Below are 687,044 nucleotides of genomic sequence, written 5' to 3'. Positions count from 1 at the left end.
CGAGCAATCCCTCCTTTTTCTAGCTTTCATGCGCTTTGTACAACTCTTGTACAACCTGTACAAAACCTTATGCATAAAAAATTTATATTTATACAATTGCTATTATGTGGGTAAATATATATTATAGAAGAAAGTCGACTATTCGACAGATTCCACATGGTGTGGATAACTTTATACAGTGATAGTGGAAATGATGTCCACAAGTTGTCCACAGTTTGTGGATAAAAACCAACTGTGGAAAAGTAATTAAGAGTGAAAACAAAAATATAATATCAAAGAATTCGGCATGATGCAATGAATTTTCGAAACTTATCCACAATCACTACACCTTGTGGAGAAAAGTTTTCCACAACACAAGATAGTGTGCATGAGTTGTCGATAAGGAATGGAGAAGTAGAAAAATGTCGAAAAAACTTATCCACAAAGGTTTAAGAGAAGAATTTGAATAAAAAAGAGGCTTTTTATAACATTTATTGTTGTAGTTTTGTTCAGTAACGATGTGATCGCAGCTGGTAGAGAAAGAAAAAGTGATGAAAAGGAAAAATTTTTTCTTTAATAAATCAATGAATTTTATTGATTAGGTATAGACAATTGGGTTATAAAGATATTAGAATGAAGAAGATTGAGTAAAACAGATAATGAAACCAAGAGATTGAAAATTTTATTTTTTAAATAACATTGACATCTTCTTAGTCTTTTCATTATAATTGCAAGGACTGTCTTTTTCAGTTATTCCTCGAGGAGGTGTTTATAGATGAAAAGAACTTACCAACCAAACAAACGTAAGCACAGTAAAGTACACGGTTTCCGCGCTCGTATGAGCTCAGCGAATGGACGTAAAGTTTTAGCTCGTCGTCGTCGTAAAGGAAGAAAAGTATTATCAGCATAATAGACCACTGACGCCAGTGGTCTTTTTTCGCTTTATAAGGCTAAAATCACCTCTGTTCCTGTAGGGACTACATAAGAGCATGACCTGAAAAAGGGCAGGAGTTGTTAAAAATGAAAAAAAGATATCGTATAAAAAAGAATGATGAATTTCAAACAGTTTTTAAAAAGGGCAAGTCCGTAGCGAATCGCCAATTTGTCTTGTATGTTCTAGACAAACCGGATCAAGAACATTTCCGCGTAGGATTCTCCGTGGGCAAAAAGATTGGAAATGCCGTGACTCGTAATCGAGTTAAGCGCCTTGCTAAACAAATTATGTTTGAATTCACACCGTATTTAAAGCAAGACAAAGATTATATTGTAATTGCAAGGCAGCCTGCTGCAACGATGAGCTATGAAGAAATTAAAAGCAGCTTGCAGCATGTCTTTAAGCGTGGCAAATTACTTACACATAGACAAAACGATTAATAAACAATAGAAGAAAAGCCTTTAATAGCTGTTGTTTTTCTACCGCATCCTTATATAATGGATTTTGACGCACTTTCAGAATTGAAAGGTGAACATGTAGAAGGAGGAAAAACAGGTGAAGAAGAAGTTGTTTTTAGGGATAACACTTATCTTTCTATTAACTGTTTTGGCGGGTTGTACGGAAATTAACCAACCTATTACAGATGATAGTAAAGGTTTTTGGAATGAGTATGTTGTGTATCCGCTATCATTGGTCATTACGTATCTGGCGGAGGTATTTAAAAGCTATGGAGTTGCGATCATCGTTGTCACAATCCTGATTCGCTTACTTATCTTGCCGCTTATGATTAAACAGATGAGAAACACGAAAGCAATGCAGATGCTTCAGCCCGAAATGCAGAAGTTAAAGGAGAAGTACAGTTCAAAAGATGCCCAGACGCAGCAGCAATTGCAGAAAGAAACGATGGCATTATTCCAAACTTACGGAGTAAATCCTTTAGCTGGGTGCTTCCCAATTCTAATTCAAATGCCCATTCTTATTGGGATTTTCCACGCGATTACACGAACGTCGGAAATCGCAAACAACAGCTTTTTATGGTTTGATTTAGGTGCGCGTGATCCGCTATTTATCTTACCAATTGTCGCAGGAATCACAACGTTTATTCAGCAAAAGATGATGATGGCCGGAAATGCAAATCAAAATCCTCAAATGGCTATGATGCTTTGGGTTATGCCGATCATGATTGTGGTTTTTGCAATCAATTTTCCAGCCGCCTTATCTCTTTATTGGGTAGTGGGAAATCTATTTATGATTATTCAAACCTACTTCATTAAAGGGCCAGACTTAAAACAAGCGAATATTGAAGGGGTTAAAAAATGAACGAAATCACAATTACGGCCCAGACGATTGAAGCTGCTGTTCAAGAAGCATTAGATGCTTTAGAAGTAGAGCGAAATCAAACAAATGTAGAAATAATTGAACCAGGGAAAAAAGGATTCCTAGGAATCTTTAAGGGAAAACCCGCAGTTGTAAAAGTTACAAAAATAGTTGACCCTGTAGAGGAAGCGGTTCATTTTATTACAAATGTTAGCCGTGAAATGGGGATTTCGATTCATACGAACGTCAAAAAAACCTCGAGAAACTGCATAATTGAGATTAGTAGCGATTCAGCAGGGGTGTTGATTGGAAAACATGGACAAACCCTAAATGCGCTCCAGCTTCTCACACAATTGGTAGCTAATCGATACAGTCAGCAATTTTTAAATGTTGTATTGAATCCAGAAGGCTACCGAGAAAAGCGAAAAGAAATGGTCGAAAAATTGGCATTAAAAATAGCTAATCAGGCGATTAAAACGAATCGGTCTGTTCAACTAGAACCAATGCCTTCTCATGAAAGAAAAATGATTCATCAAGCGTTAGCTAAAAATTCTTTAGTTGAGACGAGATCTGTTGGCAAAGAGCCCAAAAGAAGTATTTTGGTTCAGCCAGTTGCCAAAAAGCACTAGCAAAATAGCTAGTGCTTTTTTATGTGCTTACTTTTATTAACCAAGCGTTCAAAAAAATCAAGATGCATACGTTGTTATTCACATGTGGATAAGTTAAAATAGTACATACTGCCTGTTTTTCTTACTGTGTATAACGTAAGAAACGTTAGAGATGTTCCAAATCAGTGAATTGTGGTATTCTATTTATTTGGTTCATACAAATCATGGGCTTTAAAATAGATGTTTTTGTTCGTGTAAAATTGTTAACGATGATAGTATATAACGTCGTTTAAAATAAAAGGTTTATAAAATGAAATGAGGTGAAGTTGGTGTTAGATTTTGATACAATTGCGGCCATTTCTACACCAATGGGAGAAGGAGCTATTGCCATTGTCCGCCTGAGTGGTGAAGAAGCAATTACAATTGCAGATCGTATCTTTAAAAGCGTTTCGAATAAACGATTAACAGAAGTAGCTTCTCATACTATTCACTACGGTCATATCGTAGATCCCAAGACGGAGCAAGTCGTTGAAGAAGTAATGCTTTCCATTATGAAAGGTCCCAAAACATTTACCAGAGAAGACATTATTGAAATTAACTGTCACGGCGGAATCGTATCCGTTAATCGTGTGCTGCAGTTAGTTATTGCCAATGGTGCCCGTTTAGCTGAGCCGGGTGAGTTTACAAAACGAGCATTTTTAAATGGTCGAGTAGACTTATCACAAGCAGAAGCTGTAATGGATTTAATTCGTGCCAAAACAGATAAAGCGATGAATATGGCGATCGGCCAAATGGAAGGGCGTTTGTCCAAGCTAGTACGTCATTTACGTCAAGAAATTCTCGAAACACTTGCCCATGTAGAAGTAAACATTGACTACCCAGAATATGACGATGTAGAGGAAATGACTCACCAAGTGTTAATTGAAAAAGCTTCAAATGTACGCCAAGAAATTGATAAGCTTCTTCAAACCTCTCATCAAGGGAAAATTTTAAGAGAAGGATTGGCCACGGTTATTATTGGACGTCCTAATGTAGGGAAATCTTCTCTTCTAAATAGTTTAGTGCAAGATGCAAAGGCCATTGTCACAGACATTCCTGGAACGACGCGAGATGTAATCGAAGAGTATGTCAATGTGCGAGGAGTTCCTCTACGATTAGTTGACACAGCTGGAATTCGTGAAACAGAAGATATTGTAGAACGAATTGGTGTAGAACGCTCCCGTCAGTATTTGAAAGAAGCAGATTTAATTTTGCTTGTACTGAATTTCCATGAAGAACTAACGGATGAAGATAAAAAACTATTTGAAGCTGTAAAAGGCATGGATGTTATCGTAATTGTGAATAAAACAGATCTTGAGCAAAAAATTAATCTAGAGGAAGTGCAGCAATTTGCTGGTAATCATCCAGTAGTGACAACTTCTCTCCTTCAAGAACAAGGAGTAGATCAGCTTGAGGAAGCAATCGCAGCTCTTTTCTTTGAAGGAACAATTGAATCTCAAGATTTAACGTATTTGTCTAATACGAGACATATTGCGCTTTTAACGCAAGCAAGAGGGGCTATCGATGAGGCCATCACAGGCATTGAGAGTGGCGTTCCAATCGATATCGTTCAAATTGATTTAACAAGAACGTGGGAACTATTAGGTGAAATTATTGGTGATGCTGTTCACGAAAGCTTAATTGATCAGTTGTTCTCTCAATTCTGTTTAGGAAAATAGATTATTAAAGGAGGCTACTATTATGCAATATGAAGGTGGACAATATGATGTTATTGTCATTGGAGCAGGTCATGCAGGCTGTGAAGCGGCGCTTGCTTCTGCGCGTATGGGTGCTAAAACGTTAACGCTGACCATTAACTTAGACATGGTGGCGTTTATGCCGTGCAACCCTTCTGTAGGCGGCCCTGCAAAAGGTATTGTAGTACGTGAAATTGATGCTCTTGGCGGAGAAATGGGTAGAAATATCGATAAAACTCATATTCAAATGAGAATGTTAAACACAGGAAAAGGTCCAGCCGTTCGAGCACTTAGAGCTCAAGCAGATAAATTTGCTTATCAGCATGAAATGAAAAAAACGTTAGAAAATGAAGAAAACCTAACGCTTATGCAAGGCATGGTAGAACAGTTAATTGTAGAAGATGGCGTATGTACGGGCGTTGTCACTCAAACAGGAGCTGTGTATAAAGCGAAAACAGTTGTTATTACGACAGGAACATTCTTACGCGGGGAAATTATTTTAGGTGAACTAAAATATTCAAGCGGTCCTAACAATCAACAACCTGCTATTAAGCTTTCTGAACACTTAGAGGAGTTAGGACTGGACATGGTCCGTTTTAAAACCGGAACTCCACCGCGTGTTAACAGCTCCACTATTGATTACAGCAAAACAGAGATTCAGCCTGGGGATGATGTACCTCGTGCTTTCTCATACGAAACAACACAGTACATTACAGATCAACTGCCTTGCTGGTTAACATATACAAGTGAACAAACTCATCAAATTATTGACGAGAACCTCCACTTATCTCCTATGTATTCTGGGATGATCAAAGGTACTGGACCGCGCTACTGTCCATCTATTGAAGATAAGGTTGTGCGCTTTAATGATAAACCGCGCCACCAAATTTTCTTAGAGCCAGAAGGACGAAACACGCAAGAAGTATATGTTCAAGGATTGTCAACAAGTCTTCCTGAGCACGTACAGCGTCAAATGCTTGCGACAATTCCGGGCCTTGAAAAAGTCCAAATGATGCGTGCGGGCTATGCTATTGAATATGATGCAATTGTTCCGACTCAGTTATGGCCAACGCTTGAAACGAAGAAAATTAAAAATCTTTATACGGCTGGACAAATTAACGGAACATCTGGTTATGAAGAAGCTGCAGGCCAAGGTCTTCTTGCTGGAATTAACGCGGGAAGAAGAGCGCTGGAACAAGAAGAAGTCATCTTAGGACGTTCTGATGCTTACATCGGTGTATTGGTGGATGATTTAGTAACAAAAGGAACAAATGAACCGTATCGTCTACTAACGTCTCGTGCAGAATATCGTTTATTGCTTCGTCACGATAACGCTGATTTACGCCTTACTGAAATTGGTCGTGAACTAGGATTAATCAGCGATGAGCGCTATGCTAAATTTAAACAAAAGAAAGCGGAAATCGAGCAAGAGAAGAAACGTCTTTTCTCCTTTATAATTAAGCCGAATGAAGCTGTTCAACAACTGATTAAAGAAGCTGGCGGCAGTGAATTAAAAGATGGCATTCGTGCGACAGATTTACTTCGCCGTCCTGAAATGACATATACTCATATTCATCAATTAGCACCAGCTGATGAGACGGTAGATCCTGAAGTAGCTGAACAAGTAGAAATCCAGGTGAAATACGAAGGATATATTCAGAAATCACTTCAGCAAGTTGAACGTTTGAAGAAGTTAGAAAACAAAAAGATTCCTGATTATATCGATTATGATGCAATTAACGGTTTAGCTACAGAAGCACGTCAAAAATTAAACCAAGTGCGTCCACTAACGGTAGCGCAAGCTTCACGTATTTCGGGAGTCAACCCAGCTGATATTTCAATCTTGCTTGTTTATATTGAACAAGGGCGCATCGCTAAAGTATCAAATGATTAAAACTCTTAGGCGCGAAGAAAGGGAAACTCAATGAATATTCAACAGTTTCAACAGCTATTAGAAGAAAAGGGAATTTCTCTTTCTTCTAAACAGCTGAATCAATTTGAAAAGTATTATCAAGTTTTAGTGGAATGGAACGAAAAAATGAATTTAACTGCTATCACTGATCACGGTGAAGTGTATGAAAAGCATTTTTACGATTCTATTTCAGCTGCTTTTTTTCAAGACTTTACAGAAATTGAATCCATGTGTGATGTAGGTGCAGGAGCAGGATTTCCAAGTATTCCGATCAAAATTTGCTTCCCGCATTTGCATGTAACAATCGTTGATTCGTTACAAAAGCGTATTACGTTTTTAACGCATCTTGTAAATGAGCTTGAACTAGACAATGTCACACTATGTCATGATCGAGCTGAAACATTTGGTAAAAAAGAAACGATTCGCGAGTCATTCGATCTTGTAACGGCAAGAGCCGTGGCACGTATCTCGGTTCTCAATGAATTTTGCTTACCGCTTGTTAAAGAACAAGGACGCTTTTTAGCAATGAAAGGTGCTTCTGCCCCTGAGGAATTAAAAAATGGAGAAAAATCATTCCAAGTATTAGGTGGAAAAGTGAATTCGATTGAACATTTCCAATTGCCTTTGGAGCAAAGTGAACGTTACATTATTTTAATAGACAAAATAAAGAAAACGCCTAAAAAATATCCTAGAAAACCTGGTACCCCAGTTAAGCTTCCACTAGAGTAGGCATTAAATAGATAGAGAAGAAAATGTTTCATATGAAACATTTTCTTCTCTATATTTTCTGTTTAGAAAGCAGGATATGATTAAAAAACATCGAATTAGTTTAAGGCGGGATTTTCCTGAAGGTGGTGTGGGACTATGAAATCTGCTTTTTCACGTTTTTTTAATTTAAAAGAAAAAGATGAGGATATTCATGTAGAGATTGAAACTGTCCAAGATGAAAATGTCGAAAAAGTTTTAAGAGATGAAGTAAAACAAATTAGGGTTTCAAGTATTATTCCGAATCGTTATCAGCCGCGTACTGTGTTTAATGAAGCAAAAATTGAAGAGCTAGCTCTTACTATTCATACACACGGTATTATTCAACCTATTGTGGTTCGACCGACTGAGGGCGAAGAATACGAATTAATTGCTGGAGAACGCCGGTGGAGAGCTGTACAAAGCTTAGGGTGGGATACGGTTCCTGCAATTGTGAAACATTTTAACGATACAGAAACGGCCTCTGTGGCTTTAATAGAAAACTTACAACGTGAAGAGCTAACGGCTGTCGAAGAAGCACTAGCCTACGCAAAGTTAATTGAGTTACATAATCTTACCCAAGAGGCATTAGCTCAACGTTTAGGAAAAGGCCAATCCACAATTGCAAACAAGCTTCGTTTGTTAAAGCTTCCTGTTGAAATACAAGAAGCAATCAAACAAAAATTGATTACAGAGCGACATGCAAGAGCGCTCATTCCCCTCAAAAATCAAGAAAAACAACTTCAAGTATTAGCTGAGATTATTGAAAAACAATTAAATGTAAAACAAACGGAAGATCGAGTAGTTAAATTGTTAGAAACGCAGGTTAAAAAGCCAAAAGCAAAAAGAAAAGCGTTTAGTAAAGATACGCGTATCGCAATGAATACAATTCGTCAATCCTTGACAATGGTTAGTGACAGCGGTATTTCATTAAACACGGAAGAAGAAGAGTTTGATGAATATTTTCAGTTTACTATTAAGATTCCGAAAAAATAAAGAAATAGCCCTCATCTTTTTTTGATGAGGCTTTTTTATCAAAGTTTTTCGTCAGAAAATTCAATGAACAATTAAACTGTCTGGACAAATGGGATGGAAATGAAAGTAGGTGACAACATGGGGAAAATTGTGGCAGTTGCGAATCAAAAAGGCGGAGTTGGAAAAACAACAACCGCTGTTAATTTAGGAGCTTGTTTAGCTGAACAAGGAAAAAAGGTTCTACTTGTAGACGGAGATCCCCAGGGTAACGCTACGAGTGGAGTTGGCATAGATAAAGCAGATGTAGATGAATGTATTTATAATGTAATCGTGGAAGATATGGAAGCTAAGAACGTTGTTCGTTCAACAGCCGTCGAAAATTTATCAATCATTCCCGCGACCATTCAATTAGCTGGTGCAGAAATTGAATTAGTGTCGACTATTTCACGTGAAGTTCGACTTAAGAGAGCTTTAGAAACGGTGAAAGATCACTTTGATTATGTTATTATTGATTGTCCCCCTTCTCTTGGTTTACTGACACTAAATGCGTTAACGGCAGCTGATTCTGTTTTAATACCTGTACAGTGTGAATATTATGCGCTTGAAGGGTTAAGTCAATTGCTAAATACCGTTAGATTAGTCCAAAAACATTTGAATAATCAACTGCGTATCGAAGGTGTATTGCTGACTATGCTTGACGCACGGACGAATTTAGGACTGCAGGTAACAGCAGAAGTGAAGAAGTACTTTCAAGATCGCGTTTATCAAACGATTATTCCTCGAAATGTTCGTTTGAGTGAAGCACCTAGTCATGGTGAACCAATTATCTTATATGATGCAAGATCTAGAGGGGCCGCAGTTTATACGGAACTTGCAAAGGAAGTGATTTATAATGGCGAAAGGATTAGGGAAAGGAATTAATGCCTTATTTTCAGGCTTAGATGCACAGGCTGATGATTCGATTCAGGAAGTTGCTATTCACGAACTCAGACCCAACCCCTATCAACCACGTAAAACGTTTAATAAAGAAGCAATTAATGAGTTAAAGCAATCCATTTTACATCATGGCATCTTACAGCCTATTGTAGCTCGCAAAAGCATTAAAGGCTATGAAATCTTAGCGGGTGAAAGACGATTTAGAGCTGCTAAAGAAGCCGACCTTGCTACTGTTCCTGTCATTATAAAAGACTTTTCAGAAAAGCAAATGATGGAACTAGCTTTGTTAGAGAATTTACAGCGTGAAGATTTGACGCCAATTGAAGAAGCAACCGCTTATCAATTGCTTATGGATAAGCTCGATATGACACAGGAGCAACTTGCTACACGACTGGGAAAAAGTCGACCTCATATTGCTAACTATGTTCGCCTCTTGCAACTGCCTGAGGAAATTCAAACCCTCATTTCTACTAATGAATTGTCTATGGGCCATGGGCGTACGCTAGTCGGTTTAAAAAATAAAGCGCTTCTACCTAAAGTCGTTGAAAAAATACGTAAGGAACAATTAAATGTCAGACAGCTAGAGGCTTATATTGCCCACTTAAATAAATCCGTTCCACGTGAAACATCAAAAACTAAAAAAGATAAAGACTTATTTATAAAACAAAGTGAAACACAGCTTCGTGAGCGTTTTGGTACCTCCGTTCACATTACACAAAGCAAGAAAAAAGGAAAAATTGAAATCGAATTTTTCTCTAAAGAAGATTTGAACCGTCTTCTTGAATTATTTAACGATCTTTCTCAGACTAACAAATCTTCTGTATAAAAAAGGTTGTCCTAGTTTTAGGACAACCTTTTTTATTGTTTATAATGTCTTACCGTTTGGTAACCTGAAGAATTATTAAACTCTTTCTCTCGTTCGTTGTGCGCAGTCTCAATACTTTTCGCAATTAAATCGGCAATGCACATAACGAGGTGAAGCCTCGTATTTTGCAAGACGAAAAACTCCATAAATCCGCTCACGTTGACAACCCCTGTTATATGAATATCCCCGACTGGCGGCAATTCTTTATTAACTCCTGCTCCTGGTTTCACCGGTCCTATTCCAAGTGATGCAGAGCCTACGCTTTTCATACGACCTAAACAAGCATCAATTCCAATAATAAAAGGATTAGGGAAGAGCTTTTGAATATGTTTTAACGTTTCTTTCAAATTAACAGCATGAACAGGCTCTTCTAACGTTCCAAAAATGTGAAAAGATGAAACTTTTTTTTCGTTCAGTTTCGTTCCGACTAATGGACCCAATGAGTCCCCAGTTGAACGGTCCGTTCCAATACATACAAAAACAATTGGTCTGTCTTTCTGTGCTGGAAGTAAAGATAGTAACTGTGTACTCAGCTTCTTTGTAGCAGATTCTTCATCATGAAATACGCGGGTTGAATGTTGTGTCTTCTCAAAGAAGGGAGATTTTAAATTCATAGGGTCCACTCCTTATACATAATAGTAACAGTATACGAAGATTTTGAAGATTCTATACATATATTTCATGGATTGGGGGAAAATCGATGTGGAGAGCAGGATGTAAATGGATATTCTTAATTATGGGAACCATGATAGGCGCTGGATATGCTTCAGGGAGAGAGCTATGGCAGTTTTTTGGCGAAGAAAGCGGACTTGCTATTTTTCTATTTTCTATTATTTTTGCGATTTCTTGCAATGTAATTATGCAAATCAGCTATCGCTACCGAACCAATCAATTTTACCCAGTACTAATTGAATTAATAGGAAAGAGATGGGCTGCAGCCTACGATGTTTTAATCGTTTTTTATTTGTTCACGACGACGGTGATTATGATCGCGGGCGGCGGGGCGACATTGGAAATGTGGCATGTTCCTTACTGGTGGGGAATTGGCGCTCTTAGTGCGTTGATCGTTTTTGTTTTTTCAAGAGGATTAAACGGGCTTCTTTCTATTAATTCTTTCGTTATGCCAATCTTAATGATTGGACTAGCTGGGGTACTTCTTACATTTATTTTACGTCATCCTGGAGCAAATGATTGGCATCTTCAGCATAATTGGCCTGCTGCTTTTACCTTTACGGCTTTAAATATTCTTCCTCTTGTCGCAGTATTATCTACAATTGGAAAGGAAATTAAAAGCAAAAAAGAGATTTATATTGCAAGCGTTGGCAGTGGTTTTTTATTAGGAGGGCTCTCCTTTATTTATAATGAATCGCTTATTCAAGTTTCAGGCCTTCTTTCTTCTTATGAAATTCCATTATTCGCTATTCTTAAAGATTTTCCTTATATAATGCTGTTTTTAATGAGCATTGTTTTGCTCATTGCAATTTATACAACAGCCGTATCGGGAATCTTAGGACTGACCGCGCGTTTTCATACTGAAAAGGTACAATCTCTTTGGAAACTGGCAGCCTGCTGGCTACTTTTAATGATTCCCTTTACAAAGTTAGGTTTTTCTACTTTGATTGCCGTTTTGTATCCAATGTATGGAATCGTCAATTTATTTTTAGTAACAGCCGTTCTATTGTATCCATTTCGAAATCGCTACAAAAGTTCGTAGAAACTTGCTACAATAGATTAAAACTTTCTCGTATGTAGATTATGTTACGATAGGAGCTACATGTAGTATGAATTCGCTGAAGTCAGTTTTTAAGAACGTGTTTGAGCCATTTTTTCAAGAAGAAACGTGGGCACATATTGGAGAGGGATTTATAAAAATTCTGTTGATTCTACTTATTTCCATGTTTTTAATTCGGATTGGAAAGAAAGCGTTAAATAAATTTGTAGAGGTTCGCACAAATAGCCCTCTGCGTATTTCTGAGCGACGAGAAGCTACGATGGTCCGTTTGCTCCAAAATATTTTTTCTTATGCTATTTATTTCGTTGCGGGAGTTATGATTTTAGAAACATTATCGGTAGATGTCCGTGGATTGCTAGCGGGGGCTGGAATTGTAGGGCTCGCGGTAGGGTTTGGTGCTCAAAACTTAGTGAAAGACATCATCACGGGATTTTTTATTATCTTTGAAGATCAGTTCTCCGTTGGCGATTATGTTCGAGTAGGAACATTTGAGGGAACTGTGGAAGAAATTGGTTTGCGAACCACAAAAATTAAGAGTTGGACAGGCGAAATTAATATTTTGCCCAATGGCAGTATTGTGGAGGTCACTAATTTTTCGTTACATAACAGCGTAGCTTTCGTTGATGTAAGCATTTCTTATGAAGAAAACATACAAAAAGCAGAACAAGTAATTTTAGATTTGTTAGAAGAATTGCCAAGTCGCTATGAAGATATGGTTAAAACGCCTGAATTGCTGGGTGTTCAAAATATCCATGCAACTGAAGTCACGATGAGGATTACCAGCGAAGTAAAACCAATGAGGCATTTCCACATTTCCCGTATGATTCGTAAAGAAGTGCGTACAAGGTTAAATGAACATGGCATTGAAGTTCCATTTCCTCGTATGGTTATGTATAATCGTACAGAAGAAGCACAGCATTCGTCGACGTTGAAAGGGAAATAAGGAGGAGAGAGCTGATGACGGAAAAAGAATTTGGTTTAAATGACGTTGTGGAAATGAAAAAACCTCATCCTTGCGGTACAAATGAATGGAAAATCATTCGAATGGGAATGGATATCCGCATTAAATGTGAAGGCTGCGGCCACAGCGTAATGATTCCAAGACGTGATTTTGCACGTAAAATGAAAAAAATTCTTGTAAAGCATGAGGAATAACCTCATGCATTTTCTATGTTTATGCCTTATACTGTAAGGTGGGACAAAATGAAGTATCTTAACATGATGCGACTAAAGGTTCTTTATTAAACTTGTATTTCAAAAGTTGACTCACTATAATTGTGACAGGTTAACTTGTTTCGGATATATAAAGAGGAGTGAATAAATATATGGCTTTAACAGCTGGAATTGTTGGTCTTCCGAACGTTGGAAAATCAACATTATTTAATGCAATTACACAAGCGGGCGCAGAATCTGCGAACTATCCTTTCTGTACGATTGATCCTAACGTGGGTATTGTAGAAGTACCTGATCATCGTCTTCAAAAACTTACAGAGCTTGTAAAACCTAAAAAAACAATTCCAACAGCATTTGAATTCACAGATATCGCTGGAATCGTAAAAGGTGCTAGTAAAGGTGAAGGTCTTGGAAACAAATTCTTATCTCATATTCGAGAAGTAGATGCAATTTGTCACGTTGTACGTTGTTTTGAAGATGAAAACATCACGCACGTTTCAGGAAAAGTAGACCCTATTTCAGATATTGAAACAATTAATTTAGAATTAATTTTAGCGGATTTAGAAACGGTAGAGAAGCGTATCGGCCGTGTTCAAAAAATGGCTAAACAAAAAGATAAAGAAGCAATGTATGAATACGAAGTTCTAGAGAAACTAAAGAATGCATTTGAAAGTGATCAGCCAGCTCGTGCTGTATCATTTACAGAAGAACAAATGAAGTTAGTAAAACAATTTCACTTGCTAACGATCAAACCTATTCTTTATGTAGCAAACGTTTCTGAAGACGAGGTAGCCGATGCATCTGCTAACGAATATGTAGCAAAGGTGCGTGAGTATGCGGCAAGTGAAGGCGCAGAAGTAATTGTTGTTTGCGCACGCATTGAATCTGAAATTGCTGAACTTGAAGGAGAAGAAAAAGCAATGTTCCTTGAAGAACTAGGCATTGAACAGTCAGGTTTAGATCAGCTTGTACGTGCAGCTTACGATTTACTTGGATTAGCTACGTACTTTACAGCTGGTGAGCAAGAAGTACGCGCATGGACGTTCACACAAGGCATGAAAGCTCCTGAGTGTGCAGGTATTATTCATACAGATTTTGAACGTGGATTTATTCGTGCGGAAACAGTATCATACGAGGACTTATTAGCTGCCAAAACAATGGGAGCAGCTCGTGAAGCTGGAAAAGTACGTTTAGAAGGAAAAGAATACATCGTAAAAGACGGAGACGTTATGCATTTCCGCTTTAACGTATAAGATTAAAAGCCGAAAGAAGATATCTTCTTTCGGCTTTTGTCGTTGGCGAAAATATTAGCATATATTTACGAAACAGCCCGCAATGCGTATTGCTTTGCCTATGGTAGTGTGCTATAATTTTAATTCGTGAGTAATATTTTATTGCTCCTTGCCCGTTTCGGGCCGTTAGACCAAAAGGAGGTGACAGTGATGAGAAAGTATGAAGTAATGTACATCATCCGTCCAAGCATTGATGACGAAGCAAAGAAAGCATTAGTTGAGCGCTTCAACGGCGTATTAACTGATAATGGTGCTGAAATCGCAAATGTTAAAGAATGGGGTAAACGTCGTTTAGCATACGAAATCAATGATTTCCGTGACGGTTACTACATGATTCTTGACGTGGCGGCTACTTCAGAAGCAGTTTCTGAATTTGATCGTCTTGCGAAAATCAACGAAGACATTATCCGTCATATCGTTGTTAAACAAGAAGCATAATTAAACGTTTAAATAAATTGGGTTTTATTTCCTTAAGGAGTGGTTCTGATGATGAATCGCGTAATTCTCGTAGGACGCTTAACCAAAGATCCTGAATTACGTTATACCCCGAGTGGAGCAGCGGTTGCAACATTCACTTTAGCGGTAAACCGCACATTTACAAATCAGCAAGGTGAACGTGAAGCTGACTTCATCAACTGTGTTGTATGGCGTCGTCAGGCTGAAAATGCAGCCAATTTCCTTAAAAAAGGAAGTTTAGCTGGTGTTGATGGTCGACTACAATCTCGCAGTTACGAAGGACAAGACGGTCGTCGTGTATACGTAACGGAAGTTGTAGCGGAAAGTGTGCAATTTTTAGAGCCGAAAAGTGGCGGTGGGGATACGCAACGCAGTAACTTTGCTAACACTGGAGGATCTGGACAAGGCTCTCCATTTGGAGATAATCAGAACCGTAACTCAGGTAATCAAGGTTATACTCGCGTTGATGATGATCCATTTGCAAATAATGGCGAGACAATTGACATTTCTGATGACGATTTACCGTTTTAATTCGCAGTAGATTATCCGGAGTATAAAATTTTATAGAAACTTTTAAGCGGAAGGAGGCGTATCAAAATGGCAGGTGGACGTAAAGGTGGACGCAACAGACGTCGTAAAGTTTGTTTCTTCACAGCAAACGGCATCACTCACATCGATTACAAAGATGTAGATATGCTTAAAAAATTCGTTTCAGAGCGTGGTAAAATTTTACCTCGTCGTGTAACTGGAACAAGCGCTAAATACCAACGTAAATTAACGATCGCTATCAAACGCGCTCGTCAAATGGCATTATTACCATATGTTTCTGGTGAATAATGAACGGTATAAAAAGAGGCAGTAAGGGAATCCTTACTGCCTCTTTTTACATTACATAGGTGCTCTTTTGCCAAATAGTTGCTTCTTATGAATTGAATCGATAAAATAAATAATAGTCTATATCAACGAGGTGAAGTTGTGAAAGGAATTCGATATATTACAGAAGGAGCAGCTCTGTTAGCGCTGTTTGTGGCGCTTTTGCTTTTTTCACTATACATACCTGTTGTAGGAGCCATTTTTCAACTAGCGCTAGCTGTTCCGTTTATTGTGTATACCGTTCGTCATGGGTGGAAAAAGGCAATATTATTTTTGGTAGTAGGGTTGTTATTGACTTTGTTATTTGGAAATGTATTGACTCTTCCTTTTACATTTGTATTTGGTATTGGTGGATTAGCAATAGGAATGCTTTACCGACAAAAACAAAAAAGGTATACCATTTTACTAGGCGGCACGGTTGCATTTAGTTTAGGTTTACTTTTATTGTTCGTAGGAGCAAATGTCATTTTTAATGTTAATTTAATGGAGCAAATAAATAATGCTTTAGATCAATCGATTAATCAAAGTATTGAAATGATGAAAAGTTTAGGACAAGACGTTAAGGAATCTCAAATTGACCAAATGAGAGATGCATTTGATATGTTTAAAAATCTGTTGCCTCTATTAATTGTTATGGGTGGAGTTATTCTGGCCTTTTTCTCTCAGCTTATTGCTACGCCTATTCTTAAAAGAACAGGTTATGAGGTGCAAGCATTCCCGCCTTTTCGTGAATTTAAACTTCCTAAAAGTATTCTATGGTATTATTTGATTGCATTAATCTTATCCTTCCCATCTTTTAATATTGAACAAGGTACATTTATGTACGTAGCTATTATCAACATCGTGATGGGACTGCAAATGCTAGTAGTGTTACAAGGGATCTCTTTTATTTTCTATTTCTCACATCAAAAAGGGTATGCGAAAGCAATTCCAATTGTTGTAACAATTTTAGCATTAATTATTCCAATTATCCTTCAAATTGTGCGCATCTTAGGTATAATTGATTTAGGATTTAATTTAAGAAAACAATTAGACACAAAAAAGTAGATATTGTGGAACTTAAAAAAGTAGGAGCTGAAATGGATGCCTGTCTTTACAAAAAAGAATGTCATTCGCTATCCATTTTACTCATTGTATAGTATAGCCCTGATTTTAGTAGGTATCGTGACCTATCATAATTGGATCATAGGAATGATAGGCTTTATATTACTATTAGCCTGTCTTTTTCTATACATGAGAATGGAGCGAATGCTGTCCGATGAGTTTGAAACCTATATTTCAATGCTGTCTCATCGGCTGAAAAAAGTAGGCGAAGAGGCATTAATGGAAATGCCGATTGGGATTATGTTGTTTAATGATGAATATCAAATTGAATGGACCAATCCTTTTCTAGCATCTTGTCTCGGTGAAGATACACTAGTGGGAAGATCATTATACGATGTAGCAGAGAGTATTATTCCACTGATCAAACAAGAAGTGGAAACAGAAGTTGTCACGTTGCATGATCGGAAATTCAAAGTGGTTATTAAACGAGACGAGCGCTTACTGTACTTCTTTGATATTACAGAGCAAATAGAAATCGAAAAGTTGTATGAAGAAGAACGAACAAGTTTAGGCATTATCTTTTTAGATAATTATGATGAACTAACACAAGGAATGGATGATCAAGTTAAAAGTAACTTGAATAGCCAAGTAACTTCTATGTTAAATAGTTGGGCTCAAGAATACGGTATTTTTATTAAACGTACGTCTTCTGAGAAATTTATTGCGATTATGAATGAACAGATCTTAATTCATTTAGAGCGAAGTAAATTTTCTATCTTAGACCAAGTTCGAGAAGAGACGTCTAAACAAAATATACCGCTTACATTGAGTATCGGTATTGGGGCTGGTGCGGCTGATTTACCCGAACTGGGTGCTTTGGCTCAATCTAGCTTGGATTTGGCCTTGGGTCGTGGTGGAGATCAAGTAGCGATTAAACAGCCGAATGGAAAAGTGAAATTCTTTGGGGGTAAGACAAACCCAATGGAAAAACGGACGCGCGTGCGTGCAAGAGTTATTTCTCACGCGTTAAAAGAGCTCATTACAGAGAGTGGAAAAGTGATTATCATGGGTCATAAGTATCCGGATATGGATGCTGTAGGAGCTGCTATTGGGATCTTAAAAGTAGCGCAAGTAAATCAGAAAGATGGTTTTATCGTATTAGATCCTGATCATATTGATACAGGTGTTCAGCGAATGCTAGAAGAGATTAAAAAGAAAGAAGGCCTGTGGGAAAGATTTATTACGCCTGAAGAAGCCTTAAATCTTGTGAGTGATGATACTCTTTTAGTAGTAGTAGATACGCATAAGCCGTCGCTCGTTATTGAAGAAAGATTATTAAATCGTATTGAAAATGTCGTGGTCATTGATCACCATAGACGAGGAGAAGACTTTATCGAAGATCCTCTTCTTGTCTATATGGAGCCATATGCTTCCTCGACAGCAGAACTCGTTACTGAGCTTCTTGAATACCAGCCAAAACGATTTAAAATTGATATGCTAGAAGCAACAGCACTTTTAGCCGGTATTATTGTCGATACAAAAAGCTTTACATTACGCACGGGATCTCGTACGTTTGATGCAGCGTCCTTTTTACGTTCTCAAGGCGCAGATACGGTTCTTGTTCAAAAGTTTTTAAAAGAAGATATCACACAATATGTACAGCGAGCACGCTTTATTGAACATGCAGAGATTTATACAGCAGGTATTGCCATTTCACGCGCTGAACCGAACAAAATGTATGATCAAGTGTTAATCGCGCAAGCTGCAGATACGCTGCTTTCAATCAGCGGAGTGGTTGCTTCGTTTGTTATTTCTAAGCGACGGGATAATCTAATTGGCATTAGTGCTAGATCGCTTGGAGATATCAATGTACAAGTTATTATGGAAAGTCTCCAAGGCGGAGGCCACTTAACGAATGCTGCTACTCAGCTTCAAGACATTAGTTTGGATGAAGCTGAAGAAAGGCTTAAACAAGCAATTGACGAGTACTTAGATGGAGGTAAAAAATCATGAAAGTAATTTTCTTAAAAGATGTAAAAGGAAAAGGCAAAAAAGGTGAAGTGAAAAATGTTTCAGACGGTTATGCACATAACTTCTTATTAAAAAATGGTTATGCTGTTGAAGCTACAGGCGGTAATGTGAAGGTATTAGAAGCACAAAAAAATAGAGAGCAAAAAGATGCAGCTGCAGAACTTCAAGCAAACAAAGAGTTAAAAGCAACTCTTGAAGAACTAACAGTTGAATTAAAAGCAAAATCTGGTGAAGGCGGCCGTTTATTCGGTTCTATCACAAGCAAACAAATTGCTGAGGAATTAAAGAAAAAGCATAACATCAAAGTAGATAAGCGTAAAATTGAATTAAATGATGCCATTCGCGCATTAGGCTATACAAATGTACCGGTTAAATTACATCCGGAAGTAACGGCTACTGTAAAGGTACATGTGACTGAACAAAAATAAACGTACGATTGAAAAATAGGTAAATAATATAAAGGGTTGGCGCGGACTTGTATTTGTTCGCGCCAACATTTATGATGAAAGAAAATACGAAAGAATATAAGAGGGGCATAGAAATATGAGTGATCTTTTTGCTGATCGTCTTCCGCCTCAGAATATTGAAGCAGAGCAAGCGCTATTAGGGGCCATTTTCTTAGAGCCTTCTTCTTTAACCTTAGCATCTGAACTGCTAATACCTGAAGATTTTTACCGGGCATCGCACCAGAAAATCTTTACATGTATGCTGAAACTTTCTGACCAAGGTGAACCGGTTGATTTGGTAACGGTAACGTCTGAATTAGCTGACCAAAAAATCCTAGAAGAAGTTGGCGGCGTATCGTATTTAAGTGATTTAGCTAACTCTGTTCCAACGGCTGCAAACGTAGAATATTACGGTAAAATCGTAGAAGAAAAGTCGATTTTGCGCCGTCTAATTCGTACTGCAACGCATATTGCTTCAGAAGGATATGCAAGGGAAGACGAAGTGGAAGTTTTATTAAATGAAGCGGAAAAAAACATTTTAGAAGTAGCACAGCGTAAAAACAGCGGTGTGTTTCAAAATATCAAAGATGTACTTGTACAAACGTACGATGATATCGAAGTTCTTCACAATCGAAAAGGTGACATTACAGGCATCCCAACTGGGTTTAGTGATTTAGATAGAATGACAGCAGGGTTCCAGCGAAATGATTTAATCATTGTAGCAGCCCGTCCATCGGTAGGTAAAACGGCTTTTGCCTTAAATATTGCGCAAAACGTTGCAACAAAAACGGATGAGAACGTAGCCATCTTCAGTTTAGAGATGGGTGCTCAGCAGCTTGTTATGAGGATGCTGTGTGCCGAAGGAAATATTGATGCACAAAGGCTGCGTACAGGCTCGCTTACAGCTGATGACTGGGGAAAGCTTACTATGGCAATGGGGTCTTTGTCCAATGCAGGGATTTATATTGATGATACACCCGGTATTCGAGTAGGTGAAATTCGTTCTAAGTGTCGTCGCTTGAAACAAGAAGGCGGACTTGGGATGATTTTAATTGACTACTTACAGCTTATTCAAGGTAATGGACGAAGCGGAGAAAACCGACAGCAGGAAGTATCTGAAATTTCTCGTGCTTTAAAAGCTTTAGCCCGTGAATTAGAAGTCCCTGTTATCGCCTTATCACAGCTTTCCCGTGGTGTAGAGCAGAGACAAGATAAGCGACCGATGATGTCTGATATCCGTGAATCCGGAAGTATTGAGCAGGATGCCGATATCGTAGCTTTCTTATATCGTGAAGACTATTATGAAAAAGACACAGAAAATCAAAATATTATCGAGATTATTATAGCCAAGCAGCGTAACGGTCCAGTTGGAACCGTACAGCTTGCCTTTGTAAAAGAATACAATAAATTCGTTAATCTCGAGCGGCGCTTTGATGATGCAGGAGTGCCGCCTGGTGCATAAAACCTCTCATATTGAGAGGTTTTATTTTATTGTTATCGCATTCGTTCCGCAAAATACGATATATTTATAATAACTTTTGTTAAATCGTTCGGATTTAATTGACTTTAGCGTGATAAATTGATACACTTATCCATGGTTAAATTATGTCGTAGTGAGCTGTTGCTTACTAAGCGGAGGTGCTTAAGATATGTCTTCAGTCGTTGTAGTAGGAACACAATGGGGAGATGAAGGAAAAGGGAAGATTACAGACTTCCTATCAGAAAATGCAGAAGTGATTGCACGTTACCAAGGTGGGAACAATGCAGGTCACACAATTAAGTTTAATGGTGAAACTTATAAGTTACATTTAATTCCTTCAGGTATTTTTTATAATGACAAAACGTGTGTAATTGGAAACGGTATGGTTGTTGATCCAAAAGCACTTGTTCAAGAATTAAAATACTTACATGATCGCGGTGTAACAACAGAAAACTTACGTATTAGTAACCGAGCTCATGTGATTCTTCCATATCATTTAAAATTAGATGAAGTTGAAGAAGAACGTAAAGGTGAAAATAAGATTGGTACAACGAAAAAAGGTATTGGACCAGCTTATATGGATAAAGCAGCACGTGTTGGTATTCGAATTGCCGATTTACTAGACCGTGAAGTATTTGAAGCAAAATTAACACAAAACTTAGCTGAAAAGAATCGCCTTCTTGAAAAAATGTATGAAGTAGAAGGCTTTACATTAGAAGAAATTTTAGATGAGTACTATGAGTATGGTCAACAAGTTGCAAAATATGTTGTTGATACATCAGTAGTATTAAATGATGCGTTAGACGAAGGACGTCGTGTACTATTTGAAGGCGCACAAGGTGTTATGTTAGATATCGACCAAGGAACATATCCATTTGTTACATCTTCAAACCCAGTAGCGGGTGGAGTAACTATTGGTTCTGGTGTAGGTCCATCTAAAATCAAGCACGTTGTAGGTGTATCAAAAGCGTATACAACTCGTGTTGGTGACGGTCCTTTCCCAACTGAATTAACAAACGAAATCGGTGATCAAATCCGTGAAGTAGGACGTGAATATGGTACAACAACTGGTCGTCCTCGCCGTGTAGGTTGGTTCGACAGTGTAGTTGTACGTCATGCTCGCCGCGTTAGCGGAATCACAGATTTATCTTTAAACTCAATTGATGTATTAACGGGAATTGAGACATTAAAGATTTGTGTAGCTTACCGTTATAAAGGGGAAGTTATGGAAGAATTCCCTGCTAGCTTAAAAACACTTGCAGAATGCGAACCTGTATATGAAGAGCTTCCAGGTTGGACAGAAGATATTACGGGTGTGAAAACATTAGATGAGTTACCTGATAACGCTCGCCACTACTTAGAGCGCGTGTCTCAATTAACAGGGATTCCTTTATCTATTTTCTCTGTAGGTCCAGATCGTACACAAACAAATGTATTACGTGGTGTATATAGCTAAATAAAAAAGGTTAGCTCTTCTTGAGCTAACCTTTTTTATTTATAATTGGTGCTTTGTTAACAAGATTTTTAAAAAAAGCTCAATAATAAAAAGAAAGTTTTAAAAAAACTATTGCATTCATATGAAATATCATGTTATTATAATAAGCGTCGCTAAGAGATATAACATGAGCCATTAGCTCAGTTGGTAGAGCATCTGACTTTTAATCAGAGGGTCGAAGGTTCGAGTCCTTCATGGCTCACTTTTGTTACAACGTGGCCCGTTGGTCAAGCGGTTAAGACACCGCCCTTTCACGGCGGTAACACGGGTTCGAATCCCGTACGGGTCATTTTTAATATTTTTAATACATAGCATATAGACTGAGGTCCCGTGGTGTAGCGGTTAACATGCCTGCCTGTCACGCAGGAGATCGCGGGTTCGATTCCCGTCGGGACCGCCATTTTGGCTCGGTAGCTCAGTTGGTAGAGCAAAGGACTGAAAATCCTTGTGTCGGCGGTTCGATTCCGTCCCGAGCCATCAAAAAGCATGACTTTATTTAAAGTCATGCTTTTTTCTTTTATTTACATTTAAAAGAAAACGTTATTTGCTTTGTATCTCTTTTGTGGTAATATATTACTTTTGCATTTAGAGATGGTTGAAAATCATATATCTTCATGTATAGTAGAGGATGAACTTGTGACGTTTCAAGGGTTATCAAGTATAATAAAACTACGGTATTCAAACAGTATGAATACTATCTTTTATATTTTGCTTCAACTAATAAAGGAGAACGATGATCATGGATAAACGTATTTTAGTCGTAGATGACGAAAAGCCGATTGCAGATATTTTAAAGTTTAATTTGCAAAAAGAAGGTTACGAAGTATTTTGTGCTTATGATGGCGTAGAAGCACTTGAAAAAGTGGAAGAAGTACAGCCTGAAATGATTTTATTAGATATTATGCTTCCTCAGAAAGATGGAATGGAAGTTTGCCGAGAAGTGCGCAAAAAATATGATATGCCAATTATCATGTTAACAGCAAAAGACTCTGAAATTGACAAAGTGTTAGGTCTAGAATTAGGTGCAGATGATTATGTAACTAAGCCGTTCAGTACGCGTGAATTATTAGCACGTGTAAAAGCTAATTTACGTAGGCATCAGCAAGTAGCTGTTCCAACAGAAGAAAGCGAAACGAATGAAATTACAATTGGAGCACTTGTTATTCACCCAGATGCTTATATCGTGTCTAAGCGCGGAGAAACGATTGAACTGACTCATCGTGAATTTGAGCTGCTGCATTATTTAGCGAAGCACATTGGACAAGTCATGACGCGTGAACACTTGCTTCAAACTGTATGGGGTTATGACTATTTTGGTGATGTGCGTACGGTAGATGTAACAGTTCGAAGATTACGTGAAAAAATTGAAGATAATCCAAGCCATCCAATGTGGATTGTAACAAGACGTGGAGTAGGCTATTATTTACGCAGCCCAGAGCAGGAGTAATTTTAGATGAAGAAAGTAAGGCTCCTGCAATCTATTCATTTAAAGTTTGTATTGATTTATGTGCTGCTCATTTTAATTGCGATGCAAATTATTGGGGTCTATTTTGCACGACAATTAGAAAAAGAATTAGTTAACAACTTTCGAACGTCTCTTCAAGAGCGGACAGACTTGCTGACGTATAACATTGGACAAGAAATGGTGAAAAATCGTGATGATGATTCACCCACTCTTGAGGAAGACTTAAAGACTATTTTACGAGATTTTGCTTCAAGACCCAATTTAGCTTCAAATGATATGAATGACATCTCTGAAGTAAGAGTCATTGACCAAAATAGAAGAATCATTGCTACATCGAACTCAAATCCTCAACAGATCATAGGTAAAAAGACTAATGATTTAGCGATTACGAATGCGTTGTTAGCAGGAACGAACTCTGATAATGTATTTGTTGATCAAAGCGGACAGCGAATCAGAGTTATGATACAGCCTATTCGTTTACAGGATAAAGTAGGTGCCAGTCAATCAAATTCAACTAATAAAAATGGAAAAGTTCAGTCTAGCGAAGAAATCTTAGGTGCTATTTACTTAACAGCTTCCATGGAGCCTGTTTACGATCAAATGAGTAATATCAATCAGATCTTTAAAGCAGGTACGGTGATCGCTCTTTTTATTACAGCTATTTTAGGCGTGTTTTTAGCTCAGACGATTACTCGTCCAATGTCTGAAATGAGAAAACAAGCACTTGAGATGGCCAAAGGGAATTTTACGAGAAAAGCTAAGGTATACGGATATGATGAAATTGGTCAGCTAGCTCTCACATTCAACAACTTAACAAGAAAGCTTCAGGAAGCACAGGCAACGACAGAAGGGGAGCGCCGTAAGCTTAGTTCGGTATTAGCTCATATGACGGACGGCGTTATTGCGACGGATCGAAAAGGAAGAGTAATTTTAATTAATGATCCAGCCGCAGCTATGCTAAATGTTTCACGTGAAACGGTTTTGTCTGACCCAGTTGTTTCCCTATTAGATCTTGAAGAAACGCATACGTTTGAAAGCTTGCTCGCTAATCAAGAGTCATTAATTTTGGACTTTAGTACAAAATCGGATCCTTTTATTTTAAGAGCTACCATTTCCGCTATTCAAAAAGAGACCGGTTTTATTAACGGGATTATCATTGTCCTGCATGATATTACAGAGCAGGAGAAAATTGATCAAGATCGTCGAGAATTTGTAGCGAATGTTTCACATGAATTGCGTACGCCGTTAACAACGATGCGCAGTTATTTAGATGCGCTTGCAGACGGAGCATGGCAGGATAAGGACTTAGCTCCAACATTTTTAAATGTAACGCAAACGGAAACAGAACGAATGATTCGTCTCGTTAACGACTTGCTTCAATTATCTAAGCTAGATAGCCAAGACTACCGATTTAGTCGTGATCCAATCAATTTTGTGAAGTTCTATCACTACATCATTGATCGCTTTGAAATGACAATTGAACAAGGTATTTCGTTCGTGCGCGACTTGCCAAATGAAGCAATCTATGTCGCTATCGATCAAGATAAAATTACACAAGTATTAGATAACATTATTTCCAATGCAATAAAATATTCACCTGAAGGCGGAACCATTACATTTTCAATTGCTCAGCATACGCATGAAATTGTTGTGAGCATTAAAGACCAAGGTATGGGGATTCCAAAATCAAATTTAGCTAAAATTTTCGAACGCTTCTATCGTGTAGATAAAGCACGAACGCGTAAATTAGGTGGAACAGGATTAGGGCTTGCTATTGCCAAGGAAATTATTGAAGCACATGATGGACGTATTTGGGCAGATAGTCAGGAAGGAAAAGGAACAACGATTTACTTTACTCTTCCGATTGAAAGTGAGAATGATGACGAATGGGAATGAGATATGAACATATCAAAACGGCCATCTTAGTTGTTCTCGTCGCTTCCAGTTTAATTATGACGTATCACATATGGACGTATCAGCCTTCTTATAAGGTCATTTCAAAAAATCAACACCTGCAGGAAGTTGAAGTGAGTTCAAAAAGTAAAATAGAAGATCATATTCTTCCAACAGAAGTTCTCTATCATCGAAACGATAATCACTACATGTCTCACGACGAAGATGATGTAAACAAATGGGTAAATGAAATGAAAAAGTGGAAATTTTCGAATGTGACGGACGTTTCGGATGCTATTTCTCCCGATGGATTTCTAAATTATGTTCATGGAAGTAATTCTATTGAAGTGCTGTATCCAGACGCGCTACCGTTAAAAACATTTCAACAGCTTTTTTCATTTTCTCAAACGTCTTTGCCTAATCAAACATTTGACCGTGTACTCATTAAAATTAAGCGTACACCTTCCTTTTTCGTGAGCGTGTATCTTGTGAATTATGAGCAAAAAAAGATTTATTCGGTTACAGTCAAGAATTTGGCCAAAGATGATATCAAAGAATTAGAAGATAAAATGAAACGTACCTATGCCCCGAGCTTTGTATATAAAGAAAACAAAAATCGGTATATCTTCCTTCCAGAAAACAATATCACGATGAATAGTGAAGTTTACTATACGAGCATGAGGCATTTAGATATTGAAAAATATAAAGAAGCGCTTTTTAACAACCCAGACTATGCAAGGAAAGAAACGTCTACAAACCGAGATGTCTACACCGAAGGTACAAAAGTGATTAATGTTAATACGAAGACAGATGTGATGGAATATGTGAATCTTGTAAATTCTACGACCGAGGTAATGGAAGATTATAATTTAATAAATCGCAGCTTTAGCTTCGTTAATGACCACGGCGGCTGGACGGAATCTAATTACAGGTTCAACAGCTGGAATCGTATTACAAAAGAAATTAGCTATCGTTATTATAAAGATAATTATCCCGTGTACAGCAATCAGGGAATGACTGAAATATATCAGAGATGGGGAAATGCGGAGATTTTAAATTACCGTCGTCCTCTTTATCGTTTTGTAAGAGTACAGGATTCCAGTGTAGAAAAGCTGCAGTCATCTCAAAAGGTGATTCAATTAATTGAAAAACACCAAAACTTTGACCCGAATCTGTTAAAAGATATTTCAATAGGCTATCAGCTAGAAGAAGTCTCACAGCAGCCAAAAACCGGTGAAAAGACGGTTGAGTTTAATTCTAACTCTGTCAAACTCGTTCCTTCTTGGTTCTATTATTATAATAGCAAGTGGTATCGAATTGCACCGCCGACCGAAGGAGGCGATAACGATGGATTGGAATAGAACAAAAACCATCTTTATTTTCACTTTCTTGATTCTGAATATTTACTTAGGCTATCAGATTTTTAAAACTCATCAAGAAGATCAGTACTCTCTATTTGTGGAGTCGAGCGTTGAAGAACAATTAACGAGTGAAGGCATTGAATATAAACATCTACCTGTAGATGTGAAGGAAGCTTCGTCGTTAAATGCTAAAAGCAAACTGTTTAAAGATGAAGATTTAAAAAAGCTTAAAGAACAAAAAGCAGCGCTGCTTGAGGAAAAAACAATTCGAAGCGTACTAGACAAACCTTTTTCAGTATCTGAAAAAAGTCCCGAAGCAAAGCTAAGTCAATTTCTAAAACGGTATGTTATCTCAGGTAAGGATTATGAGCTATGGAATGTTAACAAAGAGAAAAAAACAGTTACATTCTTTCAAAAATATAAGAAGCATAAAATCTTTGATAATGAAAATGGAATGATCGTTGCTCACTTAAATGACAAAGGTGAAATTATTTCGTATGAACAAACGATGCTAGGTTCTGTAAAAACATTAGATGATGAGCAGGATGTTTTAACGCCTTTAAAAGCATTGGAAAATTTGTTTTTGAAGGGTGAATTGAAAAAGAAAGATTCTGTAACAAAAGTAGAGTTTGGGTACTATACGTTTGATCTGCCGCTACTAAATTCTCAAGTTTTAGCACCAACTTGGCACGTCATTGTAAATGGAGATACGAGTTATTTTGTAAACGCCTTTGAAGGGCAAATCATTAAAAAAGGAAATAAATAAGTATTTGGAGTGAGATAAATGAGCCTGCATTTCAGCGTGCTAGCGAGTGGGAGCACAGGAAATGCGATTTTAGTAAGTGATGGAGAACATTCCTTACTAGTTGATGCAGGGCTGAGCGGAAAGCAAATGGAAGCTCTCTTTCAACAAGTAAATCGCAATATCCCGGATTTATCAGGAATTTTAGTGACTCACGAACATAGCGACCATATTAAAGGACTAGGTGTTCTGGCACGTAAATATAAGCTCCCCATTTTCGCAAATGAAAAAACGTGGAACGCAATGGATGGTTTGATCGGCAACATTGATACGGAACAGAAGTTTCACTTTGAAATTGGCCAAACGAAATCGTTTGGTCAATTGGAAGTGGAGTCTTTTGGTGTTTCGCATGATGCTGCAGAGCCTATGTTTTATGTCTTTCATCAAGGGTCTAAAAAATTAACCCTTATTACAGATACTGGCTATGTAAGTGACCGCATGAAAGGTACGATTAAAAATAGCGATATGTATGTATTTGAAAGCAACCATGATGTTGAAATGCTCAGAATGGGACGCTACCCTTGGAGTATTAAAAGACGAATTCTAAGCGACGTAGGACATGTGTCTAATGAAGATGCGGCTCTTGCAATGGCAGATGTGATTGGAGATCAAACCAAACGCATTTACTTAGCGCATTTGAGTCAAGACAATAACATGAAGGAAATTGCCCGCATGTCTGTTGCGCAAGTGTTACAACAAAAAGACATCAATGTAGAGGACAATATTCTTCTATGTGATACTGATCCAAAAAGACCAACTGATATTGTTTATGTATAGTCTCTAGAAAGGAAGCGAAAAATAACTTCATTTAGTACGTGAATGCAGACATTCACGATGATAAATGAAGGGTTCGGTGATAGTGTGGAACATTATGATGAAGGCCAAGAGCCGAATAGTCGGCCGCCTAAACGCCGCAGAGGATATTTCGCTTCTGCTCTGATTGGAGCTATTATAGGTGCACTTATTGTACTGCTTCTTATGCCAGCCTTGGTGAGGAACGGCATTTTGCCAGATGGATGGATGACGGATGAAAATAGAGATGAACAAACAGGGTCTACCATTCAAAAGTCAGTATCTCTTGACGTCACTACGGCCGTCACAAAAGCTGTTTCTGAAGCCAATGCAGCAGTTGTAGGAGTTGTAAACATTCAGAACTCTGAAAGCTTTTGGAATGATGAACGAACTGATGCCGGGACGGGCTCAGGTGTTATTTACAAAAAGCAAGGTAACAAAGCTTATATTGTGACAAACTATCATGTCATTAAAGGCGCTAACGAAATTGAAGTGAGCTTCAGTAACGGTACAAGGGTATCGGCTAAAATTCTTGGCAGCGATGATTTAATGGACTTAGCAGTTCTTGAAATTGACGCAGGCCACGTGACAAAAGTGGCTACCTTCGGAAATTCTGATAAGCTTAAAGCTGGTGAACCAGTAATTGCTATCGGAAACCCGCTAGGCCTTCAATTTTCTGGCTCCGTTACACAAGGAGTTGTCTCAGGGGTTAACCGTGTCATTCCTCAAGATTTGAATGGCGATGGAAATCCTGATTGGCAATCAGAAGTTATTCAAACAGATGCCGCCATTAACCCTGGTAATAGCGGGGGTGCTCTTGTTAATATTGATGGTGAATTAATCGGTATTAATTCTATGAAAATTGCCCAAGAAGCAGTAGAAGGCATTGGTCTTGCGATTCCAATCAATATGGCTAGACCCATCATTAATGACTTAGAACGATATGGTGAAGTCAGACGTCCGTATCTTGGAGTTAGTACACTATCATTAAGTGAGGTATCAGGGTATCATTTAAAAGAAACCCTTAAGTTACCGCATGATGTAGTAAACGGAGTCGCTGTTCTAAAAGTCGAGCCAGGTTCGCCAGCCGCTAAAGCCGGATTAAAGGAATATGATGTGATTGTTGAGTTAGATCACAGCAAAGTAAGGGACATTGCGACACTTCGCAAACACCTCTACATTGAAAAAGAAATTGGCGATAAAATGAACGTAACGTTCTATCGTGATGGCAAAAAGAAATCCACAGAAGTAAAATTAACGCGTCAAATGAAGTGAAAGAAAAGTTATCCACAGGGGATAAACTCCTGTGGTTTTTTAATGAAAAGAATAGAGAAAGGAAGATAAATACATGAAGATATATTGCTGTGTAGAACATACAGAACTAGCGCTGGATGTAATGGTAGATGAGATTGAGCTAGCGCCGGTTTTTGAAAAAATAGAAAATTCTACTGACAAAAAAAGCTGTGAATATTGTGACAATGAAGCTGTATATGTAGTAGGGAACTAATATTCTTATACAAAATGTGGATATAACATGTGGATATGTGGATAATATCTGTGGATAAGGGATAAAGGAGAGGAGAATAGCCTGTGAATATCTCTATTATAACCATTGGGAAGTTAAAAGAAAAATACTTAAAACAAGGCATTGAAGAATATTTAAAGCGTTTATCAAGCTATGCAAAAGTAGAAATTATTGAGCTTGCAGATGAAAAAGCACCCGAAAACTTAAGTGAATCTGAAATGGAACAGGTGAAACAAAAAGAAGGAGAGCGCATCTTAGCGAAAATCTCAGACGATACTCACGTAATCGCATTAGCTATTAACGGAAAACAAAAATCTTCCGAGGAACTCGCAAAAGAAATTGATTCATTAGCTACCTATGGAAAAAGCAAAATAGCGTTTGTCATTGGCGGGTCGCTTGGTTTAAGCAGCGAAGTAATGAAACGCTCAAACGCAGCCCTTTCTTTTTCAAAGATGACGTTTCCTCATCAGCTTATGCGCCTAGTATTAGTAGAACAGATTTACCGAGCTTTTCGTATCATTCGAAATGAACCTTATCATAAATAGAACGTGTGGATATTTTTTTATTAAAAGCTGAGGCAGAAGGAAATGTAAAACCTTCTGCCTCAGTTTTTATCATATGTGGATAAATAGCACACGTCTATAAAAAAGAACAAGAGGTTCTTCTCTCCGATAAAATGTTAGAAAAAATGAGTTTAAGCAAACGAGATCTTATTTAAGAAACAGAAAAACCTTCGTCTTCTTTCACTCCAGCTCTGTCTTTAAACTCATCAAGCAACGCACGCACTTCGTCAGTTGTTTCCGTGCTCATGAGTAGATTTCTTAATTCACTTGCACCGCGGAATCCGCGAACGTAAATTTTGAAAAAGCGTCGAAGCGGTTTGAAAGGGCGCGGCTCTAATTCTTCAGAATACTTATCATGAAGATCTAGCTGCAGGCGAAGAAGTTCTAATAGCTCTTCGCTTGTGTGCTCTTTCTTTTCTTTTTCAAACGCAAACGGATTATGGAAAATTCCGCGTCCAATCATGATTCCATCAACGCCGTACTTCTCCGCAAGTTCAAGACCCTTCTGACGGTCAGGAATATCACCGTTAATTGTTAGTAGCGTATGAGGCGCGATTTCGTCACGAAGCTTCTTAATCTCCGGAATTAACTCCCAGTGCGCGTCAACATCGCTCATTTCTTTTTTCGTACGAAGGTGAATAGAAAGGTTCACGATATCCTGTTCTAGAATGTGCTTCAGCCAGTCGTACCACTCATCAACTTGCGTATAGCCAAGACGAGTCTTTACGCTTACTGGAAGCCCTCCAGCTTTGGCTGCCTGGATAATCTCAGCCGCAGTATCTGGACGGCGAATCAGACCAGAACCTTTTCCGTTTCCTGCAACGTTCTGCACAGGACAACCCATATTAATATCAATGCCGCGAAAGCCCATTTCGGCCATGCCGATACTCATTTGACGGAAGTATTCAGGCTTGTCTCCCCAAATGTGCGCAACGATTGGCTGTTCATCATCTGTAAACGTCAAACGTCCTTTTACGCTATCTTTTCCTTTCGGATGGCAGTAGCTTTCCGTATTCGTAAACTCTGTAAAAAATACGTCAGGTCGTGCTGCTTCAGTCACAACATGGCGAAAAACGACATCCGTCACAGCTTCCATCGGTGCCAAAATAAAAAACGGACGCGGCAACTCATGCCAAAAATTATCTTTCATCTTATATCTAAACCCTTTCTTTTAGGGAAAACATCTTCCCAAAATTAAAAAGTGTAATTTCTTTTATAAGGTTGAATGCTAGTATAAACTTCAACCAATATATACTTTAATGGTATGGAACGAAAAGTGCAAGGGAACGAGACATTTTGTTTTGACGGAAAACCATACCATAAATAAAAAGTATTAAAAAAGACCTCTAATTCTAACTTTAACATTTTTTTAATTAAACAACCCTATTGATCCCTTCTAACCAAACATCTAAACTAAAACTACAGTTTAATGGAAAAAGGTGGAGTCAATGAATAACCGATTACTAGTGAATTCAAAAAATACCAGTCTCTTGCAGGAACTTGTAACGTCTTTAAAAGACTGTAAAAGCTTTTATTTTAGCGTGGCTTTTATTAATTTTAGCGGACTTCAGCTTCTTTTAGATCCTTTGAAGGAAGCGGCTAGTCGTGGCGTGGAAGGGCGTATTATTACATCCACTTATCTGAATTTTACAGAAGTGAAGGCATTAGAGAAAATTAAGACCTTTAATCATATTGACCTTAAAGTGTTTAGTGAAGTCGAAGAGAAGGGGTTTCATACGAAGGTTTATATTTTTGAGTATGAAAATGATTATAAAGTGATTATAGGTTCCGCGAATATAACGCAAAGCGCTTTAAAAAGCAATATTGAGTGGAATGTGGAAGTTGTGTCAAAGGGTGAGTCTCCTTTTGTTCAAGATGTACTAAAGGAATATGAGTATTTGTGGGAGATCAGTGATGATGCGACGAGTGAGTTTTTGAAGGAGTACGAGAAATTTTTAGCTACGTTAAAAGAAGCGTCGTACAAGCCTCAGCAAGTATTCGAACGAAGTAACTATATTGTCCCGAATAAAATGCAGCAGCGAGCGATGGAAAACTTGAGACGCTTGCGTAGCTTTGGTGAAACAAAAGCACTTGTAATTGCAGCTACGGGTACAGGGAAAACGTATATGTCAGCTTTTGACGTTCAGAAAGTTAAACCCAAAAGGCTGCTTTTTGTTGTACATAGAGAAGAGATTTTAAAAAAAGCAAAAGAAACATTTGAAACACTGCTTATTAATGAATCGATGACCTTTGGTCTTTTGACAGGGAATTCAAAGGATAAAGAGGCAGATTACATATTTGCGACGATTCAAACACTAACGAAATATTACAGTGAGTTCGATCGAGCCCAATTTGATTATATTATTTATGATGAAGCCCATCATGCAACAAGTCCATCTTATCAAAGGATAATAGAGTATTTCACCCCAGTCTTTATGTTAGGAATGACAGCTACACCGGAGCGAAGTGACAGCATGAACGTATTTGATCTGTTTGATAATAATGTTGGAATTGAAGTGAGACTTCATGAAGCGTTGGAAGATCAATTGGTGGTGCCGTTTCATTACTTTGGTATCACAGATATTGAAGGCGTAGATTTAAGCGATGTAGATATTGATGATATCACAGAGGTTACCAAGCGTTTAAAAGTAAATGAGCGCGTTGATTTTATTATTGAAAAAATGGAGTTTTATGGTCATGATGGTCTAAAGCGTAAAACGCTCGGATTCTGCGCAAGCGTTGAGCATGCAGAGTACATGGCAGAAGAGTTCAATAAGCGAGGCTATAACAGTGAGGTTTTACATGGGGGTCACTCGATTTCTTATCGCCAAGCATATATTGAGCGTTTAGAAAACGAGGACGATGAACTAGAAGTTATTTTTTCTGTTGATATTTTTAATGAAGGTGTCGACATTCCATCAGTGAATTCGGTGTTAATGCTTCGCCCAACGAACTCTCCTATTGTATTTATACAGCAGCTAGGGCGCGGCTTGCGTAAGCATGAGAGTAAGTCATTTTTAACAGTGCTCGACTTTATAGGAAACCACAGCAAACTCTTTTTAATTGCGCTCGCGTTAAACGGCAGCCGCTATTACGATAAAGAAAGCTTAAAAGTTGCCATCGCAACAGGGTTTCCAAGTATTCCAGGGGCAACGCATATTCAAATGGATGAGATTTCTCGCGATCGCATTTTAGCTCAAATTGATCATGAAAACTTTAATTCCATGAAATATTTGAAAGAAGAATACAATGAATTTAAAAAGCTAAACCAAGGAAGAATTCCTTATTATTTGTTGGATTATTTAACATTTGACGGAGCACCAGATCCAATCAAGTTTATTAATAAAGAAAAATCGTATCTTCAGTTTGTAGCGAAGGCTGAAAAAGACGACCAGCTCAGATCACTTTTATTGCATAAAGACTTTGAAAGTGCGCTAAAAGAGCTATCTAGCAAGCTGCCAATCAAGAGAGTTTACGAGTTTTTTATTTTAAAATACTTATTAAATCACAATCACATTTCATTGTCTCAGGCGAAGCGAGAAGTTTTAAAATATGTAGATAACGTTGAAGAAGATTCAGTACAACATGCATTTGAAGTGTTAAATCAAGACTACTACGACAGCGGTCAACTTCGTTCAAAGCTCAAGCTAATTGAGTTTACTGGAGAAGAAGCGGTAAAAACAGAGCGCTTTACAAATTTGCTGGGTAATACACAGTTTAAGCAGTTCATTAAGGACGCGATTGATTATGGAATTTTCCGCTATGAAAAAGAGTTTGGAAAAGCAGATTATGGAGTTCCACATTTAAAACTGTATGAACAATATACCATGATGGACCCCGCATTGTTATCAAACTATCGTAAAACGCATAGCTCATTCCGTGGTTCTGGCTTGTTAGTAAATGAAAAAGAGTTCTTTTTATTTATTGATCTTCATAAGGAAGAAGATATTAAAGAAAGTATTAACTATCAGGACAAGTTCATTGATAAGCGTACGTTCCACTGGCAAACACCAAACAGTACAGCACAGACGTCTGAGCGAGGAAAGAATATTATTTTTAATAAAGACAGAGGCATTCATCTACACTTATTTATACGAAAATACCGTGAAATTGACGGTAAAACGGAGCCTTTCATCTATATTGGAAAAGGAAACACGGTCGAGTATCATGGTGAAAAGCCAATTACGGTTATTTTAGAGCTTGAACATGAAGTGCCAAAGCTTTTGTATACGGAGTTTACTGAAAAAGTATAGTCTTCTCAATGCGAGAAGACTATTTTTCTTTTACTAATAATTCAACTGCTGAAACATCTGCAGGAGCCCAAACAAGTGAACAGAGATTTTCTTTGTTTAGCCAAATCAGCTTTGCATGCTCGGTTGGTTGAGGATTACCTTCTATAATTTCTGCTTTAATTGCAATAAGTTCAATAATAAATGTTTCGTATTCGTGTACGTGTTCATTATGTAAATCAATCGTTTTTACTTTACAATGTAGCTCTTCTTCAATTTCTCTAACTAAAGCAGAGTAAATATCTTCGCCTTCTTCTACTTTACCACCAGGAAACTCCCATAAGTTCGGCAGTGACATATCATTTGAGCGCAAGGCACAAAGTACTTCTTTTTTTTCGTTTTCGATTACTGCGGCAACGACTTTTACTTTTTTCTTCATTAGTCATCCTCCTTAAGTAGCTTTTTACTTTATCATAACATAGGAGAGTAGCAGGTTATATTCTAAGTGTTGTGTTCATCGATCATAGTGGGGTATCGTGTCCTACATAAAATAAACATGATAAAACCACGTCTGTCACTCTAAAACAGACGTGGTTTCATCACTGCTTATTTCTTTTTATAAGGAGCGCCGTCCCTAGGAGGCAGTCCAGAAATGTATCCTACACCACCTGTTTCTTGAATGCCGATGCTTTCTTTCATCGCTTTAGTCAGCTCTTCTTTATCAACAGCGGTAATATTTTTGTCGCTGATGTCCTCGCCTGGGTGCTGATAGTTGCTTAGTACATAGCGAGAGTTTTCAATGTTTTCTACTGCACGAAGTCCCGTTGCTTCTGCTCCTACTGGAACTGAAAGGATACGTGATAGTTTTTTGGTTTTTACATTATAAGCCCATACGAAATTGTTTGTGTGTAATGAGCTGTCTTCTCCAATAAACAGTGTATTTAAGTCATTTGAATACGTAAGGTTATCAGGGTTGGCAATTTTATCTGGATCTGCTGTATTACCATATGCATCTGCTTTTTCTAGGTCTTGTCCAATCAGAAGCCCTTCCATGCTTGCAGGAACGTAGCGACTGTTAATGTGGCCGTTTGCTTGGTCTTTTTGATGCGATCCTAAGTTCAGCTGGTAGGTCACACCAGACTCTAGTTTTGGAAGCTGGATATCATCTTGTACAGGGCCAGGTTCTTTTACCATGGCACTATTTTGATAAGAAATGGCCATGTACGCCTTTTTGTCTTTTTTATTAACTGTTAGACCTTCCATCTTATTAAATTCAGATGTTGCACCCAGAATTGCACCATATCGACGTGATTCTAGGAAGGCAGCTGCTTTTTCCATGCCAGGCTTTACTTTTAAATATTCAACTTTTTTACTTGCGGCGGTTTTCACAGCTTTAAATCCTTTTGTAGGCTGGTCAGCTGTTTCAAAAATATCACTAAATTTTGTGCCTTTGTCGATTATTTTTTTCACTTCATTGTCTGTTGCATGGCCAAGCTTAATCCACTGAAGGTCGCCTTTACCTCCATTTTCTGTGCTCGTTTGTTTGAATTTTGCTGCATAAAGCGTGCCTGCTGAGAAGTCTTTTTCCTTATCTGCTACATACATAAACATCATAGTATTAGACCCATCGTCTCCAAAAAGAGCGGTTTTGTTATCTGGAAGTACCTGCATCATTTCGTGTGAAAAACGACCTGTGCTGTAATGTTTTACGACGGACGCATTGCCGCTTTCATCCACTGAAATTTCTGGAATCCAGCCGTAGTAGTATGGATTTGCTTTTGACGTGTCGCCGAAATAAAGCTTAGCGAAGTTCGTAACGTCTTTATACGAGCTGGATGAAGGGTCTTCAAAAGCACGTGCATCAGGCTCGTATTCTTCTGAACCAAGGTGAGTACCCCAATCGGTTGTAGAACCATTACATGGTGTCCATAAACCATTTACATTAGAAAAATCAATTTTCTTGGCATGATTGACAGCCAGTTTTCCAGTTTTATCATCTCGATCAACCTGCGTTAGCGTCATTGAAGCTGGGAGACCTGATACTTTATTTCCGGCATTATCAACTGAGTCATATTCATAGTGTGACACAATGTAAGATTTCCCGTTAATCGTGATAAAGCTGTTTGAATCCGGCGCATCTGATACATATGGTGATGGCTGATCAGGAACGCTTCGGTCAATAATTGGATCTCCGTTTACGTCAATTGGTGTACCTGCAGCAATTAACTCGCCTTTATTGTCGACAATTTTATCTTTTGAAAGAAAGAGTTGATTATAGTTAAGAGGAGTTTCTTCAACACTTCCATCTTTATACGTTACTTTTACAGATGCATCTGTATACGTTTTAACCATGTTTTCAATCGTCGTAGGTGCTTTCATTGGTTGAAACTCAACGCTTTTGATTTGTTTTGGATGTTGAACTGGATGATGCTCTGCTGCAAAAGCAGAAGCAGCGCTAGAAGCCAAGAGAGTAAGAGATAGTCCAAGAGATACTCGTTTTTTCATGGTTGATAACCTCCAAATCATATTCATACACCTATTAAATCATTGGATTGTTGAGGAAATATAAAGAGAAGTGTTGTATTTGTTGAGTCATTGTTAAAAATATTGAACATTTATGTAAAAAGATCGTCCACATATGAAATCGAGGATGCTTTATGGCACATGCTGCTTTTCTATTTTCTAACTGGAAACATCAACGATTATCTATGTTAAGATAAATGTAGATTATTCTTATAAAATGGATAAAACTAGAATGAACTAAATTAAATAGATAGGGTGTACACATGAGAAAAGAAGTACAAGTTATAGCCAAAGAAGCTTTTATTAAAAAAGTGAACAAGGGTTATCCACTCATTGAAAAAGATGCGCTTGTTGATGGTCATAAACTGCAAGAAGAAGGCGTTATTATTAACTTAGTCACTCCAAAGAATCAATTTTTAGCCAAAGGCTATTATGGAAAACAAAACAAAGGCTACGGATGGATTCTTACGAAGAAGAAAAGTGAGCAAATTGACGCGGCGTTTTTTGCTAGAAAAATTCAGCAAGCTATTTCATCACGTCATGACTTTTATGCGTCTGAAGACACAACTGCTTTTCGCGTATTTAATAGTGAAGGTGACGGAATCGGCGGCTTAATTATTGATTATTATGACGGATATTACGTCATGAGTTGGTATAGTGAAGGAATTTATCGATTTAAAGAATACGTCATTGAAGCCTTAAAGTCTGCGCCTAATTTTAAAGGGCTATACCAGAAAAAACGTTTTAACGTAAAAGGGCAGTATATTGAAGAAGATGATTTTGTAGCAGGGGATAAAGGTGAGTTCCCTCTTATTGTAAAAGAAAATGGTATTCGTTTTGCCGTTTACTTAAATGACGGAGCGATGGTGGGAGTCTTTTTAGATCAGCGAGACGTTCGTAAAACGATTCGAGATAAATATGCAAAAGGAAAGACCGTGCTAAATATGTTTTCGTATACAGGCGCATTTTCAGTGGCGGCCGCTCTTGGAGGAGCTGCGAAAACAACAAGTGTCGACTTAGCCAATCGCAGCTTAGCAAAAACAATTGAGCAATTTAGTGTAAATGGAATTGATCACGAAGCACAGGACATTATTGTAGAAGATGTTTTTAAGTATTTTAAATATGCGGTTAAGAAGAATATGACATTCGATCTTGTGGTGCTAGATCCGCCGAGCTTTGCTAAATCGAAAAAGCATACGTTCAGCGCGGCAAAAGACTACAAAGATTTATTAAAAGAAGCCATTGCTCTTACAAAGCCAAATGGTGTCATTGTAGCTTCGACGAATGCAAGTAATTTTGATATGAAAAAATTTCATTCGTTTATTGAAAAAGCTTTTAACGAAAAAGGGGAACGTTACAAAATGATGGAGCAGTTCTCTCTTCCAGCTGATTTTAAAACAATAAAAGAATTTAAGTCAGGTGATTATCTTAAAGTCGTGTTTATTCAAAAAGTAAATCGTTAAATGCAAGGCTGCATGATGAACTCATGCAGCTTATTTATTGTGATGAAATAACGCTTACAAGATATTTTGAAGGGAATAAAATGAAGGTGAAAGATAAATATTGTCAATATGTATGATAAAATAATAAAGGAATTATGCTCACCACTTCACAAATTTACAATATCATCCTTACGAAACGTATTTTTACAATTATTTTATTTTAAATGGGACAAGTATTGGGTACGAAGGGGAAGGAGCATACTACTACTATTATTTAAAAACATGAAAGGAGAAAGATTATGGCTGAAACAACTAAAAAGCCTGCCGGCGAAGTGAAGTTTATTCCTTTATTAATTTGTCTGGCAATCGGACTTGTTTTATGGTTTATTACACCTCCGTCCGGACTTGATGTGAAGGCTTGGCACTTATTCGCTATTTTTGTGGCTACTATCGTAGGTCTTATCATTAAACCATTGCCATTAGGCAGTGTAGCTATTTTATCTTTAACCATTATTGTATTAACTAATACATTAACACTTGAACAATCGCTCAGCGGTTTTCAAAATACGACGATTTGGTTGATCGTTATTGCATTCTTTATTTCCAGAGGTTTTATTAAGACTGGTCTAGGAACAAGGGTTGCTTATATCTTCGTTCGTTTGTTTGGTAAAAAGACGTTGGGATTATCTTATTCTCTGATTGTAAGTGACTTGCTTTTATCACCTGCAATGCCGTCTAATACAGCACGAGCTGGAGGAATTATTCTTCCAATCATTCGTTCTTTATCTGAAACATACGGATCGAGAACTGGAGACGGTACGGAGCGCAGAGTGGGTGCTTTCTTAACAAAAGTATCGTTTCAAGGAGATATGATAACATCGGCTATGTTCGTAACAGCAATGGCGGCCAATCCTCTTGCTGTTAAAATGACGGAACAAATTACAGGAAAGACTATTTCATGGGTTGGATGGGCAGCGGCTGCAATTGTACCTGGAATTATCAGTTTAATTGTGATTCCGCTTGTTATTTATAAGCTGTATCCGCCAGAATTAAAAGAAACGCCGGAAGCATCTGAAATTGCAGTAAAAAAATTAAATGAGATGGGTCCGCTAAAGAAAGAAGAATGGTACATGATTGGCGTATTTTTACTTCTTCTTGTGCTGTGGATTTTTGGAGCTAACTTAAATATTAATGCAACAACAACTGCTTTTATTGGTCTATGTACGCTGCTTTTAACGCAAGTATTAAGCTGGTCGGACATCAAAAAAGAACAGGGAGCATGGGATACATTAGTCTGGTTTGCTGTTTTGGTTATGATGGCAACCTTCTTAAATGATCTAGGCATGATTCCTTGGTTCAGTGATCTGATGAAAGGCACTGTTAGTCATATGTCTTGGATGACGGCGTTGATTGTACTAGCTATTGCGTATTTTTATTCTCACTACTTTTTTGCAAGTAACACGGCTCACGTCAGCGCTATGTACGCAGCATTTTTATCTGTCATCGTGGCCGCTGGTGCGCCTCCGTTACTGTCAGCATTAATTTTAGCGTTCTTTAGCAATTTATTTGGCTGTTTAACTCACTACGGCAGTGGACCGGCACCGGTGTTCTTCGGTAGTGGATATGTAACGCAGCAAAAATGGTGGTCGCTCGGCTTTTTAATTTCAATTATTCATATTATCATTTGGATTGGAATTGGCGGCTTGTGGTGGAAACTGCTAGGTCTATGGTAAAAAAACAGTGGCGCAGGCCACTGTTTTTTTATGCTTCAGCCCAAACGGATACAGAGCCGCCATTTACAGGGAAGTGTCCGTAGCCGTCTTCTTCAATCACAATTTGGTCTTCTCGGTTATTTGTGAAGTCGATCCACGTTTGTCCGCTTCGGTGTTCGCCGACGAACATTCTCTTTTCGCCATCTTCGCCGTTTGACATCACCACAGCGCATCCAGACTTCTCAAATTCCTCTACACCATGCCTTACCCATCCAATGGTATTCGGGTGATCAAAATAATCGTCTTGCTGTCCGTATGCTTTGTCATAGCGTACGTGCAAGAGAGCAGAAATATCTTTTTCTTTTCCCTCAATTGGATGCTCTCCGCCTATCCCAAAATAGTCTCCGTAAAATACACAAGGATAGCCGTCTTCACGAAGTAAAATTAGAGCGTAAGCACTTTGTTTGAACCAATCTTCTACCCAAGATTCTAAAGATTCATTTGGCTGAGAGTCATGGTTATCTACAAATGTGACAACATTCAACGGATGAGTCTTAACCAATGTATCATCAAAAATTTTGGTTAAATCAAAATCTCTTCCTTGCTGAGAGGCTTCATGCAGTTTATAGTGCAGCGATACGTCAAACAAATCGATTTGATAATCAATCACGTCTAAAAATTCCTGACAGGCTGTTAACTCTGGATTCCAAAACTCTCCCACAAAATAAAAGGGCTTTTCTTGAGAAGAGGACAATTCGTGGGCAAACTCTTTAATAAAATCGTGGTTAATATGTTTAATGGCGTCTAATCGATAACCGTCGCACTGCAGGGTGTCTGCTAACCATTTTCCCCATTTGATCATTTCTTCTCGAACTTCAGGATGATCGTAATCAATATTCGCAAACATTAAATAATCGTAGTTGCCAAACTCTTGATCCACATTTTCGTTCCAGCTTTTGTTTTCTCCCGCAATACGAAAAACGCCTTCTTTTCCATTTTTATCATCGTAATCAGTGCCGTTAAAGTGATTAAAGTTCCATTTGAAAGAAGAATATTGATCGCCGCGCCCTTCAAATGTAAACTTTGTCCACCCTTCAATTTCAAAAGGTTCAGAAATTTCTTCTGTTCGGTTCATGGGGTCCACTTCAATGACGTGGAACGTTTCTTTTTCATCTGCTGCAGCTTTATGGTTCATTACAATATCCACATAGACATTAATTCCATGATTATGACAGGCATCAATCGCTTCATGCAGCTCTTGCTTGGTTCCATACTTTGTACGAACGGTTCCTTTTTGATCAAATTCGCCAAGATCGTATAAGTCGTAAACGCCGTAGCCATTATCTTCTGATGAAACACCTTTTGTAACCGGGGGAATCCACACGGAATCAATTCCTTGTTCTTTTAGTTGAGGAGCGAGCTCTTTAAGGCGTTGCCAATGCTCGCCATCAGCTGGCACATGCCATTCGAAAAATTGCATAATTGTATGATTCCGTTCCAAGTTAAATCATCCTCCTTTTAAATAAAAAGATATAATCGCTCACGGATAGTTCTTTAGAATCAAATGAGGAATTGATTATATTTTTTCTTTTAACGTTCCTGTTATCCCTATTCTTTAAACCTTTTTCAACATATGCAGCTTAAGAAAATCTTAAGATTTCCCCTTCCTTTTTCTTAAGAAATGCAGTTTACAATAAAACCCATAGACGAAATGACCCATGATATACTTTTGAAAGGAGTGTGAGAAATCAATGAACGAATATGTGGTTTTAGTCGTAGACGATGAGCAAGAAATCCGTAATGGCATTGCTATTTATTTAAAAAATGAAGGTATTAAAGTCTTTACGGCCAAAGATGGAATCGAAGCCATAGAGATACTAAATAAAGAAAAAGTTCACTTAATTATTCTTGATATTATGATGCCAAGGCAAGACGGCATTTCAACGACGTTTAAAATCCGAGAACAAAAAAATATCCCGATTATTATGCTGAGCGCTAAAAGCGAAGATGCAGATAAAGTGCTCGGTCTGCAGGTAGGAGCAGATGATTATGTGACAAAGCCTTTTAATCCATTAGAACTGATAGCGAGAGTTAAATCACAGTTAAGAAGATATGTGACATTAGGTACATATGAGGAAACAAAGACGATTGATATCCGAGGTCTCGTACTTGATATTGAGGCTAAGTCCGTCACTCTTGATGGGGTATTCATTAAGCTGACTCCCATTGAGTATAAAATTGTAGAGTTATTAATGAAAAATGCAGGGAGAGTTTTTTCCATACATGATATTTATGAACGCGTATGGAATGAACCAGGCTATAACGCAGAAAATACAGTAGCGGTACACATTAGAAAAATAAGAGAAAAAATTGAGATTGAACCAAAAAATCCGAGGTATGTAAAGGTTGTGTGGGGACTTGGATACAAAATGGAAAAGTAGCGTCATTTCAGCTATAGGGATTATCTTGTTTTTATTTGGTTTAGGAGCAACTATTTCTTCAATTAGTAACGTGCATAATCTATTAAAAACAAACTATTTACAAAAAAGCAGCTATGTAAAATCAGAAGACTTCAAAAAACAAATAAGTCGTTTTACAAATGATCTCTACCTTTTAGAATTGACACAAAAAGATAAGAATACCGTTAATGCAAATAAGATAACAGAAGAAGAGATTGAGTCGTATCGATATACGGAAGGAACATTAACAGAACAAATAAAAAACGTGCACGATAAATATGAAGAAAAAATAGAAGACGCTAAGCAGGCAAAGAGCAAAAACGTTGAAGATGCCTATGTAAAGCAGCAGGATCTAGAAATTAAAAACATTCAAAAAAAGTTTCAAGATGATCAATTTGTTCGAGAAGAAATAACAAAAAATAAAGAATTCGAAATAACAAGAATTTATGAGGAAGCTTTTGATCGGCAAAAACCATTATCTCAATATAAAAAAGACATCATGTATTATTTGAAAGATAGAAACACACAAAAAATATATACGAACATCCAAAATGCAAGCAAGGAAGACGTTAATCAATTAGTAAAACAAAAAAATATGTTGTATAAACATACCTATTCAGCTCAATCACCCCTTGTGTTTCAACCGGATGAATATAAAAATTCACTGTTAAGCAGTGATACAGACTCAGAGATTCCAACCCAGTATTTAAAGCAGAAGTTTACGGGTATGATTGCTGTTCCTGAAAAAGAAGCTTTCAGTAGTTCTTTATTTGATGAATATAACTATTACCATCACCAAAATGTAGTATTTCTGGTGTATGCATTGTCAGGAATAATAGCTCTGTTAATAGTTTACTTTATTTATAAAAGAACAATAACCGGACGTTTAAAAGAAATAACAAGACGAACCGCAGTACAGAGGGTTTATAAAAAAATACCTTTAGATATTTGTATAATTGTTTTTCTTTTATACTCATTTTTTACATTAAGTCTATTTCTGAACGGCTATCCAACTTCTTTATTAGAATCATATAAGCACGTTGCTACGTTCTTCTTTTATATGATAGCAATATCTATAGCTATTTCGCTATGGGCACTTCAAGTATTTTTACTGTTTCAGCGTATACGTACAATAGATGATATAAAAGAAGAATATAAAAGAACGTGTGTTTATCAAGTAATTTATTTTCTTCAATCTATTTTTATTATCAGACATATTGGCATGCATATAATGGTTGTAGTGCTGCTTTTAGTTTTTGCCGTGTTTGCTGTTATGACCCTAGCGACAAGCACCTCAGGCTTTACAACAGAATTCGCATCATTGTACTTAGCTATAGGCAGTATCGTAGGAGTGGTTACTTTAATACTGCTTATGCTACGAATTAACTATTTAAATAAAATTATTATTTCCATTGATCAAATTGCCACAGCCGAGTGGAAAGAGCCGTTACCTATCAAAGGAAAATCAGCTTTGACTCAAGCAGCGCTAAACATAAATCATATCCAGCAGCAGATTCAAACATCTCAGCATGTTCAAGTTAAAAGTGAACGCTTGAAAACAGAGTTAATTACCAACGTCAGTCACGATTTAAGAACACCATTGACTTCTATTATGACATATACAGCGTTGCTAAAGTCGCAAGATCTTACTTCGGACGAACAACATGCTTACGTTGAAATTATTGACCGTAAATCAAAACGTTTACAGACACTTATTGATGATTTATTTGAAGTGTCAAAAATGGCAAGTGGAAATGTAGAATTGCATAAAGACAAAATTGATATTCACCAGCTGCTTCATCAGTCTTTAGCTGAATATAATGAAGAAATTGAAGATTCAACTCTGCAATTTCGTATTCAATCTCTCGAAAAGCCTGTATTTGCTATTGTAGATGGTCAAAAATTATGGAGAGTATTTGACAATTTGATAGAGAACATATTGAAATATTCACTTGAACAAACGCGCGTCTATATTTCTGTTCAAGAGATAGACGAACAAGTGAAACTAACGTTTAAAAATGTAAGTAAATATGAACTAAATGAGCAGGCAGATGAGCTGTTTGAACGTTTTAAAAGAGGAGACACTTCAAGACAAACCGATGGCTCTGGACTTGGTTTAGCTATTGCTAAGTCAATTATTGATTTGCACGGAGGAGAACTGAATATTGAAATTGACGGAGATTTATTTAAAGTAACGATTGCTCTTTAATGTGAGTGAATATAAGCAGCATATCTAGTAAAAAAAGAGAAGCAACCTCATTATGCTGGTTGCTTCTCTTTTTTTAGCGTTCGTAATTTTATTCCGCAACCGCAAAGTGTACTGTGCTTTAGTACTTTTATTTCTCTATCACACTGATTACATCTTATTTCTTGTTCAATCATTTCTTCATCCCTTCCTCTTTTTACAAGAATTTAAATAAGTATCCATAAAATATGGATACTTATTTAGTGATAAAATGTTAAACTAATTGAGAATAAACGATAATCTACAATGAGAAAAATACCTTTATTTTTTCATTTAGAAAACTGATAAATTTATTTTACTTGCTGCGGAACAGACAATCCTAAACCATCTGCAACGCGTGTTCCATACTCTGGATCTGCTTTGTAGAAGTGGTGAATTTGACGCAGTTTAATCTCTTCTTTTTCTACAGGCTTCATAGCTTCAACGATGTTTGCAACTAGTCTTGTACGCTCGTCTTCGCTTAGAAGGCGGTATAAGTCACCTGCTTGCGTGTAATGGTCGTTATGATCATATGCAACACTATCGGCAATGCCTGAAACAGGGTATGCTGCTTGTTTGTTTTCCTGTGATTCTGTTGGGCCGCCAAAGCTGTTTGGCTCATAGTAAACAGAACGGCCGCCGTTATCGTCAAAGCGCATTTGGCCGTCACGCTGATAGTTATTTACTTCGCTGCGCGGACGGTTAATCGGTAGCGCTTGATGGTTAGCACCCACGCGGTAGCGATGTGCATCACTGTATGCGAATAGTCGACCTTGCAGCATTTTATCAGGTGATACGTCAATTCCCGGCACAAGCGTTCCAGGTGAGAACGTAGCTTGCTCCACTTCGGCAAAATAATTTTCTGGATTGCGGTCCAAGACCATGCGACCTACTTCAATTAACGGATAGTCTTTTTGTGACCAAACCTTTGTTACGTCAAACGGATCAAAGCGATACGTATCAGCGTCTTCTAATGGCATAATCTGAACGTACAGCTTCCATGAAGGGAAATCGCCTTTTTCAATGGCATTAAATAAATCTTCAGTATGATAATCTGGATTTTCACCAGCTAGCTTTGCGGCTACGTCTGGAGACAGATTTTTTACGCCTTGCTCTGTTTTAAAGTGATATTTTACCCAAACGCCATCTCCTTCGGCATTAACCCATTTAAATGTGTGGCTGCCAAATCCATGCATATGGCGTAACGTTGCCGGGATACCGCGATCAGACATTAAAATAGAAACTTGATGCAAAGATTCAGGAGATAAAGACCAGAAATCCCAAACGGCCGTCGGGTTTTTCAAATGTGTGCGTGGATCGCGTTTTTGTGTATGAATAAAGTCAGGAAATTTAATCGCATCTCGGATGAAAAATACAGGTGTATTATTTCCGACTAAGTCGTAGTTTCCTTCTTCTGTATAAAATTTAACAGCAAATCCGCGAGGGTCGCGAACAGTATCTGCTGAGCCGTTTTCACCAGCTACTGTTGAAAAGCGAACAAATAGAGGTGTTCGTTTTCCTACTTCAGAAAGGAAAGCTGCTTTTGTATAGGTTGAAACATCGTTTGTCACTTCAAAATAACCGTGGGCACCGGCGCCTTTTGCGTGCACTACGCGTTCAGGAACACGCTCTCGGTTAAAATGGGCTAATTTCTCTAAAAGATGAACATCTTGAATTAAAGTAGGTCCGCGTGAACCAGCGGTCATCGAATTTTGATTATCTCCAACCGGAGCTCCCCAACTAGTCGTTAGGTTATTCTTGTTTGTTGTCATCTTAGAACCACCTCTTATTTGAATTTTATTATGTTAGAAATAATAATAACATCTTTAAATAAAAAATCAATACTAATTTATAATTATTATAATTTAACTTGGGTATTTTGAGATGTAATCAGTGGGAGGATACGCATGTGAAATGTACGAACTATTTTAAAAATTTTCTGTATAGTATATTTAGTTTAATAATAAAAATGCCTGGTGTGCAATTATTTTGACCGGCTATTACTACGTTAAAAACACGCTTGCTTCTATAAGCAAGCGTGTTCGTTTTATATATTTTGTGATAAGTTTGCTTTCGCCGCTAGTTCAGCCTGAGGCGTGCGCCAAAGCTGCGTCCATTTTTGAATCGCGGCAATCATAATAATGAGACCGAGTATAAGCATGATGATCGAAAGAGTCGCATTTAATATGCTGTAACCTGCCGCAGCTTCATTTAAATACACATTCTTAACCATCCAATAACCCGCGTAGTTAACCGTTACGTAAAGGTAGGCTAGTGGAATAAGACAAGTAAGCATATAGGAGCGCTTATCTGCAATTCTAAGAATAACGGTTGCACCAATAATTAAACCAATAGATGCCATTAACTGATTTGATACGCCGAACAGCGCCCAAACTGAGCCGATATCTCCTGAGAACAATAAGTATCCCCACATAAAACAGGCTAGGGCACTTGCAAAAATGGACCCAGGAAGCCAGTCTACTCGCTTCAATGGCTTATAAAATTCACCGAAAAAGTCTTGAATTAAATAGCGGGAAACGCGTGTACCAGCGTCGATAGCAGTCAAAATAAACACTGCTTCAAACATAATAACGAATTGAAAAAAGTAAGAAGACAGGTGGCTGAACCAAGGAATTTCCGTGAAAATATACGTCATTCCTACAGCCAGTGTAACAGCGCCGCCTGTACGGCCTTCTAAGTTTAGGCCAATTTCTTGGCTAAGCTGAGGAAGAGCTGTTACGTTCATGCCAAGCGTTTTGAACACTTCAGGTGTAGAGTTGATTGCAAAATAGTCTCCAGGATGTAAAGCAGTTGCGGCAATTAATGCCATAATTCCTACTAAGCATTCGACTAACATCGCGCCGAAGCCTACAACTTTAATGTCACTCCAACGATCGAGCATCTTAGGGGTTGTTCCTGAACCAACAAATGCATGGAAGCCAGAAATAGCACCGCAGGCGATCGTAATAGAAATGAACGGCCACACAGGTCCTGCTAAAATAGGGCCGCCTCCGTGAATAAATTCAGTAACTGCAGGAAATGGAATTGCTGGATTTACGAAAAACACGCCTACAATCAGCGCGATAAAGACACCAATTTTCATAAAGCTGCTTAAGTAATCTCGAGGTGCTAAAAGCAGCCAAACGGGCAAGGCCGCTGCGAAAAATGCATAAACGGGAAGAATAATTGAAAGTGTTTTAATATCTAGCGTTAAAAAATCTCCTAAAGCTGTTCCTTGAATATAAGGACCGCTAAATACGGCGATTAAAATTAAAATGAAGCCGACGGTAGAAGCCGCTTTTAAATTACCTGTTTTTTTGTGGTAAATACCTACCCCCATTGCGATCGGAATGGTAATTCCAACAGCGAATGTACCCCAAGGATTTTTCTCAAGTGCGTGTAACACGACCATAGATAAACCGGCCATTGTAATGGTAATGATAAAAAGCATAGCTAAACCTGTACAAAAACCAGCGACGGGTCCTAGTTCTTTTTTAGCCACTTCTGAAAGCGACTGGCCTTTTTGGCGCATAGATGCAAATAACACAACTGCATCGTGAACGGCTCCTCCGATTACAGCTCCGATTAAAAGCCAGAGCAGTCCGGGCAAATAGCCAAACTGAGCTGCTAAAATAGGTCCAACAAGCGGACCCGCAGCTGCAATAGCTGCAAAGTGATGACCAAATGTTACCCATCGGTTGGTTGGCACGTAATCTTTTCCATCTTCAAGCTCATGTGCCGGCGTTTTTTGCGCATCGTTTAGTTTCAAGACCTTAACAGCCATGAATGTTCCATAAAGCCGATACGCAATCATTAAAATACAGATAGATCCAATAACAATCGTAACCGCATTCATTACAAATCCCCCTATCCCTTAGTTGTCTGATGTTTGTACTACTACACAACGTTATGTAATTGTGTGTTCCCCTTACAACTTTCATTATAAAAGAAGAAAGCGCTTTTATCACCAGTTTTTCCCTTAATTATTTAAAAAATTAGAAAGTTCAAATTCCCTTTGAAAAACTATAAGACTTTTCACATAATCTCTGCTATAATTTTTAAAAAAATTAGTACGCATTTAGGTGTTTTTAGTTAGGGAGATGAAAAGAGTGAACCATCGTCAAGAGTTACAAAATAGCAAGCGTATCGTAGTCAAAGTAGGGACATCTACGTTGACCTATGATAACGGAGATATTAACTTAGCACGCATTGAAAAACTAGCGCGTGTGTTATCTGATTTAATGAATGCAGGAAAAGAAGTTGTGCTTGTTACATCAGGTGCCGTTCAAGTGGGAGTAAAAAAACTAAAGTTAAAAGAAAAGCCAACTTCTATTCGAGAAAAACAAGCAGCAGCCTCTGTCGGGCAGTGTGAGCTTATGCATATCTACAGTAAATTCTTTGGTGAGTACAGTCACATTGTTGGTCAAGTACTGTTAACAAAAGATGTAATCGAAGATGAACATGTGCGCAATAACGTTGTGAACACGTTTGAAAAATTAATTGAAGACAAAGTGATTCCTATTGTGAATGAAAACGATACAGTTGCAATCGACGAAATTGAAAACATCGTGCGTTTCGGAGATAACGATAATTTATCCGCCATTGTTTCAGTTTTAATTCACGCAGATTTACTCGTTATTTTATCTGATATTGACGGTTTCTTTGATTCAGATCCCACAAAAAACCCTAACTCTAAATTAATGAAAGTAATAGATGGCATCACGCCGGAGCTTGAGAATTTTGCTGGAGATAGTGGAACTGACGTTGGAACAGGCGGAATGGTCACAAAGCTTACTGCTGCTAAAACAGCTACAAGTGCAGGGGTGAGCTTAATCTTAGCAAATGGTAAAGAGCCAAGTATTTTGCGAGATATTATTGAAGGCCAAGAAATTGGAACGTTATTCTTAAAACAAGCTGAAGGAGTAATGAAATGAGTGAATTGCAGCTTAAAGGAAAGCAGGCAAAAGAAGCCTCTTATTTCTTAGGAAATGTAACGAGCGAACAAAAACAGCAGGCGCTTTATAAAATGGCCACTGCTTTATTGGATCAACAAGAAGCTATTTTAAAAGCAAATGAATTAGACGTAGAAAAAGCCGTTCAAAAAGGCACGTCAAAAGCGATGTTAGATCGCCTATCTTTAAATGAAGAGCGGATTCATGGAATGGCAGACGGCCTGCGCCAAGTAGCTGCGCTTGCAGATCCAGTAGGAGAAGTGCTGTCTATGGCTAAACGACCAAATGGCTTACAAATTGGGCAGCAGCGTGTACCTATTGGTGTCATAGGAATTATTTATGAAGCGCGTCCAAACGTTACATGTGATGCAGCAGGCTTATGCTTAAAAGCAGGAAATGCGGTTATTTTGCGCGGAGGCAGTGAGGCATTTTATTCGAATCAAGCTATTGTTTCTGTATTATCCCAAGCTGCGGCAAGTGCAGGATTTCCTGAGCATAGCGTACAGCTTATTGAAGATACGTCGAGAGAAACAGCACTGGAGTTAATGAAACTAAATGAATATATCGATGTATTAATTCCTCGAGGTGGTGCTGGTTTAATTGAAGCAGTGGTAAAAAATGCAACGGTTCCTGTTATTGAGACAGGAACCGGGAACTGCCACATTTATGTTGATGAAGAATATGACCGTGACATGGCGGCCAATATTGTCATTAATGCAAAAACATCTCGTCCAGCGGTGTGTAACTCAGCCGAAAAGCTGATTATTCATGAACGAGCGGCTCATGAATTTTTGCCGATTATTGTTCAAGCGCTACGAGAGAAAGATGTAGAAGTACGCGGTGATGACCGTGCGCTAACGATCGTTCCAGACCTTGTTCCAGCAGGGGATGAGGATTGGAAGAAAGAATATCTGGATTTCATCATGGCAGTTAAAATCGTAGATGATATCGATGAAGCGATTTCCCATATTAATGTTCATAGTTCACATCACTCTGAAGCGATTGTAACAACAAATTATGCTCATGCTCAGCGTTTTTTACAGCGCGTTAATTCAGCTGCTGTTTATGTGAATGCTTCAACGAGGTTTACGGACGGAGAAGAGTTTGGTTTCGGGGCAGAAATCGGAATTAGTACACAAAAGCTTCATGCGCGTGGACCAATGGGATTAAAGGAATTAACAACATTAAAATATATTATTTACGGAGATGGACAAATTCGATAAAAAAGAAGCCTGAGATATATGCTCAGGCTTCTTTTATTTCCATATATGTTCAATTTCTTCAAGTGACTTTCCTTTTGTTTCTGGCACCCACTTCCATATAAACAAAAACGAAGCGATACACATAATCATAAAAGATAAAAAGGTAAAAGATCCTCCAGCTTTGTTCCAAAGAATAGGAAAAAACTGAGACACAAACCAATTAGCTATCCACAAGAAAAAGGTGGAAATAGACATTGCATAGCCTCTCGCATGATTAGGAAAAATTTCAGAAATCACAACCCATACAACAGGTCCCATAGAAATATTAAAAAGAAATAAATAAAAAACAATAAGTAAACTAGTAGTCAAGCCTTCAGTACCCTGTGAATGAAATCCAAAAGAAACGAGAAGCTGCGTAACAGCCATACCAGCTGTGCCAATAAGTAATAAAGCTTTGCGGCCAATCCGGTCTATAAGCCACATGGAACAAAGAACGCCTAAAAAGGCAGCTACACCAATCATAGACGTAACAAGGAGCGATAAATCTCCTCTAGCTCCAGCTGCTTCAAAAACTTGCGGGGCGTAATAAATAATGGCATTGATTCCGACAAGCTGTTGAAAGGCTGCAAGTAGAATACCAATAAGCAACGCTTTTCGAAGGCCTGCTTCTTTAAAAAGCGAAAGAGAAGCCGGTTGATTTTCTTTTAACGATTGCTCAATATGATACAGCTCTTGGCGTGCAATGTGTGTACCATTGATTTTAATTAAAATGTCCATAGCTTCTACAGTGCGGTTTGCTTTTACCAGCCACCTCGGACTTTCAGGAACAGGAGAAAGGATAAGAAGAAATAAAAGAGCTGGAATTCCAGAAGCACCGATAATGTAGCGCCATCCTGTGGAATTCTGCCATGCGTCTTCCCCAATAGATAAAATGTAGTCATTTACAAAATAGACAGAAACAATCCCAACGGCAACAGCAAATTGATAAAGAGAGCCTAAGCGGCCGCGCATGTGCGGAGGGGCTATTTCAGAAATATAGGTAATAGAAAGAACAGAAGCCATGCCAATGCCTAGTCCTCCAATAATTCGAGAAATAATCACAAAAGAGATGGATGAAGATAGCGCTTGCATAATTGCGGATACGATAAATAAAGAAGCTGCTAAAAGCAAGATGCTTTTTCTACCGAATCGATCACTCAGTTTTCCTGAAGCAAGTACCCCAACAGCACCACCGAGCAGCAAACTAGATACAACAAAACCTACCATCGTTGGACTAAGATTAAAATGCACTTCCATCAACCCAATAGCCCCTGAAATGACGGCTGTGTCATAGCCGTAAAGTAACCCTCCAAAAGCAGCTGCACATGAAATGAAAATAACAAAAAGTAGATTTCCTTTTTGCTCCTTATACTCGTCAGAAGTTACTTTTACTATCCCCATATAAATTCCTCCTTTGAATCGCGGTCACTATTTTAATAAAAAAACGTTATACGTAAAACGTTTTCATAAAAGATGTTTTTATGTTAAACTAAAAATTATAAATAATCAAACTATTTTTTAACTTTTATATGAATTATGTACGTTTTGTTATCAATCAATAGGGAAGAAAAAGTAGGGGGGAAGAGAAATATGGCGTTTATTCAATGTGATTTTTTTTCAGAAGTATTGCAAATAAGTACTTCAATGAACGTTTTGATACCGCAGCAAACAAAATCTCAGATTGGTTTACAAACCAATATAAGAAGTGAGAAACACCCTACGCTCTATTTATTACACGGTCTTTCTGATGATCATACGATATGGATGAGAAGAACTTCGATTGAACGCTACGCATCAGAATTAGGACTTGCAGTTGTAATGCCAAATGTAGATCGTAGCTTTTATAGAGATATGGCTTATGGAAAGAAGTATTGGACGTTTGTAACAGAAGAACTTCCTCAATTGGCTAGGTCATTCTTTCCGTTATCGGAAAAAAGAGAAGATAATTTTGTGGCTGGTCTTTCTATGGGAGGGTACGGCGCTTTAAAATGGGCGTTTTGCAAACCACATCAATTTTCTGCAGCTGCCAGTTTATCAGGAGTGATGGACGTTGAAGGGCTTGGAGGACGAGGAGAAGTTCAGCTCTTAGATTATCCTTTGATTTTTGGCATGCCGCCTGTTATTAGACCTGAGGATGATCTTTTTTGGCTGCTTGAAAATCGCCAGCGCTATGGAGAAGTGACTCCGCGTATTTATCAATGCTGTGGAACGGAAGATTTTTTATATCAGGAAAATAAACGTTTTTCCGAGCGATGTAAGCAAGAGCCTATTTGTTTTACATATGAAGAAGGAAAAGGAAGTCACGACTGGGCATATTGGGATCACAAAATTCAAGATGTGTTAAAGTGGCTGTTTAGTGAAAAGTAGGGAAGGTAGTTTTGGGTGGTTCCGACTTCTAGTAGTATAATAAAGAAAAATGTTTACTTGGTCGATAGACTAAAAGGAAATAGGAGTCGGTACGAATGGGGAGAAAAAAAGTCACGATTACAGAAGTAGCAAAAGAAGCGGGTGTTTCATTAGCTACGGTATCAAGAATCTTTAATAATAAAGACGGTAAAATTAAAATCAGTGAAAAAACAAAACAAAAAGTACTAAAAGCAGCAGCTCATTTAGGGTATCAGACGAATCCATTTGCGGCAGCTCTGCGTGCCCAAAAAACAGGGATTATCGGGATATTAATTAGAGATTTAAAAGACCCGTTTTTAATTGAACTGTTAAAAAAGGTACAGCAACAAGTCCAAAGTCGAGGGATGGACGTTCTTATTGGACATACGGATTACCAAGAAGCAACGGCTGAGCGTCAATTAAATGTGATGATGAATCATTGGTTTGATGGGGTCATTCTATTAGATTACGTAGCGGCTCATCATCCGTTTGTAGACGTATTAAAACAATATCAAACGCCTTACGTTTCTCTTACAGGAGACGGCTCTTCTGCACTTTGGCCAATTGTACATGTAGATGATGCGGTGGGAATGCAATTAGCTGTTGCTCACTTAACGGACCTTGGCCATAATAATATCGGGTTCGTTGGAAAAGCTGTAAGCGGAGTGGAGCACCGTCTGTCTCTTTTTTATCAATATGTACCGTCAGCAAACGCAAAGTTTGTGAAAGAAAATATGAATAACTCAGATGAACTATATCAGTTTATAAATGAGCTAGCTCATCATCCAGAGCCCCCAACTGCGCTTATTTGTGCTACGGATGACATTGCTCTGAAAGTGATACACTGTGCGTGGCAAAACGGGCTTCACGTTCCAGCAGATTTGTCTGTGATAGGGTTTGATGATATTACAGAAGCTAGTGAAGCGCAGCCTCCGCTAACAACTATCCGTCAACCGATGGAAAAAATGGCTGAAAAAGCAGTAAACCTCTTACTTCAGCAAATTCAGGATCAGCAAGAAATAGATCAGGTACAGTATAAAATGGCACCTGTATTAATAGAGCGTGAGACCACAAAACGTATGAATTGATAAGGAATGTATATACTATTCCTGAAAGTGTGAGACAAAAAGTCCACACTTTTTTGCATTAACCATTGCGTCCACTTCCCTCTTTCTTATACACTGTATGCTGTAGGGGAAAAAACCAAGCTTTAATATGTTTGGAGCGATTTGATGACACAGCAAAAATTAGATAAATATGAAATTATGGACGTTAGCTTACTAGCAGGTAAAATTATGTTAGAAAGCGGAGCAGAAACGTATCGAGTAGAAGACACAATGATGCGGATTGCAGCGTCTTACGGTATAAAAAAATCCCACAGCTATGTGACGCCAACAGGGATCATGTTTTCACTTGAAACGAAAGAACCGACGAAAACGAAGTTAATTCGTATTTCCGAACGAACGACAGATTTAAAAAAAGTAACTATGGTAAATAGCGTCTCAAGAACCATCAGTCAAGGAAACATCTCCTTGGAGGAAGCGTATGAAATGCTACAAGAAATTGAAGCAACGAACGTAGCTTTTCCACTATGGGTTCAACTTGCAGCTGCATCCATTTCTAGCGGATGCTTTTTAATCATGTTTCAAGGTTTATGGACGGACTTTATTCCAGCGATGTTTTCAGGAGGTCTCGGATTTTTAACCGTGGTGTATTTCCACCGTCTTATTCCGATTCGCTTTTTTGCTGAGTTTACCGCTTCGTTAGTTATTGGACTTTTATCAGCTCTTTTAGTCGCTTCAGGACTGGGCACGCAAATTGATAAAATTATTATTGGATCCGTTATGCCTCTCGTTCCTGGCTTATCCATTACCAATGCAGTGCGAGATTTAATGGCGGGACATTTACTGTCTGGATTATCAAAAGGAGCAGAAGCGTTTCTGACGGCATTCGCTATTGGTGCAGGTATTGCCATTGTATTTACGCTTCTATAGAAGGGAGGCATCATATGCATATCGTAGAGCAGATAATTACAAGTTTTATTGCTTCAGCAGCGTTTGGGATCATTTTTAATGTTCCACGTGAATCATTATTAAAAAGTGGCTTTGTCGGAATGATTGGCTGGCTCATTTACTATTTGCTAACGTTCTATGGTGTAGATGAAATTCCAAGCACTGTAGCATCGGCCTTCTTTATTGCTATTATTAGTCAAATTTACGCAAAAATTTATCGTACGCCGATCATTATTTTCACCGTAGCAGGTATTATTCCGCTCGTTCCAGGGGGAACAGCATACGATGCCATGCGTAACTTTGTAGAAAATAATTATAATGAAGCGATTAGTCTTGCAGCAAAAGCCTTTATGATTTCGGGTTCAATTGCCATTGGTATTGTATTTTCTGAAGTCATTAACCAAATCATTCGTCAATCTAAATTAAATGCGAAAGCAAAATATCGACCGTAGAGAAGCAAGCTCAAATCAGAGCGTGCTTTTTTTATGAAAAAATAAAGAGTTCCTTCCCTTTTTCGTCACAAGAAAGTCACGTTTTAGTCTAAAAACGTTCAAAAAATGTACGTGCACAGCTAAAAAAATAGACTATACTATGTAAATAGAAAGAGACACATTACATATGTTTGTGAAATGTTGAGCATATTTCTCGAATTGTTATGCTCAATATTTCACAATATAAGTAAAAGATGCTCAGAAATGAGCAAAGTATCTATGGAAATGATGAATGTTCTTATATATGAAAGGAGAAAGAAGATGGATACAGTCATACTATCACGTATTCAATTTGCATCAACGACGCTGTTTCATTTTATCTTTGTACCGCTGTCTATCGGCCTTGTCTTTTTAGTAGCGATCATGGAAACGATGTACGTAGTAAAAAAAGATGAACAGTATAAAAAGATGGCAAAGTTTTGGGGGCACTTATTCCTGATTAACTTTGCTGTCGGAGTCGTAACAGGTATTTTACAAGAATTTCAGTTTGGCATGAACTGGTCAGAGTACTCAAGGTTTGTAGGAGATGTATTCGGTGCGCCGCTTGCTATTGAAGCACTGCTAGCGTTTTTTATGGAGTCCACGTTTCTCGGGCTGTGGATTTTCGGGTGGGATCGTTTGCCTAAATGGCTGCACTGTCTATGTATTTGGCTTGTTAGTCTAGGTACTATCTTCTCAGCGTTCTTTATTTTAACGGCTAATTCTTTTATGCAGCATCCGGTCGGAATGGAGCTAAATAATGGCCGTTTAGAAATGAATGACTTCTTTAAATTGTTAACAAACGGTCAGCTGTGGGTTGAATTCCCTCATACAATTTTAGGTTCGTTTGCAACAGGCGCCTTTTTTATCACGGGTGTCAGTGCTGTTATGCTCTTGAAGAAAAAACATGTGACTTTTGCCAAAAAATCATTTCAAGTTGCTATCCTTGTAGGGTTAGTTTCAGGTGTCGGAATTGCGCTATCTGGGCATGAACAGGCTGGATACTTAGTTAAAACACAGCCGATGAAAATGGCCGCAAGTGAAGGATTGTGGGAAAACAGCGGAAGTCCAGGTGCTTGGACAGTAACAGCAAATATTCACCCTGATGAAAAGAAAAATACGAGTGAAATCAAAATACCTTATTTATTAAGCTTCTTATCATACGGGAAGTTTTCAGGCTCCGTTCCTGGAATGAACGAGCTTCAGCAGCAGTATACGGCGAAATATGGAGAAGGAAATTATATTCCACCCGTTCGAACAACGTTTTGGAGTTTCCGCATTATGGCTGGTCTAGGTGGCGTATTATGTGCACTAGGCATTTGGGGTACGTACTTGCTTTCTCGTAAAAAACTTCAAGAAAGCAAACTATTTTTACGTATTATGACGATTGCCATTGCCTTTCCGTTCCTTGGAAGCTCAGCAGGTTGGATTATGACAGAGATTGGCCGTCAGCCTTGGGTTGTATTTGGCTATATGAAAACCGAAGACGCCGTGTCTCCTGGTGTAACAGCAGGTGAATTACTGTTTTCTATTATCTCGTTTTCGTTCTTTTATTTAATTTTAGCTGTGATTATGGTGTTCTTGTTCGTTAAAGAAATTAAAAAAGGTCCAGATCACGATCACGAAGCACATACAAAAGTAACATCAACTGATCCGTTTACAAAGGAGGGATACAATGTTTTCTCTTAATGAATTCTGGTATTTACTAGTATCCATTCTGTTTGTTGGTTTTATCTTTTTAGAAGGTTTTGATTTTGGGATTGGAATGGTGTCTCGTTTTTTAGGAAGAAACGACTTAGAGCGACGAGCCTTTATTAATACAATCGGTCCTTTTTGGGATGCAAATGAAGTTTGGTTAATTTCAGCAATCGGTGCTATGTTTGCCGCTTTTCCAAACTGGTATGCAACGCTATTAAGCGGGTCATATGTTCTTTTTGTTCTTCTGTTGCTTTCGCTTATTGGCCGCGGCGTAGCATTTGAATTTCGAGGAAAAGTTGAAAAACAAGCGTGGAAAAATGCGTGGGATTGGGTTATCTTCTTTGGAAGTCTTTTTCCACCGCTCATTTTCGGCATCTTATTTTCAGCGCTAATGAAAGGACTGCCTGTTGAGCGCAACATGCAAATGAATGCCGGCTTTTCGGATATTGTGAATCTATATACTATAACGGGCGGTGTTACATTAACAATGCTTTGCTTATGGCACGGACTTATTTTTGCGACGATCCGTACGATGGATGACATTAGAGATCGTTCACGAAAAGTGGCCATGAAGCTTTTGCCTGTTAATGCCTTGCTGCTTCTTATTTTTTCAGGCATGACGTTTTTTGAAACAGATTTATTCAGTAATCATAGCCGCTTGATGCTATATACATTTTTCATCGGCATTTTCGTGTATTTACTAGCAGGTTTTTTCCTTACACGTAAAAAAGACGGATGGGCATTTGCTATGTCTGGCTTAATTTTAATTTTATCAATTTCCTCTATATTTGCAGGATTGTTTCCAACCGTTTTGGTTAGTTCAATCAATGAAGGCTATAGTTTAACGATTTATAATGCAGCATCAGGGAATTATTCCTTGAAAATTATGTCTTACGCTGCTATTGCGTTACTGCCTTTTGTGTTAGGTTATCAAATTTGGAGCTACTACGTTTTCAGAAAACGTGTAGATCATAAGGAGCATATGGAGTACTAATGGGTAGAAATTTAATGGTTTACAACGGAATAAAAATGGTTCTTGCCATGTTAATAGGGCTTATTACTATTCAAAGTGTAGCCATTATTTTTCAAGCTAAGTGGCTTGCCGAAGTAATTACCGCTCTTTTTCATGGTGAAAGTTTAACTTCGCAGACAAAAGCAATCGGACTGTTTTTGTCTGCCTTTATGGTTCGTCAGATCGTAGGTTTTATAGTGAAAAAAACAGCATATCAATTTGGAGTCAAAACGACTCAGGAACTTCGTTTGATAGTCATGAAAAGCATTTTTTCATTAGGACCGCGTTTTACCAAAGATGAAGGAACAGGAAACTTGGTGACGCTCATCACCACAGGTCTACAGAAGCTTCGCGCTTATCTCGAGCTGTTTTTGCCTAAACTGGCCGCCATTAGCGTTACACCTTGGCTAGTGCTTGCTTTCGTTTGGTACCATGATCGGCTTTCAGGCATTATTTTACTTGTGACCATGCCAATTTTAATTTTATTTATGATTTTGCTCGGACTGGCTGCACAAAAAAAAATAGATAGCCAATGGGAGACATATCAAGTGTTGTCCAACCACTTTGTAGATTCGCTTCGAGGGTTAGAAACGTTAACATTTCTCGGGAAAAGTAAGGAACATGCTGAAACGATTGAGAGAGTCAGTGACCGTTATCGAAAAGCGACAATGGGAACCCTCCGAATTGCTTTTTTATCTACGTTTGCTCTCGATTTCTTTACGATGTTATCTGTAGCCATCGTGGCTGTTACGCTTGGTTTGCGGCTGGTGAATGGTTCGATGACATTAGAGCCTGCACTTATGATTTTATTGCTGGCGCCTGAATATTTTCTGCCCATACGAGAAGTCGGAAACGATTATCATGCAACATTGGACGGAAAAGAATCTGGAGATGCATTACTTAAGGTTGTGAAGCAGGCTGAAAAACCGTCGGCTAAAGAAGAAGATGTTCCTACTTGGACTGAAAGCAGTGAACTTCAAATAAGGCATATCACCGTCAAGTATGACGAAGAGCAGCCACCTTCTCTTGAAGATGTGTCGCTTCATGTTAAAGGAAGTAAAAAAATTGGAATTATAGGAAAAAGCGGAGCTGGAAAATCGACGCTTATTGATATACTGAGCGGCTTTGTACAATCTACAGAAGGCTCTGCTGAAGTAAACGGCGTGCAGGTTGATTTACGCTCAGAGGCTTGGCAAAAGCAGATTACGTATATCCCTCAGCACCCATTTATTTTTAATGGAACTGTAAAAGAAAATGTTGAATTTTATCAGGATAGAGTCCGCTCATATAATTATGAAGATGCTTTAACGAAAGCAGGACTTTTATCAGCGGTTCAACAGATGCCTAAGAAGGAAAATGAAATGATAGGGGATGGGGGACGGCAGCTTAGCGGCGGCCAAGCTCAAAGGATTGCCCTAGCTCGAGCATTTCTAAGCGATCGCCCCATTATTATGCTAGATGAACCAACGGCACAAGTCGATATTGAAACAGAATATGAATTAAAGCAAGATATTTTAACGATGTTTCAAGACAAGTTATTTATTTTAGCTACGCACCGTTTGCATTGGATGAAAGACATGGATCTTATTGTTGTGATAGAGGACGGAAAGGTTTCAGAAATCGGTAATCATCAAGAACTGATTCAAAAAAAAGGAGCTTACTATCAATTTTTACATGAAGAGGAGGAGATATGATGAAATATAAAAGTTGGATATGGCCTTACTTTAAAACATATAAATATCGTATCTTTTCTATCTTATTACTAAGCTTATTGACGATTGGTTCTGCTTGCGCGCTAATGTTCACGTCAGGTTACTTGATTTCAGCTTCGTCCTTACAGCCAGAAACAATCTTATTAGTATACGTTCCCATAGTCCTTGTGCGTACATTTGGTTTAAGCCGAGCAGCCTTTCGTTATGGGGAGCGTCTTGTTAGTCACGATTTTATTCTTCGGATTTTAGCTAAAATGCGCACACGTCTTTATCATTTGATTGAACCGTTAATTGCTACATCCCGCTATCGTACAGGTGATGTTTTAGGGGTTCTTGCTGAAGATATTGAAAGCTTACAAGACTTGTTCTTGCGTACCATTCTACCAACAATCTCAGCTGTGATTTTATATGTCGTTGCGATTGTAGCTTTAGGATTCTTTAGCCTAAAGTTTGCATGTTTGATTGCTATCTATTTATTTTTATTAGTAGTAGTGATGCCGCTTTTTTCCCTTTGGCATATGAAAGCGGCTAATCAGAGATATAAATCAAGCAAAGCACAGTTATATGCCAAGGTCACAGACGGGTTTTTAGGAGTTGCTGATTGGGTGTTAAGCGGTCAGCAGCAGTCATTTTTTCATTCGTATAACAAAACAGAAGATGAGCTAGACCGCATGGATCGCAAGCTTAAACTATGGACGTATTACCGAGAATTGATTGGCCAAGTTATTGTAGCAGGTTTAATTGTCACAATGATTTGGTTTGGGGCGTCTCTTTTTGCAGACAAAGAGCTTGCAGGTGTTTTTATTGCTGCTTTTATTTTAGTAGTATTTCCTTTATCTGAAGCACTGCTGCCGGTATCTAATGCAGTAGAGAAGATTCCTCAGTTTGAAGAGTCATTAAATAGAGTGCAGGAAATGGAAAAGAACTGGGAAGCTGTGAATGAAAAGAAAAAACATACTCTTTCCCTACCTTATAAAGGTTCATGGGACTCGGTTAGCTTAAAAGTCGAGCATGTAAGGTTTCGCTATAGCAATGAGGAAGAGTCAGTAATTCATGATCTTTCATTTCAAGTCGAGCAAGGGAAGAAAATTGCGATTCTTGGCAAGAGCGGAGCTGGAAAATCGACTCTGTTAAAGCTGCTGCAAGGTTCCTTATTGCCTACAGAAGGTACAGTTCAACTAAACGGTCAGTCTGTTGCTGAAGTTCGTGAAGATGTACCAAAACTCATCTCTGTATTAAATCAAAATCCTTATTTATTTAATACAAGCGTAGCAAACAATTTATTACTAGCTAATGAAGAGGCCACAAAAGAAGAGGTAATTGAGGCAATGAAGCAAGTCAATATGCACTCCCTTGTGGAAGGTTTGCACCAAGGATATCAAACGTCCATGCTCGAAACAGGTCAGCGCTTCTCAGGAGGAGAACGTCAGCGGATTGCGTTAGCACGTGTTTTGCTTCAGCATACGCCAATTGTTATGCTAGATGAGCCAACTGCAGGGTTAGATACCGTGACTGAAAAGCGTTTGTTATCCACTATCTTTGAAACTCTTCACGACAAAACTTTAATTTGGGTTACGCATAATTTAGTTGGGATGGAAAAAATGGATGAAATCTTGTTTTTACAAGATGGTAAGGTAGCCATTCGAGGAACGCATGAAGAATTACTTGCTACGAATAGTCACTATCAAAAGTTATACGAATTGGATCATCCGGTAAAAAGCCTTTAGCAGAAGCTAAAGGCTTTTTATTATTTTATACTAACGTGAAATTCGACAAACACGAGTAAAATATGTGTCGAACGAAAGAAAACAGCTTGTATTTAAAGAAAAGGGTATGCGTTTAGCATTTTTGAAAAAGTGGTAAAACAAGGTAGTGTTTGTTTCTTCCTGTATAACATCGGTTTATTTTAGGGAAAATATATACACATTATGCGAACGAGAGAAGGAAGATACAATGGAACCTATGCTTATACATATCACGCTCGTAGTAGGACTAGGCGTTCTATCTCAGTGGCTGGCTTGGAGATTTAAGCTACCAGCAATTGTCGTGATGTCAATTATCGGACTGCTAACAGGCCCTATTTTAGGTTTAATTGATCCTAAAGCACAGTTTGCTCAGCTTTTTGATCCTTTTGTATCGATTGCTGTAGCTGTTATTTTATTTGAAGGCAGCTTGAACTTAGACATGAGAGAGGTAAGGGGAATCGAAAAGCCCGTGTTTCGGATTGTGACGCTCGGAGCCATGCTAGCTTGGATTTTAGGCTCTTTAGCTGCTCATTATATAGCGGATTTATCATGGGCGGTGGCAATTGTTATCGGAGGACTTTTTATTGTGACGGGTCCAACCGTAATTTTGCCTCTTTTACGACAAGCTAAATTAAAACCAAAACCAGCAGCCATTTTAAAATGGGAGGGTATTATTGTTGATCCCTTTGGTGCATTGCTGGCCGTTTTTTCGTTTGAAATTGTTCAATTTTTAGTGCTGAGAGAAGTGAGTGGAAAAACAATTCTCTTTTTCTTCGTGGCCTCTATTATTGCCGTTTTAATAGGGTGGCTTCTCGGCCGCGGAATAGGATGGATGTTTCAAAAGGGTCATATTCCAGAGTATTTAAAATCTCCGGTCGTATTTATTGTCGTTATTGCCTGCTTTACGATAGCTGATGAAATTAAGCATGAAACAGGTCTTCTAGCAGTAACAGCGATGGGGATTACGCTTGCTAATATGCATATTTCATCTATTAGTGATATGCGACATTTTAAAGAGAACATCTCGGTTCTATTAACTTCTACTATTTTTATCATGTTAACGGCTGGACTGACGATGAAGACCATTACTGAAATTTTTCATTGGAATATTATTTTGTTTGTTTTACTTATGCTGTTTATTGTCAGACCTGTCTCCATCTTTTTATCAACGGTAGGGACAGATTTATCTATAAAAGAAAAAATACTGATTGGCTGGATTGCTCCGCGCGGAATTGTGGCGTTAACGGTCTCGAGCTACTTTGCGAAAGTACTAATTGATGAAGGATTTAAAGATGCTTCCATCCTAACAACGCTGACATTTGCTTTAGTGTTTGCTACGGTTTGTGCACACGGTTTTTCTCTTTCATGGCTAGCTAAGAAGCTTGATTTATCAATTGGAGAAGAACCTGGTATTTTGCTTGTAGGAAGCAATGATTTTACGGTTGCCTTTGCAACGAAGTTAAAACAGCTAGGCTATCCAGTATTAGTTGCTGATTCTTCGTGGGAGCGGTTAAGAGTTGCGCGCAGAGCGGAAGTAGATGTTTATCACGGAGAAGTACTAGCTGAGCAAACGGAATATCATCTAGACTTAACTCCTTATGAATATGTGATTGCTGCAACTGAGTTAGATGCATATAATGCGCTTGTTTGTACTGCTTTTCTTCAAGATATGGGGCGGAACAATGTTTTTCAATTGAGCATTCGTGACCAAGAAGATTCAAGAGAAGATGTCGATGAAATTATGCACACAGTAAGAGGACGTATGCTCTTTAAGAAAGGAATTACGTGGGAGTTTCTGCATCATAAAATGGAGCACGGATATACGATTTACAATACAAAAATTACGGATGAATATACGTATGAAACATATCTTGAGGAGAAAAGCGATGATTCTCTTTTACTAGCAGTGAGCAAGCAAGGAAAGGCATTGAGTTTTTTTGCTCATGATCAAGAAATAAACGTTAATGCGGGTGACACGGTGTTAAGCCTTCAGCCATTAAAAAGATAAAAAAACAGGCCTTTAATGACCTGTTTTTTTTATGCTTTTCTTTGTTTAAAATGAATGACGAACAGATAAGCAGCAGCTGCTGCAAAATAGATAGTAACAGCTGGTGCGGTGAAGACATGCCCAGCTACAAAAGCAATTCCAAGAGCTAATACAATTGCTGTACTATACATCATAAAGCTTTCATCAAGAAGCTGTGATGGGTCTTTAAATAATCGAACCAACACGGTTAAACCAACTACTAGAAGTGGAAGAACCCATAGTAAAAATCCGATGATACCTAAAGAGAAAAACAAATCATAAAAATCCATTTCAATCATCTTTGGCGGAAGCTGCTTTGTATAGTCACCAGAAAAGCCCATACCTATCATTTTTCGTGCAATAGGTGCTTTTGCATACTCTTCCTTATGATGAGCTAAGAATTGCTCACGGCTGCTTAGAATCAGATTTTGAATATCTTTGTCATCTAAATTTGATTCCTTTTGTTTTTTCTTTTTAGCCGGCTTTTCTTTTTCTTTCTTTTCCGGCTTTTCTTTCTCTGTTTTCTCTTTTTTAGCCTCTAACATATCGATGTGCGTATAAGTGTTTTTGTAAGCTGGAGAAATCGGAGTAGTTGCTCCGGTTACAATTAAAAGTAGAATTGAGATTACTAAGTTGGCTTTAATTAAGCTGCGTTTATTCGTAAATAATTTTGCAAATAAGACAACTGTTGCTACAACTAAAGAAAGAATAACGGCACCTAAGCCTACTTTCGTTCCAAGCATGATGGACGAAACGGCTAACAAGATAAAAGGAATCCAGTAATAAGCTTTTGAAAACGAACGTACTTTATCTAAAGCTAAAAGCAGTGTGAGAGGAAGCAAAATAGCAATGGTTGCGCCTAGCTCATTCGCTGCATAAAACCAGCCTTTAAATCCGATTTTATTATACTGATAACTCTCTAGTGCTGTACCTGTTAGCATTGTACCGATAAAAACAATACTGATGATGAGTGAAGCAGTCAATAAATTTTTGCTCAGTATTCTTTTTACATCCACAGATGATCGATAATGTGAAAACATCACAATCATTCCAAGTAATGTAACGTTCATATAAACAACCTTATTGAAAAATTTAATTTCTTGCCCAATATAATAAGGATCTTTCCATTGATGATTTAAGTAGATATTGAGTCCAAGAAAGAGTGCAAAAACAATAAGATAGATAATCGAATATCTAGCCCATTTTGATTGTTTAGCAAACACTAAAAGTAGGACACCTGCAAAAATCATATATAGAAAGCGAATAACAACCCCAATTGAGAGACCACTATCCATGTTCAAAACCATGTACGTCGTTAGCATATCAATAATCGGCTGAATTGAAATAAAACCAACGAACAGAAAAAATAACCAGTATGTGTTCTTCATATAGTACTCTCCTGTTTTACGTGAATTAACGTTTTCTTTTAACTAAAAGCATAACACCTTCTACTCTGCATAATAGCGTCGACATTAAGTATACTAAACCACCTGCAATACAGACAATACCAAATCGTAAGATAACATGTAATGAATTCAAAAATGCGATGTCCCTTAAGAAGAACATGACGATCGCAACAGGTACGGAAGCTAAAAGAATTTTTCCTGTTTCTTTCGCTAAATATCCGTAATGGAAGTGATTGATTTGTTTTGCCAGCATAACGAATACGATAGCCGTATAGAAAAAGGCAACCACTGACATGGAAAGTGCTAATCCTTGGTATCCCATAAATTTAGTGAAAATTATGTTAAAGATGATATTTAACACAATGGATAATAAGCCTGCTCTCATAATAAGATAACCTTTTTGAAGAGAATAAAATCCTTTTGCAAGAACAGCTTGTAGCGAATAGAAAAATACCGAACCTAGGTAATAATAAGATACATCCGTTGTTTTTAGCGTTGATTGTGCGTCAAATGCACCGCGCTGATAAGCAATCATTACAATGTCTTTCATATAAAAGATCATAATAACAATCGTCGGAATCAGCAGCATCAGCATAAACGTAATCCCTTTTTCAATTCCTGATTTAAATCGTTCGTCATCTTTTTCAGAAATGGCTCTTGCAATCAGCGGGTAAATAATGGTTGCGACCGTAACCCCAAATATTGCCTGGGGAATACTTACAAGTCTGAAGGCGTAATTTAAGTATGAAATAACACCTTCACCAAAGGAGCCAGCAAAGAAGAAGTTTACAGTTAAATTAATTTGACCGACCATAATGGTCACACCAACAGGGATGAATACTTTATAAAAAGCCACCACTTCATCACGGTCAATTTTTTGCTTCCATAACAGCAGATGCTGCGGTTTAAAATAGACAACTTTAATTAAGAAAGAAGCAATCGTTCCTACAAAATAGCCAAGAGCAATTGCATAGCCGCCCATAATTGAATGTAATAGGATTGTACTTAAAATCGTAAATAGTACAACAACCGTTTGAGAAAACACGGAGAAAGAATATTGACTTCGTGCATCAAATACACCTTCGTATACGGCATTCACTCCAACTAGTGAAAGAGATAAGAAGTACATAACGCCCGTATAAATGCCTAGTTCAATTGCTGCTTTGGAAAAATTAGAATACGAAGCGGGAAAGTAAAAGAAAGCGGCAATTGATCCGAGAACCGAAATAATGAAACAAATAAGAAAGGTTGATTTAACAATATTAGTCAAATGAACCTTTCCTTTATTTTCTTTTTCATAACGTAAATAACTAGGAATAAACGCATCCTTCATCCCCGTTAACATAAATAAAATAAAAGCGTTTGGAATAATCATTGCTGCGTTGTATGAATCGACGATATAACTTGTACCGAAATAGTTAGCAATAACTAAATCACGAATCATACTAGAAAATTTCAAAAATAATGTTGATATGAGCAGTAAAATGCTCGCGAATTTTAAGTTTTTCATGCGAAACTCCTACCTTTTCAAGTTATCTCATCAACTATTAGCAATAAAAAAGCATCCGACAATTAGAAGAATACAGCCGATAACTTGTTTTGTTGTAACTTTTTCTTTAATTAAAAAGTAACCGAATGTTAATGTCCAAATATACGTAATAGACGTAAGCGGAAATACAATAGAATAAGGTAACAGCGTTAAAACATACACATTAAGCAGAGCTGCCGCCCCGTAAAAAAGGCCGCCGCCTACAAAGCAAATAAGCGCTAGTTTTATCTTTTTTTCGTTTAAATACGTAGAAATATACTTGAAAAAGACAGCTCCAACTGAACCTAAAAGGGTCATAATAATTAAAAGTGGGATACTATTCATCTTGGCCACCTACTAAAATTACACCTACGATAATAATAAGAGTACCGACCAGCTTCATAGGGCTAATGGTTTCATTTAATAGAAAGAAACCAAGAGCAATGCTGATGACGTATCCTAGGCTTAAAAATGGATGAAGCAAGGAAACTCTTTCAAATTTAAAAGCGGCAATCATAAACACCGCTCCTAATCCATAAAGAAAAAACCCAATAATTAAATTTAAGTTAAATGAAGCTTCGGACAACTTCCAAAAAAGTTGTCCAACAGCTGTAAACAGGGAAGCCACAATAATGAGTGTGATTCCTAGCTTTTTGTTGTAATTGCTCTCCATCAGGAGGTCACATCCTTTTCTTTCTGATCAAATCGGATAAAAGGAAGACCAATAAAGAAGAAAGACACAAATACGCTTGCTAATAAATATCGGAAATCTTGAGCCGGCAATGCTGCAAGAACAGAAAGCGTGTTAAGAGCCCACGGAATGACGATAATAAGTGACGTAATTCCTCTTCGAATCACTAGCATTAATGAAAATAATAAAATGACACAGTGATAAAAAGCTGGTTTCCATAAGAATGTAAAAACAGGGTGCTTAAAAATAGCTAAGTAAGCATTAGCAGTATGTGTAATAAACGGCTCGATTACTTTATTTTTAAGACCTAAATCATTGCCGTAATAAATGTTGGTTACATACGTATCCGTGTAGCCATCTTTAAAAGGGTTGATTTGCCATACTAAAGCCGTTTGTTTGAGAAAGCCTTCCGTTGCTAGATAAGGATTTTTGATGACAATGCTAGCATAGTTCTTAAAGTAAAGACCTAAATCATTAAAAATAAATTCGCGGTCATAGTATTTCCATGTGAATTTAATTGGATCACTTTTGTATGGATTATACTTTTCTTTCCACAATTCAATAGGAAGCACTTTATTAAAATATTCGCGCTCTTCTTTTGACATCTCCCCATCATTTGAAATGATGTTTGCAATTTGTTGAGTTGGAATAGACAAAGCTTCATTTGGATCTGAAGGTTTTACATCAAGCCACGTGAACACAGGGCCTGTAACAATCTTTTGTAAAATAAAGACGACTAAGAAAATCGTGACAAGAGGTTTCCAATTTTTTCTGAACAAGACGATCATTAAAAGGAAAGTCAAAACAAATACAGGAAAACCATTATGTCTAAAGAAAGCTACTCCAAATGCCGAAAGTAAAAGTAAGAAAAAGCTCGTTTTACTTTTAACCCAAGTACCTTTGGACAGATAAATTTTTGCAATGTTCACCGTAAAAAACAGCAGAAAAGCACTGTATAAAATGTCTTTCCAAATAATAATTGAAAAGATTAAAAAGCTTGGAATAATGACAATAATAGCTGTTAAAAGTCCAATCATAACAGGATGTGCTTTGCGTTTAATGAAAAAGTCAAACGTATAGGCGTATATGCTCACTACAACAACAATTTGTGTGAACGCTACAATGCCTGGATTATCCCATATTTTTGTCAGCAGCATAATGAGCCACGTAATCATAATAGGGTGCCAATCGTTAAATTCTCCGTTATGTGCCTGTCTCCACTGTGCTAATGAATCGGGAGTCATGGCCGCTGGGAAAAAGGCGAACCAGTAATATAGACTAACAGCTAAAATAAGAATCGTAACAATTCCTAGGTAACGCTTTGGGTGTGCAAATGTATAGTGAAAATCGTTTATCTGTTTGATAGCGCTGAGTACAGCGGCCGTCAGCAGCATTGCTAATAAAGTACGGCTGATGGCATACAAAACGAGTGAAAAAATAGTTGAGCTCGTCATATGTAAGTTATCTAAAAGTGAAAACTGTACGATAAACGAAAAAACAATCAGCAATAGCCATTCTAGCGGTTTAAATGAAGCATAAGCTCTATTTTTATAAATAAAAATAGAGCTTATGATGGTAAATACAAGTGCAGCAAAAAGGGAAAGATAGTGAACACCGTCTGGATTACCAATACTTAAACCGATAAGAATAATTAAAGCTGTTACTGTAAGCAGTAAAATACTTTTTTTATTCTTCATCATTGTTATTCTCCTACTTGTTCAATCTGTTCAATTTTTTTATTTAGTTCTAATTCATATTGCTTGCGATTTAATGAAGCGATTGTATCTAGAATTAATCCACAGACGAAAGATAAAACACCTAGCACCATCAATCCAGTTGCTAAGATAGATGAAGGTACTTTGGTAATAAAGCCTGTATCAAAAAATTCATAAAGTACAGGAGCACCAACAGCTAATCCTGCGACAATAAACAACACTGTCCAAATAGAGAAGAACTGAAGCGGCTTGTACTCTTTAAATAACGTAAAAATCATTCGTAACACTTTAAATCCATCAGAGAACGTATTAAGTTTCGATTCGCTGCCTTCAGGTCGATCGCGATAATCGATCGCGATTTCTCTTAGGCGGAATCGTTTATCTAACGCGTGAAGACTCATTTCTGTTTCAATCTCAAATCCCGGGCTCATCACAGGAATTGATTTTACAAATAATTTATCGTACGCACGATAACCTGTCATGATATCTTTAATGTTACTTTTGTACAGGCCGTTAATTAAAGAACGTACTAAGTTGTTACCAAAATTATGGAAAGCACGTTTGTTTTCTTCGAGATACGTTCCGTTTGATAAACGATCTCCAATGACCATGTTAGCTTCTCGATTTCTGATAGGCTCAATTAACTGATGAACAAATTCTGCAGGATACGTATCATCCCCATCTACCATGACATAGCAATCTGCATCAATTTCTTGGAACATTGAGCGTACAACGTTTCCTTTTCCTTGCTTGAATTCTTTTTTGACGATTGCGCCGTGTTCAAGTGCAATTTCACTTGTACGATCTTTTGAATTGTTGTCGTATACATAAATATCTGCACTAGGCAGTTCGCGTTTGAAATCGTCAATTACTTTTCCAATTGTTACTTCCTCGTTATAACAAGGAATTAAAACTGCGACTTTCATTTTTCCACCTCATCAAAAAAAATTGTTGGGAGCTGTTCAGCAATTACATCTACTGTGTAGCGGTTTGCTGTTTGTAACGCCTGTTGAGACATTTGCTGTTTCACATCTTCAGGAAGATTAATAAAAGCCTGTAGCTGTGAAGCTAGTTCGTCTACATTTTTAGGCTCAAAGAATAGACCATTCTTTCCGTCTATAATGTAATCTTTTAGACCACCAATCTGACTCCCAATTACGGGTGCTCCGCAAGCCATAGCTTCGAGGCCGACTAAGCCCAAACTTTCTCCTTTTCTTACGGTCGGAAACACGAATGCTTCAATCGCATTGTATACGTAAGCAAGAGAGGACTGAGGAAGCAGAGGGAAATGGATGACTTTTTCCTCTAGACCTAGAGTCTGGATCATTTCCTTAAATGCAGCTTCGTCTTTTCCGCTTCCAACGTATAGGTATTTGTAAGAAGTGGGCGTTTGTTGTTCAGCTTTTGCAATTGCTTGAAGGTAGTATTCCCATCCTTTACCCACATCAATGCGGCTTACACATCCAATATAACGGATATTAGGGTCCAAATTTAGTTCTTGATAAGCTTTGCTTTTATCTGCATAAGGATGGAACAGATCTTTATTCACTCCTCCGCTTGGAAAAATATAGATTGGGTTATGCACCTTATATTTCTCTTCAACGAGCCCTTTATAGTAGGGAGAAGGAGTAATAATTTTAGTGGAATGGTGCAATAAGTCATTTACTCTAGGCTGATATTTTTCCTGTGAAGCTACTTCAGGTACAACATCTGAACCATGCACGTTTGTCACAATCTTCACATTCTTCTTTAGCTTTTTGAGAATCAGCAGCGGAAGAGCATTATGAGATGCATAATGTACGTAAAGATAGTCGTAGTTTTTTGTTAAGCCCGTCACAATGACATTAGCATAATGAGAAGCATAGCTAAAAAGCTTGCTCAATTTGCTTGTCTTTTTTTGCATGACAATTTTATCAACTTGAATATCATGTTGAACTAAAATTTTTTCAGTGTTTTGAACAAATACACCATAGCTTGGGAATTGTTCAGAAGGATACATATTTGAAATCAACAAAATTTTCATGATTGTTTCACACCTATTTTTCTTTATTAGTTTATGATAATGACAACGGGTGTTCATTTAAATAGAGCTTACATGTATCATCTTACTATTAAGTTGAGCGATTTCATTGATAAACATGCAAAAATGGGTTGCATATCGTCAACATCACAATATTATAGCACACCTACTTTTTAAAATGCGAAAGTTTATCGGACACTTCTAAAACGATAGATAAAGCAGTAAAGAAGATGATTTTCACATCATCATAATCACACGAAAAAAGCGAACGCTATTCGTTCGCTTTATGTCACTTATTTCACTTCAACGCTTACCCCAAAATGGTCGGAAACAACGGGATAATGTATGCCGTTAAAAACCACAGTTGACGACTGAATATCCTGCGCATGACTCGACAGAATTAGATCAAGGCGCAGCGCACGTTCATTATCATCCCATCCAGCAATATTACCTTGAACTGTAATACCGCTGTCTTTTTTATTTGATAGAGTATACGTATCATAGAGGCCTTGGCTCATCAGGTAGTCGTAACCTTCATTTTGTCTATGAGCGTCATTATTAAAGTCTCCAAGTAAGAAAAATGGGTTATCTTTGTGTACATGAGCTAGCAGCGTATCAACTTGCTGCTTGAATGGCTCTTCCTCGTCATCCCACCAGCCAAGATGACAAGAATAAAAAGTAAGGAGTTCTTTTTCATATTCGATTGTTGCTCCAACAATTCTTCTCGTTTTCCAATAGTCAATATTTGACGTTTGCGAAACAAAAAATGAATGCTCTTCAATAATCGGGTGTTTCGTTAAAATGGCAATTCCTTCTTCATACACTTCATAGCCTATATGAGATAAATCCCATACCAATTGATAGTCTTCACCTTGCTTACCCAGTTCTTTTGCTAAAAGCCAAGCGTAATTATCGCTGCGAATGTAGTCATATACATAAGGTGCGTCTATTTTTTGGCTTACTTCCTGTAAAGCAATGACATCATATTTTTCTTTTTTAATTACTTCAGCTAGACAAGATAACTTGTCTAGCTGATTTTCCTCTTGCCAAGAGTGGCAATTTAACGTTAATAGCTTCATTATGTTAAGCTCCTAACAAATCTTGAATGTCGGATTTCAAAACATCCGCTTTAGGTCCATAAATAGCTTGTACCCCTTTATCTTTCAAGATTAAACCAAGGGCTCCGTTTTGTTTCCATTCACTTTCTCCTGCAACGGCATGTATATCTTTTACCGTTACACGTAAGCGAGTCATACAAGCATCAACGTCTTCAATATTGTTTTCTCCACCAAGCAGTCCAATAATGACTGGGGCAAGCGAATCATTTTTCACCTGCTTGCTGCTTGCTGCAGTTGTTTCTTCATCGATATAGTTTCCGTTACGTCCCGGCGTTGGGAAGTTAAAACGTTTGATTAAGAAGTTTGCCACTCCAAAATTTAAGCCAAAGAATACAAGGCAGGCGATGACAAAGTTCATTAAGTCAGCCCATAGTCCGGCTTTGATAATCATTGGTGTACGTGTTAATAGTTCAATTACGCCAAATGAGTGTACGCGAACATGAACAATATCAACAATGGCAAAAGCCAGTCCCGTCATAATGGCGTATACGACGTATAGAAGAGGTGCCGCGAACATGAACATAAATTCAATCGGTTCTGTTACGCCTGTTAAGAAAACAGCTAGTCCAGCTGAAAAGAACATTGAACGATATTTCGAACGTTTGTCAGGATCTACGTTGCGATACATTGCTAAAGCGATTCCAATTAATGACGCACAAGATAAAATCATCTGTCCTACTTTAAATCGTGCAGGTGTAACGTCATGTAAGAGCTGCTTGTAGCTGTCCATATCTCCTGCAGCGCGGAAGTTATTTAAGTCTGCAATCCAAGCAAGCCACAAAGGATCTTGACCGGCAACAGTGGAACCTGCTCCAGAACCCGTTAAAATTTTGTACGTACCGCCTAGCTCCGTATAGTTCATAGGAACTGTCAGCATATGATGAAGACCAAACGGAAGAAGGAGACGCTCTAATGCTCCGAAAATAAATGGTGCCAGAATAGGAGCTGTATCTCTAGATGTTGCAATCCACTGTCCGAAGCTGTTTAGCGAACCTTGGATGAACGGCCACACAATGGATAAAAGCAGTGCCGTTACAACTGAACCACCGATGACCACAAATGGTACGAAGCGCTTGCCGTTAAAAAACGAAAGGGCTTCAGGCAATTTATCATAATTGTAATATTTGTTGAATAAATTTGCGCCTAAGAAACCGGCGATAATTCCTACGAATACTCCCATGTTAAGAGCGGGAGATCCTAAAATAGATGTGAAGTAATCTTTTACAACTAATTCTTGTCCAAACAGTGATTGAACCGTTGCTTTTGAATCTGAGAGCATTTCTGCTTTAACTCCAAAAATGGCTCCTGTAATTCGATTAATAAGAACAAATGCAATGAGTGCAGCAAATGCACCGCCAGCACGTTCTTTTGCCCAAGATCCCCCGATGGCAACAGCGAACAAGATGTGAAGATTTGTAATAATACCCCATCCTATATCTTCCATCACTCGTGCGATTGTTTGTACAGCAGTGATGTCTCCCCCAGTCATTGCAACTAGTTTTCCAAGTGAAATCATAATACCAGCTGCGGGCATAACCGCTACTACTACTAATAAAGCCTTACCAAACTTCTGCCAAAAATCAAATGAAAAGAACTTCTTCATAGTTTTTCCCCTTCCCCTATGTATGGGTTTTCATTTTATTTTTTGATAAACTATATTTTCAAGACAGTGCAACCGTTTGCATAAACCTATTGTAATAAAAGGGCTTTCATAATGCAATACTGTAATTTCTCTTTTTTGAAAAATTTATTCATGAATTTTAAATGGTGAAAAAATTTTTATGATAAAGTGAACAATATCAATGTTATTTCAACATGATGGAATGTAACAAAAGCGTGTAGATAATGGCATAAAGACAAGTGCAGAGGAGGATAATATGACAAAAGCAAGATTACGAGCAATTATCTTTGATTTAGACGGTGTTATTGCAGATACGGTGCATCTATATTATAAAGCAAATAAAAAAGTAGCAGATCAACTTAACGTTTCGTTTTCTGAAGAACTAAATCAACAGCTGCAGGGAATCAGCCGATTGAAAACTGTAGAGCTCATTGCTGCACAAGGAAATGTACACCTGACAGTGGAGAAAAAAGAAGAGCTTGCTTATGAAAAGAATAAGCATTATCAGGCTTTAATAAGAGAAATGACAGAAGATCATTTACTTCCAGGCATTAAAATGTTGTTAGAAGATTGTAAAAAACAAGGCATTAAGATGGGGATTGCTTCTTCTAGTTCAAATGCAAATACTGTAGTGGATACGCTAGGAGTACGCTCTTTTTTTGACTGTATTGTGGATGTGAAAAAAATAAAAAAAGGTAAACCAAATCCAGAAATATTTTTGACAGCTGCCGATCAATTAAAAGTAAAACCCGATGCATGTGTGGCGATAGAAGATGGAGAGGCTGGTATCAAAGCTATTAACCAAACTGATATGGTTTCTATTGGTGTTGGTAAGCACCTAAGAGCAGAGGACGTAAATTTACATGTACATTCAACAGCTGATTTGCATTTAAAGACAATCAAAGAGGTTTTCGAAAAAGCAAGAAAAGGAACAGATTATAACAGCGCGTATACAAAAAATTAGTAAATCTTTTACATGCAAGTAGCAAAGCGCAAAAAAACATGTGCTAGAATAAAATAAGAGAGCAAAGATACATAGGAAGGGGTACATCATGATTAAATGTATTGCGATCGATATGGATGGAACGTTAGTAAATAGTGAACAAGTTGTAAGTAAAGAAAATGCCCAAGCGATTAAGACAGCTCAAAAGGCAGGGGTAGAAGTTGTTGTTGCTACGGGACGTTCTTATGAAGAGGCACGTTATGTTTTAGAAGAAGCAGGACTTCATACATATTTAATTTGTGCAAACGGAGCAGAGCTTCGGAATCCACAAGGGCAAAAACAATATTCAGTAGGCATGACGATGGAATCTATTCGCGAAGTAGAGGATATTTTTAAGAAGTTTCAGCTGTACTTTGAAGTCTATACAAGTGAAGGTACGTATTCAAATGACTATGAAAAAGCGTTGTCGGTATTAATGGATATTTATTTAAGCGCCAGCTTAAAAGATAATTATGAAAAATCGTTAGAAGCGGCAAAAGAGCGTTTCAATAGCGGTAGAGTAAAACTTATTGAAGAGTATGAAGGGTTGTTTCAAGATCCAAATAAGGACATTTATAAGCTGCTTGCTTTCTCTTTTGACGAAGAAAAGTTAGAACAGGCAAAAATAGAACTTGTGAAGTTAGATTCTATTGCAGTCAGTGCATCTGGTAAAGAAAATATTGAAATAAATGATGAAAATGCTCAAAAAGGAATTGCAGTTACATCATTTGTTCAAGAACGCCATATTTCTTTAGAAGAAACGATGGCCATTGGAGACAATTATAACGACGTGTCGATGTTTCAGCGAGTTGGACGTGCCGTAGCGATGGGGAATGCCCCTCAAGAAATTAAAGAGTTTGCCCATATCGTAACAGGGACAAATGACGAGCACGGCGTAGCTCAGGCTATTTTAAATGCGCTTGAAACAGTCAAACAATAAGCAAAATAGAAAAGCATGCCTAAAGGCATGCTTTTAGTTTGTTACTTTTTCTTTTGTACGACGGTATGCACCGTGATTTGTTGGTCCGACATATTGATTTAAAGCAAATGAATGGCGAATTGCTTCTGTAATAAATTCTTTTGCTGTATAAATAGCTTGTTTGACGCCACTGCCTTTTGCCAATTCAGCAGCAATCGCAGCTGAGTATGTGCATCCAGCACCGTGTGTAAATGTCGTTTCAATACGTTCAGACTCTAAGATCTCAAATGTCTTTCCATCATAAAGCAAATCGATTGCTTTTTCATGCGCTAATTTACTTCCACCTTTAATCAATACATATTCAGCACCAAGTTCAGAAATTTTCACGGCTGCTTCTTTCATTTGATCAACCGTTTTGATAGGGCCAAGTCCGCTTAATTGACTAGCTTCAAATAAGTTAGGCGTTACGACTGTTGCTTTTGGAACTAGTACATCGCGCAAGCTGACAGTTGTTTCCGGGTGAAGCGCTTCGTCTTCTCCTTTACATACCATCACAGGATCTACTACAACATTTTTTAAATCGTATTCTTCAATTGTTTTTGCGGCTAGTTCAATAATTTCCACTGAGCCAAGCATACCCGTTTTTAGAGCTTGTACGCCTACGCCTTTTACGATTGTTTTCAGCTGCTGTTCAACAGTTGAAACTTCTTGTGGAAATACGTTATGAGACCAGCCGTTATCGGGATCCATTGTTACAATTGTTGTTAAAGCTGTCATTCCGTAAACACCAAGTTCTTGGAATGTTTTTAAATCCGCTTGAATGCCAGCTCCGCCGCTGCTGTCAGAACCCGCAATGGTTAATGCTTTATTCATTGTCATAAAAAATCCTCCCGTATTTTAAGCTCATAGAGAAAATAGAGTAAAACTTCCACCGGTCGGTCTTTAGCTGCCCAATGTGTTTTAGATAACTTTCTTCCATTCACTTTTCCTTCTATTTTATCGCTTTTAATGTAGATATTCAATTTCTAAAAACTGTATGAATCCTTCGTGGAATTTAGAATTATGACGACTGCCTGTAAAGCATGCGTCAAATGAAAAGTAAAGATACACAAAACTTTAAATAGTCGTGGTTTTTACAGTTAATCGCTGTTCATTCAAAATAAAAACGCCCTTAACAGAAGGTTAAGGACGTTTTTTATTATTTATTAGATAGAAGCTAATTCTTTTTCAAGAGCTACGTCTACTGATACATAATCGTAACCTAAATCATGTGCAACTGCTTCATACGTAATAGCTCCGTTTGCAACGTTCACTCCTAATTTTAACGCTTCGTTTTGAGCGATTGCTTTGTGAACACCTTTAGAAGCAATTTGAAGTGCGTAAGGTACCGTTACGTTTGTTAAAGCAATCGTTGATGTGCGTGGAACTGCTCCCGGCATGTTCGCAACTGCATAGTGTACAACACCGTGCTTTTCATAAGTAGGCTGATCGTGTGTTGTAATGTGGTCGATTGTTTCAACGATACCACCTTGGTCGATTGCTACGTCAACAATCACAGAACCTGGCTTCATTGTTTTCACCATTTCTTCTGTTACTAGTTTTGGAGCTTTTGCACCTGGAATTAATACTGCGCCAATCACTAAATCTGACTCTGCTACTGCATCTGCAATGTTATATGGATTTGATACTAACGTATTGATTTGGTTACCAAAGATATCGTCTAATTGACGTAGGCGTTCAGGACTTAAATCAATAATTGTTACATCAGCACCAAGGCCAATTGCGATTTTTGCAGCATTTGTACCAACACCGCCGCCTCCAATAATCGTTACTTTTCCGCGGCTAACTCCAGGAACACCCGCTAATAAAATTCCTTTTCCACCGTTTGATTTTTGAAGGAATTGTGCACCGATTTGAGCAGCCATACGTCCTGCTACTTCACTCATAGGTGTTAATAGAGGCAATGTACGATTTACTGCTACTGTTTCATAAGCAATGGCTGTTACGCCGCTATCTTTTAATGCCTTTGCAAGTGCTGGTTCAGCTGCTAAGTGAAGGTATGTGAATAAAATAAGACCTGGTCTAAAATAGCCGTATTCACTTGCTAATGGTTCTTTTACTTTCATAACCATTTCAGCTTGTGCCCAAACGTCAGCTGCTGTCTCAACAATTTCAGCTCCGGCTTTTACATAATCTTCGTTTGTGAAGTTACTTCCAATACCCGCTTCATTTTCAATTAATACACGATGACCTGTACCAACAAATGATGCTACGCCTGCTGGTGTAATCGCTACTCGGTTTTCGTTGTTTTTGATTTCTTTTGGTACGCCAATAATCATGATTAATTTCCCCCTTGGTCGTTTGTGTACCTTTAGTATAAAGAAAGTTTTATGAAATTTCTTTGTCTAGAAAGAAGAATTGAAGAAGCGGTTTTTGTTTAAACACACAAATGTAACCGCTTACTTATCAGAATTTTTAATTTTTGTGTAAGGATATCTAACATTGATAAGGGAATAAAATATAAACAAAGAGCTATTTATTTATTGGAAAATAAATAAATAGCTCTTTGTTAAAAGATGTAACGTTAGTTGTTATCTTTTGTATTTCGTTAACTTAATATCAATATAAAGAGTCATTTTTTGATTAACGTCCTTTAAGTTAATATCACCAATCTCTGAAATTCGCTTTAATCGATAGCTAAGTGTATTCATATGCACATTTAATTCTTTTGCTGCTTCGTTAATATTATTATCATTATTTAAAAATACTTCGAGAGTCTCCACCAAGTTACTATTATGACGAAGATCGTAATCAGTTAGCTTCTTTAAAGAATGGTTTTCAAATTGATCTTGCACGCGCTTTTCTAAAATAACATCAAGAAATTGATAAATACCTAATTCCTGATAGTTAATAATCTCTTTCGTTTCTTCTGGAAACTTACTTTTCATATCTAATACGTTCAAGGCTTCTTTATAACTTTTTTCGATATGATCGTGCGATGAATAAATACTGCTGCAGCTGGCTTTAATTTGAGTAACATCAAAGCGTTCATACATGTTGCCTCTAAAATAGTCTACAAAATCTCGCTGTTCATCAAGAGGGTTTTCAACCGCATCTAAAGAAAGCAGTAAGATCAAGTCATTGCAATCAATCGTATAAAGAACGATTTTCAAGCGGTGCATTGTTTTTAACATATACGAGATTTGGCGTTCAGCTTCAGGTGTAATATCTTCTTGGAAGCGAAAGATAGCAATGGAAAACGTTGATGGAGCTGTAATTTGAGCTTCATAAAACGCTTCTGAAATTTCTTGGCGAGACTTAATGTGGCCAGTTAATAATTTCCAGAAAAATTCCTGTGAACGTTCCTCTCGTTTATACTTTCGAATTTGAAGCTGTAGCAATTTATTTTTTAATACATTTGCAGCTTTTTTTAATAGCTCTACTTCTTCGTCGCCTAAGGCTTTCTCAATTTCAACAGCCCAAATGAATCCTAGAACTTCTTCATTTTTCCAGATGGAAATAGCTATACGATCTCCAAGCCCAATTTCATTTATATTTTTCACACGCACAGGTTCATTTGTCTCAAGCAGTTTAGGAATAATGCCTTCTTTCCATAAGTTGTTGATGACTTTTTCCGGAACTCTTCTTCCAATAATCGTGGCAATACGCGCCTGGTCCGTTCTTTCGTCATGGGTGCTATAAGCTAATAAGCGATGATTAGCATCTTCAATGGTAATAGGACAGTTCAATACTTCGCTAATGCGATCAGCGAATTCTTCAAGCGTATCAAAATTTTCCTTGAACGGATCTTTGATTGGTTTCGTCATATATAAAATCCCTCTTCATAAAACAAAATAAGTGCTAGTACAGCTTTTTTAGCTGCAATAAATATAGTAAAACGGTAACAACCGTGTTGATCATCAATTCATTGAAATGATTAACTGCTTAATATTTTAACAAAAGTAATTGTTTAAGAAAATGTTAAAATGCGTCTAAAAGTAGTTAAGAATGTACGGATGATTAGTAACTGCGTTCATTTCACTTATTTTATCGAAATTTTCTTCAAAATAATCAATGTTCGGTGAGCATGATTCTTTTCAAATGTGTATAATAAAACGTATGATTATGGTTATATCAAACTTGAATCTGTAACTTTCTTTATGATATGTTCAGTTACGATTAGGTTGACCAATTCATATTACACATGAAGGGAAGAATTTAACATGGCAAAACAACAAATCGGTGTTATCGGTTTAGCGGTTATGGGGAAAAACTTGGCGCTAAACATTGAGAGCAGAGGCTATTCTGTTTCAGTTTATAACCGCTCTCCTGAAAAGACAGAAGAGTTCCTAAAAACAGAAGCAGAAGGTAAAAATTTTGCAGGTACATACAGTGTGGAAGAGTTTATTAATTCTCTTGAAAAACCGCGTAAAATTTTATTAATGGTTAAAGCTGGTGCTGCTACAGATGCAACAATTGATTCGTTAAAACCATACTTAGAAAAAGGCGACATTTTAATCGATGGCGGAAATACATTCTTCCAGGATACAATTCGTCGTAACAAAGAGCTAGAAGAATTAGGTATCCATTTCATCGGTACAGGCGTATCCGGCGGAGAAGAAGGCGCATTAAAAGGACCTTCAATCATGCCTGGCGGACAAAAAGAAGCATATGAACTTGTAAAACCAATCTTAACAGCTATTTCAGCGAAAGTTGAAGGCGATGATTGCTGCACATACATTGGACCAAATGGTGCAGGTCACTACGTAAAAATGGTTCATAACGGCATCGAGTATGGGGATATGCAGTTAATTTGTGAAGCATACTTCATTATGAAAAACGTATTAGGTTTAGAAACAGATGAACTACATGAAGTATTTGCTGAATGGAATAAAGGCGAGCTAGATAGCTACTTAATTGAAATTACAGCGGATATCTTTACGAAAAAAGATGAAGAAACAGGTAAAGCACTTGTAGACGTTATTTTAGACACTGCAGGTCAAAAGGGTACAGGTAAATGGACAAGCCAAAGCGCGCTTGACTTAGGTGTACCACTACCAATCATTACTGAATCTGTATTTGCGCGCTTTATTTCAGCTATGAAAGAAGAACGTGTAAAAGCAAGCAAAGTATTAAGCGGTCCAAATGCAGCTGCATTTGAAGGCGATAAAACCGAATTAGTAGAAGCAATCCGTAAAGCATTGTACATGAGTAAAATTTGTTCATATGCGCAAGGGTTTGCTCAAATGAAAGCAGCTTCTGAAGAATATGACTGGAATTTACAGTACGGTGATATTGCAATGATCTTCCGTGGTGGTTGTATCATCCGTGCACAATTCTTACAAAAAATTAAAGAAGCTTACGATCGCGATGCAGATCTAACAAACTTATTATTAGACCCATACTTCAAGGATATCGTAGAAGGCTATCAGTCAGCTCTTCGTGAAGTTATTTCGATTGCGGTTAAACAAGGTATTCCTGTACCAAGTTTCTCAAGTGCATTAGCTTACTATGACAGCTACCGTACAGAAACGTTACCAGCGAACCTTTTACAAGCGCAGCGTGACTACTTCGGAGCTCACACATATCAACGTGTTGATAAAGAGGGCGTATTCCATACTGAGTGGTTGAAATAAAAAACAAGAAAAGCAGCTGTATACTACAGCTGCTTTTTTTATTTACTCTTTAGGTGAGAAGTTGTCTTCTCCGACTGGCCACCAGTGGAAACCGTCTTCAGCAAGCAATGCGTCTGATTCTTTTGGTCCCATTGAACCTGATTCGTAGTTCGGGAAGTTTTGTGCTTTTGTGCTTTCCCATGCTTCTGAAATGGTATCAACAAACTTCCAAGAAAGGGCTACTTCATCCCAGTGAGTGAAGTTCGTTGCATCTCCAAGCATGCAATCATAAATAAGGCGCTCATAAGCTTCCGGTGTATTCATTTTATCTCCACAGTTATTGCAATAGTTCAAGTTAATTGGTGTGGACGATGTTGCACCCGGCGTTTTACGCGCGTTTAAGTGAAGCGTAATGCCTTCTTCCGGTTGGATATGAATGACAAGCAAGTTTGGATGAATTTCTTTATCTTTATTGAAGTACAGGTTCATTGGTAAGTCTTTGAACTGTACAACAATTGTCGTTGCTTTTTCTTTCATGCGTTTGCCTGTACGGATATAAATTGGTACGCCAGCCCATCTGAAGTTATCAATCATAAGCTTACCAGATACAAATGTAGCGGTATTAGACTCAGGATCAACCGAGTTTCCTTCGCGATAGCCGATCACTTCTTCTCCTTCAAGTACACCTTTGCCGTATTGGCCTCGTACAAAATAATCATCTACTTCATCTACTGATAAGGAGCGAAGAGCACGCAGTACTTTTACTTTTTCACTACGAATTTCTTCCGGTGTTAATTTAATTGGCGGTTCCATTGCAAGCAGGGCCACCATTTGAAGCATATGGTTTTGTACCATATCTCGAAGGGCACCTGAAGATTCATAGTAACGGCCACGGTCTTCTACACCAAGCGTCTCGCTAGACGTAATTTGGATGTTTGAAATGTATTGGTTGTTCCACATCGGTTCAAATAGAGCATTTGCAAAACGGATAACTTCGATATTTTGCACCATTTCTTTACCGAGATAGTGGTCGATACGATAAATTTGATCTTCCTTAAATGCATGGCGAATTTGTTCATTTAGTTCTTTAGCAGAAGGATAATCATGGCCAAATGGCTTTTCGATGACTAGGCGACTCCAACCTTCTGTTTGTGTTAAACCTTCATTTTTTAAATTCGAAGCAATTGTTCCGAAAAATTCAGGTGCCATTGCTAGATAGAAAATACGATTTCCAGGCACGTTGTATTGCTCATCAAGGCTTTCTGTTAGGCTTTTTAATTCTTGATAAGAAGCGACATCTGTTACGTCAAACGGTTGGTAATAAAAATGTGAAGCAAACTTTTCAATGTCAGCGTCACTGTTTTTGAAACTGCTCACTGATTTTTTTACATTTTCGCGTAATTCGTCATTAGTCCAAGGTCTTCTTGCGACACCAACAACAGCGAAATCTTCCGATAGTTTGTTCGCTTTATATAAGCGGAAAATAGAGGGGAATAACTTACGTTTTGCTAAATCACCTGTAGCGCCAAAAATTACGATAATGGATTTTGGTTGTACATTTGTCATTACTTCTAGGACCTCACTTTGTCGTAGTTACGTTCAATTTTTTTCCGCTTTAACAGACAACACTTAAATGAAATCTGGGGATTCATTGCCCGTTAAACTCGGCCTTTATAAACAAACGAATGATTGCTTGTTTACCTTTTCCTTTATGTATAGAACTACTAATAAATTGTAACGATTTTAAAGGGTTAACGCAAATAGATTAAAACAATTTGTAGTTATTATTCCATGTTTTTAACAAGTTTAAAAGTATTTTGTTTCGAATACGGAGAAAAAGCTACCGTTATTTTAACAGTAGCTTTTCTCATTTATTTATATTGATACAGGGAACCGATAGATTTTTTTGTTAAAAATGGCAAGTCAGGGCTATCGGCGATGATAAAAATAGGACAGTGCATTAAAAGTGGATGTTTTTCGAAAAAGGAAGCATCAGCGTGATAGATAGACGATAGAATAACAGGGAGCTGTTCTAAAAAGTGAAGGTAGCGTGTAATGGTTTCATCTGTTGATGTATGCGCACCGATGTAATAATACACAGTAAGGGAATAAAAACCTTTATCAAAGACGAAGGATGCTAAATATTCGTTCCGCTCTTTTTGCATATGATCGTAGGCAAATTCAATGCCGATTTGGATGGAAGGAACAGAAGTGTGTTGACCTGGGAAAACGGTGTATTTTCTTGGTATCATCGGTTCAACGGGTGTAACACCCAGGCTGTAGGTTACGTCTATTTGGTGGGGATTGCTGATGATCATATGGAATCCCTCCTTTAATATAAAAATACACTCTTTATAAGTGTATACAAAGTTTCATCGAACATGACAATATTAAAATATGCCCAGGCTGTCAGCATATTTAAAACAGGCAACGTTTGAGCAGGGGGCAGCGTTTGCGATAAAATAACAAAAAAGATTATTATGAGGTGATAAGCAATGAGTATTTTAAAAAATGACTGGGCTCCTTTATTAGAAGAAGAATTTCAAAAAGACTATTACATACAGCTTCGAGAATTTTTAGTGGATGAATATAATCACCGCACCATTTACCCTGATAAATATGATATTTTTAACGCTTTACACTATACGGATTATAAAAATGTAAAAGTGGTCATATTGGGACAAGATCCTTATCATGGACCAAATCAAGCGCATGGACTGAGCTTCTCTGTTCAACCAGGAGTAAAAACACCGCCTTCTTTAGTGAATATTTACAAAGAGCTGAAAAATGAAATGGATTATCATATTCCGAATAACGGTTATTTAGTCAAATGGGCAGAACAAGGTGTTCTTTTGCTTAACACTGTTTTAACAGTTAGAAGAGGAGAAGCGAACTCTCACAAAGGAAAAGGGTGGGAACAGCTGACGGACCGCATTATTGAATTAGTGGCACAAAAAGAGGAGCCAGTCGTGTTTTTGCTGTGGGGCAAACATGCACAAGCTAAAAAAGAGCTCATCCATCATTCGCACCATTTAATTTTGGAAAGTCCACACCCTAGCCCATTTTCAGCTAATCGAGGCTTTTTTGGCAACAACCACTTTCAACGAGCAAATGACTTTTTAGTTAAACACGGACGTCAATCCATTGATTGGCAAATTGACGATGTGTAAAAGTGAGCATTTCATGAAGATTAGCTTCAGACATAGCCTCCTATTTCATCTTTTGATAAAATAGCTGTATAAAGTCATATTGAATGTAAGATGAGGTGTCTACATGGATATAAAAATGGCGCAGCTCCTTGATAAAATTAGTGCAGAAGTACAAAAAGCGAAGCACCATTCGAATAGTGGGAACGTTCGAGATCAATTGGTTGCCATAAAAGCACTGTGTGAGCTTGCATTAGATCAAAATGAAGAGGTTTCAGTATCGAAACCTGTCTCGGTTTCAAAACCTGTTGTAATGTCTTCACCGGAAATTATGCAATCGCCTGAGATTATGCAGCAACAGATTATTCAGTCATCCAAACCTAATTTTGAAGGAACGAAATTGAAATCAGATGATGCAAACGGCGATAGTTTGTTTGATTTCTAAAGTGAGGAGAAAAACATGAAACTATTTTTAATAATCGGTGCAATCAATGCGATGTTAGCGGTTGCTCTTGGTGCCTTTGGAGCACACGGGTTAGAAGGGAAAATCTCAGAGAAGTATTTAGAGGTATGGAAAACGGGAGTGCAGTACCAAATGTTCCATGCAATGGGGCTGTTTGTGATTGCGTTTTTATTAAGCAAATTTCCTCAGTCTTCTTTGTTAACAGCTTCGGGTTGGATTATGTTTGCAGGGATTGTGCTGTTTTCAGGCAGTCTCTACGTATTAAGTACGTCCGGTATTAAAGTTCTTGGCGCGATTACTCCCCTAGGTGGAGTTGCTTTTATTGTAGCCTGGATTTTAATTGTTGTTGCAGCTGTAAAATGGCTATAAAAAAACCCCTGAAAAGGGGTTTTTTTTAACGCGGAGAATAATTGCTCAACTGCTGGCCTCCACCGCCAAATGGATAATTGTATTTAATTTCTTCATCGAAGGTAATGTAATCAAGATAAACCATAAGCAGTACATAACGAGTTCCAGTCTGTGGATCGCTTAAAATGATATGATCGCGTCCGGCCGCTTCAATAATACCTCTAAAGACCTTCGCGTTCCACTGCGTATTATTTTCAAATGTCATGTATACAGTCGCTATTTTTCCTCGATTTAAACGTAAAATATTTTCAATATATGATTCTTCAATAGGCAGTTGATTTGGATCTTGTGGGGCACCGCTGCCTCCAGAAGAGGTAGGGGGTGGCCCTCCTTGGCTTTGCCCTTGAACTTGCTGCTGGCCGCCTGGCTGGGGCTGCTGCGGCTGAGGCATATAATAAGGGTAGTTTGGACTCATATAAGGGTTTTGCATATATTGCTGTTGCGGTTGATTAGACTTTGGTTTTTTCATAGGAACCTCCTTCAAACAAAAAGAAATTAGTAAACTCCTGGACAATCAGCTTGAGTTGGTGCAAAGAAACAGTGAGATTTAAATCGTCCTGTGTTATTTTGGTTATACCATTGAGCAGGACAGTCGCCGCTTGGCTTGAAAAACCACAGTGAGTTTTCTGCGGGGTTAAAACGTTCCCCTCTTAATACACGTCGTGCAAGTGTAATTTCAGACTGGCGGGCACGCTGATAAAAGTAGCCTTTTTGAGTTGCTTCAAATCCGCCTGGGTTTTGAAACACCATCTGACGAATGGTTCTTATATTTCTAAAATCCAAACAGGGAGCTTTAGCGCGGTTCACGCCTACATTTCCTACCAGTAACATCCCTTGTTTTCCTTCACTTTCAGCTTCAGCTCGAATGAGTCTGGCTAGGAGCTTAACATCTTCTTCGTTGTGTGCAACGACTGCCATTATCCCACCTCGCTTACTTGTGACACTGTTGTATATATATGGTCCTGTAAATACGAATATGCCATGGCTAGAAAATAAAAAACCTGTTTCCACTTGGAAACAGGTTTTTTAGATAAAGCTCATTGATATTCATTGCTCAAGGCGTTATAAAAGCGATGAGCGCTTTTGCGGCTTAGTTTAAACGTGTAAAAAACGTGCAATAGCTTCTTCTTTTAATAAATTTCCGACAAAGAAGCTGCCAAATTCCCCGTAGCGAGCACTTACTTCGTCAAAACGCATTTCGTATACTAATTTTTTAAATTGAAGTACGTCATCTGCAAAAAGAGTAACGCCCCATTCGTAATCATCAAAACCAACAGAACCCGTAATGATTTGCTTTACTTTTCCAGCGTATTGACGTCCAATCATTCCATGACTGCGCATTAAGCTGCGTCGCTCTTCCATGGGAAGCATGTACCAATTGTCATTTCCTTGACGACGTTTATCCATTGGATAAAAGCAAACATGACTAGCTTTTGGTAAAGTTGGATATAGTCTAGCTTGGATTTGAGGATTTTCATAAGGATCCTCTCCAGCAGGTAAGTAGTTGCTTAACTCAACTACTGATACGTATGAATAAGTAGGAATGGTAAACTCAGCAAGCTTTGTTTTATTAAATTCTGTTTCAATTTCATTTAGTTCTTCCATAGTAGGACGAACAAGCATTAGCATAAAGTCTGCTTTTTGGCCGACAATGGTATATAAAGCATGACTGCCTTGCTTCTCAGCTTCAGTTCCTTTCCATTTCTCAATCAACCCTAAAAATTCATGGATGGCCGCTTGGCGATCGTCGCTTGATAACTGCTTCCAAGCGCCCCAATCGATTGAACGGAAATCATGAAGTGCATACCAACCGTCTAATGTTTGTGCTGCTTCTGCCATTTCGTTTCACTCCTATTGTCCGATTATGATAAATTCCAATTCTACTATATCATAGTTTGTCCGAAGAACTGGAATGAAAAACCTGTGATTTTGTGACTAAACTTTAAACAATTGTCGCAAAGTAAAAACAGGTTTCATTTTAGATGTTAGTGGAAAATTAAGAATTAAAAGACTTTTTCGTAATCATGGATTCTTGAAGGACATGCCTTTGATTTTTAAAAAAAGTGGAGTATCCTATTATGAGAAAAGTTTTTTACATATCGAGGAGGATTTACTTTGAGTGATTTATTTACAGGTTTAAAACAAAAAGTATCAGCTAGCGATGTATCAATCGTATTCCCAGAGGGATTAGATGAGCGCGTATTAGGCGCTGTTTCTCGCTTAGCTGCCGACAATATCTTAAAGCCTATCGTTGTTGGAAACAAAGACGCTGTAGCATCAAAAGCAGCAGAACTAAACGTAAAATTAGACGGTGTTGAGGTTCTAGATCCTCAAAGCTACTCTGAATTTGATGAAATGGTAGCAGCGTTTGTTGAGCGTCGTAAAGGTAAGGCAACAGAAGAAGATGCTCGCAAAATTTTATTAGATGAAAACTATTTTGGCACAATGCTTGTTCATATGAATAAAGCTGACGGTCTTGTAAGCGGAGCTGCTCATTCTACAGCAGACACAGTGCGACCTGCTCTACAAATTATCAAAACAAGACAAGGTGTTAAGAAAACATCTGGCGTATTTATTATGGTTCGTGGCGATCAAAAATACGTATTTGCTGACTGTGCAATCAATATCTCACCTGACAGCCAAGATTTAGCTGAAATTGCTATCGAAAGTGCTCGTACAGCTGAAATGTTCGACATCGATCCTCGTGTTGCTATGCTAAGCTTCTCAACAAAAGGATCAGCAAAATCTCCCGAAACAGAAAAGGTAGCAAACGCAGTAGAAATTGCAAAAGAATTAGCACCAAGCGTAACGTTAGACGGCGAATTCCAATTCGACGCAGCATTTGTTCCTTCTGTAGCTGAAAAGAAAGCACCGGGTTCAGTGATTAAAGGAGATGCAAATGTATTTGTATTCCCAAGCCTTGAAGCAGGTAACATTGGTTACAAAATTGCACAGCGCCTAGGAAACTTCGAAGCAGTAGGTCCAATCTTACAAGGTCTAAACAAACCAGTAAACGATCTATCTCGCGGTTGTAACGAAGAAGATGTGTACAAGCTTGCTTTAATCACAGCAGCTCAAGCACTATAATAAAAAACTCCGTCCTAGGGCGGAGTTTTTTTTATTCGGCTAATGAACCTAATGCTTTTTCGTTGCGGTCATACATGCGCTGCAGCTGCGTCTCAAACAGCTCTTGTTCGGTAGCATTTAAAGGCATATTTACAAGAGAAGAGCTCATACTATTCAGTGTTTGCAATAAAAGCAGCATGACATCAGATACGGTTAACTCAATCTGTAATAGTTCAGATAGAGAAGCCATTGTGTGAGGCTCGATATCTGGGTATGAAAATTTAGTTTCCGTGTTTTGGAGACCTTTTTTGTAAAACTCTTGAATGAGAGAGGCACGTTTAGAACCGCTTCCTTTAACGCATAAGTAAATTTGTACAGCCACTCCGCCGCGAACGCGTCGCTGTGAAATGCCTGCAAACTTTTGATTGCGAATGCTTAAATCGAAGCTGCCGGGACAATAAGAGCCTACGATTTCCTTCGCTTCAATTGCTGTCCCGTAAGATGCAAACATGACCTTAATCAAATCAAACATGGCTTCATACCCACGATCAATATCAATTCCTTTTTCTGCATCAGGAAAAATTAAAGAAATGTTTAGAACATCCTGATCAAGTACGACAGCGAGGCCGCCTGAATTGCGGACGATTGTTTTATATCCTTGTTCATGTAAATAAGCTGCACCTTCAGCTAAATGAGGGAGCTTTGTATCTTGGATGCCTAACACAATCGTATCGTGATGCACCCATGAGCGCATGACAGCTGGAGATTCACCTCTTCCAACGGTTGTACAAAGCGTGTCATCGATGGCAAAAGAATGACGGGCATCAAAATGAGGACCTAGACTGGATTGATCAATAATACGCCAAGCGGGCTGTGCTAAAAGCTTCAAACTATTCTGCTGCATATCTCAAACCCCTTTATAAACAGTAAACGAACATATTATAGCATAAAGGCGTCGCGTCATTGGCTGTAAAATAGAAAAAGAAGAAAGAAGAGCCAAGTTTGACATCCCTCTTTCTTCGTTCACGTAGCTTATTCAGCCATTTTCTCAAGATTCCCGTTACGATCCATTTTAAATGTAGTAGAAGAACGTTCTTCTTCATCGAATAGAGCTAACTTTCGCGCACGGTTCATGATTTGCATTAATGTTTCATAGTCTTCTTGAATAGTAGTGGCATTTGCCTCGAGATGTTTGATTTGTTTTTCCAACTCTGTGTTTTTCTTACCTAACTCTGCATTTTCTTGCATCAAGCGTTTGTTTTCGCTTTGCAATGCTTGTAAATTGCTCGCTTGATTTGGCATTGTTTGCAAGAAGCGAATAACATCAGCCATTGAAAGCTCCTCACTGCTGCTTCTTTCTACGTGTGTTTCAGGTAAGCTATATGTTGCTGTAGGTGCAGACATCATTTGTTCCACATGCTCTACAGATGCTGGTGGCGTATATAATAATTTCTTTTTGCCTTGCTCTTGTCCAAGTGCACGCATACGCTGTTTTCGCTGTTTTTTAGCTAGCTGCAGTGCTTTTTCATACTGGTGGCGTACCACAGCATTCCATCTGAATCCACATGCTGCTGAAGTTCGATTTAATTCATCTCCAACTTCTTCAAACGCATTCAGCTGCGTACTTCCTTCGCGGACATGGCGCAATACTGTTTCAGCTAATAATAAGTCGTTTTCTTCTGTCCAAGCATCTTGTCTATCTTTCACTTTGTTCACTCCTCTATTTTCCATGACTCATAGTAATCATGTTTTGTAGTATCATCATGTACAAAAAATCCATACTTTATACCATTTCTTCTAGGAGTATGATAGATTTTGCTTCCTTCTTTAACTTGCATCGGACTTCAAATAGGGGTAAAATACCCCTTAGACAAAATGATGAACCAATTTTGAAAGGATTGTGTCAACATGGCAAATGAATTTAGAATTTGTGATGATTGTCAGGCAACAAACGTCAAAACGTTGTTACCTCGACTTAAAAAAATAGATGAACAAGCTGAAGTACAAATCGGTTGCCAGTCTTACTGTGGACCCGGACGTAAAAAGTCATTTGCATTTGTAAATAACCGTCCTGTAGCAGCGCCAACAGAGGATGAATTAATCGAGAAGATTGAGAAAAAAGTAAAAAAATAGATAGTGAAACAATAAATAGCTACTTTTCTGCTACTTATTTGTCGAACGAGCTTCTTACAAACAGCATCGTCTTGTTTGTTAGGTAAATCACCTTGGTTGCTTGCAAGGTGATTTTTTATTCTGAATAGGAAAATAGGAAGTGAGTGTCGAAAAATTATAGCAACAACAAAGTGAAGATAGAGAGGTATGTAAATGACATATCCTAATGAAAAACTCAGTGAAGAAAAAGTATTTAAAGATCCTGTTCACCGCTACATCCATGTAAGAGATCGTGTTATTTGGGAGCTAATTGGGACGGCCGAATTTCAAAGGCTGCGTCGTATTAGACAGCTAGGAACGACATACTTAACGTTTCATGGGGCTGAGCACAGCCGTTTTAGTCATTCTTTAGGTGTTTATGAAATTGTTCGCCGTATTATTGATGACGGTTTTCAAGGACGCCCTGAATGGAATGAAGACGAGCGTCTCCTTTGTCTTTGTGCTGCTTTACTACATGATTTAGGCCACGGTCCATTTTCTCATTCGTTTGAGAAGGTCTTTCACTTAGACCACGAAGAATTTACGCAAGCCATTATTGTAGGTGACACAGAGGTAAATCAAGTGTTGACGAAAGTAGGAAAGGATTTTCCTAAAAAAGTGGCTGAAGTAATTGCAAAAACATATGAAAATAAGCTTGTCGTTAGTTTAATTTCCAGCCAAATTGATGCGGATCGCATGGATTATTTGCAGCGTGATGCCTATTACACAGGAGTGAGCTACGGTCACTTTGATATGGAAAGAATCCTTCGTGTCATGCGTCCACGAGAAGACCAAGCCGTAATTAAACACAGCGGTATGCATGCGGTTGAAGATTATATTATGAGCCGCTATCAAATGTATTGGCAAGTGTATTTCCACCCCGTTACAAGAAGTGCTGAAGTTATCTTGACAAAAATTTTACATCGTGCGAAAGAACTCCATCATCAATACTATGAGTTCAAACAGGAGCCAACTCATTTTTATTCGATTTTTGAAGAAGAAATATCGCTAAAAGAGTATTTGAAATTAGATGAATCCGTTATTTTATTTTATTTTCAAGCATGGGAAGAGGAAAAGGATGAGATTTTATCTGATCTATGCCGAAGATTTATGAATCGTCAGCTTTTTAAATACATTGAGTTTAATCCAAATTCACAAATGAAAATGTGGATGGAGCTTACAACATTATTTAAAAAAGCGGGCATTAATCCAGATTATTATTTAGTCGTCGATTCTTCAAGCGACTTACCATACGATTTTTATCGACCGGGTGAAGAGGAAGAACGTTTGCCGATTCATCTGTTGATGCCAAATAATGAAGTGCGTGAATTATCACGTCAGTCGGAGATTGTTGAAGCAATTTCAGGGAAAAAGAGAACCGATCATAAATTATATTTTCCACACGATCTCATTGATCAATTGTCGTCTAAGCGAAAAGTTAAAGATCAAATTATAAACTTACTAAAAGGAGATCAGAGTTAAATAGTATAGGAGTTGAAGGGGCTGTGTTAAACGATCACGCAAAGATTGTGAAAGTATTTTCCGCGGCGGGAGAAGTTGTTGGCAGAAAAAAGTTACAAAAGATGATATTTATCGGAAAAAAACTGAAGTTTCCTTTTTATGAAAAGTATAATTTTCACTTTTTTGGACCTTATTCTGAGGAATTAACGCTTCGAATTGAAGAACTGTGTAACTTGGGCTTTTTAAGTGAAATTAAAGAGAAAAAAGGCGGATACATGCAGTATCGCTACGGATTAACAGAAGCAGGGGAAGAATTTTTAAGTCACTATGACTTAGAGCTTCCTCACTTGCAGGAATGTATGAAGGATATGAATGAACAAAGCTCTAAATTTTTGGAGCTCGTCTCTACGATTTTATATTTCGATAATTTACCGAAAGAAGAAGTAAAAGAAAAAGTGTTTACGCTAAAGCGTAAGCAAAACTATACAGAAGAAGATATTGTAGAAGCATACAAATACATTGAAAAACTTCAGGCAACGCTGTCTGTTCATTAAAAAAATGCCATAGGTCAACCTATGGCATTTTTATATGTAGGTGTTATTGATCGCTCATGCGCTTGCCCGCTACAGCGTAATGATTTTTAGACATTTCTTCAATGATAATAGATACTTTCTCAGGTGCAGCACCTGTCGTTTCTACAACAGCATCCGTTACTTTTTCAACAAGGGCTCTTTTTTGATCATCTGTGCGACCCTCAAGCATCTTAACAGTTACAACTGGCATGATGTATACACTCCTTTTTAGTCATTATATGATTAGTGTACCCGTTTTCTGAATAAAATGACAGTATGAGATAGTGATGAAGGACACAATCTGTAGTATACTTTTTATAATAATATTAATGTAAAAACTAGAAGTGGCTAAACGAAGCCCATATCTGGTGTTTGAGAACTTTCAGGGCATATTTGAAGAAACCTTGTATCCTTCTTACCGCAAAAAAAGATTCATCTAGTAAATGTGATAGGTAGAAATTATTTTAAAATAAAGGAGATAAAGAGTGGAACATTTTTTAGCTTTTTCATTGCAAGACCTTCCTTATGTGGTAATGACACTTATTGTTGCATTTACGCTGCATGAGTTTGCACATGCGTATGTAGCTTATTTATTTGGAGACCACACGGCTAAAAAGCAAGGAAGGCTAACGCTTTCTCCGCTGGCTCATTTAGATCCATTTGGAACGCTTTTGTTAATTATCGCAGGTTTTGGGTGGGCGAAGCCGGTTCCTGTCAATCGCTATTTCTTTAAAAAGCCTCGTGTAGCTGGTATTCTAGTATCGATAGCGGGACCGTTTAGCAACTTGGTGTTGGCATTTATCGGCTTGCTTATTTACTATTTGATGAATAACGCCGCAGTGGACAACGATGCGCTTTATCGTTTTTTTACATTATTTATTCAAATAAACCTAACGCTAGGTGTATTTAACTTGTTGCCTTTTCCGCCTTTAGACGGCTACCGCGTGATTGAAGACCTCGTGCCGCCGTCTACGCGAGCCAAAATGACGCAGTATGAGTCTTGGGGTATTTTTGTATTTTTGATTCTTGTGATTACACCTCTGGATCGCATTGTGATCTGGCCGCTTCTAAACGGAGCAGCAACGTTTGTTATGAATATCTTTCAGCAGATATTAGCACCACTGATTTAATGAATAGAGGAGGCTTACTATGACTCAGCCAAAAAAGAAAAGTATAGGATTTAATATCATAAAAGACGATTCAACCGATGGCCACGGCGGTTACGGAGTTGGAGCGTTAAGTTTAGAAAACATTTCACCCGTTTTTGTTTGTCCGAGCGACGAAGAAGTATTTGTAGATATCGGTGCGATGCATGCAAGAAGTGTAGTGGAAAAAGGAATTAAGTTTTTACCGAATAAAGACGAGGTGCCAAACGGCAAGTTATATTGGCTTGTGTGGGTAACGATTGATCGCAAGCAAGAAGGACCTTACTACGCAGGTATGACAGCATGTGAAATGACCGTTGATCGTGAAATTCGCCGCGGCTATAAGTCACTTCCTGAACATGTAAACAAAATGGATAAATCCTTAAAACGACGCATTATGGTAGAAGAAATGGATAACAAGTCTAAGGCTTTGCTTCGTGAGTTTTTGAAGTCTCATAATGAAGAAATCTGGATGTTATCTAATGATGACTTAAAAGAAGCGCTTCAAACATCGTAATGCTAAAAAAAAGCTTAAGGCCTTGGCCTTAAGCTTTTTTAATCAAACCATTTTGGGAACCAGTGAAACTTTTTATCTTCTGTTTCACGCTCTTTTTTCTTCATTTTTGCTGCATGATCGATGTGATCAGTACAATATGTTTTTGGCTGTGTTCCAGTTAAATAATAAGCTTTATATTGAACAGGGCATGATTTGGATGCTAACTTTCCATTTTGAGGATTAATGTTTACGCTCATTAATCCGTTTGGTGCTTTAAACTTTTCTTTTTTCTTCCCTTTTAAAGCATCTTCCATGAATAATGCCCACATCTTTTTGGCGTATCCTTTTTCAGCTACATCGTCCATCGTTCTCCCTTGATCATAGCCAACCCAAACGCCTGAAACGAGCTGAGGAGAGTAGCCAATCATCCAGCTGTCCGTAGAGGTTGTGCCAGATTTTCCTGCATAAGGGCGAGACACATATTTAGAAATAGGCTTCCCAGTGACGGTTGTATAGCCATTTAGCTTTTGATTAAACATGCCTGTCATTAGATGCGTAGTAAGGAAAGCATAGCGTTTATCAATGACTTGTTTCCGTTCGGAAGGAGCTTGATAGACAACTTCTCCGTCATGGGTTTCAATTCGTTTAATAAATGTTGGACGAATTTCTTTTCCACCATTCGCAAAGATGCCGTATGCATTAACCATATCAATGACTTTGACAGGCGAAGTTCCAAGAGCTAAAGATGGAACTTTCTTTAAAGGCGATGATATTCCAAGTGTTTTGGCTGTTTCAATCAAGCGATTTTCCCCAATGAACAAATGCGTTTTTACTGCATAAATATTGTCTGAAAGCGCAATGGCTTGAGCCATTGTAATAGGAGCGTCTGCATAATAATTGTGATAATTACTAGGTGTGTATGTTGAAACTCCATCTTCTAATTTGAACGTCGTTTCTTCACTTTTCATTGGGGTAGATTCAGTAAAACCGTCTTTTAACGCCGCATAGTATAAAAATGGCTTCATCGTTGAGCCAGGCTGTCTTATTGCTTGCGTCGCGCGATTAAATGGGCTCTTTTCATAATCTCTTCCACCAATAAGAGCTTTCACTTGTCCATTTTTAGGATTCATGGCAACAAATGCACTTTGTACGTCTGAAGAGCTGCTGATTACATCCTTCATTTTTTCTTCTGCCGTTCGCTGCATCTTTTCATCCAGCGTTGTATAAACGCGAAGTCCATTTGTATAAATCATGGTTTCATCAATGCCTAAATCTTGCTTTAATTCTGCTAGCGCTGCATCCATAAAGTAAGAAGCATCTTCTTTATTAGGGTCTTTTTCGGCAGGCTTTGCGAATGCTAGAGGTGTTACAAGCGCTTTTGTTGCTTGCTTAGCTGTAATAATTCCATCCTCTTTCATGAGAGATAAAATGATATTTTGTCGTTTTTTTGCATTTTCTTGATGAATAAGAGGAGAGTAGTAGCTAGGGCCTTTTGGAATACCTGCTAACATACTCGCTTCACTTAACGTCAAATTTTTGGCGTGCTTATCAAAGTACAGCCTAGCTGCCGCTTCAATTCCATAAGCTCCATGGCCGTAGTAAATCGTATTCATGTAGCCTTCTAGAATTTGGTCTTTGCTATAATTCATTTCTAACCGAATCGTATACAGAGCTTCTTGAAGCTTTCGAGTCCACGTTTTGTCGTGCTCTAAAAACAAGTTTCGTGCATACTGCTGAGTAATAGTACTCGCACCTTGTACTTTTCCCATAGCTTTTATATCAGCTACAATTGCTCCGGCGATTCGATGCATATCAAAGCCGTGATGCTCATAGAAGCGCTTATCTTCAACGGCTAAAGTCGCATCTTTTACGTAAGGTGAAATTTGATTAAGTGAAACCCAGTAGCGCTTTTGTCCATTGTGAACTTCATCAAGAACTTTACCGTTTGCTGAGTAGAAAACAGCTGTTTGAGAAACGTTTAGCGGAGGGGGGCCAGCGATTTTGGCGTAGAGAAAGATGCTTATGTAGGCAAACAACAATAAAGCCCCCGCTAATATACCAAGGACGAGAAGAATTCGGAAGATGCGTCTTGCCTTTTTTAAATGTTCGGTTAATACCGTTTCCATTTCTATTCACCACCAATATGTGTCACTATGCACCATACATGTTGTTTTCAACACAACAAAATTCTATTAAAAGAGCGGTGCAAGTAGATTCTAAAGCTTGTATCTATCATCAGTATGAAATAGAAAAGGAGGTTTTAAACCTCCATTGCTAAAAATTTTACTTGCTTTTTTGCTGAATTCATCTATACTTTTTTCATGTTTGTATAAATTATGTTAGGGTAATCTATGCATAGGTTAATTCTCAAAATAGAAGGGAAGATTTTGAAATGGAATTATGGTTCACAGAAAAGCAAACAAAGAACTTTGGTATTACAGCTAAAATTAATCGCACTTTACATACAGAGCAAACGGAGTTTCAAAAATTAGACATGGTTGAAACAGAAGAGTTTGGTAACATGCTCCTACTTGACGGTATGGTTATGACAACAGAAAAAGATGAGTTCGTTTATCATGAAATGGTTGCACATGTACCGTTATTTACGCATCCAAATCCAGAAAACGTACTAGTTGTAGGTGGAGGAGACGGAGGCGTAATCCGTGAAATCTTAAAACACCCAAGCGTAAAAAAAGCGACGTTAGTTGATATCGATGGAAAAGTTATTGAGTACTCAAAAAAATTCTTACCTTCAATTGCGGGTAAACTAGAAGATCCTCGTGTTGATGTACAAGTAGATGACGGATTTATGCACATCGCTAAAAGCGAGAACGAATACGATGTCATTTTAGTGGATTCAACAGAGCCAGTAGGTCCAGCTGTGAATTTATTTACAAAAGGATTCTATGCAGGTATCTCAAAAGCACTTAAAGAAGATGGTATCTTTGTTGCTCAATCGGACAACCCTTGGTTCACGCCAGAACTTATCTCAAATGTTCAGCGTGATGTAAGAGAAATTTTCCCGATTACACGTCTATACGTAGCAAATATTCCAACGTACCCAAGCGGTTTATGGACATTTACAATGGGTTCAAAGAAACATGATCCATTAGAAGTAAGTGAAGATCGTTTCTTCGATATTGATACAAAATATTACACAAAAGAATTGCACAAAGCCGCATTTGCTTTACCTAAATTTGTGCAAGATCTTATTAAATAAGTTATCACATACAAGTGAGATGCCAGAGGCTTAAGGCTGGCATCTTTTCTATGAATAATGAAGGAGGAACAAAATATGCGTTTTGATGAAGCTTATTCAGGTAATGTATTTATCGGCAGTCACCCTGTTTTTGAAGAAAGTGAAGCGGTTCTTTACGGAATGCCAATGGACTGGACAGTTAGCTATCGTCCAGGTTCACGATTTGGCCCAACTCGTATTCGTGAAGTATCAATTGGATTAGAAGAATACAGCCCGTATTTAGATCGCGAGCTAGAGGAAGTAAAATATTTTGATGCAGGAGATATTCCACTTCCATTTGGAAATCCGCAGCGCAGCTTAAATATGATTGAAGAGTATATCGACCAGCTTTTAGCAGCAGACAAGTTCCCGTTAGGTATGGGCGGAGAGCATTTGGTTTCTTGGCCTGTTATGAAAGCTATGTATAAAAAATATCCTGATTTAGCCATTATCCATATGGATGCTCACACAGACCTTCGTGAAGAGTATGAAGGAGAACCACTTTCTCATTCCACTCCAATTCGTAAAGTTGCTGAACTAATCGGACCGGAGAATGTTTATTCATTTGGTATTCGTTCAGGAATGAAAGAAGAATTTCAATGGGCAAAAGAAAACGGCATGCATATTTCAAAGTTTGAAGTTTTAGAGCCGTTAAAAGAGATTCTACCAACACTTGCAGGTCGCCCTGTTTATGTAACAATTGATATCGATGTATTAGATCCAGCACACGCTCCTGGTACAGGAACAGTAGATGCAGGCGGTATCACATCAAAGGAGCTTTTAGCTTCTATTCACGCAATTGCTAAATCAGATCTTCGCATTGTCGGAGGAGATTTAGTAGAAGTAGCTCCAATTTATGATCCGTCTGAACAAACAGCTAATACAGCAAGCAAGCTTATTCGCGAAATGATCTTAGGCTGGGTACAAAAGAAATAAATAAAGTAAAAGGCGGCCGCTGTGGCTGCCTTTTTTATTTGGAATATGTGAATGCGTCACGTACTGTAAAAAGGTGAATTCTCGGCGTATCTATCATATTTCCTTTGAAGTATTATTGAATTCTTGCTTTAGAATGTTTATACTATTTAAGTTATAACGTATTCATTTTAATAAGGAAGTGTCTTTTGTGAGTAACGCTTCAGAAGTCAAGAAACCCATTGAAGTTAAAATTGTGACGGATATCCGCGATGGTCACCGAAAAGAGACAACATCGGTAAATGCAAAAGGTATGTATTATGAAAAAGGATCAAAAATTTATCTTACATACACAGAGCGCCAAGAGGAAATCGGAGATATTAGGACAATGGTGAAAATTAGCGAAGATGAAGTATCAATTAATCGAACCGGTGCTGTTCAAATGAAGCAATCGTTTCGTAAAAAGGTACAGATCGAAGGAACTTATATAAGCCCTTATGGACGTATGGATTTACTAACATTCGCTCATAACATTGAATATAAACAAATGACTCAAAAGGGTCGATTATTTTTAACGTATGATCTAGAAGTACAGGGTCAGCCTACCGGGAAATATGCGTTAACCATTACATTCAAGGAGGAGAAAAAATGAACATCGTCGAACAAGTGCAGCAAAAATTAAAAGCTGAAATTCAAGATGCTGTGGTCAAAGCAGGACTTGCTGAAAAAGCAGAACTGCCAGAAGTTCTATTAGAAACCCCAAAAGATAAAACACATGGTGATTATTCTACCAATATGGCTATGCAGCTAGCTCGTATTGCCAAAAAAGCACCGCGTGTTATCGCTGAAGAGCTTGTAGCAAACTTCGATAAATCAAAAGCATCTATCGAGAAAATTGACATTGCAGGCCCTGGATTCATCAACTTTTATATGAATAACTCTTATTTAACAGAGCTTATCCCAACGATTGTAAAAGCTGGTGAAGCGTACGGTCAAACAAACGTAGGGAACGGACAAAAAGTACAGGTTGAATTTGTTTCAGCTAATCCGACAGGGGATTTACATTTAGGACATGCCCGCGGTGCTGCAGTTGGAGACTCATTATGTAATGTTCTTGAAAAAGCAGGTTACGATGTGTCACGTGAATATTATATCAATGATGCTGGTAACCAAATTAATAACCTGGCTTATTCAGTAGAAGCACGCTACATGCAGGCTCTTGGTTTAGAGAAAGAAATGCCTGCAGACGGCTATCATGGTGCTGACATTATAAACATCGGAAAAGAGCTAGCAAAAGAGCACGGAGACAAGTATGTAAATGCTTCTGAAGAAGAGCGTTTTGAATTCTTCCGTCAATACGGGTTAGATTATGAGTTAGCTAAATTAAAGCGTGATCTTGAACAGTTCCGTGTGAAATTTGACGTATGGTATTCTGAAACGTCTCTTTATAAAAATGATAAAATCTCAGTTGCACTTGAAACGCTGAAAAAACAAGGCCATGTATATGAAGAAGAAGGTGCTACGTGGTTCCGTTCTACGACATTTGGTGATGATAAAGACCGTGTGTTAATTAAAAATGACGGTTCGTTTACGTACTTAACACCAGATATTGCGTATCACCAAGACAAAATTCAACGCGGATTTGATAAGCTAATTAACATTTGGGGAGCCGACCACCATGGATATATTCCTCGTATGAAAGCGGCGATTCAAGCGCTTGGTTATGAAAAAGATACGCTGGAAGTAGAAATTATTCAAATGGTTCAACTGTATCAAAATGGCGAAAAAATGAAGATGAGCAAACGTACAGGTAAAGCAGTAACAATGCGTGACCTAGTAGAAGAGGTAGGTCTTGATGCAACTCGCTACTTCTTTGCGATGAGAAGTGCGGATACACATTTAGACTTTGATTTAGATTTAGCTGTTTCTCAATCTAATGAAAATCCTGTATACTACGCGCAATATGCTCATGCCCGTATTTGCAGTATTCTTCGTCAAGGTGAAGAGATGGGGATTCAATCAACATCTGGCGCTGACCTTTCATTAATTAGTGCAGAAAAAGAAATGGAACTGCTGAAGAAAATCGGAGAGTTCCCTCAGGCCGTAGCGGAAGCAGCAACAAAACGTATTCCGCACCGCATTACGAACTACGTATTTGATCTTGCTTCTACGTTCCATAGCTTCTATAATGCAGAAAAAGTATTAGACAGCGATAATGTAGAAACAAGTAAAGCACGTATTGAACTAGTGAAAGCTGTTCAAGTAACGCTTCAAAACTCTTTAAAACTAATTGGTGTTTCAGCACCTGAAAAAATGTAACAAAAAAAAGAGCCTCTTGGCTCTTTTTTATTTAAAAAACAAGCGTGGCGCCTCCCGTACGCTTTACTCCTCTCATTGATGCTAAATCTTCCACTAATTTTAGCAGCGCTTTATCTTTTAACTTTGCTTCAATCATTACGTCAAAATCTTGTCCCATATCTTTAGCTATTTGCAAAAAAGGTGCGATAAAATCAGTTGAGACATAATCAGAGTGACTTCTAAATTCTTTTTCAGATTTAGGAGAAGAGATATGTACTTTTGGTTTTAACCCGATATGTTTCCACGTGTCAAAGATACGAGGGAGCAATAATTCAAGAGGTTCTTCTCCTTCATTTGCTTTGTGGTGGTGATAATCAAAAAGGAGAGGGACTTTCTCTTTTTCGCATACAGCTAATGTTTCTTCAGTTGTGTATGTTTTATCATCATTTTCAAGAGTCATGCGCTTTTTAATGACAGGCGGCAGCGTTTGAATGTTTTCATGAAATCGACCGATCGCTTTTTCTTTATTGCCATAGGCTCCTCCTACATGAATATTAATAAGGGCTTGATTGGCTACTCCCATCGCTTCAAGCATTCTATAGTGATAATCCATATCTTTTACCGCATTGTCTGTAATATGTTTTTTATCGCTTGTAAATAATGTGAACTGATTGGGATGAAAACTCACGCGCAGTTGATGATTCCGAATCAATTCTCCTATCTCTGACCAATCGTCTTGGAACGCATCAATGTAATTCCAATCTACTTCAGGATGAGTAGCTAAAGGGACAAGAGAAGATGATAATCGATACAGCATAATTTCATGAGCAATATTAAAATGCAAAGCGCGCTTAGTATGATTCAAATTTTGTTTTGTGACGTGATGAAGCTTATCCAGTCTCTCGTCTTTTTTCATTTTTTCCCATCTAGTAAACGTGAGGGTTTTAGCAGGTGAGCAGTCCCAAAGCGACAGGGCATGTGATACATAGCCAAATCTAATTTTCATGATAAATCTTCCTCTTTTCGTTCATTAAAGTAACGGAGAAATAAAGGTTGCAAATCCTTGCTTTAATTTTTCACTCCATTTTCGGTTTTTGACATCTTCTAAAGACAAAATTGGGCATTCCCCCATACAAGCTTTAAAGCTGTTCTTTACTTCTTCAATGTATGTTGCATCATAGATTAAACAGTTGATTTCAGCGTTTAAGAACAAGCTTCTTTTATCAAAATTAGCTGTTCCTACATCGCAGATAACATTGTCTGCAATTAATACTTTGGCATGGTAAAAGCCGTAATAATATTGATAAATCATACAACCTGCTTGAAGTAGTGTGGGAAGATAGGCAAACGCAGCATGATGAACAAGCGGTTGATCTGCACGCATTGGAATTAAAATATGAACTTGTACTCCCCGTGCACGAGCTTGCAGTAAAGCATTCATCAAAGGTTCACTTGGAATAAAATAAGGAGTACCTATGTACAATTCCCTATTGGCTTGGTTGATAATCGATAAAAATCTTTCTTCAAGTGAAAAACCTTCAGTCGACTGTAGCTGAATAACATAGTCTCCTTCAGAGGTTGGTGGAAAGTATCTTTCCATTTTACGTAGGTCTAAGCCGGTAGCAGCATACCAGTCGCTCAACAGCTGCATTTGAAGGTCTTGTATACCTTCACCTTCCATACGCAGGTGGTAATCTTTCCACACCCCAAGCTTGGCGTCGAGTCCTAAATATTCTCTTCCAATATTAAAACCTCCAATGTAGCCAACTTTCCCATCAATAACGGCCATTTTACGGTGATTGCGTGCGTTGAGTGTATAAAACAAATAAGGCCACCGTAGCGTTCGACTGTAAGCAAAATGAACACCTTGTTTCTTTAAAAATGCAATTTTGTTTTTCTTAATTTTATAGCTTCCCACACGGTCTACCAATAATCTGACTTCAATATTTTGTTGTGCTTTTTGGACTAGTAAATCTAAAAATTCTTGGCTAATTTCATCATTTTGTACAATGTAAAACGATAAATGGATAAATGAAGAGGCATTTTCTATTTCGTGAAATAAATCTTTATATAAGACATTCCCGTCTGCGAACAAAAAGAGAGAAGCACGGCGTTTTGGAAAAGTATTTTCAGCCTGAGAAAATACTTTCTTTCCAACGCCAAGGTCAATTGCAAGCCAAGCAATAAAAATAATAAAAAGTAAAATCACCACCATGCCGCTCATCATGTCACCTCTTTTCCCGATGTAAATACATTTTATGTTGTTCTTAGTGTCACCTTGTTTAAATAGAATATGAACAAAAGAACGAAAAGATATTGACTGAATGCTCATTCATTATATACAATGAAAACAGATATATTATCAGAAAATTTAGTCGTCAGGAGGAAAGAAAGGTAACAAATTATTCAAGGAGGGGACGAGATGACAGGGTTGCTGTGGGTGAATTTTCTCTTTTTTATTATTGTAACCGCTTACGCTGTTTCTTTGTTTGTATATTTAATTCGCACACGCATTGAGTATATTCAATTGGGGAAAAAAGTGGAATTTGATCAGCGGTTAAAAGAAAGGCTGCAAAAAATTTGGGTAAACGTATTTGGACAAAAGAAACTGTTAAAAGATAAAAAAAGTGGAATTATGCACGTCATGTTTTTTTATGGGTTTATTTTAGTTCAGTTCGGCGCGTTAGACTTCATTATAAAAGGTTTGCTTCCAGGTAAACATTTGCCGCTTGGACCTTTATATCCCGGCTTTACATTTTTTCAAGAAATTGTGACGTTTTTGATTTTAGTAGCAGTTGTCTGGGCTTTTCATCGTCGCTATGTAGAAAAGCTTGTGCGTTTAAAAAGAGGGTTTAAATCTGGTTTAGTACTGATTTTTATTGGAGCGCTTATGCTTTCAGTGCTTGTTGGAAACGGTATGTCAATCATCTGGCATAATCATGAACCGGCTTGGACAGAACCGATTGCGTCATCTATTGCCATCTTGTTTAAGGGAATCAATGATGTTGCCGCTATTTCCATTTTTTATGTTTCATGGTGGATTCACTTAGCCGTGTTATTGACATTTTTAGTATATGTTCCTCAATCAAAGCATGCTCATTTACTGGCTGGACCGGCTAACGTATTTTTTAACCGTGTTTCTAAGCCAGGTAAGCTTGAAAAGATTGATTTTGAAGATGAGACGCAGGAGACGTTTGGGGTTGGAAAGATTGAAGAATTTACACAGCATCAGCTTATTGATTTATATGCTTGTGTGGAATGCGGTCGATGTACGAATATGTGTCCGGCGACGGGTACAGGGAAAATTTTGTCTCCAATGGATTTAATTTTGAAGATGCGCGATCACTTAACAGAAAAAGGCGCAGTTGTGACATCTAAGGCTCCTTGGGTTCCTACGTATGCATTCTCTAAAACAAAAGGAAATCAGCTGGCGATGATGGCGGCGGGCCAAGGCGGAGCAGAAGCCGCAGCAACAGCGGAATATAATCCTGCCCTAATTGGAGATGTCATTACGGAAGAAGAAATTTGGGCATGTACAACGTGCCGAAACTGTGAAGATCAATGTCCCGTAATGAACGAGCATGTAGATAAGATCATAGATTTACGACGTTTTTTAGTATTAACCGAAGGAAAGATGGACGCGGATGCTCAGCGTGCCATGACGAATATTGAGCGTCAAGGAAACCCTTGGGGATTAAATCGAAAAGAGCGTGAAGAATGGCGACATGTAAGAGAAGATGTTCACATTCCGACTGTTAAAGAAGTAAGTAAAGCGGGTGAAACGTTTGAGTATTTGTTCTGGGTAGGTTCGATGGGATCTTATGATAACCGCAGCCAAAAAATCGCTCTATCGTTTGCAAAGCTTCTCAATGAAGCTGGTGTTTCATTTGCGATTTTAGGAAATAAAGAAAAAAATTCTGGTGATACGCCCCGCAGATTGGGCAATGAATTTTTATTCCAAGAGTTAGCTTCTAAAAATATCGCTGAATTTGAAAAAAATGAAATCAAAAAAATTGTTACGATTGATCCACATGCTTACAATATCTTCAAAAATGAATATCCAGATTTCGGTTTTGAAGGAGAAGTGTATCATCACACAGAATTATTAGCTATGTTGGTGAAAGAAGGTAAGCTGACACCAAAACATGCGGTTAATGAAAAAATTACCTTCCATGATTCCTGTTATTTAGGAAGATATAACGAAGTATACAGTCCACCAAGAGAAATTTTGAAAGCGATTCCAGGTGTTAGTTTGATTGAAATGGATCGCAACCGTGAAAATGGTATGTGCTGTGGAGCAGGAGGAGGGTTAATGTGGACGGAAGAAACGACCGGCCAGCGCATTAACGTAGCGCGCACGGAACAAGCCTTAGCCGTTAACCCAAGCATTATCAGTTCAGGTTGTCCGTACTGCTTGACGATGCTAAGTGACGGAACAAAAGCAAAAGAAGTAGAAGAAAAGGTTCATACGTATGACGTAGCAGAACTGCTTGAAAAGTCAATTTATGGTCACGTACAAGAACAGGTTTCATAAAGGAGAAGTAGAGATGGTATTCATCTCTACTTTTTACAGAAAGGAAATTGAGCAAGCGTTCAATCAGCAAGGACAAAGATTAGGAAAAAGGGGAGGAAACAATAGTGGGGAAAACAGTTATTGTGAGTGCAGTTCGAACACCTTTTGGAAAATTAGGTGGCAGCGTAAGCGGACTAAAAGCGGCAGAACTAGGCGGGAAAGCGATTCAAGCAGCATCAAAGGGACGTACAGAAATTGATTCCGTTATTATGGGGTGCGTGCTGCAAGGGGGCCAAGGACAGCTACCTTCTAGGCAAGCCATGCATTATGCAGGTTTACCGTGGCAAGTAGAGACGGAAACCATTAATAAAGTTTGTGCATCGGGCATGCGCAGTATTACAACTGCTGATCAGCTGATTCGATTAGGAGAAGCAAGAACAATTATTGCAGGTGGAATGGAATCGATGAGTAACGCGCCGTATCTTCTTCCAAAAGCAAGATGGGGATTCCGTATGGGAGATAGTGTTGTGACGGATTTGATGGTTCATGACGGTTTGACATGTAGCTTTACAGGGGTTCAAATGGGTACGTATGGAAATGAAATAGCTTCTGAAATGAATATTTCCCGAGAAAAGCAGGATGAATGGGCGCTTCGCAGTCATCAGTTAGCGGTAGAGTCAGAAGAGAAAGGGAGATGGGATGCAGAAAGAATTTCAGTTGATATTCCGTCTAAAAAAGGAATGATAACGGTTCAAAAAGATGAAGGACCAAGAAAAGATACGTCGATAGAAAAACTCTCGTCTCTTCGGCCTGTATTTGGCCACAGTGGAACCATTACAGCAGGAAATGCACCTAGCGTAAATGACGGAGCAGCTGCACTCATGTTAATGGATGAAGATGTGGCAAAAGCAAATGGCTATGAGCCGTTGGCTACGATTATAAACCATACTTCTCTTGCGATGGAGCCAAGGGAATTTCCGAAAACGCCTGGGTTTGCTATTAACAAGCTACTGCAAAAAACAAATAAGACAGTAGACGATATTGCGCTGTTTGAAATCAATGAAGCTTTTTCAGCAGTAGCGTTGATGAGTATGGAGATTGCAGGGCTTCCGGCTGAAAAAGTAAATGTGAACGGCGGGGCTGTGGCACTTGGACATCCGATTGGCGCAAGCGGCGCTCGTATTGTTGTCACGCTCATTCATGAATTAAGACGACGAGGCGGCGGTCTAGGCATTGCTTCTATTTGCAGCGGCGGCGGCCAAGGTGATGCCATCATGGTAGAGGTGTAAAAGGGGGATATCAACTTGAATATCGAAACAGTTATGGTTATTGGAGCAGGTCAGATGGGAGCAGGCATTGCACAAGTATTTGCTGCGAGCGGATATCAAGTTTCTTTGTATGACGTTGATCAAAAAAATACACAAAAAGGAATAGAAGGTATTGATAAACGTCTAAAAAAACAGGTGGGAAAAGGTTCTCTCTCAGCTAAGGAATATGAAGAAATTATGGAGCGCCTTCACCTGGCAAATGAAATAACAGCAGCACAAAAAGCAGATTTAATCGTCGAAGCGGTTGTGGAAAAGATGGAGGTCAAACAAGCCATTTTTGCGGAGTTGGATTCGTTAGCCCCGAGTCATACTATTTTAGCAACCAACACATCTTCGCTTCCTATTACTGAAATTGCAGCTGTGACCACTCGACCTGAAAAAGTAATTGGCATGCACTTTATGAATCCTGTTCCGGTGATGAAACTCGTTGAAATTATTAGAGGGCTGGCTACTACCGATGAAGTGTATCAAGCAGTCTATGAAACAACGAAAAAATTAAATAAAACCCCAGTGGAAGTTCATGATTTTCCCGGGTTTGTTTCAAATCGAATTTTAATGCCAATGATTAACGAAGCTGTGTTTACGCTCTATGAAGGTGTAGCAAACGAAGAGGATATTGATCAAGTCATGAAACTAGGAATGAACCATCCAATGGGACCATTGACACTAGCAGATTTCATCGGGCTCGATACATGCTTGTTTATTATGGAAACGCTCCATAAAGGGTTTGGCGACGACAAATATCGTCCTTGTCCATTGCTTAGGAAATATGTAAAGGCAGGATGGCTTGGTCGAAAAACAGGAAAAGGATTTTTTACGTACGAAACATAAAGGAGTGGCGAAATGATCTTTTTTACGTCTGAACAACACATGATTAAAAAGATGGTAGCTGATTTTAGTGAAAAAGAAGTCGCTGCAGCTGTACCAAACATGGAAAAGGGCGAATTTCCTCGAGATTTATTAAAGCAGATGGCTGATCTTGGCCTAATGGGCATTCCCGTTCCTCAAACGTACGGCGGAGGAGGACTGGACTTTATATCGTACATGATTGCTATTCACGAAATATCAAAAGTAAGCCCAGCCCTCGGTGTCATTTTGTCTGTTCATACTTCTGTAGGTACGAATCCTATTGTCGTGTTTGGGACCGAAGATCAAAAACAAAAGTATGTAAAAAAACTGGCGACAGGTGAATATTTAGGGGCTTTTTGCTTAACAGAACCTAGTGCAGGGTCTGATGCCGCAAGCTTAAAAACGAAAGCGGAACGAAAAGGAGACTACTACCTCTTAAATGGATCAAAGCTTTTCATTACAAACGGCGGAGAAGCAGATACATATATTGTATTTGCAAAAACGAACCCAGAACGCGGGTCGAGGGGAATGAGCGCTTTTATCGTTGAAAAGACGATGGAGGGATTTTCGGTAGGAAAGGATGAACATAAGATGGGCCTTCATGGTTCCCGCACGGTTCAACTGCACTTCGAAAATATGCAGGTACCTGTAGAAAATCGTCTCGGAGAAGAAGGTGAAGGTTTTCGAATTGCTATGGCTAATTTAAATGCCGGAAGAATTGGTATTGCTGCTCAGGCGGTAGGAATTGCTGAAGGTGCGTTAACGGCAGCTAAAAACTATGCAAATGAACGATATCAATTCGGAAAACCGATTTTATCTCAGCAGGGAATTGCTTTTAAGCTTGCCGATATGGAAACATCTGTTGAATCAGCAAAGCTTTTAATGTACCGAGCCGCTTTTTTATATGATCAAAAACTTCCTTGTAAAAAAGAAGCCTCAATGGCGAAATTATTTGCTTCCCAAACGGCTATGAATGTAGCGACGGACGCAATTCAAGTTTTAGGGGGATACGGTTATATGAAAGATTATCCAGTAGAGAGGTATTTTCGTGACGCCAAAGTGTGCGAAATCTACGAAGGTACAAGCGAAATACAACGTATCGTGATTAGCAGTCAATTATAGGGGGAATAGTCATGTTTTTTAAACTTTCAGAAGAACACGAAATGATTCGAAAAATGGTGCGGGACTTTGCCAAAAACGAAGTGGCTCCGACAGCGGCCGAACGAGATGAAGAAGAGCGTTTTGACAGAGGAATCTTTACGCAAATGGCTGATCTAGGATTAACAGGTATTCCATGGCCGGAGCAATACGGAGGAATTGGCAGTGACTATCTAGCTTATTGCATTGCTGTTGAAGAACTGTCTAGAGTATGTGCATCAACAGGCGTTACGTTGTCGGCTCATACTTCTCTTGCCGGCTGGCCAATCTATACATTCGGAACAGAAGAACAAAAACACAAATACCTGAAACCTATGGCAACGGGTGAGAAAATAGGTGCTTATGGGTTAACCGAACCGAGTGCTGGATCAGATGCAGGAGGAATGAGAACGCTCGCTGTAAAAGACGGAGAAGATTATATTTTAAATGGTTCTAAAATCTTTATTACAAACGGCGGCGAAGCGGATATTTACGTCGTATTTGCTCGCATCGACCCCAATGAAAAACGCACGAGCGCTTTTATTATTGAAAAAGATATGCCGGGATTTTCAGTTGGTAAAAAAGAAAAGAAACTGGGCATTCGCTCTTCACCTACCACAGAAATTATTTTCGAGGACTGCCGTGTTCCAAAAGAAAATTTGCTAGGAAATGAAGGAGAAGGATTTAAAGTTGCGATGATGACACTAGATGGCGGCAGAAATGGCATTGCAGCGCAGGCGGTAGGAATTGCTCAAGGGGCGTTAGATGCGGCCGTAGCTTATGCCAAGGAACGTCAGCAATTTGGTAAGCCAATTATTTCTCAGCAAGGAATTGCTTTTAAGTTAGCTGACATGGCAACGAGTATAGAAGCTGCAAGACTGTTAACCTATCAAGCTGCTTGGCTGGAGTCCCAAGGGCTGCCGTATGGCAAAGAATCAGCCATGTCAAAATTATATGCCGGGGATACAGCAATGAAAGTAACGACAGAAGCTGTTCAAGTATTTGGAGGATACGGTTATACAAAAGATTATCCAGTAGAACGTTTTATGAGAGATGCAAAAATCACGCAAATTTATGAAGGCACACAAGAGATTCAGCGTCTCGTCATTTCTAGGTATCTTGCTAAATAAAACACTTGTTGTAGGAGAGGTGAAAAAATGAAAAAGAGAGAAGTTCTCACATCCATTAAAGATGAAAAGCTGATTGTAGAGCGTCGTAATCAAATGATTAAAGGTGCCGTCACGCTATTTAAGGAAAAAGGTTTTCACCGAACAACAACAAGGGAAATTGCCAAAGCCGCTGGGTTCAGTATCGGTACACTTTACGAATATATTCAATCTAAAGAAGATGTTTTATATCTTGTATGTGACAATATTTACGATGAAGTGAGAGAACGATTAGAAGAGATGGTAGTGGATCGTTATACAATCGCTGAGCTTCAACAAGCGATTCAGCACTATTTTAAAGTTGTGGATGAGCTTCAAGATGAAGTATTAGTCATGTACCAAGAAGCGAAATCGCTGTCTAAAGATGCGCTTCCATATGTATTAAAAAAAGAGCTGGATATGGTTGAAATGTTTAAGGTTATTATCGAAGGCTGCGTAGAAAACAATCAATTTGCACTTACGGATAAAGAAATTTCGCTGTTTGCTCATCATTTATTTGTTCAAGGTCAGATGTGGGCATTTCGTAGATGGTGGCTGCAAAAGCATTATTCACTAGAAGAATATACAAATATGCAGTTAGATTTTTTACTTAAAAATTTTTCATTTCAACAACTGTGTGAGGGGGAGACAGTTTGAATACAAGCAAAAGACCGCTTCGTTTTTTAACCGCTTCTAGCCTGTTTGACGGCCACGACGCGTCCATTAATATTATGAGACGAATTCTTCAAGCCAAGGGGGTAGAAGTCATTCACCTAGGGCATAACCGATCTGTTGAAGAAATTGTTAACGCTTCCATACAAGAGGATGTGCAGGGGATTGCCATTTCTTCTTATCAAGGCGGCCATGTAGAATATTTTAAGTATATGTACGATTTACTCCAAGAACAACAGGCTTCTCATATTAAAATTTATGGCGGCGGAGGAGGGGTAATTATTCCGAGTGAGATTCAAGAGCTTCATGATTACGGCATTTCTAAAATCTTTTCTCCGGAAGATGGACGAAAAATGGGTTTAGAAGGCATGATTCAATTCATGATCGATGATTGTTATTACACAAATCCCCCTGTACTGCCGAAGGATCGTACCTTAACGCCGGCTAATGACCGTTTAATTGCCCAGCTTATTACATGTGCTGAAAATGAAGCCTATGAATACACAAAAGAGCATGCAGCCGCTCTTGAAGAAATCCGAGAAAGTGTAATCGAAAGCGAGACAGACCAAAAAATACCGGTTATTGGAATCACAGGAACAGGAGGAGCGGGGAAAAGTTCACTTACGGATGAATTAGTAAGAAGGTTTATTGAACATATTCCAGATATTCATGTAGCTGTCTTATCCGTTGATCCAACTAAACAAAAAACCGGAGGAGCGCTTCTTGGGGATCGAATTCGCATGAACATTGCAGCTTCTCCTCGTGTGTATATGAGAAGTTTGGCCACGCGTTCATCTGGACATGAGCTATCGGCGGCCATTCGAGATGGAATTGCTGTCGTGAAAAAAGCGGGTTTCGACATTATCATTGTCGAAACAAGCGGCATTGGGCAAGCTGATGCTCAAGTTAAAGATATTGCAAACGTCTCTCTTTATGTAATGACAAGCGAATTTGGCGCGCCGTCGCAGTTAGAAAAGATTGAAATGATTGATTACGCAGACTTTATTGTAATCAATAAATTTGAAAAAAAAGGTTCCGAAGATGCAAAAAAACAAGTGCAGCGTCAATATCAGCGTAATCATCAGCTGTTTGAAAATAATCTCTCTACGATGCCAATTTACGGAACAATTGCGAGTCAGTTCAACGACGGGGGAACAAATATTTTATTTGAAGATCTTGTAAATCATCTGCATCAAACATGCCATACGTCTTGGCACGTAGAAAAATCATCAGAGCGCGTAAGTGAAAAGAAATATACCATCATTCCTAATGATCAACAGCAATATTTACAGGAGATTGTAAACAGCGTTCGCTCTTATCACCGTAATACTGATGTTCAAGTGCAAACAGCGCGTAAATTTTATCAGCTAGAGGGTGCTCTGGAAGAAGTGGAAACAGAAACAGCCAAGCAAGAGCTCACTCAGCTAAAGGAGAAATATCAAAAACAGCTAACGGCTGAATCGATTGAAAAGCTGGAAAACTGGCCTAAATTAAAAAGTCAGTATCGGCAAGAAGAACTTATTACAAAGATAAGAAATAAAGAAATTAAAACCTCTCTGCAAGTTGATACGCTATCAGGACTGCGTATTCCGCGCGTGGCCCTTCCAAAAGTTGAAGAATACGGGGAAGTTCTTCGTTTTCTTTATAAAGAAAATGTGCCAGGTGCGTTTCCTTATACAGCAGGTGTTTTTCCTTTCAAACGAAAAGGTGAAGATCCTAAGCGTCAATTTGCAGGCGAAGGAACACCAGAACGAACCAATCGCCGCTTTCACTATTTATCAAAAGATGATGAGGCCAAGCGTTTAAGTACAGCGTTTGATTCTGTAACGCTTTATGGAGAAAATCCTGATCCAAGGCCGGATATCTTCGGAAAAATTGGCGAAAGCGGCGTAAATGTTTGTACGCTTGATGATATGAAACTCTTGTATAAGGGATTTGATCTTTGCCATCCTTCGACTTCCGTTTCGATGACGATCAATGGGCCGGCTCCAATATTACTAGCTATGTTTATGAATACAGCTATCAGTCAGCAGGTGGAAAAAAAGGAAGCGGAATTAAAGCGTCCTTTAAAAGAAGAGGAATACGAGGACGTAAAATCGGGTACGTTGAAACAAGTGAGAGGAACCGTTCAAGCGGATATTTTAAAAGAAGATCAAGGCCAAAATACGTGTATTTTTTCCACAGAATTTGCATTAAAAATGATGGGAGATATTCAGCAGTACTTTATTGACGAGAAAGTGCGCAACTATTATTCTGTGTCTATTTCAGGCTATCATATTGCTGAAGCAGGGGCGAACCCAATTTCTCAGCTAGCGTTTACATTAGCCAACGGTTTTACGTACGTGGAATATTACTTGAGCCGAGGTATGCACATTGATGATTTTGCTCCTAATTTATCTTTTTTCTTTAGTAATGGACTTGATCCTGAATACACGGTTATTGGACGTGTAGCGAGAAGGATCTGGGCAATTGTGATGCGTGATAAATACGGCGCGAATGAACGCAGTCAAAAGCTTAAGTATCATATTCAAACATCCGGCCGATCGCTTCATGCACAGGAAATTAATTTTAATGATATACGTACGACGCTGCAAGCCTTAATGGCTCTTCATGACAATTGCAACTCCCTTCATACCAATGCGTATGATGAAGCAATTACAACACCGACAGAGGAATCTGTACGAAGAGCGATGGCCATTCAATTAATCATTACAAAAGAGCATGGATTAACTAAAAACGAAAATCCACTACAGGGCTCTTTTATTATTGATGAACTAACAGACTTGGTAGAAGAAGCGGTATTGGCTGAGTTCCAACGCTTAAATGATAGAGGCGGAGTTTTAGGTGCGATGGAAATGCAGTATCAGCGAGGTAAGATTCAAGATGAATCGATGGAATATGAGATGCAAAAACATACGGGAGCTTTACCTATTATAGGAGTAAATACGTATATTAATCCAAATGAAGAGGAGAGCTCCTCAGTTGATGACATGCAGTTAGCCCGCGCATCAAAAGAAGAAAAAAATCACCAAATTAATCAGCTTCAGAAGTTTCAACAGCAGCATGAAGAAAAAAGAGAAGATGCGCTGAAAAGGTTAAAGAAAGCTGCAACAGAAGGAGAGAACATTTTCAAAGAGTTAATGGAGACCGTTAAAGTAGCCAGCTTAGGAGAAATTACGCGAGCTTTATATGAATGCGGTGGGCAATATCGCCGAAATATGTAATAATGTATCGTTAGTATATAGTGATATATTAAAAGCCGAGATGACCGTGTGTTGGTCCTCTCGGCTTTTATAGACCTAACCTCAACGGAGTCAGAATAACTGATGGTGAATCCCTTTTGATTAAAGGGTGCTGTTGGCGTATTAAGTAGAATGTATTATAGTAATAAAATGTCTATTTTTTCGTTGTTTTATGCGAAATTCTCGAGAATTTTAGAAACGAGGCTAGCATAAATGTATTGAATTTGTTTATAATGAATGGTATGTATTTATTCGTTTCCATCATTTACACATATGATGAATTGATTTAATAGATTTTCGATATACATAGCCATAGAAAGGATGTGCCAGATTTGAGTTTAGCACAGTACTCAAAAACGGATTTAAAAGAAATGTCGATGATTGAGATTGCTTATGCGCTTCTAGAAGAAAAAACAGATCGTCAAGCAATGTCATTCCAAGAAATTATTGCTGAAATTAAAGCAGCAGCTGAAATGTCAGATCAAGAATTAAAAACGAGATTAGCTCAGTTTTATACAGATATTAATATTGATGGTCGCTTTTTAACAGTAGGGGACAACCACTGGGGTCTTCGTGGATGGTATCCTTTTGACCAAGCTGAAGAAGAAGTTATTCCGGTTGCAAAACCTAAAAAGAAAAAAGCGAAAAAAGCTGTTGTTGAAGAAGTTGAAGATTTTGATGATCTAGAAGAAGATTTAGATTATGAAGATGTTGATGATCTAGACGAAGAAGAAGATTTTGAAGATATTGACGAGCTAGAAGAAGATGAAGATGACCTTGCAGAAGACGACTTTGACGATTTAGAAGATGATCTAGACGATGATGAAGAAGATGAAGAAGAAGATTATGAGGACGAAAAAGAAAAATAATCCTTCTTGACTTTTTCAAGCGAAGTAGGTAGAATCTTTTTTGGGCTCTTTAAACAAGCATTTAAAAAGTTTTTATTTAAAATAGACTATTGCTCCCAATCCAGTTTTGGTATTGGGAGCAATTTTTTTATTTTATCTATCCATGTTTTACACCCCGATAGGTTCTTATAAATCCTTGATAGAAACTTTCTTTTGGTTCTTGAACGTTTCACATTCATAAGGTTTCTTATAATTTCGCATGCACAATGAATGAATTGTGATTGTTTATGTGAAAACTTTTAATATTGTACAGTTCAAATTATTTAGAGGGGGAAGTATAGATGACAAAGTATATTTTCGTAACAGGCGGTGTTGTATCATCTCTAGGAAAAGGGATTACAGCAGCTTCTTTAGGCCGTTTATTAAAAAACCGTGGATTGAACGTAACGATTCAAAAGTTTGATCCGTACATTAACGTAGACCCAGGAACAATGAGTCCATACCAGCACGGTGAGGTATTCGTAACGGATGACGGCGCGGAAACAGACTTAGACTTAGGTCACTATGAGCGTTTTATCGATATCAACTTAAATCGCTACAGCAACGTAACAACAGGTAAAGTATATTCAACCGTATTGAAAAAAGAGCGTCGCGGTGATTATTTAGGCGGAACAGTTCAGGTTATTCCGCACATCACAAATGAAATTAAAGAACGCGTTTTCCGTGCAGGTAAAGAAACAAATGCGGACGTTGTTATTACTGAAATCGGCGGAACGGTAGGAGATATTGAGTCACTTCCTTTCCTAGAAGCTATTCGTCAAATCAAAAGTGATATTGGCCGTGACAATGTTATGTATATCCACTGTACACTTGTGCCATATTTAAAAGCTGCTGGTGAAATGAAAACAAAACCAACACAGCATAGTGTAAAAGAGTTACGTAGCTTAGGTATTCAGCCAAATGTTATCGTTGTTCGTACAGAAATGCCAATTTCTGAAGATATGAAAGACAAGCTAGCTTTATTCTGCGACATTGATCCAAAAGCGGTTATTGAGTGTGCAGACGCTGAAACATTATATGAAATTCCACTATCTCTACAAGAGCAGCACCTAGATCAAATCACATGCGATCACTTGAAATTAGATTGCAAAGAAGCAGAAATGACTGAGTGGAAAGCATTGGTTGAGAAAGTAAAAGGACTTTCAAATACAACAAAAATTGCATTGGTTGGTAAGTATGTAGAGCTTCAAGATGCTTATATTTCTGTCGTAGAAGCAATGAAACATGCTGGATATGCATTCGATGCAGATGTAAACATCAAGTGGGTAAATTCTGAATTTGTAACAAAAGAAAATGTTCAAGATTTACTTGGTGATGTAGACGGTATCTTAGTTCCAGGTGGATTTGGTGATCGTGGAATTGAAGGTAAAATTGTAGCAACACAATATGCACGTGAGCAAAAAGTTCCATTCTTAGGTATTTGCTTAGGTATGCAGCTAGCATCAGTTGAGTTTGCGCGTAATGTATTAGGCTTAGAAGGCGCACATTCAGCAGAAATTGCACCTGAAACAAACTATCCAATTATTGACTTATTACCAGAACAAAAAGACGTAGAAGACCTAGGCGGTACACTACGTTTAGGACTATATCCTTGTAAATTGTCTGAAGATACGCTTGCATATGAAGCATATCAAGATGAAGTGGTATATGAGCGTCATCGTCATCGTTATGAATTTAATAACGAATACCGTCAACAAATGGAAGAGAAAGGCTTTATCTTTTCTGGTACAAGCCCAGACGGCCGTTTAATTGAAATTGTAGAGCTAAAAGACCACCCATGGTTCTTGGCTTCACAATTCCACCCAGAATTTACTTCTCGTCCAACTAGACCACAACCATTGTTCAAAGAATTTATTCGCGCATCAATGGAATCAAGTCAAAACAAATAAGTGAAATAAAAAACACGCTGTCTAAAGACAGCGTGTTTTTTATTTATATTCTTCTACGATTTCTTTTAATGTGAAAGTTAAACCGTAGTATGCGTATAAAGCGACCATCATTGCTGGAAAACCAAATCGTGAGCCGTCTTCTCCAGGAATAAGCGGCTTTAACAATTTTGTATCAATATGTGCATCTGCGAGTGCTGTTAAAGAAGGTTCGGCTATCTCTTTAGGAACAGCAGCAATGCTAACAAATGGAATATCCCGTTTCTTTAAACGTTCAGCTATTTCCACTGCTTTATTATCTGTTGAGAATCGAGAGACAAGCAGTACGCGATCAACGCTAGTCAGCTGATCCAGTTCATGTAAAGGTAAAGCTTTTGCCTGACTTAAAGGTTCTGCACTGCTTAGTGCTTCCAGCGTAATGGCGTGCATTTCTTCTACACCATAAATATAAATAAATCCTTCTCCGACAGAGGCCTGGGCTAAAATACGCGCAGCATCTTCAAATTGGAATTCTTCTTGTTCTTCAATTCGTTTAAAAAAGCCTGAAAGTTGAGTTGTGAAAATTTTAAGCATAGAATCTCCCTTCGATTTAAGCGGCTAAAGCCGTCTATCTACACATTATAACGAAAAAAGCTATCTGTATTCTATCTTGAAATGAGCTACAATGAAAGTAAAGTGCAATGAAGTTGGATGGACGACAAAAAAAGCTATGTTTTGTAACAATTTCTCTAATTAGCAGGGATTTTTGTTTTAAAGGCGAAATACATATGTTAGTTTTGTCTGTATAAGAGGAATATAAAAGGTGGGATTATATTGGCAGAGAAAATTTTAATTGTTGATGATCAGTATGGTATACGTATTTTATTAACGGAAGTGCTGCAAAAAGAAGGCTATACGACATTTCAAGCGGCGAACGGCTTCCAGGCGATTGACATTACAAAAGAGCAAGCACCGGATCTTGTCTTATTAGATATGAAAATTCCAGGAATGGATGGAATTGAAATTTTAAAAAGGTTAAAGCAGCACGATGAAACGATTAAAGTCATCATTATGACCGCTTATGGTGAATTGGATATGATTCAAGAAGCAAAAGATTTAGGAGCATTAACACACTTTGCAAAACCGTTTGATATTGATGAAATCCGAAAAGTTGTTAGGGAATATATACCAGTAAAGTCGAATTAAGGTTTTGATAGGGCTTTCATACTAACAAATTTTGAATATCAGCCTAAAAATGTTGCTGTTTTCATTGTTAGTTGGTATCCTAATTACTGTATTCATAATTCGACAATCTATTATGTAAAGATGCGCGTTGTTTCTACATGAAACACTCAATTCAAGAGCATACTATTTGAGTGTGCCTTTTGGTTAGCATCTAATCTAAGGTTGATTTTAAGGAGGATTTCAATATGCCTTTAGTATCAATGAAAGAAATGCTTATTACAGCAAAAGAACAAGGCTATGCAGTAGGTCAATTTAACTTAAATAACTTAGAGTTTACTCAAGCTATTCTTCAAGCAGCAAAAGAAGAAAACTCTCCAGTTATTCTTGGTGTATCTGAAGGTGCAGCACGCTACATGGGCGGTTTCAAAACTGTTGTAGCAATGGTTGAAGCTCTAATCGAAGATTACGACGTTCAAGTACCAGTTGCAATTCACTTAGACCACGGTTCAAGCTTTGAATCATGTGCAAAAGCAATCCATGCTGGATTCACTTCTGTAATGATCGATGCTTCTCACCACCCATTTGAAGAAAACATTGCAATTACTTCTAAAGTAGTTGAACTAGCTCACTTCCACGGAGTATCTGTAGAAGCAGAACTAGGAACTGTTGGTGGACAAGAAGACGACGTTATTGCTGAGGGCGTTATCTATGCAGATGCTAACGAGTGTGAAGAACTTGTTAACCGTACAGGTATCGATTGCTTAGCTCCAGCATTAGGATCAGTTCACGGACCATACAAAGGTGAACCAAACCTAGGTTTTGCTGAAATGAAAGAAATCGGAGATCGTACAGGCTTACCATTAGTTTTACATGGTGGAACTGGTATTCCAACAAAAGATATCCAAAAATCAGTTTCTTTAGGTACTGCTAAAATCAACGTAAACACTGAAAACCAAATTGCTTCAGCTAAAGCTGTTCGTGAAGTATTAGCTGCGCAACCTGAACAATATGATCCACGTAAATACTTAGGACCTGCTCGCGAAGCAATCAAAGAAACGGTTCAAGGTAAAATGCGTGAATTCGGTTCTTCTAACAAAGCATAATTTGAAATCTTCGGATTACCTGTTTGCGGTTAGTTGAGTCTGAAAAATAAAACCGTCTTATTTTTATTGTAAGGCGGTTTTATTTTTACTATAATTTTCTTATCATTCTGAATACATAACACAGGGGGATGGCATTCATGAAGTTTTTTATTGATACGGCTAATTTAGACGAGATTAAGGAAGCGCATTCATTAGGTTTGTTAGCGGGGGTTACAACAAATCCTAGTTTAGTAGCTAAAGAGAACATCACATTTGAAGATCGTCTTCGTGAAATTACAGAGTTCGTTGAAGGGTCTGTAAGTGCAGAAGTAATTGCGCTTGATGCAGAAGGCATGATTCGAGAAGGACAAGAGCTTGCTGCGATTGCGCCGAATATTACAATCAAGGTACCGATGACTCCAGATGGCTTAAAAGCAGTAAAAGAATTTACTAGTTTAGGTATTAAGACAAACGTTACGCTTATTTTCTCAGCTAACCAAGCGTTAATGGCAGCAAGAGCAGGTGCTACTTACGTATCGCCTTTCTTAGGAAGATTAGACGATATTGGTTTTAATGGCCTCGATTTAATCTCAGATATTGCAGATATTTTTGCAATTCATGACATTCCATCAGAAATTATTGCAGCATCTATTCGTCATCCGATGCACGTAACAGAAGCTGCAAAAAATGGAGCACATATTGCGACAATTCCTTACAAAGTTTTAATGCAATTGTTCAAACATCCGTTAACAAATGCAGGAATTGACCAATTTTTAGCGGATTGGGAAAAACGAAATGTCTAAACATGTATAAATTTGTGTGGCATTTACCATCCTGACAGGTGAATGCCATATTTTTCTTTTATCTTGTCGAAACTATACATGATTTTTTCATTTTCGTGTACACTAGTAGGTAATAGGAAAAATAACCATTCTTTTAGGTATTCTTTGTACCAAAATTTTCCTCAATTACTAGGTGAGAAACTTTCTTTCACTAGAAGGGAGCTATAAATGGAAAAGTTAAAAATACAAGGTGGCTTTACCTTAAGTGGATCCGTCCGCGTCAGTGGTGCTAAAAATAGTGCCGTTGCGCTTATTCCAGCAACAATTTTAGCCGAGTCACCTGTTACAATTGAAGGTCTGCCCGATATTTCAGACGTGCAGTTATTAGGGGATTTAGTTGAAGAAATTGGTGGGAAAGTAACCATTGATAACGACGAATTAACAGTAGATCCATCCGGAATGGTTGCAATGCCTTTACCGAACGGAAAAGTAAAAAAATTACGCGCTTCTTATTATTTAATGGGGGCGATGTTAGGACGCTTTAAAAAAGCGGTAGTTGGGCTTCCAGGAGGCTGTTATCTTGGTCCTAGACCAATCGATCAGCACATTAAAGGCTTTGAAGCTCTTGGCGCTAAAGTAACAAATGAGCAAGGAGCTATTTACATTCGAGCTGAGGAACTGATTGGTGCTCGAATTTATTTAGACGTTGTTAGCGTAGGAGCAACAATCAATATTATGCTCGCTGCTGTAAGAGCAAAAGGGCGTACCGTTATTGAGAATGCTGCTAAAGAGCCTGAAATTATTGATGTAGCTACGTTACTGACAAGTATGGGTGCCCGTATTAAAGGTGCAGGTACGGATGTTATTCGAATTGATGGAGTAGATCAATTAAAAGGATGCCGTCATTCCATCATTCCAGACCGAATTGAAGCAGGCACATATATGATCATGGGAGCGAGTATGGGAAAAGAAGTTGTTGTCGACAACGTTATCCCTCAGCATTTGGAGTCATTAACGGCTAAAATGCGTGAGATGGGTATTCATATCGAAACAAGCTCAGATCAGATTCTTGTAGCGACTCGTCAGCTATTGAAGCCCGTAGATATTAAGACGCTAGTATATCCAGGTTTTCCAACTGATTTACAGCAACCATTTACGACGCTTCTAACAAGAGCGTCTGGTACAAGCGTTGTGACGGATACAATTTACGGTGCAAGGTTTAAGCATATTGATGAGCTGAGACGAATGAATGCATCTGTTAAGGTAGAAGGACGTTCTGCTATTATTAATGGTCCCATTCACTTACAAGGTGCGCGTGTGAAAGCGTCGGACTTACGAGCAGGAGCAGCTCTCGTAACCGCTGGCTTAATGGCCAAAGGGATTACAGAGGTAACGGGTTTAGAGCACATTGACCGAGGTTACAGTCATTTAGTAGACAAGCTATCGGAGTTAGGGGCAATGATTTGGCGTGAAGAGATGACTCAAGAGGAAATTGAGCAATTTCAAAATTCATAGAGGCAAATCGGTGCCACAGTCATGAAATCAAAGTCTAGAAAAGAGCTTTTTAATAAGCTACACAGGCGTAGGAGGGTTCTTCTATGTCTGTGTAGCTTATATATTTATGAATAGGGTAAATAGATAGAAAGGGAAGCTAAAAGATAAATTTCACTTCTTATTTTAACGTCCAGTTTATTTCCTTTAATGTGAAATTATGAAAAGGTTTTCCTCGCTCCTCGTAAGCTATTAAATTTCCTTTTTTTTATTCATCTTCTAAAGTAAAAAAAGATTGATTAAAAAGATAGAAAAAGGTTAGAATATAAATTGCTACGTTAAATTTATCAAGATAATATAAATGGTTTTATGTCGGAATTATTCTTCTAAAAGTGTATAGTTAATCAATTGATTCTACTTATTATACTTCAAAGGTTATATTCTCCATTTTCACAGATTTATTCCATCCATATCATCTCTCAATTTTATATTTGAATTTAATATGGGAGGAACGGTTAAAAATTATTCATTATAAAGCGTGGTGTCCTAATGAACTTAACATTATCCAGTTTAGAAAATATGAAATTAAAAGAGCTATATGAACATGCTCGTGAGTATAAAGTTTCGTACTATAGTAAATTAACGAAAAAAGAACTTGTCTTTGCTATTTTAAAGGCTCAAGCTGAACAAGATGGGCTTTTATTTATGGAAGGCGTTCTTGAAATTATTCAGTCAGAAGGATTCGGTTTCTTACGACCAATTAACTATTCACCGAGTTCAGAAGATATTTATATCTCAGCTTCACAAATTCGTCGCTTCGATCTGCGTAATGGAGACAAGGTATCGGGGAAAGTTCGTCCTCCAAAAGAAAATGAGCGCTACTACGGATTATTACATGTAGAAGCAGTAAACGGAGAAGACCCAGAAACGTCAAAAGAACGCGTACATTTTCCAGCACTAACCCCGATTTATCCAAATGAGCAAATGCTGCTGGAAACTCAGCCAAGAAGTTTCTCTACGCGTATTATTGACTTGATTTCACCAATTGGATTTGGGCAAAGGGGACTAATTGTTGCGCCGCCAAAGGCAGGTAAAACGATGCTGTTAAAAGAAATTGCCAATAGCATTACAACGAATCATCCTGATGCAGAATTGATTGTCCTTCTTATTGATGAGCGTCCTGAGGAAGTGACGGACATTGAGCGTTCGGTTGACGGTGATGTTGTCAGTTCTACATTTGACGAAGTGCCAGAAAACCACATTAAAGTAGCGGAACTTGTCCTTGAACGTGCGATGAGATTAGTCGAACACAAAAAAGATGTTGTCATTTTGATGGATAGCATTACAAGGCTTGCTCGTGCTTATAACTTAGTTATTCCACCGAGCGGTCGTACACTATCAGGGGGTATTGACCCGGCTGCTTTTCACCGTCCAAAACGATTCTTTGGAGCTGCTCGTAACATTGAAGATGGAGGCAGCTTAACCATTCTAGCAACAGCCTTAATTGATACAGGCTCTCGTATGGATGATGTTATTTATGAAGAATTTAAAGGTACAGGTAACATGGAGCTGCATCTAGATCGTTCACTAGCTGAAAAACGTATCTTCCCTGCGATTGACATTCGTCGCTCAGGCACACGTAAAGAAGAGCTGTTAATTCCAAAAGAGCATTTAGACCACTTATGGGCAATTCGTAAATCAATGGCAGATGCTCCTGATTTTGCAGAAAAATTCTTAAAACGTTTACGTCAAACAAAGACAAATGAAGAGTTCTTCTCGATGTTAACGGAAGAGAAAAAAACGCTTCTAGCAAATAAACGATAAGTTATAAAACATGTGGTTGCAAAAGCATACAACCCTTGTTATAATTTCATCATGTGTGTTGATAAAGTACACAGTGAAATAGTTATTATTTCATCACTATCTTTATCAATAAACTCTGTTTCAGAATGATTCAGGGCGGAAGGAGATGAAACGAATGAAAACAGGAATTCATCCAAACTATAAAACAGTTATGGTTAAATGTACTTGCGGAAACGAATTTGAAAGTGGTTCTGTAAAAGAAGAGATCCGCGTTGAGACTTGTTCTGAATGTCACCCATTCTACACTGGTCGTCAAAAATTCGCTGAAGCTGGTGGCCGTGTTGATCGCTTCAACAAAAAATACGGTCTTAAATAATCACATTGTCGAAACAAACAGGCAAGTAGCTTAACTTCTTGCCTGTTTTTTTGCTTATAAAAGTAGAAAAACAGTGTCTGCTTGATAAAAAAGTGGGTACTTTATCATAAGAATAAGATCTACATAGAAGACGTAGATTAAGTTAGTAGCGGTTCGCTCAGAAACGGAACGAGAAGAAGGGAGAGTCCCGCAGTGGTGTACGTAATGAAACAAAGCGGTTGGATAGAAGTAATTTGTGGCAGTATGTTTTCAGGGAAATCAGAAGAGTTGATTCGACGTGTGCGCCGTACGCAGTTTGCTAAACAAAAAGCACAAGTGTTCAAGCCTGCAATTGATAATCGATATAGCGAAGAAGCTGTCGTTTCACATAATGGTACATCTGTTATGGCTTATTCAATCTCGGCATCGCGCGATATTTTAAAGCGAGTAAATGAAGAGACAGACGTAGTAGCGATAGACGAAGTACAGTTTTTTGACACAGATATTTTAGAAATTGTTCAATCTTTAGCAGATCAAGGCTTTCGTGTGATCGTAGCAGGGTTAGACCAAGACTTCAAAGGTGAACCTTTTGGACAAATGCCGCAGTTAATGGCCATTGCAGAATCGGTAACAAAGCTACAGGCCGTGTGCGCTTCATGTGGCTCTCCTGCGAGTCGTACGCAGCGTTTGATTAACGGTGAGCCTGCTTCTTATGACGACCCTATCATTTTAGTCGGTGCGTCTGAATCTTACGAACCAAGATGTCGTCATTGCCACGTTGTGCAAAAGTCCAAAGGACAAGCTGTGTCTGTGGACTCAAGCGAAATGGTCGAAAAATAAAGCAAGAATTTTATGATGATAAAAACAGAACGCGCAGTTCTGTTTTTTTGTTCATATACGTGTATTAACAAGGTTTTGACTCTATTTTAAAGCTATACTATAATTACAATGTTATGGATAAAGAATGAGGTGAATGACGTGTTTGATCGTTTAGAAGCGGTAGAGGCGCGCTATGAGAAGTTAAACGAACTTCTGAGTGACCCTGAGATCGTAAACAACCCCTCTAAGTTGAGAGAATATTCGAAGGAACAATCAGATATACAACAAACGGTAGCCGCTTATCAGGAATACAAAGATGTAAAAGAGCAGTTATCAGAAGCGAAAACGATGCTTGAAGATAAGCTTGATGCAGATATGCGTGACATGGTAAAAGAAGAAATTGCCGAGTTAGAAACGCAGCAAGAAGAGCTAGTTGAAAAGCTACGTATTTTATTAATTCCAAAAGATCCAAACGATGATAAAAACGTAATCATGGAGGTTCGTGGAGCGGCTGGTGGAGATGAAGCAGCATTATTTGCAGCTAACTTGTACCGCATGTATTCGCGCTTTGCTGAATCACAAGGCTGGAAAACAGAAGTAATGGAAGCAACGACTACTGGAGTAGGCGGTTATAAAGAAATCATCTTTATGATTAACGGTAAAGGTGCGTACTCAAAGATGAAATTTGAAAACGGTGCACACCGTGTTCAACGCGTTCCTGAAACGGAATCAGGCGGTCGTATTCATACATCTACAGCAACGGTAGCATGTCTTCCTGAAGCAGAAGAAGTCGAAGTGGACATTCATGAAAAAGATATCCGTGTAGATACATTTGCTTCAAGTGGACCTGGAGGTCAAAGTGTTAATACGACGATGTCAGCCGTTCGTTTAACGCATTTACCAACAAATACAGTGGTATCATGTCAAGATGAAAAGTCTCAGATTAAAAATAAAGAAAAAGCAATGAAAGTATTGCGTGCTCGCGTGTACGATAAGTTCCAGCGAGAAGCACAAGCAGAGTACGATGCAACGCGCAAACAAGCAGTTGGATCAGGAGATCGCTCTGAGCGTATCCGTACGTATAACTTCCCGCAAAATCGCGTAACGGACCATCGTATTGGTCTGACGATTCAAAAGTTAGATCAAATCTTAGAAGGCAAGCTTGATGAAATTATCGATGCATTAGTAATGGAAGACCAAGCGCGCCGAATGGAAGATTCGAACTAATGAAAGTATTTGAAGCCCTTAAGTGGGCTTCTTCTTTTTTGAAAGAGGCAAAGCGAGATGAAAACGCGGGAGAACTCTTGCTTCGCCATCACTTACAAATGACGAGAACTCATTTGCTAGGTTCTTTGCAGGAAGAACTAGAAGAAGAAATTCTAAAAAGATTTGAACAAGATGTCCATGCTCATAAAGCAGGGATGCCTGTACAATATCTCATCGGGACAGAAGAATTTTACGGGCGTTCATTTATTGTAAACGAACATGTATTAATTCCAAGACCCGAAACGGAAGAGCTGGTATACGGAATGATTTCTCGAATAAAAAAAGAATTTCAACACCAGCCTATTGAGCTTGTAGATATTGGAACGGGAAGTGGGGCAATTGCTATCACTTTGGCCCTCGAACTTAACAGAGTAGATGTTATAGCAACAGATATAGCTACGGAATCTCTAAATGTAGCCAAGGAAAATGCTCAAAATCTAGATGCTGATGTCAAGTTTATACAGGGAGATCTATTACAACCATTTCTATCATCGAAGCAGAAATTTGATGTGATTGTGTCTAATCCACCTTATATTCCAGCAGATGATGAGTTGTCCACAGTGGTAAAAGATCATGAGCCAAATCGAGCTCTTTTTGGGGGAAAAGATGGCCTGGATTTTTATCGACGTTTTATGGAAGAGCTGCCATACGTGACGAAGCCAAATACTATTATTGGATTTGAAGTCGGGGCCGGACAGACAAAAGATGTAGCTGAGATGCTGCAAAAAACGTTTCCGACAGCTTTTGTAGAATGTGTATATGATATTAATGGAAAAGATCGAATGGTATTTGCACAACTTCGTGAGCACTAAAAAAATCAGAGGGAATGATTTTCCCTTTGATTTTTGAAAATCATGCATTTTTTTACTAAATTACTAGTTTAAGATATCTTGCTTTCGGCCATACTGTTCCTATGAAAGGGCGGTGGCCGAAATGAAGAAATATGCTATCATTTATTTTATTTTATTAATTATTGGAGCAAATGCTCAACTTATATATACACATAACCAAGTGCAGGCAGATCAGCCTGCAGTCATTCCAGACGAGGCAATTCGACTGCGCATTTTAGCAAACAGCGACGGTGAAAAAGATCAGTACGTAAAACGTCTGATTCGTGACCGCGTGAACGAACAAATCACAGAATGGGTAAAAGATTTAACATCTGTAACTGTAGCTCGAAAAACAATTAAAGAAAATTTGCCGGCGCTTGAAACAATTGCGAAAGAAGTGCTAAAAGAAGAAGGCGTAAATGAATCTGTTCATGTTAAATTCGGAAAAGTAGAGTTTCCTACTAAGTTGTACGGTCAGTTTTTATATCCAGCAGGTGAGTATGAAGCCGTGCTTATTACTCTTGGCAAAGGAGAGGGAGCAAACTGGTGGTGTGTACTATTCCCTCCTTTATGCTTCTTAGATTTCTCAAACGGTGAAGCGGTAAAGGCGCCAGAACCATCTGAAGAAGAGCAAAAGGAAGAAAAAGAGAAACCAGCCGCTTCTGAATCAAAATCTGCAGACAAAACAGATGCCAAATCGGCTGAAAGTAAAGAACCCGCAGTGAAAACAGAAATTCAATCGGCAACTATTACATCGGATTCTATTGAGGAGAAAGCTGAGGAACCTTCTCAACCAACAATATCTTCTAAAGAAGCAATTGCAAAAGATACAATCGGCACAGTAAAGGAAGAAACAAGTGCTAAAGTTGAAAAAAAGGAAAGTAAAGAAGCTGAAAAGTCTGTTTCATCTAAGAAAAAAGCTGATTCTCAATCAAAAGAAGATTCTGTAGAAGTTAAGTTTTTTGTAGTAGAATGGGTATCGTCAGTATTTAATTAATAGAATCATTAAAAATAAAATTCAGTTCTACTTTTTTTAATCATCTCATAGATTTGTTACTAGAAAACAAGTTGAGGTGATTAAAATGAGAGAACAATTAAAAATTGCCAGTAAACATGATTATATCCGAATTCAACAGTTCTTACAAAAAGCGGGCATTAGCACAGCTGGCGTGGAAGAGCATATTCATCAATTTGTCATAATGGAAAATGAAGAAGGCGAGCTGCTAGCAACAGTTGGGTTTGAAAAAGAAGGTGTGGATGGAATTCTCCGCTCCCTTGTCGTATCACCTTCTTTAATGCAATCTGATATTCTGCTGCTATTTAAAAGCATCGTCCAGCTGGCTCAAAAGCATGGCGTGAAGCAACTATATTTACTAACAAATAAGGCATCTTCTCTGCATTTTTTTCAAATGATGAATTTTCAGCAAACATCTTACAGTGCACTGCCGGAGTTGTTAAAAGAACATTCTTATTTAAAAAAGTTACCAAACCCTCAGGATGTCTACGTGATGTTTTATGCAGCTAGTTAAAAGAAAATGTGGATAAATCATTTTAATGGAGTATCCACAATGTTATTCACAAAAATATAAGCTTTATCCACATTTTGTGGATAAAGCTTGTTTATTGATATAATGAACTCATGTATTTTACTACTTTTAATACATATTGTACTTTTAAAGTAAAAAAAACCTAGATATAGAAAGAAAAAGGAGTTGAAGAAGATGGAAACTAAGTTATGGGTTGTGGATAATTTTATGAACGAAAAAGATATTTATCCACAGATAGAAGAAGCGGCAGATTTGCTGCGCAATCACGAAGTAGTTGCTTTTCCTACAGAGACGGTGTATGGATTAGGAGGAGATGCCACATCAGATAAAGCTGTGGATAAAATTTTTGCAGCGAAAGGACGTCCTAGTGATAACCCTCTTATTGTTCATATTGGAGATAAAGAGCAGCTCCATACATTTGTAGAGTCGATTCCTTCAAAAGCAGAGAAAGTGATTGATGCTTTTTGGCCGGGCCCTCTTACAGTAATATTACCTAAAAAAGATCGAGTTTCAGATAAGGTTACGGCTGGTTTAAACAGCATTGCAGTGAGAATGCCATCACATCCGGTAGCCCTCGCATTATTAAAGAAAGTGGATTTGCCTATCGCAGCTCCTAGTGCAAATCTTTCCGGCAAGCCAAGTCCCACTCTAGCTCATCATGTGATGAATGATTTAGAAGGGCGTATTAGCGGAGTTGTGGATGGAGGAGCAACGGGGGTAGGAGTAGAGTCGACTGTCCTTGACTGTACCGAAGAGATTCCTATTATTTTACGTCCGGGCGGCATTACTCAGAAAGAGTTGGAAAATGTAATTGGTCCCGTAAAAGTAGATCGAGCGTTATTAAGTGATAAAGAAGCGCCAAAATCTCCAGGTATGAAATATACGCATTACGCACCTGATGCACCGCTTGTCATTGTTGACGGCAGTTCAGATTTTTTCCAATCTATTATTGATCGCTATAAAGATCAGGGTAAGCGAGTGGGGGTATTAACGACATCTGAACATGAAGATGCGTATAAAGCGGATGCGGTTATCACATGTGGATCTCGTTCAAATTTAGAGACGGTTGCTAGCCACTTATACGAGTCGCTTCGTTCATTTAATGAGTGTGATGTAGATATTATCGTTAGTGAAAGTTTTTCTGAAGAAGGAGTCGGTCATGCCGTTATGAATCGATTAATGAAAGCGGCAGGACATCATGTGATTAAGCAATAAAATTCATCTTCTAAACCTTTTCGAATGTGCATATTTTGAAATAGGAGCACGTCCGAGGAGGGTAAAGATGAATGTATCTCAGTTAATTAGTGAAATGATCACGTTAGTCATTATGGCGTTTGCCTTAGGAATGGATGCTTTCTCAGTTGGTTTGGGAATGGGGTTAATTCGTTTACGCTTTCGCCAAATTTTCTACATTGGTGTTGTTATCGGTGTATTTCATATTTGGATGCCACTGTTAGGCATGTTTATTGGACGACTATTGTCTGATAAACTTGGAATGTTTGCTACCTATGGCGGTGGGATTTTATTGCTGATTCTTGGAGCCCAGATGATTTATTCCTCCTTTAAGCATGACGATACGCCGTTTATCAAACCAGTTGGCTTTGGACTGTTATTTTTTGCGCTCAGCGTGAGTCTAGATAGTTTTTCTGTTGGACTTAGCTTAGGTATTTTTGGGGCAAGAACGTTTTTGACCATTATTGTTTTTGGCGTAGTGAGTATGCTATTAACTTGGTTAGGACTGCTGCTAGGCAGAAGAGTACAAGGCTGGCTTGGTTCATATAGTGAGGCGCTGGGCGGGAGCATTTTATTAGCTTTTGGCATCAAATTGTTACTACCTTTTTAACTATATATAAATTGGTAAGGGGTCATGACCATGCAGGTTATGGTCTTTTTTTGCTTCTTTTGGATTGTAGCGATAAAAGAAGGAAAGCGAAGTCGTTTTTTCGAGATGGATGAAGCGGTAATGGATAAAAAATACCCAGAAAAGCGAACTGGATTTATGCAAGCAATAGAGATACAATAGGGTGGAATGTCAACATAGTCGAACATAGTGAAAGCAAGGGAGGATGTATCTTGAAAAACATCTTATTTGTATGTACAGGAAACACGTGCCGCAGCCCTATGGCAGAAGCGTTGCTCAAAGCTAAAGAGATAGATGGAATAAACGTGAAGTCTGCAGGTGTATTCGCTTCAAATGGAAGCGAAGCTTCTGTTCATGCACAAGTTGCCCTTCAACAGAAAGGTATAGCTTGTTCTCATGCTTCGGCAGCATTAACGGAAGAACAATTGATGTGGGCTACTTATATTTTTACGATGACGGAGCAGCATAAAATGCTGATTTTGAACCAAGCTCCATACGTAAGTGATAAATTGTTTACACTAAAAGAATTTGCCGACGAGCAAGGTGAAGTATCTGATCCGTTTGGAGGATCATTACGGACGTACGAACAGACTTTAGAAGAGTTAGAGCGTATGATTAACAAAATAGTCGACAAATTATAAAAGGTCCCATAAATTTTTGCTGACTTAAAATGAACAGAAACTTAATATAAGACGAAGGTTATGTATGAGGAGGAAACAAAGATGAAAGTAGCTATTGCATCTGACCACGGCGGTATAAATTTGCGACAGGAAATTATCTCTTTAATGGAAGAATTAAATATTGAATATGTGGATTTAGGGTGTGAATGCTCAACATCTGTCGACTATCCGGATTATGCACTTCCCGTTGCCCAAAAAGTGGCGAGCCAAGAAGTAAGCCGAGGCATTCTTATTTGTGGAACAGGTATCGGTATGAGTATAGCAGCTAATAAAGTAAAAGGAATTCGCTGCGCTCTAGTGCATGATACATTCAGTGCAAAAGCAACAAGAGAACATAATGATAGCAACATTTTGGCAATGGGTGAACGTGTCATTGGGCCGGGACTTGCACGTGAAATTGCGAAAATTTGGTTAATGACGGAATTTGAAGGCGGTCGCCATGAAAATCGCGTGAATAAAATTAAACAGTATGAGCAGCAAAGCGATGCAACAGTAACTGTATAATGTGAACGTATTCAATGAAAGAAAGGAAGAAAAACGTGTCTGAACTTACGAAATGGAAAGAGCAGTTGGAAACAGTTTTATCTGATTTTTTAGCGCAAGTGCAGTTGTCTTCAGAACATACACTTGTCATTGGATGCAGTACAAGCGAGGTAATTGGTGAAAAAATAGGAACCGCAGGCGCAATGGAAGTCGCAGAAATGATTTTTGATACACTAGCAGATTTTCGAAAAAAAACGGGTGTCCACTTAGCATTTCAATGCTGTGAACATCTCAATCGAGCACTGGTAGTAGAAAGAGAATTAGCTCGTAAAGAGCGGTTAGAAATCGTTAGTGTTGTTCCTATTCATAAGGCAGGCGGAGCGATGGCTACACAGGCCTATGGCCAGCTTAAAGATCCTGTTTTGGTAGAGTTTATTAAAGCTGATGCCGGTATTGATATTGGAGATACATTCATTGGTATGCATTTAAAGCATGTTGCAGTACCCGTTCGTTGTACGTTAAACGCAGTTGGACACGCTCATGTTACTGTAGCAAAGACGCGTCCAAAACTAATTGGTGGAATGAGAGCGTTTTACGAACTTTCGTAATTAAATATATTAAAATAATACACATTTTTTCTTTTTTATTCTAAATAAATCATGTTACAATGTAGTTGAATCAACAAATAACGAACATTGCGAATACGAAACGAGGAGAGGATTTTGATGGAGAAACAACTAATGCAACAAGATCCAGCAGTTTATAATGCGATCAAGGATGAATTACAAAGACAACGTACTAAGATTGAGCTAATTGCTTCAGAAAACTTTGTAACAACAGCGGTAATGGAAGCACAAGGTTCAGTTTTAACAAATAAATATGCTGAAGGCTATCCAGCTAAACGTTACTACGGCGGTTGTGAACACGTGGACGTAGTAGAAGACTTAGCTCGTGATCGTGCAAAAGAAATTTTCGGAGCAGAGCACGTGAACGTTCAACCTCACTCAGGTGCACAAGCAAACATGGCTGTATACTTCACTGTTTTAGAAGCTGGAGACACAGTACTAGGTATGAATTTATCGCACGGCGGTCACTTAACGCACGGAAGTCCTGTTAACTTTAGTGGTGTTCAGTACAATTTCATCGAATATGGCGTAGATCGTGAAACACATCGTATTAACTACGATGATGTATTAGAAAAAGCTCGTACACATAAACCAAAATTAATTGTGGCTGGTGCAAGCGCATATCCACGCGCAATCGACTTCAAGCGTTTCCGTGAAATCGCTGATGAAGTAGGGGCTTATTTAATGGTAGACATGGCTCACATTGCTGGTCTAGTAGCTGCAGGACTTCATCAAAATCCTGTGCCACATGCTCATTTCGTTACAACTACAACACATAAAACACTGCGCGGACCACGCGGCGGTATGATTTTATGTAAAGAAGAATTCGCGAAAAAGATTGATAAGTCAATCTTCCCTGGTATTCAAGGTGGTCCATTAATGCACGTTATCGCTGCCAAAGCAGTAGCGTTTGGTGAAGCATTACAAGATGAATTTAAGCACTATGCTCAAAATATCATCGACAATGCTAATCGTTTAGCAGAAGGATTAAAGAAAGAAGGATTTGCTCTTGTATCTGAAGGAACAGACAATCATCTTGTGTTAATCGACGTAAGCTCAATGAATTTGACAGGTAAAGTAGCTGAAAAAGCACTTGATGATGTAGGTATTACAACAAACAAAAATACAATTCCTTATGATGAGCAAAGCCCATTTGTAACAAGCGGTATTCGTATTGGTACAGCTGCGGTTACAACTCGCGGATTTGGCTTAGAAGAGATGGATGAAATTGCTTCTATCATCGGATTAACGCTTAAAAATATTGAAGATGAAGAAAAGTTAGCTGAAGCTAAAACACGCGTTGAAGCTTTAACAAGCAAGTTTGAAATGTATAAATCGCTCTAAGAGAGACAGGCCTTTGTGCCTGTTTTTTTATGGAGAAAGTGGTAGCAATTCAATCATTTTTTGAATAATGCTTGAACTCAAAAACTTTTTTCTGTAAAATGAATGCAATGTATAAATTTAATTAGCAAGAGATATGTTTTTACTAGTACGTACCATTCAATTCGTTGAATGGTATTTTAATGTGTACATCTTTATATATAAGGAGAGATATCAATGGGCAAAGTATACGTATTTGATCACCCGCTTATTCAACACAAATTAACTTACATACGCGATGTAAAAACGGGAACGAAAGAGTTTCGTGAATTAGTTGATGAAGTGGCAAGCTTAATGGCTTTTGAAGCGACACGTGATTTACCGCTAGAAGACGTTGAAATTGAAACACCGGTTTGCAAAACAAAGTCAAAAGTTATTGCAGGGAAAAAGCTTGGTATCGTTCCAATTCTTCGTGCTGGTATCGGCATGGTAGATGGATTTTTAAAACTAATGCCAGCTGCTAAAGTTGGACACGTTGGCTTATATCGTGATCCAGAAACATTACAGCCTGTTGAATATTATGTAAAGCTACCTAATGATGTAGAAGAGCGTGACTTTATTGTAGTAGATCCTATGCTTGCAACAGGAGGGTCAGCTGTAGAAGCAATCAACTCTCTTAAAAAAAGAGGCGCTAAAAACATTAAATTTATGTGTTTAATTGCTGCTCCTGAAGGCGTGGAAATCGTAAAAGAAGCACACCCTGACGTAGATATTTACATTGCGGCATTAGATGAAAAATTAAATGACCATGGATATATTGTTCCAGGTTTAGGTGATGCAGGAGATCGTTTATTCGGTACAAAATAATTTGTAGATTCGGGTGATGAACATGAAGCAGCCAATTAAAGTAATGACGATATTCGGGACAAGACCAGAAGCAATTAAAATGGCCCCTCTAGTGCTGGAGCTTAAAAAGCGACCGGAGGAGTTCGAAGCGATTGTTACAGTAACGGCTCAGCACCGTGAAATGTTAGACCAAGTATTGAGCATTTTTGACATTCAGCCTGACTATGATCTTAACATTATGAAAGATCGCCAAACCCTTATGGACGTAACGACCAGAGGATTAGAAGGTTTGGACGACGTAATGAAAAAAGTAAAGCCGGACATCGTACTTGTACACGGCGATACAACTACGACGTTTATTGCCGGACTGGCAGCTTTTTATAATCAAATTCAGGTGGGACATGTTGAAGCAGGTTTGCGCACATGGAATAAATATTCTCCATATCCGGAAGAAATGAACCGTCAGCTTACAGGCGTTCTCGCTGATTTGCATTTTGCTCCAACCGATAAGTCTGCAGCTAATTTGCAAGCAGAGAATAAAAAAGAAGAGCGAATCTTCGTGACTGGAAACACAGCTATCGATGCGTTAAAAACGACAGTAAAAGAGACATATGAGCATGAAGTGTTAACGAAATTGGGAGATGATCGTCTTATTTTATTAACGGCGCATCGCCGCGAAAATTTAGGCGAACCAATGAAAAACATGTTCCGTGCTGTTAAACGTATTGTGGATGAACATGAAGATGTGCAAGTTGTGTATCCTGTTCATTTAAATCCGGTAGTTAGAGAAACAGCAAACGATATCTTAGGAAATGACTCACGCATTCATTTAATTGAACCGTTAGACGTAATTGACTTCCATAACTTCGCTGAGCGCGCTCATATTATTTTGACAGATTCGGGTGGTGTTCAAGAAGAAGCTCCTTCATTAGGCGTACCTGTATTGGTACTTCGTGATACAACAGAGCGACCGGAAGGAATTGAAGCAGGGACGCTCAAACTAGCAGGAACGGAAGAAGAAACGATTTATGCGCTAGCAAAAGAGCTGTTAATAGATGAAGACGTATATAAGCAAATGTCACAAGCATCGAATCCTTACGGAGACGGCTTAGCTTCTAAACGCATTTGTGATGCTATTAGCTACTATTTCAACCGTCGTGAAAACAGACCGGAAGCTTTTAATCCGCTTTCGTAAGATTTCTAAACACCTTTCACATGAAAAGTGTCTCTTTGAGACACGATAGTGTGAGAGGTGTTTTTTTATGTGGATTAAATGGTTAATGATTAGCTTTATATTAGGAAGCGGGGGAGGGCAAATGTCGCTCGATCCCACATTTCCTTCTATAAAACAAGAAATGAATCATCAGGAAAAATCAATAATTGTCATGATTGAAAAAGAAAAATTCGCGAAATTTAAAAGTCAGCTACAAAAAAATTATCCTAATATAAAGATTAAAAGCGAATTTCACACGGTGTTTACAGGACTTTCGTTAAACGGCTCCATCTCGGATTTGGAAAAACTATCTCATAATCCTTCTATTATTAGTTCACATTCTATTAAAAACTACCAGGTTGCAGAAGAAAATAGCGTAACGTTCATTGGCTCAGAACAGGTAAGAGGCTTGTTTGATACTCACAATCAGCGCTTAACAGGAAAAGGAATCAAAGTAGGCGTTATCGATACGGGGGTTGATTATTCTCACCCTGATTTAAAACAAACCTACAGAGGGGGGTACGATGTAATAGATGAAGATTATGAGCCGATGGAAACCACTCGGGAGCAAGGAGAGCCTACTCTGCATGGCACTCATGTAGCTGGTATTATTGCAGCAAACGGAAATGTTAAAGGTGTAGCACCTCAAGCGGAGATTTACGCATACCGAGCTCTTGGACCAGGAGGGGCTGGAACGTCTGAAAGTGTGATTCTAGCTATCGAAAAAGCAATTCAAGATGATGTAGACATTATTAATTTATCATTAGGAAATGATGTGAATGGCCCTGATTTACCAACAAGCTTAGCGTTAGATCGAGCTGTTGAAAAAGGAATTGTAACGGTCACATCTAGCGGCAATTCAGGTCCAGGTTTATGGACCGTGGGCTCTCCGGGTACAGCGGGAAAAGCTATTTCGGTTGGCGCTTCTGTTTCCCCGACAACAGTTCAATTTCTAACAATCGGATTTAACAAAGAAAAAATTATGATGGCGCCAGTAGAAGGGTCTCGTCCATGGACGTTTAATCAAACGCTGCGTGTAATAAATGAAGAATACTCCAAAGAGCAAAAGCATGCGTTGGGCAACGTCATTTTGCTAAAAGCAGAAGGCAATGCGGTTGAAAAAAAGATTAAACAAGCTGAACAGGCAGGAGCAAAAGCCGTTATTTTATATAGTCCGACTGAAAAAAGCATAATCGGTAAACTAAAAGATTCAGTAAATATTCCAGTGATATGGGTAAGTAAAAAAAGCGGTGATACCATTAACCAACACATTCAGTCTCAACAACCATACTTACGCACTGGCAAGCAAGTGGTGCAAGACTTACTCACATCTTTCAGTTCAAGAGGGCCTGTAACGACTACTTGGGGAATCAAGCCGGACGTTGTCGCACCTGGTTACTTCATTAATAGTACAGTTCCTGGAGGATATGAACGCATGCATGGCACGAGTATGGCTGCGCCCCATGTAGCTGGAGCGTGCGCCCTTATTTTACAAGCTCACCCGAACTGGTCTCCTGAACAAGTCAAAGCTTCATTGATGAACACAAGTAAAGTAATGGAGCAGCTAAACGGTCAAACGTATCGCGTATATGAACAAGGAGCCGGGAGAATTCAAATAGCAAAAGCTGTCACAGCAGACTCTTTGTTTTATCCATCTTCTTTATCTTTCGGTATTTTTACGCGCCCATCAAAGAAAGTCTTATCATTTAAAATTGATAACCAGTCTGGTAAAGCAAAAACGTATCGCTTAAACGTTCCAAAAAGGGATGAAGGAGTGAACTGGGATGTTCCATTACCCGTCACGGTGCAGCCCCATCAGACAAAAGAAATAGCTGTCACTTTATCGGTGCAGCCCCGTTTTAAAAATAAAGGTATATATGACGGATATTTGGAAATAAATGATTCACGTGAAACATTTTCGCTTCCTTATATGTACATGGTTAGCATTCCAGATTATCCTCGTGTCATGGGATTGCAAGTAGCAGCGGAAAAAGAGAAAAATACGTATAGCTATGAACTGTTTTTGCCTGAAGGAGCAGATCAGTTAGGCGTTGCTCTTTTTGATAAGCAGTCTTTACAGTTTGTGTCGTATTTAGATGTTGACGTTGATGTAGAAAGAGGCATGAGAAAACGAAAAATAACGATTGATGAATCGCTTGTACCAGGGGTGTACCAAATATTTGCATTTGTGAAAAAGCATAGACAAGAGCAGGTTGTACACAGTACAATAACGATTGAATGAACCTCTTTAAATGTTTTCATTTGAAGAGGTTTTATGTGTGGCAGAAATGTGAACAATAAGAAGAGATTGTGAAGTTTTTAGCTTAAACACATTGACATTAAATATACGCTATTGTATGCTTACAGGGAATATAAATGATAAGGTTTTCAACCTGTGAAAACCGTTGATATTTCTGCGTATTTTATTAGCTGTTTTTACCTTTTTTAGCAATTTTTTTTGCCTTTCTATCATATATTGAGCTATAAAAACGATAGAGAATTCGGAAAAAAGAAAATTTTGCAAAAGGGGTATGAGCTTATGAAAGATCGCAACCGTCATCCTTTGCAAGCGATGGCATTAGTGTCAATCATTCTATCACAGTTAGCAGGTTCAGTCTTAATTGGCTTATTCTCTGGAAGATGGGCTGATCAATGGCTTGACACCGAACCACTATTTTTGATTTTAGGCCTTCTTTCAGGGCTAGCAGCAGGTGTTTTTATGATGCTGCGGACAGTCCACCATTTTTTTTCAGGAGATTAATAATTCATGCAGGATTTGCAGCACGTTTTTCCAAGACTTCGTTCATACATATTGTATTTGTTAGCATTATACGTTCTCGGCTGGGGATTTACAAGTTATAAGGCTGTTTTTGCAGGTTTAATTTTAGGAACCGCCCTGAGTTTGTATAATTTGTGGAACTTAGTAAGAAAGTTTGAGCAGTTTGGACAGGCGTTGGATGAGGGGAAAAAGCCCCGTTCAATTGGTACTGTTGTAAGATTTGCAACAGCTGCTCTCGCAGTTGTGATTACCATCTCTTATCCAAAAACCTTTCATATTATTAGTGTAGTTGTGGGATTAATGACGTATTATGTTGTCATTATCATAGATTTAGTTGTTCAAAATATGCGTAGAAGATAGAAAGAGAGGTGAACACAGTTGGGTCATGAATCACCAACTATAGAGTTTCTAGGCCTTACTTTTAGTCAAAGTAACTTGCTTATGGTTACCGTAGCTTCTGTTATTGTATTCTTAATTGCAGTTTTATGTACTCGTACTCTTGCTATGAAGCCAAGCGGTGCACAAAACTTTATTGAATGGGTCTTAGATTTTGTTAAAGGACTCGTTAATAGCAATATGGATTGGAAAACAGGTGGCCGCTTTTTGACGCTAGGTGTAACTTTACTTATGTACATTTTTGTGTCAAATATGTTGGGTCTTCCATTTGCCATCGTGATTGACCATAACTTATGGTGGAAATCGCCAACCGCTGATCCAGCAATTACGCTGACGTTAGCCGTTATGGTAGTTGTACTATCACATTATTATGGTATTAAAATGCGAGGTTTCTCTGCATACACGAAAGATTACTTCAAGCCAATGGCATTTTTATTCCCGCTTAAGATTATCGAGGAGTTTGCCAATACGTTAACGCTTGGCCTTCGTCTTTACGGTAATATTTATGCTGGGGAAATTTTGTTAAGCTTGCTAGCTGGTTTAGCAACAACAGGCTTCCTAGGTACAATTGGAGCTGCTATTCCAATGCTTTTATGGCAAGGATTCAGTATTTTTGTAGGCGCAATTCAGGCCTTCATTTTCACAATGTTAACGATGGTTTATTTATCTCACAAAGTGAGTAGCGACCATTAATTTATAAAGCTTTGTTCAAGTAATACCCAATTTGGACAAAACAAAACTTAGTTAAACAAAATCATATATATTAAGGGAGGACTTTATAAAATGGGTTTAATAGCATCTGCAATTGCGATTGGTTTAGCGGCACTAGGTGCTGGTATTGGTAACGGTCTTATCGTTTCTAAGACGATTGAAGGCACAGCTCGCCAACCAGAAGCACGTGGTACATTAACTTCAATGATGTTCGTTGGGGTTGCCTTAGTTGAGGCGCTTCCAATTATCGCCGTAGTTATTGCATTCATGGTACAAGGTAAATAATAATGTGTTACATGTGGCGAAGATCATTCAAAAGAACCTTCGCCATTACTTTATGTCTTTAATAAGTAAATTATATATGTGGAGTCTCTGAAGGGAGTGAACATGGCCGTGTCGAACATGTTTGTGTTAGGAGCAGCAGGCATTAATGGTGGAGATATTCTTTTCCAATTAGTGATGTTCCTTATCCTACTTGCGTTACTTCAAAAATTCGCGTTTGGTCCTGTAATGGGAATCATGAAAAAACGTGAAGAGCATATTGCCGGTGAGATTGATGAAGCAGAAAAGCAAAATGAGGAAGCGAAGAAGCTTGTTGAAGAGCAGCGTGAAATCTTAAAGCAATCTCGTCAAGAAGTGCAAGTAATGATGGAAAACGCTAGAAAGTCTGCAGAAGATAAAAAAGAAGAAATCATTGCGGCAGCACGTGAAGAGTCTGAGCGTCTAAAAGCTGCAGCAAAACAAGAAATCGAACAGCAAAAAGAACAAGCAGTTGCTGCGTTACGTGAGCAAGTTGCTTCATTATCTGTTTTAATTGCGTCGAAAGTTATTGAAAAAGAACTTTCTGAACAAGATCAAGAGAAGTTAATTCATGAATATATCCAAGAAGTAGGGGATGTACGATGAGTCAACCAGCTGTAGCCAAGCGCTATGCACTAGCTCTTTTTCAATTAGCAACAGAAAAACAGATGATCGATGAAATGCAAGACCAGCTACAAATCGTTGAAGAGGTGTTTGCTAAAACACCTGAATTAATGGATGTATTAACTCATCCAAAAATTACAATTGAGCGAAAAAAACAGTTTGTAAGTGAGGCATTCGCTGAACTTTCACCAACTGTTCAACATACGGTTCTTCTATTATTAGAGCGTCACCGCATTCAAATCGTTGGCCAAATGGTGCAAGAGTATCGTTTCCTAGCGAACGAAGTACGTGGCGTGGCAGATGCAACGGTTTATTCTGTCAAACCTTTAAGTGCAGATGAGAAACGAGCAATCTCACAATCATTTGCTTCAAAAGTTGGAAAACATACGTTAAATATTTCAAATATAGTAGATAAAAGCCTAATCGGCGGCGTGAAGCTTCGCATTGGCAATCGTATCTATGATGGCAGCATTAGCAGCAAATTAGAAACGATCCACCGAGGACTTCTTGCACACAGATCGTAGATAGGGGTGAAATTCATGAGCATCAAAGCTGAAGAAATTAGTGCGCTGATCAAGCAGCAAATTGAAAACTATCAGTCTGAGATTAAAGTGAGTGATGTAGGTACTGTTATCCAAGTTGGGGACGGTATCGCACGTGCTCATGGCCTCGACAATGTCATGGCTGGAGAACTGGTTGAATTTTCAAATGGTGTCATGGGAATGGCACAAAACTTAGAAGAAAACAATGTAGGTATCATTATTTTAGGACCATACACGGAAATTCGTGAAGGTGACGAAGTTCGCCGTACAGGACGCATCATGGAAGTTCCAGTAGGGGAGCAGTTAATCGGTCGTGTTGTTAACTCACTAGGTCAGCCAGTAGACGGCTTAGGCCCAGTCGAAACAACAAAAACACGTCCAATTGAAGGTGCTGCACCGGGCGTTATGGATCGTAAATCAGTACATGAGCCGCTTCAAACAGGTATCAAGGCGATTGATGCACTTGTGCCGATCGGTCGTGGACAGCGTGAGTTAATTATCGGTGACCGTCAAACGGGTAAAACATCGGTAGCAATCGATACAATCTTAAACCAAAAAGATCAGGATATGGTATGTATCTATGTAGCGATTGGCCAAAAAGAATCAACAGTTCGTAACGTAGTAGAGACATTACGTAAACACGGTGCTCTAGATTACACAATCGTTGTAACAGCATCAGCTTCACAACCAGCTCCGCTATTATTCTTAGCACCATACGCTGGGGTAACAATGGGTGAAGAGTTTATGTATAACGGTAAGCACGTACTTGTTATTTATGATGACTTAACGAAACAAGCATCAGCTTACCGTGAACTTTCATTACTATTACGTCGTCCTCCAGGTCGTGAAGCGTATCCAGGGGATGTATTCTACTTGCACTCTCGTTTATTAGAGCGTGCGGCAAAATTATCGGACGCAAAAGGTGGAGGTTCATTAACAGCTCTTCCATTTATTGAAACACAAGCAGGGGACGTATCTGCTTATATCCCAACCAACGTAATTTCGATTACAGACGGACAAATTTTCTTACAGTCAGATCTATTCTTCTCAGGCGTACGCCCTGCGATCAATGCTGGTCTTTCTGTATCACGTGTAGGGGGATCTGCACAAATTAAAGCGATGAAAAAGGTAGCAGGTACACTGCGTCTAGATCTTGCATCTTATCGTGAGCTTGAATCGTTTGCTCAGTTCGGTTCTGATCTTGACCAAGCAACTCAAGCAAAATTAAATCGAGGAGCGCGTACAGTTGAAATCTTAAAACAAGGTTTACACAAACCGCTTCGCGTAGAAAAACAAGTAGCTGTGCTTTACGCATTAACAAAAGGCTTCTTAGATGATGTTCCAGTATCAGATATTACACGCTTTGAAGACGAGTACTTAACATGGTTAGAATCAAACCGTAAAGAAGTACTTGAATCAATCCGTACAACTGGTGGCCTTCCTGAAGCTGGCGTATTCGAATCAGCACTTGAAGAATTCAAGAAAACATTTATTGCATCTGAATAATATATTGTCAGCATGGTATGTTAAGACAATCTTTCAATAAGGTGAAGGTGAACATTTGTTCACCTTTCATACCACGTGATCTTCTAAAACAAGGTGGTGAAACCTTTGGCATCATTACGTGATATACAAACTCGAATCACATCGACGAAAAAAACGAGCCAGATTACGAAAGCAATGGAAATGGTTTCAGCTGCAAAGCTGAATAGAGCGGAACAAAATGCAAAATCGTTTGTTCCATATATGGAAAAAATTCAAGAGGTAGTCTCAAGCGTAGCCCTTGGCAGCAGAGGCGCTTCACATCCAATGTTAACTGCGCGCAGCGTGAAGAAGACTGGTTATATCGTAATCACTTCAGATCGCGGTCTAGCAGGAGCATATAACAGTAATATTTTACGAAAAGTATCTCAAGCTATTGAAGAACGCCATCAATCACCTGATGAATACGGTGTGATTGCAATTGGACGAGTAGGGAGAGATTTCTTCGTAAAACGCGGTATTCCGGTTTTGCTTGAAATCACAGGCTTAGCAGATCAGCCAGCTTTTGCTGACATTCAAGGAATCGCTTCACAAACAGTTCAAATGTTTGCGGACGGTACGTTTGATGAACTTTACTTATACTACAATCACTTTATCAATACGATTTCACAAGAAGTGACGGAGAAGAAGCTATTGCCTCTAACAGATCTTCAACCTTCTGGTAAACTTGTTGGTTATGAATTTGAACCATCACAAGAAGAGATTTTAGAAGTATTACTTCCTCAGTATGCAGAGAGTTTAATTTACGGCGGCCTGCTTGATGGAAAAGCAAGTGAGCATGCTGCTCGTATGACAGCAATGAAAAGTGCAACAGACAACGCAAAAGATCTTATCAATAATCTTACATTGTCATATAACCGTGCACGTCAAGCGGCAATTACCCAGGAAATTACGGAAATTGTTGGCGGAGCGGCAGCGTTAGAATAGAAAGTGTAATGGAAAAGCAAGTTAGGAGGGAACACGATGACAAAAGGACGCGTTACTCAAATCATGGGTCCAGTTGTAGACGTAAAGTTTGACAACGGACACCTTCCGGCAATTTATAACGCCCTTAAAATTTCACATAAACCGAGCAGTGCAAGTGAAGTTGCAATCGAATTAACATTAGAAGTTGCGATTCACTTAGGTGATAACACAGTTCGTACAGTAGCAATGTCATCCACTGACGGCTTAGTTCGTGGATTAGAAGTAGAAGATACAGGTGCAGCAATCTCAGTACCAGTTGGTGACGTTACGTTAGGTCGTGTATTTAACGTATTAGGTGAAAAAATCGACTTAGACGCCCCAATCGATGCAGGTGCACGTCGTGATCCAATCCACCGTCAAGCACCAAAGTTCGAAAATCTATCTACGCAAGCTGAAATTCTTGAAACAGGTATTAAAGTAGTAGACTTATTAGCTCCTTACATTAAAGGTGGAAAAATCGGTCTATTCGGTGGTGCCGGTGTAGGTAAAACAGTATTAATTCAAGAGTTAATCAATAACATTGCTCAAGAGCACGGCGGTATTTCGGTATTCGCTGGTGTAGGTGAGCGTACGCGTGAAGGTAATGACTTATACCATGAAATGACAGATTCTGGTGTTATTAAGAAGACGGCTATGGTATTTGGACAAATGAATGAGCCACCTGGTGCACGTCAGCGTGTTGCATTAACAGGATTAACAATGGCAGAATACTTCCGTGACGAACAAGGTCAAGACGTATTATTCTTTATCGATAATATCTTCCGTTTCACACAAGCGGGTTCAGAAGTATCAGCATTACTTGGCCGTATGCCATCAGCAGTAGGTTATCAGCCAACATTAGCAACAGAAATGGGTCAGCTTCAAGAGCGTATCACGTCAACAAGCGTAGGTTCTGTAACATCGATTCAAGCGATTTACGTACCAGCCGATGACTATACGGATCCAGCTCCAGCGACAACATTTGCTCACTTAGATGCAACAACAAACTTAGAGCGTAAATTATCAGAGATGGGTATTTACCCTGCGGTAGATCCATTAGCATCTACATCTCGCGCTTTATCTCCTGAAATTGTTGGAGAAGAGCACTATGCAATTGCGCGTCAAGTTCAACAAACATTACAGCGTTATAAAGAGTTACAAGATATCATTGCAATCCTAGGTATGGATGAGTTATCTGATGAAGATAAACTTGTTGTACAACGTGCTCGTCGCGTTCAATTCTTCTTGTCTCAAAACTTCCACGTAGCAGAACAATTTACAGGCCAAAAAGGTTCTTATGTTCCTGTAAAAGAAACTGTTAAAGGATTTAAAGAGATCTTAGAAGGTAAATACGATCATTTACCTGAAGATGCGTTCCGTTTAGTTGGTCGCATTGAAGAAGTTATTGAAAATGCGAAACGTATGGGAGTAGAAGTTTAATTTAAGGGACATAGGAGGTTTTTTAAATGAAGACAATCCATGTCAGTGTAGTGACTCCTGATGGCCCAGTTTACGAATCAGAAGTGGAAATGGTAAGTACCCGAGCACAGAGCGGTGAGCTTGGTATTTTACATGGCCATATTCCGATGGTTGCTCCTTTACAAATTGGAGCCGTCCGCTTGAAGAAAGCAAGCAGTACAGAACTTGTGGCTGTTAGCGGAGGATTTCTTGAAGTAAGACCTGACAAAGTAACAATTCTTGCACAGGCTGCTGAAACAGCTGAAGAGATTGACGTAGCTCGTGCAGAAGAAGCGAAAAAGCGCGCTGAAATGCGCCTTGATAGCAAACAAGACGACGTTGATGTTAAGCGTGCTGAAATTGCCTTAAAACGGGCAGTCAATCGTTTAGATATTAGTCAACGTAAGTTCTAAAAAAAGCCCTCTCAAACGAATGAGAGGGCTTTTTTGCTCTATTATACAAAAAGGGGAGAGCAAATAGCATTCATCTATGATTATATATTCCATTTAACTAAGCGCATCCATCTTCTTTATTTTGCTCAATAATGGAAAAAGATCTTAAAATAGGGAATAAAATAAATGTTTTTCATGTTACCGTTTACGAATTTGCATAAGTGTGCTTTAATATGAAAAGAAGAGACGATGATCGTCTCTTCTTTTCATATGGTGTCTAAAAGGAGTGCTTTTATTGTTTGGAGGAATTGAACAGCAAACGTTACTAACCATGATTTCACATTTGATTTTTATTGTGATTACCTGGTATGCTTTGCAAGGCTTTCAAATTGAAAAGCTGATGAAACCTAATCATGTGTTTCAAGCAAAATTAATGCTTATTTTATTGACCATTACGATTTCATCAACAGTAAGTAATTTCTTTTTGGATTATTTATTTTGGTCACAGCGCATTCCCACATTTTTTCAATGATTGGCAAGCTATGAGTCTACTATAAAACAGACCTTCATTCATTGAAGAATATACGAATTTATACGCTAATGTATGTCACTATGTCTAAATATGACGACCCTTTTCATGTATGTATCATCGCCTTCTGGAAAGACTGATGAGTACGGAGAGGGAGTGGCGAAATGTTTAAAAAAATTAGTGTCTTTTTGGCTATTTTCATTACTGGCTTATTCGTATATCATGGAAGTTATGTGAGCAATGCCCAAAACAATGAAACTACTATTGAGAAGATTGTTCACACCTTAAATAAGCAGCATGTTTCGTTAACTGAAGTATCGTTGTATGCAAGAGAAGAAGTAAAAGCTGTTACTGACCAAAAAACCTTTTATTCGCAAGCAAAAAGTATTAAAAGTAATTTTAGAGGTTTTAAATGGGAAGTGAAGAGGGAAAGAGACCTATGGAAAGCAATAGGTACACGCAAAAGTGAAGATGTGAACGAAGTCATTCTGTTAACTTATGCGATCGATGAACACAGCAATGCGTACATATCGTATCATGTAACGGGACAAGGTTTAAAAGAAAAAAATATGACCCATTTTCAAAATGTATTTCAGACAAATTATGAAAAAATTTTCCTGTCAGAACCCATAATTTTCTCTTGTGCAACAGGGGAAATCAATGATAAGATGGAAAGTGTTTTGTCTGTTGAAATTCAAGACCTATTACGAGCTTTCAATGCTAAACCAGTGGAATCTCTAGTGGAAGAGTCATTTACCTCTGTTTCAGCATATACTGGACTGTGGAAAGAAGCTCTTCAAACGAAAAAGCAGGAAATGAACTTACAAATTGCATTACGCAAGACAAGAATGGGCGGTCAAACAACCATAGTTGTTGGCACACCTATCATTACGTCTGAATATTAATATAGAGAAAATGGACGCGGAGGGGAATACCTTGGAAAAAATCATCGTCCGCGGTGGAAATAGATTAAGCGGTACAGTTAAAGTTGAAGGAGCAAAAAACGCCGTTTTACCTATTATCACTGCAACCTTATTAGCTAGTGAAGGAAAAACAATTCTAAATGATGTACCAGCTCTCTCCGATGTATTTACGATTGGCGAAGTTTTAAGACATCTGAATGCAGAAGTAGATTTTGAAACAAATCGTGTAGTTGTAGATGCATCAAGAGAGTTAAAAACAGATGCACCTTTTGAATATGTAAGAAAAATGCGCGCTTCAGTACTTGTAATGGGTCCTTTATTAGCGCGTATGGGTGAGGCTCGTGTAGCTTTACCTGGTGGATGTGCGATTGGATCAAGACCGATTGATCAGCATCTTAAAGGCTTTGAAGCAATGGGTGCTAAAGTTCAAGTAGGAAATGGTTTTATTGATGCAAAAGTTGAAGGAAGACTAAAAGGTGCTAAAATTTATTTAGACTTCCCAAGTGTAGGTGCCACAGAAAATATTATGATGGCAGCAGCATTAGCGGAAGGCACTACAATTATGGAAAACGTAGCAAAAGAACCTGAAATTGTCGATTTAGCAAACTTCTTAAACGCAATGGGCGCTAAAGTTCGCGGTGCAGGAACTGGTACGATCCGTATTGAAGGTGTTAATAAATTATATGGTGCAGAACATGCAATTATTCCAGATCGTATCGAAGCTGGAACGTTCATGGTAGCAGCAGCTATTACAGGTGGAAATGTACTTGTACGCGGTGCAGTGGCAGAGCACATCAGTTCACTTGTTGCTAAAATGGAAGAAATGGGTGTTGAAATTACTGAAGAAGGCGACGGCTTACGTGTTGTAGGACCTGAAAAGCTAAAATCAGTAGATATTAAAACAATGCCTCATCCAGGGTTCCCTACGGATATGCAGTCTCAAATGATGGCATTATTATTAGCAGCAGAAGGCACAAGTATGATTACAGAAACAGTTTTTGAAAACCGCTTTATGCACGTAGAAGAGTTTCGCCGTATGAACGCTGATATTAAAATTGAAGGACGCTCTGTTATTATTAACGGACCTTCTCAACTACAAGGCGCTGAAGTAGCAGCAACAGATCTTCGTGCAGCAGCAGCGTTAACATTAGCAGGACTTGTAGCAGACGGCTATACGCGTGTAACGGAATTAAAACACCTTGATCGTGGTTATGTGAATTTCCACAATAAATTGGCCGCTTTAGGCGCTGATATTGAGCGTGTAAATGACGAAACAAAGCAAGTAGAACAAACTCAACAGGCTTCAGACGTTAAGTAAATATATCATAAAAAAAGCATCTCATGGCGAGGTGCTTTTTTTGTCGTTGGACGACCCTTATAGCCGGTTTGCTGTCATAAAAGGTTGTCCACCTCCATACACATGAAATATAAGGATATAGGTGTTCCTTGTCAAAATAATAGATATGGAGGCTAGGCGTTCATGAAACAAGCAAAGCCAATCGTCGTACTAGGAGTCATCTTTTTTTTCGTTGTGTTACTCATCCCAACACTGCTCGTTGTTCCTTTTACTGAAAAGATAGATGGAAAGCTACATGAAAATGTCAAGCGGACCCCAAAAACCGAAAAACTACAAAAAGTGACAGCATCTCCTCTTGACGTCAGTGTTTATCGTACAGAAACGAAAAAAGTAGAAAAACTGCCGCTCGAAGACTATCTTGTAGGGGTAGTAGCAGCTGAAATGCCTGCTACTTTTGAACTGGAAGCACTTAAAGCTCAAAGTTTGGCAGCCAGAACCTATATTGTGCAAACAATGATGAATGGAAATAATCATCTTCCCCAAGGAGCGGACGTGACAGATACCGTAGAGTACCAAGTGTATTTAAATAAAGATGAGCTAAGAAGCAGATGGAACAAAGACTATGATTGGAAAATCAAAAAAATTCAAGAAGCGGTGAAGGACACCCAAGGTCAAATTCTTACGTACAAAAACAAACCAATTAATGCTACGTTCTTTTCTACCAGCAATGGTTACACTGAAAATTCAGAAGCGTATTGGAAGAATTCTATTCCTTATCTAAAAAGTGTGGCTAGTCCATGGGATAAAAAATCTCCTGAATTTACAAATCAGAAAGTAATGTCGGTTGCTAGTTTTGAACAGAGGCTTGGAGTGAAATTAACAAACAGTGGATCAGTAGGTGAAATCGTCTCTAGAACGCCGGGGCAACGCGTAGACTACGTAAAGATAAACGGTAAAGAACTGTCTGGAAAAGATGTTCGGGAAAAACTGGGCTTATCGTCAGCCGACTTTCATTGGACAAAAAAAGGGAATGAAATTATCATCAACACAAAAGGATATGGACATGGTATTGGGATGAGTCAGTACGGAGCAAATGGCATGGCACTAGAAGGGAAAACGTATAAAGATATTGTTACTCATTATTATACAGGCGTTGCGATTACCCCTAACGATCAGTTCGTTGCACAATTGACAGCTAAGCGCTAATTCAAAGACCCTTATAGCAGGGTCTTTTTTATGTTTTTCACTTTTTTTAAATAAAATGTATATTTTAGATTCATTTGTTAAAAAATAATCGAAAAAATTTTTTTATCGCTGTGTATATATTCATTCAATTGTGTTCAGACTGATTGCTGAGGTGATGATATATGAGAGAGGAAGAAAAGAAACGTACTTCTCCAAAATCGAAAGTTCAAAAATTAGTTAGAAAGCGTTGGGTGTTCCCGGCTATCTATTTAGCGAGTGCAGCAATTATTCTTACAGCAGTCCTTTGGTTTCAAGCTAATGGCAACGATATTAGCAAAGAAGACAAAAGCGGCTATAGCCAAGACGGTACGGCTTATCGAGATGACGCTGTAGAGGTAAATGCTTCGCTTGAAAATTTAAAAATGCCAGTTGCTAGTGAAGCGTCAGCTATCGTGAAAAAGCCTTTCTACGACGATCAAGCATCTGAAAAACAACAAGAAGAAGCACTAGTTTTCTACAACAATACGTATCACCCAAACACAGGTGTTGACTTAGCTGTTAAGGGAGATAAATCATTTGATGTTGTAGCAGCAGCTAGCGGTACAGTAACAAAAGCAACAAAAGATCCTTTACTTGGTTATGTAGTAGAAATTGATCACAAAGACGGTTTAGTAACACAGTATCAATCTCTTGAGAAAGCTGATGTAGAAGTGGGAGATATTGTTAAACAAGGTCAAACGATCGCAAAAGCTGGAAAAAGCTTATATAATCAAGAAGCCAAAACACATGTGCACTTTGAAGTTCGTAAAGATGGTGTAGCGATTAATCCGAGCAGTTACTTTGGTAAATCTGTTAGTTCTATTAAAGAAGTAAAAGCAGCTGAAGTAACAGAGCCAAAAGACGACTCTTCTTCTGAAGGATCAAAGGATAGCGAAAAATCTTCTGATGAAAAGACTAAAGAAGATAAAGATTCAAAACAACCTTCAACAGATACGTCTAAACCAAATGCATAAAGCAAGGCTATAAATACGAAAAGAAGCTTGGCAAAACCGAGCTTCTTTTTTTATGAAATTTTTTAAAATGGGATGCATTATGTTAAAAAAATAAATAAAAAACACTAAATTTTCAAAAAAATATAAGAAATCACTTGTCCTTACTGACTTTTCTAGCATATATCTGCACACAAGCTAATAAACTGTTACAAACCTATAAAGAGAATGTTAGAAAAGGGATAATATATACATTCCCTTGGATACTTCTCATATCCAATTTGGGGAGGGCGAGTAGTGTGCACGATTACATCAAAGAGAGAACTATCAAGATTGGAAAGTATATTGTAGAAACAAAGAAAACAGTTCGTGTAATTGCGAAAGAATTTGGCGTTTCGAAAAGTACTGTCCATAAAGATTTAACAGAGCGTCTACCAGAAATAAATCCTGAATTAGCAAATGAAGTAAAAGAAATTCTTGATTATCATAAATCTATTCGGCATTTGCGTGGAGGAGAAGCAACAAAATTAAAGTACAAAAAAGAAGAAGAAACTGTAAAGTAAAAAAATGCCCGATATTGCCTTTTTTATAGAGGTAGTATAGGGCATTTTAATTTTTGGATAAAATAGGTATATAATAAATATTTTTGCTAATAACAACATACATATACAAATTGTGATAAAATAGTAAATTAGGAAAAAAGAATGGTTATCATGCAAAGATATGTAAATAGAAGGAGGATTTAAGGTATGTTAGCAAAAGACATTGGTATCGATTTAGGTACAGCTAACGTCTTAATTCACGTTAAAGGCAAAGGAATTGTGCTAAATGAACCGTCTGTTGTGGCGATTGATAAAAATACAAATAGAGTGCTAGCAGTAGGGGAAGAAGCGAGACGTATGGTAGGAAGAACGCCCAGTAATATTATTGCCATTCGTCCACTAAAAGATGGCGTTATCGCTGACTTCGAAATTACCGAGTCTATGCTCAAACACTTTATTAATAAATTAAATGTAAAAGGTTTTTTATCCAAGCCTCGTATTTTAATTTGTTGTCCAACAAATATTACCTCTGTTGAACAAAAAGCAATTCGCGAAGCTGCTGAAAAAAGCGGTGGAAAAACCATTTATTTGGAAGAAGAACCAAAAGTCGCGGCTATTGGCGCTGGAATGGATATCTTTCAGCCGAGCGGAAATATGGTCGTAGATATTGGTGGAGGTACAACCGATGTGGCTGTCCTTTCAATGGGTGATATCGTAACAGCAGCTTCTATTAAGATGGCTGGTGATCGTTTTGATGCCGAAATTTTGCAGTACATCAAGCAGAAATATAAGCTCTTAATTGGAGAGCGTACAGCAGAAGAAATTAAAGTGAAAATTGGTACGGTGTTTCCTAAAGCTCGTAATGAAGAGCTGGACATTCGTGGGCGAGACATGGTTTCAGGCCTCCCTCGTACGGTTACTGTTTATTCTGAAGAAGTAGAGGAGGCACTTAGAGAGTCTGTCAGCGTCATTGTACAAGCTTCGAAAAGTGTATTAGAGCGTACACCTCCCGAACTTTCTGCCGATATTATAGACAGAGGCGTTATTTTAACTGGCGGTGGAGCATTGCTTCACGGTATGGATCAGCTGTTAGCGGAAGAATTAAAGGTGCCTGTGCTAATTGCAGAAAATCCAATGGGTTGTGTAGCTGTTGGAACAGGTATTATGCTTGATAATATTGATAAACTATCTCGTCGCAATATTGTTTAAATAAATGAAGACTCCTCTATTGGCTCGTTTCATACAGAGGAGTCTCTTCTTTTATTTATTATACTCTGTCAGCCGGCTATAACGAACAACGTTTACTTGTAAGGAGGATGAAGTATGTTTAAAGGGTTTTACACGGCAGCAGCGGGTATGCTGTCTCAGCAGCGTCAAACTGACTTATTAACGAATAACATAGCAAATGCTAATACGCCAGGATTTAAAGCAGATCAAGGTACGTTAAAGGCATTTCCTGATATGTTACTGCAGCGAATGGAATCTGAAGATTTACCCACTGACCGTAACATCTCTGTTCAGAACAAAAAAGACATAGGTACGATTAATACGGGTGTGTATATGCAAGAAACAGTTCCAAATTTTACACAAGGTGATCTTCAGCAAACGTCTCAATCAACTGATATTGCATTGATGGAGCAAAATATGCCTACAAAAGAGGGCGGCCTATTTTTTGTGGTACAAAGCCCTGATAATACGCCTCAATATACAAGAAACAGTAATTTTACATTAGATCAAGAAGGGTTTTTAACTACGTCTACCGGAGCTTATATATTAAATACAAATAATCAGCCAATTCAACTAAAAAGTGAAAACTTTACAGTTGATTCACAGGGTAACGTAACGGAGAATAATCAGCAGGTTGCGCAAATTGATGTTGCTTATGCTAGTGATTTACAAACGATTAAAAAGGCCGGGAATGGATTATATGAAACCCTCAACAATCAGCCCCTGCCTTCAGCACGGAATAATCCAGGAGTTTCTTATCAGTTAAACCAAGGGTTTGTTGAGCGTTCTAATGTAGATGCTGCTCAAAGTATGACTGATTTACTGACGGCTTACAGAGCTTTTGAAGCAAATCAAAAAATAATGCAAGCTTACGATAGAAGCATGGATAAAGCGGCAAATGAAATTGGGCGTGTGCGCTAAAAGCAACAGGGGAGATGAGAAGGATGAACCGTACAATGATAACAGCAGCTAATACGATGGGGCAGCTGCAGCAGCAGCTTGATGTCATTGGTCATAATCTATCTAATACAAATACGACAGGATATAAATCAAGAGATGCTTCATTTAATGATATGCTGTATCAACAAGTAAACAATCAAGAAGATAAGGGAACAGAAAAGCGGCTTACGCCAGCCGGAATTCGGCAAGGCACAGGCGCTTATTTAGATCAAATGAGCTTGAATATGACGCAGGGTGCTTTTCAGAACACAGATAAACTATTAGACGTAGCTGCATCAAATCCAAACGTTTATTTTCAAGTTGCCGTAAACGATTCCCAACAGCCTGTACAATATACGCGAGATGGTTCTTTCCATCTTAGCCCTGAAGGCCCGAACAATGTTAAATTAGTAAACGGTTCTGGTCAGGATGTGCTGGGGGAAAATGGTCAAGCTATTATTTTCAGTAACGCCTTCAAAGATATACAAATTGATGGAAGTGGAACGATAACAGTTACTACGAATACGGGCGTTGACCAGTTTACCCTTGGGTTAACAAATGTCCAAAAGCCGCAGGTGCTAGAAGCTAAAGGAGAAAATCTATTTGCCTTTCCAGCTAGGATGAACCAACCGAATATGTTTACAGATTTGACTGGAAAAGCTCGAGAAACAGCAGGCGTAGAGCAAGGGAAATTGGAACAGTCAAATGTAGATTTGAGCAAAGAACTTACTGATATGTCCATCGCTCAACGTGCGTATCAATTTAATTCCCGCTCTATTTCAATTGCAGACCAAATGATGGGCTTGGTGAATGGGATCAGAGCTTAAGCAAGTAGTTGCTTCTCAATTGAGCATTCTGTATATTGATAATAGTATCGTATGTTACATGCGGTTTGAAAGGAGACTTATTTATGCTTGATATTGAACAAATTAAAGAAATTATTCCACACCGATATCCATTTTTATTGGTCGATCGTATTTTAGAAGTGGAAGAGGGAAAAAAAGCAGTTGGTTTAAAAAACGTATCTGCCAATGAAGAATTTTTTAATGGGCATTTCCCTGACTATCCTGTGATGCCAGGGGTTTTAATTGTAGAAGCTTTGGCTCAGGTAGGAGCCGTAGCTATGCTAAAAAAAGAAGAAAATCAAGGACGTTTAGCATTTTTTGCAGGCATTGACAACTGCCGTTTTAAAAAGCAAGTAAGACCTGGTGATCAATTGCGTTTAGAGGTTGAAATTGTACGTGCGCGTGGATCTATTGGCAAAGGAAAAGGTATCGCAACTGTAGATGGAGAGTTAGTCTGCGAAACAGATATTATGTTTGCTTTAGGCGATAAAAAAGAATAGTACATAAGAGCTGCTGATGCAGCTTTTTTTATTGGCGCTGCAAAGCAGAAAACAGTTTCTTTAATAAAGGTATAATATCCGTTAGCAACTCTTTTTGAAGAGTTGGTGACAGAGATGAAAATTGCAAGAGCACATGTTTTAATAAGGGCTGTTTATCTATGAGGGTTAAAATGGTATCGTCTTGTGAATCCGATTCACGTTTTCTTGTTAAGTAAAGAAGTTGGAAGTCATGTAAATAATCTTGTTTATAAGAGGAAGGATCAATAAGTTGGTCCAGCGTAATTTGAAAACAATTACATAGAGATAGAAAATCAAAAATGGAAGGCGTTTGTTTCGAACATTCCCATTTTGAAATAGTTGTACGAGAAACATTCAACTGATTTGCTAATTCTTCTTGTGAAAACCCTCCTTTTAGTCTGAAATGTTTAATTCTTTCTCCCAAATCTTTCATATGCATCACCTGATTTCGTAAAGATAAGTACATGTCTTATTGTTCGAATGTAGTTCATGTTCTTTGTAACATGCTGAATTCGCACAATATGAAACATATATACTTTACCTTCTGCAATAAAGGGAATAAAACCTGTTTTTATTTCTTTTTTTTCTCTAAAAATATTCATTTTTCTGCATAGATATAAAAAAAAGAACAAAAATAGAGGTTTTCATAGTAAAAAAATCCTATTTTTTGTTCGGTATATTGAAAAAAATGGTTGAATAACGGGGAAAAATGCATTAATATACGAATTACAAAGAAAAAGGAGTGAAAAAATGACAAATTTTTATTTGAAAAGGCAAGGCGCTCGCACAAGAGATAATCGCTTCAAACGTTCTAGTTGTGCTCATTTATTTTTAGGGAAAAAAGAAAGGCACCTCTCCAGTGAATTCTCTTTTCTTTATCCTTCTCATGGACCAACGAAAAAGACCGCAAACAATAATCCTCTCTTTTAAATCCAGACACCTTGAGATGACTTGACTTATTTTTTAGATGTACTTTTTATCGGTCTGTTTCGAAGCTGCAGTTTGAACTGTTGAAGTAAATCTTGACCTGATAACCCTTGGTTAATTAAATCCTCTAAGAGCATTTCAGCATAATGAAGTCTCCGTTCTTTTAAAACACCTTTCATCAACAAACTAATACGATTTTCACCAATTGAAGTAATGGAAGCCACGGTAGCTATAAAGGTAGCCGGATCATTTGTTTCTTTCGTAATTTTAGCTTCTACCGTCATTTTTTGTTTATCTTTCAACAAAACATGAAATTCATCGTACCATTTCTTATCGATAACTGCTTCTAAAATCCAGTTATTTTCGCCGTCTTCTTTATTAATAATAAGGCCATTAGTGAGTGAGACAGACTGACGTTTTTCTTGATCATCAACTAATTGAAATGACACAAGTTTAAATGTTTTCATTGATGTTTCCTCCTTTACGTAAATAGTAGGTTATCCATATTATAACATGAATGAGCTTAAAGATTCTCATTATTCAATCAGTTGGAGTGGTAGACTATGATTAACCATATTGTTCTTGTAGGAAGACTGACAAAAAAACCTGAGCTTCGATATACCCATGAAGGGATTGCAGTATCTACTATTACTTTAGCAATTAATCGAACGTTTCGAAATGTTGAAGGTGAATATGATGCTGATTTTGTCAACATTACTCTGTGGAGAAAAAATGCAGAAAATACGGCTGCTTACTGTGATAAAGGAGCGGTTGTAGGTGTGGTAGGGCGTGTACAAACGCGCACATTTGAAAATAATCTTCAGCAACGAGTATATATGACCGACGTTGTGGCTGATGCTGTTAAGTTTTTAAGTGGAAAGCCATCCGGTTCTTCTTCATTTGATTCAAATCAGCAAGAAGAATGAAGTTATCTAGCATGAAAGGGGGTGATTAGTTCGGCTAAGGTTCTAAGTCCTCTTATCTATCATAATAGAAGATAGATCCTCTTTAAGAGCAATGCTCTTTCTATATTCTCAAGAGAGAAAATTAAAGTATTTACTATCCCCGAACTATTCCTCTATTTCAGCCGTTAAATCATTTAACGGTTTTTTTCTGTATATAAGAGATTGAGACGTAACTGAATCAATGCAATCTAAAGACAAACAAATGGGATGAGCTAGTATAGGTCACTTGTTACACCACTGTTGATTTCCGTGCAAGACTTCGCTTTCCGCAGGCGGTCGATGAGCCTCCTCGTCACTTGCGCACGGTCTCATCTATTCTGCTTTTCTCGCAGGAGTCTTCGCTTTGCCCTCCACTCAACAGCTAGAAGCACCTACACATATGAAACCTGCGTCCGCCCTACCAATGAAAAAATCCGAACGAGTTTGATTCTCCATCAAGAATCAAACTCGTTCGGATTTTCCTTCAACTAAAATACTTTTGTCTCAGCTTTTATCATTTATTTAGCAAATCTTTTTGCACCTAAGTAGCGCTTGCTCCAGTAGCTGTTATCTAAGCTTGCAATGGTTACACCGGTAGAAGATCCAGCATGAATAAATTGACGATTACCAAGGTAAATGCCCATATGTGTAGGACCGCTAGAATATGTATTAAAAAACACTAAGTCTCCAGGCTGTGGATTACTGACGGGTGTTGATACACTCCAATAACCAGCCGTCGTATAGCGCGTTGTAGAAATTTGTTGTTTCGTTACGTAATAAATGAATCCGCTGCAGTCAAAACCAGAAGGAGTTGTGCCACCCCATTTGTAAGGAACACCTATATAACGTTTTGCATCTGAAATCATTTGCGATACATTTAATGTTCCGTTAGAAGTTGGAGGTGTGGATGTACTTGGTTTTGTTGTTGGCGTAGTTGTTTGGCTGCTTTTTGATACCTTTAATTGCTGATTTACATAAATCGTATTAGATGTTAATCCGTTTATTTGTTTTAGCTCACTGACACTCATGTGAAATGTCGAAGCTATTTTAGATAGGCTATCTCCACGCTGAACTTTGTAAGTTCCATTTGCATCCTTAGAAGGAGTTTCTGCTGGTTTACTCGTAGTTGGAGTCGATGCGCTATTGCTTCCATTTACTTTTAACGTTTGGTTAATATAAATAATGTTAGAAGAAAGAGCGTTCAAACGTTTTAATTCTTCTACGCTCATATTAAAACGAGTAGCAACTTTCCAAAGGGTATCGCCGCTTTGAACTTTATAGGTTGAACCAGTAGCAGGAGCTGAAGGCTTTTCTTCCTTATTAGATGGTTGAGAGGTTGAAGCAGAAGGAATCGATAACGTTTGTCCTACACGAATTGTATTTGAAGATAACTTATTTACGCTTTTTAAAGCTTCTACCGTTGTATGGTATTTGGTAGATAATGACCAAAGTGTATCTCCAGCTTTCACTTGAACAGTTGAAGCAGATGCTTCAGCTGAAGCTTGATATAAGAATGTCCCGCCAACAATGGCGCCTAGAGATAAAGCGAGCTGCCTTTTTTTCATTAATAAATCCCCCTAATTATGTAAATATTTCGTGTTTATTTTTCCAATATGTCTATTAAATTACAAAAATATTATATGTATAAATATGCTGGAATTTAAAGAGAAAGTAAAGGGTCTTTTTCGCTATAAAAATACCTTTTTATTCAAAAAACGATATTTATTGCGTTTTTTGTATCTTTATCAGTAGGTGGAGAATGATTTATACTGATTTTTTTTATGTCGAATGATCTAATAAAAAAAGAGGACAAGTAAAAAAGTCCTCTTTTTAGTAACGTTTTAACACATTTTATAATTTTTCTTATTCATTTCTGTACGCAAGAAGCTCTTGTAGTTCTTTATTAGAAAGTTCTGTTACCCATTGATCTCCTTGGATGAGTTCATTGTTTAGATGTTGTTTTTGATTGATCACTTCATCAATTTTTTCTTCAATCGTTCCTCTTGTAATAAACTTATGAACATGAACAAATTTATTCTGCCCAATTCGATGAGCGCGATCGGTTGCTTGGTTTTCAACGGCTGGGTTCCACCATCGGTCAAAATGAATAACGTGATTTGCAGCTGTTAAATTCAATCCAGTTCCACCTGCGCGAAGAGAAAGGATAAAGATGGCTTTTTTTCTTGCTTGAAATTGAGCAACCATTTCATCTCTTTGTTCTTTTGACAAACTTCCGTGAAGAAATAAAACCGGCTCGTTGATTTCTTTTTCTAAGGTTCTTTGCAGCATGAGTCCTGTTTCAATATATTGAGTAAAGATTAAACAGCTTTCTTGCTGTGTGCGAATGCTCTCTACGAGTTCAATAATCTTTTCACTTTTATGAGATCGCCTTACCGTTTGTTTAGATGGACTTTCCTTTAAGTACAAAGCTGGATGATTGCATAATAATTTTAGCTTATTTAGTGTTTGCAAAATCATGCCTTTTCGTTCAAATCCTGTTTTTTCCTCTGTTTCTTGAAGCATTCCTTGAACTAGCTCCTGGTAAAGTGAAGCTTGTTCCGCTGTTAGCGGGATATATTCTTTTTGTTCTTGTTTATCAGGCAGTGAGCGGGCGATGCTTTTATCTTGTTTTGTTCTTCTCAATAAGAAAGGTTGAATGAGTGCTTTAAGCTCAACAGCTCGTTCAGGTTTCTCGCCTTTTTCAATGCCGGCTACAAATCGGTTTTTAAACGAATTGATTGTTCCTAAGTAACCAGGATTGATGAATTCAAATAATGACCATAGTTCCAGCAGACGGTTTTCAATTGGAGTTCCAGTAAGCGCAATTTTGTGTCTTCCTTGCAGCTGACGGATGGCTCTCGCCTGTTTAGTCTGCGGGTTTTTAACATGTTGTGCTTCGTCTAAGGAAATGCTATTCCACATAAACCCTTTCAACAATTCGACATCCAAAAGAGCAACTTGATAAGTCGTGATCACAACGTCAGTACTTTCACATATCTTCTCAAATGCGTATCCGTTGGTTCTTTTCGGTCCGTAATGAACATGAACACGAAGAGAAGGGGAAAATTTTTGTAATTCTTTTTCCCAGTTTCCAATTAAAGAAGTTGGGCAAACGATAAGAGAAGGAGAGCTATGTAACTGATGAATATTTGTTAAATAACTAATCAATTGAATGGTTTTACCTAGCCCCATGTCATCTGCTAGACATCCTCCTAAGTTAAACTTTCTTAGAAACATGAGCCAATTCAAACCTTGCTGCTGATAAGGTCTTAATGCACCTTTAAATTCAGAGGAAGGCAGCACTTCCGGCAGCCGTTCTAAATCCGTTAAGGATGTAATAAATGATTGAAAGGAAGCGGGGAGTTGGAACTCAACTTTTACCTCTTCTTCATCAGTTTTACTGTCTGCCATGTAGGTTAGCTTCGTTTTTAAAATTTCATGAATTGAGACGCCTTTTTTACTAGCTTCTTTAACAATTTTCTGCGCTTGTTTAATTAATCTAGAATCCAGTTGAATCCACTGTCCGTTAATAGATAATAATCGGCGTTTTTGTTCGACTAATTTCCGAAACTCTTCTTCTGAAAAAGTTTGATCGCCAATAGAAAATGACCAGCGGAAGCTGCTGATAGCTTGTTTACCAAACAATGCAGATGAAGTATTTTCTATAGCGCCAGATACTTTTATGGTGGCTTTTTTTAATGATTCCCACCAGCTTGGCAAATGGATAGAGACACCTTGTTTAATCAATGCTGCACTATCTTGAGTTAGAAATTTCCATACTTCCTCGTCTGTTAGGACAGACTGAATAAACGCTCCTTTTTGGTATAAAGTAGGAGCCAATGCTTTCCATCGTTCGTGTTCGTAAGCGATATATGATTCGTAGTGATTCCATTCTTTAGGAAGCGTTCTTCCCAGTATAAAAGGTTCTTTGGCTTCATCGTGGGGAATCACGAATGTTTCAGCCGTCCATACATCTCCATCGGTTGCTGGCTCTACAATACGTAATGAAAGGTCAAAGGGAGGATTATAGCTCTCGCCTTCTATGCTTATTAAAAAGTCCTTTCCTTCTTTTTTTAATAGGCTCTCTTTAATTTGTGCTCGCCACTCTTGCTCATCAGCTTGTGAAAGCAATCCAGTCATTTGTTTTTTAAAAGGAAGAGAATGAAATTTCCCTTGGATAATCCTCTTTGTCATATCAACTGCAATTTGCTGATAAGCTTCCGCTGAAGCGGACAAAGCTGGTTTCAACACATGCTGTTGAATAGGTGATTGTATGAAAGTGAACATTTGCCATGCAGAAAGAAGAATTCCTTTTTTTCCATTAATCTCAACCTGTGTAGCTTTGCTTCCGTAATAGGTCTGTTCATGCCATAGAAACAGCGCATCTTTCCATGTATCAGGGAGTAAAATTTGGCCGCTAGGTGATACACAGTAGAGAAAAAAGTCACCGTGTACAGGTTCGACTTCAAGTGTTAAATGAAACAAATCAAACATTCAGTAAATCTCCTTTTTCTAATAGTTGTTGAAACGCGCGCTGTTTCTTCGTTTTTATCGCTAATTCTTCTATATAATGTTCCCATAGTAGAGAGCGATTCATTTGTAGATAAAGTCTCTTTAATTCTTGTAAGTAGATATAGGCTTCTTGATAACTGCTTTTCTTTTTTTCATAAATCAGCTTTGAAATCATTTGATGATAAAGAGGAATAACCAGCTTTTCATCTTTTTGTTTTAAGGCTTCTATCGTTTGCTCGTCATATTTGATGCTGTCATATTGAAGAAGCACCTGTAATTCAACCCATTTTTTTAATTGGTCAGAAGCATATAGAAAATCACTGTATTCAATAAAACTATAGGGAAGTAATGTTTGCAATGCTTCAGTATACAAAGTTTGATCGTTCGTTAAGTCTTTATAGTGCTGAAATAAATTTACAATCATGGAGACCATGTTTCGGCTTCCTTGATAAGTAGTCGGAACGGTGCGTACGTAATCTCCTATATAGGCCATTATATAAGAGCCCCACTGAGCAAAGCGGTCAGTTTCTTTTTCGTGCAATAAATCATTTAACCAAGGAATAAGATACGGAATCATTTTTAATGTTTCATCGCTCAAACGTTCTTTTGCTTCTCCATCTTTTTCTTGAAGGAATAAAAGATAGGAAAGAGCTGTATTGTTTATAAAAGAACCGTGCTTAGCTTTTAATTCGCTTTCCTCAGTTTTTCGCCACTTTTCTAACGTGAAGATTTTTTGCCAAATAACGCGATAAATCTCAATACGTTCATATTGTAAAGGCATATCTTTATGCAATAATTCTCGGATGTATGGGATGCTGTCCTCTATAATAGATAATGCATCCCTATCGTATTTCGTTTGCTTTAATGAATCAGCGGTAGCATAAATTTCATTTGTTATTTTGTAGACGTGACTATATACGAACGATTCCTCGATGTTAGTAGAAAGCTGATGTGCCTGTAATTGAGCTGATAGTTTATAAAATGTATGAACCGCTCCATACATACAAAATAAAGCATAAAGCAATGGATGCTCAGGAGCCTTTTTCACTAAAGAACGGTAATAGTACTGATGATATTCATGATAAATGGAACGGTCATTTTCGTTCCGCCCCTGCATAAAAAGCGTATACTGCTCCTCAAAAGTTTGTCTCCACTCTTGAAAAGTTGCCTTCGGCTTTTTTAACACTTGTTTGGCAGATAGCATAGTCAAAGCTTCTTTTTCATGGTTTCGCCATTCTTTGAATAGGGGCGCAAGCGGTTCTATTAATGAATACATATAAAAAAACGCTGCAAAGCAGTGTTCACAAAATCCGTTATGCTGACAAGAACAGGTACTTTCAGGGAGCAGCTGCTTGTTTAGTTCAACATAAAACGAATCGATTTTAACGTTTAATATCTGTTCATCATTGTGCAAAATGAAGAATGAATGGGTACGGTAAAGGTCTAGTCCTGCTTGGGCATTCGTACGATAGCGTGTATCACTATACGGGAAATAATGTATAAATTGGTGCTGTAAGTGATCTGAAAACGAACTCATAATCCCATTCCTTTCTATACATAAGTGGAACATAAAATTATATTTATAAGTGATTAATTTTCTTTTCATTATAAATGATAAAAATAGAATTATACAAAATCTTTTGTTATGATAAAGCAGAATCCAACATGACTCTTTATAAAAAGAAATGGATTCAACATGACTTTGTGTACATACTCAATCGAAGACTTACTATACTATAACCAATAAGCACGATTGACATTGACAGGAGGAAAAGTAAGTGAAAATTCGTAAAGCTATTATTCCAGCAGCTGGATTAGGGACACGCTTTTTGCCGGCTACAAAAGCACAGCCTAAAGAAATGCTGCCAATTGTAGATAAACCAACGATTCAATACATTGTGGAAGAAGCAGTAGCATCAGGTATTGAAGACATTTTAATTGTAAGCGGTCGCGGAAAACGAGCAATCGAGGATCATTTTGATAAATCATATGAGTTAGAAGAAACATTAGCCGCAAAGGAAAAGTGGGACATGCTTGAAGAAGTGCAGGGGATTTCGAATTTGGCTAATGTTCACTACATTCGTCAAAAGGAACCTAAAGGATTAGGTCATGCCATTCACTGTGCAAGAAGTTTTATCGGAGATGAACCGTTTGCTGTTATGCTAGGGGATGATGTAGTCCAATCAGAAACACCTTGTTTGAAACAGTTAATGGACGTATACGAAAAATATGAATGCGCTGTAGTTGGTGTACAGGAGGTGCCTAGGAAAGAAACCTCAAAGTACGGAATTGTAGGTCCTAAAGGAGAGCCTCTTGAAAAAGGATTATTAGACGTAGAAACGCTCGTTGAAAAACCGAATCCAGAAGATGCCCCTTCAGGCTATGCAATTATGGGGCGCTATATTTTAACACCGGAAATTTTCGATATCTTAAGCAGAGAAGAGATTGGTGCAGGAGGAGAAATTCAATTAACAGATGCTATTTTACGTCTGAATGAATTTCAACGTGTTCTTGCTTATTATTTCGAAGGAAAACGTTATGATGTTGGAGATAAATTTGGATTCATTAAAGCAACAATTGATTTAGCTCTGCAAAGAGAACCGCTGCGAGCAGAGCTAGTGAGCTATTTTAGAGAAATTGTCGAAAAAGAAGGGCATATGTAAAATATATTTACTGGGGGAACTATTGGGAATCAAGGAGATTTTCAATAGTTCTTTTGGGTTAGAGCTCTTTGTACAAAAGATGGTTATATCGTTTATTGATGAATTCTCATAAAATGTTACATAATAATAAGTAAAAGAAATTATTTCATGTTTTTATATAAATGCTATCATGAAATGACATTTTTCGATATAATATCAGATAGGTTTTATTTATTAAGCATGTCATATAAAGGAGATTTTCTGCAATGACAAAGAAATTGTGTGTAGTTGGTTTAGGATATATAGGTTTACCGACAGCTGTTATGTTTGCCAATCACGGCTTATATGTACATGGTGTCGACGTAAATGAAAAAGCAGTAGAATTAATTAAAAATAAGCAACTTCATATAGAAGAAAACGGCTTACAAGAACGTTTAGAATCAGCAGTTGACAACGGCCACTTCACGGTAGGCACAACAGCTGAAGAGGCGGATATTTTTATTATTGCTGTACCATCACCAATTAATGAAGATAAAACGGCAAACTTGAACTATGTTCGAGAAGCGACAAAATCAATTGTTCCTTACGTTCGTAAAGGAAATTTAGTCATTTTAGAATCCACAGTTCCTCCGCGTACAGTAGAAGACGTTATGCTACCTGTGCTAAAAGAAACTGGTTTAGAATTAGGCAGTGAGCTATTTGTTTCTCACTCACCTGAACGTGTTATTCCAGGAAAAGTATTTGAGGAACTAGTAAATAATGACCGTATTGTCGGTGGTATTAACGAAGAGTCCAGTCGCTTGACTGTTGAGCTTTATAAAACATTTGTAAAAGGAAATATTCACGTAACGGATGCTACAACAGCTGAAATGGTGAAAGTAATTGAAAACACATATCGTGATGTGAACATTGCCTTTGCAAATGAGCTGGCAAAAATCAGTGAAAAAATTGGTGTAAATGCGTGGGAAGCGATTAAGTTAGCGAACTATCATCCACGTGTAAACATCCACTTACCAGGTCCTGGTGTAGGCGGCCACTGTATTGCTGTTGACCCTTGGTTCTTAACGGAGCTTCAGCCGGAACTGGCGAAAATTATTTCTCTTTCTCGTCAGACAAATGATTCAATGCCTGAATATACAGCATTAAAAACGAAAAGCCTACTAGATGAAAAGGGCATTCAACATGGACGTGTAGCGGTTTTAGGCTTAGCTTTTAAAGGAAATATTGATGATATGCGTGAAAGTCCATCAACGGATGTGCTTCATCACTTAGAAAAGCTAGGTGTTGATTACACAGCATTTGATCCTCATATCAAAGAGAATAAAATCGAACGTCAAACGCAAAGTTTGGATGAAGCTGTTGCACATGCAGATGTGATTCTTATTTTAACAGATCATAATGAGTTCAAAGAGCTTCTTCCATCAGCTGTTGAAAATCATATGCGTACAAAAGTTATTTTTGATACGAAAAACTGCATTCAGCGTGATCAATGGAAAGCAGCAGGCTTTGACGTAGTGTTACTTGGTGATTCAAAAGTTTCTACTTTATAAAAAGACGGGCTGAACAGCCTGTCTTTCGTTTGTAAAAAACTAAAAAATCAACATACGGGTGATTTAATGAAGGAAAACATCTTAGGAATAGACGTTTGTAGCGACACGTACGATGAGCTAGCGGCAAAGTTACTTCAGGATATAGATAAAGGCCGAAAATCATTTATTGTAGCAATCAACCCTGAAAAAATTATGAAAGCACAAGAAGACAGGGAATTAAAGTCACTATTAAACCAGGCGACTTATCAAATTCCAGATGGAATCGGTGTGATTTTAGCTTCAAAGCTCAAAAAAGGACGTATTCGTGAGCGTGTAACGGGTATTGATATGATGCTGAAGCTGTGTCAAGAAGCAACGAATAACGGTAAAAAGATTTTTTTATACGGAGCCAAGCCTGGCATTGCAGATGAAGCCAAAGCTAAGTTGGAAGAGATGTTTCCAGGGATTTTAATTGTTGGAACATTAAATGGCTACGAAAAAAATGAAGAAGTCATTGAATGTACGATTAATGATTCAGGAGCAGAAATTGTGTTTGTGGCTTTAGGCAGTCCAGCCCAAGAAAATTGGATTATTGCTCATAAAGAGAAACTTAATCCTTCTGTTTATCAAGGCGTAGGGGGCTCGTTCGATGTTATTTCAGGACGATTGAACCGAGCACCTGCTGTTTTTCAAAAGTTTGGTTTAGAGTGGCTTTATCGACTGTTAAAAGAACCATGGAGATGGAAGCGTCAGTTAGAATTACCTAGGTTTCTTCTTCGAGTGTTAAGAGGTTAAAAAAGCATGCGGATTATATCCGCATGCTTTTTATTTTTAGATATCTTCTTTCTTGTTTTGTTGCTTGATTTCATCCGTTAGTTCGTGCAAGCTTTGTCGCACATTTCCTTTTCCAGAAAAGTTTTCAATCAATTCCTTCACATCTATACCTGAGGATGCTTTCAGCGATTCTTGAAGAGAAGACATTAAGTTTGTTGCATAGCCAGTCACTTTATTAGCTCCGCTGTTTTCACCGTTGCTTCCTGTGTCCACAACCGTAATTTTGTCGATATTTGCTAAAGGACTTGCAACTTGTTTTGCATATTCAGGAAGCATTTTGATAATCATATCTAAAATAGCCGCTTGACCGAACTGCTCGAATGCTTCAGCTACTTTTTGTTTAGCTTCAGCTTCAGCTAAACCTTTTAAGCGGATAATCTCAGCTTCAGATTCACCTTGGGCACGCTGAGCTTCAGCTTTTGCTAAACCATCAATTCGAACGCGTTCAGCTTCAGCTTTAGCCATTGCTTCAATTCGATATTTGTTGGCGTCTGCTTCAGCAAGCTGTTTTGCTTTTTCAGCTTCAGCGGATTGCTCAACAGAGTAACGATCTGCATCTGCTTTCTTTTTTACTTCAGAATCGTATTGACGCTCACGACGAAGAATTTCTTTTTCTTCTAATTCAATTTGTTTCTGACGTTCAATAATGCGGATTTGCATTTCTTGTTCTGTTACATCTTGTTTCGCGCGAGCTGTTTCTAGATCATATGCTTGGTCAGCGCGAGCTTTGGCAATATCTTGTTCGCGACGATATTCAGCGGTTTTTAACTGATTCATTTTTTCAGCTTCCGCGATTTCTGTATTTCGCTCAAGTTCCGCTTTTTGGGCATCTTTATGAGCCTCAGCACGCTTGATTCTTGTTTCTTTTTCAGCTTCCGCTGTTGCAATGTCAGCATCTCGTTTAACTTGAGCAATACGAGGCTTCCCTAGCGATTCTAGATAGCCGTTCTTATCCCGAACGTCTTTAATTGTAAACGATACAATAATTAATCCCATTTTAGCTAGATCTTGTGAAGCTACGCGCTGTACTTCTTGAGAGAATTTTTCACGGTTTTTATAAATTTCTTCTACCGTCATAGAACCAAGAATCGAGCGAAGGTGACCTTCTAAGACTTCTCTAGCTTCAGTTTCACGATCTTCTTTTGCTTTGCCCAAAAACTGCTCAGCGGCCGTTGCGATTTCTGAAATAGAACCTCCAATTTTGATGATTGATACCCCATCAGCCATAACAGGAACACCTTGTTCTGTATATACTTCAGGTGTAGACACTTCCAGTTTGCTTGATAGCAAGCTCAGAGGCTCAGCCTGCTGAAAAACTGGCAGCACAAACGTACCGCCGCCGCGAACAATTTTAATGCGGTTTCCGGATTCATCGACGTGCACGTTTTTATTTCCGAGATAGCTCCCTGTTACAATTAACGCTTCATCTGGACCTGCTGTACGGTATTTTGTAATAAATACGGCAATCAGCGCAATTAATAAAAAAACAACAATTCCAACGACAACTAATATAGGTGTTGAAAACATAAAACTCCCCCTAATACTATTTATAATGAGTGATTGGTCATAACTTCTTCATAAATCACAACGAGTGCGTTGCCCCTTTGTATATCTACCACAAGCACTTTGCTGCCTAAAGGTATAGCAGTGTTTTTAAAGCTGGCAGCGGGTTTGGAGATCGTGCCGCTGACCCCTTCGATAAATACTTCTCCATAACCATCTGCAGGAACGGAAGTAATAATGGTACCAAGTCTTCCTTTTAACGAATCTTCAGTAAAAGCAAGAGACTCTTCAGCCGATGATAAAGGAATCAATACGAAAACGTTGAGCAAAATAACGAGTAGAAGGGCAATAAGAGCGGAAATCGAAATAATCCAATAATTTTGCAATGACGTATAGGTGAACAAATATCCACTGGCACTAAAGAATGTTAAAAAAGAAAAAAGAAGAGTGGGGTTAAAAAAAGGTATCGCTTCGGATAATCCATCTAACAAATCGCTAAATAAAATGTATAAGAAGGTGAGACTTCCGCAGATAATTAATCCATACAAATACACTGTTTGAACAGATAGACCGAACATAGTTCATTCAACACCCCCTTTATGTAAGATGATTGATGCTGTTTCTACTATGTATTACGAACCGTATCAAAAAAAGTTTCATTTTTTTTGATAAAATTCCTTTTTTTGTTTAATTTTATCTCTGTCCATTTCACTATATTTTAACTTTTAAATGTTATAAGATAAGGACAACGATTCAGTGAATGTGGTTTGGAGTAGTGGACATGCATAGGTCAAAAGTTTGTTCATATAATGAGTGGGGCCATGTGAAATAAAAATAAAGGTTTAAATATGTTTAATAAAAAGGAAAAAGAGTTAAAGATGACGAATAAATTAGACGAAAAGGGGGGAGTTCGCTTATATTTTAATAAAATATAGTAAAGAAAATGTTCTACATAAAATAACCACATAAGAATAAAGTAAATCAGCTGTTTATACACCAAAAAATACGGTTCTTTTCTATTAATAGTTTGTAAATGTGCTAATTTTTGAGAATAAATTTCTATTTAAGTAGTAGAATCATTGTGATATAATCCATTTTGGGAATAAGTAAGTAATTATTGTTATACGCAATTTGAAATACTATCCAATTATATAAAGTTGGATACATTTTTTATGGTTTTGGTTAACATAAACCTGAGGAGGGTCTCCATGCTATATTTGACCTTGTTTATTTGTTTTATTACATCTATTCTGATCACTCCGCTGGTTAAGAAGCTGGCGTTTAAAATAGGTGCAACGGATAAACCAAATCAACGAAAAGTTCATCAAAAAATTATGCCTCGCCTTGGAGGTTTGGCGATATTTTTTAGTTTTCTTATTGGATACCTCGTTTTACAGCCTGACAGTAAATATGCGCTGCCGATTTTAATCGGAAGCATCATTATCATTATTACCGGTGTCTTAGATGATATGATTGAGCTATCCGCTAAAATCAAATTAGGCGGTCAGCTAGTAGCGACATTAATTGTTGTTGTATACGGTGGAGTCCAAATTGACTTCATTAACTTGCCGTTTGGCGGAAAATTAGAATTCGGAATGTTAAGTATTCCAATTACGGTATTATGGATTGTGGGAATTACCAATGCTATTAATTTAATTGATGGATTGGATGGATTAGCTGCGGGCGTTTCCTCTATTGTATTGATTACCATCTCGGGTATGGCTATTATGATGGGCAATGTGTTTGTGACAAGCATGGGTTTCATCGTATTGGGAAGTACGCTCGGATTTTTGTTTTACAACTTTCACCCCGCTAAGATTTTCATGGGCGATACAGGAGCACTATTTTTAGGCTATATGATTTCTGTATTGTCTCTGTTAGGATTTAAAAATGTAGCGGTTATTTCCTTCATTGTTCCAGTTATTATTTTAGGGGTACCAATTTCAGATACGTTCTTTGCTATTATTCGCCGAATCGTAAAAAATCAACCGCTATCGGCTCCTGATAAATCTCATTTGCATCATTGCTTGTTGCGCTTAGGGTACAGCCATAGACAAACGGTTTTAATTATTTATGGAATGAGTGCGATATTTGGTTTAGCGGCAGTTATCTTCTCAAAGGTACAAACAATGTGGGGGTCTTTTCTTGTACTAGCTATCCTCCTTGTAGCGATTGAAATTATCGTTGAAAAGATAGGACTAGTTGATAAGACATATAGGCCAATTCTCAACATGGTTCGTGGGCTTCGTTTAAAAAATTAATTAAAAAACCTCTTGGATATCCAAGAGGTCTTTTTAATTATTCTGTTGTATCTGAAGTTGATTCAATGCCTAAATGCTTGCGGAGCTTTTCACTTACTTTTTCCACTGAATCATTATCTAGTTTGAAGTAGTAAACGCCGTTAATTTTTTCATCGCTACCGTCTAAGTTAACGGTTTCGATGTCTACTTTTTTCGAAGCATAATCATAAAACGAAAGCATTTCACCGAACATTAAATTCGTTTTCATATTATCGCCAACAGCTTCGATAAGATTGCCATATTTATTTAGTGATCCAATGGAGGCAGCTTTTTTAATCATGGCTTCAATCAACTGCTGCTGTCTTTTTCCTCGCTCAATATCGTTGTCTTGTTTTCGTGTTCGAGCAACAGCTAACGCTTCTTCACCATTTAAATGTTGTTCTCCTGGTTTTAAGACAATAGCATTATGACGATCTTTCGAGTCTTTTTCACTCATCGCATAAGGTACATCAAAATCGATTCCGCCAAGTGAATCTACAATGTCTGTGAAAGCCTTGAAATTTACTTTAACATAGTAATCAACAGGGACATTAAACAGCTGTTCTACCGTTTCTACCGTTGCTTTTGGACCGCCGTACGCATGCGCATGAGTAATTTTATCTTTTTTATTCACTTCAGGTATATAAACTCTTGAATCTCGAGGTATGCTTACAAGCTTCACGGTTTTATTCGTTTCGTTAAAAGTTGCTAAAATTAAAGCATCTGTACGGGCTGATTTTCCGAATTTCCTCGTTTCACTATCATCTACGCCCATAAATAAAATGGATATATCATCTTTTTTGGGGTCAATTTTACGATCACGCATAGGAGAATTATCGCGATCTCCGAGACCTTCATAAGAATCAGAAGCTACTGTTTTAGCTTTAACAAATAAATAAGAGCCATAAGCGGTTGCAGAAAGCCCTAAAATAAGGATAGGTAACAGAAAAAATGTAAAAAGCCTTCGTTTTCTTTTCCGTTTGTTTACTCTTTTTTGAAAACGTCTATATTGAGCCATACGGTTTCTCCTTTTATTCGTATATTCGAACACTTATTGTGACACTTAGTATGTGTTATAAATTGGAATGTATGAATCAAACTCGTCAAAGCTATGCATCTGTACGAGGTTTTTACTCATTGACAAGTAGCGCAACCATCAGAATAGTTGCGCTATTTATCAATTGTACAATGTTTTTTAATAAGAGTAAATAATTCATTCTACATCTTCTTCTAAATAGGTCGTCTCACCTGCTCGAATATCTGCTTGGCCGTTTGTTAGCTCGGTCATCCATTCAGTAAATGCTTCTGTTTGAGTTTCCTCTACAAATGTTTCAATCTCTACCATATCTGCGTAGTGGATTTCTTTTAATAGATAAACGGAACTGCGAAGCTCATTTTCTAATTTTCCAAGCCATGTATAATCGACGTTTGTATGCATAACCGCCATGAGAGTTCGTTTGACTGTACCTAATTCATTCAACGCTTCGGAAACGGATTTTCCATACGCGCGCACCAAGCCACCTGCGCCCAATTTAATGCCTCCGAAATAGCGCGTAACGACGACCACGGTATCCTTTAAGCCTCTCTTTTTAAGCACTTCTAACATTGGTACGCCTGCTGTGCCACTTGGTTCTCCATCATCGTTTGCTTTTTGAAATTGATCTCGTTCTCCAATTAGGTAAGCTGAACAGTTATGAGTAGCATTCCAGTGCTGTTTTTTGATGTCTTGGATAAATTGCTGAGCTTCTTCCTCAGTTGTTACACGTTTCATATGACAAATGAATCTAGATTTTTGAATAGTGATTTCATGTGAACCTTCTTGTTTTACGGTATAATATTGTGATAACAATCAAAAAATCCTCCTTAGCGTTATAAATAGAAGAAAAACGGGTATTTACGTACTGTTTACTTGCTATTAGTATAAAATGTTTATGAAAAGACATCAATTAATCAAATTCAACATCACTTAAACAAGCCATACAGAATATACGTTATAATAAAAGAGTGTGCAGGCTTGTATAGCTAAATAATGAAATGATTTAAACAGGCAGTTAGTCACTGTTGAAGAGTGAGCGTAAATGGTAATCTATTCAAATAACGCGAGTCAAGCGTCGATTGATGTCGAGTTTGAGGGTACTAAAAACAACCGTTACTTTTTGGATATAAAAAGTCAGATAGGGAGAAAATATGGATCTTATCCTCACAATTCAGATAGGTCATACGAATACTATATATAGCATGAACGTATAGACATTTCTCCGAATGTGAGTATAGTTTGGGGTGAGTAAATGTCGAAACATAAATTAACAAGCAAGGCACTTGATGAAATTTTTGAGAAGATTATTGGCACAGTAGGAGATAGTAAAAATGAAGTCTATCGTCTTTCTGAAGATGCCAGACAAGAATATCAGCAAATTAAAGAAGAGTTAGAAGTGTTAAAAGGAAAAGTTCTTGAGACGATAGAGCAAGGCGATAAATTGGAAACTCAGGCAAGGTTGGCTCGAAAGCGTTTGTCTGATGTGAGCCGACATTTTCAAATTTATTCAGAGCCTGAAGTAAAAGACGCTTATGAAAAAGCACATGAATTACAAACCAAGCTACTGATGAATCAGCAAAGCGAATATCAGCTGCGTAATCGTCGAGATGAACTAGAAAGACGCTTGCTTACATTGGAAGAAACGATTAAACGTGCAGATCACCTAGTAGGTCAAATTTCCGTTGTGTTAAATTATTTAACAAGTGATTTAAAACAAGTAGGGGAAATAGTAGAAGATGCTATTCAAAAAGAGTATTTTGGCTTTCGGATTATTGAAGCTCAGGAAGAGGAACGGAAACGTTTGTCAAGAGAGATTCATGACGGCCCAGCTCAAATGCTTGCAAATGTTATGATGAGATCGGAATTAATTGACCGAATTTACCGGGAACGTAGTGCAAAAGAAGCAATGGAAGAAATTCGAGATTTGCGAAAAATGGTTCGTTCTGCCCTATACGAAGTGCGTCGAATTATATATGATTTAAGACCGATGGCACTTGACGACTTAGGTCTAATTCCGACGCTACGTAAATATCTTGATACAATCGAAGATTATAACGAAGGCAAGCCTCGGATTACGTTTATTTCCATTGGACAAGAGAAGCGAACTGCTTCAAAATTAGAAGTAGCACTGTTTCGTCTAGTGCAAGAAGCTGTAACGAACGCATTAAAACATGCAGACGCGACGGAAATCCAAGTGAAGATAGAGTTCAACAATGAACACGCTATTTTGCTTGTCAAAGATGACGGCTGCGGTTTTAATCAAGAAGAGAAAAAAGAGAATTCGTTCGGCTTAATAGGAATGAAAGAGCGTGTTGATTTATTAGATGGGACTATTTCTGTTCATTCGAAAATTAACCAAGGCACGCTTGTTATGATTAAAGTACCGATTATAGCCGCTTAAAAAGGCAGAGATATGTATATAAATAGGGGTCAATATAGAGTAAAACATTTGTTGTTCGATTTGGGGAGGAATCAAACATGCAGACAAGAATTATCATAATCGACGATCACCAATTATTCCGTGAAGGAGTAAAAAGAATTTTAGATTTCGAAAAAGATTTTGAAGTAGTTGCAGAAGGTGACGACGGTAGCGAAGTTATTGACCTTGTAGAAGAACATCAACCTGATGTTGTAATCATGGATATTAACATGCCGGCTGTAAATGGTGTAGAAGCTACGAAAAAGCTTGTAGAAGTAAATCCGGATGCTAAAGTTATTATCTTATCTATCCATGATGATGAGACATATGTAACTCATGCCTTACAAACAGGGGCACGAGGCTATCTGCTAAAAGAAATGGATGCGGATGCGTTAATTGAAGCGGTGAAAGTAGTTGCAGAAGGTGGTTCATATTTACACCCTAAAGTAACACATAGTTTAGTAAAAGAGTACCGTCGACTAGCAGCTCAAGGACAATCGTCTTCTTATCCGCACGAACCAATTGAGATTCGCCGTCCACTACATTTGTTAACACGTCGTGAGTGCGAAGTGCTACAACTGTTAGCTGATGGTAAAAGTAACCGAGGAATCGGAGAAGCATTATATATTAGTGAAAAAACCGTTAAAAACCATGTGAGTAATATTTTGCAAAAAATGAATGTAAATGATCGTACTCAAGCTGTTGTTGTGGCAATTAAAAACGGTTGGGTAGAAGTAAGATAAGTCCAAAAGTCTGATATACCACTAGGTATATCGGACTTTTTTTTTCTTTTTATAACTTTTTTTGAAATTGTGGGTAAAAAGTCATGTTTAATGAGAGAGGAAAACACCCGATAAGTTAAAGGGAGAAAATATCTTTTAGGAAGGCGAAGGGTGATATCTTTGCGCATTTACTCGTCCTTCAAATTTCGACAAAAGCATCCATACCTCAAAACAATGTCCATCAATTTGACGCAAGCTCTTGTAAAGGAAGGTCTTTAATACTTTGAGATACATATGAGGTTGTAGAAGAATTTATTCAAACCTCAACTGGTATCCTTTAGAAATTTAAGAGTTAGCTTTTAGTCAAATAAATAGAAAACTGATTTAAAGAAGACAAGAAGGTGATGAAGCTGAATTTTATAACGGAAGAATTAATCTATCATAAATCTCCGCAAGAGCTAACGGCTATGATGTATGAAAAATTCATTCAAAATATTGATGACGCTGTTATAGCAATTCAACACAGCGATTATTTTATAGCGAATGAAAAAATTAAACAGTGCAACGATATTTTATATCGGCTAGGAATTGGCTTAACATATCAAGCAGGTATCATTGCAGAGCAGTTAGATATCCTATACAACTATATGTCTGAGCGATTAATTATGGCTAATTTTAAAAAAGATACGTTTGTTTTATATGAAGTTCAACAAATGATGCAGAAACTTTCTAACGCTTGGAATGAAGTGTTAAAAGCAACGCCTAAAGTTACCTCTTCGCTCCGAAAAAACAAGCTGTCTTCTTATGAACAGCACATAAGTATCACTCTTAGCTAAAGGATAATCATCATGCCCACACATCAGATGCCTCTCGAAACCTTTCAGCTAATCAAGCTGGCACATCTAAAAGTCTAAATTGAATGGAGTGTATACTAACAGAGAAAGGAGAGATACATAGTGGAGGTGCAGCGAATTAACGGTCTTTCTTCTTCCGTGAATCTCATTAGAGAAAAAGAAGTAAGTGGTTCGGTTTCATTTACAGGAGTAATGGCCAAGAAACAAAAAGAACTAACCTATGAACATTTAACTCAAGTGATAAATAAAATTGAAGAACAGGGAAAGCAGTTAGTGAAAAGTCAAACCATTGATTCTTTACGGAAATACAAGACGCTTGTGAAGCAGTTTATGAACGAAGTCGTTAAAAATGGTTTTGAACTGCATGAAGAAAGAGGATTTAACCATAGGGGAACGACTAAAGTATATAAGTTAGTGAAAGAAGTGGATACGAAACTAGTTGACTTGACAAATGATATCCTTCAAAAAGAAAAAGACAGTTTAAATTTACTCAAGCGGGTTGGAGAAATTCAAGGTTTGTTAATTAATATGTATACGTGAGGGAGCTTTACTAATAGGTAAACCTCTCGTTACATGCATTTTAATCCTAAATGTTGTAGAATAGAGTGAAATTATTTTATATAACAAAGGATGGATCCCTATCTTATGAAAACAGCAATTATTACAGATAGTACCGCCTATATATCAGAGGAAATTCGATCAAACTATCATATACATATGGTACCGCTAAGCGTTATTTTTGGTGAAGAAACATATCGTGAAGAAGTAGATATGACTGCAGATCAATATTTTGAAAAAATTAAAGAAGCAAAAAATCTTCCAACCACTTCTCAGCCTGCTATCGGAGAATTTGTAGAGTTGTTTGAACAGTTAAAACGAGATCAATTCGATGCTGCTATCGTTATTACGTTATCTAGTGGAATTAGCGGAACGTATCAGGGTGCTTTGACGGCAGGTAGCATGGTAGAAGACTTTGATGTGCACGTATTTGATTCAGAAATCAGCTGTATGGTTCAAGGCTTTTATGCGATTGAAGGAGCCGAGATGGTCCGATTAAATAAACATCCTGACGAAATCATTGCGCGTTTTGAAGAGATGAAACTATCAATGCGTGCGTATTTTATGGTAGATGATTTATCTCACTTGCAGCGTGGAGGTCGCCTAAATGCTGCTCAGGCTATTATCGGAAGTCTGCTTCAAGTAAAGCCCGTGCTCCATTTTGAATCTAAAAAAATCGTTCCGTTTGAAAAAATTCGTACGCGTAAGCGAGCATTAAAACGAATCACCGAGCTTCTTGATGAAGATGCAAAAGAAAACGTACCTATGAAAGCTGTAGTTATTCATTCTAATCGTGAAAATGAAGCAAAAGAAATTCAACGAGACTTAGAACAAGAATATCCTCATATTGAATGGAGTCTTTCTTATTTTGGCGCTGTCATTGGCACGCATTTAGGTGAAGGTGCTATTGGTATAGGTTGGTATAAAAAGTAATCGAAAACCAAATCATTTGATTTGGTTTTTTTGCAGGAAAAAACACCTTTTTTTGCGTATATAGATGTGTACGATAAACATGGAAAGGAATGAAGATATGCTTTTTACTGTTAAACAAGAATTGCTAGATCCCGTTCAAGTACCTAGCCCAGCTGCTTTTCCTCTCTCAAAAATCAATACGTGGAGAACTCCACCTTTAAATCCTTCATACCCCTACTCTTTAGATCTTCAGCGCTCTCTAAGCGGAAAGCAGCTTCTACTAACTCAGACTCCCTATCCTTTATCTCTCATTCATGAACATTATCTAAACGGATATATTTCCTATCAAAAAGCAATTACCCAGAAAGAAAACGGATATAAATGCAACCGGTGTGGAAGTGATAGCCCCTTTTATTTTGCTTCATTTCCATGCAGTAGATGTCACCAGGACTGCTACTATTGCCGAGCATGTATCGTAATGGGCAAAGTAAGTGAGTGTACACCCTTTATAAACTGGGAAGGACCAGCAAGTAATGTCCTGCCAAAAAGCAGCGTGATGAATTGGAAAGGAACGCTGTCTAAAGCTCAAGAACGTGCTTCAAATGAACTCATTCAAGCTATAAAAAAGGATGAAGAGCTGTTAATTTGGGCTGTTTGCGGAGCAGGAAAAACGGAAATTTTATTTAAAGGTATTGAATCAGCGTTGAACAGCGGAAAGAAAGTCTGTATTGCTACTCCAAGAACAGATGTAGTGATTGAGTTAAAGCCAAGAATTCAATCGGCATTTCCAGATATGTCTGTGCTGGCTATGTATGGAGGGAGCGAAGACCGTTTTCATGAATCCTCTCTTATTATTTCCACCACTCATCAACTTCTGCATTATTATCAAGCATTCGATGTGTTGATTATTGACGAAGTAGATGCATTCCCGTATTCAACAGAGCCTATGCTGCACTACGCTGTTGCAAAAGCAGCTAAACACGCTGCATCAAAGATTTATTTAACAGCGACTCCAAGTGAATCATTAAAAAAAGACGTTGAGCAAGGGAAAAAACAAGTAGTTAAAATTCCAGCCCGCTATCACCGAATGCTTGTTCCTGTTCCTCGTTTTGAATGGTGTGGTAATTGGAAGAAAAAAATGAAAACAGATACCTTGCCTGCTAATGTTGAGAAATGGCTGAAAAAAAGAATAAATGAAGGGAAACAATGCTTTATCTTCGTCCCGCAAATTAAGTGGATTGCTCCGATCACAGACATGATTCGAAAGCTGACGGGAAAGGTCGAAGGTGTTCACGCTGAAGATTCTCAGCGAAAAGAAAAAGTGATGAAATTTAGAGAAGGACAGCTAGTTATTTTAGTAACGACAACAATATTAGAGCGAGGCGTAACGGTTCCCAACATAGATGTTGCAGTATTGGGAGCAGAAGAAACGATTTTTACTGAAAGTGCTCTTGTTCAGATTTCAGGAAGAGTAGGGAGGAGTGCTCAATTCCCAACGGGCGACGTGGTTTTTTTTCATTATGGGCAATCTCTGTCTATGCGAAAAGCAAAAGAACATATTAAATATATGAATGCTCTAGCTTATAAGGAAGGGCTGATTGATTGATGACAATATGTCTGATTTGTTTTGAACCTCTTGTCTCTTCATTCGATTGGAGGTCATTGTTAAAACCTTCTTCAACGGACAGGATTTGCACTGTTTGCTTGCAAAGATGCTCTATCATTAGCAGTAGCATTTGCAGGGGGTGCGGCCGCTCTCTTGCAGACCTGGCTCCTTCTCATTATGAGCTAGACACATGTATGGACTGTCAGAAGTGGAATGATGCTTCTTTTTTTAACCGTTCTCTTTATACGTACAATGATTTTATGCAAAGCATAATAGAACGTTTTAAATTTCAAGGAGATTATGAAATTATCCAAGCATTCAAGGAGCAGTGGTATAAGTTCTATAAAAAAGAATGTAATCCAAAAGCTATACTAGTTCCTATACCTTTAACGGACGAAAGATTATATGAGAGAGGGTTTAACCAATCCTTAGCGCTAGCTGAGCTTCTCAGTGATAATATAGAAATACCTCTTATTCGCTGTTCAGGAACAAAGCAATCAAAGAAGAATAGGCGAAGTCGGCTGACAGAAAGGCTGGAATTTAAAGTAGTCGATTCCTCAATGGTTACGAATCAAGAATTTCTCTTAATTGATGACATTTATACAACGGGAGCAACCGTGCGCCAAGCGGCAAATTGTTTGCAGGAAGCTGGGGCACGTTCGGTTCGTTCGCTCACTTTAATTCGTGCATGAAGATGTATAATTTCAAACTTTGACCGATAGTAAAATAAAAAACAAATGAGGAGTTTCGAATATGGGAACGTTAGATAATTGCAGGGAATGCGGTCATTTATTTGTAAAAAATGGATCAATAAACATGTGTAAATCATGTTTTGACAAAGAAGAAGCTCTGTTTCAACGTGTTTCTTCATTCTTGAAGAAAAGAGCAAATCGTACAGCAACGACTTACGAAGTGATGAAAGGAACGGGCGTTTCAGATTCGTTAATTCATCAATTTATTCGACAAGGTCGCTTAGTACTAACTAATTTTCCAAATATAAGCTATCCATGCATGCAATGCAACGCTCAGATTCGAGAAGGGAAACTTTGTCATTCATGCTCTCAAGAAATTAAACATGGGTTAGAAAAGCATAATCGTGAGATGATTCGTTCAAATGAAGAGCCGACGCGTCCCACCTATCGTTCTAACGAAAGGAAAAAAGAGTAAAAGTGTGCTGAGTGTTTGCAGGTTCTCTATCTATAGACCTATGTTTAAGGTGGACTGTGAAAATGGTCTCAACTTCCTTGCCGATGCTAAAGGTTTGGGTGGAAATTCCGATATAATGAATAGAGATAACGGATACAAATATAAAAAGAGGTGAGAGAGATGAAGATTAACCCATCGAACTTATTTGGAATAAATCCGTACAAAAAACAATCAGAAAAAACAGAACAGGTCTCTAAAAAGAATCCACAAGACCAGATTCATATTTCATCTGAGGCGAAGAAACTTCAGGGAAATGAACCATCTCCAGAAAGACTTGAAAAATTGGAGAAACTAAAACAGCAAATTAACAGCGGAACATACGAAATTAACGGAAAAGAAATTGCTAAAAGTATTGTAGATTTCTATAAAAAATAAAAGGACTGACATTGATTGAACGTGCAAGAAATTCAAACGATACTAGAAAAACAAGTAACGCTTCACAAAAGTTTGTCTGTCATTGTTAAAGAGAAAACGAATTTTATTATTAAACAAGATGTAAAGGCATTGACGGCTTCTTTGCAAAAAGAGCAATCTCATATAGCTGCTATTTCTGCACTGGAAACAAAACGTGTAGAAGCGATGGAAAAAAGCGGGCATGCTGCTCGCTCTATTGAAGAAATAGCAGGCTCATTCTCTGAATACTCCATCTTGATACCCTTTCAAAAACAGCTAATAGATATCATTCAAGATATAAAGTATGCAAATGACTTGAACAATCAGCTGCTCACACAGTCTTTGCAGCTGATTCATACCGAACTAGACCTTCTTGTTCCATCGAAACGAGAGGATTCGTTCAATTACACAAAAACAAATAATAGATCCTTTCAGTCCAACTCTATTTTTAATTCGAAGGTATAAAGAACGGAGGAAAGCAGAATGAGTTCAACATTTCATGGTTTGCAGGTGGCTAAACGAGGAATGGATGCCCAACAAGCGGCTCTTTACACGATTGGCCATAACGTATCTAATGCAAATACGCCGGGCTATACGCGTCAGCGAGTAAGTTTAGAAACGTTCCCAGCTTATCCAGCCCCAGGGATGAATCAGACTGGAACTGCGGGTCAAATAGGAATGGGAGTAGAAGCCAGCACGGTAGAGCGAATACGTGATACATTTTTAGATACCCAGTATCGAGATGAAACCATTAAAGTGGGGTATTGGGATGCACGCGCTGGTGCTCTTGAAAAAATGGAGGAAATTATGAATGAACCTACTGAAGATGGACTTTCAGCTGTTTTTAATCAATTCTTTGAGTCCATTCAAGATGTAGCTTCACACCCTTCAGAAGCAGGAGCCAGGTCTGTTATGATTGAACGAGCTGAAGCAGTAGGCGATACCTTCTCTTATTTATCTACTTCTCTAAAAACGATTCAAGGTGATTTACAAAACGAGCGTGACGTAGCTGTAACACAAGTGAATTCTTTGCTAGAGCAAATAAATAACGTGAACCAACAAATACAAAATGTAGAACCGAATGGCTATTTGCCTAATGATCTGTATGATGAAAGAGATCGGTTGCTAGATGAGATTTCTAAATTTATGCCGGTTTCTTTAGAGTATACAAAAAGCAGCGGGAACGCTTCTGCAACGTCAGAAGGAGTGGTAACGGTTCAGCTTCAAACTTCTCAAGGGTCTATTACCCTTTTAGATGGGAAAACTCATCAAGTAAATGCCATCAGTTTGACAACAAATCAAGATTCCTATGTGACGGAAATTCATATAGGGGATGAGATACGGAACCCTGAGTCATTTCCTCAAGGAAAACTTAAAGGGTTAATTGAGGCTTCTGGATATATAGATAATAGTGGTAATAAAACAGGTGTTTACGCTTCAATGATTGATGATCTAGATGAAATGGCATATGAATTTGTGAAATGGTTTAATGATAAGCACCAACAAGGTGTCACGCTAGATGGTGATACTGGTATGTCCTTTTTTAATGAGATTTCTCAGAAAGAAGGGGCTGCAACTGGAATTGTTATTGCTGATAAAATTAAACAAAACACAAACAATATTGCTGCTGCTTCTGGTGCTGCTGGAACTGATCGCCAAGGAGATGGACAAAATGCTCAGCTGTTGTCTCAATTTCGTCAAAAGGTGCTTATTAATTCCGGAAACGGAGCTGTTTCATTAGATGGATTTTATCAATCTGTCATTGGCCAAATGTCAGTAGATGCCCAACAAGCGAACCGCTTAAAAAGTAATTCAGAAACTCTCCAGGGAGCTGTGGAGCAAAGGCGCCAGTCTACCAGTGCAGTTTCATTAGATGAAGAGATGACCAATATGATTCAGTTTCAGCATGCATATAACGCTAGTGCCCGTATGGTGACTATGATTGATGAAATGCTTGATAAAATTGTAAACGGTCTTGGAACTGGAGGAAGGTAAATATGCGTGTCACACAAGGGATGTTAGCGGCTAATTCGTTAAAACAGATTAGCAATAGCTATAATAAGCTGGAAACACTTCAAAACCAATTATCAACGGGAAAGAAAATTACTCGTCCGTCGGATGACCCGGTAGTGGCTACTAAAGGAATGGCTTATCGTTCTAATCTTTCTGAAGTAAATCAATATAAACGTAATTTAACAGAAGCCCAGTCTTGGTTTGATAGTTCAGAATCAGGACTTGAACAAGTCAATTCCATTCTTCAGCGCACGAAAGAGCTGGTCGTGCAAGGGTTAAACGGTACGAATGAAAGTGATGACCGCCAAGCGATTGCACGTGAAATTGAACAGTTAAAGCTGGATTATATGCAAGTAGGCAATACGCAGGTGGCAGGAAACTACATTTTTAATGGTGTAAATGTAGGAGCGCCGCCTGTTAGTGAGGACGCAAGCAGTATGATAAAATCAACTATTAACCTGGATCCTTTTTCAGTTGAAGTCTCAAAAGGTATCCAGCTGAGAGTCAATATTCATCCTGAAAACATTTTTGGACAAGGTGCATTCGACTTAATGAACAGCGTTCAAACAGCTTTTGAACAAAACGATGTAAACTCACTAAAAGATCTCTCTACACAGGTAGACACGCAGCTGTCTACGCTATTAGCGGAGCGATCTGAATTGGGAGCAAGAAGCAATCGGCTTGAGTTGATCGAAAACCGCCTTGATTCACAGGAAATTACGGCTACTAAGATGCTTTCAAATAATGAAGATGCAGATATTGAACAAGTCATTACGAATTTAACCGTACAAGAAAGTGTGCATCGTGCTGCTTTGGGAGTAGGGGCTCAAATTATTCAGCCTACGCTGCTAGATTTCTTGCGTTAAAAAGTTCCTTCTAAACAGAAGGAGCTTTTTTACAATGAAAAAAGTAATAAGAAAAAATCAATTAGCAAAGGTGTGATGAGATGAAAATTTCAACAAGCTATCATGGAGATATAGAAATAGATAATCAGCAAACACTGACATTCAATCAAGGGATTCCAGGTTTTTTGGATGAAACTGAATTTGTTATTTTACCACTTCCGGAAGCCGAAGCTTTCCAAGTTCTGCAGTCTATTCAAACCAAAGAACTCGCTTTTATTATCACGGATCCATTTCAGTTTTTTTTAGATTATGATTTTCAACTAGAACCTCAGGAAATTGAAAAGCTTCAATTACAACAAGCGGAAGATGCAGCTGTTTACGTAATGCTTACGATGTCAGATTCTGTGGAAAAGATAACGGCTAATTTGCAGGCTCCTGTTATTATTAATACAAAGCAGCAGCTTGCTAAACAAGTGATTTTAATGAATACAGCTTATGAAACGAAGCACAGGTTATTTGAGTAAGAGGAATAGATAAGGAGTGATTCCATGCTTGTTTTAACACGAAAGTTAAATGAAACAATCAAAATAGGTGATGAAATTGAAGTGACCGTCCTTGCAGTTAATGGTGATCAAGTAAAGTTAGGAATTCAAGCTCCAAAGTCTGTAGATATTCATAGACAAGAGATTTATGAAGAAATACGTAACGAAAATAAAAGTGCTTCTCAAATTACACTGCATGCTATTGATATGCTGAAACAATTACCGAAAAAGAAATAAAACGATCAGTTTGAAAATAATCAAAAATATACGGTATAAATAATATCTAAATCGGGAAAGATAAACACATAGTATTCCCCACTATGTCTTAAGCCTTTCTCTTTAAGAGAAAGGCTTTTTTTATCAAAAAAATTGAACTGAATTTCTGTTTTTTTCCTTTTTATCGTGTATCATTAAATTTATTAAGTATAATTCAAATAAATTTAACAAAAGAGGAGAAGAACGAATGAGTGATGTTCAAGAGTATCATGATTTATTAAAAGAAGCGGAAGATGTTGTCGTCAGCGCCCTGGCTGATACGATGGATTTATATGGTGTCACACCTTCAGTAGGAAGGCTGTATGGCATGCTTTATTTTATGGATGAACCTGTTACGCTAGATCAGATGAGTGAAGAATTGGGTATGAGTAAACCAACGATGAGTACGTCCATTCGTTCACTGCAAAATATTGATATGGTCCACAAAGTGTGGAAAAAAGGTGTTCGAAAAGACCTATATGAAGCAGAAAAAGATTTTTCTAAGTCCTTTTTTTCTTTTTTCTGTAAGAAGTGGCAAAGAGAAATTTCGGTTAATTTAGAGGCAATCGAAGAAGCGGAAAACAAGCTGCAGATTCTTTTAAACGATGAGAATGTACCTGAGGAGATCACAGTAAAAGCAAAGCGTAATTTAGCGCAGATTACAGAGTCAAAACAGTATTATTATTTCTTGAAAAAAGTAGTGAAAGTTTTTGACGACCGAAGAATCATCGATATTTTAAATGAAGAATTAGCGAAAGAATAACATAAAAAAGGCTGTTGAAAAATCAACAGCCTTTTTATTATTTTTACACGGTTAACGGTGTAGCTTCAAAACAGCGGTTATAAATCCATTCGTAACTTTTTACCGTTAAATCACGAGGGTTACCCACTGTTTGTGGATCATTAAATGCTTCTTGAGCTAAGCGAGAAACGGCTTCTTTTGGAACACCTTGTTCTTCTAAAGAAGGGATTTGTACATCTTTAACTAGTTGGTATACTTCACGAACAGCTGCTTGAGCTGCTTCTTCAAGCGTTAATTCATGTGTATTAACGCCTAGAGCTTGAGCGATGCGCGCAAATTTTTCAGGTTCACCCATCCAGTTATATTCCATTACAGGACCTAGCATCGCTGCTACGCAAGGGCCATGAGCAATTGGATAAATGCCTCCTAATGTTTGAGCCATCGCATGAGCTGCTCCGGCAGACTCACTTCCATATGAAAGTCCCGCAAGCATAGCTGCATGCGCCATTCCATAGCGTGCTTCGATATCCTGACCGTTTGCAACTGCACGTCGTAAGTATTTTCCAACGTACTCAATAGCCAATAAAGCAACAGAGTCTGTCATTGGTTGTGCAAAATGACATGTATAACATTCAATTGCGTGCGCTAATGCGTCGATTCCTGTACCGGCCGTAATGTGTGCAGGCATAGACACGTGCAGTTCTGGATCAATAATGGTTAAGTGGGCAGCAATTAAAGGTCCGCCTGTATTAAACTTAAACTCGCGAACAGGATCCGTAATAACAGCCCACTGTGTGACTTCACTTCCCGTACCGGCAGTTGTAGGAATAGTCGTTAAAGGAGGGATACGTTTTGTTAAAGGTTTTTTTCCTTCAGCAGCTTCATAATCTAATACGGGAGCATTATGAGCTACTTCCACACCAATAGCTTTTGCCGTATCCATTGAACTTCCGCCTCCAACGGCTACTAGTCCGTTACATTCATTTTCCTTGTACATTTTTGTGCCGTCTGCTACTACGTGAATAGAAGGGTTGGCTTCTACTTGATCAAATAAAATAACATCTACGTCCGCTTCTTTTAAACTAGCGATTACAGGGTCTGCTAAGCCTACTTTCTTTACACCAGGATCTGTTACTAATAAAACTTTAGATACACCTAGGTTTTTTACTTCTTCTCCAGTATGTCTTACAGCACCAATTCCATGTTTTACAACCGTTGGCATCTCAAAACTTTTTAAACGTTCCATTCTTTCAAATCGCATAAACATCTTTACATTCCCCCTTGAATTTTATTGAAACCAGCGCATTGGCTGTGGATTTGTATTCGTATAAATATGTTTAATTTCCGTATATTCTTCTAGCCCAATGTGGCTAAGCTCTCTTCCGATCCCAGATTGCTTATAGCCTCCCCAAGGAGCCTGCGGGAAGTAGGGGTGATAATCGTTAATCCACGTTGTTCCCATACGGAGTGCTTTCACTACACGTTCAGCTCGGTTCATATCACTTGTCCAAACGGCTCCAGCTAATCCATAGATTGTATCGTTAGCAAGTGCCACCGCTTCTTCTTCGGTGCTGAAGCGCTCAATGGTCATAATTGGACCAAATGACTCTTCTTGGACAACTTTCATATCTCCATGACAGTCTGTAAAAATGGTTGGTTCAATGAATAAACCTTTTTGTAAAGAATCTTGAGTTGGACGCTTACCTCCTAAAACAAGAGAAGCACCTTCTTGTTTGCCAAGCTCAATGTAATGTTCCACTTTAGCTAGGTGCTCTTTTGAGATAACAGGTCCCATTTGAGTGGCTTCATCCATGCCATCTCCTAGCTTGATTTTTTTGGCTTGTTCAATAACTGCTGAAACAAATTTATCATGAATGTCATCTTGAACTAGTAATCTCGCACCAGCTGAACACACTTGACCGGCATGAAAGAATACCGCATTTAATGCATAGTCAACTGCAGTATCAAAGTCAGCGTCAGCAAAGACGATGTTTGGATTTTTCCCTCCAAGTTCAAGAGCGATTTTTTTAAAGTTGCCTGCGGCAGCCTGCATGACTTTACGTCCGGATACACCGCCACCTGTAAATGAAACTAAATCTACTAAGTGACTTTCTGCCATTTCTTGTCCAACGGTCGCACCCGGGCCAAGCACGATATTAATGACACCTGATGGGAAGCCAACTCTTTCAAAAATTTTCATCATATGAATAGTTGTTAAAGGGGTAATTTCGCTTGGTTTAATAACAATTGTATTCCCAGCAGCAAGTGCGGGAGCCAATTTCCAAGAGGCTTGCAATAAAGGGTAATTCCAAGGAGTGATTTGACTGCACACGCCTACAGGTTCGCGGACAACGCGGCTAACAGAGTCGGGATTAGGTGACTCAATCATCTGTCCACCATCTTTATCTGCTAATCCAGCATAGTATTGAAAGACATCAGCAATTCCATCCATGTCTGCTAGGCTTTCAACGAGGGTTTTTCCAGTATTTAAGGTTTCAAGTTTTGCTAGTTCCTCGCGATCATTGCGAATTTCTTCGGCTACTTTAAATAGCAAAGAACCTCTTTCGGCCGCTGTAAATTTAGACCATTCACCTGCATCAAAAGCTTTTCTAGCTGCTTCAATGGCTTCTACAGCATCAGCACGATTTCCTTCTGTAACAACAGCGATAATCTCTTGATTAAAAGGATTTATAATTTCTCTTTTTTCACCGCTGCGTGCTTCAACCCATTCGCCGTTTATGTGCATTTTTTCAAGCGTAAGTGTTTGTTCCAATAGCACCGACCTCCAAATAATAGAATTTGTTAAATTTATATTTAACGTTCTTAACAATTCGAATTATAGCACCGATTATTTAATTTAGTCAAATTAAAAAACTTGAAATGTTCTGAATTTAATAGAAAACCTTCTCTATAGGAGGGTGATCATTCGGATATTAGGAAAAAATTTAATAAAAAGATGCTGATTGCTATGCCGCTTGATGCAAAGGGTTTTTTGATACATAAACTAAGAGAATATTATTCTTTTTACAGATAAAAAAACTCGAAATTTTTTGACAATATCCTAAACATTCAGATATATTAACCATAGTACCGTATCTGCTTGCATACAAACCTTGAAAAATAAAGAATTTCAGATGTGGAAATTAAGAAAGGAGTTTAAGTAGATAATGAAAACATTCATGAATTTTTAGCGAAATAATAAAACACGTGAAATTAAATTATTTTAGTATAGCTATATAACCGTAATTCCTCCCCTTAATATTGGTATTTATAATCCAACTATTTATATTTTATTCTAAAAAAATCTATTTTTAGGTTTAATTGTATGCTAGTAGGAAAAAGGAATAGAGGACATCTATGTCTTTAGATTTCTTCATCAATTTAAAGGATGTGAGACGATGCAAAATGCTAAAAAGCCCTTTCGTTCAGACACACAACAAGCCAGGCCTGAAGAGTCGAATGAGACTTCTGACTTTTCAGGAAAATCAAACAGGAACAACCGTCTACTAACCCCCTTATGGACAACAATTATAGGATTTTCAATCTTTATGGTTGTTGCATTTATCTATTCTCTCTATAATCCAGATCTCTATTGGCCAGGCCTCATTTTAATGTTCATTATGTATGGTGTTATTTATTTTATTGGTGCTCGAGCCGCTGCAAGTAAAAAAGGAAAATCAGACGATATGCTCGTTGCAGGAAGATCGATGCCGCTATGGATTTCAATGTTTACAATGACCGCCACTTGGGTCGGTGGAGGATATATCGCTGGAACGGCTGAAACCGTTTATTCCTCAGGGTTGACATGGACTCAAGCACCGTGGTGTTATTCAATCAGCTTAATTTTAGGCGGTATCTTTTTTGCTAGAAAGATGAGAAGATTTGAGTTTATGACAATGCTCGATCCTTTGGAATCTCGTTTCGGTAAGAAAATGGCTACGGTTCTTTATTTTCCAGCTATATTAGGAGAGCTGTTTTGGAGCGCAGCTATCTTAACCGCTTTAGGAACAACATTCGGTGTGATTTTAGGCCTCAGTTTTTCAATTTCCATCATTCTTTCCGCACTTATTGCCATTGCATACACCGTGATTGGCGGCTTGTGGGCAGTAGCACATACCGATATCTTACAGCTTTCTATTATGTTTTTAGGACTATTTCTGGTACTTCCCTTTGCATTTTCGAATACGGGAGGGGTGGGAGCCGTTTTTTCTACTTATTCAGAAGGTATGGCTGGTTCTCTTCATTTATTTCCTCCATTAAAAGGCTGGGAAGATCCGAAATGGGGAAATACATATTGGCAATGGTGGGATAGCACCTTTTTACTTATTTTTGGTGGTATTCCATGGCAAATTTATTTTCAGCGCGTGTTATCTGCTAAAAATGAAAAAGCAGCAATGTGGCTATCTATTACAGCCGGCATTTTTTGCGCTCTAGCGGCCTTGCCTCCAACTTTAATAGGAATGATTGGTTATAGTGCAGACTGGTCTTCATTCGGAGCGTCAAGCCCGGAGAGCGCGTCTATGATTTTAACATACGTATTTAAATACCTAACGCCTGATTTAGTAGGAGCGATTGCGCTTGGCGGACTAGCTGCTGCCGTCATGGCTGCAGTAGCGGCTTCATTGCTTTCAGCTTCGGGTATGGCAGCTTGGAACGTGTATCGTCCGATTGTAAAACCAAATGCGACACAGGCGCAGTTAGATAAAGTTATTAAGCGTTCAATCATTATTATTGGAACCGGAGCAACTCTAATTGCTTTAAACTCTGAGAGTGTCTACTCTTTATGGTATTTATCAGGGGACCTAGTGTATTGCATACTTTTTCCGCAGTTGGTTTGTGCTTTATTCTTTAAAGGAGCTAACTGGTACGGATCTTTGGCTGGGTTCATTGTGTCTCTTGTTCTTCGAATCGGTGGAGGAGAACCATTGCTTCATTTAAAGGCACTGCTTCCGTACCCGATGATTGAAGACGGAGTGGTCATGTTTCCGTTTCGTACATTTGCGATGGTAGGCGGGTTGTTAACTATTTTTATCGTTTCTTACACGACGCGACGTATTTGCCCTCCTCAGCCGCTTCGAAATCTTCATCGTGACATATCGGTTGAGAAATAATCAAAAGCAAAATAAAAAAGCCGCATCTGCGGCTTTTTTATTTTGCAATATTTTCCGACTCGGAAAATTGATCGTCAGGTCGCTTGTTGTTTGTTTTTTTGATGAACGAGTATGAAAGAAGAACCACAACGGTTAATCCAAGAGTTAAGAAAAACTGTGAGCGCATCGAATCAATAAATGCCATTGATAAGAAGATTACGGTAATAACAGCAATTGTTACGTATGTTAAATACGGGAACAACCACATTTTCATCCCTTTAATTGGCTGGTTGGCTTGAATCATTTTCTTGCGCAGGCGTAAATGAGAAATAGCGATAGCTAAGTACACAATAAGAGCAATGGCTCCTGATGCATTAACTAAGAATAAAAAGAGTTTATCCGGCGAAACGAAGCTAAAGATAGCACATACATATGCGGCAGCTGTGCTAATCCATACGGCTCTTGCCGGCACGCCTGATTTGCTTACCTTTGCTAAAGCGCGAGGAGCTTGTCCTTTTTGAGCTAATGATAAAATCATTCGTGAGTTCGTATACAAAGCAGAGTTCAAACAAGACAAAACGGATACTAATACGACTAAATTCATAATTTGTGCAGCTGCTGGAATATTGACCATTTCTAACATTGTTACATATGGACTTTTTAGTAAATCAGCTGAGTTCCAAGGTAAAAGAGTTACTAAAATAGCAACTGAACCAATATAGAAAATTAAAATTCGCCATACGACACTGCGAATAGCAGTCGTGATAGCTTTTGCTGGATTTTCTGATTCACTAGCTGCAATAGCCGCAATTTCAGCTCCAAAATAAGAGAAAATAACGGTAATAACTCCTAAGAAGATAGAGTTCATACCTTTTGGCATAAAGCCTCCATGGCCCGTTAAATTAGCTAGACCAGGTGAAGATGTACCTGGGATTAATCCGAAAATAATAGCTAAACCGATTCCCATAAAAGCAACGATTGCCACAATTTTAATCATAGCAAACCAATATTCAAATTCTCCAAATGATTTGACAGAGAACAAGTTTGTTAAAGTTAATGCAAAGGTTAAAATTAAGCTTAAAAGCCAAATTGGTACGGAAGGGAGCCATTCATGAACAATTGCTCCTCCTGCAGTGGCTTCAATCGCAATTACAATTAGCCAGAAAAACCAGTAAAGCCATCCAACAGCATAACCTGCCCACGCGCCAATTCCTTGCTGAGCATATGTTGCGAATGAGCCTTTATCTGGGTTTACCATAGCCATTTCACCGAGCATACGCATCAATAGAACGACTAGCAGTCCGGCTGCTGCATATGAAACTACTGCTGCTGGGCCTGTTGCGTTAATAACGGATCCGCTTCCTACAAACAAGCCGGCTCCGATAATACCTGCAATGGAAATCATGGAAACGTGACGTTGCTTTAACTTTCCGTGTGATTCTGTTTTGTTTCCCATCGTATTCACTCCTTTAAAATTATCGAAAGACTATTAGAAAATAAAGTAAATTCTGAAAATATAAATAGAAATTCCTCCCCTTACCTTTATAATAAGCAAGAAGTGTGCCAATTATCAAATTCCTATAAAAATCGACTTTAAGTTACTAAAATTGACGCATTTTAAGTCGAAAAAGACTTGTTTTATTCATTGTAGACTTGTTCGCCCCTTGGGATGTCGGGTATATACGTACATTTTATACAAGTTTTCGACAACTATCTCATATATCTTGTATGATAAAAGAGAAATCGGTATTATATTCCAAGAAGAATGTTTGAGAGGGTGCGTGTGTTTGAGAAAATTTATAGCTGTTATTTTTCTATTTATTATCCTTTTAGTTGGGTTGTATTTTTTTGTTAGTCCAGTCAGAAATATTGAAAAACTTGATCAGACTGCTTCATTATCTTCACTGGCACAAGAAAAGTCCGCTCATGCGACGTCGCTAGAACTGAACGGAGGCTCTCCTATTTTAGGATACCGATTAAGCGAGAGCGATGTTAATGATTATTTGCGCAGCTACCTTTACGAAAATGATGAAACGGTTGACGGAGCAGAAGCCGAGTTGCTTCCAGAACATATAAAATTTTATATTAATAAACATGTAGTATCTTTTATGGAATCACAGTTTGTAGTTGACGTAACACCAAATGCCGAAAATGGAAAGCTTGTTTTAAAGGTGAATAGCGTGCATCTAGGAAGAATGCCGATTCCGATGTCTCTTGTATGGGATCGCTTAAATATTGATAAGACTTCTGATGTCACGGTCGATAAAGAAATGAATGAAATTACTCTGCTCAATAATTTGCCAGATTCCATTTCGTTTGAGCAAGCAGATACAACGGATGAATACATAAATTTATCCGCCTCTGTAACCATTGATTCGTTACGAGATATTATAAATCTAGCACCATACCTTATTCCTAAAGATATTCAAAGAAATTTATCCCAGAAACTGAACTTGTTTGGCCAATAATAAAAAGCTCACTTATTGTAGAAAAATAAGTGAGCTTTTTCTATCTTGCACCATTTGACCTATGAAAAAAATGTTTGTTTTACCGATACAAAATAGAGAAGTGTTGAACCTATGAACGAATAAGTAGATGCAAAAAAATATACTCATATTTTATGACTAACAGTTGATGAATAGATGAATAACAAAACGGTGGTGATGGTAAATGGTAAGAGTAAGCGGGTTAGCAAGCGGAATGGATATTGATCAAATCGTCAGTGATTTAATGAAGGCTGAACGTATGCCTATTGATAAAATGAAAAAACAAAAGCAAACGTTAGAGTGGCAGCGAGATGATTATCGCTCTATGAATTTGCTGTTATCAGAATTTAATAATCTTGCTTTTAATATGACCTTGCAGTCTTCTTATTCGTCCAAAACGGTATCTTCAGCAGATGAAACGAAAGTAAAAGCAGCAGCTACTTCCTCAGCAGGTAACGCGTCTTATACACTTTCAAACGTGACAATGGCGACTGCTGCGCAAAATATCAGTAGTGGGAAAATTTCAGAAGGCACTATTGATCCTACTAAAAGTTTATGGGAACAAAAAACCTTGCTTGGCAGTGCGTGGAGTGGAAAAGAGGTCAAGCAACCTGATATTACAATAAGTGCTGATACAAAGACTGCCAAGTTATCCAAAGGAGCCATTTTTGAGGGAAGCCTGCCTTCCTCTATTCAAGTGAAAAATGGAGAATCTTCTCAAGAATTTAATATAAAAACTACAGGTGATCCTACTTTAATAGGAGAGAATGATGTATTCGTTAATATGAATACGGGCGAAATGACATTCGGTTTCACGTTAGCAAACGGTAGTACTGTTCAAGGATTTACGTATAAGCAAAATGTCCTCCAGTTTTCTATTACAACGTATGACAGCAATGGAAAAGCAACAGGAGATAACGAAGACGGCAGTATGTCATTTGAATTTGATGGTTCAGCGTCATTAAATACTGTTTTGACCCAACTTAGTAATTCAAAAGTAGGTATTTCAGCCTTTTACGATGAAGGAACAGATAAAGTTGTCTTTACTCGCAAAGACACAGGAGATTTGTCAAAAACCGGTAGTGCAGGCGGTCAAAAAATGGTGTTCTCAGGAGAGTTTTTAACCAATTTCTTAAAATTAAATACTCAAAAAGAAACCGGCGGAACAGATGCAAAATTTACGCTAAACGGTCTAGAAACAACTCGTAAATCCAATACGTTTACAACGGGAGGTGTTACCTATACCCTCCAAAATAATTTTACAGGAGACGTGCGCGTTAATGTAAGCAATGATACGCAGAAAGTATTTGATACAATTAAAGATTTTGTGACCAAATACAATGAACTGATTGAGAAGATTAACGGAAAGATTACGGAAGAAAGAGACCGGAACTATCAGCCTTTGACTGATGAAGAAAGAGAAAAACTAACGGATAAACAAGCTGAGCAGTGGGATGATAAGGCGAAAAGCGGTTTGTTAAAAGGAGACTCAATTTTATCAAGCGGGCTAAACCAAATGCGTTCTAACTGGTACGCCTCTGTATCAGGAGTGAGCGGAGCATTTTCGCAGCTAACTGACATCGGTATTTCAACTAGTGCAAACTATAGCGATCGAGGCAAGCTAGTCATAGAAGGTGACGGAACTAAATTAAAAGAAGCAATTGAAAAAGACCCGCAGTCTGTTATGGATTTATTTATAAAAAGTGGAAGTGCAACAAGTGAAAAAGGGATTGTACGACGTTTACGAGATACGATTACTCAAACCGTATCCAAAGTTGAGCAGCGCGCTGGCCGTTCAACATGGACAAGTGAACAATTTTTGCTTGGGCGGAATTTAAAAAGCGTAAATAGCCAAATCACTAGTTTTGAGAGCAGGCTCACACAAGTAGAGGACCGGTATTATCGTCAGTTTACAGCAATGGAAAAAGCCATTCAAAATGCAAATGCTCAAAGCGCGCAGTTATCGCAATATTTTAGTTAAGAAGGAGTGAACGTTTATGGCAGCAAATAATCCGTATCAAGCGTATCAGCAAGGAGCTGTTCAGACTGCTTCTCCAGGAGAGTTAACGCTTATGCTGTATAACGGGTGTTTAAAATTTATCAAGCTTGCACGAACAGGGATAGAGGAAAAAAACATTGAGCTGAAAAATACGAATCTGTTAAAAGCACAAAATATTATTCAAGAATTAATGATTACCCTGGATACAAACGTGCAAGTTGCTAAGTCTATGATGGCTATGTATGACTATATTAACCAGTGTTTAATTGAAGCAAATACAAAAAATGACACAGCAAGCTTGGATGAAGCCGAACAATATGTAACAGAATTCCGCGATACATGGAAGCAAGTTGTGCAGCTTCACCGCCAGCAAGTCCATGGAAGCGGCGGTCAAGCATAAATATGATAAATGAACTGTATCAGCTAACTGATAAGATTTACCAGCTTACTCAAACATTTTCTGACAAAAATCGAGAAAAAGACATTCAAAAATTAGAGTATCTTCTATTAAAAAGACGGGACCTCATAGAGAAGCTGCCGCCAAAAAGTAGGAATACTGAATCGATGGGTAAGAAAATTGTCGAAATGAATAAGGCAATCGATCAAAAGCTGATCTTAATTCGGCATCAAATTATGGCGGATCTCCGTTTGCTAAAAGCGAAAAAAAAGCATAGTAATAGCTATGTAAACCCTTACGAAACAAAAACGTTTGATGGGATGTTTTACGATAAAAAAAATTAATTTTGCCTAAAAAAATACAACCCTTCTTCTTATGAAGAAGGTCTATTTTTTTGGTTTTTTCATAAACTTTTCTCAGGTTCCATAATTTTTCACTAAATTTTCAAAAAATTTTAATAGTTTAGGAAGGGATTGTGTCGGGTATTGTAGAATTGTAGAGGTATAGCAATGGATTAAAGGAGGAGTTCGAACATGATGTATAACATTCGCGGTGAAAACATTGAGGTGACTCCAGCAATTAGGGAATACGTAGAGAAAAAGCTTGGTAAGTTAGAGCGTTATTTCGACGAAACACCAACTGCTGACGTAAATGTAAACTTAAAAGTCTACAATAACGATCAAAAAATAGAAGTCACAATCCCAATGAATGATCTCGTATTGAGAGCTGAAGAGACACACAGTGATTTATACGCAGCTGTCGATCTTGTCCTAGATAAATTAGAGCGTCAAATTCGTAAACATAAAACAAAAGTGAATCGAAAAATGCGTGAAAAAGGCGCTGAGAAGTATCTGTTCGCAGCATTAGAAAGCGAAGCGAACGTAGCTGTTGCAACTGAAGAAGATGAATTAGAGCTAGTTCGTACAAAACGATTTAATTTAAAACCAATGGATAGCGAAGAGGCTATTTTACAAATGAATATGTTAGGACATAGTTTCTTTGTATTTACAAATGCTGAAACAAATATTACGAACGTTGTGTACCGAAGAAAAGATGGACGATATGGATTAATTGAACCAAATTAAAGGTTGTAGGTTTTCATAAGTAAGAGCAGTAAAATAAAAGCAGCGTGCGGAAGCACGCTGCTTTTTTAGCTGTTTAAAAAAATAGTTCCATTACTACATAGCGCGTAGAAGATTTAGTAAACATACGCGTGGTTTCTTTCATTTTGAATACCTTATAAAAAGAGACTTTATTTTCTCGTGCGTTACACCAGATCTTTCGTACCCCAAGGTTCTTGGCTTTGAGAAAAACTTCCTCTAATAGACGACTGCCATATCCTTTTCCGTGTTCTTCTTTAAGAGTAGCAAATTTTCGAAATTGAGCTTCATCACCTGTTATAAATAAGGAAACAACTGATTTTAACTCTCCTTCTTCAAACAGTCCATAGTGCATGCCTGACGGATCATCTTTCAGCTGAATATAACTGAAATCTTTATCAGGCCACATGACGGTGTGTCGGACTTCCCAAGCTTGTTCTTTTGTAATCGATTGAACGTTCATTCTACATTCCCCCTTTTTTATTGTAAGAGTGAGACAGGAGAAATCACAATAGAAAATAACTTGTTAATAGAGTAGTGCTAGTAACGAGACAGACGAAAAAGGGTACAAGTTGCTACTTGTTTAGCTGCAATGTTACAATTTTACTCAGAATGTTTTATAATGAAAGATACAGATATGAATGAAAATAGTATAAAATGTACTGATTATAAATAGAGGAGCGTTTTAATATGCTTGGATTATTTAAAAAAGTGTTTGACGGCAATCAGCGCCAAATCGGCCGTTTAGAAAAAATGGCGGACCAAATTGATGCGTTAGGTCCTGAAATAGCGTCTTTAACGGACGATCAGCTTCGTGAAAAAACAGCTGAATTTCAACAACGCTACCAAAATGGCGAATCGCTCGATAACCTATTAGATGAAGCTTTTGCGGTTGTACGTGAAGCAGCGAAACGTGTGTTAGGCATGTATCCGTACAAAGTTCAGCTAATGGGGGGTATTTCTCTGCATGAAGGGAATATCTCGGAAATGAAAACGGGTGAAGGTAAAACGTTGACAGCTACTATGCCTGTATACTTAAACGCTATTACAGGAAAAGGTGTACATGTAGTAACAGTCAATGAATACTTAGCAAGCCGTGACGCTAGTGAAATGGGTCGTTTATATGAATTCCTAGGCTTGAAAGTAGGATTGAACTTAAATCATTTAACGCGTGAAGAAAAACAAGAAGCATATGCGGCGGATATTACGTATAGTACAAATAATGAACTAGGATTTGACTATTTACGTGATAACATGGTGCTTTACAAAGAACAAATGGTTCAACGTCCGCTTCATTTTGCTGTAATTGATGAAGTTGACTCTATCTTAATTGATGAAGCACGTACGCCGCTTATTATATCCGGCAGCGCGCAGAAATCGACTGCTCTTTATATTCAAGCTAATGCATTCGTTCGCACGCTTGATAAAGAAACCGATTTTACGTTTGATATCAAAACCAAAAGCGTTCAGCTAACCGAAGAAGGTATGTCAAAAGCAGAGCGCGCATTTGGCATTGAAAACTTATTTGATATTTCGCACGTAGCGCTAAACCATCACATCAATCAAGCGCTCAAAGCACATGTAACGATGCAAAATGATGTGGATTATGTAATTGATGAAGATCAAGTCGTAATCGTTGACCAATTTACTGGTCGCTTAATGAAAGGAAGACGTTTTAGCGACGGCTTGCATCAAGCTATCGAAGCTAAAGAGAACGTTGAGATTCAAAATGAAAGCATGACATTAGCTACAATTACATTCCAAAACTACTTCCGTATGTATGAAAAATTATCAGGTATGACGGGTACAGCTAAAACGGAAGAAGAAGAATTCCGTAATATTTACAATATGCACGTTGTTGTTATTCCGACGAACAAGCCAATTTCACGTGATGATAAAGCAGATTTAATTTATAAGTCAATGGAAGGCAAGTTTAATGCGGTAGTAGAAGATATTGCCGAGCGCCACGCAAAAGGGCAGCCTGTTCTTGTTGGTACAGTTGCGATTGAAACATCTGAAATTTTATCAGCTTTATTAAAGAAAAAAGGCATTCGCCATCACGTTTTAAATGCAAAACAGCATGAGCGTGAAGCGGATATTATCGAAAATGCGGGTCACAAAGGTGCGGTAACAATCGCAACAAATATGGCCGGTCGTGGTACGGATATTAAACTAGGTGAAGGTGTCGTTGAAGCTGGAGGTCTTGCTGTAATTGGTACAGAGCGTCATGAATCACGCCGTATTGATAATCAGCTCCGCGGACGTGCTGGACGTCAAGGGGACCCAGGGGTATCTCAATTCTATCTATCCATGGAAGATGAATTAATGCGCCGATTTGGTTCTGATAATATGATGGCGATGATGGATCGTCTTGGTATGGATGATTCACAGCCAATTCAAAGTAAAATTGTAACAAGAGCTGTTGAATCCGCTCAAAAACGTGTTGAAGGTAATAACTTTGATGCGCGTAAACAATTGCTTCAATATGATGATGTTCTTCGTCAGCAGCGTGAAGTTATTTACAAACAGCGCTTTGAAGTGCTTGATTCAGACAACCTACGTGCGATTGTAGAACGTATGATTGAATCAACGCTACAGCGTGTGGTTGAGGTAAATACACCGCGTGAAGAATTAGAAGAAGAATGGAATTTACAAGCGATTATTGATTACGTAAATGCTAATGTTCTTGAGGAAGGTGAAGTCACAGAAGAAGATCTTCGCCGTAAAGAGCCTGAAGAAATGGTAGAACTGCTGGTAGATCATGCAAAAGCTCGTTATAATGAAAAAGAAGAGCAGCTCCCTGAAGAACAAATGCGTGAATTTGAAAAAGTTGTTGTTCTTAGAGCAGTTGATTCTAAATGGATGGATCATATCGATACGATGGATCAGCTTCGCCAAGGTATCCACCTTCGTGCGTACGGCCAAACAGATCCTCTTCGCGAATATCAAATGGAAGGTTTTGCGATGTTTGAAAATATGATCGCAACCATTGAAGAAGAAGTGACGAAATATATCATGAAAGCAGAAATTAACAACAACCTTGAGCGTCAAGAAGTAGCGCAAGGTCAGGCGGCTGTTCATCCAAAAGAAGGAGACGCGCCGGCTAAGAAGAAGCCAAAAGTAAATGCGATAGAAGTTGGTCGAAATGATCCTTGTATCTGCGGAAGTGGCAAAAAGTATAAAAACTGCTGCGGTAAAGAATCATAAAATAAGAGTCAATTAGTATAGAATGAACTAGTACAGGAAGGAAATGAGTCTTCTCATTTCCTTCCTGTGCGTCAAAAATAAAATAGAGGTGTTTAACTCATGGATTTAGTAGAAATTAAGCAAGAACTTGACAAAACAGCTAAGCGATTAGCGGACTTTAGGGGGTCTCTTTGACCTCGATACAAAACAAGCTCGTATCGATGAATTAGATGAGACTATGGCTGATCCAAATTTTTGGAATGACCAGCAGGCAGCTCAGACTGTTATTAATGAAGCCAATGGTTTAAAAGATGCAGTAAATCAATTTAACCACTTGGATGAAACATACGAAAACTTACAGGTATCTTATGAACTTGTAAAAGAAGAATACGATGAAGATTTAGCAGAAGAACTAGTTAGTGAACTAAAAGAGCTTATTTCAGGCATGAACGACTTTGAATTACAGCTGCTTTTAAGCGAGCCATATGATAAAAATAACGCCATTTTAGAACTGCACCCAGGTGCTGGTGGAACAGAATCACAGGATTGGGGTTCAATGTTACTACGTATGTATACGCGCTGGGCGGAGAAAAAAGGTTTCAAAGTAGAAACGCTTGATTACTTACCTGGAGATGAAGCGGGTATTAAAAGTGTAACGCTTTTAATTAAAGGTCATAATGCGTACGGGTATTTAAAAGCTGAAAAAGGCGTTCATCGTCTCGTTCGTATTTCTCCGTTTGATTCATCAGGCCGTCGTCATACATCATTCGTATCGTGCGACATAATGCCGGAATTTAACGATGAAATTTCAATTGATATTCGTACGGAAGATTTGAAGGTTGATACGTATCGTGCAAGCGGTGCCGGAGGTCAGCATATCAATACAACGGATTCAGCTGTTCGTATTACTCACCTCCCAACTAATGTAGTCGTATCTTGTCAGACGGAACGTTCACAAATTAAAAACCGTGAGCAAGCAATGAAGATGTTAAAATCTAAGTTGTATCAGTTAGAAATTGAGAAGCAGCAAGAACAGCTAGCTGAAATTCGCGGAGAACAAAAAGATATTGGATGGGGAAGTCAAATTCGTTCTTACGTATTCCATCCGTATTCATTAGTAAAAGATCACCGCACAAATACGGAAGTTGGAAACACGCAAAGCGTAATGGATGGAGATCTAGATCCGTTTATCGATGCGTATTTACGTTCTCATATTTAATCAAAAGGCAGCATACTTAGGTATGCTGCTTTTTTTAGTTGTTAGGACTTTGTAAAATTTGAATGAAGAAAAACGAGCGTAAAGAACTATTGTTAAAAAGAAAATTAAGAAAATACAGAAATTTAAAGGTTGCTGTCGTCCGTTCGCTTATTTTGTCAATGAAATAAAATGGTTAAAAATACCTGTTTTATGGTAAATGCTTCTTTACAATCCTTTATACCTCTTTTACAAACAGCTTTTATAATTTGAGCTAAATCAAGAGGAAGGGGCATGTGCAGTGGCAAATAAATCGTTAAACGAATTAATAGAGCAAGTAAAACAGAACAGTTTTTCTTCGAGTAAAGGGTTTGATAGAAGGCGTTTTTTACAAGGAGCTGGAAAAGTAGCAGGAGTATCACTTGGCTTAACAATTGCTCAGTCTATCGGTTTAAATGCAGGAGAAGTTTCAGCTGCAGCGCCTAAATTTTCAAGTTATCCGTTCACTTTAGGCGTCGCATCAGGAGATCCTTTAGCAGATAGCATTGTGCTTTGGACAAGATTAGCACCAGACCCATTGAGTGGCGGGGGAATGCCTAATAAACCCGTTCCAGTAAAATGGGAGCTTGCCGAAGATGAAGATTTTCATCGAATTGTCAAACGAGGAACAGAAATAGCTAGACCTGAACTTGCTCACTCTGTTCACGTTGATGTAAAAGGATTAAAGCCAGGCCGTATTTACTATTATCGATTTAAAAGCGGTCATGAGTTAAGCCCGGTTGGAAAAACAAAAACACTTCCTTCAGCAAATGTAGAAGTAGCCAGCATGACGTTTGCATTCGCTTCGTGTCAGCAATATGAACATGGGTACTTTACAGCCTATGAACATATGGTTGAAGAACAATTGGATTTTGTGGTTCATTTGGGCGATTACATCTATGAATATGGACCAAACGAGTATGTGGCTGCAAGCGGAAATGTTCGTACTCACAGTAGCGCAGAAATTCAAACGCTTCAAGACTATCGAAACAGGCATGCTCAGTACAGGTCAGATGCCAATTTGAAGTCTGCTCATGCTGCTTTTCCGTGGATTGTGACGTGGGATGATCATGAAGTAGAAAACAATTATGCAAATGTAATTCCTGAAAAAGGACAATCAGTAGAAGCATTTATTCAACGCCGCGCGGCAGCTTATCAAGCTTATTACGAACATATGCCTTTGCGTCAAACATCCTTGCCTCACGGAACAGATATGAGATTGTATCGTGACTTTTCATATGGGAAACTAGCTTCCTTTCAAGTGTTGGATACGCGTCAATACAGAGACGATCAAGCAAACGGAGACGGAACAAAGCCGCAAACGCCAGAATCTCTTGATCCTAAACGTACGCTATTGGGGATTGAACAAGAAAAATGGCTTTTTACTAATCTTGAAAAATCAGCGTGTCATTGGAACGTACTGGCTCAACAAATTTTCTTTGCCCCAAGAAAATTTGGAACGGCGGCTAAGCCTACATACAGCATGGATGCATGGGATGGGTATACGGCGAATCGTCAGCGTGTTATTGATTTTATTGAAAAGAAAAAGTTGGACAACGTCATTGTACTAACTGGAGATGTGCACGCTAACTGGGCTTCTAATTTACACACTGATTTTGCCAATCTTAATTCAAAAATTATTGGTGCAGAGTTCGTCGGCACCTCCATCACTTCCGGAGGGAACGGAGCAGATAAACGAGCTGATACGGATAAAATTTTAAGTCAAAATCCACATCTCACATTCTTTAATGATTACAGAGGATATGTAAGGTGTACGGTCACTCCTGATATATGGCAAGCTGATTATCGTGTTGTGCCTTTTGTAACAGAACCTGGTGCGGAAATTTCAACTCGAGCTTCCTTTCAATATAAAAAAGATGGAAGAGGTATGACGGAAGTTGAAGTAAACAACGTGCCGCGTGGGCTAAAGATTTCTAAGGAAGTAGAGGAAGATCGTATGCGTGCACACGGGAAAGCACATGAAAAACAAGAGTTGAAAAAGAAAGAAAAAGTACAGCAGTAAATTGAGTAAGGGAAAGGAGGTCAAGTATGCTTTCTAATATTGGAATTCCTGGTTTAGTTATTATTTTGGTCATTGCGTTAATTATTTTTGGACCGTCTAAGCTGCCGGAAGTTGGACGGGCGTTTGGGCGAACATTAACTGAATTTAAAGGAGCAGCAAAAGGGCTCGTATCAGATGATGAAAATGTTAAAGAAAAGCAGGCAGCAACCGTTTCTGAACAAAAAGGGAATGAATCCACATTGTAAGTAAGGAAATAGACGAGGAAACTCGTCTATTTCTACTTGTCAGAAAGGAGAAAAATACAATGGGAGAAATGAGCTTGATGGAGCACCTTGAAGAATTGCGTGTTCGTATTATTAAAACACTTTGTGCATTTGTAGTTTTACTTATTATCAGTTTTGTATTTGTACAAGATATTTATCAGTGGCTAGTGAAAGATTTGGACGGCAAGCTTGCGGTACTTGGACCAAGTGAAATCGTATGGATTTATATGGTAATCGCATTTGTTTTTGCGCTTGCTTTTACACTTCCAGTAGCTGCTTATCAAGTATTTCGGTTTGTTTCACCAGGATTAAAAAAGGAAGAGTATAAGATTATAATTACCTTCATTCCATTCTTTTTTCTCTTATTTGTAAGCGGACTGGGTTTCGGTTATTTTGTTTTATTTCCAATGGTTTTAGCGTTTTTAACAGGTTTGTCGAATGATCAGTTTTCACTGATGTTTACGGCGGAGCATTATTTCCGTTTTATGCTTAATCTGTGTTTGCCATTTGGTTTTTTATTTGAAATGCCTTTAGTTGTCTTATTTTTAACGCGTTTAGGGGTTCTAAATCCAGTGAGGTTAGCTAAAGCAAGGAAGCTATCTTATTTTGCTTTAATTGTGATATCCGTACTTATTACTCCTCCTGATTTTATTTCGGATATTTTAGTCATTGTCCCGCTTCTGCTTTTATATGAGCTCAGTGTGACTATTTCACGCGTAGTATACAAAAAACGTTTAGGAAACGAATCAATTGCTTGACCTCATACATAAATGCGATGAGAGAATTCATGAAATTGAAACAAAGTCCTTGTAAACAGAGTGTTTTAAACATTCTGGAGTAGGTTATAATAGAGTGAAAACTCTACAGCAAGGGGGAGAAGGCTTGAAAAAAGTATTATTAACGTTAACAATTGGTCTAGCGCTTGTTTTGTCCGCATGCGGAGGAGGCAGCTCTAAAAATGAATCTACTGGTGAATCGTCAGCGAGTGCGGAGGATATTGTGAAGAAAAACTGTACAGGCTGTCACGGAGTAGATTTAGGAGGAGCGAATGGACCAAGCCTGCAAAAGGTAGGCAGCAAGCACTCGGAAGCTGAAATTGAAAACATTATTAACAATGGTCAAGGCGGTATGCCAAAAGGACTGATTAATGAAGAAGATGCCAAAAAAGTTGCCGCTTGGCTGGCAAAGAAAAAATAAGACGGGTATCCGTCTTATTTTTGTGTTAAAGCTGCTTTAATTGTTCGTTTAAGACAATAGCTTGCTGTTGAGCTTTGACATCTTTTGCTATGTCTCCAGGTGCATTGGCTTCTCCAATGATGTATCCGCTAAAGGAAGAGCCAATAAAATCGACAATGTATTGAAATTGCATAATAAGGGGAAGGGCTTTTACAGATGCGCCTGTGCCTCCTACTACTAATACATACACGCGCTTATTTTTCATTTGTTCTTTAAAGTTGATTGTCGAATCTCTAAGGCTTTCAGACCAACGATCTACAAAGTTCTTCATCAATCCGCTCATACCGTACCAGTAAAGAGGCGTAACAAATAAAATAGTATCGTGCGCTGCCATCTTTTTCGCTATATCATAATAATCATCTTGTTGATTGGTAAATCCATGTTCATCGTGACGCATATCAGTAATAGGGTAAATGGTATGCTGACGTAAGTAAACTTCTTCAGTATTGATATCTTTTAAGACTGCTTTAGCCAATTCTTCCGTATTTCCGTTTTCCCGTGAACTTCCATAAATAGTGATCATGTTATCTCTCCTCATCGTTTTTCTTGTTTATCATACCTCGTTTGTAAAAAAGTAGACATGAATGTGCTTTGTCTAACGAGATTCGTAAAAAAATGAACAGCAAAAACAACAGAATTAAAAATAAGGATAAATTCTCATACCCTGCTAAAAATATCCTACTTATGTCATATTTGAAATAAAAATGTAATATTTTTGGGGCTTATTTTCACGAAGAGTGATGTTATAATGAGAAAGCGCGTGAGAAGAGTCGAATTTTTGGTTTGAATTGTAGAGTTTTGTCGTATTTTGACAAGTTTTACATAGTATTAAAATAACACACTTGATTAGGTGATTACTTATGATTGAAATGCAAAATGTATATAAAACGTATCCGAACGGTGTAAAAGCAATCAATGGCATTAGCATCAAGATTAATCAAGGTGAGTTTGCTTATATCGTAGGACCAAGTGGAGCAGGAAAATCCACTTTTATTAAAATGATGTATCGTGAAGAAAAGCCTTCTTCAGGAAATATCATTGTAAACGGTGCAAATGTAGCAAAAATAAAAGATAGCAAAGTTCCTATCTTTAGACGTCATATTGGTGTAGTCTTTCAAGATTTCAAGCTGCTTCCAAAATTAACGGTCTATGAAAACATTGCTTTTGCACTAGAAGTAATTGAGCAAAGTCCCGAAGAAATTAAAAAGCGAGTGCTAGAGGTGCTAGAGCTTGTTAAGTTAAAGGGTAAAATGGATTCTTTCCCTGATGAACTATCTGGAGGAGAGCAGCAGCGTGTGTCTATTGCGCGTTCAATTGTGAACAGTCCTAAGGTTGTCATCGCCGACGAACCGACAGGGAATCTTGATCCGGAGACTTCATGGGAAATTATGGATATCTTTGAGGAGATTAATAAACGCGGTACGACTATTTTAATGGCAACGCATAACCGTGAAATTGTAAATACAATTCGAAAGCGCGTAATTGCGATTGAAAATGGAAATGTTGTGCGCGATGAAGTAAGAGGTGAATACGGATATGAAGGCTAGAACATTCGGTCGCCACTTACGTGAAGGATCTAAAAGTTTAGGAAGAAACGGCTGGATGACATTCGCATCTGCCAGTGCGGTTACCGTAACGCTCTTGCTTGTAGGCGTGTTTTTTATGTTGATGATGAATTTAAATCACATTGCTAAATTGATTGAAAATGATGTGGAAATTCGCGTTCACGTTGATGCTGCAGCGACAGCAGATGATCGAAAAGCAATGAAAGAAAAGCTAGATGCAATTAAGCAAGTTGATACGGTGACGTTTTCTTCTAAAGATAAAGAGTTAAAAGATTTAATTAATAGTATGGGTGATGAAGGACAAGCTTTTGAACCATTTGAACAGCAAAACCCATTAAATGATGTGTTTGTTGTTAAAACAAAAGAGCCGACTGATGTCGCAAAAGTAGCTAAACAAATTGAGAAATATCCGTATGCAGCAAAAGTTCAATACGGCCAAGATCAAGTTGAAAAGTTATTTAAAGTGCTGAAAGTAGCTCGTAATATCGGAGTAGTACTGATTTTAGGGCTTCTATTTACAGCGATGTTCCTAATTTCCAATACAATTAAAATTACGATTGTAGCTCGCCGTGAAGAGATTGAAATTATGCGCTTAGTTGGAGCCACAAACTCCTTTATTCGCTGGCCGTTCTTTATTGAAGGTCTGTTTTTAGGAGTGCTTGGTTCTATTGTGCCAATTGCTGTTATTATCGGCGTGTACAGCGTTTTGTATAATGAAGTTCAACCTAAATTTGATGGATTCTTTGAACTTTTACCTGCCTTTCCATTCGTGCTTCAAGTATCGCTATTATTACTAGTAATCGGCGGTCTAATTGGGATGTGGGGAAGTACATTATCCATTCGTAAATTTTTACGAAAATAAGAATAGATTTTTAACATAATAGATTATAACAACCTCACATTTGATGTTTATCAGATGTGAGGTTGTTGTGTAATTACAGATAAAAATAGAAAAAAGTGCTAATGGGGGTCTTGCTAATGCCCGTTTATACGGGGAAATATGTGCAAATGGGGAGAAACAAATGACACGTAAGACATTAGTAATGACAGCAGCAGTTTTAGTTGGACTAAGTGCAGCTTGGATAGGTAATGAAAAAGTTGCTTATGCAGAAAGTGCCAGCACTACTAAACTCAGTGATTTAGAGAAAAAAAGTAACGATGTGAACCAAAATATTAATCAAAATAAAGAGAAATTAAAAGAAGTTCAAGAACAGCAAAAAAACGAAGAAGCTGAGATTGCGCGTTTGGATTCAGAAGTCGGACAGACAAATGCAGACATCCGCAGCCGTGAAGCTGAAGTAGAAAAAGCAAAGCAAGACATCGAAAAGCTGAAAAATGAAATTGACGTTGTAAAAAAACGAATTGAAAAACGAAATGAGCTATTAAAAAAGCGTGCTCGTGCTTTACAAGAAAACGGCGGGTCTGTGGATTACATAGATGTACTGCTAGGCTCTGAAAGCTTCGGAGACTTTATTAGCAGAGTGAGTGCGGTTTCGACAATTGTAGGGGCTGACCGCGATTTGTTAATGCAGCATGAAGCCGATAAAAAGGCAAAAGAAGAGAAAGAAACAAAAGTGCAAAACAAGCTAACGGAAGTAAATCAAGCGCTTGAAGAGCTTAAAAACCTTCGCTCGCAGCTGCAAAAGCAAGTAGACGAAAAGAATGAGCTCATGCAAACACTCAAAGATCAGGAAAAAGAATTTAATGAAGAAGCCGTTGGATTAGAAGAGCAAGCTTCTATTCTAGCTGATCAAAAAAATGCAGCGCAAGCTCAACAGCAAGAAATTGAAAAAGCGGGGGGAACAGAGGAGGCACCCCCTGTTACAAGCGGGTCGTTTATGAGGCCGGCAAAGGGACCGGTAACGTCTCATTTTGGATATCGAGAAACGTTTGGAAGAGGACATTACGGTATTGATATTGGAAAGCGAGGAGAAAGTGTGCCAGTTGTAGCCGCAGCAAGCGGAAAAGTAATTAGAGCATATCATTCTTCTTCTTTTGGTAATGCCGTATTTATTCGTCACAATGTCGAAGGCCAGACGTGGGTTACAGTTTATGCTCACTTAGAGAGCTACAGCGTCTCAAGTGGTCAATCTATCAATAAAGGTCAACAATTAGGTTATATAGGTAACACAGGGCGTTCGTTTGGTGCTCACCTGCATTTTGAATTGCATAAGGGCGATTGGAAAGGCAAAAGCTCCGCTGTAAACCCTGAACGTTATATTAAATTTTAAGTTCCTAGCATACGTGGTACAAGCTCAACATATAGTTTAACAAAAAGGCATCGCACTTGATTTGTGTGGTGCCTTTTGCTACAAATAACACATGCATCCTTTTTATTACATAGTTTTGGTTGTATCTATTATAATAAGAAGAGATGGCTTAAGGTTGAGGAGGATGAAAGAACTTGAATCGGAAAATCGTTGCACTATTAATGGCACTCTCCTTAGTTGTTGGAGCAGCAGGTACATATTTTGGCATTCAGTATGCAAATGCTGGAACGGTCAGTACCCCCCTTACAACTTCTTCAAATGATAGTAAAGTGGAAAAGGAAGAGCTAGACAAAATCAAGCAGGCTTACGAACTGATATCTTCAAAATATTACAAAGATGTAGATGACAAAAAATTATTAGATGGCGCAATCCAAGGAATGGTACAAACCTTAGGAGACCCTCACTCATCTTACATGGATAAGAAAACGGCACAGCAATTCACGCAGTCTCTTGATTCATCGTTTGAGGGGATTGGTGCTGAAGTAAGCATGGTAGATGGAAAAGTAACAATCGTAGCTCCGTTTAAACAATCTCCTGCGGAAAAAGCAGGATTAAAACCAAATGATCAGATTTTAAAGATCGATGGTAAAAGTATCGCGGGTCTTGAATTGAATGAAGCGGTATTAAAAATTCGCGGTAAAAAAGGCTCTACCGTGACATTAGATGTTCAAAGACCAGGCGTGAAAGAAACGATGAAAGTAAAAGTTGTAAGAGATGAGATTCCAATTGAAACCGTCTATTCTTCTGTTAAAAATGTAAACAATAAAAAAATTGGTTACATGGAAATTACGTCATTCTCTGAGTCAACGGGAGACGAATTTACGAAACAGTTGAAAAAACTTGAAAATAAAAATATTGATGGCTTAGTTCTAGACGTTCGTGGAAATCCTGGTGGCTATTTAACGAGCGTTGAAAAAATGCTCGATAAATTAGTAACGAATAAAAAGCCATATATCCAAATTGAAGATCGTAACGGTGAACGTCAAAAAGTGGTTTCTTCAATGAAAAAGCAAAAGGATTATCCAATTGTGGCCTTGATTGATGGAGGAAGTGCATCCGCTTCTGAAATTCTTGCCGGGGCATTAAAAGAAGCAGGAGGATACAAGCTAGTCGGTGAAAAATCCTATGGAAAAGGAACGGTTCAACAAGCTGTTCCAATGGAAGACGGCAGTAATTTAAAATTAACGTTCTATAAATGGCTAACGCCTGATGGAAACTGGATTAACGAAAAAGGTATAAAACCGACAGTAGAAGTCAAGCAGCCGGATTATTATTATGCAAATCCAATTCAAGTTGATAAAAAGCCATTAACACGTGATATGACAGGTGACCAGGTGAAGAATGCTCAAGTGATGCTAAAAGGCCTTGGTTTTGAACCTGGACGTACAGACGGATATTTTAGTAAAGAGACAGAAACAGCTGTAACAGCATTCCAAAAAGCCAATAAGCAAAAAGCTACAGGTGAAATTGATGAAGATACAGCAGCGCTTTTACAAACAAAACTTCTAGAAAAAATTAAATCAAAAGATGAAGATCGTCAGCTTCAAACGGCTTTAAAGCTAGCTAGTCAATAAGAAGTAGAAAAAGTTCCGTGCTTTTCCAAAGCGCGGAACTTTTTTAGTAAAAACAACATTGTCGGTTAGTGATGCATTTTGATAAAATAAAGAAGCCTATGATACATAACAATCAATCGTAAATGTTGTAATAAAAATGTGAAAAATACAGGTGGTGAAAAAATGGATTTTGCATTAGAGCTATTAAAAGGTATCGGGCGTTTGTTTTTACACCCGTTAACTTATTTATTTCTGCTCGTCTCGTTTTTTGTAGGTCTTTCTCGCGTCAAGAGAGAGCGTCAAAATTTTCATGTTCGCGTGTTTGATTTTATTTTAGAAGCAAAATATTTATTTTTTCCAGGTATCATTATTGGGTTGATTTTATCCGTTGTTACCGTGTTGCTAGGTGTCTATGTATCTATAGGAACGATTGTACTTGTAGCTGTTTTAACTTTTATCATAAGCGGTCCTTGGACGTTTAAATGGCTTTCTCCTTCTTATACGGTAGGACTGGCTGTGCTTGTGACCTTGCTTATTCCTGCAGCTGGTTTCGGTGAAGGAGTTATTCAAACGTGGTCTGTGCAAGCTCATAACGCAGATTTACCTTCTCTTACTATTTTAATGTCGCTGCTTGTATTAGCAGAAGGATATTTAATTTGGAAATTTGGGGCAAAAGGTACGTCTCCAGCCATTGTGAAAAGTAAAAGAGGGCAGGAAATTGGGGCTCATTACTCTCAAAAATTATGGGTTGTTCCGCTTTTTGTCTTAATTCCAGGCAGCGCCATTACGTCTGTGTTTCCATGGTGGCCTGTGTTATCTATTGAAGGAACATCATTTAGCCTGTTTTTTGTTCCTTTTGCTATCGGTTTTTATCAGCGAATTCAAAGTATGGTTCCGTTTAAATCTATTGAATTTACCGGTAAGCGTGTATTAGCATTAGGCGTGGGATTAACGATCATTACGATTGCTGCTATTTTTTATCCTCCTGCCGCTGTAGCTGTTGTTATTCTAGCGATCATAGGAAGAGAGTGGATTCGTTTGCAGCAGCGTCGAAGCGACGAAAAAGCGCCCGCACTATTTACTAAGCGTACACAAGGTTTGATTGTATTAGGAATCATCCCTCATTCTCCGGCAGAGAAAATGGGTTTGAAAGTAGGAGAAGTGATTATTAAGGTAAATGGAATCGCTATATCTGAAGTCCATAAATTTTATGAAGCATTACAAGTTAATAACCGTGCTTTTTGTAAGCTAGAAGTTATTGACGAAAATGGAGAAGTTCGCTTTACTCAGCGAGCATTGTATGACAATGAACACCATGAACTAGGCATTTTGTTTGTACACAATTATACAAAACGTGACTCGCAAGCTGGTTAAAAGACGGATAAAAAGGAGAAATGTTTGTGGAAGTCAAAACGATTGCCGCAGTTTTTCTACCCGCCATATTGCTTGTTCTATTTGCTAGAGTAACATATAACTTATATGTTGCAACAGCACTGACGCTTTTATTGATAGCTGTTTCTGTATATAAAGGGTACGCAGATTATCCGCTTATTATTTTAATAGATTTACTTTCCGCAGCCATCGGTTTTCTATATGCAAAAGGCATGCTAGCAGCTGGGAAATAAAGATTGTTATTTTGATGATAAGTGAATCGTCTTATTATCAAAACGTACGCAAAAGCTCTCTACGAAATGTGGAGAGCTTTTTTATGTCCAAAAACGAGTTAGAACTCATAACATTGTTGTTACAGTTCCATCGATAAATGAGTATAATTAAATTAATCATACAAATATGTATTCAACTAAATTAACTTAAACAATTTTGTGTAAATTATTTTAACTACGTGTACAAATATGTAGTTGGGGCATAGAAAAATAAAGATATTAATCTGAAAATTATATTTATTTTGATTTTTTAAACAAAGGGAGGTTTAGTATCGATGGAAGTGTTAATGAGAACGATGTTTCAGTCGCTTGGCAAAAATCATTCAATGAATAAATTAGCTAAAAAGTATGGATTGCGGATGGGGGCAGCTCGTTTTGTTGCTGGAGATTCAATTGAATCAGCAATTCAAACATCCAAGGAGCTTAACAATAGTGGGAAAGTTGTTACACTCGATCATTTAGGAGAGTTTGTTTTTACAGAAGAGGAAGCTAGGTTATCTACGGCCATGTGTATTCAGACATTAGAAGCCATTGCAGAATCAGGCGTTCAATCAAATTTATCGTTAAAGATGACTTCTTTAGGGTTGGATATTAGCAAAGAGCTTTGTATGGAAAACATGCGCAGAATCCTACACACGGCCAGGGTGAATGATATTTTTGTTCGAATTGATATGGAAGACTACTTGCACTGCCAAATCTCCCTTGATATGTATAAAGAATTACGCAAAGAATTCGATAATGTTGGAATTGTGATTCAAGCGTATCTTTATCGTACAGAACAAGATATGAATGACTTACAGCAATATCAAGCCAATTTACGTCTGGTAAAAGGAGCTTATAAAGAATCACCAGAAGTATCATTTCCCGAAAAGAAAGACGTAGATGAAAACTATAAAAAAATAATTAAAATGCATTTGCTAAATGGACACTATACAGCTGTAGCAAGTCATGATGAAGAAATGATTCAGTACACAAAACGATTAGTAAGAGAAAATGGTATTTTAAATGACCAATTTGAGTTCCAAATGCTTTATGGAATCTGTGTAGAACTGCAGGATCGTCTAGTAAGAGAAGGATATAAAGTAAGAGTATATGTCCCTTACGGCATTGACTGGTTTGGGTATTTTATGAGACGCCTAGCCGAACGTCCCGCCAATGTATGGTTCGTGTTAAAAAATTTCTCCAAATAAGTTCAGTCCAAGAAACATAAAAAATTCGACACAAGCACCTTAGCTTCGTGTCGAATTTTTTCATTAGTTTAGTCCATATTCTTTGATTTTATTGTAAAGGGTGCCGCGTGAAATGCCAAGCAGATCTGCTGCAGCACTTTTGTTTCCATAGGTTTTTTGAAGAGTTTCTTCTATTAGCCTAGCTTCTTGAAGAGAATCTTCTTCTTTTTGAACTTCTGTGAAAGAACTTGCATCCTTCAGATTGTCAGGAAGGTGCGTAAGGGTAATCAACGACTGATCACTTAGAAAAATCATTCGTTCAATCGTATTTCTTAGCTCGCGAATATTGCCTGGCCAATCGTATTGCATAAAGGCTTCTAGAACTTCAGAGCTGATGAAAGGAGCCTTCTTTTTATACTTTTTACTAAATTCCTGTACAAATTGCTGAGTTAATGCTTCAATGTCTTCTTTATGGTCTCGAAGCGGCGGAATGATAATATTAATGACGGTCAGCAAATAGTAAAGATTTTCATGGAATTCACCGGCTTTTAGCAACTCTTCCAAAGGCGTCGTGGTAGAGGCTACAATTCGGGTTTGGACTTGAATTTCTTCGGTGCCTCCAACGTGATAAAAGGATTGTTCTTCCAAGTAACGGAGAAACTTAACTTGAATTTCAAGAGGCATTTTATCAATCTCTTCAATAAATAACGTCCCGTTATGAGCCTGCTCTAGTTTTCCCGCAATGGTCGTTGGATCTTCTGAAAAGACATCTTTTTGATGACCAAAGAGCTCAATTTCCAGAAGCCCAGATGGAATAGTGGCGCAATTTAAAGATAAAAAAGGTTCTTTATGTTTGGATCCCCCGTAGTGGATGGCCTGAGCCAGCATTTCTTTCCCAGAACCAGGTTCTCCTGTTAATAAAATAGGCATATCTGTAGATGCCACTTTTTTGGCAATGTCAACGGCTTGCTTAATTTCAGGACTGATACCCGCGAAAGAAGAAAATGGATTATCTTTTGGAATGAGAAGAGACACATCAATTTCTTCATTTAATCTTACAATATTGGTAATGTCATGTTCAGTTGCGACTCCACCTATGACCCGATTGTTTCTTATAATAGGAGATGCATTGATGAGCACGTGAGTTTGTTCATTAGGACGATGATACGTTCCGCGTACAGGGCGCCCTTCATTTAGAATCGTATGTAGAATGATGGATTCATCTTTGAAATGCTCTCCGATTTTTCTACCCAAAATATCATCTCTCTGAATCTTATACGTATGTTCCGCAGCAGTATTCCACAAGATTACATTTCCTTCATTATCGACCGCTGTCACTGCATCATTAATGGTTTCTGCCAATGTATCAAAATAGGAAGCTAATATCTCATTTTGGCTATGCAAATGTGTAATCCACTGTGAAGGTGTTACAAGTCCTATTGTGGTTTCTTGGTTTTCTGCTTGAATGAGGACTGGTCTGTTCCAGTTTGTGTTGGCTTGTAAATTGGCTAACGTAGAAGTAGAAGATGAAGGCCAATTTGTATCCGCTATTACTTTTTTTATGGACGATGCCTCGTCATGACCTGTTAACAGGTATCGTTCATCTTTTTGTATTACATAAAAGGTACTTGCTGTGACTACGACGAAGTCATAGTTTGAAAGTTCAGATTTCACTTTAGCTAAAGAAGTTGATTCTTCAACTGTTGTAAAGGAGTTATTTATAAGAACTTGATCAACGCTTGCCATACTAAACCCCTCTCAGTACATATTTTTTATACTGTATCATAATTTAGAAATTGGCGCAAAAGCCTATCTTTTTCAAACAATAACGCAGCTTGCTTTCTTTTATTGCTTTCATCCAAAGAGTTGTATTCCCTTCGAAAAGGGTAGTATAAGAATTTAGTGGGTAATAAAGTAACAGGGTAAAAAATAAAAACAAACAAACACTATATAAGATTAATACTCATTAGTTTCATTTATGATTATAAAGTGATAAAATACGAATATCAGTTCGTATTTTCGGTTTTTACATATCGTAATAAAAAATAGATAAAACAAGAAAATGGAAACGGAGGCCTTCATTTGAAAGATCAGTTTGAATTAGTATCCTCATATCAACCGCAAGGTGATCAGCCAAAGGCAATTGAAAAGATTGTGAAAGGAATTAAAGAAGGTAAGCAGCATCAAGTTTTATTAGGTGCTACAGGAACGGGAAAAACCTTCACCATGTCTAATGTTATTAAGGAAATAAATAAGCCGACATTAATTATGGCTCATAATAAAACGCTTGCTGGTCAATTGTACAGTGAGTTTAAAGAGTTTTTCCCTAATAACGCAGTTGAATACTTTGTCAGTTACTACGATTACTATCAGCCTGAAGCTTATGTACCTCAAACAGATACATTTATTGAAAAAGATGCAAGCATTAATGATGAAATTGATAAACTTCGTCACTCGGCAACTTCTGCTCTTTTTGAACGAAAAGATGTCATTATTATTGCCAGCGTGTCCTGTATTTATGGATTAGGATCTCCGGAAGAATACAAAGAAATGGTCGTATCTCTTCGAGTAGGGATGGAAAAAGAGCGCAATCAGCTGCTTCGTACGCTAGTGGATGTACAGTACGAAAGGAATGATATTGACTTTAAGCGCGGAACGTTTCGCGTTCGCGGCGATGTTGTGGAGATTTTTCCTGTATCTCGAGATGAACACTGTATTCGCGTCGAGTTTTTCGGGGATGAAATTGACCGCATTCGAGAAGTTGACGCTCTAACAGGAGAAATTATTGGAGATCGTGAACATGTAGCTATCTTCCCGGCATCTCACTTTGTCACGAGAGAAGAAAAAATGCGTGTTGCTATTCAAAACATTGAAAAAGAATTAGAAGAACAGCTAGAGAAGCTAAAAGAAGCAGGAAAGCTTTTAGAAGCGCAGCGCTTGGAGCAGCGCACGCGCTACGACCTAGAAATGATGAGAGAAATGGGCTTTTGTTCGGGAATCGAGAACTACTCTCGCCATTTAACGCTTCGTCCAGCTGGTTCTACACCTTATACACTGCTGGACTTCTTCCCGGAAGATTTCCTTCTTGTTGTGGATGAATCACACGTTACAATTCCTCAAGTTAGAGGAATGTATAATGGAGACCAAGCGCGTAAACAAGTGTTAGTAGACCATGGTTTCCGCCTGCCGTCCGCATTAGATAACCGCCCGCTTAAATTTGATGAATTTGAACAGCATATTAACCAAATTGTTCATGTTTCTGCAACACCAGGTCCTTACGAACTTGAGAAGGCACCTGATGTGATTGAACAAATTATCCGTCCAACGGGATTATTGGATCCAAATATTGAAGTTCGACCAATTGAAGGGCAGATTGATGATTTAATTGGAGAAATTCACGACCGGATTAAGCGAAATGAACGAGTACTCGTTACGACGTTAACAAAGAAAATGTCTGAGGATTTAACGAACTACTTAAAAGAAATTGGCATTAAAGTTCAATATCTTCACTCTGAGGTGAAGACGCTCGAGCGTATTGAAATTATCCGAGAGCTGCGGCTTGGAAAATATGATGTGCTTGTAGGAATTAACTTACTTCGTGAAGGTTTAGATATTCCGGAAGTTTCGTTAGTAACTATATTAGATGCTGATAAAGAAGGGTTCTTGCGTTCAGAACGATCGCTTATTCAAACCATCGGACGTGCTGCGCGAAATGCTAATGGACATGTCATTATGTATGCAGATCGCATCACAAACTCCATGGACATTGCAATCAATGAGACCAAGCGTCGTAGAAGTATTCAAGAAGCTTACAATGAAGAGCACGGCATTACGCCGACAACGATTCAAAAAGAAGTTCGAGGCTCAATTCGTGCAACAGTAGTGGCAGAAGATACAGAAACGTATGAAGAAGCACCGGCATTTGATAAGCTCAACAAAAAAGAAAAAGCAAAGCTCATAGAAGAAATGGAACAAGAAATGAAAGAAGCAGCCAAAGCGCTTAACTTTGAGCGCGCAGCTGAGCTTCGTGACTTGATTCTAGAATTAAAAGCGGAAGGGTGATAAAACATGGCGATGGAAAAAATCGTGGTAAAAGGTGCACGAGCCCACAATTTGAAAAATATCGATATTGAAATCCCGCGGGAAAAATTAGTGGTGTTAACAGGGTTATCAGGTTCTGGTAAATCTTCTTTAGCTTTCGATACAATCTATGCAGAAGGACAAAGACGTTATGTTGAATCGCTTTCGGCATATGCAAGACAGTTTTTAGGTCAAATGGATAAGCCGGATGTAGATTCGATTGAAGGATTGTCGCCTGCTATTTCAATCGATCAAAAAACAACGAGCCGAAACCCTCGTTCAACCGTCGGAACTGTGACGGAAATCTATGACTATTTGCGCCTTTTGTTTGCTCGGGTAGGAAAGCCGATTTGTCCTAATCATGGAATTGAAATTACGTCTCAAACGATTGAGCAAATGGTAGATAGAATTTTAGAGTACCCTGAACGCACAAAACTTCAAGTACTGGCCCCTGTGGTATCTGGCCGAAAAGGCACCCACGTAAAAGTATTAGAAGATATTAAAAAGGAAGGGTACGTTCGCATTCGAGTAGACGGAGAAATGCGTGAAATAACAGAAGAAATTGAACTGGAAAAAAACAAAAAGCACTCTATTGAAGTAGTGATTGATCGCGTTGTTGTAAAAGAAGGTGTAGCCGCTCGTTTGTCGGACTCTTTGGAATCAGCTCTTCGCCTTGGAGAAGGGAAAGTAATTATTGACGTGATAGGTGAAGAAGAACTGCTTTTTAGCGAGCATCATGCTTGTCCAAAATGTGGTTTCTCCATTGGAGAACTTGAGCCCCGCATGTTTTCGTTTAATAGTCCGTACGGGGCGTGTCCAACGTGTGATGGGTTAGGAACGAAATTGGAAGTGGATAAAGATTTAGTTATTCCTAACTATGACTTAACGCTTCATCAGCACGCAATTGCACCTTGGGAGCCAACAAGTTCTCAATACTATCCGCAGCTGCTTGAAGCCGTATGTACACATTACGGCATCGACATGGATGTGCCGGTTCGAGATATCCCGGAACATTTATTTGATAAAGTATTATATGGCAGCGGTAAAGAAAAGATTTACTTTCGCTATGAAAATGATTTTGGCCAAGTAAGAGAAAATCACATCGAATTTGAAGGCGTGCTTCGAAACGTAGAGCGCCGTTATCATGAAACAAGTTCAGATTACATTCGTGAGCAAATGGAAAAATACATGGCTCAGCAAGCTTGTCCAAAATGTAAAGGGAATCGCTTAAAACGCGAAAGCTTAGCGGTGCTTATTGACGAAAAGCATATAGGAGATACAACCCGCTTTTCAGTAAAAGAAGCATATGACTTTTTTGAAAGTCTCAGCCTATCTGAAAAAGACATGAAGATTGCTGATATGATACTGCGTGAAATTCGTGAGCGTCTAAGCTTTCTCATTAACGTGGGACTTGATTACTTAACATTAAACCGCTCTGCTGGAACTCTTTCAGGAGGAGAAGCACAGCGCATTCGTTTGGCTACTCAAATTGGTTCTCGTTTGACGGGGGTTCTTTATATTTTAGATGAACCTTCTATCGGTCTTCATCAACGTGACAATGATCGCTTAATTCGCACGATGCAAGATATGCGCGATATTGGGAATACGTTGATTGTTGTAGAACATGACGAAGATACGATGATGGCAGCTGATTATTTAATTGATATCGGACCAGGAGCCGGCGTACACGGGGGTGCCGTTGTTTCTCAAGGTACGCCTCAGGAAGTGATGGAGGATGAAAACTCTTTAACGGGTCAATATCTATCAGGAGAGAAGTTTATTCCTCTTCCAGCGGAAAGACGGTCAATAGATAAAGATCGGATGATTGAAATTATAGGAGCAAAAGAAAACAATTTAAAAAATGTAAAAGCAAAGCTTCCGTTAGGTGTATTCACGGCTGTTACAGGTGTATCTGGATCAGGTAAGAGTACGCTGGTAAATGATATCCTTCACAAATCATTGGCACAAAAGCTGCATAAAGCAAAAAGCAAAGCAGGAGAACATAAAGAAATCAAAGGCATTGAACACTTAGATAAAGTCATTGATATTGATCAGTCTCCAATAGGTCGCACGCCTCGTTCGAATCCTGCAACTTACACAGGTGTATTTGATGACATTCGAGATGTATTTGCACAAACAAACGAAGCAAAAGTGCGCGGATATAAAAAAGGTCGTTTTAGCTTCAACGTAAAAGGCGGCCGCTGTGAAGCTTGTCGAGGAGACGGTATTATTAAAATTGAAATGCATTTCTTGCCAGATGTATACGTCCCTTGTGAAGTCTGCCACGGCAAACGATATAACCGTGAAACTTTAGAAGTGAAATACAAAGATCAAAACATTTCAGATGTGTTGGATATGACAGTTGAAGACGCTCTTCACTTCTTTGAAAACATTCCAAAGATTAAGCGGAAGCTGCAGACCATTTACGATGTAGGACTTGGTTATATCACGCTTGGACAGCCCGCCACTACTTTATCCGGTGGAGAGGCACAGCGTGTAAAGTTAGCGTCAGAGCTTCACCGCCGCTCAACAGGAAGAACGCTTTACATTTTAGACGAACCGACCACTGGTCTTCATGTGGATGATATTGCACGATTATTAAAAGTGCTCCAGCGTTTAGTTGAAAATGGAGATACGGTTCTAGTGATCGAACATAATTTAGACGTCATCAAAGCTGCTGATTACCTGCTTGATTTAGGGCCTGAAGGTGGAGATAAAGGCGGACAAATTGTGGCTACGGGTACGCCAGAAGAAGTGGCAAAAGTAAAAGAATCCTATACGGGTCATTATTTGAAGCCAATTTTAGAACGTGATCGTAAGCGTATGGAGAAAAAAGTTGAAAAAGCAGAGGCATTAACTCGTTAAAAGACACCAGCATTGGTGTCTTTTTTATAAAGAATGAAACTTTTTAACTCATTAAACCGTAATACATGATATAAGGAGTTGATTATTATGGAAGGAAATCGCGTACTATCTTCCTTAAATTATTTTAGCGTTTTCTTTGCACCATTTTTATTACCTATTATTATTTATTTTGTTGTTCATAACATAGAAGTAAAGAAACATGCAAAAACTGCATTCTTGTCACATTTACTACCTATCGCTACAGCGATCTTGTTCTTATTTTTCTTACTTCCTGCTCTTACTGGCTCTAGTGGAACGGTATTTATTCTTTTAATTGTAGCTTTAGTTGTTGTTTCTTTAGTTAATGTTGTTGTGTTTGTATGGAATATTGTAAAAGGGATACAAATATTAAGCAGATAAAAGTTAAATGACTAAAACGTAAAGAGGAGATGGAACGTATGAGTGAAAAGCGCAAACAAATTTTACAGATGGTAGAAGAAGGGAAACTTAGCGTAGATGAGGCTTTAACTTTGCTAAACTCACTGGAAAAAGACTCGGCTAATGATTCTTCCTATGCTACGTCTGATAAAGCTGAGCTATCCCCTTATGTAGGAGGAAAACAGAAAAAAACGTACGCTTCTAAGTCATCTCAAAGCTCTTTAAAAGAAAAATTATTTACATTTGTGGATCAAACGGTAAAAAAAGTAAAAGAGGGAGATTTAGATTTTAACTTTGGGCCTTCAATTGACGTTCAGCACATCTTTCAACAATCAGAAGCATATATTCAAGAGATTGATGTAGATTTAGCAAATGGAAGCGTCCAGCTCCGTCCTTGGGGGAGTACAGAAGTACGAATAGAGTGTGAAGCTGCTATCTACAAAGTAGAGAATTCGGATGAAGCGCGCCGCACTTTCTTACAGCATACGGCATTTTCCATTGAAAATGGCAAATTGCGCTTTGCAATTCAGCAAAAGCAAATGAAGGTGAAAGCGATTATTTATATTCCAGAAATGGAATATGAACGCGTCAAGCTCCGTATGTTTAATGGTTCAATCGATGGGGAAAGACTAAGCGTACGAGACCTGAAAGCCAAAACAGCTAATGGTACCATCCGCTTTTACGATGTGAATAGCCATTCTCTTGAAATGGAGACATCAAATGGGCACATGGAACTTTCTCGAATACTCGCTTCAAAATGTGAGCTTGAAACAATCAATGGAACGGTTAAATTTGATGGGGACACAAAGAAAATTGACGTTCAAACATTTAACGGAGATATTGATACGTATTTAAAAGGAGAGCGCATTGAAAAAGCATTTTTCAAAACGACTACGGGGAGCATTACGCTCTATACTCCGCCCCACCTCTCCGTTGACGGAGATTTGAAATCTAACTTTGGGAATTTTACATGTACACTTCCTGAGATGGAAATAGTAGATGAGAAAAAAGAAACGGTTATGAAACAACTTCGTTTCAAAGCCAATGTCGCTTCGCCTAAAGGCTATAAATTGTTAGCTGAATCCAAAACGGGTTCAATTGTTATAAAATAGAAAACGCTTGTTTTAGTAAAAAGCAAAGGAGATGATTAACGTGCGAAAGTTGTATCGTTCGCGAACAAATCGCAAGCTTGCGGGTGTTATCGGCGGTATTTCTCAGTATATCGGAATAGATGCTTCACTACTGCGCGTATTGTTTATCATCAGTTTATTTTTTACAGTAGGTACCCCGGTCATTTTATATATGATTTTTGTATTTTTAGTTCCAAATGAAGAAGGAGATTTCTAAAAATGTTATTGCGTGGAATCATTAGTATTTTAATCAATGCCCTCGTATTAATCGTAATTGCAGGTTATATCGACACCTTTCACTTGGAATCAGTCAGTGCAGCTATTATCGCGAGCTTGATTCTATCGATTTTGAATGTGTTTGTTAAGCCGATTTTAATTTTACTTACCCTGCCGGTGACATTTCTTACGCTTGGCCTATTCTTATTCGTCATTAATGCCATTACGCTGATGATTACACAAAGTGTTATGGGAGATTCTTTTAATATTGACGGGTTTGGTACAGCGCTTTTAGCCTCAGTAATCATGTCGCTTTTAAATGCGCTTATTCAACGAGTGATTGTTGAACCGCTTCAAAATAGAAGATAACTTTCTTGCAATATTTAATTTTCTAAAAAAGATGGTAAGGCGATGCAGCCTATGCCATCTTTTTTTCTTTTCTTTCCGTATTAATGATAAAATAAAATGGCTAGTAGAACCAAACGCGACATAAAAGCGAGAGTTGGATATACTGTAGACATGAACAGGTATATGACTGTTTATAAAAGGAGGATGCACGGTGGTTAAAGTACGTACAAAAGACATCATTGAGAAATTTAAATTAGAGCTTATTAGCGGAGAAGAAGGAATCGACCGTCCTATTTCAACAAGTGATATTTCACGCCCGGGTATTGAAATGGCAGGTTATTTTACATATTACCCAGCAGAACGTATCCAGCTGTTAGGTAAAACAGAACTATCATTTTTTAAACAGTTAGATGATGAACAAAAAAAAGTTCGAATGGAAAAGATGTGTACAGATATCACGCCGGCTATCATTGTTTCGCGCGAAATGGATGTACCGAAAGAACTTATTGAAGCTTCAGAGCGTGAATCAGTTCCTGTGCTGCGTTCGAACTTTAAAACGACGCGACTTTCCAGCCATTTAACGAATTTTCTTGAAAGCCGGCTAGCACCTACTACTGCCCTGCACGGCGTATTAGTTGATATATACGGAATTGGTGTATTAATCATGGGGAAAAGCGGCGTTGGTAAAAGTGAAACAGCTCTAGAGCTTGTTAAGAGGGGACATCGTCTAGTAGCCGATGACTGTGTGGAAATCCGCCAAGAAGATCAAGACACGCTTGTAGGAAATGCGCCTGGTTTAATTGAGCATTTGCTTGAAATTCGAGGACTAGGGATCATCAATGTGATGACGCTATTCGGCGCAGGAGCTGTACGAAGCTATAAGCGAATTTCACTTGTTATTCAGTTGGAGACATGGGATCAGCAGAAACATTATGATCGCCTTGGTTTAGAAGAAGATAAAATGAAAATTATTGATACAGACGTTACAAAAATTACATTGCCAGTACGTCCGGGACGAAACTTAGCTGTTATCATTGAAGTGGCAGCAATGAACTTCCGCTTAAAGCGTATGGGTATTAACGCAGCAGAACAATTTTCCGCACGTCTAACAGATGTAATTGAAGAAGGAGATCGTGAAGATTTATAAGAAAGGGTGTTAACTTGTGGAAGCAACTATTCAGCCGTTAGATCGCGTTTTCCTTGAAATTGGCCCTCTAACGGTCTACTGGTACGGCGTAATTATCGGTGCAGGTGTTCTATTAGGTCTTTATATTGCGACAAGAGAAAGCGTAAGAAGAGGCTTATCAAAAGATACATTTGTTGATCTTATCTTATTTGCTGTGCCAATAGCTATTATTTGTGCACGAATTTATTATGTATCCTTTGAATGGGGATACTATTCAAAGCATTTAAATGAAATACCTCAGATTTGGCAAGGTGGGATTGCCATTCATGGTGGCTTAATCGGAGGCGTATTAACTGCCATTGTATATTCGAAAGTAAAGAAGATTTCATTTTGGAAGTTGGCTGATATTGCTGCGCCTAGTTTAATCCTTGGCCAAGCCATTGGGCGCTGGGGCAACTTTATGAATCAAGAGGCACACGGGGGGCCGGTTACCCGTGCTTTTTTAGAAGGGTTGCACCTTCCCAATTTTATTATTAACCAAATGTATATTAACGGTACATATTATCATCCTACGTTTTTATACGAATCATTATGGGATTTTGCCGGATTTATCCTGTTGATGGTACTTCGCCGCACCAGTCTGCGAAAAGGAGAAATTTTCTTATCTTATTTAATCTGGTACTCAGTTGGACGCTTCTTTGTAGAAGGGCTTCGCACGGATAGTTTAATGCTGACGCATACACTCAGAATCGCTCAAGTTGTTTCACTTGTACTGATTGTAATAGCCATTATTTTAATTATTGTCCGCCGCGTGACGGGAATGAGTAAACAGAAATACTTAGAGAATGAAGAAGCACAATCTAAGGCGTAAATGAAGAAAAGCTACAAGATTTACACAAACTTGATTTGACGCAAGGGAAGGAAATGAATAATGACGATTAATACGGTTTTGTTTGATTTAGACGGTACGTTAATTGATACAAATGAATTAATTATTGCTTCGTTTACTCATACGCTTAATCACTATTATCCTGAACAATATACTCGTGAAGATATTTTACAGTTTATGGGGCCTCCTTTATACGACACGTTTGTAGAAATGGATAAAACGAAAGTAAACGAAATGATTGAGATGTATCGCACGCATAATTTAGCTAATCATGATTTGCTTGTTAAAGAATTTGAAGGCGTACTTGAAACAGTTAAATGGCTGCACGAGCAGAATTATAAATTAGGTATTGTCACAACAAAGCAAAGAAATACGGTCATGATGGGGCTTAAGTTAACAAAGTTAGACCAGTTCTTTGATACGATTGTCGCAATTGAAGACGTAACAAATGCAAAGCCGCATCCTGAGCCAGTAGAAAAAGCACTGAAGCTGCTTGATGCTAAACCTGAAGAAGCACTGATGGTGGGAGATAACCATCACGACATCGTTTCTGGCCAAAGAGCTTATACGAAAACAGCTGGAGTTGCATGGAGTGCAAAAGGAAGAGAACATATCGCTTCTTATAATCCTGATATTATTTTAGAAAATATGACGGATTTAATTGATATATTAAAAGGAGAACGTCAGTGAGAAAAACGACGCGCTATCCGGTTAAAGGAGCTAATTCCCTTTGGCATGTCTATAAGACCGTGCCTTTTTGGAAAGTAGTGCGCAACTTCCTAATCATTCAATGCGCTCGCTATACGCCTTTTCTTTCGATGAAAAACTGGCTGTATAAAACGTGCTTAGGGATGAAAGTAGGGCCTCAAACATCCTTTGCCCTTATGGTAATGCTCGATATTATGTTTCCTGAAAAAATACAAGTAGGACGCAATACGGTCATTGGATATAATACGACTATTCTCGCTCATGAATATCTGATAACGGAATATCGTCTTGGAGATGTCATCATTGGGGATGAAGTAATGATTGGAGCAAATAGCACCATCCTTCCAGGTGTAACAATCGGCAATGAAGCGGTTGTAGCGGCTGGAACGGTGGTTCATAAAGATGTAGCACCCGGTTTCTTTGTTGGAGGTAACCCTATGCGTGTCATCTATACAAAAGAAGAAATGGAAAAGCGCAGGGAAGCAGAACCTAAAGCCACAACTTAGCAAGAACTAAGCTGTGGTTTTTTTTGTAAATTTGAACAGCTGGCGGTTGACGGCTGACTTTATCGGGTGTAAACTATCAATAACTTTAATTTATTATTTCGCTAATACATTAGTGTGATAAAGTAAAAACAACCTATCAATGGTTCCTTAATAGATAAAATCAAGCTTAAAGGACGTGTCGGAATGTCAAAGTTATTTATGTTTGAAAAACCCCTTGGAATGAGAGATACCCTGCCAGCTCTTTTTGAAAGAAAAAAACAAGTTCGCAATCAGCTGGCAGATGAAATCAGCAGCTGGGGCTATCAATATATGGCAACGCCTACTGTGGAATATTACGAGACGGTAGGAAGCGCATCAGCTATTTTAGATCAACAATTGTTTAAACTTTTAGATAAAGAAGGGCATACGCTTGTGCTGCGACCGGATGTAACAACGCCATTTGCACGTGTGGCCGCTTCAAAACTTTTAAATAATTCTCCTTTGCGCTTAGCTTATGAAGCAAATGTATTCCGAGCTCAGCAGCGTGAGGGCGGCCGCCCGGCGGAGTTTGAACAAATAGGCGTTGAGCTAATTGGAGACGCTACGATGAGCAGCGATGCTGAAGTCATTGCTCTCATGATCGGCGCATTAAAAAGAGCGGGACTTAAATCATTTAAAGTCGCAATTGGCCACATCGGGTTTGTTAATTCGCTTTTTTTAGAAATTGTCGGAAATGAAGAACGTGCTAACGTGCTTCGCCGCTTTTTATATGAAAAAAATTACGTGGGCTATCGTAATCATGTAAAAGATTTGAATCTATCTTCTATTGATAAACAGCGTCTCCTTCAGCTGCTTAACCTGCGCGGAGATGAAAAGAAGATTGAAGAAGCAGTCGAACTAGTTGAAAACGAAGCTGGTAAAAAAGCAGCCAGTGATTTGAAAAAGTTATGGAATATGCTTGATGCGTACGGTGTAACGGATGAAATTAAAATTGATTTTAACTTAGTCAGTCATATGAGCTATTACACAGGTATTTTATTTGAAGTTTTTGCTGAAAACGTTGGTTTCCATATCGGTAATGGAGGACGTTATGACCAGCTTCTTGAAAAATTTGCGTCTAAAACACCAGCTACAGGATTTGGAATTCAGCTCGACCGCTTAATTGAAGCGCTGGGCGAAGAAGTATATGAGCCTTCAGCAGTATACGGCATATTATATAGCCAGGAGCGTTTAGATGAGGCATTAGCTTTAGCTGCTGAACAGCGCAAGCAAGGATATCGAGTAGTGACTCAGGAAATTGCAGGCGTTGATGATGTTGATGTATTTACTGCACAGTTTGAAGAAGTCACGTTTCTAATTGGAAAACGAGGCAAGGGGGGACAATAATGAGTGAACTATTAACAATTGCAATGCCAAAAGGACGTATTTTTGAAGAAGCAGCTGAACTTTTGCGTCAAGCAGACTTTCAATTGCCGCCAGAATTTGACGATTCGCGCAAGCTGATTGTAGACATTCCTGAAGAGAACATGCGCTTTATTTTAGCAAAACCAATGGACGTCACTACTTATGTAGAATACGGAGTAGCGGATCTTGGTATTGCAGGTAAAGACGTAATGTTAGAAGAAGAACGAGATGTCTATGAGCTGTTGGATTTAAATATTAGTAAATGTCATTTGGCCGTTGCCGGTTTGCCTAATGCTAAAAAATCAGAAATTGCTCAAAAAGTGGCAACCAAATATCCAAATGTAGCATCGACTTATTTCAGGGAGCAAGGAGAACAAGTAGAAATTATTAAATTGAATGGTTCGATTGAATTAGCGCCTTTAATCGGCCTGGCTGATCGGATCGTTGATATTGTATCAACGGGACAAACACTGAAAGAGAACGGACTTGTTGAATTGGAGCACATTGAAGATATTACATCGCGTTTGATTGTGAACCCTGTGAGCTATCGTTTAAAAGACGAACGAATTGATGATTTAGTGAATCGTTTAGCCCAAGTGGTTCAACCTGTATAAAAGAGGTGACATACATTGAAAATTACACGTGTAACAGAACAAGTGAGCTTAAAGCGTACGATTGATCAAGGGACGAGTGCTCAAAAAGAAATTGTCGTAAATATTTTAAAGCAGGTGCAAGAGCAAAAAGACGAAGCTTTAAAAAGATATACAGCCCAATTTGACGGCGTTGAGCTTTCTTCTTTGCTTGTGACAGAACAAGAAAAGAAGCGTGCTTATGAGCTGGTTGATGCAGATATGCTGTCAATCATTCGCGAAGCTGCTGACAACATTCGTGATTACCACGAAAGAATGGTCGAGCAGTCTTGGATGACAACAAAAGAAGACGGCACCATTTTAGGTCAGAAAGTAACGCCTTTAGATGCAGTAGGTGTTTATGTACCGGGAGGCCTTGCGGCTTATCCTTCTTCCGTTTTAATGAATGTTATTCCTGCTCAAGTGGCAGGGGTAAAACGTATTGTGATGGTTTCACCTCCAGGAAAAGACGGCGCGCTGCCTGCTGGAGTAGTTGTAGCAGCGAATGAGCTTGGGGTCGAAGAGATTTATAAAGTAGGGGGAGCTCAAGCGGTAGGAGCACTTGCCTATGGAACAGAAACAATTAAACCTGTTGATAAAATTGTAGGGCCTGGTAATATCTTTGTTGCATTAGCGAAAAGAGAAGTATATGGATTAGTAGACATTGACTCAATTGCTGGACCTAGTGAAATTGTCGTACTAGCAGACGAAACGGCTAAGCCCAACGAAGTGGCAGCTGATTTATTGTCTCAAGCAGAACATGACAACTTAGCTTCAAGCATTTTAGTAACATCTTCTATGAAATTAGCCGAAGCTGTTAAAGAAGAAGTGGAAAGACAAGTGGAATCTTTACCTCGTAAAGAAATCGCCAAACCTTCTATTGATAACCATGGTGCTATTTATGTGACCGGGTCATTAGAAGAAGCGGTTGAAGCTGTTAATCAATTAGCCCCTGAGCATTTAGAAATTATGACTGAAAGTCCGCTTGAACTTTTAGGTTCCATTCGTCATGCCGGTGCTATTTTTCTAGGAAGATACAGCTCAGAACCTGTTGGGGATTATTTCGCGGGACCAAACCACGTTCTTCCAACAAATGGGACAGCAAAATTCTCAAGTCCTTTATCAGTTGATTCATTTGTGAAGAAGTCTAGTATCATTTCATACAGCCAACAAGCCCTGCAGAAAAATGTCTCGAAAATCGCAGCGTTTGCTCGTTTAGAAGGGCTAGAAGCTCATGCAAGGGCGGTTGAAGAACGCTTTAAAAAATAATGTGGAGATTAAAAGAAAAGAGTAGAAATGTTCTTTTCTTTACTTATTACATGCACAGTTGAAAGGAGTTTCACAATGAGAGAGTCAAGTATTAAACGTACAACAAACGAAACGGATATTGCATTAGCGATTGGAATCGATGGAGAAGGAAAAGCGAACATTGATACAGGCGTTCCTTTTTTAAATCATATGCTGGATTTATTTACAAAACACGGACAGTTTAACCTTGATGTAAAAGCAGATGGAGACACGGAGATTGATGATCACCATACAACGGAAGATATCGGTATTTGCCTTGGTCAAACATTCAAAGAAGCGCTCGGTGATAAAAAAGGAATTAAACGCTATGGAAATGCTTTTGTACCAATGGATGACGCGTTGGCTCAAGTTGTAGTAGATTTAAGCAATCGTCCTCATTTTGAATTTAAAGGTGACATTCCCGCGTCCCGCGTCGGTACATTTGATACAGAGCTTGTATATGAATTTTTATGGAAATTTGCATTAGAATCTCGCATGAATGTACATGTAATCGTACACTACGGTAAAAATACACACCACATTATTGAAGCGGTATTTAAGGCATTAGCGCGTGCTTTGGACGAAGCGACAACGATTGATCCGCGTGTCAAAGGTGTGCCTTCGACGAAAGGGATGTTGTAAATGATTGGCATTATTGACTATGGGATGGGGAACTTATATAGCGTAAGTAAAGCTCTTGAACGATTAAACTATGACTATATTATCTCCGCGGATCCTGCAGAACTAAGAAAGGCAAAAGGGCTGATTCTTCCTGGAGTTGGAGCATTCAAAGATGCGATGGAACAGCTGAATCAAACAAAGCTGACGGAATTTATTAAAGAAGAAGTAGAAAAAGGAATGCCTTTGCTTGGAATTTGTTTAGGTATGCAGCTTTTATTTGAAGAAAGCGATGAGAACGGTGTAACAAAAGGGCTGGAACTGTTAAAAGGGAGAGTCGAGCGTATTCCCGGCATTACTGCCGAAGGACAGACATATAAAGTTCCGCATATGGGCTGGAACTCTTTAGATTTTCATCAGCAGTCTGCTCTGCTTGATGGAATCAGTGAAGGTCACGTGTACTTTGTTCACTCTTATTACGTAAAAACAAATGACCAAGACGTGCTTTTAGCAACAAGTCCTTATGATGTTGAAGTTCCAGCAGTTGTTGGAAAAGAACACGTATTTGGCACTCAATTCCACCCTGAAAAAAGCAGTGCAATCGGAATGCAAATGCTGCAAAATTATGCAAACTTCGTAGAGAAAAGGAGCCCATCGTATGAGCAAATTTGAAATATATCCAGCCATTGATATGCGCGGAGGAAAGTGCGTCCGTTTGCTTCAAGGAGATTACACAAAAGAAACGGTGTACGGAGATTCTCCGGTAGATATGGCCACACAATTCGCAAGTGAAGGCGCTCAGTGGATTCACATGGTTGATTTAGACGGCGCAAAAGCGGCCAAGCGCGTAAATGATGAATTTGTGCTAGGCGTGAAAAAGAAATTAAATGTACGTGTGCAAATTGGAGGAGGCATTCGCTCAGAAGCTGACGTTGCTTACTATTTAGAAAGCGGAATTGACCGTGTTATTTTAGGAAGTGCAGCTATTTCTAATCCTGAATTTGTGAAAAAAATGTTGAAGAAATATGGTGCGCGTATTGCTATTGGTATCGATGCACGCGATGGCTATGTTGCGACGGAAGGCTGGGTGGAAACATCTACAATCAAAGCGACAGAACTAGGAAAAGAATTGGCTAATGCTGGTGCGGAAACATTTATTTTCACAGATATTTCTACAGATGGTATGCTGTCTGGTCCTAATGTGGAAGGAATTGTTGAAATGGCTAAGGCTACTGGAAAAGGTGTGATTGCATCAGGGGGAGTTAGTAAGCTTGCTGATCTAGATGCACTAAAGAAATATGAAGCTGACGGCGTTATTGGTGCGATTGTAGGGAAAGCACTTTATACAAATAAGTTTACAGTAGCTGAAGCACTTCAAGAGGTGAAAGCGTAATGATTACAAAACGAATCATTCCTTGTTTAGATGTAAAGGACGGCCGTGTGGTAAAAGGAGTTCAGTTTGTGGAACTTCGAGATGCAGGAGATCCTGTAGAGTTGGCGAAATTTTACGATGAAGAAGGCGCAGACGAATTAGTCTTTTTAGATATTTCTGCTTCTCATGAAGGACGCAAAACAATGGTACATGTTGTAGAAGAAGTAGCATCTCAGCTAGCGATTCCTTTTACGGTGGGCGGAGGAATTAATGCATTAGAAGATATGAAGAGAATGCTTCGTGCTGGTGCAGACAAAGTGTCATTAAATACAGCGGCCGTACTCAATCCAGCACTGATTACAGAAGGGTCCGACTTTTTTGGAGCTCAGTGTATTGTGGTAGCCATCGATGCTAAGTACGATGAAAGTTTACATTCATGGAGAGTCTATACACACGGAGGCCGCAATGCAACGGACTGGGAAGTAATCGACTGGGCAAGAGAAGCAGTGAAGCGCGGTGCGGGTGAGATCTTGTTAACGAGTATGGATAAAGACGGCGAAAAGTCAGGGTTTGATTTAGCATTAACCAAAGCAGTCAGCCAAGCGGTGAGCGTTCCTGTTATTGCTTCTGGCGGCGCAGGAAATGGTCAAGATTTTGTCGATGCGTTTGAAAAAGGAGAAGCTGACGCAGCTTTGGCGGCTTCGATCTTTCACTATAAAGAAACATCTGTAAAAGAAATTAAAAGCTATGCAAAACAACAAGGAGTGAGCATTCGATGACGATTGAAAACATTAAATTCAACAGTGATGGACTTGTACCAGCTATTGTACAAGATGCTGTGAGCAAAGAAGTTTTAACATTGGCTTATATGAACGAAGAATCACTTCAAAAATCAATTGATACACGTGAAACATGGTTTTACAGCCGTTCTCGACAAGAGTTGTGGCACAAGGGCGAAACTTCTGGGAACACGCAAAAAATTGTAAGCATGGCATATGACTGTGATGCTGATTCTCTTGTTGTAAAAGTGGAGCCTCAAGGTCCTGCTTGTCATACGGGGGCTTACAGCTGTTTTAATGAAACAATTCTTGGCGAAAATAAACAAAATGATAATCGGTTCGCTATTATTAATGAGCTAGAAGAAGTAATCGCTAAGCGTGAAGCTGAAATGCCAGAAGGAGCTTATACGACGTACTTATTCGATAAAGGCGTAGATAAAATCCTCAAAAAAGTAGGAGAAGAAGCTGGTGAAGTGATTATTGCAGCAAAAAATCGTGACCATGATGAGCTGAAGTGGGAAGTTGCAGATTTATTGTACCACGTACTTGTTTTACTTCGTGAGCAAAAGCTCCCTTTAGACGATGTCCTAGCAGTATTAAAAGAGCGTCACTCTAGCTAATAGCTACATAGTGAAAGGAGAGAAGGAGTTGTCTCATTTTAGATAAAAGAGGCAAAACCTTCTCTTATTTGTGTCAAGAAACGACTGCTTGCAGGCTCCTTTTTTGAATAGAGGTATTAAACTTCTTGGCAAATGTGATATACTACGAACGTCGAAATTATCAACTTATTTGGAGGGCTTAATGGAAAAATACTCAAAAGTAATTCAAAAAATGGCACAAGTAATTCCATTTTCGCAAACGGGTGACTTCTATTTCGAAAAAGCGCTGCAGGCGTTTGAAGAAGAGGAGTCAGATAAAGCGCTCAAGTATTTAACGCGTGCAAACAAAGAAAATGCCCGTAATCCACAGCTTCTTACAAACGTTGGAGTAGCTTTAACGGAGCGGGGAGATTATCAAGATGCCAACGAGCTTTTTCTCCATGTGATTCATCATATGGACGATACATTAGGAAGCTGTTACTACTATATAGCCAACAGCTATGCGCATCTTGGACTGTTTGAAGAATCAAAAAAATACGCGATGTATTACATTGAGCATTTTCCAAATGGTGACCTCTTTCGATCGGCTACAGATCTGTTAGATTTACTATCAATTGATGTGGATGAAGAAGATGAAGAGCCTAAAAATCAGCTAGGCGACATGCTGATTATAAAACAAGAACAAGCAAAAAGACTGCTTGAAGCAACGAATTTTGAAGAAGCAGTGGATTTGTTAACTGAAATAATTGATGAGTATCCAGAATTCTGGTCTGCATATAATAATTTAGCGTTAGCTTATTTTTATTTAAATAAAATTGATGAGGCAATGGATTTGCTGAATGAAGTGTTGGAGAAAAACCCTGGAAATCTTCATGCGTTATGCAATCAGCTGATTTTCTATTATTATTGCCATAAGCATAAAGAAGTTGAGGAGCTTACAGACGGGCTTAGCCGCGTTTATCCGATGTCATTTGAGCACCGCTATAAGCTTGGAGCAACATTTGCGTTGATTGGTCAATACAAACTATCATACAGATGGTTAAAAAAGCTTTATACACAAGGATTTCAAGGAGACAACTCATTTCATTATTGGCTCTCATATGCCTCTTACTATACTGGACGTGAAGCGTTCGCTAAAGAAATGTGGAAGCTGGCATTGGAAGATGTTCCTGATAAAGAAGGAGAGGAGCCTTGGCGCATCAGTCAAAAAGCTGCGAAGATTTTTCAATCGAAAGTGGATGTTACAGCGAAAAAGAAATGTGCAACAAAAAATGTTCATGATCAGCTTTACAGCCTGTATATGGCGAAGAAGCTTCCTGAACAACAGCGTCTGCTTCTTTTAGAAGAAATCAAGTCGTCCATACATATGAGTACACTTTTAGATGAAGTATATACGTATGTATGGCAGGATAAACACCATGTAATTTTTGAGGTGGCAGATGTTATTGAACTGGAGATGGAATCACAGACTGAAAGTGATATCCAGGATCTTTTAAGCTTTTGGTTCTATGTATATGTACAGGTATATAAACAATCCTATGATTTTCAGCATGTGAACGTAAATGCATGGGCCGCAGCCGTCACATATATATGGGCGAAAGAACAAAACCAGTCTATTACTCAAGCCGATGCGGCAAAACAATATTCCATTTCCGCTGCAACAGTTAGAAAGTACAGTAAAATTGTGAATACGTTATTAAATTGAGCAAAAAAATAGACGGTAATAGGAAGAACATATTAGGATAGTGATAACGAAATAATTATCCATAAATTTGGAATCAACTACGAAGGAATTTCCTAAAAGGAGTGTAAAGCAATGACAGAAGAAAAAATTTATGATGTCATTATTATTGGGGCAGGTCCAGCAGGTATGACTGCTGCTGTATATACATCTCGTGCAGATCTATCAACACTAATGATTGAACGAGGAATTCCAGGCGGTCAAATGGCTAATACGGAAGATGTAGAAAACTATCCAGGTTATGATCATATCCTTGGTCCTGACCTTTCAAACAAAATGTTTGAGCATGCAAAAAAATTCGGTGCGGAATATGCGTACGGTGATATTAAAGAAATCATCGACGGAGAAGAATATAAGACAGTTCGTGCAGGCAGCAAAGAATATAAAACACGTTCAGTAATCGTTGCTACGGGTGCAGAATATAAAAAATTAGGCGCCCCAGGAGAAAAAGAACTAGGCGGCCGTGGGGTATCTTATTGTGCTGTATGTGACGGTGCATTCTTTAAAGGCAAAGAGCTAGTCGTTGTAGGCGGTGGAGACTCTGCGGTTGAAGAAGGCGTATATTTAACTCGCTTCGCAACAAAAGTAACAATTATTCACCGACGCGATGAGCTTCGCGCGCAGAAAATCCTACAGCAGCGTGCATTTGACAACGAAAAAGTCGATTTTATTTGGAATACAACGGTCAAAGAAGTAAATGAAAAAGACGGTAAAGTAGGCAGCGTAACGTTAGTAGACACAAAAACAGGTGAAGAGCGCGAGTTCGGTGCGGACGGCGTATTCATTTATGTTGGAATGGTTCCACTAACAAAACCATTCGAAAGCCTAAACATCACGAATAAAGAAGGATATATTGAAACGAACGAGCAAATGGAAACAAAAGTACCAGGTGTGTTCGCAGCGGGAGATGTTCGTGAAAAGGCTCTTCGTCAAATTGTAACAGCTACAGGCGATGGCAGCATTGCTGCTCAAGCGGCTCAGCACTATGTAGAAGAGTTAAAAGAAAAGTTAAAAGCTATTCAGCAATAAGGCTGAAATCAATCTTTTACAAAACGTAATTCGGTTTTAACTGTTCTGTAACACCTGTGAAACATTGATGGGGTACTATATAGATAGTAATTGACCCCCTTTTATAAAATATATGTATGTCGGGCATAGGACGTGTTCCTATGCCTCTTTTTTGTGACTATAACAGATTGAATTTACGTATATAACAGCAAGTGTTTATTTTCAGAAAATTTAGTAATAGTTAGTTCATCTCCGTTGTGAGAGAAGTTTGTTTCGTAGTATAATAAAAGAAAATGTCAGTATACATATGATGAGGTGGAAAACATGCAAAGGGTCACAAATTGCGTATTAATGAAAGACGATAAAGTATTGTTGCTTCAAAAGCCACGAAGAAACTGGTGGGTGGCCCCGGGTGGGAAAATGGAGCAAGGAGAATCTGTAAAAGACTCGGTTGTAAGAGAATTTCGTGAAGAAACGGGAATTTATTTGAAAAATCCCACTGTAAAAGGTATCTTTACTTTTACGATGAAAGAAAACGATCAAATTTCATCTGAATGGATGATGTTTACTTTTTTTGCTACAGATTTTGATGGGACAAATGTGCTAGAATCAGAAGAAGGCAAACTCGGTTGGCATAATTTGAGTGAAGTAAGTGAATTGCCGATGGCACCGGGAGATCATCACATTATCGATTATGTAGCAAAAGGGTCGGGTGTTATTTATGGCAACTTTACGTATACAACGGATTTCGAGTTATTATCTTATCGAATTGATCCTTGTTAATGATAAATAGACATGTATGCATAGATTGAGGGGGATGGAAAATGAGTACTGGGTCTGTAAGCGATATTCAATTAGTAATTATTACTGGAATGTCAGGTGCAGGAAAAACAGTAGCAATTCAGAGTTTTGAAGATTTAGGGTTCTTTTGTGTAGATAATTTACCCCCTACATTGCTACCGAAATTTTTAGAACTCATGAAAGAGTCAGGGAATAAAATGAATAAAGTTGCTCTTGTTATGGATTTGCGAGGCAGAGAGTTTTTTGAAAGCCTATTTGAAGCATTGGATAACATGAGTGAAACAACGTGGGTCACGCCACAAATTTTATTTTTAGATGCAAAAGATTCTGTACTGGTGACGCGCTACAAAGAAACGAGACGTTCACATCCGCTAGCTCCTTCGGGTTTACCGTTAGAAGGAATTGGTATGGAACGGGAGCTGCTTGAGGAGTTAAAGGGAAGAGCTCAGCTTATTTATGAGACATCAGAGTTAAAGCCAAGAGAGCTTAGAGAAAAGATTTTAACTCAGTTTTCTTCGCACGCTTCACAGGTTTTTACTGTTAATGTGATGTCATTTGGTTTTAAATACGGGGTGCCTATTGATGCTGATTTAGTCTTTGACGTGCGCTTTTTGCCAAACCCTCACTACATTGACCATATGCGTCCTAAAACAGGGCTTGAAGAAGAGGTTTCTTCTTACGTATTAAAATGGACGGAAACTCAAAAGTTCATTGAAAAGGTAGTAGACTTGCTTTCATTTATGCTTCCACAGTACAAGCGAGAAGGTAAAAGCCAGCTGGTCATTGCTATAGGATGTACAGGCGGACAGCATCGCTCCGTCACATTAGCTGAATATTTAGGTCACCATTTCCAGAATGAATACAAAACTCATATTTCTCATCGTGACATTGAGAGGAGAAAGGAAAATCATAGATGAGCAGTGAACAGCTTCCAAAAGTTGTCGTCATTGGGGGAGGAACGGGTTTACCAGTGCTGTTAAGAGGGTTGAAAGAATACCCTCTTGATCTTACAGCTATCGTAACCGTAGCAGACGACGGGGGAAGTTCTGGCCGATTGCGCGATGAACTTGAAATCCCTGCTCCTGGTGATATTCGAAATGTGCTAGTTGCTTTATCTGATGTAGAGCCACTAGTTGAAGAGCTTTTTCAGCATCGATTTGATACAGGAAATGAGCTTACAGGCCATTCTCTTGGCAATTTGTTGCTTGCAGCTATGACGTCTATTACTGGCGATTTTGTGCATGCTATACGAGAAATGAGCAAAGTACTAAACGTCAGAGGGAAAGTACTTCCAGCAGCTAATCAAAGTGTCGTGCTGCATGCGGAGATGCAAGATGGATCCATCGTAACAGGTGAATCAAAAATTCCAGAAGTTAATAAAAAAATTAATAAAGTGTTTTTATCGCCTGCCGATGTGAAACCGCTTGTCGAGACAATAAAAGCTATTCGACGCGCTGATTTAATTGTATTGGGGCCCGGAAGTCTTTATACAAGTATTTTGCCGAATTTACTGGTGCAAGATATTTGTAACGAGCTTTGTTCGACAAAAGCAAAGAAAGTGTACGTATGCAATGTGATGACGCAGCCAGGTGAGACATTAGGTTTTAAGGCAAGTGATCATATTAAAGCGCTTTACAATCATATGCCGTGTGCATTTTTAGATGCGATTATCGTCAATAATGCACCTATTCCAGCACCTTTGAAAAAGAAATATCAAGTAGAGCAGGCTCAGCCTGTAGAATATGATCGTGAAGTATTGCTAAAGTTAGGGTTAGAAGTGATTGAAGATCAAATTATTCAATATGACGGCAGCGTAATTAGGCATGATACAAAAAAAGTAGCAAAGCTTGTGTATTCTATGCTGACATCGCTGCAAGGTAAAGCCAATACGGGTGTTTAACACTATTTCCGTATGTAGATTGGAGGTGAAGTTATGTCATTTGCATCAGAAACAAAAAAAGAGTTAACGAATTTAGAAGTCAAAGATTGCTGTGCAAAAGCAGAGCTTTCTGCATTAATTCGAATGAATGGTTCACTTTCTTTTTCGAATAAAAAATTCACGGTTGATGTTCAAACAGAAAATGCAGCGATTGCTCGGCGCATTTATGTCCTGCTTAAGAAAAATTATGATGTGTCAGTAGAACTGCTTGTGCGTAAGAAAATGCGCTTGAAGAAAAACAATGTATATATTGTTCGATTAGTAGAGAAAACGAGAATGCTTTTGGAAGACTTGAAAATTGTAGAAGAAGGATTCACCTTTACACATCGTATTTCACCAGAGCTAGTACAAAAGAAATGCTGTAAGCGATCCTACTTAAGAGGCGCATTTTTAGCCGGCGGTTCTATTAATAACCCAGAGACATCATCATACCATCTTGAAATCTTTTCATTGTATGAAGAGCACAACGAAGCTTTATGCAATTTAATGAACGAATTTCAATTAAATAGTAAAACATTAGAACGGAAAAAAGGCTATATTAACTATTTGAAAGAAGCTGAGAAAATTACGGAGTTTCTCAATATCATTGGAGCCCATAACGCTCTTTTACGGTTTGAGGATGTAAGAATCGTCCGAGATATGCGGAATTCCGTTAATCGCTTAGTTAATTGTGAAACAGCTAACTTAAATAAAACGATCGGAGCGGCTATTCGTCAAGTGGAAAACATTCGTTATATTGATGAAACAGCTGGATTAGATATCTTACCAGAAAAGCTAAGAGAAATTGCTCGTTTGCGTGTGGAATACCAAGACGTCACGTTAAAGGAGCTTGGTGAGATGGTATCTGGAGGTCAAATTAGCAAATCGGGCATTAACCATCGGTTGCGTAAAATTGACCAAATAGCAGACAAGCTTCGCGCCGGTCAGCCAGTCACATAAGGGGAATTGCAAGGGGGAGGATTTTATCATGGAAAAACAAGTAGAAGTAAAATTAAAAACGGGATTACAGGCTCGTGTTGCGGCACTATTTGTGCAAGAAGCAACTCGTTTTACATCTGATGTGTACTTGAAGAAAGATGAGAAAGTAGTCAACGCTAAAAGTATCATGGGGTTAATGAGCTTAGCGATTAATAATGGGTCTCTTATTACGCTCATTGTTGAAGGGGTAGATGAAAAAGAAGCAATGGATGCGTTAGTAGCTTACGTAGAGAAAGATGCATAAAAAAGCCTTTCCCAAAGTGGGAAAGGCTTTTTTCTTATTTAGGGTCGTTTTCTAATACTTTGTCAATTAGACCGTATTCTAAAGCGCGTTCAGCAGTCATGAAATTATCACGATCTGTATCACGTTGTAGCACTTCTAACGGTTGACCTGTACGCTCAGCTAAAATTGAATTTAGTTTTTCACGTAAGAATAGAATACGTTTTGCCGCAATTTCGATTTCAGTAGCTTGTCCTTGAGCACCACCAAGAGGTTGATGAATCATTACTTCGCTGTTTGGAAGAGCAAAACGTTTGCCCTTTTCGCCAGCAGCCAGTAAGAAAGCACCCATTGATGCAGCCATACCGATACAAATTGTAGAAACTTTTGGCTTAATGAATTGCATCGTATCGTAGATAGCCATTCCAGCTGTAATAGAGCCACCTGGACTGTTGATATAAAGTGAGATGTCTTTTTCTGGGTCTTCAGCAGCTAAGAATAGAAGCTGAGAAACGATTGAGTTAGCTACATTATCGTCAATAGCACTACCTAAAATAATAATGCGGTCTTTTAATAAACGTGAATAAATGTCATAAGCACGTTCACCACGGTTTGTTTGTTCAATAACTGTAGGAATTAAGTTCATATTAAATTCCTCCTTAACAAGAATAATTTGTTATGTACCTATAATACACGTATGGTCAATAAAGGTCAAACAAAAGAACCTCTACTACACATATTCGCTTAAAAGACTATGTATTCCTCTTTGACATTATTAAAATTTTTCCCCCTTCTAAAAAAAATAAACGTAGTATTCTATTGAAAAGAGAAGTTTTCTCTCCTATAATGGAAGTTGTGACAAATATGCCCTCGTAGTGTAGTGGATAGCACAAGAGATTCCGGTTCTCTTAGGGTGGGTTCGAATCCTGTCGAGGGCGTCTTAAAACGTTGCGGATTACGCAGCGTTTTTTATTTTGAGTAAAAAGGCTCATATTCTCAAAAAACAATATTTATTTTTCTTCTGTAATCCTTTATACGCGTAAGGAAGCAAGAAATTAATTCCATTGTACCGGTTGCGGAATTTGTCAGAATACTATAAAACAGTATATAAGGAAAAGAAACACGGAGGAGGAATAAATATGAAATATATAAACAAACTTTTCATTGTCAGTGCATCGGTAGCACTATTGCTGTCTGCATGCGGGACGAACGAAGATTCTGCTCAGCCGAAGTCTAATGATCAAGCAGAAAATGTTCAGCAGGATACAGCTTCTAAATCTGATCAAACATCAGGCGCTGCAAAAGAAAATTCGAAAAAAGATGCGGATTCTTCTGAGGTCTCAGCCAAACCTTCAGGAAGTCAATCATCAACTAGCGAAACAGCGGAAGATGGACAGTCAACGTCTTCTTCAGAAACAAAACTAACAAAAAGCCCAGAACAAGATTATTCTATTCAAGTAATGGACGGTTATAAACTAACGGGTGAAGAACCAGGAAAAGATGCGTTAGTATTAACTTCAGATGATTCTCAATTTATGCGTATTGAAATGCTTTCATCAGAAGCATCGCTGGACGACGCTGCTCAATCTGTTAAACAAACGGCAACAGCAGTTAATAAAAATGCAGCAGAGAAAAAGAATCTTGAAGAGAATGGAATCTTCAAAGATTCTGTTTGGTATGAAGCCACATCTGGCGATCATACAGTAAATGCCGTGTTAGTTAAAGGAAAGAAACCAATGAAGCTAACCATTTTTACGAAAAATGATGAAGAAAACTTGGACAAGTTTATGCAAATGGCACAAACTATTCAATAAGCAATTCTTCTATATATTATACAAATGCAGAAAATTCGACATGACGAAGAAAACGTCATGTCGGATTATTACTCGGATCATGTGGTCGGTGCGAATTATAATGAAAAGTTATAAAGGTGTATAGCTCTATTACTTATTTGATGGTTAGTAATTAAAAGTAGGATGAACCGCTTCGTTAACAAAGGTTGACGGAGATTTTTTGATGAAAAAATTACATATAAAAAATAGTTACATGCTCTTTGAAAGCGTTTTTATAGTAAAATAGATGAAGGGGAGGGGAGAAATAATGGAGATTGGATTATTTCAGCAGCAGTCGTTAAAGCTGACGATGTCAAAAGAATTATCACAAGCTATTTCTCTTTTACAATATTCATCGATGGATATTGTAGCGTTTTTACATGAGCAGGCGCTTCAAAATCCGCTTATAGATTTTTCAGAGCTGCCCGTCTATACATCTCACAATCAAAAAAATCATGCAACTTCTGATTCAACAGATTATATGAGCAGTATACCAGCTCCTAAAGAAACGCTGTACGAACATTTAATGAATCAATCCGCATTATTAAAATTAGATGAATGTGAGCAGGCAGCCGTTGAGTTTGTTATTCATAGTCTGGATGATGCTGGTTATTTGCACGATGAGTTAATCATACTTGCTAACCAGCTTGGCCAAGATCAAGAGCAGGTTGAAAAGGCTCTCCAGCTTGTGCAGCAGATGGACCCGGCAGGAGTAGGGGCGAGAAGTTTACAAGAGTGCTTAATGCTTCAATTAAAAAGAAGTAATCAATGGACAGAAAAAATAGAGCAAATTTTGACACACCACTTTGAGGAATTTGCGTATAAAAAATGGATGAAAATCTCAAAGTTATGTCAAATCTCACTTGAAGCTCTTCAACAATTACATGAACAGATTAAGAAATTAAATCCTCGTCCTGGATCATTTTATATGAAGTCCAATGAACGATTCATTGTACCGGATTTTATTGTAAAAATTGAAGATGGAAATGTCGTTGCTTATGCAAATGAGGATTTGGAACCTCGCCTTTCAGTGAATGAACAGTACAAACTTCAGCTGAAAAATAGGCAAAACCAAGAAATGTTTTCTTATTTACAAGAGAAATATCGTGAATTTCAATGGATTATGAAAAGCTTACACACACGCAAAGATACATTAAACGCATTAATGAATACCTTACTCGTTGAACAAGAAGCATTTTTTAAAAAGGGTCCTTCGTATTTGAAGCCCTTAACAATGAAGGAAGTAGCGGAGCAAACATCTGTGCATGAATCAACGATTAGCCGTGCTACTCGGCACAAATATATTCAAACGCCTTTTGGCACCTTTTCAATGAAATCTTTTTTCTCAACTAGCATTCAACTGGGCAACAACGAAGCGACTTCTACAACTCACGTAAAAGAACTGCTTAAAAAGCTAGTATCGGAAGAAAACAAACAGCGTCCGCTTTCAGATCAGCAGTTGGCTAACGTCTTGCAAAGCAATTATAACGTTACTATTTCAAGAAGAACGGTAGCCAAATATCGAGACCAATTAAACGTTCTACCATCTAGTCAACGAAAACTTTTTGTCACACAGTAAAGGAGTGAGAATGTGGAAGTCGTACTGTATATCAAAAAAGGCTGTCATTTATGCGATGATGCAAAGAAGCTGCTTGCAGAGCTGCAGTCTGAGTTTCCCTTTCAGCTTATTGAACGAGATATTTACAAAAACGATGAGTGGCTGGAAAAGTATCACCTTGCGATTCCTGTAGTAGAAATGGATGGAGAAGAAGTGGAATATGGAAAAATAACAGGTATTCCATTAAGAAAACGCTTACTTTTAAAAATAGGCAACACATGAGTTGAATAAAGGATTCACTCCTGTTAGAATAGAATTTGTAGCAGGGTGAATTTTTTTTGCGCAAGGTGGGACATAATATGTCTATACGGGACAAAATATGTCCAGCAAGTTTATGCCTTAAGGGGATTTTAACATGCGTTCTTTAATAGAAGTACAACGAAAATTATTACCTGAACTTCTCTCAGTTATGCAAAAGCGCTATCAAATCTTGCAATACATACGTTTAATGCAGCCGATTGGCCGCAGAAACTTAGCTGTAAGCCTTGGGCTAACAGAGCGTGTGTTACGAAGCGAAGTAACATTCTTAAAAGAACAAGATTTGATTGACATTTACCCTAGTGGGATGACGCTTACAAACGAGGGAGAACTACTTCTAGCTGAATTAGAAGAAGTAATGAAGGAAGTTTCAGGACTTCGATTATTGGAAACAACATTAAAAGAGGCGTTTTCTTTATCAGAAGTTGTTGTTGTATCTGGAGATAGTGATCAGTCTCCTTGGGTCAAAAATGAAATGGGTCGAGCATCTGTTTCGTGTATCAAGGAGCGCCTTGTTGGTGAAAAAAATACCGTTGCTGTTACAGGTGGTACAACGCTTGCCGCCGTTGCGGAAATGATGACACCTGATTCAAAACACCCTGATGTACTTTTTGTACCTGCTCGCGGAGGGCTAGGTGAAAATGTACAAAACCAAGCAAACACGATTTGTGCTAAGATGGCTGAAAAGTCCATGAGTCACTATCGCTTGCTTCATGTTCCAGATCAGCTTAGTGATGAAGCATACCGATCCATTATCGGTGAGCCATCTATTAAAGACATGCTTCATTTAATCAAGTCCGCTGGTATGGTTGTTCACGGAATAGGAGACGCTATGACAATGGCAGAACGCCGTAAAACACCACAAGCTGACTTAGAAAAAGTGAAAAATGGACATGCTGTAGGTGAGGCATTTGGATACTATTTTAATCATCAAGGCGAAGTTGTTCATAAAGTTAAAACAGTTGGCATACAACTCGATGATTTAAAGAACAATAAATGTGTTATTGCTGTTGCAGGAGGTTCATCAAAAGCAAAGGCAATTAAAGCGTTTATGCAACAAGCGCATGATTCGATTCTCATTACAGATGAAGGCGCCGCAAAAGAGTTAGTAAGGGATTTTAATTAATCCCTCATATAAAAAAATACTTTTTACATTCAAGGAGGAAATACCCATGGCAGTAAAAATTGGTATTAACGGATTTGGTCGTATCGGCCGTAATGTATTCCGCGCAGCTTTAAAAAATGATAACGTTGAAGTAGTAGCAATCAACGACTTAACAGATGCTAACATGCTTGCTCACCTTCTAAAATATGATTCTGTACACGGAAAATTAGATGCAGAAGTAGTAGTAGATGGTAGCAACTTAGTAGTAAACGGTAAAACAATCGAAATCTCTGCTGAGCGTGACCCAGCTCAATTATCTTGGGGCAAACAAGGCGTAGAAGTTGTTGTTGAATCTACTGGATTCTTCACAAAACGCGCTGACGCTGCAAAACACTTAGAAGCAGGAGCTAAAAAAGTAATTATCTCTGCTCCAGCATCTGATGAAGACATCACAATCGTAATGGGTGTTAACGAAGACAAATACGATGCAGCTAACCACAACGTAATTTCAAATGCTTCTTGTACGACTAACTGCTTAGCGCCATTTGCTAAAGTGTTAAACGACAAGTTCGGTCTTAAACGCGGAATGATGACAACAGTTCACTCTTACACAAACGACCAACAAATCTTAGACTTACCACACAAAGATTACCGTCGTGCTCGTGCAGCTGCTGAAAACATCATCCCAACTTCAACTGGTGCTGCTAAAGCTGTATCTCTAGTATTACCTGAATTAAAAGGTAAATTAAACGGTGGAGCTATGCGTGTTCCAACTCCAAACGTTTCTTTAGTAGACTTAGTTGCTGAACTTGACAAAGAAGTAACTGTTGAAGATGTAAACAATGCTCTTAAAGAAGCTGCTGAAGGCGATCTTAAAGGCATCCTTGGTTACAGTGAAGAGCCACTAGTATCTGGTGACTACAACGGTAACATCAACTCTTCTACAATCGATGCATTATCTACAATGGTAATGGAAGGTAACATGGTTAAAGTTATCTCTTGGTACGATAACGAGAGCGGATATTCTAACCGTGTAGTAGACCTTGCTCAATACATCGCTGCTAAAGGACTATAAGAATAACTTAAAATTCGCTTCTATTTTATTCAATAAGACAGAAATCGACTAGACTTTCCTTTTTTATTGGATATCTGAAAATAGAACGACTATAATAAGACTTGCTAAGGAAGAGAGGGGCATACCCCCTCTTCCTTGATTTATGTATTGGCTTCTACATGAAAAAGCGTCATAAACAGCTAATTGGAGTTTCACTTTATATAGAAAGGCGCCAATATATAAAATGAAATGTCCGTTGGTTTGTGGATTGATGATTACATAGAAGCCTACTTGCTTAGTACCATAAATACTTAAGGAGGCCTTTTAACGATGAACAAAAAAACGTTGAAAGACATCGATGTAAAAGGAAAGCGAGTATTTTGTCGCGTAGACTTTAACGTACCAATGAAAGACGGAAAAGTAACAGACGAAACTCGTATTCGTGCAGCTGTTCCTACTATTCAATATTTAGTAGAACAAGGTGCAAAAGTAATTTTAGCTAGCCATCTTGGACGTCCAAAAGGCGAAGTTGTTGAAGAATTACGTCTAAATGCTGTTGCAGAACGTTTACAAGCTCTTCTTGGTAAAGACGTTGCAAAAGCTGACGAAGCTTTTGGTGAAGAAGTAAAGAAAACAATCGACGGCATGAGCGAAGGCGATGTTTTAGTACTTGAAAACGTACGTTTTTACCCAGGCGAAGAGAAAAACGATCCTGAATTAGCAAAAGCGTTTGCTGAATTAGCAGATGTATACGTAAACGATGCATTCGGTGCAGCTCACCGTGCGCATGCTTCAACAGAAGGAATTGCTCAACACATTCCAGCAGTAGCAGGTTTCTTAATGGAAAAAGAGCTTGATGTGCTTTCAAAAGCATTATCAAACCCAGAACGTCCATTTACTGCAATCGTTGGTGGAGCAAAAGTTAAAGACAAAATCGGTGTAATTGACCACTTACTTGATAAAGTAGATAACTTAATCATCGGTGGAGGACTTTCTTACACATTTATTAAGGCACTAGGCCATGAAGTAGGTAAATCACTTCTTGAAGAAGACAAGATTGAACTTGCAAAATCTTTCATGGAAAAAGCTAAGAAAAATGGAGTAAACTTCTACATGCCAGTGGACGTGGTAGTAGCAGATGACTTCTCAAATGATGCTAATATTCAAGTTGTATCAATTGAAGATATTCCAAGCGATTGGGAAGGCTTAGACGCAGGACCGAAAACGCGTGAAATCTATGCTGACGTAATCAAAAACTCTAAGTTAGTTATTTGGAATGGACCAATGGGTGTGTTTGAATTAGACGCATTTGCTAACGGAACAAAAGCAGTAGCTGAAGCTTTAGCAGAAGCAACTGACACATATTCAGTAATCGGCGGAGGAGACTCTGCAGCAGCTGTTGAAAAATTCAACCTAGCTGATAAAATGAGCCATATTTCTACAGGTGGCGGTGCGTCACTAGAGTTTATGGAAGGTAAAGAACTTCCAGGCGTAGTTGCACTAAACGATAAGTAAGTTTATGTTTCAGTAAGACGGAGGACCGACCTGACGACTGATAATATAAATAATTATCAAGCAGCGAAGAAGGATGACCAAGAGATAAAAGGGACCGAATCACTTTTAACAGCACCCTCTTGGACATCTAACGCGTGAAGGGAAAACCCACAATAAACAAAGGACGGTGTTATACATGCGTAAACCAATTATTGCAGGAAACTGGAAAATGAACAAAGTACTTTCTGAAGCAACTAGCTTTGTTGAAGAAGTAAAGGGAGCAGTACCATCTCCTGAAAGCGTAGATTCAGTAGTATGTGCACCTGCACTATTTTTAGATCGTTTAGTAGAAGCGACTAAAGGCACAGACTTAAAAATTGGTGCACAAAACATGCACTTTGAAGAAAACGGTGCGTTCACTGGAGAAGTGAGCCCTGTTGCTTTAGCAGATTTAGGCGTGAACTATGTTATTTTAGGACACTCTGAGCGTCGTGAAATGTTTGCTGAAACGGACGAAACAGTAAACCAAAAAACAATTGCTGCATTCAAACACGGTTTAACACCAATTGTTTGCTGCGGTGAAACAAACGAAGAATACGAACAAGACCAAACAAAAACAGTTGTAGCTAATCAAGTACAAAAAGCATTAGCGGGTCTAACTGATGAGCAAGTAAAACAAACGGTTATCGCATATGAGCCAATTTGGGCAATCGGTACAGGTAAATCTTCAACTGCTGAAGGTGCAAACGAAGTTTGTGCATACATCCGTAGCGTTGTTGCAGAACAATTCTCTCAAGATGTTGCAGATGCTGTACGTATTCAATACGGCGGTAGCGTAAAACCTGCTAATATTAAAGAATATATGTCTCAATCAGACATTGACGGAGCTTTAGTAGGTGGAGCAAGCTTAGAAGCAGATTCTTTCTTACAGCTTTTGGAGGCTGGTAAGTAATGAGTAAAAAGCCAGTAGCATTAATCATCTTAGATGGTTTTGCATTACGCGATGAAGATAAAGGTAATGCGGTAACACATGCAAAAAAACCAAACTTCGACCGTTTCTGGAACGAGTATCCTCATGCTACACTTCAGGCATCTGGAGAAGCTGTAGGCTTACCAGAAGGCCAAATGGGTAACTCTGAAGTAGGTCACTTAAACATCGGCGCAGGCCGAGTTGTGTACCAAAGCTTAACTCGTGTAAACGTAGCAATTCGTGAAGGCGAGTTTGAACAAAACGAAACGCTTCTAGCAGCTGTAAAGCACGCAAAAGAAAAGGGTACAAACCTTCATCTTTTCGGACTTTTATCTGATGGCGGTGTACACAGTCACATCGAACATCTATATGCATTATTGCGTCTAGCTAAGAGTGAAGGCTTAGAAAAAGTCTACATTCATGGCTTCTTAGATGGTCGTGACGTAGCACCTCAATCTGCTGAAACGTATTTAAAAGAACTTAATGAAAAAATTGAAGAGTACGGCGTTGGTGAAATTGCAACACTTTCAGGACGTTACTACTCAATGGACCGCGACAAACGCTGGGAGCGCGTAGAGAAATCATACCGCGCAATGGTTTACGGCGAAGGTCCATCATATACAAGCGCTGAAGAGTGCGTAAAAGATTCATATGAAAATGGAATCTATGACGAATTCGTTTTACCTTCTGTTATTACAAAAGAAGACGGATCGCCAGTTGCGACAATTCAAGACGAAGATGCAGTTATTTTCTACAACTTCCGTCCGGATCGCGCAATTCAAATTTCAAACACGTTCGCAAACGAAGATTTCCGCTCATTTGATCGCGGTGAAAAACATCCGAAAAACTTACATTTTGTATGTTTAACTCACTTTAGCGAAACAGTTGACGGATATGTAGCCTTTAAGCCAATTAACTTAGATAACACGCTTGGTGAAGTATTATCTCAAAATAACTTAAAGCAGCTTCGTATTGCTGAGACAGAAAAATATCCTCACGTAACGTTCTTTATGAGCGGTGGACGTGAAGCAGAGTTTCCTGGTGAAACACGTATCTTAATCGATTCACCAAAAGTAGCAACATATGACTTGAAACCTGAGATGAGTGCTTATGAAGTGACGGACGCGTTGCTTGCAGAAATCGAAGGCGACAAGCAGGACGCTATTTTATTAAACTTTGCAAATCCTGATATGGTAGGCCATTCAGGTATGTTAGAACCAACGGTAAAAGCGATTGAAACAGTAGATGAGTGCTTAGGCAAAATTGTAGATGCAATTTTAGCTAAAGGCGGTACAGCAATCATCACAGCAGACCATGGTAATGCTGATGAAGTGATTACGCTTGAAGGTAATCCAATGACGGCTCATACAACGAATCCTGTTCCAGTAATCGTAACCAAACAAGGCTTAGAGCTTCGTGAAGACGGTATTCTAGGAGATCTAGCTCCTACGATGCTTACTCTTCTAGATGTAGCACAGCCAAAAGAAATGACAGGTAAAACATTAATTAAATAATTAATTATAAAGGAGAGTTTTAAAATGCCAGCAATTCTTGACATTTATGCACGCGAAGTATTAGATTCTCGCGGTAACCCAACAGTTGAAGTGGAAGTATATACTGAATCAGGCGCTTTCGGACGCGCTTTAGTACCAAGTGGTGCTTCTACTGGTGAATATGAAGCAGTAGAATTACGCGATGGTGACAAATCTCGCTACCTAGGTAAAGGTGTATTAAAAGCAGTAGAAAACGTAAACGAAATTATCGCTCCTGAATTAGTAGGTATGGATGTAACTGATCAAATCGGTATCGACCGCCTTATGATCGAGTTAGACGGTACTGAAAACAAAGGTAAATTAGGTGCCAACGCTATTCTTGGTGTATCTATGGCAGTAGCTCACGCAGCAGCTGACTTCGTAGGTCTTCCATTATACCGTTACCTTGGCGGATTCAACGCTAAGCAATTACCAACTCCAATGATGAACATCATCAACGGTGGTTCTCATGCTGATAACAACGTTGACTTCCAAGAATTCATGATCTTACCTGTAGGAGCTCCTACATTCAAAGAAGCAATCCGTATGGGTGCTGAAGTATTCCACGCGTTAAAATCTGTTTTAGCTTCTAAAGGCTTAAACACAGCTGTAGGTGACGAAGGTGGTTTCGCTCCTAACTTAGGTTCTAACCGTGAAGCATTAGAAGTAATCGTAGAAGCAATCACAAAAGCTGGTTATGAAGCTGGTAAAGACATCCAATTAGGTATGGACGTAGCTTCTTCTGAGTTCTTCAACAAAGAAACTGGTAAATATGACTTAGCAGGCGAAGGCCGTACAGGCGTAACTTCTGCTGAAATGGTAGATTTCTACGAGCAGTTAGTTAACGAATTCCCAATCGTTTCAATCGAAGACGGTTTAGACGAAAATGACTGGGATGGTCACAAGCTATTAACTGAGCGCATTGGGGGCAAAGTACAGCTTGTTGGTGACGATCTATTCGTAACAAACACGAAAAAACTTGCTCAAGGTATCGAACAAGGCGTAGGTAACTCTATCCTTATCAAAGTTAACCAAATCGGTACATTAACTGAAACGTTCGAAGCTATCGAAATGGCTAAACGTGCTGGTTACACAGCAGTAGTTTCTCACCGTTCTGGTGAAACTGAAGATGCAACAATCGCTGATATCGCTGTTGCAACAAACGCTGGTCAAATCAAAACTGGTTCTATGAGCCGTACAGATCGTATTGCGAAATACAACCAATTACTACGCATCGAAGACGAGCTAGGTGTTCTAGCTGTATACGATGGTGCTAAATCTTTCTACAACTTAAAAAAATAAGTTGAAATCATAAAAAACGGATGACGATTGTCATCCGTTTTTTTATGTTAAAATCCGGTGTATTTCGCTGTCGTTACTTGTATGAGAGGGCTTTTTATGATAAATTAACCTTAGCGTAGTGCGCGTACTTTATCCCCGGTAATGCCAGTCAGAAGGGATGAAGAAACCCCGCTGATTGACTATTACTTGGTGTAGGAGGTGTGTCTTAGTGCATACATTGCTGATTACTTTGCTAGTGATTGTTTCAATTGCATTGATTGTTGTGGTCGTTTTACAATCAAGCAAAACTACTGGATTATCTGGAGCTATTTCCGGTGGGGCTGAAACGTTATTTGGAAAACAAAAAGCACGTGGAATTGACTTAGTTTTACACCGTTTGACAGTAGTGTTATCTATCTTATTTTTTGCTTTAACACTTGCTGTATCTTATTTCAAACTTTAATATGTTACTGGATAGACTGCCACCCAATGCATATGTACTTGGTGTATACCAACTTATGTATTAGGTGGTTTTTTAATGGGCGTGTTGAATACTTTAATTTCATTTTTAAGTAATGATATAATATAGCTTTAGAAAAAAGTACTAAATATAGCATAAAAGCGCAAAAGTTGACGGCCATATATCCGTGTATGTGATGACCGTCACATAAATACATGTTTTTTTCTATTAGGACTGCAGATATTATAACTAAAAGGAGTTAAATGATATATGAAAATTGCACAACCAAAGCCATTTACATTTGAAGGCGGCGAAAAAGCTGTTTTATTACTTCACGGTTTTACCGGAAACTCTGCTGATGTTCGCATGTTGGGTCGGTTTTTAGAGAAAAAAGGATACACATGCCACGCACCTCATTACAAAGGACACGGTGTAGCGCCTGAAGAGCTTGTTCATACTGGTCCGGAGGATTGGTGGAAAGATGTCATGGAAGGCTATGAGTTTTTAAAAAGCAAGGGTCATGAAAGTATTGCTGCTGTAGGTCTTTCACTAGGTGGCGTATTTTCACTGAAATTAGGTTACACTGTACCTATAAAGGGTATTGTGCCTATGTGCGCGCCTATGTATATAAAGAGTGAAGAAGTCATGTATGAAGGTGTTTTAGCGTATGCACGCGAATATAAAAAGCGTGAAGGTAAATCGTCTGAACAGATTGAACAGGAAATGGAAGAGTTCAAACAAACACCAATGAACACATTAAAGTCTTTACAGGAATTAATCGCTGAGGTGCGAAATTCAGTTGATATGATTTATGCACCGACATTTGTTGTACAAGGTCGTCATGATCATATGATTAATACAGACAGCGCCAATATTATTTATAATAGCGTCGAGTCTCCTACAAAAGATATTAAATGGTACGAAGAGTCTGGTCATACCATTACCTTTGATAAAGAGCGTGATCAGCTTCATGAGGATGTATATGCATTTTTGGAATCACTTGATTGGTAATAGAGATAATGTGAATAAGGAAAAAGGAGGGACAAAAAGTGAAAGAAGAAAATCAGCCCTATATGAATGAAATATTGGATTTTATGAAAAGGGATAATTATAAACCTTTGACTGTCCAAGAGCTTGCAAAAGAATTTAATACTGAGGATGCAGAGTCATTCAAAGAGTTTGTGAAGGCACTTGTTATTATGGAAGAGAAGGGTTCAATTATCCGAGCAAGAAACGACCGCTACGGGCTGCCGGAACAAATGAATTTTGTTAAAGGGAAAGTAAGCGGACATGCAAAAGGCTTTGCATTCGTAGTTCCTGAAGAAAAAGACGCGGGAGATGTATTTATTCCGCCTACTGAAACAAACAATGCTATGCACGGGGATATTGTGCTTGCAAGAGTGTTATCAGAATCATCAGGTGCTCGTCGTGAAGGAACAATTGTAAAAATCTTAGAACGAGGTACTCAGCAAATTGTAGGCACGTATACGCAAAGCAAGAATTTTGGCTTTGTGATTGCGGATGACAAAAAAATTGCAGGTGATATCTTTATTCCTAAAGCAGCAAGAAACGGTGCAGTTGAAGGTCATAAAGTAGTAGTAGAGCTGACAACCTATCCGGAAGGCCGCATGAATGCAGAAGGAAAAGTTGTTCAAATTCTAGGACATAAAAATGACCCGGGGATCGACATCATTTCTGTTATCCATAAGCACGGTCTTCCTCAAGAATTTCCTGCTGATGCTTTAACACAAGCAATTGATACACCTGAAACGATTGACGAAAAAGATATCGGTAACCGCCGCGATCTTCGTGATCAAGTTATTGTAACCATTGACGGAGCAGATGCAAAAGATTTGGATGATGCCGTAACGGTTACAGAGCTTGAAAACGGAAACTACAAATTAGGCGTTCACATTGCAGATGTAAGCCACTACGTTAAAGAAGGTTCTCCCATTGATGTAGAAGCAGCAGAGCGCGGAACAAGCGTCTATTTAGTAGACCGTGTTATTCCGATGATTCCTCATCGTTTATCTAACGGAATCTGTTCATTGAATCCAAAAGTTAACCGTTTTACGCTTTCATGCGAGATGGAAATCGATGCACAGGGTGAAGTAGTTAAACACGAGATTTTTGAAAGTGTCATTAAAACGACAGAACGAATGACGTATTCAGACGTGAACAAAATCTTAGTGGATAAAGATGAAGAAGTCTTAGAACGCTACGAGCCAATCGTTCCAATGTTTGAGCGTATGGAAAAGCTGGCTGCTATTCTTCGTAAAAAGAGAATGGATCGCGGTGCCATTGATTTTGATTTCAAAGAAGCAAAAGTGTTGGTAGATGATGATGGCCATCCGCACGATGTTATTTTGCGTGAACGTTCAGTTGCTGAAAAGCTAATCGAAGAATTTATGCTGGCGGCAAACGAAACAGTAGCGGAACATTTTCACTGGATGAACGTGCCGTTCATTTATCGTATTCATGAAGATCCAGATGCAGAGAAGCTTACTCGTTTCTTAGAGTTTATTACAAACTTCGGTTATACGGTGAAGGGAACCGGAAACGATATTCATCCGCGTGCGCTGCAGGATATTTTAGAAGAAGTAAAAGGTACGCCTGAAGAAATGGTTATTTCAACTGTTATGCTTCGTTCGATGAAACAAGCGAAATATGAAGCAGAAAGCTTAGGCCATTTCGGTTTATCAGCGGAGTTCTATACGCATTTTACATCTCCAATCCGTCGTTATCCAGATTTAATCGTTCATCGTCTCATTCGCACGTATTTAATTGAAGGAAAATCAGATCAGCAAACGCAAGAAAAATGGCGCGAGCTTCTGCCTGATATTGCTGAGCATTCTTCTAATATGGAACGTCGTTCAGTTGATGCTGAGCGGGAAACAGACGATATGAAGAAAGCTGAGTTTATGGCTGATAAAGTTGGGGAAGTATTTAATGGTATTATTAGCTCTGTTACCAACTTTGGAATGTTCGTGGAGCTAGAAAATACGATTGAAGGGTTAGTTCACGTTAGTGATTTAACGGATGACTATTATCGTTATGACGAACGTCACTATGCGATGATTGGAGAAAGAACTGGAAATGTCTTCCGAATCGGAGACGAAATTGAAGTAAAAGTTGCTGCTGTGAATAAAGACGAGCGTTCAGTAGACTTTGTTATTGTAGGAATGAAAGAAAGTCGTAAGCGTTTATCCAAAGATCGTCCTAAAGTGATTAAAGCAAAGCAAAAATCACGCAAAGATGACAAAGGAAAAGGTCGAGAGGGCAGCCGAAGCAAAAATGAAGAATGGTCCACTCAAAATCCAAAGAAGAAAAAGAAAAAGAGATTCTTCGAGGGTGCCCCAAACGTTAAGCGTAAAAAGAAAAAGCGCAAATAATCGACAGCAGTGAAGCAGAAGGATAGTCCTTCTGCTTCAAAACAGCTCCATTAAACGTTTTAGTTGTTGTTTAGATTTCCATACAGTAAAATGATACATAATATCATACATATACGTAAGTACGGCTGAAGGGAAGGAACGTTTTATGCCAAAAGGTGAAGGGAAATTAATTGCACAAAATAAAAAAGCCCGCCATGACTTTTTTATTGAAGAAACATATGAGACGGGTATTGTTCTACAAGGAACGGAAATTAAATCAATTCGTAATGGCCGCGTAAATTTAAAGGACTCTTTTGCTCGTGTGCAAAACGGAGAAGTATTTTTACACAATATGCACGTTAGTCCTTACGAACAAGGAAATCGATACAATCATGAGCCACTTCGTACACGAAAACTATTGCTGCATAAACGTGAAATCAGCAAGCTAATTGGTTATTCAAAAGAAACGGGTTATTCACTAGTTCCTTTAAAAGTGTATTTGAAGAATGGATACGCAAAGGTTTTATTAGGGCTTGGTAAGGGTAAAAAGAAATATGACAAGCGTGAAGACTTAAAGCGAAAAGAAGCTAAGCGCGATATCGAACGAGCATTTCGTGATCGTCAAAAAATGTGATATTACAAAATCTTACAATTGCAAAATGCTCATTTTATGATATAATAAATATTGTTATCAGTTAGATTTCATTTTGCACACTGAAGTCGCTATCTGATGTAAGATTTTTTCTTACACATTCCGACTCCCTTTTATTTTATATGGGGACGTTACGGATTCGACAGGGGTAGTTCGAGCTTAGGTTGCGAGTCGAGGAGATGGCCTCGTTAAAACATCAACGCCAATAATAACTGGCAAATCTAACAATAACTTCGCTTTAGCTGCATAATAGTAGCTTAGCGGTTCCTCCCTCCATCGCCCATGTGGTAGGGTAAGGGACTCACTTTAAGTGGGCTACGCCGGAGTTCGCCGTCTGAGGACGAAGGAAGAGAACAATCAGACTAGCGACTGGGACGCCTGTTGGTAGGCAGAACAGCTCGCGAATGATCAATATGCCAACTACACTCGTAGACGCTTAAGTGGCGATATTTCTGGACGTGGGTTCGACTCCCACCGTCTCCACCAAATACATATTTTTGGTGGCTTACCTTACATACAATAGGAGTTAATCAAATGTATGATGCATTTGATTAACTCCTTTTTTAATTTACGATTTATGTAAAAAGGATGCCTCTTACACAAAGAGGCATCTTTTTACTTTTGTTTAAGCTGAACAAAAAGCAGCATAAGAAAGGAAAGAAAGACGATTGAAATAACCCATAGCCAAGCGAGATTCATGTTTCCAGAGTCAATCGCTACGTAGATAGCGGTAGGAACCGTTTGTGTTTCACCTGGAATATTGCCAGCAAACATCAAAGTGGCTCCAAATTCTCCAAGCGCTCTTGCCAGACTCAGCACACCTCCTGTTACGATAGCTTTAGCAGCTAAAGGGATGGAAATAAAGCAAAAAACTTTCCATTCGCTGGCACCATCTACTCGAGCTGCGTCTTCGATTTCATGATCAACGCTTTGAAAGCCTGTTTTGGCAGATTGATACATAAGAGGGAACGCCACAACAACAGATGCAATAACGGCTGCCCACCATGTAAAAATAACGGGTTGTTGAAAGACCCATTCAATTGCTCGGCCTAGTAGACTGTGTTTTCCGAAGATAACAATCAATAAAAATCCAACTACGGACGGAGGGAGCACCAACGGGAGCATTAACGCCGTTTCAATCATCACTTTTCCCTTAAAGTGTTTCCTGGATAACAGTTTTCCTATAACAGTGCCTAAAATAATAACGACAAATCCTGCTACTAATGCAATTTTAAGCGATAGCTGAAGAGGAGATAAAAATTCTTGAATCATAGCGGCCTCAATTTGCAGTGAAACCGTATTTCTTTAAAGTGTCAAGAGCCGTCTTACTTTGTAAAAATTGATAAAAAGCTTTTGCTTCTTGTGGGTGTTTCGAATCCTTAATAACGCCTACAGGATATACAATTGATTTGTGAGTGCTATTATCTGCAGTAGCGACAATTTTCACCTTTTTTGAAATCAAGGCATCGGTTTTATAAACCACCCCAGCTTCAACGTTTCCTGTCTCTACATAGGAAAGCACCTGGCGTACGTCTTTTGCATAGACGGTTTTAGGCTCAATGTTTTTCCACAGATTCATGTGTTCAAAAGTCTCTTTTCCATACTGTCCGGCAGGAACGGATTCCGGTATGCCAAGTGCAATTTTTTGAACAGCACGCTTTGATAGATCTTCAAAATTTTTGATAGCAGCCGAATTATTCTTTGGGACGATAAGCACAAGGTCGTTGCCAACCAAGTCAGTTCCATTTTCTTTAGAAATAGCTCCTGACTTTACCAGTGTATCAAACTTATCTTCCGCTGCTGAAAAAAACAAATCAGCCGGTGCGCCGTTTTCGATTTGCTGCTGCAGCGAGCCTGAAGCTCCAAAATTAAATTTCAAGTCTATATTTGGATGCTTTTTTTCATAGTGCTTTTGAATATCAGTGAGCGCATCTTTTAAGCTGGCCGCAGCGGATATCGTTAAGCTAATGTTTTTGTGCTGAGCTGCGGATTGATCTGTATTTGTTTCGTTCGAACAAGCAGCAGTAAACATAATTAAAAATAATAGTGCGAATAAGGGTTTAAAGTATTGTTGCATCGTGTCACCTCAATTAGTTGTAGTAAAGCAATTTAGTATAACTATATCACGTTCATTTAAAATTTGACTTCCTAAAAAGAAAACAGCGACTTGAAAGGGAAAAAACTTTCAAGTCGCTGCCTTATTTATTCTTCCAACGCTTTGCCCATTCCTTTTAAAAAGTGAAGCCCAAATCCAATTGCACGATTGACATCTGGATCGTTTAGCGCTTTTATAAGAGCTAATGCACTTACTTTTTTTCCTGTTTTTATATATTCATTCCCTTCGTTCATACCAGCTGTTGCGCTATTTACAAGTTTAGCGGTTACCTCTGGATCTGCCTTCATCAAACCACTGCTTGCACCCATAAGAGTATTAATTAAATTGGTTACCGGTTCTCTGGAAATTTGATGAAGCGCAATTTTTGAGATTTTTTCTTTCGCTTGAATCATTGAATCAGCAGCTTCAAGAACACCCATGTCGTTAAGTTCGCCAACAATACTGAGAATACGGTTCAACGCTTCTTCATTATCTGCCAGCAGAGAAGTTAAATCTTCTAATTTTTGTTGTTTTTCTTCTTCCTCGCTTAGAAGAGGTTTCTTAATTTCTGTAATAGGTTGTGCCATCTTTTCTCCTCCTATTTACTTGTTAAATGGACGTAGCCAGGACGGTTCCATTTACGCTGAACCTCGACCCCATTTTGAGGATGGCGTTTTTTGTTACGCGGATTTGTAGACGGTAAAGGCGTTTCTCCACCTTTACTTAATACTTCCATCCGTACTTTTGTTTGTTTGTAAGCCGGTGTATTTGTTCGTTGGTCGACTGCAGGTCCCGTCAAGAAGTTAATAGCCGAATCTTTATGAACAGAGTGCATTGGAAGATACAGCTCATTTGCTTTTACTCGCTCTGTAATTAATGCCCGTACTTTTACTGCTCCAAACGGTGAGATTAATCTGACAAGCGAACCTTCTTCAATTTCACGCTCCTTGGCAAGCTGAGGTGAAATTTCTACAAATACTTCCGGTACTTTTGATTGAATACCGCTCGATTTATTGGTCATATTCCCTTCATGAAAATGTTCTAACATTCGTCCGTTATTAATGTGCAAATCATATTCCTCTGGAAATTCAGCAGGAAGCACCCAATCTGATAAAGCAAAGCGCGCTTTTCTATCTGGGAAATTAAACCCATCGACGTAAAGTAAAGGCGTGCTTTTCCCCTCTAAGCTCCCCCATAAGAAGCTATCCCAGCCTTCAAGGTTTTCGTAGCTGGCTTGGCTGAATAGCGGTGATAGACTAGCCATTTCTGCAAAGATTTCACCAGGGTGTGTATACGTCCAATTTGCACCTAAGCGGTTTGCAATCTCTTGAACAATCCACCAATCCGGCTTTGAATCACCAAGCGTTGGCAATGCTTGATACAATCTTTGTACACGTCGCTCCGTATTGGTAAACGTTCCTTCTTTTTCAAGAGAAGGAACAGCAGGCAGTACAACATCAGCATATTGAGCCGTTCTTGAAAGGAAAATGTCTTGAACGACAAAAAAGTCCAGGTTTGATAATATTTCATGCACATGATTAGCATTTGAATCGACAAGGGCCATATCTTCTCCAACGAGGTACATGGCTTTCATTTTTCCTTCATCAATCGAGTGAAGCATTTGAATGTTATCAAGACCCGGCTTGTCTTTAATTTTTACGCCGTATGCTTTTTCAAATTTTTCTCGAGCGACTGAGTCTGTGACATGTTGATAGCCTGGAAGCCAAGCAGGAAGAGTTCCCATATCACAGGCTCCCTGCACGTTATTATGGCCTCGGAGCGGATAGGCGCCTGCACCAGGGCGTCGATAGTTTCCAGTAGCAAGCAACAGGTTTGAGATAGCCGCTGATGTATCAGAGCCTCCTGTATTTTGCGTCACGCCCATACCCCACAGAACACAGGTTCCATCGGCGTCTCGAATCATTTCAGCTATTTGAATGAGTGTTGCTGCTGAAATACCCGTAATTTGTTCAGCATATTCAAGCGTATACTTTTCAAGCAAAGAGTTAAAGTCTTCAAAATAGTTGACGTTTTCTTGGATGAATTTTTCGTTGTGCCATCCTTGATCAATCATGTATTTTGTTACAGCCATTAGCCATACTTGGTCCGTACCTTGTTTTGGACTGATAAAAATGTCAGAGCGTTCAGCCATTTCGTTTTTGCGCAAATCTGCGACGATTAGTTTTTGGTCATGAAGCTTATGCGCGCGTTTGATACGAGTTGCTAATACAGGGTGACCTTCAGCAGGGTTAGCTCCAACGATGATAACCAGTCCAGCTTTTGCGATGTCTTTTATCGTGCCGGCATCGCCTCCCATTCCCACTGTTCGAAATAATCCATCGGTTGCAGGAGACTGACAGTAGCGAGAGCAGTTGTCTACGTCATTTGTTTCAAACATTTGGCGAGCCAGCTTTTGAATAACATAGTTTTCTTCGTTTGTAATCTTAGAAGAAGAGATAAAACCAACGGATCCATGTCCGTACTGCTGATTGATAGAGTTTAACCTGCTTGCTACTAAATCGAGCGCTTCTTCCCATGACGACTCTACAAATGCGCCATTTTTTCGGATTAAAGGCTTAGTAATACGTTTTTCAGAGTTTACAAAATCCCAGCCGAATTTTCCTTTCACACAGGTTGAAATAGCATTTGCGGGAGCATCTGAGCTAGGTTGAACTTTAAGGATTTCACGGCCTTTTGTCCACACTTCAAATGAACATCCAACTCCGCAAAATGTACATACGGTTTTTGTTTTTTTCGTCCGAGTTTCACGCATAGCTGCTTCCACTTCTGAAACAGCAAAAATTCCGCTGTACCCTGGTTCCACTTCTTTAACTAAATCAATCATTGGATTCAAAACGCCTTTTGGAAGTCCAGTCATGAATCCAGCTTCTCCGAGCATAGATTTTTCCATTAAGGCATTACAAGGGCATACTGTTACACATTGGCCGCAGCTCACACAAGAAGATTCATTGATTGCTACACCATCATCCCAGAGAACGCGGGGACGTTTCGCTTCCCAGTCGATAGAGAGCGTTTCATTAACTTGAAGATTTTGACAAACCTCTACACATTGTCCACAAGCAATGCATTGATTAGGGTCATAACGGTAGAACGGATGAGACATATCGACTTCATCCTCTGAGGCCTTTGGCGTATAGGGGTATTTTTGATGTTCGATCTCCATCATTTCGGCTGTATTATGTAATTTACAGTTTCCGTTGTTATTATCGCAAACGGTGCAGTATAGCAAATGATTCTCTAATAAACGATCCATTGCTTCCGTCTGTGCCGCTTTTGCGGGTGCTGATTGTAATTCAATCTTCATGCCGTTTTCAGCTTTTGTAGAACAAGAACGAACTAATTCGCCATTCATTTCAACAATACATGTGTCACAAGTTTGAATAGGGTCCACTTCAGGCACATAACAAATCTGAGGGTGCTCAATGCTTTGCTGATTAATAATTTCGAGTATGGTAGAGCCTGAAGCTGCCTTGTATTCGTTGCCATTTATATGAACAGTGATGGTTTCACGACTCATGTGTTTTCCTCCTTTATATAAAAACAAAAAACCACCATGAATACACACGCCTAATCAAATAAGGGAAGTGCAATCATGGTGGAATAGTTTACTAGCAGGTCTTACTAATATGCCAATCCGGCCCATTTATATCGTTAAGAAAAAGTGATAGAGTAATAACAATTCATTATTATTATTCCATCTCGGTTATTTATAATTATATCGCTACGTTTTTAAATGCACAACTTTTTTAAATACCCAACTCTCTTCAAAAGTTTTGCTGCAAAGATTTTAGGCTTTTATTTTTTGAAGTGTTGATTTATGATAAAAAAACTGTAGGAATAAAATGCACAATTTAATTTTAATCGGTGGGAGAGCGTTGATTATGTCAAAAACTATTCATGAATTTAATGATATTATTCGGAAGCTTCGAAAAGATTTATTTGGAAAAGGACCGGAAAGAATACATACGGTTTTTGTTGAAAATATGGCTGTCTCAACACTGTATGGAAATTTAACTCCGACAGAAACATTTATTGCAAGCACTTCTGAAGGATGTGACATGGTTCATCTAGCTCGAACAAAAATGATCCAAGATGTATATGCATCGAATCCGCCGGAAGGGCTAGAAGAATTGGTAGGAGCAAAGTTGGTTAATTTATTTTCAGATATGAAAATAAAAGAAAATATAGCGGTTTCCGTATTCGTTTTTGATAAAAACATTATTTGAAAAAGGAGACATCACATGAACTCGACCGTTAAGAAGCGTACAGTTCTTAGATTTAGAAATGGTCAAATGGAAAGCTTCGAAGATAAAATTGTAACGGAGTTTCCTGTGACTGTAAAAATTAACGAAGAAGAGTTTGTCACAATGGTATGTAGCCCTCAATACATTGAAGATATGGTAATTGGCTATTTAGCATCTGAAGGGGTTATTCGAGAATACAAAGATATTAAAAACATATGGGTTCAAGAAAAAGAAGGGTATGTTCATGTTACAATAGATAAATTAAACCCATATTTTCAAAACCTTCAAAATAAACGATATATCACGTCTTGCTGCGGGGCGAGCAGACAAGGGTTTGTCTTTATAAATGATGCGCTGACTGCTAAAAAAATGAATGATATATCGGTAGAACTTTCAATTAAGGATTGTTTTCAATTGATGAATAAGCTTCAGCAATCTGCTGCTACGTTTCAAGAAACGGGTGGCGTTCATAACGCTGCCATTTGTGATAAAAATGGTTTTATGCTTAGCAGAATGGACATTGGCAGACACAATGCCCTAGATAAACTATACGGGTATTGCTTAAAACACCATATTTCAATTAGAGATAAAGTAGTCGTCTTCAGCGGCCGTATTTCTTCAGAAATTTTGCTGAAAGTGGCGAAGATCGGGTGTGAAGTGGTTCTTTCAAAATCTGCTCCGACTGAACTTGCTTTAAATCTTGCAGAAGAATTGGGAATTACAACGGTAGGGTTTATTCGAAATGATTCGTTGAATATTTATACATGCCCGGAAAGAATTTTAAGAGAGAGTTAATCTGCTGTGAAGAAGCTGACAGCTAGAGAGAGGAGAGATGAGGCAGATGTCATACGCTATAGTTGATACTTTAAAGCGTCCTTTACGAGACTTGCGTTTGTCAGTAACAGATCGCTGTAACTTTCGCTGTCGATATTGTATGCCTGAAGAAATTTTTGGAGCAGACTATCCATTTTTACCTGCCGAAAACATTCTTTCGTTTGATGAATTAGAGAGGCTCACTAGATTATTCGCATCGCTAGGAGTAAAAAAAGTGCGTATAACGGGAGGAGAGCCGCTACTAAGAAAAGGCTTGCCGGATCTAATCAATCGTCTGAAGCAAATTGAGGGGATAGATGATATTGCCATCACAACAAACGGCTCACTGTTAAAGAAGCATGCAGAAGCCTTATCAAAAGCGGGATTATCAAGAGTAACCGTCAGCTTAGACTCGCTTGATGAGGTGAGATTTCAAGAGCTGAATGGAAACCGAGGAAGCGTCAAACGAGTATTAGAAGGAATAGAGGCAGCAGCTCTTGCGGGAATTTCAGTCAAAATAAATATGGTTGTCCAAAAGGGTAAGAACGAGCAGGATATCCTTCCGATGGCCCAATATTTTAAAGACAAAAAACATACGCTGCGTTTTATTGAATATATGGATGTTGGAAATTCAAACGGATGGAAAATGGATGAGGTTATAACAAAGAAACAAATTCTTGATATAGTTGGACAAGAAATGCCTCTTGAAGAAATACCGCCTCATTACACAGGAGAAGTAGCCACCAGGTATCGGTATGTCGGGACAGAAGAGGAAATTGGTATCATTTCATCTGTCACAGATTCATTCTGTTCCACTTGTTCACGCGCAAGAGTATCGGCTGAAGGAAAGCTCTATACCTGTTTGTTTGCGTCAAAAGGATATGACCTCCGGACACTGATACGGTCAGAAGCATCTGATCATACTGTTTGTGAGACCATTTCTGATATCTGGAATCATCGGAAAGATCGTTACTCAGATGAGCGGGCTAACGGAAGACAGGTCGAAGGCGCTGAAAAAGTAGAAATGTCTCATATTGGTGGATAATTTAAAAAAGCTTTATACATGCCAATCACTGCGATGATTTACATTTATAAAAGTGGGATCTTCTGCTGAAAAAGGCACGCGAAGGACGTTTGTCCGATTCAACAATCCTGTAAGCCTTCTTTCACCTTGCGTAACGAGTTGTTCAATAAGAGGAAGCGTTCTACGGTGATAGAGTGCTAGAAGCGGGTGCATGTGATTTGGCTGAACAGGAAGAACAATATCAGCTGAGTTCGTCTGAGTTAGGCTAATCATATTATGAACAAACTCAGCGTTAACAAAAGGAATGTCACACGAAAGAATAAAGAACCATTCAGCACGGCAATTAATTGCAGTTAAAGCATGATGAATTGCATACAAAGGTCCTTGATACGGGCATTTTTCAACTGCAAATGTAACATCCTTTCTTTGAAAATAAGGAAGTAAATCTTGGTTGGTAGACACAAGTATAGGTGTAACGTGATTTTCTTTTAATGCATCTATACTGTATTCGTAAAATGATTTCTTGTTATAGGTTTCAAACATTTTTGGTTGACCGTAGCGAGAAGATTTCCCTCCTGCTAATACAATGCCGGCAATGGACATCTATTAAATACCTCCATCAAAATATATTTGTATATTTATGCAAAAAAGCCTCCGTGAAGCAGTTTAGCTTTATGTGTATAATAGCATGTTTTTAAAGAAATATCTTTGACGAAGGAATAGATAGTGAAGTCAGAGATTGAATGAGAAAGGGAGAGAAAAGAGTGACAGAACGTTATTCACGTCAGCAGCTTTTCCAGCCCGTTGGAAACAAAGGGCAGCAGCAAATTAGAAGTAAGCATGTTTTAGTTGTAGGTGCAGGGGCTCTAGGCAGCGCTAGCGCAGAAGCCCTTGTGCGTGCTGGAATTGGAAAATTGACTCTTATAGATCGTGATTATGTAGAATGGAGTAATCTACAGCGTCAGCAGCTTTATACAGAACAAGATGCGCAAAACAAACTACCTAAAGCTGTAGCAGCAAAAAATCGTTTGCGTCAAATAAACACGGAAGTGAAGATTGAAGCGCTGGTGATGGATGCTCAGCCTGCTAATTTAGAAAATATCGTCCAAACAGCTGATGTGATCATCGATGCAACAGATAATTTCGACATCCGTTTTATTTTAAATGATTTGTCACATAAGCATGAAGTCCCTTGGATATACGGCTCATGTGTGGGAAGCTATGGCACCACTTATACCGTTATCCCAAATGTAACCCCTTGTCTGCACTGCATATTGAAAAAAGTGCCTGTCGGAGGAGCAACCTGTGAGACAGCAGGAATTATCAGTCCAGCTGTTCAAATCGTGGCAGCCTATCAAATAACCGAAGCATTAAAAATTTTAGTCGAAGATGTTGAAGCTTTGCGCCACACATTTTTAACCTTTGACGTCTGGAATAATCAGCACGCTGAATTTAAGACGGGAAAAATGAAAAGTGATAAATGTTCTTCTTGCGGATCGACCCGAACGTATCCGTACTTAGCGTATGAAAATCAGCTTAAAACAGAAGTTCTTTGCGGCAGAGAGACGGTTCAAATCAGACCCTCACAGCAGCATTTACACAACTTTGATGAATTGGAAAAGCGGTTAAAAAAACAGGGGGAAGTGGACCGCAATCCATACCTTCTGTCATGTCAGCTTCCAGAGCAGCGCTTTGTGATTTTTCAAGATGGCCGTGTATTTATTCATGGAACGAATGATATTCAATTTGCGAAAAGCTTATATTATCGTTTACTAGGATGAGTAGAGGAGTGAAAAGAATGAGAGAAAAGCGAACTCCTATCCCTGTTGGAGAATGCGTTGGACGAGTGATGCAGTATGCAAAAAAAGGAAAGCAAGAAATCATTGCGCTTGAAGAAGCTCACGGCAGATTTTTAGCTGAAGATTTAATAGCAGATCATGATATTCCTGCTTTTGATCGTTCTCCATATGATGGTTTTGCCGTTCGATCGCAAGATACGAAAGAAGCATCATCACTTCATCCAGTAGAACTGGCTGTTCGAGGAGAAATAGGAGCGGGTTCTGTTTTTGAACATACAGTCAACGCGATGCAGGCTGTGCGTATTATGACAGGAGCGCCTATTCCAAAAGGCTGCGATGCGGTTGCGATGCTTGAAGTAACAAAAGAATATACGAAAGACGATCAGCCGATCGTTCAAATCAAGCGTTCGTTTAACAGCGGAGATAACGTTTCTTTCAAAGGAGAAGAAACAACAAAAGGCACTGTGTTAGCTTCAAAAGGAACATATATCACTCCGGGAGTATCTGCTCTTTTAGCCACATTTGGCTATGATAACGTAGCTGTCTTCAAAAAGCCTGTAGTTGGATTACTTGCAACTGGAAGTGAACTAGTGGAAGTGAGTGATCCTGTTCAGCTAGGGAAAATTCGTAATAGCAATGCTCATATGCTTCGTGCCCAAATTGAAAAAGCTGGAGGCGAAGTGAACTATTTTGGTATCATGCCCGATGATTTAAGTCAGTGCTACAACGCGGTAAAATCTGCACTGTCAGAAGTGGACATGCTGATTACAACGGGTGGCGTTTCAGTAGGAGACTATGATTATCTACCCGATGTTTATAAGCAATTACAAGCCGAAGTTCTTTTTAATAAAATAGCGATGAGGCCAGGCAGTGTAACAACGGTTGCTCGTATGGAAGAGAAGCTTTTATTTGGCCTATCGGGAAATCCTACAGCGTGCTATGTCGGTTTTGAACTTCTGGCACGTCCGGTAATCAGTACATATGCGGGTAAAAGCACCCCTCATCTTCGGAAAGAAAAAGCTTTGTTAGGAAAAGACTTCTTAAAGCCAAATCCTTTTATGCGATTTGTATCTGGCAGGCTTTCATACAGGGAAGGGCAGCTAATTGCTTCTCCATTAAGCTTTACAAAATCTAGTGCGGTTTCGTCTTTAGCTCATGCGGATACGTTAATTATATTTCCTGGAGGGACGAGAGGGTACAAAAAAGGAATGCTGGTTGACGTCTTATTGCTAGATGACGTACAGGGAAGTGAATGGCCTTGGTAGCACGTTGCACCGTTTTACAAGTAGTTGGATTTCAAAATAGCGGAAAAACTACTTTAGTGGAAAAGTTAATTAAAAAAGCGAAACAATTCAATCTATGTGTAGGCTCTATTAAGCACCATGGACACGGTGGACCTCCAGATAGCAGCAGCGGGTTAAAAGACAGTCATCGCCACCAGCGAGCAGGTGCCGATGTGGCAGGTGTAGAAGGAGGTGGAATCCTTCAGCTTACGGCAGATAGTAAAGACTGGAGCCTAAAAAAGCTGATTGATTTTTATCAATTTTTCTCGCCAGAGATCATTTTTGTTGAAGGATATAAAAAAGAATCCTATCCAAAAGCAGTCTTGATTCGAAGTGAAGAAGATCTTGTTCTGCTTTCCTCTCTAACCAATATTATATGCGTGATTAGTCACGTTCCGCTTAAAAAAGAAATGCAGCGAGCATATCCAATGTTTCACTTACAAGAAGACGAGCTTTATCTTAATTTTTTATTGAAAGAAGTGGGGGAAAGAAGATGAACCAGCACTTATTTGAAGTAGTAAATCAGCCAATTGCCGTAGATGAAATAATTAAAAAAGTTTCTAGAAGAGACGCGGGAGCTATTACGACATTTATTGGAACGGTAAGAGAATTTACAAAAGGCAAGAAGACCCTATCTCTTGAATATCAAGCCTATGTGCCAATGGCAGTGAAAATGCTGAGCCAAATTGGTGACGAAATTCAGGAAAAGTGGCCCGATGCTTTGGCAGCTATTACTCATCGAATCGGGAAGCTTGATATAACAGAAGTTGCAGTAGTTATTGCCGTTTCTTCTCCGCATCGCAAAACAGCTTATGAAGCAAACGAGTATGCTATTGAACGTATTAAGCAAATTGTGCCAATTTGGAAAAAAGAATTTTGGGAAGACGGAACAAAATGGATTGGAGATCAGTTAGAAACGAAAGAATATCCTGAAGGAAAGCCATTGAAGGAGATGTAAAAATGATTAACGTTTTATTTTTCGCTGCTATACGTGAAGAGGCTGGAGTGGAACAAGTAACAGTTGATAAGCAAGGTATAACAGTGAAGGAATTAAAGGAATATGTACAAAAAACGTATAAGCTGTCCTCTCTAAAGCAAACGATGACAGCAGTCAACGAAGAGTTTGTAACAGATGAAGAAACCATTGGAACGGGAGATACCGTTGCATTTATTCCGCCTGTTAGTGGAGGATAAAAAAAGGTGCTGAATACACAGCACCTTTTTTATTATCTAAATTGAGCTACTTTTTCGATTGGTAAACGTACAGACGGGTAGCCACTATTTGCTGCTTTGCCGATTGAAAGTAACATAACCGGTGCATAGCGCTCTTTGTCTAAACCGAATGCTTCGGCAATTTGATCTTTTTCATAACCGCCAATAGCGTTTGTATCATAACCGTGAGCACGTGCAGCAAGCATTAACTGCATAGATACTAAACCGCCGTCAATTAATACCGTTTCTTTATTTAATTCTTCAGAAGCAGCTGCGTAGTGCGCTTTAATTTTAGGAATTTGCATGTCTCTAATTTCTTGTGGCATATAGCCTAGTTCAACAGCTTTATCGTAAATTTCATCTAAATTTTCTTCACTTTTTAAATCGCCGAATATCGCAATAACAGCTGCCGATGTTTCTACTTGTGACTGATTAAATTTAGCAAGCGGAGCTAGTGTTGCTTTTCCTTCAGGGCTATCAATTACTAGAAAGCGCCAAGGCTGTGCATTAACAGAAGATGGAGCTAGCGTCGCTTCTGTTAAAATTTCTTTCATTTCTTCACGGCTGATTTTGACAGATGGATCGTAATAACGAATAGATCTGCGCCCTGTAATAATATCTTGGAAATCATTGTTTAGTGTTTTTGTTTGTGTCATGATGAACTCTCCTTTATGTTAAAAATGTTATGACCGTTCAATGGCCGAAATGTTTACTTTTAAACGCTCAAGCATTTTGGAAAGCAGCAGCTGTTCTTCTTCGCTGAAATCTTTAAATGCTTCATCAATAAAGCGAGCTTTTTCGTTTCGAAATGCACCGATTTTTTCATGTCCGCTTTTCGTAAGCTTTACAAATGTTACGCGGTTGTCATCAGGGTTTTTACGGCGTGATACAACATCTCTTTCTTCGAGCTGCTTTAAATGCCTTGTAATTGCAGCATTGTCAATGTTCACTTGCTGTTGAAGCGCCTTTTGACTCATTTCACCTGTTTCATAAAGCTGATGTAAAATATCAAGACGTGATTGGCTAACACCGGTACAATGCTCAAACTTTTGATTAATTTGTTTATTAACTTCTTGCAGAGCATACAGAACATTTGCTTTTTCAGAACATGAATGTGACAAGAAAGTCGCTCCCTTTTTCTATGATATTTATTGATGAATTAATATTTGATACATCAATGTTTGATACATCAACTAATATAAAATAAATAAAAGTGAAAGTCAAGAAAGTGAATAATCTTTTTTTATAAATAATAAAAAGAGAGTGAGATATAACGAAATCAATTTAATCTAAAGACGAACAAATCGGATAAATGAGCCCTTATGGACCGCTTGTGACACGGCAGTTGATTTCCGTGCAAGACTTCGCTTTCCGCGGGCGGCCGGTGAGCCTCCTCGTCGCTTGCGCTTCTGCGGATTCTAACCTGTTCCGCTGTTCCCACAGGAGTCTTCTCTTTGCCCTCCAATCAACTGCCAGAAGGAACGAAACAGATAAAATCTACGTTCATCGTAACAAAAAAAACGAACCACTCATCAAACAGTTTGATGAGTGGTTCGTTTTTCACTTCAGCTAAATTATTTTTGTCTCAGCCTCTTTAAGCTGAATGATTTTTTTTGCTAATTTGTTCATGCGTATATGGAGATAGAAACGGAATACGCTTGATAATCACATCGTGAATCCAGAATAATCGCTGGATAAGAGGAGCTGTTTTATCTGAAAGATAGATAACAAAGCAGCTGATAGCTCCCGCAATTACCATGCCTCCAAGTACATCTGCTGGATAGTGGACACCTACGTAAATGCGTGAAAGGCCCGAGATGACAGCCCATATAAAAATGATGGTTCTCCATTTGCTTTTTCGTAACCACATGATCCAAGCAGCAGAAAAGACTAAAATCGAATGATCACTGACAAAAGATGAATTAGCCGGGTGCGGAATCAGCTTATGAACGTGATGAGTCACAAACGGACGCGGGTGGTAATACACCAGGTGAATGACTTCATTGATACATAGAGAAAGTACAATCGTAAACAAGATGTATAAAGCCGTATAACGGTGATAAATTGTTCTTTCTGTTTTTCCGCTAAACCAAAGCAAAAGCAAACAAGCCATTATAAAATAAGGAACGCTATTCGTAATCATAACCATGACAGAATCCATTGCGCTGGATTTACCAGCAAACGAGTTAATCCATTGAAATACTTCGTAATTGAGGTTCATTTGTTTTCTCCTTATACAGTACTTTTCACTCTTAGTTTAGATTGACACTCTAAAAAAACGATGAATTTCACATTAAAAATCAATTAAAATCCGAAATTTAAGGGCATTTAATGATATAAAAAGGAGAGGAAGAAACTGCTTTTAGAATAGGAGATGAAACAGTTGAAAAAGGTTTTATTTTTACCTCTTCTAAAAATGCCTTCTGGCCATCATCAAGTGGCAGAGGCGTTAATGGATATAATGGAAAGAAGAACAACAAATATTTGTTATAAAAAAATAGATTTATTAAGTTACACGAACGAACTATTAGAAAAAGTGGTTACAGGCACGTATTTGAAATGGATTCGTTATGCTCCAGAAACGTACAATATGGCATACAAACATCTCTTTTATGAACCGCCTGTTCATTCATTCAAATGGTATCATCACGTATTCGCAAAAAAAATGGAGCACTTAGTTAAAGAAGAAAATCCGGATTTAATTATATGCACACATGGATTTCCTTCTTATTTGCTCAGTCAATTAAAAGCAAAAGGCAAGTGCAATGTTCCTATTATAAATGTCTACACGGATTTCTTTATTAATAATTTATGGGGGAAAGAAGAAATTGACTTTCACTTTCTTCCGAGTGAAGAAGTAAAAAGAGGGCTTCGTGCTCAAAGTGAAATCCCACTTCAAAATATGTTGGTCACAGGAATACCGGTACATGAAGAAATAACAAAAACAAGAACAAGAACTGTTAATCATCATGGTAACCAAAATATTTTAATTGCCGGAGGCAGCAGCGGCCTAGGTAATATTATGGATTTCTACAATGATTTAAAAGAAGCGCGCCATTTTCATTATTTTGTTTTATGCGGCAAAAATCAAAAGTTATACGAAGAAATCAAGGGATGGGAATTACAGCACGTTACACCAATTCCGTACATTTCATCACGCACAAAAATGAATGAACTGTATGAACAAGTGGATGCTATTGTAACAAAGCCAGGTGGTATCACGGTCAGTGAAGCTCTTCGCAAAAATTTACCGATTTTTGTTCATTCTGCTTTACCGGGTCAAGAAGAAGTAAATTTACGCTATTTAACAGAGCGAAACTTAGTTCAAGAACTAAAGACAGATCAATCGTTAGAAAATCAGCTACAGGAAGTGCTGCAGGATGCTGATAAAATGAACACATTATATAACGCCATTGCTGCTTATCATAAAGAAATCGAAGCACAAACGCCTGAAGAACTTTTAGCAGTAGTCAATTGGATTTTAGGTGAAAAGCAAACAATTGGTCTTCATGCGTAAAACATTCATGTTTATAAACAATAAGGATAAGCTAAAGAACAAGTATGTTGAAAAAGTAGGGTTTAGATAAAAAAACAAACATCTTTTGAAAAAGGTGTTGTTTTTTTATCTAAAGAAGCTATTCTTTCACTTAAGACACGTGGTGAGAGGTGTATAACATGAAAGAGAAAATTTTAATTGTGGAAGATGAAGCGCAAATTGCGAAAGTGCTAAAGATTGAATTAGAATTTGAAGATTATGAAGTAGATATTGAGTACGATGGGAAAGCGGGGTTAGAGACGGCAATATCCGCTCAATATGACCTCATTTTGCTAGACGTGATGCTTCCAAGTCTGAGCGGTATAGAGGTGTTAAGAAGACTTCGGAAAGCGGAAGTATTTACGCCAGTTATTTTATTAACTGCCAGAAACACGACGCTGGATAAGGTAATGGGCTTAGATCAAGGGGCTAATGATTATGTGACAAAACCGTTTGAAATTGAAGAACTGTTAGCACGGGTTCGCTCTTGTATTCGCTATCGTTCGCTTGTAGAAGCATCAGGAACGAAAGAAGCTGAAGCGGAGCTCTTAACGATAAGTGATTTGACTATTAATCTTGAAACAAGGGAAGTCCTTAGAAACAACGAATCCATTACGCTGACACCGAAAGAGTATGATTTAGTCGTGTATTTGCTTACGAATAAAAATAAAATTGTCACGAGAGAAGGAATTCTCACAAACGTTTGGGGCTATGAATATGAAGGAGAAACGAACGTAATTGATGTGTATATTCGTCACTTAAGAAAAAAAGTAGATGAAGGTTTTTCTACTTCTCTCATTCATACGGTGCGAGGTGTAGGATATATGATGAAAGAGGAGAAACATGAAGATCACGACTAAGATTAATTTGCTGACAACAGCATGGCTAGTGGTTATTTTATTAATCATGAACATCGTTGTTTTTTTCTCCTTCACTAAATCTACGGTGAATATGGAACAGGACATTTTATTCGAAAAAGCACACGAGATTATTCAAAAAGGTCAACAAGATCATTCCGTGGAGCTCTCGCCGGAGTTACTAAAATTTTATTTGACCAATCATTCATTTATCCGAACAGTCTCAGAAAATTCTACGGTCATTAACCAAGTATCAAATGATCCGCATCTGGTGAAAATTAAGCCCGAATTTTCAAAGAAAAAAAAGGTGAAACTTCGCAAGATCAGAGAAAAGCAAGTATTGGTTATTCGCATGCCTGTCAAAGTCAATAATCAAGTCGTTGAAACGCTTGAGATTGGTGAGCTCCTGACTGGTTTTGAAACCCGTAAAGATATTTTGCTGTCGATTTTGATTTTTTGTTCGCTTGTGTCCATTTTACTGTCGCTTTTAGGAGGAAGATGGTTATCACGCGTCATTATGCATCCTATTAAAAATATGGTCACAACGATGAAAGAGATTGAAGAGAGCGGTGTTCCTAAAAAAGTTCTCATTCAAACGGAGACGAGAGATGAACTGCAGGGCATGACCGTTACGTTTAATCATATGATTGACCGCTTGCGAGAAAATATTGAAAAGCAAAACCAGTTTGTTTCCGATGCTTCTCATGAATTAAAAACCCCTCTAACCGTTATTCGCAGTTATTCTAATTTATTAAGAAGAAGAGGGATTAAAAATGAAGAAATTACGCTAGATGCGATCGACACCATCTATGCGGAAGCAACCAAAATGCAAAAAATGATTGAAACGCTGCTTGATCTGGCAAGTGTGGAAAAAGAACAAACGCTTGATATGAAGCAAACAGATCTTGTTCTTATTTTTGAACAAATCGTTAAGCAGCTGCAGCAGGTATACAAAAGAGAATTAGTTCTTCATTATGATCAAACGCCAATTATGATTGAAGTGGATGAACTAAAAATGAAGCAAGTGCTGATTATTTTGCTTGATAATGCAATTAAATACAGTACGGATAAAATTGAAGTGACCGTTGAAAAAAAGCAGGAAGATGTCATTATCAAAGTAAAAGACTATGGAATTGGTATTCCAAAGGAAGATCTTGCACATATTTTTGAACGTTTCTATCGAGTCGATAAAGCTAGAAGCAGAGCTACGGGAGGAACGGGGCTTGGACTATCGATTGCACAAACTATTGTCCGTCAGCATAAAGGCGAGATTTTTATTAATAGTGAAGAAGAACAAGGAACGGAAGTTGTGATTCACCTTCCCGTTTCATCTACAAATTAAGAAAGCCGCCGTTAACAGGCGGCTTTTGTGTAATTATGATGCCGATTTTTGTTTTCTTACTCGTAATTTTTTCAAGTCCGTTTGGAAAAACAGATAAAGTGATGCAACTGTAAAGATACTAAATCCAATTATTTCAAGTGATTCTCCACCAGCTTCAAATAGCTTAGCCAAACCTTCACCGCATAACTCTCCGCCAATAAAAATAAGAAAAACACCAAGCGCTTTAAAGATAATCCACAGGTTCAGCTTAATAGCCGTTTTAAACAGAATGTATGTAATAACGACGGCCAGCAAAATACCACTTATACTTCCAAATGCGATAGAAGAGGCGTGTTGATTTACTTGTGTCAGATTAAAAATAATTAGTTCTGTTCCTTCACGAAAGACAGATAAAAAGGCTAAGGTAATTAATCCCCATTTAGAAGAGTTGCTGGAAATTTTTGATGTGACCGAAGAAGTCATTTCTTTGCTTCGATGCAACCATAGAATAAAATAAGCGATAAGACCTGCAGCTAAAAGCATCATCACTCCTTCAAAAATTTCTTCTGACTCTTCTTCTAACTCTTTCGCCTCATTGAAGCCAATGAAGCCAAATACTAAGCTGAAGATAAGACCAGCAGCAGCCCCGATGAAGACAGAATACTTTAAATCTTTTCGGCCTATTTTTGTAACATGAGCTAAAATAATTCCAATGATAAGTGATGCTTCTAAACCTTCACGAAGCGACAAAGCCAAACTTGACCACATAAAAAGCTCCCCTTACTTTAAATGATAACAATCAATTTCCCTCTAATTTTAATGATAATGATTATCGTTGTCAATGTTATTTTTGGCTCTTTAATAAATTCTTATATAGGATTTTTCAGACTAAAGTATGAGAGTATTTCATTATAAAGTCGTTCGAAACGTAAGGACAAAGCGAATAAAATAAGAGTATCAACAATCAGTGGAGGTTTTAGTATGAGTTATACTCTTTTTATAAAAGCAAATGATAGATCGGCAAGTGAAGCGGTTAGCGTGAAATTATATAATGCGTTTTTAGAAAGCTATCAACAATCCCACCAAGGTGAAGAAATAATAGAACTAAATTTGTTTCAAGAAGAACTTCCTTATCTAAGTGCCGATATGATAAACGGTCAGTTTAAACTAGCAAGAGGGCTAGAAGTGACGGCAGCGGAAAACAAAGCAGCAGAAATTGCTAATCATTACTTAGAACAATTTGTGAAAGCTGATAAAATTGTCATTGCCTTTCCGCTTTGGAATTTTACTGTGCCAGCAGTGCTTCATACGTACTTTGATTATTTAAATCAAGCAGGCAAAACGTTTAAGTATACGCCAGAAGGTCCTGTGGGATTACTGGGCGATAAAAAAGTGATGTTATTAAACGCGCGAGGCGGAGTATATTCAGAAGGTCCATCAGCTGAGGTCGAAATGGCCGTTAAATATGTCAGCAGCGTATTTCAATTTTTTGGAGTTACGGATGTGAACTCTGTTATTATTGAGGGACATAATCAGTTTCCGGATCGTGCTCAAGAAATTATTGAAAGTGGCCTAGAACAAGCAGCACAAGCAGCCAAAACATTTTAAATAACCGTAGTAAAAAAGGACAGGACAAAAGTATTTTAGGTGAAGGTATATCCGAACGATAAATCGTTCGGATTTTTTGCTGTATATCTTAAAAGTTAATAGGTAAAATGAATAAATAAGATAAAAGATATTCGCTTTATCTATAGGAGGAGCAGAGATGGATATTCGTCAGCTTAATTATTTTTTAGAAGTCGCCAAATTAAGGAGCTTTACTAAAGCATCTCAAAGTCTTCATATTTCACAGCCGACCTTGAGCAAAATGGTGAGAAACTTAGAAGAAGAATTGGAAGTAGAATTAATTGATCGTTCCGCAAGACAGATTGATTTAACGGATGCCGGGGAAGTTGTGTATGCGCAAGGACAAAAAGTTATGGCATCCATTGATGAGCTATCGACTTATTTATATGATGTGATGAATCTGAAAAAAGGAATGATTAAAATTGGAATTCCTCCATTGATTGGAGTGCTGTTCTTTCCAAAGATTATTAAAGGGTTTCAGCAGCTCTATCCAGATATCACAATTAAACTTATTGAATACGGAGCCAATCGTGTTCAAAAAGCAGTAGAAAAAGGAGAGTTAGACCTAGGTGTAGCGGTGCTTCCAGTAAATGAACATCTTTTTGACATTAATCCTTTTATCTCTGAAAAAATGCTTTTATATGTTCACCACTCTCACCCTTTGGCCTCTAAAACTCATGTGGAAATTAATGAACTAGCCCAAGAGAAATTTATTTTATTTAATGAAGATTTTACGCTTCACGACCGGCTTATTCAGGCGTGTCAACAAGCAGGATTTGAACCTAATGTAGCTTACGAGAGCTCTCAATGGGATTTTATCGGTGAAATGATCGCGGAAAACTTAGGTGTATCTATCTTTCCACAATCCATTGCAGCAAAAGTGGATTCTGCTATCGTAAAAGCAGTTCCTATTACTAATCCTTCAATTTCATGGGATTTAGGATTGATTTTAAAAAAAGATAAATATATTTCATATGCCTCTAAACAATTCCTCCACTATATGAATGAACAGCATTCTGTTTTATATAGATAAAATGCATATGTTGTATTGAATATATGTATTTTACGAAAGAAAGAATGTGCGCTAAAGTAGATAGTGTAGAAAACATACACGAAAACAAACATTGATTCCGCGCGGTGTCAGTAAAAAATACGGAGGCTGATTTTACATGGCACAAAATAGTTATCAAAAAGGTTTAGATAAATTAATGGAATATACGTTAACGAGTAACGATGATATTTCGACTCATTTAAAAATTACGGAAGACTTAAAAGACCTAGCTCCTGACGTTGGGAAATATATTATTGAATTTGCCTATGGAGACATTTATTCACGACCAGGTTTAACGAATAAGCAGCGAGCATTAGTAACCATTTCATCACTGGTTACTCAGGGTACAGAGCCTCAGCTTGAGCTGCATTTAAACACAGGTTTAACAGCTGGGCTAGAGCCGAATGAAATTGTGGAAAGCATCATTCAATTAATTCCATACACAGGTTTCCCTCGCGTGTTAAATGCTTTAAGCGTAGCTAAGAAAGTATTCGCTCAGCGTGACGTGGAAGTAGAGACAGGCGAAAAAGAGCTAGTAGAAAATAAATAATAAGCACAAAAAAGACGCTCTAAAAGAGCGTCTTTTTTTTATGCGAGCTGCTTTTGTTTGGTTTCTTTTCCTAGAAAAACAACCGAACCAACACCGATTAAAATAGCTGCACAAAAGATTGAGAACGTAACGGTTAAAGAAACACCTTGAGTTGACATATACCCAACTAACAGCGGTCCTAGAATTCCTCCAATTCGTCCAAAAGAAGCGGCCATTCCAGCTCCTGTGCCTCGAATAGATGTCGGATATTGCTCAGGTGTATACGCGTATAAAGCTCCCCAAGCGCCTAAGTTGAAGAAAGACAACAACATTCCTGCTGTTAGCAGCAGCCAAAGTGACTCCGCATTTCCGAAGATATATGCGCTGGCAGCCGTACCTAACAGATATGTGACCAATACGAATTTTCGGCCCATGCGTTCAATAAACCAAGCAGCAGTATAATAGCCAGGCAGCTGAGCTAATGTCATAATCAATACGTATTCAAAGCTTTTGATTAAGCTAAATCCTTTAATGACCATGACGCTAGGTAGCCATAAAAACATGCCGTAATATGAAAATACAACGCAAAACCACAGAACCCACAGCATAATCGTAGATTGACGATAAGGCTTAGACCACACGCTTCTTACATTGTCCGCAATCGACGGTTTCTTTTCTTTTGTCGCTTCCACAAACTGAGGAGAATCTGGCAGTTTGATGCGCAAATAAATGGCATAAAACGCTGGAATAGCCGTTAGGATAAGAGCTAGCTGCCACCCGTAAGCTGGGATTACAAAGTAAGAAATAAGCGCTGCCAGTAGCCAGCCGAACGCCCAAAAACTTTCTAACAAGACGACCACTTTACCCCGTTTTTCCGGCGCCACGGTCTCAGAAACAAGTGTAGAAGCAACAGGCAGCTCTCCTCCTAAACCCATTCCAATTAAAAATCGAAATACTAAAAAAGCAGCAAGGGTAGTAGTAAGAGCCGAAAGGCCGCTTGCCACTGAAAAAAGAACAAGAGTCACAATAAAAACGGTTTTTCGCCCAATTCGATCAGCAAGCAACCCGAACACCAGAGCTCCAACGGCCATCCCGATCGAGTTAACGCTGCCTATCCAACTCATTTCAGTAGGGGAAAGTCCCCATTCAGCGTGAAGAGCTGCAATGATAAAAGACAAAATGCCAACATCCATTGCATCGAAGAGCCATCCGAGCCCTGCGATGCCAAGAAGCTGACGTTCTGATAATTGTTTTGTTTTCATGTCTTCCTCCTAGAAGCAAAGAATTTTGCTTTAAGTTTACACCTGTCTTGACATAATGTCACGTCTATTTTAAAGAAAAAATTCAAACGGAAAAGCTCTATACCTTGGGTATAGAGCTAATTGTATTCTCACATTTTATCGTAAAGCATTTTTCCAGGCCATGTATACGCCATATGACCGCCATCTACCGTAATGCAATCACCCGTTACATATGAGCTGTCATCGGATGCTAAAAATAATACAGCCCCGGCTACTTCTTCCGGTTTACCTAAACGGCCCATCGGATCCACCCATTCATATGCTTTTCTGAATTTTTTTCCTTCTTCAGCGCCTGATAAATCATCAAGAAGAGGTGTTTCAATTGTTCCAGGAGCGATTGAGTTAACGCGAATACCTTCACGAGCGTAGTCAATTGCCATGGTTCTTGTTAAGTTGGTAATAGCACCTTTCGCTGCGTTATAGCCAGAACGGTCTAAGTCTGCTGCCAGTCCGGATACGGATGAATTATTAATAATCGATCCGCCACTTTCTAACATCAGCGGAATAACGTATTTGCTTACAAGAAATGTTCCGCGTAAATCTACCGACATTAAGCGATCCCAAAGTTCTACTGGATATTCGTGAAGTTTGCCGCCTTCTGTGTCTGTCCCTGCATTATTAAAAAGAATGTCTACTTTTCCAAATTTCTTTTCAATTTCTGCTGTGAATTCTTTTACTTTTTCTTCTTCAGCTACATCGATATAGTAGGCGTAGGCTTCACCGCCAGCGTCTTTAATTTCTTGAGCTACTTTTTTCACACCGTCTAAATTAATATCGGCACAAATAACAACCGCGCCTTCTTTCGCAAAGCGCTCAGCAGTTGCTTTTCCTATACCAGAGCTTGACCCTGTAATAACAGCAATTTTTGATTCTAAACGTCCCAATTGTATCCCTCCGAAAAAATAAATATATAAGTATGTATGTTCATGTACCCATCTATTATTTTGATAAAACGTCCCTAGTTTATACGTATGTGAATAAAAATAAAGAGACGCAGATGAAGCCAATCCATTGTATAATGAACAGCAGTATGTCAGAAAAAATGAGGTGTTTGCATGAAAGCAATCATAAAAAGTTTTATTAATGGACTCTTAACTATTGTCCCTATTATCCTTGTTATTTATATTTTGGTAAAAGTGTTTAATTTTTTAGACAGCATTTTAGGAAACGTATTGAAGCCCTATATGAAGCAGGATTATATACCTGGGATCGGAATCTTGGTGACTCTTGTTTTAATTACGTTTTTAGGATGGTTATCCACTCGTTTTTTTGCGGGGAAAATTATTAACTTAATTGATCGATTGTTAGAAAAAATACCACTTGTTAAAACGCTATATAGTGTTATTAAAGACACGTTTCAATCTTTTCTTGGAGAGAAAAAGTCATTTTCAAAAGTCGCTTTAGTGACGATGCCTGGCACGTCAATGAAAGTCATTGGATTTGTAACGTCTGAAGAAGTAGACGAGGTGATTCATTCATTAAAAGAACACGTAGCCGTCTATGTTCCACAAACTTTTCAAGTAGCGGGCTTTACTTTTTTGATTCCAAAAGAAGAAATTGAATGGTTAGATATTAAGCCGGAAGAAGCAATGAAGTTCGTGTTATCTGGGGGAGTATCTAGTTCAAAAGCAGAAAAATAACAGAAGGCTTGTTGAAGCCTTCTGTTATTTTTGTTGGAGTAAGGTTGTTAAAAGATTAAGCGGTTCTTCCAACGGTTTAAGTTCCGTTAAATTCCCCACCATGCCTTTTACAATAGCAGCAGTAGGCTTATCTTTTTTAAGTTCCGTTTTTAAAATGTGAAAGCTGTCTGCGTGCTCATCAGAAATATGATCGCTGGTGTCTAGCAGATGTTTAATTTCCTCAAGAGCTTGTTTTACCTGCTCATTTTTACTTAGAAAAGTCGTTCGTTCCTTTCCGTATATGTCTTCACCAAAAGAAGCTGGAATAAGGGGACGAGGTTTTCTAGTTAATAAATCTTCTACTAATACATCAACTCGGTCCATTATGTACTGCGCTACTTCTTTAAAGGTAAGCTCGTATTGATTGAAGATAATAATTTCTAAAAAGGAATGATGAATACCTTCAATCATTTTTGTTAAATCCGAGATATAAGGAGTTACGTCTTCTCCGTATACGCTAACGAGGCTTTTACGATGAAAGTAAAACGTTTCTCGCTGCATTTTATGAACAAAGGTCTCCACTTCTTTGTTAAATGGAATAGACTTTTCACGGATTTGCATGATAATAAAATCTCTGTGCTCTGTAATAAATTCATAGAAATAGATGAGCTGATTCATATAGCGGCTGCGGGCATCGTTTACTTCCTCGTCGAGAGCATAAACAGAACTAAAAAGCTTTTCATAGTAAAAGTTTAGAATCGATAATAAAAGTGCATCCTTAGACTTAAAGTGCAGGTAAAACGCGCCCTTGGAAATATTGCATTCATCTACAATTTCTTGCACAGAGGTAGCATTAAATCCTTTTTTGGCAAAAAGCTTAATCGCTGCTTCAATTATTTTTTTCTCTTTTTCTTTCACGTATTCTACCTCCTTTATTGAACAATTTGGCCATTCATTTCGTTAGATAATAGTATCATACACTAAAAAAGATAAAGGTATATATCAAAGTTGAGAACGAGAGTCAGTTCCTTTAAAAAACGATGATCATAAATATGTCTTTATTATGAACAAGTCAGGAGAGAGCCTGCTTAGGGTTGACACTGACCAGTTAGTCATTTATATTTTAAGTTGTTGTGACCGATCAGTCAATTTTATTAGTATACATACATTTAAAGGAGGATATGCATTGGGGAAGTTTATTAAATTTTCATTAAAAAATAAATTTGCAGTATGGCTGTTAACACTCTTTGTCATTATTGCAGGGCTGTATTCAGGATTTAATATGAAGCTAGAGACCATTCCTGATATTTCAACGCCTGTTGTAACAGTAAGTGCAACTTATCCGGGAGCCACTCCGGAACAAGTGGCAGATAAGGTGAGTAAGCCGATTGAACAAAAGCTTCAGGGACTGAGCGGCGTTGACACAGTTAGCTCGTCTTCTTATGAAAATATGGCTACCATTCAAGTTGAATATAGCTTTAGTAAAAATATGGAGAAGGCAGAAGACGAAGTTAGACGCGCTCTCTCAAACATCGATCTGCCAGATGATGTAGAGGAACCAAATGTTTCAAGACAAAGCATCAGTGATTTTCCGATTATTTCATTAAGTGTTTCAGATGATAAAAAGTCATTAGAAGACTTAACGAAGTATGTGAAAAATACCGTTGTTCCACAAGTTGAAAAAGTGCAGGGGATTTCTTCGGTCAGCGTATCGGGAGAACAAGTTGAAGAAGCAGAACTTGTATTCAAACAAGACAAGCTCAAGCAACTGGGACTCGATGAAGATACAGTGAAAAAGCTGATCCAAGCATCTGATGCAAAAGTGCCGGCTGGTACGTATACGATGGATGGATCTCAGAAATCCGTTGTGGTAGACGGAAAGATGACAACAGAAAAAGACTTAGAAAACTTAGAGATTCCAGCTGTGCCTAGTCAAGGAGCTGCTCAAAATCAGCAACAAGGAATGAGCCAGCAGCAGACACAAGGAGCCGTGCAGCAGGCGCCGTCCGCAGCTTCGATTCCAACTGTGAAATTAAAAGAAATTGCGGACGTTAAAGTGACGGGGAAAGCAGAATCTATTTCTCGCACGAACGGAAAACCTTCAATTGCTGTACAAGTTGTTAAAGCGAAGGATGCGAACACAGTAAATGTTGTAAATGATATTAAAGAAAAAATGAATAGCCTAGAAAAGAAAAATAAAGACCTCCACGTTGACAATATTTTTGATCAAGGTAAACCGATTGAAGATTCTGTTCATACGATGCTAAATAAAGCTATTATCGGTGCGGTCTTTGCGGTTATTATTATTCTTTTGTTTTTACGTGATATTCGTTCAACGATTATTGCCGTTATTTCAATTCCGCTTTCGCTATTAATCGCCATTTTGGCGCTCAAATCAATGGATATCTCTTTAAATATTATGACGCTTGGAGCGATGACTGTAGCCATCGGAAGGGTGGTAGATGATTCCATTGTCGTTATTGAAAATATTTACCGCCGCATGGCTTATCAGGAAGAAAAGCTTACAGGAAAAGATTTAATTGTCGCGGCGACGAAAGAAATGTTTGTTCCAATTTTCTCTTCTACAGTCGTAACCGTGGCCGTATTCTTACCGTTAGGTCTCGTAGAAGGACCGGTAGGAGAGCTATTCTTACCGTTTGCTTTAACGGTTGTTTTTGCACTGTTAGCATCACTGCTAGTAGCGGTAACACTCGTGCCAATGCTTGCTCATTCGTTATTTAAAACAAATGTAAAAGTAAAAGAAGAAAAGCCAAGCAAACTAGCACACGGATATAAGCGAATTTTGAACTGGACGCTAAACCATAAGCTTATTTCCTTTGGGTTAGCCGTACTACTGTTAGTAGGAAGTTTATTCTTAGTTCCTTCTATTGGCGTAAGCTTCTTATCATCCGATCAAGAAAAAACGCTGACGCTTACGTATACACCGAAAGCCGGACAGTCTCAAAGCGACGTAGAAAAAGCAGCGAATCGTGCAGAAGCGTACTTGATGAAGCGAGATGGTGTCAAAACGGTTCAGTATTCGTTCGGTGAAGGTAACTCTTTTAATCCGGGAAGCAAAAATAACGTTTTAACATTTGTGCAATATGACGAGGATACACAAAACTTTGATAAAGAGCAGGATAAAGTATTAAAAGCTCTTAATAAACAAGCGAATCAAGGTGAATGGGGCTCAATGAATACGGCGTCTAGCGGCAGCAATAATTCATTAAACGTCCTTATTTACGGAGATAGCTTAGATGAAATCAAACCTTATGCTGATAAAGTTCAGCATGTTTTAGAAAAGCATAAAGAGCTGAAAAATGTCGATTCTACGCTTTCAGATACGTTTGATGAATATACGCTAGTACCGAACCAAAAGAAAGCTGCTGAACTCGGCTTGTCTGCTAGTCAAATCGGCATGCAAATTTCCAACCTTGGACAGCGTGAAGTATTAACAACTATTCAAAAAGACGGAAACGAAATTAACGTGTACCTTCCAAAAGAAAAAGAGGATTTCTCTACTTTTGCCGAACTTTCAAGCACAAAAGTGACCTCTCAAACTGGACAGGAAGTTACATTAAATGAAGTTGTCGACATTAAAAAAGGTAAAACATCGAATACGGTAACGCGCCGTGATAATAAAATTTATGCAGAGGTAAGTGCCGATATTAAGAGTGACGATGTAGGCGGCGTTTCTTCTAACGTCCAAAAAGAAGTGAAGAAAATTGATTTGCCAAGTGATATGGATATCAGCTTTGGCGGAGCATCAGAGCAAATTAATGACTCATTTAGTCAATTAGGAATTGCTATGCTCGCAGCCATTGGTATCGTGTACTTCGTACTGGTACTGACATTTGGTGGAGGTTTAGCACCATTTGCTATCTTATTCTCACTTCCATTTACACTCATTGGTGCGCTAGTGGCGCTTTTAATCTCTGGGGAAACGATTAGTATTTCTTCGATGATTGGAGCTCTTATGCTAATTGGAATAGTGGTAACAAATGCGATTGTTCTGATTGACCGCGTGATTCATAAAGAGCAAGAGGGTCTTTCAACGCGTGAAGCGTTACTAGAAGCTGGAATGACACGTCTTCGCCCGATCTTAATGACAGCTATTGCAACGATTGGTGCACTGCTTCCATTAGCTTTTGGATTTGAAGGTGGAGGCCTTATTTCAAAAGGGCTAGGGGTTACGGTAATTGGAGGACTAACAAGTTCTACGCTGCTTACGCTCATTATCGTTCCAATTGTCTATGAGTTTTTTATGAAATTCAAGCGCAAAAAAGTAAAAGAGTAGAAGCAAAACAAATTTCCGCTTTTGAGGTGAATAGCGATGAAGTCAATTGATAAACTAATGAAACAGCTGATTCAACAAGGAATTAAAGCAAAGAAAGTAACGATTGATAAATCAAAGCTCCAGCAGTGGATGTCCATGTCATTGCCTAAAACGGCATGGCAGCATTCAAAATAAAAAAGAGCTGACTTAGAGTCAGCTCTTTTTTTATTAACGATCTGTATCTTCAAATGATCCTTCTTGATAGGCATCGCTTACTTGCTCATGTGTTTCTGCTAGACCTTGTGAGAGTGCATCTTGTCGGTTATAATCTTCTGTTTCGAACTGGCGGTCAGCCATTTCATTTGTATCTGGCTGCTTTTTAGGCTGTTTTTTTGAATTCATTTTCACCACTCCTATTTAATAAAGTGAGACCACGGTTAGTGTGCGATGAAAGGAAATACATTATACATGAAAGAAAGAGCTTCGATTCGTCGAAGCTCTTTCTTTCATATTATTATTGTTTTTTATCCAAGAAGATTTTTTCAATATCATCAAGTACGATATTAGCTGCTAAAACACCGCCTGCTGTATTCCAAGTAGCATCATCTACTTTATGAACATGGTCTTCTTGAGCCACTTTTAGCTTTTTAAAGAGAGGATCGTTTATCCATTCTTTTTCAAGCTTTGTTGCTTCACCGTCTCCCGTTTCATAAGAGAAGTAGAATAGCTGATCGCCGTCCATTGCCGGAATGCGTTCTTTTGTTGCATTCATTTCAGCAAAATCATCCTTGTCTTGAGACTCAGGTCGAGCAAATCCAAGCTGGTCTAAAATAACGCCTGAGAATGAATCTTTATGATAAATACGAACGTCTCCAGCTGTAAAGCGTACAACTGAGATTTTTTGTTTTAACTGATCTCCAAGGCGTTTCTTTAAATCTGCTACGCGATTGTCATAGTCAGCTAATACTTCTTTACCTTTTTCTTCTTTATTTACCGCTTTTGCATATAGCTCAAAGTTTGATTTCCAATCTCCGCGCAGCTCTTCAGAAAATACAGTCGGAGCAATTTGACTTAGCTGATCGTAAACTTTTTCTTGACGCATCTTATTTCCGATAATCAAGTCAGGCTTTAAAGCAGCGATTGCTTCTAAGCTTGGTTCGCTTTCTGTACCCACACTTTTAACGCCTTTCATTTGACCTTTAATATGGTCATACCACGGATTTCCTAACCATGATTGAACAGCACCAACAGGCTTTACACCCATTGCAAGAAGAGCTTCAGTACCTTCGTTTGTTAAAACGACCACTCGTTTAGGCGTTCCTTTAATATCTGTTTTATCCATTGCGTGTTTTACTGTATAAGTATCGCTAGAACCCTCAGTTTTTTCTTTTTTATCCCCGTCAGCGCTGTTTGAATTACCGCAGGCTGCCAGCACAAGCAGTGTCATAATGGTAAGAATGGATAACAAATATGACAACTTGCCTTTAGAATATGTATTCACATCTTTTCCCCCTCGTAAGTGATAATGATTTTCATTAACAATTAAGATAATATTCTAACTTTTAAGCGGTGTCAATTAAAAGTTGAAAATGATTCTCAAAATCATTGACACTTTTTTCAATGTTTCCTAAACTAAAGGTTAGATATATATAGGAATCATCTTAGAGGAGAGCAATGAAAATGATGCTACGCAGTGTTCAAATGAAAGTAATGGGGCTCATCATTGGAATCATGCTGCTTTTAATCTGTATTGGATTAAGTATCGTACTCGGATACACAGATACAAGTATCAAAACAGCATTTGAAGCTTTTCAAGCGTTTAACGGTTCGAATGAGCACATAGTTATTCAAAATATTCGATTGCCGCGCGCTATAATCGGTGCTGTGGTAGGTATTTGTTTAGGAATTGCAGGAGCAATGATGCAGGCGTTAACGAAAAACCCACTTGCTTCACCGGATATTATTGGTGTGAACGCTGGGGCCAGCTTTTTTATCGTTGTTGCAGTGATGATTTTTTCGGTCAATTCACTTCAAGCTTTTACATGGATTGCATTTGTAGGAGCGGCATTAACCGTAGTGGTTGTCTATTTTCTTGGGTCCATTGGAAAAGAAGGGTTAACGCCTATTAAACTAACGCTTGCAGGAGCGGCTATTGCAGCCTTTTTCTCTTCTTTAACACAAGGACTGCTGGCTGTGGATGAATCTTCGCTTGATCAAGTCCTCTTTTGGCTGGCTGGGTCTGTGCAAGGACGCAAGGTTGAAATGCTGTATGGCATACTGCCTTATGTAGTGCCAGCAATTGTTGTTACTTTTTTTATCGCTTCAAAAATTAATATTTTAACGATTGGTGAAGACGTAGCCAAAGGATTAGGTCAAAGAACAGCTCTTGTCAAAATTATAAGCGGCATCATTATTGCGATCTTAGCCGGGGGAGCCGTTGCAGTAGCCGGTCCCATTAGCTTTGTCGGAATTATTGTTCCTCACGTTGTAAGAGCAATCGTAGGACAAGATTATCGCTGGGTATTTCCCTATAGTGCGGTTGTGGGCGGGATTTTAATTTTATTAGCTGATGTTGCGGCCAGGTATGTCATTATGCCTCAAGAAATCCCTGTTGGAGTCATGACTGCTGTTATTGGTACACCTTTCTTTATCTATATGGCAAGGAAAGGGGCAAAGGCGTCATGAAAACATACTTATCTCTTCGCTTAAAGAGAATTTCATTTTTAGTTAATATAAAAGCTACTCTAATCATTACCGGATTTTCAGCTTTCCTTGTTGCACTCTTTTTGTTAAGTGCAGGTACGGGTGACTTATTTATTAATCCACTTCGTGTAATTAAAATTTTAGCGGGTCATGGGTTGGAGTTTGAACGATTAGTTGTTACATCTTTTAGACTACCGCGTATTATTGTTGCCATTTGTGCTGGTATTTGTCTAGCTATTGCGGGCGCTATCTTGCAGGGGCTTGTGAGAAATCCGCTTGCTTCACCAGACTTAATTGGATTAACAGGAGGAGCGTCAGTTGGTGTAGTGTTATTTTTGACACTATTTAGTGATAAAAGCAACTCGTTAACCGTAAGTATTAATTGGATGCCTGTTAGCGCATTTTTAGGTGCCGTGGCAGTGGCGCTTTTGCTTTATGTGTTTGCCTGGAAAAATGGCGTCTCTCCTATTACACTAGTATTAATAGGAATTGGATTAACAGCGTTAACGAAAGCTATGACCACGCTGTTTATGATTATGGGTCCTATCTACCGTGCCAGTCAGGCAAATATTTGGATTACCGGAACGGTGTATGGTTCAAATTGGGCCAGTGTTTCCGTACTAGTTCCTGTTACAATAGGGCTGGTTATAATCACGATTTTAATGATTCGAAATTTAAATGTTCAAGAATTAGGTGAAGAAATTGCGACTAACGTTGGAAGTCGCGTTCAAAAAAATCGATTGGCACTATTGCTGATGAGCACAGCTTTAACTGGAAGTGCCGTTGCATTTGCCGGTGGAATTAGCTTTGTAGGATTACTTGCTCCTCATATTGCCCGAAAGCTTGTTGGTTCGTCATTTGGAGCTTTAATACCGCTATCGGCATTAATTGGAGCGATTTTAATCACGGCAGCAGATTTAATTGGCCGAACATTTTTCTTGCCAATCGAAGTGCCAGCAGGTGTATTTACAGCTGCAATTGGCGCACCGTACTTCATTTATTTACTATATAAACAAAGAAACGTATAGCATTCTTTGTAGAAGGAGCGATTCGCATGCATTCGTTAGAAACAAAATCGCTAACATTATCATATGGAGAAGCGATGATTATAGATGAGCTTGACGTTACCATCCCAAAGGGTGAGATTACAGTTTTTATCGGCAGTAATGGATGCGGAAAATCTACGCTGCTGCGTTCACTAGCAAGGTTGTTGAAGCCACATGCCGGCTCTATTTTACTAGAAGGCTCTAAAATTTCCTCTCTTCCTACCAAGGAAATTGCAAAGCAGCTAGCAATTCTTCCGCAAGGTCCTGTTGCACCTGAAGGGTTGACAGTGCTGCAGCTTGTTAAACAAGGGCGCTATCCGTATCAAAATTGGTTCCGTCAGTGGTCTCAAGAAGATGAAGAAAAAGTACAAAATGCACTCGAGGCAACAGGTTTAGCAGACTTGGCAGATCGTCAAGTTGATTCGCTTTCTGGGGGGCAGCGTCAGCGCGCATGGATTGCCATGACATTAGCACAAGATACGGATATTATTTTACTTGATGAACCGACAACGTATTTAGATATGACGCATCAAATTGAGATCTTGGACTTGTTATTTGAACTGAATGAAAAAGAAAATCGTACCATCGTAATGGTGCTGCATGATTTAAACTTAGCCTGCCGCTATGCTCATCATATTGTGGCGCTTCAAGATAAAAAAATCTATGCGCAGGGAAGACCAGAAGAAGTCATTAACTGTGATTTAGTACAGCGAGTCTTTAATATGAACTGCGAAGTGACGGTGGATCCGTTATTTGGAACGCCTCTTTGTATTCCTCATGGGCGCGGACGATGTATTGTGAATAAGCTGCGAGTTGAAACGCAGCATGCTCAATAAGAAAGAGCAAAGCGAGTTAGCAGAAAAATTCCGCTGTACGTTTAAAGATAACTCGCTGTACAGGTTGTCTCCTGCCAGCTGCATGGATGAAAGTAAGGTGAAGGTGCAGCTGTTATGGATTCAAGAGACGATGGAGGCCGCTAGTTTGAGAGCAGCTGCTTCAATGTTAGCGAAGCGGTATAGTTTTGTTGTGGTTGCGGCTTTGTATTCATTTATTGTGTTTCAAAAAAAGATAAATGCATCGACTAAAAATGTATCTTTGCATACCGAAGAAGTTGAAACGGTGTGGCTTCCAAAAGTGTTTATCTCAGAAATTGAGACGACAGAAGTAACAGAGGATAATCGCGAAATTCTTCTTGATGAACTTCTTGATGAATTGTTTGCTCATCAAATTGAGCCGATATGGTCAGTACTGCGTAAAGTGACAAAAATCTCGAAGCTGACGCTGTGGGAAAACGTAGCTGTTTATATTCACTGGCTTTATGATTTGCTTTTAGCAAACGAAGAAATAGACAATGTGCAAGTGCAAAAGAATTTACGATACGTGTTAGAAGAAGCTGAGGGCCGTCACTTTGGTTCATATCATCATAATCCGCTTGCTCGGTACAGTTCATCTCCTCAATATATAGAGAAACAAAAGCAGGAGATAAGAGTACGGCAAACGTGCTGTTTGTCCTACCAAACAGGAGCCAAAGAGACTTATTGTCGAACGTGTCCGGTTATTTGTAAACCAAAGAAAGGAGTGATTGCGCATGAGTAAAACCTTTCAAGAGCAATTCGACGGTTTGATTGAAAAGTATACGGAACTAATGGTTGGAGAAAGTGACGAACAGCTGCAGGAAAAAGTGAAAATGTGGGCACTTTACAACCATATCTCAAAATCTATGCCGCCTTTAACAAAGCATTGGAATCAATTATATCCAGAAGCAAAAGGGGAAATGGTCGAGATTGTGAAGGAAATAAAAGAGCTGAATGAAGCGCATCGAGCGTCAGAGCGAAAACCAGAATAAAAACATTCATCACAAAGCTGATGGATGTTTTTTTATCTAAAAGCTCTCGGTCGCTTTTTGATTTTGTATGCATATGTTAATAAAGGGTGCCTATCTATCTAGTTTGAAAAATGGTAAAATTAATGATAATTAAATAAATTTTGTGAGGCGTATGACAAGTGAAGGCGGGGGGTTGCTTTGGAACAAACGATAAGAAACTTTTTTTTATTGTTATCAAAAAGCAAAAAGTTAACAAAGCTGGCTAAGCGCTATGGCTTACGTTTTGGAGCAGCAAGATTTGTTGCAGGGGAAACCATCGATGAAGCTGTTAGTGTGATAAGAAAGCTAAATGAACAGGGATTGAAAGTAACGATTGATTATCTTGGCGAATTTGTAGAAAGTGAGGCTGAAGTTGATCATGCTGCAGCTCAATGCATAAAGGCCATTCACCTTATACACAAAGAAAGATTAGATTCAGAAATTTCTTTAAAATTAACGTCTATGGGACTGGATATTTCAGAAGGTTTGGCGCTTCATCATATGCGGCGTATTCTTGAAGAAGCGGAAAAACATAGCGTATTTGTGACGATTGATATGGAGGACTATAAGAGATGCAGCAAGACGATTAAGCTATTTAAACAATTAAAAAATGAGTATGAACACGTAGGGACGGTGCTTCAAGCATACTTATATCGAACAGAAAGTGACGTCCGTGAATTAGATGCTTATGCTCCTAAATTAAGGTTAGTGAAAGGTGCGTACAAAGAAGCAGCAGACGTGGCGTTTCCTGATAAAGAAGACGTAGACGAAAACTTCAAAAACATAATTGGACTACACCTATTAAACGGTCACTACACAGCAGTTGCTACTCACGATGAACGAATCATTCAGTATACAAAAGAGTTTGTTAAAAAGCATGGAATTCCAATCGATCAGTTTGAATTTCAGATGCTATACGGCATTCGATCAGAAAGGCAGGTTCAGCTTGTAGCAGAACAATATAAAATGAGAGTGTACGTTCCTTATGGAACGGACTGGTATGGATATTTTATGAGACGGCTTGCAGAAAGACCTGCAAATGTCGCATTTGTCTTAAAAGGAATCGTAAAAAAATAATAATGAAATGGTCGTGATGACAAAGTAAGAAATAATCAAAAATCGAACATGATTCGATTACTCATGTTCGATTTTGAGGTTAATGTCCTTGTGTATTATGCTTTGTGTACTGTTGGTTTTGAGATGTCTTTTTGCCACGGCCGTGCGGTTCATTGACAGGTCCAGCATTTCCCTTAACGCTTGCTGCGCTTACGCCTGCTGACGATGGATCCTTCTTTAATTTGCTCACAAAATCACCTCCTGTGTATTAAGATAACCAAACACATTAAAAATAGTTAGAGATAATATTGTGAATATATTGCGAAAATTTAAAAAATGTTTTATAGTAAAAACAGAGATTAACAGTGACTCTCTTTTTTTACGCATAAAATGAATGACCATTCATTCAATATATTAAAGGGGATGTGGGGATAATTATGAACATAAAAAAAGCCGCCGTTTTAGGTTCAGGAGTTATGGGCTCTGGAATTGCAGCTCATTTAGCGAATGTAGGAATTCCAACGCTTTTGCTAGACGTGGTTCCAACTTCATTAACAGCAGACGAGGAAAAAAAACAGCTAACGCTTGAAGATAGGCAAGTGAGAAATCGGTTGAGTACAACTGCTCTAGCTAAATTAACGAAGCAAAAACCAGCGCCTTTAACGTCTAAGTCGTCACTATCGTTAATTACGCCAGGAAATCTTGAAGATCATTTACAGCAGTTAAGCGACTGTGATTGGATTATTGAAGTAGTAGTCGAACGTCTTGAGATTAAACAGCAGTTGTTTGAAAAAATTGACAGTGTAAGAAAAAAAGGAAGTATCGTAAGTTCAAATACTTCGGGAATATCGATCCACGAAATGGCTAAAGGACGCTCAGAAGATTTTAAAGCGCATTTTTTAGGAACGCACTTTTTTAATCCACCGCGTTATTTAAAGTTATTAGAAATCATTCCAACTCATGACACAAAACCAGAAATTGTTGAATATATGAAAACGTTTGGTGAAGATGTATTAGGTAAAGGAGTAGTTATTGCAAAAGATACGCCTAACTTCATCGCCAACCGTATCGGTACGTACGGTTTACTTGTGACCGTTCAAGAAATGTTAAAAGGTAATTACAGTGTGGGAGAAGTTGACTCTGTGACGGGCCCTTTAATTGGAAGACCAAAAAGCGCAACGTTTCGAACGTTAGACGTAGTGGGACTAGACACATTTATTCATGTGGCCAACAATGTATTTGACAAAGTGGAAGGCAAAGAAAAAGAAGTGTTTGATGTGCCTTTATTTATGAAACAAATGCAGGAAAATGGCTGGCTGGGAAGCAAGTCGGGGCAAGGCTTCTTTTTAAAGAAAGGCAAGGAAATTTTAGAACTTGATCCTAATACACTTCAATACGTCGAGAGAAAGAAGTTAAAAACAGCTTCTACCGAATTAAGCAAGCAGGCAAAAGGGCTGAAAAATAAAATGAAAGCGCTTATATATTCTGATGATCGTGCTGGACAGCTTCTTTGGAATGTGATCAGTCCCGTTCTTGTATATGCAGCACAGTTAAAAAATGAAATAGCCGACGATATCGTGGCCATTGATCAAGCTATGAAGTGGGGATTTGGCTGGAAAATGGGTCCTTTTGAAACGTGGGATGCAATTGGTTTAGAAAAGTCAATGGAGAAGATGGAGCAGTCTGGTTTAGCAGTTCCGCAGTGGATAAAACAAATGCAAGAAAATGGATTTACAAGCTTTTATAAAGAAATGGAAGGTCAAACGCTTTACTACGAAGATGATGAGTATAAAGCGGTAAAAGAAAATAAAAAGGTAATTCATCTGTCATCTTTACGTTCTCAAAATAATGTCATTTTAGAAAACAGCGGAGCGAGTTTAATTGATTTAGGAGATGATGTGGCGTGCCTGCAGTTTACTTCTCCTAACAATGCGATTGGGCTAGATATTATCAGCTTATTAAATCAGTCTCTTGAAGAAGTGAACAAGAATTATAAGGGGCTGGTCATAGGAAACCAAGGCAAAAATTTCTGCGTTGGCGCTAACTTAGCTATGATTTTGATGGAAGCACAAGATGACAATTATTTTGAAGTTGAGCTTGTCATTAAACAATTTCAACAGGCAATGATGAAGGTGAAATACAATGAAAAGCCGGTTGTTGCAGCTCCATTTGCGATGACTCTTGGAGGCGGAGCAGAAATTTGCTTACCGTCAGCTAAAATCCAAGCTTCTGCTGAAACTTACATGGGCCTTGTAGAAGTAGGAGTCGGGTTAATTCCTGGCGGAGGAGGTAACAAGGAGCTTTATATCAAACAGCTAAATGGTTTACCGAACGGTGTAACGCTTGATCTTCAGCAAATTGCTAATAAAACATTTGAAACCATTGCTACTGCAAAAGTATCCACTTCTGCTGCTGAAGCTAGACAGCTAAACTTTTTAAATCGCTATGATGGCATCAGCGTAAACGGAGATCACTTGCTGAATGATGCGAAGAACTCAGTCCTTGCTTTACATGACACGGGCTATAAACCACCTGTAAGAACTAAGATTCCTGTGGTTGGAGAAACAGGATATGCAACGTTGCTGCTAGGAGCTCAATCCATGAAATATTCAGGATATATATCAGAACATGATTATAAAATTGCTAGTAAGTTAGCATTTGTGTTAGCCGGAGGACGTGTAGCGTTTGGTTCGGAAGTTGATGAAGAGTATTTGCTGGACTTAGAGAGAGAAGCATTTTTAAGCCTTGTTGGAGAAGTAAAGTCTCAAGAACGTATGCAGCACATGTTAGTTAAAGGAAAACCACTGCGTAATTAAGGGGGAGAAAAAATGAGAGAAGCAGTTATTGTAGCAGGTGCTAGGACACCGGTCGGAAAAGCAAAAAAAGGTTCACTGGCAAGTGTTAGACCTGATGATTTGGGAGCTATCGCGGTTAAAGAAACTCTTCGACGAGCAGGCGGATACGAAGGGCCAATTGATGATTTAATTATTGGTTGTGCGATGCCTGAAGCAGAACAAGGTTTGAATATGGCTCGAAATATTGGCGCTCTTGCGGGTTTGCCTTATACGGTGCCAGCAATAACGATTAATCGTTATTGTTCATCAGGTTTGCAAAGTATTGCCTACGGTGCAGAACGAATTATGCTAGGGCAAGCCAAAGCAGTGTTAGCTGGAGGAGCAGAATCAATGAGTTTTGTTCCGATGTTTGGAAACGTAGCACGTCCGAATGTTCAGCTGGTTGAAAATGCGCCGGAATATTATATGGGCATGGGACATACAGCAGAACAAGTGGCGATGAAATACGGCATTTCACGTGAAGACCAGGATGCATTTGCTGTACGCAGCCATCAAAAAGCAGCAAAAGCACTTCAAGAAGGGAAGTTTAACGACGAAATTGTTCCCGTGGAAGTGACGCTTCGAAAAATCGATGAAAACAATAAGCTCCGTGAACAAAAGCTGATGTTCTCTCAAGATGAAGGAGTTCGTCCCGGCACAACTGCGGATGTATTAGGAAAACTTCGTCCAGCCTTTTCGATTAAAGGATCCGTAACAGCTGGAAACTCTTCGCAGACAAGTGACGGAGCTGCATCCGTTTTTCTAATGGATAAAGAACAAGCTGAAGCAGAAGGCTTGAAGCCTTTGCTTAAGTTTCGCTCATTTGCAGTTGGAGGAGTTCCGCCTGAAGTAATGGGAATTGGCCCGGTAGCTGCCATCCCTAAAGCTCTTAAGCTAGCAGGGCTGGAGCTTTCTGATATTGGATTGTTTGAATTAAATGAAGCATTTGCTTCTCAAGCACTTGGCGTTATTCGTGAATTAAATATTAATGAAGATAAAGTAAATGTAAACGGAGGCGCTATTGCCTTAGGTCATCCATTAGGCTGTACTGGAGCTAAGCTGACTCTTAGCTTAATGCACGAAATGCAGCGTCGAAATGAGCAGTTTGGAATTGTCACCATGTGTATTGGCGGAGGAATGGGAGCTGCTGGTGTATTTGAATTGTTAGCATAATCATTTTAAAGGGGGATATGAACATGTCAAATAAAACAAAACAAATGATTAAAGGTGGAAGTTTTTTAATTGAAGAAGGCGATGCAAGCCGCGTCTACACGCCAGAGGATTATACATCTGAACAAAAGATGATTGCCAAGACGACAGATGAATTTGTAGAAAATGAAGTCCTTCCACAAGTGGAATATTTAGAAAAGCATGAGTTTGACCGTTCTGTAAAGCTATTAAAACAAGCTGGTGAATTAGGGTTGCTTGGTGCAGATGTACCGGAAGAATACGGTGGGCTTGGTTTAGATAAGATTACCTCGGCTTTAATTGCTGAAAAAATGTCTCGAGCAGGCGGATTTTCCATCACTCATGGTGCTCATGTAGGAATTGGGTCATTGCCAATCGTCTTATTTGGAACAGAAGAGCAAAAACAAGCATATTTACCTGCTCTAGCGGTAGGGGAAAAAATAGCAGCATATGCGTTAACAGAACCTGGTTCTGGTTCCGATGCCCTCGGTGCTCGCACAACAGCTCGCCTTAACGCAGAAGGCACACACTATGTGTTAAATGGAGAAAAGCAGTGGATTACGAATGCCGGATTTGCTGATGTGTTCGTCGTGTACGCGAAAATTGACGGCGATAAATTTTCTGCTTTTATCGTTGAACGCGAATTTCCAGGTGTTTCGGTTGGACCGGAAGAGAAGAAAATGGGAATCAAAAGCTCATCAACCAGAACGTTGATTCTTGAAGATGCGCTTGTCCCAAAAGAGAACGTGTTAGGTGAAATTGGAAAAGGCCATGTTATTGCCTTTAACATTTTAAATATTGGACGCTATAAGCTTGGAGTTGGAGCAGTTGGAGCAGGGAAACGTGCGTTAGAAATTACGTCTCAATATGTTAACCAGCGTCAGCAGTTTAAAACGCCAATCGCTAGATTCTCATTAACGCAAGAAAAGTTAGCCACAATGGCTTCTAAATTGTATGCAACTGAAAGCTCTGTTTACCGTACGGTAGGACTTTTTGAAGACCATATGGGCCAGCTTTCCGAAGAACAGCAAAAAGACGGAAAGCAAATTGCCGCTTCGATTGCTGAATATGCCATTGAATGCTCATTAAATAAAGTGTTTGCAACGGAATCTCTTGACTATATCGTAGATGAAGGGGTGCAGCTTCACGGAGGCTATGGTTTTATGAGTGAGTATGAAATCGAGCGCCTGTATCGTGATTCCCGCATTAACCGTATTTTTGAAGGAACAAATGAAATTAATCGTCTCTTAGTACCAGGCACATATTTACGCAAAGCGCTAAAAGGAGAGCTTCCGCTGCTTCAAAAAGCACAAACGCTTCAAGAAGAATTGATGATGCTTATGCCGCAGGAAGTAGGGAATGAGCCGTTAGATCAAGAAAAAATGCTTGTGCAAAATGGGAAGAAAATTGCGCTCTTGCTTTTAGGTCTAGCTGCACAGAAATACGGTAAAGAATTAGAGAAAGAACAAGAAATTCTCGTTAATATTTCCGATATGATTAGTAACGTATATGCAATGGAATCCACTGTTTTACGTACTGAAAAAGCCATTTCCAAAACAGGAGTAGATCAAAACAGCTTAAAAGTAAAATATACGCAAGTATTCTGCCAAGAAGCATTTAATCGAATCGAAGCAGATGCAAAAGAAACGTTAATTGGCGTTGAACAAGGTGATACGCTTAGAGTTATGCTTTCGTCTCTTCGTAAGTTAACTCGCTATACACCAATTAATGTAATTAGCGTAAAGCGCGAGATTGCAAAAACACTTCTAGAAGTAGAGAAGTTCACAGTTTAAGAAAAAAGGAGCTCGTTTTACGAGCTCCTTTTTGTTTAAGAAGCCTCTATCTAGGTAAATGATAAAGGATGTGTTAAAATACGAAAAAAGCTTAAAATAAAGGGTGGTTGACGAAATGTCATTGTTTTTTTATTCATATCCAAAGTGTGGCACGTGCCGAAAAGCAAAGAAGTGGCTGGATGATAACGGAGTAGCGTATGAAGAAATTCATATTGTAGAAAAACCGCCAACAAAAGAGCAGCTGCAGTCTTATTATCAGAACAGCGGTTTAGAATTAAAAAAATTCTTTAATACAAGCGGTAAAAAATATCGCGAATTAGGACTGAAAGATAAAGTAAGCAGTGCGAGTGAAGATGAACTTCTATCGATTCTTGCATCAGATGGCATGTTAATTAAGCGTCCGCTGCTAACAGATGGACAAAAAGTAACGCTTGGTTTCAAAGAAGAGCAGTTTGAGAACGTGTGGAAGTAAGTTTTCAAATAGAAAATTTTTACCTTTTACGTTACACTGTTAATAGGAAGTTATTTTAGGTTGTAGAAAGTGTTCTCCACGTTGAAGGCGCTTTTTATATAAACAAATTACGATACATATTTTGGAGGGATTAAGATGAGTACACCAAAAGATTTGCGTTATTCTGAAGAGCATGAATGGGTAAAAACAGAAGGAGACGTTGTCCGCGTAGGTATTACACATTTCGCTCAGGCTGAGCTTGGAGACATCGTATTCGTTGAACTGCCAGAAGTAGGAGCAACAGTAGAAGCTGACGAGCCGTTTGGTAGCGTTGAATCAGTAAAAACAGTTTCTGAGCTTTATGCACCAATTAGCGGTGAAGTTGTAGCAGTAAACGACAACTTAGGCGATAGCCCTGAACTTGTTAATGAATCTCCATACGAAGAAGCATGGATGATTACAATCAAACCATCTGATGCTTCTCAAGTAGACAAGCTGATGACAGCAGAGCAATACGAAGAAATGACAAACGAAGGATAATACTCCTCCATAAATTGTCTTTATGAAAAGTTTTTGACTGGACACTCTATTAGTAAACAAGCTAAAGGAGTGTCTTTTTATGTTTGAAAAACAAAAAATGGACGTTACAGATCGCGTTACAGCTAAATTTCATGACGGCGGTATGAAATTATATGTTGATAAGCAGCCAATTGGTGAAGTTAGTTATGGGACAAGCGGCAATGAATACCGCTTTGAAGAAGGATATTCGCAAGAAAATAATAAGTTCTATCAATATGCGGACGTACAAAAACAAGGTGAAACGCAAAAATATACAGACTGCGACGAAGAAGCAGGATGGTGCTAAACAGTGGCAACTGCCGCTGTTTTTCTTGTTTTATGGAAATAATATGGCCTAAACTGCCTTTTAAAAGAGTTCTTTCTTGCAAATTTCTTTTAAAAAACAGGTGAACTGTGATACATTAACGAATATTGTATAGCATAAAGAAATGATGTTACTATACAACTGACGATTACGGGTGATGAAAATGGGGCTAATTGAAATTGAAAAAGTAATTATTGTCGAAGGAAAATCAGATAAAAAGCGTATTCAAGATATCATTCGAGAACCAATTGAAATTATTTGTACAAACGGTACGATTAGTTTATCAAAGCTGGATGAAATTATTGACTGTACGTTTAACAAAGAGGTATACATACTCGTTGACTCTGATGATTCAGGGAATAAGCTGAGAAAACAATTTAAACGAGAGCTTCCGGAAGCAGAGCATTTATATATTGATAAAATGTACCGAGAAGTTGCTGCCGCCCCTAGACATCACATAGCAACAGTATTACTGAGTGCCAATATCGATGTTAATGCAGAATTTTTAACATAAAAGGAATGAGCAACATGCAAGAATGGAGCGAAAAACAGCTTGATGATCAGTTAAAAGAAGGAGAAAGAGCCTTTATCTTTTTCCATACGCCTTTTTGCGGAACGTGTCAGCTGGCAAAAAAAATGTTAACCGTGGCAGAAGCGATGCTGCCGGATGTAACCATCGGAATGAGCAATTTAAATTATATGCCTTCAAAAGCAGAGTTATTTTCCATTGAAAGTGTACCTTGTTTGATTGAAGTGAAAAATGGCGAAATGATAAAAAAACTTTATGCGTTTCATTCCATCGAGCACGTGCTTGAAGAACTTCGATAATCAAACGTTTGTTTAAAATGAAGAAATGGAAAGAGAGCGAACCGTTGGGGCTGTTGAAATCTTGGGATATTATCCCAAGGGTAAAATCTGTTGACAGCCTATCTGACACATGCTAAAATCACACTCATGAATGTTCATAAATGAATGAATATTTCCCAAAAACAAAATAATTGTTGCGAACTCTTATCAAGAGAGGTGGAGGGACTGAGCCCTGTGAAACCCGGCAACCGTCAGACTAACTGAAATGGTGCCAATTCCTGCAAAGCTATGCGCTTTGAAAGATGAGAGAAAGGATTAAATATCGAGCCTTTCTGTCATGCGCAGAGAGGCTTTTTTGATGGGGAAAAATGTTTTACGGCTTTTTCATTCTATAGGGCAACCTAACATAATCAAGTTTTTACTAAAGAAGGTGAAGAAATATGATTACATTAACAGACGTTACAAAAATTTATCAGGCTAAAAGCGGTCGAGTAACAGCTGTTGACAATGTGAATCTAACCGTTAACCAAGGTGAAATTTACGGAATTATTGGTTACAGCGGAGCGGGGAAAAGCTCTTTAATTCGCTTGCTAAATGGATTAGAAACACCAACGACAGGAACGGTCGAAGTAGCAGGTAATGATATTGGAAAAATTAAAGGCGGAAAACTCAGAAAAGCTAGACAAGAAATTAGTATGGTATTTCAGCACTTTAATATCTTGTGGTCACGTACGGTGAGAGAAAATATTGCCTTTCCGTTAGAAATAGCAGGGATTTCAAAAGAAAAAAGAATGAAACGAGTAGACGAGCTCATTAAGCTGGTCGGACTTGAAGGGCGTGAAGATGCTTATCCATCACAGCTTAGCGGTGGACAAAAACAGCGTGTTGGGATTGCTCGAGCGCTAGCGAATAATCCAAAAGTATTGCTGTGTGATGAAGCAACATCAGCGCTTGATCCACAAACGACAGATTCCATTTTAGATCTGTTAGTAGATATTAATGAAAAGCTTGGGTTGACCATCGTATTGATTACTCATGAAATGCACGTCATTCGTAAAATTTGTCATCGAGTAGCCGTTATGGAAAATGGAGCAGTGGTAGAAGAAGGACAAGTGCTAGAAGTATTCAGAAAACCTAAGCAGCCGATTACAAAACGATTCGTTCAACAGATTTCTGAACCAGAAGAAACGTTTGAAACAATTGAACAAGTAAAAGAGCTATATCCAAGCGGGCAAATTATTCAGCTGACGTTTGTTGGCGGAAAAGCAGAGCAACCGCTCATTACAACGATTTTAAAACAGTTTGATGTAACGATTAATATTTTGCAAGGAAAGATTTCTCATACACAAACAGGTTCATACGGAACGTTGTTCGTTCATTTAGACGGAGAATTAACAGAAGTTGAAAAAGTCATTGCATACATTCATGAGCAGCAGGTAGAAGTGGAGGTAATGACAAATGCTTGAGAAACTATTTCCAAACGTTATTTTAGATGATTTTATTCAAGCGACAAATGAAACACTATATATGACGGCTATTTCAGTTATAGCCACGTTTGTTCTAGGTATTTTATTGGGGTTGCTTTTATTTTTAACGTCCAAAGGACAGCTTTGGCAAAACAAACCTTTATATGCCATTGTGTCAGCAGTTGTAAATATTTTTCGTTCCATTCCATTCATTATTTTAATTGTTTTACTGATTCCATTTACCAAAGCGTTGGTAGGAAGTATTTTAGGCGCTAACGCAGCGTTACCTGCTTTAATTGTTGGAGCAGCACCATTCTACGCGCGTCTTGTAGAAATTGGTCTGCGTGAAATTGATAAAGGTGTTATTGAAGCTGCTAAATCAATGGGGGCAACAACAAGCACTATTATCTTTAAAGTGCTGTTACCTGAATCGCTGCCAGCTTTGATTTCCGGTTTGACAGTAACAACCATTGCGTTAGTCGGTTATACGGCAATGGCGGGTGTGATTGGAGCTGGAGGTCTTGGAAACCTTGCATATTTAGAAGGATTCCAGCGCAGTCATAATGACGTAACGCTAGCCGCTACGATCTTAATTTTGATTATTGTATTTATTATCCAACTTATTGGAGATGCGATTACTGCAAAAATTGATAAAAGATAAAGGGAGGACTATTTATTATGAAGAAATGGCTTTCAGCTTTAGCATTAACATCTGCGCTAGTAGTAGGATTAGCTGCATGTGGATCTAACAATGGATCGAAAGATGAAAAGAAAATTGTCGTGGGTGCATCTAATACGCCTCATGCTGAAATTTTAGAACAAGCAAAACCGATTTTAGAAAAACAAGGAATTGACTTAGAAATTAAAAAATTCCAAGATTACATCTTACCGAACACAGCTCTTGCAAACAATGAAATTGATGCAAACTATTTCCAGCACGTTCCTTATATGAATTCAGTGCTAAAAGATCATAAAGGTGAAAAAGGGTATGATTTTGTAAGTGCCGGTGCCATTCACATTGAACCAATTGGTATCTACTCTAAAAAATACAAAAGCTTAAAAGATCTTCCGAAAAACGGCACAGTTATTATGCGTGATGCAGTAGCAGAGCAAGGACGTATTTTATCGATTTTTGAAAAAGCTGGCGTGATCAAATTAAAACCAGGCGTAAAGAAAACAGACGCACAAATTAAAGATATTGTGGAAAACCCTAAGAATTTAAAATTTAAAGCCGATGTTGAAGGCGGATTGTTACCTCAAATGTACAAAAACAATGAAGGTGACGCTGTTGTTATCAATGCTAACTATGCTATCGATGCTGGTTTAGATCCAGTAAAAGATCCAATCGCAGTGGAAAGCAAAGAAAATAACCCATATGCAAACATCATTACGGTTCACAAAGGTGACGAAAATAAAGATACAGTGAAAGCTTTAGTGAAAGTTCTTCACTCTAAAGAAATTCAAGACTACATTAAAGAAAAATACAAAGGCGGAGTATTGCCGGTAAATAAATAATAGAAGAAAAGCGCTTGCCCACTCTGGGCAAGTGCTTTTTTTTGTATGCGTCAAAACGAATAACTCTTATTTTTCTCACGCATACTAACCGTGAAAACTTTACTGATGATGGGAGCTGACGTTATGCAGCAAGAAGCACGTCATTCAACTGAGCAAGCACTTCATGATTATAAAATGGGTGTTGGGAAATTTAGCGAAAAATTGCCGGAAGTAACAAAAACGTTTAATGCGTTTACTGAAGCATGTTTTGGAGAAGGTTCTCTTTCTAAAAAAGAAAAGCAGTTAATCGCGCTAGGAATCAGCGTAGTAGCTCAAGACGAGTACTGTATGATTTATCATACAAAAGGCTGCATTGATCAAGGTGCAACTGAGCAAGAAATTTTAGAAGCATGCGGAGTATCAGCGGCATTTGGCGGAGGCGCAGCGATGAGTCAGTCCGTTACGCTTGTCCAAGAGTGTGTTTCAGAACTGACTAGCCACACGCACTAAGTAAATAAAGCGGGTAAAAAGCTTGTCTTAGAAGGCTCTATCGAGTCTTTTAAGGCAACTTTTTTATGAGTGGATTTAGTCTTAAAAAACGTACATAATGGTTTAAAACCTTTTGGGTCAAAAGGTTGCTATAAGTTTTCATTTGTTATAAGATTGTAATGAGAATAAAATGAGAATAATTAAAAAGATATAGGTATATCGTTTTTTACTATATACGTCTATAACTGGAGGTTTTAATATGGCAGGGTCAACTTTAACAATTAAAGATCTTCATGTTGCAATTGAAGGTAAAGAAATTTTAAAAGGTGTTAATTTAGAAGTTAAGGGCGGCGAAATCCATGCAATCATGGGACCAAACGGTACTGGTAAATCAACATTATCTTCAGCAATCATGGGACATCCTAAATACGAGGTTACACAAGGAAGCATCACGCTAGACGGCGAAGATGTACTTGAGATGGAAGTAGATGAACGCGCTCGTGCAGGTCTATTCCTAGCGATGCAATATCCAAGTGAAATCAGCGGGGTAACAAATGCTGACTTCTTACGTTCAGCAATTAATGCTCGTCGTGAAGAAGGCGAAGAAATTTCACTAATGAAATTCATCCGTCAATTAGACAAAAACATGGACTTCTTAGAAATGGATCAAGACATGGCTCAGCGTTACCTAAACGAAGGTTTCTCTGGCGGTGAGAAGAAGCGTAATGAAATTCTTCAATTAATGATGCTTCAACCAGGAATTGCAATTTTAGATGAAATCGACTCTGGTTTAGATATCGATGCGTTAAAAGTTGTATCAAAAGGTATTAATGAACTGCGCGGCAGCGAGTTTGGTTGCTTAATGATTACTCACTACCAACGTTTACTAAACTACATTACACCAGATAAAGTTCACGTTATGATGCAAGGTCGCGTTGTAAAATCAGGCGGACCAGAATTAGCACAGCGTCTAGAGGCAGAAGGTTATGACTGGATCAAACAAGAATTAGGTATTGAAGACGAAACTGTAGAGCAAGAAGCTTAAGAGTTAGGAGGATCTCTATGACTATTGATACGAAATTACCATTTGATCAAGAGTACATCAGCAGCTTTTCAAAAGAAGCTAATGAACCAAGTTGGCTGCTAGATCTTCGCTTACAAGCTCTTGCGAAAGCAGAAGATCTTGCACTTCCAAAGCCAGATAAAACAAACATTTCGAAATGGAACTTTACTGCATTTGACAAGCACACTTCACAGGCAAGCACAATCTCATCTGTAGACGAGCTTCCAGAAGTGGTTAAAGCACTGATTGATACAGAAGCTGTTAAAAATCTATATGTTCAGCGTGACCAAACAGCTGCATATTCAACATTAACAGAAGAGCTAAAGTCTCAAGGCGTTATCTTCACAGATATTCAAACAGCTGCTAAAGAGCATAGCGACCTTGTTGAGAAGTACTTTATGAAAGACGGAGTTAAAGTAGATGAGCACCGTTTAACTGCATTAAACGCAGCGTTATTAAACGGCGGTGTATTTGTATACGTTCCTAAAAATGTAGAAGTACAAGAGCCTCTTCAAGCTGTATTTGTCCGTGAAGATGAAGAAGCAGCTTTATTCAACCATGTTATCGTTGTAGCTGAAGACAACAGCTCAGTAACATATGTAGAAAACTACATTGCTACTGCTGAAGAGTCAAACGGTGTTGTCAATATCGTGACGGAAGTATTCGCTAACAGCAATGCAAAAGTAACGTTTGGAGCTGTTGACTACTTAGCTAAAGGTACAACTACTTATGTGAACCGCCGCGGCGTAGCGGGCAAAGATGGTCGCATTGAGTGGGCTTTAGGCTTAATGAGTGAAGGAAATACAGTTTCAGAAAATACAACGTATCTAATGGGCGACGGTTCATATGGAGATACAAAAACGGTAACAGTTGGACGTGGAGAGCAGTCTCAAAACTTAACAACAAGTATCGTACACTTCGGAAAACATTCTGAAGGCTACATTTTAAAACACGGCGTTATGAAAGAAAGCGCGTCTTCAATCTTTAACGGTATCGGTAAAATTGAACACGGTGCATCTAAATCAAACGCTGAGCAAGAATCTCGTGTGTTAATGTTAAGTGAAAAAGCACGTGGAGACGCAAACCCAATTCTTCTAATTGATGAAGATGATGTAACAGCAGGACACGCGGCATCTGTTGGACGCGTAGATCCAATTCAGCTTTACTACTTAATGAGCCGCGGTATTCCGCAAACAGAAGCAGAACGTCTAGTTATTCACGGGTTCTTAGCACCAGTGGTAAACGAGTTGCCAATCGAAACGGTTAAAAAGCAATTAACAGATTTAATTGAAAGGAAAGTTCGATAATGAATATCTCTGATATTCGTAAACAATTTCCTATTTTAGACCAAGAGGTAAATGGCAGCCCACTCGTTTATTTAGACAGTGCAGCAACTTCACAAAAGCCGCTTGCTGTAATTGAAGCAATTGAGAAGTATTACAAAGAATATAACTCAAACGTACACCGAGGTGTTCACACGCTTGGTACAAAAGCAACAGACGGATACGAAGGCGCTCGTGAAAAGGTTCGTAAGTTTATTAATGCAAAATCAACGGAAGAGATTATCTTTACGCGCGGTACAACGACAGCTCTTAATACAGTAGCTGCAAGCTATGGCCGTGCGAATCTTAAACCTGGTGATGAAATTGTGATTACTTATATGGAACATCACAGTAACATCATTCCTTGGCAGCAAGTTGCCAAGGAAACAGGTGCAACGTTAAAATATATTTCATTAACAGAAGATCATGCACTTTCACTAGAAGAGGTAAAAAGCACGATTACATCTAACACAAAAATTGTATCGATTATGCAAGTATCTAACGTATTGGGCACGATTAACCCAGTAAAAGAAATTGCAGAAATTGCACACGCTAACGGTGCAGTAATGGTTGTGGATGGTGCGCAAAGTACACCTCACATGAAGGTGGATGTACAAGATTTAGACTGTGATTTCTTTGCTTTCTCTGGACATAAAATGGGCGGACCAACTGGAATCGGCGCTCTTTATGGAAAGAAAGAGCTTCTTGAAAAAATGGAACCAATCGAGTTTGGTGGCGAAATGATTGACTTCGTAAACCTATACGAATCAACGTGGAAAGAGCTTCCTTGGAAATTTGAAGGGGGTACGCCAATCATTGCAGGTGCAATTGGTTTAGGTGCAGCGATTGATTTCTTAGAAGAAGTTGGTTTAGATAACATTCAAGCACATGAGCACAAGTTAGCACAATATGCACTGGATCGCTTATCGCAAGTAGATGGAATTACGATTTACGGACCGAAAGAGCGAGCGGGTGTTGTGACGTTTAATATTGAAGATGTGCATCCGCACGACGTTGCAACAGTAGTAGACGCTGATGGAATTGCGATTCGTGCAGGTCATCACTGTGCGCAGCCGCTGATGAAATATTTAAACGTATCTTCTACTGCACGTGCGAGCTTCTATCTGTATAATACAGAAGAAGAAGTAGATAAATTGGTGTCATCATTAATAAAAACGAAGGAGTATTTTACAAATGGCTTTTAATAATTTAGATACTCTCTATCGTCAAGTAATTATGGACCATTATAAAAACCCGCGTAATCGTGGAACGTTGAATGAAGATACTGTGAACATTCATATGAATAACCCGACGTGCGGAGACCGCATTGAGCTTTCTTTAAAAGTAGAGGACGGCAAAGTGGTGGATGCAAAGTTCGAAGGTGAAGGATGTTCAATTTCAATGTCATCAGCTTCAATGATGACACAAGCAATTAAAGGTCAAGAAGTAGACAAAGCGTTTAAAATGGCCCATATCTTCTCTGACATGATGCAAGGTAAAGAGTATGATGATAGTATAGATTTAGGAGATATTGAAGCACTTCAAGGTGTAGCAAAATTTCCTGCGCGTATTAAATGTGCAACACTAGCGTGGAAAGCGATGGAAAAAGGTCTTAACGAACAAAAATAAGACCTTCATTCATTCCCAATCCTATCAAGTAGGGGGTAATAAAAGATGGCTAAAAAAATGCCAGAAATCGGCGATTATAAATATGGATTTTCCGATAAAGACGTATCAATTTTCCGCTCTAAACGCGGTTTAACAAAAGAAATCGTAGAAGAAATTTCTCGTATGAAAGAGGAACCACAATGGATGCTTGACTTCCGTTTGAAATCTCTAGAGCACTTCTACAACATGCCAATGCCACAGTGGGGCGGAGACATGGCAAGCTTAGACTTCGATGAAATTACGTACTACGTAAAACCATCTGAGAAGTCTGAACGCTCTTGGGATGAAGTTCCTGAAGAAATTAAACAAACGTTTGATAAACTAGGTATTCCTGAAGCAGAGCAAAAGTATCTTGCGGGTGTATCAGCTCAGTACGAATCTGAAGTTGTTTATCACAATATGAAAGAAGATCTTGAAGCGCAAGGTATCGTATTTAAAGATACAGATACGGCGCTAAAAGAAAACGAAGATATTTTCCGCGAGCATTTTGGAAAAGTTATCCCGCCAACGGATAACAAATTCTCTGCTCTTAACTCAGCGGTTTGGTCTGGTGGATCATTCATTTACGTACCAAAAGGCGTAAAAGTAGATACACCATTACAAGCTTATTTCCGTATTAACTCTGAAAATATGGGACAGTTTGAGCGTACGTTAATTATTGCTGATGAAGGCTCACACGTCCACTATGTAGAGGGCTGTACAGCACCTGTTTATACAACAAACTCTCTTCACAGTGCCGTTGTAGAAATTATCATCAAAAAAGATGCGTATTGCCGCTATACAACAATTCAAAACTGGGCGAACAACGTATACAACCTTGTAACAAAACGTGCAGTTTGTGAAGCAAACGCAACAATGGAATGGATTGATGGAAACATCGGTTCTAAGTTAACAATGAAATATCCAGCTGTTATCTTAAAAGGTGAAGGTGCACGTGGTATGACATTATCTATTGCCCTTGCTGGTAAAGGACAGCACCAAGATGCTGGTGCAAAAATGATTCACTTAGCACCGAACACATCTTCAACGATCGTATCAAAATCAATTTCAAAACAAGGCGGTAAAGTAACATACCGCGGTATCGTACACTTCGGCCGTAAAGCAGAAGGTGCACGTGCGAACATTGAGTGTGATACGCTAATTATGGATAATCAATCAACTTCTGATACAATTCCGTACAATGAGATTTTAAACGATAACATCTCACTTGAGCATGAAGCGAAGGTATCGAAAGTATCTGAAGAACAATTATTCTATCTAATGAGCCGCGGTATTTCTGAAGAAGAAGCAACAGAAATGATTGTAATGGGCTTTATTGAACCATTTACAAAAGAGCTTCCAATGGAATATGCAGTAGAAATGAACCGTCTAATCAAATTCGAAATGGAAGGTTCAATCGGTTAATAATAGATAAAAACTCGTTTGCTGTTTATGCAAACGAGTTTTTTTGTATCGTTTGTATTAAAATAAAGAAAAGCAATCTAAGGAAATAGAGGAGGAATGGCATGATTTATATTGGAGTCACAGGCTGGGGAGATCATGATTCATTATATGAAGCGGGCGTTTCATCAAGAGACAAGCTTGCCGTATACGCAGGCCATTTTCCAATTGTTGAAGTCGATTCATCTTTTTATGCAATTCAACCTAAATCAAATGTAGAAAAGTGGGTGAATGATACACCCGAATCTTTTCGTTTTGTGGTAAAAGCCTATCAAGGCATGACAGGGCATATGAGAGAAGGAAATCCGTTTGATAGCAAAGAAGAAATGTTTCATGCATTTTTAGAATCAGTGAAGCCGTACGTAAGTTCAAATAAGCTGGCCATGATTTTATTTCAAATGCCACCGTGGTTTGACTGTACAAAAGAAAACGTAGCATATTTGAGATATAGCCGTGAAAAGTTTGGAGATTTGCCAGTAGCCCTTGAGTTTCGAAATCAGTCTTGGTTTAAGCCGTTTTTCTACGATAAAACGCTAACGTTTATGGAACAAGAGAAGTGGATTCATGGTATTTGTGATGAACCGCAAGCAGGAGAAGGATCTATTCCCATTGTGATTCATGCTACAGATAAACAGAAAACACTCATACGTTTTCATGGACGAAACGTACATGGTTGGAACAAGCCAGCAGAAGGAAATTGGCGAGCGGTAAGGTTTTTGTATCGTTACAATGAAAAAGAGCTCCTAGAGTGGAAAGAACGTCTTGAAAAGCTGCAAAAACAAACGAAGGACATTTACCTGTTATTTAATAATAACTCCGGCGGAGATGCTGTACATAATGCCAAACAGCTCATGAGTTTATTAAATATTGAATACGAGAATTTAGCTCCTAAGCAACTAGATTTTTTTAACGAATTTTAGCACCGAGTTCTATAAAATGTGTGAGGATTACTCTAAACGTTAAATAGGTAGAAAAGTATATGTAAAACCTCACTTTTTTCTTTCAATATCATAAATTGATTAAGAAAGGAGTGAGCTACTATGATTACCTTATCGCCTATCGTAATTGAAGGTCATACGTTTAATGCAGTTACCGTATTACTGCCAAAAACAACTTTGTTAACAATTTCATCAGATAAAGGCTACATTATGTGCGGAGCACTAGACGTAGGTCTATTAAATGATAAATTAGCTGATCGTCAAATAATAGCTGGAAGAGCTGTAGGTGTACGTACAATTGAGCAGCTTCTTGAAGCGCCGCTTGAATCTGTAACGCTTGAAGCTGAAAAAAGAGGGATTTTTAAAGGCACAATTGGCAAAGATGCTTTATTGAAAATGCTTTAATATAGTCGAGAATTTAAGATAAAACTTCTTAAAAGAAGCGTGAACCTCCTTATACATGCATACATATAGCTTGTAAGGAGGGATTTTTTTTGGTTAAACTTCGTCGGAAATTAACAAGAAAAGGCCCGCTTCCTTTTCGTTACGTTCTGTTGCTCACCTTTCTTTTTTTTATGCTTTCCACAGGGGTAGGATTATGGCTAATTAATAGAGGGATTGAACCAACGTTGATGAAATATGCTGAAGCACAAACAAAAGAGATTGCAACTTTAGTTATTAATAAAGCGGTGAATAAACAGGTACTCGATCAGCTCGACGTAGATGTCATTAAAGTGGAATCTACACCTAACGGTCAAGTAGCCAAAATTGACACAGCGCTTGTGAACCGAGTTAGAGCTCAAACTACGTCATTTGTCCAGGCTAACTTAAAAGAAGCAGAGAAAGGGAATTTAGATGCCCTTGAACTTCCAACAGATATTCGTATTGAAAAAAGTGAAAAGTTGCGGAATCAAGGAATTGTCTACCAAGTCCCGCTTGGGCAGGCTACGAATAATGCTCTGCTTGGAAATCTAGGTCCGCTGATTCCGGTTAAATTTCATGCTATTGGTGACGTTCAAACAGACGTAGTGCGAAAAATCGAGGAGTATGGAATAAATAATGCGTTTCTTGAAGTATCTATCAAAGTAAAAGTAAACATGCAAATCATTATCCCATTTGCAACTAAAAAAACAACCGTTACGGCTACAATCCCAGTCGGAGGTACCGTTATTCCTGGAAATGTTCCTGACTATTTTAACGGTGGAAACTCGTCTTCTCCAGCGATTGAACTTCCGAAGAAAAATTAACAATATTATATTAACGTGATAAAGTGTTATTGAAAAAGCAGGTGTGGAAGTTCAAAAAGACTTTCATACCTGCTTTTATTCATTGGGATATTTGTCTGAATTTTCTATAAAAAATATTTTGACATACTATCTTCTCCCTTCTATAATTTGAGATAGGAACTTATAGAAAGAATAATCTAAAAATTATAAAAATTATCATTGATCTACGATAAAAAGAGAGTAGAGAGAGAACAAGAGGGGGAATTACAGTGGAAAATAGGCCGCAGTGGGGATCAAGAGCAGGGTTTATTTTAGCAGCAGCAGGGTCAGCAATTGGACTAGGGAATATATGGAGGTTTCCGGCTACTGCATATGAAAACGGAGGAGGAGCATTTTTTCTTCCCTATTTATTTGCTTTGTTGACGGCAGGAATTCCTATTTTAATCATGGAGTTTGCTATAGGTCATAAATATAAAGGTTCCTCTCCTTTATCGTTAGCGAGACTAAGTCCAAAGGCTGAGTGGCTGGGCTGGTGGCAAGTAGCTATTTCATTTTTTATTTCCGTTTACTACTCTGTCATTATCGCATGGGCGATGTCGTATTTTATCTTTTCATTTAAGTTAAGCTGGGGAAAGGACACGGAAGCGTTCTTATATGGAGATTACTTAAAATTAGCTGAAGCACCAGGACAAACAGGAAGCATCGTATTACATGTTTTAATTCCGCTTGTACTTGTATGGATTGTAACATTAGGTGTGTTATTAAAGGGAATCAAAAAAGGAATTGAAGCAGCAAACAAAATCTTTTTACCAACACTAATTGTTCTATTTTTAATCATTGTCATTCGAGCAGTAACATTGGACGGAGCAATGGAAGGTCTGCACGCTTTCTTTAAACCAAACTGGAGCGCAATTGGAGATGGAAAGGTTTGGATTGCGGCATATGGTCAAATTTTCTTTAGTTTATCTGTTGGTTTTGCTATTATGATCACTTATTCCAGTTACCTTCCAAAAAAATCTGATTTAACTAATAATGCGTTTATTACTGGATTCGGTAATTCTGCTTTTGAATTACTAGCAGGAATCGGTGTGTTTAGCGCACTTGGTTTTATGGCTACTCAGCAAGGTATCCCAATCGATAAGGTGGTTCAGGGAGGGGTAGGACTAGCCTTTGTTGTTTTCCCGCAAATTATTAATGAATTTCCGGCCTTTAAACAGCTGTTTGGAATGTTATTCTTTGCTTCCTTAACATTAGCAGGATTAACGTCGCTTATTTCAATTATTGAAACATTTGTAGCAGGCATTCAAGATAAATTTACTATCTCACGTACAAAATCTGTATTAATAGGCGGAGGAATCGCTTCAATTTGCTCGCTATTATTTGCAACACAAGGCGGACTTTATTTCTTAGATGTGGTCGATTATTTCATTAATAACTTCGGAGTTGCTTTAGCAGGCTTAGTAGAAGTTGTATTAGTTGCTTGGGTATTTAAAAAGCTGAGCAGCCTTCAGCAGCATGCAAACGAAGTTTCTGATATCCGAATCGGTTCATGGTGGAAGATATGTTTAGGAGTAGTTACACCACTTGTACTTGGGTATATGATGTTTGATAACTTCCGAAAAAATATTTCGGAAAATTACGAGCAGTATGCAACGGCTTTTGTAGGTCCTTTTGGTTGGGGCGTGGCAGCTCTGGCTGTTATTTTAGGCATTGCTTTTTCTTTTGCACGATGGAAAGATGGGACGATTCGTTTGTCAGTTAAAGAGAAGGGGGTTTCTAAATAATGGATGGAAGTTCAATGACAATGATGGTTGTAGGGATGGTCATCATATGGGGCGGCTTGGCCGCAAGTATTGCTCATGCTGTGAAAAAAGCAAAAGAAAGTAAAGCATCAGGATAAAAAAACAGGAAGCATCAGCTTCCTGTTTTTTTATTTTTTCTTTAGTTCTAAACGATCATTTCGTTCCCACGTTCTTAACTGAGGATATGGGTCAAACGACCACTCATTTTTGCCGTTATCTTTATACATTCCATAATGCAAGTGAGGAGGGAATTTCCCAGAAGTTCCAGGAGGTCCATAACCGGAACTTCCTACTCCGCCAATGAGTGTTCCTGGTTCTACAATTTGTCCTACTTTTAAATTTTTTGCAAATCCGCTTAAATGAGCTAAATAGTGATAGTTATTATGAAGGTCACGAATACCGATTCGCCAGCCTCCGTATTTATTCCATCCTTTAAGCTCAATAATGCCATAGCAAGGGGATTTTACTGGAACTCCGTAATCTGCAAAAATGTCTGTTCCTTCATGGATTCGTTTTCCACCCCAGCCGCGGGCATCTCCCCATGTACTGCGGTAACTGTAGTTCGCACGGAGAGGCACAGGAAATGAAGAACCTTTTAAATCAATGCGACCGTAATGGCGAAAAATTTTAGCATTCCCTAAAATAATATCAACCGCTTTAGCCCGGTGATAATAGTTCCAAAGCGCAATTTTAATATAGTCTTCGGACACCCCGAACGTCCGAATATAATCTGCCATGGTAAAAAGCATATCTTCATCATTAAATTGGTCTGCTTTTTTGTCTCCGTTCCCATCTTTACCCATTCCCCCGAGGAGAGAAATAGTAAGTGGGTTTGTATCTTCCAAATTTGGATTTAAAGAACCTGACCATTTTTCTGGAGGATAATAAATGGCGATTGCACCTTTTTCTCTTGGAATATCTTTATGAGAGCGTCGAATATTTCGTTCATACTGGTCAATCCCAGCAAAGTAGTACCAGGGAATCGTAGTAGCGGCTTCCATTTGTTTATACAGCTCTAATCTTTTTTGAATAAGTATTTTTTCTTGATCTGCTGAAGATTCAGCTGTTACGTGGTGCCATCCTGTGAATATAGACATGAACATAAAAAGTAAGATAATCGTTTTGCGCATCGTGTTTCCCCCTTTCTAAAAATAGTGTGTAACACTAGTTTGCAGCGAGAAAAAAGATTTCATAAATATTAATTAATGGAAATCGCGTCAAAACTTTTTTAAAGAATTTTATTCAGAAGATAAATGGAAATTATACGGAGGATGAAAACGCACACATTTGAATGGAAAATAGAAGAAAACCGAGGAAAATAAAGAGCAGACAACTTGTCGAATCTCACTTTTTTATGATAAAGTGACATATAGTTATGTTTTTAATATGTAGTTAAAATTAAGCATATAGGTTATAGACATTTTCTAGATTGGTGGAGTTGATAATATGGCAACAAAAGAAGAGCATGTCCGCAAACCCGAGTGGCTGAAGATTAAGCTAAACACAAACGAAAATTACACAGGCTTAAAGAAAATGATGCGTGAGAAAAACCTTCATACAGTTTGTGAAGAAGCAAGATGTCCGAATATTCATGAGTGTTGGGCTGTTCGTCGTACGGCAACTTTTATGATTTTAGGAGAAGTATGTACACGTGCCTGTCGTTTTTGCGCGGTTAAGACAGGTTTACCAACAGAATTAGATTTAGAAGAGCCAGAACGCGTAGCAGATTCTGTTCAGCTAATGAACTTAAAACATGCGGTTATTACAGTAGTAGCTCGCGATGATTTAAAAGACGGAGGAGCAAGCGTATTAGCTGAAACAATTCGTGCGATTCGTCGTAAAAATCCATTCACAACAATTGAAGTATTGCCTTCTGATATGGGCGGTGTGGAAGAGAACTTACGTATTGTAATGGACGCACGTCCTGATATTTTAAATCATAATATTGAAACAGTACGCAGCCTTACGCCTCGTGTTCGTGCTCGTGCTAAATATGAGCGTTCTCTTGAGTTCCTTCGCCGTGCAAAAGAAATGCAGCCGGATATTCCTACGAAATCAAGTATTATGCTTGGTCTAGGAGAAACAAAAGAAGAAATTATTGAAACGATGGATGATTTGCGTGCAAATAATGTAGATATTATGACGCTAGGCCAATATCTACAGCCAACTAAAAAGCACATAAAAGTTCAAAAATATTACCATCCAAATGAGTTTGAAGAGCTAAAAGAAATTGCATTATCAAAAGGATTCAGCCATGTTGAAGCAGGTCCTCTTGTACGTTCTTCTTACCATGCAGATGAGCAAGTTAACGCTGCTGCAAAAAACAAAGCACAAGAAAGTAAATAAGGTAAAAAGAGGCTGGAACAAAAGTCGTTTAGCCGAAGTGAAAAACGAACCACTAATCAAACTGTTTGATTAGTGGTTCGTTTTTTTTTGTTACGGTTAACGTAAAATTTATCTGTTTTGTTCCTTCTAGCAGTTGATTGGAGGGCAAGGCGAAGACTCCTGCGGGAACAGCGGAACAGGTGAGACCCCACAGGAGCGTACGCGACGAGGAGGCTCAGCGCCCGCCCGCGGAAAGCGAAGCCTTGCACGGAAATCAACTGCGGTGTCACAAGCGGTTCAGCTCATGTGTCTCATTTCTTCGTCTTTCGATCACATTCTTTTAGTTACGTCTCAACTTTTTTGTTTATTCCACCATATCTTTGTCCGTCATTGGTTCATTCAATTCGTTTTTCTCTCTTCCATTTGCATCTTCTCCGCCGTTCATTTTACGCCCTTGGGGAGATTTTAGCATTTGTTGAATAACGGCATCGATTCGTTTTCTAGCATCATTCGTTTGCGTATTCATTTCACTGATATTTTCAATTTGATCCATCTGTTTCGGATTATCTGAGACGTATACATGATAATAACGAGGAACTACAGACATAGCTGTACGTTTTACCTGATCGGCTGCGTTATTCCTGTTTTTAGCATCTGTTTTATAAGCAACAAGCACATCTTTATCAGTTACTAGCGTAGCGGCTTGCTTAATATCTGGTATAGCGGTGCTCAGTTTACTAATATTGTCGGCTGCTTCTTCTCGATTAAATGTTCCTACTTGGTTCATATTGGAATTTTGTTCATTTGTGTTTTTAGTGTATCGAACATATCCATAATTTGTACCGCTATTATTATTTGGATTATAATAGTGATTAGGCTCGTTTACATTAATGGCATCTGGGTTGTTTGGTGATAAATTTTCATTTTCAGCTGTGTTTTTATTTTGACAGCCAATGGTTAAAATGCTTGTTATCAAAGCGATTCCAAGAATAGATTTCTTCACCATTTCCACCTCCTGTAGTTAAATATCGTACGCCAGGTAAACCGGCGAACCTTCATGTGGAGCATAAAAGATCAGTAGGTGTACCGATAAAACTCCTACAGGATTAGAGTGCTGCTTATACGTGAAAAATTTCATGTTAATTGATGGTTTCATCATCATAATTATGGTATGGTAAATTTTAAGAGAAGAGGTGTGAGCAATGGTCTGTATCAATAATATTTGTTATGAAGTATTAAAAGATGAGCGCGAGGCATTTAATGAAGAGGCGTTTAGAGGTCGCTTTATCGACGTGCTGAGCCGCTATGACTATATTGTGGGAGATTGGGGATACAATCAGCTTCGACTGCGAGGCTTTTTTGATGACCGAAATCAAAAGGCAACGTATGATACGAAGATTAGTACGCTTCAAGACTATTTACATGAATATTGTAACTTTGGCTGTGCGTATTTTGTCTTAAAAAAAGTCCATAAGTAAAAAAAGGCAAGCCGAAGACACTAATTGTCCTTCACGCTGCCTTTTTTTTTAGATGATTTCATATAAAAATTCGCGAAGTTCCTGACCGTCTTCACTGTTTAATTTAAATACTTCTTCAAGATAGTTTGGTTCTTCAAGGTCATCTTGTCCAATGATGGCAAAGCGTCCTCCTTGAATATCAAGAACAACTTGTTTGCCATAATAACGGTCGGTTTGGATGATAGCTAAATCAAATCGTTGATTCTCGCCCATAAAGCTGACAAACCGGGTCTTTGTAGATACAACATCGTCATATAGATAAAAGCGTTCGCTCATAGGTATACTCCTTTCATAGGTTGTATTTGTATCATATCAAATAAGGTCAAAAACAAAAATGAATTTATCAAATGGATAATGGGTCATGATAAAATAGAACAGGAGCCCCGTTTGTTTATGAAAAAAGATTTATAGAGAGCTGACAACTAGGGAGGAAATAATATGTACTTTGTAGATCGTGAAAAAATAGAAGCTACGCTTGTTTTTTTTGATGAGCACGTTCGTTTGTTTGCTGAGCATGGGAGCTGGAACACAGAAATAGAGAAAAAGGCATTAGAGAGAATTGTACACCTTTTAATTGAAAACGTTTTAGATGTAGGAAATGCCATGATTGATGGGTTTATTATGAGAGATCCAGGCAGTTACGACGATATCATTGACATTTTAGTTGATGAGAAAGTGGTTAAAAAAGAAGAAGAAACGCCATTAAAAGAGATCGTTCAATTGCGTAAAAGCCTTGTTCAAGAATATGTGGATGTTAATCATCAGGACATTTATCAAAAAGTGATGCAGCATAAAGACGTACTGGCAGCATTTTCAGAGCGCGTAAGGACATATCTAGAGACAGAGTTAGGGCCTGTGTCTGCTTTTCGTAACTAAAGGCAAGCAATTTGTAGTTGTATAAAAAATAAGCTATGATTTCAAGTATGAGACTTGAAAGGAGATCACACAACATGAAGGAATATAAAGGATATTTGATTGATTTAGACGGAACAATGTACAAAGGAACAGAGCTAATTGCTGAGGCGCGTGATTTTGTTATTAAATTAAAGGAAAAAGGAATTCCTTATTTATTTGTAACAAACAACTCAACAAAAACGCCCGATAAAGTAGCTGAAAAGCTAGAGGCATTTGGCATTCCTGCAACAGAAGAGCAAGTGTTTACAACGAGCCAGGCAACAGCTAATTATTTACATGAACGCAAAGCAAACGCTTCAGCTTATGTAATTGGTGGAGAAGGAATCCGACATGCGTTGCTTGAAAAAGGATTTACCATTGAAGAGGAAGATACGGATTTCGTAGTTGTTGGTTTGGATCAGGAAATTACATATGAAAAATTAGCAAAAGCATGTTTAAACGTTCGAAACGGCGCCTTTTTTGTTTCAACGAACGGAGATATTGCAATTCCTACTGAAAGAGGCTTACTGCCTGGTAATGGATCTATCACGTCCGTTATTACGGTTTCTACTCAAACAAATCCAGTATTTATTGGCAAACCAGAAAGTATTATTATGGAGCAAGCCCTTGAAGTCATCGGTACGCCAAAAGAAGAAACAATCATGATTGGTGATTACTATGATACAGATATTTTAGCAGGGATGAATGCAGGCTTAGATACATTATTAGTCCATACAGGGGTAACAACAAGAGAGTTACTAGAAGGATATGAGAAAAAACCAACTTATACGGTAGATTCACTAAAAGAGTGGATGGAGCGAATTTAAAAAGCTGTCAATTGACAGCTTTTTTTGTTTTTAAAACCTATTCTTGACTGGCAGCCCGATGCGCTAACCGGCTAGAAGCAGCGGCGGCAATTGCGCCTACTAAATCATCTAAGAAAGTGTGGCACTCTCCAGTCGATTTATCGTTTAATCGTTCTAGAATACCTGGCTTTTGTTTATCAATATACCCGTAATTGGTAAAGCCGATTGATCCGTACACATTTACAATCGATAATGCTAAAATCTCGTCGATACCGTATAAACCTTCGTCTTTCTCAAGAATATCTAACAGAGGTGGCTCAATCACTTTTTTTTCCGTGAGGACATCTAGTTGAATACCCGTTAAAATAGCATTTTGAACTTCTCGTTTAGAAATGACGCGTTCAACGTTATATAAACATTCTTCGATTGTTAAGTTTGGGTGATATTTTTTTTGCAAGTAATAGACCAGTTCAGCAATGTCTGTAAGAGCCACGCCGCGTTCTATTAACCATTCTCTTGCTTTTTTTTCTAACTCACTTTGTGTATGTTTTTTCTCCAAGTATCATCACCTGTTTTCTATATATTTTTAAGTCTAAAGTTGTTTCATACTACTAACCCGGAGTAAATAACTATAAATGGTGTATTTCTAATCTATTCATTCCTCCGTAAATATTATGACAAGTAATGTTGTTTTCCATCATATAATTTCTTGAATGAATGAAGAGAGGGATTAAAATGATACAAACCATTTATGAGCATTACGGATTACGTCCAAATGAATTTATGCCCGTTGGTAAATTTGAAGGTTTTCAGTATCGAGATATTTTATATACAATCATTAATGTAAAGCAAATGGAGCAAGACGAGTTAAATGAACTATATCAAATGAGCCAATTTCTGATGGGGCAAGGTGATCGCCATGTGGCAACCTTTATGCCTAATTTGAATGGTGAAATGATTACAGAAAATGAAACTGAAAAATTTATCATTTGCCGCTGTCTTGCGGAAGAGAAAAACCCCAATTTTTCACCTGGGCACGAGCTAGCTGTTTTTCATCAAAAAGGGAGGCTGTTTCCTTATGAAGTGGAAAAAGCAAACCGGCTAGGGCAATGGAAGTCCATGTGGGAGAAGCGTCTCGACCAGATGGAGCAATTTTGGTATGGAAGATTACGTGCTTTACCTAATCAAGAGATGGAAAAACGTTTTTTAGAAACTTTTCCTTATTACCTAGGATTAACGGAAAATGCTATTCAATACCTAGTAGACACGGAAATTGACGATTTGCCTCGTTCAGTTGACGCTGCAACGATTTGTCACCATCGGTTCGGGCAAAAAACATGGGGGGAAGACTACGTTTACAAGCTCCCAGCAGACTGGGTCTTCGATCATCCTAGCAGAGATATAGCTGAATATATAAGGGAACAATATTTATTAACATACGCTGTCGATGAAAGGCACATGCATCAGTTTTTAAGTGAATACGAAAAGGTAAATCCACTTTCTTCTTTTTCATGGAGACTGTTATATGCTAGACTTCTTTTTCCTGTTCATTATTTTGAGGTTATTGAAGGGTACTACAGTGTACAAGATGAGCGGCAAAAACAAAAGTATTATGAGAAGCTGGAAGGAGTATTAGCTCATTCTTCTCACTACGAAGCTTTTCTGAAGCGCTTTTACCAGTCGGTAGGTATTTCAACGTCTCGTTATCACATTCCTGAATTAACATGGATTCATTAAAAAGCGATTACTATAGAATATGATAAAATAGAAAAATAGGTGTTGGATAATCCAACCCCGTTTTTCTATTTTGTTTTTGTGCATGCAGTTTAAAAAGGATAAAGAGGTGGCGTACATATGGACAAGCCGTTTGTATTTATTACGAGAAAAATACCGAATGAATTAATCGAACCTTTAAAGGCAGTAGCGAATGTGGAAATGTGGGATAAAGAAGATGAGGCAGTCCCTCATGAGCTGCTTCGTGAAAAAGCTAAACACGCACATGCGCTATTAACAATGCTTTCAGATCGTATTGATCGTGAATTACTTACGCAAGCTCCTCATTTAAAGCTTGTAGCTAACTTGGCGGTCGGATTCGATAATATTGACGTAGAAGCGGCAACTGAACGAGGAGTTATCGTTTCTAATACGCCTGATGTTTTATCTGATACAACAGCAGATTTAACGTTTGGTTTATTAATGAGTGTAGCTAGACGTTTAGTAGAAGCTGCTGAATATGTGAAAGAAAATCAGTGGAAAAGCTGGAGTCCATTTTTGTTAGCGGGTAGAGATGTTCATCATAAAACATTAGGTATTGTTGGAATGGGTAAAATTGGAGAGACGCTTGCGAAACGTGCTACAGGTTTTGATATGGAAATCTTGTACCACAATCGAAGCCGCAACCTTCAAGCAGAGAAAAAGCTCGATGCAGTTTATTGTGAGTTAAATGAGCTGCTCGAACGATCTGATTTTGTTGTGTGTTTGACACCTTTAACGGAGAAAACCAAACATTTATTTAATGCTTCAGCATTTGAACAGATGAAAAAAACTGCGATTTTTATTAATGCTTCAAGAGGAGCGGTGGTTGATGAGCAAGCATTGTTACAAGCGATTCAATCCGGTGAAATTGCTGGAGCTGGCTTGGATGTATTCGATCAAGAGCCTATTTCTGCTTCTCACCCTCTTCTTCAGTTGCCTAATGTTATAGGGCTTCCTCATATCGGCAGTGCGAGTATCGAAACACGTACGGAAATGATTTCTTTATGTGTTAAAAATATTAAAGCAGTACTTACAAACGAGTCTCCTATTACAATTGTAAACAAAGAAGCGTTTGCGAAAAAATCATAACAGAAAAAGGCAATTTCATTTCGGTGAAATTGTCTTTTTTTTATTAAAAAACAGTGGGAGCCATGTTATGATAATAAAATGAAATATTTTAAAAATTTACATTTATCTTTATATACCGATTTTTTTACGAGTTTACGAGAAAAGATGGCCAGTAAACCTTGTAAAAAAGAAAAATAAGGTCTATAATGTCCTCTATAAGAGAACAAATGTATACGTAGAAAGAACACAGAGGTGAGGAATATGACAAAAAGTATTTCAGTAGGATTATTAGGATTAGGAACGGTAGGAAGCGGAGTAGTCAAAATTATTGAAAATCATCAGGACAAATTAAGTCATCAAGTCGGGTGCCCAGTAGAAGTTAAAAAAGTAGTAGTTAAAGATATTGATAAGAAACGTGACGTAGAAATTAGTGAAGATAGATTAACAACGAATGTTGAAGACGTTTTACATAACGCGGAGATTGACGTTGTCATTGAAGTAATGGGTGGAGTTGAAGAAACAAGGGATTATATCTTAACAGCCCTTCGTAATAAAAAGCATGTTGTAACGGCAAACAAAGATTTAATGGCAGTTTACGGCTCAGAATTGTTAACGGTAGCTTCTGAAAACAACTGTGATTTATTTTATGAAGCAAGTGTAGCAGGCGGTATTCCAATTCTTCGTGGATTAGCAGATGGGTTAGCATCTGATCGTATTACCAAAATGATGGGAATTGTAAATGGTACAACAAACTTCATTTTAACGAAAATGACAAAAGAAGGAAGCGCTTATGATGAAGTGTTAAAAGAAGCGCAGGATTTAGGATATGCTGAAGCTGATCCAACTTCTGACGTAGGTGGTTTAGATGCTGCTCGCAAAATGGCAATCTTGGCTACACTAGGGTTTTCAATGAAAATTGACTTGGACGATGTTCGTGTTCAAGGTATTACAGAAGTAACGGAAGAAGACTTGCAATATAGTAAACAATTAGGCTATACGATGAAACTGATTGGATATGCACATCGTGACGGCGACAATGTAGAAGTTAGTGTTCAGCCAACTCTTTTAGCAGATACACATCCCCTTGCTTCAGTAAGCGATGAGTACAATGCTGTGTATGTATACGGAGAAGCTGTTGGAGAAACGATGTTCTACGGACCAGGGGCAGGAAGCCTGCCAACTGCCACTGCTGTCGTATCAGATTTAGTAGGCGTTATGAAAAACATGCGTTTAGGTGTAAATGGTAAAAGTGCGGTAACACCTCAATATCCAAAACAGTTAAAAGCAGAAGATGAAATGTTCTCAAAGCATTTCTTACGTATTCATGTTAAAGATCAAGTTGGCGCATTTGCAAAATTAACAACACTATTTTCAGAGCGTGGCGTGAGCTTCGAAAAAATTATCCAACTTCCTGTGAAAGGAAGCGAATTAGCTGAGATTGTTGTTGTTACACACAAAACATCTCAAAAAGATTATGAGGAAATCCTTCAGCAGCTTAGGGATTTACCAATTGTAGAAAATGTAAAAAGCAGTTACCGCGTAGAGGGAGTTGGCACAGTATGATGTGGAAAGGTCTATTAGCTGAATATAAAGAATTTTTACCTGTAACAGAGAAAACACCTATGCTTACACTACATGAAGGAAATACGCCTTTAATTCATCTTGCTCATTTATCAAAAGAGCTAGGCATTGACTTACATGTAAAAGTAGAAGGGCTAAATCCAACGGGGTCATTTAAAGACCGCGGAATGGTAATGGCTGTAGCCAAAGCAAAAGAAGAAGGAAGCAATACGGTTATTTGTGCATCCACAGGTAACACATCTGCAGCTGCAGCAGCTTATGCATCACGCGCTGGCATGCGCTGTATCGTTGTTATTCCAAATGGAAAAATTGCGATGGGGAAATTAGCTCAAGCTGTTATGTATGGTGCAGAAATTGTAGCAATTGAAGGAAACTTTGACCAAGCGCTTTCTATGGTTCGTAAGCTAAGTGAAACATCACCTGTTGCACTTGTAAACTCTGTAAACCCATACCGTATTGAAGGGCAAAAAACAGCTTCTTTCGAAATTTGTGAACAGCTTGGAAAAGCGCCTGATGTTTTAGCTATTCCGGTAGGGAACGCAGGGAACATTACAGCTTACTGGAAAGGATTCAAAGAGTACAGTGAGCGTCATCAAACGTCTCTTCCTCACATGCATGGTTTTGAAGCAGAAGGTGCAGCGGCGATCGTACGTAACCAAGTTATCGAAAACCCAGAAACAATTGCAACGGCTATTCGAATCGGAAATCCAGCAAGCTGGGATTATGCTGTAAACGCAGCAAAAGAATCAAACGGAAAAATTGATGAAGTAACAGATGAACAAATCTTAGAAGCATATCGTACAATTGCACGCAAAGAAGGCGTATTTGCAGAGCCAGGTTCTTGCGCTTCAATTGCTGGTGTATTCAAAGATGTAGCTTCTGGTAAAATTGCAAAAGGTTCAACGGTAGTAGCTGTACTAACAGGTAACGGATTAAAAGATCCAAACGTAGCAATCGATGCTCATAATGTAAAGCCAGTAGTTTTACCAAATGATGAAGAAAAAGTATTTGAGTATATCCAAGGTGTCGTTGCTTCATGCTAGAAAATGAGCGCTTTGTCATTACGGTCCCAGCTAGCTCTGCTAATTTAGGACCAGGATTTGATTCCATTGGAGTGGCTTTATCTCGCTACTTAAGATTAACAGTAGAGCGTCATGACGAATGGATTTTTATCCCTGAAACGAAAGAAGTGAAAAGTATTCCTACAGGTACAGATAACTTAATGTATGAAGTGGCACAAGACGTGGCTCGTCAATTTAACATTGATCTTCCAAGTGCGAAGGTCTCTGTTTGGAGCAACATTCCATTAGCGAGGGGACTTGGAAGCAGTGCATCGGCTATCGTAGCTGGAATCGAACTGGCAAATGTACTGTGTGACTTGCGTTTATCTAAAAGAGAAAAGCTTCGCATCAGCAGCTTAATGGAAGGACATCCCGATAACGTCAGCCCGTCTATTTACGGTGGCATCGTTGTTGGTTACCATCATGAAGATGAAACGTACATTGCTCAAATACCTGAATTTGATGTCGATATCGTGATGGCTATTCCAGAATATGAGTTAAAAACAACGGATGCTCGTGATGTGCTGCCTTCCGATATTAATTATCGTCATGCAGTAGAAGCAGGAGCGATCGGCAATATGCTAGTAGCAGCTCTGTTAAATAAAGATTTACCTCTGGTAGGCGAATTTATGGAGAAAGATTTATATCACGAACCTTATCGTATGAGACTCGTGCCAGAGCTTTCTCTTGTGCGAAAAGAAGCAAAAGCTCTCGGCGCATACGGTGTGTCACTAAGCGGAGCCGGTCCGAGTGTATTATGTTTAGCGCCAAAAGGAAAAGGAAAAGCGATTGCTGAACATATGTATGCTTTACTGCCGAACTGCGAAATAGATGTTTTACAAATTGATCGCAAAGGTGTATTTGTAGAAGCTGAAGTCACAACGAGTTAATAAAAAAATCCTCATTCATTTGAATGAGGATTTTTCATTCGCAAGCCCCAATACAATGGGAGGTTGCTTTTATAATAAAATCAAAGAGATTAGAATACTTGTTCTACTTCAACTACACCAGGTACTTCTTCTAAAAGGGCACGTTCGATACCAGCTTTTAGCGTAATTGTTGAACTTGGGCAGCTTCCGCAAGCGCCTAAAAGACGTAATTTTACAATACCATCCTCTACGTCTACTAGCTCACAGTCTCCACCGTCACGAAGTAAAAACGGACGAAGTTTTTCTAATACTTCTTGAACTTGCTCGTGCATTTCTGACATAACTATCGACTCCTTTCTTCTACTCTTATTATAAACGGTCTTTCATGAAAAATCTATCGGAGTATACATCGTAATGTTACCTTAAAAGAAAAAGATGTGCAATGAATCAGTTTTGTGTAAAATAGTATTCATAATGAAGTAAAAGTGTGAATAATCGTACAGTTTATATGTAAAGGTTCAAGGGGGATGTGCTATGCAATCAACTGAGGTAGAAGTGTGTATTTATGGAGCTGAAATTGTTTGTGCAAGCTGCGTTAACCTGCCGTCTTCAAAAGACACCTATGATTGGCTAGAGGCAGCTATTTCTCGTAAATATCCGAATCAGCCGTTTGCTATCACATATGTAGATATAAACGAGCCGCCTGCTGATCCGAAGAAAGCAGCTTTTGCCAAGCGTGTGATTGAGGAAGATTTATTCTATCCTGTAGTGGTCATTAACGGAGAAATTGTTGGGGAAGGCAACCCGAAATTAAAGCGCGTATTTGAGGAAATGGAGAAGCATGGTTTCTGCGCTTCATAACGATAAAAGCCGTTAGATTGTCAGTCATCTAACGGCTTTTATTTTATCCACTGTGGTGTTTATACATCCAAAGAATACCTGATTTTAATAATCGAGCTACGCGTCCTGTAATTGGACGTTCGGCAACTAAGCCAAATCCATGCTTTTTGCCTAATGAACCAAGTATGCCTTTTAATTTAATAGTTGGTAATTCATCCGGAAGCGCTTCGCCTTTCCAGCGGTGAAGAAGTACTTGCACGATTTGTTCAGCCTGACCTTCTGCCAGCTGAGCGCTTGGTGCATGCGGTAGACTTGCGCAGTCACCTAAAATGTAGACATTTTCGTCGTCAGGCAAGTTATGGTATTTCGTTAATACGACGCGTCCTTGAGGGTCTTTTTCTACGTCTAAATCGCGTACTACTTTATTTGGCTGGATACCTGCTGTCCACACGATTGCATCGCTTTGAATGGGCTCATCATGATTATAAAGAATGTTTGGTTCTACTTTTGTAATATTAGCACTATTTACGATTTCGACACCGTTTGAAGTAAACCAAGTTTGAACGTAATTACTTAAACGTTCTGGGAAAGCAGACAAAATTAATTTACCGCGGTCAAATAAGATGATTTTTAAATCCGGGCGGCTTTCTCTTAGCTCGCTCGCTAGTTCTACTCCGCTTAATCCCGCTCCTACAATTGAAACAGTAGCGTGGGCTGGCAAGTTGTTTAATGTCTGATAAGTTGCTCGTGAAGCATCAATGGATTGAATGCTGTATGTATGCTCAAGAGCTCCAGGAACTCCATGATATTTGTCTTCGCATCCAAGTCCTACAATCAGGTCATCGTAAGCGATCATTTGATCATCTACATAGACGCATTTTTCTTTCAGGTCTATGCGTTTTACACAGCCATAGCGAATTTTTAAGCGAGGGTGTTCAGGAAAAGCAACACGAACATGCTGATCAGAGATTGTTCCAGCTGCAAGTGCATAGAATTCAGTTTTTAGTGAGTGATAAGGTGCTTTGTCAATAAGCGTTACTTCTACATCGTTAGGCAATTGATTCGGAAAAAGGCGCTGCAAAACGCGCATACCACCGTATCCGCCGCCCAGTATGACAAGGTTCTTCATGTGAATTTCCCCTTTAGCTTCATGCATTTTTGTTTTCTCTCTATTATTCTTGCTTTTAAGAATAGAAGAGTACAAATTACCGTTAATAAGGATGGTTGCCAAAAAGATATGAAAGGCTATATAAGATAACATATTTTACTTAAATAATAATTTAATATAACCTCGTTTGGTTTTCTATACATAAAAGTATAACTAAATTAATAAAAAACCACAATATGTTTCAACATAATTTCAAGCTACCCTTGTAATAAAGCTTTCTTTATACGTTTTTGTGAAAAAAGTCTGTGAAGTCAAAAAGCGTGCGCAAAATGAACGTAAATTTCCAAAGTTGACGTTGAAAATGAAAGGAGATAGGATAAACTAATAGTAGAGAGGTGAAAAACGTGATACAGCCAATTATTGAATTTTGCGTTAGCAATTTAGCCAGCGGTTCTCAAACAGCTTTAGAAAAGCTTGAAAAAGATCCAAATCTAGATATTATTGAATACGGATGTTTAGGTTATTGCGGAAAATGTTCACAATCTTTATTTGCCTTGGTAAATGGAGAGATTGTTACAGGGGAAACACCTGAACAGTTAGTAGATAATATTTACATTCATTTAGAAGAAAACCCAATGTTTTAAACTATCCCCGCTGTCGTATCCTTTTTTATCAGGAGAGGGACATGAGGCTAATAGAATAGATGATGTAAGCACGGCTAGTTTTGCCGTGCTTTTTTATGCGTTTTGGAGCAAATATCTGCGCTTTAACCATCTTTTTTTCAATCCTCATGTTGATTTTTTCTTTAGTATTCCAAAGGAGAAAAAAATAAAAAACCCCTTAATCGTTATGATTAAGGAGCTAAAAAAACGGGGGATGATATTATTGTGTACAAAAGAGAATCACTTTATACTAGAGCTACATAAAAAAATAATGGGTGATAATATGAAGAAATTTCAGTTTACAAAAATGCATGCGCTTGGTAACAACTATATCTACGTAAATATGTTTGAAGAACATATAGAAGAGCAAGAGTTAGCGCCGCTTGCGGTAAAAGTTTCAAATGTTTATACGGGCATAGGATCAGATGGAATGATTCTTATTTGTCCATCTGAACGTGCAGATGTGAAAATGCGCGTATTTAATAATGACGGCTCCGAAGCAAAAAACTGTGGAAATGGTTTAAGATGTGTAGCTAAATATGCATATGAACATAATTTAGTAGCAAGCGAAAGATTTTTTATCGAAACGCTCTCTGGAATTGTAGAAGCAACGGTTCATCCGCAAGGCAATGAAGTTCCAGAAGTAACAATCGATATGGGAGAGCCGATTTTAGCTAGAGAACAAATTCCGATGACAGGAGCAAGCCAACACCAAGTCGTTGATGAAGAGATGGAATTTGGAAAAGAACGGTTAAAAGGGACGGCTGTATCAATGGGAAATCCTCACGTCGTCTTTTACGTAAATGATATTGAACAAGCGCCTCTTACTACACTAGGCCCCGTGGTGGAAAAAGATTCGCGTTTTCCAGAAGGAGTGAATGTTGAATTTGTGGAGGTAGTGAATGAAAGCGAGCTTAACTTTCGCGTATGGGAAAGAGGTTCGGGTATCACTCAAGCATGTGGGACAGGAGCATGCGCTGCTGTTGTTTCGTCCGTGTTAAATAAGAAGACGAAAAAAGATGTTCCTACTGTCGTACACCTTGCTGGAGGAGATTTAACGATTGTTTGGAAAAATAAAGGCAATGTATTAATGACGGGTCCAGCCAATGTGATTTGTGACGGCACGTATTATTATTAAAAAATGAAGAAGCAGACGATTTGTCGTCACAGACATTTCGTCGTATACTAAACAAAAAAGGAGGTCTGTTTAAAAATGAGTCAAGATATCCTAACAATTACAGAAGCTGCAAGCTTTCAAATAAAAGATATGATGAAAGAACATGAAGAAGAAAATGCTTATTTACGTGTGAATGTAAATGGAGGGGGCTGTTCAGGTCTTTCTTACGGCATGGGTTTTGCTCACGAAGTAAATGAAAACGATACGCTGTTTGAACAACATGGCATTAAGATTCTTGTAGATAGCGAAAGTGCTCCAATTTTAAAAGATGTAAAAATTGATTACAAGCAATCTATGCTAGGCGGAGGATTTACAATCGATAATCCGAACGCCATTGCAGCATGCGGCTGCGGTTCTTCTTTCCGTACAGCAAGCAACGCAGGTGCTCCGGAAGAGTGCTAAGTATATTTTTATAAAAAAGCTTTCTTCACCAGATGAGGTGAAGAAAGCTTTTTTAGTGAGAAGTTTTTGTATGTTACATCATCTATCAAAAGTGTTGACTGAATAATCAGTCTTTTTTTATACTCAATAAAAAAGAGGAGATGAACGGATTTGATAGATGCGACTCGTTACGACGCGGAACAAGTAGGAGGTTACGGAAGTTTTCGTAAAAAAAACACCCTGCCTATTCTATGGAAGGGGTTTATAAACTGGTTAAAACTTGAAAATGGGAAAGTGGAGTCTAAGGATGCAAAAAAGATTCACTTCAGTGAATCGCATTTATTTGTTCAGCATTTGCCTTTTTCCTCAGGTGAACCCTGTCATCAAAACTCGTCCTCTGCGCCTCTTAATCATTCTGAACCTTACATCCGCTATTATGAAAATGCTAACGCATCTCTGGCTGAAAGCTACGGAGCAGTTGAAGGAGAGCATATTCTGCTGATTGAATGTATTGTCGGTCAACCAGAGGTAGTGAAATATTTAAGCAAGCTCGAAGGTTTGAAGGCCTACAGAATGAGCGTAACTAGTCAAGAAGGAAACCATTCCTTTTATGAAATCTGTTTAATAAGCAGTGATGCAGAAATGATGAGTGAAATCATTCATCGAATGGTTACACCAATCCAGCAATGAAAAAAAGCAGGCGAGAGCCTGCTTTTTTATGAGAACATTGACGTACTGTGCATAGGCTGTAAGCGAGCCTTTGGATCAATGTATGCTTTAGCGTTATTAACGGCAGTCGGACCTTCGCCAAATCCTGCCACGATGAGTTTTACTTTTCCATCATATGTGCAGACATCACCTGCTGCATAGATGCCAGGAATATTTGTTTCTTGCTTTGAGTTAACAACAATTGCATTTTTCTCTAAATCTAAGTCCCATTCTTTAATCGGACCTAGAGAAGAAACAAATCCAAAGTTTACAATAACATCATCTACGTCTACTACTGTCTTTTCTTCACCTTTTGTATTTTCTAACACAACTTGTGTAATACGGTCATCTCCAATAAATTCAACCGGTACATATGGTGTTTTAATATCAACTGATGAATTATGCAAGTTTTCTACGCTATGTTCATGAGCGCGGAACTTGTCTCGGCGATGCGTTAACGTTACTTTTTCTGCGATCGGCTCTAACATAAGAGACCAGTCGACAGCAGAATCCCCGCCCCCGCATACTAATACTTTGCGGCCTTTGAATTTATTCATATCATCCACAAAATAATGAAGGTTCGTTTGCTCGAACTGTTCTGCGTTTTCTAGCTCGATTTTACGGGGCTTAAATGCACCGTTTCCAGCCGTAATAATAATTGTTTTTGAATAGTGGACTTCAGAATTAGTAGTTAATCGAAACACGCCGTCCGCTTGTTTTTCTACCTTTTCTACTGCTTGCTCTAGCGCAACTGCAGGTTTAAATTGATCCATTTGCTCTTTTAGGTTATTGACTAATTCTTGAGCGCGTACTTTTGGAAAACCAGCTACGTCATAAATATATTTTTCAGGATATAAAGCAGAAAGCTGTCCACCAAGCTGTGGTAAGCTTTCAATAATTTTCACGCTCGCCTGACGCATACCGCCATAAAATGCTGTAAATAAGCCTGTAGGGCCGCCTCCGATGATGGTAATATCATATACTTGTTTATCTTCTTTCATTTATAATCACCTCTAGATTGTTCTGTGCCAATGCATATTCTACTTTATGATAGCATAGTAAATTATAAAATATCATTAAAACACGCTGGAATGTTTGAGAAACTTTCTCAACTTAAAGATCAGTATTTGCAATCATTAACATAACCACACGTTTTGGTCAAATATAAAACTGGGTATACAGGAAAGTAATTGAAAATTTAAAAGCTTGTAAATACAAAGTGAAGGGTTGAAAAACCGATGAAAAAAGCATAAGATGTTTGTGTAAATCAAGCTAGGACTTATGCTTACATTTTTTTGAAAAAGAAAAAATGTATTTTTTTAAAAAAGAACGTGAAGTGATTCACATTATTTTTCTTATATGAATAATAAATGGATAGCGATGATCGTTCTTGCTCAAACTAACACAAAAAAGCAAACCAAATAAAATTGCTCTTATCATTATATTTGTAAGACATACTTGTGACTATAACTAAAAAAGGTGGATGACATTCCTATGAAAAAGCCTAAAATCGTCATTTTGGGTGCCGGGTATGGCGGCATTATGACAATTGTTAATTTACAAAAGAAACTGGGTGCTAGCGATGCGGAAATTGTTTTAGTAAATAAAAACGATTACCATTACGAAACGACATGGCTTCATGAAGTATCAGCAGGTACAATTCATCAAGATCGCTCTCGTGTTCCTGTTAAAAATTTAATTAACACAAATAAGGTTACATTTATCAAAGACACGGTCGTAGATATTAAGTTAGATGAAAAGCGTGTTCTTCTTGAAAACAGTGAGCTAACGTACGATTATTTAGTTGTTGCTTTAGGGTATGAAGCAGAAACTTTCGGAATTAAGGGTTTAAAAGAACATGCATTTACCATTACGAGCATTAATGCAGCACGTCAAATTCGTGAGCATATTGATTATGTGTTTGCGACGTACAACAATGAAGTGGAAAAAAGAGACGAACTTCTGACAATTATTGTTGGGGGTGCTGGCTTTACCGGCATTGAATTTGTGGGAGAATTAGCAAATCGAGTCCCTCAGCTTTGCAAAGAGTTTGATATTCCGCGTGAAAAAGTGCGCGTTATTTGTGTAGAAGCAGCGCCTACGGCTTTACCAGGTTTTGATCCAGAACTTGTAGAATATGCGGTAACACAACTAGAACGAAAAGGAATCGAGTTCAAGATCGGAACAGCGATTAAAGAGTGTACAGAAGAAGGAATTATTGTATCAAAAGATGACCAAGTAGAAGAAATCAAATCAGCAACAGTTGTATGGGCTGCAGGGGTTCGAGGCAGTCATGTGATTGAAAAAGCTGGATTTGAGAACATGCGCGGACGTGTAAAAGTAAGTAATAGCTTGCTGGCACCAGGACATGAAGATGTGTTTGTTATTGGAGATTGTTCACTAATGATTAACCCTGAAACAGAACGTCCTTATCCGCCAACAGCTCAAATCGCTATGCAACAAGGCGGTACCTGCGCTGAAAATATTAGCCGTTTGATGAAAGGGCAAAAAGAATTAAGCGAGTTCAAACCAGATATTAAAGGAACGGTATGTTCGTTAGGGCATGATGACGCAATTGGCGTTGTATATGGTCGAAAACTATTTGGTTCAAGCGCATCTTTTATGAAAAAAGTTGTTGATAATCGTTCGCTTTTCCTTCAAGGCGGAGCAGGTCTTGTATTGAAAAAAGGAAAATTTAATTTCTTTTAAAACAAAAAGCAAAAGGTCTTTAAACCTTTTGCTTTTTTGGTATTAACTTACTTTTCTGTGATTGACGCCTTCATTACTCTTAAGTAAACTGAGAGTATAAAGAGTAACGGAGGCGAAAAGCAATGGAAATGAGTGTGCCTGTACTAATTATCTCCATCTTGTTGTTTTTTGTTTTGTTTTTTGGAATCGGTTTCTTATTGAATATGCTGCTTCGCATGTCTTGGATTATGGCCATTATTTATCCCGTGATTTTTATTTTTATTATCGATGATGTAAGAGCGGTTGATTACATTCAACATCCCGCTCACTCCTTTCAACAGCTAGGGACAAAAGTGCTATCTTTAGCCACAGCTGACATTGCGATTTTAATGGCTGGTTTTATAGGTGCATTAGCTTCAGGCATTACCATTAAATCTTTACGAACAAGAGGGTACCAAATGTTTTAAATGTAAATTCTTCTCGCAAACGAATAATTTGTTTTTATGTTGGAAACAAATAGATTCGTGAGAGGAGTTGTGGAAATCACAATGATTGGAAAAATAGCAAAGCGATTCATTATGTGCCTACTACTGGTCGGAGCGCTGTTTACAACATATGAAGCAATTACTGGCGTCTCAATAACCACAGTCATCAAATATATGCCTTTTATAAACAGTACAGGGCATCCTCTAATGAATGAAAGGTTCTTGCCATCATTTCTAAAACCACTAAGAGCTGAAGCAGCTAGCAATGACAAAGAGCGTCTGACGATTGAAGAAGCATTTGATTGGTCGCGTTATCCAACTAAGAATGTATTGGCGACGGGTTACACAGCTGGTTATGAATCAACTGGGAAAAATCCCAATCATCCAGGGTATGGTATTACATATTCGGGCGTTAAAGTAAAACGTGACTTGTATTCAACCATCGCTGCTGATTTGACCATATTTCCAATCGGCACGATCTTGTTTATTCCGGGCTATGGCTATGGAGTGGTAGCAGATAAAGGTGGGGCTATTAAAGGCAATCATCTTGATTTATATTTTGAGACTGTTTCCGATGTGTACAACATATGGGGTAAAAAAGAATTAAACGTCTATGTAGTGAAATCAGGGGACGGCCGCTTAACTGAAGAAGAGTTAACAATGCTGAATGAAAAGAAATCGATGCAGGTTTTTCGTCAGCAGGTAAAATAAACGAGAAACACATGAAGAATTCTTCATGTGTTTTCTTATGTTTTATGGCCATACATAATACGTTACAAAAGCAACTGCTATCCCTGTTAAGGCTCCAAAGAAAACTTCAATAGGCTTATGTCCAAGCAGCTCTTTTAGCTTCACTTGTTTTTCGTCTTCTTCATTGGTCGTCCATAGCTTTGCCTCTTTTACCGCGCGCTGAAAATCTTCAACCAAACGATTTAAAACCGTTGCTTGCTCTCCTGCGTGTCTTCTTACTCCTTTAGCATCGAACATGACAATAATGGCAAAAATAGCGGAGAGAGCAAAAATAGGGGATTTAAGGCCTTCTGCTAGCCCAATGGCAGTTGCTAAGGAAGTTACTGCTGCGGAGTGAGAGCTTGGCATGCCTCCCGTACTAAAAAATAAGCTGCCGTCTATTTTCTTAGTAGCTACAAAAGAAAGGGGAATCTTAATAAATTGAGCAAAGAAAATAGCGATTAATGAACTCCAAAGTGGAAAATTTGAGAATAACTCCATTGAGACGTCCTCCCTCAACTTAAAATGTCTGAAAAGCTAAACCTGTATGATGAAAAAAGCGGTAGATGAAAGTATATGTGTGAAACTAAGGTTTTTGAACTGTGATTAAAAATTGTATTTCTGCTATCATATGTATATAGATGAAAACAGTAGTGAATATGATATATATTCCACTTGCTGAATAGATTAAACAAAGCAGATGATAAATAAAAATAAAATCTCTATACGTAAAAGGGAGGAATTTTATGTTTTCGCATGTAGAAACATTTGGTGTTGATCACCAAACAGAAGCGCTCGTAATCGGTTTATTTAATCAAAATCAACAGTTTGAAGGCCTTCTAAAAGAAATTGATGAAGCTTTAGGTGGACAGCTCATTCATTTGATTAAAGAAGGGGATATACGTGTACAAGAAAAACGTATATCAACGATTCATACACTAGGTAAATTAGGAGCAAAACGTCTTTATTTTGTGGGACTCGGACGAAAGCAAGCGCTAACGAAAAATGGGCTCAAAGAGAGCTTTGGGCTGTTATTTAAAAAGTTAAAAGAAGCGAAGATTTCAAACGCATCGGTCGCCTTTTCTACATTTGATACAGGAGCGTGGTCAGAGCAAGAAACTGCAGCTTTATTAGGAGAAGCTCAACAGCTTGCTATGTACGAGTTTGAAAACTACAAAAAGAAATCAAACGAACCTGACAAGCAGCTTGAAAAAATTGAACTGTTTTCTTTTTATAAAGACGTTGTACAATCTGCTTTGGTTGGATATACGTATGGAAAAGCAACAAACTCAGCGCGCACCCTTGTTAACTTACCAAGCAATATGCTAACGGCTACAGATTTAGCTAATTATGCAGTAGAAATGGCACATACATATGGTTTTGAATATGAAATTTTAGAAAAAGAAGAGATGGAAACATTGGGAATGGGCGCGTTGCTCGCAGTCAATCAAGGTTCCGCAGAGCCTCCTAAAATGATTGTCCTCAAATATCAAGGAAAAGAAAAATGGGAAGACGTTATTGGGTTGGTAGGAAAAGGGATTACCTTTGACACAGGTGGTTACTCTATTAAATCTAAAGACGGGATTGTAGGTATGAAAACAGATATGGGCGGAGCTGCATCTGTTCTTGGTGCAATGGAAGCGATTGGAGAATTAAAACCTCATCAAAACGTAGTAGCTGTCATTCCATCAACTGACAACGTTATTAGCGCGCGTGCTTTTAAGCCAGATGACGTAATTACAGCCATGAATGGAAAGACAATAGAAGTACTGAATACAGATGCTGAAGGGCGTTTAGCGTTAGCTGACGGTATCTCCTATGCCAAACACCACGGAGCAAACTATTTAGTAGACGTGGCGACGTTAACTGGTGGCGTAATCGTAGCTCTTGGTACACATACAACTGGGGCAATGACAAATGATTCTGCTTTATTGCAGCAAGTAGCGAAAGCGAGCATTGAGACAGGCGAACCGATTTGGGAGCTGCCTATTACAGAACGAGACAAAAAGCGTGTTCGGGGAAGTAAGGTAGCAGATTTAAATAATTCTCCTGGACGGGAGGGGCACGCCATTATGGCAGGAACCTTTATTGGTGAGTTTGCAGAACAAACACCATGGGTGCACTTGGATATTGCTGGAACTGCCACATCTGCTGCTTCTCATGAGTTAGGACCTTCAGGTGCAACAGGCGTGATGGTCCGAACACTAGCTGCAATGGTTTGTTCATTTGAACCCAATTAATGAAAAAATATAATAGGGATAGAAAGAAACGTAAAAAGAAGCATCGATGATGCTTCTTTTTTAATATGTTTACATAATGTTTTTTTCTTTTTAGGAAGAAAAAATTATTTAGAAAAATCCTTATATTGTTAAGGTTGGATAGAAGTTAAACAAACGTTTATTTAGTAAGATGATTGACTTTTTTTCTATACCTAATATAATGAACATGTTGTTTATCTCTCTAATGTTTTAATGAGATAAAGTAAAAAAGAAAATGGAGGTTTCAAAATGAATGCAGTATTAATAGCTGTGCTCGTGATGCTGATTTTGAGCTTATTGCGTATCAACGTTGTCTTTTCTTTAGCAGTCGGAGCGCTAGTTGGAGGACTTGTTGGCGGTATCAGCCTCACAGATACAGTAAGTATATACACAGATGGTCTTGGAAACAGTGCTTCTGTTGCATTAAGCTATGCTTTGCTTGGAGGATTTGCAATGGCTGTTTCGCGGACAGGGCTGCCTGATGCCGTTGTTCAGCTAGCGTTAAAAATAGTAGGGAAAGAAGGAGAAACGAAAAAGAAGTCACTGTCAAAAGTACTAATTTTGTTGATCATCCTTATTATTTCATGTTTTTCTCAAAACGTTATTCCGGTTCACATTGCATTTATTCCGCTTTTAATTCCACCTCTATTAAAAGTATTTAATCAGTTGAAAATCGATCGTCGATTAGTCGCAACAGTGATTACATTTGGACTGGTTACACCTTATATGTATTTGCCGGCAGGATTCGGTAAGATTTATCACGACATTTTATTTACTAACATCAAAGAAAGTGGATTAACAATTAATAAAGGAGATATTACCGCGGCGATGGCTCTTCCAGCTTTAGGAATGGTAGCGGGCTTATTGTTTGCTGTGTTTATTTCGTACCGCAAGCCGCGCAGTTATGAAGACATTGACATTGATCAAGGCGCAGAGGAGCGTACAGGTTACACAACAAGAGGAATTATAGTAGCTTTACTTGCGATTGTAGCGGCTTTAACTGTGCAGCTCTTAGTAGATTCTATGATTTTCGGAGCGCTTGCAGGGATTGTTGTCGTTTACTTCAGCGGGGCTTTGAAGTGGAACGAAGCAGATCCAGTATTAACGAACGGAATGAGAATGATGGCTTTCATCGGATTTGTTATGCTGTCAGCCTCTGGTTTTGCAAAAGTTCTTCAAGAAACTGGAGATGTAGAAGCGCTTGTAAAAGGTTCTGTTGCTCTTATTGGTGGAAACCAAATGCTCGGTGCATTTCTTATGCTTGTCATCGGGCTTTTAGTCACAATGGGCATTGGTTCTTCTTTCTCTACCATTCCAATTATCGCGACGATTTTTGTTCCTCTTTGCTTAGAACTTGGTATGAGCCCAATGGCAACGATTTGTATTGTTGGTACAGCGGGAGCCCTTGGAGACGCTGGTTCACCAGCTTCAGACAGTACGCTTGGACCAACATCTGGATTAGCAGTCGATCGTCAACATGATCATATTTGGGATACGTGTGTACCAACTTTTCTTCACTATAACATCCCACTCATTATTTTTGGGTGGATTGCCTCAGTTATCTTGTAAATAGAGGGCCTATAATGAAAGAAAGCAGCCGATCAAAACCGGCTGCTTTTTTTCATGCTTGAGAAAGAGTAGAAGCAGTGCTGTCACAAGCTCCTAATGCTTGCTCTACAGCCTGAAGAGATTGTTCAATACGTTCACGATTTGAATCTTTCTCTACTGTTTGAAGAGCTTGTTCAAGGCTTGCTTTTGCCTGATTTAATGATGTGCAAGAATCTTGCACGTAACCTCTAGCGTTTTTAGACATTCTTCTTCCTCCTAACTAACCAAAAATGAGAATCAATAAGTAGTATAAGTAATTTGCAGGGAATTATGAGGAGAAATAATAAAAAGGATTAACTCTTATGAAAGGAGTTAATCCTGTCAGCCTAACTGTTTAAATTGGTTGGAATGTAGAAGTTCAAGCACTTTCTTATCAAGCTCCTTAATTTTCTTTACAGCCAGATTATATTCCATTTCACGGTAATGATGTTTGCCGCCTGGCTCTTCATCAGCTTCATCAGCAAGTTTGACTACTTTTTGAAGAGGGCGTTGTTGAATGGTTCCTTCAGGCAAATATGAGTCTGTGTGTAGTAAAATAGCTAAGGCAATTTCTTTTGCCGCCTGAGGTTCCTCACCTAAACGAATGAGTAATTTATGTGCACGTTCAGCACCTTTAATAGCGTGAATATCATTTTGGCGATACTTCTCATAATCCCACTGACCATTTGTGTACCATTCGTAGTGGCCAATATCATGAAGCAACGCTGCTTTTGTAGCTAAATCAGGATTTACATTATGCTGTACAGATAGACGAAACGCATGATAGGCGACGGATACAGCATGCGCAACGCCAGAGCGAGTTAAATATTTTTGAGCGATAGGATGCGTGAAAATTTCTACTAGCGTAACATGTCTCATCATGTCATCCCTCCTAAAGAAAAAATATATTTCCAAATACAATATCATATTTATATTCTAAATACAATTATCGTGTAATTTGTTTTTACATCCAAAAATGGCATGTATTATAATATTCGAAACAAAACAACATGTACATCTTTTTTTGAAGAAAATAAGACTTTTTTCCTTGTATTTTACCATTTAATATTTAACGATACGTGACAGCAGTCAAATTGGTTATCGGGATGAATAAACGTAATTTTAATATAGTCTGGTGTATAAAAAACATCGATTTTGGTCTTAACACCAGTGGAAAGAATGAGTTTTTTTACTTCATTCATTTTGGATTCTTGAGCAGCAGCTTTTATTTTTTTTATTAAATTTGGCGAAGCATTAGCTCTTTGAATAAAGATAGTAGCGCTTTGCATGGTAGAGGGAATAACTTTAAGAGATTGCTGAAATGTCGCGATGTCCGCCTCAGGTAAGTTAGGTACCCTGTATGTATAAGGGTGAGGCATGTAGTACGATGGCCAATAGTAAGACAAGGGAGCAAATGGTTTCATATAAGAATCCTCCTAAAAAACGGATTTTTATTATGTATATGTAGAGGGTTCGTATATGTTGTAGCAAAACCGTTATTGTATACTAGATACAAAGGGAGGTATGGATATGAAAACAAAAGATACGCTGTTAGAAGCAATAGGAATTGAGATTATTAGCGCAAGTGAACAAAGAGTGGAAGCGACGATGCCTGTTGATGAGCGAACGCGTCAGCCATTCGGGCTTTTACACGGAGGAGCATCGGTGGCTTTAGCCGAAACTGTGGCTAGTCTAGGTGCTATTAAAAGTGTAGATATTGAAAAAGAAATCTGTGTAGGTTTAGAAATCAATGCCAATCATATCAAAGGGAAAAAAGACGGAATCGTTACAGCTATAGGCGTTCCTTTACATAAAGGAAAAAAAACAGCGGTTTGGGAAGTGAAAATTCAAGATGAAGAAGAGAATTTAATCTGTATATCCCGTTGCACGCTTGCTATTCTGCCTAAAGCTTAAATATAAGAAAGGCTTAGTCTAAAAGGTGTGAGGTATGCTTTTGGAGTCAGAAAGAGCCACCTCACACACTGATGTGAGAGCTTAAAGAGAATTTGGAAGAGCGGATACATAAAAAAGTGAAAAAATAGGTAAAAAAAAGAAGCGAAATTATGTCTATTCGTGACAGTTACCCTGCGCATAGAGACATGCTCTAGAATATAGTAGTAGTAAAGTATTCTTTTTATTCAGCAACTAGAATATTCATAATATTAAAAATAAGAACAGAAAATAGACCTTCCGATTGTTCAATCGTGCTATAATAGCATTAATATAGTAGGGCGGTTTATTTTACAAAGGGGTGATAATATTGGATAAGAACTCTCAGTATTTATTCATTGATTTTGAATTTACAATGCCAGAGTATAAAGGTTTTCCAAAAGGCTTTTTTCCGGAAATCATTGAAGTTGGTTTGGTGTTTGTTAAAAATCAAGAAATCATTGATCGTTTCTCCTCTTACGTACAGCCTACACACTTTACAAAATTGACTGAGCGCTGTAAATCATTTCTCCATATCGAACAAAATCAAGTAAATGAAGGAATCACGCTAGAGCAGCTTGTACAGCGACTGGGCATGTATAAAAACAGCACGATTATTACGTGGGGGAACATGGATATGAAAGTATTAAGGCAGTGCTGTCAAAAAAATAAGGTGCCGTTTCCTTTTACAGGTAAAGAAATTGATCTTTCGATGGAGTATAAACGCTTTTTTGGAGATCAAAATCAAACCGGCCTTTGGAAAGCTGTGCAAGAGTATGGTAAAGAAGGAACCGGAAAGCACCACTGCGCGCTTGATGATGCGATGACGACACTCAACATCTTTAAGCTTGTAGAAAAAGATAAGAGGTACCTTCAAAAGCCGGAGCCAACGACCATAGGAGATCGAATCGATTTCTCAAAAGTATTAAATAAATTTGCATTATAAAAGCCAAATCACTTCTATGTGAATTTGGCTTTTTGCTTAATGAATACCGTACTCTTTTTTTAACTCTTCTAAACAGGCAATACTTGCTTGAGCAAAAGCGCCATCTTTGCCTTGTTGTTCAGCTATCTTTAATTCAAGGGCTTTTTCTAGTGAATCTTTATAATCAGGAACGCTGTCTTCATAGAGATGAACCATTTTTTGAGGAATGTTGGCCTGCTCTCGAAACGCAAGTGCTTTTCGCTCGTGAAAAAAAGGTACGTCCACTTGTCCAGGATTATGTAAGTCACCTTGTTCTGGATGCTTCAACACAGCTTGAATTCGTACAACATAATGCAGATCTCGAACTTGTGTAATTTCACCGATATATTTCCCGGTTTTATAAAGTGCCGTAACGGTTTGACCAATTGTAAATGTCATATTGCCAGATCTCCTTTAAGTAAAGTGTTTGTTATAAACAGTATAAATCAAAACCCACTACCGTTTCTATGAAAGGATGTTGTACATGATGTATTTAATGTTTTTGCTCTATTTTCCGGAAGATAAAACAGAATATATTCCTGCTTTTGCTACTATGGCGATTTTTGTACTAGCAGCAGTTGCAGTATGGCGTTTAATCATTAAGATTTCGAAAAAAGAAGAAGAAAAAACGAAGGAGTTAGAAGCAAAGCTAAAAGAACAGGATAATAAGAAATCACTGTAATGAAATGCAAATAAAATGTAAGCGTTTAAAATAATATGTTGCTGGACAATCTATGGAAAGACATCTAAAACTTTCGCTAGTGCATATGCGATTGGAGGGCAACATGAAAAAACTACTACTCATTGGAACCGTGCCTTTTTTCTTGTTAACGGGGTGTATGGAAAAAGAAATATCCAATAAAGAAGTCAAAGTCTATAACGCAGATGGAGATAGCATCGGTACAGTCAAGTTGAAAGAACAGGCCGATGGAATTGAGTTTACGTACAATTTAAGCGGACTTCCACCTGGCGAACACGGCGTACATATTCATGAAATGGGAATTTGCAAAGCTCCTAACTTTAAAAGTGCGGGCAATCACCTTGATCCTGATAAAAAGAAACACGGACTGTTAAATCCAAAAGGACCGCATTTAGGCGATATGAAAAATATTGTGGTAGAAGACGATCAAACGTATACAGGAACAGATATGGTTCCTCAAGTCACGTTAAAAGAAGGAAAGACATCGCTCGTTAAGCGTATGGATGGTTCATCCCTTGTTATTACCGAACAAGGTGATGACGGAATGACAGAGCCATCAGGTAATTCTGGCAAGCGAATCGCCTGCGGAGTTATTTCAAAAAAACATTAAAAACAGCGTTCTTTCGTGAGAAAGAACGCTGTTTTTTACGTTAAAGCTACTTTTAAGCGATTTAATCCTTCTTGAAGCTGTTCATGTGAACAGCCAATGTTCAAGCGGATAAAACCTTTTCCATATGTGGAACTGTATTTTTCGCCTTTTTCTACGGCAATTTTACCTTTTTCTAATAAGCGTTCATGTAATTCTTCTTCTGATAAGTGCAGCTTGTTGCAGTCAATCCATAGTAAATAAGTTCCTTCAGGCTGAACCACTCGCAGTTCAGGCAAGTTTTCACTTATAAAACGCGTCACTAGATCTACATTTTTCTTTAGATACACAAGCAGTGCTTCTAGCCACTCCTCACCTTCACTGTAAGCCGCCTCTAACCCAATTATTCCGAATGTGTTTAAATTAGAAAACCCTTGTTTTTGCTGTTGTTGAACATACTGTGTGCGCAGTTTCTCGTTTGGAATAATAATAGCTGAAGCTTGAAGTCCCGGTATATTAAATGTTTTGCTAGGGGCCATACACGTAATGGTTCGATTGGCTGCATCTTCACTCACCATGCTAATGGGAATGTGTTTATAAGGCTGGTAAATTAGATCAGAATGGATTTCATCTGAAACAATTAATACATTGTATTTTTCACAAAGATCGGCAAGCTTCTTCAGTTCTTCTTTTGTCCACACGCGTCCTACTGGATTATGAGGGCTGCAAAGAATCATTAATTTTACGCCTTCTGCAAATTTTTGCTCTAAATCTGCAAAATCAATTTCGTATTTATCGCCTGCAAGTTTTAATGGATTTTCAACAACTTCTCGATCATTTACCTTTATCATGTTAAAAAATGGAGTATAGACTGGAGGCTGAATTAAAATTGAATCTCCGGGTTCCGTAAATGCTTGAATAGCCATACTCAGGGCAAATACAACTCCTGGACTGTATGTAATCCATTCATGATCAATGGTCCACTGATGCTTTTTTTCTACCCAAGATGACAAAGCATTTGCCGTAGATTCAGTAGGGGAAGTGTAGCCGAAAATACCGTGTTTGACACGCTCATTAATGGTTTGAAGAACATTAGGCGGCGCTTGGAAATCCATATCAGCTACCCAAAAAGGCAGAACATCTTTTGCTCCAAAAACAAGATCAGTTTTGTCCCACTTTACGGACTGCGTACCTGTACGGTTAATTAATTGATCAAAAGAATAAGTAGACAATAAAAGTACCCCCTTTTTTAATATAATAGTTTGCTTATTTTTAATACGTTTGTCAACGAAGTTAACTTGTAAAGTCAATAAAGAAAGTGAAAAAATTGCTGATGCACCACTAATAAATTTTTTATTAAAGTTAGCGCCTCGTGTGCAATATACGAACTCGCCCCGTCATTATTGAGACAGGGCTTTTTCACCGTACAAGAAATCGACCATATGAGACTGCACAATGTCGGGACATTCTTCTGGTAAAAGGTGTCCAATTTCCTTTAAAGAGATAAAGGTAGAGTCTGTTAAATCATCTTTTAACTTACGTCCGAGATGCAAAGGAACAACCCGGTCTTCTTCTCCCCAAATGAGTAAACTGGGTTTTTTTATGTGCTGCAAATCCTTTGAGGATAGGTCTCCTTCTCGATCACGAATCATTCTTGTTAAAGCCATAAACGTACGGTCATCCAAAAATGGTTCAGTATAGCCATCAATCATTTCTTCGTCGATTAACTTATGATCAAATACGACATTTTGCAAGTTACCTAATACACCTTTGCGAGACAGCCACGTTTTTACCCACAGATAAAAGAAAGGAACATAAGAAGACATGACCAACCCATAGTGTGAGGGTCCTAAATAAGCTGAGCTGCACAGAAGAACTAGTTTTGATACGCAAGAAGGCTTTAACTTGGCTACGTTTAAACAAACTTGTCCCCCCATTGAGTGTCCCGATAGTACAACATCCTTTAATTTTAAATATTCAATTAACTCGATCACAATTCTGGCTAAGTTTTTATACGAGTAATGAAAGGTTAACGATTTTTCACTTCGCCCAAATGGCGGAAGGTCCAGCGTAATGATAGAAAACGTGTCTTCAAATAAAGGAATTAAACGCCGAAAGCTAAAACTGGATGATAAAAAGCCGTGAATAAATACAATAGCTGGTTTATCAGGGTGATAGTTATGGCATTCGTAGTACACATTGACTCCATTAAAAGTACGCTGGTGGCAAGTAATTTTAGATTCAGTCAATTTGGTTCACTCCATCTTTTTTTTCTAGTCTGTCCTAATTTCCAGCAATCTATAAAATGAAACTCAATTAACGGTATAGATTTCACATTAAAGATGTGTTTAAATTTGATATAATGGAAAAAGTGAAAAAATTTAATCGGTGTAGGAGGGGAACGCGGTGTTCTTAGAAGAGAAAGAGTTAGAAATTTTAGAAATTCTAGAAAAAAATAGCCGTATTTCGATAGATAGTATTTCAAAAATGGTGGATTTAACGTTTGAAGAAACCTCTAATATTGTTAAAAAGCTAGAGAGAGAAAAAGTAATTGTGCAATATTCAGCTGATATTAACTGGAGACGAGTAGATGGACATGAGGGCGTCACGGCTATGATAGATGTAAAAGTTGCACCAAAGCGAGGAGTAGGCTTTGATGAGATTGCGGAGCGCATCTATCGTTTTCAAGAAGTGAAATCCGTGTACCTAATGTCAGGAGCATATGATTTGTCTGTTATTATTGAAGAAAAATCAATGTCTGAAGTAGCATTTTTTGTTTCTGAAAAGCTTTCTACGCTAGACTCTGTTTTATCTACAACGACTCACTTTATCATGAAAAAATACAAGCACGATGGTACCATCTACGACCAAGGCGATGAAGATCGCAGAATCGTGGTGTCTCCGTAATGAAAGAGCGCTTGTCAACAACTGTACAACAGCTGAAACCTTCAGGTATTCGCCGCTTTTTTGATTTAGCAGCAAGTATGGATAACGTTATTTCTCTTGGAGTAGGTGAACCTGATTTTGTCACATCTTGGGCTGTTCGAGAAGCGAGTATTTTATCGTTGGAAAGAGGATATACCTCTTATACAGCAAATGCGGGGCTTTTAGAGCTCCGCTTTGAAATTATGAAGTATATGAAAAGAAACTTTAACGTCTCGTATGATTATAAAGATGATATTATTGTGACCGTTGGAGGAAGTCAGGCTTTAGACATTACAATGAGGGCTTTGATTAACCCTGAAGATGAGATTATTGTCGTGGAGCCAAACTTTGTGTCTTACAGCCCGTTAATTTCGCTAGCAGGAGGAGTTCCTGTGGCAATTGAAACAACGGCAGAAACAGAGTTTAAGCTGCAGCCTAGACAGATTGAAGAAGTCATTACAAGCAACACGAAAGCTCTTCTTTTATGCTCTCCTAATAATCCAACAGGAAGCTCACTATCTAAAGAAGAGCTGCAGGCTATTGCAGATATTGTGATCAAGCATGACTTGCTTGTTATCACGGATGAAATATATGCAGAATTAACATATGATGAAGAATTTACATCTATTGCTTCTTTAGAAGGAATGAAAGAACGAACCATTATTATTTCTGGCTTTTCTAAAGGATTTGCCATGACTGGATGGCGTCTTGGGTACATATGTGCACCAACTGAGATTGCTAAAGCAATGCTGAAAATTCATCAGTATACAATGATGTGTGCGCCTACCATGGCACAATATGGAGCAATTGAAGCACTACAAAATGGGCAGCATGACGTAGAAGAGATGAGAAAAAGCTATCGCAGAAGACGGAACTATATGGTGAAGTCATTAAATCAAATTGGTCTGGAATGCCATTCTCCCGGAGGAGCGTTTTATGTGTTCCCGTCTATCAAGAAAACTGGATTGTCATCGGAAGAATTCGCTGAGCAGCTTTTGCTTGAAGAGCGAGTAGCCGTGGTGCCGGGCAATGTATTTGGAAAAGGCGGAGAGGGACATATTCGCTGTTCATACGCTTCTTCAATGGAATCATTAGAAGAATCCATAAAACGGATTAGCCGTTTTGTTGAAAATAAGTTATAATAAAAATAAGATATTATGTCATATCGTATAGGCGGTTTGATATAATATCTTTTTTGCTATGATGAAATGTAGTGTTAGTTTATATTTGTGACGAAATTGGTAAATAATAAATATAGTATAACTACTTTTTGATTCAATCTATGAACTGTGCTATAATTTTAAATTGGCTATAATGGTGAAAATAATAAGGTATCTAGGAGTGTTTATATGTCAAAATTTGAAATCGGTACTGTTACAAAAGGTAAAGTAACAGGAATTCAACCATACGGTGCATTCGTTGCATTAAATGAAGAAACTCAAGGATTAGTTCATATCTCAGAAGTGAAACATGGCTTCGTTAAAGATATTAACGAACATTTATCAGTAGGAGACGAAGTAAACGTTAAAGTTTTATCTGTTGATGAGTCAACTGGTAAAATTGGTTTATCTATTCGTGCGACTGAGCCAGCTCCAGAAAAAACTGAAGCTTCTGCACCTAAAAAACCTGCTAAAAAGCGTCAAGGTCAAGCAACAGTTCACACTGAATCTACTCAAGGATTCAACACATTAAAAGAAAAATTAGAAGAGTGGATTGAGCAATCAAACCGCGAAGATCTAATTAAGAAATAAGAAAAAAAGAAGGATAGCTTAGCTATCCTTCTTTTTTTAATGTTCCGTTCTAGGTTCTGTACGCTCTACTTCAGCAGAAGGTTTAAATAATAGACCTAGGTTAATCAGTCCTGCGATTCCAACCAATCCATAAATAATGCGGGAGAAAGCAGATGTTTGACCGCCGAAGATTGCTGCTACTAAATCAAATTGAAAAAAGCCAATAAGTCCCCAGTTAATTGCTCCAATAATCGTTAATACGAGCGCAATACGTTGAATACCACTCATGATGAACCCTCCTTGTTTTGTAGTTCACTTATTAGCCTGCTTTTTTTCGAGGGAAATATGCATATTTACTTTTGGAAGATACAGACAAATAAACGTTGATTTGGATGGGGTGAGCGTCTAGTCAACAGGGAATAATCTTTAGGAAGTCAATTTTCTTTACAATCAAAAAGTTGTTCTTCATAATGATGCATGTAATCAAGCTCGTAAGGAGGAGTTTATAGTGAACAATTTTACATTTTATAATCCTACAAAATTAATTTTTGGTAAAGGTCAATTAGAGCAATTAAAAACAGAAGCAAGTCGCTTTGGTAAAAAGATATTATTAGTATACGGCGGAGGAAGCGTAAAACGCAGCGGTTTATACGATCAAGTAATGGATGTACTGAATGATATGAATGCAGAAGTACATGAGTTAGCGGGAGTAGAGCCGAATCCTCGTCTGACAACTGTTCGCAAAGGAATCGATATTTGTAAAGAAAACGGTATTGAATTTTTACTTGCAGTTGGTGGAGGAAGCGTAATCGATTGTACAAAAGCAATCGCAGCAGGCGCAAAATATGATGGAGACGTATGGGACATCATTAACCGCGACGCATTCGCAGCTGAAGCTCTTCCATTTGGAACAGTGCTGACATTAGCAGCAACAGGTTCAGAAATGAATGCTGGTTCTGTTATTACAAATTGGGAAACACAAGAAAAATACGGCTGGGGCAGTCCGGCAACATTCCCTCAATTCTCTATTTTAGATCCAGTTAATACATTTACTGTACCAAAAAATCAAACAGTTTATGGCATGGTTGACATGATGAGCCACGTATTTGAACAATATTTCCATGCTGCAACAAATACGCCGCTTCAAGATCGCATGTGTGAAGGAGTACTGCAAACGGTTATTGAAACGGGACCAAAATTATTAAACGACTTAGAGAACTACGAGTTACGTGAAACGATTTTATACAATGGTACCATCGCATTAAACGGTATGTTACAAATGGGACACCAAGGCGATTGGGCTACTCACAATATTGAGCATGCGGTATCAGCTGTATATGACATTCCACATGCGGGTGGACTCGCAATTTTATTCCCGAACTGGATGAAACACGTAATGGATGAGAATGTAGATCGCTTCAAGCAAGTAGCTGTACGCGTATTTAACGTAGATACGGAAGGCAAGACGGATAAAGAAGTAGCACTTGAAGGTGTTGATAAGCTTCGCGAATTCTGGTCAAGCCTAGGTGCACCAACTCGCTTAGCTGATTATGATATTGGTGAAGACAAATTAGATCTTATGGCTGATCGTGCGATGGCTAAAGGTGAATTTGGTAAATTTAAAAAATTAAACAAAGAAGATGTACTAGCAATCCTACGCGCTTCTTTATAAGATTCTCGATAAAAAACGCCGTGCAAACCGCACGGCGTTTTTTTCTATTCATGATGGGTAAGCTTTTTCTGCTGTTTGGTTTTCAAATCATCCCGAACGGTTTTATCAGAAAGAGGAACTCCGCTGTAATAAGCCGCTCTTCCTAGTAAATGCCCAGCAATAGGAGAGGTGATAAACACAAAGACAATCGCTAAAATTAACCGTGCACTAATATGGCCAGTGTCAATCCAAAAGTAGAGTAAGCAGCCCACTAATATAAACAGGACGCCTAAGGTAGCACTTTTGGAGGCAGCGTGGCTTCTTGTATACGTATCAGGCAAGCGAATAAGCCCAATCATAGTCACAACTGTCAGAAGAGACCCTATTAGTACCAAAGCTCCTACAATGATTTCACTGATCACGTTCATATTCAATCACTTCTCCTTTCTCTAAAAACTTAGAAAAAGCAACGGTACCTACAAAGGCTATGATACCTAGCAGTAAAATGACTTCGAAAAAAGCCTGGGTTCGAAAAATAATCGAGATGATGGCCGTGATAGCAATGATGTTAATTCCGATAGCATCAAGGGCCATTGCTCGATCAGCAGTTGACGGACCTTTTACCACTCGATAAACAAACCCAATAGTTGAAGCAGAAATGAGAATGAGCGAAACGTTTAAAAAAATATCGAGCATTTAACGACTCACCTCCATAATAGCTTTTTCGAATGTTTGCTGAATATCTGTAATAATGTCATCAATATCGTCTGTATTGATTGCATGAATATAGATAGTAGAATTATCATCTGACACATCCATCACTAGTGTGCCTGGCGTTAGCGTAATTAAAAGAGAAAGAATGGTAATTTCCCATTCACTCTCCAGACGGGTTGGCATTGCAAAGATGGCTGGCTGAATATTTAATTTAGGGCGCAATACGTCTTTAGTAACTGCAATATTGGCTTTGAATAATTCTCGTATGAAAATAAACAGCAGCTTAATAATCGCACACACTTTATGCAAGTAAAAACGCCTGTGAAAAAAACGGCGGAAAACAAACAGCAGTACCGCTCCCCAGAAAAAACCTATAATAAAGGAAGGGAGTGTCCAAATCCCTCTCAAAAACATCCATGTGAATGCAATGATTACGTTTAATAATAGTTGAAATGACATGCAGATCTACTCCTTTAACACCGATTGGATATAAATTGAAGGATCCATAAGCGTTTGAGCGGCTGTTGACACATAAGGAATAACAGCTTCTGCACCTAGTCCTAAAAAGACAGAAACAGCAAGTAAGATAGCGGATGGGTATAGAATACCTTTAAGGGATACTTTTTCATGCTCAGAAGAAAGCTTAGGTTCACCCCAGAAGCAGCTCATGAAAATCTTAATGGCAGAATATAAAACAAGCAGGCTTGAAACTAGTAAAACTCCTACAAACGTGTAGCTCTCTGATTCTAAGCCGCCCTGAACTAAAAGGAATTTTCCAATAAAGCCGCTTAGGGGAGGAATTCCTGCCAACGAAATAGTAGCGATAAAAAACATCCAGCCAAGCAGCGGATAGTCTTTAATTAACCCACCCATTTTCTTTAATTTTGTTGTTCCAGTTATTCGAATGATGCTTCCAGCAAGAAGGAAGAGAGCTGCTTTAATAATCATGTCGTGAATTAAATAATAAATGGCTCCTTCAAAACCTGCTTTTGTTGTTAAAGTTACACCGTAGACAATGACTCCGACAGCAATAATAATGTTATAAATTAAAATTTTATTCACATCCGAATAAGCAATGGCGCCTACTGCACCAACAACGATAGTCAAAAGCGCAACGTAGCCGATAATTTGATGAGTGAATTCAGGATGATGGTAAAACAGTAAAGTGAAAGTCCTGAAAATCGAATAAACGCCTACTTTTGTGAGCAAAGCACCAAACAACCCGATGATCACGGGTGGAGGCGCACTATATGAACCTGGAAGCCAGAAATACATTGGAAATAAAGCTGCTTTTAAGGCAAAGACGATAAATAAAAGCATGCCAATGGTTGTTAAAATCCCCGGCTGGTTCGCCTCAGCAATTCGCTGTGAAAGGTCCGCCATGTTGAGAGTTCCTGTTACGGCATATAAATAAGCAACGGCAATGACAAACAAAGCGGATGAAATGACATTGACTAAAATATACTTAAGAGACTCTCGAAGCTGTGCTTTTGTACCGCCAATTACAATAAGAGCGTACGAAGACATAAGCATGACTTCAAAAAAGACAAATAAGTTAAAGATATCACCTGTTAAGAAGGCACCGAATACGCCTACTAATAAAAATTGTACAAATGAATAAAAGTAAAAGCGTTCACGCTTTTCCCCAATTGTTTGAAAGGCAAAAAGAACGCAGCATAGTGTTACCACACTAGCAGTAAGTACGAGAAGGGTCGCGAACATGTCCGCTACTAGAATAATTCCAAAAGGAGGTTTCCAGTTCCCAAGCTCGTGAGTTAAAACACCTTTTGATTGAACCAACTGTACTAAATATGCAGCAAAAGCAGTGGTGGTGATTAATGATAAAACACTGATTATCCTTTGAAGTTTAATATTGTCTTTGAAAAAAATGAGCACAACACCTACAACAAACGGGATAAGCAGTGGGATAATTACAAAATTACTCGTCATGTTCATTTCCCCTTAACTTGTCCATATCGTCTGTTCCGAGTTCTTGATAAGCCCTGTAAGCTAGTACAAGGAAAAAAGAAGTGACGCCAAAGCTTATGACAATGGCAGTTAAAATTAGTGCTTGAGGTAAAGGATCTGTATAAGAAGAAGCCTTTTCTCCCAGAAGGGGAACACTCCCCCCTTTTAATCCGCCCATCGTTAAAATCAACAGGTGAACACCGTGGCTTAATAAGCCTGTTCCAATAATAATTCGCAGTAAACTGCGGGATAACATGAGATATACAGCGGCAGTGAATAGAATCCCTGCCACTATGGACATTAATATTTCCACTATTCACTCTCTCCAATCGTTTGAATAATGGTCATCGTAACACCAACAACTACTAGATATACGCCTAAATCAAACAGTACAACGGTAGCTAAAGATGTTTTCCCGAGAAGGGGAAGGTTAAAGTAGCTGTACGTGTGAGTGAGAAAGGGAACTTTGAAAATAAATGATCCCAGCCCGGTTAAAATAGCTAGCAGTAGGCCGGAAGCCGCAACCTTCTTATAATCAAATGGGATGACTTTCGATACGGTTTTTATATCGAAAGCCAGCAGTAGTAATACAAGGGCAGCTGAGGTAGTAAGTCCCCCAACAAACCCTCCTCCAGGTGTATAATGACCTGCAAAGAAAAGATGAATGGCAAAAATGATAATAATGAATGTGACTACTTTCGTTGTGGTTTGTAGTATCAAATCATTTTTTTTCACTCTTCTTCCTCCTTTGTTAACCGAAGACGAATCATGCCATAGATAGCAAGAGCTGCTATACAAAGTACGGTAATTTCAAATAATGTATCAAATCCGCGGAAGTCAACAAGAATCACATTCACCATGTTTTCGCCGCCTGCTTTTTCATAACTGTTTTCAATAAAGTAATGTGAAATCGATTCAAATAGTTTTGTACTGTTTGCTGATATGCCAAGCAATGTAACGGTCGTTCCTACAAGAAGGGCAACCAGTAAGTTTGGCAGTTGAAACTTCACCCTTACTTTTCGCTTCCGAAACTCCGGCAAGTAGTAGAAACATAGTAAAAACAGTGATACTGATACAGTTTCAATAACTAATTGAGTCAAAGCTAAGTCAGGAGCACGGAATAATACGAAAAATAAAGAAAGCGTATACCCGACAACTCCCAGCGAAATAATGGCTGTGAGGCGTGATTTTGCCAATAAAGTTGTAATAGTAGCCGCAACCATTACAACTGCTAGTATGGCTTCATAAACGCCGATAGAAGCAGTATCTTTTAGATCAATCGCAAAGGCATTCTGAGAAAAGAGCGTTACGAGAATTAAAATGCCTATGAAAGTAAAAATAATTAAAAGATAGTCTCTAATAAATCCTGTCATTAATGTTTTCATGATACGTGTTGAGCCTTTTTCCATCCCTTTAATGCCATAATTATATCCGTTGTTAAGCGTTAAAGAAGAAGGAAATCGTGTATAAATTTTTGACCACTTTTGAAGCGTCATAAATAACAAAACACCAAATGTGATGACCCCTAGCGTCATAAATAATTCTGGCGTAAAGCCGTGCCAAAATTTAATATGCACTTGATATTCTTTACCTTCAGCTAGCAGGCTAGGTGCGATAGAGGCCATTGTTGGCTCAATAAGGGTTGATTCTAATAAATTAGGAGCAAAGCCAAAAATAACAACCAGCGATGCTAAAATAACAGGTGAAATAAGCATGCCTACTGGTGCTTCATGCGGCTTCTTCTCCAACTTTTCGGGCTGGTATTTGCCTGTAAAGGTTTTAAAGACAAGAATCATACTATAGACGAAAGTGAAAATACTTCCCACCCAAGCGATGATAGGCAGCAAAATTCCCCACGTCTGCATGCTATACATATCCATTTTTGTCACGTTTACCATGCCTGTAAAAAACATCTCTTTACTTAAAAATCCGTTAAAGGGAGGGAGACCTGCCATTGAAAATCCCCCGATGATAGCAATGGTAAATGTCACAGGCATGAAGCTCATTAACCCGCCTAACTTTCTAATGTCACGCGTGCCTGTTTCATGATCGACAATGCCTACTACCATAAACAAGCTGCCTTTGAAGGTAGCGTGGTTAATCAAATGGAAAACCGCTGCAGTAAGAGCCACTAAGTAGATATTATCGTCTAAAAAATCATAGTGAATAGCTGCGCTACCTACTCCTATAAGTGACATAATCATCCCAAGCTGACTAATTGTTGAAAAAGCTAAAATCCCTTTCAAGTCTTGTTGCTTTACTGCTGAAAACGAGCCCCAAAACAGTGTAATTAGTCCTGTGATTGAAATAACAAAAAACCAAGTGGCGCTTATAGCAAAAACAGGGCTGAGTCTTGCTAAAAGATAAATTCCCGCTTTTACCATTGTAGCTGAATGAAGGTATGCACTCACTGGGGTTGGAGCTTCCATTGCATCTGGCAGCCAAATATGAAAAGGAAACTGAGCAGATTTTGTAAAGGCCCCTAATAAAATGAGGACTAGAGCTGGAATAAATAGATGACTTGATGTGACCACATCTACGTTTGAGATAATTTCGCGTATGCTGAAAGTACCTGTCATGACGTATAAAAGCACAATTCCTGCTAATAGGGAAAGTCCTCCGAATACGGTAATGAGCATAGATTTTAAGGCTCCGTATTGAGATTTCTCTCGTTTGTACCAATAACCAATCAATAAAAAAGATGAAAGGCTTGTTAATTCCCAAAAGCTGTAAAGACTCATTAAATTGTCTGATAATACAACTCCTAGCATAGATCCCATAAAAAGAAGCAAATAGACATAAAACGAATGCAGCGCTTCTTTTGTCTTAGAAAGATAATAAATGGAGTAAAGAATAACAAGTGTCCCAATTCCGGTGATTAACAGAGAAAATAGAAGACCGAGTCCATCCACATAAGCATCAAAGTTAATGCCCAGACTAGGTATCCATTTCATTGAATGTAGATATGTTTCCCCCTTAGAAACACCACTGATATATTGTGTGAAATAAATGAACAACACAAGTGGAAGAGGTAAAACGAACCACCCTGTATGAATACGCTGGAATTTCTTATACAGAAGCGGGACAAAAAAGGCTAATAAAAAAGGCGATAAAATCACCAAGTGCAACCACGACAAAAGACAAACCTCCTTGTGATATTCAATTCTGTAACCGATTATATAATAATTTAATTATGCATGCATCCATGCTAATTCTTAGTATCAGCAGAATTTTCAAGGCTTATTAAATAAATAGAAACTCGTCACAAAATCCATAAAAAAAACATAAAAAAATTTTTTTCGACGTATAAAAATCATGCGAAATTGTCACTCTAAGAGTGAGGTGATGGAAATGTATAGGAAACAAATAGCCATCAGTTTTCTCATTTTTACCGCACTATGTATGAGTGGATTTGTACTGAATAATCACTTGGAAATGAAAGAAGAAAACGGGATGCTAATCACTTCTAAAAGTGAAGCTGAAAATTCCAGATCAATAGACTCTTCCCTGTTAAAAGCCTCTTATAAACCGAGACAATATGTAAAGATAGGTGAAATGAACTATATTGCACCATCCGGTAAGCAAATAAAAAACGATTGAAGGCCACTCTTTAGTCGTTTTTTATTTGCTTATTATTTGCGTCATCGTGCATGAATTACGTTCTGTAATCAAAGAACATTAGTTGACTTCATAACTGAATTTATCGTTAAATAAAAGGGTACATACAATGATTGCAGTTTCAACAAACTATAATGATTGTGTCAAATTGTAAGTGGATTCACTTGAATTCAGCTAACAGTTTCGATAAAGTGGAAAATAAAGATATTTTAATGGAGGAACAGACTATGACACATGTTCGTTTTGATTATTCAAACGCGTTATCATTTTTTGGTGAACATGAACTTACATACTTACGTGATGCCGTGAAAGTAGCTCACCATTCAATTCATGAAAAAACAGGTGCTGGGAACGACTTTTTAGGATGGGTAGACCTTCCTACGGAGTATGACAAAGAAGAATTTGCACGCATTCAAAAAAGTGCAGAAAAAATTAAATCTGATTCAGATGTATTAATTGTTATTGGTATTGGAGGATCTTACTTAGGTGCTCGTGCTGCTATTGAGATGCTTCAGCATTCATTCTATAACACATTATCAAAAGAACAGCGTAAAACTCCGCAAGTTATTTTTGCTGGTAACAACATCAGCTCAACATACATGAAAGACTTAATGGATGTTTTACAAGATAAAGATTTCTCTATTAATGTTATTTCAAAATCTGGTACAACAACAGAACCGGCGATTGCTTTCCGTATCTTCCGTAAATTATTAGAAGAGAAATACGGCAAAGAAGAAGCACGCAAGCGTATTTATGCAACAACAGATAAAGCGCGCGGCGCATTAAAAACATTAGCGGACGAAGAAGGCTATGAAACATTTGTTATTCCAGATGATGTAGGCGGCCGTTATTCAGTATTAACAGCAGTTGGCTTATTGCCAATTGCCGCTGCAGGTCTTGATATCGAACAAATGATGAAAGGGGCAGCTGATGCTCAAGAAGCATTTTCATCATCAGAGCTAGAAGAAAACGCAGCTTATCAATATGCTGTAGCTCGTAATGTTCTTTATAATAAAGGAAAAACAATTGAAATGCTGATTAACTATGAGCCAGCTCTTCAATACTTTGCTGAGTGGTGGAAACAGTTATTTGGTGAAAGTGAAGGAAAAGACCAAAAAGGTATTTACCCTTCATCTGCTAACTTCTCAACGGATCTTCATTCTTTAGGTCAATATGTACAAGAAGGTCGTCGTGATATTTTTGAAACAATTGTACAAGTTCAAGATTCTCGTCATGAGCTAACAATTGAAGAAGATGCAGCGGACTTAGATGGACTAAATTACTTAGCTGGGGAAACAGTTGACTTTGTAAATAAAAAAGCGTTCCAAGGTACAATGCTTGCTCACACAGACGGAGGCGTTCCAAACTTAGTTGTAAACATTCCGGCGTTAGATGAGTATACGTTTGGATATGTTGTATACTTCTTCGAAAAAGCATGCGCAATCAGCGGCTATTTACTAGGAGTAAATCCGTTCGATCAGCCTGGAGTAGAAGCATATAAAGTAAATATGTTTGCTCTTCTTGGAAAACCTGGTTTTGAAGAGAAAAAAGCAGAATTAGAAAAGCGTTTGAAATAAATAAAAAGTTCACCTTCTTGTTAGAAGGTGAACTTTTTTGCTTTTGAGATAAAGGATAAAAAGCTGGAAAAAGGACATGTTAAAACAGAGGAGGGATAAGATGATTGAATTATCTTCAAGATTAGACGGCACATTATTCAAGCTTTATGAATTAGAAAAAACGCTTAAGCCGCTTGGGTATAACATTGGAGGAAATTGGGATTATGATCATGGTTCATTCGACTATAAGATGAATGATGAAGTCGGCTATCAGTTTTTACGTATCCCGTTTACAGCTACGAATGGAGAACTGGATTCTAAAGGAACAACCGTACAGATTGGTACGCCATTTTTACTTTCACATAAGTATCAAATTGGCCTAGATGACAATGTTCACAATGGAAACGTGGGTGCTTCATTTAATCAGTTTGCAGAACCCCAAGACGCAGACGCTTCATTTCCAGAAAAGTATATCAGCTTAGGAGAAGAGCTAATTAGAGAGGCAGAAGAGGCGCTGCTTCGGTAATTGAAGGGACTATTCTTTTCTTAAACTCTCTAATTTTTTTACAAAAATATGTTCGTACATGACCTGACTAATCAACTCGTTTGTTTTAATCATTTCATTTACCCCCAAATTTTGCGCATTTTGAATATGCTTTTTTGTTAACAGTTCAACGATGCTGTAAATAGAAGGGTTCAGTCCTTGCAGAGCGACTAGCGTAACAATAGTATTCATGTCTGCATATTCTTCTGTCTTATGCTGATCCGCAGTAATCAGCACTTTTTTTGCGTACCGAGCATTAGCAAGTTCTAATACCTCATAGTGAGAGGGACTTCCTTTAATAAAATGAACGCGATCACAGATCATGGGGTTTTTAGTCAAAGAGTCGTCGATAAGAACAATGTCTTCTTTATGAAATGCGTCGCGATAAGACTCTAACACGAGTTTGGCGCGCTCATTCCACCCCACAACGATGAAGTGATCTTTTCCATAAAACTTTAAATTCCCTTCCAGATAAGCGCTCTCAGCGGAAACAGCAATTTTAGAAAGCGTGACAAAATAAGTAGTAATAAATCCCGTTCCAATGAGGACTAAAATAATTGCAGCTAACCTTCCAATCGTAGTGGTGGGAGCAAAATCACCGTACCCTATAGTAGAGATTGTAATAATAACCCACCAAATTCCTTCAAACACATTCCCAAACGTTTGCGGCTCTAGGAAATGTATAAGCATGCCGAAAAGTAAAACAAGGCAGCCGATAATAAAAAGAAGCCGCACTAAAATAGAACGACGAAAAAGTCGAAATAATAGCCATTCCATCATAAAAATACCTCCAGTGATTAGTCATAGCCACAGTATGACCATTTTTCACTGAAGGTATAAGATATCTTTATCTTTTTACTTCGTAATATTCAATCCATTCTTTGTCTGGACCATAGAAAAATAAGTATCTTGCTCCATTTGGCAAAGTTACAATGTTTTCTTCCACAAATGAAACGCCTGCTGATTTTAAACGCTCAAACTCCTCTTCAATTCCATCTACTGCCAGCGCAAAATGATGAACTTTACCTTCATTAGGTAAGCTTGAGTTATACCCTTGAATTAACTCTACGATTACATTGCCTTCTAAACCTAGAAAAGCTAGCTTCAAAGACGGATCGGTATGTGGTAGTGTTTCGATGAGCTCTAATCCCACCTTTTGTGTATAGAACTCAATAGATTTTTCTATATCCTTTACTTGAACGCCTACATGTTCAAATTTTAAAATTGCCATATGCATCACCCGTATCTATAGTATGTAAAAACTATGAAATATATTAAAGAGAAAGGATATAGAAGTCAAGATAGGGCTGCTTATCAGGAAAGGGCTCTTAAATCATATTTTTGCTGGAGTGAATAGGGTAGAGGCTTCCATCAAGCGCAAACGAAATTTTGCCTGTTTCTTCAGATACAACTAAAATTAATGCATCCGATTTTTCTGACATTCCAATGGCTGCACGGTGACGTGTTCCCAATTTTTTGTTCGTTGAAATAATAGACGAGAGAGGTAAAACATTAGCAGCCGAAATAAGCTGATTATTTCTAATTAGGACAGCTCCGTCATGTAAGGGTGTTCCTGGATAGAACAGCGTCTCAACTAGCGTAGCGCTGACAGGAGCTTGAATAGGCATTCCTTTTTGAATAAGAGGATCTACATTTTGTTCCCGTTCAATGACAATTAAAGCGCCGTGACGTTTCTCAGAGAGGTTATGAATAGCTAAGGACAGAGCAGCATATTCAAATGTATAAGGCGATAAGTAATGACGCAAGTAATAAGAGGCGGCCGTAGCTTGAACATCTTGAAATAACCTTCTCATCTCCTCAAAATCACATAGGATACAATGATCACTCGTGTCTAAATGTTTAATTAAATTAGAGGCTTCAGTTGAAATCTGCTGTAAATATGTTCGTACATTATTTTTAATTGTATCGTCTAATTGAAAGGGTTGTCTCTCCATCTTATATAGCTCCTATCTGTCAGTCAGTGTTATCTGTAATGTGTGCTAATGTGGGTGAATTATCCGTAAAGCTTATAAATCCGCTATTAATTTTATAGAGAGATTTTGCGTTTTATTTAGCAAGAGAACATCAAAAGTTGGAGAAAAAAGAAAGCGTTTTATAAACTGATATGTTCACATTTGGGTTAAATTTACATATGTTGTTTTAAATAAAAGTATAGATATTTCTGTGAATTTAAAGTATAGTTTTCTTATCGGATATATGATTTTTAATGTTGACAAATATTCTAAATATGCTAAAATTTTTAAAAAATGCTTATCAAGAGTGGTGGAGGGATCTGGCCCGCTGAACCCCGGCAACCTGCTTAGCAAGGTGCTAATTCCAGCAAAGTGTGTATCATTTTGAAAGATAAGGTGAAAATTTATTGCCTACCCAGTCTTTCAATACGGAAGACTTTTTATTTTGATATAGCGCAAGCGATAATTTGAGAAGGGAAACCAATGACTGTAAACCCCGACTTAAAACAAATTTTTGAACACGCCGAAGCAAAGTAAGAATTAAATAGTTTCGCTGACTAGACACACTAGAGGCGGTTTTATCCAATTCTAGTGGGTAAAACCGTCTTTTTTTATTGGATAACGCGGATAACTAAGAATTGGAGTGGAGAAAATGGCAGACTTATATACGTACGAAAACTGGAGCGATACATTTCCAGAGTTCGACAGTAAAGATGAAACAAAAGGAGCCCTTTCAGCATTGCAGTGGGCGTATGATACCTACGGAGATTCAATTATTTATGCGTCAAGCTTTGGGATCGAAGGAATCGTGTTAATTGATTTAATTTCAAAAGTGAAAAAAGACGCTGAAATTGTCTTTTTAGATACAGGCGTTCATTTTAAAGAAACATATGAAGTGATTGATGCAATTAAAGAACGCTTCCCTGATTTACGTATTCATATGAAAAAGCCGGATTTAACTCTTGCAGAACAAGCTGAAAAACATGGAGATGAGCTTTGGAAGAGTCAGCCTAACTTATGCTGTCAAATTCGAAAAATCATTCCGCTAAGAGAATCCCTTGCTCCTTATGATGCGTGGATTTCCGGTTTGAGACGCGAGCAGTCTGAGTCTCGTGCCAACACGAATTATTTTAATAAAGATGAGAAATTCAAGAAGGTGAAAGTTTGTCCGTTAATTCATTGGTCATGGAAAGAAATTTGGCGCTATGTGTATAAGCATGATTTGCCGTACAACAAACTTCATGATCAAGGCTACCCAAGTATCGGCTGTGAGCCCTGTACCGCACCTGCCTATAATGTAGACGATTTACGTTCAGGAAGATGGGCGGGTACACAAAAAGTTGAGTGCGGATTACACGAATCTTAAATACGAAAGAGCTGAATAAATGATGCTTTTATATGTTGCCTTTATCATTGCGCTTTTTTTTGCAATGAATATTGGGGCAAGCGGTGCAGCAGCTGCTATGGGCGTTTCATACGGCTCCGGTGCAATTAAAAAGCGAAGAGTGGCCCTGTTCATCTGTGCTGTAGGAATTGTGCTCGGAGCTGTTACCGGAGGCGGTGAGGTGGTAAAAACCATCAGTTCAGGTATCATACCTGAAAAACTGCTGTCAGTAGAATTAGTTATTATCATTCTGGCTGCTGCAACGCTGTCACTCTTTTTCGCGAATTTGATTGGTATCCCTCTATCAACAAGTGAAGTAACAGTTGGCTCAGTTGTTGGAGTAGGAGTAGCTTATCAATCTCTGTATGTAGAAAAACTTTTAATTGTCATGTCTTTTTGGATTATTGTTCCGCTAGTTTCATTTGTCATTGCTTTTTTGATTGGGAAAGTGATAAAACGCAGAGCGCATAAAAAAGAAGCAGAGGGAAAGTGGAAAAGAGTTTTAACGATTTTAGTTATAGCGACGGGATTCTTTGAAGCCTTCTCAGCTGGAATGAATAATGTGGCAAATGCTGTCGGTCCTCTAGTAGGAGCTGGGTTAATGGATGCTACAACGGGTGTCATAGCAGGAGGATTGGCGGTGGCACTCGGAGCTCTTTTACTAGGAGGCCGAGTTATTGAAACAAACGGAAAAAAAATTACTCGCTATTCTGTAGGGGAAGGCTGCATTATTTCAGGTACTGGTGCTTCTCTTGTTACAGCAGCTTCACTGTTTGGTTTGCCAGTACCGCTTACACAGGTCACTACGTCTTCTATTATTGGGATAGGCGCAGCGAAAACGGGATTTACGAAAGAACAGCGCGAAGTGGTCATTCAAATGTTAAAGGTTTGGGTGGTATCCCCTGTATTTTCACTCGTAATCTCATATGTTCTTGTGAAATTAGTACTTGAAAGCGACTTATATTCATTTGTGGTGCTAGCTAGTGGCTGCATTGCCACAGCAGGTGTTCTAAGCTTAGCTAGAACGACTAGAAGAAAAAGAGCAAGCTTGCAGTCGGAAAAAGAAAAAATGACTGCGTGATTCAATTGCTTTTTATTATATTGTGTTAATTACTTAAGGAGGATTTTACAAAATGACAACAATTCAAGCACACGGTGGAGAATTAATTAATTTATATCAACCAACATATGACTACACTTCACTAACAAAAGAAATTGAAGTAGACAACATGGCTCTAAGTGATTTAGAACTAATTGGAATTGGTGCTTACAGCCCAATTACAGGGTTTTTAGGAGAAAAAGATTATCAATCAGTTGTTGAAAATATGCGTCTAGCAGATGGAACTGTATGGAGTATTCCTATTACTCTTCCCGTAACAGAAGAGCAAGCTAAAGAATTAAACATTGGCGACAAAGTAAAACTAGTTCAAAGCGGTGTGACATATGGTGTTCTAGAAGTTTCTGAGGTATATACGCCAAATAAAGAAAAAGAAGCGGAAAATGTGTACCGCACAGCAGAACTTGCCCACCCTGGTGTGAAGAAAATGATGGAACGCCCAAATGTATATGTAGCAGGTCCAATCGTACTTGTAGAACGTACACCTAAAACGCGTTTTGGAAAATATTACCTAGATCCAACTGAAACAAGAGCAGCATTTGAAGAACGCGGTTGGAAAACGGTTGTTGGATTCCAAACTCGTAACCCTGTTCACCGTGCGCACGAATATATTCAAAAAACGGCATTAGAAATTGTAGACGGCCTGTTCTTAAATCCTCTTGTAGGAGAAACAAAGTCAGATGATATCCCAGCAGATATCCGTATGGAAAGTTATGAAGTACTTTTAGAGAACTATTATCCTAGCGATCGTGTAGCTTTAGCAGTTTTCCCTGCCGCGATGCGTTATGCTGGACCTAGAGAAGCGATTTTTCATGCAATGGTTCGAAAAAACTTTGGATGCACGCATTTCATTGTAGGTCGTGATCACGCTGGTGTTGGTGACTACTACGGAACATATGATGCACAAAAAATCTTCAGTAACTTTACAGCAGATGAATTAGGAATTACACCTTTATTCTTTGAACACAGCTTCTACTGCAAGAAGTGTGAAGCGATGGCATCAACGAAAACGTGCCCTCATAGCAAGGAAGATCATATGATTCTATCTGGAACAAAGGTACGTGAAATGCTTCGTAACGGAGAAGTGCCACCAAGCACATTCAGCCGTAAAGAAGTAATTGAAGTGTTAATTAAAGGATTAGCAAAACAAAAAGTATCTTCAAAATAAGGAGCGGTTGAAGTGAGCAAATCAACAAACATTACGTGGCATGATGCTGGAATTACAAAAGAGGAAAGACGCGAGCAAAATAATCATCACAGTTTTGTATTATGGTTTACAGGTCTTTCGGGTTCAGGTAAATCTACCGTAGCAAACGCAGTGGCAAAAGCGCTTTTTGATAAAAATATTCGCAACTATGTATTAGATGGTGACAATGTTCGGTTCGGCTTAAATAAGAATCTAGGGTTTTCTGCTGAAGATCGTACAGAAAATATTCGCCGTATCGGTGAGGTTTCTAAGCTATTTGTAGACAGCGGTCAAGTGGTACTAACAGCATTTATCTCTCCATTCCAAGAGGACCGCGCTCAAGTGCGTGAGATCTTAGAGGGGAATGAATTTTTGGAAGTATACGTGGAGTGTCCGTTAGAAGAATGTGAAAAAAGAGATCCAAAAGGCCTTTACAAAAAAGCAAGAAGCGGAGAAATTCGTGATTTTACAGGAATTGATTCTCCGTATGAGTCACCGGCTAACCCTGAATTAACAATTAATACAAGCACACAGTCTGTAGAAGAATGTGTACAAACTGTTATTGAATATTTAGCTAACCGAAAATTTATCTAAATGACAGCGGACTTTGTCCGCTGTTCTAATTCAACTTGAAATTTGGGAGCATTGCGGAGACGTGGAAATGATGGAAGGGTGAAAGGCATTCATGGGGAAAGTATATCTAGTCGGTGCAGGGCCGGGAGATCCAGATTTAATTACATTAAAAGGGTTGAAAGCAATTCAGCAAGCAGATGTTATCTTATATGATCGTTTAGTGAATAAGGACCTGCTGGAGTATGCTAAAAGTGATGCAGATATCATTTACTGCGGAAAGCTTCCAAACTATCATACCCTCAAGCAAGAAACAATTAACAACTTTTTAGTGAAATTCGCTAAAAAAGGAAAAATTGTAACGCGCTTAAAAGGCGGAGATCCATTTGTTTTCGGACGCGGAGGGGAAGAAGCAGAAGCTCTCGTGCAGCAGGGCATTTCATTTGAAATTGTTCCAGGAATTACATCAGGCATCGCAGCTGCTGCTTATGCAGGAATCCCTGTCACTCACCGGGAATACAGCGCAAGCTTTGCTTTTGTAGCAGGCCATCGTAAAGATAGCGAGCATGATGCAATCAAATGGGATAGCCTAGCCAAAGGTGTAGATACTCTTGCAATTTATATGGGGGTGCGGAACTTACCGTACATTTGCCAACAATTAATGAAACACGGAAAAACTTCAGCTACGCCAATTGCATTGATTCACTGGGGAACATGTACGGACCAGCGCACTGTAACTGGAACTCTTGGTACAATTGTTGATATTGTTAAAGAAGAACAAATTGAAAATCCAAGTATGATTATCGTTGGTGAAGTTGTGAATTTTCATGACCGATTAAATTGGTTTGAGAAGACTGGACAGCATTACTATTCGTTTGCACAAGAAGCTTACTAAAGAGGTTGATTATATGGATGCAGTTTTATATGTTTGCCATGGCAGCCGCGTAAAAGAAGGCGCTGATCAGGCAGTTGCTTTTATTGAAAGATGTAAAAAAAATCTAGATGTACCGATTCAAGAAGTTTGTTTCCTAGAACTAGCTTCCCCCACTATTGAACAAGGATTTGAAGCGTGTATTGAACAAGGTGCTACTCGTATTGCAATTGTGCCTCTTCTGTTATTAACAGCTGCGCATGCAAAACATGATATACCTGAAGAAATACACAAAGTATATGAACGTTATCCCCAGGTAGAAGTGTTGTACGGAGAACCGTTCGGCGTGGACGAACGAATTGTTGATATCTTGGTAGAGAGAATCAATGAAACCAATGTGGATAAGCATGAAGATTCAATGGTATTGTTGGTCGGCAGAGGAAGCAGTGATCCTGCTGTAAAAAAAGATTTTAATGAAATAGCTCAACTGCTAAAAGGTAAAGGAGCTTTTAAAGAAGTGAGCACATGCTATTTAGCTGCGGCTTCCCCTAATTTAAAAGAAGGCCTGCACCTTGCGAAACAAACTTCGTATAAGCAAGTATTCGTTCTTCCTTACCTTTTGTTTACCGGTATTTTAATGAACGAAATTAAGGAAGAATTGGAGCAGTTATCAACAGATGACCAGCAGTTTATCTTAGCCAACTACCTAGGTTATCATGATGGACTTGCACGCATTTTAAGTCATCAAGTAAAAACGTTATTATCGAGCAAAGGAAATCAATACGATGTATACCGTTATGCTTGATTTAAAGGATCGTTCGGTCTTAGTAGTTGGAGGCGGAACAATCGCAACTCGTAGAATTAAAGGTTTTTTACAAGAAGGAGCAGCCATTACAGTGGTTGCTCCAACTGTTTCATCTCAAATAAATGAGTGGGAAGCTAAAGGTCAGCTGTGTGTAAAAATAAAAAAAGTAGAAGTAGAAGACTTACTTAATGTTTTTTTTATTGTTGTAGCTACAAATGATAAAGCTGTGAACGAGTTTGTTAAGCAGCATATTAAAAATGATCAGTTGGTTAATATGGCCAGCAGTTTTTCCGATGGAAATATTCAAATTCCTGCACAGTTTTCTAGAGGGAGATTATCGCTAGCAATATCCACAGATGGCGCTAGTCCTTTGTTGACAAAACGAATTAAAGAAGAATTATCTTCAAATTATGATGAGAGTTACACACAGTATACACAGTTTTTATATGAATGCAGAGTTCTTATCCACAGATTGAATGTGTCAAAGAGCCGTAAACATGAGTTATTAACAGAAATTATCGATGATCAATACCGGCTGTCTCTAGTAAAACAGAGGGAATTTTTACAACAGATTGAAAAATATAAATAAAAAAACGGCCAATTGGCCGTTTTTCATTTATACATTTTCAACTTCAATGCTACGAATACCGCTAATTTTTTGAATCTCGTAATACACTTCTGTAGTAGGACGCTGATTATTAACTGACACTTTCATACGTATATATAATTCATTGGTGTCTAAATCTTTGATTCGAATATTTTTTATCGTAATATTCTTTTCTCTAATGCTGTTAGTTGTATCAAAAATATTGTGCTTATCAGCCAGCTTGAGTTGAAGAATAAGCTCTTTCTCGCGCAGTTGCCTAGGCCCTAGAATCGTAATAAGGAAAGGGAGAAGTTCAACGCTGATGATGAGCAGTACAACTCCGGTAATAGCTTCAGGATAAAACCCTGCACCTACAGCAATGCCTATACCTGCTGCCCCCCAGATAATAGCCGCTGTTGTAAGCCCGGAGATGCTGTCATTTTCTTTTCGTAAAATGACACCGGCTCCTAAAAAACCAATTCCAGAAACAATTTGAGCAGCCAGACGAAGCGGGTCCATTGTGATATGATCACCTTTATTAAAAATTTGAGAAGACTCAATCGAAACAATCGTGAGTAAACAGCTAATAATGGAAATTACGAGAGATGTTTTTAAACCAACAGGCTTTCGTTTTAGTTCCCTTTCAATTCCAATAATAAGACCAAGTACAGCAGAAACACCTAATTTGAGCAACATTTCATTTTCCATTATTTTCACCTATTTCAATAGACATTGTTGTTTATATCTGTATGAAAGAAGAAAAACAGATATGTATCAGTATAGTAAACTTTTCTTCATAATGACAGGTGAAATTCGAAAAAATCTGATTATTTATAAAGCGCTATGATCTTTTCTTTTAATTTATATTTTTGAATCTTGCCGGATGCCGTCATGGGAAAGTCGTCTATAAAATAAATATGTTCCGGAATTTTGAAATGAGCAAGCTTACCTTTGCAAAAGTCTTTGATTTCTTGAGCGGTAAGAAAAGAATGTTGCTTGAGTTTAATGCATGCAGCAACTCTTTCTCCATACTTTGGATCAGGAATGCCGACAATTTGCACATCTTCTACCTCGGGTATTCTATATAAAAACTCTTCAATTTCTCTTGGGTAAATATTTTCGCCTCCTCTAATAATCATATCTTTTAAACGTCCCGTAATTCTTACATAGCCATCTTTATCGATGGTAGCTAAATCTCCTGTATGTAGCCAACCTTCTACAATTGTGTTTTCTGTTTCCTCCGGCATTTTATAATACCCTTTCATTGTTAAATATCCTTTTGCACAAAGTTCTCCTTGTTCTCCGAAAGAAGCTTGTTTACCTGTAACTGGATTAATAATTTGAATCTGTACATGATCATGCACTTTGCCAACCGTTTGTACTCGCCGCTCGATAGAATCAGTTGGGGTTGTTTGGGTAATTACAGGAGATGTTTCGGTTTGACCATAGGCGATAGTAATTTCGTTGATACCCATGTCATTTATGACTCGCTTCATTACTTCTGCTGGACAATTAGAACCAGCCATGATTCCTGTGCGAAGAGTAGATAAATCATATTGATTAAATTCAAGTGCATTTAATTCCGCAATAAACATAGTTGGTACACCGTGAAGCGCTGTACATTTTTCTTTCTCTACGGTGCGTAAAACAGAGGAAGGCTGAAATTCAATAATCGGTAGCATAGTAGCACCTACGGATACGCATGCTAGAACGCCCAGCACACATCCAAAACAATGAAAGAAAGGAACTGGGATACATAAGCGGTCTTCGTTAGTCAGTTTCATAGACTGAGCAACTAAAAAGCCGTTGTTTACTATATTATGGTGACTTAGCATAACTCCTTTTGGAAAACCTGTTGTTCCGGAAGTGTATTGCATATTGATAACTTCATGGATATGTAGGGATTGCTCATGCTTATCGAGAACCTCATCCGATACCATTGAGCTACTCATTAAGAACTCGTCCCAAGAAGTATGTTCGCTTGATCCACTTAAGTTTATAAGATGTTTTAGTTTGGGAAGATTATGTTCAATACCGGTGATAATAGACGTATAAGAAGTGCTTTTAAATTCATCAATGAAAAATAGCGCTGCTGTATCAGAATGACTCAATACATACTCTAATTCAGAGGATTGGTAGCTTGTATTAAGGGTAACCAAAACAGCGCCTATTCTAGCTGCTGCGAATTGCAGAAGCAACCATTCCGGCACATTGGTAGCCCAGATAGCGATATGATCGCCTTTTTTGAGACCGGTGGCTAGAAGTGCCTTTGCAACTCGAGAGGTTTCTTGATAAAACTCTGCGTACGTATAGCGAATATTTTGTTCAGAGTAGATAACCGCTTCTTGATGCCCAAACTTTTTTGTACTTTCTTTTAAAAGTTCTCCAACCGTTAATTCAAGCAATGGTTTCATTTGGTTTCCTCCTTGAATAATGTTAAAGTATATATGAAAGCGTTTTCTAAAAGTAGTTTATCAAATTTAAAGAAAGTGTTCCAAAAAATCATTCGACAAATTCCTTCACTGTCCATCGCACGTATGAAGAAGGGGGGAACTAAATTTATCGTATTGATTTCAATAAGTAAGTATACCGAATGCGAATATTGTAATAAAATAAAGAAATGTCTCCTTTTTATAAGAAGACAACGTAACATCATGTTAATAAAGAATGGTATAAAAATATGAAGTAAACAAACAAAAAATCATGCTGAATGTTGAAAGTGAAATAAATGAAAGGCCGTTGACTTTGCCTTCTTTATTAGACATTTGAATTGATTCCCAATAAGCAAGTGAAATTAAGAGAATAGACATACAAAAGGACAAATAGAGTGCAGCTGCAATTAAGGTATCCAAGTGAACGCCTCCTTGGCGGATAATGATTTAATAGACATTATGCTAGTTTGGGTCTAGATATGCTAGTATCTATTAATTGGCTAACGTTTCGTGTACGAGAAAATAGTTTTTAAAAATATATCGAAAAACTATTGCACAATAAAAGAAGGCATGGTATATTATTAAATGTCGCTAAGATGAACTGCTGAAGCAAACATCGAAGTGATAAATAAAAAAACTTGTTGACAACTAGGTTGCAACTTGTTATGATAGTAAAGTCGCTTAAGAGCGGCGGTTGAACTTTGAAAACTGAACAAAGCGACAAACGTCAACGTTAATTTTTATTTTTTAAATTGAGCAAGTCAAACATTTCTTCGGAGAGTTTGATCCTGGCTCAGGATGAACGCTGGCGGCGTGCCTAATACATGCAAGTCGAGCGAACTGATTAGAAGCTTGCTTCTATGACGTTAGCGGCGGACGGGTGAGTAACACGTGGGCAACCTGCCTGTAAGACTGGGATAACTTCGGGAAACCGAAGCTAATACCGGATAGGATCTTCTCCTTCATGGGAGATGATTGAAAGATGGTTTCGGCTATCACTTACAGATGGGCCCGCGGTGCATTAGCTAGTTGGTGAGGTAACGGCTCACCAAGGCAACGATGCATAGCCGACCTGAGAGGGTGATCGGCCACACTGGGACTGAGACACGGCCCAGACTCCTACGGGAGGCAGCAGTAGGGAATCTTCCGCAATGGACGAAAGTCTGACGGAGCAACGCCGCGTGAGTGATGAAGGCTTTCGGGTCGTAAAACTCTGTTGTTAGGGAAGAACAAGTACGAGAGTAACTGCTTGTACCTTGACGGTACCTAACCAGAAAGCCACGGCTAACTACGTGCCAGCAGCCGCGGTAATACGTAGGTGGCAAGCGTTATCCGGAATTATTGGGCGTAAAGCGCGCGCAGGCGGTTTCTTAAGTCTGATGTGAAAGCCCACGGCTCAACCGTGGAGGGTCATTGGAAACTGGGGAACTTGAGTGCAGAAGAGAAAAGCGGAATTCCACGTGTAGCGGTGAAATGCGTAGAGATGTGGAGGAACACCAGTGGCGAAGGCGGCTTTTTGGTCTGTAACTGACGCTGAGGCGCGAAAGCGTGGGGAGCAAACAGGATTAGATACCCTGGTAGTCCACGCCGTAAACGATGAGTGCTAAGTGTTAGAGGGTTTCCGCCCTTTAGTGCTGCAGCTAACGCATTAAGCACTCCGCCTGGGGAGTACGGTCGCAAGACTGAAACTCAAAGGAATTGACGGGGGCCCGCACAAGCGGTGGAGCATGTGGTTTAATTCGAAGCAACGCGAAGAACCTTACCAGGTCTTGACATCCTCTGACAACTCTAGAGATAGAGCGTTCCCCTTCGGGGGACAGAGTGACAGGTGGTGCATGGTTGTCGTCAGCTCGTGTCGTGAGATGTTGGGTTAAGTCCCGCAACGAGCGCAACCCTTGATCTTAGTTGCCAGCATTTAGTTGGGCACTCTAAGGTGACTGCCGGTGACAAACCGGAGGAAGGTGGGGATGACGTCAAATCATCATGCCCCTTATGACCTGGGCTACACACGTGCTACAATGGATGGTACAAAGGGCTGCAAGACCGCGAGGTCAAGCCAATCCCATAAAACCATTCTCAGTTCGGATTGTAGGCTGCAACTCGCCTACATGAAGCTGGAATCGCTAGTAATCGCGGATCAGCATGCCGCGGTGAATACGTTCCCGGGCCTTGTACACACCGCCCGTCACACCACGAGAGTTTGTAACACCCGAAGTCGGTGGAGTAACCGTAAGGAGCTAGCCGCCTAAGGTGGGACAGATGATTGGGGTGAAGTCGTAACAAGGTAGCCGTATCGGAAGGTGCGGCTGGATCACCTCCTTTCTAAGGATTTTTACATGACGTACGTTTTGACACTTTGTTCAGTTTTGAGAGTTCAATCTCTCAATTATAGAAAGCACACTACTTTCTTCTTATTAGATAAGAAGAATTTTGGTTGCGATTGTTCTTTGAAAACTAGATAACAGTAATTGCTGAGGAAAAGTGAAACTTTTCTTTAATCAAACCAATAAATAACACAACAATATGTTGTACCATTTATTCGCTAATGGTTAAGTTAGAAAGGGCGCACGGTGAATGCCTTGGCACTAGGAGCCGATGAAGGACGGGACTAACACCGATATGCTTCGGGGAGCTGTAAGTGAGCTTTGATCCGGAGATTTCCGAATGGGGAAACCCACTGTTCGTAATGGAACAGTATCTTTATCTGAATACATAGGATATTGAAGGCAGACCCGGGGAACTGAAACATCTAAGTACCCGGAGGAAGAGAAAGCAAATGCGATTTCCTGAGTAGCGGCGAGCGAAACGGAATTAGCCCAAACCAAGAGGCTTGCCTCTTGGGGTTGTAGGACACTCTATACGGAGTTACAAAGGAACGAAGTAAATGAAGCGACCTGGAAAGGTCCGTCGAAGAAGGTAACAACCCTGTAGTTGAAACTTCGTTCCCTCTTGAGTGGATCCTGAGTACGGCGGAACACGTGAAATTCCGTCGGAAGCTGGGAGGACCATCTCCCAAGGCTAAATACTACCTAGTGACCGATAGTGAACCAGTACCGTGAGGGAAAGGTGAAAAGCACCCCGGAAGGGGAGTGAAAGAGATCCTGAAACCGTGTGCCTACAAGTAGTCAGAGCCCGTTAACGGGTGATGGCGTGCCTTTTGTAGAATGAACCGGCGAGTTACGATCCCATGCAAGGTTAAGCTGATAAGGCGGAGCCGTAGCGAAAGCGAGTCTGAATAGGGCGTTTAGTATGTGGTTGTAGACCCGAAACCAGGTGATCTACCCATGTCCAGGGTGAAGTTCAGGTAACACTGAATGGAGGCCCGAACCCACGCACGTTGAAAAGTGCGGGGATGAGGTGTGGGTAGCGGAGAAATTCCAATCGAACCTGGAGATAGCTGGTTCTCTCCGAAATAGCTTTAGGGCTAGCCTCATGTTGTGAGAGTCTTGGAGGTAGAGCACTGATTGGACTAGGGGCCCCCAACGGGTTACCGAATTCAGTCAAACTCCGAATGCCAAAGACTTATCCATGGGAGTCAGACTGCGAGTGATAAGATCCGTAGTCAAAAGGGAAACAGCCCAGACCACCAGCTAAGGTCCCCAAGTATACGTTAAGTGGAAAAGGATGTGGAGTTGCTTAGACAACCAGGATGTTGGCTTAGAAGCAGCCACCATTTAAAGAGTGCGTAATAGCTCACTGGTCGAGTGACTCTGCGCCGAAAATGTACCGGGGCTAAACGTATCACCGAAGCTGTGGATTGACATCTTTGATGTCAGTGGTAGGAGAGCGTTCTAAGTGCTGTGAAGTCAGACCGTAAGGACTGGTGGAGCGCTTAGAAGTGAGAATGCCGGTATGAGTAGCGAAAGACAAGTGAGAATCTTGTCCACCGAATGCCTAAGGTTTCCTGAGGAAGGCTCGTCCGCTCAGGGTTAGTCGGGACCTAAGCCGAGGCTGAAAAGCGTAGGCGATGGCCAACAGGTTGATATTCCTGTACCACCTCCCCGCCGTTTGAGTAATGGGGGGACGCAGTAGGATAGGGTAAGCGCGCTGCTGGATATGCGCGTTCAAGCAGTTAGGCTGATGAGTAGGCAAATCCGCTCATCATAAAGGCTGAGCTGTGATGACGAGGGAATTATAGTACCGAAGTTCCTGATTCCACACTGCCAAGAAAAGCCTCTAGCGAGGCGGGAGGTGCCCGTACCGCAAACCGACACAGGTAGGCGAGGAGAGAATCCTAAGGTGATCGAGAGAACTCTCGTTAAGGAACTCGGCAAAATGACCCCGTAACTTCGGGAGAAGGGGTGCTCTGGTAGGGTGTATAGCCCGAGAGAGCCGCAGTGAATAGGCCCAGGCGACTGTTTAGCAAAAACACAGGTCTCTGCGAAGCCGCAAGGCGAAGTATAGGGGCTGACGCCTGCCCGGTGCTGGAAGGTTAAGAGGAGGGGTTATCCTTTGGGAGAAGCTCTGAATCGAAGCCCCAGTAAACGGCGGCCGTAACTATAACGGTCCTAAGGTAGCGAAATTCCTTGTCGGGTAAGTTCCGACCCGCACGAAAGGCGTAACGATCTGGGCACTGTCTCAACGAGAGACTCGGTGAAATTATAGTACCTGTGAAGATGCAGGTTACCCGCGACAGGACGGAAAGACCCCGTGGAGCTTTACTGTAGCCTGATATTGAATTTTGGTACAGCTTGTACAGGATAGGTAGGAGCCTGAGAAGCCGGAGCGCTAGCTTCGGTGGAGGCGTCGGTGGGATACTACCCTGGCTGTATTGAAATTCTAACCCGCGGCCCTGATCGGGCCGGGAGACAGTGTCAGGTGGGCAGTTTGACTGGGGCGGTCGCCTCCTAAAATGTAACGGAGGCGCCCAAAGGTTCCCTCAGAATGGTTGGAAATCATTCGTAGAGTGTAAAGGCACAAGGGAGCTTGACTGCGAGACCTACAAGTCGAGCAGGGACGAAAGTCGGGCTTAGTGATCCGGTGGTTCCGCATGGAAGGGCCATCGCTCAACGGATAAAAGCTACCCCGGGGATAACAGGCTTATCTCCCCCAAGAGTCCACATCGACGGGGAGGTTTGGCACCTCGATGTCGGCTCATCGCATCCTGGGGCTGTAGTCGGTCCCAAGGGTTGGGCTGTTCGCCCATTAAAGCGGTACGCGAGCTGGGTTCAGAACGTCGTGAGACAGTTCGGTCCCTATCCGTCGTGGGCGTAGGAAATTTGAGAGGAGCTGTCCTTAGTACGAGAGGACCGGGATGGACACACCGCTGGTGTACCAGTTGTCTTGCCAAAGGCATCGCTGGGTAGCTATGTGTGGACGGGATAAGTGCTGAAAGCATCTAAGCATGAAGCCCCCCTCAAGATGAGATTTCCCATAGCGCAAGCTAGTAAGATCCCTGAAAGATGATCAGGTTGATAGGTCAGAGGTGGAAGCGTGGCGACATGTGTAGCTGACTGATACTAATCGATCGAGGACTTAACCAAAACTTTAAAAGCGTAAGCTTTGCTCAGCAAACTGTTATCTAGTTTTGAAAGAATAAATCTTTCGAAAAAAAGTATTGCTTTCTTTATGAAATAGTGTATAATGTAATATGTCTGGTGGCGATAGCGAAGAGGTCACACCCGTTCCCATACCGAACACGGAAGTTAAGCTCTTTAGCGCCAATGGTAGTTGGGACTTTGTCCCTGTGAGAGTAGGACGTTGCCAGGCTTATATATCGGAGGATTAGCTCAGCTGGGAGAGCACCTGCCTTACAAGCAGGGGGTCGGCGGTTCGATCCCGTCATCCTCCACCATCGACTATTTAAGTCAGAGATTGCACGCCGGTGTAGCTCAATTGGTAGAGCAACTGACTTGTAATCAGTAGGTTGGGGGTTCAAGTCCTCTTGCCGGCACCATTTTTTCGAGCCATTAGCTCAGTTGGTAGAGCATCTGACTTTTAATCAGAGGGTCGAAGGTTCGAGTCCTTCATGGCTCACCATTTATATTCACACGCGGGTGTGGCGGAATTGGCAGACGCGCTAGACTTAGGATCTAGTGTCTTACGACGTGGGGGTTCAAGTCCCTTCACCCGCATCTTTCATTAATTTCATATATGCGCGGAAGTAGTTCAGTGGTAGAACACCACCTTGCCAAGGTGGGGGTCGCGAGTTCGAACCTCGTCTTCCGCTCCACATATATAAGTCCTGCCGGGGTGGTGGAATTGGCAGACACACAGGACTTAAAATCCTGCGGTAGGTGACTACCGTGCCGGTTCAAGTCCGGCCCTCGGCACCATTTTAATAAGCGCCCGTAGCTCAATTGGATAGAGCGTTTGACTACGGATCAAAAGGTTAGGGGTTCGACTCCTCTCGGGCGCGCCATAAACGGGAAGTAGCTCAGCTTGGTAGAGCACTTGGTTTGGGACCAAGGGGTCGCAGGTTCGAATCCTGTCTTCCCGACCATTTATGGGGCCTTAGCTCAGCTGGGAGAGCGCCTGCCTTGCACGCAGGAGGTCAGCGGTTCGATCCCGCTAGGCTCCACCAATTAAATTAAATAATTGTAACGAATAATATGGCGGTGTAGCTCAGCTGGCTAGAGCGTACGGTTCATACCCGTGAGGTCGTGGGTTCGACTCCCTCCGCCGCTACCATATAAGTTACATTTGTTATAAATATACGGAGGAATACCCAAGTCCGGCTGAAGGGATCGGTCTTGAAAACCGACAGGGGTGTTAAAGCCCGCGGGGGTTCGAATCCCTCTTCCTCCGCCATTTATTTATATCATATTCATATCATCGCGGGGTGGAGCAGTTCGGTAGCTCGTCGGGCTCATAACCCGAAGGTCGCAGGTTCAAATCCTGTCCCCGCAACCAAAGTGGTCCCGTGGTGTAGCGGTTAACATGCCTGCCTGTCACGCAGGAGATCGCGGGTTCGATTCCCGTCGGGACCGCCATTTTGTTTGGCTCGGTAGCTCAGTTGGTAGAGCAAAGGACTGAAAATCCTTGTGTCGGCGGTTCGATTCCGTCCCGAGCCACCATTTTAAGACGGCGATTGTGGCGAAGTGGTTAACGCACCGGATTGTGGTTCCGGCATTCGTGGGTTCGATTCCCATCAGTCGCCCCATCTTAAGTAACGCGGGTGTAGTTTAGTGGTAAAACCTCAGCCTTCCAAGCTGATGTCGTGAGTTCGATTCTCATCACCCGCTCCAAATAATGGGCCTATAGCTCAGCTGGTTAGAGCGCACGCCTGATAAGCGTGAGGTCGGTGGTTCGAGTCCACTTAGGCCCACCATATTCCACAGTAGCTCAGTGGTAGAGCTATCGGCTGTTAACCGATCGGTCGTAGGTTCGAGTCCTACCTGTGGAGCCATACGGAGAAGTACTCAAGTGGCTGAAGAGGCGCCCCTGCTAAGGGTGTAGGTCGTGTAAGCGGCGCGAGGGTTCAAATCCCTCCTTCTCCGCCAGTCGTTTTAAATTTAAATATGGCCCGTTGGTCAAGCGGTTAAGACACCGCCCTTTCACGGCGGTAACACGGGTTCGAATCCCGTACGGGTCATCTTAAAAAGGTTTGCATATATTGCAAACCTTTTTTTATTTGCGCTTTTTTAAAGATTAAGTAAACAGAAATAATAGTTAGGAATAATTACCATGAATTTTCAGAATAAAAAGTAAGTTTCAAGCAGGATTTTCCCTATATCATATGGAATTATTCATAAAGTAATAAAGTATGAAGAGCATGGAATAAAGAGTAATTTTAAAGAACATTTATTCTATTATATTTGCAGAAAAGGTTTATGTTTTTACTATAAAAGGGAATGAGTGGTAAGAAGCGTATATTATGTGCGTATATCATGTTTGAAGTTAAAGGGGTGGCAAAAGTGAATCTAGCGGTTCAGCCTACTGAATTTGATGTTCATTTGTATCACGAAGGAAACTTATTTCGCAGTTACTCTATTTTCGGTGCGCATCAGGTAACGGTAGAAGGAATTGAAGGCGTACGATTTTGCGTGTGGGCACCTCATGCAAAGGGTGTAAGCGTTGTAGGTGATTTTAATAAATGGAACGGTTTTCAACATTCAATGGTTAAAGTTAATGAAGAAGGTATTTGGATGACATTTATCCCTGAATTAGAACAAGGGACTATTTATAAATATGAAATCATCACACAAAGCAATCAAAAAAAATTAAAAGCAGATCCATACGCTTTCTTCAGTGAAGTGCGTCCAAACACTGCTTCTATTGTTTACTCATTGGATGGGTACAAATGGAACGACCAATATTGGCGTAGAAAGAAAAAACAGCAAAATATATATGAAAGACCACTGTGTATTTACGAGCTGCATGCAGGGTCTTGGAGGACTCATGAAGATGGCAGCCTTTATACATACAGTGAATTAGCACAGGAGCTTATTCCTTATATTGCTGAACAAGGTTTTACACATATTGAGTTATTACCAGTCATTGAGCATCCGCTCGACCGATCCTGGGGATATCAAGGAACTGGATACTATTCTGCTACCAGTCGATATGGTACACCTAAAGAGTTGATGAACTTTATAGATGAGTGTCATCAAAATAATATAGGCGTTCTTTTAGACTGGGTACCCGGGCATTTTTGTAAGGATGAACATGGTCTGTATATGTTTGATGGAGAACCTACTTATGAATACAAAAAAGAACCCGACCGTGAAAACTATGTTTGGGGAACAGTTAATTTCGATTTAGGCAAGCCTGAAGTACAAAGTTTTCTCATTTCGAACGCTTTGTTTTGGTTGGAGTACTTCCACATAGATGGATTTCGAGTAGATGCTGTAGCTAATATGCTTTATTGGCAAAATTCTTCTGGAAAAGCAGTAAATGATGGAGCTGTCAGCTTCTTAAAAAAATTGAATGAAGCTGTTTTTAAATCTGATGAAACGATATTAATGATGGCAGAAGATTCAACGGATTGGCCCCTTGTTACAGCACCTACGTATGAGGGCGGTTTAGGCTTTAATTATAAGTGGAACATGGGATGGATGAATGACGTTTTAACGTACATGGAAGCTGGCGTGGAAAGACGTCCCTATCTTCACGATAAAATGACCTTTTCACTAATGTATGCGTTTAACGAAAACTTTATTTTGCCGCTTTCTCATGATGAAGTCGTACATGGGAAAAAATCATTGCTTAATAAGATGCCAGGTGATTACTGGCGCAAGTTTGCACAGCTTCGACTGCTATATGGATATTTCTTTGCACACCCTGGAAAAAAGCTTTTATTTATGGGCGGAGAGTTTGGCCAATTTGATGAGTGGAAAGATTTAGAAGAGTTAGACTGGATGCTTTATGACTTTGACATGCATCGCAATCTTAACGGATATATGAAGGATCTCATCAAGATTTATAAAAGAAGCAAGCCTTTATACGAATTAGACCATAATCCAGATGGATTTGAATGGATTGATGTTAACAATCATCATCAACAAATTTTCTCCTTTATTCGCAAGTCGAAAGAAAATCAGGAGATTTTTATAGTTGTTAGCAATTTTTCTGAGCATCCATATCATTCTTACAAAGTTGGAGTTCCAGTTGAGACAGAGTACATTGAAGTTATTAACAGTGATGACGAAGTGTACGGCGGTTCAGGCATTGTAAATAAAAAGGCATTAAAATCAGTGGATGAATCGTTTCACGGCCAACCTTTTTGCATTGAAATGAATATTCCGCCGTTTGGCATTAGTATACTACGAGCAAAGAGAAAACGAGGGGAGAGAAAACAACATGTTAAAAAAGAAATGCGTAGCGATGTTATTGGCAGGAGGAAAAGGTAGTCGGCTAAGTTCGCTTACAAAAAATCTAGCAAAGCCAGCTGTACCATTTGGTGGTAAGTATCGAATTATTGATTTTGCTTTAAGTAATTGTACAAATTCAGGTATTGAAACAGTAGGTGTATTAACACAATATCAACCGCTAGTTCTCAATTCATACATTGGAATTGGAAGCGCTTGGGATTTGGATCGACGGAATGGTGGTGTCACAGTATTGCCTCCATACGCGGAGTCAGATGGAGTAAAGTGGTATAAAGGTACAGCTAGTGCTATTTATGAAAATTTAAATTATTTGACACAATATGATCCTGAGTACGTACTGATTCTATCAGGTGATCACATTTATAAAATGAACTATGAAAATATGCTTGATTATCATATAAACAAAGAAGCAGACGTAACGATTTCTGTTATTGAAGTACCTTGGGAAGAAGCGAGCCGTTTTGGTATTTTAAATACAAATAGTGACCTAGACGTAATGGAGTTCGATGAAAAGCCACAGCGTCCTAAAAATAATCTAGCTTCTATGGGAATTTATATTTTTAAATGGAGTATTTTAAAAGAATATTTAGAAATGGATGCACGAAATCCATACTCAAGCCATGATTTTGGTAAAGATGTTATTCCACTTTTACTAGATGAAAAGAAAAAGCTAATTGCATACCCATTCCAAGGTTATTGGAAAGATGTAGGAACTGTAAAAAGCTTGTGGGAAGCGAATATGGATTTGTTATGTGATAAAGACGAGCTTAATTTATTTGACTCTTCATGGAAAGTATACTCTGTTAACCCTAATCAGCCTCCTCAATATATCGCGCCAAACGCCTGCGTGGTGGAGTCATTAGTAAATGAAGGGTGCGTTGTCGAAGGAAACGTAGAGCAGTCCGTGTTATTTCCAGGTGTACAAATCGGCTCAGGTTCTGAGGTTAAGAAAACGGTTGTCATGCCTACTGCAAAGATAGGCTCTAACGTATATATTGAAAACGCAATTGTTCCATCGGATATTGAAGTTCCAGACGGTACTATTATTCGACCGACCAAAGGAAGCGAAGAAGTAATTCTTGTTACTCAAGAATTGATTGAATCAGTTGCTAAATGCATTTAACGAACAGAGAGGATGAACGACATTGAATAATCAAATGCTTGGTATTATTGATGCTTGTACAAACACAACAGCGCTGCAGCCTTTAACTTTTTATAGATCGATTGCTGCCATTCCTTTTGCAGGGCGCTATCGATTAATCGATTTTACGCTTTCTAATATGGTGAACTCTGGAATTTCGAGCGTTGCCATTTTTCCTCGTGATCGCTATCGCGCATTGATGGATCATATAGGTTCAGGAAAAGAATGGGATTTGGACCGGAAGCGAGATGGATTGTTTATCTTCCCTCCTATGACAAGTGATTTACACTTAGAAAGTCCATCACTATTCACGCAGTTCCGTTATCATATTGATTATTTTTTAAGAAGTAAGCAGGAATACGTATTAATTGCTAATAGTTATACGGTATGTACAGTTGACTTTGAGCACGCACTGCAGCGTCATATTGCTTCAAATGCAGATATTACTGAAATGACGCAGGGCGATAAATCGCTTAATATGTATATTATTAATAAATCTATTCTAGTTAATATTTTGCAAAATGAATCGCATGATTTTTATACGATTAAAGAAATGGTTCGATATATGGCACAATCTCATCGTGTAGAAAAGTATGAGCACCATGGATATACGGCTGAGATTTCTAGCTTAGATGCCTACTATAAAACAAGTATGGAAATTTTATCTCCAGATGTTTGGAAGCAGCTATTCATCAACGAACGTCCTGTTTTCACTAAAGTAAAAGATGAACCGCCTACTCGTTACGCAAAGAAAGCGGTTGTGAAAAACTCAATGATCGCAAACGGGTGTGTGATTGAAGGACATGTGGAAAATAGTATTATCTTCCGAGGCGTTAAAATTGGAAAAGGTACGGTCGTTAAGAATAGCATTGTGATGCAAAAAGGCGTTATTTTAGAAAATAGTGTATTAGAAAATGTTGTTTTAGACAAAGATGTGAAAATAGGAAGTAATGAAACGTTGCTAGGTGAGTCTGAACTACCTAGAGTCATTGCTAAAGGAACAACTCAAGGAGCGTTGATGAAGTCGTGAATGTATTATTTGCTGTATCAGAATGTGTCCCTTTTATTAAAACAGGAGGGTTGGCAGACGTAGCTGGTGCTCTGCCTAAAGAATTAAAAAAGTTAGGAACGAACGTATGTGTAGTCATGCCAAAGTATGGAACAATTCCTCAACATTATCAAGACGAAATGGTGCTTGAAAAAGTGATTCATGTGCAGGTTGGATGGAGAAGACAATACTGCGGAATTGAATCGTTAACAATGGATGGCGTTAAATATATTTTCATTGATAATGAATATTATTTTAAAAGAGATAGCTTATATGGGCACTACGATGATGCTGAACGATTCGCTTTTTTCAGCAGAGCCGTGCTTGAAGCTATCCCATTTTTAGAGAATGAGCCTGATATTATTCATTGTCATGACTGGCATACGGCTATGATTCCATTTTTACTTCGTGCTAATTATGATATGTACGATCATATTCAAACGGTCTTTACGATTCATAACTTGCAATTCCAAGGAATTTTCCCTAAGAGCAATTTATATGAGTTATTAAATTTAAATGATTATTATTTTACTACAAGCCAGCTCGAGTTTTATGGGAATATTAATTTTATGAAAGCGGCTCTTGTATCAGCTGATAAAATTACCACGGTAAGTCCTACATATCGAGATGAAATTCAAATGCCATATTACGGAGAAAGTTTAGATGGATTATTGCGTCAGCGAAATCAAGATTTAATTGGGATTGTAAATGGAATCGATGAAGAAGCTTATAGCCCAGACGCAGATCAGCTTATATCTTATCCTTATTCGGTAGAAGAGATTGAAGGAAAATATAAAAATAAAAAAGAGCTCCAGCGCTATCTTGAATTAGAAGAAAATAAGGATGTTCCAATTATTTCGATGGTTACAAGGTTAACTCAGCAAAAGGGATTAGATTTAGTTAAGCACGTTTTCCATGAGACGGTTAACTTAGGAGCCCAAATTGTTATTTTAGGAACTGGCGAACACGAGTTTGAGCAGTTTTTCCGTGAGATGGAAGATACGTACCCGCAACAAGTGAAAGCCATTATTGGTTTTAATGAGGAACTTGCTCATAAAGTTTACGCCGGTACGGATTTATTTTTAATGCCTTCCCGTTTTGAGCCTTGCGGACTCGGACAATTAATAGCTTTAAAATATGGAACCATTCCAGTCGTGCGTGAAACGGGCGGCCTGAATGATACGGTCAAAGCTTATAATGAATATAGCGGAGAGGGAAATGGCTTCTCTTTTAAGAATTATAATGCTCATGACATGCTTCATACGTTAGAAAGAGCTGTTTCATTTTATCACCAGAAAGATGTATGGAAAAAATTAATGATGGATGCTATGAGTCAGGATTATAGCTGGGGGCAATCGGCATTTAAATATAATCAATTGTATTCAAATTTGACATCTACTCCATCGTGAAAGGGTGAGCAGATTGTTCTCTGATAAAAAAAGCTTTCAAGAGGCTTTTTTAAAAAAGCTGGAAATGACATATGGAAAGAGCTTTAAAGAATCTACTGTTCAAGATCACTATCATACATTAGGAAATATGGTGCGAGAGTATATTAGCAGCGATTGGATTTCAACCAATGAAATTCATAGGTCTTCACATACAAAGCAAGTGTATTATCTTTCTATCGAATTTTTATTAGGCAGACTATTGGGTCAAAATCTGTTGAACTTAGGAATTCGGGAAGTTGTAAAAGAAGGATTAAGTGATCTGAATATTTCACTTGAAAATATTGAGGAAATAGAAGTAGACGCAGGATTAGGAAACGGCGGATTAGGCAGGCTGGCTGCTTGTTTTTTAGATTCTCTTGCTTCACTTAATCTTCCTGGCCATGGTTATGGGATTCGCTATAAACACGGTTTGTTTGATCAAAAGATTGTAAACGGCTTTCAAATTGAGCTCCCAGAACAGTGGTTAAGGCATGGGAATTCATGGGAGGTACGCAAATTAGATCAAGCTATCGAAGTGAATTTTTGGGGCGAAGTTGAAATGGTACAGGAAGACGGGAAATTTTCTTTTCGTCATGTAAAAGGAGAACCGGTCTCTGCTGTTCCTTATGACATCCCGGTTATCGGGTATAAAACAGATACAGTGAATACACTTCGCCTTTGGAATGCGGAGCCTTCATCATTTCCAGTACATAAAGATGTGATGGAGTATAAGCGTCAAACAGAGGCTGTATCAGAATTTTTATATCCGGATGATACACATGAAGATGGTAAAATATTAAGATTGAAACAGCAATATTTTCTTGTGTCAGCTAGCTTACAAAGTATTATCAGAGCACATCGAAATACCTATCAAACACTTACAAACTTTCACGAAAAAGTAGCCATTCATATTAACGATACGCATCCTGTACTTGCGATTCCTGAGCTAATGAGAATTTTACTGGATGAAGAAAAAATGGAATGGGAAGATGCATGGCATATTACGTCCAATACTATATCATACACAAATCATACGACTCTTTCTGAAGCCCTTGAGAAATGGCCGATTGACTTATTTCAGCCCTTGCTTCCACGCGTTTATATGATTATTGAAGAAATTAATGAACGCTTTTGTAAAGAATTATGGGAAGTATATCCAGGAGACTGGCAGCGGATTGAAAATATGGCTATTTTAGCGCACGGGTTAGTAAAGATGGCTCATTTAGCAATTGTGGGAAGTTATAAAGTAAACGGCGTTGCAAAGATTCATACTGATATTTTAAAAGAACGAGAAATGAAAGATTTTTATCAGTTTTATCCTGCTAAATTTAACAATAAAACGAATGGGATTACCCACCGGCGCTGGTTGTTAAAAGCTAACCCGCAGCTTTCCTCTCTTATTACCGAGGTGATAGGAGATAAATGGATTAAACAGCCGCATTCTCTTATAAAGCTCCAAGAGTATGTGGAAGATCCAAGCTTTTTACAAGGACTAAAAACAGTAAAACAACAGCGTAAAAAGCTGCTTGCGGATATTGTTCAAGAGCAAACGGGAATTAAAATAGATTCACATTCTATTTTTGATGTACAGGTTAAAAGGCTTCATGCTTATAAAAGACAGCTTTTAAATGTGCTGCACATTATGTATTTGTACAATCGATTAAAAGAAGACCCTAATTTTCAAATCGTTCCTCGTACATTTATTTTTGGTGCGAAAGCTTCTCCCGGTTATTATTATGCAAAAAAAGTCATCAAGCTAATTAATTCTGTAGCTGATGTTGTCAATCATGATCCACAAACATCACCGTTTTTAAAAGTCGTTTTTTTAGAAAACTACCGGGTGTCACTTGCTGAGTATATCTTTCCTGCAGCGGATGTCAGTGAGCAGATTTCAACCGCCAGCAAGGAAGCTTCGGGAACGGGAAATATGAAATTCATGATGAACGGAGCGTTAACTCTTGGCACGCTGGACGGAGCGAACGTCGAAATTAGCGAGGCAGTAGGAAAAGATAATGTCTTTATTTTTGGATTAAAAGCCGAAGAAGTGTTGAGCTATCAGCAAAATGGGGGATACCGTGCCTATGATTATTACCATCATGATAAGCGGATTCGACAAGTGCTCGAGCAGCTTACAAACGGCTTCCTACCAGACACATATGACTTATTCGAGCCTATATATGATTCATTATTAATGCAAAATGATGAATACTATGTACTCCGTGACTTTGACTCATACGTTACGGCACAGCAAAAAGTAAACGAAGCTTATAGAAATGAAAATAAATGGCTTCAAATGAGTGCGACGAACATTGCACATTCCGGCTTTTTTTCTAGTGATCGAACGATTGAGGAATATGCATCTGATATTTGGGGAATTCACTCCACTAAAAATTTATTAAATCAATAAATAGAAAAGGTGTAGTCAAAGACTACACCTTTTTTATTTTATCTGTTGTCACCGTTTAAGAAATCACCTAAAGAACCAAGGATACTGCCTTCACCTTTACCTCCCGTTGGCGAAACTGCACTTGATAAAACGCGATCGGCTAGTCGGCTAAAAGGAAGAGATTGAATCCAAACTGTTCCTGGTCCTGACAGAGTAGCAAAAAACATGCCTTCTCCTCCAAACAGAGCTGTTTTAATTTTCCCTACATATTCGATGTTGTAGTTTACATCACGGGTCATGGCCACTAAACATCCAGTATCCACGCGAAGGCGTTCACCCGGCTGCAGCTGTCTTTTATGAATGGTCCCGCCTGCATGCAAAAATGCGAGGCCATTACCTTCTAATTTTTGCATAATAAAACCTTCACCGCCAAAGAAGCCCGTTCCTAGTTTTTTTTGAAAATCAATGCCAACGGATACGCCTTTGGCAGCGCATAAAAAGGAGCTCTTTTGACAAATGATTTTATGATCGAGCTGTTCTAAATCGACAGGAATAATCTTGCCTGGAAAAGGTGAAGCGAAAGATACTTTTCGTTTGTGATAGCCGTTATTTGTATATACCGTCATAAATAAACTTTCACCAGTTAATACGCGTTTCCCAGCTCCTTTTAGTTTATTAAAAAGCCCGCTGCTGTTGGAGGAAGAACCGTCACCAAAAATGGTTTCCATCTCAATATCATCTTCCATCATCATCATTCCTCCAGCTTCTGCTATAACACTTTCTGAAGGATCTAATTCAATTTCAACAAACTGCATGTCATCTCCATACAATTTGTAATCAATTTCATGTGCATTCATCATTTTCACCTCATTATAATTCTAATCTCCTATTCATTCGATGTCATCTCCTATAGCTCCTACTAAAAATAGAAAAAAGAGTAGTATGAAGAACTACTCCTTTTCAGTGTATGGATCTTTCTCATAGGCCGGTAAATCTCCAAATATGGTCATCGTACCTTCTTCATCCAGTGCATTTTCATATCGCTCATGCTCTTTTGAAGGGTAAATAGGAAGAGGCTGTCCATATAAATCGGTAGCAGCAAAGTTTTCATAATCTTCAACGTACCCGATAGCTTCATCTGCCTCAATATAGGTTTCACTATAGTTAGCCGTATCTTCTATAAAATCAGAAGGAGATTCAGACGTCCCGTAACGCGCAACGTCTTGCCAAGAATCTTCTGCGTCATATCCTGTCGTTTCGGTATCGTCATAGTCGTATTGGCCAAATGGGTGATGGAGAACATTTTCTTCTACAGGTCTGTGCTTTGGAATATCCTGTGATGGGCTATGTTCTCTACAGTATAAAGTAGTTGGTACAGCCTGAAGTCGTTCAAACGAGATATCTGCTCCACATGCTTTGCATGTTCCATACGTGCTGTGAGCGATTGCCTGAAGTGCTTCTTCTATTTCATGTAGCTCTTGTTTTGCATGTTCATTTAGTGCAATGTCTTTTTCACGCTCATATGTTTCCGTGGCTGTGTCACCAGGGTGGTTATCGTAGCTTGAAAGTTCTCCTACAGCATCGTGAGCGTCGCTTCGAGTTAGACCAAAATGATCATTTTGGTCAAAGTGCGATTGAATATCAGCCTGCTGCTGCTGTAAATTTTGTTTTAACTGACTGATTTCTTCTTTTGAAAGTGTCATGAAGCTCCCCCTTAAAAATTTATTGTGCTTTTGTAGTATGTGTTAAAAATTCAAAAAAACACGATTCATATTAGGAGTATTTGGGGTATTCATGAAGCTAAGAGAGAAAAGGAGTGGAAAATTAAAGAAAGTTAAAGGTTATAGAAAAGGGTATGATAAAAATAACGTTCTCGAGGTCTAAGGAGTACTAAATAGATCATAAAGATTTTTGATTCATTTAATGAAAAGGCATAATTTAGATAAGCGAAATTAATTTTTTTCTCGTGAATCGCGATGCTAGATTTTTTTGAACTGAAAGTTTATAATAAGTTAGTTACAGACTTAAGAAAAAAGATGAACGGGGGGACGTAGTGTGATTGCAACGACCGAACAGTTAGTACAAGAATACATTAAAGATGCGATTGAGTGTGCAAAAAATGAAAATCAGCCAAAATTGGTCAGTTTAGTGAAAAAAGTAAGACCTATTGACCCCCTTATTTTTTATGCGAACGGACATGACCAGTTTTATAAAGAACGCTTTTTTTGGAAAGATCCCAACAGTTATTATACATTTGTTGGATTAGGATATGCGCATACTATTTGCACCAATGCGGCAAAAGAACGTTATTTCCACATTGAAAATGAATGGAAGCGCTTTATAAAAGAAGACTTTTATAAAAATAACCAAATTTTCCCGGATGGGACAGGTCCTCTTTTATTTGGAGGATTTTCATTTGACCCAAATCAGTATCGAGAAAACTATTGGAGTGATTTCCCAAGTTCAAAATTTATGATTCCAACTGTGTTATATACTCAGGTAGACAAAGAAGGATACCTTACCGTTAATATGATGGTTAAAGGACAAGATTCTGTTAAAAAGCACATCAATTATTTCGAAGAGGTCCAAAAACTTGTTCTTTGTGAAGAGTACGACGGGGAATCTCATATTTCACCTTTGCTGTTGGAAAAAGAGGAAATTGGGGTAGAGAAATTTAAAGGAAATATTGAAAGAGCTACTACTTTAATTAAGCAACAGGCCATAGAGAAAGTGGTTCTTGCTCGTCAATTAAAAGTAAAATTTAATGAAGATATTTCTACTGAATACGTGCTTCAGCGTCTGTTAAAGGAACAGCCAACTAGCTACACATATATTTTAGAGGGAGAGCATCAGCATTTTATCGGCGCTTCCCCAGAAAGGCTAGTACAAAAACAAGGAGATTATGTGTTTTCCACATGTTTAGCGGGTTCGATTCCAAGAGGAAAGACAAGGCAGGAAGATCACGAACTAGGTGAGGAATTGCTTCAAGATCCTAAGAACTTAATTGAGCACGATGTTGTTGTTCATATGATTAAAGAAGCGATGAATTCTTATTGTTATGAAGTAGAAATTCCGAGTAAGCCAAGTTTATATAAAACAAAGCATATTCAACATTTGTATACACCTGTGAAAGGGCGTATAAAGGAAGATGTGACGCTATTTTCATTTATTCAAAAGCTCCATCCAACACCAGCGCTAGGAGGATATCCTCAACAGGAGGCCTTGCCTATTATTCGAAAGCTAGAATCCTTTGACCGAGGGTGGTATGCAGCTCCTTTAGGGTGGATGGATATCAATGGAAACGGTGAATTTATAGTAGGAATCCGCTCGGCTGTTATTCAGCAAAAAGAAGCTGTTTTATTTGCGGGCTGTGGAATTGTAGCAGATTCTACGCCTGAAAGTGAATATGAAGAAACAAGAATTAAATTCAACCCGATGCTTTCAGCTTTAGGAGGGATTATGCGTGGAACACATTAAATCGTTAACAACGTATATTGCGTCATTCGTGGATGAATTAGTAGAAGCAAATGTTGAAGAAGTAGTGGTCAGTCCAGGGTCACGTTCAACGCCTATTGCGATGCTTATGGCTGAGCATCCTGATATTCATGTGCACTTAAATATTGATGAACGTTCCGCCGGCTTTTTTGCGCTAGGAATAGCAAAAGCAAAGAAAAAACCAGTGGCGCTTGTATGTACATCTGGAACAGCTGCAGCAAATTATTATCCTGCAGTAATTGAAGCTCACTACTCACGCATTCCTTTAGTAGTTATCACAGCGGATCGGCCGCATGAGTTAAGGGATATAGGTGCCCCGCAGGCAATTAATCAGAATCATCTTTTCGGTCAATATGCGAAGTGGTTTGTAGATACAGCTTTACCAGAAGAAAGTGCAGATATGAATCGTTATATTCGAACAGTAGCTTCAAGGGCTGTTCATACAGCTCAAGCTATACCGAGCGGTCCTGTACACATTAACGTACCTTTACGTGAACCGATTGTACCAGATTTGTCTATTGAAGATTTATGGAGTCAGGGAAAACGCGGTAAATCATATGTGGCTGCTATCCATGGAGAAGCATCTCTATCTGAAAAAGGATTCGAAGAAATTGCGAAGCGCTTAGAGGGAACAACAAAAGGACTTATTATATGCGGAGATCAAATGTCTTTAAAAGCAGTAAACAGCGTATGCCGTTTAGCTGAATCTTTAAGCTTTCCGGTGCTCGCAGATCCGTTATCGCAATTAAGAAGCGGCAAGCATCCAAAAGAAAATGTAATAGAGACATATGATACATTTTTAAAAAGTGATAAGGTTGATGAGCGTTTTCACCCGGAAGTTGTCATTCGTTTTGGCGCGATGCCGGTATCGAAACCGCTATTGCAATTTTTAAAAGCACACGAGCCGAAAGAAATGTTTGTAGTTGACCAAGGTAAAGGCTGGAGAGATCCTACTTTACGTTCAACAGTGATGATTGAAGCCGATGAAACATTATTTTGTGAAGAACTGATCAAGCGCCTTTCAGCGAATCAAGAGGAGTCTACTTCATGGCTTAGTCTGTGGAAAAAGATTAATCATCAAACTGCACAGGCTCTGAGAACATTAACTTCTGGCCAGGAATGGTTCGAAGGACAAGTAGTTCAAGAAATTGTGGATGTAGTACCTGAAGGCACGGCTTTGTTTGCTGGAAATTCAATGCCTGTTCGAGATATTGATTCTTTCTTCTTAAATACGGAAAAAGATATTCCACTCTTTGTAAACCGAGGAGCAAATGGAATTGATGGTGTGGTTTCGTCTGCTCTAGGCGTAAGCACGGCTTACGATCACACCGTTTTATTTATTGGTGACCTATCGTTTTATCACGATTTAAATGGTCTGCTGGCAGCTAAGATGCATAATTTAAATTTAACCGTTGTGCTAGTTAACAATGACGGCGGAGGAATTTTTTCATTTTTACCGCAGTCAAAACAAGAAAAGCACTTTGAATTTTTATTCGGTACGCCAACTGGATTAAATTTTGAGCATGCCACTCGTCTGTATGATGGCACATTTTCTTCAGCAAGCAGCTGGGAAGAATTTCGACATGCAATGAACCATGCTTTCACAAAAGGCGGGTTACATGTTGTAGAGATTCGTACAACTCGTACAGAAAATGTAGAGACTCATCGCAGTTTGTGGAAACTTGTTTCCGAGGAAATAAATTTGTCAAACGGTGAGGAATAGGCAATGATGTATCAATTAAATGGTGTATCTTACTATGTGCACATCGAGGGAAAAGGAGAGCCGCTGCTGCTTCTTCACGGCTTTACCGGTTCTTCTCAAACCTGGCGTACCTTTATGAAGAAATTTGTTAAAGACTATCAGGTGATTGCAGTTGATATTATTGGTCATGGCCAATCAGCAGCTCGGAAAGAAATCAAACCATATTCGATGGAAGCAGTTGTTGAAGCACTGCATGAGCTGCTTCAACAGCTATCTCTATCACAGGTGAATGTAATTGGATATTCGATGGGAGGAAGGCTTGCTCTTTCATTTGCTCAGCGATATCCACACCTTGTGAAAAAGTTGGTATTAGAAAGCGCATCGCCTGGTTTAAAAACGCGAGAAGAACAAAAGCTAAGAAAAGAAAAAGATGAGCAGCTGGCGAGCCGCATTATGAAAAATGGAATTGAAGAATTTGTGAACTTTTGGGAGGACATCCCTCTTTTTAGTTCTCAAAAGCAATTGCCTAGCCATGTTCAAGAAGCGGTGCGTAAAGAAAGACTTTCGCATACAGAAATCGGCCTTTCCAACAGTTTGAAAGGAATGGGAACAGGAGTCCAGCCGTCCCTTTGGGAGAAGCTGGACGATCTGTTGATGCCGGTTTTGCTTATTACAGGAGAAGTAGATCAAAAGTTTTGTTTAATTTCCAAAGAAATGCAAACATTAATACCAAATGCTACTTCTAAAATTATTTTAGGGACAGGCCATGCAATTCACGTGGAACAACCCGAGATTTTTGGTAGAATAGTAAGTGAGTTCTTAGCTACTACATAATTAGGAGGAAATAAAGATGACAGTTGAATGGACATCAGCACGTCAGTATGAAGACATTTTATACGAAACATATAACGGAATCGCTAAAATTACGATTAACCGTCCGGAAGTGCACAATGCATTCCGTCCAAAAACAGTAATGGAATTGATCGATGCATTTGCTTATGCTCGTGACGATGCAAGCATTGGAGTAATTGTATTAGCAGGTGCTGGAGATAAAGCATTTTGCTCAGGCGGAGACCAAAAAGTTCGCGGCCACGGCGGCTATGTAGGAGAAGATGAAATTCCACGTCTAAACGTTCTGGATTTACAGCGTTTAATTCGCGTAATTCCAAAGCCGGTTGTTGCGATGGTATCAGGCTATGCAATTGGTGGAGGCCACGTTCTTCACGTTGTATGTGACTTAACAATTGCAGCGGATAACGCAGTCTTTGGACAAACAGGACCTAAAGTTGGAAGCTTCGATGCAGGATATGGCTCTGGTTACTTAGCTCGCATCGTAGGTCATAAGAAAGCGCGTGAGATCTGGTTCTTATGCCGTCAGTACAATGCTCAAGAAGCACTAGACATGGGATTAGTAAACACGGTCGTTCCACTAGAGCAGCTTGAAGCTGAAACAATTCAATGGTGTGAAGAGATGTTAGAAAAAAGTCCAACGGCTCTTCGTTTCTTAAAAGCAGCATTTAACGCTGATACGGACGGCTTAGCTGGTATCCAGCAATTTGCGGGTGACGCAACGCTTCTTTATTACACAACGGACGAGGCAAAAGAAGGTCGCGATGCATTTAAGGAAAAACGCAATCCAGACTTCCAACAGTTCCCACGTTTCCCTTAAACAGCTGAAACAGCTTGGTGATTATCATCAGGCTGTTTTTTCAATTTGATTTAGTTAATTAGTATAAAAAGGAGAGAAATTTATGAGTGGCCAAACGATTCCTAATGGGCTTATGCAAAGAGCATATTTGACGCCAAATCGAGTGGCGGTAGAAACACCGCAAACGTCGCTTACTTTTCAAGAGCTTCATAAACGTGTTCAAAAAGTAGCGCAGCAGCTTTCGTTTAACGGTGTAAAGCAAGGTGATACCATTGCTTTATGCATGAAAAATAGCGTGGAGTTTATTGAGATTTTACATGCGGTTTCTTATATTGGCGCTCGGGTACTGCTCGTCAATACGCGTTTGACAAATGACGAAATCAATTATCAGCTAACAGATGCAAACGTGTCGTTGCTTGTTACGGATGAAGCATTTTTGACGAGAGAGTTCCAAAGTTCCATTACTCAGCTTCTTTCATCTTCTTTAAAAAGTTCTCCAGAAACAGAAACGTATTTTCAGAAAACGTGGAATCTCGAGGAGACGTTCACCATTATGTATACGTCTGGAACAACAGGTAATCCAAAAGGAGTGCTGCAGACATATGGAAATCATTGGTGGAGTTCCGTTGGTTCAGCGCTTAATTTAGGATTAAATGAAAAAGACTGCTGGCTTATAGCGGTTCCTTTATTTCATATTAGCGGCTTATCCATTTTAATGCGAAGCGTCTTTTACGGAATGAAAATCATTTTAGAAGAACGATTTGAAGCAAGAGCGGTGAATGAAGCAATTGAAAACAAAGGAGTAACAATTATTTCGGTTGTCACTTCCATGCTGTCGAATATGCTGGATGAATTAGCTGAACGTAAATATCCAAATACATTTCGCTGTATGCTTTTAGGAGGGGGACCCGCACCGCTTACTATTTTAGAGGCTTGTGTGAATAAAGAAATTCCTGTTTATCAAACGTATGGAATGACAGAAACATCTTCACAGTTCGTTACGCTTTCACCTGAAGACAGTTTGCGAAAACTTGGCTCAGCAGGTAAACCATTATTTCCGTGTGAGATGAAAATTGTAGATGAGAATGGAAATGAAACACGGGAAGCAGGAGAGATCATCGTTAAAGGTCCAAATGTTACAAAAGGATATTTAAATAAACCTGAGGCTACTAAAAAAGCAATTCAACAAGGTTGGTTCTATACAGGAGATGTTGGGAAAGTGGATGAAGAAGGATTTCTATATGTATTAGACAGACGTTCGGACCTTATTATTTCAGGTGGGGAAAATGTATATCCAGCTGAAATTGAAAATGTTTTGTTGAAGCATCCCGCTGTTAAAGAGGCCGGTGTAACGGGAGTAGCTGATGAAAAATGGGGACAAGTGCCAGCTGCATGTATTGTTGTAAACGAGAACGTTTCAGATGAAGAATTATCTTTACACATTCAACAATTTTTAGCAAAGTACAAACTTCCAAAGTATTTCGTTCGAGTAGAGGAGCTGCCGCGAACGGCTTCTAATAAAATCATACGCCGGAAGCTATCATCGTTCATACAGAAAGGAAGCTAATCGATGATTATAAAAAAAGTACATCTTTATAAAATTGACATGAAGCTTCTTTCTCCTTTTTCAACAAGCTATGGTACAGTGCAGGATCGAGAATTGATTTTGCTTGAAGTAGAAGATGAAAAAGGATTTACAGGGTGGGGAGAAGTCGTTGCTTTTTCATCTCCTTGGTATACGGAAGAAACGATTCAGACATGTTTTCATATGTTAGAGGATTTTTTAATTCCTTCGCTTCTTCATCAGCAGCTTCAAAAACCAGAGGATGTTCAAAAGTTATTCAAACCTCTAAAGCGGAACAACATGGCTAAAGCAGCTTTGGACTGTGCTGTATGGGATTTGTATGCAAAGCGGCAAAATAAGCCGTTAGCTGAAGTAATTGGCGGAGTAAGGCCTGCTGTAGAAGCTGGCGTGGTAGTTGGCTTAAATGATATTTCCATCATGAAAGAACAAATAAAGACGTACATGAAAGATGGTTATAAGCGCTTTAAAGTGAAAATTAAGCCGGGTGCCGACTATGAGCTACTGAAACAAATTCGAGATGAATTTCCAAGCATTCCTCTTATGGCTGATGCCAATTCAGCCTATACGTTAAGCGATAGTGATTCATTGAAGAAACTAGATGAATTGAATTTAATGATGATTGAACAGCCGTTAAGTTCTGATGATATCCTTGATCATCGATTGTTACAAAAGCAAATGAAGACGCCGATTTGCTTAGATGAAAGTATTGTGAGCTATGAAGATGCACGTCATGCAATCGAACAAAAAAGCTGCAAGATTATCAATGTGAAAATCGGTCGAGTTGGCGGACTGTCCGTAGCAAAGCAAATTCATGATTTATGCGCCCAGCACGGTGTAAGGCTTTGGGTTGGAGGAATGTTAGAAGCCGGGATTTCACGAGCTCATAACATTGCCCTTGCCACACTGCCTTCTTTCACGATACCAGGTGACATTTCTGCGTCGTCTCGCTATTGGGAAAAAGATATTATTAAGCCCGAAGTAGAGGTAGAAGCCGGAGTAATAAAGGTGAAGGAAAAACCGGGGATAGGATACGATATTGATAAAAAGTTTATCAAAACAATCACAGCATTTGAAAAAGAATACAAATAAGTAAAAACCGTTTTTTATGAAAAACGGTTTTTTTATTGAGGTTGTCAATGTTTAGTAGAAAAATAAGACAAATTTTTTAAAAAGAGCACATTGTTCCATCAAGCGTGTCAAAACATGTTATGATGGAATAGTTTGATGAAAAAAGTCGAAGGATTTTATCGTAAAAAACAAAATTATTTTTGAAAATAGGTTGATAGTTTTCTGAGTTGTCCTATATAATGTGTTTATAACATAACACAATATGTTGTTTTGAAATTGATAATAAAATACTATATTTTGTGTTTTCCAGTGAAAAAGGTGTCTGATAAAAAGACTTAAAAGGGAATTTGGTGAAAATCCAAAGCTGTCCCCGCAACTGTGAATGCTGATGAAATAAGGAGATCCACTGTGATTAAACATCATGGGAAGGCCTTAAAGTAAAAAGAAGCATAAGTCAGGAGACCTGCCTTTTTTATGTCGTTTTATCTTCTTCGGGAGGTGAGAGGGTAGAGCGAGGATTGAGAAAAGACTTAGTGTCTTCTTCTATCTTCGTTCTATTCGCTCACCGAGGTACGGTGAGCGATTTTTTTATTTTGAAGTGAAGAGAGGAGCCATCTTTATGGTGAATACATTAAAGCCTACAATTCTACATGAATTAACTGCATATATTGAACGTTTAAAAAAAGAATTTACGCAGCTTGATTTTTCTTTGTATGAGGAAAAGGTTATTCAAACTGTTACAGTAAAGGAAAATATGACGGACGAAAAGGTTGCAAACGTCCTAATTTTAGCAGCCTTAGAGCGTATTTCAATGGAAGAACCAGATTGGACGTACGTAGCGGCAGACGTCTACTTAAACGAACTATATCGAAAAGCAGCGGACAACCGAGGTTACGATAAAAAAGAGAAGTACGGTTCGTTTTATCAGCTTATTCAAGAACTAACAAAAATTGGCATTTATAATAAACAGCTATTAAAAACATATACAGAAGAAGAAATTAATGAAATTGCCTCAGTCATTATTCCTGAACGCGATCGTTTATTTACATACATTGGATTGCTGACATTAGCAGATCGCTATTTAGCGACATCACATGATAAGCGCGTATACGAATTACCGCAAGAACGTTTTCTTATCATTGCTATGACGCTGATGTCTCAAGAAAAGAAAGAAAATCGAACAGCATTAGTAAAAGAAGCGTACTGGGCGCTTTCTAGTCTATATATGACGGTTGCCACACCAACACTTTCAAACGCAGGAAAGAGCTATGGACAGCTATCTAGCTGCTTTATTGATACGATTGATGACAGCTTACGCGGTATTTATGATAGCAATACAGATTTGGCCACGCTTAGTAAAAATGGAGGCGGAATTGGTGTCTACCTCGGTCATATTAGAAGCCGAGGAAGTGATATAAAAGGTTTTAAAGGCGTATCATCAGGAACAATTCCATGGATGAAACAGCTAAATAATACGGCTGTAAGTGTCGATCAGCTAGGTCAACGACAAGGAGCTATTGCCGTATATTTAGACGTATGGCATAAAGACATCTTTTCATTCTTAGACGCGCGTTTGAACAATGGTGACGAACGTCAGCGCACGCATGATTTATTCACTGGCGTATGTTTGCCAGATTTGTTTATGGAAAAAGTAGAAGCACGTGAAGACTGGCACTTATTCGATCCTCACGAAGTTCGTACGCTGATGGGCTACTCGTTAGAAGATTTTTATGATGAAGAAGAAGGCAGCGGTTCGTTCCGCACTCGTTACGCTGAGTGTGTAAATAATGAACAGCTTTCAAGAGAAACAGTACCTGCTATTGAAATTTTCAAGCGCATTATGCTTTCGCAGCTTGAAACTGGAACGCCTTATATGTTCTATCGTGATACGGTTAACAGAGCTAATCAAAACCGCCACGAGGGCATGATCTACTGCAGCAACTTATGTACAGAAATTACGCAAAATCAAAGCACAACGGTCGTAACGGAGGAAATTACGGAAGACGGAAAAATTATTATTACAAAGAATCCGGGCGATTTTGTTGTATGTAATCTTTCTTCTATTAACTTAGCGAGAGCCGTAACTGAAGATGTGCTTGAACGTTTAATTCCAATTCAAGTACGCATGCTTGATAACGTTATTGAGTTAAATGATTTGCCGGTACTTCAAGCAAAACTAACAAACCAAAAATACCGCGCAGTAGGGCTTGGGACATTTGGTTGGAACCACTTGCTTGCCTTAAAGAAAATAGCATGGGAAACAGATGAAGCGGTAGCATATTGCGATGAATTGTATGAGCAAATTGCTTACTTAACCGTACAGGCAAGCATGAACTTAGCTAAAGAAAAAGGCGCATATCCATTATTTAAAGGCTCAGATTTTGAGTCAGGCGCTTATTTTGAAACACGTAAATACACAAGCGAAGCGTGGAGTGAACTGCGTAACGAAGTTCAAAACAATGGGATAAGAAATGGATACTTAATGGCTGTAGCACCTAATTCATCAACATCTATTATCGCGGGTTCTACTGCGAGTATTGATCCGATTTTCCGTAAGTTTTATTCAGAGGAAAAGAAAAACTATAAAATCCCGGTGACGGCACCAGATTTATCACCAGCAACAAACTGGTATTATAAGTCCGTTTATTTAATTGATCAGCACTGGAGCATTAAGCAAAACGCCAAGCGCCAGCGCCATATTGATCAATCCATTTCATTCAACTTATATGTGCAAAATGATATCCGAGCAAAAGAGCTGCTGGATCTTCATATGACGGCATGGAAAGAAAAGTTAAAAACGACCTACTACGTACGTTCAACATCAAGTGAAGTCATTGAAGAATGTGAAAGCTGTCATAGTTAAAAGGAGTGAATAATTGATGACAAGCATGTTAAAACGAGAATTAATGAACGAAACAGCTCCGAACCGTTCGACAGGAATCATCAACGGCAAGAGCTCAAATATTTTAAACTGGGATGACGTCCGATTTTCATGGGCGTTCCCTAAATACAAGCGTATGCTAGCTAACTTCTGGACGCCGTTTGAAATTAATATGGGTCAAGATATTAAGCAGTTCCCTCAGTTAACGGCTGACGAACAAGAGAGCTTTTTAAAAATTATTGGCTTGCTGGCGCTACTGGACAGTATTCAATCAGATTATGCTAGCAAAGTAGCTGACTATGTAACCGATTCTTCGATTAATGCTCTAATGATTATTTTAGCGCAGCAAGAAGTGGTTCATAATCATTCGTATTCATATGTTTTATCAAGTCTTGTACCAAAAGGAAAACAAGATGAAGTATTTGAATACTGGCGCACAGACGAAAAGCTTCGCGCTAGAAATGACTTTATTACAAACGGATATAAAGCATTTAGCGAAGAAGCAACGGTTGAAAACTTTTTAAAGTCTATGGTATATGATGTTATTTTAGAAGGTCTCTTCTTCTATAGCGGATTTGCGTTCTTCTATAATCTTGCGAGAAATCAAAAGATGGTGGCGACATCTACTATGATTAACTATATCAATCGTGATGAACAGCTTCATGTTGGGTTATTTGAAAAGATTTTCAAGGAAGTACTAAATGAAAATCCAGCTTATCGTACGGAGGAGCTAGAAACGTTTGTAGTTGAAACGTTCCAAGAGGCAGCTCGTCTTGAAATTGAATGGGCGGAATCTGTTATCGGAGAAAAATTCGACGGCATCACGATGAAAGAGCTGCAGCAGTATATTGAATACATGGCTAATAAACGCTGTAATCAGTTAGGCTTCGGTCGAGCTGCTTTCCCAGAAGCACCGATTGAAAATCCTCTTCGTTGGATTATTGCTTATCAAGAGGTAGATTTAGGGAAAACGGATTTCTTTGAACAGAAATCACGACAATATACAAAAGCATCAGATGCGAATGGATTTGATGATCTATAAACACAAAAGCTGACTAATTTTCTTATTGATTAGTCAGCTTTTTTTAAGTGAATAAGTCCAAGTTCTAACGCACGTGTAGTAATTAAGTCATCAATTTCTTCTGGAATGTTTTCAAGTGTTCCCCATTTGTATGTCCATAAATGAGTAAACGATTGTACATAGATTGGAAAGGTTTGTTCATTTGCTTTTATGGCTTCTTCTTTAAAAAAATGAATCAGTTGTTCAGTTTTCATACTAGTCTCCTTTTTTATGATCTTGAAGAGAGAAAAAAGACAACCCAGAGGCTGTCCTTTTGCGGGTTATGCTTCAGTTGGCTTGAACGTTTTACAGTCTGTTTCATAACTGCTTGCTGCATGTTTTCCGCTATGACTTACCACGTAAATTTCTTCTGCGCTGCAGTGATTTCCATTTTTCCAAAAGTGACAGTTATTTACTTCACAAAGAATGTTTTGTTCCAACGTTAACCCTCCTTTGTATGTGATAGCTATAGTATGGTCAAAATTCAACTAACTTATAAGAAAGGTGGTAGACTTTCATTTTAATTGAGAATTTTTATCAATTAAACATTGACAAAGAGAATCATTCTCAATTAAACTGTGTATATAGTAAAGAATACAGGTTGTTGTCAAATCATTAAATGAATAATTAATTGGGAGGGAACAAACATGTCATCAGTTATGGTTGTAGGAGGAGACAGGTTAAAGCATATTACAGATCGTTTAGCGGGAGAAGGATTTAATGAAGTAATTCATTTAGATGGCCGTAAAAGCAATATGGTGAAGCGAGAAATACCCGAACATATTGGGTTTGTATTAGTTATTACGGATTTTATTAATCACAATATGGCAAAAGTCATTAAAGAGAAAGCAAAAAAACAAAAAAAACCGATTTATTTCGTCAAACATTCATGGAGTGCTATTCGTAAAGTGATTGAGCAAATTTCATGATTTAATTTTTAATCATTATTGAGAATGAATTTCAATTAGGGTGGTGAGACATAGGTGGAACCGATAAAAGTGCACATAAAGACACTCTCTAACGACCACATCGAACAATTTATTCGATGTCCGTACAAATTTTATCAGCAGCAGCTGCTTTTGAAAAAGACATCTATAGATTGGAAACAGCATGTTCAAGTAACTGTCCATCAAATCATTAAAACATACTATAGCAAGCCAGTTGAGTATCGCTCAAACCTCTATGTTTTACAGCTTATTGAAAAATATTGGCGCCTAAAGCCAAATATGTTTTCATCACCCATTCACTATTACGATGTGTTAGCTAAAGTAAGCGATTATTTACTGAGGTTTTTAGGCGAGAAAACACATGTGGAGCTACCGCTTTTTGTGTTTGAGAAATACAGCGTTTATGTAGAAGAAATTCAAAGCAACCTTTCTCTAACCATTGATTTTGCTGCATGGACAGAGAAGTCTTATACGGTAACAAAATTCATTCTAGATGACCATGAAGAAGTGAAGAACGCAATGAAAGACTTTATTATCGTTTTTTCGAGACAAGCTTTTAAAAAGGTTCCTGAACAAATTCGTTTTTATTCATTATTAACCGGAGAAACAACAACTTATCATATTACACCAGGCGATTATAAAAAAGCCATACTTCAACTACATATTGTCAAAAGTGTCTTAATGGAACCAAAACATTTTCAAAAGAATTATGCATCCAGTGAGTGTAAAAACTGTCCTCTTAAGCAAGAATGTTGGGAAGAAGGGGATGTGCGGCCAACACTGCTGGTGTAAAGGAGCGTCATTTACATGAAGGAAATCTTACTAGCTTATGCGAGTATGTCAGGCAACACAGAAGCGATAGCCGATTTGATTGAAGAAGAATTACTCAAGCATGGATTGCATGTGAAACGAGCAGAAGTATATGATATTGATGCTTCTGACCTTGTGTCCGCAGAATCTATTATCTTTGGAGCTTATACGTGGGGAGATGGAGAGCTGCCAGATGATTTTTTAGATCTTTATGATGAAATGGATGATATAGATCTCAGTCAAAAGCAGATGGCTGTATTTGGTTCAGGTGATTCATCATATGATGTTTTTTGCGGAGCAGTTGATTTAATTGAAGAAAAAATAAAGAGACGCAACGGAAATATAGCTGTTCCTGGTTTGAAAATCGAGCTCTCTCCCTTTGGAGAAGATGTAGAAAAATGTAAGGTATTCGCTAAAGACTTTGCTGAAGTAGTGGAAAAATCTGCTACTTCATAAGGAAACCCGGTCAAGTGCTGACCGGGTTTTTTAATATGGCTTCTTTTTGCTGTATTCTTTATTATCTTTCATAAATAGACGCCAGAAATAAAAGAATCCAGGAAATAAAATCGCAAAGCCAACAATATACACAATAAATAACGAATGAAACGCATCGGGATGTGTAAATCCATTCTCAATCGTTACGTTTGGATACACGACATACGGTAAATGACTTCGTCCGTATACGTAACTTGCTAAGAAATATTGAAGGACGATTGATACCACGGCTAAACGAGGCATTCCTTTTCCTTTTTGAGAAGGCAGCAGCAGAGCAATACCAGCTACTACAAATAGACCTACAGATCCGTAAAGAAGGGGCTTAAACTGCATCATTTTATCATATAACCAGCTTGCTTCTGATTGCATTGTAATCATAATAAAGATAGCCATTAGCAGTGAAAGAGGTCCTGTAATGAGCGCATCGCGCCGATAGACCGCATAAGCTTCCATTTCGTCAGATGACTTCGAGTAATCTGCTAATAAAAGAGACGAAAGAAACAGGGAAGAGGTAATGGCAAAACCAATAAATGAATAGACGTGCGGACTTGAAAACACTCTTGCTAAATTTAATCGCTGCGTCCCGTCAATTACATCAATAAATCCACCTTGACTTACTGGCAGTACGGCGATTAAAAAAGCAGGAATTAATACGCCAGATATACCGGATACATAAACCAACGCTCTCCGATATTTGAAGCTGCTAGCATAATGTGAAAACACTAAAAATCCGCTTCGAATAGATAAGAGAAGTAAAATGATACTTCCCGGTACTAGTAGCACTGTTCCAAGCGTAAATGTAGCTCGAGGAAAAAAACTAAACAGCGCAACAACAATCGCAACGATAAATACATTGGTTACTTCCCACGTCGGCGATAGATATCTGTTTGCTACATCTGTAGCATTTGTTTTCGTACGGTTAATATATACCATCGACCAAAAACCAGCTCCAAAGTCCATCGTTCCCATTACGGCATAGATAAAAATGAAGCCCCATATTACAGTAATTGCTAGTAATGAATCACCCATATTCTCACATCCTTTTTAATCTGCTTGCGCAGCAAGCTCTTTAGAAAGCGGATTTCTTCTGAAATAAAACACCAGTACAAGGGCGACTGCGGCCACGAGTACGATATAAACAAGCAAAAATAAAAAAAATAGAATATGCAAATTAGCAGAAGTGGTAACCGCCTCTGATGTACGCATAATGCGGTAAATGACCCAAGGCTGTCTTCCTGTACATGCAAAAATCCAGCCGAATTCAATGCCCATGATAGCGAGAGGACCCGTTGCGACAAATGCCCACATAAAAATCTTAGGGAAGCTTTTCTTCTTTAAAAATTTGTACCAAACAACGCCCACTAGCGCTACTAAAATTAAAATCGATCCGATAATGACCATACCGTTAAACAAGGTATGCACAAAAAGCGGCGGCCAATAATCCCTCGGAAAGTCATTGAGCCCAGTAATCACTGTGTCAAAGCTATTACCTGACAAGAAGCTAAGCATCCATGGAAACTCAATTCCGTATTTAACTCGCTGTTCTTCTTCATCTGTAAATCCGCCTAAAGCTAATGGCGCATGATCTTGCGTTTCAAATAGACCTTCAGCTGCTGCAAGTTTTTCGGGTTGATATTCGTATACTTTTTGCATCGATTCATGTCCATTCAAAGCTGTTACAAAAGAAAAAATCCCGCCAATTACTAATCCCATCATCAACGCTTTATGATGAAATTTATATTCTCTTGGATTATGTTTTCGCGCACGAAGCATTTTAAAGGCAGCGACTGAAGCAATGACAAAGCCTCCAGTTGTATAAGCAGAAACGGCTACGTGGCCGGACGTTACAAAGAAACTCGGATTAAAGAAAGCTGCCCAAGGATCTACGCTTACAATTTCGCCATTTAAAATTCGAAAGCCAGCAGGTGTTCCTTCAAATGCGTGCACGTTTGTAATTAAAACGGCAGAGGCAAGAGCTCCTATTGCTACTAAAATTAGACTGATAATCCTCATTTTTCGAGAAATACGGTCCGCTGCGTATACGTAAATAGAGAGAAAAAGAGCCTCAATAAAGAAAGCATAAATTTCAATTTGAAAAGGAAGAGCCATCACTTTTCCTACGATTTCCATAAAACCCGGCCAAAGCAACGCTAATTGTACACCAGCAATCGTTCCCGTAGGAATAGCGACTCCAAGCAGGACAGCAGCTCCTTTTGTCCAACGCTGTGCCATAAGTTCATAATCTTTATCTTTTGTTTTGTAGTAAAGAATTTCAGCCAATAAAATCATGAGAGGAATGCCGACGCCAAGAGTAGCAAAGATGATATGTACTCCCATGTTCAGACCAAACATTGAACGTGCAGTAACTAAATGATCCATTCATTTTCAACCTTTCCAGTAAAGTATTGATAAACCTTATTGTCCACTTTTTACCACACTTTATGCATCAGAATTGGTAAAACATATCACTTGAAAATAGTAATCATTACGATTATAATAAATATATATTGTTTTAAAGGAGAGATATTTAATGAAAACAAATATTCATCCAGACTATCGTAAAGTTGTATTTATGGATACAAATAGCGGAACATCATTTTTATCAGGATCTACAAAACAATCAAATGAGACCGTTCAATGGGAAGATGGCAACACATATCCGCTTTTAAAAGTTGAAATCAGTTCGGATACACATCCATTTTATACAGGAAAACAAAAATTTGCTGATAAAGGCGGCCGTGTAGAACGCTTTAAGCAAAAATATAAATTACAATAAAAAAACTAGCCGGGAGGCTAGTTTTTTTATTAATATAATGCTTTTTTCAGCGTATCAATGTTGTGTTGCATAATGGAGAAATAATCTTCTTTATTTTTAACATCGTTTTTCGTTAATGACTCTAAGTTATGAAGGGTTAAAGCTTGAGCTCCCACTTCATTTTTTACAAGCGTAGACACTTTAGGCTTTAAATTTTGGTCAAAGATAAAGTATTTGATATGGTCTTTTTTTGCCTGTTTTACGATGTTTTCTAATTGTTTTTGAGACGGCTCATTTGTAGGAGATAATCCCGCTACGCTAATTTGCTTTAAGCCGTATCGTTTTTCCCAGTAGCCATAGGCTGCATGTGATACTAAAATTTCTTTATGAGGTGCGTCGCCAATCGTTGTTTTTAGCTCTTGGTCTACATCTTCAAGCTGAGTCTTTAACGCTTGGAAGTTCTTTTCAAACTCTGCTTTTTTATCTGGTTTTAATTCAATAAGTTCATTCTTAATATTTTCTGCTAATTGAATAGCTAAAACAGGATCAAGCCAAACGTGAGGGTCTGTATCTCCGTGGTTATGCTCTTCTTCATGTGCATGTTCGTCTTCGTCTTCGTGTGCATGCTCATCTTCAGAACTCTTTGCTAGTTCAATTCCTTTTGCAGCTTCTACTAAAGCGACATCTTCATTTTTAAGTGTAGACTGTGCTTTATCTGCAAAACCTTCAAGCCCAATTCCTGAGTAAACGAATGCGTCCGCATTTGCGATTTTGACCATTGTTTTTGTGGTAGGTTCAAATGAGTGCGCATCTACACCAGTTGGTAAAATACTTTTAGCTTCTACATATTTTCCACCGATTTTTTCAGTGAAGTCCTGTAAAGGATAAATTGTTGTGTAAACTTCTAATTTTTTGTTTTTATTATCAGATGCGTTATTTGCACTGCTTGAACTGCACCCTGCAAGGGCTGTTCCAATTCCTAATGCCAGCACCATTAAAAGTGGTTTGAATTTCATTATGTTGCTCCTTCCGTTCGTATCGTAACCGTTTATGACCTATGTTATTATATCGTAATTATTACGATTTGAAAACTAAAAAATTACGCACTTACTGTAAACTTCGGAAGAGGATCTTTGAAAGTAGCCCAATCCTGATTCATTTCCTCATTTGTCAGCAAACAGCGGTCTAAAGTTTCAATTATTTCAGCTTTATTCATATCAATACCAATAAACACAAGCTCGTTAATACGATCTCCAAATTGTTCATCCCATTTTGCTCGTAATTCAGGCTCTTCTTTTAAGGTTTGTTCTCTTTCCTCTGCTGTGTACGTCGCCACCCATTCACCCGCTCCTTGAATCATAATAGACGTACCTGCTTGAGAAAGAAGTCCTGCCATATGGTTGCGTGAAGGAAGCCAGAAAAATCCTTTTGCACGTACAATATCAACCGGCCAATTCTCTAACCATTTCATAAAACGTTCAGGATGAAGGGGACGATTCCTTCTATATACAAAAGAAGAAATACCAAACTCTTCTGTTTCAGGCGTATGGTGTTCTTCATTTAATTCTTTAATCCACCCGGCTCCTTGACTAGCTTTTTCAAAGTCGAATAAGTCGGTATGAAGTACAGACTCAAGTTTTACCTCACTATTAACGGTTTGGATAACAATGGCCTCTGGGTTTAATTTGTGAAGAACAGCCTGCAGCTCATCTGCATCGTCTTTTGTTAACAAATCAACTTTGTTTAACAAAATGACGTTTGCAAATTCAATTTGATCGATTAATAAATCAACTACTTCTCTTGTATCGTTTTCATCCGTTCCTTCTTTGCGATCTAATAAGCTTTCGCCGGATGAAAAGTCTTCCCAAAAGCGATTGGCATCTACTACAGTGACCATTGTATCTAATGAACATTTCTGAGTTAAATCAATGCCAAGCTCTTCATCAATATAAGTAAATGTTTGAGCCACAGGGATAGGTTCGCTAATTCCGGAAGATTCAATGACAATATAATCAATATCACCATTATCAGCTAGGCGTTCTACCTCTTTCATTAGATCATCTCGAAGCGTACAGCAAATACAGCCATTTTGCATTTCAACTAGCTTTTCTTCTGTTCGAGAAAACCCGCCTTGTTTAACTAAGTCTGCATCAATATTTACTTCGCTCATGTCATTGACAATAACCGCGACCTTTGAACCTTCTTTATTTTTTAAAATATGGTTCAAAAGCGTTGTTTTACCTGAACCAAGGTATCCGCTTAAAACGGTAACGGGAATTTTTTTCACTGTTATAACCTACTTTCTTGTTTATAAATAATAATGATTACGATTTAACACTTTTCATCTTATAGGAAAAAGTATTATAATACAAGAAAGAATTTTTTTATGAAGGAGAAGACAGCAAATGAGCTTATTACAAGATGTTTTAGAATTCAACAAAAAATTTGTAGAAGAAAAGAAGTACGAACTTTACGAAACAAGCAAATTCCCTGATAAAAAGATGGTTATTTTATCGTGTATGGACACAAGATTGGTAGAATTGCTTCCGCACGCTTTAAATCTGCGTAACGGAGATGTGAAAATTGTTAAAAACGCAGGAGCACTTGTTTCACATCCATTTGGAAGTATTATGCGAAGCATTTTAGTAGCTGTGTACGAGCTTCAAGCCGATGAGGTATGTGTAATTGGTCACCATGACTGCGGAGCAGGTAAACTTCAGGCGGAACCTTTTTTAGAGAAAGTAAGAGCAAAAGGCATCTCAGATGAAGTGATTAATACCATTGAATATTCTATGGACTTGAAACAATGGTTAACAGGTTTTGATTCAGTAGAAGAGACTGTTCAGCATAGTGTAGAGACAATCCGTAACCACCCTCTATTTTCAAAAGATACTCCTGTACATGGACTAGTTATTGATCCAAATACAGGAAAGCTAGATGTTGTTGTAAATGGGTACGAAGCAATCGAAAACAACTAAAGCTTAGTGTGATTTTTTCTCAGGTACTTCATCAATGCCACCCGGATGGAAAGGGTGGCATTTTAAAATGCGCTTTACAGTCAAATAAGATCCCTTTACGGCACCAAAACGTTTAATGGATTCAACTCCGTACTGTGAGCAAGTAGGGTAAAAGCGGCATCTTGCCGGAAGAAAAGGTGAAATTCCTTTTTGATACCCTTTTATAAGTAAAAGCAAAAGCTTTGCAATCATTTATTATCACGTTCTTTCTTTCGTGTTTGCTCATACTATAAGGGATAGAAGGAATAAAAAGCAACTAAAAGAAATAAAGGTTATTAAATGGATGAAATATATCGGAATTGCATGTTATGATAGGTGAAAGAAGAAAAAAGGAGTGGTATTATGCCATCAGTAGAAAGTTTTGAGCTAGATCATAATGCGGTTAAAGCACCTTACGTAAGACACTGCGGTGTTCACAAAGTGGGAAGCGACGGTGTTGTAAATAAATTCGATATTCGTTTTTGCCAGCCAAACAAACAAGCAATGAAGCCCGACGTTATTCATACGTTAGAGCATTTATTAGCTTTTAACATTCGTACTCATGTAGAAAAATATGATCACTTTGATATTATTGATATTTCGCCTATGGGATGTCAAACTGGGTACTACTTAGTAGTGAGCGGCGAGCCAACTGTACGTGAAATTATTGACTTGTTAGACGATACGTTAAAAGATGCAATTAATATTACTGAAATTCCAGCAGCAAACGAAAAGCAGTGCGGTCAAGCGAAACTTCACGATTTAGAAGGAGCAAAACGCTTGATGAAGTTCTGGTTAGAACAGGACAAAGAAGATTTAGAAAAAGTATTTGGCTAAAAATAAGCAGTCCGCGGGGCTGCTTATTTTATTTGGAAAAGATAAATGATTAAAGAAAGGGAAATGTCTCTTTTTATGAAAAAAATGTTTTAATCAACTAAAAAAGGGTACAACTATACTATACAAAGAGTTCACAAAGGAGCGAAAAACATGGCAGCAAATGTAAATGAAATCGTTAATAAACAAGTGGCAAACTTTAGTGTAATGTACATAAAACTTCATAACTTTCACTGGTACGTAAAAGGTGAACAATTCTTCACTCTTCATGAAAAGTTTGAAGAGCTGTATACGGAAACAGCTACAATTATTGATGACCTTGCAGAACGCCTTTTAGCATTAGAAGGAAAACCTGTGGCAACAATGAAAGAATCGTTAGAACTTTCTTCTATTAAAGAAGCGGATGGAAGCGAAACGGCTAAAGATATGGTTGCTTCTTTAGTAAGCGATTTTGATACGCTAACTGCTGAATTAAAAGAAGGAATGGATGCAGCCGGTGAAGCGGGCGACGAAACAACAGGAGACATGCTGTTAGCCATTCATCAAAGCTTAGAAAAGCATACGTGGATGTTAAAATCATTCCTAGGCAAGTAAGTAAAACCTGCGAGTACTCGCAGGTTTTTTTATGATAAGATGGACGAACACTTTTTTTTCACCGGCATATACTGTAGGGATATGACTGCTTATGACTGCTGAAAGGGTGAAAAAAGTGGATATGCAGAAGCTTTCTGTCTTGATAATCTCAAGTTTAGGTTCACTGGCTTTTTTTTTATTTGGAGAGTGGGACTATTTACTAATGGCTTTAGTAGCATTAGTGACAATGGATTACTTGACGGGTACAATTGCAGCTTTTATAAATAAACGTTTATCTAGCAAAGTAGGTTTTAAAGGAATTGCCAAAAAGATTTTTATTTTTGCCATGATTGCTGTAGCAAACTTTATCGATTCTGTATTTTGGGAAAACGGTCATATTATTCGAGATGGAGCTATTTTGTTCTATATTTTAAACGAAATGATTTCAATTACAGAAAACGCAAGAATTGTAGGGGTTCCCATTCCAGAGCCGTTAAAAAAAGCAATAGCGATTTTAAAAGACCGCTTTAAATCGTAGAGTGTATAAAAAAAGAATAAGATACACATAAGAAAGATAAGTTGGCACTAGAAAGAAGGAGCTGAATATCTTTCATGACAAAAAAATATTATGTATCTCTGAGTTCAGGGGAAATCAATCAGTCAAATACTGCTTCAGACTGGAATTATGCGATTGAAGCAACAGATGAAGAAGTGGAGCAGCTGAGAACCTATTTAGATCAGCGCTCTTCAAGCGATTGGTCAAGCTTTTGGCGATCACATATTCCGTATCTAGAATATCATCATGATTCTCAAAATGATATGTACGATAAAACAACAGTTGACATATATGCCATGCTTTATCAGCTGGGAGACGATGAAACAAAATCACATATCAAACAGATGAATATTTTATCTTCAGATAGGACGGAATAAGGGGTAAAAAGCAAAGAAAAAAAGTACGAGCATACTTTTCTTATCAGGTATGGCCGTAATGTATGATAAAATAAGGGAAAAATCAAATGGAGTTTGAGTCGACCATGTACACATTTAAGGATGCATATCATAATCAAGTATTTTTATCATTTGAAAAAAATCCATTCTCGAAAACTCCACGTCATGTTTGGGTCGTATGCAGGTATGAAAACCAATGGTTGCTAACGAATCACTCAAAACGAGGTTTAGAATTTCCCGGAGGAAAACTAGAAGGCAATGAAGTACCAGAAGAAGCAGCGGTTCGAGAAGTATTTGAAGAAACAGGCGGAGAAGTCTCTTCTTTAACTTATATTGGTCAGTACAAAGTAGTAAGTAAAGGAAAGACCATTATTAAAAACATTTATTTTGCTACTATTGGAAATGTAATTGAAAAAGAAGACTACATGGAAACAGATGGTCCAGTAATGATTGATGAACTACCTTCGGGTATTCAACAAGATGATGCATACAGCTTCATCATGAAAGATAATGTTTTACAATATGTAATGAAATATGTAAAGCGAACATTTTTGTAAAAGCATCGTATTAATAAAAATCCCCCCGTTTGTACGGGGGGATTTTTTTATGAGCGTCGGATCAATTTCTTTTCTAAATAAGCAACGCCTTGGTACATAATCGTAGCGAAAATGGCAATTAATAATAAGCTGAGAAGAACAAGAGTAAAGTTGAAAACTTGGAAACCATAAATAATCATATATCCAAGCCCTTTTGAAGAAACTAAAAATTCTCCTACGATGACGCCTACCCAAGATAAGCCGACATTTACTTTAAATGTGGAAATAATGGCAGGCATGGAAGCTGGCAGAATTGCTTCTTTAAAACAGCGGGTTTTCGTTGCACCGAAGCTTTTTAGTAATTTAATATAGTTTGGATCAACTTCTTTAAAGGCTGTGTAAACGACGATGGATGTAATAATAACGGATATAATCGCTCCCATCGTTAAAATTGAGAAAAATCCTGGACCGATCGCTACTATTAAAATAGGGCCCAGCGCTACTTTGGGCATGGCGTTTAAAATAACGAGGTAAGGGTCTAATATGTTTGCAAGCCTAGTTGAATACCAAAGGGCCGTTGCAAGTAAAATACCTAGCAATGTGCCTAAAATGAAGCCAAGAACCGTTTCAAATAATGTAAAACCAATATGTTCTGCTAGCGAGCCGTCGGCAAGTTTAATTAAAAATAAATGCCATACTTTAGTAGGGGAACTGAAAATTAAAGGATCAATCCACTTTAAACGAGAAGCTAGTTCCCAGAAGCTAAAAAAGGCTAAGAAAATGATCATCTGCACGCTCAGTACTAATCGTTTTTCGCCGCGAACCTTGCGAAGGTAGTTTTCGTGAAGAGTATTTAGGGAGCTAGTGGGTTTCAAGTTGATCAAGCTCCTTCCATATGTCCATAAATAAATCGTTATAGACAGGGTGCTGGCGTGCTTCAAACGGAGAAAGGGTTCGCAAAATAGAAGGAACCGTAAATGTTTTTGCGATCTTCCCCGGCTTGGCTGAGAATAAAAAGATTCGGCTGCTCATAGCAATGGCTTCGCCGATATCGTGCGTGACCAAAACGGCCGTTTTTTGATAAGTCATCAGTGTTTTGGAGACAAGTTCTTCAAGCTTGAGTTTTGTTTGAAAATCAAGTGCTGAAAAAGGTTCATCCAAGAGTAAAATAGCAGGGTCAATCGCAAGTGTTCGGACTAAAGCGACGCGTTGTCTCATGCCTCCGGATAACTGGTGCGGATATAGGTCATCTACGCCCTGTAAACCAATTTCTTTTAGAAGTGAAAGTGCTTTACTCTCTGTTTTATCTGTTAGCTGTCCGCGAATTTCAAGCCCAAGTAAAATATTTTCTTTAATGGTTTTCCACGGAAACAAGTAATCTTGTTGAAGCATATAACCGATGTTCGGGACTGATGTTCCGATATTTTCACCGTCTATTGTGACAGAGCCGGACGATGGTTCAATCAAGCCGGCAATAATCGATAGAAGCGTCGTTTTTCCACATCCGCTTGGGCCGAGAAAGGAAACAAATTCTCCTTCTTCAATAGACAAGTTAATATGTTCAAGTGCAGTGGTAGCAGACTTTGTCGTAAGATACATATGCTGAACATCTTGAATGTGAAGTTTTGTCATATTACTCACTCATTGCATCCTTTGCGAATTTTGTGTTGACTAGCTTGCTGTGATCGATGTGTCTTGGAAGTTCTCCAGATTCGTCCATGATTTTTTGTAAATGATCCCACTCTTTTTGATCTAATAAAGGGTTAGTTGCAAAGGATTTTTGGGATTTATAGCGGTCAATAACCGTTTTCAGCGTTTCTTTAGGTGTATCTTCAAAATACGGTGCAACCACTTCAGCAATTTCATCTGTGCTATGTGTATTCACCCATTTTTGTGCTTTGTAAATAGCTCGAGTAAATTTAGCTGCTGCTTCAGGGTTATCTTTTAAATAGCTTTCTTTGGCCATAAATGTTGTATAAGGAACTGTTCCTGATTCTTTTCCGAAGGAAGCAACGATATGTCCTTTTCCTTGTTTCTCTAAAATACTAGCCGTTGGCTCAAATAATTGAACGTAATCTCCAGTACCAGAAGCAAAAGCATTTGCAACGTTAGCAAAATCAATGTTTTGAACGAGTTTTACATCTTTTTTAGGATCAATATTATGCTGTTTCAACACATATTCCCCTACCATTTGCGGCATGCCGCCTTTACGTTGACCAAGAAACGTTTTGCCTTTAAGCTGATCCCATGAGAATTGATCGACCTTTTTACGTGCTACTAGAAATGTTCCATCGGTTTGGGTTAGCTGTGCAAAGTTGATGACGGGATCACTAGAACCCTGTGCATATACGTAGATTGAAGTTTCCGAGCCGACTAAGGCAACGTCGATGCCATCAGATAAAAGTGACGTCATTGTCTTATCTCCGCCCCACGTTGTTTTTAAATCTACCTTTAGTCCTTCTTCTTCAAAAAAACCTTTTGAAATAGCGACGTACTGGGGAGCATAAAAGATAGAGCGAGTTACTTCGCCGACACGAACCGTTTGTACAGATGTTGTTTTGCTGCAGCTAATTAGTGGAATGAGTAAAATCATAATAGCAAGCAAAGAAAAAAGCCATTTGATTGGTTTCATAAAGCAAACCTCCTTAAAATAATAAAATATTTTATGATAATGTATGTAAGGAAGTGGAAGAAGGTGAGTGCCTATATAATCGTGTGGAAAATCAAAGAAGTATAGTTCAACGATTGCCGATATAGGTTGCCGGGTGAAAAACAGGCCAGTTATATAAAGAATGGAGGAAAAAAATGAAGGATGGAACAATTCTACATAAACAGCGTTTTCCGTCACCTAACCCTCGCGTGGCGCTTTGGATAATTACATATGCATGTCAAGGACTTAAAATTAAAGGGATGCTCGCGGAACCAAAAGAACAAGGAATGTATGACGGCTTTTTATACTTGAGAGGAGGTATTAAGAACGTAGGAACGGTTCGTCCTGCTCGACTCATTCAATTTGCTTCTCAAGGTTTTATTGTGATGGCTCCATTCTATAGGGGAAATCAAGGAGGCGAAGGAAACGAAGATTTTGCAGGAGATGATCGTTACGATGCTTTTGCTGCTTACGATTTACTGAAACAGCTCCCTAACGTCCACCATGACCGCATTCATATTTTTGGGTTTTCAAGAGGGGGAGTGATGGCTTTACTCACAGCCATTGAAAAAAATGACAGCCGTTCTCTTGTGTTATGGGGAGGCGTCACGGATATGGTGCTGACATATGAAGAAAGAGAAGATTTAAGAAGAATGATGAAGCGGGTGATTGGAGGAACTCCTTCTAAATATCCTGAAAGATACGAATGGAGGACACCTTTGAACCGTGCTCATCTCGTCGAGCCGCCGGTCTTGCTTATTCATGGTTTAGAAGATAAAAACGTGTCGGTTGATCATTCCTATCAGCTCGAATCTAAACTAAAGAAGTCCAATAAAAAAGTTACCAGCTGGTACTTCGAAAACTTTCCACATGCTTTTCCACCAAAAGAAAACCGAGAAACGGTGAAGAAGTTAACGAAGTGGATGAAAGCGCAATAAAAGATATGCTACGATAGAGAAAACAAGTAGAATAACAGTGAGGAGTGAGAAAAAAATGGGTATGCCGCTAGAATTAAATACAATGATTGTGACAAAAGGCAACGAAAAGCGTGTAACGGATAACATTTTTCAAATTGAGAAAAAAGGATATCGCTTGTATCCGTTAGATATTCCATTAAACATTCACAAAACGAAAAATGGAGAATGTATTGGAACTGCTGTTGTGCGTAAGGTAGAAATGGCGCAGGAAAAAACTATTGTCACATATGAACTGACAAAATTACATTCGACTAATTAAAAAACCGATCGTCTATAAGACGATCGGTTTTTTATTAGACTCTAGGTCCGCCTAATGTTGAAATGTCAGATGCTACATCATTAAAACGCTTGAAATTAGCTTTGAATTTAGCAGCAAGCTCAGTTGCTTTTTGGTTATAAGCTGTTGCATCGTTCCATGCTTTAGAAGGCTGAAGCACTTCATCAGGAACTCCCGGAACATGAGTTGGAATCGATAAACCAAAAATAGCATCTGTTACTGTTTCGGTATTAGCTAGTTCTCCTTCAAGGGCTGCTTGAACCATAGCTCGAGTGTAGCTTAACTTCATTCGTTCGCCTACGCCGTATTCACCGCCGGTCCATCCAGTATTTACAAGGTAGACATTTACATTATGTTCATCGATTTTCTTTCCTAGCATTTCTGCATAAGTTGTTGGAGCAAGAGGTAAGAAAGGCTCACCAAAGCATGTAGAGAAAGTAGCCTGTGGCGATGTTACGCCGCGCTCTGTTCCAGCTAACTTACTAGTATATCCGCTCAGAAAATGGTACATCGCTTGTTCTTTTGTAAGCTTGCTGATTGGAGGCAAGACGCCGAAAGCATCAGCAGTTAAAAAGACAATAGCTGTAGGATGCCCAGCAACGCTTGGCAATACCGTATTATCAATAGAGTCAATTGAATAAGCGGCACGAGTATTCTCTGTTAAACTATTATCATTGTAATCTGCTACTTTCGTATTTTGATTTAACACTACATTTTCTAGTACGGCGCCGAAGCGAATTGCATTGAAAATTTGCGGTTCTTTTTCTTCGGAAAGTTGAATGCACTTCGCGTAGCATCCTCCTTCAATATTAAATACACCAGAGCTTGACCAACCGTGCTCGTCATCTCCGATTAAACGACGGTTTGCATCAGCAGAAAGCGTTGTTTTACCCGTTCCAGATAAACCAAAGAATAATGCAACGTCACCTTCTTCTCCTACGTTAGCAGAACAGTGCATAGATAGAATATTGTTTTGAGGAAGCAAGAAGTTCATCACTGAGAAAATAGATTTTTTCATTTCACCAGCGTATTCAGTTCCTCCAATTAGCACAATACGTCGCTCTAACGAAAGAATAATGAAGGTTTCAGAATTCGTCCCGTCTGTTTCAGGGTCAGCTTTGAACGTTGGAGCTGCTACAATTGTAAACGGCTTCACATCATCATTTGTTTTTGGTTCGGCTGAAGGGCGAATGAATAACTGCTGAGCGAATAGGTTATGCCATGCAAATTCATTAACTACTTGAATTGGTAACTGATACTTTTTATCAGCTCCAGCATATCCATTAAAAACAAAAAGTTCATCCTGCTTCTTTAAGTGGGTTAAGACTTTTTTGTATAGCGCATCGAATCGCTGAGCAGAAATTGGCTGATTGACAGGTCCCCATTCAACCGTTTTTGAAGATACAGCATCGCTTACAATAAATTTATCTAAAGGAGAGCGACCTGTATATTTTCCGGTTTCGACTGACACAGCACCTGTAGAAGTCAGCGTCCCTTCGCGTCGAGCTAGAATTTTTTCAACAAGTTGTGGAACAGATAATTGATGTTTTGTTGTTTTTAATTGAAGCAAACCATTTAATTCGATAGACATATCAACAGTACTCATGTGCACTACCTTCCTTTTTTAGCTATTATTTATTCATTAATGTTTGAAATTTATAATTAGTATAACACATTTATTTAATTATTCTATACTATTTAACTAAAAATGTTTGTGCATTATAAAAAAATGTACGTTATACCTATTTTAGACACATGTATATGTGCTAGAAGCGAAAAAAGTGAGGCTATTTTAAGTGAAAGCTTCATTTTGATCTGTCTTATTAACCAAACTTAGTGATGATTCTTAATAAGGTATACTATTTCAGAATTTGAGTATGTTACATTAAAACAGATTCAAACATAAAGAGATGATTTCCATTTGAATGTTGTTGACAGTGAAGCGCTTTTTCATGTATTATATGTCCTTGAACGGATACTCTCTTATCCCGAGCTGGTGGAGGGACAGGCCCTATGAAACCCAGCAACCATCGTCATTTTTTTGTGTAGACGATAAGGTGCTAACCTGATGCAAGGGCACAACCTTGATCGATAAGAGTGAAAGGCTTATGTAGAATTTGATACCTTTCCTCGATACAAGGAAAGGTTTTTTTATATTTTTTAACGTGTAATGAAAATAAGGGAATGAGTACCGTATCACAATGTATCGTATTTATAAGGAGGAAAACTGATGTCAACACAACGTCGTCTGTTCACGTCAGAATCTGTTACAGAGGGACATCCCGATAAAATTTGTGACCAAATTTCTGACTCAATTCTTGATGCTATCCTAGCAAAGGATCCAAATGCTCGTGTTGCTTGTGAAACAAGCGTAACAACTGGTTTAGTTTTAGTAAGTGGTGAAATTACAACTTCTACTTACGTGGATATTCCTAAAACAGTTCGTGAAACAATTAAAGGAATTGGCTATACTCGTGCAAAATACGGATTTGATGCTGAAACTTGTGCAGTATTAACATCTATCGACGAGCAGTCAGCTGATATCGCTGCTGGTGTAGACCAAGCGTTAGAAGCACGTGAAGGTCAAATGTCAGATGAAGAAATCGAAGCAATCGGAGCTGGAGACCAAGGGTTAATGTTTGGTTACGCATGTAACGAAACAAAAGAATTAATGCCTCTTCCAATTTCATTAGCTCATAAACTTGCTCGCCGTCTAACAGAAGTACGTAAAGAAGAAATTCTTCCTTACCTTCGCCCGGATGGTAAAACACAAGTAACAGTTGAATATGATGAAAACAACAAACCTGTTCGCATCGATACAATTGTTATTTCAACTCAGCATCACCCAGAAGTAACGTTAGAGCAAATTCAGCGTAACTTAAAAGAATATGTTATTAATCCAGTTGTTCCAAACGAGTTAATTGATGAAAATACAAAGTATTTCATTAACCCAACAGGACGTTTCGTAATCGGCGGTCCTCAAGGAGATGCTGGTTTAACTGGTCGTAAAATTATCGTTGATACTTACGGCGGATATGCTCGTCACGGCGGCGGTGCATTCTCTGGTAAGGACGCAACAAAAGTAGACCGTTCAGCAGCTTATGCAGCTCGTTATGTTGCGAAAAACATTGTAGCAGCTGATCTTGCTGATAAATGTGAAGTACAACTAGCATATGCAATTGGTGTTGCACAGCCAGTATCTATTTCAATTGATACATTCGGTACAGGAAAAGTTTCTGAAGAAGTACTAGTAGACGTAGTACGCAAAAACTTTGACCTACGTCCAGCAGGCATCATTAAAATGCTTGATTTACGTCGCCCAATTTATAAGCAAACAGCAGCTTACGGCCACTTTGGTCGTACGGATGTAGAGCTTCCTTGGGAGTTCACAGACAAAGCGGAAGCATTAAAAACTCAAGCTTTAGCTAAATAATAAAAAAAATCTCCGTGAAAACGGAGATTTTTTTTTATGCCCACTGAATACCTGCAGCAGATTTTTCTACGACACCTTCATATTCTGAAAGCAAATGCTGAAAAATGGCGTCCCATGATTGAGTAAGAGCATATTGTCTCGCTGCATGGCCAAAGTGAAGCCGCTGATGCAAATCATCGAGTAAATCTGTAATAGCCGAACTGAATTCTTCTAAGGAGTGAGGTTTGCAAAGGTAGCCGTTTCGCCCGTGCTGAACCATCTGTTTAACGCCTCCTGCATTTGCTGCCACTACAGGAGTTCCAGAAGCAAGAGACTCCAGTACAACATTTCCGAAGGTTTCTGTTTCTGAAGGAAAAACAAACAAATCAGATGATGAATAGATATGAGCAAGTTGCTTACCTTCAAGGAAGCCTGTAAATGTCATATGCTCAGATGCTTGCTGCTGCATTTGCTCTTTTAAAGGGCCGTCTCCCACAATAACCCAGTGAATTTGATGGCGGATATGATCGGGTAGAGATCGTGCGATTTTCATTAAAAAATCAGCGTTCTTTTCTTTAGCTAATCTTCCTACATAAGTTAAAATGTAGGGTTTTTTAATATTATATTTAATACGAATATCAAAGCGGTCATAGTGGGGGTGAAACAATTTGTGATTCACCCCTCGCGACCAAATAGCTACGTTGTGAAACCCTTGTTCTTCTAGCTGCTGTTTGGTCACTTCGGAGGGAGCGAATATTTTTTGTACAGGTTTATAAAACCATTTCATATATTTTTGCAATGGTACACGCATTTTTTCAAGTTCATAGTGAGATAAATAATCATCAAAATTGGTATGATAAGAGCCGACAAGAGGAACACCTAATCTTTTCCCGTAATAGGAGCCGCAAAGCCCCATTGTAAAAGGAGTGGCCAAATGAATAATAGAAGGATTGAATTCCCGCAGCTGCTTTTTAATTTTTAGAACGTTTGGCAATGAAAAGCGGCTGTTTGGATAAAGGAAAAACGGCATGCTGGGCGAACGGTGAACATACGTTGAAAATGACTGATCATGAGCAAATTCAGGAGCAAATACCTGGATGGGAATTTGCTTTGATTTGACATACTGAGTAAATTGATAAAGTGTTTTAGCAGCTCCGTTAACTTCTGGAGCAAATGTATCCGTAAATAAAGCAATTCTCATTAGTACTCCTCCTATCAATTAGGTTAAAAATATGTTCAGTGAAACAGCACCTGAAAAGATGCCCAGTATCAGACCTACCATGACATCCGTCGGATAGTGCAGACCGAGATAAATTCTTGAAATTCCTACCGTTACTGCAAGAGGCAAAAGAACAGCAGCGAAGGCTGGATAAACAATCATAAGAGGGGTAACCAACGAAAAAATAGCTGTTGTATGTCCAGATGGAAATGAATGATCTTTTAATGGATTTTCTAACACTTTTGTATGTTTTAATTGAATATAAGGTCGTTTTCTCGGATATAGTTTTTTAGCAATGGCGACTGGAATATGACTAACGGCTAGAGAAAACGCACAAGCGTAAGCGACGGATGAAGGATGCAGAAATAGCAGCAAGCACGCTATCACAATGGTAAACGTGGCTCCGCCGGCGTGAGTTAGTAAACGCAAAAATCTATTTAAGTGCTTTCGATCAAAATGTTGGTTGACGCTTTTGAATAATCGGCATTCGGCATCGTATACATACTGAATTAACTTGGCTTTCATAGAGTCGCTCCCTTTTCAATAAATACGTCTTTATTATTCAGTTTAATCTTTAATTGTGGAGGCAGTACTAAAACGATGTAAATTAATATGGAAATTTCTTTACAATTGTGGAGAGAATAGAACATGATTGGAGAGTTTGTGGAGATACTAAAAAAATTCCCTCAGTATGACTTTCTGAGGGAACGTTCCCTTTATAATGAAGAATCAGATTTCTTAATAGACTTATAATACTGACCTTTTTCTACATATTCTGTACGAATGCGCTGCATATCTTTTAAATCCTCTTCTGTCAGAGTGCGGATCACTTTAGCAGGTCGGCCGAGTGCAAGAGTATTAGGCGGTATTTTTTTACCGGGAGGCACTAAGCTTCCAGCACCGATAAAAGCACCTTCACCAATTTCCGCACCGTCTAAAATAATAGAACCCATGCCAATGAGTGCGCGTTTGCGGATGATGGAGCTATGTAAAATAACTTGATGTCCTACTGTCACATCATCCTCAATAAGCAAAGGAGCATTTGGGCTTTGATGGAGTGTTGATTGATCTTGTATATTTACTCGTTTACCAATAATCGTAGGTGAAACATCTCCTCTAATAACAGTGTTAAACCAAATGCTGCTTTCTTCACCGATGGTGACATCTCCAGTAATCGTGACATAGTCTGCGATGAAGCAGCTGGGTGCAATGGTAGGCATTTTTTCTTTATACGGATAAATCATCAAATCATCTCCCTTTATTAGTTGAAAAAAAGTAGTAAATCTTCTAATGTAAGTGTACAAAGGTTTTTTAAGCAGGTAAACAAAAAAAGGAAGAAGGAGTAACTCAAATGCATAAATGGGAAGCAGTAAATCCAAAAGGCGTTATTGTCATGGTCCATGGAGCAGCGGAGCATCACGGACGCTATCGCTGGCTGATTGAGATGTGGCGTTCGGTTGGAATGCACGTAATTATGGGAGACCTTCCTGGCCAAGGCTTAACAACAAGAAGAAGAGGACATATCCTATCCTTTGATGAATATGTATATGAAGTGGAAGAATGGGTACGTGAAGCGCAAAAATATGATTTGCCTATTTTCCTGTTAGGTCACAGTATGGGAGGACTGGCGGTTATTCGTACGCTGCAGACAAAAAATCTCCCTATATGGGGTGCGATTCTTTCCTCACCTTGTTTAGGATTAAAAGAGCAAGTACCAGCTTATTTAGATATGTTATCTAAAGGATTAAATAAAGTTATGCCGAACAAACTTTTTGATTTAGGCCTCACTGTTGAAAAAGCAACAAGAAACCAAGAAGTTCGAGATGAAGATGAAAACGACTCACTGTATGTTACAAAAGTTTCTGTAAGGTGGTACCGGGAATTGATCCAAGCTGTTAACTTAGCTTTTAAAGATATCGATCGGTTGCCTGATGTCCCGCTTCTTGTGATGCAGGCAGGAGAAGACAAAATTATTGAAAAGCTGATTGTTAGGCAGTGGTTTGATGAAATAGAACTAAGTGAAAAAATCTACAAAGAATGGTCTCAGTTGTACCACGAAATCTTTAATGAGCCTGAAAGAGAATACGTTTTTACATATGCAAAAAGCTTTGTTGATCTTCACATTTAATGAGTGCTGTAAGAAGTTGAGGTGAAAATAAATGAAGATTCCGTCTCGTCCTATTTCATTAATGAGAAAAATTTATCGAGAAGTGTTTCCTGTCGTTCATCATGAGCTCAATTATTGGCGCGAACGGGCAAAAGAGATTCCTAATAAAGAATTGCGTACTCAAGCATTGGCAAGTATCGATACAAAAACTTTTCATTGTGAAGGAGGCGGTATCCTATCGATTTTAGCGAAAGAAAACATGGTGGAATGCATAAAATTTATTGTTGCCTACCAAACAATCAGCGATTACTTAGACAACTTATGTGACCGCAGCAATTCGCTTGACCCTAAAGATTTTGCCGCCTTACATGAATCGATGCCAGATGCGTTGACTCCTCATGCACCCCTTGGCGATTACTATCGTTTTCGAACGGATAAAGATGACGGAGGATACTTAGCCGGACTTGTCCAGACTTGTCAGCAGTCCTTACGAAAAGCTTGTAATTACCATATAGTCTCTTCACATTTATTAGAACTAGCTAATTATTATTGTGATTTGCAAATACATAAGCATGTTGAAATCAAGGAAAGAGTTCCACGATTAGAGAATTGGTTCGATGCTCACCGGCACAGTGTTCCTGAAATGGAGTGGTATGAATTTTCAGCGTGCTCTGGTTCAACGTTAGGCATTTTTTGTTTGGTCGCTTATAGCTTTCAAGAAGAGATGACCGAAGAAATGACGCAGAAAATAAAAGCAGGATATTTTCCTTATATTCAAGGCTTACATATTTTACTCGATTATTTAATTGACCAAGAAGAAGATAAAGCAGGAGGAGATTTGAACTTTTGTTTTTATTATCCTCATTATCAGCAAATGATGGATCGTTTTTTGCATTTTGTCGTAAAAGCGGATGAGTATGCTAAAAAACTGCCAGATTATCACTTTCACTGCTTTATTTATAAGGGCCTCTTGGGCGTTTATTTGTCCGATCAAAAAGTCCGGGCACAAAAACACGTCCATGTGAATGCACGTAGATTAATCAAAGCGGGGGGAGCACTCAGCTACTTTTTCTATATCAACGGACGCTTGTACCGAATGTTAAAAAGATAAGCCATATGCGGCTTATCTTTTTTCAATAGCAATGATGAAGGGAGGGTTGTTTTGCTGATTCATGAAGCGATATTGTAAAACATGAACGTTTTTTTGATCAAGGTTTTGGACATACGTTAGTAAATCGTCTCTTTCTTGTTTCCCTTGTTCGTGTCCATGATAAATAACGAGCACAATCACTCCTTCAGGTGCTAGCAAATCAAGTAACTGCTCAATTGCAGAGATTGTTGTTTCAGAAGTGGTGACGATGTCTTTATCTCCACCTGGTAAATAACCTAAATTAAAGACAGCTCCTGTGACTCGTCCATTAATAGAGTGGGGAAGCATGTTTATATTGCTATGGCTTTCTTGGATAAGCGTGACTCGTTTTTCTACATGATGTTCTGTCAGTCGCTGCTGAGTTGCTTGAATGGCTTGGGGCTGAATGTCAAATCCATATACATGACCTGTATCTCCGACTAAGTTGGCTAAGAACAATGTATCATGTCCATTTCCTGCTGTAGCATCGATCGCGACATCTCCTTCCGCCACAGCATTAGTGAGCAACGTGCGGGCAAAAGGCAGGATACGTTCTATTTTCATCTTTCCATCAACTCTTTTTCATAATATTTTCCTTGATAGCTTTGGCGACGTTCGAGCTCTTGATCAATGGCATTTAATACGCTCCACTTATTTACGCTCCACATCGGTCCAACCATGAGGTCTATCGGTCCATCGCCTGTAATACGATGAACAATCATCTCAGGAGGGATTACTTCGAGCTGATCGCATACAAGCTTTACATATTCTTCAAATGAAAGAAATTCAACAAGGCCCTTTTCATACTGTTTGACCATAGGAGTTCCTTTTAGTAAATGAAGCAGATGAATCTTAATTCCTTGAACGTCTAATTTTGCTACTTCCCGTACCGTTTCCATCATCATCTCAGGTGTTTCTAAAGGCAAACCATTAATGATGTGAGAACAAACGCGAATACCGTGTTTTCGAAGCTTTGCTACGCCATCTACATAGCATTGATGATCGTGTGCCCGGTTGATAAGCAGTGAAGTTCGTTCATGAACAGTTTGCAGTCCAAGCTCTACCCATAGATAAGTTCGTTCATTTAATTCAGCCAAGTACTCCACCACATCGTCGGGGAGACAGTCAGGGCGCGTGGCGATAGAAAGCCCAACAACTCCGGGAAGCTTTAAGACAGCTTCATATTTTTCACGAAGCTCCTCGACAGGAGCATGAGTATTAGTAAATGCTTGAAAGTAAGCAACGTATTTTCCGTCTTTCCATTTATGATGCATTTTTTCACGGATTTCATTAAATTGTGTCACAAGGTCATCTGCTCTGTTTCCGGCAAAATCCCCCGAACCGGCAGCACTGCAAAACGTACAGCCGCCGTGAGCTACCGTGCCGTCTCTGTTTGGACAATCAAATCCTCCATCTAAGGCTACTTTAAATACCTTATGGCCAAAGTGGTTACGTAAGTGGTAATTCCAGGTATGATAACGTTTGTTTTCAGATTTATACGGAAATGGGTTTGTCTGATTCAAATCAGCAACCTCCTTTTTACATGCAATATACATCAACAAATTGTATCAAAAACGTGAAAAAGTGCCAAACAAATTTAAGGATGCTTATATTTAACAGGTTCTTCTTGTCGTAAAGGGAAGTAAAGTTGCGCAAAATAAGACAGAAATGAACGAATAGGAGGAATAGAGAATGACAACTCGTCAAGCAGTGGATCAACTTATGCAACAGTGTGAAGATGCTATTCGCTTTGGACAAGGTCAGTTGCAGGAAGGCATGAAGCAAGAACATTATAACGACACTGAATATACAAAAGCACAGGAAAAATTAGAAAATGCTTATAAAGAAATTGAAGAGTTTTCTCACAGTGCAAATGCACAGCAAAGAGAGCAGCTATATCGCATGCGCCTGCAAGTTCAGCAGCTGCAAAATAAATTGATCACAACTCAGCATTAAGGAGAGGATTTTATGGCAACGCGTTCAAATCAAAATAATCCGGAACAAAAAACAAAAAACGGGATCAACAGTAATGACATTGAGCTAGGAAAAGATTTTGATCCGGTAAAAGAATTAAAAGCACGAAACAGCAAGCGTGCACAGCCGGTTCGTTCGAAGCAAAAGTAAGCGGTAAAAAGGTGATTTTGCATGATATTGTCATGTGAAATCACCTTTTTAAATAGTCAGCGAATTTCAAATAAATTGTCTATATGTAAAAGCATTGCGAACCCTTTAAGAAAAGACTAGAATGTACGTTGGCATTCGAATAGATAGGGGGGGAGATCAATGCCCAAATCACTTTGGTTTTTGATTATTGGTATGCTTGTAAACGTAACGGGAGCTTCATTTTTATGGCCTCTCAATACAATTTATATAAATGAACATTTAGGAAAGTCATTATCCGTAGCAGGAGTGGTTCTTATGCTGAATTCTGCTGCAAGCGTAGTAGGAAATTTGCTTGGAGGAACGCTTTTTGACAAAATAGGAGGATATAAATCCATTTTATCAGGAATTATTATTACTCTTATTGCATTAGTGGGACTCGTGTTTTTCCATGGTTGGCCTACATACGTTGTTCTCTTGGTTGTTGTAGGGTTTGGATCTGGTATTGTGTTTCCATCTATGTATGCAATGGCAGGGTCCGTTTGGCCACAAGGCGGAAGAAAAGCATTTAATGCGATGTACGTTGCTCAAAATGCAGGAGTAGCTATTGGCGCCGCGGTAGGGGGCATTGTAGCGTCTTATTCATTTACGTATATTTTCTTAGCTAATACAATTTTATACGTTATTTTTCTGCTTATTGCTATTTTTTCATATCGTCATATTTCGGTTACCGTTGGACAAACGAATGTCCTTAATGAAGCAGGAAGCATTGGGCATAAAACGAAGCTGACTGCTCTTCTTATTTTATGTACGGGGTATGTCTTATGCTGGGTTGCGTATGTTCAGTGGCAAACAACGATTGCTACGCATACGCGTGAGCTGAATATACCTCTTTCTAGCTACAGTTTGCTTTGGACGATTAACGGGATTTTAATTGTAGTCGGTCAGCCTTTGATCGTACCCATCATTCAAAAAGTAGCAAAAACGTTAAAAGTACAGGTCCTAATTGGAACGGTTATTTTTGTGGCTTCTTTTGTTATCGTGGTGAATGCTACAACATTTCCGCAGTTCTTAACAGCAATGGTTGTGTTAACAATTGGAGAAATGTTCGTTTGGCCAGCCATTCCAGCTGTTGCAAGTCAGTTGGCTCCATCTGGAAAAGAGGGATTTTATCAAGGCGTAGTTAACAGCATGGCTACTGCAGGTAAAATGATTGGTCCTCTCTTTGGAGGCGTTATTTTCGATGCGTTTAATATGTCTACGCTGTGCTATTTATTAATTGGGCTATTGCTATTCAGCATGTGTACAACATGGATATACGATTATAAATTAAAAGAAAAACGTCAGCGTTCACTAACCATCTCTAAATAAATAGAGGTGGTTTTATTTTTGACTGCTGAATAAACGTAGGAATGTCTTCGGTATTCCTTTAATAATATAGTAAGGGTTGTGACAAGCAAAGAAAGGAGTATATACCTGTAAATATGTAAGCGTTTTCTAATTATATGACTTCATGGGGGGCTAAACATGCTTAGTATGATTGGATTAATTGGAGGGTTATTGCTGCTCATTGTACTAACGATGAGAGGCATGAATTTATTTATAGCAGGTCCGCTCAGTGCTTTAGTTGTTGCGTTAACAAGCGGAATGCCTTTATTTCCACAGCTGGTGAAAGAAGGAGAAGCAAATTTTGTTGGAAATTACATGTCTGGTTTCACAGGATTTATTGCTTCTTGGTATTTAATGTTTCTATTGGGCGCCGTCTTTGGAAAAGTAATGGAAGACAGCGGGGCCGCTGATAGTGTTTCTCGCTGGATTGTCAGTAAACTAGGAATGAAAAGAGCAGTGTTGGCGATTGTACTTGCCTGTGCGGTCTTAACATACGGAGGAGTCAGTCTGTTTGTAGTAGCATTCTCTGTCTATCCAATGGCTTTAAGCTTATTCAAACAGGCTGATTTGCCGAGGCGATTTATCCCTGCTGCTTTAGCATTCGGTTCCGTTACGTTTACGATGACCTCGGCTGGATCGCCTGAAATCCAAAACTGGATTCCAATTGAATATTTGAAGACTAGTCCGTATGCAGGATGGGAAGTTAGTTTAGTTGTAGCGGTAGTGATGGCTGTATTCGGCTACTGGTGGTTAAAGCGCTTGATTTCAAAAGCAGTTAAAAATGGAGAGCGTTTTGTATCACGCGAGAAAGATCCAGCAGTAACGGAAAATCAGTCTCTTCCTAATCCGTTATTAAGTTTGCTTCCCCTTGTGGTCGTGCTCATTATTTCTTTTGCACTTCATAAGCCACTTCAGCAATCTGCGTTGATTGTCGCACTTTTAAGTGGTATCATTGTCACTTATATTGTGAACCGAAAGCATTTTAAAGGATTTTGGAATGCAGCTTCAGAAGGAACCTTGGGTGCGTTAATTGCGATTGGGAATACAGCCGCTGTAGTAGGTTTTGGAGGGGTTGCTAAGGCTGTTCCCGCGTTTGGAGTAGCTGTAGATGCCATGACGCATATTCCAGGAAGTCCGTTAATTGGGGGAGCTATTGCGGTGAGTGTTATCGCGGGGATGACAGGTTCGGCTTCAGGAGGTCAGGCGATTGCACTGCCAATTTTAGCCCCTCACTATCTAGATGCTGGTGTAAATCCAGAAGCTCTCCATCGCGTAGTAGCTATTTCCTCTGGAGTATTAGATTCATTGCCTCATAATGGTTATGTCGTCACCACAATTAATTCTATTTGCGGAGAAACTCATAAAGATGCGTATGGATCAGTTGCCGCTATGACGGTAATTGTTCCGCTTGTTGGTCTTGTACTTGCGATTATCCTGTTTTCTTTTGGATTTGGCATTTAATAATAGCCGCTAAAGAAAGTAGAGACTGGAATAAAAGTATTTTAGGTGAAGGAAGATCCGAACGACGAATCGTTCGGATTTTTTTATGTTTATGGTGAACGTAGGTTTCATTTGTTTAGGTGCTTCGAGCTGTGGAGTGGAGGGTAAGACAAAGACTCCTGAAATAGGTGAGATCCCGCATGAGTGTATGCAACGAGGAGGCTCATTGGCTGCCCGCGGAAAGAGAAGTCTTGCACGGAAATCAACAGCGGTGTAACCAAGAGATTCATACTAGCGCATTTATCCTATTTGTTCGTCTTTAAATTGGATTGATTTAGTTATGTCTCACTGTCTTTTTTGTTTGGCCGTGGATGTATGTTTTTGGGAGAAGTTGTTCATATATAAGAATGAAAGAGAAGATTTAGCAACAAAGCAGTGCTGCAGTGTAGAAACTTTTACAAAATCCGTTGAACAACTTGCAGTTTACGAACATATTATTTACAATACAAGGTAGTATGATGTAAAAACTATGATAAGGAATAGTAATGAACGAAGCGAGCTAAGAGAGCTGACGGGTGGTGCGAGTCAGCAAACGAGCGTTCATGAACTCACCTTGGAGTTGTAAATGTGAAGGAAAGTAACATTTACCGTCTATCCGCGTTAAGGAAAATGAGTGAGTACATAATTGTGCTAATTTGGGTGGTACCGCGGGAAGTTTATTCAACCTCTCGTCCCTTTGTTTGAGGGATGAGGGGTTTTTTAGTTTAATTAAATACAGCTGGAGCGTACAAGGAGGATTATGTATGGCTTTTAATCATGAAAAGATCGAACAAAAATGGCAAAAAGTTTGGGAAGAAAATAAAACATTTAGAACAACAGAAGATGAAGGAAAGCGTAAGTTTTACGCATTAGATATGTTCCCTTATCCATCTGGGGCGGGTTTACACGTTGGGCATCCAGAAGGTTATACAGCAACGGACATTTTATCTCGTATGAAGCGTATGCAAGGATACAATGTGCTTCATCCGATGGGATGGGATGCATTCGGACTACCTGCTGAACAGTATGCATTAGATACAGGAAACGACCCGGCTGAATTCACTGAACTTAACATTAATAATTTCCGTCGTCAAATCAAATCGTTAGGTTTCTCTTACGATTGGGAGCGAGAAATTAATACAACTGATCCAAACTACTACAAATGGACGCAGTGGATTTTCTTACAGCTATATAAAAAGGGCTTAGCTTACGTGGATGAAGTAGCTGTTAACTGGTGTCCTGCTCTAGGAACAGTACTTGCGAACGAAGAAGTTATTGACGGCAAAAGTGAGCGTGGGGGACATCCGGTTGAGCGTCGTCCAATGAAGCAGTGGATGCTTAAAATCACAGCTTACGCAGATCGTTTACTAGAAGATTTAGATGAGCTTGATTGGCCAGAAAGTATTAAAGAAATGCAGCGCAACTGGATTGGTCGCTCTGAAGGAGCTCACGTTCACTTCACAATCGACGGATATGATGACACATTTACTGTGTTTACAACGCGTCCTGATACGCTGTTTGGGGCAACGTATGCCGTTTTAGCGCCTGAACATCCGTTTGTAGAAAAAATTACAACAGCCGAACAAAAAGAAGCGGTAGAAGCGTACTTAGATCAAATTAAAAGCAAAAGCGATTTAGAACGTACAGACTTAGCTAAAGACAAAACAGGCGTATTTACCGGTGCTTATGCAATTAACCCTGTAAACGGCGAGAGAATGCCAATTTGGATTGCTGACTATGTTCTAATGAGCTATGGTACAGGTGCAATTATGGCTGTTCCCGCTCATGATGAGCGTGATTATGAGTTTGCTGTTAAATTTGAACTGCCGATTAAAGAAGTAGTAGCGGGTGGAGACGTTTCGAAAGAAGCTTATACAGGCGACGGCGAGCACGTTAATTCAGAATTCTTAAATGGTCTAGATAAAGAAGAAGCAATTTCAAATATGATTCAGTGGCTTCAAGCAAATGAAAAAGGTGAAAAACAAGTAACATACCGTCTGCGTGACTGGTTATTCAGCCGTCAGCGCTACTGGGGTGAACCGATTCCTGTTATTCATTGGGAAGATGGCACAACAACTGCAGTTCCTGAAGATCAGCTTCCGCTTGTTTTACCAAAAACAACTGAAATCAAGCCGTCAGGTACAGGTGAATCTCCATTAGCAAACATTGATGACTGGGTGAACGTTGTAGATCCGGAAACGGGCAAAAAAGGGCGCCGCGAAACAAATACAATGCCTCAATGGGCAGGCAGCTGCTGGTATTACTTACGCTACATTGATCCGACAAACAGTGAAGCGTTAGCAGATGCAGACAAATTAAAAGAATGGTTGCCGGTTGATATTTATATAGGTGGAGCTGAACACGCTGTTCTTCATCTATTGTATGCTCGTTTCTGGCATAAGTTTTTATATGATATCGGCGTAGTTCCAACAAAAGAGCCGTTCCAGAAACTGTTTAACCAAGGTATGATTCTTGGAGAAAACAATGAAAAAATGAGTAAGTCAAAAGGTAACGTTGTAAATCCAGACGAAATCGTAGAAAGCCACGGTGCAGATACGCTTCGCCTTTACGAAATGTTCATGGGACCTTTAGATGCATCAATTGCTTGGTCAACAAAAGGGCTTGATGGTGCACGCCGTTTCTTAGATCGTGTATGGCGCTTACTTGTTGACGATAACGGTGAATTAAGCAGCAAGGTTCAAGAAAGCAATGACACTACACTCGAACGCGTATATCACCAAACGGTGAAAAAAGTAACGGAAGATTACGAAGGCCTTCGTTTTAATACAGGTATCTCTCAACTTATGGTATTCATCAACGACGCATACAAAGTTGACGTGCTGCCAAAGCAATACGTAGAAGGATTTGTGAAGCTATTAGCACCAATTTGTCCTCATACGACTGAGGAATTATGGAGCAAACTAGGTCACGAAGATACAATTTCATATGAGGCTTGGCCTGCGTTTGATGAAGCGAAACTTGTAGATGATGAAGTGGAAATTGTCGTTCAAATTAACGGTAAAGTACGTGCAAAATTAAACGTACCTGCTGAAGCATCTCGTGAAGAGCTTCAAGATATTGCAATGGCTAATGAAGATGTTCAAGAGTTCATTGAAGGTAAGACAGTGCGCAAAGTGATTGCTGTGCCTGGTAAATTAGTAAACATCGTAGCTAATTAAGTATTGATGTAGAACAGACCAACTGACTAAAGAGAAGTCAGGGGGTCTGTTCTAGACCTAAGCGTCTGATGTCCCCCTTTCAGGGTTGACATCAGGCCCTTAGTTAAACCTTTAACTACGATTGGAAAAGCTTAGGTAGGCTGCTGCTTAAGCTTTTCTTATTTAGTGGCATAAAGGTATTTGAATTTGCTACAATAGCGATAGCAAGCTGAATGAAAGAATAGAGAGGAATGACGAAGATGGAAGAAGTAAAAGTGATTACGCCTGAAGAGCTTCAAAAACGCGTTGAAAATGGAGAAGAGCTTCATTTAGTTGATGTGCGCGAAGATGAGGAAGTAGCAGAAGGAATGATTCCAACTGCTAAACACATTCGCATGAATGATATTCCAACTAATGTGGATTATTTCGATAAAGACAAAGAATATATTTTCATTTGCCGTTCTGGACGCCGCAGTGAAAACGTATGTTACTACCTTCAAGAACAAGGTTATAAAGTAACAAATATGGTTGGCGGTATGTTAGAGTGGGAAGGAAAAACGGTTAATAAATAAGAAAAAGCGCCTTTGACAGGCGCTTTTTTTTTTTTGAATTAAACTTCTGCCATCCGACTAAAATGATAGTAGCAAAACAAATGATGACTAAATCTATAAAAGTCTTCATAAAAATAGAGGTAGGAAGAAGTTGAAAATCAGTACGAAAGCCATCATTGAGAGAAGCAGTCCATTCTGATTGAAACAAATTTGATAGGACAAGGTGGTAGAAGCTGTGATACAAGTGAAAATGTTTGATAAAGAGCATGAAAAAGATTTAGAATTTGCGGTGAATCGATTTTTACGGAAATTAGAGGATGAAGACGTCGTTGATATTAAGTATCAAGTGACAGTGGATGTTGATCGTGATGAGCAGGTGTACTGTTTTTCAGCCATGGTTATGTATAAAGCCTAGCATATTATGCTAGGCTTGTTGCAAATTCTCCTGCATTACTGCCAGCCAAACGGCCTGTTACAAGGGCAGAAGTGATATTGTATCCTCCAGTATATCCGTGGATATCAAGAATTTCCCCGCAGAAGTAAAGACCTTGCATAAATTTCGAAGACATTTCCTTTGGGTGAATTTCTTTAACGGATACGCCGCCTCCCGTGACGAATGCTTTTTCTAGAGAAAGCGTGCCGTTTACAGCAAATTCAAATCGTTTGCACATTCTCGAGAACTCTCTCAGTTTCTCATGCTGAAGCTGTCCCGCTAGAGCTTGGCTATCAATGTCTGCTTGCTCAAGTAAAAATAATAGATAGCGTTCAGATACAAAACCTTTTAAGACATTTTTAATCGCTTTTTTCGGCTCTTCTTTTGTCATTTTGGCTAATTTTTGGAAAATATCTTCTTCGTTTTGGCTAGGAAATAAATCAAGAGACATTTGAACAGTGTTGCTTTTTTGTTTCTTTAACTCTTTAACAACATATTGGCTGCAGCGAAGAGCGGCAGGGCCAGAGATCCCAAAGTGAGTGAAAATCATATCCATTTGATGAGTAATGACAGGCTTGCCTTTTTTATTAAGCACGCTTAGTCCTACACTGCGAAGCGATAGACCTTGAAGCGTCTTGGTTTTAATAAAGTGTTCGCTAGATGTAATAGGAACTTCTGTGGGATAAAGCTCCGTAATTTTATGACCTGCATCTTTTGCCCATTGATAGCCGTCTCCTGTTGAACCCGTATGAGGCACTGATTTTCCGCCTACTGCAATCACAACGCTTTTCGTTTGGATTGCTTCTCCGTTTTGAAGCACTACTTCTTTCACCGTGTTATTCTCATAGTTTACGCGTTTAACGGCTGTGTTTGTGCGAATTGTCACACGAAGACGGTGAAGTTCACTAATTAATGCGTCAACAACAGATTGCGCTTTATTGCTGACCGGAAACATACGCCCGTGATCTTCTTCTTTTAATTTAATTCCAAGGCCTTCAAAATAAGAGATGATATCTTCGTTATTAAAAACAGAAAACGCACTGTATAAAAAGCGTCCGTTTCCTGGAATGTGTTTAATAAGTTCATCAATCGGAAGGCGGTTTGTTACGTTACAGCGTCCGCCTCCAGAAATGGCCAGCTTTCGTCCAAGTTTATTGCCTTTATCAATTAATAATACGTTTGCACCTGACTCACCAGCTGCAATCGATGCCATCAAACCAGAAGGTCCTCCTCCGATTACGACTACATCATATATCATACTTTCACCAACCTGTCTATTCTTAAAAAATTTTAGTTTGTTCACTGACAAATCTCTCAACATTGGATAAAATGGGCTATAGTCTTTGTTTTTTTAGTTTGTTGACGAGTGCGAGTGAGTATAAGACCTTTCTTAGTGTATACTGTCACTTGCTTCTTTTCAATTCTATCATTATTATCAGTATGTAACATTAAGTATCGGAGGCAAACGTATGTCTGATTCAAAATTGTTAAGAGGGACCTTTGTGCTGACGCTTGGCACCTATGTATCCCGAATCTTGGGAATGATTTATTTATTTCCATTTGCGATCCTTGTTGGAACCGTAGGGGGAGCACTGTTTGGTTACGGATATAACCAATATGCTATTTATTTAAGTATTGCTACAGCCGGTATGCCAATGGCCGTATCGAAATTTGTATCAAAATATAATGCACTCGGTGATTACTATACGAGTAGAAGAATGTACCGGGCCGGCATGAAATTAATGCTTGTCACAGGAATACTTGCATTTTTACTTTTATATTCGTTAGCTCCTGTTATGTCTAGAATTACACTGGGAGGTTCTGATTTAAATAACTCCTTAGAAGATGTAGTAATGGTTATGCGAATGGTTAGTGTTGCGTTAATTGTAGTACCGATGATGAGTTTAATGCGGGGATTTTTCCAAGGTCACCAGTCTATGGGGCCAACAGCCGTTTCACAGGTAGTTGAACAGCTTGTGCGGGTTGTCTTTTTATTGGCATCTACCTATATCGTCATCAAAGTTGTCCATGGAAGTCTTGCACTAGCCGTTGGATTTGCTACGATGGGGGCTTTTGTAGGAGCTCTTGCTGGACTGGCCGTATTAATTTGGTACTGGAAAAAACGAAAGCCACATCTCGATAAAATGGTGAATGAGCAGACGGTAACGCCGACGCGTATTTCTACCGTATCCATCTTTAAAGAGCTGCTTACGTATTCATTGCCATATGTCTTTGTCAGCTTAGCTATTCCGCTTTATCAGTATGTGGATCAATTCACGTTTAACCGTGCGATGGTAGCGGCTGGACAAAAAGAAATAGCAGAGTCAATGAACGGAATTGTTCAGTCTTATGTTCCAAAGCTTGTGATGATTCCTGTTTCATTAGCTACTGCGTTCGGTTTGACTCTTGTACCAACGATTACACGTTCCTTTGTGAATAAAGATTATAACGTACTGCAAAAGCAAATTGATCAAACATATCAAACGATTATGTTTCTTGTGCTGCCAGCATCTGTAGGATTAATGGCTTTGGCTGGCCCAGCGTATACGTTTTTCTTTGGAACAGATGCATCGGATGCGGGTGGAAATGTCTTGCTTTACTATGCACCAGTAGCTTTATTGTTCTCATTTTTCACGGTTAATGGAGCTATTTTACAAGGAATCAACAAACAAAAATATGCTGTTTTAAGTCTATTATTTGGATTGATTGTGAAAATTGTCGTGAACGTTCCATTTATTCTTATGTTCCACGAGATTGGTTCAGTTTTAGCGACAGCACTAGGCTATATCGTATCTCTTGTTTATATGTTTGCGCTTATTCAAAAACACGCAAAATACAACTACAGTGAGTTTATAAAACGCTCTGTGCTTATTCTCATTTTTGTTGCGATTATGGGAATCAGCGTAAAAATTGTCGCAGCAGTGATTGGTCTGTTTACAGAGCCAGGACGATTCTCTGCCACTGTTATTACGATTATAGGAGCAGCAGTAGGCGGCCTTATTTACTTTATTATTACCTATCGTTCAAGCCTGCTTGAAAAAGTAATGGGAGCGAGGGTAACAGGTGCAATTGAACGAAAGATACTGCGCCGAAATAAACAGCGCAGTGCCTAAGAAGATGACTCGTTAGAGTCATCTTCTTTTCAAAAAAAGGAGGATATTACATGCGTTTGGATAAATTGCTTTCTACCATTGGGTACGGAAGCCGAAAAGAAGTTAAAGGTCTTTTGAAGACTGGAGCTGTTAAGGTAGACGGTACAGCGGTTAAAGATGCTAAGGTCCACGTTAATCCAGATGAACAAGAAATAACTGTGCATGGCGAGGCCGTTTCTTACCGAGAATTTGTTTACTTTATGCTTCATAAGCCGCAAGGCGTCATATCAGCGACAGAAGATTCTCTTCATGAAACAGTTTTGGACTTACTTGAACTTGACGATGCTGTGTATGAGCCATTTCCGGTAGGGCGTTTAGACAAAGATACAGAAGGGCTCTTGCTGCTGACGAATGACGGTCAGCTTGCGCATCAGCTGCTATCTCCTAGAAAGCACGTTCCTAAAACGTATTTTGCAAAAATTAATGCACCGGTGACTGAAGAAGATGCTGAAGCATTTAGACAAGGCGTCACTCTTGATGATGGATATGTAACAAAACCAGCAGAGTTAAAGATACTAACAAGCGGTATGGAATCAGAAATTGAATTAACGATCGTTGAAGGGAAATTTCATCAAGTGAAGCGTATGTTTGAAGCAAGAGGAAAAAAAGTAACGTATTTAAAACGTTTATCTATGGGAGCCTTGCTATTAGACGAGTCGTTAGATTTAGGAGAGTATAGGGAGTTAACGGAAGAAGAACTAGCTTTATTGCAAAAATCAAATGCCTAAGAAGAGGCGAAAGAAAAAGGAACCTAAGTCTAAAATGGTTCCTTTTTTTGTCCACTTTATTAGACAAGTGAAACATTTCACGTTAAAGCACTTAAACGAGTACCAACTCTGCTTGACGTGCAAATGGAGCGGGGGACTATGCACTCGTCCAAGTCTTGACTTTCTACTGCGTAGAATTTTATCTCTATATATAAATCACTTACTACCCTTGAAATAAACTTACTAGGATGACATCTTGACCTTCTTTTGCGTAGTCGTCCATGTACCGCGACTTGGGCTGCGTACTAAATCATTATATGCTAACACATTCAAGTCACGCTGAATGGTTCTTGGTGTAATACCAAATTCGTCTACGAGCTCTTGCGTTGTAACTGTTCCATTTTTACAAATGAACATATAGACCGATTTGATACGAGTTAGCATTCGATTAGTTGAAGGTTTCAAAAAACCACTTCCTTATTCGTTTTTCGTAAGGCACAACTTCTTTATAACTCTGAGATGTCAAGCACTATTTCAGTCCTTATCCTTATTGTACACAAAATCGACAGAAAAATAAAAGAGAAAACGCAAATTAACACAATATTTACAAAAAATGATATAAATATGTAATCCTTTCGTAACATCTCCTTCCTCTATTTGCACGTTTTTTATAGTATATGTAAACAATAAACAAATAGAATTCGTTTTGATCGATTGTGCCTACAGATTATTTCCCAGAATTTTGACTCTGTAAACCTTTGATATGAAAGGAAAGAGACAATTATTTCTTTCTATATAAAGGTATGATAAAGTTAAAATTACCAATAGTAATGATAGATACAATCTGTAAAAGCAGGAAAAGGAGACAAACAGATGACGGCAATTAATTGGAAAGAGGAAGTTCAAAAAAGAGAAGCTGAGATTCTAGCTGAGACGCAGCGTTTTCTACAAATTAAAAGTGTTTTGACAAGCACAGAAAAACAAGAAGAGCCATTCGGACCTGGAATTGCTCAGGCGCTTCACTTTCTCTTAAATAAAGGAAAAAATGACGGGTTTTCCGTCAAGAACGTAGACGGATATGCAGGCCATATTGAAGCAGGAGAAGGGAAAGACCTTCTTGGCATTCTTTGTCACGTAGACGTTGTTCCTGAAGGAGACGGGTGGTCGGTTGATCCATACGGCGGTGAAATAAAAGACGGGAAAATTTTTGCTAGAGGAGCAATCGACGACAAAGGACCGACGATGGCTGCTTATTATGCGATGAAAATTGTGAAAGATTTAGGGCTTCCTCTATCTAAGCGGGTTCGAATGATTATTGGAACGGATGAAGAAAGTGACTGGAGATGTGTGGATCACTACTTCAACCATGAAGAGATGCCAACTATGGGATTTGCGCCGGATGCAGATTTTCCTATAATTTACGCTGAAAAAGGCATTACAGATGTAGAAATTCGCCAGCAGCCAATTGAAGGAACAAAGGGAAGTGTCCAGCTTACATCATTTGTCTCTGGGCGACGCTACAATATGGTTCCTGATCTTGCAACAGCTGTTCTTGAATTCCATAGTGAAACGGATATTAAAAATAAATATGATCAATTTTTAAAAGATCAGTCTTTAAAAGGTTCAATAACCGAAAAGAGCGGTGCGTATACACTTACTCTAGAAGGAGTTTCAGCACATGGCAGCGTGCCTGATAAAGGGAAAAATGCTGGACTTACACTTCTTCGCTTTTTACACACATTAGAACTTGATGAACAAGCTAATCAGTTTGTAGGTTATGCAAATGCGTATTTAGTCCAAGATTCACTAGGAGAAAAAATGGGCTTAAATCGCAAAGATGAGGTCACGGGTGATTTAACGATAAATGTTGGAATCATGTCTTACAATCAAGAAGAAGCGGGGCACTTTGGTTTAAACATTCGCTATCCTGTATCAGCTCATATTGACGATATTATTGATACGATTAAAGAAAAAAGTGAATCTTATCAAATGACCATCAAACATTTTACAGATTCTAAACCACATCACGTCGATCAAAAACATGAGCTTATTCAAACGCTTCAAAAAGTTTACCAAGAACAAACAAATGAAGAACCTACACTTATTTCAATTGGAGGAGGAACATATGCCAGAGCATTAGAAGCTGGTGTGGCATTTGGACCTCTTTTCCCAGGCCGTGAAGAAGTAGCGCACGAAAAAGACGAGTACATGGTAATTGAAGATTTACTTCGTGCAACAGCTATCTATGCACAAGCTATTTACGAATTAGCTAAATAAAAAGCGAACGCCTTTGCGTTCGCTTTTTTATTATTCAAATGAGAATAGGTCGCTTGATAAATAACGTTCACCTGTATCGCAAGCAATACATACGACCACTTGATCAGGAGATAATTTTTTGGCTACCTCGATAGCAGCATAGCACGCAGCGCCAGATGAAGGACCGACTAAAATTCCTTCTTCAGAAGCCAGGCGTCGCGTAATATCGTAGGCTTGTTCATCTTTAATTTTTAAAATTTCGTCGTAAACATCTACGTTAAGCGTATCAGGAATAAATCCAGGGCTTGTTCCTACAAGCTTGTGCTTTCCAGGTCTTCCTCCAGATAGTACAGGAGACCCAGCTGGTTCCACAACATGAACGGTCATATTTGGGTAGTTTTCTCTTAGGACTTCACCGGTTCCTGTAATCGTTCCGCCTGTTCCAGCAGTAGCGACAAAAGCAGATAGGTCTTTGCCTAACTCGTTCATTGCCTCGATAATTTCCTTAGCAGTCGTTTTTCGATGAGCGTCAGGGTTTGCATTATTTTCAAACTGCATGGGCATAAATGCATTTGGAATTTCTTTTGTAAGCTCTTCTGCCTTGCGGATTGCTCCAGGCATTTTCTCATCACCCGGTGTTAGAATAACTTCAGCACCATACGCTTTTAACAAGTTAATTCGTTCTTGAGTCATGGTATCTGGCATTACTAAAATAGAACGATAACCTCTTGCCGCTGCATTCATAGCTAAGCCAATACCTGTATTTCCGCTCGTTGGTTCAATAATAGTAGAATTTTCATTGAGCAAGCCTGCTTTTTCAGCTTCCACGATCATATTAAAAGCAGCACGGTCTTTTACACTACGGCTCGGATTAAAAAATTCTAGTTTTAAGTAAACGGATGCTCCATCTGCAGGTTGAAGACGATTCAACTTAACAAGAGGTGTCTCGCCAATCAAATCAGCCATATTGTTAACAACTTTCATTTTTCTCATCCTTTTCTTATAAAAATTCTCTGTATTGTTTCTATGATAACACAAATTCTTATTTTTTAAGCACACGACAAATTTTCAGAAAAACCTCTCTATTTTATCCAGAAAACCTTTAAAATAAATCTAGCTCTTTTTGAACATGACAAATTGGGGAAAGATAATGAAAAGAAAAGGAGGGACTTGATGAAAGGCGATAAACACTATTTTATTGGAATCAACGTGCCTGTATCCATTGCACATCAGGCAGAAAATTGGGCGAAGGAATTAATACCTTTTCCTTTCAAACAATGGACATACCCTGACGATTATCATATAACGCTACAATTTTTAGGGTTTTTAGGTGACAAAAAGGAAAAGCTGATTACCCGCTTAAAAGAAGTAGCTTCCCGTCATTCAAGTTTTTCACTGCAGACAGGTCAGTACGATGTGTTCGGTGCGTATAACAAGCCTAGAGTGCTTTATGTAAGCCTTAGGCCAAATGATAAGCTTATGAATCTGCAAAGGGATATACAGGCCTTATGGGGAGATCTAAGCGGCTTATACGAAAAACGTCCTTATCGTCCTCATATTACGATTGCAAAGAAGTGGGGAGGGGAAGCCGGACTTTTGGAAGAACAGTTAAAGCAAACGTCGATTGAAGAAGAGTTTCAAGTAAGTTCGTTTGCCCTTTTTGAAGTTCATCCTGCTAGCAAGCCTAAATATAAAAAAATACTATCTTTTTCCTTGCAGTCACAGTAGCATATGAACGTACAAGCATGGAGAGAGGTTATTTAAAAATCACTCTTATCAAAGGAAAGAAAACGCCGATGATAATAGAGAAATCATCGGTGAACAAAGTTTTAGAGGAATTTTAAAATTAGGGGATTGATGTAAACGTGGCGCAGCTACTTAAGGTGCAAGATTATATTTCCCGTTATGAAAAAGACGTTTATCACTACACGTCTCAGTTTAATCACTTAAAAAAGCATAATTGGAAGAAAGCAAAGCAATTATTTGAAGAAGGGCTATTACATGAGCCGCCTGTACAAGAAGAAACAAAAGCTCAACGTTCATTTTTGCAAAAAGCAAAAGAGCGGTTTACAAGAAAAAAAGAAACGTGTGAAGTGGAAGAAGCGTTCTCTAGCGATAGCGTGGAAAATCAAGAGCTATTGAGGTTTACAACTCTTCCACAAACAGCGGAAGACTTGAAAATATTGTTTTTAGAAAATGTATTTGATTTTCAAATGAAATGGGCCACATCCACTTTATTTGAGTTTTCACAAGCAGATCGTAAATATTACCATGATGAAGCTCTCCGTTATTTTATTCAGCGCTTTCCTGATACGTATCTCGTGATGTACAAGCCTGTTTTCCTGATTAATAAAGCTCCGGTAGAAGGAGATATCATTATTGTTACTCCAACGGAAACCCTCTGTATTTGTTTAATAGAAACATATAAAAGCGCTGTTTTTCAGTATTCAAAAGAGAATTTTTGGAAAGAGTTAAGAGGAAGAGATCAAAAAAAGATATTAAATCCTTTAATTGGGTTAAATCGAACGGAGCAAATTGTCCGGAGCATCTATCGTACTCACGATATTGAACGTAACGTAAAGAAAATATTACTGAGTAGAAATGGATACATTGATTACGCTGCGGAGCCTTATCAGGTTGAATTTGTAGATGCTAGAAAGTATGAAGAGTGGTTTTATGAACTTCGGAAGTCTAAAGCGCCTTTAAAGTTTAATCAGATGAAAGCAGCTCAAGTCTTGCTTGAACACAGCCAGAGTATTTATTTTGACCGGGAATTCGAAGCAGGTGAATAATACGAACACTGATGCTATGAAAGTGCTTTCGTTTTTGCGTTTGCTACATATAATGCTACTAAAGAGATAATTGGCATAAGGAGGAGAAAAGGATGACTGATGATAATAGGTTTCAGGCTTATTTAGATCAAATAGATCGTATTACTCTTTTAGTTCCAACTTCTTATCATGAAGGTCAAATTGATTCTTTTGTGATTACAAGTACACAAATGCATGAGACCATCTCTATTGAAAACGTACATGAATTAGAAGGTTTTATTAAATATGAAGGCAAGGTTGAAGGTATCGTAGAAATTGGACATTCGTACGTTATCTGTGATAACTACGGGGAGAAAGTTCCGCTGCAGGTAGGGGCTGTTATACGAACTAAAGAGTTTGATGAAAAATTTTATTATAATCAAAAAGATTTGGGTGCGGTCTTTTATTCAGATCATATTACGGTGAAAATCTGGGCTCCTACTGCATCAGCAGTAGTTTTAAAATTAATACACGCGAACAGCAGGGAAGAAGAGCTGTACGTCATGGATCGTCAAAGAAAAGGCGTATGGCAAAAGGAACTTCCCTTAGATAAAGAAGGGTATTATTATCGATTTTTAATTGATGTAAACGGCCGGACAAATGAAGCGGTGGATCCTTATGCCGTTGCAGCTACAGCAAATAGTGAATACGGAGTTCTGATAAACCTTCATAAAGCCTATGTTCATCTCCATGAAAAGCCGCCTTTCCTTCAGCCAACGGATGCCATTATTTACGAAATGCACGTTCGAGACTTTTCTATTCATCCTTCAAGCGGAATAGAAAAACAAGGTACGTACCTAGCTGTTATTGAATCAAGCGGGCAGCCAGGCAAAACAACAGGTCTTCATTATTTAAAAGAGCTAGGAGTGACCCACCTTGAATTTCTTCCTATTAACGACTTTGGCGGAGTGGATGAATTAAATCCTCATGCTTCTTACAATTGGGGGTACAATCCATTGTTGTTTAATGTGCCGGAAGGAAGCTACTCTGCTGACCCTTCGAACCCTACCACTCGTATCGCTGAAGTAAAGCAATTAATATCAACACTTCATCAACAGGGATTCCGTGTTATTATAGATGTAGTTTATAATCACGTATTTGTACGAGAGGAATCACCTTTTGAAAAAATTGTTCCGGGCTATTATTTTCGACACGATGAGTTTGGGATGCCTTCGAACGGGACGGGAGTAGGAAATGATTTTGCGTCTGAACAGAAAATGGCGCAAAAGTTTATTATCGATTCGGTATTGTTTTGGATAAAAGAGTACGGAGTTGATGGGTTTCGCTTTGACCTCATGGGGATTTTAGATATAGAAACGATGAACATCATTCGGGAAAAAATAAATGAAATTGATTCTACTATTTTGGTGTTTGGCGAAGGTTGGGATTTAAATACTCCTCTTCCTTACAATCAAAAAGCAATTATGGCGAATGCCCGCCAAACGCCTCAAATCGGCTATTTTAATGACCGTTTTCGAGATTCTGTAAAAGGAAGCACGTTTGATGTGTATGAAAAAGGTTTTATCAGCGGAAATATTCATCAAAAAGAGGCAGTGCAATCTGTGATAGCGGGGAGCATTCTGGATAAAGAAGACAGTCGGGCTTTATTTATAAATCCAGCACAATCAGTTAATTACGTTGAATCACATGATAATCATACGCTGTGGGATAAGTTAGCGAATTCAAATGGAGAAGAAGACGAAGACACTCGTAGAAGTCGTCACCGCCTTGCTACTGCTATTGTACTTCTTTCGCAAGGCATACCGTTTCTTCATAGTGGTCAAGAGTTTTACCGCACTAAACAAGGCGTAGAAAACAGCTATAATTCACCCGATGATATTAACGCACTTGATTGGAATCGACGGATCAAATTTTCTCCTGATGTGAATTGGGTTCAAGAGCTGATTCGTATTCGCAAACAGCACGGTGCATTTCGCTTGGGGAATGCTTCAGCGATTAGGCAGCATGTCTCTTTTCTAAACACGCCGCAATCGGTTATTGGCTATTGCTTATCAAACGTATTAGCTTACGGTCCATGGAAGAATATTATCGTGTTTTTTAATCAAGGCCTAATGGAAGAAAAAGTAGTTTTGCCAGAAGGACCATGGAAAATAGCGCTTGATCATTGTAAAGTATATAAAAATGGGTATCCTACTATAGAGGATAATGCTATAAACGTTTCAAAGCTTAGCGTTCTTATTTTATTTCAAACGTAATTATTGTCTTCAACCACTTGACGAAAAAAGTATGATGGAGATAATATTTATAAAGGATGGCTATTGATACATATCCTCAATAGCCGTCTTTTTTATTTACTAAGAAAATAACGTCATGATGTCTTAATAGATTGCTTTATTGAGTGAAATTTTTAAACGAAATGTGTGTGTTGAAATTGAAGGTGAATTGGTTGGAAGATATATTAGGAAGCGAATGGGAAATCACTCCTGCTGGCGGAGCGACAGGAGAAGCTTATTTTGCAAAATTTCAAGACCGAAAGCTTTTTTTAAAGCGTAATTCATCACCTTTTTTAGCAGTATTGTCAGCTGAAGGAATTGTACCGAAGCTCGTGTGGACAAGACGAATGGAAAATGGAGATGTGATCACAGCTCAGCACTGGCTAGATGGTCGAGAATTAAAACCAAAAGATATGAATTCGAGTCGAGTGACAGAATTGCTTAGTAAAATTCATCATTCAAACGAGTTATTAGATATGTTGAAAAGGTTGGGGAAAACACCGCTTCTTCCCGAAGACGTGCTAGCCGATATTGTAGAGAATGTGGACGAGCGACTTCAAAAAGAGAGTATTGTAGAGCAGGGAATCAGTTATTTACAAGCAGAGCTTCCGTCCGTTCAGACAGATAAATATGTTGTGTGTCACTGTGATGTGAACCACAATAACTGGATGCTTGGAGAGAATACGCAGCTATATTTAATCGACTGGGACGGAGCGATGATTGCAGATCCTGCTATTGATTTAGGTTTATTGCTTTATTGGTACATCAATCCATCTCAGTGGGAAGAATGGCTTGAGCACTATGGGGTTGAACTAACCGAGAACTTGAAAAAGAGAATGAAGTGGTATGTGATAAGTCAAACCATTTTATTCATTGAATGGCATCGTTCGAAAAATGAACATTCTGAAATGAATTACTGGCTTGAATATCTTCGGATGTTGCTCTTCAACGACATTCAAGCACAGTAGCAAAGATTATGACAAGGTAGATAGTTCTTGGACCCATTGTGATAAATTTTGTTGATTGGTTTGAATATGTTCGTCTAAATGAGCAGCACTTTTTGCATCTTGCGTGTATTTATACACGTTTTGTAGTGTTGCTTGTACGTCCGTGCTAGCATATCCTTTAGCTAACATTGATTGAATTAAACGTTCAACCTGTTCACATTCCGCAACCGTTCCGCAGCAATCACTTTGATGATTAGATAAAATATCTTTTAATATATTCATTTGGTGTTCGGCATTTAAAGGCATTAAGCATCATCCTTTCTCGTATGATGCTCTTATTTTTTTCTATCTAAACACAATTATGCATGTGAATGTCGGTTGTTTCGAATAACCGACATTTTCAATGCGTCAAAATACTTTAAAGAGGTGCAACATGAGATTACGAAACAAACCTTGGGCAAAAGATAAAATAGCTGAAAATCCCCAATACGTGGTTCCAAACCCAGCAGAGTATAAAGGGAACTGGAAAGAGGTTTTTGGAAACGAAAATCCTCTTCATATTGAAGTAGGAACAGGAAAAGGCCAATTTTTAGTAGGGATGGCTAAACAAAATCCGCATATCAACTATATTGGAATTGAAATGTATGAAAGTGTCATCTTAAGTGCTCTAGAACGATTGATTGAAGAAGAGCTTCCAAATTTAAAGCTGTTGAATGTAGATGCTAACCATCTTAGCGAGTTTTTTGCAAAAAATGACGTGGATCGCGTTTATCTCAATTTTTCTGATCCATGGCCGAAAAAGAGACATGCCAAGCGCCGTTTAACATACAAAACGTTCTTGAGCATGTATGAAAACCTGCTGGTTGATGGTGGAGAAATTCACTTTAAAACGGATAATCAAGGGCTATTTGAATATTCATTGACAAGCTTTTCAGAATATGGGCTTCTTCTTAAATACGTGAGCTTAGATTTGCATAAAAGCGATTTTGAAGGCAATGTTATGACGGAATATGAAGAGAAATTTTCACAAAAAGGCAGCCGCATTTACCGCTGTGAAGTAAAATACCTGAACGAAAAAGACTGAGTTCCTCAGTCTTTTTTTGTTCAAAAAGAGAAGGAGATAGTGATAAAATAAAAAGGAATATAATGGAGGTGTAAAATGGAAACGTTAACAATAGGCGAATTAAAAGTGACATGGCTTCGTGGAGGGGATAACCATTTAGACGGAGGAGCAATGTTTGGTGTTGTTCCAAAAGAGCTTTGGACAAAAAAGTATCCTACCTCAGAGGGAAATCGAATTCCAATGAGGACTGATCCTTTGCTGGTTCAAACTGAAAAACACCTCATGTTAATTGATGCAGGCATAGGGAATGGTATGTTGGATGAGAAAAAAAAGCGTCATTTTGGTGTAACAGAAGAATCATTTATTCCTGAAGATTTACAAAAGTTAGGGTTCACATGCGAAGATATTACTCACGTCATCATGACGCATCTTCACTTTGATCATGTGTCAGGCTTAACAAAATGTAGCAACGGACATTTTTCCTCTGCTTTTCCAAATGCAAGAATTTTTGTTAGTGAAATCGAGTGGAATGAAATGAGAAATCCTAATATACGTTCAAAAAATACGTATTGGAAACAAAATTGGGAATTTATTCAGCATCAAGTAATAACATTTAGCGACAAAGATGAAATTGTGCCTGGAGTAACGGTTCATCATACCGGCGGTCACAGCGATGGTCATGCTGTAGTTGTATTAAAAGGAAACAATGACATCTTAGTGCACATGGGCGATCTTTTGCCGACACATGCACATCAAAATGTCTTATGGGTAATGGCATATGATGATTATCCAATGACTTCGATTGAACAAAAGCAGCAGTGGCTAGCTTATGCCTATGAGCATCAAGCTTGGCTAAGTTTTTATCATGATGCTTTTTATCGAGCTGTAAAATGGGATAATAAAGGAGAAATAGTTGACGAAATTAAACGGATGCATTCAGCGTCAATTCAATAATAGCACCGCTTTTTTTATCAATGAAAAACTCGTAATGTTCCTGTTTCGCATCACGTGTTCTGATAATTCCACCTGTATAACCATAAAAAGAGAGACCATGTTTTTGAATGACTTTAGTCGTTGTTTCAATCCATGAGCCGTCGATTGCCCCATTTTGTTTAAAAGCGCTTTTAACAATCGTAAGGGCTTCCGATGAGGAAATTGACGACTTTCTTTTTTGAATAATATAAGCGCTTGCAAATCCGACTGCAGCTCCTGCTATTAGTTGAGTCCATTTCACGTTATTCACCTGCTTTTTAAGGATATGTTTTCATCATTATATCAAATTGTCGAATGCTTTGTTAAGTTGAGTCATAGAAGAGAAGGACGGAACTAGCAACTATTTCCGGTTTTCGATACAATAAAGAAAATGATACATAAAGGAGAGTATATATGAACAATGAAACGCTATCTTTATTTAAAACATTAACGGAGTTACCAGGTGCCGCTGGAAACGAACATCAAGTACGTTCATTTATGCGCTCGCAAATTGAACCCCTTGTAGATGAAGTCATTCAGGATGGGTTAGGAAGTTTATTCGGCGTTCGCTATAATGAAGAAAAAGGTCCTAAAGTAATGGTGGCAGGACATATGGACGAAGTAGGATTTATGGTTACGTCTGTAACAGATAAAGGAATGCTTCGTTTTCAAACTCTAGGAGGATGGTGGAGTCAAGTACTGCTAGCTCAACGCGTCCATGTTGTTACAAAAAAAGGTCCTATCACCGGCGTAATTGCTTCCATCCCTCCCCATTTATTAGACGAATCACAGCGCAACAAGCCAATGGCCATTAAAAATATGATGATTGATGTGGGCGCAGATAGCAAGCTGGAAGTAGCAGAAATGGGCATTCGTCCTGGCGATCAAATTGTACCGATTTGTCCGTTTACCCCAATGGCAAATGAAAAAAAAATACTGGCGAAAGCATGGGATAATCGCTATGGGTGCGGACTTGCGATTGAATTATTAAAAGAAGTAAAAAATGAAAAATTGCCAAATATTTTATATTCCGGAGCTACTGTTCAAGAAGAAGTAGGGCTTCGCGGTGCTCAATCAGCTGCAAATATGATTAAACCGGATGTGTTTTATGCACTAGATGCTAGTCCTGCTAACGATACATCAGGCGATAAAAATGCATTTGGACAATTAGGAAAAGGCGTATTACTTCGTATCTTTGACCGTACGATGGTCACACATAGGGGAATGAGAGAATTTATTTTAGATACAGCTGAGACAAACAGCATCCCTTATCAATACTTCGTTTCTCCAGGAGGTACGGATGCAGGGCGCGTTCATACTTCTAATAATGGAGTTCCTTCTGCGGTAATCGGCGTATGTTCACGTTATATTCATACTCATGCGTCTATGATTCATGTAGATGACTATGCAGCCGCAAAAGAATTACTAGTCAAACTTGTACGTTCTACAGACCAAACAACGCTCGATACGATTAAGCAAAACGGATAAAAAATAACAAAGCAGCTGCTTTTGCGGTTGCTTTGTTTAGTAATGACAGGAGAAAAAAATGAAAATTGCAATCGGAACGAAAAATCCAACAAAAGTAAATGCAGTAAAAAAAGTATTTGGAGATACTTTTACATATGTAGAGGTAGCCGTGGAGTCCGGGGTGTCGCCACAGCCTTTTTCTGATGAAGAAACCATCCAAGGAGCGATTAACCGCGCGCGTGCTGCTATCAAAAAGACAGGTGCTGATATTGGCATTGGGCTTGAAGGAGGGGTGCAGGAAACACCTCATGGCTTGTTCCTTTGCAACTGGGGAAGTCTTGTTACCTCTAAGGACCTTGAACCGATTTTAGGTGGAGGGGCTCGTATTCTGCTTCCTGAAGCGGTAGCTGGTATGCTTCGTTATGATAAAAAAGAATTAGCCGAAGCTATGGAAGTGTATACAAACCAAAAGAATATTCGAAAAAAAGAAGGAGCAATCGGTATTTTCACCAATGGAAATTTAGATCGGACCGCTATGTTTTATCAGGTTGTTTTAATGCTAAAAGGACAGCTTGATTTTAGGAAAAATCAAGCTGTTCAATAGGAAATTTCTTTGTAACCCTTTATAATAGAAAAGCATCAGTGTATGATAGTTGCAACAACTCATATACTATGTTTTGATGTAGAAGGATTAAATAATGTATAGGGCTTTAGCCGTTTAAATACGAAAGTAAAAGAAAAAGTGGAGGAAAGAAAAATGGAAAAAATGCAAACAATTGAACAATATAAAGAAATCATTAAAGAAGGAAAACATATCATGATGTTTTCAGCAGACTGGTGCCCAGATTGCCGAGTAATCGAGCCTGTGCTTCCAGAAATTGAGGCGAATCATAGCGAGTATACATTTCACTATGTCGACCGCGACGACTTTATCGATCTTTGTGCAGAATTAAGCATCTTTGGAATTCCAAGCTTTGTTGGTTACAGCAACGGAGAAGAAACAGGGCGTTTTGTCAGCAAAGACCGTAAAACAAAAGAAGAAATTGAAGAGTTTATTAACGGCTTAAATGCATAAATCAAGTGAAGACTGATAGCGATCTACAGCTATCAGTCTTCATACATAAAAATGAGAAAAGGAGGCGTAAATATGGCGAAAATGAATAGTCAAAAGATGAGAAAACTACTAGAAGAGCGATTAACGGGTGCGGATTGGTCATTTTTATTTGATCGTGAAAAAGATACGCTGCGCGTTGAACATCAGGAAACGAAAAAAGGTGTAACTATTTCTTTACCTGGGCTAATTGCAAAATGGGAAGAAAAAAAGGAAGCGGCTCTAGATGAAATGGTATATTATATAAAAGAAGCTCTTCGTGTTATGAACGATGAACAGCAGGTAACGGGAAAAGAAAAGCGCATTTATCCAGTTATTCGCTCAACGTCTTTTCCGGATAAATCGAATGAAGACGTGCCGTTGATTTATGATGAACATACAGCTGAAACGCGCATTTATTATGCGCTTGATTTAGGCAATACATATCGTCTATTAGATGAGAAACTAATTCGTAAGGAAAATTTAGATCTATCCGCAGTGCGGGAAATGGCTAAATTTAATCTTCGCTCTTTGCCGATTTCACATAAAAAAGATACGGTAGCAGGCAATGACTTTTATTTTGTAAATCAAAACGATGGATACGATGCAAGCCGAATTCTTAACGAGGCATTTTTGCAAGATTTTGCTTCTAGTGTTTCGGGCACAATGGCTGTAGCAGTACCGCATCAAGATGTGCTGATTCTAGCTGATATCCAAAACGAAACGGGTTATGATATTCTTGCGCAAATGACCATGAGCTTTTTTGCAAGTGGACGTGTACCCATCACAGCTCTTTCATTTTTATACGAAAACGGTGAGCTAGAACCTATTTTTATTCTAGGAAAAAATCGCAGTAAAGGACGGGATTAATTATGAATCTTTTTTATAATAAAGAAGGTATCGGTGATACGTTAATCGTCAAGCTAGAAGATATCGCAATTGAAAATCGCACGTTTGAAACAAAAGGCGACGTTGTGCGTATCTTTGATCAAAAATCAAATACAACAGCTGGCTATAACATCTTTCATGCTTCTTCTAAGTTAAAAGTAGAGGGAAATGGTTCTCTTGAATTAACAGAAGAAATGGTGGAAGAAGTAAATCGTGTACTTAGCGAAAGCGGTTTTGAAGGTAAACTTGAAGTGGATTTATCTCCTAAATTTGTAGTGGGATATGTTCAAGAAAAAGAAAAGCATCCAAATGCAGATAAGCTGAACATCTGTAAAGTAGACGTTGGCACAGAAACACTTCAAATTGTATGCGGAGCACCAAATGTAGACGCAGGTCAAAAAGTCGTGGTAGCAAAAGTAGGAGCGGTTATGCCAAGCGGTATGATCATTAAAGATGCAGAGCTGCGCGGTGTACCTTCTTCAGGTATGATTTGCTCTGCTAAAGAGCTGGCGCTTCCGAACGCTCCTCAAGAAAAAGGGATTTTAGTACTTGAAGACAAATATGAAGTAGGTCAACCTTTTCAAGCATAAAAGCAGAGTGCCATACTAATTTATAGGGCAAAAGCATGATGTTTTTTTACACGTATATTTCAAAGCGTTACAGTTGCTGAAAAGCAATTGTCAATTCTTAAAAAGGTTTGATAAAATTAAAAGCCACTAGTATATACTAGTGGCTTTTTTCGCGTTTAATTATGAGTGCTAACTAGACGCGAAAAAATATTTTTGCAAAGAGGAATTTTACTGTATAAATAAGGGAAGCAAAATAGTAGATTTTATAGTAAGAGTTCAAGCATACGTGATAGAATGATAAATGAAAAGATAGTATATATATCCATCTCAGAGAATACTTTGAGGCCAAAGGTAAATAAAGGATGCATGGATAGCTTTTTGTAGATGTCGCAGCACTGCGATATAAGAGGCTAAACGAAGTAAGATAGTCTGATAGAAAGAGTGATAAAAATGGGTTTTGTACGAAAAGTAATGGATTATTTACTAGGATACGAAGTGAAAGAAATCGTTGTAGACGAACATGGAAATACAACGGAAGAATACCCTTTAAATAGAGAAAAAACAATTCCTAAAAAGAAGGCTCCTAAGCCTAAACAAATGCAGTCAGTTCATCAAAAGCCAGTGATGAAAGCAGCGCCAAAACCTTCTGTTCCACACTCGGCCAGAACGCAAAAGCGGAATTACAGTGAAGAGCAGCAAGATGTTCATACAAAAGTAGCTTATCAATACCCAAAAGGAACGTTTCGTTTCCCTTTAATTGATGATACGAGAGAAGTAAAAAAGGCAGCAGCTCCTAAAAATGAACCAAGGCCTGTAGCAAAAAAGGCACCGGCTCCGTTTTATCAAGAGCCTGTTCGCAAGTCGGCGCTAACGCAGCCTAAGTCAGTATCTCAGCCGTTAAAAACGGTATCTGAAAAGAAAGAAGCGGTTCCGCAAGTAAGAAAACGTCCGTTTCGTCCGACTGAAATTCCTTCACCTGTCTATGGGTTTAATAAGCGGCCTTCTAATGTTGTACAAAACGGAAGTGAAGAAGTAGTAGAATATGAGCTTCCGAGTACACAGTTATCAAAAGCAGCGTTTGAAGATGAAATTTACCGACGAGCGATGAATACAGCTGTTGTAGAGCCGTTAAGAAAACCAGTTTCTAAGCCTATAGCCGAAGAAGCACCGATTCAAGAAACAGAAGAAATGATGCAACTGTCTTCTCAGCGTTTTGCTCAGTGGAAGCAATATGAGGAAAATCAAAAAGAGAAGCTATCATTTTCTGAAGAAAAGACAAGTTTTTCAGTAGCTGTAAAAGAACAGGAAGAGGTTCCAGCTTTTGAAGAATCACACGCGGTCGAACCGTTAGTGGGACAAGGAAAAAATATTGACTGGGACTTAGCGGAAGAATCGAAAGCAGCTAATGAAGCTCCAATTTCAGAGGAAATTCGCTCGTTTGAATCATCAGTTTCTCTCCAACCAGAGCTGAGCAGTGAAGCTGAAGAGATGGAAGTAGAAACGTTGAGAGGCGAAGGCGAAGCGCTTTTACAAGCAACAGAAGAAGTAGAAGCATTAAAGCCTAGAAAGAAAGAAGAAGCTCCAGCTGCTGAGAAAGAAAGTGACGTCATTCTAGAAGAGCCGACACACAGGGTTCATATGGAAGCAGAACATGAGGTGAATTCTGAAAGTTTAAATTCATCACAACCCGCAGCTGATGAATGGCAACCAGAAGCAGCCTCGGCTGTTGTTCACCAAGAGCTTGAAAATTCAGTCATAAAAGAGGAAGAGAGCAGTAAGCAGGAAAGTCAAGAGTTACAAGAACAAGTACAGCAAGAGTCAGCTGTAGAACCTCTTGTACCTGCAGAACAGCCAGGAAATGCTGAACGAGCTCGCGGTAAGCGATTAGTGCCTTTTAACGTGATGATGCTGAAAAAAGACCGCACGAAGATGGAGAACGGCTCTCGTGAAAAAAGTCAGCCGTCACAGACTTCCCACCAAAAGCAGGAGCCACAATCTCTGCAAAAAAAAACGGAAGTAAGTAGGCAAGAAGAAGTTCACGGTGAAAAAACCAAAGAAGCGGTTCCACAGGCTTCGTTAAAAGCTGAAGAACCTGTAAATGTAAAGGCTTCTTCTCCTTATACATTTCCTGGAATGAACTTGCTTAACATTCCTCCAGCTGCTATTGAAGAAGATAATCAATGGGCGGATGAGCAACGTGAGCTTTTGGATATGACATTAAAAAACTTTAACGTTCGAGCTAAGGTCGTAAACGTCACGCAAGGTCCTACCGTGACCAGATTTGAAGTACATCCTGAACCCGGTGTGAAAGTGAACAAAATTACGAATTTAACAGATGATATCAAACTGAGCCTAGCCGCGCGGGATATCCGAATTGAAGCGCCAATTCCAGGGAAAAATACGATTGGAATTGAAGTGCCAAATCGTCAAAGTAAGCCGGTGTTAATTCGTGAAATTTTGAGGCATCCTTCTTTTAGAAAAGATAACTCTCCTTTAACGGTAGCGTTAGGGTTAGATATTTCAGGAACGCCGGTTGTGACTGACTTGAATAAAATGCCTCACGGTTTGATTGCCGGAGCGACCGGGTCTGGTAAAAGCGTGTGTATTAATACTATTATCGTCAGCTTGCTTTATAAAGCTGCGCCACACGAAGTCAAGCTTATGTTAATTGACCCTAAAATGGTTGAGCTAGCTCCTTACAACGGTATTCCGCATTTAGTCAGCCCGGTTATCACGGATGCTAAAGCAGCTACTACAGCTTTAAAATGGGCAGTAGAGGAAATGGAGCGCCGTTATGAATTGTTTGCACATGCGGGCGTACGTGACATTACAAAATACAACGAACGTGTAAAAGAACATAATGAAAAAAGCGGGGAGCTGCCATATCTAGTTATTATTATTGATGAGCTTGCCGACTTAATGATGGTATCTCCTGGGGAAGTAGAGGAAGCTATTTGCCGTATTGCACAAAAGGCAAGAGCGTGTGGCATTCACTTATTGCTTGCAACGCAGCGTCCTTCCGTAGATGTGATTACAGGCTTAATTAAAGCGAATGTGCCAACGCGTATTGCATTTTCGGTTTCTTCGCAAGTTGATTCACGTACAATTATCGACACAGGGGGAGCAGAGAAGCTACTAGGTAAAGGTGATATGCTGCTTCTTGAAAACGGCTCTTCTAAAAGCGTTCGAATTCAAGGGAACTTTGTTTCAGATGAAGAAATTGACCGCGTTGTAGATCATGTCAAAAAACAAATGAAGCCAACATACTTATTTGATCAAGAAGATTTGTTGAAAAAGCAGCAAAGCTTTGCTTCAAATGAAGAAGATGAGCTTTTCTATGAAGCATGCGAGTTTGTGCTAGATCAAGGAGGTGCATCTACTTCCAGTCTGCAAAGACGCTTCCGAATGGGCTACAATCGCGCAGCGCGCCTAATTGATATGATGGAGCAGCAAGGAATTATTTCAGAAGCAAGAGGAAGCAAGCCGAGAGATGTGCTTATTACCGAAAACGAGCTTCAGGAAATGGAAAGTCAAACAGCCACTTCTACATTTTAAGCTGTTTTTCTACATGTGGGTTAAAAAAGAGGCTATGCAAAATCAGCAGGATACAGCATTGTGTGAGCTAACGCTCTGTCACTGTATCCATCGCCTCTTTTTTTCCTGCTTTAAGTTCGTTTATACAGAATTTGAGTAGAGATTTTGGAAGAAATCCATGAAGAAAAAAAGGAAAAGGTTTGTCAGAACTAGTAAAATGATTTACTATATGTAAGGATAATGTGTGTGTTGCTTTTTTAGCATGTGATAGTTTGCTATCATTTCTCACCAGCAGGAACATATGAGCTGAAGGCGTATAAAGAGGACAAACTAAAATAATTAGAGTACGAGTGAAGAGTAATGACAGAAGAAAATCATGAACTGATTAACTTTAATGAAATTCGTGAACAAAAGCAGCTTCAGTCTGATAATGCTATTTGCGACTTTTACAATCACTATTTCTTTTTTGTGAACCGCTATACGAATATACGAGAAAAAGTGCGGGCTTCACATTTATTTAAAGAGTTAGTAAACTTGCCTCATGAGGCGCCTCTGTCTGATTCCCATGAACAATTATTTTTTCAGTGGTTTGCATTTGAATATGTAACCATTCAGGGGAAAACCTTGCTGCAGCTTTTTTTAGCTGATCAGGCGAAGCAGAAAACAGAGTCGTTTTTGATTCAAGGAGCCTTTTTTTTGACGAGTGTACTAGAGCCAATTATTGTGTCTAAAGTACCTAATTCGTTTTTCTTAAAAGGATATACCCCATTGACAAATGAGCAGGTTATCATCAAAGATGTAAGAGGAAGATTTGCAAATTTAGAGGAACAACAAGTAATTTGGATTCGAAAAATAAAATCAATCGGATATGACGTGTTAATTGACTCTTTCTTTTTAGGACATAAACAACGCATTGAACAGTTAGTAACGCAATATAATGACAAAAAAAATGCAATGACATGGCGCTCGTTTTTAAAACAGCAGGCTATATACTATGTGATGAAGCCAAAATAAAAGGCCGTTTCGCAAGGGAAGAGAGTAGAAATGGAGTCATGGAGTTATGTTATAAGAAGTGATATAATGTACGAATGTTATCGTGAAATCAGCAATCAAACGACATTTATATACGTTTGTAAGAGCAATTCTAGATAACCGTCATATACTGTCTTACAGATAGACGAATGTTGGAGGTTCTTTATATGACAGTTTACCATTTTGTAGGTATTAAAGGAACAGGAATGAGTGCGCTTGCGCAAATCCTAAACGATATGGGCTTTCAAGTTCAAGGATCGGATATTGAAAAAGAAATTTTTACGCAAAAAGCACTAGAGCAGCAGGGAATTCCTGTTTTACCATTTGATAAAAATAATATTAAAGACGGCATGACTGTAATTGCAGGAAATGCTTTTCCTGATACGCATGAAGAAATTGCAGAAGCAGCTTCAAAAGAAGGAGTCAAGCTTGTACGCTATCACCGTTTCTTAGGTGACTTTATGAAACAGTATACGAGTGTAGCCGTAACAGGAGCACACGGAAAAACATCCACAACGGGTATGTTAGCGCATGTGATTCAAGGAGCTGAACCTACTTCATATTTAATTGGAGACGGTACGGGTAAAGGTGTAAAAGACAGCAAGTATTTTGCGTTTGAGGCATGTGAGTATCGCCGCCACTTCTTATCTTATACGCCAGACTATGCAATTATGACGAATATTGATTTTGATCACCCTGATTATTTTGCCAATATCGATGATGTATTCAGCGCGTTTCAAGAGATGGCACTTCAAGTCAAAAAAGGAATTATTGCCTGTGGTGACGATGAACATCTGCAGCAAATTCAAGCGAAGGTACCTGTTCTTTATTACGGATTAGGCGAAGAAAATGATTTCCAAGCACGTAATATCGTAAAAAGCACAACAGGGACAACATTTGATGTGTTCGTTCGTAATACATTCCACGCATCATTTGAAATTCCAGGGTATGGCGACCATAACATCTTAAATGCACTTTCTGTTATTGCACTTTGTCATTATGAAGAAATTGACGTTGCTGTGCTGCAAGAGCGTTTTAAAACATATCAAGGTGTAAAGCGTCGTTTCAGTGAAAAGAACGTTGGCAAACAAGTGCTAATCGATGATTATGCACACCATCCAACGGAAATTAATGCAACGATTTCAGCTGCTCGTCAAAAGTATCCAAACCGTGAAGTTGTGGCTGTTTTCCAACCGCATACTTTTACGCGTACACAAACGTTCTTAGAGGACTTTGCAGCAAGCCTACAGCACGCTGATAAAGTATATCTATGTGACATTTTTGGATCAGCTCGTGAGCATCAAGGTAAATTATCAATTGAAGATCTACGAAGCAAAATCAGCGGAGCTGAATTAATTAATGAAGAAACAATTGAATCGTTAAAAGACCATAATGAAGCTGTATTAGTATTTATGGGTGCTGGAGACATTCAAAAGTTTGAAAAACTATATCAGCAAACCGTATCATAAAAAAAAGGCACTCTCCTGAGTGCCTTTTTTTATTTCAAAACTCATTTTAAATTTTCAGGATTTAGCGCTTTTAATTCCTCAATGACAAATAGCCCGTCTTTACGAATCAACACGTCATCGAAATAAATCTCACCGCCGCCGTATTCCGGACGCTGAATCATCACCATATCCCAGTGAATATTTGACTTGTTTCCATTATATGCATCTTCGTAGCACTCGCCAGGAGTGAAGTGGAAGCTTCCGTCAATTTTTTCATCAAATAAAATGTCTTGCATTGGATGTTGAATATACGGATTTACGCCAATCGCAAATTCGCCAACAAAACGAGCGCCTTCATCCGTATCAAAAATGCCGTTGATGCGTTCTGTATCATTAGCGGTTGCTTCAACAATCTTACCGTTTTTAAATGTTAAGGATACATTCTCAAACGTAAAGCCTTGATAGTTAGAAGGAGTGTTATAAGAAATTGTTCCGTTTACAGAATCACGTACAGGAGCCGTGTATACTTCACCGTCCGGAATATTCATTTCTCCGGCACACTTCACTGCAGGAATATCTTTAATAGAGAACGTTAAGTCCGTATTCTCACCTGTTAAACGCACTTTGTCCGTACGGTTCATCAGCTCAACTAAAGCATCCATCGCTTTGCTCATTTTGCCATAGTCTAAGTTGCATACATCGAAATAAAAATCTTCAAATGCTTCTGTACTCATTTTAGCAAGTTGCGCCATTGAATCGTTTGGATAGCGAAGAACAACCCATTTTGTTTTTGGAACGCGAATTTCTCTATGTACTTTTTTACCGATCGTATTCCCTTGGATTTTCATTTTATCTGCTGGAACATCTGATTGTTCAAAAATGTTTGAACCAGAACGCAAGCCAATATAAGCATCCATTTCTTTCATCACATTTGCTTCGAAGTCTGCCATCATATTGAACTGCTCTTCTTGTGCACCGTTTAAAAGAGCTCGGTCTACCGAATGATCTTTTAGCAGTACAAACGGATAGCCACCGGCCTTGTACGCTTCATCTACAAGTGCTGTCACAAGTTCGCGCTGAAGTCCAAAGTTTTCGATTAATACTTTTTCTCCTTTTTGAAGGCGAACAGAATAATTAATTAAGTTTTTAGCTAATGTTGCAATTCTAGGGTCTTTCATAAATAGTGCCTCCTTAAAATAACAATGATTGGTGATTCACTTTCTATTGTACCCCACTGAGCTTATTTTGTTTGTTTTTATGCTTTAAAATCCTTTTTTTCTTTAGGAAGGGAAATAACTCATATATCGCGAAATAATGTAGCAATCTTCCCTTTTTATGAATAAAAGCAGAGAGAATATGGTAAAGTTAAAGAGTCTATAGGGAATAGAAGGTTTAATTGTTTATAAAATTGGGAAAGTAGTTATAACAAGAGAGATGAAAATAGGAGGTGCCTTGCACAGATGGTTATTATTCTTTACTTAAGCGCTGCTATTGTTGCCATTGCGATTTTTTACCTGGTGGTTTCCGTGTCCAAAACATTGAAATCCGTTCAGCACACATTAAATTCAGTGGCAGGTACTTTAGACGGTGTAGAAAAGCAAATGACAGGAATCACTACTGAAACAACTGCACTTTTACATAAGACTAATCTGTTAGCTGAAGATATTCAGCGTAAATCCGAAGCGCTGAACACAGTGGTGGATTCTGTTAAAGGCGTAGGTGACTCAATCCAAGACCTAAATAAGTCTATTAAAAGCGTGTCATCAAGCGTTTCAGAGAAAGTAGAAGAAAATAAAGAAACTGTTGCTCAAGTCGTTCAATGGAGCAATGTTGCATTAGACGTATGGGAACGTGTAAAATCAAGAAAACAGAAACAAACAAGCGTAGAACCCGTCGTTCCTGTTAAGGAAGAAAAAGCGGTTCAACGCTCACGTTCATTTTCATAAAAGTGAATTTTAGAGGAGGAGAAGAATATGTCAAACAAACCAAACAAATCAAACAATACTTCAAATAAAGACTTTTTATTAGGAACAGTGATCGGAGGAGTTGTAGGAGCTGCGACGGCATTATTACTTGCTCCAAAATCAGGTAAAGAGTTCCGTTCTGATTTAAATGAGCAGGCAGCTTACGTTCGTTTAAAAACGGAGCAAGCGAAAAACAGCGCTGTTGAAAAAGGACAAGGGTTTGCTCAAACGGCTAAAGAAAAAACGGCTGGTTTATCACAAACACTGTCTGAGCAATCTTCACAAGTAGTGGACAAGGTGAAAAACTTCCGTAAAGTAGATCCTGAACACGAAGCATTACCGCCAACAAGCTTAGAAGTGCTTGCTGATGAAGTTGAGTCTCAAAGCAGCGAAGACGTTCAGCAGAAGCTAACAGAAGCTCAAAAAGCACTAGATGAAGTGGAAAGCACAGTGCCACGCTCATAATAAGGAATCAAAAGCGTTTATCCTATAGGGTGAACGCTTTTTTTGTATGTAAATTAAGTTGAATAACAGCAAGTAAATAATCGTTTCATTGCAGAAAAAAACTCCACCTTATAAATGAATTTAGTAGCATCATGCACAAAGCTGAGCACTCTTTTTGTATGGAAACGGTCAAACCATGTAAACTTAAGAGTAAGTACAGAAAGGGTGAAAAAAATGAAAAAAATTTCAACAGTTGAAGAGTTCGAACAAGTTGTAAAGGAAAACAATCGCTTTTTATTTTTAAAACACAGCACAACGTGTCCAATTAGTGCAGCGGGTCATGAGGCATTTTCAGCATTTGCTTCTAGTCATGAAGACATTCCTTCTTATTATCTTCATGTTCAAGATTCACGTGATGTATCTAACTATATCGCTGAGACGTATGAAGTGAAGCATGAATCACCTCAAGCGCTTCTGTTTGAAGATGGAAAAGTGAAGTGGCATGCTTCTCACTGGAACATTAACGAAGAAGAATTAGCGAAAAACGTAGCTCATTAATCGAAAAAAATATGTTAGTTAAAGGAAAATCCGAACGATCAATCGTTCGGATTTTTTTATTGGTAGAGTGAACGTAGGTTTCATATATGTAGCGGCCTCTAGCTGTTGATTGGAGGGCAAGACGAAGACTCCTGCGGGACAAGCGGAACAGGTGAGACCCCGCAAGAGCGTAGGTGACGAGGAGGCTCACCAGTCGCCCGCGGAAAGCGAAGTCTTGCACGGAAATCAACCTCTCTGTAACAACCAATCTATAGGAGCTTATTTATCCCATTTGGTACTCTTTAGATTGGAGCGATGTAGCTATGTTTCAACCTCTTTTTTTATAAGCTGATTGCGGTTTCATCCACTTTTTCGTACAATAGATGTAGTTTAGCACATAAAAGCAGAGAAGCCCCTTACATATATCCTCCATCATCTATCATCTTATGTAGTAACCCTGCTAAACGGATTTTTTAAAATCAGTGAAAGGGTGGACGTACATGACTAATTCAGATCTTCAGCATTTGCGATCTCAAATTGACGAAGTAAATATGAAACTGTTAAGGCTTATTAATGAGCGAGGAGAGCTTGTTCAAGAAATAGGAAAGTTAAAAGGAATGCAGTCAACTAAACGGTTTGATCCTGTTCGTGAACGAGCAATGCTTGACTCGATTTTAAGCAAGAATGAAGGACCGTTTCAAACGTCGACGCTTCAACATATTTTCAAAGAGATTTTCAAAGCTCATTTAGAGCTTCAAGAAGATGATCATCGTAAAGCACTTCTTGTATCCCGTAAAAAGAAGCCGGAAAATACAATCGTTACGGTAAAAGGAGAAACAATTGGTGACGGACTTCAGCGTTTTGTAGCAGGACCTTGTTCCGTTGAAAGCTATGAGCAAGTAGCAGCCGTAGCAAAAGCCGTGAAGCAGCAGGGTGTGCGGATGCTTAGAGGCGGAGCCTACAAGCCAAGAACATCTCCTTATGATTTTCAAGGCCTTGGCTTAGAAGGACTGCAAATTTTAAAAAGAGTAGCTGACGAATATGATTTAGCCGTTATTAGTGAAATTGTCGACCCCGCTGATATTGAAACAGCTGTAGAATATGTAGATGTGATTCAAATTGGTGCTCGTAATATGCAAAATTTTGAGCTATTAAAAGAAGCTGGTGCAGTGAAGAAGCCTGTCTTATTAAAGCGAGGCTTAGCCGCTACGATTGATGAGTTTATTAATGCTGCTGAATACATTGTTTCAAAAGGAAATGATCAGCTGATTTTGTGTGAACGAGGAATTCGTACGTATGAGCGAGCAACGAGAAATACCCTGGATATTTCAGCTGTTCCTATTTTAAAGCAAGAAACTCATTTACCTGTTTTAGTCGACGTCACGCATTCAACGGGAAGACGAGATTTACTTGTTCCAACGGCTAAAGCGGCTCTTGCCATTGGTGCGGATGGAATTATGGCAGAAGTTCATCCCGATCCTGCGGTAGCACTTTCTGACTCAGCTCAGCAAATGGATATCCCGCAATTTACAGAATTTATGAAGCAGTTAAAACCTATATGTAACTTAAATTTATAAAAAAACGTAAAAATGAAAAATTCGTATACTTTTATGACAAGTTTGAGGCACTTAATGGTTTCAAGCTTGTTTGCCTTTCGTTATAATAAAGATAAGCGAAATTATCACGTATTTTGAAAACAGTCGATAACTTTTGTCAAAATAGGAAAGAATAAGTGCAAATCCAAAAAACAAGAATTTATGAAATTCTCGTGAAACTTGTCGGAAAAAGGCGGTAAATACGTTGCGATGAAGCACATAGTATCGTATAGTAGTTACAGATATTCGCTATCATTCTGTGATTGCATATGATATAAATTCGCGAGTCACTTTTTTTATTTACTTACTATACACCGTCTTTTACATTGTTACATATAAACTGGTAAAATTGTCTTTGCCACGTAATAATAAGGGCATAACAGGAATGATTTAGATGCATACAGGGTATCTAAGCTGTATGTAAGAGTGAAGGAGCTAGAAATAGCCATTCTATAAAGGAAGATGGATTTATATACGTAAATACAAGAAATGAAATAAGGATAAAATAAACGAAATGTTTTTCGATAAGGAGTGTTTGTTGTGAACGTAACAATTTATGATGTAGCAAGGGAAGCAAGCGTGTCGATGGCAACGGTTTCTCGTGTGGTAAACGGAAATCCGAATGTAAAACCATCAACTAGAAAAAAAGTATTAGAAACAATTGAAAGACTAGGCTATCGTCCGAACGCAGTAGCGCGTGGATTAGCAAGTAAAAAAACAACGACAGTAGGAGTTATCATTCCTGATATTTCAAATATTTTCTATGCAGAGTTAGCGCGTGGAATCGAAGATATTGCAACAATGTACAAGTATAATATCATCTTAAGTAACTCCGATCAAAATCAAGATAAAGAACTTCATCTTTTAAATAACATGCTTGGTAAACAAGTAGACGGAATCATCTTCATGAGTGGGAATGTAACGGAAGAACACGTAGAAGAACTAAAAAAATCACCGGTTCCAGTTGTACTTGCAGCATCAATCGAATCAACTAACCAAATCCCATCTGTAACTATTGATTATGAACAAGCAGCTTTTGATGCAGTGCAATCACTAATTGACAGCGGTCATAAAAATATTGCATTCGTTTCAGGTACGTTAGAAGAACCAATCAATCATGCGAAAAAAGTAAAAGGGTACAAGCGTGCTCTTACTGAAAGCGGATTGCCTGTACGCGATTCTTATATTGTAGAAGGAGACTACACGTACGATTCAGGTATTGAAGCAGTTGAAAAACTATTAGAAGAAGATGAAAAGCCAACTGCTATTTTCGTTGGAACGGATGAAATGGCATTAGGCGTTATTCACGGGGCACAAGATCGCGGGTTGAATGTACCAAACGATCTAGAAGTTATCGGTTTTGATAACACAAGACTTTCAACAATGGTTCGTCCTCAGTTAACATCTGTTGTACAGCCGATGTATGATATTGGTGCAGTAGCGATGCGTCTCTTAACGAAATACATGAACAAAGAAACGGTAGATAGCAGCATTGTACAGCTTCCTCACCGCATCGAGTTCAGACAATCAACAAAATAATACCTGTGAATGAATAAGAACGAATCCAAAGTTCAGACACGGGGAGATAGAATATGAAAAAAATTGATATGCTCACACCTATAGGGATACTAATTGGTATCTCTATGGTTGTGTTTGGGGTTATTTCAAGCGGAGGAATGAGCGGTTTTTTAGCTTTTATTGATGTACCATCGATTTTAATTGTATTGGGAGGCGTTTTTGGTACGCTGTGCGTGAGCTTTCCTTTAAAACAATTAAAAAATATGGGAAGAGTAGGGAAACAAGCGTTTCAATCGAAAGAAATAAACGTAGAAGAAATTGTAGGAACATTTGTACATTTATCGGAAAAAGCGCGTCGAGAAGGACTTCTATCGTTAGAAGCAGAGCTTGAACAAATCGATGATTCATTTGTGAAAAAAGGTATTTTGCTAGCCATTGATGGAGTAGAACCAGAAATGATTCGAGAGCTGCTTGAAGCTGAAATAGCTGCAGTAGAAGAAAGACATGCGAGAGGTCGAAGTATGTTTGAAAAAGCAGGCGATTATGCCCCCGCTTGGGGAATGATTGGGACGCTTGTTGGGCTAGTGCTAATGCTTAAAAGCCTTAATACCCCTTCATCGCTTGGGCCTAACATGGCAATTGCTCTTTTAACGACTTTCTACGGGGCGCTGCTTTCAAACTTGTTTTTTCAGCCAATCGCAGCTAAATTAGCTGGTAAAACGGAGCATGAGCTTTTTGTTAAAGAAGTAATTATTGAAGGTGTCATCGGCTTGCAGGCGGGTCAAAATTCTCGCTTTGTGCAAGCAAAGCTAAAAGTATTTGCCCCTGTTGAAAAACGAAAGCTAGAAGAAAAGAGAGAACACGTTCGTGAAGCGTAGAAGAAAAAGGTATTCGGCACAGTCGCCAAAATGGATGGTAACATTTGCTGATTTGGTGACGTTAATATTAGTTTTTTTTATTTTACTATTTTCAATGTCTAGCGTTGATAATCAAAAGTTTCAGACCGTTGTCAATTCGCTTAAAAGCAGTAGTTCTGTAGCCTCTGTAGAAAAGAGCCAGCAGTCTCAAAAGCTGGATAACATTTTAGCAAAAGTGCAGGACTACCTGCAGGAAAATAAGCTTCAGCACGTCATTACTGCTAAACGAGATGAACGCGGAGTTGTGCTTATTTTACAAGAACAGGTGCTGTTTGAAACAGGAAAAGCAGACATTTTGAAAAAAGGTACCCCTTTTCTAGATGAATTAGGAAGGTTATTCAGTACTATTTCAAATGATATTAAAGTAGAAGGTCATACCGATAATCGACCTATTCACACCTATCGTTATCCATCTAATTGGGAACTATCGGCAGCGCGTGCTAGCGGCGTCATACGTTATTTAACGAACCACTTTTCTCTTTCTGCTAAGCGCTTTGAAGCAATTGGATACGGAGATACAAAGCCGCTTGTTCCGAATACGTCTAATGACAATCTACAAAAAAATAGACGCGTCGAAATTATTATTTCAGATCCCGAAGCACAGTGAAAAAGGCCATACGCTTGTATAGCCTTTTTTTAAGAATGAGATGTATGAGAACGAATAGGATAAAGAGCGCGCTCAAGAGTTTGAGCGTTTTTTTCTGTTATTTCTGGTTTTCTTGGAATTGGCTGATAGATATTGAGTTCATCATCCCACTGCGTGCAAACGGGGTGAGGCGATATTTTTGTCCATTTTTCAAGCCATGACAGAGGAAGCATACCTTCTGCCTTTCGTTCAATCATTTCAAGCCAAATAAATGACCAAGCTCGAGGAACAACCCGCCAAATATCATAGCCTCCTCCGCCAACGGCAATCCATCTTCCCTGGCAGTATTCATGGGCAATTTCATGAGCAATTTTAGGAATTTCACGGTATATCTTCGTGGTGCCGCATAAATGAGTGAGCGGATCGTAATAATGAGAATCGGCTCCATTTTGTGTCAAGATAACATCTGGTTTAAAAAAAGCAGCTACCTCTTTTAAAGAGGTCTTATAAACGTCGAGCCAAGACTCATCTTCGGTATAAGCATCAACAGGCACATTAAATGAATAACCATAGCCTTCACTGTGCCCGCGTTCGTTAACGTTTCCCGTGCCTGGAAACAAGTAGCGTCCCGTTTCATGAATGGAAAGAGTACAAACGGAAGGGTCGTCATAAAATGTCCATTGCACGCCGTCACCGTGATGAGCATCTGTATCGACGTAGAGAACGCGCGCATTGTACTTTTGCTGCATATATTTAATGGCTACCGCGCTGTCATTGTAAATGCAAAAGCCAGAAGCTTTTCCTCGAAAGCCATGGTGCAATCCTCCTCCTAAATTCAGAGCATGCTTAGCTTTTCCAGTCATAACATAATCTACAGCAGTAAGGGTACCCCCAACTAAAAATGCACTGGCTTCATGCATGTTAGGAAACATAGGTGTATCTTCTGTTCCTAGGCCAAAATCCGCTGCTTTTTCAACAGAAAGCTCGCCGCTTCCTGCTAATTTTACCGCTTGAATATAGCTAGTATCATGGACAAGCTGAAGTTCTTCATCAGATGCCATTCGCGGTAATACAATATCTTGATTGCCTAAAGCGCCAAATTCCCGTAACAGTTCATATGTTAGTTGAACACGAAGCTGGTTAAACGGATGATTATTGCTGAATTTGTACGAAAGAATATCATCTGAATAAATAAATACAGCATTACTAGTCATTACGTCATCTCCGGTAATTTAGGCCATAGCACCTCATAGCCATTTTCTTTTAATGTATTTATACTAACCAATGGATTGATAGCTTGAATACGAAGCACAAGGATCTTATATCTTTCATCTATATCAGGGTAGACAAGTACGCTTAAGATGTTTGTCCTCTTTGAACCAAAGAGGGATGTAACTTCAGCGAGCACGCCAGCCTTGTTTTCTACTTTTATTTCAATTTGTGAACCAGGTTTATTAGTGCCGGTAAGCTGAATAAACGTATGTAATAGATCTCTTTCAGTCACAACGCCTACTAAACGCTTATTTTTTGTGACGGGAATACAACCGATTTGATGTTCATAAAAAATGCTTGCAATTTCTTCAACAAAATCAAGAGGGTGAGCTGTAATGACTTCTGTTTGCATAATCATCCTCACGGGTTCGGATAGAAGAGCAGATGTATAAGTATTATCTAAAATAGATGGACTTGCATCTCTTACGTCTCGATCAGAAATGATGCCAACTACATGATGAAGGTCATTAACGATGGGAATATGTCTAATCTTATGTGTATCTAAAAGTTTCATAGCTTCAGCAATCGTATGGTCGGGGGTTAAGGTAACGAGATTCGTTTTCATCATCTCTTCAACAATCATCAAACCCAGCTCCTTTTCTTAAAGGTTAGCTAATACATAAAGCGATTTCGAAAGCGCAAGCTATCAAATTCTTGCATGCTTTCTTGAGGGACTCTGCTCCCGATTCTTACCATCAAACAGTTAGCAGGATGAGAGCTAATCTCAGGGTCATCCGTGGCAAACCACGTTAGTCCGCCTCTATTCATCATCTTCTCCATGATTTTGCGGTAATCCCACACGTTTAGCCCTGTTCCTTTTAAGTCCCAATGCCAGTAGTATTCTGTCGTAATGATAATATAATCTTCCATTGCATCATCCATCATAGATACGATAAGCAAGTTTTTTCCAATAGAATAGCTACGAAACGGAGCGGCTACCTCTATAGCTCCTAATTCGATTAAATTCTCCATATTTCCTTCCGACCATCGTTCTAGAGGATCGGGATATAAAAAGGTTACATAACCAATGATTGTATGATGATGGCGAGCAATAATAATTCTACCTTCAGGCAAGTTGGCAATCTCAATCAATGCTTCTTTTTGCTGTTCAGGTGGACGAAATGCCGTTAGTTGCTCATGAAAATCAAGTTGTTGCAAGGTATGTGAGGAGACAGGTCCTTCAATAACAATCGCTCCAACAGCTGTTTTTACTTCTTTCATATTGTATGTTTGGGAATGTTTCACATGAATCACCACCTTCAAGCAGTCTTATCTGTATTATAATACAAAAAAAACTCTAGATTAAAGCGTTTTCAAAAAATTAAATAAAAGAAAAGGAGTTTTTTAAAAAAGATAGAATAGAAAATTAGAAGATTTTCTTGTTAATTCGACACGTTTATATTAAAGGTTGTCATATAACAAGGGAGACTATTATCCTAATTCCGACAAATAATTTTTATAAAATTGTGAAAAGTCTATCTTTGTTATATAATAGGTTTGTAAATTTTATACATAAGGGGGAGTTTGTGATGAAGGTGGAAGCGCTTCCTGTAATTGAAGGGGTATACAACTTACAGGACTACGATAAAACGTATCAAACCTTTGAGTGGTCACAAGTGGAGAAGGAATTTTCATGGCATGAAACAGGTAAATTAAATGCAGCTTATGAAGCAATTGATAAGCACGCAAACTCTACGCGTAAAAATAAAGTTGCGCTTTATTATCGAGATGCGCAGCGCAATGAAAAATATACATTTAAAGAAATGAAAGAATGGTCAAACAAAGCCGCAAACGTGCTAAAACAAGCAGACGTAGAGAAGGGGGATCGCGTGTTTATCTTTATGCCTCGCTCTCCGGAACTTTATTTTGCCTTGTTAGGAGCGGTGAAGCTTGGCGCTATTGTTGGACCTTTATTTGAAGCGTTCATGGAAGGTGCAGTAAAAGATCGTTTGCAAGACAGTGATGCAAAAGTGTTAATTACAACGCCTGAATTGCTGAGCCGTGTTCCGGTGAAAGATTTGCCAGCTTTAAAACACATTCTCCTTGTAGGGGAAAATGTAGAAGAAGAAGGCATTCAACTAGATTTTCTGAAGCGACTAGAAGCGGCGAATAAAGAGGTGGAAATTGAGTGGGTAGATAGAACAGATGGTATGCTGCTTCATTATACATCAGGTTCAACTGGCAAACCAAAAGGCGTGCTTCACGTTCACAACGCCATGCTTCAGCACTATCAAACTGCTAAGTGGGTGCTCGACTTAAAAGATGACGATGTGTATTGGTGTACAGCAGATCCCGGTTGGGTAACGGGGACTTCCTATGGGATTTTTGGTCCTTGGCTTGCTGGAGCAACGAATGTGATTGTAGGAGGACGATTTAGTCCAGATGCATGGTATCAAGCACTTGAAGATTTTGGCGTAACGGTTTGGTACAGTGCACCTACAGCATTTCGTATGCTAATGGGTGCTGGTGATGACTTAGTTAAACGCTATGATTTAAGCAATCTCAGACATGTATTAAGTGTGGGAGAACCGTTAAATCCTGAAGTGGTACGCTGGGGAATGAAGGTGTTCCAAAAACGTATTCACGATACGTGGTGGATGACTGAAACTGGTGGTCAGACGATTTGTAATTATCCGTCTATGAAAATTAAGCCAGGATCTATGGGGAAACCAATTCCAGGTGTACAAGCAGCAATCGTTGACGATCAAGGACAAGAGCTTCCACCTTATCGAATGGGTAATTTAGCAATTAAAAAAGGCTGGCCATCTATGATGCATACGATTTGGAACAACAAAGAAAAGTATGAGTCCTATTTTATGCCAGGTGATTGGTACGTATCAGGTGATTCGGCGTATATGGATGAAGACGGTTATTTTTGGTTCCAAGGCCGAATCGATGATGTTATTATGACGGCAGGAGAACGCGTGGGTCCATTTGAAGTAGAAAGTAAGCTTGTTGAACACCCTGCTGTAGCAGAAGCGGGTGTTATTGGTAAGCCTGATCCTGTTCGCGGGGAAATTATTAAAGCATTTATCGCACTTAGAGATGGGTATGAATCTTCAGATGAACTGATTGAAGATATTCGTCAATTTGTGAAAAAAGGGTTAGCTGCTCATGCAGCTCCGCGTGAAATCGAGTTTAAAGATAAGCTACCTAAAACACGAAGCGGTAAAATTATGCGTCGCGTTTTAAAAGCGTGGGAATTAGATTTGCCAACGGGCGATTTGTCGACTATGGAAGACTAAGAAGTAAACGTTTCAATCTTTGTAGGGAAAATAAGTGATTTTTATAAAGTTCAAACAGCCAGCTGTTTGAACTTTTTTTTGGACTTGAATTTTAAAATGAAATCATTCATAATTGTGGGGTGTAAACTTTTAAATAAAATAAACTGCAGTGATAGGAAGAAGTAATACTTGTCTCCCTGTTTAAGAGAGCTGATGGTTGCTGAAAATCAGTACATAGACAAATATGAAATACGTCCTTGAGCATCTTTTGTGAACTTACAGTAGCAAAAGACGGGTAGACCGTTACATCATTTAAGTGGGAAATAATTCATTTCCAAATAGGGTGGTACCGCGATATTTTCGTCCCTTCTTTTTTAAGAAGGGGCGTTTTTTATGTTGTTCAACAAATTGTAACGAGCAATTAGATAAAGGAGAGAATATATAACATGGATATTTTACAAGATCTTGAGTTTCGAGGGCTCATTAACCAACAAACGGATGAAAAAGGTTTAAGTGAACTTTTGAGTAAAGAGTCTGTTCGTTTATACTGCGGGTTCGACCCGACAGCCGACAGCCTTCACATCGGGCACATGCTTCCTGTTTTAATTTTGCGTCGCTTTCAACAAGCTGGACACCAACCAATTGCATTAGTTGGTGGAGGTACGGGTCTTATTGGAGATCCAAGCGGTAAAAAAGCAGAGCGTACGTTAAACGAAAAAGAAACGGTTGCGCTGTTTAGTGAGCGTATTAAAGGTCAGCTTTCACGCTTCTTAGATTTCGAAGAAGGTGAAAATGCAGCAGTTATTGCGAATAACTATGACTGGATTGGCAAGTTAGATGTTATTACATTCCTACGAGATATCGGTAAAAACTTTGGTATTAACTATATGATGGCAAAGGATTCTGTTCAATCTCGTATCGAATCAGGCATTTCATTTACGGAATTTAGCTACATGATCTTACAGTCATACGATTTCTTGAATTTATACCAAACATATAACTGTAAGCTTCAAATTGGCGGCAGCGACCAATGGGGAAATATTACGGCTGGCTTAGAATTAATTCGTAAATCAGAAGAAGATGCCAAAGCATTTGGATTAACAGTTCCGCTTGTAACAAAAGCAGACGGCACGAAGTTCGGTAAAACAGAGGGCGGAGCAATTTGGTTAGACGCTGAAAAAACAAGTCCGTACGAATTCTACCAATTCTGGATTAATACAGATGATCGCGATGTTATAAAGTATTTAAAATACTTTACATTCTTATCGCACGAAGAAATTAATGAATTAGAAGCGTCTGCAAAAGAAGCTCCTGAAAAACGCGAAGCACAAAAAGCACTAGCGGCAGCTATGACTACGCTTGTACACGGTGAAGAAGCTCTTTCGCAAGCCATTCGTATTTCACAAGCCTTATTTAGTGGAACCATTTCAGAGTTAACAGCAGAAGAAATTAAGCAAGGATTCAAGGACGTTCCTTCTTACACGCATACAGGTGAAGATATTGGTTTAATTGATTTACTTGTAGAAAGCAAAATTTCTCCTTCTAAACGTCAAGCACGTGAAGATATTTCAAACGGTGCAATTTACTTAAACGGTGAGCGCGAGCAAGATTTACAAAAAACAGTAGGTGCAGACGACCGTATTGAAGGTCAATTCACAGTGATTCGTCGAGGTAAGAAAAAATATACGCTTATTCAATACGCATAAAAAAAGGCCGAAAGGCCTTTTTTTTTATATATAGACAGTAAAAAAGCCGCTCCATAAGGAACGGCTTTTTACTATTAACGAGAGTAGAACTCTACGATTAGTGCTTCGTTGATTTCAGCAGATAATTCAGAACGCTCAGGTAAGCGAGTGAATGTACCTTCTAATTTCTCAGCGTCTACTGTTAAGTAGTCTGGTACGAAGTTGTTAACTTCAAGCGCTTCTTTCACGATTGAAAGGTTGCGTGATTTTTCGCGAACACCGATCACTTGACCAGGTTGTACACGGTAAGATGGGATGTCAACGCGTTTACCATCAACTAAAACGTGACCGTGGTTAACTAATTGACGAGCTTGACGACGAGTGCGTGCAAGACCCATACGGTATACTAAGTTATCAAGACGAGCTTCTAAAAGAATCATGAAGTTCTCACCGTGCTTACCAGTTAATTTACCAGCAGCAACGAATAAGTTACGGAATTGACGCTCAGTTACACCATACATGTGGCGTAATTTTTGCTTTTCTTGTAATTGTAAACCGTACTCAGAAATTTTCTTACGTTGACCTGGGCCGTGTGGACCTGGAGCGTAAGGGCGTTTTTCTAATTCTTTACCTGTACCACTTAGAGAAAGACCTAAGCGACGAGAGATTTTCCAACTTGGACCTGTATAACGAGCCATGATGACTCCTCCTTGTTTGTGTTTTTATTTTATGCAAAACAAAAACAGACACATTCTAGCGATATGCTCATTTTGTTTTCATGTACCATCGCTCTAGCAGCAGAGAGTTACACGATACACCATCTTGTTAAAAGGATTGCTACTTCTGTAAAACAATCTTTTAATGAGGAACAAAATGAAAAAACATAAAGAAGATTGTATAAGCTGCAATATTTCACACAACGAGTATTATAGGTGTTTCCTCGTATAAAGTCAAGGAAGATTGAAGATTAAAAGAATGTAAAAGAAAGGATATATTCAGTTGAAATATAAAGGGAGAAGAAAGAACATAAGAAAAAGGTAGCGATAGGCTAATCAAACGTTTGTTTAATAAGCAAAAACCGCTGATTTGCAGCGGTTTTTTTGCTTATTCATATTTAAAGAAAAGAAGTAAGTTCTTTGACGAATTCTTCAAGATACTGTTGATCGATTTCATCAAAGCGATTTTTGATTGGACTGTCAATATCAAGAACACCTAAAAGCTGACCGTCTTTTACAATTGGTACAACGATTTCAGATTGAGAAGCGGCATCACATGCAATGTGGCCAGGGAAGGCGTGAACATCTTCGATTCGCTCTGTTTTTTGATTTTGAGCTGCTGTACCGCATACGCCTTTTCCAAGTGGAATACGAACGCAAGCCGGCAGTCCCTGGAAAGGTCCAAGCACTAACTCTCCGTCTTCCATTAAATAAAAACCTACCCAGTTTACTTCATTTAAAAATTGATTTAGCAAAGCTGAAGCATTTGCTAGATTAGCAATCGTATTGCTTTCTCCTTCTAATAAGGCGCGTAATTGCTTAATTACTAATTCATAATCCTTTTGTTTTGAGCCGCTGTAGTTTTCGACATTAAACAATGTATTCTCCTCCATTCAACATAAGATTTAATGAATTTTTATCAGGAAACGTCAGTTTTAACGCTACTTTGTCGATAAAAGATTACAGGAACTAAAAAGCCTATCACGAATTATGTAGAGAGGCTACTAAAATCCTTTTTAAATACTGTAACGATTTCTACACAATTTTGCAATCATATGTGTTTTGTAAAAATAAATCGAAATGAGGTGTAGATAGATGGCTGTACAGTCAAAAACGAAAGAGAAAATTATTGATGCGGCCGTTTCTCTTTTTAACGTAAAAGGTTTTGATGGTACGTCGGTGCGCGAGATTGCAGGAAAAGCGAAAGTGAACGTAGCGAATATTTCATATTATTTTCATAGCAAAGAAGGATTGCTTGAAAGTTTAGTGATTTCTTATTTTGAAGGTTATATTGGGGTTTTGGAGCAAGCATTCCAAGAAATGAAAAAGCTGTCTTCAACAGAAAGTATGATCGTAATGATTCGAGCTATCTTACATTACCAGCACGAAAATAGGCATATTGCCCGGCTCGTATATAGAGAAATCTCTCTTGACACGATTTTAATTCGAGAAGTTATGACTACGTATTTAACCAAGGAAAAATACTACTTAAAAACAATCCTTGAAAGAGGGATGAAAGAAAAGGAGTTTCGAAAGCTGCACGTTTCCTTTACAATCATTGAACTTAAGGGCATGCTGTCTATGCCTTATCTTCATCCTCAGTACCTAAGTGAAGTTCTTCATATATTGCCTCATGAACCGTATTTTGTTCAGCAATATGCGATTGAGCTTGAGCAATGGGTGCACACAACGGTATGTTTGCCATATGAACGTACAAACAAACTTCGCGTTCAATTATCTTAAATGAAGCTCTCTATAGCCTTGGCCTAAATCCTTCGCACAGTGGGCGTCTGACCCATATACGAGAGGGATTTTTTTCTGTTGGGCTGCTTTTACGACAAAGGGAGCTGGATACGCTTCCTTGCACAAAGGCTTAAACAATCCTGCACCATTATAATCCAAATTCAGATCTTTCATTTTTATTTCATCGAGTATTGATAAAATAATAGGGGAAAGTGTGTCTTCATATGGAAATTGAGCTTGAAATTTATGTACGAGTGTCATATGACCAATACGCTTAGGCTTATAAACGCCTAAATTGGCCTGTACAGAGCGTAATACCGTGTTGTAATACTTATCATATACTTTGCTTACGCTGCCAAACTTCTGTACAATATGTGCAAATACGTCAGCGCTAAAATCTAGGCAGTCATATCCTTCTTCATGTTTTAAGAAATGGACAGAAAGGATGCTGTCGTCGAGATAAGGACCATATTCGTTTAAGAAATCCGTTGTTTCGTGTTCAAATCCTTCGATAAAATCAACTTCCAATCCGATATTGATACGAATATCGCGCTCAAATTCTTTTTTAACTTGCTGTACGTTTTGAATGTAGTGATCAAGTTTGTCAGGATCCATTCCGCTGTCGCGATCAGGCGTCGGATCACTGAAGCTTTTTGGTAATGGAGCATGCTCTGTAAACGAAATCTCGCCAAAGTTCAGGGAAATCGCCTGTTCAACATATTGTTGCAATGAATCAGGTGAACCGTGTGGGCAAAATGGAGTATGAATATGTTTGTCAACTTTCATAAAAAATGCCTCCTTTTTTCTTCTTTTTCCATTGTAACGACACAAAGTGACTCCATGCCAATATTTTGTATAAAAAAATTTAATTTTTTGCTCAAAAGTTGGACTTTACATGGTATCATAAAAACATTGACGCAAAAAAATTTAAAGGATTAAATTCACCCTTTTTATAAATAAGAAACTTGTCATGTAGAACGCACTGTAAGGGGGCTTAGTATGGAATTCATTATAGCACTAATCATACTTATTATCGGATTAGTTGTGTACGGAATGTTTTCACGTAAAAAGATTTATCAAGAAATTGATCGCCTGGAAACGATCAAAGTCGAATTAGCAAATACGCCAGTTGCAGAGGAAATTTCAAAAGTAAAAGAATTGAACATGACAGGTCAAACTGAAGAGCTATTTGAACGTTGGCGTGAGCAGTGGGATGAAATTATATCAACTAATCTCCCGAAAATTGATAAAGAACTGTTTGAAACGGAAGAAGCAGCAGATAAATACCGATTTAAAAAAGCGAAGCAGTTATCTATACATATTGATCAAGCCTTAGAACAAACCAAGATAGATATTGAAAACATACTTACTGAACTTCAAAATTTAATTGGTAGCGAACAAGATAATCGATATGATATTGAGGAATTAAATCAGCTTCACCGCCACGTGAAGAAAAAATTGCTCGCACATCGGTATTCCTATGGAAATGCTGAAAAAACGTTAGAATACGCAATTAATACATCTAAAGAGCAGTTTAAAAAATATGAGGAAGAGACGATTAACGGAAACTATCTTCAAGCACGTGAGATTGTTCTTCAATTAAAAACTGATTTAACAGCTATTGATTCGTATTTAGAACAAATTCCAAAAGTGTTAGTTGAGTGTCAGACCACTCTTCCTGTTCAGTTCAATGAACTGCTTGACGGGTTCCGCGAAATGAGTGAGCAGGGATATGTGTTAGATCATCTGCAAGTAGAAGAAACGGTAGAGCTTTTAAAACAAGAAACTGCTGAAATTATTGCAGATATTGAAGAATTATATGTGGAAGAAGCGATTACAAAACTAGATGATGTGAACGAACGCTTAGAGCAGTTATATGACTCACTTGAGCATGAGGTTTTCTCCTATCATAAAATGAACCGTGAATCTCATACGGTATCTAACTTCCTTCGTATGCTTCAAGAACGAAACCGTGAACTTCGTGAAGAAACGCTATTTGTACAGCAAAGCTATCATTTTAAAGAGCGCGATTTAGACGTATATTATAAAATGGACCGCGAACTAAAACGATTGACTAACTTGTACTATAATATTTCGGACAAGGTGGCGGAGCACAATTTAGCCTACAGTGTGATCCAAGAAGAACTCGAAGACGTTTCCAAACAGCTTAACCAATTAAAAGAATCTCAGGAATCCTATAGCGATATGCTACAAGCTCTTCGCAAAGATGAGCTCTCGGCTAAGGACAAAATAGAAGAACTGAAATCTCAGTTGATTGAAGCACGACGCCTTATTCAAAAAAGCAACCTTCCTGGTGTTCCTGAAGAATACAAAGTGCAGCTTGAAAAAACGGTTCATATCTTAAATGAAGTAACCGCTAAGCTGAAAGAAAAACCGCTTAATATTCAAGCTGTTCAATCTTTACTTGAAGATGCTGTTGGTTTTGTTCAGGATACATTTGATGAAACAGAGGCAATGTTAGAAGAGGCGCGACTGGTTGAAAGAGTGATTCAATACGGTAACCGTTATAGAAGTACTCATCACTCGATTGCACAGTCTTTAGAAGAAGCAGAAGAAGCGTTTCGTCATTACGAATACAAAGAAGCATTAAAACAGGCATCTGCAGCTATTGAGCAAGTAGATCCTGGTGCGCTGGATCGTATACAGCGTATTGTATCTTCACAGAGTTAAAAAGCTCGTGTCCAAAGGACACGAGCTTTTTTATGACGCTTTTCTTTGTATACTATCTGTGTGATGTGTACCTCTTGCAATGCTAATAATATAGCCTATGAAGGCAGCAGAAACTGTTGGAATAAGCCAGCCAAGGCCTTGGCTATAAAGCGGCAAATAGTTTTTGAAAAAATCGTCTATGCTTGTTAGGATAATTCCTGCTGCTTTTAACCCATCAAAAATGCTCAGAATCGAGCTAATGATTACGGCTGTCACATATACTTCTCGACCAAACGAAATGGCTCTTTCAATTAATGATAAAGCAATTAGCGTAATGGCAATAGGGTATACAAAGGTCAAAATAGGTATGGAAATAGAAATTAATTGAGTAAGCCCTACATTTGAAATAACAGCACTAAACAGCATTAAAATGACAACAAATGTTTTATATGACATGCTTGGCACCAGCTGCGTGAAAAATCGTGCGCAAGCAGAAGTTAATCCGATGGCTGTCGTTAGACAAGCAAATGTAATAGCAAGTCCTAAAATAATGGTGCCAAACGAACCGAATAATGTTGTAGCTACAGCTGTTAAAATAGCTCCTCCATTTTCTTTCATACCAATTGCTTCTACGCTTGAAGCGCCGACATACGCGAGAGAAAGATAAACGATAGCTAACCCAGCAGCAGCAATCAACCCGGCTTTGATACATATCGAAGCAAGTGTTCGTTCGTCCGTTACGCCTTTTTCCTTAATACTGTTGATAACAACGATGCCAAATACGAGAGCTGCAATTGTATCCATTGTCAAATATCCATCAATAAAGCCGCCCGTAAATGGAGAGGCTATATATTTGGCGTGAGGTTCTTGAAAAGAACCCATAGGTGTCATTAAACTTTTGATAGCTAAAAGAGCTAATACTGCGAGCAGTAAAGGAGTTAGAATTTTTCCTATGCGATCAACAATTTTAGTTGGATTCAATGATAAATAAAGTGTTAGGCCAAAGAAAATAACGGTATAGACCATTAAAGGAATCTTGCTTGCAACCGCATTTTCTGATAAAAATGGGGTCACACCGATTTCAAACGCTACCGTATCCGTTCTGGGTATACCAAAAAAAGGGCCAATTGCTAAGTAAAGCAATATAGTAAAAGAAATCCCGAAAATAGGGTGAACTTTTTTAGCTACTTCGGTAAAGTTTCCATTACTTTTAGAAACAGCGATTATCCCCATAAGCGGAAGTCCTACACCTGTAATGAGAAAACCGATAATGGAACTCCAAGTGTGTGTTCCGGCTTGCTGTCCGAGCAAAGGAGGGAAAATCATATTTCCCGCTCCGAAAAAGAGAGCAAACAGCATAAGACCGATGGCAAGTATTTCTTTGTTAGTGAGTGCCTTGGTTTTCATAATGCCTCCTAGTGTTTCTTATGTTGATGATTAAATTTTCTGATTTTTTAAAAACTAAAAGTACGTGATACATACTACCACATTTATGGAATCATATATAGGTTTTTTTGAAAAAATCTAAATAGTTTATTAATAATAAAAGGAACGCCTAATTTAAAAAAATACCAAGGTGTGGTATGATAATACGTTGTTCCGAAAAAATGAAGAAGGGGGCGCGCATCCTTGATTTATTTAGATAATAGCGCTACAACAAAACCCTATAATGAAGTCATACAATCTTTTACCAAAGTAGCTACAACTTATTATGGCAATCCATCGTCCCTCCATCAATTTGGCGTACAGGCGGAGAATTTGTTGAGCCGTTCACGTGAGCAAGTAGCAGAATTGCTGCACGTATCGTCAAATGAAATTATCTTTACATCAGGAGGAACGGAAGGGAATAATTTGGCTATTAAAGGCGTAGCGATGCAATATAAAAGCCGAGGTCAGCATATTATTACGACAAATATTGAACATGATTCCGTTCATGAACCATTTAAGCAGTTAGAAGCACTAGGATTTAACGTTACGTATGTTCCGGTAGATTCAAATGGATTTGTGTCACCTGCGGCTATTGAATCAGCTATTACGGATGAAACCATTTTAGTATCCGTTATGCATGTAAATAATGAAATTGGCACCATTCAGCCAATTGAAGAAATTGGACAGATGCTCACGAACTATTCGAAGGTGCTTTTTCATGTCGATCATGTGCAGGGGGTTGGAAAAGTTCCGCTTTCTTTAGCAAATCATAAAATTGATTTATGCACATTATCAGGACACAAAATTCACGGCTTAAAAGGAACGGGAATTTTATATAAACGAAATGGAGTTCAGCTTCATCCGTTGCTTAGCGGAGGCTCTCAGGAAATGCAGCATCGATCAGGCACGGAAAATGTTCCGGGAATCGTAGCATTTGCTAAAGCACTTCGTTTAACACTTGAACATGCAGCTCAGAATCAGCAAAAAATGCAGAAAATAAAAGCAGAACTGATGGACAAACTTTCTGCTCACGAAAGAATCACGATTAATACGCCGAATGAGCATTCAGCTCCCCATATTATAAATTTTACAGCGCAAGGTATTAAAGGTGAGGTTTTTGTTCACGCTCTTGAAGAAAAAGGAGTGTTTGTATCAACTACATCTGCCTGCTCATCAAAACGAAAAAAGCCAAGTAAAACGCTTTTAGCTATCGGTAAAAATTACGAAGAAGCCGATCAGTCCATTCGTTTGAGCTTGTCAGGATTAAATGACTATAATGAAGTAACGCCCATTATAAATGCTATTTTCACAGTAATTGAAGATCTAAAGAAAGTAATGAGGTAAATAACTATGATATATAACCATGTTTTAATTCGATACGGAGAAATCTCCACTAAAGGACAAAATAGAAAAAAATTTGTTGCGCAGCTAAGAAAAAATATTGTAACGGCTCTTAGTGCATTCCAAAACATTCACGTAAAATACACAAGAGACCGCATGTATATTCACTTAAATGGTGAAAATCACGAGCCTATCATTGAACGTCTTCAGCAAATCTTTGGTATTCAAAGTTTTAGTTTAGCATTAAAAGTTGAAAATGAACTTGAAGCCATTCAAGAAGCAGCGCTAGAAGCAATGAAGGAATTTGATATAGAAGGAAAAACGTTCAAAGTATCTACTCGAAGAGCGTACAAACAATTTCCTCTTGATACAAACGAATTAAATTATGCAGTAGGAAGTCATATTCTACGAAATACAGAGCATCTACAGGTAAACGTAAAAGAGCCAAGCGTAAATGTACGAGTAGAAGTGAGAAGTGAAGCAACGTATATTACATGTTTTGATTATCGCGGAGCAGGGGGTCTTCCAGTTGGTACGAGTGGAAAAGCGATGCTCATGCTTTCTGGAGGAATCGACAGCCCGGTTGCAGGATACTTAGCTATGAAGCGCGGTTTAGAAATAGAAGCGGTTCATTTTTATAGTCCGCCTTTTACAAGTGAACGTTCTAAGCAAAAAGTAATTGATTTAACGCAAAAATTAACGGCTTATCACGAAAAAGTAAAGCTTCACATTGTACCGTTTACAGCTGTACAGCAAGCGATTCAAAAGCAAATTCCAGAGAATTATACCATGACCTCTACACGCCGTATGATGCTTCGAATTACGGACCTTATTCGTGAAAAAAATGAATCGTTAGCTATCGTAACTGGCGACAGCTTAGGGCAAGTAGCTAGTCAAACGGTTGAGAGCATGTATGCGATTAATGAAGTGACGAATACGCCAATTTTGCGTCCGCTTGTGACAATGGATAAAACGGAGATTGTGGAAATTGCTCGTAAAATTGACACACATGAAATTTCGAATCGTCCGTATGAAGACTGCTGTACAATTTTTACGCCAAGCTCACCAAAAACTAAGCCAAAGCGTGAAAAAATCAATCGATACGAACAATTTTATGATTTTGAAACATTAATTCAAGAAGCGGTAAATAATGTAGAAACGCTTGAGATGACAGCTTCTTCGGCTACAAATACCGCAGACAGCGTAGAAGATTTGTTTTAAAAGTAAAATTTCATAAAATTACCAAAAAAATAATGTATGATGCCATGTGTTTTGACACAATCTATATTCAACAAGGAGGTGAAAACACATGGCAAACACAAACAAATTAGTAGCTCCTGGTTCAGCAGCTGCTATCGACCAAATGAAATACGAAATCGCTTCTGAATTCGGTGTAAATCTTGGACCAGAAGCAACAGCTCGCGCTAACGGATCTGTTGGTGGAGAAATCACTAAACGCTTAGTTCAAATGGCTGAGCAACAACTTGGTGGTAAATAAGTCATATTAATTAAATAATGATGGCTAAAAAGAGTGGGGGAAACCTCACTCTTTTGTCTTGTTTGTTTTGTCACGTATAATAGAGACAAGATCAAGCTTTATAAAGTAAAGGAGATGTTGGCGATGGGGACTTTATTTTACGGCGGCAAAATATATACGATGCTAAAAGAAGGTGAGCATGTAGAAAGCGTATATGTTGAAAAAGGATTCATTGAAGATATAGGCGCAGAAGAAGAGCTAAGAATCAAATGGGGTGCTGAGATTGACAAAGAAGTACACCTCAAAGGACACCCAATGTATCCGGGCTTTGTCGATAGCCACCTTCACTTAATTGGTCACGGTGAAAAGCTTCTTAGGCTTGATTTGTCTCAAGCTACTTCTCGGGAAGAGGTGTTAAGGCTCGTTCGGAAAAAAGTAGAGAGTACGCCAAAAGGAGAATGGGTAATTGGAGAAGGGTGGGATGAAAATCAGTGGGAAGATTCCTCTTTGATTCAGTATCAAGATCTTGATCAGCTTTCAACTGAACATCCTATTATGTTGAAGCGAGTCTGTCGTCACGGATTAGTAGTAAACGGGACTGCTCTTAAAATAGCCGGGATTACAGCTGAAACACGTGACCCGGAAGGAGGTATTATCCAGAGGGATGAGGCTGGAAATCCTACCGGTTTTTTTGCTGATCAAGCGCAAGAATTAGTAACAGCTCATATTCCTCAAGTATCAGAAGCATACATTCGACAAGCGCTTTCAGTAGCCATTAAAGATTGTGTTCAGCACGGATTAACGGGTGGACATACGGAAGATTTAAATTATTATGGAGGCTTTTTGCGTACATATCAAGCATTCCAAGACGTTATTCATAAAGAAAAGCAGCTGTTTCGTGCTCATTTACTTGTTCATCATGAAGCTGTAGATGATATGTATACATACTGTGAAGAAAAGAAAGACACATCCGATTTTATTGAAATAGGGCCAATGAAGATTTTTGCTGATGGTTCGCTCGGCAGTCAATCTGCGCTTTTAAGCTTTCCTTACAAAAGCGACCCTTCTACAAGAGGTGTAGCTATTCAATCACTAGATGAATTAAAGCAGCTAGTGAGGAAAGCGAGAGAATTGGGCATGACCGTTGCAATTCATGCGATTGGGGATTTAGCGTTTCAATACGTAGTGGAAAGCATCGAACAATATCCTCCTCAAACAGGGCAAAGAGATCGTATCATCCATGCGCAAATTCTACGAAAAGATTTAGTTGATCGTGTAAAAAAGCTCCCGGTTGTGCTAGATATTCAGCCTCGGTTTTTAGCCAGTGATTTTCCATGGGTCATTGAAAAAATCGGAGAAGAGCATTTGGATTATTGCTATGCTTGGAAAACGTTATTGGACGAAGGGGTTATGTGTGCAGGCGGATCGGATGCACCTATTGAACCTATCAATCCCATGTTAACGATCCATGCAGCGGTTTCTAGAAAAACTTCTCCAAATAGCTCGGTCGTTTACATACCTTCTGAGCGACTCACAGTATTTGAAGCTGTTCAGCTGTTTACTTTAGGAAGCGCGCAGGCCATTCATCAAGAGCATAAAAAAGGATATGTTCAGAAGGGATATGTGGCCGATTTTACCGTATTAGAAAAAGATCTGTTTGAGATATCTGCAGATGATATTCCAGGGGTACAGGTGCAGATGACTGCTATTAATGGAAAAATTGTATATCAAAAATAAAAAGCGCCCTTGGGCGCTTTTTATTATAGAAATGTACGCTTAACTCGTTGCCAGAAAGAGTTATCTTTTAGCTTAACCGTTTTAATTTGACGGTCGCTTAAACGTATTTGAACTTGATCGACTTGACGTGCATTTAATGCTTCGTTATCTATTCCAATAATTGGACTGTGGTTGTTGTCATTGGATAGTTTTAAAGTGAGCGTATGCTCAGCGCTTAGGATGAATGAAGATCCTAATGTACGATAATTATTATTGTTTAACGATGCCAATTCGCTGACTTGCATACAAGGAATTAACGGATCAACTACGGCTCCACTTACCGATTTATTATAAGCCGTACTGCCTGTTGGTGTTGAAATAATCATCCCATCCCCACGGAATGTTTCAAAGTGATTTTCATTAATAAAAACATCTAGACTGAGTGTTTTTATAACACCTGATCGAATAGAACATTCATTTAAGCAATAAAAAGAAGTTCCTTGATCAATTTGAGTTTGTAAAACGGGAAATCGACGTACTTCTATATTTTCTGTCGTAATAGCTTCAATCATTTTATCCGTTTCATCGATATGAAAATCGCAGTAAAAGCTTAGTTGATCTGAAGTTGTGACACCAGCATATAAGCAGTCATCTCGAAAGCCAGATTGACGGACAGCCTGCAAGAAAGCTCCGTCACCGCCAATACTTACAATGATGTTAGCGCTGTCGAAATGATCTACTACTTGAAAGTCATATTGTTTTGCAAGTTCAATAAGTGGACTTACGAGCGCCTTTGATTCCTGGTTTTTTGGATGAAAGAAATAAACGTTGCGACGATTTGGCATAGATAGTTCCCCCTTGTTTGTCTGATATGTAAAATATTAGCGATAAAGTAAACTTTTTAAAAAAAGTTTGTTACAATAATTATAGCATTATTGCTTTAAGAATTAAAAGAATAATCTTTTAATTCTGACACCTAAAAAGGAGGATTTTCATGAACAAAAAAAGGTGGATTGCTCTTTTAATTGCGGCCTGCTTATTCATTTTTTCTGCGATTGTTAATATTGGTTTTTCAGTCAAAGAAGAAAAAGATGACGGTCTGGCAGGCATATTTGGAGGAGACGACAGTGAACTATCAGAAACAGTTATCGAAAAAGGGAATGCAGCTAAGAAAATTGCAGTGCTAGAGGTCAATGGAACGATTCAAGATACAGGAAGCAGTTCCTCTCCGCTTATGTCCCAAAATGGTTATAACCACCAAGCATTTTTAAAGCAGCTAGAGGCTGCAAAAAATGATAAGGCAGTTAAAGGAGTCATTATTAAGGTGAATTCACCGGGCGGCGGCGTCGTTGAAAGTGCTGAAATACATAAAAAAATTGAAGAGCTGAAGAAAGAAACGAAAAAGCCAGTGTATATTTCAATGGGATCAATGGCTGCTTCAGGAGGCTATTATATTTCAACAGCTGCTAATAAAATCTATGCAATTCCGGACACTTTAACAGGTTCACTAGGTGTAATTATGCAAAGTGTTAACTACGGCAAGCTGGCTGATAAACTAGGAGTAGAATCTGTTGTTATTAAAAGCGGGGCTCATAAAGATATTATGTCTCCAACAAGAGAAATGACCGGAGAAGAAAAAGAAATTATGCAAACACTTGTAGACAACTCGTACGATGGTTTCGTCAATGTTATCTCTGAGGGACGCCACTTGTCTAAAGAAAAAGTGCGTTCTATCGCAGATGGACGAGTGTACGATGGACGTCAGGCTAAAGAGCTGAAGCTGGTCGATCAACTAGGCTATTTTGAAGATGCGGTAACGGGAATGGAGAAAGATTATAAGTTAAAAGGTGCACAAGTAATTCAATACAATCAAGGATTCGGACTGCCTTCTTGGCTTTCAATGAGCATGCAAAAAGTAATAGGTGGAGATGAACAAGTCACTGCAATGTTAAAAACATTTGCGCAGCCAAGCTCTCCGCGTCTGATGTATTTATATGCAGAATAGAGGTGGGAACATGGAAAATCAGTCTCATTCAACCGAATCGAACGACAATATAAAACATGAGCCAGCGGTAAGTACTCCAATAGGTAGTGAATTCCATTATGCAGGCTTTTGGATGCGCTTTTGGGCATATCTTTTAGATCTAGCTGTGGTAGCTAGCTTGAACTCCCTGCTGATCAAGCCCATTTTCCATTTAGCAGGTATTTCTCGAGGAGATGGATTTTTTTCTCCCTATACGATTGTAACGGTTATTATCTTTTATGGTTATTTTGTTTTAATGACCAAGTATTTTGGACAAACGCTTGGAAAGATGGTGTTTGGGCTTAAAGTAGTATCGCTGAAAGACTCCACCTTAACTTGGCCTGTTGTGCTGTTTCGTGAAGGAGTTGGACGTTATATTTCTAAAACGGTTTTTTTACTTGGCTATTTATTAGTTGCGTTTTTACCTAAGAAGCAGGGAGCGCATGATTACTACGCAGATACAACTGTCATACATGAAGGTACAATAAGCAGATAATAAAAAGAGGCTGGGGCAAAAGTATTTAGACGAATTGAAAACCGAACCACTGATCAAGATTTTTGATTAGTGGTTCGGTTTTTTTGTTAGGGTAAACGTAGGTTTCATTTATGTAGATCTTTCTAGCAGCTGATTGGATTCATTTCGTTATGTCTCAACCTCTTTTTATTGTTTTCATAAGGTTTAATATTCTCTGTTTTGGAGATAATGTGAAGCTAAGAAGGAGTGAAGGATGTGCTATGGCTTTTATGGATATTGCTAGCACTTTTAATTGTTATTGTACTTATTGTATGGACAAAAATCACGCTATTTGTAGAGCTTCATCATGTCCGAGATAACGATTATTACAGAGTGAGACTCAGAGCTTGGTTCGGTCTTATTCGCTATACATATGAAATTCCGGTAGTGAAAGTAAAAAAAGATTCTCCACGTTTGCTTGTTGAAAAGAAAAAAGGAATGGGTGATCAAGGAAAAGAAGACGAGAATTCATGGAGTGATTATTCTGTAGAAGACGGACTAAGCATGTTAGAAAATGCGAAGCAATTCCTTGAACAGGTAGTCGGTTTTCATAAAATTTTTCGTCGTTTCTTACAGAAAGTGACGGTAAGGGATATTAGATGGCACAGCCGTTTCGGCTTAGGTGATGCTGCGCTAACAGGGGTACTTACCGGGGCTGTATGGTCTGCAAAGGGGGGCATAGTCGGTATAATCAGCCGTTATATGAAACTAAAAGATATGCCTGTCATGAGCGTGACTCCTGTATTTCAACATCTTTGGTCAGAAACGGTATTTGAGTGCATAATTTCTTTTCGAGTTGGTCAAGCTATTCTAGTAGGTTTACGGACCTTGAGATACTGGCGGCATACGTCCAAAAAGCGTCGCAAAAGATGGAAGTCGTCAAATAAGAACAAGACACACTCTGTGAAAACATAAGGAGGTTATCTTAATGGCAGAACATCCAATTAAAAGTTTAATGTCGACAGCTATGGAAAATTTAAAGGAAATGATTGATGTTAATACAATCATTGGTGATCCTGTAGAAACACCTGATGGCAGCGTCATTTTAACGGTCTCAAAAGTAGGTTTTGGTTTTGCAGCGGGCGGAAGCGAGTTTGGAGTAGAAGGGCATGCACCATCTTCTCCGGGACAGCATCAGCAAGAATCAGGTCATCCATTTGGCGGAGGTAGCGGTGGCGGTGTATCAATTACGCCAATTGCCTTTTTAATTGTGAGTGGAAACGGAATTAAAATGCTTCACCTTAACGAAAGCACACATTTATACGAAAAGATTTTAGATACAGCACCTCAAGCCATTGAACGCGTGCAGCAAATGTTCAAGCGAAATAACCATCAGCAGGATCATCATAATCAACAAAATCAGCATCATGACGGTGCAAATGACTTTAATTTGTAGGGATAAACTAAAGCTTTGCTTGCTTCTTTGAACGTTCAAAGAAGCAAGCAAAGCTTTTTTTTATTGGACATGTTTTCTAGCATACAGCGCTATATTATGTATGTCATTTAATTGCAATATAGAGACAGACAAGCTAATATGAACAGTGTACATACTTATTTAAAGGAGGAATTATTCGTGACTAAATTTAAAGGTAACGATGTAACATTATTAGGAAATCAAGTAAAGGTTGGAGACAAGGCGCCAAACTTTACCGTTTTAGCAAATGATTTATCAGAAGTAACGCTTGACAGTACAAAGGGTTCTGTTCGCCTAATCAGTGTAGTTCCTTCTATTGATACTGGAGTTTGTGATGCGCAAACTCGCCGCTTCAACGAAGAAGCAGCTAAATTAGATAACGTAAAAGTATTAACAGTGAGCGTAGATTTACCGTTTGCTCAAAAGCGCTGGTGTGGTGCTAACGGCATTGATAATGTTCAAACTTTATCTGACCACCGCGACTTATCTTTCGGAGAAGCATATGGTGTAGCTATTCAAGAATTACGCTTATTAGCTCGTTCAATCTTTGTAGTAGACTCAAATGACAAAGTAACGTATGTTGAGTACTTACCAGAAGTAACTGAGCATCCGAACTACGAAGCAGCAATCGAAGCAGCTAAAACAGCTAAGTAAGATTGTAGATGACGTTCGGAAGAAGGCGGAAAACAATGTTTTTCGCCTTCTTTGTGTTTTAAGAAGCTTTTATGATAAAATATGATGTTCCAAATAGGACGTTTACTCATTTATATAGATATTATTTCATTACACAGGAGGCAGAATATGAGTCAGTTAGCTAGTATGGAAAAGCTATTTGGTGTAATTGATCAAACAGCTATTATTTTAAGAAAAGAACTAAACTGCGTATATTTAGAAGCAGTAGCTGAAACGGGAGAAAACTTGTTTCAAGGAACTATTTTGCAAGAAGAGCTAGATGAGGTAACCAAAAAACGTTTAAAAAAAGAATACGATTCAATCACGCTTGATCATTTTGAAAAAGAAACGATTCGAAAAGCATACCAGCTAGCTATTTTAAAAGGGATGAAAGAAGCAGTTCAGCCTAACCACCAAATGACGCCTGATGCTGTAGGACTATTTGTCAGCTACTTAGTTGGAAAGTTCATGGCAGGAAAAGATAAATATACGCTTTTAGATCCAGCAGTAGGAGCAGGGAACTTATTAACAACAATTTTAAATACACACGCTGCGTCAATTGAACACGTATACGGTGTAGACGTGGATGATTTATTACTTCAATTGACATATGTAAATGCAAATTTACAGAAGCACGGCGTTCAATTATTTAATCAAGACAGCTTACAGCCGCTTTTTATTGATCCTGTTGATTTAGTTGTCTGTGACCTGCCGGTTGGTTATTATCCAAACGACGAAGGGGCAAAAGAGTATAAAGTAAGAGCTGAAGAAGGTCACACTTATGCTCATCACTTATTTATTGAACAAAGCTTGCGTCATGTAAAAGAGGGAGGATACGTAGTGGCCCTTATTCCAAATAACTTGTTCGAGTCTGAACAGTCTCATTTATTACAGCCGCTGCTAAAAGAGGAAGCAATCGTTCAAGGAATCGTTCAGCTGCCGCTTTCAATGTTCAAACAAGAGCAGGCTGCTAAGAGTATTATCATTCTTCAAAAGCAGGGAGAAGGGGTAACAGCGCCTGATCAAGCGCTGCTTGTGAATTTGCCGAAGTTCAGTAATCGAGAAGCAATGAGTGATATTATGGCTCAAATGGACCAATGGTTCAGCGTTAATAAAAAGTAAGTCTTTTTCGAAAATAATGAATTTTTACCGGTAGCGTTTTCATGATGTATAGCTCTTGAAATCTATTGTCGTGAATGATTAAATGAATAAGGATAGAAATCGTGTCGAAATGCATAGAATATTGTAGAGATTACACTTTTATGTTCTGTTCGTTATGTTTATGATGCACGTATAATAAAGAAGGAGCTGTTTTTTTATGTCAAAAATCATGGCAATCAACGCCGGCAGTTCTTCACTTAAGTTTCAATTATTTGAAATGCCAAGTGAGACGGTATTAACAAAAGGTTTAGTAGAACGAATTGGTTTAGATAACGCTGTTTTCACGATCTCGGTAAATGGTGAAAAGCAAACGGATATTACAGAAATCCCTGACCATGCTGTTGCAGTTAAAATTTTAGTTGAAAAGTTACTTTCTCAAAACATCATTCAATCATACGATGAAATCACTGGTGTAGGTCACCGTGTAGTACACGGCGGAGAGAAATTTGCTGATTCTGTTTTAATCACAGATGAAACATTAGCGGAAATTGAAGCTTTATCTGATTTAGCACCGCTTCACAACCCAGCAAACATTGTGGGAATTAAAGCGTTCCAAGATATTCTTCCAAATGTTCCAGCTGTAGCAGTCTTCGATACAGCATTCCATCAAACAATGCCAGAAAAATCATTCTTGTACAGCTTACCGTACGAGTACTATGAAAAGTATGGCGTTCGTAAATACGGTTTCCACGGCACATCTCATAAATATGTTTCTGAGCGTGCAGCTGAGCTTCTTGGCCGTCCAATCGAACAATTGCGCTTAATTTCTTGTCACTTAGGTAACGGTGCAAGTATCGCTGCAATTGAAGGCGGCAAGTCAATTGATACATCAATGGGCTTCACACCATTAGCTGGTGTAGCAATGGGAACTCGTTCAGGTAACATTGACCCTGCATTAATTCCATTTATTATGGAGAAAACAGGAAAAACTGCTGACGAAGTATTAAATGTATTAAATAAAGAAAGTGGTCTTTTAGGTGTATCTGGTATTTCTAGTGACCTACGCGATCTAATCAAAGCAAGCGCTGAAGGCAATGAACGTGCTGAAACAGCACTTGAAGTATTTGCTAGCCGTATTCATAAATATATCGGTTCTTATGCTGCTCGTATGTCTGGTGTAGATGCAATCATCTTCACAGCAGGTATTGGAGAAAACAGTGATGTTGTACGTGCTCGCGTTCTTCGTGGTTTAGAGTTCATGGGCGTTTATTGGGATCCAGCTTTAAATAGTGTACAAGGAGAAGAAGCATTTATTAGCTACCCTCATTCTCCAGTTAAAGTTATGGTTATTCCTACAGACGAAGAAGTTATGATTGCACGTGACGTTACTCGTTTAGCGAATATTTAAGTTCATAAAGTGCCTTTTCAATGCATGAATTCTCATAAATTGTCAGGCAAACTAACGAAAAGCTGGTTTCCTTGTTAGGAAATCAGCTTTTTTATATAGCGTAAGGAGCTGACGGTTGAAAGAAGGTTTACAACGTATAGAAGAAAGAAATAATATAGGAAGCAAAATGTAACGGATGCATTATTTGTTATAATAAAAATAAAACTACTTATTTCTTGAAAGGGTGACATGATGATATTAACGAATCGCGAAGAACAGCTTTTAGAAGAAATCTATAAATGGGAAGAGAGCTTACAGAGCGTAGAAGCAACTGAGATGGAGTTATTGTACGAAGAATGGTTAGAAAAAGGGCTTAACTTAATTCCTGCTTCTGTTCGTGAGACCTATTTACATAAAATTGATGAGGGACTCTTTCAGCTAACTGCATTAATTCAAGGTACGGAAATGCAAACTCAAGCGACAAAACGAATTATCGAAACCGCCCGTGTATTCAAAGAAGATATCACAGATCTGTCAGAAATGAATTCCCTTCAAGTAGATCAGCTTTCTTATATATGCGAACAGCAAATGGCCAAGCTGCGGTTGTATGGGCTGAGTCAAGGAGCACTTTCAGGAACCGGACAATCGCTGCTAGTCGGTATTGATATACCTGCTGTTTTATGCATGAATATTCAAGCGGTGCAACAGGCAGCAATGAGCTACGGCTATCATATCCAGACTCCTTCAGAGCTTATGCTAACGCTAAAAGTTTTCCATGCAGCAACGTTACCTAGACACCTTCAGGCTGAGGGATGGCATCAATTAAAGAGTGAGTTAAGCCAAGAATTTGACCCGTATTTTTATGAAGGTGTTGATCAAATTGTAGATAAAACGTGGCTGCGAAAAATCGTTGTGCAAATTGGAAAAACGCTAGCTATATTTGCTGCGAAGCGAAAAGTTTATAATCGTTTGCCAATTGTGAGTATGATGGTTGGCGGAGGGATGAATTATCGAATGGCCAAACAAGTGACAGATTATGCGAAGCGCTTTTACCAATACCGCTATTTACTGGATAAGAAAAACGAGTCTCATTAATTTTCATGAGACTCGTCTTTTTGTCTATCCGTGAACCTTTTTTGATATTTCCTCATTTGTTCGATACCAAATCCACAAATCATTAATAATAGAAGCAAGTTCTCCTATCTCGCTATTTAATTCACAGGAGCGGATAAAATTAGTCTCATCTTCTAACGCTGCTTGTTTTTGATTAATACTCTTTTCTAAAGATTGAATTTTGTCTGGAATCTGCCCCCGAATGGATTCCCATGTTAGGAGAATATCCTGCTGAACTTTTTCAGAATAGAATGTCCATTCTCTTTCAAGAGCAGGAATTTTTATACCGAGTCTGTTGTTATAAGTAAAAAAGCGCTCCATTTTTTCACCTCTTTCCCTCCATTTTACTTAATGATAAAAGCCAGAGCTACTGTAAGTGAAAAAATAAATCATTTATACCTAGTTTATGCATATAAATATACACAGCGTTTAAGTTAGAAATATTCAGTTGTGTTCATTTTTATAGTATTTTAAGAGTTTTTATCTTATTTAATTAAAATAAATGTGAATTTATATACTTTTTTTTGAATAACTATTGAAAATAGATTAAAAAGTTGTTAAAGTAATAGTAGATTAAATGAATAAAAATTAAAACGGTTGTATTAATATATATATAATTTGTAGGAGGAATAGATAATGAGTAATCCAAAAGTTGTTTTAGCATATTCTGGAGGTTTAGATACATCAGTTGCAATTAAATGGTTACAGGAAAAAGGGTACGATGTGGTAGCTTGCTGTTTAGATGTAGGCGAAGGAAAAGATTTAAAGTTCGTTAAAGAAAAAGCCTTAACAGTTGGAGCGGTATCATCATATGTGATTGATGCAAAAGAAGAATATGCCAATACATTTGCGTTAGCAGCACTTCAAGCACACACATTATATGAAGGAAAATATCCATTGGTATCTGCACTATCTAGACCGCTAATCGCTAAAAAGCTTGTAGAAGTAGCAGAACAAGAAAATGCAGTAGCTGTCGCACATGGATGTACGGGAAAAGGAAATGACCAAGTGCGTTTCGAAGTATCAATTAAAGCATTAAATCCACACTTAGAAGTTTTAGCTCCTGTTCGTGACTGGAAATGGTCTCGTGAAGAAGAAATCGAGTATGCAAAAGAAAAGAATATTCCAATTCCAATTAATTTAGACAGCCCGTTTTCAATTGACCAAAACTTATGGGGAAGAAGTAACGAGTGCGGCGTTCTTGAAGATCCTTGGGCAGCTCCGCCTGAAGAAGCATATGACCTAACGGCTTCTCTTGAAAACACTCCGAACACAGCGGATGTAGTAGAAATTGAATTCGTTGAAGGTGTTCCAGTAGCATTAAACGGTCAATCTTACACGCTAGCTCAGTTAATTCTAGAATTGAATGAAATTGCAGGTAAGCATGGAGTTGGACGTATTGATCATGTAGAAAACCGTCTTGTGGGAATTAAATCACGTGAAGTATATGAGTGTCCAGCTGCTATGACATTAATTAAAGCACACAAAGAGCTGGAAGATTTAACATTAGTGAAAGAAGTAGCGCACTTCAAACCAGTGATTGAGAAAAAATTAACAGAAGTTATCTATGAAGGTTTATGGTTCTCTCCATTAACAAATTCACTGCTTGCATTCTTAAAGGATACGCAGCAATATGTGAACGGAACAGTGAGAGTAAAACTATTTAAAGGGCATGCTATCGTAGAGGGACGTAAATCTCCTAATTCTTTATACAATGAAAAACTTGCAACATATACAAAAGAAGATGAATTTGATCACAATGCAGCAGTTGGTTTTATCTCATTATGGGGTCTTCCAACACAAGTGAGCAGCATGGTAAATCAAAAGAAGGTGACAACGGTATGACCAAACTTTGGGGAGGGCGTTTTACGAAACGCCCTGAACAATGGATTGACGAGTTCGGTGCGTCAATTTCATTTGATCAGCATCTTGTAGAAGAAGATATTGAAGGCAGTTTAGCACATGTAACAATGCTTGAGAAATGCAGCATTCTTTCTGGAGATGAAGCGTCACAAATTAAAAAAGGCCTTCACACACTGCTTGAAAAAGCTAAGAAGAAAGAACTAACATTTTCTGCTCAATATGAAGATATTCATTTGAATTTAGAAAAGCTATTAATTGATGAAATTGGTCCGGTTGGAGGTAAGCTTCATACGGGTCGAAGCCGTAATGATCAAGTTGCTACAGATATGCACTTATATTTAAAAAAGCATGTTCAACAAATTGTAGGACTGATCGAAAATCTAGAAGATGTGCTGCTTACAAAAGCAGATCAACATGTCGAAACTATTTTTCCAGGCTACACACATTTACAGCGCGCGCAGCCGGTTTCTTTTGCTCATCATCTAATGGCTTATGTTTCAATGTTTAAGCGTGATGCTGAGCGTTATGCGGAATCACTAAAGCGTATTGATTTATCTCCTTTAGGAGCAGGAGCTTTAGCTGGTACGACATTTCCAATTGATCGTCATTACAGCGCGGAGCTTCTAGGCTTTAATGGAATTTATCAAAACAGTATGGATGCTGTCAGCGACCGTGACTTTATTTTAGAGTTTTTAAGCAACAGTTCTATTTTAATGATGCATTTATCTCGTTTTTGTGAAGAGTTAATTTTATGGTCTAGTCAAGAGTTTCAATTTATTGAAATGGACGATACGTACGCAACGGGCAGCAGTATTATGCCTCAAAAGAAAAATCCTGATATGGCGGAGTTAATTCGTGGTAAAACAGGACGAGTATATGGTCACTTATTTAGCTTATTGACTGTGTTAAAAGGCACGCCTTTAACATACAACAAAGACTTACAAGAAGATAAAGAAGGCATGTTCGATACGGTTACAACGATTGAAGGCTGCTTAACGATCTTTGCTGGCATGATTGAAACAATGACAGTAAAAACAAATGTTATGGAAAAAGCTACGAAACAAGATTTTTCAAATGCAACGGAGTTAGCTGACTATCTTGCTGCAAAAGGTATGCCGTTTCGTGAAGCACATGAAGTGGTTGGGAAACTGGTTCTCGTTTGTATTCAGAAAAATATCTACCTAATGGATTTGCCGCTCGAGCAATATAAAGAAGCGTCAGATTTATTCGAGGAAGACATCTACCATGTATTAAGTCCAAAAACAGCTGTTAATCGCCGCAACAGCGCGGGAGGAACAGGGTTTGAACAAGTGAAAAAAGCAATTCAGCTAGCTAAAGATGAATTGCATGAAAAAGCTTCAATATAAAACAGTTCTCAAAACGTCCGCAGAAAATTCTGCGGGCGTTTTTTGATGTGAGATAAATGGTATAACTAGAGCAATTAAGAAGAAAATAGAAAAGATCATGTAAGGGATTATGAAATAAAGTTCACATTCGTAAAGAAAATAGAGTGAAAAAGGAGAAGTGACATATGAAAGACAAAAAACATCCGCAGCATGTATATGAATATGATTTTGAAGGAGAAAAAGAGACATCAAGACAACTAATGGATTCTTATTCAAGCGGCGTTATTGGCGATGCTATGGCTTCTGTAGTTGAAAATCCAGAAGCACAGAGTGATAACGAACTAAATGAATAACTACATGCATATACTGTATATAAACTAAGAAAAGCAGGATTATGCTGAGCTCTATCGAAAGGTAACGTCATAGTAAATCCGGTTTTCTAAAGGATTTGGTGTGGCGTTCTTTTTTCAGTTAATCACTGATATAAGAAAAGAGGGATAAAGGTGAAAATTGGAGTGCCGAAAGAAGTGAAAAACAATGAAAATCGCGTGGCTATTACTCCAGCTGGTGTTACAGCTTTAGTTAACGGTGGGCATGATGTATATATTGAAACACAGGCAGGAGAAGGCTCTGGATTCCATGATGAAGATTACACAAATGCAGGAGCTTCTATTGTAAATACTGCAAAAGAAGCATGGGATGCTGAAATGGTTATGAAAGTAAAAGAACCGATTTCAGAAGAATACGGATATTTTCGTGAAGGACTTATTTTGTTTACGTATTTACATTTGGCAGCTGAAGAAGCGTTAACGAAAGCATTGATTGATAAAAAGGTAGTGGGTATCGCTTATGAAACGGTACAGCTTCCAAATAAAAGCTTGCCTCTGTTAACGCCGATGAGCGAAGTTGCAGGAAGAATGTCTTCTCAAATTGGAGCTCAATTTTTGGAGAAAACCAAAGGTGGCAAAGGGATTTTGTTAAGTGGAGTGCCAGGCGTGCAAAGAGGAAAAGTAACAATTATTGGAGGAGGAGTAGCGGGAACCAACGCTGCTAAAATTGCGGTCGGATTAGGGGCTGATGTTACAATAATTGATTTAAACGCTGATCGCCTTCGCCAGCTGGATGATTTATTTGGTAAAGAAGTGACAACATTAATGTCAAATCACTACAATATCGCACAATCTGTAAAAGAGTCAGATTTAGTGATAGGAGCGGTTCTCATACCAGGGGCTAAAGCGCCAAAGCTTGTCACCGAGGAAATGGTTCAAACGATGTCAAAAGGGTCAGTTGTAGTTGATATTGCCATTGATCAAGGTGGAATTTTTGAAACAACTGATCGCATTACCACTCACGATAACCCGACTTATTCGAAGCATGAGGTCTTGCATTATGCTGTTGCTAATATGCCAGGAGCTGTTCCCCGCACGTCGACCTTAGCGCTGACCAACGTAACGGTGCCTTATGCTTTGCAAATAGCAAATCAGGGGTATAAAAAAGCGTGCTTAAAAAACCCTTCTCTTCTTCAAGGCATCAACACCCTAAATGGGTTTGTCACTTACGCGGCTGTGGCAGATGCACACGGTCTAACTTACGCTGATGCAACAACTTTATTAGAGCAAGCATAATAAGGCATGTTTTTGCGCAGTTTGTGATATGATAGCCGCGTATTCACTTGTTTTGTAACCAAAACAGACGGGTAGAATATAGAAAAGGTTAGTGTAAAAGGAGAGAATATATGATGCACGTTTCTTATCATGGACATTCTGTTGTTAAAATTGAAACAAAAGGAAAAACAATTTTAATTGACCCGTTTATCACTGGAAATGAATTAACAGATTTAAATGCTGAAGATGTAAAAGCAGATGTGATTTTACTGACTCATGGCCATAATGATCATGTAGGCGACACGGTGGAAATTGCTAAGCGCAGCGGTGCACTTGTTGTGGCAGTAGCAGAATTAGCTACATATCTTAGCTGGCAAGGCTTAAACGTACATCCAATGAGCATAGGTGGAGCCTATACATTTGATTTTGGTACGGTGAAATTGACCCAAGCTTTCCACGGTTCAAGTTATACAGAAAATAATGAGAAAATTATTTATACAGGAATGCCAGCTGGCTTGCTTTTAACGATTGAAGGAAAGACAATTTATCATGCTGGAGATACGGCTTTATTTTCTGATTTAAAGTTAATTGGTCGCCATGAGCCTGACGTAGCATTTCTTCCAATTGGAGATAACTTTACAATGGGACCTGAAGATGCGGCTATCGCAGCGGAATGGGTGCAGGCAAAGCTTGTTGTGCCAATTCACTACAATACATTTCCTGTAATTAAGCAAGATCCTCATCAATTTGTTGAGTCTTTATCCGGTATTGAAGGAAAAGTATTAAAAGCTGGAGAAGGATTGGAACTTTAATCCTAAATAGAGGCTGGGACAAAACGATTTCAGTTAAAGTTAAAAAAGAACGAGTAATCGATAATATCGATCACTCGTTCTTTTTTTATTGTTATGGTGAACGTAGGTTTCGTATATGTAGCGGCTTCTAGCTGTTGATTAGAGGGCAAGACGAATACTCCTAGGGGAAAAGCGGAATAGGTGAGGCCCCACAGGAGTGCAAGCGACGAGGAGGCTCACCGGCCGCCTGCGGAAAGCGAAGTCTTGCACGGAAATCAACTGTGATGTCACAAGCGGTTCAGCTCATGTCTCACATTTGTTCGTCTTTAGATTGAATCGATGCAGTTATGTCTTAATCTCTTTTTATTTGCAAAGAAGCGTTCTGCTTTTTTTACTTCCCTGCATACGATAGTAATAATAAGGAGGGAGAGCTATGGAAAAAAATCGAGTTATTTTATCGCTTTTACTATGCGGGGTGATGCTTTACTATGCAATGCCGCATTTAGTGTTAATAACTTCGAGTTTGCAAGGAATTTTTAGTATAAGCTGGCTTACTTTTGCTCTTTTTGTAGCTGGAGGCAATTTGTCATCACTGCTTTATACACCGCGCCGCAAGAAGGCAGGTATTCAAAAAAATAGTGCGAGAAAGCCTTTGCGTCAAAGAGGTTAGATTGAATCCATTTCACTTCCCCCGTATAATAAAAGAAAAGACATATGAAACGTAAAAACGTTTTAGAAGGGTGAAGTACACGTGGCGACAAAACATGAGCAAATTTTACAGTATATCGATTCGCTTCCAATTGGTGAAAAAATTTCAGTGCGCCAAATTGCCAAAGAACTGAATGTCAGTGAAGGCACGGCGTACCGAGCAATAAAAGACGCGGAAAATAAAGGATATGTTTCAACGATTGAACGAGTTGGAACCATTCGAATTGAACGAAAGAAGAAAGAAAACATTGAAAAGCTCACGTTTGCTGAAGTAGTAAACATCGTGGATGGACAAGTGCTGGGCGGACGTGAAGGCTTGCATAAAACGTTAAACAAGTTTGTTATTGGAGCGATGAAGCTTGATGCTATGATGAGATATACCGAGGCCGGAAACCTTCTTATCGTAGGGAATCGAGTAAACGCTCATGAATTAGCTCTTGAAGCAGGAGCAGCCGTGTTAATTACGGGCGGCTTTGATACGGAAGAATGGGTTAAGAAGCTTGCGGATGATCTTAAGCTTCCTATTATTTCAACGAGCTATGATACATTTACAGTTGCAACGATGATTAATCGGGCTATTTATGATCAGCTGATAAAAAAAGAAATTGTGCTTGTAGAGGATATTTTAACACCCGTTTCTGAAGCGGTTAGCTTGCAGTTAACCGATACGATTGAAAAATGGCACGACTGTAACGATCAAACGCACCACAGTCGTTTTCCTGTAGTAGATCAGCATATGAAAGTTCATGGTATGGTCACCTCAAAAGATGTTATTGGATATGATCTTTCCACTTCAATTGAAAAAGTTATGACGAAAAATCCGATGACCGTTCACGGGAAAACATCGGTCGCTTCTTCTGCTCATATGATGGTATGGGAAGGGATTGAAGTGCTGCCTGTAGTGGACGATTACCATCGACTAGAAGGCATTATCAGCCGTCAAGATGTCTTAAAAGCGCTGCAAATGATTCAGCGTCAACCGCAGGTAGGAGAAACCATTGATGACATTGTAACGAATCAATTTATGGACGTACAAGAGACAAAGGAAGCACCCGTCTATCGCTGTGAAGTAACGCCACAAATGACAAATTATATGGGAACTATTTCATACGGAGTTTTTACTACTATTGTGACGGAAGCTGCCAATCGTGTTCTTCGCTTATATAAAAAAGGTGATTTGGTTATTGAAAACATTACCGTTTATTTTATTAAACCGGTTCAAATTGAAAGTGTAATTGAAATTCGCCCTAAGCTATTAGAACTTGGTCGGAAGTTTGCTAAATTAGATGTAGAAGTCTACAACGCCGGAGTTGTAGTAGGAAAAGCGATGATGATGGCTCAGTTATTGGACAGGGTATAAAAAAGAAGCTGGGACAAAAGTATGTTAGACGAAGTGAAAAACGAACCATTTATCAACCATGTTGATGAGTGGTTCGTTTTTTTTGTTAGGGTAAACGTAGGTTTCACCTGTTTAGATTCTTCTAGCCGTTGATTGGAGGGCAAGACGAAGACTCCTGCGGGAAAAACGGAATAGATGAGACCCCGCAGGAGCGTAAGCGACGAGGAGGCTCAGCGTCCGCCCGCGGAAAGCGAAGTCTTGCACGGAAATCAACGGCGGTGTCTCAAGCGGTTCAGCTCATGTCTCCCATTTGTTCGTCTTTAGATTGGATTCCTCTCGTTATGCCTCAGCCTTTTTTACATTTGATCTGCTTCTTTTATTGCATAAGGCTGATAGTGCTTATAAGCTTTGACACCTGCAATTATACTGCCTGAACCGAATAATACAAATAATATGCCGATGATAAGCGAAAGGTTTGTTTCGTAAATAAACCATTGATTGATGCCGAAAAATAACACGAAAGAACCGAGGCAAACACTCGATTTAGCGGAAATCCACTTTCGTTCCATCGGACGTTTCGAACGTACGTATTTTACTTTTAAATACATGTAGAAAACAAAGGACACAACGATTAAAATCATAAAAAATGGCACAAACGCCCCTCCAGTCCGGTGTATTTCTATCCGTAATGTTTCTAGATGCTAGTAACCGTTAGTGTTGAAAGTGTTTACAGTAGTATCTATTATTTTACAGGTTGATGACAGAAAATTCTACTATTGATTGATTCTTCTTTTAAAAAAGAGAAGAGATATGATTTAATAAATAATATGGATACAGCGCTGTGGAAATGTAAGTGCACGTGGTACGTACATAAAACAAGAACAGTATTGACAGGAGAGAGAAAATGAAAGCACAAATATTAGAAGCTATTAAGCAGTTTGACACCATCATTATTCACCGGCACATTCGTCCAGATCCAGATGCATACGGATCTCAGTGCGGATTAGCGGAATTGTTAAAAACATCTTTTCCCGAGAAGAAGGTATACGTAACGGGAGAAGAAGCGGAGTCATTAAAATTTTTATACCGTATGGATGATATCGCTGATGAGACCTATGAGGATGCGCTCGTCATTGTTTGTGATACGGCTAATGAAGCACGAGTATCAGATCAGCGCTACGTAAATGGAAAAATGGTCATTAAAATTGATCACCATCCAAACCAAACTCCTTACGGTGATTTGCTTTGGGTTGAGACGTCTGCTTCTTCAACAAGCGAAATGATTTATGAATTTTACTTGGAAGGAAAAGAAAAGGGGTTATCTCTGAATGATGAAGGAGCAAAGCTGATCTTCAGCGGTATCGTCGGAGATACGGGTCGATTTTTATTTCCAAATACAAAGCCGAAAACGTTTTGCTATGCAAGTGAATTGATTCAATATGGTTTCAATTTTAAAGATGTATATGATCAGTTATACAAAACAAAAGAAAACGTCGCTCACTTACATGGATATGTGCTGCAAAACTTTACGATGTCTCCAGCAGGAGTTGCTCATATGAAAATTCCAAATGAAATTCTTCGCAAATATGATGTTACACCAGCTGATGCCTCTCAGCTAGTCGGTTCGTTAGGGCAAATTGATGGAGTAAAAACGTGGGTGTTTTTTGTGGAAGAAGAAAATCAAATTCGTGTTCGCCTTCGTTCAAAAGAGCTTGTCATTAATACAATTGCTAGAAAATACAACGGAGGAGGTCATCCTCTTGCGTCCGGCGCTTCCATTTATTCATGGGAAGAAGTAGAGCCTTTACTACTTGATTTAGAAGAGCTCTGCAGTCAGAAGTAATCTATAAAATAAGCCGTTGATTTTAAATCAGCGGCTTTTTAGAGTACTTTTTCCATCTTTTTAATTCGAACTTCAATCGAGAGCGTTGTATAAAAATAAATTTGATGAACTTCAACTTCATAAATCGTTTTATCGAATTCGTATTTTTTATTCTCAATTGCTTTTTTTAAGATATCCCTGCTTCGATACGCACTTTCAATATCTTGGGCAATTAAGTGCTGCGCTTCTTCGTCGACGCTTTTTTGAATATTGTATTCAACCACAGAGTTTACTTTATAACGATGGCCGTTTACTAATTTTACTTTCACATTTTGAATAATCAAATGCTGCTTCATTTCCTTGTTTAATGCTTTTACATCTTCTTGCCATGCGCTAATTTGCAAATTTGCTTTTTTTAGCTTATCATTAGCAATTCGAATCTCCTCTAGCTCTCTATCTCTTGAAACGCCGTAAATCGTTAAAAACACTCCCCAGCTGACAATTGCTCCAATGACTATACCGGCAAAAAAACGCTGCCAGTCGGAGCGCTTGAACATTCGCTCACTGGGTACCCTCATACAAAATGCTCCTGAGTTAACCACTTGATGATCAGAGCCCCAGTCTGAGCTCCTCCCATAGCGGATAGAATTAAAAGGATTTGTTTGAATACATCTTTTGTGGCTCCTTCAAAGAGTCCTCGCTCAAAGCTGTAAAACGTATCAAATGTTCCTCCGATAGCTCCGACAATTGCCCAAATTTTTAAGCTATTGCTGAGGGTATGCATGACGTACAGGGGAGATTTTCCAATTAAAAACCCCGCAAATGCTCCGATTAATGAACCGCCTAAAATAATACCTAATGAAGTAAAGTAACTCCAAATGAAAAGAGACATAAAAGGCTCTTTTGTCATGACGCGTCCTCCTTTACTATTTTATTGATAACTCATGCTTCCTACATATATATGGACAAACGTTCAGAGTTATGTAATTTGTCTACGCCCGCAACAAAATTTATAATGAAAATAAAGAATTAAAGAAAGGTGGGAAGTCCTGTGCCTTTTGTTCACTTACAGCTTCAAAGTTCTTATAGCTTACTAAGCAGTTCCGTTCGTATTCATGAACTTGTAGAAACAGCTAAAAAAATGAACTATGAAGCGATTGCTTTGACCGATGAAAATGTAATGTACGGAGTCATTCCTTTTTATAAAGCCTGCGTGAAAGCGGGGATCAAGCCAATTATTGGGCTCACATTATCAATTCTAGAACACGAAGAAAGCGAGCGAGCGTACCCTTTAGTTCTGTTAGCGGAAAATGATAAGGGATATGAAAATCTATTAAAACTAAGCAGTTTAGTTCAAACCAAGGAAAAACAAGGTGTAAATAAAAAATGGCTCCAGCATTACAGTAGCGGGCTGATTGCTATTACACCTGGTGTAACGGGAGAAGTAGAAACTCTGCTAGCAGAAAACAAGCTTCAAGATGCAAAGCGAGTGCTTCAATTCTTTAAAAAAGTATATTCGCACTCTTTGTATATATCCATACAGCGCCACGGACAGGATGAAGCTTTGATAAATCAGCAGTTAACGGAGCTTGCTGCTGAAGAAAATGTCCCGCTTGTTGCGACGAATCAAGTGAAATATTTAAAAAAAGAAGATCGGGACGCATATGATTGCTTAGCGGCTATTCGAGACGGAGAGAAATTACATAGCGGTGAACAGGTGCAAGAAGAAAGCAGCGAGTACTATTTCAAATCACCTCATGAAATGGAAGTTCTCTTTCATGATCAGCATTTTTTAATAGAAGAAAGTATAAAAATCGCAAGACGATGCGAGCTCGAAATTTCTCTAGGCGTAATGTCTATTCCAAAATACCCTGTTCCCCCGTCTGTTACATCATCAGCCTACTTGCGCACTCTCTGCGAAAAAGGATTGCAAGAAAGAGTTCAAGTGATCACGGAACAATACGAGGAACGCTTGGATTATGAGCTGAATATTATTGAAAATATGCGCTTTAGTGATTACTTTCTTATCGTATGGGATTTTATGAATTATGCTCATGAACACGGTATTTTAACGGGGCCAGGCCGTGGTTCAGCGGCAGGCTCATTGGTCTCATACGCCTTACGAATTACAAATGTTGATCCAATTCAGCATCAGCTTCTCTTTGAGCGCTTTTTAAACCCTGAACGTATTTCGATGCCTGATATTGATATTGATTTTCCTGATAACAAACGAGATCAAGTCATTCAGTATGTGGCTCAAAAATATGGAGCGCTGCATGTAGCTCAAATTATTACGTTTGGAACATTAGCAGCTAAAGCAGCCGTACGTGATGTAGGGAGAGTGATGGGATATGATCAAGAGGCGCTAAACAAAATGTCCAAAGCGATTCCAACTAAACCAGGTACAACGTTAAAAAGCGCCCTTCGTGATTCAAGAGTTCTTCAAGACTATTTATCTGAAAATGAAGCCAGAAAACAATGGTATAACATTGCGATGAAGATAGAAGGACTGCCAAGGCATACTTCCACACACGCAGCAGGCGTTGTGATTAGTGAGAAGCCTCTGACGCAGTCTGTAGCTGTACAAGAAGGACATGATGATGTATATCTAACTCAATATCCAATGGAAGCTCTGCAAGACGTTGGGCTTTTGAAAATGGACTTTTTAGGTTTGCGCAACTTAACCATTTTAGATCATATTTTAAAGAAAATTGAGCGGGACATGAATCGAAAGCTGTCACTGTCTCATATACCATTTAACGATCAAAAAACTTTTGAACTGCTGAGCAAAGGAGATACGACAGGGATTTTTCAGCTAGAGTCAGATGGCATGAGAAGAGTGCTTCAGCAATTAAAACCTACAGAGCTAGAAGATATCGTAGCGGTCAACGCGCTGTATAGACCTGGTCCAATGGAAAATATTCCAACTTATATTAAGCGCAAGCACGGCGTGGAGAAGGTCATATATGATCATCCTACGCTTAAAGACATTTTACAATCCACGCACGGCGTTATCGTGTATCAAGAGCAAATTATGCAGATTGCTTCAAAAATGGCTGGCTTTTCTCTTGGAGAAGCAGATTTGTTGAGAAGAGCAGTTAGTAAAAAAGAGCGTGCAGTGCTTGATCGTGAACGAGCTCATTTTGTTCAAGGAAGCGAAAAGAAAGGATATGACCTATCCGTTGCTAATCGAGTATATGACCTTATTGTGCGCTTTGCTGATTATGGCTTCAACCGAAGCCATGCCGTTGCTTACAGTATGGTAGCCTATCAGTTAGCTTATTTGAAAGCACATTACCCGCTACAGTTCTTTTCAGCTTTATTAACGAGCGTTATTGGAAATGAAGGAAAAATTGCTCAATATATTAATGAACTAAAAAGAAAAAAAATACAAGTTCTCCCACCTTCTATTAACAAAAGCATGTATTCGTTTAACGTAGAAGGTGAAAGTATAAGGTATAGCCTTGCAGCCATTAAACATATTGGTGCAGCAGCTATGCAGGAAATAACAGAAGAGCGAAAGAAAAAAAGATTTGAAGACTTATTTGATTTTTGTGCACGTGTTTCACAAAAAGCTGTGAATAAAAAGGCCCTTGAAGCTTTGATTCTGTCCGGAGGCTTTGATGAGTTTAGAGAAAATCGAGCTACTTTATTAGCAACGATTGATGTAGCATTTGAACATGCCAGCTTGGTACTCCCAGATGATGACTTTGGATTTGGAGATGAATTTTCGTTAAAGCCTAAATATATGGAAAAAGAGGAGCTGAAAATAGAAGATCGGCTTCAGTATGAAAAAGATATGCTAGGTTTTTATTTATCAAGCCACCCTGCTTCTCAGTATGAAGCACTGAATTCCTTTTATTCTGTTGTTTCTCTTCACGATATGAGAGAATACGCTTCAGGAAAAGCGGTCTCTCTTTTAGTATTTGTGTTGGAAATTCGCGTCATTCGAACGAAAAAAGGAGAGCAAATGGCCTTTTTACGCATCACGGATGAAAGTGGAGAAGGAGAAGTTGTTGCGTTTCCTCGGGTATTTGAGCAGAATCGTCCGCTGTTTGAACAAGGGAAGGTTTTACTGATACAAGGAAAAATAGATGAAAGAAATGGGCAGCAGCAAATTGTTTGTCAACGTGCTGAAGCTGCTAGCGAGGCGGTTCAAAAACTACCGTCGGAAGAATTATACTTACGTATAGAAACAAAGCAAGGTACAGAAAAGCTGCTTCATACTATTTACCAGCATTTTAAGTCTCATAGAGGGAAAATCCCCGTGAAAATTTATTATGAGGCAGAACGTCAATTGGTCAAGCTTCCCGTTCACTATTCTATTGAACGAAGCGACGAGTTAATAAAAACTTTAAAAACAATGCTAGGAGAGAAGCACGTTGTGTTCAAGAAGATATAGTCTTTACAGATTTCATGTGATGTTATATGGTAAAATAGTTAAAAAAGTGGTCTGACCACCGTTTTTTTATGAAATATACGAATTAGATGCGTTTTTCTTGAAATGAAATGCAATTAGATTTATAACATCATATGAGTGTGGGAAAGAACATGGTTCAGGCGCAGTATTTGTTATCATTTTGTTTATTGGGAGTGAAATTCATTGTCTTTACGTGAAGAAGCATTGCATATGCACCGCATTAACAAAGGTAAACTAGAATCAAAGTCCAAAATTCCTGTTCGAAACGCAGAGGATTTAAGCCTTGCTTATTCCCCTGGTGTAGCAGAACCTTGCAAAGAAATATATGATGATGTAAACAATGTATATGAATATACGATGAAAGGAAATATGGTAGCTGTTGTATCTGATGGCACTGCCGTATTGGGCTTGGGCAACATAGGTCCTGAAGCTGCTCTGCCAGTAATGGAAGGGAAAGCTGTCCTTTTTAAAAGTTTTGCCGGCGTAGATGCATTCCCAATTTGTTTAAACACGACAGATGTGGACAAAATTATAGAAACTGTTAAATTGCTAGAACCTACTTTTGGAGGCGTTAATTTAGAAGATATTGCGGCTCCTAACTGTTTTGAAATTGAAGAGCGGTTGAAAAAGGAAACAAATATCCCGGTTTTTCATGATGATCAGCATGGGACGGCTATTGTTACGGTAGCGGGTCTTCTTAATGCCCTGAAGCTGACAGGAAGAAAGATGTCACAAATCAAAGTGGTAGCGAATGGAGCAGGAGCTGCTGGCATTGCTATTATTAAATTATTATACAGCTATGGAGTGCGCGATATCATTATGTGTGATTCCAAAGGAACGATTTATGACAAGCGTCCTCACGGCATGAACCGTATAAAAGATGAAGTTGCAGCCTATACAAATCGAAGCAAAGTAGAAGGTACGTTAGCTGATGCTTTAGAAGAAGCTGACGTATTTATTGGAGTTTCGGTTGAAGGAGCACTCACACCGGAGATGATTGGAAAGATGAATCCAGACCCAATCATTTTTGCAATGGCAAATCCCGTGCCTGAAATTATGCCAGAAGAAGCTAAAAAAGCTGGCGCGAAAGTAATCGGCACCGGACGTTCTGATTTTCCTAATCAAGTGAACAATGTCTTAGCGTTTCCGGGGATATTCCGAGGTGCACTAGATGTGCGTGCTACTCATATTAATGAAAAAATGAAAATGGCTGCAGTTGAGGCCATTGCTAATTTAATTACGGAAGAGGACTTGAATACAGACTATGTGATTCCAGGTCCATTTGATGCACGAGTGGCTCCGGCAGTAGCCGCCGCTGTTGCAAAAGCAGCTATGGAAACAGGGGTTGCCCGAATAAAAGTAAAGCCAGAAACCGTAGCTGAAAACACACGTCGCTTAGCGATTATTGAATAAGGTTACATCAACTGTTCTTTGACAGGCATGATGCTTCAAGCATGCCTGTTAAAGTAATGTAAAGTGAGTGGTAGTAAACTTGAAGAATGAACGTTCAAAAGTATATGTAGAAATTCTAAAACAAATTCGCCAGCTAATGGAAGACGATCGTTTAACTACGGGGGATAAAATCCCGTCAGAACGAGAGCTTTCTGAACGGTTAGGCGCAGGACGTTCTTCCGTTCGAGAAGCGCTCAGAGCGTTAGAGCTAATTGGGTTGATTGAAACTAGAAGAGGTGAAGGTACGTTTATTAAAGAAGTAGGGGATCATCAATTTATTGATTTATTAGCTACTTTTTTAGTACAAGACGGTAAAACAAAATCAGATTTAATTCAGACGAGATATATTCTTGAAAAGAGCTGTTTGTATTTTGTTTTAGCGGAACAGGACGAAATCAATGTTTCGAAAGCAGTTCAAAAGCAGAATGACGATTGTTTGAAGAACTTGTTTGACTATTTGTTTTCTTTGCAGCCTAATCGGCTATTACACCGAATCTGGCTGATTATTTGCCGTTTTTCTCAAACTTTTCAACAAAACTCAGCGCCAAGCGACACTCTGATAAGTGAATTAGTAGAGGCGTTAGCTAAAAAAGATGAAGCAGCTGTATTAAATCTTCACCATCAGTGCTACAAACAAGTGTGAAAGAAGGAATTTGTCGAAAGAGACATGCCATCTTTCTACACAAAATCAAACAGTCATCTAGTAAAGTAAATAGTAACTAATAAAGTGAAGCGAACAATTCGTCCAATTTTTGTCTATCCGTCACTTGATTTGTATTTGAGGCGGATTTTCACAACTTGTAAATAGTAGAAGAAGAGGAAGAATAAAGGTTCTTATGATAAAGAAAAGAACCAAAAGGAGGTTACACCTTGTTACGAGATTTATTTACAAAAAACACAAAAACTCCAAAAAAACGAAAATATGCTACGATTCCTTCTGAGCATATGAGACAAGATGTACCTGAAGGAATTATGACCAAGTGTAAAAAGTGTAAAAAAATAATGTATACGAAAGAGTTAAATAAAAACTTAAAAGTATGCTTAAACTGTGGATATCATCATCAAATGACAGCACCAGAGCGTATCGAAAGCTTAATCGACAGCGGAACGTTTGTTGAATACGACAAAGATATGACGTCAGAAAATCCTCTTGGGTTCCCTGATTATCTTGAAAAGCTCGAAAAAGATCGTGAGAAAACTAATTTGAGTGAAGCGATTGTTACGGGTGAAGGAGATATTGAAGGCATTAAAGTAGTAGTTGCTGTTATGGATTCACACTTCCGTATGGGAAGCATGGGCTCTGTAGTCGGCGAGAAAATTACTCGCGCCATTGAAAAAGCGAAGGAAATGCATGTTCCATTCCTTATTTTCACAGCTTCAGGCGGTGCACGTATGCAAGAAGGTGTTCTGAGCTTGATGCAAATGGCTAAAACTAGCGCAGCTCTTAAAATGTTCAGTGATGAAGGCGGCTTAATCATTTCGATTATGACACATCCTACTACAGGAGGAGTATCAGCAAGCTTTGCTTCGCTAGGCGATTATAATTTAGCCGAGCCTGGCGCGTTAATTGGCTTTGCTGGAAGACGTATTATTGAACAGACAATTAGAGAAGAGCTTCCAGAAGATTTTCAGACGTCGGAATTTCTGTTGAAGCATGGTCAGCTAGACGGAGTTATTGACCGTCATGATTTAAAAGAAACGTTAACAACTATTTTAGATATACACGTAGCAGGAGGTGACATCGAGTGGTAAGCGAATTAGAATTTGAACGTCCAATTGTTGAGTTGCGAAACAAGATTGCAGAGCTTAAAGAGTTTGCTAAAAATACAGAAGTGGATTTATCTAGCGAAATTGATAAGTTGGAAAATCGCTTAGAAAAAGTAGAAAACGATATTTACAACCATCTAAGCCCGTGGAACCGTGTTCAAATTGCGCGTCATCCTGAACGTCCTACAACACTCGATTATATTTCTCGCTTGTTTACAAACTTTTTAGAGTGTCATGGAGATCGCTTTTATGGAGATGATGAAGCAATCGTAGGAGGAATTGCCAAGTTTAATGGCGTGCCTGTTACGGTGATTGGACATCAAAGAGGTAAAGATACGAAAGAAAATATTCGTCGTAATTTTGGTATGCCTCATCCAGAAGGCTACCGTAAAGCGCTGCGTTTAATGAAGCAAGCGGAGAAATTTAACCGCCCAATTATTTGCTTTATTGATACAAAAGGAGCTTATCCAGGGAAAGCGGCAGAAGAACGTGGACAAAGTGAAGCTATTGCGAAAAACCTTTTCGAAATGGCTGGCTTAACTGTACCCGTTATTTGCATTGTGATTGGAGAAGGAGGAAGCGGAGGAGCCTTAGCATTAGGTTTAGGAAATCACCTTCATATGCTTGAGAACTCCACGTATTCAGTTATTTCTCCAGAAGGAGCGGCAGCCATTCTTTGGAAAGATTCTTCTCTTGCGAAAAAAGCAGCTGAAACGATGAAGATTACAGCACCAGATTTGAAAGAACTTGGTATTGTAGATGAAGTGGTTTCAGAGGTAAAAGGCGGAGCGCACCGGGATATCGATGCACAAGCTGGATACATGGAGGGCGTTATCAAGAAATCATTAAAAGAGCTGCTTAATTTATCAAAAGACGAGCTAGTGGAAGAGCGTTATTTAAAATACAAAAAAATCGGACAATTTGCAGCTGAAAACGATGCCATTACTATAAAATAAAGAAACGTGCACTCTTGAAAAATAAGGGTGCGCGTTTTTATGCTGTTTGTATAGCCCTTCTCTATTGTGTTTACAAGTTCTTCGTGGTATTTTATAGACAGCAAAAACCTTTAAGTAGAAGTAGAAAAAAGAGTGTTTTTTTTAATTTCCTATGGTTATTGGCAGCTGTGCGAGCGTTTGTCTTTTCTCTAAAACGTGAGATATATAAGACAAACCAGGCAGCAAGTATTGCTGTATGAATTGCAGGGAATAGTAAAATATGAAGCAAACGATGAAGAAATTCATCGTTAAAGTGCTGTGTATTTGTTTGCTATTTGATTCAGCGCTACGTAGGTATTTCATAAGTTACACGTAAAGCAAGGTGGACAAGGTAAGGCAACACAATACTTGTTCACAGCCTGCTAGTAAAAGGTTAGTAAAAGAAATAGCTATTTGCTTTACCTAAAGAGTAAATAGTAAATATATAGGAGGAAATTTGAATGCGTAAAACTAAAATTGTATGTACTATTGGACCAGCGAGTGAAAGTGTAGAAAAATTAGTTGAACTAATTAACTCAGGCTTAAACGTTTGTCGTCTAAACTTCTCTCACGGTGACTTTGAAGAGCACGGCGCACGTATTGTTAACATTCGTGAAGCTGCGAAACAAACAGGTAAAACAGTAGGTATCTTACTTGATACAAAAGGACCTGAAATTCGTACAAACACAATGGAAAATGGTGCAATTGAGTTAGAAGAAGGCTCTGAAATCATTGTGTCTATGACAGAAGTAGTGGGAACAACTGAAAAATTCTCAATTACATATCCAGGTCTAATTGATGACGTACACGTAGGATCAAAAATCCTTTTAGATGACGGTTTAATCGGTCTTGAAGTACTAGACATCAATAAAACTGATGGTGAAATCAAAACAAAAGTACTTAACCCTGGTACATTAAAAAATAAAAAAGGTGTAAACGTGCCAAACGTAAGTGTAAACCTTCCTGGTATCACTGAAAAAGATGCAAACGATATTGTATTCGGTATCGAACAAGGCATTGATTTTATCGCTGCTTCTTTCGTGCGTCGCGCATCTGATGTATTGGAAATTCGTGAACTACTAGAAAAACACAATGCAGCTCACATTCAAATCATTTCAAAAATCGAAAACCAAGAAGGCGTAGATAACATCAAAGAAATTCTTGAAGTTTCAGACGGCTTAATGGTTGCTCGTGGTGACTTAGGAGTAGAAATTCCTGCTGAAGAAGTACCATTAGTACAAAAAGATCTAATCAAACAATGTAATGCGCTTGGCAAACCAGTTATTACAGCTACACAAATGCTTGATTCAATGCAACGCAACCCGCGCCCGACTCGTGCGGAAGCAAGTGACGTTGCCAATGCTATCTTTGATGGTACAGATGCAATTATGTTATCTGGTGAAACAGCTGCAGGTTCTTACCCAGTTGAAGCTGTACAAACAATGCATTCAATCGCTTCTCGTGCTGAGCAAGCTCTAAACTACTCTGAGATTTTACAACAGCGCAGCAAGCAAGTTGGACCATCTATTACAGATGCAATTGGACAATCTGTTGTACACACAGCGCTTAACTTAAACGCTAGTGCAATCGTAGCGCCAACAGAAAGTGGTTATACAGCGAAAATCGTTTCTAAATATCGTCCGCAATCTCCAATCGTAGCTGTTGCAGCAAACGATTCTGTTGCACGTCGTCTGTCTCTAGTATGGGGTGTTACACCAGTTGTTGGTGAGCGCGTAAACACAATTGACGATATGTTAGATCACGCTGTAAATGATGCAGTAAAAACAGGCGTTGTAGCACACGGCGACTTAGTGGTTATTACAGCTGGTGTTCCAGTTGGAGAATCAGGTGCAACGAACTTAATGAAAGTTCAAGTTGTAGGTGACGTTCTTGCTAAAGGACAAGGAATTGGTCGTAAAGCAGCAGTTGGTAAAGTAGTTATTGCTAAAACTGCTGAAGAAGCAAATGCAAAAATGACTGAAGGTGCTATCCTTGTTACAAACAGCACAGATCGCGATATGATCAGTGCAATCGAAAAAGCAGGGGCTCTTATTACAGAAGAAGGCGGTCTAACAAGCCATGCAGCTGTAGTAGGGTTAAACTTAAGCATTCCTGTCATTGTAGGCGTAGAAAACGCAACAAGCGTATTCTCAGAAGATCAAGATATTACAGTTGATGCTTCACGTGGTGTTGTATACAACGGACACGCAAGCGTACTGTAAGAACACGTAGATGATAGAAAAAAGAGAAGGGGAATCCTTCTCTTTTTGTTTAGGCAATTCAATAAGCGAAGAGGTGATGATGGTGAGGAAGCTCCTTCCGCTCCTTCTTATTGTACCTGCTGTTGAGGTAATGATTTTGATTTATTCAAGTCATCTCATTGGTGTAATGTCAACATTTTTACTGATTATTGCTACCAGTTTTATTGGTGCGTTTCTAGCGAAAAAACAAGGAACATCTCTTTTTCAAAAAGCACAGCGCCAGATGAGCCAGGGACATGTTCCAAGCGGTGAAATCCTTGATGGTATGTGTGTACTATTTGGCGGACTGTTTCTGCTGTTTCCAGGCTTCTTGACAGATGTTGTAGGCTTTATCTTTTTGCTGCCGTTTACACGCAGAATCGTTAAGCCTTTTCTTTTAACGTGGCTAAGAAGATTTTTTCAAGGACGTAATCGAATGACGATTATTCGTTAACTAGAAAGTGTGTGAAAGAAGCTTCTTTCACACGCTTTTTCATTTTCCTATAATAAATTGCCACGTTTCTTTAAAAACCCCCGTTGTATGAAGTGTTTTTAGAATAACAAGAATAACAGGGCCAACTATTAATCCGAAAAATCCAATCAGTTGATATCCTACAAATAAAGCAATTAATGTAGCGAGAGGATCAAGACCAATGCTTGATGACAAAATTTTTGGTTCCATAATTTGTCGCTGCACAAGTACTACAGCATATAAGACCGAAAGCCCTACAGCAAATGACACGTTATCTGTTGCAAAGGCATAAATCATCCAAGGAACAAAAACCAGTCCTGTTCCGAGGTAAGGAAGAATATCTACCAAGCCAATCAATAAAGCGACTGTAATAGCATAATCAACCCTAAGAACAAGTAAACCAAAAAGAACGATGATTGTGGTAATCGAAATAAGCGTAAGCTGAGCTTTAATAAAACCAAACAGTGCATTTTTAAGCTCCACAACAACTGTCTGTCCATTTTCCCTTACTTTTTTAGGAATAAACACGCTGCTTTTAGTCATCAGCTTGTACCAATCTTTACTAATAAAAAAAGTAGCCAGTAATGAAAAAATAATCACAGTAGCTGCATTAGGCAATACGGATAAAAGTACTGGGATGCTTTGCAATACATTTTGCAAAAAATCACCCACCGTTTGAGCGATATGGTTGCCTACGCCTTTAATGTTCGATAAAATAGTTGCTTGCTGACCGGTATTTAAGTTATTAAACATAGAAGTAATGCGTTCATAAAACGGAAGTATTTGTTCTGTAGCAATATTTTCAATAAATATGACCACTTCTTTGAAATTTGTGGGAACAACTTTCGCTAAATACGTACTTCCTGCAATGATTTCTGTGATAAGTAACGTAATAAGTCCGGCCAAAAGAGAGAAGATAAGAACCATTGATAGTAAAACAGCTAAGTAGCGGGGTAAACGCAGCTTCAATTCAAATAGATTAACCATAGGATTTATGAAAAAAGCGATGCAGCAAGCGATAATAAATGGATATATGAGAGAAGAGACATAATAACTAAGAAATATAGATGCTGCAATAATTACCAACACACAAGCTAAGCGAAATAGTCGATGTAAATGAAGCTTGTACACAATAAATAGAGGCCTCCTTGTAAACGATAGTCAACAAAAGAAAAAGCTACTCATAAAATATTTACGTAATACGCTTTAGATTTATCACAATAAAAAAAGAAAGGATGAATAAAATGTTCTCACAACCCATGCTTTTTTTAGCTGTTTTACTCGTAATTGGATTAGTGGCTAAAAATCAATCATTAATCATTGCAGTTGCATTTTTACTTATTTTAAAATTAATCGGGTTAGACGGTAAAGTTTTTCCGTTTCTACAATCAAAAGGAATTAATATTGGAGTAACGGTTATTACAATTGCCGTTCTTGTGCCAATTGCAACAGGAGACATAGGGTTCAAACAATTAGGAGAAGCTGTGAAATCTTCTTATGCCTGGATTGCTCTAGGAGCAGGAATTGCTGTAGCAATTATTGCTAAATATGGACTTACACTCTTGGAAGATGATCCGCATATTACGACCGCTTTAGTTTTTGGCACAATTCTTGCTGTGGCGCTGTTTCAAGGGGTAGCAGTAGGTCCGTTAATCGGTGCTGGAATCGCTTATTTATTTATGAAATTAACTGAACTTTTTTCGTAGAAATTTTTGTATAATAATAATTTTTTTAAAATTTCTTCTCTCTTTTGATTCACAAAAGTCAGATAATTGTTTATAATATATTTTGAGGCCGCATCTTTTTACATACAATTGTATGTTTTACCTATAGGGCTGTAACAAAGCAATGACACATGCAGATGTTTTGATTTTGTGTGTTATTGAAACAAATGGAAATGTAAGCATTTTCTTTACGTGGGGTGAAGGAATGTTCTTCCAAGATATATATTCAAAAGAGGCGCTTCGTATATCATTTAATGTCTAGTTGAGCAGAGGCTCAATTTTGTTTTTCACGTTTTACACAGAAAGGTATGGGGAATTTTTTCTGTAAAGGAGTGGAGATTTATGACAGCAACTCGAGGTCTAGAAGGGGTAGTCGCTACAACGTCAGCAGTAAGTTCAATTATTGATGACACTTTAACATATCAAGGCTACAATATTGATGATTTAGCGAATTATGCAACATTTGAAGAAGTGGTGTATTTACTATGGCACGGAAAATTACCTAACAAAGAAGAATTATCTGTGTTTTCTAGATTACTAGCAGAAAACGCTAAATTACCCCAAGAAGTCTTAGATCATTTCAAAACTTATCCAATTCAAGATGTTCATCCAATGGCAGCTTTAAGAACAGTCGTATCACTATTGGGGTTGTACGATCCTGAAGCTGATTTAATGGATGAAGAAGCAAATTATCGCAAAGCTGTTCGTTTGCAAGCACAATTACCAACGGTGGTAACGGCTTTTTCAAGAGTCCGTAACGGATTAGAGCCAATTGAGCCAAACGAAAACTATAGCATTGCCGCTAACTTTTTATATATGTTAACCGGCGAAGAGCCAACTGATATCCAAGTAGAGGCATTTGATAAGGCACTTGTCTTACACGCTGACCATGAGCTAAATGCTTCAACTTTTACAGCTCGTGTCTGTGTGGCAACATTATCTGATATTTATTCAGGAATTACAGCCGCTATTGGAGCGTTAAAGGGTCCTCTTCACGGGGGAGCGAATGAAGCTGTTATGAAAATGTTGTCTGACATTCAAACAGTTGAAAACGCAGAACCTTACATTCGCGAAAAGCTCGCGAAAAAAGAAAAGATTATGGGATTTGGACATCGTGTGTATCAGCAGGGTGATCCTCGTGCCAAGCACTTGAAAGAAATGTCTGAAAAACTTACCAAACAAGCAGGAGATACAACGCTATACGATATGTCAGTGAAAATTGAAGAGATCGTAACAGGCGAGAAAAAGCTTCCGCCAAACGTTGATTTCTATTCAGCTTCTGTATACCACAGCTTAGGCATTGATCACGATCTATTTACTCCGATCTTTGCCGTGAGCCGCGTATCAGGATGGATTGCTCACATTTTAGAGCAGTATTCAAACAATCGTTTGATTCGTCCAAGAGCTGATTATATCGGTCCTGGAAAACAAACGTACATTCCGCTTGAAGAGCGCAGCTAAACAATGTGACGAAGGTGCTCACGTTCGTTGAGCACTTTTCCATAAGTGAAAGTAGACAAATTTTTTAAGGAGGTCATTCTCATGACAAAAGGTGAACAAATTTCTGTAGCAAACGGCGTGTTAAACGTACCAAATAACCCAATTATTCCATTTATCGAAGGTGACGGAATTGGTCCGGATATCTGGGCAGCAGCTTCTCGCGTATTAGAAGCAGCGGTTGCAAAAGCATACAATGGTGAAAAAGAAATCGTTTGGAAAGAAGTATTAGCAGGTGAAAAAGCATTTAATCAAACTGGCGAATGGTTACCGGAAGAAACGTTAGATGCAATTCGCGAATACATAATTGCAATCAAAGGACCATTAACAACACCAGTAGGCGGTGGCATTCGTTCTCTAAACGTGGCATTGCGTCAAGAATTAGACTTATTCACATGCTTACGTCCTGTTCGCTACTTTGACGGCGTACCTTCTCCAATTAAGCGCCCTGAAGATACAGATATGGTTATCTTCCGTGAAAATACTGAAGATATTTATGCTGGTATTGAATATGCGAAGGGTTCTGAAGAAGTACAAAAGCTTGTTTCGTTCCTACAAACGGAATTAGGCGTAAATAAAATCCGTTTCCCTGAAACTTCTGGGTTAGGTATTAAGCCTATTTCTTCTGAAGGAACAGAGCGTCTTGTGCGTGCAGCAATCAACTATGCAATTGAACAAGGCCGCAAGTCTGTGACGCTTGTACACAAAGGAAACATTATGAAATATACAGAAGGCGCATTTAAAAACTGGGGCTATGAGTTAGCTGAAAAAGAATTCGGTGATAAAGTATTTACTTGGGCACAATATGACCGCATCGTTGAAAAAGAAGGTGCGCAGGCTGCAAACAAAGCTCAAGCAGAAGCGGAAGCAGCAGGAAAAATTATTGTAAAAGATTCAATTGCAGATATCTTCTTACAACAAATTTTAACTCGTCCACGTGAATTCGATGTAGTAGCAACAATGAATTTAAATGGAGATTACATTTCAGATGCGTTAGCGGCGCAAGTTGGTGGTATCGGAATTGCTCCAGGAGCAAACATCAACTATGAAACTGGACATGCTATCTTTGAAGCAACTCACGGTACAGCACCTAAATATGCTGGTTTAGATAAAGTAAACCCATCTTCTGTATTACTATCAGGTGTGTTAATGCTTGAACACCTTGGCTGGAACGAAGCAGCGGATTTAATCATGAAATCAATGGAAAAAACAATTGCTTCAAAAGTAGTAACATATGATTTCGCACGTTTAATGGATGGTGCAACAGAAGTGAAGTGTTCAGAGTTCGCTGATGAATTAATTAGCAATCTAGGAAAACAAGTAACAGTTTAATAGCTATTCATTTAGGGGAGGAATTATAATGGCAAATATGCGTAAAAAAGTATCTGTTATCGGAGCGGGCTTTACAGGAGCTACAACTGCTTTTTTAATTGGTCAAAAAGAATTAGCTGATGTTGTATTAGTTGATATTCCGCAATTAGAAAATCCAGCTAAAGGCAAAGCGCTGGATATGTTAGAAGCAAGTCCTGTACAAGGCTTTGACGCTAACATTACAGGAACAGCCAACTACGAAGACACAGCTGATTCTGACATTGTCATTATTACAGCTGGTATCGCGCGCAAGCCAGGTATGAGTCGCGATGATTTAGTAACAACGAACCAAAAGATCATGAAGTCTGTTACTCAAGAAGTTGTTAAATACTCACCAAACTGTCATATTATCGTGTTAACAAACCCGGTAGATGCTATGACGTACACAGTATTTAAAGAATCTGGCTTTCCTAAAAACCGCGTAATCGGTCAATCAGGCGTATTAGATTCTGCACGTTTCCGTACGTTCGTAGCGCAGGAGTTAAACATTTCAGTAAAAGATATCACAGGTTTTGTACTTGGTGGACATGGCGATGATATGGTACCTCTTGTACGCTACTCATATGCTGGCGGTATTCCTCTTGAAACGCTTATTCCAAAAGCGCGCCTTGAAGCAATTGTTGAACGAACACGCAAAGGCGGCGGCGAGATCGTTAACTTATTAGGTAACGGAAGTGCATACTACGCGCCTGCTGCTTCTTTAGTTGAAATGACAGAAGCGATCTTAAAAGATCAGCGTCGCATTTTACCAGCGATTGCTTACCTAGAGGGTGAGTATGGTTATAACGGCATCTACTTAGGTGTTCCGACCGTATTAGGAGCTGCAGGAATTGAGCAAGTAATTGAATTAGAACTGACTGATTCTGAAAAAGCTTCTTTAGATCAATCAGCAAAATCAGTTAAAACTGTCATGGGTGTATTAGCTTAATACAATAAAATAGGTTTGAGTATAGGTTTTTATCAATATTCAAACAATAGTCACAAGGAAAATTCGGGGGAAACCTCGAATTTTTCTTGTATATGGAGAAAGAAAAGCTATTACTTTATACAAAAGGTGGAATGATGATGGTATTAGGTAAAAAACAAAAAATAGGCCGAAGTATTGAAGATATCAAAGTTGGAGAAAAATTAACGCTAACTGAACGAATTGAAGATAAGGATATCTTATTGTACTTAGGGCTGACAAATGATTCTAACCCTTTATACATTCAGCATGATTACGCATCTCAGACACCTTTTAAGAAACCTATTGTGCCAAGTATTATGATTACCGGTATTATGACAGCAGCCATTTCAAAGTACTTGCCCGGACCTGGAAGCCATGTTGCAGAACATACGGTTGCCTTCCCCAAAAAAATTCATCATTATAGTACGATTGAATTTTTGTTTGAAGTCACAGAGGTAGATGTTTCTTCTAAAACTGTTAGGATTGAGGTGGAAGCGGTCAATGAGCAAAAAGAGAAAGTAGTAACGGCAAGGTTTCTTGTGTATCCGCCGTTTAGACTTCCATCAGTAGAGACACACGACTTTGAAAATTTTTAAAACGCCTTAAATATTTATAAATATAGAAGAAACTCTTTGACCATATTTTCTGAAAATGTTGAAATATATTGGAGAACGAGGCTAAAACATTGTATGATAAGAGAAGATAAATAGAAAATAATATCATTTGGATGAAGCTGCGGTTTAATTTAACTAGATGGAGGCTTATATCGTTAATATGAGTAAGAAATTATTAGTCGTAGATGATGAACAATCAATTTCAACATTATTACAATATAATTTACAACAAGCTGGCTTTACAGTAGAAACAGCTGAAGACGGGGAAGAAGGATACAACAAGGCACTAGAAGGAAAACCGGATTTAATTGTGTTAGACTTGATGCTTCCTAAGATGGATGGAATTGAAGTTTGTAAAAAGCTTCGTCAGCAAAAAGTGATGACGCCTATTTTAATGTTAACTGCAAAAGACGATGAGTTCGACAAAGTATTAGGGCTAGAGCTTGGGGCAGATGATTACATGACGAAACCATTTAGCCCTCGAGAAGTAGTAGCGCGTGTAAAAGCCATTTTACGCAGAACACAAATTATTGCTCAGGAAAATGAACAAGAGGAAGATGGCGAACGCATCATGATTGGTGATTTAAAAATTCTTCCAGATCATTATGAGGCCTACTTTAATCAAGAGCAGCTTGAGCTTACTCCGAAAGAATTCGAGTTATTATTATATTTGGCAAAATACAAAGGACGGGTATTAACTCGTGATCAGCTGCTAAGTGCAGTGTGGAATTATGATTTTGCCGGAGATACGCGAATTGTAGATGTGCACATCAGCCATTTGCGTGAGAAAATTGAACATAACACGCGAAAACCTGTTTATATAAAAACGATTAGAGGATTAGGATATAAGCTGGAGGAACCAAAGGTAGATGAATAAATTTCGTTCAAGGCTACTTTTGGCTCTATTAGTACTTATTATTATTGTATTAGTAGGTCTTGGCCTGCTGCTGGGACAGTTGTTTAAAAACTTTTATTTTCAGACGTTTCAAGAGCGAATGGAAAAAGAGGCAAAGCTTGTAGAAATGTACATTAGCGAAGAAGGTATCACAAGTCCTGCTTTAAAATCTAAAGTTGATCAAATCAGCCATTCGCTAAGTGTACGAACGACTATCGTTCAAAAAGACGGAAAAATATTAGTTGACTCAAATCCAGGTAGCAAGCAGCAAAGAATCGAAAAAAGTATCGTAATCCAACAAGTATTAAAAAAGCAGTTAAACAGTAAAAAAAGCTTTGATCAAATTAAAGAAGATTACGACTTATATTACTATGGTATCCCGCTTATTATAGAAGGTAAGCAAGAGGGATTTGTTGTGCTGAGTACATCGTTTGATTCATTAAAACAAGTAAATCAGCAAATTTGGGGCCTTCTTATTGGAAGCTTAGGTCTAGCTTTGATTGTGATTTTACTCTTAGGTGTAAAGATTATGGGACGCTATACCCGTCCTATTGAATCGGCAACCAAGGTGGCTATGGAACTTGCAAAAGGGAATTATAAAGCTCGTACATATGAAGATTATGTAGATGAAACAGGGATGCTGAGTCAGTCTATTAACGCACTTGCTCGTAATCTGCAAGAGTCTATCACTAATCAAGAAATGCAGCAGGACAGGCTGCGCACGCTAATTGAAAATATGGGAAGCGGCATGCTTCTTATCGATAGTAGAGGCTATATAAATTTAGTGAATCGAGCTTATAAAGAGCAGTTTCATATACATCCGGATGACTTCCTTTATCATTTGTATTACGAGGTATTTGAGCATAAAGAAATCATTAAGCTTGTGGAAAAAATATTTATGACGGAAGTAAAGGTTCGAAAACAAGTGGTTCTGCCTTTAAATATTGAACGAAGATATTTTGATGTTTACGGAGCGCCGATTATTGGCTTAAACGATGAATGGAAAGGCATTGTGCTTGTTTTCCATGATATTACCGAGCTGAAAAAACTAGAACAAGTTCGCCGTGACTTTGTAGCGAATGTGTCTCATGAACTAAAAACTCCTATTACGTCTATAAAAGGGTTTAGTGAGACATTGTTAGACGGTGCTATGGAAGATCCACAGCTGCGTCAGCAGTTTCTATCTATCATTTTAACGGAAAGTCAGCGCATGGAGAGCTTGATTCAAGATCTTTTAGATTTGTCTAAAGTTGAACAGCAAGGGTTTAAACTAAGCATTCATTCAGTAGATCTGAATACGCTTCTTTACGAAGTGACGACAGTGCTATCAAACCGAGCGACTGAAAAAGAAATCACGCTAACGTTAGATACGCTTCCTGAAGAAGCGTGGATTGATGGTGACAGTCAGCGCCTTATGCAAGTGTTTGTTAACTTAATCGGCAATGCGCTCATGTATACAATGCCTGGAGGAACTGTTCACGTTTCGCTTGAAGAGGAAGAAGAAACGATTACGGTTCATGTTCAAGATACAGGTATCGGTATTGATTCTGATGAAATTTCACGTATTTTTGAGCGCTTTTACAGAGTAGACAAAGCAAGAAGCCGTAATTCTGGAGGAACAGGTCTTGGATTAGCAATTGTTAAACATCTCGTTGAAGCTCATAAAGGGGAAATTGAAGTGAAAAGTGAAGTCAATAAAGGGACAACTTTTTCGGTGAAGCTGCACAAGTATTTGCCGCAGATGTAAAATGTTTACGTTCCTTTTACAATTTATTTAATGTAGCTTAATAATTAATTGATACAATTTTTCATGGAAACCCCTTCATCCAAGGAGCCAATGTGTAAGGCGAAAATAGCTTTAACCGTGCTATTTTCGCCGATTCTTTTTGACGATTTCTATCCATTCACATGCTACACCGCCTAAAATAACTAGGCGGTGTTTTTATTTTATGACGTGCAGATCTTATCACCACATGAAAATAAAACGTTGAATTCAAGAGTACTTTTTGTCCTTAAAGCTTATTGTTTGCTAAAATAAAGGTAAGATAAGAAGAGAGCGAAATGGAGGAACATGAATGACACAAAAACTAGTATTAATTGACGGGAATAGTATTGCCTACCGTGCATTTTTTGCTTTGCCGCTTTTAAACAATGATAAAGGAATACATACAAATGCCATATACGGCTTTACTACAATGCTGACACGTATTTTAGAGGAAGAGAAGCCAACGCATTTACTGGTGGCTTTTGATGCAGGGAAAACAACGTTTCGCCACAAAACATTTACAGAATACAAAGGAGGCAGACAGAAGACGCCTCCTGAACTTTCAGAGCAGTTTCCCTTTATTCGTGAGTTATTAGATGCGTATGGAATTAAGCGCTATGAACTGCCTGATTATGAAGCAGATGATATTATCGGTACACTTTCAAAACAAGCTGAACAAAAAGGAATGGCCGTAAAAGTCATTTCCGGGGATAAAGATTTACTTCAGCTTGTGTCAGAACATGTAACTGTAGATATTACGAGAAAAGGGATTACAGATGTCGATTCATATACGCCTGCAGCCATTGATGAAAAGTATGGTATTACGGCTGCACAAATTATTGATATGAAAGGCCTTATGGGGGACAGCTCGGATAATATTCCAGGCGTGCCCGGAGTCGGCGAAAAAACAGCCTTAAAGCTATTAAAAGAGTTCGAAACGGTTGAAAATGTATTGGAATCTATCGATCAAGTCAGCGGTAAAAAATTAAAAGAAAAGCTAGAAGATAATCGTGAATCAGCTATCATGAGTAAAAAGCTTGCAACTATTTATTGCGAAGCGCCTCTTGAAGTATCTGTAGAAGATGCAAAATATGACGGGTTTGAATCTTCAAAGGTCATCTCATTATTTAAAGAGCTTGGGTTTAATTCTCTGCTTGCTAAATTTGGTGAATCAGCAGAAGAGGAAGCAGATTTTGAAGACCTGGCGTTTGAAATAGCGCAGGAAGTTCATGATGATATGTTAACAAGCGAAGCAGCTCTGATCGTAGAAGGGTATGAAGAAAACTACCATCACAATCAGCTGCTCGGTTTTGGAATCAGCAACAAAAATGGCCACTATTTTATCGATAAAGATACAGCTCTTTCATCTTCTAAATTTAAAGCATGGTTAGAAGATGAGCGTGTAAAAAAGACGGTGTTTAATGGGAAACGTACGATTGTATCGTTAAAATGGGCGGGGCATGAAATTAAAGGAATTGAACATGATGTAATGATTGCTTCTTACATCTTGAATCCCGCTGAATCAAATGATGATCTAGCGACAATTGCAAAATTAAAAGGATACCATCAAGTGCAATCAGATGAAGCTGTGTATGGAAAAGGAGCTAAGCGAAGCATTGCGGAAGCTGATCAGCTAGCTGAGCATGTTACAAGAAAAGCAGCCGCCGTAGCTTATTTAAAAGAATTGTTAGAAAAAGAATTAGTTGAAAATGAACAGTTTGAGCTGTTTGAAAAGCTTGAAATGCCTCTTGCCATTGTCCTTGCTGATATGGAATATCAAGGGGTGAAAATTGATCGTGCACATTTGGATGAAATGGGGGAAGATCTCCGAGAAAAGCTTGAAAAAATTGAAGCGAAAATCTACGAATACGCTGGACAAGAATTCAATATTAATTCACCAAAGCAGCTAGGAGTTGTTCTTTTTGAAAAAATGCAGCTTCCAGTCATAAAGAAAACAAAAACAGGCTACTCCACATCAGCCGATGTATTAGAGCAATTAGCTAGCGCCCATGATATTATCCCAGAGATTTTACAATACCGTCAGCTAGGAAAATTACAGTCTACGTATATTGAAGGTTTAAAAAAAGTTATTCATGAAAGCGATGGAAAAGTTCATACCCGCTTTAATCAAACGTTAACTCAAACGGGAAGGTTAAGCTCAGTAGATCCTAACTTGCAAAACATCCCGATTCGTCTTGAAGAAGGTAAAAAAATAAGAGGTGCATTCGTGCCTTCACAGCCTGATTGGTTAATATTTGCGGCGGATTATTCACAAATTGAGCTGCGCGTACTGGCTCATATTGCAGATGATGAGAAGTTAATTGACGCGTTTAAGCATGACTTAGATATTCATACGAAAACAGCGATGGATGTGTTCCACGTCGAAAGAGAAGAAGTAACGTCGAATATGCGCCGTCAGGCTAAAGCAGTTAATTTTGGAATCGTCTATGGCATCAGTGATTACGGTTTATCGCAAAGTTTAGGGATTACAAGAAAAGCAGCGGCTACTTTTATTGAACGCTATTTAAAAAGCTTCCCGGGTGTGCAGGAGTATATGGATACGATTGTGCGCGATGCAAAAGAAAAGGGATATGTAACAACGCTCTTGCACCGCCGACGTTACTTGCCTGAAATCACGAGCCGAAACTTTAACCTCCGCAGCTTCGCTGAGCGTACGGCTATGAATACGCCTATCCAAGGGACAGCAGCTGACATTATTAAAAAAGCAATGATTGAAATGGATAAGCGCTTAAAAGATGAAAATCTTCAGGCTAAGCTGCTGCTTCAAGTACACGATGAGCTGATTTTTGAAGCCCCAGAAGAAGAAATTAAAATTTTAGAGAAAATCGTACCAGAAGTAATGGAGCATGCTTTAGAGCTAGAAGTTCCGTTGAAAGTAGATTATTCTTACGGAAAGACTTGGTACGAAGCAAAGTAGTGGAAAAAGGATGTGACAAACGTGCCAGAATTACCAGAAGTTGAAACCGTCAGACGTACGTTGATTGAATTAGCCAGTGGTAAGACCATTGAGCGTGTAACCGTTAAATGGCCTAATATTATCAAACGTCCTGAGCAAGTTGAGCAGTTTTGTGACGCGCTTGTTGGACAAACCATTCGAGATGTTGAACGCAGAGGTAAGTTTTTGAAAATTGTACTCGATGATTATACGATGGTTTCTCATCTGCGTATGGAAGGAAAATATGCTCTCCATGAAAATGCAGAAGAACCAGATAAACATGTACACGTCTTTTTTCACTTCACCGACGGAACAGAATTACGATACCGGGATGTAAGGAAATTTGGTACCATGCACTTATTTAAAAAGGGTGAGGAAGATCTGTTTCCTCCTCTTATTGGCCTTGGACCTGAACCGTTTGACGAAACATTTAATCCAAGTCAGTTAAAAATGCGAATCGGCAAAACCTCTCGAAAAATCAAGCCGGTTTTACTCGATCAAAATGTCGTGGTTGGGCTAGGGAATATTTATGTAGACGAAGCACTATTTCGCGCAGGGATTCACCCTGAACGAGTGGCCAGCCAATTAACAGACGAAGAGTATGAAAAATTGTACGAAGAAATTGTAGGGACTCTTCAAGAAGCGGTGAAACAAGGGGGCAGCACAATTCGCACGTATGTAAACACACAGGGGCAAATAGGCATGTTTCAGCAGCAGCTTTACGTGTACGGAAGAAAAGGCGAATCCTGTAAAATGTGCGGTACCCCAATTGAAAAATTTGTTGTAGGCGGTAGAGGAACACATATCTGCCCAAATTGTCAGCCGGCTAAAAAATAACAATGGATGGGCTCCTTTCATATACTACGTATAGACAGAAAGGAAAGGAGTCCTCTCATCATGATAACATTTTCTTTACTTATTCTTGCTTTTGCCGTAAGTCTTGACAGCTTTAGCGTTGGCCTGACATACGGACTTCGAAAGGTGAAAATCCCGCTGAAATCCATTTTTATTATTTCATGTTGTTCAGCATTTTCTTTAATGTTTTCTATGTTTTTAGGAAAGGTACTTACGCATCTATTTTCAGTGGATGTACTAAATAAAGTAGGCGGAGGTATTCTTGTTCTACTTGGAATGTGGATTTTATACCAGTTTTTTTGTCCGGCAGATTCATCTCGAGTGAAAGAAGAAAAAACATTAGTGAAAATTGAAATTAAGTCAATTGGCTTAGTCATTAACGTATTGAAAAAACCAATTGCAGCAGATTTAGATAATTCAGGTTCCATCAATGGAATTGAAGCATTTATACTTGGAATTGCATTATCTCTTGATGCATTTGGAGCAGGGTTTGGAGCAGCTTTATTAGGTTATTCGCCGTATGCTTTAGCAATTGCTGTAGCTCTTATGAGTTCACTTTTTTTAAGTGCGGGCATACAGTTTGGCAAAGTTTTTTCACGTTTATCATGGATGAAAATGTTTTCCTTTTTACCGGGAGTTCTGCTTATTATTTTAGGTATTTTTAGATTTTAAATAAAGCGATAAAGGAGAGGCCAATGTCAATTGTAATTGGATTAACGGGCGGAATTGCTAGTGGAAAAAGTACGGTAACCGGAATGCTGAGAGATATTAATATTCCAGTAATCGATGCTGACCACATTGCAAAAGAAGTCGTCGAACCAGGAAAAGAAGCATACAACCAAATTGTAGAGACGTTCGGCCGTGCCGTTCTTCACGAAAATGCGGAGATCAATCGAGCGGCTTTAGGGGAAATTGTGTTTTCTCAAGAGGAACAACGTAAAAAGTTGAATGCAATTGTACACCCTGCGGTAAGAAAAGAAATGCTTTCTCAAAAGGAAAGGTATATCGAGGAAGGATACGATGCTGTGGTATTAGATATTCCGCTGCTGTTTGAAAGTGATTTGACACATTTAGTCGATAAAGTAGTGGTTGTATATGTCGATGAACCTGTGCAGCTAGAAAGGTTAAAATCTCGTAATGATCTCTCGACGGAGGATGCCTATGCACGTATCCACGCACAGCTGCCTTTGATTCAAAAAGTAGCCTTAGCCGATGCGGTGATCAATAACAACGGACCTGTAGAGGAAACAAAACAACAGCTTTTAAGTATATTAGCCCTATGGCTAGATTAAAGAGGCTGGGACAAAAGTATGTTAGCTGAAGGAAAATCCGAACGAGCTTGATTCTTGAGGGAGAATTAAGCTCGTTCGGATTTTTTTATTGTGAATATTTAAGGGCTTCTAAAAAAGAATGTGTTAAATATCTGTTCTCGCTATATACATATAGTAAAACTTAATTAAAATAATTTATTAAAAAAAATTAATATTATTCACTTTTTAAATATTTATGTTATACTATTCAATATAAAAAGTTAAATAGTATAACACATATAGAGAGGGGTATAGCCATGAAAGCACGTATTGCCATTAATGGTTTTGGGAGAATAGGAAGAATGGTGTTTCGCACAGCGATCACAGAGGAAAATTTAGATATTATTGCAATAAATGCATCTTATCCAGCAGAAACGTTAGCACATTTAATCAAATATGACTCTATACACGGACCGTTTAATGGAGATGTAAAATGTGATGATGATGCGCTAATTGTTAATGGTAAAAGAATTCAGCTATTAAATTCACGTGATCCGCTGAATTTGCCTTGGAAAGAGCTTGGGATTGATTTAGTTGTTGAAGCAACGGGGAAATTTAATTCAAGAGAAAAAGCGCAGTTACATATTGAAGCAGGTGCGAAAAAAGTTGTATTAACAGCACCGGGTAAACAAGAAGATATTACTATTGTGATGGGCGTAAACGAACGAGAGTTTGATGTGAACCAGCATAACATTATTTCTAATGCTTCTTGTACGACAAATTGTCTAGCTCCAGTTGTCAAGGTGTTAGACGAAGCGTTCACAATTGAAAACGGTTTAATGACGACCGTTCACGCATATACAAATGATCAAAAAAATATCGATAATCCGCATAAAGATTTGCGGAGAGCCCGTGCGTGTGCTCAATCAATTATTCCTACAACAACTGGAGCAGCCAAAGCACTTTCATTAGTTCTTCCTCATTTAAAAGGAAAGCTTCACGGGATGGCGCTGCGTGTGCCAACGCCGAACGTATCGCTTGTCGATTTAGTTGTGGATGTAAGGAAACCTGTGACGATGGAAGATGTTAATTTAGCGTTTATTAAAGCTGCTGAAGGACCGTTAAAGAATATTTTAAATTTAACAATGGAACCACTCGTATCAATTGACTTTAATACAAATCCTCATTCAGCTATTGTAGATGGACTATCCACGATCGTAATGGAAGATCATAAAATTAAAGTGTTAGCTTGGTACGATAACGAGTGGGGCTACTCTCAGCGCGTAGTCGATTTGGTAAGATATATTGCTGCAGAAATGCGTAATGGATCAAAAATAAGAGTAAGCTAAGAAAGCTATTGATTGCTTTTAAAAAAACAGGGAGCTATCGCCCTGTTTTTTTTGTTTTTATTCAAAAGAATAGGGAAAAGCAATAAGATAAGTATGCAAAGGGGTGTTTATTTTCCTCAATTTTAATAAAAATTAATAGTCGTTTAGCAGCTTTTACACACTGTCTCACGAGAATACAGGGGTAATTTGTATAGGTCTATCTGCAAGAACAATCTTTAATAAAATCAAAACACGTATTGCAAAATAAATGTAAACAAAGTATACTATGTTTCGTGAACTTCTTGTGTACCTTTCGGTGATGTGGCTACTTAAAGGGTTAGGACCTCTTTGGACTAACTTTCCCCCGTGGTAGTTAACATGCTATATGGCGAAAGAACTTCATGTTTAACGATTAAAAATTGTTAAAGGGGGAAATATCATTATGGAAACAATGGGTCGTCATGTCATCTCAGAATTATGGGGATGCGATTTCGATAAGTTAAATGATATTGATTATATTGAAAAAACGTTTGTTGATGCAGCTTTAAAATCTGGTGCGGAAGTTCGCGAAGTAGCGTTCCATAAATTTGCACCTCAAGGTGTAAGTGGCGTTGTTATTATTTCAGAATCACATTTAACGATTCACAGCTTCCCAGAGCATGGTTATGCAAGTATCGATGTTTATACTTGTGGTCATTTAGATCCTACAATCGCAGCAGATTATATTGCAGATGCTCTAAGTGCACAGACACGTGAAACAATTGAATTACCACGTGGAATGGGTCCTGTTCAGGTAAAACAAACTAAAGCGAATGCACTTTAATAGTGTCGATTGATTACGTAAGTTAAGAGGTGTATTACACACCTCTTTTTAGTATATAAATTTTTAATAAGCAAAAACAAAGGGGATAACAACATGGGGGTAGTACAAGCAGTTAAATCTTTATTTTCTAATCATGTAGAAACAAGCGATCACCATTCAGATCCGACTCTAAAAACGCATTATTACAAAACAACGGCTGGAAATGCATTTAAGCAAGTGCATGAAATGTTGAAGCACATGCAAGGGATAGAGATACTTGCTGCGTATGAAGAACGAGGAGAAATTAGCTTAAACGTTGTAAAAGGAAGAAAAGCTTTTGTTGTGATTACCATTATTAACGTACGTCCTCTTGAAACCGCTATCGATTTTTCTGCTACAACAGAATCAAAAGTGATGCCGGTTGATTTTGGTTTTAGCAAAGAACTTGTACGTACGCTTTATAAGAGCTTTGATCAAAAACTTATTCCTCTTTCTTCGTAAGTTCCTTATCATTTTTGAATTTCAGGAAATAAAATGGGGAAATTCCTTTTCCTTTACTTGTATTCAAGCCTTGTTTTCTATAAGATGGAATAAAGCAAATCCTTTAATACAGCATCGTGTTTGTTAAAGGAAATGATGATAAAAATCATAATAAATGGCGAATAGCCGCCTAACATAGATGGAAATTAACTTGTATAAGAGAAAATAAAAAGAAAAACAAGGTTTATTATTGGAGCTGAGAATATGAAGTGCCCATCCTGTCATTACAATGGAACGAGAGTGCTGGACTCGCGCCCTGTAGAAGAAGGCCGCTCTATTCGTAGAAGACGTGAATGCGAAGAGTGTCACTATCGTTTTACAACTTTTGAGAAAGTAGAAGAACTTCCGTTAATTGTTGTAAAAAAAGATGGAGCGAGAGAAGAGTTCAGCAAAGACAAAATCCTTCGAGGGTTAATTAAGGCGTGTGAAAAACGCCAAGTAAGCTTAAAACAATTAGAAGATACCGTGCACGATATTGAAACAGAACTGCGCAGTCAGGGTACATCAGAGGTGCAGTCAGATGTGGTAGGAGAAATGGTGATGGAGCGATTAGCTGCTATCGATGAAGTCTCTTATGTTCGATTTGCTTCTGTATACCGACAATTTAAAGACATCAATGTATTTATTGATGAATTAAAAGATTTAATTAAGAAGGAACGACTGTAAAAGAGCTATTGAAGTATTCTTTAGGCTCTTTTTTTGTCATTTCTATTACTTTAAAAGTAGGTAGGGAACGACATGAAAGAACAACATTGGAAAGAAATGATACCGGTCGATCGTTATGTTGTTCGTTCGAACGGCATACTGCAGGAATACGACCGAAGGATTTTAACCATGCTCTATCAGCCGCTGGTGGGCACGACGTGTTTTGGTTTGTATATGACGCTATGGAGCGAGCTGGAACAAGATCGTTTATGGGGAAAAGAGTCTACACATCATCATCTAATGTCGATGATGCAAATTAATTTGAAAGCTATTTACCATGAGCGGTTAAAATTAGAAGGCATTGGTTTGTTAAAAACATATATTAAGGAAGAAGATGATGTTCGTGTGTTCATTTATGAGCTCATTCCTCCTCTTACGCCCCATCAGTTCTTTAACGATGGTGTGTTAAATGTATATTTATATAACCGACTAGGAAAATCCATCTTTCAAAAAGTAAAAAATTATTTTTCGGATTCACTCGTGGATGACCAATCGTTCAAAGATGTGACGCATTCATTTAACGATGTATTTAAATCAGTTAAAGCAACGGAGCTGGCTCCAAGTTTTCAGTCTGAAAGCAAGGATGTATTTTCTCCTGATGCTCAAACGGACTTTATGGATTCTTCAAACCGTGCTTCTATTGAGATGAGCCCGGATTCCTTTGATTTTGATTTATTTTTAGCAGGCCTAACAGATTCAATGATTTCGAAAAGGTCCATTACATCTAAAGTAAAACAAGCAATTGAAAAGCTAGCTTTTTTATATGGTATCGATCCTCTTCAAATGAAAAATGTGGTGCTCGATTCGCTAAATGAGAACGATCAAGTTGATATTGAATTGCTTAGAAAAGCAGCACAGTCCTTTTACCAATTTGAAAATGGAGAAGCACTTCCAAATCTAAGCGAACAAATTCAGCCGCCTATGCTTCGCACTATGCAGGAAAAGCAGCCGCAGACGAAAGAAGAGCAGCTCATTCAACAGCTTGAAGTGACTTCTCCTCGACAGCTTTTGATCGAGTTTTCCGGGGGAGCAGAGCCTTCAAAAGCAGATTTGCAAATGATTGAAGAAGTGATGTTTAATCAAAAGCTTTCACCAGGGGTAGTAAATGTTCTAATTTACTATGTTATGCTAAGATCCGATATGAAATTATCTAAGAGCTATGTAGAGAAAATTGCTGGACACTGGGCGCGCAAAAAGGTACAAACTGTTCAAGATGCCATGAATTTAGCTAAAAATGAACAGAAAGAATATCAAAACTGGACCGAAGCAAAGCAAAATAAAAAAACGACCGGACGAAAAATTGTGCGTAAAGAAATGGTGCCAGAGTGGCTGAGCGATGAAGAAAAAGAAGAGAAAAAGCAGCCTTCAAAAGAAGTGGACGGATTTGAAGAAGAAAAACGAAAGCTACAAGAAGAGCTCAAGCAGTTAGATCAAGAGCTAAAACAAAAGCATAAAGAATAAAAAGCAGGTATGATAGAGATGAGGTGAAAAAGATGAAGCCTATCAATGATTCACTAAATCAGTTAGTGAACAAAAAAGATTTTAAAGCACGCTTAGAAGCATTAAGAAACAGTATCCTGTCTAATCCTGAAGTTAAAACATTTTTGCAAGAGCATCGCCGTGAGTTAGATGAGCAAATGGTCGACCGAGGCCTGATGAAGATGCATGAATTTATCGACCAAAGCAAATGCTGTGACAAGTGTCCTTCTCTGCAAAGCTGTGTCAACATGGTGAAAGGATACCACCCTCAGCTGGTTGTAAAAGGCCGTAATATTGATTTGCAATATGAACGCTGTCCTAGAAAAGTACAAGAAGATGAGCGAAAAGAACAAGAATCTTTTATTCAGTGTATGTACGTGCCGAAAGAAATTTTACAGGCAACAATGTCTGATATTGAAATTGAGCAGGGAAGATTTGAAGCGATTAAACTAGTAAGAGATTTTGTGCGAGAATATGAGCCAAACAAGAAAATGAAAGCCTTATATTTACACGGTTCGTTTGGTGTGGGAAAAACGTATTTTCTTGGAGCAATTGCCAATGCGTTAGCCGAAAAGAAAGTGAAATCTACCATTCTGTATGTTCCGGAGTTTTTGCGTGAGTTAAAAGGTTCGTTTCAAGATCAAAGCTTTAATGAGAAAATAGAGTATGTCAAAAAAGTACCGGTTCTTATGCTTGATGATCTCGGAGCAGAATCCGTAACGAGCTGGATGCGAGACGATGTGCTCGGAACCATTTTACAATTCCGCATGCTCGAAAATTTGCCCACATTTTTCAGCTCGAATTTAAATTTTAAAGAGCTTCAACATCATTTGACTTATACCCAAAGAGGCGAGCAGGAAGAGCTCAAAGCCGCTCGTGTCATGGAACGAATTAAGTCTCTAGCCATTCCTGTTGAAATGAATGGAGAGAATAAACGAAATAGATGAGCAGGTCGTTTTACATTTCTTGTAACGACTTGCTCATTTTTTTGCATGTTGCCCCATATACATTAATAAAGCGTGTCCAAAGGGGGGCTATGAGGAATGAAAATATTCTTTAAATATGTAGAAGACGCAGTCGTTGTATATGAGTCTTTATGCGCGAAGCAAAGCGCTTTATCATATGGTTCACAGTGCTTGAAGCTGGTGAATAATCAGCTTTTAGTTATTGATGAGACATACAATCGAGAGGCCATTTTACAAGACATGGTGATACCTGTATTAACGCACGTGATTTTAAAAAAGAAAGAAAAAAAGATGATGGTAAACATATTAAAAGAACAATTTTTTTATTCGGAAGAGGAAGAGCAAGATTTGCTGCTTCAAATTATGGGGGGGATTATGGAAGGAGAGAGAGACGAAATTCCGCAAAAAATATTTTCTCTTCCAAGAGAATTGCTTATCCGCCAGGCGCTTCAAGACTTCTTCATTCATAATGTAACATTCACCTTTGAGTCTTTTCTCCAATTCCGTTTAAAAGAATATCAAGATCGGCTGCGCTATTATGCTGAGCTGGCGATTGATGAATATAAGCTTGAACAAGACTATCAAATTCTTATTCATCAGCTGCGTCAAGCGGCTAACGAAAGACAGTCATCTACCGGTGATGTGTACGTGATGCACTTGAATAAAAACAAGTTTGTATTGTACGACCACAACCGTAGATATGTTCCTGAACGTGAATGTGCAGCTCTAGCAGAGGCCTTTTTATCTAAACAAGAATCATTATACATAGACTCGACTATTATCGCGCCTTTGCTAAGTTTATCTCCAGCTGGTATTCATCTGTATAGCGACGAGCATGACCATGATTTTGTTTACACCATTCAAAATATCTTTCAAGAAAAAGTGATGTTATACGAAAAAAATGAATTTCCGTTTGATCAAAAGCAAAATATAACGTGAAAGGTTGATTTCTATTTTGAAAATGAATATAATAAATGCATATTGAAAAACAGCTATATGTTACAAGTTATGATGAGGACATGAGTGTATATTTACGGTTTGTAGAGAGGGAGATCCAGGCTGAAAATCTCCTAACACGGAATATATCCTTACCACCTCTAAACTTCAGTAGTAAACGAGCAGAGCCTCTAGTAATTACTGACGGAATTTCCGTTATAAAACCTCGAGCCGCTTCGGGTTCTTTGGGTTATCCAAGATACGAAGAGGAAACAAGGGTGGTACCGCGTGTATACACAACTCGTCCCTTTTTATAAGGGACGGGTTTTTTGTTTTTACAAAAAGTTTATTAGTTATGTTAAAGGAGTGGAAAGTTGTGTCAGAAGTAATCAAAATGACATTTCCTGATGGAGCTGTTAAAGAGTATCCAAAAGGATCATCAACAGAAGATATTGCGGCTTCTATTAGCCCGGGATTAAAGAAAAAAGCATTAGCAGGCAAAGTAAACGGCGAGCTGCTGGATTTACGTACGCCAATCGAACAAGATGGTAGTCTTGAAATCATTACGCAAGATGCTCCTGAAGCGCTTGAAATTATGCGTCATAGTACAGCGCATTTAATGGCTCAAGCAATCAAACGTTTATACAAAGATACAAAAGTACAGCTGGGTGTAGGGCCGGTTATCGAAAACGGTTTTTATTATGACATTGATATGGAAGAATCAATTACTCCTGAAGATTTAGGTAAAATTGAAAAAGAAATGAAAAAAATCGTTAATTCAAACATTGAAATTGAACGAAAAGAAGTTTCTCGTGAAGAAGCCATTCAACTTTTTAAAGAAGTTGGCGATGAGCTAAAGCTTGAATTGATCGATGCGATTCCAGCAGGTGAAAAGGTTACGATTTATCAACAAGGCGAATTCTTTGACCTTTGCCGAGGCGTGCACGTGCCGTCAACAGGCAAAATTAAAGAATTTAAACTATTAAGCGTGGCGGGTGCTTATTGGCGCGGAGACAGCGATAATCAAATGCTGCAGCGTATTTACGGTACAGCATTCTTTACAAAAGCAGATTTAGACGAGCATCTTCGTCTTCTTGAAGAAGCAAAAGAACGTGACCACCGTAAACTTGGTAAAGAGCTAAACTTATTTACGAACTCTCAAAAAGTAGGACAAGGTCTGCCTTTATGGCTTCCAAAAGGTGCGACAATCCGCCGTATTATCGAGCGTTATATCGTAGATAAAGAAGTGAGCCTTGGTTATCAGCATGTTTATACTCCAGTGCTTGGAAGTGTAGAACTTTACAAAACGTCTGGTCACTGGGAGCACTACCAAGATGACATGTTCCCTGCAATGGAAATGGATAACGAAGACCTTGTTCTTCGTCCAATGAACTGTCCTCATCACATGATGGTGTACAAACAAGGTATTCACAGCTATCGTGAGCTTCCAATTCGTATTGCTGAGCTTGGAACTATGCACCGCTATGAAATGTCAGGAGCATTATCAGGACTTCAGCGCGTTCGAGGCATGACGTTAAATGATGCGCATATCTTTGTACGTCCGGATCAAATCAAAGAAGAATTTATTCGTGTGGTTCGCTTAGTTGAAGCGGTTTACAAAGATTTTGGATTTGAAAATTATTCATTCCGTCTATCTTACCGTGACCCTGAAGATACAGAAAAATACTTTGATGATGATGCAATGTGGGAAAAAGCACAAAGTATGTTAAAAGACGCAATGGATGAGCTTGATCTTGATTATTATGAAGCTGAAGGCGAAGCGGCATTCTACGGCCCAAAACTAGACGTTCAAGTTAAAACGGCTCTTGGTAAAGAAGAAACGCTATCTACGGTTCAATTGGATTTCTTACTTCCTGAACGATTTGATTTAACGTATGTAGGGGAAGACGGAAAGCAGCATCGACCGGTTGTTATTCATCGCGGCGTGGTGTCAACAATGGAACGTTTTGTAGCTTTCTTAATCGAAGAATATAAAGGAGCTTTCCCAACGTGGTTAGCACCTGTACAAGTTCAAGTGATTCCGGTATCACCGACGGTTCACCTTGAGTATGCAAAAGAAGTGCAAGAACAGCTTCAGCTTGCGGGTATTCGTGTGGAACTTGATTCTCGCGATGAGAAAATTGGCTATAAAATCCGTGAGGCTCAAATGCAAAAAATTCCTTATATGCTTGTTGTAGGGGATAAAGAAGTAGAGGATAAAGCAGTAAACGTACGTAAATATGGTGAGCAGAATTCAGAAACAGTGGATTTCCAAGCCTTTTTACAAAATGTAAAAGCAGAAGCATCTCGTTAATGAAAAAAGCAGAGAATTAAAATTCTCTGCTTTTTTATGCAACATTTATAAAAAACTGTTGCATAAATGTTTTTCCTTTGATACAATAACTTTTGTTGTGAAAAAAGAACGAAATCATTGACTTTTGTCTTTGTTGATACTATAATAGCTTAAGTAATTGAATACTTGTTTATACAGAAGAAGAAGCACCCGCTTCTCACCTGAGTGACGCATAGAGCAGTTAGCAGGTACATCGTATCTTAATTAAAACGATAGAAGTGTGGGTGCAGTATGTACTCACACTTTTTTGTGTGAGTTAATAATCGGTCTAAGCAAGCGTATTCGCTCATTAAACCTTGGAGGTGGCTACTTATTAGCAAGGACATGATGGTAAACGAGGGCATTCGAGCTCGCGAAGTTCGTCTAATTGATCAAAACGGTGAACAATTAGGAATTAAATCAAAAAATGAAGCATTAGAAATTGCTTCACGAGTAAATCTTGACTTAGTAATGGTTGCTGCAAATGCGAAACCGCCGGTATGTCGTATTATGGACTACGGTAAATTCCGCTATGAGCAACAACGTAAAGAAAGAGAAGCTCGTAAAAACCAAAAAGTTGTAAACTTAAAAGAAGTTCGTTTAAGTCCAACAATTGATGAACATGATTTTAACACTAAACTTCGTAACGCACGCAAGTTCCTTGAAAAAGGTGACAAAGTGAAAGCGTCTATTCGCTTTAAAGGTCGTGCCATTACTCATAAAGGGATTGGCCAAAAAGTACTTGAACGTTTTTCACAAGCTTGCGAAGATGTAAGTTCAGTTGAATCGGCTCCTAAAATGGAAGGCCGCAGCATGTTCTTAGTCTTGGCACCTAAAAACGAAAAGTAATAGAACGAGGAGGAACACCCCATGCCAAAAATGAAAACACATCGTGGCGCTGCAAAGCGTTTCAAAAAGACTGGAAGCGGTAAATTAAAACGTGCTCGTGCTTACACAAGCCATTTATTCGCTAACAAATCTACAAAACAAAAGCGTAAATTACGTAAAGGTTCTTTAGTAAGCAAAGGTGACTTCAAACGTATCCGTCACTTATTAGATAACATTAAGTAATTTGGGTTGAGATAGAAACAATACAGGAGGTAAACAATTATGCCACGCGTAAAAGGCGGTACAGTAACACGCAAACGTCGTAAAAAAGTTTTAAAATTAGCTAAAGGTTTCTTCGGTTCGAAGCATAGATTATATAAAGTTGCTAATCAGCAAGTTATGAAATCTCACATGTATGCTTATCGTGACCGTCGTCAGAAAAAACGTGACTTCCGTAAATTATGGATCACACGTATCAATGCAGCTGCTCGTATGAACGGTCTTTCTTATAGCCGTTTAATGCACGGTTTAAAATTAGCAGGTATTGAAGTTAACCGCAAAATGCTTGCTGACTTAGCTGTAGCTGATGAAAAAGCATTTGCTGAATTAGCAACTGCTGCTAAAAAAGGCTTAGATAAGTAATTGATTATAAAGTCTCGTCATCTTTAGATGATGAGGCTTTTTTGCTATTGGAGGACATATCATGAATGAACTGCTGCTTACCTATTTTATTGTTATTAATATAGTAGGGGTAGGAATGATGTATAGAGACAAACAAAAAGCGAAAAGACATGAGTGGAGAATTGCCGAAAGCACACTGTGGACGGTAGCGGCTATCGGAGGAGCTCTTGGAGGACTGATCGGCATGTATTGCTATCGTCATAAAACGAAGCACACATCGTTTAAAGTAGGTTTTCCTATTCTTGCTGCTCTTGACTTACTTTTCTTTTTTGTTATCAGCTGAGCACAAATGATTTTGTGCTCAGTGTAAAAATTCTCGAACGGGGCTTTTCCAGCGAATAGGAGCATTTGGATACATGTCGTGTACGTGGCTTTCGATCAGCTTGAAATCTTGTTTTTGCAGTTCATGCAATCGAGATGGATCTGTTAACACCATTGTAATTGACAAAGATTCTGGTTCATTGGGATTGCTGTATTTTTCTCCTTCAAATAAAATACCTTTATACGTTAATAGAAAATTTTTGCGGATATTCGTTTTTTCGTCAACAACAAAAAATTGCTGATGTTCCTGAGCTGCTACAAGCTTCCGCTTTGGACTGCGAAAATGCTGAACCAGCTTTAATAGTGTGTAAGCAACAAGCGCGAAAATGAACACGCGAACGATAACAATAACAAACATAACGCTCCCTCCTTTACAAGGCACAGTTTTCTTACTTTACGTTTCAGTCTCTAAAAAGTTTCATGATTTTTGATATAATTTCTTTATTGGTTTAAAAAGAAGAAGATATACATAATTACAGGAGTGATTACATTGAATTTACAACAGCTATTTACCATGCAGCGCCAGCTAGATCAACATATAGAGGACAAGCATCAGCTTCATAAGGAAGACTTGGTTCCAAGAAAACTTTTAGCTCTGCTTGTTGAAATGGGAGAGCTGGCAAACGAAACGCGCTGTTTCAAATTTTGGAGCGTTAAACCCCCGGCTGAAGACGCTGTTATTTTAGAAGAATTTGTGGATGGCGTACATTTTATTCTGTCTTTAGGGATTGAAAAAGGATACGATGATTTAACTGAGTTACCAAATGGAAAAGCAGGTGATTCGAAAACAGCACAATTTTTACAGGTGTTTGCACAAGTTGCTTCTTTCGAGCAGGATCTGTCGAAAGAAAACTATGTGAACATGTTTGTATCTTACATGACGCTTGGCGATATGTTTGGTTTTTCCGCTGAACATATTGAAGAGGCGTACATCTCAAAAAATGAAGTGAATTTTAAACGTCAAGAACAAGGATACTAGAAATAAAGGGATGGGAAATTTTACTTCAACCTCTTTTTAGCTATAATAGAGGTATACATATGAAAGGGGTAATCCATATGACAAAGTTAGATGAAACATTAATGATGCTTAAAGCACTAACAGATGCAAAAGGAATTCCTGGAAATGAACGTGAGCCGCGTGAGGTTATGAAGAAATATATTTCACCTTATGCAGATGAAGTAACGACAGATGGTCTAGGCAGTTTGATTGCGAAAAAGGTGGGCAATGAACAAGGGCCTAAAATTATGGTAGCCGGTCATTTGGATGAAGTCGGTTTTATGGTGACTCAAATTGATGAACGCGGCTTTATTCGTTTTCAAACGGTAGGCGGATGGTGGTCTCAAGTTATGCTTGCTCAACGCGTAACCATCGTTACATCTAAAGGAGAGGTAACAGGGATTATTGGCTCAAAGCCTCCTCATATCCTGCCTCCAGAAGCTCGCAAAAAGCCAGTTGACATTAAAGATATGTTCATCGATATTGGTGCTTCTAGCAGGGAAGAAGTAGCGGAGTGGGGAGTAAAACCTGGTGATCAGGTTGTGCCTTATTTTGAATTTACGGTTATGAACAACGAAAAGATGCTGCTAGCGAAAGCCTGGGATAACCGTATAGGCTGTGCAATCGCTATCGATGTCTTAAAAGCTTTAAAAAATGAAGCACATGAAAATGTTGTGTATGGTGTAGGAACGGTGCAAGAAGAAGTTGGACTTCGAGGTGCAAAAACATCTGCTAACTTTATTGAACCGGATATTGCATTTGCTGTTGATGTCGGCATCGCTGGAGATACACCTGGCGTTTCTGATAAAGAAGCATCTTCTAAAATGGGGCAGGGTCCGCAAATCATTTTATATGATGCTTCCATGGTTTCTCATAAAGGACTTCGAGATACAGTGGTAGATGTGGCAGATGAATTAAATATTCCGTATCAATTTGATGCAATCGCTGGAGGCGGTACGGACTCAGGTTCTATCCATATTTCAGCTAACGGGGTGCCAGCACTTTCGATTACAATTGCAACTCGTTATATCCACTCTCATGCAGCGATGCTTCATCGTGATGATTATGAAAATGCAGTTAAATTAATTGCGGAAGTTATTAAACGCTTAGACCGTGATACGGTTAACGCAATTACGTATAATTAAAAAAAGCTCATTCTCCTAGGAGAATGAGCTTTTTGTTGTACATAGGAAAAAGTTATTTATTTTAAACCGTTTTCAAGCGTTGTCAGAATTTCTTCTTTTTCTGATTCTGGAGACTTTTCCCAAAGCACCTCAAATAAAACACCAAGTCCAGGGAGCATTTTTTCTTCACCGCTTTGAATGGCGTCAGAAATTGTAGCCTCAAGCTCTTCTTTTGAGTTTCCTGAAACGTTTGCAATAACAGCATTTCGTAAATTAAGATCCATCATTTTCACCTCAGCTATCGTAAAGTTACCAATAGTTTTTGTTTTCTTTGCGATTTCTATGTACAATAAAGTGAAACTTATCTAATGATTATTGAGAAAAACCTAATTGAACTATTTATTTTTTTATAGATAAAGGAGTTATGTTTGTGAAACAAATTGATTCAGTTAAAAATCCGCAGGTAAAAGCGTGGAAAAAGCTGCATAATAAAAAAGACCGTGACAAGCAGGGGCTTTTTATGGTAGAAGGCTTTCATTTAGTCGAAGAGGCTATCAAAAATAAGGATTGCGTAAAAGAATTAATTATTCGCGAATCGATCGAAGTGCCGGCACAGTGGGATATAGACGGTATCGAAATAACGGTTGTAAACGAGGCAATTATTAAGTTATTATCTGACACAGAAACACCTCAAGGAATTATTGCCGTGTGTTTTCAAACAAAGCATGCGGAAATCATTCATACAGCACAGAAAGTATTGCTTTTAGATGCGGTGCAAGATCCAGGTAACCTCGGCACCATTATTCGAACAGCTGATGCTGCCGGAGTGGACGCTATTATCGTTGGAGAGGGCAGCGTGGATGTGTACAACCCAAAAGTCGTTCGTTCAACGCAAGGAGCTATTTTTCACCTTCCAATTGTAAAAGGCGATTTACTCGAAATGATTTCACTGTTAAAAGAAAGAGGAATAGCAGTTTACGGCACGTCGTTACAAAATGGAAAAGTCTACACACACGTAAAACCTTCAAACGAATTTGCGCTGATTGTGGGAAATGAAGGAAACGGCGTAAGCGAGAAAGTGTTGGAACAAACGGATCAGAATCTGTACATTCCCATCTATGGAAAGAGCGAGTCGCTAAATGTTGCCATCGCTTCTGGAATCTTACTTTATTATTTACGCGGAATGTAGTTGCATCGAGAACGTGTTTTCACTATAATAATACAATAGTTACATATGTAAAAAACGATGAAAGAGAGCAGTAGCTTATGTCCGTTTATGCAGGGAGAAAATGCCGTGACTGAAAGCATTTTTATAAATGTAATAAGTGAATTCACCTCTTGAGTTGACACTTAGACCATCTTACATAGATGTAAAGGTGTTCCGGAGATTCCGTTAACTTGAATGAAGTGAACTGTATACGTCTGTGTATATAGTTAACAAGGGTGGTAACGCGACTAATCCTCGTCCCTTTTTTGGGAGGAGGTTTTTTTATTTGTCATTTTTTACGTTAAAAGGAGGAATAAGTGATGAAAGAACGTTTACAAGAACTTCAACAAGAAGCAATTGCAAAAGTCGAAGCAGCAAGTGCTTTAAAAGAATTAAACGACGTACGCGTAGCTTATTTAGGAAAGAAAGGCCCTATCACAGAAGTACTTCGCGGTATGGGAAAACTTTCAGCTGAAGAGCGTCCTGTAATGGGAGCACTTGCAAATGAAGTACGTGAAGCGATTGCATCTAAAATTGAAGAAAAACAAACGGCGTTAGAAGCAGCCGAGGTAGAGCGTAAACTTGCTTCAGAAACAATCGACGTAACGCTGCCAGGACGCCCTGTTAAAGCAGGTACGCATCACCCGCTAACAAGCGTGGTTGAAGAAGTGGAAGATTTATTCTTAGGAATGGGCTATGAAGTAGCAGAAGGACCGGAAGTAGAGCAGGACTATTATAATTTCGAAGCGCTGAACTTGCCAAAAGGTCACCCAGCACGTGATATGCAAGATACGTTCTATATTACGGAAGAAACGCTTCTTCGTACGCATACATCAACTGTTCAAGCTCGTGTTATGAACAAAAATGAAGGCAAAGGACCTGTTAAAATTATTTGCCCAGGAAAAGTGTACCGCCGCGATGACGATGATGCTACGCATTCTCATCAATTCATGCAAATTGAAGGTCTTGTAGTAGACGAAAACATTCGTATGAGCGATTTAAAAGGCACGCTTGAAGTATTTGTGAAAAAGATGTTCGGTGCAGACCGTGAAATTCGTCTTCGTCCAAGTTTCTTCCCATTCACTGAGCCGTCTGTAGAAGTAGACGTATCGTGTGCAAAATGTGGAGGTAAAGGCTGTAATGTATGTAAACAAACAGGCTGGATTGAAATTTTAGGAGCTGGCATGGTTCATCCAAATGTTCTTGAGATGGCTGGATACGATTCAACTAAATATCGTGGTTTTGCTTTTGGAATCGGTGTAGAGCGTATTGCTATGTTAAAACACGGCGTGGATGATATTCGTCATTTCTATACAAATGACGTTCGTTTCTTAGATCAATTTAAACAAGTATAAAGGAGGGACTACGATGTTTGTATCTTATCGTTGGTTACAAGAGTATGTTGACTTATCAGGCGTAACGGCAGAAGAGTTAGCTGATAAAATCACAAAAAGTGGAATTGAAGTTGAAGGTGTAGAAAACTTAAATAAAGGCATCAGCGGAGTGGTAATTGGTCATGTTGTAGAACGTGAACAGCATCCAAATGCGGATAAATTAAGCCGCTGTCAAGTAGATCTTGGCGGAGGAGAAATCGTTCAAATCGTGTGCGGAGCACCGAACGTGGCACAAGGCCAAAAAGTAGCGGTTGCAAAAGTGGGAGCTGTACTTCCAGGTAACTTTAAAATTAAGCGCGCTAAGCTTCGCGGTGAAGAATCGAACGGTATGATTTGTTCTCTTCAAGAGCTTGGCATTGAAAGCAAGCTTGTAGCAAAAGATTATCAAGAAGGGATCTTTGTCTTCCCAAGTGATGCTGAAGTAGGAGCGGATGCACTAGATGCATTAAACTTAAACGATGAAGTATTAGAACTAGGGCTAACACCAAATCGTTCAGACTGCTTAAGTATGTTAGGCGTAGCGCATGAAGTAGCGGCTATTTTACGTCGCGAAGTGAAGTATCCGTCAGTGAACGTGCAAACGTCTGATGAGCAAGCGTCTGATTATATCTCCGTTAAAGTAGAGGCAAAAGAAGACAATCCGCTTTACGTAGCGCGCGTTGTGAAAAACGTAAAAATTGCTCCGTCACCCCTATGGATGCAAACGCGTTTAATGGCAGCTGGTATTCGACCTCATAACAACGTAGTTGATATCACTAACTATATTTTGCTTGAATACGGTCAGCCGCTGCATGCTTTTGACTATGATCGTCTTGCTTCAAAAGAAATTGTTGTACGTCACGCCTCAGAAGGCGAGAAGTTTGTAACGCTTGATGATCAAGAGCGCGTATTAAAAGGTAATCAGCTTGTTATTACAAACGGCAGTGAACCAGTAGCTCTTGCAGGTGTAATGGGCGGAGCAAACTCTGAAGTAAAAGACGATACGGTAAATGTTCTTATTGAATCAGCTTACTTCAAAGGTTTAACGGTTCGCCAAGCTTCAAAAGACCACGGTCTTCGCAGTGAAGCAAGCGCTCGTTTTGAAAAAGGAATTGATCCTAACCGTACGCGTGTAGCTGCTGACCGCGCAGCAGAATTAATGGCTGAATACGCTTCAGGTGAAGTGGTAAGCGGTACTGTAGAAGTAGATACACTAGCTGTGGAACCTGCTGTTGTAGCTGTGTCACTAGGACGTATTAACAACGTGCTTGGTACAGAACTATCAATGGAAGAAGTACAAGATATTATGAACCGTCTTCAATTTGAAAGCAAAGTCGAAGATGAAACAATCGTTGTAACAGTACCGACTCGTCGAGGCGATATTACAATTGAAGAAGATATCGTCGAGGAAGTAGCGCGCATGTATGGCTATGACAACCTTCCTACAACGCTTCCTGTAACAGTGGCAACTCCAGGAAAATTAACAGAGTATCAGCTTGGACGCCGTAAGGTTCGCCGTTTCTTAGAGGGAGCGGGGCTAGCGCAAACAACAACCTATTCGTTAACGAGCGCTGAAAAAGCTACTCAGTTTGCACTAAATGCAACAACTACGATTGGTTTAGCAATGCCGATGAGTGAAGATCGCAGTATCCTTCGTCAAAGCTTAGTGCCTCATTTGCTTGAAGCAGTGAAGCATAATAATGCTCGCCAATCGGATTCTATTGCACTATACGAAACAGGCTCAGTGTTCTTATCTAAAGGTGAAGGAGAATTACCGGATGAGCAGGAGCGCGTAGCTGGGGCAATCACGGGTCTATGGCATGCTCACGGCTGGCAAGGTGAAAAGAAAGTCGTTGATTTCTATGTAATTAAAGGTGTACTAGAAGGATTATTTGCACAGCTTGGTTTAGAGAAACGAATCTCATATGCTCCTGTTAAAAAAGACGGTATGCACCCTGGACGTACAGCGGCTGTATGGTTAGATGAAAAAGAAATTGGATACGTAGGTCAAGTTCATCCTGTTGCTCAGAAACAGTATGGTCTTCGTGAAACATACGTATTTGAATTACACCTTCAAGAGCTATTAGCTGCAGATGTTGAAGAAGTTCGTTATTCAGCTATTCCAAGATTCCCATCTATTACACGTGATATTGCACTTGTTGTAGATAAAAACGTTCTTGCAGGAGAAGTTCAGCGCGTCATCTATGCAGCGGGCGGAGAACTTTTAAAAGACGTGACGGTATTTGATCTATATGAAGGAGAGCGTATGGAAGAAGGCAAGAAATCTGTAGCTTTCTCTTTACGTTACTTAGATCCTGAACGTACATTAACTGATGAAGAAGTAGCAAAAGCACATGGTGCAGTGTTAGAGGCTGTAGAAAAAGAATTTGGTGCAACGCTTCGTTCATAAGAATAAGAAAAGAGATGTGGATTCCCACATCTCTTATTTTTTAGCTAATTTTAAAGCTTTTTCTGTATTAGCAAAATGAATTTTAGCTAAGGAGTTCAGCGCATTCACGCCATGTTTTTTAATAATTTTAGCAGCGGCGATATCAACTTGTGCTCCAGCTCCGCGAGGAATAACCATCCCGGTCTTTTCCGTCAGCAAATCCATTTGTTTTAAAAATGCATATCTGGCAATAATGGAAGCAGCAGCTACAGATAAATGAACGCTTTCTCCTTTTGTGCTGAAAAAGACATTTTCTTTGATAATCTCTTTTTCCTTTACTACGTGTTTATAATAGGTGTTCTTTTCGACAAACTGGTCAATTAAAATGGCATCAGGTTTTTCAGGATCCAATTTTTTTAACACGTTCGATAAAGCTTTATTGTGCAGCAGAGCTTTCATTTTACCTTGCGACATGCCTTTTTCTTGAAATGCATTATACTTTTCGTTATGTAAAACAAGCAAACTATAGGGAATAAACGAAACAAGCTGCTTGGCAATTTCAATGATTTTAGCATCCGTTAACTCTTTTGAATCTCGTACTCCTAACTCTTTTAACAAAGGAAGCTGCTCTTTTTGAACATAGGCAGCAACTACGGTCATAGGACCAAAATAATCTCCCGTCCCTACCTCGTCAGAACCGATGACCGATAGTGAGCTGAAGTTTGATGGGAGGTGTGAGGCAGGAGCCTTTTTCGCAGCATCTAAAGGGCCTCCCCACTTAGCCGCTTCTGTTTCAGCTTCTTTTCCTTGAAAAAGTACTTTTCCAGAGCGGTACGCAGTGATAGAACAGCCGGGGGTTTTAGCTGCAAAAATACTTCCCTGTGGAAGTTTGGGCTGTAGATAGGATGTGTAATGAAGCTTCATTTTAGCTATTTGATCAGCTGATACCTTAATAACAGCATGTGACATAATGCTTCACTCCTTTCGGGGTATTTTAGTTTACTTTATAAGCACTATCCCTTATGATAGCTTAAATATAGATATGTTTCCATTGAAGTCTTCTTCGTGGTATGATAGGGATTAGGATTTTTCGTGGAACGGAGGATTTTCTCGTGTCAAGACAAGATAAAACACGTGCGACAGTTGACATCTTTGGTCAGCAGTACAGCATCGTCGGTAGCGAAAGTACAAGCCATATTCGACTTGTCGCCTCTATAGTGGATGAAAAAATGCGTGAAATCAGTACTAAAAACCCTTCTTTAGATATCAATAAATTAGCAGTATTAACAGCTGTGAATGCTGTACACGAATATATAAAACTGAAAGAAGACTATGAGAGACTTGAACAAAAACTTTATGGAAAAGAGGAATGACTGAGTCAATGCTTAATATCATTTTAATTATATTGCTTCTTTTAGGCTTTGTGACAGGTCTTAAAAGAGGATTTATTTTGCAGCTCATTCATATTGTCAGTTTTGCGGTTTCGTTTATCGTCGCTTATATGTTTAGTGGAGACTTGGCAAGCCGACTTCGCTTGTTGATTCCGTTTCCGGACAATATTCAGCAGCAAAGTGTCGCATCGTTTGTATTTGATTCTGGAACGATAGAAGACGCTTTTTATCGAATGATTGCATTTGCGATTTTATTTTTTGCTACTCACATTGTACTTCGCCTTGCAGGCTCTGTTTTAACGGCTTTAACCGAACTGCCAATTCTGCGCCAGTTAAATAAATGGGGCGGAGGTGCACTTGGATTCGTTGAAGTGTATATCATCGTTTTTATTTTGTTATACATTGGAGCCGTGATTCCTGTAAGTGAAATTCAAACGCCAATTCAACAGTCTTCAATTGCAATCAATATCGTACAAAATACTCCATATTTATCGTCTGCCATTCAAGATTTGTGGACCCAGTATGGCGTAATGTAATGAAATTACAATAGCTTGTTGAGAGGGTGTGTCGAAAGTGTCATAATACTTTTGAGATACCCTCTTTTTTTATCGCAGTCTGTTCTGCGGTTTTCAAGAGGACAAAGGTATGTCTAGATGGAAATGTGAAAGAGTACATATGTAACTTATCATGTTTTCAAAAGTTTCGTTATTATGATAATAGGCTGGTGAAAAGAGATGAATAAAAAGGATATTATTAAATTGTTAGAAACAATTGCTACATATATGGAATTAAAAGGAGATAACCCTTTTAAAATTTCTGCTTTTCGAAAAGCAGCTGCAGCGTTAGAAACTGACGAGAGAACGCTGACGGAGATTGAGGATTTTACAAAGCTCCAAGGGATTGGAAAAGGAACAGCTGCAGTCATTACAGAGTATATGGAAACAAATGAGTCGAGCGTATTAGAAGAACTAAAGCGAGAAGTTCCTGAAGGGCTTATCCCTCTGCTTAAGCTGCCGGGGCTTGGAGGTAAAAAAATAGCTAAATTATATAAAGAGCTAGATATTAAAGACATGGAATCACTGCATCAGGCTTGTATGGAAAATCGAGTGCAGGAACTAAGCGGTTTTGCTAAAAAGACAGAAGAGAAAATCATCGCTGCTATCGAAGAATTTGGAAAGCGTCCTGATCGTTTGCCTCTTGCTTTTATGCTTCCAATAGCGGACGAAATTTTAGAAGCCCTTAAACACATGCATAGCATTGAGCGTTTTTCTCAAGCAGGGAGTATTCGCCGCATGAGGGAAACCGTAAAAGATCTTGATTTTATTATTTCAACAGCTGAACCTCATGCTGTTCGCGAACAGCTAGTATCGCTGCCAAAAGTGAAGGATATCATTGCAAATGGAGATACAAAAGTCTCGGTAACGTTAGCCTATGAGTACGATGTGTCCGTGGATTTTCGTCTTGTAGAAGATAAAGCGTTTGCCACAACGCTTCATCATTTTACAGGATCAAAAGATCATAATGTGCGCATGCGTCAATTAGCAAAAGAACGCGGTGAGAAAATTAGCGAGTATGGCGTTGAAAATGCGGAGACAGGCGAAGTCATGACCTTTGAGTCTGAACAAGCATTCTATGAACATTTTGGGCTGTCTTTTATTCCGCCGGAACTTCGTGAAGATGGAACGGAGGTAGATGCATTTATCAAACCTCAAACGCTTGTGACTTACGGTGCCGTAAAAGGTGATTTGCATATGCACTCCACGTGGAGCGACGGGGCGTATTCGATTGAAGAAATGGCGGAAGCATGTCGCGCGCGAGGCTATGAGTACATGGCGATTACAGACCATTCTCAGTATTTAAAAGTAGCGAACGGTCTAACGCCTGAGCGCATTCGCAAACAGCGTGAAGAAATTAATCGTTTAAACGCACAGTTCGATGATTTTACAATACTAGCTGGAATTGAAATGGATATTTTGCCCGATGCAACACTTGATTATGATGATGAAATGCTAGCTGAGCTAGATTTTGTTATTGCGTCCATTCACTCTAGTTTTTCGCAACCCCGCGAAGAAATTATGAATCGTTTAAAGCAAGCGTTAAATAATGTTCATGTAGATTTAATCGCTCATCCCACGGGTCGTTTGATTGGCCGCCGCAACGGATATGATGTAGATATTGATATGCTAATTGAATTAGCTAAAGAAACACAAACGGCTCTGGAACTAAACGCGAATCCAAACCGTTTAGATTTAGCCGCTGAGCATATAAAAAAAGCACAAGAAGCAGGAGTGAGAATTGCTATTAATACAGATGCTCACAATTTAGACATGCTAGAGCATATGGAAATTGGAATATCTACGGGAATTAAAGGCTGGCTTAAACCAGAAACGGTATTAAATACGTATAGTCTCAAAGAATTAACCGCCTTTTTAAATCGACATAAATAAGCAACAGGAGGAATCAGTTTTGCAATCACGTATTTTTCATGTACTAGAGTTTAATAAAGTTAAGGAACAGCTTCAGAAAAAAGTAGCTTCTTCTTTAGGCCGAGAAAAAGTAGCGAATTTGATTCCCTCGACTCAGTATGAAGAAGTAGTCAAATGGCAGGAAGCAACAGATGAAGCTACAACCGTGCTGCGATTGCGTGGCAACGTACCGCTAGGAGGCATCTTTGACGTTCGACCTAGCGTAAAGCGCGCTGAAATTGGAGGAACGCTAAGCTCTAATGAACTTCTTGATGTAGCAAGCACGATTTATGCTGCAAGACAAGTCAAGCAATTTATCGAGCAAGTAGTAGAAGACGAAGATTTACAGCTTCCAATTATAACTGAACATATCGAAAAACTAATGCCTCTTCCTGAGGTAGAACAAACAATTAAAATGAGCATTGATGAGAATGGCACAGTACTAGACGGTGCAAGCGACCAGCTAAGAGGCATTCGTCAAAAACTTCGCTCGACGGAGTCTCGTATTCGCGAAAAGCTAGAAAGTCTTATTCGCTCCTCGTCTGCTCAGAAAATGTTGTCAGATGCAATTGTTACCATTCGAAACGAACGTTTCGTTATTCCTGTTAAGCAAGAATATCGCAGTGCGTATGGAGGCATTGTGCACGATCAGTCTTCATCTGGAGCAACGTTATTTATTGAGCCGCAGGCGATTGTGACGTTAAATAATGAGCTTCAAGAAGCAAAAGTAAAAGAAAAACAAGAAATTGAGCGTATTCTCATAGCTCTAACCGTTCAGGTAGCGGAAGTAGCAAATGAACTCCGTCAAAACGTTTATTTGTTAGGTGAGCTGGACTTCATGTTTGCTAAAGGGCGCTATAGCCATGAGCTAAAAGCTTCAAAACCTAAAATGAACGATCGAGGCTATATTAAGTTAGTGAAGGCAAAACATCCTCTTATTGCACAGGAAGATGTCGTTGCAAATGATATTGAGCTAGGTGATCAATATACGTCTATCGTTATTACAGGACCAAATACCGGCGGGAAAACCGTAACGTTAAAAACACTTGGGTTATTCACATTAATGGCTCAAGCAGGTTTGCAGATTCCTGCGCTGGACGGATCGGAAATGGCTGTGTTTAAACACGTATTTGCTGATATTGGAGATGAGCAGTCGATTGAACAAAGTCTGAGTACCTTTTCATCTCATATGGTCAACATTGTAGATATTTTACAAAAAGTAGATCACGAAAGTCTGGTCTTGTTCGATGAATTGGGAGCAGGAACTGATCCTCAAGAAGGTGCAGCGCTTGCGATTTCGATTTTAGATCAAGTATATGAAAGAGGCGCTCGCGTAGTTGCGACTACTCACTACCCTGAATTAAAAGCGTACGGCTATAACCGTGAAGGAGTGGTCAATGCTAGCGTAGAGTTCGATATTGAAACATTGAGCCCTACTTACAAGCTGCTGATTGGTGTACCGGGCCGAAGCAATGCTTTTGAGATTTCAAAACGTTTAGGTTTAAGTGCTGAAGTAATTGAACGTGCCAAAGGCTATATTGGCTCAGAAACAAATAAAGTAGAAAATATGATCGCCTCTCTTGAAGATAGCCGCCGTCAATCTGAACATGAGCTAGAAGAAGCTGAACAGCTAAGAAAAGAGGCTCAGAAGCTTCATAAAGAATTACAGAGTCAGATTATTGAGTTTAATGAAAAACGAGATAAGCTGTACGAAAAAGCTGAAGAAAAAGCCCAAGCCACAGTTCAAGCAGCATCTGAAGAAGCAGAGAAAATCATTAGCGATTTGCGTAAAATGAGTCAAAAAAATCATGCGCTTGTAAAAGAGCACGAATTGATTGAAGCGCGTAAGCGTCTAGAAGATGCAGTTCCAACTCTTGAAAAAAGTAAAAAGAAACCGGCTGTGCCGAAAAAACAAGAGCGCACTCTTCAAGCTGGAGATGAAGTGAAAGTCTTAAGCTGGGGACAAAAAGGAACGCTTGTGGAACGAGTAAGCAATAATGAATGGCAAGTACAAATGGGAATCATGAAAATGAAGGTGAAAGAAAAAGATCTCGAATATATCAGTTCCCCAAAACCTGTAGAAACGAAGCCGCTTGCTACGGTAAAAGGAAAAGATTATCATGTAAATCTAGAACTGGATTTAAGAGGAGAGCGCTATGAAAATGCGCTGATTCGAGTTGAAAAATATATTGATGATGCTTTGTTAGCCAACTATCCGCGCGTTTCGATTATCCACGGTAAAGGAACTGGAGCTCTTCGTAAAGGTGTCCAGGAATATTTGAAAAATCATCGTTCTGTTAAAAATATTCGTTTCGGAGAAGCTTCTGAAGGAGGTTCTGGCGTTACGGTTGTGGAATTTAAATAAAAGAATGCTGACATAAAGGTGTCAGTTGATGCGCTGAACAAGCATATATGAAGATAGAAAATCCGACATGGCTCATGGACTATGCTGGGTTTTCTATCTCTTTTAAGAACGATACAAGTAAAGGAAAGAGACCTGTCAGTTCATTACGTGAAGTGTAATATAAATTAGGAGTGATGCAAAAATGAGGGATTTTTGGAAAGACCCATATATTGAATCCGCCGCTTATTACAGCGTGGTTGTTTTGAGCATTGTCGTCTTTCTTGTTGTGTTTGAGCTCGTTACTAAGTATAAGAATTGGGAAGAGATTCAAAAAGGAAATATGGCTGTTGCGATGGCAACAGGTGGGAAAATATTTGGATTAGCTAATATTTTTCGCTATTCGATTGAGCATAACGACAATTTGTTAAGAATGCTCGGATGGGGAATATATGGGTTCGTTCTTTTACTAGTCAGCTATTTTATTTTCGAATTTTTGACGCCAAAATTTCGAATCGATGATGAAATTGAACAAGATAACAGAGCCGTTGGGTTTATTTCACTTGTTATTTCAATCGGTATGTCCTATGTAATAGGAGCAGGGATAGGATAGGAGAGAGTGATGGAGAAGTTAGCGAAAATTTTACTCGTTTTATGCGGAGTGTTTATGCTTATTGGTCTTATCTATTTATCTATATAGCTTTTCCTAACATTGTGATGACAGCAAAAAAGCTGACCTTAAAGCAGGTCAGCTTTTTTAATCATTACTTCCATACGTCTTCAGCAATTGAAATCACGTGCTTTACTTTATCCCACTGCTGCTCTTCAGTAAGTAAATTCCCTTCTTCTGTAGAAGCAAATCCGCACTGGGGACTCAAACAAATTTGATCAAGAGAAACAAATTCTGCCGCTTCAGCAATTCGTTTTTTCACTGCTTCAGGATCTTCTAGATCTCCAAATTTTGATGTGATAAGGCCGAGGACAATCTGAAGATCATCTCGCTTTACATGTCGAAGAGGTTCGAATCCTCCTGAGCGTTCATCATCAAATTCTAAAAATAGTCCATCTACGTTTAACTGACTGAAAATAGCTTTTGACGCATTTTCATATCCACCGCTTGCTGTATAAGTAGACTGGAAATTCCCTCTGCAAATATGCATTGTAATGACCATATCATCTGGCTTATGCGCAATGGATTCATTGATAGCATCCGTAAAACGTTTCAGTAATTCTTGGGGCGTGAAACCTTTTGAAGCGATTTGTTCTTGTCCTTTTTCTGAGAAAAAGACTGCCCACGCAGTATCATCTAACTGTAAATAGCGGCATCCAGCATCATAAAATGCTTGAATGGCTTTTTGATATGTTTTAACTAAATCAGCAAAAAATACATCCGTATCCGAGTAAGCAGACTCTTCAATATGACCTCTGAAAAACAGCATATTAGGACTTGGAATGGTGAACTTAGCTACGTGTTCTTTTCCAGCAGCTTGATGAAGAAATTTATAATCTTCAATCATAGGGTGGTGATTAAAATCTAGTTTTCCAGTCACTTTTATACCGTGAGCTTTTGTTTGGACCCCGTGAAACTGAATGCCCGACTCTGCTTCGTAAAGTTCTACGCCAACAAGTTCTGACAGAAAATCAAAGTGCCACCACGCACGGCGAAACTCACCGTCTGTGACTGCTTTTAATCCAATTTGTTTTTGCTTTTCTACGAGATTACGAATTTCTTCATCTTCAATTGCTCGAAGCTGTTTCTTTGTCATTTCCCCGTTTTCCACTTGTAATCGTGCTTGCTTGATACGCTCGGGACGCAAAAAGCTTCCAACGTGATCTGCTTTGAACGGTCCTTTAGTCAATGTTGTTATCAATTCATACAGCTCCTTAAAAAAAATCTAATTTTTATTATATACAAAAAATTCGGATAATGTACAGGGGTAAATCCAATTTTTATTTATTACGCTGCAGGATGAAAGAGTGATTAGGCAGGAAAGAGAACATTCAATAACGATTGCATCTAAAAAAAGAATGAACTATAATTTTAATTAGAAAATTCTAATTTTTTATTTTTTTGAGGGAGAGGATACGTGTGGAATCCACCGAAAAGATATGGCTTTCTCAATATCCGGATGAAATACCTGCTACGCTTCATTATGAACAAAAAAATTTAGCACAGCTTTTTGAAGAAGCAGTTCAAAAGGATCCTAAAAAAAGCGCAATCTATTTTCTAGGGAAAAAAATGACGTTTTCCCAGCTGCATCAAGATTCTTTGAAACTTTCATCTTACCTTATTGAACTGGGATTAAAAAGAGGGGATAGAGTAGCCATTATGCTTCCAAATTGTCCTCAAGCAGTCATTTCCTTTTATGCTGTTCTTCTTGCCGGAGGAGTGGTCGTTCAAACAAACCCTTTGTATACGGAAAGAGAGTTAGAGTATCAGCTTAATGATTCAGAAGCAACCATGATTATTGCACTCGATTTGCTATATCCGCGTGTAGTAAAAATGAAAGCGTTAACAAAGATAAAGCACGTAGTCATCACCTCTATTCAAGATTATCTCCCATTTCCCAAAAACATAATGTATCCATTTATTCAGCGCAAGCAGCAGAAGATAAGCGTGAATGTGAGTCATACGGAGACTACTCATTTATTTAAACGTATTATAAATGAATCCTCTCCAGCAGTATGTAACGCTGAGGGAATTTCAGACGAAGATATCGCGATTTTACAATACACCGGGGGAACAACAGGTTTTCCAAAAGGAGTCATGCTTACTCATAAAAACTTGGTAGCCAATGCAACGATGTGTTCACATTGGTTGTACCGCTGCAGGCATGGAGAAGAAAAAGTGCTTGGAATTATCCCGTTTTTTCACGTGTATGGTTTAACAACAGTTCTCGTTCTATCTGTTTTGCAAAACTACGAGATGGTGCTTCTGCCTAAATTTGATGCAAAAACGACGCTCAAAACCATTCATAAGCAGCAGCCTACTTTATTTCCAGGTGCTCCAACAATTTACATCGCATTATTAAACCATCCTGATTTAGCAAAATACAACCTATCTTCCATTGATTCATGTATGAGCGGTTCGGCTCCACTTCCTGTGGAAGTGCAGGAGCAGTTTGAAAAGCTCACTGGAGGTAAACTAGTGGAAGGATACGGTTTAACGGAAACCTCTCCTGTTACTCATGCTAATTTTCTTTGGGAAGAGAGAATACCAGGAAGCATTGGAGTACCTTGGCCAGACACAGATGCCAAAATTCTTTCGTTTGAAACAGGTAAAGAGGCTGCTGTAAGCGAAGTAGGAGAAATTGCGGTTAAAGGTCCTCAGGTCATGAAAGGATATTGGAAGCAGCCTGAAGAAACGGAGGCTGTTATGCGAGACGGATGGTTGTTAACAGGCGATGTTGGCTATATGGATGATAAAGGTTATTTTTATGTAGTAGATCGAAAGAAAGATATTATTATTGCCGGGGGGTATAATATCTATCCTCGAGAAGTTGAAGAAGTATTATATGAGCATGAAAAAATTCAAGAAGCTGTAGTGGTAGGTGTTCCTGACCCGTATAGAGGAGAAACGGTGAAGGCTTACATTGTATTAAAAAATGGTGTAAGATGTACTGAAGAAGAGTTAAATGAGTTTTCTAGAAAGTATTTAGCTGCTTATAAAGTTCCGCGTCTTTATGAATTTCGAAATGAGCTTCCAAAAACAGCGGTCGGTAAGATTCTGCGACGAGCGCTGATTGAAGAAGAAAATGAAAAGCATAAAAAGGCGACGTAGTCGATCGTCGCCTTTGATTTTTTTGCTGAAACATAATTGACAGATACTTGCGGTTTCTTTATTATAAAGATATGAATGAATAATCATTCATATTTTAAAGGAGCGTATAAGATTGAGAAGAAATAAGCCAAAGTATAAGCAGATTATCGATGCAGCTGTAGTAGTAATAGCAGAAAACGGATACCACAATGCTCAGGTTTCTAAAATTGCTAAGCAAGCTGGAGTTGCAGACGGTACGATATATTTATATTTTAAAAACAAAGAAGATGTCTTGATTTCCTTGTTTCAAGAGAAGATGGGACAATTTGTAGAAAAAATTTATGAAGAGCTAGCGGGAATTGAAACCGCGGCAGAAAAACTTCATGTGTTAATTGACAAACATTTTTCGTTTCTAGCGGAGGATCATCATTTAGCTACAGTGACACAGCTCGAACTGCGTCAGTCGAACAAAGATTTAAGATTGAAAATTAACGATGTATTAAAAGATTATCTGACTCTCATTGATTCTATTTTGCAGACAGGAATCGAAACGGGTGAGTTTTCTGAAAATATAGATATTCGTCTTGCGCGACAGATGATTTTTGGAACGATTGATGAAACTGTCACAACATGGGTAATGAACGATCATCGATACGGCCTAATAGAATCGGTAGATAAAGTCCATTCCCTGCTGTTAAACGGCTGCAGCGGCTCATAATCGTAAGTGAGCCTGCTGCTCCCTTACAAGGGGAAAAGAATAAGGTAATGAAAATAGAAAGAAAGGGTGGCGTAAACAAATGGAGATTATCCAGGTTGAAACTGTTGATGCAATAAGCTTCATTACGTTGAATAGACAACCTGCTAACGCTTTGTCTCAAGATTTATTAAAAGATCTTTCAAGTGTTTTAAAACATTTAGAAGATAGTAAAGAGACAAGGGTTATCGTTATTAAAGGTGAAGGGAAATTCTTTTGTGCCGGAGCTGATATAAAAGAATTCACATCACTTCAGCAGGAAAAAGAATATGAGAAGCTTGCTGTTAAGGGTCAAGAGCTCTTTGAGTATATTGAAAATTACCCAAAACCAGTGATTGCAGCTATTCATGGAGCTGCTTTAGGCGGAGGATTGGAGCTTGCTATGAGCTGTCATATCCGTTTGGTAACGGAGAATGCTAAGCTGGGCTTGCCAGAGCTTCAGTTAGGAATTATACCAGGGTTTGGAGGAACTCAGCGATTGCCTCGTTATGTAGGAGTTCATAAGGCTTGTGAGATGATGCTGACAAGTGATCCAATCTCCGGAAGCGAGGCAGTGGAATTAGGATTGGCAAATGCAGCTTTTGAAGAAAGTCAGCTTATCAATGAAACATTTTTACTTGCTAGAAAAATTGCCAAAAAAAGTCCAATCTCTGTTAAAGCTACCTTGCAGCTGCTTCAGCATGTAAAAACAGATGCTTATTACAGCGGCATTAAAAAAGAAGCGCATCTTTTTGGAAGCGTATTCAAAAGCCGAGATGCTCAAGAAGGCGTAGCCGCTTTTATTGAAAAGCGCCAGCCTAAATTTTTAGGAAAATAAGCTTAGGAGGGGAATTGAATGAATATTTATGTGTTAGTAAAAAGAACATTCGATACAGAGGAGAAACTTTCATTAAAAAATGGTCAAATTGTTGAAGATGGAGCTGAATTTATTATTAATCCTTACGATGAGTATGCAGTTGAAGAAGCTATTCAGCTAAAGGAAAAGCATGGCGGGGAGATTACGGTCGTGAGTGTAGGAGGGGAAGAATCAGAAAAAGAACTCCGAACAGCTTTGGCTATGGGAGCAGATAAAGCGGTTTTAATCAATACGGAAGATGACATAGAAAATGGCGATCAGTACACGACTTCTAGGCTGCTGGCACAGTACTTAAAAGAACAATCTCCTGATCTAATCTTGGCAGGAAACGTAGCGATTGACGGAGGTTCGGGCCAGGTGGGACCGCGCGTAGCAGAACAGTTAGAAATCCCTTATATTACGACCATTACAAAATTGGATATCGAAGGCGAAAAAGTGACTGTTGTACGAGATGTGGAAGGTGATTCCGAGGTTATTGAAACGTCGCTTCCTCTTTTAGTAACAGCTCAGCAAGGACTTAACGAACCTCGCTATCCATCTCTTCCAGGGATTATGAAAGCGAAGAAGAAACCGTTGGTTGAAGTGGAATTAGACGATTTAGATTTAGATGAAGATGATGTAGAAGCAAAAACAAAGACAATTGAAATTTATTTACCACCGAAAAAAGATGCAGGGCGCGTATTACAAGGAGATATAAAAGATCAAGTAACAGAACTGGTCAATTTACTGCATAAGGAAGCAAAAGTCATTTAATAAGTCAAAAGTCAAAACAATGGGGGTATTGTAATGGGACGCAAAGTGTTAGTTCTTGGAGAAGCACGTGATGGGGGATTACGAAACGTATCGTTTGAGGCGATTTCCGCAGCGTCTACTGTAGCTGACGGGGGAGAAATTGTTGCAGCGTTAGTAGGAAAGGACGTAAAAGTTTTAAGTGAAGAACTTATTGCGTACGGAGCGAATAAAGTTGTTGTGACGGAGCATGAAGATTTAGCTGCTTACACATCAGATGGTTACGCTCAGGCGTTATTAGCCATCATTGAAAGTGAACAGCCTGAAGCTATCGTATTTGGACATACGGCTCTTGGCAAAGACTTAGCGCCAAAGCTGGCAGCTCGATTAGACAAAGGACTTATCTCCGATGTGACGGATGTAGAAGTTGGAGGGGATCAAGTAGTCTTCACTCGCCCAATTTATTCTGGTAAAGCATTTGAAAAGAAAATTATGACCGATGCTTTTACGTTTGTCACGATTCGTCCAAATAACATTTCACCGCTCGCAAAAGATGAGGGACGTACAGGCGATGTAGAGGATTTAAATGTTGAAATCAAAAACTTGCGTACCGTTGTAAAAGAAGTTGTACGTAAAGCAACACAAGGGGTTGATTTATCCGAAGCAAAAGTTGTGATTGCAGGTGGTCGAGGTGTAAAAAGCACGGAAGGTTTTGGACCTCTCCAAGAACTAGCGGACGTGTTAAATGGAGCTGTTGGAGCGTCTCGCGGAGCGTGCGATGCAGATTACTGCGACTATTCTCTTCAAATCGGTCAGACGGGCAAAGTAGTCACACCAGATTTATACATTGCCTGCGGAATTTCAGGTGCTATTCAGCATTTGGCCGGCATGTCAAATTCAAAAATTATTGTTGCCATTAATAAAGATCCTGAAGCGAACATTTTTAAAGTCGCCGATTACGGAATCGTTGGTGATTTATTTGAAGTAGTTCCCCTTCTAACAGAAGAATTTAAAAAGCTGAAGGTACAGTCTGCGTAAGAGGCTGGGACAAACGTATTTTAGACGAAATGAAGAACGAACCATTGATCAAGATGTTTGATTAGTGGTTCGTTTTTTTTGTTAGGGTAAATGTAGGTTTCATGTGTGTAGGTCTTTCTAGCAGTTGATTGCATTCATTTCGTTATGCCTCAACCTCATGGAAAACGCAATTTTCTACACATATTTTTAGGCAAATTGTACAAACTAGAGCGGAGAATAAACAGTATAAATGTAAGCAAAAAGTTAGCAAACCTTATTTGAAGGTGATATACTGTGAGTAGAATTTGGATATTGCATATATTTAGGAGGAATTAAAATGGCTATTGCACATGCTACAGATAAAAACTTTACAGATGAAATTAAATCAGGCCTAGTGCTTGTTGACTTTTGGGCACCATGGTGCGGACCTTGTAAAATGATTGCTCCAGTTCTTGAGGAAATTGATGGCGAACTTAACGATAAAGTTAAAATCGTGAAAGTAGACGTTGATGAAAACCAAGAAACAGCTGGAAAATTTGGTGTTATGAGTATCCCAACTTTAGTATTATTTAAAGATGGAGAGAAAGTTGACCAAGTAGTTGGTTTCCAACCAAAAGAAGCATTAACAGAATTAATTAATAAACACGCGTAAGTCAAAACCTAGCTCAGGCTAGGTTTTTTCTTTTTCTCCACTTTTTCTCTTTTGGGAATACTTTTATTTAGCGAATATGCGTTCGTTTGTTTTATACTAGATGTAAGGAACACCGTCATAAATCCGGCTTATGTGCATTTATTGTAAAGCAGGAAAGAATGTAGGTTACGCTTCATAAGCGAATGTATAGATGGACAGAGTAAGAGAAGAGGAAGGAGAAAAGTATGAATGATTATTTAAAAGAAAAGCTGGCTATTTTACCTGATCAGCCCGGCTGTTACTTGATGAAAGATAAATATGGAACGGTCATTTACGTAGGAAAAGCAAAAGTATTAAAAAATCGAGTACGCTCCTACTTTACCGGATCTCATGATGGAAAGACCCTTCGACTTGTAAACGACATTGTCGATTTTGAATATATCGTCACATCTTCTAATTTAGAAGCGCTTATTTTAGAAATGAATTTAATTAAAAAGCATGATCCAAAATATAACATCATGCTTAAAGATGATAAGGGCTATCCCTTTATTAAGATTACAGCTGAAAAACAGCCCCGGCTTGTTATTACAAGAAAAATAAAAAAAGATAAAGGAAAATACTTCGGTCCTTACCCTAACGTTCAAGCTGCAAATGAAACAAAGCGGCTTCTTGATCGCATTTATCCATTAAGAAAGTGCTCTACCATGCCAGACAGACCTTGTTTGTATTACCATATCGGGCAATGTCTAGCTCCTTGCGTAAAAGAAGTAAAAGAAGAGCAAAACAAACAAATTATTGAAAATATCACGCGGTTTTTAAATGGTGGATATGAGCATGTCAAAACAGAGTTAACTGAAAAAATGTTAAAAGCTTCAGAAGAACTTGACTTTGAACGGGCTAAAGAATATCGAGATCAAATTGCTCATATCGAAGCGACAATGGAAAAGCAAAAAGTAACGTTTAATGATTTTGTTAATCGAGATGTGTTTGGCTATTCTTATGATAAAGGCTGGATGTGTGTTCAAGTTTTCTTTATTCGCCAAGGGAAATTAATTGAGCGAGAAGTTTCTATGTTTCCTTTTTATAAAGAGCCAGAAGAAGATTTCTTAACTTTTATCGGTCAGTTTTATGCCAAAAATATTAAGCCAAAAGAAGTGATGGTTCCAGCAACGATTGATGCAGAGTTAGCTGAGAAATTAGTAGAAGTAGAGGTTCAGCATCCAAAACGAGGCAAAAAGAAAGAATTAGTAGAACTTGCGTGTAAAAATGCAAAAATTGCGCTCGGTGAAAAATTCTATTTAATTGAACGAGATGAAGAGCGCACGGTTGGCGCAGTTGAACGGTTAGGAGAAGAGCTTGGAATTGCCGCTCCTTATCGGATTGAAGCATTTGATAACTCAAATATTCAAGGAACAGACCCAGTTTCTGCGATGATTGTTTTTGTTGATGGGAAACCAGAAAAAAAAGAATATCGTAAATATAAAATTAAGACCGTAAAGGGACCAGATGATTACAGTTCCATGAGAGAAGTCGTTCGCAGACGGTATTCCAGAGCGTTAAAAGAAGGTCTTCCGCTCCCGGATTTAATTGTTGTAGATGGAGGCAAAGGGCATTTAGCTGCGGTACAGGATGTTCTCGAAAATGAATTGGGACTTTTAGTACCTACAGCAGGTCTTGTCAAAGATGATAAGCACAGAACTTCGAATCTGATGATTGGCGAGCCTCCTCAAATCATACCGCTTGAACGCAATAGTCAAGAATTTTATTTGCTTCAGCGAATTCAAGATGAAGTTCACCGCTTTGCGATTACCTTCCATCGTCAAGTGCGCTCTAAGTCCGCTTTTCAGTCAGTTCTGGACGACATTGCCGGAGTGGGAGAAAAGCGTAAAAAAGCTTTGTTAAAGCATTTTGGTTCGGTGAAAAAATTGAAAGAAGCAACGGTTGAAGATATTCGAAATTCAGGTGTTCCTCAAAACATTGCTGAAAAGATTTATGAAACATTGCAAAAATAGTCTTGAAATAATAGAAAATATTTGATAAGCTATTAACTAATTTCATACGACACTTCATCAAATGAAGTGAAGATAGAGGTGCAAATTTAATCAGTACGTATCAGGAAGGGTATGAGCCCTTATGAATGATGCGGAAAGGGAAATTTGCCGAAGTGAACATTACCTCATAGTAATGATTGCTGGTTCTGCGTTGAACAAACGTAGGATTGTCAAGATGTAGATTCTTGGAGAGCTATCTCACGGCAGTGGACGGTTATGTTTTATAATTTTCGTTCGTTAAGCAATGAGAGCTCATCTCATTGCTTTTTTTATTGTCTGAGTAAAAAAATTTAGCTTCTCATCATCCTGCATATGCAAATTTATTGAAAAGGAATGAACAAAATTATGGCATTAATCGTTCAAAAATTTGGTGGAACATCTGTTGGTTCTGTTGAACGTATTCAACATGTAGCAAATCGTGTTATTCAAGAAGCAGAGCGCGGTAACCAAGTAGTCGTTGTTGTATCGGCAATGGGCAAAACAACAGATGCGCTGGTGAAATTAGCAAGTGATATTACGGACAGTCCAAGCAAACGCGAAATGGATATGCTTCTTACAACTGGAGAACAAGTGACGATTTCACTGCTAACAATGGCTCTTCAATGCAAAGGATATGAAGCAACTTCGCTAACAGGTTGGCAAGCTGGTATCCAGACAGAAGCAGTTCACAGCAATGCACGAATCCAGCACATTGACACGACTCGCATTCAAAGTCAATTAGATAGAGGTCGAATCGTAGTAGTAGCTGGATTCCAAGGCTGTTCAGAAGATGGAAGCATTACCACATTAGGTCGAGGCGGCTCTGACACGACGGCAGTAGCTCTTGCCGCGGCACTAAAAGCTGCAAAATGTGATATTTATACAGACGTAACAGGAGTGTTTACGACAGATCCGCGCTATGTAGAAGATGCTCGTAAGCTTCACTCTATTTCATATGACGAAATGTTAGAATTAGCTAATTTGGGAGCAGGGGTGCTGCATCCGCGCGCTGTTGAGTTTGCAAAAAATTATCAGGTACCGCTAGAAGTGCGTTCAAGCTTAGAAAACGAGAATGGAACGATTGTTGAGGAGGAAGTTTCAATGGAACAAAACTTAGTCGTAAGAGGAATTGCGTTTGAAGACAATATTTCACGGGTGACAATTGAAGGGTTAAACAACGAGTTACAAACTCTTTCTACTATTTTTACAGCATTAGCAAAAGAACAGTTAAATGTGGATATTATTATTCAAAACGTAACGGCTAATAATCGTTTATCTATCTCATTTTCTATTAAAACTGTAGACGTAGACGCCGCTCTTGTCGTCTTAAAAGAGTATAAATCTACTTTGGGCTATACGCGTATTGAACATGAAAGCGGTCTGGCTAAAGTATCGATTGTCGGCTCTGGCATGATTTCTAATCCAGGCGTTGCAGCGGAAATGTTTGAAGTGCTGGCAGGAGAGAAAATTGAAGTGAAGATGGTCAGCACGTCTGAAATTAAAGTATCTACAGTTGTACCGCATGCTGATATGGTAAAAGCTGTTGAGACGCTTCACGTAGCATTTGAATTAGAAGAGCAGCAGGCAGTGCAAGTATAAAGAAGAGAAAAAAGACGTGGTATCTCCACGTCTTTTATATATAGGTATTTCCTACTTTTTATAACGCTCCGCACGTGTTTCGGTAGGTAAGATATCTTTTCTGTCCCACTGCACGGAAATCAGCACTTTTCCGTTCTTTTCTTTAGGTGTTAAGTAGGCTTCTGTTAGGCAGTTGTTTTGACGCTGAATCTGTTCAGCCACAAATCCTGACTCAAGATGAAACGAACAAGTTTCCTGCTGAAATCTTTTGCTGACCACATCACCTGATAACTCAAGCTCTAGTGAATATTTATCTTTTTTTGCAAGCGTCAGTGTTCCCCAGGAAGCTGCTTTAAAAAAAGCAACGATTTCATCCATTGTATTTAATGGGTATTTCCGCGCAAGGTGTTTTCCTGCCCAGTATGAAATGGTATTCGTTTCGTCTCCAAGAAGCTCTGGAATTAACACGTCACGCAAAAGGCTGTATCCGAAATATGAAACGTGATCAAGAGCTCTCTCTGTTTCAGCTGTGACATTAGGTTCTGATGTTTCCATCGTCTCTTCAAGTTCTTGCTGTGATTCTGTTTGTAAATTGCTCATGCTTTCCCCTCTTTCTTTACTACTATTATATACAAATATAAAAAACCTCTCACGCATTTTTTAAATAAAATGTAAGAGGATCTTTATTATGGTAAAAAGAGTTAGATGTAAAGATGAAAAATCCATAATATACCTTTTAAAAGGGTACTTTTACCTGTGTAAATGTTTTGTGAACTTGTTTACAATAAAAGTGTAAAGTAAACGCTTACTTAATTGTGGCAAGCGATATTATAATAGAAAGAAAAAATCTTTAACATCAATGCAGTAAGCGTTAACAAATATAAAATTTTATAAATTTATATTTTATAGAAGATTTAAACATCTTGCCTTGACGCTCTTAATCGATGGGAGTAAAATTAACCTGTCACATACTTTATTAGGAAATGCAAAGGTTTTCATTTCCTGTATTCACGATTAATCTATTTGTCTAGTGGGAGTAAGAAAGTTCTTCACAAACTATGTTCATTTAACTAAGGGGGGTCTACGCAGATGGCGGCAAACAGAGAGTTTCAATATCGGAGAATCCATTCACTACTTGGAGTAATACCAATCGGGATTTTCTTAACACAGCATTTAGTTGTGAATCATTTCGCGACAAAGGGAGAAGAATCATTTAATCAAGCAGCTCACTTCATGGAGAGCTTACCTTTCCGCTATGCTCTAGAAATTTTCATTATTTTCTTACCAATCGTTTTTCATGCAATATACGGTCTTTACATCGCATTCACTGCTAAAACAAACGTTAACAACTATGGATTTTTCCGTAACTGGATGTTTATCCTTCAGCGTGTTTCAGGTGTAATCACACTTATCTTCATCACATGGCACGTATGGGAAACCAGAATACAAGCTGCGCTTGGAAAAGAAGTAGATTTTCAAATGATGGAACGAATTTTAAGCAACCCGGCAATGCTTGCATTCTACATAGTTGGTGTTGTATCTACGATCTTCCACTTTGCAAACGGTCTATGGTCATTTGGAGTTAGCTGGGGGTTAACTGTAACACCACGTTCTCAAAGAATTTCAACTTATGTGACATTAGCAATCTTCTTAGCACTTACATTTGTAGGTGTTCGTACATTATTCGCATTTGCATAAAATTAAGGTTTTGAAGGAGTGGGGTTCCGATGAGTAACGGAAAAATCATCGTAGTCGGTGGCGGTTTAGCTGGCTTGATGGCAACAATAAAAATTGCTGAGTCTGGCAAGCAAGTAGATTTATTTTCACTAGTTCCGGTAAAAAGATCTCACTCAGTTTGCGCGCAAGGTGGAATCAACGGAGCCGTAAATACGAAAGGTGAAGGGGATTCACCATGGGAACACTTTGATGACACAGTGTACGGCGGAGACTTTTTAGCCAACCAGCCACCTGTAAAAGCAATGTGTGAAGCAGCTCCTGGTATTATTCACTTACTTGACCGCATGGGTGTTATGTTTAACCGTACTCCTGAGGGTTTGTTAGACTTCAGACGATTTGGCGGAACGCAGCATCACCGTACGGCTTTTGCCGGAGCAACAACTGGTCAACAATTATTGTACGCATTAGATGAGCAGGTTCGTCGCTATGAAGTTGCCGGACTTGTGACAAAGTACGAAGGATGGGAATTCTTAGGTGCTGTTCTTGACGATGAGCGCAGCTGTCGCGGAATTTCTGCACAGAATTTAAAATCAATGGAAATTAAAACGTTCCCAGCTGACGCGGTTATTATGGCTACAGGCGGACCTGGAATTGTTTTTGGAAAATCGACGAACTCAGTTATTAATACAGGTTCAGCGGCATCTATCGTATATCAGCAAGGTGCATACTATTCAAACGGAGAGTTTATTCAAATTCATCCAACTGCTATCCCAGGAGATGATAAGCTTCGTCTTATGAGTGAATCTGCTCGTGGAGAAGGGGGACGCGTTTGGACATATAAAGACGGTAAACCTTGGTATTTCTTAGAGGAAAAATATCCTGCATACGGTAACTTAGTACCTCGTGATATTGCAACTCGTGAAATTTTTGACGTCTGCGTAGCGCAGAAGTTAGGAATTAACGGAGAAAACATGGTTTATCTGGACCTTTCACATAAAGATCCAAAAGAGCTAGACATTAAGCTTGGAGGTATCATCGAAATCTATGAAAAATTCATGGGCGATGATCCGCGCAAGGTACCAATGAAAATTTTCCCAGCCGTACACTATTCAATGGGCGGTTTATGGGTGGATTACGATCAAATGACAAATATTCCTGGCTTATTCGCAGCTGGTGAGTGTGATTATTCACAGCACGGAGCGAACCGTTTAGGAGCAAACTCATTATTATCAGCTATTTATGGTGGTATGGTTGCCGGTCCTAAAGCCGTTGAATACATCAATGGTTTAGAAAAGAGCGCAGATGCTATTTCTTCAAGCGTATATGATCGTCATGTGAAAGAAGAAGAAGAGAAATGGAACAATATCATGAATCTTCAAGGTACAGAAAATGCATACGTTCTTCATAAAGAGCTAGGGGAATGGATGACTGACAACGTGACAGTCGTACGATACAATGACAAACTGTTAAAAACAGATGAAAAGATTCAAGAATTAATTGAACGCTATGATCGTATTAACATTAACGACACAGCAAAATGGAGTAATCAAGCGGCAACATTTACTCGTCAGCTTCAAAACATGCTTCAGCTTTCACGTGTTGTAACGCTAGGAGCTTACAACCGTAACGAAAGTCGCGGTGCTCATTATAAGCCGGATTTCCCAGATCGTAACGATGAAGAATTCTTAAAAACAACAATGGCATCTTTTGTGGATAAGAAAACGGCTCCTTCTTTCCATTATGAAGAGGTTGACGTATCGTTAATCAAACCGCGTAAGCGCGACTACACAAAGAAAAAAGACGAAAAACCAAAAAAACAACAAGAGGGGGTTCGTTAATCAATGAGTGAACAACAAACAGTCCAAAAGACAGTGCGCTTCATTATTACACGTCAAGATTCAGCTGAATCTGCTCCTTACAATCAGGAGTTTGAAATTCCGTATCGTCCGAATATGAACGTTATTTCAGCACTGATGGAAATCAGACGTAACCCTGTTGATGCTTCAGGTAAAGAGGTTGCTCCGATAAACTGGGAAATGAACTGTTTAGAGGAAGTATGTGGAGCCTGTTCAATGGTCATCAACGGTAAACCTCGTCAGTCATGTACAGCTCTTGTTGATAAACTAGAACAGCCAATTCGCTTGCAGCCAATGAAAACATTCCCTGTGGTTCGTGACTTGCAAGTAGACCGCAGCCGTATGTTTGATTCACTAAAAAAAGTAAAAGCCTGGGTTCCAATCGATGGCACATACGATTTAGGTCCAGGACCGCGTATGCCTGAAAAGAAACGTCAGTGGGCGTATGAGTTATCCAAATGTATGACATGCGGCGTTTGCTTAGAAGCTTGTCCAAACGTAAACGACAAGTCAAACTTCATCGGTCCAGCACCGCTTTCTCAAGTTCGCTTGTTTAATGCCCATCCAACCGGTGCGTTAAATAAAGGAGAACGTTTAGAGACGATTATGGGTGATGGAGGACTAGCGAACTGCGGGAACTCTCAAAACTGCGTTCAATCATGTCCAAAAGGAATTCCATTGACTACTTCAATCGCAGCTTTGAACCGTGATACAACAATTCAAGCATTCAGAAGTTTCTTTGGTAGCGATCAAGTATAATCACTCAAAACCTCTCCACGCGGAGAGGTTTTATTTTGTCTATGACGAACGGAGGAAATACAGATGAATAATATTTCGTATATTGAAGACATGGATCAATGGAAAGATTCATTTTTATTTAAGCAGGAGATCAAGGTAAGATTTTCGGAAACAGATATGTTTGGACATTTAAATAATACGGTTCCTTTTGTTTATTTTGAACAAATACGTACGGAATTCTTTCACCATATTGGCTTTATGCAAAAGTGGACGAGTGAGCATGAGGGAACGATACCGGTGGTGGCTGATTTGCAGTGCGATTATGTCAAACAAGTGTATTTTGGCAACGTGCTATCCGTTTTTGTAAAAGCTCATAGAATTGGACGTTCGTCGGTTGATTTACACTATATGATTCAAAATGAGCAAAGAGAGGTTGTCCTCACCGGGAGAGGAACAATGGTGCAAATTTCTAAAGAAACAGGAAAAAGCGTGCCTTGGAATGAAGAGATGAAAAGGTGTTTATCAAATATATGAAAATGGCTTGAAGGCTCTTTCTTCAGGCTTTTTTTCTTTTTTAAAGGTAAAAAAGAGTTTTTTGCATATTTTTTCTAAAACTAGTAACCGCGTAGGCATACCGCACATAAGATATGTTGACTAAATTTACACCCATCCGATAGTTCAACTCAGGATCAGGCAAGGAGGGTTACATTGAAAGAAAAAGAGTTTCAACCTAAACCGCTACTTACAAAGCGTGAACGAGAAGTATTCGAGCTTTTAGTACAGGACAAAACAACAAAAGAAATCGCGAGTGAACTATTCATTAGCGAAAAAACAGTTCGAAATCATATTTCTAATGCGATGCAAAAGCTTGGAGTCAAGGGGCGTTCTCAAGCAGTCGTAGAACTCCTTCGAATGGGAGAACTTGAACTATAACATGAGCTGGCTTTCTTCTTAGAAAGCCAGCTTTTTGTATATATTTTTTTAGTGTCGCATACATATCTAATAAGAATAACGTTAAGAAAATATTATAAAAAAGGTAAATCTTTATAAAAAAAACTTATTGCTTGAAATTGAATTTCAGAGTACGTATACTTTTAAGTAAGGAGATACTAGTTCAGAAGAAAGAGAGGTGAGATGATGAAAAATGTATGGATGAGCTTATTGTTATGCATGATATTCTGTTTGCCTTTTGCGAGTTTGCCAGATAAATTTATTGATAACGACTTTGAAAAAGTGAAGGTCACAAAAAGTTCGGTTCAGCATTATACGGATATTGTGCACATGTCTCCAGGAGCTAAGCACAGCGTTAAACAAATAGGATCTCTCATACAAAGCGTGATAGTAACTTTTGCTTTAGTATGGGTGAGTGCCAAACTCATCATTCCAACGCATCAAATTGCGTATTTTATCCTCAAGAAAACACTTTTTTATCCAAAAATCTTTCAATCAAGTTACCTCAATTAAATAAAAAGGTTGAAATTTTCAAAGCCTTTTCTTCAAACCTAAAATTACCAACTATTCTTAGGCTTATTTGCTATGCGGATTTTCTATGCAAATAACGCGACAAAATTAAAAAATTCTTCTTAAAAACTTTATAGGAGTGATCATTCAATGATGATTAAAGAAACGGAATTGCCAGGAATCGGCCGTAAATTTGAAATTGAGACAAGCGGAGGAAACCGCGTGGTCGTTATTATTCATGATGATGGACGACGTGAAATCTACCACTTCGATCAAAAAGATTTAGAAGAAAGCATTTTTGACATTACGTTAACAGATACGGAATCAAGACAGCTAGCTGCAATTTTAGGCGGCATGATTTACAAGCCAAAAGCAATGGAAACCATTGAAGTGGCATTCAATGACTTAGTGATTGAATGGTACAAAGTTGAAAAACAAGCGAAAGCGCATAGCAAAACAATTGGGGAAATTGACGTTCGCAGCAACTATGATGTTACTATCATTGCCGTCATTAAAAATACGCAAAAAAAATTATCCACCCCAGGACCAGATACGTTAATTGAAGAAGGAGATACGCTTGTCATCTCTGGTGAAAGAGGAAATTTAAAAACGCTCATTAAAGAATTGCTTTCACAAGGAGGTAGTTCATAATTGGATCATTTAGTATTTGAAGTTGGGACAGCTTTGTTACTAGTCGCTTTAGCGGCTATACTAGCACATAAATTTAAATTTACAATTATTCCATTCCTCATTCTGCTGGGCATGGCGGTTGGTCCCCATGCTCCTGAGTTTGGCTCATTCAGTTTAAAGTTTATTGAAAGCCAAGAGATTATTGAATTTATGGGGAGAATTGGAGTTCTCTTTTTACTCTTTTATTTAGGGTTAGAATTTTCAGTTGGAAAGTTAATTAAATCAGGTAGATCCATCGCGGTGGGAGGATCTATTTATATTTTAATTAACTTCACTTTAGGATTATTGTATGGATACCTGACAGGAAACCCTCTTCTTGAAGTGCTGATTATCGCTGGAATTATTACGATTTCGTCCAGCGCAATTGTCGCAAAAGTATTGGTTGATTTAAAACGAACGGCGAATCCAGAAACGGAATTGATATTAGGGATCATTATGTTTGAAGATATTTTCTTAGCGGTTTATCTTTCTGTCGTTTCAGGGTTGGTGCTTGGAGACCACGGATCGCTTGCTGGATCTTTAACATCTATTTTAATTGCGTTTGGCTATATGATGCTGTTCTTTATCATTGCTCGAAAAGCCACGCCCCTACTAAATAAACTTTTAAATATTTCATCAAATGAAATCTTTATAATCGTGGTTTTTGCGGTATTGTTTTTTGTGGCAGGCTTCTCAGAAACAATTCACGTGGCAGAAGCAATTGGCGCATTATTGCTTGGACTTGTATTTTCTGAAACAGAACATCGCGATCGGATTGAACATCTTGTCGTACCGTTTCGTGATTTCTTTGGGGCCATCTTTTTCTTCAGCTTTGGATTAAGTATTGATCCTCTTACGCTATGGGATGCAGGCTGGCTTGCACTTGGAGCAGTTGGGCTTACGATTATTGGTAACTTTACAGCCGGTATGATCTCAGGAAGAAAAAGCGGGCTGTCACACAAGGCTTCTACCAACATTGGATTAACAATCATGTCACGAGGCGAGTTTTCAATCATTATGGCTAACATCGGAATTGAAGGAGGATTATCGGCTATCCTTCAGCCATTCGCTGCGCTTTATGTATTGATTTTAGCTATTATTGGTCCTTTGTTAACGAAGGAGTCTAAGCATATATACGGATTTTTAAACCGAGTATTTAAATGGAAAAAACCAAATCCTCAAGAATCCAATGGATAAAATATATAAAACACAGTTGACAAATCGGATTAATATGATAAAATTCAAAATAATCCAATAACAAATGAGTTAAATATAGCAACGGGCTGATCGGTCAACCGAAAGCTCCTACCTTTTTTAGGTAGGAGCTTTTATGTTTTTAGGTAAAATAGCTTTTGATTTAAAAATTCAAGGAGGAATTGCTGTGAGTGTTGTCATTCAATCTGTTAACCGCTCATTTCAAAAAGGAGAACAGGTAACTCAAGCATTGCGAAATGTAAATCTTACGATTAATAAAGGTGAATTTATTACCGTTATTGGTCCGAGCGGATGCGGAAAAAGTACGCTGCTTAAAATGGTTGCAGGACTTGATATGGATTATGAAGGGCGCATTGAAATCAATGGGAAGCATATAGCCGGCCCTAGCATTAAACAAGGGATGATTTTTCAAGAACACCGCTTGTTCCCTTGGCTTAATGTGGAGCAAAATATAGCGGCTGACTTATCGCTGAAAGATTCGAACGTTCGGCGCCGGGTTGATGAGTTAATTGATATTGTCAGGCTGAAAGGATTTGAAAAAGCTTATCCTCGAGAACTATCTGGAGGGATGTCTCAACGAGTCGCGATTGCGCGTGCTCTTTTAAGAAATCCAGAAGTTTTATTGTTAGATGAACCGTTCGGTGCGTTAGATGCTTTCACTCGCACTCATTTGCAAGATGTGCTGCTAGACATATGGAAAAAAGAAAAAACAACCATGATTTTTGTTACCCATGATTTAGACGAATCCATTTACTTGGGTACTAAAATTGTGATTATGAGTGCCAGACCAGGAGAAATTAGCCGGGTTGTTCCAGTAGAAATTAGTCATCCGCGAAAAAAGACAGAACCACCTTTTCAGCAGCTAAGGCAGCAAGTACTGAAAGAATTTGAAGAAGCAGGAGAACATTAAAGATTCAATAAGACAGAGAAGGAGACAGAACAGATGAAAAAGCTATTTTTAACTGCAGCTATTGTACTTGTGCTCGCATTGGCTGGGTGCGGGACGAAAGAAAAAGCAAGCGGAGAAGATTCAAAAGACGTTACAGTCAATATTGGTATCCAACAAAGCTTAGGTCCTTTAATGCTGGCACAAAACCAAAAATGGTTTGAAAAAGAATTTAAAAAAATAGGTGTAAATGTTAAATGGACAGAGTTTCAAAGTGGACCTCCGCAATTTGAAGGTTTAGCATCTGGACATTTGGATTTCGGCCAAGTTGGAAATTCGCCGGTTATTTCTGGTCAAGGCGCAGACATTCCGTTTTTAGAAATTGCTAATTCCAGCGACGGATTGAAAGGAAATGCCATTTTAGTAGGTAAAAACAGCAAGATTAAAAGCGTAAAAGATTTAAAAGGTAAAAAGATCGCGGTTGCGAAAGGAAGCAGCGGTTTTAATTTATTGTACAGAGCTCTTGACCAAAATGGTTTGAAGCCAAGTGATGTAAAGATTATTCAGCTTCAGCCAGACGAAGCTCAGCCCGCGTTTGAAAATGGGTCAGTGGATGCATGGTCAATTTGGGAACCGTTTATCTCACTGCAAAACTTAAAAAATGAAGCTCGTATTTTAGCAGATGGTGATTCGTTAAAGGTTGCTTCACCAGGTTTTACTATTGTAAGAGAAGGCTTTGCAAAAGATCATCCAGAGTTAGTCGTTAAGTTTTTACAAGTTTATCAAGAAGCGCTTGAATGGCAAAACGAACACTTCGAAGAATCTGTGGATATTTTAGCAAAGCAAAAAAATCTAGATAAAGACGTAGTAAGACAAGTGTTAAAAAATAATCCTGCCTATAATCGTCCAACCTCTAAAGAAATTATTGCAGAACAACAGCGAACAGCTGATTTTCAACAATCTTTAGGCGTTATTAAAAAGAAAATTGATACTGGAGATGTCGTTGATAATTCATTTATTGAAAAAGCATTAAAAGAAAAATGAGGTGATGAAAATGAGTAAAACATCTGTGGTTTCAGGACATGTCCAGTCTTCAGCAGCTCACTTGCAAAAAGTGAAAAAAAGAAAGGAAGAAGCGAAAAATAAGCAGGGAATTTTCCTTCGTTCTCTTGTCGTGCCACTTCTGCTTATCGTGGTGTGGCAAATCATTGGTTCTGCGGGATATGTATCAAAAACTGTTCTTCCTACACCTGTTGATATTGTACTTTCTTTTAAACAGCTCATCGTATCTGGGGAACTCGGAGCTAATCTTCAAATCAGTATTTTGCGTGCTGTCATAGGTTTTGCCGTTGGAGCCGGACTAGGGTTACTATTTGGTGTAATTGTCGGTTTCTCAAAGAAAACGGAGCACTATATGGATCCATCTATTCAAATGCTTAGAACCGTTCCTCACCTTGCATTGGCGCCTTTATTTATCTTATGGTTTGGCTTTGGTGAAATTTCAAAGATATTGCTAATTGCAAACGGTGCATTTTTCCCAATCTATGTTAATACGTATCTAGGCATTCGCGGCGTTGATTCGAAACTATTTGATGTTGCGCGTGTTCTTCAATTTAGTAAATGGAAACAAATCACAAAACTCATTTTACCAGCCGCTCTTCCTAATATTTTACTGGGTGTCCGATTGTCTTTAGGTATTGCATGGCTCGGACTGGTAGTTGCTGAATTAATGGGAGCAAGTGAAGGTGTAGGATACATGATTATGGATGCTAGACAGTTTTCTCAAACGGACGTAGTTTTTGTCGGAATTATCATTTTTGCTGTTGTAGGCAAATTAACCGATTCATTTGTCCGAGTATTAGAAAAGCGTCTTCTTAAATGGAGAGACAGCTACGCAGGTGAAAAATAAAATAAGGATTTATATAGATATTAATCCTTGTAAATCTATCAGTTTTATAAGTTAAAAGGAGAGATGATAATGAGCCAGGTTACAATTATTACAGGAAGCCCTTCAAAGCAATCAAGGTCAGCTGCTTTAAGCGAGTATATTGCAGCATATCTACAAGATGAAAAATATGAAGTAAAAACCGTGCATGTCCGTGACTTGCCCGCTGAAGACTTAGTATATGCTAACTTTTCTAGCCCTGCGATTCAAGAAGCTCAAAAGAAAGTAGCAGATGCTGATGGCGTTATTATTGTCAGCCCGATCTATAAAGCTAGCTACACAGGAATTTTAAAAACATTTTTAGATTTAATACCTGAAAAAGGTTTGCACAATAAAACCGTGCTGCCGATAGCTACAGGGGGAACCATTGCACACCTATTGGCTCTTGATTACGTATTTAAGCCGACTTTATCCATTTTAGGAGCTACTGCTCTTATTCATGGAGTTTATATTGTTGATTCTGAGGTGGCCTATACGAAAGAAAATGAAATTGAATTTATTGCGGAAGAAGCAGAAGCGAGAATTAAACGTTCATTAAAAGAGCTGGGATATCATCTAGAACAAACGAAAAGGAGTGTTGAATCATGAAAATGTTATGGTTTATTCCTTCCCATGGAGATGGAAGATATTTAGGAACAAATCGAGGAGGTCGTTCAGCAGACTATTCATATTTTCGGCAAGTTGCTCAAGCAGCTGACCGGTTAGGGTTTGAAGGAGTTCTGATTCCAACGGGGAAATCATGCGAAGACCCGTGGCTATTGGCTGCTTCACTTATACCTGAAACAGAGCGTTTGAAATTTTTAGTAGCTGTACGTCCCGGCATTATGGCGCCTTCCGTGGCAGCGCGCATGACCTCGACTCTTGATCGAATTTCAAACGGTCGTTTACTAGTTAATGTAGTGGCAGGAGGAGATCCAGCAGAATTAGCCGGAGATGGCCTTTTCTTATCACATGATGAACGTTATGAAGCTGCGGATGAATTTTTAGATGTGTGGAAAGGGTTATTGGCTGGGGATACAGTTAATTATGAAGGAAAACATATTCATGTAGAGAACAGTGAGCTGTTGTATCCACCTGTTCAAAAACCTTCTCCACCTATTTATTTTGGCGGATCTTCACCCGCAGGACAAAAAGTTGCAGCAAAACATTCTGACGTGTATTTAACGTGGGGCGAGCCTCCTGAACAAGTAAGAGAAAAAATAACGGCTGTGAGAAAGCAAGCAGAAGCAGAAGGCAGAACCGTTAAGTTTGGGATTCGTTTGCATATTATTGTACGGGAAACAGAAGAAGAGGCTTGGCAAGCAGCCGATCGATTAATTCAGCATTTGGACGACGACACGATTCAAGCAGCACAGCGTACTTTCGCTAGGTATGACTCAGTCGGGCAGCAGCGAATGGCGAGCCTTCATAGAGGAACCAGAGAGGAACTTACGATTAGCCCTAACTTATGGGCAGGTGTAGGGCTCGTGCGAGGAGGGGCAGGAACTGCACTAGTAGGAAGTGCTGAAAATATAGCGAAACGAATAAAAGAATATGAAGCTTTAGGAATTGAATCTTTTATTTTATCAGGCTATCCGCATTTAGAAGAAGCTTATCACGTAGGAGAGTTATTGTTCCCGCTTTTAAATATTGATGAGGGTGAAGGAAAGAGTGAAAGCATCGGTGAGATTATTGCAAACGATAGGTTTCCAAAAGCTTCAACGTCATAAAAGAAGAACCGGTGAATTTTTCACCGGTTCTTCTTTTACATTCATCTCAGCCGAGAGACGAGTCCGTTAAATTGTTGGTTTTGGTTTTTCAGGTGCAGCTTGTTTATCTTTTCGACTTTCTTGAATATATACTTTAAAGAGAAAAATATTTAAACAGCCCAGTGTGAGGAATAACGGTGCAAAATAATATTCTTGAGACATAAGTAGGACGAAAACGCTTCCAAAACAGAACAGAGAACTAAACATAAAGTAAAACTGTAAGAATCTTCTCATTTTAGTCGCCTCCTATTCTTTTTCTTCTTACAATTATTATATCAAATACTTTCCAAAAAAGACACAAAATATTCACAAAATGTTCAATTTTTTCTTATTTACCTATTGATTTTTTTGTCGATATGTAAATTAAATGGGTTGTAATACCAATTAATTCCTAGTTGTAACTTTCCAATGGAAAGTTTATGTAAAATTTTATATGATAGAGAAATGGTATTGAAAAAAGGGGGACAATCATCATGAGACGAATTGGGTGGCTATTTTTTACTATGGCAATTCTCTTATTAATAACTGCCGGTTGCTCAAATGATCAACAGAAAGCACAGGATCGATTTGATAAATATGTAGCCATGTGGAATAAAGAAGATTTTAAAGGCATGTATGGATACTTGTCTAAAGATGCTAAAAAGACGATTTCAGAAAAAGAATTTGTAAATCGATATAAAAATATCTATGATGCAATTGAAGCGGACAAGCTTAAAGTGAAGGCAAGTAAAATAGAAGACTTAGAAATAAAAGACCATAAAGCTGTTTTACCTTTTGAAGTAAACATGAACTCTGTAGCCGGTGAAATCTCATTTAAAGAAAATGCTGCTGTAGTTCAAGAAAAACAAGGGGATGCAGAGAATTGGTATATTAATTGGAAGCCTAATATGATTTTTAAAGGACTTAAGCAAGGAGAGCAAGTAAGAGTAGCTACTCAGTCAGCTGTGCGTGGAGAAATTATGGATCGTTCAGGGAAATATTTAGCTCAAAACGGAGAAGCGATTCAAGTTGGAGTTGTTCCCCAGCAGTTTTCTAAAGGCGGCGAGCAAGCTATACAACAATTAAGCAAGACTCTTGCTCTTTCAGAAAAAAGTATTAATCAAGCACTGAACGCTTCTTGGGTGAAAGAGAATCAATTTGTTCCTATTAAAACAGTTAGTCAAAAAGATGCCTCTAATTTAGAGAACTCTTTGAAAAAAGTAGAAGGCATTCAACAAAAGAAGGTAAATGCGCGCGTATATCCTTGTGAAGAAGCGTGTGCCCATTTAGTTGGATACGTTGCGCCTGTCACAGCGGAATATTTAAAAGAGCATAAAGATGAAGGCTATAATGCTCAGTCTAAAGCTGGAATGATTGGCTTAGAGTCTTTATATGAAGATAAGCTTCGTGCTCGAGACGGCGTCACAATTTATACTGTAGATAAAGATGGTAATAAAAAGAATGAAATTGCAAAAGTGAATCCAAAAGACGGGGAAAGCATTCAAGTTACGGTAGACACGAATGTTCAAAAATCCCTTTATGAACAGTTAAAAGATGAAAAAGGAGTAGCTACTGCTCTTCAACCTAAAACGGGAGAAATATTAGGTCTTGTAAGCACGCCAGCTTTTGATCCGAATTCTTTTTCTTTTGGAATCGATGCTAATACGTATCAATCCCTTTCAACGAATCCCGATAAGCCGTTAATGAATCGCTTTACCAAAACGTATTCTCCGGGATCTACATTTAAGTTAGTCACGGGAGCTTTAGCAGTTGATGAAGGCGTGCTAAATCCAAACGAAAGTATATCAATCAGCGGGAAGAAATGGCAAAAAGATAAAAGCTGGGGAAATTTCTACGTAACACGAGTGGGAAGCAAACCGAATGTTAATTTACGTGATGCTTATGTTACATCTGATAATATTTATTTTGCGCAGACTGCTTTGAAGCTAGGTTTAGACAAATTTAACAGTGGGTTAAAACAATTTGGATTTAATCAAAAATTGCCTGTTAATTATCCTTTTGAAACGTCTAAAATTGCAGGTGATCAAGATATTAAAGATGAGGGAGTATTAGCAAACTCTGGGTATGGCCAGGGGAAACTGCAAGTGAATCCTCTCCACTTGGCATTGATGTATACATCAATTGTAAACGATGGAAACATAGTAAAGCCTATTCTTATGAACGGTGATAAGAGTGGAATATGGAAAAAACAAGTGATATCTAAAGAAACGGCGCAATTAATTCAAAATGATTTAGTGGGTGTCATTGAAGATAAAAACGGTACGGGTCATGCTGCAAAGGTAGATGGGCTAACCTTAGCTGGGAAAACTGGAACGGCAGAATTAAAGAAAGCTCAAGGTGAAAAAGGTCAGGAAAACGGCTGGTTTGTAGCTGTGGACACCAAACAGAAAAACTTACTCGTTTCAATGATGGTTGAAGGAGTAGAAGATAAAGGTGGAAGTCATTACGTGGTGCCGAAAGTAAAAAATGTATTTCAGCAATACAATAAGTAAATAATAAAAGCCAACTCTAAAAGAGCTGGCTTTTATTATTTACACAAGAGGAGTAATGTTAAGTTTTTGTAAATCCCAGTTTTATACAAACTCTGAAAACCCTTATTTTAAAAGGAATCAACGTATTATTGTTAAAGTATTGTAAAGAGGCTTAAAAAAATGTGTTTGAAAAGTTATTGACAATTAACAATAATAGGAGTAATTTTTGACTTGGCGTAAAAAAATGAATCGCATAACCTACAAGGAAAAGAACCACTTTTTGGGACTTTTGCTCTGGTACACGTTTGTTTTTTTAGAATTTTTTGATACACAAGAGAGGTGGTTTCTCTCGTTATAGTAATGAACAGCTATGTTTTATCCATTACTTTAAATGAAAAAAGAAACTAGAACACATATAAAAAGACAGAGAGAAAAAACGAGTGGTAAAGTTTCGATAAATTGGATGGAGGATTGCAACGTGATCAAAAGAAAAAAAGACAAGTTTTCTGAAATGTTAATGGACATTGCCCAAAATATTAAGGACTCAGCGGAGTTTTTAGGCAGCTTTGAACTTCAAAATGTATCTGACCTAAAAGAATTTGCCAACGTTTTAAAAGCCTATGAATCAAAAGGTGATAAATACGTGCATACAGTGATTACTGAGTTAAATAAAGCATTTATTACTCCAATTGAGCGTGAAGATATTTTACAGCTAGCGATGAGCATGGATGATGTACTTGATGGCATCGACAGCTTTGCTGCTTTAATGGAAATTCATTCAATTACAAAATTTGATGAATATGTAGCTGAATTTGTTAAAAATATTCAAGGCTGTGCTGAAGAGATTTTAATTACGATTAATTTGTTGTCTGAGAAAAAGCTTCTTCAAATTAGTGAGCATGCAATTAAAATTAAAGAGTATGAGTCACATTGTGATACATTATATCGTCGTGCATTAAAACAATTATTTGCAACATGTAAAGATCCAATTAAAGTTATTCAATATAAAGAAATTTATGAAACGCTAGAAGAAATTGCGGACTATTGTCAAACGGTTGCGAACAACTTAGAATCAGTTATTATGAAGAATGCGTAACGGGGCTATATTATAATGGATTCAATGCTAATATTAACCATTCTAATCGTAGTTGGTGCACTTGCATTTGACTTTATCAACGGATTTCACGATACAGCTAATGCTATTGCAACTTCTGTTTCAACCAAAGCTTTAAAACCGCGACATGCAATTCTTTTAGCCGCAACTATGAACTTTGTTGGTGCTATGACCTTTACGGGCGTAGCCAAAACGATTACGAAGGATATCGTTGACCCTTATACGCTTCAAAATGGTTCTGTCGTTATTTTAGCTGCGTTAATTTCTGCTATTGCGTGGAACCTAATCACGTGGTATTTCGGTATTCCGAGTAGTTCTTCTCATGCAATTATTGGATCGATTGCAGGAGCAGCTATTGCAGCAGCTGGATTTGGTGCTTTAAATTACAAAGGCTTCATTAAAATCATTGAAGCACTTCTAATTTCACCGGTGTTAGCTTTTGTAGTAGGTTATATTGTCTATACGATTATCAAACTAACGTTTAAAAACCATAACTTAACGAAAACGAATAAGCGTTTTCGCCGCGTTCAAATCTTAACTGCAGCTCTACAATCGTACACACACGGTACCAATGATGCGCAAAAAGCAATGGGTATCATTACGCTAGCGCTTATTGCGAACAATATGCAAAGTGGTACTGAGATTCAGTGGTGGGTACAGCTGGCTTGTGCGGTTGCAATGGGGCTTGGAACGTCAATTGGTGGATGGAAAATCATTAAAACCGTTGGTGGTAAAATTATGAAAATTCGTCCTGTTAATGGTGTAGCTGCAGACTTAACGGGTGCTGCAATTATCTTTGGAGCAACGTTTATTCATTTACCTGTTAGTACTACTCATGTTATTTCATCTTCTATTTTAGGTGTAGGTTCTGCTCACCGAGTGAAAGGTGTAAAATGGGGAACTGCACAGCGCATGGTAATTACATGGGTTATCACATTGCCAATTTCAGCTTCATTAGCTGCACTTATCTATATGATTTTAAATTTGTTCTTTTAATAAATGGGGAGCTTCTTTTAAAGAAGCTCCTTTTTTGTTTACATCCCATCATTTGCACAGTACACTTAAAACATAAAAATAACACAATCATTTTTAAAAGGGAGATGGGAGAATGTTTGGAAAAGTAGCTGCTGATGTGTTGGGGCTAAGTGATATTGGTTCTGTTATTAAGCCCGTTGATTATGACAAGGTAGATGCAGATGATTACGTGATGCATGAAGAGCAAGAAAAGATTTATTTTCTAATCAAATCAAAGTCAGATGAATACTGCTTTACCAATAAAGCGCTCATTCACCTTGATGGAACGAGTGCTACAAGTAAAAAGCGAATGCTTCGCCGCTATAACTACAGCACACATCATATTTCAAACGTGATGCTAGAAACGGCTGGAACTGTCGATTTAGATGTAGAAATTAAATTTAAAATTGGCGGGGAGACTTTTTCTATCGATGTACATAAAAAGCACATAGAAGAGGTAAAAGATTTATATAAAGCGCTGTTTAAAATGTCTGAAATAACGCGTGAAAATGAAATTGCGCTCGATTTTGCTAAACAAAGCATTCAGCTAGCTTCTTCTACGCTAAGCAGCACAAGAAGTACAAGCGGAAGTGTCGCTGATGAATTTAAAGAAATTAACGAAGCCACGTTTTCTTGGTTATTAGATAAAAAAACAGCTTACACAACAAAAGATTTCAGTTCAGTTTTCGAGCTGTATATCAATAATTAATAGAAACAGCTGTTCCTTTTATGGAACAGCTGTTTTTTGCGTTGGATAAGATTGTGTAGACTTATAATGAACGTTAGATAATCCTCATGTTAACCTTGAAAAATCACTGAAAAAAGAGCACAATATAAAATAGAAAAGAGAAACAGCAGAGGCGGACTTAACTAATAAAAATGATAGAAAATAAGACTTATAGGTGGAAAGGATTATGGTATGACAGTAAAAAATAATGAGGATACAGTGGCAGAATTAGAAAAGTCACTTCGACATATTGCGGCGATTGTGAAACAAAAAGGAAGAGAAATTTTAGAAGACTATACGATTACGCCACCTCAGTTTATTGCTTTGCAGTGGCTGTTTGAACGTGGAGATATGACAATTGGTGATTTATCAAATCGTATTTTTCTCGCTTGTAGCACAACGACAGATTTAGTAGATCGTATGGAAAAGAATAAGCTGGTAGTTCGAGTGAAAGACCCCAAGGACCGCCGCGTAGTACGTATCCATTTGCTTCCTGAAGGAGCGCGCGTTATCGAAGAAGTAATTGAAAAGAGACAAACATATTTAAACGGCGTACTGTCAAACTTCTCTCCTAGTGAAACGGAAGTTTTACGAGTAACGTTACGAAAATTACATGATGAAATGAAAGAAAAATGAGGCGATTGTTTTGAGTAGACCAATTGGTGTTATAGATTCAGGGGTGGGCGGATTAACGGTAGCAAAGGAAATTATGAGACAGCTTCCGAAAGAACAAATTATGTATATTGGAGATACAGCCCGCTGCCCATACGGTCCTCGTCCTAGTGAAGAAGTACGAGCTTTCACATGGGAGATGACTAATTATTTAATAGCTAAAGATATTAAAATGCTTGTTATTGCGTGCAATACGGCTACAGCAGTTGTACTGGATGAAATTCAAGAACAGCTCAACATTCCGGTTATAGGCGTCATTGAACCAGGATCACGCGCTGCGCTTAAAGTCACTAAAAATCATAAAATAGGCGTAATCGGCACAAACGGAACCGTGAAAAGTCAAGCCTATACACATGCACTCCGCGCTCTTCATACGAGAGTGGAAGTGGAAAATTTAGCATGCCCTTTGTTTGTACCTCTTGTAGAGAGCGGTAATTATGAAGGACCGGAAGCGCAGCGAATTGTAAAAGAAACATTAAAACCTTTTTATCATACAGATATGGATACCCTTATTTTAGGGTGTACGCATTATCCGTTATTAAAGCCAGTTATTCAAGAAGCAATTGGGCCTCGAGTTCAGCTAATCAGTTCTGGTGAAGAAACGGCAATAGAGGTAAGTGCCATTCTTTCTTATAGCAATTTACTAGCTCCTAGAAACATGGAACCCGAACACTACTTCTATACAACAGGATCAACAGAACTGTTTCAATCCATTGCATCTAAATGGTTTGAGCACCCTGTATATAATGTTGAACATATCAAGCTTTAAAAACCGAGCATATCACGCTCGGTTTTTTTGTAGTCAAAAACTTTTTTGAGCTGGTCTAAAATGCAAATAAGCTCGTATACATAGTAGTACAAACAGTCTGAGGAGGGAAAGGAATGTCCAAAAAGACCAAATTTGTTCTCATATCCGCCGTGGTGACCACATCTGTGTTGTTATCCGGCTGTGGACTTTTCGGAGGGGATAACGCAGCAAAGGAAATTGATCCGCCAAAGGATGTCACCTATGTGAAAGACGAAAAATCATTAGCGACTGAAGCGAAAGTAACGGAAGCTAATAAAAAACAAAGTAAAGCGGCAGAAACATCTGCTCCTACAAAAAGAGAACTCTACTTAATTGATAAAAACGGGTACGTTGTTCCCCAGACGCTTGAAATTCCTAAATCAAAAGGTGTCGCTAAACAGTCTCTTGAATATTTAGTAGAGGGTGGACCAGTCACAAACTTATTGCCAAATAATTTCCGAGCGGTTCTTCCTGCTGATACAAGAGTTTTAGGGACAAAGCTGGAAAGTGACGGCACGATGGTAGCAGATTTTTCACCTGAATTTGCTGAGTATAAAAAAGAAGATGAACTCCGTATCCTGCAGGCCGTCACTTGGACGCTGACGCAGTTTGAAGGCGTAAATAAAGTTAAAATTCGCATTAACGGCTATGATAAAGATGAGATGCCTGTAAATCATACGCCAATCAGTAAAGGGTTAAGCAGAGCAGACGGCATTAACTTTGATAATACTGGAGTAGTTGACGTAACTCAAACGAAGCCAGTTACAATTTACTACTTAGCTCAAGAGGGCAAACAAACTTACTATGTTCCTGTCACAAAACGAATTGCTTCTGATGACAAAGATATGTACACTGCAATTGTGAACGAACTTGTAGAAGGACCTGCGCCTGCATCAGGTTTAGTGACAGATTTTAATCCTGATGCAAAGCTCGTAGCAGCTCCAAAGTATGCGGATGGTGAGTTAACGCTGAACTTTAATAAAAACATCTTTGGGAATTTAAAAGGAACGGAAATTTCTCAGCATGTTCTCGACTCCTTGGTGTTATCGCTGACGGAACAAAAAGCCGTAGACAGCGTTGCCATTAAGGTGAATGGCAAAAAAACGCTAAAAGATGAAAAAGGGAAAAAATTAACGGAACCAGTTTCAAGACCTAAAAATGTGAACACAGGTAGTTTTTAAAAACGAATTTTTGTTATACTAGTAAAGGACTAAGTAGAAAGAGGTCTGCTGAAATAGCGACCTCTTTCCGCTGTTTTATAGTTAAAATGGAAGAGACTATTACATATAAATGAATTAATAGGAGGACATGCTTAATGCGTTTGAACGGTAGGGAATTTAATGAATTGAGACCTGTATCTCTTCATACTTCATACTTAAAGCATCCAGAAGGATCTGTATTAATCTCAGTGGGAGACACAAAGGTTATTTGTACAGCAAGCATAGACGACAGAGTGCCTCCTTTTATGCGTGGACAAGGAAAAGGATGGATTACAGCTGAATATTCTATGCTGCCTCGAGCTACGGCACAAAGAAATATACGTGAATCATCAAAAGGTAAAGTCACAGGACGAACAATGGAAATTCAGCGTCTAATCGGACGAGCTCTTCGTTCTGTAGTCGATCTGGAAAAGGTCGGAGAAAAGACAATTTGGATTGATTGTGATGTTATTCAAGCAGATGGCGGAACAAGAACAGCATCGATTACAGGTGCTTTTGTGGCTATGGTTTTAGCATTTGGAAAGCTGGTTGAAGAGAATAAGCTAACAGAAATTCCTATTCGTGATTACTTAGCTGCGACTTCAGTAGGTATCCATGGTGAAAATTCAATTTTAGATTTAAATTATGAAGAAGATTCGACAGCGGAAGTTGACATGAATATTGTGATGACAGGAAGCGGACAGTTTGTAGAATTACAGGGAACGGGAGAGGAATCGACGTTTTCGAGAGAACAGTTAAACCATCTTCTAGATTTAGGGGAACAGGGTGTTTATCAATTGATTGAACAGCAAAAGGAAGTTCTTGATCACCTGGCTGCTTACATTCCGGTTAAAGAAAGGTAAGGGATTAACGTGCGTGAAATCATTATTGCAACTAAAAATGCAGGCAAAGTAAAAGATTTTGAAACACTTTTCTCACCAAAGGGATTTAAAGTAAAATCGCTTCTTGATTTTCCTGAGATTGAAGACGTGGAAGAAACGGGCGTTACATTTGCAGAGAACGCCACGCTAAAGGCCGAGACCATTTCATCAGCATTAAATAAGCCGGTTATTGCCGATGATTCTGGGCTTGCTATTGATGCCTTAAACGGGGAGCCGGGCGTTTATTCCGCGCGTTATGCTGGTGAAAATAAAGATGATAATGCTAATATAGAGAAGGTACTTCAAAAATTAAATGACGTGCCGTTTGAGAAGCGCACGGCACGCTTTCATTGTGCCCTTGCTATTGCAGTGCCCGGAAAGAGAACAGAGATTGTAGAGGGCACGTGTGAAGGGCGCATCTTGGAAGAAAAAAGAGGCGAAAACGGCTTTGGGTACGATCCTATTTTCTTTGTAGAAAAATGGAACTGCTCCATGGCAGAATTGACCAAAGAGCAAAAAAATCAGATTAGTCACCGAGCAAATGCGTTACAAAAACTAGCACCGCTAATTGATGCGCAATTTTAGAAGGAGTGATGACGTGTGAAACTATTAATTGTAAGCGATAGCCACGGGTTACAAGAAGAACTGCTCACTATCAGAGAGAGACATGCTGATGTAGATAAGATGATCCATTGTGGGGATTCTGAGTTGCCGCAAGACAGCAAAGAAATGTCTGCGTTTTTAGGCGTTCGAGGAAATTGTGACTACGATGCATCTTACGTTAATGATCGAGTAGAGTCGCTTGGAGAAGCTACGTGTCTGGTTACACACGGTCACTTATATAATGTTAAAATGTCTATGATGAATCTGCATTACAAAGCGAGAGAAGTCGGGGCAAACGTTGTTTGTTTTGGGCATTCTCACATAGCGGGAGCTGAGCTCATGGACGGAGTTTTATTTATCAATCCAGGAAGTATGTTACTTCCTCGTATGAGAAAAGAACGTACGTATGCTATACTAGTAGTGGATGGTACAGAAGCTACCGTGCAGTTTTACGATATAAGCGGTAAACATATTCCTAGCATGCAGTTAACCTGTACACTTTCAGCATAATATAGCCAAATATAGGGAGAAGAGAAGGTTTTTTACCTCTCTTCTCATAAAATTTCAAAAAAACGTTGACTTTTAAATTATATTTGAATATAATAAGTATTGTCTTTGATACACTTTAACATTATGTCCCAGTAGCTCAGCAGGATAGAGCAACGGCCTTCTAAGCCGTCGGTCGGGAGTTCGAATCTCTCCTGGGACGTCCAAAAAAACCGGTTTTTACTTTTAAGTAAAAACCGGTTTTTTTATTTATCTTAAAAGTGAATGTTTGTTCATTCAGTGTGTACAAATGAACGTTTCAGAAAAACTTTTTGAACTGCTATAAACCCTTATTACATCAATAATGAAAACGCATTCAAATATTCTGTTTAGTCTAAATTGTCTAAAAAAATCTCGAAAAGTGGTTGACTATGCATAGAAATGGGCGTAAGATAGTCCTCAAATATAAGTTTTCTAAAAATTTTAATTAATTGTAATTAATTTAAAATATGATGTGTAAAGCATTGTTCAAAAAGCATATAGCGTTTTAAAACGTTGAAGAGGATAAGTAGTTTTGATGTTTAGGTATCAACAGAGAGTCGGGTTGCTGGAAGCCGACGTTACCAACTCAAAATGAACTCACCTCAGAGTGTCACCCTGAAATTCAGTAAGGGCGACCGAGTGTACTTCCAAAGCACTCGTTATCAAAAAGAATGTACATTATACATTCATAAGGTAATCATTACGATTACAAACGAGGGTGGTACCGCGTAAAGTACAAAAGACTTTTCGCCCCTTGACCTATATCATTTGATAGGGTCTATTTAGGGGTGAGAAGTCTTTTTTCTTTTATCTAGAAAACGAAAGGATGAGAAAAGTGGGAGCCAATATGCAAACGAAAGAACCTGTAAGCACTGGGGCACAAATGAATGGAGCTGACATGTTGATTGAATCTCTAAGAAGAGAAAATGTTGACGTCATCTTCGGTTACCCAGGGGGAGCCGTTTTACCGATTTACGATAAGCTATACGGTTCAGGAATGTTTCACGTACTTGCTCGTCACGAACAAGGTGGAATTCACGCAGCAGAAGGGTACGCAAGAATTTCAGGCAAACCCGGTGTAGTTATCGCAACAAGTGGTCCTGGTGCAACAAATATCGTAACAGGTTTGGCAGATGCGATGATTGACTCACTTCCTTTAGTTGTTTTTACTGGTCAAGTAGCTTCAAGTGTAATTGGTTCTGACGCGTTCCAAGAAGCAGATGTATTAGGGATCACAATGCCAATTACAAAACATAGCTATCAAGTACGCAATATCAGCGATATGCCGAGAATCATCAAAGAGGCATTCCATATTGCGACAACAGGAAGACCTGGTCCAGTCTTAATCGACATTCCAAAAGATATGGCACAGGGTGATGGAACATTTAATTACGAAGGAGAAATTGATTTACCTGGCTATCAGCCAACTTATTTTCCAAATCAGCTGCAGGTAAAAAAATTAACAGACGCAGTAGCAGCTGCAAAACAACCTGTTATTCTAGCAGGTGCGGGAGTGTTATTGAGTAAAGGTTCAGAAGAATTAAAAAATTATGCTGAACGTCAAAATATTCCGGTTATTAATACGCTTTTAGGGTTGGGCTGTTTTCCTGCAGATCATCCGCTTCATTTAGGAATGGCTGGCATGCACGGAACCTACACAGCAAACATGGCAATTTATGAGAGTGATCTTCTCATTAGTATCGGTGCACGCTTTGATGACCGAGTAACAGGTAACTTGAAGCATTTTGCACCAAATGCAAAAATTGCTCACATTGACATCGACCCAGCGGAAATTGGAAAGAATGTTCCAACCAAGATTCCAATTGTTGGAGATGCAAAAGAAGTATTGAAGCAATTGCTTCTGCAAGAAGGAGAAGTTGGAGATTATACGAAATGGCATGAGAAATTAGCGGCGTGGAAGCAAGAATATCCATTATGGTATCAGAACTCAGGGGACGTGTTAAAACCACAAAAAGTAGTTGAGTTGCTTCACAAGTATACAAATGGAGATGCCGTTGTTACAACGGACGTTGGGCAACATCAAATGTGGGTAGCTCAATACTACACATTTAACAATCCAGATCGATGGGTAACTTCAGGTGGTCTCGGCACTATGGGCTTTGGATTACCTTCTGCAATCGGCGCTCAGCTGGCAAACAAAGATAAAACAGTTGTAGCAGTCGTTGGTGACGGTGGATTTCAAATGACGCTTCAAGAATTAGGAGTTATTAGAGAATTAAATTTACCTGTAAAAGTGGTTGTGCTTAACAATCAGTCGCTTGGTATGGTTCGTCAGTGGCAGGAAATCTTCTATGAAGAACGCTACTCACACTCTTTAATTCCGAATCAGCCTAATTTAATGAAGCTTGCAGAAGCTTATGATATCAAAGGTTTACAAGCTTCTACTGAAGAAGAAGCGCACGCGGCTTTAAAAGAAGCAATGGAAACAGATGGACCTGTTTTACTAAACTTCTTTGTCGCACCTAAAGAAAACGTATATCCAATGGTTGCACCTGGAAAAGGATTACATGAAATGGTAGGGGTGAAACCATGAAGCGAATTATTACAGCAACTGTATTAAACCGTGCGGGCGTATTAAATCGCGTGACGGGGTTATTTACAAAAAGAAATTTCAATATTGAGAGTATTTCGGTAGGTCACACTGAATCTGAAGATGTATCACGAATGACGTTTGTTGTGAACGTAGAGCATGATAACGCTGCTGAACAAGTGATTAAGCAGTTAAATAAGCAGATTGACGTGTTGAAGGTTCAAGATATTACAGATCAAGCGGTGGTATCAAGAGAGCTTGCTTTAATGAAAGTAGCCTCTACGCCAGCGAGCCGTAACGAACTTTATGCAGTAATTGAACCTTTCCGTGCAACCATCATTGATGTAAGCCGCGACAGCTTAATTATTCAAGTAACAGGTGAATCCAGCAAGATTGAAGCGATGATTGATCTACTTCAGCCTTATGGATTAAAAGAAGTAACGCGCACGGGAACAGTAGCTGTTCCGCGCGGTACGCAAAAAGCAGCAGCCAAACTTTCATCAATCATTTAATTCTAGCTAGTTACTAACCAAGTAAACTATATAAAACTATATAAACTAAGAGGAGAGATTTATTATGACAAAGGTATATTATAACGGAGATGCAAAGGATCAATTATTACAAGGTAAAACAGTAGCAATCGTAGGTTATGGTTCACAAGGTCACGCTCATGCACAAAACTTACGCGACAGCGGAGTAAACGTGGTAGTAGGATTACGTAAAGGTAAATCATGGGATCAAGCAGAGCAAGACGGTTTCACTGTATTATCTGTAAAAGATGCAGTTCAACAAGCGGAAGTAGTAATGGTATTACTTCCAGATGAGTATCAGCCAAAAGTTTATAACGAAGAAATTCTTCCAGGACTAAAACCAGGAAAATCTTTAGTATTTGCTCACGGTTTCAACATTCATTTTAACCAAATCGTAGCACCTGAATTCGTTGACGTATTCTTAGTAGCTCCAAAAGGCCCTGGTCACCTTGTAAGAAGAACGTATGAAGAAGGAGCTGGCGTACCGGCGTTGTTCGCAGTATTCCAAGATGTAACTGGCGAAGCAAAAGACGTAGCGTTAGCTTATGCTAAAGCAATCGGTTCAGCTCGTGCGGGTGTGTTAGAAACAACATTTAAAGAAGAAACAGAAACAGATCTTTTCGGTGAGCAAGCAGTACTTTGCGGTGGTTTAACTTCATTAGTTAAAGCTGGTTTTGAAACGCTTGTAGAAGCTGGCTACCAACCGGAAGTTGCATATTTTGAGTGTTTACACGAATTAAAATTAATTGTTGACCTTATGTATGAAGGCGGAATGGAAGGCATGCGTTATTCAATCTCTGATACAGCTCAATGGGGTGACTTCGTTTCAGGACCACGCGTTGTAGATGAGCGTTCAAAAGAACAAATGAAAAAAGTTCTTGAAGATATCCAAACAGGTAAATTTGCAAAAGGCTGGATCCTAGAAAACCAAGCAAATCGTCCGGAATTTACAGCTATCAATAACCGTGAAAACGAACATTTAATTGAAAAAGTTGGCGCTCAATTACGTGAAATGATGCCATTTGTTAAAAAACAAAAGAAAGAAGCGGTGATCGCTAGTGCAAAAAATTAAACTATTTGACACGACGCTACGCGATGGTGAACAGTCACCTGGAGTCAATTTGAACCTACAAGAAAAGCTTGAAATTGCTAAGCAGTTAGAGCGATTAGGTATCGACATCATTGAAGCTGGATTTCCCGCTTCTTCAAAAGGTGATTTTCAATCCGTAAAAGAAATTGCGTCTATTGTCAAAAATTCTTCTGTAACAGGCCTTGCAAGGTCTGTTACAAAAGATATTGACATTGCATGGGAAGCGTTAAAAGAAAGTGCAGAACCAAGACTGCATGTCTTTATCGCTACTTCCGAAATTCATATGCAGCATAAATTGAAAAAAACACCTGATGAAGTACTTGAAACAGCAGTGGAAATGGTGAAGTACGCAAGTAAAAAATTCCCGGTTGTTCAATGGTCTGCTGAAGATGCATGTCGAACAGATTTACCGTTTTTAGCTAGAATTGTAGAAGCAGTTATTGATGCTGGTGCAAAAGTCGTTAATATTCCAGATACAGTAGGATTTATCACTCCTGGTGACTATCAATCAGTATTTCATTACTTAAAAGAACATGTGTCAAATATTCATAAAGTTGATTTGTCAGCTCACTGTCACGATGACTTAGGGCTAGCTGTGGCCAATTCAATGGCTGCTATTGAAGCAGGAGCTACTCAAATTGAAGGAACGATTAACGGAATCGGAGAACGTGCGGGTAACGCAGCTCTTGAAGAAGTAGCACTTGCGCTTCATGTCCGTCAAGATTTCTATCAAGCGAGCACAGGTCTTATCTTGCCTGAAATCAAGCGTACGAGTGACATTATCAGTAAGCTTACCGGAATGAATATTGCACCAAATAAAGCAATTGTCGGAAAAAATGCTTTTGCTCATGAATCAGGTATTCACCAAGATGGCGTCTTAAAAAATCCGTTAACATATGAGATTATTTCCCCAGAACTTGTGGGTGTTAAACAAAATCCAATTGTGCTTGGTAAACACTCAGGCCGTCATGCGTTCCGTACACGCTTAGTAGAGCTTGGATTCACATTGGAAGATACAGAAGCAAACGTGCTTTTTGAGAAGTTTAAAGACTTAGCAGATAAGAAAAAAGACATTACCGATGATGATTTATTAGCATTAGTCATTCAAAAGCAAGTTAGCAAAGACAGTGAATATAAGCTTGAAAGTCTGCAAGTTCAGTATGGTACGAACAATATTCCTACGGCTACGATTACGCTTCGCAAAGAAAACGGCGAAGAGATTCAAGAAGCAGCTACGGGATCTGGAAGCGTGGAAGCTATCTATAATACGCTGCAGCGCTGTGTTGAACAAGATGTAAAACTATTAGACTATCGTATTCAGTCTATTAACGGTGGGCCGGATGCACTAGCTGAAGTATTTGTGAAGGTTGAAAGCGAAGGAACTGAAGCAAGCGGACGCGGAGTAGCATTTGACGTATTAGAATCGTCAGCGAAAGCATATCTGAACGCTATTAATCGTTTAATCGCTATTCAGCAGCATCGTACAAAGCAAGAAGTAATGTGAACTGAAGGGAGAGACCACCATGACAAAAAAAGTCGCTGTATTACCGGGTGACGGCGTAGGAACAGAAGTAACGAAAGGCGCTGTTGCCGTTTTAAAAGCAATTGGAGAGCGCTTTGATCATCAATTTGAGTTTGCGTATGGACTAATTGGCGGAGCTGCAATTGATGAGGCGGGCACACCTCTTCCAGAAAGTACAATTGAGACTTGTAAGCAGGCGGATGCTGTATTACTTGGATCGGTTGGAGGCCCAAAATGGGATCGTAACCCTTCGCATTTGCGACCGGAAAAAGGTTTGCTAGCTATCCGAAAAGAACTGGATTTATATGCTAATCTTCGTCCGGTGACGTTTTATGATAGCTTAGCGGATGCCTCTCCTCTGAAAAAAGAATACATTGAAGGTGTTGACTTCATTATCGTCCGCGAGCTAACAGGAGGCTTATATTTTGGTAAGCCTAGCGAGCGCCGAACAGAAGGAAATGAAGAAACAGTTGTTGACACATTATTTTATAAGCGTACAGAAATTGAAAGAATTATTCGCCAAGCATTTGACACGGCTGTAAATCGACGTAAAAAAGTAACGTCTGTTGATAAAGCGAATGTACTTGAGTCTAGTAGAGTGTGGCGTGAAGTAGCTGAAGAAGTAGCAAAAGACTACCCGGATGTAGAGCTTGAGCACATGCTTGTAGATTCAGCCGCTATGCAGTTAATTCGTAATCCGAAATATTTTGATGTAGTGGTAACTGAAAATATGTTTGGTGATATTTTGAGTGATGAGGCTTCTATGCTGACAGGATCGTTAGGAATGTTGCCATCTGCGAGCTTAACGGCTGATGGTCCATCTTTATATGAACCGGTTCACGGTTCTGCACCAGATATTGCTGGTCAAAACAAAGCTAATCCGATTGCTGCTATTTTATCTGCAGCAATGTTGCTTAGACATTCATTTGGGTTAGAAAAAGAAGCAGCAGTGATTGAACAAGCGGTTGAAAGTGTATTACATGCAGGTCATCGAACAGCTGACTTAGCAGACGGTAATCATTATTTAGGTACCGATAAAATGGTGGAGGCGATAACTGCGGTAATTGCCAATGATTCTGCCATTTCAAGCATTATGACAGCTTACAGTTAATCATGCGTTTCTCACGTTTTGTGAGAAACGTTTTTCATAATCAGAAAGGAGGAGCAGTATGAAACCAAAAACAATTATTGATAAGCTTTGGGAACAACATGTTGTACGTCGAGAAGAGGGGAAGCCGGACTTATTATATATCGATCTTCATCTTATTCATGAAGTAACGTCCCCTCAAGCATTTGAAGGTCTTCGCGTGGCAAATCGCCAAGTGAAGCGTCCAGACTTAACGTTTGCTACAATGGATCACAATATTCCAACGGTTGACCGTTTTAATATTAAAGATCCGATTGCAAAGAAACAAGTAGACAAACTATCCGAAAACTGTCATGAGTTTGGTGTGAAGCTTTTAGATTTAACAAGTGAAGAGCAAGGAATTGTGCATATCATTGGACCGGAATTAGGATTAACTCAGCCTGGAAAAACCATTGTGTGCGGAGATAGCCATACATCTACTCACGGTGCGTTTGGAGCGCTTGCTTTTGGGATAGGAACTAGTGAGGTAGAGCATGTTTTGGCAACACAAACGCTATGGCAAGCAAAACCAAAAACGCTTCAAGTAAAAGTGAATGGCAAAAAGCAGCCTGGTGTTTATGCTAAGGACATCGTGTTAGCGATTATTCAAAAGTTCGGCGTGAATTTTGGAACGGGTTCAATCGTGGAATTTACGGGCGAATGTATTCGCGATCTTTCAATGGAAGAGCGCATGACCATTTGTAATATGTCTATTGAAGCCGGTGCAAAAGCTGGTTTAATCAGTCCAGACGATGTCACTTTCTCTTATATTAAAGGACGTCAGTATGCTCCTAAAGGAGAACAGTTTGAAAAAGCAGTAGAAGCTTGGGCAGCTTTAGCAACAGATGAAGGTGCAACGTACGATGAAACGCTGGAAATTGATGCAGATACAATTGAACCTGTTGTAACGTGGGGAACAAACCCGGCGATGAGTTCTTATGTTAGCAAGCAGGTTCCTACATTAGAAGAGTGTAAAACAGAAGCTGAGAAAAAGTCTTTGTCACGAGCACTTGAGTACATGGGCTTACAGCCTGGCATGGCAATAGAAGAGATTCCAGTTCAGCATGTATTTATCGGTTCATGTACAAATGCTCGTTTGTCTGATCTTCGTGACGTGGCAGCCTTTATTAAAGGAAAGAAAGTGTCACCAGATGTGCGAGCAATCATTGTACCAGGTTCTCAAAAAGTAAAGCGAGTGGCTGAAGAAGAAGGGTTATCTGCTATTTTTATTGAAGCAGGTTTTGATTGGAGAGACTCAGGCTGCAGCATGTGTCTAGGCATGAACTCTGACTTAGTTCCACAAGGCGAACACTGTGCGTCCACTTCTAACCGGAATTTTGAAGGACGTCAAGGAAAAGGCGCCAGAACGCATTTAGTAAGCCCGGTAATGGCAGCAGCGGCAGCGGTATATGGACATTTTGTTGATGTACGCAAACTACAAGAACAAGCGGTGCGATAAGGAGGAGAACACAGATGAATGCTTTTACAATCCATACAGGGAAAGTAGCAGGTCTCGACCGAGCAAACGTAGATACTGATCAAATTATCCCAAAGCAATTTTTGAAAAGAATTGAGCGTACTGGCTTTGGACAATTTCTATTTTTTGATTGGCGATATAACGAAGATGAAACGTTAAATGAAACGTTTGAACTAAATCAGCCTCAAAATCAAGGAGCAACAATTCTTGTAGCTGACGAGAACTTCGGGTGTGGTTCGTCACGTGAACACGCTCCATGGGCGCTTTTAGACTACGGGTTCCGTGCTATTATCGCACCGTCATTTGCGGATATTTTTAAACAAAACTGTCTGAAAAATGGTATTTTACCTATTGTTTTACCAAAAGAAGATGTTTCCTATTTAATGAAAGAGTCTCAAAGTGCTTCTTACGCCTGTACAATCGATCTTCATCAGCAAAAAATTACCGATGAAACAGGTTTTGAACGTACGTTTGATATCAATGGCCATTGGAAATATATGCTTGTTAATGGATATGATGAAATTGGCTATACGCTTTCTTTTGAAGACGACATTTCTGCTTATGAAGCAAAAACGGTAAGATATTAACCAAAAATCGAGCAAAATTATGATTTTGCTCGATTTTTTTGCGTTCCGTTAATTCAATTGCTAAACTGTAAAGCAAATGGACCGCGAAGTGGGGAGAAAACATGTCGAATGAACAACAAAACAAAATTGTAGCTTTTCCTCTATTAAAAGAACGGTTGGTTGAAAAAGCTACAGAACATATGCAGCACAAGCAATTTCAAGAAGCACTTCCTTTATTTGAGCAGGCCTACGAACTTGATAATAAGCATCATGAAATTTTGCTTGGCCTTGTTATTTGTCACGTCGAGCTCGGTGATGCAGGCATAGCTAAGGAATTATGTGAGCAAATGCTGAAAGAAGATATTGGCGATTATTATCATAATTTGCAAATGTACCTCATGGTGTTAATTCAGCTTGGTCATTATCATGAAGGATATGTCACTCTACAAGCAGTTATTCAAGAACACAAACTCCCTTCTGAACATGCTGAACAGCTTTATCAGCTATTGGAGTTCTGTAAAAATAGAATGAATCAAGAACAAGTCATAGAAGAACAAACAGAAGAAGAACAGCTAGAGCAGTTTAAATCATTCACAGCTCTAGACAATATTCAGGATCAGCTTGAATGGGTTCATTCATTAAAAACAAAGAGAATTGAAAAGCAGCGCTTCTTTCTGGAACAGCTATTTTCATCTGAAGCTGTTCACCCTATCGTAAAAACAGTCGCTTTAAAAACAGTCATGGAAGAAGAAGTAGACATTGATTTTATGATTAGTAAGTTTGGAGAGACGAAAAAAGTAAATGCGCTTCAGCTTCAACGAACAACACCGTATTTGTTTGCCGAGCAAGTAGAAGCGCAGCTGACGGAAAAGCTGGAGCATGAAAATCCTACATTGCTGCAGGTTGCCGTTGAAATATGGCAGCGTCATTTATTTATTACATTTCCGTTTTTACCGGGTGATAATGTAAAACTTTGGACAGAAGCGGTGTATGCTGTTAGTCTGATGATGCAAGGAGAAGAGTCAGATGCAGCTGTAGCAGAGGAAGACGGAAGTTTCTCCGCAGCTGAATTAAGAAAGGCAATTAAAGTGCTAAAAGAAATTGAAGAAATTTCTTTTATATAAAATGTGGTGTTTAGTTGAAACGTCATTGTTGTATGTTATAATATAATGGTTGTAAAATGCACTTAAATACGTATAGTAGAATTTCATCTTTACATTACATTCCTACTTACTTTAAAGTAATAGGGAGTTAAATAGATAATGATTGAGGGTTGAACTGATAGGCTATCTGCATTATCTAATTTAGAAATCACTACTTAAAATGATTTTGGAGGGAAACATTCATGTCTGCAAAATGGGAAAAACAAGAAGGAAATCAAGGCGTTTTAACAGTAGAAGTTGAAGCTGCTGAGTTTGATAAAGCCTTAGATAAAGCATTCACAAAAGTTGTAAAGCAAGTAAACGTACCAGGGTTCCGTAAAGGTAAAATGCCTCGTCCACTTTTCGAAAAACGTTTTGGCGTAGAGTCTTTATACCAAGATGCACTAGACATCTTATTACCTGAAGCTTACAGCAATGCAATTGTTGAAGCTGGTATCGAGCCGGTTGATCGTCCAGAAATCGATGTTGAAACAATCGAAAAAGGACAACCTTTAGTTTTCACTGCTAAAGTAACTGTTAAGCCTGAAGTTAAATTAGGCGAATACAAAAACTTAGAAGTAGAAAAAGTAGATACAACTGTAACAGATGAAGACGTTGAAGCTGAATTAAAAACACTTCAAGAGCGTCACGCTGAACTAGTTGTTAAAGAAGAAGGAACTGTAGCTGAAGGTGATACAGCTGTAATCGACTTTGAAGGTTTTGTTGATGGCGAAGCATTCGAAGGCGGAAAAGGCGAAAACTATTCTTTAGAAATCGGTTCTAACACATTCATCCCTGGCTTTGAAGAGCAACTAGTTGGTCTTGAAGTAGGCGCTGAAAAAGAAGTGGAAGTAACATTCCCTGAAGAGTATCACGCTGAAGAGCTAGCTGGTAAAGCTGCTAAATTCAAAGTGAAATTACACGAAATCAAATCTAAAGAGCTTCCAGCTTTAGACGATGAGTTTGCAAAAGACGTAGATGAAGAAGTAGAAACTTTAGAAGCGTTAAAAGCAAAAACAAAAGAAAAATTACAAAGCGATAAAGAGAATCAAGCGGAATCAGCTCTTCGCGACACTTTAGTAGAAAAAGCTGCTGAAAATGCTGAAGTAGAAATTCCAGAAGCAATGTTCAACACTGAAATGGATCGTATGATGCAAGAGTTTGAACAACGTTTACAAATGCAAGGTCTTAACCTTGAACTTTATTTCCAATTCTCAGGTCAAGATGAAAAAGCTCTTCGCGACCAAATGCGTCCGGATGCTGAAAAGCGTGTGAAAATCAACTTAACGCTAGAAGCTATTTCAAAAGCTGAAAATCTTGAAGTAAGCGAAGAAGAAGTAGAAAAAGAATTAGAAAACATGGCAGGAATGTACAACATGCCTGTCGAAGAAATTAAGAAAGTGCTTGGCAGTCTTGATAGCATTAAAGAAGACATGAAAGTACGTAAAGCAGTTGAATTTCTTGTAGAAAACAGCAAAGCTGTTGCATAATAGTAAGTAAGAAACAAGGCGCGACTTGATCGTGCCTTGTTTTATAAACTTCAATAGTTTTTTTATATCATAACCAACACCGTAGAAGCAGCTTTAACCCATTGTTTGAAATCCGTGGTTATGAAATAGGCCCAATAAGAGGACACTATATAATAGCAGATCTCCATTCTGTTATGCTCATCAACAACATATACATAAAACGTTTTAGTATCTATTCAAGAAAATGTATGGTAAAATGCAATACAAATCTTTTCATAGCGCTTTTACTATGTGATAAAGAGGGGCATTTACCTACAAATAGATGAGTTGTTCATGTTGTTGGGCTATAGCGCGGATAGAAATCAGCTTCGAGCACTTTAGTAAATACTACAAGGGGTGAAAATTATGTTTAAATTTAACGATGAAAAAGGGCAGTTAAAATGCTCATTTTGTGGTAAAACACAAGAACAAGTACGCAAGTTAGTTGCGGGTCCAGGTGTTTACATATGCGATGAATGTATTGAACTTTGCACGGAAATCGTAGAAGAAGAGTTAGGTACAGAAGAAGAAGTAGAATTTAAAGATGTACCAAAACCAAAAGAAATTCGTGACATTTTAGATGAGTATGTAATTGGCCAAGAGGATGCGAAAAAATCGTTATCCGTTGCGGTATACAACCATTACAAACGAATCAATTCAAACAGTAAAATTGATGACGTTGAGTTATCAAAAAGTAATATTGCATTAATTGGACCTACAGGAAGCGGTAAAACTTTACTAGCTCAAACATTGGCTCGTATTTTAAACGTACCGTTTGCGATTGCAGATGCAACATCTCTAACAGAAGCGGGTTATGTAGGAGAAGATGTTGAAAACATCTTATTAAAATTAATTCAATCAGCTGATTACGATGTGGAGAAAGCTGAAAAAGGTATCATCTACATCGATGAAATTGATAAAGTAGCGCGTAAGTCTGAAAACCCATCTATTACACGTGATGTATCAGGTGAAGGTGTGCAGCAGGCTCTTCTTAAAATCTTAGAAGGTACTGTAGCAAGTGTTCCTCCTCAAGGTGGACGCAAACACCCTCATCAAGAATTTATTCAAATTGATACAACAAATATCTTATTTATTTGCGGTGGTGCATTTGACGGAATCGAACCTATTATTAAGCGCCGTCTAGGTAAAAAAGTAATTGGTTTCGGTTCAGAAACAAAACAACAAGACTTTACAGAAAAAGAGTTACTAGCAAAAGTATTACCGGAAGATTTATTAAAATTTGGTTTGATTCCAGAGTTTATTGGTCGTTTACCGGTTACTGCTAGCTTAGTACCTCTTGATGAAGAAGCGCTAGTTGAGATTTTAACAAAACCTAAAAATGCACTAGTGAAACAATATCAGAAAATGCTTGAACTTGATGACGTTGAACTTGAGTTCGAAGACGAGGCTTTAGTAGAAATTTCTAAAAAAGCAATCGAGCGTAAAACAGGTGCTCGTGGTCTACGTTCAATCATTGAAGGTATTATGTTAGATGTAATGTTTGATCTTCCTTCACGTGATGATATTACAAAATGTATTATCACAGGTGAAACTGTTCGTGATCAAGCGGCTCCTAAGTTCGTATTAGAAGACGGATCTACTATTCAAGAAGGCAGCAAAACATCAGCATAAAAAAAGCCAGGTACTCAAATTGAGTACCTGGCTTTTTTCTGTTGATAAAGGACAACTAAATTTTACTTTTTACTAGAATCTTGTTTATTCCTACTGCTGCAAGGAGATAATAACTGATAATTATCTTACTAAACTGCGCAGGAGGTTTATCTATGAACTGGACGAATATTGCCTTAATGGTCCAACTTTTTTTTGGTATCATCATTGGCTTATATTTTTGGAATTTATTACGCAATCAGCGTACGCAAAAAGTCTCAATTGACCGGGATTCAAAGAAAGAAATGGAGCAATTGCAGAAAATGAGAGCCATCTCTTTAACTGAGCCGCTTGCCGAACGTGTGAGGCCGTCTAGCTTCTCCGATATTGTCGGCCAAGAAGATGGAATTCGGTCACTAAAGGCTGCCCTTTGCGGCCCTAATCCACAGCACGTGATTGTATACGGGCCGCCTGGAGTAGGAAAAACAGCAGCAGCACGTTTAGTGTTAGAAGAAGCAAAAAAAAATAAAAAATCACCTTTTAAACAAGCAGCAGTATTTGTAGAGTTAGATGCAACTACGGCGCGTTTTGATGAGCGAGGCATTGCTGATCCTTTAATTGGGTCTGTTCATGATCCCATTTACCAAGGAGCGGGTGCCATGGGCCAAGCTGGAATTCCGCAGCCAAAACAAGGAGCGGTTACAGATGCACACGGGGGAATTTTATTTATTGATGAAATTGGAGAACTCCATCCTATTCAGATGAATAAGCTGTTAAAGGTTCTAGAAGATCGAAAAGTGTTTATGGAAAGCGCTTATTACAGTGAAGAAAACACACAAATCCCGACACACATTCACGATATTTTTCAAAATGGTTTGCCAGCAGACTTTCGTTTGATTGGTGCGACGACTAGAACGCCTAATGAAATTCCACCTGCCATTCGTTCCAGATGCGTAGAGGTATTTTTCCGTGAGCTTGATCGCGACGAAATTATTACAGTTGCAAAAAAAGCAGCAAATAAAGTAAGAATGGATATATCAGAAGAAGGTTTATCTCTGTTTTCTACATATGCACGCAATGGACGTGAAACGGTTAATATGATGCAAATTGCGGCTGGATTAGCGATATCAGAGGAACGAACGGACATTAAAAATGAAGATATTGAATGGATCGTTCATTCTAGTCAACTATCTCCAAGACACGATCCGAAAATTGCAGATGAGGAAAAAGTTGGACTTATTAATGGGTTAGCGGTGTACGGGCCCAACTCTGGAGCACTTTTAGAGATTGAAGTCAAAGCGATTCCTGCAAAAGAGAAAGGGAACATTATTATTACGGGTATCGTTGAAGAGGAAAGTATAGGGACTCAAGGGAAGTCTATTCGCCGTAAAAGTATGGCTAAAAGCTCAATTGAAAATGTCATAACTGTTCTTCGCTCGATGGATGTTCCAGCCGATGAGTATGATATTCATGTGAACTTTCCGGGGGGAGTGCCAATTGATGGGCCTTCTGCTGGTATTGCTATGGCAACAGGGATCTACTCAGCGATTTATGAAGTGCCAATTAAACATACGGTAGCAATGACAGGAGAAATTGGTCTGCACGGCAACGTAAAGCCAATTGGCGGTGTAATTCCAAAAATCAAGGCAGCAAAACAAGCAGGCGTTCAGACGGTGATTGTGCCAAAAGAAAATATGAATGCAATGGTAGAAAAGGTAAAAGGTATCGATATTATTCCTGTCCATCATTTAACAGAAGTGTTTGAACAAGCACTATTGTCTGTACATGAGCATGTTGCACATTTGTCGGTAGATCCAGCTATTTCAAATAGAGAATCTAGCTAATTCTATCATGATAATTAAAAATTAATGGTCAGATGAATATTCATCGCCTTTTTCGCGTATAAAACCTTTATACACAGCCAACGAAAAAGGCGTTTTTTTATGAAAAGAGCTTAAAAAGATATATTTTGCCTTTTAATTCTTTCTCATGATACAATTAGTAATTACTATTGTTAGACAATGTGTATACAAATGAGATAAAATTGTTAAAAGAATTCACACTTTACATACTTTAATTGACGAGCATTGGAGGTGTTCATTGCATGGCAGAAAAAGAAAAATTGACAATGCCGCTATTGCCTTTACGAGGTTTGATCGTCTATCCGACAATGGTGCTTCATTTAGATGTTGGGCGAGATAAATCTGTGCAAGCATTAGAAAAAGCAATGATGGATGATCACTTAGTTTGTTTAGTATCACAAAAAGATATGGGTATCGATGAACCAACAAAAGAGGATTTATATAGAACCGGTACGTTAGCAAAAATTAAACAAATGCTAAAGCTGCCGAATGGAACGATGCGCGTCTTAGTAGAAGGACTAAATCGCGTAACCGTTACAGAATTTGAAGACAGCGAAGAATATTTTGTTGTACACGTGGAAAAACAAAACGAAGAACATCAGGTTGATGTAGAAGATAAAGCGCTGATGCGCACGCTTTTAGACTATTTCGAACAATACATAAAACTTTCCAAAAAGGTGTCCGTTGAAACTCTTTCAACCGTAAGTGACATTGAAGAACCAGGAAGATTAGCAGATATTGTAGCCTCTCATTTACCAATAAAAATTCAGCTTAAACAAGAAATTTTAGAAACAACTGATGTGAAAGAAAGATTAAATACGATCATTTCTCATATTCAAGACGAGCAAGAAGTTTTGCAGCTGGAGAAAAAAATTGGACAGCGTGTAAAGAAATCAATGGAACGCACTCAGAAAGAGTATTATCTTCGTGAGCAAATGAAGGCGATTCAAAAAGAGCTTGGAGACAAAGAAGGAAAGACAGGAGAAGTAGCAACACTTCGCGAAAAAATTGAAGCAAGTGGGATGACGGACCATGTCAAACAAGTGGCGTTTAAAGAATTGGATCGCTATGAAAAAATTCCTGCTACCTCCGCTGAAAGCTCAGTCATTCGAAATTATATCGAGTGGTTGATTGCGCTACCTTGGACAAATGAAACGGAAGATACGCTCAATATTCATAATGCTGAACAAGTGCTGAACGATGAGCACTATGGCCTTGAAAAAGTGAAGGAACGCGTATTAGAATATCTAGCTGTGCAGCAGTTGACAAAATCTCTTAAAGGTCCTATTTTATGTTTAGCAGGACCTCCTGGCGTAGGGAAAACATCCCTAGCCCGTTCAATTGCTACGTCTCTAGATCGTCATTTTGTACGAGTATCTCTAGGCGGCGTGAGAGATGAGTCGGAAATCCGCGGTCATCGTCGCACGTACGTGGGAGCTATGCCTGGACGCATTATTCAAGGAATGAAAAAAGCAGGAACGATTAATCCGGTATTTCTGCTTGATGAAATCGATAAAATGTCAAATGATTTCCGAGGAGACCCGTCTTCTGCTTTGTTAGAAGTATTGGATCCTGAACAAAATCATAATTTCAGCGATCACTATATAGAAGAAACGTATGATTTATCAAAAGTGATGTTCGTGGCTACAGCTAATAACTTAGCTACGATTCCAGGGCCGCTGCGCGATCGAATGGAAATTATTCAAATTGCTGGTTACACGGAGCTGGAAAAGCTTGAAATCGCGAAGCGTCACCTATTGCTGCGCCAGCTAGAAAATCACGGATTGCAAAAGGGCAATTTACAGATTCGTGATGACGCGTTAACAGCAATCATCCGTTTATATACGAGAGAAGCTGGTGTTCGTAACCTTGAACGCGAAATTGCTTCAATTTGCCGAAAAGCAGCTCGTATCGTAGTCTCTGGCGAGAAAAAGCGCGTGGTGGTGACGGCCAAAACGCTTGAAGAATTCCTTGGTAAGCCTAGGTTCCGTTACGGACAGGCTGAGACGGAAGATCAAGTCGGCGTTGCTACAGGTCTTGCTTACACAACTGTAGGAGGAGACACGCTAGCCATTGAAGTAAGCTTGTCCCCTGGTAAAGGAAGACTAGTGCTAACTGGAAAGCTTGGAGACGTGATGAAAGAATCAGCTCAGGCAGCATTTAGCTACGTGCGTTCAAATGCAGAGAAACTAGGAATTGATGAAAAGTTTTATGAAAAACATGATATTCATATCCATGTTCCAGAAGGAGCTGTACCAAAGGATGGACCTTCTGCAGGAATTACCATTGCCACTGCTCTAGTATCAGCACTAACGGGTAAACCAGTGCGTAGAGAAGTAGGAATGACAGGAGAAATTACACTAAGAGGTCGCGTATTACCAATCGGTGGATTAAAAGAAAAGTCACTTAGTGCACATCGTGCCGGATTAACTAAAATATTAATCCCTCATGATAATGAACGTGATATTGAAGATATCCCTGACAGTGTACAAGAGGAATTAGACATCGTTCTTGTGTCACATGTGGACCAAGTATTGGAACATGCGCTAGTAGGAGAGGTAAAATGAAAGTAACTCAAGCCGATATTGTCATCAGTGCCGTACGCCCTGAACAATATCCTAAAGAAAACCTGCCAGAATTTGCGTTAGCAGGCCGTTCAAATGTAGGAAAATCATCTTTTATTAATAAGATGCTCAATCGCAAAAGCTTAGCGCGTACGTCGTCTAAGCCTGGAAAAACTCAAACACTTAACTTCTTTTTAATTAATGAAATCCTTCACTTTGTAGACGTACCTGGCTACGGATTTGCAAAAGTGTCTAAAAAAGAGCGTGAAGCATGGGGGAAAATGATTGAAACGTATTTAACAAATCGCGAGCAGCTTAAAGCTGTGTTAATGATTGTTGATCTACGCCATGCCCCTTCAAAGGATGACGTTATGATGTATGAGTTTTTGAAGCACCATGACCTTCCCGTTATGGTTATCGCGACGAAAGCTGATAAAATTCCTAAAGGAAAATGGCAAAAGCACTTAAAAGTAGTGAGAGAAACGCTGGATTTAGATCCAAATGATGAATTAATTCATTTCTCATCTGAAACAGGTGAAGGAAAAGATAAGGCGTGGAAATCTTTGCAGTATCGCATGACTCACTAAACAAAGGAATAGAAGTTAAAAAATGGAACGTTTATCATCACTCTAACAGGAAGTGAGTCAAACGTTCCATTTTTTTAACTTGTTTACATAGATTACTTTCGTTTGAAAAATAATAAATATATCCCAACTAGTAACAATAAAATAGGCCAGAAGGTAGTTAAATAATTTACGCCGTCTTCAACTTTTGGCAAAAATAGTTTAAGACGGTCTGAAAACATCATTAAAATGGCAATAATTAAAAGGGTGCCGCCTTGGAAAAAGCCTGATTTGGCTTTTCTAGCACTGAGTAAAAAGCTAATGGCCACCATAAAAACGACCATGCTAATATTCGTAGGCCAAAAGGGAATTTGTTCACTTACATAGAAATGAATACCTAAAGTGATTAATATGTAGCTTGCAAGCAAGTTTGAATGATCTTGAGATAAAGCAGACTCAGTTAACAGGGCTGCTCCTATTAAAATTAACAGTACAGGCCACGTGTATACCTTTGCTGCAATGCTCATATGTAGTTCATTCAGTAAGAAAAAGATTCCAAATCCAACTAGTAAGACACCAAAAAACATTGATTGCTTTTTCATAGTAACCTCCAGGTGTTTCAAAACAGAAAACGTGATAAAACGCTGCTTTTTTGATACAATTTATTACGGAATAACAGTTAATATCTTAACACATGTTTTCAAAGACTGTTCACATTTTTTTTTCGAATGACTTATAGAACATGTTATAATAGTTAGAGATAAGGCGAAGCTTACATCTGTGTAATGCCCGCCGTTTTTTACGAATAGTAGAATGAAGAACGCCGGATTTTACGGGCAGTTATCTCACTGTAGCTCTTTGGAAATTTAGGGGTTACTGCCCGTCAAATTCGGATAAATAAGCACATTTCAATTATAGGGGGTATGTACAAATGCATATTATAGCAGTCGGCTTAAACTTTCGAACAGCCCCTGTTGAAATAAGAGAAAAGCTTAGTTTTAATGAGCAAGAACTAGCATCTGCCATGAAAACGTTAAGCGGCCAAAAAAGTATTTTGGAAAACATCATTGTTTCAACATGCAATCGTACGGAAATTTATGCTGTTGTTGATCAATTACACACGGGCCGTTATTATGTAAAAGCATTTTTAGCTGAATGGTTCGGAATAGATAAAGAAGAGTTTTCGCCTTATTTAACCATCTATGAAAATGATGGAGCCATCGAACATTTATACCGAGTAGCATGTGGATTAGATTCAATGGTGATTGGTGAAACACAAATTCTTGGACAAGTGCGTTCAAGCTTTTTGCTTGCTCAAGAAGAAGAAACAATTGGAACGGTTTTTAATCAGCTGTTTAAACAAGCGGTGACATTAGCCAAAAAAGCACATCATGAAACAGAAATTGGTGCGAATGCAGTTTCTGTCAGCTATGCAGCCGTAGAGCTTGCTAAAAAGATTTTTGGAGACTTATCATCCAAACATGTGTTGATTCTTGGTGCAGGGAAAATGGGTCAGCTTGCCGTACAGAATTTATATGGCAGCGGAGCTAAAAAAGTAACGGTAGTGAATCGAACATTTGAAAAGGCACAAGAGCTAGCAAATCGTTTTTCTGGAGAAGCCAAACCATTTGCTGATCTTCAACAGGCTTTAAGCGAAGCAGATATCTTAATTAGTTCAACAGGAGCTAATGACTATGTAGTAACGAAACAAATGATGAGTGAAGCCGAGCGTACGCGTAAAGGTCGCCCATTGTTTATGGTAGACATCGCCGTTCCGCGTGACTTAGATCCAGCACTAGATGAGCTAGAAACGGTCTTTTTATACGATATCGACGATTTGAACGGGATTGTAGAATCCAACTTGCAAGAGCGTCAAAAAGCTGCGGATGAAATTGAAATTATGCTTGAAGCTGAAATTGTTGCTTTCAAGTCATGGCTTGGTACGTTAGGCGTTGTGCCTGTTATTTCTGCACTTCGTCAAAAAGCACTTACGATTCAAGCTGAAACGATGAAAAGCATTGATCGTAAGCTCCCAGATTTATCTGATCGTGAGCGCAAAGTTTTAAATAAACATACAAAGAGTATAATTAATCAACTTCTTCGCGATCCAATTTTACACGCGAAAGAATTGGCTGGAGAGAAACATGCTGAAGAGTCTTTAGAGCTGTTCATGAAGATTTTTAATATTGAACAGGAAGTTGCTTTACAAAAAGAAAAAGAAGAGCAGCTTCATCCATCGATTACGTCTCATTCAGTAGCTTATCAGTCTTAAGTGAGGATTGAATAATGGTTGATATGGAATTAACCAGAATCTATGAATTGATTGTGATTTTATACGCGGTGAGCGTTTTATTATATTTTATTGATTTTGTACAAAATAACCGGAAGGCAAACTCGATAGCCTTCTGGTTACTTTCTATTGTGTGGGTTTTGCAAACAGCCTTTTTAATTTTAAGAATGTTTGAGACGGGAAGGTTTCCTATTCTTACCGTTTCTGAAGGGCTGTATTTTTACGCGTGGGTGTTAATTACTCTTTCACTTGTGATTAATCGCCTGTTCCGCGTTGATTTTATGGTGTTTTTTACAAATGTGATTGGTTTCTTAATTATGGCTATTCATACGTTTGCTCCACTTGAAACATACACTGCTGTCCAGTCGGAGCGCCTTGTGTCAGAATTATTAATCATCCATATTACCATGGCTATTTTATCTTACGGCGCTTTTTCAGTCTCTTTTGTTTTTTCCGCTCTGTATCTTGTTCAGTATAATTTATTGAAAAAGAAGAAATGGGGCAAGCGCTTGCTAAGAATTGAAGATTTAACAAAGCTAGATTACATGTCCTATGTATTGATTTTAATTGGTGTACCGCTTTTATTGCTTTCGTTAATCTTAGGAATCATATGGGCTTATATTAAATACGTAGATTTTCATTGGTACGATACAAAAGTGTTAGGTTCATTTTTAATGTTTGTTGCATACAGCGCTTACTTGTATGCTAGACTGCGTAGAGGTATTCAAGGAAAGGCAATCGCGATGTGGAATATTGGATTGTTCTTAGTCTTACTTATTAATTTCTTTTTATTTGGCAGTTTATCGAATTTTCACTTTTGGGGTTCGTAATTAGGAGGACAACATGCGAAAAATTATTGTCGGCTCTCGTCGAAGCAAACTTGCGTTAACACAGACCAAGTGGGTCATTGAACAGTTAAAAAAACAAGGTCTTCCTTTTGAATTTGAAATTAAAGAAATGGTGACAAAAGGGGATCAAATTTTAAATGTAACGCTGTCCAAAGTAGGCGGTAAAGGTCTTTTTGTAAAAGAAATTGAACAAGCCATGTTAGATAAAGAAATTGATATGGCCGTTCATAGTATGAAAGATATGCCGGCTGTTTTGCCAGAAGGATTAACGATTGGATGTATTCCTTTACGAGAAGATCATCGTGATGCGCTTATCTCAAAAAATGGTGAGCGATTTGAGGAGCTACCAAGCGGTGCTGTGATTGGGACAAGCAGCTTGCGTCGAGGGGCACAGCTTCTATCTATGCGTTCAGATATTGAAATTAAATGGATTCGAGGAAATATCGACACACGCCTAGAGAAATTAAAAAATGAGGATTACGATGCGATTATCTTGGCTGCTGCAGGGTTATCTCGTATGGGCTGGTCGAAAGATACGGTCACTCAGTACCTAGAGCCGGAAATAAGCGTTCCCGCCGTAGGACAAGGAGCTTTAGCTATCGAATGCCGAGAAAATGACCATGAATTATTATCGCTTCTTCAAACTCTAAATCATGATGAAACGGCTCGTGCTGTTAGAGCTGAACGCGTATTTTTAAAAGAGATGGAAGGCGGATGCCAAGTGCCGATTGCGGGTTATGGTCGTATATTGGACGGCGGAAACATTGAGCTAACGTCGCTAGTCGCGTCTCCTGATGGCAAAACGATTTACAAAGAGCACATTACGGGAAAAGACCCCGTTGCTATCGGTTCAGAAGCTGCTGAGCGCTTAACATCTCAAGGAGCTAAGCTTTTAATTGATCGTGTAAAAGAGGAGCTGGACAAATAATGAGTCATGAGGCTCCTCTTTTTTTGAAAAAAGTTTTGATTACAAGAGAAGCGAAGCAGGCTCATTCATTTGCAGCACAGATTAAAAAGCTTGGAGGCATACCTTTAAGCTTACCAGTCCTCACGTTCGCACGTTCTAACAATGAAAAAGAAGTGGAAAATGTCCTGCTGTCGATTGACGGTTTTGATTGGATTGTTTTTACAAGTCAAAACGGCATTTCTTTTTTCTTTGAATGGCTAAAAGAGTTAAATATCAGCTGGAGTGCTTTAAAAAGATTAAAAGTGGCTGCGGTTGGAGAAAAAACCGCAAAATTGCTAGAAAAACACGATGTTAACGTACAGCTTGTTCCAAAAGAATACGTTGCGGAATCACTTCTTGAGTCGTTAAAAGCAAATGTGTCACATCACGAGCGAGTTCTCCTTGTACGAGGACAATTAGCCCGCTCTGTTTTAAAAGATGGGTTAAAAGAGTGTGAGGTAACGGATTTAATTGTATATCAGACCATTCGAAATCAAGACTCTGAAGGCTTGGTTAAGCAACATTTAGAAACAGGAATTGATGCCATTACTTTTACAAGTTCTTCTACAGTGAGATTTTTTGTCGAGTCAGTTAAAGATATTCCGAATTGGCTTGAGCTGATAAATAGAACCAAAGTTGTTTGCATCGGTCCTATTACGAGTCAGACAGCGAGCGAATATGGAATTAAGCATCTTGTTCCTAACACATACACAATAAATGGTATGATAGATATGTTGGTTAGTTGTTTTGAATAATAAAGGAGGATTTTAACATGAAAGATTTACAATTTACACGTCATCGTCGTCTTCGTAATTCTGTAAATATGCGTGCACTTGTACGTGAAACACATTTACATCCTGAAGACTTTATATATCCTATTTTTATTGTAGAAGGTGAACAAAAAAGAAATGCTGTAAAATCAATGCCAGGTGTGGATCAAATTTCTTTAGACTACTTGAATGATGAAATCCAAGAGTTAGTCGATTTAGGAATCAAGTCAGCTATGGTATTTGGTGTTCCAGCTGAAAAAGATGCGGTCGGCTCACAGGCATACCATGACCACGGAATTGTCCAAAAAGGTATTCGTCAAATTAAAGAAAATTTTCCAGACTTTGTTGTTATCGCAGATACATGCTTGTGTCAATACACAGATCATGGCCACTGTGGTGTAATTGAAGACGGAAAAATCTTAAACGATCCTAGCCTTGACTTATTAGCGCGTACAGCGGTTAGTCAAGCTAAAGCAGGAGCGGATATTATTGCGCCTTCAAACATGATGGACGGTTTCGTGGCAGCTATTCGCCATGGTCTAGATGAAGCTGGATTTGAAGATGTGCCTGTGATGTCTTATGCTGTTAAATATGCATCTGCTTTTTACGGACCATTCCGCGATGCAGCGCATTCTTCTCCTCAATTTGGAGATCGTAAAACATATCAAATGGACCCAGCCAATCGCTTAGAAGCACTTCGAGAAGCGGAATCTGATGTCGAAGAAGGAGCAGATTTCTTAATTGTAAAACCAGCTCTATCTTATTTAGACATTATGCGCGATGTGAAAAATACGTTTAATTTACCGGTAGTGGCTTATAATGTGAGCGGTGAATATTCAATGATTAAAGCGGCAGCTCAAAACGGCTGGGTAAATGAAAAAGAGATTGTTCTTGAAAAATTAATTAGCATGAAGCGTGCAGGAGCGGATTTAATTGTAACGTATCATGCTAAAGACGCAGCACGCTGGTTATCTGACAAGTAATTAAGGAGGCTTACACATGAGAAGTTATGAAAAGTCAAAAGCAGCTTTTTTAGAAGCGCAGCAATTAATGCCGGGTGGAGTAAACAGTCCTGTTCGTGCATTTAAATCAGTAGATATGGATCCTATTTTTATGGAACGAGGAAAAGGCGCTACGATTTACGATATTGACGGCAACAAATATATTGACTACGTCTTATCATGGGGACCTTTAATTCACGGACATTCCAACGATCAAGTAGTTGAAGCAGTAAAAAAAGTAACGGAATCTGGTACAAGCTTTGGTGCACCAACATTAATTGAGAATGAGCTTGCTAAGGTTGTGATTGAGCGCGTTCCTTCAATCGAAATCGTCCGTATGGTGAGTTCAGGTACGGAAGCAACGATGAGCGCACTGCGTTTAGCTCGTGGCTATACGGGCCGCAACAAAATTTTAAAATTTGAAGGCTGTTACCATGGACACGGTGACTCTCTTCTCATTAAAGCTGGCTCAGGCGTTGCAACGTTAGGCCTACCAGATAGCCCGGGAGTGCCTGAAGGAATCGCTAAAAACACGATTACAGTGCCGTACAATGATCTAGAAAGCGTACAATATGCTTTTAAAGAATTCGGAGATGACATTGCTGGAGTAATCGTTGAACCGGTAGCAGGAAATATGGGTGTGGTACCGCCTCAGCCAGGTTTCTTACAAGGGCTTCGTGATATCACATCAGAATATGGCTCACTGCTCATCTTTGATGAAGTGATGACAGGGTTCCGCGTAGCATACAACTGTGCACAGGGCTACTATAACATTACGCCTGACTTAACTTGCTTAGGAAAAGTAATCGGTGGTGGTTTACCAGTAGGTGCTTACGGTGGTAAAGCTGAAATTATGGAGCGAGTTGCACCAAGCGGCCCGATTTATCAAGCAGGTACATTATCAGGTAATCCGCTTGCGATGACAGCTGGATACGAGACGTTAACGCAGCTGACACCTCAATCCTACGATGAGTTCATTCGTAAAGCAGATCGCTTAGAAGAAGGATTGATGGCAGCAGCTGAAAAATATGATGTGCCGTTTACAGTAAACCGAGCTGGTTCAATGATCGGTTTCTTCTTTACAAACGAGCAGGTAATAAATTACGAAACAGCGAAAACATCGAATTTAGATTATTTTGCAGCTTACTATCGTGAAATGGCTAATGAAGGCGTGTTTTTACCTCCTTCTCAATTCGAAGGAATGTTTTTATCAACTTCTCATACAGATGCAGACATTGAACATACAATTGCAGCAGCTGAAAAAGCTTTTTCAAAGTTGCGTGGATAAACAGCTAAATAAGAATAACTTTTATAAAGAAGCTTACGGAGGATTCCGTAAGCTTTTTTAGTTTTCAAGACATATTTTAATTTATTTGTTCATACATCTTTAATGACCGCGCTATTACCTGGCGGGTGTTGGAAGGGGGAGAACAATTTGTCGCAGGATAATTTATCATGTCTGCGTTTTTCCGTAGAAGAATCAGTATGGTTTCAAAAAGGACAGGAAGTCTCACAACTTTTGTCTATCTCCTTAGAGCCTCAAGTATCTATTCAAGAATATGACCAATATGTGTCTATTCGAGGAGCATTACAATTAACAGGTGAATACGAAACGTACGAGGGAGAGGACTCGTTACGCGAATATACAAATGAGAATCAAGTGCAATCTATCTCTGTCCGTGAAGACGGAACGGCTGAATTATCACATCAATTTCCTGTTGATATTACCATTCCTAAAAATCGTATTCAAAGTATTGAAGATGTATATGTATCTATTGATTTATTTGATTATGAATTACCAGGCACAAATCAGCTGCAGCTAATGGCTGACTTGTCCATCACAGGATTGTACGGGGAGCAGCATGAAGAACGAGAAGAAGAGGAAGAGTTTGCGGAAGAACAGCACATCGTCTCCTATGAAGAAGTGGACGATGCTGAAGAGGTATATACTGAAAACTTTGCCCAAGAAGAAGAGGAACAAGAGGAGCAAGAGTTTGACGTAAGCTATCGTGAAGCTCCCGTACTTTTAGAGGCAGAGGCTATTGAAGAAGATCATTCAGAAGAGCCGCCTAGTTATTTTTCATCTGTATTCAAAAAAGAATCTCGTGCTGAGCCGGTCGTGGAATATGAAGAGGAAGCATATGAACCATTTGAAGTCGAAGTGAAAAAAGAGGCACAAATCGAGGAAGAAAGAGAAGACAATGTGATTGAGCTCTTTCAGCTTCGTCAAGAGCACGAAAGCTTCGAAGAATCGCAAGCTAGTGAATTAAATACGTATGCTGACGTTCAGCAAGAGACTGAGCAGGAAGAAGCTGAGCAAGAAAAGGAAAAGATTATTGTTGAATTTCGGAAAGAAGAAAATGAAAGCGGCCGAAATGAAAACGCCCTTTATTTAACAAAGCTCTTTTCGCGGGAAGAAGAAGCTTTTTCAACGTGGAAGCTTTGTATTGTTCAAGACGGAGATTCGCTTGATACGATAGCAAACCGCTATAATACGAATGTACAAAACATTTTACGAGTGAATAATTTAGGAGATGAATATGAGCTGGAGGAAGGAAGCATCTTAAATATTCCCGTTCGTTAAAGTCGGAAAGAAAACAGTTTTGACGCATATAATGTCTTAACTGTTTTCTTTATTTTTTACGAGGAAGGAGAATATAGATGCAGCGGACAGTAGCAGACTACAAAGTATTGTTAAAAGAATATGACTTAGATGTTGACTTTATCGAAGACTACGGAAAAGTAAAAAAAGTCTATACAAAAACTGGCGTATTTGCGCTTAAAGAAATGGCGAATCATCAAGAGCGAAATCAGAACTTCATTCAAAAGCTGCAGAACGTGTATCAAAAAGGGTGGATGGGCTTTGTCCCTATTTATCAAACGAAGCGTTCTCAGCCTATTGTTTCAGATGAGAGCGGCTCGTATTACTTAATGCCGTGGCTCCCAAATAATCCAACCGAAGAGCGTGATATTCGATATCATAAATTATTTCAAGAGCTTGCTAAGCTTCACGGCGCTTCGGCGCAGGAAGTAGAAGTGAAAAAAGAAGATATAGAAAATCATTATACATCGATGAAAGAAACGTGGGAAAAACGTCAGGAAGAGCTGAAGCAGTATGTAGTAGAATGCGAGAAGAAAGTGTATATGTCCCCGTTTGAATTGCATTACTGTACATTTTATTATGAAATGACAAGAGCGCTTGAGTTTGGTTTTGGAAAGCTCGATCAGTGGAACGATGAAATGGAAGAAAAGGAAAAGATCCGGCTGGTTACGTCTCATGGAAAGCTATCGGCTAAACATTTTATCTATGACGAACGGGGAAATGGTTTTTTTATTAATTTTGAACATGCAAAAGATGCTTCACCGATTTATGATTTGGTCTCATTTTATTTCCGTACTCTTCGCACGTACCCAGTAACGACCCATGACAGCTATGAGTGGTTTAGTACGTATGAAAAACATTTTGCTCTCAGAGAAGAGGAAAGACTGCTTTTGCACAGTTATTTAGCGTTTCCAGAACCCTTGTATCAGTGTATCGTTCAATATAGGCAGCATAAAGAAAGTAAAACGGAGCTTGAACATATGCAGTCATTTATTCGAGCATACTGGCTAACAAAAAACATTGAACAGCTCAATATTAAAATATTTGAAGTAGATCAGCAAAAAAAAATGGCAGCGGAAGCAGCTGCACAAGCCCAAGCGAACGAATAGCGCTTGGGTTTTTAAATCCAGTCCGAATATAAAGCAACCGCTAGTATGGCAAGTAGTGCCAACAACAGTACATCAAAGGTTGTAGGGAAAAATAGTGTACGTATACCTTGAAAAATTGTTAAAGGAACAATAAACTGTCCACAAGCCGCTCCTGCTGTTTTGAGCCATCGCTGCAGCTGATACGAATTTACATTTATTCGTTTCTTCATTTGTACATGCCCCTTTCAATCCACGTGCCCAGGTTAAAGTCAGTATATGAAAAAAGAAAGAAATGGTGCCATTTTTTTGAGCGGACTCTTCATTTTATTTCCAAAATTAGCGAGTGAATGAAAAAATAAAGAGCAGAACAAAAAAATTATGAATATAATCGTAAAAAAGTGGAGAAGATTATTGACGATTCAACATTTTTTCATATAGTATAATTAAGAGAAATTCATACATAAATACAGTGAATAGGAAGAGTACGGGATGTTCGTCTTTCAGAGAGAGAAATCAGCTGCTGTGAGATTTCTTAAGAATGTGCACTCGGAAGGTCGCCTATGAGTAGCTTTTTTGAACAGCTGCATAGCTCAGTAGAAAAAGCCGGTTAATCAACCGTTATGAAATGAAGTGTATAGGCTTATCAAACGGGATACGTCTATAAAAAAAGGTGGTACCGCGAAATCAACTCCTTTCGTCCTTTTATTAGGAAAGGAGTTTTTTTATGTTTATAAAAGCTTTACACAGTTTCTAAAGACTGAAACTTTATATTATGGAGGTATACATTATGTCTGAAAAAGAAGTGACTCTTCCAACGAAGTATGATCCAAAAGCCGTTGAAGAAAATCGTTATCAGTATTGGTTAGACGGGAAGTTTTTTGAAGCAACAAATGACCCTGAAAAAGAGCCATACACAATTGTAATTCCACCCCCAAACGTAACGGGCAAGCTGCATTTAGGCCACGCTTGGGATACAACGTTACAAGATATTTTAACGCGTATGAAGCGCATGCAAGGCTATGATGTTCTATGGCTTCCTGGTATGGACCATGCGGGAATTGCAACGCAGGCAAAAGTAGAAGAAAAGCTTCGCAGCGAAGGGAAAAGCCGCTACGATTTAGGCCGCGAAAAATTCGTAGCCGAAACGTGGAAATGGAAAGAAGAATATGCAAGCTTTATTCGCCAGCAGTGGTCGAAGCTAGGACTTGGCTTAGACTATTCACGCGAGCGCTTCACGCTTGATGAAGGCCTTTCTAAAGCAGTGCGTGAAGTATTCGTAACGCTTTACAAAAAAGGGTTAATCTATCGCGGAGAATATATTATTAACTGGGATCCAGCTACAAAAACAGCTCTTTCAGACATCGAGGTTATTTACAAAGATGTACAAGGTGCGTTTTATCATATGCGCTATCCGTTGGCAGATGGTTCTGGACATATTGAAATCGCAACAACTCGTCCTGAAACAATGCTAGGAGATACGGCTGTAGCTGTTCACCCTGAAGATGATCGCTATAAGCACTTAATCGGCAAAAAGGTTGTCCTTCCGATTGTAGGTCGTGAAATTCCAATCGTAGGTGATGATTATGTAGATATGGAATTCGGTTCTGGTGCGGTAAAAATTACGCCTGCTCATGACCCGAACGATTTTGAAATTGGAAACCGTCATAATTTAGAGCGTATTTTAGTGATGAATCAAGACGGTACGATGAATGACAAAGCAGGTAAATATGAAGGAATGGATCGTTTTGCTTGTCGTAAGCAAATTGTTAAAGACCTTCAAGAAGACGGCGTATTGTTCAACATTGAAGACCATATGCATTCAGTAGGTCACAGTGAACGAAGCGGTGCCGTTGTTGAACCTTATTTATCAACTCAGTGGTTTGTAAAAATGCAGCCGTTAGCAGATAAAGCAGTAGATCTTCAAAAACAAGAAGAAAAAGTAAACTTTGTGCCTGATCGTTTTGAAAAAACATATTTACACTGGATGGAAAATATTCGCGACTGGTGTATTTCGCGTCAGCTTTGGTGGGGGCACCGCATTCCAGCTTGGTACCATAAAGAAACTGGAGAAGTATACGTAGATCATGAGGCTCCAGCAGATATAGAAAACTGGGAACAAGATTCAGATGTATTAGACACATGGTTCAGTTCAGCGCTATGGCCATTCTCAACAATGGGCTGGCCCGATGTGGATGCAGCTGATTTCAAACGCTACTACCCAACAAACGTGCTTGTAACAGGCTACGATATTATTTTCTTCTGGGTATCTCGTATGATTTTCCAAGGTCTTGAATTTACGGGTAAACGTCCGTTTGATGATGTACTCATTCACGGTCTTGTACGAGATGCTGAAGGTCGTAAAATGAGTAAATCACTTGGTAACGGTGTAGATCCAATGGAAGTAATCGAGAAATACGGTGCGGATTCTCTTCGCTACTTCTTATCTACAGGAAGCTCACCAGGACAAGATTTACGCTTCAGCTTTGAAAAAGTCGAAGCGACGTGGAACTTTGCAAATAAAATTTGGAATGCTTCTCGTTTTGCATTAATGAACATGGACGGCATCACATTTGAAGAACTTGATTTATCAGGTGAAAAATCTGTTGCTGATAAATGGATCTTAACGCGCCTAAATGAGACGATTGAGCATGTGACAAAATTAGCTGACAAATATGAATTCGGTGAAGTTGGACGCATTCTTTATAACTTTATTTGGGATGATTTCTGCGATTGGTATATTGAAATGGCTAAACTTCCTCTTTACGGAGAAGATGAAGCAGCTAAAAAGACAACTCGCTCCATTTTAGCTTATGTACTTGATAATACAATGCGACTTTTACATCCATTCATGCCGTTTATTACCGAAGAAATTTGGCAAAGCTTGCCGCATGAAGGCGAATCGATTACAGTAGCTAAATGGCCGGAAGTACGCCCTGAGCTTTCTGATAAAGAAGCTGCTAACGATATGCGTTTACTTGTAGATATTATCCGCGCTGTTCGTAACATTCGTGCTGAAGTGAACACGCCGATGAGCAAACAAGTAAAATTATTTATCAAAGCTAAAGATGAAAATATTCAAAGCCAGCTTGAAAAGAACCGTGCGTATGTAGAACGTTTCTGTAATCCAAGTGAGCTTGTGATTTCAACGGATGTTTCATTAGATGAAAAAGCGATGACTGCTGTGGTAACAGGTGCAGAATTAATTTTACCTCTTGAAGGTTTAATTAATATCGAAGAAGAAATCGCGCGTTTAGAAAAAGAATACGACAAGTTAAACAAAGAAGTAGAACGTGTACAAAAGAAATTAAACAACCAAGGCTTTATTGCAAAAGCGCCTGCTAAAGTAGTAGAAGAAGAGCGTGCAAAAGAGCAGGATTATGTTGAAAAACGTGAAGCTGTTCAGTCTCGTATTGCTGAATTACGCGGATAATCAATGGGTTAATGAATGAACAGAAAAGCGTGGCTTGTATAGCGACGCTTTTTCTTTACATAATAATAGCGATGGAAAAGAAAGGTGAATAAAAGATGATAACGACATATGAAGAAGCGCTTGATTGGATTCATAACAGACTTCGATTTGGAATCAAGCCGGGATTAGAACGAATGGAATGGATGCTAGAGCAGCTTGATTTTCCGCAGCAAAATATAAATGCTATTCACGTTGCTGGGACGAATGGTAAAGGTTCTACTGTTTCTTATTTGCGAAACATGTTAGAAGAAGCAGGGTATAAAGTTGGAACGTTTACTTCCCCTTATATCGAAACATTTAATGAGCGGATCAGTGTGAATGGACAGCCTATTTCAAATGAAGCAATGACCGCTCTTGTTCAGGAAGTAAAGCCTGTAGTGGAGCGACTAGAACATACGGATTTAGGGTCAGCAACGGAATTTGAAGTGATTACAATCATGGCTTTTCTTTATTTCGGCTATCATGATTCAGTTGACTATGTTGTGTTTGAAACAGGTCTTGGGGGACGATATGATTCAACAAACGTTGTGAATCCTATGGTGAGTATTGTTACAAACATTGGATTTGATCACATGGCGATACTAGGTGATACGGTAGAAGAAATTGCAGCAGAAAAAGCGGGGATTATTAAAAAAGAAGTTCCTATTATTACTGGTGCAGAGCAAGTAAAGGCGCTTGACGTCATTACAGAAGAGGCAAATTCGAAGCAGGCTTCGTTATTTGTGTTAGGAAAAGAATTTAAAATTGAAAACTATGAGCCTTTAGCAAATGGAGAAGGCTTTACGTTAAAAACGCCGTATGGTACATTTGAACACTTGCAATTAAATATGCTTGGCTATCATCAAGTTAAAAATGCAGCTTTGGCTGTGATGGCCGTTTGTTATTTAAAAGAAAAGAAAAAGCTTTCTATCTCCAATGAGCAAATGATAAAAGGGATTCAGCATACAAAGTGGAATGGCCGCTTTGAGATAGTAAATGAGCATCCTTTAACCATTATTGATGGGGCTCATAATGCAGAAGGCATTGATAGCTTGTTATCTACTTTACGCCTTCATTATGAAGATCGAAACATTCATTTAGTTTTCAGCTGCTTAAATGATAAAAGCGCAGATCGAATGGTCCAAGAACTTGAAACAATCGCTGCAAGTATTACATTTACGTCGTTTGACTTTCCTCGTGCTCGTCCGGCTCAAGAGCTTTATGAGATGAGTACTCATCATAATAAGCATATGGACGAGGAGTGGAAAAAAGCAATTGCTTACGTAGAGGAAAAGGCGACAGGTGAACAAGACATGGTCGTAATTACAGGGTCTCTGTATTTTATATCAGAAGTAAGGGCTTTTCTTCTAAAATGAGCAAAAGCAGCAAGTGAAATCTTGCTGCTTTTAACATAATGTGAGGAAGGGATACGGATAATAAGGAAGCACTAAGTTCAAAGTATTGTCACTTTCGCCCCCTAGGTAAGTGATATATAATAAACATGTACATCACTAAATAAGGAGATTGTTAACATGAGTAAGAATAATGAAAAAATTGTACCGAAAAGCAATAAAAACTTTACCGGTATTATTCTTACCTTTTCAGTGATAGCGAATGTTATTATTTTACTGCTATTCTTTTCGAATATTGGCTATCAAGGAAAAGTAAGTTTTGATTTGACTATCTTTCCACGGTTAAATGCTATTTTGAATAGTTTTACATTTATTTTTTTAGTTGCAGCGTTGATTTCAATTTTTAGGAAAAATATCAATGCTCATAAAGGTTTTATTTTAGCAGCATTCACTTCCACACTGCTCTTTTTAGTTTCGTATTTAACGTTCCACTACATTTCCACAGAAACAGCTACGTTCGGTGGAGAAGGAATCGTTCGTCCCATTTACTTCTTCATTTTGATCACACACAGTTTCCTAGCAGCGATTATTGTTCCGCTGGCACTGTTTGCACTTGTGTGGGGCTGGACAATGCAAGTTGAAAAACATAAAAAAATTGTGCGATGGACAATGCCAATCTGGCTTTATGTAAGTCTTACAGGTGTAATTGTCTACTTATTTATGGCTCCTTACTATTAAAAGACGTCTGCTTTTGCAGACGTTTTTTTATGCTGTTTTTGTTTTTTAATGGTATAATCCTTATTACCTATAAAAAGGATGTTTTAAGGAAGGAGGCATACAAAATATGACTTTTATGGGTATTATGATTCAGTTTATTAATAAAGGAGCTGTTTGATACTAATCAATAAAGGAGAGATATTGAAATGAATAAACTGTCAACGAGGAATAAAGGAATTTCTCTAATGAACGTGATCGTACTGGTTATCATAATAGGTCTTCTAGCAGCTTTTCTCATTCCGTTTATTGGCAACTATTTAAAGGAAAAAGATACATTCCTTCACTCAAAAGAACATCTACAATTAGTAAACAAGACGCCTGATATGGAAGAAATAGTATGAGTTTAATTTATCTCTATGCATTTGTTTCAGGTATCACGTTAGGTTCATTTTATAACGTAGCAGGCCTTAGAATTCCTCAGAAAAAATCTATTTTATCTCCAAGATCTCATTGTCCACACTGTTTATACGTTCTTTCTCCACAACAATTAATTCCCATAGTCTCCTACATCAAAAATGCAGGAAAATGTAGTATGTGTCGCAAAAAAATCTCCTTTATCTACCCATTCATAGAATTTTCGACAGGAAGTTTATTTGTATATGCTGTTTTTAAATTGAATACGACGTTAGAACTGATTGTCATATTAACCTTTGTTTCTTTTTTAACAATTATCGTTGTCTCAGATATAGCCTATATGATTGTCCCAAATAAGGTGCTGCTTTTCTTTTTGCCTATCTTTCTTCTTGAGCGTCTTTTCATTCCATTAACTTCGTGGAGTGATTCCTTAATGGGAGGAGGAATTGCATTTTTTCTCCTTTTTCTAATCGCATTTCTCAGCAGAGGAGGGCTTGGAGAAGGAGACATTAAATTGTATGGTCTGATTGGTATTGTGCTTGGAGTAAAGCTTGTTTTGCTATCGCTTTTTTTAGCTATATTAATAGGCGGAACGGTTAGTATAGGAGCATTATTAATGAAAAAGGCAAAGGTAGGTGTACCAATTCCTTTCGTTCCTTTTATTTTTATAGGGACAATCGCTGCTTATTTTCATGGAAACGAATTGATAGATTGGTATGTTAGCAACTATTTCTATTGAGCTTCAAGTCTTCGACAAATTTAAAATTTCTGTAACTAAATAGCGAAAACCTTTTGTAACAAGACGACAAATGTCTTGTTATTTTTTTTTTCTTCTATGATAGCATGGAAAAAAGTGTATGTTTTATGTCGGTTTACCTCAGCTTGCAACCGGTACTAAGACTACGTTAACTAAAGGCGGTGGGGCAGTGGACAAGCAGGAACGAAAAATTTCAATTAAAATCAATGGTCAATCTAAGGATAAGAAGGAAGAACAAGCGCCAGAAAAAGACGAATTTACGTGGGTTCTTCCGGAACCGTCATCCAAAGATTCTCATGTGGAAGAAAATAAAGTGGTGTTTATTGAAGATGTAAGAAATGAAAAAAAGAAAAAGCCACGATTACATCCTAAAAATGTTTCGATTAAAACGGTAAACGGCGGTGTGATCAAACGCACAGCTGTGATTGTACTGCTAGCAGTCGGAATAGGCAGCGGCATCGGTATGGTTGGTGTGAAAATGATGACAGGAAGCGAACAGCCTGTGAGCAAAGCACAAACAAGTGAGCAAACGAAAGAAGAAAAAGCTGCTCAAACAGCGTCTACCACTGAAAGTGTTGGTAAAGCTGAAAAGAAAGGCGAACAGGAATCAAAAGGGACGTCAGCTGCTGCTTCTACTTTAGAACCTTTTTCCTTTTACATTGTACAAGCAGGTGCTTTTTCATCAAAAACTGCTGCGAACAAAGCAATGGATAAATGGAAAGAAGAGAACGAGGCAGGCGAGATCTTTTCACCTAAAACCTATTCTCTTGTCGTTGGTGCTGCCACTGGAGAAGAAAAAGCGAAAGCACTTAGTAAAACGTATAAACAACAAGGTAAAGATGTATATGTAAAGTCTTATGAAATTAAGCCCACTAGCGAATTAGGGAAAAAAGATCAAACGGTTATAACAACAGCACAGCCGTTTATGGCTAATCTTTTAGATCAATCTGTTAAAGCGATTGAAGGAGAGCGGGTAGCCGATATCAAATCTCTGAAAAAAGAGCTGACAAAAGTTCAGAAAGAAGCGTCAAATGAAAACATTAAAACTATGGTGAGCACCCTTCAAAAAGCTGCTGCTTCTCTTTCTTCATATGAAGACAAAAAAAGCAGTAAAGATGCTTGGCTTGCTCAGCGATACGTGTTAAAAGCTCTTCAGCAGTATGAAAGCCTTGTAACGTCTTAACAAGTGAGGTAGTGTAATGCTGCCTCACTTGTTTATTGTCATTTGGAGATGAAATTGCTAAAATAGCGGTGTGTCCTTCTTTTTTTAAATCAAAATGCAAAGGTGAGATGTATGAAACAAACATTAATTTTAGCCTCAGGCTCTCCTCGTCGAAAAGAATTACTTCAGCAGCTTCACATTCCCTTTACCGTTCACGTTAGTACAATTGAAGAAATCATCAATCCATCATACACTCCGTCCGAGGTAGTAATGGATTTAGCTAGGCAAAAAGCAGTGGACGTCGCTTCGCATCATAAAGAGGATATGGTCCTAGGTGCCGATACAGTTGTCGTCTATGGCAATCGCATTTTAGGAAAGCCAAAAACGAAACAAGAAGCGATTGAAACACTTACGATGCTGTCAGGTCAAAAACATCAGGTATTAACTGGAGTAGCATTCGTATCAAATTCAAAAGTTCATACGTTTTATGAACAAACAGATGTAGAGTTTTGGCCGATTGAACAAGATGAAATCGTACAGTACGTAGAGTCAGGAGAGCCTATGGATAAAGCGGGTTCTTATGGAATTCAAGGTCTCGGTGCTGCGCTAGTTAAAAAAATTGAAGGAGACTATTTCTCCGTGGTGGGCTTGCCGCTCTCCCGAACAATACGTGAGCTAAAACAATACGGTTTCGTCTACTAAAAAGGAGTGACGAAATTGGATCAATCATTGTTAATTAAAGATTTTCCTCAAGATGAAAGACCTCGAGAGCGCCTTGTGTCAATGGGTGCTTCTAGTCTTTCTAATCACGAGCTTATTGCTATTTTGCTACGCACTGGAACCAAAGATGAATCTGTTCTTCAGCTGTCCAATCGCATATTAACGCATTTTGAAGGTCTTCAACTGTTGCAGCATGCATCGCTTGATGAAATGATGAATATTAAAGGTATCGGACCTGCAAAAGCGATTCAAATTATAGCGGCTATTGAAATAGGTAAGAGGATTGTACAGCGGAAATCTAGTCAGCGATATACCATTCATGGCCCTGAAGACGGGGCTAATTATGTAATGGAAGAAATGCGCGTGCTGTCTCAAGAGCATTTCGTCTGTTTATACCTCAACACTAAAAATCAAGTTCTCCACAAGCAAACCATTTTTATCGGAAGCCTCAATTCATCTATTGTCCATCCAAGAGAAGTATTTAAAGAAGCCTTTCGCCGTTCAGCTGCATCCCTTATTTGTATTCATAATCATCCCTCTGGCGACCCTACTCCCAGCAGAGAAGATATAGAGGTAACGAAGCGCTTAAAAGAGTGCGGATTTATCATAGGAATTGAATTGTTAGATCATTTAATTATCGGAGATCGAAAATATATTAGTTTAAAAGAAAAAGGATACATGTAAGGCTATGCTTTTTAAAATCCTTGGGTTATAATAGTAGTCATGATTTTAAATGACAAGTTCTTTACAATCATTCGTTATTAATAGACAAAGTATGACTTTTTATCATACAATATTTGGCGTTGACATCTATGAAAAAAGTATAGAAAATAAAAAATGTTACTTATGAAATGAAGAAATTGAATTATGGAATTTTTACCTTTGCATTTTGGTAAGAGAAAGGAAGAGACACATGTTTGGAATCGGTACTAGAGACCTTGGAATAGATTTGGGTACTGCAAATACGCTCGTTTATGTAAAAGGAAAAGGAATTGTTGTGCGTGAGCCGTCTGTTGTGGCTTTGCAAACTGATACAAAACAAATCGTTGCGGTAGGTAACGATGCAAAAAATATGATTGGTCGTACACCTGGGAACGTAGTAGCCCTTCGTCCAATGAAAGATGGAGTTATTGCAGATTACGAAACAACTGCGACGATGATGAAATATTACATCAATCAAGCTCAAAAAACAAAAAGTTTGTTTGCCGGTAAGCCGTATGTAATGGTTTGTGTACCTTCTGGCATTACAGCTGTTGAGAAACGTGCCGTTATTGATGCGACTCGTCAGGCTGGCGCGCGTGATGCGTATACAATTGAAGAACCGTTTGCTGCAGCAATCGGCGCCAATCTACCGGTTTGGGAGCCAACGGGAAGTATGGTAGTAGATATTGGCGGAGGAACAACAGAAGTTGCGATTATTTCTTTAGGGGGAATCGTAACATGTCAGTCAATCCGTATCGCTGGTGACGAGATGGATGAAGCGATTATTCAATATATTCGCAAGAATTACAATTTAATGATCGGTGAGCGTACGTCAGAAGCATTAAAAGTAGAAGTCGGTTCTGCCGGAATTCCAGAAGGTATTGAAAACATGGAAATTCGCGGACGTGACTTACTAACAGGTCTACCGAAAACAATCGAAATTTCAGCAGAAGAAATTGCAGAAGCGCTAAAAGATACAGTGGCTTCTATTGTCGATTCAGTAAAAAGTACATTAGAAAAAACACCACCTGAACTTGCGGCAGATATTATGGATCGCGGTATTGTATTAACAGGCGGTGGCGCATTGCTACGTAATTTAGATAAAGTTATTAGTGAAGAAACAAATATGCCGGTTGTCATCGCAGAAGATCCGCTTGACTGTGTTGCAATTGGAACTGGTAAAGCGTTAGAACACATTGATTTATTTAAAAATCGTACAAGCGATTCATATCGCTAAATATTAAGAGGTGTAGATCGTGCCACAATTTTTCTTAAATAAACGTTTAGTTATTTTATTGGTCAGTATTATTGTATTAGTGGCATTGATTGGTTTTTCGTTAAATGGTCGTAAAAATGTAACGTGGCCTGAACAGTTTGTCAAAGATACGGTTGGTCTTGTTCAGGCTACCTTTAATGAACCCGCACAATTTGTAGCGGGTTTCTTTCAGAATGTAGGTGACTTAAAGCGTACATACGAAGAAAACGAGGTATTAAAAGCCCGTTTAGACGAACGCATGCAATTAGAAACGAAAGCCAACGCTTTGCAGCAAGAAAATAAAAAATTAAGAGCACAGCTCGACAAAAAAACGGATTTAAGTCAATACAACCCAATCGAAGCAACAGTTATTGCTCGTAATCCAGACCGTTGGCATGAGGTAATTGCCATTGATAAAGGGACGGTTCATAATGTGCAGGAAAATATGGCTGTTATGACTCCTGAAGGGCTGATTGGTAAAGTGAAGCATGCATCTAAGTTCACATCTACTGTGCAGTTAATTAGTTCATCAGATCGTACAAACCGTGTATCTGCTAAAATTCAGGCTAAAAAAGAAGTGTTTGGTTTAATTGAAGGCTATGACGATAAAGAACAGGCGCTTGTTATGCGTCGTATTCCTTTTGATGCTGATATTAAAGAAAAGCAAAAAGTAGTAACGTCCGGTCTAGGACAAGAAGACGGCATTTTCCCTAGCAATCTTCCAATTGGCGTTATCACAAAAATTGAGCCTGATGAATATGGATTAACGAAAAAAGCTTATATCAAACCTGCTGCTGACTTGTATGACTTAGATAACGTAGTTGTAGCTAAAAGAAGTGCGCCCGCTGCTGAAGACGATTTAGGGGCGGAGGAGGCTAACTGATGAAGCGGTTTGTCCTTCCTATTCTCGTGCTTGTCGTTTTTATGTTTGAAAGTATCTTTGTTAATTTTGTCGCCATGGCATCACCATGGCGAGACTGGATTCTATCGCCTCACTTTGTTGTAGTGGTACTGGCTTTTATGGCAGTGTATTATCACCCAAAGCAAGCGATGCTATATGGGGTAATCCTTGGATTCATGTACGATATTGCCTTTACGGATGTCTTAGGAGTATACGCGCTTGGATTGCCGGCCGTATGCTATATCGTATCAAAACTAATGAAGATTTTTCAGCAAAATACGCTTATCGTAATCTGCATGTCGCTATTAGCTGTAGCCATTATTGAGTTTTATGTATATGGAATTAATAGCATTATTAATATATCCGATATGACCATTGGTCGCTTCTTGCAAGAGCGATTTTACGCAACCATCATTTTAAATGCCATATTTGCACTCATTTTTGCATTTCCGCTTCAAAGATGTTTTCAATATTTCGCTAAATTTATCGATGAACGCTGATCCGAAAATATATTACGCTTCTCGTTCATGATGCGATAAAAATGCTGATTGAAGAAACGAAAAAAAGGAATTGAGTAAGTCTCTGTCGAAATTATATATTCGTTGAGGTGAGCGTCTTGAATAAACAAAAGCAACAAAATGTGACAATTAAAGGAACAAAAGATGGATTAACGTTGCATCTCAATGATACATGTTCATTTGCAGAGCTTTTGACGGAACTTAAGACGAAGCTTTTGACAAATAAGCATGGCGATGCCGATCAGATCGTCACAGTATATGTCAAAATCGGAAATCGTTATTTAACTACAGAGCAGGAAACCGAATTGAAGGCGCTCATAGAAGAAAATCAGTATTTAGTAGTTAAACAAATTGATAGTAACGTTATTTTAAAGCAAGATGCAGTCCGAGTAAGAGAAGAAAGTGAATTAGTATCTGTTACAAAGGTAGTTCGTTCAGGACAGGTTCTCCATGTAGAAGGCGATTTGCTTCTAGTCGGAGACGTAAATCCCGGAGGAACCGTTGTAGCTGGAGGAAATTTATTTGTATTAGGTGCTTTAAAAGGGATTGCTCATGCAGGATATCGGGGCAATAAAAACGCCGTTATTGCTGCATCGTTAATGAAACCTTCACAGCTGCGCATTGCTGATATCATTACCCGATCAGAAGAAGAGCGCAGTGAGAAGGAAGAGAATATAATGGAATGTGCATACTTAGATGATAATGATCAAATGGTGATAGATCGCGTGCAAACTTTACCGCATCTAAGACCGAATTTGACCAGGGTAGAAAGGAGAATTTGACAGTGGGAGAGGCTATTGTTGTTACGTCTGGTAAAGGTGGAGTTGGAAAAACAACGACATCAGCCAATTTAGGTACTGCTCTAGCATTAGCTGGAAAGCGCGTGTGTCTAGTAGACACTGATATCGGCTTACGCAACTTGGATGTTGTAATGGGGCTTGAAAATCGTATTATTTATGATCTTGTAGACGTGGTAGAAGGTCGATGCCAACCGCAAAAAGCCTTGATTAAGGACAAGCGTTTTGAATGTTTGTACTTACTTCCTGCTGCTCAAACGAGTGACAAAACAGCTGTTCAACCAGAACAAATGCGAGAGTTAGTTCTTCAGTTAAAGCAAGACTATGACTATGTGGTTATTGATTGCCCAGCTGGTATTGAACAAGGCTATAAGAATGCCGTAGCTGGCGCTGATAAGGCACTCGTTGTGACAACACCGGAAGTTTCAGCTGTTCGTGATGCTGACCGTATTATTGGATTATTGGAGCAAGAGGATATCGAATCTCCAAAACTGGTTATTAACCGAATCCGTAGTCATATGATGAAAAATGGAGACATGCTGGACGTGGAAGAAATTTCTCAGCTTCTGGCTGTTGATTTAATTGGAATCGTTGCTGACGATGAAAATGTTATTCGTGCTTCTAACAACGGTGAACCAATTGTCATGGATCCATCAAGCAAAGCATCAATTGCATATCGTAATATTGCAAGACGTATTCTAGGTGAAACGGTTCCTCTTCAATCGTTAGATGAAGAAGATAAGGGAATGTTTGCACGTATTAAACGATTCTTTGGTGTTCGTTCTTAAAAAGCTTCCTCTATCGGAAGCTTTTTTTATTTGTGTGATTTTGTAGAGTCAAGCTGTCATAAGCTCCACGGACAAGTCATATAGTTGATTATACGATAAGAACAAGGAGAATGATGAATCATGAATCGACGTGCTGATGAAATCCGTAAACGAATTGCTGAGCGTAAGCGAAAACAATTAAATACACCGAAGCGTCTTCCTCAAGAACCTCTTCATACGTCCTTAATGAGTGAAGAAGAAAAATATGGATCCATGGATTATTCTACGGTTGAATACACACCATCAGCAAAGGAATATCACCCGTTATTTCGAAAAGAACGCTTTTTATTTAAAATTTTAGCTTCAGCCTGTTTAGTGCTAATTGTAGGAATTATGTTCAAGAACGCTTCTCCTACTTTCAAACAGGCCAGAGTGGTGGTTCAACAAACAATGGATAAAGAATTTCAGTTTGCAGCTGTTTCTTCCTGGTATGAAGATAAGTTTGGGAAGCCGTTAACGCTACTGCCGAATAAAGAGTCTAGCAAAACGGAGCAAAGTGTAAGCGGAGAATACGCTACTCCGGCTTCAGGGAAAGTAACGGAAACATTTGCTCAAAGTAAGCAAGGCGTGACGGTTCAAACAGGAGTGGATTCTGTTGTAGAAGCAATGAGTGAAGGTATTGTAAGGTATGTAGGAAAACGTGATGATACTGGGAATACCGTTATTATTCAACATGCTGATGGAACCGAAACTTGGTATGGACAGCTCAAAAAAATCAATGTTAGTATGTATGATTTTGTGAATAAAGGCAAAGAAGTAGGAATTGTGGAAAACAGTAAAAAAGGCGATGCTGGAACATTCTATTTTGCTATTAAAAAAGGTGATAAGTTTGTGGATCCTAGTCAGGTGATTCAATTTGAATAGTGCTTTTTCGTTATTGATGAAAATTCACATTCATCCATTGTTTTGGGGGATTTTCGTAATTGGTATCTTAACGGCTACGGTAAAGCAGCTTTTTTTGTTATTTATTATTGTAATTATTCATGAACTGGGCCACGCCGTAGCGGCTCAGTGTTTTTCTTGGCGGATTCGCAGAATTATGCTCTTACCTTTTGGGGGAGTAGCAGAAGTAGATGAACATGGTAATCGTCCATTTCGAGAAGAGTTTATTGTGACAATAAGTGGACCTCTTCAGCATCTCTGGATGTTTGGAGCTGCTTTCTTATTAATGAAAATAAATGTGTTGTCTTTGGAAACGTATGAGCAATTTATGTTTCAATGCACGGTGATTTTACTGTTTAACCTTTTGCCCATTTGGCCATTGGACGGAGGGAAGCTGCTTTTTTTAATGTGCAGTCGGTCTTTACCATTTTTAGAAGCGCATAAGCTCGCGCTCCGGTTATCAACGTTTTTTTTAGCTATCGGTATTATCTACGCCGTCATTATGCATCCTTTTCAGCTGCACTTATGGATTATTATTTCATTTTTAATTATATCCGGATATTTGGAATGGAAGAGCAGGCAATTTGTCTACATGCGCTTTTTGTTGGAGAGATATCATGGCAAAGAGCATCCAATTGGAGCTTTAAAAACGCTAAGTGTCTCAACCAGTGAGACGCTCCATCAAGTCCTGCAAAAATTCCAAAGAGGCTGTAAGCATATGATTATTGCTACATCTCAAACAGGCGAGCATGTACAAATTGATGAAAATGAACTTTTACACGCTTACTTTGTAGAAAAAAGAACAAATAGCCAGCTAGACGAACTTGTAACAGTTTACTGATTTCTAGTAACATAGAATAGAATGAAAAAAGTTCGGTTGCACTGACCGAACTTTTTCCTGTGAATTTAGATTAAAGTGAGGCAATGTATGTGAAGGCATGTATTATTAACGCGGCTACTTCTTCAAAACGTATAGCCGTGATAAACGATAAAGCACTAGAAAAAATCTATTTAGAAGAACAAAGCGAGAATCAAATTATTGGTGATATATATTGGGGTAAAGTCGTAAAAGTACTTCCACATATGCAAGCAGCCTTTATCGATATCGGTTTATCAATGAACGGATTTATTCATCGAAATGAACTTGTATCCTATCAGCAGTCAGAGAATCCTCACAAAGATCAGCAGCCGATGTCTGCTTTTATTCGTGAAGGAGAAAAAGTACTGGTTCAAGTTGTAAAAGAAGGCATTGGGACAAAAGGGCCAAAGCTGACGGGTATTATTGAATTTTCTTCTGATGAGCTTGTATATTTACCGCACGGAAACTATGTCGCTGTATCCAAAAAAATAGCTGAGCCAAAACGCCAACAGTGGAAACAGCTTGGTGAGCGGTTAAAACAGGGGATGGAAGGCTTTTTATTTCGAACAGCGATTGAGGAAAAATCAGAAGCTGCGGTCCAACATAAAATAAAAGAGCTACAGAAGAAATATGAGCATCTTGAACGACAGACACAGGGAATGAAAGCTCCTGCCCTAGTCAGCAAAGGACAAGATTTTCTCCAAACAAGAGTGCAAGCTGCACTTCAACAAGGAATTGATGGGATAGTAGTAGATGACTTTGACCTATATCAGCATCTTCAAACTACCTACCCTAACTCGTCAATAGAGTACTATAAAGGAAATGAAAATATTTTTTCCTTTTATGATGTGGAACGGCAAATAGAAAAGCTTTTAAAGCGAATCGTGTGGCTCAAAAGCGGAGGTTATATCGTTATTGACGAAACGGAAGCGATGACGGTCGTGGACGTGAACACGGGGAAGTTTTCCGGAAAAGATAATATTCGAAAGACAATGCTTCAAACAAATATGGAAGCTGCGTATGAACTGTCCAAACAGATGCAATTACGTCACTTAGGCGGCATGATCTTAATTGATTTTATAAATATGCCTCATAAAGAAGATCGGACAGAAGTAGAAAGGTACATGAAAAAGCTATGTGAACAAGATGAAGTGCGGACGAATGTGGTTGGCTTTACAGAGCTCGGCATATTGCAATTAACGCGGAAGAAAGTGCGCAATAGTATTGGGTCAACATTAACTATGCCTTGTGAAGTATGTGAAGGAACCGGTAAAATGATTGATTCCAAAACGGCTGCTTTTCAAATTGAACGCATAATTTGGGAACATCGCGGCGCGGAAGAAGAGGCCATTTGGATTGAGACGCGAAGTGATGTTATAAATGAAATGAAGGCTCAAGGATTTCTCAACGCTCTAGAGAAAATGGTGAAAAAAACCGTATATCTTACGCCAAGCGATGATTATACAAACGCATTTGTTTTGCGTCAATTGGGGTCGAATGAGCAGATTCAAAAAAGGGTCTCTGCTTCTATATAAAATTTTAGAGGAAAACATGAATTCCAATTGACACTAACCTTTGATTTGTAGTAAGATTTAATATGTTGGTTTGTAGCACCCGTGCTACAACCGCTCAGAACAGGTTTTAAGTTCACTTGAACACCTGTGATGGCGAGTCTTAGTTTTTAGAGGAGGTGCAGAGAATGTACGCAATTATTGAAACTGGTGGTAAGCAAATTAAAGTAGAGGCTGGTCAAGCAATCTACGTTGAAAAACTTGCTGGTGAACAAGGCGAAACAGTTACTTTTGACAAAGTATTATTTGTAGGTGGCGACAGCGTGAAAGTTGGTGTTCCTTTCGTAGAAGGTGCAACAGTTACGGCTAAAGTTGAAAAACAAGGTCGCGCTAAAAAGATCACTGTATTTAAATACAAAGCAAAGAAAAACTATCGTCGTAAGCAAGGTCACCGTCAACCTTACACAAAAGTTGTAATCGACGCTATCAACGCGTAATTATAACAAATGATTAAGGTGACGATTTCTCGTGATGCAAATAAGAAAGTTGACGGGTTCACGATGAGTGGACATGCTGACTTTTCCGAACACGGAAAAGATCTTGTTTGTGCGGGAGCATCTGCAGTTTCATTTGGGACAATTAATGCTATCTTTTCAATAAGTGGGGTTGAACCGCACTTAGAGCAAGGTGGAGATGGTGGGTATCTCCGTTGTGAGATTCCAAAAGATGTGGATTCGTTCACATTGGAACAGATTCAATTGCTATTAGAAGGTATGGTTGTTTCACTGAAAACGATCGAATTAGATTACAGTAATTATATAAAAATTAACGACAACTAAACAGGAGGTGGATGTCATGTTAGTAAGATTAGACCTTCAATTCTTCGCTTCTAAAAAAGGAGTAGGTAGTACTAAAAACGGTCGTGATTCAATCTCGAAACGTCTTGGTGCTAAACGTGCTGATGGCCAATTCGTATCTGGTGGTTCAATTTTATACCGTCAACGCGGTACTAAAATTTACCCAGGTGCAAACGTAGGTCGTGGTGGAGATGATACTTTATTCGCTCAAATCGACGGTATCGTTAAATTTGAACGTTTCGGTCGTGACCGTAAAAAAGTATCTGTATACCCTGTTGCTCAAGAAGCATAAGATACAAAAAGAAAACTCTAACCCAAGTAGGTTAGAGTTTTCTTTTTGTAGAATATTTCACCTATTACCCATTGGAATTTGTTATAATCGAACATATCTAAGAAGATTGATACGAGATGTTTGTCAGCGTTGTGAAATACTTATGCTCGAGTCAAAGTTAGGAGTGCTAAGATGGAAAAAGAATGGGATGTCGTAGAGGTATTAAGATACGCGCGGCATGATTGGTTAAATAAGCTGCAATTAATCAAAGGCAATCTAGCGTTGAATCGGCTTGATCGAGCGAATGAAATCATTGAAGAAATTGTAAATGAATCCAAACATGAATCCAAGTTAACAAACATCAATATGCGACTGTTTGCGGGCTTTGTTATGACCTATCATTGGAATAACCATGCTGTTCGCTTAGATGTGGAAGTGCTTGGAGAATTGAAGGATTTATCACAATACGATGAGTTCGTATACAACTGGTGTTGCTATTTGACAGAAGCACTCGAAAAGTATGTTGATTATCATGCAGAAAACTATTTGAGTATTTCAGTATGCATTGAAGAACAGGGAATTCGTTTCTTTTTTGACTTTAGTGGAATACTAACAGATATACAGAAGCTACAAAACAAGCTACAATGTTATGAGTGCGCTCAAGGAGTTGCATTGGTTGAACAGCATATGTCTGAAGATGAATTTAGCCTTATGCTCACAATAAGTTAACAGCGCTTTTGCTATTGCAGGAGCTAAGATATAGAACGGAGTGAAAAAGAAATGTTTGTAGATCAGGTCAAGGTATATGTAAAAGGTGGCGACGGAGGAAATGGAATGGTTGCCTTTCGTCGCGAAAAGTACGTACCAAAAGGAGGTCCTGCAGGTGGTGACGGTGGTCACGGTGCAGATGTCATCTTTGAAGTAGAAGAAGGATTACGTACGCTGATGGATTTCCGCTATAAGCGTCACTTTAAAGCAAGCCGCGGTGAACATGGAATGTCAAAAGGACAGCACGGACGTAACGCTGAGCCGATGGTTGTAAAAGTTCCACCAGGTACGGTTGTGTTAGACGAAGATACGAACGAAACGATTGCTGATTTAGTTGAGCACGGCCAGCGCGCAGTGATTGCTAAAGGTGGACGCGGAGGGCGTGGGAATACGCGTTTTGCTACACCTGCAAATCCAGCACCGGAGCTTTCAGAAAATGGAGAGCCGGGTAAAGAGAGAAATGTAATCCTTGAATTAAAAGTATTAGCGGATGTAGGATTAGTTGGTTTCCCAAGTGTTGGAAAGTCAACGTTATTATCCGTAACGTCTGCTGCAAAGCCAAAAATTGCTGAATATCATTTTACAACAATTAATCCGAATTTAGGAGTAGTTGAAACAGAAGATAATCGCAGTTTTGTGATGGCAGATTTACCAGGGCTAATCGAAGGTGCACATGAAGGTGTAGGGTTAGGTCATCAGTTTTTACGTCATATTGAACGTACCCGCGTTATTGTCCATGTAATCGATATGTCAGGTTTAGAAGGCCGTGATCCATATGAAGATTACTTAACCATTAATGAAGAGCTGCGTCAGTATAATATGCGTTTAACAGAACGTCCGCAAGTAGTGGTAGCAAATAAAATGGATATCCCGCAAGCCGAAGAGAATCTAGCTGCATTCAAAGAAAAAGTAGGGGACGAAGTGAAAGTCTTTCCAATTTCTGCAGCAACACGTGATGGAATCCGCGAACTGTTATTTACAGTAGCTGATCTTGTAGAAACTACGCCTGAATTCCCAATGCAAGAAGAGGAAGATCTATCTATGCACCGCGTACTGTACAAGCATGAAAAGAAAGAAGTGGAATTTGTTATTACGCGTGATAGCGACGGCTCATACGTATTAAGTGGTGAAAAAATCGAAAAATTATTCAAGATGACTGACTTCTCACGTGAAGAATCGGTTCGTCGATTTGCGCGTCAGCTTCGAGGCATGGGCGTCGATGAAGCCCTTCGTGAACGAGGAGCAAAAGATGGCGATATTGTAAAGCTGTTTGAATATGAATTTGAATTTATTGACTAATTGTTGTTCATAGGATAAGGGGAGGGGCTTTACTTGCATAAGAGCGATAAGCAGTTTTATTTAGTTCGCGAAGATGTATTACCAGAAGCGATGAAAAAAACATTGGATGCGAAGCTGTTAATTGAACGGGGAAAAGCTGAATCGGTAGCAGATGCCGTACAAGCCGTAGACTTGAGTCGCAGTGCTTTTTATAAGTACCGCGACACGGTTTTTCCGTTTCAGACGGTTGTCAAACAGCGAATTATTTCACTATTTTTTCATATTGAAGATCGATCAGGTACTTTATCACATTTATTAAGCACCGTTGCATCATCGGGATGCAATGTGTTAACAATTCACCAAACCATCCCTTTACAAGGGCGTGCCAACGTAACTCTTTCATTAGATACAGCAAGCATGAATGTTGAATTAAATGAAATGCTGCGAAGACTGAAAAGCTTAGAGTTTGTAGATAAAGTGGACGTGCTTGGTTCAGGGGCATAATGGTAAACAGATATAGATAAGGAGAGGCATGATTGTGGGGAAAGTAGGATATTTAGGACCAAAGGCAACATTTACACATGTGGCCGTCCAAGGCGTATTTAAACAGCACGACCATATTCCATACAAAACAATTCCAGCATGTATCGATGCAGTGGATAAAGGAGAAATTGAGTATGGAATTGTACCGTTAGAAAATGCACTTGAAGGATCTGTAAATTTAACACTTGATTATCTTATTCATGAACGTCGTCTGCCAATTGTTGGAGAAATTGTGCTTCCCATTCGTCAGCATTTAATGGTTCATCCATCTCATGCAGAACAGTGGAAAAACATTGAAACGATTTATTCTCATCCTCATGCAATTGCGCAGTGTCATAAATTTTTACACGGAGAATGTACGTCAACTGCAGTAGAAGAGATGACATCAACGGCGTTTGCTGCTAAGTATGTAAGCGAACACCCTGAGCTTAATATTGGAGCTATTGCGAATGGATTAGCAGCCCGTGAATATGGATTACATATTGCTTGCCCGAACATTCATGATTATGATCATAATACAACAAGATTTGTTATTTTGCATAAAGATGGAGCGCAAGATGTGCCATTTTTAGCTGGAAACGGGTGCAAGACAACGTTAATGATTACACTTCCATCTGATCAGGCAGGAGCGCTTCATCAAGTGCTTTCAGCTTTCTCCTGGCGTAAGCTAAATCTGTCTAAAATTGAATCCCGTCCCATGAAAACAGGGCTTGGAAACTATTTCTTTATCGTTGATATTGAACAAAAAATGGATGAAGTATTAATCCCTGGGGCTATGGCTGAACTTGAGGCACTAGGCTGTAGCGTAGAGCTTTTAGGAAGCTACCCTCATACACTGCTTGAAACAGAAATCCCGCTTTAAAGCGGGATTTTTTTGTTATAACATCTTTTTACTCATTCGAAACTAAATAGCCTTCCGCTTCAAGAGCTAAGCAGGCAGCATTCAGTTTTTCAATTGTATCTGCTTCAATTGTATGAAGGTGAATCCCATCTGTTAGCTGAGATAAATAAGTTGCGTTTGTTTCTTGGATTTTTTCTATGAACGTTTCTACTTCTTTTCGGGTTTGAATCATAACGGAAGCCGTTAATTCACCATACACAGGGTGTTCAACGGTTACATCTTTCACGAGAACGCCGTGGTCAACAAGCAGGAGAAGCTCCTTTTCAGCATCTTCTGGCGTATGCTGACAGGCAATAATTCGCTGATGCACGGTAGTTTGAGATGGATTTTGAATATAAATATATCCTTGACTTGTTGCGATAATGGGCTCATTTTTAGCTTTAAGCAGCGAAATATCTTGTACAATGACTTGGCGGCTAACGTTTGTTCGTTTTGAAAGCTCACTGCCTGTCATTGGTTTATTCTCTGTTTTTAACCATTGTAGAATAAGTTCTCTTCTTTCTTCTCCAAGAATTTTCTTTTGAGTTCCTGGCACCTTTAGTCCCTCCTTTTACACTGTCATAAATTCTTGCTGTAATAAATGAAAAACGGATATGAGTCGATCAATATGCTTAAACGTTGAATGTTGACTAAATGAAATACGTACAAAGTTCTTAGCATTCGCAGTCGATTTGCCAATCGCAAGTAGAGAAGCTAATGGTTCCTGCTGATTTACATGACAGGCACTTCCCGTAGAAATAGCAATTCCGTGACGATTACATTGTAACATAACATATTGACCCTGTATGTTTGAAAACGTCAGTCCAATAATTCCAGGAAAATGCGAGTTCCCAAGGCCTTCTACTTCTATAAAAGGAGCAAGAGGCTTTAGCTTTTCTAATAAGTACGATTTTAAGCGCTCATAATGACTTCGAGCCGCCTGCATTTCTGCATATGCGCATTCAGCTGCTGCAGTAAAGGCAGCGATACCCGTTGTATTTACAGTTCCAGGGCGAAAGCCTTTTTCATGAGTTGCTTTATGATAAATAGGCTTCCAAGAAGAACTTGAATTCATGTATACCATTCCTACACCTTTTGGTCCGTAAATTTTATGACTAGAAACTGAGATGCTATCAGCTTTCAGCTTTTTAACATCAATAGGAAGCTTACCGAAAGATTGAACACAATCACAGTGAAAGAGAATTTCTTTTTCAGATAAAAAGTGGCCAATATCCTCAACTGGCTGAATTGTACCGAGCTCATGATTGATGTGCTGAATAGCTACTAGCGCAGTGTCAGGTCGAATCGTCTTCTTTAAGTCTTCTACAGACACAGCGCCGTTTTGATCTACAGGTACGTAAGATAGGGTAAAGCCTTCTTTTTCGAGCTGCTGCAATGTATGAAGAACCGAAGAATGTTCAAGCTTCGTTGTAACTAAATGTTTTCTTTCGTTCGTTTTTCCTTTTAAAAAAGAATGAATGGCTAAGTAATTAGCTTCTGTTCCTCCACTTGTAAAAAAAAGATCATCCTCTCGACAATTTACTAACAGGCTTAATTTTTTTCTGCATAGCGTAAGTAAATTCTCTGCTTGTGTTCCAAGTGTGTGAAGACTGCTGGAGTTTCCATAATAGCTTGTTGCAGCTTCAGTATATACCTCAATTGCTTCTTGTCTCATTGGCGTTGTTGCCGCATAGTCCAGATAAATCATTTTCTCCCTCCGATAAAAAAACTTCTTGTCTTTCATTTAATAATATGTAAATATAGGTGTCAAGACACATGTAAATAAAGAGGTGTAAAATGTTAGAGACAGATGTTTTAATTATTGGAAGCGGATTAGCAGCGTTTTCTGCAGCTTATGAACTGTGTCGTCATAACAGAGTTGTAATGGTAACGAAAGGGAAACTTGACCGCAATAACTCAGTTCTTGCTCAAGGCGGAGTAGCAGCAGCTATTGGAAGCAGCGATCACTGGAGTGAACATCTCTATGATACGTTGGTTGCGGGCAATAAGCATTGCAATGAACAAGCGGTACGCACTTTAGTGGAAGAAGGTGCGGCTGTAGTAAATGAATTGATTCATAAAGGAATGAAGTTTGATAAAAATCCAGATGGTACGCTCCATTTTGGAAAAGAAGGAGCCCATCGTGTCAATCGTATTCTGCATGCAGGTGGGGATGCAACAGGACAAGCGCTGTTCGCTTTTTTGAAAAAAGAAGTACTCCCATATATTACAGTGATTGAAAACGAAATGATTCAGCATTTAGTAACTGTAGATGGAACGTGCAGAGGCGCTATCGGACAAGATGAAAACAACAAAATTACTATATATCATGCTCGCCAAACTGTTATAGCTACCGGAGGAATTGGCGCTTTGTACAAGCATACATCTAACCAGCCGCTTGCGACAGGAGATGGCCTAGCGCTTGCGTACAGGGCTGGAGCAAAATTAGCGGACTTAGAATTTGTTCAGTTTCATCCGACGCTTTTTTATCAAAAGGAAGCGAAAGGTTTAGTATCCGAAGCGGTTCGAGGTGAAGGTGGCGTACTGGTAAATGAATGGAATGAACGCATAATGGAAGGCGTTCATCTCTTTAAGGATTTAGCACCGCGAGATGTTGTAGCAAGGACGATTTTTAATGAAATGAAAAAAGGAAGATCCGTATTTTTAGACATTGAAAAAGTGGCTCATTTTGAACGAAAATTTCCTACGATTACGGCACTGTGTCGAAAGTATAAAATTCAACTGGACAAAAAACGAATACCTGTTACTCCCGGCGCACATTTTTTAATGGGTGGAATTGAAGTAGATGCTTATGGACAAACAAATGTTGAAGGATTGTATGCCGTGGGGGAAGTTTCTTCTACAGGCGTTCATGGAGCAAATCGTCTAGCAAGCAATTCATTGTTAGAGTGTCTTGTATTTGGAAAACGGACAGGGCGTCATATTTTACATAAAGCGAGAACGGTATCTCGTTATACTCCCGTTCGTTACGTCTATAAAGGCATGCCTAAAATACTGCCTGCCACAAGACAAATTCAGCATAAAATGATGGATTGTGTAGGAATCATTCGTCATGAAAACGAATTGGCCACTATTGTGCATGAATTCACAAATTATCTGGATGGAATACCTCTTGATCAAGAAGTTATATATTCGAGGGAAGCAGCGACCATCTGCAATATGCTAACTGCAGGTCTGCTTATTGCCGAGTCCTCTCTTGCAAGAAAAGAAAGTAGAGGAGGTCATTACCGAAGTGACTTTCCGCATGAGAAGCAAGAATGGGAGCATAAGCGAATTATTAAGCAGTCTGCTGCTTCAACAAAACAGTCATTGATTTTATAAGCAAGGAAATTTAAAAAGAAAGGTGAAGGTAGCACAATGAACACGTTGAAATTACAAAAACTATTGCAGTCTTTTTTTATAGAAGACATTGGAGATGGAGATATAACCTGTGAAGCTATTTTTTCTCCGTCTGACCAAGGGAAAGCTGTGTTCACGGCAAAGCAATCAGGTATTATCGCAGGAGTGGAATTGATTAAAGAAGGATTTCATTTAATAGACCCTGACGTGAAAGTGAATGTCGAGAAAAAAGATGGAGATGTTCTTAAGCCTGGCGATAAAATAGCTACCGTTTCAGGACCCGTGCGATCTATTTTGACCGGTGAACGGGTAATCTTAAACTTACTTCAAAGAATGAGTGGCATTGCCACGATGACGCAAAAAGCCGTAGCGCTGCTTGGCAGCTCACATACGCGCATATGTGACACGCGAAAAACAACGCCTGGTATGCGAATGTTAGAAAAGTATGCTGTTCGTGCTGGAGGAGGTTATAATCATCGTTTTGGATTGTACGATGGCGTCATGTTAAAAGATAACCATATTGCACATGCAGGATCTATTCTAGACGCTGTTGTGAAAGTAAGAGAGCAGGTTGGACATATGGTTAAGGTGGAAGTAGAAATTGAAAACAAAAGTCAATTGCTAGAAGCAATAGAGGCAGGAGCAGATGTCATTATGTTCGATAACTGTTCTCCAGAAGTCATTAAAGATTGGATACCACTGGTTCCCGCTCATATTGTCACAGAAGCATCCGGTGGAATTACGCTTGGTACGCTCCATTCTTTTAGAGACAGCGGAGTGGACTATATTTCACTTGGAGCTTTAACGCATTCAGCAGGGTCTATCGATATCAGCTTGGACTTATTAACAGAAAGGGGAACAGGAAATCATGAGTTTATTACAAACGCTTCAGCAGCAAACGCTGCCCGCTAAATATACGCAGCTCACAGAAAATGAAATGAAGAGAAGAGTACTAGAAATCAAGAAAAAGCTCGGAAGCAAATTGTTTCTGCTCGGCCATCATTATCAAAAAGACGAAGTGTACGAATTTGCAGATGCGGTAGGAGACTCCTTACAGCTGGCTCAAATAGCAGCTGAAAATAGAGAAGCTGAGCATATTGTGTTTTGCGGCGTTCATTTCATGGCAGAAACAGCTGATATTTTAACTGCTGAAAATCAAAAAGTCATTTTACCCGATATGCGAGCTGGCTGTTCAATGGCTGATATGGCTACTATTCAGCAAACAGAAAAGGCGTGGCCTGTCTTACAGGATCTTTTCGGAGATACAATTATTCCGCTTACGTATGTGAATTCTACAGCTGCAATTAAATCTTTTGTAGGCGAACATGATGGTGCAACAGTAACATCTTCAAATGCAAAAAATATGGTGGAGTGGGCATTTTCTAAAAAAGAGCGCATTCTCTTTTTACCAGATCAGCATTTGGGCAGAAACACAGCTTATGATTTAGATGTTGGACTAGATGAAATGGCCATTTGGAATCCTATTGAAGAAATGCTCGAATATGAAGGCGATATAAACAACATCAAGGTGATTCTATGGAAAGGTCACTGTTCTGTGCACGAAAATTTCACGGTTAAAAATATTGATTATTTACGCGAGAAGCAGCCTGAGATGAATATTATTGTTCATCCGGAGTGTTCCTATGAAGTGGTGCAAAAATCAGATTATGCAGGTTCTACAAAATATATTATTGATACAATTGAAAAAGCTCCTTCAGGCTCTAAATGGGCCATTGGCACGGAAATGAACTTAGTGAAACGGATTATCAACAGTCATCCGGATAAAGAAATTGTTTCGCTTAATCCCTATATGTGTCCTTGTTTGACGATGAACCGAATTGATTTGCCTCACTTGCTGTGGGCTTTAGAAAGCATTGAAGAAGGAATAGAAGTAAATCAAATCAAGGTAGATAAGCATACAGCGCAAGGTGCAATCAAAGCGCTAACGAATATGCTAGAACGAGCATAAAGATTTTTAAGACAATTGAAAAGAGAAGGTCTAAAAGAAGACTTATTGACATATTGTTTGTGTTGATAAGTCTTTTTTTCTTTATCATAAAAACTTGAACCAAACTGTGGGCAAAATGAATAAAAAAATGGTTCAAGGCATATCTTGTGATGAACAAACAGAACTTACTTTGATTTTGCACATATAGATGGCAGAGACTCTACTCGGGAGGGGAATGACGTTGAAAATCCATATCGTTCAAAAAGGGGATACCCTTTGGAAAATCGCTGAAAAGTATGGGGTTAATTTTGAAGAGTTAAAAAAAGCGAATTCTCAATTAAGCAATCCAGACATGATCATGCCTGGAATGAAAATTAAAGTGCCGACAAGCGGAGTGCCTGTTCAAAAAGAAGGAGCTCCTTCACCTGGTATAAAAGAAATGCCTAAAATTCAACACCCTTATAGTGACCAATCCACTAAAGCTTATCCAGTAACGGAAATTGATGAAAGTTCAGATGACAATAAATCAGCTAATCAGCCTGCTCAGACGCCGTTTATGCAGCCGATAAAAGAAGCACCAATTGCGCAGCCAAAGAAAGAAGCACCGATTGCTCAACCGAAAAAGGAAGCGCCCATTGCGCAGCCAAAGAAAGAAGCGCCGGTCGCGCAGCCTAAAAAAGAGGCACCAATTGCGCAGCCTAAAAAAGAAATGCCTGTTGCACCAAAGCTTCCTAAATTAAAGCCGATTGCACCTGAGATTGATATTAACAACTATTACACGGTTAATATGGCGATGCAGGCTCCAAAAAAAGAAGCGCCAAAAGAACTGCCAAAGCATGAATCGCCAGAAAGTCCTGAAATGGAGAGTATCGAAATGCCTCCTCAAATGCCATGTTATCCAATCACGCCGATATCGCCTGTGATGCCAGGCTACGGATTTAATTATATGCCGTGTCATCCGCCAATGTATGCACCACAGCCGTATCCAATGCCAATGTATCAACAGGCTCCAATGTATCATCACGGTTATGAAAACGAATCGTTTGAAGAACATGCAATGGGTGCTCATATGTCCCCTATGCCAATGTATCCAATGATGCCACACAGCTGCTATGGACCGGTACAATGCTCTCCTTGTCCGCCTCCATGGGGATATCAGCAGCCCGTTTATCCGGCCTATCATCAAGCACCAATGTATCCACAAGTGCAGGGAGCCATGACAGGTGGACATTATGAAAGTTCTTCCGAAGGTTTTGGAAACGTGCCTTACCATTATGGGCAGCACTATGCCCCACAGCAGCAAGGAGACTGCGGCTGCGGTGAACCAAGACCTGACGACTATGCCACACAGCAGCCTTATCCACAGTATCAGCAGCCGGTACCTTACGGCTTTCAGGATCCAAGGGCACTCTATCCAGCCCCATATGGCATGATTGGTGTACCTCCGTATCCTGCGTTTGACCCAAATGCATTTAGTATTCCAGAATATGATGAGTACGACGAAGATGAAGATTGATTATTATAGACGAGACGATTTTAATTTAAATCGTCTCTTTCTCTATTTGAAAAAAAGAGATATTCACGTTGAGACCTACCGTATGAAAAAGCCTCACGTCATCATAGCGGATACGAATAAAGGAAGAAAAGTAATAAAAGCATACAGAGACAAAGGTAAAATTGAACATGTTTATCACGTTTTATCTCAAATTAAGCAGGGGTATGCGGTTAATTTTGAAACTTACCCAGAAGGTGAACTTTATATAAAGGACCGTCATTTGTATTGGGCGATGATGCCCTTTGTTAAGCAAGTAAAAGAGATAACGTACGAAAGTTTTCAGGATCGGGAAGAGGTATTACAAACATTGATCCGCTATCATGGAGAAGTTCGTAAAAAGAAAATAGCTGCGTATACAAAGCTTCCTGAATATGATCTTATTTTAAAATGGAAAAAGCGGCTTTCTTCTTTTCGAGAAACGTCGTATATATTTAAAGAGTGTAATCAATTTCATGTATATAAAGATATTGTGACTTGGGGGGAAAAAGCTTTAGTTTTAATGGAGCGTTTCAGAGATAGTCAGTTGAACCACTCCATTATTCATGGTGACGTTGCTTCACATAATTTCTTGAAAACAAACCACTTAGGTATTGTTATGATTGATTTTGACTTATCGGCTAAAGCTCCTGCTCTTTATGACTATGTTCAGCTCGTCCAGCGCTTTTTGCCTTATGTCCAGTGGTCGATGAAAGAACTACTTCAACACTCGAAAATAAAAGAATTAAGCAAGCAGCGTTTTTTCCTTGCTTCTTTGCTCTTTCCATCGATGCTGATGAGAAACTGGAATATAAACGCCTCTGCTTTATCATGGGCAAACCGCCAAAAGTTAATGCAGCAATCAGTTGAAGAATGGTCACAGCGTACACGTTTTTATCGAGTGATTTACCAGCACTTACAAAACCTACATGACATGTAAAGAGTTTATAAACACTTCATCGAATAAGAAACGGCTCGTCTTTTAATCCTAAGAGTAAGCTCAGAGTAAATAGAGCTTAAATTAGGGGGCGATTATGTTGAATAGGTATGTAGCAACTTCTTTAGCTTTTGCATGTATGATGGGACTTGGTGCTTGCAATAACAAAGACCAAGGTATGGAGCAGCGCTATACAGATACGACACAGCCTGTTGGGTATCATACAAATGAAAAAGAGAATGAACATCGCGTAGATAATCCGAAAGGTCCAATGACTGAAGTTTTAGATGGAAATGGAACACCTAATTATCCGTTAAACGTAAGTGATGGACGTTTTGACAATCCGACAAACCCTTATGGAAACATCAATAATACAAATGATCGTACAAATGGCGTTGCTAATATGTATTATGGTGAAGATTATCCAAGAGACTTTACGGAAAAAGTGGCTGATCGAGCTGCAAGCGTTAAAGGTGTAGAAAATAGCCGCGCCGTTGTCCGTGGAGATCAGCTATTAGTTGCTGTAGATCCGGCCAAAGACATAAATAACGGCCGTTTAAAACAAAACGTGCTCGATAAAGTAAAGCCTATTGCAAAGGACTACAATGTTCAAGTAAAAGTAGATCATGATGTATTTATGAACGCTCGCTCTCTTGATGACGATATTCGAAATGGAAAAGACCGAAATACGATTCAAACTAATTTCAATGGTCTATTTGAATCAGTTGATGAGAATGTCAATCATAAACATCGTTAAATAAAGAAGCAGCTGTCTGTGAAAGACGGCTGTTTTTTTGATGAGAAGACATATAAAAAAGCTGCCATTGAAGCCAGGCAGCTATTCCTCGAACATGTAACTATTAATTTTTCTTGTTAGAAGCAGATTTGCTTGTTGTTTTGGATTCCGCTTCTTCCTTTTGAGCGTTAGTTTCATTTTGTTTGAGGCGACCTTCTCTTTTTTTCGTATCTGCTGGTGCCGTAGCGACACTCTTTGTATTTTTTACATTTTTTGCAGAAGAGCTTGTCTCATTAGCTTGTGTGTTTGGCTTCTCGTTGTTAGTTGTCTGACTATTATCGTATTCAGCTTCCACGTCGCTTGCTAGAGCTGCAGAAACTTGAGCGTAAGTATGGTCTGTATAGTTCATCATATTTTCGTACACTTCAGGGCTCGCGAGTCCATCAGGTTCTACGCTTGCTTCTTCTTTCTTAATCGTTTCAGTCCATTCTTTTGTTTCTTGAATAAGTTTTTTTCCTATAATGACTTCTTCAACAATAACTGGTCTTTTGGTTATTTCTACTCGTTCTTCCATGATTGGAACACGAATAATTTCATCTTCTGTAAGTGGCCCAGCGTTATAGTCTCCGTCAACTACAGGGCGGCGTTCAATATAAAACTCTTCTCTTGTAACAGGAACGTGTACAGTTCTTTCTTCCTCTATTACTTTTTTGTGGAGTTTTACTTCACCGACTTGGACGCGTTCTTTTAAGACATCTAATTTTTCTTCACGCAGTTGGACGGCTCTATGTTCGTTGTGTTCCGTATAGGTTCCGTACGCTGGAGTTTGTTCAGAGCTTACGGCATCTATCAAGATTAGAATTTTACCAGCAGCTACATCTGTCTCGCACTGCACGGCTGAGATGTCTGGTATGCCCATTCGGATTAATTTTGATTTCAAGCCGTTGCCTTGTTTGAGTCCCATGCCGCCTGTCATCATGGTAAAAAAGTTATCCATCATGACGCCAGCTAATGAACTTACGGCAGGTGAACCAGCTTCAATAATTACATTTGTATCATGACCTATTTGAAATGTATTGCTTTTACTGTTAGAAATAACCATAATGTCTGTTTCTCGATAACCTTGACGTTTTAAACTATGGATAACATCTAAAGCTTCTTTCTCTGAAAAAAAAGTTCCGACTACACGTTTATTCATTCTCATTACTTCAGCTCCCTTTTTTGTGAAAATAGATAATAGAAGTTCTTACAATTACTTCCACTATGTACATACCCTGCGAAAATTTAATTAAAACGTTCAAGAGAAAATTTTACAAATAGTGTGCAAATGTAACAAATAATCCATGTTTTCTTAACATAATATCGTGAAAAGGATTTGCTTAATAAAATAAGAGGATAAAAGAAAATAAGTAGGTCAAACTATTAGTGTAGATTTTCACAAAACCTTTTTAGATAATACTAAAAAGAGTATGATTAACGTGTGAGGTGAAGGTGAGTGAAGAAAGTCATTCATCAAGCAGCTTTTTTAATGCTAGTAAGTATTGTGCTTTGTATAATGCCATACCGTGCAGATGCGAATGAAAAGGAGCCGATGACATTATTTCTTGAGCGCGTGTATGTGGATGGAGTCGTAAGTCAAGAGATGATCAAAAGCCCTTCTATGACGAAAAAACAATTAATGAAAAAATATAAAAATTGGCGACTGCTTAAAGAAACGGATCAAGAGCTAGTTTTTAGAACGAGCATAGACGATATTTCACCTATTTTAAAAGAGAACGGTTACGTAGGGCTTTCTGTTAACGGTATTCTCTCAGCATTTGAAGGCAAACCAGCTTCGTCGCAGCACATTATACAGTCGTTTTTTCAAATTGACATCAAAAGGCTTGAAAGCTATCAGCATGAACAATTAAAGAAAGGTATTCGCGTTCAATCAAAAGATGAATATCTTTCCCTCATTAATTTCTATAAAATCTATCAGCTCCAGCAGCGGCCGCTTTCAATCGAGCAGCCGTTTTTTAGTATGGTAAAATAATTATTGAATTCAACATTCTAAATTGCTTCTATTTGCTTTTGGCGGTATGTTAAAATGGTATTCAGCAGTCTAGTATTGTATATATTTTAAAAGGTCATTCATCAATACAAGTGGGCGGTTCTATTATTTACAGCTATTGTAAAAGTGGGTTGACAAAGATGAAAAGAGGCAAACGTTCTCTTGAACGTCTTTTTAAAAAGCAACTTTAAAGGAAAATAGAGAACGATGCGGGCAGGATTCTTCGTAGGCAAAGTTGAAGGTCACTGCCCGCGCGTACGTGATTAAGGAGAGAGCTTATTGTTTGATTATATCAAAGGCACTGTTACATATATAAATCCTGAGTATGTAGTAATCGAAAACAACGGGATAGGCTATCAAGTCTTTACGCCGAATCCATATGTATTTTCAATTGATGAACAACCAAAGACGGTTTACACCTATCAATATGTAAGAGAAGATGTAATTGCACTTTACGGGTTTGCTTCCCGAGAACAAAAGGATTTATTTATGAAGTTAATTAGCGTGTCAGGAATCGGCCCAAAAGGCGGTTTAGCTATTTTAGCGTCAGGTAATCCAGCGCAGGTTGTCCAAGCTGTGGAAGAGGAAGACGAGAAGTTTTTAGTTAAGTTTCCAGGAGTAGGTAAAAAAACAGCTCGACAGATGATTCTAGATTTAAAAGGAAAGCTGCATGATATTGTACCAGATGCCGTCCCTTCTTTATTTGCAGATTTGGACGCACAAGAAGTCAAATCTCAAAGTTCAGAAGCCCTCGATGAAGCGATTGAAGCACTTAAAGTATTAGGTTATGCAGAAAGAGAAATCAAAAAAATTGTTCCGGCTTTAATGAAGGAAACGATGACAACGGATCAGTATATTAAAGAAGCGCTAAAACGATTATTGAAACAATAAGTAAGGGAGGAGTAAAATGGACGATCGTATTGTAACGGGAGATGTTCTTGGTGAAGAAGAAATCATCGAGCAGAGTTTGCGGCCGCAAACCTTACAGCAGTATATTGGTCAGCATAAAGTAAAATCCCATCTGGACATTTTTATTAAAGCTGCCAAAATGCGAAGCGAAACGTTAGATCACGTGCTCTTATATGGTCCTCCAGGATTGGGGAAAACAACCCTTGCTACTATTATCGCTAATGAAATGGGCGTGCAAATCCGAACGACCTCAGGGCCAGCCATTGAGCGTCCAGGCGACTTAGCCGCAGTTTTAACCAGCTTAGAGCCTGGAGATGTGCTTTTTATTGATGAAATTCATCGATTAAATCGTTCGGTTGAAGAAGTACTATACCCAGCAATGGAAGATTTCTGTTTGGATATTGTTATTGGAAAAGGACCGAGTGCACGCTCCGTCCGTCTGGATTTGCCTCCGTTTACGCTAGTAGGTGCAACGACAAGAGCCGGGCTTTTATCTTCTCCTTTGCGTGATCGCTTCGGCGTTTTAAGCCGTTTAGAATATTACCAAGAAGAAGATCTTGCTTCGATAGTAGAAAGGACAGCCGCTATTTTAGATGTAGAGATTGATGAGAAAGCTACGTTTGAGATGGCTAGGCGTGCTAGGGGAACTCCGCGTATTGCGAATCGCTTGCTTCGAAGAGTCAGAGATTTTGCTCAGGTCAAAGGAGACGGAGCCATAACCGAAAGGCTTGCCAACGAAGCATTAGAAATGTTGCAGGTGGACCGTTTAGGTCTTGATCATATTGACCATAAATTATTAAGAGGGATTATCGAAAAATTTAGGGGCGGACCTGTAGGGTTAGACACAATATCGGCTACTATTGGTGAAGAGTCTCACACAATTGAAGACGTATACGAGCCGTATCTATTGCAAATCGGCTTTTTGCAGCGGACGCCGCGAGGACGAATTGTGACGCCTTTGGTTTATGGTCATTTTCAGCTGGAGGTGCCTGATCAGTGAATGATATGCCTAAGATGCTTATCACATTAGGGGGCATTTTAGTCGTCATTGGGCTGTTATGGCAGTTTGTTGGCAAGCTTCCTGGCGATATTTTTATCAAAAAAGGAAATACAACCTTTTATTTCCCGATTGTGACATGTATTCTAGTAAGCGTTGTGTTATCACTTATTTTTTATGTAATTGGCAGATTTAAATAATTAAGTAGAAACAGGTGAACATTTTGAAAGTAGATTTATTTGATTTTCATTTACCAGAAGAATTGATTGCGCAAACACCACTCGAGCAGCGAGATGCGTCAAGGCTCATGGTATTAAACAAAGAAACAGGAAGTGTGAAGCATCATATGTTTCATGACCTTCTTGATTATGTGCAAGCAGGAGATTGTTTAGTGTTAAACGACACGCGTGTTCTTCCTGCACGGTTATTTGGGACAAAAGAAGATACAGGTGCTAATATTGAAGTATTGCTTTTAAAACAAACACAAGGCGATACGTGGGAGACACTTGTAAAACCGGCTAAGCGAGTAAAAGAAGGCACGGTTATTTCGTTTGGTGACGGACGTCTGACAGCTGTATGTAAAGAAACGAGCGACCAAGGCGGACGTTTGTTAGAATTCAACTATGAAGGCATCTTTTATGAGGTTCTAGAACAACTGGGAGAAATGCCGCTGCCTCCTTATATTAAAGAGCGCTTGGATGATCAAGAACGCTACCAAACGGTTTTTGCTCGCGAACAAGGTTCTGCAGCAGCGCCAACAGCAGGTCTTCACTTTACAGAAGAGATGCTTGAACAGTTAAAAGAAAAAGGTGTGCATATTGCATTTTTAACGCTTCATGTTGGATTGGGTACATTCCGTCCAGTCAGCGTTGACGACTTAGAAGAGCATGATATGCACTCAGAGTTTTATCAAGTGAGTGAAGGAACCGCTGCTTTACTAAACAGCGTACGCGAAAAAGGCGGTCGCATTATTTCAGTAGGCACAACTTCTACCCGTACCCTTGAAACGATTGCGACTGAGCATAACGGCAAATTTGTTGCTTCTTCAGGCTGGACCAATATTTTTATCTTCCCGGGGTATGAATTTAAAGCAATTGATGGAATGATTACAAATTTCCATCTTCCAAAATCTACGCTCATTATGCTTGTAAGTGCCTTAGCAGGAAGAGAAAACGTCATTTCTGCCTATGAACAAGCTGTAGCAGAGAAGTATCGCTTTTTCAGCTTCGGCGACGCGATGCTAATTTTGTAATTTAACATGAAAGGAATACATCAATGACAGCAATTCGTTACGAACATATAAAAACTTGTAAACAAACAGGAGCGCGTTTAGGGATTGTCCATACGCCTCACGGCTCATTTGAAACGCCTATTTTCATGCCAGTAGGCACATTAGCTACAGTAAAAACAATGTCTCCGGAAGATTTAAAAGCAATGGGGGCAGGCATTATTTTAAGTAATACGTATCATTTATGGCTTCGTCCAGGTCATGAAATTGTTAAGAAAGCGGGAGGCCTTCATAAATTTATGAACTGGGATCGTCCCATCTTAACGGATTCAGGCGGCTTCCAAGTTTTTAGCTTAAGTGATTTGCGCCGTATTGAAGAAGAAGGCGTTCATTTCCGCAACCATTTGAATGGAGACAAGCTTTTCTTATCTCCAGAAAAAGCGATGGACATTCAAAATGCGCTTGGGTCTGATATTATGATGGCATTTGATGAATGCCCACCTTATCCAGCAGAATATGACTACTTAAAACGTTCAGTTGAACGCACAAGCCGCTGGGCAGAGCGATGCCTTGAGGCTCACAGCCGCCCTCAAGACCAAGGTCTTTTTGGGATTGTTCAAGGCGGAGAGTTTGAAGATTTACGCCGTCAAAGTGCAGCTGATTTAGTTTCAATGGACTTCCCAGGTTATGCTGTGGGAGGGCTGTCAGTTGGAGAACCAAAAGATGTAATGAATCGTGTGCTTGAGTTTACGACGCCATACTTACCAACTGACAAACCACGTTATTTAATGGGAGTAGGATCACCTGACTCGTTAATTGATGGAGCGATTCGCGGGATTGATATGTTTGATTGCGTATTACCAACGCGTATTGCACGTAACGGAACGCTTATGACAAGCGAAGGTCGTCTTGTTGTTAAAAATGCAAAATATGCAGAAGACTTCGGTCCGATTGATCCAAACTGTGACTGCTACACGTGTCAAAATTATTCAAGAGCGTATATTCGCCACTTAATTCGCTGTAATGAAACGTTTGGAATTCGTTTAACATCTTACCATAACTTATATTTTCTGCTAAACTTAATGGAGCAAGTCCGTGAAGCCATTCGCGAAGACCGACTTGGCGATTTCCGCGATGAGTTCTTTGAAAAATATGGGTTTAACGGCCCGGACGCAAAGAATTTCTAGGTCACTACAGGAATTTTCATCAAATTTATGAATGAGTACCTGTTGATAATATAAATAAAAGGAGGAGTTTTCATGGGTGTTTTACAAAATATTTGGCCATTACTTTTAATGTTTGTCATTTTCTATTTCTTGTTAATCCGTCCACAGCAAAAACGTCAAAAAAACGTACAGCAAATGCAATCAGCACTTAAAAAAGGTGATAAGGTTGTTACAATTGGCGGTATGCACGGTTTGGTAGACGCAATTGATGAGTCACAAGTTGTGGTTCGCAGCACTGACGGTTCAAAATTAACGTTTGACCGCAATGCTATTCGTGAAGTAAGAAGCGTAGATTAATAAAAAAACGTCACGTACATGTACGTGACGTTTTTTTATGCTTCTCGTGAACCGGCAATGTTTACGCCAACAATTCCCCCGAGAATAGCGACTCCAATAAATCCAGCGTGAAATAAAAGCTGCTGTGCAGAAAACAGGTGACTATAGCCGAGGAATTGTAGTAAAAACATTAAAAAAGAATAAGAAATACCAGTGGCTCCTCCAACAAGAAGTCCCTTTGAACCGTTTCGTCCTCCCGCGATAAATCCTCCGATAAACAGTGTAATAAATGAGAGAATAAGCAAAAATAAACGTACGGATTGTTCTTCAAGCGATGTGAATTTTAAAATAAGCGAAAAGATAATGCTAATCGCTAAGGCCATTACCAAGATTGTTGCTACTCCTGCAAATACAGCGTTGCTCATTCGTTTTGCACCCAACTTGTTTCCCCCTCATGAAATAAAAAGATAGGTGAACCCTTAGTACGAGCATATTCGGGATGACTTCAAAATAGACGCATAAAAGTAAGGCTATTTTAAAATAAATGGTACAAACTACAAGGGAATACATAAAGGAGGTCTTTGCAGTGGAACTATTGATCATGGTTGCGCGAACCGTTCTTTTATATGTAGTAGTTTTAATTATTTTTCGCGTTATGGGCAAAAGGGAAATAGGGGAGCTGAGCATATTGGATTTAGTGGTCTTTATTATGATTGCTGAAATGGCAGTAATGGCTATTGAAAATCCAAAAGATCCTTTGCTGCATTCAATTCTTCCGATGTTAACGCTTCTTATTATTCAAATCGGCTTAGCTATATGGTCTCTTAAAAGCAATCGAATGCGAAATTTTATTGATGGCAAACCTAGCATTATTATTGAAAATGGAAAAATAAACGAACATGAAATGAAAAGGCAGCGATATAACTTCAATGATTTGCTCGTGCAGCTGCGAGATAAAAATATAAAAAATGTAGCTGATGTTGAATTTGCCATTTTAGAATCTTCAGGAAGGCTATCCGTGTTTCAAAAAGATCAGCAATCAGGTGAAAAAGGCAATTTGAATTTGCCTTTTATCATTGACGGCGTTATTCAAGAAGAGCATCTGCTGCATGAACATAAAACAACGGAATGGTTAAGGACAGAACTGAAAAAACGTGGGTATTCAAACTTAGATAAAATTTCATATTGCAGCTATGACAATGGAAAGTTTTTTATAGATTTAGTAGATGTAAAACAATAAAACGCGGATTGCTCCGCGTTTTATTTTCGTTTAAAATAACGTAAAACAGAAAAACGGTTTAATTCTTCTTTTGTTATCAGTCTAAAAAGAAGCAAAAACAGGACATATACAAAGCTTGTCAGTGCAATTGATAAAACGGTTCGTAAGCTTAAAGGAATGGAAGTGAAAAGATTCATATAAGCGAAGTGTCCGATAAAACCTGATATTCCCATTACAGCAAAACTGCGAAGATACTCAAACACATGAAGCTTATACGTGATTTTTTTCATGACCGTAGACAGGTGTAAAAGAGTGACAAGCATCATTCCGACAACAATTGCAAGGCCAGCTCCCATAATGCCTAGATTGGGCTGAGTTGCGAGTAAGAAGATAAGAGATGTTTTGACCGCTGCTCCTATAAAACTGTTAATCATGGCGGCTTTTGCAAGGTCTAGTGCCTGCAAAACAGCTTGAAGCGGCCCTTGAAAGTAGTAAAAGATAAAAAAAGGCGCCATTACTTTGACAAAAATAGCAGCTTTGTCAGAACCGTACATCAATTCCATTACCGGATTAGCAAATACATAAAGAACAACAACGGCCAGTCCGCCTGTTACAAACGACAAGCGGAGAGCTTGATGAAGCCGATATTCGATTTGTTTCATTTGATTCTGTGCAAGAGATTCACTGATTGCGGGAACCAAAGAAGTGGACAGAGACACTGTTACAAAAGAAGGCAACATCAGGAGAGGGAGTGCAAAGCCTGTTAATTCTCCGTACTGCTTCGTTGCTACAGCTGTCGCTACTCCTGCAATTGCTAAACTTTGAGCTACTACAATCGGTTCTAAAAACCAAGAAACTGACCCAATCATGCGGCTTCCAGTCGTAGGAAGAGCGATTCGCATTAAGTCAAAGAACGTATCTTTGCCTGCATGTAAAGAAGCAAAAAATTTTCGTCTTACCGTTATTTTCTTCTTTCGCTTGAACATAAACACCATATAAAACAGTGAAGCTAGTTCTCCAAATACGGAAGAGAGCATAGCGCCAGCCGCAGCGTACTCAATTCCATAAGGCAAAAATGCTTTTGTACATACGGCAATTAACGTAATGCGCACCACTTGTTCGATAATTTGAGAATAAGCAGCAGGCTTCATTTGCTGCTTTCCTTGAAAATATCCGCGGATGACAGACGAGACGGCGATGATTGGAATAACTGGAATAATCGCAAGCAGCGGATAGATCGTACGTGAATCTGTAAAGAAGGTTTTTGCTACAACGGGAGCGAATAATATTAGTCCGAGCGTAAATAAAACGCTCAGCGTGCACGTAATACTTAAAGAGACGACAAGTATTTTTTTTATTTTATGCCTGTCACCTAAAGCTTCTGCTTCTGCCACTAACTTCGATATGGCAACCGGTAGCCCAAGCTGTGTTAAGGTGATTACTAATACCAGCGTGGGGACCGCCATCATATAAAGTCCCACACCTTCGTCTCCAATCATTCGAGCCACCACAATTCGATTGACAAACCCGAGTACACGTGTAATTAAGCCAGCAATTATTAAAATAATAGTTCCCTGTAAAAATTTAGACATATACTCACTGCTTTCTTGAGGTTTATACAGTGAATATATGCGCCCCCGGTGTCCAAGCATGACAAGTATTCCTCATACGAGAAAGAAATTTTACGCAAAATGTCAAACGGAAAGGAGGATCGATATGACACATCCATTTATTTCAGCTTCGAAAGAACTTATACAGCCTGTCTTATCCAGCAAAATGGAAGAATTTCATATGCTTGGATATGAAGAAGTAACGGAGAACGATTTATTGAGTTATTTAGAAATGAAAAAATGGAAAAAAGAAAAGGAGCTATCTCTCCATCAAGTTGTAAATGATATTTTATCTGTTAAGATCACGCAGGTGATGAGTTATGTAACAATTGAATCTTATAAATCTGATATGTTCTCAAGTGTTAATAATGGAGAAGACTGGAAAGAATTATTAAAGTAAAGCTTGTAAAATACATGTATTAAAATTTGATAAGGTCTTTATTTGACAGACATTAGGTTATGAATGATAATTAGATTGGTCATTTATCTATTGTTATCATTTCATGTTTTTTACATAAGAAGGAGGATTTTCTGTCGATGGTTAAAAGAGGACGTATCGTTGCCTTTTTCCTCTTAGTACTGCTTGTGTTTAGTACAATCGGAACAACGATGACTGGAATTACAAAAGATATTAAACTTGGCCTCGACCTTCAAGGTGGATTTGAAATTTTATATAAAGTCAGTCCAGCTAAAAAAGGCGATGTCATTGACAAAAAGGCACTTAACAGCACGGTTGAAGCGCTGCGTCAACGTGTCGATGTACTGGGAGTTAGTGAGCCCAGCATTCAAATTGAAGGAAACGACCGTATCCGCGTTCAGCTAGCTGGTGTCACGAATCAAAAGCAGGCCAGGGATCTGTTATCAACTCAAGCAAACTTAACGTTCCGTGACGTGAACGATAAGGTGCTGATGGATGGTACAGACTTAGCGCAAGGCGGAGCAAAGCAATCGTTTGACCAAAGCAATCAGCCTAGCGTCTCACTAAAGTTAAAAAATGCGAAAAAATTTGAAAAGATCACGCGAGAGCTTTCTCAAAAACCAGCACCTAACAATTTAATTGTCATTTGGCTGGATTATGAGGAAGGAAAAGACTCGTACCAAAAAGAAGCGACAAAACAAAATCCGAAGTATCTATCTGCAGCCTCTGTTAGCAGCGTGTTAACACAGCCAGATGTTGAGATTTCAGGTGGCAACTTCACAGTGAAAAGTGCAACGCAGCTGGCGGAATTGCTAAATGCCGGGTCGCTCCCGGTTAAATTAGATGAGCTATACTCTACATCCGTTGGAGCACAGTTTGGAGAAGAAGCTCTTCACACGACTATACTAGCGGGTATTATCGGGATTGGAGTTATATTCCTTTACATGCTGTTTTTCTATCGTTTACCGGGGCTTATTGCCGTTATTACACTCAGTTTTTATATCTACTTAAACTTAGTGGTATTTGACTGGATGCACGTGGTTATGACGCTTCCAGGTATTGCGGCTCTTATTCTCGGTGTAGGCATGGCAGTAGATGCGAATATCATTACCTACGAGCGGATTAAAGATGAACTAAAAACAGGAAGATCTGTTATATCGGCTTACCGGGCAGGGAATCGTCGTTCACTTGCGACCATTTTTGATGCCAATATTACAACGATGTTAGCGGCTCTTGTATTATTCTTTTATGGTCAAAGTTCAGTAAAAGGATTTGCCACAACGTTAATGATCGGGATTGTGCTAAGCTTTGTAACTGCTGTTTATGGTACTCGTTTACTAATGAGTCTTTTAGTAAACAGCCGCTGGTTTGATAAAAAACCAGGCTACTTTGGCGTGAAGAAAGAGCAAATTCACGATTTAAGCAAAGATGACGGCACAACCGTTTTACCTACAGCGTGGGATAAAATTGACTTTGTTAAATACCGTAAAGCATTTTTCACGTTCTCGAGCGTGCTCGTCATTATCGGCATTATCTCGGTTGCCGTATTCAGGCTGAACCTCGGTATCGACTTTACGAGCGGAACTCGCATAGAGATTCCGGCAAATCATACCGTTACGCAGGCTGAGATACAGCGCGAAATGAAGTCTCTTGATATCGAAACAGATGACGTAGTTATTACAGGAAAAAGTAATGATACGGGTGTCGTACGTGTAGTTGGGGTCTTGAATAAAAAAGAAATTGCCAATTTAAAAGATCACTTTAAAGATAAATACGGTTCTGAACCAAATGTAAGCACCGTTTCACCGACAGTTGGAAAAGAATTAGCGAAAAATGCAATGATGGCGATTGTAATTGCTTCAATCGGAATTATCATTTATGTAACGATTCGATTTGAGTTTTACATGGCGCTTGCAGCCGTGCTTGCTCTGTTGCATGATGCGTTCTTTATCGTGACGGTCTTCAGCTTAACGAAGTTAGAGGTTGATTTAACGTTTATTGCTGCTGTCTTGACGATTGTTGGTTACTCAATTAACGATACGATCGTTACGTTTGACCGCATTCGTGAAAATATGCAGAAATTTAAATCCAAAACGTTTGACGATTTGGCATTTATCGTAAATCTAAGCTTGCGTGAAACGTTTACTCGCTCAATGAACACCGTGTTAACAGTTGTAATTGCAGTTGTAGCACTTCTTCTATTCGGAAGTGAGTCAATTCAAAACTTCTCAATTGCCCTGTTAGTAGGCTTAATCCTTGGTGCATATTCATCTGTGTTTATTGCTGCTCAGCTATGGCTTGTGTGGAAAGGAAAACAGTTGAAGCGTGAGGAACAAAAAGAAGTAGAAAGCAAGTAATTCAAAAACGTGCGAAGTGTTCGCACGTTTTTTTGTGCGTGAAAATTCAAGCCGTACTGTCAGAAAAATGTGCTTATTTTCTTTCGTTGCTCCATTTCATCCACTCTAGTATAATAATGTGGGTTAAGGGGTGAAGAGACATGTTACAGTCAAAAAAACGTTGGAATGTTCAAGAATGTGATGAACAACTTGTTAATGAATTTGTAGAAAACCTCAATATTACACCTCTAGTAGCTTCGTTATTACTTAATAGAGGCATGACAACAGTAGAAGCGGCACGTGAGTTTTTACACGTTGATGCACAAACGTTCCACGATCCGTTTTTATTGCAAGATATGGACAAAGCAGTAGCTCGTATTCAGCAAGCAATTGATCATAATGAAAAAATTATGATCTATGGAGATTACGATGCTGACGGCGTCAGCAGCACTTCCGTTATGTTATCTGCTTTACAGCAGCTTGGCGCTGATGTTGATTTTTATATTCCTAATCGCTTTACAGAAGGTTATGGGCCGAATAAGGCAGCATTTGATAAAATAAGCGCAGGCGGCTATCAGCTGGTGATTACGGTAGACACAGGTATTTCGGCAGTCGAAGAAACTGCGTATGCACGTGAATTAAACTTTGATTTAATTATTACTGATCACCACGAGCCGGGGCCGGTTTTACCGGATGCTTATGCAATTATTCATCCAAAACTGCCGGGAAGTACATATCCATTTAAAGAACTGGCAGGTGTAGGAGTCGCTTTTAAACTCGCTCATGCGCTGTTAGGGGAGCTTCCGGAACATTTGTTAGAACTAGCAGTAATTGGGACGATTGCTGACTTGGTTCCTTTAGTCGACGAAAACCGCTTAATTGCTCGCAAAGGTCTTGACTATCTCAAGCTGACGAAGCGCACCGGAATTGAAGCGCTGCTGAGCGTATGTGGAGTAAAACGTGAAGAAATTAATGAGGATACAATCGGATTTGCAATGGCTCCTCGCATTAATGCAGTAGGACGTCTCCAAGATGCCGATCCAGCTGTTCATTTGCTTATGACGACAAATGCTGAAGAGGCAAAAGGTTTAGCTAAAGAAATTGATACGTTAAACAAGGAAAGGCAGCAAATCGTAAACGATATTACAGAAGAAGCCATTGAATTTGTCGAAGGTATGTATCCTCCGGATGAAAACAGCGTTCTTATTGTAGAGGGAGAAGGATGGAATGCAGGCGTTGTTGGAATTGTCGCTTCTAGGCTCGTAGAAAAGTTCTACAGACCAACAATTGTACTAAGTATTGACTCTGAAAACCGTATTGCCAAAGGTTCAGCAAGAAGTATCGAAGGCTTTGACTTATTCGCGAACTTATCTAAATGCCGTGACATTTTGCCGCATTTTGGAGGGCACCCAATGGCAGCCGGCATGACATTAAACAGCGATGATGTAGAAGAGCTGCGCAGACGTCTTAATGAACAAGCAAGCAACGTGTTAACCGAACAGGATTTTATTCCAATTACATCAGTTGATACAGTATGCACAACAGAGGAAATCACGCTGGAAAACATTGAACAAATGAGTGCGCTGGCTCCATTTGGTATGCATAACCCGAAGCCAAAAGTTCTCATTAAAGATGTTCATACAACATCTATGCGGAAAATTGGTGCTAATAAAAACCATTTAAAACTCGTATTTGAAGACAGCGGCGTATCGGTTGATGCAGTAGGATTTGGGTTAGGCTATATATTAGATGAAGTATCTCCTATAGCTAAAGTATCATTAGTAGGTGAACTATCTATTAATGAGTGGAACAATATGCGCAAGCCGCAGCTGATGGTGGAAGATATTTCTGTAGATGAATGGCAGATGTTTGATTATCGCAGTGCAGTTGATGTCAAACGTTTCTTTCAGCAGGTATTTACGGATCAAATGAAAGTTGTTGCTTTTCACGCTTCAACAATTGATAAATATAAGTCGCTGCTGCCGATGGAGCATGTTGTTCTTATTCAAAATGAAGAACAGGCAAAAGCGTGTATGTTTGCAGGAGAACAGATCGTTTTATTAGATTTGCCTCCTTCACAGAAGTGGCTTGAATGTTTGTTTGTTCAAGGTATCCCTTCTAGGATATACGCTATTTTCCTAACGGAAGAAGACCATTATTTTGATACAATCCCAACTCGCGATCATTTTAAATGGTTTTACGGCTTTTTAGCGAAAAAGGGTCCATTTGATTTAAAACGCTACAAAGAGGATTTAGCGATTCATAAGGGCTGGTCAAAAGAAACGATTGATTTTATGGCAAAGGTGTTTTTTGAGTTAGAATTTGTTACAATAAACAATGGCTTAATTTCGTTAGTGAAAAATTCTGCGAAACGTGATTTAATAGAATCTGCGACTTATCGCCAAAAACAGCAGCAGATTGAAATAGAAAAAAACTTTATTTATACGTCATATGTACAGCTTAAAAATCAATTTCAAGATATTTTTAAGCGTTCGATTGAATGAGGAGGCAACATTAGAATGAATTTTAAAGATTATATTACAATTGTACCTGACTGGCCAAAACCAGGTATTACATTTAAAGATATCTCAACATTAATGGATAACGGTGATGCATACCGTGCAGCAACGGATGAGATTGTAAAATATGCTAATGATAAACAAGTTGATATTATTGTAGGTCCGGAAGCTCGCGGATTTATTGTTGGTTGTCCAGTAGCATATGCGTTAGGTATCGGTTTTGCACCTGTTCGTAAAGAAGGAAAATTACCGCGTGAAGTAATCAAAGTAGATTATGGTTTAGAATACGGTAAAGACGTATTAACGATTCACAAAGATGCAATTAAGCCAGGTCAGCGCGTATTGATTACAGATGATTTATTAGCAACAGGCGGTACAATTGAAGCGACAATTAAGCTTGTCGAAGAATTAGGCGGAATTGTCGTTGGAGCTGCGTTCTTAATTGAACTTTCTTACCTTGATGGCCGTGACAAACTAGACGGTTACGATGTATTCACATTAATGACGTATTAAGAAGAACGATCACATAAAAAAGAGTACCTGATACAGGTGCTCTTTTTTCGTTAAAAAACGTTAATACGTAAAATGGAAATGATGTAAATTTCATAAATTAAACGCAAAGGCTTTACATCCTTGGATTTTTTCAAGATAATAGTTACAATATGAATTAAAAATGCTAGTTGATAAAAGGTGATTTCATGGCAAATGAGCAAGTCCTAACAGCGGAACAGGTCATTGACAATACGAAGCGGTATTTAAGTGAAGAAGATGTGGCTTTTGTACAAAAAGCATATGATTTTGCAAAAGAAGCTCACAAAGAACAATATCGCAAGTCGGGTGAACCATATATTATCCACCCGATTCAAGTCGCAGGAATTTTAGTTGATTTAGATATGGATCCAGCAACAATTGCAGCTGGATTTCTACATGATGTGGTTGAAGATACAGAGATAACATTAAAAGATTTAGAAAAAGCTTTTAACGAAGAAGTAGCAATGCTAGTAGACGGCGTAACGAAACTTGGAAAAATTAAATATAAGTCTAAAGAAGAGCAGCAGGCTGAGAATCACCGCAAAATGTTTGTAGCGATGGCTCAAGATATTCGAGTCATACTGATCAAACTTGCGGATCGCCTTCATAACATGCGTACGCTAAAGCATTTACCGCAGGAAAAGCAGCGACGCATTTCAAATGAAACGCTTGAAATTTTTGCTCCTCTTGCTCATCGTCTCGGTATTTCAAAAATTAAGTGGGAGCTTGAAGATACAGCTTTACGTTACTTAAATCCTCAGCAATATTATCGCATTGTAAATTTGATGAAGAAAAAGCGTGCGGAACGCGAGCAATATTTGGCTGAAGTGATTGATGAAGTTCGTGAGCAGGTAGATGAAGTGTCGATTAAAGTAGAAATTTCAGGACGTCCAAAACATATTTATTCCATCTATCGTAAAATGGCACTGCAAAACAAGCAGTTTAATGAAATTTACGATTTACTAGCTGTGCGCATTATTGTAAATAGCATTAAAGATTGCTATGCGGTGTTAGGAATTATCCATACGTGCTGGAAGCCAATGCCAGGGCGTTTCAAAGATTATATTGCGATGCCAAAACAAAATATGTACCAGTCTCTTCATACGACGGTTATCGGACCAAAAGGTGATCCGTTAGAAGTTCAAATTCGAACGTTTGACATGCACCAAATTGCTGAGTATGGGATTGCTGCTCACTGGGCTTACAAAGAAGGAAAAACAGCTGAGCATGCTTCGTTTGAAGAGAAGTTAACGTGGTTTAGAGAAATTTTAGAATTTCAAAATGATGCAAACGATGCAGAAGAGTTTATGGAATCTCTAAAAGTTGATTTATTTTCTGACATGGTTTACATCTTTACACCTAAAGGGGACGTCATTGAGCTTCCTTCGGGTTCTGTTCCAATTGATTTTTCCTATCGCATTCATTCTGAAATCGGAAATAAAACCATTGGAGCAAAAGTCAACGGCAAGATGGTTACGCTTGATTACCGTTTGAAAACGGGCGACATTATCGAAATTTTGACGTCTAAGCATTCATATGGTCCAAGCAAGGACTGGTTAAAGCTTGCTCAAACGTCTCAAGCAAAAAATAAAATTCGCCAATTCTTTAAAAAGCAAAGCCGCGATGAAAATATTGAAAAAGGCAAAGAGCTGGTTGAAAAAGAAATACGTCAAATGGAGTTTGACTTAAAAGAAGTATTAACAGCTGATAATATCAAACGAGTAGCGGAGAAGTTTAATTTCTCAAATGAAGATGATATGTATGCAGCTATTGGATATAACGGATTAACTGCGGCTCAAGTAGCTAATCGTTTAACGGAGAAGTGGAGAAAACAGCGCGATCAAGAACAAGAGATCCAAATTGATGATATTGCACGCGACACTGCAGCTAAGCGTGTTCGCCAGCATAAACGAAAAGATTCCGGAGTTATCGTACCGGGTGTAGAGAATATGCTGATTCGCTTGTCTAAATGCTGTAATCCAGTTCCCGGAGATGAGATTGTTGGTTTTATTACCAAGGGGCGGGGAGTATCTGTTCATAGAGCAGATTGTTTAAATGTTCACACAGATGATGCTGAAAGCCGCCTTATTCCTGTAGAGTGGGAAACACATATTAAAGAAGGCAAAGAGTTTAACGTGGAAATTGAAATTTCTGGATACGACCGCAGAGGCTTACTAAATGAAGTTCTGCAGGTTGTAAACGAGACTAAAACGAATATATCAGCCGTGTCAGGAAAATCGGACCGAAACAAAATGGCTACGATTCATATGTCAATTTCTATTCATAACATCAGTCATCTTCATAAAGTGGTTGAGCGCATTAAGCAGCTTAGAGACATTTATTCAGTTCGCCGAATTATGCATTAAGAAAGGTCGTTATACATGAGAGTAGTCGTACAAAGAGCAAAGAATGCAAAAGTAACTGTTGCAGGTGAGACGGTCGGTGAGATTAAGCATGGGTATATGCTTTTAGTGGGTATTACCCATGACGATACTGAAGCTGATGCAGAGTATGTGGCGGACAAAATTGTAAATTTGCGAGTGTTTGAAGATGAGTCTGGCAAAATGAATTTATCGCTTCTAGATGTAGAAGGGGAAATTTTATCGGTATCTCAATTTACGCTGTACGGAGATTGCCGCAAAGGCAGAAGACCAAACTTTATGGGAGCTGCTAGGCCAGATCATGCTGTAACGATTTACAATTACTTTAATAAAGTATTATCAGAAAAAAATATTCGAGTAGAAACCGGCGCATTTGGCGAAATGATGGACGTATCATTTACGAATGACGGACCGGTCACACTTATTGTAGAAAGCAAAGAAAAAACGCAGGCTCACAGATGAGCCTGCGTTTTTTCTTTTTCTTGAAAGTAGTGATTTAGTCCTTCAGCGATAGCGGACGTAATCATTTGCTGATAACTGATGGAATTAATATACGTTTCTTCCCGTTCGTTGCTTAAAAAGCCCAGTTCAATTAATGTACTCGGACGTGTATTTTCGCGAAGAACATAATAGTTTCCAAAACGTTCTCCTTTGTCTTTCAATTTTGCATGATTAATAAGGGACTGATGAATAGAATGTGTGAGTGGACTGTCCTGATGCTGATGGTAATAATACGTCATAAGGCCAGTTAGCTGTGAGCTGTTCGTACTGTTGTAGTGAATGCTTATAAAGGCATCAGCTTTAGTCGATTGCAGCGTGCGCTGTGAAAGTAGAAGGTACTCATCATGGGTGCGGGTTAAAATGACGTGTGCGCCTTCTTTTTGAAGTTTGTTTTGTAAAATAAGTGCTGTTCGGAGAGTGAGGTCTTTTTCATATGTGCCCTGTGTGCCGATGGCTCCTTTGTCTTTTCCTCCATGGCCTGCATCAATAATAATTGTTTTGCCCTTTAGGTGCCGGAAGCTTTTACTCAGCGTATAAACAGGCTGGCGCTGCGCTACCTGCATGCTAGGCTGAACGCTGCGGAGCGCTACGGTTTTCGTGAATTTTTTAAACACCCAGCCTTGAATATCCGAGCTTTCTACATAGTACCAGTCTCCTTGAAGGTCTGAAACGGATAGTTTTGTATTCTTCGTCAATTTATTTGTAATTGAAAATGAACGTCCTGGACCGCTCCGTACATGAAGAGAGTCAGCTGTTACAATAATGGGGTGATGCAACGGTACGTTTGGGCGCTCAAATGAGGAAGAGCACAGTAACAAAAGGATACTTGCAGCCAAAACAGATACAGACTTCATGTTTAGATAGCGAATAGATAGACCTCCTTTTTATAACAAAATAGAGTATTCGATGAAAATAAAAAAAATCCTTTCTCTTATGTAAAAACATCTTTTTTGGGCAATGCTAATAAAAGGATAAGTAAGTGTAGGCAGGGAGGAAGAAACGATGAAGTTTAGTGAAAAAGGTGAACAATCATTTCAGCAGGTAAATCCGGTATTTGGCATTCATTTTCATGATTTTATTGACAGAGAAAGTGAAGCTTCATCCCTTGAATTGGCTTCTGAATTTGGTTTAACGCTTCGAGATATTCAGAAACTAAGAAAACAATTAGACCGCTCTTAACATGAAAGGTGCTTGACAACTGCTCATTTCATTCGTAATATAGAAAGCAATTGCTAAATTAAAATGAATGTATAACATTTTTATATTGATAAGCCAAAGATCGAGAAAAGTAGTAAAGATGACACATGGCTAGAGAGGAAATGTCTTAGGCTGAAAGCATTTCTACATGATGACTTTATGAAAGAACACTCAGGAGGCTTCACTCTGAAAAGGGAAACTTAGTAGGAGATGAACGTGTTCGTGCGTTAACGAAATGAGTGGAAACATGTCATATGTTTCAATTAGGGTGGTACCACGTGAGATTAACTCTCGTCCCTACTATGGAAAAATAGTAGAGGCGAGAGTTTTTTTGTATTGTAAATTTTAAATATAGGAGGCATATCACGTTATGTCAGTTCAAATACCTAGAGGCACACAAGATATTTTACCGGGCAAAGTAGAATATTGGCAGTTTGTTGAACAGCGAGCAAGAGAAATCTGCCGTGCGTTCAACTACCAAGAAATTCGTACACCAATGTTTGAACACACTGAATTATTTTTGCGCGGAGTGGGAGAAACAACAGATATCGTGCAAAAAGAAATGTACACATTTAAAGATCGAGGTGACCGCAGCTTAACGCTTCGCCCAGAAGGAACAGCTGCAGTTGGACGATCATTTGTTTCAAATAAAATGTTTGGAAATCCAACGCAGCCAACCAAGCTGTTTTATATCGGTCCTATGTTTCGCTATGAACGACCTCAAGCGGGACGTTTCCGTCAATTCGTTCAGTTTGGCGTAGAAGCATTAGGGGTAAATGATCCAGCTATTGATGCTGAAGTTCTTGCCCTGTTAATGAGCTTTTACCAATCGCTTGGATTGAAAAAATTAAAGTTGGTTGTTAACAGTTTGGGAGATACAGAAAGTCGTCAAGCTCACCGTCAAGCGCTTATTGACCACTTTGCACCTCGCATTGGAGAGTTTTGCAGCGACTGCCAAAGCAGATTGGAGAAAAATCCTCTTCGTATTTTAGACTGTAAAAAAGATCGTGACCATGAACTGATGGCTACAGCGCCGTCTATTCTTGATTATTTAAACGACTATTCAAAAGAATATTTTGAAAAAGTACAGCAGTACTTAACCGATTTAGACATTGACTATGTTGTAGATCCGACGCTAGTACGCGGGTTAGATTATTATAATCACACAGCATTTGAACTAATGAGTGAAGCAGAAGGATTTGGCGCCATTACAACTCTTTGTGGCGGAGGCCGTTATAATGGGCTGATTCAAGAAATAGGCGGACCTGAAACACCAGGTATCGGATTCGCTTTAAGTATCGAACGTTTATTATCAGCATTGGAAGCAGAAGGAATTGAGCTGCCGGTAGAAACAGGCGTAGATTGCTATGTAGTAACCATGGGCGATGAAGCAAAAGAAAAATCCGTTTCAATTGTAAATACGCTTCGACGTGCAGGCTTTGTAGCCGATAAAGATTATCAAGATAAAAAAATGAAAGCTCAGTTCAAAGCAGCTGATCGTGTACAAGCAAAATTTGTTGTTGTTCTAGGTGAAGATGAGCTAGCAAAACAAGTTGTAAACGTAAAGAATATGGAATCTGGCGAACAGCAAGAAGTATCAATTGATCAATTGGTCGGCTATTTGCAAGAACAAGTATAAGGGGGAACCATGATGACAAAACGTTCATACTACTGTGGAGATGTAACAGAACAAGCAACAGGTGAAACAGTTCTATTAAAAGGATGGGTTCAAAAACGCCGTGATTTAGGAGGATTAATCTTTATTGATTTACGCGACCGCGGCGGAGTTGTACAGGTTGTATTTAATCCTGAAAAATCTGCTGAAGCGCTAAAGATTGCTGAAGATGTACGTAATGAATTCGTACTGGAAGTGCAAGGAACTGTTGTAGCTCGTGAAGAGGGAACCGTTAACCCGAACTTGAAAACTGGTAAAATTGAAGTTCACGCTGAGCAGATTACGGTATTAAACAAAGCCAAAACACCTCCTTTTGCTATTGCGGATCAAACGGAAGTATCAGAAGATGTTCGATTAAAATATCGTTATTTAGACCTTCGACGTTCTGAAATGTTTAACACGCTTAAAATGCGTAATGACATTACAAAAACAATTCGTGACTTCTTAGACCAAAATGACTTTTTAGATGTTGAAACACCTATTCTAACGAAAAGTACGCCAGAAGGCGCACGTGATTATCTTGTGCCAAGCCGCGTGCACGAAGGAGAGTTTTATGCTCTTCCTCAATCACCGCAAATCTTTAAGCAGCTGCTAATGGTAAGCGGAGTTGAGCGGTACTATCAAATTGCTCGCTGCTTCCGCGATGAGGACTTGCGTGCAGATCGTCAGCCTGAATTTACTCAAATCGATATTGAAACATCATTTTTATCTCAAGAGGACATCATGACAATGACGGAAGAAATGATGTCTAAAGTAATGAAGCGTGTAAAAGATTTAGATGTAACGACGCCTTTCCCGCGCATGTCATATGATGAAGCGATGAGCCGCTACGGTTCAGACAAGCCGGATACACGTTTTGAAATGGAGCTAGTCAACTTATCAGAGCTTGTGAAAGACTGCGGGTTCAAAGTGTTTAGCGCAGCAGTTGAAAACGGCGGAGAAGTAAAAGCGATTAATGTAAAAGGTGCCGCTTCTAGCTATTCACGTAAAGATATCGATGCTCTAACAGAGTTCGTGAAAATTTACGGTGCTAAAGGGTTAGCATGGCTGAAAGTTGAAGCTGACGGCTTAAAAGGACCGATTGCAAAATTCTTCAATGAAGATGAGCAAAAGCAATTTGCTGAAGCTCTTCAAACGGAAGAAGGAGATTTACTTTTATTTGTAGCTGATAAAAAGTCAGTTGTAGCAGATGCACTTGGCGCTCTTCGTCTAAAGCTTGCAAAAGAACAAGGAATTATTGATGAAACGAAATTTAACTTCCTATGGGTAACAGATTGGCCTCTTCTTGAGCATGACGAAGAAGACAACCGTTACTACGCAGCTCATCATCCATTCACAATGCCAGTTCGTGAAGATTTACCAATGTTAGAAAGCGATCCTGGACAAGTCCGTGCACAAGCATATGACTTAGTATTGAATGGTTACGAACTTGGAGGAGGATCTTTACGTATTTACGAGCGTGATATTCAAGAAAAAATGTTTAAAACGCTTGGATTTACATTAGAAGAAGCATATGAGCAGTTCGGTTTCTTACTTGAAGCATTTGAATACGGTACTCCTCCTCACGGCGGAATTGCCTTAGGCCTTGACCGTTTGGTTATGCTTTTAGCAGGACGCACAAACTTGCGCGATACAATTGCCTTCCCTAAAACAGCAAGTGCAAGCTGTCTATTAACAAACGCACCTGGTGAAGTAAGTGAGGCGCAATTAGACGAGCTTCATTTGCAGGTAAAAAAGCAAAAAACAGAAGCGTAATCGATTGAACCGTCTGTTAAATCGAGCCTGTCACTGGAACATGACAGGCTCGATTTTTTTGTTTTACTTATTAATTGCAAAGTGATTTTTTCTGTGATAAGATACTTTCAAGAACTAAATAGTCCTGATGTGTTCGTCCTTAATCCAGTTTTGACCGAACAATTTTTTGCTTGGGAGCTCGGAGTTTTTAACGAGCGTACATGCCCCATCTCGGGGACTTACAATGGTTAAAGCAGAGCACCCACCTGCCGAGAGCGGGTTCAAAACGAAGGCACTCGAGACGGCACGATCGGGACTAGCATACATATAAGAAATCCTCTATGTAGTTATTTGCATAGAGTTTTTTTATGGATAAATAACGAATGCTCATGTTCGTTTTGCTAAAAATATGGTATAGTCAATTTCGTTGTTTATTTGAATTAATCATACACGTTGGTGTATTTAATAGAGGAGTGTTTTAACATGTTGCATCAGTTTTCGCGTAATGAACTGGCGATAGGAAAAGAAGGGCTAGCTACTTTAAAAGGCAGCACCGTTGCTATTTTAGGGATAGGAGGAGTAGGGTCATTTTCTGCTGAGGCTTTGGCTCGGTCAGGAGTAGGGCGTTTAATTCTTGTAGATAAAGACGATGTTGATATTACAAACGTAAATCGTCAAATTCACGCGCTGCTTTCTACGGTAGGTCAGCCCAAGACAGAATTAATGAAAAAGCGTATTTTGGATATTAACCCAGACTGTGACGTCGTTTCTCTTCAAATGTTTTATACGGAAGAAACGTATGAAGAGTTCTTTAGTTACAAACCGGACTTTGTAGTGGATGCATCCGATACGATTTCGTATAAAATTCATTTAATGAAAGAATGTTTAAAACGTGATATTCCGATTATTTCAAGTATGGGTGCTGCGAATAAAATGGATCCAACACGTTTTAAAATTGCAGACATTTCAAAGACACATACAGATCCGATTGCAAAAGTGGTTCGTACTCGTCTGCGTAAAGAAGGAATTCGCAAAGGAATTAACGTCGTTTTTTCTGATGAGCGTCCAATCGTTATTCGCGAAGAAGTTCGCAAAGAAGTAGGAAACGATCAAGCGCAAATTCGAAAAGCGAAAATGCCCCCATCTTCTAATGCTTTTGTTCCATCTGTAGCAGGATTAATTATGGGCGGTCATGTTATCAATGAATTATTAAGTGATATTAAAATTCGCCGCGTAGGTGATCAATAAAAAGAAGGCTATCGCAGCCTTCTTTTTTTTATGGAAATATCTGTTCTATTTATGCTTTGGATGGAATCTTCTGTTTGATATGTATAAAAAGTACTAATAAATTGAAAAATATGGCTTGAAGGTGGATTTACACTGTATTAAAAAAAGAGATTTATGTAAATTTATTTAACGATTTATTTACATAAAATTTACGTTTTGGCTTTCTTTCTTTTGTATCTTCTACAGTAATATTCAGAAAGTCTTATATATCAAGGGTTTTGATAGAAATAAGAAAAAATAAACCCCAAATAAGTAAGTTTACAGTAACTTAAAATTCACTTCATATAAAGACAACAATCTACTCGTATAATGTGTCTTGTACCTGTTGTTCGAGTACAAAGGACTAGTACTAATTACACATATATTTATTGGAGGGTAATGTAATGAAAACAAAGGGTTTTAAAGTAACATTAGCAGCTTTTTTAATGGTAGGAGCACTAGCAGCATGTGGTAAAGACGGAGCAAGCAACGACAGTGGTTCGGGCAGCAAAGAAGAAGTGTCAGGTACGTTAACAGCGGCGGGATCTACAGCTTTACAACCACTTGCAGAAGAAGCAGCGAATGGAATTACGGAAAAATATCCAAACCTTTCAGTAACGGTACAAGGTGGAGGTAGTGGAACTGGTGTTAACCAAGTAGCATCAGGAGCAGTTGACATTGGAAACTCTGACGTTCCAGCAGCCGATAAAATCGAAGATAAATCAAAAGCAGATAAACTTGTCGATACGAAAGTAGCGGGCATTGGGTTCGCACTTGTTGTAAATAAAGATGTAAAAGTAGAATCGTTAACAAAAGAGCAAATTCAAAAGATTTTCTCTGGCGAAATTAAAAACTGGAAAGAAGTTGGCGGAAACGACGAAAAAATTAACGTAATCAACCGTCCAGCATCATCTGGTACACGTGCTACATTCGAGAAAACATTAATGGGTGACGCAAAAGTAAATGACAGCGTTGGTACAGCTCAAGATTCAAACGGAGCGGTTGAGCAATCAGTAAATTCAACGCCAGGAGCAGTAAGTTACCTTGCTATGTCGTATTTAATTGGCGATAAAAAAGAAAGTTTAAAAATGCTTAATATTGATGGTGTGGAGCCAACAACAGAAAACATTGTTTCTAAAAAATATCCGTTCTGGTCTTATGAGTACATGATTACAAACGGTGAGCCAAAAGATGGTGCAAAAGAGTACATTGACTATGTAGCTGGTAAAGATTTTGCTAAGCAAGTAGAAGATATGGGCTATATCCCAATGACTGAATTCAAAAAATAAGAGTGTTTTTAAAAAGAATAGGGCTGACTAACACAGTCAGTCTTATTCTATTTGAATGTTAATAAAGTATATAGCGAATAAAAAGAAAAGCGAATATATACTGAATATGTAAGGAGACAGAGCGATGAAGGGGAAAAAATCCATTAATTATGTAAAAAGCGAATACATTGGCCGTACGCTTTCTACATTTTGCGGTATTTTAATTGTACTTGTTACGTTAGCTATTATCGTATTTATTTGTGAAAAAGGCATACAGTCATTTTTACAAAGTAATATATCAATCGGTGAAATGTTGACTTCAACAAAATGGAGCCCAAACAATAAAGAATACGGGGCGCTTGTGTTTATTCTGGGTTCCATGCTTGTATCAATCGGAGCCGTTATTATAAGTGCTCCAATTGGAATTGCTATCGCCATTTTTAACAACTATATTTCGCCTAAATTTGGGTCAACGGTTTTACGACCGGTTTTAGAACTTTTAGTCGGAGTTCCTTCAGTGGTATACGGTCTTTTAGGGGTTACCATTTTAGTACCGCTTCTTCGCGATAACTTCGGCGGAGTGGGCTTTAGTTTGATTGCCGGAATTATTGTCTTAAGCGTCATGATTCTTCCGACAATTGCAAGTATTGCTGACGATGCAATTCGAAGCGTAGCACCTGAATATTTAGAAGCTTCTTATGGACTAGGTTCAACAAGATGGCAGGCAATTAGCCGAGTTATTATTCCATCTGCTAAAACAGGTATTTTAACAGGTATCGTCTTAGGGCTTGCTCGCGCATTCGGAGAAGCGCTAGCTGTTCAAATGGTTATCGGAAATACGGTTAAGCTTCCTGAAAGCTTATATAGCCCAACCGCAACATTAACAGGTATTTTAACAATGGATATGTCTAATACGTTAAACGGAACGGCATGGAATAACGCATTGTGGACGTTAGCCATGATTTTACTGCTTATTTCTTTCGTGTTCATTTTAATTATCCGAGCAATTGGGAAACGAGGTGCTCATCAATGAGAAACAAAAATGCACGCACAGTAAATAATATATGGACAGGTATTTTTTATGGTATTGCCGCTCTAGTTGTTGCGCTATTAGTGTATTTAGTTGTTGAAATTATCGCTAAAGGCTGGGGATTTTGGGATCCGAACTTTTTATTTGGAAAGCCAAGCAATACGATGGCAGGAGGCGGTATCGGCCCCCAGCTGTTTAACTCGTTCTACATGCTTGTTTTAACGCTGATCATTTCTATTCCTCTTGGTTTAGGAGCCGGAATTTACTTAGCGGAGTACGCGAAGCAAGGTCGTTTCTTAAATTTCGTCCGCTTGTGTATTGAAACAATGGCGTCGTTACCGTCCATTGTAGTTGGTTTATTTGGATTGTTAATTTTCGTTACATTTTCAGGCTGGGGCTATACGCTTATCGGCGGAGCACTTGTGATTACAATTTTAAATTTACCGGGTTTAACGCGCGTATGTGAAAGTGCGATTGCATCTGTTCCTGCGAGTGTAAAAGAAGCGAGTTTAGGTTTAGGTGCGACTAAATGGCAGACAATTGTCAAAGTCGTCATTCCATCAGCAATTCAACAAATTATCACAGGCGTTATTTTAACAGCGGGACGAATTTTTGGAGAGGCAGCTGCGCTGATTTATACGGCTGGCTTAACGACGCCGATGTTAAATTCAAATGCTGACTTAACGAGTCCTGTAAACCCGTTTAATATTTTTCGACCAGCAGAGACGCTTGCCGTCCACATTTGGAAATTAAATTCTGAAGGAATCGTACCTGATGCAAGATTGATTGCAACAAAGTCAGCTGCTATTCTAATCATTATGGTTCTGTTGTTTAACATAGTCGCTCGTTTAGTCGCTAAACTTTTAGACAGCTACTTTAAAGGTTCAACAAAAACGAAAAAACGAAAAGACATTAAAAGTGCAGCTTAATAGATAAAGACAAAAAAGAAAATGGCTTTGAAACTGAGCATCAGTTTCAGCCATTTTCTTTTTTTAATGTTTCTAAACGATTGAAAACTTTTGAAAAGTATTTTTCTTGTCCATTTTGTTTAGGATGAAAATATTGTTTGTTTTTGATGCGATCCGGTAAATACTGTTGAAGGACCCATCCGTTATCAAAATCATGCGGGTATTGATATTTAACGCCTCGGCCAAGGTTCTCTGCCCCTTTGTAATGAGCATCCTTCAAATGAGCGGGAACGTCGCCGGACAACCCTTTTTTAATATCACTTATTGCTTCATCTAATGCTTTGTAGGCAGCGTTGGACTTCGGTGATAGGCAAAGCTCAATGACGGCGTTTGCAAGCGGAATACGAGCCTCTGGAAGTCCTAATCGCTCGGTTGCTTGAATAGCTGCTAGAGTTCTCATGCCAGCATCCGGATCAGCTAGTCCAATGTCTTCATAGGCAATGACTAAAAGGCGACGATTGATGCTGATCAAGTCTCCTGCTTCAATTAGCCGTCCCAAATAATGAAGAGCCGCATTTACGTCGCTGCCGCGAATTGATTTTTGAAAAGCCGATAATACATCATAATGAGCGTCACCATTTTTATCATGTGAAAAATATTTTTGCTGCAGACATTCTTCTGCCGTTTGTAAGGTAATAACGATTTTACCATCGCTTTCACCTGTTGATAAAACAGCCAGTTCCAGAGCATTCAAAGCTGAGCGCACGTCACCGTTACAGCTGTTGGCAAAGTGGTTCATAGCGTCATCTTCTACGATAATTTTTCTATCTCCAAAGCCGTTGGATGAGTCGTTGAGTGCTCTTGTTAGCGCCATTTTGATATCATCTGGCGTAAGAGATTTTAATTCGAAGATTTGGCACCTGCTTCGAATAGCAGGATTAATCGCGTGATAAGGATTGCTTGTTGTCGCTCCGATTAGAATGATCATGCCGTTTTCTAAATAAGGAAGCAAAAAGTCTTGCTTGGCTTTGTCAAGGCGATGAACTTCATCTAACAGCAGAATTACTTTGCCTGACATTTTGGCTTCTTCGGCGACAATTTCCATATCTTTTTTATTGTTTACAACGGCATTTAATTGACGAAACGCCGTGTTGGTTGTTTTTGCAATGGCTGTGGCAATTGTTGTTTTTCCAACGCCTGGAGGTCCATATAAAATCATCGAGCTTAAGTGATTTGCTTTTACCATTCGATAAATCATTTTATCTTTGCCAACTAAATGCTGCTGCCCGATAACGTCATCTAAATGAGTCGGACGCATTCGAAATGCGAGAGGTTTTGTAGCCATGTTTTTCTCCTTTCTTTTCTTTCACTGTATCACAAGAGGTGAATAGGTGGTGGAAATTTATCTTATAGGCATAGTATGTTATAATATCAGCAGTAACATTTGCAAGAAACGTGTATAGAGAAGTTCATATAGCTTAGTAAAAAACGACTCATCACAGCATTCAGTGACAACGTGAGGGTCTTATTTTTTTCATAAATAAAAAAGTGTATTGAAGGAGTGTATCGTATGAAAATTTCAACAAAAGGACGCTACGGTTTAACGATTATGATTGAGCTTGCAAAGCGCTTTGGCGAAGGTCCTATCTCGCTTAAGACTATTGCTCAAACCCACGATTTATCTGAACATTATTTGGAGCAGCTTATTTCACCGCTGCGTAACGCTGGGCTTGTAAAAAGCGTGCGCGGAGCTTATGGAGGTTACATCTTAGCACATGAACCTGCTAACATTACCTCTGGTGATATTATTTCTGTTTTAGAGGGTCCTATTAGTCCTGTAGAAGGAATTGAAGATGAAGAGCCTGCAAAACGCGAGCTGTGGATTCGTATTCGAGATGCGGTTAAAGAAGTTCTAGATAGTACAACGCTTGAAGATTTAGCAAATCATTCTGATGACGATCAAGCGTCTTATATGTTTTATATTTAATAATGAGCTAGGAGGCGTTTATTTTGGAACGTATTTATGTTGATCATGCAGCAACGTCTCCAATACATCCGGCAGTCGTTGAAAAAATGACGACTTTTATGCATGAGTACTTCGGAAATCCGTCTAGTATTCATCACTACGGGCGGGAGAGTCGACGTTACTTAGACGAAGCTCGCCAAACGATTGCAGCAAGTATTGGAGCACACGAAAATGAACTGATTTTTACAAGTGGTGGGACAGAAGCAGATAATATGGCACTGATCGGAGTAGCTCTCGCAAACCGCCATAAAGGAAATCATATTATTACCACGCAAATTGAACACCACGCTGTGCTTCATACGTGTGAATATCTAGAAACACAAGGTTTTGAAGTGACATATTTGCCGGTTGACGAGTATGGACAAGTATCCGTAGATGAAATAAAATCGGCCCTGACGAATCAAACAATTCTTGTCTCGGTGATGTTTGGAAATAATGAAGTAGGCGCTATTCAGCCAATTGGAGAAATTGGGGCTCTATTAAAAGAGCATGGAGCATATTTCCATACGGATGCAGTGCAAGCTTATGGATTAATTCCGTTAAATGTGCAACAATTAGGTGTCGATCTTTTATCCGTTTCGGCTCATAAAATTAACGGACCAAAAGGGATGGGCTTTTTATATGCAGCTGCTCACGTTTCACTGTCTCCTTTACTATTTGGAGGAGAACAAGAGCGCAAACGACGAGCTGGAACTGAGAACATGACAAGTATTGTCGGGTTTGAAGAAGCTGTAAAAATTTCGCAACAAACGCTGCAAACACGTGCAGATGAATATAGAAGATACAAAGAAATAATGGTAGCTGTGTTGAAAGAAGAAGGTATTTCATTTGAAATTAACGGACATCTTGAAAATTCTCTGCCACATGTGTTAAATTTATCATTTCCAAAAACAAATGTTGAATCGATGCTCGTAAATTTAGACTTAGCAGGAATTGCGGCATCGAGCGGTTCAGCTTGCACAGCGGGAGCAATCGATCCTTCTCATGTGCTTGTTGCTATGTTTGGAAAAGGTTCTGAACGTTTAACAACTTCTATTCGATTTAGCTTTGGCTTAGGGAACTCTGCTGAGCAAATTGAAAAAACCGCACGTCAAACAGCAAACATCGTTAAGCGACTAACGATGTAAATAGCAGCCATCAGTAGGGTCTTCATCCCTCACTGATGGTTTGTGTCGTTTCTTTCGCTTTTTAGCGAACAATTTAATTAAAATGAAGAAAACGGAGGTGGCGAAGTTGACAAAATCACCTAAAGATACACGTGTAGTAGTCGGAATGAGCGGAGGCGTTGATTCATCTGTAGCAGCTCTTTTATTAAAACAACAAGGATACGATGTGATCGGAATCTTTATGAAAAACTGGGACGATACGGATGAAAACGGCGTTTGTACTGCGACTGAAGATTATAACGATGTTATTCGCGTATGTAATCAAATTGGTATTCCCTACTATGCAGTCAACTTTGAGAAACAATATTGGGATAAAGTATTTACCTACTTTTTAGATGAATATAAAGCAGGTCGTACACCGAATCCTGATGTAATGTGTAATAAAGAAATTAAATTCAAAGCCTTTTTGGAGCATGCAATGACGCTAGGAGCAGACTATCTAGCGACAGGACATTATGCACGCGTTGCGTACCGCGACGGGGAGTATAAAATGCTTCGAGGCGTAGATGGAAATAAAGATCAAACGTATTTCTTGAATCAATTAGGACAAGATCAGCTTTCAAAAGTAATGTTCCCAATTGGTGAAATTGAGAAATCAAAAGTGCGTGAAATTGCAAAAGAAGCAGGCCTTGCTACAGCAACGAAAAAAGACAGCACAGGTATTTGCTTTATTGGTGAACGTAACTTCAAGGAATTTTTAAGTCAGTATCTTCCTGCTCAGCCAGGTGTGATGCAAACGCTTGACGGCGAAGTGAAAGGCAAGCATGACGGCCTTATGTACTACACGATTGGTCAACGCCATGGTTTAGGCATCGGAGGCAGCGGCGAACCTTGGTTTGTAGTTGGAAAAGATTTAGAAAAAAACGTTTTATACGTCGATCAAGGCTTTCACAATGAGTTGCTTTATTCTACATCTCTTACAGCAACAAATATCAGCTGGGTCAGCGACCGTGACTGGTCGTCACCAATGACGTGCACAGCAAAATTCCGCTATCGTCAAACCGATTCAGCAGTAACCGTTGAAAAAGTCGATGATGATACAATTAAAGTTATTTTTGCTGAACCCGTGCGCGCAATTACGCCAGGTCAAGCAGTTGTGTTTTACAAAGATGATGAATGTCTTGGCGGAGCAACTATTGACAAAGTATTTCAAGAAGAAGAGCAAATTTGGTACGTATAATTCATATAAGCAAGAACGAAAAACCTCGGCTGTATATAGCTGAGGTTTTTCTATGATATACTCTAATTATTGGGTAAACTAACAACTTACATATTCTAGATTTTCATGACGCGAAAATCTTTTAAATCATAATTAAAACAGTGGAGTGAACAAAAAAATGACAGATAAAAATCAGCTAGGAATTCAGTATATGCAGGAAGGGAAATTTGAAGAGGCAGCTAAAACATTTTCAGAAGCAATTGAAGATAATCCAAAAGATCCGATTGTGTATGTGAATTTTGGTAATTTATTAGCGGCTGTTAGTGAAATGGACCGTGCTTTAAAATTTTATGAGCGTGCGATTGAATTAGATGAAGAAACGGCAACAGCTTATTACGGAGCAGGAAACATTTACTTTAACGCAGAGCAGCTTGAGCAGGCAAAGCACTACTTTGATTTAGCAATCAAAAAAGGCTTAGATTCATCCGATGCGTACTTTATGCTTGGTTTAACGCTGTTTCATATGGAAGAAATTCGTTTTGCGATGCCTTATCTTCAGCGAGCAGTCGAACTAAACGAACATGATGTAGAAGCAAAATTTCAGTACGGCCTTTGTTTAGCACAGCTGGAAATGGTAGATGAAGCGATTGCTGAATTTCTTAAGGTAGTCAATCAAGAGCCAGAACATGCCGATGCTTTTTATAATTTAGGCGTAGCATATGCCATGAAAGATGACAAAGACAAGGCGATTGAAATGTTAGATGAAGCTTTAAACGTGCAGCCAGATCACGTAATGGCAGCAAATGCCAAACAAGTTCTGTCTACATTAGAACATTAAGAAAGCGGGTAAAGGAAGGATAACATGAACGAAGAACAAGTGAACCCTTCACAGCCAGAACGTCATTATATAAGCGGCACGTCAATTGTAACGGTCTTTCATAACGAAGAAAACTTATATAACGTTACGCGGATACGGATCAAAAAAACAAATTTAGAGATTGAAGATAAAGAAACGGTTGTTACAGGCTATTTTCCTAAGTTGAATGAAGATGAAGTATACACGTTTTACGGGGACTTCAAAGAGCATCCAAAGTTCGGCCTGCAGTTTCATGTTGAACAGTTTAAAAAAGAACTTCCGCAATCAAGGCAAGGGGTTGTTCAGTACCTATCTAGCGATTTATTTCACGGAATCGGTAAAAAAACCGCTGAAAATATTGTGGACGCCCTAGGAGAACGCGCTATCTTTCGTATTTTACAAAATGAGTCTGTGCTAAAAGAGGTGCCGAGGCTTTCAGCCGACAAGGCAGAAGCTTTAGTCACTCAGCTTCGTGAACATCAAGGGTTAGAAGAAGTAATGGTAAAGCTGACGGACCTCGGGTTTGGACCGCAGCTTTCGATGAAGATTTTCCAAGCGTACAAACAAGAAGCGCTTGAAATTGTTCAAAATAACCCTTATCAGCTCGTAGAAGATATTCAAGGGATTGGTTTTAGCCGGGCCGATGAACTTGGAAAGAGACTTGGTATGGCAACCAATCATCCTGATCGTTTGCGTGCGGGTATTTTATACGTCATTGAGCAAGAATGCAATCAAATGGGACATGTATACGTCACGGCAGATCAGCTGTATGGAAAAACAGCAGAGCTTCTTCGGAAAAGCAGGCATGAGAATCTGTCTGAAATGGATCTTACAAGAGAAGTGGACGCATTAAAAGCAGACAAAAAGCTTATTATTCAAGACGAAAAAATTTATTTTCCTCCCCTTTTTTATGCTGAAAAAGGACTGGTTAAAGCTATTCAAACAATTATGGCTCAAACGCAGTACGAAGAGCAGTTTCCAGAATCAGAATTTTTACTAGCTCTGGGTGAGCTAGAAGAGCGATTAGACGTGCAATATGCACCGTCTCAGCGCAAGGGTATACAAACCGCTTTAATGTCTCCAATGCTTCTTTTAACAGGTGGACCAGGTACAGGGAAAACAACAGTTATTAAAGGAATAGTCGAACTCTATGCAGAACTTCATGGATGTTCGTTAAATCCAGGGGACTATAAAAAAGATGAAGCTTTTCCTGTTTTACTTGTCGCACCTACTGGACGAGCTGCTAAACGAATGAGCGAAGCGACGGGACTTCCGGCGGTTACGATTCACAGATTATTAAAATGGAACGGACAAGAAGGATTTGATCATAATGAGGAGAATCCAATTGACGGAAAATTACTGATTGTGGATGAAGTATCAATGGTAGATTTGTGGCTTGCTCATCAGCTGTTTAAATCTCTTCCTGCTAATTTACAGGTTATTTTAGTTGGAGACGAAGACCAGCTTCCTTCAGTAGGTCCGGGACAGGTGTTAAAAGATTTACTGAGTTCAGAAGTAGTTCCTACCGTCCGCCTGACGGATGTATACAGGCAAGCGGAAGGATCGTCAATTATTGATTTGGCTCATGAAATAAAAAAAGGAAAGCTTCCGGAAGACTTATCGAGGCAGCAAGGAGATCGTTCCTTTATTCGTTGTCAAGGACAGCACATCACAAACGTCGTGCAACAAGTTTGCGGGAATGCGTTAAAAAAAGGCTATACGGCTAAAGATATTCAAGTTTTAGCTCCTATGTATAAAGGTCCTGCAGGGATTGATAAACTGAATGAAGTTCTTCAGGAATTATTTAACCCGGCTTCTGAGCAAAGAAGAGAGCTTAAGCACGGAGATATTACGTACCGAGTCGGAGATAAAGTGCTGCAGCTTGTAAATCAGCCGGATAGCAACGTATTTAACGGAGACATGGGAGAAATCGTCTCGGTTTTCTTTGCCAAAGAAAATACGGAAAAACAGGATATGCTGGTTATTTCATATGAAGGAAATGAAGTAACTTACACAAAGCAAGACTTTAATCAAATAACCCATGCATACTGCTGTTCCATCCATAAATCACAGGGAAGTGAATTTCCTATTGTTGTACTTCCGATTGTCAAAAGCTATTACCGAATGCTGCGACGCAATTTGCTTTATACCGCCGTTACGCGAAGTAAACAATTTTTAATTTTATGCGGCGAAGACGAAGCGTTTCAGCTTGGAGTCAGCCGAAATGAAGACAGCGTCCGACAAACGAACCTACAGCCCTTGCTTCGAGAAAGCTTAGATAACGATATAGAAGATCCCGAAATTCCATTTATGAAAGATGCAAATATTGGGATGGAAAACGTTACGCCGTATGATTTTATGTAACCTTTCGCATGCTAACAAAGAGTTAAATAAACTCCTTTGTTGCCATCCTTCTTTGCTAATTGTCAGAAAATAAAGTATGGACATGGAAAGAAGTGGACATAATGCGTTTATATAAGTAGAACGTATAAAGAGGTGTCGACTTTGTTTAAATGTCCAAACTGTAAAAGTATTGACGTTGGCAAAATTGGTGTAAATCAGTATTACTGCTGGAATTGTTTTATTGAAATGACTATTTCAAAAGGACAAATTAATACTCACCAAGTAGAAGAAGATGGAACATTGAGCTCGCTTGATGATTTGTTCTCAGACGACGAGCGTACAATCAATTTCTAATTCTTTTTTACCGGGAGGAAGAGCAATGGGCAGAATCATTCCGTCAGTAGTCGCTTTCGGTCTTGGAGCTTATGCATTTAAAATGGCAGATGATCGAGAGATGTTTACAAAAAGAAATATGAAAAAAATGCGTAAACGTATGATGAAAGCTATTCACTAATAAAAAAAGCACTATTGCACTGAGCTGCAATAGTGCTTTTTTACAGGCAGAAGAGACAACTGCATGTATAAACTCCTTTCTTTATCAAAAAATAGAAGAGAGGAGGAGTTTACGTTGAAAGATAGCTCATTCAAATGGTTCTATAGATTCGGCCTGCTGTTATTAGCGCTGCTGTGCATATTAGTCTTTTTTAAAGTTCAGTTTTTATGGCTTCCTGTTATTTACATGTTTTTAAAAGCACTGCTGCCTTTTTTTATTGCGGCATTCATTACATATTTACTTCATCCGCTTATTGAAAAAACCCATGACAAAGGCGTGCCTCGTCCTCTAGCTATTTTACTGATCTACATCATCTTTTTTGGAGGAATCGGATTTGGAGCCTATAAGTCGTACCCTATTTTTGTGGAACAAGTAAAAGATTTAAACGAGCAGCTGCCTCATTTTACGAATACATATAGACATTGGGTAGAATCGATTCATGATCGTACAACTTCACTTCCAAACGGTGTACATGAAAAAATTGAAGGCAGCATTGATGATGTAGAGGCTACGCTCAACGTGTGGCTTACAAAAGTGGCGGAAGGATTAAAATCATTGATTACCTCTTTTTTGATTTTAATCATTATTCCATTTATTGTTTTTTATATGCTAAAGGATTTTTCCTCTATTAAGAAAGCAACAGCTTATGTTACACCTAAAAAGTGGCACAAACCAGGCGAACGTTTTTTATCGGATGTGAATGAATCGCTCGGCAATTACATTAGAGGGCAATTTTTTGTTTGTCTCATTATTGGTGTGATTGCCACAGCAGCACTGTGGTTCTTTCATGTACCTTATGCACTTCTTTTAGGCTTTATTATTGGCGTAACGAATATCATCCCGTATTTTGGCCCGATTATTGGCGCGGTTCCAGCAGCTATTATTGCAGCCACAATCTCGATAAAACTGGTTATCACCATTGTGATTATTATCTTTGTGCTGCAGTTTCTAGAGGGAAATGTTCTGTCTCCGCTTATCGTAGGAAAGAGTCTTCATATTCATCCTTTGTTTATCATGCTTGCGCTCCTTTTAGGAGGAGAGTTTGGAGGAGTATTGGGTCTCATTTTGGCTGTGCCAATTTTAGCAGTCATTAAAATATCTATTTTGCATATCCGCTCTTATACGCTCAAACATTGACAAAGAGCGGTTAATTTGTCATAATATCGCCATAAGAAAACGCTACATATTTTGAACACAATGATGGATCGAGTACGTTGCACACTGGTTTTTAGAGAAGGGCTTCCTTGGCTGAAAGAAGCGCTAAACAAAGAGCAGCGGAACGCTAGTCCAGAGTGCAGGCTAAAACCTGCCGTGTCAGCAACGTTAACGCTATGAAGGTGATAAATGCTTTTGGCATTTATAATCAGGGTGGTACCGCGAGTTCAACTCTCGTCCCTGCTACAGGGATGAGAGTTTTTTTGTGTGCAAATAACTAGCAATTACTTTTGGACACAGGGAAAATAGATGCTTTTATGTCATCATTTTTTTGTCTATAAATAAGAAGAGTATTAAAGGAGGACCAATCATGAAAAAACTGACGTCAGCACAAGTTCGTCAAATGTATTTAGATTTCTTTAAAGAAAAAGGCCATGATGTAGAACCAAGCGCATCTTTAGTTCCGCATGAAGATCCATCTTTATTATGGATTAACAGTGGAGTAGCTACATTAAAAAAATATTTTGATGGTCGTGTTATTCCTCAAAATCCGCGTATTTGTAACGCACAAAAATCTATTCGTACAAACGATATCGAAAACGTAGGTAAAACGGCTCGCCATCATACGTTTTTTGAAATGCTTGGTAATTTCTCTATCGGTGATTATTTCAAAGAAGAAGCAATCCAATGGGCATGGGAATTCTTAACGAGCGATAAATGGATTGGATTCGACGCAGATAAACTATCTGTAACAGTTCACCCTGAAGATGAAGAAGCATTTAAGATTTGGAATGAAAAAATGGGCGTGCCTAAAGAACGCATCATTCGTTTAGAAGGTAATTTCTGGGATATCGGAGAAGGTCCGAGTGGTCCAAATACAGAGATCTTTTATGATCGCGGAGAAGCATATGGAAATGATCTAACTGATCCGGAATTATATCCAGGTGGAGAAAATGAGCGTTATTTAGAAATTTGGAACCTTGTATTTTCTCAGTTTAATCATAATCCTGATAATACGTACACGCCGCTTCCAAAGAAAAACATTGATACGGGAATGGGCTTAGAGCGTATGGTTTCTGTTATTCAAGATGTGCAAACAAACTTTGATACAGATTTGTTTATGCCAATTATTGAAGCAACTGAAAACATTTCAGGCGCTAAATATCGTACAAATGATGAGCAAGATACGGCATTTAAAGTCATTGCTGACCATATTCGTACGGTAACATTTGCTGTAGGTGATGGTGCGCTTCCTTCAAATGAAGGCCGTGGGTATGTGTTGCGCCGTTTGTTACGCCGAGCAGTTCGCTATGCTAAAAAGTTAAACATTAATCGTCCGTTCATGTACGAGCTAGTGCCGGTAGTAGGTGAAATCATGGTTGATTTCTATCCGGAAGTAAAGGAAAAAACGGATTTTATCCAGCGTGTAGTAAAAAATGAAGAAGAGCGTTTTCACGAAACGTTAAATGACGGACTAGCTATTTTGGCAACTGTTATTAAAAAGGAAAAAGCGCAAAACAGTGATACAGTACAAGGCGAAGATGTATTCCGTTTATATGACACGTATGGATTCCCTGTTGAATTAACGGAAGAATATGCAGAAGATGAGAACATGAAAATTGATCATGCAGGTTTTGAACGTGAAATGGAAGCACAGCGTGAGCGTGCGCGTGCTGCTCGTCAAGATTCTAGTTCTATGCAAGTTCAAGGCGGCGTACTTGGTGAAGTAACCGTTGCAAGTCAGTTTGTTGGCTATGATAAAAATGAAGTAAAAACAGTTGTTGAAGCAATTATTGTAGACGGTGAGCTTGTTGATCGCGCTGAGGCTGGAACAGAAGCGCAAGTCATCTTAAGCCACACGCCATTCTACGCAGAAAGCGGCGGTCAAATTGCGGACCAAGGCACGATCCAAAGTGCTTCAGGAACAGCTGAAGTAAAAGACGTTCAAAAAGCGCCAAACGGCCAAAATGTCCAAACGGTATCTGTAACAAACGGTGAGCTTTTAAAAGGTGAAACATATACGGCAACGCTTGATGAAGAAAACCGCAGTGCGATTGTGAAAAACCATACGGCAACGCATTTATTGCATCAAGCATTAAAAGATACGTTAGGAACGCATGTTAATCAAGCGGGTTCTTTAGTAACAGCGGATCGCTTGCGCTTTGACTTCTCTCATTTTGGTCAAGTGACACAGGAAGAGCTTGAGAAAATTGAACAAATCGTTAATGAAAAGATTTGGGACAGCATCTCTGTACAAATTGAAAACAAAGCAATTGACGAAGCAAAAGCGATGGGTGCAATGGCACTATTTGGTGAGAAATACGGAGATATCGTGCGCGTAGTACAAGTAGGCGACTACAGCTTAGAATTATGTGGTGGATGTCACGTGCCAAATACATCTGTTATCGGTTTATTTAAAATTGTATCAGAATCGGGAATCGGTGCAGGTACTCGACGCATTGAAGCTGTAACTGGAAAAGCTGCCTATCAGTTAATGAACGATCAAGTAGGCTTACTAAAAGAAGCTGCAGCAAAAGTAAAATCCAATCCGCGTGATTTAGTAGGACGCGTAGAAGGATTACTAGAAGAAATCCGTAACCTTCAGCGTGAAAATGATTCACTATCTACAAAGCTTGGCAATATTGAAGCTGGCAATCTCGTTGACCGCGTGCAAAACATTAATGGTGTGAATGTACTAGCAGCGAAAGTAAATGCAACGGATATGAATAACCTTCGTGCAATGGTCGACGATTTAAAACAAAAATTAGAATCTGCGGTGATCGTATTAGCTTCTCCACAAGGTGAAAAGGTAAATATTATTGCTGGTGTAACAAAAGATTTAATTGCTAAAGGCCATCATGCTGGCAAACTTGTCAAAGAAGTAGCGACGATTTGCGGCGGAGGCGGAGGCGGACGCCCTGACATGGCGCAAGCTGGAGGGAAAGACGCTAGCCAAATTGAAAAAGCACTTGGCACTGTAGAAGAATGGGTTAAATCCGTTTAATTCTCCTCTTTCTTGGTGTACAATATAAATAAGACTTAGCATAGTGCACAATGTGTTCACAAATTAAGAGAGTGAGGTGGGACCGTGAGTTCATTTGATAAAACCATGCAATTTAATTTTCAAGATGAGCCAGCTGAAACAAACGTACATGAAGTATTGTTTACGGTTTATGACGCACTGCAAGAAAAAGGCTACAACCCGATTAACCAAATCGTTGGGTATTTGTTATCAGGAGACCCTGCTTACATTCCTCGTCATAACGATGCGAGAAACACAATTCGCCAGTTAGAGCGAGACGAGCTCATTGAAGAACTTGTTAAATCTTATTTACAACAGCATCGAAAGGATTCATAAATGCGCGTATTAGGATTAGATGTAGGAACCAAGACAATTGGTGTGGCAGTTAGTGATGAAATGGGATGGACAGCGCAAGGAATTGAAACAATTAAAATTGCAGATGAGCAGATGGAGCAATCATATCCTCGTTTACAGGAGTTAATTGACGAATATTCCGTAGAGAAAATCGTAGTGGGTCTTCCTAAAAATATGAATGGTACGATTGGCCCTCGAGGCGAAGCGTGCATTGAGTTTGCTGACAATGTCACAGAAAAACTTAACATTGAAACGATGATGTGGGACGAGCGCTTGTCGACGATGGCAGCGGAGCGAGTACTGCTGTCTGCCGATGTAAGCCGCAAGAAACGCAAAAAAGTAATCGATAAAATGGCAGCTGTTATGATTCTTCAAGGATACTTAGACAGCAAACAGTAAGAAAAGCAGCAGGCTTTGCCTTAGCTGACAAGTTATGAATTTCCCTTTTGCATATTCTTTTGTACGTAAAAGGGAAGTGAAATAACTGAACGGCTTGCTTTTCGCTGAAGAAAAAGTTAAGCTAAGAGCTTACAATATAAAATGAGGTGCAAACATGAGCGTAGAAGAAAATAAAATTACAATCGTCGATGAGAATGGAAATGAGCAGCTATGCGAAATTTTATTCACATTTGATTCTGATCAATATAACAAATCATATGTAATTTACTATCCAATCGGAGCAGACCAAGATGATGAAGAGGAAATTGAAATTCATGCATCTGCTTTCACACCAAGTGAAGATGGTCAAGACGGTGAGCTTCAACCGATTGAAACAGAAGAAGAGTGGGACATGGTTGAGGAAATGGTTAATACATTCCTTGACGAAGAAGGCGAATAATTATAGTGAAAAAGCTGATGACAATTGTTATCAGCTTTTTTTTACATAGCGGCTGTTATTTTTAGATATAAAAAGGTTTTTCCTTGCATTCTTAGGGCAGATTGTATGATAATGACGAAAAATAAGATAAATTGTAGTATAATAATTCCTGCGTGTGAGAGTGCATTTTAATAAAAGAATTCATTGTTTGAACGGATGAAACTAGACTTTGGGCAGACAATAACATAAATCATGGAAAAATTTTAGAAGAGGCGAGAGTTTAAGGAAGCGATACCATCTCACACCTATAGGCGATACGAATGAATCGTAATCTCATGTCTCCTCTCTGTTCATACTTATAAAAAACCAAGAAGAAAAGAGGTGAAACTGGTTGTATCTTCTTTTACAGAAGTAGATTTAACCAGGAAGCTGCTTGTCGCAACAAACATTTTTACCACCTAATCGTTCAAGAAAAAAACGACTTATTTTTATTACAATTATCGTACTTCTTTTACTAGTTGGCGGTGCATTTTTCTATGCTCAATCCCGCTTAACGCCCGTGGATCGAAACAGCAATAAAAAAGTAAATGTGACCATTCCACAAGGTTCTTCCGTCCAATCGATTGGTACGGTATTGAAAAAAGAAGATTTAATTAAAAGTAAAAGTGCATTTCGCTATTACGTAAAATTAACCCATGTGTCTGGATTTCAAGCTGGAACGTATTTATTTTCTCCTTCCATGAGCTTAGGGGAAATGGTTGAAAAAATGGAAAAAGGCGAGGTTTCAAAACAACCTGATATTCGTGTCACCATTCCAGAAGGACGCCAGCTTGTCGAAATTGCTGATATCATTGCTAAAAATACAAAGTTTACAAAAGACGAAGTCATGAAAAAGCTAGACGATAAGGCATTCGTCAATAAAATGAAAGAAAAATATCCAGATTTAGTAACGGATGAAGTGATGCAAAAAGATATTAAACATCCGCTAGAAGGTTATTTATATCCCGTTACGTATGATTTTTATGATAAAAATGTGTCGTTAGATGAAATATTGGATAAAATGGTAGGGAAAACAAATAATGTATTAGGTCAGTACAGTGGGCAAATGAAGAAGAAAAAATTTAGTGCACATAAATTGTTAACAATGTCTTCTCTCATTGAAGAGGAAGCGACTGCGAAAGTCGACCGAGAAAAAATTGCCAGCGTCTTTTATAATCGCCTTGAAAAAGACATGCCTCTTCAAACGGATCCAACCGTCTTATATGCCTTAGGAGAGCATAAAGACCGCGTGTTTTATAAGCATTTAGAAGTGGACTCTCCTTACAATACGTATAAAGTAAAAGGGTTGCCTCCAGGACCAATTGCCAGCTCTGGGTTGATGTCAATCAAAGCTGCGTTACATCCAGCCAATACAGATTATTTATACTTCTTGGCTACACCTGAAGGAAAAGTTATTTTTACCAAAACGTTAGAAGAACATAACAAAGAAAAAGCCAAGCATATTACAGGTAAAGAAAAGCAAAATACCGAAAAATAATTGGAAATTTAAAATTGGGGAATCGCGATACTTCGCATTCCCCATCTTTTATGTTAAAATATATCGGGTTTACGTAAAAACGAAAAAAACTTATAATAGACTAGTTGTCTTACTATTTTGCAGTAATGAAACGTTATGAAAACATAATGTAAAATGTACTTCTGAGAACGGAGGAAGTGTTTTGCTTTTACAAAACGTAGAGCAGTATGTGGAAAAGCTTATTCCTAAGCGCCAGGAGCTTATTGAAGAAATGGAAGCTTATGCAAAAGAATATCACGTTCCGATTATGGAATTGATTGGTGTTGAAACGCTATTGCAAATTCTTCGTCTTCATCAGCCAAAACATATATTAGAAATTGGAACAGCGATTGCATATTCGTCTATTCGAATGACCCATGCGCTTCCAGAGGCACGAGTGGTTACGGTAGAACGAAATGAAGAGCGTTACCAAAAAGCGCAAGAGTTTATTGAACGGGCGGGAAAACAAGATAAAATTGTGTCGTTGTTTGGAGATGCACTTGAGCTTAGAGATGAAATTGAACGTCATGGTCCTTATGATGCAGTCTTTATCGATGCAGCTAAAGGTCAGTATCAGCGTTTTTTCGAACATTATGAGCCGATGCTATCTTCTAAAGGAATGATTATTTCGGATAACGTACTATTTAAAGGTCACGTAGCGACCGATTTGGCGGAAGTAGAAACACGTCGACGCCGCAGCTTAATTAAAAAAATTCAGGCATACAATACGTGGCTGATGAATCATCCCGATTATTATACAACTATTCTCCCTATTGGAGACGGAATCGCGATTAGTATTAAAAGAGGTGACCAAGAATGAAAAAACCAGAACTATTAGTGACACCAACTGCAGTTTCGGAAATCGAATCATTACTACAAGCTGGAGCAACGGCTATTATGGTTGGTGAACAGCGCTATGGTTTGCGTTTAGCAGGTGAATTCAAACGTGAAGATATCGTAGAAGCTGTAAATATTGCTCATCAGCATAATGCAAAAGTCTACGTAGCGATGAATGGATTATTTCACAATGATAAAATCGCCGAATTAAATGAATATATTTTATTCTTAAAAGAGGCAAGCGTGGATGCGATTGTATTTGGAGATCCTGCTGTATTAATGGCAGTGCGTGAAACAGCTCCAGAAATGAAGATGCACTGGAGTACCGAGACAACGGGAACAAACTGGTATTCATGTAACTACTGGGGCCGCAAAGGAGCTAAGCGTGCAGTTCTTGCTCGTGAGCTAAGCATGGATAGCATCATTGATATTAAAGAAAAAGCCGAAGTAGAAATTGAAGTTCAGGTGCATGGCATGACGTGTATGTTCCAATCAAAACGTTCACTTCTTGGCAACTACTTTGAGTATCAAGGAAAAGTCATGGAAATTGAAAATCGTAAAGTAGAAAAAGATATGTTTTTACTTGATAATGAGCGAAACAATAAGTATCCAATTTTCGAAGATGAAAATGGAACGCACATTATGAGTCCAAATGATATGTGCATTATCGATGAGCTTTCCGAAATGATTGACGCTGAAGTAGACGTATTCAAAATTGACGGCGTATTAAAGTCACCGCAATATATTTTAGAAGTAACAAAAAAATATCGTCAAGCGATTGATTTATGTGTAGATGACCGTGAAGAATACGAAAACGTTAAAGACGATTTGTTAGAAGAAATTGAAAGCTTGCAGCCAATTAACCGCCCGTTAGACACAGGGTTTTTCTTTAAAGAAACGGTATATTAAAAAGCATGCAAAGAAAGATAAACAAAGGAGGTACAAACGATGGCTGTTCAAATCGATACTGTAGTAGAAGGTAAACGAGTTATTACTAAGAAGCCTGAGTTGTTAGCTCCAGCCGGTAACCTTGAAAAATTAAAAGTTGCCGTACACTATGGAGCAGATGCTGTGTTTATCGGAGGAAAAGAGTTTGGCCTTCGTTCAAATGCAGATAACTTTACATTTGAAGAAATGGCGGAAGGTGTTCAGTTTGCAAACAAATACGGCGCACGTATTTATGTTACAACAAACATTTTTGCTCACAATGAAAATATGGACGGACTTGAAGATTATTTAATGGGATTAGAGCGCGCTGGTGTTTCTGGAATCATCGTAGCTGATCCGTTAATTATCGAAACCTGTCGACGCGTTGCACCTAAGCTTGAAGTACACTTAAGTACGCAGCAATCACTTTCAAACTGGAAAGCCGTTCAGTTCTGGAAAGAAGAAGGATTAGAACGTGTTGTACTTGCTCGTGAAACGGGTGCTGAAGAAATGCGCGAAATGAAAGAAAAAGTGGATATTGAAATTGAAGCTTTTATTCACGGAGCGATGTGTATTGCTTATTCAGGCCGCTGCGTGCTAAGTAACCATATGACAGCGCGTGATTCAAACCGCGGAGGCTGCTGTCAATCATGCCGTTGGGACTATGATTTATTTAAAGTAGAAGACGGTAAAACGGAAACGGCTTTATTTGATGAGCAAGATGATCCGTTTGCAATGAGTCCAAAAGACTTAAATTTAATTCAATCTATCCCTCAAATGATTGAGCTGGGTATTGATAGCTTAAAAATTGAAGGACGTATGAAGTCGATTCACTATATCGCAACAGTGGTGAGCGTATATCGCAAGGTGATTGACGCATATTGTGCAGATCCTGAGAATTTTGTGATTCAAAAAGAATGGCTTGATGAGCTAGACAAATGTGCAAACCGCGACACGGCTCCTGCCTTTTTTGAAGGGGTTCCTGGAGTGGATGAGCAAATGTTTGGCGTACACGGCAAGAAAACAAAATTTGATTTTGCTGGTTTAGTATTGAATTATGATGAAGAAACAAGCATCGTGACATTGCAACAGCGTAACTATTTTAAACCGGGAGAAGAAGTGGAATTTTTCGGTCCGGAAATTAAAAACTTTACGCAAAAAATAGATAAAATTTGGGACGAAGATGGCAATGAACTAGATGCTGCGCGTCATCCGCTGCAAATTGTGAAATTTAAAGTGGACCAACCTCTATTTTCATATAACATGATGCGAAAGGGGATTTAAATATAAAATGGGGAAAAAGCCCGTTGTAATCGGTATCGCTGGTGGATCCGGTTCTGGTAAAACAACTGTAACCAAAGCTATTTATGAGTATTTTAAAGGGCATTCTATTATGCTTCTTGAGCAAGACTATTATTATAAAGATCAAAGCGATGTACCGTTTGAACAGCGTTTGCAAACAAACTACGATCATCCTTTAGCATTTGATAATGATTTGCTGATTGAACACTTGCAAAACTTATTAAATTATGAGAGCATTGACAAACCGGTATATGATTACGCAATTCATACGCGCTCTGAGAAGGTAATTAGAGAAGAACCAAAAGATGTTATTATCTTAGAAGGTATTCTTGTACTAGAAGATCAGCGCTTGCGTAATTTAATGGATATCAAGCTATACGTAGATACAGATGCGGATCTTCGTATCATTCGTCGTATGCTTCGTGATATTAAAGAACGAGAGCGTACGCTTGAGTCAGTTGTTGATCAATACGTATCTGTCGTTCGCCCGATGCATAATCAGTTTGTTGAACCAACAAAACGTTATGCAGATATTATCATTCCTGAAGGCGGTCAAAACCACGTAGCGATTGACTTGATGGTCACTAAAATTCAAACAATTCTTGAACAAAATGCCATTTTATAATAACATAGCATAGATGCAGGAATTTTTTTGAAGACAATGCAGACATATTCTGCTAACTAAACACAAACATTATAAAGAATAGAGAAACGAGCAGCTTCTATTTTGAAGCTGTCATTTCTCTATTAACTGATTTTTCCACAGAGTGGAAAATTTTTTGTACATACAGAAATCGACTGTATACACTAGAGATTTTGAGTTCAAGAAGGAGTGAAGGGATTATGGCACAAGAAAAAGTATTTCCAATGACAGAAGAAGGAAAACTAAAGCTAGAGCAAGAGCTAGAATATTTAAAAACAGTAAAACGTAAAGAAGTTGTAGAGCGTATCAAAATCGCCCGCAGTTTTGGAGATTTATCGGAGAACTCTGAGTACGATTCTGCAAAAGACGAGCAGGCTTTCGTAGAAGGCCGTATTACAACGCTTGAAAATATGATTCGCAATGCAAAAATTATTGAAGAAGATGTAGAAAACTCTTCTATTGTATCATTAGGTAAATCTGTAACATTTGTAGAATTGCCAGATGGTGATGAAGAAACGTATACAATTGTAGGTAGTGCAGAAGCAGATCCGTTTGAAGGGAAAATTTCAAATGATTCGCCAATTGCTAAAAGTCTAATGGGCAAACAAATTGGAGATCAAGTAACTGTTCAAACTCCTGGTGGAGATATGTCAGTGAAAATTGTATCTGTTAAGTAAAGCATATGGTTGGAAGCGTTCTACTGAATGCTCGTAAGTAAAAAAGCTGACACGCGTCAGCTTTTTTTATATGATTTTAAAAAGCGGAGAGAATAGAAAAGATATGTAAGAAAGGAAAGATGAAGATGAAAGATATCGATTTTACTAAAACAGCGCTTGTTTTAATTGATTTACAAAAAGGGATTGTTCCAATTGGAGGAGACGAAATTGTGGAGAAATCTGTTCAGCTTGTGAATCGTTTCCGCGAACAAAATGGATTTATTAGCTTTGTACGAGTAGATTTTCAAGATGGAAAAGATGCGTTGATGCCAGAAACGGATCAAAAGCCATCTGCTCCTCAAGAAAGACCTGCAGATTGGGCGGAATTTGATCCAAGACTTAATGTTCAAGAGAGTGATTACATTGTAACAAAACGTCAGTGGGGAGCCTTTTTTGGGACAGATTTAGATCTTCAGCTTCGCCGAAGAGGAATTGATACAATTGTCCTTTGCGGAATTGCAACAAATATTGGTGTGGAAAGTACAGCTCGTGAAGCATTTCAGTATGGGTATAACCAAATTTTTATCACGGATGCCATGGCGACATTTACAAAAGAAGAGCATGAAGCAACTCTTTCTTACATCTTTCCGAAAATAGGAAAGCTAAGAACAACTCAACAATTTTTAACGGAAAATTAATAATAAAAACTTGCTGATTCAGCAAGTTTTTTTGTGAAATGAAAAAAAGAATGAATATTTCTTAAGATAATGGTTTTAAAAGTAATGGCAACGTCGACACTTGTAAAGAGTGAGGTGTAGTCATGAAAATAATTCACAAGCGAATTTATATTACTCTTATTTTTATTTTATTATTAATTAGCGGACTGGGAGCACGTCTTGTTCAACTCCAGCTTGTCAGCACAGAATCTTTTACTGACAAAAAGATCAACTTAATTGAAGGAAGCGTAAAACAGCGTACGCAGGAAATGGTGGTAGATGACGGGCGAGGGAAATTTGAAGATAAAAATGGACAGTCTTTAACATCTATCACGCATAATCGCTTAGTCCTGTTTCCATTTTTAGAAAAAATGAAGTGGCCTGTTCAGCAAGTAAGTGAAATCGTGGGAATGCAACCAAAGGAACTAACTAACAGACTAGCGAATGCTAAAACACCGGTTGTTATTACAAAAGAATTATCCCATGCACAAGTCGAAAAAATAAATGTATTAAAGGTACCTGGCGTATTTGGAATTCCTCTAAAAGATGAGCGTCCAGTTCCTCTTGCTGAACATTTAATCGGACTAGAGGCACAAAGCAAACAAATAATTGAAGAGAAGTATAGTGACAAATTGAAAAATGGAGCAATTAAATCAACTACGCCTGTAGGTATCTCAGGGATGCAGAGGGCTTTTGACGAGTTTTTGCTGCCTGAACAGGAGTCTAAGCTCCTTTATCATGTTGATCGCCTAGGTGGGCCTATGTTTGGCATCGATGTAAAATACACGGGTACAGCTAACCCTTATTATCCAGTCAGTGTGCGTACGACGCTTGATTTGTCTGCTCAGGAGCTGGTGGAGAATACATTAAATCATTATAAGTTAAAAGACGGAGGAGCTGTCTTAATTGATATAAAAAACAATAAAGTAATTGCGATGGCCAGTAGGCCTTCGATTAATAAGAAAGATCCATTTAAAAAGCAAAATGGTTCAGACAGCGTAGAAAATCGTTTGCTGACGCCACAAACTCCTGGATCTATATTTAAAACCGTAACAGCTGCTGCAGCGCTTGAACAAAATAAAATTCAGCCTTCTTTGACCTATAACTGCGATAAAAGTATTTATGGCAATAATGTAGAAGAAGATCATCAGAAAGGGCAGCTGACGTTTGAAGAAAGCTTCGCGCAAAGTTGTAATGCAACGTTTGCCCAGCTAGCAAAAGAAATGATAATATCTAATCCGAATATCCTTGAACAATATGCTGATAAGTTAGGGCTTATTCAGCCTGTAGGATGGACAGGTGATGTGTTCCACTTTGAACATTTTAAGCAGTTTTTAGGAGAAAAATCGGGAAGAGTTTGGACAAATACAAGAGAAAAAAAAGTACCAAATGCTGTAGCGCAAACGGCAATTGGACAGCTTGACGTAAAAGTGACTCCGCTTGCAGTAGCAAATATGATGGCGACAATTGCACGCGGAGGAGAAAAGAAACAGGTAAAAGCTGTAGATGCGCTAGAGTATAAAAACAACACGTCATTGTATACGTTTAAAGAGCATGAGCTAAAAGGAGATACCCTTAATAAAGCCACAGCTGATTCTATGCAGCAGCTTTTAAAAGGTGTCGTACAGAGCGAAAAAGGAACAGGAAGAAGATTTCAAACGCTTCCTTATGAAGTGGCAGGAAAGTCAGGAACTGCTGAAATCAATGTGAAAGACGATATCGTCAATAAATGGTTTGCGGGTTACTTTCCTGCAGATGATCCAAAATATGCAATGGTAGTAGTGGATTTAAATACAAAAAGTGCGATATCTCCCACAAACAGCGTATTTTATGATATTGTTAAAGGGATGTATGACTTAAATACACGTTAAAACAAGAAGAATTTGTAAAAAATATTACAAATATACTTCAAATAAATTTTGATGCTTCATGTATAAGAAAACACATGTTAGAATAAAGCATTATAAAAGTTGGAGGAAATTGTAGCAATGAATAACAATCGTTCTTCAAGACACGAAAACAAAGAAAAAAAAGTAAACCGATTATATAATCTGTTAATTGCTGTCGTAGCAGTTTTAATTGTATTTGTCGGTGGTACGATGATTCTTGGAAACAAGGATAAATCGGATAACCAAGCGGAAACAACTCAAAACAATCCGCAAACAAATGACCAAAAAACGGACAAGACGGCTAAAAAAGACGATGATTCTTCGAAAGATGATCAAGCAACGGAAGATCAAAGTTCTGAAGATGACCAAAGCTCTGAAGATGATCAAGCAACAGATGAAGAATCAAACGACTCAGATTCACAGGCTGAAGTAGAGAAAAATCCAGAGCCTGGCGTGGCAGAACGCAAGGTAGATCCTTCATGGGATTCAGTAGGTACGTCACAAGATGCTCCTGCAGCAACATATAAAAAAGGATCAACGGATTGGAACGAAATGCTAAAAGCTGTAGGCGAAGGGTCAGGCATTAGCCCAAGCAATATGACCGTATGGCGTTTAGGGAATAACGGTGGCGTAGGTAAAGCGGTAGCTACGGTTAGTCCTAAAGGCAACTCCTCAACAAAATACCGCGTTCAAATTGAATGGGTAGATGGAGAAGGCTGGAAGCCCGCAGTAGTGGATAAGCTTCAATAAAATAGCAGCGCGCTAGCGCTGCTTTTTTATTTTGAAATGAACAACTGCAGAGTACAGTTTTTTACCTTGTTCATAGTCCACAGACATTTGATGAGATACGCTATGCACCTCAAGTAAAATCGCTTTATTTTGATCAATTTTTTCAGCAATTTGTTTCTCAAGTACTTTAACATCAGGCGCTTCAAAAAATTCTATTTTATCTTCAATCATTTCAAATTCAAAGTTCATCTTACGACCTCCTTACCTCATTACTATAGTATAGCAAATAGAAAGTTAAAAGCTTAAAATATTTGTAAATGAAGAACAAACGATAGCTAAAAACATACTATATCCATAAGAATTATTAGTTATGAGGAGGCGTTTTTTATGGGTCTAGAGTTTTTAGATATCTTTGAAAAGTGGGCGAATGAGTATGATGCATCGGTAAGCGGGAAAGATGAACAGTATAGAGAAGTGTTTCGCAATTATAATGAAATCTTAGAATATGTAGCAGACCGTTCAATAGGGCATGTGATAGAATTTGGAACAGGGACTGGAAACTTAACAAAAAAACTGTTAGAAAAAAAACTGACTGTAGTAGGAATTGAACCTTCAGTACCAATGAGGCAATTGGCACACCAGAAATTAGGGGCAGATGTTTTAGTCACACCAGGAGACTTTTTACAATTTGATACATCATTGTTTCCAGCAGAGAGTTTAGTTAGTACGTATGCTTTTCATCATTTAACAGATAAAGAAAAAGAAGAAGCTGTGATAAACTATGGAAAGTTACTTCAAACCGGTGGTAAAATAGTGTTTGCTGATACAATGTTTGAAACAGCAGATTCATTTGCTGATACCATTGTTCAGGCAAAACAAAAAGGGTATACGCAACTAGCAGAAGATCTCGAGAGGGAATACTATACAACGATTCCCGTCTTAAAGCAAATCTTTGAAAGCAATGGTTTTCATATAACCTTTACACAATTTAATCACTTTGTATGGGTATTTGAGGCAACGAAACAATAGTAGAAAGAGGTTTTAAAATGAAAGTAGCAATCATTGGAGCAATGGAAGAAGAAGTGACGATTTTACGCGATAAAATTGAGAATCGTCAAGAAACAGTAATCGCAGGATGTGAATACTCGACAGGAACAATCAGCGGCGTGGAGGTTGTATTATTAAAATCAGGTATTGGAAAAGTAAATGCTGCGTTATCTACAGCCATCTTACTAGAGAAGTTCAAACCTGATTACGTTATTAACACAGGATCAGCAGGCGGCTTCCATCCAGAGTTAAACGTAGGGGATGCGGTTATTTCAACAGAAGTTCGTCATCATGATGTAGATGTAACGGTATTCAACTATGAATACGGTCAAGTGCCAAACTTGCCTGCAGCTTTTAAAGCAGATGAAAAACTAGTTCGTCTTGCTGAGGAAAGTGCTCTTGAAGTAACGGATATGAAAATTGTAAAAGGATTAATTGCTACAGGAGATTCGTTCATGAACGATCCTGTGCGCGTAGAGTTTGTTCGCTCTAAGTTTCCAGACCTTTATGCAGCTGAAATGGAAGCAGCGGCTGTTGCTCAAGTATGTTATCAATTTGGCGTACCGTTTGTTATTCTTCGTGCTCTTTCTGACATCGCCGGCAAAGAATCAAATGTTTCTTTTGAGCAATTTTTAGAAAAAGCAGCTGTTAATTCAACGAAATTAGTATTGAATTTTATTACAAAATTAAAATAAGCTGTTCGTAAAATATAGAGTTTGTTTTCGTCTACACTCTTCATCGTTTGTCATAACATGGGGTGTAGACTATATTTTTATCTTAATTCCTACTTTATTTATAGGTTAAGTTATATTATTTCGATAACGAGGTGTTCAAGATTATGAAGGTAGCCAAAAACGTTCATGAATTGATTGGAAACACACCTATGATTGAGATTACACAATTTGATTTACCTAGGGAAATCAGGATATTTGCCAAACTGGAATATGTTAATCCAGGAGGAAGTGTAAAAGATCGTTTAGGAAAAGAACTGCTGCAAGAAGCTCTTGGCTCTGGAAGACTGAAGCGAGGCGGAACGGTGGTTGAGCCTACTGCTGGGAATACGGGGATCGGGCTCGCTTTAGCTGCTCTTCAGCACGACATAAACGTCATACTATGTGTTCCAGAAAAATTCAGTATTGAAAAACAGCAGCTTATGAAAGCTTTGGGGGCAACGGTGGTTCAAACGCCTACTGAAGCTGGTATGAAAGGTGCTATAAACAAAGCTCAAGAGCTGCTGCGTGAAATACCTGATTCTTATTGTCCTCAGCAGTTTGCTAATCCGGCCAACCCTATGACTTATTACAAAACCTTAGGGCCAGAAATATATGAACAGCTTGATGGAAAAGTTGACGTGTTTGTAGCTGGGGCAGGTACAGGGGGAACATTTATGGGTACAGCGAAATTTTTGAAAGAAAAAAATCCTTCTCTAAAAACAGTCATTGTGGAGCCAGAAGGTTCAATTTTAAACGGAGGGAAATCCGGCCCTCACTTAACTGAAGGAATTGGAATGGAGTTCATCCCTGATTATATGGAGCGGTCTTATTTTAATGCTATTCATACTGTTGAAGATGTTTATGCTTTTCAAAGAGTGAAAGAGTTGGCTTTAAAAGAGGGATTACTAGTAGGGAGCTCTTCAGGAGCAGCCTTCGAAGCAGCCCTGATCGAAGCAAAAAATGCAGAAAAAGGGGCTCATATCGTCACGATTTTTCCGGATAGTAGTGAACGGTACTTAAGTAAAAATATTTACAGTGGAGGAAGATAAGATGAAACGTAAAACACAGTTGATTCATGGTGGAATTGTTGGCGATGAACAGACGGGTGCTGTCTCTGTTCCTATTTATCAAGTGAGTACTTATAAACAAGAGGGAGCAGGAAAACATACGGGATATGAGTATTCGAGAACCGGTAACCCTACACGGCACGCCCTAGAAGAACTTATCAAAGAAATTGAAGGAGGGTATGCTGGGTTTGCGTTTGGCTCTGGTATGGCCGCTACTACAGCCGTGTTCATGCTGTTTAACAGCGGAGATCATGTGTTAATTACAGATGACGTATACGGAGGAACGTATCGAGTGATCACAAAAGTGCTGAGCCGTATTGGCATTGAAGCTACTTTTATTGATACAAGCGATATCCAAAATATCGAGAAAGAAATTCGCCCTAACACAAAAGCCATTTTTATTGAAACTCCAACGAATCCTCTTCTAAAAATTACTGACTTGCAGCATGCTTCTTCAGTAGCTAAACAACACCATTTACTTACCATCGTTGACAACACATTCAGTACGCCGTATTGGCAAAATCCTATCGCAAAAGGCGCGGATATTGTTCTGCACAGTGCAACTAAGTATTTAGGGGGACACAGTGACGTTGTAGCAGGGCTAGCAGTGGTGAATTCGCCTAAATTAGCTGAAGACCTTCATTTTATTCAAAATGCGACTGGAGGCATTTTAGGACCTCAGGATTCTTGGCTTTTAATGAGGGGGATTAAAACATTAGGAATACGAATGGAAGAACATGAATTCAATACGGGGAAAATAGTAGAATTTTTACTTGCCCATCCTGCTGTGGCAAAAGTATATTATCCAGGATTAAAAACCCACCCAAACCACCTCATTGCTAAAAAGCAGGCAAGAGGTTTTGGGGGAATGGTTTCGTTTGATGTGGGAAGCGAAGAGAAAGCGGAAGAAGTACTGAGCAAAGTGAAGTATTTTACATTAGCAGAAAGTTTAGGAGCCATCGAAAGCCTCATTTCCATTCCTTCTAAAATGACTCATGCTTCTATACCGAGGGACCGACGTAAAGAGCTAGGAATTACAGATGGATTAATTCGTATTTCTGTAGGTCTTGAAGATGTAGAAGATTTAATTGAAGATTTAGAAAGAGCATTGGAATAAAGGTGGTAAAAATAGGATTTTTATAGACCTATAGATCTATGATAGAGTAGAGTTATAACATTCTACTGAGAAGGTGATTGTATGAAAGCTCAACACATCAAAGCAAAAATTGAAGATTACAGCCGCTTTATTTACGTCCTTCTAGCCGTAAGTACATTCTTGTATATTGGTGTTATGATTGGCCAAGGTGAAAAAAGTGATATGCAGCTTGGAATAATGGAAGCGATCGTTATTCTTTTTACCGCCCTTGCTTTTTATTTTAGTTATCAAACTAAAAAACTAAAAAAAGAATTAATGAAAGAAAAAGAATAATAGATACAAAAAGGCGATGATTCATCGTCTTTTTTTTATGAGGGTTAAAAAAATAAAAAAATTCCCTATTTTTCAAAAAAACAGTTTACTTTTTATAAGTTCGTGGATATAATTACCATTGTAAGGAAAATACTTTATTAAAAGGAGGTCGAGTCATATGTTAAGACGTTTATCAGGTATGGATCATCCAGCTTCAACTATGTTCAAAAATCGTCTATATACGTATACTATTCGGCCGTGTTCCTGTATCAAGTAACTTTCTTACCTTGATCGTTAAAACACGTTAATTCACCACAGGTGCGAATAGTAGCCCTGTGGTTTTTATTGTTTTTCAGCCACAGGATGCTTATGCATAACTGTGGTTTTTTTGTATAAGGAGGTGATTGTAATGACACTGAATATTTTCTTTTTAACTATTACCATAAAGTCCCGTCAATACTCAGAGGAAGAAATTAAGCATGAACAGTATGTAAGACAATTAGAAGAAGAAATAAAAGACCGGAAGTATGAATTTTATCGTCATTTCTAATTTGAACAGTGGAAAGGAGTGGATGAATGATGATTAATCAAAAAGGATATATCGTTGTATGGCTGCTTGTGGAGAAAGATTCCACCTAAATGACTAGTAGGGGGAGTAATGATGTGTTTGCTGCGAATTATCATTTGGAAATTATTTTAAAAAAAGAGCGGAAAGAAGGATTAATTCTCCTTCTTTCCGCTCTTTTTTTTCTCTTTTTCGGCTCTGTAAAATTCGTGAAACATTTTCATCAGCGCTCGCTTTTCAATTCGCGAAACATAACTTCTTGAAATATTTAATTCTTTTGCAATTTCTCGCTGGGTTTTTTCATCCTGCAGATCCAAACCGAAGCGGCCGACAATTACTTCCTTTTCTCGATCATCGAGGATATCGATGTATTCTTTTATTTTTTCTAATTCCATATTTAGTTGAATCATATCAATTACATCGTCTGATTCTGATTTTAATACATCAATCAAACTGATTTCATTTCCTTCTTTATCCTGGCCGATTGGATCATGCAGCGACACATCTTTTTTTGTTTTTTTGAGCGCTCGCAAATGCATCAATATTTCATTTTCAATACAGCGCGCGGCATAAGTAGCTAATTTAGTGCCTTTTCCTTGAGAATAACTTTCGATTGCTTTAATTAAACCGATTGTCCCAATTGAAATTAAATCTTCCGCATCCTCTCCCGTGTTTTCAAACTTTTTAACAATATGCGCAACGAGTCGGAGATTGTGTTCAATAAGAAGGTTTCGCGCTTCTTGATCTCCTTGTTCCATTAAAGATAAATATCTCTTTTCTTCAGCAGCAGACAAGGGTTGAGGAAACGCATTGTTTTTTACGTAGGAAACAAGGAAAACCAATTCTTTAAAGAAATAGCCTAGTGCGGTAAATAATGCAGACATCTCTTCACCTCCATAAGGGGATATCAACCTGTGAGAGACTAACATTACACTATATGTAAAAAGAAGGATGTCTTTGCCTGTACGTTTAAAATTCCCCCCGGGGACAAGAGAGTTTGAAAAAGTCCACAGATTTTTCCTTAGAGATAGTTACCAGCCTATACAGAGAAAAAGTATGTACATACGCTAGTAGTAGTTCATAGTGTAAGGAGGGAGAGTATGTACGGTTACGGAGGCTGCTGTTATCCTAATTATCCAGCTTACCCATGTGGAGGAGGCTTCGGCTGGGGACTTGGATTGTTGATTGTTCTATTTGTTCTGTTATTAATTTTCGGAAGCTTCTATTGGTTTTTTAGCTGCTGGTGTTAAAAAAAACTCATGCATGTGCATGAGTTTTTTTTAGGTGACATATCCTACCGAATAGAACCATTCATTTTTAAGAATTCTTAAGGAATTTTCGCTTTGTTTCTTAAAGAAGATGATTTATTCTATAATTAAGAAAAGAAGCAAGATGATAATATTCCTCTGTAAAAGTAAATGGAGCTCTATACTTTTTTTAGCTTGAAAGTACTAATCATCAAGCAAGCGAGTACGATAATTAAAAACATATAAAAGTGTGAAGGCAAATAAGGGACGCCCAAGTAGCTAAGAGTTAATAAACAACCTGCTGCAGTAATAGGTAGCCCTGTAAAATACCCAGTATTTTCTGTGATGTTAAAACGGGCAAGACGAAGTGCTCCGCAAGCAATGTAACAGATGGTAACAATTGACCCTGCAGCACCAAAGTGAGACAAAATACTTTGATAAAGTAGTAGAGCTGGAGCGATGCCAAATGATATAATATCGCACATGGAGTCCAGTTGTTTTCCAAGTTCTGATTCAATTTGCAGCTTTCTGGCTACCATGCCGTCGAATCGGTCTGCTAACGCTGCTAAAAAAATTAGTAATAAACTTAAGTTCAATTCATTTTTCATGACAAATAAAATAGCAAAGCTTCCTAAACTTAAATTAACAATCGTTAAGGAGTTTGCCGCTTGGGATCTCAGCTTTTTAATTGTATGATCTAGATAGTCTAATAAAAACAATTTCCTCACTCCTTTAAAGGATGGAATGAACTAAAGGTAAAAATAATGGTAATTTCATTGTAGACGCAAACCTTATTCT

At 38.7% G+C, this 687,044-nt stretch carries 672 protein-coding genes, 26 tRNA genes, 3 rRNA genes, 2 other RNA genes, 5 riboswitches and 10 other annotated features; of the genes, 556 read left to right on the top strand and 147 right to left on the bottom strand.

The genetic code is table 11. From position 1 onward, the window contains the following. Positions 1-754 precede the first annotated feature (754 nt). The 10 genes from rpmH (at position 755) to U9R83_RS26355 (ending at position 9,967) form a co-directional block, all read left to right on the top strand. Positions 755-889 (top strand): 50S ribosomal protein L34, encoded by a 135-nt coding sequence (rpmH, locus tag U9R83_RS26400; protein ID WP_013059930.1) that lies wholly within the window; start codon positions 755-757, stop codon positions 887-889. Positions 890-999: 110 nt separating this feature from the next. Beyond that, positions 1,000-1,353 (top strand): ribonuclease P protein component, encoded by a 354-nt coding sequence (rnpA, locus tag U9R83_RS26395; RefSeq protein ID WP_013059929.1) that lies wholly within the window; start codon positions 1,000-1,002, stop codon positions 1,351-1,353. A 115-nt stretch (positions 1,354-1,468) separates the two neighbouring features. Next, a complete protein-coding gene (gene spoIIIJ / locus U9R83_RS26390) occupies positions 1,469-2,233 on the top strand; it encodes a YidC family membrane integrase SpoIIIJ (RefSeq protein WP_014457668.1) in 765 nt (254 codons plus the stop codon). Beyond that, positions 2,230-2,859 (top strand): RNA-binding cell elongation regulator Jag/EloR, encoded by a 630-nt coding sequence (jag, locus tag U9R83_RS26385; RefSeq protein ID WP_014457669.1) that lies wholly within the window; start codon positions 2,230-2,232, stop codon positions 2,857-2,859. The genes spoIIIJ and jag overlap by 4 nt, the downstream gene beginning before the upstream one ends. A 308-nt stretch (positions 2,860-3,167) precedes the next feature. Continuing rightward, positions 3,168-4,556: a tRNA uridine-5-carboxymethylaminomethyl(34) synthesis GTPase MnmE gene (gene mnmE, locus U9R83_RS26380; protein ID WP_014457670.1), complete on the top strand. Its 1,389-nt coding sequence runs from the start codon at positions 3,168-3,170 to the stop codon at positions 4,554-4,556. Positions 4,557-4,578: 22 nt separating this feature from the next. Then, the gene (gene mnmG, locus U9R83_RS26375) at positions 4,579-6,468 is read left to right on the top strand and encodes a tRNA uridine-5-carboxymethylaminomethyl(34) synthesis enzyme MnmG (RefSeq protein ID WP_243550110.1); all 1,890 of its coding nucleotides are present in this window, start codon (positions 4,579-4,581) and stop codon (positions 6,466-6,468) included. 30 nt (positions 6,469-6,498) lie between these two features. Next, a complete protein-coding gene (rsmG, locus tag U9R83_RS26370; RefSeq protein WP_014457672.1) occupies positions 6,499-7,215 on the top strand; it encodes a 16S rRNA (guanine(527)-N(7))-methyltransferase RsmG in 717 nt (238 codons plus the stop codon). A gap of 135 nt (positions 7,216-7,350) precedes the next feature. Beyond that, positions 7,351-8,226, top strand: a complete 876-nt coding sequence (gene noc / locus U9R83_RS26365) for a nucleoid occlusion protein (RefSeq protein ID WP_013059923.1) — start codon at positions 7,351-7,353, stop codon at positions 8,224-8,226. Between the two features lie 117 nt (positions 8,227-8,343). Further along, positions 8,344-9,126, top strand: a complete 783-nt coding sequence (locus tag U9R83_RS26360; protein ID WP_028409764.1) for a ParA family protein — start codon at positions 8,344-8,346, stop codon at positions 9,124-9,126. Then, positions 9,098-9,967, top strand: a complete 870-nt coding sequence (locus U9R83_RS26355; protein WP_014457674.1) for a ParB/RepB/Spo0J family partition protein — start codon at positions 9,098-9,100, stop codon at positions 9,965-9,967. The genes U9R83_RS26360 and U9R83_RS26355 overlap by 29 nt, the downstream gene beginning before the upstream one ends. Before the next feature lie 32 nt (positions 9,968-9,999). Here U9R83_RS26355 and yyaC read toward each other — a convergent pair whose 3' ends face one another. Continuing rightward, on the bottom strand, positions 10,000-10,620 hold the full coding sequence (yyaC, locus tag U9R83_RS26350) for a spore protease YyaC (protein ID WP_042991799.1): 621 nt from the start codon (positions 10,618-10,620) through the stop codon (positions 10,000-10,002). Positions 10,621-10,706: 86 nt separating this feature from the next. Here yyaC and U9R83_RS26345 point away from each other — a divergent pair, with 86 nt between their 5' ends. The 24 genes from U9R83_RS26345 (at position 10,707) to rlmH (ending at position 30,411) form a co-directional block, all read left to right on the top strand. Then, positions 10,707-11,720 (top strand): YkvI family membrane protein, encoded by a 1,014-nt coding sequence (locus tag U9R83_RS26345; RefSeq protein ID WP_014457676.1) that lies wholly within the window; start codon positions 10,707-10,709, stop codon positions 11,718-11,720. Positions 11,721-11,787: 67 nt separating this feature from the next. Further along, entirely contained in the window at positions 11,788-12,681 is an 894-nt protein-coding gene (locus U9R83_RS26340; protein ID WP_014457677.1) for a mechanosensitive ion channel family protein, read from the top strand. Between the two features lie 14 nt (positions 12,682-12,695). Then, a complete protein-coding gene (locus U9R83_RS26335; protein WP_013059917.1) occupies positions 12,696-12,893 on the top strand; it encodes a DUF951 domain-containing protein in 198 nt (65 codons plus the stop codon). Between the two features lie 170 nt (positions 12,894-13,063). Beyond that, positions 13,064-14,164: a redox-regulated ATPase YchF gene (gene ychF / locus U9R83_RS26330; protein WP_014457678.1), complete on the top strand. Its 1,101-nt coding sequence runs from the start codon at positions 13,064-13,066 to the stop codon at positions 14,162-14,164. A 189-nt stretch (positions 14,165-14,353) separates the two neighbouring features. Continuing rightward, complete coding sequence (gene rpsF / locus U9R83_RS26325; RefSeq protein ID WP_013059915.1) at positions 14,354-14,641, top strand: 30S ribosomal protein S6; 288 nt, start codon at positions 14,354-14,356, stop codon at positions 14,639-14,641. A 48-nt stretch (positions 14,642-14,689) separates the two neighbouring features. Further along, entirely contained in the window at positions 14,690-15,190 is a 501-nt protein-coding gene (gene ssb / locus U9R83_RS26320; RefSeq protein ID WP_013059914.1) for a single-stranded DNA-binding protein, read from the top strand. Positions 15,191-15,256: 66 nt separating this feature from the next. Beyond that, positions 15,257-15,496, top strand: coding sequence for a 30S ribosomal protein S18 (gene rpsR / locus U9R83_RS26315; RefSeq protein ID WP_013059913.1), 240 nt, complete (start codon positions 15,257-15,259; stop codon positions 15,494-15,496). A 138-nt stretch (positions 15,497-15,634) separates the two neighbouring features. Continuing rightward, a complete protein-coding gene (locus tag U9R83_RS26310; protein WP_115655112.1) occupies positions 15,635-16,579 on the top strand; it encodes a YybS family protein in 945 nt (314 codons plus the stop codon). 36 nt (positions 16,580-16,615) lie between these two features. Next, complete coding sequence (locus U9R83_RS26305) at positions 16,616-18,589, top strand: DHH family phosphoesterase (protein WP_025752414.1); 1,974 nt, start codon at positions 16,616-16,618, stop codon at positions 18,587-18,589. Continuing rightward, the gene (rplI, locus tag U9R83_RS26300; RefSeq protein WP_013085555.1) at positions 18,586-19,035 is read left to right on the top strand and encodes a 50S ribosomal protein L9; all 450 of its coding nucleotides are present in this window, start codon (positions 18,586-18,588) and stop codon (positions 19,033-19,035) included. Before U9R83_RS26305 ends, rplI begins: the two co-directional genes overlap by 4 nt. Before the next feature lie 115 nt (positions 19,036-19,150). After that, the gene (dnaB, locus tag U9R83_RS26295) at positions 19,151-20,515 is read left to right on the top strand and encodes a replicative DNA helicase (RefSeq protein ID WP_013059909.1); all 1,365 of its coding nucleotides are present in this window, start codon (positions 19,151-19,153) and stop codon (positions 20,513-20,515) included. Between the two features lie 187 nt (positions 20,516-20,702). Then, positions 20,703-21,989: an adenylosuccinate synthase gene (locus U9R83_RS26290; protein WP_013085553.1), complete on the top strand. Its 1,287-nt coding sequence runs from the start codon at positions 20,703-20,705 to the stop codon at positions 21,987-21,989. Between the two features lie 168 nt (positions 21,990-22,157). Further along, a tRNA-Lys gene (locus U9R83_RS26285) sits at positions 22,158-22,230 on the top strand. A 15-nt stretch (positions 22,231-22,245) separates the two neighbouring features. Further along, positions 22,246-22,317 (top strand) — tRNA-Glu (locus U9R83_RS26280). A gap of 35 nt (positions 22,318-22,352) precedes the next feature. Further along, a tRNA-Asp gene (locus U9R83_RS26275) sits at positions 22,353-22,428 on the top strand. 4 nt (positions 22,429-22,432) lie between these two features. Beyond that, positions 22,433-22,505 (top strand) — tRNA-Phe (locus tag U9R83_RS26270). 262 nt (positions 22,506-22,767) lie between these two features. Next, positions 22,768-23,475: a response regulator YycF gene (gene yycF, locus U9R83_RS26265; protein WP_013085552.1), complete on the top strand. Its 708-nt coding sequence runs from the start codon at positions 22,768-22,770 to the stop codon at positions 23,473-23,475. Positions 23,476-23,481: 6 nt separating this feature from the next. Then, positions 23,482-25,389, top strand: a complete 1,908-nt coding sequence (walK, locus tag U9R83_RS26260) for a cell wall metabolism sensor histidine kinase WalK (RefSeq protein ID WP_014457685.1) — start codon at positions 23,482-23,484, stop codon at positions 25,387-25,389. Next, positions 25,380-26,747: a YycH family regulatory protein gene (locus U9R83_RS26255; protein ID WP_028409756.1), complete on the top strand. Its 1,368-nt coding sequence runs from the start codon at positions 25,380-25,382 to the stop codon at positions 26,745-26,747. Before walK ends, U9R83_RS26255 begins: the two co-directional genes overlap by 10 nt. Further along, positions 26,734-27,513, top strand: coding sequence for a two-component system regulatory protein YycI (locus U9R83_RS26250; protein ID WP_226556380.1), 780 nt, complete (start codon positions 26,734-26,736; stop codon positions 27,511-27,513). The genes U9R83_RS26255 and U9R83_RS26250 overlap by 14 nt, the downstream gene beginning before the upstream one ends. Positions 27,514-27,531: 18 nt before the next feature. Next, positions 27,532-28,326: an MBL fold metallo-hydrolase gene (locus U9R83_RS26245; protein ID WP_014457688.1), complete on the top strand. Its 795-nt coding sequence runs from the start codon at positions 27,532-27,534 to the stop codon at positions 28,324-28,326. Positions 28,327-28,383: 57 nt separating this feature from the next. Beyond that, complete coding sequence (locus U9R83_RS26240; protein WP_013059902.1) at positions 28,384-29,616, top strand: S1C family serine protease; 1,233 nt, start codon at positions 28,384-28,386, stop codon at positions 29,614-29,616. Positions 29,617-29,689: 73 nt separating this feature from the next. Next, entirely contained in the window at positions 29,690-29,848 is a 159-nt protein-coding gene (locus U9R83_RS26235) for a CxxH/CxxC protein (protein WP_014457689.1), read from the top strand. Between the two features lie 83 nt (positions 29,849-29,931). Beyond that, positions 29,932-30,411 (top strand): 23S rRNA (pseudouridine(1915)-N(3))-methyltransferase RlmH, encoded by a 480-nt coding sequence (rlmH, locus tag U9R83_RS26230; RefSeq protein WP_014457690.1) that lies wholly within the window; start codon positions 29,932-29,934, stop codon positions 30,409-30,411. 169 nt (positions 30,412-30,580) lie between these two features. On the opposite strand, the gene U9R83_RS26225 is transcribed toward rlmH, so the two are convergent. After that, positions 30,581-31,579 (bottom strand): tRNA dihydrouridine synthase, encoded by a 999-nt coding sequence (locus U9R83_RS26225; protein WP_014457691.1) that lies wholly within the window; start codon positions 31,577-31,579, stop codon positions 30,581-30,583. Between the two features lie 298 nt (positions 31,580-31,877). Here U9R83_RS26225 and U9R83_RS26220 point away from each other — a divergent pair, with 298 nt between their 5' ends. Beyond that, positions 31,878-34,682: a DEAD/DEAH box helicase gene (locus U9R83_RS26220; protein WP_243550107.1), complete on the top strand. Its 2,805-nt coding sequence runs from the start codon at positions 31,878-31,880 to the stop codon at positions 34,680-34,682. A gap of 19 nt (positions 34,683-34,701) precedes the next feature. On the opposite strand, the gene U9R83_RS26215 is transcribed toward U9R83_RS26220, so the two are convergent. Beyond that, positions 34,702-35,097, bottom strand: a complete 396-nt coding sequence (locus U9R83_RS26215; protein WP_209368100.1) for a (deoxy)nucleoside triphosphate pyrophosphohydrolase — start codon at positions 35,095-35,097, stop codon at positions 34,702-34,704. A gap of 167 nt (positions 35,098-35,264) precedes the next feature. Next, positions 35,265-37,163, bottom strand: coding sequence for a PhoX family protein (locus tag U9R83_RS26210; RefSeq protein ID WP_243550105.1), 1,899 nt, complete (start codon positions 37,161-37,163; stop codon positions 35,265-35,267). Positions 37,164-37,444: 281 nt separating this feature from the next. On the opposite strand from U9R83_RS26210, the gene U9R83_RS26205 reads away from it, so the two are divergent. Together U9R83_RS26205 and U9R83_RS26200 are read left to right on the top strand one after the other, a co-directional pair. Continuing rightward, entirely contained in the window at positions 37,445-38,644 is a 1,200-nt protein-coding gene (locus U9R83_RS26205) for a class I SAM-dependent rRNA methyltransferase (protein WP_014457693.1), read from the top strand. A gap of 278 nt (positions 38,645-38,922) precedes the next feature. Continuing rightward, positions 38,923-40,356 (top strand): anion permease, encoded by a 1,434-nt coding sequence (locus U9R83_RS26200; RefSeq protein WP_014457694.1) that lies wholly within the window; start codon positions 38,923-38,925, stop codon positions 40,354-40,356. Between the two features lie 28 nt (positions 40,357-40,384). On the opposite strand, the gene U9R83_RS26195 is transcribed toward U9R83_RS26200, so the two are convergent. Then, positions 40,385-41,836 carry an alpha-amylase gene (locus tag U9R83_RS26195; RefSeq protein WP_243550103.1) on the bottom strand — a complete coding sequence of 484 codons (1,452 nt, stop codon included), beginning with the start codon at positions 41,834-41,836 and terminating at the stop codon, positions 40,385-40,387. 250 nt (positions 41,837-42,086) lie between these two features. On the opposite strand from U9R83_RS26195, the gene U9R83_RS26190 reads away from it, so the two are divergent. Together U9R83_RS26190 and U9R83_RS26185 are read left to right on the top strand one after the other, a co-directional pair. Next, positions 42,087-42,776: a response regulator transcription factor gene (locus U9R83_RS26190; protein WP_025752427.1), complete on the top strand. Its 690-nt coding sequence runs from the start codon at positions 42,087-42,089 to the stop codon at positions 42,774-42,776. Further along, complete coding sequence (locus tag U9R83_RS26185; protein ID WP_243550101.1) at positions 42,754-45,003, top strand: histidine kinase dimerization/phospho-acceptor domain-containing protein; 2,250 nt, start codon at positions 42,754-42,756, stop codon at positions 45,001-45,003. Before U9R83_RS26190 ends, U9R83_RS26185 begins: the two co-directional genes overlap by 23 nt. 50 nt (positions 45,004-45,053) lie before the next feature. Here the strand turns inward: U9R83_RS26185 and U9R83_RS26180 are convergent, their stop codons facing one another. From U9R83_RS26180 to cstA, 3 genes are all read right to left on the bottom strand, one after another. Continuing rightward, positions 45,054-45,176 carry a hypothetical protein gene (locus tag U9R83_RS26180; protein WP_258523629.1) on the bottom strand — a complete coding sequence of 41 codons (123 nt, stop codon included), beginning with the start codon at positions 45,174-45,176 and terminating at the stop codon, positions 45,054-45,056. Between the two features lie 153 nt (positions 45,177-45,329). Further along, entirely contained in the window at positions 45,330-46,790 is a 1,461-nt protein-coding gene (gene katA, locus U9R83_RS26175; protein ID WP_243550099.1) for a catalase KatA, read from the bottom strand. 275 nt (positions 46,791-47,065) lie between these two features. Further along, a complete protein-coding gene (gene cstA / locus U9R83_RS26170; RefSeq protein ID WP_014457699.1) occupies positions 47,066-48,874 on the bottom strand; it encodes a carbon starvation protein CstA in 1,809 nt (602 codons plus the stop codon). Between the two features lie 244 nt (positions 48,875-49,118). Between cstA and proB the strand changes: the two genes are divergently transcribed. Further along, positions 49,119-49,952 carry a glutamate 5-kinase gene (proB, locus tag U9R83_RS26165; RefSeq protein WP_014457700.1) on the top strand — a complete coding sequence of 278 codons (834 nt, stop codon included), beginning with the start codon at positions 49,119-49,121 and terminating at the stop codon, positions 49,950-49,952. After that, the gene (locus tag U9R83_RS26160; RefSeq protein ID WP_243550097.1) at positions 49,949-51,193 is read left to right on the top strand and encodes a glutamate-5-semialdehyde dehydrogenase; all 1,245 of its coding nucleotides are present in this window, start codon (positions 49,949-49,951) and stop codon (positions 51,191-51,193) included. Before proB ends, U9R83_RS26160 begins: the two co-directional genes overlap by 4 nt. Before the next feature lie 33 nt (positions 51,194-51,226). Here the strand turns inward: U9R83_RS26160 and U9R83_RS26155 are convergent, their stop codons facing one another. Beyond that, positions 51,227-52,612, bottom strand: a complete 1,386-nt coding sequence (locus U9R83_RS26155; protein WP_140451819.1) for a sugar porter family MFS transporter — start codon at positions 52,610-52,612, stop codon at positions 51,227-51,229. Positions 52,613-52,801: 189 nt separating this feature from the next. Here U9R83_RS26155 and U9R83_RS26150 point away from each other — a divergent pair, with 189 nt between their 5' ends. The 9 genes from U9R83_RS26150 to U9R83_RS26110 all read left to right on the top strand — a co-directional run bounded on the left by U9R83_RS26150 (position 52,802) and on the right by U9R83_RS26110 (position 64,253). Continuing rightward, positions 52,802-53,578, top strand: a complete 777-nt coding sequence (locus U9R83_RS26150; RefSeq protein WP_243550095.1) for an alpha/beta hydrolase — start codon at positions 52,802-52,804, stop codon at positions 53,576-53,578. Positions 53,579-53,673: 95 nt separating this feature from the next. Further along, positions 53,674-54,684, top strand: coding sequence for a LacI family DNA-binding transcriptional regulator (locus U9R83_RS26145; RefSeq protein WP_014457704.1), 1,011 nt, complete (start codon positions 53,674-53,676; stop codon positions 54,682-54,684). A gap of 144 nt (positions 54,685-54,828) precedes the next feature. Further along, positions 54,829-55,590, top strand: coding sequence for a threonine/serine exporter family protein (locus U9R83_RS26140; protein WP_013085528.1), 762 nt, complete (start codon positions 54,829-54,831; stop codon positions 55,588-55,590). A 14-nt stretch (positions 55,591-55,604) separates the two neighbouring features. After that, positions 55,605-56,060, top strand: a complete 456-nt coding sequence (locus U9R83_RS26135; RefSeq protein WP_013059882.1) for a threonine/serine exporter family protein — start codon at positions 55,605-55,607, stop codon at positions 56,058-56,060. 300 nt (positions 56,061-56,360) lie between these two features. Beyond that, positions 56,361-57,767 carry a cytochrome ubiquinol oxidase subunit I gene (locus tag U9R83_RS26130; RefSeq protein WP_140451817.1) on the top strand — a complete coding sequence of 469 codons (1,407 nt, stop codon included), beginning with the start codon at positions 56,361-56,363 and terminating at the stop codon, positions 57,765-57,767. Further along, positions 57,754-58,770, top strand: coding sequence for a cytochrome d ubiquinol oxidase subunit II (gene cydB, locus U9R83_RS26125; RefSeq protein WP_014457706.1), 1,017 nt, complete (start codon positions 57,754-57,756; stop codon positions 58,768-58,770). Before U9R83_RS26130 ends, cydB begins: the two co-directional genes overlap by 14 nt. Beyond that, positions 58,770-60,482, top strand: coding sequence for a thiol reductant ABC exporter subunit CydD (gene cydD, locus U9R83_RS26120; RefSeq protein WP_014457707.1), 1,713 nt, complete (start codon positions 58,770-58,772; stop codon positions 60,480-60,482). The genes cydB and cydD overlap by 1 nt, the downstream gene beginning before the upstream one ends. Next, positions 60,482-62,227, top strand: a complete 1,746-nt coding sequence (gene cydC / locus U9R83_RS26115) for a thiol reductant ABC exporter subunit CydC (RefSeq protein WP_243550284.1) — start codon at positions 60,482-60,484, stop codon at positions 62,225-62,227. The genes cydD and cydC overlap by 1 nt, the downstream gene beginning before the upstream one ends. A 226-nt stretch (positions 62,228-62,453) precedes the next feature. Next, positions 62,454-64,253, top strand: a complete 1,800-nt coding sequence (locus U9R83_RS26110) for a cation:proton antiporter (RefSeq protein ID WP_116739831.1) — start codon at positions 62,454-62,456, stop codon at positions 64,251-64,253. Positions 64,254-64,282: 29 nt separating this feature from the next. On the opposite strand, the gene U9R83_RS26105 is transcribed toward U9R83_RS26110, so the two are convergent. The 9 genes from U9R83_RS26105 to U9R83_RS26065 form a co-directional block, all read right to left on the bottom strand. Then, positions 64,283-65,659, bottom strand: a complete 1,377-nt coding sequence (locus U9R83_RS26105) for an O-antigen ligase family protein (protein WP_182421638.1) — start codon at positions 65,657-65,659, stop codon at positions 64,283-64,285. Between the two features lie 25 nt (positions 65,660-65,684). Further along, positions 65,685-67,187 (bottom strand): murein biosynthesis integral membrane protein MurJ, encoded by a 1,503-nt coding sequence (gene murJ / locus U9R83_RS26100; RefSeq protein ID WP_014457711.1) that lies wholly within the window; start codon positions 67,185-67,187, stop codon positions 65,685-65,687. Positions 67,188-67,217: 30 nt separating this feature from the next. Further along, positions 67,218-67,550 (bottom strand): EamA family transporter, encoded by a 333-nt coding sequence (locus U9R83_RS26095; protein ID WP_014457712.1) that lies wholly within the window; start codon positions 67,548-67,550, stop codon positions 67,218-67,220. Next, positions 67,543-67,878, bottom strand: coding sequence for an EamA family transporter (locus tag U9R83_RS26090; protein WP_013059873.1), 336 nt, complete (start codon positions 67,876-67,878; stop codon positions 67,543-67,545). Before U9R83_RS26090 ends, U9R83_RS26095 begins: the two co-directional genes overlap by 8 nt. Next, positions 67,878-69,596, bottom strand: a complete 1,719-nt coding sequence (locus tag U9R83_RS26085) for a DUF6020 family protein (RefSeq protein WP_243550093.1) — start codon at positions 69,594-69,596, stop codon at positions 67,878-67,880. Before U9R83_RS26085 ends, U9R83_RS26090 begins: the two co-directional genes overlap by 1 nt. Before the next feature lie 2 nt (positions 69,597-69,598). Further along, a complete protein-coding gene (locus U9R83_RS26080) occupies positions 69,599-70,537 on the bottom strand; it encodes a glycosyltransferase family 2 protein (RefSeq protein ID WP_115655097.1) in 939 nt (312 codons plus the stop codon). Beyond that, on the bottom strand, positions 70,534-71,634 hold the full coding sequence (locus U9R83_RS26075; RefSeq protein ID WP_116739823.1) for a glycosyltransferase family 4 protein: 1,101 nt from the start codon (positions 71,632-71,634) through the stop codon (positions 70,534-70,536). Before U9R83_RS26075 ends, U9R83_RS26080 begins: the two co-directional genes overlap by 4 nt. Before the next feature lie 290 nt (positions 71,635-71,924). Continuing rightward, entirely contained in the window at positions 71,925-72,710 is a 786-nt protein-coding gene (locus U9R83_RS26070; RefSeq protein WP_014457716.1) for an endonuclease/exonuclease/phosphatase family protein, read from the bottom strand. A gap of 4 nt (positions 72,711-72,714) precedes the next feature. Next, positions 72,715-74,352, bottom strand: a complete 1,638-nt coding sequence (locus U9R83_RS26065; RefSeq protein ID WP_014457717.1) for a PTS transporter subunit IIBC — start codon at positions 74,350-74,352, stop codon at positions 72,715-72,717. A 274-nt stretch (positions 74,353-74,626) separates the two neighbouring features. Here U9R83_RS26065 and pgmB point away from each other — a divergent pair, with 274 nt between their 5' ends. Continuing rightward, a complete protein-coding gene (pgmB, locus tag U9R83_RS26060) occupies positions 74,627-75,334 on the top strand; it encodes a beta-phosphoglucomutase (RefSeq protein WP_243550091.1) in 708 nt (235 codons plus the stop codon). 88 nt (positions 75,335-75,422) lie between these two features. Beyond that, the gene (locus tag U9R83_RS26055; RefSeq protein ID WP_226556374.1) at positions 75,423-76,292 is read left to right on the top strand and encodes a Cof-type HAD-IIB family hydrolase; all 870 of its coding nucleotides are present in this window, start codon (positions 75,423-75,425) and stop codon (positions 76,290-76,292) included. Between the two features lie 33 nt (positions 76,293-76,325). Here the strand turns inward: U9R83_RS26055 and pdxK are convergent, their stop codons facing one another. The 3 genes from pdxK to U9R83_RS26040 form a co-directional block, all read right to left on the bottom strand. Beyond that, positions 76,326-77,150 (bottom strand): pyridoxine/pyridoxal/pyridoxamine kinase, encoded by an 825-nt coding sequence (pdxK, locus tag U9R83_RS26050; protein ID WP_243550089.1) that lies wholly within the window; start codon positions 77,148-77,150, stop codon positions 76,326-76,328. A gap of 326 nt (positions 77,151-77,476) precedes the next feature. Beyond that, a complete protein-coding gene (gene ald, locus U9R83_RS26045; RefSeq protein ID WP_013059863.1) occupies positions 77,477-78,610 on the bottom strand; it encodes an alanine dehydrogenase in 1,134 nt (377 codons plus the stop codon). A gap of 252 nt (positions 78,611-78,862) precedes the next feature. Further along, positions 78,863-80,098 carry a PucR family transcriptional regulator gene (locus U9R83_RS26040; RefSeq protein WP_014457722.1) on the bottom strand — a complete coding sequence of 412 codons (1,236 nt, stop codon included), beginning with the start codon at positions 80,096-80,098 and terminating at the stop codon, positions 78,863-78,865. A gap of 396 nt (positions 80,099-80,494) precedes the next feature. Between U9R83_RS26040 and gndA the strand changes: the two genes are divergently transcribed. Beyond that, positions 80,495-81,907, top strand: a complete 1,413-nt coding sequence (gene gndA, locus U9R83_RS26035; protein WP_013059861.1) for an NADP-dependent phosphogluconate dehydrogenase — start codon at positions 80,495-80,497, stop codon at positions 81,905-81,907. A gap of 42 nt (positions 81,908-81,949) precedes the next feature. On the opposite strand, the gene zwf is transcribed toward gndA, so the two are convergent. Further along, positions 81,950-83,452 carry a glucose-6-phosphate dehydrogenase gene (zwf, locus tag U9R83_RS26030; RefSeq protein WP_013085508.1) on the bottom strand — a complete coding sequence of 501 codons (1,503 nt, stop codon included), beginning with the start codon at positions 83,450-83,452 and terminating at the stop codon, positions 81,950-81,952. 305 nt (positions 83,453-83,757) lie between these two features. Continuing rightward, positions 83,758-84,204, bottom strand: coding sequence for a staygreen family protein (locus U9R83_RS26025; protein ID WP_075421471.1), 447 nt, complete (start codon positions 84,202-84,204; stop codon positions 83,758-83,760). A 177-nt stretch (positions 84,205-84,381) separates the two neighbouring features. On the opposite strand from U9R83_RS26025, the gene U9R83_RS26020 reads away from it, so the two are divergent. The 3 genes from U9R83_RS26020 (at position 84,382) to U9R83_RS26010 (ending at position 85,864) form a co-directional block, all read left to right on the top strand. After that, entirely contained in the window at positions 84,382-85,056 is a 675-nt protein-coding gene (locus tag U9R83_RS26020; protein WP_209368070.1) for a uracil-DNA glycosylase, read from the top strand. Positions 85,057-85,159: 103 nt separating this feature from the next. Beyond that, entirely contained in the window at positions 85,160-85,477 is a 318-nt protein-coding gene (locus U9R83_RS26015; RefSeq protein ID WP_014457724.1) for a YwdI family protein, read from the top strand. A 15-nt stretch (positions 85,478-85,492) separates the two neighbouring features. Beyond that, positions 85,493-85,864, top strand: a complete 372-nt coding sequence (locus U9R83_RS26010) for a DUF423 domain-containing protein (protein WP_013059856.1) — start codon at positions 85,493-85,495, stop codon at positions 85,862-85,864. Between the two features lie 25 nt (positions 85,865-85,889). Here U9R83_RS26010 and gerQ read toward each other — a convergent pair whose 3' ends face one another. The 3 genes from gerQ to hemQ all read right to left on the bottom strand — a co-directional run bounded on the left by gerQ (position 85,890) and on the right by hemQ (position 87,742). Next, the gene (gene gerQ / locus U9R83_RS26005; RefSeq protein ID WP_014457725.1) at positions 85,890-86,372 is read right to left on the bottom strand and encodes a spore coat protein GerQ; all 483 of its coding nucleotides are present in this window, start codon (positions 86,370-86,372) and stop codon (positions 85,890-85,892) included. 26 nt (positions 86,373-86,398) lie between these two features. Further along, positions 86,399-86,821, bottom strand: coding sequence for a cell wall hydrolase (locus U9R83_RS26000; RefSeq protein WP_016765947.1), 423 nt, complete (start codon positions 86,819-86,821; stop codon positions 86,399-86,401). A gap of 177 nt (positions 86,822-86,998) precedes the next feature. Further along, a complete protein-coding gene (gene hemQ, locus U9R83_RS25995; protein ID WP_013059854.1) occupies positions 86,999-87,742 on the bottom strand; it encodes a hydrogen peroxide-dependent heme synthase in 744 nt (247 codons plus the stop codon). A 276-nt stretch (positions 87,743-88,018) separates the two neighbouring features. Here hemQ and pta point away from each other — a divergent pair, with 276 nt between their 5' ends. Further along, on the top strand, positions 88,019-88,990 hold the full coding sequence (pta, locus tag U9R83_RS25990) for a phosphate acetyltransferase (protein WP_013059853.1): 972 nt from the start codon (positions 88,019-88,021) through the stop codon (positions 88,988-88,990). 31 nt (positions 88,991-89,021) lie between these two features. On the opposite strand, the gene U9R83_RS25985 is transcribed toward pta, so the two are convergent. Both U9R83_RS25985 and U9R83_RS25980 read right to left on the bottom strand, forming a co-directional pair. Then, positions 89,022-89,873 carry a lipoate--protein ligase family protein gene (locus U9R83_RS25985; RefSeq protein WP_013059852.1) on the bottom strand — a complete coding sequence of 284 codons (852 nt, stop codon included), beginning with the start codon at positions 89,871-89,873 and terminating at the stop codon, positions 89,022-89,024. Between the two features lie 128 nt (positions 89,874-90,001). Then, positions 90,002-90,676 (bottom strand): RsfA family transcriptional regulator, encoded by a 675-nt coding sequence (locus U9R83_RS25980; protein ID WP_042991803.1) that lies wholly within the window; start codon positions 90,674-90,676, stop codon positions 90,002-90,004. Positions 90,677-90,877: 201 nt separating this feature from the next. On the opposite strand from U9R83_RS25980, the gene U9R83_RS25975 reads away from it, so the two are divergent. From U9R83_RS25975 to U9R83_RS25965, 3 genes are all read left to right on the top strand, one after another. After that, positions 90,878-91,102: a DUF1450 domain-containing protein gene (locus U9R83_RS25975; RefSeq protein WP_013059850.1), complete on the top strand. Its 225-nt coding sequence runs from the start codon at positions 90,878-90,880 to the stop codon at positions 91,100-91,102. Positions 91,103-91,294: 192 nt separating this feature from the next. Then, complete coding sequence (locus U9R83_RS25970) at positions 91,295-92,602, top strand: HD domain-containing protein (protein WP_014457731.1); 1,308 nt, start codon at positions 91,295-91,297, stop codon at positions 92,600-92,602. Positions 92,603-92,625: 23 nt separating this feature from the next. After that, positions 92,626-93,135: a YwgA family protein gene (locus U9R83_RS25965; protein ID WP_042991804.1), complete on the top strand. Its 510-nt coding sequence runs from the start codon at positions 92,626-92,628 to the stop codon at positions 93,133-93,135. Positions 93,136-93,178: 43 nt separating this feature from the next. Here the strand turns inward: U9R83_RS25965 and U9R83_RS25960 are convergent, their stop codons facing one another. Beyond that, positions 93,179-93,364, bottom strand: coding sequence for a 2-hydroxymuconate tautomerase (locus tag U9R83_RS25960; RefSeq protein WP_013059847.1), 186 nt, complete (start codon positions 93,362-93,364; stop codon positions 93,179-93,181). A gap of 274 nt (positions 93,365-93,638) precedes the next feature. Here U9R83_RS25960 and U9R83_RS25955 point away from each other — a divergent pair, with 274 nt between their 5' ends. Both U9R83_RS25955 and U9R83_RS25950 read left to right on the top strand, forming a co-directional pair. Continuing rightward, positions 93,639-94,283, top strand: coding sequence for a site-2 protease family protein (locus U9R83_RS25955; RefSeq protein WP_042991805.1), 645 nt, complete (start codon positions 93,639-93,641; stop codon positions 94,281-94,283). Positions 94,284-94,302: 19 nt separating this feature from the next. Next, positions 94,303-94,815, top strand: coding sequence for a YwhD family protein (locus tag U9R83_RS25950; protein ID WP_014457734.1), 513 nt, complete (start codon positions 94,303-94,305; stop codon positions 94,813-94,815). Between the two features lie 38 nt (positions 94,816-94,853). Here the strand turns inward: U9R83_RS25950 and U9R83_RS25945 are convergent, their stop codons facing one another. Then, positions 94,854-96,920, bottom strand: a complete 2,067-nt coding sequence (locus U9R83_RS25945; RefSeq protein ID WP_243550086.1) for a transglycosylase domain-containing protein — start codon at positions 96,918-96,920, stop codon at positions 94,854-94,856. 266 nt (positions 96,921-97,186) lie between these two features. Between U9R83_RS25945 and speE the strand changes: the two genes are divergently transcribed. The 4 genes from speE to argS all read left to right on the top strand — a co-directional run bounded on the left by speE (position 97,187) and on the right by argS (position 101,263). Then, a complete protein-coding gene (gene speE / locus U9R83_RS25940) occupies positions 97,187-98,014 on the top strand; it encodes a spermidine synthase (protein WP_013059843.1) in 828 nt (275 codons plus the stop codon). Between the two features lie 75 nt (positions 98,015-98,089). Further along, the gene (gene speB / locus U9R83_RS25935) at positions 98,090-98,968 is read left to right on the top strand and encodes an agmatinase (protein ID WP_013059842.1); all 879 of its coding nucleotides are present in this window, start codon (positions 98,090-98,092) and stop codon (positions 98,966-98,968) included. A gap of 187 nt (positions 98,969-99,155) precedes the next feature. Further along, positions 99,156-99,596 carry a DUF1934 domain-containing protein gene (locus U9R83_RS25930; protein ID WP_014457736.1) on the top strand — a complete coding sequence of 147 codons (441 nt, stop codon included), beginning with the start codon at positions 99,156-99,158 and terminating at the stop codon, positions 99,594-99,596. Continuing rightward, positions 99,593-101,263, top strand: coding sequence for an arginine--tRNA ligase (gene argS / locus U9R83_RS25925; protein ID WP_014457737.1), 1,671 nt, complete (start codon positions 99,593-99,595; stop codon positions 101,261-101,263). The genes U9R83_RS25930 and argS overlap by 4 nt, the downstream gene beginning before the upstream one ends. A gap of 31 nt (positions 101,264-101,294) precedes the next feature. Here the strand turns inward: argS and uvsE are convergent, their stop codons facing one another. Next, the gene (uvsE, locus tag U9R83_RS25920; RefSeq protein WP_182421631.1) at positions 101,295-102,248 is read right to left on the bottom strand and encodes a UV DNA damage repair endonuclease UvsE; all 954 of its coding nucleotides are present in this window, start codon (positions 102,246-102,248) and stop codon (positions 101,295-101,297) included. 24 nt (positions 102,249-102,272) lie between these two features. Beyond that, positions 102,273-103,466, bottom strand: coding sequence for a cardiolipin synthase (gene cls / locus U9R83_RS25915; RefSeq protein ID WP_014457739.1), 1,194 nt, complete (start codon positions 103,464-103,466; stop codon positions 102,273-102,275). Positions 103,467-103,664: 198 nt separating this feature from the next. Here cls and U9R83_RS25910 point away from each other — a divergent pair, with 198 nt between their 5' ends. The 9 genes from U9R83_RS25910 (at position 103,665) to U9R83_RS25870 (ending at position 116,925) form a co-directional block, all read left to right on the top strand. Next, complete coding sequence (locus tag U9R83_RS25910; RefSeq protein WP_014457740.1) at positions 103,665-105,776, top strand: (Fe-S)-binding protein; 2,112 nt, start codon at positions 103,665-103,667, stop codon at positions 105,774-105,776. A gap of 104 nt (positions 105,777-105,880) precedes the next feature. Continuing rightward, positions 105,881-107,044, top strand: coding sequence for an acetyl-CoA C-acetyltransferase (locus U9R83_RS25905; protein WP_042991806.1), 1,164 nt, complete (start codon positions 105,881-105,883; stop codon positions 107,042-107,044). A 15-nt stretch (positions 107,045-107,059) separates the two neighbouring features. Further along, positions 107,060-107,914: a 3-hydroxybutyryl-CoA dehydrogenase gene (locus U9R83_RS25900; protein WP_014457742.1), complete on the top strand. Its 855-nt coding sequence runs from the start codon at positions 107,060-107,062 to the stop codon at positions 107,912-107,914. A gap of 12 nt (positions 107,915-107,926) precedes the next feature. Beyond that, positions 107,927-109,054 carry an acyl-CoA dehydrogenase gene (locus U9R83_RS25895; protein ID WP_014457743.1) on the top strand — a complete coding sequence of 376 codons (1,128 nt, stop codon included), beginning with the start codon at positions 107,927-107,929 and terminating at the stop codon, positions 109,052-109,054. Positions 109,055-109,065: 11 nt separating this feature from the next. Continuing rightward, positions 109,066-110,199, top strand: coding sequence for an acyl-CoA dehydrogenase (locus U9R83_RS25890; protein WP_014457744.1), 1,134 nt, complete (start codon positions 109,066-109,068; stop codon positions 110,197-110,199). Between the two features lie 27 nt (positions 110,200-110,226). Then, a complete protein-coding gene (locus tag U9R83_RS25885; RefSeq protein WP_014457745.1) occupies positions 110,227-110,871 on the top strand; it encodes a TetR/AcrR family transcriptional regulator in 645 nt (214 codons plus the stop codon). After that, a complete protein-coding gene (icmF, locus tag U9R83_RS25880; protein WP_014457746.1) occupies positions 110,868-114,110 on the top strand; it encodes a fused isobutyryl-CoA mutase/GTPase IcmF in 3,243 nt (1,080 codons plus the stop codon). Before U9R83_RS25885 ends, icmF begins: the two co-directional genes overlap by 4 nt. Positions 114,111-114,460: 350 nt before the next feature. Next, positions 114,461-114,997, top strand: a complete 537-nt coding sequence (gene rpoE, locus U9R83_RS25875) for a DNA-directed RNA polymerase subunit delta (RefSeq protein WP_013059830.1) — start codon at positions 114,461-114,463, stop codon at positions 114,995-114,997. A gap of 320 nt (positions 114,998-115,317) precedes the next feature. Beyond that, positions 115,318-116,925 carry a CTP synthase gene (locus tag U9R83_RS25870; RefSeq protein ID WP_014457748.1) on the top strand — a complete coding sequence of 536 codons (1,608 nt, stop codon included), beginning with the start codon at positions 115,318-115,320 and terminating at the stop codon, positions 116,923-116,925. A gap of 39 nt (positions 116,926-116,964) precedes the next feature. Here U9R83_RS25870 and U9R83_RS25865 read toward each other — a convergent pair whose 3' ends face one another. Beyond that, positions 116,965-117,495, bottom strand: a complete 531-nt coding sequence (locus U9R83_RS25865) for a DUF2529 family protein (RefSeq protein ID WP_014457749.1) — start codon at positions 117,493-117,495, stop codon at positions 116,965-116,967. Between the two features lie 237 nt (positions 117,496-117,732). Here U9R83_RS25865 and U9R83_RS25860 point away from each other — a divergent pair, with 237 nt between their 5' ends. The 41 genes from U9R83_RS25860 to fabZ all read left to right on the top strand — a co-directional run bounded on the left by U9R83_RS25860 (position 117,733) and on the right by fabZ (position 153,755). Further along, positions 117,733-118,107, top strand: coding sequence for a response regulator (locus tag U9R83_RS25860; RefSeq protein ID WP_087944205.1), 375 nt, complete (start codon positions 117,733-117,735; stop codon positions 118,105-118,107). A gap of 224 nt (positions 118,108-118,331) precedes the next feature. Next, positions 118,332-119,189 (top strand): class II fructose-bisphosphate aldolase, encoded by an 858-nt coding sequence (locus U9R83_RS25855; RefSeq protein ID WP_013059826.1) that lies wholly within the window; start codon positions 118,332-118,334, stop codon positions 119,187-119,189. 137 nt (positions 119,190-119,326) lie between these two features. After that, on the top strand, positions 119,327-119,971 hold the full coding sequence (fsa, locus tag U9R83_RS25850) for a fructose-6-phosphate aldolase (RefSeq protein WP_042991807.1): 645 nt from the start codon (positions 119,327-119,329) through the stop codon (positions 119,969-119,971). 207 nt (positions 119,972-120,178) lie between these two features. Further along, positions 120,179-121,465: a UDP-N-acetylglucosamine 1-carboxyvinyltransferase gene (locus U9R83_RS25845; protein ID WP_014457751.1), complete on the top strand. Its 1,287-nt coding sequence runs from the start codon at positions 120,179-120,181 to the stop codon at positions 121,463-121,465. Positions 121,466-121,990: 525 nt separating this feature from the next. After that, on the top strand, positions 121,991-123,265 hold the full coding sequence (gene rho / locus U9R83_RS25840; protein ID WP_014457752.1) for a transcription termination factor Rho: 1,275 nt from the start codon (positions 121,991-121,993) through the stop codon (positions 123,263-123,265). A 154-nt stretch (positions 123,266-123,419) separates the two neighbouring features. After that, positions 123,420-123,620, top strand: a complete 201-nt coding sequence (rpmE, locus tag U9R83_RS25835) for a 50S ribosomal protein L31 (protein ID WP_013085477.1) — start codon at positions 123,420-123,422, stop codon at positions 123,618-123,620. Positions 123,621-123,824: 204 nt separating this feature from the next. After that, positions 123,825-124,439 carry a thymidine kinase gene (locus U9R83_RS25830; protein WP_153252841.1) on the top strand — a complete coding sequence of 205 codons (615 nt, stop codon included), beginning with the start codon at positions 123,825-123,827 and terminating at the stop codon, positions 124,437-124,439. A 138-nt stretch (positions 124,440-124,577) separates the two neighbouring features. After that, entirely contained in the window at positions 124,578-125,645 is a 1,068-nt protein-coding gene (gene prfA / locus U9R83_RS25825) for a peptide chain release factor 1 (protein WP_013059820.1), read from the top strand. After that, positions 125,645-126,496: a peptide chain release factor N(5)-glutamine methyltransferase gene (gene prmC / locus U9R83_RS25820; protein ID WP_049166301.1), complete on the top strand. Its 852-nt coding sequence runs from the start codon at positions 125,645-125,647 to the stop codon at positions 126,494-126,496. The genes prfA and prmC overlap by 1 nt, the downstream gene beginning before the upstream one ends. 121 nt (positions 126,497-126,617) lie before the next feature. Then, the gene (spoIIR, locus tag U9R83_RS25815; RefSeq protein WP_049166300.1) at positions 126,618-127,511 is read left to right on the top strand and encodes a stage II sporulation protein R; all 894 of its coding nucleotides are present in this window, start codon (positions 126,618-126,620) and stop codon (positions 127,509-127,511) included. 85 nt (positions 127,512-127,596) lie between these two features. Further along, positions 127,597-128,043: a GNAT family N-acetyltransferase gene (locus tag U9R83_RS25810; RefSeq protein WP_014457757.1), complete on the top strand. Its 447-nt coding sequence runs from the start codon at positions 127,597-127,599 to the stop codon at positions 128,041-128,043. A gap of 192 nt (positions 128,044-128,235) precedes the next feature. Continuing rightward, positions 128,236-129,276: an L-threonylcarbamoyladenylate synthase gene (locus U9R83_RS25805; protein ID WP_014457758.1), complete on the top strand. Its 1,041-nt coding sequence runs from the start codon at positions 128,236-128,238 to the stop codon at positions 129,274-129,276. A gap of 67 nt (positions 129,277-129,343) precedes the next feature. Continuing rightward, positions 129,344-129,904 (top strand): manganese efflux pump MntP, encoded by a 561-nt coding sequence (locus U9R83_RS25800; RefSeq protein ID WP_013059815.1) that lies wholly within the window; start codon positions 129,344-129,346, stop codon positions 129,902-129,904. A 30-nt stretch (positions 129,905-129,934) separates the two neighbouring features. Next, positions 129,935-130,084, top strand: coding sequence for a hypothetical protein (locus tag U9R83_RS25795; protein WP_157876225.1), 150 nt, complete (start codon positions 129,935-129,937; stop codon positions 130,082-130,084). A gap of 50 nt (positions 130,085-130,134) precedes the next feature. Then, on the top strand, positions 130,135-130,563 hold the full coding sequence (locus U9R83_RS25790) for a low molecular weight protein arginine phosphatase (protein WP_042991810.1): 429 nt from the start codon (positions 130,135-130,137) through the stop codon (positions 130,561-130,563). 81 nt (positions 130,564-130,644) lie between these two features. Then, positions 130,645-131,106 carry a ribose 5-phosphate isomerase B gene (rpiB, locus tag U9R83_RS25785; RefSeq protein ID WP_042991811.1) on the top strand — a complete coding sequence of 154 codons (462 nt, stop codon included), beginning with the start codon at positions 130,645-130,647 and terminating at the stop codon, positions 131,104-131,106. 35 nt (positions 131,107-131,141) lie between these two features. Beyond that, complete coding sequence (locus U9R83_RS25780) at positions 131,142-131,693, top strand: TIGR01440 family protein (RefSeq protein ID WP_029319400.1); 552 nt, start codon at positions 131,142-131,144, stop codon at positions 131,691-131,693. A gap of 117 nt (positions 131,694-131,810) precedes the next feature. Further along, positions 131,811-133,055 (top strand): serine hydroxymethyltransferase, encoded by a 1,245-nt coding sequence (gene glyA / locus U9R83_RS25775; protein WP_013059811.1) that lies wholly within the window; start codon positions 131,811-131,813, stop codon positions 133,053-133,055. 213 nt (positions 133,056-133,268) lie between these two features. Beyond that, the gene (gene upp, locus U9R83_RS25770; RefSeq protein ID WP_013059810.1) at positions 133,269-133,898 is read left to right on the top strand and encodes a uracil phosphoribosyltransferase; all 630 of its coding nucleotides are present in this window, start codon (positions 133,269-133,271) and stop codon (positions 133,896-133,898) included. Positions 133,899-133,920: 22 nt separating this feature from the next. Further along, positions 133,921-135,072 carry a non-hydrolyzing UDP-N-acetylglucosamine 2-epimerase gene (wecB, locus tag U9R83_RS25765; RefSeq protein WP_042991812.1) on the top strand — a complete coding sequence of 384 codons (1,152 nt, stop codon included), beginning with the start codon at positions 133,921-133,923 and terminating at the stop codon, positions 135,070-135,072. Positions 135,073-135,139: 67 nt separating this feature from the next. Continuing rightward, on the top strand, positions 135,140-137,332 hold the full coding sequence (locus U9R83_RS25760) for a S8 family serine peptidase (protein ID WP_116739783.1): 2,193 nt from the start codon (positions 135,140-135,142) through the stop codon (positions 137,330-137,332). A gap of 297 nt (positions 137,333-137,629) precedes the next feature. After that, entirely contained in the window at positions 137,630-137,851 is a 222-nt protein-coding gene (locus U9R83_RS25755) for an AtpZ/AtpI family protein (protein ID WP_013085464.1), read from the top strand. Between the two features lie 6 nt (positions 137,852-137,857). Further along, positions 137,858-138,229 (top strand): ATP synthase subunit I, encoded by a 372-nt coding sequence (locus tag U9R83_RS25750; RefSeq protein ID WP_013059806.1) that lies wholly within the window; start codon positions 137,858-137,860, stop codon positions 138,227-138,229. Positions 138,230-138,247: 18 nt separating this feature from the next. Then, positions 138,248-138,958 carry a F0F1 ATP synthase subunit A gene (atpB, locus tag U9R83_RS25745; protein ID WP_013059805.1) on the top strand — a complete coding sequence of 237 codons (711 nt, stop codon included), beginning with the start codon at positions 138,248-138,250 and terminating at the stop codon, positions 138,956-138,958. A gap of 90 nt (positions 138,959-139,048) precedes the next feature. After that, entirely contained in the window at positions 139,049-139,261 is a 213-nt protein-coding gene (gene atpE, locus U9R83_RS25740) for a F0F1 ATP synthase subunit C (RefSeq protein WP_013059804.1), read from the top strand. 102 nt (positions 139,262-139,363) lie between these two features. Next, positions 139,364-139,882, top strand: a complete 519-nt coding sequence (locus U9R83_RS25735; RefSeq protein ID WP_243550082.1) for a F0F1 ATP synthase subunit B — start codon at positions 139,364-139,366, stop codon at positions 139,880-139,882. Continuing rightward, a complete protein-coding gene (locus U9R83_RS25730; protein WP_014457762.1) occupies positions 139,879-140,424 on the top strand; it encodes a F0F1 ATP synthase subunit delta in 546 nt (181 codons plus the stop codon). The genes U9R83_RS25735 and U9R83_RS25730 overlap by 4 nt, the downstream gene beginning before the upstream one ends. A gap of 15 nt (positions 140,425-140,439) precedes the next feature. Further along, positions 140,440-141,948 carry a F0F1 ATP synthase subunit alpha gene (atpA, locus tag U9R83_RS25725; RefSeq protein WP_013085461.1) on the top strand — a complete coding sequence of 503 codons (1,509 nt, stop codon included), beginning with the start codon at positions 140,440-140,442 and terminating at the stop codon, positions 141,946-141,948. 105 nt (positions 141,949-142,053) lie between these two features. Further along, positions 142,054-142,911 carry a F0F1 ATP synthase subunit gamma gene (locus tag U9R83_RS25720; protein ID WP_013059800.1) on the top strand — a complete coding sequence of 286 codons (858 nt, stop codon included), beginning with the start codon at positions 142,054-142,056 and terminating at the stop codon, positions 142,909-142,911. A gap of 36 nt (positions 142,912-142,947) precedes the next feature. Continuing rightward, positions 142,948-144,369, top strand: a complete 1,422-nt coding sequence (atpD, locus tag U9R83_RS25715) for a F0F1 ATP synthase subunit beta (protein WP_013059799.1) — start codon at positions 142,948-142,950, stop codon at positions 144,367-144,369. A gap of 26 nt (positions 144,370-144,395) precedes the next feature. Continuing rightward, the gene (locus U9R83_RS25710) at positions 144,396-144,800 is read left to right on the top strand and encodes a F0F1 ATP synthase subunit epsilon (protein WP_013059798.1); all 405 of its coding nucleotides are present in this window, start codon (positions 144,396-144,398) and stop codon (positions 144,798-144,800) included. 274 nt (positions 144,801-145,074) lie between these two features. After that, the gene (locus U9R83_RS25705; RefSeq protein WP_042991814.1) at positions 145,075-145,311 is read left to right on the top strand and encodes a DUF1146 family protein; all 237 of its coding nucleotides are present in this window, start codon (positions 145,075-145,077) and stop codon (positions 145,309-145,311) included. 161 nt (positions 145,312-145,472) lie between these two features. Further along, positions 145,473-146,213, top strand: coding sequence for a YwmB family TATA-box binding protein (locus tag U9R83_RS25700; protein WP_013059796.1), 741 nt, complete (start codon positions 145,473-145,475; stop codon positions 146,211-146,213). A 31-nt stretch (positions 146,214-146,244) separates the two neighbouring features. Continuing rightward, entirely contained in the window at positions 146,245-147,549 is a 1,305-nt protein-coding gene (gene murA / locus U9R83_RS25695) for a UDP-N-acetylglucosamine 1-carboxyvinyltransferase (protein WP_028411990.1), read from the top strand. Positions 147,550-147,711: 162 nt separating this feature from the next. Further along, a complete protein-coding gene (gene spoIID, locus U9R83_RS25690; RefSeq protein ID WP_049166297.1) occupies positions 147,712-148,734 on the top strand; it encodes a stage II sporulation protein D in 1,023 nt (340 codons plus the stop codon). A 161-nt stretch (positions 148,735-148,895) separates the two neighbouring features. After that, positions 148,896-149,726, top strand: a complete 831-nt coding sequence (locus tag U9R83_RS25685; protein ID WP_014457768.1) for a M23 family metallopeptidase — start codon at positions 148,896-148,898, stop codon at positions 149,724-149,726. Positions 149,727-150,001: 275 nt separating this feature from the next. After that, positions 150,002-150,265 (top strand): sporulation transcriptional regulator SpoIIID, encoded by a 264-nt coding sequence (gene spoIIID, locus U9R83_RS25680; protein ID WP_013059792.1) that lies wholly within the window; start codon positions 150,002-150,004, stop codon positions 150,263-150,265. Between the two features lie 186 nt (positions 150,266-150,451). Beyond that, positions 150,452-151,453, top strand: a complete 1,002-nt coding sequence (locus U9R83_RS25675; protein ID WP_013059791.1) for a rod shape-determining protein — start codon at positions 150,452-150,454, stop codon at positions 151,451-151,453. A 114-nt stretch (positions 151,454-151,567) separates the two neighbouring features. After that, on the top strand, positions 151,568-152,392 hold the full coding sequence (locus U9R83_RS25670; RefSeq protein ID WP_182421395.1) for a flagellar hook-basal body protein: 825 nt from the start codon (positions 151,568-151,570) through the stop codon (positions 152,390-152,392). 23 nt (positions 152,393-152,415) lie between these two features. Then, positions 152,416-153,237, top strand: a complete 822-nt coding sequence (locus U9R83_RS25665; protein WP_014457770.1) for a flagellar hook-basal body protein — start codon at positions 152,416-152,418, stop codon at positions 153,235-153,237. An 83-nt stretch (positions 153,238-153,320) separates the two neighbouring features. Further along, positions 153,321-153,755, top strand: a complete 435-nt coding sequence (gene fabZ, locus U9R83_RS25660; RefSeq protein WP_013059788.1) for a 3-hydroxyacyl-ACP dehydratase FabZ — start codon at positions 153,321-153,323, stop codon at positions 153,753-153,755. Between the two features lie 28 nt (positions 153,756-153,783). On the opposite strand, the gene U9R83_RS25655 is transcribed toward fabZ, so the two are convergent. Then, positions 153,784-154,206, bottom strand: a complete 423-nt coding sequence (locus U9R83_RS25655; RefSeq protein ID WP_014457772.1) for a helix-turn-helix domain-containing protein — start codon at positions 154,204-154,206, stop codon at positions 153,784-153,786. A gap of 523 nt (positions 154,207-154,729) precedes the next feature. Continuing rightward, on the bottom strand, positions 154,730-155,167 hold the full coding sequence (locus tag U9R83_RS25650; protein ID WP_014457773.1) for a YwpF-like family protein: 438 nt from the start codon (positions 155,165-155,167) through the stop codon (positions 154,730-154,732). Positions 155,168-155,263: 96 nt separating this feature from the next. Here U9R83_RS25650 and ssb (U9R83_RS25645) point away from each other — a divergent pair, with 96 nt between their 5' ends. Beyond that, complete coding sequence (ssb, locus tag U9R83_RS25645; protein WP_014457774.1) at positions 155,264-155,626, top strand: single-stranded DNA-binding protein; 363 nt, start codon at positions 155,264-155,266, stop codon at positions 155,624-155,626. Between the two features lie 536 nt (positions 155,627-156,162). Here the strand turns inward: ssb (U9R83_RS25645) and U9R83_RS25640 are convergent. The 3 genes from U9R83_RS25640 to U9R83_RS25630 form a co-directional block, all read right to left on the bottom strand. Continuing rightward, complete coding sequence (locus tag U9R83_RS25640; protein ID WP_014457775.1) at positions 156,163-157,209, bottom strand: C40 family peptidase; 1,047 nt, start codon at positions 157,207-157,209, stop codon at positions 156,163-156,165. A 298-nt stretch (positions 157,210-157,507) separates the two neighbouring features. Further along, positions 157,508-160,138, bottom strand: a complete 2,631-nt coding sequence (locus tag U9R83_RS25635) for a DEAD/DEAH box helicase (protein WP_014457776.1) — start codon at positions 160,136-160,138, stop codon at positions 157,508-157,510. Further along, on the bottom strand, positions 160,131-161,693 hold the full coding sequence (locus U9R83_RS25630) for a replication initiation protein (RefSeq protein ID WP_243550080.1): 1,563 nt from the start codon (positions 161,691-161,693) through the stop codon (positions 160,131-160,133). Before U9R83_RS25630 ends, U9R83_RS25635 begins: the two co-directional genes overlap by 8 nt. A gap of 241 nt (positions 161,694-161,934) precedes the next feature. On the opposite strand from U9R83_RS25630, the gene galU reads away from it, so the two are divergent. The 3 genes from galU to U9R83_RS25615 all read left to right on the top strand — a co-directional run bounded on the left by galU (position 161,935) and on the right by U9R83_RS25615 (position 165,122). After that, positions 161,935-162,819, top strand: coding sequence for a UTP--glucose-1-phosphate uridylyltransferase GalU (gene galU / locus U9R83_RS25625; RefSeq protein ID WP_014457778.1), 885 nt, complete (start codon positions 161,935-161,937; stop codon positions 162,817-162,819). Between the two features lie 245 nt (positions 162,820-163,064). After that, a complete protein-coding gene (locus tag U9R83_RS25620) occupies positions 163,065-164,348 on the top strand; it encodes a nucleotide sugar dehydrogenase (protein WP_014457779.1) in 1,284 nt (427 codons plus the stop codon). A 66-nt stretch (positions 164,349-164,414) separates the two neighbouring features. After that, positions 164,415-165,122: a WecB/TagA/CpsF family glycosyltransferase gene (locus U9R83_RS25615; protein ID WP_014457780.1), complete on the top strand. Its 708-nt coding sequence runs from the start codon at positions 164,415-164,417 to the stop codon at positions 165,120-165,122. A gap of 36 nt (positions 165,123-165,158) precedes the next feature. Here the strand turns inward: U9R83_RS25615 and U9R83_RS25610 are convergent, their stop codons facing one another. Continuing rightward, entirely contained in the window at positions 165,159-166,688 is a 1,530-nt protein-coding gene (locus tag U9R83_RS25610) for a flotillin family protein (protein ID WP_013085445.1), read from the bottom strand. Between the two features lie 20 nt (positions 166,689-166,708). Further along, complete coding sequence (locus tag U9R83_RS25605) at positions 166,709-167,242, bottom strand: NfeD family protein (RefSeq protein ID WP_013059777.1); 534 nt, start codon at positions 167,240-167,242, stop codon at positions 166,709-166,711. Between the two features lie 630 nt (positions 167,243-167,872). Between U9R83_RS25605 and U9R83_RS25600 the strand changes: the two genes are divergently transcribed. After that, positions 167,873-168,925, top strand: coding sequence for a glycosyltransferase family 4 protein (locus U9R83_RS25600; protein ID WP_013059776.1), 1,053 nt, complete (start codon positions 167,873-167,875; stop codon positions 168,923-168,925). Between the two features lie 37 nt (positions 168,926-168,962). Here U9R83_RS25600 and U9R83_RS25595 read toward each other — a convergent pair whose 3' ends face one another. After that, on the bottom strand, positions 168,963-169,961 hold the full coding sequence (locus tag U9R83_RS25595; RefSeq protein ID WP_014457782.1) for an LCP family protein: 999 nt from the start codon (positions 169,959-169,961) through the stop codon (positions 168,963-168,965). 195 nt (positions 169,962-170,156) lie between these two features. Next, entirely contained in the window at positions 170,157-170,792 is a 636-nt protein-coding gene (locus U9R83_RS25590) for a YigZ family protein (RefSeq protein WP_243550078.1), read from the bottom strand. Positions 170,793-171,231: 439 nt separating this feature from the next. On the opposite strand from U9R83_RS25590, the gene U9R83_RS25585 reads away from it, so the two are divergent. The 15 genes from U9R83_RS25585 to cudC all read left to right on the top strand — a co-directional run bounded on the left by U9R83_RS25585 (position 171,232) and on the right by cudC (position 183,067). Next, positions 171,232-172,380, top strand: a complete 1,149-nt coding sequence (locus U9R83_RS25585; protein ID WP_013059773.1) for a sensor histidine kinase — start codon at positions 171,232-171,234, stop codon at positions 172,378-172,380. A gap of 77 nt (positions 172,381-172,457) precedes the next feature. After that, a complete protein-coding gene (locus U9R83_RS25580) occupies positions 172,458-173,141 on the top strand; it encodes a response regulator (protein WP_013059772.1) in 684 nt (227 codons plus the stop codon). 383 nt (positions 173,142-173,524) lie between these two features. Beyond that, a complete protein-coding gene (fliS, locus tag U9R83_RS25575) occupies positions 173,525-173,956 on the top strand; it encodes a flagellar export chaperone FliS (RefSeq protein ID WP_014457784.1) in 432 nt (143 codons plus the stop codon). Positions 173,957-174,076: 120 nt separating this feature from the next. Next, a complete protein-coding gene (locus U9R83_RS25570; RefSeq protein ID WP_208732833.1) occupies positions 174,077-174,514 on the top strand; it encodes a YaaR family protein in 438 nt (145 codons plus the stop codon). Positions 174,515-174,619: 105 nt separating this feature from the next. Continuing rightward, positions 174,620-175,465, top strand: a complete 846-nt coding sequence (locus U9R83_RS25565; protein ID WP_014457786.1) for a DegV family protein — start codon at positions 174,620-174,622, stop codon at positions 175,463-175,465. Between the two features lie 79 nt (positions 175,466-175,544). Then, on the top strand, positions 175,545-177,050 hold the full coding sequence (locus U9R83_RS25560; RefSeq protein WP_243550076.1) for a DEAD/DEAH box helicase: 1,506 nt from the start codon (positions 175,545-175,547) through the stop codon (positions 177,048-177,050). Next, positions 177,050-177,742 carry a ComF family protein gene (locus tag U9R83_RS25555; protein WP_221780796.1) on the top strand — a complete coding sequence of 231 codons (693 nt, stop codon included), beginning with the start codon at positions 177,050-177,052 and terminating at the stop codon, positions 177,740-177,742. Before U9R83_RS25560 ends, U9R83_RS25555 begins: the two co-directional genes overlap by 1 nt. Positions 177,743-177,803: 61 nt before the next feature. Further along, entirely contained in the window at positions 177,804-178,217 is a 414-nt protein-coding gene (locus tag U9R83_RS25550; RefSeq protein ID WP_014457789.1) for a TIGR03826 family flagellar region protein, read from the top strand. A 159-nt stretch (positions 178,218-178,376) separates the two neighbouring features. Further along, on the top strand, positions 178,377-178,631 hold the full coding sequence (gene flgM / locus U9R83_RS25545; protein ID WP_014457790.1) for a flagellar biosynthesis anti-sigma factor FlgM: 255 nt from the start codon (positions 178,377-178,379) through the stop codon (positions 178,629-178,631). Positions 178,632-178,652: 21 nt separating this feature from the next. Then, complete coding sequence (locus tag U9R83_RS25540; RefSeq protein ID WP_223260217.1) at positions 178,653-179,114, top strand: flagellar protein FlgN; 462 nt, start codon at positions 178,653-178,655, stop codon at positions 179,112-179,114. Positions 179,115-179,132: 18 nt separating this feature from the next. Further along, positions 179,133-180,644, top strand: a complete 1,512-nt coding sequence (gene flgK / locus U9R83_RS25535; protein WP_014457792.1) for a flagellar hook-associated protein FlgK — start codon at positions 179,133-179,135, stop codon at positions 180,642-180,644. 2 nt (positions 180,645-180,646) lie between these two features. Continuing rightward, the gene (flgL, locus tag U9R83_RS25530) at positions 180,647-181,528 is read left to right on the top strand and encodes a flagellar hook-associated protein FlgL (protein WP_243550074.1); all 882 of its coding nucleotides are present in this window, start codon (positions 180,647-180,649) and stop codon (positions 181,526-181,528) included. Positions 181,529-181,608: 80 nt separating this feature from the next. Next, positions 181,609-182,031, top strand: a complete 423-nt coding sequence (gene fliW, locus U9R83_RS25525; protein ID WP_014457794.1) for a flagellar assembly protein FliW — start codon at positions 181,609-181,611, stop codon at positions 182,029-182,031. Positions 182,032-182,055: 24 nt separating this feature from the next. Beyond that, positions 182,056-182,286 (top strand): carbon storage regulator CsrA, encoded by a 231-nt coding sequence (csrA, locus tag U9R83_RS25520; RefSeq protein ID WP_013085431.1) that lies wholly within the window; start codon positions 182,056-182,058, stop codon positions 182,284-182,286. A 226-nt stretch (positions 182,287-182,512) separates the two neighbouring features. Continuing rightward, positions 182,513-183,067 (top strand): choline uptake/conversion transcriptional regulator CudC, encoded by a 555-nt coding sequence (gene cudC, locus U9R83_RS25515; RefSeq protein ID WP_014457795.1) that lies wholly within the window; start codon positions 182,513-182,515, stop codon positions 183,065-183,067. A gap of 43 nt (positions 183,068-183,110) precedes the next feature. On the opposite strand, the gene U9R83_RS25510 is transcribed toward cudC, so the two are convergent. Together U9R83_RS25510 and betB are read right to left on the bottom strand one after the other, a co-directional pair. After that, positions 183,111-184,313: an iron-containing alcohol dehydrogenase gene (locus tag U9R83_RS25510; RefSeq protein ID WP_014457796.1), complete on the bottom strand. Its 1,203-nt coding sequence runs from the start codon at positions 184,311-184,313 to the stop codon at positions 183,111-183,113. Between the two features lie 21 nt (positions 184,314-184,334). Next, the gene (gene betB / locus U9R83_RS25505) at positions 184,335-185,792 is read right to left on the bottom strand and encodes a betaine-aldehyde dehydrogenase (protein WP_208733445.1); all 1,458 of its coding nucleotides are present in this window, start codon (positions 185,790-185,792) and stop codon (positions 184,335-184,337) included. Positions 185,793-186,444: 652 nt separating this feature from the next. Here betB and U9R83_RS25500 point away from each other — a divergent pair. Beyond that, on the top strand, positions 186,445-188,157 hold the full coding sequence (locus U9R83_RS25500) for a sodium:solute symporter family protein (protein WP_042991818.1): 1,713 nt from the start codon (positions 186,445-186,447) through the stop codon (positions 188,155-188,157). A gap of 37 nt (positions 188,158-188,194) precedes the next feature. Here the strand turns inward: U9R83_RS25500 and U9R83_RS25495 are convergent, their stop codons facing one another. Continuing rightward, positions 188,195-189,592 (bottom strand): amino acid permease, encoded by a 1,398-nt coding sequence (locus U9R83_RS25495; RefSeq protein WP_014457799.1) that lies wholly within the window; start codon positions 189,590-189,592, stop codon positions 188,195-188,197. A gap of 331 nt (positions 189,593-189,923) precedes the next feature. Here U9R83_RS25495 and U9R83_RS25490 point away from each other — a divergent pair, with 331 nt between their 5' ends. The 5 genes from U9R83_RS25490 to hpf all read left to right on the top strand — a co-directional run bounded on the left by U9R83_RS25490 (position 189,924) and on the right by hpf (position 194,103). Further along, positions 189,924-190,604: a hypothetical protein gene (locus tag U9R83_RS25490; RefSeq protein ID WP_208732835.1), complete on the top strand. Its 681-nt coding sequence runs from the start codon at positions 189,924-189,926 to the stop codon at positions 190,602-190,604. Positions 190,605-190,806: 202 nt separating this feature from the next. Next, on the top strand, positions 190,807-192,603 hold the full coding sequence (locus tag U9R83_RS25485; protein ID WP_208732836.1) for a flagellar hook-associated protein 2: 1,797 nt from the start codon (positions 190,807-190,809) through the stop codon (positions 192,601-192,603). Between the two features lie 16 nt (positions 192,604-192,619). Continuing rightward, positions 192,620-193,021, top strand: coding sequence for a flagellar export chaperone FliS (gene fliS, locus U9R83_RS25480; protein WP_014457802.1), 402 nt, complete (start codon positions 192,620-192,622; stop codon positions 193,019-193,021). Between the two features lie 2 nt (positions 193,022-193,023). Continuing rightward, positions 193,024-193,362: a hypothetical protein gene (locus tag U9R83_RS25475; RefSeq protein WP_014457803.1), complete on the top strand. Its 339-nt coding sequence runs from the start codon at positions 193,024-193,026 to the stop codon at positions 193,360-193,362. A 189-nt stretch (positions 193,363-193,551) separates the two neighbouring features. Continuing rightward, positions 193,552-194,103, top strand: coding sequence for a ribosome hibernation-promoting factor, HPF/YfiA family (gene hpf, locus U9R83_RS25470; protein ID WP_013059750.1), 552 nt, complete (start codon positions 193,552-193,554; stop codon positions 194,101-194,103). A 73-nt stretch (positions 194,104-194,176) separates the two neighbouring features. On the opposite strand, the gene U9R83_RS25465 is transcribed toward hpf, so the two are convergent. Next, positions 194,177-194,581 (bottom strand): GNAT family N-acetyltransferase, encoded by a 405-nt coding sequence (locus U9R83_RS25465; RefSeq protein WP_115655065.1) that lies wholly within the window; start codon positions 194,579-194,581, stop codon positions 194,177-194,179. Between the two features lie 227 nt (positions 194,582-194,808). Between U9R83_RS25465 and secA the strand changes: the two genes are divergently transcribed. The 6 genes from secA to cccB all read left to right on the top strand — a co-directional run bounded on the left by secA (position 194,809) and on the right by cccB (position 202,021). After that, positions 194,809-197,325, top strand: a complete 2,517-nt coding sequence (gene secA, locus U9R83_RS25460) for a preprotein translocase subunit SecA (RefSeq protein ID WP_014457805.1) — start codon at positions 194,809-194,811, stop codon at positions 197,323-197,325. Between the two features lie 99 nt (positions 197,326-197,424). Next, positions 197,425-198,523 (top strand): peptide chain release factor 2 gene (gene prfB, locus U9R83_RS25455; protein ID WP_115655064.1). Its coding sequence is split into 2 segments (ribosomal slippage): positions 197,425-197,487 and positions 197,489-198,523, totalling 1,098 coding nucleotides; the frame shifts between segments, so codons are not numbered across the junction. Positions 198,524-198,827: 304 nt separating this feature from the next. Continuing rightward, complete coding sequence (locus U9R83_RS25450; protein ID WP_424461503.1) at positions 198,828-200,561, top strand: alkaline phosphatase D family protein; 1,734 nt, start codon at positions 198,828-198,830, stop codon at positions 200,559-200,561. A gap of 26 nt (positions 200,562-200,587) precedes the next feature. Then, positions 200,588-200,806, top strand: coding sequence for a twin-arginine translocase TatA/TatE family subunit (locus U9R83_RS25445; RefSeq protein WP_014457808.1), 219 nt, complete (start codon positions 200,588-200,590; stop codon positions 200,804-200,806). Between the two features lie 59 nt (positions 200,807-200,865). After that, positions 200,866-201,582 carry a twin-arginine translocase subunit TatC gene (tatC, locus tag U9R83_RS25440; RefSeq protein WP_182421406.1) on the top strand — a complete coding sequence of 239 codons (717 nt, stop codon included), beginning with the start codon at positions 200,866-200,868 and terminating at the stop codon, positions 201,580-201,582. 124 nt (positions 201,583-201,706) lie between these two features. Then, on the top strand, positions 201,707-202,021 hold the full coding sequence (cccB, locus tag U9R83_RS25435; RefSeq protein ID WP_182421407.1) for a cytochrome c551: 315 nt from the start codon (positions 201,707-201,709) through the stop codon (positions 202,019-202,021). Positions 202,022-202,046: 25 nt separating this feature from the next. Here the strand turns inward: cccB and U9R83_RS25430 are convergent, their stop codons facing one another. Next, a complete protein-coding gene (locus tag U9R83_RS25430) occupies positions 202,047-202,583 on the bottom strand; it encodes a flavodoxin family protein (RefSeq protein WP_221780810.1) in 537 nt (178 codons plus the stop codon). A gap of 337 nt (positions 202,584-202,920) precedes the next feature. Between U9R83_RS25430 and ftsE the strand changes: the two genes are divergently transcribed. The 7 genes from ftsE to U9R83_RS25395 all read left to right on the top strand — a co-directional run bounded on the left by ftsE (position 202,921) and on the right by U9R83_RS25395 (position 210,302). After that, on the top strand, positions 202,921-203,607 hold the full coding sequence (gene ftsE, locus U9R83_RS25425) for a cell division ATP-binding protein FtsE (RefSeq protein ID WP_014457812.1): 687 nt from the start codon (positions 202,921-202,923) through the stop codon (positions 203,605-203,607). Beyond that, complete coding sequence (gene ftsX, locus U9R83_RS25420; protein WP_014457813.1) at positions 203,597-204,487, top strand: permease-like cell division protein FtsX; 891 nt, start codon at positions 203,597-203,599, stop codon at positions 204,485-204,487. Before ftsE ends, ftsX begins: the two co-directional genes overlap by 11 nt. A 160-nt stretch (positions 204,488-204,647) precedes the next feature. Beyond that, on the top strand, positions 204,648-205,856 hold the full coding sequence (locus U9R83_RS25415; protein ID WP_014457814.1) for a murein hydrolase activator EnvC family protein: 1,209 nt from the start codon (positions 204,648-204,650) through the stop codon (positions 205,854-205,856). A gap of 173 nt (positions 205,857-206,029) precedes the next feature. Next, positions 206,030-207,469 (top strand): S41 family peptidase, encoded by a 1,440-nt coding sequence (locus U9R83_RS25410; protein ID WP_013059738.1) that lies wholly within the window; start codon positions 206,030-206,032, stop codon positions 207,467-207,469. Positions 207,470-207,631: 162 nt separating this feature from the next. Then, positions 207,632-208,822 (top strand): PDZ domain-containing protein, encoded by a 1,191-nt coding sequence (locus U9R83_RS25405; RefSeq protein ID WP_014457816.1) that lies wholly within the window; start codon positions 207,632-207,634, stop codon positions 208,820-208,822. 26 nt (positions 208,823-208,848) lie between these two features. Further along, on the top strand, positions 208,849-209,073 hold the full coding sequence (locus tag U9R83_RS25400) for a DUF2198 family protein (protein WP_014457817.1): 225 nt from the start codon (positions 208,849-208,851) through the stop codon (positions 209,071-209,073). A gap of 314 nt (positions 209,074-209,387) precedes the next feature. Beyond that, positions 209,388-210,302: a proline dehydrogenase family protein gene (locus U9R83_RS25395; protein WP_014457818.1), complete on the top strand. Its 915-nt coding sequence runs from the start codon at positions 209,388-209,390 to the stop codon at positions 210,300-210,302. Positions 210,303-210,365: 63 nt separating this feature from the next. Here U9R83_RS25395 and U9R83_RS25390 read toward each other — a convergent pair whose 3' ends face one another. Then, positions 210,366-212,027: a sigma-54 interaction domain-containing protein gene (locus U9R83_RS25390; RefSeq protein ID WP_014457819.1), complete on the bottom strand. Its 1,662-nt coding sequence runs from the start codon at positions 212,025-212,027 to the stop codon at positions 210,366-210,368. Positions 212,028-212,363: 336 nt separating this feature from the next. On the opposite strand from U9R83_RS25390, the gene uvrB reads away from it, so the two are divergent. The 25 genes from uvrB (at position 212,364) to U9R83_RS25265 (ending at position 235,944) form a co-directional block, all read left to right on the top strand. After that, positions 212,364-214,343 carry an excinuclease ABC subunit UvrB gene (gene uvrB / locus U9R83_RS25385; protein ID WP_042991819.1) on the top strand — a complete coding sequence of 660 codons (1,980 nt, stop codon included), beginning with the start codon at positions 212,364-212,366 and terminating at the stop codon, positions 214,341-214,343. Between the two features lie 6 nt (positions 214,344-214,349). Beyond that, positions 214,350-217,226 (top strand): excinuclease ABC subunit UvrA, encoded by a 2,877-nt coding sequence (gene uvrA, locus U9R83_RS25380; RefSeq protein ID WP_014457821.1) that lies wholly within the window; start codon positions 214,350-214,352, stop codon positions 217,224-217,226. Positions 217,227-217,313: 87 nt separating this feature from the next. Continuing rightward, a complete protein-coding gene (locus U9R83_RS25375) occupies positions 217,314-217,625 on the top strand; it encodes a hypothetical protein (protein ID WP_014457822.1) in 312 nt (103 codons plus the stop codon). A gap of 38 nt (positions 217,626-217,663) precedes the next feature. Continuing rightward, positions 217,664-218,755: a DUF4097 family beta strand repeat-containing protein gene (locus U9R83_RS25370; protein WP_014457823.1), complete on the top strand. Its 1,092-nt coding sequence runs from the start codon at positions 217,664-217,666 to the stop codon at positions 218,753-218,755. 40 nt (positions 218,756-218,795) lie between these two features. Beyond that, positions 218,796-218,990, top strand: a complete 195-nt coding sequence (locus U9R83_RS25365; RefSeq protein ID WP_013059728.1) for a PspC domain-containing protein — start codon at positions 218,796-218,798, stop codon at positions 218,988-218,990. A 2-nt stretch (positions 218,991-218,992) separates the two neighbouring features. Then, the gene (locus U9R83_RS25360) at positions 218,993-219,358 is read left to right on the top strand and encodes a phage holin family protein (protein WP_013059727.1); all 366 of its coding nucleotides are present in this window, start codon (positions 218,993-218,995) and stop codon (positions 219,356-219,358) included. A gap of 190 nt (positions 219,359-219,548) precedes the next feature. Next, on the top strand, positions 219,549-220,484 hold the full coding sequence (gene hprK / locus U9R83_RS25355; RefSeq protein ID WP_042991820.1) for an HPr(Ser) kinase/phosphatase: 936 nt from the start codon (positions 219,549-219,551) through the stop codon (positions 220,482-220,484). 16 nt (positions 220,485-220,500) lie between these two features. Beyond that, positions 220,501-221,334: a prolipoprotein diacylglyceryl transferase gene (lgt, locus tag U9R83_RS25350; RefSeq protein ID WP_014457826.1), complete on the top strand. Its 834-nt coding sequence runs from the start codon at positions 220,501-220,503 to the stop codon at positions 221,332-221,334. Positions 221,335-221,394: 60 nt separating this feature from the next. After that, positions 221,395-222,042 (top strand): pyrophosphatase PpaX, encoded by a 648-nt coding sequence (ppaX, locus tag U9R83_RS25345; RefSeq protein WP_042991821.1) that lies wholly within the window; start codon positions 221,395-221,397, stop codon positions 222,040-222,042. Further along, the gene (locus U9R83_RS25340) at positions 222,039-222,566 is read left to right on the top strand and encodes an acyltransferase (RefSeq protein ID WP_028409652.1); all 528 of its coding nucleotides are present in this window, start codon (positions 222,039-222,041) and stop codon (positions 222,564-222,566) included. The genes ppaX and U9R83_RS25340 overlap by 4 nt, the downstream gene beginning before the upstream one ends. A gap of 183 nt (positions 222,567-222,749) precedes the next feature. Continuing rightward, positions 222,750-223,931, top strand: a complete 1,182-nt coding sequence (locus tag U9R83_RS25335) for an ATP phosphoribosyltransferase regulatory subunit (protein WP_014457827.1) — start codon at positions 222,750-222,752, stop codon at positions 223,929-223,931. Continuing rightward, positions 223,931-224,563, top strand: coding sequence for an ATP phosphoribosyltransferase (gene hisG / locus U9R83_RS25330; RefSeq protein ID WP_013059721.1), 633 nt, complete (start codon positions 223,931-223,933; stop codon positions 224,561-224,563). Before U9R83_RS25335 ends, hisG begins: the two co-directional genes overlap by 1 nt. Positions 224,564-224,578: 15 nt before the next feature. Continuing rightward, positions 224,579-225,847 carry a histidinol dehydrogenase gene (gene hisD / locus U9R83_RS25325; RefSeq protein WP_042991822.1) on the top strand — a complete coding sequence of 423 codons (1,269 nt, stop codon included), beginning with the start codon at positions 224,579-224,581 and terminating at the stop codon, positions 225,845-225,847. Positions 225,848-225,922: 75 nt separating this feature from the next. Further along, on the top strand, positions 225,923-226,507 hold the full coding sequence (hisB, locus tag U9R83_RS25320; protein WP_013059719.1) for an imidazoleglycerol-phosphate dehydratase HisB: 585 nt from the start codon (positions 225,923-225,925) through the stop codon (positions 226,505-226,507). Further along, entirely contained in the window at positions 226,508-227,155 is a 648-nt protein-coding gene (hisH, locus tag U9R83_RS25315) for an imidazole glycerol phosphate synthase subunit HisH (protein ID WP_014457829.1), read from the top strand. Continuing rightward, positions 227,142-227,876: a 1-(5-phosphoribosyl)-5-[(5-phosphoribosylamino)methylideneamino]imidazole-4-carboxamide isomerase gene (gene hisA, locus U9R83_RS25310; RefSeq protein WP_014457830.1), complete on the top strand. Its 735-nt coding sequence runs from the start codon at positions 227,142-227,144 to the stop codon at positions 227,874-227,876. The genes hisH and hisA overlap by 14 nt, the downstream gene beginning before the upstream one ends. Beyond that, the gene (hisF, locus tag U9R83_RS25305; protein ID WP_014457831.1) at positions 227,876-228,634 is read left to right on the top strand and encodes an imidazole glycerol phosphate synthase subunit HisF; all 759 of its coding nucleotides are present in this window, start codon (positions 227,876-227,878) and stop codon (positions 228,632-228,634) included. The genes hisA and hisF overlap by 1 nt, the downstream gene beginning before the upstream one ends. Then, on the top strand, positions 228,631-229,254 hold the full coding sequence (gene hisIE / locus U9R83_RS25300; protein WP_014457832.1) for a bifunctional phosphoribosyl-AMP cyclohydrolase/phosphoribosyl-ATP diphosphatase HisIE: 624 nt from the start codon (positions 228,631-228,633) through the stop codon (positions 229,252-229,254). The genes hisF and hisIE overlap by 4 nt, the downstream gene beginning before the upstream one ends. 181 nt (positions 229,255-229,435) lie before the next feature. Next, positions 229,436-230,938, top strand: coding sequence for a tetratricopeptide repeat protein (locus U9R83_RS25295; RefSeq protein ID WP_243550069.1), 1,503 nt, complete (start codon positions 229,436-229,438; stop codon positions 230,936-230,938). A 111-nt stretch (positions 230,939-231,049) separates the two neighbouring features. After that, the gene (trxB, locus tag U9R83_RS25290) at positions 231,050-232,003 is read left to right on the top strand and encodes a thioredoxin-disulfide reductase (protein ID WP_013059713.1); all 954 of its coding nucleotides are present in this window, start codon (positions 231,050-231,052) and stop codon (positions 232,001-232,003) included. A gap of 303 nt (positions 232,004-232,306) precedes the next feature. Then, the gene (locus U9R83_RS25285; protein ID WP_013059712.1) at positions 232,307-232,765 is read left to right on the top strand and encodes an 8-oxo-dGTP diphosphatase; all 459 of its coding nucleotides are present in this window, start codon (positions 232,307-232,309) and stop codon (positions 232,763-232,765) included. Positions 232,766-232,806: 41 nt separating this feature from the next. After that, the gene (gene rapZ / locus U9R83_RS25280; RefSeq protein WP_013059711.1) at positions 232,807-233,700 is read left to right on the top strand and encodes an RNase adapter RapZ; all 894 of its coding nucleotides are present in this window, start codon (positions 232,807-232,809) and stop codon (positions 233,698-233,700) included. Continuing rightward, positions 233,697-234,683 (top strand): gluconeogenesis factor YvcK family protein, encoded by a 987-nt coding sequence (locus tag U9R83_RS25275; RefSeq protein ID WP_013085391.1) that lies wholly within the window; start codon positions 233,697-233,699, stop codon positions 234,681-234,683. Before rapZ ends, U9R83_RS25275 begins: the two co-directional genes overlap by 4 nt. A gap of 33 nt (positions 234,684-234,716) precedes the next feature. After that, on the top strand, positions 234,717-235,661 hold the full coding sequence (whiA, locus tag U9R83_RS25270; RefSeq protein WP_013085390.1) for a DNA-binding protein WhiA: 945 nt from the start codon (positions 234,717-234,719) through the stop codon (positions 235,659-235,661). A gap of 28 nt (positions 235,662-235,689) precedes the next feature. Continuing rightward, positions 235,690-235,944 carry an HPr family phosphocarrier protein gene (locus tag U9R83_RS25265; protein ID WP_014457834.1) on the top strand — a complete coding sequence of 85 codons (255 nt, stop codon included), beginning with the start codon at positions 235,690-235,692 and terminating at the stop codon, positions 235,942-235,944. A gap of 34 nt (positions 235,945-235,978) precedes the next feature. On the opposite strand, the gene clpP is transcribed toward U9R83_RS25265, so the two are convergent. Further along, entirely contained in the window at positions 235,979-236,566 is a 588-nt protein-coding gene (clpP, locus tag U9R83_RS25260) for an ATP-dependent Clp endopeptidase proteolytic subunit ClpP (protein WP_013059707.1), read from the bottom strand. 220 nt (positions 236,567-236,786) lie between these two features. Here clpP and U9R83_RS25255 point away from each other — a divergent pair. From U9R83_RS25255 to ssrA, 15 genes are all read left to right on the top strand, one after another. Beyond that, positions 236,787-236,858 (top strand) — tRNA-Arg (locus U9R83_RS25255). A 201-nt stretch (positions 236,859-237,059) separates the two neighbouring features. Beyond that, positions 237,060-237,734, top strand: coding sequence for a hypothetical protein (locus U9R83_RS25250; protein WP_014457835.1), 675 nt, complete (start codon positions 237,060-237,062; stop codon positions 237,732-237,734). Positions 237,735-238,020: 286 nt separating this feature from the next. Beyond that, on the top strand, positions 238,021-239,331 hold the full coding sequence (gene rpoN / locus U9R83_RS25245; RefSeq protein WP_014457836.1) for an RNA polymerase factor sigma-54: 1,311 nt from the start codon (positions 238,021-238,023) through the stop codon (positions 239,329-239,331). A 12-nt stretch (positions 239,332-239,343) separates the two neighbouring features. Next, entirely contained in the window at positions 239,344-239,592 is a 249-nt protein-coding gene (locus U9R83_RS25240; RefSeq protein WP_243550067.1) for a glutaredoxin family protein, read from the top strand. A gap of 133 nt (positions 239,593-239,725) precedes the next feature. Next, positions 239,726-240,754, top strand: a complete 1,029-nt coding sequence (locus U9R83_RS25235; RefSeq protein WP_014457838.1) for a sugar-binding transcriptional regulator — start codon at positions 239,726-239,728, stop codon at positions 240,752-240,754. A gap of 46 nt (positions 240,755-240,800) precedes the next feature. Beyond that, entirely contained in the window at positions 240,801-241,808 is a 1,008-nt protein-coding gene (gap, locus tag U9R83_RS25230; RefSeq protein WP_014457839.1) for a type I glyceraldehyde-3-phosphate dehydrogenase, read from the top strand. A 309-nt stretch (positions 241,809-242,117) separates the two neighbouring features. Next, complete coding sequence (locus tag U9R83_RS25225) at positions 242,118-243,302, top strand: phosphoglycerate kinase (protein ID WP_014457840.1); 1,185 nt, start codon at positions 242,118-242,120, stop codon at positions 243,300-243,302. A 175-nt stretch (positions 243,303-243,477) separates the two neighbouring features. After that, positions 243,478-244,233: a triose-phosphate isomerase gene (gene tpiA, locus U9R83_RS25220; protein WP_013085385.1), complete on the top strand. Its 756-nt coding sequence runs from the start codon at positions 243,478-243,480 to the stop codon at positions 244,231-244,233. Continuing rightward, positions 244,233-245,765: a 2,3-bisphosphoglycerate-independent phosphoglycerate mutase gene (gpmI, locus tag U9R83_RS25215; protein ID WP_014457841.1), complete on the top strand. Its 1,533-nt coding sequence runs from the start codon at positions 244,233-244,235 to the stop codon at positions 245,763-245,765. Before tpiA ends, gpmI begins: the two co-directional genes overlap by 1 nt. A gap of 24 nt (positions 245,766-245,789) precedes the next feature. Then, a complete protein-coding gene (eno, locus tag U9R83_RS25210; protein ID WP_014457842.1) occupies positions 245,790-247,085 on the top strand; it encodes a phosphopyruvate hydratase in 1,296 nt (431 codons plus the stop codon). A gap of 208 nt (positions 247,086-247,293) precedes the next feature. Next, the gene (gene secG / locus U9R83_RS25205; protein WP_014457843.1) at positions 247,294-247,527 is read left to right on the top strand and encodes a preprotein translocase subunit SecG; all 234 of its coding nucleotides are present in this window, start codon (positions 247,294-247,296) and stop codon (positions 247,525-247,527) included. Between the two features lie 267 nt (positions 247,528-247,794). Beyond that, a complete protein-coding gene (locus tag U9R83_RS25200; protein WP_029714523.1) occupies positions 247,795-248,535 on the top strand; it encodes an alpha/beta hydrolase in 741 nt (246 codons plus the stop codon). A gap of 38 nt (positions 248,536-248,573) precedes the next feature. Beyond that, entirely contained in the window at positions 248,574-250,916 is a 2,343-nt protein-coding gene (rnr, locus tag U9R83_RS25195; protein ID WP_115655051.1) for a ribonuclease R, read from the top strand. Between the two features lie 145 nt (positions 250,917-251,061). After that, entirely contained in the window at positions 251,062-251,529 is a 468-nt protein-coding gene (smpB, locus tag U9R83_RS25190; protein WP_013059694.1) for an SsrA-binding protein SmpB, read from the top strand. Between the two features lie 142 nt (positions 251,530-251,671). After that, positions 251,672-252,033, top strand: a transfer-messenger RNA (tmRNA) gene (gene ssrA / locus U9R83_RS25185). A 129-nt stretch (positions 252,034-252,162) separates the two neighbouring features. Here the strand turns inward: ssrA and modB are convergent. The 4 genes from modB to fdhF form a co-directional block, all read right to left on the bottom strand. Next, entirely contained in the window at positions 252,163-252,819 is a 657-nt protein-coding gene (modB, locus tag U9R83_RS25180; protein ID WP_014457846.1) for a molybdate ABC transporter permease subunit, read from the bottom strand. A 7-nt stretch (positions 252,820-252,826) separates the two neighbouring features. Beyond that, the gene (modA, locus tag U9R83_RS25175) at positions 252,827-253,624 is read right to left on the bottom strand and encodes a molybdate ABC transporter substrate-binding protein (RefSeq protein WP_182421414.1); all 798 of its coding nucleotides are present in this window, start codon (positions 253,622-253,624) and stop codon (positions 252,827-252,829) included. Positions 253,625-253,749: 125 nt separating this feature from the next. After that, positions 253,750-254,229: a DUF1641 domain-containing protein gene (locus U9R83_RS25170; RefSeq protein ID WP_014457848.1), complete on the bottom strand. Its 480-nt coding sequence runs from the start codon at positions 254,227-254,229 to the stop codon at positions 253,750-253,752. Between the two features lie 11 nt (positions 254,230-254,240). Then, positions 254,241-257,180, bottom strand: a complete 2,940-nt coding sequence (fdhF, locus tag U9R83_RS25165) for a formate dehydrogenase subunit alpha (RefSeq protein ID WP_226556360.1) — start codon at positions 257,178-257,180, stop codon at positions 254,241-254,243. A gap of 364 nt (positions 257,181-257,544) precedes the next feature. Here fdhF and U9R83_RS25160 point away from each other — a divergent pair, with 364 nt between their 5' ends. From U9R83_RS25160 to moaA, 3 genes are all read left to right on the top strand, one after another. Further along, entirely contained in the window at positions 257,545-257,889 is a 345-nt protein-coding gene (locus U9R83_RS25160; RefSeq protein ID WP_013059689.1) for a DUF2294 domain-containing protein, read from the top strand. 66 nt (positions 257,890-257,955) lie between these two features. Then, the gene (gene fdhD, locus U9R83_RS25155; protein ID WP_371906275.1) at positions 257,956-258,702 is read left to right on the top strand and encodes a formate dehydrogenase accessory sulfurtransferase FdhD; all 747 of its coding nucleotides are present in this window, start codon (positions 257,956-257,958) and stop codon (positions 258,700-258,702) included. Between the two features lie 46 nt (positions 258,703-258,748). Continuing rightward, positions 258,749-259,765, top strand: a complete 1,017-nt coding sequence (gene moaA / locus U9R83_RS25150; protein ID WP_115655048.1) for a GTP 3',8-cyclase MoaA — start codon at positions 258,749-258,751, stop codon at positions 259,763-259,765. A gap of 12 nt (positions 259,766-259,777) precedes the next feature. Here moaA and mobA read toward each other — a convergent pair whose 3' ends face one another. Further along, a complete protein-coding gene (gene mobA, locus U9R83_RS25145) occupies positions 259,778-260,347 on the bottom strand; it encodes a molybdenum cofactor guanylyltransferase (protein WP_014457852.1) in 570 nt (189 codons plus the stop codon). Between the two features lie 161 nt (positions 260,348-260,508). Between mobA and U9R83_RS25140 the strand changes: the two genes are divergently transcribed. From U9R83_RS25140 to moaD, 5 genes are read left to right on the top strand one after another with little or no spacing between them, the layout of a single operon-like run. Beyond that, a complete protein-coding gene (locus U9R83_RS25140) occupies positions 260,509-261,525 on the top strand; it encodes a molybdopterin-synthase adenylyltransferase MoeB (protein WP_014457853.1) in 1,017 nt (338 codons plus the stop codon). Positions 261,526-261,542: 17 nt separating this feature from the next. Then, positions 261,543-262,808 (top strand): molybdopterin molybdotransferase MoeA, encoded by a 1,266-nt coding sequence (locus U9R83_RS25135; RefSeq protein WP_243550065.1) that lies wholly within the window; start codon positions 261,543-261,545, stop codon positions 262,806-262,808. Beyond that, the gene (gene mobB / locus U9R83_RS25130; RefSeq protein WP_115655046.1) at positions 262,796-263,323 is read left to right on the top strand and encodes a molybdopterin-guanine dinucleotide biosynthesis protein B; all 528 of its coding nucleotides are present in this window, start codon (positions 262,796-262,798) and stop codon (positions 263,321-263,323) included. The genes U9R83_RS25135 and mobB overlap by 13 nt, the downstream gene beginning before the upstream one ends. After that, on the top strand, positions 263,320-263,784 hold the full coding sequence (locus U9R83_RS25125) for a molybdenum cofactor biosynthesis protein MoaE (protein WP_140451778.1): 465 nt from the start codon (positions 263,320-263,322) through the stop codon (positions 263,782-263,784). Before mobB ends, U9R83_RS25125 begins: the two co-directional genes overlap by 4 nt. A gap of 2 nt (positions 263,785-263,786) precedes the next feature. After that, positions 263,787-264,020, top strand: a complete 234-nt coding sequence (gene moaD / locus U9R83_RS25120) for a molybdopterin converting factor subunit 1 (protein WP_209368012.1) — start codon at positions 263,787-263,789, stop codon at positions 264,018-264,020. Positions 264,021-264,052: 32 nt separating this feature from the next. Here the strand turns inward: moaD and U9R83_RS25115 are convergent, their stop codons facing one another. Further along, positions 264,053-264,694 (bottom strand): nitroreductase family protein, encoded by a 642-nt coding sequence (locus tag U9R83_RS25115; RefSeq protein WP_013059680.1) that lies wholly within the window; start codon positions 264,692-264,694, stop codon positions 264,053-264,055. Positions 264,695-264,721: 27 nt separating this feature from the next. Then, on the bottom strand, positions 264,722-265,159 hold the full coding sequence (locus U9R83_RS25110) for a MarR family winged helix-turn-helix transcriptional regulator (protein WP_013085370.1): 438 nt from the start codon (positions 265,157-265,159) through the stop codon (positions 264,722-264,724). A 333-nt stretch (positions 265,160-265,492) separates the two neighbouring features. On the opposite strand from U9R83_RS25110, the gene U9R83_RS25105 reads away from it, so the two are divergent. After that, entirely contained in the window at positions 265,493-265,636 is a 144-nt protein-coding gene (locus tag U9R83_RS25105; RefSeq protein WP_182421420.1) for a hypothetical protein, read from the top strand. Here U9R83_RS25105 and U9R83_RS25100 read toward each other — a convergent pair. After that, positions 265,633-266,259: an undecaprenyl-diphosphatase gene (locus U9R83_RS25100; protein ID WP_243550063.1), complete on the bottom strand. Its 627-nt coding sequence runs from the start codon at positions 266,257-266,259 to the stop codon at positions 265,633-265,635. The genes U9R83_RS25105 and U9R83_RS25100 overlap by 4 nt on opposite strands. Before the next feature lie 162 nt (positions 266,260-266,421). Between U9R83_RS25100 and U9R83_RS25095 the strand changes: the two genes are divergently transcribed. The 3 genes from U9R83_RS25095 to U9R83_RS25085 all read left to right on the top strand — a co-directional run bounded on the left by U9R83_RS25095 (position 266,422) and on the right by U9R83_RS25085 (position 269,772). Beyond that, a complete protein-coding gene (locus tag U9R83_RS25095; RefSeq protein ID WP_226701659.1) occupies positions 266,422-267,555 on the top strand; it encodes an MGDG synthase family glycosyltransferase in 1,134 nt (377 codons plus the stop codon). A gap of 158 nt (positions 267,556-267,713) precedes the next feature. Continuing rightward, positions 267,714-268,433, top strand: a complete 720-nt coding sequence (locus tag U9R83_RS25090; protein ID WP_209368006.1) for a response regulator transcription factor — start codon at positions 267,714-267,716, stop codon at positions 268,431-268,433. Further along, a complete protein-coding gene (locus tag U9R83_RS25085; RefSeq protein WP_115655041.1) occupies positions 268,417-269,772 on the top strand; it encodes a sensor histidine kinase in 1,356 nt (451 codons plus the stop codon). The genes U9R83_RS25090 and U9R83_RS25085 overlap by 17 nt, the downstream gene beginning before the upstream one ends. A 33-nt stretch (positions 269,773-269,805) precedes the next feature. On the opposite strand, the gene U9R83_RS25080 is transcribed toward U9R83_RS25085, so the two are convergent. Next, the gene (locus U9R83_RS25080; protein ID WP_243550062.1) at positions 269,806-270,519 is read right to left on the bottom strand and encodes an FTR1 family iron permease; all 714 of its coding nucleotides are present in this window, start codon (positions 270,517-270,519) and stop codon (positions 269,806-269,808) included. 213 nt (positions 270,520-270,732) lie between these two features. On the opposite strand from U9R83_RS25080, the gene U9R83_RS25075 reads away from it, so the two are divergent. The 3 genes from U9R83_RS25075 to U9R83_RS25065 all read left to right on the top strand — a co-directional run bounded on the left by U9R83_RS25075 (position 270,733) and on the right by U9R83_RS25065 (position 272,978). Beyond that, positions 270,733-271,359, top strand: coding sequence for an FMN-dependent NADH-azoreductase (locus tag U9R83_RS25075; protein WP_226556353.1), 627 nt, complete (start codon positions 270,733-270,735; stop codon positions 271,357-271,359). A gap of 157 nt (positions 271,360-271,516) precedes the next feature. Further along, positions 271,517-272,410 (top strand): LysR family transcriptional regulator, encoded by an 894-nt coding sequence (locus tag U9R83_RS25070; protein ID WP_243550059.1) that lies wholly within the window; start codon positions 271,517-271,519, stop codon positions 272,408-272,410. Positions 272,411-272,546: 136 nt separating this feature from the next. Further along, positions 272,547-272,978 (top strand): carboxymuconolactone decarboxylase family protein, encoded by a 432-nt coding sequence (locus U9R83_RS25065; protein WP_014457862.1) that lies wholly within the window; start codon positions 272,547-272,549, stop codon positions 272,976-272,978. Between the two features lie 38 nt (positions 272,979-273,016). Here U9R83_RS25065 and U9R83_RS25060 read toward each other — a convergent pair whose 3' ends face one another. Both U9R83_RS25060 and U9R83_RS25055 read right to left on the bottom strand, forming a co-directional pair. Continuing rightward, positions 273,017-274,219, bottom strand: a complete 1,203-nt coding sequence (locus tag U9R83_RS25060; protein WP_014457863.1) for an MFS transporter — start codon at positions 274,217-274,219, stop codon at positions 273,017-273,019. Positions 274,220-274,347: 128 nt separating this feature from the next. Then, on the bottom strand, positions 274,348-275,142 hold the full coding sequence (locus U9R83_RS25055) for an SDR family oxidoreductase (protein WP_014457864.1): 795 nt from the start codon (positions 275,140-275,142) through the stop codon (positions 274,348-274,350). Positions 275,143-275,313: 171 nt separating this feature from the next. Between U9R83_RS25055 and U9R83_RS25050 the strand changes: the two genes are divergently transcribed. Then, entirely contained in the window at positions 275,314-275,898 is a 585-nt protein-coding gene (locus U9R83_RS25050; protein WP_116741532.1) for a DUF502 domain-containing protein, read from the top strand. A gap of 24 nt (positions 275,899-275,922) precedes the next feature. Here U9R83_RS25050 and U9R83_RS25045 read toward each other — a convergent pair whose 3' ends face one another. Then, on the bottom strand, positions 275,923-276,795 hold the full coding sequence (locus U9R83_RS25045) for a TetR/AcrR family transcriptional regulator (protein ID WP_014457866.1): 873 nt from the start codon (positions 276,793-276,795) through the stop codon (positions 275,923-275,925). Positions 276,796-277,063: 268 nt separating this feature from the next. On the opposite strand from U9R83_RS25045, the gene U9R83_RS25040 reads away from it, so the two are divergent. Further along, a complete protein-coding gene (locus tag U9R83_RS25040; RefSeq protein ID WP_116741530.1) occupies positions 277,064-280,174 on the top strand; it encodes an efflux RND transporter permease subunit in 3,111 nt (1,036 codons plus the stop codon). A gap of 36 nt (positions 280,175-280,210) precedes the next feature. Then, a complete protein-coding gene (locus U9R83_RS25035) occupies positions 280,211-280,348 on the top strand; it encodes a hypothetical protein (RefSeq protein ID WP_243550057.1) in 138 nt (45 codons plus the stop codon). Positions 280,349-280,381: 33 nt separating this feature from the next. Here U9R83_RS25035 and U9R83_RS25030 read toward each other — a convergent pair whose 3' ends face one another. Then, positions 280,382-280,555 (bottom strand): YozQ family protein, encoded by a 174-nt coding sequence (locus U9R83_RS25030; protein WP_013085357.1) that lies wholly within the window; start codon positions 280,553-280,555, stop codon positions 280,382-280,384. Between the two features lie 112 nt (positions 280,556-280,667). Beyond that, positions 280,668-281,654, bottom strand: a complete 987-nt coding sequence (locus tag U9R83_RS25025) for an ABC transporter substrate-binding protein (RefSeq protein WP_115655039.1) — start codon at positions 281,652-281,654, stop codon at positions 280,668-280,670. 179 nt (positions 281,655-281,833) lie between these two features. On the opposite strand from U9R83_RS25025, the gene U9R83_RS25020 reads away from it, so the two are divergent. From U9R83_RS25020 to U9R83_RS24995, 6 genes are all read left to right on the top strand, one after another. Further along, positions 281,834-282,838, top strand: a complete 1,005-nt coding sequence (locus U9R83_RS25020) for a FecCD family ABC transporter permease (RefSeq protein WP_014457871.1) — start codon at positions 281,834-281,836, stop codon at positions 282,836-282,838. Then, positions 282,835-283,884, top strand: coding sequence for a FecCD family ABC transporter permease (locus U9R83_RS25015; RefSeq protein WP_116741526.1), 1,050 nt, complete (start codon positions 282,835-282,837; stop codon positions 283,882-283,884). Before U9R83_RS25020 ends, U9R83_RS25015 begins: the two co-directional genes overlap by 4 nt. A 26-nt stretch (positions 283,885-283,910) precedes the next feature. Beyond that, positions 283,911-284,738, top strand: coding sequence for an ABC transporter ATP-binding protein (locus tag U9R83_RS25010; RefSeq protein ID WP_013059664.1), 828 nt, complete (start codon positions 283,911-283,913; stop codon positions 284,736-284,738). Beyond that, complete coding sequence (locus U9R83_RS25005; RefSeq protein WP_243550055.1) at positions 284,728-285,498, top strand: IucA/IucC family C-terminal-domain containing protein; 771 nt, start codon at positions 284,728-284,730, stop codon at positions 285,496-285,498. The genes U9R83_RS25010 and U9R83_RS25005 overlap by 11 nt, the downstream gene beginning before the upstream one ends. Then, entirely contained in the window at positions 285,491-285,748 is a 258-nt protein-coding gene (locus U9R83_RS25000) for a YusU family protein (RefSeq protein ID WP_243550053.1), read from the top strand. The genes U9R83_RS25005 and U9R83_RS25000 overlap by 8 nt, the downstream gene beginning before the upstream one ends. Positions 285,749-285,925: 177 nt before the next feature. Continuing rightward, a complete protein-coding gene (locus U9R83_RS24995; protein ID WP_115655037.1) occupies positions 285,926-286,843 on the top strand; it encodes a proline dehydrogenase family protein in 918 nt (305 codons plus the stop codon). A gap of 79 nt (positions 286,844-286,922) precedes the next feature. On the opposite strand, the gene U9R83_RS24990 is transcribed toward U9R83_RS24995, so the two are convergent. Next, positions 286,923-287,072: a YuzL family protein gene (locus U9R83_RS24990; RefSeq protein WP_013059660.1), complete on the bottom strand. Its 150-nt coding sequence runs from the start codon at positions 287,070-287,072 to the stop codon at positions 286,923-286,925. Between the two features lie 184 nt (positions 287,073-287,256). On the opposite strand from U9R83_RS24990, the gene U9R83_RS24985 reads away from it, so the two are divergent. The 22 genes from U9R83_RS24985 to U9R83_RS24880 all read left to right on the top strand — a co-directional run bounded on the left by U9R83_RS24985 (position 287,257) and on the right by U9R83_RS24880 (position 307,784). After that, positions 287,257-289,638, top strand: a complete 2,382-nt coding sequence (locus U9R83_RS24985) for a 3-hydroxyacyl-CoA dehydrogenase/enoyl-CoA hydratase family protein (protein ID WP_193345991.1) — start codon at positions 287,257-287,259, stop codon at positions 289,636-289,638. Positions 289,639-289,650: 12 nt separating this feature from the next. Next, complete coding sequence (locus U9R83_RS24980) at positions 289,651-290,829, top strand: acetyl-CoA C-acetyltransferase (RefSeq protein WP_014457877.1); 1,179 nt, start codon at positions 289,651-289,653, stop codon at positions 290,827-290,829. A gap of 23 nt (positions 290,830-290,852) precedes the next feature. After that, positions 290,853-292,637, top strand: a complete 1,785-nt coding sequence (locus U9R83_RS24975) for an acyl-CoA dehydrogenase family protein (protein WP_042991832.1) — start codon at positions 290,853-290,855, stop codon at positions 292,635-292,637. A 115-nt stretch (positions 292,638-292,752) separates the two neighbouring features. After that, positions 292,753-293,109: an arsenate reductase family protein gene (locus tag U9R83_RS24970; RefSeq protein WP_014457879.1), complete on the top strand. Its 357-nt coding sequence runs from the start codon at positions 292,753-292,755 to the stop codon at positions 293,107-293,109. A 135-nt stretch (positions 293,110-293,244) separates the two neighbouring features. Beyond that, entirely contained in the window at positions 293,245-293,628 is a 384-nt protein-coding gene (gene gcvH / locus U9R83_RS24965; RefSeq protein ID WP_014457880.1) for a glycine cleavage system protein GcvH, read from the top strand. A gap of 79 nt (positions 293,629-293,707) precedes the next feature. Continuing rightward, a complete protein-coding gene (locus U9R83_RS24960) occupies positions 293,708-293,953 on the top strand; it encodes a YusG family protein (RefSeq protein WP_014457881.1) in 246 nt (81 codons plus the stop codon). 181 nt (positions 293,954-294,134) lie between these two features. Further along, positions 294,135-294,485, top strand: coding sequence for a toprim domain-containing protein (locus U9R83_RS24955; RefSeq protein WP_025752660.1), 351 nt, complete (start codon positions 294,135-294,137; stop codon positions 294,483-294,485). Between the two features lie 14 nt (positions 294,486-294,499). Next, complete coding sequence (locus U9R83_RS24950; RefSeq protein WP_042991833.1) at positions 294,500-294,799, top strand: thioredoxin family protein; 300 nt, start codon at positions 294,500-294,502, stop codon at positions 294,797-294,799. A gap of 180 nt (positions 294,800-294,979) precedes the next feature. Beyond that, positions 294,980-295,087, top strand: a riboswitch (SAM riboswitch). Positions 295,088-295,218: 131 nt separating this feature from the next. Continuing rightward, on the top strand, positions 295,219-296,244 hold the full coding sequence (locus U9R83_RS24945; protein ID WP_014457884.1) for a methionine ABC transporter ATP-binding protein: 1,026 nt from the start codon (positions 295,219-295,221) through the stop codon (positions 296,242-296,244). Beyond that, positions 296,237-296,905, top strand: a complete 669-nt coding sequence (locus U9R83_RS24940; protein ID WP_013085342.1) for a methionine ABC transporter permease — start codon at positions 296,237-296,239, stop codon at positions 296,903-296,905. The genes U9R83_RS24945 and U9R83_RS24940 overlap by 8 nt, the downstream gene beginning before the upstream one ends. 17 nt (positions 296,906-296,922) lie before the next feature. After that, positions 296,923-297,759 carry a MetQ/NlpA family ABC transporter substrate-binding protein gene (locus U9R83_RS24935; RefSeq protein ID WP_014457885.1) on the top strand — a complete coding sequence of 279 codons (837 nt, stop codon included), beginning with the start codon at positions 296,923-296,925 and terminating at the stop codon, positions 297,757-297,759. A 123-nt stretch (positions 297,760-297,882) separates the two neighbouring features. Then, on the top strand, positions 297,883-298,248 hold the full coding sequence (locus U9R83_RS24930) for a carboxymuconolactone decarboxylase family protein (protein WP_016765828.1): 366 nt from the start codon (positions 297,883-297,885) through the stop codon (positions 298,246-298,248). A 238-nt stretch (positions 298,249-298,486) separates the two neighbouring features. Further along, on the top strand, positions 298,487-299,272 hold the full coding sequence (gene sufC / locus U9R83_RS24925; RefSeq protein ID WP_013059647.1) for a Fe-S cluster assembly ATPase SufC: 786 nt from the start codon (positions 298,487-298,489) through the stop codon (positions 299,270-299,272). Between the two features lie 17 nt (positions 299,273-299,289). Next, positions 299,290-300,597 carry a Fe-S cluster assembly protein SufD gene (sufD, locus tag U9R83_RS24920; RefSeq protein ID WP_014457887.1) on the top strand — a complete coding sequence of 436 codons (1,308 nt, stop codon included), beginning with the start codon at positions 299,290-299,292 and terminating at the stop codon, positions 300,595-300,597. Continuing rightward, on the top strand, positions 300,597-301,817 hold the full coding sequence (locus tag U9R83_RS24915) for a cysteine desulfurase (RefSeq protein WP_014457888.1): 1,221 nt from the start codon (positions 300,597-300,599) through the stop codon (positions 301,815-301,817). The genes sufD and U9R83_RS24915 overlap by 1 nt, the downstream gene beginning before the upstream one ends. After that, positions 301,807-302,241, top strand: a complete 435-nt coding sequence (gene sufU / locus U9R83_RS24910; protein WP_013085338.1) for a Fe-S cluster assembly sulfur transfer protein SufU — start codon at positions 301,807-301,809, stop codon at positions 302,239-302,241. The genes U9R83_RS24915 and sufU overlap by 11 nt, the downstream gene beginning before the upstream one ends. Positions 302,242-302,286: 45 nt before the next feature. Continuing rightward, positions 302,287-303,684 carry a Fe-S cluster assembly protein SufB gene (gene sufB, locus U9R83_RS24905; RefSeq protein WP_013059643.1) on the top strand — a complete coding sequence of 466 codons (1,398 nt, stop codon included), beginning with the start codon at positions 302,287-302,289 and terminating at the stop codon, positions 303,682-303,684. A gap of 101 nt (positions 303,685-303,785) precedes the next feature. Then, the gene (locus U9R83_RS24900) at positions 303,786-304,640 is read left to right on the top strand and encodes a DUF72 domain-containing protein (protein WP_014457889.1); all 855 of its coding nucleotides are present in this window, start codon (positions 303,786-303,788) and stop codon (positions 304,638-304,640) included. Between the two features lie 120 nt (positions 304,641-304,760). Beyond that, entirely contained in the window at positions 304,761-305,063 is a 303-nt protein-coding gene (locus U9R83_RS24895) for a YunC family protein (RefSeq protein WP_014457890.1), read from the top strand. A gap of 89 nt (positions 305,064-305,152) precedes the next feature. Further along, positions 305,153-305,905, top strand: a complete 753-nt coding sequence (gene yunB, locus U9R83_RS24890) for a sporulation protein YunB (RefSeq protein WP_013085335.1) — start codon at positions 305,153-305,155, stop codon at positions 305,903-305,905. A 248-nt stretch (positions 305,906-306,153) separates the two neighbouring features. Then, positions 306,154-307,668 carry a sodium-dependent transporter gene (locus U9R83_RS24885; protein WP_014457892.1) on the top strand — a complete coding sequence of 505 codons (1,515 nt, stop codon included), beginning with the start codon at positions 306,154-306,156 and terminating at the stop codon, positions 307,666-307,668. Then, positions 307,668-307,784, top strand: coding sequence for a methionine/alanine import family NSS transporter small subunit (locus U9R83_RS24880; protein ID WP_107918137.1), 117 nt, complete (start codon positions 307,668-307,670; stop codon positions 307,782-307,784). Before U9R83_RS24885 ends, U9R83_RS24880 begins: the two co-directional genes overlap by 1 nt. Positions 307,785-307,814: 30 nt before the next feature. On the opposite strand, the gene U9R83_RS24875 is transcribed toward U9R83_RS24880, so the two are convergent. Beyond that, a complete protein-coding gene (locus U9R83_RS24875) occupies positions 307,815-308,816 on the bottom strand; it encodes a M23 family metallopeptidase (RefSeq protein ID WP_016765822.1) in 1,002 nt (333 codons plus the stop codon). Positions 308,817-309,132: 316 nt separating this feature from the next. Here U9R83_RS24875 and lipA point away from each other — a divergent pair, with 316 nt between their 5' ends. Continuing rightward, the gene (gene lipA, locus U9R83_RS24870) at positions 309,133-310,032 is read left to right on the top strand and encodes a lipoyl synthase (protein WP_013059637.1); all 900 of its coding nucleotides are present in this window, start codon (positions 309,133-309,135) and stop codon (positions 310,030-310,032) included. Positions 310,033-310,375: 343 nt separating this feature from the next. Here the strand turns inward: lipA and U9R83_RS24865 are convergent, their stop codons facing one another. After that, entirely contained in the window at positions 310,376-311,017 is a 642-nt protein-coding gene (locus U9R83_RS24865) for a YhcN/YlaJ family sporulation lipoprotein (protein WP_014457895.1), read from the bottom strand. A gap of 196 nt (positions 311,018-311,213) precedes the next feature. On the opposite strand from U9R83_RS24865, the gene U9R83_RS24860 reads away from it, so the two are divergent. After that, complete coding sequence (locus U9R83_RS24860) at positions 311,214-311,489, top strand: YutD family protein (RefSeq protein ID WP_013059635.1); 276 nt, start codon at positions 311,214-311,216, stop codon at positions 311,487-311,489. Positions 311,490-311,537: 48 nt separating this feature from the next. Here the strand turns inward: U9R83_RS24860 and U9R83_RS24855 are convergent, their stop codons facing one another. Further along, positions 311,538-311,804 (bottom strand): DUF3055 domain-containing protein, encoded by a 267-nt coding sequence (locus U9R83_RS24855; protein ID WP_013059634.1) that lies wholly within the window; start codon positions 311,802-311,804, stop codon positions 311,538-311,540. A 162-nt stretch (positions 311,805-311,966) separates the two neighbouring features. Between U9R83_RS24855 and U9R83_RS24850 the strand changes: the two genes are divergently transcribed. Next, positions 311,967-312,404, top strand: a complete 438-nt coding sequence (locus U9R83_RS24850; RefSeq protein ID WP_014457896.1) for a DUF86 domain-containing protein — start codon at positions 311,967-311,969, stop codon at positions 312,402-312,404. Between the two features lie 74 nt (positions 312,405-312,478). Then, a complete protein-coding gene (locus U9R83_RS24845) occupies positions 312,479-313,249 on the top strand; it encodes a TIGR01457 family HAD-type hydrolase (RefSeq protein ID WP_013059632.1) in 771 nt (256 codons plus the stop codon). A 37-nt stretch (positions 313,250-313,286) separates the two neighbouring features. On the opposite strand, the gene U9R83_RS24840 is transcribed toward U9R83_RS24845, so the two are convergent. Then, positions 313,287-313,787, bottom strand: coding sequence for a phosphatidylglycerophosphatase A family protein (locus tag U9R83_RS24840; RefSeq protein ID WP_014457897.1), 501 nt, complete (start codon positions 313,785-313,787; stop codon positions 313,287-313,289). Positions 313,788-313,963: 176 nt separating this feature from the next. Here U9R83_RS24840 and yutH point away from each other — a divergent pair, with 176 nt between their 5' ends. The 5 genes from yutH to thrB all read left to right on the top strand — a co-directional run bounded on the left by yutH (position 313,964) and on the right by thrB (position 319,583). Beyond that, positions 313,964-314,965, top strand: coding sequence for a spore coat putative kinase YutH (gene yutH, locus U9R83_RS24835; RefSeq protein WP_042991834.1), 1,002 nt, complete (start codon positions 313,964-313,966; stop codon positions 314,963-314,965). Between the two features lie 117 nt (positions 314,966-315,082). Further along, complete coding sequence (locus U9R83_RS24830) at positions 315,083-316,072, top strand: 2-hydroxyacid dehydrogenase (RefSeq protein WP_243550051.1); 990 nt, start codon at positions 315,083-315,085, stop codon at positions 316,070-316,072. Positions 316,073-316,312: 240 nt separating this feature from the next. Continuing rightward, positions 316,313-317,614 carry a homoserine dehydrogenase gene (locus U9R83_RS24825; RefSeq protein WP_014457900.1) on the top strand — a complete coding sequence of 434 codons (1,302 nt, stop codon included), beginning with the start codon at positions 316,313-316,315 and terminating at the stop codon, positions 317,612-317,614. Next, a complete protein-coding gene (gene thrC / locus U9R83_RS24820; protein ID WP_025752680.1) occupies positions 317,614-318,675 on the top strand; it encodes a threonine synthase in 1,062 nt (353 codons plus the stop codon). The genes U9R83_RS24825 and thrC overlap by 1 nt, the downstream gene beginning before the upstream one ends. After that, entirely contained in the window at positions 318,669-319,583 is a 915-nt protein-coding gene (gene thrB, locus U9R83_RS24815) for a homoserine kinase (RefSeq protein WP_243550049.1), read from the top strand. The genes thrC and thrB overlap by 7 nt, the downstream gene beginning before the upstream one ends. Before the next feature lie 89 nt (positions 319,584-319,672). Here thrB and U9R83_RS24810 read toward each other — a convergent pair whose 3' ends face one another. Beyond that, complete coding sequence (locus U9R83_RS24810) at positions 319,673-319,903, bottom strand: NifU family protein (protein WP_013059625.1); 231 nt, start codon at positions 319,901-319,903, stop codon at positions 319,673-319,675. A 193-nt stretch (positions 319,904-320,096) separates the two neighbouring features. Between U9R83_RS24810 and U9R83_RS24805 the strand changes: the two genes are divergently transcribed. After that, positions 320,097-320,423 (top strand): YuzD family protein, encoded by a 327-nt coding sequence (locus U9R83_RS24805; protein WP_014457903.1) that lies wholly within the window; start codon positions 320,097-320,099, stop codon positions 320,421-320,423. A gap of 43 nt (positions 320,424-320,466) precedes the next feature. Here the strand turns inward: U9R83_RS24805 and U9R83_RS24800 are convergent, their stop codons facing one another. Beyond that, a complete protein-coding gene (locus tag U9R83_RS24800) occupies positions 320,467-321,531 on the bottom strand; it encodes an NAD(P)/FAD-dependent oxidoreductase (protein ID WP_013085326.1) in 1,065 nt (354 codons plus the stop codon). 383 nt (positions 321,532-321,914) lie between these two features. Here U9R83_RS24800 and U9R83_RS24795 point away from each other — a divergent pair, with 383 nt between their 5' ends. From U9R83_RS24795 to U9R83_RS24780, 4 genes are all read left to right on the top strand, one after another. Beyond that, positions 321,915-322,154, top strand: a complete 240-nt coding sequence (locus U9R83_RS24795) for a YuzB family protein (protein WP_014457904.1) — start codon at positions 321,915-321,917, stop codon at positions 322,152-322,154. A gap of 301 nt (positions 322,155-322,455) precedes the next feature. Continuing rightward, complete coding sequence (gene dapF, locus U9R83_RS24790) at positions 322,456-323,310, top strand: diaminopimelate epimerase (RefSeq protein WP_208732842.1); 855 nt, start codon at positions 322,456-322,458, stop codon at positions 323,308-323,310. Positions 323,311-323,385: 75 nt separating this feature from the next. Further along, entirely contained in the window at positions 323,386-323,751 is a 366-nt protein-coding gene (locus U9R83_RS24785) for a HesB/IscA family protein (protein WP_013059620.1), read from the top strand. Positions 323,752-323,901: 150 nt separating this feature from the next. Next, positions 323,902-324,420 (top strand): hypothetical protein, encoded by a 519-nt coding sequence (locus tag U9R83_RS24780; protein WP_115655027.1) that lies wholly within the window; start codon positions 323,902-323,904, stop codon positions 324,418-324,420. A 26-nt stretch (positions 324,421-324,446) separates the two neighbouring features. Here the strand turns inward: U9R83_RS24780 and U9R83_RS24775 are convergent, their stop codons facing one another. Continuing rightward, on the bottom strand, positions 324,447-325,439 hold the full coding sequence (locus tag U9R83_RS24775) for an NAD(P)/FAD-dependent oxidoreductase (RefSeq protein WP_013059618.1): 993 nt from the start codon (positions 325,437-325,439) through the stop codon (positions 324,447-324,449). Between the two features lie 493 nt (positions 325,440-325,932). On the opposite strand from U9R83_RS24775, the gene U9R83_RS24770 reads away from it, so the two are divergent. The 3 genes from U9R83_RS24770 to U9R83_RS24760 all read left to right on the top strand — a co-directional run bounded on the left by U9R83_RS24770 (position 325,933) and on the right by U9R83_RS24760 (position 328,322). Next, a complete protein-coding gene (locus U9R83_RS24770; RefSeq protein WP_025752690.1) occupies positions 325,933-327,147 on the top strand; it encodes an NAD(P)/FAD-dependent oxidoreductase in 1,215 nt (404 codons plus the stop codon). A 122-nt stretch (positions 327,148-327,269) separates the two neighbouring features. Beyond that, positions 327,270-327,593, top strand: a complete 324-nt coding sequence (locus U9R83_RS24765) for a YuiB family protein (RefSeq protein ID WP_013059616.1) — start codon at positions 327,270-327,272, stop codon at positions 327,591-327,593. Between the two features lie 81 nt (positions 327,594-327,674). Beyond that, positions 327,675-328,322, top strand: a complete 648-nt coding sequence (locus U9R83_RS24760; protein ID WP_014457910.1) for a 3D domain-containing protein — start codon at positions 327,675-327,677, stop codon at positions 328,320-328,322. A 42-nt stretch (positions 328,323-328,364) separates the two neighbouring features. Here the strand turns inward: U9R83_RS24760 and U9R83_RS24755 are convergent, their stop codons facing one another. Further along, a complete protein-coding gene (locus U9R83_RS24755) occupies positions 328,365-328,841 on the bottom strand; it encodes a divergent PAP2 family protein (protein ID WP_013085319.1) in 477 nt (158 codons plus the stop codon). Between the two features lie 245 nt (positions 328,842-329,086). On the opposite strand from U9R83_RS24755, the gene U9R83_RS24750 reads away from it, so the two are divergent. Together U9R83_RS24750 and U9R83_RS24745 are read left to right on the top strand one after the other, a co-directional pair. Next, a complete protein-coding gene (locus tag U9R83_RS24750; protein WP_014457911.1) occupies positions 329,087-330,580 on the top strand; it encodes a leucyl aminopeptidase in 1,494 nt (497 codons plus the stop codon). Between the two features lie 267 nt (positions 330,581-330,847). After that, complete coding sequence (locus U9R83_RS24745) at positions 330,848-332,167, top strand: Na+/H+ antiporter family protein (protein WP_116736965.1); 1,320 nt, start codon at positions 330,848-330,850, stop codon at positions 332,165-332,167. Between the two features lie 52 nt (positions 332,168-332,219). Here U9R83_RS24745 and U9R83_RS24740 read toward each other — a convergent pair whose 3' ends face one another. From U9R83_RS24740 to U9R83_RS24730, 3 genes are all read right to left on the bottom strand, one after another. After that, the gene (locus tag U9R83_RS24740; RefSeq protein WP_013059611.1) at positions 332,220-332,411 is read right to left on the bottom strand and encodes a hypothetical protein; all 192 of its coding nucleotides are present in this window, start codon (positions 332,409-332,411) and stop codon (positions 332,220-332,222) included. 116 nt (positions 332,412-332,527) lie between these two features. Beyond that, positions 332,528-333,064: an HD domain-containing protein gene (locus U9R83_RS24735; protein WP_013059610.1), complete on the bottom strand. Its 537-nt coding sequence runs from the start codon at positions 333,062-333,064 to the stop codon at positions 332,528-332,530. A gap of 176 nt (positions 333,065-333,240) precedes the next feature. Next, complete coding sequence (locus tag U9R83_RS24730) at positions 333,241-333,609, bottom strand: hypothetical protein (RefSeq protein ID WP_014457913.1); 369 nt, start codon at positions 333,607-333,609, stop codon at positions 333,241-333,243. Positions 333,610-333,715: 106 nt separating this feature from the next. Here U9R83_RS24730 and U9R83_RS24725 point away from each other — a divergent pair, with 106 nt between their 5' ends. Both U9R83_RS24725 and kapD read left to right on the top strand, forming a co-directional pair. After that, on the top strand, positions 333,716-334,099 hold the full coding sequence (locus U9R83_RS24725) for a hotdog fold thioesterase (RefSeq protein WP_328575448.1): 384 nt from the start codon (positions 333,716-333,718) through the stop codon (positions 334,097-334,099). A gap of 346 nt (positions 334,100-334,445) precedes the next feature. Further along, positions 334,446-335,060 carry a 3'-5' exonuclease KapD gene (kapD, locus tag U9R83_RS24720; RefSeq protein ID WP_013085312.1) on the top strand — a complete coding sequence of 205 codons (615 nt, stop codon included), beginning with the start codon at positions 334,446-334,448 and terminating at the stop codon, positions 335,058-335,060. A 36-nt stretch (positions 335,061-335,096) separates the two neighbouring features. Here the strand turns inward: kapD and U9R83_RS24715 are convergent, their stop codons facing one another. Beyond that, entirely contained in the window at positions 335,097-335,477 is a 381-nt protein-coding gene (locus U9R83_RS24715) for a kinase-associated lipoprotein B (RefSeq protein ID WP_014457915.1), read from the bottom strand. A gap of 85 nt (positions 335,478-335,562) precedes the next feature. Between U9R83_RS24715 and U9R83_RS24710 the strand changes: the two genes are divergently transcribed. Both U9R83_RS24710 and U9R83_RS24705 read left to right on the top strand, forming a co-directional pair. Further along, positions 335,563-335,760, top strand: coding sequence for a hypothetical protein (locus U9R83_RS24710; RefSeq protein WP_014457916.1), 198 nt, complete (start codon positions 335,563-335,565; stop codon positions 335,758-335,760). A 103-nt stretch (positions 335,761-335,863) separates the two neighbouring features. Further along, complete coding sequence (locus tag U9R83_RS24705) at positions 335,864-336,388, top strand: superoxide dismutase family protein (protein WP_013059604.1); 525 nt, start codon at positions 335,864-335,866, stop codon at positions 336,386-336,388. Between the two features lie 35 nt (positions 336,389-336,423). On the opposite strand, the gene U9R83_RS24700 is transcribed toward U9R83_RS24705, so the two are convergent. Further along, positions 336,424-337,596 (bottom strand): MalY/PatB family protein, encoded by a 1,173-nt coding sequence (locus tag U9R83_RS24700; protein ID WP_013059603.1) that lies wholly within the window; start codon positions 337,594-337,596, stop codon positions 336,424-336,426. A gap of 168 nt (positions 337,597-337,764) precedes the next feature. Then, the gene (locus tag U9R83_RS24695) at positions 337,765-338,613 is read right to left on the bottom strand and encodes an alpha/beta fold hydrolase (RefSeq protein WP_209367992.1); all 849 of its coding nucleotides are present in this window, start codon (positions 338,611-338,613) and stop codon (positions 337,765-337,767) included. Between the two features lie 157 nt (positions 338,614-338,770). Here U9R83_RS24695 and U9R83_RS24690 point away from each other — a divergent pair, with 157 nt between their 5' ends. The 3 genes from U9R83_RS24690 (at position 338,771) to yugI (ending at position 341,040) form a co-directional block, all read left to right on the top strand. Beyond that, positions 338,771-339,271, top strand: a complete 501-nt coding sequence (locus U9R83_RS24690) for an Lrp/AsnC family transcriptional regulator (protein ID WP_013059601.1) — start codon at positions 338,771-338,773, stop codon at positions 339,269-339,271. Continuing rightward, the gene (locus U9R83_RS24685) at positions 339,271-340,431 is read left to right on the top strand and encodes an aminotransferase (protein WP_013059600.1); all 1,161 of its coding nucleotides are present in this window, start codon (positions 339,271-339,273) and stop codon (positions 340,429-340,431) included. The genes U9R83_RS24690 and U9R83_RS24685 overlap by 1 nt, the downstream gene beginning before the upstream one ends. A gap of 207 nt (positions 340,432-340,638) precedes the next feature. Further along, the gene (yugI, locus tag U9R83_RS24680) at positions 340,639-341,040 is read left to right on the top strand and encodes a S1 domain-containing post-transcriptional regulator GSP13 (RefSeq protein ID WP_013059599.1); all 402 of its coding nucleotides are present in this window, start codon (positions 340,639-340,641) and stop codon (positions 341,038-341,040) included. Positions 341,041-341,076: 36 nt separating this feature from the next. Here the strand turns inward: yugI and U9R83_RS24675 are convergent, their stop codons facing one another. Next, positions 341,077-341,307 (bottom strand): DUF378 domain-containing protein, encoded by a 231-nt coding sequence (locus U9R83_RS24675; protein WP_013059598.1) that lies wholly within the window; start codon positions 341,305-341,307, stop codon positions 341,077-341,079. Positions 341,308-341,527: 220 nt separating this feature from the next. Here U9R83_RS24675 and U9R83_RS24670 point away from each other — a divergent pair, with 220 nt between their 5' ends. Further along, positions 341,528-342,691 (top strand): iron-containing alcohol dehydrogenase, encoded by a 1,164-nt coding sequence (locus U9R83_RS24670; protein WP_042991836.1) that lies wholly within the window; start codon positions 341,528-341,530, stop codon positions 342,689-342,691. A gap of 44 nt (positions 342,692-342,735) precedes the next feature. On the opposite strand, the gene mnhG is transcribed toward U9R83_RS24670, so the two are convergent. Genes mnhG through U9R83_RS24635 form a run of 7 tightly spaced genes read right to left on the bottom strand, consistent with a single transcriptional unit; the run spans position 342,736 to position 348,489 of the window. Continuing rightward, on the bottom strand, positions 342,736-343,098 hold the full coding sequence (mnhG, locus tag U9R83_RS24665; protein ID WP_013085304.1) for a monovalent cation/H(+) antiporter subunit G: 363 nt from the start codon (positions 343,096-343,098) through the stop codon (positions 342,736-342,738). Next, on the bottom strand, positions 343,082-343,366 hold the full coding sequence (locus U9R83_RS24660; RefSeq protein ID WP_013059595.1) for a Na(+)/H(+) antiporter subunit F1: 285 nt from the start codon (positions 343,364-343,366) through the stop codon (positions 343,082-343,084). The genes mnhG and U9R83_RS24660 overlap by 17 nt, the downstream gene beginning before the upstream one ends. Continuing rightward, positions 343,367-343,843 (bottom strand): Na+/H+ antiporter subunit E, encoded by a 477-nt coding sequence (locus U9R83_RS24655; RefSeq protein WP_042991837.1) that lies wholly within the window; start codon positions 343,841-343,843, stop codon positions 343,367-343,369. A 6-nt stretch (positions 343,844-343,849) separates the two neighbouring features. Further along, on the bottom strand, positions 343,850-345,334 hold the full coding sequence (locus U9R83_RS24650; RefSeq protein ID WP_042991838.1) for a Na+/H+ antiporter subunit D: 1,485 nt from the start codon (positions 345,332-345,334) through the stop codon (positions 343,850-343,852). Continuing rightward, positions 345,324-345,665, bottom strand: coding sequence for a Na(+)/H(+) antiporter subunit C (locus U9R83_RS24645; RefSeq protein WP_013059592.1), 342 nt, complete (start codon positions 345,663-345,665; stop codon positions 345,324-345,326). The genes U9R83_RS24650 and U9R83_RS24645 overlap by 11 nt, the downstream gene beginning before the upstream one ends. Next, a complete protein-coding gene (locus tag U9R83_RS24640) occupies positions 345,665-346,087 on the bottom strand; it encodes a Na(+)/H(+) antiporter subunit B (protein WP_013085301.1) in 423 nt (140 codons plus the stop codon). The genes U9R83_RS24645 and U9R83_RS24640 overlap by 1 nt, the downstream gene beginning before the upstream one ends. Continuing rightward, a complete protein-coding gene (locus tag U9R83_RS24635; RefSeq protein ID WP_328575447.1) occupies positions 346,084-348,489 on the bottom strand; it encodes a Na+/H+ antiporter subunit A in 2,406 nt (801 codons plus the stop codon). Before U9R83_RS24635 ends, U9R83_RS24640 begins: the two co-directional genes overlap by 4 nt. A gap of 214 nt (positions 348,490-348,703) precedes the next feature. On the opposite strand from U9R83_RS24635, the gene U9R83_RS24630 reads away from it, so the two are divergent. The 3 genes from U9R83_RS24630 to U9R83_RS24620 all read left to right on the top strand — a co-directional run bounded on the left by U9R83_RS24630 (position 348,704) and on the right by U9R83_RS24620 (position 351,052). Further along, positions 348,704-348,952, top strand: coding sequence for a hypothetical protein (locus tag U9R83_RS24630; RefSeq protein ID WP_328575446.1), 249 nt, complete (start codon positions 348,704-348,706; stop codon positions 348,950-348,952). Positions 348,953-349,197: 245 nt separating this feature from the next. Beyond that, positions 349,198-350,547: a glucose-6-phosphate isomerase gene (locus U9R83_RS24625; RefSeq protein ID WP_028412606.1), complete on the top strand. Its 1,350-nt coding sequence runs from the start codon at positions 349,198-349,200 to the stop codon at positions 350,545-350,547. A 100-nt stretch (positions 350,548-350,647) separates the two neighbouring features. Continuing rightward, entirely contained in the window at positions 350,648-351,052 is a 405-nt protein-coding gene (locus tag U9R83_RS24620) for a YugN-like family protein (protein ID WP_014457925.1), read from the top strand. 9 nt (positions 351,053-351,061) lie between these two features. Here the strand turns inward: U9R83_RS24620 and U9R83_RS24615 are convergent, their stop codons facing one another. The 3 genes from U9R83_RS24615 to cdaS all read right to left on the bottom strand — a co-directional run bounded on the left by U9R83_RS24615 (position 351,062) and on the right by cdaS (position 353,025). Further along, positions 351,062-351,850 (bottom strand): potassium channel family protein, encoded by a 789-nt coding sequence (locus U9R83_RS24615; protein WP_014457926.1) that lies wholly within the window; start codon positions 351,848-351,850, stop codon positions 351,062-351,064. A 67-nt stretch (positions 351,851-351,917) separates the two neighbouring features. Continuing rightward, entirely contained in the window at positions 351,918-352,301 is a 384-nt protein-coding gene (locus tag U9R83_RS24610; protein WP_014457927.1) for a VOC family protein, read from the bottom strand. A 97-nt stretch (positions 352,302-352,398) separates the two neighbouring features. After that, positions 352,399-353,025 (bottom strand): sporulation-specific diadenylate cyclase CdaS, encoded by a 627-nt coding sequence (gene cdaS, locus U9R83_RS24605; RefSeq protein WP_028412605.1) that lies wholly within the window; start codon positions 353,023-353,025, stop codon positions 352,399-352,401. A 313-nt stretch (positions 353,026-353,338) separates the two neighbouring features. Beyond that, positions 353,339-353,441: riboswitch (SAM riboswitch) on the top strand. A gap of 254 nt (positions 353,442-353,695) precedes the next feature. On the opposite strand from cdaS, the gene U9R83_RS24600 reads away from it, so the two are divergent. From U9R83_RS24600 to U9R83_RS24570, 7 genes are all read left to right on the top strand, one after another. After that, positions 353,696-354,409 (top strand): phosphoadenylyl-sulfate reductase, encoded by a 714-nt coding sequence (locus U9R83_RS24600; protein ID WP_028412604.1) that lies wholly within the window; start codon positions 353,696-353,698, stop codon positions 354,407-354,409. A 19-nt stretch (positions 354,410-354,428) separates the two neighbouring features. Further along, entirely contained in the window at positions 354,429-355,508 is a 1,080-nt protein-coding gene (locus tag U9R83_RS24595; protein WP_028412603.1) for an inorganic phosphate transporter, read from the top strand. A 52-nt stretch (positions 355,509-355,560) separates the two neighbouring features. Beyond that, positions 355,561-356,712 (top strand): sulfate adenylyltransferase, encoded by a 1,152-nt coding sequence (sat, locus tag U9R83_RS24590; protein ID WP_116736988.1) that lies wholly within the window; start codon positions 355,561-355,563, stop codon positions 356,710-356,712. Between the two features lie 12 nt (positions 356,713-356,724). After that, entirely contained in the window at positions 356,725-357,324 is a 600-nt protein-coding gene (cysC, locus tag U9R83_RS24585) for an adenylyl-sulfate kinase (protein ID WP_014457932.1), read from the top strand. Positions 357,325-357,415: 91 nt separating this feature from the next. Continuing rightward, complete coding sequence (gene cobA / locus U9R83_RS24580; protein ID WP_014457933.1) at positions 357,416-358,195, top strand: uroporphyrinogen-III C-methyltransferase; 780 nt, start codon at positions 357,416-357,418, stop codon at positions 358,193-358,195. 13 nt (positions 358,196-358,208) lie between these two features. Then, positions 358,209-358,976: a sirohydrochlorin chelatase gene (locus tag U9R83_RS24575; RefSeq protein WP_042991840.1), complete on the top strand. Its 768-nt coding sequence runs from the start codon at positions 358,209-358,211 to the stop codon at positions 358,974-358,976. Beyond that, on the top strand, positions 358,957-359,565 hold the full coding sequence (locus U9R83_RS24570; protein WP_226556337.1) for an NAD(P)-binding protein: 609 nt from the start codon (positions 358,957-358,959) through the stop codon (positions 359,563-359,565). The genes U9R83_RS24575 and U9R83_RS24570 overlap by 20 nt, the downstream gene beginning before the upstream one ends. Positions 359,566-359,592: 27 nt before the next feature. On the opposite strand, the gene U9R83_RS24565 is transcribed toward U9R83_RS24570, so the two are convergent. From U9R83_RS24565 to U9R83_RS24555, 3 genes are all read right to left on the bottom strand, one after another. Beyond that, positions 359,593-360,270, bottom strand: coding sequence for an MgtC/SapB family protein (locus tag U9R83_RS24565; protein WP_042991842.1), 678 nt, complete (start codon positions 360,268-360,270; stop codon positions 359,593-359,595). A 119-nt stretch (positions 360,271-360,389) separates the two neighbouring features. Beyond that, the gene (locus tag U9R83_RS24560) at positions 360,390-361,976 is read right to left on the bottom strand and encodes an AMP-binding protein (protein WP_115655017.1); all 1,587 of its coding nucleotides are present in this window, start codon (positions 361,974-361,976) and stop codon (positions 360,390-360,392) included. A 243-nt stretch (positions 361,977-362,219) separates the two neighbouring features. Continuing rightward, positions 362,220-362,414: a hypothetical protein gene (locus U9R83_RS24555; RefSeq protein ID WP_013059575.1), complete on the bottom strand. Its 195-nt coding sequence runs from the start codon at positions 362,412-362,414 to the stop codon at positions 362,220-362,222. A 350-nt stretch (positions 362,415-362,764) separates the two neighbouring features. On the opposite strand from U9R83_RS24555, the gene U9R83_RS24550 reads away from it, so the two are divergent. The 28 genes from U9R83_RS24550 to U9R83_RS24415 all read left to right on the top strand — a co-directional run bounded on the left by U9R83_RS24550 (position 362,765) and on the right by U9R83_RS24415 (position 377,787). Further along, positions 362,765-364,316: ribosomal RNA gene (locus tag U9R83_RS24550) — 16S ribosomal RNA — on the top strand. 225 nt (positions 364,317-364,541) lie between these two features. Beyond that, positions 364,542-367,477 (top strand): 23S ribosomal RNA (locus U9R83_RS24545). Positions 367,478-367,587: 110 nt separating this feature from the next. Further along, a 5S ribosomal RNA gene (gene rrf / locus U9R83_RS24540) occupies positions 367,588-367,703 on the top strand. Together the 16S, 23S and 5S rRNA genes with 20 tRNA genes alongside form the textbook arrangement of a ribosomal RNA operon. Before the next feature lie 9 nt (positions 367,704-367,712). Next, positions 367,713-367,788, top strand: a tRNA-Val gene (locus tag U9R83_RS24535). A gap of 26 nt (positions 367,789-367,814) precedes the next feature. Further along, positions 367,815-367,890, top strand: a tRNA-Thr gene (locus tag U9R83_RS24530). Between the two features lie 7 nt (positions 367,891-367,897). Next, positions 367,898-367,973 (top strand) — tRNA-Lys (locus U9R83_RS24525). A 13-nt stretch (positions 367,974-367,986) separates the two neighbouring features. Beyond that, positions 367,987-368,068 (top strand) — tRNA-Leu (locus U9R83_RS24520). A gap of 23 nt (positions 368,069-368,091) precedes the next feature. After that, a tRNA-Gly gene (locus U9R83_RS24515) sits at positions 368,092-368,166 on the top strand. 14 nt (positions 368,167-368,180) lie between these two features. After that, a tRNA-Leu gene (locus U9R83_RS24510) sits at positions 368,181-368,269 on the top strand. Between the two features lie 9 nt (positions 368,270-368,278). Next, a tRNA-Arg gene (locus U9R83_RS24505) sits at positions 368,279-368,355 on the top strand. 4 nt (positions 368,356-368,359) lie between these two features. Continuing rightward, a tRNA-Pro gene (locus U9R83_RS24500) sits at positions 368,360-368,436 on the top strand. Between the two features lie 5 nt (positions 368,437-368,441). Then, positions 368,442-368,517 (top strand) — tRNA-Ala (locus U9R83_RS24495). Between the two features lie 30 nt (positions 368,518-368,547). After that, positions 368,548-368,624: transfer RNA gene (locus U9R83_RS24490), tRNA-Met, on the top strand. Between the two features lie 27 nt (positions 368,625-368,651). After that, a tRNA-Ser gene (locus U9R83_RS24485) sits at positions 368,652-368,744 on the top strand. Between the two features lie 25 nt (positions 368,745-368,769). Continuing rightward, positions 368,770-368,846, top strand: a tRNA-Met gene (locus U9R83_RS24480). Between the two features lie 4 nt (positions 368,847-368,850). Beyond that, a tRNA-Asp gene (locus tag U9R83_RS24475) sits at positions 368,851-368,926 on the top strand. 8 nt (positions 368,927-368,934) lie between these two features. Next, positions 368,935-369,010 (top strand) — tRNA-Phe (locus U9R83_RS24470). A gap of 10 nt (positions 369,011-369,020) precedes the next feature. Beyond that, positions 369,021-369,096 (top strand) — tRNA-His (locus U9R83_RS24465). A gap of 11 nt (positions 369,097-369,107) precedes the next feature. Then, positions 369,108-369,181, top strand: a tRNA-Gly gene (locus U9R83_RS24460). Positions 369,182-369,187: 6 nt separating this feature from the next. Continuing rightward, a tRNA-Ile gene (locus tag U9R83_RS24455) sits at positions 369,188-369,264 on the top strand. Positions 369,265-369,267: 3 nt separating this feature from the next. Continuing rightward, positions 369,268-369,342, top strand: a tRNA-Asn gene (locus U9R83_RS24450). 3 nt (positions 369,343-369,345) lie between these two features. Beyond that, positions 369,346-369,436, top strand: a tRNA-Ser gene (locus U9R83_RS24445). A 20-nt stretch (positions 369,437-369,456) separates the two neighbouring features. Continuing rightward, positions 369,457-369,528: transfer RNA gene (locus U9R83_RS24440), tRNA-Glu, on the top strand. Positions 369,529-369,823: 295 nt separating this feature from the next. Next, positions 369,824-371,785, top strand: a complete 1,962-nt coding sequence (gene glgB, locus U9R83_RS24435; protein WP_328575445.1) for a 1,4-alpha-glucan branching protein GlgB — start codon at positions 369,824-369,826, stop codon at positions 371,783-371,785. Further along, positions 371,736-372,887 carry a glucose-1-phosphate adenylyltransferase gene (locus U9R83_RS24430; RefSeq protein ID WP_016765788.1) on the top strand — a complete coding sequence of 384 codons (1,152 nt, stop codon included), beginning with the start codon at positions 371,736-371,738 and terminating at the stop codon, positions 372,885-372,887. Before glgB ends, U9R83_RS24430 begins: the two co-directional genes overlap by 50 nt. A gap of 22 nt (positions 372,888-372,909) precedes the next feature. Further along, complete coding sequence (locus U9R83_RS24425; RefSeq protein ID WP_115655015.1) at positions 372,910-373,935, top strand: glucose-1-phosphate adenylyltransferase family protein; 1,026 nt, start codon at positions 372,910-372,912, stop codon at positions 373,933-373,935. After that, positions 373,932-375,362, top strand: a complete 1,431-nt coding sequence (gene glgA, locus U9R83_RS24420) for a glycogen synthase GlgA (RefSeq protein ID WP_033579578.1) — start codon at positions 373,932-373,934, stop codon at positions 375,360-375,362. Before U9R83_RS24425 ends, glgA begins: the two co-directional genes overlap by 4 nt. Before the next feature lie 13 nt (positions 375,363-375,375). After that, positions 375,376-377,787, top strand: a complete 2,412-nt coding sequence (locus U9R83_RS24415) for a glycogen/starch/alpha-glucan phosphorylase (protein ID WP_042991844.1) — start codon at positions 375,376-375,378, stop codon at positions 377,785-377,787. 38 nt (positions 377,788-377,825) lie between these two features. Here U9R83_RS24415 and U9R83_RS24410 read toward each other — a convergent pair whose 3' ends face one another. Next, positions 377,826-378,623: a TIGR00266 family protein gene (locus tag U9R83_RS24410; RefSeq protein WP_013059569.1), complete on the bottom strand. Its 798-nt coding sequence runs from the start codon at positions 378,621-378,623 to the stop codon at positions 377,826-377,828. Between the two features lie 93 nt (positions 378,624-378,716). After that, the gene (locus tag U9R83_RS24405) at positions 378,717-379,469 is read right to left on the bottom strand and encodes a TraR/DksA C4-type zinc finger protein (RefSeq protein WP_014457940.1); all 753 of its coding nucleotides are present in this window, start codon (positions 379,467-379,469) and stop codon (positions 378,717-378,719) included. A 352-nt stretch (positions 379,470-379,821) separates the two neighbouring features. Between U9R83_RS24405 and U9R83_RS24400 the strand changes: the two genes are divergently transcribed. From U9R83_RS24400 to U9R83_RS24365, 8 genes are all read left to right on the top strand, one after another. Beyond that, positions 379,822-381,243, top strand: a complete 1,422-nt coding sequence (locus tag U9R83_RS24400; protein ID WP_098333432.1) for an isochorismate synthase — start codon at positions 379,822-379,824, stop codon at positions 381,241-381,243. Continuing rightward, on the top strand, positions 381,230-382,984 hold the full coding sequence (gene menD / locus U9R83_RS24395; protein WP_014457942.1) for a 2-succinyl-5-enolpyruvyl-6-hydroxy-3-cyclohexene-1-carboxylic-acid synthase: 1,755 nt from the start codon (positions 381,230-381,232) through the stop codon (positions 382,982-382,984). The genes U9R83_RS24400 and menD overlap by 14 nt, the downstream gene beginning before the upstream one ends. A gap of 3 nt (positions 382,985-382,987) precedes the next feature. Beyond that, a complete protein-coding gene (gene menH, locus U9R83_RS24390; RefSeq protein WP_226554852.1) occupies positions 382,988-383,797 on the top strand; it encodes a 2-succinyl-6-hydroxy-2,4-cyclohexadiene-1-carboxylate synthase in 810 nt (269 codons plus the stop codon). A gap of 16 nt (positions 383,798-383,813) precedes the next feature. Beyond that, a complete protein-coding gene (gene menB / locus U9R83_RS24385; RefSeq protein WP_013059564.1) occupies positions 383,814-384,632 on the top strand; it encodes a 1,4-dihydroxy-2-naphthoyl-CoA synthase in 819 nt (272 codons plus the stop codon). Positions 384,633-384,714: 82 nt separating this feature from the next. Next, complete coding sequence (locus U9R83_RS24380) at positions 384,715-386,178, top strand: o-succinylbenzoate--CoA ligase (protein WP_014457944.1); 1,464 nt, start codon at positions 384,715-384,717, stop codon at positions 386,176-386,178. Positions 386,179-386,181: 3 nt separating this feature from the next. Then, on the top strand, positions 386,182-387,285 hold the full coding sequence (menC, locus tag U9R83_RS24375) for an o-succinylbenzoate synthase (RefSeq protein ID WP_014457945.1): 1,104 nt from the start codon (positions 386,182-386,184) through the stop codon (positions 387,283-387,285). A gap of 278 nt (positions 387,286-387,563) precedes the next feature. Beyond that, positions 387,564-387,749, top strand: a riboswitch (cobalamin riboswitch). A 134-nt stretch (positions 387,750-387,883) separates the two neighbouring features. Next, complete coding sequence (locus U9R83_RS24370) at positions 387,884-390,127, top strand: ribonucleoside-diphosphate reductase subunit alpha (RefSeq protein ID WP_115655009.1); 2,244 nt, start codon at positions 387,884-387,886, stop codon at positions 390,125-390,127. A gap of 16 nt (positions 390,128-390,143) precedes the next feature. After that, on the top strand, positions 390,144-391,187 hold the full coding sequence (locus U9R83_RS24365; protein WP_013059560.1) for a ribonucleotide-diphosphate reductase subunit beta: 1,044 nt from the start codon (positions 390,144-390,146) through the stop codon (positions 391,185-391,187). Positions 391,188-391,216: 29 nt separating this feature from the next. On the opposite strand, the gene U9R83_RS24360 is transcribed toward U9R83_RS24365, so the two are convergent. Beyond that, the gene (locus U9R83_RS24360) at positions 391,217-391,420 is read right to left on the bottom strand and encodes a hypothetical protein (RefSeq protein WP_013059559.1); all 204 of its coding nucleotides are present in this window, start codon (positions 391,418-391,420) and stop codon (positions 391,217-391,219) included. A gap of 66 nt (positions 391,421-391,486) precedes the next feature. Then, on the bottom strand, positions 391,487-391,645 hold the full coding sequence (locus tag U9R83_RS24355) for a DUF1540 domain-containing protein (RefSeq protein WP_013059558.1): 159 nt from the start codon (positions 391,643-391,645) through the stop codon (positions 391,487-391,489). Between the two features lie 207 nt (positions 391,646-391,852). Between U9R83_RS24355 and U9R83_RS24350 the strand changes: the two genes are divergently transcribed. The 3 genes from U9R83_RS24350 to U9R83_RS24340 are packed head-to-tail and all read left to right on the top strand — an operon-like array spanning position 391,853 to position 393,418. Continuing rightward, on the top strand, positions 391,853-392,134 hold the full coding sequence (locus U9R83_RS24350) for a DUF2325 domain-containing protein (RefSeq protein WP_013059557.1): 282 nt from the start codon (positions 391,853-391,855) through the stop codon (positions 392,132-392,134). A 54-nt stretch (positions 392,135-392,188) separates the two neighbouring features. After that, positions 392,189-392,944: a hypothetical protein gene (locus U9R83_RS24345; RefSeq protein WP_226554854.1), complete on the top strand. Its 756-nt coding sequence runs from the start codon at positions 392,189-392,191 to the stop codon at positions 392,942-392,944. Between the two features lie 15 nt (positions 392,945-392,959). Then, positions 392,960-393,418, top strand: coding sequence for a flavodoxin (locus U9R83_RS24340; RefSeq protein WP_221779470.1), 459 nt, complete (start codon positions 392,960-392,962; stop codon positions 393,416-393,418). Between the two features lie 30 nt (positions 393,419-393,448). Here the strand turns inward: U9R83_RS24340 and U9R83_RS24335 are convergent, their stop codons facing one another. Beyond that, on the bottom strand, positions 393,449-394,486 hold the full coding sequence (locus tag U9R83_RS24335) for a cytochrome d ubiquinol oxidase subunit II (protein WP_014457951.1): 1,038 nt from the start codon (positions 394,484-394,486) through the stop codon (positions 393,449-393,451). 15 nt (positions 394,487-394,501) lie between these two features. Continuing rightward, positions 394,502-395,836 carry a cytochrome ubiquinol oxidase subunit I gene (locus U9R83_RS24330; RefSeq protein ID WP_014457952.1) on the bottom strand — a complete coding sequence of 445 codons (1,335 nt, stop codon included), beginning with the start codon at positions 395,834-395,836 and terminating at the stop codon, positions 394,502-394,504. Positions 395,837-395,987: 151 nt separating this feature from the next. Here U9R83_RS24330 and U9R83_RS24325 point away from each other — a divergent pair, with 151 nt between their 5' ends. Then, the gene (locus tag U9R83_RS24325; protein ID WP_013059552.1) at positions 395,988-396,233 is read left to right on the top strand and encodes a type B 50S ribosomal protein L31; all 246 of its coding nucleotides are present in this window, start codon (positions 395,988-395,990) and stop codon (positions 396,231-396,233) included. Between the two features lie 29 nt (positions 396,234-396,262). Here U9R83_RS24325 and U9R83_RS24320 read toward each other — a convergent pair whose 3' ends face one another. Both U9R83_RS24320 and U9R83_RS24315 read right to left on the bottom strand, forming a co-directional pair. Further along, entirely contained in the window at positions 396,263-397,228 is a 966-nt protein-coding gene (locus U9R83_RS24320) for a metal ABC transporter substrate-binding protein (RefSeq protein WP_115655007.1), read from the bottom strand. An 83-nt stretch (positions 397,229-397,311) separates the two neighbouring features. Continuing rightward, complete coding sequence (locus tag U9R83_RS24315) at positions 397,312-398,499, bottom strand: GTP-binding protein (protein WP_226554855.1); 1,188 nt, start codon at positions 398,497-398,499, stop codon at positions 397,312-397,314. Positions 398,500-398,617: 118 nt separating this feature from the next. Between U9R83_RS24315 and U9R83_RS24310 the strand changes: the two genes are divergently transcribed. Continuing rightward, positions 398,618-399,190, top strand: a complete 573-nt coding sequence (locus U9R83_RS24310; RefSeq protein WP_014457956.1) for a beta-class carbonic anhydrase — start codon at positions 398,618-398,620, stop codon at positions 399,188-399,190. 3 nt (positions 399,191-399,193) lie between these two features. On the opposite strand, the gene yidD is transcribed toward U9R83_RS24310, so the two are convergent. Then, positions 399,194-399,421: a membrane protein insertion efficiency factor YidD gene (gene yidD, locus U9R83_RS24305; RefSeq protein WP_013059548.1), complete on the bottom strand. Its 228-nt coding sequence runs from the start codon at positions 399,419-399,421 to the stop codon at positions 399,194-399,196. A gap of 150 nt (positions 399,422-399,571) precedes the next feature. Between yidD and U9R83_RS24300 the strand changes: the two genes are divergently transcribed. From U9R83_RS24300 to ytkD, 5 genes are all read left to right on the top strand, one after another. Beyond that, on the top strand, positions 399,572-400,045 hold the full coding sequence (locus U9R83_RS24300) for an S-ribosylhomocysteine lyase (RefSeq protein WP_013059547.1): 474 nt from the start codon (positions 399,572-399,574) through the stop codon (positions 400,043-400,045). Between the two features lie 150 nt (positions 400,046-400,195). Further along, a complete protein-coding gene (locus U9R83_RS24295) occupies positions 400,196-400,636 on the top strand; it encodes a Dps family protein (protein WP_013059546.1) in 441 nt (146 codons plus the stop codon). 91 nt (positions 400,637-400,727) lie between these two features. Continuing rightward, complete coding sequence (locus U9R83_RS24290) at positions 400,728-401,153, top strand: phage holin family protein (protein ID WP_028410466.1); 426 nt, start codon at positions 400,728-400,730, stop codon at positions 401,151-401,153. A gap of 74 nt (positions 401,154-401,227) precedes the next feature. Further along, the gene (locus tag U9R83_RS24285) at positions 401,228-401,548 is read left to right on the top strand and encodes a hypothetical protein (protein WP_014457958.1); all 321 of its coding nucleotides are present in this window, start codon (positions 401,228-401,230) and stop codon (positions 401,546-401,548) included. Between the two features lie 104 nt (positions 401,549-401,652). Next, the gene (gene ytkD, locus U9R83_RS24280) at positions 401,653-402,123 is read left to right on the top strand and encodes an RNA deprotection pyrophosphohydrolase (RefSeq protein WP_014457959.1); all 471 of its coding nucleotides are present in this window, start codon (positions 401,653-401,655) and stop codon (positions 402,121-402,123) included. A gap of 47 nt (positions 402,124-402,170) precedes the next feature. On the opposite strand, the gene U9R83_RS24275 is transcribed toward ytkD, so the two are convergent. From U9R83_RS24275 to U9R83_RS24265, 3 genes are all read right to left on the bottom strand, one after another. After that, on the bottom strand, positions 402,171-402,890 hold the full coding sequence (locus tag U9R83_RS24275; protein ID WP_014457960.1) for an ABC transporter permease: 720 nt from the start codon (positions 402,888-402,890) through the stop codon (positions 402,171-402,173). A gap of 73 nt (positions 402,891-402,963) precedes the next feature. Continuing rightward, the gene (locus U9R83_RS24270; protein ID WP_221779464.1) at positions 402,964-403,734 is read right to left on the bottom strand and encodes an ABC transporter ATP-binding protein; all 771 of its coding nucleotides are present in this window, start codon (positions 403,732-403,734) and stop codon (positions 402,964-402,966) included. A 1-nt stretch (position 403,735) separates the two neighbouring features. Further along, positions 403,736-404,734 carry an ABC transporter substrate-binding protein gene (locus tag U9R83_RS24265; protein WP_014457962.1) on the bottom strand — a complete coding sequence of 333 codons (999 nt, stop codon included), beginning with the start codon at positions 404,732-404,734 and terminating at the stop codon, positions 403,736-403,738. 173 nt (positions 404,735-404,907) lie between these two features. Between U9R83_RS24265 and U9R83_RS24260 the strand changes: the two genes are divergently transcribed. Then, positions 404,908-405,690 (top strand): alpha/beta hydrolase family protein, encoded by a 783-nt coding sequence (locus U9R83_RS24260; protein WP_014457963.1) that lies wholly within the window; start codon positions 404,908-404,910, stop codon positions 405,688-405,690. A gap of 55 nt (positions 405,691-405,745) precedes the next feature. Next, positions 405,746-405,988 (top strand): DUF2584 domain-containing protein, encoded by a 243-nt coding sequence (locus tag U9R83_RS24255; protein ID WP_014457964.1) that lies wholly within the window; start codon positions 405,746-405,748, stop codon positions 405,986-405,988. A 34-nt stretch (positions 405,989-406,022) separates the two neighbouring features. On the opposite strand, the gene pckA is transcribed toward U9R83_RS24255, so the two are convergent. Continuing rightward, complete coding sequence (gene pckA, locus U9R83_RS24250) at positions 406,023-407,612, bottom strand: phosphoenolpyruvate carboxykinase (ATP) (protein WP_014457965.1); 1,590 nt, start codon at positions 407,610-407,612, stop codon at positions 406,023-406,025. A 374-nt stretch (positions 407,613-407,986) separates the two neighbouring features. Next, a riboswitch (SAM riboswitch) is annotated at positions 407,987-408,104 on the top strand. Between the two features lie 132 nt (positions 408,105-408,236). On the opposite strand from pckA, the gene metK reads away from it, so the two are divergent. Further along, complete coding sequence (metK, locus tag U9R83_RS24245; protein ID WP_013059536.1) at positions 408,237-409,439, top strand: methionine adenosyltransferase; 1,203 nt, start codon at positions 408,237-408,239, stop codon at positions 409,437-409,439. 34 nt (positions 409,440-409,473) lie between these two features. Here the strand turns inward: metK and U9R83_RS24240 are convergent, their stop codons facing one another. The 3 genes from U9R83_RS24240 to U9R83_RS24230 all read right to left on the bottom strand — a co-directional run bounded on the left by U9R83_RS24240 (position 409,474) and on the right by U9R83_RS24230 (position 411,881). Beyond that, a complete protein-coding gene (locus U9R83_RS24240; protein WP_243550036.1) occupies positions 409,474-410,619 on the bottom strand; it encodes a glycosyltransferase family 4 protein in 1,146 nt (381 codons plus the stop codon). 18 nt (positions 410,620-410,637) lie between these two features. After that, a complete protein-coding gene (locus U9R83_RS24235; protein WP_014457968.1) occupies positions 410,638-411,162 on the bottom strand; it encodes a phosphatase PAP2 family protein in 525 nt (174 codons plus the stop codon). A 191-nt stretch (positions 411,163-411,353) separates the two neighbouring features. Next, on the bottom strand, positions 411,354-411,881 hold the full coding sequence (locus tag U9R83_RS24230) for a gamma carbonic anhydrase (RefSeq protein WP_014457969.1): 528 nt from the start codon (positions 411,879-411,881) through the stop codon (positions 411,354-411,356). Positions 411,882-411,988: 107 nt separating this feature from the next. Here U9R83_RS24230 and U9R83_RS24225 point away from each other — a divergent pair, with 107 nt between their 5' ends. Both U9R83_RS24225 and U9R83_RS24220 read left to right on the top strand, forming a co-directional pair. After that, on the top strand, positions 411,989-412,765 hold the full coding sequence (locus tag U9R83_RS24225) for an alpha/beta fold hydrolase (RefSeq protein WP_013059532.1): 777 nt from the start codon (positions 411,989-411,991) through the stop codon (positions 412,763-412,765). 31 nt (positions 412,766-412,796) lie between these two features. After that, entirely contained in the window at positions 412,797-413,855 is a 1,059-nt protein-coding gene (locus U9R83_RS24220) for a tetraprenyl-beta-curcumene synthase family protein (RefSeq protein ID WP_014457970.1), read from the top strand. Positions 413,856-413,867: 12 nt separating this feature from the next. Here U9R83_RS24220 and U9R83_RS24215 read toward each other — a convergent pair whose 3' ends face one another. Beyond that, entirely contained in the window at positions 413,868-414,437 is a 570-nt protein-coding gene (locus tag U9R83_RS24215; RefSeq protein ID WP_115655002.1) for a class I SAM-dependent methyltransferase, read from the bottom strand. After that, complete coding sequence (locus tag U9R83_RS24210; RefSeq protein ID WP_014457972.1) at positions 414,434-415,396, bottom strand: TIGR01212 family radical SAM protein; 963 nt, start codon at positions 415,394-415,396, stop codon at positions 414,434-414,436. The genes U9R83_RS24215 and U9R83_RS24210 overlap by 4 nt, the downstream gene beginning before the upstream one ends. Positions 415,397-415,565: 169 nt before the next feature. Here U9R83_RS24210 and U9R83_RS24205 point away from each other — a divergent pair, with 169 nt between their 5' ends. The 7 genes from U9R83_RS24205 to U9R83_RS24175 all read left to right on the top strand — a co-directional run bounded on the left by U9R83_RS24205 (position 415,566) and on the right by U9R83_RS24175 (position 422,965). Further along, on the top strand, positions 415,566-415,829 hold the full coding sequence (locus U9R83_RS24205; protein ID WP_013059528.1) for a YtzC family protein: 264 nt from the start codon (positions 415,566-415,568) through the stop codon (positions 415,827-415,829). Positions 415,830-415,841: 12 nt separating this feature from the next. Next, positions 415,842-415,997: a hypothetical protein gene (locus tag U9R83_RS24200; RefSeq protein WP_013059527.1), complete on the top strand. Its 156-nt coding sequence runs from the start codon at positions 415,842-415,844 to the stop codon at positions 415,995-415,997. A gap of 159 nt (positions 415,998-416,156) precedes the next feature. After that, complete coding sequence (locus U9R83_RS24195) at positions 416,157-417,344, top strand: MDR family MFS transporter (RefSeq protein ID WP_029319939.1); 1,188 nt, start codon at positions 416,157-416,159, stop codon at positions 417,342-417,344. A 156-nt stretch (positions 417,345-417,500) separates the two neighbouring features. After that, complete coding sequence (locus U9R83_RS24190; RefSeq protein ID WP_014457974.1) at positions 417,501-418,823, top strand: GntP family permease; 1,323 nt, start codon at positions 417,501-417,503, stop codon at positions 418,821-418,823. Positions 418,824-419,322: 499 nt separating this feature from the next. Beyond that, positions 419,323-419,541: a binding site (T-box leader), on the top strand. Between the two features lie 64 nt (positions 419,542-419,605). Continuing rightward, a complete protein-coding gene (gene leuS / locus U9R83_RS24185) occupies positions 419,606-422,020 on the top strand; it encodes a leucine--tRNA ligase (RefSeq protein WP_243550034.1) in 2,415 nt (804 codons plus the stop codon). A 239-nt stretch (positions 422,021-422,259) separates the two neighbouring features. Further along, positions 422,260-422,571, top strand: coding sequence for a rhodanese-like domain-containing protein (locus tag U9R83_RS24180; protein ID WP_014457977.1), 312 nt, complete (start codon positions 422,260-422,262; stop codon positions 422,569-422,571). A gap of 214 nt (positions 422,572-422,785) precedes the next feature. Continuing rightward, the gene (locus U9R83_RS24175) at positions 422,786-422,965 is read left to right on the top strand and encodes a sporulation protein Cse60 (RefSeq protein WP_013059521.1); all 180 of its coding nucleotides are present in this window, start codon (positions 422,786-422,788) and stop codon (positions 422,963-422,965) included. A 4-nt stretch (positions 422,966-422,969) separates the two neighbouring features. Here U9R83_RS24175 and U9R83_RS24170 read toward each other — a convergent pair whose 3' ends face one another. Continuing rightward, the gene (locus U9R83_RS24170) at positions 422,970-424,241 is read right to left on the bottom strand and encodes an NAD(P)/FAD-dependent oxidoreductase (protein ID WP_014457979.1); all 1,272 of its coding nucleotides are present in this window, start codon (positions 424,239-424,241) and stop codon (positions 422,970-422,972) included. A 211-nt stretch (positions 424,242-424,452) separates the two neighbouring features. On the opposite strand from U9R83_RS24170, the gene U9R83_RS24165 reads away from it, so the two are divergent. Next, positions 424,453-426,096, top strand: a complete 1,644-nt coding sequence (locus U9R83_RS24165; RefSeq protein ID WP_014457980.1) for a putative polysaccharide biosynthesis protein — start codon at positions 424,453-424,455, stop codon at positions 426,094-426,096. A 50-nt stretch (positions 426,097-426,146) separates the two neighbouring features. Continuing rightward, positions 426,147-426,863, top strand: coding sequence for a pseudouridine synthase (locus tag U9R83_RS24160; RefSeq protein ID WP_014457981.1), 717 nt, complete (start codon positions 426,147-426,149; stop codon positions 426,861-426,863). Between the two features lie 222 nt (positions 426,864-427,085). Here U9R83_RS24160 and U9R83_RS24155 read toward each other — a convergent pair whose 3' ends face one another. Then, positions 427,086-427,307 (bottom strand): DeoR family transcriptional regulator, encoded by a 222-nt coding sequence (locus U9R83_RS24155; RefSeq protein ID WP_013059517.1) that lies wholly within the window; start codon positions 427,305-427,307, stop codon positions 427,086-427,088. 408 nt (positions 427,308-427,715) lie between these two features. Between U9R83_RS24155 and pepV the strand changes: the two genes are divergently transcribed. Next, complete coding sequence (gene pepV, locus U9R83_RS24150; protein WP_014457983.1) at positions 427,716-429,119, top strand: dipeptidase PepV; 1,404 nt, start codon at positions 427,716-427,718, stop codon at positions 429,117-429,119. A 30-nt stretch (positions 429,120-429,149) separates the two neighbouring features. On the opposite strand, the gene cysK is transcribed toward pepV, so the two are convergent. Further along, complete coding sequence (gene cysK, locus U9R83_RS24145) at positions 429,150-430,082, bottom strand: cysteine synthase A (RefSeq protein WP_014457984.1); 933 nt, start codon at positions 430,080-430,082, stop codon at positions 429,150-429,152. Positions 430,083-430,271: 189 nt separating this feature from the next. On the opposite strand from cysK, the gene thpR reads away from it, so the two are divergent. From thpR to U9R83_RS24125, 4 genes are all read left to right on the top strand, one after another. Continuing rightward, entirely contained in the window at positions 430,272-430,826 is a 555-nt protein-coding gene (gene thpR / locus U9R83_RS24140) for an RNA 2',3'-cyclic phosphodiesterase (protein WP_328575444.1), read from the top strand. A 137-nt stretch (positions 430,827-430,963) separates the two neighbouring features. After that, positions 430,964-431,890, top strand: coding sequence for a hypothetical protein (locus U9R83_RS24135; RefSeq protein ID WP_115654997.1), 927 nt, complete (start codon positions 430,964-430,966; stop codon positions 431,888-431,890). A gap of 92 nt (positions 431,891-431,982) precedes the next feature. Next, a complete protein-coding gene (gene pulA, locus U9R83_RS24130; RefSeq protein WP_014457987.1) occupies positions 431,983-434,124 on the top strand; it encodes a type I pullulanase in 2,142 nt (713 codons plus the stop codon). Positions 434,125-434,315: 191 nt separating this feature from the next. Further along, positions 434,316-435,110, top strand: coding sequence for a phosphotransferase family protein (locus tag U9R83_RS24125; protein ID WP_042991849.1), 795 nt, complete (start codon positions 434,316-434,318; stop codon positions 435,108-435,110). A gap of 6 nt (positions 435,111-435,116) precedes the next feature. Here U9R83_RS24125 and U9R83_RS24120 read toward each other — a convergent pair whose 3' ends face one another. Continuing rightward, on the bottom strand, positions 435,117-435,395 hold the full coding sequence (locus tag U9R83_RS24120; RefSeq protein ID WP_013059510.1) for a YtzH-like family protein: 279 nt from the start codon (positions 435,393-435,395) through the stop codon (positions 435,117-435,119). Between the two features lie 127 nt (positions 435,396-435,522). Here U9R83_RS24120 and trmB point away from each other — a divergent pair, with 127 nt between their 5' ends. Further along, on the top strand, positions 435,523-436,173 hold the full coding sequence (trmB, locus tag U9R83_RS24115) for a tRNA (guanosine(46)-N7)-methyltransferase TrmB (protein WP_014457989.1): 651 nt from the start codon (positions 435,523-435,525) through the stop codon (positions 436,171-436,173). A 75-nt stretch (positions 436,174-436,248) separates the two neighbouring features. Further along, the gene (locus U9R83_RS24110; protein ID WP_328575443.1) at positions 436,249-437,106 is read left to right on the top strand and encodes a YtnP family quorum-quenching lactonase; all 858 of its coding nucleotides are present in this window, start codon (positions 436,249-436,251) and stop codon (positions 437,104-437,106) included. Here the strand turns inward: U9R83_RS24110 and U9R83_RS24105 are convergent. Continuing rightward, complete coding sequence (locus tag U9R83_RS24105; RefSeq protein ID WP_014457991.1) at positions 437,075-437,386, bottom strand: PepSY domain-containing protein; 312 nt, start codon at positions 437,384-437,386, stop codon at positions 437,075-437,077. The genes U9R83_RS24110 and U9R83_RS24105 overlap by 32 nt on opposite strands. A gap of 152 nt (positions 437,387-437,538) precedes the next feature. Here U9R83_RS24105 and U9R83_RS24100 point away from each other — a divergent pair, with 152 nt between their 5' ends. The 8 genes from U9R83_RS24100 (at position 437,539) to murC (ending at position 447,173) form a co-directional block, all read left to right on the top strand. Next, positions 437,539-438,612, top strand: a complete 1,074-nt coding sequence (locus tag U9R83_RS24100) for a M42 family metallopeptidase (RefSeq protein WP_014457992.1) — start codon at positions 437,539-437,541, stop codon at positions 438,610-438,612. Positions 438,613-438,670: 58 nt separating this feature from the next. Beyond that, positions 438,671-439,195, top strand: coding sequence for a DUF84 family protein (locus U9R83_RS24095; RefSeq protein WP_014457993.1), 525 nt, complete (start codon positions 438,671-438,673; stop codon positions 439,193-439,195). Between the two features lie 153 nt (positions 439,196-439,348). Further along, the gene (locus U9R83_RS24090; protein WP_013059504.1) at positions 439,349-439,666 is read left to right on the top strand and encodes a thioredoxin family protein; all 318 of its coding nucleotides are present in this window, start codon (positions 439,349-439,351) and stop codon (positions 439,664-439,666) included. 72 nt (positions 439,667-439,738) lie between these two features. Next, on the top strand, positions 439,739-440,551 hold the full coding sequence (locus U9R83_RS24085) for a DUF1444 domain-containing protein (protein ID WP_014457994.1): 813 nt from the start codon (positions 439,739-439,741) through the stop codon (positions 440,549-440,551). Positions 440,552-440,553: 2 nt separating this feature from the next. Further along, the gene (gene ytpR, locus U9R83_RS24080) at positions 440,554-441,159 is read left to right on the top strand and encodes a YtpR family tRNA-binding protein (protein WP_013085234.1); all 606 of its coding nucleotides are present in this window, start codon (positions 440,554-440,556) and stop codon (positions 441,157-441,159) included. Between the two features lie 429 nt (positions 441,160-441,588). After that, a complete protein-coding gene (locus tag U9R83_RS24075; RefSeq protein WP_182420498.1) occupies positions 441,589-444,693 on the top strand; it encodes a DNA translocase FtsK in 3,105 nt (1,034 codons plus the stop codon). 339 nt (positions 444,694-445,032) lie between these two features. Then, complete coding sequence (locus U9R83_RS24070; protein ID WP_182420497.1) at positions 445,033-445,686, top strand: nicotinate phosphoribosyltransferase; 654 nt, start codon at positions 445,033-445,035, stop codon at positions 445,684-445,686. Between the two features lie 185 nt (positions 445,687-445,871). Continuing rightward, the gene (murC, locus tag U9R83_RS24065) at positions 445,872-447,173 is read left to right on the top strand and encodes a UDP-N-acetylmuramate--L-alanine ligase (protein ID WP_013059499.1); all 1,302 of its coding nucleotides are present in this window, start codon (positions 445,872-445,874) and stop codon (positions 447,171-447,173) included. A gap of 41 nt (positions 447,174-447,214) precedes the next feature. Here murC and U9R83_RS24060 read toward each other — a convergent pair whose 3' ends face one another. Continuing rightward, positions 447,215-448,330 (bottom strand): aminopeptidase, encoded by a 1,116-nt coding sequence (locus U9R83_RS24060; protein ID WP_014457997.1) that lies wholly within the window; start codon positions 448,328-448,330, stop codon positions 447,215-447,217. Between the two features lie 282 nt (positions 448,331-448,612). Between U9R83_RS24060 and U9R83_RS24055 the strand changes: the two genes are divergently transcribed. From U9R83_RS24055 to motS, 7 genes are all read left to right on the top strand, one after another. Beyond that, entirely contained in the window at positions 448,613-449,098 is a 486-nt protein-coding gene (locus U9R83_RS24055) for a DUF948 domain-containing protein (protein WP_014457998.1), read from the top strand. 27 nt (positions 449,099-449,125) lie between these two features. Further along, positions 449,126-449,581: a YtxH domain-containing protein gene (locus U9R83_RS24050; protein ID WP_182420496.1), complete on the top strand. Its 456-nt coding sequence runs from the start codon at positions 449,126-449,128 to the stop codon at positions 449,579-449,581. 213 nt (positions 449,582-449,794) lie between these two features. Beyond that, positions 449,795-450,118, top strand: coding sequence for a bacillithiol system redox-active protein YtxJ (gene ytxJ / locus U9R83_RS24045; RefSeq protein ID WP_014458000.1), 324 nt, complete (start codon positions 449,795-449,797; stop codon positions 450,116-450,118). 479 nt (positions 450,119-450,597) lie between these two features. Next, the gene (locus U9R83_RS24040) at positions 450,598-451,674 is read left to right on the top strand and encodes a bifunctional 3-deoxy-7-phosphoheptulonate synthase/chorismate mutase (protein ID WP_182420494.1); all 1,077 of its coding nucleotides are present in this window, start codon (positions 450,598-450,600) and stop codon (positions 451,672-451,674) included. A 558-nt stretch (positions 451,675-452,232) separates the two neighbouring features. Further along, positions 452,233-453,231 carry a catabolite control protein A gene (gene ccpA / locus U9R83_RS24035; RefSeq protein ID WP_013059493.1) on the top strand — a complete coding sequence of 333 codons (999 nt, stop codon included), beginning with the start codon at positions 452,233-452,235 and terminating at the stop codon, positions 453,229-453,231. A gap of 53 nt (positions 453,232-453,284) precedes the next feature. After that, positions 453,285-454,088 (top strand): flagellar motor protein MotP, encoded by an 804-nt coding sequence (motP, locus tag U9R83_RS24030; protein ID WP_014458004.1) that lies wholly within the window; start codon positions 453,285-453,287, stop codon positions 454,086-454,088. Then, positions 454,078-454,734 carry a flagellar motor protein MotS gene (gene motS / locus U9R83_RS24025; RefSeq protein ID WP_226554861.1) on the top strand — a complete coding sequence of 219 codons (657 nt, stop codon included), beginning with the start codon at positions 454,078-454,080 and terminating at the stop codon, positions 454,732-454,734. The genes motP and motS overlap by 11 nt, the downstream gene beginning before the upstream one ends. A gap of 29 nt (positions 454,735-454,763) precedes the next feature. On the opposite strand, the gene U9R83_RS24020 is transcribed toward motS, so the two are convergent. Genes U9R83_RS24020 through U9R83_RS24010 form a run of 3 tightly spaced genes read right to left on the bottom strand, consistent with a single transcriptional unit; the run spans position 454,764 to position 457,230 of the window. Beyond that, on the bottom strand, positions 454,764-455,927 hold the full coding sequence (locus U9R83_RS24020) for an acetoin utilization protein AcuC (protein WP_014458006.1): 1,164 nt from the start codon (positions 455,925-455,927) through the stop codon (positions 454,764-454,766). Then, positions 455,927-456,568, bottom strand: a complete 642-nt coding sequence (locus U9R83_RS24015) for an acetoin utilization AcuB family protein (RefSeq protein ID WP_115654988.1) — start codon at positions 456,566-456,568, stop codon at positions 455,927-455,929. Before U9R83_RS24015 ends, U9R83_RS24020 begins: the two co-directional genes overlap by 1 nt. Positions 456,569-456,597: 29 nt before the next feature. After that, the gene (locus tag U9R83_RS24010; RefSeq protein ID WP_014458008.1) at positions 456,598-457,230 is read right to left on the bottom strand and encodes a GNAT family N-acetyltransferase; all 633 of its coding nucleotides are present in this window, start codon (positions 457,228-457,230) and stop codon (positions 456,598-456,600) included. Between the two features lie 284 nt (positions 457,231-457,514). On the opposite strand from U9R83_RS24010, the gene acsA reads away from it, so the two are divergent. Both acsA and tyrS read left to right on the top strand, forming a co-directional pair. Next, entirely contained in the window at positions 457,515-459,230 is a 1,716-nt protein-coding gene (acsA, locus tag U9R83_RS24005) for an acetate--CoA ligase (protein WP_042991850.1), read from the top strand. Between the two features lie 139 nt (positions 459,231-459,369). Next, positions 459,370-459,580, top strand: a binding site (T-box leader). Between the two features lie 75 nt (positions 459,581-459,655). Further along, a complete protein-coding gene (gene tyrS / locus U9R83_RS24000) occupies positions 459,656-460,915 on the top strand; it encodes a tyrosine--tRNA ligase (RefSeq protein WP_014458010.1) in 1,260 nt (419 codons plus the stop codon). A 74-nt stretch (positions 460,916-460,989) separates the two neighbouring features. On the opposite strand, the gene rpsD is transcribed toward tyrS, so the two are convergent. Continuing rightward, entirely contained in the window at positions 460,990-461,592 is a 603-nt protein-coding gene (gene rpsD, locus U9R83_RS23995) for a 30S ribosomal protein S4 (RefSeq protein WP_013059485.1), read from the bottom strand. Between the two features lie 416 nt (positions 461,593-462,008). Next, on the bottom strand, positions 462,009-462,488 hold the full coding sequence (locus U9R83_RS23990) for a GAF domain-containing protein (RefSeq protein ID WP_014458011.1): 480 nt from the start codon (positions 462,486-462,488) through the stop codon (positions 462,009-462,011). 217 nt (positions 462,489-462,705) lie between these two features. Between U9R83_RS23990 and refZ the strand changes: the two genes are divergently transcribed. Further along, positions 462,706-463,353 (top strand): forespore capture DNA-binding protein RefZ, encoded by a 648-nt coding sequence (gene refZ, locus U9R83_RS23985; RefSeq protein WP_013059482.1) that lies wholly within the window; start codon positions 462,706-462,708, stop codon positions 463,351-463,353. Here the strand turns inward: refZ and hisJ are convergent. After that, positions 463,345-464,139, bottom strand: coding sequence for a histidinol-phosphatase HisJ (gene hisJ, locus U9R83_RS23980; protein WP_328575442.1), 795 nt, complete (start codon positions 464,137-464,139; stop codon positions 463,345-463,347). The two genes, refZ and hisJ, sit on opposite strands and share 9 nt — an antisense overlap. Before the next feature lie 213 nt (positions 464,140-464,352). Between hisJ and ezrA the strand changes: the two genes are divergently transcribed. Next, a complete protein-coding gene (gene ezrA, locus U9R83_RS23975) occupies positions 464,353-466,044 on the top strand; it encodes a septation ring formation regulator EzrA (RefSeq protein WP_013059480.1) in 1,692 nt (563 codons plus the stop codon). Between the two features lie 30 nt (positions 466,045-466,074). Here the strand turns inward: ezrA and brnQ are convergent, their stop codons facing one another. Next, positions 466,075-467,430, bottom strand: coding sequence for a branched-chain amino acid transport system II carrier protein (brnQ, locus tag U9R83_RS23970; protein ID WP_328575441.1), 1,356 nt, complete (start codon positions 467,428-467,430; stop codon positions 466,075-466,077). 222 nt (positions 467,431-467,652) lie between these two features. Between brnQ and U9R83_RS23965 the strand changes: the two genes are divergently transcribed. The 4 genes from U9R83_RS23965 to U9R83_RS23950 all read left to right on the top strand — a co-directional run bounded on the left by U9R83_RS23965 (position 467,653) and on the right by U9R83_RS23950 (position 472,006). After that, the gene (locus tag U9R83_RS23965; protein ID WP_328575440.1) at positions 467,653-468,795 is read left to right on the top strand and encodes a cysteine desulfurase family protein; all 1,143 of its coding nucleotides are present in this window, start codon (positions 467,653-467,655) and stop codon (positions 468,793-468,795) included. 6 nt (positions 468,796-468,801) lie between these two features. Further along, entirely contained in the window at positions 468,802-470,013 is a 1,212-nt protein-coding gene (gene thiI, locus U9R83_RS23960) for a tRNA uracil 4-sulfurtransferase ThiI (protein ID WP_328575439.1), read from the top strand. Positions 470,014-470,101: 88 nt separating this feature from the next. Continuing rightward, positions 470,102-470,290 (top strand): alpha/beta-type small acid-soluble spore protein, encoded by a 189-nt coding sequence (locus U9R83_RS23955; RefSeq protein ID WP_013059477.1) that lies wholly within the window; start codon positions 470,102-470,104, stop codon positions 470,288-470,290. A gap of 123 nt (positions 470,291-470,413) precedes the next feature. Further along, positions 470,414-472,006, top strand: a complete 1,593-nt coding sequence (locus tag U9R83_RS23950) for an amidohydrolase (RefSeq protein ID WP_115654987.1) — start codon at positions 470,414-470,416, stop codon at positions 472,004-472,006. Positions 472,007-472,029: 23 nt separating this feature from the next. On the opposite strand, the gene U9R83_RS23945 is transcribed toward U9R83_RS23950, so the two are convergent. Next, complete coding sequence (locus tag U9R83_RS23945) at positions 472,030-472,830, bottom strand: NAD kinase (protein ID WP_014458018.1); 801 nt, start codon at positions 472,828-472,830, stop codon at positions 472,030-472,032. 149 nt (positions 472,831-472,979) lie between these two features. Here U9R83_RS23945 and sppA point away from each other — a divergent pair, with 149 nt between their 5' ends. The 8 genes from sppA to U9R83_RS23905 all read left to right on the top strand — a co-directional run bounded on the left by sppA (position 472,980) and on the right by U9R83_RS23905 (position 480,191). Continuing rightward, on the top strand, positions 472,980-473,990 hold the full coding sequence (gene sppA / locus U9R83_RS23940) for a signal peptide peptidase SppA (RefSeq protein ID WP_014458019.1): 1,011 nt from the start codon (positions 472,980-472,982) through the stop codon (positions 473,988-473,990). A 10-nt stretch (positions 473,991-474,000) separates the two neighbouring features. Further along, positions 474,001-474,504, top strand: a complete 504-nt coding sequence (locus U9R83_RS23935) for an RDD family protein (protein ID WP_013059473.1) — start codon at positions 474,001-474,003, stop codon at positions 474,502-474,504. A 234-nt stretch (positions 474,505-474,738) separates the two neighbouring features. Further along, on the top strand, positions 474,739-475,437 hold the full coding sequence (locus tag U9R83_RS23930; protein ID WP_014458020.1) for a DUF2953 domain-containing protein: 699 nt from the start codon (positions 474,739-474,741) through the stop codon (positions 475,435-475,437). 13 nt (positions 475,438-475,450) lie between these two features. Then, on the top strand, positions 475,451-475,918 hold the full coding sequence (gene ytfJ / locus U9R83_RS23925; protein WP_014458021.1) for a GerW family sporulation protein: 468 nt from the start codon (positions 475,451-475,453) through the stop codon (positions 475,916-475,918). Positions 475,919-476,095: 177 nt separating this feature from the next. Then, positions 476,096-476,590, top strand: coding sequence for a thiol peroxidase (tpx, locus tag U9R83_RS23920; RefSeq protein ID WP_328575438.1), 495 nt, complete (start codon positions 476,096-476,098; stop codon positions 476,588-476,590). A gap of 147 nt (positions 476,591-476,737) precedes the next feature. After that, a complete protein-coding gene (locus U9R83_RS23915; RefSeq protein ID WP_025750666.1) occupies positions 476,738-477,730 on the top strand; it encodes a class I SAM-dependent methyltransferase in 993 nt (330 codons plus the stop codon). A gap of 196 nt (positions 477,731-477,926) precedes the next feature. After that, positions 477,927-479,117 (top strand): acetate kinase, encoded by a 1,191-nt coding sequence (locus U9R83_RS23910; RefSeq protein ID WP_013059468.1) that lies wholly within the window; start codon positions 477,927-477,929, stop codon positions 479,115-479,117. A gap of 228 nt (positions 479,118-479,345) precedes the next feature. Then, positions 479,346-480,191: an EcsC family protein gene (locus U9R83_RS23905; RefSeq protein WP_014458023.1), complete on the top strand. Its 846-nt coding sequence runs from the start codon at positions 479,346-479,348 to the stop codon at positions 480,189-480,191. Positions 480,192-480,215: 24 nt separating this feature from the next. Here the strand turns inward: U9R83_RS23905 and U9R83_RS23900 are convergent, their stop codons facing one another. Next, complete coding sequence (locus U9R83_RS23900) at positions 480,216-480,530, bottom strand: hypothetical protein (protein ID WP_014458024.1); 315 nt, start codon at positions 480,528-480,530, stop codon at positions 480,216-480,218. A 315-nt stretch (positions 480,531-480,845) separates the two neighbouring features. Here U9R83_RS23900 and U9R83_RS23895 point away from each other — a divergent pair, with 315 nt between their 5' ends. From U9R83_RS23895 to U9R83_RS23865, 7 genes are all read left to right on the top strand, one after another. Next, the gene (locus tag U9R83_RS23895; protein WP_014458025.1) at positions 480,846-482,054 is read left to right on the top strand and encodes an argininosuccinate synthase; all 1,209 of its coding nucleotides are present in this window, start codon (positions 480,846-480,848) and stop codon (positions 482,052-482,054) included. Further along, entirely contained in the window at positions 482,051-483,439 is a 1,389-nt protein-coding gene (argH, locus tag U9R83_RS23890) for an argininosuccinate lyase (protein WP_328575437.1), read from the top strand. Before U9R83_RS23895 ends, argH begins: the two co-directional genes overlap by 4 nt. 164 nt (positions 483,440-483,603) lie before the next feature. After that, positions 483,604-483,771, top strand: coding sequence for a hypothetical protein (locus U9R83_RS23885; RefSeq protein ID WP_014458027.1), 168 nt, complete (start codon positions 483,604-483,606; stop codon positions 483,769-483,771). Positions 483,772-483,921: 150 nt separating this feature from the next. Beyond that, on the top strand, positions 483,922-485,043 hold the full coding sequence (gene ald, locus U9R83_RS23880) for an alanine dehydrogenase (RefSeq protein WP_014458028.1): 1,122 nt from the start codon (positions 483,922-483,924) through the stop codon (positions 485,041-485,043). Between the two features lie 113 nt (positions 485,044-485,156). After that, positions 485,157-485,834, top strand: coding sequence for a metal-dependent hydrolase (locus U9R83_RS23875; protein ID WP_042992411.1), 678 nt, complete (start codon positions 485,157-485,159; stop codon positions 485,832-485,834). A 412-nt stretch (positions 485,835-486,246) separates the two neighbouring features. Next, positions 486,247-486,483, top strand: a complete 237-nt coding sequence (locus tag U9R83_RS23870) for a hypothetical protein (RefSeq protein WP_115654984.1) — start codon at positions 486,247-486,249, stop codon at positions 486,481-486,483. Between the two features lie 81 nt (positions 486,484-486,564). Next, positions 486,565-487,881, top strand: a complete 1,317-nt coding sequence (locus U9R83_RS23865) for a CBS domain-containing protein (protein WP_014458032.1) — start codon at positions 486,565-486,567, stop codon at positions 487,879-487,881. Between the two features lie 335 nt (positions 487,882-488,216). Here U9R83_RS23865 and U9R83_RS23860 read toward each other — a convergent pair whose 3' ends face one another. After that, positions 488,217-488,513, bottom strand: coding sequence for a YtpI family protein (locus U9R83_RS23860; RefSeq protein ID WP_042991853.1), 297 nt, complete (start codon positions 488,511-488,513; stop codon positions 488,217-488,219). A 251-nt stretch (positions 488,514-488,764) separates the two neighbouring features. Between U9R83_RS23860 and U9R83_RS23855 the strand changes: the two genes are divergently transcribed. Further along, on the top strand, positions 488,765-489,703 hold the full coding sequence (locus tag U9R83_RS23855) for a DHH family phosphoesterase (RefSeq protein ID WP_014458034.1): 939 nt from the start codon (positions 488,765-488,767) through the stop codon (positions 489,701-489,703). Between the two features lie 38 nt (positions 489,704-489,741). Here the strand turns inward: U9R83_RS23855 and ytrI are convergent, their stop codons facing one another. Further along, positions 489,742-490,260, bottom strand: coding sequence for a sporulation membrane protein YtrI (ytrI, locus tag U9R83_RS23850; protein WP_014458035.1), 519 nt, complete (start codon positions 490,258-490,260; stop codon positions 489,742-489,744). After that, complete coding sequence (locus U9R83_RS23845) at positions 490,257-490,592, bottom strand: YtrH family sporulation protein (RefSeq protein ID WP_013059455.1); 336 nt, start codon at positions 490,590-490,592, stop codon at positions 490,257-490,259. The genes ytrI and U9R83_RS23845 overlap by 4 nt, the downstream gene beginning before the upstream one ends. A 141-nt stretch (positions 490,593-490,733) precedes the next feature. Here U9R83_RS23845 and dnaE point away from each other — a divergent pair, with 141 nt between their 5' ends. From dnaE to U9R83_RS23810, 7 genes are all read left to right on the top strand, one after another. Continuing rightward, entirely contained in the window at positions 490,734-494,084 is a 3,351-nt protein-coding gene (gene dnaE, locus U9R83_RS23840; RefSeq protein ID WP_042991854.1) for a DNA polymerase III subunit alpha, read from the top strand. 201 nt (positions 494,085-494,285) lie between these two features. Next, positions 494,286-495,515: an NAD(P)-dependent malic enzyme gene (locus U9R83_RS23835; protein WP_014458037.1), complete on the top strand. Its 1,230-nt coding sequence runs from the start codon at positions 494,286-494,288 to the stop codon at positions 495,513-495,515. Positions 495,516-495,594: 79 nt separating this feature from the next. Further along, positions 495,595-496,197, top strand: a complete 603-nt coding sequence (locus U9R83_RS23830) for a FadR/GntR family transcriptional regulator (protein WP_042991855.1) — start codon at positions 495,595-495,597, stop codon at positions 496,195-496,197. A 227-nt stretch (positions 496,198-496,424) separates the two neighbouring features. Beyond that, positions 496,425-497,306 carry an acetyl-CoA carboxylase, carboxyltransferase subunit beta gene (accD, locus tag U9R83_RS23825; protein ID WP_013059451.1) on the top strand — a complete coding sequence of 294 codons (882 nt, stop codon included), beginning with the start codon at positions 496,425-496,427 and terminating at the stop codon, positions 497,304-497,306. Further along, a complete protein-coding gene (accA, locus tag U9R83_RS23820) occupies positions 497,300-498,277 on the top strand; it encodes an acetyl-CoA carboxylase carboxyl transferase subunit alpha (protein WP_014458039.1) in 978 nt (325 codons plus the stop codon). The genes accD and accA overlap by 7 nt, the downstream gene beginning before the upstream one ends. Before the next feature lie 479 nt (positions 498,278-498,756). Then, entirely contained in the window at positions 498,757-500,517 is a 1,761-nt protein-coding gene (gene pyk / locus U9R83_RS23815; protein WP_014458040.1) for a pyruvate kinase, read from the top strand. A gap of 79 nt (positions 500,518-500,596) precedes the next feature. After that, positions 500,597-500,989: an FxsA family protein gene (locus tag U9R83_RS23810; protein ID WP_025750656.1), complete on the top strand. Its 393-nt coding sequence runs from the start codon at positions 500,597-500,599 to the stop codon at positions 500,987-500,989. 39 nt (positions 500,990-501,028) lie between these two features. Here U9R83_RS23810 and ytvI read toward each other — a convergent pair whose 3' ends face one another. Next, positions 501,029-502,138 carry a sporulation integral membrane protein YtvI gene (gene ytvI, locus U9R83_RS23805; protein WP_042991856.1) on the bottom strand — a complete coding sequence of 370 codons (1,110 nt, stop codon included), beginning with the start codon at positions 502,136-502,138 and terminating at the stop codon, positions 501,029-501,031. Between the two features lie 113 nt (positions 502,139-502,251). Here ytvI and U9R83_RS23800 point away from each other — a divergent pair, with 113 nt between their 5' ends. The 23 genes from U9R83_RS23800 (at position 502,252) to U9R83_RS23690 (ending at position 525,759) form a co-directional block, all read left to right on the top strand. After that, entirely contained in the window at positions 502,252-502,713 is a 462-nt protein-coding gene (locus tag U9R83_RS23800) for a DUF441 domain-containing protein (RefSeq protein ID WP_013059446.1), read from the top strand. A gap of 360 nt (positions 502,714-503,073) precedes the next feature. Then, complete coding sequence (citZ, locus tag U9R83_RS23795) at positions 503,074-504,192, top strand: citrate synthase (RefSeq protein ID WP_014458044.1); 1,119 nt, start codon at positions 503,074-503,076, stop codon at positions 504,190-504,192. A 75-nt stretch (positions 504,193-504,267) separates the two neighbouring features. After that, a complete protein-coding gene (icd, locus tag U9R83_RS23790; protein WP_255255780.1) occupies positions 504,268-505,560 on the top strand; it encodes an NADP-dependent isocitrate dehydrogenase in 1,293 nt (430 codons plus the stop codon). A gap of 28 nt (positions 505,561-505,588) precedes the next feature. Then, positions 505,589-506,527, top strand: a complete 939-nt coding sequence (mdh, locus tag U9R83_RS23785) for a malate dehydrogenase (protein ID WP_013085194.1) — start codon at positions 505,589-505,591, stop codon at positions 506,525-506,527. A 137-nt stretch (positions 506,528-506,664) separates the two neighbouring features. After that, entirely contained in the window at positions 506,665-507,141 is a 477-nt protein-coding gene (locus U9R83_RS23780; RefSeq protein WP_042992413.1) for a MaoC family dehydratase, read from the top strand. Positions 507,142-507,319: 178 nt separating this feature from the next. After that, complete coding sequence (locus U9R83_RS23775) at positions 507,320-508,036, top strand: response regulator transcription factor (protein ID WP_013085192.1); 717 nt, start codon at positions 507,320-507,322, stop codon at positions 508,034-508,036. Continuing rightward, complete coding sequence (pnpS, locus tag U9R83_RS23770) at positions 508,029-509,801, top strand: two-component system histidine kinase PnpS (RefSeq protein WP_014458047.1); 1,773 nt, start codon at positions 508,029-508,031, stop codon at positions 509,799-509,801. Before U9R83_RS23775 ends, pnpS begins: the two co-directional genes overlap by 8 nt. Positions 509,802-510,129: 328 nt before the next feature. Next, the gene (polA, locus tag U9R83_RS23765) at positions 510,130-512,757 is read left to right on the top strand and encodes a DNA polymerase I (protein ID WP_014458048.1); all 2,628 of its coding nucleotides are present in this window, start codon (positions 510,130-510,132) and stop codon (positions 512,755-512,757) included. A gap of 21 nt (positions 512,758-512,778) precedes the next feature. Further along, a complete protein-coding gene (gene mutM, locus U9R83_RS23760) occupies positions 512,779-513,612 on the top strand; it encodes a DNA-formamidopyrimidine glycosylase (RefSeq protein ID WP_243550018.1) in 834 nt (277 codons plus the stop codon). Positions 513,613-513,672: 60 nt separating this feature from the next. Further along, positions 513,673-514,302 carry a sporulation membrane protein YtaF gene (gene ytaF, locus U9R83_RS23755; protein ID WP_014458050.1) on the top strand — a complete coding sequence of 210 codons (630 nt, stop codon included), beginning with the start codon at positions 513,673-513,675 and terminating at the stop codon, positions 514,300-514,302. Positions 514,303-514,325: 23 nt separating this feature from the next. After that, entirely contained in the window at positions 514,326-514,922 is a 597-nt protein-coding gene (gene coaE, locus U9R83_RS23750) for a dephospho-CoA kinase (RefSeq protein ID WP_014458051.1), read from the top strand. Between the two features lie 275 nt (positions 514,923-515,197). Beyond that, positions 515,198-516,229, top strand: coding sequence for a glyceraldehyde-3-phosphate dehydrogenase (locus U9R83_RS23745; RefSeq protein WP_014458052.1), 1,032 nt, complete (start codon positions 515,198-515,200; stop codon positions 516,227-516,229). 421 nt (positions 516,230-516,650) lie between these two features. Continuing rightward, entirely contained in the window at positions 516,651-517,031 is a 381-nt protein-coding gene (gene speD / locus U9R83_RS23740; protein WP_013059434.1) for an adenosylmethionine decarboxylase, read from the top strand. Positions 517,032-517,124: 93 nt separating this feature from the next. After that, the gene (locus U9R83_RS23735; protein WP_014458053.1) at positions 517,125-517,511 is read left to right on the top strand and encodes a hypothetical protein; all 387 of its coding nucleotides are present in this window, start codon (positions 517,125-517,127) and stop codon (positions 517,509-517,511) included. A gap of 243 nt (positions 517,512-517,754) precedes the next feature. After that, a complete protein-coding gene (nrdR, locus tag U9R83_RS23730) occupies positions 517,755-518,216 on the top strand; it encodes a transcriptional regulator NrdR (protein ID WP_013059432.1) in 462 nt (153 codons plus the stop codon). Positions 518,217-518,288: 72 nt separating this feature from the next. Then, the gene (locus tag U9R83_RS23725; protein WP_014458054.1) at positions 518,289-519,716 is read left to right on the top strand and encodes a replication initiation and membrane attachment family protein; all 1,428 of its coding nucleotides are present in this window, start codon (positions 518,289-518,291) and stop codon (positions 519,714-519,716) included. Positions 519,717-519,748: 32 nt separating this feature from the next. Next, on the top strand, positions 519,749-520,681 hold the full coding sequence (gene dnaI / locus U9R83_RS23720) for a primosomal protein DnaI (protein ID WP_014458055.1): 933 nt from the start codon (positions 519,749-519,751) through the stop codon (positions 520,679-520,681). Positions 520,682-520,777: 96 nt separating this feature from the next. Next, a complete protein-coding gene (ytxC, locus tag U9R83_RS23715; RefSeq protein WP_014458056.1) occupies positions 520,778-521,638 on the top strand; it encodes a sporulation protein YtxC in 861 nt (286 codons plus the stop codon). 60 nt (positions 521,639-521,698) lie between these two features. After that, positions 521,699-521,947: a binding site (T-box leader), on the top strand. Between the two features lie 43 nt (positions 521,948-521,990). Further along, entirely contained in the window at positions 521,991-523,949 is a 1,959-nt protein-coding gene (thrS, locus tag U9R83_RS23710) for a threonine--tRNA ligase (RefSeq protein ID WP_153253804.1), read from the top strand. Positions 523,950-524,120: 171 nt separating this feature from the next. Further along, positions 524,121-524,243, top strand: a sequence feature (ribosomal protein L20 leader region). Positions 524,244-524,312: 69 nt separating this feature from the next. Then, positions 524,313-524,816 carry a translation initiation factor IF-3 gene (infC, locus tag U9R83_RS23705; protein WP_013059427.1) on the top strand — a complete coding sequence of 168 codons (504 nt, stop codon included), beginning with the start codon at positions 524,313-524,315 and terminating at the stop codon, positions 524,814-524,816. Between the two features lie 21 nt (positions 524,817-524,837). Beyond that, positions 524,838-525,038 carry a 50S ribosomal protein L35 gene (gene rpmI, locus U9R83_RS23700; RefSeq protein WP_013059426.1) on the top strand — a complete coding sequence of 67 codons (201 nt, stop codon included), beginning with the start codon at positions 524,838-524,840 and terminating at the stop codon, positions 525,036-525,038. Positions 525,039-525,077: 39 nt separating this feature from the next. Further along, a complete protein-coding gene (gene rplT / locus U9R83_RS23695; protein ID WP_013059425.1) occupies positions 525,078-525,437 on the top strand; it encodes a 50S ribosomal protein L20 in 360 nt (119 codons plus the stop codon). Positions 525,438-525,498: 61 nt separating this feature from the next. Further along, positions 525,499-525,759 (top strand): DUF1294 domain-containing protein, encoded by a 261-nt coding sequence (locus U9R83_RS23690; RefSeq protein WP_014458058.1) that lies wholly within the window; start codon positions 525,499-525,501, stop codon positions 525,757-525,759. Between the two features lie 18 nt (positions 525,760-525,777). Here the strand turns inward: U9R83_RS23690 and U9R83_RS23685 are convergent, their stop codons facing one another. Beyond that, positions 525,778-526,155 carry a hypothetical protein gene (locus tag U9R83_RS23685; protein ID WP_014458059.1) on the bottom strand — a complete coding sequence of 126 codons (378 nt, stop codon included), beginning with the start codon at positions 526,153-526,155 and terminating at the stop codon, positions 525,778-525,780. Between the two features lie 132 nt (positions 526,156-526,287). Here U9R83_RS23685 and U9R83_RS23680 point away from each other — a divergent pair, with 132 nt between their 5' ends. Beyond that, entirely contained in the window at positions 526,288-526,776 is a 489-nt protein-coding gene (locus tag U9R83_RS23680; RefSeq protein ID WP_042991858.1) for a dUTP diphosphatase, read from the top strand. A gap of 77 nt (positions 526,777-526,853) precedes the next feature. Then, on the top strand, positions 526,854-527,939 hold the full coding sequence (locus U9R83_RS23675; RefSeq protein WP_014458061.1) for a M42 family metallopeptidase: 1,086 nt from the start codon (positions 526,854-526,856) through the stop codon (positions 527,937-527,939). 56 nt (positions 527,940-527,995) lie between these two features. Here U9R83_RS23675 and sspI read toward each other — a convergent pair whose 3' ends face one another. Then, positions 527,996-528,202 (bottom strand): small acid-soluble spore protein SspI, encoded by a 207-nt coding sequence (sspI, locus tag U9R83_RS23670; RefSeq protein ID WP_013059420.1) that lies wholly within the window; start codon positions 528,200-528,202, stop codon positions 527,996-527,998. Between the two features lie 140 nt (positions 528,203-528,342). On the opposite strand from sspI, the gene U9R83_RS23665 reads away from it, so the two are divergent. From U9R83_RS23665 to pheT, 3 genes are all read left to right on the top strand, one after another. Then, the gene (locus U9R83_RS23665) at positions 528,343-529,107 is read left to right on the top strand and encodes a TrmH family RNA methyltransferase (RefSeq protein WP_014458063.1); all 765 of its coding nucleotides are present in this window, start codon (positions 528,343-528,345) and stop codon (positions 529,105-529,107) included. 48 nt (positions 529,108-529,155) lie between these two features. After that, positions 529,156-529,391 (top strand) — a binding site (T-box leader). A 54-nt stretch (positions 529,392-529,445) separates the two neighbouring features. Next, positions 529,446-530,480 (top strand): phenylalanine--tRNA ligase subunit alpha, encoded by a 1,035-nt coding sequence (gene pheS, locus U9R83_RS23660; RefSeq protein ID WP_014458064.1) that lies wholly within the window; start codon positions 529,446-529,448, stop codon positions 530,478-530,480. Positions 530,481-530,493: 13 nt separating this feature from the next. Further along, the gene (gene pheT / locus U9R83_RS23655) at positions 530,494-532,908 is read left to right on the top strand and encodes a phenylalanine--tRNA ligase subunit beta (RefSeq protein ID WP_208732853.1); all 2,415 of its coding nucleotides are present in this window, start codon (positions 530,494-530,496) and stop codon (positions 532,906-532,908) included. Between the two features lie 33 nt (positions 532,909-532,941). Here the strand turns inward: pheT and rnhC are convergent, their stop codons facing one another. Further along, positions 532,942-533,856: a ribonuclease HIII gene (rnhC, locus tag U9R83_RS23650; protein ID WP_014458066.1), complete on the bottom strand. Its 915-nt coding sequence runs from the start codon at positions 533,854-533,856 to the stop codon at positions 532,942-532,944. Positions 533,857-533,999: 143 nt separating this feature from the next. Between rnhC and zapA the strand changes: the two genes are divergently transcribed. The 5 genes from zapA (at position 534,000) to U9R83_RS23625 (ending at position 539,697) form a co-directional block, all read left to right on the top strand. Continuing rightward, the gene (gene zapA, locus U9R83_RS23645; protein ID WP_013059415.1) at positions 534,000-534,260 is read left to right on the top strand and encodes a cell division protein ZapA; all 261 of its coding nucleotides are present in this window, start codon (positions 534,000-534,002) and stop codon (positions 534,258-534,260) included. Continuing rightward, positions 534,257-534,814, top strand: coding sequence for a CvpA family protein (locus tag U9R83_RS23640; protein ID WP_014458067.1), 558 nt, complete (start codon positions 534,257-534,259; stop codon positions 534,812-534,814). The genes zapA and U9R83_RS23640 overlap by 4 nt, the downstream gene beginning before the upstream one ends. Positions 534,815-535,012: 198 nt before the next feature. Next, positions 535,013-536,725 carry a DNA polymerase/3'-5' exonuclease PolX gene (gene polX / locus U9R83_RS23635; RefSeq protein WP_243555905.1) on the top strand — a complete coding sequence of 571 codons (1,713 nt, stop codon included), beginning with the start codon at positions 535,013-535,015 and terminating at the stop codon, positions 536,723-536,725. A gap of 19 nt (positions 536,726-536,744) precedes the next feature. After that, positions 536,745-539,108 (top strand): endonuclease MutS2, encoded by a 2,364-nt coding sequence (locus U9R83_RS23630; protein ID WP_028411762.1) that lies wholly within the window; start codon positions 536,745-536,747, stop codon positions 539,106-539,108. 181 nt (positions 539,109-539,289) lie between these two features. Further along, positions 539,290-539,697 (top strand): DUF350 domain-containing protein, encoded by a 408-nt coding sequence (locus U9R83_RS23625; RefSeq protein WP_013059411.1) that lies wholly within the window; start codon positions 539,290-539,292, stop codon positions 539,695-539,697. A gap of 151 nt (positions 539,698-539,848) precedes the next feature. Here the strand turns inward: U9R83_RS23625 and U9R83_RS23620 are convergent, their stop codons facing one another. Beyond that, on the bottom strand, positions 539,849-540,955 hold the full coding sequence (locus U9R83_RS23620) for a 5-methyltetrahydropteroyltriglutamate--homocysteine S-methyltransferase (protein WP_014458070.1): 1,107 nt from the start codon (positions 540,953-540,955) through the stop codon (positions 539,849-539,851). Between the two features lie 218 nt (positions 540,956-541,173). Between U9R83_RS23620 and U9R83_RS23615 the strand changes: the two genes are divergently transcribed. The 8 genes from U9R83_RS23615 (at position 541,174) to U9R83_RS23580 (ending at position 550,460) form a co-directional block, all read left to right on the top strand. After that, positions 541,174-542,865 (top strand): AMP-binding protein, encoded by a 1,692-nt coding sequence (locus tag U9R83_RS23615; RefSeq protein WP_014458071.1) that lies wholly within the window; start codon positions 541,174-541,176, stop codon positions 542,863-542,865. A gap of 112 nt (positions 542,866-542,977) precedes the next feature. After that, the gene (locus U9R83_RS23610; RefSeq protein WP_013059408.1) at positions 542,978-543,562 is read left to right on the top strand and encodes a TetR/AcrR family transcriptional regulator; all 585 of its coding nucleotides are present in this window, start codon (positions 542,978-542,980) and stop codon (positions 543,560-543,562) included. Between the two features lie 79 nt (positions 543,563-543,641). Continuing rightward, positions 543,642-544,415, top strand: a complete 774-nt coding sequence (locus U9R83_RS23605; RefSeq protein WP_014458072.1) for an enoyl-CoA hydratase — start codon at positions 543,642-543,644, stop codon at positions 544,413-544,415. A gap of 18 nt (positions 544,416-544,433) precedes the next feature. Further along, on the top strand, positions 544,434-545,207 hold the full coding sequence (locus tag U9R83_RS23600) for an electron transfer flavoprotein subunit beta/FixA family protein (RefSeq protein ID WP_071270379.1): 774 nt from the start codon (positions 544,434-544,436) through the stop codon (positions 545,205-545,207). Between the two features lie 33 nt (positions 545,208-545,240). Then, positions 545,241-546,221: an electron transfer flavoprotein subunit alpha/FixB family protein gene (locus U9R83_RS23595; protein ID WP_014458074.1), complete on the top strand. Its 981-nt coding sequence runs from the start codon at positions 545,241-545,243 to the stop codon at positions 546,219-546,221. Positions 546,222-546,537: 316 nt separating this feature from the next. Then, entirely contained in the window at positions 546,538-546,852 is a 315-nt protein-coding gene (trxA, locus tag U9R83_RS23590; RefSeq protein WP_013059404.1) for a thioredoxin, read from the top strand. 224 nt (positions 546,853-547,076) lie between these two features. Continuing rightward, positions 547,077-548,843: an excinuclease ABC subunit UvrC gene (gene uvrC / locus U9R83_RS23585; RefSeq protein WP_226554872.1), complete on the top strand. Its 1,767-nt coding sequence runs from the start codon at positions 547,077-547,079 to the stop codon at positions 548,841-548,843. Positions 548,844-548,908: 65 nt separating this feature from the next. Continuing rightward, positions 548,909-549,086: riboswitch (Lysine riboswitch) on the top strand. Between the two features lie 141 nt (positions 549,087-549,227). Then, positions 549,228-550,460 carry an aspartate kinase gene (locus U9R83_RS23580; protein ID WP_014458076.1) on the top strand — a complete coding sequence of 411 codons (1,233 nt, stop codon included), beginning with the start codon at positions 549,228-549,230 and terminating at the stop codon, positions 550,458-550,460. 51 nt (positions 550,461-550,511) lie between these two features. Here the strand turns inward: U9R83_RS23580 and U9R83_RS23575 are convergent, their stop codons facing one another. Further along, on the bottom strand, positions 550,512-551,039 hold the full coding sequence (locus U9R83_RS23575; protein WP_014458077.1) for a YslB family protein: 528 nt from the start codon (positions 551,037-551,039) through the stop codon (positions 550,512-550,514). A 489-nt stretch (positions 551,040-551,528) separates the two neighbouring features. Here U9R83_RS23575 and U9R83_RS23570 point away from each other — a divergent pair, with 489 nt between their 5' ends. The 13 genes from U9R83_RS23570 to ssuD all read left to right on the top strand — a co-directional run bounded on the left by U9R83_RS23570 (position 551,529) and on the right by ssuD (position 562,595). Continuing rightward, the gene (locus U9R83_RS23570; RefSeq protein WP_013059400.1) at positions 551,529-552,137 is read left to right on the top strand and encodes a succinate dehydrogenase cytochrome b558 subunit; all 609 of its coding nucleotides are present in this window, start codon (positions 551,529-551,531) and stop codon (positions 552,135-552,137) included. Positions 552,138-552,166: 29 nt separating this feature from the next. Then, complete coding sequence (gene sdhA, locus U9R83_RS23565; RefSeq protein WP_013059399.1) at positions 552,167-553,954, top strand: succinate dehydrogenase flavoprotein subunit; 1,788 nt, start codon at positions 552,167-552,169, stop codon at positions 553,952-553,954. 3 nt (positions 553,955-553,957) lie between these two features. Then, entirely contained in the window at positions 553,958-554,731 is a 774-nt protein-coding gene (gene sdhB / locus U9R83_RS23560; RefSeq protein WP_013059398.1) for a succinate dehydrogenase iron-sulfur subunit, read from the top strand. A gap of 63 nt (positions 554,732-554,794) precedes the next feature. Then, entirely contained in the window at positions 554,795-555,244 is a 450-nt protein-coding gene (locus U9R83_RS23555; protein ID WP_014458078.1) for an acyl-CoA thioesterase, read from the top strand. A gap of 174 nt (positions 555,245-555,418) precedes the next feature. Then, positions 555,419-555,643 carry a spore germination transcription factor GerE gene (gene gerE, locus U9R83_RS23550; protein WP_013059396.1) on the top strand — a complete coding sequence of 75 codons (225 nt, stop codon included), beginning with the start codon at positions 555,419-555,421 and terminating at the stop codon, positions 555,641-555,643. Between the two features lie 201 nt (positions 555,644-555,844). Further along, positions 555,845-556,174: a hypothetical protein gene (locus U9R83_RS23545; RefSeq protein WP_223260324.1), complete on the top strand. Its 330-nt coding sequence runs from the start codon at positions 555,845-555,847 to the stop codon at positions 556,172-556,174. Between the two features lie 147 nt (positions 556,175-556,321). After that, positions 556,322-556,822: a cation:proton antiporter regulatory subunit gene (locus tag U9R83_RS23540; protein ID WP_013085158.1), complete on the top strand. Its 501-nt coding sequence runs from the start codon at positions 556,322-556,324 to the stop codon at positions 556,820-556,822. Further along, positions 556,823-558,037: a cation:proton antiporter gene (locus tag U9R83_RS23535; RefSeq protein WP_014458081.1), complete on the top strand. Its 1,215-nt coding sequence runs from the start codon at positions 556,823-556,825 to the stop codon at positions 558,035-558,037. It begins immediately after the preceding gene. Positions 558,038-558,170: 133 nt separating this feature from the next. Next, positions 558,171-558,965, top strand: a complete 795-nt coding sequence (locus U9R83_RS23530) for an ABC transporter ATP-binding protein (RefSeq protein ID WP_014458082.1) — start codon at positions 558,171-558,173, stop codon at positions 558,963-558,965. A gap of 33 nt (positions 558,966-558,998) precedes the next feature. Then, complete coding sequence (locus tag U9R83_RS23525; RefSeq protein WP_014458083.1) at positions 558,999-559,985, top strand: aliphatic sulfonate ABC transporter substrate-binding protein; 987 nt, start codon at positions 558,999-559,001, stop codon at positions 559,983-559,985. A 10-nt stretch (positions 559,986-559,995) separates the two neighbouring features. Further along, on the top strand, positions 559,996-560,850 hold the full coding sequence (locus U9R83_RS23520; protein WP_014458084.1) for an ABC transporter permease: 855 nt from the start codon (positions 559,996-559,998) through the stop codon (positions 560,848-560,850). 69 nt (positions 560,851-560,919) lie between these two features. Then, positions 560,920-561,474, top strand: a complete 555-nt coding sequence (gene ssuE, locus U9R83_RS23515) for an NADPH-dependent FMN reductase (RefSeq protein ID WP_014458085.1) — start codon at positions 560,920-560,922, stop codon at positions 561,472-561,474. Further along, positions 561,471-562,595 carry an FMNH2-dependent alkanesulfonate monooxygenase gene (gene ssuD / locus U9R83_RS23510; protein WP_014458086.1) on the top strand — a complete coding sequence of 375 codons (1,125 nt, stop codon included), beginning with the start codon at positions 561,471-561,473 and terminating at the stop codon, positions 562,593-562,595. The genes ssuE and ssuD overlap by 4 nt, the downstream gene beginning before the upstream one ends. A 66-nt stretch (positions 562,596-562,661) precedes the next feature. On the opposite strand, the gene U9R83_RS23505 is transcribed toward ssuD, so the two are convergent. Next, positions 562,662-562,868 (bottom strand): hypothetical protein, encoded by a 207-nt coding sequence (locus U9R83_RS23505; protein WP_013059387.1) that lies wholly within the window; start codon positions 562,866-562,868, stop codon positions 562,662-562,664. Positions 562,869-563,107: 239 nt separating this feature from the next. Here U9R83_RS23505 and U9R83_RS23500 point away from each other — a divergent pair, with 239 nt between their 5' ends. From U9R83_RS23500 to yihA, 24 genes are all read left to right on the top strand, one after another. Next, complete coding sequence (locus U9R83_RS23500; RefSeq protein WP_014458087.1) at positions 563,108-565,126, top strand: penicillin-binding transpeptidase domain-containing protein; 2,019 nt, start codon at positions 563,108-563,110, stop codon at positions 565,124-565,126. A gap of 442 nt (positions 565,127-565,568) precedes the next feature. After that, positions 565,569-566,201 carry a DUF47 domain-containing protein gene (locus U9R83_RS23495; protein WP_223260325.1) on the top strand — a complete coding sequence of 211 codons (633 nt, stop codon included), beginning with the start codon at positions 565,569-565,571 and terminating at the stop codon, positions 566,199-566,201. A 15-nt stretch (positions 566,202-566,216) separates the two neighbouring features. After that, on the top strand, positions 566,217-567,215 hold the full coding sequence (locus U9R83_RS23490; protein WP_014458089.1) for an inorganic phosphate transporter: 999 nt from the start codon (positions 566,217-566,219) through the stop codon (positions 567,213-567,215). A gap of 112 nt (positions 567,216-567,327) precedes the next feature. Further along, a complete protein-coding gene (locus U9R83_RS23485) occupies positions 567,328-567,942 on the top strand; it encodes a PH domain-containing protein (protein ID WP_014458090.1) in 615 nt (204 codons plus the stop codon). A 210-nt stretch (positions 567,943-568,152) separates the two neighbouring features. Next, the gene (locus tag U9R83_RS23480; protein WP_014458091.1) at positions 568,153-568,596 is read left to right on the top strand and encodes a MarR family winged helix-turn-helix transcriptional regulator; all 444 of its coding nucleotides are present in this window, start codon (positions 568,153-568,155) and stop codon (positions 568,594-568,596) included. 10 nt (positions 568,597-568,606) lie between these two features. After that, a complete protein-coding gene (gene racE / locus U9R83_RS23475; RefSeq protein WP_042991862.1) occupies positions 568,607-569,401 on the top strand; it encodes a glutamate racemase in 795 nt (264 codons plus the stop codon). 113 nt (positions 569,402-569,514) lie between these two features. Then, a complete protein-coding gene (locus U9R83_RS23470) occupies positions 569,515-570,600 on the top strand; it encodes a GerMN domain-containing protein (RefSeq protein ID WP_014458093.1) in 1,086 nt (361 codons plus the stop codon). 134 nt (positions 570,601-570,734) lie between these two features. Then, entirely contained in the window at positions 570,735-571,481 is a 747-nt protein-coding gene (gene rph, locus U9R83_RS23465; protein WP_328575436.1) for a ribonuclease PH, read from the top strand. 9 nt (positions 571,482-571,490) lie between these two features. Beyond that, positions 571,491-572,084: an XTP/dITP diphosphatase gene (locus U9R83_RS23460; protein WP_014458095.1), complete on the top strand. Its 594-nt coding sequence runs from the start codon at positions 571,491-571,493 to the stop codon at positions 572,082-572,084. A gap of 15 nt (positions 572,085-572,099) precedes the next feature. Next, positions 572,100-572,612, top strand: a complete 513-nt coding sequence (locus tag U9R83_RS23455; protein ID WP_014458096.1) for a metallophosphoesterase — start codon at positions 572,100-572,102, stop codon at positions 572,610-572,612. 125 nt (positions 572,613-572,737) lie between these two features. Beyond that, a tRNA-Arg gene (locus U9R83_RS23450) sits at positions 572,738-572,811 on the top strand. A 323-nt stretch (positions 572,812-573,134) separates the two neighbouring features. Next, positions 573,135-573,388 (top strand) — a binding site (T-box leader). Between the two features lie 68 nt (positions 573,389-573,456). After that, the gene (gene ilvB, locus U9R83_RS23445; RefSeq protein ID WP_153254654.1) at positions 573,457-575,184 is read left to right on the top strand and encodes an acetolactate synthase large subunit; all 1,728 of its coding nucleotides are present in this window, start codon (positions 573,457-573,459) and stop codon (positions 575,182-575,184) included. Then, positions 575,181-575,693 carry an acetolactate synthase small subunit gene (gene ilvN / locus U9R83_RS23440; RefSeq protein WP_013059375.1) on the top strand — a complete coding sequence of 171 codons (513 nt, stop codon included), beginning with the start codon at positions 575,181-575,183 and terminating at the stop codon, positions 575,691-575,693. The genes ilvB and ilvN overlap by 4 nt, the downstream gene beginning before the upstream one ends. 64 nt (positions 575,694-575,757) lie before the next feature. Then, positions 575,758-576,783, top strand: coding sequence for a ketol-acid reductoisomerase (ilvC, locus tag U9R83_RS23435; RefSeq protein WP_013085141.1), 1,026 nt, complete (start codon positions 575,758-575,760; stop codon positions 576,781-576,783). After that, the gene (locus U9R83_RS23430; RefSeq protein WP_014458098.1) at positions 576,770-578,305 is read left to right on the top strand and encodes a 2-isopropylmalate synthase; all 1,536 of its coding nucleotides are present in this window, start codon (positions 576,770-576,772) and stop codon (positions 578,303-578,305) included. Before ilvC ends, U9R83_RS23430 begins: the two co-directional genes overlap by 14 nt. 19 nt (positions 578,306-578,324) lie before the next feature. After that, positions 578,325-579,434, top strand: coding sequence for a 3-isopropylmalate dehydrogenase (gene leuB / locus U9R83_RS23425; RefSeq protein WP_014458099.1), 1,110 nt, complete (start codon positions 578,325-578,327; stop codon positions 579,432-579,434). A 58-nt stretch (positions 579,435-579,492) separates the two neighbouring features. Continuing rightward, complete coding sequence (leuC, locus tag U9R83_RS23420; RefSeq protein WP_014458100.1) at positions 579,493-580,908, top strand: 3-isopropylmalate dehydratase large subunit; 1,416 nt, start codon at positions 579,493-579,495, stop codon at positions 580,906-580,908. A 14-nt stretch (positions 580,909-580,922) separates the two neighbouring features. Beyond that, positions 580,923-581,513, top strand: a complete 591-nt coding sequence (gene leuD, locus U9R83_RS23415; RefSeq protein WP_014458101.1) for a 3-isopropylmalate dehydratase small subunit — start codon at positions 580,923-580,925, stop codon at positions 581,511-581,513. A gap of 101 nt (positions 581,514-581,614) precedes the next feature. Then, complete coding sequence (locus tag U9R83_RS23410) at positions 581,615-582,616, top strand: tetratricopeptide repeat protein (protein WP_014458102.1); 1,002 nt, start codon at positions 581,615-581,617, stop codon at positions 582,614-582,616. Positions 582,617-582,837: 221 nt separating this feature from the next. Beyond that, positions 582,838-584,124: a trigger factor gene (gene tig, locus U9R83_RS23405; RefSeq protein ID WP_016765666.1), complete on the top strand. Its 1,287-nt coding sequence runs from the start codon at positions 582,838-582,840 to the stop codon at positions 584,122-584,124. 384 nt (positions 584,125-584,508) lie between these two features. Continuing rightward, positions 584,509-585,774, top strand: coding sequence for an ATP-dependent protease ATP-binding subunit ClpX (gene clpX, locus U9R83_RS23400; RefSeq protein WP_013059367.1), 1,266 nt, complete (start codon positions 584,509-584,511; stop codon positions 585,772-585,774). Between the two features lie 152 nt (positions 585,775-585,926). Beyond that, positions 585,927-587,594: an ATP-dependent protease LonB gene (gene lonB / locus U9R83_RS23395; protein WP_014458104.1), complete on the top strand. Its 1,668-nt coding sequence runs from the start codon at positions 585,927-585,929 to the stop codon at positions 587,592-587,594. A 260-nt stretch (positions 587,595-587,854) separates the two neighbouring features. Further along, positions 587,855-590,179, top strand: coding sequence for an endopeptidase La (lon, locus tag U9R83_RS23390; protein ID WP_014458105.1), 2,325 nt, complete (start codon positions 587,855-587,857; stop codon positions 590,177-590,179). Then, the gene (gene yihA / locus U9R83_RS23385) at positions 590,176-590,763 is read left to right on the top strand and encodes a ribosome biogenesis GTP-binding protein YihA/YsxC (protein ID WP_013059364.1); all 588 of its coding nucleotides are present in this window, start codon (positions 590,176-590,178) and stop codon (positions 590,761-590,763) included. The genes lon and yihA overlap by 4 nt, the downstream gene beginning before the upstream one ends. 92 nt (positions 590,764-590,855) lie before the next feature. On the opposite strand, the gene U9R83_RS23380 is transcribed toward yihA, so the two are convergent. Further along, on the bottom strand, positions 590,856-591,341 hold the full coding sequence (locus U9R83_RS23380; RefSeq protein WP_328575435.1) for a LiaF transmembrane domain-containing protein: 486 nt from the start codon (positions 591,339-591,341) through the stop codon (positions 590,856-590,858). Between the two features lie 329 nt (positions 591,342-591,670). Between U9R83_RS23380 and hemA the strand changes: the two genes are divergently transcribed. From hemA to ysxE, 8 genes are all read left to right on the top strand, one after another. Beyond that, positions 591,671-593,011, top strand: a complete 1,341-nt coding sequence (gene hemA, locus U9R83_RS23375; RefSeq protein WP_014458106.1) for a glutamyl-tRNA reductase — start codon at positions 591,671-591,673, stop codon at positions 593,009-593,011. A 14-nt stretch (positions 593,012-593,025) separates the two neighbouring features. Then, on the top strand, positions 593,026-593,859 hold the full coding sequence (locus tag U9R83_RS23370) for a cytochrome C assembly family protein (protein WP_013059361.1): 834 nt from the start codon (positions 593,026-593,028) through the stop codon (positions 593,857-593,859). Positions 593,860-593,872: 13 nt separating this feature from the next. Beyond that, entirely contained in the window at positions 593,873-594,805 is a 933-nt protein-coding gene (gene hemC / locus U9R83_RS23365; protein WP_116742498.1) for a hydroxymethylbilane synthase, read from the top strand. Beyond that, on the top strand, positions 594,805-595,578 hold the full coding sequence (locus U9R83_RS23360; RefSeq protein ID WP_115654963.1) for a uroporphyrinogen-III synthase: 774 nt from the start codon (positions 594,805-594,807) through the stop codon (positions 595,576-595,578). Before hemC ends, U9R83_RS23360 begins: the two co-directional genes overlap by 1 nt. 17 nt (positions 595,579-595,595) lie before the next feature. Next, positions 595,596-596,576 carry a porphobilinogen synthase gene (gene hemB / locus U9R83_RS23355; RefSeq protein ID WP_014458109.1) on the top strand — a complete coding sequence of 327 codons (981 nt, stop codon included), beginning with the start codon at positions 595,596-595,598 and terminating at the stop codon, positions 596,574-596,576. A 16-nt stretch (positions 596,577-596,592) separates the two neighbouring features. Continuing rightward, entirely contained in the window at positions 596,593-597,882 is a 1,290-nt protein-coding gene (gene hemL, locus U9R83_RS23350) for a glutamate-1-semialdehyde 2,1-aminomutase (RefSeq protein ID WP_013059357.1), read from the top strand. A 147-nt stretch (positions 597,883-598,029) separates the two neighbouring features. Further along, entirely contained in the window at positions 598,030-599,178 is a 1,149-nt protein-coding gene (spoVID, locus tag U9R83_RS23345; RefSeq protein WP_328575434.1) for a stage VI sporulation protein D, read from the top strand. Positions 599,179-599,255: 77 nt separating this feature from the next. Beyond that, positions 599,256-600,305, top strand: coding sequence for a spore coat protein YsxE (gene ysxE, locus U9R83_RS23340; protein WP_328575433.1), 1,050 nt, complete (start codon positions 599,256-599,258; stop codon positions 600,303-600,305). An 11-nt stretch (positions 600,306-600,316) separates the two neighbouring features. Here ysxE and U9R83_RS23335 read toward each other — a convergent pair whose 3' ends face one another. Next, complete coding sequence (locus U9R83_RS23335) at positions 600,317-600,514, bottom strand: hypothetical protein (RefSeq protein ID WP_013059354.1); 198 nt, start codon at positions 600,512-600,514, stop codon at positions 600,317-600,319. 230 nt (positions 600,515-600,744) lie between these two features. Then, positions 600,745-600,989, top strand: a binding site (T-box leader). Positions 600,990-601,071: 82 nt separating this feature from the next. On the opposite strand from U9R83_RS23335, the gene U9R83_RS23330 reads away from it, so the two are divergent. From U9R83_RS23330 to pheA, 23 genes are all read left to right on the top strand, one after another. Further along, complete coding sequence (locus U9R83_RS23330) at positions 601,072-603,714, top strand: valine--tRNA ligase (RefSeq protein WP_328575432.1); 2,643 nt, start codon at positions 601,072-601,074, stop codon at positions 603,712-603,714. A gap of 95 nt (positions 603,715-603,809) precedes the next feature. After that, complete coding sequence (locus tag U9R83_RS23325) at positions 603,810-605,108, top strand: bifunctional folylpolyglutamate synthase/dihydrofolate synthase (RefSeq protein ID WP_014458111.1); 1,299 nt, start codon at positions 603,810-603,812, stop codon at positions 605,106-605,108. 156 nt (positions 605,109-605,264) lie between these two features. Beyond that, positions 605,265-605,822, top strand: coding sequence for a DUF420 domain-containing protein (locus tag U9R83_RS23320; RefSeq protein ID WP_013059351.1), 558 nt, complete (start codon positions 605,265-605,267; stop codon positions 605,820-605,822). A 185-nt stretch (positions 605,823-606,007) separates the two neighbouring features. Further along, on the top strand, positions 606,008-606,202 hold the full coding sequence (locus tag U9R83_RS23315; protein WP_328575431.1) for a hypothetical protein: 195 nt from the start codon (positions 606,008-606,010) through the stop codon (positions 606,200-606,202). Then, the gene (locus tag U9R83_RS23310; protein WP_328575430.1) at positions 606,199-606,954 is read left to right on the top strand and encodes a prepilin peptidase; all 756 of its coding nucleotides are present in this window, start codon (positions 606,199-606,201) and stop codon (positions 606,952-606,954) included. Before U9R83_RS23315 ends, U9R83_RS23310 begins: the two co-directional genes overlap by 4 nt. A 118-nt stretch (positions 606,955-607,072) precedes the next feature. Next, complete coding sequence (locus tag U9R83_RS23305) at positions 607,073-608,155, top strand: SPOR domain-containing protein (protein ID WP_328575429.1); 1,083 nt, start codon at positions 607,073-607,075, stop codon at positions 608,153-608,155. Positions 608,156-608,266: 111 nt separating this feature from the next. Next, positions 608,267-608,836 (top strand): Maf family protein, encoded by a 570-nt coding sequence (locus U9R83_RS23300; RefSeq protein ID WP_182420472.1) that lies wholly within the window; start codon positions 608,267-608,269, stop codon positions 608,834-608,836. Between the two features lie 15 nt (positions 608,837-608,851). Continuing rightward, positions 608,852-609,538 (top strand): RadC family protein, encoded by a 687-nt coding sequence (radC, locus tag U9R83_RS23295; protein ID WP_013059346.1) that lies wholly within the window; start codon positions 608,852-608,854, stop codon positions 609,536-609,538. Positions 609,539-609,767: 229 nt separating this feature from the next. Beyond that, positions 609,768-610,793: a rod shape-determining protein gene (locus U9R83_RS23290; RefSeq protein ID WP_013059345.1), complete on the top strand. Its 1,026-nt coding sequence runs from the start codon at positions 609,768-609,770 to the stop codon at positions 610,791-610,793. A gap of 19 nt (positions 610,794-610,812) precedes the next feature. After that, complete coding sequence (gene mreC / locus U9R83_RS23285) at positions 610,813-611,694, top strand: rod shape-determining protein MreC (RefSeq protein ID WP_013059344.1); 882 nt, start codon at positions 610,813-610,815, stop codon at positions 611,692-611,694. Beyond that, positions 611,694-612,212 (top strand): rod shape-determining protein MreD, encoded by a 519-nt coding sequence (gene mreD / locus U9R83_RS23280; protein WP_014458115.1) that lies wholly within the window; start codon positions 611,694-611,696, stop codon positions 612,210-612,212. Before mreC ends, mreD begins: the two co-directional genes overlap by 1 nt. A 116-nt stretch (positions 612,213-612,328) precedes the next feature. Next, positions 612,329-613,012: a septum site-determining protein MinC gene (gene minC / locus U9R83_RS23275; RefSeq protein ID WP_013059342.1), complete on the top strand. Its 684-nt coding sequence runs from the start codon at positions 612,329-612,331 to the stop codon at positions 613,010-613,012. A 2-nt stretch (positions 613,013-613,014) separates the two neighbouring features. After that, the gene (minD, locus tag U9R83_RS23270; RefSeq protein ID WP_013059341.1) at positions 613,015-613,815 is read left to right on the top strand and encodes a septum site-determining protein MinD; all 801 of its coding nucleotides are present in this window, start codon (positions 613,015-613,017) and stop codon (positions 613,813-613,815) included. 120 nt (positions 613,816-613,935) lie between these two features. After that, positions 613,936-614,718 carry a M23 family metallopeptidase gene (locus U9R83_RS23265; RefSeq protein ID WP_243555924.1) on the top strand — a complete coding sequence of 261 codons (783 nt, stop codon included), beginning with the start codon at positions 613,936-613,938 and terminating at the stop codon, positions 614,716-614,718. Then, a complete protein-coding gene (locus tag U9R83_RS23260; RefSeq protein WP_014458119.1) occupies positions 614,711-615,577 on the top strand; it encodes a M50 family metallopeptidase in 867 nt (288 codons plus the stop codon). The genes U9R83_RS23265 and U9R83_RS23260 overlap by 8 nt, the downstream gene beginning before the upstream one ends. A gap of 83 nt (positions 615,578-615,660) precedes the next feature. Continuing rightward, on the top strand, positions 615,661-617,130 hold the full coding sequence (locus U9R83_RS23255) for an Rne/Rng family ribonuclease (RefSeq protein WP_182420470.1): 1,470 nt from the start codon (positions 615,661-615,663) through the stop codon (positions 617,128-617,130). Positions 617,131-617,208: 78 nt separating this feature from the next. Then, positions 617,209-617,280, top strand: a sequence feature (ribosomal protein L21 leader region). Positions 617,281-617,294: 14 nt separating this feature from the next. After that, positions 617,295-617,603: a 50S ribosomal protein L21 gene (gene rplU / locus U9R83_RS23250; RefSeq protein ID WP_013059337.1), complete on the top strand. Its 309-nt coding sequence runs from the start codon at positions 617,295-617,297 to the stop codon at positions 617,601-617,603. Positions 617,604-617,612: 9 nt separating this feature from the next. Further along, entirely contained in the window at positions 617,613-617,945 is a 333-nt protein-coding gene (locus U9R83_RS23245; protein WP_013059336.1) for a ribosomal-processing cysteine protease Prp, read from the top strand. Between the two features lie 16 nt (positions 617,946-617,961). Beyond that, positions 617,962-618,255, top strand: a complete 294-nt coding sequence (gene rpmA, locus U9R83_RS23240) for a 50S ribosomal protein L27 (protein ID WP_013059335.1) — start codon at positions 617,962-617,964, stop codon at positions 618,253-618,255. A 171-nt stretch (positions 618,256-618,426) separates the two neighbouring features. After that, positions 618,427-618,963: a Spo0B C-terminal domain-containing protein gene (locus tag U9R83_RS23235; protein ID WP_013085118.1), complete on the top strand. Its 537-nt coding sequence runs from the start codon at positions 618,427-618,429 to the stop codon at positions 618,961-618,963. A gap of 51 nt (positions 618,964-619,014) precedes the next feature. After that, positions 619,015-620,301 (top strand): GTPase ObgE, encoded by a 1,287-nt coding sequence (gene obgE / locus U9R83_RS23230; RefSeq protein ID WP_013059333.1) that lies wholly within the window; start codon positions 619,015-619,017, stop codon positions 620,299-620,301. A 33-nt stretch (positions 620,302-620,334) separates the two neighbouring features. Beyond that, positions 620,335-620,784 (top strand): ACT domain-containing protein, encoded by a 450-nt coding sequence (locus tag U9R83_RS23225; protein ID WP_013059332.1) that lies wholly within the window; start codon positions 620,335-620,337, stop codon positions 620,782-620,784. 28 nt (positions 620,785-620,812) lie between these two features. After that, on the top strand, positions 620,813-621,685 hold the full coding sequence (pheA, locus tag U9R83_RS23220) for a prephenate dehydratase (protein ID WP_014458123.1): 873 nt from the start codon (positions 620,813-620,815) through the stop codon (positions 621,683-621,685). Positions 621,686-621,713: 28 nt separating this feature from the next. Here the strand turns inward: pheA and U9R83_RS23215 are convergent, their stop codons facing one another. Both U9R83_RS23215 and U9R83_RS23210 read right to left on the bottom strand, forming a co-directional pair. Continuing rightward, positions 621,714-622,259 carry a transcription repressor NadR gene (locus tag U9R83_RS23215; protein ID WP_047932161.1) on the bottom strand — a complete coding sequence of 182 codons (546 nt, stop codon included), beginning with the start codon at positions 622,257-622,259 and terminating at the stop codon, positions 621,714-621,716. Between the two features lie 15 nt (positions 622,260-622,274). Next, entirely contained in the window at positions 622,275-623,411 is a 1,137-nt protein-coding gene (locus tag U9R83_RS23210) for an IscS subfamily cysteine desulfurase (protein ID WP_209367909.1), read from the bottom strand. 89 nt (positions 623,412-623,500) lie between these two features. Between U9R83_RS23210 and nadB the strand changes: the two genes are divergently transcribed. The 6 genes from nadB (at position 623,501) to U9R83_RS23180 (ending at position 630,236) form a co-directional block, all read left to right on the top strand. Next, the gene (gene nadB / locus U9R83_RS23205; protein ID WP_209367907.1) at positions 623,501-625,045 is read left to right on the top strand and encodes an L-aspartate oxidase; all 1,545 of its coding nucleotides are present in this window, start codon (positions 623,501-623,503) and stop codon (positions 625,043-625,045) included. A gap of 36 nt (positions 625,046-625,081) precedes the next feature. Continuing rightward, a complete protein-coding gene (nadC, locus tag U9R83_RS23200) occupies positions 625,082-625,975 on the top strand; it encodes a carboxylating nicotinate-nucleotide diphosphorylase (RefSeq protein WP_209367904.1) in 894 nt (297 codons plus the stop codon). Then, a complete protein-coding gene (nadA, locus tag U9R83_RS23195; RefSeq protein WP_328575428.1) occupies positions 625,932-627,032 on the top strand; it encodes a quinolinate synthase NadA in 1,101 nt (366 codons plus the stop codon). The genes nadC and nadA overlap by 44 nt, the downstream gene beginning before the upstream one ends. A gap of 214 nt (positions 627,033-627,246) precedes the next feature. Next, positions 627,247-628,527 (top strand): SafA/ExsA family spore coat assembly protein, encoded by a 1,281-nt coding sequence (gene safA / locus U9R83_RS23190; protein ID WP_014458127.1) that lies wholly within the window; start codon positions 627,247-627,249, stop codon positions 628,525-628,527. Next, a complete protein-coding gene (locus U9R83_RS23185; RefSeq protein ID WP_226554878.1) occupies positions 628,517-629,482 on the top strand; it encodes a phosphotransferase in 966 nt (321 codons plus the stop codon). The genes safA and U9R83_RS23185 overlap by 11 nt, the downstream gene beginning before the upstream one ends. Before the next feature lie 94 nt (positions 629,483-629,576). Beyond that, positions 629,577-630,236, top strand: a complete 660-nt coding sequence (locus U9R83_RS23180; RefSeq protein WP_014458129.1) for a YhcN/YlaJ family sporulation lipoprotein — start codon at positions 629,577-629,579, stop codon at positions 630,234-630,236. 103 nt (positions 630,237-630,339) lie between these two features. Here U9R83_RS23180 and U9R83_RS23175 read toward each other — a convergent pair whose 3' ends face one another. Beyond that, the gene (locus U9R83_RS23175) at positions 630,340-631,419 is read right to left on the bottom strand and encodes a YsnF/AvaK domain-containing protein (RefSeq protein ID WP_014458130.1); all 1,080 of its coding nucleotides are present in this window, start codon (positions 631,417-631,419) and stop codon (positions 630,340-630,342) included. A 291-nt stretch (positions 631,420-631,710) separates the two neighbouring features. On the opposite strand from U9R83_RS23175, the gene U9R83_RS23170 reads away from it, so the two are divergent. From U9R83_RS23170 to yajC, 7 genes are all read left to right on the top strand, one after another. Continuing rightward, positions 631,711-632,247 carry a BofC C-terminal domain-containing protein gene (locus tag U9R83_RS23170; protein ID WP_014458131.1) on the top strand — a complete coding sequence of 179 codons (537 nt, stop codon included), beginning with the start codon at positions 631,711-631,713 and terminating at the stop codon, positions 632,245-632,247. Between the two features lie 297 nt (positions 632,248-632,544). Beyond that, on the top strand, positions 632,545-633,156 hold the full coding sequence (gene ruvA, locus U9R83_RS23165; protein ID WP_013059321.1) for a Holliday junction branch migration protein RuvA: 612 nt from the start codon (positions 632,545-632,547) through the stop codon (positions 633,154-633,156). A 16-nt stretch (positions 633,157-633,172) separates the two neighbouring features. Then, positions 633,173-634,174 (top strand): Holliday junction branch migration DNA helicase RuvB, encoded by a 1,002-nt coding sequence (gene ruvB / locus U9R83_RS23160; RefSeq protein WP_013085106.1) that lies wholly within the window; start codon positions 633,173-633,175, stop codon positions 634,172-634,174. Then, complete coding sequence (locus U9R83_RS23155; RefSeq protein WP_028411697.1) at positions 634,171-634,371, top strand: DUF2905 domain-containing protein; 201 nt, start codon at positions 634,171-634,173, stop codon at positions 634,369-634,371. The genes ruvB and U9R83_RS23155 overlap by 4 nt, the downstream gene beginning before the upstream one ends. A gap of 23 nt (positions 634,372-634,394) precedes the next feature. Next, a complete protein-coding gene (gene queA, locus U9R83_RS23150; protein WP_042991871.1) occupies positions 634,395-635,423 on the top strand; it encodes a tRNA preQ1(34) S-adenosylmethionine ribosyltransferase-isomerase QueA in 1,029 nt (342 codons plus the stop codon). A 23-nt stretch (positions 635,424-635,446) separates the two neighbouring features. Continuing rightward, positions 635,447-636,586: a tRNA guanosine(34) transglycosylase Tgt gene (gene tgt, locus U9R83_RS23145; protein ID WP_013059317.1), complete on the top strand. Its 1,140-nt coding sequence runs from the start codon at positions 635,447-635,449 to the stop codon at positions 636,584-636,586. A 72-nt stretch (positions 636,587-636,658) separates the two neighbouring features. Further along, a complete protein-coding gene (gene yajC, locus U9R83_RS23140; protein ID WP_013059316.1) occupies positions 636,659-636,922 on the top strand; it encodes a preprotein translocase subunit YajC in 264 nt (87 codons plus the stop codon). 35 nt (positions 636,923-636,957) lie between these two features. On the opposite strand, the gene U9R83_RS23135 is transcribed toward yajC, so the two are convergent. Then, positions 636,958-637,341 (bottom strand): TIGR04086 family membrane protein, encoded by a 384-nt coding sequence (locus U9R83_RS23135; protein ID WP_014458132.1) that lies wholly within the window; start codon positions 637,339-637,341, stop codon positions 636,958-636,960. 146 nt (positions 637,342-637,487) lie between these two features. Between U9R83_RS23135 and U9R83_RS23130 the strand changes: the two genes are divergently transcribed. Then, a complete protein-coding gene (locus tag U9R83_RS23130; protein WP_405083506.1) occupies positions 637,488-638,141 on the top strand; it encodes a DUF421 domain-containing protein in 654 nt (217 codons plus the stop codon). A gap of 20 nt (positions 638,142-638,161) precedes the next feature. Here the strand turns inward: U9R83_RS23130 and spoVB are convergent, their stop codons facing one another. Then, on the bottom strand, positions 638,162-639,772 hold the full coding sequence (gene spoVB / locus U9R83_RS23125; protein ID WP_014458134.1) for a stage V sporulation protein B: 1,611 nt from the start codon (positions 639,770-639,772) through the stop codon (positions 638,162-638,164). Positions 639,773-639,836: 64 nt separating this feature from the next. Here spoVB and U9R83_RS23120 point away from each other — a divergent pair, with 64 nt between their 5' ends. From U9R83_RS23120 to dtd, 6 genes are all read left to right on the top strand, one after another. Continuing rightward, the gene (locus U9R83_RS23120; protein ID WP_025750585.1) at positions 639,837-640,130 is read left to right on the top strand and encodes a post-transcriptional regulator; all 294 of its coding nucleotides are present in this window, start codon (positions 639,837-639,839) and stop codon (positions 640,128-640,130) included. A 137-nt stretch (positions 640,131-640,267) separates the two neighbouring features. After that, positions 640,268-642,505 (top strand): protein translocase subunit SecDF, encoded by a 2,238-nt coding sequence (secDF, locus tag U9R83_RS23115; RefSeq protein WP_014458136.1) that lies wholly within the window; start codon positions 640,268-640,270, stop codon positions 642,503-642,505. A 140-nt stretch (positions 642,506-642,645) separates the two neighbouring features. Beyond that, positions 642,646-644,988 carry a single-stranded-DNA-specific exonuclease RecJ gene (gene recJ, locus U9R83_RS23110; protein WP_014458137.1) on the top strand — a complete coding sequence of 781 codons (2,343 nt, stop codon included), beginning with the start codon at positions 642,646-642,648 and terminating at the stop codon, positions 644,986-644,988. A 15-nt stretch (positions 644,989-645,003) separates the two neighbouring features. Further along, a complete protein-coding gene (locus U9R83_RS23105) occupies positions 645,004-645,516 on the top strand; it encodes an adenine phosphoribosyltransferase (protein WP_013059309.1) in 513 nt (170 codons plus the stop codon). A gap of 185 nt (positions 645,517-645,701) precedes the next feature. After that, positions 645,702-647,900, top strand: coding sequence for a RelA/SpoT family protein (locus tag U9R83_RS23100; RefSeq protein WP_014458138.1), 2,199 nt, complete (start codon positions 645,702-645,704; stop codon positions 647,898-647,900). Between the two features lie 15 nt (positions 647,901-647,915). Next, positions 647,916-648,377, top strand: a complete 462-nt coding sequence (gene dtd / locus U9R83_RS23095; protein WP_014458139.1) for a D-aminoacyl-tRNA deacylase — start codon at positions 647,916-647,918, stop codon at positions 648,375-648,377. On the opposite strand, the gene U9R83_RS23090 is transcribed toward dtd, so the two are convergent. After that, positions 648,368-649,252 (bottom strand): N-acetylmuramoyl-L-alanine amidase, encoded by an 885-nt coding sequence (locus U9R83_RS23090; protein WP_328575427.1) that lies wholly within the window; start codon positions 649,250-649,252, stop codon positions 648,368-648,370. The two genes, dtd and U9R83_RS23090, sit on opposite strands and share 10 nt — an antisense overlap. Positions 649,253-649,418: 166 nt before the next feature. Between U9R83_RS23090 and U9R83_RS23085 the strand changes: the two genes are divergently transcribed. The 8 genes from U9R83_RS23085 (at position 649,419) to pstA (ending at position 657,515) form a co-directional block, all read left to right on the top strand. Beyond that, entirely contained in the window at positions 649,419-649,595 is a 177-nt protein-coding gene (locus tag U9R83_RS23085) for a hypothetical protein (protein ID WP_013059305.1), read from the top strand. Between the two features lie 87 nt (positions 649,596-649,682). After that, positions 649,683-649,915, top strand: a binding site (T-box leader). Positions 649,916-649,983: 68 nt separating this feature from the next. Beyond that, positions 649,984-651,252, top strand: coding sequence for a histidine--tRNA ligase (gene hisS, locus U9R83_RS23080; RefSeq protein ID WP_014458141.1), 1,269 nt, complete (start codon positions 649,984-649,986; stop codon positions 651,250-651,252). A 12-nt stretch (positions 651,253-651,264) separates the two neighbouring features. Further along, the gene (aspS, locus tag U9R83_RS23075) at positions 651,265-653,043 is read left to right on the top strand and encodes an aspartate--tRNA ligase (RefSeq protein WP_013059303.1); all 1,779 of its coding nucleotides are present in this window, start codon (positions 651,265-651,267) and stop codon (positions 653,041-653,043) included. Positions 653,044-653,161: 118 nt separating this feature from the next. After that, positions 653,162-653,343: non-coding RNA, 6S RNA (ssrS, locus tag U9R83_RS23070), on the top strand. A 162-nt stretch (positions 653,344-653,505) separates the two neighbouring features. After that, entirely contained in the window at positions 653,506-654,270 is a 765-nt protein-coding gene (locus U9R83_RS23065) for a tRNA threonylcarbamoyladenosine dehydratase (RefSeq protein ID WP_098626985.1), read from the top strand. A 422-nt stretch (positions 654,271-654,692) separates the two neighbouring features. Then, entirely contained in the window at positions 654,693-655,577 is an 885-nt protein-coding gene (locus U9R83_RS23060; RefSeq protein ID WP_013059301.1) for a phosphate ABC transporter substrate-binding protein PstS family protein, read from the top strand. Positions 655,578-655,701: 124 nt separating this feature from the next. Beyond that, complete coding sequence (pstC, locus tag U9R83_RS23055; RefSeq protein WP_013059300.1) at positions 655,702-656,589, top strand: phosphate ABC transporter permease subunit PstC; 888 nt, start codon at positions 655,702-655,704, stop codon at positions 656,587-656,589. Next, positions 656,586-657,515: a phosphate ABC transporter permease PstA gene (gene pstA, locus U9R83_RS23050; RefSeq protein WP_328575426.1), complete on the top strand. Its 930-nt coding sequence runs from the start codon at positions 656,586-656,588 to the stop codon at positions 657,513-657,515. The genes pstC and pstA overlap by 4 nt, the downstream gene beginning before the upstream one ends. A gap of 46 nt (positions 657,516-657,561) precedes the next feature. Here the strand turns inward: pstA and U9R83_RS23045 are convergent, their stop codons facing one another. Further along, the gene (locus U9R83_RS23045; RefSeq protein WP_226554882.1) at positions 657,562-658,839 is read right to left on the bottom strand and encodes a replication-associated recombination protein A; all 1,278 of its coding nucleotides are present in this window, start codon (positions 658,837-658,839) and stop codon (positions 657,562-657,564) included. Between the two features lie 225 nt (positions 658,840-659,064). Here U9R83_RS23045 and cymR point away from each other — a divergent pair, with 225 nt between their 5' ends. From cymR to U9R83_RS22940, 21 genes are all read left to right on the top strand, one after another. Continuing rightward, positions 659,065-659,481, top strand: a complete 417-nt coding sequence (cymR, locus tag U9R83_RS23040) for a cysteine metabolism transcriptional regulator CymR (RefSeq protein WP_013059297.1) — start codon at positions 659,065-659,067, stop codon at positions 659,479-659,481. A gap of 23 nt (positions 659,482-659,504) precedes the next feature. Next, entirely contained in the window at positions 659,505-660,647 is a 1,143-nt protein-coding gene (locus tag U9R83_RS23035; protein WP_042991874.1) for a cysteine desulfurase family protein, read from the top strand. Positions 660,648-660,753: 106 nt separating this feature from the next. Then, positions 660,754-661,866, top strand: coding sequence for a tRNA 2-thiouridine(34) synthase MnmA (gene mnmA, locus U9R83_RS23030; protein ID WP_014458148.1), 1,113 nt, complete (start codon positions 660,754-660,756; stop codon positions 661,864-661,866). Positions 661,867-662,023: 157 nt separating this feature from the next. After that, positions 662,024-662,683, top strand: a complete 660-nt coding sequence (locus U9R83_RS23025) for a tetratricopeptide repeat protein (RefSeq protein ID WP_013085089.1) — start codon at positions 662,024-662,026, stop codon at positions 662,681-662,683. 24 nt (positions 662,684-662,707) lie between these two features. Beyond that, positions 662,708-665,065, top strand: a complete 2,358-nt coding sequence (recD2, locus tag U9R83_RS23020) for an SF1B family DNA helicase RecD2 (RefSeq protein ID WP_014458149.1) — start codon at positions 662,708-662,710, stop codon at positions 665,063-665,065. A 141-nt stretch (positions 665,066-665,206) separates the two neighbouring features. After that, positions 665,207-665,398, top strand: a complete 192-nt coding sequence (locus U9R83_RS23015) for a hypothetical protein (RefSeq protein WP_013059292.1) — start codon at positions 665,207-665,209, stop codon at positions 665,396-665,398. 25 nt (positions 665,399-665,423) lie between these two features. Continuing rightward, positions 665,424-665,558 (top strand): YrzQ family protein, encoded by a 135-nt coding sequence (locus U9R83_RS23010; RefSeq protein WP_013059291.1) that lies wholly within the window; start codon positions 665,424-665,426, stop codon positions 665,556-665,558. A 114-nt stretch (positions 665,559-665,672) separates the two neighbouring features. Then, complete coding sequence (locus U9R83_RS23005) at positions 665,673-666,734, top strand: AI-2E family transporter (RefSeq protein WP_013059290.1); 1,062 nt, start codon at positions 665,673-665,675, stop codon at positions 666,732-666,734. A gap of 51 nt (positions 666,735-666,785) precedes the next feature. Continuing rightward, positions 666,786-666,997 (top strand) — a binding site (T-box leader). A gap of 125 nt (positions 666,998-667,122) precedes the next feature. After that, the gene (gene alaS, locus U9R83_RS23000; RefSeq protein WP_328575425.1) at positions 667,123-669,756 is read left to right on the top strand and encodes an alanine--tRNA ligase; all 2,634 of its coding nucleotides are present in this window, start codon (positions 667,123-667,125) and stop codon (positions 669,754-669,756) included. Positions 669,757-669,840: 84 nt separating this feature from the next. Beyond that, positions 669,841-670,110, top strand: coding sequence for an IreB family regulatory phosphoprotein (locus U9R83_RS22995; RefSeq protein ID WP_013059287.1), 270 nt, complete (start codon positions 669,841-669,843; stop codon positions 670,108-670,110). Then, a complete protein-coding gene (gene ruvX, locus U9R83_RS22990; RefSeq protein ID WP_209367886.1) occupies positions 670,111-670,527 on the top strand; it encodes a Holliday junction resolvase RuvX in 417 nt (138 codons plus the stop codon). A 154-nt stretch (positions 670,528-670,681) separates the two neighbouring features. Further along, the gene (locus U9R83_RS22985; protein ID WP_013059285.1) at positions 670,682-670,966 is read left to right on the top strand and encodes a DUF1292 domain-containing protein; all 285 of its coding nucleotides are present in this window, start codon (positions 670,682-670,684) and stop codon (positions 670,964-670,966) included. 412 nt (positions 670,967-671,378) lie between these two features. Further along, positions 671,379-672,482 carry an endolytic transglycosylase MltG gene (gene mltG, locus U9R83_RS22980; RefSeq protein WP_014458156.1) on the top strand — a complete coding sequence of 368 codons (1,104 nt, stop codon included), beginning with the start codon at positions 671,379-671,381 and terminating at the stop codon, positions 672,480-672,482. A 181-nt stretch (positions 672,483-672,663) separates the two neighbouring features. Beyond that, a complete protein-coding gene (locus U9R83_RS22975) occupies positions 672,664-673,320 on the top strand; it encodes an O-methyltransferase (protein ID WP_115654940.1) in 657 nt (218 codons plus the stop codon). Continuing rightward, a complete protein-coding gene (locus U9R83_RS22970; RefSeq protein ID WP_014458158.1) occupies positions 673,317-674,246 on the top strand; it encodes a peptidase U32 family protein in 930 nt (309 codons plus the stop codon). The genes U9R83_RS22975 and U9R83_RS22970 overlap by 4 nt, the downstream gene beginning before the upstream one ends. A gap of 39 nt (positions 674,247-674,285) precedes the next feature. Next, the gene (locus U9R83_RS22965) at positions 674,286-675,548 is read left to right on the top strand and encodes a peptidase U32 family protein (protein ID WP_013059281.1); all 1,263 of its coding nucleotides are present in this window, start codon (positions 674,286-674,288) and stop codon (positions 675,546-675,548) included. Positions 675,549-675,555: 7 nt separating this feature from the next. Then, on the top strand, positions 675,556-676,191 hold the full coding sequence (gene udk / locus U9R83_RS22960) for a uridine kinase (RefSeq protein WP_013059280.1): 636 nt from the start codon (positions 675,556-675,558) through the stop codon (positions 676,189-676,191). 218 nt (positions 676,192-676,409) lie between these two features. Next, complete coding sequence (gene greA, locus U9R83_RS22955; RefSeq protein WP_013059279.1) at positions 676,410-676,886, top strand: transcription elongation factor GreA; 477 nt, start codon at positions 676,410-676,412, stop codon at positions 676,884-676,886. A 119-nt stretch (positions 676,887-677,005) separates the two neighbouring features. Beyond that, positions 677,006-677,563, top strand: a complete 558-nt coding sequence (locus U9R83_RS22950; protein WP_371906138.1) for an isochorismatase family protein — start codon at positions 677,006-677,008, stop codon at positions 677,561-677,563. 122 nt (positions 677,564-677,685) lie between these two features. Then, positions 677,686-679,452, top strand: a complete 1,767-nt coding sequence (locus tag U9R83_RS22945) for a peptidoglycan D,D-transpeptidase FtsI family protein (RefSeq protein WP_328575424.1) — start codon at positions 677,686-677,688, stop codon at positions 679,450-679,452. Between the two features lie 117 nt (positions 679,453-679,569). Further along, entirely contained in the window at positions 679,570-680,220 is a 651-nt protein-coding gene (locus U9R83_RS22940) for a YrrS family protein (RefSeq protein WP_115654936.1), read from the top strand. A gap of 12 nt (positions 680,221-680,232) precedes the next feature. On the opposite strand, the gene U9R83_RS22935 is transcribed toward U9R83_RS22940, so the two are convergent. Beyond that, entirely contained in the window at positions 680,233-680,448 is a 216-nt protein-coding gene (locus U9R83_RS22935; RefSeq protein ID WP_014458162.1) for a YrzA family protein, read from the bottom strand. Positions 680,449-680,586: 138 nt separating this feature from the next. Here U9R83_RS22935 and U9R83_RS22930 point away from each other — a divergent pair, with 138 nt between their 5' ends. The 6 genes from U9R83_RS22930 (at position 680,587) to U9R83_RS22905 (ending at position 684,984) form a co-directional block, all read left to right on the top strand. After that, a complete protein-coding gene (locus U9R83_RS22930; RefSeq protein WP_014458163.1) occupies positions 680,587-681,228 on the top strand; it encodes a class I SAM-dependent methyltransferase in 642 nt (213 codons plus the stop codon). A 17-nt stretch (positions 681,229-681,245) separates the two neighbouring features. Beyond that, complete coding sequence (mtnN, locus tag U9R83_RS22925; protein ID WP_028411671.1) at positions 681,246-681,941, top strand: 5'-methylthioadenosine/S-adenosylhomocysteine nucleosidase; 696 nt, start codon at positions 681,246-681,248, stop codon at positions 681,939-681,941. Between the two features lie 143 nt (positions 681,942-682,084). Next, positions 682,085-683,008, top strand: a complete 924-nt coding sequence (locus U9R83_RS22920) for a PLP-dependent cysteine synthase family protein (protein ID WP_115654933.1) — start codon at positions 682,085-682,087, stop codon at positions 683,006-683,008. A 1-nt stretch (position 683,009) separates the two neighbouring features. After that, complete coding sequence (locus U9R83_RS22915; protein ID WP_115654932.1) at positions 683,010-684,143, top strand: bifunctional cystathionine gamma-lyase/homocysteine desulfhydrase; 1,134 nt, start codon at positions 683,010-683,012, stop codon at positions 684,141-684,143. An 81-nt stretch (positions 684,144-684,224) separates the two neighbouring features. Next, a complete protein-coding gene (locus tag U9R83_RS22910) occupies positions 684,225-684,455 on the top strand; it encodes a YrhC family protein (protein ID WP_028411668.1) in 231 nt (76 codons plus the stop codon). 388 nt (positions 684,456-684,843) lie between these two features. Beyond that, positions 684,844-684,984: a YrzI family small protein gene (locus tag U9R83_RS22905; RefSeq protein ID WP_014458165.1), complete on the top strand. Its 141-nt coding sequence runs from the start codon at positions 684,844-684,846 to the stop codon at positions 684,982-684,984. Positions 684,985-685,154: 170 nt separating this feature from the next. Here the strand turns inward: U9R83_RS22905 and sigK are convergent, their stop codons facing one another. Then, positions 685,155-685,883, bottom strand: a complete 729-nt coding sequence (sigK, locus tag U9R83_RS22900) for an RNA polymerase sporulation sigma factor SigK (RefSeq protein WP_013059268.1) — start codon at positions 685,881-685,883, stop codon at positions 685,155-685,157. A gap of 216 nt (positions 685,884-686,099) precedes the next feature. Between sigK and U9R83_RS22895 the strand changes: the two genes are divergently transcribed. Continuing rightward, positions 686,100-686,249, top strand: a complete 150-nt coding sequence (locus U9R83_RS22895) for a hypothetical protein (RefSeq protein ID WP_014458166.1) — start codon at positions 686,100-686,102, stop codon at positions 686,247-686,249. A 176-nt stretch (positions 686,250-686,425) separates the two neighbouring features. Here U9R83_RS22895 and pssA read toward each other — a convergent pair whose 3' ends face one another. Beyond that, complete coding sequence (gene pssA, locus U9R83_RS22890; protein WP_013059266.1) at positions 686,426-686,965, bottom strand: CDP-diacylglycerol--serine O-phosphatidyltransferase; 540 nt, start codon at positions 686,963-686,965, stop codon at positions 686,426-686,428. Positions 686,966-687,044: the final 79 nt, after the last annotated feature.

The sequence above is a fragment of the Priestia sp. LL-8 genome, assembly GCF_036227845.1.
GTDB lineage: Bacteria > Bacillota > Bacilli > Bacillales > Bacillaceae_H > Priestia > Priestia zanthoxyli.
This window is presented reverse-complemented; position numbering and strand designations above follow the sequence as displayed.

Bases quoted from the DNA above. Each gene is read 5' to 3' on its own strand.
- rpmH (WP_013059930.1), top strand. From the start codon at position 755: ATGAAAAGAACTTACCAACCAAACAAACGTAAGCACAGTAAAGTACAC.
- rnpA (WP_013059929.1), top strand. From the start codon at position 1,000: ATGAAAAAAAGATATCGTATAAAAAAGAATGATGAATTTCAAACAGTT.
- jag (WP_014457669.1), top strand. From the start codon at position 2,230: ATGAACGAAATCACAATTACGGCCCAGACGATTGAAGCTGCTGTTCAA.
- mnmG (WP_243550110.1), top strand. From the start codon at position 4,579: ATGCAATATGAAGGTGGACAATATGATGTTATTGTCATTGGAGCAGGT.
- rsmG (WP_014457672.1), top strand. From the start codon at position 6,499: ATGAATATTCAACAGTTTCAACAGCTATTAGAAGAAAAGGGAATTTCT.
- noc (WP_013059923.1), top strand. From the start codon at position 7,351: ATGAAATCTGCTTTTTCACGTTTTTTTAATTTAAAAGAAAAAGATGAG.
- U9R83_RS26360 (WP_028409764.1), top strand. From the start codon at position 8,344: ATGGGGAAAATTGTGGCAGTTGCGAATCAAAAAGGCGGAGTTGGAAAA.
- U9R83_RS26355 (WP_014457674.1), top strand. From the start codon at position 9,098: ATGGCGAAAGGATTAGGGAAAGGAATTAATGCCTTATTTTCAGGCTTA.
- yyaC (WP_042991799.1), bottom strand. From the start codon at position 10,620: ATGAATTTAAAATCTCCCTTCTTTGAGAAGACACAACATTCAACCCGC.
- U9R83_RS26345 (WP_014457676.1), top strand. From the start codon at position 10,707: ATGTGGAGAGCAGGATGTAAATGGATATTCTTAATTATGGGAACCATG.
- U9R83_RS26340 (WP_014457677.1), top strand. From the start codon at position 11,788: ATGAATTCGCTGAAGTCAGTTTTTAAGAACGTGTTTGAGCCATTTTTT.
- U9R83_RS26335 (WP_013059917.1), top strand. From the start codon at position 12,696: ATGACGGAAAAAGAATTTGGTTTAAATGACGTTGTGGAAATGAAAAAA.
- ychF (WP_014457678.1), top strand. From the start codon at position 13,064: ATGGCTTTAACAGCTGGAATTGTTGGTCTTCCGAACGTTGGAAAATCA.
- rpsF (WP_013059915.1), top strand. From the start codon at position 14,354: ATGAGAAAGTATGAAGTAATGTACATCATCCGTCCAAGCATTGATGAC.
- ssb (WP_013059914.1), top strand. From the start codon at position 14,690: ATGATGAATCGCGTAATTCTCGTAGGACGCTTAACCAAAGATCCTGAA.
- rpsR (WP_013059913.1), top strand. From the start codon at position 15,257: ATGGCAGGTGGACGTAAAGGTGGACGCAACAGACGTCGTAAAGTTTGT.
- U9R83_RS26305 (WP_025752414.1), top strand. From the start codon at position 16,616: ATGCCTGTCTTTACAAAAAAGAATGTCATTCGCTATCCATTTTACTCA.
- rplI (WP_013085555.1), top strand. From the start codon at position 18,586: ATGAAAGTAATTTTCTTAAAAGATGTAAAAGGAAAAGGCAAAAAAGGT.
- dnaB (WP_013059909.1), top strand. From the start codon at position 19,151: ATGAGTGATCTTTTTGCTGATCGTCTTCCGCCTCAGAATATTGAAGCA.
- U9R83_RS26290 (WP_013085553.1), top strand. From the start codon at position 20,703: ATGTCTTCAGTCGTTGTAGTAGGAACACAATGGGGAGATGAAGGAAAA.
- yycF (WP_013085552.1), top strand. From the start codon at position 22,768: ATGGATAAACGTATTTTAGTCGTAGATGACGAAAAGCCGATTGCAGAT.
- walK (WP_014457685.1), top strand. From the start codon at position 23,482: ATGAAGAAAGTAAGGCTCCTGCAATCTATTCATTTAAAGTTTGTATTG.
- U9R83_RS26255 (WP_028409756.1), top strand. From the start codon at position 25,380: ATGGGAATGAGATATGAACATATCAAAACGGCCATCTTAGTTGTTCTC.
- U9R83_RS26250 (WP_226556380.1), top strand. From the start codon at position 26,734: ATGGATTGGAATAGAACAAAAACCATCTTTATTTTCACTTTCTTGATT.
- U9R83_RS26245 (WP_014457688.1), top strand. From the start codon at position 27,532: ATGAGCCTGCATTTCAGCGTGCTAGCGAGTGGGAGCACAGGAAATGCG.
- U9R83_RS26240 (WP_013059902.1), top strand. From the start codon at position 28,384: ATGATAAATGAAGGGTTCGGTGATAGTGTGGAACATTATGATGAAGGC.
- U9R83_RS26235 (WP_014457689.1), top strand. From the start codon at position 29,690: ATGAAGATATATTGCTGTGTAGAACATACAGAACTAGCGCTGGATGTA.
- U9R83_RS26225 (WP_014457691.1), bottom strand. From the start codon at position 31,579: ATGAAAGATAATTTTTGGCATGAGTTGCCGCGTCCGTTTTTTATTTTG.
- U9R83_RS26220 (WP_243550107.1), top strand. From the start codon at position 31,878: ATGAATAACCGATTACTAGTGAATTCAAAAAATACCAGTCTCTTGCAG.
- U9R83_RS26215 (WP_209368100.1), bottom strand. From the start codon at position 35,097: ATGAAGAAAAAAGTAAAAGTCGTTGCCGCAGTAATCGAAAACGAAAAA.
- U9R83_RS26210 (WP_243550105.1), bottom strand. From the start codon at position 37,163: ATGAAAAAACGAGTATCTCTTGGACTATCTCTTACTCTCTTGGCTTCT.
- U9R83_RS26205 (WP_014457693.1), top strand. From the start codon at position 37,445: ATGAGAAAAGAAGTACAAGTTATAGCCAAAGAAGCTTTTATTAAAAAA.
- U9R83_RS26200 (WP_014457694.1), top strand. From the start codon at position 38,923: ATGGCTGAAACAACTAAAAAGCCTGCCGGCGAAGTGAAGTTTATTCCT.
- U9R83_RS26190 (WP_025752427.1), top strand. From the start codon at position 42,087: ATGAACGAATATGTGGTTTTAGTCGTAGACGATGAGCAAGAAATCCGT.
- U9R83_RS26180 (WP_258523629.1), bottom strand. From the start codon at position 45,176: ATGATTGAACAAGAAATAAGATGTAATCAGTGTGATAGAGAAATAAAA.
- katA (WP_243550099.1), bottom strand. From the start codon at position 46,790: ATGACAACAAACAAGAATAACCTAACGACTAGTTGGGGAGCTCCGGTT.
- cstA (WP_014457699.1), bottom strand. From the start codon at position 48,874: ATGAATGCGGTTACGATTGTTATTGGATCTATCTGTATTTTAATGATT.
- proB (WP_014457700.1), top strand. From the start codon at position 49,119: ATGAAAAGAGTGAACCATCGTCAAGAGTTACAAAATAGCAAGCGTATC.
- U9R83_RS26160 (WP_243550097.1), top strand. From the start codon at position 49,949: ATGAGTGAATTGCAGCTTAAAGGAAAGCAGGCAAAAGAAGCCTCTTAT.
- U9R83_RS26155 (WP_140451819.1), bottom strand. From the start codon at position 52,612: ATGGGGATAGTAAAAGTAACTTCTGACGAGTATAAGGAGCAAAAAGGA.
- U9R83_RS26150 (WP_243550095.1), top strand. From the start codon at position 52,802: ATGGCGTTTATTCAATGTGATTTTTTTTCAGAAGTATTGCAAATAAGT.
- U9R83_RS26145 (WP_014457704.1), top strand. From the start codon at position 53,674: ATGGGGAGAAAAAAAGTCACGATTACAGAAGTAGCAAAAGAAGCGGGT.
- U9R83_RS26140 (WP_013085528.1), top strand. From the start codon at position 54,829: ATGACACAGCAAAAATTAGATAAATATGAAATTATGGACGTTAGCTTA.
- U9R83_RS26135 (WP_013059882.1), top strand. From the start codon at position 55,605: ATGCATATCGTAGAGCAGATAATTACAAGTTTTATTGCTTCAGCAGCG.
- U9R83_RS26130 (WP_140451817.1), top strand. From the start codon at position 56,361: ATGGATACAGTCATACTATCACGTATTCAATTTGCATCAACGACGCTG.
- cydB (WP_014457706.1), top strand. From the start codon at position 57,754: ATGTTTTCTCTTAATGAATTCTGGTATTTACTAGTATCCATTCTGTTT.
- cydD (WP_014457707.1), top strand. From the start codon at position 58,770: ATGGGTAGAAATTTAATGGTTTACAACGGAATAAAAATGGTTCTTGCC.
- cydC (WP_243550284.1), top strand. From the start codon at position 60,482: ATGAAATATAAAAGTTGGATATGGCCTTACTTTAAAACATATAAATAT.
- U9R83_RS26110 (WP_116739831.1), top strand. From the start codon at position 62,454: ATGGAACCTATGCTTATACATATCACGCTCGTAGTAGGACTAGGCGTT.
- U9R83_RS26105 (WP_182421638.1), bottom strand. From the start codon at position 65,659: ATGAAGAACACATACTGGTTATTTTTTCTGTTCGTTGGTTTTATTTCA.
- murJ (WP_014457711.1), bottom strand. From the start codon at position 67,187: ATGAAAAACTTAAAATTCGCGAGCATTTTACTGCTCATATCAACATTA.
- U9R83_RS26095 (WP_014457712.1), bottom strand. From the start codon at position 67,550: ATGAATAGTATCCCACTTTTAATTATTATGACCCTTTTAGGTTCAGTT.
- U9R83_RS26090 (WP_013059873.1), bottom strand. From the start codon at position 67,878: ATGGAGAGCAATTACAACAAAAAGCTAGGAATCACACTCATTATTGTG.
- U9R83_RS26085 (WP_243550093.1), bottom strand. From the start codon at position 69,596: ATGATGAAGAATAAAAAAAGTATTTTACTGCTTACAGTAACAGCTTTA.
- U9R83_RS26080 (WP_115655097.1), bottom strand. From the start codon at position 70,537: ATGAAAGTCGCAGTTTTAATTCCTTGTTATAACGAGGAAGTAACAATT.
- U9R83_RS26075 (WP_116739823.1), bottom strand. From the start codon at position 71,634: ATGAAAATTTTGTTGATTTCAAATATGTATCCTTCTGAACAATTCCCA.
- U9R83_RS26070 (WP_014457716.1), bottom strand. From the start codon at position 72,710: ATGAAGCTATTAACGTTAAATTGCCACTCTTGGCAAGAGGAAAATCAG.
- U9R83_RS26065 (WP_014457717.1), bottom strand. From the start codon at position 74,352: ATGAAGAAGTTCTTTTCATTTGATTTTTGGCAGAAGTTTGGTAAGGCT.
- pgmB (WP_243550091.1), top strand. From the start codon at position 74,627: ATGACAAAAGCAAGATTACGAGCAATTATCTTTGATTTAGACGGTGTT.
- U9R83_RS26055 (WP_226556374.1), top strand. From the start codon at position 75,423: ATGATTAAATGTATTGCGATCGATATGGATGGAACGTTAGTAAATAGT.
- pdxK (WP_243550089.1), bottom strand. From the start codon at position 77,150: ATGACAATGAATAAAGCATTAACCATTGCGGGTTCTGACAGCAGCGGC.
- ald (WP_013059863.1), bottom strand. From the start codon at position 78,610: ATGATTATTGGCGTACCAAAAGAAATCAAAAACAACGAAAACCGAGTA.
- U9R83_RS26040 (WP_014457722.1), bottom strand. From the start codon at position 80,098: ATGACGAAACCAATCAAAGATCCGTTCAAGGAAAATTTTGATACGCTT.
- gndA (WP_013059861.1), top strand. From the start codon at position 80,495: ATGGCAAAACAACAAATCGGTGTTATCGGTTTAGCGGTTATGGGGAAA.
- zwf (WP_013085508.1), bottom strand. From the start codon at position 83,452: ATGACAAATGTACAACCAAAATCCATTATCGTAATTTTTGGCGCTACA.
- U9R83_RS26025 (WP_075421471.1), bottom strand. From the start codon at position 84,204: ATGATCATCAGCAATCCCCACCAAATAGACGTAACCTACAGCCTGGGT.
- U9R83_RS26020 (WP_209368070.1), top strand. From the start codon at position 84,382: ATGAGTATTTTAAAAAATGACTGGGCTCCTTTATTAGAAGAAGAATTT.
- U9R83_RS26015 (WP_014457724.1), top strand. From the start codon at position 85,160: ATGGATATAAAAATGGCGCAGCTCCTTGATAAAATTAGTGCAGAAGTA.
- U9R83_RS26010 (WP_013059856.1), top strand. From the start codon at position 85,493: ATGAAACTATTTTTAATAATCGGTGCAATCAATGCGATGTTAGCGGTT.
- gerQ (WP_014457725.1), bottom strand. From the start codon at position 86,372: ATGAAAAAACCAAAGTCTAATCAACCGCAACAGCAATATATGCAAAAC.
- U9R83_RS26000 (WP_016765947.1), bottom strand. From the start codon at position 86,821: ATGGCAGTCGTTGCACACAACGAAGAAGATGTTAAGCTCCTAGCCAGA.
- hemQ (WP_013059854.1), bottom strand. From the start codon at position 87,742: ATGGCAGAAGCAGCACAAACATTAGACGGTTGGTATGCACTTCATGAT.
- U9R83_RS25985 (WP_013059852.1), bottom strand. From the start codon at position 89,873: ATGCAGCAGAATAGTTTGAAGCTTTTAGCACAGCCCGCTTGGCGTATT.
- U9R83_RS25975 (WP_013059850.1), top strand. From the start codon at position 90,878: ATGGCAAATGAATTTAGAATTTGTGATGATTGTCAGGCAACAAACGTC.
- U9R83_RS25970 (WP_014457731.1), top strand. From the start codon at position 91,295: ATGACATATCCTAATGAAAAACTCAGTGAAGAAAAAGTATTTAAAGAT.
- U9R83_RS25960 (WP_013059847.1), bottom strand. From the start codon at position 93,364: ATGCCAGTTGTAACTGTTAAGATGCTTGAGGGTCGCACAGATGATCAA.
- U9R83_RS25950 (WP_014457734.1), top strand. From the start codon at position 94,303: ATGACTCAGCCAAAAAAGAAAAGTATAGGATTTAATATCATAAAAGAC.
- U9R83_RS25945 (WP_243550086.1), bottom strand. From the start codon at position 96,920: ATGGAAACGGTATTAACCGAACATTTAAAAAAGGCAAGACGCATCTTC.
- speE (WP_013059843.1), top strand. From the start codon at position 97,187: ATGGAATTATGGTTCACAGAAAAGCAAACAAAGAACTTTGGTATTACA.
- speB (WP_013059842.1), top strand. From the start codon at position 98,090: ATGCGTTTTGATGAAGCTTATTCAGGTAATGTATTTATCGGCAGTCAC.
- argS (WP_014457737.1), top strand. From the start codon at position 99,593: ATGAACATCGTCGAACAAGTGCAGCAAAAATTAAAAGCTGAAATTCAA.
- uvsE (WP_182421631.1), bottom strand. From the start codon at position 102,248: ATGAAAATTAGATTTGGCTATGTATCACATGCCCTGTCGCTTTGGGAC.
- cls (WP_014457739.1), bottom strand. From the start codon at position 103,466: ATGAGCGGCATGGTGGTGATTTTACTTTTTATTATTTTTATTGCTTGG.
- U9R83_RS25910 (WP_014457740.1), top strand. From the start codon at position 103,665: ATGACAGGGTTGCTGTGGGTGAATTTTCTCTTTTTTATTATTGTAACC.
- U9R83_RS25895 (WP_014457743.1), top strand. From the start codon at position 107,927: ATGATCTTTTTTACGTCTGAACAACACATGATTAAAAAGATGGTAGCT.
- U9R83_RS25890 (WP_014457744.1), top strand. From the start codon at position 109,066: ATGTTTTTTAAACTTTCAGAAGAACACGAAATGATTCGAAAAATGGTG.
- U9R83_RS25885 (WP_014457745.1), top strand. From the start codon at position 110,227: ATGAAAAAGAGAGAAGTTCTCACATCCATTAAAGATGAAAAGCTGATT.
- U9R83_RS25870 (WP_014457748.1), top strand. From the start codon at position 115,318: ATGACAAAGTATATTTTCGTAACAGGCGGTGTTGTATCATCTCTAGGA.
- U9R83_RS25865 (WP_014457749.1), bottom strand. From the start codon at position 117,495: ATGCTTAAAATTTTCACAACTCAACTTTCAGGCTTTTTTAAACGAATT.
- U9R83_RS25855 (WP_013059826.1), top strand. From the start codon at position 118,332: ATGCCTTTAGTATCAATGAAAGAAATGCTTATTACAGCAAAAGAACAA.
- fsa (WP_042991807.1), top strand. From the start codon at position 119,327: ATGAAGTTTTTTATTGATACGGCTAATTTAGACGAGATTAAGGAAGCG.
- U9R83_RS25845 (WP_014457751.1), top strand. From the start codon at position 120,179: ATGGAAAAGTTAAAAATACAAGGTGGCTTTACCTTAAGTGGATCCGTC.
- rho (WP_014457752.1), top strand. From the start codon at position 121,991: ATGAACTTAACATTATCCAGTTTAGAAAATATGAAATTAAAAGAGCTA.
- rpmE (WP_013085477.1), top strand. From the start codon at position 123,420: ATGAAAACAGGAATTCATCCAAACTATAAAACAGTTATGGTTAAATGT.
- U9R83_RS25830 (WP_153252841.1), top strand. From the start codon at position 123,825: ATGAAACAAAGCGGTTGGATAGAAGTAATTTGTGGCAGTATGTTTTCA.
- prmC (WP_049166301.1), top strand. From the start codon at position 125,645: ATGAAAGTATTTGAAGCCCTTAAGTGGGCTTCTTCTTTTTTGAAAGAG.
- spoIIR (WP_049166300.1), top strand. From the start codon at position 126,618: ATGAAGAAATATGCTATCATTTATTTTATTTTATTAATTATTGGAGCA.
- U9R83_RS25810 (WP_014457757.1), top strand. From the start codon at position 127,597: ATGAGAGAACAATTAAAAATTGCCAGTAAACATGATTATATCCGAATT.
- U9R83_RS25805 (WP_014457758.1), top strand. From the start codon at position 128,236: ATGGAAACTAAGTTATGGGTTGTGGATAATTTTATGAACGAAAAAGAT.
- U9R83_RS25800 (WP_013059815.1), top strand. From the start codon at position 129,344: ATGAATGTATCTCAGTTAATTAGTGAAATGATCACGTTAGTCATTATG.
- U9R83_RS25795 (WP_157876225.1), top strand. From the start codon at position 129,935: ATGCAGGTTATGGTCTTTTTTTGCTTCTTTTGGATTGTAGCGATAAAA.
- rpiB (WP_042991811.1), top strand. From the start codon at position 130,645: ATGAAAGTAGCTATTGCATCTGACCACGGCGGTATAAATTTGCGACAG.
- glyA (WP_013059811.1), top strand. From the start codon at position 131,811: ATGGAGAAACAACTAATGCAACAAGATCCAGCAGTTTATAATGCGATC.
- upp (WP_013059810.1), top strand. From the start codon at position 133,269: ATGGGCAAAGTATACGTATTTGATCACCCGCTTATTCAACACAAATTA.
- wecB (WP_042991812.1), top strand. From the start codon at position 133,921: ATGAAGCAGCCAATTAAAGTAATGACGATATTCGGGACAAGACCAGAA.
- U9R83_RS25760 (WP_116739783.1), top strand. From the start codon at position 135,140: ATGTGGATTAAATGGTTAATGATTAGCTTTATATTAGGAAGCGGGGGA.
- U9R83_RS25755 (WP_013085464.1), top strand. From the start codon at position 137,630: ATGAAAGATCGCAACCGTCATCCTTTGCAAGCGATGGCATTAGTGTCA.
- U9R83_RS25750 (WP_013059806.1), top strand. From the start codon at position 137,858: ATGCAGGATTTGCAGCACGTTTTTCCAAGACTTCGTTCATACATATTG.
- atpE (WP_013059804.1), top strand. From the start codon at position 139,049: ATGGGTTTAATAGCATCTGCAATTGCGATTGGTTTAGCGGCACTAGGT.
- U9R83_RS25735 (WP_243550082.1), top strand. From the start codon at position 139,364: ATGGCCGTGTCGAACATGTTTGTGTTAGGAGCAGCAGGCATTAATGGT.
- U9R83_RS25730 (WP_014457762.1), top strand. From the start codon at position 139,879: ATGAGTCAACCAGCTGTAGCCAAGCGCTATGCACTAGCTCTTTTTCAA.
- atpA (WP_013085461.1), top strand. From the start codon at position 140,440: ATGAGCATCAAAGCTGAAGAAATTAGTGCGCTGATCAAGCAGCAAATT.
- atpD (WP_013059799.1), top strand. From the start codon at position 142,948: ATGACAAAAGGACGCGTTACTCAAATCATGGGTCCAGTTGTAGACGTA.
- U9R83_RS25710 (WP_013059798.1), top strand. From the start codon at position 144,396: ATGAAGACAATCCATGTCAGTGTAGTGACTCCTGATGGCCCAGTTTAC.
- U9R83_RS25700 (WP_013059796.1), top strand. From the start codon at position 145,473: ATGTTTAAAAAAATTAGTGTCTTTTTGGCTATTTTCATTACTGGCTTA.
- spoIID (WP_049166297.1), top strand. From the start codon at position 147,712: ATGAAACAAGCAAAGCCAATCGTCGTACTAGGAGTCATCTTTTTTTTC.
- U9R83_RS25685 (WP_014457768.1), top strand. From the start codon at position 148,896: ATGAGAGAGGAAGAAAAGAAACGTACTTCTCCAAAATCGAAAGTTCAA.
- U9R83_RS25675 (WP_013059791.1), top strand. From the start codon at position 150,452: ATGTTAGCAAAAGACATTGGTATCGATTTAGGTACAGCTAACGTCTTA.
- U9R83_RS25670 (WP_182421395.1), top strand. From the start codon at position 151,568: ATGTTTAAAGGGTTTTACACGGCAGCAGCGGGTATGCTGTCTCAGCAG.
- U9R83_RS25665 (WP_014457770.1), top strand. From the start codon at position 152,416: ATGAACCGTACAATGATAACAGCAGCTAATACGATGGGGCAGCTGCAG.
- fabZ (WP_013059788.1), top strand. From the start codon at position 153,321: ATGCTTGATATTGAACAAATTAAAGAAATTATTCCACACCGATATCCA.
- U9R83_RS25655 (WP_014457772.1), bottom strand. From the start codon at position 154,206: ATGAAAGATTTGGGAGAAAGAATTAAACATTTCAGACTAAAAGGAGGG.
- U9R83_RS25650 (WP_014457773.1), bottom strand. From the start codon at position 155,167: ATGAAAACATTTAAACTTGTGTCATTTCAATTAGTTGATGATCAAGAA.
- ssb (WP_014457774.1), top strand. From the start codon at position 155,264: ATGATTAACCATATTGTTCTTGTAGGAAGACTGACAAAAAAACCTGAG.
- U9R83_RS25640 (WP_014457775.1), bottom strand. From the start codon at position 157,209: ATGAAAAAAAGGCAGCTCGCTTTATCTCTAGGCGCCATTGTTGGCGGG.
- U9R83_RS25635 (WP_014457776.1), bottom strand. From the start codon at position 160,138: ATGTTTGATTTGTTTCATTTAACACTTGAAGTCGAACCTGTACACGGT.
- U9R83_RS25630 (WP_243550080.1), bottom strand. From the start codon at position 161,693: ATGAGTTCGTTTTCAGATCACTTACAGCACCAATTTATACATTATTTC.
- U9R83_RS25620 (WP_014457779.1), top strand. From the start codon at position 163,065: ATGACAAAGAAATTGTGTGTAGTTGGTTTAGGATATATAGGTTTACCG.
- U9R83_RS25615 (WP_014457780.1), top strand. From the start codon at position 164,415: ATGAAGGAAAACATCTTAGGAATAGACGTTTGTAGCGACACGTACGAT.
- U9R83_RS25610 (WP_013085445.1), bottom strand. From the start codon at position 166,688: ATGTTTTCAACACCTATATTAGTTGTCGTTGGAATTGTTGTTTTTTTA.
- U9R83_RS25605 (WP_013059777.1), bottom strand. From the start codon at position 167,242: ATGTTCGGTCTATCTGTTCAAACAGTGTATTTGTATGGATTAATTATC.
- U9R83_RS25600 (WP_013059776.1), top strand. From the start codon at position 167,873: ATGCTATATTTGACCTTGTTTATTTGTTTTATTACATCTATTCTGATC.
- U9R83_RS25595 (WP_014457782.1), bottom strand. From the start codon at position 169,961: ATGGCTCAATATAGACGTTTTCAAAAAAGAGTAAACAAACGGAAAAGA.
- U9R83_RS25585 (WP_013059773.1), top strand. From the start codon at position 171,232: ATGTCGAAACATAAATTAACAAGCAAGGCACTTGATGAAATTTTTGAG.
- U9R83_RS25580 (WP_013059772.1), top strand. From the start codon at position 172,458: ATGCAGACAAGAATTATCATAATCGACGATCACCAATTATTCCGTGAA.
- fliS (WP_014457784.1), top strand. From the start codon at position 173,525: ATGAAGCTGAATTTTATAACGGAAGAATTAATCTATCATAAATCTCCG.
- U9R83_RS25565 (WP_014457786.1), top strand. From the start codon at position 174,620: ATGAAAACAGCAATTATTACAGATAGTACCGCCTATATATCAGAGGAA.
- U9R83_RS25560 (WP_243550076.1), top strand. From the start codon at position 175,545: ATGGAAAGGAATGAAGATATGCTTTTTACTGTTAAACAAGAATTGCTA.
- U9R83_RS25555 (WP_221780796.1), top strand. From the start codon at position 177,050: ATGACAATATGTCTGATTTGTTTTGAACCTCTTGTCTCTTCATTCGAT.
- U9R83_RS25550 (WP_014457789.1), top strand. From the start codon at position 177,804: ATGGGAACGTTAGATAATTGCAGGGAATGCGGTCATTTATTTGTAAAA.
- flgM (WP_014457790.1), top strand. From the start codon at position 178,377: ATGAAGATTAACCCATCGAACTTATTTGGAATAAATCCGTACAAAAAA.
- flgK (WP_014457792.1), top strand. From the start codon at position 179,133: ATGAGTTCAACATTTCATGGTTTGCAGGTGGCTAAACGAGGAATGGAT.
- flgL (WP_243550074.1), top strand. From the start codon at position 180,647: ATGCGTGTCACACAAGGGATGTTAGCGGCTAATTCGTTAAAACAGATT.
- fliW (WP_014457794.1), top strand. From the start codon at position 181,609: ATGAAAATTTCAACAAGCTATCATGGAGATATAGAAATAGATAATCAG.
- csrA (WP_013085431.1), top strand. From the start codon at position 182,056: ATGCTTGTTTTAACACGAAAGTTAAATGAAACAATCAAAATAGGTGAT.
- cudC (WP_014457795.1), top strand. From the start codon at position 182,513: ATGAGTGATGTTCAAGAGTATCATGATTTATTAAAAGAAGCGGAAGAT.
- U9R83_RS25510 (WP_014457796.1), bottom strand. From the start codon at position 184,313: ATGTTTATGCGATTTGAAAGAATGGAACGTTTAAAAAGTTTTGAGATG.
- betB (WP_208733445.1), bottom strand. From the start codon at position 185,792: ATGCACATAAACGGCGAATGGGTTGAAGCACGCAGCGGTGAAAAAAGA.
- U9R83_RS25500 (WP_042991818.1), top strand. From the start codon at position 186,445: ATGCAAAATGCTAAAAAGCCCTTTCGTTCAGACACACAACAAGCCAGG.
- U9R83_RS25495 (WP_014457799.1), bottom strand. From the start codon at position 189,592: ATGGGAAACAAAACAGAATCACACGGAAAGTTAAAGCAACGTCACGTT.
- U9R83_RS25485 (WP_208732836.1), top strand. From the start codon at position 190,807: ATGGTAAGAGTAAGCGGGTTAGCAAGCGGAATGGATATTGATCAAATC.
- fliS (WP_014457802.1), top strand. From the start codon at position 192,620: ATGGCAGCAAATAATCCGTATCAAGCGTATCAGCAAGGAGCTGTTCAG.
- U9R83_RS25475 (WP_014457803.1), top strand. From the start codon at position 193,024: ATGATAAATGAACTGTATCAGCTAACTGATAAGATTTACCAGCTTACT.
- hpf (WP_013059750.1), top strand. From the start codon at position 193,552: ATGATGTATAACATTCGCGGTGAAAACATTGAGGTGACTCCAGCAATT.
- U9R83_RS25465 (WP_115655065.1), bottom strand. From the start codon at position 194,581: ATGAACGTTCAATCGATTACAAAAGAACAAGCTTGGGAAGTCCGACAC.
- secA (WP_014457805.1), top strand. From the start codon at position 194,809: ATGCTTGGATTATTTAAAAAAGTGTTTGACGGCAATCAGCGCCAAATC.
- U9R83_RS25445 (WP_014457808.1), top strand. From the start codon at position 200,588: ATGCTTTCTAATATTGGAATTCCTGGTTTAGTTATTATTTTGGTCATT.
- tatC (WP_182421406.1), top strand. From the start codon at position 200,866: ATGGGAGAAATGAGCTTGATGGAGCACCTTGAAGAATTGCGTGTTCGT.
- U9R83_RS25430 (WP_221780810.1), bottom strand. From the start codon at position 202,583: ATGATCACTATTTATGGAAGTTCACGGGAAAACGGAAATACGGAAGAA.
- ftsE (WP_014457812.1), top strand. From the start codon at position 202,921: ATGATTGAAATGCAAAATGTATATAAAACGTATCCGAACGGTGTAAAA.
- ftsX (WP_014457813.1), top strand. From the start codon at position 203,597: ATGAAGGCTAGAACATTCGGTCGCCACTTACGTGAAGGATCTAAAAGT.
- U9R83_RS25415 (WP_014457814.1), top strand. From the start codon at position 204,648: ATGACACGTAAGACATTAGTAATGACAGCAGCAGTTTTAGTTGGACTA.
- U9R83_RS25405 (WP_014457816.1), top strand. From the start codon at position 207,632: ATGGATTTTGCATTAGAGCTATTAAAAGGTATCGGGCGTTTGTTTTTA.
- U9R83_RS25395 (WP_014457818.1), top strand. From the start codon at position 209,388: ATGGAAGTGTTAATGAGAACGATGTTTCAGTCGCTTGGCAAAAATCAT.
- U9R83_RS25390 (WP_014457819.1), bottom strand. From the start codon at position 212,027: ATGGCAAGCGTTGATCAAGTTCTTATAAATAACTCCTTTACAACAGTT.
- uvrA (WP_014457821.1), top strand. From the start codon at position 214,350: ATGGCGATGGAAAAAATCGTGGTAAAAGGTGCACGAGCCCACAATTTG.
- U9R83_RS25375 (WP_014457822.1), top strand. From the start codon at position 217,314: ATGGAAGGAAATCGCGTACTATCTTCCTTAAATTATTTTAGCGTTTTC.
- U9R83_RS25370 (WP_014457823.1), top strand. From the start codon at position 217,664: ATGAGTGAAAAGCGCAAACAAATTTTACAGATGGTAGAAGAAGGGAAA.
- U9R83_RS25360 (WP_013059727.1), top strand. From the start codon at position 218,993: ATGTTATTGCGTGGAATCATTAGTATTTTAATCAATGCCCTCGTATTA.
- ppaX (WP_042991821.1), top strand. From the start codon at position 221,395: ATGACGATTAATACGGTTTTGTTTGATTTAGACGGTACGTTAATTGAT.
- U9R83_RS25335 (WP_014457827.1), top strand. From the start codon at position 222,750: ATGTCAAAGTTATTTATGTTTGAAAAACCCCTTGGAATGAGAGATACC.
- hisG (WP_013059721.1), top strand. From the start codon at position 223,931: ATGAGTGAACTATTAACAATTGCAATGCCAAAAGGACGTATTTTTGAA.
- hisB (WP_013059719.1), top strand. From the start codon at position 225,923: ATGAGAGAGTCAAGTATTAAACGTACAACAAACGAAACGGATATTGCA.
- hisH (WP_014457829.1), top strand. From the start codon at position 226,508: ATGATTGGCATTATTGACTATGGGATGGGGAACTTATATAGCGTAAGT.
- hisA (WP_014457830.1), top strand. From the start codon at position 227,142: ATGAGCAAATTTGAAATATATCCAGCCATTGATATGCGCGGAGGAAAG.
- hisF (WP_014457831.1), top strand. From the start codon at position 227,876: ATGATTACAAAACGAATCATTCCTTGTTTAGATGTAAAGGACGGCCGT.
- hisIE (WP_014457832.1), top strand. From the start codon at position 228,631: ATGACGATTGAAAACATTAAATTCAACAGTGATGGACTTGTACCAGCT.
- U9R83_RS25295 (WP_243550069.1), top strand. From the start codon at position 229,436: ATGGAAAAATACTCAAAAGTAATTCAAAAAATGGCACAAGTAATTCCA.
- trxB (WP_013059713.1), top strand. From the start codon at position 231,050: ATGACAGAAGAAAAAATTTATGATGTCATTATTATTGGGGCAGGTCCA.
- U9R83_RS25285 (WP_013059712.1), top strand. From the start codon at position 232,307: ATGCAAAGGGTCACAAATTGCGTATTAATGAAAGACGATAAAGTATTG.
- rapZ (WP_013059711.1), top strand. From the start codon at position 232,807: ATGAGTACTGGGTCTGTAAGCGATATTCAATTAGTAATTATTACTGGA.
- U9R83_RS25275 (WP_013085391.1), top strand. From the start codon at position 233,697: ATGAGCAGTGAACAGCTTCCAAAAGTTGTCGTCATTGGGGGAGGAACG.
- whiA (WP_013085390.1), top strand. From the start codon at position 234,717: ATGTCATTTGCATCAGAAACAAAAAAAGAGTTAACGAATTTAGAAGTC.
- U9R83_RS25265 (WP_014457834.1), top strand. From the start codon at position 235,690: ATGGAAAAACAAGTAGAAGTAAAATTAAAAACGGGATTACAGGCTCGT.
- clpP (WP_013059707.1), bottom strand. From the start codon at position 236,566: ATGAACTTAATTCCTACAGTTATTGAACAAACAAACCGTGGTGAACGT.
- U9R83_RS25250 (WP_014457835.1), top strand. From the start codon at position 237,060: ATGAAATATATAAACAAACTTTTCATTGTCAGTGCATCGGTAGCACTA.
- rpoN (WP_014457836.1), top strand. From the start codon at position 238,021: ATGGAGATTGGATTATTTCAGCAGCAGTCGTTAAAGCTGACGATGTCA.
- U9R83_RS25235 (WP_014457838.1), top strand. From the start codon at position 239,726: ATGCGTTCTTTAATAGAAGTACAACGAAAATTATTACCTGAACTTCTC.
- gap (WP_014457839.1), top strand. From the start codon at position 240,801: ATGGCAGTAAAAATTGGTATTAACGGATTTGGTCGTATCGGCCGTAAT.
- U9R83_RS25225 (WP_014457840.1), top strand. From the start codon at position 242,118: ATGAACAAAAAAACGTTGAAAGACATCGATGTAAAAGGAAAGCGAGTA.
- tpiA (WP_013085385.1), top strand. From the start codon at position 243,478: ATGCGTAAACCAATTATTGCAGGAAACTGGAAAATGAACAAAGTACTT.
- gpmI (WP_014457841.1), top strand. From the start codon at position 244,233: ATGAGTAAAAAGCCAGTAGCATTAATCATCTTAGATGGTTTTGCATTA.
- eno (WP_014457842.1), top strand. From the start codon at position 245,790: ATGCCAGCAATTCTTGACATTTATGCACGCGAAGTATTAGATTCTCGC.
- U9R83_RS25200 (WP_029714523.1), top strand. From the start codon at position 247,795: ATGAAAATTGCACAACCAAAGCCATTTACATTTGAAGGCGGCGAAAAA.
- smpB (WP_013059694.1), top strand. From the start codon at position 251,062: ATGCCAAAAGGTGAAGGGAAATTAATTGCACAAAATAAAAAAGCCCGC.
- modB (WP_014457846.1), bottom strand. From the start codon at position 252,819: ATGATTCAAGAATTTTTATCTCCTCTTCAGCTATCGCTTAAAATTGCA.
- modA (WP_182421414.1), bottom strand. From the start codon at position 253,624: ATGCAACAATACTTTAAACCCTTATTCGCACTATTATTTTTAATTATG.
- U9R83_RS25170 (WP_014457848.1), bottom strand. From the start codon at position 254,229: ATGGCACAACCTATTACAGAAATTAAGAAACCTCTTCTAAGCGAGGAA.
- fdhF (WP_226556360.1), bottom strand. From the start codon at position 257,180: ATGAGTCGTGAAACCATCACTGTTCATATAAATGGCAACGAATACAAG.
- U9R83_RS25160 (WP_013059689.1), top strand. From the start codon at position 257,545: ATGTCAAAAACTATTCATGAATTTAATGATATTATTCGGAAGCTTCGA.
- fdhD (WP_371906275.1), top strand. From the start codon at position 257,956: ATGGAAAGCTTCGAAGATAAAATTGTAACGGAGTTTCCTGTGACTGTA.
- moaA (WP_115655048.1), top strand. From the start codon at position 258,749: ATGTCATACGCTATAGTTGATACTTTAAAGCGTCCTTTACGAGACTTG.
- mobA (WP_014457852.1), bottom strand. From the start codon at position 260,347: ATGTCCATTGCCGGCATTGTATTAGCAGGAGGGAAATCTTCTCGCTAC.
- U9R83_RS25135 (WP_243550065.1), top strand. From the start codon at position 261,543: ATGAGAGAAAAGCGAACTCCTATCCCTGTTGGAGAATGCGTTGGACGA.
- mobB (WP_115655046.1), top strand. From the start codon at position 262,796: ATGGCCTTGGTAGCACGTTGCACCGTTTTACAAGTAGTTGGATTTCAA.
- U9R83_RS25125 (WP_140451778.1), top strand. From the start codon at position 263,320: ATGAACCAGCACTTATTTGAAGTAGTAAATCAGCCAATTGCCGTAGAT.
- moaD (WP_209368012.1), top strand. From the start codon at position 263,787: ATGATTAACGTTTTATTTTTCGCTGCTATACGTGAAGAGGCTGGAGTG.
- U9R83_RS25115 (WP_013059680.1), bottom strand. From the start codon at position 264,694: ATGACACAAACAAAAACACTAAACAATGATTTCCAAGATATTATTACA.
- U9R83_RS25100 (WP_243550063.1), bottom strand. From the start codon at position 266,259: ATGAACCTCAATTACGAAGTATTTCAATGGATTAACTCGTTTGCTGGT.
- U9R83_RS25090 (WP_209368006.1), top strand. From the start codon at position 267,714: ATGAAAGAGAAAATTTTAATTGTGGAAGATGAAGCGCAAATTGCGAAA.
- U9R83_RS25085 (WP_115655041.1), top strand. From the start codon at position 268,417: ATGAAGATCACGACTAAGATTAATTTGCTGACAACAGCATGGCTAGTG.
- U9R83_RS25080 (WP_243550062.1), bottom strand. From the start codon at position 270,519: ATGTGGTCAAGTTTGGCTTTGTCGCTTCGTGAAGGTTTAGAAGCATCA.
- U9R83_RS25075 (WP_226556353.1), top strand. From the start codon at position 270,733: ATGAGTTATACTCTTTTTATAAAAGCAAATGATAGATCGGCAAGTGAA.
- U9R83_RS25070 (WP_243550059.1), top strand. From the start codon at position 271,517: ATGGATATTCGTCAGCTTAATTATTTTTTAGAAGTCGCCAAATTAAGG.
- U9R83_RS25065 (WP_014457862.1), top strand. From the start codon at position 272,547: ATGGCACAAAATAGTTATCAAAAAGGTTTAGATAAATTAATGGAATAT.
- U9R83_RS25060 (WP_014457863.1), bottom strand. From the start codon at position 274,219: ATGAAAACAAAACAATTATCAGAACGTCAGCTTCTTGGCATCGCAGGG.
- U9R83_RS25050 (WP_116741532.1), top strand. From the start codon at position 275,314: ATGAAAGCAATCATAAAAAGTTTTATTAATGGACTCTTAACTATTGTC.
- U9R83_RS25035 (WP_243550057.1), top strand. From the start codon at position 280,211: ATGAAGTCAATTGATAAACTAATGAAACAGCTGATTCAACAAGGAATT.
- U9R83_RS25030 (WP_013085357.1), bottom strand. From the start codon at position 280,555: ATGAATTCAAAAAAACAGCCTAAAAAGCAGCCAGATACAAATGAAATG.
- U9R83_RS25020 (WP_014457871.1), top strand. From the start codon at position 281,834: ATGATGCTACGCAGTGTTCAAATGAAAGTAATGGGGCTCATCATTGGA.
- U9R83_RS25015 (WP_116741526.1), top strand. From the start codon at position 282,835: ATGAAAACATACTTATCTCTTCGCTTAAAGAGAATTTCATTTTTAGTT.
- U9R83_RS25010 (WP_013059664.1), top strand. From the start codon at position 283,911: ATGCATTCGTTAGAAACAAAATCGCTAACATTATCATATGGAGAAGCG.
- U9R83_RS25005 (WP_243550055.1), top strand. From the start codon at position 284,728: ATGCTCAATAAGAAAGAGCAAAGCGAGTTAGCAGAAAAATTCCGCTGT.
- U9R83_RS25000 (WP_243550053.1), top strand. From the start codon at position 285,491: ATGAGTAAAACCTTTCAAGAGCAATTCGACGGTTTGATTGAAAAGTAT.
- U9R83_RS24980 (WP_014457877.1), top strand. From the start codon at position 289,651: ATGAGAGAAGCAGTTATTGTAGCAGGTGCTAGGACACCGGTCGGAAAA.
- U9R83_RS24975 (WP_042991832.1), top strand. From the start codon at position 290,853: ATGTCAAATAAAACAAAACAAATGATTAAAGGTGGAAGTTTTTTAATT.
- U9R83_RS24970 (WP_014457879.1), top strand. From the start codon at position 292,753: ATGTCATTGTTTTTTTATTCATATCCAAAGTGTGGCACGTGCCGAAAA.
- gcvH (WP_014457880.1), top strand. From the start codon at position 293,245: ATGAGTACACCAAAAGATTTGCGTTATTCTGAAGAGCATGAATGGGTA.
- U9R83_RS24960 (WP_014457881.1), top strand. From the start codon at position 293,708: ATGTTTGAAAAACAAAAAATGGACGTTACAGATCGCGTTACAGCTAAA.
- U9R83_RS24955 (WP_025752660.1), top strand. From the start codon at position 294,135: ATGGGGCTAATTGAAATTGAAAAAGTAATTATTGTCGAAGGAAAATCA.
- U9R83_RS24950 (WP_042991833.1), top strand. From the start codon at position 294,500: ATGCAAGAATGGAGCGAAAAACAGCTTGATGATCAGTTAAAAGAAGGA.
- U9R83_RS24945 (WP_014457884.1), top strand. From the start codon at position 295,219: ATGATTACATTAACAGACGTTACAAAAATTTATCAGGCTAAAAGCGGT.
- U9R83_RS24940 (WP_013085342.1), top strand. From the start codon at position 296,237: ATGCTTGAGAAACTATTTCCAAACGTTATTTTAGATGATTTTATTCAA.
- U9R83_RS24935 (WP_014457885.1), top strand. From the start codon at position 296,923: ATGAAGAAATGGCTTTCAGCTTTAGCATTAACATCTGCGCTAGTAGTA.
- U9R83_RS24930 (WP_016765828.1), top strand. From the start codon at position 297,883: ATGCAGCAAGAAGCACGTCATTCAACTGAGCAAGCACTTCATGATTAT.
- sufC (WP_013059647.1), top strand. From the start codon at position 298,487: ATGGCAGGGTCAACTTTAACAATTAAAGATCTTCATGTTGCAATTGAA.
- sufD (WP_014457887.1), top strand. From the start codon at position 299,290: ATGACTATTGATACGAAATTACCATTTGATCAAGAGTACATCAGCAGC.
- U9R83_RS24915 (WP_014457888.1), top strand. From the start codon at position 300,597: ATGAATATCTCTGATATTCGTAAACAATTTCCTATTTTAGACCAAGAG.
- sufU (WP_013085338.1), top strand. From the start codon at position 301,807: ATGGCTTTTAATAATTTAGATACTCTCTATCGTCAAGTAATTATGGAC.
- sufB (WP_013059643.1), top strand. From the start codon at position 302,287: ATGGCTAAAAAAATGCCAGAAATCGGCGATTATAAATATGGATTTTCC.
- U9R83_RS24900 (WP_014457889.1), top strand. From the start codon at position 303,786: ATGATTTATATTGGAGTCACAGGCTGGGGAGATCATGATTCATTATAT.
- U9R83_RS24895 (WP_014457890.1), top strand. From the start codon at position 304,761: ATGATTACCTTATCGCCTATCGTAATTGAAGGTCATACGTTTAATGCA.
- U9R83_RS24880 (WP_107918137.1), top strand. From the start codon at position 307,668: ATGGATGGAAGTTCAATGACAATGATGGTTGTAGGGATGGTCATCATA.
- U9R83_RS24875 (WP_016765822.1), bottom strand. From the start codon at position 308,816: ATGCGCAAAACGATTATCTTACTTTTTATGTTCATGTCTATATTCACA.
- lipA (WP_013059637.1), top strand. From the start codon at position 309,133: ATGGCAACAAAAGAAGAGCATGTCCGCAAACCCGAGTGGCTGAAGATT.
- U9R83_RS24865 (WP_014457895.1), bottom strand. From the start codon at position 311,017: ATGGTGAAGAAATCTATTCTTGGAATCGCTTTGATAACAAGCATTTTA.
- U9R83_RS24860 (WP_013059635.1), top strand. From the start codon at position 311,214: ATGGTCTGTATCAATAATATTTGTTATGAAGTATTAAAAGATGAGCGC.
- U9R83_RS24855 (WP_013059634.1), bottom strand. From the start codon at position 311,804: ATGAGCGAACGCTTTTATCTATATGACGATGTTGTATCTACAAAGACC.
- U9R83_RS24850 (WP_014457896.1), top strand. From the start codon at position 311,967: ATGTACTTTGTAGATCGTGAAAAAATAGAAGCTACGCTTGTTTTTTTT.
- U9R83_RS24845 (WP_013059632.1), top strand. From the start codon at position 312,479: ATGAAGGAATATAAAGGATATTTGATTGATTTAGACGGAACAATGTAC.
- yutH (WP_042991834.1), top strand. From the start codon at position 313,964: ATGATACAAACCATTTATGAGCATTACGGATTACGTCCAAATGAATTT.
- U9R83_RS24830 (WP_243550051.1), top strand. From the start codon at position 315,083: ATGGACAAGCCGTTTGTATTTATTACGAGAAAAATACCGAATGAATTA.
- U9R83_RS24825 (WP_014457900.1), top strand. From the start codon at position 316,313: ATGACAAAAAGTATTTCAGTAGGATTATTAGGATTAGGAACGGTAGGA.
- thrC (WP_025752680.1), top strand. From the start codon at position 317,614: ATGTGGAAAGGTCTATTAGCTGAATATAAAGAATTTTTACCTGTAACA.
- thrB (WP_243550049.1), top strand. From the start codon at position 318,669: ATGCTAGAAAATGAGCGCTTTGTCATTACGGTCCCAGCTAGCTCTGCT.
- U9R83_RS24810 (WP_013059625.1), bottom strand. From the start codon at position 319,903: ATGTCAGAAATGCACGAGCAAGTTCAAGAAGTATTAGAAAAACTTCGT.
- U9R83_RS24805 (WP_014457903.1), top strand. From the start codon at position 320,097: ATGCAATCAACTGAGGTAGAAGTGTGTATTTATGGAGCTGAAATTGTT.
- U9R83_RS24800 (WP_013085326.1), bottom strand. From the start codon at position 321,531: ATGAAGAACCTTGTCATACTGGGCGGCGGATACGGTGGTATGCGCGTT.
- dapF (WP_208732842.1), top strand. From the start codon at position 322,456: ATGAAGAAATTTCAGTTTACAAAAATGCATGCGCTTGGTAACAACTAT.
- U9R83_RS24785 (WP_013059620.1), top strand. From the start codon at position 323,386: ATGAGTCAAGATATCCTAACAATTACAGAAGCTGCAAGCTTTCAAATA.
- U9R83_RS24775 (WP_013059618.1), bottom strand. From the start codon at position 325,439: ATGAAAGAAGATAAACAAGTATATGATATTACCATCATCGGAGGCGGC.
- U9R83_RS24770 (WP_025752690.1), top strand. From the start codon at position 325,933: ATGAAAAAGCCTAAAATCGTCATTTTGGGTGCCGGGTATGGCGGCATT.
- U9R83_RS24765 (WP_013059616.1), top strand. From the start codon at position 327,270: ATGGAAATGAGTGTGCCTGTACTAATTATCTCCATCTTGTTGTTTTTT.
- U9R83_RS24760 (WP_014457910.1), top strand. From the start codon at position 327,675: ATGATTGGAAAAATAGCAAAGCGATTCATTATGTGCCTACTACTGGTC.
- U9R83_RS24755 (WP_013085319.1), bottom strand. From the start codon at position 328,841: ATGGAGTTATTCTCAAATTTTCCACTTTGGAGTTCATTAATCGCTATT.
- U9R83_RS24750 (WP_014457911.1), top strand. From the start codon at position 329,087: ATGTTTTCGCATGTAGAAACATTTGGTGTTGATCACCAAACAGAAGCG.
- U9R83_RS24745 (WP_116736965.1), top strand. From the start codon at position 330,848: ATGAATGCAGTATTAATAGCTGTGCTCGTGATGCTGATTTTGAGCTTA.
- U9R83_RS24740 (WP_013059611.1), bottom strand. From the start codon at position 332,411: ATGTCTAAAAACGCTAGAGGTTACGTGCAAGATTCTTGCACATCATTA.
- U9R83_RS24735 (WP_013059610.1), bottom strand. From the start codon at position 333,064: ATGAGACATGTTACGCTAGTAGAAATTTTCACGCATCCTATCGCTCAA.
- U9R83_RS24730 (WP_014457913.1), bottom strand. From the start codon at position 333,609: ATGAAACCATTTGCTCCCTTGTCTTACTATTGGCCATCGTACTACATG.
- U9R83_RS24725 (WP_328575448.1), top strand. From the start codon at position 333,716: ATGAAAACAAAAGATACGCTGTTAGAAGCAATAGGAATTGAGATTATT.
- U9R83_RS24715 (WP_014457915.1), bottom strand. From the start codon at position 335,477: ATGACATTTACAATTGGTCAAACCGTTACGGCACTTTATAAAACCGGG.
- U9R83_RS24710 (WP_014457916.1), top strand. From the start codon at position 335,563: ATGATGTATTTAATGTTTTTGCTCTATTTTCCGGAAGATAAAACAGAA.
- U9R83_RS24705 (WP_013059604.1), top strand. From the start codon at position 335,864: ATGAAAAAACTACTACTCATTGGAACCGTGCCTTTTTTCTTGTTAACG.
- U9R83_RS24685 (WP_013059600.1), top strand. From the start codon at position 339,271: ATGAAAGAGCGCTTGTCAACAACTGTACAACAGCTGAAACCTTCAGGT.
- yugI (WP_013059599.1), top strand. From the start codon at position 340,639: ATGTCAAAATTTGAAATCGGTACTGTTACAAAAGGTAAAGTAACAGGA.
- U9R83_RS24675 (WP_013059598.1), bottom strand. From the start codon at position 341,307: ATGAGTGGTATTCAACGTATTGCGCTCGTATTAACGATTATTGGAGCA.
- mnhG (WP_013085304.1), bottom strand. From the start codon at position 343,098: ATGAACGTGATCAGTGAAATCATTGTAGGAGCTTTGGTACTAATAGGG.
- U9R83_RS24660 (WP_013059595.1), bottom strand. From the start codon at position 343,366: ATGCTCGATATTTTTTTAAACGTTTCGCTCATTCTCATTTCTGCTTCA.
- U9R83_RS24655 (WP_042991837.1), bottom strand. From the start codon at position 343,843: ATGTCATTTCAACTATTATTAAACGTAATCATTGCATTCACATGGATG.
- U9R83_RS24650 (WP_042991838.1), bottom strand. From the start codon at position 345,334: ATGACGAGTAATTTTGTAATTATCCCACTGCTTATCCCGTTTGTTGTA.
- U9R83_RS24630 (WP_328575446.1), top strand. From the start codon at position 348,704: ATGTATAGGAAACAAATAGCCATCAGTTTTCTCATTTTTACCGCACTA.
- U9R83_RS24625 (WP_028412606.1), top strand. From the start codon at position 349,198: ATGACACATGTTCGTTTTGATTATTCAAACGCGTTATCATTTTTTGGT.
- U9R83_RS24620 (WP_014457925.1), top strand. From the start codon at position 350,648: ATGATTGAATTATCTTCAAGATTAGACGGCACATTATTCAAGCTTTAT.
- U9R83_RS24615 (WP_014457926.1), bottom strand. From the start codon at position 351,850: ATGATGGAATGGCTATTATTTCGACTTTTTCGTCGTTCTATTTTAGTG.
- U9R83_RS24610 (WP_014457927.1), bottom strand. From the start codon at position 352,301: ATGGCAATTTTAAAATTTGAACATGTAGGCGTTCAAGTAAAGGATATA.
- cdaS (WP_028412605.1), bottom strand. From the start codon at position 353,025: ATGGAGAGACAACCCTTTCAATTAGACGATACAATTAAAAATAATGTA.
- U9R83_RS24600 (WP_028412604.1), top strand. From the start codon at position 353,696: ATGGCAGACTTATATACGTACGAAAACTGGAGCGATACATTTCCAGAG.
- U9R83_RS24595 (WP_028412603.1), top strand. From the start codon at position 354,429: ATGATGCTTTTATATGTTGCCTTTATCATTGCGCTTTTTTTTGCAATG.
- sat (WP_116736988.1), top strand. From the start codon at position 355,561: ATGACAACAATTCAAGCACACGGTGGAGAATTAATTAATTTATATCAA.
- cobA (WP_014457933.1), top strand. From the start codon at position 357,416: ATGGGGAAAGTATATCTAGTCGGTGCAGGGCCGGGAGATCCAGATTTA.
- U9R83_RS24575 (WP_042991840.1), top strand. From the start codon at position 358,209: ATGGATGCAGTTTTATATGTTTGCCATGGCAGCCGCGTAAAAGAAGGC.
- U9R83_RS24570 (WP_226556337.1), top strand. From the start codon at position 358,957: ATGTATACCGTTATGCTTGATTTAAAGGATCGTTCGGTCTTAGTAGTT.
- U9R83_RS24565 (WP_042991842.1), bottom strand. From the start codon at position 360,270: ATGGAAAATGAAATGTTGCTCAAATTAGGTGTTTCTGCTGTACTTGGT.
- U9R83_RS24560 (WP_115655017.1), bottom strand. From the start codon at position 361,976: ATGAAACCATTGCTTGAATTAACGGTTGGAGAACTTTTAAAAGAAAGT.
- glgB (WP_328575445.1), top strand. From the start codon at position 369,824: ATGTTTGAAGTTAAAGGGGTGGCAAAAGTGAATCTAGCGGTTCAGCCT.
- U9R83_RS24430 (WP_016765788.1), top strand. From the start codon at position 371,736: ATGTTAAAAAAGAAATGCGTAGCGATGTTATTGGCAGGAGGAAAAGGT.
- U9R83_RS24410 (WP_013059569.1), bottom strand. From the start codon at position 378,623: ATGAATGCACATGAAATTGATTACAAATTGTATGGAGATGACATGCAG.
- U9R83_RS24405 (WP_014457940.1), bottom strand. From the start codon at position 379,469: ATGACACTTTCAAAAGAAGAAATCAGTCAGTTAAAACAAAATTTACAG.
- menH (WP_226554852.1), top strand. From the start codon at position 382,988: ATGATGTATCAATTAAATGGTGTATCTTACTATGTGCACATCGAGGGA.
- menB (WP_013059564.1), top strand. From the start codon at position 383,814: ATGACAGTTGAATGGACATCAGCACGTCAGTATGAAGACATTTTATAC.
- U9R83_RS24380 (WP_014457944.1), top strand. From the start codon at position 384,715: ATGAGTGGCCAAACGATTCCTAATGGGCTTATGCAAAGAGCATATTTG.
- menC (WP_014457945.1), top strand. From the start codon at position 386,182: ATGATTATAAAAAAAGTACATCTTTATAAAATTGACATGAAGCTTCTT.
- U9R83_RS24370 (WP_115655009.1), top strand. From the start codon at position 387,884: ATGGTGAATACATTAAAGCCTACAATTCTACATGAATTAACTGCATAT.
- U9R83_RS24365 (WP_013059560.1), top strand. From the start codon at position 390,144: ATGACAAGCATGTTAAAACGAGAATTAATGAACGAAACAGCTCCGAAC.
- U9R83_RS24360 (WP_013059559.1), bottom strand. From the start codon at position 391,420: ATGAAAACTGAACAACTGATTCATTTTTTTAAAGAAGAAGCCATAAAA.
- U9R83_RS24350 (WP_013059557.1), top strand. From the start codon at position 391,853: ATGTCATCAGTTATGGTTGTAGGAGGAGACAGGTTAAAGCATATTACA.
- U9R83_RS24340 (WP_221779470.1), top strand. From the start codon at position 392,960: ATGAAGGAAATCTTACTAGCTTATGCGAGTATGTCAGGCAACACAGAA.
- U9R83_RS24335 (WP_014457951.1), bottom strand. From the start codon at position 394,486: ATGGGTGATTCATTACTAGCAATTACTGTAATATGGGGCTTCATTTTT.
- U9R83_RS24330 (WP_014457952.1), bottom strand. From the start codon at position 395,836: ATGGATCATTTAGTTACTGCACGTTCAATGTTTGGTCTGAACATGGGA.
- U9R83_RS24325 (WP_013059552.1), top strand. From the start codon at position 395,988: ATGAAAACAAATATTCATCCAGACTATCGTAAAGTTGTATTTATGGAT.
- U9R83_RS24320 (WP_115655007.1), bottom strand. From the start codon at position 397,228: ATGAAATTCAAACCACTTTTAATGGTGCTGGCATTAGGAATTGGAACA.
- U9R83_RS24310 (WP_014457956.1), top strand. From the start codon at position 398,618: ATGAGCTTATTACAAGATGTTTTAGAATTCAACAAAAAATTTGTAGAA.
- yidD (WP_013059548.1), bottom strand. From the start codon at position 399,421: ATGATTGCAAAGCTTTTGCTTTTACTTATAAAAGGGTATCAAAAAGGA.
- U9R83_RS24300 (WP_013059547.1), top strand. From the start codon at position 399,572: ATGCCATCAGTAGAAAGTTTTGAGCTAGATCATAATGCGGTTAAAGCA.
- U9R83_RS24295 (WP_013059546.1), top strand. From the start codon at position 400,196: ATGGCAGCAAATGTAAATGAAATCGTTAATAAACAAGTGGCAAACTTT.
- U9R83_RS24290 (WP_028410466.1), top strand. From the start codon at position 400,728: ATGACTGCTGAAAGGGTGAAAAAAGTGGATATGCAGAAGCTTTCTGTC.
- U9R83_RS24285 (WP_014457958.1), top strand. From the start codon at position 401,228: ATGACAAAAAAATATTATGTATCTCTGAGTTCAGGGGAAATCAATCAG.
- ytkD (WP_014457959.1), top strand. From the start codon at position 401,653: ATGTACACATTTAAGGATGCATATCATAATCAAGTATTTTTATCATTT.
- U9R83_RS24275 (WP_014457960.1), bottom strand. From the start codon at position 402,890: ATGATCATTTTCTTAGCCTTTTTTAGCTTCTGGGAACTAGCTTCTCGT.
- U9R83_RS24270 (WP_221779464.1), bottom strand. From the start codon at position 403,734: ATGACAAAACTTCACATTCAAGATGTTCAGCATATGTATCTTACGACA.
- U9R83_RS24265 (WP_014457962.1), bottom strand. From the start codon at position 404,734: ATGAAACCAATCAAATGGCTTTTTTCTTTGCTTGCTATTATGATTTTA.
- U9R83_RS24260 (WP_014457963.1), top strand. From the start codon at position 404,908: ATGAAGGATGGAACAATTCTACATAAACAGCGTTTTCCGTCACCTAAC.
- U9R83_RS24255 (WP_014457964.1), top strand. From the start codon at position 405,746: ATGGGTATGCCGCTAGAATTAAATACAATGATTGTGACAAAAGGCAAC.
- pckA (WP_014457965.1), bottom strand. From the start codon at position 407,612: ATGAGTACTGTTGATATGTCTATCGAATTAAATGGTTTGCTTCAATTA.
- metK (WP_013059536.1), top strand. From the start codon at position 408,237: ATGTCAACACAACGTCGTCTGTTCACGTCAGAATCTGTTACAGAGGGA.
- U9R83_RS24240 (WP_243550036.1), bottom strand. From the start codon at position 410,619: ATGAGAATTGCTTTATTTACGGATACATTTGCTCCAGAAGTTAACGGA.
- U9R83_RS24235 (WP_014457968.1), bottom strand. From the start codon at position 411,162: ATGAAAGCCAAGTTAATTCAGTATGTATACGATGCCGAATGCCGATTA.
- U9R83_RS24230 (WP_014457969.1), bottom strand. From the start codon at position 411,881: ATGATTTATCCGTATAAAGAAAAAATGCCTACCATTGCACCCAGCTGC.
- U9R83_RS24225 (WP_013059532.1), top strand. From the start codon at position 411,989: ATGCATAAATGGGAAGCAGTAAATCCAAAAGGCGTTATTGTCATGGTC.
- U9R83_RS24220 (WP_014457970.1), top strand. From the start codon at position 412,797: ATGAAGATTCCGTCTCGTCCTATTTCATTAATGAGAAAAATTTATCGA.
- U9R83_RS24215 (WP_115655002.1), bottom strand. From the start codon at position 414,437: ATGAAAATAGAACGTATCCTGCCTTTTGCCCGCACGTTGCTCACTAAT.
- U9R83_RS24205 (WP_013059528.1), top strand. From the start codon at position 415,566: ATGACAACTCGTCAAGCAGTGGATCAACTTATGCAACAGTGTGAAGAT.
- U9R83_RS24200 (WP_013059527.1), top strand. From the start codon at position 415,842: ATGGCAACGCGTTCAAATCAAAATAATCCGGAACAAAAAACAAAAAAC.
- U9R83_RS24195 (WP_029319939.1), top strand. From the start codon at position 416,157: ATGCCCAAATCACTTTGGTTTTTGATTATTGGTATGCTTGTAAACGTA.
- U9R83_RS24190 (WP_014457974.1), top strand. From the start codon at position 417,501: ATGCTTAGTATGATTGGATTAATTGGAGGGTTATTGCTGCTCATTGTA.
- leuS (WP_243550034.1), top strand. From the start codon at position 419,606: ATGGCTTTTAATCATGAAAAGATCGAACAAAAATGGCAAAAAGTTTGG.
- U9R83_RS24180 (WP_014457977.1), top strand. From the start codon at position 422,260: ATGGAAGAAGTAAAAGTGATTACGCCTGAAGAGCTTCAAAAACGCGTT.
- U9R83_RS24170 (WP_014457979.1), bottom strand. From the start codon at position 424,241: ATGATATATGATGTAGTCGTAATCGGAGGAGGACCTTCTGGTTTGATG.
- U9R83_RS24165 (WP_014457980.1), top strand. From the start codon at position 424,453: ATGTCTGATTCAAAATTGTTAAGAGGGACCTTTGTGCTGACGCTTGGC.
- U9R83_RS24160 (WP_014457981.1), top strand. From the start codon at position 426,147: ATGCGTTTGGATAAATTGCTTTCTACCATTGGGTACGGAAGCCGAAAA.
- pepV (WP_014457983.1), top strand. From the start codon at position 427,716: ATGACGGCAATTAATTGGAAAGAGGAAGTTCAAAAAAGAGAAGCTGAG.
- cysK (WP_014457984.1), bottom strand. From the start codon at position 430,082: ATGAAAGTTGTTAACAATATGGCTGATTTGATTGGCGAGACACCTCTT.
- thpR (WP_328575444.1), top strand. From the start codon at position 430,272: ATGAAAGGCGATAAACACTATTTTATTGGAATCAACGTGCCTGTATCC.
- pulA (WP_014457987.1), top strand. From the start codon at position 431,983: ATGACTGATGATAATAGGTTTCAGGCTTATTTAGATCAAATAGATCGT.
- U9R83_RS24120 (WP_013059510.1), bottom strand. From the start codon at position 435,395: ATGCCTTTAAATGCCGAACACCAAATGAATATATTAAAAGATATTTTA.
- trmB (WP_014457989.1), top strand. From the start codon at position 435,523: ATGAGATTACGAAACAAACCTTGGGCAAAAGATAAAATAGCTGAAAAT.
- U9R83_RS24110 (WP_328575443.1), top strand. From the start codon at position 436,249: ATGGAAACGTTAACAATAGGCGAATTAAAAGTGACATGGCTTCGTGGA.
- U9R83_RS24100 (WP_014457992.1), top strand. From the start codon at position 437,539: ATGAACAATGAAACGCTATCTTTATTTAAAACATTAACGGAGTTACCA.
- U9R83_RS24095 (WP_014457993.1), top strand. From the start codon at position 438,671: ATGAAAATTGCAATCGGAACGAAAAATCCAACAAAAGTAAATGCAGTA.
- U9R83_RS24090 (WP_013059504.1), top strand. From the start codon at position 439,349: ATGGAAAAAATGCAAACAATTGAACAATATAAAGAAATCATTAAAGAA.
- U9R83_RS24085 (WP_014457994.1), top strand. From the start codon at position 439,739: ATGGCGAAAATGAATAGTCAAAAGATGAGAAAACTACTAGAAGAGCGA.
- ytpR (WP_013085234.1), top strand. From the start codon at position 440,554: ATGAATCTTTTTTATAATAAAGAAGGTATCGGTGATACGTTAATCGTC.
- U9R83_RS24075 (WP_182420498.1), top strand. From the start codon at position 441,589: ATGGGTTTTGTACGAAAAGTAATGGATTATTTACTAGGATACGAAGTG.
- U9R83_RS24070 (WP_182420497.1), top strand. From the start codon at position 445,033: ATGACAGAAGAAAATCATGAACTGATTAACTTTAATGAAATTCGTGAA.
- murC (WP_013059499.1), top strand. From the start codon at position 445,872: ATGACAGTTTACCATTTTGTAGGTATTAAAGGAACAGGAATGAGTGCG.
- U9R83_RS24060 (WP_014457997.1), bottom strand. From the start codon at position 448,330: ATGAAAGACCCTAGAATTGCAACATTAGCTAAAAACTTAATTAATTAT.
- U9R83_RS24055 (WP_014457998.1), top strand. From the start codon at position 448,613: ATGGTTATTATTCTTTACTTAAGCGCTGCTATTGTTGCCATTGCGATT.
- U9R83_RS24050 (WP_182420496.1), top strand. From the start codon at position 449,126: ATGTCAAACAAACCAAACAAATCAAACAATACTTCAAATAAAGACTTT.
- ytxJ (WP_014458000.1), top strand. From the start codon at position 449,795: ATGAAAAAAATTTCAACAGTTGAAGAGTTCGAACAAGTTGTAAAGGAA.
- U9R83_RS24040 (WP_182420494.1), top strand. From the start codon at position 450,598: ATGACTAATTCAGATCTTCAGCATTTGCGATCTCAAATTGACGAAGTA.
- motP (WP_014458004.1), top strand. From the start codon at position 453,285: ATGAAAAAAATTGATATGCTCACACCTATAGGGATACTAATTGGTATC.
- U9R83_RS24020 (WP_014458006.1), bottom strand. From the start codon at position 455,927: ATGACTAGTAATGCTGTATTTATTTATTCAGATGATATTCTTTCGTAC.
- U9R83_RS24015 (WP_115654988.1), bottom strand. From the start codon at position 456,568: ATGATTGTTGAAGAGATGATGAAAACGAATCTCGTTACCTTAACCCCC.
- acsA (WP_042991850.1), top strand. From the start codon at position 457,515: ATGAAGGTGGAAGCGCTTCCTGTAATTGAAGGGGTATACAACTTACAG.
- tyrS (WP_014458010.1), top strand. From the start codon at position 459,656: ATGGATATTTTACAAGATCTTGAGTTTCGAGGGCTCATTAACCAACAA.
- rpsD (WP_013059485.1), bottom strand. From the start codon at position 461,592: ATGGCTCGTTATACAGGTCCAAGTTGGAAAATCTCTCGTCGCTTAGGT.
- refZ (WP_013059482.1), top strand. From the start codon at position 462,706: ATGGCTGTACAGTCAAAAACGAAAGAGAAAATTATTGATGCGGCCGTT.
- hisJ (WP_328575442.1), bottom strand. From the start codon at position 464,139: ATGAAAGTTGACAAACATATTCATACTCCATTTTGCCCACACGGTTCA.
- ezrA (WP_013059480.1), top strand. From the start codon at position 464,353: ATGGAATTCATTATAGCACTAATCATACTTATTATCGGATTAGTTGTG.
- brnQ (WP_328575441.1), bottom strand. From the start codon at position 467,430: ATGAAAACCAAGGCACTCACTAACAAAGAAATACTTGCCATCGGTCTT.
- thiI (WP_328575439.1), top strand. From the start codon at position 468,802: ATGATATATAACCATGTTTTAATTCGATACGGAGAAATCTCCACTAAA.
- U9R83_RS23955 (WP_013059477.1), top strand. From the start codon at position 470,102: ATGGCAAACACAAACAAATTAGTAGCTCCTGGTTCAGCAGCTGCTATC.
- U9R83_RS23950 (WP_115654987.1), top strand. From the start codon at position 470,414: ATGGGGACTTTATTTTACGGCGGCAAAATATATACGATGCTAAAAGAA.
- U9R83_RS23945 (WP_014458018.1), bottom strand. From the start codon at position 472,830: ATGCCAAATCGTCGCAACGTTTATTTCTTTCATCCAAAAAACCAGGAA.
- sppA (WP_014458019.1), top strand. From the start codon at position 472,980: ATGAACAAAAAAAGGTGGATTGCTCTTTTAATTGCGGCCTGCTTATTC.
- U9R83_RS23935 (WP_013059473.1), top strand. From the start codon at position 474,001: ATGGAAAATCAGTCTCATTCAACCGAATCGAACGACAATATAAAACAT.
- ytfJ (WP_014458021.1), top strand. From the start codon at position 475,451: ATGGCAGAACATCCAATTAAAAGTTTAATGTCGACAGCTATGGAAAAT.
- U9R83_RS23915 (WP_025750666.1), top strand. From the start codon at position 476,738: ATGAGTCAGTTAGCTAGTATGGAAAAGCTATTTGGTGTAATTGATCAA.
- U9R83_RS23910 (WP_013059468.1), top strand. From the start codon at position 477,927: ATGTCAAAAATCATGGCAATCAACGCCGGCAGTTCTTCACTTAAGTTT.
- U9R83_RS23905 (WP_014458023.1), top strand. From the start codon at position 479,346: ATGATGATATTAACGAATCGCGAAGAACAGCTTTTAGAAGAAATCTAT.
- U9R83_RS23900 (WP_014458024.1), bottom strand. From the start codon at position 480,530: ATGGAGCGCTTTTTTACTTATAACAACAGACTCGGTATAAAAATTCCT.
- U9R83_RS23895 (WP_014458025.1), top strand. From the start codon at position 480,846: ATGAGTAATCCAAAAGTTGTTTTAGCATATTCTGGAGGTTTAGATACA.
- argH (WP_328575437.1), top strand. From the start codon at position 482,051: ATGACCAAACTTTGGGGAGGGCGTTTTACGAAACGCCCTGAACAATGG.
- U9R83_RS23885 (WP_014458027.1), top strand. From the start codon at position 483,604: ATGAAAGACAAAAAACATCCGCAGCATGTATATGAATATGATTTTGAA.
- U9R83_RS23875 (WP_042992411.1), top strand. From the start codon at position 485,157: ATGCACGTTTCTTATCATGGACATTCTGTTGTTAAAATTGAAACAAAA.
- U9R83_RS23870 (WP_115654984.1), top strand. From the start codon at position 486,247: ATGGAAAAAAATCGAGTTATTTTATCGCTTTTACTATGCGGGGTGATG.
- U9R83_RS23855 (WP_014458034.1), top strand. From the start codon at position 488,765: ATGAAAGCACAAATATTAGAAGCTATTAAGCAGTTTGACACCATCATT.
- ytrI (WP_014458035.1), bottom strand. From the start codon at position 490,260: ATGAGGGTACCCAGTGAGCGAATGTTCAAGCGCTCCGACTGGCAGCGT.
- U9R83_RS23845 (WP_013059455.1), bottom strand. From the start codon at position 490,592: ATGACAAAAGAGCCTTTTATGTCTCTTTTCATTTGGAGTTACTTTACT.
- pyk (WP_014458040.1), top strand. From the start codon at position 498,757: ATGCGTAAAACTAAAATTGTATGTACTATTGGACCAGCGAGTGAAAGT.
- U9R83_RS23810 (WP_025750656.1), top strand. From the start codon at position 500,597: ATGGTGAGGAAGCTCCTTCCGCTCCTTCTTATTGTACCTGCTGTTGAG.
- U9R83_RS23800 (WP_013059446.1), top strand. From the start codon at position 502,252: ATGTTCTCACAACCCATGCTTTTTTTAGCTGTTTTACTCGTAATTGGA.
- citZ (WP_014458044.1), top strand. From the start codon at position 503,074: ATGACAGCAACTCGAGGTCTAGAAGGGGTAGTCGCTACAACGTCAGCA.
- mdh (WP_013085194.1), top strand. From the start codon at position 505,589: ATGGCAAATATGCGTAAAAAAGTATCTGTTATCGGAGCGGGCTTTACA.
- U9R83_RS23780 (WP_042992413.1), top strand. From the start codon at position 506,665: ATGGTATTAGGTAAAAAACAAAAAATAGGCCGAAGTATTGAAGATATC.
- U9R83_RS23775 (WP_013085192.1), top strand. From the start codon at position 507,320: ATGAGTAAGAAATTATTAGTCGTAGATGATGAACAATCAATTTCAACA.
- pnpS (WP_014458047.1), top strand. From the start codon at position 508,029: ATGAATAAATTTCGTTCAAGGCTACTTTTGGCTCTATTAGTACTTATT.
- polA (WP_014458048.1), top strand. From the start codon at position 510,130: ATGACACAAAAACTAGTATTAATTGACGGGAATAGTATTGCCTACCGT.
- ytaF (WP_014458050.1), top strand. From the start codon at position 513,673: ATGATAACATTTTCTTTACTTATTCTTGCTTTTGCCGTAAGTCTTGAC.
- coaE (WP_014458051.1), top strand. From the start codon at position 514,326: ATGTCAATTGTAATTGGATTAACGGGCGGAATTGCTAGTGGAAAAAGT.
- U9R83_RS23745 (WP_014458052.1), top strand. From the start codon at position 515,198: ATGAAAGCACGTATTGCCATTAATGGTTTTGGGAGAATAGGAAGAATG.
- speD (WP_013059434.1), top strand. From the start codon at position 516,651: ATGGAAACAATGGGTCGTCATGTCATCTCAGAATTATGGGGATGCGAT.
- U9R83_RS23735 (WP_014458053.1), top strand. From the start codon at position 517,125: ATGGGGGTAGTACAAGCAGTTAAATCTTTATTTTCTAATCATGTAGAA.
- nrdR (WP_013059432.1), top strand. From the start codon at position 517,755: ATGAAGTGCCCATCCTGTCATTACAATGGAACGAGAGTGCTGGACTCG.
- U9R83_RS23725 (WP_014458054.1), top strand. From the start codon at position 518,289: ATGAAAGAACAACATTGGAAAGAAATGATACCGGTCGATCGTTATGTT.
- dnaI (WP_014458055.1), top strand. From the start codon at position 519,749: ATGAAGCCTATCAATGATTCACTAAATCAGTTAGTGAACAAAAAAGAT.
- ytxC (WP_014458056.1), top strand. From the start codon at position 520,778: ATGAAAATATTCTTTAAATATGTAGAAGACGCAGTCGTTGTATATGAG.
- thrS (WP_153253804.1), top strand. From the start codon at position 521,991: ATGTTAAAGGAGTGGAAAGTTGTGTCAGAAGTAATCAAAATGACATTT.
- infC (WP_013059427.1), top strand. From the start codon at position 524,313: ATGATGGTAAACGAGGGCATTCGAGCTCGCGAAGTTCGTCTAATTGAT.
- rpmI (WP_013059426.1), top strand. From the start codon at position 524,838: ATGCCAAAAATGAAAACACATCGTGGCGCTGCAAAGCGTTTCAAAAAG.
- rplT (WP_013059425.1), top strand. From the start codon at position 525,078: ATGCCACGCGTAAAAGGCGGTACAGTAACACGCAAACGTCGTAAAAAA.
- U9R83_RS23690 (WP_014458058.1), top strand. From the start codon at position 525,499: ATGAATGAACTGCTGCTTACCTATTTTATTGTTATTAATATAGTAGGG.
- U9R83_RS23685 (WP_014458059.1), bottom strand. From the start codon at position 526,155: ATGTTTGTTATTGTTATCGTTCGCGTGTTCATTTTCGCGCTTGTTGCT.
- U9R83_RS23675 (WP_014458061.1), top strand. From the start codon at position 526,854: ATGACAAAGTTAGATGAAACATTAATGATGCTTAAAGCACTAACAGAT.
- sspI (WP_013059420.1), bottom strand. From the start codon at position 528,202: ATGGATCTTAATTTACGAAATGCTGTTATTGCAAACGTTTCAGGAAAC.
- U9R83_RS23665 (WP_014458063.1), top strand. From the start codon at position 528,343: ATGTTTGTGAAACAAATTGATTCAGTTAAAAATCCGCAGGTAAAAGCG.
- pheS (WP_014458064.1), top strand. From the start codon at position 529,446: ATGAAAGAACGTTTACAAGAACTTCAACAAGAAGCAATTGCAAAAGTC.
- pheT (WP_208732853.1), top strand. From the start codon at position 530,494: ATGTTTGTATCTTATCGTTGGTTACAAGAGTATGTTGACTTATCAGGC.
- rnhC (WP_014458066.1), bottom strand. From the start codon at position 533,856: ATGTCACATGCTGTTATTAAGGTATCAGCTGATCAAATAGCTAAAATG.
- U9R83_RS23640 (WP_014458067.1), top strand. From the start codon at position 534,257: ATGACTGAGTCAATGCTTAATATCATTTTAATTATATTGCTTCTTTTA.
- polX (WP_243555905.1), top strand. From the start codon at position 535,013: ATGAATAAAAAGGATATTATTAAATTGTTAGAAACAATTGCTACATAT.
- U9R83_RS23625 (WP_013059411.1), top strand. From the start codon at position 539,290: ATGAGGGATTTTTGGAAAGACCCATATATTGAATCCGCCGCTTATTAC.
- U9R83_RS23605 (WP_014458072.1), top strand. From the start codon at position 543,642: ATGGAGATTATCCAGGTTGAAACTGTTGATGCAATAAGCTTCATTACG.
- U9R83_RS23600 (WP_071270379.1), top strand. From the start codon at position 544,434: ATGAATATTTATGTGTTAGTAAAAAGAACATTCGATACAGAGGAGAAA.
- U9R83_RS23595 (WP_014458074.1), top strand. From the start codon at position 545,241: ATGGGACGCAAAGTGTTAGTTCTTGGAGAAGCACGTGATGGGGGATTA.
- trxA (WP_013059404.1), top strand. From the start codon at position 546,538: ATGGCTATTGCACATGCTACAGATAAAAACTTTACAGATGAAATTAAA.
- uvrC (WP_226554872.1), top strand. From the start codon at position 547,077: ATGAATGATTATTTAAAAGAAAAGCTGGCTATTTTACCTGATCAGCCC.
- U9R83_RS23580 (WP_014458076.1), top strand. From the start codon at position 549,228: ATGGCATTAATCGTTCAAAAATTTGGTGGAACATCTGTTGGTTCTGTT.
- U9R83_RS23575 (WP_014458077.1), bottom strand. From the start codon at position 551,039: ATGAGCAATTTACAAACAGAATCACAGCAAGAACTTGAAGAGACGATG.
- U9R83_RS23570 (WP_013059400.1), top strand. From the start codon at position 551,529: ATGGCGGCAAACAGAGAGTTTCAATATCGGAGAATCCATTCACTACTT.
- sdhA (WP_013059399.1), top strand. From the start codon at position 552,167: ATGAGTAACGGAAAAATCATCGTAGTCGGTGGCGGTTTAGCTGGCTTG.
- sdhB (WP_013059398.1), top strand. From the start codon at position 553,958: ATGAGTGAACAACAAACAGTCCAAAAGACAGTGCGCTTCATTATTACA.
- U9R83_RS23555 (WP_014458078.1), top strand. From the start codon at position 554,795: ATGAATAATATTTCGTATATTGAAGACATGGATCAATGGAAAGATTCA.
- U9R83_RS23545 (WP_223260324.1), top strand. From the start codon at position 555,845: ATGATGAAAAATGTATGGATGAGCTTATTGTTATGCATGATATTCTGT.
- U9R83_RS23540 (WP_013085158.1), top strand. From the start codon at position 556,322: ATGATGATTAAAGAAACGGAATTGCCAGGAATCGGCCGTAAATTTGAA.
- U9R83_RS23530 (WP_014458082.1), top strand. From the start codon at position 558,171: ATGTTTTTAGGTAAAATAGCTTTTGATTTAAAAATTCAAGGAGGAATT.
- U9R83_RS23525 (WP_014458083.1), top strand. From the start codon at position 558,999: ATGAAAAAGCTATTTTTAACTGCAGCTATTGTACTTGTGCTCGCATTG.
- U9R83_RS23520 (WP_014458084.1), top strand. From the start codon at position 559,996: ATGAGTAAAACATCTGTGGTTTCAGGACATGTCCAGTCTTCAGCAGCT.
- ssuE (WP_014458085.1), top strand. From the start codon at position 560,920: ATGAGCCAGGTTACAATTATTACAGGAAGCCCTTCAAAGCAATCAAGG.
- ssuD (WP_014458086.1), top strand. From the start codon at position 561,471: ATGAAAATGTTATGGTTTATTCCTTCCCATGGAGATGGAAGATATTTA.
- U9R83_RS23505 (WP_013059387.1), bottom strand. From the start codon at position 562,868: ATGAGAAGATTCTTACAGTTTTACTTTATGTTTAGTTCTCTGTTCTGT.
- U9R83_RS23500 (WP_014458087.1), top strand. From the start codon at position 563,108: ATGAGACGAATTGGGTGGCTATTTTTTACTATGGCAATTCTCTTATTA.
- U9R83_RS23495 (WP_223260325.1), top strand. From the start codon at position 565,569: ATGGAGGATTGCAACGTGATCAAAAGAAAAAAAGACAAGTTTTCTGAA.
- U9R83_RS23490 (WP_014458089.1), top strand. From the start codon at position 566,217: ATGGATTCAATGCTAATATTAACCATTCTAATCGTAGTTGGTGCACTT.
- U9R83_RS23485 (WP_014458090.1), top strand. From the start codon at position 567,328: ATGTTTGGAAAAGTAGCTGCTGATGTGTTGGGGCTAAGTGATATTGGT.
- U9R83_RS23480 (WP_014458091.1), top strand. From the start codon at position 568,153: ATGACAGTAAAAAATAATGAGGATACAGTGGCAGAATTAGAAAAGTCA.
- U9R83_RS23470 (WP_014458093.1), top strand. From the start codon at position 569,515: ATGTCCAAAAAGACCAAATTTGTTCTCATATCCGCCGTGGTGACCACA.
- rph (WP_328575436.1), top strand. From the start codon at position 570,735: ATGCGTTTGAACGGTAGGGAATTTAATGAATTGAGACCTGTATCTCTT.
- ilvB (WP_153254654.1), top strand. From the start codon at position 573,457: ATGAGAAAAGTGGGAGCCAATATGCAAACGAAAGAACCTGTAAGCACT.
- ilvN (WP_013059375.1), top strand. From the start codon at position 575,181: ATGAAGCGAATTATTACAGCAACTGTATTAAACCGTGCGGGCGTATTA.
- ilvC (WP_013085141.1), top strand. From the start codon at position 575,758: ATGACAAAGGTATATTATAACGGAGATGCAAAGGATCAATTATTACAA.
- leuB (WP_014458099.1), top strand. From the start codon at position 578,325: ATGACAAAAAAAGTCGCTGTATTACCGGGTGACGGCGTAGGAACAGAA.
- leuC (WP_014458100.1), top strand. From the start codon at position 579,493: ATGAAACCAAAAACAATTATTGATAAGCTTTGGGAACAACATGTTGTA.
- leuD (WP_014458101.1), top strand. From the start codon at position 580,923: ATGAATGCTTTTACAATCCATACAGGGAAAGTAGCAGGTCTCGACCGA.
- U9R83_RS23410 (WP_014458102.1), top strand. From the start codon at position 581,615: ATGTCGAATGAACAACAAAACAAAATTGTAGCTTTTCCTCTATTAAAA.
- tig (WP_016765666.1), top strand. From the start codon at position 582,838: ATGTCTGCAAAATGGGAAAAACAAGAAGGAAATCAAGGCGTTTTAACA.
- clpX (WP_013059367.1), top strand. From the start codon at position 584,509: ATGTTTAAATTTAACGATGAAAAAGGGCAGTTAAAATGCTCATTTTGT.
- lonB (WP_014458104.1), top strand. From the start codon at position 585,927: ATGAACTGGACGAATATTGCCTTAATGGTCCAACTTTTTTTTGGTATC.
- lon (WP_014458105.1), top strand. From the start codon at position 587,855: ATGGCAGAAAAAGAAAAATTGACAATGCCGCTATTGCCTTTACGAGGT.
- yihA (WP_013059364.1), top strand. From the start codon at position 590,176: ATGAAAGTAACTCAAGCCGATATTGTCATCAGTGCCGTACGCCCTGAA.
- U9R83_RS23380 (WP_328575435.1), bottom strand. From the start codon at position 591,341: ATGAAAAAGCAATCAATGTTTTTTGGTGTCTTACTAGTTGGATTTGGA.
- hemA (WP_014458106.1), top strand. From the start codon at position 591,671: ATGCATATTATAGCAGTCGGCTTAAACTTTCGAACAGCCCCTGTTGAA.
- U9R83_RS23370 (WP_013059361.1), top strand. From the start codon at position 593,026: ATGGTTGATATGGAATTAACCAGAATCTATGAATTGATTGTGATTTTA.
- hemC (WP_116742498.1), top strand. From the start codon at position 593,873: ATGCGAAAAATTATTGTCGGCTCTCGTCGAAGCAAACTTGCGTTAACA.
- U9R83_RS23360 (WP_115654963.1), top strand. From the start codon at position 594,805: ATGAGTCATGAGGCTCCTCTTTTTTTGAAAAAAGTTTTGATTACAAGA.
- hemB (WP_014458109.1), top strand. From the start codon at position 595,596: ATGAAAGATTTACAATTTACACGTCATCGTCGTCTTCGTAATTCTGTA.
- hemL (WP_013059357.1), top strand. From the start codon at position 596,593: ATGAGAAGTTATGAAAAGTCAAAAGCAGCTTTTTTAGAAGCGCAGCAA.
- ysxE (WP_328575433.1), top strand. From the start codon at position 599,256: ATGCAGCGGACAGTAGCAGACTACAAAGTATTGTTAAAAGAATATGAC.
- U9R83_RS23335 (WP_013059354.1), bottom strand. From the start codon at position 600,514: ATGAAGAAACGAATAAATGTAAATTCGTATCAGCTGCAGCGATGGCTC.
- U9R83_RS23330 (WP_328575432.1), top strand. From the start codon at position 601,072: ATGTCTGAAAAAGAAGTGACTCTTCCAACGAAGTATGATCCAAAAGCC.
- U9R83_RS23325 (WP_014458111.1), top strand. From the start codon at position 603,810: ATGATAACGACATATGAAGAAGCGCTTGATTGGATTCATAACAGACTT.
- U9R83_RS23320 (WP_013059351.1), top strand. From the start codon at position 605,265: ATGAGTAAGAATAATGAAAAAATTGTACCGAAAAGCAATAAAAACTTT.
- U9R83_RS23315 (WP_328575431.1), top strand. From the start codon at position 606,008: ATGAATAAACTGTCAACGAGGAATAAAGGAATTTCTCTAATGAACGTG.
- U9R83_RS23310 (WP_328575430.1), top strand. From the start codon at position 606,199: ATGAGTTTAATTTATCTCTATGCATTTGTTTCAGGTATCACGTTAGGT.
- U9R83_RS23305 (WP_328575429.1), top strand. From the start codon at position 607,073: ATGTTTTATGTCGGTTTACCTCAGCTTGCAACCGGTACTAAGACTACG.
- U9R83_RS23300 (WP_182420472.1), top strand. From the start codon at position 608,267: ATGAAACAAACATTAATTTTAGCCTCAGGCTCTCCTCGTCGAAAAGAA.
- U9R83_RS23290 (WP_013059345.1), top strand. From the start codon at position 609,768: ATGTTTGGAATCGGTACTAGAGACCTTGGAATAGATTTGGGTACTGCA.
- mreD (WP_014458115.1), top strand. From the start codon at position 611,694: ATGAAGCGGTTTGTCCTTCCTATTCTCGTGCTTGTCGTTTTTATGTTT.
- U9R83_RS23265 (WP_243555924.1), top strand. From the start codon at position 613,936: ATGAATCGACGTGCTGATGAAATCCGTAAACGAATTGCTGAGCGTAAG.
- U9R83_RS23255 (WP_182420470.1), top strand. From the start codon at position 615,661: ATGTATGTGAAGGCATGTATTATTAACGCGGCTACTTCTTCAAAACGT.
- rplU (WP_013059337.1), top strand. From the start codon at position 617,295: ATGTACGCAATTATTGAAACTGGTGGTAAGCAAATTAAAGTAGAGGCT.
- U9R83_RS23245 (WP_013059336.1), top strand. From the start codon at position 617,613: ATGATTAAGGTGACGATTTCTCGTGATGCAAATAAGAAAGTTGACGGG.
- rpmA (WP_013059335.1), top strand. From the start codon at position 617,962: ATGTTAGTAAGATTAGACCTTCAATTCTTCGCTTCTAAAAAAGGAGTA.
- U9R83_RS23235 (WP_013085118.1), top strand. From the start codon at position 618,427: ATGGAAAAAGAATGGGATGTCGTAGAGGTATTAAGATACGCGCGGCAT.
- obgE (WP_013059333.1), top strand. From the start codon at position 619,015: ATGTTTGTAGATCAGGTCAAGGTATATGTAAAAGGTGGCGACGGAGGA.
- pheA (WP_014458123.1), top strand. From the start codon at position 620,813: ATGATTGTGGGGAAAGTAGGATATTTAGGACCAAAGGCAACATTTACA.
- U9R83_RS23210 (WP_209367909.1), bottom strand. From the start codon at position 623,411: ATGATTTATCTGGACTATGCGGCAACAACGCCAATGAGACAAGAAGCA.
- nadB (WP_209367907.1), top strand. From the start codon at position 623,501: ATGTTAGAGACAGATGTTTTAATTATTGGAAGCGGATTAGCAGCGTTT.
- nadC (WP_209367904.1), top strand. From the start codon at position 625,082: ATGAACACGTTGAAATTACAAAAACTATTGCAGTCTTTTTTTATAGAA.
- nadA (WP_328575428.1), top strand. From the start codon at position 625,932: ATGAGTTTATTACAAACGCTTCAGCAGCAAACGCTGCCCGCTAAATAT.
- safA (WP_014458127.1), top strand. From the start codon at position 627,247: ATGACGTTGAAAATCCATATCGTTCAAAAAGGGGATACCCTTTGGAAA.
- U9R83_RS23185 (WP_226554878.1), top strand. From the start codon at position 628,517: ATGAAGATTGATTATTATAGACGAGACGATTTTAATTTAAATCGTCTC.
- U9R83_RS23180 (WP_014458129.1), top strand. From the start codon at position 629,577: ATGTTGAATAGGTATGTAGCAACTTCTTTAGCTTTTGCATGTATGATG.
- U9R83_RS23175 (WP_014458130.1), bottom strand. From the start codon at position 631,419: ATGAGAATGAATAAACGTGTAGTCGGAACTTTTTTTTCAGAGAAAGAA.
- ruvB (WP_013085106.1), top strand. From the start codon at position 633,173: ATGGACGATCGTATTGTAACGGGAGATGTTCTTGGTGAAGAAGAAATC.
- tgt (WP_013059317.1), top strand. From the start codon at position 635,447: ATGACAGCAATTCGTTACGAACATATAAAAACTTGTAAACAAACAGGA.
- yajC (WP_013059316.1), top strand. From the start codon at position 636,659: ATGGGTGTTTTACAAAATATTTGGCCATTACTTTTAATGTTTGTCATT.
- spoVB (WP_014458134.1), bottom strand. From the start codon at position 639,772: ATGCTTGGACACCGGGGGCGCATATATTCACTGTATAAACCTCAAGAA.
- U9R83_RS23120 (WP_025750585.1), top strand. From the start codon at position 639,837: ATGACACATCCATTTATTTCAGCTTCGAAAGAACTTATACAGCCTGTC.
- secDF (WP_014458136.1), top strand. From the start codon at position 640,268: ATGGTTAAAAGAGGACGTATCGTTGCCTTTTTCCTCTTAGTACTGCTT.
- recJ (WP_014458137.1), top strand. From the start codon at position 642,646: ATGTTACAGTCAAAAAAACGTTGGAATGTTCAAGAATGTGATGAACAA.
- U9R83_RS23105 (WP_013059309.1), top strand. From the start codon at position 645,004: ATGAATTTTAAAGATTATATTACAATTGTACCTGACTGGCCAAAACCA.
- U9R83_RS23100 (WP_014458138.1), top strand. From the start codon at position 645,702: ATGGCAAATGAGCAAGTCCTAACAGCGGAACAGGTCATTGACAATACG.
- dtd (WP_014458139.1), top strand. From the start codon at position 647,916: ATGAGAGTAGTCGTACAAAGAGCAAAGAATGCAAAAGTAACTGTTGCA.
- U9R83_RS23085 (WP_013059305.1), top strand. From the start codon at position 649,419: ATGAAGTTTAGTGAAAAAGGTGAACAATCATTTCAGCAGGTAAATCCG.
- hisS (WP_014458141.1), top strand. From the start codon at position 649,984: ATGTCAGTTCAAATACCTAGAGGCACACAAGATATTTTACCGGGCAAA.
- aspS (WP_013059303.1), top strand. From the start codon at position 651,265: ATGACAAAACGTTCATACTACTGTGGAGATGTAACAGAACAAGCAACA.
- U9R83_RS23065 (WP_098626985.1), top strand. From the start codon at position 653,506: ATGTTGCATCAGTTTTCGCGTAATGAACTGGCGATAGGAAAAGAAGGG.
- U9R83_RS23060 (WP_013059301.1), top strand. From the start codon at position 654,693: ATGAAAACAAAGGGTTTTAAAGTAACATTAGCAGCTTTTTTAATGGTA.
- pstC (WP_013059300.1), top strand. From the start codon at position 655,702: ATGAAGGGGAAAAAATCCATTAATTATGTAAAAAGCGAATACATTGGC.
- pstA (WP_328575426.1), top strand. From the start codon at position 656,586: ATGAGAAACAAAAATGCACGCACAGTAAATAATATATGGACAGGTATT.
- U9R83_RS23045 (WP_226554882.1), bottom strand. From the start codon at position 658,839: ATGGCTACAAAACCTCTCGCATTTCGAATGCGTCCGACTCATTTAGAT.
- cymR (WP_013059297.1), top strand. From the start codon at position 659,065: ATGAAAATTTCAACAAAAGGACGCTACGGTTTAACGATTATGATTGAG.
- U9R83_RS23025 (WP_013085089.1), top strand. From the start codon at position 662,024: ATGACAGATAAAAATCAGCTAGGAATTCAGTATATGCAGGAAGGGAAA.
- recD2 (WP_014458149.1), top strand. From the start codon at position 662,708: ATGAACGAAGAACAAGTGAACCCTTCACAGCCAGAACGTCATTATATA.
- U9R83_RS23010 (WP_013059291.1), top strand. From the start codon at position 665,424: ATGGGCAGAATCATTCCGTCAGTAGTCGCTTTCGGTCTTGGAGCTTAT.
- alaS (WP_328575425.1), top strand. From the start codon at position 667,123: ATGAAAAAACTGACGTCAGCACAAGTTCGTCAAATGTATTTAGATTTC.
- ruvX (WP_209367886.1), top strand. From the start codon at position 670,111: ATGCGCGTATTAGGATTAGATGTAGGAACCAAGACAATTGGTGTGGCA.
- U9R83_RS22985 (WP_013059285.1), top strand. From the start codon at position 670,682: ATGAGCGTAGAAGAAAATAAAATTACAATCGTCGATGAGAATGGAAAT.
- U9R83_RS22970 (WP_014458158.1), top strand. From the start codon at position 673,317: ATGAAAAAACCAGAACTATTAGTGACACCAACTGCAGTTTCGGAAATC.
- U9R83_RS22965 (WP_013059281.1), top strand. From the start codon at position 674,286: ATGGCTGTTCAAATCGATACTGTAGTAGAAGGTAAACGAGTTATTACT.
- udk (WP_013059280.1), top strand. From the start codon at position 675,556: ATGGGGAAAAAGCCCGTTGTAATCGGTATCGCTGGTGGATCCGGTTCT.
- greA (WP_013059279.1), top strand. From the start codon at position 676,410: ATGGCACAAGAAAAAGTATTTCCAATGACAGAAGAAGGAAAACTAAAG.
- U9R83_RS22950 (WP_371906138.1), top strand. From the start codon at position 677,006: ATGAAGATGAAAGATATCGATTTTACTAAAACAGCGCTTGTTTTAATT.
- U9R83_RS22945 (WP_328575424.1), top strand. From the start codon at position 677,686: ATGAAAATAATTCACAAGCGAATTTATATTACTCTTATTTTTATTTTA.
- U9R83_RS22940 (WP_115654936.1), top strand. From the start codon at position 679,570: ATGAATAACAATCGTTCTTCAAGACACGAAAACAAAGAAAAAAAAGTA.
- U9R83_RS22935 (WP_014458162.1), bottom strand. From the start codon at position 680,448: ATGAACTTTGAATTTGAAATGATTGAAGATAAAATAGAATTTTTTGAA.
- U9R83_RS22930 (WP_014458163.1), top strand. From the start codon at position 680,587: ATGGGTCTAGAGTTTTTAGATATCTTTGAAAAGTGGGCGAATGAGTAT.
- mtnN (WP_028411671.1), top strand. From the start codon at position 681,246: ATGAAAGTAGCAATCATTGGAGCAATGGAAGAAGAAGTGACGATTTTA.
- U9R83_RS22920 (WP_115654933.1), top strand. From the start codon at position 682,085: ATGAAGGTAGCCAAAAACGTTCATGAATTGATTGGAAACACACCTATG.
- U9R83_RS22915 (WP_115654932.1), top strand. From the start codon at position 683,010: ATGAAACGTAAAACACAGTTGATTCATGGTGGAATTGTTGGCGATGAA.
- U9R83_RS22910 (WP_028411668.1), top strand. From the start codon at position 684,225: ATGAAAGCTCAACACATCAAAGCAAAAATTGAAGATTACAGCCGCTTT.
- U9R83_RS22905 (WP_014458165.1), top strand. From the start codon at position 684,844: ATGACACTGAATATTTTCTTTTTAACTATTACCATAAAGTCCCGTCAA.
- sigK (WP_013059268.1), bottom strand. From the start codon at position 685,883: ATGTCTGCATTATTTACCGCACTAGGCTATTTCTTTAAAGAATTGGTT.
- U9R83_RS22895 (WP_014458166.1), top strand. From the start codon at position 686,100: ATGTACGGTTACGGAGGCTGCTGTTATCCTAATTATCCAGCTTACCCA.